The organism is Bradyrhizobium sp. USDA 4541 (assembly GCF_024171085.1).
GTDB classification, from domain to species: Bacteria; Pseudomonadota; Alphaproteobacteria; order Rhizobiales; family Xanthobacteraceae; genus Bradyrhizobium; species Bradyrhizobium australafricanum.
The window spans coordinates 792,439-1,709,103 of sequence record NZ_JALJZF010000001.1 but is presented as its reverse complement, the minus strand read 5'-3'; the positions used below and the strand labels follow the sequence as shown (position 1 = coordinate 1,709,103).

Here is a 916,665-nt window from a genome sequence, read left to right as displayed (position 1 = left end):
TGCGATATGGGGTGGGGTGATCTCTCAACACGGGCACTGCTCAAGTGGACAGACCTTCACCCCAACTCGGCTCGCATTGCGCTGCGCTTCATGCGACCCGATCCTCCCCCTCCAGGGGAGGATGGCGGACATCGGGGATGACGCGAAGTTGAAACTGGCGGAAACGCAACAGCACTGGCACGGTTGCCCAATTGCCCGCACAATCGTTGGGCACTGACCACTGCACGCTAAAAGCCATTTGAACGATAAGAACCTGGCCGGGAACGCCGATGTTCAAGACGCTGCTCACCGCGGGCCTGCTGCTCTCGCTGCCGACGCTGGCTGTCGCCGCCGACATCACCGGCGTGCCGAAGATCCGCGACGGCGACCAGCTCATGATCGGCAGCGTCCGCATCCGGCTCGCAGGCGTCGACGCGCCGTCGACCGACCAGCTCTGCCTCAACACCAAAGGCGAGCGCTGGACCTGCGGCGTCGCGGCGCGCGACGAGCTGATCAAGCATGCCGGCAGCAAGAGCTGGACCTGCCACGCCCGCTCGGTCGATCGTCGCGGCCGCACCATCGCGCGCTGCGAGGTCGACGGCGAGGACATCCAGAAATGGCTGGTCGCGAGCGGCTGGGCGCTGGCCTACACCCGCGCCTCGCATGACTACGAAGCCGACGAGAAGGCCGCGCGTGAGGCAAAAGCCGGGATGTGGCAGGGCGCCTTCATCGCGCCGTGGGACTGGCGGGTGCGCAACAAGAAGACCACCGTGCTCGGCGCGGTGAAGCCGCCGGATGGCGCCAATGCGATCCTGCTCGCCTCGGCCTCCGGCCCGGTGGCGCCCTCGCCCGACTGCACCATCAAGGGCAACGTCAACCGCTCCGGTGAATGCATCTTTCACCAGCGGACCAGTCGCTGGTACGCCAAGATCGAAATGAAGATCAGCAAGGGCACGCGCTGGTTCTGCTCGGTCGAGGAAGCCGAGGCCGCCGGCTGCCGCGAGACGCGGCGCTAGTCGGAAGTGCGATTGAGTTGTAGCCTCATCGGCACCGCTTGCGACGCTCTTTATGAGGAGAAAGCCCCCATCCGGATTGCATCTTCGATGCAATCCGACCTAAGAGCGAGCTTCGCTCGTCTCGACCCCCGCAAGCGGGAGAGGTGAAGGACCACGGCATGACCGATGTCGAGATCGATCCGCCTTCCGTGCGCCGGCGCAGCCGCCTCAGGCAAGCGCAGATGGCATTGCTGCTCGTCCTGGCGATCTACCTGATCGCGGCCTATCTGCTGCTGCCGGCGCTGTGGACGCATTACGAGCACCAGAAGGGTCTCGCCAATCTGCCGATGGTGACACGCACCGCGCAGGGCATTCCCGGCGATCCGATGAATGTCGGGCTGATCGGCGACAAGAGGGATGTGGTCTGCGCGATGCACGAGGCCGGCTGGTTTCCGGCCGATCCGGTGACGCTGAAATCCTCGATCGAGATCGTGGGCAGCGTGCTGCTCGATCGTCCCTACAAGGATGCGCCGGTGAGCAACCTGTTCTATCTCGACCGCCGCGAGGATCTCGCCTTCGAGCGGCCGGTCGGATCGAGCGCGGACCGCCGCAACCATGTCCGGTTCTGGAAAGTGCTCGACCAGGGCGAGGAGAAACGTCCGGTGTGGCTGGGCGCTGCGACGCTCGACCGCAGCGTCGGCGTCAGCCACTACACCGGCGCGGTGACGCATCACATCGCGGCCGATCTCGACGCCGAACGCGCGCTGCTCGCCACTGACCTCGAGTCCGCCGGCATGGTCACCGCGAAATATCAGGTCACCGGCATCGGCCCGACCTTCAACGGCCGCAATGGCGGCGGCGATCCCTATTACACCGACGGCGAAATCTGGGTGCTGCGGCTGGTCGAGGCCTGCCGCAAGAACAACGGCACCGTCGAGCAGCTCCCGAGCCCCGCCGCGACCGAGTTGAAGGACCAGATCTGGCGCGCGGTCGTCGAATCGATCGGCAAATAGCATCGTGTCCCGCGGTTTTGGAAACGCTGGATTGCTTCGTCCTGCTCGCAATCGAAGCCGCGATGGAATAGTCTCCGCGCTTGACCCCTCACACGCATGATTTGCGCGCTTTATCCAAAAGGAACAGGACGATGACCGTTCGCGCGGGCCGGGAATTTCTGGCCATCCCCGGGCCCACCACGATGCCTGATCAGGTGCTGCAGGCAATGCACCGCCCGGCGCTCGACATCTACTCCAACGAGATGGTCGAACTGACTGAGAGCCTGCTGCGCGACCTCTCGAAGCTGTTCGTCACCCAGGGCAAGTCCTACATCTACATCTCCAACGGCCACGGCGCGTGGGAGGCGACGCTCTCCAACGTGCTGTCGCGCGGCGACAAGGTGCTGGTGCTGGAAAGCGGGCATTTCGCGATCGGGTGGGGCCAGGCTGCGGCCGCGATGGGCGCCGAGGTCGAGGTGCTGAAGGGCGACTGGCGCCGCGCGATCCGTCCGGCCGAGGTCGAGGCGCGGCTGCGGCGCGACAAGGAGCACACGATCAAGGCGATCCTGGTGGTACAGGTCGACACCGCGTCCGGCGCCTATAACGACATCGAGGCAATCGGCAAGGCGATCAAGGCCGCCGGCCATCCCGCATTGTACATGGTCGACACCGTGGCCTCGCTCGGCTGCATGCCGTTCGAGATGGACAAATGGTATGTCGACGTCGCGATGAGTGGCTCGCAGAAGGGCCTGATGACGCCGCCCGGCCTCGGCTTCGTCGCCGCCAATGACCGCGCCTGGGACGCCCACAAGAAGGCCGATCTGCGCACGCCCTATTGGGACTGGACCGAGCGCGAGGGCTCGGAGCACTACCGCAAATATGCCGGCACCGCGCCGGTGCATCTCTTGTTCGCTTTGCGCGAGGCGATCAACATGCTGCACGCCGAAGGCCTGGAGAATGCCTTTGAGCGGCATCGCCTGCTCGGCGAAGCGGTGCGCCGCGCGGTCGCGGTCTGGGGTGAAGGACAGGTGCTCGGCTTCAACATCGCCGAGCCCGCCGAGCGTTCCAACACCGTGACGACGGTGACCGTGAAGGGCGCCGACCCCGCCGCGATCCAGCGCTACGCCAAGGAGAAATGCGGCGTCGTGCTCGGCACCGGCATCGGCGATTTGCAGGGCCAGGCCTTCCGCATCGCGCATATGGGCCACGTCAACGCCCCGATGATTCTCGGCACCCTCGGCGTCGTCGAGGTCGCGCTGACAGCGCTGAACATCCCGCACGGCAAGGCAGGCGCCGACGCCGCCATCCAGTGGCTCGGCGAGAACGTGAAGGCGTAGCTTGAGCCGGTCTGAGGCTTTAACCCGTCATCCTGAGGAGCCCGCCAAAGTCGGGCGTCTCGAAGGATCGACGGCCGCGCTCCCGCCGTGATCGAATCGGAGTGCGCGGAAGTAGCCGGGCCGTCGATCCTTCGAGGCTCGCTCCGCTCGCACCTCAGGATGACGGAAGAGTGGTCGGGGAATAACGCAACGAAGAGGTGCCACGACTTTTTGACGGGGCACGAGCACTTTTCGTCGTCATCATTTTCCGCTTTACTGCCGGCAACAGCCGGGCACGGATCCCTGCGACACAACAAAATGGAGGGACCGCTTGGCATCGGTGGAATTGCGCGGCCTGGTCAAGCGGTTTGGATCGTTTGTCGCGGTTGATGATGTTTCGCTCACGATCGATCATGGCCAGCTGGTCTGCCTGCTTGGGCCGTCCGGCTGCGGCAAGACCACCACGCTGCGGCTGATCGCCGGGTTCCTCGAACCATCCGACGGCGAGATCCGCGTCGGCGAGCGCGTGGTGTCATCGAAGGCGCGCACGCTGCCGCCCGAGCAGCGCAACATGTCGATGATCTTCCAGAGCTACGCGCTGTGGCCGCATATGACGGTGGCGGAGAACATCGTCTACGGCCTGCGCTTGCGCAAAATGGATCGCGACACCATCGCCAAGAAGGTCGCCGCGATCCTGGCCACCACCAAGCTGGAACCACTGGCGCAGCGCTATCCGGGCGAGCTCTCCGGCGGCCAGCAGCAACGCGTCGCGCTGGCGCGCGCGCTGATCGTCGGTCCCGAGACGCTGCTGCTCGACGAGCCGCTGTCGAATCTCGACGCCAATCTGCGCGAGGAGATGCGGTTCGAGATCCGCCGTCTGCACGACGAATATCGCTACACCACCGTCTATGTCACCCACGACCAGTCCGAGGCGATGACGACCGCCGATCTGATCGCGGTGATGAATGCCGGCAAGATCGACCAGCTCGGCGCGCCTGAGGACATCTATGCGCGGCCGGAATCCGAATTCGTCGCGCGCTTCATCGGCGCCGCCAACGTGATCAAGGGCACCGCGCGCGATGCGAACCACGTGGAGTTCGCCGGCGCAACGATCGAGGTGGTCGGCGCCACGCTGACGACCGGCCAGAGTGCGCCGGTCGCGATCCGCCAGCACGAGATCCAGCTCGCGACGCAACCGCCCGCGGCAGCGCAGAACACGCTCAAAGCCATCGTGACGCGGCAGGTCTATCTCGGCATGAACCGCGACTACATGGTGGAGACCGCCGACGGCACGGCGCTGCGGGTAACCACGCCGACCGAAACCGCAGTCGAGAAGGGCAGCGAGGTCTGGCTGACCCTGCCGCCCGCGCGCTGCCGGGCGCTCAGCCGATAACAACAAGAGACGGAGCGAGCGATGCGGAAGCCGATTTCCAGACGCGATGTCCTGAAAGGCTCTGCGGCGCTTGCGGTCGGCACGGTGTTCGCGTCACCGGCACGCGCTGCCGCGCCCGAGCCGGTCGCAATCACGCCCGATCTCGTCGCCGCCGCGACCAAGGAAGGCAAGCTTGTGTTCTATTCGTCGATGGACCTGCCGGTCGGCGAAAAGCTTGGCAAGGCGTTCGAGGCCGCTTATCCCGGCATCACCGTGCAGATCGAGCGCTCCGGCTCGGAGCGGCTATTCCAGCGCGTGGCGCAGGAATTCGACTCCAACATCCACGCCGTCGACGTCGTCAACAGCGCCGATGCCTCGCATTTCATCCCCTGGAAGAAGAGCGGCTGGCTGATGCCGTTCGTGCCCGAAGACGTCGCGAAGCATTTTCCCGACAACTATCGCGACCCCGACGGCATGGCCGTGACCACGCGGCTGTGGCTGTCGTCGATCGCCTACAACACCAACCTGGTGAAGGTGGAGGACGCGCCGAAGAGCTTTGCCGACCTGCTCGACCCGAAATGGGTGGGCAAGATGGTGAAGGGCCATCCGGCCTATAGCGGCACCATCATGACCACCACATTCCAGATCGTGCGCGAGCTCGGCTGGCCTTACCTCGAAAAGCTCGCAAAACAGCGCGTGATGCAGGTGCAGTCCTCGACCGACCCGCCGAAGAAGCTCTCGCTCGGCGAGCGCGCCGTGATGGCGGACGGCAATGAGTATGGCATCGTGCTCTTGAAGGAAGCCGGACAGCCGGTCGAGCCGGTCTATCCGACCGAAGGCACGCCGACGATCTCGGGTCCCACCGGCATCTTCGCCGGTGCGCCGCATCCGAACGCCGCAAAGCTGTTCCAGGCCTGGCTGCACACCCGCGAGACCCAGCAATTCTTCGTCGACTTCACCGGCCAATATTCGCTGCACGCCCAGGTGCAGCCGAAGGCCGGCCGGCGCAAGCTTTCCGAAATCAAGCTGATGAAGGAGGATCCGGCCGGGGTGGAAGCGATGACCGAAGAGATCAAGACGCGCTATGCGCGCTTGTTCAGGGTTTGAGCGATGAAGGGCGCGGTGCACACTTCCTTGCCTCGCCCCGCTTGCGGGGAGAGGCCGACGCGCATCGCAAGATGCGCGGCGGGTGAGGGGGACTCTCCGCGCATTCGGTGTCTGCGGAGGCAGCCCCTCACCCCACCCCTCCAAGAGCAAGCTTCGCTTGTCTCGACCCCGCAAGAGCGGGGCGAGGGAATCGAAACAGCTTGCAGCGTGCCAACATGACAACAACCGCCTCCCCCGCCGCAAAGGCCCGCATCGACTGGACACGCCCCGTGCTGTGGCTGTTCGCGGCGCTGCTCATCCTGCTGATCCTGCTGCCGCTGTCGTGGCTCGCGGTGTTTGCCTTCACCGACAAGAGCCGGCATCCGACGCTGCAAAACTTCGTCACGCTGTTCAGCAATCCGGATTTCCTCGATCCGCTGCTGACGACCGCGATCATCGCGACCACGTCGGCGCTGATCTGCTGCATCGTCGCGGCGCCGATCAGCTGGCTGGTGTCGCGCACCGACATGCCGGGGCGGCAGACCATCCGCGCACTGGTGACGGCCTCGTTCGTGACGCCGCCGTTTCTCGGCGCGGTCGCCTGGGAGTTGCTGGCGGCGCCGAATTCCGGGCTATTGAACCAGCTCTACCGGCTGTTCGCCGGCGAGGATGCCGACGCGCTGTTCAACATCTATTCGATGACCGGGATCATCTTCGTGATCTCCTGCTACACGTTCCCGTTCGTGTTCGTGCTGGTGGCCAATGCGCTCGACACCATGCCGGGCGAGCTGGAAGATGCCTCCGCGATCCTCGGTGGCAATGCCTGGACCACCGCGCGGCGGGTGACGATCCCGCTCGCGCTGCCCGCGCTGGTCGCGGGCGCGCTGATCGCGTTCCTGCAGGCGATGACGCTGTTCGGCTCGCCGGCGATCCTGGCGCTGCCGGCCGGCTTCCACACCATGACCACCAAGATCTGGAGCCTATTCCAGTACCCGCCGAAGCTCGAGCTCGCGGCCGCCGCCGCGGTGCCGCTGCTGGTGCTGACCATCCTGCTGCTGCAAGGCCAGAAGGCGCTGCTCGGCCGCCGCGGCTATTCGGTGATCGGCGGCAAATATGGCGCGCCGCGCCGGGTCGAATTGCGCGGCTGGCGCTGGGCCGCGCTCGGCTTCTGCCTCCTGGTGCTGCTCAACCCGGTGTTCCTGCCTTACCTCGCGCTGCTCAACGCCGCGTTCTCGCCGAACGCGACCACGCTGGTGACGCCATCGACGGCGACGCTGCACAACATCGTCTTCGTGTTCACCGAGCTGTCGTCGACCCAGCTCGCGCTCAAGAACACCGTGATCCTCGGCACCGCGACCGCGACCATCGGCACCATCCTCGCGCTCGTCATCGCCTATGTCACGACGCGCAAGGTGATCGCGGGCCACCGCGTGCTCGGCTTCCTCGCCACCGCGCCGGTCGCGGTCCCCGGCATCGTGCTCGGCGTCGGCCTGTTCCTGAGCTACACGCGGCCGCCCTTCGTGCTCTACGGCACGCTGTGGATCCTGCTGCTGGCGTTCCTCACCATCAATTTGCCGTCCGCCTATCAGCAATTGCAGGCGGCGTTCGCGACCATCCATCCCGAGCTCGAGGAGGCAAGCCGCATTCTCGGCGCGACCCGGTTGCAGGCGCTGCGCCAGATCACCGCGCCCTTGCTGCGCACCGGCGTGATCGCGACCTGGTGCTTCATCTTCATCGGCGTGATGCGGGAACTGTCGGCGGCGATCGTGCTGTTCACCTCGCAGACCAAGGTGCTGTCGGTCCTGATCTACGACCTCAACGAAGGCGGCGACCTCGCCGCGATCGCGGTGCTCGGCATCGCGATGCTGGTGATCACCTTCGCCGTGGTGCTGGCAGTGAACCGGATTCCGATGTCCGGCGGCAATGCCGGCGCGCGGCTGCGGAACGGGTAGCTCGCCCTAACCACGTCGTCATTGCGAGGAGCGAAGCGACGAAGCAATCCATTCTATCCCTTCGGGGAACGATGGATTGCTTCGCTTCGCTCGCAATGACGAGGCAACCAAGGATGCCCGCCCCATCTGGCAATCGCCACATTCATCCCGATATAGAGCGGAACCCCGCACCATGAGGATCGTGTGACCAAATCCGCCACCACAACATCGCCCCCGGTCGCGCCGCGCCGGCCGCATTCCTTCACCACCCACGGCATCACGGTGACCGACGACTATGCGTGGATCAAGGATCCGAAATGGCAGGAGGTGCTGCGCGATCCCTCGATCCTCGATCCCGACATCCGGGCCTATCTCGAAGCCGAGAACGGTTACACCGAGAGCCTGCTCGGCCATACCGACGTGTTGCAGAAGCGGCTGGTCAAGGAGATGCGCGGGCGGATCAAGGAGGACGATTCCAGCGTGCCGTCGCCGGACGGCCCGTTCGCCTATTTCCGCAAGTTCCGCGAGGGCGGCCAGCACGAGCTGTACTGCCGCACGCCGCGCGACGGCGGCGACGCCCATGTCGTGCTCGACGGCGACGCGCTGGCGAAGGACCACAAATATTTCAAGTTCGGCGGCAGCCGGCATTCCAACGATCACCGCCTGCACGCCTGGAGCGCCGACACCAAGGGCTCCGAATATTTCTCGATCCGGGTGCGCGACTGGGCCACCGGCGGCGATCTCGACGACCTCGTCGAGGAGACCGACGGCGGCGTGGTCTGGGCCGCGGATTCCAAAAGCTTCTTCTACGTCAAGCTCGACGACAATCACCGGCCGATGCAGGTGTGGCGGCACAAGCTCGGCACCAAACAGGCCGACGACACCCTGATCTATGAGGAGCAGGATTCCGGCTGGTTCACCCACCTGCACGAGAGCGCGAGCGGCCGCTTCTGCGTGATCGCGGGCGGCGACCATGAGACCTCGGAACAGCGGCTGATCGATCTCTCCAGTCCCGACGCGCCGCCGCGGCTGGTCGCGGCACGCGAGGAAGGCGTACAATATTCGATCGCCGACCGCGGCGACGAGCTGTTCATCCTCACCAACGCCGACGACGCCATCGACTTCAAGGTCGTCACCGCGCCGCTCACCGCACCCGAGCGCAGCAACTGGCGCGACCTGATCCCGTATCGCGAAGGCGTCTATGTGCTCGACGTCGAGCTCTATGCCGGCCACATGGTGCGGCTGGAGCGTGCCAATGCGCTGCCGGCGATTATCATCCGCGACCTCAACAGCGGCGAAGAGCACGCGATCGCCTTCGACGAGGCGGCCTATTCGCTTGACACCATGGGCGGCTACGAGTTCGACACCACCAACCTGCGGTTTGCCTATTCGTCGATGACGACGCCGTCGGAAGTCTATGACTACGACATGGCGACGCGGACGCGGAGCTTACGCAAGCGCCAGGAGATTCCGTCCGGCCACAACCCGGCCAACTACGTCACCACGCGCATCATGGCGACCTCGCATGACGGCGCGCAAGTGCCGGTCTCGATCCTGCATCGCAAGGATTTCGTTCGTGACGGCAAGGCGCCGCTTTTGCTGTATGGCTACGGCTCCTACGGCATGGCGATGCCGGCGTCGTTTGCCGCCAACCGGCTGTCCCTGGTCGACCGCGGCTTTGTGTATGCGATTGCGCATATCCGCGGCGGCGCCGACAAGGGCTGGGGCTGGTATCTCGACGGCAAGCGCGAGAAGAAGACCAACACGTTCGACGATTTCGCCGCCGCCGGGCGTGCGCTGATCGAGACGAAATATACCGGTGCCAAGCGCATCGTCGGCCACGGCGGCTCGGCGGGCGGCATGCTGATGGGCGCGGTCGCCAACCGCGCCGGCGAGCTGTTCGCCGGTATCGTCGCCGAAGTGCCATTCGTCGATGTGCTCAACACCATGCTCGACGACACGCTGCCGCTGACGCCGCCGGAATGGCCGGAATGGGGCAATCCGATCGAGAGCGAGAAGGATTTCCGCACCATCCTGTCCTATTCGCCCTACGACAATGTCGCGGCCAAGGACTATCCGGCGATCCTGGCGATGGGCGGGCTCACCGATCCGCGCGTCACCTATTGGGAGCCGGCGAAATGGATCGCGCGGCTGCGCGCCACCATGCGCGGCGGCGGCCCGGTGCTGCTGCGCACCAACATGGGCGCCGGCCACGGCGGCGCCTCCGGCCGCTTCAACCGCCTCGACGAGGTCGCGATCGTCTATGCGTTCGCGCTGTGGGCGGTCGGGATGGCTGACAAGGCGGAGGTGTAGGGTGCCGGTTGGCTTGCGCGGTCCCCTCCCCATCGTCGTCCCGGCGAAGGCCGGGACCCATACCGCGTGATCTATCGAGCAAGGCAGTCACAGTACCACGGCACACAACGCAACTGCCAGTCTTCGCCAAACTCCTCCCTGTGGTTATGGGTCCCTGCTTTCGCCGGGACGACGGCGGGATGTATGGCGATCGCTTATCAAGGACGACGGCGGAGAGTGAGGCGCTACCGCCCCTTCGCCTTCCGCCACGTCGCGAAATCCTTCAGCGTCTGTTCGTCGGTCGCAGGATAGAGCCCGAAGATGCCGCGACCGTTCTGGACCTGCTCGGTGACGAAATCCTCGAACGCGGTCATCTCGAAGGTCTCGTCGGCGATCTCGTCGGCGAGATGCGCCGGGATCACGATGACGCCGTCGCTGTCGCCAAGGACGACGTCGCCGGGAAACACCGGCGCATCGCCGCAGCCGATCGGAACGTTGATCTCGATCGCCTGGTGCAGCGTGAGGTTGGTCGGCGCGCTCGGGCGATGATGAAAGGCCGGGAAGCCGAGCCGCGCGATCTCGGCCGAATCCCGGAAGCCGCCGTCGGTGACAACGCCGGCGCAGCCACGCTTCATCAGCCGCGTCACCAGGATCGCGCCGGCCGACGCGGCGCGCGCATCCTTGCGGCTGTCCATCACCAGCACCGCGCCCACGGGGCACTCCTCGATCGCCTTGCGCTGCGGATGCGCGCGATCGCGGAACACCTCGATCTTGTTGAGGTCCTCGCGCGCCGGCATGTAGCGCAGCGTGAAGGCCTCGCCGACCATGGTCGGCTGATCCGGGCCCAGGGGATGAACATCCTGGATCATCTGGATGCGGAAACCACGCTTGAACAGCGCGGTCGCGACCGTCGCGGTGGAGACGGATTTCAGCTTGTTGCGGGTGGTGTCGCTGAGTTTTGACATGATGATTTTTCCGATTGTCATTCCGGGGCGGGCGCTACAGCGACCGAACCCGGAATCTCGAGGTTCCGGGTTCGATGCTGCGCATCGCCCCGGAACGACAGTGATCAATAAATCGACGGCTCGCCGACCGGCTTGCCAAAGCCGGTCTCGAGGAAATCGAAGTCGCAGCCCTCATTGGCCTGCTTGATGTGCTTCGAGAACATCCAGCCATAGCCGCGCTCGAAGCGCTGCTCGGGCTGTTTCCATTCGGCGCGGCGCCTGGCGAGCTCGGCCTCCGGCACATCAAGATTGATGGTGCGCGCGGCGACGTCGAGCGTGATGCGGTCGCCGTTCTTCACCAGCGCCAGCGGGCCGCCGATATAGGATTCCGGCGAGACGTGCAGGATGCAGGCGCCGTAGCTGGTGCCGCTCATCCGCGCGTCCGACAGCCGCACCATGTCGCGCACGCCCTGCTTCACCAGCTTGGTCGGGATCGGCAGCATGCCCCATTCCGGCATGCCCGGCCCGCCCTGCGGACCGGCATTGCGCAGGATCAGCACGTGATCGGCCGTGACGTCGAGATCGGGATCATCGACCGCCTTCTTCATCGACGGATAGTCGTCGAACACCAGCGCAGGCCCGGTGTGCTTGAGGAAACGCGGATCGCAGGCGCTTGGCTTGATGACGCAGCCGTCGGGCGCGAGATTGCCCTTCAACACCGCGAGCGCGCCCTCCTTGTAGATCGGGTTGTCGACGGTGCGGATGACCTCGTCATTGTGCACCTCGGCGCCATCGATGTTCTCGCCGAGCGTCCTGCCTGACACGGTCATGCAGTCGAGATGCAGATGCGGCTTGATGCGGTTCATCAGGCCGGGCAGCCCGCCGGCATAGAAGAAATCCTCCATCAGATAGAGGTCGCCGCTCGGCCGCACATTGGCGATCACAGGCACCTTGCGGCTCGCTTTCTCGAAATCGTCCAGCGAAATGTCCTGGCCGGCGCGGCGCGCCTGCGCGATCAGGTGAATAATGGCGTTGGTCGAACAGCCCATCGCCATCGCGACCGTGATCGCGTTCTCAAAGGCCTTGCGGGTCTGGATCTTCTGCGGCGTGAGATCCTCCCACACCATCTCGACGATGCGGCGGCCGGCCTCCGAGCTCATGCGGATGTGGTTGGCGTCGGCCGCGGGGATCGACGAGGCGCCCGGCAGCGTCATGCCGATGGCCTCCGCGATCGCGGTCATCGTCGAGGCCGTGCCCATGGTCATGCAGGTGCCGTAGCTTCGGGCGATGCCGGCCTCCATGTCGACCCAGTCCCTGTCGGAGATCTTGCCGGCGCGGCGCTCGTCCCAGTATTTCCAGGCGTCCGAGCCGGAGCCCAGCGTGCGGCCCTTCCAGTTGCCGCGCAGCATCGGTCCGGCAGGCAGGTAGATCGCCGGCAGGTTCATGCTGGTGGCCCCGAGCAGCAGGCCGGGCGTGGTCTTGTCGCAGCCGCCCATCAGTACCACGCCGTCGACCGGATGGCCGCGCAGCAGTTCCTCGGCGTCCATCGCCAGCATGTTGCGGTAGAGCATCGTGGTCGGCTTCAACAGCGATTCCGACAGCGACAGCGCCGGCAGCTCGAGCGGAAAACCGCCGGCCATCAGCACGCCGCGCTTGACGTCGTCGACCCGGCTCTTGAAATGCATGTGGCAGGGCTGCGCATCCGACCAGGTGTTGATGATCGCGATCACCGGGCGGTCGCGCCACTCCTCCGGCGCGTAACCCATCTGCATTGCCCGCGACCTGTGGCCGAAGGCGCGCAAATCATCGGGCGCAAACCAGCGCGCGCTGCGCAATTGATCCGGGGTCTTGTTCTTCTTCGTCATCGCCATGGGTCTCGACATTGCTCGCACGCGCGCGGTTCCGGCGCGCTTGCCCTGTGTCAGGCATATACTCGATTTTCTGACATGTCGTCCCGCCCCCGGCGCAGACGTGCCGTTCGCTGAACGTGCGCCGCACACGCTCCGCAATGTGGCAATCGGAACGTAAACCGGCACTAGGTTATTTTTGCTGCGCCGTCATCACGATGCGGACCAGATCGGCGGCGTTGCGCGCGCCGAGCTTCTTCATGATGTTTGCGCGGTGATCCTCGATCGTGCGCGGACTGATCCCGAGATGGCGCCCGGCTTCCTTGTTGGAGGCGCCCGCGGTGAACTGCTCGAGCACCTCGCGCTCGCGGCGGGTCAGCGGCTCGCGACCCGGGAAGTGCAGCGCGGCGATCCGCGACGCGGAGGTCTCGGCCTGGCGCCTGGTGTAGGCGTCGATCGCCTCGTTCAGACGGCTCACGATCTCGTTGCCGCGGAACGGCTTCTCGATGAAGTCGAGCGCGCCGTTCTTGATGGCGCTGACCGCCATCGCGATGTCACCCTGACCGGAGATCATGAAGATCGGCGCCGGATAATCCTCGCCATGCAGCTCTCTCAGGATATCGAGGCCGGATTTGCCGGGGATATGCACGTCGAGCAGGATGCAGGCTGGCGTCCTGCTGCGCGCCACCGCGAGCAACGCCGCGCCGTCCGCAAAGCAGATCACCTTGTAACCAGCGGTCGACAGGACCACTGAAAGCGTCTCGCGAACGGCAGGATCGTCGTCGACTACAAAGATTTCCCCGCGCGGAGCGCCATTTTCAACCATATGCATCGTCCATCAGTGGTGAAGCGTGCTGCCCTGACCGCACAAGAACTAACTCGACCATCTCGATCAATGGACCCGTATTTGTACGGGACGTCCGCTTAACGCACAAGTAGCACCGCGTTCCCTAAAAGTGGGGGGCAGTGGAGAAACATGCATGGAAAATGCAGCGTCGGACCGCGTTGCAGCGCGCTTGGACGAGGGCCATGATCCCTACGGTCTGATCGCGACGGACCTGGTCGCGCTGATTGGCCATGTCCAGGCGAGCCTGCGGCTGATCGAAGCGGCGATCGCGCGCGAGGCCGTGCTGGCCGCGCGGCAGGCCGACGTCGACACCGTCGTTCTCGACGACGTTACCCCGCGCTATCTCACAGCATCCACCGCCCTGAAGACATGCGATGCCGGCCTCGGCACGACGCTCGACCGCCTGTGCGATTCCGGGGCAGCAGCGCGTCTGCTGAACTGACCCGCCGCCACCGACGGGTTCGGCCCAATCACCTCGATTGTCCCGACGACGCCCAACCCATCAGGCGACGATCCGTTCCACGCATCGTCCGGATTGGCCGCGGGCCTTGCCCGCCCGGTCGGATAGGCCTTCTTGACGTCAGGCCCTGGCCCGCTCTTCGTCCGCGGCCGATCGGCGTTTGCTCGGCTTCCCCTTGAGGAAACTGACGTCCATTTCGGTGCCGTTGACGCGGACCAGTTCGCAACGGCGATAGGCAAGGCCGGTCGAGGACAGCAGGAGGAAAAACTCCTTCAGGTTGAGCCCCTGAATGGAACCTTCGACGGTCAGCGAGGCATCGGTGTCGGAGATGGCATTGAGCTGGCAGTCGCGCCGCCAGGTGCCGTCGATGGCCATGATGCAGACATCGACGCCCCGGCTGAAGGTGACCCGCTCGATGGATTTGCCGTCCTCGGTCATCGCTCAATATCCGACCGCCATGGCAGGCTTCGGCATGGCGAGCCCGGCCCGCACCCCGCTCGGCCGGTACAGGCCGCGCCGCTCGGGAATCGGCTTGAACGTGTCGGTCAGGCCGACCACGGTTTCGGCGGCGCCCAGCACCAGGAAGCCGTCGGCCTCCATCAACCGGGCGAGACGGTTGAAGATGCTGATCTTGGTGTCCTGATCGAAATAGATCAGCACGTTGCGGCAGAAGATCACGTCGAACGTGCCGAGCTGGGAGAAATCGTGCAGCAGATTGAGCTGGCGGTGCTGGACCATCGCGCGCAACTCGGGATTGACCTGCCAGAACTCACCCGACTGCTTGAAGTACTTGACCAGCATCTGGATCGGCAGCCCGCGCTGCACCTCGAACTGGCTGTAGATGCCGGCCTTCGACTTCTCCAGCACCTCCTGCGACAGATCGGTCGCGATGATCTCGACGCGCCATCCGGCAAGCGCCGCGCCCATTTCCTTCAGGCACATCGCCAGCGAATAGGGCTCCTGGCCGGTCGAGCCGGCGGCGCACCAGATCCGGACGCTGCGGCGCGCGGCGCGTGCCTTCAGCACCTCCGGCATGATGGTGTCGCGGAAGTGCTCGAACGGCACCTTGTCGCGGAAGAAGAACGTCTCGTTGGTGGTCATGGCCTCGACCACCTGAACGGTGTGCGTGGACGAGCCCGCCTTGATCTTGGCGACCAGGTCGGGAATGCCGGACAGGCCGCTTTTGCGCGCCAGCGGCAGCAGGCGGCTCTCGATCAGATATTGCTTGTCCGCGGACAGATCGAGACCGGACTGGTCCTTCAGGAGCTTACGCAGATACTCGTAGTCGGGGGGCGTCACGGGAGCCTCACAAGGGACTGAATGGTGAAACTGGGTGTCAGGCTTCGGCCGACGCGTCGAGCGCCAGCAGGCCCACTTCCTGGAATTTCGCGATCACGATGTCCTTGTCGAACGGCTTCATGATGTATTCGTTGGCGCCGGCATGCAGCGCCCGCGAGATGTGGTCGATGCCGTTCTCGGTGGTGCAGAACACGACCTTGGGCTGATCGCCGCCGGGCATGCGGCGGAGCTGCACGAGGAATTCGAAACCGTCCATCACAGGCATGTTCCAGTCGAGCAGCACGGCATCCGGCAGCGCGCGCTTGCAGGCTTCGAGCGCGACCGCGCCGTCCTCGGCCTCGATGACCGTGAACTCCATTCCTTCCAGAATGCGGCGCGCGATCTTTCGCACCACGCCGGAATCGTCGACGACGAGACATGTCTTCATGTGTTGGCCTCCTTGTGGAATCCACCGTCTCCGCGGTGGAGTGTTACGCTGCAGCAGCTGTTTTGGGCACCAGTTCGAGCACGCGATCGATATCGAGGACGACCATGAGCTGGCCGTCGAGGCGGTGGACGCCGCCGGCGAGCTTGGCCATGCGGGGATCGAGGTTGACCGGATTGTCCTCGCGGCTGTTTTCGGAGAGCCGCAGCACTTCGCCGATCTGGTCGATCAACAGGCCGTAGGATTCGCCGCGCTGGTCGACGCCGACCGCCATCGGAGGCTTACCGTCGTCGGCCTTCGGCAGCCCGAGCCGGGCGCGCATGTCGACCACGGTGACGATGCGTCCGCGCAGATTGAGCACGCCGGCGATCTCGCTGGAGGCCAGCGGCACCCGCGTCAGCCGCTCCGGCATGAACACGTCCTGCACCCGCGAGATCGGCAGGCCGAACAGCTGCCCGCCGATCACGGCGGTGACGTATTCGGCCATCGCGCCTTCGCTTGTCTCGGTCTTGCTGGTCATCGATCCCTGTCCTTATCCCGTGTCAGGCCGCGCGGCGCAGTTCGGCGGTCTGCTCTTTCAGCGCCGCGATCAGCCCGGGACGATCAAACTTGGCGACATAGTCGTGGAAGCCGGCCTGCCGGCCGCGCTCGATCGCCGCCGGCGACACCATCGCCGACAGCGCGATGATCGGCAGCCCGATCAGATTGTGGTCGCTTCGGATGTTCTCGGCGAACTCAAAGCCGTTCATCTCGGGCATCTCGATGTCGGTCAGCACGACGTCGAAGCTCTGTCCCGAACGCAGCGCGGCGAGGCCCTCCTGCGCGCCGCCCGCGGTCCTGACCTTGTAGCCGGCGGCCTTCAAGACCGGCGCCAGCATGTTGCGGAAGAAGGCTGAGTCATCGACCAGCAGCACCGACTGCGCCGAGGCCGACGGCCGCATCTCCTTGCGCGAGAACCAGTCGGCGAACGCCATCGGCAGGAAGTGGCCGACGTCGATCACCTCGGTGGCCTGGCCCTTGATCACGGCCGAGCCCAAAATGCCGTCCTGCGAACCCGCGACCTCGATGTTGAGCCGCTCCTCGACGATGTCGATGATCTCGTCGACCACGAGCCCCATCGAGCGGCCGTCGTCGGCGAACACCAGGATCGGCTGCGAGCCCTGCGACTGCACCTCGACGCCGGCCATCTGCACCAGCGGCATCAGCTGCTCGCGGTACTGCACCATGTAGCGGCCGTTCGAGAGCTCGATCTTGTCGGTTGCGATCTCCTCCAGCCGAGTGACGAGGCCGAGCGGCACCGCCTTGGGCTGCGAGGAGCCGGCGCGGAACACCAACAGCGAGGTCAGCTGCTCGCCGCTTGCGGCGTGGGCGTTCGCATTGTCGTCGGCGAGGTCATGGGCCGAGGAGCCGGACGCGCCGAGGGCTTTTGCAATCCCGTTGGGGTCGATGATCATGATGACGGCGCCATCGCCCAAAATGGTGTTGCCGGAGAACATGTCGATGTGCCGCAGTTTTGTGGACATCGGCTTGACCACGATCTCCTCGGTGTGGAACACGCCGTCGACCACGATGCCGAAGGTCTGGCTGCCGACCTGAGTGACCACGATGAAGCCATTCTCGGCATCCGTGGTCGTCGCGCCGTCGTCGATCTTCAAGAGCTTCTTGAGGTGGATCAGCGGCAGCAGCTTGTTGCGCAGGCGCAAGACTGCGGTGTCCTTGATCCGCTCGATGCGGTGCTCGGAGTTGGCGCGGGCCCGCACCAGCTCGACGACAGACAATTGAGGAATTGCAAAGCGGTCGCCGCCGGCTTCCACGATCAGGGCGGAGACGATCGCCAAGGTCAGCGGGATCTTGATGGTGACCGAGGCGCCCTCGCCGGCCACGCTCTTGATGTCGATGGTGCCGCCGATCTGGTCGATATTGGTGCGCACCACGTCCATGCCGACGCCGCGGCCGGACACCGAAGTCACTTGCGCGGCGGTCGAGAAGCCCGGCGCGAAGATGAACTTGTGGATCTGGGCCTCGGTCATCTTCTCGAGCTCGGCCTCGGTGACGAGACCGTTTTGGAGCGCCTTGGCCTTGATCCGCTCGGTGTTGAGCCCGCGGCCATTGTCGGCGATGCAGATGATGATGTGGCCGCCTTCGTGGTAGGCGGAGAGGCGAATGGTGCCCTGTTCCGGCTTGCCGGCTGCGAGGCGCTCGGCGGTGGTCTCGAGCCCGTGATCGGCGGAGTTGCGCACCATGTGCGTCAGCGGATCCTTGATCAGGTCGAGCACCTGGCGGTCGAGCTCGGTGTCGGCACCGTGCATCTCGAGCTCGATCTGCTTGCCGAGCTCGCCGGAGAGATCGCGGACGATGCGCGGCAGCTTCTGCCAGGCATTGCCGATCGGCTGCATGCGCGTCTTCATGACGCCTTCCTGCAGCTCGGCGGTGACGTTGGAGAGCCGCTGCAAGGGCACCTTGAACTCGGTGTCCTCGTTGCGGCGGGAGATCTCCAGCAGCTGGTTGCGGGTCAGCACCAGCTCGGAGACCATGGTCATGAGGTGTTCGAGGGTGTCGACATTGACCCGGATCGACTGGTTGGCGATCTTGTCGCCTTCCTGGACGTCCTCAGCGGCCGCCTTGCGGGCCGGCTTCTTCACAGCCTCGGCCGGCTCGGTGGCGGGAGCCGCAGCGGCAGGCTTCGCGGCCGGCGCCGGTGCGGCGACTTCGGTCTCGGTCTCGCGGAAGGCGCGCTCGAGCTCGTCGAGCGAGACCTCGCCCGGACGCAGCGGACGCTCCAGCGTCTGCACCACCAGCGTGCCTTCGGTCATTGCCGCCTGCACCGACGGAGCTTCGACGACAGGCACATCTTCATCAGCAGCAACGGCCATCGCCGCCATGCCGTGCTCGACCATCGCTTCCAGCTGATCGATCAGGTCACGGTCGTTGCCCTCGGGCTCGGCCTCGGTCGCCTCGAGCCCTGCAAGGATCTCCTTGATGCGGTCGATCGAGGACAGGATCAGCGTCACGGCTTCCGCCGTCACCGGCATGCCGTCGCGGAATTTGCCCATCAAGGTCTCGCCGGCATGCGCCAGCGCCTCGAGCCGCGGCAGCCCGAGGAAGCCGCAGGTGCCCTTGATGGTGTGCACCAGCCGGAAGATGTTATCCAGGATCTTCGCGTTGTTCGGATCCTGCTCGAACTGCACCAGCTGGTTGTCGACCGTATCCAGGCTCTCGCTGCTCTCCGTCAGGAACTCGCGCAACAGATCGTCCATGGATAGGTCCCCTCAAGGTGCTACGGAGCGCTCGCCTTGCATCGATAACTTGGCCGGCTTCACGGCGACGTTAATTTTGCCGTCCGTGCAAATACGGACGATGAAGCCCTTCTGCAGTTCGACGACGCATCACGACAACACGGCCGGTCTCACAAGGACAGGCCTTACCACCCGGACGGGAAAGAGCCCGTTCCACCGGTCATCGCAATTTGAACTAATTGGAATTGAGGACCGCTAAGTCTAGCAAAATGTTCGCGACATGACGACCGCCTGCATCCGAACGCGATCGCTCATTGGTTGAAGCCGGCGGGATGGCTAAGCGCAGCCAAAGAAAAGGCGGCGGAGTTTCCTCCGCCGCCTCGATAGTCGATGTCTGTCGCGGCTACGCTTAGCGGAGCAGCTGCAGCACGCTCTGCTGCGACTGGTTGGCCAGCGCCAGCGCGGACACCGCGATCGACTGGCGGGTCGACAGCGCCTGGCTGTTGGCCGCTTCCTCGTTGGTGTCTGCCAGCGTCAGGTTGGACGAGCCGGTCTGCAGCACGTTGATCAGGTTCTTCGAGAAGTCCTGGCGGATCTGCACGATCGACAGGTTCGAACCAAGGGTCGAAGCCTGGGTGCGCAGCAGGCCGCTCGCGCTGTTCAGCGTCTTCAGCGTCGCGTTGGCCGAAGCGTTGTCCACGAAGTCCGTGCCGGCGGTCAGCTTGGTGAGGTTGAGGCCGGTGGCGTCGAAGGTCACGCCCTGGATCTTCAGCGTCGAGGAGCCCGTCTCGTTGAAGGTCAGCTTGAGCTGATCGCCATTGAGCAGGTTGATGCCGTTGTACGACGCGTCCTGGGCGGTCGTGGTGATCTGGTCCAGGATGTTGTTGTACTGGTTGACCAGGTTGGCGCGGTTCGCCAGCGCAGTCGGGTCCTGCACCGGAGCGCTGCCCGCAAGGCCGTTGAACAGCTTGCCGGCGCCGGCCGCCGTGCCGCCAATCGTGCCGATGGTCGCCGAAGCGGCATCGTTGGTGGTGCTGATGGTGAGCGCACCGGCCGCACTGAGCGAGGCCTGCAGGTTGTTGGCCGCCAGCGCGGCGTTCAGGTCGTTGAGGGACTTCACCTTGCCGGCACCGGTGCCGAAGGTGATGTTGGTCGCGGTGCCGTTGCCGGTTGCGCCGATGGTCAGCGTGAGGGTGTCCAGCGGGCTCGCGCCAGCCGTGCCGGTTGCGGTTGCCGTAGCACCGGCCGGGAGGCCGAGCTGCGTCGCGTCGCCCGAGCTGAACGTACCGACGGTGAGCGTGTCGCCGGTGCCGGCGGTGTTGGTGCTGGTCAGGACCAGCTTGCCGGTGCCGTCGATCGAGGCGGCGACCTTGGCGCTGGCGCCGACCTGCGTGTTGATGGCGTCGCGAACCTGGGTGGCGGAGTAGTTCGTGCCCGAGTTCAAGGTCACAGTCTGGCTGTTGATCTGGAACGTCAGGTTCGCGCCGGCCGCGGTGAGGTCGATGCCGGTATAGGCGGCGGTGCTGGTGAGGGTTGCGTTGGTCGGGGTCGCGGTGCCGAGCAGGTTGTCGGCGGTCGCGCCGGGGATCGCGGCGGTCGTCACCGACGACTTCGCGGAATAGCCGACGGCGGCCTGCAGGGCCTGGTTGGCGACCGACTTGGCGCTGTCGACCAGCTTCTGCAGCGAGGTGATGCCGGTGTTGGCGGCCTGCAGCACCTGCACGCCGTTGCCGATGCCGTCCAGCAGGTTGTTGATGTCGCTGGCGCGGTTGTCGAGCGACTGCGCCGTGAAGAAGTTGGTCGGATTGTCGAGCGCAGTGTTGACCTTCTTGCCGGTGGACAAGCGGTTCTGCGTGGTGGCGAGCAGGTCAGCGGTCGACTGCAGCGAAAGCAGGTTTTGACGGACCGATGCCGAAAGAACGATGCCGGACATACTGGATACCCTTCTGGATGAACACGATTGACGCGACGCCGTAAATTTCGCACGGCGACCCACGTCACACTGGTCCGTCCGCGCTACCCGTTCGTTAAAGGGCTGGTCCGTACAAATACCCAGGACGGCCTTGCCGGTGATTCGACGGGCGGCCGGCGCGATGGCTGGCCGCGGCAGCGCGCGGTCGGCGCCGGACCGACGTCATGGCCGTGAATTTCCTGCGCATGTGCAGGACTTGCGACATCCCGGCGCGGCAGGCCCGGCGCGTCGATAGCCGGCGTTGCAGGTCACCACGATGCAAAGTCCAGCGAGGAACAGAGTTAATGGAAATCAATAAATGAGAGACAAAGTCGCGCTGGGATCTCGCGCCGCGCGGATCGACGTCGATCACCGGTCCCGGCGGCGGCCACGCCGTCTGCCCTCCAGAGGGTATAGTTTCAACACCACAACCCTTGTGCAATTGGACAGGCAAGCTATGTTCGCAGTCCTTCCACACGCCAAGAGTAGGTGATGCGAGACCGTAGTGCTCCCGCCCTCGGCAGGAGCAGCAATGTCCGCGGTATCGCGTCCGCCCAATCGTCTGTTGCAAGCACTTCCCCCCACGGAGTACGCGCAACTTCATCCCCTCCTGGAACCCGTCGACCTGACCAAGGAAACGGCGCTCGCCGATGCCGGCGCGCCGGTGCAGCGGGTTTATTTTCCGCATAGCGGCGTGGTCTCGATGATGATCAATCTGTCCGACGGGCAATCTGTCGAGATTGCAACCGTCGGTCGCGACGGCGTCGTGGGCGCGTCTGCCGCCCTGCACGAGCGGCCGCTGCTTGCCGATGCGATTGTCGTGGTGCCAGGCTCAGCCTCGATGATGCGGGCGGAGGATTTCCGCGAGGCAGCAAATCGCAGCGCGGATTTCCGGACCCTGGTCGCGCTCTATGAGCAGGCGCTGATGGCGCAGACGCAACAATCCGTCGCCTGCAATGTTTCGCATCCGGTGGAGGCACGGCTGTCACGATGGCTGCTGCGCGCACGCGATCTGTGCGGCAGCGAGGCGTTGCCGCTAACCCAGGAGATGCTGGCGCAGATGATCGGCGTCCGGCGCAATGCGGTTTCGATTGTCGCACATGGGTTTCAGCAGGCCGGCATCCTGCGTTACAGCCGCGGTCATATCGAGATCACCGATATCGACGGCCTGCGGAAGGCGGCGTGTGAATGCTATACGACGGTCAAGGCGCACGCCGAACAATTGATCGGGCCGGAAGACTGACTGGCGCGCCGCCAGCCCCAACTGTGATCGAGCAGACAACCCGAATGTGCGGCGATAGGTCTATTCCTATTGGAACCAAGACATGTTTCCATTGGAACCCTGGCGTGCCAGAATAGGTTGCAAGGACGTCCAGCCGCACGTCAGCCCTGGGCCCAGAGACAAGCTTTGCCGGCAGGCTGGAGGTTGCTTTGGAAACGGTTCCTCGATCACCCAACGGATTCCTGGCGTCGCTCTCGGCGAGCGATTTCGAATTGATTCGGCCGCATCTGCGGACGGTCGACCTCGCGGCCGATTCGGTCCTGGTCGAGACCGACGAGATGCTCAAGCGGACATACATGCCGCACAAGGGCGTGATCTCGCTGGTGGTCAAGCTGGCTAGAGGCGAGCGCGTGCAGGTCGCGATGGTCGGCCGCGACAGCATCTATGGCGCATTCGCCCCGCTCGTCGAAGGGCCTGTCCTCAACAACGCCACGGTGCTGGTGCCCGGCGTCGCCTCGACCGTGGAACTCGAGCCGTTGCGCGCAGCTGCCGGCCAGAGCCCGACGCTTCGCGCGAGATTGATCCGGCACGGGCTCGCCGTCTATGCCCAGATCCAGCAGACCGCCGGCTGCAACGCCGCGCACACCGTGGAGTCACGGCTGGCGCGATGCCTGCTGCACACGCGCGATCTCTCCGGCAGCAACAAGATCGTCCTGACGCAGGAGGCGATGGCGCAGATGATCGGCGCGCGCCGCAACAGCGTGTCGCTGGTCGCGCATACCCTGCAACAGGCCAATTTCATCCACTACAGCCGCGGGCACATCGAGATCACCAACGCGGATGGGCTGATCAAGACGGCGTGCGAATGCTACGCCGCGGTCAAGGCGCAATATGCCGGACTGCTGAATTGTCAGGAAGTCGGCCGTTAGAGTTTGTTGTTTTTGCCGCGTCTTCTTCGCGCAAGCCGGCACCCGCTTCGCTCAAAAGCGCTCTGACCGCTGTGCAAGCCGTACTTCTACGGCGTGCGATTTTCATCGTCGGATAACGCTGTTTCCTCACATTCACGTGGACGCACGGGGGAGCCGATGTTCACGTACCAGACGACCGACCGGAAGGAAGCCCGGCGCTTCCGCATGGCCCAGTTCAACGGCCGGACCGCCACCATACGGTCGGCCGGCGCGACCGTCACGGGACGCGTGCGCGCGATCGTCGAAAGCAGGTCTGGCGCGACCGCGGCATGGGTGGTCACGATCGTTCCGGATGAACCGAAGGCATCCGCGACGGCCGCGCGGCTCGCACCGCGCCTGTGCTTCGCCGCGGAAGACGATTTCTGAAAAGACGATTTCTGAGAACCGGGTCCTAACGAACCGAACACCGCTCAGAGCCCCATTCCGATGGAATCGGAACGGGGCTCTGGTTTTCAGTTTTGACGCGTCTTCTTTGCGCGAACCACTTCGCTTGAAAACGCTCTATGCCGAATGCAGCAAGGCCTTGCGGACGAGGTCGGCGGTGTTGCGCGCCCCGAGCTTGCGCATCGCCTCGGCGCGATGGCTCTCGAACGTGCGCGGGCTGATGTTCATCCGCAGCGCGCCCTGCTTGTTGGAATAGCCGTCGCTGATCAGGCTTAGCACTTCACGCTCGCGCTTGGTCAATGGCTTGCGGCCGGCTTCCGGTGCGAACACGACATCCGGCGGCCGGGAGCCTGCCGGCTTGTCGTCGCCCGGCGGCTTGAGGTCTGCGGCCGGGACGGCATTGGGATAGAGGTCGGAAATCTGCTTCAGCATCGCGGACACGCGCTCGGTCTGCTCGAGCGCGTTCTCGATCACCTGCCGCAGATAGACGCCGTTGCCGGGCGCGTGCGCGAATTGCTGACTGTGCTGCTTGAGTTCGTTCATATAGAGCAGCAGCGCCGTCACCGGCCCATTGAACTGCCGGACGATCGCGGCACCGGCGTCCGGCCGCGGCCCTGCGGGTCCCTGAGTGTCAAGCGACTGCGGCTCGAGCGTCGCGGTTCCACCCGTCCATGCCGGAAGGCGCGCCTCGGCTCGGTTGTCATGTTGCGTCATAAGTATGGTTTACCAAAGGTGAACTTGTGGCCGCGTTAACATGGGGCTCCGTAGAACTACGGGTGACGCAACTGTGACCTCGGTCCCCGACCTGCCAAGCAGGCGCAGGTTACCGCTGATTTGGCAACGAATCTCGCATATTTGAGTCGAATTACAGTATTCTTACGGGACGGATGGGCGAGGCTGCCACCGGCGGGATTCTCCGCCGGGCATCGACCTTCAACGGTTCGGGCAGCCATTTCCGGCCCCCCTGGTTCCGGATTGAAAAAGGCCGGAATTCGCGGCCCGGCGCCTCAGGGGCGCCGGAGCCGAAGGAATTTCTGCAGGAACCGCCCCGAAAGAACGAACCTGAACCACCAATACGCCATTCGCCGGGTCGTCATCGATCATCCCTCTGGGCATCGGGATGGCCCCGGCATACCGCACGCGGGCGCGCGCACCTATGAGACGGTTCACATCAACCGAGAAGCGTCGGGCAGGCACCGGATCAGGCGAATGTCAATTTACAGCCCCGGCAGGCGTCGCGATGATCGCCGCCTCTCGATCAGCAATAAGGGCGCGGCCATGAAGCGAGGGCGGAACGGATCCTGGATTTCCTTGATGTCGATTGCGGCGCTCGCCGCGGCACTGCTGCTTAGCGCAGGCGCGCAGGCCCAGACCCCGCCGACCAGCGATGCAACGCCGACGCCCGACACCGCGGTCATGCTCACCATCTTCTTCAAGCATGATCAGTCACGACCGCTCGGTGAGCTCAATGCCCAGCTTGAGCGGCAGGGCTTCTACAAGGCGTTTCCGCCCGAGGGTGAGGTCGTCAGCTGGTACGTGATGATGGGGATCGGCCAGGTGGTGACGCTGCGGTTGCCGGCATCGCGGCTGCGCGAGGTCAACCGCGTCATCGAGAACAGCGCCTGGGGCGCCTACCACACCGAGTTCTACCCGACCTACGACTACAAGGCGGTCGGGATCGGCAATCATGAAAAAGGAAAGCAGTAGCCGGTCGCATCGAGACCGATACCGGGAGTCACGGCCGCGCGCCGGACTTGCCGGTTTTGGCCGAAGACCGGGCTGGCGATTGGATCCGATCCACCGCCTATGCGTGAGCCCGCGAGCGCTGGCTCAATCGCTTTGCCAGTATCCGCAAATCCTCGGCGCGCCCGCTGCAAAGCAGGCGGCTGAATTCGTCAGGATCGATGGAGGCAGGCGGAAAATCGGCTGGTTTGCGTGCGGCCCGACGTAGCCAGGTCAATCGGAAGAGACGCTTGAGCATCTTCATGGTTGTCAGCCCCGATGAGCGTCATTGTTAAATCGCGGCAATGAAATTTGGTTCCACACCTTGTGGTCGCCCGACGCAAAATTTGGTTCAACGCCGTCAGGCGAACAGCGCCTTGCGCTTTTGCACGCGCGCAATGGATCGCCGCACCGCGGCCTGATCGAGTGATCCATCCTGCACCGCACCCGCGACCGCCGCGGCGATGCCGGCCATCCCCTGCTCCTGGTCGAACAGATTGTTGCCGATGCAGATCATGTCCATGCCGGCGGCGATCGACTGCAGGCTGGCCGCGCTTGTGCCGAGCGCCTTCTGCAGCCCCTGCATCTGCATGTCGTCGGTGATCAGCAGCGTCTCGGGCAGACGACGGCGAAGCCGGCCGAGCCCGGCCGATGACAATGTCATCGGACGCTGCGCGTCCCACTGCCGGACAATGGCGTGGCTGACCAGCACCGCATCGCCATAGGTGCGCGGCGCCAACGCGTAGAACAGCTCCTCCTGCTCGGGACGCAGCGCATCGGAAATGTCCATGAACTCCAGGTGCGAATCGACGCTTGCACTGCCGATGCCCGGAAAATGCTTCAGGCAGAGGCCTACTCCCGCCTGCCGCGCCGCAGCGTCGACCAGCCGGGCATTGGCCTCGACCTCACCGATATCGGGCGAATAGGACCGCTTGATCCTGCCGATGTTGGGATTGTCGGGATTGTAGTCGACGTCGATGACAGGCGCGAAATTGTAGCGGATGCCGAGCCGGCGCAGCTCGCCGTAGCTTGCGGCCAGCACCGTCTGCTTTTCCGCGCGCGCGAGCAGGTTGAACTCCTTCGCGCTCGGCAGCGGCTGAAAACCGCAGCTGTCCTTGAGCCGGCGCACCAGGCCGCCCTCCTGGTCGATGAAGACCAGCGGCCGCGACGGCAGCGCCGCGATCTCGGCGCAAAGCGACTGCACCTGCGCGGGCGAGGCGATGTTGTTGTCATACTGCCGGGTCTGGCAGGAATAGTCGAACAGGATTACCCCGCCGAGCCCGAACTGCGCGGCAAATTCCTTCAGCCAGGGCGGAACGACCTTGCCGTAAAAGCCGAGAATGAAGAGTTCGCCGACGGACATGGCCGCTCGATTCAGTTGCCGCATGGAATCAGCCGCACCCGATGGAATAGCACGCTGCGGCGGCGGTAAGAATATGACGCAGCTTGCTGCTCGACTGCGTTCCCCGTGCTCGCATCACTATGTTAAGACACGCTGGCGGGCCTCGGTCGCCCGCCACGACACAAGGACTTTCGGAAACCGCCCATGACAGCAGCTTACGTCCCGCAAATGGCTCTTTACCGCCAATGGCTGAAGCAGACGCTCGGCCTTGAATTTGCGGATTTCGAGGCAATGCGGCGCTGGTCGGTCACCGATATCGACGCCTTCTGGCAGAGCGTGTGGGATTATTTCGACCTGCGCTCGCCGACGCCGCATTCGGCGGTGCTGGCCGAGCGCAAGATGCCGGGCGCGGTGTGGTTTCCCGGCGCTTCGGTGAACTACGCGCGCCAGGTCTTCCGCCACGTCGCGCCGGCGCATGCCGCAGGCCTGCCGGCCCTGATCTCGAGCGGCGAGGACGGCGAGCTCTCGGAGACGAGCTGGCCCGAGCTGCAGCGCAAATCGGCAGCGCTGGCGCTGCATCTGGAGGCCAACGGCGTGCGCGCCGGCGATCGCGTCGCCGCCTACTTGCCGAACATTCCCGAGACGATCATCGCGTTCCTCGCGACCGCGAGCCTGGGCGCGGTCTGGAGCGTCTGCGCGCCTGACATGGCGGCACCCGCGGTGATCGATCGCTTCAAGCAGATCGAGCCGAAGGTGCTGATCGCCTGCGACGCCGTGACCTATGCCGGCCGCCGCCACGACCGGCAAGGTGTGATCGAGGAATTGCGGCGCGCGCTGCCGACCGTGCAGCATGTCATCCTGCACAGCGACGCCGCGCCGTCCGAGACGCGATTGTCAGCGATCCTCGCGGGCCGGAGTGCGGAGATCGACGCCTTCGAGCCGGAATGGCTGCCGTTCGATCATCCGCTCTGGATCGTCTATTCCTCAGGCACCACCGGATTGCCGAAACCGATCCTGCACAGCCATGGCGGCATCATCGTCGTGGCGCTGCCGCTCTCGACCCTGCACAACGACATCGGCTGCAGCTATCAGCCAAACTCGTTCGGCGAACGCTTCCACTGGTACTCTTCGACCGGCTGGATCATGTGGAATTGCCAGGCCAACGGCCTACTCAACGGCACGACCTGCTGCATTTTCGACGGCAGTCCCGGCGGCACCAAGGACAAGCCCGACTGGACCACGCTGTGGCGCTTCGTCGCCGACGCCAAGGCCACCTTCTTCGGCGCAGGGGCGGCGTTCTTTGCCAATTGCACCAAGGCGGAAATCGATCTCGCTGCCGTCGGCGACCTCTCCGGCCTGCGCACGCTCGGCTCGACCGGCTCGCCGCTCAGCGCCGACACCCAGGCCTGGTTCAACGAGCGCTTCGCCGCGCTTGCGAAGCAGAACGGCAACGCCGCGCAGGCCGATATGTGGTGGGCCAATATTTCCGGCGGCACCGACTTCGCCGGCGCCTTCATCGGCGGCAATCGCGAATTGCCGCAGACGCCGGGCATCATGCAATGCCGCCTGCTCGGCTGCGCGGTGGAAGCGTTCGACGAGCAGGGCCGCGCGGTGATCGACGAGGTCGGCGAGCTCGTCTGCACCGAGCCGCTGCCCTCGATGCCGCTGCGCTTCTGGAACGATCCCGGCAATGCGCGCTACCTTTCCAGCTATTTCGAGACCTACCCCGACAATTTCGACGGAAGTGGCCGCGGCCCGGTGTGGCGGCATGGCGACTGGCTCAAGATCAACCCCGACGGCTCCTGCGTGATCTATGGCCGCAGCGACGCCACCATCAACCGCCATGGCTTGCGGATGGGCACCAGCGAGCTCTATTCCGCGATCGAGGCGCTGCCGGAGGTGCTGGATTCGATGGTCGTCGACCTCGAATATCTCGGCCGCGACAGCTACATGCCGCTGTTCGTGGTGCTGCGCGAGGGTATCGCGCTCGATGCCGCGATGAAGGCGAAGATCAACAAGGCGGTCGAGGCCGGGCTGTCGCGCCGCTTCCTGCCCAACGACATCTTCGTGGTGGCGGAAATTCCGCGCACGCTGTCCGGCAAAAAGCAGGAGCTGCCGGTCAAGAAGCTGCTGCTCGGCCACCCCGTCGAGAAGATCATCAATCGCGATGCGATGGCCAATCCAGGATGCCTCGACTGGTATCTCGATTTTGCAAAGAGTTATCTGAGCAGGCAGGCCGGCGCGGCGTAACGGCCGCTGAATGCCACTCGCGTTTGGGATTTCACGACATGCCTTCACCCAGCTACATCGACCCGCTCAACGGAAAGCTCTATCCGCTGGATATCCCGCGCTGGTGCTCCGACGAAGGCAAGCCGCTCCTGATAACGCCGCTGCCGGGCATCTCCCGCGACGACATCGATCGCACGACGCGGTCGCTGTGGCGCTACCGCGCGGCGCTGCCGGTCGAGATCAGGCGGCCGATCACGATGGGCGAAGGCTGCACGCCAGCCGTCGAGAAGGCGTGGGATGATCTGCGGCCGCATTTCAAGCTCGAATGGTTCAATCCGACCGCAAGCTTCAAGGATCGCGGTACCACGGTGATGCTGTCGTTCCTGCGCCAGCTCGGCGTCGATGCGGTGCTGGAGGACTCTTCCGGCAATGGCGGCGCGTCGGTCTCGGCCTATGGCGCGGCCGGCGGCATGCGGGTCAGGATCCTTGCGCCGGCGACGACGTCGCCGATGAAGGTGGCGCAGATGCACGCCTTCGGTGCCGAGGTGCAGCTGATCGAAGGCCCGCGCGAGGAATCCGAGGCAGAGGCGATCCGCCAGTCGAAGCAGATCTTCTACTCCAGCCACAACTGGCAACCGTTCTTCCTGCAGGGCACCAAGTCGCTGGCCTATGAGATCTGGGAAGATTTCGGCTTCACCGCGCCGGACAACGTCATCATGCCGGTCGGCGCCGGCAGCAGCCTGCTCGGCTGCTATATCGGCTTCAACGAGCTGCTGGCGGCCGGGCAGATCGCGCGCCTGCCGCGCCTGTTCGCGGCACAGCCGCTCAACTGCTCGCCGGTCGATGCCAGCTTCGCCGCCGGCGTCGACACGCCGGTCGATCGCGCGGTCCGCAAAACCATCGCCGAGGGCACCGCGATCAAGCATCCGCTGCGGCTGAAGCAGATGATCGCGGCGCTGAAGGAGAGCGGCGGCGGCACCGTCGCAATTTCCGAAGACGGCATCGTCGCCGCGTTGAAGCGGTTGGCGCAGACCGGTCTGTTCGTCGAGCCGACCTCGGCCTCGGCCGCCGCCGCGCTCGATGTCCTGAAGGCGCGCGGCGCGATCCGGTCGGCGGAGCGCACCGTCGTCATCATCAGCGGCACCGGGATCAAGGCGGCGGGGCTGATCACGGAGCTGCTCGGAGCGAGCTAGCCTTTAGCACGCTCCGATTGGCTGTCCCTATCCCGCCTTGCGCAGTCTCAGGGATTCGTAGAACGCGGTCTCGAAATTGATGTAGCCGATAAAGGACGTCGGATCGCCAAACGGCAGGATCTGCGTCGCCCAGTATCCGCCAAAACCGTTCTGCCGATCGATCCAGTAGAACAAATTGGCCAGCCCAGCCCAGCCGAGCGCGCCGGCGGGGCGGCCGGTCGGAGCCTGCTCCTCATTGATCATGAAGCTCAGCGCCCAGGATTTCGACTGACCGGGGAAGAACTCGGCGTCGTTGGCGAGCGAGGTGATCACGCCGGTGATCGCGGTGACCTTGTTGTTGCCGAGATGGTTCTTCTCCGCCATCCGCACGGTCTCCGCCTTCAGGACCCGCCCATGCTCGCCGGCGCCGTCGTTCAGCCACATCCGGATGAATCGCATGTAGTCGCCGATGGTGCCGTAAAGCCCGTGGCCGCCCATGTGGATCTCGGGATTGGCCGGCAGCTCGAAATCCATCGGCGTGAGTGAGCCGTCGGCGTTGCGGGCGTGGATGCCGGCGAGCTTGCGGCGCATCGCGTCGGTGAGCTCGAACGTCGTGTCCACAATCCCGAGCGGCTCGAAGATCCGCGTCCTGAAGACCTCGCCGAGCCGCCTGCCGGTGATGGCCTCGACGATCTGGCCGCACCAATCCATGTTGGTGCCGTATTCCCAGCGCTCGCCTGGATCGAATAGCAGCGGCGTCATCAGCGAAGCCTTGGACGCCGTGATGACGCTGGGCTGCCCCTTCTCCTGCGCCAGCCGGTTATAGGTGTGATTGATGAAGTCGTAGCTCAGACCCGCGCTGTGGACCATCAGCATGCGGGTGGTGATGTCGCGCTTCGGCGGACGCAGCCGCGGCTCGCCCTTGTCGTCAAAACCCTCGATCACCTGGAGCTTGCCGATGTCGGGCGCGTAGGTCCTGGCGGGTGCGTCGAGATCGAGCTTGCCTTCCTCGACGAGTTGCAAGACGGCCGTCCCGGTGATCGCCTTGGTGGTCGAGAAGATCGCGAACACGCTATCGGCCGTCATATCGGCGGGCTGGTCGAGGCGGCGCTTGCCGGCGGCACCTTCATAGATGTTGCGATGGCGGTCGGTCACCATCGCAACGACGCCGGGAACGCGCGGGTTTGAAGTCACGACGCCGTCAAGGATTGCATCGGCGGCTGCACTGAAATTCGTGCTCATTGTCTTCCTCCTGTGCTTTGTGATGTTGACCCGCGTAGCCCGGATTACGCTTCGCTCCATCCGGCTACGCGGTCGAAATGCGGTCAGCCCTACTGCGTGGCGAAGCCGCGATAGCCGCTCGCGGCGACCTCGTCGCATTTCTGGCGATAGGTGCCGACACCGCCGCAATAGGACAGCACCCGGCGCGGCTTGCCCTCGACATTGGAGCCCAGGTACCAGGAGTTGGTCTTGGCGATCAGCGTTGCGTTGGCGGTCTCATCGTGATGCGCCACCCACTGATCCTCGGTATCCCTGGTCGGCTCGATGACGTTCAGGTTCTTGCCGCGCAAATATCTGATGCAATCGGCAATCCACTCCACCTGCTGCTGCAGGCAGGTGGTCATGTTGCAGAGCGCGGCCGAGGGCGCGAGCGGTACCGCTGTTGTGAACAGGTTCGGATAGCCATGGACCTGCAAGCCCATCGTGGTGCGGATGTCCCTGCCCCAATCGTCCCTCAGCGATCGCCCGTCGCGGCCGCGGATATCGATCCGCGTCAGCGCTCCCGTTCCGGCGTCGAAGCCGGTCGCCAGGATGATGACGTCGAACTCGTGCACCGTGCCGTCGGCGGTCTGGATGCCCGCAGGCGTGATGCGGGCGATCGGATTGTTCTTGACGCTGACGATCTCGACATTGGGCCGGTGGAAGGCCTCGAGGAAATTGGATTCCAGCGGCACCCGGTGCGTGCCAAAACCGTAATCGGCAGGAATCAGCTGTTCGCACAGCTTGGGGTCCTTGATCCGCTCGCGCATCTTCTCGCGCACGAATTCGGTGATCTCGGCATTGACGGCTTCGTCGAAGAACAGTTCGGCGAAGGACGAGACCCACAGCTTCAGGGATCCGTCGTTCCAGCAGTCCTCGATCACCTCGCGGCGCTGCTGCGGCGTCAGGTCGGCCCAGGCGTGCTCGAAGTCGAATTCGAAGCCGGTGAACGTTTTCGGCAGCCGCTCGGTGAGGAACTTGAACTTAGACTTGTAGGCCTCGGCATCCGACGCATCCCATTTCGGATTCTTCATCGGGATGATGTATTGCGGGGTGCGGATGAACACCTTGAGGTGGCCGACCTCACCGGCGATCGACTGGATCACCTGGATTCCGGTCGCGCCATTGCCGACCACGCCGACGCGTTTGCCGGCAAGCTCGATCGGCCCCTTGGGCCAGCGCGCGGTGTGGAACAGCTTGCCCTTGAACGTCTCCTGTCCCGGGAAGGACACGTGCGGGGCCGAGAGCATGCCGCAGCAGGTGACGAGGAACTGGGTATCGATCACGTCGCCCTGGTCGGTCGCGACCAGCCAGCGTTGTGTCGCCTCATCGAAATGCGCGCTCTTCACCGTGGTGCCGAATTGAATGTCCTTCCTGAGGTCGAGGCGGTCGGCGACGTAGTTCAGCCAGCGCTCGATTTCCGGCTGGCCCGGGAATCGCTCGCTCCAGCTCCAGCCTTTGTAGAGCTCCTCGGAGAACAGGTACTGATAGGTGTGGCCTTCGGAATCGAAGCGTGCCCCGGGATAGCGGTTCCAATACCAGGTGCCGCCGACGCCAGACCCGGCATCGATCGCCTTCACGCTCAGTCCCTGCTCACGCAGGCGGAACAATTGATAGAGACCGGCGACGCCGGCGCCGACGACCACGGCGTCGAGCTTGGTCGTTGCATGCGCACCATTGCTTCCTTTCGACCTTGTGACGGTCTCGGTCATGGTTTCCTCCTGTGTCTGGCTTCTCGCACGCACCTTCCCACCCGCGGTGTCGCCGGATGATGGTGCGTTGCGTCAATTTGGGTCTCGGCCGTTCGCGTTGTCGCCGAAACGCAGAGCAGGCTACGGGCCGTTCGGCCGCGCGGCTTGGATGAAACCGACAATCTCTGGAACGCGACCGCGCAATCGAGCACCGGCCGTTGGTCGGCTTGGCAAATGGCGAAAGCGGCCTATTCTGCGCTCAGCCGTCCGGCCAAGAACAAGCGGTCAACCGCGCCACCAATCCCAGGGAGGAGGCTCACGCGATGGGCCAGTTGATCACGGTCGAGGAGCTGCCGCGCTACGCTCCCGGCGAGATGAAGCTGGATAGTTTGTCAGTCGGGAGAAGCGATTTCCGGCTGCGAATTTTCCGCTATGCGCCGTCGGATATCTGGGTCCCGCCGTCGGCAAACTTCCTCCTGGTGCTCTATCGCGACGGCGTCACGTCGATGAACCGCCGCGTCACCGGCGCGTGGAAGCAGGATCAAGTCGGTCGCGGCGTCACGTCGCTCATGACGCGCGCAGAGCCGTCAAGCTGGCATTGGAACAACGACATTGAGGTCAGCCATTTCTACATCTCTCCTGCCCTCATGACGAAGACCGCGAGCGATGCCTTCGACCGCGACGCCGAAACGATCGAGATTCACGACCTGCTCAAGGTCGAAGACCCAATGCTGACCTGGATCAACGATCAAATGGTCCAGGAAGTCGCCGCGGGCGGTCCCGGTGGACGGCTCTGCTATGATGCACTGGCGCTGCAGGCGAGCGTGCATATCCTGCGGAAATATGCGGCGATCGAGTTCAAGATGCCCTGTGCGCAAGGACCCTTTCGCCCGGCGCATGCCCGGCTGATCGAGGACTATATCGAGCAGAACATCTTCCGGAACATCACGCTGGAGGAGCTCGCGAACATCTGCAATTGCACGCCGGTCCAGTTCGCCCGCAAATTCCGCGTGCATTACGGCATGCGGCCGCATGCCTATGTCCTGCGGCGCAAGGTGGAGCATGCGTGCCAGCATCTGCGCAAGGACCGCGTCGCGCTGAAGGAGATCGCGCTGCTCGCCGGCTTCGCCGATCAAAGCCACCTCAATCGCGTGTTCCGGCAGCACATGAACGTGACGCCGGCGGAATACCGCCGGCAGGTCTGCGAGCACACCGTCCAGGCATGAGACCGAGTCTGCGACGGACTCACACCGGCGGCGGATTGAGGCGCGCGAAGCCTTCCTGGATTCGGTAGGGATAGTAGGGATAGGCCGGCATCACTGCGCTCGCGCGGTCGAGACGCGCGATCTGGTCCGGCGAGAGCGACCATCCGACCGCGCCGAGATTGTCGCGCAACTGCGCCTCATCGCGGGCGCCAATGATTACGGACAACACGCTCGGCCGCGCCAACAGCCAGGCAATCGCGATCTGCGGCACGCTGCGGCCGGTCTCCGTGGCGACCGCGTCCAGCGCGTCGACGATCGCGTAAAGCTTCTGGTCGTCGACCGGCGGCCCGAACTGCGCGGTCTCGTGCAGGCGGCTGTTGGTCGGCAATGGCTGCCCGCGCCTGATCTTGCCGGTGAGGCGGCCCCAGCCGAGCGGGCTCCAGACCAGCGCGCCGACGCCCTGGTCGAGCGCGAGCGGCATCAGCTCGGATTCATAGTCGCGGCCGACCAGCGAATAATAGACCTGGTGCGCCACGTAGCGCGGCCAGCCGTGCCGCTCGGCGACACCGAGCGATTTCATCAGATGCCAGCCGGAGAAATTCGAGGCGCCGACATAGCGCAGCTTGCCGGCGCGCACCAGCGCGTCGAGCGTCGACAGCACCTCATCGACCGGCGTGAAGGCATCGAAAGCATGAAGCTGCAGCAGGTCGATATAGTCGGTGTTGAGCCGGCGCAGCGCGGCGTCGACCACGGCGACCAGGCGATATCGCGACGTACCGGCATCGAGCGGGCCGTCGCCCATCGGCAGGCCGGTCTTGGTCGAGATCAACACCTTGTCGCGGCGGCCCTTGATCGCGGCGCCGAGGATCTCCTCCGACGCGCCGTTTGAATAGACATCGGCGGTGTCGAACAAATTGACGCCGGCCTCGAGGCAGATGTCGATCAACCGGCGCGCCTCGCTGGCGTCGCTGCGGCCCCAGGCCGAGAACAGCGGCCCCTGGCCACCGAAGGTGCCGGTGCCGAAGCTAAGCACGGGGACCTTCAGGCCGGATGCACCGAGATTGCGGTATTCCATGGTCATGCTCCCTTGATCCGATTCATTCCGCCGGGCACTGCGCGGCGAGCGCGATCGGCCGATCGAGGCGCAGGCTCCACAGCGCGAGCAGCAGGCCGATTGCAGTGATGACGGCGGCCACCAGCGGCAGCGCGCCGAGGCCGAGGCCGCGATCGATGGTGACGCCGCCGGCCCAGGCGCCGAGCGCGTTGCCGAGATTGAACGCCGCGATGTTCAGGCTGGAGGCCAGCGTCCGCCCTTCGACGCCGGCGGCTTCGAGCACGCGGAGCTGCAGCGGCGCGACGGTCGCGAACGCGGCGATGCCGAGAATGAACAGCAGCACGACCGCCAATGCCTTGATCGAGACGACCGCCGTCAGCGCGACGAGCACGGCGGCGAGGCCGCCGAGCGACACCAGCAGCGCCCGCGCAAGTCCCTTGTCGGCGAGCCGTCCGCCGGCGACGTTGCCGATCGCAAGGCCGGCACCGAACACCAGCAGGATCGGCGACACCGCGGCGTCGGAGAATCCGGTGAGCCGCGTCAGGATCGGCTGCACATAGGTGAAGACCGCGAACAGCCCGCCGAAGCCGAACACCGTCATCGCAAGTCCGAGCAGGACCTGCGGGCGGCCGAGCACGGCGAGCTCCTCGCGCAGCGGCGCGGGCTTGTCGTTGGCGCCGACATGGCCGGGGACCAGCACCGCCAGCACGATGAACGCAATCACGCCGATCGCGGCCACCGCCCAGAACGCCGCGCGCCAGCCGAGCATCAGCCCGAACCAGGCGCCGAAGGGCACGCCGAGCAGGGTCGCAACCGTGAGCCCGATGAACATCGTGGCGATCGCCGACGCGCGCTTGTCTTCCGGGACGAGGCTTGTCGCCACCACGGAGCCGACGCCGAAGAAGGTGCCGTGCGCCAGCGAGGTGAGAATGCGTGCCGCCATCAAGAGCCCGTAGCTCGGCGCCAGCGCACACGCTGCGTTGCCGAGCGTGAAGATCGCCATCAGCGCCAGCAAAACCGCCTTGCGCGGCATCCGCCGTGTTGCCAGCGTCAGGATCGGCGCGCCGACGAATACGCCGAGCGCATAGCCGGAGATCAGCAGGCCAGCCGCGGATACGGATACCTGCATGTCGGCGGCGACTTGCAGCAGCAGTCCCATGATGAGGAATTCGGTGGTGCCGATACCAAAGGCACCGGCGGTCAAGGCAAGGACTGCAGCAGGCATGTGTCGCTCCGGACAAAAAGGATTCCGCAAAGCGAGATAGCGGTCCGGGCGGGGAAGGATTAGAATGACCGCAATCCAATCATTTGTGACTTGAATTCAAGATGGCCCGCACAGACACCAACCGCTCCGGCGAGATGGACGTATTCGTCCGCGTCGTCGATCTCGGCGGCTTCACGGCTGCCGCGAACAGCTTGCGCCAGACACCGTCCGGCGTCAGCAAGCTGGTCTCGCGGCTCGAGACCCGGCTCGGCACGCGGCTGGTCAACCGCACCACGCGCAAGCTGCAGCTCACCGAGGAAGGCCAGGCCTTCTATCAGCGCGCCCAGCGCATCCTCGCCGATATCGACGAGGCCGAACGCGAGGCCGCCTCATGCGTGCCGCGCGGCCATCTCACCGTGAACAGCAACATCCCGTTCGGCATGCTGCATGTGATGCCGCTGCTGCCGCGCTTCATGCGCGAACATCCCGATATCACGCTCGACATCGTGCTGACCGACACGCTGGTCGATCTGATGCAGGCGCGCGCTGATGTCGCGATCCGGGTCGGCCCGCTCGGCGCCTCGCGGCTGATCGCACGCAAGCTCGGCACCAGCCGCATGGTGGTGGCCGCCGCGCCGTCCTACCTCGCCCGCTTCGGCACGCCGAAGACGCCGGCCGACCTCGCCGACCATCGCGGCATCGGCTGGACCTTTCCACGCAGCATCCGCGGCTGGCCGTTTCGCCGCGCTGAACGGATCGAAGAAGCGCTGCCGCCGCCGGTTGCCCGCGTCAGCGACGGCGAAGCCGCGCGCCAGCTCACGCTCGGCGGTATCGGGCTCGGACGATTGGCGCTGTTTCACATCGGCCCCGATATCGAGGCCGGGCGCCTGGTGCCGGTGCTGCAAAATCTCAATCCCGGCGACCGCGAGGACATCCACGCGGTCTATGTCGGCCATGCCGGCCCGCTGCCGGCACGGGTCCGCGCTTTCATCGATTTTCTTGCGCAACACATCCGCATCGGCGATCCCTCGCTGCGGCGCGGAGCCGATGGAAAATGGAAGGTCGTGGGCGACAAGTGAGCATTCGATGACGCACGAGCCTCCGGCCTTTCAGTCCGTCACCGAAACGATCCGCATCGCTGCCGAGCCAAGGCAGGTGTGGGACGCGATCATGGACTCCAAAGCGGGCGAGAGATGGCGCAACGCGCATTTCAGGACCGATTGGCGGATCGGCGCGCCGATCGAGATCGAGGCGGAGATCGGCACAAAGCGCTATCGCGACGAGGGCCGCGTCCTCCATGTCGAGCCGCCGATGCGGCTCGAATACTCCTATTGGTCGCAGGTCTCCGGCCTGCCGGATGTTCCGCAATCCTATGCGACGATCACGATGACGCTCGTGCCTGACGGCGGCGAAACGGTGCTGACCGTCACCCAGCAGGTGCCGCCTTCGCCGATCCGCCGCGGAAGCGGCTGGAAAATCGGGCCTGACTCAGGCGCCAAACACGTTGCCTTCTACTGGCGCATGACGCTGCCGCGCCTGAAGCAGGCGGTCAAGCAAGGACGTGCCGCGCAATAGCGCGTCTATGCCCGCTTCAGCAAGAAGAGCTGCGTGACATAGGGAAACACCACTTCGTCGGCGTCGCCGAGACCGGCTTCGCGCAGGATATTGTCGGTCTTGTCGCGCAGGATCGCCTTCTCCGCATCGGGCAAATTGGCGACATAGCTCGTCGATGCGATGCGCTCGAAGACGTCCTGTCGCTTCATCCGGTGCGGATGGTCCTGCACGATTTCCCTCTCAAGCACGAAGCGCGGGTCCTTCAGGATCCAGCGCCAGCGTCCGGTCCGTTGCCGGGGCGTGTCGCCCGCATAGCCCTCGATCATGACGGACAACGCGTCGACCCACGGCGTGCGGTCATCCCGGTTGTTCCAAACCAGCGCAAGCGTCCCGCCGGGATGCAGCAGTCGCGCGATCTCGGCCACCGACGCCTCGTTGTCGAACCAGTGGAACGCCTGGGCGCAGGTGACGAGGTCGACGCTGCCGGTATCAAGATTGATCGCATCGGCGCGCGTGTTGATGACCTCCACCCCGGCTTCCCTGGCCAGCCTGGCCGACATCTCGGCGACGGGCTCGACCGCGATCAGGCGCGCAGCCGCGGGCAAATGCTGCAGCAGCAGGCGGGTGAATTTGCCGGTTCCGGCACCGAGGTCGACGGCACAGCGCGCGGCCGCAAGCGGCAGCGCGGCGACGATCTCCGCAGGGTAGCTCGGCCGGCCCGCCTCGTAGGCGGCGACCGCGACACGATAATTCTCGGCAGTGGGGTTCAGTGTCATTGTTGCTTCTCCTGCGCGCCAACCATCCGCGGTGCGATCCGCGGAACGGAATAGAGCAGCGCCTGCACAGGACTGGAAGAGCGCGTCGATTCAAAATTCGCTGAAGATCTCTCACCTTTGCGTCAGCCCCGCAGCTCCACTGCTCCCCGTTGAAGATGCGCGCATTTTGAATGATTTGCTTCGGCGGGTTTTGCATAGCAACCTTACGCGCTTGTGGCACATCAACATCGCAGTTCCAGGTTGCAAGTTGCGGTTGGCTGAACGACAGTCCGCGATGGCGGACGCGGTCTGTCGCGCTTGTGCGGGACAAGCCCGGTCCCTCCCCCGCACCGGAGCGACCATGCAGCGATCCAGGGCAGTCTTCATCACGGCTATCGTCTACGCCCTGATCGGCCTGGTCCTCGCGGGCGGGGGCATTTGGCTCGCCGCACTAGGTGGATCGCCCTTCTACATTGTCCTCGGCGTCGGCATTCTCGCCACGGCTGCGCTGTTGCTGGCGCGGCGCCATCAGGCGCTCTGGCTGTTTGCGATCGTGCTGCTCGGCACGCTGGCGTGGGCCGTCTATGAGGTGCGGTTCGACTGGTGGCCGCTCGCGGCGCGTGGCGACATCATCTTCCCCATGGCGCTTTGGCTGCTTACGCCGGTGATCGTTCGTGCCCTGACACGAAGCGGGCCGGTGCCTTACATGCGCGCGATGGCGCCACTCTGGATCGGCGTCGTCGCTGCTGCGGCGGTGCTCATCGCCGGGCTGCTGTCCAGCTATCACGACATCAACGGCACGATTGCCGAGTCCGGCTCTGCCGTGCCGCAAAGCGAAGCCGACCCGCAGCCGGACGGCGACTGGCGCGCCTATGGACGTACGCAGTTCGGACAGCGCTATTCGCCGCTGAAGCAGATCACGCCTGACAATGTCGGCAACCTCAAGGTCGCCTGGACCTTCCGCACCGGCGACGTGAAGACACCAGAGGATTCCGGGGAGACCACCTTCGAGGTCACCCCGATCAAGGTGCGCGATACGCTCTATCTCTGCTCGCAGCACCAGGTGCTGTTCGCGCTCGACGCCAAGACCGGCACGGAGCGCTGGCGCTACGACCCCAAGCTCGTGCACAACAAGACGTTCCAGCACATGACTTGCCGCGGCGTCTCCTATCACGAAACCGCGCAGGGCGCCGTCGACTCTGGCGGCAATCCGGCGCCGGCCGAATGCCCACGGCGGATCTTCCTGCCCGTCAATGACGGCCGCATGATCGCGCTCGATGCCGACAGCGGCAAGCTCTGCGATGGCTTCGCCGATCACGGCATCCTCGACCTGCAGCAAGGCATGGGGATCAAGACCGCCGGCTTCTTCGAGCCGACGTCGCCGCCGGTCGTCAGCGACAAGATCCTGGTCGTGGCCGCCGCGGTGATCGACAATTATGCGGTCGAGGTGCCGTCGGGCGTGATCCGCGGCTTCGATGTCTATACCGGCAGGCTGGTCTGGGCCTGGGATTCCGGCGCGGCGGACGAGAACGCATTGCCGTCGCCGACGCGTCATTACACCAACGGGTCACCGAATTCCTGGATCACCGCCTCGTTCGATCCGAAATTGAATCTGGTCTACATCCCGACCGGCAACAACGGACCTGACATCTGGGGCGGCAATCGCGATGCGCTGGTCGAGCGCTATTCCAGCGCCATCGTCGCGCTTGACGTCGACACCGGCAAGCGCGCCTGGTCGTACCAGACCGTGCATCATGATCTCTGGGACATGGACGTTCCCTCGCAACCGAGCCTGGTCGATGTGACGACGGCCAAGGGCGTCGTTCCCGCGCTGATCCAGCCGACCAAGGTGGGCAACATCTTCGTGCTCGACCGCAGGACCGGCGAGCTGATCGTGCCGGCGCAGGAACGCGCGGTGCCGCAAGGGCCCGCGCCCGGCGACCGCTCCGCAGCGACGCAGCCGTTTTCCGAACTGACCTTCCGCCCGGAGGCGAAGCTGACCGGCGCCGACATGTGGGGCGGCACGATCTTCGACCAGTTGCTGTGCCGGATCATGTTCCACCGCTTGCGCTACGAAGGCACCTTCACGCCGCCCTCGTTGCAGGGCACGCTGGTCTTCCCGGGCAATCTCGGCATGTTCGAATGGGGCGGCATCGCGGTCGATCCTGTCAGGCAGATCGCCATCGCCAATCCGATGTCGTTGCCGTTCGCCTCCACGCTCATTCCGCGCGGTCCGCTCAATCCTCCGGCGCCGACGGCCGAGAAACCGGTCGGCAGCGAGGTCGGGGTGCAGCCGATGTACGGCACGCCGTTCGGCGTCGGTATCTCGAGCTTCCTCTCGCCGCTCTCCGTGCCGTGCTACCGGCCGCCATGGGGCTCGATGGCCGCGATCGACCTGAAGACGATGAAGATCGTCTGGCAGCATCCCAACGGCACGATCCGGGACACCACGCCGCTGCCGCTTCCATTCAAGATGGGCGTGCCGATGCTGGGCGGGCCGATCACCACCGCCGGCGGCGTTGCGTTCTACACCGGGACCTATGAGTACACGATCCGGGCCTACGATGTGCGCAACGGCAAGGTGCTCTGGGAGGATCGCCTGCCGGCCGGCGCCCAATCGACGCCGATGAGCTACGAGGCTGGCGGCAAGCAATACGTCGTCACCGCGGCCGGCGGCCACGGCTCGTTCGGCACCAAACGCGGCGACTACGTCATCGCCTACGCGTTGAAGGATTGAGCCGCGTCATTGAGGCCGTCATCTTCCTTCCCCCTGAAAGGGGGAAGGTCGGGATGGGGGTAGCCGCAGGCAATGCTCTCTGCGGAGGGCGCGGATCCCCACCCGCTTTGCTCTGGCGAGCAAAGCGACCTCCCCTTCCGGGGAGGTGGAACTGGCCCAGCTGGATAGCGTCCAGACGGGTTGGCAAATCCGGCCAAAGCCGCTAAAGGTCCGCCCCCTTTCACAGACAATCCGAGCATGACATGTCGAGCGCCCCGCCCGCCGTCTCGATTGGCGTCGATTTTGGGACCAGCAACACCGTGGTCGCGCTGTCCGACGGCGATGGCCGCGTCGAGGCTGTTCGCTTCGACCACGGCGGCCGCACGCATAGCGTCTATGTGTCTGCGCTGTGCTTCTGGGAGGAGCGGCCGGGCGCGGGCCTGCATCCGCGCGCCGAGGGCGGCCCGTGGGCGATCGAGCAGTTCCTCGAGGGACGCACGATCCATCGCTTCATCCAGTCGTTCAAGACGTTCGCGGCAAGCTCGGCCTTCAACACCACCCAGATCTTCCGGCAACGCTACAAGTTCGAGGACCTGCTCGCGGCGTTCCTGCGCACGCTGACGCGCCATGCCGGCGAAGGATTCGATCTCGGCGCGCCGACCATCATGGTCGGCCGTCCGGTGAAATTTGCCGGCGGCAATCCCAATGACGAGCTCGCGATGCAGCGCTACCGCGCCGCATTCGAGCGGCTCGGCGCCGGCCATGCGCGCTATGTCTACGAGCCGGTCGGCGCGGCGTTCTCCTTCGCGCGCACACTGGACCACGATGCCACCGTGCTGGTCGCCGATTTCGGCGGCGGCACCAGCGACTTCTCCGTGATGCGGTTCTCGCGCAAGGGCGGCGTGCTGCGCGCCGAACCGCTGGGCCATGCCGGCATCGGCATCGCCGGCGACACCTTCGATTACCGCATCGTCGACCACATCGTCTCGCCGCGACTCGGCAAGGGCACCAGCTACCGCTCGTTCGACAAAGTGCTGCCGATCCCCAATCACTATTATTCGAGCCTTGCCCGCTGGCATCAGCTCGCGATGATGCGGGGCAATGGCGATTTGCGCGAATTGCAGCAGCTCGCGCGCACCGCGCTCGATCCGGCGCCGCTGCACGATTTCATCACCATCGTCGACCACGATCTCGGCTTCGCGCTTTATCGCGCCGTGTCCGACACCAAGGTCGCGCTGTCGAGCCGCGACCGCGTCGAGTTCCGCTTCGCCCGCGAAGGCATCGATATCGGCGCCACCGTGACGCGCGACGATTTCGAATCCTGGATCGCCGACGACATCGAGCGGCTCGGCGCGACGGTGGACGAGGCGCTGGCCAAGTCGAGCATCACCGCGCGCGACGTCGAGAAGGTGTTTTTGACCGGCGGCACCTCGTTCGTGCCGGCCGTGCAGCGGCTGTTCGCCGAGCGCTTCGGCGCGGCACGGCTGACTTCGGCGGATCAATTCGAATCGATCGCCTACGGCCTCGCTTTGATCGGCCACACGCCCGATCCAGACCGCTGGACCTTCGCCGAGGCCGCGTGACGGCTTGCTTCGCGCCTTGATCCCGGCTCAATAGACGACTACATCACGCCAATCATCAATCCACGAGGATGCCGACGGCCATGGATTTCACCCTGACAGCAACGCCCATCAGCCTTGCCCTCGGGGATATTCATGCCTGCATCGATCGCGCTTTCTCACCTGACCCTGTCCGCGCCTGACGGCCGGGTTCTCCTTTCCAATGTCGATCTGAATTTCGGACCTGAACGCACCGGCCTTGTCGGCAGGAACGGCGTCGGCAAGACGACGCTGCTCGGCCTCATCGCGAGGGTGCGCACGCCGCAATCCGGCACGGTCTCGGTTCAGGGACGCGTCGGGATGCTGCATCAGACGGTTCAGCTAAAGCCGGATGAACGCGTCGTCGACCTGTTCGACGCGCGCCGCGCATTGGCCGCGCTACGTCGTGCCGAACAGGGCCTTGCGAGCTCCGAGGAGATTGCCGACGTCGACTGGACGCTCGATACGCGCATCGCGGCCGCGCTCGAGCGCGTCGGACTGAGCGATGCACTCGACGCGCCGCTGGCAGCGCTGTCCGGCGGCCAGGCCACCCGGGCGCGCCTCGCCGCCCTGACCTTCGCGCAACCCGACTTTCTGCTGCTGGATGAGCCGACCAACAATCTCGACCGCGCGGGACGCAAGGCGGTGATCGACCTGCTCGCCGACTGGCGGCAAGGCGCCATCATCGTCAGCCACGACCGCGAACTGCTGGAGACGATGGATGCGATCGTCGAACTGACATCGCTGGAAGCCAGGCGGTACGGCGGCAATTGGAGCCAGTATCGCGCACGCAAGGCCATCGAGCTGTCGGCGGCACGACGCGATCTAGCCGATGCCGAGAAGCGCGTCGCCGAGATCGACCGTAACACAAGAGAAGCCAACGAACGGAAGGCGCGCAAGGACGGCGCGGGTGCAAGGAAGCGCGCCAAGGGCGATCTGCCGCGCATCGCCGCCGGGCTGCGCAAGGACCGCAGCGAGGACAGCGGCGGCGAGAACGCCCGCCTCGCCGAACGACGGCGGACGCAAGCGCTCGAACTGGCCACCGCGGCGCGGCAACGCATCGAGGTGCTGCAACCGTTCGCGGTGCAGCTGCCCTCGACGCATCTGCCGGCGAGCAGGATGGTGCTGCGGATCGACGCGGCCGATGTCGGCTACAGCGCGGACGCGCCGACCCTGCGCGACGTCACCTTCTCCATGTCGGGTCCGGAGCGCGTCGCGATCACTGGCCCCAACGGCGCCGGCAAGACGACGTTGCTCAAGCTCGTCAGTGGCGAATTGACCGCGGCGCGCGGCACCGTCGAGGTGATGACCCGATTCGCGATGTTCGATCAGGCGGTCAGCCTGCTCGATGCCTCGGCCTCCATCCTGGACAATTTCCGGCGCATCAATCCGGATGCCGGCGAGAATGCCTGTCGCTCGGCGCTGGCGCGATTCATGTTCCGTGCCGATGCCGCGCTGCAGCCCGTTGCGAGTCTCTCCGGCGGCCAGTTGCTTCGCGCCGGTCTTGCCTGTGTGCTGGGCGGCGTGAGGCCGCCGCCTTTCCTGATCCTCGACGAGCCGACCAATCACCTGGATATCGAGTCCATGGAAGCGGTCGAGGCCGGCTTGCGCGCCTATGACGGCGCGCTGCTGGTCGTCAGCCACGACGAGGCCTTCCTCGAGGCCATCGCGATCACGCGCAGACTGGATCTCGCGTCGTGGAGGTGACGCGGAGCGCGGAGCAATTGCCATTGCGCAATCAATGTTCGAACGGCGAAGATTGATCAGGAAATGAACAGCCGAGCACGCGTCGCCTTGGGGTAGGTCGTAAGGCGCGGTGCTCGGCTGTCAGGCCGCGCGGCGGTGCGGCCATCCCGCCAGCCTCGCTTGTCCCCAAGCGCGAGGCCGTCGGAGCTGAATCTGGTCTGTTGCTAAATCCGCGCCGTCGAATGAAGCGCGTTTCTCCAAAGGGCAAATGCGACGAAGCCAGCGAGCAACAAAAAGCCGCCACCGGCCGCGATCAAGACATGCGCGAGCGTCATCTTGGAACATCCCAATTGAAAGGCTTCATGCGGAGCGATATGCGCCGCAACCTGGCAATCAAAAGCACTTCAAAATTGATTTGCCCCGCCGGCCGCCGCCGGACAGCCCGAAAGGTGGCTGGCACTGCGCTCTGCCCGCCCTTCGATTTCAGAGCGATCGTCCAGCCACTCGGCTGTTGCCGCTCATCGTGCGGTTCGTCACACCGCTCAATGGCCACGAGGATAATCGATAAAACTTTATCGACAATCGAAAGGGAAAATTAAGGTTACCGGCGCGACCGCTCCAAGTTCGACCCCGGTGCCGACACCCGGTGACGATGGATGGGATCGTCGGGGTCAGCCTTCGGCAGGTGTCGATCGCGCCCGGTGGCCGCGGCTCCCACCAAAATATCGAAAACAACCCCATGCAAAGGAGCCGGCGGCCGCCGCTCCCGGCCTGCGTGGCGGTCAATTGGAGCAACATCCTCCGGACGAAAATTCGCAGGGCATGTCACGTTTCGACGCGCTGTCTTGTCTTGGCTTCTGCAAGGGCAGCAGCATTGATCCAGCTTGCATTGTTCGCCGCGCAGCATGGGATGCATTGGGGTCAATCTCGATCTGCCCCCGGGGAACAACTCCGCATCGGGATCGGAAGCCGATCCGAACAGGCTGGGATTCTGGCTCGGAGCCGACGCACAGTCGAACACCGACGAGGGCGCGGACACCGCCCCGCCCGATTCCGATCTCGCAACCGCCCGCCACCTGGGACAGCGGGTGGCAAAGACGGCACTTCAGTTTGTACGCGGCCGTGACGCGGCCTCGGTGCCCGTTCCGGTGGCGTCGTGACAGATGCAGCTGAACCGTCAGCTGCCGAGATCTTCGCCGAGCTGCGTCCGCGCCTGATCCGGCTAGCCTATCGGATGCTGGGCTCGGTCGCGGACGCGGAGGATGTCGTGCACGACGCCCGGCTGCGCTGGCTCGCGTCTATTCTCGGCATGACGGATCCAGCCGATCATCAACTTTGGTCGTCATCACCGAACCGTCCGCGTCGAACAGGCCAACCGCTCCGCACGGTGAAGTCGAAACGTCGAAATCGAGCGGACCGCAAGTAATCATGCAATAGTCGTAAGCCGAACGTTGATCGTTTCCCATTAGAAACTGATAGTGAATCTGCATAAAATCGAATCGATGACGTCTGAAGCGGATTGGACTTATCATTGAATGTATTTGGACGCGCCGAATCCTTGGGTGGCCACCTGAATGGTCTCGACTGACACGTTTCAGAGTGACGGGGTCGAAGCGATAGAAGCTGATTGCGTCATCTCGAGCCTGGTATTCGACCCAGCCTATCGCAGACGTTCCGGCCACAAGTTGCGCCGCTTTCCGTATTTGGCCGCCCATCGGATGCAGCGCGAATTTAGGAATGGTAGCGCCCACCGTGAGAACGCATAGTTTGGGTCCACACGTTTCGAGCGGAGGATCCGATGTCAGCGCGCGCGCGACCGCCGCAATTGTGAGCGCTGCGCCGAGGGAGTGGCCCACAATCAGAACTTCATCAACTTCTGCGGCCCGAACCGTTCTTGATATCAGGTTCGCAAAAGCGCCGAGCCGCTCGTCAAGTTTGTTCTTCTGCCCGTAAAGAAATTGGTGGGAGAAAATGGCATCATCGAGAATGTGATTTATCCTACGCTTTGGTCCGATCCAGAGCATCGCGCCGACGAAGATGGCAAGCGACAAAGAAAGTCCAAGCAGTAATTCGATCCAAAATGTAGCGTGTATGAGCCTGATCACCAGATATGACAGCCCGAGGCTGCAAAATGCGATCAATAGCAAGCAGCAATATGGAAAGATGAAAAAGACAGCGTACTTCCAGCTCGCGATCGCATATCTAAATATTGTTCCCGTCACGATGAAGTCGAATAGCGCTTTCAAGGATTGAACGAGACGAGACACGAAGCCGGCTTTCGAATCGCACCGAATGAGATCATCCCAGCGGAGTATTTCGAAGGTGACGTGAGTTTTCCAGTTTGGCCCCCATGCTTCCAGGCTGCATGAAGCACTAATTGCAGACGTGTTCGATATCTCCGACAGCCGTGAAGAAGCGCCCCAAATCTTTTGGAAGCTCGAGAGCGAGCGCCGCAAGCGCTCGACCTGCTCTTCGGGGGTGATTGGATCGTAACCACCAATGTGAAAGACGTGCCGTCGTCGAATCATCCAGCAGCTCGAATTCTGTAAAGATATTGATCGGCGCTCATTCTGTAAGACGGAAATGCATGGACACTTTGGCGCTACTCCTCGTTGACCGCAGCCCTTGGCGAACCTGACATGGATGATGCGGATCTCGGCTTGTAAAATTACCACTTCGTCCGCGGGGTGGCACTCGTTGAGTTTGGCTTTGAGCAAAAAAGCGCAGGGCGCCGGAGTCACTGACAGTAGAGGGTCCTGACGGTCGCGGCACGATCGCTTTCTTCGTGTGGCAAATCCGCGACAGCGAGCCAATTGCGCGCCTCAACGCGTTTTTCGAAGCCGTTCAGGATTGTCACGATTCGTAAGTCTGATTTAATGCGTCTCGATCTGAGGTGGCGGGGATTCTGACAATGGAGAGATTGCGTTGCAGCACGGCGCTGATTTGCGCCGGCTTGACGATTCTTTTGGCAAGCAGTCTGCTTTTGAACAATGGGGCTCAGGCGAAGCCCGGAACGGCGGTGGCGCTTAGATCGACAAATTCGCCCGCTCGACTGCACTCTTCTGCGGCGCACGTTTATTTATTCCGCGGATTGTTGAACGTCTTTTCTTTGGGCATGGACGACCTTGCCGCTCAGTTGCAAGCGGCTGGCGTTGTCGCGGCTGTCGCAAATCACACTCAATGGAGAAGCGTCGCCGACGAAATCATCGTAAGATATAGGGCAGGCCAGCGCGGGCCTATCATACTGGTGGGGCACTCTCTTGGTGCAGATGCCGTGATGTCGATGGCAGAGCACCTTGGCCAAATGGGCGTGCCGGTTGCTTTGGTCGTCCCATTCGACGGAACATCGTCGCATATGGCATCGGCCAACGTAGGGCGCGTTCTAAATCTGTACAAAAATGAAGGCGTTAGAATAGGTCGCGGACCCGGCTTCCGCGGCGAGCTGACGAATTTCTATGTTCGTAATGCAAACGTCACTCACTTCAACATCGATAAAGACACGGCGTTGCATAGCATGGTTCTACGAAAGATCAGGGCAATCGGATCGGCTGTCGCGCGCCCACGAAGAAATCAGAGTCCTTCGAACCCGGTTTCATCTGCAGCCCGAGCTTCGACCAACTCTTAGCATACCGTCCAAAAGGACAGTTTGAAGTTGGCGTTGACGCAAGATGTGAGGCTTTAGATTAGGTCCCTGCAGGAGCCCGGTGTCGGTGTTGTTTTTGCTTAGCACTTTAGGCCGGGAGACAGTCAGTGACGCCATTTAGAAAACTCTCAGCCGCCATCGCCATTTGTTGCGTGGCGGCCGTGTGTGCAGCCTTCACAAAGCCGATTCATATCGTGGCAGTCGGCGCAAGCAACACCCAAGGCTGGTACGTTGGGAGGCAAGGCGCTTACCCGGCCAAGCTAGAAGCCCTGCTGAGGGAGAAGGGCGTCAATGCGACCGTCGCCAATGCCGGAGTTCCCTTTGACACCACCGCCGGCATGTTGAAGCGCATTGATAGCGACGTGCCAAAGGGAACCGACATCGTCATCTTGCAGCCTGGAGGCAACGATAGGCGCTTCCTTGTCACGAAGGAGCAGCGGGCGGCCAACATCGCGGCGATGGAGCGACGGCTCCGTGATCGCGCCATCAAAGTCATTTTGTACGACGAAGAGATTCCTCCGCAGTATTACGCTTTCGATCTTATTCACCTCACGGCTGCCGGGCATGCTTTCATAGCGTCGCAATTGCTCCCGCGAGTGTTGGAGATAGACCGGAGAGCCACCGTGCCTCCGCCGCGCGCGAGATAGAAAAAGCCTTGCCATGCCGGCATTGTGCTATCCGGTTCGATAGAGCGAACCGGGCGACGCATCCACCCAGGATCCACCTGTCGGACTGCCAACTAATCGGTGGAAACGACCCGCAAGCCCTGTATGATTGGTTCATGCCGGTCTGTGGACGTGCTTCTGTCAGATCTCAGACGCTCGCCAAGGATGCTACCCTTTCGATGATCGGCGAAGATGGCGCGCCAGCGAAACAAGCGCGTGGTCCATGATGACGCCCGGTATTGCCAAGTTCGTGTTCGTGATGATGGCGGTCGGTTGGTATCTCATCCGCTACAGACACGCGCGTCGTGCTCGCCGTGAAAAGGTCGCGAGAAGCGCCCGAGGCTCGCGCGAAAACACCCTGCTGCTGATATCGCTCACGGGTCTTGGCATTGTGCCGCTCGTCTACATCGCAACGGCCATGCCTCATTTCGCATCATACGCTTTCCGGCCAGCTCAAGCCTGGCTGGGTGTTTTCGTCGCGGTTGCGGCGCTGGTCATGTTCCGGCTGACCCACCGAGCTCTTGGTCGGAATTGGTCCTTAAGCCTCGACGTGCGGGAAAATCATCGCCTGATCACAGACGGTATTTATCGGACAGTTCGCCATCCTATGTATACTGCATTCTGGCTTTGGGCTGCTGCTCAGGCATTGCTCCTTCCGAACTGGGTGGCCGGTTTCGCAGGCCTGATCGGATTTGGAACCTTGTTTTTCGGGCGAGTTGCCCGAGAAGAGCAGATGATGCTGGAAGCCTTCGGCGACGAGTATCGCGAATATATGGCCCGGACCGGACGCCTTTTACCGAGGCTGTTCTGAGCCGGCCACAAGAGACTCCTCTCGCCGAACTCACGTCCGGATACTCACACAAAGCAATAATGCCGTGCCGTTTTTGTCACACTCGGCAAGGAAATGACCGCGCAAGCGCCAGCTTTGCTACAGCGTTAATTACGCCATGGCCTTTAGAGGGTAGGCTGTTCATGTTCACGCTACCCATCTCGGAGATCACGATGTTGAAGTTCCTGGTTGCTGGAGTTGCGACGTTTGGTTTTGTGGCTGCCGCCAGCGCGGCAGATCTTCCTCATCCGCAGCCGGTTACTGCTACGGCTCCGGTTGGCAAGATGCCGATCGGCAAGTATCCGGTTGGCAAGTACCCCGTCGGTAAGTACCCGGTTGGAAAAGCTCCTGCTCCGATCGTGACGAAGGGTTAGCTCGAGGATCGCTCAGTCAGCGCACGCTTTAGTTTTGCTGAAGGCGCTGCTTGGGGCCGACTACCCTTGTGAGGGCTTGAACGTGCCAGAATCCAATCGGACACGGGGCGGCTTGTGGCTGCTTGCCGGAATTGGTGTCATTGTGGCTTCCGTGACTTTGGGAGCCGGCATCGGTCATGCGCAGCAATTGGCTGCGCAAACGGATCAAGCGCCGCTGCGGCAGGACAAGCCGCGTAAGCCGTCGACGAGGTCGGTTGTGGCAACGGCCGTCGCGGGTTCAAGCGGTCCCGCTTCCGGAGCAGCCGCGAAGCCGGTTCGAAGGTCCTCGGCCAAAGGGCCGTACTACGTCGACTTTCGTGCCCGCACGGCGGCTTCTTATGGGCATGCGTTTGTTTGGTACGGCAAGACAAGCGAGAAGCAGGTCGAAGTCGCCGGGCTGCACCCGGCGGGCGATGTCCTGCCTTATGTGCTCGGACATCTTACTTGGGTGCCCTCCGAGACCGGAGCGAGCTACGGCGACCTTGACGAGCAGTATCTGACGGCCAGCTATCGCGTGTACTTGAGCGAGGCCGACGCGAAGAAGGTCTTTGCGTACATCAAGCACCTCCAGGCGACCTCGCCTGTTTGGAATGCGGAAACGACCAATTGCACGGCCTTTATTGGTCGCATCGCCAACTTCATGGGCCTGAAGGCGCCATTCCATTTGTTGAAGCCTGAGGAATACGTAAATCAGTTGAGAGAGTTGAACGGCGGGCGCCAAACGGCGCAGTTGGCTGATTCGGATCGCTAGTTTTCCCGCTAAGGCTGTTCGAAATACCGGGAGGTCGAGGCTGTAGCGGATCGCGCTGCCGCAAAGGTCCAGTTGCGCAAGGCAAGCGCCGCCTCGGTGGCGTAGCCTTGTCCGTCATAGAGCAGCCAGCCAAGCTCCTGCTCCGGAAACAGCGGTCCATGGTTGATGCCGACCTGGCCGACGCACTGCTTCGAAGCCGTGACCTCAATCATCAACGCGCCATGGCCGAACAAGCGCCAGCACGCTAGGTCGTGGCAAAACATCCCCCACGCCGCGCGCACATCGATCGGGCCGCCCATTCCGGCCGATCGGAGCGAGGCCAGGAACGCCTGATCGGCGGGGAACTCGTCAATCGCCTGCGGACGCAGCGTCACGCGAGCGGTCGTGATCGTGTGGAATGTCAGCGCGCAGCGGAGCCCGCTAGGCAGGGTGGCCTGCCACTCGAAGCCCGGCAGGGCGAAGGGTGGCGGAGAGGGAGGGATTCGAACCCCCGATAGGCTTGCACCTATGCCGCATTTCGAGTGCGGTGCATTCAACCACTCTGCCACCTCTCCGATGGCCCGGGTGATTTGCGCCACCCGCGGTCGGGGCGTGTTCTAGGCGAGGATGGCGGGCCAGACAAGGCGCTGCAATAATATTTCCGTCACCCGTGCCTCGCGCCACCAAAGCACCAGGACGGCCGGAGAAAGCGCGCGGAAACAAAGCGCTAGCAGAACGGTTCTGGCTCGATCGGCGCGCGAGCGAACCAGCCGGAGCAGGAGCGGGCCATGGAGCATGTGACGATTCGAGCCAATGGCGCGGCGTTCCACGTCGCGCGGACCGGGACGGGCAAGCCGCTGCTGCTGTTGCACGGCTGGCCGGAGTTCTGGCTGACCTGGAAGCCTGTCATGGCGCGCCTCGCCGGCCGCTACACCCTGATCGCCCCCGACCTGCGCGGCTTCGGCGACAGCGACAAGCCCGAAGGCCCCTATGGCCCCGATCAGCATACCGACGACATGCTGGCGCTGCTGGACGCGCTCGGGATCGACAAGGCCGGCGTGGTTGGCCACGACGTCGGTGGCGCCGTGATGCAGCCCCTCGCCCGCAAGGCGCCCGAGCGCATCGCCGGATTGTTTTTCTTCGATTTCGTCTATCCCGGCATCGGGCCGCGGATGGCCGCGCCCGACCGGCTGAACCACATCTGGTACCAGTCGTTCCACCAGATGGAGATGGCGCCGGCGCTGGTCGGCGCCAACAGAGACAGCTGCCGCAGCTATATCGGCCATTTCCTGCACAACTGGTCGCACCGCAAGGCTGCGTTCGACGACGTGATCGAGGACTTCGCCGACAACTTCTTCAAGCCCGGCAATCTCGCCGGCGGCTTTGCGCATTATCGCGCGTCGCATGCGGCGCGCGTGAAGATGATGCAGGGCGAAGCCCCGGCGCTGCCGCCGATCACTGTTCCGACCTGCATTCGCTGGGCCGAGCACGATCCGCTGTTTCCCTATGCCTGGACCGACCGATTAGGCGAGACCTTCTCCAATCTGGACCTTGGGATGTTTCCCGATGTCGGGCATTTCCCGCATCGCGAGGACCCCGACCGCGCGGCCGCCGAGATCGCCGGCTTCTTCGGGCGGATCAATTGGAAGTAGAAGTGGTGGGACCGCCAGGACGCGACAAAAACTGGCGGTCCCGTGCCGCTTCTTAATATTGCTGGCCGGGAAGTGCGGCTTCGCCGGTCGGCGGGAGCGACACGGTCCACGGTAGCGACCGACGTCGAAACGGCAACGCGAACCCGATCTTAACCTAACCGATCAACCTTACCGTGCGTAATCCGCGGCCGCTGGATCTGCGGATGGAGGTGCCCCGGATTTCGCGGAGCCTGTCATCGGGCGCGCATTCGCGCGACCCGTTGGCTGCATCCGGGCTACGCATGCTTACCTCCCCTTGAAAAGGGGAGGTCGCTTTGCTCGCCAGAGCAAAGCGGGTGGGGATCTGCTCTCTCCGCAAACAGCATCGCCTGCGGCCGACCCCCATCCCGACCTTCCCCCTTTCAGGGGGAAGGAGAAGGCAGACCGTAGCCCGGATGGAGCGCGCACGAACGCTGCAGCCCGCGCGGCTCAGGCATCGGCCTTCCTGGCTTTTTTGGCCTTTTTCTCGTTCTTTTCGTTCTCGTCGTCCTTGTCTTTCTTCTCGTCCTTGCCGTTATCCCGCTTGCGATTGGTGTAGCGGGCATTGCCAAGCCCGGTTCCGATCGTCAGCACGCCCCAGCGCGCGACGTCCTGCATGAACGGGACCTCGGCCAGCCCCTGCACCACGCCGTCATTATGCATCACGATCGCGGTGTCATGATCGCCGATCTGCGGGATCGCCTCGACCAAGCTCGCCGGCAAGTTGAACTTGCTGCTCTCCCAATTGCCGGGCAGGTTCTGCGCACCTTTTTCGATCGATCCGTCCTCATTGATGACGCCGGGACAGGCGATGCCGATGAACGGCGCGAGCTTGAGATTCTCCTTCTCGGCGGCGGCAATCAACTCCTTCAGCATCTTCACCAGCCGCTTCACCGCGCCTTCGCGCGTCGGCTCGTCATCGGCGTGGCGCCACAGCTCCGATTTCCAGACCGCCGCCTTGGAGAGATCGGGCGCCTTCTTCCAGCGCGACTCGACCACGCCGCAGCGGATATTGGTGCCGCCGATGTCGACGGCGAGGACGCCGTCATGGGCCTCGAAAATCCACGATGGCGCCAGATGCAGCGTGCCGATCAGGCCGGCATCGTCGGGGTGAAAGCGGATCGGCAGCAAATCGACCTTGAAATCCTCCGACTTCAGGATGATCTCGGTGCGTGCGATGGCGAGCTCACCGAGCCTGGAGTCGCGGAAGCCGCCGCCGACCACGATGCGCTCGGTCTTGGCCCAGGCCTTGGTGTTGAGGAAGCGCCGCGTCACATGGGCGAGCTCCTGCGCAAACTCCTCGATGGCGCTGTGCACGACCGCCGAGGCCTCGGTGTCGTCGCCGACCAGCAGCTCATCGAGCTTCTTCTTGCTGATCTTGTCCGACGGCTCGTCGCCGAACGGATCCTCGTCCGATTTGCGCAGCGGCTTGCGCCAGCGGTCGAGGATCTTGCGGAACGCGCCCTTCGAGGCGCGATCGCCGAGAAAGCCCTCGTCGTCCTTCAGCTCGATGTTGAAGCTGTCGATGTCGACAGACGGCAGCCGCGCGGCACCGTGGTGCGCGATGCCGGTGGTCAATCCAGTGTCTTCGGCCATTTGCCCGTGCCTGCCCGCTTGAGGGTCCCAGAACTATTTCTTGAGCATGATCTTTTCGGAAAACCGCTTCACACTTTTCCGGATCATGCTGTAACGGCCGGGAACTCAAATGGTTGCGTCCCGCGCTGCGCCGTCTGGCCAGGCGCGGGACGCAATTTTCGCAGGGGCGTCAGGCGGCCTTCAGCCCGTAGCGCGCCGCAGGCGTGCTGCGCGACAGGTTCGGCATCAGCTTCTGGCGGGCAGACTCATAGGCCTGCCAATCGGCGGCATCCGGCAGCGCAGGCACGGTGATGACCTCGCCCTGGTCGAGACCGGCGAGCGCGGCATCGACCATGTCCTCGGCCTTCATCACGATCTCGCCGGGCAGATGCTCGACCGGCGTACCGGCCACGCCCCAGAATTCGGTCGCGGTGGCGCCCGGCAGCACCGCCTGGACCCGGATGTTCTTGTCCTTGAGCTCATGCTGCAACGACTGCGTCAAGGCGAGGACGAAAGCCTTGCTGCCGCCATAGACGCCGTTGAGAATTTCGGGCGCGACGCCGACGATCGAGGCGATGTTGACGATGGTGCCGTTGCCGCGCGCGACAAATCCCGGCACCGCCGCATAGGTCAGGCGCATCAGCGCGTCGACATTGAGCGCGATCAAGTCGCTCATCTTGTCGACATCGGATGCGAGCAGCGGCGCGGTCGCACCGACGCCCGCATTGTTCACCAGCACGCTGATGCCGGTATTGCTGCGCAGAATGGATTCGATCCGTGACACGTCGCCGCGCTTGCCGAGGTCGGCGGCAACGATCTCGATCGATCGGCCTGTCTCCGCCGACAGACGCTTGGCAAGCCCATCGAGGCGCTCGCGGTTGCGTGCGACGAGGATCAGATCGTAGCCACGCCGTGCGAGCCGGTCCGCGTAGATGGCACCGATTCCGGACGACGCACCGGTAACGAGCGCCGTTCCTTTGGCTGACTTGGTCATGTTGGTCTCCTGTTTGACCCGGGCGGCCGGTTTTGGCCGCTGTTCAGGTTCTACAGGCCCCCTTGTATGTCTTAAATGTCATATATACACCTTTTTAGGACATGAATTGCGGCCGGAGGGTTCCATGCAGCACATCGGCTTCGTCGTCTTCCCGGGCTTCCAGGTGATGGGCTTCACCGCCATCACCGCCTTCGAGATCGCCAATCTGGTGGCCGGTGAAAATTTCTACCGGGTCACACTGCTGTCCGAGAATGGCGGCCCGGTGCGGTCATCCGCGGGCTTCAATGTCGAGACCGATGCGTTCAGCGAGCGCAGCTTCGACACGCTGTTCGTCGGCGCGGGCACCGAGCTGCATCCAGCGTCACCGAAGCTGACCGACTATGTTCGCCGCGCCCTGACGGCGTCACAGCGCATCGCCGCGCCCTGCGTCGGCGCCTTCTCGCTCGCCGAAGCCGGCCTGCTCGACGGCCGGCGCGTCTCCACGCATTGGCAATACGCCGCCGAACTGCAGGCGCGCTTTCCCAAGCTGAAAGTCGAGCAGGACCGCATCTACATCGTCGACGGGCCGATCTGGACCTCGGCCGGCATGACCGCGACGATCGATCTGGCGCTGGCGATGGTCGAGCATGACCTCGGCGTCGAGGTCGCCCGTTCGGTGGCGCGCAAGCTCGTCGTCTATCACCGCCGCACCGGCGGACAGTCGCAGTTTTCGGCGCTGCTCGAGCTCGACCCGAAATCCGATCGTATCCAGAACGCGCTCAATTACGCCAAGGCGCATCTGCGCAACGAGCTCTCGGTCGAGGAGTTGGCCGCCGTCGCACGGCTCAGCCCGCGCCAGTTCAGCCGCGCCTTCCGTTCAGAGACCGGCCAGTCACCGGCCAAGGCGATCGAGCATCTTAGGGTCGAGGCGGCGCGCGAATTGATCGGTGACGGCCGCCATTCGATGGACGAAATTGCCGTAGAGACCGGCTTTGCCGACCGCGAACGGATGCGGCGGGCGTTCTTGCGGGTGCTGGGCCAGCCGCCCCAGACCATCCGACGCCACGCGAGGACCGCGGCCCAGGCGCAGGCTTGAGCCGCCAATCTCGGCCAAAACCATGCCAAACCCTTCATTTTTGGCCGGTTTTTGCCCTGCTTTACCTTGACTCTCGGTCGTTTGCGGCTATAAGTCCCCCCACTTGGCGCGGGGATTTCTCGCGCCGATCGTTTTTGTGCGGACCATTTGGGAATTCATTCCCTTCGCACGAGACACGCAGCCCATAGCGACTGAACAAAAAGCCGACCCGGGCGAATCGTCCGAGGCCGGGATCGAACACGAAGGAATCAAACGATGTTCGCAGTCATCAAAACCGGCGGCCGGCAATACCGTGTCGTTCCGAATGATGTACTCGAGATAGGCAAGATCGCCGGCGATGTCGGCACGATCGTGCAGCTTGGCGAAGTTCTGGTGCTCGGCGGTGATACGCCGGTGCTGGGAACGCCCACCGTGGCAGGCGCGTCCGTTGCAGCCGAAGTGCTGCAGCACAAGCGCGGCGCCAAGGTGATCGCGTTCAAGAAGCGTCGCCGCAAGAATTCACGCCGCAAGCGCGGCTATCGCGACGAGCTCACGGTGCTTCGCATCACCGAGATCCTCGCCGATAACGCCAAGCCGACCGTCGGCCCGCGGCCGAAGAAGGAAAAGGTCGCAGCGCCCGCCGATGGCGAGGATGCAGCGCCAAAGGCGGCCAAGAAGAAGGCGCCCGCAAAGGCGCCGGCCGCCAAGAAGGCTCCGGCCAAGAAGGCCGCGGCCAAGGCTTAAGAAGAAGTGATCGTCGCGCTTTCAGATGTGAAGCGTGACAAAACGTGAAATGATTCCGTCAAGGAATTGATCTAGAGATCAAAGCGAAGTCGGAGACGAGCCATGGCTCACAAAAAAGCAGGCGGTTCATCGCGCAACGGGCGTGATTCCAAGGGCAAGCGCCTTGGCATCAAGGCGTTCGGTGGCGAGCGCGTGATCCCCGGAAACATCATCGCGCGTCAGCGCGGCACCACCTGGCATCCTGGCCTTAATGTCGGCATGGGCACCGATCATACTCTCTTCGCCAAGGTCGAGGGTCATGTCGAGTTCCGTGCCAAAGCCAACGGCCGCACATTCGTATCGGTTATTCCGATGGCAGAGGCGGCCGAGTAGACGGTGGACACACATGAGTCCGCCGGGTCCTGTTGAACCGGCGGAGTCGCAAAGGGCTCCAAGGGGAGGCGGGATGACCGGCCTCCCCTTTTTGTTGCGCGCGTTCCACTTCGACCGCGCGTGACGTTCCAAGCGTTGCGTACCGATTTTTTCGCATCACAGGAGCTCGACATGTTGCAGGACATCCCGACGCCGACCTTGCGCGAGGCAAGAGCTTGCGTCCTCGAGACAGAACGGCTGACATTGCGCAAGCCGACGCTCGCGGACGTAAAAGCAATCGCACGCCTCGCCAATGACCGCCGCATCGCGGAGAACACCCGCCGCCTGCCGCATCCCTATACCCAGGACGACGCCATCGACTTCGTGAGCGCGCTCGGCGCCGGCGGGCGCGAAACCGTTTTCCTGATCGAGAACAATCACACGCCGATCGGCATGGTCGGCATCGACTGGCGCGAGGAGACATCGGCCGAACTCGGCTACTGGCTCGGCGTCGACTATTGGGGCCAGGGCTTCGGCACCGAGGCTGCGCGCGCGGTGATCGATTACTTCTTCGAGGAGTTCGATCTCGACCAGCTGATCTCGGGCGCCCGCGTCGTCAATCCGTCGTCGCGCAATATCCTCGAGAAGTGCGGCTTCCAGTGGGGCGGCGTCGAGCTGCACCGCTTCGAGGCGCTGGGCTCCTCGAGCCCGGTCGACTGCTTCCGCCTGTCACGCGGTGTCTGGACGTCGCTGAAGCGCTGGAACAACTCGACCCGGCGGGAGAGCTGAGACTTTTGGCTTCACCCTCCCCTGGAGGGGGAGGGTCGTTGCTGAAGCGCAGCGGAAGGCGCAACGGGGTGGGGTGATCTCTCCACTCGGGCACCGTTGGATGAGGAGAGCCCCACCCCGCCGCTCATTGCATTCGCGTCGACCCTCCCCCTCCAGGGGAGGGTAAACATCACGCCGGCGGATTGATCGCGGAATCCGTGCGTCCGAGCTGCTGCTCGCGCACGAAGATGTAGAGGCCGGCCGCGATGATGACAGCGGCGCCGACGATGGTGGCCCAGGACGGCACGTCGCCGAACACCACGAAGCCGAAGATCACCGCCCAGACGATCATCGAATACTGGTAGGGCACCACCACGCTCGCCGGCGCGAGCTTCAGCGAACGATTGACGCAGAGCAGCGCCGCGACCGAGATGATGCCGGCGGTGAAGAACAGCACGAGGCTGCCGGCTGACGGCGTCACCCAGCCGAACGGCGAGAGCACGAGGCCCAGGATGAAGGTGCCGCCGAATTGCGACGTCGCCAGCACGATATCGGGGGTCGCGCGCAGCGAGCGCGTGATCAGCATCAGCACCGCGAACGACAGGCTGCCGCCGAGCGCGATCATTGCCGGCCAGCTGATGGTCTGCGCCGACGGCCGAAGCGCGATCAACACCCCGCAGAAGCCGACCAGGATCGCGGTCCAGCGCCGCCAGCCGATATGCTCGCCGAGCACGAGGCCCGACATCGCGGTGACGAAGATCGGTCCGGCCAGATAGTAGGTGATGACGTCGGCGAGCGGCAGATAGACGGTCGCCAGGAAGAACGCCGCAACCTCCACCGTCGACAGCGTGACGCGCAGCAATTGCAGCCACGGGCGTTCCAGATGCAGAAAATCCGCGCGCCGCTGCCACACGATCGGCAGCAGCACGAGCAGCGCCGCACAGGCGCGCAGCCACAGCAATTGCCCGACCGAATAGGTGGCGACGATGAATTTGCCCATCGCATCGCCGAACGAGAACATGAAGATCGACAGCAGCATCAACCCGATGCCGGCGAGCCGCGCCGATCGGTCGTCGTAGGAGGACAGCTTTGCGAACAGGCTCATGAGCAGACTTGCGCTTTTGTTCCCGAGTCGTCCGGTTTTAAAGACGTGGATGCCCGGGACAAGCCCGGGCATGACGAATTGAACGGATTGCCGCACCTGCGCCGCTGCGATACCGGTAGCTGATCCCGGCAACAAAAAGAGCAGGAAACGCCGCATGAGCGACTTCGACCCCACCCAGCATCGCATGGTCCCCGCGCAGCGCTGGTTCGAGGATTTCGTGCTCGGCGAGCGCTTCGTGATTCCGAGCCGGACCCAGACCTCGGCTGTTTTCGCTGCGTTCCAGACCGCCAGCGGCGACACCCATCCGATCCATTACGACGTCGAATATTGCCGCACGCGCGGCATGCCTGATTTGCTCGCGCACGGCTTCCAGACCCTGGTGCACACCGCGCCCGGCGCGGGATTGTTCCCCTATGTCGTGGAGGAGTCGCTGATCGGCTTCCTCGAGCAATCGAGCAAGTTCCTGAAGCCGGTCTATGCCGGCGATACCATCTACCCTGCGCTGGAGGTGATCGAGCTGTCACCGGGCAAGACCACCGGCGTCGTGACGCTGCGCTCGACCGTGCACAACCAGCGCCGCGAGCTGGTGCTGGAGGGGATGCAGAAATTCCTGGTCCGGCGGCGGCCGAGTTAGCCGCAAGGGCCGTAAAAAGGCCCGAAAATTAAGGCTTTTCGCTGAAGTCAGGGCCTTTCCGGGTTGCCGCCGCGGCCACCCTGCCCTAACTAGTGAAAATCATGAAATTCCTCGATGAAGCCAAGGTCTATATTCGCTCGGGCGACGGCGGCAACGGCTGCGTCGCGTTCCGGCGCGAGAAGTTCATCGAGTTCGGCGGTCCCTCCGGCGGCAATGGCGGTCGCGGCGGTGACGTCATCATCGAGTCCGTCGACGGACTGAACACGCTGATCGATTACCGCTACCAGCAGCACTTCAAGGCACAGAAGGGCACCAATGGCATGGGCAAGGACCGCCATGGCGCCAACGGCAAGCCGATCGTGCTGAAGGTGCCGGTCGGCACCCAGGTGTTCGACGAGGACCGCGAGACCCTGCTGCACGACTTCACCGAGCTCGGCGAGAAATTCGTGCTGGCTGAAGGCGGCAATGGCGGCTTCGGCAACGCGCATTTCAAATCCTCCACCAACCGCGCGCCGCGCAACGCCAATCCCGGCGCGCCCGGCGAAGAGCGCTGGATCTGGCTGCGGCTGAAGCTGATCGCCGACGCCGGGCTGGTCGGCCTGCCCAATGCCGGCAAATCGACCTTCCTCTCGGTGGTCAGCGCGGCACGGCCGAAGATCGCCGACTATCCCTTCACCACGCTGCATCCGCAGCTGGGCGTGGTGAATTTCGGCGGCCGCGAATTCGTGCTCGCCGACATCCCCGGCCTGATCGAGGGCGCGCATGAAGGCGCCGGGCTCGGCGACCGCTTCCTCGGTCACGTCGAGCGCTGCCGCGTGCTGCTGCATCTGGTCGATGCGACCTGCGAGCATGCCGGCAAGGCCTACAAGACGGTGCGCACCGAACTCGAAGCCTATGAGGGCCATCTCGCCGACAAGATCGAGATCGTCGCGCTCAACAAGATCGACGCGGTCGCGCCCGACGAACTGAAGAAGCAGAAGGACCGCCTCAAGCGGGCGGCGAAGAAGACGCCGCTGTTGCTGTCAGGCGCGACCGGCGAAGGCGTGCAGGATGCGCTGCGCGCGCTGGTCGACGTGATCGGCGAAGCGCCGGTGTCCAACAAGGCCAAGGGTCAGGCGGAGCCGTGGGCGACGCCGGTGCCGCAGGGTTGAACGGCACAAGCCGCGCAACGCCTGGACTTCCCAAGCCACATTGTGGCGTCTATTGCTTCCACCTTCCTGCCAGACCAAATCCATGAAACGCCCCGCGCTCAAGAACTTTCGCCGCATCGTCGTCAAGGTCGGCTCATCGCTGCTGGTCGACTCGCAGGCCGGCGAGGTGCGCGCGTCCTGGCTCGCCGCGCTGGTCGAGGACATCGCAAAGCTGCACAAGCGAGGCTGCGAGGTCATGGTGGTGTCGTCGGGCTCGATCGCGCTCGGCCGCAGCCGCCTGAAGCTGCCGCGCGGCCCGCTGAAGCTCGAAGAGAGCCAGGCTGCCGCAGCGGTCGGCCAGATCGCGCTGGCGCGAATCTGGTCGGAGGTGCTCGGCCATCACGGCATCGGCGCCGGGCAGATTCTGGTGACGCTGCAGGACACCGAAGAGCGCCGCCGCTATCTCAACGCGCGCTCGACGATCGCAAAGCTGCTGGAATGGGGCGCGGTGCCCGTGATCAACGAGAATGACACGGTCGCGACCACCGAGATCCGCTATGGCGACAATGATCGCCTCGCCGCCCGCGTCGCCACCATGGCGAGCGCGGATCTTCTGATCCTGCTGTCCGATATCGACGGCCTCTACACCGCGCCGCCCGCGCTCGATTCCGACGCCAGGCTGATCCCGGTGGTCGAAAGCATCACCTCGGAGATCGAGGGGATGGCCGGCTCGGCCGGGTCCGAATTGTCGCGCGGCGGCATGACCACCAAGGTCGAAGCCGCGAAGATAGCGACCACGGCCGGCACCCACATGCTGATCGCATCGGGCAAGATCGAGCATCCGCTTGCTGCGATCGCCGACGGCGGCCGCTGCACCTGGTTCCTGACCCCCGCCAATCCGGTCACCGCGCGCAAGCGCTGGATCGCGGGCTCACTCGAGCCAAAGGGTACCTTGACCATCGATGCCGGCGCGGTCGCGGCGCTGCGCGCCGGCAAGAGCCTGTTGCCGGCTGGCGTGATCCGGGTCGACGGCCAGTTCGCCCGCGGCGATGCCGTGGTGGTGCGCGGCCCCGACACCCACGAGATCGGCCGCGGCCTGGTCGCATACGACGCCGAGAACGCCGAGAAGATCATGGGCCGCTCCTCGCCCGACGTGATGACCATTCTGGGCATCAGCGGCCGGTCCGAGATGATCCATCGCGACGACCTCGTGATCGGCCCGGCCGGGGCGATCCCGCCCAAATAAACCACTGGATAGGCCATTGGCCGAGCGGGGCGGCCTGCCGCCCACCTGCCATGCCGGTTCCGCGCCTCGCCACCCTTCAATTGCCATGCTAGAACATGGCCTTAGTCCAAAGCTGGTAGTTTCATGAGCGCCCCCCTGAAGGCGATCGACGGCAACGCCGATCTTACCGCCCTGATGACCGACCTCGCCGCCAAGGCGCGCGCCGCGGCGCGCGTGCTGGCGCTGGCGCCGCCGGAGCAGAAGGACCGGGCGCTCGCCGCGATCGAGCGCGCGATCCGCGCCGACGCGCCGGCCATCCTCGCCGCCAATGCCGAGGATGTCGCCGAGGCGCGCGCGAGCGGCATGACCTCCGCCTTCGTCGACCGCCTGACGCTGACCCAGGCGCGCGTTGCCGGCATGGCCGATGGCGTTGCGACCGTGCGCGAGATCATCGATCCGGTCGGCGCCGTCACCGAAAGCTGGCAGCGGCCGAACGGCATGACCATCGAACGCGTCCGCGTGCCGCTCGGCGTCATCGGCGTGATCTTCGAGAGCCGGCCCAATGTCACCGCCGACGCCGGTGTGCTGTGCCTGAAGTCCGGCAACGCCGTGATCCTGCGCGGCGGCTCGGACAGTTTCCGCTCCTGCCGCGCGATCCATGCCTGCCTGGTGCAGGGCCTGCGTGAGGCCGGCCTGCCCGAGGCCGCGATTACCCTGGTGCCGACCCGTGACCGCGCGGCCGTCGGCCTGATGCTGACGGGATTGAACGGCGGCATCGATGTGATCGTGCCGCGCGGCGGCAAGAGCCTGGTCGCACGTGTCGAGGCGGAGGCGCGCGTTCCGGTGTTCGCGCATCTCGAGGGCGTCAACCACATTTACGTCGACGCCAGCGCCGGGCTCGATATGGCCAAGGCGGTCGTGCTGAACGCCAAGATGCGCCGTCCCGGCGTCTGCGGCGCCGTCGAGACCCTGCTGGTCGATCGCAACGCTGCCGCGACGCAGCTGAAACCGCTGGTCGAGCTGTTGATCGATGCCGGTTGCGAGGTGCGCGGCGACGACGCCGTGCAGGGCGTCGATGCCAGGGTGAAGCCCGCATCCGACGAGGACTGGGACACCGAATACGAGGACGCGATCATCTCGGCGAGGATCGTCGACGGTCTCGATGAAGCGATTACGCATATTCAAAATCACGGCTCGCATCACACCGATGCGATCGTGACGGAGGATGCCGCTGCCGCGCAAAGATTTCTCAACGAGGTCGATTCGGCGATCGTGCTGCACAACGCCTCGACCCAGTTCGCCGACGGCGGCGAGTTCGGCTTCGGCGCGGAGATCGGAATTGCTACCGGCAAATTCCACGCCCGCGGGCCTGTCGGCGCCGAGCAGCTGACGAGCTTCAAGTACCGCGTCCACGGCACCGGGCAGACGCGGCCGTGATCATTGTCGCACGCGCACGGTAAGCCATTGCAGCAAGCATCGAGCGTGTCGTTATCCGCAGCCCAAGCGCTTCCGTTCTATACCAACGGCATGCGCATCGGGCTGCTTGGCGGCTCGTTCAATCCACCGCACGCCGCGCATCGCGCCATCAGCCTGTTTGCGCTCAAGCGCCTGCAGCTCGACCGCGTGTGGTGGCTGCTGACGCCGGGCAACCCGCTGAAGAACCATGACGGCCTGCATGCGCTTGCCGAGCGCGCCGAGGCCGCGCGCCGCGTTGCCGATGATCCGCGCATCGACATCAGCTGTCTCGAAGCTGTCATTGGCGTCAGCTACACTGTGGACACGATCATCCACTTGCGCCGCCGTGTCTCCGGCGTGCACTTCGTCTGGATCATGGGCGCTGACAATCTCGCGCAATTTCATCGCTGGAAAGATTGGCGGCGCATCGCGTCCGATGTGCCGATTGCCGTGATCGACCGTCCGCCCCAAAGCTTCCGCGCCCTTGCCGCACCGGCGGCGCAGGCGCTCGCGCGCTATCGCATGCCCGAAAATCAGGCGACACGGCTGGCCGACCAGCAGGCGCCGGCATGGGTGTTCCTGACAGGAATGAAATCCAATCTGTCTTCGACCGGACTTCGGAACCCGGACGGGAGCTGGAGAACGGCATGAAGCGCAAAAGGGTTACTGGAATATTGAAACCATTAACCCCACATGCGTAGTATGGCGCGTGGGGCCGAGGATTCGGCACCCGCGATACAGTGAAAGGAATGGTCCCTGGCCACATCTGTATTGTCAAAGTCTGTTTTACCCAAGGTTCCAAAGACTGCGCGTAAAACATCGACGAAAACCGCGGCCTTGCAGGCGCAACCGGACGCCGACAAACCGGATGCCAACAAGACGCTGAGCCTGATCCTCTCCCGCCTCGAGGACATGAAGGCGGAAGAGACGGTCACCATCGACCTTCGGGGCAAATCCGCATATTCCGACTACATGATCGTCACCACCGGCCGGGTTAACCGGCACGTTGGCGCGATCGCGGAAAATGTGACGAAGAGCCTCAAGGAGAACGGGGTCAAGAACATCCATGTCGAGGGCTTGCCCAATTGCGACTGGGTGCTGATCGATTCCGGCGAGGTGATCGTGCACGTGTTCAGGCCTGAGGTGCGCGAGTTCTACAACCTCGAGCGGTTGTGGACTCAGAACCCGGCGGTCGCGGCGGTCTAAGGGGGTTCGAGGCCGATGCGAATCGGCTGCAGCGCAGCTAGTCTGCGTTGATGCGCCTTGTCGTGATCTGCATCGGCCGTCTGAAACAGGGCCCTGAACGGGAGCTCGCCGAGCGTTATCGCGAGCGCTTCGAGGATATCGGCCGCAAGCTCGGGTTTCGCGGCTTCGAGATCCACGAGATCGCGGAAAGCCGCGCGCGCGACACCGCCGCGCGCATTGCCGAGGAGGCTGCGGCGATCTCCGCATTGCTGCCTGAGAAGCACGCGCTGGTCGCCCTCGACGAACGCGGCAAGAGCATCGACAGTGCGACCTTTGCCCGGCAGCTCGGCCGCTGGCGCGACGAGGGAACAGCACATACTGTCTTCGTGATCGGCGGCGCAGACGGACTTTCGCCTGAATTGCAGCGCAAGGCTTTGTTGCGAATTGCATTCGGCTCCGCGACCTGGCCGCATCAAATGGTCCGCGTCATGCTTCTGGAACAGATTTATCGCGCCGCAACCATTTTGGCCGGCCACCCCTATCATCGCGCGTAAGGCGTGGTGACGGACAGTCGAAACCACTGAACTCACGCGAATGCAGCACAAGCGGGACACAGCTTCGTATTCGGCTTCGCATGCCGGCACCGCGCGCCGCCGCCGGCTGCCGGCATCGCTGCCGCTGTCGATCGCGATGTTCGCCGCCTATCCGCTGGCCGCGGCGCACGCGCAAGCGACACCACCAGCGCAGCAATCCGCGCCGCCGGCGCAGCAGGCCGCAACCGCGGAGCCATCGCCCGATGCGATCAAGCAGCGCGAACAGGAACTCGAGGCCGCGCGCGAGCAGCAGCGCAAGGCGACCGAGCTGCAGGAGAAGCTGAAGGCCGACATCGCCGCGATCGGCCAGGACCGCAGCAAGCTCAATCAGCAGCTGATCGATATTGCCGGCCAGGTCCGCGGCGTCGAGACGCGGATCGCTGACGCCGAGGCACGCCTGCAGCCGCTCGACGGCCGTGAGCGCGAAATCCGCGCCTCGCTCGATTCACGCCGCTCCGAGGTGATCGAGGTGCTGGCCGCGCTGCAGCGCGCCGGGCGACGCACGCCGCCGGCGCTGCTGGTGCGGCCCGAGGACGCGCTGCAATCGCTGCGCACCGCAATGCTGCTCGGCGCCGTGGTGCCGGAGTTGCGCGTCCGCGCCGAGAAGCTTGCGGCCGATCTCGGCGAGTTGGTGGCGCTGCGCAAGACCATCTCGACCGAGCGCGACGCGCTGGCGGCCGACCGCGACAAGCTGAAGGAAGACCAGACCCGGCTGGCGGCCCTGGTCGACGAACGGCAACGGCAGCAGAGCGCGGCCGAAAAGGACATGGAGGCCGAAGGCGCCCGCGCCATCGCACTATCGAAGCAGGCCGACAATCTGCAGACCCTGATCGCCAAGATGGAGCAGGATATCAAGAGCGCGGCCAAGGCCGCCGCCACCGCCAGCCTCCAGGGAGCGCCGGCGACGGTTAACGGCAAGCCGAATCTGGGGGCGCTCAAGGACCCGGCCCGCATGAGCCCGGCGGTCGCTTTCGCCTCGGCCAAGGGCCTGTTCTCCTATCCCGTGAATGGCACCAAGATTCGCGAATTTGGCGGTTCCGACGGCGCGGGGGGCGTACAAAAAGGCATTTCTTTGGCAGCCAAGCCGGGCGCGCAGGTCACAACCCCGTGTGACGGCTGGGTTGTTTACGCTGGTCCTTTCCGTAGCTATGGACAACTCTTGATCCTCAATGCCGGGGGCGGGTATCATGTCCTGATCGCCGGGATGGAGCGTATTTCGGTAAACATCGGCCAGTTTGTACTTACGGGGGAGCCGGTTGCGACCATGGGGTCGACGTCCCAAGTTGCATCCATTCTCGCGACAAATGCGAGCCAGCCAGTGCTCTATGTCGAGTTCCGGAAAGACGGCACTCCAATCGATCCAGGTCCATGGTGGGCCGCAAATGAAGGCGAAAAGGTTCGCGGATGATGCGCAAGACTTCGGTAATTCTCCTTAGCGCCGCCACCGGCGCGGCCCTGACGCTTTTCGTTACGCAGCCCCGCGCTGTGCTGATGGGATCGAGCGCGCGCGCCGCGACGTCGGACACCTATCGCCAGCTCAATCTGTTCGGCGACGTGTTCGAGCGGGTGCGCAGCGACTATGTCGAGAAGCCCGATGACAGCAAGCTGGTCGAATCCGCGATCTCCGGCATGCTGACCGGCCTCGACCCGCACTCGAGCTACATGGACGCCAAGAGCTTCCGCGACATGCAGGTGCAGACCCGCGGCGAGTTCGGCGGCCTCGGCATCGAGGTCACGATGGAAGACGGCCTGATCAAGGTCGTCTCGCCGATCGACGACACCCCGGCCTCGAAGGCCGGCATCATGGCCAACGACATCATCACGACCCTCGACGACGAGGCGGTGCAGGGTCTGACGCTGAACCAGGCCGTCGAGAAGATGCGCGGTCCGGTCAACACCAAGATCAAGCTCAAGATCATCCGCAAGGGCCAGGACAATCCGATCGACGTCACGCTGGTGCGCGACAACATCCGCGTCCGCTCGGTGCGTGCGCGCGTCGAGGCCGATGACATCGCCTATATCCGCATCACCACCTTCAACGAGCAGACCACCGAAGGCCTGAAGAAGGAGATCACCAATCTGCAGGGCCAGATCGGCGACAAGCTGAAGGGCTACGTCATCGATCTCCGCAACAACCCCGGCGGCCTGCTCGAAGAAGCGGTCACGGTGTCCGACTCCTTCCTGGAGCGTGGCGAGATCGTCTCGACCCGCGGCCGCAACGCCGAGGAAACCCAGCGCCGCGCCGCCCATCCGGGCGACCTGACCAAGGGCAAGCCGGTGATCGTGCTGATCAACGGCGGCTCGGCATCGGCCTCCGAAATCGTCGCCGGCGCGCTGCAGGACCACAAGCGGGCGACGCTGGTCGGCACCCGTTCGTTCGGCAAGGGCTCGGTGCAGACCATCATCCCGCTCGGCTCGGGCAATGGCGCGCTGCGCCTGACCACCGCGCGCTACTACACGCCGTCGGGCAAGTCGATCCAGGCCAAGGGCATCGTGCCCGATATCGAGGTGCTGCAGGACGTGCCGGAAGAGCTGAAGGCGCGCACCGACACCAAGGGCGAAGCCTCGCTGCGCGGCCATCTCAAGAACGACGGCGACGAGAAGACCGGCTCGCAGTCCTACGTCCCGCCGGACGCCAAGGACGACAAGGCGCTGAAGATGGCCGACGACCTGCTGCACGGCATCAAGTCGACCTCAAGCGCACCAGCGGCGCCGGAGGCCGCGCGCGACAAGGCCGCGGTCGACAACAAGCCGGGCAACAAGGCCGCGAACTGATTTAATCCGATCGATTCGGCGAACAGGGCGGCCCGCGGGCCGCCCTTTCTGCTTTCGGTGTCCACCCGTAACCGTGCTTTGCCGGGCAGGCCGGCGCGCGGGATTGCACCGCATCGTGCTATCGTTCGCGCTGTTGATTCGGGGAGGGTCATGGCAGAAGCGGCCGACGAACTGAGCACGCCGCTTGGGCAGACGACCGTGGGCAGGACGCGCCGGTTTCGCCTGCCATTCACGGCGATGCAGGCGCTCGCCGTGCTGCTCGGGCTCGTGCTGGTCGGCTTTGTCGGCATCGCGCTGTTCAACGACAACCCGCTCGGGGGCGAGCCGATCGCCCGTGTCACGCTCCGCAATCCTCCGCCCGCCGCCGCTGACGACAAGCACGCTCCAGCCGCCCAGGCGGCGGCCAAATCCGCCGCCAAGGCCCCGGCCGCAGCCAGTGACGCGAGAACCGTCACCATCATCGACGGCTCCAGCGGCAAGCGCCAGGACGTGGTGATCGGCGCCGGCGATCCGGCCGACAAGGCCGACGGCGATACGCCGCCACTTGCGATGACTGGCATCGGTCCGCGCCTGCTGGAAAAGTCACGCTACGGCATGATCCCGGTGGTCGCCGACGGCCTGAAGCCGTTCACGGTCTACGCGGCCGAGGCTGACCGCGCCAAGGCCGCCCGGATGCCCGTGGTCGCCATCGTGGTCGCCGGCCTCGGCGTCGGCGCCGCCAAGACCACCGACGCCATCATGAAGCTGCCGCCGGCGGTGACGCTGGCCTTCACGCCCTATGGCTCCGATCCGGGCAAGCTTGCGGAGCGCGCCCGGACCCAGCGTCACGAGATCCTGCTGCAGATCCCGATGGAGCCATTCGACTATCCTGACAACGATCCCGGGCCGCAAACCCTGCTGACCACGCTGAGCAGCGAGCAGAACCTCGACCGCTTCTATTGGCACCTCAGCCGCCTGCAGGGCTATGCCGGGATCGCCAATTTCATGGGAGGCCGGTTCGTTGCGGCCGATCCCGTGATGCAGCCCATCGTCCGCGAAGCGGCAAAGCGCGGCCTGAGCTATTTCGACGACGGTTCCACCCCGCGTAGCGTCGCGCAGAACCTTTCCGCGGGGCAGGCATTGCCGTTCGCCAAGGCCGATTTCGCCATCGACGCGGTGCCGACGTCGGCGGAAATCGACCGCGCCCTAGTCAAGCTGGAAACCATCGCCAAGGAACGCGGCGCGGCGGTGGGCGTCGCCTCGGCGTTGCCGGTCTCGATCGAGCGGCTCGGCGCCTGGCTCAAGACACTGGACTCCAAGGGCATTATGCTTGTGCCATTGACAACGGCGATGCTGAAATCAAAATCGGGCTAAAGATTCAATCCGTTGGAGCAGCTCGAGACCTTGCCGGGGGGGCCGGGTCGGGCGGCTCCAGAAAATGTGCGAGGTAGCGGCAGCATGGCACGTTATGAAGACCTGCCCTATCGAACCTGCGTCGGCATCATGCTGCTGAATACTGCGGGGCTGGTCTTCATCGGACGCCGCGCGGGCGGCATCGAGCATGTCGACGACGCGCATGTCTGGCAGATGCCGCAAGGCGGCGTCGATCCCGGCGAGGATACGTTTCAGGCGGCGCGGCGCGAGCTCTATGAGGAGACCAGCATCAAGTCCGTGGAGAAGCTCGGCGAGGTCTCGGACTGGCTGATCTATGATATCCCGCGCACCGTCGCCGGCCGCGCCTGGAAGGGCCGCTATCGCGGACAGCGGCAAAAATGGTTCGCGCTGCGCTTCACCGGCGATGAGAACGAGATCAACGTCGCCAATCCGGGCGGCGGCCACAAGGCCGAGTTCATCACCTGGCGCTGGGAGCCGATGAAGAATCTGCCGGGGCTGATTGTGCCGTTCAAGCGTCCGGTCTATGAGCGCGTCGTGAAGGAATTTGCCGGTCTGGCGGCCAAGTAGCCGACCGGGTCAACGCGCGACGTACCCACTGAATGTCATCAGATAAGCCCTATCGCCCCAATGTGGGCATCGCGCTGTTCAACGCCGACGGACGCGTGCTGATCGGCCACCGGGTCAAGGACGACGGTCCGGAGATCGTGCTGCCCGGCCTCGAATGGCAGATGCCGCAGGGCGGCATCGACGCCGGCGAGGATCCGCGCCAGGCCGTGATGCGCGAATTGTGGGAGGAGACCGGGGCGGTCAACGCCGACTATCTCGGCGAGACCGACTGGATGACCTACGAATTCCCCGCCTATGACGGGCCGGCATCGCACCGGCTCGCCAAGTTCCGCGGCCAGCGGCAGAAATGGTTTGCGCTGCGCTTCACCGGACGCGACGAGGAGATCGATCCATTGACGCCGCGCAACGGCCAGCCCGCCGAATTCAATCAATGGCGCTGGGAGCGCCTCGACCGCGTCGCCGATCTCGTGGTGCCGTTCCGCCGCGACGTCTATCGCGCGGTCGCGACCCGGTTCGCGGAATTCGCCGGCTGATCCTGCGGCGGTATGCGCCGCGCGTCGCCCGGTGTCATGCCGTAGGTCGAACGGAAGACGCGATAAAAGGTCGCGATGCTGTCGAAGCCGCACGAGAACGCGATCTCGTCGATGCTGCGCTCCCGTATGGCGTAGAGCGCGCGCCTCGCCGCCTTCAACCTTGCCGCCGTCAGCGTCCGCGCAAATGACAGGCCGGTTGGCTCGAACAGCGCATGCAATTGCCGCAGTGAGATGCCGAGCTCGGCGGCAACCACGGCCGGCGTGAGCGAGGCGCGATGCAGGTCGCGGAACAGAATTTCGCGGGCGGCATGAAGGTAGCCCGCATGCAGCGCGGCACGGATTTCGTCCTGGCGTGGCCGCGCGCGTCCGCGCGCGAGCAGCGCCAGGCGCACCATATGCGCAACGTCGTCGGCGAACTGCCCGGCTTGCGCGAGATCTCGCGTCATCGAGCGGAACATGGCGCCGACAAGCCGGGTCAGGCTCGCATCACGCGCCAGCGCGACCGGCGGCGCATCCTCGATCCGCGCGCCGAGCACGAGCTCGTCGGTGACCGGGATCTTGAGGCTGAAGAAGTCAAAGCCGTCGGTCCGTTCGGGTGTCGAGGCAAACGGAAGATTGGAATGGCCGAACACCAGGTCGCCGTTGCGCACGAACTGGACGCGATCGCGACCGATATTCATGTGGCCGGGACCGCGCACCTGCCAGGCGAGATGCAGACTGTTGCTCGGAACGCGCGCGATGTCGGATGCGGTCCGGCTGACGCGGTAGGAGGAAGCCGACATTTGCGCCAGCACGGCACTGCCCACGGGCGTCGCCGAGAAGTGTCCGCGGAAATCGGCTCTCTTGTCGCGCTCGAGCTCGATCGTGACCCCGAACAGGCTCTTGCCGCGCACCTCGCACCAGTGCTCGAAACGGTCCTGCGGGCGGAGAGCATCGGTGGTGAAGGTCAGCACGGCAGCTTGTCCGTTATGTCAGGAATGAAATCGCGATGCGGTCGGGCCAAATCGTAATCGCGCTGCAGCTTGTCATTTGTGCACGATCCCTGCCGCAAGCTGCTTCACATATTTGCAGGTCGTTCGTTCGGGCCGACCGCGAAGAAGCGGACTTGTCGAGAAGAAGCGAGCCGCCGCAGCGTCTCTTCCTCATCGTCGGCAACCAATCGGCTCTGACTTGCGATATCGGCCGCGAGGATCGCTGCGACCTTGCGCTTCATGAGTACCAGCCCCCGAACCCAGATATGCCGGGGAGAATGCCGCCAGACGATCCCGCGCGCAACAAGCATTGAACGCTCGCCAGGGCGTGGCGAGCGTTGAATTATTCAAGCCTTCTCAGGCGATGATAGAAAAAGTGTGAGCTATTCCACTAAGGGGTCGGCTCACTCGACATGGCGGCGCGATCGCCGGTCGGCAACCGCGCCTTAGTGCATAGCCGTCGTGTTGAGCTCTTGCTGGATGCTCTTGAAGTGGTCGAGCCGCTCGATTGCGTGGTCGAGCTCGGAGCCCTCCTTCTCGGCGAGCTTCTCCTGCATCTCGTTGATCGTCTCGGCGAATTTCGCGCGATCGATGTCCGCAAGCGCGGTCGCGACGTCGGCGAGCACGGTGAGGCCCTTGTCCGAGACCTCGGCGAGGCCGCCGAGCACGATCACCTTCTCGCGCTTGCCGGCGGTCGTGATCGTCAGGATGCCCGGACGAACCGTGGCGATGACCGGAGCGTGTCCGGCGAGCACACCGAAATCACCCTCCACGCCGGGGACGTCAACCTGATCGACCTCGCCGGAGAAGGCGAGCTTTTCGGGAGAGACGAGATCGAAGTGGAAGGTGGCCATGGTCTTTCCGTTCTTTGCGCGCTCACCCGCGGGCTCGACCCGCGGGTCCATCAATCAAAATACTGCTCGTGCGATGGATCGCCGGATCAAGTCCGGCGATGACGACATCCCAAAGCTTAAGCGGCTTCGGCCGCCAGCTTCTTGCCCTTCTCGACGGCTTCTTCGATGGTGCCGACCATGTAGAACGCCGCTTCCGGCAGATGATCGTACTTGCCCTGGCAAAGATCGCGGAAGCCCTTGATGGTGTCGGCGAGGTCGACGAACTTGCCCGGCGAGCCGGTGAAGACTTCGGCGACGTGGAACGGCTGCGACAGGAAGCGCTCGACCTTGCGGGCGCGGGCGACCGTCAGCTTGTCCTCTTCCGACAGTTCGTCCATGCCGAGAATAGCGATGATGTCCTGCAGCGACTTGTAGCGTTGCAGGATCTGCTGGACCATGCGCGCGGTGTTGTAGTGCTCGTCACCGACGACGAGCGCCGACAGCATGCGCGAGGTCGAGTCGAGCGGATCCACCGCCGGATAGATGCCCTTTTCCGAGATCGCGCGCGACAGCACCGTGGTGGCGTCCAAGTGCGCGAACGAGGTGGCGGGCGCCGGGTCGGTCAAGTCGTCGGCCGGCACGTAGATCGCCTGCACCGAGGTGATCGAGCCCTTCTGGGTGGTGGTGATGCGCTCCTGCAGCGCGCCCATGTCGGTGGCGAGCGTCGGCTGATAACCCACCGCCGAAGGAATACGGCCGAGCAGCGCCGACACTTCCGAACCCGCCTGGGTGAAACGGAAGATGTTGTCGACGAAGAACAGCACGTCCTGGCCCTGGTCGCGGAAGTGCTCGGCAACGGTGAGACCGGTCAGACCGACGCGGGCGCGGGCGCCCGGCGGCTCGTTCATCTGGCCGAACACCAGCGCGCACTTCGACTTCACGCTCGGATCCGGATTGTGCGGATCGGCGTTGACCTTCGATTCGATGAACTCGTGATAGAGGTCATTGCCTTCGCGGGTGCGCTCGCCGACGCCGGCGAACACCGAGTAACCACCGTGCGCCTTCGCGACGTTGTTGATGAGCTCCTGAATCAGCACGGTCTTGCCGACGCCGGCGCCGCCGAACAGGCCGATCTTGCCGCCCTTCGCATACGGAGCAAGAAGGTCGACGACCTTGATGCCGGTGACGAGAATTTCGGCTTCGGTCGACTGGTCGGTATAGGTCGGCGCTTCCTGATGGATGGCGCGCAGGCCGTCGGACTTGATCGGGCCTGCTTCATCGATCGGCTCGCCGATGACGTTGATGATGCGGCCGAGCGTGCCTTCGCCGACCGGCACCCGGATCGGTTCGCCGGTGTCGGTCACTTCCTGGCCGCGCACGAGGCCCTCGGTGATGTCCATCGCGATGGTGCGGACGGTCGATTCGCCGAGATGCTGCGCGACTTCGAGCACCAGGCGGTTGCCGCCGTTCTTGGTCTCGAGCGCGTTCAGAATCGCCGGAAGGTGGCCTTCGAACTGCACGTCGACCACGGCGCCCGTGACCTGGGTAACGCGACCGATCTGGTTGGCTGCTGTAGCCATGGACTGTTCTCCTTCGAAATCTGCTTAGACCGCCTCAGCGCCGGAGATGATCTCGATCAGCTCCTTCGTGATCTGGGCCTGACGGGTTCTGTTGTAAATCAGGGTTTGCTTGCGAATCATCTCGCCGGCATTGCGGGTCGCGCTGTCCATCGCGCTCATCTGCGCGCCATAGAACGAGGCGTTGTTCTCCAGCAGCGCGCGGAAGATCTGCACCGCGAGGTTGCGCGGCAACAGGCTGCCGAGGATCTGGTCTTCCTCAGGCTCGTATTCGTAGGACGTGGAGGGCGCCGCATTGGCCGCGGGCGCAGCCACCTCCAGCGGGATGATCTGCTGCGCGGTCGGGATCTGCGCGATCACCGACTGGAAGCGCGAGTAGAACAGCGTGCAGACATCGAACTCGCCGGCCTCGAACCGCGCCAGCACCTTCTGGGCGATATCCTCGGCATTGACGAAGCCGATCTGGCGCACCGAACGCAGGTCGAGATGCTCGACGATGCGCTTCTCGAAGGTCCGCCGCAGCTGCTCGTAACCCTTCCGGCCAACGCAGAAGAACTTCACTTCCTTGCCCTGCGCGAGCAGCGCGTTCGCCCGTTCGCGCGCCAGGCGCACGATGGCGGAGTTGAACGCGCCGGACAGGCCGCGCTCGCCGGTGCAGACCAGAAGCAGGTGCACCTGATCGTTGCCGGTGCCGGCGAGCAGCGCCGGCGCGCCGGGCGTGCCGTTGGCTGCCGCGGCGATGTTGGAAATCACCGCATCCATCTTGGTGGCATAGGGCCGCGCCGCTTCGGCGGCGTTCTGCGCGCGGCGCAGCTTCGAGGCTGCGACCATCTGCATAGCCTTGGTGATCTTCTGCGTCGCCTTGGTCGAGGCGATGCGGACCCGCATGTCTTTTAGTGACGCCATTCTTCGTTCACCCCGGCGATCCGACCACAATGGTCAGATCGCAAGCCTCCGTTCGTCACGCCCGGCGGCGAGCCGGGCGACGCCCCATTCGTTATGCAAACGTCTTGGCGAAGCCCTCGACGGCCGTCTTGAGCTTGGCGGCGGTGTCGTCGGACAGATCGCGGCTGGTGCGGATCGCATCGAGGATGTCGGCGTTCTTGCCGCGTAGCAGCGACAGCAGACCGTCCTCGAACGCCTTCACCTTGTTGAGCGGCAGCGGATCGAGATAGCCGTTGGTGCCGGCCCAGATCACGCAGACCTGCTCTTCCATCTTCAGCGGCGAGAATTGCGGCTGCTTCAGAAGTTCGGTCAGACGCGAGCCGCGGTTGAGCAGGCGCTGGGTCGAAGCGTCAAGGTCCGAACCGAACTGCGCGAACGCCGCCATTTCGCGGTACTGCGCGAGCTCACCCTTGATCTTGCCGGCGACCTTCTTGGTCGCCTTGGTCTGCGCCGACGAACCGACGCGCGACACCGACAGACCGACGTTCACGGCGGGACGGATACCCTGGAAGAACAGATCGGTTTCCAGGAAGATCTGGCCGTCGGTGATCGAAATCACGTTGGTCGGAATGTAGGCCGACACGTCGTTGGCCTGGGTTTCGATGACCGGCAGCGCCGTCAGGGAGCCCAAGCCATGCTCCTTGTTGAGCTTGGCGGCGCGCTCGAGCAGGCGGGAATGCAGGTAGAACACGTCGCCCGGATAGGCTTCGCGGCCCGGCGGGCGGCGCAGCAGCAGCGACATCTGGCGATAGGCGACGGCCTGCTTGGACAAGTCGTCATAGATGATCACGGCGTGCATGCCGTTGTCGCGGAAGTACTCGCCCATGGTGCAGGCGGTGAACGGCGCGATGTACTGCATCGGCGCCGGATCGGACGCGGTGGCCGCGACGATGATCGAGTATTCCAGCGCGCCCTGCTCTTCGAGCACCTTGACGAACTGCGCGACGGTGGAGCGCTTCTGCCCGATCGCGACGTAGACGCAATACAGCTTGAGGTTCTCGTCCGGCTGGGCGTTGAGCGGCTTCTGGTTCAGGATGGTGTCGAGCGCGATCGCGGTCTTGCCGGTCTGGCGGTCGCCGATGATCAGCTCGCGCTGGCCGCGGCCGATCGGGATCAGCGCATCGATCGCCTTGAGGCCGGTGGCCATCGGCTCGTTCACCGACTTGCGCGGAATGATGCCGGGCGCCTTGACGTCGACGCGCTTGCGTTCGGTGGCCTGGATCGGGCCCTTGCCGTCGATCGGGTTGCCGAGCGCGTCGACGACGCGGCCGAGCAGGCCCTTGCCGACCGGCGCGTCCACGATCGCGCGGGTGCGCTTGACGGTCTGGCCTTCCTTGATCTCGCGGTCGGCGCCGAAAATCACGATACCGACGTTGTCGGTTTCGAGGTTGAGCGCCATGCCGCGCGTGCCGTTCTCGAACTCGACCATTTCACCGGCCTGAACGTTGTCGAGACCGTAGACGCGGGCGATACCGTCACCGACCGACAACACCTGGCCAACTTCGGTGACCTCGGCTTCCTGGCCGAAATTCTTGATCTGGTCCTTGAGGATCGCAGAAATTTCTGCGGCGCGGATGTCCATCAGCCTGCCTCTTTCATCGCGTTCTTGATCGAATTGAGTTTGGTGCGAAGCGAACTATCCACCATGCGGCTGCCGAGCTTGACCACCAGGCCACCAATAATGGAGGGATCGACCTTCACGTTGAGCGCGACGTCCTTGCCCGTCACTGATTTCAGTGCGGCCTTCAGCGCGTCGAGATTCTTGTCACTGAGCTGCTCGGCGACGGTGACTTCCGCAGTCGCCTCGCCCTTGAACTTCGCCACCAGCGCGCGATAGGCGCGGATCACATCGGCAACGGCGAACAGCCGGCGATTGGCGGTGAGCACCTTGAGGAATTTGGCCGACGTACCGGCGATGCCGGCCTTGTCGAGCACCGCGGTCAGCGCCTTCAGCTGGGCGTCGGCGGCGAACACCGGGCTGCGGACGAGGCGCTTGAGATCGGCGCTCTCGTTGAGCAAGGCCTCGAACTTGTCGAGGTCGGCCCGGACTTGATCGACGGATTGCTCGTCGCGCGCCAACTCGAACAGGGCCGTTGCATAACGACCGGACACTCCCGAAACGGACGGATCTTCAGCAGCCACGAGCTCGCTCTTTTTTGCTGTCAAATTCGCAAGGGAAAAACCGTCGCCACCAAAGCAGCGCCTAGCGATCCAAGCCCTTGGAATTCAAGCGGGACTTCGATTTTCGACCGGCACAGGACGTGCCGGGACCGTTAAAATCGCGGCTTTGCTAACATAGCAATCGCGCAGGTGCAACATGACGGCATCGTGAGTGCCGCCTTGTCGCATGCGCTTTTTGCCGACCGCAGCCGGTGGCCGAACCGGAAAATTTGGCCCGCGGAAGTGCGGCGCGCCGAACCCGATTCGCGCCGCCGCGATTTTGTTCCATCGAAATTTGCATAGGCCTATGGCCGAGCGCACAGGGAACTCCTGGCCGGCCGCGGTTTCATTTAGCGATTACTTACCGAAAACTTACCGTCGCCTCGATAATCAGTATTGGCAAGTATATTGATCGTTAAAAATTGGTTAAACAGCAAGATTACGGAACCTCGATTGACTACCCCAAGGCGGTAACAAGATATTTCAGCACGAGATAATCCGGATTTACTGCCCAATTCGTGCCTCATTGGGAAACCAAACGGCCTTGGTCAACGAAGGGACGGGGGTTCCACTTGCCGCGTTAGCGGCAATACTGTCTGAGGGTCTTATCAATGCTGAATATCAAGAAGGCGGCGGGCAACGTAACCCGCTCGCGTACGGCGCTTGCGTTTGTAGCCGCAACTATTCTCGTCGGGGGCAGCGTGACCGAGGCGTCCGCGAAGTCCCGGCACCACCATCATCGCCACCACCATCATCACCACGCCCGCGCCGAAGGCTCGTCCTGGCGCGACGCCAATGCATCGATCCAGCCGTCCGGCGGCCACTCGTTCTCGGGGATGGCCTCCTTCTACGGCAATGAGTCGGGCAGCCGCACCGCTTCCGGCCAGCGCTTCAACCAGAACGCCATGACCGCGGCCCACCGCTCGCTGCCGTTCGGCACCAGGCTCCGCGTCACCCATGGCGGCCGCAGCGTCGTCGTCACCATCAACGATCGTGGCCCGTTCATCCGCGGCCGCGTGCTCGACCTCTCCACCGGCGCAGCACGCGCCATCGGCCTGACCGGTGCCGGCGTCGGCCGCGTCACCGCTGAGGTCGTCTCGTAAGCGCCTTCAGTAAGCGTTGCGTTGCGTAACGGCCGCGAGGCCTGCTTCGCGCCAAAAAATGGCCTGCCGTCGCAAATGACGGCAGGCTTTTTCTTTTGCGGGACGTGCTGCCAGCCGCCGTCATTGCGAGCGGAGCGAAGCAATCCATTTCACCGCGTTTGCGGACACATGGATTGCTTCGTCGCTTTCGCTCCTCGCAAATGACGGTCAAGATTGAAGCTGCTTACAAAAAGCTCTGCGGATCGACGTCGACCTCGAGCTTCAGATTGCCCTTGGTCTTGGGACCGGATTCCAGCCATTCGCGCAGATATTGCGACAGGTCGACATTGCGCAGCGACTTCACCAGCAGGCGGAAGCGATAGCGGCCCTTGATGACGGCGAGCGGCGCCTCGGCGGGGCCGAGCACCTGGATCCGCTCATCGAGCGGCGCCACCGCGGCGAGCTTGCGGGCGAAGCCTTCCGCGGTCGGACGGTCGCCGGCGGAGACGATCAGGCTCGCCAGCCGACCGAACGGCGGGTAGCCGGTGCGCTCGCGAATCTCGATCTCGCTGGCATAGAACGCCTCGCGGTCATTGGCGATCAGGGCCTTGATCACCGGATGCTCCGGCTGATGGGTCTGCAGAAAGCCGACGCCGCGGCCCTGCTCGCGGCCGGCGCGGCCGACCACCTGGTTCAGCAGCTGGAACGTCCGCTCGGCGGCGCGCGGATCGCCATTGCTCAGGCCGAGATCGGCGTCGATGACGCCGACCAGATTGAGCCGCGGGAAGTTGTGGCCCTTCGCCACCAGCTGGGTGCCGATGACGATGTCGACGCGGCCCTCGGCGATCTCGTTGAGCTCGCTGCGCATGGTCTCGATCGAGGTGATGAGATCGCTCGACAGCACCATCGTCCGTGCCTCGGGGAAGATGTGGGCGGCCTCCTCCTGCAGGCGCTCGACGCCGGGCCCGACCGCGACCAGCGATTCCTCGGCCGCGCAATGCGGGCAGATATTCGGGCGCGGCATCGAGAAGCCGCAATGATGACAGACCAGCCGCTGTCGGAACCGGTGATCGACCAGCCATGCATCGCAGATGGTGCAGGCGAAGCGGTGGCCGCAGGCCCGGCACAGCGTCAGCGGTGCGTAACCGCGGCGGTTGAGGAACAGCAGCGCCTGCTCGCGGCGCTCGATGGCATGGCCGATCTGCTCGGCCAGCACCGGCGAAATGAAGCGGCCGCGCGGCGGCGGCGCGCGGCGCATGTCGATCGCCTCGATATGCGGCATGTGCTGGCCGCCGAACCGCGACGGCAGCGCCACGCGCTGGTAGCGCCCCTTGCGCGCATTGACCTCGCTCTCGACCGACGGGGTCGCCGACGCCAGCACGATCGGAATCTTTGCGATATGGGCGCGGACCACCGCCATGTCGCGCGCGTGATAATGCGCGCCGTCGTCCTGTTTGTAGGCCTGGTCGTGCTCCTCATCGACGATGATGAGACCGAGATCGGCATAGGGCAGGAACAGCGCGGAGCGGGCGCCGACCACGACCGGCGCCTTGCCCTCGGAGATCGCGGCCCAGTTGCGCGCGCGCGTGCGCGACGTCAGCTCCGAATGCCACTCCAGCGGCCGCACGCCGAAGCGCTGCGCGAAACGATCGAGGAACTGGCCGGTCAGCGCGATCTCCGGCATCAGGATCAGCGTCTGCTTGCCGCGGCGGATATTCTCGGCGATCGCCTCGAAATAGACTTCGGTCTTGCCGGAACCGGTGACGCCGTCGAGCAGCGCGACGTGAAAGCTGCCGCTCGCGGCCAGCGTCCGCATCACGTCGACGGCGCTGCGCTGCTCGCGCGAAAAATCCGGCTGCGCGTAGGAGGGATCCGGAACGGGCGGCGGTGCCGGCGGCGGCATCGCCTCAACCGTCAGGGTGCCTTCGTCGACCAGGCCGTCGATCACGCCGGAACTGACGCCGGCCTCCCGGGCCGCCTCCGACTTGCCGTGCAGCAAGCGGTCCGACAGCACCTCGATCACCCGCCGGCGTGCCGGCGTCAGGCGCCGCGGCGGCTCGCCGACCAGCCGCACGCCGAGCCGCATCCGCTCCGGCCCGAGATTTTCGCCCATCCGCAGCGTCATCCGCAGCACCATGCCGCGTGCCGACAGCGTGTAATTGGAGACCCAGTCGACCAGCTGGCGCAGCTCCGGTTTCAGCGGCGGAACATCGAGCTTCTCGCTGACGTCCTTGAGCCGGTTGTGCAGCCGCGGATCCGGATTGGCATTTTCCGCCCACACCACCGCGACGACCTCACGCGGCCCGAGCGGAACGCCGATCACGTCGCCCGGCGCAAGCTCCATGCCGCGCGGAACGCGGTAGGAATAAGTCTGGTTCAGCGCGACAGGCACCAGCACGTCGACGACACGTATCGTCGATGCAGAGGCTGGGCCGGGGCGCGTGGTATGGTCCATTGAATCAGAAACCTTGAACCCGAGCGGGCTAGAGATTTGGTTTCTGATCGAATCAGAACCAAATCTCCAGCTTCTTGTTTTGACGCGTTTTCTTCACGCGAACCGGCGTCCACTTCGCTCGAAAACGCTCTCCCACCGCTTCGCCGTCTTAGCGAACGGTAAACGAAGGCAGTGCGATATAATCAGGAGATGAGCAGCGCCAATAGCCCTTAAGACACGGACTTAAGACACGGACATGGCCCGGACCGATCAGCCCATCCAGCCGCTCGAGCTCGACTGCGCCGACGCATCGGTCACGCAGGAGATGACGCGCTGGCTGTCGCATCTGCGTGCGGAGCGGCGGCTGTCGCCGAAGACGCTTGAGGCCTATGCCCGGGACGTGCGCCAATGCCTCGCCTTCCTGGCCGGGCACTGGGGCGCGCGGGTGACGCTTAAGGCATTTTCCGCGCTCGAGGCGAGCGATGTGCGCGCCTTCATGGCGATGCGCCGAACCGAGGAGATCGGTGGGCGATCGCTGATGCGGGCGCTGGCGGGCCTGCGCTCGTTCGGACGATTCCTGGAACGCGAGGGCAAGGGCAAGGTCGGCGCGCTCTCGGCGATCCGCGCGCCCAAGGTGGCGAAGAGCCTGCCGAAGCCGATTCACATGGAAGCGGCGAAACGCTTCGCCGACGCCGACGAGCGCGCGAACGAAACCCGCGAGACCTGGATCCTGGTGCGTGACGCCGCCGTCATGGCGCTGCTCTATGGTTCGGGCCTGCGCATCTCCGAGGCGCTGGGGCTGAAGCGCCGCGACGTGCCGAAACCTGGCGAAGGCGACGTGCTCGTGGTGACCGGCAAGGGCAATAAGACCCGCATGGTGCCGGCGCTGCAGAACGTGCTGCAATTGATCGCGGACTATGAGGCGATCTGCCCGCATCAGCTCAGCCCCGCGGGGCCGATGTTCGTCGGCGCGCGCGGCGGTCCCTTGAGCCCGCGCATCATCCAGCTCACCATGGAGCGGCTGCGCGGCGCGCTCGGCCTCCCCGACAGCGCAACGCCGCATGCGCTGCGGCATTCCTTCGCCACGCATCTGCTGAGCCGCGGCGGCGATCTGCGCGCGATCCAGGAATTGCTCGGCCACGCATCGCTGTCGACCACGCAGATCTACACCGGCATCGACAGCGACCGCCTGCTCGAAGTCTATCGCTCCGCGCATCCCCGAGGTTGAACGTTCGGTTCTGAAAAAATAAAGCGCGGGCTTTGGCCCGCCGTCATGCGCCGTTCATCTTGATACGGCTACCCAAAACCGTTCGGCCCTTGCCTTGTGCGCCGCATTCGGCAATCGTGGCGCGGTCTCATCCGGAGGGGAATCATGAGCGCACATGAAAGTATGGAGCACGCGGAGCATGCCGAGCATGCCTCGGGCGAGAACAAGAAGATCGCGCTCCTGATCGCCGTGATCGCCCTGTGCCTGGCGCTGTCGGAAACGCTCGGCAAGGGCGCCCAGACCGAATCGATCAGCAAGAATGTCGAGGCCTCCAACCTGTGGGCCTTCTTCCAGGCCAAGAGCATCCGCCGGACCGCGGTGCAGACCGCGGCCGAACAGGGCAAGCTGAACCTCGCGACCACCACCGACGAGGCGGCCAGGACCGCGCTGCAGAAGCAGATCGACGACTGGCAGAAGACCGCGGCGCGCTATCGCTCGGAGCCGGAAACCGGCGAGGGTTCAGAGCAGCTCTCCGAACGCGCCAAGCACGCCGAGCATGAGCGCGACGAGGCCACCGCGAAATATCATCATTTCGAGCTTGCCTCCGCCGCCTTCCAGATCGCCATCGTGCTGGCATCGGCGACCATCATCACGGGCATCATCGCGTTGGCCTGGGTCTCCGGCCTGGTGACGCTCGCCGGCATCGTGATGACGGCGCTCGGCCTGTTCCAGCCGCACTTGCTGCATCTGCATTGAGGCGCAGCGCGCCGCTTTCGAACCGTCATCCTGAAGAGCGCGCCCTTGCGCGCGTCTCGAAGGATCGACGGCCACCGGCCGGGCCGTGCATCCTTCGAGACGCGCGTTCCGCGCTCCTCAGGATGACGGAATAGAAAGTCTTGATCAAAGAGGCTTGCTGGTCTGATGCACGCTTTTGCGGAAGCGCGCGATCACGCGCAGCGTGCGCGCCGCCCAGCCCTCGCCGTCGCCACTGATCATCTCGCGAATGCGCCGCTTGATTGGCTCGACCAGCGCGGTGGCCTTGGCCCGCAGCGCCATCACGAAATTATAGAGTGCCTCGAACCAGGGCATCTCCAGCAGTTTCGGCCGCGTCACGTCGAACAGGAAGGCCGTCACGCCGACGCCGACGAACTTGGCGAACAGGATCAGCGAGACCGCACTGAACCAGTATTGGTTCGCGAGCAGCCAGAGCCCGATCAGCTTGAGCGGAAACAGCGGGATGACCGGCACGACAAAGACAATCAGCGTCATCGCCGGCGACAGCGAATCGACCCGGTCGGCAAGCCACTGCTTGAGCGCGCGGAGCGGAATCCACGCCACCGCCCGCGCCACGATCGGCTCGAGATGGTCCCATAGCCAAGCCTCGACCAGGAAGATGATCGCAAGCAGGACCCAGAACGGCTGAAGCAGGCGGCGCAGCATCGCTATGATCTCGACCCGGCTTACGCCGGACTTTCGATCATCACATATGGATGGCGCGCTTGCCCACCGCAAGCGCGGCTTCCTTGATCGCCTCCGAACGGGTCGGGTGCGCGTGGCAGGTGCGTGCCAGATCCTCGGCAGATCCGCCGAATTCCATCAGAACGCAGGCTTCGTGGATCATTTCGCCGGCTTCGCGCCCGACAATGTGGACGCCAAGCACCCGATCCGTCTTCGCATCTGCGAGAATTTTCACGAAGCCGTCGGTGGTCTGATTGACCTTGGATCGGCCGTTCGCCGTGAACGGGAATTTGCCGACGGTGTACGCGACGCCGGCCTGCTTGAGTTCTTCCTCGGTCTTGCCGACCGACGATACTTCCGGCGTGGTATACACAACACCTGGAATGACGTCGTAGTTCACGTGGCCGGCCTGGCCCGCGATGATCTCCGCACAGGCAACGCCTTCGTCTTCCGCTTTGTGCGCGAGCATCGGCCCGGCCACGACGTCGCCGATCGCGTAGATGCCCTTCACGTTGGTCGAGAAGTGCGCGTCGATCTCGACGCGGCCGCGATTGTCGAGCGCAACGCCGGCTTCCTTCAGCCCGAGCCCCTCGGTGTAGGGCACCCGGCCGATGCAGACGAGCACGACGTCGGCTTCGATGGTTTCCGCAGCGCCACCCGCGGCGGGCTCGACCTTGGCCTGCAGCGTCTTGCCGGAGCTATCGACCGCGGTGACCTTGGCGCCGAGCTTGAAGACGAAGCCCTGCTTCTCGAGCATGCGCTGAAATTGCTTTGCCACCTCGCCGTCCATGCCGGGCAGGATGCGGTCGAGGAATTCCACGACCATGACGTCCGCACCGAGACGCCGCCAGACCGAGCCAAGCTCGAGCCCGATCACCCCCGCGCCGATGATCAGCAATTTCTCCGGCACCTTCTCCAGCGACAGCGCGCCAGTCGAGGACACGATGCGCTTCTCGTCGATGTCGATACCCTTCAGGCGGGCGATATCGGAGCCGGTGGCGATCACGATGTTCCTGGTCTCGACGGTCTCGGACTTGCCGTCACCGGAGACCTCGACCTTGCCGGCACCGAGGATCTTGCCGGTCCCCTTGAGCACGTCGATCTTGTTCTTCTTCATCAAGAACTCGACGCCCTTGACGTTGCCGTCGATGCCCTGCTGCTTGAAGTTCATCATCGCGGGCAGATCTAGCTTCGGCGCCGGGACGCTGACGCCCATCTTGGCAAAGGAGTGCCCGGCTTCCTCGAACATCTCGGAGGCGTGCAGCAGCGCTTTCGACGGCATGCAGCCGACGTTGAGGCAAGTGCCGCCCAGCGTCGCGTCCTTCTCGACGACGGCGACCTTCATGCCGAGTTGCGCCGCGCGGATCGCGCAGACATATCCGCCCGGGCCGGTGCCGATGACGACGAGATCGTAAGAAGCCATGATGGAAGGTCCTGTAGCTAAGCTCTGTGACAATTACGCAGGCGCGATCGTGACGGCAGACCGTCGCCCGCTCTTGATCGTGTGCTAGCGACCGCCCGACACATCGAGGATCGCGCTGGTGACATAGGAAGCCTCGTCCGAGATCAGCCAGACGATGGCGTTGGCGATTTCATCGGCGGTGCCGACACGCTTCATCGGCACCATATGGGCAAGCCGGTGCGCACGATCGGGCTCGCCGCCCGCGGCGTGGATGTCGGTGTCGATCAGGCCGGGCCGGATGCCGGCGACGCGGATGCCCTCATTCGCGACTTCGTAGCCGAGGCCTATCGTGAAGGAATCGATCGCGCCCTTGGAGGCGGCATAGTCGACATAGGTGTTGGGCGCGCCGAGCTTCGCCGCGACCGAGGACAGGTTGACGATGATGCCGCCCTTGCCGCCGTGCTTGGTCGACATGCGCTTCACCGCCTCGCGCGCGCACAGGATGCTGCCGGTGACATTCACTGCCATCATCTGCTGGATACGCTCGGCCGACATCTCGTCGACACGCACGCCGCTCTTGCCGACGATGCCGGCATTGTTGACGAGCGCGCCGAGCGTGCCGAAGCCGTCGGCCGCCTTGAACAGCGCCAGGATGTCCTGCTCGCTGCCGACATCGCATTTCACCGCGATCGCCTTGCCGTTGCTGGCTTCGATCGCGGCGACGACCTCGTCCGCCGCGGTCTTGTTGGATGCATAGCCGACCACGATGCGATAGCCGCGCGCGGCGGCAGCGAGCGCGGTGGCGCGGCCGATGCCGCGGCTGCCGCCGGTGATGACAACGACCTTATCCGTCACTTTGATCCCCAAATGTGAGCAACCAACAGATCGCGGCGCCCGATCCGATCGGACGCCGCGCGCGATACGACCTTAGAGGTCCAGCACCAGGCGGGCCGGATCCTCCAGGCTCTCCTTGACGCGCACCAGGAAGGTAACCGCTTCCTTGCCGTCGATGACGCGGTGGTCGTAGGAGAGTGCCAGATACATCATCGGGCGCACCTCGATCTTGCCGCCGACCACCATCGGCCGCTCCTGGATCTTGTGCATGCCGAGGATGCCGGACTGCGGCGCATTCAGGATCGGCGTCGACATCAGCGAACCGTAGATGCCGCCATTGGTGATGGTGAAGGTGCCGCCCTGCATCTCGTCGATCTTGAGCTGGCCGTCGCGGGCGCGGCGGCCGTAGTCGGCGATCGACTTCTCGATCTCGGCGATCGACTTGTGGTCGCAGTCGCGCACCACAGGCACCACGAGGCCGCGGTCGGTGCCGACCGCAACGCCGATGTGATAGTAGTTCTTGTAGATCAGGTCAGAGCCGTCGATTTCGGCGTTGACCGCCGGAATGTCCTTTAGCCCCTGCACGACCGCCTTGGTGAAGAAGCCCATGAAGCCGAGCTTCGAGCCGTGTTTCTTCTCGAACGTGTCCTTGTAGAGGGCCCGCAGCTTCATCACCTCGGTCATGTCGACCTCGTTGAAGGTCGTCAGCATCGCGGCGGTGTTCTGCACGTCCTTGAGGCGGCGCGCGATGGTCTGGCGCAGCCGGGTCATCTTCACGCGCTCCTCGCGCGCGGCGTCGTCCGCCGGCGACGGCGCACGAACCTGCACGGCGGCGGCCGGCTGGTTGACCGGGGTCGGCGCCGAGGCGGCCTTCTCGATCGCGGCCAGCATGTCGCCCTTGGTCACGCGGCCGTCCTTGCCCGAGCCGGGAACGGTGGACGCATCGATGCCGCTTTCAGCGGACAGCTTGCGGACCGAGGGTGCCAGCGGCGCATCCGCCGGCGGCGCCTTCGGCGCAGCGGCAGCAGCCGGCGCAGCAGCGGCAGCCGGTGCGGCGGCCTTGGCGGGAGCCGCAGCAGCCGGCTTGGCGGCCGGAGCGGCGCCGTCATTGATCTGTCCGAGCAGCGCGCCGACGGCGACCGTCTCGCCGTCCTTGGCGATGATCTCGCCGAGCGTACCGGCCACCGGCGCGGGCACCTCGATGGTGACCTTGTCGGTCTCCAGCTCCACCAACGGCTCGTCCACCGCGACGGCTTCACCGGCCTTCTTGAACCAGCGGCCGATCGTGGCCTCGGTCACGGATTCGCCGAGCGTTGGAACGCGAATTTCAGTCATGGTCTTTTCCTCGATAACCCTGCGGTCGCAAAATTTGCGGTCGTGAAACTTGTCCGTCACCGCCCGCAAAGCGAGCGATCCGGTACTCCGTGACGACAGCACTTCTGCTGGATGACGCGGGATACCGGATGCCCCGCATTCGCGGGGCATGGCTTCAATGAAAGTCGTTAGTTCAGTGCGTCGTCGAGCAGCGCCTTGAGCTGCGCCAGATGTTTCGACATCAAGCCGGTCGCCGTTGCCGCCGATGCCGGACGGCCGGCATAGCGCGGACGCCTGTTGGGTGCGTGGATCTGGTTGAGCACCCATTCCAGATAGGGCTCGATGAAGTGCCAGGAGCCCATATTGCGCGGCTCTTCCTGGCACCAGACCACTTCGGCGTTCTTGAAGCGGCCGAGCTCCTGCACCAGCGCCTTCAGCGGCACCGGATAGAGCTGCTCGACGCGCATCAGATAGATGTCATCGATGTCGCGCTTCTCACGCTCCTCGTAGAGATCGTAGTAGACCTTGCCGGAGCACAGCACGACGCGGCGAATCTTGTCGTCCGGCACCAGCTTGATCTTCTCGTCCGGCAGCATCTGCGCGTCATCGTACAGAATGCGGTGGAACGTGGCGTTCTTGCCGAGCTCCTCGAGCTGCGACACCGCGCGCTTGTGGCGCAGCAGCGACTTCGGCGTCATCAGGATCAGCGGCTTGCGGATCTCGCGATGCAGCTGGCGCCGCAGCACGTGGAAGTAGTTCGCCGGCGTGGTCGGATTGACCACCTGCATGTTGTCTTCGGCGCACATCTGCAGGTAACGCTCGAGGCGCGCGGAGGAATGCTCCGGTCCCTGCCCTTCGTAGCCGTGCGGCAGCAGGCAGACGAGGCCCGACATGCGCAGCCACTTGCGTTCGCCCGAGGAGATGAACTGGTCGAACACCACCTGCGCGCCGTTGGCGAAGTCGCCGAACTGCGCTTCCCAGAGCGCCAGCGCATTCGGCTCGGCCAGCGAGTAGCCGTATTCGAAGCCGAGCACCGCCTCTTCCGACAGCAGCGAGTTGATGACCTCGTAGTGGCCGGTGTCTTCGCCGCCGAGATGGTTGAACGGCGTGTAGCGGCTCTCGTCCTCCTGGTCGATCAGCACTGAATGGCGCTGCGAGAAGGTCCCGCGCTCGGAATCCTGGCCGGACAGTCGCACATGATGACCTTCCTGCAGCAGCGTGCAGAATGCCAGGGCCTCGCCGGTGGCCCAGTCGATCCCGACACCGCTATCGATCGCCTTGGCGCGATTGTCGAGGAAACGCTGGATGGTGCGGTGGACGCGGAAGCCGTCCGGCACCTTGGTGATCTTGCGGCCGATATCCTTGAGAACGGCGACATCGACGCCGGTGACTCCGCGGCGGGCGTCCTCTTCCTGGTCGGCGATCTTGAAGCCTGCCCACTTGCCGTCGAGCCAGTCGGCCTTGTTCGGCTTGTAGCCGGCGCCGGCTTCAAGCTCGGCGTCGAGCCGCGCGCGCCAGTCGGCCTTGGCCTTCTCGACCTCGCCCTCGGTCAACACGCCGTCAGCGACCAGCCGCTTGGCGTAGATCTCGAGCGTTGACGGGTGAGAAGCGATCTTCTTGTACATCACCGGCTGGGTGAAGGCCGGCTCGTCGCCCTCGTTGTGGCCGTGGCGCCGGTAGCAGAACATGTCGATGACGACCGGCTTGTGGAATTTCTGCCGGAACTCGATCGCGACCTTGGCCGCGAACACCACGGCCTCCGGATCGTCGCCATTCACGTGGAAGATCGGCGCATCGATCATCTTCGCTACGTCGGACGGATAGGGCGACGAGCGCGAGTAGCGCGGGTAGGTGGTGAAGCCGATCTGGTTGTTGACGATGAAATGCAGCGAGCCACCGGTGCGATAGCCCTTCAGGTCGGACAGGCTGAAGCATTCAGCCACCACGCCCTGGCCTGCGAATGCCGCGTCGCCGTGCATCAGCAGCGGCAGCACGGAGATACGCATATCCGGCGGATCGCCGTGCTGGTCCTGCTTGGCGCGCACCTTGCCCATCACGACCGGATCGACGATCTCGAGATGCGACGGGTTTGCGGTCAGCGACAGATGGATGTTGTTGCCGTCGAACTCGCGGTCCGAGGAGGCGCCGAGGTGATACTTGACGTCGCCCGAGCCTTCGACCGAGTCGGGGTTGGCCGAACCACCCTTGAACTCATGGAACAGCGCGCGGTGCGGCTTGCCCATCACCTGGGTCAGCACGTTGAGGCGGCCGCGATGCGGCATGCCGACCACGATCTCCTTCACGCCGAGATTGCCGCCGCGCTTGATGATCTGCTCGAGCGCCGGGATCAGCGATTCACCGCCATCGAGGCCGAAGCGCTTGGTGCCGGTGAACTTGGTGTCGCAGAACTTCTCGAAGCCGTCCGCCTCGATCAGCTTGTTGAGGATCGCGCGGCGCCCCTCGGGCGTGAACGAGATCTCCTTGTCCGGCCCCTCGATGCGCTCCTGGATCCACGCCTTCTGCGCGGCGTTCGAGATGTGCATGAATTCGACGCCGAGCGTCTGGCAGTAGGTGCGTTCGCAGATCTGCACGATCTCGCGCAGCGTGCCGTATTCGAGGCCGAGCACGTGGTCGAGGAAGATCTTGCGATCGAAGTCCGCCTCGGTGAAGCCGTAGGAGCGCGGATCGAGCTCCTCGCGGTCGCGCGGCGCCTCGATGCCGAGCGGATCGAGCTTGGCGTGGAAATGGCCGCGCATGCGGTAGGCGCGGATCAGCATCAGTGCGCGAACCGAATCGCGGGTGGCCTGATGGACGTCGGCATCGGACAGTTCGGCGCCCTTGGCCTGCGCCTTGGCCGCGAGCTTGGTGCCGACCGCCTTCTCGACCTGGGCCCAGTTGCCGTCGAGCGCCGAGGTCAGCTCGTCGCGCGGCGTCACCGGCCAGTTGTCGCGGCCCCACGAGGCGCCCTCGGCGTTCTTCTGGACATCGGCCGGGGCGTCCTTCAGGCTTTTGAAGAAATCCTGCCACTCGGCGTCGACCGACGACGGGTCCTGCTCGTAGCGGGCGTAGAGGTCGTCGATGTAGGCGGCGTTGGTCCCCTGCAGGAATGATGAGAGTGCAAAAGCGGCGTTCGCGTCTTGGCGAGACATGGGCAGTCCTGGTGATTTTTTCGGTTCGCGCGTAGGAGACGGCGCTGATGCCGGTCTGGAAGTGCGCCGGCTGGATTGATACCCTTTACCCTATCTAGGACAGATATTCCTGCCTAAAAGAACCAAGAAGTGAATTTATTTTCATTTTTTATTGATCGGCATTCCGGCACCAAAACGCGATAAAAGAGCGGGTTCCCCAAGGAGAACCCGCCCCAAATCACGTCAAACCTCGAAGGGAACTCGCCGGACGGCGGTTACTTCAGCATTTCCGCGAGCGTGTGCCCGAGGCGGGCCGGCGATGGCGACACCCTGATGCCGGCGGCTTCCATCGCCGCGGTCTTGGAACCGGCGTCGCCCTTGCCGCCCGAGATGATCGCGCCGGCATGGCCCATGCGGCGGCCGGGAGGTGCGGTGACACCGGCAATGAAGCCGACCATCGGCTTCTTGCGGCCACGCTTGGCCTCGTCTTTGAGGAACTGGGCGGCGTCCTCCTCGGCGGAGCCGCCGATTTCGCCGATCATCACGATCGACTTGGTCTTCTCGTCGGCCAGGAACATCTCCAGCATGTCGATGAACTCGGTGCCCTTGACCGGGTCGCCGCCGATGCCGACCGCGGTGGTCTGGCCGAGACCCTCCTGGGTGGTCTGGAACACCGCCTCATAGGTCAGGGTGCCGGAGCGGGAGACGATGCCGACCGAGCCGGGCTTGAAGATGTTGGCCGGCATGATGCCGATCTTGCATTCGCCGGCGGTCATCACGCCGGGGCAGTTCGGCCCGATCAGCCGCGACTTCGAGCCCGACAGCGAGCGCTTCACGCGCACCATGTCGAGCACCGGGATGCCCTCGGTGATGCAGACGATCAGCGGGATTTCCGCATCGATCGCCTCGCAGATCGCGTCGGCTGCGCCCGGCGGCGGGACATAGACCACGCTGGCGTCGGCGCCGGTCTTCTCGCGCGCTTCGGCGACGGTGTCGAACACCGGCAGGTTGAGATGGGTCGAGCCGCCTTTGCCCGGCGCCACGCCGCCGACCATCTTGGTGCCGTAAGCGATCGCCGCTTCCGAATGGAACGTGCCGTTCTTGCCGGTGAAGCCCTGGCAGATGACCTTGGTGTTCTTGTCGATCAGAATGGACATGGTTCGAGATGCTTTCGCGAGACGATCGGTGATGGGACTCTATGGTTTGAGCATGATCTTGTCGGAAAACCGGAGACCACTTTTCCGGATCATGCTCAGTGAATACGCCGGTACACGCCGGTGAGCACGTCGGCCCACCCTTCCGCGTCAGGCGAGAACTGGATTTTCATGTTGTAGGTGTTGTCGTCGACGACCTCGTAGACGTGACGGGCATTGCCGCGCAGCGAGCCGCGCACCAGGATCAGCGACTTGCCCGCCCATCTACCGGACGCCGGTGACGGCGGGTAGTAGCCGAGCGAGTCGTGCCAGAACAATTTGTAGGCCCGATCGTCGCGGTCGTAGGTGAACACGCCGTGGGTGGCGAAGCTCTCCTTGCCGTCGCGGGTCTGCACGCTGTCCTGGATCAGGTAGAAGCCGTTGAGCGCGATGCGCGCAACGACCTGCGAGGTGGCCGGACCGCCCGCGGTCCAGCGCGACGGATAGACCATCTCTTCGCCGCTCCACTCGCCCGCAAACGCCGCGAGCTTGCGGTGTTCGTCCAGCGGTGTCGGAGCGTCGAGATGATCGGCCATCGTTAGCCTCCCTTGACGGCTTTCACGATCTTCTGTGCAGCGTCATCGAGGTTGTCGGCGGGCAGGACGTTGAGGCCGCTCTCGCGGATGATCTTCTTGCCCTGCTCGACATTGGTGCCTTCGAGGCGCACCACCAGCGGAACCTTGAGGCCGACCTGCTTCACCGCGGCGACCACGCCCTCGGCGATCACGTCGCACTTCATGATGCCGCCGAAAATGTTGACCAGGATGCCCTTCACGTTCGGATCGGCGGTGATGATCTTGAACGCGGCCGCGACCTTCTCCACGCTGGCGCCGCCGCCGACGTCGAGGAAGTTCGCCGGCTCCATGCCGTACAGCTTGATGATGTCCATGGTCGCCATGGCAAGGCCGGCGCCGTTGACCATGCAGCCGATCGTGCCATCGAGCGCGACGTAGTTGAGGTCGTATTTCGACGCCTCGATCTCCTTGGCGTCTTCCTCGGTCTCGTCGCGCAGCGCGACCACGTCCGGATGACGATAGAGTGCGTTGCTGTCGAACGACACCTTGGCGTCGAGCACGCGAAGCTGGCCCTGCTTGGTGACGACGAGCGGATTGATCTCGAGCATCGCCATGTCCTTGGCGGCGAAGGCGGCATAGAGCTGGCCGGTCAGCTTCTCGGCCTGCTTGGCGAGATCGCCGGTCAGCTTCAGCGCCTTGGCAACCGTGCGGCCGTGATGCGGCATGATGCCGGTCGCGGGATCGACCGAGAACGAGACGATCTTTTCCGGGGTCGAATGCGCGACCTCTTCGATATTCACGCCGCCTTCGGTCGACACCACAAAGGAAATTTCGGAGGTCTCGCGATTGACCAGGATCGAGAGGTAGAACTCCTTGTCGATGTCGGAGCCTTCCTCGATGTAGAGGCGATTGACCTGCTTGCCGTGCGGACCGGTCTGCACCGTGACCAGCGTCGCGCCGAGCATCTGCTTGGCGAATTCGGCGACCTCGGCGGCCGATTTGGCGATGCGGACGCCGCCCTTGTCGCCGGCCGACGCTTCCTTGAACTTGCCCTTGCCGCGGCCGCCGGCATGGATCTGGCTCTTCACTACCCAGATCGGGCCGGGCAGCTGCTTGGCCGCCGCGTCGGCCTCTTCCGGCTTCAGCACCGGCACGCCGCGCGAGATCGGCACGCCGAATTCATGCAGCAAAGCCTTGGCCTGGTATTCATGGATATTCATGGAAAGACGCTCCCAAACCCTCGTGCGGCGACCTTATTACGTCAGCCTTGAGACTGGCATACCATATACCAAAGCTCGCGCAACTAAAAAATCCGCCGGAATTTCATCGCCTTGGACCCGACAGGCGATTGAAACCGCCTATCGGGCCATTGCCAATCGAGATTACTTGCCGAGCAGATCGGGCGCGATCTTCTTGCAGGCGTCGACCAGGCCCTGCACCGCACCGACCGACTTGTCGAAAGCCTCGCGGTCCTTGCCCGCCAGTTCGATCTCGACGATGCGCTCGACACCCTTGGCGCCGACCACGACCGGCACGCCGACATACATGTCCTTCACGCCGTACTCGCCGTTGAGATAGGCGGCGCAGGGCAGCACGCGCTTCTTGTCCTTCAGGTAGCTCTCGGCCATCGCGATCGCGGACGCAGCCGGCGCGTAGAAGGCGGAGCCAGTCTTGAGCAGGTTGACGATCTCGGCGCCGCCGTTGCGTGTGCGATCGACGATCTCATCGATGCGCGCCTGCGAGGTCCAGCCCATCTTGACGAGGTCGGGCAGCGGAATGCCGGCGACAGTCGAGTAGCGGGTCAGCGGCACCATGGTGTCGCCGTGGCCGCCGAGCACGAAGGCGGTGACGTCCTCGACCGAGACGTGGAATTCGTCGGCCAGGAAATAGCGGAAACGCGCGGAGTCGAGCACGCCGGCCATGCCGACCACCTTCTTGTGCGGCAGGCCCGAGGCCTTCTGCAGCGCCCACACCATGGCGTCGAGCGGGTTGGTGATGCAGATGACGAAGGCGTCGGGCGCGTACTTCTTGATGCCGGCGCCGACCTGCTCCATGACCTTGAGGTTGATGGAGAGGAGATCGTCGCGGCTCATCCCGGGCTTGCGCGGCACGCCGGCGGTGACGATGCAGACCTTGGCGCCGTCGAGCGCTTCATAGGAATTGGCGCCGACCAGATTGGAATCGAAACCGTCGACCGGCGACGACTGCGCGATGTCGAGCGCTTTGCCCTGCGGCACGCCCTCGGCAATATCGAACAGCACGACGTCTCCGAGTTCCTTGAGGCCGACGAGGTGCGCCAGCGTTCCGCCGATCTGTCCGGAGCCAATCAGAGCAATCTTGTCGCGTGCCATGGGAAATCAGTCCTTTGAACTGTGTACGGGAGGGAGGGAAGTCGGTTGCAAGGGTGGTTATCCCTTTCGAATGATCCATTCAAGTCGCGGCCTGCCCGATTGCGGGCCCTGCCTGGAATTCGATCAGGCATGCCAGCAACATCCGCCGCGGAGACACGAAAAGTTGCTCCGAACCGGACCGCGCGCAAGACGGAATTTCGAGACGGAATTTCGAGGCTGAATTTCAGGTCTCGACCAGGCCGGTCGACGCGCCGCTCGCGGAGGAGTCCTTCCGGCCGTGCGGCAGCGCCAGGTAGGATTCCGAGCTCATCTCGATCAGGCGCGAGGATGTGCGCTTGAACTCCATCGCCTCGACGCCGTCGGTCGCAAGGTACAGCGACACCGGATCGGCCTCGGCCGAGGCCATCAGCTTCACGGCATTGTCATAGAGCGTATCGATCAGCGAAATGAAGCGCTTGGCGGCATTGCGCTCGGCGTAATCCATCACCGGAATGTGGTCGATCAGGATCGTGTGGTAGTCGTGCGCGAGCCTGAGATAATCGGACGCGGCAAGCGGCTTCTCGCAGATGTCCATGAAGCTGAAGCGCGCGACGCCGTGCGCCGAGCAGGGCACGTTCAGGATGCGTCCCTTGATCGGAATGAGGCGTGCCTTGCACGGGGCATTGCCGGTCATCTTCCGCCAGGCCGCGTTGAGCGCGGCATCGGCCGCGTCATCCGCGGGCACCAGCCACATCTTGACGCCGACGAGTTTCTCCAGCCGGAAGTCGGTGCGCGCATCGAGCCGCAGCACGTCCATGTGGTCGGAGATCTGCGCGATGAACGGCAGGAACAGCGCGCGATTGAGCCCGCCCTTGTAGAGATCGTCAGGCGCAACGTTCGAGGTCGCGACCACCACGGTGCCGAGATCGAACAGCTTGGCGAACAGCCGGCCGAGGATCATCGCATCGGCGATGTCGGTGACGTGAAATTCGTCGAAGCAGAGCAGCCAGGCTTCGTCGAAGATCGCCTGCGCTGTGAGCGCGATCACGTCGCCGTCCGCGATCTCGCCGCGCGCGATCTGCTGACGGTAGCCGTAGATGCGCTCATGCGCCTCGGCCATGAATTCGTGGAAGTGCGCGCGGCGCTTGTGTTCGACCGGGCTCTGCTGGAAGAACAGATCCATCAGCATGGTCTTGCCGCGACCGACCTCGCCGTGGACGTAGAGCCCGCGCGGCGGCTTGTCGTCCTTGTCGCCGCCGAACAGCCGCCCGAACAGGCCTTGCTTGCGCTGCGGCTTGTAGCTCGCGAGCCGCTCATCCAGCGCGCCGAATGCCTCGGCGGCGCGGGCCTGGGCGGGATCGGCCTCGATCGCGCCGGAGGCGACCAAGGATTTGTAGAGCTCGAGAAAGGAACTGGGCGAGGTGGACAGCATGAGCCCACCTTACGGCCCTAGTGTGCGGCAAATTGCAAGCCGTGAATTGTGCCAGTGGGGTATGCACTTTCCTCTCCCTCGCCCCGCTCTTGCGGGGAGAGGGCTGGGGTGAGGGGCTCTCACCACCCGACGCGCTCTATCGACGGACCCGTACCCCCTCACCCGGATCGCATCTTCGATGCGATCCGACCTTTCCCCGCAAGCGGGGCGAGGTGAAGAGGCTCACGCGCAGAGCGCGTAGGAATCCTCGACCACATAGGGGCCGCCGCCTGTCGACGCGCGCGACGAGAACAGCACGAAGCGGTCCGCCAGGAAGCTGCGGCTCGGGAAGTAGCCGCGCACGGACAGATAATCCGCGACGTCCTGGCTCGAAGCGTCATGCAGACGAGCGAGCGTGACATGTGGCGTGAATTTCCTGCCCTCGGGATCGAGCCCCATCCGCTGCATCATCCGCTCGAGCTCGGCCTGCAGTTCGATCAGCGGCCGGCTCGGCTCGACGGCGGCAACCACCGCGCGCGGCTTGCGTCCGCCGAAGCTCGACAGGCCCTGCAATTTGACCTCGAACGGCTTGCGGTTTACCCGAAACAACATCGTCGCGATCTCGTTGGCCCACATGCCATCGATATCGCCGATGAAGCGCAGAGTGACGTGATAATTTTCGGGATCGATCCAGCGTGCGCCGGGAAGGCCGCCACGCAAGCTGGAGAGGGTTTGGCCGATATCGGCCGGAATTTCCAGTCCAGTGAACAGACGCGGCATCGCAATAATCCTCGATGCTTGGCGCGGGTTTTGGGAGCCCGCACCCTGTAACGGCCCGGCGACGAATCACCGATGCCTATTTGTACCCGAGATATGTGACTCTGCGAAGCATGACCCGTTAACAGCTCGTAAACCTACGGACACGGCACGGCTCACTGCCTGCGCTTCAACTGCGTTGCCCTGATATTGCGCCGAGAAATGCCTCCACTGTGGGCAGGATATTTTTCACAACGATGTCCACACCTGCTGCCGTCGGATGCATGCCGTCGGCCTGGTTGAGCTTCGCGTCGGCGGCAACCCCATCGAGGAAGAACGGATAGAGCGGCACGCCAAGGGTCTTCGAGAGATCCGGATAGATCGCGTTGAACTTCGCTGCATACTCACTGCCATAGTTCGGTGGCGCGAGCATGCCGCACAAGAGCACGGCGATCTTGCGCGCCTGCAACTTTGTGATGATGTCGGAGAGCGCGGCACGCGTGACGGCGGGATCGATGCCGCGCAAGGCATCGTTGGCGCCAAGCTCGACAATCACGGCATCGGTTCCATCAGGCACCGACCAGTCGAGCCGCTCGCGGCCGCCCGAGGCGGTGTCGCCGGACACCCCGGCATTGCTCATCTCGACCTTTATCCCCTTGGCTTCCAACGCCTTTTGCAGCCGGATCGGGAAAGCCGCCGGGCCCGGGAGGCCGTACCCGGCGCTCAGGGAATCGCCCAGAACCACCATCTTGATCGGCTTCGCCGGGCCCTTCTCCGGGCCATTCTCCAGCCTTGGCGTCTGCGCGCTGGCCGCCGTCATCAAGCCCATAAGCAACACGAGTATGTGCACGAAGATTCTCAACCGGCCCTCGACCGCAGCCGCGGAAGTGCCATATGACCGAACCATGGACAGTCTCATCGAATCCTCTTCACTGACCGACGTCGAGCCGGACACCATTGCCGTCAGGAACGTCAATCTCTCGCTCGGCACCGGCGCGGCACGGGTCCATATCCTCAAAGATATCAGCCTTCGTGTGGCGGCGGGTGAGGCCATCGGCCTGATCGGCCCGTCGGGCTCGGGCAAGTCGACCTTGCTGATGGTGATGGCGGGGCTCGAACGTCCTGACAGTGGAGAAGTGGTCGTCAACGGCACCTCGTTCAATGCCCTCGACGAAGATGCGCTGGCGCGCTTCCGCGGCCGCCAGGTCGGCATCGTCTTCCAGTCATTCCATCTGATCCCGACCATGACGGCGCTGGAGAACGTGGCGGTGCCGCTCGAGCTCGCCGGCAATCCCGATGCCGCCGCGCGCGCCGCGCAGGAGCTGCAATCGGTCGGGCTCGGCGAGCGGCTGCATCATTATCCGACGCAACTCTCCGGCGGCGAGCAGCAGCGCGTCGCGATCGCGCGCGCGCTCGCGCCCGATCCCGCGATCCTCGTTGCCGACGAGCCGACCGGGAATCTCGACGAGACGACAGGCAAGCAGATCGTCGACCTGCTGTTCACCAAGCACGCCGAGCGCGGCATGACGCTGGTGCTGGTGACGCACGATCTCGCGCTCGCGCAGCGCTGCGACCGCGTCGTGCGGCTGCGCTCCGGCCGCATCGACGGACAATCCACGACATGAGCATCGCGTCCGAAGCCGCGGTGCAGGGCCGCGCGTCGTCGCTTGCCTTCCGTTATGCGCTGCGCGAATTGCGCGGCGGCCTGCGCGGCTTCTACGTGTTCATCGCCTGCATCGCGCTCGGCGTGATGGCGATTGCCGGCGTCGGTTCGGTCGCCGCGAGTCTTGGCGACGGCCTGTCCCGCGAGGGACGCACGCTGCTCGGCGGCGACGTCGCGTTCTCGCTGATCTCGCGCGAGGCCAAGCCCAACGAGGTCGCCTATCTGCGCACACGCGGCGAGGTTTCGATCGCGGCCACGCTGCGCGCGATGGCCCGCAGCAATGACGGCAAGCTGGCGCTGGTCGAGCTGAAGGCCGTCGACGGCAAATATCCGATGCTCGGCGAGCTGACGCTCGAGCCGAACATGCCGGTCGCCGATCTGCTCGCCGAACGCGACGGGGTCTACGGCGCGGCCGCCGATTCGACGTTGCTGGCGCGGCTCGACCTGAAGCTCGGCGACCGCGTCACCATCGGCAGTGCGACCTACCAGATCCGCAGCGTGGTGGTGGCCGAGCCCGACAAGCTTGCCGGCGGCGTCGGCCTCGGGCCGCGCTTCCTGGTCAGCGAAGCCAGCCTGCACGCCACCGACCTGCTGCAACCGGGCAGCCTGGTGCGCTGGATCTACCGCGTGAAGCTGCCTGACGGCGCCAACGACGATCGCGCCACCACCGCGCTGATCGACGGCGCGCGGACCGCCGCGCCGGAGGCCGGCTGGGAGGTCCGCAGCCGCAGCAATGCCTCGCCGCAGCTCGAGCGCACCATCAACCGCTTCACCCAGTTCCTGACCCTGGTCGGCCTCGCGGCGCTACTGGTCGGCGGTGTCGGCGTCGCCAACGCGGTGAAGAGCCATATCGACCGGCGCCGCGACGTCATCGCTTCGTTTAAGGCGCTCGGCGCCACCGGCCGCGACGTCTTCACGATCTACTGCACGCAGGTGGTGGTGCTGGCCGGGATCGGCTCGGTGATCGGGCTCGTGCTCGGCGCCGCGCTCCCCTTCGTCATCGTCGGCCTGTTCGGCAAGCTGCTGCCGCTGCCGGTAGTGCCCGCGCTGCATCCCGACGAGCTCGCGCTGTCCTTCCTCTACGGCCAGCTCACCGCGCTGGCGTTCGGGCTGTGGCCACTCGGCCGGGTGCATGACGTGCCGGTCGCGGCGCTGTTCCGCGAGACCGTCGCCAGCGAGCGGCATCGCCCGCGCTGGAGCTATCTGGCGCTGATGGCCGTGGTGATCGCGCTCCTGATCGGAGTCGCGATCGGGCTTGCCTATGACAAGCGGGTCGCTGCCGTGTTCGTCGCCTCGTCGATCGCGGTGTTCCTGCTGCTGCGCGGAATCGCCGAGCTCCTGATGGCGGTGGCGCGGCGGCTGCCGCGCAGCCGCATGACCATGCTGCGGCTCGCGATCGCCAACATCCACCGGCCGGGCGCGCTGACGCCGTCGGTGGTGCTGTCGCTGGGGCTCGGGCTGGCGGTGCTCGTCACCATCACCCAGATCGACGGCAATCTGCGCCGGCAATTCCTGGCCGCCCTGCCGGAGCGGGCGCCGTCGTTCTTCTTCATCGACATCCCCTCCACCGAAGCCGACCGCTTCAATGCCTTCCTGGCGAAGGTCGCCGCCGGCTCGACCGTCGAGGATGTACCGATGCTGCGCGGACGGATCGTGGCCGCGCGCGGCGTCAAGGCCGACCAGCTCAAGCCGTCGGTCGATTCGGAGTGGGTGCTGCAGAGCGACCGGGGCCTGACCTACACCGGCGAAATTCCCAAGGGCTCGAAGATCGTCGAGGGCGAATGGTGGGGGCCGGACTACAGCGGGCCACCGCTGGTCTCGATGGAGAAGAAGATCGCCGACGGCCTGTCGTTGAAGATCGGCGACGAGATCGTCGTCAACGTGCTCGGACGCGACGTGCCGGCGAAAATCGCCAACCTGCGCAACATCGACTGGCAGGGCCTCGGCATCAATTTCGTGCTGGTGTTCTCGCCGAATGCCTTCAGGGGTGCGCCGCACAGCCATGTCGCGACCCTGACGGAACCACACGCCGATTCCGCCGACGACGCGCGCATCATCAAGCAGGTCGCCGACGCGTTCCCGATGGTGACCAGCGTGCGGGTCCGCGAGGCGCTGGAGACGGTCGGCAGCGTGGTCAGCAATCTGGTGCTGGCGATCCGCGGCGCCAGCGCCGTGACGCTGATCTCCGCGATCCTGGTGCTCGGCGGCGCGCTCGCCGCCGGACACCGCCACCGCGTCTATGACGCCGTGATTCTCAAGACGCTCGGCGCCACGCGGGTGCGACTGCTCGGCGCCTACGCGCTGGAGTACCTGATGATCGGTTTTGCAACCGCGGTGTTCGGGGTGATCGCCGGCTCGATCGCGGCCTGGCTGATCGTGACTAGGCTGATGACGCTGAGTTTTATCTGGCAGGCCGGCAGCGCCGCGCTGGTCGTGGTCGCCGCGCTGGTCGTCACGGTCGGACTGGGGCTCGCCGGGACGCTGCTCGCGCTAAACCAGAAGCCGGCCTCAGTGTTGCGGAATTTGTGACAAAATGTAGCGGCGCGAGCGCCGTTTTTGCCTATGATGCTAGGGCAGAGCGACATTCGGCCGCGCGTGGAAGCTTGCGTCGGATGTGTTAATTTCCCACATACCAATCGGGTCGGATAGTCGGTTTGAATGACACGGAATTAATGTTCCGCAAACCGAGCCATCTGAGATAGATTTACGACCGGCGCCGCAAATCCCTTGCGCTCCACCGGGACCAACCACGGGAATTCGACCATGTCGGACCTAGACCGCAACTACGCTTCTCCTTTCGGCCGGGCCGCCGGGCGCATTGACGCTGCGGCCGTCGACGCCGGTCTGCGCGCCTACATGCTGCGCATCTACAACTACATGAGCATCGGCCTGGCCATCACCGGCCTCGCCGCGCTCGGCGTCTACATGGGTGCGGTGACGACCGACCAGTCGGCCGCCGTCGCCAAGTTCGGCAACGCCTATCTGACGCAGTTCGGCTACGCGATGTTCGTGAGCCCGCTGAAGTGGCTGTTCATCCTCGCCCCTCTGGCGATGGTGTTCGTCATCTCGGCCGGCATCAACCGCCTGCAGCCCGCGACCGCCCAACTCCTGTTCTGGGTGTTCTCGGCGCTGATGGGTCTGTCGCTGTCGTCGATCTTCCTGGTGTACACGCACACCTCGATCGTGCGCGTGTTCTTCATCACCGCGGCAACGTTCGGTGCGCTGAGCCTCTACGGCTACACCACCAAGCGTGACATGAGCGGCATGGGCTCGTTCCTGTTCATGGGTCTGATCGGCATCATCATCGCGAGCCTGGTCAACCTGTTCCTGGCGAGCTCGGCGCTGCAGTTCATCGTGTCGGTGGTCGGCGTGCTGGTGTTCGCGGGCCTCACCGCCTGGGACACCCAGCGGCTGAAGAACGACTACATCTACGGCTACGCCTCGCAGGGTGGCGTGATGGCAGAGCGTGCGGCAATCACTGGTGCGCTGTCGCTCTACCTGAACTTCATCAACCTGTTCACGCTGCTCCTGCAGCTGCTCGGCCAGCGCGACTAAGCGCCTCGAGCGAGCCGATCAAATCCAAGCCCCGGCCATTCCGCCGGGGCTTTTCTTTTGGGCGAGGCGAGATGTGATGTAGCCCGGATGAAGCGCAAGCGAAATCCGGGACAGGCTCATCCGCGGCTTCAACGGCCCCGGATTGAGCGGAGCCTGCCATCGAGCGCGTTCGCGCGGCCCGTTGGCTCCATCCGGGCTACAAGCGGACTGACCTGACGCGCTTACACCAGCGACAGCTTGCGATCGATCACGAACAGCACGCGTTCGAGTTCATGGCCACGACGGAGGATCAGGCCGGTCGCGGAAATCACGCTGTACATGCCCTGCTTGCGCGCAAGCCGGGGGTCCTTCTCGATCCGGTAGATCGGCACTTCCGACGCGCGCCGGAACACCGAGAACACGGCACGGTCCTTCAGGAAGTCGATCGCATAATCGCGCCACTCGCCGTCGGCGACCATGCGGCCGTAGAGATTGAGAATGCGGTTGAGTTCAAGTCGATTGAAAGTCACGCGATTGGGCTGAGGGGTCGCGGCGGCGGTGCGCGCCGCGGCACGACTCCCGCTCGGATCAGTGTCCTCCGAGATCAAACTCATCGAGCGCCTCCTGTCACCTCGGTGGCGATCGGGTTCCGAAGGCCCCTCTTCGGGATCGTCACGAGAGTGACATGATCGCGCTAAGCGCGCGGGCCCGCAAGGGGCCAATCGCAATGCAACCGGGCCTTAACCACCGCCGCGCGCGGCGGATTGTCCGAAAAACCGCAGAGTCACGGGAACGTTAGCGGAATCATATTGCTGCCCCACTTCCGCCCATCGCCCGCCCCGCTGCCCTGCGAAAACGAAATCCTGCGTTGGCCCGGTCCTTTCGGTTCCGGATTCCTCAGCCCCCAGCCCCCCGGGGCCGTCGGGATCGGGCCTGTTCGCAGGGGAGTCAAATCCCAACACTGGGCCAACGAAAGTTGGTCCTTTTTGTTTTGGGACCTGCGCAAGCAAGACGCGCGCGCCAAGCACCGGCGCCTTCCTTTCGGCAGATCACTGAATGCAGGTTTGTCGCCATGCGGCTGCACGAAAACATGCGTGCGACCGGCGGAAGCCAGCGCATCGCGCCTTACCGCAGCGAGGCGCTAGTGAAGTGAGGTGAAGGCAGCGCCGAGCATCGGGCCCGGCTTGTCGCGGTTGCCGTCCTGGACGTACACCGCCGCAGCATCGACACCGTCACGCGTGATGTTCTCCAGCGGCACGGTCCAGCTCCCGGACGAACCGTTCCAGTCACCGACCTTGAGGAGATTGCGCACGACGTTGTGGTAGGTGATCTCGCGGCCGCGGTTCTCGCCGCGCGCGATCGAGATCGGCACCGACTTCGAGATCGAGCAGATCCAGACCTCGCCGCGCGACACGGCCGGCGACTTCGATGCGGCGACCGACACGTTGATCTGCTTGCCGCTCAGCGTCATCGTCACGGGCACCGACATCACGCTGCCGCTCCTTTCGGTGTCCTTGATGGCGTCCTCGATACTGGCGCGATCGCTGCCGATCACATGCGCGGAGCCATTGATCACGGCTTGCGGCGTGTAGACGTCGCGGTCGCCGCGAACATGCGAATAGGCCTTCTGGCGCGCGCTGAAACGGGAATCGGCCAGCGTGTCCTTCCAGCCGAGATAGTCCCAATAGTCGATCGGCATGCTCAGCGCGATGACGTTGGGGTCCTTCGCGAGGTCACCGATGATCTTGTCCGCGGGCGGACAGGACGAGCATCCCTGCGAGGTGAAGAGTTCGACGACGGCACGCGGATCGGCGTGGGCGGGGCGGATGATCGCGACGATTGCGCAGATACCAAGGGCGCTGGACCATCGCGAGATACAGTTATAGGCCATCATCGCTGTCATACTGCGAACCAGTCGTGATGATTTCCATCCGTAATTGTACGGAGCATGAAGTCTGTCCCTGAACTTGCGTGCCCCAAAACGCGAGAAAGCGGCCTTTTCATAGGCCGCCTTCTTTTTAGCCGCTACTCACTAAGCAGTGAGGCACCGATCACAAATCCGCGTTGGAGCATGGTCCGGAAAAGTGTGAAACGGTTTTCCGGACAGACCATGCTCAAACAAAGGGGCCTTAGGCCGCGAGTTTGCGCAGCACATAATGCAGGATGCCGCCGTTGCGATAGTAGTCGAGCTCGTCCAGCGTATCGATGCGGCAGAGCAGCGGGACATCCTTTTTGCCGCCGTCAGCGGAGACGATCTCGGCCGTTAGCGTCTGGCGCGGCTTCAGGTCGCCCTGCAGCCCGCGGATCGTGACCTTCTCGTCGCCCTTGAGGCCGAGCGAGGACCACGACGTGCCGTCCTGGAAGGTGAGCGGAAGCACACCCATGCCGACCAGGTTGGAGCGATGGATGCGCTCGAAGCTCTGGCAGATCACCGCGCGCACGCCGAGCAGGCGCGTGCCCTTTGCGGCCCAGTCGCGCGACGAGCCGTTGCCGTATTCGGCGCCGGCGAACACCACCAGCGGCACGCTCTCCTGCTGGTACTTCATCGCGGCGTCGTAGATCGACATCTGCTCGCCGTCGGGCCAGTGCTTGGTCAAACCGCCTTCCGGAATATTGCCGTCGGCACCCTTCAGCATGAAGTTCTTGATGCGGATGTTGGCGAAGGTGCCGCGCATCATCACTTCATGGTTGCCGCGCCTCGTGCCGTACTGGTTGAAGTCGGCGGGACGCACCTGGTGCTCGCTGAGGAACTTGCCGGCGGGTGAGGTCAGCTTGATCGAACCGGCCGGCGAGATGTGGTCGGTGGTGATCTTGTCGCCGAACATCGCGAGGATCCGCGCGTCGACCACGTCGGTGACCGGATCCGGCTGCTTCTTCATGCCCTCGAAATAGGGCGGGTTCTGCACATAGGTCGAGCTCATGTTCCAGCGATAGGTCTCGCTTTCCGTGGTCTTGATCTTGCGCCAGTTGGTATCGCCCTTGAACACGTCGGCGTACTTCTTCTTGAAGATCGTCGCGGTGACGTACTTCTTCATGAAGGCGTTGATCTCCTTGGCGGTCGGCCAGATGTCCTTGAGGAACACCGGCTTGCCGTCCTTGCCGATGCCGAGCGGCTCAACCGCGAGATCCTTGGTCACGGTGCCGGCGAGCGCATGCGCGACGACGAGCGGCGGCGAGGCGAGGTAGTTCGCCTGCACGTCGGGCGAGACGCGGCCTTCGAAGTTGCGGTTACCCGACAGCACGGCGGCGGCGACGATGCCGTTTTCGTTGATTGACTTCGAGATGTCTTCCGGCAGCGGGCCGGAATTGCCGATGCAGGTCGTGCAGCCGAAGCCGACGAGGTTGAAGCCGACCTTGTCGAGATCGGCTTGCAGGCCAGAATTGGCGAGATACTCCGCCACCACCTGGCTGCCCGGCGCGAGCGAGGTCTTCACCCACGGCTTGGCCTTGAGGCCCTTGGCGGCCGCCTTGCGCGCCAGCAGGCCGGCGCCGATCAGCACGCTCGGATTGGAGGTGTTGGTGCAGGAGGTGATCGCCGCGATCACGACGTCGCCATGGCCGAGATCGAAGTCACGGCCCTCGACCGCATAACGCTTCTGCTCGCCCTCGGGCTTCTTGTATTCGCCGACCAGCGCGGTCGCGAAACCGGTCGACACCGCCGGCAGCGCGATGCGGCCTTCGGGGCGCTTCGGCCCGGCCATCGACGGCACGACGTCGCCGAGGTCGAGCGTCAGCGTGGTGGTGAACACCGGGTCAGTCGACTTGGCGGTGCGGAACAGGCCCTGCGCCTTGGCGTAGGACTGCACCAGCTTGACGCGATCGGCCTTGCGGCCCGAGGTCTTCAGGTAATCGATGGTCGCGGCATCGACCGGGAAGAAACCGCAGGTCGCGCCGTATTCGGGCGCCATGTTGCCGATGGTCGCCTTGTCCGCGACCGAGAGATAGTCGAGGCCCGGGCCGAAGAATTCAACGAACTTGCCGACCACGCCGAGCTTGCGCAGCATCTGGGTGACGGTCAGCACGAGGTCGGTCGCGGTGACGCCTTCCTTGAGCTGGCCCTTGAGCTTGAAGCCGACCACTTCGGGCAGCAGCATCGACAGCGGCTGGCCGAGCATGCAGGCCTCCGCCTCGATGCCGCCCACGCCCCAGCCGAGCACGGCGAGGCCGTTGACCATCGTGGTGTGCGAGTCGGTGCCGACCAGCGAGTCGGGATAGGCGACCTCGAAGGTGCCGGTCTTCCGGCCGACCGTCATCTTCTCCTTCTTGGTCCACACCGTCTGCGCGAGATATTCGAGATTGACTTGGTGGCAGATGCCGGTGCCGGGCGGCACCACCGAGAAGTTCGAGAACGCCTTCTGGCCCCACTTGAGGAACTCGTATCGCTCCTGGTTCTGCTTGTATTCCTCGGTGACGTTCTTCGCGAACGCCTTGTTGTCACCGAAGAAGTTGACGATCACCGAGTGGTCGATGACGAGATCGACCGGCACCAGCGGGTTGATCTTCTCGGCATCGCCGCCGAGGTTCTGCATCGCGTTGCGCATCGCCGCGAGGTCGACCACGGCCGGGACGCCGGTGAAATCCTGCATCAGGACGCGCGCCGGGCGGAACGCGATTTCGTGCTCGAGCTGGCGCTTCTTCAGCCACTTCGACACCGCAACGATGTCTTCCTTCTTGACGGTGCGGCCGTCCTCGTTGCGCAGCAGGTTCTCCAGCAGAACCTTCATCGAATACGGCAGCTTCGAAATCCCCTTCAGTCCGTTCTTCTCTGCCTGGGGCAGGCTGTAATAGACGTAGGACTTGCCGCCGACCTTCAGGGTCTTGCGGCATTTGAAGCTGTCGAGCGAGGTCATGCGAGGAATCCCAATTCTCAGTTATACCCGGCAAGGGTAACTAAACACCGGCGATCGACACTGGCCAAGGGATGGCCTGGGGTGGGTTGCGGCCGCCGATTGTGTGTGCTGCATCAAGTTCCGGGCTTATAGAACCTTTCTAGAAGCGCCGCCACACCGACAAGCGTGCGACAGCGTTGCGCGACCCAAAAATTCTCACGCGGTAGCGAAAGATTTCAGAGGGCTGTGACAAGACGAACCATGCGGCTCTCGGGACGAAATCTGAAATGCGTGCGCGGCGGACGCGAGGTGTTTTCCGGCCTCGATCTGTCGGCCACGTCAGGCGAGGCGCTCGCCATCAGCGGCCCTAACGGCGCCGGCAAGACCTCGCTGCTGCGCGTCCTCGCCGGGCTATTGGTTCCCGCCGAGGGTGTGGTCGCGCTCGAAGGCGGCGACGCCGAGCTCAGCCTGCCTGAGCAGGCCCACTATCTCGGCCACCGCGACGCCCTGAAGCCGGCGCTGAGCGTTGCGGAAAATCTGTCCTTCTGGCGGGAATTCCTCGGCGGCGAGACCAAGGATGCCGGGCAGTGCCTTGCCGCCGTGGCGCTCGACCACGCCGCGCATCTGCCGGCGGCCTACCTCTCCGCCGGGCAGCGCCGCCGCCTGTCGATCGCGCGCCTGCTCTCGGTGCGGCGACCGGTGTGGCTGCTGGACGAGCCGACATCGGCGCTCGACGCGGCCGGACAGGCGCTGTTCATCGACCTGATGCGCGACCATCTCGCACGGGGCGGCCTGATCGTCGCGGCGACGCATCTGCCGCTCGGCATCGACGCGCGCGATCTGCGGATGGGAGGCGCGGCATGAGCGCGCTTGGCGCCTTGATCCGGCGCGACATCCGCATCGCGCTGCGCGTCGGCGGCGGTGCGCTGATCGGCGTGCTGTTCTTCCTCACCGTCACGGTGCTGATGCCGTTCGCGGTCGGACCGGATCTCGCGCTGCTGTCGCGGCTCGGGCCCGCCATCCTCTGGCTCGGCGCGTTGCTGGCGAGCCTGCTCACGCTCGACCGCCTGTTCACGGCCGACCACGAGGACGGCTCGCTCGACCTCATCGTGATGAGCCGGACGCCGCTGGAACTCGCCTGCGCCGCCAAGGCACTGGCGCACTGGATCGCCGCCGGCCTGCCGCTGATCATCGCAACCCCGGTGCTCGGCCTGCTGCTCAATCTCGACGGCACCGCGACGCTCGCGGTCGCCGCGACGCTGCTGGCGGGAACACCGGCGCTGACCTTCACCGGCATGATCGGCGCGGCCCTGGCGGTGACGCTGCATCGCGGCGGGCTATTGCTGGCGGTGCTGGTGCTGCCGCTGTCGATCCCGGTGCTGATCTTCGGGGTTGCGGCCTCGCAGGCGGCGATATCGGGCCCTTTGCCGTTTGGAACGCCGTTCTCGATCCTCTGCGCGCTGTCGCTTGCCAGCCTCGTGATCGGCCCCTTTGCCGCCGCCGCGAGCCTGCGGCACGGGCTGGACTGAAATGAGCCCGATCAAATCTCGCCCGGAGGAAATCGGCCAATTGCCTGCGACACGTCGGACGATTATCAGGGTGCCATGACGCTGACCGACCTCGCCAACCCGACCAAGTTTCTGGCGCTGACCGCGCGCATCCTGCCGTGGCTCGCGGGCGTGACCGCGATCCTGCTCGCGATCGGGCTCTACCAGTCGGCGATGGCGCCCGACGACTACCAGCAGGGCGCCACGGTGAAGATCATGTTCATCCACGTTCCGAATGCGTGGCTGTCGATGTTCGTCTGGGGCGTCATGAGCGTGGCCGCGCTCGGCACGCTCGTCTGGCGGCATCCGCTCGCCGACGTCGCCGGAAAGACCGCCGCTCCGATCGGCGCCGCCTTCACCTTCCTTGCGCTCGTCACCGGCTCGCTGTGGGGCCGGCCGATGTGGGGCACCTATTGGGAGTGGGATGCGCGCCTGACCTCGGTCTTGATCCTGTTCCTGATGTATCTCGGCCTGATGGCGCTGTGGCGCGCGGTGGAGGATCCGTCACGTGCGGCACGGGCGGCGGCGGTGCTGACCTTGGTAGGCGCGATCAACATCCCGATCATCAAGTTCTCGGTCGACTGGTGGAACACGCTGCATCAGCCGGCCTCGGTGTTTCGCGCCGGCGGGTCGACGCTCGACAAGGCGTTCCTGTGGCCGCTGCTGGTGATGGCGATCGCGTTCTCGCTGCTGTTCATCACCTTGCACCTGGCGGCGATGCGCAACGAGATCCTGCGCCGGCGCGTGCGCAGCCTGCAGATGATACAGGCCAGCCGCGTCTCGTTCACGACCGGTTCGCGCGATCAAAGCGCGTCAAACGAAATTGGAGCGGCGTGACACGATGGCGCTTGGTCCCTACGCCTCCTTCATCGTGACCTCCTACGCGCTGGTCGCGGCGGTCGTGCTGCTGCTGATCGTCTGGATCATCGCCGACTATCGCCGGCAACAGGCGCGCCTCAGGGAGATCGAGGCCAGCGGCGTGACGCGTCGCTCCGGCCGCAGCGCGGCGGATATAAGATGAGCGATCAGGCAACCAACAGCCCGCCGCAAGCCCGCCGCCTGCTGGTGGTGCTGCCGCTGCTGATCTTCCTCGGCCTCGCCGGGCTGTTCCTGCTGCGGCTCTATGGCGGCGATCCCTCGAAAATCCCGTCGGCGCTGATCGGCCGGCCGGCGCCGCAGACCGCCCTGCCCGCGCTCGACGGCCTGGTGCGGGACGGCGCGCCGGTCCCGGGGCTCGATCCCGCCGCCTTCAAGGGCAAGGTCTCGGTCGTCAATGTCTGGGCGTCGTGGTGCGTGCCTTGTCACGACGAGGCGCCGCTGCTGACCGAGCTCGGCAAGGACAAGCGCTTCCAGATCATCGGCATCAACTACAAGGACTCGCCCGAGAATGCCCGGCGCTTCCTCGGCCGCTACGGCAATCCGTTCGGCATCGTCGGCGTCGACGGCAACGGCCGCGCCTCGATCGAATGGGGCGTCTATGGCGTGCCCGAGACCTTCCTGGTCGGGCGCGAGGGCACCATCGTCTACAAGCTGGTCGGCCCGGTGACTCCGGACAACGTCAACCGCGTGCTCAAGGCCGAGATCGAGAAGGCGCTCGCGGCGGGCAGTTGATAGCCGTTACTTGCGCTCACCTCTCCCCGTCCTTTACGGCGAGGGGCTTTGGACGGTGTTTGTAATAAACTCCGAGCCTATCCGTGGAGAGACCCTCACCCCACCCTCTCCCCGCATCCGCCTTCGCCCGAAGGCGGGCTTCGGCGGACAAGAGAGCGGGGCGAGGGAGCAGAGTGCTGATCACCCCTTCCGCACGTCGCCCGCGTCGGCCTCGCTCGCCTCCAGCGAGACCGGCTCAAGGTGATAGCGCTTGGTCAGCGGCATCTGGGCGATGGCGAAGATCATGGTCAGCGGCGTCACGCCGAACACCTTGAAGTTCACCCAGAAATCCGTGGTCTGCGTGCGCCAGACAAGCTCGTTGAGCACCGCCATGCCGGCGAAGAACAGCGCCCAGCGCAGGGTGAGGATGCGCCAGCCCTGCGGCGTCAGGTTGAACACCTGGTCGAACATGATGGCGATGAAGGACCGGCCGAACAACAGCCCGCCGCCGAGCACGGCCGCGAACAGCCCGTAGATGATGGTCGGCTTGACCTTGATGAAGGTCTCGTCGTGCAGCACCAGCGTCAGCGTGCCGAACACCAAGACGATCGCGCCGGTCACCAGCGCCATGATCGGCACGTGCCTGGTCACCACATAGGATGCGATCATCGCGGCCACGATCGCCACCATGAACGCGCCGGTCGCGACGAACAGATGGTACTTGGCGTTGGCGATAAAGAACACGAGCAGTGGCCCGAGTTCGGTCGCCAGCTTGAACAGCGGATGCGGCTGGGTCTTGTCCATCAACTCTCTACTTTGATTTGAGGCATGACCCGATCCGAAAACCGGTGTCCACTTTGCGCTAACGCGGCCCTTCGGGTCGGGGTCATGCCTCGATTCCAGCAATTGCCTTGGCAAAATCCTTCGCCGCGAAGGGCGCGAGGTCCTCGACGCCTTCGCCGACGCCGATGAAATGCACCGGCAGCTTGTGCTTCTCCGACAGCGCGACAAGGATGCCGCCGCGCGCCGTGCCGTCAAGCTTGGTCATCACGAGCCCCGTGACGCCTGCCGTACGATGAAACGCCTCGACTTGCGACAACGCATTTTGTCCCACCGTGGCGTCGAGCACGAGCAGCACCGCGTGCGGCGCCGACGCATCGACCTTCCTGATGACGCGCACGACCTTTTCCAGCTCGTTCATCAGCTCGGACTTGTTCTGCAGGCGGCCGGCGGTGTCGATCAGCAGCACGTCGCGCTGCTGCTCCTTGGCCGCGGTCAGCGCGCTGAAGGCAAGGCTCGCCGAATCCGAGCCCTGGGCGCCTGATATGACCGGCGACTTGGTGCGCTCGCCCCAAACCTTGAGCTGCTCGATCGCCGCGGCGCGGAAGGTGTCGCCGGCGGCCAGCATGACCTTGCGGCCCTCGGCGGAGAATTTCGCGGCCAGCTTGCCGATCGTCGTGGTCTTGCCGGAGCCGTTGACGCCGACCACCAAGATGACGAACGGCTGCTTCGCGGTATCGATCTCGAGCGGCTTCGCCACCGGCGACAGCACCTTCTCGACCTCGGTCGCGACGACGTCCTTGACCTCGTCGGCCGAGATCGCCTTGTCGTAGCGCCCCTTGCCGACAGCCTCCGCAATGCGGACCGCGACATCGGTACCGAGATCGGCGCGCAGCAGCACATCCTCGATGTCATCGAGCATGGCCGAATCGAGCTTGCGCTTGGTGACGAGGTCGGCGACCGCGGTCCCGATCGAACTCGAGGTCCGCTTCAGGCCGCCCTTCAGCCGCTGCCACCAGCTCTGTTTTGGAGTTCCCGCAGTGGTATCGTTCATGGCGCGGACGTGTTAGCCGTTTCGGCCCATAAACGAAAGTCTCGACGAATTGATCGATGTTCCCCAACTAACCGCGGAAGAAATCCTGGGCCGGGTGCTCCACCGCGACGGCCTGATGCTGGTGATCGACAAGCCGGCCGGCCTGCCGGTGCATCGCGGTCCCAAGGGCGGCCCCAATCTGGAGGCCTCGTTCGAAGCGCTGCGGTTCGGCCTGCCGCGGCCGCCGGTGCTGGCGCATCGGCTGGACAAGGACACCTCGGGCTGCCTCGTCCTGGGACGTCACCGCAAGGCAACCGCCTCGCTCGGGCTGTTGTTCAAGCACAGCAAGATCTCGAAGACCTATTGGACCGTGGTCGAGGGCGGCCCTGCCGAGGATGAAGGCACCATCGACATGCCGCTCGGCCGGCTCAACGCCGAGCGCGGCTGGTGGCAGAGGCCGGACCCGGATGGCCAGAAGGCGATCACCAACTGGAAGGTGCTGGGGCGTGGCGATGGCCTCACCTGGCTCGCGATGGAGCCGGTCACCGGCCGCACCCATCAGCTGCGGGTGCATTCGGCGGCGATGGGCTGGCCGATCGTCGGCGACAATATCTATGGCAATGGTCCGCGCTTCGGTGAGCCGACCCTGCATCTGCATTCCCGCGAGATCGGCATCCCGATCTCCAGGAACAAGGACCCGGTGCATGTGGTCGCGCCGGCACCCGAACACATGCGGGAGCGGCTCAAGGCCTGCGGCTGGAACGGGCAGTAGCCCCCGTGATTTTACGGAGAATTATCCTTTACGGAACATTCAGGCCCATCCGCTAGTCCTGAAGGCAGCTTAGAAAAGCGCGCTGCGACGGCTCAGGACGAGCAATGCTGAATGATGGACAAGCAATTGTCGACGAGGTCGAGGCTGCGATACGCGCCGGCTCCGCCGATAAATGCCTGGCCACGGCAAGGCGCGTCACCAGCCTCTTCCTCGCATCCGCCGGCAAGTTCAACAGCGAACAGATCGAGCTGTTCGACAACGTGCTCGAGCGTCTGGTGAAGACCATCGAGTTGCGCGCGCTCGCTGACATCAGCGCCCGGATGGCGCTCACCGACATCAGCGAGCAGCTCGCACCGGTCGCCCAGGCACCGCCCGCGATCATTCGCCGTCTCGCCAGCAATGACGAGATCAGGATCGCGCGGCCGATCCTGCAGGAATCGTCGCGGCTCAGCGCGGACGATTTGGTCGAGATCGCACGGACCAAGAGCGAGCAGCATCTGCTCGCCGTCTCCGGCCGCTGGTGGCTGAAGGAGGTCGTCACTGACGCGCTTCTGGCGCGTCGCTTTGCGAGCGTGAGCCACCGCCTGGTCACCAATCCCGGCGCCAAAGTATCGCCGGGCGGATTTGCCGTCATCCTCGCGCAGGCCGAGCACGATCCGGTGCTTGCGGTCGAGACCGGCATTCGCGCCGACCTGCCGTCGGAGCTCCGCCTTCAGCTCCTGCGCCGCGCGACGGAAGAGGTTCGCGGCCGTCTGCTGGAACGCGCCCCGCCCTATCTGTTCGAAGAAATTCGGCATGCGATCGCAGCGGTCGCCGCCGGCGTCGAGCGCGACATGTCGCAAGTCCGCGACTTCACCGCGGCCAAGCACCACGTCGCGAAGCTGAAGGACGACGGCGAGCTCAACGAAGCCTCACTGCTCGGCTTCGCCAGGCAGCGAAAATATGAAGAGACCATCGTTGCGCTGGCGTATCTTGCGCAGTCGAACATCGAGGTGATCCGCTCCCTGATGCAAAGCCTGCGCAGCGAAGGCCTGCTGGTGCCGTGCCGGGCGGCAGGCCTGAGTTGGGATACCGCCGCCGCGGTGATGGAATGTCGCTATACCACCGGCTCCATGGGACCGGTCGAGCTCGCCCGTGCGAAGAGCCAGTTCACGAAATTGACCCGCGAAAACGCCGATCGCCTGCTGCGGTTCTGGCAGGTTCGCGCGTCGCAGCCGGCAAGGCTGGGCGGGCGCACGCACTGAGTGCGTCATGCACGATGCGCATGTAGAGATTCAACCTGTCAAATAGCTGGTTCAGTATCATCACATGCGAAATGCAGGTGTCCGCTGCTCCGGACGCGCCATGCGCGGCTCCCCACATTCGTTGTCGTGGCGAAAGCCTGGACCTATAACCACCGCATTCTGTGACCGTGCGAGATCGCGGCCCCAGCGTCGCGCAGCAATTGAGATCTGGGGTAATGGGCCCCGGCCTGCGCCGGGAGAACAATGGGAGCGAACTTTCTCAGCGGCCCGATGCAATGAGCCGCGCACCGTCATGGCCGCGGATAGTCATCGCGCGTACCATGCCCGGCACATCTCTCTCGATCGCGACCGGCAGGAAGTGCTCGGTGCGGCCTTGCCGCTCGCTCTCGATCAGCACCTCGCGCATCGCGCCGACTTCCGCGTCAAGCCGGCGCAGCAGCGCGGCTTCGCCTGCCGCGCGCAGCCGCCTGGCGCGCTCCTTGATCGCGCCGCCATCGACCTGCGGCATCCGTGCGGCGGGCGTTCCGGGGCGCTTCGAATAGGGAAACACGTGCAGGAAGGTAAGATCGCATTCCGCGACCAGATCGAGCGAACGCGCGAACATCGCTTCAGACTCGGTCGGGAAGCCCGCGATGATGTCGGCGCCGAGAGCGATGTCCGGCCGCAGCCGGCGGACCTGCGCACAGAAATCGATCGCGTCCTTTCGTGAATGCCGGCGCTTCATCCGCTTCAGGATCATGTCGTCGCCGGACTGCAACGACAGATGCAGATGCGGCATCAGCCGCGCATCGTCGGCGATGACATCGAGCAGGTCGCGATCCGCCTCGATCGAATCGATCGACGAGATGCGCAGCCGCTTCAGCTCGGGCACATGGCGCAGGATCTGCCGGGTCAACTGGCCGAGTTTTGGCGCGCCCGGCAGGTCGGCGCCATAGCTCGTGAGATCGACGCCGGTCAGCACGATCTCGGCATGGCCGCGCTCGACCAGCGCGCGGACCTGATCGACCACCGCGCCCATCGGCACCGAGCGCGAATTACCGCGGCCGTAGGGGATGATGCAGAAGGTGCAGCGATGATCGCAGCCGTTCTGCACCTGCACGAATACGCGAGGCAGGCCGCGCTCGAAGCCGTCGAGCAGATGCGGCGCCATCTCGGTCACCGCCATGATGTCGGCGACCGCGACCTTCTCGCTCGCATCGATGCCGAACGGCGCCTCGAATGCTGAACGTGTCACGCGCCACGCCTCGCCGCGCATCTTCTCGTCATTGCCGACGACGCGATCGACCTCGGCCATCTCGGCGAACATCTGGCTTTGCGTCTGCGCCGCACAACCGGTGACGACGATGCGCGCATGCGGGCGTTGGCGTTTCAACTTGCGGATCGACTGCCGCGCCTGCGCCACCGCCTCGTTGGTGACGGCGCAACTGTTGATGACGATGGCATCGGTAAGCCCGGCCTGCTCCGCCTCGCGCCTGATCACCTCGGATTCAAATGAATTGAGGCGGCAGCCAAAGGTGACGACATCGACGCCCATAACCGATCTCACGCCCGATCAAGCGACGCTGGCGAATAGCGCCGGATCGAAGCGGCCCTCATATTCGAAATCGGCGGTGCCGGTCATCAGCACGTGATCGTCGCGCTCGCGCCACTCGATGCCGAGCTTGCCGCCGGGCAGCGTGATCTCGACGCTGCGATTGGCACGCTTCAGCCGCGCCGCCGCAACCGCCGTCGCGCAGGCCGCCGAGCCGCACGCTTTGGTGAGACCGGCGCCGCGCTCCCAGGTGCGGATCGTGATGTGGTCGCGATCGACGATATGGGCGAGGGTGATGTTGGCGCGCTCCGGAAAGATCGGGTGGTTTTCCAAAAGCGGCCCGAAACGTTCGAGGTCGTAGGCATTGACGTCGTCGACCCAGAAGATCGCATGCGGATTGCCCATCGAGACCACCGAGGGCGAATGCAAGACCGGATTGTCGATCGGCCCGACCTGCAGCTCGATGTAGCGGGTGTCGCGAAATTCCTCAGCCAGCGGAATGTCCTGCCAGCCGAACTTCGGCGCGCCCATGTCGACGGTGTAGAGATCGGGCGCCGGCCCCTGCCAGCAATTGAGCAGGCCGGCGCGGGTCTGGAACGTCGCTGATGTCTGGCCGGTCTTCTCGAAGATCCGCCGCACCACGCAGCGCATGCCGTTGCCGCAGGCCCCGGCCTCCGAGCCGTCATTGTTGTAGATCGAGATGAACGCTTCGGTGCCGTCGAGCCGAGGCGGCTGCAGCACCATCAGCTGGTCATAGGGCACGCCCGCCGGCGAAGCCACGGCGCGCGCCTCCGCCGCCGACACCTGTGCCCGACCTTGTGCCGCTGAATCGCGCAGGTCGACGACGACGATCTCGTTGCCGATGCCGTTCATCTTGGCGAATGCGTGATTGGCGAGCGCGCTCATCGATTTTCCCAAATTCTGCCCGGTTATATGGCGAGTGGTGGCCAGTTAGCCAGCCTGAATGGCCCCATGACACATCTGTCATGGGACGAATGCAGAACTTGCGTGTTAGGAATATCGCACCTCGCGGACCGCGCGCCGGGACAGATCGAGCGGCCGTTCGAGGCAGGGGATGGAGAAAAACCAATGAACCGTATCAACACGCTCCGCGCGGCCCTGGTCGCGCTGCTGCCCTTGGCCGCGATCGCACTGGCAAGCCCGGCCCCTGCCCAGTCGCCGTCAGCCTCGCCCGCTCCCGCAGCGAGCCCGACCCCTGCCCCTGCACCGTCGGCGACACCGGTGCCCCCGCCGGCCGAGACCAAGTCGCCGGCCGACAGCCCGGCCGCAGCGCAGACCCCGGCGCCGGCGCCGGCAGCCCCGGTGCAGACCGCCGATCCCTTCGGCGAGCCGTTCACGCTGGAGCCGAAAAAGGTCGTGATGCTGAAGGGCACGGCCAATTGGGATTCCGCCTTCGACGCCCTGATCGAGGCGTTCAAGCAGCTCACCGCGCTGCTCGACAAGGACGGCGTCAAGGCATCGGGCAATCCGATGATCGTTTACACCTCGACCGACGACACCGGCTTCACCTTCATCGCCGAGATCCCGGTCGATCAGGACGTTAAGAACCTCGGCAAGAACATGAGCATGGGCAGTTCGCCCGACGGCAAGGCGCTGAAGTTCGTCCATCGCGGTTCCTACGACAACATGGACAACACCTATGAGGCGATCACCAACCACCTCGACGACAAGAAGCTCGAAGCCAAGGACACCTTTATCGAGGAATACATCACCGATCCGCTGAAGACCGCGGAGGACAAGCTTGTGATCAACGTCTACGTACCCCTGAAGTGAGCCAGATGACCCATCGCCTACCGCTTGGCCTCCCCGTTGGCCTCTCCTTCGCCGCCACCCTGATCGCGACCACGCTGCTGGCTGCGCCCGCACTGGCGAATGACGACTTTCCGCCGGCGGTTTCGGTCACCGGCGAGGCGACCGTGTCGGCGCCGCCCGACCAGGCGCAGCTCGACGCCGGCGTCACCACCGACGCCAAGACCGCACGCGAAGCCGCCGAAGCCAACAATGTGACGATGGGCAAGGTGCTGGCCGCGCTGAAGGGCGCCGGGATCGCGGAGAAGGACTTTCAGACCTCGCGGCTGTCGCTGCAGCCGCAATTCGCCAATCGTGGGCCGTCGTCGCCGAACGCCCCGCCCAGCATCGTCAGCTACCATGCGAGCAATCGCGTCACGATCAGGCTGCACGATGTAAGCAAGGTCGCCAGCGTCATCGACGTGCTGGTCGGCGCCGGCGCCAACGATATCGGCGGGCTCAATTTCTCGGTGTCGCAGGCCTCGAAGCTGCTCGACGAGGCGCGCGAGAAGGCGATCGCCGACGCCCGCCGCAAGGCCGAGATCTACGCCAAGGCCGCCGGCGTCACGCTCGGCGCACCCGTGAATATTGCGGAGGTCGGCTCGGCGCCGGTCCCGGTGTTCCGTCCCAAGATGGCAACGGCCGGCTTCGCCGCGCCGACGCCGGTGGCGCAAGGCGAGGAAACACTGACGGTCAATGTCAGCGTCTCCTGGGCGATCAAGGAGAAGTAATTCAAGGCAGCCAATTGACGTCGTCCCGGCTTTCGCCGGGACCCATAACCACCGAGTTTAGTTGTGAACGGAATCGTGGCCCCAGCGTCGCGCAACAATTAATATTTGGGGTAATGGGTCCCGGCCTTCGCCGGGACGACAGCATTTAGATTTCGAACACCTGCCCGGGCTTCAACGCGACAAACTTCCCGCGCGGCACCTTGGCGGCGTCGAGCGCTTCGCCAAGCGCGATCGCGGGCGCGTCGATCGCCTCGTCGGTCAACTGGAATGTGCCGTGGTGATGCGCCAGCGCCTGGGCGGCGCCACAATCGGCCAGCGCCTTCACCGCATCTTCCGGGTTCATGTGCTGGTCGCGCATGAACCAGCGCGGCTCATAGGCGCCGATCGGCAGGATCGCGAGCCTGAGCGGGCCGTGCGCCTCGGCCACCCGGCGGAAATGCCCCCCGTCCCCGTAGCCGGAATCGCCGACGATGTAGAGCTTGCCGGCCGGCGTCTCCAAAACAAAACTCGCCCACAGCGCCTTGTTGCGATCGAACAGGCCGCGCGCCGACCAGTGCCGCGTCGGCACCAGCGTCGCGGCAAGGCCATTGCCGAGCTCGGCGCGCTGATGCCAGTCGAACGCCTCGGCTTTGATCGCGGCATCGGATGCGCGCATCGTGACGTCGTTGCCGAGCGGTGTGATCACGCGAGGACCAAATGCCCCCGCGAGCTTCGACAGCGTCGCGACGTCGAGATGGTCGTAGTGGCCGTGCGACACCAGCACGACATCGATCCTGGGCAGTTTATCGAATGCGATGCCGGGATCGTTGTGCCGCTTCGGCCCGGCGAAGCTGAACGGCGAGGCCCGCATCGACCACACCGGATCGAACAGGATGTTGAGGCCCGCGGTCTGGATCAGCCAGCTGGCATGACCGACGAAACAGAGCCGCACCTTGTCGCCCTCGACGCGGGGCGGCGGCGTATCGGCATGGGGGCTCGGCGCCCATTCCGGCCAGACTGCGCGCTTCCGGCCGCCCCCGAACTGCCAGCGCAGCACCTCACCAAGCGATTTCGGCGGCGAGCCGTCCGGATCGAAGAAGTGCAGGCCGTCGAAATGATCGGACACGGGGCCGTCGTAGGTTTTCATGGTCGTCATCCAGATCGAGGGCACACCGATCGCTGCGGCGGCTCCGGTCAAGGTTGCGAGAAGGCGGCGGCGGGTGATCAGCACGCGGGTTCCGGAATAGGAGGCAGGCTCCGGTTATATGGGTGGCAGCGGCGAATTCGGAACCAATAGGGCAAATCGACGTGATTTCAGTACCTTACTGTCCAGACTGAGCGGATTTCAGCGAAACTTTCCTTGACTTTGCCGCCCCGGCAGCGTTTAACCCGGCCACTTTCTCGGAAAGCTCCGTCTTTTCGACCCGCCGACTGGTCCTGGAGGCCAGAGGCCAACGCCCGACAGCGCGATGCGCCCTCGGGCGCGAAAGTGTTTGGATTTCCTTCTCCCTCGCCCCGCTCTTGCGGGGAGAGGGTCGGGGTGAGGAGCTCTCTCCGCGCACTGTGCGTGTGGATAGCCCTGTACCCCCTCACCCGCCGCGCAAATGCGCGGCGACCTCTCCCCGCAGGCGGGGAGAGGTAAAAGAGGACAACGGCATTGTTCGACAATCTGTCGGAACGGCTTGGTGGCATTCTCGATCGTCTGACGGGGCGCGGTGCGCTGACCGAAAAGGACGTCGATGCCGCAATGCGCGAGGTGCGCCGCGCGCTGCTCGAGGCCGACGTCGCGCTCGAGGTGGTCCGTAGCTTCATCGACCGGGTCCGCGAGCAGGCGATCGGCGCCACCGTCGTCAAGTCGGTGACGCCGGGCCAGATGGTGGTGAAGATCGTCCATGACGAGCTCGTCGCCACGCTCGGCTCCGACGGGCAGACCATCGACATCAACTCCGTGCCGCCGGTGCCGATCATGATGGTCGGTCTGCAAGGCTCCGGTAAGACCACCACCACCGCAAAGCTCGCGCGCCGCATGGTCCAGCGCGACAAGCGCAAGGTGCTGATGGCCTCGCTCGACGTCTACCGCCCGGCGGCGATGGAACAGCTCGCGGTGCTCGGCCGCGACCTCGACATTCCGACGCTGCCGATCGTCGCCGGCCAGATGCCGCCGCAGATCGCAAGGCGCGCGTTGGAGGCCGGCAAGCTCGGCGGCTACGACGTCGTGCTGCTCGACACCGCCGGCCGCACCACGCTCGACGAAGACATGATGAAGGAGGCGGCCGAGATCAAAGCCGCCGCCAACCCGCACGAAGTGCTGCTGGTCGCGGATAGCCTCACCGGCCAGGACGCGGTCAACCTCGCGCGCTCGTTCGACGAGCGCGTCGGCCTCACCGGCATCGTGCTGACGCGCGTTGACGGCGACGGCCGCGGCGGCGCCGCGCTGTCGATGCGCGCGGTCACCGGCAAGCCGATCAAGCTGATCGGCACCGGCGAAAAGACCGACGCGCTGGAAGACTTCCATCCGAACCGCATCGCCGGCCGCATCCTCGGCATGGGCGACGTGGTCTCGCTGGTCGAGAAGGCCGCCGCCAATATCGACGCCGAGAAGGCCGCGCGCACCGCCGAACGCATGCGCAAGGGTCAGTTCGACCTCAACGACATGCGCGAGCAGCTGCAGCAGATGGCGAATATGGGCGGCATCGGCGGCCTGATGGGCATGATGCCCGGCATCTCCAAGATGAAGAACCAGATCGCGGCGGCCGGCATCGACGACAAGATCCTGAAGCGCCAGGTCGCGATCATCGACTCGATGACGCGGCAGGAGCGCAAGAACCCGGACATCCTGAAGGCGAGCCGCAAGAAGCGCATCGCGGCAGGCGCTGGCCAGAGCGTCGAGCACGTCAACAAGCTGCTGAAGATGCACCGGAACATGGCCGACATGATGAAGGCCATGGGCAGCGGCAAACGCGGCCCGCTCGCCGGCATCGCGCAGGCGATGGGATTCGGCGGCGGCATGAAGCCGCCCTCGGCCGAGGAGATGAAGGCGCTCGCCGAGAAGATGCAGGGCGGCGCCGGCGGCGGCCTGCCCAATCTGCCAAAGGATTTGCCGGCCGGGCTGCGCGGCGGCTTGCCGAACGTGCCGGGCCTAACCGGCCTTTCCGGCAAGCCGATGCTGCCGGGCCTCGGCGGTTTCCCGGGCAAGAAGAAATGAGGAATTCGTCGCGACGGCTCGTATACGGTCGGCGCGACGCGGAATGCCAATCAATCGAACACATCGACCTTTGAAGGAGAACTGAATGTCCGTTGTTATCCGCCTCGCTCGCGCAGGCACCAAGAAGCGTCCCGTCTATCACGTCGTCGTCGCCGACTCGCGCTTCCCGCGCGATGGCCGCTTCATCGAGCGTCTCGGCCACTTCAACCCGTTGCTGCCGAAGGACAACGAGTCGCGCCTGAAGCTCGACATGGACAAGGTGAAGGCCTGGCTCGCCAAGGGCGCGCAGCCGTCGGATCGCGTGACCCGCTTCCTCGACGCCGCCGGCGTCAAGAAGCGCGCGCCGCGCAACAACCCGGAAAAGGCCGTGCCGCGCAAGGAGCGCAAGGCGCAGGCCGAAGCCGCCGCCAAGGCTTAAGGCTGAACGGCGACCACGGTGGCTGCACCGGTCTGTGTCGCCCGTATCGGCGCTGCGCATGGCGTGCGCGGCGCCGTCAGGCTTTGGACCTTCACCGAAGATCCGCTGGCCGTGAAGGACTACGGTCCGCTGATGACCAAGGACGGCACGCGCCAGTTCGAGGTCACGCATCTGCGTGAGGCCAAAGACCATCTGGTGGTGACGCTGAAGGGCGTCGCCAGCCGCGATGATGCCGAACGGCTCAACGGGCTCGAGCTCTACGTTCCGCGCGACCGGCTGCCGGACACCGACGACGGCGAATACTACCACACCGATCTGATCGGGCTCGCCGCGGTGACGACGACGGAGCAGCCGCTCGGCAAGGTGATCGCGATCCATAATTTCGGCGCCGGCGACATCATCGAGATCGCCCCGCCGCAGGGCGCGACGATGCTGCTGCCGTTCACCAATGCCGTGGTGCCGACTGTCGATCTCGACGGTGGCCGCGTGGTGATCGACCTGCCCAAGGAAATCGACGGCGACGATCCGTCGGCGGCCTGATCGAAAATAATCTTCAACCCGTCATCCGGCCCTGCTGCTCGAGCCAGTCGCAGAACACCGCGCTGTGCGGATCGTTGCTGCGCCCCGCCGGGAAGTAAGCGAAGTAGCTCCGCGCCGGCAGGCTGACATCCGGAAACGGCGTCACCAGGCGCCCGGCCGCGAGATCGTCCGCGATCAGCGCGGTCGGTCCCATCGCGACGCCGAGACCATCGAGCGCGGCCTGGATCGTCAGATAGAAGTGATCGAAGGTCAGCGCGGCCGCCGGCTCCAGCGCGGATTGCCCGGCCTCGGTGAGCCAGTCGCGCCACAGCCGCGGCATCGACGTGACATGCAGCAGCGTGTGCCTGGAGAGGTCCGCGATCTCATTGAGCGGCAGCTGCCCCAATAGCGACGGACTGCATACCGGCAATCTCCGCTCCGACACCAGGAAGCGTGACGAGAAGCCGTGGAAGGTGTCGGGGCCACCGCGGATCACGACGTCGAATGATTCAGACAACGCATCCACCGGATCGTTCGACGTGCTCAAGCGTACCTCGATATCCGGATGCTCGGCGCGAAACCGGCTCATCCGCGGCAGCAGCCAGCGCAGGCTGAAGGTCGCGAGCGCATTGACGCGCAACACCGCGACCGCCAGATCGCCGCGCCGCTCGCGATGCTGCTGCACGGCGGCGGAAATCCGGTCGAGCGCGGGCGCGAACTCTGCCAGCAATGCCGCGCCTGCCGGCGTCAGCACCACGCGCCGCACCGATCGCCGAAACAGCGACGGCGCCCCCAGCCATTCCTCGAGCAGGCGGATCTGCTGACTGACCGCGCCATGGGTCACGCTGAGCTCGGCGGCGGCCTCCTTGAAGCTGCCGAGCCGTGCGGCGGCCTCGAAGGCGCGGACCGCATTGAGCGGTGGCAGGCTGCGGCGTGGGACGAACATTGACTCCTCAATACAAGATTTTCTAACGCATGATCCGATTATTACTGATTTGTGACAACAGCCTTGGCGGCGCATACTGCCATGCAAGCTACTTGTACGGCTTTCTTTTCTGAGGTCCCCGCCTGATGCCCGCCCGCCCCAACTTTAGATTTTCTTGCACAGGAGGGCGGCAATGAGCGTGTCGGCCGAAACTGGCACGGCGCGGCCCGACCGTGCCCGGTCAACCCGCACCCTGACCGTGACCGGGCTCAACCACGCGCTCCACGACGGCTACACCGACGTCATCTACGTGCTGCTGCCGGTCTGGCAGGCCGAATTCGCGCTGAGCTACGGGCTGCTGGCGCTGCTGCGTGGGCTCTATGCCGGCGCCATGGCCGGGCTGCAGATTCCGGTCGGACGCATCGCGGAGCGGATCGACGGCAAGATCATCCTGATCGCGGGCACGGCGCTGTCGGCGCTCGGCTACGCGTTTGCTGGATTCTCCGGCGGTGTCATTGGCCTCGGCCTGGCGCTCGCGCTCTCCGGCGCGGGCTCGAGCACGCAGCATCCGATCGCATCGGCCGCAGTGTCGCGCGCCTATGGCGCGGCGGCGCGCGGGCCGCTCGGCATCTACAATTTCTCGGGCGATCTCGGCAAGGCGGCGATCCCGGCCCTGACCTCGATCCTGCTGGTGATCATGTCGTGGCGGCACGCGCTGCTCGTGCTCGCTCTCGCAGGCTTGCTCGTCGCGGTCTGCATTGCGCTCTGGATGCCGGCCGTCGGCAAGGGCGCCGAGCACAAGGCGGCATCAGCATCGCGCGGCGCCAGCACAGGCCGCGGCTTTCACTGGCTGCTCGCGATCGGAATTCTCGACACCGCGGTCAGGATGGGCTTTCTCACCTTCCTGCCGTTCCTGTTGCGCGACAAGGGCGCCTCGCTGCCGACCAACGGCCTTGCGCTGGCGCTGGTCTTCATCGGCGGCGCGGCGGGAAAATTCACCTGCGGATGGCTCGGCGCGCGGGTCGGGACGCTGCGCACGGTGCTGATCACCGAAGGTGGTACGGCGGCGCTGATCGTGGCCGTGCTGGTGTTGCCGCTGGCGCCGGCCATCGTGCTGCTGCCGCTGCTCGGCGTGATGCTCAACGGCACCTCCTCGGTGCTCTACGGCACAGTGCCCGAGCTCACGCCGGCACACCAGACCGAGCGCGCCTTCGCGCTGTTCTACACGGGTACTATCGGATCGGGCGCCGTCGCGCCTGTTATCTACGGCCTGCTTGGCGACGCGCTCGGCCCGTCGCTCGCGACCGCAGCAACCGCGCTCACGGCGCTGGCGATCTGTCCGCTTGCCGTCGCGCTCGCGCGGCATCTCGCTGACGATCCGACGACGGCGTGACCATAACGTGGGTTAGCCCGTAGCCCGGATGAAGCGCAGCGCAATCCGGAGCCGCTCGTCATTGCTTGCGTGATTCCCGGATTGCGCTTCGCTCCATCCGGGCTACTTAAGCAATGGTCTCACGGAGCATCCCAATGACAAGCACGCACAAGGCCTGGCGGCTGCACGCCCACAACGATCTGCGCTTCGAGGATGTCACGACGCCGATGCCCGCGCCCGACGGCGTTGTGGTGCGGATCGAAGCCGGCATGGTGCTGTCCTACACCAACAGGCTGCTGTCCGGCGCACTGCCCTACAGCCTGCCACCGATGCCGTTCGTGCCGGGCACCAACGCGATCGCGCGCGTCGTCGCCGCCGGCGACAACGTCACGCACGTGCAAAGCGGTGACCGCGTGTTCCTGAGCCCGCATCTGCGCGGCGACGTGCCGGATCGCGATCCGCCGCAGATCCTGATCGGCCTCACCGCCACGGTGACGACGCCGGAGGCGCTCGCATTGCAGGCGCGCTGGCGCGACGGCGTATTCGCGGAGATCGCGCACTGGCCGGCCGCCTGCGTTACGCCACTTGCCAATCTCGACGATAAGCGGGCGACCGAGCTGATCGGGCTCGCAAAACTGATCGTGCCGTTCGGCGGCTTGCAGCGCTCCGGCCTGCGCGGCGGGCAGACCATCATTGTCAACGGCGCGACCGGCTATTTCGGTTCGGGCGGCGTGATGCTCGCGGTCGCGATGGGCGCGGGCCGCGTCGTCGCCGTCGGCCGCAAGGAGGCCGCGCTCGAGCAGTTGCGCGACGCGTTCGGCCCGCGCGTCATTCCCGCCGTCGTCAGCGGCGATGCCGCAGCCGACCTTGCGGTCATCCGCCGCGCCGCTGGCGGCAGCGCCGATGTCGCGCTCGATCTGCTCGGCGCCGCCAAGAGCACCTCGACCACGCTGTCCTCCCTGCGCGCGCTCAGGCGTGGCGGCCGGATGGTGCTGATGGGCAGCGCCGAGGTGCCGCTCGAACTCTCGTTCCGCGAGATGCTGGCCAACGACTGGGAGGTGGTCGGGCAGTTCATGTACGACCGCACGGCACCAGGCCAGCTCGCCGGCCTCGCCGCCGAAGGCCTGCTGGACCTGCGCAAGATCAATGTCGCGACCTTCAAGCTTGCCGACTTCCGACGCGCGGTGGACGCGGCGGCGATCATGCAGAGCCTCGACCTCACGGCCGTGGTGCCGTAACCAGAGGCCATGACATCGCAAGACACCCCGGCCCAGGCGACACCATGGCGCGCCACCGTGCTGACCCTGTTCCCAGACATGTTTCCGGGGCCGCTCGGCGTGAGCCTCGCCGGCAAGGCGCTGGCTGGCGGACTCTGGGCGCTGGAAGTGCGCGACATCCGGGCCTCGGCCACCGACAAGCACCGCAGCGTCGACGACACGCCGGCGGGCGGCGGCCCGGGCATGGTGCTGCGGGCCGATGTGCTGGCAGCGGCGATCGACGCCGCCGATATCGCGCTTAGCCGTCCGCGCCTGCTGATGAGCCCGCGGGGTCGGCCATTGAGCCAGGCCCAGGTCGCGGAGCTTGCGGCCGGCCCCGGCCCACTCATCGTCTGCGGCCGCTTCGAGGGCATCGACCAGCGGGTGATCGAGGCGCGGGGCCTCGAGGAGGTCTCGATCGGCGATTATGTGCTGTCCGGCGGCGAAATCGCCGCGATGGCCCTGATCGACGCCTGCGTCCGCCTGCTGCCGGGGGTGATGGGCAAGCAGGCCTCGGGAACCGAGGAAAGCTTTTCCGAAGGACTACTGGAATACCCGCAATACACCCGCCCGCAGGAGTTCGAGGGCAGGCAGATCCCGGAAATCCTGATTTCCGGCGATCACGCCAAGGTCGCGGCCTGGCGGCTGGCCCAATCCGAGGCCCTGACGGCGGCCCGGCGGCCCGATCTCTGGGCCCGCAAGGCCGGCCAAAAAGCCGCTCCGCGCCGGACAAAAAACACGACAGACGGGTGACAAACCCTGCGCTTTGCCTTATACGGGCGGCCAAATCCGCACCCGCGCAGGATAGATGGACGTTTGCGCAGCCCCCATACAGGCTGGGCGCGCCGCCGATGGAGATTTCGATGAACCTTATTCAGCAGCTCGAAAAAGAGCAGTTCGACAAGCTCGCCGCCACCAAGGATATCCCGGAATTCGGCCCCGGCGACACCGTCATCGTCAACGTGAAGGTGGTCGAAGGCGAGCGTACCCGCGTGCAGGCCTATGAGGGCGTTTGCATCGGTCGTTCCGGTCAGGGCCTCAACGAGAGCTTCACCGTGCGCAAGATCTCCTACGGCGAAGGCGTCGAGCGCGTCTTCCCGGTGATGTCGCCGATGATCGACTCGATCAAGGTCGTGCGTCGCGGCAAGGTTCGTCGCGCCAAGCTTTATTATCTGCGCAACCTGCGCGGCAAGTCGGCCCGCATCGTCGAGAAGCAGGACCGCCAGACCGCCGTTGGCGAGTAACGTTTCCCTCAGGGGATGTGACCAAAAGCGCGGGGCCTGCCCCGCGCTTTTTTGTTGCGGCGTGCCTATCTGACTTGCAGGCCCGCGCAATCGATCGATTGTCGCCGCTATGAGCCCTGTGTTAGAAATTTAGAATGGTTCCGGATCAAGCAAGCAAGCGCTGTCCAAGTCAGACCTGCAAGCGCGTCGTGATCGACGATCGCTCGCGGCTGCCCGGCCGCTTCTTCGGTCGCTTTGCGACGTCGGCAACGTCCGAGCTTAGACGCGCAGCGTAACGCTGCCTGGACGCTTTCGCCTGCTCGCGCGCTTAAGACGCGCTCATGTCATCCCACCACTGAATTTCTTCTGGAGCTGAAGCTCATGTCCAAACCGACCACGCTGTACGACAAGATCTGGAACGACCATCTGGTCCACGAGGCCGACGACGGCACCTGCCTGCTCTATATCGATCGCCACCTGGTGCACGAGGTGACCTCGCCGCAGGCGTTCGAAGGGCTGCGCGCCGCCGGCCGCAAGGTGCACGCGCCCGAGAAGACGCTCGCCGTCGTCGACCACAACATCCCGACCACCGACCGTTCGAAGCCGAACCCCGACCCTGAAAGCATCGAGCAGATGCGGGTGATGGCCGAGAACGCCAAGGAATTCGGCATCGAGTATTACAACGAGTTCGACAAGCGCCAGGGCATCGTTCACGTCATCGGCCCGGAGCAGGGTTTTACGCTGCCCGGCACCACCATCGTCTGCGGTGACAGCCACACCTCGACGCATGGCGCGTTCGGCGCGCTCGCGCACGGCATCGGCACCTCCGAAGTCGAGCACGTGCTGGCGACGCAGACGCTGATCCAGAAGAAGGCCAAGAACATGCGCGCGATCGTCGACGGCAAGTTGCCCGAAGGCGTGACCGGCAAGGACATCATCTTGGCGATCATCGGCGAGATCGGCACCGCCGGCGGCACCGGCTACGTGCTGGAATATGCCGGCGAGGCGATCCGTGCGCTCTCGATGGAAGGCCGCATGACGGTCTGCAACATGTCGATCGAAGGCGGCGCGCGCGCCGGCCTGGTCGCGCCCGACCAGAAGGCGTTCGACTTCCTGCGCGGCCGCCCGAAGGCGCCGAAGGGCGCCGCCTGGGACGCCGCGATGCGCTACTGGGAGACGCTGCGCTCCGACGAGGGCGCGCATTTCGACCACGAGATCCGGCTCGATGCGGCCAAGCTGCCGCCGATCGTCACCTGGGGCACGAGCCCTGAGGACGTCATCTCGGTGACCGGCTTCGTGCCCGATCCCGACAAGATCGCCGATGAGGCCAAGCGCATCTCCAAGCATCGCGCGCTGAAATATATGGGCCTGACCGCCGGCACGAAGATCACCGACATCAAGCTCGACCGCGTCTTCATCGGCTCCTGCACCAACGGCCGCATCGAGGACCTGCGCGCTGCCGCGAAGATCGCCGAGGGCAAGACCGTCAACGGCAATGTCAACGCGATGATCGTGCCGGGCTCCGGCATCGTGAAGGAGCAGGCGGAAGCCGAAGGCCTCGACAAGATCTTCATTGCGGCCGGCTTCGACTGGCGCGAGCCAGGCTGCTCGATGTGCCTTGCGATGAACCCCGACAAGCTGAAGCCGGAAGAGCGCTGCGCCTCGACCTCGAACCGCAACTTCGAGGGCCGCCAGGGCTTCAAGGGCCGCACCCATCTGGTGTCGCCCGCGATGGCCGCGGCCGCCGCGATCGCCGGACACTTCGTCGACGTCCGCGACTGGCGGTAAGGTACGCGCCAGATTCTTTTTTGACGCGTTTTCTTCACGCGAACCGGGGCCACTTCGCTCGAAAACGCTATTGCTTCGTCTCAAGCTCGAGCCGTTTCGGAAACGGCTCGTTAACGGGGCGCACGCAAACTGCCTCCTTGCGAAAACAAGCCTTCGCAAGGAGCGCGTGCCGTGGCCGATAAACCCGAATTCGTCGACATGATCAGCGACGCGACGCGCCAGAAGCGCCGTCGTGCCGTGGCGCGCATCATCGATCCGCTTCCCGAGGTGAAGGAAACCTCGCGCCTCAGCCACTGGCCGCCGGAGCGCTGGACGCAATGGCGGATGGAAAACCTGACGCCGTGGAAGATAAAGTCCTGGAAGCTGAAGAACTGGGACTAACGCCCCTTTCTTGACGCGTTTTCTTCACGCGAAGCGGCGCCCACTTCGTTCGAACACGCTCCAGCGCGCAAAGAGAGGGACCCAACAAGACGGGCGCCGTGAGGCGCCCGCTGTCATTTCAAACTTTACCAATAGACGCGATACGGCCGCCAGTAGTGGCGGTGGTGCCACCACGGCCGGCAGATCCGGCGCGGTCCGTAATAGGTCCAGACCACCCGGCAACGGCGGTGATGATAATAGGCCGGGTAATAGTAGGACGATCCGTAGAAGAAGCGCCGGTGATGGAAGTGCCGGCGGTAATAGGGCCGATAGCCGTAGCGGTAACCGCCGCCGTAGAAGCGGTGGTAGCCACCATAATGGCGATGGAAGCCGCCATAGCGATAGCCGCCATGGAACGCCGGCGCGGCGCGGATGCCGCCACCACGGAAGCCGCGGCCGTGAAATCCGCCGCCGTGGAATCCACCACCGCGGAAGCCGCCACCATGAAAACCTCCGCCGCCGTGGCCGCCACCGCCGTGCCGGACCTGGGTCGTCATGGCATCGGCCGCAGACCTTGCCGCGGGCGCGGCGGCCGGGCTTGCCAGCGACAGCGCTTCGGCGCGCTGCTGCGAAGCAACCGACAATGCGAAGACAGCGGCCGCCGCAACGCCGAGACGGCGCACCAATCCGCGCCGCAAATAGCTCTCCCTCATCTCTGAACCTCCCTGACAACGGCAACGAGCACCAAGCTGCATGGCAGCCGGTTTCATTGCGTTCATTGCAGTCGCTCCCGGCATGACGCTAGAAATCGCTGAGTGAATGCGCCATGAACGCGCAAAACGCTGCGGCGAAACGTCCGGGAGAAACGTCAGTGACTGTCTATGTGATCGTGCAACTCAAGATGACCGATCGCGCCGCCTATGATCGGTATCAGGCGCGCTTCTTCGACGTATTCAGGAAGTTCAACGGACGCCTGCTGTCGGCCGACGAACAGCCCGCGGTGCTCGAGGGCAGCTGGGATCGCGACAAGCTGGTGCTGATGTCATTCCCTGACGAAGCCGCATTCCGCGCCTGGTCGGAGTCGCCCGAATATGTCGAGATCTCCAGGGATCGCAAGGCGGGTGCGCAGGGCATTGTGCTGCGGGCGAAGGGCTTCGCGCCCTGAGGCGGACGGAGCAGCTCCGATCCGAGAGCTGCTCTCTTGTTGCACGGCTGATGTCGCGCACGGCGCGACTGCGTGCATCACCAGAACGGGCCGAACCCGAAGCCGAAGGTGAATGGCGCCGGCGCAGCATAGGGGTACGGCCGATAGTAATAGGGCCGCCCGTAATAATAGGAGCCGTACGGCCGATAATAGGAATAGGGCCGGTAGTACGGCCGGTAATAAGGACGGTAGCCGTAGTGATAGTGGCGACGATGGTAATGATGATAGCGCTGCGCGCTGATATCCGTTGCCTTGCCTACTTGCCGCTGCGGTGCCGCGGCCTGCGGCTGGGCTGATGCCGCGGCGGTTGCCGATGCCGGCGCCGTCAACGCGAATGTACAAGCGACAGCCGCGACACCGATCCATCTCATCATGATCAACTCCTGCAGATTGCGATGGATATCATCCCGCGTGGGCGAATCTGCCGGTTTGATGGCTGAGAACGACAACAGGCCCGCTGCTCACGGGCCTGTGTCTCAACTGCGCTAATACGCCGCGCGATCAACGGCGCCAGTGGCGACGATGCCCCCAGCCGCGGTGATGTCCGCGATGCCAGCCACGATGCCAGCCGCGCCCACCCCAGCGTACCTGCGTGGTCGCATGGTTCGCGTTGTCCTGAACCGTGGCGGCTGTGCCCGGCGTGGCGAGCGACATCGCGCTTGCACGCTCGGCCGGCGCCGCCAACACCAACACGGCACCGACAGCCGCGAGCCCCAGAACCTTCATCGCCTTCATGAATTGTCTCCTTGATCCTTTGATGTCACGTCTTGCAGCGACGACTTGAACTTCTGCTTGACGCGTTTTCCTCACGCGAACCGGTGTCCGTCCCGCATCACGCGCGGGACAGGCTCCGCTAGAAAACGCTTCAGCTTTCGAATCGACGCCGTTGCCGCGACGCAGATCGCTAGCAGAATGCGGACGACGTGAATGGGAAGTGAATGACTGCGCCACGAACATGAATGCTGCCGGCGCGCTTCAGGTTCCGGCACTGCGCGCGATTTTTCGCGTTGGTGTGCAAACGACATAGACGATGGTCGTATCTCGCCTTCCGTTTGTTGCAGGAGATTGCCGTGACACGAACAAGCCCACGCAGATCGATGCTTCGAACAGCCCTCGCGCTCTGCGGTTCCATCATGCTCGGCGATGTCGCGCTCGCCGCCAAGGACCGGGCGACGACATCGGCACCGCAAGCCATCGCACGCGGATGCTGATGGCGGCGGCGGTTTATGGGCGACAGGTTTGATCGCGGCTGTTGCGATGATCGGCGCAACGCGCCGACATACGCGTAACTAGCCCGGCCGCCAGAAGCAGTTCATGCGCGGCGTGATCACGGTACCGCTCGGCCGGTGCTCCTGCACATAGGTCGCGGTGCAGTCGCGCACGGCGTTCGGACCGGGGTTGTAGCGCGGGATGACATCGGGTTCCCAATGATCGGGCCGGGACCGGTAGATCGGCACGCGCTTCAGCCGGCGGCGCTCGACGACGCGCGTGCGCGCGACAGGTGCCGCCTCGCCGACGCGCGCCTCAGCCGCCGCGCTCTGTGCCTGCGCCTTTGTCGCCGGGAGCGAGAGCCCGACTGCTACAGCCAACAGCGCTGTCGCCACGATCCGTTTCATTACGCCCACCCAAGCTCGATTCTTGAGCCCCATTCGTGGGCGGCACGGTCTCCCATTGCGCCGCCAAGGTCAACTGCGCTGGCGCCGCCGATAGCACTCGCGCTAAAGGAGTGTCATGTGGACCACAGAAAAAGCCCCCTCGCTGGCCGAGATGGAGGCCATGGCGCACGAGGTTTTCGAGCGCCTGCCCAAGACGTTCCGGGCCCTCTGCGAGGGCCTGATCATCCGCGTCGACGACTTTCCGACCGACGAGGTGCTCGACGAGATGCAGGCCGAGAGCGAGTTCGACCTGCTCGGCCTGTTTCAGGGCATCGGCCTGCCGCAGCAGAGCCATAGCGACGTGGCCCGGCTGCCCAACCTGGTCTGGCTGTACCGCCGGCCGATCCTGGATTACTGGGCGGAGCACGACGAGACCCTCGGCCACATCGTTCGCCACGTGCTGATCCATGAGATCGGGCACCATTTCGGCCTCTCCGACGCCGATATGGAAGCGATTGAGGCCGATGCGGGCTAGCCCTGCAGAAATGGCCCTTTTACCGCTGTCACATTCGCGATAAACATCCGGCCGATATCCGCTATTTTTTGCCCGGGAAGAGCACCGATGGACAAGTTCACCACGCTGGAAGGCGTCGCGGCGCCGCTGAAGATCATCAATGTCGACACCGACATGATCATTCCGAAGCAGTACCTCAAGACCATCAAGCGCACCGGCCTTGGCAAGGGGCTTTTCTCCGAGCAGCGCTACAAGGATGACGGCAGCGAGAACCCGGATTTCGTCCTCAACCAGCCCGCCTATCGCAACGCGAAGGTGCTGGTCGCCGGCGACAATTTCGGCTGCGGCTCGAGCCGCGAGCACGCGCCCTGGGCACTGCTCGACTTCGGCATCCGCTGCGTGATCTCGACCTCGTTTGGCGACATCTTCTACAACAACTGCTTCAAGAACGGCATCCTGCCGATCCGCGTGTCGCAGGAGGACCTCGACAAGCTATTCGACGACGCCGAGCGCGGCGCCAACGCGACGCTGACCATCGACCTCCCCAACCAGGAGATCCGCGGTCCCGACGGCGGCAAGGTCAAGTTCGAGATCGACCCGTTCCGCAAGCACTGCCTGATCAACGGCCTCGACGACATCGGCCTGACGATGGAAAAGAAATCGTCGATCGACAGCTACGAGACGAAGCTTAGGGAACGCGCCTGGGCTTGAGGCTCAGCGCATCATCGTGCCCCGGTGCCGTCAGGCGCCGGGGCTTTTCTTTGCCGAATTCGCTCGCCGCAAACCCGCTGATAGCTGACGCGCATGCTGCCTGACATCGTCACCTTCTGGCACGGCTCGATGGACGCGCTGCGCCAGACCTGCCTGCGCTCGCAGGCGGCGGCGGGGCACAAGGTCACCGTCTACAGTTTCGATCCGATTCCCGGCCTGCCCGACGGTATCGGCAATGCCGAAGCCGAAGCCGTGCTGCCGCATTCGTTCGCGGAGAAGCTGCGCCCGGCGGAGCCCGACGGCTCGTGGCGCGACTGGACCATGCTGCAGTTCAGCGACTTCTTCCGCATGCGGCTGATGGCGCGGCGCGCCGGTCTCTGGCTCGACGCTGACGTGCTGCTGCTGAAGGGCGTCGAGCTCGATCCGGCCAAGCCCTATTTTGCCTGGGAGCGGCCGCGGCAGCTCGGCAACTCCGTGCTGTATCTGCCGCCCGACGATCCGATCGTGCGCGCCTTCGAGGCGCTGATGCAGCAGGACGAGCTGATCCCGGATTGGCTGGCGCTGCGCCATCGCCTGACCTTCGCGATGCGCCGGCTGCGCGGCAAATCCAACCGCCTCGCCGACATCCGTGTCGCAATCTACGGCCCGGCGGCACTCACCGCGCTGGCGCGCCGCGCAGGCGAATTGCAGCACGCGCTGCCGAAGCGATCATTCTACGCCGTGCATGCCGAGCCGAAGCTGTTCTTCGAGCCGTCGGATTTTTCGCGCTACCTGAACGATCCCGCGATCATCGGCCTGCACATCTCGCCGAAAGGGCGCGGCAAGGAGGCGCCGATCCCGGGCAGCCTCTACGCGTGGGCGGCGGAGAGATTTGGAGCGTAACGCAAACACCGCTGCACCCTCTCCCCTTGTGGGAGAGGGCGGCTTCGCGAAGCGAAGCCGGGTGAGGGGTTCTCTCCCACGGGAGAATCCCAGAAGCGGAGACAACCCCTCATCCGGCGCCTCCCGCCACCTTCTCCCACAGGGAGAGAAGGGAAGACGCTTCGCAGGGCTAATGCCCCATCGCGGCGATCGCATCGGCGATCGCGATGGTGCGCCTGGCCATCTCGGCGTGCAGGCGCTCGACCATGCGGCCGTCGAGCTGGATCGCGCCGCGCGAGGCGTTCTCCGGCTTCTCGAAAGCGGCAATGATCTTGCGCGCCTCGGCGACCTCGGCCTCGGGCGGCGTGAAGATCGCGTTGCAGGCATCGATGTGGCTCGGATGGATCAGCGTCTTGCCGTCGAAGCCGAGATCGCGGCCCTGCGCGCATTCCTCCGCGAAGCCGTCGACATTGCTGATGTCACTGTAGGGCCCGTCGAGGATCTCGAGCCCGTGCGCGCGGGTCGCCAGGATGCAATGCGTGATCATCGGAATCATCGCCGCGCGGCCCGGCTTCATCCGGATCCGGGTTTCGCGGGCAATGTCGTTCGGCCCGAACACGAAGCCGGCGAGCCGGGTTTCGGAATCCTTCGATGCCGCGGCCAGCTTGTCGGCGTCGAGCACCGCGCGCGCGGTCTCGATCATCGCCCAGACCCGGATCGAGGCAGGCGCATTGATGTCGCTGAGGCGATCGGCGACGGCGTTGAGATCGTCGACGGTCGAAATCTTGGGAACCAGGATCCCGTCCGGCTGCGCCTTGCCGGCCATGCCGATGTCGTCGACCCACCAGGGCGTGTCGAGCGCGTTGATGCGGATCAGGATCTCGCGCTTGCCGAAGCCCTTGGCGGCGACCGCCTTGGCGATCTGCTCCCGCGCTGTGGCCTTGGCGTCGGGGGCAACGGAATCCTCCAGGTCGAGGATAATGCCGTCCGCCGGCAGCGTCCGGGCCTTTTCCAGCGCCCGTGCATTCGATCCCGGCATGAACAACAGGCTGCGGCGCGGACGGGTCATCGACATTCTCCTGGGGGCTTGGGCTCCGCCACTGTCCATTGTTTAGGCATCGGACGGAACCATTCTTCGACGCTGCCGTATCATCTCAGGCCACACGCCGAAAGTCTTGTTCCCGTTGCCCGCATGTGGTTAGCCAGAGGCCATGAAATTCTTTCCGAAGCAGTTGATCGACGGCTACCGGACGTTCGCCACCCAGCGGCTGCCGACCGAACAGTCCCGCTACCGCGACCTGTCGGAGCGCGGCCAGTTTCCCGAGACCATGGTGATCGGCTGCTGCGACTCCCGCGTTTCGCCGGAGGTGATCTTCGACGCCGGCCCCGGCGAGTTGTTCGTGGTCCGCAACATCGCCAATCTGGTTCCGGTCTATCAGCCCGACAGCAACGCCCACGGCGTCTCGGCCGCGCTGGAATATGCCGTGACCGTTTTGAAGGTGAAGAACATCGTGGTGCTGGGCCACGCGCAGTGCGGCGGCATCCGCGCCTTCGTCGACAAGATCAAGCCGCTCACGCCCGGCGACTTCATCGGCAAATGGATGCAGATGTTCATCAAGCCCGGCGAAATCGTCGAGCAACGCGAGCATGAGACCATGCAGGACTTCGTCGTCCGCATCGAGAAGGCCGCGGTGTTCCGCTCGCTGGAGAACCTGATGACGTTCCCATTCGTGCGCGAACGCGTCGAGAGCGGCGAGATGCAGCTGCACGGTGCCTATTTCGGCGTCGCCGAGGGCTCGCTGTTCGTGCTCGACCGGGTCGCGAAGGAATTCATCAGCGTCCGCGACGAGCTGAAATCAGACCAGTAATCTACTCGCTGCCGTGATGGCCGCTGCCCCAGCGGTCGGAGATCGCGAGCATGAAGGACGACACCACGAATACCAGGTGCACGCCGACCAGCCAGGCGAGCTTGCTGGGATCGAACGCGGTATCGAGGTTCATGAACGCCTTCAGCACCTGAATCGCCGAGATCGCGACGATCGACGCCAGCAGTTTTTGCTTCAGGCCACCGAAATCGACCTTGGTCATCCAGTCCGGCCAATCCGGATGCCCTTCCGGATCGATCTTCGAGACGAAGTTCTCGTAGCCTGAGAACACCACGATCAGGATCAGATTGCCGGTCAGCGAGATGTCGATCAGCGCCAGCACGCCGAGAATGATGTCGGATTCCTTGGCATCCGGCACATGCAGGATGAAGTGCCACAGCTCCATGCAGAACTTGAACAGCAACGCCGCGAGGCTGATGACGAGGCCGAAATAGAACGGCGCCATCAGCCAGCGGCTGTTGAACAGCAGGTTCTCGAAACGACGTTCAACCCGCTTCAGCGTCGGATTGGGCCGATAGGTCGCCGGTTGTTCCGCTTCCGCCATGCCACGAGCTTCCTGACGCCGTATTCCCGCGGCAGCTTTTATGCCGCCTTCTGCTTGGCGGTGATCAGCTTGCGGTTGATCAGGACTTCGGCGATCTGCACGGCATTGAGCGCCGCGCCCTTGCGCAGGTTGTCCGACACGCACCAGAACGACAGGCCGTTCTCCACCGTCGCGTCCTCGCGGATGCGGCTGATATAGGTCGCGTCCTCCCCGGCAGCCTCATAGGGCGTGACGTAGCCGCCCGGCTCGTGCTTGTCGATCACGAGGCAGCCCGGCGCGCGGCGCAGGATGTCGCGCGCCTCGTCCGCCGTGATCGGATTGGCGAACTCGACATTGACGGCTTCGGAGTGACCGACGAAGACCGGCACGCGTACGCAGGTGGCGGCGAGCTTGATCTTCGGATCGAGGATCTTCTTGGTCTCCGCCATCATCTTCCACTCTTCCTTGGTGTAGCCGTCTTCCATGAAGACGTCGATCTGAGGAATGACGTTGAAGGCGATGCGCTTCGGAAACTTCTTATTGACCAGCTCGTCGTTGGTGTAGACGGCCTTGGTCTGCGAGAACAATTCGTCCATCGCGTCCTTGCCGGCGCCCGACACCGATTGATAGGTCGAGACCACGACGCGCGTGATCGTCGCCTTGTCGTGCAGCGGCTTCAGCGCGACGACGAGCTGCGCGGTCGAGCAGTTAGGGTTGGCGATGATGTTCTTCTTGGTGAAGCCGGCGGTCGCATCCGCGTTCACTTCGGGCACGATCAGCGGCACATCCGGGTCCATGCGCCAGGCCGAGGAGTTGTCGATCACGACCGCGCCGGCGGCGCCGATCTTGGGCGACCATTCCTTGGAGACCGAGCCGCCGGCCGACATCAGGCAGATGTCGATGTCGGAGAAGTCATAGTGCTCGAGCGCCTTCACCTTCAGCGTGCGGTCGCCATAGGAGACCTCGATGCCGACGCTGCGGCGCGAGGCCAGCACGACGACCTCGTCGGCGGGGAATTTGCGCTCGTCGAGAATGTTGAGCATTTCGCGCCCGACATTGCCGGTCGCTCCGACCACCGCGACTTTGTAACCCATCGTTCACTCTCCGACGAAAAATGCCCGTTCCCCCGCAAGCTGCGGAAAGGGAAGAGGCAGCGCTTCTATGCGAGAAACCCCGTCAAGACAACGTTGCGTAGTTTTTGAGCGTTTTGATGCGTTTATTTCGGGCCGATCCGGCCGCGCCCCATCATACGAGAATTCCGTCAACACTGACGAGCTTCGTCGACGAGGTGTACGCCACGCTCTCCCGGCTATTCGCCTATGTCGCCGTGCTCGCGCTGTTCGTCGTCCTCGGCAACTATCTATGGAAGCAACTGCCCGACGCAACGGCGATGGCGGCCCCTGCCGCCGCAGGCTGGAGCCCGGCCGGCCGCACGGCGCCGGCCTTTGCCGTGAGCGGGCTCGATCTGCGAGATAAAACAGAGACTTACGAGATCCTCCGGCACTCCGAGGGCGGCCGCAAGGACGTCTTTCGCTGGGCCGATGCCAACGGTGCAGCGGTCGCCGAGCTGGAAATCTACCGCCCCGGCGGCGAGACCGTAGGGCCTGCGGTCACCGAGATTGCCGGGCGGCTCGACCCGGATGGCGTCCGCGAGCTCGAGGCGGCCGGCATCGTCGACAGCAAGTTCGGCAGCGTCACCTTGCTGCGCCCGGCGCGGCAGGACGGCGACCGCGCCTGCCTCGGCTTCCTCAAGCAGGCCGACGCGCCTGACCTCCGGATCTCCGGCTGGACCTGCCAGGGCGCCAGCCTGCCGGCCCGGCGCGCCGCGATCATCTGCATGCTGAACCGCCTGACCCTGCTGGCCGCGGGCAACGATCCGCGGCTCGCCGCCCTGTTCGCGCATGCCGAGCTCAAGCGCACCGACTGCGTTACCTCCGGCGCGCCGGCCCTGTCGGCCGACTGGGTCATGGGCAGCGAGAACCCGCGCCTGCGCGGCGCGCTTTGATGGCGAGACCGTGGCAAAGCACTGGTTTTCATGAAACTTTTGCGCTTGGACACTCATTATCTCGGCCGGTGTGGCGCAATTGACCTAGTGACGGCCTCCCCACCATGGCTACAATGTGTTCCGAGTGATTTTGGCGGACGCGCCAGCCCCGACGGGGCCGTAATGACGAGGATGCGATGACCCTAGAATTCCCTGCCGCGAACAAGCTCGTGGTGTTGCTTGCCGCGGCTGCCGTCACCGCAACCGCGTTCGGCATGACCGCAGCCAGCGCGCAGAGCCCGAGCACGCGCAAGCAGCAGGAGCAGTATGACCGCGATGGCCGCCGCTACTACGGCGCGCAGGGTCCGAACCGGGTCTATCAGCAGGGTCCGCGCACCCGCGTTTACGTCACCACGCGCTCGTGGCTCGACGCCGGCACCGAAGTGCTGCCGGGCGACCGCAAGTTCAACGACTACGCCTATCCGCCGGAGATCGGTTATCCCTCGTTCGCGCGTGAGAACAACAACCGCCCGATCGATCGCCAGCCGCTCAGCCCGCCGGCCGATCTCGGCGGCTATCCGCGGAATTTCCCGCTGTACTGAGAATTTCGGCGAGCAGCCGATACGAAAATGCCCGGCTCCGGCCGGGCATTTTCATTTTTGGTGCTGTCATTCCGGGGCATCGCGCAGCGATGAACCCGGAATCTCGAGATTCTCAGGTGCGCAAGCGCACACCATAGTTCGATGCTACGCATCGCCCCGGAATGACGGCAGAGCCGTCACGCGTGCAGCTTCTGCAATTCCTTCAGGATCGCCTCGCCCATCTGGCTCGTGCTGGCCGGCGTGGTGCCTTCCGACTTGATGTCGGCGGTGCGCAGGCCGCTGGCGAGCACGGCCGCGATCGCGGCATCGACCTTGTCGGCGAGCTCGCCCATGTCGAAGGAATAGCGCAGCGCCATGCCGAACGACGAGATCATCGCGATCGGGTTGGCGAGGCCTCGGCCAGCGATATCGGGCGCCGAGCCGTGCACCGGCTCGAACAGCGAGCGCCGCTTCTTCGTCTTCGAGTCGACTTCGCCGAGCGAGGCCGATGGCAGCATGCCGAGCGAGCCGGTCAGCATCGCCGCGATGTCGGACAGCATGTCGCCGAACAGATTGTCGGTCACGATGACGTCGAACTGCTTCGGCGCCTTGACGAGGTTCATGCCGCCGGAATCGGCGAGCTGGTGCTCGAGCGTGACGTCCTTGTATTCGCGCGCGTGGACCTGGGTCATGACCTCGTTCCAGAGCACGCCCGACTTCATGACGTTGCGCTTCTCCATCGACGTCACCTTGTTGCGGCGCTTGCGCGCCAGGTCGAAGGCGACGCGGCCGATGCGCTCGATCTCGTAGGTGTCGTAGACTTGGGTGTCGACCGCGCGCTTCTGGCCGTTGCCGAGATCGGTGATGGTCTTCGGTTCGCCGAAATAGACGCCGCCGGTGAGCTCGCGGACGATCATGATATCGAGACCCTCAACCACGTCGCGCTTCAGGCTCGAGGCCTCGGCGAGCGCCGGGTAGCACACCGCCGGGCGCAGATTGGCGAACAGGCCGAGATCCTTGCGCAGCCGCAGCAGGCCGGCCTCGGGACGGACCTCATAGGGCACGCTGTCCCACTTCGGGCCGCCGACCGCGCCGAAGATCACGGCGTCCGCCGCCGTCGCCTTGGCCATGTCGCCCTCGGAGATCGACACCTTGTGGGCGTCATAGGCGGAGCCGCCGACCAGGCCCTGCTCGGTCTCGAACTTCGCGATGCCCTGCGCATTCAGCCAGTCGATCACGCGTTGCACCTCGGCCATCACTTCGGGGCCGATGCCGTCGCCGGGGAGAAGCAGCAGTTTATGGGTCGCCATGGTGTTACCTCGAGCTAATCGTTGTTGTCTTTGCCGGGCAAGAGCGCGAAGCGCGTCCTCGCACAGATGACCCGGCAATCCATCCCGCTTCGAAAGGTCTCTCTGAAGATGGATGGATGCCCGGGTCGAGCCCGGGCATGACGAGCGGGGGAAATCCGGCCGGAGTGCTAAAACGCCGGAGCCGGATTGGCAAGGCACCCCGGATCGGCCCAGAATGGTCCCAACGGGCAACCCGCGCCTTCAGAAGCCAACAAGACGGACCTCATGACCGCAGCCATCGTCTACGCCTTCGCCTCGGCGATTTTCCTCGGCGCCGGGGTGGTGCTGGCGCAGCTTGGCCTGCGCACCGTCGAGCCGCTGTCGGGCGCCGCGATCAGCGTGCCCACTTTCACCCTGCTATTCCTGGTGCTGTCGCCGCTGATCCTGCATGGCGAGCCGGTGGTCTGGCGTGCGCTGCCGATCTTCATGGCGATCGGGCTGTTCTTCCCGGCCTCGCTGACGCTCCTGACCTTTGCGTCAAACCGGGCGCTGGGACCGGTCATCACCTCGACGCTGGGCAATCTGGCGCCGCTGTTTGCGGTCACCGCCGCCGTGGTGCTGCTGCACGAGCCCTTGCTGCCGCAGCAGCTCATCGGCCTCGTCGTCGCGGTCGCGGGCGCCGCCATCATCACCGTGACGAGGCCGCGCGACCTCGGCCATTGGCGCAGCTGGGCGCTGCTGCTGCCGCTTACCAGCGCGCTGGTGCGCGGCATCGTGCCGCCGATCGCCAAGCTCGGCCTTGCGATCTGGCCGAGCCCGCTATGGGCCTGCCTGGTCGGCTACGTCATGTCCTCGCTGGTGGTGCTGACCGTGCAACGGGTCCGCAAGGGCAGCTTCATGGTGCAGGCGCCGCGCGAGGGCCGGTTCTGGTTCGCGCTGACCGGGATCAGCAACGGGCTCAGCGCGCTCAGCCTGTTCGCCGCGGTCCGCAACGGCCCGATCACGCTGGTGGCGCCGCTCGCCGCGATCTATCCGCTGGTCACCGTGGTGATGAGCGCGATGATGCTCAAGCATGTCGAGATCACGGCGCGGATCGTCGGCGGAACCCTGCTGACCGTGATCGGCGTCGCGCTGGTCCTGATCGCCTGATTGCCTGATACGCAAGACAGTGTTGCGGGCATCGGCGCTGGGCAGCGCCGCCGCGGCCTGTCACAATGGCCGCATTGCCGGAGTGAATTGTGAGAGCCCCCGCCCCGTCCTACCCGCATCCCGCGCGGCTGATCCTTATTCTGTCGCTCGCACCGACGGTCGGTCTCGGCATCGGCCGGTTTGCCTATTCGCTGGTGCTGCCCGACATGCGCGACTCGCTGGCCTGGTCCTATTCGGCCGCCGGCTTCATGAACACGATCAATGCCGCCGGCTATCTGGTCGGTGCGCTGCTCGCCTCGCGGCTGATTGAGCGCTTCGGACTTGCCGCATCGGTGCGCTGGTCGACGCTGGCCTGCGCGCTGTCGCTGGCGCTTTGCGCCCTCTCGGGCAATTTCGCGGTGCTGAGCTTTGCCCGCCTGCTGGTCGGCTTCGCCGCCGCGATCGGCTTCGTCGGCGGCGGCGCGCTTGCGGCGACCATCGCGCAATCGCGACCCGAACGCGCGAACTTCCTGCTCAGCCTGTTCTATGCTGGGCCGGGCGTCGGCATCCTCGCATCGGGCTTGATCGCGCCCTTCGTGCTGCAGGGCTTCGGCGCCGGCTCGTGGTGGATCGTGTGGTGGGCGATGACGCTACTTTCCGCGATCATGACCGTGCCGCTGATGCTGGCGCCGCTCCACGCCAACACCGCCGCCGGCGGCATCGTGCGGACCCAATTCGCTGTCATGCCGGTCCTGATCTACCTCGCCGCCTACTTCCTGTTCGGCGCCGGCTACATCGCCTACATGACTTTCATGATCGCCTATGTCCGGGACGGCGGCGGCGGCGCAGCTGCACAGAGCGCGTTCTGGAGCCTGATCGGCGTCAGCGCATTCGTGACGCCCTGGGTCTGGGGGCGGGTGCTGGCGCTCGACCGCGGCGGGCTCGCCACCACCATCATCCTCGGCGTCAACGCGCTCGGCGCCAGCCTGCCGATCTTCGGGCATTCGCCGCTGCTGCTGGCGATCTCGGCGCTGGTGTTCGGCGTCGCCTTCTTCGCCGTGGTCGGCTCGACCACCGCCTTCGTGCGTTTCAACTACCCGCCGCAATCCTGGCCGACCGCAATCGCGGCGATGACCATCGCGTTCGGCATCGGCCAGACGCTCGGACCGATCGTGGTCGGCGCCATCACCGACGCGATCGGCAGCCTGTCATTCGCGTTGAACGTCTCGGCCGCGATGCTCGCGCTCGGCGCGCTGCTGTCGGCGTTTCAGAGGAAGATCCCCTCCCAGCGTCGTCCCGGCGAAGGTCGGGACCCATAACACAAGTGGTTGTGATGGAGGGAGCGTCTCCCAGCCTGCCTATTCCCTCGGCCGCGGAGTATGGGTCCCCTGAGTTCACAAACGAAGTGCAACACTTCCTTGAGGAGGTGTTGCCATGGGGCGGACTTACAAGCAGCTCTCTCTGGACGACCGATGCGAGATTGCCTGCCGATCGGCCAATGGCAGCTCGGTCCGGCAAATCGCGGCAGCTCTGGATCGCTCGCCATCAACGATCTCTCGGGAACTGAGGCGCAATCGGGGGAGCCAGGTCGGCTACAAGCCGAGCTATGCCCAGCACCAGATGCGAGCGCGGCGCTGGACGGGCGGACGCCTCGAACGGGAGCCCGGCCTGCGCCGCGCGGTGTTGCAACGCCTTCGCCGCGGCTGGTCGCCCGAGCAGGTCGCTGGCCGGCTGGCCCGCGAGTACGGGCGCAAGGTGATCTCCCACGAGACCATCTACCGCTTCATCTATCGCCAACTCAGGCGCACCACGGACTTCAACTGGCGGCGCTATCTGCCGCGCGCCAAGAGCAAGCGCGGCTGCCGCGGCAAGCGGGGCGGCAGCCCCGCAAGCTTCATCGAAGGCCGTGTATCCCTGGCAAATCGGCCGCTCGAAGCGGCCGACCGCAGCGTGCCCGGGCACTGGGAGGCCGACCTGATGATGTTCTCGAAATACGGTCAGGCCGTGCTGACCGTGCACGAGCGCACCTCGCGGCTGCTGCTCGGCATCCGCCTTGCCAGCAAGGTCGCGCGCGGTGTCGCCCGCCATCTCGTGGGCTTCTTCGCGCCCCTTCCACAAGAGCTGCGCCAGAGCGTTACCTTCGACAACGGCACCGAGTTCGCCGGTCACCTGGCGCTGCACCGCCTCTCGATCGCGACCTTCTTCTGCGATCCCCATGCCCCCTGGCAGAAGGGTGGCATCGAGAACGCCATCGGCAGGATGCGCCGCTTTATTCCCCGCAAGACGGATCTCGTAACCCTCTCGACCGCCAGATTCCGCCAGTTCATCGCCGCCTACAACAACACCCCGCGCAAATGCCTTGACTACCGCACGCCTGCCGAGTCCTTTGCTCAAGTGTTGCACTTCGAATGTGAATCCACCTCCTGGCCTTCGCCAGGACGACAGCGAGTTAGCTCCCGCTGAACGAATTGTAGCCCTGGTCTTCCCAGTAGCCGCCCTTGTAGTCGTTGGTGACTTCCATCGAGAGCACGTATTTCGGGTTCTTGAAGCCGAGCTTGGTCGGGACCCGGATCTTCATCGGAAAGCCGTAGGCGCGCGGCAGGATCTCGTCGCCGAATTTGAACGTCATCTGGGTCTGCGGGTGCAGCGCCGAGCGCATGTCGAGCGGCGAGTTGTAGCCGTCCTTGTCGGCGCACTGGAACCAGACATATTTGGCACGGGTGTCGGCGCCGACCAGCTTGAGGAAATCGCGCAAGGGTGTACCGGTCCAGCTGCCGATCGCGCTCCAGCCTTCGACGCAGATATGCCGCGTCACCTGCTTGACCTGCGGCAGCTTGTACAATTCGTCGAGCGTCCACGACTTCTTGTTCTCGACCAGCCCGCGCACCTCGAGCTTCCAGTCCGCTGCCGCAATCTCAGGCGCGTCGTCGAGATCGTAATAGGCGTTGAACGGGAACGGCTTGGTGATCATGCTCTCGGGGAAGGTCGGCGCCAGCGCATCCGGATTGAACATCCAGGCCTGCACCGCATCGTTGAACTTCGAGACCTGCTTCAGCATTTCCTCGGCTGACGACGAATCGACCACATCGCAGCCGGTGAGCAGCGTCAGCGCGCCGAGGCTGGTGCCCGCCGTGATGAAGCGGCGGCGCGTCAGCTCCGGCATCGTCTTCACCGCATCGCGCACGAGCAGCTTCTTGTCGACACCGGGGATCAGGAGCTTGCGGAGACGACCCATGACTACCTCCCTAGCGTCCGATGATCATGGCGCGCAGGCTCTTCGGCACCAGCAGCGCGAGCGCGACATGGATCACCAGGAAGGCGACGATCAGCGCCATGCAGGTGAAGTGAACGTAGCGGGCGAAATCGTAGCCGCCGAACAGCGACACCAGCCAATGCAGCTGCACCGGCTTCCACATCGACAGGCCGGACAGCACGATGACGACGCCGACCACGATGATGCCGGCATAGAGCAGCTTCTGCACCGAATTGTATTTGCTGAGATCGTCATGCGACAGCTTGAAGGCCAGCGCCGCCTTGGTGTCGGCAATCACGCCGCCGGGGGTGATCGGCAGCAGCTTCTTGCGGAAGCGGCCGGTGGCGAAACCCAGCGCCAGATAGACCAAGCCGTTGGCCATCAACAGCCACATCGCGGCGAAATGCCAGAGCAGCGCACCGCCGAGCCAGCCGCCGAGCGTAACGCTCCGCGAGAAGGTGAAGCTAAATAGCGGCGAGGCGTTGTAGATCTGCCAGCCGGACATGATCATCAGGATCATCGCGAAGGCGTTGATCCAGTGCACCATGCGCACCCAGACCGGCTGGATCGCCTTCGCGGGCGTCGCGGTCTCTGCCTGGTGGTCGCTGACGGCAAGGCTCGTCATGGGATGTCTCTGCTCGTGATCGTTACCAGGTTATACGCCCGGAACCGGCGTTCCGTTACGGGGTCAGGCATCATCAGTTTGATATAGGCTGCTTCACATGGTCACAAAAATGCGAGCCGGGCGAGGCGCCGGCTCGCTATGTCGCGGGTCCTTTGAGGGACTAAAGCAGGCCGCCAGGTGTTACGTCGCCGGCATCAGCACGGTATCGACCACATGGATGACGCCGTTCGACTGGTTGACGTTGGAAATCGTCACCATCGAGCTGCCGCCCTTGGCATCGACGATCCAGACCTTGCCGTCCTGCTTCTTGACGGTCAGCTCCTCGCCCTCGGCGGTCTTCAGCTTCTTGCCGTCGGTGAGGTCGGAGGCCTCGAGCTTGCCCGGCACCACATGATAGGTGAGGATCTTGGTCAGCGTCGCCTTGTTCTCGGGCTTGACGAGGGTGTCGACGGTCCCGGCCGGCAGCTTGCCGAACGCGGCATTGGTCGGCGCGAACACCGTGAACGGGCCCTTGCCTTCCAGCGTGCCGACCAGGCCCGCAGCCTTCACTGCGGCGACGAGCGTGGTGTGATCCTTCGAGTTGACGGCGTTCTGCACGATGTTCTTCGACGGGAACATCGCGGCGCCGCCGACCATCACGGTCTTTTCCTCGGCACGGACCGGCGCCACGACAGTGGCGGTGATCGCAAGCGCGCTGAAGGCGGCGGCGGCGAGATAGGCAATACGCTTCGACATGGTTTCATCTCCCGATGAGTAGGCCGACCGGCGAGGCTTCGCCGGCGTTGAAGGGGCAACAACGGCGCGTGCTGGTTGATCAGTGCGTCGTCGTTGGCTGAGCTACGGCAGGCTTTCCGGACGGTTTCCGGAAATAATTCTTTGTGATTGTTGAAACCGGCCGGCGCGCGCTGCGTACACGCGACGCCTCGCGCTGCCCGGCATGCATTCCATTCAGCGGAATGGACGCGTGCGCTGCCGCGAGCAATTTGCTTGTCGCAGTCAGCTGATTGGTTCAGCTTGAGGTTGCGGCACAGCTTCGCAGAAAGCGGCCGCGGGGAGGCATCATGAGCAGCATCACGGCTGACGGCCACGCCGCACCTGTGGTGAACGATGCAAGCATCGACATCGGTCCGCTCGAGCAGAAGCACCTGCAATACGCCAACTACCGCGCGGTTGCGGACACAACCGAGATCACGAAAACGCATTGGCATATCGCCACCGCCAACGCGCTCGGCTGGGGCTTCGACGGCATGGACGGCGTGATCTTCGCGCTGATCTCGCCGATGGTGATCAAGGAATTTTCGCTGAGCCTGCCGGAGTACCGCTCCGGCATGCAGATCGCGCTGTTCGTCGGCATCGCGGGGCTTTACTTCTGGCCATGGCTCGCCGACCGCTACGGTCGCCGCACGCTGCTCGCCGTCAATATCGCGCTGTTCTCGCTCCTGATGCCGGTCGCGGCGATGTCGCCGACCTTCGCGGTGTTCGTGATCGCGCGCTCGCTGTTGTTCTTCGCGCTCAACGGCGAATGGTCGCTGGGCTCGATGCTGGTCGCGGAGACCTGGCCGGCCCGGCTGCGCGGCCGCGTCATCAGCATCACCCGCTCGGCCTGGTGCCTCGGCGCCACGCTCGCCGGCGCAATCACCGGGCTCGTGGCTGCCAATTTCGGCTGGCGCATCGCAGTGATGGTGCCCGGCGTGATCGCGCTGCTTGCGATCTATATCCGCTCCACCTGCCCGGAATCGCCCTATTGGGTGCGCGCGCAGGACCGCAAGCGGCGCATCTCGGAGACGCTGGCGCGCGGCGGCACGGTCAGCGCCGAGGACAGCGCCTGGTTCGGCAAGGCCAAGTCGGTCGGCATCCGCCAGGTGTTCATGCCCGACGTGCTGCCCGCCACGCTTGTTGCGCTGTTCGTCGCCTGCGCCTCGACCTGCATCTACGGCACGGTCGGCGCCTGGATGCCGCTGTATCTGTCGACCGAGAAGCACTGGTCGACCGCCGAGTACAGCCTGTTCTACGTGTTCTACGGGCTCTGCGGCTTCCTTGGACTGTGCTTGGTGGGCTGGCTGATCGACAAGATCGGCCGCCGCCGCACCTTCATCATCACCCTGATCGAGGGTGCGATCTTCATGACGCTCTGGGTCTATTCCGAAGACCGCGTGCTGCTATGGACGTTCGGGCTCGCCTGGTGTCTCGGCTTCCTCGGCTTCTGGGGGCCGAGCACGACGCTGACCGCGGAGATCTTCCCGACCCGCATCCGCGGCGCCGCCAACGGCGTGGTCTGGGCGATCGCCTATTTCGTCGGCTTCGTGCTGTTTCCCTTCGTCTCGATCGCGCTTCAGCAGCACACCGGCTCGTTCGCGCTGTCGTTCCTCTGCATCCCGGTGCTGATGATCGCGATGGCGATCGGCGTGTTCCTGTTCGTGCCGGAGCATACCGGGAAAGAGCTGAACGAGATCATCGAGTGAGTCGCGCGGGACTCCGTCGTTTGTAGCCCGGATCAAGCGCAGCGAGATCCGGAACCAGCCTCTCCGCGGGCAGACCGTCGGATTACGCTTCGCTCCATCCGGGCTACGGAGCTCCAACCTCCCCTTGAAAAGGGGAGGTCGCTTTGCTCGCAGAGCAAAGCGGGTGGGGATCAGCGCTCTCCGCATACAGCATCGCCTGCGGCTGACCCCCATCCCGGCCTTACCCCTTTCAGGGGGAAGGAGAAGACGGACCTCATCTAATCCCGGTTCGCCGGCGTCTGGATGAAGCCGCGGTTGTGGGTCGGGCTGATCAGGATCTCGTTCATGCACACCCGTGCCGGCATGCTGGCGACGAAGGCGATGGTGCGGCCGCAATCCTCGGGCTGCAGCATCTTGGCCTGCTCGGCTTCGCTCGGCACCACCGGCCGCTGCTTCAGGATCGGGGTCGCGACCTCGCCCGGCGACAGGCAGCAAGCGCGCAGGCCGTTGACGCATTCGTCCATGTTGAAGGAATGCGTCAGCGCCAGCACGGCGTGCTTGGTCGTGGTGTAGGCCGGGCCCGGCATCTTCGAGACGTGGCGGCCGGCCCAGGAGGCGACGTTGATGATGCAGCCGTCCTTCTGCTTGCGCATCGTCGGCAGCACCGCGCGCATGCAGTAGAGCACGCCGTTGAGGTTGACCTCGACGAGCTTGTCCCAGCCTTCCAGTTCCATGTCGGCCCAGCTGCGCTTCGGCACATTGATGCCGGCGCTGTTGACCAGGAGGTCGATGCGGCCGTGCTTGCCGACGATCGTCTCGGCGGCCTTGTTGACGTCGGCCTTGTTGCTGACATCGAGCGGGATCGCCTCGGCCTTGCCGCCCTTTTTGGTGATGTTGGCCACCACGCGGTCGAGCTCTTCCTTGCGGCGGCCGGAGACCACCACCGTCCAGCCGTCCGCAGCCAGGAATTCCGCCCCGGATTCGCCGATTCCAGTGCCGCCGCCGGTGACCCAGGCCACGCGTTTCCCATTATTTGTCATGCAAACTGTCTCCGTTGCTTTCTGAAGGGCGTTTTTGCTAATCCAGCCGAAATCTTCCGGCCCTTCGCCCCTCGGGGAATCTTTGCATGAACACGACCACCAACGCCAACCTGTTTTCCCGCCTGTTCGACGGCCTCGACGACCCCAGCCGGCTCGCGATCGAGCAGCTCGACGGCAGCCGCATCTCCTATGGCGATCTGATCGCGCGCGCCGGCCAGATGGCGAACGTGCTGGTCGAGCGCGGCGTCAAGCCGGGCGACCGCGTCGCGGCGCAGACCGAGAAGTCGGTTTCGGCCCTGGTGCTGTATCTCGCCACCGTGCGCGCCGGCGGCGCCTATCTACCGCTCAACACCGCCTATACACTGAACGAGCTCGAATACTTCATCACCGACGCCGAGCCGGCGCTGGTGGTCTGCGATCCTTCCAAGCAGGACGGCATCAAGGCGATCGCCGCCAAGGTAGGCGCCAAGGTCGAGACGCTCGGTGCCAACGGCAACGGCTCGCTGACCGAGGCCGCCGACCAGGCGGCGAAGGAATTCGCCACCGTGCCGCGCGGCAACAATGATCTCGCCGCGATCCTCTACACGTCGGGCACCACCGGCCGCTCCAAGGGCGCGATGCTGTCGCACGACAATCTGGCCTCGAACTCGTACTCGCTGGTCGACTACTGGCGCTTCACCGACAAGGACGTGCTGATCCACGCGCTGCCGATCTATCACACCCACGGCCTGTTCGTGGCCAGCAACGTGACGCTGTTTGCGCGCGCCTCGATGATCTTCCTGCCGAAGTTCGATCCGGACGTGATCATCAAGCTGATGGCGCGCGCCACCGTGATGATGGGCGTGCCTACCTTCTATACCCGCCTGCTGCAGAATCCCGGCCTGAACAAGGACGCCACCGGGCACATGCGGCTGTTCATCTCGGGCTCGGCGCCGCTGCTCGCCGACACCCATCGCGAATGGTCTGATCGCACCGGCCACGCCGTGCTCGAGCGCTACGGCATGACCGAGACCAACATGAACACGAGCAACCCCTATGACGGCGACCGCGTGCCCGGCGCGGTCGGCTTCGCGCTGCCCGGCGTCTCGGTGCGGGTGACCGATCCCGAGACCGGCAAGGAGCTCGCGCGCGAGACCATCGGCATGATCGAGGTCAAGGGCCCGAACGTGTTCCAGGGCTACTGGCGCATGCCGGAGAAGACCAAGGCCGAATTCCGCGCCGACGGCTTCTTCATCACCGGCGACCTCGGCAAGATCGACGACAAGGGCTATGTCCACATCCTCGGCCGCGGCAAGGATCTTGTGATCTCGGGCGGCTTCAATGTCTATCCGAAGGAGATCGAGAGCGAGATCGACGCCATGCCCGGCGTGATCGAGTCAGCCGTGATCGGCGTGCCGCATGCCGATTTCGGCGAAGGCGTCACCGCCGTTCTGGTCTGCGCCAAGGGCGCCGATGTCAGCGAGGCCGCGGTGCTGAAGGCGCTCGACGGACGGCTGGCGAAGTTCAAGATGCCGAAGCGCGTCTTCGTCGTCGAGGAATTGCCGCGCAACGCGATGGGCAAGGTGCAAAAGAATATTCTGCGGGATACGTATAAGAATATTTACGCGAAGGGATGAAGCCGCAAGAACGTCGTGAGGGGTAGATGGAGCGGGAGCAGGCTATCCAGATTAACGATCAACTCGTCATCGCGCACGAGGCGATGAAGAAGGCTCGAATCGCGATTGCGGAGCTCGGAAAGCAGGAGCGGCTTGAATTGGATGGCCGGCTTTATGACCTCCTGCTCGAACTGGAATGGCAGGTGATGCTACCGCTCTACGAACAGTTTCGCGACCTGATGAAGCTGGAGCTTCACGAAGAACTGCCTCCCCCGACCTCCGAACTGAAGTGGAGTGACGTGCGTCTTCCCCGTGGCGCTACGGAAGCTGCGCTCGACGACGTCATCATGTCGGCCCTGACATCGCGATGGCAGAAGGTCGCGATGATTATAGGGGTCGCGATGGCAGACTGCGAGAAACTGAAATTGCCGATAGCTCCTGAAATGATCGGAGCACGCTTGCGATTCCTGTCCCACGCCGATCGGATCGAGGGCGTCGGAGACCTCCGACCGTGGGGTCACAGCGAAGTACGGCTGAAGGACGAGCCGATCAGTGCCCGCCCAGCAGGCTGATCACGAACCGTCCGCCGACGATGAAGAGATAGGCCCCGAACGCCACCTCCAGCGCCCGCTTCGACAGCGCGTGCGCAACCTTGACGCCGAGCGGCGCGGTGACGAGCGTGGTCGGCATCACCAGCAGCGCCCCGATCAGTGAGACGTAACCGAGCGCGAACGGCAATTGCAGCGCGGCGACGTCGGGGAAGCGCGCGGCCGCGGGCCAGCCGGCATAGACGTAGCCCAGCGCGCCGGGGATCGAGATCAGCACCGCAAGCGCGGAAGAGGTCGCGACCGCCTGATGGATCGGCCGGCCGTAGAAGGTCATCAAGAGGTTGGCGAACAGGCCGCCGCCGATGCCCATCAACGTCGACAACAGGCCGACGAAGAAGCCATAGGCGCGCATCAGGAAGCCCTTCGGCACGTCGTCGCCGAACTTCCAGGTCTCGCGCGCCAGCAGCAGGCGCGCGGCCGCCGACCACGCCACCATCACGAACACGATCTTGAACAGCCGCTCCGGCGCGAACCGCGCGGTGACGCTGCCGGCGGCGACGCCGATCACGATCGGCAACCACCAGCGCTTCAGGATCTCCATATCGACCGCGCCGCGGCGATAATGGGCGCGGAACGAGCTCAGCGAGGTCGGGATGATGATCGCGAGCGAGGTGCCGATACACAGCGGCATCCGCACCTCGAGCGGCACGCCCGCCAGCCGGAAGCATTCGTAGAACACCGGCACCAGGATCGCGCCGCCGCCGATGCCGAACAGACCGGCGAGAAAGCCGGACAGCGCCCCGACCGCAATCAGCAGCAGCGCAAGTTCGAGCAATTCCTTGGGATCGAGGCCGGCCATCATGTCCTTCGCATCGTCAGGAGGCGCCTGCCTCGGTGCGGTCGGCCAACCACAGTGCGACCAGCGCTGCCACGGGAGCAGCGACCGCAATCAAGGCAAAGCGGAGTGGGATCGAGGACGTCGCGCCCTGCATCGGCAACGTCAGCACGTCGATTAACAGTCCGACGCAGGAGAAAACAAGCAGGATGGCCGGATCGTCGGCGTCGGCACGTCCGCGCCGCTCGAGCGAATTTGGACGGATGGACGTTGAGGCCATGTCGAACTCCTCAAATCGTGGAGCCGTCAGGCTAGACCCTTCTGAAAGACGGGGGTATTGCTGCAGATGAGCAGGCTCTCTTGCGAAATGCGGAAGGATCGGGCTTGGACCGGCTTGCGGCGATGGCGGCCTTTGTCCGCGCGGTCGAGAGCGGCAGCCTGTCGGCGGCCGCGCGCTCGCTGCCGAGCTCGCTGACCTCGGTGAGCCGGCAGATCAGCGCGCTCGAGGAGCATTTCGGCACTCGCCTGCTGCTGCGCACCACCCGCCAGCTCGCGCTGACCGACGACGGACGCATCCTCTACGAGCGCGCGAAATCGATCCTCGGCGAAGTCAGGGAGATCGAGGCGGCGCTGGCGCGCGACCCGCATCAGCCATCGGGACGGATCCGCGTCAGCTCGCCGAGTCTGATCGGACGGCTCGTGATCGCGCCGCTGCTGGTCGAGTTTCTGCGCCGCTATCCGGCGCTGTCCGTCGACCTTCTGCTGGTCGACCGCGCCGTCGACATGGTCGAAGAGGATATCCATCTGGCTATACGCATCGGCCGCTTGCGCGACTCGCAGCTGGTAGCGCGCAAGCTCACCGATCTGCAGATGATTGCGTGCGCGTCGCCGGACTACCTGGCCCGGCGCGGCGCGCCGCAGACACCGGTTGATCTTGCCGGGCATGACTGCCTGGTGTTTTCCGATTCGCCCGGCAGCGCGGAGTGGCGCTTTGCCGACGGCAGCAAGACGGGTCGCAAAATCCGCATATCCGGTCGGCTCTGGATGAATAGCCTCGACGCGCTGGTCAGCGCGGCGCGGGAGGGCGCCGGCATCGTCCGCGTGCCGTCCTGGCAAGTGCAGTCCGAGCTCGCCGACGGTCGCCTGACGCGCCTGTTGATCGACCATGAGCCGGCGCCGACGCCGCTACATCTGATGCTTCAGCCGTCACGTCTCGCATCGCCTAAGATCAGGGCATTTGTCGATTATCTGGTGGAACGGTGGGGCAAAATCGACGCCTTGCGACCCCCGTTTGCGGGCAGTTGAGCGCGTCAACCGATCCACGAGCATCCCGATTCATTACTTTGTTCGCTCGGCCTTGCATCTGGTATACCACACTGCGGATCAACCAGAATTCGGCAACTCTAACAATGAACTTCGGTTCGACCGAAGGCTATTTGGCCGTTGCGCGGGGTGATCCGACTCCGTAAATAGAACTCCTCTACCGCGTTCCCCGATGGGCCGGCCGCGGTCCCTCACAACATAAAGCCCGCCGATGACCGCCAGGATCGAACGACCGCTTTCACCCCATTTGCAGACCTACCGTTGGACGCTGACGATGGCGCTGTCCATCGTCCACCGCGCCACGGGTCTGGCCCTCTATTTCGGCACGCTGCTGCTGGCCTGGTGGCTGATCGCCGCCGCCTCCGGCCCCTCGGCTTACGCCAACGTCCAGGCCTTCACCGGCAGCGCGATCGGCAAGCTGATCGTGTTCGGCTACACATGGGCGCTGATGCACCATCTGTGCAGCGGCATCCGGCATTTCGTCTGGGACCTCGGCTACGGCTTCAAGGCCAATGAGCGCGAAGCCCTGACCTGGGGCGCGCTGGTCGCCGGCATCGCGTTGACCGTTTTGGTCTGGATCATTGCCTACGCCGTGGGAGGTGGACGATGAGCGGCCCCTCCTCGATGCGCACGCCGCTGGAGCGCGTCCGCGGCCTCGGCTCCGCGCACACCGGCACGGGCGATTTCTGGCGCCAGCGCCTCACCGCGGTTGCGATGACGCTGCTGATCGTTCCCGTGATCGTCGTGGTGATCACGCTGATCGGCCGCAACCATGCCGGCGCGGCGCAGATCCTCGGCTCGATCCCGATCGCCATCATCCTGCTGCTCTTCATCATCGCCAGCACCTGGCACATGAAGATCGGCATGCAGGTCGTGATCGAAGACTACATCCATAACGAGAAGCTGAAGATCGCCAGCGTGATGGCGAACAACTTCTTCTGCGTCGCGGTCGCATTGGCCTCGATCTACGCAATCCTCAAATTGTCGTCGGGAGTTTGATCCATGGCCGGTGAAGGAAACGGCAAGGCCACCAATGGTGGCCCGGCCACGAACGGCAAGGCCTACCCGATCCAGGACCATACCTACGACGTCGTCGTGGTCGGTGCCGGCGGCGCCGGCCTGCGCGCCGTGGTCGGCTGTTCGGAAGCCGGGCTGCGCACCGCCTGCATCACCAAGGTGTTCCCGACCCGCTCGCACACGGTGGCGGCGCAGGGCGGCATCTCGGCCTCGCTCGGCAACATGCATCAGGACGACTGGCGCTGGCACATGTACGACACCGTGAAGGGGTCGGACTGGCTCGGCGACCAGGACGCGATCGAATACATGGTGCGCAACGCGCCCGACGCGGTCTACGAGCTCGAGCACTGGGGCGTTCCGTTCTCGCGCACCGAGGACGGCAAGATCTATCAGCGCCCGTTCGGCGGCATGACCATCGACTTCGGCAAGAGCCAGGCACAGCGCACCTGCGCCGCCGCCGACCGCACCGGCCACGCCATGCTGCACACGATGTACGGCCAGTCGCTGCGCCACTCGGCCGAGTTCTTCATCGAGTTCTTCGCCATCGACCTGATCATGGACGACCAGGGCGTCTGCCGCGGCGTGATCGCGCTCAAGCTCGACGACGGCACACTGCACCGCTTCCGCGCCCAGAGCACGATCCTGGCGACCGGCGGCTATGGTCGCGCCTACGCCTCCTGCACCTCGGCGCACACCTGCACCGGCGACGGCGGCGGCATGGTGCTGCGCGCCGGCCTGCCGCTGCAGGACATGGAATTCGTCCAGTTCCATCCGACCGGCATCTACGGCTCGGGCTGCCTCGTCACCGAAGGCGCCCGCGGCGAAGGCGGCTATCTCGTCAACTCCGAGGGCGAGCGCTTCATGGAGCGCTATGCGCCGTCGGCCAAGGACCTCGCTTCGCGCGACGTCGTCTCGCGCGCGATGACGATCGAGATCCGCGAAGGCCGCGGCGTCGGCAAGAAGAAGGACCACATCTTCCTGCACCTCGACCACCTCGATCCGAAGGTGCTGCATGAGCGGCTGCCGGGCATCTCCGAATCGGCAAAGATCTTCGCCAATGTCGACGTCACCCGCGAGCCGATCCCGATCGTGCCGACCGTGCACTACAACATGGGCGGCATCGCCACCAACTATCACGCCGAGGTGCTGACCAAGCGCAATGGCGACGACAATTCGGTGGTGCCGGGCCTGATGGCGATCGGCGAAGCGGCCTGCGTCTCGGTGCACGGCGCCAACCGCCTCGGCTCCAACTCGCTGATCGACCTCGTGGTGTTCGGCCGCGCCGCGGCGCTGCGCCTTGCCGACAAGCTGACCGCGAACGCCAAGCAGCCGGAGCTGCCGAAGGATTCCGCCGATCTCGCGCTCGGCCGGCTCGATCACTTCCGCCATGCCTCCGGCGGCACGCCGACCGCGAAGCTGCGCGACAGCATGCAGCATGTGATGCAGAACAATTGCGCGGTGTTCCGCACCGGCGACGTGCTGCAGGAAGGCCAGAACCTGATCCACAAGGTCTATGGCGGCGTCGGCGACATCTCGGTGTCGGACCGCTCGCTGGTGTGGAATTCCGACCTGGTCGAGACGCTGGAATTCGACAATCTGATCGTGCAGGCGGTCGTGACGATGGATTCGGCGGCCAACCGCACCGAAAGCCGCGGCGCGCATGCGCGCGAGGACTTCCCGGACCGCAACGACAAGGACTGGATGAAGCACACGCTGACCTGGATCGATCCGGCCGGCAAGACCGCGATCGAGTACCGTCCGGTGCACAGCTACACGATGACCAATGACGTGCAGTACATCCCGCCGAAGGCGCGGGTCTACTGAGAACGAAGGCGAGCAAGCATGGTTGAATTCGCACTTCCGAAGAATTCGAAGATTTCCGGCGGCAAGACCTGGCCGAAGCCGGCCGGCGCCACCGAGACGCGCGAATTTCGGGTGTATCGCTGGAACCCGGACGACGGCAAGAATCCGAGCGTCGACACCTATCATGTCGACACCAATGATTGCGGTCCGATGGTGCTGGACGGCCTGATCTGGATCAAGAACCACATCGACCCGACGCTGACCTTCCGCCGCTCCTGCCGCGAAGGCGTCTGCGGCTCCTGCGCGATGAACATCGACGGCCAGAACACGCTGGCCTGCACCAAGTCGATGCACGACGTCGGCGCGGGCGGTGCGGTGAAGGTCAATCCGCTGCCGCACCAGCCGGTGGTGAAGGACCTGGTCCCGGACCTGACCAATTTCTACGCCCAATATGCCTCGATCGAGCCGTGGTTGAAGACCACGACGCCGACGCCGCAGAAGGAGTGGAGGCAGAGCCACGAGGACCGCGAGAAGCTCGACGGCCTCTACGAGTGCATCCTGTGCGCCTGCTGCTCGACCTCATGCCCGAGCTACTGGTGGAACAGCGAGCGCTTCCTCGGCCCCGCCGCGCTGCTGCAGGCAAACCGCTGGGTCACCGACTCCCGCGACGAAGCGACCGGCGAGCGGCTCGACAATCTCGAGGATCCGTTCCGCCTCTATCGCTGCCACACCATCATGAACTGCGCCAAGGCGTGTCCGAAGGGCCTCAACCCCTCCGAAGCGATCGCCGAGCTCAAGTTCAAGCTGGTCGAACGCCAGATCTGATCCGTTGCAGCCGCGGCTGGCGCTGTTATCAGCGGCCAGCCGCAGCGGGCCGGATCAGGATATCGGCGCCGACCGCATCGACGCCGGATCGATCGAGGTCGAGTACGACATCGACGATGCTGTGATCGTCCGGATCCATCGTCACGGTGAAGCCGAGATCGCGGCACATCCCGATCATCGTGGTGTTCTCGGTCAGCACCTGGCCGGACAGACGCTTCAATCCCTCCGACCGCGCATAGTGGATCAGGAGCTGCATCAGCGCCCAGCCGAGCCCTTTGCCCTTGAGATCGGACTGCAGCAGGATCGCGTATTCGGCATTCTCGTACAGCGAGTCCGAATGCAGCCGGACCGCACCCATCATCTCGCCGGTGTTCGGATCGAGCGCCACAAACGCCATCGCCCGCGCATAGTCGAGCTGGGTCAGGCGCGCGATGAAGGCGTGCGAGAATTCCTTCATCGCATGGAAGAAGCGCAGCCTGAGGTCTTCGGCGGTGACGCGCTTGAAGAACTCGCTGACCATCGGCTCGTCTTCCGGCCGCATCGGGCGTACCGTGACACGCGAGCCGTCGCGCAGCGCAAGCTCACCTTCCCATTGCGACGGATAGGGCCGCACCGCGAGCCGCGTTTGGCCGGCAAACAGCCGCGCCGGCTTGCGGATCGCGACCCGCGCATCGAGCGCGAGCACGCCGCTCTCGTCCGCCAGCATCGGATTGATGTCGAGCTCGGCGACCTCGGGAATGTCGGCCGCCATCTGCGCCAGCTTGACGAGGGTGAGCGGCACGACGTCCGCCGGGACCGCCGGCACATCGCCATAGCCGCCGAGCAGCCGCGAGACGCGGGTGCGCCCGATCAGTTCGCGAGCGAGATTCATGTCGAGCGGCGGCAGCGCCAGCGCCTTGTCGTTGATCACCTCGACCGCGGGGCCGCCACGCCCGAACACGATCACCGGACCGAAGGTCGGATCTTCGGCGATGCCGAGGATCAGTTCGCGCGCCGCGCGCCGCACGATCATCGGCTGGATCGTCACGCCTTGCAGGATGGCATCGGGCCGGGCACTTCGTGCCCGCGCCATGACGGTCCGGGCAGCCTCAACGACGCTGTCTTTCGTGCGCAGGTCGAGGATCACGCCGCCGACGTCGGAGGCGTGCCGGATGTCGCGCGAGAACACCCTGACCACGATCGCATGTCCCTCGGCGAGGAACGGCGCCGCCTTCTCGGCAGCGTCCTCGGCACTGTCGGCGACGAGCGTCGTCGCGATCGGAATACGATAGGCCGCGAACAGGGCGACGATCTCGGCCGGATCGAGCCAGGCGCGCCCTTCCGACAGCGCGTTCACGACGACATGGCGCGCCGCCGCCGTCTCCGGCGTGAACACCGATGCGACGCCAGGCGGGGTTGCGGCGAGCGCGGTCGAGGCCTCGCGATAGCGCACCAGATACATGAAGGCGCGCACCGCATCGTCCTCGGTCGGGAAGTGCGGAATCCGTGCCGCCTCGAAGATCGCGCCGGTGCGCTCGTCGGCGCCGACCCAGGCCGCGAGCACCAGTGCGGCGACCGCACTCCGCTTCGTCCTGCGGTCGCGGACGCATTGCGCCACCGCCTCTGCAATTCCTTGGGCCGGCGCAACCGCGGTTTCCACATTCGCGACCAGCACCGCATCGCTGTTCGCATCATCGAGCAGTGCGCTGAGCGCCACCACGTAGCGATCGGCATCGGCATCGCCCGCGATGTCGACCGGATTGGCATAGGACCAGCCCGGCGGCAGCACCTTGTCGAGCCGTTCGATGGTCTCCGCCGTCAGTGTCGCAGGAACGCCGCCGAGCTCGGCCAGCCGGTCGGTCGCGAGGATGCCGAGCCCGCCGCCATTGGTCAGGATCGCCAGTCGGTTGCCGCGCGGAACGAAGCCGCGGCCAAGCAGTTCGGCGCAATCGAACAGCTGACGCAGGTCGTAGACGCGCAGCATGCCGGCGCGACGGAATGCGGCGTCGTAGACCGCATCGGAGCCGGCCAGCGCGCCGGTGTGGGTCGCGGCGGCCTTGGCGCCCTGCTCCATCCGTCCCGACTTGACGATGACGACCGGCTTCAGCCGCGCCGCGGCGCGCGCCGCCGACATGAACTTGCGCGCGTCCTTGACGGCTTCGAGATAGATCAGGATCGCGCTGGTGTGGTCGTCGAGCGCGAAATAGTCCAGGAGGTCGGCGACGTCGACATCGAGCTGGTCGCCGATCGACGCAATGCCGGAGAAGCCGAGCCGCCGTTCCGCCGCCCACTCGATCATCGCCGACGCGACCGCGCCGGACTGCGAGATCAGGGCAACGTGCCCGTCGGACGGCTGATGCGAGGCGAAGCTCGCATTGAGCTTGGCGCGCGGCACCATGACGCCGAGGCAGTTCGGCCCGATCAGGCGCATACCATGCCGTCGCGCCGTCTGCCCCGCGGTCTCCGCGAGCGAGCCCGGGCCATGGCCGAGACCGGCCGACAGGATCGCCGCGCCGACAACGCCGGCTGAAGCCGCCTCCGCGACGATCTCCGGAACCGCAGCCGCCGGTGCGCTGATGACGAGGAGGTCCGGAACGAATGGCAGCGATTTCAGGTCGGGAACGGTCGGCGCACCATCGACGTCGGCATAGTTCCGATTGACGACGCCGACGCGGCCGGTGAAGCCGCTCGCTCTGATGTTCCTGAGCACCGCCGCGCCGAGCGACGACGGACGCGGGCTGCCGCCGACGATTGCGATGCTTCGAGGCGAAAATAGCCGCTCCAGGCCGTACGTCGACATTGCATGGTCTCGCAGGGAACACGCGGAGGCGCCCGCTTCATGCGCCCTCGACCAACTCTACTGCTTCGCTTGGTTGCATGCACCTATCGCAGTTTCGAGTCGAGATGATGAAACTGTGTTGCCGATCAATGCAGGCCGAGCGCCTGCGCGAGGTTGAAAGTCAGGAAGCTCGCGACATAGGCCAGCGCGAGCATGTAGACGAACGTCACCACCATCCACTTCGCGCCGCCGGTCTCGCGGCGGATCACCGCGAGCGTCGAGGCGCATTGCGGGGCGAAGATGTACCAGACCAGCAGCGAGAGCGCGGTCGCCAGCGTCCATTTCTGCGCCAGCACCTGGCCGATCTGGTCCGCCGCCTCCTTGCCGCCCTCGATCGAATAGACCGTGCCGAGCGCCGCGACCGCGACCTCGCGCGCCGCCATGCCGGGGATCAGCGCCACCGCGATCTGCCAGTTGAAGCCGATCGGCCGCAGCAGCGGCTCGAGCGCATGGCCGATCATCGCGGCGAAGCTGTAGTTGATCGCCGGCCCCTCGGCGCCGGCCGGCGCCTGCGGGAACGAGGCCAGGAACCAGATCAGCACCATCATCGAGAGGATCGTGGTGCCGGCCCGGTACAGGAACATCTTGGCGCGGGTGAACACGCCGATCGCGATGCTCTTCGGCCGCGGCATCTTGTAGTCGGGCAATTCCAGCATGAACGGTGCCGGCGCGTGATCGCGCCACAAGAAGAATTTCGCGATCGCCGACACCGTCAGCGCGCTGGTGATGCCGGCGGCGTAGAGGCCGAACATCACGAGTCCCTGCAGATTGACGAAACCCCACAGCGTGGTCGCTGGAACGAAAGCGGAGATAATCAGCGTGTAGACCGGAATGCGCGCCGAGCACGTCATCAGCGGCGCGATCAGGATCGTGGTCAGGCGGTCGCGGCGATTGTCGATGACGCGCGTCGCCATGATGCCGGGAATGGCGCAGGCAAAGCTCGACAACAGCGGAATGAAGGCGCGGCCATGCAGCCCGGCGCCGCCCATGATGCGGTCCATCAGGAACGCGGCGCGCGCCATGTAGCCGAAATCTTCCAACAGCAGGATGAACAGGAAGATGATGATGATCTGCGGCAGGAACACGATCACGCTGCCGACGCCGGAGATCACGCCGTTCTGCAGGAAGCTCTGCAACAGGCTCCAGCTTTCGGGCAGCAAATTGTGGATCAGCTGCCCGAGCGCGGCGAAGCTGTCCGACAGAAACTCCATCGCGGGCTGCGCCCAGGTGAACACCGCCTGGAACATCACGAACAGGATCACGGCCAGGATCACGAGACCCCAGACCGGATGCAGCACGACCGAATCGATCCGGTTGGTCAGCGTGTCGGGCTTGGTCGGCAGCGTCACCGCCGCCGCGATGATGCGGTCCGCCTCGCGCTGCGCCGCCTTGAGGTCGGCAATCGTCGGCGTCGTCCATTCGCTGGCCGCCGCCTCATGCGATTTGGAGAGGAATTCGTCGGTCCGCTTCAGGAGCTCGTCGATGCCGCCCTTGCGGACCGCGACCGAGGTCACGATCGGCAGTCCCAGCTCCTGCGACATCCGGTCGATGTCGATCGTGACGCCGCGGCGCTTGGCGATATCGATCATGTTGAGCACGAGCATCATCGGCCGGCCGACGCGCTTCAGCTCGAGCACCAGCCGCAGGGTCAGCCGCAGATTGGTGGCGTCCGCGACGCAGAGCACGAGGTCGGGCACCGCCTCGCCGTCGAAGCGGCCCAGCACGATGTCGCGGGTGATCTCCTCGTCCGGGCTGCGGCCGCGCAACGAATAGGTGCCGGGCAGGTCGAGCACGGTCACGCTGCGGCCCTCGGGCGTGACGAAGCCGCCGGACTTGCGCTCGACCGTGACGCCCGGATAGTTGGCGACCTTCTGACGGCTGCCGGTCAGGCTGTTGAACAGCGACGTCTTGCCGGTGTTCGGCGCGCCGACCAGCGCCAGGCGCAGGGATGCAGCGGTCATTCGACGATCACAGCCATGGCTTCGCTCCGGCGCAGCGCGATCGTGATGTTGTCGACGCGCACCGCGATCGGGTCCTTTCGGATCGTGCCTTCATGCAGGATTTCCACGCGCGCGCCCTCGACAAATCCCATCTCGACCAGGCGCTGCTCCAGCTCCTGCGGAGACAGCGATGAGCCCGTCACGAGCGCATCGAGCCTGATGATCTTTCCGACAAAACCGCGATCCGCATGTCCGAGCCGGACGTCCTGCAAATCATCCCGGGAGCTGTTTGGATCGCCTGTCATGCGGCCTGTTTTTCAGCAGGTAGTCACAGGGTCAAGCGTTTGCCCGTGAGAGGTTTTAGAACTCCTAAAAACAGCGCCCGGAAGCGCCATCCAGGCCGATTTTCCGCTTGACTGCCAGCGAGGCGCTAACGAGGTCGTGATGCCGCCGCGCCGCAGCCGCCCCGTGCTGCCCCGGACGCGAGCCGGCTGCGAATTGATCGATCCGGGTTGGCCTCCGGTAACCTTGACGGGTCGCGGAATGGCGAACGGGCGTCCGCGCCGCCCGGCGGCGCCGTTTCGCTTCCTCCCGTGCAACGGTTTGCGTTATGGTCCGCGCGGAGCCGGAGCGCCCGTGCAGACCGCACAACGCAATTCGCTGAGACTGCTGCAATGGATGATGGCCGCCGCGCTGGCCCTTCCGCTGGCGCTGTTCGTTTTTGCCTCCGCAATGTCCTGGATCTCGATCAGCGAGGCCGCCGACCGGGAGATCCAGCGCACGCTCGATGTCGCCCATGAGCATGCGCTGAAGGTGTTCGAGACCATCGATCGGGGCCTAGCCGAGGTCACCGAGGTCGTCCGCGGCATGGGCGATGCCGATATCGGCGCGCGCGAGAAGAGCCTGCACGAGCGGCTGCGGCAGGTCGCCATGGCGCTTCCCCAGGTGAAATCGGTCTGGGTGTTCGATGCCAACGGCCGTGCCCTCGTCAACAGCCTGGTGCAGCCGGCCCCCGACGTCGACTTCTCGGACCGGGATTACTTCCGGATCCATGCCCAGGGCGACATCGGCACCTATATCGGCGAGGTGCTGACGCCGCGGCCGCCCTATCAGGGCTCGCGGTTCTTCAGCGTCGGCCGGCGCCGCAACGGCGACGACGGCAGCTTTGCCGGCGTGATCCAGGCCTCCGTGCTTCCGGAATATTTCGAGAATTTCTACGCCAGGATCGGCCGCGAGCCGGGCAGCTTCCTGGCGCTGATCCGGACCGACGGCGCCGTGCTGGCGCATTTCCCTGCCGTTGGCCAAGATGTCCGGTTCCAGCCGAGCGGCCCGCTCGGGCGGCAGATCGTCGCCAATCCCGAGGCCGGGACGATGACGATCCAATCCCCAGCCGACGGCATCGAGCGGCGCATGCGCTATCAGCGGCTGGCGGAATACCCGGTCTATGTCAGTGCCGGCCTTGAAACCTCGGCGATCCAGTCGCGCTGGATGTCGACCATGGCCCAGCACCTGATCTTCGGGATCCCGGCCACCGCCCTGCTGTTCGGCCTGCTCGCACTCGCCTTCCGACGAACCCAGCGCCTGCAGGAGGAGGCCAACCGGCGCATCGAGGCCGAGGAGGCATTGCGGCACGGCCAGCGGCTCGAGGCACTCGGGCAGCTCACCGGCGGCGTCGCGCACGACTTCAACAACCTGCTCACCGTGATCCGCGCGTCGGTCGACATGTTGCGGCGGCCGGACCTGCCGGAGCCGCGGCGGCAGCGCTACATCGATGCGATCTCCAACACCGTGAACCGTGCCGCCAAGCTGACCAACCAGCTGCTTGCATTCGCGCGGCGGCAAACCCTCAAGCCCGAGGTGTTCGACGCCTGCCAGAATGTCCGCACCCTGAGCGAGATGATCGCAACCCTGATCGGCGCGCGCATCGAGATCACAGCGCAGGTGCCGGACGAGACCTGTCTCGTCAACGCCGATGCCGGCCAGTTCGAGACCGCCATCATCAACATGGCGGTGAACGCGCGCGACGCCATGGACGGCGTCGGCCGGCTCACGATCGCGGTCCGCGCCGTGGACAGACTGCCGTCCGCGACCAGCACGCCGCCGAACTCGCCCGGCCACGTCGCGGTGTCGGTGACCGACACCGGCGTCGGAATTCCACAGGAGCTGTTCGGCCGCATCTTCGAGCCGTTTTACACCACCAAGGAGGTCGGTCACGGCACCGGCCTTGGCCTGTCGCAGGTGTTCGGCTTCGCCAAGCAGTCCGGCGGCGAGGTGACCGTCACCAGCGAAGTCGGCAAGGGTGCGACATTCACGCTGTATCTGCCGCGCGTCGTCGGCGGGCATGGCGCGCGAGCGCAGCGCACCGAGGACGCGCCCTCGATCGATCGGACCAACGCATCGGTCCTGATCGTCGAGGACAATGCCGAGGTCGGAAAGTTTGCCGCCGACACGCTGACCCAGCTCGGCTGCACCTGCGTGCTGGTGGACAACGCCACCCACGCGCTGGAGGAGCTCGCCGTCGACGCCGACCGGTTCGACCTGGTGTTCACCGACGTCGTGATGCCCGGCATGAGCGGCATCGAGCTTGCGGAAGAGATCCGCCGGCAGCGCCTCGATCTGCCGATCGTGCTCGCCTCCGGCTACAGCCAGGTGCTGTCGCAGCAGGGCAGCGGCGGCTTCGAGCTGCTGCAGAAGCCCTATTCGGCCGAGCAGCTCGCGCGCGTGCTGCACAAAGCAACGCGCTCGCGCCGGCTGAAGCGCGATCAGGCGCCGGCGGAGTGAGGTAGTTGCGCGGCACATCTCAAGCACGTTGTCGTCCTGGCGAAAGCCAGGACGACGATGAGGATAGGTCTCGTTTCAAGATATCGAATATCGGTGTCATCACCCGCGGGTGATCCAGTGTCCCAGAGACGGCTGTGCTTGAATCAATAGGTCGCGGCGTACTGGATCGCCCGCATGCGCGGGCCTCAGCCCCTGAAGTCGTTGCAATCCGCGCGACTGACCGCCGGTCCCAGTGCGGAACCGGGTAATTTGCCTGGCGTTATCGTGCCATGGGCAAAGCTGAGGCAAAATCCAAATCGTCGGACGGGCCGTCGTCGGCCAGGACTTCATCGTCTCGGAAAGCGAGCGCAAAGGCGGCCGGTCAAGAGCGCAAGGATCCCGCGGCAAGCGAAGGGGATGAGAAGTCGGAATTCGTCGAGGTGATTGCCGAAGGCGGCGAGGATGTCGAACCGCCGCCGCCGGAAATCGTCGAACCCGATCCCGAATTGTCGGCCGAAGAAGCCGAACAGGCGCGCAAGGACTATTTGCTGACTCGGTTCTGGATCAGCGCGCGCGGCTATTGGGGCCGGAGCGGCGACCGGCTGGCGTGGCTGTTCACGATCGGCCTGCTGCTGCTGATCGTCGCCAATGTCGCCGTTCAGTACGGCATCAATGTCTGGAATCGCGCGATCTTCGATGCGATCGAAAAGCGCGACGCGGCCAGTGTCTTCCACCTGACGGCCATCTTCTTTCCGCTGGCGATCGGCAGCGTGCTGCTGGGGGTCGCCCAGGTGTTCGGCCGCATGGGTATCCAGCGGCGCTGGCGCGCCTGGCTGACCAACGCCGTCGTGTCGCGCTGGCTGACGAACGGCCGCTACTACCAGCTCAACCTCGTCGACGGCGATCACAAGAATCCGGAGTACCGGATCGCGGAGGATCTGCGGATCGCGACCGATTCTCCGGTCGACTTCATCGCCGGCGTGACGTCGGCGCTGCTCTCGGCCGTTACCTTCATCGTCGTGCTCTGGACCATCGGCGGCGCGCTGACGGTGACGCTCGGCGGCTCGTCGATCAGCATCCCGGGCTTCCTGGTCATTGCCGCGATCATCTATGCTGCGATCGCGTCGGGCTCGATCACGGCGATCGGCCGCAGCTTCGTGCATATCTCCGAGGACAAGAACCAGGCGGAAGCGGAATTCCGCTACATACTGACCCGCGTGCGGGAGAATGGCGAAAGCATCGCGCTGCTCGGCGGCGAAACCGAGGAGCGCGACGGCATCGACAAGACGTTCTCGAATGTGTTGCGGCAATGGGCGCGGCTCGCTGGGCAGCACATGCGCACGACGCTGGTGTCGCAGGGATCTAACCTCATTGCGCCGGTGGTACCCTTGCTGCTGTGCGCGCCAAAATTCCTCGACGGCAGCATGTCGCTCGGCCAGGTGATGCAGGCGGCCTCGGCCTTCACCATCGTGCAGACCGCGTTCGGCTGGCTGGTCGACAACTATCCGCGGCTCGCCGACTGGAACGCCTGCGCCCGGCGCATCGCCTCGCTGATGACGTCGCTTGACGGGCTCGAACGCGCCGAGACCGGCGACGGCTTCGGCCGCATCGAGCGCGGCGAGACCGCGGGCGAGGCCATGCTGAGCCTCAACGATCTCTCCGTCACACTGGACGACGGCACCGCCGTGGTCGGCGAGACCGAAGTGGTGATCGAACCGGGGGAGCGGCTATTGGTCGCCGGCGAATCCGGCACCGGCAAGAGCACGCTGGTGCGCGCCATCGCCGGGCTGTGGCCGTGGGGCGGCGGCAGTGTCGGCCTGCACGCTGACCGCCGATTGTTCATGCTGCCGCAAAAGCCCTACGTGCCCTCGGGCACGCTGCGGCGCGCGGTGGCCTATCCCGGCGCGGCGGAAGACTGGACCATCGATGAGATCAGCCGTGCCCTGCACAAGGTCGGCCTCGACCATCTCAAGGACAAGATCGAGGAGGACGCGCCGTGGGACCAGACCCTGTCCGGCGGTGAGAAGCAGCGGCTCGCCTTTGCCCGACTGCTGCTGCATGCCCCCGACATCGTCGTGCTCGACGAGGCGACGTCCGCGCTCGACGAGAAGAGCCAGGACAAGATGATGGAGACGGTGACGACGGAACTGCCGAAGGCGACTATCGTCAGCGTCGCCCACCGCGTCGAGCTCGAAGCGTTCCATAGCCGCAAGATCGTGCTGGAGCGCCGCAAGGGCGGCGCCAAACTGGTCAGCGACGTCGACCTGATCCCGCGCAAGGGCAAGCGAAGGCTGCTCGGCCGCTTCCTGCGGTAACGGCAGGCAGCGGGCAAGGCGGCGTAACGGGCGTTGGCGCTGCCGGCAAAACCGGCTATGCATGCCGCGCTTTCGACGAGGCCATGCGTGATCCCGAGCAACGACATATCGCCGGCGCCGTTCGGCGCCTTCGCGCCCAATGCGGCGCAGGCCGCCATCATCCGCCTGGCGCATGGCTCAGGATTGAAGCGCGGCGCATTCCGGCCCTGGCTGTCGAAACTGGTCAATCTGTTCGGCGCGGGGCCGCTGGACGTGACCTATCAGGGCGCATCGTTCCGCTTCTATCATCAGGCGAGCGCGACCGAGCGCGGCGCGCTGTTCAATCCCGATTACAACCTTGAAGAACTCGCCTTCCTGCGGGCGCATGTCGGCGCGGATGGCACCTTCGTCGATCTCGGCGCCAATGTCGGCACCTATGCGCTGGCGCTGGCGCACGATGTCGGGCCCGCCGGCAAGGTGATCGCGATCGAGCCGCATCCGGTGACGCATGCGCGGCTCAAATTCAACACCCAGGCCTCCGGCTTTCCGCAGGTGCGCCTGGTTGCGGCGGCCGCCGGCCCGACCGATGGCGAACTGATGATCGAGACCGACGGCGACAATCTCGGCGCCAGCCACATCGTCACCGGCACGCCGACGGGCAAGGCGTTCAAGGTGCCCTCGCTGCGGCTGCAACGCATCCTCGACGAGGCCGGCGCGAGCAAGGTCGATGCGCTCAAGATCGACGTCGAGGGTTTCGAGGACCGCGTGCTGATCGGCTTCTTCCGCGACGCGCCCCAGGCACTGTGGCCGCGCGCGGTGGTGATCGAGCATCTGTCGAAGGACGAATGGACCGACGACTGCATTGCGGACATGCATGCGCGCGGTTACGTCGAGCACGGCCGGACGCGGAGCAACACGCTGCTGGTGCGGAGTTGAGACCTGGCCGCGGCTGAGGTTCGAATGGCCGTAGCCCGGATGAAGCGCAGCGAAATCCGGGACCAGACCATCCGCGGCTAGAGCAGCCCCGGATTGCGCTTCGCTTCATCCGGGCTACGCTTCTGAGATCTGCTCCCTCTCCCGCTTGCGGAGGAGGTGCAACGAGTCTGTAGCGTCACACAACAAGGGAGACTCGCGATGATCGACCATATCGGCTTTTCCGTCTCCGACTATCAACGCGCGAAGGCTTTCTACCAGACGGCGCTGGCGCCGCTCGGCTACGGCCTGATCATGGAAGTGCCCGCGGAGGTGACCGGGCACGCGCCCGCCGCGGGCTTCGGCGCCGACGGCAAGCCGGACTTCTGGATCGGCGGCGAAGGCGCAATGAACAAGCCGGTGCATATCGCCATCACGGCCAGGGACCGCGCTACCGTCGACGCCTTCTACAAGGCCGCGATGGCGGCCGGCGGCCGTGACAACGGCGCGCCCGGCATCCGTGCGCATTACCACCCGAACTATTACGGCGCATTCGTGCTCGATCCCGACGGCCACAATATCGAGGCGGTCTGCCACACGCCCGGGTGAAACATCGGAACGCCGCGGCGCGCGATCCGTTGTCGCTTCGAACTTCGATGGAGCGATCAATGCGCGCGACGCGATCTGGCGGCGGCAGCCGCGGGGCCTCGATATGATGCCGATCGAGCCTCCCGAGATTCCGCCGACGACGCCGGGCACACCGAGCGAACCGCCGCCGGGAATTCCGCCCGGCAGTCCGCGCCCCGAGATTCCGGAGCCGGTGCGCGAACCCGGCGAGCCGCCGCGACCGGACGAGTTGCCCGGCAAGACACCTGACGAATCACCGGTGCGCGGACCGCCTGGACCGTCCGGCCCGCCGCCTGCGACAGATCGACTCGCCGCCGGTGAGTCGCCCTTGCGCCCAAGTTCCACGTCGATTGCAAATGTGTAGGCGCGTTTCTTCTGAACGCGCGGTGAACAACCACACACGCAACCCGTTATAATGTCGAAATAAACTTCGCCGATGATTCGTGGCTCGCCACAATCCGGCCTAACGGCTGGCGGTTCATCGTCCTGCCGAATTGTTCGGTTCTCACTTTGCTTTCCTGCCCAGACTTTCCGCCGGGGACTCCTAGACAATGACAAAGCTTCGTCTCGTGCTGCTTGCCACGACTGCGCTGACGGTGATGCAATTCGCCACCTCAGCGTCGCACGCCCAAACTTCGCCGCTGGTCGTCGCACAGGCGCAGAAGGAAGAAACCGGACCTGACGGAAAGCCGAAGGCGCGGCCGGCGCCGGGTGCTCCCGCACGTCCCGCACCGCCGGCCGCAGCACCGCATCCGCAGGCGCCACCTCCCGCCGCGGCACCCGCGCATCCCGCTCCGCCGGCCGCAGCACCCGCGAAGCCGACCCCGCCTCCAGCCCCTGCCCGGCCCGAGCCGCCCGCAGCTGCACCGGCAAAGCCGACGCCGCCTCCGGCAGCCGCACCGCATCCGGCACCGCCGCCGGCTCCCGCACGGCCCGAGCCGCCTGCCGCGCGCCCGACGACGCCTCCGCCGTCGGCTGCTCCCGCACATCCCACACCGCCGCCGCCCGCGGCCGCACCCGCGAAGCCATCGCCGTCACCGGCACGGCCGGAGCCGCCCGCAGCAGCGCCTGCGAAGCCGACCCCGCCACCGCCGGCGGCCGCCCCCGCACATCCGACGCCACCGCCGCCGGCCGCAGCACCGCAGCGACCCGGCACGCCGCCGCCCGGCGCAGGACCCGCGCACACACCGCCGACGCCGGCGCCCGGCGCCACGCCGAATGCCGCGCCCGCAGCACGTCCCGGCACCCCGCCCACGGCGGCAACGCCGACACCGACGCCCGCAACGCCGGGAGCTCCGACAACGGCGCCGGCCGAACGCCGTCCCGGCGATCGTCCGGGTGGCGAACGCGGTGAACGTCCTGGCGGCGCCAAGCAACCGCCGGGCACGCCGCCCGCGGCGACGTCAACGCCCGCGCCTTCGGCAACGACAACGCCTCCGGCAGCAGGGGCACGACCGGGCACGCCGCCCGCCGCGACAGCTCCCGGTGCGACACCGACGCCGACACCTCCGGCAGCCGGCGCACAGCCCGCGCGTCCAGGCACCCCGCCTGCCGCAACAACGCCTCCGGCACCCGGCGCGACGCCGACGCCACCGGCGCCAGGTCAGCAGGGACGTCCGGCGACACCGCCCGGAACGCCGGCGACCCCGGGCGCGGCAATGGGCGCGCCCGGCGCGACCCCGGCTCCGGGTCAGCCGGCAGCACGTCCGGGCGTCGCGCCCGGCGTATCGCCAGCCCAGGGCGCCGCGATGGGCGCGCCCGCGCCATCGGTCGTCCCCGGCTCGGCCGCCGCAACGCCGCCGCCCGGCCGCGCGCAATATGCGCCGCCGACGGTTGCGCCCGCCTTCCGCGCCGCGCCTGCCGTCGCAGCGCCGCTGCCGCCGCCACCGCGCCATGACAACATCAAGCCGCTCGCGATCGGTGCCGCCGTCGGTGCCGGCGTGGTCGCCGGCGCCATCATCGGCGGCAGCATCGCCGACCTGCACAGCCAGCGGCAGGAGGTCGTCGAGGGCGGCCGCACCATCTACACCGAGCCGGACCGCGTCATCATCCGCGATCCGGGCGGCCAGGCCTATGTCCGCGGCGACGACGTCTATCGTTTCCGCTATGGCGCGCGCGATATCCGCACCGAGACGATCGGCGGCGAAACCCGCACCGTGGTGGTTCGTCCCGACGGCAGCGAGATCATCACGGTGGTCGGCTCCGACGGCCAGATGTTGCGCCGAATCCGGAGGGATACTGGCGGCCGCGAGGTCGTCATCATCGACAACAGCTATCGCGATCCGCGGGCGGTCGGCGGCTTCTATGTCGACGCCCCGCCGCCGGTGGTCAACATTCCCTACGATCGCTACATCGTCGATGCTCAGGACGCGTCGCCCGACGTGATCTACGAGACCATGGAGGCACCGCCGGTGCAGCGGATCGAACGGCGCTACTCGCTGGACGAGATCCGCTACAGCCCTAATATCCGCATGCAGATGCCGAGCATCGACGTCAACACGATCAACTTCGACTCCGGATCGTGGACCATCCCACCGGACCAGGCGGCGAGGCTGCAGGTGATCGCCGACGGCCTCAACCGGGCCATCCAGCGCAACCCGCGCGAGGTGTTCCTGATCGAGGGCCACACGGATGCGACCGGCAACGACACCGACAATCTGTCGCTGTCGGACCGCCGTGCGCAATCCGCCGCCGAGCTCTTGACGCAGCAGTTCGGTGTGCCGGCTGAGAACCTGACCTCGCAGGGCTATGGCTCTCAATATCCGAAGGAGCAGACCGACGGACCGAGCCGCATCAACCGGCGCGTCACCGTCCGCCGCATCACCCCGCTGCTCAACGGCGGCACCGCCTCGGCCGCGCCGCCGCGCTGAGCCGCCGCGACATGACGGAATGGCCGGGAGCGATCCCGGCCATTTTTGTTTGTTCTCCTTCCCCTGAAAGGGGGAAGGTCGGGATGGGGGTCAGCCGCAGGTGACGGTGTCTACGGAGAGAGCAGATCCCCACCCGCTTTGCTCTCGCGAGCAAAGCGACCTCCGCTTTTCAAGGGGAGGTCGGAGAAGCCTCGCCCCCGCAAGCGGGAGAGGTACAGCGGGCATGCTGATCGACCCAATCTCATCATTCGTTACTTGCCCGCGCCCAGTCCCAGCGCCTCGACCATCACGCGGAACACTTCGGTGTTGTCCATCGAGCCGTGGACGCGCTCGCTGCCCGGGCTCGTCGCGGTGAGGATGACGTCCTCGCCGGAATGCACGCTGGCGCCGATCATCGCCGGCAGATTGCCGAAGCGCAGCACGACGCCGGGGACATCCTTGTACTTGTCATTGGCCTTGAACGTGTCGGGCTGGTCGGCCTTCACGGTCGGCTCGTTCGGATCGTCGAGTTTCGGGCGGAACGTCTCGTAGTGATCCGGCAGGCTGGCGGAGAAGATTGCAAGCCGCCGGCTGACATCGACGCGTGACGGATAACCTTCGGCGTCCGGCGCCGGATAATTCGGGAACCCGGCTTTCTCGTAGACACCGACGCGCTCGCGCAGCGGCACGTTGGGTGTCGCCGCCATGTCGTCATTGATGGTGCCGACCAGGCTGTTCGGATGGTTGTGGTCGGCCACGACCAGGATCAGCGTGTCGTCGTTGCGCGCTTTCGCCCAGTCCTTTGCGAGCCGCACCGCGTTGTCGAGCATGATGGTGTCGTAGACCGCGCGCTCCATGTCGAGCAGATGGGCGTATTTGTCGATCAGGCCGGACTCGATCATTAGGAAGAAGCCGGCCTCGTGCTTCGACAGCACCGTGAGCGCGGCCTGGACCTGCTCGGTCAGGTCCGGCTGTTCGGGGAATTTCCTGACGCCGCCTCCCTTGAGGAATTTGCGGTCAAGCGCGCCGTCCATGTTGCCGGCGGCGAACAGGCCGAGCAGTTGGCGGGTGTCCGGTTTGGCCGCGAGCGTGGCGAGTTCGCCTGCGGTCGTCGCGACCGGATAGCCGGCGGCGCGAAAGCGCGCGAGATAGTCGACATCGTCCTTGCGTTTCGATCCGGACGCGGATTGCGGCAGGAAGTTCGCGGAGCCGCCGCCCATCAGCACGTCGGGCTTCGCGTCGAAATATTGCGCGACGATCGCGTCATAGGCGGCGCGGCGACGGGTATGCGCAACCATCGCCGCCGGCGTCGCGTCCTCGACCTCGGTGTTGGTGACGATGCCGACCGCGAGGCCCGCCCGGCGCTTGGCAAGACTCGCGATGGTCTCGACCCTCGGATCGTCAAGCGGATCGGGCGTGCGATCGGCGTAGACGCCGAGCGCATTGACCGCGGCCTTGTGGCCGGTGGCGTAGGCGCTCGCGGCATTCGCCGAATCGGTGATGATCGAGTCCGAGCCGGCGGTCGCGACCAGCGCCATATGCGGCATGTCGTCGATCGCGAGCTTGCCGCGGCTCTTGCCCTCCGCGATTCCCTTGGAGAGGATTCGCGCGGCGACGCGATGCGACGGCGACATCCCGTCGCCGATGAACAGGATCACGTTCCTGGCCTTGCGTGCCCCGGTGTCGTAGACGGTCCAGGTCATCTTCCGGCTCTGCGTGCCGTCACTGACTTCGACGGCGACCTGCCCGGGCTTGACGAGCGAGACATCGCGCAGCACCAGCGCCGACTGCTCCCGGCCGGCCTCGTGCGCGGTGAATGTGCCGCCCTGGCCGAACACCGCGGCATAGTCCGCGCCGTTCAGCGTGACCTTGAGCTTTGCTTGATCGACCACCCCCGGAAGCTCGACCTTGAAGTCGAATTTGGCGCCGACGAGGATATCGGCGCGATCGATCGGATAGACGTCTGGGCGAACGCCGGCGCTGCCGACAACGCCAGCGTGACGGCCATACCGGCAACTTGCTTGATCATGATCGATGCTCCGCTCTCGCGCATCATGCGCATCGGAGCGGAGGCTAGTTGCGGCGGATGACGGCGCAATGAGGCGCGCCGGGGCGTATTGCCGCAAGGCCGGCGTGATTTCAGCGCGCCATCTGCTGCGGATCGTAGAAGAAGCGCTCCTCGACCAGCTCCTCGCCGCGCCAGGTCTGCCAGGCGACCTCCTCCATGCTGCGGACCCTGCCGTCCTTGCCGGTGAATTCGAAGCGCCAGCAGATCGCCGAATGATCGCCGTCAAGCAGGAGCGGCCCGAGCCGCGTGGTCTTGACGCCGGCGACCGCGGCCAGCACCGCCGCCTCGCGCGCCGCCAGCGCCTCGCGGCCGACCCGCCACTCGCCGTCGTTCTCCTGGGTGCGGGCATCGACTGAATAGAAGTTCCTGATCGCGCCAACATGGTCGTTGGACTCGACCGTGTCAGCGAAGGCTTGCAACGTCCTAAGCGAGGGCATCGAGCATTCTCCATTTACCGACTTATAGTCGGTATTTATCGACTGGTAGTCGGTAAGTCAATTGGCTTGCGTCTGGAACTGGGCTAGAGATGCGCCATGGCAACCCAGGCCGAACGGCGCGAGAAAACCAGAGCCGCCATCGTCAAGGCGGCGCGGCGCATTTTTGGCGAGCGCGGCTTCGCCGCTGCGACGATGGACGACATCGCCGCCGGCGCGCGTGTCGCCAAGGGCGCGGTCTATCATCACTTCGCGACCAAGGAGGCGGTGTTCGAGGCGGTGTTCGAGCAGGTGTCGATCGACCTTGTTGCCGATCTCGACCGCATCTCGCGCGCCGAGAACGATCCGCTGGCGGCGATGGCGGCGGGCACGCAGGGCTATTTCGCGGCGTGCTCGAAAGGCCCGACCGGCCAGATCATCTTGCGCGACGGCCCCGCCGTGCTCGGCTGGGAACGCTGGCGCGAGATCGACGCCAAGCATTTCGGCGGCAAGTTTCCGCGCGCGCTGGCCGCCGCGATGGATGCCGGCGTGATCGCCAAGCAGCCGATCGAGCCGCTGGCGCGGCTGCTGCTCGGCGCGGTGACGGAAGCCGCGGTTGCGGTCTCCGCGGGGCCGGATATCGGCAAGACCGGCACCGATTACGCGTGCGCGTTCCGCTCGCTGCTCGATGCGCTCAGGGTGAAGTAGGCAGGCCTCTCTCCCCACGTCGTCCCGGCGAAGGCCGGGACCCATAACCACAGGGAGGAGCCGTGGAAGCGCGCTGGAGCACCAGCGTGCTTCATAACCATGGCCGGTGGTTATGGGTCCCGGGTCGCGCTTCGCTTGCCCGGGACGACAAGGCGAGAGGGTGCCGCCTCAGTCCTTGTCGTTCTCGAGCTGGAAGATCTGCGAGCCTTCGCCGCTCGAGATAAGGCCAGTCTTGTTGTACAGGCCGAGCTTGGCGCGGGTGTCAGCAATGTCGAGGTTGCGCATCGTCAGCTGGCCGATGCGGTCGGCCGGCGTGAAGGCGGCGTCCTCGACCTTCTCCATGCTGAGCCGCTCCGGCGCGTAGGTGAGGTTCGGGCTCTCGGTGTTTGATATCGAGTAGTCGTTGCCGCGGCGCAGCTCGAGCGTCACCTCGCCGGTGACGGCGCGTGCCACCCAGCGCTGCGCGGTCTCGCGCAGCATCAAGGCCTGCGAATCGAACCAGCGGCCCTGATAGAGCAAGCGGCCGAGCCGCATGCCGCTGATGCGGTACTGCTCGATCGTATCCTCGTTGTGGATGCCGGTGACGAGGCGCTCATAGGCGATGTGCAAGAGCGCCATGCCCGGCGCCTCATAGATGCCGCGGCTCTTCGCTTCGATGATGCGGTTCTCGATCTGGTCACTCATGCCGAGGCCGTGGCGGCCGCCGATCGCATTGGCCTCGAGGAACAGCGCGACCGGATCTGCAAACGTCTTGCCGTTCAGCGCGACCGGCTGCCCCTCCTCGAAGCGCACCACGACCTTCTCGGCCTTGACGTCGCAATCGGCGCGCCAGAACGGCACGCCCATGATCGGGTTGACGATGGTGATGCCGCTCGCAAGGCTCTCGAGATCCTTGGCCTCATGCGTCGCGCCGAGCAGATTGCTGTCGGTCGAATAGGCCTTCTCCGCGCTCATCTTGTAGGCGAAGCCTTGCGCGGTCATGAACGCCGACATCTCGGCGCGGCCGCCGAGCTCGTCGATGAACTGCTGGTCGAGCCAGGGCTTGTAGATGCGCAGGCTCGGGTTGGTCAGCAGGCCGTAGCGATAGAAGCGCTCGATGTCGTTGCCCTTGAAGGTCGAGCCGTCGCCCCAGATGTTGACGCCGTCCTCCTGCATCGCCGCGACCAGCATCGTGCCGGTCACCGCGCGGCCGAGCGGCGTGGTGTTGAAATAGGTGATGCCGCCGGTCGAGATGTGGAACGCGCCGGACTGGATCGCGGCGATGCCCTCATGGACCAGCTGGGTGCGGCAATCGACGAGGCGGGCCTTCTCGGCGCCGAAATCCACCGCCTTGCGCGGGATCGCGTCGTAGTCGGCCTCGTCGGGCTGGCCGAGATTGGCGGTATAGGCGAAGACCTTGGCGCCTTTCAGCTTCATCCAGAGCAGCGCCGCCGACGTGTCGAGCCCGCCCGAGAACGCGATGCCGACTTTTTCGCCAGTGGGCAGGCTTTTCAGAATCGTACTCATGGGACGGTCCAATCGGTCGAAATCAATGATGTTTCCGGGGTGGCGATATCAAATTTCCGAACGCTGAGCACGCCTTTAATCAGGCCCAAATCAGGCCTCGGTCTGGCTGGACGCCGCCTTGCCGCCCCGGCGCCAGCGCTGCATCCATCGGTAGCCGGGCATCGCAAGGCGCGTCAGCGCGGCATCGACCTGGGCGTCAGTCAGCCGGGTCGCTGCCCAGCGGTAGATCAGCGCGTAGAACAGCCAGACCGTGAAGAACGACACCAGGCCCGCGATCGCCACATCGGTGAAGAAATGGCCGCCAAAGGCCATGCGAAGCCCGCTGGTGACGATGCCGAACACGGTGGCCCCGGCAAAGGCCAGCGGCCGCCACGCGGGCGGCGTCAGCGCCGCCGGTGCATAGGTCCAGAACGCGGTGGCGCCCTCGCCGGAGAAGAACGAGCAGTTGCGCGGGCAGCCGCCGCGCGGGTCCCACCACGGCATGAATTGCAGGTCGCCGCCGAACTGCGTCACGAACACCGGCCGCGGCCGGCCCCAATAATTCTTGAAGGTGAAATTGGTGAGCACGCCGGCCGAGAGCAGCATCGTGGTGAGCAGGAACACCGCGGCGCGGCCGGACATCAGCATCGGCCGGTCCGGGCGGATGAATTTCCAGACGATGGTCACGATCGCCGGCAGCACCAGCGCCCAGGCGATCCACATCGCCGCATCGCGCGCGAACGACGCCACCGCGTCGAGCTTCAGCGGGAAGGTTTTCTGCGCCACATCGTAGAACAGCGCCGCCAGCTTCAGGTCGAGCTCGGGATAGATCCCGAACAGGATGCCGATGATGAGCGCCAGCCCCAGCGCAATGAAAAGTCCGGTCCGGTTCATGGCGCGCGGTTTAGCCGAGGCGGATGAGCATGGGAAGTGACGTCATCCCCGCGCAACGGCTTCGCCGTTGTCGCTGGAGGTGCGAGCTCTTGCGAGCCTCGAAGGATGCGGTCTTGCTGCGGCCCATCCTTCGAGACACCGTGCTGCGCACGGTTCCTCAGGATGACGGCGGTGTTTGCGGCCGCCGTTGCGACGGCAATGGCGGGGGCGGCGGCAACGGTCGCGCCGGCTCGCGCCAGGCGCCGGCGGTGCGGCCGGCGATCAGCCAGTAGACCAGGCCCGCGACGATGCCGGCCCCGGTCATGATCTCCATGTGCCGGCGCACGATGCCATGGAATTGCATCATGTCGGGATCGAACGGAACCAGGCCGAGATAGCACGCCGCGCCGACGATCGCGCCGCCGACGGCATAGGCCAGCACGCTCCGGATGAAGAACGCCTCGGTGATCAGCACCACGATCAACGCCGGCAGCAGCGCAAAGCCTGAGATAAAGATGAACCCGAAGCCGAGCACAACGTTGATCGCGCTCTGGTCGATCTGCCCGCCGAAATCGCTGATCTCGGGATACAGCACCGCGACGACCACGATGATCCCTGCCACGAAGCAGGCCATCAGGAAGCCGAAGGCGACGACGAACAGGCGGCCGATCAGGGCCATGCTACGACCTCCCCGTCATTGCGAGCGGAGCGAAGCAATCCATCTCGCAGCTCGCCGAGGCATGGATTGCTTCGTCGCTTCGCTCCTCGCAATGACGGATTGCATGGAGGGCGTCACACTCAATCCGTCATCGCCATCGCACGCAGCGCCTGGCGCTCGCGGGCGGAGAGCTTTTCGGTCTCCGACTTGAGCTGGCCGCAGGCGGCGAGGATGTCGCGGCCGCGCGGCGTGCGCACCGGCGAGGAATAGCCGGCGTTGAAGATGTATTCGGAGAATTTTTCGATCTGCTCCCAGTCCGAGCATTCGTAGGCGGTGCCCGGCCACGGATTGAACGGGATCAGATTGATCTTCGCCGGAATGCCCTTGAGCAGCTTCACCAGGAGCTTGGCGTCATCGAGCGAATCGTTGACCCCCTTGAGCATCACATATTCGAAGGTGATGCGCCGGGCGTTGGAGGCGCCGGGATAATCGCGGCAGGCCTGCAGCAATTCCTTGATCGGATATTTGCGGTTCAGCGGCACCAGCTCGTTGCGCAGCTCGTCGCGCACCGCATGCAAGGAGATCGCGAGCATCACGCCGATCTCGTCACCGGTGCGCTGGATGTTCGGCACCACGCCCGAGGTCGACAGCGTGATGCGCCGGCGCGAAATGCCGATGCCTTCATTGTCGGCGACGATCAGCAGCGCATCGCGCACCGCGTCGAAATTGTAGAGCGGCTCGCCCATCCCCATCATCACGATGTTGGTGACGCGGCGCGTGCCGTCCTCGCGGTCGGCCCAGTCATTCAGCCGGTCGCGCGCCACCATCACCTGGCCGACGATCTCGCCGGCCGTGAGGTTGCGCACCAGCCGCTGCGTGCCGGTGTGGCAGAACGCGCAGTTCAGCGTGCAGCCGACCTGCGAGGAAACGCACAGCGTGCCGCGATCGGTCTCGGGGATGTAGACGCACTCGACCTCGTGCGGCCGCTCGACCTTGTCGCCGCTCGGCAGCCGCAGCAGCCATTTGCGGGTGCCGTCATTGGAGATCTGCTCGGCGACCACCTCGGGACGATCGACGGTAAAATGCTTCTCGAGCTCGGCGCGCATGTCCTTCGAGACGTTGGTCATCTCGGCAAAGCTCTTGGCGCCGCGGAAATACATCCAGTTCCAGAGCTGCTGGGTGCGCATCTTGCGCTGGCCGGCCTGCACCCCGATCTCGCCTAGGCGATCGGCGATCTCGGCGCGCGACAGCCCGATCAGCGACGGCTTGGCCGGCGGCACGTAGGTCTCGAGCGGAACCTTCTCGACCAGCGCGCTGGCGCCGGAGACGGCATGGGTGGTCACGGTGTCGGTCATGAAACCTCAAATAGGCCTTCCAGCCGGTGCTGGAAAGCCACCGAATACCTCGATTTCAGGCCTTAAGTCGATTTTTAGAGCATGATCTTTCCGGAAAACCGCTTCACACTTTTCCGGATCATGCTCTAGCGCCGGCAGTCCTGCCCGAGCCGGTCGAGCGCCTGCGCCAGGCCCTTCAGCGAGAAGGTGTCTGTCGTCTCGGTGCCCTTGGCCGAGACGGCTTTTACCGTCAGTTCGGCCGATTTGCGCATGGATTCCACCATCCGCTCCTCCTCGGCCGCATTCTTGATCCAGAGGCCGTCGCCCTGCGTGTACATCGCATAGGTCCCGCCGCCGACCTGAAGCGTCGATTCGGAGCCCGGCTTCACCGTGTAGCCGATCATGATCGAGACTTCGTTGACGACCTTCTCCGCCGGACGGGTGGAGATGAAGGCATAGGCCGGATCGCGCGGCCGGTTCGCCGGATTGGTCTTCGACGACGACGGCTTGGCGAGCGCAAAGCACACCTTCTTGCCGTTGGGCGATGCCGTGTACGCGCCCCAGGTCCCGAATTGGCCGATCAGCGTCGGCTCCGCGCCGCCGGCCGCAGCCGCCGCGGCCGAAGGCGCCGGCTTGGCTGCTTCCTTGGCCGTATCCTTCTTGGGCGCGGCCTGCGCCGGCGCGAGGGTGATGAACCCGCCCAGGATACAAGCAACCAGTGATGTCAGAATCTGCCGCACGGCCAACTGGTTCCCCCATCATTGTGACTGCAAGATGGCCCGGCGATTCCCCTCCGCCGGCTCGGATGGATAACCGGGAAACGCTTTTTTGGGAAGGCAGTTAGGCCGAAAGGCGAACGCCGCTCACCGTCGGGCGCGTAATCGCGACGCGTTATCACTAGGCGCGCGCAGCGCGCTGCTTCTCCCACTGCGCATCGGTCCATTGCAGCAGGTCCTCGGCACCGGAACTGCGTAAGTGCGAGCCGCCATCCTGCACCACCATCTCGCCGTTGATGTAGCCGGCCTGATCCGAGATCAGAAAGGTCGCGAGATTGGCGAGCTCCGAATGCTCGCCGGCGCGGCCGAGCGGATTGCGATGCGCCCAGCTCTCGCCGCGCCCTTCGGGGCGCAACTGTCCGGTCGCGCCTGCGGTCGGGAACGCGCCGGGCGCGATCGCGACGGTGCGGATGCCCTTCGGGCCCCACTCCACCGCCAGGCTCTTGGTCATCGCCAGCACGGCGGTCTTCGCCATCGCGGACGGCACCGTGAACGCGCGGCCGGTGATGGTCGAGGTCGACAGGATCGAGAGCACCACGCCCTTGTGCTTGCCGTCGATCCAGCGGCGGCCGGCGGCGAGCGTGCAGTACATCGTGCCATGCAGTGTCGGCGCGAGGATCGCGTCCGCCGCACGGAACGACAAATGTTCGCTCTGCGCAATAAAGGTTGCGGCAGCATTGTTGACGAGCACGTCGATCGGCGCGTCCTGCCAGACCTGATCCATCATCGCTTCGACCGCTGCGCCGTCGCGGATATCGCAGCGCGCGATGGAAACCTTGGCGTCGAGCTCGCTACGGAATTTTGCTGCGGTTTCCTCCAGCAGCCCCTCGCGCCGCCCGCAGATGATCAATTCGGCGCCGAGTTCGGCGAAGCGGTAGCCCATCGCAGCACCAAGGCCGGAGCCGCCGCCGGTGATCAGGATGCGCTTTTTCGCTAGCAGGCCTTTTTCAAACATAGTTTGATCCCTCCGCTTTGTATTGTCGCTCCGCCGCAAATCCGGCATGAAGCTTGTAGTCCAAGATCTTGCAGCTCTTTCTGCGTCCGAAACTCAGGTGTGTCCATGAAAGCCATCCTCTGCTCGCAATACTGTCAACCTGACGATCTCGTGCTGGCTGATGTGCCCGATCCGGTGGCGGCTCCCGGCGAAGCCGTGATCGCGATCAAGGCGGCGGCGCTGAATTTCTTCGACATCCTGATGATCCAGGGCAAGTACCAGATCAAGCCGCCGTTCCCGTTCTCGCCGGCTGCCGAAGTTGCCGGCGTGATCGAAAGCGTCGGCGCCGGCGTCACTGACCTGAAGGTCGGCGATCGTGTCGTCGCGTCCTGCGGCCACAACGGCGCGCGCGACAAGATCGCGCTGCCGGCGAATTCGATCGTGAAGATTCCCGACAATCTCGACTACGACCGCGCCGCCGGCATCATCATCATCTACGGCACCGCGCTGCATGCGCTGGAAGATCGCGCGAGCCCGAAGCCGGGCGAGACGCTCGCGGTGCTGGGGGCCGCCGGTGGCACCGGCCTTGCTGCGTGCGAGCTCGGCAAACTGATGGGGTTGAAGGTGATTGCCTGCGCCTCGTCGGACGAGAAGCTGGCATTCGCCAAGCAACACGGCGCCGAGCTGACGCTGAACTATGCGAAGGAAGATCTCAAAGAGGGCCTGCGCAAGCTGACCGACGGCAAGGGCGCCGACATCGTGTTCGATCCGGTCGGCGGCGCCTATGCCGAAGCCGCGTTGCGCTCGACCGCGTGGGAAGGCCGCTTCCTGGTCATCGGCTTTGCCGCCGGCGAGATTCCGAAGATCCCGCTCAACCTCGCACTGCTGAAGGGCTGCGATATCCGCGGCGTGTTCTGGGGCGCCTGGGCGCGGCAGAATCCGGACAAGAACCGCAAGAACCTCGAGAAGCTCGTGCAGTGGACCGCGGAAGGTAAGATCTCCTCGCATGTCGACCGCACCTTCCCGCTGTCGCAGACATCAGAAGCCCTGAAGGTGCTCGCCGGCCGCAAGGCGATGGGCAAGGTGATCCTGCACCCGGGAAGCTGAACCGAGATTGCGCAGCCCGGAAGGAGCCGAACGGACTACCATGGCGCTCCCTACCGTCTCCGTCACCCTGAGGAGCGCGCTCTTGCGCGCGTCTCGACGGGTCGACGGCCCCGCTGGTGGCCGTACATCCTTCGAGACGCGCTTCGCGCTCCTCAGGATGACGGATCGAAAGTTTCGTAGCCCGGATGGAGCGCAGCGAAATCCGGGATGCATCATAACCTTCCCTTGAAAAGAGGAGGTCGCTTTGCTCGCGAGAGCAAAGCGGGTGGGGATCAAATCTGCCGGCTTGCAGCGTCGCCTGTTGCTGACCCCCTTCCCGACCTTCCCCCTTTCAGGGGGAAGGAGAAGGCAGATCTCACTCCTCTTCCGGCACCCCGCGCTTCAGCGCGGCGCGGGCGGCATCGCGATGCTCCGGCGTGATGTGGCTTGCCACCATGCGGAGCGCAGTTGCGAGCACTGCGGCGTCATCGGTGAAGCCGAGGATCGGCAGCATGTCGGGCACGAAATCGAACGGCAGGATGAAATAGGCGATTGCCCCGAGCAGCGCCGCCTGGACATGGCGCGGCGTCTGCCGGTCAAAGGCGCAGTAATAGGCGGCCAGCAGGTCCTCCGCGAAGGGCAGGCTCGCCACCACCTTCTTGAACTTGATCCAGAAACGGCGGCGCACGCTTTCGGGGTCCTGCGCCAGCCGATCGGCAGGCCCAAATCCCACGCCGGGTTCGCTCGATGTCATCGCAAGGTTCCTCGACGCCGCGCCAGTTCGGCGGCGGACGATGCGAATCTGGGGACATCGGCGGACCCGCGCAAGGTTCCACGCGCCGGAGTCAATTGACCCCAAGCTGCCTTGCGATCGCGTTCATGGCCTTGGCGAGGTCGATATCGCGCTTGGTCACCCCGCCGACATCGTGGGTCGACAGCACCACCTCGACGGTCTTGTAGACGTTTTTCCACTCGGGGTGATGGTCGCTCTTCTCGGCGACCAGGGCGGCGCGGGCCATGAACCCGAAGGCCTCGTTGAAGTCCTTGAACACGAAAGTCTTGGCGATCGCCTCGCGGCCGGACGCCTCCGACCAGCCGGCCAGTTCCCAAAGGGCGGCCTTCCTCGCTTCCGCTGACAGCCGTTCGACCATGGTAACCCTCCCGTTTGACGCCGACTTTAGCCTAACAACCGGCCTCCGGGATGGGATCCACGCCCAAATTAAGGCCGAAATCGCGTCCTATCGCCGCTGGTAACCATGACGGAGTTGTAACATCTGTCCGTTCAGTAATTTGCTACACATAGAGGATGTATGCGCGTTGGTAGTTTTGCGAGATTGAGCCCCGACGATTGTTTGCGAGATCGATGACAGACGGCTCCGCCAGCATGTCGCCCAAGCCGCTGCGTTCGGCAAAGCGGCGGCTGATGTTCGTTTTGATCGCGGGCGCGCTGGCCATCATCGGCACGTTGCTGGCCGGCTATTATTTCGCCGTGCGTCCGGTGACGCTGCGGATCGCGGTCGGTCCTGCCAACAGCGATGACGTCAAGGTCGTGCAGGCGCTGGCGCAGGCCTTCAACAACCAGCAGAACACCCAGGTCAAGCTGAGGCCGGTGCAGACCGAGGGCGCCACTGCCAGCGCCCAGACGCTGGCCGACGGCAAGGCCGATCTCGCCATCATCCGCGGCGATCTCGAGGTGCCGAAGAATGCCCAGGCGGTCGCGACCCTGCGCAAGAATGTCGTGGTGATGTGGGTTCCGCCCGCCAAGGGCAAGGTTCGGAAATCCGCGCGGATCACCAAGATCGCGCAGCTTGCCGGCCGCAAGATCGGCGTCGTCGGCCGCACCCCGGCCAATGTCAATCTGCTGAAGCTGATCCTGACGCAATACGGCGTCGACCCGATGAAGGTCGAGATCGTTCAATTCCCGGCCAATGAGGCGGCGGAAGCGATCAAGAACCTCAAGGCCGACGCCTATCTCGCCGTCGGCCCGGCCAACAGCAAGATCACGATCGATGCGATCACGGCGTCGGTCCGCGACGGCGGCGAGCCCAGCTTCCTTGCGATCGACGCCTCCGAGGCGATCGCGCAGAACCATCCGGCCTATGAGGCCGCGGAAATCCCCGCCGGCTCGCTCGGCTCCGCTGACCGGCCCGATGATGAGGTGAAGACGATCAGCTTCTCGCACCACATCGTTGCGCGGAAGGGCCTGTCGGACTCGACGGTCGCGGCATTCACGCGGCAATTGTTCGCGATCCGGCAGTCGCTCAAGACCGATTTCCCGCTCGCCGCCAAGATCGAGACGCCGGACACCGACAAGGATGCCACCATTCCGGTGCATCCGGGCGCCGCCGCGTTTGTCGACGGCGAGGAAAAAACCTTCCTCGACCGCTACAGCGACTACATCTGGTGGAGTCTGATGGCGTTCTCGGCGATGGGCTCGGCCGGTGCGTGGTTCGCCGGCTATCTCAAGCAGGACGAGCGCAACACCAACACCTCGCAGCGCGAACGCCTGCTGGAGATGCTGAAAGCCGCGCGGCACAGCGATTCGATCGAGGAACTCGACCAGATGCAGGCGGAGGCCGACGACATCCTGCGCCACACGCTGGACTGCTTCGAGCACGGCGCGATCGAGGAAGGCACGCTGACCGCGTTCAACATCGCGCTCGAGCAGCTTCATAACGCCGTCGCCGACCGCAAGGCGCTGTTGTTCAGCATGCCGCAGAATTTGCAACGGGCTGCGACGCAGTTCAGGGCGGCGGGCACGGCGTAGGGGCGCCGCCAATCTTTATCCGCAAATCCCCCTTGCCTCCCCCGCACTCAGGAAAGGGAGCCTGACAGATGCGCTTCCCTTACGTCCCGCACTCCCGCCGCTGTAATCTCTCCGTCATGGAATTTTTCTAGGTCTTGGCGCGCCTGCGGCGCATTGTCGCTGTGACCTGAGGAGGCTCCCTATGACGATCCGGTTCTCGCGAAATCTCACCCGCCGACGCTTTCTCTCCACGGCGGCTGCGGCCGGCGCCGGCGTGATTGCGATGCCCTATCTGTCGCGCGCCGCCGACCGTCCCGTGATCACCCATGGCGTGCAGTCCGGCGATGTCGGCGTCGACGGCGGCGTGGTGTGGGCGCGTGCGGACCGGCCGGCGCAGATGATGGTCGAGGTCGCGACCACTGAATCGTTCAAGGACGCCCATACACTGCCGCCGATCACGGCGCTGCCCGAGAGCGACTTCACCGCCAAGATGCTGCTGGAGAACCTGCCCTCCGGCCAGGACATCTTCTACCGCGTCCGCTTCCGCGACCTCGCCCATATCGACATCGTCGGCGAGCCGGTGGTCGGACGCTTCCGCACCGCGCCGAGCGACCGCCGCGACGTCTCCTTCGTGTGGGGCGGCGATGTCGCCGGCCAGGGCTGGGGCATCAATCCCGACGACGGCGGCATGATCACCTTCGCCGCGATGAAGAAGCACGCTCCGGATTTCCTTCTGCACTCCGGCGACACGATCTACGCCGACGGCGTGATCCCGTCCGAGGTGAAGCTTCCCGACGGCAAGATCTGGAAGAACGTCACTATACCCGAGAAGGCGAAGGTGGCCGAGACGCTCGACGAATACCGGGCCGCCCACAAGTATAACTTCCTCGACAACAACGTCCGCGCCTTCAATGCCGAGGTGCCGATCTTCGTGCAGTGGGACGATCACGAGGTGACCAACAATTGGTCGCTGTCGAAACAGCTGCCGGCGGCCTACAAGGAGCGCGACATCACCGTGCTCGCGGCGCGCGCGGCAAAGGCCTTCCACGAGATGTATCCGATGCGCGAGAGCATCGTCGAGCCGGGCCGCGTCTATCGCACGCTGAGCTACGGTCCGCATCTCGACGTCTTCATGCTCGATGAGCGCAGCTATCGCGGCCCCAACGGCCCGAACCTGCAGGAGCAGTACGGCCCCGACGCCTATTTCATCGGCCCGGACCAGATGGCCTGGCTGAAGCGCGCGCTGCTCAACTCGCGCGCCACCTGGAAGGTGATCGCCTCCGACATGCCGCTCTCGCTGATCGTCTATGACGATGCCGCCAACAAGAAGGGCTCGGAAGCCTTTGCGCAGGGCGATGGCCCGGCGCGCGGCCGCGAGCTCGAAATCGCCGACATCCTGCGTTTCATCAAGACCGCGGGAATCGTCAACACGGTGTGGCTGACCGCCGACGTGCATTACGCCGCCGCGCACTACTACAACCCGAACAAGGCCCAGTTCCAGGAGTTCGATCCGTTCTGGGAATTCGTCTCCGGCCCGCTGCATGCCGGCACGTTCGGTCCGAACGAGCTCGACAACACCTTCGGCCCCGAGGTGAAGTTCATCAAGGCGCCGGGCGAAGGCAACCAGAACCTGCCGCCGTCGGCCGGCATGCAGTTCTTCGGCCACGTCAAGATCGACGGCAAGAGCGGGCAGATGACGGTAAGCCTGCGCGACCGCGTCGACGCCGAGCTGTGGGCGATCACGCTCGACCCGAAGCCGGTCTAGTGTGCTGAATGCGAAGTTCGTGCGATTTCGCGGCAGCCACTTTCACGAACTTCGCATTCATAAAGCACACTAGAATCATAAGCTTGCTAGTGTCCTTATCGAATCCGAAGTTCGCTCCGAAGGTGCGGCAAATGATGCGAACTTCGGATTCGGGACACTAGTTCGGTCACAGCCACGACGGAACCGGACTCTTGGTCTTGACGGCCTTGCCGCCAAGGCGAGGCAACGCGATTGCCGGGGATGGACCTCCCCGGCATCTTCCGGTACCGATGTCAGAGCCGTTATGCTGGGGGCCCGGAGGGGCGGAGCATGAGGCGCTGCGAATTCTTTCGCGTGCTCAGTGGTAGCGTTGCGAGGTTTCGGCCTCGCCGCTTGTTGGTCGTCGCGATCGCAGTGTTCGCGCTGCTGCCGATCGAAGTCAGCGATGCCGGCTGGCTGCCCGATCTCTTCAGGAGCTCACCCAAGCATGCCAAGTCGCCGAAGCGCGCGAAGGCGACAAGGGCTGCCAAATTGGCAAGGCACCGCGCTCCGCCCAGGCACCGCGCCATGCGGCTGGCCGCCCTGGGGCCAGTCACCCTGCCGCTTTCGGCTCTCAAGCCGGCCGCTGCCAAATGCGATCCCGCGACGTTCCGGATCGTGCTGGATGTCGGACATACCGCGCAATCGGAAGGCGCGATCAGCGCGCGGAATGTCGCCGAGTTCACCTTCAACCTGCGCCTTGCGCGGCTGATCGAGGAGAGGTTGAAGGCCGAAGGCTTTACCGAAACCAGGCTGCTACTGACCGAAGGCAAAGCGAGACCGAGCCTCTTCAAGCGGGTCGCCGCCGCCAACAATCTGCACGCGGATCTGCTGATGTCGATCCACCATGACTCCGTGCCCAACAAGATGCTCGAGGACTGGGAGTTCGAGGGCAAGAAAAGCCACTTCAGCGACCGCTTCAGCGGCTACTCCGTGTTCGTCTCCCGGGACAATCCGGACTTCAAGACCAGCCTCCGGTTCGCCGAACTGGTCGCCGGGGAAATGAAGGCCCAGGGCCTGCATTATGCCGAGCAATACAGCCAGGCCATCATGGGTCGTTACCAGCACCCGTTGCTGAACAAGGATACCGGCGTCTACAGCAATGATGAACTCATCGTGCTGAGAAAGACCGCGATGCCCGCGATCCTGCTGGAGGCGGGCTCGATCATCAACCGGGACGAGGAACGCGAGATGGACTCGCGCGAGCGCCAAAACCTCATCAGCAGCAGCGTTGCTTCCGCCGTGAAGGAATTCTGCGAGCCGCGATGGGCGCTGCTCGGTCCACCCTGACGGCCGAGCGATCGACTCCTCCTCAGCCCGGCTTGCCCGACTTGATCTCCTTGAACTTGGCAAGCGCCTGCTCGAACTTGGCGTTGAACAGCCACATCGCATCGAGGATTTCGCGAAAGGTCGCGGATGTTCTTGCCCGGTCGGCCCGGCCGAACGCGAAGACGCTGTTGTTGCGCAGATATCGCATGATCCTGGGATCGGAAATTCTGTAGCCGACGAGGTTGCCCGATTTGAGCGCTGCCCTGGTCGGCGTGGGAATGATCTGGATCAGCTCAAAGACCTTCATCTGATCGATCGGGTCCGGCAGCGCTTTCTGGATCGCCGCGACCTGCGGGAAAAGTTCGGCGTGTGCGTTCATGAGGCCGTCCCGCACGGCGGTCCAGTGATTGAACCTGTGGTCGAGGTTGCCGACCCGCGCCTCTTCCCGGTCGTCGCGACGGCTCAGCGCAGGATCGAGCGTCGCGATCGACCCCTTGATGGCGGCCCATTTCCTTCGGCCGTCGCGATCCTCGGACGGGCCGGTCTGCAGGCTTCCTTTATAGGTGTTCGATCGTGCATTGCCCGCATTCTGCTTGCCGTTCGTCTCGGCAAAGAAGAGGCCGAGGCTGATACGGCCCGCGACGGCGGCGTCGGCGGCGTCAAGACCCTTGGCCCGCGCGATCACCGTCGCCAGATCGACCACGTCCTTGAATGGCGTATCGGATGTTTGCGCACCGGCGGGCGGCGCCTCCATGACGTCGAAGAGCTTCCGGTACTCATCGAGCAGCGGCTCCTTGTCGGCGTCGAAATAGGCCGGAGGGATTCCGAATCTGTTGGGCCTACCGATCCTGGACGGAAGCGCATCGGTGAGGTCCTTGTAGGCGCTCATCATCTCGACACGGGCCAGATAGATCGCCTGACCCGGCAAGTCGGGCAGCGGCTGATTGGCATCGATCTGCGCGCGGCGCTGGCGCAGGATCGACTCGAAGCCCTTCAGGGCTTTGTCGTAGGTCTCAAGCGCGGCCGATTGCTCGCTCGAGAGTGCGGCCGGCGTAGCGAGAGCTGGCGACACGAAGCGACCGACGACGGCCGAGCCGAACGGCGGCGCTGGCAGCAGCCCGAGAGCGAGCGCGGCTGCGGGCGCGGCAAATATCCTGACCACCATGACGCTTTCCCGAAGCGCTTGCGTCACCGAATCCGACAGGCTGGATGGTAGACGACGAACGCGCCGACGGCGAGGCCGAAGCCGGCAATGCGTCAACGTCCGTTTCGCAGCGCCGCCTCCAGCGCCTCGCTCGAGCACGGCTTGGTCAGCCGCGGTTTGTCGGCGAGCGATGCCGGCAGCCGGATGTCCGCACCATAGCCCGTGACGAACGCGAACGGCACCTTCAGCGCACCCAGCCGCTCGGCGATGGCGAACGTCTTCTCGCCCCTGACGAGGCCGACGTCGAGCAGCGCGAAATCCGGCGCGCGTTCGGCGATCAGCTCGAGCGCCCGGGCGACGTTCGTGGCGGTGCGCACCGTCCGGGCGCCGAAGCCGAGGATGGTGTCCTCGAAATAGAGCGAGATGATCGGATCGTCCTCAACCACGAGGACGTCACCGGGCGTGCCGGCATTGGGGGTGAAGTCCATGGCGTGCCAGTTTCCGTTTTTAAAGCATGGATGAAAGACCGGATCAGTCCGGCCGGATTGGCCCGCGACCGGCGCCTGAAAGCACGCCGGCTGTTCCCGAGGTGAAACCCATCACATCGCGGGCTGCCGCGTCTGTTCACTAGTGAACATAAATCCGGGAACTTTCCGATTATGGTCCGCGTTGGGTTCTCAGGATTTCCAATGATCACGAAACGGACCGAGTTGGCTGGGACGAGTGACCGGCCGTTCAACAATCTTTTGCGCCGGCTGAACGCCGCCGATTACGAACTGATCGCGCCGCACCTTGCCTTGGTCGAGGCCGCGGCCGGCGATCTGCTCTACAATCCCGGCGACGACGTCCAGACCGTGCATTTTCCATGCGGGCCAAGCCTTGCGTCCTACATGGTGCCCAATGAGGACGGCCGCGATGTCGAGACCATCCTGGTCGGTCGCGAGGGCGCGGTCGGCGGCATCGTCAGCCAGGGCTTCCTGCCGGCCTACACCCGCATCACCGTCAAGTTCGGCGGCCCGTTCGCGCGGCTGCCGGTCAGCAAGCTCGACGCCGCCAAGCTGACGTCGATCTCCGTGCGCAACATCTTCGCGCGCTATGCCGATTGTATGCTGGCGCAGATCTTTCAGTCGACCGCCTGCAATGCGATCCACTCGATCGAGCAGCGCGCGGCGAAATGGATCATCTCGGCGATGGAGCGCACCAATGGCAACGGCATGGTGCCACTCACGCATGAACAGCTCTCGACTTTGCTCGGCGTCGGCCGCAGCTACACCAGCCGCGTGATCCAGAACTTCAAGGCGGAAGGCGTGCTCGAGACGCGTCGCGGCGCGATCGTGATCCGCGACGCGGACAAGCTGCGGCAGCGCTCTTGCCTGTGCAACGACGCCGTCAAGGATCATTTCGAGGAAGTGCTGCGCGGCGTGTATCCAAGCGAGGACAACCCGCAGAACTAGCACTACTTTGGCAGATTGTGTTTTCGCCGCTGTTTTTCACGGATTTGCTTTCGGCAATATGGGCACTGCTGAGACGGCGGCCGAAGGATGAGATCGACGATGGCGTGACGTACGGCTTGCATGGTTGGCTGAGGCGGAGGCCCGTTGATTCTTTTTTTTCCGCCCCGCGTATGCGAGGCGACGATGTTGCAGGAAGGCGTAGGCAATCATTGTCATCAAGGCGTGACGATGAAGACCTTGCCATGATCGCCCTTCGAAGTGATCAAGTCCAAGTTCCTCCTTCAACTGCTGATGCGCCTGCTCACAAATCCACCGTGCCTTGATGGTGGCGGCCAGCGTGCGCAGATCCGTCGCCGCCGGAAGATTGGCCAGATAGTATTTCTTCTCCCCGGACGCACGTTGCTCGCCAATGAGCCAGGCTTCGTCGCCTGGGAGATGCTGCTGACCTTTATCCCATATCCGCTGCGGAGGGCCGTCGGCGGTCCGGACACGGAGAGCAGCAAATTGGGCTTTCAGCCGACCTTTCGTCCCGCTACGCCAACTCACGGTTTTCCATTTGGCGCTGGCGAGCATTTGTTCTGCGGCAATCGATAAGATATCGGGCACGTGGTGCTTTCGTGGTTTTCCGCGGACCTTGGTAATCGGCCAAATGAGCTTCACATCGACCGGATACACTTTCTGGTGCCGAGGGATGCCGACAGCCCAGGTCAGCCCGCGCTCTGTTAGCCCTTGTCGAAACGGTGCGCTGAGGCCGTATCCTGCATCCGCCAGCACACATCCAAAGCGCACGTTGGCTGCCATCGCGCGGTCAATCTCGGCTAGAGCAATCTCGGGCTTGGACCGTGCCGTTCGATGTTCGACTGGCACGCGAGCGCGCTTCAAACGAGATATGTCGCTTGTCCAACTGTCAGGCAGAAAGAGACGTAACGCGACCATCACGGGCACTTCGCCGCGAGCAAGCGTCAAAGACACCAGCGTTTGGCAATTTGCCGTTTTACCGAGAGCCGAGGCGTATTGAGCCGCAACACCGACCGAGCGCTCACCCTTCTTGGGAAGTGAGGTGTCATCAATAACCAGCACCGCATCCCTGCCGCCGACAAGTCGGTCCGCCTGGTTGAGCAGCTCTGTCTCCAGCGGCGTCGCGTCCCAGACACCGTCCGCAATGAAATGGTGCAACTGGTCGTAGTTGCTCGCGGCAAGGCGTTCCGCCATCGGCTGAACGCTCTTGCGATCGCCCGGACCGATCAATCCCGCAACATACAGAGGACACATCCGCTGCCGGGTCTTATGACCCAGCCGGTCCAAGAACGGCATCAGCCAGCGTTCGAGTTCGTCTTCCCATCCGGGCATGGTCAGCCCTCCAAGAGCCGACCACCCATGAATCATTGAAAAATTGATTCGGGAATCCTATAAAACGCGGCAAAATCAACAATCTGTTCGCGGTAGGGACCCCCATCACTGGGCGCCCCCCGCGCAGATCCCGGCGAGCCCAATTAAGGCACCGGGCTCCTACCTCGGGTGTTTGACGGCGAAGCGCAGCTTCGGCCATGGATGAAGGATGCGAACCTTGGGGAGCCAGTCGTCGGTGATCTGCGTTATGCGATCCCAGGTCAGACAGTTCCGCTGACTGCGCCGCCGAAGCGTACGCCTCCAGAGGTCGGTCAGATAGAACCGAAACGCATTGAGCGCTCGGCCATTCGTCGGGACAGCAAAGTACGCAAAGTGGCCGGTCACGACCTGCCTGAGCCATCTCCCCTGTGCAGGGATCGGCCAGTGCATTCGGCGCCTCAGCTCCTCCTTGATCTCGCGGAGTTTGGTTCGCATGCGGTCGCTACGGGTCTTCCGTTGAAGCTGGAAGCGCCCTTGGCGTGATTTGCCGCAGATGAATGTGAACCCCATGAACGCAAAGGTTTCCGGCTTTCCGAGTCCGCGCTGCTTACGTTGAGCCGCCGCATGGCGACCAAACTCAATCAGGCGGGTCTTGGCCGGATGGAGCGTCAGCTCGAACTCCTCCAGTCTCGCGCGCATCGCATCGAGGAAACGACGTGCGTCGTCCTCGCGCTCAAAGCCGACCACTACATCGTCCGCGTAACGCACGATGATCATGCCGCCGGAGGCCTCGCGTTGTCGCCAGCGCTTGGCCCACAGGTCGAGAGCGTAGTGTAGGTAGATGTTGCCGAGGAGCGGTGAAATCACCGAACCTTGACCCGTTCCCCTGTCATCAACGGTTACGACGCCGTCTTCGAGAATACCTGCCTTCAGCCATTTCTGGATGAGGCGGATGATGCGCTTGTCGCCGATCCTATGTTCCAAGAAGCGCGCCAGCCAAGATTGACTGACTGCGCCAAAGAAATTTTGGATGTCGGCGTCAACGATCCAGTTCACCTGCCGCGTCTCGATCGCTGTGCAGAGCGCGTCCAACGCATCATGTGGCCCTCTGCCGGGCCGAAACCCGTAGGAAAAGCCACAGAAGTCTCCTTCGTAGATGGCGTTGAGCACGATGACGGTGGCGCCCTGGACGATTTTGTCCTCGAGAGCCGCGATCGCTAACGGCCGCTGCTTGCCGTCTGCCTTTGGTATGTACGTCCGGCGAGACGGTTGCGGGCGGTATGTTCCTCGTTGGACCCGTTTGTGCAGATCGGCGAGCTGGGGCTCGAGATCTTCCTCGTAGTCCTGCCACGTCATGCCATCCACTCCGGGAGCGGCCCTACGCCTGAGCGCAAAGAACGCCGCCCGCAGTGTATCGACATTGATGTGGTGAAGGAGCGCGGTGAACCGGTCCTTCTTCCTCAGCCTTGCGGCTGCCCGTACGCGGTCCAGCGACTGGGTCATGCGAGCCCGGCCCTGTGTCCGGTGTATGCGCCGCTGTTCCGCGTTTCCCTTGGTCCCCAGCCTTGGCTCCACCCACTCCTCCGCCGGTAATCCGGCTTTGTTCGTCGGCTTCTCAGCTACTATGCCAGAGTCAGACTTCTCCGTGTCGTGCATCAGCGGCTACGGCTCCTCGCCTTCCCGCTGCGGACCATATCCTCGGAGGAGGAAGGTGGCCGACCCGGAGATATCCCGGTTCCCGTACAAGGAGCTTCCATGCATGCCAGGGTCTACGACCACGCCGGGCTGGACGGGTGCTCGCGTTTGCGCACTCGCCCATGTTGCCTTCCGCTCTTTGGACAGCGTCGACGCCCGGGATAACACTGTTTCGCGGCTCAATGGCTGGCCTGCATGCTCCCCTACCGACGCTTCGCCGACCCCCTCGCGGAGGCCTGCGCACGGCTCGGGGCCGATGTGGTTCGCTACACCTTCATCGCAATGGACTTTCACCATCTACTCCTTGCCGGTCTCCCGGCGCACCCAAAGTAGTGCTAGGGTGTGTACTCATTATTCGTCGCATCCGCCATGCTTCCGGAAGCCGACGCTGAACCCGACATCGCCTTAGGGATTCGTCCTATCGCCCCAACCCCGCGCGCTTAATGAGCGCTTAACGCTTTTGCGCAACAGATAGGATTACCAGCGCGGAATTAGTCCTAGTTATGAGTGCGAGCCGAGCTCCCGAGGAGGGGAATCGGATGGGACTGCTTTTTGTCGGAGCGCTGGCAGGAATCCTGATCGGCTTTGGCTGGTTCGCGCCTTCCCGAGGGGATTTCCTTGGGTGTGAGTCAAGACCCTGTTTCGACAAGGTTGCAGTCGCCCGACCCACAGAGCCAGTGCCGGCGGCGTTAGCGCCTGCGCCTGCGCCTGCGCCTGCGCCTGCGATCGTCAAATCGAATTCTGCAACCCCGGCAAGATCCGGCAGGAGACCATCATCGAAGAAACACGGACCGGCCGACCTCGCCAAGGCGGCGTCCCCGCGGACGAGGATCAACGTCCCGACACCCGAACACGCCGCGGACGCAGCAGATCCTGTCCTCACCAAAGCGAAGGTCACGATTGCAGTGCAGATAGAGGATCCGGGATCGGCCGAATTCAGCGACATGAAGCGCGCCATGCGAAAGAACACGTTCGGACGCGCCGTGGATACGATTTGCGGGCGCGTGAAAGGAAGAAGTGCGTCGGGCGGAGAGACTGGAGGGAGGCCGTTTCTGTATCTTGTGAAGGAGGATGAAGCGTATGTCGTCGACGGCAAGTCAGGGTCGGCGGCGTCAACGGCGTATCGAAATATCTGCAAATAGGGGATGCGTCGACCGCGCCACGGCGCGCGTCCAAATGATTTGAGCGGAAAGAATTTCCCACCGAGGCGCCAGGCTATCCCGCAATGGATGCGATCCTGATGTCGGGGCTGCGCGTGATGATGCATTCAGGATGAATGCCGCAACGGTAAATGCGCAATACGGATCGATGGGACTGTCGCAGAAATTCTTTTCATTCCGAGGAAATCATGGACGACATAACCTCAAAACGGCTCAATGGAGCGCTTCACGTACCGGTTCTGGTGATCATCGAGCCGCACCTGTTGCCCCGCACATGTATTCTCAACGTCCTCAGGCGGGAATTGGCCGACTTCGAGATCCTCGACATGGCAACGGTCCGAGGCCTGGACTGCATGTCAACCCGCGACGTTCGTCTGGTGCTGCTGAGCATCGCGGACAAGCCCATCGGCGATCCCTCGGTCGAGGACGATCTCGCCTTCGTGGCCGAGCACTGTCCCAATGCCGCCGTCGCAATCCTGTCAAACCATGACGACGAGCCGACCGCGCAAGCCGCGATGCAGCGGGGTGTTCGCGGCTTTCTTCCCACCTCGCTACCAATCGAGGTCGTCATAGCCGGCCTGCGCCTTGTTCTTGTCGGCGGCGTCTACAGGCCGTTGCCGGTCGCCGAGATGAACAGGATGCCGGGTTTCGATCCGCCGGACGCGCGCGGGCTTGCGTCCGCATATCTGATGAACGAGGCAGCCAGGGCGGCCATCGACAGGAGCGGTCTCACGCCTCGAGAGCAGCACGTTCTCGCGGAATTGGAGCTCGGCCTGCCCAACAAGCTGATCGCAGCCAAATTGAAGCTCTCGGAAAGCACCGTCAAAATGCACATTCAGCATATCATGAGGAAATGTGCCGCTCACAATCGCACGGAAGCGGTCCTCCGCTGGCGCGGCCGGTCGCTCGCGCAGAATCGCGATCACGACCCGGGCACAGCCCCAATGCCGGAGACCTAGTCACGCTGAGCGGGATCAATCCTCTCTGAATGCACCGCGGAAGCTGTCGAGCAGGGGCCTGAGCGCGTAAAGTGCGACGGTACCGCGCCCCGTGGTGATGAACACTTGAACCGGCATACCGGGGACGATCTGGAAGTCGTTTGCGGCGATCTGCGCATCGTCGATCCGGATCTTGGTCGCGTAGTATGGCTGGTCGGTACGCTTGTCGAGTAGCCGGTCTGCCGATACGTGCACGACGATTCCCTTCAGGCGCGGTACGCGACGCTGATTGTACGGCACGAGATGCACCTCGGCATTGAGGCCGGGATGAACCACATCAATGTCCTCGGGCCTCAGGCGGGCGGTCACGATGAGGCGGTCTTGCCGCGGCACCAGCTCCATGAGCGGAGCACCCGCCCCGATGACGCCGCCCGTCGTATGGATCCGCAAGTCGGTTATCACGCCGTCCTCAGGCGCCTTCACCTCCGTTCGCGATAGCTGGTCCCTGGCCGCAAGCAACCGTTCGCGGAGCTGGAACATCTGGTTCTGTGCTTCACGAAGCGACTGTGCGATCTCGCTCTGCCTGTCGCTCTCGAGCTTGAACAATGTGGCCTGCTGCTCGCTGATGACCTGCCCGGCGCGAGAAATCTGCGCGGTGATCTCGCCGCGGCGCCCCTCAACGTCGGCCAGTTCACGTTGCAGGTTCAGAAGCCGCGGCCGCCGTTCGAGTCCCTTGTTCACGAGCGTCGTGACCATATCCAGTTCTTCCCGGACGATGTCGACCCGCTGCCCGGTGGCGTTCTGCTGAGCCTTGAGACCTTCGATCTCCCTCTCGACTTGAAGCCTCCGTTCGCGAATGACCGCAAGCTGCGACTCATGAACCTGCCGGCGCGCCTGAAAAATGAACTGCTGCGCCGATACCGCGGCGGCGGCCACCCCATTTCGCTTGCTGTCCTGTTCCAGCGCGCTCGGGATTGCGATGCTCTCAAAGTTCTGCTGCTCGGCCTGAAGCCGTGCGGCACGAGCAATTGCATCCCACAACTGGCCTTGAAGGCTTTGCACCTCCGAACCGGGCCGTGTGTCGTCCAGCGCGATCAGCGTCTGTCCGCTTCGCACGATATCGCCGTCCGCAACCAGGATCTTCCTGACGATCCCGCCTTCCAGGTGCTGAATCGTCTTGCGGCTCGATTCTGATTCCACGACGCCGGAAGCGATCGCGGCGCTCTCGAGAGGCGCGAGGCACGCCCATGTGCCAAGCCCCAGCATGAAGCAGAGCACCAGCAGGTTGCCCGCCAGCGTGATACCGCGAAGCCGTCTACGCGGAGAGATGGGTGTCGGGGTCGCACACCATGGATATTCGAGGGGCTCGAAATCGTCGATCGCGGTAACCACGACTCCGAGCCGTCCGGCGAGCGGGGGGCTTGCCGGCGCTCGCACGAGCCGGTCCCAGATCGTGGGTAGCCTCGATATCGTGGGAAGCTTCCAGATGGTGAGAGGATTGCGGATCATGGCGCAATCCGCGATGTAACCTGGGGTCGGTTCAGGTGCCGCTCGAAGATCTCCTCGCTGTCGCCGAAAGCGACGACCGCCCCCTCTTCCATAATGGCAATCTTGTCTGTGGCTGCGAGGAGACCCATACGATGAGTGACGACGATCAGGATGACACCGGCGAGCTTCATGCGCTCGATAGCGTCCAGCAGCATTCGCTCGCCCCCGTAATCGAGACTGGCATTCGGTTCGTCGAGAACGATCAGGCGTGGACCGCCGAAAAAGGCCCTGGCAAGACCGAGGCGCTGCCGATATCCGCGCGAGAAGGATTTTTCACGGTGAACCACCGTGTCGTACCCGTGCGGCAGGCGCATGATCGCCTCATGAATTCCGACCAGCTTGGCCGCTTCCACGACCTTCCGCCGATCGGCATCATCAAGCCGTGCGATGATATCGCTTATCGTATCGCCGAGCAGGTCGATGTCCTGGGGGAGATAACCGAGACGGTGACCGCTTAGGCCCTCGCGAAGCAGCGAGACGTCGGTATTGTCGAGCAGGACACAGCCATGAGTTGGCGTCGACAGCCCGGCAATCACCCGGCCAAGCAGGGACTTGCCTGACCCGGACGCACCGATAATGCCAAGACATTCTCCGCTCGCGAGCGTGAACGAGACACCGTTCAGCAGAAGGTGATTGGTCCCCGATAGCCTCACGCCGACGTTGTCGACAACGAGACCGCTCGACGCTTGCCGCTGCGAAACCTCCGGATCCTGCCGTCCGGCGGCGGCGGGGGACGCGGCGAGAACCGCGCCGAGCCGCTGGCAGGCACTCACGGCCGTCCTGAGTGACTTCCAGCCTGCGATCGCACTTTCGACCGGCGCGAGCGCGCGGCTGAACATTAGTGTCGAAGCAAAAATGATCGCCGGACTCTTTCCGTGCTCGAGGACAAGCCACGCGGCAGCCCCCATTATCAACACCTGCGACAGCGCGCGGACCGGCTTGGTGACCAGCATCACGATCTCGCTTCGCCGGACTGCCACATCGTGCTCTCTGCGTGCCTGCTGCGCGTCATGATAGATCGCGCGCGCAGCGCTATCGAGCATTCCCATGGCGCGGATCATATGGATGTTGCCTGCGGCGGCCTGGAGGCGGCCGTAGCTTCTGGACAGCGCGGCGCCGGATCTGAGCAGAACGTCCTCGGTAACCAGATCTCCGGCAACCGTGAGAGCGAAGAGGAAAGCCACACAGCAGGCGCCCACCACGCCAAGCAGGGGATGGATGAGAAAGAGGACCAGGAGGAACAGGGGCGCCCAAAGTGCGTCGAACAGCATCGGACATGCGCCGGAATCGATGAACTGGCGCAGCACGGTGAGATCCCGATAGGCGTCCGACGCCCGCGTCCAATCGCTGCGAAACGCGGATTCGAGGCTGGCCGAAAGCACGCAAGGACGGAGCCGATCGTCGAGCCAGGCGCCAAGGCGACCCAGGACAGCGCGCCGCAAAGCATCGAACACGCCGCCGACCACGACCGTGATCGCGACAATGAGCGTGAGCAGGAGCAGCGTGTCGCCGCTCCGGCTCGACAACACCCTGTCGTAGATCTGAAGAAGGTAGATGGAGGGCGCAAACAAAAGCAGGTTGTAGCTGCAGCTATACGCGAATACGAGACCAAGCGGTCCCGCACAGGACCAAAGGGCCGCGTGCAGTGGCGTCGAGATCTGCGGCAGGACAGGCAACCGAATGGGCGGCATCAGCATGATCGTCACCGCCTGAAATCGGAGTCCGGCGCACTTGCCCGACGGCCAACGCGATCTGCCAAGAAGCGCATCGGCAGGGCATCGGCGGGCATCGGCTTGAACTGCGGGACCGGCAGCAATGGCCGCCGGTCCCGCCGTGGTCGGACGAGCCGATGGTCAGAATGTATCGAGGTGGAAGCTCACTTCTCCACCCAGCGCGGCGTTGCCGTCTCCGCCATTGCCGCCGATGCCGGCCAGGACCTCCTGGTGCTGGTCCACCGCGAGCTTGTTGATCTGAGTGGCATCCGTATTGGCATATACCTTGGAGGTATCGTGGCCGCTGTAGGATTTCTGGCTTCCGTTCGACTCGGCGCTTCCGCCATGGGCCTTCGCAAACACCGAGGCCGTCGCGTTTGCGCCGCCGGCGTCCCAATCTGCGGTCTGAGTGACGTGGTCGCCAGTGTTCACATGCACATCGGCGCCTTCTGCCTTGTTGGTTGGATCGAAGTTGAGGGTCGGCTTGCTGATGATAGCTCCCTTGAAGGTACCGTCGCCGCCATTTCCGACACTTTGACCACCGGTGTTGATCGATTTGAATTCGATCGAATCCGAGATGCTGATCGCCTTGGGCAACATTTGAGCCTCCGTCCTTGTGTTGGCTGTCGTGCATCATCCATCCCGATCAGGCGGACGCGCACGGGCGAGTCTGATCCGGCGATGCGCGCTGCCGATAGATGTCAAATCGGACACCATCCGGCTTGGTCGACCTACGTACGAAAGTATGACATTCGTCGCGCAACATCGGAGCTCGAAACATCGGGAGGCGCCCCTGCGCGAGATTTGCATGCGCAGGGAGTCCGCTACCTTGCGACCGGCCTGCGCGAGCGGTGCGATGTTTCGCTATGCCAACAGGTGAAGATCGGACAGAAGATGGGCGGAAAGATCGCCACCCAGCGCGAGATTGCCGTAGCCGCCGTCCCCACCAAGTCCGGCAATCTGGACCGCACTCTGGTCGATGTGCACGTTGTTGACCTGATCGGCCACGGCCGTCGAATGGGGCCCCGCGATTGCGATATTGACGGGTGCATAGATCGCGACGCTGACATCGATCAGGCTGCCGGCAAAATAGCCGTTGCCGCCGTTGCCTGCGCCGTTCGAGCCGGTCGCAATGGTGTCGGAGCCGCCCCACAAGCCGTGGGAAAGAAGGCTTGCATGGCCGCCCGTCGCGGCGTTGCCATTGCCGCCGTGCCCGCCCATAGCGGCGATCTGAACTACGGATTGATCCACGTTGGCGTCATTCGTCTGGACTGAATGAACGTTGGAGCCATAGCCCGCGACTGCGATGTTGATCGGGTCGTACACCAAGATCGAGGAATGCACGAGACTCCCGTGGAACGCGCCGTCGCCGCCATTGCCGGCCTGACTCCCGCCCGTTTGAACGTCCCAGACGCTTCCTCCGTTGCTTGATCCCCAACTGGGGTCGAGCGTGATGATGCTGCCGCCGACGGCCACATTGCCATTTCCGCCACTGCCGCCGACGCCCGCGACCTGCGTAGCCGATTGATCGATGTCGACTGTGTTCGATTGACTTGCATGGGCCGTGCCGCCTGAGCTCGCCACCGCAATATTGATCGGATGATAGATCACCACCGGAGCGTCCACCAACGCACCCGAGAAATGGCCGCTGCCGCCATTTCCGGCGCCGTTGTCGCCGCTCCCGATCACGCCGGGGCCCAGGGAAGCACTGATGCTGCCCCCCGATGCAAGGTTGTCATTCCCACCATGTCCGCCGACGCCGGCGATCTGAAAGGCGGATTGATCGACATTCAAATCGTTGGACTGGTTGGCCACGGCGGCCGAGCCGTATCCCAAACTCACCGAAATGTTGATCGGTTCATAGATCAACAGGGACGCGTGAATGATACCTCCGTAAAAGTAACCGTCTCCGCCGTTCCCGGCGGTGTTCGCCCCGCTCTCGATCGAAACGATGCCCGTCGCGGAATGGGATGCGCCGGCAGCAGGCTTCGTTGCCGAAGCATCCAGGCTCGCCGCAGTGTGGTTGCCGACGTGGCCGTACGTGTCGACCCCCGACGCGGTGGGATGGTCGGATTGGCCTGGGCCAGAGTCATAAGGCGGGGAATTCGACGTCGCGGGATGCGCATCGAGCCCTGCAAACGGGCTGCTCGGTGCCGGACCCGACTCGTCGTCACCATCGTGCCCATCGTCGCGATGAAAGGCGTGATGCAGCCGGATCCCGTCCGACATCCGCGAAAAATCCATCGTAGCCTTCCTCATCGCAATCGCTCCGCGCAATCGGGACGGGTTTTGCACTCCGGACAGAATGTCATCTTGGTAAGGTCGAAAGCCCAGCCGTCAGTTCGGATATAGCGCTTCGGATGGACGCCGTAACATCGGCTATATCCGTTCTGGCGCGGTTACAGCCTTTGTCGTTTTGCGCGGGCTGGCGTCGCCGGTGTGGTCCATCAGCCCGCCGCTCCCAGGCGGACGGGTTATAACCTCGTTCCGCCATTGCAATCGGGAAGCCGCTATCGCGGACCGCGAAAACCGCGCTACACTCGCCTCATGAGTGGGGCTGAACTTCACGCCGTTTTCGACGTCGCAGCATGGGGCGCGGCGGCCATCGCGATGTGGTGGCTGTCCCGGGTGCGGGGGCTGCAATTCCCGCGGCAATCCTTCGAGCTCACCTACATCGCCGCGCTGGTATTTGGCGCCGGCATCGGCGCCTACATCTTCGGCACGCTGAACCTGTGGTTCTCCGGCATGTCCGGCATCGCCCGCTCGGTCGAGGGCGCGCTGGCCGGCGGCATCGTCGCGATCGAGCTCTACAAATGGCGACACGGGATTTCGTTGCGCACCGGCGCGCGGTTCGCGCTGCCGCTTGCGATCGGCGTCGCGGTCGGCCGTCTCGGCTGCTATTTCGCGGGGCTCGAGGACTTCACCTATGGCACACCGACCACGCTGCCCTGGGGCCATGATTTCGGCGACGGCGTGCTGCGCCATCCGGTGCAGCTCTATGAAAGCTTGGCGATGGCGGGGTTCGCGGCATTCTATGCCTGGGCCGTATTGAACCGAAATGCCGCCGTCATCACCAACGGATTCTACCTCGTGCTGTTCTACTACGGGCTGCAGCGCTTCCTGTGGGAATTCATCAAGCCCTATGGCGCGCTGATCGGACCATTCTCGCTGTTTCACCTGCTGTCGCTGTTTGTCATGATTTACGCCGCCGTCATGCTGGCGACGGCGCCGAATGTGAGCTTGAAGCATGAACGCGCCGCTGCGTAACGCACGCCCTTACATCTTCTGGGGCCAGACCCAGTCGCTATGCGAAACTTGCCTCACCCTGGTGCCGACCAAGATCCAGATATCAGGCAACGAGGTCTGGTACGAGAAGCGCTGCAAGCAGCATGGCGTGCAGTCGACGCTGGTCTCGACGGATGCGGCCTATTGGCGGCTGTGCAAGGATTTCATCAAGCCCGGCGACCGGCCGCTCGCGTTCCAGCGCCACACCGAATTCGGCTGCCCCTATGATTGCGGACTGTGCCCCGACCACGAGCAGCACTCCTGCCTGGCGCTGATCGAGATTACCGAGCATTGCAATTTGACCTGCCCGGTATGCTTTGCGGATTCCTCGCCGGCGCGCACCAGCTTCACGCCGCTGGCGAAAATCGAGAAGATGCTGGACGCGCTGGTCGCGAGCGAGGGCGAGCCCGACCTGGTGCAGATCTCCGGCGGCGAGCCGACGCTGCATCCGGATTTCTTCGCCATTCTGGATGCGGTGCGCGCCCGCCCGATCCGCCATGTCATGATCAACACCAATGGCCTCAGGATCGCGCGCGAGCCCGACTTCGTGGCGAAGCTCGCCGAGAACAAGCGCGGGCTTGAGGTCTATCTGCAGTTCGATTCGCTGCAGCGCGAGGCGCTGGTCAATCTGCGCGGCGCGGACTTACGCAAGATCCGCCAACAGGCACTGGAGAATCTCGAGCGCCACGGCGTCTCGACCACGCTGGTCGCGACCATCAAGCGCGGCGTCAACGACGGCGAGATCGGCGACATCGTCCGTCACGCGCTGACCTGGAAGTGCGTCCGCGGCGTCACGCTGCAGCCGGTGCAGGATGCCGGCCGCAACGAGCATTTCAACAAGGACACCGACCGCATCATGCTGTCGGAGATCCGCCGGCGCGTGATCGAGACCGGGGTGTTCGGCGCTGACGACATGATCCCGTTGCCCTGCAATCCCGAGAGCATCTCGATCGGCTACGGCCTGCGCAACGGCGACAAGGTGCTGCCATTGACCTCGCTGATCCCGCAGGAGCAGCTCATCGCCGTGATGCCCAACACCATCAGCCCGGAGAAGTATCCGGTGTTGCGGGAGAAGTTTGTCGACCTGTTCTCGCTGTCGTCGGGGCCGCTGAACACATCGGAGCGGGTCTGCGAATTGCTGTGCTGCCTGCCGAGCTTCGAGGTGCCGGAGGGGCTTACCTACGAGAACGTGTTCCGCGTCACCATCGTGCAGTTTCTCGACCGCTTCAATTTCTGTGTCGGCAACGTCAAGCGAAGCTGCATCCACTTCGTCACCGAAAGCGGCGCGATCATCCCGTTCGACACCTACAATCTGTTCTACCGTGACGGCAAGATCGACGGCATCCGCGCCGCGCTGGCCGGCCAGACCTACCGTGAAGCCCGGCAAGGCGAGGAGGCGCCGCGATGAGCGAGACCAATCCACCGCCCATCCCGCCTGCACCACCGGAGCAACCCTACCAATACGTCCCGCCGCCACCGTCACCACGCAGCGGCTGCGCCACCGCGTTCATGGTGCTGTTCGGGCTGGTCCTGCTGCTGCCGGGGCTCTGCGCCCTGCTGTTCGGGTTCGGCGTCCTGAGCGAGTCGAAAACCGATCCCTCCATTCTGTTCCTGATCCTGCTCGGGCTCGCGGTCTGCTTCGCCGGCGTGATGCTGATCCGCGCCGCGATTAAGGGACGCTAGTCCGGGGTATCGTGAGCAGTTTTCAGCAAAACCCGGAACAGAGACAGCGCAACGGCTGCCTGACCGCCCTCATGCTGGTGGTAGGGGTGATCCTGCTGATCCCTGGCGTCCTGTGCGCCATTCTCAACGCCAAGATGGGCGCCGGGGCCGGCGGCGACCCCATCACCATGTTCGTGATGATGGTGGCGCTGGGTGGGCTTGGCCTGATCGTGTTCGCGATTACCCGGAAGTAGGACCTGAAAGCCCCTCAAAACCCGCCTTTGGAACCAAAATCAGCCCTCCAAACAGCCAATAAATCATTGTTTTTTGGCGTTTTCTGACTATATTGCGCCGCAACGCGCAAGGTGCCCGGTCCTCTGACCGGGCTTCCTTTTTGGGGTGATGCGTCCCCGTCAAATTTCTTGGGTATGAGCGTGATCCGGGCCCGAATGGGCCACGCGAGCGAGCGGCCGGCCAAACTGGTCCGGCGAGATCGCGCATCTGACCATTGCACGACCAGAAGAAGAGCCATGAACCTTCGCAACGTCGCCATCATCGCCCACGTCGACCACGGCAAGACCACCCTCGTCGACCGCCTGCTGCAGCAATCCGGCACCTTCCGCGAGAACCAGAAGGTCACCGAGCGCGCCATGGACTCCAACGACCTGGAGCGCGAGCGCGGCATCACCATCCTGGCCAAGGCCGCCTCGGTGCAGTGGAAGGACATCCGCGTCAACATCGTCGACACCCCCGGCCATGCGGACTTCGGCGGTGAGGTCGAGCGCATCCTCAACATGGTGGACGGCGCTCTGGTGCTGGTCGACGCCGCCGAGGGCCCGCTGCCGCAGACCAAGTTCGTGGTGTCGAAGGCGCTCAAGATCGGGCTGAAGCCGATCGTCGTGATCAACAAGGTCGACCGTCCCGACGCGCGCCCGACTGAAGTCATCAACGAGGTGTTCGACCTGTTCGCGGCGCTCGACGCCAGCGAGGAGCAGCTGGACTTCCCGATTTTGTACGGATCGGCCAAGCAGGGCTGGATGGCGGAAAGCCCGGAGGGTCCGAAAGACCTCGGCATGCAGCCGCTGTTCGACCTGATCGTACGTCACGTCGAGCCGCCGAAGGTCGAGGAAGGTCCGTTCCGCATGATCGGCACCATCCTCGAGGCCAACCCCTATCTCGGCCGCATCATCACGGGCCGCATCTCCTCGGGCTCGATCAAGCCGAACCAGCAGGTCAAGGTGCTATCCGCCGACGGCAAGCTGATCGAGAGCGGCCGCCTGACCAAGATCCTCGCCTTCCGCGGCCTTGAGCGGACCCCGCTCGAGGAGGCCGAGGCCGGCGACATCGTCGCGATCGCGGGCCTCACCAAGGGCACCGTTGCCGACACCTTCTGCGATCCCACCGTCGAGACGCCGCTGCCGGCGCAGCCGATCGATCCGCCGACGGTGTCGATGTCGTTCATCGTCAACAACTCGCCGCTCGCCGGCACCGAAGGCGACAAGGTGACCTCGCGCATGATCCGCGACCGCCTGATGCGCGAGGCCGAGGGCAATGTCGCGCTGCGCGTCGTCGAGGCCGCCGACAAGGATTCCATGGAAGTCTCCGGACGCGGCGAATTGCAGCTCGCGATCCTGATCGAGACCATGCGCCGCGAGGGCTTTGAGCTCTCGGTGTCGCGCCCGCGCGTCGTGCTGCAGAAGGACGAGGCGACCGGCGCCTGGCAGGAGCCGATCGAGGAAGTCGTGATCGACGTCGACGAGGAGCATTCCGGCGTCGTCGTGCAGAAGATGAGCGAGCGCAAGGCCGAGATGATCGAGATGCGCCCGTCCGGCGGCAACCGCCTGCGGCTGGTGTTCTACGCGCCGACCCGCGGCCTGATCGGCTACCAGGGCGAACTGCTCACCGACACCCGCGGCACCGCGATCATGAACCGCATCTTCCACGGCTATGCCGCCTACAAGGGCGAGATCCAGGGCCGCCGCAACGGCGTCCTGATCTCCAACGACCAGGGCGAAGCGGTGGCCTATGCGATGTTCAAGCTGGAAGACCGCGGCCCGATGATGATCGAGCCGGGCTGGAAGGTCTACAAGGGCATGATCGTCGGCGAACACACCCGCGACAACGACCTCGAGATCAACGTGCTGAAGGGCAAGCAGCTCACCAACATCCGCACCACCTCGAAGGACGAGGCGGTGCGCCTGACGCCGCCGATCCGGATGACGCTGGAAAAGGCGCTCGCCTATATCGAGGACGACGAGCTCGTCGAGGTGACGCCGAAGTCGATCCGACTGCGCAAGAAGCACCTCGACCCGAACGACCGCAAGCGCGCCGAAAAGGCCAAGGAAGCGGTGGCGTAAGCTGTCATGCCCCGGTTCGACCGGGGCATCCAGTACGCCGCGGCCCATCAGTTCAATCGCTACTGTCTCTGGAATACTGGATCACCCGCCTTCGCCTGCGCGGGTGATGACAGTCATGCATGTGGCGGCTTCAGGCCCGGCGGCGGACGTGCTAGAGCCGGGACATGACTTCCCCTCCCTCCACGGTCGATGTTGCCATCATCGGCGCCGGCGCCGCCGGCCTCGGTGCCGCGAATGCGCTGAAGGACTCCGGCCTCTCCACGATCGTGCTGGAAGCCCGCGACCGCCTCGGCGGCCGCGCGCATACGATTCAGGCCGCGCCTGACGTGGTGTTCGACGTCGGCTGCGGCTGGCTGCACTCGGCCGACCGGAACAGCTTTGTCGGCATCGCCCGGCAACTCAACTTCGAGCTCAACAAGGACTTGCCGCCGTGGCGCGAGCGCGCCTACGGCGAGGCGTTCCCGCAGGCGGCTCGCGACGACTTCACGCACGCACTCGACCAATTCTACGACCGCATCGAGCAGGCGGCGCGGCACGGCAAGGACTGCCCGGCCAGCCTGTATCTCGAGCCCGGCAACCGCTGGAACCCGATGATCGATGCGATCTCGACCTATGTAAACGGCAGCGAGCTCGACCAGGTCTCGATCCTCGATGTCGATGCCTATGAAGACACCGACATCAATTGGCGGGTGCGGCGCGGCTATGGCGCGCTGGTCGCGGCCTATGGCGCGCAGGTGCCGGTGGCGCTGAACTGCGAGGTCAGGCTGATCGATCACTCCGGCAAGCGCATCCGCATCGAGACCTCGCGCGGCACGGTTGAGGCGGACAAGGTGATCGTCACCGTGCCGACCAACCTGATCGCCGATCAGGCGATCCGCTTTTCGCCTGCGCTGCCGGACAAGCTCGACGCCGCGCGCGGCCTGCCGCTCGGCCTCGCCGACAAGGTGACGCTGGCGCTCGCCGAGCCCGAGGCGCTGCCGAAGGAAGGCAATCTGCGCGGCGCCACCATGCGCACCGAGATGGGCACCTATCACATCCGCCCGTTCGGCCAGCCCTGCATCGAAGGTTTCTTCGGCGGCCGTTTTGCGCGACAGCTTGAAGATGCCGGCGACGGCGCCATCGCCGCGCACAGCATCGACGAGATCGTCTCCTTTCTCGGCAGCGATTTCCGCCGCAAGCTGAAGCCGCTCAGCGAATCCCGCTGGGCCCATGACCCGTTCGCCCGCGGCTCCTACTCGCATGCACTGCCCGGCCACGCCGACAAGCGCGCCGTGCTGGCCGCGCCGGTCGACGGGCGGCTGTTCTTCGCCGGCGAAGCGACGTCGCCGGAGTTTTTCTCGACGGCGCACGGCGCGCGGGACTCGGGCGAGCGGGCGGCGAGGGAAGTGGCGGATGGATTTCCGCATAAGGGGTAGCCGTCAGATTGGTCATTCCGGGATGGTCCGAACGACCAGACTTCACTCCAGCACCCTCGCCCGCATATCCGCGTCGGGCAAGAAGCACGTCTCGTACTTCCCGAAGATGCGATAGCGGTTGCGGGCGATCAGGCTGTAGACGGCATCGCGCAGCGGCTTGGGGACCGCGAACAGTGTGCGGGTCCAGCGCCAGCCGGGCAGATGGCTCAGCACCGTCAGCGCCGCGTCGGATTTCATGTAGGCGACGCCGCCATGGACGACGGCGTTGGTGTCGGGGTCGTCAGGATCGATGCCGAAGCTCTTCGCCAGCCGCGTGCCGTAGCCGGACTGGATCGGCGTGAAGCGAAAGCGGCGTGCCGTGTCGCGGGCGATGACGAAGCGGACCCAGCGCGAGCAGAAGATGCAGACGCCGTCATAGAGGATCACGTCGTCGTCGGGCCAACTGCTCATATCGATTCCCTCAACGCGTTTTCTTCACGCGAACCGGTTCCCACTTCGCTCGAAAACGCTACCGGTTATCCAGGATCAACAGCGCGACCAGCATCAGCACGATCGCGGGTCCCGTCTTCACCAGCGCGCCGAGCGGCTCGATCCAGAGATCCGGCGTCAGGATCGCCGATCCCGCCATGTAACCGAGCGAGGCGACGATGCCCGCAACAAGACCGAACGCCGCGGTGCGGCGGATCGCGATCAGCACCCCGATGCTCATGTCCATCAGGCTGGTCAGCACCGTGACCGGCCCGACCAAGGCGGGCGGGAAATGGTGCGCACGCAAAATGCCCGCCGCGGCGTCGTAGGAGATCACCAGCGCGATGAAGCCGGACGCGACCCAGAACAACACGAGGCTTGCGAAGATCAGCGCCTTGATCAAAAACAACCGCGCGAACCATTTATCCTGAATGGTCGCGGGGCGGCCGCCGACCGCTTGCGCGATTGTCTTCGGCACGATGCCGGTCGCTTGCATCCAGCCTGCGGGATCGCCGGTGACGCCGCGGCGCAGCTCGGCGATCGCGGTGGAGCGCAGCGGCGGCATCCAGCCGAGCCGGCTTGCGAGATCGCCGAGGCGGGCGCCGAGATCGATCAGGACCGGCGGGGTCGCGATGCGGACATGCTTTGCCGTGCCGAACGACCGGCGGAACCGGGCGATGACGCCGCCGAGCGAAATCGGCTGCTCGTGCATCAGGTCCCATGTCACCGATCGCACCGCTTCATCGGCGACATCGCGCGCCGCAAGCCAGGCGATGGTGGCGGCGATATCCTCGACTGCGACCGGCTGGAACGGCGTCGCCGCCTCCTCGGCCGGCAGGTCGACCGGCAGCGCCGCCAGCGCCCGCAGCATGGCGCTGCCGCCATAGGCCGACGGCGCGATGACGAAGCCCGGACGCAGGATCGCGTGGGGAATCCCGGACGCCGCGATCAGCCGTTCGGCCTCGCGCTTGGTGGTGCTGAAGGCGGTGCGGTCCGCGTCGGCCGTGCCGGGAATCGAGATGTGGACGAGACGGATGGCGCGGTGGCTGTCACCGATCGCCTGCAACAGCCGCGCGACGAGGTCGCGATGCACCGCGCTTGTGTCGCTGCCCGGGCCATCCTGCAGCACGCCGAGGCAGTTCACGACGATGTTGACCTCGTGCGTGCGAAGCAGCTGCGTCAGCGCCGCGGCATCCATCGACATGACCGGCAGCTCGAGATCGGCCGCGCTCATTTTCTGCGCCGGCGTTAAGTGCCGCGCGATGCCGATCACGTGAAAGCCGCGCGCCCGCAGATCGTCGGTGATGGTGCGCCCGATCAGGCCTGAGGCGCCGAGCACGAGGATGTTGTGTGATGCGTCGTCACTCATGAGGCCCCAGACTATTTGGCGTCATTCCGGGGTGCGAAGCGAACCCGGAATCTCGAGATTCCCCGATGCGCAATTGCGCATCTGCGGTTCGATGCTTCGCATCGCCCCGGAATGACGACACTGCGCTAAAATGGTTTCGCGATCATCAGCCAGAGGATGATCATCACCGAGCCGAAGCCGGGAATACCGAACAGGATCCAGCGGCGAAACAGCGCAAAATAACGCGGCGGCAGCGGAAGACCTTTTTCGACGGCCGCCTGCGCAAGATTGCGCATCTCCATCTGCATGAAGACGACGGGAACCCAGAACACGCCGGCCAGCACATAGAGCGCAAGCGAAATCGCCAGCCAGCGCTCGGTGATGCTCGTTGCCGACAACAGCATCAGCAGTCCGCCGCTCACCGGCTGAAGCAGCACGGCACTCAGCGTGAAGATCATGTCCGCGATCACGACGGTCGCCGCCGTGCGCGCGATGAACGCCACATCCTGCGTGCGATGCGCCGCCAGCATGAAGAAGGCGATGCCGGTCCCGGTGCCCAGGATCACGATGGCCCCGAGCACGTGCAGATATTTGATCAGGAAGTAGAGCGTCATCGCAGTCCGCTCGTGATCAGGCCAACTTCGGCGCGCACAAATACCGCCGCTGCCATAGGCCGGTCGGGCGCGAAAATCCACTGCGGCGGGGCAGGCGTGGCGCGGTCGGAGTACCCACATCGCGTCTGGATTCGCCCGCAGAATCCCGGCCGCGAATCAGCCCCCGAATGAGCTTTTTCCAACTATGGCAGTGTCATACTGCGCTCGCGATCCACGCTTTGCACAGCTCCGGATCGGCGGTTGGCCGCTTGAACTCCGGCAAGTGTCCTCTTTCGGAACAAGTTCTCACGACACTGATGCAAAAAATCCACAGATTAACCGATAATTAACGATGGACCTTGAAGGCGGCCCGCCGACTTGCTTTGATTACACCCATGAGCACAACGCTAATCGAGGTCCGGCCGGCCAAAGCTGCAGACGCGGCGGCGGTGGCGTCTACCCATGACGAAGCCTGGCGCTCGGCGTATCAGGGAATCATCCCCGGCGCCGAACTCGAAAAGCTGATCAATCGCCGCGGCCCGCAGTGGTGGGACAGCGCCATCCGCAAGGGCAGCCGCGTCAGCGTGCTGGTGTTCGGCGACCGGGTCGCAGGCTACGCCAATTACGGCCGCAACCGCGCCCGCAGCCTGCATTTCGAAGGCGAGATCTACGAGCTCTATCTGCGGCCGGAATTCCAGGGGCTTGGCTTCGGCCGGCGCCTGTTCGCCTCCGCCCGCCGCGACCTGATGCAGAGCGGCCTCAAGAGCATGGTGATCTGGGCGCTCTCCGACAACGAGCCGGCAACCGAGTTTTACCGTGCGCTGGGCGGCCGGATGGTGGCGCGCTCTTCGGAGCGGTTCGGGCCCAAGTCGCTCGACAAGGTCGCTTTCGCCTGGGCCAACTGAAAATCCTGCTTCTCTCGCAGCTGCAGCAAGGCTAAACCAGCCTCCAGCGCTGCGCGCGTCGGCCAGCCCGGTCTCAAGGCCGGGCCGGGAGCCGTTTCGCGGCCCGGCGGCGCCAACCAAAAAATCACATCGTTCTCAACTTCCAGAGGCCACGCGGAGCAATCCATGCGTATCGACGCCATATCGATCGGAAAAAATCCGCCCCACGACGTCAACGTCATCATCGAGGTTGCCGTCGGCGGCGAGCCAATCAAGTACGAAATGGACAAGGAAGCCGGCACGCTCGTGGTGGACCGGTTCCTCTACACGCCGATGCGCTATCCCGGCAATTACGGCTTCATCCCGCACACGCTGTCCGGCGACGGCGATCCCTGCGACGTGCTGATCGTCAACACCCGCGCGATCGTGCCGGGCGCGGTGATGAGCGTCCGCGTGGTCGGCGTGCTCCTGATGGAGGACGAGGCCGGCGGCGACGAGAAGATCATCGCGGTGCCGTCATCGAAGCTGACCCAGCGCTACGACAAGGTGCAGAACTACAGCGACCTGCCCGACATCACGCTGCAGCAGATCCAGCACTTCTTCGAGCACTACAAGGACCTCGAGAAAGGCAAGTGGGTGAAGGTGCTGCGCTGGGGCGACGCCGACGAAGCCCGCAGGCTGATCCTCGAAGGCATCGAGCGCGCGAAGAAGAAGTGACTAACCTCGCCCCGCTTGCGGGGAGAGGTCGGATCGCATGTAGCGGGGCGGAATGCGATCCGGGTGAGGGGGTACAGGTCTCTCGACAATCCCACCTCGGAGAGGGGCCCCTCACCCCAACCCTCTCCCCGCAAGAGCGGGGCGAGGGAGCATTTCACACCGCCGGCGCCGGCAGGCCGGCAATCGCGCAGGCGGCGCGCAGCGTGTTGACCAGGAGGCACGCCACCGTCATCTGCCCGACGCCGCCGGGCACCGGCGTGATTGCGCCGGCGACATTGAGCGCTTCCTGGAACGCGACATCGCCGACCAGCTTCGGCTTGCCGCCGGGCACCGGAATGCGGTTGATGCCGACATCGATCACCGTCGCGCCCGGCTTCAGCCAGTCGCCCCGCACCATCTCGGGCCGGCCGACCGCGGCATAGACCAGATCGGCCTGGGCGCAGAGCTTTGGCAGATCGCGCGAGCGCGAATGCGCGATCGTCACCGTCGCGTTCTCGTTCAGCAGCAATTGCACCAGCGGACGACCGACCAGATTGGAGCGGCCGATCACGATCGCGTTCATGCCCTCCAGCGAGGCGTGCACGCTCTTGGTCAGGATGATGCAGCCGAGCGGCGTGCAGGGCGACAGCGCGGCCAGGCCTCCGGCGAGCCGGCCGGCATTGTTGGGGTGCAGGCCATCGACGTCCTTGGCCGGATCGATCGCGTTGATGATGGTCTCGGTGTGCAGCGACTTCGGCAGCGGCAGCTGCACCAGGATGCCATGCACCATGGGATCGCAGTTGAGCCGCGCGATCAGCGCCAGCAGATCGGCCTGCGACACATCCTCCGGCAGCTTGTGCTCGAACGAGGCCATGCCGGCGGCCTGGGTCTGGGTGTGCTTGCTGCGGACATAGACCTCGCTCGCGGGATCATGGCCGACCAGCACGACGGCGAGCCCCGGCGTGAGCTGGTGGTCGCGCTTGACGCGGGCGACCTCGTCGGCGACGCGGGCGCGAAGCTCGGCGGCGATGGCTTTTCCGTCGATGATGCGGGCAGTCATGTCAGTCCCTTGTCTGCTGGTTCGGCTTGGCCGCAGTCAGCTTCCTCAATGTATCGCCGAGCCCTTTCGGATCGCCGTCCACCGCGACCTGCTTGAGCCGCGAGGTGGCGCCGGACAGCAGCTTCACCCTGGCTTTCGGCACGCCGAGCGCCTTGGCCAGCAGCTCAGTCACCGCACGGTTGGCCTCGCCGCCCTCGGCGATGGCGCGCACCCGCACCTTCACCACCGAACGGCCGTTGGCCAGCGTCTCGATCCCGTCGATGTCGTCGCGGCCGCCGCGCGGCGTCACGCGCAGCGCGATGCTGATGCCCTCGGTGGAATAGCGCCACGGATCCATCAAGGCCACGTCGAGAAAGGGTCAGATCACGTTGGGATAGATGTAATAGGCGATCACCCGCTGGATGAACATGATGATCAGGATCACGATGATCGGCGAGATATCGAGCCCGCCCAGATTCGGCATCACGTTGCGGATCGGCCGCAGCACCGGCTCGGTGATCCGGTAGAGGAACTCGGCCACCGCGGAAACGAACTGGTTGCGCGTGTTGACCACATTGAAGGCGACCAGCCAGGACAGGATGGCGGAGGCGATCAGCAGCCAGACATAGAGGTCGAGGATGATGATGACGATGTCGAGAACAGCGCGCATATGAGGGGGGCTCGCGGGTAAGACAACCGATTGAAGCGCAACGAGACCGGACTGAGCCGCCATCGCGCTTCTTGTTTGAGCAGGATCGTTTCGGAAAACCGCTATGCACTGGGCGCTCGGGCGGTCCGCCGGGTCGGGATCACGCCCTAGATATCGGTTCATCCCCCCGCAAACAAGGGAAGTTCCCGGCGGGACGGGCCGAAAACCGCGCTTTCACCGTTCTTGACTTGACCTTGGGCGGGACTGTAAATGGCGCCCGACTGACGGCCGGGATACTCAGCAACACCCGGCCGCGATGGGGCCATAGCTCAGCTGGGAGAGCGCGTCGTTCGCAATGACGAGGTCGGCGGTTCGATCCCGCCTGGCTCCACCAGCCTTCGCTCGCTTCGCGAGCTTCGGCTCGGCAAGCCCGGATAGTCCATCGCAGCGATGCGAGCGAAGGCTGCCGCGGCGTAGCCCGAAGGGCGAAGCCGGGCCGAGGCAATCTGCCCACGCCCAAAGGGCGAAGTCGGACTTTATCCGTTAGCCCCCTCACGTCCCGGTAAACCGCGGCGGCCGCTTCTCCACAAAGCTCGCGACGCCTTCCCGGAAATCATTGCCCTTCAGCGCGATCTGCATCTCGCGGTTGGCATCGATGGTGGCTTCGGCGAGCGTCTGGAACGGCACGTCGTAGATCTGGCGCTTGATCACCGCGATCGCGCTCGGCGAGACGAAATCGGCGAGGTCGCGGGCATAGGCATAGGTCTCCTCGCGCAGCTTCTCCGGCGCGGAGAGCCGGTTGACGAGGCCGATGCGCAGCGCCTCCTCGGCCGACACCCGCCGCGCCGACATCAGCAGATCGAGCGCGTTGGCATGGCCGACGATACGCGGCAGCATCCAGCTGATGCCGTGTTCGGCGATCAGGCCGCGCCGCGCGAAGGCGGTGGTGAACACCGCGGTGTCAGCGGCGAAGCGCAAATCGCAATAGAGCGCGTGGACCAGGCCGATGCCGGCGGTGGCGCCGTTGAGCATCGCGATCACGGGCTTCCTGATCGCGGGGTAGTAGGCGTGGCGCGTCTGCCAGTCGGCGCGGCGGTTCATGTCGAACGGGATGTTCTCGCCGCGCCTGACCTCGTTGGGATCGATCCCCTTCAGCGCGTCCATGTCGGCGCCGGCGCAGAAGCCGCGGCCCGCGCCGGTCAGCACGATGACGCGAACGTTGTCGTCGTTGGCCGCCGTCTCCATCGCGTGGCGCACGTCGCGCTCCATGATCGCGGTCCACGCATTCATGCGATCGGGGCGATTGAGCGTGATGGTCGCGATCCTGTCGCTGACCTCATAGAGGATGTGCTCGTAGCTCACGGCGATCTCCCTGTGCCTTGTTGTTATCGATACGCGCGGCGATGCGGCCTGCGCGCGGCGGCCGACAGTAGCACATTCACCAGAATGAAAAGCCGGCGCGAAATTCCGCGTGGCGGCTATTCAGCGGCCTGCAGCAGCTGCCGCTGCGGCACGCGCGCGATCCAGCCGTCGATGAAATGCTTCAGCCACGCGCGCTCGGCGGCATCGTGCACGGCACGCTCGGCGAAGTGCAGATGGCCCGGTTGTGCGCCCGGCGAATCCATCCGTGCGCAACCGCGTGTGGTCCAGCGATGCATCATCGCGTAGGTCACGTCGGGATGGAATTGCAGGCCGAAGGCGTTGCCGAACTGGAACGCCTGCACCGGGAAATCGTCGCCCGCCGCGAGCAGGTCGGCGCCGGCGGGCAATTGAAATCCCTCGCCGTGCCAGTGATAGACCCGCGCCGGCCAGTCCGGGCAGAGCGCGCGGCCCGCCTCGGTCGGCCTGACCGGATAATAGCCGACCTCGACACGGCCTTGCGGATGCGGCGCGACCTCGGCGCCGAGCTGCCGCGCCAGCATCTGCGCGCCGAGGCAGATGCCCAGAAACGGACGCTGCTCGCGCAGCGGAACAGCGATCCAGTCGATCTCGCGCCGCACATAGTCGTCGCCATCATTGGCGCTCATCGGACCGCCGAAGATCACCGCGCCGGCATGCGCATCGAGCGTTTCGGGCAGCGCGTCGCCGAAGCGCGGGCGGCGGATGTCGAGGCGGTAACCCAGCGCGCGCAGGGCGTTGCCGATCCGGCCGGGAGTCGATGTCTCCTGATGCAGCACGATCAGCACCGGCCGCAACGAGATCTGATCCAAGACTTGATCCCTGGGCGTGACCGCGGCCGGCCTTCGGCTGGCGAAGGGCACCACGACACGGCTCTGGTCAGTCCGGAACGACATTGCCTCTGCTTAAAGTTTCGGCACGTAAGGCGCGATCATAGCTAAGTGGTCGTTAACATCGTGTGAGTTTGCACATACCCAGGCGAAGCAAATCGCGGGCCAGAAACAGCCTTAGCGGCAACGAGTGGGCTTTCCAGGGCAGCTAGCGCTTGCGGAGCTGGAATCCGCCGACCGCCGTCAGGATGAAGTCGCGCGGAAACAGCCGGAGCAGGAACGGCACCAGCTTAATGAAGGTGCCGGGCAGCACCGCGCGCTTGTTGGCCATCAACCCGCGATAGGCCTGACGGGCCACCTCTTCCGGTGAAACGTTGAGGATGGCGGAATCGAATCCAGGGGCAAATCCGGCGCGATCCTGAAACTCCGATGGTACCGGGCCCGGGCAACACACGGTGACACGCACGCCCTGCGGCGCCAGCTCACAGCGCAACGCCTCGGTAAACGACAACACATAGGCCTTGCTGGCGTAGTACACGGCCATGCCGGGGCCCGGCAGAAATCCGGCGATCGAGCCGAGATTGAGGATGCCGCCGCGGTTGCGGATCAGCTGGTCGGCAAAGCGCAGCGTCAGATCGGTCAGCGCGCGGATATTGACATTGATGATGTTGAGCTGCTCGGCGCGGTCGCGCTCGATGGCGCGGCCGAACAGGCCGAAGCCGGCATTATTGACGAGAAATTCGACCTCGACCCCGGCGTCGGTCAGGGCCTGCGCGATCCGGTCGCCCGCATCGGCGTGCTGGAGATCACAGGGGATCACAATCGGCGCTGCGCCGCCCTTGGCCCCGAGTTCGTCGGCGAGCGCCTTCAGGCGGTCGGCGCGCCGCGCCACGAGCGCCACACGGTGACCATTCGATGCAAACACGCGCGCCAGTTCGGTGCCTATGCCCGCCGATGCCCCGGTTATCAGCGTCACACGCTCGGTCACGTTTCAAACTCTTACTGCAAATTCTAGTGAGGTCCCCAACAAGCCGACGAGAGCATAGGCATGCGGTGGGACGCAAGCCGTGTGTAAGCTTGTGGACAGTGGCGAGGCACCAGTTTTGTGATGAAACGCCAGATTTTCAGTCGGATCGCCCACAATCGCGGCGGACATTAAAATTTCGTCATCCCTGATACCGGTGACGATGCCTCCGCCGGCGCGGGCAATCGCGTCAGATTGCGGCGTCCGCCGTGCCCCAGGGGCCCTTTGGCAGCGCCGCCTGCTTCTCGGCAACCCGATGCTTGAGATCGATGCGGTCGCGCGAGGAAATGCCGAGCAGATCGGCGGCGCGCCAGACCACATTGTCCTCGAACTCGCTGACCTGACCGTCGGCATAGACCAGCTCCCACATCATCTCGACGATGCGCAGGCGTCCCTCCTCGTTCACCGAGCGCATGATCACACTGGTAAAGTGATAGAGATCGACGGCCTCGCCCTCGACGCGCATGGCAGAGGCGATCAGCTTGTCGGCCGCGCCGCGATCGAGTTGGAAACGGCTCTCGATCAGGCCGTGCAGCTTGCGCGTCTCGGCAGGCGTCGGCTCGCCATCCAGCGAGACGACATGCACCAGCAGCGCCGTCGCCGCCAGGCGATAGTCGCCGTCATCGAAGGTGCGGTCGGCCTGGGCGTCGGGGGAAACGATATCGGCAATGAATTGGCGAAGTCCGTCGAGCATCGTTCTCTCTGTGGAATGAAGTCTGCCTGATTTGAGCGCGATCTATCCGGCTATCAAGTTTTTCCGGATCCCGCTCCGTTGAAATCTATATGGCGTGGAAACAGAACCGGTGCAATCCGCGCAGGTTCCCGCTGCGACATTACGTTTCGGCAACATGGATTGAGTCATTCCGGGGCGATGCGAAGCATCGAACCCGGAATCTCGAGATTCCCCGATGCGCAATTGCGCATCTGAGGTCTGGTCCTGACGGACCATCCCGGAATGACGATGTGCTCAACTACGGTATCTCGTACACCACGAGCTTGTCGGCAATGCCACGCAGTGCCGCTTCCTTCTGGATCGGCTTGATCGCGGCGCGATCGAGGATGCCCGCGACCTCAGCCGATTCCATCACCGGCTGGGTCAAATGGATTTCCTGCGACGTCGACAGGCTCTGCACCCTGGCTGCGATATTCACGGTCTGGCCGAAATAATCCTGCCGCTCGTTGAGTGTCACCGCGAGGCACGGCCCCTCATGGATGCCGATCTTGACGATCAGATCTTCCTTGCCGCGCTCGGTGTTGAGCTGCTTCATCGCCGCCCGCATGCGCAGGCCCGCCGACAATGCATGCTCTGGCCGGATGAAGGTCGCCATCACGGCATCGCCGATCGTCTTCACCACGGCGCCGTGCTCGGAAGCGATGATCTCGAGCAGCGCGTGGAAATGCGCGCGCACCAGATCGAACGCGGCGAGATCTCCGACCCGTTCATAGAGCGCAGTCGAGCCTTTGAGGTCGGTGAACAGGAAGGTGAGCGCGGTGATCTTCAGCCGCTGGTCGACCGTGAGGTTGTCGGCCTTGAACACATCGCGGAAGGTCTGGTTCGACAGCATCCGCTTCGCGGTGAGGATCGGCTTGCGCTTGCCGAGCAGCTCATGCAGCGCATCGGCTGCTACCCAAACAGCGGGCAGCACGCGGGTGTCGGTCTGGTTGTCCAGCGACAGCCGGAGCGGCCCCGGCCGCAGCACCGTGGTGCCGGTCGGCGCCTGCAGCTTGTTGAACACGATCGAGAATTGCTGGCGCTCGGTGGTCGGCTCGCCCTGCACGTCGAAGAAATGCGCCGAGTGCGTCACCGGCTCGAACACGATCAGGAACTGCTTCGGCAATTGCAGCGACAGCAGCGCCTTTTCGCCGGCCGGCAATTCCAGCGATTCCAGCGTCACCTCCTTGAGCAGGCGCTCCAGCGAGTCTTCGTTGAGCTCGATGCCCGAGCTCCAGAACATCTGGCGGACATATTCCCAGATCGGCAGCGTGTTCGGATCATGCGCGCCGATGCGGCGCACGCGCGGGCTGACGGTGAAGGCGACCTCGACCAGGTCGTCGACGGACGCCTCGTAACCCGCCGCGCACAGCGCGCAATTATAGTCGTCATGACGCAACGACTTCAGCGTCGAATGCGCATCGAGCACGCCGCCGCAGCCCGGGCACAGCACATTCCAGCTCATGTCGAACAGGCCGAGCCGCGACGCATGCAGGAAGCCGGAGATCACCTTCTCCTGGTCGAGCCCGGTGCGGCTCGAGAAATCCAGCAGATTGATGCGGTTGAGATCCCGGTCATGACCGTCCGCGATCAGCTGCTGCATGGCATCGACGACGGCCGGATCGGTCGTCTGCCTGAGGACTGCGAAATGGGCCTGCGTATCGCTCATGGTGAGCCCCTAGATGAGCATTGGGACACCGCCGCGCAAGATCAGCGCGGCTTGATCGTAAACACCGGCGAACGGTTCGGCTGTGTCGTCACCACGCCGATCGGCAGCACCGGATCCTTGTCCGCCAGCGCAACGCGGAATGCGCCGATGATCTTCGCAAGCGCGAGCGTCGCCTCGACCAGCGCAAAATGCGCGCCGATGCAGACCCGCGCGCCGACCCCGAACGGCAGATAGGCGAACCGATCGGGCGGCGTTCCCGTCATGAAACGCGACGGCACGAACGCGTTCGGATCGCGCCACAGCTTCTCATGCCGGTGCAACAGCCACGGCGCGATCAGGATTACGTCACCCTTCCTGACCGGACGGCCCGCGATGGTATCGGGACCGCCTGCCGCACGCGCGATCAGGAACGCCGGCGGATAAAGCCGCATGGTTTCGTCGATCACCGCGCGGGTGAATTTCAGCCGCTCGATGTCGAGCGCGCCAGACGTCGCCGCGCTCCCGACTTCTGCCGCCAGCTGTTCCTGGGTCAGGGGATCGAGCGCCAGCAGATAAAGCGCCCAGAACAGCGCGGTCGCAGTCGTCTCGTGGCCGGCCAGGATCATGGTGGCGACCTGGTCGCCGAGTTGGGCATCGGTGAAGGCCTCGCCGGTTTCAGGATCACGCGCGGCGCCCATCAGGTCGAACAGGTCGCGGGCCGGCGCGTTGTCATCCTTGCCGGCCGCACGTCGCTCGGCCATCAGCATGCCGACGAACGCGGTCCAGCGCTTGCGGAAACGGGCGCGGCGGAAATCCTGCGGCGTCGGCCAGTTCAACGGCAGCACCAGATCGAGCATGTGCGGCCGCGCCAGCGTGTTGCCATACTCCATCACGAAATCCCGCAGCGCGGCGCCGTGGCGATCCATGCCGAACGAGAACATGGTGCGGCCGGCGATCTCCAGCGTCATCCGCTGCATCGCCTCGCGCAGATCGACCGGGCCGCCGCTGGCCGACTTCAGCTTGGCGATGGTCTCGTCGACCGCCGCAATCATGTAAGGCACCAGCGTCGTCACCGCGCGCGGCGTGAACGCGGGCGCCAGCGTGCGGCGCTGATGTTTCCACGCCCGCCCTTCGGCGATCAATAGCCCCTCGCCGAGCATCGGACGCAGCACGCGAAGGCCGGCCGGCGTGCGGGTGTAGTTCTCGTAATTGTCGACCAGCACATGGCGGATCGCATCCGGCGTGTTGAGGATAAAGCTCGAGTGGCCGAGAAAACGGCCCTGGACAATGTCGTCCTCATAGGCGCGCTGGCCCCAGGTCTCGATCGGCGAGTTGCGCATCACCCGCATGCGCTGGAATGCACCCATATCGTCCGGCGCACGCGGCGGGGCCGGCGGGACCAGGGGACGCCGCGTGACCGTGATATCGTAGACCTCGGCTATGCTCATGGTCCTCGCTTCCCTGCCTCACGCGACGGCCGATCCGGCCATGCGATCCCGGCGCCATGAAGGCGCGCGGACCCTGCACCAGACCTAATAAGTCAGCTCGGCGACCGCAATGCGATTCTCCGATGCCGGCCAGGCCCGCATCATAATGCGTTCCCCGTTGAAGATCGCGGCGACCGGACGGCCGACATCGTCCGCGGCGAGCCGCAGCGTCGTCACCGAATCGGTCGGCACGCCCGGCCTTACATCGGCCGGCTCCTTGCCGTCGAACAGCACGATATCGCGCGGCAGGCCGAAATAGCCGCGCGGCCGCGACATCAGCACAACCGCGCCTGCGCCGGCATCGGCCGGTCCCAGCGGCCGCGCCGCGCGCAGATGCACGATCTCGGACGAGCGCACAAACGGCGAGCGATAGATGTGCGTCGTCGCCGTGCCAGGTGATGTCAGCACGAATTCGAGCGGCCACGACGGGTCGACCTGCGCCGGACCCCAGCGACCGTCAGCGCCGGTCTGCGAGCTGTGCAGCGGGCCGCCGATGCGCTCGCCGGTCTCCGCCGCGACATGATAGATATCTACCGTGGCCCCCGGCACCGGCCGGTTGGTCGGCACGCCGCCGGGCATGCCTGTGACGAGGCCGCTCAGCCTCACCGCGGTCTCCGGCACGATCTCGATCCGCGACGGCTCGTGCCTTGCGATGAATTTGTAGATCTCGCGAAAGGCCCGCGGATGAAAGGCGGTCTCGCGATGATCGACCGCGCCAAGCACCAGATTGGTCGCGCCTTTCAGCGCCGGGCCGTCCGTCGTGACGTTGGTCGGCGTGCCCGGCTTGCCGACGAAGCGGCCGTCGGCCTGCGCATATTTATCGAGGCCGTCGCTGCGCAGCGTCAGGAACAGGGTGCCGACAGTCGCTTCGCTGTCGCCATCGTTCAGTCCGCGCAGGAACGGACCACGCCCGTTGAACTCGTTGCCGAGCCCGTCGTCCCACGCATACACACCGTGATTGGGCGTGCCGCACAGCACCGCGTGGCTGATGTCGCCGCCGCCACCATTCTTGATGTAATTGCGGATCGCGTTGCCGCCGCGCGAACTGCCGACCAGCGCGACCCGCGGCGCGCCGGTCTTCTGCTTCAGCTCCCTGATCGCCTCGGCGAGCTCGCGGCGCTGGTCCTCGGTCGAGGACCGGCTGGCCTGCTCGATCTTGTCGTCGGTGCGTGCCAGCGGATCGGTGAAATTGATCGCGGCCATGCGCTCGCGCGGCACGCCGTTCGATTCCATCCGCCACAGCGTCGTCATCCAGAGCGCGGCGTGATCGCCATTGCCGTGCACGAACAGGATCGGCGGGGTGTCACCGGCGGGCGCCGGCTGAGCCAAGGCGGGGGCGCCGAGGCGGCCGGCCAGCAGGGACAGGGCGCCGGCCCCTTGCAATATTCTCCGCCGCGACAGCGCCATTGGCCCCTTCCCCCGACTTTCCTCGGCCTTCCTCAGGTCTTTCAGTGCCTTAGCTGTGCCCTGTCCCCGCCAAGGATGCCGTAATCGCTGGACAGAACACGCGTTTCGCGGGCATCAGTTGGTGCAGCCGGAATCGTCCAACAAGCCATAGCAGGCCAACCGGAACTGGATATGACCGAACCGCGCGATCGCTCCGACAGTATCACTGCACCGTTGCGGCATTCAATCTTCAGGCGAATCTGGCTCGCGAGCCTGCTCTCCAATCTAGGCATCCTGATCCAGGGCGTCGGCGCGGCCTGGGCGATGACGCAGATGACCGCGGAGGCCGACAAGGTCGCGCTGGTGCAGACCGCCTTGATGTTGCCGGTGATGCTGATCTCGATGCCGGCCGGGGCCATCGCCGACATGCACGACCGCCGCATCGTCGCGCTGGTGTCGCTGGCGATCGCGCTGACCGGCGCCACCAGCCTGACCGTGCTGGCCTGGCTCAATCTGGTAACGCCGAACATCCTGCTCGCGCTGTGCTTCGTCGTCGGCAGCGGCATGGCGCTGTTCGGCCCGGCCTGGCAGTCCTCGGTCAGCGAACAGGTGCCGCCGGAGACGCTGCCCGCCGCGGTCGCGCTGAACGGCATCAGCTACAACATCGCGCGCAGCTTCGGTCCGGCGATCGGCGGCATCGTGGTAGCGTCCGCGGGCGCCGTGGCCGCCTTCGCCGCCAATGCCGTGCTGTATCTGCCGCTGCTCGTCGTGCTGTTCCTGTGGAATCGCGTCAGCGAGCCGTCGCGGCTGCCGCGCGAGCGGCTGAACCGCGCCATCGTCTCCGGCGTGCGCTACATCACCAATTCGCCGTCGATCAAGATCGTGCTAACCCGCACCATGGTGACCGGCATCATCGGTGGCTCGGTCTCGGCGCTGATGCCGCTGGTGGCGCGCGACCTGTTGCACGGCGGCGCGCAGACCTACGGCATCATGCTCGGTGCCTTCGGCATGGGCGCGGTGATCGGCGCGCTCAACATCAGCGAGATTCGCAGCCGGCTCAGCGGCGAAGCCGCCATCCGCGTCTGTGCGTTGACGATGGGCGCGGCGATCGCCGCGGTTGCCGTGAGCAAGCAGCCGGTGATCACCGCCGCCGCGCTGGTCGTTGCCGGCGCGGTGTGGATGCTGGCGATCGCGCTGTTCAATATCGGCGTGCAGCTCTCCGCACCGCGCTGGGTCGCGGGCCGTTCGCTGGCGGCCTTCCAGGCCGCGATCGCCGGCGGCATCGCGATCGGCAGCTGGTGCTGGGGCCGCATCACGGACGTCGGCGGCGTCGAGATGGCGCTGTTGCTCTCCGCCGGTCTGATGCTGCTGTCGCCGCTGCTCGGCATCTGGCTCAGGATGCCGCCGATCGGCGCACGCAACGAGGACGCGACCGATGCGCTGGCCGATCCCGAGGTGCGGCTGCAACTGAGCGGGCGCAGCGGGCCGCTGGTGGTCGAGATCGAATACCGGGTGGCGCAAGACAATGCCCGCGCCTTCCACAATGTGATGCAGGACGTGCAGCTCAGCCGCCAGCGCAACGGCGCCTATGGCTGGTCGATTGCCCGCGACATCGCCGATCCCGAATTGTGGACCGAGCGCTATCATTGCCCGACCTGGCTCGATTTCCTGCGCCAGCGCAACCGCGCCACGCAGATCGAGCGCGAACTGCATCAGAAGGCGGCCGACTTCCACATCGGCGCCGAGCCGATCCGCGTGCGCCGGATGCTGGAGCGTCCGTTCGGATCGGTGCGCTGGAAGGACGAGACCCCGGACCGCGCCGCCAAGGAGGTGATCCCGGTGGTCGCGACCGCAGCGGGCAGCAGCACGTAGTCTCTCCATTGTCATTCCGGGGCGCGCGAATAGCGCGAACCCGGAATCTGGAGATTATCAGCTCGAGATTCCCCGATGCGCCGTTGCGCATCTGAGGTTCATCGCTCCACGATGCCCCGGAATGACAGCTGATGGGTCTACTGCCCGTGATCGGCGAGCGTCTGCTGGCAGGCCTTGCTGAGGCGGCTGCGATGCTCCTTCAGGCACGCCAGCACGACCTGATCGCCCTCGCTGAGATGGGCGCGGCAGAACCGCGAGGCATCGCGTGAGCAGGCATCGCGCCCCTGCTGCTGCGCCGAGGCGGCCGACGTCAACAGAACCAGCGGAACGACGGCGAACAGAAATCGGGTCATCTCTCAAAGCCTCTCAAGCGTTTCCGCGCGAAGGGGTGCCGGTTCGCGTGAAGAAAACGCGTCAAATAAGGAATCCGGAGCCCCGTTCCGATTTCATCGCAGCGGAAACGGCTCCAGGGAATGCGACGCCGGTTCTATAGCGTTTCCGTGCCGCGAAGAAGCTTGAAACCGACTGTGACGGTCATCACGCATGGTAACGCCCGCTTTTTCTTGTCCTTCCGGCGCCTTGTTGGGATCGCGTTAAGACCTTGTTGGCATTAATCGCTCGTTACGGCTGTGGCGTATCCTTAAGTTCCGAGAGAGTGTGTAGCGATGCGTAGTGCGTTGGGCCTGATGCTGGCCAGTGTTGTAACGGCGATCGTGATCGCCGGCGTGTGGTTCTGGACCTCCTCGCCGCGTGCCGACGCGGCTCCTCCGCAAACTACGGCTGCGGCCAAGGCCGATCCGATGCCTGCGGCGGCAAAACAGGCCGCCAGGGACGATGTCGAGACGACCGCCGCGCTGTCGAAGCGCGCCGATGCCACCCAGGCCGCGACCCCGGCCGCCACTCCTGCCCCGGCGCCGGTGCCGGCCCCCGTTGCGGCCGCGCCCAAATGCGCCAACCCCGACGCGCTCGGCATCAGCCGCACCGTCGTGGTCGACACCAATGGCGGCCCGGGCTTCGGCTTCCTGCAGTACAAGCAGTATGACTTCCTGACCGACAAGGAGGTCGTGCTGACCTTCGACGACGGTCCGTGGCCGACCACGCCGGCCGTGCTCAAGGCGCTGGCTGACGAATGCACCAAGGCGGTGTTCTTCCCGATCGGCCTGCACACCACCTATCACCCGGACATCCTGCGCCAGGTCGCCGCCGCCGGCCACACCATCGGCGCCCACACCTGGTCGCATGCGCATCTCGCCAGCAAGAAGCTGACCGAGCAGCAGGCCAAGGACGAGATCGAGAAGGGTTTTAGCGCGGTGAAGCTGGCGCTGGGCAGCAATCCCGCGCCGTTCTTCCGCTTCCCGGCGCTGGCGCACACCCCGGCGACAACCGCCTATCTCGGCACCCGCAACATCGCAATGTTCTCGGTCGACGTCGACTCCAACGACTTCAAGTCCAAGAGCGCGGACGAGGTGATCAACAACGTGATGACCAAGCTCGACAAGGAGCACAAGGGCATCATCCTGATGCACGACCTGCAGAAGCACACCGCGCAGGCGCTGCCGACGCTGCTCCGCAAGCTCAAGGCCGGCGGCTACAAGGTGGTCTGGATGAAGGCCAAGACCCAACTCGAGACGCTGCCCGAATACGACGCGATGATGGCGAAGACCGAGAAGCCGATCGCAACGGGCCGGCCGATCGGCAACGTCGTGCAGACGGTCGCCGAGTAACCCAGCGAACGCACTCTCAACGCAAAGCGCCCCTGGACCCGGTCCAGGGGCGCTTTCGCTTTCTGCTCGCAGCCACCTTCTGCGCCTGTGCGCCTTCGAGAGTGGCACCATCGCGCCCGGCGGCTGCGGCTCCCACCAAAATATCGAAAACAACCCCATGCAAAGGAGCCGGCGGATGCCGGCGCTCGACAAGGCAACTTGACCCGTCGGGCAAATCAGGGATACATTTCCAATATTCCGAAATCACGCATCCCTCGCCCGTTGGCGGGGAGACCAGCCACGTCGAGCCCACTTTTTTGAGATGCATCACGCTGTCAGCACAGCAGTTGCCGACGGGTTGGCGTGGTCCAGTCGGATTGTTGGAACTTGGTCCTGTCAGTGGGCCCGTATCGCTGTAGTTTTTGCACCTTGAGACATGGTCTCGGCGCAACGCCGTCGCCCGTGCACGCCAGCGTCCAGCACAAGCTTGCGTGCCGCAGCTCCGATGATGCCTTGGGAATAGACTCGTCGGTTTGGCCTTCTCCTTCACGACGCCCGAACTCCGGAGAAACCCAGTGAGTGCATTCGAACAAGGTCGCGTGCGGCCCGCCGACAATGGCTTGGCGAATACGACCGCCGACAGGCTTCGCTGGCTGATCCCGGCGGCTGGAGCGATGGCCTATCCGTTCCTGCTCGATGCATTTCACCTCGCGGTCTCTCCCGCTGCTGGTCCGATGTCGTTTGGGCGACTGGCCCTGGCGGCGCTTTGCCTGTTGGCCGCGACCGCCGCGCCCTTGCTGGCTCTGGCTTGCGCTCATTGGATGACCAAGGCCGCACCGTCATCGTTCGCGCTGCGCGCCCGCCGCCTCGCCTACCTCGGCATCGCCGCGCCGCCCTTGTTCGTGCTGACCGGCGTCGGTCTCGGCCTGCTGCACATCCCTGTCAGTGACGAGATTGTTTGGGTCGCGGGTTGGCTCGTCGCGTGCCTCTATGTGCTTTTCGGCAGCGAGCAGGCGCAACGTGCGGCACCATCAGCCGCGATTGCGCCCTCTATCGCCAAATGGCGCGTGACACATGGCGTCGCCGCAGCGATCATCCTTTTCTACGTCGCATTCCATCTCACCAATCATCTGCTGGGTTGGCTCGGACCTGATGTTCATGCCGCCGTGATGAAGGCGGGGCGCACCGTCTATCGGTCGTCCGTGGTGGAGCCCATCCTCGTCGTATTGATGCTGTTCCAGGTCGCCGTCGGGATGCGGCTCGCCTGGCGCTGGAGCTCGGCGCCTGCGGATGCATACCGCGTGTTTCAGATCGGCTCCGGCGTCTACCTCGCGGCGTTCATCGTGACCCATCTGAATTCCGCATTGGTCTCGGCGCGCGCCGTGCACCACATCGACACCAACTGGGCCTGGGCGTCGGGCGCACCGACCGGCCTGATCCACGACGCCTGGAGCATTCGCCTGGTGCCGCACTACGCGCTCGGCGTCTTCTTCGTCCTCGCGCATCTCACGTCGGGATTACGCGGCGTTCTGATCGCGCACGGCGTTGCCACGGCAGTTGCCAACCGGATCTGGGCAACCGGGCTCGCGATAGGCGGGCTGGTCGCGATCGCGATCATGAGCGGATTGTGTGGGGTGCGGATCTAGGCTTCAGCGGGCGGCCCGAGCGAGCCCGGTTGAGAAGAACATCGATGCCGTCAAGCTGAGGTTGACTTGCTGCGGTCACGCCAAAGCGCAAAGATCGCTGTTGCGAGCTTGTTCGGCCGATCAGGCCTCGCATAGCTGACCACCGGCTTGCTGGAATGATTTTCCATCAGCTCCCCTAGTATCTCGTAGTCAAGTTCGAGACCGAACTTTTCGTACGGTATGGATTCGGACTCAGCTCCCCCCGCAACATAAACGATATCGACTCGCGCCATGTCTTTCGCGATCGCCGCGGCTTCCTGCAAGGTGTCGCAGCCGTACGATTTGTATTCCCAGGAAGGATCGCTGAAGTGAAGTATCTTGCGGGTGCTTTCATCGAGCTTGCCGCGCTCTTCTTCAGAGAGCCCTATGATTATCACGTGGGCGATTTTCGGAAGCATCTGCCCAACCCCTTGAAATAGCGCCTCTAGAACTTGGTCTACCGGCGCGAGCGAGGGGTTCGACGCTCTGAGCAAGTCGTATCCGGGCGCCTTGATGCGCGCTGGGAGCAAGCTTCACTTCTGGCTGGGAAATGGTGCCGCAAGAGGGACTCGAACCCCCGACCCCGTCATTACGAATGACGTGCTCTACCAACTGAGCTATTGCGGCGAACCGTTCGGCAACGGCCGGATCACGCGGCCACCTGATATCGGGCATGACCCCGATTGGCAAGGACAACGCGGGTATCGAACCATACAGCCGTTAACCTAACCCCGAATTAGCTTCCCAAACGTGACAGAAATCCGCGCCAACCGCCCACCTGGGCCTTGGGCGGGCCGATTTGTTCCGCAAATTCGTCTACCGGACCGTCCTCGTCGACCCCGGGGTCATCAGGGGCCCGGATGATCGGGATTACGGCCGGAATGGGCGCCGGTGCGGCCTTGGGCAGGTCGGTCCGGGACCGGAACAAGGGGGCCGGCGCCGGGGGCGCCGATTCGGCGGCTGGAGGGGGAGCCGGTTCCGGCGCGGCGGGTTCGGCCGAGGCCGGGGCGGGCCCGGCCTCGATGGCCGCCGGCAGCGGGGCGTTATCCTGCACCGTCGGCGCGGCCGGCTCCAAGGGGTTGACCTCGACTGGCTTCGCCTCGACCTGCTTCACCTCGACCGGCTCGGCCGGCTTGGCGTCCGCCGGCTCGCTGGCGACTTCCTTTGGCGGCTCGACCCGGCGCGGCGCCAGCATCGCCTCCTCGAAGGGCGACGGCTCGATCGCATGGCCCTTGTCGGACGGCAGCGCCGCCACCGGGGTCTGCCACTGGAAGGCGTCGAGCCGGCCGGTGACCGGCGAGACCGGACGCCAGCGGTCCGACACATAACCGTCGGCGGTCCAGACCGGATCGTGCAGCGCGCGCACGGCGCGCAGGGTCCAGGCCCGCGCCCGGCCGCTGTCGCCATGCTCGGTGCGCTCGATCTCGGCCATCAACAGCGCGACGCGTTGCGTCGGCGCCGCGACAAACGGCTCCAGCGCCGCGCGCGCCCTGGCGAACTCGGCGGCGTCGATCGCGGCGCGCGCGATCGCCAGCGCGCCCTCGATATGGCCCGGCGTTTTCGCCGCCAGCGTCTCGACCCGCACCAGGCGCTGGCGCGCGGAATCGCCGAGCCGCACATGGGAATAGGCGTCGGCGAGATCGGGATGCGGCTGCGCCAGCCACGCGGTCTCGACGATGCGCATCGCGCGGCGCACCTGATGCGCCTCGCTCTCGAACTTCGCGGCGAGCACGGCGGCCGGGATCAGCGTCGGCGCCAGCTTGACCGCCTCCATCGCGCTCGAGCGCGACAGGTCGCGATCGATGGTCTCGAACTCCAGCGCGCGCGCCGTCAGCAGCACGCCGCGCTGCCGCCGATAGGTCGCCTTGTCGATCAGTCCGGCACTCTGGTTGTTGTCGATGATCGACAGCGCGCCGGCCCAATCGCCCTTGGCGCAGCAGAAGCCGAGCACCGCATGCGAGGCCCATGACGACGACGGCGACATCTTCAGCGCTTCCTCGGCGATCATCACGGCCGCAACCGGATCGTCGGCACGCTGCGCCTCGATGAACAGACCGCGCAATCCAAGCAGCCGCGTGTCCTCGCGTTCGGCCATGGCACGGAAGGCGCGCTGCGCGCCGTCGCGGTCGCCGTCGAGCTGCGCCGATTGCGCGTGCAGCAGCAGTGCCAGCGGATCGCCTCCGGCGTGGCGCCGCGCCACTTCGGCATGCGCGCGCGCCGCCGAGGAATCGCCATGCCCGATCGCAAGCAGGCCTTGCGTGATGGCGTGGCGGCCGCGGGCGTGACGCCGCTCGCGCCGGCCACGGCGGATGTGCGAGGGGATCTTCCAGAGCCCGCGCAGGATCACGCCGGCGACCATCGCGACGACGACGACGAGGCCGAGCAGATACATCGGCTGCTTGGACGTGAAGCGCAAGCCGCCCCAGTTCAGCACGAGATCGCCGGGCTGATCGGCCATCCAGGCCGCACCCGCTGCAGCGAGCGCGATCAGCAGCAGGAACAGAATGATCCGGATCATCAAAGACCTATTGCAAAGACTTACTGGTTGACCGTGGCGAGCGCCGCCATGGCGTTGTCGGCAAATTTACGCGACGCGTCGAGCGCGGCGCGGCGCGCGTCCACCTTGGCGAGCCAGGCTTGCGCCGCCGTGCGATCCGCGGGCGGCAGCGACTTCAGTTCACGCTCGGTCAATGCGAGGTCATTATGCAGGGCGGCCGATGTCACGCGCGCGACGATGCTGCCGCGATCGGTCCCCGTGCCGTCGGTCCGCTCGATCTGGATCAGCGTGGAGGCACCGGCCTTCAGACGATCGACCAGCCCGGCGCTGGCTGCCGCAGCCTCAGGCGGAGGCGGCGCAAGTTTCGGCACGATCTCGATCAGCTCGCGGCACAGCGCGTTCGGGCTCGGCACGCCTGAGGTCGCAAACGTCGCGAGCGGCTTCAGCACCTCGGCATCATCCGACAGCGCCTTCGCGGCCTCGAGCGCGGAGGCATAGGGATCGCCGTGACGCACCGCGACGTCGAGCAGCGATGCCGCGACGACGCGGCGCAGCGGCACATCGTCGGCCTTCGCCTCAGCCTTGGTGTCGGCGATCTTGCCGTCCTGCCTCGCGATCGCCGCGCCCTGCGCCTTCACCGCGCCTTCGACCTTGTCGATGCGCGCCGTGATGCCGGAGATATCAGCCGCAGCCGCGCCATCGCGCGGCGCGGCTTTCGCGTCATTGACCGCCGCCGCAAGCTTGTCGGATTGCGCCCGCGTCGCGGCGAGCTCGGTGCGCAGTGCGGCGATCGATTTGTCGAGCGCCTCCAGCCGCGCCGTCGCCGCGGGATCGGCGGCCGGCGCGACCGGCCTGCCGGCTTTCGATTCCAGCGCACTCAGGCGCGTGCCGAGCTGGTCGATGGCGGCATTGGGTAGCGTCGCCGGGACCGGCTGCACGACGGGCCAGCCGAGCAGCCAGCCGACCCCGATCACCAGCGCCGCCGCGACGGCGCCGGATATCGGAGCCACCACCCAAGGCGATACCGGCCGCGCCGGTTCGGCGTCCGACGCCGCGGAGGCGGTCTCGGGCTGCGGCTCCGCTTGCGCTGCGGCGTCGCCTTGGGGCTCGGCTTCGGGCGTCGCCGCGTCCGCGGACGCCTTGCCGGCATCCTGGTCGGCCTCCTTGGCGACTTCCCTGGCGGCATCCTCGGCCCCCTCCGCCTTCGACGGTTCGCTGGAGATTTCGGTCGCCTGAAGATCGATGGTCGGCGGCGCGCGCTTGGGCCGGGAATCCGGCGAAGATCCTGGGTCGTCTGGCCTTTCTTCAGCCATCGCGGGGGGTCCTCAAAACTACTGGCCGCATACTGTAGAGCATGATGCGATCCGATTGAATTGGATCATGCTCTTGTCCTTTTGTTTGGTCGCGTTTTCTTAACGCGAACCGGTCCCCACTTCGCTTGAAAACGCTCCGCCAGAATCGGCCCAGGCTCTTAGAGCATGATCCGAATAACCGAGCATTGCCTAACATCATGGTCAGACGAAAGAATTATTCCGGTCTCGGCCGCAGGGTGCGGCTCAGCGCCTCCAGCAGGGCATTTTCGTCCGGCCGCGCCGCCACCACCACCTTGGTCGCGCCGGCGTCATGGAGCACCGCGGCGACGGCCGCCGAGATGCAGCATTGCGGCAAGGCGAGCGCCGAAATCTCGATCCCGTCGGCGCGCACGGTGTCCAGAAAGGCCCGCGCGCTGCGGCGGGAATAGTGCAGCACCGCGGTGATCCGGTTCGCCATGAAGGCGTCGCTGACCTCCCTCGGGAAGCCGGCCACCGGCGCCATCCGGTAGGTGGTGTGGGTGACGACGCTGAGCCCGCGCTCGCCGAGCTCGCCGGCGAGATCGCGCGACAGGTCGGCGCCGGCGAGATAGAGCAGCGCCGCAGACGCCGGCAGTTCGCCGGCGTCGACCCGTGCGAGCACGAGCTTGCGCAGCGAGACCGCATCGCCCTTCGCCACGATCACCTTGTCGAAGCCGGCGGCGCGCGCCGCATCGGCGGTGTGTACCCCGACCGCAAACAGCGGCAGCCGCAACAAGCGGCTGGTCGCGAGATCGACCGCACGCAGCGCATTGGCGCTGGTCAGGATGACGGCATCATAATCCGCATCGTCGTCGCCGCGGAACGGCAACGGCTCGAAGCGCAGCACCGGCGCCGACAGGGCGTCAAAGCCGCGCTGGCGCAGCGTCGCGAGCGTCGCGTCATTGTCCGGATGCGGTCGTGTGACAAGGATTGTCAGGGTTTCAGGCCTCCAGCCGTATAAATTGGACGTTGGCGACCGATTGCACTTTAAGACCTCGCAATGCTACCCCGGAGCGGACATTTTGATGAGCATCATCTTGCCGGAAACCGGTTCCGGCCTGTCCGGATCATGCTCGTAGCACAAGGACCGAAATTGGGACACGAACCGCCGATGCTGGTGCTGGGGATCGAGACCACCTGCGATGAGACCGCGGCCGCCGTGGTCGAGCGCCAGGCTGACGGGCAGGCGAAAATCCTCTCCAACGTCGTGCGCTCGCAGACCGACGAGCACGCCCGCTTCGGCGGCGTGGTGCCGGAGATCGCGGCGCGCGCCCATGTCGACCTGCTCGACGGCATCGTCGCCACTGCAATGAAGGAGGCCGGCGTCGGCTACGGACAATTGTCGGCGGTCGCGGCAGCCGCGGGCCCCGGCCTGATCGGCGGCGTGATCGTCGGCCTCACCACCGCGAAGGCGATCGCGATGGTGCACGATACGCCGCTTATCGCGGTGAACCATCTCGAGGCGCACGCGCTGACGCCGCGGCTGACCTGCGCGCTGGCGTTTCCCTATTGCCTGTTCCTGGCCTCGGGCGGACACACCCAGATCGTCGCCGTGGTCGGCGTCGGTGAATATGTGCGGCTCGGCACCACGGTCGACGACGCGATGGGCGAGGCGTTCGACAAGGTGGCGAAGATGCTGTCGCTGCCCTATCCCGGCGGACCGGAGGTCGAGCGCGCGGCCGCCGGCGGCGACCCGACGCGGTTTGCCTTTCCACGTCCGATGCTCGGCCGCGCCGATGCGAATTTCTCGCTGTCGGGACTGAAGACGGCGGTGCGCAATGCAGCCAGCCGGCTGGAGCCGCTCGAGCCGCAGGACGTCAGCGATCTCTGCGCGAGTTTCCAGGCCGCGGTGCTGGAATCGACCGCGGACCGCCTGAGCGTCGGCCTGAAGCTGTTTCAGGAGCGGTTCGGCACGCCGCGCGCGCTGGTCGCGGCCGGGGGCGTCGCCGCCAACCACGCGATCCGCAGTGCGCTGCAGGAGGTTGCGGCGAAGGCGCAGACCACGCTGATCATCCCGCCGCCGGCGCTCTGCACCGACAATGGCGCGATGATCGCCTGGGCCGGCGCCGAGCGGATGGCGCTTGGCCTCACCGACACGATGGAGGCGCCGCCGCGCGCGCGCTGGCTGCTCGACGCCAACGCCAAGGCGCCGGCCGGCTACGCCAACAGCCGCGCCGGATATTGAACAATGTACGACGGGGCGCGCATCAGGCACCGTCGCACCTCGCCCCGCTTGCGGGGAGAGGTCGGATTGCGCAGCAATCCGGGTGAGGGGGTACAGGTCTCGACACTCGGCTCGCTCGCGGATAAAGCCCCTCACCCCAACCCTCTCCCCGCAAGAGCGGGGAGAGGGAGCGAAGACAGGCCCGCCTGATGCCGGCGCATATGTCCGTGAGCGTGATCGGTGCCGGCGCCTGGGGCACGGCATTGGCCGATGTCGCGGCGCGCGCCGGGCGCAAGGTGACGCTGTATGCGCGCAATGCCGAGCATGCCGCGCAGATCCAGGCGACGCGGGTCAATCCGCGGCTGGCTGGTGTCCAGCTTCATCCCGGCATCGCCGTGACGTCGGACATCGCCGCCGCGGCACAGGCCGACATCATCCTGGCCGTGACACCGGCGCAGCATCTGCGCGCGGCGGTCGGGCACCTTGCGCCGCATCTCAAACCCGACACGCCTGTCATCGCCTGCGCCAAGGGCATCGAGCACGGCACGCATAAATTCATGACCGAGGTGATCGCGGAAGCCGCGCCGCGCGCCGTACCCGCGATCCTGTCGGGGCCGAGCTTTGCCGACGACGTGGCACGCGGATTGCCGACCGCCGTCACGCTGGCCACCAGGGACGAACCGCTCGCACGCGCGCTCGTCCAGGCGCTCGGCTCGGCGACCTTCCGGCCCTATCACACCACCGATGTGCGCGGCGTCGAGATCGGCGGCGCGGCCAAGAACGTGCTGGCGATCGCCGCCGGCATCGTCGTCGGCAAGAATCTCGGCGCCTCCGCGCTCGCCGCGCTGACCACGCGCGGCTTCAGCGAGCTCGCAAGATTGGGCCGCGCCTGCGGCGCCCGCGCCGAAACCCTCTCAGGCCTGTCGGGATTGGGCGATCTGCTGCTGAGTTGCTCGACCGCGCAATCGCGCAATTTCGCACTCGGCCTCGCGCTCGGCCGCGGCGAAGCCGCGCCGATCGGCAAGCTCGCCGAAGGCGCGTTCACCGCGCCGGTGCTGTGCGAGCTCGCCGCTGCGCAGAAGGTCGACATGCCGGTGTCAAACGCGGTCGCCGCGATCCTGAGCGACCGGCTGACCATTGACGCAGCGATCGAAGGCCTGCTGACGCGGCCGTTCAAGGCGGAGTAGCGCACGTCACGGTCGCGCGTGGCAGAGCTTCACGATCCGTGCGCGCCGTACTAGCGTGGCGGCGAACCGTCGGATCCCGGTCCAACAAATCGAAAAACGGATCCCAAGGGAAAACCCATGCGTCAACCGCATCGCGCCATCCTTTCGATCAGCCTCGCCGTCGCATTCACCGCCTCATCCGCCATAGCCCACGCCCAAACGGCCGCCACCTACGACGACCTTGCCAAGAGCGAGGCCGCCGCCAATGCCGACAACGGCAAGCGGGTCGCGCCACTCAAATCGATCGGCAATCCAACCACCGACGTGTCTGCCGAGATGCAGGCAATGATCGGCGCGCCCTATCCGCCGCATTTCAATGCCGACCCCAAAACCCCGGCGGAATGGAAGGAGTTGATCGATCGCCGCGCCAAGCTTCTGATCGCGGGTATTCCGGCGCTGAAGGCGAAGCTCGGCGTCAAGGTCGAGGAAACCAGGCTCGCCGGCGTGCACTGCTACATCGTGACCCCGAACAAGATCGCGCTCGAGAACAGGCGACGCCTGCTGATCCACGTCCATGGCGGGGGTTACGTGTTCGGCCCCGGCGAAGCCGCGTTGCCGGAAGCCATCATGATGGCCGGCTTTGGCGGCTTCAAGGTCCTCTCGGTCGACTACCGGATGCCGCCGGACTTCCCCTATCCGGCGGCGATGGACGACGCGATGGCGGTCTGGAAGGAAGTTCTGAAATCGCACGAGCACCGCCGGCTGGCCATCTTCGGCACCTCAACCGGTGGGGCGATGACGCTTGCGATGGTGTTGCGGGCGAAGGATGAGAAACTGCCGCTGCCCGCCGCCATCGCGCCGGGCACGCCATGGTCCGATATCGACAAGATCGGCGACAGCTACGCGAGCAATGAATGGGTCGACAACGTGCTGGTGACCTGGGACGGCTGGCTCGGCCGCGCCGCCAGGCTTTATGCAAACGGCACCAGCCTGAAGAACCCCTACATTTCGCCGATCTATGGTGACTTCAAGGGCTTCCCACCGACCATCCTGACATCGGGCACGCGCGATCTGTTCCTCAGCAACACGGTTCGCACGCATCGCAAGTTGCGCCGCGCCGGCGTGATCGCCGATCTCAATGTCTATGAAGGGCAGTCGCACGCCCAGTACCAGTTCAACGCCGACGCGCCCGAGACGAAGGAGGCGTTCGCCGACATCGCCAGGTTCTTCGATCGATATTTGAAACAGTAGGTGCCGCGCTTCTTGATTTGACGCGTTTTCTTCACGCGAACCGGCATCCATCCCGCATCAAGTGCGGGACAGGCTTCGCTTGAAAACGCTCTGGATCGGGTGCCCGTGCTTGTCGCGGGCATCGACGTCGCTGTAGATTGCAGCGCAATCGAACGGGGTGAGTTGCGATGAATTACTGGCTGGTGAAATCCGAACCGTCGGTCTGGTCGTGGGACCATCAGGTCGCCAAGGGCGCGAAGGGCGAAGCCTGGACCGGCGTGCGCAACTTCACGGCACGGCAGAATCTCGTCAACATGAAGAAGGGCGACAAGGCGTTCTTCTATCATTCCAACGAGGGCAAAGAGATCGTCGGCATCGCCGAGATCATCAAGGAAGCCTATCCCGACCCGACCGACAAGACCGGCAAGTTCGTCTGCGTCGACATCAAGGCCGACAAGCCGCTGAAGACGCCGGTGACGATGGCCGCGATCAAGGCGGACAAGAAGCTCGCCGACATGGCGCTGGTAAAGTATTCGCGGCTTTCAGTGCAGCCGGTGACCGCGGAGGAGTGGAAGTACGTCTGCAAGATGGGCGGGCTGTGATGTCTCGTCCAACTCTACTGTCGTCCCCGCGAAGGCCGGGCGAAGGCCGGGACCCATTACCCCAAATGTCGATTGCTGAAACGAGCTGGGGCCACAGCGAATTCTAATCACAGGCGGCTGTGGTAACGGGTCCCGGCTTTCGCCGGGACGACGGCTTGCGGGACCTACGCCCCGGCCGCCATCACCACCTGCGCCAGCAATTGCTCGCGCTTGGACTGGGTGCGGTAGCCTCCCATCGTCGCGGCGAAGCGCTCGAGGATGCCGTCCTCGAAGGCGGTGACGATGGTGTCGTGGACATAGCTCTTGCGGCAGATCGCCGGCGTGTTGGACAGCTGGTCGGCGGCGGCACGGATCGCATCCAGCACCTGGCGCTTGCGGCCGCGCTGGCTGGTGGCCGGCGTGATCCGCGACAGCGATTCCACGACGACCGCCGACGCCATCAGGGTGCGGAAATCCTTCAGCGAGATCTTGATGCCGGCGATCTCGCGCAGGAACGCGTTCACCGCCGTGGTCGAGGCGGCCCGTACCACGCCGGAGCGGTCGTGATACTGAAACATGCGCTTGCCCGGGACGCCGCGCAGGATGCCGATCGCACGCACCAGCTTGGCCGCATCGCATTCCTTGCGCACGGCCTTGCCGCCCTTGGCCTTGAAGGTCAGCACCAGGGAGTCGTCTTCCAGCGTGACGTTGGACTTCAAGAGCGTGGTGGCGCCGCGGGTGCCGTTGAGGCGCGCATAGGATTCGTTGCCAGGCCGGATCGCGGTGCGCGCGATCAGCTCGATCACCGCCGACAGCGCGAACTCGCGCGTCGGCTCGTCGCCGGACAGAAACGCCGAGACCTTGCGCCGGATCTTCGGCAGCGCGGCCACCAGCTTGGCGAGGCGATGCGCCTTGCGCTGCTCGCGAACCTTCTCCCAGTCGGCGTGATAGCGATATTGCAGCCGGCCCGCGGCATCGCGGCCGACCGCCTGCAGATGCGTATTCGGATCGCTGGAATAGCGCACCTGGCGATAGGCCGGCGGGACCGCCATCGCGTGCAGCCGGCGGATGGTGCGCGCATCGCGGACCCGCGAGCCATTGGCACGGACGAATGAATAGGTCTTGCCGCGCTTGATGCGGCGGATGGTCAATTCGTTCTGGTCGCCGAGCCGCAGGCCCAGATCGCGCGCCAGTTCTTCAACCGTCGTTCTGATGGCAGCGGGCGCGTCGAGCTTGAGTTTTGCCGGCGGCTGCAGCCTGGCCCGCGGCGGCTTGGTCGGCCACTGGCCCAGTGCCTTTGCCAAGGCGACAGCGGGATCGGCGGAAACGGGCCGCACAGCCGCGATATTCTGCTGATCCATCATTACTCTCGCAAGACGCCTTGTTCCGCTGTTCTCCCGGTAATGCCGTTGCTTCGGGCTTCGTTCCGGTGGGCCGTCTGGCCTCGGAAACGCGATTTAGGGCGTCGGGGCCGACATTGCGAGTCGCGAATCAGTTATTGACTGTATTAAATTACCTTTCATGGGTGCCATTCGCCCGCTAACGTTGATTTTGGGCTGCCCGGGATCGGACAAAATGACGCGAGCGCGGTGCCGGAAACCGGCGTTTGAACGCCCGGAGGTCCACCGCGGTCCCCCAGATCAGGTCAGCGACCTTGCCCTTTCGCGCGCCGCTCTCGCCGGGGCGCGGCTCGAGCTCGGCAGCCACGGGACGGTCCAACCGCTGGCCGCAATCAAGGATTATGCGGTCACGAACGTGTTGACGCAGCTCATCGCGGCGGCGTCCGACAATTCGTTCAATTGTACCTGAAGCCGTCCATCAAATTCAGCGTCAGCGCATCGTCATCGCACGCGGCACTGCTGCGGTGACGGCGAACGCGCAGAGAACGATACCACTACGACCAAGAGACCAGTGACCCCGAGCAAGCGATGGCGCATAGGTTTCTCTCGTCGATGCGTTGCGGTAAGCCGTCCTATCACAAGCGGAAGCCGGCGGACTATCCGGCGGCTTCAACGCGACGAAAGTGACGGTCCTTTTTCCTTGCCGGGCCGGAATGCGGCAACGCATAATCGCGGCAATGATCAAGACGGCTTGCCGTCGCGTCGTGCGCGATCGGCAATGAGTGGAGGAAAATGATGTCCGAGAAGATCTATGACGTGTCGGCCGACTGGGCCAAGCGCGCCTATATCGATGACGCCAAATATCGCGAGATGTATGCGCACTCGGTCAAGGACCCGAACGGCTTCTGGGCCGAGCACGGCAAGCGGATCGACTGGATCAAGCCCTTCACCAAGGTCGAGAACGTCTCCTTCGCACCGGGCAACATCTCGATCAAATGGTTCGAGGATGGCGTGCTGAACGTCGCCTGGAACTGCATCGACCGCCATCTCGACAAGCGCGGCGACCAGACCGCGATCATCTGGGAGGGCGACGATCCCTCCGAATCCAAGCACATCACCTACCGCCAGCTGCACGACGAAGTCTGCAAGATGGCCAACATCCTGCGCACGCGGAACGTCAAGAAGGGCGATCGCGTCACGATCTATCTGCCGATGATTCCGGAAGCGGCCTACGCCATGCTGGCCTGCGCGCGGATCGGCGCCATCCATTCGGTGGTGTTCGGCGGTTTCTCGCCGGACAGCCTCGCGCAGCGCATCAAGGACTGCGACTCGAAGGTGGTGATTACCGCCGACGAGGGCCTGCGCGGCGGCAGGAAGGTGCCGCTGAAGGCCAATGTCGATGCCGCCATTGCCAAGACCGGCGGCGTCGATTGGGTCGTGGTGGTGAAGCGCACCGGCGGCAAGATCGACATGAACCCGACCCGCGACCTCTGGTATCACGAGGCCGCTGCGATGGTGACGACGGAATGCCCGGCCGAGCATATGCACGCCGAGGATCCGCTGTTCATCCTCTACACCTCGGGCTCGACCGGAACGCCGAAGGGCGTGCTGCACACCTCGGCCGGCTACCTCGTGTTTGCGTCGATGACGCATCAATACGTGTTCGATTATCACGACGGCGACATCTATTGGTGCACCGCCGACGTCGGCTGGGTCACCGGCCACAGCTACATTCTCTACGGGCCGCTCTGTAACGGCGCGACCACGCTGATGTTCGAGGGCGTGCCGAACTATCCGGACAATTCGCGCTTCTGGAACGTGGTCGACAAGCACAAGGTCAACATCTTCTACACCGCGCCGACCGCGATCCGCGCGCTGATGCAGGGTGGCGACGAACCGGTGAAGAAGACCTCGCGCAAATCGCTGCGCCTGCTCGGCTCGGTCGGCGAGCCGATCAATCCGGAAGCCTGGGAGTGGTATTACCGCGTGGTCGGCGACGACCGCTGCCCGATCGTCGACACGTGGTGGCAGACCGAGACCGGCGGCATCCTGATCACGCCGCTGCCCGGCGCGACCAAGCTGAAGCCCGGTTCGGCGACACGGCCGTTCTTCGGCGTGGTGCCGGAGATCGTCGATGCCGACGGCAAGACGCTCGACGGCGAGACCTCGGGCAATCTCTGCCTGACCAGGTCATGGCCAGGCCAGATGCGCACGGTCTATGGCGACCACGCGCGGTTCGAGCAGACCTATTTCTCGACCTACAAGAACAAGTATTTCACCGGCGACGGCTGCCGGCGCGATGCCGACGGCTATTACTGGATCACCGGCCGCGTCGACGACGTCATCAACGTCTCCGGCCACCGCATGGGCACCGCCGAGGTCGAGAGCTCGCTGGTCGCGCATGAGGCGGTCTCGGAGGCCGCGGTCGTCGGCTATCCGCACGACATCAAGGGCCAGGGCATCTACGCCTATGTCACGCTGATGAAGGGCACCGAGCCGACGGAAGCGCTGCGCAAGGAGCTGGTCGCCTGGGTCCGCAAGGACATCGGGCCGATCGCCTCGCCGGACCTGATCCAGTTCGCGCCCGGCCTGCCCAAGACGCGCTCCGGCAAGATCATGCGCCGCATCCTGCGCAAGATCGCCGAGGACGAGTCGTCGAGCCTCGGCGACACCTCGACCCTGGCCGATCCGGCCGTGGTCGACGACCTCGTGCAGAACCGTCAGAACAAGAAGGGCGCGCCGGCGTAAGGCCAGCAGCAGCAAGGATCAGAAGACCAAAGAAGGGCCGCGCGCGATCACCGCCGCGGCCCTTCCCGTTTCCTGCAACGGGCGCTTCACGGGATTGTCATAGGCAAGGCGCGATTGAGGCGCGTTTGTGGCCAAGTGTTGTTTCCAGGTCATTTACTTTAATCCGAACTTTTCATTCTCTCCCGCCATCAAGACGTGTCTCGCGGCCGGTGTGAAACCACCCGGTTAACACACGCAGTTAATGTTGCGTGCGTGAGACCGGCAGGCCCGGTTTTTCAAGGGCTCTGCATCTTCGTTTTTGGCTTCCTTGCGGGAGCTGTTGGGAAGTGGAGAGGTTGATGTCGAGGAAGTTTGCGGTGGCGCTGGCTGCCACCCTTGGTGCGGTTGCTTTGATATCGCAGGCGGCCGAAGCCCGGCCGGAAATGGTGGGAATACACGCCGACAACTATGAGCCAGGCACCATCGTAGTGAAGACCAACGAACGGCGGCTCTACCTCATTCTCGATTCCGGCCACGCGATGCGTTATCCGGTCGGTGTCGGCAAGTCCGGCAAGCAGTGGGCCGGCACCACGAAGATCGACGGCAAATATCGCAACCCAGCCTGGTCGCCGCCCGCCGAGGTCAAGCGCGACAAGCCCAGCATCCCGAACGTGATCGCCGGCGGCTCGCCGCATAACCCGATGGGCGTCGCTGCGATGACGCTGGCCGGCGGTGAATATGCGATCCACGGCACCAACGTGCCGGGCTCGGTCGGCGGTTTCGTCTCCTACGGCTGCATCCGCATGCTCAACACCGACATCACCGACCTCTATTCGCGCGTCGAGATTGGCACGACGGTCGTCGTCACCCGCTGATCAGGCACAGCGCCTCGTCCAAAGCAAGGCCGCGCAGATGCGCGGCTTTTGTTTGCCCAGCCTGGTTTGAGCTGTCGCCTAGCGCGCGAAATATCCGCACCAGCCGAACCGGTGCCCGCCATTGTAGGCCCGCGCATGACCGGCCGCGAGCAGCGCGGCCGAGACGTTGTCGGTCTTCCTGGTCGCGACGTCGGCGACGACACGGCCCTGATATTTGTCGGGACCGACATTGTAGATCGCGACGTCGCCCTGGCCGAGCAGGTCACGCAGCGCCACCGTCGCCGCTTGCGCCATCTGCAGTTCGCGCGCACAGGACGCCTTCAGCTCCGGCGCATCGATGCCGCGCAGCCGGACTCGCGTGTACAGATCCGGGCCCGGCGAGAAATGCACCCGCGCCTCGAACGTGTCGCCGTCGATCGTCCTGATCACATCAACGTTGTGCCTGATGTCGGGCGCGCCGGCCCGCTGCCAGATCACGTCGGTGTCGCGCGACCTGCCGAGCGACCAATGCGGCGGCAGATGCACCCATTGTCGGATCGGCAGCGTGCTGCCGACGGCAATGCCGAGCACGAACACCCATGGCAGCGCCGCCGAGACGCGGCGGCCCCAAGGTGATCTTCGGAAGGGCGGACGTCCCGTCCCACGATAAGCATTTATTCTTTCGGATGGGGACATTTTCCCAGACTGGCGCGAGTCGAGCCGTCAGGCAAGGCTCTCAGAAGTCCGAGGCGATGCCCTTGGTCTCCCAATCGCCGTAACGCGTCGGTTCCGGCCCCTTCGGACCCTGGAACTCCTTCGGCCGCGCCGCCGCGTTCTGCGCGGCCGCCTCCTCGGCAGCCCTGCGCCGCGCCGCGGCCTCGGCGAGCGCGCGTTGCGCGGCTGGCGTCAGCGGCTTGCGCGGCGCGGCCTCCAGCGGCGATGACAACGGCGATTTATCAGACATGGCAAAACTTTCTGCCTGCGGATTCCGTATCTCTGTACTGGCTCAGTGACGACATCACGATCACGAAATCCCGCAAGGCGATTCTTACATTTGGCATATTCGCATGCCAGAGGTGGTATGGAGTTGATGGGCATGAGCCGAATGTAACTCAGCACCTTCGAGATATCTCCGCTTCATGCCTCCTTCAAGATTTGCAGTACCTGCCGAAGTCCCCGGTCTCGCGGCTCGCCGCATCGCGGCCGACATCCTCGATGGCGTGCTGCACAAGCACCGCACGCTCGACGACCAGCTCGACGGCGCCGGCGCGCATCCCGGCCTGAAATCGCTCGCCGATCGCGACCGTGCGCTGATGCGCCGGCTGGTGTCGACCATCTTGCGCAAGCTCGGCACGCTCGGCCATCTGCTGTCGCGCCTGCTCGATCGCGGCATCCCGACCGATGCGCCGCGCGCGCAGAGCGCGCTCCTGATCGGCGCGGCACAGATTCTCTGGATGGACGTGCCCGACCATGCCGCGGTCGATCTCTCGGTGCGGCTGGTGCAGTCCGACCGGCGCGCCGCGAAATATGCCGGGCTCGTCAACGCCGTGCTGCGCCGCTGCGCGCGCGAGGGCCAGGGCCTGATCGACGAGATCAGCATGCAGACCCTGGACCTGCCGCCATGGATGCTGGCGCGCTGGAACGCGCATTACGGCGAAGCTACCGCGCGCGACATGGCGCTTGCGCTCGGCCACGAGCCGTCGCTCGATCTGACGGTGAAGTCGGACGCGGCGCAATGGGCGGCCCGCCTGCACGGCGAGACGCTGCCGACGGGAACCGTGCGCACGCTGCTGCAGGGTTCCGTCACGATGCTGCCCGGCTTTGCCGAAGGACAGTGGTGGGTGCAGGACGCCGCCGCCGCGCTGCCGGTGCGGCTGTTCGGCGACATCAAGGACAAGGCGGTCGCGGATCTCTGCGCCGCGCCCGGCGGCAAGACCGCCCAGCTCGCGCTGGCCGGCGCGCACGTCACCGCGGTCGACCGCTCGCCGGCGCGCGTGGCGCGGCTGCGCGACAATCTCACGCGTCTGGCCTTGCAGGCCGAGACCGTCGTTGCCGACGCCGCCGAATGGCCCGCCAAGGCCGCAAGCTTCGACGGTATCCTGGTCGATGCGCCCTGCAGCTCGACGGGAACCATCCGCCGCCACCCCGACGTCGCCTGGCTGCGGCAGGAAGGCGACATCGCCGCGCTGTCGGCGCTGCAGAAGCGGCTGCTGCAAAAAGCCGCCAATCTGCTGAAGCCCGGCGGCACGCTGGTCTACTGCACCTGCTCGCTGGAGCCGGAGGAAGGCGAGCACGCGATCGCCGCGCTGCTGGCGAGCGAATCAGGCCTGCGCCGTGCGCCGGTCGAGACAAGCGAGGTCGCCGGCCTCGACGACATCATCGCCGCCGACGGCGATCTGCGCACTTTGCCGAGCCATTTGCCCAATGCCGACCCGCGGCTCGGCGGGCTGGATGGATTTTACGCGGCCCGGCTGGTTAAATCCTGATTTTAAACTTCAGTCCTCTAAGCTCGAAGTGATTCGTGCGGTATCAAGAGGGTGCCTTGGCAGGTTTCTTGGCAGATGTCTTGGCCGCGTTTCCGGACTAAATAAGGATTCGTTGAAAATTCCCTCCCCGCAAGGTTAGGCGTGTCGGTCGCTCAAAGCAGACGCATCTCGACGCTGATTGCTGGCCGCTTTGCCCGCAGCATGCTCGCACGCGCCAGCGGGAGCACGGTTGCGCTGTCGCGGCTCTGGCCCGGCCGCACCGACCGGCTGGTCATCGCCCCGCACGATCTGCGGACCGCCGACGCCACCCGCGCGGCCGAGATCTATGCCGGACGATTCGTCTTCGCCGGCAAGATCGTCACCTGCCACGGCCGCTCGATCTTCGATCTCGAGCCACCGTCGGAGGATTGGGAAGCCGCCCTGCTCGGCTTTGGCTGGCTGCGCCACCTGCGCGCCGCCGACACCGCGCTGACCCGCGCCAACGCCCGTTCGCTGGTCGACGACTGGATCTCCAACCAGGCCCGCAAGCGGCCGCTGGAGCGCCGCGCCGATGTGCGCGCGCGGCGGGTGATCTCGCTGCTGTCGCAGGCACCGCTGGTGCTCGGCGACACCGACGGAAAATTCTACCGCAAATATCTGCGCGGGCTGGCGCGCGAGATCCGCTATCTGCGCCACGCGACGCTCGACAATGACGGCGTTCCGCGCCTGCAGGTGCTGATCGCGCTGTGCTACGCCTCGCTCTGTCTCGCCAACCAGGCGCGCAACATCAAATCGGCGACGCGCAAGCTGTCCGACGAATTGCAGCGCCAGATCCTGCCCGATGGCGGCCACATCTCGCGCAATCCCGGCGCGCTGGTCGAGCTGCTCAGCGATCTCCTGCCGCTGCGGCAGACCTTTGCCGCACGGAATATCGCGCCGCCGCCGGCGCTGCTCAACGCGATCGACCGCATGATGCCGATGCTGCGCTTCTTCCGGCACGGCGACGGCAGCTTCGCGCTGTTCAACGGCATGAGCACCGCGCCGTCCGATCTCGTCGCGACGCTGCTCGCCTATGACGACACCCGCGGCGTGCCGATGGCGAGCATGCCGCATACCGGCTTTCAGCGGCTTGATGCCGGCAACACCGCCTTGATCATCGATACCGGCCCGCCGCCGCCGGCCAGCGTCAGCCAGGACGCGCATGCCGGCTGCCTGTCGTTCGAGCTCTCCTCCGGGGTGAGCCGCATTGTCGTCAATTGCGGCATGCCAAGCACAGGCCGCGACAATTGGCGGCCGTTCGCGCGCTCCACCGCGGCGCATTCGACGCTGACCTATCGCGACGCCTCGTCATGCCAGTTCGTCGAGCTGTCGGCGATGAAGCGGCTGCTCCGCGGCGCGCCCATCACCAGCGGTCCGAGCAATGTCGAGAGCTACCGCGAAGCCGTTCCCGACGGCGACGTGCTCACCGCCTCGCATGACGGCTATCTCTCGCGCTTCGGCGTGATCCACCGCCGTGTGCTGATGGTCTCGCAGGACGGCACGCGGCTGGAGGGCGAAGATTTGCTGTCGCCGGCGCCGGGCGGCCGCATCAAGGGCAGCGAGGCCGATTTCGCGCTGCGCTTCCATTTGCATCCCTCGGTGAAGGCGAGCCGGCTGTCGGATGCCCGCGGCGTGATGCTGGTGCTGCCCAACCGCGACGTCTGGACCTTCGAGGCGATGGACGACAAGGTCGATCTCGAGGACAGCGTGTTCCTGGCCGGCAATGACGGCCCGCGCCGCACCTCCCAGATCGTGATCCGGCAGGACGCGAGGCAGGCCGGCACCATCCGCTGGAGCTTCGTGCGCTCCTCGACCTCGGCCTCCGCCACCACCGCACGCCGCAACGCCCGCCGCGAGCCGGAACTGCCGCTGTAGGACGGGTGAGTCCTCCGACCCGTCATCCTGAGGAGCCGCGAAGCGGCGTCTCGAAGGATGCACGGCCCCGCCGGTGGCCGTCGACCCTTCGAGACGCGCTGCGCGCTCCTCAGCGTGACGGAGAAAGAATACCGGACCACCCTCAATTTGCGGGGAATCAGGCGCATGTACCGGTTTCGTACGGCACAAAACCATGCTACCCGGCTGCCTTAACAGCCAGGGATTTTCCGATATGACCGAGCAGCTTCGCCGCGTGACCCGCGCTCTGTTGTCCGTTTCCGACAAGACCGGACTGATCGATTTCGCCAAGGCGCTGGCCGACCATGGCGTCGAGCTGGTCTCGACCGGCGGCACCGCCAAGGCGATCGCGGCGGCCGGGCTGAAGGTCAAGGACGTCTCCGAGCTCACCGGTTTTCCGGAGATGATGGATGGCCGGGTCAAGACGCTGCACCCGAAGGTGCATGGCGGCCTGCTCGCGATCCGCGACAACAAGGAACACACCGCGGCGATGGCTTCGCACGGCATCGCGCCGATCGACCTCTTGGTCGTCAACCTCTATCCGTTCGAGGCCACCGTCGACAAAGGCGCCGGCTTCGAGGAGTGCATCGAGAACATCGACATCGGCGGTCCCGCGATGATCCGCGCCGCGGCCAAGAACCATGACGACGTCGCCGTGGTGGTCGAGGCGAACGACTATTCTGCCGTGCTCGACGAGCTCGCCGCGCACAAGGGCGCAACCTCGCTTCAGTTGCGCCGCCGGCTCGCCGCCAAGGCCTATGCGCGCACGGCGGCCTATGACGCCGCGATCTCGAACTGGTTTGCCGTACAGCTCGACACCAAGGCGCCGGACTTCCGCGCCTTTGGCGGCAAGCTGATCCAGTCGCTGCGCTATGGCGAGAACCCGCACCAGACCGCGGCGTTCTATGCCACGCCGGAGAAGCGGCCGGGCGTCGCGACCGCGCGCCAGCTGCAGGGCAAGGAACTGTCCTACAACAACATCAACGACACCGACGCGGCCTATGAATGCGTCGGCGAGTTCGACCCGCAGCGCACCGCGGCCTGCGTCATCGTCAAGCACGCCAATCCCTGCGGCGTCGCCGAGGGCCCCGATCTCGCCACCGCCTATGCCCGCGCGCTCACCTGCGACTCCACCTCGGCCTATGGCGGCATCATCGCGGTCAATCGCACGCTCGATGCGGATGCCGCGCGCGCCATCATCGGCATCTTCACCGAGGTGATCATCGCGCCCGACGCAACCGAGGAGGCGATCTCGATCATCGCCGGCCGGCGCAATCTGCGCCTGCTGCTCGCCGGCGGCCTGCCGAACGCGCGCGCGGTCGGCCTCACCGCCAAGACCGTCGCCAGCGGCCTCTTGGTGCAGAGCCGCGACAATGCCGTGGTCGAGGACATGAACCTGAAGGTCGCGACCAAGCGTGCGCCGACCGACGCCGAGCTGCGCGATCTCAAATTCGCGTTCCGCGTCGCCAAGCACGTCAAGTCGAACACCATCATCTACGCCAAGGACCTCGCGACCGTCGGCATCGGCGCCGGCCAGATGAGCCGGGTCGATTCGGCACGGATCGCCGCGCGCAAGGCGCTGGACGCGGCCGCCGAGCTGAAGCTCGCCGGGCCCCTGACCAAGGGTTCGGTGGTCGCCTCCGACGCCTTCTTCCCGTTCGCCGACGGCATGCTCGCCTGCATCGAGGCCGGCGCCACCGCGGTGATCCAGCCCGGCGGCTCGATGCGCGACGACGAGGTGATCAAGGCCGCCGACGAGCACGGCATCGCCATGGTGTTCACCGGCGTGCGGCATTTCCGGCACTAGAGCAACCTGTCGTCCCTGCGAAAGTGTTCGGTCCCGTGTGATTGGCGAGGGCCTGGATTGGCGCCAGGTAGCCGAGGCATTTGAGGCGGGTCCGATTGTAGTCGTGGACGAACTTGGCGATGAAGGTGTCGCGGTCGGCGTGGTTGACAAAGGTACGGCGCGCGCTGCCCCGTTTGTGTTCGCGGCCAATGGCTTCGGCGATGCGCCGGTTGAAACGTTCGACGAGTCCGTTGGTCTGCGGATGGTAGGGCTTGGTCAGGCGATGCTGGATGGCGCACTGTCGGCAGAGTTGATCAAAGGGGTGGTCGCCGGAAGGCTTCCCGGACGGCTTGTTCTTCTTGTCGACGGCGAAGCGGTCGGTGAACTCGGCACCGTTGTCGGTGAGGATAGTGTGAACCTGGTGCGGAAAATCAGCCAGGAAGCGCTTAAGGAAACCGGTCGCGGTCGCTCCGTCCCGCCTGGAATGGACCTCGACAAAGACGTAGCGGGTGGCTCGGTCGATGGCGACAAAGGCATAGCTGGTGCGGCGCTGCAGTGCCGGCAGATACTTCACGTCGATATGGATGAAGCCGATACTGGCATTCTCGAAGACGCCGGCTTTGGGCTTGTCAGGCTTGGCAAGCCGGCTGATGCCGTTGCGCTGCAGGCAGCGGTGAATAGCACTACGGGACAGCTTGGCGTTGATGCATCGCCGCATCACCTCAACGATGTCGTCCAGCGGCAATTGGAGCGATGTCCGTAGTTCACAAACGGCCCTTTCTTCAACCGCGGAGAGGCTGGTCGTGAGGTTCTTCGGCCGGTGCGAGCGGTCTTCGACCGTCGTGCGGCTGCGCCAGCGATAAATCGTGGTCTCGCTGACCCCCAGTTCGGCCGCCAACTGAGCGACCGACTTCCGGCTGCGCTGGATGTAGGCACGTGTCTTCGGCGTCGTCGTGGCGTTCGCGTGCAAGCTCAGTTCCATGACACGAGGCGCTCCCTAACAAAGGCCACGCCTCGTTCTACACCGATTCCATCCAACCAATCTGCAGGGACCAAACACGAAAGCAGGGACCCATAACCACAAGCGTGTCTTGTTGGAACGAGCTGAGGCTCCAGCGCCGCGCAACACGAGCAGCGGTGGTTATGGGTCCCGGCTCGCGCTTCGCTTGGCCGGGACGACAGTGTTTATTATTCCCGCACCTTCGCCAATAGCGCCAGTCCCGCGACGAAGAACGCCACCAGCACCGCCATGCCGGCCTTCTGGCTCGCGGTCGCCGCGGTGATCGCGCCGATCAGGAGCGGGCCGATGAACGACGTCACCTTGCCGGTAAGCGCGAACAAGCCAAAATACTGCGCGATGCGATCCTTCGGCGCGAGGCGGATCAGGAGCGAGCGCGAGGCGGCCTGCAGCGGCGCACCGGTGGCGCCGATCAGGCAGCCCAGCACGATGTAGGCGCGCTCGGCGGCGCCCGCGAACAACGGACCGCCAGGCACCGGCGGCACGACCTGGATGAACAGGACGGAATCCTTGTTCACGGTGAGGATCACGACGATCGCAAGCAGCAGGATCAGCAGGCTGGCGGTGATCACGCGCTTCGGTCCGAATGCATCATCGAGCTTGCCACCGATCCAGCCGCCGAACGTGCCGGCCACCGCGAGGATGATGCCGAAGGTACCGATCCGGATCGTGTCCCAGCCGAACGTGCCTGCGGCATAGATGCCGCCGAACGCAAACAGCGAGACCAGCCCGTCGGTGTAGATCATGTTCGCCAGCAGGAAGCGCGCCAGTGACGTCTGCTTCGGCAGGCTCGACAACGATTGCCTGAGCTCGCGCAGGCCTTCGCCGAGCGCCGCGCGCATCGGGCGCTTCGTCGGATAGTCCGGCGTGAACAGGAACATCGGCGTCACGAAGATGATGAACCACAACCCGGTCAGCGGACCGGTGATGCGGTCGCCTTCATGCATGGCGGGATCGAGACCGAACAGCGGCGTGAAGCCGAACAGCGTGCGGCCGGTCTCGGCATTGGCGGCAAGAAAGCCGAGCACGAGAACAAGACTCAGGATGCCCCCGGCATAGCCGGTGGCCCAGCCGGTGCCCGACAGTCGCCCGATCCTGTCGGGCGGCACCAGGGTCGGCATCATGGCATTGTTGAACACGGTCGCGAACTCGACGCCGACGCTCGCAATCGCATAGGCGAGCAGCAGCGCCGGGATGATGTCGGGATTGCCGGGCTTGCCGATCCACATCGCGCTGGCGCCGATCACGAGCAGCGCGCCGAAGCCCGCGATCCACGGCTTGCGCCGGCCGCTGGCATCGGCGATCGCACCCAGCACCGGGGACAGCAGCGCGATCGCAAGTCCGGCCGCCGCGGTGGCAAAGCCCCACAGCGCCTGGCCGCTCGCGGCATCAGGCGCGACGAAGCTCGCGAAATAAGGCGCGAACACAAAGGTCGTGATCAGCGTGAAATATGGCTGCGCAGCCCAATCGAAGAAGATCCAGCTGATGACGGCAGCGCGGCCAGGATAAACCTTGGTGGTGGCCTTCGCGTCACCGGCGCCCGTCTGCATTGTTGCCGTCATCGCGAAAGATATTCCCCAACTCGAACCACAGGCAGGCTTTTGCCGCTCCAATCCGCTCCCATATAGCATGGGCCGGTTTGACCGATACGGCGATGAACAGGGCAGGACATTTCGATGGCGCTGACGGCAACGATGTCGCGACGGCTGTTTGCCGCTCTCCTGGTGATTGGTATCGCGACGCCTGCCCTCGGCCAGGTCCAGCGCCGCTTCTATGAACCTTCGGCCGCGGACACGATTCGCAGCATTCACGCCGAAAACGGCATGGTGGTGGCGCAGGAGAAGCTGGCTGCGCAAGTTGGCGCCGACATCCTGCGACAGGGCGGCAACGCGGTCGACGCCGCGGTCGCCACCGGCTTCGCGATGGCGGTGACCTATCCGCGCGCCGGCAATATCGGCGGCGGCGGTTTCATGGTGATCCATCTCGCCGGGCGCAATGAGGATGTCGCGATCGACTATCGCGAGACTGCGCCGCAGGCCGCTACCCGCGACATGTTCCTGAACGCCGACGGCAAGCCCGATTCCGACAAGTCGCGCAACTCCGCGCTCGCGATCGGCGTGCCCGGTACGGTCGCGGGTCTCGCGCTCGCACTGGAGAAATACGGCTCCGGCAAGTTCACGCTGGCGCAGATCCTCAAGCCCGCGATCGATCTCGCGCGTGACGGATTCATCGTCACCGACGACACATCGGACACGCTGAACGACATGTATCGCCGCATGTCGCGCTGGCCGAATTCGGCCAAAACATTCTCGCACGCCGACGGCACGCCGCTGCGCGAGGGCGACCGCCTGATCCAGGGCGATCTCGCCGGCGTATTGACTGATATTGCCGAACAGGGCCCGCGCGGCTTCTACGAAGGTCCGGTTGCCGAGAAGCTTGTCAGCGGCATCAAGAATGCCGGCGGCATCTTTACGCTCGAGGATCTGAAATCCTACCAGCCGGTGATCCGCACGCCGATCCGCGGCAGCTATCGCGGCTACGACATCGTCTCGATGCCGCAGCCCTCCTCCGGCGGCGTCGTGCTGCTGGAGATCCTCAACATCCTCGAAGGCTTTCCGATGTCCGACATGAAGCAGGGCTCGGCCGCCTCGCTGCATGTGATGATCGAGGCGATGCAGCGGGCCTATGCCGATCGCGCGCGCTATCTCGGCGATCCCGCCTTCGTTGACGCGCCGACGCAATTGCTGATCGACAAGGACTATGCCGCCAAACAGCGCGCCACCATCGATCTTGCCCGCGCCGCGCCCTGGACCGATGTGCGCAACGCCAAGCAGCCTCACGAAGGCGACAACACCACGCATTACTCTGTCGTCGATGCCGGCGGCAACGCCGTCAGCAACACCTATACGCTGAACTTCCCGTACGGCGTCGGCCTCGTCGCCGACGGCACCGGCGTGCTGCTCAACAACGAGCTCGACGATTTCACCGCAGCGCCCGGCGCCTCCAACGCCTTCGGCCTGGTCGGCTTCGAGGCCAATCTGCCGGGACCCGGCAAGCGTCCGCTGTCGTCGATGTCGCCGACCATCGTGCTGAAGGACGGCAAGCCGGTGCTGGTGACGGGCTCGCCCGGCGGCAGCCGCATCATCTCCGCCGTGACGCAGATCATCGTCGACGTGATCGACTACAAGATGGACATCGCGGCCGCGGTCGCCGCGCCCCGCATGCACCATCAATGGCTGCCCGACGAGGTCCGGATCGAGCGCGGCTTTCCCGACGGGGTGCTGACCGAGCTGAAGGCCAAGGGCCACAAGCTGGTCGAGCCGCTCGGCTACTCCTCCGCGAACTCGATCCTCGTCACGACCAACGGTCTGCTCGGCGCGCCGGATCCGCGCACGCGCGGCTCGGAGGCCGCGGGGTACTAAAGGATGATCCGCACCTAAGGCGTGCAAACGCGGCTTTGCCCCGCCTGCAACATCGCGATAGATTGGCAGTCCGCGCACCTCCGGCCGCGGATCGCAAACAGCCGGTGAAAGATTTCTCCGGGGAACGCGCATGAGCACGGCCGAATCCAAACCGATGGAAGTTGCAGAGATTGAGGACACCAGCCTCCTCGCCTTCTATCGCGACATGAACCTGCAGGAGCGGCGCACGTTCTGGGCCTGCGCGTCGGGCTGGACGCTCGACGGCATGGATTTCATGATCTATCCGCTGGTGATCGGCACCATCATCACGCTGTGGAAGGTTGACCCCGGCACCGCCGGCCTCGCGGGCACCGTAACGCTGCTGGCCTCCGCCGTCGGCGGCTGGCTCGGCGGCTATCTGTCCGACCGGATCGGCCGGGTGAAGACGCTGCAGCTCACCATCATCTGGTTCTCGTTCTTCTCGCTGGTCTGCGCATTGGTGCAGAATTTCGATCAGCTCTTGATCGCCCGCGCGCTGCTCGGGCTCGGCTTCGGCGGTGAATGGGCCGCCGGCGCGGTGCTGATCGGCGAGGCGATCCGGCCGCAGTATCGCGGACGTGCGGTCGGCTCGGTGCAGTCGGGCTGGGCGGTCGGCTGGGGCCTCGCGGTGCTGGCGCAGGCGATCCTGTTCTCGGTGCTGCCGGCGGAGAACGCCTGGCGCTGGATGTTCGTGATCGGCGCACTGCCGGCGCTGCTCGTGTTCTACCTGCGCCGCTACGTCACCGAGCCGGAAATCTCCGCCGCGACCATGGCGCAGGCGCAGGCCTCTGGCAGCGGCCCCGCCGCGTTGTGGGAGATCTTCCACGGACCGATCCTGAAGACCACGCTGCTGGCCTCCCTGGTCGGCACCGGCATGCAGGGCGGCTATTACGCCATCACCTTCTGGGTACCGCGCTTCCTCACCACCGAGCGCAAGCTCTCGGTGGTCGGCTCGACCGGCTATCTCGCGACGCTGATCATCGGCTCCTTCATCGGGTATCTCGTCGGCGCCTGGCTCGCCGACCGGATTGGCCGGCGCAACCTGTTCCTGATCTTCTCGATCGGCGCGATCGCAGTGGTGCTGCTCTACACCCAGCTGCCGCTGTCCAACGAGGTGCTGTGGGTGCTGGGCTTCCCGCTCGGCTTCTTTGCCTCGGGCTATTTCTCCGGCATGGGCGCGTTCCTGACCGAACTGTATCCGACCCGGCTGCGTGGCTCCGGCCAGGGCTTCTGCTACAATTTCGGCCGCGGCATCGGCGCGCTGTTCCCGTTCCTGGTCGGCGCGCTGTCGACCACGACCACGCTCGCCAACGCGATCGCGATCTTCGCGGTGGCGGCCTACGGCGTGTTCTTCATTGCCGCCTACGCGCTGCCGGAAACCCGCGGCCGCGTGCTGCATGCGGATGGCTGAAATTGAGCACTGACCTGTCAACTTGCGCCGCTTCGCCTCTCCCCCTGTGGGAGAGGCCGGATTGCATCGACAGATGCAATCCGGGTGAGGGGTTGCGGTCTCTCCATGCAGTATACCGTGTGGAGAGATACCCCTCACCCCAGCCCTCTCCCACAAGGGGAGAGGGAGCCATCGTCTCGTGCGTCCCTCACAGGAGGCTCTCATGACGTCGCTCAAAGGCAAGACGCTGTTCATCTCGGGCGCGAGCCGCGGCATCGGGCTGGCGATCGCGCTGCGCGCCGCGCGTGACGGCGCCAATGTCGCGATCGCGGCGAAGACCGCCGAGCCGCATCCGAAGCTGAAGGGCACGATCTACACCGCCGCCGACGAGGTCCGCGCCGCCGGCGGCAAGGCGCTGCCGGTGCTCTGCGACATCAGGGACGAGGCGCAGGTGATGGCGGCGATCGAGCAGACCGTCGCCGAGTTCGGCGGCATCGACGTCTGCGTCAACAATGCCAGCGCCATCAGCCTGACCAATTCGCAGGCGACCGACATGAAGCGGTTCGACCTGATGATGGGGATTAACACCCGCGGCACCTTCATGGTGTCGAAATACTGCATCCCGCACCTGAAGAAGGCGGAGAATCCGCACATCCTGATGCTGTCGCCGCCGCTCGACATGAAGACGAAATGGTTCGAGCACTCGACCGCCTATACGATGGCGAAGTTCGGCATGAGCATGTGCGTGCTCGGGCTCGCGGGCGAATTGAAATCGGCCGGCATTGCCGTCAACGCGCTGTGGCCGCGCACCACGATCGCGACCGCCGCGGTCGGCAATCTGCTCGGCGGCGACGCCATGATGCGCGCGAGCCGCACCCCCGAGATCATGGGCGATGCGGCCTACGCGATCATCACCCGGCCGTCGCGCGAATTCACCGGGCATTTCTGCATCGACGACAAGGTGCTCTATGCCAATGGCGTCCGCGACTTCGAGCGCTACCGCGTCGATCCCTCGGTGCCGCTGATGTCGGACTTCTTCGTGCCCGACGACGACGTGCCGCCGCCCGGCGTCACCGTGCAGCCGCTGCCGTCACACTAGGCTACACCGCGAACGCATTCAGCTCCGCGCGCCAATGCTGCACGCGCTCCTTCAGCAGCGTGTCGCGCACATAGGCGAGCTCCTCGTCCTCGATCCGCTCCAGCGTTTCGAGCGAGAGATTGTCCGCGCCATGCCCCGACCAGGCGCGCTGCAGCTCGGCGTTGCGATGACTGCCCATCCGCAGCGTGAACCAGATGCGGTTCTCGATCTTGTCGAGGTCGAGCGCCTGCCCGACCCAAACCTCGCCGGTCGCGCGGCAACGGATCGCGAACACGCCGGCGACGCTCGCGCGCTTCTTGTAGTCGGCGATGGCTTGCTTGCGGTCCTCGGTCTTCATGGTGACTCCTGTCGTTCTGTCGGGCTATTTATATCCGGGTATTATTGACAAAGCAATTATGCCCGGGTAAAAAATGCCATCAACCTTCGATGGGACACCGACATGGACACCGCCGCCTGCTATCTCGAGCCGACCTGGAACGCCGGGCGCGACTTTGCCCAGCGCGAGATCGCGGGCGAGCTGGTGATGCTCAATTTGTTGCGCTTCCGCGTGATCGCCGACTATTCGCAAAGCCCGGAGCTCGCCCCGCCGCAGCCGATCACGGGGGCGGAGGCCTACGACTGCTATGTCGCGCACACGCTGCCGCATCTGCGCAAGAGCGGCGGCGACATCCTGTTCATGGGTGAGGGCGGCTCGTTCCTGATCGGGCCTGAAGGCGAGCGCTGGGATCGCGCGATGCTGATCCGGCAGAAGAGCCGTGGCGCGTTCCTCGCCTTCGCGGTGGCGGAGGCCTACCTCGCCGGCATCGGCCATCGCACCGCGGCGCTGGCCGATTCGCGGCTGCTGCCGCTGGTCGAGCTGCCGCGATGAGCGCGAATTTACCGGCCGACCTGGTACGGCCCGCCCTTCTCCAGCGCCCGCGCATAGGCCGGGCGGGCGTGAATACGCTCCAGGAACGCGACACACTTGGGATGGCCGTCCTCGAGCCCGCCGCGCGCCGCGGCGGCCTCGAGCGGAAAGCTCATCTGGATGTCGGCGCCGGAAAACTCGCTGCCGGCGAACCATTCGCTCTTGCCGAGCTCGCCTTCCCAATAGGCCATGTGCTGCTTGAGCTGCGGATTGACCAGCGTGGACAGCGCCGTGTTGGATACCTTGCGCACCAAGGGCCGCAGCAGCGCCGGCGCGCGCTTCGGCATCAGCGTGAACAGGAGCTTCAGCAGCAGCGGCGTCATCGCCGAACCCTCGGCGTAGTGCAGCCAATAGGTGTAGCGCAGCCGCTCCGGCGTATCGGCCGGCGGGATGAGGCGCCCGTTGCCGTAGGTCGCGATGATGTATTCGAGGATCGCGCCGGATTCCGCGATCGTGTGGCCGTTGTCGGTGACGACGGGCGACTTGCCGAGCGGATGGATCGCACGCAGCTCCTTCGGCGCCCGCATGTCGGGCTGCCGCTGGTAGCGCACGATCTCGTAGGGCACACCCAATTCCTCGAGCAGCCACAGTACGCGCTGCGAGCGGGAATTGTTGAGGTGATGAACCGTCAGCATGGGCTCCTCTGAAAGATCAGCGCAATCGGGCGACGTTTGGTGCCAGCGGGAAACCAGAAAGTCGAGATCCACGCGCTGCGATTGCCAAGAATTATCCGGGCAGTATGTCGCGCAATCTGAGAGGTCTACCATGAATCCTGCCTATGTCGCGTTCGAAGGCGAGCACCGCATCGGGGCCGGCGACCTCCCGGAGGTTGCGCGCGCCGCCAAGCAACACCTCGACCAACGCAAGGACGCCGCGATCCTGGTGTTCAACGGCCGCACCTCGGCGCTGGTCGATATCGATTTCCGCGGCTCGGTCGACGACGTGCTGGCGCGGCTGCCGCAGCCCGCACCTGCGCGCGACGAGGAGCCGACGCCGACCGCGCCGCGCGGCCCGGGACGTCCGAAGCTTGGCGTCGTCGCGCGCGAGATCACGCTGTTGCCACGGCATTGGGACTGGCTCGCGCAGCAGAAGGGCGGTGCATCGGTTGCGATCCGCAAGCTGGTCGACGAGGCGCGCCGCGCGAGCGGCGACAAGGATCGCACGCGCAGCGCGCAGGACGCCGCCTATCGCTTCATGACTGTCATGGCCGGCAACCGGCCGAACTATGAAGATGCGATCCGCGCGCTGTTCGCCCACGACCGGCGCCGCTTTGCGACGCTGATCGCGGACTGGCCGGCCGACATCCGCGATCACGCGATCCGGCTCGCCTATAGCGATCAAGCGGACTGACTGGTTTCGAGTGACATGGATGGCGGCCCGGCCTGCCGGCGATTCGGTTCTGATCGAACTGAACCGCAGCCCCTGGTCCGCCGCCGTCCCTGACGTCGCAATTTTTGGAAGTTGAACGTGTCCAACCCTCCCTCCCTGCGCAAAGCCTTCCTCGCCTTCCTCGCGCCGATGCTGCTCAGCAACGTGCTGCAGTCGCTGTTCGGCACCATCAACGGCGTCTATCTCGGCCAGATGATCGGCGTCGACGCGCTCGCCGCCGTCTCGGTGTTCTTTCCGGTGATGTTCTTCTTCATTTCCTTCGTGATCGGCCTGAGCGCCGGCGCCTCGGTCATGATCGGCCAGGCCTGGGGCGCCGGCGAGCCCGACCGGGTGAAAGCGGTCGCCGGCACCACCATGACCGTGACGCTGCTGCTCGCGCTGGCGATCGCGATATCAGGCGGCCTGTTCGCCCGCCCGCTCTTGATCGCGCTCGCGACGCCATCCGACGTCCTCGACGCCGCGGCGGCTTATGCGCGGATCATGATGATCACGATGCCCATCACCTTCGCATTCCTGCTGCTGACGGCGATGATGCGCGGCGTCGGCGACACCGTGACGCCGCTGGTCGCGCTGACGGTCTCGACCGCCATCGGCCTGGTGGTGACACCGGCGCTGATCCGCGGCTGGCTCGGCCTGCCGATGCTCGGCGTCGCCAGCGCTGCGGTTGCCTCCGCGGTCTCGGGCGTGGTCACGCTGCTGTGGCTGCATGTCCATATGCTGCGGCACCGCCATGCGCTGGCCTTCGACGCCGCGTTCCTGCGCGCGATGCGGCCGAACGGCGCGCTGCTGCGCATCGTGCTGCGGCTCGGCATTCCGACCGCGATCGGCATGGTGGTGGTCTCGCTCGCCGAACTGGTGCTGCTCGGCCTCGTCAACGGCTTCGGCTCGGACGCCACCGCGGCCTATGGCGCGGTCAACCAGGTGATCGGCTATGTGCAGTTTCCGGCGATCTCGATCGCGATATCGGTGTCGATCTTCGGCGCGCAGGCGATCGGCCGCGGCGATTCCGCCCGGGTCGGCGCCATCGTCCGGACCGGGATCGAGATGAATCTCGCGCTGACCGGCGGGCTGGTCGTGCTCGGCTATCTCTTCGCGCGGCCGCTGATGGGCTTCTTCATCGTCGACAATGCCGTGCTCGGGCTGGCGCAGCAGCTGTTGTACATCGTGCTGTGGAGCATGGTGCTGTTCGGCATGGCGACGGTGTTCTCGGGCGCGATGCGCGCCGGCGGCACGGTGTGGATGCCGCTGTTGCTCTCGACGCTGGCGATCGCGGTGGTCGAGGTGCCGGTCGCGATCCTGCTCAGCCGCTCCATCGGAGTCAGCGGCATCTGGATCGCCTATCCCGTCACCTTCGCAACCATGTTCGTGCTGCAGATGGCCTATTACGCCCTGGTATGGCGCAAGCAGACCATCAAGCGGCTGATTTGACATCGCGCGCCGCGGCTCACATGATGACTATCATATTCTACAGATGGCGCCTGCGACAGCAGGTCCATGCTAAATAAGCCCAAACTAGACAGGCCGAGGGAGAGACCGCCGTGAGCCAAAATCCGCAATTCCTGTTCGATTTCGGCAGCCCCAACGCTTTCCTCAGCCATGAAGCAATCCCGGCAATCGAAAAGCGCACCGGCGTCAAGTTCGAATATGTCCCGATCCTGCTCGGCGGCATCTTCAAGGCCACCAACAACAAGTCGCCGGCCGAGACGCTGGCGGGCGTCAGGAACAAGCCGGAGTTTCAGAAGATCGAGACCGAACGCTTTCTCAAGCGCTTCAACGTCAAGCCCTACACCTGGAACCCGTTTTTCCCGGTCAATACGCTGAACCTGATGCGCGCGGCGGTCGCCGCCCAGTTTGAGGGCGTGTTCGAGAAGTATATCGAGGCCGCCTTCCACCACATGTGGGTCGAGCCCAAGAAGATGGACGATCCTGAGGTCGCCGGTAAAGCCATCGCCTCCTCCGGCCTTGACGCCGCGAAACTGTTCGCCCGCGCACAGGACGCGGACGTGAAGGCCAAGCTGATCGAATATACCTCATCCGCCGTCGAGCGCGGCGCGTTCGGCTCGCCGACCTTTTTCGTCGGCAACGAGATCTTCTTCGGCAAGGAGCAGCTGCGCGAAGTCGAGGAAATGGTATCGGGAAAGTGAGATGAGCGAATGGCCAATAGCGAGTAGCGAATAATCGAACAGTATCCTTATCTATTCGCTACTCCCTATTCGCTCGCCTCCTCGGGCAACAACAAAGAAGGACAAATTCCCATGCGCGTTCTCGTGGTCGGCGCCGGTGCGATCGGCGGTTATTTCGGTGGCCGGATGCTTCAGGCCGGCCGCGACGTCACTTTCCTGGTGCGCCCTCGCCGCGCTTCCGAGCTCGCCTCCGCCGGGCTCGTGATCAAGAGCCCGAACGGCGATGTCACGCTGAACAACCCGCCGACCGTGCAGGCCGACAAGCTGTCGGACAAGTTCGACGTCGTGCTGTTGAGCTGCAAGGCGTTCGATCTCGAGGATGCGATCAAGTCCTTTGCGCCCGCCGTCGGTAACAAGACCGCGATCATCCCGCTGCTCAACGGCATGCTGCATCTCGATGCGCTCGACAAGACGTTCGGCGCTCAGCATGTGCTCGGGGGTCTGTGCGCGATCGCGGCGACGCTGAACGAGAAACGCGAGGTGGTGCAGCTGCAGCCGATGCAGTCGCTCGGCTTCGGCGAGCGCGCCGGCGGCCTGTCTGACCGGGTGCGCGCGATCGCTGAAACTTTCTCGGCGATCAACGGCGCCAACGCCAGCGAGCATGTGATGCAGGACATGTGGGAGAAGTGGGTGTTCCTGGCCTCGCTCGCCGCCTCCACCAGCCTGATGCGGACCTCGGTCGGCAACATCCTGGCCGCGCCCGGCGGCAAGGATTTCCTGCTCGGCATCCTCGACGAATGCAGCGCGATCGCCGCCGACGCCGGCCATGGCCCGGGCGGACCGTTCTTCCAGCGCACCCGCGGGCTCCTGACCACCGAGGGCTCGCCGATGACCGCATCGATGTTCCGCGACATCAAGGCGGGGCTGCCGGTCGAGGCCGATCACGTGATCGGCGACCTGATCGTGCGCGCCGACGCCGCCAAGATCCCGGTGCCGAAGCTGCGCACGGCCTACACGCATCTCAAGGCGTATGAGAAGCAGCGGGCTGGATGATCTTGTAGCCCGGATGGAGCGGAACGAAATCCGGGAATCATCTCGCGGCAGATAGAGCGCCCCGGATTGCGCTGCGCTCCATCCGGGCTACGCACATTTTTCGTACCTACAAATGCGCCAGATAATGCGCGAGCGCGGTGATCTCTTCGTCGCTCAGCGGATAGGCAACATCGGCCATGGCGGCCTGGGCGCCGCCGGAGCGCTGGCCCGACTTGTAATCGTGCAGCGCCTTGACGAGATATTCCTCGCGCTGGCCGGCGATGCGGGCCACCGCCTTGGTACCGGCAAACGTATCGCCATGGCATGAGGCGCAGCGGCGGCCGGCGGCGGCCTGCTTGCCCTTTTCGGACAGGTCCGGATTGTCGTCCTTGCCGCCCTTGAACGGCGTCAGCGACGCGAAATAGGCGCCGAGATTGCGGATGTCGTCGTTGTTGAGCTGCTCGACGATCGGCTGCATCTGCTCGTTCTTGCGCGCGCCGGCGCGGAAGAACACCAGCTGCCATTGAACGTACTGGTCGAGCTGGCCGGCGAGCGAGGGAATGTTCTCGGTCTGCGAGATGCCGTTGTCGCCGTGGCAAGCGGCGCAGATTTCGGCCTTCGCCTTGCCGGCGGCGACATCGGCGGCATTGGCGGACGACGCAACTGCGATCACCGCCGCGAACAGGATTGCAAAGGACGTAACACGCATTGCCAGTTTTCTCCACGGGTCATTGCCGGGCCTGGCCCGGCAATCCATCTGGCTTGCAGAAGGGTTGTTGTTTGGATGGATGCCCGGATCAAGTCCGGGCATGACGAGTCTGTTCCGTCGTTGGGCTTGCGAACCACGTAAACGGGGCTGCGGCTGCCTGATCGGCCACCGCAGCCCCGCATTGTTTCAACCGTTACTTCTTGCTGTAGCTGATGCGATAGATCGCACCGGCCCAGTCGTCGGCGACGAGAATCGAGCCATCCTTGTCGAGCAGGATGTCGGCGGGACGGCCGAGATAGCCCTGGTCACCCTCGATCCAGCCGTCGGCGAAGATCTCCTGCTTGGCGTTCTTGCCGTCAGGGCTCGCGGTGATCTTCACGATGCGGCCGCCCTGATACTTATGCCGGTTCCAGGAGCCGTGCTCGGCGATCAGGATGCTGTTCTTGTACTCGGCCGGGAATTGGCTGCCGGTATAGAACTTCATGCCGAGCGGCGCGACGTGCGCACCGAGATTGTACACCGGCGGAGTGAACTCCGAGCACTTGTGACCCATCGCGAACTTGGTGTCCGGCAGGTTGCCCTGGTGGCAATAGGGATAGCCGAAGTGCTCGCCGATCTTCGAGATCATGTTGAGCTTGTCGCTCGGCAGATCGTCGCTGATCCAGTCGCGGGCATTCTCGGTGAACCAGTACTTGCCGGTGCGCGGATCGACGTCGCCGCCGACCGAGTTGCGCACGCCGAGCGCCCAGATTTCCGCGTTGCCGGTCTTCGGATCGACGCGGCGGATCTGCGACACCGAGGTCGGCGGAATGCCGATGTTGAAGGGCGGTCCGAACGGAATGTAGAACCAGCCTTCCTTGTCGACGGCGATGTATTTCCAGCCATGCGCCGCGTAGGACGGCATGTCGTCATACACCACCTTGCCGCTGCCGAGATTGTCGAGATTGGCTTCGGCGTTGTCGTACTTGATCAGCTTGTCGACCGCGATGACGTAGAGCGCGCCGTCGCGGAAGGCGAGGCCGGTCGGCATGTTGAGGCCCTTGAGAATGGTCTTGACCTCTTTCTTGCCGTTGTTGTCCTTGATCGCATAGACGTTGCCGAGCCCGAACGAGCCGACGAACAGCGTGCTCTTGTCACCCCAGGCCATCTGCCGCGCGGCGAGCACGTTCGAGGCATAGACCTCGATCTTGAAGCCCGGCGGCAGCTTGATCTTCTTCATCATCGTCGCGAGCTCGGAATCCGACGCGCCGGTCGGCGGACCGGACGGCGGGGCAAGGCCCTTCTGCGCTTCGGTCTCGTCGCCGAGGAACCAGTCGTCCGGCGGATGGGTCCAGAATTCCTTGGTGCCCGATTCGTACTTCTTCAGCGCACGATTCTTGTCTGTCTGTTGCTGCGCACTGGCGAAGGTCGTCCCCGCCAGCAGCACGATCGCCGCGAACGCAAGTATTGATCGATTGAAAGCGGATTTCATCGCGTCACTCCCCTACGCAAGCCGTTGCAGCTTGCCTGTTATTGATTTTGAACGCCCTGAGAGATGATGGTGGCGGTCTGCGAGGTAGGTCAGACGGCAAAATGGTAGCACATCCATCGAGGCTGAAAAGCGCGTCCGCCGGTGTGCGCTGCGTCAAAACTAGTTGAGACGATATTTGAGACGAAATTTTCCTGAGCAGCCTGCCTGATAACAAGGCATTCTGCACCGCAGCGTGATATTCGAATGAAGCTAACGCTCGTGATCGCCTCTATCGCGACGACAGGCGCGCCAGACCGAGCGCTTGCGCCTTGGCCTTCGACAGCGGCCTGAACAACACGCTGCGCCGCTGCCCGCTCGTGATCGCCGCGATCTTGAAGCCGTCATCGGCGGCGATGATGTCGCCGGTCCGAAGCGTCATGTCGTCCTCGATCGCAATCGGCGAAAGGCCGGTGGACGCGCCGGCGCTGCACGAGCATTGCGGCACCATCTCGCGCTGGAAGCGGAATGCATTGGCGAGCGTCTTGTAGGTCTCGCCCGCTTCGGTTCGGGCGCTGTCGATATCGGAGCCGGAGTACAGCTTCACCTCGGCGGCGGGACAGGCCGCCTCGCATGCCTTGACGTCGGCCGTCTCGCTGACGCGCGGCAACGGAAAGAAGCGGCCGTCGCGGGTCCTGACGCAGAAATTTTGCTGGCCGCCCCGGTGCGACCGCGTCGTGATGTAGACCCGCGCTCGCGGCCGTTCGGCCGGCTCGAGGTCAGGCGCCGGCCCAAAGCCAGGCATGGGAGAGAAGCTGGGCGCCGGGGCATACGCCGAGTCGCTCGGCAATTGCTGCGCTGATGCGCCCGAACATGTCCAGACGCCGACGAGCATGACCAGCGCAGCAATGTTTACGCGAGCCGAGCGGCGATTTAATCCGGGAGCCGGCTTCCAACTGATCGACATCGTTCACGCGCTTGCCGCGCCGGCAAAACCGGCGGCGGCCATTCCAACGGCAACACAACCACAGATTTCTATCAGTTTTGAGAATGCAACGTTTGCCGGTTAACAAAAGCCGGAAACCGCCACGGCGGGCCGCGGCATCTTGACCTCGCGATCGCGGCCTGGAGATGCGACCTTGGGCCGGACAGCAAAAAGCCCGCGCCAGTGGGCTGGCCTCATCAACGGGCCTTCATCAGACTGTCAGCTCGGTCAGCGAGAAGTTTTGGAGCGGGCGAAGGGGCTCGAACCCTCGACCCCGACCTTGGCAAGGTCGTGCTCTACCACTGAGCTACACCCGCATCCGAAATGGCGGCGATCGCTCGCCGACAACGGCAGACCTATGCCAAAAGCTGTCTGTGAATGCAACACAAGAGCGCGGTCCGAACCTCACGAAATCGCACGGTTTCTCTAAAAATTGACCCCGAATCGGCCGAAACCGGCTGCGCCGCCGATTTCTTTTTAGATTTCCGCCGGAACCGGCCTCAGGGCCATCTCGTCCCGGAGCGATTCGAGCCAGGTCTCGAACCAGCCGGCCAGCGTCTGCGCCAGCTCGACGCGGCGGGTCGGGTCGCAATCGAACACGGCCCACCATTCGATAAAGGCCCGGTCGCCGTCGATCACCGGGGTTACCCGCAGGGTCGCGCTGAAATCCGTCACCGGCAGGGTCGGGGTGTCGACAAATTCGTAGGTCTGGAAGCGTTCGACGTCGGACTGCGCGAGCAGCCGCTGCCGGATCCGCCGCTCCCGGTACAGCACATTGCGCACGGCCCCGACGGTATCGCCGGATTTGCCGTCCTCGATCTCGCTCGTCCCCGCGCCATGGACCCAGACCGGGTAATTGTTGAAATCGCGGATGATTTTCCAGACCTCGCCGGCCGGCTGCTCGAACACCGTGCTGTAATAGGCCTTTGCCACGGGCGCTCCCCTGCTGTCATGAATGATCGCCATCATCGGCCGTTCCGCGGCACCAACCCACCCGATCTCCGATGGAACGGGACGGGCGGCCAAGCGATTGAATTTTGCTGGCTGACTGCCATTTACGGAGCATGATCCCGGAAACCGGTTCCCACTTTTCCGGGATCATGCTCTAGCTGACAGAACGGCTGAACGTGCCGTTCCGGGCGTGCTAGAACGCCCCCGGATTTCCGACCTCAGAAGCAGGCGAGGACAACGTGACGATAATGGAGCAGGGCGGCCCCACGCCCGAGGCAGCGCCCGATCTGATCAAGGAGACGACGACCCAGACCTTCGTCAAGGACGTCATCGAGGAATCGCGCCGTCAGCCGGTCATGATCGACTTCTGGGCGCCGTGGTGCGGTCCCTGCCGCCAGCTCACGCCGATCCTGGAAAAGGCGGTTCGCAACGCCAAGGGCCGGGTCAAGCTGGTCAAGATGAACATCGACGAGCATCCGCAGATCCCCGGCCAGATGGGCATCCAGTCGATCCCGGCCGTGATCGCCTTCGTGGGCGGCCAGCCCGCCGACGGCTTCATGGGCGCGGTGCCGGAGAGCCAGGTCAACGCCTTCATCGAGAAGATCACCAAGGGCGTGCCGGCCGCCGGCGAGCCCAATCTCACCGAGATCCTGGCCGAGGCCGACGCCGTGCTTGCCGAGGGCGACGCCGCCCAGGCCGCGCAGATCTATGCCGAGGTGCTGGCGCACGACGCCACCAACATCGCGGCGCTCGCCGGCCTCGCCAAGTGCTACGTCACGTCGGGTGCGATGGAGCAGGCCAAGCAGACGCTGGCGATGGTTCCGGAATCCAAGCGCAACGACGCCGCGGTGAAGGCGGTGCAGGCGGCGATCGATCTCGCCGAACAGGCGGAAGCGGTCGGCCCGGTCGCGGAGCTGGAACAGAAAGTCGCCGCAAACCCGCTCGATCATCAGGCCCGATTCGATCTCGCCACCGCGCTCAATGCGATGGGCAAGCGCACGGAAGCGACCGAGCAATTGCTCGCCATCGTCAGGCGTGACCGCAAGTGGAACGACGACGGCGCGCGCAAGCAGCTGGTGCAGTTCTTCGAGGCGTGGGGCGGCACCGATGAGGCAACCGTCGAGGGGCGCAAGCGTTTGTCGACCATCCTGTTCTCGTAAAGCACGCCCGTCACAGCAGCGGGACCGCAGATGCCGATCAATGCCGAATATCGCGGGCCCGGCGAGCTCCCGGAAGTGATCCCGGTGTTCCCGCTGCCCGGCGCGTTGCTGCTGCCACGCGGCCAGATGCCGCTCAACATCTTCGAGCCGCGCTATCTCGCGATGATCGACGACGCGCTGCGCGACGGCCATCGCCTGATCGGCATGATCCAGCCCGACGTGACGCATTCGCAGAAAGAGGCGAAGCCGGTCCTGTTCCGGATCGGCTGCGTCGGCCGCATCACCCAGCTCGCCGAATCCGGCGACGGCCGCTACATCCTCGAACTGACCGGCGTCGCGCGCTTCAAGGTGGTCGAGGAGCTGACCGTGCAGACGCCGTACCGGCAGTGCAAGGTCGACTTCTTCTCCTTCGCCGGCGACTTCACCGCGCGCAAGGGTGAGGAGGCCGTCGACCGCAAGGCGCTGCTCGAAGTGCTGGCCGATTTCCTGGAAGCCAACAATCTGAAGGTCGACTGGGAAGGTATCGAGTCCGCGCCCAACGAGGCGCTGGTCAATGCGCTGGCGATGATGTCGCCCTATGGTCCCGCCGAGAAGCAGGCGATGCTCGAGGCGCCGGACCTGAAGACCCGCGCCGAGATCCTGATCGCGGTCACCGAAATGGACCTCGCCAAGAAGCGCACCTCGGGCGACCCGCCGGTGCAGTAGCTACCGACCGGGATCAGACGTTTGTTGTTTGGATCGGCTCGGCCCGCGATCGTCCACCTCTCCCCGTCGGGGAGAGGTAAACTTCCGGTGCGGCTTCAGCTTAAGAACGATTGCGCAGCTGCTTGCGGCCGGTGAACATCGCGCGCACCAGGTTCTGACGCTGCAGCAAACCGACCACGACGACGCCGAGCACATGCAGCCCGACCAGCACCATGAGCGCATCCGAGGCATAGGCGTGGGTATCCTCGACCCACCAGACACCGAAGAAGGTCACGGTGACCTCCATCACGCCCGTGATTGTCGAGATCGCAAGCAGCAACAGCAGCGCCACCAGCATCACGGTGCCCGCCGGATTGAGTCCGATGTAGCGCCCGGTGATGCCGCGCCGGAGATTCCAGATGTAGCGCGGCGCGGCGCGCAGGCGGACGCCGAGCCTCCCGAAACGCGCGTAGCGCGTGCCGGCAAAGCCCCAGATCAGCCGGAACGCCAGCAGGGCGATCACCGAATAACCCGCCAGCCGGTGCAGCCGGTCATAGGTGCTGGGCGTCACCCAGGCGACCAGGACGAGGATGGCGAGCGCCCAGTGCCACAGCCGCAGCGGCAGGTCCCAGACCTGCACGCTGGTCGCGCCGCGGGCGCCCCGCGCCGCCTCCGTCATCGCGCCTGCTTCACTTCGCGATCGTGTGCTTCAGGCTGAGGTCTTCCGGGCTGTAGAATAGCTCGTAGAGCTTGCCTTCCTTGACGCCGTACACCTCGTAGCAGGAGCCCTCGATTTTCGACCGGCGCACCTCGTAGCCGAGCGCCTTGGCCTTGGCTTCGGCCTCGCTTGCCGGCTTCCACGACGCCTTGTCGAGCTTGGTGCAATTCTTGTAGCCGTCGGCGAGCGCCGCCGATCCGGTCAGCCCAAGAACGCTCCCAAGGACGCATGCTGCAAGCGCAGCGCTCAAAATCACTCTCACGCGCATATCCCCTCCGTTGACAATCTTACCCACAACGCCTTCGCGCAGGGCACATGCGTGACGAATGCTGACGCGATTGCCAAGTCAAGGAAGCGCCGCGACGGCTGGCTTTAGAGGAATTCTAACGGTCGCCAAAACCGCTTTGCGCTCCACGCGCAGATCGGTTTTGACCGCGTGCTGCGGCCTTAAGCCTCATGCGTATCGGGCCGCCCGGCGCAGCCCATCGATCAGGACGCGGCACCCGCCATTGCAAGACGGACCGTAGGCCGTTCGGCCGCTGCCGGGGTTCGCCCGCCGATCATCTGTGCGACCTTCTCGCTCTGCACCGGCGGGCTGAAGTGGAAGCCCTGCACTTCGACGCAAGCATCGGCGCGGAGAATGTCGAGCTGCTCCCTGGTTTCAACGCCTTCGGCCGTCGTGGTCTTGCCGAGGCTGACGGCAAAGCGCACGATCGCGCGCGCGATCCGGCGCGACTCGTCGCTCGCTCCCGAGAGTTCGGACACGAAGCTGCGGTCGATCTTGACCTTGTCGAACGGAAACTTCTGCAGAAAGCTCAGCGACGAGTAGCCGGTGCCGAAGTCGTCGAGCGCGATCCGCACCCCGAGATCGTGCAGTTGGCTCAGCGCGGTAAACACCGCTTCGCTGTCCTGAATGATGGCGGTTTCGGTGACCTCGAGCTCGAGGCGCTCCGGCGAAATTCCGGCACTCGCCAGCGCGCGCACGATCACCGGGACCAACTCAGGGCTCCTGAACTGCACCGGCGACAGGTTGATCGCGATCTTGAGGTCGCCCGGCCATTTGGCGGCTTCCGCACACGCGGTGCGCAGCACCCATTCCCCCAGCGGCACGATCAGGCCGGTCTCTTCCGCCAGCGGAATGAACTGCGCCGGAGATACCATGCCGCGGTGCGGATGGTGCCAGCGGAGCAGCGCCTCGAAGCCGCAGGTCTCCCCGCTCGCGACGTGGATGAACGGCTGGTAATGCAGCTCGAACTCGCCATTGGCGAGGGCACTGCGCATGTCGCGCTCGAGGCTGCGCCGGGCCTGCAGCAGCCGATCGAGCTCCGGCTCGAAAAAGCGGAACGAGCCGCGCCCGCCGCTCTTGGCCGAGTAAAGCGCGAGATCGGCGCTGCGCAGCACCTCGTCCGAATCGGTGCCGTCGCGCGGTGCGATCGCAATGCCGATGCTGGTCGTGGTGGTCACCCGATGGTCGCCGAGATCGATCGGCTCGCTGAGCGCCTTCCTGATCTTCTCGGCGAGCAGGCCCGCTTCCGTGACCGGATCGCTGACATGGTCGATCACCGCGAACTCGTCGCCGCCGAGCCGCGCAACCAGCGTCGTATCACTGACGGATCTGCGCAAGCGCGCGGCCACCGACTTCAGCAGCGCATCGCCCGCCGGATGCCCGAGCGTGTCGTTGACGTCCTTGAAGCGGTCGAGATCGAGCATCAGCACCGCAAGACTCGGTCCGCCGCACCGGGCACCGGAGAGCGCGCGCTCCATCCATTCCTTGAGCAGCACGCGATTCGGCAGATCGGTCAGCGCGTCGTGCTGCGCCATATAGGTGATCTTGGCCTCGGAGCGCCGCTGCTCGGTGACGTCGCGATGCGTCGCCACCCAGCCGCCGCCGGGCATCGGCTGCCGCGTCACGCAGATCAAGCGGCCGTCGGCGAGCTCGTCGACCCGGCTGTTGATCTCGCCGGCCGGGAGCGCGTTCAGTGTCGCGAGCACCTGCGTCGCGGCACTGTCGCTGGTCTCGCCCTTGAGAATGCCGTTGGCGATGCGATGCCTGATGATCTCGCGATGGGCCGTGCCGGGCAGCAGCAGTTCCGGCGGCAGCCGGTACATCTTGGCGTAGCGATCGTTGCAGACGACGAGGCGCTTCTCTGCATCGAACATGCAGAGGCCCTCGCCCATGTGGTTGATCGCGGTATCCAGCCGGAACCTCTGCTCCTCCAGCGCCTTCTGCGACGCCTCGACCTGCTGTCGCGCCGACGAAAGCTGGCTGATGATCTCCTCGAAGCGGCGGGTGCGAAGCGCCAGCCGGCGATCCGCGAGCACGCCGACCAGGCTCATCCCGAGCACCGACAGCGCCACACCGGCGATCACGATGGCGAGGAAGGCAGGCGAGAGCGACAGGGCCGCCGGAGCCAGCAACGGATCCGGAACGATCTCGACCGCGCCCATCGCGGTGAAATGATGCGACACGATCGCAAGCGTCAGCAGCAGCGCCGCGACGAGCGACATCCAGCGGCCCTGACGGCGCACCGCGATCGCCAGCGCGGCGTAGCCGAACAGCATGCCGAGCACGACGGAGGCCGCCACGAGATCGAGCGACCAGACCACGTGGCCCGGCACCTCCAGCGCCCACATCCCGAGATAGTGCATGCTGGCGATGCCGGCTCCGATCACGGCGCCGCCGACCGGCGCGCGCCAGCGGCTGGAGTCGCTGGCGGCAAGGCCGAGGCCGCCGGATGTCAGCATCATCGCCGCGGCGAGCGACAGCGCGGTGAGGACGATGCCGTAGCCGGTGGGGACTCCCGGCTCATAGGCCAGCATGGCGATGAAATGCGTTGCCCAGATGCCGTAGCCGATCGCGGCTCCCGCGATCGCAATCCAGATCAGCCGCGTCCTCGCCTGCGATGCAATTGCACGATGAAAAATATTGACGGCCACAATACTGGCAACGAAGCAGACCAGTCCGGCGAGCAGAACGAGCCGCCAGTCATGCTCACCTGAAAGGCACGTAAGAACACGAAACATGCGTCGGTCCATGGTTGTCCGTACGCACAGGCTAGGCTGATTGAATTGTCTTCTCGATAATATTCTGCAACTTTCAGTGGCATGGTTATCCGCGCGTAAGCCGATTCCGCACCGAAATTGATGGCTCCATAAATTTCACAGTCATGCGCGATCCGCGCGGCTTAGCCTGCCAGCGGAACGAGCACGGTTTCACCGGTTGCAACCAACGAGGCTTCACCCTGCTCGTTCTCCGTAAAAAGTTCCGCGCGCGCGAAGACCTGCCTGCGTCCGGCACGCAATGTGGTTCCTTTGGCGATGAAGCAGCGGCCCAGCGCGGGCTTCAAGCAGTTCATCGAGAAATGCGATGCGGTGACGGAACCTGCGATCGACGCCGCGGCAAAGCCGCAGGCGGTGTCGAGCAGCGCCGCGATCACGCCGGCATGGAGGTGACCCGCATATTGGGTGAGATCGTCGCGCCAGGGCATCCGCAGTTCCACCGTGCCGGTGCCGGTGGAGACGATCTCAAAGCCGGCAAGCCGATTGAAGGCCGCCGACGCATTGGTCGCAACGAGACGTTCGAGATCGAAGCCCGGGCCAGTCGTCATGTAAAACTCCATTGCGGGGGTCGCCGTTCGAGATTCGCTCTGACGGCCTCGATGTGATTGGGCGAGCCGAGCAGAAGCGCCTGTTCGGCCGTTTCGGCCGCGAGTCCGGTCGCCGCATCGCGATCGGCTGCAAGATTGAGCAGCCGCTTGGCCGCGCGGATCGCATCCGGGCTGCGGTCCGCGATCGCGCGCGCCGTCTCCAGCGCGGCCTCGCGCGGCTGTTCGACGATGCGGGTGGCGAAGCCATGACCAAGCGCATCCTCCGCGGAGAAGATGCGCGCGGTGTAGGTGAGTTCACGGACCACATCCTCGCGCGCGAGATGACGCATCAGCTGCGTGCCGGCCATGTCGGGCACCAACCCCCATTTGGCTTCGATGATCGCAAGGCGCGTGCCGGGTGCGAGATATCTGATGTCGGCACCAAGCATCAGCTGAAAGCCGCCGCCGAAGGCGATGCCGTGGACGGCAGCGATGACCGGCACCGGCAACTCGCGCCAGAGCCACACCAGATGCTGCGCAAAGTTGGCAATGCCGTGGGTCCGCTGGCCGAGATCGGCAAAGGGCAGGATGGACTCGCCCTCCGTCGTTGCGACCAGCCGCTCCATGTCGAGGCCTGCGCAGAAGGCCTGCCCTTCGCCCGAGAGCACCACGGCGCGGAGCTTGCGGTTGTCCGCAAGCTGCGCACCGATCTCGGCGATCGCGGCGAACATCGCCGGATCGAGCGCATTGAGCTTGTCCGGGCGGTTGAGCCTGACGTCCGCGACGCCATTGGCGATGCTGAGGCTGATGCGATCAGTCGTCATGGTCGTCCTCGCTAATAGCCGGCGGCGGCGAGCGCCACCACAGCGCTCATCGCCATCCAGCCGAAGTGGCGGAAGCGGGTCGCCACCGCGTTGGCGAGCGCCGCGATGCCGAACACGACGCCGAGCGTCGCCACGATCCAGTGCCGCGCGGCATCGGAGGCCATCGCGGGCGCGGCGATCAGCAGCACGCCGCCGCCGATCCAGGCGACGGTACCGGCCTGATAGACCAGGCGGAGCAAGAGCCGCAGCCGCGGCGGCTCGACGGTGGCGCGCGCGAATATCCTGGTCTCGCCGAGCACGCCATGGATCAGGCTGACCAGAATGGCGATGACGCCGGCGCCCTGCAGCAGAAGATCACGCATCGCGATGCCTCCATACACTACTGTATGGATATGATACCGGCCGCTGGCGCCTGTCAATACACTTGTGTATGGTGGCGGCGGGACGGGGAACCATGACGGAACAGCTCTCGGTCAAGGACTGGCTCGATCAGGGCCTGAAGACGCTTGCGCGGCGCGGCTTCACGGCGCTCAAGGCCGAGCCGCTGGCCAAGGCCATGGGCGTCTCGCGCGGCAGCTTCTACTGGCATTTCGCCGACATCGGCGCCTACCGCGCGGCGATCCTCACCCATTGGCGCGAGGTCGCGGCCGAGCAGGTGATCGCCGAGCTCGAGACCATTCCGGAAGGCGGCGACGCGCTGGCGCTGTTGCTGCGCCGTGCCTTCTCGGCGCGGCTGGCGCTGGAACGCGCGGTGCGCAGCTGGGCCACCGCCGATGCCGTGGCGCGCGCCGCCGTGCTCGAGGTCGACGAGCGCCGGATCGGCTATATCGAAACCCTGCTGCGGCAGGCCGGATTCCCGGACGACGTGGCGCGCGGCCGCGCGCAGATCTTCTACTGGGCGTTCATCGGCTACGCGCTGTCCGAGCAGGCGCTGCCGAAGCCGCGTCAGCAGGCCGCGATCGACGAATTGCTGCGGATTGCCAAACGCTGACAGCGCTTATTTGGATGTGCTACATCACCGGCCAGTTTATTCCGCCGCGTTTTCTTCGCGCGAACCAGTGCCCACTTCGCTCGAAAACGCTCCAGTCGGAGGCCGCAATGAATTCCACGACCGACCATCTCGAAAGCACTGCCGACCCAAAACTGCTCGAAATCCTGGTGTGCCCGATCACCAAGGGGCCGCTGGAATTCGACGCCGCGCGGCAGGAGCTGATCTCGCGCTCGGCCAAGCTCGCCTATCCGATCCGCGACGGCATTCCGATCATGCTGCCGGAAGAGGCGAGAAAGATCGATTGAAGACGATGTAGCCCGGATGAAGCGCAGCGCAATCCGGGAAAGTGTCTGGAGTGCACCCCAAAAGTGAGACACGGGAAATTAGGGACAGTTCTCTAACGGAGAATGTATGTCCAACAAATCACCCCGTGTTTTCAGCCGAGAGTTTAAGCTCGAGGCGGTCCGTCGCATTCTGGCGGGTGAGCGCATAAAGGCTCTTTCCCAGGAGCTGAATGTGTTGCGTAAGGACCTCTATGCATGGCGCGATCTATTTCGTGCCGGCGGGGCGGAGGCGCTGCGGCCGATCGGCCGGCCGCGCAAAAGTGATGCGGTTGCGCCGAGCGTGAAGGAGCGGGCACGCGATGTTGCGACTGCCGACCCTGGTGCGCCGGAGCGCATTGCCGAGCTTGAGCGCAAGATCGGCCAGCAGCAGATTGAACTGGATTTTTTTCGGCAAGCCTTGCGGCGGGTCAAGGAAGCACGCCGGCCGAGCACCGGGCCTGGCGTGACGGGGTCTACGCGGTCATCCAGGCGATGACGATGCCCCCGCGGCAAGGCGAGCTGACGATCGAGCGGATGTGCGTGCTGGCTGGCGTCAGTCGGGCCGGCTATTACCGGCACTGGGCGGCTTCCGCCCCACGTGCCGAAGAAACCGGCGTGCGGGACGCGATCCAGCGGCTGGCGCTTGCCTATCGGCATTACGGCTATCGCCGCATCGCCGCCCAGTTGCGCCGTGAGGGCTTGGCGGTGAACGGCAAACGCGTGCTGCGCCTGATGCGAGAGGACAATCTGTTGTGCTTGCGGCAGCGGCCGTTCGTGCCTGTGACGACAGACTCGCGCCACCCCTGGCGCGTGGTACCGAACCTCGCCCGCGGCATGGTGCCTGATGGCCTCGACCAGCTCTGGGTGGCGGACATCACCTACATCCGTCTGCAGGAGGAGTTCGCCTATCTCGCCATCATGCTCGATGCCTTCAGCCGGCGCGTGATCGGCTGGGCTCTGGAAACGCACCTGGAGGCGCGTCTGGCGGTTACAGCGCTCTCCATGGCGTTGGCGGCGCGCCAGCCGACGCCCGGTAGCCTGATCCACCACTCCGATCGCGGCATCCAGTATGCCTGCGGCGACTACACGGACCTACTTCAGCGGCACGACATTGCCCCGAGCATGAGCCGGGTCGGCAATCCCTACGACAATGCCAAGGCGGAGAGCTTCATGAAGACCCTCAAACAGGAGGAGGTCAACGGCCAGACTTACCGCGATGCGCAGCATGCCAGAAATGCAATCGGCGCCTTCATCGAGGAGGTGTACAATCGCCAACGGCTACACTCGGCCCTGGCTTATCGGCCGCCAGCCGAGTTCGAAGCAAGTTTACCGCGATGCAGGGCTGCTGCGCAGCAGCCCCGCATCGCGCCCGTAACCCATCAACCCGCCCAGCCGCCTCAAGCGCTCGGCACCTGTCCCTGATTATCGTGTCTCACATCAGGGGTGCAGTTCAGTCACTCCGGATAGTCTGCCCCGGATTTCGCGGAGCCTGCCATCGGGCGCGCATTCGTGCGACCCGTCGGCTTCATCCGGGTTACGAGGGCTAAAGCGCCTCGCCCTTCAGCAGCCGCGGCACCTCGCCTGACAGTCCCGCCGCCTGGCGGATGAACATCTCCTTCAGCGGCGGCGCGCGATCGACGAGCCCGAGGCCAATGTCGCGCACGGTGCGCAGCAGCGTCGATTCGTTGGAGAACAGGAAGTTCAGCGAGTTGGTGGCGACGCCCATCGCCATCGTATCGAAGCGGCGCCAGCGCTGGTAGCGCTCGAGCACGTCGGCCTGGCCGAGGTCCATGCCGAGCCGCGCCGCATCGACCACGACCTCGGCGAGCGCAGCGACATCCTTCAGGCCCATGTTGAGCCCCTGCCCCGCGATCGGATGGATCACATGCGCGGCGTCGCCGATCAGCGCCAGCCGTTCGGCGATGAACGAGCGCGCGACGAAATAGCCGAGCGGGAAGGCGCGCGGCTTGTCGAGCGGCTTGATCTCGCCGAGATGCAGACCGAAGCGCTGCTCGAGCTCGGCGTGGAATTGCTCTTCGTTCAACGCGACAATGCGCGCGGCATCGTTGCGCGTCTCGGTCCACACCAGCGACGAGCGATTACCGGTCAGCGGCAGGATCGCGAACGGCCCGGCGGGCAGGAAATGCTCCTCGGCGCGGCCGTGATGCTCGCGCTCGTGCCCGACCGTGACCACGATGCCGGACTGGTCGTAGTCCCAGCCATGGGTCGCAATCCCGGCGCGCTCGCGCAGCTTCGAGCGGGCGCCGTCGGCGGCAACCAGCAGGCTCGCATCGATCACGGTGCCGTCGGCCAGCGTAACGCTGACGCCGTCGGGCCGCGACGCGAAGCTCGACACCGCGGCGGCGCGCAGCTCGACGCCCTCGGCTTCGGCACGGCTCGCGAGCGCATCGATCAAATAGCGGTTCTCGACCATATGGGCGAACGGCTCGCCGGGCGCGACATTCCCGGCGAAGGTCAGGAATACCGGGCGCGTCGCGTCCTCCAGCTTGGAGTCGGTCACGACCATATCCGTGATCGGCTGCGCCGTCGGCGCCACCTGGCCCCAGACGCCGAGGGTCTCGAACAGCCGCCGGCAGGCCGCCACGATCGCGGTCGCGCGCGGATCGCGGCTCGGGCGCTGGCTCAGCGCCGGATCGGCCACGATGACCGGGATGTCGGGCCCAAGCCCCTGGCGCAGCGCCACGGCCAGCGCCAACCCTGCAAATGCGCCCCCGCAGATGACAATACTTCGCTGTGCCGGCATTGCCCTTCCCTTACGCGCCTCACGCTCTCAGACTATGCTTGCTACCTGATAATAGCTGGGCGAAACAGGGGCCAGAAACAAGGTCACGAACCTAACGGACGTCATTCCGGGGCGATGCGTCAGCATCGAACCCGGAATCTCGAGATTCCGGGTTCACGCTTGCGCGTGCCCCGGAATGACCGTTCAAGTCAAACCGAAAGCCGCCGATGTCCAAGAGCCTGATCGACCTGCTGTCCATCCTCGATCTCGAGCAGCTCGAAGTGAATTTGTTTCGCGGCAACAGCCCGAAAACGAGCTGGCAGCGCGTGTTCGGCGGCCAGGTGATCGGCCAGGCGATGGTGGCGGCCTGCCGCACCGTCGAGGGCCGGCTGCCGCACTCGATCCATTGCTACTTCATTCTGCCCGGCGATCCGCAGATCCCGATCATCTACCAGGTCGAGCGGCTGCGCGACGGCAAGAGCTACACCACCCGCCGCGTCACCGCGATCCAGCACGGCAACGCGATCTTCTCCATCATGGTGTCGTTCCATGCCGAGGAGGAGAGCAACTTCAATCATCAGGAGAAGATGCCCGACGTGCCGCCGCCGGAGAAGCTGACCGCGGAGGAAGTGTCGAAGCAGCCGATGTTCAAGGAGATGCCGGAGTTCATCCGCCGCTATTACGAGAGCGACCGGCCGATCGAGCTGCGCCCGGTCGAGCTCGGCCGTTATTTCGGCCAGAAGATCGACGACGGCCGCATCCATGTCTGGATCCGCACCGCGGCCAAGCTGCCCGACGATCCCGCGCTGCATCTGTGCGCGCTCGCCTATGCGTCGGATTTCTCGCTGCTCGATGCCGTGATGGCGCGCTACGGCCGCACGCTGTTCGACAAGCGCATGATGCCTGCGAGCCTCGATCACGCGATGTGGTTTCACCGCCCGTTCCGCGCCGACGAATGGCTGCTCTACGCGCAGGATTCGCCGAGCGCGCAGTCGGGCCGCGGCCTGACACGCGGCCTAATCTTCAAGCCCGACGGCACGCTGGTGGCGTCCGTCGCGCAAGAAGGTTCGGTGCGCGAGCGAAAGGCGTAGAGCTCACGCTCGAACGGAGCCGGTGGGCACAATGAGATCGCGCTTACTGGCCGGCGTAGGCGCCGCGCTCGGTCAGCGCGAATTGGGAGACGAACCAGTTGCCGTACCAGCGCAGCACCCACGGAATCGGGATCAGGAAGCCGCAGGCGATGGTGAACACGATGGTTCGCCACAGCACCTCGATGCCGGACGCATTGAAGCTGACCTCGCGGCGCGTGCCGTCGATGTTGCGGCAGATCCAGCGCATCCAGGCGGTCAGCACCCAGGCCCAGCCGATGATGGTGATGGCCGAGACCACCATCGCCACGTACCAGCCGACATAGGCGACCGGGCTGCCCTTGAACGAGATCGGCAGGTCCTGGCCGCTCGAGCTGAGATGGCCGATGATCCAGCGCACGATCATCCAGCTCAGGAAGCCCTGCAACAGCAGCGAGAGCAGCGTCACGATGTTGCTGTCGGCCGCGCCGGCATAGGTCAGAAGGCCGAGCACGATGAAGACCCACCAGATGTCGAGCGGCTGCCCGGTGAAGGCGAAATGCGGCCGGCCCGGCACGCGGATATAGGGGATCGCAAAGCGGTACAGGCCGGTCGCGGTCCACGGCGCCGGGATGACGAGAATCTGGCCGATGAACATCAGGAGGCTGCGGCCGAACAGGCCCCAGATCGGGAAGTCGGCGGACAGCGTGCCGCCGCTATAGCTTCCGGACGCCACCACCGGCGGCGGTCCGCCGGCTTGCGGAAATACCGGCGGCGCGCCGGCGCTCGGGACGAGGCCCGGAATCTCCCCGGCCTTCTGCCAGCCGGCCATGCCCTCGGTCCACACCAGGGTGTCGGCCCCCACCGTGCCCCGGGTGATCAGGTCGCGGAGCTGGGTTTCAGGCAGGGGGCCCTTTTGCTGGCCTTCGGATGCATAAAACCAGTTTCGGTTCGACATTTCTTGTTTCCTCGGGGCGCGCGCACAGGGACACGCGATAGGCGAAACGAACCAGCAAGAGCGCTGGCCGGGGCGGGAAAGCCACATTGTGGCCGAGCGTTTCCATTCCGTACAGTGAGGGAGCACACGCGCTGCGCATGTTTTCCGCTTCAACCTGCAAGTTTTTTATGCCATTTGCCCAGAAAGCTGCCAGATTTGGCGGACGCGAAGTGCCGCTCGGGGATGGCAAATTGCCGCTCCGGGAGGCAGCAGGTGCCGGCTCGCGGGACGGCAAGTGCCGCTCCGGGACGGGCGCACACGGAAAACCTCAAGGGAATGAAGGCCTGAACCATGAAACTCGTCGTCGCGATCATCAAACCGTTCAAGCTCGATGAGGTGCGCCAGGCGCTGACCGCGATCGGCGTCCACGGCATGACTGTGACCGAGGTGAAGGGCTATGGCCGCCAGAAGGGCCACACCGAGATCTATCGCGGCGCCGAATATGTCGTGAACTTCCTGCCCAAGCTTCGGATCGAGATCGCCGTCGATACCGAGCTCGCCGACAAGGCGGTCAGCGTCATCACCGAGCACGCCCGCACCGGCCAGATCGGCGACGGCAAGATCTTCGTGACGCCGATCGATCATGCGCTGCGCATCCGCACCGGCGAGACCGACAACGACGCGCTCTGAACCCTGGAGCCTGATCCCTCGCGACAAACGCGGAAAGCGTTTGCGCGGATATCATGCCCAAACCAAACGATCGAGATCATCGCCGGCAACGACGCCGGCGCACGCCACAACCGCACACCAAGAAACGACGACCGCCGGGGAATGATGATGGGGGCACGAGCTCTTCGTGCAGCGATATCAGCTGCGCCGATCACTGCTGCAATCCTGTTCGCGCAAGCCACGCCGGCTTTCGCGCAAGACTCGGCATCCAGATCCGGCGTCAACGCCGCCGACACCGCCTGGATGATCGTCGCCACCGCGCTGGTGCTGATGATGACGATCCCCGGACTGGCGCTGTTCTACTCCGGCATGGTGCGCAAGAAGAACGTGCTGGCGACGATGGCGCAGAGCCTCACCGCCGTTGCGCTCGTCTCGATCCTCTGGGTCACCTTCGGCTATTCGCTGAGCTTCGTCGGCGACGGTCCTTGGCTCGGCTCGCTCGATCGCTGGTTCCTGGCCGGCATCACCATGGACAGCATCAATCCGGCGGCGAAGACCATCCCCGAAGCGCTGTTCATGCTGTACCAGATGACGTTCGCGATCATCACGGTGGCGCTGGTCGCAGGCTCGGTCGCCGACCGCATGCGGTTCTCCGCCTATGTGCTGTTCTCGATCGGCTGGTTCATCTTCGCCTATGTGCCGCTGGCGCATTGGGTGTGGGGCGGCGGCTTCCTCGCATCAGTGGGCGTGCTGGATTTCGCCGGCGGTCTTGTGGTGCATCTCTCCGCCGGCATCAGCGGGCTGGTCGCGGCCAAGGTGATGGGCAACCGCCACGGCTATGGCCATGACAATCTTTCACCGTTCGATCTGTCGCTCGCGGTGGTCGGCACCGGCCTGCTCTGGGTCGGCTGGTTCGGCTTCAACGGCGGTTCGGCGCTCGCGGCCAATTCGCGCGCGGTGATGGCGATCACCGCCACCCATCTTGCGGCCTGCGCCGGCGCGCTGACCTGGGGCGCGATCGAATGGGCGACGCGCCGCAAGCCGTCGGTGCTCGGCATGATCTCGGGTGCGGTCGCGGGACTCGGCACCATCACCCCGGCATCCGGCTTCGTCGCGCCGTGGCACGGCGTCGTCATCGGCATCATTGCCGGCCTGGTCTGCTTCTGGGCCTGCACCTGGCTGAAGCATCGCTTCAAGTATGACGACTCGCTCGACGTGTTCGGCGTGCACGGCATCGGCGGCCTGACCGGCACGCTGCTTGCCGGCGTGTTCGCGGCCTCGGCGATCGGCGGCACGTCCGGCCTGCTCGAGGGCAATCCGAAGCAGCTGCTGATCCAGCTCTACGGCGTCGCGGTCACCTTTGTCTGGTGCGGCGGCGTCACCTTCGTGCTGCTCAAGCTGGTCAGCGCCTTCGTCCCGCTGCGCGTCTCGATGCAGCAGGAGCTCGAAGGTCTCGACATCTCCCAGCATGGCGAGGCGCTGCAGTAAGTAGCCGAGGCGGCGGTGGCAGCCGGACTCACGGGGCCAGGACGACGACACCGGCCACCGCGAGGGCGAATTTGTAAAACAACCCCATGCAAAGGACCCGAGCGCCGCGACGTCACGAAGTACGGCGCGAGCAAGGTTCGGGCTTGCACGACACATAAGTGTATGCTTATGTGTCGTCATGGTCGACACCGACATCTTCAAGGCGCTGGCCGATCCGACCCGCCGCAAGGTCTTTGAGAAGCTGGCCGGCGGCAGCCTGAACGCCAGCGCCTTGCGCGACGGACTTGAGATCAGCCAACCGGCGATGTCGCAGCATCTGGCGGTGCTGCGCGCGGCAGGGCTGGTGCGCGAGCAGCGACAGGGCCGCTTCGTGAATTATGAGGTCGACCCGGACGGCATCGCCAGCATCGGGACCTGGCTTGCCCGCTACCGCGCCTATTGGCCGAAGCGCATCGAAGCGCTCTCCGATCTGCTGAAGGACATGGATCAATGAGCGACACAGTTGAGCCTGATCTTGCCGACGCCGACCTGATGCTCGAATACGAGCTCGATGCACCGCCTGAAAAAGTATGGCGCGCGGTGACCATTCCGGCTCTGCGCGAACGCTGGCTCCCGGATTGCGATCTCGCGGACGCTGAACCCCTGTCATCGATCGCTGGCGAAGAGGTGCGCTTCCGGCTGCGCGAGTCCGAGCCGCCGTTTCGCGAAAGCCATGTCACCTTCCGGATCGAGCCGAACGAGGCCGGCGGCACAAGGTTTCGCATCATCCAGCAAGCCTGCGACATCAGGGCAAAACAGCCGCAACCGGCCAACAGCAACAACCGCACAATGATGCGCGCGGCCTGATCCCCAACCTCACCTACCGAGACTTCATCACCTGCAGCAATGGAGGTCGCCGATGCGCGACATGATGCAACTCGTCCCTATGGTCGTCGAACAGTCGAGCCGCGGCGAACGTTCCTTCGACATCTATTCCAGGCTCCTGCGCGAGCGCATCATCTTCCTGAACGGCGAGGTTAATGATGCGATGTCCGGCCTGGTCTGCGCGCAGCTGCTGTTCCTCGAAGCCGACAACCCCAACAAGCCGATCAACCTCTACATCAACTCCTATGGCGGCGTGATCACCAGCGGGCTTGCGATGTACGACACCATGCAGTTCATCAAGGCGCCGGTGCACACGCTGTGCATGGGCACGGCGCGCTCGATGGGGTCGTTCCTTTTGATGGCCGGCGAGCCCGGTCACCGCGCCGCGCTGCCGAATGCGAGCCTCCACGTGCATCAGCCGCTCGGTGGCTTCCAGGGCCAGGCGTCCGACATCCTGATCCATGCCACCGAGATGCAGGAGACCAAGCGGCGCATCATCCGACTCTATGCGCAGCACTGCGGGCGCACCGAAGCCGACGTGGAACGGACCCTGGATCGCGATCACTTCATGTCCGCGCAGCAGGCGCTCGAATGGGGACTGATCGACAAGGTCTTCGCCGAACGCGACGCCGCCGAAAAACATGATCCGGTGCCGCGCTGATCTTCGTAGCTCGAGCGGCCAAGCCGTTTCATGACAGCGCCATCGATTTAGGCTTCACCTCGGCATGCTGCGCCGTGACCCGCACGGCATCGGGACGGCTCGATCCTCCGCGCCTGCCGCCGCCGCGGTGGTCGATCAGGCGCGCGACGACAGCGCGCCGCGCATGACGAGGCGTCAGCGAATGGTCGGCGTTCGGCAGCGTCAACCGCGTGACGCCAGGGATACTTGTGAGCCGTTTGCCGTCCTGACCGAAATGCCGTGCGATCTCCTGCAGGCTGAGATCGCCGTCCGAGGTGACCATGAGGACGCGCACGCCGCGGCTACAAAGCTCGCGCATCCAGCGCTCGACGCGGTTACGACCAAGCAAGGCGGACGGATGCATCGCCGACAGCGTCGACTTGACGGCTTCCAATCCGCGCCGCACCAGCCGCCTGGCGCTATCTGACACTGACAGCCTCCAGGCGGACTTGGTTGTCATCGCAGACCCCTCCTCCGGCCCGATCTGCGGCTGGCTTCCGCGATTCGCCTTGGAGGCTTCGTATGCTTTCCAGGCCGTAAGCTCCAGCGCGTAGGAACTGTTCCAGGCAAAGCAGAGCGGGTTGATCATGGTCAGGGCGCGGACGCGGCGGTCCGCGCGCGCAGTGTGAAAGGCCTGGAAGGCGCCCGAGCATATGCCCACAAGCTCGACTTTGGCAAAGCCCGCCCGCTGCATCCAGTCAATCGCCGCGCCGACGTCGAAGCGGGTGCGGGAATCATAGAGGAACAGACGATTGCTCCCGGCATCGTCGCTCAAGCCGAGGCCCGGCAGGTCAATGCGTAGCGACGCCACGCCGGCGGCGGCAAGCTCGCGCGCCGCCTCGACCGTGCCGCGCGCCCAACCGACATGCGGCACGCCGCCGGAGTTGAGAAAGATGACCGGATCGGCCGCAGCATGGCCGTCACGTGGCCGGGTCAGCACGCCACAGAGCAATGGCGCCTGCCTGATCACAACCGGCTCTTCCGTGTAGTGCGATCCCTCCAATAGCTCGCGGCCGGTCAGGGATTCGACGCCCTGAGCTACGCCGGCGACGGCCCGGTCGGACAACCAATCCGCCCAGCAATCGACAACGTCGGCCGGGATCCGGTTCGCGGTCGGGTCGCACATGAGCAGGTGATAGTCCTTGAACTCCGCGATTGTCGCGCCTTCGAAAGAAGTTCGACCGTCGCGGATTTCAGAGCCTGCCAACGGCTTTCCGTTCGCGATCAAAAGCATCGGCAGAGGCGGAAGGGCCGCGACGGCCCGCCGCCAATCCAGCCTCGACAGATCGGCGAGCGTCTCATGCGAAAGCCGGAAGCCGACGACCTCGCGGCCCTCGGCGAACGTCGCGTCGCTTGCGGCGCTCTTGGCGAGCGACCCATCGATCACGCGCGACATTGCGGTGATTTCGCGCACATAGGTTTTGCCGGAACTCGGTGGCGCAAGCAGCGCAAGGCCTGCCACGTCGTCCCGCCCCGCCGCAGCGAGCGGGGCCAGCAGCGCGCCGAGACGGAAGCCGGCGAGGATGACATCCTCCACGCCGCAATCCCGCTTCAACCGGTCGATCGCCGCGCCGATGCTGGCGGTCCAGGCCATCACCCGGCCCGGCGCCGAATGGTCGCCGGCGGCGTCGCCGCAGCCGGGATAGTCAAACAGCAGGACAGGCAGGCCCGCCGCGGCCGCCCTGTCGGACAACAGCTTCAGGAATCGGCGACTGCACAGATCCTCATGACCATGCGCGCCGGCGATGACAACGCCCCGCCGCCCCTTCGCTACGTTCAGCCAGCCGATGGTATCGGCAAACACAACTGGTTTCATGTCATGCTCCCGGCGGACTCCCTTGTCCGCACGACTTCCAATTCTTCCGCTCTCGGCACCTCGTAGCTCGCGTCGCGATCGGCATTGAGCGCTGTCACCGCGCCGCCAGGTGTCGCCAGGGACGGACCGTCAAGGCCGACCTCCCGCTCGATGCCCGGCATCAGGTGGAAATTGCTCTCCGTTGGAACGAACCGATCGTCCTGGATGGAGACGTGGTAGGCCGCGCGTTTGCAGGCCAGCCGCAGCCGCCACGCGTCCTTCCGACGCACCAAACTCACAGTCAGGCCGACGTCGCGCTGCGCGGTCATGACACCCGGCAGCACATGGAAGGCCTCGCCAAAGACCTTCCCGTCGTCGCCTTCCAGCCTTGCAACGGTGACTTCATGTCCGGGCGGCCCGAAGCGATAGGCGTAGGAAATATCGAAAAAGGCGCCGAGTACCGAGAAGGCCGAAAGCGACAGGCCGCTGTGCGCCGGCACGCTGATCGGTTGGCGCGCCGACACCACCGGCGTGACGCCGTCCCGCAGACAGGTCAGCGATAATGTCGCCCGAACGGTCTGCGCGGTATCGTTGACGGCATGGACGGTCAGCCCGTTGACGCCCTCGTCGCTCAGGATCAGCCGTAGCGGGGCAAATGCCCGCCTCAGCCCGTGCCAGACGGGCTTAGGCCGGCCGGTCGAATCGACCACGCCCCAACCCGCGCCCGGCCGCAAGTCCTTCCAGAAGAACAGCAGTGCTCCAGCCGTCGGCGAACAGGGTCTGCGCCATTCGTCGATGGTGCGCTCCACTATCTCGGTCGTCACCGCACGGGAGAGCTCGAGATAGCGTCTGGTATTTTCGATGCGCAGCCGGCGCGCGTCGACGGAAAAAAGCGTTTCCAGATAGTGCTCGCGCACATCCTCGAAGTCCCACGACGCGCCGACGTCGCGCGGCACACCCGCCTTCCAGCGCGGATCGTGCACCGGCGGCACCGGCAGATGCGCATCCAGCGTTGCCTGGTCAGGCACATTGGCAAAGGCAAGGCATTCGCTCGCGAAGCGCACTTCGGCCCGGCGCGCGTCATCCAGCGGCCGGCAATAGGCGCCGACCCCGTAATAATGCATCGGCCCGCCATCAGCCGTGAAAGGCAGGTTGCCGCCGGATGGCGATGACGTCACAAGCACCAGGTCGGGACGCTTCGCTTCAGCGATGGGGCGCACCACCTTGTCGAACCAGGGCGTCGGATCCATCGACATCGGCATGCCCATCATCGCCGCCTGCTGTGCCACCTCGCTGCCGCCGCACAGAACGGCGAGTGACGGCGAATGCCTGAGCCGCGTGAGCAGGTCCTCGACCTCGCGCGAGAGCGACGCCTGCCAGGCTTCGTCCTTCGCCGGATAGTCGAAATTGGCGAGCATCAGATCCTGCCAGACCAGGATGCCCATCTCGTCGCAGAGCTCGTGAAACGCGTCGCTCTCGTAGACGAACGTGCCGCCGACCCTGAGCATGTTGACGCCCGCCCGTCGTGCAAGATCGAGGTCGCGCGCGATCTCTTCGCGTGAGGACGGCAGCCGCACCAGGTCGGACGGCGTCCACACCGCGCCACGACAAAAGACGGATACGCCGTTGACGACCAGCCGAAAGCCGCGTCCGTCGGTGCCGCGATCGATCTCGATATGCCGGAAACCGACGCGGCCGAGCGCTACTCGCATCGAGCCTAGCGTGACGACAACCTCGTGCAGCGCCGGATCGCCATGGCTGCTCGGCCACCATGGCGCAACGTTCGCAATATCCAGTTTCGCCGTCAGCCGCGTCGCTGTCTCCGAGGTCAATGCGGCGACAGCGCCCGCGCAGGCGACCGTGGCCGGCGCGTCATCAAACGGCTCGTCCAGCGTAATCGCGATGGAAAGATGCCCTGTTGTGCCGGCGAGGTCGGCCTGCATTTGCACATCGCGCACGCCTTGCCGGTTGGTATCGCGGATCAGCTTGATCGGTCGCCATGGTCCGACGATGTCGAAGCCAGGGCACCAACCCGGCATATGGCCGATCAGCGTGGTCCGTACGAGCCTCAGCCGCTGATCGTCGATCATGCGCGGCCGCCAGCGCGCACGCGGACCGGTCAGGGTTTCCAGATGGCGGTCGAGACTGCGGAATGCGATGGCCAGTTGCTCGCCGCCGGCAAGCGTCAGGGCCACATCATGGCGCTCGAACATCGAGGTCGAGGACAGCACGAGGCGATCGTCGAGCCAGACCTCTGCAACCGTCGCCAAGCCGTCAAATACGAGACGGGCCGGGCCGGTGACATCGAGCCGGCGACGATACCAGACGTCCTGGTCGTGCAGCGGAGTGGGATGGTTGCGGTCCCAGCGGCCAAGCCGTTCCAGCGCAGCAGCGGCCGTGCCGGGGCACGCAGCCTCCAGCCATTCGGCGCTGCCGTCAATCGCCGCCGGAGACGCCCACGCGCCGGCCGGCGAGACGACCATGCACCAGCCGCTGTCCAGAGGCTCGGCCGTGTCGGTCGTCGACACCAAAACGTCCATACACATGCATTCCCATGACCGGCGGGCCGGTCCTACGCTGCCTTGCTGGCGAGATCCGCCATGCGACCATCCAGAGCGTTCATCACCGTTTGCCAGGCCTTGGCCATCGGCCCGATGGCGTCCGCGAGCCCATCGAACCGATGCCGGGCCATGGCGCGGGCGAGCTTGAATTGCATGACCTTGGCGCCCTCGGCGATTGCCGCGGCGGCTTCGATCGCCTCGGCCAGACCGGTCTCGCCGTGCCGTCCCAGCCATTCCAGATGACTGGAGAGGAGTTCGAAATTGGCGCCCACCTGCCGCAACGTGTTGAAGGCGTAGATGTGAAAATACTCCGGTGACCGGGCGGCCAGTGCCTCGGCATGGCCGCCGAACACGGCCGCATAGGCATCGAGCGGATTGCGCTTCGGCCTGCGCCGCAGATGCTGCGCGAGGATTTCCGTGGCCGCACTGACCGGTTCGCGCGAGGGGCGCGTGGTGTCGAACTTGACGAACTCGGCATAGGGAAACAGCGGCAGGCCGCCGGCCGGCGCGTCGTTGCGCTGCCCGAAAATGCCGTCATAGTCCTCGCCGTCCAGGGCGAAGTAGCCGTCGTTGTGGAAGTAGGCCATGTGGCGGCGCCCGGGAACGAGGACGTTGACGCCGATCGTCGTCTTGGAATGGCCACTGCGATAGGTGATGCCCCTCGTGTCGGGCAGGTAGAAGGCATCGACCTCGACCAGCGGCAGCCGCCCGCGCTCGATCTGATTGAGAACGTGCGCCTCCAGACGATCGAACACGGACAGTTCCTGGATATCCAGGCCGGCCAATCGCTGCAGGTCGGCCGTCGGGAACTTGAAGAACGTGAACTGGTCGCCTTCGAAATCCTGCGCCACGGTGAAGCCGAGCGCCGCGACCGGGTCATTCCCGTTCGCATGCATGACCTCGATCAGAAGATCGACATAGCAGTTGGTCTGCGGCCATCGCCGCGCCGCGTCGTGTAGCAGGTGCGGCTTGTAGTCGGCCGGATCGAGCCCGGCGATGGCACTCTGCATTTCAGTTGCCCCAAAGCGTGTCACGCACGGAAGCCGGCCATGCCTCGACCTCAGGGCCGTGATGGCGGAACAGCGCGAGCGCCACGCGCTCCAGCCCGAAGCCGACGCAGGCCGAGTGGCACAGGCTGCCATCCGCGAATTTGAGGCCCCAGGTCTGGCCAAAATGGTCGCGATGATAGTTGAAGGACAAGCAGGCCGTCGGTTTCTCGATACTGGTCACCGGGATCAGCAGCTCGAACTTGAGTCCCTCGTCGCGCTGGTTGTTGGCCATCATCTTGCCGCCGCGACCGAAGAACGGATCGTTGGCGAGGTCAACTTCGCATGGCAGGTCGAGTGACTCGATCATCGCCTTGCCGCGCTCCAGCCAGCTTTCGCGGAAGGCGCACACCTGCTCGGCCGTCCCGATGCGGACGAATTCGCGCATGCGGAACAGCTGCATGCGCGCGGGATCCTTGGAAGGCTCATGACGGAAGCAATAGGAGGAAAGCTCGAACAGCACACCGTCATCGGGCACCGGACCGCGCGCGGCAACGGTCGGATAGAGCGGATAGCAGGCGGCTGGCGTCAGCACGACGTTCGTCGCCTGCTGCAGTTCGGTCCAGTCCTCTCCCGCAGCCATCATGCCGAGAAGCTGCGCATGCTCGCGCTCGCCGCCCATGAAGGAATGCACGCAGCCTGCAAGCTGCGGGAAGCTTTTCATATAGCCACTGCCTTCAAGCGTGGCGCGGCTCATGCCCGGTGGGAAGTGGATGCGGGTTGCCTTGTCTGGCGCTCCGATGCTGGTCACGAGCCGCTCAAAGCGCTCGATCACGTCTTCGAAAACGCCGGAGCGGCCATAAAGCCCGTCTACTCCGGTCTTGAACAGGATGCTCTTGTCGAACAGGGTGTCGAGCAGGCTCTTGGCATCGAACGTCTTGGCGTCCATCTCAACCTCTCAGGCTGGTGTCAAAGCGGCTCATCAGCAGGAGCGTCGCGGTGTTGGAAAGAATACGGTCGTTCGAAATCATCAGCGGCGCTGAGCTCACATCGCGTAGGTGCCTGCCGACGCTGAACGGCGTGCCGTTCTTGTAGCCGACGATGCCGTTGACCAGCATGGCGAGCCGCACGATCGCCCCGGCCTTCTCGCTCGCAGCGACCTTCAACGCGTTGATCTCGGCGGTAAAGCCAATCGAGGAGAGCGCGTCGTCATTGCCCTTGGCCGCATCGAAGCGGTCAATGGCCGCCGTGAGATGACCCTTCATCTCCTGAAGCAGGGCGGCCGCCTCGGCGAGCCGAAGCGCGCCCGGGGGCAGACTTCCATCCGCCTGCTTGCGCGCCGCAGCCTTGACGAATGCTTGCGCGCGATTGAAGGCATCGGTGGCGATACCGAACCAGGTCGCCGCCCAGAAGATATGCGAGCTCGCCAGCATCGACTGTGCCGCGATCTCCGAGAACGGCTTGGGGAAAATCTGCGCCGCGTCACCGTGCGCGACGAGATGAAAACCGTCCGAACAGGTGCCGCGCATTCCGAGCGTATCCCATACGGAGGTGCGCTCCAGCGTGCGGTTCAGGTCCGCGGGAATGACGACCATCACCTGATCGGAGCTTGCCGCGTCGGGAGCGCGCCGCGCCGTGGCAAGAATCGCGTCGGCGTGGCGGCCGTAGGAAATAACGGTTGCTTCCTTTGTCAGCGAGAAGCGGCCGTCTGCCACTTCGACCGCACAGATCGAATTGCGCAGATTGCCACCGATGCCGGCTTCCGTGGTCGCCGAGGCCATCAGCAACTGCTCCGCCGCAATGCGGCGCATATAGGCCAGATGCCAGTCGCTGGCGCCGCCATGGCTGACGAAGCTCGACGTCTTGATCTGGTGCATGGCGTAGATCATGGCGCTCGAGCCGCAGGCCTGGGCGAGCTGAACGATCAGCTCCGCGATCTCCATCGTGCCCAATGCCTCCCCGCCATGCTCGACGGGAATCGCGACGCCGAGCAGGCGCTCGCGCTTCAATGCTTCGATGGTATCGGCCGGGAAGCGGCCCTCACGGTCTACCGCATCGACCTGCTGCGCCGCGACCTTGGCGACCCGACGCATGCGCTCGGCCGGCGTGGCGGCAGAGGCCGGCACGGGCTCTATCTTTCTCACCACGCTCATGGTCTTACGCCGCCCGCTGTGTCAGCCGTGAAACGGCGTCCGCGACGTTGGCGAGCGACGAGAAGGTCCGTCGCGTGAGCATCGCTTCGGGAAATTCGATGTTGAACTCTTCCTCGAGCGCCAGCATCACCTGCACCGTGGCGAAGGATGTCAGCCCTGCGTCATAGAGATTCGTGTCGTCGGTGATTGTGTTGAAATCCAGCGAAATCATCGGCTGCTGCTCGAGCAGCGCGCGGATACGATCAATCATTGGTTGCCCCACCTGTCATTGAAGTTCTTATGCGGCGGCAATAGCGCAACGACGGCAACCGCGGCGTTAACGCCGGAACGACAATGTTACAGACAGCTAACGATCGGTAACGAGCGCCGGCAAAAGTCCAGCATTTGCTGTCCTGGCGTGCGTACCTGATGCGAGCCCTTGTCCGCTCGCGCAGAACGACGCGGCGAGGATGCCCGCAACTGTCTTCGCGCCGGTCCCGTTTCGGGTGGGAACCCAAACAAGCCGATGAAGCCCAACATCAAATTCCCATCGCGCAATCGTCCGACAGACGCCAATGGCGAAATGATCGAGAGGGTGTTCGCGGACCGCGGGGCGGGCCCGGAAGCCCTCGCCGGATACCGCCTGCTGCCCCGCGGCTGAGCAGAATTGTGTCCGGAGTTAGCCGTGCCTGCGTTCTAGACAGGTCTGACCATATTTTAGGCGCGGCGGAATAGCGCAGGGGCACCTCCCACCCGTAAAGCGGGAAAAGGTCCGGATTCATAATCCATTAGCGAGCTCCGGCCGTTTGGCACGGCATTTGATTCTAAGGCTCCAGGCTGTGCCCGCGTAGTGGATGTCCTCCGCGTGGTGAACCTCAGTCGAAACTCCCGGTGTTCATTCGCACCGGGCCCAAGCGGGGATAGGACTCATGAAAATTGTTATGGCGATCATTAAGCCATTCAAGCTGGAAGAGGTCCGTGACGCCCTGACCGCCATTGGCGTTCACGGTCTCACGGTGACGGAAGTCAAGGGGTACGGCCGTCAGAAGGGTCACACGGAAATCTATCGCGGCGCCGAATATGCCGTGAGCTTCCTGCCGAAGATCAAGATCGAGGTCGCGGTCAACTCCGATCAGGTCGACAAGACCATCGACGCCATCACCTCCGCCGCCAAGACCGGCCAGATCGGCGACGGCAAGATCTTCGTCATCAGCCTCGAACACGCCGTGCGCATCCGCACCGGCGAGGCCGATGCAGCGGCCCTCTGATTTCGCGCTCAAACCTTAAGACCTCAGGAGTGAAATAACATGACGTTCAAGCGTCCCTATGGCGCGGGACTGGCGGCCCTTGCAGTCGGCCTGTTCGCCGCGACCGCCGCCTACGCCGAGCCGACCGTCAACAAGGGCGACAACGCCTGGATGCTGACCTCGACGGTGCTGGTGCTTTTGATGACCATCCCGGGCCTCGCGCTGTTCTATGGCGGCCTGGTCCGCTCCAAGAACATGCTCTCGGTGCTGGCGCAGGTGTTCTACACGGTCTGCCTCGTCACCGTGCTCTGGGCCCTCTACGGCTACAGCCTCGCCTTCACCGGCGGCTCCGACTTCATCGGCGGCTTCTCCAAGGCCTTCCTGATGGGCGTCACGCCGGACTCGAAGGCGGCGACCTTCTCGGTCGACGCCAACATCTCGGAACTCATCTATATGTGCTTCCAGATGACGTTCGCGGCGATCACGCCGGCCCTCATCGTCGGCGCCTTCGCCGAACGCATGAAGTTCGCGGCGATCGCGCTGTTCATCCCGCTCTGGGTCACCCTGATCTATTTCCCGATCGCGCACATGGTCTGGTACTGGCCGGGCCCGGACGCGATCCAGGATGCCGCCAAGGCGCTCGCCGCTGCGGCTGACGGCGCGGCCAAGACCGCGGCGCAGGCCAAGCTCGACGAGATCAACGCCGATGCCGGCTGGATCTTCAAGAAGGGCGCGATCGACTTCGCGGGCGGCACCGTCGTGCACATCAACGCGGGTATCGCCGGCCTGGTCGGCGCGCTGCTGATCGGCAAGCGGACCGGCTACGGCAAGGAGCTGATGGCTCCGCACTCGCTGACCATGACCATGATCGGCGCCTCGCTGCTCTGGGTCGGCTGGTTCGGTTTCAACGCCGGCTCCAACCTCGAAGCCAATGGCGGCGCTGCGCTCGCCATGACCAACTCCTTCGTGGCCACTGCCGCGGCGGCGCTGGCCTGGATGTTCGCGGAATGGATCATCAAGGGCCATCCCTCGCTGCTCGGCGCGCTCTCGGGCGCGGTCGCGGGCCTCGTCGCGGTGACCCCGGCGGCCGGCTATGCCGGCCCGATGGGCGCCATCGTGCTCGGCCTCGTGGTCGGCGTGGTCTGCCTGTTCTTCTGCACGGTCGTGAAGAACGCGCTCGGCTATGACGACTCGCTCGACGTGTTCGGCGTCCACTGCGTCGGCGGCATCGTCGGCGCGCTCGGCACCGGCATCCTGGTCAACCCGGCGCTCGGCGGTGCAGGCATCATCGACTACACCGCGATCCCGCCGAAGGTCGCCGATTATGACTTCGCGGCGCAGATGATCTCGCAGGTCTGGGGCGTCTGCACCACGCTGGTGTGGTCGGGCATCGGTTCGGCGATCCTCTACAAGATCGTCGACGTGATCGTCGGCCTGCGCGCCAACGTCGAGACCGAACGTGAAGGCCTCGACATCACCGAGCACACGGAGCGCGCCTACAACATGTGAGTTCTCCCGGGACTCTGGCTCCCTCCGGGGCCGGGTCCAGAACTACGGTTCGGGCACATACCCGGCAATGTCCGGACCGTTGAGGGGCTCCAGCGCAAGCTGGGGCCCCTTTCTTTTTTCCGCTGCTTGAGAAAATATTGTCTGAATTGCCTGCCATTGTGGAATGACAGGCCACAAATAACGAAAACGGGAGGACGTCATGAAGGTGCAGGGCAGATGCTATTGCGGCAATGTGCGCTATGAGGCCGAGGGCGAGCCGATGATCGCGGCGCAGTGCCTGTGCCGGGAATGCCAGTACATCACGGGCGGCGGGCCGAACATGTTCATGGCGATGCCGACCACCGGCTTCAAATACACCGCCAGCGAGCCCAAGCAGTTCACCCGCAAGGATCTCGACCGCGCCGTGACGCGGGAGTTCTGCCCGGAATGCGGCACGCATCTCGTGACCAAGGTGCCGGGCCTGCCCGCCACCATCCTGAAGGTCGGCACCTTCGACGACCCCTCGGTGTTCACCCCGCAGATGACGATCTACACCTGCGACAAGCAGACCTTCCACCACCTGCCCGAGGGCAAGCCGTCGTTCGAGAAGTTGCCGGCGCGGTAGAGGTCACCCATCGCGCGCGTAGCCCGGATGGACCGGCAAATTCGAATCGTCATGGCCGGGCTTGCCCCGGCCATCCATCCCGCTTCGCAAGATTCTGGCCTAGTCGATGGATGCCCGGGTCAAGCCCGGGCATGACAAGTTGTGGGTCACGCCATGGAGCCGCGTCAGTCGATCAAAACTTCCTCATCCGGCAGCTCGCTCGGTGCGCCGTCGCGCAAATAGCGCTCCAGGATGTCGGCAAGCGACAGCGGCGTCAGGCGCTCGCTCGCACCGGGTAGGTCGGCGATCGACCACCAGCGGAAGCAATCGAGCACGCGCGCCTCGGCCTCGTCGGCCATCACCGGCGTGAAGCGATCCGCGTGAACGATCCGGTATTCCTCTTTCTGGGAAATCCGCCTGCCGCCCCAGTTGAAGGTGTGGTGCCGCCGCCATATTGCGGGCCCGGGCTCGAAATCGATCAGCCCCAACTCCTCGGCCAGTTCCCGCTGCAACGTCGCTTCAGCCGTCTCGTCGCCCTCGACGCCGCCGCCCGGCGCGATCCAGAAGCAGTCGCCGCCGTGCGGCGAGCGAATCCGCATCAGCAGGACTTCGCGCTCGCCGGTGATGATGAGCGCCCGGACGGCGCGGCGGTGGATCATGTCTCGGAGCAATTTCGATGCGGTGCCTTGGGATCAGCGCGGATATCACGCGTCGGCCGATCGTGCCGCACCGCCGATGGTTAATCGCGTCTTAACCTCGCCCTATCTATGGTGACTTGATCGGTTTACGGTCGGCGCCCCTACCCTCCGACCGCAGTGAAAGTGCTGGCATTTCAATCATGGCAATGACCGCCTCATCCGGCTTGGCGCAGGGCGCCGGCGATGTCGCATCCGCCGGCCAGGCCGAGCGTTCCCCTTTCCTGCGCACGACCGAGCTGCTGGCGCCGTATCAGCCCGCCAAGCCCTTGATTACGCTGTCATTAGGCGAGCCGCAGCACCCGGTGCCCGATTTCGTCGGACCGGTGCTGGCAAAGCATACCGCCGAGTTCGGCCGCTACCCGATCGCCAAGGGCATCGAACCGTTCCGCCGCGCCGTCGCGATATGGCTGGGAAGCCGGTTCCAGTTGCCGCGACCGGTCGATCCGGAGAGCGAGGTGATGGTGCTGAACGGCAGCCGCGAGGGGCTGTTCTTTGCCGCGATATCAGCCTCGCGCTACGTCGCGCCGCGCAAGGGCCGGCCGGCGATCCTGATGCCTAACCCGTTCTATCCGGCCTATGGCGCCGGCGCCCGCGCGGCCGGCTGCGAGCAGATCTACCTGCCTACCACGCTCGCTAACGGTTTCCTGCCCGACCTCGATTCGATCGACGAGGCGACGCTGGCGCGCACCGTCGCGTTCTTCATCGCCTCGCCCGCCAATCCGCAGGGCTCGGTCGCCTCGCGCGCCTACTTCACACGGCTGAAAGAGCTCGCCGATCGCTATGGCTTCATCATCCTGAGCGACGAGTGCTACTCGGAAATCTACACCCGCGAGGCGCCGGGCAGCGTTCTCGAATGCGCCGGTCCCGACTTCAGCAATGTCGTGGCGTTCCAGTCGCTGTCGAAGCGCTCGAACCTGCCGGGCACGCGGGTCGGCTTCGCCGCGGGCGACAGGAAGTTTCTGGCCGCATTCCACGAGCTGCGCAATGTCGCCGCACCGCAGGTGCCGGTGCCGCTGCAGCATGTCGCGGTCGCCGCCTATAGCGACGAGGCGCATGTCGAGGAGAACCGCAGGCTCTATCGCATCAAGTTCGATTTCGCCGACCAGATCCTCGGCAACCGCTACGGCTACAAGCGTCCCGCCGGCGGGTTCTGCGTCTGGCTCGACGTCTCCGGGCGCGGCGGCGACGAGGCGGCGGCGGTCAGGCTCTATCGCGACGCCGGCGTGCGCGTGATTCCCGGCAGCTATCTGGCGCGCCAGCAGAACGACGGTTCCAATCCGGGCGCGGGCTATATCCGCCTTGCGCTCGTCTCCGACAGTGAATCGACGGCCGAGGCGATGCATCGCCTGGTCGAAACCCTGGGTTAATCGCGAAGCGCGAAGATTGAGTATGCCAGCGATCGAACGTGTTATCCCCCTGGTCGGCCATCTGCCGCTCTCGCTCCGCGAGGCGCTGGCGCGACGGCTGCGCGAACTCACCGGGCTCGGCCTGATCGCGCTGTCCGGCGCCATCACGGCGGCGCTGATGACCTGGTCGGTGCAGGATCCGTCGCTGAGCCACGCCACCTCGCGCGCGATCCGCAACGTGCTCGGCTATCCCGGCGCGATCGGCGCCGACCTCCTGATGCAGATTCTCGGTCTCGGCGCGATCATGCTGGTGCTGCCGGTCGCGGTGTGGGGCTGGCGGATGCTGACGCATCGCCCGTTCGACCGCGAGGCGCTGCGGCTCGGCTGCTGGATCCTGTGCACGGTGATCGCGGCGGGCTTCGCCAGCTGCTGGCCGCACAACACCGCATGGCCGCTGCCGACCGGGCTCGGCGGCGTGGTCGGCGACGCGCTGCTGCGTGCGCCGGCCGTCGTGTTCGGCCCGCCCGGCTTCATCTATCGCGTCGTGCTCGGCCTGATCCTGTTCGTCGCGATGGCGGCAAGCTTCCTGTTCGCCTGCGGCTGGGGTGCCAAGGAGCAGGACGACGAGCTGACGCCGATCTCCGACGACGACGAGCCGTTCGTCGAGGAAGAAGACAACGACCGCAGCTCGGTCTCGCTGGGCTGGCTGTTCCATGCGCTGATGAGCGCCAAAGCGCGGCTCGGCTGGCTGCTGACCACCGCCTACAAATCGCTGGTCTCGAGCGGAGCCCAGAGCCGCAGCGCTGCGTTCGAGCGCCAGGAGCCGAATATCGGCGGCGGCCGCCCGGCGCCCTCGATCGCGCCCGCGCATGACGACCATGATGAGGACGAGGCTGAAGCTTTCGACGACGATGAGGAAGAGGAGGACGAAGCTCCCGCCGCCCGCGCCCCGCGCAAGAAGGCCGAGCCGAAGCCGAAGAAGAAGAATTCCGACAAGTTCGAGCTGCCCTCGGTCTCCGTGCTCAGCGCGCCGAAAGCCAGCGATCGACAGCCGCTGAGCAAGGCCGAGCTCGAAGCCAATTCGCGCTCGCTCGAGGGCGTGCTGCAGGACTTCGGCGTGCGCGGCGAGATCGTCAAGGCCAATCCCGGCCCGGTGGTCACGCTGTACGAGCTCGAACCGGCGCCCGGCATCAAGTCGTCGCGCGTGATCGGGTTGTCCGACGACATCGCGCGCTCGATGAGCGCGCTGTCGGCCCGCGTCGCGGTCGTCGCCGGCCGTAACGCGATCGGCATCGAGCTGCCGAACGCGCATCGCGAGAAGGTCTATCTGCGCGAGCTTCTGGTCGCCAAGGAAAGCGTCGATTCGGTTGCGAAGCTGCCGCTGTGCCTCGGCAAGACGATCGGCGGCGACCCCGTCATCATCGATCTGGCGCGCACGCCGCATATGCTGATCGCCGGCACTACCGGCTCCGGCAAATCGGTCGCGATCAACACCATGATCCTGAGCCTAGTCTACCGGCTGCGGCCGGATCAATGCCGCCTGATCATGGTCGATCCGAAGATGCTCGAACTCTCCGTCTATGACGGCATCCCGCATCTGTTGACGCCCGTCGTCACCGATCCGAAGAAGGCGGTGGTGGCGCTGAAATGGGCCGTGCGCGAGATGGAAGAGCGCTACAAGCGGATGGCCAAGCTCGGCGTGCGCAACATCGACGGCTACAATGCGCGCCTGGTCGAAGCCAAGGCCAAGGGCGAAGAGCTGACGCGCACCGTCCACACCGGCTTCGACAAAGAGAGCGGCAAGGCGATCTACGAGGAAGAGAAGCTCGACCTCGAGCCGCTGCCCTACATCGTCATCATCGTCGACGAGATGGCCGACCTGATGATGGTCGCCGGCAAGGATATCGAAGGCGCGGTGCAGCGCCTCGCGCAGATGGCGCGCGCCGCCGGCCTGCATGTCATCCTCGCCACGCAGCGTCCGTCGGTCGACGTCATCACCGGCACGATCAAGGCGAACTTCCCGACCCGGATCGCCTTCCAGGTGACGTCGAAGATCGACAGCCGCACCATCCTTGGCGAGATGGGCGCCGAGCAGCTGCTCGGCCAGGGCGACATGCTCTACATGGCGGGCGGCGGCCGCATCAGCCGCGTGCACGGCCCATTCGCCTCGGACGAGGAAGTCGAGAAGGTCGTGCGTCACCTCAAGACGCAAGGCGCACCGGAATATCTCGAAGCCGTCACCGCGGAAGAGCCGACCGACGAGGACGGCGCCGTGTTCGATGCCACCGGCATGGGCGGCGACGGCGGCGGCGATCTGTTCACGCAGGCGGTTGCGATCGTCAAGCGCGACCGCAAGGCGTCGACCTCCTACATTCAGCGCCGGCTGCAGATCGGCTATAACCGCGCGGCCTCGCTGATGGAGCGGATGGAACTTGAGGGCATCGTCGGTCCGGCGAATCACGCCGGAAAGCGCGAAATCCTGGTCGGGGAGGAAGAAGGCCAGTTCTGATCGGGGACGATCATCACGGAAAAACCATATCTCCCTCGGAAGAGGCGGGATAAAATCCGGCGCAGCGGGACGACGTCGAACAGAGACCTGACATATCTGATGGCAAAACACCTCATTGACCGCGGCACGCGCACCGCGCTGGCTCTTCTCGTCACCGCCGCGATCGCCGGCGCTGCGACTGCGCAGAATGCGCCGCCCCCGAAGCCCGCGCCCAACGCCGGATCCAAGGCTGCGCCAAAGAAGGACGCCGGCGCGCAGACCAATGCGGACAAGGGTCCGACGACGACGGGCGCCACCCAGGCACCGCCGAACCCGGTGATTCCCGATCCGCGCCGCAACGTGCCCGCCAACATCTTCCAGACCTTCGACGCCAACCAGAAGGCGCAGGCCGCCAAGGTCTCGGCCTATCTCTCGTCGCTGCAAACGCTGGTCGGAAATTTCGTCCAGGTCGGCCCCGACGGCACCAAGACCAAGGGCGATTTCTATATCCAGAAGCCCGGCAAGCTGCGCTTCGAATATGACGATCCGAGCCCGATCGAGGTGATCGCGGACGGCTCCTCGGTCGCGGTGCGCGACCGCAGGCTCGCCACCCAGGACGTCTATCCGCTGTCGCAGACCCCGCTGCGCTATCTGCTGTCGGACCGCATCGACCTGATGAAGGACACCAACGTCATCAGCGTCACCGCCGACGACGTGTTCGTCAGCATCACGATCGAGGAAAAGCAGGCGCTGGTCGGCACCAGCCGCTTCCTACTGATGATCGGCGCCAAGGACGGCAAGCTCAAGCAGTGGACCGTTACCGACCCGCAGGGCTACGACACGACAGTTGCGGTCTACAATCTCGACGCGACGCAGAAGCCCGATCCGGCGCTGTTCAAGATCGACTTCACGACCTATCCCGGCACCTCGCCGGGGTAGGCGCGCTGCGTAGTTGCGTAGGATGGGTAGAGCGCAGCGAAACCCATCGCGATCACGGCGCGCCGTGTCAATGATGGGTTTCGCTTCGCTCTACCCATCCTACAAGCGCTTGCTTGTGGACAAAGCGCCAACCCGCACCGAGAACCGTGCTAAGAGGCACCTCTCATGCGGTTCTCCGTCACCACCTGGAACATCAATTCGGTGCGCCTGCGCATCGACACCGTCGCCAAGTTCATCAAGAGCGCGCGGCCGGATGTGCTGTGCCTGCAAGAGACCAAATGCATCGACGATGCGTTTCCGCTCAAGCGCTTCAAGCGGCTCGGCTATGAGCACGTCGCGCTGAACGGACAGAAGGGCTATCATGGCGTCGCCATCGTCTCGCGCCTGCCGTTCGAGACGACCGACATCAGGACGTTCTGCGACAAGATCGATTCACGACACATCTCGGTGTCCTTCGGCGAGAAGGCGCAGCTGTCAAAGCCGCTGGTGCTGCATAATTTCTACGTGCCGGCCGGCGGCGACATTCCCGATCCCGCGCTCAATCCGAAATTCGAGCACAAGCTGCAATTCCTCGACGAGATGAAGGCCTGCGAGCCGCTGCATCCGCGCGGCGACGACCGCCACATCCTGGTCGGCGACCTCAACGTCGCGCCGCATGAGAACGACGTGTGGTCGCACAAGCAGCTGCTCAAGGTGGTCTCGCACACGCCGGTCGAGACCGAGAAGCTGCTCGCCGCGCAGGCGCATGGCGAATGGTTCGACATCGCGCGCGAGCGGATCCCGATGTCGGAAAAGGTCTACACCTGGTGGAGCTACCGCGCGGCGGACTGGACCGTCGGCGATCGCGGCCGACGGCTCGATCACATCTGGGTCTCGCGCGCGCTGAAGGATCAGGTCAGCGATTTCAAGATCACCCGCGACGCCCGCAGCTGGGAGCGCCCGTCGGACCACGTGCCGGTGACGGCGGTGATGGAGGTTTAAGGGCGCCGCCGACCCTCGACCCGTCATCCTGAGGAGCGCGGAACGCGCGTCTCGAAGGGTGCACGGCCCGGCTGGTGGCCGTCGACCCTTCGAGGCTCGCCCAGCGGCGCAATTGCGCCGCAAGGCTCGCACCTCAGGGTGACGGTTCAATGACCTTGCGGAATGACGCGCGGAAAGATCACGTACTCAGCTTCCCGCTCGCCATCAGGATATCGCTTGCGAGCTGGCTGGTGCGCAGCGCGAGCTCGTCGCGCAGCCGAAGGGCCGCGGCGGGATCGCTTTCCAGCACGCGCTGGAACAGGCTGCGCGCGACTCGGATCACCGAGCCGCGCTCCAGCGCGGTGGCGGTCGATGGCCGCTTCATCGCGACGATCAATGCGAGCTCGCCGATCAGCGCGCCGGGACCGGCGATGATCTCGGCGCCGCCTTCCTCGACGCGGAAGGTGCCGCGCTGCACGACATAGCCGGCGTCCGCGGCGTCGCCGGCCTTGAACAGCACGTCGCCTGCGTTGAAATCACGTTGCTCGGAGCCGATCGCCAGCATGCGCAAGGAGCTTTCGCCCAACAGACGCATTGTCGGGACCCGCTCGAGCAGGGCTACGTCATCATCGATCGACATTCAGGTCCGGTAACCGCGGTGCGCCTCGATTTCACGAATCGTTGAGCGCAAAGCGTATCACGGCACCAGCTTGTAGCCACCGGCTTCCGTCACCAGGATTTCCGGGTTGGCGGCGTCCTTCTCGATCTTCTGGCGGAGGCGGTAGATGTGGGTTTCCAGCGTGTGGGTGGTGACACCGGAATTGTAGCCCCAGACTTCCTGGAGCAGCGTCTCGCGCGACACCGGCATCTGGCCGGCGCGGTAGAGGAAGCGGAGGATCGCGGTTTCCTTCTCGGTCAGCCGCACCTTCCTGGCATTGGCGCCGGTCAGCATCTTCGAGCCGGGCCGGAACGAGTACGGACCGACCGAGAACACCGCGTCCTCGCTGGCCTCGTGCTGGCGGAGCTGCGCCCGGATCCGGGCCAGCAGCACCGCGAAGCGGAATGGCTTCGCCACATAGTCGTTGGCGCCGGATTCGAGCCCCAGGATCGTATCGGAATCGGTGTCGTGGCCGGTCAGCATGATGATCGGAGCCTTGAAGCCGCCCTTGCGGAGCGAGCGGACCACTTCGCGGCCATCGGTGTCGGGCAGGCCGACGTCCATCAGGACCAGATCGGGGGAATTAGCTTTGGCGGCAGTGGCGCCCTTGGCGCCGGTGTCGACTGCGGAGGCTTCGAATTCCTCGTGCAGCGACAGCTGCTCGACCAGCGTATCGCGCAGATCGGTATCGTCATCCACGATCAAGATCTTGCGGGCATTGGCCATAGGTACAATCCTTCGGGGGCGGGCGGTCAGAAGCAGAGGACGCTTATGGCCGTAACATCGGCTAGATATGTGTTCAGGTAGGCGATTGTTACCGATTCACAAGGCAACGCAGTCTACCTCAAATCCGGCGGGGCAGGACGTGAATGTCCTGTAATGCCGGGAGATAGGATGTTCTGAACCTCCAAGGCAAGCTCAGTTTGGAACGATTCTTAGGGGAAGGTCAGCTATTTCAATCACTTATATGACAGCCAAACGTGATCGCCCGCTCTCCATCATCGAGGTCCGAGCAGCCGCCGGCGACCCGCGCCGGGGCTGGCTGTCGGCTGACGGCTGGACCGTGCCGGTGGCGCTCGGGCGCGGCGGAATCCTCGCCAACAAGCGCGAGGGCGACGGCGGCACGCCGCGCGGCGTCTTCCATCCGCGCCAGCTCTGGTGGCGCGCCGACCGGCACCAGCGTCCGACGACTTTCCTGCCGACCCGGCCGATCCACCGCGAGGACGCCTGGTGCGAGGACCCCGCCGACCGTCACTACAACCAGCCGATCCGGCTCGATCGGGCGCAGGGCGGCGACCGCCTGACTCGCGAGGACCATCTCTACGACTTCATTATCGAGATCGATCACAACGCTGCACCGCGCGTCGCCGGCCGCGGCAGCGCGGTGTTCCTGCATCTGGCGCGGCCGAATTTCTCGCCGACCGCGGGCTGCGTCTCGATGACGAAGACCTCGATGCTGCGGCTGTTGCGGCGGATGTCGCCGCAGACCCGGATCGTTATTGGGTAGGGTAGTGGAATAGCTCAGCATCGGTTTTCCCACGCGACAGACGCGACGCGTTTGTGCTGAGATCGTGCACAACAGAAAATAATTCCCGCGGGGAGCGAAACAGCATGCTCGACAACAACAAGATCGCCGCCGCCTCGAAGGTCCTGCACGATCACTGGCACGCCGGCACCAAGCTCGCAGCGCTCGATGTCGCCATTCGGCCGCGCGATCGCGCCGAGGGCTATGCGGTGCAGGCCGAACTGGAAAAGACGTCGCGCAAAAAACTGTTCGGCTGGAAGATCGCGGCGACCAGCGCGGCCGGCCAGAAGCACATCAATGTCGCCGGACCGCTCGCCGGGCGCATCCTTGCCGAGACGGTGATACCGGATGGCGGCACCGCGTCGATGCAGGGCAACGAGATGCGCGTCGGCGAGCCGGAATACGCCTTCCGCATGGCGCGCGATCTCGCGCCGCGCACGACGCCGTACAGCGTGCAGGAGGTGCTGGAGGCCGTCGGCACGCTGCATCCGGCGATCGAGATTCCGGATTCGCGTTTCGCCGATTTCGTCGCCGCCGGCGAAGCGCAGCTGATCGCCGACAATGCCTGCGCGCATCTGTTCGTGCTCGGACCCCCAACCTCAGCCGACTGGCGCGCGATCGACCTGGTCGAGGACCGCCCGGTCATCACGCTGCGCGGCGAGCGCTATATCGGCCACGGCAAGAACGTGCTCGGTGATCCCTGCGCAGCGCTCGCCTGGTGCGCCAACGAGCTGCGCGCGCTCGGGCTGACCTTGCGGGCAGAGGAAGTCGTCACCACAGGCACCTGCCATCCCCCGCTGCCGATCACCGCCGGCGATAAATTCGCCGCCGATTTTGGCGCGATCGGAAAAGTGTCGGTGCGGTTCGTGTAGGCGCCGCGCACGCGCCACCCACACCGCTGTCGTCCCTGCTTTCGAAAGCAGGGGACGACAGTCAGTTATGCGGCACCGTCCGCGTCCCGAAGATCGCCGAGCCCACCCGCACATGGGTGGCCCCCATCTGGATCGCGACGGCAAAGTCCGCGCTCATGCCCATCGAGAGATTCGTCAGCCCGTTGCGCGCGGCGATCTTGGCGCAGAGCGCGAAGTGCGGCGCCGGCGCCTGGTCGACCGGCGGGATGCACATCAGTCCCGAGATCGGCAGGCCGTAGGTGTCACGGCATGCCGCGATGAAGGTATCCGCGTCCTGCGGCGCGACGCCGGCCTTCTGCGGCTCCTCGCCGGTATTGATCTGGACGAACAGTTCCGGGTGCTTGCCTTGATTTTTGATTTCCTTGGCTAACGCTTCGCAAATGCTGGTGCGATCGACCGAATGGATCGCATCGAACAGCGCGACGGCCTCCTTGGCCTTGTTCGACTGCAACGGTCCGATCAGATGCAGCTGCAATCCCGGATGAGCCTGGGTTAGCGCCGGCCACTTGCCCTTGGCCTCCTGCACGCGATTTTCGCCAAATACGCGCTGTCCGGCGCCGATAATCGGCAAAATTGCGTCGGCCGCGAACGTCTTCGACACCGCGATCAAGGTCACCGACGTGCGGTCGCGCCGCGCTTCCTTGCAGGCATGGACGATCTCGCGTTCGACGGCGGCGAGGCCATGTGGTGAATCGGCCGGTAACGGCGTGGTCGGGCTTTGCGTCATGCTTGTGCCGTTCTCTGACAGGTGCGGGGGGTTGGCTCGAATTTTACCAAATTCGGGAAAGGCTTTTTGAAGCCCTGCATTCTAACTTGCGCACGGGCAAGGGAATAGAATGTCGGGCGTCACTTTCAACCGCAACCGGGTCAGGCTCAAGAAGGTTCTGGGAATTCGTGCCCGGCTGGCCTTGCTTGCGCTGATGCTGGTCGCGCCCCTAATGCTGGACCGCGTCCGCACGCTGGAGGATTCCCGCAGCAAGCAGGTCGCGCAGGCCGCGGCCGGCTATGCCAGCCTCACCGCGCATGCCGCGGAAACCCAGCGCGAGGTGGTCTCCTCGGTCGAGACCATGCTGAAGTCCGCAGCCTACATCCGCGCTTCCGGCGGCATCGCGCAGAGCTGCGAGGTGCTGCGCGCCAGCCTGCCGACGGTGCTGCCCTGGATCCGCAGCATCATGTTCGTCTCCAGGGACGGGCTGGTGCAGTGCTCGACCCTCAACGTCCAGGTCGGCCTCAATGTCGGCGACCGCGAATATTTCAAGAAGGCGCAGGACAACCGCGACTTCGTGTTCAGCGACTATCTGCGCGGCAGGACCAATGGCCGCCCGATGATGATGGCCGCGTATCCGGTGGCCGCGATCAATCCGGAGCAGGATGCTGTGGTGGTCGCCGGCATCAATATCGACTGGCTGTCGCAGATCATGGCCAATCTCGGCGGCCAGCCCGGCATGTCGGCCGTGCTGGTCGACTCTACCGGCGTCGTGATCGCCGCGCCCGCCGATCATGCGAGCCTGATCGGCCGCTCGCTCGACACCATCCCGCTGATGGCGGCGATCGCCGAGAAGGCGCTGAGCTATGACGAGCCGTCCGGCTCGGTGTCGTTCACCGCGTCCGACGGCGCACAGCGCACGCTGAGCTTCGCGCGCATCGCCGGCACGCAGTCCCGGCTGATCGTAAGCATGGACGAGGCCAAGGTGACGGCGGCGATCAACCGCGAGATCCGCACCGCCTATCTGCAGCTTGGATTTGTCTGCCTTTTCGTCTTGTTGGGCGCCCTGGTCGGCGCCGAGCGGCTCGTCATCCATCCGATCGAGCTGATGACCGGCATGGCGCGGCGGTTCGGCGAGGGCGACTGGTCGGCGCGCGTCGCCAAGCACAAGCTGCCGGCGGAATTCGTGCCGCTGGCGCGTGCCTTCAACGCGATGGCGGCGCAGCTCAGCCAGCGCGAGCGCGAGCTGGTCGCCTCCAACGATCGTCTCACCGTGATGGCCTCGATCGATGCGCTGTCCGGCCTTGCCAATCGCCGCGGCTTCCAGAGCCGGCTCGACTTCGAGTGGATGCGGGCGCAGCAATATGAATGCGAGCTGTCGCTGATGATGATCGATGTCGATCACTTCAAGCTCTACAACGACACCTACGGCCATCCCGAAGGCGATGCCTGCCTGACCCGAATCGGCGAAGTGCTGTCGGGGATCGCCGCCGACACCATGGGCTTCGCCGGCCGCTATGGCGGCGAGGAATTCTGCCTCTTGCTGCCGAACACCGACGCCGCGCATGCGCTCGCGATCGGCGAGACCGTACGCACCGCCGTGCTCGGCCTCGCCGTGCCGCACGCGTCCTCGAGCCACTGCGTCGTCACCGTCAGCGTCGGCGTCGCGACGACCAGACCGAACGAGACCCAGCGCCCCGGCGACCTGATCGAAGCTGCGGATGCCGCCCTCTACGCCGCCAAGCGCCGCGGCCGTAACGCCGTGATCGAGCACGGCTTCCTGCAGACGCTGGACGAAGCCGGGATGGCGCTGGCGAGTTGAGATCGTGCGTGATCGAGCCGCGCCATGAGCGCGGAACCATGACCATCGGCGACGCCGCATATTCAGCGTCGTCCTGGCGAAGGTCAGGACCGATTACCCCCACCGTTTATTATTGCGCGAAGCTGGGGCCACGATCCCTTCCTCGAAAAAGCTCTTTGTTCCAGGCCTTCGCCAGGACGTCGAGGAGGCTGCAGACGGCGCCCCTGCGACAGCGGCAGGGCGGCTGCGCGAGGGGATGGGACGTTTGGAGGCCCCAAGCCGTTGACCGCGCAGGCGCTTTTGTGGCCTAGTCCGCCGTCCCCGGACGGGACCCGAAAACCACCCAAAGCCACCCAAAATCCTTGCGATTTCATGACCGCCGAACGCTACAACGCCCGTGAATCCGAGCCCCGCTGGCAGCGCCTGTGGGACGAAAAGGCGATCTTCGCCTCCAAGAACGACGATCCGCGGCCGAAATACTACGTGCTCGAGATGTTCCCCTATCCGTCGGGGCGCATCCATATCGGCCATGTCCGCAACTACACGCTCGGCGACGTGCTGGCCCGCTTCATGCGCGCCAGGGGCTACAACGTGCTGCACCCGATGGGCTGGGACGCGTTCGGCCTGCCGGCGGAGAATGCCGCGATCGAGCGCAAGGTGGCGCCGAAGGCCTGGACCTACGACAACATCGCCGCGATGAAGAAGCAGCTGCGGTCGATCGGGCTGTCGCTCGACTGGTCGCGCGAGTTCGCGACCTGCGACCCCGGCTACTACAAGCATCAGCAGAAGATGTTTTTGGACATGCTGCGCGCCGGCCTCGCCGAGCGCGAGAAGCGCAAGCTGAACTGGGATCCGGTCGACATGACCGTGCTCGCCAACGAGCAGGTGATCGACGGCCGTGGCTGGCGCTCGGGCGCCGTCGTCGAGCAGCGCGAGATGAGCCAGTGGGTCTTCAAGATCACGAAGTACTCGCAGGAGCTCCTGGAAGCGCTGGATGGTCTCGACCGCTGGCCCGACAAGGTGCGGCTGATGCAGCGCAACTGGATCGGCCGCTCCGAGGGCCTGTTGATCCGCTTTGCGCTGGATGCGGCGACGACGCCGGCCGGCAAGAGCGAGCTGAAGATCTTCACCACGCGGCCGGACACGCTGTTCGGCGCCAAGTTCATGGCGATCTCGGCGGATCATCCGCTGGCGGTAGCGGCTGCCGCGAAGAACCCGAAGCTCGCGGAGTTCATCGCCGACATCAAGAAGATCGGCACCGCGCAGTCGATCATCGACACCGCCGAGAAGCAGGGTTTCGACACGGGCATCAAGGCGGTGCATCCGTTCGATCCGAGCTGGAAGCTGCCGGTCTATGTCGCGAACTTCGTGCTGATGGAATACGGCACCGGCGCGATCTTCGGCTGCCCGGCGCACGACCAGCGCGACCTCGACTTCGTCAACAAGTACAATCTCGGCAATACGCCGGTGGTCTGCCCCGAGGGCCAGGACCCGAAGACGTTCGTCATCACCGACGTCGCCTATGACGGCGACGGCCGCATGATCAATTCGCGCTTCCTCGACGGCATGACGATCGAAGCGGCCAAGGAAGAGGTCGCCAAGCGGCTGGAAAGCGAAGTCCACGGTAATGCGCCGGTCGGCGAGCGGCAGGTGAATTTCCGCCTGCGCGACTGGGGCATTTCGCGCCAGCGCTACTGGGGCTGCCCGATCCCGGTGATCCACTGCCCGAAATGCGACGTGGTGCCGGTGCCCGACGACCAGCTGCCGGTGACGCTGCCGGAGGATGTCAGCTTCGACAAGCCGGGCAACGCGCTCGACCATCACCCGACCTGGAAGCACGTCAGCTGCCCGAAGTGCGGGGCCAAGGCCGTGCGCGAGACCGACACGATGGACACCTTCGTGGACTCGTCCTGGTATTTCGCGCGCTTCACCGACCCGTGGAACGAGACCGCGCCGACCACGCCTGCGGTCGCCAACCGGATGATGCCGGTCGATCAGTATATCGGCGGCGTCGAGCACGCGATCCTGCATCTGCTCTACAGCCGCTTCTTCACCCGCGCGATGAAGGCCACCGGCCACGTCGACATGAGCGAGCCGTTCGCCGGCATGTTCACCCAGGGCATGGTGGTGCACGAGACCTACCAGAAGGCCGACGGCAGCTGGGTCACGCCGGCCGAGGTGAAGATCGAGGTTGGCGGCAACGGCCGCCGCGCGGTGCTGATGGCGACCGGCGAGGACGTCGCGATCGGCCCTATCGAGAAGATGTCGAAGTCGAAGAAGAACACCGTCGACCCCGACGACATCATCGCGAGCTACGGCGCCGACGTCGCGCGCTGGTTCATGCTGTCGGACTCGCCGCCGGACCGCGACGTGATCTGGAGCGACGAGCGCGTGCAGGGCGCCTCACGCTTCGTGCAGCGGCTGTGGCGGCTGGTGAACGAATCGGCCGAGATTGCCAAGACGGCGCCGGCGGCCCGGCCGGCCACGTTCGGAGCCGAGGCGCTGGCGCTGCGCAAGGCCGCCCATGGCGCGCTCGACAAGGTGTCGTCCGGGATCGAGCGGCTGCATTTCAACGTGTGTCTCGCCCATATCCGCGAGTTCGCCAATGCGCTGTCCGAGGTGCTGGCAAAGGGCGACAAGCCGGCGCCGGACCTGGCTCCAGATGTTTCTTGGGCCGTCAAGGAGGCGGCGACCATCCTGGTGCAGCTGTTTTCGCCGATGATGCCGCATCTGGCCGAGGAGTGCTGGGTGGTTCTGGGCCAGACCGGGCTGGTTTCCGAGGCCGATTGGCCGCAAATCGAGCGCGATTTGCTGGTCGAAGACAGCGTGACCCTGGTTGTCCAGGTCAACGGTAAAAAACGAGGTGATGTTACCGTGCCACGCGCGGCCCAAAATGCGGATATAGAGGCTGCCGTTTTGGCGCTCGATGCGGTAAAAGCCGCCTTGGGCGGCAAACCCGTCCGCAAGGTGATCGTGGTGCCCATGAGGATCGTCAATGTTGTCGGCTAGGATCAGGATCGCCGCCCGGCTCGTGGCCGTGGCTGCCTTGGCCGCGCTGACGGCCGGATGCTTCCAGCCGATGTATGCCGAGCGTACCCTTGACGGCCAGTCGTCCGCGCTGCGCGAAAAGCTGATGGGCGTCGAGGTTCCGCCGGTCGACAAGCCGAACGCCTCGCGCGAGGCCCGGGTTGGCGTCGAGGTCCGCAACGCCCTCGCCTTCAAGCTCTACGGCACCGCCACCGGCATGCCGCCTACGCATCGGCTGGTGCTGCGCTTCAACACCAGCCGCTCCTCGCTGATGATCGATCCGGCCACCGCGCTGCCGACCAGCGAGAACTACGCCATCGACGCCCAGTTCAACCTGATCGAGATTGCGTCGAACAAGTCTGTGATGACCGGCACCACGTTCTCGCGCGTGTCCTATGACATGCCCGGCTCCTACCAGCGCTTCGCCCGCGCCCGCGCCTTCCGCGACGCCGAGGACCGCGCCGCGCAGGAGATCGCCGACAACATCCAGACCCGCCTCGCCTCCTTCTTCTCCACCGGAACCTGAGGCGGGAGGTCATTCCGGGGCGCACCACCGGCGCGAACCCGGGATCTGGAGATGATGGATCGAGATTCCGGGTTCGCCTCTGACGAGGCGCCCCGGAATGACAGTTTAAGGCGAGATGGTCGCGCTTCGCGGAAAAGAGATCGACAGCTTCCTCGCCCGGCCTGACGCCGGCCGTCCGATCATCCTGCTGTACGGCCCGGACCTCGGGCTGGTGCGCGAGCGTGCCGACGCGCTGATGGCCTCCGCGGTCGACGATCCCAACGATCCATTCTCGCTGGTGCGGCTCGATGGCGACGAACTCGCCGCCGAGCCGTCGCGGCTGGTCGACGAGGCCATGACGGTGCCGCTGTTCGGTGGTCGCCGCGCCATCCGCGTCCGCGCCGGCTCGCGCAACTTCTCGAGTGGCGTCGAGACGCTGACCGAGACCACGCCGCTCAGGGATTGCCGCATCGTGATCGAGGCCGGCGAGCTCAGGCCCGAATCGCCGCTGCGCAAGATCTGCGAGCGCGCCAAGAATGCGGTGGCGATCGGCTGTTATCCCGACACCGAGCGCGATCTCACCAAGCTGATCGAGGACGAGCTGCGCGCATCGAATCTGCGGCTCGCACAGGATGCGCGCGCGGTACTGATGTCGCTGCTCGGCGGCGACCGCATGGCTTCGCGCAACGAGCTGCGCAAGCTGGCGCTGTTCGCGCACGGCAAGGGCGAGATCACGCTCGAGGACGTCATGACCGTGGTGTCCGACGCCTCCGAGCTGAAGCTCGACCCGATCGTCGACGGCGCCTTCGCCGGCAACGCCGCGCTGGTCGAGAGCGAGTTCACCAAGGCAATGGTCGCCGGCACCTATCCCGGCGTGATCATCTCGGCCGCGCAGCGCCAGGCGGCATGGCTGCACAAATCAGCGCTCGCGATCGCGGACGGCACGCCGGCGTCAGCCGTGCTCGAAGGCGGATTCCCGCGGCTGCACTTCTCGCGCAAACCCGCGGTCGAGATCGCGCTGCGCAATTTCACGCCGCCGCGGCTGGTGAACGTGATCGATCAGCTCGCCACCGCGGCACTCGACATGCGCAAGCAGGCCTCGCTCGCCGCCGTCATCGCGCAGCGCGCGCTGCTCTCGATCGCGGCGAATGCGAAGCGCCGGGGGTAAATTGAAGAAGTCATTCCGGGGCATGCGAAGCATGAACCCGGAATCCAGAGATGTTGAAAAAGAGATTCCGGGTTCGCGCTGACGCGCGCCCGGAATGACGAAACCGCTAGCCGCCCTCCAGCCGCCGCACCACTTCGTCGAGCTGCTCGAGGTTGCGGTAGCTGATCTGGACGGTGCCGCCGGGATCGCGATGGCTGACGGTAACGGCAAGGCCGAGCGCATCGCTGACGCGTTTCTCGAGCGCCAGCGTGTCGGCATCCTTGTCGACCTTGGCCGCGCTGCCACTGCGCGCCTTCTGCGGCTTGCGCTCCGGCACGCCCTCCTCATGCGCCAGCGCCTCGGCCTGGCGAACGTTGAGACCCTCGGCGACGATGCGCTTCGCTGCAGCGAGCGGATCCGGCACGCCGATCAGCGCGCGGGCGTGGCCGGCGGAGAGATCGCCTTTCGAGATCAGCGCCTGCACCTCGACGGGCAGTTTGGTCAGCCGCATCATGTTGGCGACATGGCTGCGGCTCTTGCCGACGATCTTGGCGATGTCTTCCTGGCTGCGTTTGAACTCGTCGGCGAGCGCGTGATAGCCCTGCGCCTCTTCCATCGCATTGAGGTCTTCGCGCTGGACGTTCTCGATGATCATGATCTCGAGCGCGTCGGAATCAGAGACCTCGACCGGCACGATCGGCACTTCGTGCAGGCCGGCGAGTTGCGAGGCGCGCCAGCGGCGCTCGCCGGCGATGATCTCGTAGCGGTCCTGCGCGCCCTTGATCGCACGCACCACGATCGGCTGGATCACGCCGCGCTGCCTGATCGAATCGGCAAGCTCGCCGAGCTCGGTGTCGGCGAAGGTGCGCCGCGGGTTACGCGGGTTGGCCTTGAGGAATTCGATCGGCACCTTGCGCTGGTTGCGCGGCCGCTCGACATGCGCGGCCGCCTCGCCGCCGACATCTCCGATCAGGCTTGCCAGCCCGCGCCCCAGTCGCGAACGCGCTTCATCGGCCATTGTTGCGAGCTCCCTTGGATTCACACGCAGTACTCCAGACTTGAATTTCAAAAGAAACGTAGGATGGGTAGAGCGAAGCGAAACCCATCGCGGCTCGCAATGAGAGTGATGGGTTTCGCTTCGCTCTACCCATCCTACGCAACATCAATGCGTGCGCAGCTCGCGCTCGCGCTGGATCACTTCGGTGGCGAGCTTGAGATACGCATCGCTGCCGGCACATTTGAGGTCGTAGACCAGAACCGGCTTGCCGTAGGACGGCGCCTCGGAGATGCGCACGTTGCGCGGGATCATGGTGTCGTAGACCTTGTCGCCCATGAACTGGCGCACGTCGGCAACGACCTGGTTGGAGAGGTTGTTGCGCGAGTCGAACATGGTCAGCACGATGCCGTGGATCGACAGGTTCGGATTGAGCGTCGAGCGCACCTGCTCCACGGTCTGCAGCAATTGCGACAGACCTTCGAGCGCAAAGAACTCGCATTGCAGCGGCACCAGGATCGCGTCCGACGCCGCCATCGCATTCACCGTGAGCAAATTGAGCGAGGGCGGGCAGTCGATCAGCACGTAGGTGTAGTCGGCTTCCGGCGAGACATTGTTGTTCAATCCTGCGATCGCATCGCGCAGCCGGAACGCGCGGCCCGGCGTGGTGCCGAGCTCGAGCTCGAGGCCGGAGAGATCCATGGTGGAAGCCGCGATGTGCAGCCGCGGCACCGCGGTCGCGACCACGGCATCGCGCAGCGGCGCTTCGCCGATCAGGACGTCGTAGGTCGAGCAGCTGCGGTTGCGGCGATCGATGCCGAGGCCGGTCGAGGCGTTGCCCTGCGGATCGAGATCGACGATCAGGACGCGCTCGCCAATCGCAGCGAGTGCGGTCCCAAGATTGATCGCTGTGGTGGTCTTGCCGACGCCGCCCTTCTGGTTGGCGAGCGACAGGATGCGCGGATGGCCAGGCGGCTGGGACGCCTTATCCTCTTGATAAACCTCGTCCATCACAGTCATACCAAAATACCATTTGCTCTCGCGGAGTCCCCTAGCGCCGCTCGATTGACCCGAGTTCGACGATCCAGCCCTGTCCGCCGGTCCGGCTGGAGTGTAGCTTTGGCTCAATAATCCAATATTTAGTGGCCTCGGTCAATTCGGCCTCTACATCTTGACCCTTCAAAAACAGCGCCTTGGCGCCCTTTTTGACCCACGGCTCCGCAAAGCCGATGAGTTGATGTAACGGAGCCAGCGCCCGCGCGGTGACGCAATCGATGCGCCCCGGGATTCTATCCACAGTATCCCCGATATCAGCCAGATGCACCGTCCCCGGGGAGCCCGTCACCCGTATCGCCTCGCGCAAGAATGCCGCCTTCTTGGCGATTCGCTCAACCAAATGAATCGACGCGCCCGGGGTCTCGGCCAGCGCGCAGGCGAGCACGACACCGGGGAAGCCGCCGCCGCTGCCGAGATCGACCCACGACTTCGCCGTCGGCATCAGACTCAGGAGCTGCAGCGAATCGGAGACGTGGCGGGTCCAGAGGGTCGGCAGCGTCGATGGCGCGACGAGATTGGTCTTGGCCTGCCACGCCAGGAGGAGGGCGATGTAGCGGTCGAGCCGTGCCTCTGTTTCACGTGAAACAGGCGTCAGCGCGAGCGCCGCGGCCTTGTCCTTGACGGAGACACTGAGTTCGGCGGACTGCGAAATTGAAGCCATTCTCTGGAATGCCGGTCGAGCTCGTCGTTGCGAGCGAAGCGAAGCAATCCGTAGTGCCGCGTGAGGAAGCGATGGATTGCTTCGTCGCTTCCGCTCCTCGCAATGACGAGGGCCGCCTGCCGTTTCACGTGAAACGTCAGGCAGAGGCCTTCGCAGTCTTCCGTCGCGCCTCGCGCCGCAGATAGGCCGCCAGGATACCCAATGCCGCCGGCGTCATGCCGTCGATCCGGCCCGCCTGCCCGACCGTCCGCGGCTGCGCCTTCTGCAGCTTGACGCGCGCTTCGTTCGAAAGACCGGGAACATCGGCATAGTCGACGTCGGTCAGAACCAGACCCTCGTCACGCCGGAACGCATCGACATCGGCGGTCTGGCGCTTCAGATAGACATCGTATTTGGCATCGATCTCGAGATGCACCGCGATCGCAGGGTCAATGGCCGACAGCTCCGGCCAGATGGCCCGGACCGCGGGCCACTCGATCTCGGGGTAAGCCAGCAACTCGAAGGCCGACCGGCGGTGGCCGTCGCGATTGAGCGCGAGCCCGTGCTTGGCGGCCTCATTCGGCGTAATCGCGAGCGATTTCGCCAGCCGCTTGGCCGCCTCCAGCGCCGCCATCTTGGTCCGATGGCGCTCGGCGCGCGCCGTTCCGACGCATCCGAGCGCAATGCCCTTGTCGGTCAGGCGCTGGTCGGCATTGTCAGCACGCAGCGTCAGCCGATATTCGGCGCGCGAAGTGAACATGCGATACGGCTCGGTGATCCCGCGGGTCACGAGATCGTCGATCATCACGCCGAGATAGCCGTCGGCGCGGTCGAACACGATCGGATCTGCACTGCCGGCAGCGAGCGCGGCATTGAGTCCGGCGACAACACCCTGCCCCGCGGCCTCCTCATAGCCCGTGGTGCCATTGATCTGGCCGGCCAGGAAAAGCCCGCGCAGACGCTTGGTCTGCAGGGTCGGATCGAGCTCGCGCGGGTCGACGTGGTCGTATTCGATCGCATAGCCCGGCCGGACCATCTTGACCCGCTCGAGGCCCGGGATGCTGGCGAGGATCGCAAGCTGGACCTCTTCCGGCAGCGAGGTCGAGATGCCGTTCGGATAGACCGTGGTGTCGTCGAGCCCTTCCGGCTCCAGGAAGATCTGATGACCGTCGCGGTCGCCGAAGCGGACGATCTTGTCCTCGATCGAGGGGCAATAGCGCGGTCCGGAGCTCTTGATCTGGCCGGAATACATCGGCGAGCGATGCACATTGGCCCGGATCACCGCATGGGTCGCCGGCGTGGTCCGGGTGATGCCGCACTGGATCTGCGGGGTCGTAATCCGGTCAGTCATGACCGAAAACGGCTCCGGAGGCTCGTCTCCAGGCTGCATTTCGACCGCGGACCAGTCGATCGTGGTGCCGTCGAGGCGCGGCGGTGTCCCGGTCTTGAGCCGGCCGAGCACAAACCCTGCCCGTTCGAAGGACGCAGACAGGCCCATGGCCGGCGCCTCGCCGACCCGGCCCGCCGGCCAATTCTTCTCGCCGAGATGAATCAGACCACGCAGGAAGGTCCCGGTCGTGATGACAACCGCCCCCGCCGACAGCCGGCGGCCATCGCCCAGGCAAATGCCGGTCACGCGACCATCGACGACGACCAGTTCATCCGCCTCGCCTTCGATGATGCTGAGGTTCGCGGTCTCGGTGATCGCCGCCTGCATCGCCGCAGCGTAGAGCTTGCGGTCAGCCTGGGCCCGGGGGCCACGAACCGCTGGACCCTTCCGGCGATTCAGCATGCGAAACTGGATGCCGCCGGCGTCGGCCACCCGGCCCATCAGACCGTCCAGCGCGTCGACTTCGCGGACCAGATGGCCCTTGCCGAGCCCGCCGATGGCGGGATTGCACGACATCGCGCCGATGGTCGCGAAACGATGGGTCACCAGGGCGGTGTTTGCGCCCATCCGGGCAGAAGCGCTCGCGGCCTCGCAGCCGGCATGGCCGCCGCCGATGACGATGACGTCAAATGAGTCTGCCCTGGAAGTCATGCCGGGACTTCTATCGTGGAGTCGTGAAAGCCGGAAGAACGAAGTTGGGATCGCCGCTCTGAGACCGAAGCCCGAGGCAAATATCGAACTGCTTCGCTTCGCCCGCAATGACGGATGGGACCGTTTCACGTGAAACAGTGCGGCTGTATGATCGGCAATTGTTTCACGTGAAACGGGATGAGGGTTCCTTAACCAGATCGAAACCATGTTTCACGTGAAACATGGGGCACCCGCTACTTCCCGACGCAGAACTCGCGGAAGATGACATCCAGGATGTCTTCAACATCCACCCGGCCGAGCAGACGACCGAGTGAGTAAGCGGCCCGCCGGAGTTCCTCCGCCGCCAGTTCTTCGCCCTGCCCGACCACGTCGATGCTGCGCTGAAGGGATTCGACGGTCTCCTGCAACAATCCGCGCTGCCGCGTCCGACTGATCAAGCCGCCTTCGCTGGTTCCAAAATAGTCCTGAGCGAACCCGACCAGCGCGGCGATCAGCTCTGACAACCCATCGCCACGAGCAGCCGAGATCCTGAATTCGGGGTAACTGCCACCCTCACCCGCCGCGGTCCTGACCAGGTCGATCTTGTTCCGCACCAGCCAGGTCGGCGTCGCTCCGCCATGTCCCGCCTTTGCATCGCCGCTGTCGGCCAGCCACAGCACGAGGTCCGCCTCCGCGGCGCGGGCGCGGGCGCGGCGGACGCCCTCCTGCTCCACCGGGTCGTCGGTCTCGCGAATGCCGGCGGTGTCGATGACCGTCACCGGATAGCCGTCGAGGTCGAGCTGCACCTCGATCACATCGCGGGTCGTGCCGGCATGCGGCGAGACGATCGCGACCTCGCGCTTGGCGAGCTGATTGATCAGGGTTGATTTGCCGACATTCGGCGGACCGGCGATCGCGACCACCAGGCCGTCGCGCAACCGCTCGCCAAGCCCCTGCCCTGCAAGGACTTGCTTGATCTCATCATGCAGCGCGCGGATCTTCTCGAGCGCCGACCCGATCAGCTCGGCCGGCACATCGCCTTCATCTGAGAAATCGATGCCGGCCTCGATCAGCGCCGACGCCGCGATGATCCGCTCGCGCCAGTCGCGCGCGCGGTCGCCGAGCAACCCCTTCAACTGGCGCAGCGCCTGGCGCCTTTGACGGTCGGTGTCGGCGTGGATCAGGTCGTCGAGGCCCTCGGCCTCAGTCAGGTCGAGCTTGCCGTTCTCGAAGGCCCGCCGGGTGAACTCGCCCGGCTCGGCCGGCCGCACATTGTCGAATGCCGCGATCGCATCGAACATCGCCGACAACACCGCGCGTCCGCCATGGACATGAAATTCGGCGACGTCTTCGCCGGTGGCACTGGCCGGGCCCGGAAACCACAGCACGACCGCGTCATCGATCGGTTGATGGTTCGAATCGCGGAGCAGCGCGCGGGTCGCGAGCCGCGGCACCGGCGTCTTGCCCGCCAGTCCTGCAATGACCGATTCGGCCATTGGGCCAGACAACCTGACGATGGCGATCGCACTCGGCGGCCGTCCAGAGGACAATGCGAAGATGGTCTGGTCGCGCGGATGCATCGCCTATTTCTTCCAGCAGATCGGCAAAGGCAATGCCGCTTCGATTGCGCACGCCTTCCCGCAGAATGTTGCAGCGCAGCATCGTCTGGTTTCACTGCAAACAGCCGCGCAGCAATTTTGCTGCGGGTGTCGTCAGCTAGCTCACAAGCTACGATATAAATATAAATAAATTCAGATAGTTAAATGAAAAGTTAGTGGGGGAGCCGCTCCCTTTATGCTGCACTTCGCTGCAGCAAATCCGCAGCATGAAAAAAAGGCGCCCCGTTTGTGCGGAGCGCCTGTTCTTTTCGGCCGTGGCCTCAGGTGTTCATGGAATCGAAGAATTCCGAGTTGCTCTTCGTATTGCGGAGCTTGTCGAGCAGGAAGTCGATGGCGTCCATGGTGCCCATCGGATTGAGGATGCGGCGCAGGACGTACATCTTCTTCAGCACCTGCGGATCAGTGATCAGCTCCTCCTTGCGGGTGCCGGAACGGGCAATATCGATCGCCGGGAAGGTCCGCTTGTCCGAAACCTTGCGGTCGAGGATCAGTTCGGAGTTACCGGTGCCCTTGAACTCTTCGAAAATGACTTCGTCCATGCGGCTGCCGGTATCGACCAGCGCGGTCGCGATGATGGTCAGCGAACCGCCCTCCTCGATGTTGCGCGCGGCACCGAAGAAGCGCTTCGGACGCTGCAGCGCGTTGGCGTCGACACCGCCGGTCAGCACCTTGCCGGATGACGGCACGACGGTGTTGTAGGCGCGGCCGAGGCGCGTGATCGAATCGAGCAGGATCACGACGTCGCGGCCGTGCTCGACGAGGCGCTTGGCCTTCTCGATCACCATCTCGGCGACCTGGACGTGACGTACCGCAGGCTCGTCGAAGGTCGACGACACCACCTCGCCCTTCACCGAGCGCTGCATGTCCGTGACTTCTTCCGGACGCTCGTCGATCAGCAGCACAATCAGATAGCAGTCCGGATGATTGGCGGTGATGGAGTGCGCGATGTTCTGCATCAGCACCGTTTTGCCGGTGCGCGGCGGCGCCACGATCAGCGCGCGCTGGCCCTTGCCGATCGGCGCGACGATATCGATCACGCGGGCGGAAAGGTCCTTCTTGGTGGAATCCTCGAGCTCCATGCGGAAACGCTGATTGGGAAACAGCGGCGTGAGGTTGTCGAAATTGACCTTGTGCTTCGACTTTTCCGGATCTTCGAAATTGAGCGTGTTGACTTTCAGCAGCGCGAAATAGCGTTCGCCTTCCTTCGGGCTGCGAATATGGCCTTCGATCGTGTCGCCGGTGCGCAGGCCGAAACGGCGGATCTGCGACGGCGAAACGTAGATGTCGTCGGGACCGGGCAGGTAGTTCGCGTCGGGCGAACGAAGGAAGCCGAAGCCGTCGGACAGCACCTCGACAACGCCCTCACCGATAATGTCGGTCTCGGCGATCGCGAGCTGCTTGAGAATTGCGAACATCAGCTCCTGCTTGCGCATGGTGCTGGCATTCTCGACCCCATTCTCTTCCGCAAACGAGACGAGCTCGGCCGGCGTTTTCGATTTGAGGTCCTGGAGTTTGATTTCCCGCATTGGGGTCGTCCTGTGAGGAAGTAGGTAGGGAAGGGGTGCGAGGTGGCTCTGGAAAAAGCGGACGCCAAAGGAAGGTCCGCAGGTCTCAGCCAGGAAAGTGCCGTTTGGGCTTTCAAACCTGATGCGGCGCCGGTCCGAAAAGAACCGGAACGCGACCACATCCGCCTGCGTGGGGTGGGATAAATCCTATATAGAAAATCGATTCGTCCTTCGCAAGAAGGACTGAAGCATGCGTCTTGACCATCGTGATGTCTAGAACGGCTTCACCACCACCATGATCACGATCAGGATCATCAGAACCGTCGGCACCTCATTGATAATACGATAGAATTTCTGGGTTCGTTGATTCCGGTCGGCGGCGAAATCCTTCACGCAGCGGGACAAAAAGCCGTGGATACCCGACATGGCGAGCACCAGCGCAAATTTGACGTGAAACCAGCCGGATAGGTACCAGTGTCCGGCCCAGACCAGGAAAAGCCCGGCCAGCCAGGTCACGATCATCGCGGGGTTGATGATCCCCTTCAAAAGCCGCCGCTCCATGATCTTGAAGGTCTCGGACTGCCTGGAGCCGACCTCGGCCTCGCAATGATAGACGAACAGCCGCGGCAGATAGAGCATGCCGGCCATCCACGAGATCACGGCGACGATGTGCAGGGCCTTAACCCAGGCATAGATCGGCAGGGCGTTGATCCAGTCGAACATCGCAGTGATGCCTTTCGGGGAACAGTTCGGGAGGGCTCAGCGCTGCGCGCAAGGCTTCGCCGGCGAGGGACGGATACATATCCGCACACACGGCTCTCCTAAACCTAATTAATTTTAGAATCTAAGTTTTGAGTCTTAATGGCAGTGAATTTGACTCATGCAATCCGGTCCAGCGGTTGCTGCGCGCTTGTTCACATCCCTCAACATTCCGGTCGGCGGCGGCGGATATCCGGAATCTGTCGCAGGACTCAATTGGTTGTGCGCCTCTATGGCCAGCTTATGAAGAGACAAATCCACACTGCTTCACTATCATCTCCGCCATGACGTCGACTTATCCTTTTGCGACGTGCTGTGAAGAAGGGGGCGAGATATACAGGGGCCTAGCCATGGACCCGGATTCTTCTCCTCGACCTCCACAGGGATTCACAGGATAGACAGGGGCTCTGGTGCCGACGACCTCCAACTACTTCCATTTGCATCTGGTCTCGGACTCGACCGGCGAGACGTTAATCACCGTGGCGCGCGCGGTCGCCGCGCAATACGCCAATGTGACCGCGGTCGAGCATGTCTACCCCCTGGTGCGCAGCCAGAAGCAGCTCGATCGCGTGCTCGACGAGATCGAGGAATCGCCCGGCATCGTCCTGTTCACGCTGCTGGAGAAGGATCTGGTCGGCCGGCTCGAGGGCAAGTGCAAGGAGATCAACGTTCCGAGCCTGTCGATCATCGGGCCGGTGATGCAGTTGTTCGAGGCGTATCTGGGTGCCGCAACGACCGGGCGCGTCGGCGCGCAGCACGTGCTGAACGCCGAATATTTCCGCCGCATCGATGCGCTGAACTACACGATGATGCATGACGATGGTCAGCATGTCGAAGGCCTCGAGGAGGCCGATGTCGTGCTGGTCGGGGTATCCCGTACCTCGAAGACACCGACCTCGATCTATCTCGCCAACCGCGGCATCCGAACGGCGAATGTGCCGCTGGTGCCGGGCATCCCGCTGCCGCACCAGCTCGAGACCTTGAAGAAGCCGCTGGTGGTCAGCCTGCATGCGACGCCCGAGCGCCTGATCCAGGTTCGGCAGAACCGCCTGCTCACCATGGGCGACCGCGACAATGACACCTACATCGACAAGCAGTCGGTAGCCGACGAAGTCGCCTTTGCCCGGCGCCTCAGCGCGAAATTCAACTGGGCGCTGCTCGACGTCACACGGCGTTCGATCGAGGAGACCGCGGCCGCGGTGATGAAACTCTTCAACGACCGCCAGCGCGCGCGGCCGTCGGAATGATTCTCACGTCATGAGCATCTGGCGCGGCCCACAGAAGCTGATCCTCGCGTCGCAGAGCCGCGCGCGAAAGATGCTGCTTGAAAATGCCGGCCTCGATTTCGAGGCGCTGCCGGCCGACATCGACGAACGCGCGGTGCAGAAGAATTCCGGCCTTTCGGCGCCGGGCGAGATCGCATCGCTCCTGGCGCGCGAGAAGGCGCTGTTCGTCTCCAGGCAAAGGCCCGGTCAATATGTCGTCGGCGCCGACCAGACGCTGGCGCTGGGGCAGCGCATGTTCAGCAAGCCCGCCGGCCGCGCGCAGGCTGCCGAGCAGCTCGGCCTGCTCGCCGGACGGACCCATGAGCTGCATTCCGCCGTCTCGGTCGCATGCGATGGAAAGGTCCTGTTCAGCGATGTGGGTGTGGCCCGCATGACGATGCGGCGGCTCGCCGCCGACGAGATCGAGAGCTATCTCGACCATGCCGGGGAGGCGGTGACGACCAGCGTCGGCGCCTACCAGCTCGAGGGCCTCGGCGTGCATCTGTTCGAGCGGATCGAAGGTGACCATTTCACCATCCTCGGCCTGCCGCTATTGTCGCTGCTTGCGTTCCTGCGTGCTGAGAAACTGCTCGCGGTGTGAGCGTGGCGACGGGAGAGATGCTGAACCGATGTTGATAGTTGGACTGACCGGCTCGATCGGGATGGGGAAATCCACCACGGCCAAACTGTTCATGGAGGCCGGCGTGCCGGTCTATGACGCCGATGCGGCCGTGCATCAGCTCTACGAAGGCGAAGCCGCGCCGGCGATCGAGGCCGCCTTTCCCGGCACCACCGCCGGCGGCAAGGTCGATCGCGCGAAACTGTCAGCGCGCGTGGTGCACGATCCTGCTGCGATGAAGCAGCTCGAGCAGATCGTGCATCCGATGCTCGGCGCGTCGCGCCAGAAATTCTTCGCCGATGCGGAAGCCGCAGGTAACCCGATCGTCGTTGTCGACGTGCCGCTATTGTTCGAAACCGGCGGCGAGAAGCGTGTCGATGCCGTCGTTGTCGTCACCACCTCGCCGGAACTGCAGCGCGAGCGGGTGCTGGCCCGCGGCACGATGGATGCGGCCAAGCTCGACGCCATCATCGCCAAGCAGATGCCGGACGCCGAGAAGCGCAAACGCGCGGATTTCATAGTGGATACCTCGCACGGCCTAGATCCGGTGCGGGCGCGTATCCGCGACATTCTGGCCGAGGTTGTTAAGATGCCGAAGCGGCGCGCCTGATTCGCCCGCCTTTTCGGATTCATTCACGTCATGCGCGAAATCGTTCTCGATACCGAAACCACTGGCCTCGATCCGCTGCGCGGCGACCGGCTGGTGGAGATCGGCTGCGTCGAGATTTTCAACCGCATGCCGACGGGACAGACCTACCACGTCTACATCAATCCCGAGCGCGACATGCCGGCGGAAGCGTTCGCCGTGCACGGGCTGTCGACCGAGTTCCTGGCCTCCAAGCCGCTGTTCACTGAAGTGGTCGACGAGTTCCTGGCCTTCATCGGCGATACGCCGCTGGTGATCCACAACGCGTCGTTCGACATCAGCTTCATCAACGCCGAGCTCGACCGCATCAAGCGGAAGGCGATCCCGAAGGACCAGCTGGTCGATACGCTGTTGCTGGCACGGCGCAAGCATCCCGGCGTGTCGAACCGGCTCGACGATCTCTGTTCGCGCTATCAGATCGACAATTCCCGCCGCACCAAGCACGGCGCCTTGCTCGACGCCGAGCTGTTGGCCGAGGTCTATATCGACCTGATCGGCGCGCGGCAGTCGCAGCTGATCCTGGCATCGGAAACGTCGGATGCGCGTGTGGGCGGCCATAGTGGTGACACGCCGCGGCGGCAGCGCGAAACCCCGCTACTCGCACGGGTCAGTGACGCCGATCGAGAGGCCCACAGGGCCTTCATTGCCACGCTCGGCGACAAGCCGATCTGGAACGATTACCTGCCGCCGCCAGCGCCTGCTGCGGCACCGGCGGCCTAATCAAGATTGCTCTGTATCCCCGTCATCCTGAGGAGCCGCGAAGCGGCGTCTCGAAGGATGAACGGTCCGGCTGGTGGCCCGTCGATCCTTCGAGACGCGCTTCGCGCTCCTCAGGATGACGGGGGTAAGGTCATTGAACTTTGCAGGATCAGCTCGGCTTGACGCCGGGAGCGGCTTGGCCGGCCGCCTGCCGCTCCATGTTCTGGCGGTAGAGACCGAGGAAATCGACGGGGTCGAGCAACAAGGGCGGGAAGCCGCCGTCGCGGACCGCGGTCGCGACGATCTCGCGTGCGAACGGGAACAGCAACCGCGGGCACTCGATCATCACAAGCGGGTGCAGGTTCTCCTTCGGCACATTCACGATCCGGAAGACGCCGGCATAGGCGAGGTCGAAGCTGAACATCACCTTGCCTGCGGTCTCGGCCTTGCCCTCGATCGAGAGGATCACCTCGTACTCGTTCTCCGACAGGTTGTTGGCGGAGACGTTGATCTGGATGTTGATCGCCGGCTGCTGTTGCTGCTGGCCGAGCGAGGCCGGCGCATTCGGGTTCTCGAACGACAGGTCCTTGGTGTACTGCGCCAGTACGTTGAGCTGGGGAGCGGGTTGTTCGACGGGGGCGCCGTTGCCATTGGTCATGAAAATGTCTCCTGGAGCAGCGCTCGATGGACAGAATGTCCGACGGCACGCGTTACGGTGTTGAGAATGCCGATGCCGGGCGAGTGGCTATCATAGGCCCGGCTCGGTCCACAAGGACGACGAAAGGGCGGGCGGGCGGCAAATTCTCCCGGCAAAGGGCAGCGCGCGCGAGCCTGCCCAATCTCTTAACAGCTTCCTAAATTATTGAAGATGCGCGATTTCCTGAAAAGGAACGGTTTCCCCCGGGGGTCAAAACGCGCTACACTTGCCCGTGCCAAAAAGCGCCATTGGCCGGGCATAGTTTCGTGCCTACATCTGCGGACTCTATCGGTGATGTATCTCTGCTGTTCCCGACCGGGAACGCTTTGACGGCCGGCCCGTTGCCGGCAGAGACCAGAAAGCGAATTCGACGTGGATATTTACACCATCATCTTCCTGGCGCTGGCCGTGTTTATCTTCTTGCGCCTGCGCAGCGTTCTCGGACAGCGCACGGGAAGCGAGCGGCCGCCTTATGATCGCGCCGCGCCCAACGTCGTGCAGCGCGGTCAGGACAACAACGTCGTTCCGATCCCGGGATCGGTAATCGACCAGCCGGCCTCGGCGGCGCCCGCCGAGCCGGTCGAGCCCACGGAACGCTGGAAGGGCATCGCCGAGCCCGGCACGGCGCTGGCGCAGGGTCTCGACGCGGTGGCCGTCCAGGATTCCTCGTTCGATCCGCGGCATTTCCTCTCAGGTGCCCGCTCGGCCTATGAAATGATCGTGCTGGCGTTCGCCAATGGCGATCGCCGCGCGCTGCGCGACCTGCTGTCGACCGAGGTCTATGAAAGCTTCGAGGCCGCGATCAAGGATCGCGAGAAGCACGAGCAGAAGACCGAGACGCGGTTCGTCTCGATCGACAAGGCCGAGATCGTCAGCGCGGAGACGCGCGACCGCTCGACTCAGCTCACCGTCCGCTTCGTGTCGCAGATGATCTCGGTCACGCGCGACAAGGCCGGCACCATCGTCGACGGCAGCCCGGACAAGGTCGCCGACATCACCGATATCTGGACATTCGCCCGCGACTCGACTTCCCGCGATCCGAATTGGAAGCTGGTTGGCACTGGAAGCGCTCACTAAGCATCTCAGCTACGGGCGGCTCGCGGTGGCGTGCTGCGCGCTCGCGGTGCTGTGCTCCACCGCAGCGATTGCCGCGCGCTACAGATCAAGCCGGCACCCTCCGCCGCGACACGAGCATAGCCACCCGATCCCCTATCCCAATCTGGAAATGCCGCTGCAGGTCAGCGGCAGCCAGTACGAGCCGCTCGCCTGGTCCAACGTCGCCGGCTGGAGCGCCGACGATCATCTCGCGGCCTACAAGGCGTTTCGCACCAGCTGCAAGCCGATCGCGGCCCAGCAGGGTGCGCCTGCAGATTCGAAAGCGCTCGGGAGCTCGCTGCGCGATCCCTGCCGGATCGCCAAGGGGCTCGCGCTGAGCGACGGCGTCAAGGCGAAGGACTTCTTCGAGCAGAATTTCGTGCCGTTGCGTATATCGCGGCTCGGCGAGGACGCCGGCTTCGTCACCGGTTACTACGAGCCGGTGCTCGATGGATCGCGGACCCAGACCGACGTCTACAACGTGCCGGTCTATCGCCGCCCGTCCAACCTGTTCGTGCGCGGCAAGACGCAGAATTCGGTCGGGCTGCCCAATGGCGGCGCGGTGTATCGCAAGATCGGCCGCCGCAAGCTCGTGCCCTATTACGACCGCGGCCAGATCGAGGACGGCGCGATCGCCGGCCGCGGGCTCGAGATCTGCTGGCTGAAGAGCCAGACCGATCTCCTGTTCGCGCAGATCCAGGGCTCGGCGCGGATCAAGCTCGAGGACGGCATCACGCTGCGCATCAATTACGACGCGCATAATGGTTATCCCTATACGCCGGTCGGACGCGTCCTGATCGACCGCGGCATCATCCCGAAGGATCAGATGTCGATGCAGAAGATCAGGGAGTGGATGGAGCAGAACCCCGACGGCGCCAAGGACCTGCGCCGGCAAAACCGCTCCTTCGTCTTCTTCCGCGAGGTTCCGCTGTCCGACAAGGACGAGGCCGTCGGCGCGCAGGGCGTGCCGCTGACGCCGGGCCGCTCGATCGCGGTCGACAAGGCGCTGCATGTCTACGGCACGCCGTTCTTCATCGCCGGCGAGCTGCCGATCGAATCCGAGCAGTCGAAGACGCCGTTCCACCGGCTGATGATCGCGCAGGACACTGGCTCTGCGATCGTCGGCCCGGCGCGCGCCGATCTTTATTTCGGCGCCGGCGCGGAAGCTGGAAAGGTCTCGGGCCGCCTGCGGCACAACATGCAGTTCGTCATGCTGGTGCCGAGGGGTCTCGACCCTGTCGCGCGCGGCCACAAGCTGCCTCTCCCGGATGAGCGGCCCTCGGCCAAGATCGCAAAGCTGTTTCCGCAGACCGAGCCGCCGAAGGACAAGCCGGCGGCGAAGGCTGCGGATGTGCCGACCGCCGGCATCGCCAGAAGCGCGGTGAAAGACTCAGGCAATAGCGCCGCCAGGAACCCGGCCGCGAAGGATTTCGCGCCCGCAACGCCGGCAGCAACGACCCCTGTCGCGCAGGCCGCACCTGTGGCAGAACCGGTGCCGCTGCCGGTCGCCCGGCCCGATATTCCGCAACCGGAGAAGCGGCGCTTCCGGCGCTATCGCCATTACCGCGATCAATGAAACGACCCGCGCCGATCCCCGATCTGTCCGCGCCGTCGCGGCGCAAGCGCGCGCTGAGCGAAGAGGAGCGCGCGCTCTGGGAGAGCGTGGCAAAGCAGGTCAAGCCACTGCGCAAGCGGCCGGTCGCCGCGAAGGCCCCCGCCGCCGCCTCTGACCCGGCCACCCATCACGCGATTGCCAAACCCATCCCGGTCAAGCCGGCGACAGCGGTCAAGGCTGCGCCGGCGCAACGCCCGCACGCGCCGCCGCTGGCGCCGATCGGCCGTCGCGAACGTGCAAAGCTCTCGCGCGGCCGGCAGGAGATCGATGCGCGGCTCGATCTGCACGGCATGACCCAGCTGCGCGCGCATCGCGTGCTGTTCACCTTCCTGCAGCGCGCGCACAGCGACGGGCTCACTTTCGTGCTCGTCATCACCGGCAAGGGCAAGGTCGGTGGTCTCGATTCCGAACGCGGCGTGCTGCGCCGCCAGGTCCCGGAATGGCTCAGCCTGCCGGAATTCCGCTCGCTGGTTGTCGGCTTCGAGGAAGCGCATATCGGCCATGGCGGCGAGGGCGCGCTTTACGTGCGTGTCCGGCGCGCGCGAGCCTAAAGCTAAAACGGGCGGACGATCCCGACGCGCGGGATCAGCGTTACGATCCAGCCTGATATCGTCGTCTTGCGGTCGTCCGACGGGATCGCCGGCACGTCCTTCGACGCCGGCAGCATCCTGGTGGCATGCAGCATCAGGAACATGCAGACCGCCCAGTTCGAGATCCAGCGCGAATAGTCGAACACGGTCACGAACATCACGAAATAGCCGGCGCTGATCACAACGAGCGCTCCGAGCACGATCCGGCGATGCAGTTCACTCGCGAGCGCGCGAATCAGTCGCGCGAAATAGCGCCACAGCGGCGTGTGCAGCCAGATCAGCAGCGCAAACACCGGAACGCCCAGGATGTTCGAGGGCATGCGCGCCCAGGTGTCGGCGAACTCCTTCGACAGCGGCTGGTACCAGATGTAGCCGAACTGAAGCAGGTCGGTGCGTGACGGATCGGCCATCCGGCTCTGCAGATGACGGATGAATTCGTCATAGGGCACGTCGACCGTGCCAGCGAATTGCGCGACCAGGAACAGGATGCCGATCCCTGCGAGCGCTGCGATGCCGAAGACGGCGTTCCGCGGCGTCACGTCCTGCACCAGATAAAAGCGCAGCACCACGATCGCCGTGATGGTCGGCACATACATCAAGACGAAGATGTGATGGACCAGGATCAGCAGGATCGAGAACAGCGCGGCAATCAGCACATACGCCACTGAACGCGCCGGGATCAGCAGCAGCACGATCGTCAGCGCACAGCCATAGATGTCGAAATGGCCGAGCGTGTGCATGAAGTTCTTCAGGAAGAACGGCGAGCCCGCGATGACGACGAACAACGGCCAATGCGCGTCGTTGAAGCCGAATGTGCGGCGGAACAGTTTGATGAACAGCCCCAGCGTCACCAGCCAGATCGCGCCGGCCAGCGCGAACACCAGCCATACGGGCACCTTGTCGGTGAACAGCGACACGATCGCCCCGACCAGCGCGCGCTTGGTGAAGCCGTAGTGATAGTCGACCAGCAGATGGATGTAGGGAACGAAGGGCGGCAGCGCGATCTTGTGCAGGAACACGCCGACCAGCACCGCCGCATTGACGGCCAGCATCAGGCGCCAGGGGTTTTGCCACACCCGCAGATTCATCGATCGCCCACTCTCGTCGTCCCGGGCAAGCGAAGCGCGACCCGGGACCCATAACCACCGAAGGCAGTTCTAAGGGGAATGTCGGCCCGAGTCTTGGTCACTTCGAGCTGCGGGGTTGTGGGTCCCTGCTTTCGTGTTCGGTCCCGTGTGATTGGCGAGGGCCTGGATTGGCGCCAGGTAGCCGAGGCATTTGAGGCGGGTCCGATTGTAGTCGTGGACGAACTTGGCGATGAAGGTGTCGCGGTCGGCGTGGTTGACAAAGGTACGGCGGGCGCTGCCCCGTTTGTGTTCGCGGCCAATGGCTTCGGCGATGCGCCGGTTGAAGCGTTCGACGAGGCCGTTGGTCTGCGGATGGTAGGGCTTGGTCAGGCGATGCTCGATTGCGCGCTGCTTGCAGAGCCGATCAAAGGGGTGGTCACCGGAAGGCTTCCCGACCGGTTTGTTCTTCTTGTCGACGGCGAAGCGGTCGGTGAACTCGGCTCCGTTGTCGGTGAGGATAGTGTGAACCTGGTGCGGAAAATCAGCCAGGAAGCGCTTAAGGAAACCGGTCGCGGTCGCTCCGTCCCGCCTGGATGGATCTCGACGAAGACGTAGCGGGTGGCTCGGTCGATGGCGACAAAGGCATAGCTGGTGCGGCGCTGCAGTGCCGGCAGATACTTCACGTCGATATGGATGAAGCCGATACTGGCATTCTCGAAGACGCCGGCTTTGGGCTTGTCAGGCTTGGCAAGCCGGCTGATGCCATTGCGCTGCAGGCAGCGGTGAATAGCACTACGGGACAGCTTGGCGTTGATGCATCGCCGCATCACCTCAACGATGTCGTCCAGCGGCAATTGGAGCGATGTCCGTAGTTCACAAACGGCCCTTTCTTCAACCGCGGAGAGGCTGGTCGTGAGGTTCTTCGGCCGGTGCGAGCGGTCTTCGACCGTCGTGCGGCTGCGCCAGCGATAAATCGTGGTCTCGCTGACCCCCAGTTCGGCCGCCAACTGAGCGACCGACTTCCGGCTGCGCTGGATGTAGGCACGTGTCTTCGGCGTCGTCGTGGCGTTCGCGTGCAAGCTCAGTTCCATGACACGAGGCGCTCCCTAACAAAGGCCACGCCTCGTTCTACACCGATTCCATCCAACCAATCAGCAGGGACCAAACACTTTCGCAGGGACGACTATGGTGGCCGCCTACAAAATAAACCGGCTCAGGTCGGTGTTCTTGGCGAGGTCGCCGACATGCTTGGTGACGTAGTCGGCGTCGACCTGGATGGTCTCACCGTGGCGATCGGGCGCGGTGAAGGAGATCTCGTCCAGCACCCGCTCCATCACGGTCTGTAGCCGCCTTGCGCCGATATTCTCGACCGTGGAATTCACCGCCACGGCGACATCGGCCAGCGCGTCGATGGCATTGTCGGTGATGTCGAGCGTGACGCCTTCGGTCTTCATCAGCGCGACATATTGCTTGATCAGCGACGCCTCCGGCTCGGTCAGGATCCGGCGCATGTCGTCGCGGGTCAGTGCCTGCAGCTCGACGCGGATCGGCAGGCGGCCCTGCAGCTCCGGCAAAAGGTCCGACGGCTTGGCGATATGGAACGCACCCGAGGCGATGAACAGGATGTGGTCGGTCTTGACGGCGCCGTGCTTGGTCGAGACCGTGGTGCCCTCGATCAGCGGCAGCAGGTCGCGCTGCACGCCCTCGCGGGAGACGTCGCCGCCGGCGCGGTTCTCGCGCACGCAGATCTTGTCGATCTCGTCGAGGAACACGATGCCGTTGTTCTCGACCGCGTTGATCGCCTCCTGCACCAGCTGATCGGTGTCGAGCAGCTTGTCGGATTCCTCGTTGACGAGGATTTCGTGCGAGCCCTCCACCGTCAGGCGGCGAGTCTTGCTGCGTCCGCCCATCTTGCCGAAGATGTCGCCGAGCGAGATCGCGCCCATCTGGGCGCCGGGCATGCCGGGGATTTCGAACATCGGCATGCCGCTGCCGCCCGACTGCGTCTCGATCTCGATTTCCTTGTCGTTGAGCTCGCCGGCGCGCAGCTTCTTGCGGAACGACTCGCGCGTCGCCGGGCTCGATCCCGGGCCGACCAGCGCGTCCAGCACGCGTTCCTCGGCGGCAAGCTGGGCGCGGGCCTGAACGTCCTTGCGCTTGCGCTCGCGGGTCTGCGCGATCGCGACCTCGACGAGGTCGCGGACGATCTGCTCGACGTCGCGGCCGACATAGCCGACCTCGGTGAACTTGGTGGCCTCGACCTTGAGGAACGGCGCGCCGGCGAGCTTGGCCAGCCGCCGCGCGATCTCGGTCTTGCCGACGCCGGTCGGCCCGATCATCAGGATGTTCTTGGGCAGAACCTCCTCGCGCAGGGAACCGGCGAGCTGCAGCCGCCGCCAGCGGTTGCGCAGCGCGATCGAGACGGCGCGCTTGGCGTCGGTCTGGCCGACGATGAAGCGGTCGAGTTCAGAAACGATTTCACGGGGAGAGAAGTGAGTCATTGGCTCTAGCTAGGTTGGAATCGCGGTCTCGGCAAGCGGCAGTCCCCCAAGGCATGGTCCCCTAAAGAATCGGCGGCCCGGCCTGCCACTGCCTGATCGCCTCGAACGGGTGGATCAGCATGATGATGTTCAGTGTCAGATTGTCGCGAATGTGAAGCAGCAGCACGGTTTCGAACAACACGCCGAGCGCGACGGTCGCCCCGATCGGCAGCTTGCGCGCCAGCAGGAAGCCGACAACCATCGCAAGGGTGTCCGACACCGAATTGACGATGGTGTCGCCGTAATAGTCCAGCGAGATCGTGCCGGCGCGGTAGCGCTCGATGATCCAGTTGGAGTTTTCGATGAGCTCCCAGCTGCCTTCGATCAGCATCGCGACAATCAGCCGCCCGGGCCAGGCGAGGCGCGGCAACAGGAGGAAGGTCAGACCGTAGAACAGCAGGCCATGGAGCACATGCGACAGCGTGTACCAATCGGCGATGTGCTGCGAGTTCTCCGAGCTCTGAACCGAGCCATGCCAGAGCTTGACGTAGCCGCAGGCACAGATCGGCAGACGGCCCATCGCATAAAGCAGCGCCGCCTGCAGCACCAGCAGCGCTGCCGCGATCGCCAGCCAATGCCGCGCTGAAACGCCGGTGATGGGCTTGTGCGCGATCGTCATGCGTCGCGTGCCATCAGCAGCGCCGGCCCGTCCGGCGTATCGACCATACCCATCTTTCGAAAACCCGCCTTCTCGTAGGCACGGATCGCGCGCGCATTGGCCGGATCGGGATCGGTGACGATGCGTGGCGCGCCCTGCGCCAGCCGGTCATCGACAAAGGCGCGGATCAGCGCCGAGCCGTGGCCACCTGCCATCATCCTGGGCTCGCCGATGAAGAGGTCGATCCCGCGCGTGCCCTCGGGCTGGGCGCCGAAGCCGGAATTCCACGCCGTCAGGTCGTAGCACTGGATGTAGCCCAAATCGGACGCATCGGCCGCGACGATGAACTGGTCCATGGCCGGCTCGTCGAGGTCGCCGCTGACCAGCGCATATTGCTCGGCCGGATCGCCCCACCATTCCCGGACATGCGGCAACGCCAGCCACTGCTTGACCAGCGGCAGGTCGGCCGGCGTCATCGGGCGGAAATGATAGGGGCGGGCCATGCTCAGCCGCCGATCGTCTCGATCGTCACGTTCCGGTTGGTGTAGACGCAGATATCGGCGGCGATATCCAGCGCGCGGCGGACGATGGTCTCGGCGTCCTTGTCGGTATCGACCAGCGCGCGGGCCGCGGCGAGGGCGTAATTGCCGCCGGAACCGATCGCCATGACCCCGGATTCGGGCTCCAGCACGTCGCCGGTGCCGGTCAGCACCAGGGAAACGTCCTTGTCGGCCACGATCATCATGGCCTCCAGCCGGCGCAGGTAGCGGTCGGTCCGCCAGTCCTTGGCGAGCTCGACGGCCGCCCGGGTGAGCTGCCCCGGATATTGCTCCAGTTTGCTTTCCAGTCGCTCGAACAGGGTGAAGGCGTCGGCGGTGGCGCCGGCAAAGCCGCCGATCACGTCGCCCTTGCCGATCCGGCGGACCTTCCTGGCATTGGCCTTGATCACGGTCTGGCCGATCGAGACCTGCCCGTCGCCGCCAATCACCACCTTGCCGCCCTTGCGGACCGTGCAGATTGTGGTGCCATGCCAGACCGGCAGCTCATTTGGGGATGCTTGCATAGGTTACCTCTCTTCCGGGCAGATTTAGGCGGTCGGGCAGGGGGTTACAATCGGGACGAAATCGGCGTGTTTTCAGGCGAAGTGGGCACCGGTTCGCGTGAGGAAAGCGCGGCAGAACCAGATCGACAACGAATTCCGGTCACCATGGCCGGAAGTTGGGGCGTTTCGAGGTCATCCCGCAGTAGCGAAGGTGACATCAGCCTGTTAAAAGACCGGCGTTTTCGGCACGGGAAAGCTTAATTTTCATGCGCACCGCAACCATCAAGCGCAAGACCAAGGAGACCGACATCGAGGTGACGGTCAACCTCGACGGAGCAGGCGTATCCACGGTTTCGACCGGGATCGGCTTCTTCGACCATATGCTCGACCTCCTGGCCCGGCATTCGCGCATCGACATCACGGTGAAGGCGGATGGCGATCTCCATGTCGATTACCACCACACCACCGAAGACGTCGGGATCGCGCTCGGACAGGCCGTGAAGCAGGCGCTCGGCAACATGGCCGGCATCACCCGCTATGCCTCGATCCACATGCCGATGGACGAGACGCTCTCGCGCGTCGTGATCGACATTTCCGGCCGCCCGGTGCTGGTGTTCAAGGCCGAATTCCCGCGCGACAAGATCGGTGAGTTCGACACCGAGCTGGTGCGCGAATGGTTCAACGCCTTCGCGATGAACGCCGGCGTGACTCTGCACGTCGAGACCCTATATGGCGAGAACAGCCATCATATCGCCGAATCCTGTTTCAAGGGTCTGGCGAGGGCGCTGCGGACGGCAATTGCGATCGATCCGCGTGCCCAGGGCGAAGTGCCCTCGACCAAGGGTCAGCTCGGCGGCTGATCTCTGGAGCATGATCCGGAAGAGTGGATGCCGGTTTTCCGAAAGATCATGCTTTAAATAAGAGTCCATCCTCGGCGGAGCGTTCGATGCCGGTCTATACAGTGCATGCCCCCGTGGCCAACGGCGCCGATCTCGCGGCGACCGACAAGTTCGTCTTCGTGCGAGACGGCTTCCATTTCTGGGCCGCGGTTGCGGGGGTGATCTGGCTGGCCTGGCATCGGCTCTGGCTGGCGCTGATCGGCTGGTTCGTTCTTACTTTCGTGATCGATTACGCGCTGGCCAAGCTTGGCGTCGGCCGCAGCGCGATCTTCTTCGTCGACCTGGTGCTGATGGTGTTGCTCGGCCTCGAGGCCGCGACCCTGCAGCGCTGGACGCTGTCGCGGCGCAGGTGGCGCCAGATCGACATCGTCGTGGGTGACGACGTGGAGGCCGCCGAGCGCCGTTTCTTCGCGCGCTGGACCGCGCGGCATCGCGGCGCCGTCAACGATCAGCGCTCGGTCGATCGCGGCGGGCCGCCACCAACCCGCGACGTTCCGGGTCAGTCATTCTCAAAACCCCCGGCGATGCCGCAGGGCGGCATCATCGGATTGTTTCCAGAGCCAGGAGGATCGCGATGACCGTTGCAATCGTCGATTACGGCTCCGGCAATCTGCATTCGGCGGCCAAGGCCTTTGAGCGCGCCGCACGCAGCATGGAGGATCCGCAAGCCATCAAGGTGACGCGCGATCCCGATGCGGTGTATCGCGCCGATCGCATCGTGCTGCCCGGTGTCGGCGCCTTCGCCGATTGCCGCCGCGGCGTCGACGCGGTCGACGGCATGCTGGAGGCGCTGACCGAGGCGGTGCGGGTCAAGGCGCGGCCGTTCTTCGGTATCTGCGTCGGCATGCAGCTGATGGCGACGCGCGGCAAGGAGCACGTGATCACCGAGGGCTTCAACTGGATCGGCGGCGATGTCGAGAAGATCGAGCCGCGCGACGAGAGCCTGAAGGTCCCGCATATGGGCTGGAATACGCTCGACATGGTGCGCGAGCATCCGGTGCTGGAGCGGCTGCCGCTCGGGCCGAAAGGACGTCACGCCTATTTCGTGCACTCCTATCACCTCAACGCCGCCAATGAGGCGGACGTGCTCGCGCGCGCCGACTATGGCGGGCCGGTGACCGCGATCGTCGGCAAGGACACCGCGATCGGCACCCAGTTTCACCCCGAGAAGAGCCAGCGCTTCGGCCTCGCTTTGATCGCCAATTTCTTGAAGTGGAAGCCGTGATTCTCTTTCCAGCGATTGATCTGAAGAACGGCCAGTGCGTGCGCCTGGAGCAGGGCGACATGGCGCGCGCCACCGTGTTCAATCTCGATCCGGCGGCGCAGGCGGCGAGCTTCGCCGCGCAGGGCTTCGAATATCTCCACGTCGTCGATCTCGACGGTGCCTTCGCCGGCAAGCCGATGAATGCGCATGCGGTGGAGGCGATGCTGAAGGCCGTCACCATGCCGGTGCAGCTCGGCGGCGGCATCCGCGACCTCAAGACCATCGAGGCCTGGCTCGACAAGGGCATTACGCGCGTCATTATCGGCACCGCGGCAGTGCGCGATCCTGAGCTGGTGAAGGGCGCGGCGAACACATTCCCCGGCCGCGTCGCGGTCGGTCTCGATGCGCGCGACGGCAAGGTGGCGGTCGAAGGCTGGGCCGAGACCTCGCACGTGACCGCGCTCGAGATCGCACAGCGCTTCGAGGATGCCGGCGTCGCCGCGATCATCTTCACCGACATCGCCCGCGACGGTCTGCTCAAGGGCCTCAATCTCGACGCCACCATCGCGCTCGCCGACCGCATCTCGATTCCAGTGATTGCCTCCGGCGGCTTTGCCTCGATCGACGACGTCAAGGCGCTGCTGGAGCCGCGTGCGAAGAAGCTGGCCGGCGCGATCGTCGGCCGTGCGCTCTATGACGGACGGCTCGATCCGGCCGCCGCCCTTCAGCTGATCCGCGGCGCGTAGGAGGAGGTCATGTTCAAGGTTCGCGTGATCCCCTGCCTCGACGTCAAGGACGGGCGCGTGGTCAAGGGCGTCAACTTCGTCGATCTGCGCGACGCCGGCGACCCGGTCGAAGCCGCGATCGCCTATGACGCCGCCGGTGCCGACGAGCTCACCTTCCTCGACATCACCGCCACCCATGAAAACCGCGGCATCATGCTCGATGTGGTGCGGCGGACCGCGGAAGCCTGCTTCATGCCGCTGACCGTGGGCGGCGGCGTCCGCACCGTCGACGACATCAAGACCCTGCTGCGCTCCGGCGCCGACAAGGTCTCGATCAATTCAGCGGCCGTCAGCCGGCGCGAATTCGTCAAGGAAGCGGCCGAGAAATACGGCGAGCAATGCATCGTGGTCGCGATCGACGCCAAGCGGGTCAAGCGCGCCGGCGGCTCGGACCGCTGGGAGATCTTCACCCATGGTGGACGGAATGCCACCGGGATCGACGCCATCGAATATGCCCAGGAGGTCGTCTCGCTCGGCGCCGGCGAAATCCTGCTGACCTCGATGGACCGGGACGGCACCAGGCAGGGCTTTGACCTGCCGCTGACCCGGGCGATCGCGGACAGTGTCCCCGTACCGGTCATCGCGTCCGGTGGTGTCGGCAATCTCGACCACCTGGTCGACGGCGTCCGCGAGGGTCACGCCACCGGCGTGCTGGCCGCGTCGATCTTCCACTTCGGGGAATTCACCATCCGCCAGGCCAAGGATCACATGGTGCGCGCCGGCCTGCCGATGCGGCTCGATCCCTAGCGTGAGCGTGGTCAGGAAAAGTGGAAACCGGTTTTCCGTGAAGACCACGCTCAAACAGGGAGAGCTGGGACTCCTTGTCACAAAAATGCTAAGTCCCCACCTAAGGGATGGTACCCGCGCGGTGCCGCTGTGCATGCTTGAGTTGAGTTGATGTCGCGTTTCACGGTCCACGATCTGGCCGCCACCATCGACGCCCGCGCTGCAACGGGCGGTGAGGCGTCCTACACCCGCAAGCTGCTCGACAAGGGCGCGGAGCATTGCGCCAAGAAATTGGGCGAGGAAGCGGTCGAGACCGTGATCGCCGCGGTCGAGAATGACCGCGATCACCTCATCGCCGAAAGTGCCGATCTCGTGTTTCACCTGCTGGTTCTGTTGAAATCCCGCGGCGTGAAGCTGGAGGACGTCGAGGCCGCGCTGGAGAAGCGCACCTCGATGTCGGGACTGGAAGAGAAGGCGTCGCGCAAGCGCGACTAGCGCAAATGATCGAGCGCATCGAGAGGGGCGGCCTCATGGACATCCGGGCACCAGATCAACAGTACAACCCCTACCGCATCTTCACGCGCCAGCAATGGTCGCATCTGCGTGACGATACGCCGATGACGCTCGAGCCCGGCGAGTTCGATCGCCTGCGTTCGATGCACGATCGCCTCGATTTGCAGGAGGTCGAGGACATCTACCTGCCGCTGTCGCGGCTGCTTTCGATTTATGTCGACTCGACGCAGCGGCTGTATTACTCGCAGCGCCAGTTCCTCAACATCCGCGACCGCAAGATGCCCTACATCGTCGGCGTCGCCGGATCCGTCGCGGTCGGCAAGTCGACCACGGCACGCGTGCTGCAGGCGCTGCTGGCGCGCTGGTCGCCGCGGCCGAAGGTCGATCTGATCACGACCGACGGTTTCCTGTTTCCGAACGCGGTGCTCGAGCGGCAGGGCATCATGCAGAAGAAGGGCTTTCCGGAAAGCTACGACCTGCCGACGCTGCTGTCGTTCCTCAGCGACATCAAGGCGGGGCGGCGCCGCGTGCGCGCGCCGGTCTATTCGCATCTGACCTACGACATCGTGCCGAACAAATGGGTCGAGATCGACCAGCCGGACATCCTGATCGTCGAGGGCGTCAACGTGCTGCAGACCGGGCGGCTGCCGCGCGACGGCAAGGCGGTGCCGTTCGTCTCCGACTTCTTCGACTTCTCGGTCTATATCGACGCCGACGAGGCCGTGCTGCGGGAGTGGTACATCAAGCGCTTCCTGGCGCTGCGCGACACCGCGTTCACCGATCCGAGGTCCTACTTCCACCGCTACGCGCCGCTGTCGGACGAGGAAGCAACGGCGACCGCGATCGCGATCTGGGAGCGCACCAACCTCGCCAATCTCGAGGACAACATCCTGCCGACCCGCCCGCGCGCGACGCTGATCCTGAAGAAGGGCGCCGACCACGTGGTGCAGTCGGTCGCGCTGCGCCGGCTGTAGCCGGCACCGCATTCCGGCGAACGCGCCACATCACAGCTGTCGTCCCCGCGAACGCGGGGACCCATAGCCACAGGTGTCTGTGATTTGCAGCGCTGTAGCCCCAGCGGGCGTAAAACTGGCTTCGGTGGTTATGGGTCCCTGCTTGCGCACTAGCGTATATACATATCCTCCGCAGTCTTTCCGGAGTCTTCTCAAAGAGTTGGCCGAAAACCGCAGAGAGCTTACTCATCGCACTAGGGTTGCGCCCGCCGATTTCGGCTCTCGCCTAGTAGCTAACCCCTTGATGATGAGTCGGTTTTCTAGCCTCGAAGAGATGTGTAAATGCCCTAGTGCTTGCGCAGGGACGACACTGAGGTATTGGCTGCTACGCCGCAATGTGCCGCGCGGCGGCGAGGCCCGCGAGCGCTTCTTCCAGCTTTTCGCGGTCGAGCGGCTTGATCAGAAAACCGTCCATGCCGGCTTCGAAGCAGGCGTAGCGGTCTTCCACCAGCGTATTTGCCGTCAGTGCCAGGATCGGGGTCCGGCGGACGGATTGTGCCGCTTCATGGGTGCGGATCTGCTTGGTGGTCTCGATGCCGTTGAGGCGCGGCATCTGGATGTCCATCAGCACGAGATCATAGGGCGTGCCGGCTGAGGTCGCCGACAGCCAGGACTCCATCGCCTGCTCACCATTGGTGGTGATGACCACGTTGTGGCCGAGCCGGGTGAGCAGCGAGCGCATCAACAGCGCGTTGATCTCATTGTCCTCGGCGACCAGGATCGAGAACCCCTTGTCCGGCAGCGCGGATGCAAGCGCAGCGGGCGCGGACTCGGCGGCCGCCTCGATCGCAAGGCTCGGCGCAGCGACTTCCGGCGATGCGGTCAGGCGCGCGGCGAGCGACGACGCGCGCAATGGCTTCACCAGGTAACCGGTGAACATGGCTGACTCGGAAGCCGAAAGGTCCTGCCGCGTCGCCGGCGTGAACATCACGATGCGATGGGTTGCATGGAGGCGGGCGGCGTCGGCAAACGCCTCCATCGCCGGCGTGCCGAGCGTGTGATCGATCAGCACCGCGTGCCAGCTCCGCTCCGGCAGCAGCGCCTCGGCGACGTTGGCATCCGACACGATGCAGGTCTGTGCGCCCCAGCGCTGCAACCGCCGCGAGATCAGCGAGACCTCGATGCTGTGTGGCGCCACCAGCATGATCGACTGTCCCGTCAAGTCGGGCGCGGCGAAGCCGTTGGCCTCGCCGGTATCGGCGGCGACGAGCGGGATCGACACCTCGAAGGTTGAGCCGGCGCCTGGCGTGCTTGCGAGCGTGATGCGGCCGCCCATCCGCTTGACGATGCGGTCGCTGATCGAGAGGCCGAGGCCGGTGCCGCCATAGCTGCGCGCGATCCGGTCGTCGGCCTGCTCGAACTCCCGGAAAATACGCTGCTGCGCTTCCGGCGCGATGCCGATGCCGGTGTCGCGAACCAGGAAGCTGATCTCGTTCGGCCAGATGCCGGGCTCGACGATCAGCGCCACGCCACCGGTCGCGGTGAACTTGATGGCGTTGCCGGCGAGATTGAGCAGCACCTGACGCAGCCGCGCGGCGTCGCCGGTCACCTGCATCGGCAGCCGTTCGTCGACATAGGCGGCGATCTCGATGCCCTTGGTTTGCGCGCGCGGCGCCAGCAGCTCGGTGATGTCCTCGATCAGGCCGGACAGCGCGAACGCGCGCTGTTCGAGATCGATCTTGCCGGCCTCGATCTTGGAATAGTCGAGCAGCTCCTCGATCAGTGCGAGCAGCGCGTCGCCCGATGTCTTGACCGCCTTGACGTAGGTCATCTGCTCCGGCGTCAGCTGCGTATCCATCAGCAATCCGCTCATGCCGATGATGCCGTTCAGGGGAGTGCGGATCTCGTGGCTCGCCATCGCAAGGAAGCGCGACTTGGCGCGGTTGGCGGCGTCGGCCTGATCGCGCGCTTCGGCGAGCGCGTGCTCGCTCTCGGTGCGGTCGGTGACGTCGCGGCCGACGCTCTGCATCTCTGCAGGCGCGCCGGCATCGTTGCGCACGAGGCCTTCACGCCAGGCGATCCAGCGCGGTCCGAGCGGTCCCTCGATCTTCTGGTCGTAGACCCGCGTGCCGTTGGATTCGAGCGCGGTGTCGCCTTGTTCGAGCACCTTCAGCGTTGCGGTGCTGCCGATCAATTCGCTGCGGGGCCTCTGCGCCAGCTCGCAATAGGCATCGTTGGCATAGGTGATGAGCCCCTCGAGGTCGCGCAGCACGATCAAATCGTCCTGCGCCTCGAACAGGGTAGAGGCGCGCTGCTCGGCCTCCTGCAGTTCCCAGTTGCGGTCGGCCATCGCTTCATTGTGCATGGCGATGGTGCGCAGCCGCTTGCGCATCAGCCGCAGGCGGATGCCGAGCGTCACGATCCAAAGGCAGGCGAGCGCGAACAGGAAGCTGACCCCGATCGCGAATGCATTGGGATCGTAGCCGCTCTGTTGCGAGAGCGCGCCCGAAATGAACCCGAAGGCGCTGCCAAACGCGACGGAGAAGATCGTGAACGAGCGCACGATCGTCGCGAGCCAGGAATGGCGCCGGAGGAAGCGGCGAAGGCGCAACTTGATCCGGAAGAAACGCCCCATCAATGGTGACCCTGAGACAGCTTGATCTGGCGCTGACGATGCGTCGGCCAGCTTGCAAAGTGCTTGAAATTGGTGGCCATTTCGCGCTGCCCTCAGAACAAGGTTAGCGGGAGGTTAATTCCGCCATGACCCGGTTCGGGACGCGCGTGTCAGGTGCGGGCGATGCGGCTTCAAGTCGGCGGTGTCCGCCGCGGGCGCTGACGATCAAGGCCGCGGCATCCCGCGCCGAGAACGTCTTCGATTGCACGAAGACACGGTAGTCGGACGGGCCAGCATCACGCGTCAGATAGATGACGGGGCCGGTTGCCGAGGCATCGCCGGAAATCCCGATCAGCTGCGCCGTCGCGCTGCTCTCGCAGGCGCCGGCCTCGGCGTCGTCGATGTCGTCGATCACGGTGAAGTCGGCGGCGTCGGCGCTGTCGGCGATCTGGACCCGGACGGTGGCCTGGCTGGGGTCGTCAGTGAAGCTGACGTGAAGCTGCGCCAGCCAGGGGATCGATGCGATCTGCATTGTGGCGCCGCCCACCTCGATGCAGGGCCGCGGGCCCGGCAGGAATTCGGCGCGGGCAAGGACCGCGGCCACGGCAAGGGGGACCACCGAGGTCAGAATCTTCAAACGCAACATGACACAACTCGCTCGACCCAAGCTTGCCGCCGATCGCGGTGCTTATGGTTTGCGGAGCGTAAATGAGAGTGGTTACTGTCACGTTGACGCGGCGGGCACCGGGCGGAAGGCGAGGGAGATCACGCCGCGCGGCGCAAATCGTCGGCCAATGCACGATAGGACAGCGCTTCGGCGAGATGAAGCCGGCCGATCGTCTCGGCGCCGTCGAGATCGGCAAGCGTGCGCGCCACCCGCAGCACGCGGTGATAGCCGCGCGCGGTGAGGTGCATGTTGTCGGCGGCCTCGCGCAGCAGCTTCTGCCCATGCGCGTCGGGTTGCGCGATGGTCTCGAGCAGCGAACTCGGCGCTTCCGCATTGGTGCGGACATGCGGCATGCCGGCAGCCGCATAGCGCGCGAGCTGGATGTCGCGCGCGGCCGCGACGCGGGCGGCAACCTCGGCCGATCCCTCCGCCGGCGGCGGCAGGATCAGATCGGCCGCGGTCACGGCGGGCACCTCGATCCGCAGGTCGATGCGATCCATCAGCGGGCCGGAGATCCGCATCTGGTAGTCGCCGGTGCAGCGGTCGAGCCGGCCGCGCTTGCAGGAATAGCCGGGTTCATAGGCATGGCCGCAACGGCACGGGTTCATGGCTGCGACCAGCATGAAGCGCGCCGGATAGGTGACGCGATGGTTGGCCCTGCTCACCGAAACCTCGCCGTTCTCCAGCGGCTGACGCAGCGAATCCAGCACGCGCGGATCGAACTCCGGCAATTCGTCGAGGAACAGCACGCCCTGATGCGCCAGCGAGATCTCGCCCGGTTTGGCGCGCATGCCGCCGCCGGTCAGCGCGGCCATGCTGGCGGAATGATGCGGGCTGCGGAACGGGCGTCGCGCGGTCAGGGCGCCGTCGCGGATCTCGCCGGCAACCGAGGCGATCATCGAGACTTCGAGCAGCTCCGACGGCGACAGCGGCGGCAGGATCGAGGGCAGTCGCGCCGCCAGCATCGATTTGCCGGCGCCGGGCGAGCCGATCATCAGAAGATGATGACCGCCGGCGGCGGCGATCTCGAGCGCGCGTTTCGCGCTCTCCTGGCCCTTGATGTCGCGCAGGTCCAAAAGCGTTTCCTCGCGCTCATGCACCTTCGGCTGCGGCCGCGACAGCACCTGCGTGCCCTTGAAGTGGTTGGCGATCTGGATCAGCGAATCTGCCGCGATGATCTGGATGTCCGGACTGGCCCAGGCGGCTTCCGAGCCGCAGGCGGCCGGGCAGATCAATCCCTCGTCGCGCGAATTGGCGCCGATTGCCGCGGGCAGCACGCCCGCCACCGGCGCGAGCGAGCCGTCGAGCCCGAGCTCGCCGAGCACGGTGAAGCCGTTCAGCGCATCCGGCGGGATCGCGCCGATCGCCGCCATCAGGCCGAGCGCGATCGGCAGGTCGTAATGGCTGCCCTCCTTGGGCAGGTCGGCGGGTGCGAGGTTGACGGTGATGCGGCGGGCGGGAAGCGCGAGGCCGGAGGCGATCAGCGCCGAACGCACGCGTTCGCGGGCTTCCGACACCGCCTTGTCGGGCAGGCCGACGATGGCGAATGCGGGCAATCCCGGCGCAACCTGGACCTGCACGTCGACCGCGCGGGCCTCGATCCCCTCGAATGCGACGGTGGAAACGCGCTGAACCATGCTGCCCCTATCTTCCGCAATCGAAGGTAGCGGAACCGGGCGACAAGTGCAAGAACATTACAGGAACATTCGCGACACCGAGGGCTGGTCGCCCGGTACCAATTCACCGCGCGGCGAATCCGCTTCCGGCCGGTGCGGAGGCGTCGGGCGTCGCGCGCGATGACGCGCGCCTCGCGCGATCGAACACAGCTCGCATCGTCGACAACTGCAGGAATCATTCTCAAGAATCATTCCAGCACGACGAGCATCGCGCGCTTATTGTCGCAGCGTGTCGTCGATTTCCTTGCTGTTTCAGCGATCGCACGCTGATCGCGCGCGCAGTCTCGATCTATTCCAACTGCCGAGGTCTGTACTCGCGAGCCCCGCGCTGTAGAGCCGGATCACAAATCCATCCAGGCTGACATCAGGGGCGCCTTCGCGTGATCGGTCGACTTGTTTCGCATTCCACCCGTCAACATCCAGCGCTGCGAACGATCGGTCTATGTACCGCCGCCGTCCTTGCCGCAGGAGTCGCGACCGAACGCGCCGACGCGCAATCGGAACTGCCGCCGGTGAGCGTGGACGCGCCTCAGCAGCGCGCGATCACTGCGAATGCAAAACCGGTTCGTCGTCCGGTGGCCGCACGCGCGAGCCGCGCCAATCGTGTGGCTCGATCCCAGCAGGCGACGACGCCAGCTGCGGCACGATCCGGTGCCGGCGCCGGCGAGCGAGCCGGCGGTCCGGTGGTCGGGTTCGTTGCCACGCGTTCGGGCACGGCGACCAAGACCGACACGCCGCTGATCGAAATCCCGCAATCGATCTCGGTCGTCACCACGGACCAGATCAGGAACCAGGGTGCGGAATCGGTGGGCGCGGCATTGCGCTACACCGCAGGGGTCAGCGGCGACGTGAATGGCGGCTCGGACACCCGCTTCGGCGGCCTGCAGATCCGCGGCTTCGACATGACGATGCCGGGCCTCTATCTCGACGGCCTGCGGCTGCCGAGCAGCAATTATGTGCACTTCCTCGGGCTCGATCCGTACGGAGCCGAGCGCCTCGAGGTCCTGAAAGGGCCATCCTCGGCGATGTTCGGCGGCAGCGGCACCGGCGGCATCCTCAACTATGTCAGCAAGCTGCCGACCGCGCGCGAGTTCGGGGAAGTGTCGCTGTCGGGCGGCAGCTTCAACCGCTATCAGGGCGAGTTCGACATCGGCGGCCGCGCCAACAAGGAAGGGACGGTGCTGTGGCGCCTGACCGGCGTCGCGCGCGATGGCGAGACCCAGGTCGACTACACCAAGGACAATCGCGTCTTCATCGCGCCCGCCGTCACCGTGAAGCCGAATGAGGACACCACGATCACCTTCCTCGCGAACTACCAGAAGGAACGCACCGGCTGGGGCCTGCAATTCCTGCCGCCGTCCGGCACCGTCTGGGCCAACAACGGCCGCTACATTCCGAACACGCGCTTCGTCGGCGAGCCCGGCTTCAACCAGTTCGACACCGAGCAATCCTCGGTCGGCTACATGCTGTCGCACGACTTCAACGAGGCGCTGACCTTCCGCCAGAACCTGCGCTATTCGTGGATGCACAACGAGCAGAAGAGCTTCTACGGCACCGGCTATGCATCGGCGGCCGACGAAGCCGCGGGCCTGCTGTCGCGCGGCGGCGCCGGCGGCAGCTCGACGATCGATTCCTTCGCGGTCGACAACCAGCTGCAGGGCAAGTTCGTCACCGGCATGCTGAGCCACACGACGCTGTTCGGCGTCGATTACCGCAACACCTCGTTCCGCGACATGGCCTCGAGCTACAGCACCGGCAAGCTCAACGTCTTTGCGCCAGTCTATACCAACAGCTGGACCTACAACGGACCGTATGACGACACCGGCATCAAGCAGTCGCAGGCCGGCTTCTATCTGCAGGACCAGATCAGGCTCGGCCGGCTGTCGTTTCTGCTTGGCGGGCGGCAGGATTTCGTCACTACCGACCTCGACAACAATCTCGCGAAAACGTCGACGTCGACCGACGCCTCGGCATTCACCGGTCGCGCCGCCGTGATGTACAATTTCGACAACGGCATCGCGCCCTATTTCAGCTATTCGGAGTCATTCCTGCCGGTGCTGAGCACCAATGCCGCCGGCGAGCTGCTGAAGCCGGAGTCCGGCGTGCAGTACGAAATCGGCGTCAAGTACCAGCCGGTCGGCATCAATGCGCTGATCACGCTGGCCGCCTTCGACCTGACCCGGTCCAACGTCGTCACCTACGCGCCGCCGTTCTATTTCGCCGAGCAGACCGGCGAAGTCAGGTCGCGCGGCGTTGAGCTCGAAGGCACCGCGACGCTGGTCGAGGGCGTCAACATCCGCGGCGGCTACGCCTATGTCGACGCTGAAGTCACCAAGGATCCCGTCAATGTCGGCAAGGCGCCGACCACGGTGCCGCTCAACCGTTTCTCGCTGTGGGGCGATTACACCGTTCAGGGCGGCCCGCTCGCCGGCGTCCAGTTCGGGGCCGGCGTCCGCTATGTCGGATCGACGTTCGGTGACGACGCCAACACCTTCAAGGTGCCGGCGTCGACGGTCGTCGATGCGCTCGTCGCCTATACCAGGGACAATTATCGCCTCTCTCTCAACGTCACCAACCTCGCCGATACGCGCTACGTGGCAGCCTGCTACGGCAACACCAGCTGCTTCTACGCGGAGGGCCGCAAGGCGATCGCGAAGCTGACCTATCGCTGGTGATCACCCCACAACTTGCTGAAATCCCCATGAGACCCATCTTCGGACGACTGCATCGCTGGGCGGGCCTTGTCACCGCGGCCTTCCTGTTCTTCTCGGGCGTCACCGGCGCGATCATCTCGTGGGACCACGAGATCGACGATGTGCTCAACAGGAAGCTGTTCGAGGTGACAAGCTCCGGACCGGCGATCCCGTCGGTGGAGCTCGCCCGGCTGATCGAGCAGCGCGATCATCGCGCCCGCGTCGTCCACATGTTCATGACGACGGAGAAGGGCGAATCGCTGTGGTTCTTCGTGCTGCCGCGGATCGATCCGGCGACCGGCAAACGCTACACGCTCGACTACAACCAGGTCTTCCTCGATCCAAACACCGGCGTCGAGCTCGGACGCCGCTATTGGGGCGCGGTCTGGCCGGTGACCCGCGAAAACTTCGTCTCGTTCCTCTACAAGCTGCATTACACGATGCATATCCCCGAATTCTTGGGCAGCGATCGCTGGGGCATGCGCTTCCTCGGCGTCATCGCCGTGATCTGGACGATCGATTGTTTCGTCGGCTTCTACCTGACCCTGCCGTCGCGGCGGCGCGCAAGTGCACAGCGGGCGTCGGCGATATCAGGCCCGCGCGGCAAGAGCTTCTGGACCCGCTGGGCACCGGCCTGGAAGATCAAGACCTCAGGCAGCGCCTATCGAATCAATTTCGACATTCATCGCGCCTTCAGCCTGTGGACCTGGGCGTTGCTGTTCGTGATCGCATTCACGGCATTCTCGCTGAACCTCTATTTCGAGGTGTTCTCGCCGTTGATGAAGACCGTGTCCGACTACACGCCGACACCCTACGAGCAGCGACCATACCGTCATCTCGACGATCCGATCGAGCCGAGGATCACCTATGCGGAGATCGCCGCGCGCGCCGCGGCCGACGGCAAGGCGCGCGGCTGGACCACGCCCATCGGTTCGATCAATTATGGTCCGGCCCACGGCGTCTATGCGGTCGCATTCTTCGAGCCGGGCGACGAACATGGCGCGGCGGGCGTCGGGCCGGCGCAGCTTTACTACGACAGCGAGGACGGTCGTCCGCTTGGCGAGCGGCTGCCATGGGTCGGCACCGCAGCCGACGTGTTCGTGCAGATGCAGTTTCCGTTGCATTCCGGCCGGATCGCCGGCCTGCCCGGGCGCATCCTGATCTCGCTGATGGGATTGGTGGTCGCGGCGCTGTCAGTGACGGGCGTCGTGATCTGGTGGCGCAAACGTCGTGCGCGGATTGGCGCGCGAGAGACGATGCGCACTCGCTCCGCGAGCCGCCTTGCGCCGGCGGAATAGGCCGGGCGCCCTGTGCACTCCTTACACCGGGCGGCAAATGCATTCGGGAGCGGCGGCGGCCGCTCCCGAGGCAGTCCGTCTTCGCAATCAGTCCGTCACAGGTTCATCTGCATCGGCTCCGGATAGTAGTGGAAGCCTTCGCCGGCCTTGGCGACGTGGCCGTAGCCCGGCCAAGCGAAGTGATAGGACATCACGGCCGTCTTGTTCGCGGCCAGCATTTCCAGCAGCTTGACCCGCGACGCCGCTGCCTGCTTCGGATCGGTGTCGTAGGAGAACTCCATCCGCGGACGCTCCAGCAGCAGCACCGCGTGATGCGAGAGGTCGCCGAGGAAGGCGAAGGATTTGCCGCCCGAGCTCACCATGAAGATGGTGTGTCCCACGGTGTGGCCGGGCGCTGCGATTGCCGTCACGCCGGGCAGGAATTCCTGGCCGTCCTTGAAGAACACGATGCGGTCGCGCACCGGCAGCAGGTTCTTGCGGGCATGCACGATGAAATCCTTCAACGGGCTGCCCATCTTGCCTTCGTCGGTCCAGAACTCGAGATCGCTCTGCGCGATGTAGTATTGCGCATTCGGGAACAACGGCTTGTCGTTGGCGCCGACGATGCCGCCGATATGATCGATATGCGCGTGCGACAGCACGACGGCGTCGATGTCCTCCGGCTTGATGCCGGCTTCCTGCATGCTCTTCTGCTGCCGCCCGGTGGTCTTGCCGAATAGTTGCGACGTGCCCATGCCGGTGTCGAACAGGATCAGCTTGTCGCCGGTGTTGACGATCGGCGAATTCTGCTCGAGCACGACATTGTCGGGCGAGAGGAAGTTGTCGGAGAGCATCTTCTTCACCTCCTCCTTCGGCACACCGGTGAAGGTGCCGGAGGGGTCGCCGAGCGGAAGCGGCCCGTCGGATACGACGGTCACTTCGGCTTCGCCGAGCATGAAGCGGTGCCAGTAGGGTGTCTGCGTGCCGAGCTTCGGCGCGCGTGCCTGTGCGGTGCCCCCGAGCAGGGTGCTGGCGCCGAGACCGGCACCGAGCGCGAGCAAGGATCGTCGTGAGACATTGAGCGTCATAACGTCTTCCTCCAGAATTTTTATAAGATTTTCGCGTTGTGCCCGCGCGTTGACCCGCTGCTTGACCTGACGCAGGCAAGCGGATGCTGCCCTCGCCCGCGCAAGCTGGCAAGAAGAATAAGGAGAACGCATGCGCGATCGAACGCTGGCTAAAATTTCAGCCAGCTGTGCGGCGCACAAGGGAGGATTATTTCGCGGCGCGCTTCTTCTCGATGGTATCCCAGATCATCGCCGCGACGTCGGGGCCATTGAGCCGTTGGATTGCGCGGATGCCGGTCGGCGAGGTGACGTTGATCTCGGTCAGGTTGCCGTCGATCACGTCGATGCCGACGAACAGCAGGCCGCGTTCGCGCAGCGCCGGTCCGAGCGTGGCGCAGATTTCGCGCTCGCGATCCGAGAGTTCGGTCGCCGTGGCTGCGCCGCCACGGACCATGTTGGAGCGCAGATCGTCCGCCGCCGGCACGCGGTTGACGGCGCCGGCGAACTCGCCGTCGACCAGGATGATGCGCTTGTCGCCGTGCTTCACCTCGGGAAGGAAGCGCTGGATCACCCAGGGCTCCTTGAAGGTGACGGAAAACATGTCGAACAGCGAGCCGAAGTTCATGTCCTGCGGCATCACGCGGAAGACGGCGGCGCCGCCGTGACCGTGCAACGGTTTCATGACGACGGCGCCGTGCTGGTCGCGGAATGCGTTGATCTCGTCGAGATCGCGCGAGATCAGGGTCGGCGGCATCAGCTGCGGGAAGTTCATCACGAACAGCTTTTCCGGCGCGTTGCGCACGCTGGCCGGGTCGTTGACGACCATGGTCTTCGGATGGATGCGCTCGAGGAAATGGGTCGAGGTGATGTAGGCGAGGTCGAACGGCGGATCCTGACGCAGCAGCACGACGTCGAAGCCGTTGAGTGCCTCGCGCTTCGGCTCGCCCAGCGTGAAGTGATTGCCGACCTCGTCGCGCACGGTGAGAGGCTGCACCGGCGCCACCAGCTCCTCGCCGCGCAGCGACAGCTTGTCGGGCGTGTAGTAGGAAATGCCGTGGCCGCGCTTTTGCGCCTCGAGCAGCAGCGCAAAGGTCGAATCGCCGCGAATATTGATGCGCGCGATGGGATCCATCTGGACGGCGATCTTCAATTTCATAGGCATGTTCCGCGAGGTCTGAGGATAACGTTAAGGGCTTGCATCGAATGCCGCTAACAAATGGCGCGGCAGGCTCTTCGGCGCAATCAGCACGGCGTCGAATCTGAGCTCGAATTCGGCATGTTCGGGATGCGCCATCAGCCAGGCCTGGGCGGCATTGATGATGCGCAGCTGCTGCCGCGGCGTCACCGCATAGGCAGCGTCGTCGAGGCTGGCACGGGCCTTGACCTCGACGAAGGCCAGCAGATTGCGCCGGCGCACCACCAGGTCGATCTCGCCAAAGGGGGTGCGGAAGCGTCGTGCCAGGATGCGATAGCCCTTGGCGATCAGAAGCGCTGCGGCGCGGCTCTCCGCCGAGATGCCGGTCCGGAACGCCGCGACGCGCTCGGGAGAGGCGCTGTCAGTCTTCGCCATTGCCGTCCCCGATGGTCTTCGCAAGCTCGAGGGCACGGGCATAGACCTCGCGGCGCGGCCGGCCCGACAGTTCGACCGCATGGGCGACCGCATCCTTGACGCTGCCGCGGCCGAGTTGCGCCCGCAGCAGATCGTCGAGCGCATCCTGGTCCATCACCCCGGCATCATCGGCCGGAGGTCCGATGACCAGCACGAACTCGCCGCGTGTTTCCAGCGCGTCCGCGCCTGCCGCCAGCTCGGCGACCGGCGCGCGCGTGATCGCCTCGTGCAGCTTGGTCAGCTCGCGGCAGATCGCGGCATCGCGGCCGGCCATGATCGTGGCGAGATCGCGCAGCGTGTCCTGTACGCGATTGCCCGATTCGAACATCACGAGCGTCGAATCGACCCTCGCCAGCTCGTTGAGCCGGGCGCGGCGCGCGTGCTCCTTGGCGGGCAAAAATCCCTCGAAGAAAAACCGGTCGGTCGGCAATGCCGCGACCGACAGCGCCGTCAGCACCGATGATGGCCCCGGCACCGCGATGACGGCATGCCCGGCGGCGCAGACGTCGCGCACCAGCTTGAAGCCGGGATCGGAGATCAGTGGCGTGCCGGCGTCGGAAACCAGCGCGATCGCGGCGCCCTGCGCCAGCCGCTCCAGGATTTTTGGACGGGCCTGGGCCGCGTTGTGCTCGTGGTAGAGCGCAAGCTCCGCGGCGATCGCATAACGCTCGGTCAGCCGCCGGGTAATCCTCGTGTCCTCGCAGGCGATGACGTCGACACCGGCCAGCGTTTCCAGCGCGCGCAGGGTGATGTCGGCGAGATTTCCGATCGGGGTCGCGACCAGATGGAGCCCGGGTGCTGCCCTTGGCGCGGCCAATTGCTGGCCGCCGATCGAAAATGTTCTGGCCGCAGCGCCTGTCGTGGCATCCGAACTGTGGAGGGAACTGGCTTTTGCGCGCATAATGCCAATCTAGAGGGATGGCGGCGCTTGCGCCACATCCGCAAACGGCGGTGACGGAACGCTGGCTGACGGAGGAATGGAGGCCGCGGCAAGGGCGCCGCGGGGCCATAATCCTTTTGTTTTAGTTAACTATTCGCCGAGAATATGCCTGAATCCACCCGCCTCATCAGAGCTGGATGGAGTCCTGGCTGATCACGGTCGGCCAAGAGAAGAGAGACGATGGAAGGCCCGCATCACCGCAAGTCCCCGCCGTCGGGCACCACCCGGCGGACCGCGCTCGGCCTCATCGTGGGCGCGCCGCTGCTGACGGCCTGTTCCGGCGTGCAGCAAAGCTTGAGCCAGTTTTCCAGCCCGTTCGGCGGCAACCAGGAAGGCGGTCCTGCCGGCCCGCAGCAGCACCCGCAGGCGGTCGGCACCGGGCAGGTCAAGATCGGCCTGATCCTGCCGCTGTCGGCGTCCGGCAATGCCGGGCTTGCCGCCCAGTCGATGCGGAACGCGGCCGAAATGGCGCTGGCGGAATTTCAGAACCCGAACATCCAGCTCCTGATCAAGGACGATGGCGGCAGCCCGCAGGGCGCATCGCAGGGTGCCCAGCAGGCACTGTCCGAAGGCGCCGAGATCATCCTGGGACCGCTGTTCGCAGGCTCGGTGCCGGCCGTCGCGCAACTGACGCGGCCGCGCGGAACCTCGGTGATCGCGTTCTCCACCGATTCGAGCGTGGCCGGGCGCGGCGTCTATCTGCTGAGCTTCCTGCCGGAGTCCGACATCAACCGCATCGTCGACTACTCGGCGGGGATCGGAAAGCGCTCGTTCGCCGCGATGGTGCCGGACAACGCCTATGGCAACGTGGTCGAGGCCGCGTTCAAGCAGGCGGTCGGCCGCAAGAACGGCCGCGTCGTCGCATTCGAGAAATATGGCGCCGATCGCGCGACGCCGGCGCGAACCGTGGCGCAGGCGCTCGGCCAGGCCGATGCGCTGCTGATCGCCGACGATGGTGATTCGGTGGTCGCGACCGCCGATGCCTTGACCGCAGCTGGCGCCAATCTGCGCAACATCCAGCTGCTCGGCACCGGGCTGTGGGACAATCCGCGGGTGTTCGCGAGCCCCGTCTTGCAGGGTGGCCTCTACGCCGCGCCCGATCCGTCCGGCTTCCGCAGCTTCGCCGGCCGCTACCGCGGCAAATATGGCGGCGAGCCCGTGCGCACCGCGACGCTTGCCTATGATGCCGTGGCGCTGATGGCGGCGCTCGCGCGCACGCAAGGGGCGCAGCGCTTTGCGCCGGAGACATTGACCAATCCGTCCGGCTTTGCCGGTATCGACGGTCTGTTCCGCTTCCGCTCCGACGGCACCAATGAGCGTGGCCTTGCGGTCATGAAGGTGGCCTCAGGCGGCAGCACGCCGGTGGCAGGCTCGCCGAAGAGCTTTGGCGCTTGATTTTCGTCGGGCGGTCAAGCTGCCTTGTCGAGCGCCGGCACCCGCCAGCTCCTTTGCATGGGGTTGTTTTCGATATTTTGGCAGCGTGCACCTAGAGCGGTTTCGAGCGACGTGGATACCGGTTCGCGTGAAGAAAACGCGTCAAAACAAGAATCTAGAGCCTCGTTCCGATTCAATCGGAACGGGATAGGTTCTAGGCGGCGAGATCCGCAACGACCGCGTCGAGCACCGGGAATCCCGACGTCGTCACCCGCAGTCGTCCGTCGGCGTCGACGGCGATCGCGCCTTCCTCGCGCAGCATCGCGATCCGGTGCGGGTCGAGCTGGCGGCCGGAGAGCTTCGCATAGCGCTTGGGATCGATGCCCTCGGCGAGCCGCAATCCCATCAGCAGAAACTCGTCGGCGCGTTCTTCGCTGTTGAGGCTGTCATCGCTGACGACGCCGTGACCGCGCTCCTCGACGTTCAACAGCCACGCCTCGGGGCGCCGCTCGGTTGCGGTCGCGTGCCTGACGCCATCGATGTCGAGCCGGCCATGTGCGCCCGGGCCGATGCCGGCATATTCCTCACCGCGCCAGTAGACGAGGTTGTGCTTGCACTCCGCGCCGGCGCGGGCGTGATTGGAGATCTCATAGGCCGGCAATCCCTCGCGGGCGCAGACCTCCTGCGTCACGTCGTAGAGCGCGCGCGCGGTCGCTTCGTCCGGCGTCTGCAATTTGCCGGCGGCATGCAGCCCGAAGAACGGCGTGCCTTCCTCGATCGTGAGCTGGTAGAGCGACAGATGCTCGGCCGCTTCCGAAATCGCCTGCTTCAGTTCATCGGCCCACATCCGCGGCGTCTGGTCGGGGCGGGCATAGATCAGATCGAACGAGTAACGGTCGAACGCAGAGCGCGCGATCGCGACCGCGTCGAGCGCCTCGCGCGCGGTGTGCAGGCGGCCAAGCGCCTTCAGCGAGACGTCATCGAGCGCCTGCACGCCGAGCGAGACGCGGTTGACGCCGGCTGCGCGATAGCCGCGAAAGCGCGTCGCCTCGACGCTGGTCGGATTGGCCTCGAGCGTGACCTCGACATCGCGCGCCACCGTCCAGTGCTTGCCGATCGCATCGAGCACGGCACCGACGGTCTTCGGCTGCATCAACGATGGCGTGCCGCCGCCGAGGAAGATCGAGGACACCTGCCGCCCCGGCACGCGCGCGGCCGTCGTCTCGATCTCGCGGGCGAACGCGCGCACGAAACGCTCCTCGTCGACCGGCGCATGCCGCACATGGCTGTTGAAATCACAATACGGGCATTTCGACAGGCAGAACGGCCAGTGCACGTAGACGCCGAAGGCTTCTCGGTCAGCGTGGCTCAAGGCAGATCTCCGCGAGCTTCACGAAGGCGCGGGCGCGATGCGACAGGCCGAGCCCGAGCGGCGGCAGGCCGTGCTTCTCGATGCTGGTCATCTCGCCGAAGGTCCGCGTGTAGCCGTCGGGCAGGAAGGCCGGATCGTAGCCAAAGCCGGCGGAGCCACGCGGCGGCCAGACCAGGGTTCCATCGACGCGGGCCTCGACCTGCTCGAGATGATCGTCGGGCCAGGCCACGCACAACGCCGACACGAAGTGCGCCTTGCGCCGGTCCGGTGCGGTGGCGCCGCGTTCCTGCAGCAGCCGCTCGATCCGCGTCATCGCCGCCATGAAGTCCTTGCCCTCGCCGGCCCAGCGCGCCGAGTAGATCCCGGGCGCTCCGTCGAGCGCATCGACCACGAGGCCGGAATCGTCGGCGAAGGCGGGCAGTCCGGTCGCCTTCGCTGCCGCGATCGCCTTGATCGCCGCGTTGGCGCGAAAATTGTCGCCGGTCTCCTCGGGCTCGGCGAGGTCGAGCTCGCCGGCCGACACCACCTCGACGCCGTGCGGCGCCAGCAGTTCCCGCATCTCGGCAAGCTTGCCGGGATTATGGGTGGCGATGACGAGCCTTCCGGTGATTCGGCGGTGCATGACCAATCTGACTACGCCACCGCGATCTTTTGCAAGTCGACCAGACGCGCGACACCTTTGCGCGCCAGCGCCATCAGCGCCAGGAATTCACCTTCCGAGAACGGCGTCTTCTCGGCGGTGCCCTGCACCTCGATGATCCGGCCGTCCCCGGTCATAACGAAATTGGCGTCGGTGTCGGCCTCGGAATCCTCGGCATAGTCGAGATCGAGCACCGGCGTGCCCTGGTAGATGCCACAGGAGATCGCCGCCACATTGTCGCGCAACACGTTGGTCTTCAGCATGTTGCGGGTCTTCATCCAGTTGATGCAGTCGGCCAGCGCCACCCAGGCACCGGTGATCGAGGCGGTGCGGGTGCCGCCGTCGGCCTGGATGACGTCGCAATCGACCGTGATCTGGCGTTCGCCGAGCGCCTCGAGATCGACGGCCGCGCGCAGCGAGCGGCCGATCAGCCGCTGAATCTCGACCGTCCGGCCGCCCTGCTTGCCGGCCGAAGCCTCGCGGCGGGTGCGTTCCAGGGTGGCACGCGGCAGCATGCCGTATTCGGCGGTGACCCAGCCGCGGCCCTGGCCCTTCAGCCACGGCGGCAGCCGCTCTTCCAGCGTGGCGGTCACCAGCACATGGGTGTCGCCGAACTTCACCATGCAGGAACCCTCGGCATATTTGACGACGCCGCGTTCCAGCGACACGGGACGCAGTTCATCGGGTGCACGGCGGCTTGGCCGCATGAAATCCTCCAGAAATCCGAGAAAATTGGCTGGCGGTGCTTGTAGGAGCGGGAAGGGGCAGCGGCAAGGGTTTTGGCGAGGGTTTTCGGCCCCGGTAGGGTCCGGTACGACGGGGCCGAATGCATGCTTGTCATCGGCCTCCCGGATCGACAAATTATGCAGTAATTGTGAGGGACTGGAGTGTGACTCACCACGATCCGATTGGCCTGATCGCGCCGCATGCCGGGCTCGCCCAGCTCAACGAGCGTTCGCGCGATATTTTTCGTCAAATCGTCGAAAGCTATCTCGCAACCGGCGAGCCGGTCGGTTCGCGCAACATTTCGCGCCTGATCGCATTACCGCTGTCGCCGGCCTCGGTCCGCAACGTGATGTCGGATCTCGAGCAGCTCGGCCTGATCTATGCGCCGCACACCTCCGCCGGCCGGTTGCCGACCGAACTCGGGCTGCGCTTCTTCGTCGATGCGCTGATGCAGGTCGGCGACCTCACCGAGGCCGAGCGTCAGTCGATCCAGACCCAGCTTGCGGCCGTCGGCCGCGCGCAATCCGTCGAGGCCGCGCTTGGCGAAGCCTTGACGCGGTTGTCGGGGCTGACCCGCGCCGCGGCGGTGGTGCTGACGCAAAAGTCGAATGCGCGGCTGAAGCACATCGAGTTCGTCCGGCTGGAGCCGGAAAAGGCGCTGGTCGTGCTGGTCGGCGAAGATGGCCAGGTCGAAAACCGCGTGCTGGCACTGCCGCCGGGTGTTCCATCCTCAGCCCTGACCGAGGCGACCAATTTCCTCAATGCGCGGATCCGCGGCCGGACGCTGGCCGAAGCGCGGCTCGAGCTCGAGACGGCATTGACGCAAAACCGCGCCGAGCTCGATCAGCTCACGCAAAAAGTGGTCGCGGCGGGCATCGCGAGCTGGTCCGGCGGCGAGAATGAGGACCGCCAGCTGATCGTGCGCGGTCACGCCAATCTGCTGGAGGACCTGCATGCGCTCGACGATCTCGAGCGCATCAAGTCGCTGTTCGACGATCTCGAAACCAAGCGCGGGGTGATCGATCTGCTCGGCCGCGCCGAACGCGGCGAGGGCGTGCGGATCTTCATCGGCTCGGAGAACAAGCTGTTCTCGCTGTCGGGTTCCTCAACCATCATCGCGCCCTACGGCGACGCCCAGGGGCGGATCGTGGGCGTCCTCGGCGTGATCGGACCGACACGGCTGAACTATGCGCGGGTGATCCCGACCGTCGATTATGCCGCGCGCATCGTCAGCAAGATGCTCGGCGGCTGACCGGAGGGCGATTTCGCTTTCATTTGACGGGTTTTCTTCACCCAAGCCGGAGATCCCAGTTCCCGAGACCGGTATGTTGCGCTTGATTTTCGCCGCCCAAAGCACGATATCCCGGCAAGCAATCCCCAAGATTTGAATCGACGCGAGTTTTCGAGAAGGCAAGCCATGACCGATCCGAACCGGGCCAATGACAACACCGAGAATTCGGCGCCGACGGGTGAGCCCGTGGTCTCGAAACCCTACATCATGCCTGACGAGCCCGAGGCCGCATCGGCGGAGGCGCTGAACAAGGAACTCGCCGAGGCGCGCGACCGGACGCTGCGCACCCTGGCCGAGATGGAGAATCTCCGCCAGCGCACCCGCCGCGAGGTCGCCGACGCCAAGACCTACGGCATCACCGGCTTTGCCCGCGACGTGCTCGATATCGCCGACAACCTGCAGCGCGCGCTCGATGCGGTGCCGGCCGAGACCAAGGAAGCCGCCGATCCCGGCCTGAAGGCGCTGATCGAAGGCGTTGAGCTGACCGAACGTTCGCTGCTCAACGCGCTGGAGAAGAACGGCGTCAAGAAGTTCGACCCGATCGGCGAGAAGTTCGATCCGAACTTCCAGCAGGCGATGTTCGAGGTGCCCGATCCGTCGGTGCCGTCGGGCACCGTGGTGCAGGTCGTGCAGGCCGGTTACATGATCGGCGAGCGCATCCTGCGTCCGGCGCTGGTCGGCGTCTCCAAGGGCGGCGCCAAGGCCGCCCCGACCGCTGACATCACCGCCTGATCCGTCCGATCCCGGACACCCGTCTGTGAGCTCGCGGATTGCGCGGGCTCACGGTCGCGGCTTCTCGTGTGCCTTCGGCCAATAGGTGCCGAAGCTCCAGAGATTTCCTTCCGGATCGCGGCAGGCGAAGTCGCGGCTGCCATAATCCGTGTTTCGCAGTTCCATCTCGATCTTCGCTCCGGCAGCCTTGACCTTCGCGTGCAGCGCGTCGGGATCGTCGACGGCGATATAGATCGAGTCGGTGCGGCGGTGGTCGAGGTCGCCGACCAGCCTGCCATATGCGTCGTCGCGGCTCTGGCCCAGCATCAGCATCGAGGAACCATAGGCGAGCTCGGCGTGATGGATCACGCCGCCATCGCGGTAGACGACGTGTTCGGTGAACCCAAGCACCGTCGTGAGCCAATTGGTCATCGCCTCGGCGTCCTTGCAGCGCAGGGTCGGGTAGATGCGGGGCGGTTCGATGTCGTGCGTCATGGTCGCTCACCTCCTTGGCTGACGGCGCCATCCTGCACGGGGCAACGCGGCGTTGGCTTGAAGGTTTGTTACCAGTCCGCCAGCCCATCGCCGGCGTGAACCAGCCGGCGGTCGGTCAGCGCCCGGCGGCGCGCCCAGGCGGTTGGCGGTTCGCCTGCGAATTCGACGAACTCGCGGGCGAGATGGGCCTGGTCGGCATAGCCGCTTTCCGCCGCGATCCCCGCCCAGCCAAGCGCTGCGCCGCTTTGTGCCAGGCTGCTCGCCCGGTGAAACCGCATCATGCGCGCCAGCGATTTGGGGGCGAGGCCGAGTTCGGACCGAAACCGGCCAGCCAGATGCTTGCGGCTCCAGCCGATCTCGTCGGCCAATGCCGTGATGCTGATGGCGCCGGCCGAACGCGCCAGTTTTCGATAGGCGAACGCGACTTCGGGAGACGGCATGTGGCCGGCGCGGCGCAGCACGAACGCCTCGATCAGGTCGAAGCGGCGCTGCCAGCAGGTCACGGCGCCGAGCTGTTCACGCAGACGACGGCCATCATGGCCGAGCACATCGTCGATATCGACCATGCTCCCGACCAGGTCGGTCACGGCGCCGCCGAAGAAGCCGTAGGCGCCGAGCGGGGTGAAATCGACCTGCACGCAGGCGGCGCGCCCGTCGGACTCGATGTAGACAGGCCCGGCATGCAGGCCGGCGGCGAAGCTGAGCTGACGATCGGCCGCACCGGGCTCGCGCGACAGCGCGATCAGGAACGGCGAGCCGAAACTGATGATCAGCGGGACGATCAGCGGCGCGGTCTGCCGCTGCGCGAACCGGCCCGTTGCGGTCTCGCGATAACCTGTGATCCGGACGATCAGGCCAGCCATGCGCGGCGACGGCAGGCGCTGCGCGAGATCGAATGCATGAGGTGACGCAGGCTCGGCCATGCGAATCTCGCGAGGCTGCGTCTTACGCGATATCCGAGGACTGGATGCGCTTGACGCCGGCCTTGGCCATGTCGTCCCAGGCCTTGGCGAGCGATCCCTGGGTGTCGATGCCGCGGCAGGCATCTTCCACCACATAGGTCTCGAAGCCGGCCTTGCGCGCATCGAGCGCGGTCCATGCCACGCAGAAATCGGTGGCGAGCCCGGCCACGAAAACCCGCTCGACGTTGCGCGCCTTGAGATAGGCGGCGAGCCCGGTGGTGGTCTTGCCGTCGGCCTCGGTGAAGGCGGAGTAGCTGTCGACGTCCTTGTGAAAACCCTTGCGGATGATCAGCTCGGCCTGCGGGATCGCGAGTTCCTTCGATAGCGATGCGCCGTCGGTGCCCTGCACGCAGTGGTCGGGCCACAGCACCTGCTTGCCATAGGCAAGGTCGACGGTCTCGAACGGCTTCTTGCCGGAATGGGTCGAGGCAAAGGAGATGTGTCCGGGCGTGTGCCAGTCCTGCGTCATCACCACATTGGCAAAGCTCTTGGCGATCCGGTTGATCACCGGCACCACCTGCTCGCCGTCCTTCACGGCAAGGCTGCCGCCGGGCAGGAAGCAGTTCTGGACGTCGATCACGAGCAGCGCGGAGCCGTCGTCGGGCTTGATCGCAGCCGCCCAGAGATGTTTTGGAACCAGCGCGGCAAGCGCCAGCGTACCGAGGCCTGCAACAACCTGTCGTCGATCCGGCATCGCGCCCCTCCTCGCTTTGATAATTGCACGAGGAGGCTAGTTCCGTTCGTGGAGCTGCGAAAGTCCGATTTTTCGGCGGGCCTGTCAGCCGCGCGGCTGGATGCCGTCGCGCACCGCGCGGAAGCGCGGGAAGGCCTTCTCCCAATCGGTGCGCGGGGAGCTGCCGATGATGCGCATCGATGTTTGCGCGCCGAACCGCAGCCACTGCACGATGGTCACCGGGGTATTGTCCTTGCCGCTGACGGCGTCGATGCGCGTCTCGAAGCCGGGCTGGCCGTCGATCCGGATCGGTTCGGACATGGTGATCCGCCCGTCGCGCACGCCGGGGATCGTGGTGGCGATCTGCTGGGCGAAGCGGCCGCGATCATCCGGTGTGGCCGGGGCCGAGCCGATGATGCCAAGCAGCATAAAGGGCTTGGTCTCAAGGCCCTTGTCGTCGCCGTCGGCCATCAGCAGCGCCGCGCCCGGCGCCAGCATGCGGACATTCTTGAAGCTGCTGAGCTCGGTGACCTTGAACGGCATCATGCTTAGCTGCTCGTCGACCGGCACCTCGTTGCGGATCTGGGCGGTGGCGAACATCTGCCGCACGGCGTCGTCGGTGTAGATCTTGCTCGCGTTCTCCGGCACCTGTACGGCGACATAGCCGGAGAAGGTCGGTCCCGGCAGGATCATGGAGTAGCGCCGCACATTGGTGGTGCCGTCACGCGCGCTCTCCACGGTGTAATAGGCGAGGCCCGCCGGCGTCTCGAGGCTCTCCGGCTTGATGTTTCCGCTGCCGGCCGGGTTGGCCTTGAAGGCGCTCACGACCTCGTTGTAGGCGTCCGCGGGCAGATCGGCGATCAAGACCTTCACGCCCTGGTCCTCGGTCTCGAAGCCGATGAACGACTTGGCGCGGTTGAGGCCCACCAGCGGCTTCATCCCGACATGCGCGCCCGGCGGAAACACCACGTCGGCGGCAAAGCCACGACAGGTGGCAGCAAGCAGCAAGGCAACCGCAACGAGAAGTCGAAAAGGCGTCATGGGGGATCTACCGGTTTTGCTTGGTGGCCGCGCAACGGGGCCGGTGCAGGGCTGGATGGCCTCTTTCAGTCGGACCGCTTTTAGCGGTTTTGATGACCCTGCAACAGGCCGCCAAAGCCGCGCTCCGGGCCTGCAGGCCCGATTCCATGGGCTTTTCGTCCCGATTGGCTGGCACTTTCCAGTTTCCCGACGTTTCCGACGATCGGCCACCAGCGGCCAAACAGCGCGCCCTCGGCCTGCGCCCGCTTCCGCATACGACGTTTGTGAGTGTTCACTCAACAGCGCGGACGTCGCGTGGCGGATGTTCGCGGTCGACGGCGTGCCGCATCATTGCCGATTTGTTAACTTGGATCGGGCTTGAACCGGCGCTGCAGCCGGGCTGACACAATCTTTCAAACGTCAGTCTTTTCAGGCCTCAACGTTGCGTCCAGTCCTTGCGGGCAGGACCCTCTCTCCTATATCAGGCTCACCGTCGCAATATCGCGAGTATGTGAACGTCTGGGGGTTCGGTACGGAGCGCCGTCAGGGCCCAACCAACCTGCCGTAGCAAAGAGGATATCAAAACCATGGGTAAGGTCATTGGGATCGACCTCGGCACCACGAATTCGTGCGTCGCCGTAATGGATGGCAAGAACGCCAAGGTGATCGAGAATGCCGAGGGCATGCGAACGACGCCGTCGATCGTTGCTTTCACTGACGATGGCGAGCGCCTCGTCGGCCAGCCGGCGAAGCGCCAGGCGGTGACCAATCCCGAGCGTACGTTCTTTGCGGTGAAGCGCCTCATTGGCCGCCGCTATGACGACCCGATGGTCGAGAAGGACAAGAAGCTCGTTCCCTACAAGATCGTCAAGGCATCGAACGGCGACGCCTGGGTCGAAGCCGATGGCAAGACCTATTCGCCCTCGCAGGTCTCGGCCTTCATTCTGCAGAAGATGAAGGAGACCGCTGAGGCGCATCTCGGCCAGAAGGTCGAGCAGGCCGTCATCACGGTTCCCGCCTATTTCAACGACGCGCAGCGTCAGGCCACCAAGGACGCCGGCAAGATCGCCGGCCTCGAAGTGCTGCGCATCATCAACGAGCCGACGGCTGCCGCGCTCGCCTACGGTCTCGACAAGTCGAAGTCCGGCACGATCGCCGTGTACGACCTCGGCGGCGGCACCTTCGACGTCTCGATCCTCGAGATCGGCGACGGCGTGTTCGAGGTGAAGTCGACCAACGGCGACACCTTCCTCGGCGGTGAAGATTTCGACATGCGCCTGGTCGGCTATCTCGCCGACGAATTCCAGAAGGAGCAGGGCATCAACCTGCGCAACGACAAGCTTGCCCTGCAGCGCCTGAAGGAGGCTGCGGAGAAGGCCAAGATCGAGCTGTCGTCGACCACGCAGACCGAAATCAACCTGCCGTTCATCACGGCTGACCAGACCGGTCCGAAGCATCTGACGATGAAGCTGACCCGCGCCAAGTTCGAGGCGCTGGTGGCCGATCTCGTCGAGAAGACCATCGAGCCGTGCCGCAAGGCGCTGAAGGATGCCGGCCTGACCGCCGGCGAGATCGGCGAAGTGGTGCTGGTCGGCGGCATGACCCGCATGCCGAAGATCCAGGAAGTCGTGAAGCAGTTCTTCGGCAAGGAGCCGCATAAGGGCGTCAATCCCGACGAGGTCGTCGCGATCGGCGCTGCGATCCAGGCCGGCGTGCTGCAGGGCGATGTCAAGGACGTGCTGCTGCTCGACGTGACCCCGCTGTCGCTGGGCATCGAGACGCTGGGCGGTGTGTTCACCCGCATCATCGACCGCAACACCACGATCCCGACCAAGAAGAGCCAGGTGTTCTCGACCGCCGAAGACAATCAGGGCGCTGTCACCATCCGGGTCTTCCAGGGCGAGCGTGAAATGGCGGCCGACAACAAGATGCTCGGCCAGTTCGACCTGATGGGTATTCCGCCGGCTCCGCGCGGCATGCCGCAGATCGAGGTGACCTTCGACATCGACGCCAACGGTATCGTCAACGTCTCGGCCAAGGACAAGGCGACCGGCAAGGAACAGCAGATCCGGATCCAGGCATCCGGCGGTCTGTCCGAGGCCGACATCGACAAGATGGTCAAGGACGCCGAGGTCAACGCGGCCGAGGACAAGAAGCGCCGTGAGGCTGTCGACGCCAAGAACCATGCCGACGGTCTGGTTCACTCGACCGAGAAGGCTCTGGCCGAACACGGTTCGAAGATCGCCGACACCGAGCGCCGCGCGATCGAAGACGCCGTCAGCGACCTCAAGGAAGCGCTGAAGGGCGACGACGCCGAGGCGATCAAGGCCAAGACCAACACGCTGGCGCAGGCTTCGATGAAGCTCGGCGAGGCCATGTACAAGCAGCAGGCCGAGGCCGATGCGGCCAAGGACGCTGCTAAGGATGACGTTGTCGACGCGGAGTTCACCGAGGTCGACGACGACAAGAACAACAAGAAGTCTGCTTAAGCGCGGGTTTGCGATCATGACCCTCACACCAATGAGCACGCGCCGCGTCTCGGAGGAGTGGGGGTCATTTTTCTTTAAGGCGATCGCTGCATCTTCCAGACAGGCGCAATCCTTGACGCAATCGTCAGCGCAATCTTTGGCGATCGCGATGAACTTCGGACGGAATTGAAGGATGTCCACCAAGCGCTGCTATTACGAGACCCTCGAGGTTGAGCGGAACGCGGACGAGACCAAGCTCAAATCGGCTTTCCGCAAGCTCGCGATGAAATGGCATCCGGACAAGAATCCGGGCGACGCCACCAGCGAAGTCCGATTCAAGGAAATCAACGAAGCCTATGAGGTGCTGAAGGACGGCGACAAGCGCGCCGCCTATGACCGCTTCGGCCATGCCGCTTTCGAGCAGGGCATGGGCGGTGGCGGCCCCGGCTTCGGCGCCGGCTTCGCCTCATCCTTCTCCGACATTTTCGAAGACCTGTTCGGCATGGCCGGGCAGCGTCGCAGCGGCGGCCGCGAGCGCGGAGCCGACCTGCGCTACAACATGGAGATCACGCTCGAGGAGGCCTTCCAGGGCAAGACCGCGCAGATCGAGATCCCGGTCTCGGTCACCTGCGAATCCTGCTCGGGCACCGGCGCCAAGGCCGGCACCAAGCCGAAGACCTGCTCGCATTGCGGCGGCGCCGGCCGTGTCCGGCAGGCCCAGGGCTTCTTCACGCTGGAGCGGACCTGTCCCGGCTGTCAGGGTCGCGGCCAGATGATCGAGGATGCCTGCACCTCCTGCGCCGGTTCCGGCCGGGTGACGCGCGAGCGCACGCTGTCGGTCAACATTCCCCCGGGCGTCGAGGACGGCACCCGCATTCGTCTCGCCGGTGAAGGCGAGGCCGGTGTCCGCGGCGGACCGCCCGGCGACCTCTACATCTTCCTGTCGCTGACCACGCACCAATTCTTCCAGCGCGACGGCGCCGACCTGCACTGCCGCGTGCCGATCTCGATGGTGACCGCAGCGCTCGGCGGCGAATTCGAGGTGCCGACCATCGACAAGGGCAAGACCAAGGTGAAGGTGCCTGCCGGCACCCAGTCCAGCCGGCGATTCCGCATCGCATCAAAGGGTATGCCGGTGCTCCGCTCGCGCCAGACTGGCGACATGTATGTCCAGGTCGTGGTCGAAACGCCGCAGAATCTGACCAAGAAGCAGCAAGAACTGCTGATGGAGTTCGAAAAGCTGTCGTCCGGCGCAACCCAGCCGGAGGCAGCGGGTTTCTTCTCTAAGGTCAAGGACTTCTTTGGCAATCGCTCCGTCTAGCCGCAGTCGTTATGCTTGACCGTAACGACTTCGATCTATACGTCTTTGTGACTGTTTTCTGACAACCGCTCGATTGTGCGGTCCCCGCCTGGTAGCGACATGCCTTTGCAATCGTCCGTGCGTGCGTCGAAGAAGCCCCTCCGTCTCGACGACGAGGTTCGATTTCTCCGTTCATGGATGGAGAAGCCGCTGCATATGGGCGCGGTGATGCCGTCCGGACGGCTGCTCGCCCGCACCATGGCGCAATATGTCGATCGCGACGCCGAGGGGCCGGTCGTCGAACTTGGACCCGGCACCGGGGCGATCACCAACGCGCTGATCGAGCACGGCGTCGACCAGAAGCGTCTCGTCCTGGTCGAATACAATCCCGGTTTCTGCGCGTTGCTGCGCGAACGTTATCCGCAGGCCAAGGTGGTCCAGGGCGACGCCTACAGGCTCCGCGACACGCTGTGGGATGTCATGAAATCTCCCGCCTCGGCCGTGGTCTCCGGCCTGCCGCTCGTCACCAAGCCGATGCTGACCCGCCTGAGGCTGGTCCGTGACGCTTTCCTGGCGCTCGCACCCGGCGCGCCGTTCATCCAGTTCACCTATTCGGTGGTGCCTCCGATTCCGAAGTCGCTGCCGGGCGTGTCCACAGAGGCCTCCGAGCGGATCTGGATGAACCTTCCGCCCGCGCGGGTCTGGGTGTATCGCAAGGGCTGACCACCCGGCGCCGTCGCGCCGGGCGAGCGCCTTACCTGCGATTTCAAAATGTCCGCGCTGAAAATCCTCGTGATCCCCGGATCGCTTCGGTCAGGCTCGCTCAATGCGAAGCTGGCTGCCGTGCTGGCGCACGAACTGGCGCAATCCGGCGCCGACGTCACCCGCATCTCGCTCGGCGATTTTCCGCTGCCGATCTATGATGGCGACCTGCAGGCGAAATCCGGCGTGCCGCAGCATGCCGTGAATCTGAAGCGGATGATCGGCGTCCATCATGGCGTGCTGATCGTGACGCCGGAATACAATTCCTCGTTGCCGGCGCTGGTGAAGAACACGATCGACTGGGTGAGCCGCGTGCAGGATCCGCATGAGGTGCGAGGTCAGGTGTTCCACGGCCGCGCGTTCGCGATTTCAGCCGCATCCGGCAACCGGCTCGGCGGCACCCGCGCGCTGGCTGCGCTGCGCCTGATCCTGACGGCGTGCCGCGCCACCGTGATCCCAAACCAGCTCGCGCTGTCATTTGCCGAGCAGGCCTACGACGATATGGATCATCTGAAGCACCAAGCCGACATCGACGCGATGCAGGCGCTGGTGCGGCAGCTGATCGACCAATCCCAACGCATGATGTGAGGTGACATGCAGCCAGCCAGGATCGCTCCAAGAGACCGGTTGATCGTGGCGCTCGATCTGCCGTCCGTCGCCAGCGCCGAGGCGATGATCGACCGGCTCGGCGATGCCGTCACCTTCTACAAGATCGGCTATCAGCTCGGTTATGCCGGCGGCCTCATCCTGGCGAAGCAGCTTGCAGGCAGCGGCAAGAAGGTCTTCCTCGATCTGAAGCTGCACGACATCGGCAACACCGTCGCGCGCGGGGTCGAAAGCGTCGCCGGGCTTGGCGCGACCTTCCTCACCGTGCATGCCTACCCGCAGACCATGAAGGCGGCGGTCGAGGCACGCGCCGGCTCCGGCCTGAAGATCCTCGCGGTGACGGTGCTGACCTCCTACGACGACACCGATCTGCATGCGGCGGGCTATCGCCTCAACGTCTCCGATCTCGTCGAAGCGCGCGCCAAACAGGCGCAGGCGCTTGGCGTTGACGGCCTCGTCAGCTCGCCCGAGGAGGCCGCCGCCTTGCGCAAGATCGTCGGCGACCAGATGAACCTGGTGACCCCGGGCATCCGCCCCGCAGGCTCGGCGACCGGCGACCAGAAGCGCATCATGACGCCGGCTCGCGCCATTGCCACCGGCGCCGACTATCTCGTGGTCGGACGTCCGGTGATGGAAGCCGCCGACCCGAAGGCATCAGCCGAAGCCATTCACGCCGAAATCGCCCAGGCGCTCGCCTGAACAACAAGAGGGAGAACAGAGATGGCGAAGGGATACTGGATTGGACGCGTCGACGTTCACAATGAGGAAGGCTACAAGCCCTACATGGCGGCCAACCCCGCCATCTTCCAGAAATTCGGCGGCAAGTTCATCGTTCGCGGTGGCAAGTTCACCGGCGTGGAGGGCCAGAGCCGCTCCCGCAATGTCGTGATCGAATTCCCCGATTACGCGACCGCGCTCGCTTGCTACCAATCGCCGGAATACCAAGCCAACATCAAGGTGCGGCAGCCGCATTCGATCGCCGACCTCATCATCATCGAGGGGCACGACTGCCCATAGTCCGCACATCGGGTAGCCGGTTCGGTTGCCGGAACAGCCTTGGCTCGCTATATCGCGTGGAGAGGTGAGCCATGGCTGACATGCGTTTGATCGTTGCGGGAGCCGGCGGCCGGATGGGCCGCACGCTGACCCGGGTGATTTCCGAAACCCCGGGGGCGGTGCTGGTCGGCGCGCTGGAAGCGCCGGGCTCGGAACTGCTCGGCAAGGACGCCGGCGTGCTCGCCGGCCTCCCCGCCAATGACGTCAAGCTGTCGGCCGATCTGTGGTCGATGTCGGCCGGCGCCGACGGCATCTTGGATTTCACCGTGCCGGCCGCGACCATCGCCAACGTCGCGATCGCGGCCGAGCGCGGCCTCGTTCACGTCATCGGCACCACCGGGATGTCGCCGTCCGACGATGCGGTGATCCGCAGCGTGACCAATCGCGCCATCGTGGTGAAGTCAGGCAATATGAGCCTCGGCGTCAATCTGCTCGCCGCGCTCGTCAAGCGCGTCGCGCAATCGCTCGACCAGAGCTTTGACATCGAAATTCTCGAGATGCACCACAAGTCCAAGATCGATGCGCCGTCGGGCACCGCCTTGATGCTCGGCGAAGCCGCGGCCGCGGGACGCGGAATCGCGCTCGATCAGCATTCGGCGCGCGGCCGCGATGGCCTCACCGGTGCGCGGCGCGCGGGCGATATCGGCTTTGCCTCGTTGCGCGGCGGCACTGCGGCCGGCGATCACAGCGTGATCTTTGCCGGCCCCTCCGAGCGCATCACGCTCTCGCACCATGCAGAGGATCGCGCGCTGTTCGCGCAGGGCGCGCTGAAGGCAGCGCTGTGGGCGCATGGCAAGAAGCCAGGCATGTATTCGATGGCCGACGTCCTCGGGTTGAGCGACTGACACCGCTCGACGGAATGAAATCCAGCTAAGCGAAAACGGAATCTGAAATGAGTGATCGTCTCCTTGTGCTCGTTCGTCACGGTCAGAGCGACTGGAATCTGAAGAACCTGTTCACCGGGTGGAAGGACCCTGATCTCACCGAGCAGGGCGTCAACGAAGCGAACGAGGCCGGCCGCAAGCTGAAGGCGCAGGGCCTGTCGTTCGATGTCGCGTTCACCTCCGATCTTACCCGTGCGCAGCACACGCTGAAGCTGATGCTGGAGCAGATCGGCCAGACCGGATTGCCGACCACGAAGAATCTCGCGCTCAATGAACGCGATTACGGTGATCTCTCCGGCCTCAACAAGGACGACGCCCGCAAGAAGTGGGGCGAGGATCAGGTTCTGATCTGGCGCCGTTCCTACGACGTGCCGCCGCCCGGCGGCGAAAGCCTGAAGGACACGCTGGCGCGCACGCTGCCCTATTACGTACAGGAGATCCTGCCCGGCGTGCTGCGCGGCCAGCGCACGCTGATCGCCGCCCACGGCAATTCGCTGCGCGCGCTGATCATGGTGCTGGAGAAGCTGACGCCGGAGCAGATCCTCAAGCGCGAACTCGCCACCGGCGCGCCGGTGGTCTATCGGCTCAATGCCGATTCCACCGTTGCGTCCAAGGTCGATCTCGCGGGGTAGAGGTTTGATGTTGTCATTCCGGGGCGATGCGCAGCATCGAACCCGGAATCTCGAGATTCCCCGATGCGCAATTGCGCATCTGTGGTCTGGTCCTTCGGACCATCCCGTAATGACGAGATAGAGGTTAGTGCAATCCGACCTGGCCGGCTTCCCAGCCCAGCATCGCCTGCTTGCGGGTGATGCCCCAGTGATAGCCGGTCAGCGCGCCGCTCTTGCCGAGCGCGCGATGGCAGGGCACCACGAACGACACCGGATTGCGGCCGACCGCGGCGCCGACCGCGCGCGAGGCTTTCGGGCTGTTGATCTTGCAGGCGATGTCGGAATAGCTGACCGCGCGGCCCATCGGGACCTTGAGCAGCGTCTCCCACACCCGCACCTCGAAGTCGGTGCCGATCAAGACGACGCGCAGCGGCTGGTCCGCCCGCCACAACCTTGTATCGAACACGCGCTGCGCCAGCGCGGCGGTGCCGTCGGTGTCCTCGACATAGGTCGCGTTCGGCCAGCGCCGCTTCATGTCGGCGAATGCGGTCTGCTCGTCGCCGTGATCGGCGAAGGCAAGCCCCGCAAGCCCGCGATCCGTTGCGATCACGATCGCGGTGCCGAACGGCGAGGGATGGAAGCCGTAGCGCAGCGTCATGCCGCCGGCGCCGGTCTTCCATTCGCCCGGCGACATCGCCTCATGCGTGACGAACAGGTCGTGCAGCCGTCCCGGCCCTGACAGGCCGGAGTCGAGTGCCGCGTCGAGCACGCTGGCGGAATCGCGCAGCAGGTTCTTGGCGTGGTCCAGGGTCAGCGCCTGCATGAAAGCCTTCGGCGTCAGCCCGGCCCAGCGGCGGAACAGATGGTGCAACTCATCCGGCGTGACGGCGGCGGCATCGGCCATCGCTTCGATGGTCGGCTGTGTGCGCCAATGCTCCGAGATGAACGCGATGGCGCGCCGAACCGAGTCATAGTCGCGCAGCGCGGCGCTCTGGAGGCCCGGCTTGGCCAGGCGCTGGTCGTGTATGGCGAGTGTCATCATGGTGTCTGATTTAGGAGCCATGGCGCGTCCAAACCACCCGATTTCTGACAAGCATGATCCGGAAAAGTGGGGACCGGTTTTCCGGCAAGATCATGCTCAAAAGTAAGCTCGACTAGCGTCCCGAATCCGAAGTTCGTATCATTTGCCGCACCTTCGGAGCGAACTTCGGATTCGATAAGGACACTAGCAAACCTTTGATTCTAGTGTGCTTTATGAATGCGAAGTTCGTGAAAGTGGTTGCCGCGAAATCGCACGAACTTCGCATTCAGCACACTAGTGGATGGGGTTGTAAGTCGGTCCGCGTTTCGCGGCGTTGAGCGCCGCCGTCAAGGCCTTGGAGAAGCTGGCCTTTTCGTCCGGTCCGAGGAAGCTGCCAACGCTGACCCGGCGGCCCCGGGAGACCAGATAGAGCCGCTCGATACCGAACTCCTCATGCGAGATCTGTTCGAACCGCACCCAGAGCGGATTGAGCACCCATTCGGCCACATGGCCGCGATGGCTGATCCTGCGCACCCGCAGTTCCGACGGTGTGACGGTGATCTCCTCGCTCGCCTTGGCGGAGCGGAAATTGACCTTGAACGCCCAATAGATCACCAGCGCGTCGAGGCCGAAGAAGCCGAAGATCGGCCAGGCGCCGAGCCACCAGAACACCGCGCCGGCGATGAAGCTGACCACGGTGACGAACGACATCAGCACGATAAAGCCGGTGCGATTCAGCGAGCGGTGCGGCGTCAGCAATGCCGAGAACAGTTTGGGCTCGGCCTCAGCGGCATCAGCCGCGAGATCATTGGCCCTGCGGTCTTCGCCCGGATCAAAGTCGTTGCCTGCGGTCATGACGTATCAGTATATCCGGTTCATGGCCAAAATCATCCGCTCTCAACGCGCCAGCACATCAAGCGTTCGTTCCGCACCGAAGAAGAAGCCTGCGAATGCGGCAAGGCTGCTGCCCAAACGCGGGGCAAAGAAGGCGGCCAAGAAGGCCGCCAAGCGAACCGTAAAGTCAAAGCCATGGACATCGGAGGAGGTCTACGAGGCCTTCGACCGGTTCCGCAAAGCCAATCCCGAGCCCAAGGGCGAGCTCGAGCACCTCAATCCCTACACGCTGCTCGTTGCGGTGGTGCTGTCGGCGCAGGCGACCGACGCCGGCGTCAACAAGGCGACGCGAGCGCTGTTCGCGGTCGCCGACACGCCGGACAAGATGCTTGAGCTCGGCGAGGACAAAGTGCGCGACTACATCAAGACCATCGGGCTCTATCGCAACAAGGCGAAGAACGTCATCGCGCTCTCGCAGAAGCTGATCGCCGAGTTCGGCGGCGAGGTGCCGCGCACGCGTGCCGAGATCGAATCGCTGCCCGGCGCCGGCCGCAAGACCGCGAATGTCGTGCTCAACATGGCGTTCGGCGAGCACACGATGGCGGTCGACACCCATGTGTTTCGCGTCGGCAACCGCACCGGGCTCGCGCCCGGCAAGACGCCGCTCGAGGTCGAGCTGGGATTGGAAAAAGTGATCCCGACCGAGTTCATGCTGCACGCCCATCACTGGCTGATCCTGCATGGCCGCTACACCTGCCTCGCCCGCGGTCCACGTTGCGACGTGTGTCTGATCAATGATCTCTGCCGGTGGCCGGAAAAGACCGTCTGAGGCATGATCGTCGTCATGTGCTATCAGGGCGTTCTCGAGCGAAGTGGATGCCGGTCCGCGTGATAGGTTCGTCGGCTGTTCCGGTGCGTGATTGAGGGAGTGCGGTGTGGCAGAGCAGGTTGAAGATGGTCCGTCACCCGCCAGCCAGACCGCGCCTGCTGCGGCACCTGCCAAGCCGCAACCTTCGGCAAGCGGCTTCTGGAGCCGTTTCGCGATTCCGCTGTTTGCCGTGCTCGTCGCGCTGGTGTTCGTCGCGGTGGCGACCAGCCGCTGGGATGCCTGGGTCGGCAGCGCCACGATCCAGACCACCAATGATGCCTATGTGCGCGCCGAATTGACCCAGCTCTCCAGCCGCGTGTCCGGCGAGGTGCTCACCGTCGCCGTCTCCGATTTCCAGCACGTCAAGGCCGGCGATCTCCTGGTGCAGATCGATCCGGCCGATTATCAGGCGCAGGTGGCGCAAGCCGAGGCCGGCGTGGTCGGTGCTCAGGCCGTGCTCGACAACCTCAACAACCAGGTCGAGCTGCAATATGCGACCATCGCGCAGGCCGAAGCTGCGCGGCTGTCCGCGGAGGCGCAGCAGACTCTGGCACGCCAGGAGGAAGAGCGTCAGCAGTCGCTGTCGCAAACCGACGCCGGCACGCGGCAGCGGCTCGAGCAGGCGACCGCATCCTACGCCAAGGCGGAGGCCGACGTGCGCGCCAGCCGCGCTGTCATCGCGGCACAGCGCCATCAGCTCGAGGTCCTGCAAGGCACCAAGAAGCAGCGCGCCGCCGACCTCGACGCCGCCAAGGCGCTATTGGCATCGGCCAAGCTCAAGCTTGGATATACGAAGATCGTCGCGCCGTTCGATGGCGTCACCGGCGAGCGCCAAGTCCAGCCGGGCGACTACGTCAACATCGGCGCCAATCTGATCAACGTCGTGCCGCTGCCGAACGTCTATGTGATCGCCAACTACAAGGAGACCCAGCTGACCAACGTCAAGCCGGGCCAGCCGGTCGAGGTCACCGTGGATACGTTCGCGGGCCAGAAGCTGCGCGGCGTCGTCGAGCGCATCGCGCCGGCGAGCGGATCGCAGTTCGCGCTGCTGCCGCCCGACAACGCCACCGGCAATTTCACCAAGGTGGTGCAGCGCATTCCGGTGCGGATCCAGTTCGACAAGGGCCAGCCCTTGCTCGAGCGCCTGCTGCCGGGCATGTCGGTCGTCACGCGGATCGACACCGGCGAGGCGGTCGCCAATGGCGGAAAGTGACGACCGCGACCGTGGTCCGGTCTCGCGCGGCGACGTCGCGCGCTATCCGCTGTTCGCGGTCGTCGCCGTGCTGCTCGGCGCGTTCCTGGCGAATTTCGACAGCCGCCTGACCTCGGTCGGCCTGCCCGATCTGCGCGGCGCATTCTCGCTCAGCTTTGACGAGGGCGCCTGGCTCTCCACGGCTGCCATCGGCTCGCAGATCTTCGTTGCGCCTGCGGTGGCCTGGCTTGCCACCGTGTTCGGCCTGCGCCGGGTGCTCGGCATTCCGAGCCTGGTCTATGCCGTGGTCTCGCTGACTATTCCGTTCGTGCGCGACTACACGACGCTGATCGCGCTCAGCATCGCCCACGGCATGCTGCTCGGCACCTTCGTGCCGGCGACGCTGATGATCATCCTGCGCAATTTGCCGATCCGATGGTGGCTGCCGGCGATTGCGATGTACTCGATCCGCGTCGGCTTCGCGCTCGACTCGTCAAGCTCGCTGGTCGGTTTCTATGTCGAGCATCTCGGCTGGCAGTGGCTGTATTGGCAGGGCGTGGTGATCGCGCCGCTGATGGGGCTGATGGTGTATCTCGGCACGCCGAAAGAACCCGTCAATCGCGACCTGCTGCACCATGCCGATTGGGGCGGCATGCTGCTGCTCGGCGCCGGGGTGTCGATGGTCTATGCCGGGCTCGATCAGGGCAACCGGCTGGACTGGCTCTCGTCAGGCACGGTGATGGCGCTCTTGATCGGCGGCGGGCTGTTGATCGTCGCCTTCATGATCAACGAAATGGTCGCGCGCCGGCCCTGGGCGCATTTCAACGTGCTGTTCTCGCGCAATATCGGGCTCTCGCTGGTCGTCATCCTGCTGTACACGCTGACCAGCCTGTCGAATTCGTCGCTGGTGCCGAACTTCCTCGGCACCGTCGGCGCGCTGCGGCCGGAGCAGTCGGGCGTGCTGCTGTTCACCTACGGCGCGCTGCCGATGTTCGTGCTGGTGCCGATCTCGATTCTGCTGCTGCGCCACCTCGATCCGCGCATCGTCGTGGTGCTCGGCTTCTCGGCGTTCGCAGCCGCCAATCTCTGGGGCACGCAGCTGAGCCATGTCTGGGCGCGCGAGGACTTTGTCGGCATCGTCCTGCTCACGTCGATCGGGCAGGCGTTCACGCTGCTGCCGATCATCATCATGGCGCTGTCGAATTCCGATCCGTCGCGGGCGACGGCGTTCGCGGCCTATATCCAGATCATGCGCCTCGGCGGCGCCGAGATCGGCGTTGCGCTGATGGGGACCTGGCTGCGGGTTCGCGAGCAGATCCATTCGAACTATCTCGGACAGCACGTCCAGAATGGCGATATCGACGTCGTGAACCTGCTGAAGCGGCTGGCGGGTGAATTTTCCGGCCACGGCATCGGGACCGCGACGGGGCGCGCCGTTGGCACGCTGGCGGCGCTGGTCCAGCGCGAGGCCAACACGCTCGCCTATATCGACGGCTTCTGGCTGTGCTTCTGGCTCGCGATCCTGGCGCTGGTCCTGGTCGCCTTCATCACGCGCGCGCCGCAGGGCCCGTTGTCGCCGGCGCCGCTCGGCTTGGTGAAGAGCGCGATGCGCAGGCTGGGCGTCACCGCTTCCTGATTTTCGAAGAGGCGGCGCGGATATCGGCGCCGGGTCAATTTATAGTGAAGGTGGTGCTCGCGCTATGTCGCAGGCGTGTTGAAATATTTTGCTCATCGCGCGGTTCCAAGAGCGGGGGAAATGGAGCCATGATGATCGAGATAAAGCAGACGGCCGCGCTTGTTTCCCTGGCGACGGCGGTCCCACCGCATCTATTCCATCAGGGACAGGTCCTGCAGGCCGCGCGCAATCTCCTCGCCGATCGCTATCCCGAATTCGAGACGCTCTCCAGCCTGTTCGCCAACACCGGCATCCAGCATCGCTACGGCGTCAAGCCGATCGAATGGTATCTCGAACGGCGCGGCTGGCCGGAGCGAACGCTGGCGTTCCTGGAGGGCGCGGAGACGCTGTACGTCGACGTGGCCCGCAAGGCGATTGCGCGCGCCGACCTGACCGGCGGGGACATCGATATCGTGGTCACGGTGTGCTCGACGGGTATAGCCACGCCGACGCTGGAGGCGCGCGTCGCCGGCAAGCTCGGTCTGCGGACGGATGTGTCGCGCGTGCCGGTGTTCGGCCTGGGCTGCGCGGGCGGCGTGTCGGGCCTGTCGATCGCGGCGCGGCTGGCCGAAGCGCGGCCGGGAGCGAACGTGCTGCTGGTTGCGCTCGAACTCTGCACGCTCGCGGTCCGGCACGACGAGCTCACCAAGGCAAATATCGTTGCGGCCAGCCTGTTCGGCGATGGCGCGGCCGCGATCGTGCTGCGTGCCGGGGACGGTGGCGCGACGCGGATCGAGGCGATGGGCGAAAAGCTGTGGCCGGATACGCTCGACATCATGGGCTGGACGGTCGATCCGGAAGGATTCGGCGTGGTCTTTCAGCGAACCATTCCGGATTTCGTCCGCGACCATGTTGGACCAGCCGTCGCCGAAATCCTGGCGCGGATGCAGCTGATCGCCGATGACATCGACCGCTTCCTCTGCCATCCCGGCGGCGCCAAGGTCATCGCCGCGCTGGAGCGGGCACTCGCGCTCGATCAGGGCACGCTCGATCACGAACGCGACGTCATCGCGGCTTGCGGCAACATGTCGGGCCCGACGGTTCTCTTTGTTCTCGAACGAGCCTGCGCCAAGGGATTGCCGCCGCGCTCGCTGCTCACGGCGCTCGGGCCGGGCTTCACGCTCAGCTGCGTTGCGCTCAGGCACGCGGCGTGAGCTTCGCGTCGGTCATCCTCTCGCTGGTCACGCTGCAGCGTCTCGGCGAGCTCGTGCTGTCACGTCGCAACACCGAGCGGCTTCTCGCACGAGGCGCGGTCGAGGTCGGCGCCAATCACTACCCGCTCATTGTCCTGGTTCACGCCGGCTGGCTGACCGCGCTGTGGATCTGGGGCCGCGACCAGGACGTCAATCTGGCCGCGCTGGCGGGTTTCCTGGTGCTGCAAGGCTTGCGGATATGGATCCTCGTCGCGCTGGGGCCGCGATGGACCACGCGAATCGTCGTGCTGCCGGGCGCGCCGCTGGTCGCATCCGGGCCGTACCGATATTTCCCGCATCCAAACTACGCCGTCGTGGTCGGTGAAATCGCACTTCTTCCCCTCGCGCTCCACCTGCCGCGATTGGCGCTGATCTTTACCCTCCTCAATCTCGCGGTGCTTGCGGTCCGGATTCGGATCGAGAACCGCGCGCTCTCCGTCTCCGATTGGCCGCGCACAAGCACGCCATGAGCAAGGCGGATCACCGAACCGACGGCCCATCGGCTGCGACCTGGACCGGCTTCCTCTTGATGTGCTTCGGCATGTTCATGGCGATTCTCGACATCCAGGTCGTCGCAACCTCGTTGCCGACGATCCAACGCGCGCTAGCGATCTCGCCGGCGGCGATGAGCTGGATCCAGACCGCCTATCTGATCGCGGAGGTGATCGCGATCCCACTGACCGGCCTCTTCACGCATGCGCTGTCGTTGCGATGGCTGTTCGCGCTTGCGGTGAGCCTGTTCACTGCCGCCTCGGTCGGCTGCGCCCTCAGCGGCGGCTTTGCCGCGCTGCTGGCGTTTCGCGTGCTGCAGGGATTTTCCGGCGGCGTGCTGATCCCCGCAGTGTTCTCCGCCGTGTTCACGCTGTTCCCGGCGCGGCTTCATCCGGTGGCCACCACGATCGGCGGCGTCGTCGCGGTGCTCGCGCCGACCGTCGGACCCGTCGTCGGCGGCTGGATCACGCAGACATGGTCCTGGCCATGGCTGTTCCTGATCAATCTGGCTCCGGGAACGGTGGCAGCCACAGTCACGCCGTTGCTGCTTCCGAGGGAAGGCGTGCAGCTTCGGGCGTTCTCCAGACTGGATAAATGGTCGCTTGTCCTGCTAGCAGCGACGCTCGCAAGCTTCATGATTGGTCTGAAGGAAGCGCCGCAACGCGGTTGGGCGTCGATGCCTTGTCTCGGCCTGCTGATCGGAAGCATTGCCGGGATGGCATTGCTGATCCGGCGCACGCTCCGCGCGGTGGATCCGATCGCGCAATTGACGCTTTTCAAGCGGCGTCCGTTCGCGATCGGTTGCGCACTGAGCTTTTGCCTCGGCATTGGCCTGTATGGATCGACCTATCTGATGCCGGTATTCCTCGGTTTCGTCCGCCGCCATGACGCCTTCGAGATCGGCACGATCATGCTGGTCACGGGGGTTGCGCAGCTCGCCGCCGCGCCGCTTGCGGCGATCCTCGAAAGCCGCGTCGGCGCGCGGCGGCTGACCGGCGCGGGCTTCGCCTTGTTCGCGCTCGGCCTCGGCTGGAGCGCCATTCAGCCGCGCACGGCGGATTTTGGCGAGATGTTCTGGCCGCAGGTCGTGCGTGGCGTCGCGATCATGTTCTGCCTGCTACCGCCGACGCGCATTGCGCTGGGCGCCCTGCCGGAGGCGGACATTGCCGACGCCAGCGGACTGTTCAATCTGATGCGCAATCTGGGCGGCGCGATCGGGATCGCCCTGATCGATACCATCCTCTATGGGCGAAGCCCGATCTATGGCGAGGATTTCCGCCTGCGCCTGCTGGCGGGGGATGTCACTGCGGCGCAGGCGATCGGGCTCGATCCGAAGTTGCTGATCGACCGGCCGCCGGGTCTGCCGGACGACGCCACGGTGGCATTCATCCGGCCGTTGGTCGAACGGGCGTCGCTCGCACTCACCGTGAACGAAGCATGGGCGATGCTCGCCTGCGTGGCGATCGTCGGACTGCTGCTTGTGCCCTTCGCAAGCGATCGGGTGCCGGCATCGCCGCCGGTTCTTCCGGATACCACCTAGACCGAGGACACGTTGGTTCGCCGCGCCGGTTCGATCAGCTCGCGCCGCGGGCCCGACAGCCGCTTGTACATGTGCACCATGAAGGCCATGCCGAACAGCGGCGTCGCCAGATTGACGATCGGGATCGAGACGAAGGCAGCGATGAACAGGCCCGCGGTAAAGACCGTCGCCGCGTTCTCCTTGCGCATCGCCTTGGCGTCATCAGGCGAGCGGAACCGCATCGCCGCAAGCTCGAAATACTCGCGGCCGAGCAGCCAGGCGGTCGCGAGGAAGAAGATGATGAAGCCCGCGCCCGCGAACAGCACGAAAGGCAGCGCGACCAGATAGACCAGGATCGTCAGCAGCGCGGTCTTGACGCCCTCGATCGTCGCGAGCGTCACCGGCAGCGCCACGCCGGGATGGTCGGCCGGATAATGCTCGCGCTCGACATGGTCGGCGACGTCGTCGACAAACAGGCTCGCCACCAGCGAGGTGATCGCGGGCATCAGGAAGATGCCGCCGAGCACGACGCCAAGGCCCGCCGAGATCGAGACGATCCAGGACAGCACGTGCAGCGTGGAATGGAAATTGGGGCCGAGCATGCCTTCGGCCCAGACTTCGCCATAGTCGGCAAACCAGCTGAGCAGCCGCTGCAATCCGATTGCCAGCACGGTGATCAGCACCAGCGCAAGCCCGATCGAGCGCCACAGGATCGAGCGCATCGGCGGCGACAGGATTTGCGAAAGCGCCTTGACGGCGGCGGCTAACATGACTGGGTTACCTCTGCACAAATGACCCGCGAGAGGTAGACACCCAATATGGCTTCGGCAAGTGCCGTTTGTGCCGCGGTGCGAGCGTTTTCGAGCGAAATGCTCTAGGCGTCGAGCGGCCTGCCGCGGACGTTCGGTCCCCAGACACCGATGGCAATGATCACGATGACCATCGCCGCGGTGATCAGCCCGAACACGCCGCCGACGCCGGCCTCCTTCAGCATGAACGCCACGATGAAGCCGGAGAAGGTCGCGCTGAGCCGGCTCATCGAATAGACGAGGCCCGCGGCGCGTGCCCGGATCGCGGTCGGAAACACCTCGGTCTGGTAGGCGTGATAGGCGTAGGACAGCGTCATGTTGGCCCCCGTCACCAGCACGCCGCTGGCGATCAGCAGCACCGGCTCGGTGAGCTGCGAGAAGGCGAGACCGAACACCGAGATCGCGGCGGCCGCGCCGCAGATGATCCATTTGCGCTCGAAGCGGTCGGCGAAGGTTGCGGCCAAGAGCGGCGCGAGCGGATAGGCGAAGGCGATGATGAAGGAATATTGCAGGCTCTTGGTGACGTTGATGCCCTTCTGCACCAAGAGCGCCGGAACCCAGTTGGAGAAGCCGTAGACGCCGAATGCCTGGCAGAGATTGAAGATCATGAACAGCACGACGAGCGAGGCGTAGGGCGGCCTGAACAGGTCGGCATAGCCGGTCTCGACCGGCGCACCTGCCGGCGCCATCGCCGCCGTCGCGGTCGGGCGCGGCGCCGCCGTCGGCGATGCGGCCTCGAGCGTCCGCATGATCTGCTCGGCCTCGGCGGCGCGGCCATGGCGGGCCAGCCAGAGCGGGCTTTCCGGAACGTAGAGCCGCAGCACCCAGATGATCATGCTGGCGGCGGCGCCGATCAGCACCACCCAGCGCCAGCCATCGATGCCGTGAGGCGAGAGCGGCACCAGCCACCACGCAAGTGCTGCGACAACAGGCACTGCCGACAGCATGACCGCCTGGTTGATCGCAAACGCCCGGCCGCGCATCCAGCTCGGCACCAGCTCGGTGATGTAGGCGTCGATGGTGATGACCTCGATGCCGATCCTGTAGAACAGCAGCGACCAGGTGAAGACCGCCTTGCGCCCGAAACGATCGGCGAGGAAGCCGAGGCAGAACGTGCCGATGAACAGGCCGGCGAAGGTCGCCGCGACGAAGGCGCCGATCCCGGAGAAGCCGAAGAACGCCTGGGTCGTCGTGGTCATCAATCCGCTGCGGGCAAGGCCCGGCGCGATATAGCCAGTGAAGAACAGGTCGTAGATTTCGAAGCAGCCGCCGAGCGAGAGCAGGATCACCAGCCGCCAGACATACAAGGAGGTGGGCAGCGCCTCGAGCCGTCTCGAAATCTCGTCGGGTCCGCTTGTCGTGGTGGCGAGATCGGCGACCGAGCCGAGTTCGACGGCGCGCATGATGGTCCTCCCCGAATGGTGCAACGGCCGCCCTTCTTGCGAAGGCGTGCCGGTCGCGCATGTTTGGCAGCCGGGAGCCAGAAATCCAGACGAACATATCGAAGGAATCGTTCGATATTTCGAACTCAGGGGGAGGGTTGCTTTGATTCACCTTTCAAACGGCTTGTTCAACTGTCGTCCCTGCGAAAGCAGTGAAAGGGACTCGTCGTCCCACTGGTGCGCAACTTTGCGGTCCGGTGGTTATGGGTCCCTGCTTTCGCAGGGACGACTCTGAACCTGTGCAACCACTGGGTCATACATTCAGATCAGCAGCGTCGCCTCCCAGGCGCCGCGGCCCACCTGGTCTGCGATCAGGGCGCGGATCAGGCGGCACATCTCCTCCATGACGTAAGTCATCGGGCGATTGCGCAAGCGGCAAAGATAGAGCGTGCGGGTCAGTTTTGGTTCGATGACTTCGCGCGCGACCAGCAATCGTGCCTTCAACGGCTCGCTGACGAAATGCGTCGTCGCGATCGTGCAGCCAAAACCCGCGGTCAGCGCGCCGATCATGCCGCTGGTCGAGTTGAGGTGCATGATCGCATTGGCCTCGAGCCGCTTCAGCAGCACGGGATCATCCAGCAGCGCGCGCGCCGATAGTCCGTACCGCAACAGGATCAGGGGCAGCCGCGTCACCTCCTCGAAGGTGATTGGCGTTTTCTTCCCGATCAGCTTCTCGGTGCCGACGCAGAACATCTGTTCCTCCAGCACCGGCTCGGCGACCAAGTCCTTTTCCGACGGCGGATTGTAGACCAGCGCGAGGTCGACCTCGGAGCTCAGCAGATGCAGCAGCGTCGCGCCGGAGAGACTCTCGGTCAGCGACAGCTTCAGGTTCGGATATTTCGTCAGCACGGTGCGCATCAGCGGCACGCCGATCGCCTTCATCCCGGAATTGGCCATGCCGATCGAGATATCGCCGGCGATCACGCTGGCGCCTTCCTTGATCTCGCGCTCGGCCGCCGCCATCGCGCGCAGGATGATGCGGGCATGTTCATAGAGCCGCTCGCCCGCCGCGGTCGGTTCCATGCCGCGTGGCTTGCGCTCGAACAGCGGCGTGGCGAATTCAGCTTCCAGATTAGCGATGTGGTGGCTGAGCGCGGATTGCGCGACGTTGGCCTGATCCGCCGCCCGCGACAGGTTGCGCTGCTCGTAAACCGCGATGAAATAGCGAAGCTGGCGCGAATCCATGAGGGTTCAGCGTTCTAGAACCACGAATACTCTATTCGACAGATTATATTTTTCAGATAGCGTGCGGAAGCCTAACCTGCGCCGATCACAAAGCGTTTTCGAGCGAAGCGGATACCGGTTCGCGTGAAGAAACGCGTCAGAACAAGAGCGCAACGAGCACGGAGAAACCGATGACCGGGAACGGACTGCCGCTGGAAGGCGTGAGGGTCGTCGAGATGACCCACATGGTGATGGGGCCGACCTGCGGCATGATCCTGGCGCAACTCGGCGCCGAGGTGATCAAGGTCGAACCGCCCGCCGGCGACAAGACCCGTTCGCTCGGCGGCATGGGCGTCTCGTTCTTCCCGCTGTTCAACCGCGGCAAGCGCAGCGTCGTGCTCGACTTCGCCAAGCCCGAGGACCGCGACACGATGCACCGGCTGCTTGCCAGCGCCGACGTGTTCCTGGAGAATTTTCGCGACGGCCAGCTCGACAAGCAGGGGCTCGGCGCCGAGGAGCTTCGCCAAAAATATCCGCAGCTGATCATCGCCGGCCACAAGGGCTTTCTGTCCGGTCCCTATGATCATCGGCCGGCGCTCGACGAGGTCGTGCAGATGATGTCGGGGCTCGCGGCGATGACCGGCACGCGCGACAAGCCGCAGCGCGTCGGCTCCTCCGCCAACGACATCATGGGCGGCATGTTCGGGGTGATCTCGATCCTCGCCGCGCTCTATCAGAAGCGTGGCGGCGACAGGAGCGGCGCTGACATCCGCATCGGCCTGTTCGAGAACTGCCTGTTCCTGGTCGCCCAGCACATGGTCGAGTACGAGATGACCGGACGCAAGCCGCGCTCGATGCCGGAACGCGAGCATGCCTGGCCGATCTACGACATCTTCGATACCGCCGGCGGCGATCGCATCTTCATCGGCGTCGTCACCGAAGGTCATTGGCAGAGCTTCTGCCGCGAGTTCGGCCTCACGGAATTCGCCGACGATCCGACGCTGCGCTCGACCACGGACCGCATCATGGCGCGCGACCGGATCATTCCGCGCGTTGCCGCGGTGATCAAGGATTGGAACGTGGCGGACCTCTCGGCGAGGCTCGACGCGCTTAACATCTGCTTCTCGCCGATCAACCGGCCGGAGGATCTGCTCGGGGATCCGCATGTGCTGCGTCCCGGCGGGCTGGTCAACAACGTGAACGCCGACGGCAAGCCGTTCCGCGTCCCCGCGCTGCCGCTCGAATGGAACGGCCGCAATATCGGCGAAGGTCTGAAGGTGCCGGTGCTCGGCGCCGATACCGAAGCGGTGCGCGCCGAGCTCACACAACAGAAGATTTCATCAACCGGAAACGCTGCGTGAGGCTGACATGACCCGTGTCCACGATATCTATCCCACCGACAAGGTGAGCCTGCGCGAGGTCGGCCTGCGCGACGGGCTGCAGCTCGTGAAGACGTTCCCGTCGACCGCGGCGAAACAGCGCTGGGTGCGCGATGAATACGCCGCCGGCGTACGGCATTTCGAGGTTGGCTCGTTCCTGCCGGCCAAGACCTTCCCGCAATTCGTCGATGTCCGCGACGTGGTCGCCTCCATCGCCGCGCTGCCCGGGGCGCACGGCGTCGCGCTGGCGCTGAACGAGCGCGGCGTCAACGAGGCGCTGGCCACCGGCGTTGCCGAGATCGCCTCGGTGGTATCGGCGACCGAGGAGCACAGCCAGGCCAACGCCAACCGCTCGCGCGAATCCGCGATCGGGAACATCAAGCGGCTTTGCGAGCTGCGCGATGCCAGCGCGCACAAGCCCCTGGTCAATGCCGCGATCTCGATGGCACTGGGCTGCTCGATCGTCGGTCCCGTCGATCCGAACGAGGTGCTGCGCCTCACCGAGAAGCTCTACGAGGTCGGCGTCGACATGGTCGCGATTGCGGACACGGTGGGTTATGCCGGGCCGAAGCAGGTCGGCGAGCTGACGCGGGGCGCGGTGAAGATCGCGGGATCGAAGCCGGTCTGCGTGCATTTGCACGACACCCGCGGCATGGGCATCGCGAATGCTTCCGCCGCGCTCGATGAGGGCGCCCGCGTGCTCGACGGCTCGCTCGGCGGCCTCGGCGGCTGCCCGTTCGCGCCGGGCGCCACCGGCAATGTCGTGTTCGAGGACCTCGTCTTCCTCTGCGAGAGCAAGGGATTTCCGACCGGCATCGATCTCGATCGCCTGGTCGAGGTGCGCGCGATCCTGAAATCGGAGATGCCGAACGAGGCGCTCTATGGTGGCCTCGCCCGCGCCGGCCTGCCGCGCGGCACCAAGGCGAGGGCGGCGTAGCGTATTCATTGCGTAGCCCGGATGGAGCGAAGCGAAATCCGGGGCCTCGCGCCCGCGGACGGAGCTTCCCGGATTTCGCTGCGCTCCATCCGGGCTACGAGACGACACGCTCTCAATCGTGCCCGTGCCCCCGCTTGCGCGGCTTCTTGTCCGGAGCGGTCGGGATCATCACCACGCGACCGTAACGCACACCGCGCTCGGCGATGATGTGATCGGCGAGATGCCGGACCTCGCTGCTGGCGCCCTTCAGCGCCGTCACCTCCATGCAGCTGTCGTCGTCGAGATGCACATGCAGCGTCGCCAGCGACAGGTCGTGATGGCCGTGGAAATTCTGCACCAGCCGCTTCGACAAATCGCGCGCGGCGTGGTCGTAGACATAGACCAGCGCCGCGACGCATTGCCCTGACGGCGCCTCTTCCGCGCTCTGCTGCAAGCCGGCGCGTGCGAGATCGCGGATGATCTCGGAGCGGTTCTGATAGCCGCGCGCCTCGGCGGCGGCGTCGATCTCCGCGAGCAGGTCATCCTCGATGGTGATGGTTATGCGTTGCATGGATTATCCGTGGTGGCTCGATTGCCTGGCGGTATGACATTTTTCTTGTAACGTCATACTGTGCTTGCTAGCGTCGCTTTGCCGAGGTTGGTTGGACTGGTGCGGTCGTCGCGTGACTGTAACAGGTATCATGCGGGGGCATGGGCGTTGCGTCGTACTGCATGGCGGATATTTCCCGCCGCCGCGTCCATTGCAGCATTTGCGCCGGCCGCCGAAGCGCAGGCGGTCGCCACCGTGCCCGGCCAGTTGCCGCCGGTGACGGTAACGTTGCCGGACCAGGGGCCACCCAGGCACGCCAGACCGTCCCGGCGTCCGCGCCATGTCGCCAGCGGCGGCCGCAAGCCTGCCGCGCTCCAACCAAGTCAACCCACCGCTGCGAGCGACGGAATCACCGGCGGCTCGGCGACCGTGTCCGCGTCCGATCTGCAACCGACCGCCGCCAGCGCGCGGCAGATCAGCGGCGACGAGGTGAATGCGCGGCCGATCTCGCGCGTCGGCGAAGTTCTGGAGGTGGTGCCGGGTCTGATCGTCACTCAGCATTCCGGCGAGGGCAAAGCCAATCAATATTTTCTGCGCGGCTTCAATCTCGATCACGGCACTGACCTCGCCATCACCGTCGACGGCATGCCGGTCAACATGCCGACCCATGGTCATGGCCAGGGCTATGCCGACATCAATTTCCTGATCCCGGAGCTGATCCGGTCGATGGATGTCCGCAAGGGTCCATACTACGCGGACAAGGGCGACTTCGCTTCCGCCGGCGCGGTCGACATCAATTATCTGAACGCACTGCCGAAGAACATCGCCGAGCTGACGGTTGGCAGCTTCGGCTATCTGCGCGCGATGACAGCCAGCTCGGCCAAGGCCGGCGATGGCACGCTGCTCGCAGCCTTCGAGGCCAACAAATACAATGGCCCGTGGGACGTGCCCGACGACATTCGCAAGCTCAACGGCGTACTGCGCTATAGCCAGGGTACCGCGACCGACGGCTTCTCGCTGACCGCGATGGCCTATTCCAATGGCTGGAATTCGACCGACCAGGTCGCGCAACGTGCGATCGACCAGGGCCTGATCGGCCGTTATGGCACGCTCGATCCGACCGATGGCGGCACCGCCAGCCGCTTCAGCCTGTCCGGCAACTGGGCGCAGTCCAGCGACTACGGGCAGAGCAAGCTCAACGCCTATGTGATCCGCTCGTCGCTGCAGCTTGACAACAACTTCACCTATTTCCTCGACGACCCCGTCAACGGTGACCAGTTCAGCCAGACCGACAGGCGCACCGTCTATGGCCTCGACGCCAGCCATGCTTTCGACCTTCGTTTCGCCGGCGTCGATACGCAGACCCGGGTCGGCGTGCAGACCCGCTACGACGACATCAATGTCGGTCTGTTCAAGACCGTGCAGCGCGAGATCCTGTCCAGCGTGCGCAACGACCAGGTGCAGGAGGGCAGCGTCGCGCTGTGGGCCGATACCACCGCGCGCTGGACCGACTGGCTGCGCACCACGGTCGGCATCCGCGAGGATTATTTTGCCGGCCATGTGCTGAGCGACACGCCGCAGAATTCCGGCAACGCCCAGGCGGCGATGACGAGCCCGAAGGCCGGCATCGTGCTCGGCCCCTGGTCCAGGACCGAGTTCTACGGCAATGCCGGCTTCGGCTTGCATTCCAACGACATCAGGGGCGCGACCATCACCGTCGATCCCAATGACAAGGTGACGCCGCTCGAGCGCGTGCCGCTGCTGGTGCGCTCGAAGGGCGCCGAACTCGGCATCCGCACCAGGGCGATCGACGGCCTCACCTCGTCGCTCGCCGTGTTCGTGCTCGATTTCGATTCCGAGCTGCTGTTCGTCGGCGATGCCGGCACCACCGAGCCGAGCCGGCCGAGCCGGCGCGTCGGCGTCGAGTGGACCAACCAGTACAAGCTCTTGCCGTGGGTGAGCCTCGATTTCGACCTCGCCTATACCCGCGCCCGCTTCACGGATGTCGATCCGGCCGGCAATTTCATTCCGGGTGCGCCGGCCTGGGTCGCCAGCGGCGGCGTCACCTTCGGCCGCGAGACCGGCTGGTTCGGCAGCCTGCGCGCCCGCTATTTCGGCCCGCGCCCGCTGATCGAGGATGACAGCGTGCGCTCGCTGTCGTCATTCATCGTCAACGCCCGCGCCGGCTACAAATTCGACAACGGGATGCGGCTGCAGCTCGACGTCCTCAATCTCTTCAACGCGCAAACCAACCAGATCGAATACTACTATCTGTCGCGGCTGCCGGGCGAGCCGATCGATGGCGTCGCCGACCGCCATGTGCATCCTGCCGAGCCGCTTGCCGTTCGGCTGACGCTTGCGGCAACGTTCTGATCGTCACACCGGCGCGCGACCTTCCGCGGTCATTTCCGCAGCCGGAAGCGCCGTCTCTTCGTCAGTCGCTTCAGGAACAAGCGGCGGCGACTTACGTTCTGGAAACACACCGAATTCGCCCGCCACCTCCTGGAGCGGCTTCTGCTTGTCGGCCCAGTGCAGGGCCGTATAGTCGAAACCGTGCACGATGGTGGGTTTGACGACTTCGAAATAGGGCGAGATGTCGAAATCGCGAGGCATGTAGAGCGAAGAATCGCGGATATGCAGGATCTCGCGGCGCGCCTTGCGGCTGGCGGCGCGCGTGATCTTGGGCAGGATCGGATAGCGCACGGCGTCGAACGCCTGCGCGATCAGCGCCGAGCAGATGATCTTGGTCGGATCGCCGGAGCCGAACGCGATCATGCGGCGGCGCCAGCGCTGCGGGATCGGCAGCGGAAACAGATAGCGCGCGAGATCGACGATGTTCTTGGTGTCGTAGCCGAAGCCGATGCGGTTGATGGCGTAGCGGCACACCGTGGTGCGGTCCTCGAACGACAGTCCGACCGGACGGCAGAGGCGGGTGTGGTAGGCGAGATATTTCGACAGCGGCGCGGAGGTCACGCCTTCGCCGATATTGGCCTCGATCAGCACATGCTGTTCGCCGTCAGGCTCGAACGCGCCGTCGATCGGCCCGACAAACAGCGCGGCGTGCGACCAGGTCGACTGCGTGAGGTATTTGATGATGCCGGAAATCCGGTTGTTGCCTTCGACCAGCAGCACGTCGCCGGGCTGCATGATGCTCCGCAGATGGTCCGGGTCGCTCGGCGTGAACGGCTCGTAACCGGGGACTTCCTTCTGCAGGTACCCCGCGATCCATTTACCGACGGTATCGAGCATTACGCCCATGGATTCCCCCCAGCGGTTCTATGACCGCTTGTGTTTCACTTAATCATGGTCGCAAGCTGTTGCAATTTAGTTCATGCCATCGGCGGATCAATCATGATTGATTTACCGTGATGGTTGCTGCGGTCGGTGAGATGCGGCACAGTTCGCGAAGCGTTCCCGTTCTCCGCAAGTACCCGGAAACCATGCCAGAAGCTATGTCATGACCGTGACCCGCCGCGATTTCCTGTCGGCGTCCGCAGCCTTCGCGCTGGTGCCTGCGCTGGGCGGCCGGGTGCTTGCGGCGCCGCCGCCGCGCGAGGCCGACATCGTCGTGATCGGCGCAGGGGCCGCAGGCATTGCCGCGGCGCGACGGATCGTTGCCGCCAACCGCAAGGTGATCGTGGTGGAGGCGGCTGGCCAGGTCGGCGGTCGCTGCCAGACCGACGCGTCGACATTCGGTGTGCCGTTCGACCGCGGCGCGCGCTGGATGCACAATCCCGAGACCAATCCGATGATCCGGCTGGCCCGCTCCGCGGGCCTCGACATCGTCACGGCGCCTGCGGGGCAGAAGATTCGCATTGGCCGGCGCTACGCCCGTCCCGGCGAGACCGAGGAGTTTTTGGCGGCGCTGGTGCGCGCCAATCGCGCCATCGACGACGCTGCGCGCAAGGCCGATATCGCCTGCGCCGCTGCGATGCCGAAGGATCTCGGCGATTGGGCCGGCACCGCGGAATTCCTGCTCGGGCCCAATTTCTGCGGCAAGGATCTGAAGGATCTCTCCGCCGTCGACAAGGTGCGCGCGCAGGATCGCAACACCGCGATCGCTTGCCGGCAGGGGCTCGGCGCGCTGATCGCAAAGCTCGGCGAAGGACTGCCGCTGGCGCTGTCGACGCCGGCGCAGCGTATCCTGTGGAGCAATCGCGACGTCATGGTCGAGACGCCCTCCGGCAAGATCACCGCGCGCGCCGCCATCGTCACGGTGTCGAGCAACGTGCTCGCGAGCGGCAATATCAAATTCGCGCCGGAGCTTCCGAAGCGCGCGCTCGATGCCGCCGCCAAGCTCAGCCTCGGCAGCTACGATCGCATCGCGCTGCAGATCCCCGGCAATCCGCTCGGACTGTCGCGCGATGACGTCATCATCGAGCAGAGCAATTCGACCAAGACGGCGCTGCTCTACGGCAATATTGCAGGCTCCTCGCTGTGTACGATCGACGTCGCAGGCTCGTTCGGCCGCGACCTGTCGGCGCAGGGCGAGCAGGCGATGTCGGCTTTCGCAGTGGGATGGCTGACCAAGCTCTATGGCAGCGAGGTCGGCGCCGCCGTGAAGAAGACCAGCGCGACGCGCTGGAATGCACAGCCCTTCATTATGGGCGCGATGTCGGCTGCTGCACCCGGCGCACAGTTCTCGCGCCGAATCCTGGCCGAGCCGATCGGCGCGATGTATCTCGCGGGCGAGGCCACCCATGAGACGCTGTGGGGCACCATCGACGGCGCCTGGGACAGCGGCGAGCGCGCCGCCGACGCCGCGCTGCGCAGGATCGGCGGGGCGAAGGAAGCGACACCGGCGCCCGCAGCGCCCGCCGCAAAACACAAGCGCCGCACGTCGCCTCGCTCCGGGGCGATGAATTGACGGTCGGGTGAGGTGACGGTTGAGCGCGGCCGGCCTTACCGTCGTGTGTGCGATGATTTGATTTGGTGGCGAGTGCTGCCGCACGACAGATGTCGTCCCTGCGAAAGCAGGGACCCATACGCCGCAGCAGATGTTGTGATCGGGACTCGTCGTTCCACCATCGTTCACCAATAACCGTTCGTGGTTATGGGTCCCTGCGTTCGCACTAGCGTGTCTACACGGTTTTGGGGCGCGACAGATTGACTCGGTGCAGCAAGAAGTGGCGTCTCTGCAGCATGTTGTATGATTCTCTCACTGGCGCTTTGATTCGAAGGAGCGCCAGCGATGCAGCCGGATTTGTCTTTGGGTGAGTTCGGGGACGTTCGTCTCGACAAAAGGGGGCGACGCTTCTCCGGGCTATGCTTTGCACGCGCAGCGTCTGCTTGCGCCAGATGGCCCGGGGCGATTGGGCTGCCAATATGGCGTTCTGGCGGTTTGTGAACAACCCCCAAGTCACGATCGATAAATTGATTGAGGGGCTGGAGCACGCAGACGCGGACTGCGGTCAGCGGGCGTCATGTGCTGGCGATCCAGGATACGAGCGAGGTCAAGTTCCAGACCCAGGCGGGACGGCGGCGCGGGCTGGGCAAAGTCGGCAAGGGCAATGCTCGCGGCGTGCTGTTGCATGCGATGATGGCGGTGGATGCCGACAGCGGGGTCTGTCTTGGCCTTACTGGCGGCAACGTTTGGACGCGCAAAGGCAAGGGTAAAAATCCCGCATGAGCGGCGCGCCTTGGCCGACAAGGAGTCGGCGCGCTGGGTGACGGCCGCCGAGCAAGGCCGCGACGTCCTGGCAGATGCCCGCATGATCACCGTCGTCAACGACCGCGAGGGGGATTTCTTTGCTCACTGGGCGCTGACGCCAGCCGAGAATGTCCATCTTCTGTCGCGTGCCATGCACGACCATGCGCTGGTCGATGGCGACACACTTTATCAGGCGGTCGAGCGGAGCCGCTTCTGCGACAACGCGGTGATCGATCTGCCGCAGCGAATGGATCGGCGCGGCCGGCAGGCCCATCTCTCGATGCGCTTCGGAACCGTCGTGCTCAAGCGGCCGCAGAGGCCCGGCGTCACCGACTTGGCGGAGGGCATCAAACTCAGCTTCGTAGAAGTGGTCGAGTTGCATCCGCCGAGAGGTGCGGAGCCCATTCGCTGGCTGCTCCTGACCACTCATCCGGTCGCCACCGTTAAAGACGCCTGGCAGATCGTCTCCTGGTACCGCCAGCGCTGGATCATTGAGCAACTCTTTCGCTCGCTGAAGAGCCAGGGTTTGCGCATCGAGGATAGTCAGATCGAGAGCGCCGAAGGCCTGATCAAGCTCGTGGCGGTCGCCACCAGAGCGGCATGTATCGTCATTCAACTCGTTCAGGCCCGCAACAGTGGCGAAGAATTGCCGGCTGAATTTGTCTTCACCGCAGAAGAGATCGAGACGCTCAGGGCCATCAACAAAACCATGAAAGGTCGCACCGAGCTTCAGAAAAACCACCATCGCCCCAACACTCTTGCTTGGGCGGCATGGATCATCGCAAAACTCGGCGGATGGACCGGCTACGCCTCCCACCGTCCACCTGGACCAATCACCTTCCACACCGGAATGGCCCGCTTCCAAATCCTCGCAAATGGCCCGACAAACGTGTAGATGCACTAGGTGGTGTGGACATTTATCGCATCCATAAGACGATGGCTGCGAGAGTAACGACGGCCAGGTAATTTCGGGCGGTCTTTTCGAAGCGGGTTGCGACGCGGCGGAACTGCTTGAGTTTTGAGAAGCAGCATTCGACGAGATGACGCTGGGCATAGAGATGCTTGTCCAGCGGATATTTGAGCGCACGTGACGGGTTGTTGGGGATGACGGCGAGCGCGCCTTTGGCAGCGATCGCCTGGCGCAAGTGATCGGCGTCATAAGCCGTATCCGCCATGACGACCTGGGCAGGTAATCCCTCGATCAATTCGGCGGCTTGCGGTACGTCGCTCTTCTGACCTGCGGTGAGCTTGAACCGTACGGGACATCCCAGGCCGCGAACGGCCATATGTATCTTGGTGCTCAGGCCACCGCGCGAGCGACCGATCGCCTGATCTTCAGACCCCCTTTTTTCGCCCCAGCGGCGTGCTGGTGCGCCCGGACGATGGTGGAGTCGACGATCAGATACTCGAAGTCCGGATCACCGGACATCGCTTCGAATATGCGCCACCAGACCCCCTTGATGCTCCATCGACTGAAGCGCCGAAACACGCTGTTCCAGTCTCCAAACACCTCCGGAAGATCACGCCAGGGAGAGCCAGTGCGCACGATCCAAAGTACGCCCTCCACAAACATCCGGTTGTCCCGTCCGGTCGAACCCTTCTGGTCAGGCCGGCCGATGATCAGCGGCGCCATCCGCTCCCATGTCGCGTCGCTCAATACCAAGCGGTCCATCACACCCAAGGCGGCCTCCCCAAAAGCAGCCTTGAATCTGATTTGCGCCTAAAAGGGAATCCTTAGAGTCCACACCACCTAGTGCTTTCGCAGGGACGGCACCGAGTATGTTGCGCAGCAGGTGGTCATGAATCCGCATTCTCGCGACATGATTTGTCCGATCACACCGGCAGCTTCAGCTCCATTAGATCCTTGGCCACCACGATGCGGCCGGAATAGTTCTTCTTCACGTCCCTCGTCCAGTCATCGTCGGTGACCTGCCGATCGTCGCCGGGGACGAAGTGACTGAGCACCAGCGTCTTCACGCCGGCGGCGGCTGCGATGCGGCCGACGTCCTCGGTCGAGGTGTGGCTGTCGAGCAGATGCTTCTTCAGCGTGGCGCCGTTCTTGGTCGTGGCGACCAGGCGATCGACCGCGGGGACATAGAGACATTCGTGCACCAGCACGTCGACGCCCTTGGCAAATTCGGCGAGCTTCGGGTTGTAGGCGGTGTCGCTGGAGAACACGATGGTGCCGTCCGGGGTCTCGAACTTGTAGGCGAAGTTATCCGTGATCGGCGGATGCGGCGTGCGGAACGCGGTCACGGTGACGTCCGATGTCTTCAGCACCACACCGTCGTCCCTGATGTCTTTCGCGATCAGCAGCTTGCGCGGGTCCGGGCGGCCTTCGTCCTCGATCCGGGTCTCGACGTCGAACTTGTTCAGCTCCCAATATTCCTTGGTCATCGCCTCGATGCCCTTGGGGCCGAACGAATGGATCGGCGTCGAGAGGCCGGCCGCCCAGGCGTTGTAGAACAGATTGCCGTATTCCAGATTGTGATCGGAATGATGATGGCTGATGAGGATGTACTTGACCTGCGGGATCGGCACGCCCGCGCGCACAAGCTGGCGGCTGACGCCCATGCCGCAATCGATCACGAACGGGGTATCGTTGACGACGACGAGATTGGCAGGGTTCGAAGCGCCGTTGCCGACGCGCGGCCCGCCCTTGGTGCCGAGGAACACGATGCGGGTCCGCGCCTTGTCGGTTTGCGCGCGCACGCCCGGTGCCGCGAGCACGGCGGCGCTGCCGAGCGCCAGTTTCAATGCGTTGCGGCGATCGATCATCGGTGTCTCCCTGGTCTCTTTTTTGTGCTGCGACCCTAGCCGCCGCGCAGGATGCCATCAAGCGCCGGCAGGCCGACGATGACGGCAGCCGCGATCAGCGCGTAGCAGATCGCGCGAAACACATTTTCGCTCGCCTTGCCGAACAGCGCGGCGCCGAACCAGACTCCGATGCCGTAGATCGGGCCGACGATCAGCGAGAACTTGACCGATTCGATCGTGATCAGGCCGGTGAACCAGTAGCTGACCAGCGAGAAGAAGTCCGAGGCACCGAAGAACAGCACGATATTGGCGCGCGAGATCACCGACGAGATCGGGCGGCCCAGCCAGTAGGCGACGATCGGCGGGCCGCCGGTCTGCGCGAGGCCGCTGCAGAAGCCGGAGAGGCCGCCGACGCCGACGGAGAGGGCGACGTGCTCCTTGCCGTGATAGCGCCAGCCCGACAGCAGCAGTGCGAGCAGCACCGCGACGAAGCAGGAGATGATCCAGCGCGTCGTGACAGGCTCGAGCACGGTCAGGAAATAGGTGCCGATGGGGACGCCGACCAGCGCGCCGGCGACCATGACCGCGGTCGCCTTGCGGTCGGCGTGGGTCCAGGCGTTCGGCAGCAGCGGCGTGGCGGCGATGAAGTCGATGACGAGCAGCAGCGCCGCCACCAGCCGCGGCGCCGCGACGCTGCTCGCGAGCGGCATGAAGATCAGCGCCGAGCCGAAGCCCGAGAAGCCGCGCGCCGTGCCCGACACGAAGGCGATCGCGCAAATCGCGAGCGCGATGCTGGTCGAGATGTCGGAGGGGATCAGGCTGAAGGAGGTCATGAAAGGATAACGAGATTCGACTAGCTGGCTGGCAACTCAAAGCGCCCCTACTCAGACCCGTCATCCCCGCGCAAAGGTTTCGCCTTTGTCGCTGGAGGTGCGAGCAGAGCGAGCCTCGAAGGATGCACGGCCACAGGCGGGGCCGTCGACCCTTCGAGACGGCCGCTACGCGGCCTCCTCAGGGTGACGGTGCAATAGACCGCCTGTGGTTCACATCACCCGCGCAGCGTGCCGCCGGTCTTCTTGGTCACATCGGCGACGACCTTGGCGGCGACCGCGTCGATCTCCTGGTCGGTCATGGTCTTCTCGCGCGGCTGGATCGTCACCGCGATCGCGATCGACTTCTTGTCGGGGTCGATGCCCTTGCCTTCGTAGACGTCGAACACGGTCACATCAGTGATCAGCTTCTTGTCGACATTCTGCGCCGCGCGGACGATGTCGCCCGCCTTGACGCTGCGATCGACGATGAAGGCGAAGTCGCGCGACACCGGCTGGAATGCCGAGAGCTCCAGCACCGGCTTGGCGCGCGTCGCCCGCTGCTTGCCTTGCGGGATGCGCTCGAGGATCACCTCGAACACGATCATCGGGCCGTCGGCGCCGAGCGCCTCGGCCGCACGCGGATGCAGCTCGCCGAAAGTGCCGAGCACGTTCTGCGGGCCGATCTGGATGGTGCCGGAGCGCCCCGGATGCAGCCAGGCCGGACCGCCGGGGACGATCTGCAGCGCCTGCATCGGCGCGCCGGCGGCCGCCAGCACGGCGAAGGCGTCGGCCTTGGCATCCATCGCATCCGCCGCAGCCGAGCCGGCCCAGTGCCGCCCGATCCCCTTCGACGAGGCGAAGCCATGGCGCACGCCGGAGGCGGCGACCAACTGGTCCTCCGGGCGGTCGCCGCGGAACACCTGGCCGACCTCGAACAGTGCCACATCGGGATAGCCACGATTGATGTTGGCCTGAACCGCCGCGACGAGGCCCGGCAGCAGGCTCGGCCGCATGTCGGAAAGATCGGCCGCGATCGGGTTGGCAAGCACGAGCTCGCTCTGGCCGCCGCCGAACAGTTTTGCCGCGTCATTGGTGATGAACGACCAGGTCACGGCTTCCACCATGCCGCGCACGCCGAGCGCGCGCTTGGCACGGCGGGTGCGCAGCTGCATCGGCGTCAGCACCGGCTTGCGCGGCTCCTCGCCGCGCTCGAACGGCGTCATCGGCACCTTGTCGACGCCGACGATGCGCACGATCTCCTCGACGATGTCGGCCTTGCCGTGCACGTCGGTGCGCCAGGACGGGATCGCGATCTTCACCACGGGGCCGTTGCCGGCCAGCATGAAGCCGAGCCGGGTGAGGATCAGCTTCACCTCGACCAGCGGCACCTCGATGCCGGCGAGGCGCTTCACTTCACTGAGCGGGAAGTCGATGACGCGATCCTCGCCGAACTGCTTGCCGACCACGACGTTCTCGGACGGCGTGCCGCCGCACAGCGCCAGCACCAGCTTGGTCGCGAGCTCGAGCCCGGGCACCATGAAGGCCGGATCGACGCCGCGCTCGAAGCGATAGCGCGCGTCCGAATTGATGCCGAGCTTGCGGCCGGTCTGCGCGATGTTGATCTCGTTCCAGAGCGCCGATTCGATCAGCACGTCGGTGGTGTTGTCGTCGCAGCCCGAGGCCTCGCCGCCCATGATGCCGGCGAGCGATTCGACGCCGTGCTCGTCGGCGATGACGCAGATGTTGCTGTCGAGCGTATAGGTGCGGCCGTCGAGCGCGAGCAGCGTCTCGCCGTCCTTGGCGCGGCGGACGGTGAGGTTGCCCTGCACCTTCTTGGCGTCGAACACGTGCAGCGGGCGGGCGCGGTCGTAGGTCATGAAGTTGGTGATGTCGACCAGCGCGTTGATCGGGCGCAGGCCGATCGAGGTCAGCCGCTTCTGCAGCCATTCCGGCGACGGGCCGTTCTTCACGCCGCGCACCAGCCGCAGCGCGAAGCCCGGACACAGCGTGGCGTCTTCCACCTTCACCTCGACCGGGCAGGGGAATTCGCCCTTGATCGGCCTGATGCCGGGGTCTTTGAACTTGCCCATGTCGGCGGCGGACAGATCGCGCGCGATGCCGTGCACGCCGGTGCAGTCCTGCCGGTTCGGCGTCAAATTGATCTCGATGGTGGGATCGCCGAGCCCGGCCCAGTCGGCATAGCCCTTGCCGAGCGGCGCGTCCGCCGGCAGCTCCATGATGCCGTCGTGATCCTCGGAGATCTGCAATTCCGCCGCCGAGCACAGCATGCCGCGGCTCTCGACGCCTCTGATAGTGCCGACGCCGAGGGTGATGTTCTTGCCGGGGACGTAGGTGCCGGGCGGCGAGAACACGCTGATCAGCCCGGCTCGCGCATTCGGCGCGCCGCACACCACCTGCACCGGCTCAGCCCCGTCGCCGGTGTCGACCATGCACACGCGCAGCCGGTCCGCATTCGGATGCTGCTCGGCCGAGATCACGCGCGCGATGGTGAACGGCGCGAGCGCCTTCGCCTTGTCCTCGATGTTCTCGACTTCGAGCCCGATCATGGTGAGCTTGTCAGCGAGCTTGTCGAGCGGCTCGTCGGTCTCGAGATGTTCCTTCAGCCAGGAGAGGGTGAACTTCATGACGATGACTTCTCCAGTCCCCTCTCCCGCTTGCGGGGGAGGGTTAGGGTGGCGGCTTTCTTCACAATGGGACCGAAGACAAGATTCACGAACTCAAGCCCCCCGCGATCGACGGGATGTCGAGCGGCTTGAAGCCGTAGTGGCTGAGCCAGCGCACGTCGCTGTCGAACAATTGCCGCAGGTCGGCGATGCCGTATTTCAGCATCGCGATGCGGTCGATGCCCATGCCCCAGGCAAAACCCTGGTAGACGTCGGGATCGAGGCCGCAGGCGCGCAGCACGTTGGGGTGCACCATGCCGCAGCCGAGAATCTCCAGCCAGTCCTCGCCCTCGCCGAAGCGGATCTCGCCCTTGTCGCGGCGGCACTGGATGTCGACCTCGAGCGACGGCTCGGTGAACGGGAAGAACGAGGGCCGGAACCGCATGTTGATGTGGTCGACCTCGAAGAACGCCTTGCAGAACTCGTGCAGGATCCATTTGAGGTGGCCGAGATGCGAGCCCTTGTCGATCACCAGGCCCTCGACCTGGTGGAATTGCGGTGTGTGCGTCGCATCCGAATCGATGCGATAGGTGCGGCCCGGGCAGATCACGCGGATCGGCGGCTGCTGGGTCAGCATGGTGCGCACCTGCACCGGCGAAGTGTGGGTCCGCAGCAGCATGCGCGAGCCGTCCTCCTTCGGGTTGAAGAAGAAGGTGTCGTGCATCTCGCGCGCCGGATGGCCTTCGGGGAAGTTCAGCTTGGTGAAGTTGTAGTCGTCGGTCTCGATGTCGGGACCTTCGGCGACCGCAAAGCCCATGTCGGCGAAGATCGTGGTGAGTTCGTCCCAGACCTGGCTCAACGGATGGATGCGGCCGGTCTCCGCCGGCGCCTCGCGCAGCGGCAGCGTGACGTCGATGGTCTCGGCGGCGAGGCGCGCATCGAGCGCGGCCGCTTTCAGCACGTCGCGCCTGGCCGCGAGCGCCTGCGTCACCGCATCCTTGGCGAGGTTGATCTTCGCGCCTTCGGTCTTGCGCTCCTCCGGCGACATCTTGCCGAGGGTGGCGAGCAAGGCCGAGATCGAGCCCTTCTTGCCGAGCGCCGAGACGCGGACCGCCTCGAGGGCGGCCTCGTCAGCGGCTGAGGCGATCTGGTCGAGGATGGATTGTTCGAGCGTTGCGAGGTCGGACACGGTCAATTCCTGCGCTTGAGCGGAGCATGATCCGGTGGGAAGAACCGCTACCCGAACCGGTACCATGCGCCAAAATTCGGCTGGGTTGTCGCCGCCCGAAGGCGGTAACGTCAAGCGAAAAGCCGGTCATTTCGAGCCGGTGGCCGGCAGCATTGAACCCCGCGCGGAGGCCGGGCTACCCAAGGGGAGTTCAAGGAGGCCCACGCGATGTTGCTGCGATCTTGCCTGGCCGTGCCGGCGGTGCTGTTGATGCTCACCACGGTGCATGCCGCGACCGAGGAATGTCCCGCCAAATCGACCCAGATGGACGACATCATCGCGGAGCTTCAGAAGGCGCCGAGCTGCAACCGCGCGATGAAGATCTTCGAGGCGTGCGAATACGGCGCCAGCGGAGACGTCCAGTTCGGCGCCGTGGTCGAGAAGAGGTGCGAGGGGGACTTCCTGTCCGGCCTCGGAGCGTCGCAGAAGAAGGCCTATGCCGGCCAGCTCAAGCGCTGCGACCACAAATACGACCACGAAAGCGGCACCATGTACCGCTCGTTCACGGCGTTCTGCCGGGCGATCGTCGCCCAGCGCTATTCGCAGAAGGCGCTGAAGGCGGGCCCCAAATCGCGTTAGGGCCGCCCCGCCAGGATCAGGCGGCCAGCGCGGCCTTGGCCTTCTCGGCGATCGCCTGGAACGCAACCGGCTCGTGGATCGCGAGATCCGACAGCACCTTGCGGTCGACGACGACGCCCGACTTGGAGAGGCCGTTGATAAACACGCTGTAGGTCATGCCGAACGGACGGACCGCGGCGTTGATGCGCTGGATCCAGAGCGCGCGGAAGGTGCGCTTCTTGCGCTTGCGGTCGCGGAAGGCGTACTGGCCGGCCTTTTCGACGGCCTGCTTGGCGACGCGGATGGTGTTCTTGCGGCGGCCGTAATAGCCCTTGGCGGCCTTGTAGACTTTCTTGTGCTTGGCGTGAGCGGTCACACCGCGTTTGACGCGAGACATGACGGAAATCCTTGATCTGGAAGAGGTGACGGGGCGCCGCGCAGTCGCGGCGAGGGTTCAAGCGATCGGTGCGATCAGGCGTTCGGCAAGAAGTACTTCTTGACGTTGTCGCCGTCGGTCTTGAACAGCACGCGGGTGCCGCGGAGCTGACGGATCTGCTTCTTCGTCCGCTTGATCATGCCGTGGCGCTTGCCGCGCTGGGCGTGCATGACTTTGCCAGTGGCGGTCACCTTGAAGCGCTTTTTAGCGCCCGACTTGGTCTTCAACTTGGGCATTTGGCTCTCCTGTCGCACAGCACGAAAATCGCCCCGAGAGGCGTCCGGCCGGCTAAAATGCTCGTTAGAGCGTTGAAAGTGCTAAGGTTTTTTCCGAATTGAAAGAACCTGCACCGGACGTCGCCACGGCAGCCCTTGATCAGCCGGGCGGCGAAGGCCCGGCTTATGACAGAGGATCGGCGGTTTTGCAACGTTTCAGGCGGGAATCGGGGCCGGAACCGTCTTCCCCTTCCCCCTGAAAAGGGGGAAGGTCGGGATGGGGGTCAGCCGCAAGCGATCCCGTCTGCGGGGACAGCAGATCCCCACCCGCTTTGCTCGGCGAGCAAAACGACCTCCCCTTTTCAAGGGGAGGTGGATCCGGGCTACGGAAACGAAACAGCCCGCCAGATCGCCTGACGGGCCATTTCATTTCAACAAAGCGACAAATTCGAACTAGCGTGGCGCCAGAACCATCACGACCTGGCGGCCCTCGAACTTCGCGTCCTGCTCGACCTTGGCGAATTCGGCGACGTCGGCCTTCACCTTGTCCAGCAGCTTGGTGCCGATCTCCTGGTGCGCCATCTCACGACCGCGGTAGCGCAAGGTGATCTTGACCTTGTCGCCTTCCTCGAAGAAGCGCTGCATCGCGCGCATCTTCACGTCATAGTCGTGATCGTCGATCATCGGGCGGAGCTTGATCTCCTTGATCTCGACGACCTTCTGCTTCTTGCGAGCTTCGGCAGCCTTCTTCTGTGCGGAATACTTGTACTTCCCGTAGTCCATGATCTTGCAGACGGGAGGGCTGGTATTCGGCGAAATCTCGACGAGATCCATGCCGGCTTCCATGGCCATCTTGATGGCCACCATGGTTTCGACGGTGCCCTGATTGACACCCTCCGCATCGATCAGCTGGATCTGTGCGTTGCGAATCTCGTCATTGGTGCGCGGCCCTTCTTTGGCGACTGTGGGCGGGGCTCTATTGGGACGGCGAATGGGTAACTCTCCAAAGTTGTGAAAGGGAAGGCGGATATTTTGAAGCAAGATGCTGCAACGGGCAAGCGAACTCGCTTCTTAAGCGGCAAAACCGCCAATTGCGAGGCATTTTGGCCACGCCCGGCACATATAGCGGGCTCGTCTGCTCCGCAAGGCAGGGGTCGCAGCCGTTGACCGGTGCCGCGCGACAATTGAAAAGCAGATGTCTGACACGCGAGTGACCGAACCATGAGCCAAACCGCCGCATCGGAACAGGAACCTGCCTTCATCGAGGTCGGCGAGGGCAGCGAGGCGCGCCGGATCGCGGTGCGGGCCCGTGCCGGCAGCAATCCCGGGCTGTTCTGGCTCGGCGGCTTCAAGTCCGACATGGCCGGCACCAAGGCGCTGGCGCTCGATGCGTGGGCGGCCGAGCACGGCCGCGGCTGCGTCAGGTTCGACTATTCCGGCCACGGCGAATCCGGCGGCGATTTCGCCGACGGCACCATCGGCCGCTGGCTCGAGGAGAGCGTGGCCGTGTTCTCGCAGTTCTGCAGTGGGCCGCAGGTCGTGATCGGGTCCTCGATGGGCGGCTGGATGGCGCTGCTGCTCGCACGCGAGATTGCCAGGCGCGGGAACGGGAAAGCACAGCTCGCCGGCCTCGTGCTGATCGCGCCGGCGCCCGACTTCACCGAGGAGCTGATGTGGAAGGCCTTCTCGCCGGAGGTCCGCGCCGAGATCGAGGCCAAGGGCATGTGGCTGCGTCCGTCCGACTATGGCGACGGCACGCCCTATCCGATCACACGCAATCTGATCGAGGAGGGCCGCAAACATTTGCTGCTCGGAAGCAAGATCGACGTCGGCTGCCCGGTGCGCATCCTGCAGGGCGCGCGGGATCCCGACGTGCCGTGGAAGCACGCCTTCGCGCTGGTGCACCGCCTGCCGGCTGAAGATGTCGTGCTCACCATGATCCAGGACGGCGACCACCGCTTGTCGCGTCCGCAGGACATCGCCCGCATCATCGTCGCGGTGGCGGAGATCGGCTAAGCTTTTTTCCTTCTCCCCTTGTGGGAGAAGGTGGCGCGGACGATGTCCGCGCCGGATGAGGGGTTCTCTCCGCGGACACAGACCCCTCACCCGTCTCGAATGAGCTCTCGCTCATTCGATCCACCCTCTCCCACAAGGGGAGAGGGAAGAAGAAGCGAGGAGCCGGGAGAGGATACCAATGGACACGACAACAATGCTGCGCGCGTTCTGCGACGCGGTCGAGCAGCGCAACGGCAAGGCCTTCGCTAGCCTTTTCACCGAGGACGGCGTCTATCACGATGTGTTCTACGGTGCCTTCAAGGGCCACGGCAAAATCGGCGAGATGATCGACGACTGGTTCTACCGGACCGCGACCGATTTCCGCTGGGTGATGCATGATCCCGTGAGCGATGGCACGACGCTCTACGCGCGCTACACGTTCAGCTACCGCTCGACCTTGCCGGAAGCCAAGGGCGCGCGTGCGATGTTCGAGGGCGTCGCGATCATGCGGCTGCGCGACGGCAAGATCACGGAGTACCACGAGGTCGCCAACACCGCGCCAGCCTTCGTCGATTTGAACTTCGCGCCGGAGCGGATCGCCAAGATCGTCGGCAAGCAGGGCGCGGAGCTGAAAGCGCGGCCGGAGATGCAGCGGCATCTGGCGTGAGGACTCTCCGTCGTCATTGCGAGGAGCGAAGCGACGAAGCAATCCACGCCTCGGCAAGCCGAGACATGGATTGCTTCGCTTCGCTCGCAATGACGACGGTGAGAGCCTACGGCGGCGGCGGATTGGTCATCGGCTTGCGCTGGGCGAGCGCGGCCACCGTGGAGGTGCCGATCGGACCCTTTTCGTCATAGAGCCAGCATTCGCCGATCGCGATGCCGTCCGTGGCGTGATGGTTGACGACCTCGAAGCCGATCCAGTTGGTCGCCGGCAAACGATGCAGATAGATCGTGACGTCGCTGTTGATGTAGCCGAGCCCCTGGTCGCCGGCATTGGCGAAGGGGCTGGCGAAATCCGCGCCGGTCGCGACATGGACGAACGGCGTCATCTTCACGCCCGCGACGAGCTCGCGCACCTCGCTCATCCAGAGCCGGCGCTCGCCGAGCGAGCCCATATGGCCGACGATCGGCCGCGTCTCCCATTTGCCGTTCATGCCGAGCCTCGGATCGGTCGGCTTCGGAATGTCTGATGGCGCCGGCACGTTCCAGTTCGGCGGCGACCACACATTGCCGGGGGCATTTTCCGTCCGGCGCAACAATTGGCAGGAGGCGCGCGCCATGCTGGTGCCGCCAGAGACAAACTCGGCCTCGATCATCTTGATGCGCATGCCGTCGCGCACGAGCTTGGTCGTCACCTCGATCGGCGTCGTGATGCTGGGCAGCCGGAACATGTCGACCGTCAGCCGCGCCGGGACGAATTCGTCGGAGCCGTGGCGCTCCTCAATGACGAAGGCGAGGAGGCCGATCACGACGCGGCCGTGCAGGGATTCCGGACTCCACGGTCCGTTCGCAACGGCCGTCGGCATGAAGCCGTCGCCGTGCCTGGTGAAGAAGGGCTGGTTTGTCATGGCGTGCGACCATGACGGGAATGGCGCGATGAAATCAAGAGGCGGTGGCCGCGCGCCACTCCTGCTGTACGGTGACGTCGGGCTCGCCGCCGGCGCGCGATGCCAGCGCCGCGAATGCTTCGCGGGCGGTCAGTTGCGACAGCGCCCACACCGCGGCGCCGCGCACCAGCGGGCTCGCATCGTCGAGCAAACGCTGCGCTTCGCCGACAAGGCTTGCGTCACCGGAGTTGCCGATCGCGATCAGCACATTGCGGATGAAGCGGTCGCGGCCGATGCGCTTGACCGGCGACTTCGTGAACAGCGCGCGAAAAGCCGCATCATCGAGCCGTGCGAGATAGGCGAGCGCGGGCGCCCGCAACGTATCGCGCGCGGCGAGCTTCTGCTCGCGCCCCGCTTGCGCGAACTTGTTCCACGGACACACCGCGAGGCAATCGTCGCAGCCATAGATGCGGTTGCCGATGCTCTTGCGGAATTCGTGCGGGATCGGACCCTTGTTCTCGATCGTCAGATACGAGATGCAGCGCCGCGCATCGAGCTTGTAGGGCGCGAGAAACGCCGCGGTCGGACAGATGTCCTGGCAGGCGCGGCAGCTGCCGCAATGATCGGCCTCGGCATCATCGCGCGGCAGCTCGGTGGCGGAATAGATCGCGCCGAGAAACAGCCACGAGCCGAATTCGCGCGACACGAGGTTGGTGTGCTTGCCCTGCCAGCCGATGCCGGCTGCCTGGGCAAGCGGCTTCTCCATGACAGCGGCGGTGTCGACGAACACCTTCACCTCATCGCCGGTGATCGTGGCGAGCCAGCGCGCCAGGACCTTCAGCCGCTTCTTGATCACGTCGTGATAGTCGTCGCCCTGCGCATAGACCGAGATCGCGCCATGCGACCGGCGTGCAAGGATGTCGAGCGGGTCGTCGTCGGGCCCGTAATTGACGCCGAGCATGATGATCGAGCGCACGCCGCCCCACAGCACGCGCGGATCGGTGCGCCGCTCCGGATTGGCCGCGAGCCAGTCCATGTCGCCATGGCCGCCGGAGCCGAGGAATTCGAGGAAATATTTTCCGGCCTCGCTGGTCGCATCAGGCGCGGTGAAGCCGACGGCGTCGAAGCCGAGCGCATGCGCCTCGCGCTGAAGCGCTGCCTTGAGATCGGAAGGGGAGAGCCTGACCGCCGGGTTCAGAAGTCGAGGTCCACATAGGTGCGCGACGCCGGCACCCCCGCCAGCCATTCGCTGAGCAGCGGGCGGAACGACGGGCGGGACTTCACCCGCGCGTACCACGACTTTGCCGCGTCGTCCTCGCTCCATGGCACGTCGCCTAGATAGTCGATCGCCGAGAGATGCGCCGCGGCGGCGAGATCCGCGTAGGTCAGGCGGTCGCCGGCGAGATAGTTCCGCGTCTTCGCCAGCCAGCCGATATAGCTCAGATGATAGCGCACATTGACCTTGGCGGCGCGCATGATGTCGGGCGCCGGCGGGCCGCCGCCATTATCCTCGCTCATGAACCGCTTGTAGATCCGCTCGGTCACCAGCGGGTTGGAGGCTTCCTCGAAGAATTTCTCGTTGAACCACGCCATCAGCCGGCGCACCTCGACGCGCTCGGCCGTCGACGTCGGCAACAGCCGCCGATCGCCGGCATCGAGGCCGTGCGTCTCGTCGACATATTCGGCGATCACAGGCGCACCCGGAATCGGCGGAAAGCTCTCGGCGATCAGCACCGGCGTGGTGGCTGCCGGATTGAGCGCCAGGAACGCCTCGCGCCGTTCCCACACCCGTTCCTCCACAAGGCGCAAATCGAGCCCATACTCGCCGAGCACGAGCCGAATGAAGCGCGAATGCGGACAGAACGGATGGTGATACAGCGTGTACATGAAGCCCTTGGTAGTTTCGCGGCGCTTAAGAAATCATCAACCTGTGCGGTCTGGACCTGTGCTTTGGCCAGACTAGTTCCGGTCGTCTCTATGTCGCGTCAGCACGCAAACCGGTAGCCATCCCCGCAGATGGTGCGGGTCACAAAAACGCTATAGCTCAGCAAATCGGCCGGGTAACCCATTGTTTGACGATTTTTTGCGATTGCGGCCAATGTACGAATAAGCGAGAAGAATCCCGTTTTCCACACAGGGCAGGCCACAACATGATGACGGATATGCTGCGGGCGGTGATTCTCGGCATCATCGAGGGCGTCACGGAGTTCCTGCCAGTCTCCTCGACAGGCCACCTGCTGCTTGCGGAGCGCTTCTTCAATCTGGGCGAAGGCAATTTCTGGAAGAGCTTTGCGATCCTGATCCAGCTCGGAGCGATCCTCGCGATCCTTGCGCTCTACTTCGTCAAATTGTGGCGCGTGGCGCTCGGAATGTTCACCAATCCAGACGACCGCCGCTTCGTGATCGGCGTGCTGGTGGCGTTCCTGCCCGCGGTCGTGATCGGCCTGATCGCCGGCAAATACATCAAGGAGTTCCTGTTCAATCCGTGGGTGGTCTGCTTCACGCTGATCGTCGGCGGCGCCGTGCTGCTGTGGGTCGATCAGCTCGATCTCAAAGTGTACGAGGACGATGCGACCCGCTTCCCGCTGCTGATGTATTTCTGGATCGGCGTCGCGCAGTGCCTGGCGATGATTCCCGGCGTGTCGCGCTCGGGCGCCAGCATCGTGGCGGCGATGCTGCTCGGCGCCGACAAGCGCTCGGCGGCGGAGTTCTCGTTCTTCCTCGCGATCCCGACCATGGTCGGCGCGTTCGCCTATGATTTCTACAAGAACCGGGCCGACTTCACCTCCGACAATCTCAGCGTCATCGCGGTCGGCTTCGTGGTGTCGTTCATCACGGCGATGATCGTGGTGCGGGCCTTCCTCAATTTCGTCACCCGCCGCGGCTTCACCTTCTTCGCCTGGTGGCGCGTGATCGTCGGCACGCTCGGCCTGATCGCGCTGGCGATGGGACGGTAAGGCGCGACGGACACCATCCCATCACCGTCACCCTGAGGAGGCCGCAAAGCGGCCGTCTCGAAGGGCGACGGCCCCGATCCCGGCCGTTCATCCTTCGAGGCTCGCCCAGCGGCGCAATTGCGCCGCAAGGCTCGCACCTCCAGCGACAAAGGCAAAGCCTTTGCGCGGGGATGACGGGGAAGGGCTTGGTAGCGTGGGAAAAACGTAGTGGTGCCGTGCCGGCTCGCGCGGAGCCTGTCATCGGGCGCGCGTTCGCGCGACCCGTTGACTTGGCCGGGACGACAGGTGGAGAGAGCTGCCTACGCGCTCTTCTTCTGGAACTGACCCGTCGCGCGGAAGCGCCAGAGATATTGCGGGGCGATCGCTTCCATCGAATCCGGCGAGATGCCGAGGCCTGCGAAGGTCAGGCCGGCGGCCTTGGCGGCGTCGGACACCACATTGTCCGAACGCAGCATCTCGACCTGGTCCGGCGTCAGCGTGAACGGCCCCGGCGCGAACTGCAGGAAGTACGACTGGAACTTGGCGAGGCCGAACGGTAGCGGCGCCAGCATGCGATCGCGCTGGGTGATCTTGAGGATGATCTGCATCACCTCGCGCATGGTCAGCACTTCCGGCCCGCCGAGCTCGTAAGCTGCGCCCTGCTTCGCCTCGCCGTCCACGGCATGGACCACGGCGTCCGCGACGTCGCCGACATAGGCCGGCTGTACCGTGTTGACCCCGCCGCCGACCAGCGGCAGCACCGGTGACATCCGTGCCAGCGCCGCAAAGCGGTTGGTGAACTGATCCTCGGGCCCGAACAGCAGCGACGGCCGCATGATGGTGGCCGACGGCAAGGCCGCCAGCACCGCTGCCTCGCCGCCCGCCTTGGCGCGGAAATAGCTCGAGGGCGAATCCGCGTCGGCCCCGATCGCCGAGACATGGACCATCCGCCCGCCGGCCGCGGCCGCCGCCTTGGCGATGGTCTCGGCGCCCTTCACCTGCACGGCATCGAAGCTCTGCCCACCGCCCTCGGCCAGGATGCCGACCAGGTTGATGGCGATATGCGAATCACGCATCGCCGCCTCGACCGAGGCCGGGTAGCGCACATTGGCCTGGACGGCATGGATCTGCCCGACCCGGCCGAGCGGCTGCAGATGGCCGGCCAGCTCGGGCCGCCGCACCGCGACTCGGACGCGGTAATCGCGCTTGCAGAGCGCCCGGACCACGTTCCGCCCCAGAAAACCCGATCCGCCGAAGACCGTGACCAGCGTGTCCAGGTTCGATGCCATGGGGTGATTCCTGTGGGATTCGAGAGCGATTGATGTAGGTTAACCGTCTGGCGATACGCCATCGGCCTTATCCTGTACAGGGTATTTGAATTTCCAATCGCGAATTTGACAAGCGCGCAACCGATCCTTACTAAGCCGCTCCACATGCCCAGGTGGCGGAATTGGTAGACGCGCTGGCTTCAGGTGCCAGTGGCTTAACGGCCGTGAAGGTTCGAGTCCTTTCCTGGGCACCACCCCCTTTTTAAGCGATTGAAATCGCTCAGTATCCGGGGGGTGGGTGCGGGCAAGCCGTCACCCAGCGAGGGTAGAGGCGAGACAGCGATTCTACCGTTGGCCCTCATTTCTCGTCGTTAGACGCGACGGACGTAATCTCGTTCGATCCAAATCGAGTACATGTAGCTGGACTCGTCGACCACCTCGCCGACTTCGAGTTCGACCAGTTCTCCCTTGAGATCGACGGTCGGAAAATGGCGGCCGAGACACCTCGTGAAGAATGTCCGCGTTCCCGTGTATTCCGGTAGCGCATCTGGAATCGCCACGACTTCGACTCTGTCCCCGATCTTCATTCCACCATCTCAGGACGGGCTTGACGAGCTTGGCAGGCATCCTGCTCAGCTGGCGCTTGCGATCGTTCCCCCGTGGCGCCACCGCTCCAGTGCGCCGCAAATTTCGGGTTCTCCAGGGGGCGTCGCGCGAAGGCTTCGCGGTTCGCCTTAGATCGCCCATCCGTCGGCGGGATAGGCGACTGCCTCCGCGGGCTCGATCGTCATGCCGAGCCCGTTGCAGAATCGGCTGGAATAGAAGGCGAGCGGGGAACCGTCTCGCTGCCGGCACCAGCGGACCTCGCCAATGAACAGCGTGTGGTCGGCGACGTCAATTGACCGGACCACGTCGCAAGCGAACTGGGCGATCGCTTGCGACAGGACGGGAAACTCTTCCCGGTTGACCAGCGATGGCGAGCTTTCGGCCTGCGGCCTGCCGGAGAAGTGCGCGCAGAGTGTGAGATCTTCCGCGTGAAGGACATTCACGGCGTAACGCTTCGAATCCATGATCGCCTGCCAGGTCCGCCCTCGCATCACCGAGACCAGCACGGTCGGCGGTTTGGTGGAGACGGTCGTGAAGCTGTTGGCCGTCATGCCGACCGGAGTGCCGTTGCGGTCGATGCTCGCCACGACTGTCACGCCTGTGGGGAATCGCGCAGCGGCCGCCCGGAAGCTCGCCGGATCGGGATGCGGGTTCATCGATCGCGCTCCATGGCGAAACGGCAAGAGGTCGCGCCTTTCGGCGTGTGGTTCGAGAGATGGTTTGTCGGCACGCAGTCGCGGCCTGGTGCAAGTGGACCGTACGGCCGGCTCGCGATCATTGTTGCGTCAGGCAGCGAGCGGCGCGCGCCTGTCGATCCAAGCGTGGATGCGCTTGTCGGTCGCGACACGATCCCACTGACGCTCCGGGTAGTTGAAATTATCGGTGAACTCGTCGCAGAGTTCTCGGTCCTGCGCCATGGTGAGGATCAGCCGACCCATCGCCTCGGACGGCGGCCGCAGCATCAGATTCGTCCAGCGCGCAGCCGCGAACACGCGATTTTCGCGGGCGCGATCCACCTCCTCAACGAAGCGTGCGTCGAAGGCCACCGTTTCCACGATCGCCTTGCCGAGTTCGAAGGCGGCGTAGGAGGCGATGTTGGCGCCTTGGCCCATCAGCGGGTCGACCACTGAATGTACGTCGCCCAGCGCGACGGCGAATTTCTCACCATCGAAGGCGACCGACGATTGCCGCACGGTCGGCACCACCGCGCCTTGCAGCAGGTCGAGCGGCTGGGCAAGCCCGAAGCGATGGGTGTCGATCCGGTTGTAGGTGTGCGGATGATGCTTTTCCAGCTTGTCGAGAATTGTCTGGCGGAAGGCTGCAGGGTCCGCGTCGTAGCTCAGCGAGACCAGATCGGCCATGTCGCCGCCGGGAATGTTCTCCATCAGGAGCGCCGTCTTCATGCCGCTGAATGACAGCGTCGGAATGACGATCATCTCGCCATGTCTGGGCGACACCGAGAGCGTGACACCGCGCGGGTCGTCACCGTCCGGGCTGCCGTGATCGACGCCGTCATAGAGGCCCACGCAGAGCAGGCGCTGTGGCTGGCTGTAGGGGGACAACTCCGGCCGATGGGCGAACATTCGCCCGAGCGCACCTTTGCCGGTCGACACGACGAGAAGGTCAAAGCGTGAAACCAGAGCCGGGATGTCGTCGTCCTGGATGCTGGCATATTCGATGCTGCCGCCGCGATGCTCGAAATCCCTCATCAGCGCGGGCAGGTACATGCGGTAATCCACTGCCCGGCTCGGCTTCTTGAACGCGCCGCGAAACAGCAGCCCGTTGCCTGGGAAATTAAAGAAATGGTCGTGGTGGTGGTAGATCGTGGCGGCGTCATCCCAATGGTTCACGCCTAGTTCGTTCTCACGCGCGATGGTGACGCTGTGATGGGCGACCGTGTTCATCAGCCGCGCCGAGGCGTACTGCTCCGGAGTGCGGTCGGTCAGCACCGTCGCCTGGATCCCATGCTGTTGGAGATAAAGAGCCAGATGCAGGCCCCCGATTCCGGCGCCGACGATCCCGATCGATTTGTTCATTGTTGATCCTCCCTGGTTACCGAGAGGCTAGACCGGATCGACTGTGTCCATGTAGGGAATGATAAGAATATTACAAATTCCTGGGAGGAATGCATGGATCGAATCGATGCGCTGCAAACCTTCATTCGCGTGATGGAGGCCGGCAGCTTCAGCCAGGCCGCGAGCGATCTGGGCCTCGGACAGCCGGCCATCAGCAAGCGCGTGGCGTTGTTGGAGGCGGAGTTCGGCTGCCGGCTGTTCGTCCGCACTACGCGCAAGGTTCGTCCGACGCCGGAGGCCGATCGCGTGCTCAAGCTCGCCAAGGATATCGTCGCGCTGTTGGAAAGTGCCAGCACGCCGGCGCAGAGCCGGGTTCGCAGTCCGTCGGGGACCTTGCGAATCACTGTGCCGACCTCGTTCGGTCGCTACTTTTTCCGCGGCATTTTCGCAGAGTATCTTCGCCGCTATCCCGACGTGCGGCTCGATGCGAGCTTCACCGAGCAGTTCGTAGACCTGGTGGAGACCGGGACGGAGCTGGCAATTCGGATCGGAATGCTGAACTCCAGCTCGCTGGTGGCGCGGCGCGTCGGCACCATCAAGCGCCTCCTGGTGGCGGCCCCTTCACTGCTCGCACGGCATCAAGCCCCGCTCCTCCCCGACCATCTGCGCCGCATGCCGAGCGTAACGTATTCACGCTTGTCGCCGCGGAATCAGTGGACGTTCGAAGCCGAGACCGGCCGCCATGTGGTCGAGATCGCGCCGTCCATGACCTGCGACGACGCCGACGTGATGACGCTCGCGACGGTTGAGGGGCTCGGCGTCGCGGTGCTGCCAAGCTGGTGCGCCGTCGAACACATCGCCGCAGGCCGGCTTGTTCATCTGCTGCCGGATTATGCGGTACCATCGCTACCGATGCATCTCGTCTATCCTGACCCGCATTGGATGTCGCGCCGCGCGAGACTATTCCGCGATCTGATCATTGAGCGTGCCGACATGTTTGCGATTGGCTGAACACGTCGGCCGATGCTGGGAATTCGAGAACGCCGGCGATCGCCGCCGCAGCCCCTGCCGTCACACGATCCGTCGGCCCGCGCGTCGCGCGAAGCGACAGCTTCATGACCAACGAATAAACGATGGAGGTAATCCCAGTTCTCTCGTCCTGCGGCATTTTGCCAATTTTGTCCCGACATCGAATTACGCTCAGATCGGGCGCCGACTGGACGGCCCCAGCCGCGCTCCGACTATGCACCACGACAGAGCTTGGCGATGATCGCGATCGAAAGCCGGACGGCGCGAGCTCAATCAGCGCGCATCGCCGCCGTCGACGTCGTCCATGATCTCGACGCCGCCGAGATGATCTGGCGGAGTCTTGAGAACTCGAGTCATTCCATCACGCCCTTTCAGCGGTTCGACTTCCTCGCCCCCTGGCAGCGTGAGGTCGGTGAGCGCGCGGGACTGTCGCCTTTCATCGTCATCGCGCGTGACGGCGATGGCCAACCACGGGGCTTGCTCCCGCTTGCTCTGCAAACGGTTCTCGGCGTCCGCCGCGCGAGCTTCATGGGCGGCGAGCACGCAACCTTCAATATGGGCCTGTGGGAGCGTGGGTTCGCCTTGGGTGCCACGAAGGCCGATCTCCACGCATTCATGGCGATGCTCGCCAAGCGTGACAAAGTCGACGTGCTGGCGTTGCGCCAGCAGCCGGCGCAGTGGCGCGGCGTGCAAAACCCGCTGGCGCTGCTGCCTCATGAGCCCCTGGTCTTGAACTGCCCGATGCGCACAATCGAGCCGGGCGCAACGGCCGCGAACCTGATCGGCAATGCCTCCCGCCGCATGAAGCTCAAGCAGCGCAAACTGCTGGAGCTGACCCGCTACCGCTATCACGTTGCCTCCACTGATGCCGACATTGCCCGTCTGCTCGACTGGTTTTTCCGCGTGAAGTCGGAGCGGTTGGCCGAGCGGAAGGTGTCCAATGTGTTCGCCGAAGGCGCGGTGGAGAACTTCATCCGCGCCGCCTGCACGACAAGGCTGTCCCACGGCGGCCGTGTCATCGAAATCCATGCGCTCGAATGCGACGAGGAAGTGATCGCGATCTTCGCCTTGGCTGCCGATGGCCACCGCTTCTCCACGATGTTCAACACCTACACTTTGTCAGACAACGCGAAACTCAGTCCCGGCCTGCTCCTGATGCAGGAAATCATCCATCATTTTGCCGGCCGGCACTATTGCGCCTTCGACTTCGGCCTCGGCTCGCATGACTACAAGCGGCTGTTCTGCAAGGACGACGAGCCATTGTTCGACAGCTTCATTCCGCTCACCAGGCTCGGCCGACAGGCCGCCGGAGTGATGTCCGCGGTGGGCCGCACCAAGCGGTTGGTGGAACACCATCCGAAGCTCCGCGGCGTTGCGCAGCGCCTTCGCAAGGCCTTGCTTGACAAAGCATTCTGCGCAATTCCTCTCGTTTCCTTGCTTCAAATGTAGCTGCCGAAGCCCGCGTAGCCGGAACGAGCGGCCCTGCCGTCACACGATCCGCCGGCCCGCGCGTCGCGCGATCGGCCGCTGCACGAAATACATCGCGATCATCGAAATGATGGTCGTTGCGACGACGATGTAGCCCAGCCGGTCGAAATGCAGCAGCGAACCGTCGGGATTTTCCGCGATGATCGCCGCCGCAAAGACCGAGCCCAGCCCGCCCGACAGCTGCTGCACCGAGGCCGAGATCGCGCTGAACGATCCGCGCTGGCTGGCGTCGGGAATCGCCGACATCAGGGCCTGGGACGGGATCATGCGCGAGAAGATGCCGATGAACATCAGCACATTGACCAGGATCGCGGTCAGCAGCGAGACGTGGCCGAGGTTGGTGTAGATCAGCACCATGATGACGGACACCACGCAGCCGAACACGAAGGTCGGATATTTGCCGAACGCATCGCTGGCGCGGCCGACCAGCGGCCCGATGATGATGCTGAACAGGCCCGAGACGAGATAGATCGTCGGCAGGTGGACGATGTCGATGCCGAGATTATGCACCGTGAAGGCGCTGCCGAACGGCATCAGCATGAAGCCGCCGGTCGCGAGCAGCGTGGTCACCAGGAAAGCCAGCGTGTAGCGCGGCTGGCCGACAGTCGCGATCAGATGGCGGAACGGATTGCTGTCGTGCTGCAATTTGAGATGGGCATCGACCGGGTGCATCGCGATCGCAATCGCCGCGATCGCGGCAATCGACAGGCCGACGATGGCCACGAAGCAGATGTGCCAGTTCCAGTGATTGGCCAGGAACAGGCCGGCCGGGACGCCGAGCACCTGGCTCGCGGCGAACGCCGTCTGCAGGATGCCCATGGCGCGGCCGCGCTGTTGCAGCGGGAACAGGTCGGTGACGATGGCAAGCACGACGGAGCCGATCACCCCGCCGAACACGCCGGTGACGATGCGGCCGAGCAGCAGCACGTGGAAATTCTGCGCCAGCGCGCAGAGCACGGTGCCGAGCATGAAGCCGACATAGAAGAACAGCAGCAGCCGCTTGCGGTCGAAGCGATCGGCAAAGCCGGCGGCAAGGACGCCGGAAATCCCGGCCGCGAACGCGTAGGCCGAGACCGCGACGCCAAATTGCCCGGCCGTGATGTTCAGCGACGGCATCAGGATGGCGCCGAGCGGCGACATGATGATGAAGTCGAGGATCAGCGTGAATTGCGTGAAGGCGAGCAGCGCGATCAGGAACGATTGGTAGCGCGAGAAGCCGCGCTCCTGCTGGTCGTCGATCGGCGCGGCGATGGTCTGGTCGGACATAAGGCTCATTTCATTTGGGACGGCGGGTTCGGGCTGGCAACAAATAGGGTCGGCGCGGCCCGATTTCATGGGGCGCGCGGGCAACAGTTCCCTCGAAATTGAACGCGTCGCGGCAATGACTTGGCCCCGACTTGGCCGCGTGCCCACGTCGAACTTGGCGAGAAAATGGGGACAGCGGCGCACCCGAGACGCCATGGCGATTTTGTTTCCGGTTGTGTCGGTCGATAACTGCAACGGGTGAATGCTGTACTTCACAACCTTGAAAGCGTGCGCACGTCAAGGATGTGAATCATGCGGATGCATCTCATGGTTCCGTCTGTGGCGACCGCGCAACAGGTCGCTGCAAATCGGTTCAAGTTTGAATGGAGCGATCGGCGGAGCTGAGAGCGGGGCGGGGGTGGCGGGAGGCCGGGCGCTCGGCTTCGCGCCGACGTTGGAGTAAGGGCATGGTTTCCTCGCGGCTCGCGGCGATCCTGTCGTGCACGGCTCTAAGTGTCGGTTGCCTGTTGTCCACATCGCCGGCGTTTGCCGCTTGCGACAGTCTCGCGCCGGCGAGCGGGCAGACGGTAACCTGCTCGACCGCAGCGCCGAATCCCTCGCCGGCCGGCGTGCAGGCCGCTGCCGGCAGCTCGAACGTCACCGTGAACGTGCTGCAGGGCGCCGGCATTACGCCCGGCGCCGGAGCGACCGCGATCGGGCTTGTCTCCGGCAGTGCCGCCACCAATAACGGCACGCTGACCATCAGCGGCGGTGGCACCGGCATCTTCGGCAGCGGCGACGGCAACGTCTTCACCAACGGCGCGTCGGGCGTGATCACGACCTCGGGCGCCGGCAGCAATGCGATCGCCGCCAGCAGCAACGGCAACACGCTGATCAATACCGGGACGATCACCACCCAGGGCCCGCAATCGCACGGCCTTTATGTGCAGACCGGCGACAGCAACACCTTCACCAATAGCGGCACCATCACCACGGCCGGCGCAGGCGCCCGTGCGATCTTCTCCGCCGGCCAGTTTGCGACCATCACCAATACCGGCACGTTGCTCACGACCGGTGGGGACGCGGGCGGCACCGCCAACAACACCGTGTTCATGCAGGGCAATGCGGGCGTGTTGCGCAACAGCGGCACGATCGAGGCGCGCGGCGTCAATGCGGACGGCGTGTTCTCCAACACCGCCGGATCGTCGTTCACCGCCCGCATCGAGAACCTCGCCGGCGGCAAGATCATCAGCCAGGGGGGGCCCGCGATCCGCACGCTCAACGGCGCCACCACCATCGTCAATGCCGGCCTGATCGCCGGCAACAGCGGTACGGCGCTCGCGGGCGGCGGCGGTGCGGTGACGATGATCCTGCAAACCGGCTCGCAGACCGTCGGGCTTGCCGACGGCGGCGGCGGCGGCAACCAGGTGCGGCTGCAAGGCAGCGGCACGGTAGATAATGCGTTCGCGCGATTCCAGACGCTGACGATGGAGGGCAATGACTGGACCTGGGCCGGCACCGGCACCTTCGCCAACACCTTCGACAACAGCGGCTCGCTGACGCTGCAGACGTCGCTGACCGGCAATGTGTCGATCGCGGCCGGCACCAGCCTGCTGGCCGGCAATGGCGCCAATCCGTCGATCACGCCGTTTCCGGGCGGCCCGCCGATCACCGTCACCAATGCCGGCGTCATCAACCTGACCAATGGCGGCGCTACCGCGGCGAACAGCCTGACCATTGCCGGCAACTATGTCGGCAATGGCGGCGGGCTCTATCTGCGCACCGTGCTCGGCGGCGATGGCTCACCGTCGGATCGGCTCGTCATCTCCGGCGGCAATGCGGCGGGCTCGACCGCGGTGACCGTCACCAATGCCGGCGGCGCGGGCGCATTGACCATCGCCGACGGCATCATGGTGGTGCAGGCCGTCAACGGCGGCACCACGGCTGCGGGCGCGTTCGGCCTCTCCAACGCCGTCGTAGCGGGCGCGCACGAATATCTCTTGTTCCGCGGCGGCGTCTCCGCCGGCAGCGCCGACAACTGGTATCTGCGCTCGACATTGTTGCCCGGCACGGCCTCGCCCGCGCCGGCGCCGCCTTTATCGCCCAACGTGGTGCCGCCGCCTCCGGGGCTGCCTGCGGAGGATCTGTCGTCGCTGACGCCGCCGCCGGCGGGCGCCGCGCCGGTCCAGCTCTACCGTGAGGAGGTGTCGGTCTATTCGGCGCTGCCGCAGGTGGCGCAAAAGCTCGGGCTGGCGACGCTCGGCACCTTCCATCAGCGCCAGGGCGATCAGGCCTTGCTGACCAGCGGCGGCGAACAGCCGGCGGCGTGGGCGCGTGCCTATGGCTCGCACAGCTCGCAGAGCTGGGCCGGCACGGTCAGCCCCGCCTTCGACGGCACCATGGCCGGCGTGCAGGTCGGCGTCGACATCCTGCGCTTCCAGTCCGCGCCCGAGCATCATGATCGCGCCGGCTTCTTCTATGCGTATGGCTGGGCCAGCGGCAACATCAGCGGCTTCGCGCTCGGCCTGAACGACGTCCGCATCGGCACGCTCTCGATCGACAGCCAGAACATCGGCGGCTACTGGACCCATGTCGGCCCGTCGGGCTGGTATGTCGACGCCGTGCTGATGGGCAGTTTCTACGGCGCAAGCCCGCAGTCGGATCGTCAGGTCGGCGCACGGGTGTCGGGCACCGGCGTCGCTGCATCGCTGGAAGCCGGCGCGCCGATCCCGCTGAACAGTTTTCTCGCGATCGAGCCGCAGGTGCAGCTGATATGGCAGCGCCAGTCGTTCGACAGCTTCAACGACATGTTTTCGAGCGTCGCGCTCGGCAGTGCCGATACGTTGACCGGGCGGCTCGGCGTGCGCATTCCCTCAACCTTCGTCGTCGGCACGACCGAACTGCTTCCGTATCTCGAGGCCAATCTCTGGCACACGGCCGCGAACGACCGCAGCATCGCCTTCGCGACGACGGACCTGATCGCGTGCAAAGCCGCGGCACCGCCGTCGAGATCGGTGCCGGCGTCTCCGCGCAGCTCAATCGCACGATGCGCCTATGCGAGCGCCGACTACACGACCTCGGTGGACAGCCTCCATCGCGAGGACATCACTGGCCGCTTCGGCCTCCGCGTCAGCTGGCAATGATGGCGCGCCCTCGTGGGGGGCGCGCGGCGGGGACAGCAACCCATTGTCTCCGCTGCACAATGGCGGTACACCCTGAACTATCTGTGCCGGAACAATTAAGGATTCCCGCTGCTCGTGTCCGGCCCTGACGGGCCCCGATACCAATGCGCGATCCGAAGACTGGCGCATGCTCGCCTGTCGGCGGATTGGACGGTAGTTTATTCCGACAGCGATTCGACGAGGTTTTTGACAGCATGACCATCCGCCTGCATCGCGGCGACCTGCCCGATCTGTCCCGCTACACCGATTCGGTGGCGATCGACACCGAGACCATGGGGCTGCATCCGCACCGTGACCGGCTCTGCGTGGTGCAGATGTCGAACGGCGACGGCACCGCCGACGTGATCCAGATTCCGAAGGGCCACACCGATTCGCCGAACCTGAAGGCGCTGCTCGCCAACCCCAAGATCACCAAGATCTTCCATTTCGCACGGTTCGACGTCGCGGTGCTCTACAACACGTTCGGCGTGATGCCGACGCCGGTCTATTGCACCAAGATCGCCTCGCGGCTGTCGCGCACCTACACCGATCGCCACGGCCTGAAGGATCTGGTGCGCGAGGTGCTGAACGTCGAATTGTCGAAGCAGCAGCAGTCGAGCGACTGGGGCGCGCAAAGCCTCAGCGAGGCCCAGCTCGCCTACGCGGCCTCCGACGTGCTGCACCTGCATGCGCTGCGCGACAAGTTGAACGTCATGCTCGCGCGCGAGGGACGGACCGATCTCGCCCAGGCCTGCTTCGATTTCCTTCCCGCCCGTGCCAGGCTCGATCTCGACGGCTGGGAGGCCGAGGACATTTTCGCCCATTCATGATGAGCGCCGAATTCGTCTCGGCCGGGGCAGTTCCGCCCCGTTTCGGCCAAACTGTTCACGCGTGGTCCGCTGCGGGGGCGCGAGGTGAGGTCCGGGCTGCATATTTGGGCGGCTCCGGCTAGAATAGGGGCAGTTTCGCGCCTCTGGAGCTCAGGTGAATTCGGTTCAGAATCCAGCCTATGTCACGGGCCTCGAGGCGCGCTTTGCCGCCGCCGCGCGGCACAGTCGCATGGTGCGGATTCTGCGCGTCGCGGTTCCCGCGATGGTCGGGCTGGCGATGGCCGTGATCATCTACATCGCACTCTTCAATCCGTTCCACGACCTGATCCCCAAGCTGCCGCTCGAGATGGATAACCTCGTCGTGTCCGGCACCAAGATCACGATGGAAGCGCCGCATATCGCCGGCTTCTCCAACGACGGACGGCCCTACGAAATGTGGGCCAAGGCGGCGATCCAGGATGTCACCGATCCCGACCATGTCGAGCTGAAGACGATCCGCGCCAAGGTGGCGCAGCAGGATCGGTCGACGGTGACGATGGATGCGCGCACCGGCTTCTTCGACAACAAGAAGCAGCTGCTCGACTTGCGCCAGGACATCTTCCTGCAGTCGTCCACCGGCTATGAGGCGAGGCTGACGCAGGCCTTCGTCGACATCAACAAGGGCAACGTGTCGTCGGACGAGCATGTCGACGTCAAGCTGCTCGACGGCACGCTGACCGCCGACAGGCTCCGGATCTACAACAGCGGCGAGCTGGTGCGGTTCGAAGGCAATGTCGTGATGAATCTCGACAAGCTTGGTGACAACAATGCTGCCCCGCCTGCCGAGCCCGCTCCACCGCCGCCGCCGCCGAAGCCGCGCAAATCCGCCAACACGAAATGATTTTGATGATGAGACGTTTTCCGCACGGCATGGCAATTGCGGCGTTCCTGCTCGCGCTTTTCTCCGCGAGTGCCGCGTTCGCGCAGGGCTCGATGAGCGGCGTGCCCAACGCCATGCAGGGCTTCTCGCAGAACCGCGACCAGCCGATCCAGATCGAGGCTGCTTCGCTCGAAATGCGCGACAAGAAAAAGGAGGCGACCTTCGCCGGCAATGTGAAGGTCGTGCAGGGCGACACCACCATGACGTCGAAGACGCTGGTCGTGTTCTACGAGGATAAATCGACCCAGGCGCCGGCGCCCGCCCCGGCCGGCACCAAGGGGGCAAACGCCAAGGGCGCCGCGCCGATGCAGACGGCAACCCCGGGCCCCGGCGGCGCCTCCTCGATCAAGCGGCTGGAGGCGAAGGGCAATGTCGTCGTGACCCAGAAGGATCAGGTCGTCACCGGCGAGACCGCGATCTTCGACACCAAGACCAATCTGATCACGATGCTTGGCGGCGGCGGCAGCCAGGTGGTGCTGACCCAGTGCCAGAATGTGCTGCGCGGCGACCGCCTTTTGGTCGACATGACCACCGGCGTCTCGCGCGTCGAAGCCGACAATGGCAAGGTGCAGGGCCTGTTCATCCAGTCGCCGGGCGGACAGAGCGGCAAGTGCGGCACGCCGGCCGCCCCCGGCTCAGCCCCGGCCCCGTCGCCGATGCAGCTGCTTCCCGGCGGCAAGTCCAAGTAAGCTTCACGTAAGGTCAAGCAGAATCAATCAGTTAGATAATATTCTGCGGCCGCGTGGTTGAAGCCGGCGGGGCGAGACTGTATCTACTGCAGCGGCCCGGCCGAACAATGCGCCTCGAGGGGAATATGTTGGCCGGGACAGGGGCATCCATTCATTCAAGGCGCGGGTGATCGCGCTTTGCCGTGTTGTTCGAGCATGATCTCCGCGCAAACGCGTCCGCTTTTGTCGCGCGGGAAGGCCGGTATTCAGATTTCCGGCTCATGCTTGCGGCTTCGCACGCGAATCGATCGATGCGCAGGCGAGGTCGCGGGATCACCGTGAAAGGCTGAAGCGAAGCGGGGATGGTGGATTTTCTCGGCATGTTCCGGCGGCGCTCTGCGAAACGCAGTACCGGATTTGCGCGCTCGCATGACGACATTACGGCGCTCGACGACCAGTTCGGCGAGATGCTGACGTCTCCAGTGCGCGACGCGCCGCCGATGGCGCGCGCCGCGTCGGCTCCCGGCGTCGAGCTGCCGCGATCCCAACCGGCAGCAGCGCTGGCGCGGGCGAGGCCGGCCAGGAACAGCGCGCCCGCCGCGCCGCAGCTGATCAAGCGGCCGGGTTATCTGGCTGTGCATAGCGTGGAAAAGAGTTTTGGCAGCCGCCAGGTCGTGCGCGGCGTCAGCATCTATGTGCGCCGTGGCGAGGCGGTCGGCCTGCTCGGGCCCAACGGCGCCGGCAAGACCACCGTGTTCTACATGATCACCGGGCTGATCAAGGCCGATCGCGGCGCGATCGAGCTCGATGGCCACGACGTCACCAAGCTGCCGATGTATCAGCGCGCGCGCCTTGGCATCGGCTATCTGCCGCAGGAAGCCTCGATCTTCCGCGGCCTGTCGGTCGAGCAGAACATCCGCGCGGTGCTCGAGGTCGTCGAGCCCTCGAAGAAGAAGCGCGAGCACGAGCTGGATTCGCTGCTCGACGAGTTCAACATCACGCGGCTGCGCAAGAGCCCGTCGATCGCGTTGTCCGGCGGCGAGCGCCGCCGCGTCGAGATTGCGCGCGCGCTGGCGACGCGCCCCAATTACATGCTGCTCGACGAGCCGTTCGCCGGCATCGACCCGATCGCGGTCGGCGACATCCAGGACCTCGTCCGCCATCTCACCAACCGCGGCATCGGCGTGCTCATCACCGACCACAATGTCCGCGAGACGCTCGGCCTGACCGACCGCGCCTATATCGTCTATGCCGGTGAAATCTTGACTGAGGGAAGCCCGGAGGAGATCGTTAATGATCCCGATGTACGTCGGCTTTACCTTGGCGAGGAATTCCGCCTGTAGCGCATGATCCGCCAAAGTGTGAAGCGGTTTGGCGATAAGATCATGCGCTAATTAAAGAATTTGACGCGCGATCGGACGCAAAACAGGGGCGTCCACTTTTGCTGATCGCGGTTATCGCTATTTTCCAATCCGTCAAGCCGTGTACAAGGGCTTCGGACTAATATAAGCAAGAATCGAGCCAACTTTTAGGATCGTTCTTGCCTCCATGGCGCTGACCCAAAGACTAGAGTTCCGCCAGTCGCAGTCGCTGGTGATGACGCCGCAGCTGATGCAGGCGATCAAGCTGCTGCAACTGTCGAACCTTGATCTGTCGGCCTTTGTCGAGGAAGAGCTGGAGCGCAATCCGCTGCTGGAGCGGGCGGCCGACGGACCGGAGCCGCCGGTGGCGGGCGAGCCCGCCATGGAGCGGCCGGACTACGGCGATTCCGACGGTTCCAGCAGCTATGGGGACGATGGCGACGCCTCCGACATGGCCGCAGGCCCAGGCGGCGAGGCCGGATTCGATCCCGGCCAGGAGGAATGGCTGAACCGCGACCTCGGCAGCCGCGCCGAAATCGAGCAGACGCTCGATACCCGCCTCGACAACGTGTTTTCCGAGGAGCCGGCGGAGGCGGCGGCGCGCGCCGCGCAGGATGCACCGCCATCGGTCTACACCGAATGGGGCGGCGGCGCCTCCAGCGACGACGAGTACAATCTCGAAGCTTTCGTGGCCGCCGAGCTGACGCTTGCCGACCACCTCGCCGAACAACTCGCGGTCGCGTTCTCGGCGCCGGCGCAGCGCATGATCGGGCAGTATCTGATCGACCTGGTCGACGACGCCGGCTACCTGCCGGCCGATCTCGGCCAGGCCGCCGAGCGGCTCGGTGCGTCGCAGCAAGCGGTCGACGAGGTCGTCGCCGTGCTGCAGAAGTTCGATCCGCCCGGCGTATGCGCGCGAAACCTGAGCGAATGCCTCGCGATCCAGCTGCGCGAGCTCGATCGCTACGATCCGGCGATGCAGGCGCTGGTCGAGCATCTCGACCTGCTCGCCAAGCGCGACATCGCGGCCTTGCGAAAGCTCTGCGGCGTCGACGACGAAGACATCACCGACATGATCGCCGAGATCCGCCGGCTCGACCCGAAGCCCGGACTGAAGTTCGGCACCGCGCGAACGCAAACCATGGTGCCCGACGTCTATGTGCGTCCGGGTCCCGACGGCGGCTGGCATGTCGAGCTCAACAGCGACACTCTGCCGCGCGTGCTGGTCAACCAGACCTATTACGCTGAACTGTCGAAGACGATCCGCAAGGACGGTGACAAGTCGTATTTCACCGATTGCTTGCAGAACGCGACCTGGCTGGTCCGCGCGCTCGATCAGCGCGCCCGCACCATCCTGAAGGTCGCGACCGAAATCGTCCGCCAGCAGGATGGTTTCTTCACTTATGGCGTCGCGCATTTGCGGCCGCTCAATCTGAAGGCGGTCGCGGACGCGATCCAGATGCATGAATCGACGGTGTCGCGCGTCACCGCCAACAAATACATGGCGACCAATCGCGGCAGTTTTGAATTGAAGTATTTTTTCACCGCCTCGATCGCGTCGGCCGACGGCGGCGAGGCGCATTCGGCCGAAGCGGTGCGTCATCACATCAAGCAATTGATCGACGGCGAGGCCCCGTCGGCGATCCTGTCCGACGACACGATCGTGGAACGTTTGCGCGCCTCGGGCATTGATATCGCCCGCCGTACCGTCGCGAAGTATCGCGAGGCGATGCGGATACCATCCTCGGTGCAGCGCCGCCGTGACAAACAGAGCATGCTCGGTAATGCCCTTTCGGCTCCTGCCTCCTCGTCCGACCGGTCGCGCGATACAGCCTCCGTTTAGGTTACTTCTTGAGCGTGACCCCGTTCGGGTACGGACCGGGCCATGCGCTCGTTGCGTTCGCGCCAAATCGGGATAGTCTCAATCTTTCCAGGTCGAGCGTCGTCCAGAAAGGGAGGTAACCGGAAGCCCAGCAAGCATCATGCTCCTGCAAGAGTGATCGAGGCATCCAGCAATTGAGGCATCAAATGACCCTTCGAATCTCGGGAAAGAGCATCAGCATCGGCGAGGCGCTTCGCGCGCGCGTCAGCGAGCGCACCGACGAGGTCCTGCGAAAGTATTTTGATGGCAACTATTCGGGTCACATCACGCTGAGCAAGGATGGCTTCGGCTTCCGAACCGATTGCGCGCTGCATCTGGATTCCGGCATCACGCTGGAAGCCGAATCCAACGCCACCGACGCCTATGCCAGCGCGGACGCCGCGCTCTTGATGATCGAGAAGCGCCTGCGCCGCTACAAGAGCCGGCTCAAGGATCGCTCCGCCCGCAAGACCTACGCCGCGACTGCCGCGCTTGCCGAATTGAACGGCGTCGGGCTCGACGCGCCGAGCTACGTCATCGAGGCGCCCGAGAACGAGGACGAGGTCACCGAATACAGCCCGGTGATCATTGCCGAGGCAACCACCGCGCTGAAGCGGCTGTCGGTCAGCGAAGCCGTGATGGAGCTCGATCTGACCGGCGCCTCCTGCCTGGTGTTCCAGCATGGCGGCAGCGGCCGGTTGAACATCATTTACCGCCGTACGGACGGCAATGTCGGCTGGGTCGATCCGCCGGCAGTGAGCCCTTGAGGATAGTTGGCAGATGGCATTGACGTCCGAAGCCGGCCCTGCTTATGGTCCGCCGCCTCCAGGAACAAGGGAGGCGGAACAGGGTTCGCAGGTGTTGGCACCGCCGATACGTTGGAGTAGAAGCCCTGCCAACCGGTCCCGGGCTAAGCCCGCATCCCACCTCATCTTCTTGACGCCGCCGCTGTAAAGCCTATTTCGCAACCTGACGGTCATTCACCTCGGAACGTCCCAATGCCGATTACCGATTTGGTCGCACCCGAGGCGATTCTCCCGGCTTTGAAAGTCATCAGCAAGAAGCAGGCGCTGCAGGAACTCGCCGCGCGTGCCTCCGCGCTGACCGGGCAGAATGAGCGCGCCATCTTCGAGGTGCTGCTGCAGCGCGAGAAGCTCGGCACCACGGCGGTCGGCTATGGCGTCGCCATTCCGCACGGCAAGCTGCCCAAGCTGGAGAAGCTGTTCGGCTTCTTCGCCCGCCTCGAACGCCCGATCGATTTCGAGGCGATGGACGGCCAGCCGGTCGATCTGATCTTCCTGCTGCTCGCACCGGAAGGCGCCGGCGCCGACCATCTCAAGGCGCTGGCGCGGATCGCCCGCCTGCTGCGCGACCAGGACGTCGCCAAGAAGCTGCGCGCCTCGCGCGACGCCCAGGCGATCTACTCGGTGCTCGCACTGCCGCCGGCGAGCGCGGCGTAAGTCCGCCTGCCGTACGATTTTGCGGGCGCTTGGCGGCCCGTGGTATAGTTCGTTCATGACGCGAACCGAAGCCCTCAGGAAGCTCCGTGACCAGGCCGATGCCATCAAGGCACTCGGGGCGACTTCGCTGTATCTATTTGGTTCGACTGCGCGCGACGAGGCTCGTGCAGGGAGTGATATTGATCTTTTCGTGGACTACGATCCTCGCAGCCGGTTCAATGCTCTCGACCTGGTCGCGACCAAGCGACTGCTCGAAGAGAGTCTCGGCGTCGAAGTCGATCTCACCACACGCAAAGGACTTCATCCACTGATTCGAGAGCGGATCGAGGCGGAGGCAACGCGGGTTTTCTGAATGATCGTGCGCTCCCCCTTGCATCGTATCCACGACATGCTCGAAAGCATCCGTGGCATCGAAAAGGCGTTGGCAGGAAAATCCATCCGCGACTACGAGCGCTCGTGGCTGCTGCGCTCCGCAATTGAACGCGGAATCGAAGTCATTTCGGAAGCGAGCCGCCACCTCGGCAGCGAGTTAAAGGCTCAGCACGAGAATGTCCGCTGGAAAGACATCGCAGGCATAGGCAACATCTTGCGGCATGATTACCAGCGCGTTGACGCCACGAGGTCAAGGATGATCTACCACCGCTGAAGGCCGCGCTGTTGGCGCTCAAGGCTTCATTGGAGTAGTCCGTAGCCCGGATGGAGCGAAGCGCAATCCGGAGCTACTCTAACTGCGGATAGTTCAGTCCCGGATTACGCTGCGCTCCATCCGGGCTACGGAGCGTTCGCAAACCTCTCAGCAGATCGTCGGCAGCAGACGGCGAACCTCGTCGAGCAGATCGGGGATTGCCTTCTCGTCATTGGCGAGATGCCGGAGCAGCGCGCTCTGGAACAGGCCGTCGAACAGCGCGTACAGCGCCGCCGGTGACGATGCCGGCCGCTTGTTGCCGAGCTCGGCGTAGCGCGTGGCGATGCGCCAGATCATCGCTTCCAGGCTCTTGTCGATCTCGAGCACGTCCTTGCGGAACGCCGGCTCGAACATCGCCTGCGAGCGCAGATCGTACCAGAGCCGATGCATGCGCGCTTCGTTTTCGAGCGTGGCCGCGAGCTTGGCGAGAAAACCTTCGGTCAATTCGTCGCGGCTGCGTGCTGTCGTCACCACCTCGTCATAGCGCGTCACGCATTTCGCCTTGTAGTGGCGGACGCAGCAGCAGATCAAATCGAGCTTGTCGCTGAAGTAGTAGTGAAACACGCCGTGCGTGAATGCGGAGTTTTGCGCGATCTCGCGCAGGCTGGTGCGCGCGAAGCCGAGCTCGCCAAGCGTCTCCAGCGCGGCCTCCGCGAGCTCGACGCGCCGCGCGTTGAACTTCTCGTCGCGCAGCGCCTCGGCCGCTACAGCCACCCGTTGGGCCGCTCCTGTCGCTTGCCGCGCCATTCCGTGCCTTCCCTCTGCTGCTTCCCTCGAGCAACTATACCGCGGCGACCGCGGCGCGCTCCATCTCTTCACAACCATCCTCTTTGACACTTGTCAAATTCAGACTTGACAAGTGTCAAGTTCCTGGACGAGGGTTGGCGAAATAATTTGGACAACCGTCAAGACGGCTGACCAATCGACGAACCAGGAGGAAATGCACCGCCGGGGCGCGCCAACGCTGCGCCCGCCGACGCCGGCCGCGATCACCATTGCGCTCCAAATGCGCAGGCCCCGGCCCGCGCTGCCTCTGTCAGCACCACCATCAATCGGCAAGCAAAGGGAGGACTACGTCATGAGTGGGAAGAGCCTTGAAGGCAGGAAAGCCCTGGTCACCGGCGGCGCCCGGGGGATTGGCGCGGCGATCGCGCAGGCATTGGCGCGGTCCGGCGCCGCGGTCATGATCGGTGACATTCTGGATGACGCCGGCAAGGCCAGCGCCGCCGAGATCGCCAAGGCCGGGGTCAAGACCGGCTTCGTCAAGCTCGACGTCACTGACGATGCGCAATGGGAGCGGGCCGCCGCAGCGACGGTCGAAACTCTCGGCGGCTTCGACATCCTGATCAACAATGCCGGCATCGAGATCACGTCGCTGGTCGCCGACATCAAGGCCGAGGACGCGCGCCGCATGTGCGACGTCAACATCGTCGGCACCGTGCTCGGCATGAAGCACGCCTTCCGCGCGATGCGGCCGGGCGGCGCCGCGGGCAAGGGCGGCGCGGTCGTCAATATCGCTTCGGTCGCGGCGACGATCGCCTTCCCGAGCATCGCGGTCTATTCCGGCACCAAATCCGCGGTCGACCGCATGACGCGGGTCGGCGCGATGGAAGCCGGCAAGCTCGGCTATGGCGTGCGCGTCAACTGCATCTATCCAGGCCTGATCCCGACTGACATGGGCCTGCAGCTCGCCAACGACATCGTGAAGATCGGTCTCGCGCCCGACGTCAACGCCGCTGTCGGTTCGGTGGTGGAGCAGACGCCGCTCGGCAAGCTCGCGGAGGTCTCCGACATCGCCGACGCCGCCGTGTTCCTGTGCTCGAACGATGCGCGATTCATCACCGGCATCGGCCTGCCGGTCGATGGCGGCATGGGCATGTAGCAACAAAGCCGACAACAAGCATTTCGGAGGATCGCAATGAGCGACAAGAAGCCCGTCATCGTCTATGGCGCTTCCGGCTATACCGGCCGGCTGGTCTGCGAATATCTGCGCGAGTACAACATCCCCTTCATCGCCGCTGGCCGCAGCGCCGAGAAGCTCAACGCCGCGATGAAGTCGAACGTGGCCGGCATCGAGACCGCCGACTACGAGGTCGTGTCGGTGCCGCACACCGTGGCCGCGCTGACCGAATTGTTCAAGGGCGCCTCGGTGGTGCTCAACACCGTGGGCCCCTTCGCCAAGTTCGGCGGCGAGGTGGTGCAGGCCTGCCTGGCTGCCAGGTGCCACTATACGGATACGACCGGCGAGCAGGACTGGCTGATCACGCTCGAGCACGAGTTTGGCACGAAATTCGCCAATGCCGGCCTGTTGCTGGCGCCGGGCATCGCGCAGATGTACACCACCGGCGAGATCGCCGCGCAGCTGTGCCTGGAAACGCCCGGCCTCGACACACTCGATATCGCCGTGTTCTGGGGCGGCAGCCCGACCATCGCCTCGACGCAGACCATCCTGGTCAACGCCGCGATGGCCAAGGCCTACTACCTGGAGCAGAACAAGTACGTCGAGCATCAGCCCGATGCCGGCCTCTACAACCTCGCCATCCCCGGCCAACACGAGCTGGCGCTGGCGCTGCCGTGGGGCGGCACATCGCACCCGGTGTGGTTCAAGCAGGATCCGCGCGTCGCCAACGTGAAGGTGCTGGGCGGCGTGTTCAATCGCGCGCTGATGCTGGGCGTGCCGCAGATCGTCGCCGCCGCGCTGGAGGCGACCAAGGACATGAAGCCCGACGAGCGCTACGCCGCGCTGGCACAGACCGCTGCCGGCGTGATGAACACCATGCCGCCGCGCGAGAACCCGCGTGTCAACAAGTCGCTGGATTCGGTGTATGCCTCCGGCCCGCTGGGGCGCGCGCACTGCGTCATCTACGGCAACAGCAACTACAAGCAGACCGGCATGTTGCAGGCCTATGCTGCCGCGCACCTGCTGCAGCAGCCGCCCAAGCGCGTAGGCTTCGCCTCCGGCTGTCAGGCGTTCGGTCATCGCGAGCTGCTCGGGCAATTGCGCAGCTTCGGCCTGGTCGGCAAGCCGGTCCTGACCGTGCATGATTGAGCTTGAGCCCCGCCCGGATCGGGGCTCGACACTCCGTTCCCTGAAGCGTTTTCGTTTTGCTCGAAAACGCACCTTCCGCGGGTGACGCAGTAGCGCGTCACCCGCCCCTTGCGCGAGACCTGCCATGCGCTTCATCGATTATCTCGATAAGGGTGCCTCGCTCGGCGCTGACGCGCCATGCCTCACGATGGACGGACGCGACCTCAGCTATGGCGAGGTGCAGCGGCTGAGCTACCGGATCGCGCGCGGGCTCGACCGGTCGGGCATCGCTCCCGGCGAGAAGGTCGCGATCCTGTCCGGCAACGATCCGCTCGCTTTCGCCTGCGTGTTCGGCATCTCGCGCGCGGCTGCCGTGTGGTGTCCGATCAATCCGCGCAACGAGGCGACCGAGAACAAGTTCATCCTCGATCAGTTCGATTGCAGCCTGCTGCTGTTTCATTCCAGCTTTGCGCCGATGGTCGAGGCGGTCCGGCAGGACCTGCCCAAGCTGCGCGCGCTGGTCTGTCTCGACGCCGAGCTGCCGTTCGCGCCGTCATTCGAGCGCTGGCTCGGCGGGCTTACTGATGATGTCTATCAGCGCGCCACGATCGACGATCTCGCGATGATCCCGGGGACCGGCGGCACCACCGGCAAGCCGAAGGGCGTGATGCTGTCGGGACGCAACATCGAGGCGATGACCGCGCTGACTCTGATGGGCTATCCGTTCAAGGGCCGCCCGATTTATCTCGCGCTGGCGCCGCTGACGCATGCCGCCGGCGTGCTCTGTTTCCCGATCATGACGCTGGGCGGCCGCGTCGTGATCATGCACCACCCTGACATCGGCGAGTTCCTGGCGCTGATCGAGCGCTACCGCGTCACCCATACCTTCCTGCCGCCGACCGTGATCTACATGCTGCTCGATCATCCCGGGCTCGACGCGGCCGATCGCGGCTCGCTGCAATGTTTCTGGTACGGCGCGGCACCGATCTCGGCGACGCGGCTAGCGGAAGCCTTGAAGCGGATCGGGCCGATGGCGCAGCTGTTCGGCCAGACCGAGGCGCCGATGATGATCTCGATGATGCCGCCCGCCGATCACTACAATCCGGACGGCACCATTGCGATGGAGCGACTCTCGTCGGCCGGGCGGATCGGCCCGCTGGTGCACGCCGGCATCATGGATGGCGACGGCAAGCTGTTGCCGGCGGGATCGCGCGGCGAGATCGTGGTGCGCGGTTCGCTTGTCATGGAAGGCTACTACAGGAACCCCGAGGCCACGCGCGAGGCTTCGGCGCATGGCTGGCACCACACCGGCGACATCGGCTACATCGACGGTGACGGCTATCTCTATATCGTCGATCGCGCCAAGGACATGATCATCACCGGCGGCTTCAACGTGTACTCAATCGAGGTCGAGAACGCGTTGCGCGCCCACGAGGCGGTGCAGGATTGCGCCGTCATCGGATTGCCTGACGACAAATGGGGCGAGCGGATCGTCGCCGTGGTGCAGCCGCGCGTCGGCCACACCGTCGATGCGTCAGCGCTCGCCGCTTTCGTCAAGCAGCAGATCGGCAGCATCAAGACGCCGAAGCAGATCGAGGTCTGGGACGATCTTCCGCGTTCCAAGGTCGGCAAGGTGCTGAAGCCGGACATCCGCGCGCGGCTGGTGCAACGCTAGCCCATGCGATCCGGTGTCTACCTCTTACCGTACTCGGTGAACACGTAGTCGCGATACTGTACCACCGTGTGGCACGCATAGCCGCACTTTGCGTCGTTTTCCTGCGGCGGATTGTCGGCCGTGGTGGCGGGCCTGAACGCATCCGAGGCGGGATCATACTCGAACGCGCCGTATCCCCATCCGCCGCTGTCGGCGAACCTCTTGCTGTCCTTGACCATGAAGTCGACGTCGTGCTGCGCGCCCGGCACCGTCGGCTGACCGGGATACGCCTCCTGCTTCTTCGGGATCCAGTGGATCTTCGCCATCTTGGCGCCGTCCGGGAACGGCTTGCCATTGCCGGGTATGCCTTCCCGGAAGGCGCCGATCATCGCCGGATTGCCCAGGATCGCGGCGATGACGCCTTCGTTCTCGCTGATCGCGATCACGGGCCAGTCCTCGTATCCCCTGAACTCGGAGAACGCGAGACCGTTGGGCACCTGCAGGCTGTACTTGTCCTGCGCGGAAATCGCGACACCTGTCGCGAGGACGGAAATCGACACCGAAGCAACGAGATTGATCAGCGAGCTCTTCTGCATGGTCGCATCTCCTTCAATCGATTTGGCGGCGAATGATTCGTGCTGGAAATTCCTTGTCGCAGTGCTTCTCGCGGGAACTTATTACAGCACGGAAATGCACAGAGCGAAATGGAGCTGCGGCCATGGTCCGCTGCCCAAGCCTGTGCAATGAATTGCTCAAGTTGAGCGAGCTTTCGCTTGGCGATCGAAGACACGAGCACCTATTGACAACCAGCCGATGACGCCGGAAGACGGACGCGCGCAACGAACCAGGGATGACTGATGTCCCGCGATTTTCGCCTTGATCGCGTTCCCGTCGACGTTCTCGCTTACGAGCTCGCCGAAGAGAGGGCGAGTGCGCTCGGCCGCATGGGCCGCGCGCTGGAACAGGCACTCGCCAAGCTGCGCGAGTTCGATGCCGCCCATCCGCGCGCTGAAACATCGACGTCAACACAACAGGCACGGCGCCTCCTGGTGCGGGAGGCCGGCCATGCGCTCTGGATGTTCGTGGTGCAGCGGGAAGCCTGCGGGCTGCGCAACAACCGCATGCTGATGCGCGACTACAACGTGCCCGGCGAGGTGCAGCTCAGCATGGGCCCGATGCTCGCCACGTCGACCTCATCGCCATAAAAAATGCGCAGGCCCCCTCAGTGACGAAGCAGGCCCGCGCATTGAATTCGCGGATGCTGAATTCAGCCGTAGATTTGCGTCAGTGGACGCTGACAGCCTGCAGCTCGTTGCTCCACGCATTCGCGACCGCGGCTTCGCGGCTGTCGGTCAGCATGATCGGCGTGCCGTCGGCGGCGTGCAGTGCGAACAGTTTGAGGCCCGGCGCGATCTTCGGCGCCTGTGGAAAGAGATCCGGCACGTCCTCGGAGCGGACCTGCTTCACGTAGGCGATATGACCTTCGCCCAGATGGGCCAGCGCTTCCGGCGTGACGCTCTCGGATTCGATGGTGGTGGTACTCAGTTCACTCATGGTCTCGACTCCTCAGTCAGATAAGCGGTCGAGTCCGCTCGTTGTTTCTATTATTCGTGCTCATTGATAGCGATTGTCTTAATGACCCGTTCAGGTTCCGGCCTAGCCAGGTCGATCGACAACAACCCGTTCTTCAGATCCGCGCCCAGCACATGCATCCCCTCCGCCAGCACGAAGGTGCGCTGGAAGTGGCGCGCGGCGATGCCGCGATGGATGTATTGCCGGGCCTTGTCGTCCTGCTGGCGGCCGCGGATGACGAGCTGATTTTCCTCAATAGTTACATCGAGTTGGTCGCGGGTGAAGCCCGCCACCGCCAGCGTGATGCGCAGCCGCTCAGGCTGCCCGTTGGTACGGTCGCACCGCTCGATGTTGTACGGAGGATAGCCGTCGGCGCCCTTCACGACGCGGTCGAGCGCACGCTCGATCTCGTCGAATCCCAGAAGGAACGGACTGGACAACGATGGAACACGAGACATTACAAAGTCCTCTCGAAGCGACTTTGAGGGGCCCTTGCGGCGCCCCATGCAACCGGCGGGCCGTCTGGCCTCCGGTCAGTGAGGGATATGGGGGCGATCTGGATAGCGTTCAAGCAGCCCCGAAACCAGCCTAAACGCCCGCAACATGGGGGTAAATTCTTCCCGATCGGTTACTCCCCGACGCGCTTGCGGCCATCGGCGGTAAAAAGATGCAGCTTGTCGCGGGGGGCGACGGCCCGGATCCGCTCGCCGATGGCGGGACCCGAGACGCCGGGAACCCGGACGATCACCTCACCGGGCGGCAGCTCGCCCGGATTGGCGGCAACGCCCTGCTCCTCGCGCTGGCGGCTGCCGTAGACGAAGGTCTCGGCGCCGACATGCTCGATCGCCTCGACGGTGAGGCCGAGCGCGACGCCGCCGGATGCGGTCTCGCTCGAGATCACGAAATCCTCCGGCCGGATCCCGACAATGCCGGCGCCGTCGGCGCCCGTGATCTGGGACTTCAGCTCGTCCGCGCGCAGCGGCATCAGGTTCATCGGCGGGGCGCCGATGAAGGAGGCGACGAAGGTGGTCGCCGGCTTCTGGTAGATGTCCAGCGGATTACCGACCTGCTCGACCTGGCCGCCGTTCATGACGACGAGGATGTCGGCGAGCGTCATCGCCTCGAGCTGGTCGTGGGTGACGTAGATCGACGTGGTGTTGAGCCGGCGCTGCAGCTTGCGGATCTCGACCCGCATCGCGATGCGCAACTTGGCGTCGAGGTTCGACAGCGGCTCGTCGAACAGGAACACTTTCGGCTGGCGCACGATGGCGCGGCCCATCGCGACGCGCTGGCGCTGGCCGCCGGAAAGCTGGCGCGGCTTGCGCTCCAGCATCGGCGAGAGCTCGAGGACGCGCGCGGCTTCCTCGACGCGGGTCTTGATCTCGGCCTCGGCCATGCCGCGGTTGCGCAGGCCGTAGGCCATGTTGTTGTAGACGCTCATATGCGGATAGAGCGCGTAGTTCTGGAACACCATCGCGATGTCGCGATCAGCAGGCTCGACCTGGTTCACGACGCGGCCGCCGATGTCGATCTCGCCGCCGGTGATGGTCTCGAGCCCCGCGACCATGCGGAGCAGCGTGGACTTGCCGCAGCCGGATGGGCCGACCAGCACGCAGAACTGGCCGTCGCCGACGTCGACATCGACACCCTTGATGGCCTCGAAGCCGCCGGGATAGGTCTTGCGGACGCTGCGCAGCGTGACGTTAGCCATTACTTTTCCGTCTCCACCAATCCGCGCACGAACAGTTTCTGCATCACGACGACGACGAACACCGGCGGCAGCATCGCGAGCAACGCGGTCGCCATCACGATCGGCCATTCGGTCAGCGCGTCCGTCGTCGTGATCATCTTGCGGATGCCGACCTGGATGGTCTGCATGTCGTCGCGCGTGGTGATCAACAGCGGCCAGAGGTACTGATTCCAGCCGAGGATGAAGAGGATCACGAACAGCGCGGCCATGTTGGTGCGCGACAGCGGCAGCAGCGTATCCCAGAAGAAGCGGAACGGGCCTGCGCCGTCGATCCGCGAAGCCTCCAGCAATTCATCCGGCACGGTCATGAAGAACTGGCGGAACAGCAGCGTCGCGGTGGCCGACGCAATCAGCGGCAGCGACAGGCCGGCATAGCTGTCGAGCAGATGCAGATCGGCGACGATCTTGTAGGTCGGATAGATGCGTACCTCGACCGGCAGCATCAACGTGATGAAGATGATCCAGAAGATCGCCATCCGGAACGGAAACCGGAAATACACGATCGCGTAGGCCGAGATGATCGAGATCGCGATTTTGCCGACCGCGATCAAGAGCGCCATGACCAGCGAGTTCAGCATCATGTGGAGCACCGGCTCGCGGGTCGAGCCGCTCGTGCCGACAAACAGCGTCTGGTAGTAGGTCTGGAGGAAATGGCCGCCGGGCAGCAGCGACATCTGGCCGTTGGCGATCACGGCGTTGTCCTGGGTCGAGGCGACCAGCGCGAGATAGACCGGGAAGGCGACGATCGCGATCCCGATCCACAGGATGGCGTGAGCCAGATAGCGCTGGAAGCCTTCCTCCTCGACCATCAGTAGGTCACCTTGCGTTCGACGAAGCGGAACTGGATCGCCGTCAGCATGACGACGATGACCATCAGGATGACCGACTGCGCCGCCGACGAGCCGAGATTGCCGCCGAGCAGGCCGTCCGTATAGACCTTGTAAACCAGCGTCTCGGTCGCCTTGCCGGGACCGCCGCGGGTCATGGTGTCGATGATGCCGAAAGTGTCGAAGAAGGCGTAGACGATGTTGATGACCAAGAGGAAGAAGATGGTCGGCGACAGCAGCGGGAAGATCACGGTCCAGAACCGCCGCATCGGCCGGGCGCCGTCGATCGCGGCGGCCTCGATCACGCTTTTCGGGATGCTCTGCAGCCCGGCGAGGAAGAACAGGAAATTGTAGGAGATCTGCTTCCAGGCCGCGGCGAGGATGATCAGGGCCGCCGCCTGGTCGCCGTCGAGCAGCGGATTCCAGTCGATGCCCATGGCGCGCAGATAGCGCGACAGCACGCCGAGCGAGGGGTGCAGCATGAACACCCAGAGTACGCCGACCACCGGCGGGGCCACCGCATAGGGCCAGATCAGCAGCGTGCGATACAGCGTCGAGCCGCGCAGTGGCCTGTCAGCCATGACCGCGAGCAGCAGCGCGAAGGACAGCGAGGAGACCGCGATCGCGAACGAGAACACGAAGGTCCGGACGATCGCCGCGAAATAGGCCGGGTCCTTGAACAGCTCGAGATAGTTCTCGAACCAGACGAAGCTGGTGGAGAGGCCGAAGGCGTCCTGCAGCAGGAAGGACTGGATCACCGCTTGCACGGCCGGCCAGTAGAAAAAGATCAGGACGATCGCGAGTTGCGGGGCAACCAGCGCGTAAGGCAACAGCTTTGACTGGAAAATCGCTTGCTTTTGCATGGGCTCGGAGGAAGGGCAGGCCGCGGATGCGGCCTGCCGGTTGATCGCCCTAAAGCGCGATGAGATGAGCTTGGATCGTCATCGCGCTTTAGCTTGTCGTCTGGGCATGATCTTTTCGGAAAGCCGCTTCGCACTTTTCCGGATCATGCCCGAAGGCATCATGTCAGCGGACGGCGGTCTTTTCAAACTGCCGCAGCATCTGGTTGCCGCGCTCGACGGCGGCGTCCAGCGCCTGCTTGGCGGTCTTCTTGCCGGCCAGCGCCTGCTCGATCTCCTCCGACCACATGTCGCGCAGCTGCACCATGTTGCCGAGGCGCAGACCGCGGGAATTCGCGGTCGGCTCCTTGTTGGTGAGCTCGAGCAGCGGGGTCTCGAGATAGGGCTGGTCCTTGTAGAAGCCTTCTTCCTTGGCCTTGGCGTAGGCGGCCTTGGTGATCGGCAGATAACCCGAGGCCTTGTGGATCCAGACCTGGCGGTCGGTGTCCGAGAGGAAGGTCAGGAACTTGGCCACGCCCTTGTATTCCTCGGCCGACTTGCCGCCCATCACCCAGAGCGAGGCGCCGCCGATGATCGAGTTCTGCGGCGCGCCCTTGGCGTCGGGATAATACGGCATCGGCGCCGCGGTGAAGTTGAACTTGGCCTGCGCCTTGACGTTGCCGAAGAAGGCCGACGAGGTCAGGTAGATCGGGCATTCGCCCGAGGTGAAGCGGCCTTCGCCGGTGTTGGTGCGGCCGGCATAGTCGTAGGTCTTGTCCTTCTGCAGCTCGACGAGGCTCTCGAGATGCTTGACCTGCAGCGGGCCGTTGAATTCGAGCACGGTGTCGAAGCCGTCGAGGCCATTGGCCTTGCTGGCGAGCGGCACATTGTGCCAGGCCGAGAGCTGTTCGAGATTGACCCAGGTGACCCACGAGCCGGAGAAGCCGCAGGTGTTATAGCCGGCTGCCTTCAGCTTCTTGGCGTCGTCGAACACTTGCGGCCAGGTCTTCGGAATCTCCGCGATGTTGGCCTTCTTCAGCGCATCGAGATTGATCCACATCACCGTCGACGACGAGTTGAAGGGGAACGACAGCATCTCGCCCTTGGAGGTCGAGTAGTAGCCGGTGATCGCGGGCAGATAGACGCCCGGATCGAACTTCTCGCCGGCGTCGGCCATCAGCTTGTAGACCGGTTTGACGGCGCCGGTGGCGGCCATCATCGTCGCGGTGCCGACCTCGAACACCTGCATGATATGCGGCGCGTTGCCGGCGCGGAACGCGGCGATGCCGGCGTTCATGGTGTCGGCGTAGCCGCCCTTGTAGGTCGGGATCACCTTGTAGTCGGATTGCGAGGCGTTGAAGTCGTTGGCCAGCTTGACGATGACGTCGTTGTTGGCGCCGGTCATCGCGTGCCACCACTGGATCTCGGTCACCGCGAACGCGGGCGACGCGAATGCAAGCGCGGCAGCGGCTGCCGCGGCAGCGCCTAGTCGTCGAAAGAACATCAAAACCCCTCCCAATTGGAACATCATCTTTCGTTGCGCGCGTTATCAGCGCCGGATGACGTTCAAATGACCGTATAAACGAAAGTCATGGTAGGGGGGAAGCCGAAGCGAAGGGAAGCGGTAAAAAAGGCGAAGACCGCAGCCGGCTCCGTGCGGTGCAGCGCCAAACGCGACGTTGCACCGCAGTGTTGATGCGTCGGCCGGTTCGATACGGGCCGACGCTCCAGCTTTGTCCTGACACGAACCGGTGCGCATCCCGCATCGCGTGCGGGACAGGCTCGAAAACGCCTTTAGCGCTTGCGCTGGGGACCGCAGACGACGCCCTTCTCAACCAGGCCGTTGATCTCGTCCTTCGAGTAGCCGAACTCGCCGAGCACTTCCGCGGCGTGCTGGCTGAACTTCGGCGGCGTCCGGCGCAGGTTCGGCTTGGTGCGTTCGAGGCGGATCGGCGAGGCGACGCCCTTGTACCAATCCTTCTCGATGACGTCGCCGCGATGAATGGTGTGCGGGTTGGTCAGCGCCTGGTCGATCTTCTGCACCGGGCCAGCGGGCAGGCCGGCGGCGAGCAGCCGGTTGCACAGCGGCTCGGCCTCGTGCTGGCTGAACACCGCGGCCAGCTCGACGCGGAGCGCATCGCGGTTGGCGATGCGGTCCTTGTTGCGGGCAAAGCGCGGGTCGGTGCCGAGCTCGGGCTTGCCGATCTCCTTGGCGAGCTTGCGGAAGGTTCCGTCATTGCCGACGCCGATGAAGATGTTGTCGGTCTTGGTCGGGAAGATCGCGTACGGAACGAGGTTGGGATGCTCGTTGCCGGTGAGCGACGGCGGCTTGCCGTGCATGAAGTAGTTCGCGGTGTGCGGATGCATGATCGCGAGCCCGGTCTCGTACAGCGTCGTCTCGATGAACTGGCCGAGCCCCGAGCGCTGCCGCTCCGACAGCGCCATCAGGATGCCGATCGTGGCGTAGAGCCCGGTGGTGATGTCGACCAGCGGCACGCCGATCCGCATCGGGCCGCTCTCCGGCGAGCCGGTCGCCGCGATCATGCCGGTCATCGCCTGGATGATCGCGTCATAGCCGGGATTGCCGCCGCGCGGGCCGTCGGCGCCGAAGCCGGAGATCCGGCAATGCACGAGGCGCGGAAATTTCGCGCGCAGCACGTCGTTGCCGATGCCCCATTTGTCGAGCGTGCCGGGCTTGAAATTCTCGATCAGCACGTCGGCGGTCTCGAGCATCTTCATCAGCACCGCGCGTCCGCCCTCGGAAGCGAGGTCGAGGCCGATCGAGCGCTTGTTGCGGTTGATGCCGACGAAATAGGCCGCGTCTTCTTCGTGGAAGGGAGGACCCCAGTCTCGCACCTCGTCGCCGGCGGGCGGCTCGACCTTGATCACGTCGGCGCCGTGGTCGGCGAGAATCTGGGTGCAATACGGACCGCCGAGCACGCGCGTCAGATCGATCACGCGCAGGCCGGTCATCGCGCCCGTAGCCGCTGGGGTATTCATGGAAGCAACCTTCGCTCAGTTGGGATCAGATAACGAGGGTCCCAGAGCTAACGGTCTTCAGCCGGGGCAGCAATGCTTCCGTCGGCGCAGGCCCATGCAGCAGGCGGCGCATGCGTTCGCCAAGCGAACCAGCCGCTGAAAGAGCAATGGTCCGCCACGTGTTGCGGCGGACCATTACGTGACGTGGAATTAGACGACGCTCAGCTTGACGTCGACATTGCCACGGGTCGCGTTGGAATAGGGGCACACATGGTGGGCCTTCTCGACCAGCGCTTCGGCATCGTTGCGCGCAAGGCCGGGCAGCGACACCGCGAGCTCGACGGCGAGGCCGAAGCCGCCTTCCGAGCGCGGGCCGATGCCGACCGTCGAGGTCACCGAGGCGTCGGCGGGAACCTTGGGACCGCCCTGCGAGGCCACGAACTTCATCGCGCCGATGAAGCAGGCGGCATAGCCGGCCGCGAACAGCTGCTCCGGATTGTTGCCGGCGCCGCCGCCGCCACCGAGCTCCTTCGGGGTCGTGAGCTTGACGTCGAGTGCGCCGTCGAGCGTCGCCGCATGGCCGTCGCGGCCGCCGGTTGCCTTGGCGCTGGTCTTGTAGAGCACGTTCACAGACATCGTGGTCTCCCTTGGTGGGTTGGGCTTGAATTCGATGACGCATGTATTGCACGCAAATAGATTGCGCACAATATAAAATATGCGGTCTCACATTTAATTGTTCGCAATTGAATCCGCGGTCCCGTGAGCCCAGAATGACCCGGAAACGAGATGGATTAGATGGGAATCATGGCCAGGAAACCGACGGCCGCGGATCAGGCGCTGCGGCTCGACAATCAGATCTGCTTTGCGGTCTATTCGACCGCGCACGCCTTCAACCGCGTCTACAAGCCGCTGCTCGACCGGCTCGGGCTGACCTATCCGCAGTATCTCGTGATGCTGGCGCTGTGGGAGCGCGACGACGTCGCGGTGAAGGACCTCGGCGAGCGCCTGTTCCTGGATTCCGGCACGCTGACGCCGCTCTTGAAGCGGCTGGAGGCGGCGGAGTTGATCAAACGGACCCGCAGCACCGCGGACGAGCGGGTGGTGCTGATCGCGCTGACGCCGCAGGGCCACGCGCTGCGCGAAAAGGCCAAGGCCGTGCCGCAGTCGATCCTCGCGGCCTCGGACTGCACCGTCGGCGAACTGATGGCGATGAAGGACGAGATCGTCGCGCTGCGCGACCGGCTGAATGCGGTGCTGGGGGAGTAGGGGCGGTCGGGGCGGTGAGAGAGCCCGGCTCCGCCCTTCGGGCTACGCCGCGGCAGCCTTCGCTCACTTCGCTACGATGGACTATCCGGGCTTGCCGAGCCGAAGCTCGCGGAGCGAGCGAAGGCTGGTGGAGCCAGGCGGGATCGAACCGCCGACCTCTTGCATGCCATGCAAGCGCTCTCCCAGCTGAGCTATGGCCCCTTATCCAGTTGGGATGATCCTGGGGGATCGATCCCGGTCCGCGCGGCCTGGACGACTCGCGCGGCAGCACCGTTGATCATAGATCGGCGCCGATCTCAAGTCTCTTCGTCGCCTCCGACGTCACCAATGATGTCGGTCACGTCCTCATCGCCCTCTTCCTCGTCGGCGATGAAGGTCGAATCGTCGTCGTCATCGTCGTCGATGGTCTCATCGACCTCGATATCGTCCTCGGATTCGGGAACCTGGGCCTTGACCTTCCCGGTGTTCTCCTCGGCATCGGCCTCCTCGAGCGAGACCATCTCCTCGGCCTCGGCGGGCTCCGGCATGTCGGCTGCGGTCGCAGGCGAACTGACGGTGGCGCCACGGCCCCGCGGCGGGGCGATCGGCGCGATCGGCACGACTTCGCCGGTATAGGGCGAGATCACCGGATTCTTGTTGAGGTCGTAGAACTTCTTGCCCGTGGTCGGGCAAATGCGCTTGGTTCCGAGCTCGGACTTGGCCACGTGGTAATCCCAGAATTTTCCTGAAAAACGGAGCTTCACTTGGCTAGTTGAGGAGCCGCTGTCAATAGCGGTCTGCGCGCATTTGACGGGCGCGTGACGCGGTGTTGCCTATGTGATACCTGCCGCGACGCGAGAGGACACAATCTTGGCCCATTCTGACACCCCGACCTCGCTGGAATCGCGCGCGTGCGGCCCCCTGGCCGGCACGGTCCGCGTTCCCGGCGACAAATCGATTTCCCACCGCGCCCTGATCCTGGGGGCGCTTTCGGTCGGCGAAACCCGCATTTCCGGCCTCCTGGAGGGCGAGGACGTCCTCAATACCGCCAAATCCATGCGCGCGCTCGGCGCCAAAGTGGAGCGGACGGCGCCGTTTACCTGGTCGGTGTCCGGCGTCGGGGTCGGCGGCTTCGCCCAGCCTGCCGCGCCGCTCGATTTCGGCAACTCCGGCACCGGCTGCCGGCTGGTGATGGGCGCGGTGGCCGGTTGCCCGATCGCCGCCATTTTCGACGGCGACGCCTCGCTGCGCTCGCGGCCGATGCGCCGCATCCTCGACCCGCTGGAGCTGATGGGCGCCCGAACCAGCGACATAAGGGAGGGCGGCCGGCTGCCGCTCACCCTGCACGGCGCCCGCTATCCGGTGCCGATCGTCTACAAGACGCCGGTCGCCTCGGCCCAGATCAAGTCCGCGGTGTTGCTGGCGGGGCTCTCCGCGCCCGGCATCACGACGGTGATCGAGCAGGAGGCAAGCCGCGACCACACCGAGCTGATGCTGAAGCATTTCGGCGCCGAGATCTCCTCCGAGCAGGAAGGCAGCCACGGCAGGCGAATCTCGCTGCACGGCGAGCCCGAGCTGCACGGCGCCAACGTCGTGGTGCCCGCCGATCCGTCCTCCGCGTCATTCCCGATCGTGGCCGCACTGATCGTCGAAGGGTCCGATGTCGTGTTCTCAGACGTGATGACCAATCCGCTACGCACCGGCCTGTTCACCACGCTGCGCGAGATGGGCGCCTCGATCGAGGAGAGCGATGTGCGCGGCGATGCCGGCGAGCCGATGGCGCAGCTGCGTGTGCGCGCCTCGAAGCTGAAGGGTGTCGAAGTGCCGCCGGAGCGCGCGCCGTCGATGATCGACGAGTATCTGGTGCTGGCGGTCGCGGCCGCCTTCGCCGAGGGCACCACGATCATGCGCGGCCTGCAGGAGCTGCGCGTCAAGGAATCCGACCGCCTTGAAGCCACCGCCGACATGCTGCGGGTCAACGGCGTCAAGGTCGAGGTCTCCGGCGACGATCTGATCGTCGAGGGCCGCGGCCATGTTCCAGGCGGCGGCCTCGTTGCCACCCATATGGATCATCGCATCGCGATGTCGGCGCTGGTGATGGGCTGCGCCTCCGATCGGCCGGTGAAAATCGACGATACCGCCTTCATCGCCACCAGTTTTCCGGATTTCATCCCGATGATGCGCGCGCTCGGAGCTGATTTCGCATGATCATCGCCATCGACGGACCCGCCGCCTCGGGCAAGGGCACGCTTGGCAAGCGGCTCGCCCACCACTACGGCTATCGTCATCTCGACACCGGCGTGATCTACCGTGCGGTGGCCTATGCGATGATTCAAGCTGGTGCCGAGCTCAGCAACGAGGTGCTGGCCGTGGCCGCGGCGCTCGAGCTCGACCCCGAAAAGTTCGGCAATCCGATCCTGAAGACCCAGAAGGTCGGCGATGCCGCCTCCGTGGTGTCGGCGATTCCGCAGGTTCGTGAGGTGCTGGTGAACTTCCAGCGCCAGTTTGCCGCCGATCCGCCCGGTGCGGTGCTGGACGGACGCGATATCGGCACCGTGATCTGCCCGGATGCCGACGTGAAGATCTTCGTGGTCGCCGACCCCCGCGTGCGGGCACGGCGGCGCACGCTGGAGGCGCGCGCCCGCGGCGAGGACGCCGACGAAGAGGCGGTGCTCGCCGACATCCTCAAGCGCGACGAGCGAGACAAGAACCGGGCGATTGCACCCTTGCGGCCGGCTCCGGACGCCCACACGCTGGACAATTCAAATCTGGACATTGAGGCCGGCGTCCGCGCCGCCATCGCCATCGTCGAGGCCGCGCGCGCCAGGCGCTAGAATCGCGGGCCGTCGCGTCGCTCTCGGCCCGAAAACCCAGCAAAATGGGGCATTTCCTGCTTGCCGAAAGTCGCATGCAGGGCTATATCAGCGCCGTTCGGAGCAGCATCGACGATGTCGAGGCCGTGTCTGAGCGGGCCGGCGATGGGTTTGAGCTATTCCTCAAACGAAACCAACGCCGCATCTGGAGGAACGCCCGCTCCCAGGTCTTGCAGTCGATATTTTCGTTTCAGGCTCCGGATCAATCATACGTACCGAACGTGCAGTCTTGTTGCCGGCCCGCTGTTGCACCTCCTGCAATGAGCGGTCGTCAGGGTTTGCGGAACCCCGACACTTCACGCACGGTGCGCCCATCAACCCGAACGGCCGGCGAGATCCCGCATCTGGAGAACAAATGGTTTCGAATTCTGCGTCTTCCTATACTCCCACCCGCGATGACTTCGCGGCGATGCTTGATGAGTCCTTTGCCGGCGGCAATTTGCAGGAAAGCTCGGTCATCAAGGGCAAGGTGGTTGCAATTGAGAAGGACATGGCCGTCATCGACGTCGGCCTGAAGACCGAAGGTCGCGTTGCGCTGCGTGAGTTCGCCGGCCCCGGCCGTGAAAGCGATCTCAAGGTCGGTGACGAAGTCGAGGTGTTCCTCGACCGTATCGAGAATGCGCTCGGCGAAGCCGTGCTGTCGCGCGACAAGGCGCGCCGCGAGGAAAGCTGGGGCAAGCTCGAGAAGGCGTTCCAGAACAACGAAAAGGTCAACGGCGTCATCTTCAACCAGGTCAAGGGCGGCTTCACGGTCGACCTCGACGGTGCGGTGGCCTTCCTGCCGCGCTCGCAGGTCGACATTCGTCCGATCCGCGACGTTGCGCCGCTGATGAACAATTCGCAGCCGTTCCAGATCCTCAAGATGGACCGCCGCCGCGGCAACATCGTGGTGTCGCGCCGCACGGTTCTCGAAGAGACCCGCGCCGAGCAGCGCCAGGAGCTGGTGCAGAACCTCGAAGAGGGTCAGGTGATCGACGGCGTGGTCAAGAACATCACCGATTACGGTGCGTTCGTTGATCTCGGCGGCATCGACGGCCTGCTGCACGTGACCGATATCGCCTGGCGCCGCGTCAACCACCCGACCGAGGTGCTGACCATCGGCCAGACCGTCAAGGTCAAGATCATCAAGATCAACCACGAGACGCACCGCATCTCGCTCGGCATGAAGCAGCTCTTGGATGATCCGTGGCAGGGCATCGAAGGCAAGTACCCGCTGGGTGCCCGCTTCACCGGCCGCGTCACCAACATCACCGACTACGGCGCGTTCGTCGAGCTCGAGCCGGGCATCGAAGGCCTGATCCACGTCTCCGAGATGTCGTGGACCAAGAAGAACATGCACCCCGGCAAGATCGTTTCGACCTCGCAGGAAGTCGAAGTGCAGGTGCTGGAAGTGGATTCGGTCAAGCGCCGCATCTCGCTCGGTCTCAAGCAGACCATGCGCAATCCCTGGGAAGTCTTCGTCGAGAAGTTCCCGGTCGGTTCGGTGGTCGAGGGCGAGGTCAAGAACAAGACCGAGTTCGGTCTGTTCCTGGGTCTCGAGGGCGATGTCGACGGCATGGTCCACCTCTCCGACCTCGACTGGAAGCTTCCGGGCGAGCAGGTCATCGACAACTTCAAGAAGGGCGACATGGTCAAGGCCGTGGTGCTCGATGTCGATGTCGAGAAGGAGCGCATCTCGCTCGGCGTCAAGCAGCTCGAAGGCGACCCCTTCGCCGAGCCGGGCGACGTCAAGAAGGGCGCGGTCGTGACCTGCGAAGTGCTCGAAGTGAAGGAGAGCGGCATCGAGGTCCGGATTTCGGGCACCGAGTTCACCACCTTCATCAAGCGGTCCGAGCTGGCCCGCGACCGCAACGACCAGCGCGCCGAGCGCTTCGCCGTCGGCGAGAAGGTCGATGCCCGCGTCATCCAGTTCGACAAGAAGGCCCGCAAGGTGCAGGTCTCGATCAAGGCGCTGGAAGTCGCCGAAGAGAAGGAAGCCATCGCGCAGTACGGCTCCTCCGATTCGGGTGCGACGCTTGGCGATATCCTCGGCACCGCGCTGAAGAACCGCGGCACCGACAAGTAAGCGTTCGCGCGATTTGAGGCGAACAATCGGGGCCCCGGCGCAAGCCGGGGCCCTTTGCTTTGGGGCATCCGTAGCCCGGATGAAGCGAAGCGAAATCCGGGACTTTCTATCCGTGCTGCTGAAGCCTCCCGGATTACGCTTCGCTTCATCCGGGCTTCTGTAACGGGCCTTGGTTAGTCAATCCCTTTTCGCGTCATCCACTCGCCGGGCACTTGCTTCTGTACGGGATCGGCGCGAAGGCCGTCGCCTGATGGGGTGCATTGAGGAGCCGGCCGGCCAATCTACGGATTGCGTGGTCGTGAGCCACTTCCCGGATGGCGGCCTGACCGGATCCATCGTCCCAGCGGAGGGACTTCGCTCGGGGAGAGCCTGGTGTCGTGGCCCGCCCGGAACCGATTGCTGCTCCTGGCTAGATGGCCTTGGTCATCGGGTTGAACGGTTTGGTGTCGGCGAGCATGCGATGCAGGATCACGGCGAGCTTGCGAGCCAGCGCTACCTTGGCCTTGCGCATGCCTGCGCGCCGGGCGATCCGCATCGCCCAGCTCTTCAATGCCGAGCAATTCTTGACCGGCTTGGTCAGCATGACGTGAGCTGCCTGGTAGAGTGCCTCGCGCACGGAGGCATCCCCGATCTTGCTGATGCGGCCGGTGTAGTCGGTCTCACCGGACTGGTACTTCTTCGGGGTGAGCCCAAAGTGGGCTCCCGTGGCCTTCGAGGAGCGGAAGCGCTTCGGGTCGTCGATCGCCGCGGCATAGGTGAGCGCCACGATCGGACCAACGGACGGCGTTGTCATCAGGAGCTTGGCGGATGGATGCGTCCTGGCGAGCTTCTGGGTGTGCTTGTCCAGGCTCTTGAACTCCCGCAGCAGCACCGCATGGGCTTGGAGCAGCGCCGCCGCGACCAACTCCAGTCCGGGATGGCCGGTCACGAGCTCGCGGATGCGTCCGGCGAACGTGCGCTCGGTGGTCGCACCGACCTTCAGGCCAAAACCGCGAAGTATGCCGCGCAGGCTGTTCTCGACATCGCGAAGCTTGGATTGCAGCAGCTTGCGCGCCGTCAGGATGGCGCGGGTCTCCTGCGCCGCGACCGACTTGCAGTGCACCGGCCGGAACCAGCCGAGCCGCATCAACTGCGCGATCCGGCGGGCATCGTTGCGGTCCGTCTTCACCGGCATCGACTTGAAGGCTTCGCGAACGTGCCGCGTTTCCAGCAGCTCGACCGCAAGCCCTGCGTCTCGCAGACCCGCATACAGCCATTGCGACAAGGGGCCTGCCTCCAGCCCGATCCGTTCCAGTACCAGACCCAGCGACCGGAACCAGGCGATCAGCGCCGCCGGCTCGCTCGCAACCTTCGTCTCGCGCAAAATCTTGCCTGTCCCATCGACAAGGCAAACGCTCGAGCATTCCAAAGACACGTCAATTCCTGCATAGTGGTACATGGTCGTCCCTTAATGATGCTTGGAGCGGGCTTGCCCGACTCCGTTGAACACCATCAGTTTGAGGGACGACCGCCTTCCAACCAACAGGCCGCTCGCGAGCGCGCTTCCAAATTGCGCCGTAGCGAGCGGGCGGCCGGCCCGTTACCCCATCTACGGATTTGTCTTCCCCTTCCCCCTGAAAGGGGGAAGGACGGGATGGGGGTCAGCCACAGGCGATGCTGCTCATGGAGAGAGCTGATCCCCACCCGCTTTGCTCTGGCGAGCAAAGCGACCTCCCCTTTTCAAGGGGAGGTTAGGGCGCGGCCGGGATCAAGCGCACGTGCACCCGGGCTACGAGTGCCTCCGAATACCGGGCCTTGTTTTCTTCATATTGCGTCGCAATTGATGTATTTGGCTAAGCTGATAGTGACGCTGCGACTGCAAAACGCGCGGATTGCGCTGACCATTTCTGGAGAGATCGGATGTCGCTGGATTCGGACGTGATCGTCGATCGTCGCCGCATCAGGCGCAAACTGACCTTTTGGCGCGTCGCCGCCGCGGTCATTGCGATCGCGGCCATCGTCGGCGTGGGCGTGGTCGCCGCCGGCGGACGCGGCACCTTTTCGACATCGAACACGATCGCGCGGGTCAATATCGACGGACTGATCCGCAGCGACCAGGATCGCGTCGAGGCGCTGGAGCGGCTCGGCAAGTCGAGCTATGCGGCTGTTGTCGTGCACATCAATTCGCCCGGCGGCACCACCGCGGGCTCCGAGCAGCTTTACGACTCGCTGATGCAGCTGAAGGCGAAGAAGCCGCTTGTCGTCGTGGTCGAGGGATTGGCCGCCTCGGGCGGCTACATCACGGCGATCGCCTCCGATCATATCGTCGCCCAGCAGACCTCGCTGGTCGGCTCGATCGGCGTTCTGTTCCAGTATCCGAACGTTTCGGAGTTGCTCAAGACTGTCGGCGTGAAGATGGAGGAGATCAAATCTTCCCCGCTGAAGGCCGCGCCCAACGGCTTCGAACCCACCAGCCCGGAGGCCCGCGCCGCGATCGACGGTCTCGTCAAGGACTCCTATGCATGGTTCCGTGGATTGGTGAAGCAACGGCGCGGCATGGACGATGACCTGCTGGAGAAGGTCGCGGACGGTCGCGTCTTCACCGGCCGGCAGGCGGTCGATCTCAAGCTGGTCGATCAGCTGGGGGACGAGAAGACCGCGATCGCTTGGCTGGTTGCCGAGAAGAAGGTCAAAAGCGACCTGCCGGTGCGCAATTACAAGCTTAATCCGCGGTTCGGCGACCTGACCTTCCTGCGCACGGCGGCGTCCGTGACGCTCGATGCGTTCGGTCTTGGCGCGATCGCGCGGCGGATCGAGCAGGGCGGCGTGGCCGAGGCGGTCGACCGGTTCGGGCTTGACGGCATGCTGGCGCTGTGGAGCCCGGCTGGAACCAACTGATCGGCTGCCAAAGGCGTGCTCGTCAGGCTATTCCCGCTTTGCGGGAATCGCCGCATGCCCCAATTGGGCTATTTGTCACGTGATTTCACGACGCCCTAAATCGATTTAGCGTCTTGACAGTGCACGGCATTTTCACGGAAATGGGTTTCCGCAAGAGCCCGGATCCCACTTTCGATGATCAAATCCGAACTTGTTCAGCGTATCGCCGAGCACAACCCGCACCTCTATCAGCGGGATGTCGAGAACATTGTGAATGCGATTCTCGATGAAATCGTCGCAGCGCTGGCACGTGGCGACCGTGTCGAGTTGCGCGGTTTTGGCGCATTCTCGGTGAAGCACCGCCCGGCGCGCGCCGGCCGCAATCCACGCACCGGCGAGCATGTGCCGGTCGACCAGAAGAGCGTGCCGTTCTTCAAGACCGGCAAGGAAATGCGCGAGCGCCTCAACCGCGACGTGACCGAGGCGGGCGCCGCCAAGGTCGATGCGCCCAAGGCTGATGCTTAAGGCCGACGCCTAAGGCGCGACGTCAGGCGTTGCCGTGTTGCGGGCGATATGCCCGCATTTGCTCCATCGCTGCGAGAGATGGTCATGCGAAAGTTCTTCACGGCAGTGGTCGTCGTTCCGCTCGGTCTGATCTTCATCATTTTTGCAGTCGCTAACCGTCACTGGGTGACGGTGTCGTTTGATCCCTTCAATTCGGTGACCCCGACGGTTGCGGTCACGCTGCCGTTGTTCGTCGTCATCATCGCCTCCGCGATCCTGGGCGTGCTCGCGGGCGGCATCGGAACCTGGTTCAAGCAAGGGCGCTGGCGCCGCGCGGCCCGGCAGCACGAGGCTGACGCCCGCCATGTCCGCGCCGAGCTCGCCGACCTCAAGGCCGCCGCCTCCCGGGACGACGCGCAGCGCCGTTCGGCCCCGGCGCAACTCGGCTTTTACGGGGCCGCCGGGCGAGACAAGCAGGGCGCGACGTTGTAGAACCCGCCCCACCGGACCAGGGTTCACCCCGGTTCCGGTCGCCCGACAACCCGTTTTGAGACCTGTTTCGAGACCATGCCCCTGCTCGTCAAAATCTGCGGCCTGTCCACGCGCGAGACGCTCGACGTCGCGCTTGAAGGCGGTGCCGATATGGTGGGGTTCGTATTCTTTCCGCCGTCGCCGCGTCACATCAGCCTCGAGACCGCGCGCGAGCTTGGCAGCCGCGCCAAGGGCCGCGCCGTCAAGGTCGCCCTCACCGTCGATGCCGACGATGCGATCCTGGAAAACATCGTCGAGACGCTGCGGCCGGATATCCTGCAATTGCATGGCAAGGAGACCACGGCGCGGCTGCGCAACATCAAGGCGAAGTTCGGCCTGCCGCTGATGAAGGCGCTGCCGGTCGAGACGTCGGCCGACCTTGCGCCGCTGCCGGGTTATGCCGGTGTCGCCGATCGCATCCTGTTCGATGCCCGCGCGCCGAAGGATGCCACGCGGCCGGGTGGCCTCGGCGCGCCCTTCGATTGGCACGTGCTGGAAAATCTCGATCTTGCGCTGCCCTACATGGTCTCCGGCGGGCTCAACGCCGACAACGTCACTGAAGCCGTCCGCGTCACGCGCGCCGGCGGCGTCGATGTCTCGTCGGGCGTCGAGCGCATGCCCGGTGTCAAGGATCCCGAATTGATCCGCGCCTTCATCCGCGCCGCGCGCGCAATCCAGCCTTCTTCACCTCTCCCCGTTCACGGGGAGAGGTCGACCGCGCAACGCGCGGGCGGGTGAGGGGCGCTGCAACGATGATCGAGCAATTGGAGAAACCCCTCACCCCAGCCCTCTCCCCGCAAGAGCGGGGCGAGGGAACGGAAACAGCGCCGCAAGCCGGCAAGAAGAACTGATGGTTCGATGAATCCAAATCTGCCCAATTCCTTCCGCAGCGGTCCCGACGAGCGCGGGCATTTCGGCATTTTCGGCGGACGCTTCGTCGCGGAAACGCTGATGCCGCTGATCCTCGATCTCGAAAAAGCCTATGCCGACGCCAAGGCCGATCCGGCGTTCCAGGCCGAGATGAATGTCTATCTGAAGGATTATGTCGGCCGGCCCTCGCCGCTCTATTTCGCCGAGCGGCTCACCGAGCATCTCGGCGGCGCCAAGATCTATCTGAAGCGCGAGGAGCTCAACCACACCGGTTCGCACAAGGTCAACAATGTGCTCGGCCAGATCATGGTCGCGCGCCGCATGGGCAAGAAGCGCATCATCGCCGAGACCGGCGCCGGCCAGCATGGCGTGGCGACGGCGACGCTGTGCGCGCGGTTCGGGCTCGAATGCGTGGTCTATATGGGCGCGGTCGACGTTGAGCGGCAGCAGCCGAACGTGATCCGCATGGAGATGCTGGGCGCCAAGGTCGTCCCGGTGCAGTCGGGCGCGCGCACGCTGAAGGACGCGATGAACGACGCGCTGCGCGATTGGGTCACCAACGTGCACAACACCTTCTATTGCATCGGCACGGTGGCGGGTCCGCACCCCTATCCGATGATGGTGCGCGACTTCCAGTCGATCATCGGCCACGAGACACGCAAGCAGATGCAGGAGGCCGAGGGCCGCCTGCCGGATTCGCTGATCGCCTGCATCGGCGGCGGCTCCAATGCGATGGGCCTGTTCCATCCGTTCCTCGACGATCCCTTGATCGAGATTTTCGGCGTCGAGGCTGCCGGTCACGGACTGACGCAGCTGCATGCCGCTTCGCTGGCCGGCGGCCGTCCCGGCGTGCTGCATGGCAACCGCACCTATCTCTTGATGGACGCCGACGGCCAGATCGAGGAAGCGCATTCGATCTCGGCGGGTCTCGATTATCCCGGCATCGGCCCGGAGCACGCCTGGCTGCACGAGACCGGCCGCGTGAAATATCTCTCGGCGACCGACGAGGAGGCGCTGGCCGCATTCCAGCTGCTGTCGCGGCTCGAGGGCATCATCCCCGCGCTGGAATCGGCGCACGCCATCGCGAAACTGTCCGAGCTCGCACCGCAGCGGCCGAAGGATCACCTGATGGTGGTCAACCTCTCGGGTCGCGGCGACAAGGACGTGCCGCAGGTCGGCGACATCTTGAAGGCGAGGAAGAAGTGACCACCCGTATCGACGCACGTTTCGCCGAGCTGAAGCAGCAGGGCCGCTCCGCTTTCGTCACCTTCGTGATGGCCGGCGATCCCGACGCCAAGACCTCGCTCGACATCCTCAAGGCGCTGCCGAAGGCCGGCGCCGATGTCATCGAGATCGGCATGCCCTTCACCGACCCGATGGCGGATGGCCCGTCGATCCAGGCCGCCGGTCTGCGCGCGCTCAAGGGCGGCATGACGCTGCGCAAGACGCTGGCGATGGTCCGCGACTTCCGCAAGGAGGACAACGCCACGCCGATCGTGCTGATGGGCTACTATAATCCGATCTACATCTACGGCGTCGACCGCTTCCTGGCCGACGCCAAGACCGCCGGCGTCGACGGCCTGATCATCGTCGACCTGCCGCCGGAGGAAGATACCGAGCTCTGCATCCCCGCGATGAAGGCCGGGCTGAACTTCATCCGGCTGGCGACGCCGACCACCGACGACAAGCGGCTGCCGGCGGTGCTCGCCAACACCTCGGGCTTTGTCTACTACGTCTCGATCACCGGCATCACCGGCGCCGCGACGGCCGATTCGAAGGTGGTCGCGGAGGCCGTGGCCCGCATCAAGCGGCACACCAAGCTGCCGGTCTGCGTCGGCTTCGGCATCCGCACCCCGGAGACGGCGCGCGCGATCGCCGAGAACGCCAACGGCGCGGTGGTCGGCACCGCGATCGTCGATGTGGTGCGTGCCAATCTCGATGCCGAGGGCCGTGCGACGCCGAAGACGGTGAGCGCGGTGGCGGACCTGGTGTCGGCGCTGGCGCAGGGGGTCCGGGGCGCCAAGCAGGCCGCTGAATAAGCCACATTTTGCGGCAACAAGGCCGCCGATGGCGGCTTGCCGGGCTCGCCCGGCCCGCCATATATCCAGCTGGTGCGGAACCGATCCGCATTTCGGAGCGAACCATGAATTGGCTCACCAACGTCGTCCGGCCGAAGATCCGCAACATCCTGCGGCGCGAGACGCCGGAAAACCTCTGGATCAAGTGCCCGGATTCCGGGCAGCTCGTGTTCTACAAGGACGTCGAGGCCAACCAGTTCGTGATCCCCGGCTCGAACTACCACATGCGCATGGGCGCGGTGGCGCGCCTGAAGTCGATCTTCGACAACGAGACCTGGTTCGACGTCGCGCTGCCCGAGGTGACGGCGGATCCGCTGAAATTCCGCGACGAGCGCAAATATGTCGACCGCATCAAGGACGCCCGCACCAAGACCGGGCTGAACGACGCGATCAAGGTCGGCTACGGCAAGTTAGAAGGTGCCGGCGTCGTGGTCGCCGTGCAGGATTTCGATTTCATGGGCGGTTCGCTCGGCATGGCCGCCGGTGAAGCCATGGTGCGCGGGCTCGAACTCGCGGTCGAGAAGAAGTCGCCCTTCATCGTGTTCGCCGCATCCGGCGGCGCGCGGATGCAGGAAGGCATCTTGTCGCTGATGCAGATGCCGCGCACCACCGTCGGCGTGCAGATGCTGCGCGAAGCGCGCCAGCCCTACATCGTGGTGCTGACCAATCCGACCACCGGCGGTGTCACCGCGTCCTATGCGATGCTCGGCGACATCCAGATCGCCGAGCCCGGTGCGCTGATCGGCTTTGCCGGCGCGCGCGTGATCGAGCAGACCATCCGCGAAAAGCTGCCGGACGGCTTTCAGCGCGCCGAATATCTGCGCGAGCATGGCATGGTCGACATGGTGGTGCACCGCCACGAGATGAAGGCCACGCTGGCGCGGCTGTGCCGCCTGCTGACCAAGGCGCCGGCGCTTGAATCCGCATCGAAGCCCAAGGCCGCGGTCACCGAGCCGGCCCAGATCGTCACGGCGCCTGAGACGGTGCCGGCCGCGCCGCACGCGTGACCGCAAGCGCCACCTCACCGCAAGCCTCGTTCGAGGCGTTGATCGCGCGGATATCGGCGCTGCATCCCAAGCGCATCGATCTCAGCCTCGATCGCATGCGCGGCCTGATGGAGCGGCTCGATCATCCCGAGCGCAAGCTGCCGCCGGTGATCCATGTCGCCGGCACCAACGGCAAGGGCTCGACCATCGCCTATCTGCGCGCGATTCTCGAAGCCGCCGGCCTGCGCGTGCACGTCTTCACCTCGCCCTATCTGGTGCGGATCAACGAATGCTACCGGCTGGGCGCCGTCGGCGGCGGCAAGCTGGTCGGCGACGAAGAGCTGCGCGAGACGTTCGAGCACTGCGAGCGCATCAACGCCGATAGTCCCATCACCATCTTCGAGATGGAAACGGCGGTGGCGTTCTGCCTGTTCGCCAAGCATCCGGCCGACGTCGCATTGCTCGAGGTCGGGCTCGGCGGCCGGCTCGATTCGACCAATGTGGTCGAGGCGCCGCTCGCCTCGGTGATCGCACCGGTGAGCATGGACCACATGGAATTCCTCGGCGACAATCTGACGGCGATCGCCGGCGAGAAGGCCGCGATCATCAAGCGCAAGGTGCCGGTGGTGTGTGCCGAGCAGGCGCCGGATGCGATGGCCGTGATCGAGGCGCAGGCGAACCGCATGCGCGCGCCGCTGCATGCGGCCGGCCAGCAATGGCATGTCGGCGTCGAGCGCGGCCGGCTGGTCTATCAGGACGAGCGCGGCCTGCTGGATCTCGCCGCGCCGAAATTGTTCGGCCGGCACCAGTTCGACAATGCGGGCCTTGCGATCGCGACCCTGCGCGCGATCGACGCATTCAAGCTCAACATCGCGGCCTTTGAAGCCGGCATCGTCAATGCGGAATGGCCGGCGCGAATGCAGCGGCTGGTTTCCGGCACTCTCGTCGGACAGGGGCCGCAGGGCTCCGAGGTCTGGCTCGACGGCGGACACAATGCCGAGGGCGGCCGCGTCGCGGCGGCTGCGCTCGGCGATCTGGAGGAGCGCGTGTCGCGGCCGCTGGTGGTGATCGTCGGGATGATGGCCAACAAGGATGCCGACGCATTCCTCGCCAATTTCGCTGGACTGACCCGCCACATCATCGCGGTCCCGGTGCCCGGCCGCGACAACGGCATGGCGCCGGACAGGCTGGCTGACGCCGCGCGAGCGCTCGGCATGCGGGTCGAGATCGCTGATGGCGTCGCCGCCGCCTTGCGGCGGCTTGCTGCGCTGGCCTACGAGGTGCCGCCGCGCATCCTGATCACGGGCTCGCTGTATTTGGCCGGTCCCGTGCTTGCGGCCAACGGCACGCCTCCTGCATAACAGGTGACGCGTCCCGGATGCGGTGCGCATGAGGGAGGACGAGCATCATGCGTTTTGCTGCGATCGCCGACATCCACGGCAACCATCTCGCGCTCGAAGCCGTACTGTCGGACATCCGCGCGCAGGGCATTTCCGACATCGTCGACCTCGGCGACATGGTGAGCGGGCCGCTCGACGCCCGGCCCACCATCGATACGCTGATGGCGCTCGATGCGGTCCATCTGCTCGGCAATCACGACCGCTACCTGATCGACCGCCCGCATGAGAAAATGGGCTCCTGGGAGCGGCTGACCTATACCCAGCTCGAGCCGCGGCATCTCGACTGGCTGCGCACGCTGCCGGCGAATTCGATCTATCGCGACGAAGTTTTCCTCTGTCATGCAACGCCCCAGAATGACGAGACCTATTGGCTCGAGACGGTGCTGCCGGGCGGCGAAGTCTGCATGTCCTCGCTGGAAGCGATCGAGGCGAGAGCGGCGGGCGTGCCGCAATCGCTGATCCTCTGCGCACACACGCATACTGCGCGCGCCGTGCGGCTTCGCGACGGCCGGCTGATCGTCAATCCCGGCAGCGTCGGCTCGCCCGGCTATCGCGTCGGCAAGCCGCATCCGCATGTCGTCGAGGCCGGTTCGCCCGATGCGCGCTATGCGATCCTCGAACAGGTCGATGGTGGCTGGGATGTCACCTTCCGCCACATCCCGTACGATCACGCAGCGATGGCGGCACTGGCGCAGCGCAATGGCCAGGCCGAGCTCGCCTCGGCGCTGGCGACGGGATGGATTCGCTGACTTGCCTAATGGATGTGCGCCTCATCCGAGACGCCGACATGCTCGCGATAGACCATCTCCCAGCCCTTCCAGCCGGTGAACAGCAGGATCAAGACCACGATGAGCGATAGCGCGAGACCGGTCGGCACGATGGCGGATGCGCCGTGCTCGAAGCGCGAATACCAGTTGTAGAGCGCGATCAGCACCGCGATGACATTGCCGCCGGCGTGCTGCCATGCATCGGAAAGATTGCGGACCTGATCGTCTCCGAGGAGATCGATCACGCCGGCGATGGCGGCGAGCGCGGCCATGATCAAGCCGATGCCAAGCAGCCAGAGCGAGGCGCTGGCCCAGAAGTCAGTGCCCGTCTTCCAGAAAGCGAGATCGGCAACGAAGGTCAAAACAAAGCATACGACTGGAAATGGAATAAGCATCGGATGGATAGGATGTCCCGCGACCTGCGCGGTTGATCTGGGGTTCGACATGGGTCCCTCCTGAGGGCCATTTGATCCCTCAACATCGACTGCCTGTCCGGGTTCCTATTCGCTGCACCGCAACGGCAGTGCCGTTATCCCCTCAACAGCTTCATCGGGTCGGCCGCCTTCTGCTTCAGTTGCTCGAACGAGCATTGCTTCGGCGCCTTGTCCGGACGCCAGCGCAGGATCGAGGTGCCGTGGCGGAAACGATCGCCACTGAAATGGTCGTAGCAGACCTCGATCACGAGCTTCGGCTTCAGCGGGCACCATTGCGCCGAGCGCTCGGTCGACCACCGGCTCGGGCCGCCCGGCGCATTCCCGGTAAAGCCGGGCTTTGCAATCAACGGCTCGAGACGGTCGATCAGCGCCAGCTTCTCCTGCTGCCTGATCGCGGAGGTGAAGCCGACATGATGCAACAAGCCATCGTCGTCATAGAGGCCGAGCAGCAGCGAGCCGACCACTTGGCGGTCGCCGATCCTGTTGGTGGCGTAGCGAAAGCCGCCGACCACACAGTCGGCGCTCCTGAACCTTTTGATCTTCTGCATGCCGTCGCGATTGCCGGCCTGATAGGGCAGGTCCAGGCGCTTGGCGATCACGCCGTCGAAGCCGCCGCCGGATCGCGCCAGCCATTTCCCGGCAAGCGCGTAGCTTGTCGTCGCGGGAGACAGCCGAAAGCTGGAATTGGATTTCAATTGCGACCTGGCGAACGCCTCGAGCTGCGGTCGTCGTTCGCTCAAGGGCTGGCCGGAAAGCTTCTTCCTGGTTGGCGAGGCCAAGAGATCGAACGCCAGAAACAAGGCGGGCGTTTCCTGTGCGAGCCGCGTCACCCGGCTGGCGGCAGGATGGATGCGCTGCAGGAGATCGTCAAAGGAGAACGTTCGGCCGTGCGGCACCACGATCTCGCCGTCGAGCACGAACGATCTGGCCTTCACGTTCAGCGCCGCGGCGACCAGCTCCGGGAAGTAGCGGGCGAGGTCTTCGCCGGATTTCGAGCGCAGGTCGACTTTGCGGCCTTCGCGTTTCAGCAGGCAGCGGAAGCCGTCCCACTTGGGTTCGTACTGCCACTCCTTCCCGCGCGGGATGGCATCGACCGAGCGCGCCTCCATCGCAACGAGCGGCGTGGACCTGGAAGCGGGCTTTTGACGCGGGGAGGGCAAGTGCCGGGACCTTCAAACGCAACACACACGGTCCCAACGCAAACGGCCGGCGAATCCGCCGGCCGTGCACGAATTTATTAATCAGAAGAAGCGGGATCAGACCGCAGCGGTGATCCACTGCTGCAGCTTGGCCTTCGGCGCGGCGCCGACCTGACGGGACGCCATCTCGCCGCCCTTGAAGATCATTAGGGTCGGGATCGACATCACGCCATACTTCGACGCCGTCTTCGGGCTCTCGTCGACGTTGAGCTTCACGATCTTGACCTTGTCGCCCATCGCGCCGGAAATCTCATCGAGAGCGGGCGCGATCATGCGGCAGGGGCCGCACCATTCGGCCCAGAAGTCGACGACCACCGGCCCGGTCGCCTTGAGCACTTCGGCTTCGAAATCGGCGTCAGAAACCTTGCCAACGGCCATGTGAGTACCTCGTTCGGTTGAGACAAAAGGGCGCGGTTGGGAATCGCGCCCAGGAGCATGGGTCAAACCTATGAACGCCCCCTTGCCGGGTCAAGCTTGCTCACGCCGACATGAACTTATGCCAGGGCAGCGTCCAGCGCGGAGGCGGAAACCTCCATGATTTCAGTCGTTTCGGTCCAGAGCAGGGCGGCCCGCACCGGCAGCTGGGGATAAAGCCTGGCGAGCACCGCGCGGTATAGCGCGAGCTGCCGGACGTAGCCCCTGGGCGCCTCGGCTGCCGTCCTGGGCGGAGCGCGGTTGGTCTTGAAATCGACGATCAGGACGTCGGTTGGCGTCACCACCAGGCGGTCGATCTGGCCCGACACCAGCGCCTTCGGCTGGCCCGGCCGCTCCAGCCGCCCGACGATCGAGACCTCGGCGCGGCTGCCGGGCGCGAACACGGCGGCAAAGCGCGGATCGCCGATCAGGCCGAGCACCTGATCGGCGAGCGCGACCTGCTCCTGTTCGTTCCAGCCGTCGGCATTGCGCGCGAGGAAGCCGAGCGCGGCGGCGCGCCGCCGCTCGAGGGCGACGTCGGGCAGCGACTGCAGCAGCCGGTGCACCAGCGTGCCGCGTTGCAGGGCGCGGGCGCGCAGCTGCACCGATTCGCCGGTTCGGATCGGATGGCTGTCGTCATCAGCCGGATCGGACGGACGCAGCATGCTCGCCGCCGATGCTTCCGGTACGGCCGGAGCCCGCAGCCAGGACGGCAAAGCGATCGGCACCGCGGCCGCCGACGCAGTCGCGCCGGTGAGATCGGCGACGTCATCCGGCCGCGAATAGCGCATCACCTTGCCGCCTGGCGTCTCCAGCTCCTCGAGCTTGAGCCCGGAATTGGCGAGCCCCTTGGTGATCAGATCGTACCAGGACGATTTCCGCACCGTGTTCATGTTGCCGGGCATGCAGCCGCCGACGATCAGCCGGTCGGCGGCGCGGGTCATCGCGACATAGAGCAGGCGGCGATACTCGTCCTCGGTGTCGCCGAGCATCGCCTTGCGCGCCTCGGCGACGCCGGGCGGATCCTCGGCCTTCTTGCCGGCCCACACCACGACGCCGGGCGCGTTCGGCGCGGCGTTGCCCTGCGGCAGATGGATCAGCCGCAGCCGCTGCGTGTCCGACGGCGAGGTCGTGGTGTCGACCAGGAACACCACCGATGCCTCGAGGCCCTTGGCGCCGTGCACGGTCATGACGCGGACCTCGTCGCGCGAAATCTCCATGTCGCGCTTCACTTCGGTGTCGGCGGCGCGCAGCCAGGCGACAAAGCCCTGCAGCGAGGCCGGCGCCTTGCGCTCGTAGCTCAGCGCAAGCTCGAGGAACTCGTCGAGCGCGTCGTTCGCCTCATGGCCGAGCCGGCGCAGGATGCGCGCCCGCCCGCCATCGCCGCCGAGCAGCCAGGCGTAGAACGCGAACGGCGTCTCCTGGGTGAAGCGGCGCTCGCATTGTTCGAGACGGCGCAGCGCGGCCGAAAATTGCTCATCGGTGGGTGCCTGCGCGGCCAGTGCCTCGCGCAGCGAGCCGCGACGCTGGTACGCCAGCTTGAATAGATCGTCGTCGTCGAGGCCGAACAGCGGGCTCTTCAACGCCACCGCCAGCGCGAGATCGTCCTGCGGCAGCAACAGCGCATCGGCGAGGTTCATCAGGTCGATGATCGCGATGTGCTCGGTCAGCTTCAGCCGGTCGGCGCCGGCGACCGGGATGCCCGCGTGCTTCAGCGCCTGGATCACCGCGTCGAAGGCGTTGCCGCGCCGCCGCACCAGGATCAGCATGTCGCCGTAGCTGAGCGGCCGCCGTCCGCCGGTGCTGCCGGTCATGGTGCCGCTGGCAACGAGGCGCTTGATCTCGGCCTGGATGCGACGCGCCAGTTTCACCTCGGGGCTGGTCACCGACACGCCGTCGAACGGCGCGCGCCAGCCCTCGATATCCTGGCGATCGTCGGCCACGGCGAGATCCCAGAGCTCGATCTGGCTGGGGCCGGCATCGGCCATCGCGTTGTGGATCGGGTAGCCGTTCTCGATCGCATGAATGCTGCGGAAGATCTCCTGCTCGCGGAACACATGGTCGACCGAATGCAGGATCACCGGCCCCGAGCGGAACGAATAGGTGAATGACACCGGGTCGAATTTCAGCCCGGCTTCCTCGAACCGCCGCTTCAGCTCGCGCCGGCGCAGGTCGAATTCGCGCGGCGCCGCGCCCTGGAACGAGAAGATCGACTGCTTCTCGTCGCCGACCGCGAACACGGTGCGCACCAGGCCGTCGCGCGCGCCGGCGCCGGAGGTGAATTCCGAGATGATGTGCGCGACGATGTCCCATTGCCGCGGGCTCGTATCCTGCGCCTCGTCGATCAGCACGTGATCGACGCCGCGGTCGAGCTTGTAATGCACCCAGCCCGACGAGACGCGGTCGAGCATCGCCAGCGTCTTGTCGATCAGATCGTCATAGTCGAGCAGGCCGCGTTCCAGCTTCTCGCGCCGGTAGTGCGCGGCGGCCGCGGTCGCGATGTGGATCAGCGCCTCGGTGCGGTCGCGCGCGACCACGGCGCGGCGGCGCTCGATCAACGGACCGAGACGGTCGACCTCCGCCTCGAACCGATGGCCCGCGACCGCATTCTTCTTGATGAAACTGTTGGTGACGACAGACGCGCGGGGGGCGCGTTCATCGGTCAGGAAGACGCCGAGATATTCGTCGACCTGGGCTGCACCGGTGAAGGTCAGCGCGCTCCGCAGCCGTTGGGCCTGCTTCTGATCCGCCTTGCTGCTGGTATCGAGCAGCATCGCCATCTCCTTCCAGCTCGCGCGCGCCAGGTTCGGCCCGTCGACGATCTCGCGCTCGACCTCCTCGATGCGAATGTCAGAGGAGACGCCGAGCGCGGCCGACATCTGCGCTGCGGCGGCCGCGGCGTTGCCGGCGGCATCGGTCCAGGCCATGAAATGGTCGCGGCTGAGGCAGGCTTCGCGGACCACCTCCTTGAAAGTGACGTCGGCGGCATTTGCCATCGCCGTCCGCAGCGCGCGGCCGATCGGACTGTCGGGAATCCGCGACGCTTCGAGGAACACCGCGAGGTTGGCGCGCTCCATCATCTCGTTCTGGTCGCGATCGTCGAGCACGGCAAAGCGCGCCGGCACGTTGGCCTCGAACGGAAACTGCTGCAGCAGGCGGGTGCACAGCGCGTGGATGGTCTGCACCTTCAAGCCGCCGGGGGTCTCCAGCGCGCAGGCAAACAGTTTGCGCGCCTCGCGCCGCAACGTGGCGGAAGGATGCGCAATGCCGGCCTCGCGGATCGCGGCGTCGAGCCCGGCGTCGTCGAGCGTCACCCAATGGCCGAGCGTCGTGAACACGCGCTCGGCCATGTTCGCGGCAGCCGCCTTGGTGAAGGTGATGCAGAGGATCTTTTCCGGCGGCACTCCCGACAGCAGCAGGCGGATGACGCGCTGCACCAGCACATGGGTCTTGCCCGAGCCGGCGTTGGCCGACACGAAGGTCGACGCTTTCGGATCGGACGCGCGCGCCTGCGCGTCGCGCACGGCGGGCGGAATCGGACGGGGCGCCTTCACCATTCCTCGATCCCCAGGCCGCCGGCGGCGGACCATTCCTTGATGCGTGCGAGGTCGTCATAGGCGCCGTAGCGGTTCGCCCACATCGAGAGGTTCAGCGAGGTGTAGGCCTGCTGCTCGTCGTCGAAGGCGCGGATCAGGGCCTCGAGCTTGCGCCGCGCGCTGTCGGCGGCCTCATCGGGCGGCTGCGGCGTGTCGTTGGTCTTGATCTTCAGCTCCAGCGAACGCTGCTCGCCCGGCGGATTGTTGCCGCTCAGCCTGACATAGACGAGGTCGCCGACCGAGGAGTCGGCCGGGATGTCGGCGAAGCCGCCCTCGCGCAGGATCGCGGCTTCCAGGGTGAGCTGCGGCGACAGGCCCATGCGCACCTGCTTGCCAGTCGGCGGCTGGCCGGTCTTGTAGTCGAGGATCGCAAAGCTGCCGTCATCGCGCCGCTCGATGCGGTCGGCGCGCGCCGAGAGCGTGAAGGTCCTGGCATCGTCGAGCGGGATGCCGATCTCGCCGCGGATCTCGGCCTTGATGGCCTCGATCTGGCCGCGCCGGGCCTGCTCCCATTCGGCAAACCATGTTGCGATGCGCTGGAAGCGCGGCCACCACAGCGCTCGCGCCTCGGGCCGCTCCATCAGCGGCGCAAAATATTTGGCCCCGATCTCGCGCAACGTGAGCAGGGTGTTGGCAGGCAGCGCGTCGGCATAGACCTGCGTGAACTCGCCGAGCGCCTCGTGGATCGCCGAGCCGCGATCGGCCGCCGACAACGGCATGTCGACGGGGTCGAGCGGATCGAGCCGCAGGATGTAGCGCGCATAGATCGTGTAGGGATCGCGCAGCCAGTCCTCGATCGCGGTGACAGACATCTTCAGCGGACGTGCCTCGCGCGGCGGCCGCGGCTCCGGCTGCGGGATCGGCTCGACCTTGTCGGGCCGGTCGAGCTCGGCGGCATATTGCACGTAAGTTTCGCCGGCCGATGTCGCGGCCTTCCAGCGCGCCTCGCCGGCGACCGCTTCGAGCCGATGCAGGAAGCGCGAGGCGACCGCCGGCGCACCGCCGACTTTTGCGGCGTGGGTGAGGATCACCTCGTCATGGCCGAGCAGCTGCGCAAAGTCGTGCGCGGAAAGGCCGATGCGGCGCTCGGGAAGGTCGAGCCCGAGCTCGTGCCGCATCGGCCGGCTCAGCCACGGATCGATCCGCGGCGCCGGCGGCCAGACGCCCTCGACCAGGCCGCCGAGGATGACGCGATCGGATTCGGTTAGACGGGCTTCGAGCTGGCCGAAGATGTTGAGCTGCGCGCGCGCCGATTCCGGCCGCCGCACCATGCGGTCGGCGAACGCGGTCTGGAACACCTCGGGATAATCGGCGAGCGGCGTCATCAGCCCGCTCGGCTGCTGCTTGGCGAGCAGCTCGTCGAACGCAGACGCCAGCGACGCACCGGCGCGCTCCTCGAACACGACGGCAACGCCGTTCTGGTCGCCGGACAGCGCGATCAGGGCCTCGCGGTGGCGCGCGGCCAGCTCCGCGAAATCATAGGGTTTTGACGACGCCATGCCTTCGAGTGGCGCCAGCGCCGCCTGCAATCTGGCGATCAGGTCCTGCGCCCGGTTGAGCTCGTTGTCGCGCAGCCGGGCGCGCGGCTCCATGGCGTGCAGCGACGAGGTCTCGCCGCCGTGCAGTTTGACCAGCTCGGCGCGGAAGCGCGCGAAGTCGCGGGCGAGGCCGCCGGTCCCGGCTTGCGGCCGCGTGCCGCGGAGCAGCGCGATCTCCAGCACCTCGATCGCGCGCCGCAGCGCGCCACGCGAACCGCCGAGCCGGAACAGCGGATGCTTGAGCAGCGCGAGCAGCGTCGGCGGCTCCAGCCCCTTGGCCGCCGCCTCCGCGGTCAGGCGGGCGAACACGCCGGCCGGCGTCTCGATCAGCGCATCGCCGCCGGAATCGTCGAACTCGAGCTTCCAGCGCGTCAGCGACGCCATCACGCGGCGCGCCAGCGCGCGATCCGGCGTCACCAGCGCGGCCGATTTGCCGAGATGCCGCGCCTCGCGCATCGCCACCGCGATCGCCAGCGCCTCCATTTCCGGATTGGGCGCCTCGACCACGGTGAGGTTGGTCATCCCGGCGGAAATCCGCGCCACGATCTCCGGCCGTTCCAGCCGGTCGTGCCACTGCGCGGTCGCGGTCGAGGGACGCATCGTCTCCGACACCAGCACCTCGCGGCCGAGCGGCGCCGGCTCGGCAAGGCTCTCGACGTCGCGGCGCTTGATGCCGAAGCGGTCGAGCAAGGCGTGCATCGCGAATTGCGGATGGTTCGACGAGGGCGGCGTTACGAACCTGCCGTCGTCGCCGCGCTCGCCGCCGATCGTGTCCCAGGAGTCCTCGTCGAGATCGGTGTCGAGCCCGGGCAGCACCACAGCACCGTTCGGCAGCTTCGCCACCGCGTGCAGGAATTTCGCCGTCGCCGGCATCGAGCCGGTCGAACCGGCCGCGATCACCGGGCCCGCGTGGTGCGCGGTCAGCCGCGCCGCCTCCGCCTCGATCAGCAGATCGCGGCGCGCGGCGGGTTCGATCCGGCCGATCTCCTTGAGGTAGCTGGGCCAGGCGTCGCGCGCGATCCGCAGGAAGTCGAGCGAGTGCTGCCAGTATTTGTCGAGCTGGTCCGGCACCAGGCGGTCGAGCGCGCGCCAGTCGACGCCGCGCGTCACCATGTCGTCCATCAGCCGCGCCAGACCGCCGGCGAGTTGCAGCGTCGAGGCCGGCCCGCCGACCACCAGCGGCGCCGATACCGGCGTCTTCGCCCAGGCGGCGACCAGATGCGCCAGCGTCAGCCGGCGCTCGAGCTCGCCCAGCCTTGGCGGAATCTCCAGCGGCGCGGCGCCGCCGACGTCCTCGCTTTGGTCGGCGAAGGCGAGTTCGTCCTCATCGATGTCGCCAAGCGCGACGATGCGCGGCAGCACGGCGGCGTCCGACTCGAGCACATCGAGGAAGATTTCCCGCGCCAGCCGCCCGGCACGGCGGGTCGGCAGATACAGCGTGGCGTTGGCGAGCCTTGCCGGATCGCTCTGCGCCTCAAATCCCGCGACCAGCCGGCCATCGACCAGCGCCGAGATGACGGTCCGCAGGAACGGCGCAGAAACGGGAACACTGAAGACGCGCATGGGCTGCCTGATTCGAATCCGGCGCCAATATAGGGAGCGGCGACCGTCGTTAGCCACCCCTGTCGGAGAACCGTCACCGCTCAATATCGCAATCGGCCGGCGCAGCGATCGGCGGCATCCAGGAACCAGCGCAGCGCCGGATCCTGGGCGGCGCGGCTCGTATGGATCAGGTCGATCGCGAAGGCGGGGATGTCGATCGGCGGCGCGACGACGGCAATGTCGGCCAGATGCGTGAAGCGCCGGGCGACGCGTTCGGACATCGTGGCGATGAGATCGGTGCCGGCCACGGCGAACGGAACGGCCACCACATGCGCAAGCGTCACCGCCACCCGTCGCTTCAGTCCATGGCGCGCCAGCAGCGCGTCGATCACGCTCGGCAGGCCATCGCCGCCGGCCGCCGAGAACAGCGCGTGCGGCAAGGTCGCGTAATCTTCCAGACTGAGGCGCTCCGATCGGTTCGTGCGTGCATCGCGGGCGCAGACGAAGCGTTCCTCGAACAGCCGGTGCCGGACACAGCGCGGCGAGTCGGGCAGGTGCCCGCCGATCAGGGCATCGAGTTCGCCGCGCTCCAGCTTCGCCAGCGCCACCGTCGCATCGGTGAGCGGGCGCACGGCAAGGTCAATGCCGGGCGCTTCGATGCGCAGCAGCCGGGTCAGTTCCGGCACCACAACGAGATCGCCATAGTCGGTCGCGGCGATGGTGATGCGCCGTCGCGCGATCGCCGGATCGAAGCCCTGATCGGGTACCAACGCGCTCCGGATCTGCCGCAGCGCTTCGCCGATCGGCCCGGCCAGCGCCAGCGCCTTTTCGGTCGGCTGCATGCCCGCGCCGGCACGCAGGAACAGTTCGTCCGCAAACAGCGCACGCAGCCTCCGCAATGCGCTGCTCATGGACGGCTGGGCGAGCCCGATGCGCTCGGCCGCCCGGGTGACGTGGCGCTCCTCCATCAGCGCCTCGAAGGCGACCAACAGGTTGAGATCGATGGCGGATAAATTCATCGTAGCAATAATGCTTATAAGAATAATCGATTTCAACAATGATTTGCCCCGGCCTATGCTCGTTGGTCGGACATGACGACGGGACCCAGGAATTTGGCGAGATTTGCGAGGCTGGTGCCAAGCGGGCCGACACTGCTGATCATCGGCGTGCTGGCAGGATTGGCTTTCCCTGCGTTGGCGGACGGCGTGCGCCCGCTGATGACGGCGGCGATCTTCGTCCTGGTGCTCGGCACCTTCCTCCAGGTCGACGGGACGGCGTTCCGGCGCGCATTGCGGCGGCCGCTGGTCTGGCTGCTGTTGCCGGCGCTCGCCATGCTGGCGAGCCCGCTTGCCGTCGGCTTCGCGGCGCGCGGCGCCGGCTTTCGACCAGAGCTGATCGTCGCATTGGTGCTGTCGGCGTGTGCGCCGCCGTCGAGCGGCACGGCGGCCGTCGCGCGCATGCTCGGCTTCGATGCGACCATTCCGCTTGCGGTGACGCTGCTGTCGATGGCGCTGGCGCCGGTCACCGTGCCGCTGATCGCGGCGGGATTTGCAGATCTCGCAATCGATCCGCTGGCGCTCGCGACGCGGCTGGCGCTGCTGGTTGGCGGCGCCGGCGCGCTGGCGTTGCTGCTGCGCCGTCAGGCCGCGGCACGATTGGTGCAGCATGCGCGCATCATCGACGCGCTCGTGCTGGCCTCGCTGCTGCTGTTCGCGATCGCCACCATGGCGGGGGTGCGCACCCAGATCGAAGCGCAACCGGCCGCCGCGTTCACCTGCGTCGGCCTTGCCTTCGGCTGCAATCTCGCCCTGCAATTGTGTGGCGCGCTGCTCACGCCGGGCAATCTGGCTGCACGGCTGACCAGCGGCCTCATTCTCGGCAACCGCAATGTCGGATTGGTCTGGTCGGCGATGGGCGTTGCGGTGTCGCCGATGACGGCGTTGTTCTTCGCCGCCACGCAGTATATGACGCCGCGGCTGATCGAGATGCTTGTTCGCCGCGAGTGCAAGGAGAATGCCTCACCATGAGCGCGACGATCTTGACCGAAGACCTCGCCGTCCGTTTCGCGCGCATCGCGCTCGGCCATGTCACGCGCGAATATCCGAACAAGCCCGATCACGTGCTGGCGGGGCCGCAGGATGCGCGCACGCCGCGCGAGCTGCATCCGGTGTTCTTCGGCAGCTACGACTGGCATTCCTGCGTCCACAGCTACTGGATGCTTGCCCGGCTGCTGCGCCGCTATCCCTCATCCGAGGCGGCGGACGATATCCGCGCGCTGTTCGACGCGCAGTTCGTTGCGGAGAAGATCGCGGCCGAATGCAGCTATCTCGCCGCCCCGACCGCGCGCGGCTTCAAGCGGCCTTACGGCTGGGGCTGGCTATTGAAGCTCGCCGCAGAGCTCTCGCTCGTCGAGAACACCAACTGGCGCGATCGGATCGCTCCGCTCGCCGAGATCTTCGCGCAGCGCTACCGCGATTTCCTGCCGCTCGCCACTTATCCGGTGCGGGTCGGCACCCATTTCAACACCGCGTTCGGACTGCGCATGGCAGCCGACTACGCCGCGGTGACACAGGACGATGCGCTCAGTGCGCTGTTGCGCGACACAGCGCTGCGCTGGTACGGCGCCGATCAGGACTGCCCCGCCTGGGGTGAGCCGAGCGGTGATGACTTCCAGTCATCCGCGCTGATCGAAGCGGAGTGCATGCGCCGGCTGCTGGCACCGGGTGACTTCCTGCCCTGGTTCGACCGCTTCCTGCCGCGGCTCGAGCTGCGCGAACCCGCAACCCTGTTCCGGCCCGCCACGGTCACCGATCGCTCGGATGGCAAGCTGGCACATCTCGACGGGCTCAATCTCAGCCGCGCATGGTGCTGGCGGGCGCTGGCCGGTGCGTTGCCGGCGGCCGATGCGCGCCGTCCGATCCTGCAGGATGCCGCGCGCCGGCATCTCGACGCCGGCCTGCCGCATATCGCCAGCGACTATATGGGTGAACACTGGCTTGCGAGCTTCGCGGTGCTCGCGATCGACGCCGATGGCTGACGAAGGCGCCGCCTACGCGACGCTTTCCAGGTAAGCTTCTTCCGCAGCCTGGATCGCGTCCGGAGTGCCGACATGCATCCAGACGCCGTCGAGGCGCAGGCCGAACAGCCGCTCCTGCTCGTTGGCGCGGTCGAACATCTTGGTCAGCGAGAACTCGCCGGCCGGCGCGTCGGCGAACAGCGCAGGCGACATGATCGCGGCGCCGGCATAGACGAACGGCACCACCTGGTGCTCGCGCCGCTTGCGCAACGCGCCATCCGGCAACATCGAATAGTCGCCGCGCCCGCCATAGCCGATGCTCGTAGCGGTCGGCGCCATCAGCAGCAGGATATCCATCCGCGCGGGATCGAAGGTTTCCGCGAGCCGCGCCAGATTGGAGCGCACGCCGTCGATCCACATCGTGTCCGCGTTCAGATGATAGAACGGCGCATCGCCGAGCAGCGGCAACGCCTTCACCACCGCGCCGCCGGTGCCGAGCACCTGGTCGCGCTCGTCGGAGATGATCACGCGCGGACGGCTGCGGGGCTTGACGTGCTCGATGATCTGGTCGGGCAAATAGTGCACGTTCACGACCGCTTCGCTGACGCCGGCGCCGGCGAGCTTGTCGAGCACATGGTCGAGCAGCGGCTGGCCGGCGACGCTGACCAGCGGCTTCGGCATCGTGTTGGTCAGGGGGCGCATGCGCACGCCGAGGCCCGCAGCGAGCACCATGGCTTTATGGGGAGTGACGGGCATCTTCCGGATATTCTCGGTCATCATCTCTCATGCGCCGATCATATCACGGCGATTCGGCAAGCACATCAATCAGACGCCATAGTCACGAGACATGACGGCCGTAAGACGGCAATGACGACCCTGGCCTAGATGTCGGCAGCTTGCGTGCCGCGTCTGGCGGTTTTCTTCTTCTTGTCGCCTTGTTTGAGAAAGTTGACGCCGATCTGGTCGCCATTGACCCATGCCAGCTCGCAGCGGCGATAGGCCAATCCTGTGGACGACAGCAGCAGAAAGAACTCCTTCAGGTTCAGGCCCTCGACCGAGCCGTCGACGGAGAGCTTGGCGCCCGTCTCCGACACGTCTTCCATGGTGCAGTCGCGCCGCCAGGTGCCGTCGATGCCCATCATGTGCGCTGCTATGCCGCGCTCAAACGTGACACGATCGCCCTTGCGTCGTTCCGTCCCCATCGTGTGGTCCCGCTCCAGATCCGGCCGCGCCATGGATCAGGTGCGGGCTCCGCAACCTTAGGGGAGGCGAGGCTAATAACCCGTAAACTACGGTACTGGAGGAGGGACGTTGGCTTTGTACCAGATGCGGAAGCTGGTCAGCGCGGGGTGAGCCAGCGACCGCTCGAGATAGGTCCAGATCCGCGGCTGGTGCTTGAGATATTGCGGCTTGCCGTCGCGGCGGTTGAGTCGCGCAAAGGTGCCGAGCAGGCGGGTGTTGCGCTGCGCCGACATGATCGCATAGAGCTCGGCGAAGCCGGCCGGATCGAAGCTTTCATCGGTCGCGCGCCGCGCCTTGATGTAGCGGGTCAAGAGCGACAGCTCGAGCTGCTCGGGCACATCGATCCGGGCATCCTGCAGCAGCGACACCACGTCATAGGCCGCGGGGCCGAGCAGCGCGTCCTGGAAATCGATGACGCCGACGCGCAGGATGCCGGTGCGTTCGGCAAGCCAGATGATGTTCGGCGAATGGAAGTCGCGGATCACCCAGGTCTGCGGTGCGGCTGCGGGCTTCTCCAGCAGGCCGCGCCACATCCCGAGAAATTCGGCGCGAAGCTCCTCGCTCGGCTGCGCGCCGCGGTCTGGCAGGTACCATTCCAGCATCAGCCCGATCTCGATCAGCCAGGCGTCGATGTCGAACACCGGGATGTCGTAGCTCTCGTCCGACGTCAGCGGCAATTGCTCCGGCAGCACCTCGCGGTGCAGCGCCGCCAGCATGTCGACGGCGGCCTCGTAACGCTCGGCGATCGGCTGCGGTGGGTCGCCCTCGATGACGCCCTCGGCGCCGAAATCCTCGGTGATGAGGAAGCCGGATCCGAGATCGATGTGACGGATCGCGGGCGCCGAGAAACCATGCTTGCGCAGGCCGTTTCCGATCGCGACGAACGGCCTGACGTCTTCGGCGAGATGCACCGCTGCGCTGTAGGACTGGCCGCTGTAGATCGCCGGGCCGTCGGGACGGCGCGGCGAGTTCATCAGGATGACGGTGCCGTCGTCGTTGCGCAGCCGCGCATAGGAGCGCGTCGAGGCATCGCCCGGCATGCGTTCGCGCCGGGCATTGAGAAAGCCCGCGCGGTCGAGGAACTGGCGCAGCTCGTTGAGCCGCGCGACCTTCGCCGCACCCTTGCCATGGCCGGTGATCTCGGCCGCGCGTGCCGCCGATCCGAGCGCCGGGCGATGGCTGAACGCGATATCGATGCGGTCGGCGGGCATCGCGTCGGGCGCGCGCTCCGGCCACTCGATCAGCGCCACGATGTCGTCGGGCAGCGGCGACAGCCCGATCTCCTCGAGCTCGCCGGCGTCGTTGATGCGGTAGAGGTCGGCATGGACGAGCGGAAACGACGGCAGCTCGTAGCTCTGCGCCAGCGTGAAGGTCGGGCTCGGCACCTCCAGCGCGTCGTCGGCGGCGAGGTAACGGATCAACGCGCGCGCGGCCGTGGTCTTGCCGGCGCCGAGGTCGCCGGACAGCGTGATGACGTCGCCGGCGCCGATCAGCAGCGCGAGGTCGGCCATCAGCTCTGCTGTCGCGGTCTCGTTCGCGAGCGCCACCGAGAATGTCGAGGTCGCCGTCATTCAGCAGCGTTGCGGTGTGCGGTCTGGTCGATCGGGAAGTCGCAGGTCACGGTCGTGCCGCGGCCTACGGTCGAATCGACGCGCACCCGTCCGCCATGGAGTTCGACGAAGGAGCGGACCAGCGACAGGCCAAGGCCCGCGCCGCGGTGCCGCGAGCCGTGCGAATGGCTCTCGAACCAGTTGAACACCTTGTCGCGCATCTCCGCCGGAATGCCGGGACCGGCATCGGTCACCGCAAACACCACGCTGTGCTCGGTGCGGTGCGCGCTGATCGTGACGGTGGCGTCGTGCGGCGAGAAGCCGACCGCGTTGGCGAGCAGATTATACAGCACCTGCACCACGCGCCGCTCGTCGCCGACAAAGGCGCCGATGTCGGGCTCGATATCGACCTTGAGGGTGATGCGGTCGGTCGCGAGGCGATCCTGGATGCCTTCGGCGGCGGCTTCGATCGCCTGGCCGATATTGACCGGACCGAGCTCGAGCTTCATCGCGCCGGCGTCGATGGTGGCGAGATCGAGAATGTTGTTGGTGAGCGCCAGCAGCGCGTTGGTCGATTTGGTGACGTAGTCGAGATATTCGGCCTGCTTCGGCGTCAGCGGTCCGGTCGAGGGATCGCTGAGGAAATGCGCGAAGCCGATGATGGTGGTGAGCGGTGCGCGCAGCTCGTAGGAGACGTGGTGGACGAAATCCACCTTCATCTGGTCGGCGGCTTCCAGCGCCTCGTTGCGCTCGCGCAGCGCCCGCTCGACATTTTCGGTGTCGGTGATGTCCTGGAAGGCGAGCAGGGTCTTGCCGTCGGGCAGCGGGATGGTCATGCAATTCAGCACGCTGCCGTCCTTGCGCTCGAGCTTGAGCGCGACCTGGGCGCGGTTCTCGATCGCGGTGATCTGCTCGCGCAGCGTCCGCCAGGTCAGGGCGTCGTCGAACAGCGGCCGGCACAGTGCTTCCACCGCCTCGATATGCGGTTCGCCCTGCAGCGCGTCGGCCGGCAGCTTCCACATCTTGGCGAAGGGCGGGTTGAACAGTTCCGCGCGGCCGTTGCTGCCGAACACCGCGACCGCCTCGCCGAGATTGTCCAGGGTCTCGCGCTGCACCCGCGTCAGGCGGTCGTAGCGGCGCGCGAGGTCGAGGCTCTCGGTGACGTTGTCGAACAGATAGGTGACGCCGCCCTCGAGGTTCGGCGTGGTGACGACGCTGATGGCGCGGCCGTCGGGCAGGAACCAGGTATAGGTTTCGGATTCGACCGCGCGATAGGCCTCGTGCAGCTTGGCCTTCCAGGCGCGGAAATCCGGCTGCTCGGGCAGCTTGCGGTTGGCGCGCAGCCGGTCCAGCACGCTGGAATCGTCGGGGTTGCCGTCGAGGAAAGCCTGATCGAGGCCCCACAGCCGCCGATAGGACTCGTTGTAGAAGGTGAGCCGCCGGTCGGCATCGAACACCGCGACGCCCGAGGACAATTGGTCGAGGGTACGCCGGTGCGCTTCGACCATCCGCGCGATCGCCGCGCGCAACGCCGCAGCTTCGCTGGCGTCGATCGCGATGCCGGCGCTGCCGCCGGAGAGCTTGAGCGCCTGCACGTCGTAGATCCGCCGCTCGCCGCTGACGACGATCGGCAGCCGCGCGGCATAATTGGCATTGTCGTTCAGCGCGCGGGTCAATTCGCCGCGCTGGTCGCTTTCGAGCAGTTCGAGATTGCGCTGCAGCGCGTCCGACACGCTCTTGCCCTCGGTGGCGCGGACATAGGCCGCGTTGGCATAGCGCAGATTACCCTCGAGGCTCTTCGCCCAGATCGGCCATGGCGCGGCGGCGGCGAAATCGCGCAGCAGCTCGGTTTCCTCCTGCAGCGCCTTGTAGCGCAGGTTGGACTCGGCGAGCTCGCGGCGCAGGCCGCCGAGCTCGCGGATCCGCACGATGGCCTGGCCGCCGATCGCGCGGCCCATCGCCTCGATGGCGCGGCCGGCCGAGGTCGAGAGGTTGAGCAGGAACGCCTCGCCCTTCTCGCGCAGCGCGTCGACGGCGTGATCCATCTGCAGCGCCGGCTCGGGCGGCAGCCAGGTTCCGAAGGCGAGGACGCGTTGCGGCGAGCCTTCCTGCGACATCACCAGCGAGATGTCGCCCGAGATCTGTGGCCGGTTGTCGCCCGCGGCCCAGGAGATCAGGACCTGCGGCTCGACGAACAGCAGCGCGCGCAGCCGGTCCGATTGCGCCTGCAGGTCCGTGATCTCGGACTGCAGCTGTTCCTCGTTCCTCGTCGCGCGCACGCGGGTGCGCATCAAGAGGATCGCGGCGACGGCCGAGAAGCCGACCAGCGCAAGCGACGTCGCGAGGACCGCGACCTCCTGGTGATTGAAGCCGAAATGATCCGACATCGCCTGGGCGACCGGGCTCTCGGCGGCAAACGCGGTGCGGGCTGGCAGCAATGCGGTGATGGCGAGCCCAATCATGCCGTCGCGCGCCAGTGAGGTGCATGACAGCAGGGTTCGACGCATTGCCGCGACTACGCCCGACATATGTTGCCCCAGAACGCACAAACCTTAAGGCATGATCCGGAAAAGAGGAGACCGGTGTTCCCTCACGGCAAACGTACGACGTTTGTCCGCCGATCATGCCCAAGCAGGACCAGACAGCCCGACGAAGACCCCCCGTCGTGCTCGAATCAAGACAGAATAGTCCCAACGGGACTCGGCGAGTAAGAGTCCAGACCGTGAACGCGGAATCCCCTGTGAAAAAATGCCGCCGGGTGGGGCGGATTTTACGCGAATTGACTCCGTATTGGTGCGGAGAGCGCGCACGAAGCGTGATCTTCCCGAGCTCGTCCGCACACTTCTCCGATGCGAAGGCGCTTGGCTCCCTCTCCCCGTTCTTACGGGGAGAGGGTTGGGGTGAGGGGCCGTCTCCGCATAGCCGGTGATAGCTGCGTTCGCGGAGACTCCCCCTCACCCGGAACGCATCTGACGATGCGTTCCGACCTCTCCCCGCACGCGGGGCGAGGTGAAGTGGCGCCGCCGCTCGAGTGAAGTCGTCGCGCACTAGCGTCCGGTCGAGCCGAAGCCGCCGCTGCCGCGCCCGGTCGCCGGCAGCACGTCGACCGGAACCAGCTCGGCCCGTGTGACCGGCGCGATCACCATCTGCGCGATGCGCTCGCCGCGCCGGATCGAGAACACCTCGTGGCCGTGGTTGATCAGCAGCACGTTGATCTCGCCGCGATAGTCGGCGTCGATCGTGCCGGGCGAGTTCAGCACCGTGACGCCGTATTTGGCGGCAAGGCCGGAGCGCGGCCGCACCTGCGCCTCGTAGCCCGGCGGCAGCGCGATCGTCAGTCCGGTCGGAACCATCTCGTAGCGGCCCGGGAGCAGCAGCAGCGGCGCCGACTGCGGCACCGCCGCGAGCAGGTCGAGCCCGGCCGCGTCGGCGGTCTGATAGATCGGCAGCAGGAGATCGGCGCCGTGCGGCAGTTGATGGACTTCGACCTTGATGGTGGCGCTCACGATGCGGTTCCTACGGCTCTAGAGCATGATCCGATTGAATCGGATCATGCTCTAATCCTTTTGTTTGGTCGCGTTTTCTTGACGCGAACCGGTGACCACTTCGCTCGAAAACGCTCTTGCGATGCGCGACACCAGCGCGGTCGCGACTTCCTCCTTGGTCATCACAGGCCAGGAGTCGACGGTGACGTCCTTGCCCTCGCGCGAGAGCAGGTGAACAGTGTTGCGGTCGCCGCCCATCACCCCGGTCGCCGGCGAGACGTCGTTGGCGACGATCCAGTCGCAGCCCTTGCGCGCGAACTTCGCCTTGGCGTTCTCGATCAGATGCTCGGTCTCGGCGGCGAAGCCGATCACCAGCGGCGGCCGCTGCTCCTTCAGCTTGGAAATTGTCGCGAGGATGTCGGGGTTCTCGACCAGCTGCAGCGGCGGCATGCCGGCCGCGGTCTTCTTCAGCTTCTGGCTGCCCTCGGTGGCGACCCGCCAGTCGGCGACCGCGGCGGCGAAGATCGCGACGTCGACCGGCAGCGCGGCCTCGACCCGGTGCAGCATGTCGCGCGCGGACTCCACGCGCATCACCGAGATGCCCTGGGGGTCGTCGAGCTCGACCGGGCCGGTCACCAGCACCACCTCGGCGCCGGCGGCGCGCGCGGCGGCGGCAATGGCAAAGCCCTGCTTGCCGGACGAGCGGTTGGCGATGTAGCGGACCGGATCGATCGCCTCATGGGTCGGGCCCGCGGTGATCAGCACCCGCTTGCCGGCTAGCGGACGTGGCTGCGGCGGGCGCAGCATGCGGTCGGCGGCGGCGGCGATCTCGGTCGGCTCGGCCATCCGGCCGACGCCGGCCTCGCCGGCTTCCGCCATCTCGCCCGCATTGGGGCCGACGGTGTGGACGCCGTCGCGGCGCAGCTGCAGCACGTTGCGGCGGGTGGCCGGATTGTTCCACATCAGCGGGTTCATCGCCGGCGCCAGCAGGATCGGCCGGTTGGCCGCCAGCAAGGTGGCGGTGGCGAGGTCGTCGGCATGGCCCTGCGCCATCTTGGCCATCAGGTCGGCGGTCGCCGGCGCCACCACGATCAGGTCGCAGTCCCGCGCCAGGCGGATATGGCCGGCATCGAATTCGCTCTCGGCGTCGAACAGGTCGGTGTAGACGCGCTCATGCGACAGCGCGCTGGCGGCGAGCGGGGTGACGAATTGCTGGGCCGCCCTGGTCAGCACGCAGCGGACCTGGATGTGCCGTTCCTTGAGTCGCCGGATCAGATCCAGCGCCTTGTAGGCCGCAATCCCCCCGCCGATGATCAGGGTGATGCGCGGCTCTCCGGCCGCGCTGGCGGCCCGTGGAGCAGGGGCGGCAACCGTCGCGGAACCCGCCCCAAGCGCCTCGGCAGGCTCCGTACCGCCGTCTGCGAGCTCCCGCAGGATCACCCGCACCTCTTCCTCGACCGACCGGCCGTTTTTGGCGGAGCGCAGCCGCAGATAGGCCTTCAGCGTGTCGTCGAGTTTGCGGATGGTCAGGCTGGCCATGGCGTGCCCTCAGGCATCATGCTCAAATAAATATGATAGCGATGCTATCACATAGTGCATGCATTGCAATCAGTGCGCCCGGATGGCGAAAAAGATCGCGATGGAGGCGATCGCAATGACCCAGAGGCCGACGGTCTGCACCCGCGCCTTGCGGGCCTCGGCGCGGGCCATTTCGTCGATCGAGTCCGACGACAGCATGTGGCCCTCCAGCGTCATGGTCTCCAGCTGCTCGAGCACCGTCACGGCGCGGTTGGCGATCGACGGCAGGTTGGCGAGGATGCGACCGAGTTCGCCCGCGCCCGATAGCGCGCCCTGGATGCGGCCGGCCGGGCCGAGATTCTGCGTGATCCATTCGCGCACCACGGGGTCGGCGATCTTCCAGATGTCGAGCTTCGGGTCGAAGCCGCGCGCCACGCCCTCGACCACCACCATGGTCTTCTGCAGCAGGATCAGCTCGGGGCGCGTCTGCATGTCGAACAGGCCGGTGACCTCGAGCAGAAGCGTGAGTAGCTTCGCCATCGAGATTTCCTCGGCGGTGCGGTTGTGGATCGGCTCGCCGATCGCGCGGATCGCCTGCGCGAAATTCTCCACCGAATGGTGGCCCGGCACGTAGCCGGCCTCGAAATGCACCTCGGCGACGCGGCGATAGTCGCGGGTGATGAAGCCGAGCAGGATCTCGGCCAGGAAGCGCCGCTCCTTCAGCCCGAGCCGTCCCATGATGCCGAAATCCACGGCAACGAGCCGGCCGGCCTCGTCGAGGAACAGATTGCCGGGATGCATGTCGGCATGGAAGAAGCCGTCGCGCAGCGCGTGGCGCAGGAAGCTCTGGATCACCTTGCGGCCGAGATCGGGCAAATCGACCTTGGCCTGCGCCAGCCGGACGTGATCGTTCAGCGCGATGCCGTCGATCCACTCCATCGTCAGCACGCTGTGCGCGGTGCGATCCCAATCCACCGCGGGGACGCGGAAGTCCGGATCGTCGCGGGTGTTCTCGGCCATCTCGGACAGCGCGGCGGCCTCGAGCCGCAGGTCCATCTCCATCGCGACCGAGCGCGACATCGTGTTGATGACCTCGATCAGGCGCAAGCGCCGCGCCTCGGCGGAATGCGCCTCGGCCTTGTGCGCGACAAAGAAGAAGTCGCTGAGGTCGCGGCGGAAGCGCGCGGCGACATTGGGCCGGAGCACCTTGACCGCAACCTGATGCCGGACCCCGTCGCGCTCGATTTCGCCGCGATGCACCTGCGCGATCGAGGCCGCGGCAACCGCAGGGCCCAGATGCACAAAGGCCTGCGGCAGCGGCCGTTCCAGCGATTGCGTGATGACGGTTTCGGCCGCTTCCTGCGCGAACGGCGGCAGCCGGTCCTGCAGGGCTTCGAGATCGCGCGCCATCGCCACGCCGACCACGTCGGGCCGGGTGGCGAGGAATTGCCCGAGCTTGAGATAGGCCGGTCCGAGCCGCGTCAGTGCGCGCGACAACCGCGGACCTGACTTGGCGGAGCGGCGCTCGATCAGCCGCGCCAGCTTCAGCGCGAGCTGCCCGGGCGGCGGCACCAGCGCGGGATCGACGACGCCGAACACGCCCTCGCGCGCAAACACGAAACCGGCGCGGGCGAGGCGCGTGATGTGGGTCAGTGCAGAGATCACAAACGCCAGCCCGAATGCAGCGCCACGATGCCGCCGGAGAGGCTCTGCCACTTCACGCGGGCAAAGCCGGCGGCGCCGATCATCTCGGCGAACGCGTTCGGCCGCGGGAATTTGCGGATCGACTCGACGAGATATTGATAGGACTCGGCGTCACCGGTGACGGCGCGGCCGAGCGGCGGGATCACCTTGAAGGAAAACAGATCGTAGATCTTGTCGAGGCCGGGCACGTCGACGGTGGAGAATTCCAGGCACAGGAAGCGGCTGCCCGGCTTGAGCACGCGATAGGCCTCGCGCAATGCGAGGTCGATCTGCGGCACGTTGCGGATGCCGAATGCGATGGTGTAGGCGTCGAACGCGCGGTCGGCAAAACCCAGCGTTTCGGCGTTGCCCTCGACGAACGACACCCGGTCATCGAGGTGCTGCTTCGCGGCGCGCTCGCGGCCGACGGCGAGCATGTCGGCATTGATGTCGCAGACCGTGGCATGAAAGCCCGCGCCCGCGGTCTTGGCGGCCCGGAACGCGATGTCGCCGGTGCCGCCGGCGACGTCGAGCAGCGCGAACGGCCGGTCGCCCTTCGGCGGATCGAGCATCGTGATCATGACGTCCTTCCAGGCCCGGTGCAGGCCCGCCGACATCAGATCGTTCATCAGGTCGTAGCGGGACGCCACGCTGTGAAACACGTCGTTCACCAGCGTCTGCTTCTCGCCCAGGGGCACATCCCTGAAGCCGAAATGGGTGGTTTGATCCGGCCGATCCATCACTCAGAACTCTTACCCTTTTTGGTCGCGTTTTCTTCACGCGAACCGGTAGCCGGTTCGCTCGAAAAACGCTCCAGCCAAACCATAGCGCGGCGGCCGCAATGGCGCTATCACGTCACTTCCAAAAGGTGAATGCCTGCCATGCCGGAATTACCCGAAGTCGAGACCGTCCGCCGCGGCCTGCAACCGGCCATGGAGGGGTCCAGGATCCTCAAGGCCGAGGCTCGCCGCAAGGATTTGCGGTTTCCGTTTCAAAAAGACTTTATCGCCCGGCTGGAGGGCCGGACCATCACCGGGCTCGGCCGCCGTGCCAAATATCTGATGGCGGACCTGAACTCCGGCGACGTGCTGCTGATGCATCTGGGCATGTCGGGCTCGTTCCGCGTGCTGAAGCAGGACGGCGCGGCGACGCCGGGGCAATTCCACCATCCGCGCAGCGAGGATCGCGTGCATGATCACGTGGTGTTCCACATGTCGTCGGGCGCGGCCGTCGTCTTCAACGATCCGCGGCGCTTCGGCTATATGAAGATCATCGCGCGCAACGCGATCGAGGATGAGCCGCTCCTGAAAGGGCTCGGTCCCGAGCCGCTCGGCAACGAGTTCGACGCGGCGATGCTGGCGCGCTCCTGTCACAACAAGAAGACCAGCCTGAAGGCCGCGCTGCTCGATCAGCGCGTGGTGGCGGGACTTGGCAACATCTATGTCTGCGAGGCGCTGTTTCGTTCGCATCTGTCGCCGCGGCGATTGGCCGCGACGCTCGCGACCAAGTCCGGACAACGCAAGGGCGTTGCCGGGGGCGAGCCGACCGACCACGCCAGGCGGCTGGTCGACGCGATCCATTCGGTGCTCAACCAGGCGATCAAGGCCGGCGGCTCCTCGATCAGCGACCATCGATTGACCAACGGCGATCTCGGCTATTTCCAGCATTCGTTCCAGGTCTATGACCGCGAGGGCGAGACGTGCCGTACGTCGGGCTGCGAAGGTATTGTCAGGCGCTTCACCCAGAACGGCCGTTCGACGTTCTGGTGCCCGAAGTGCCAGAAGTAACAATGTTCGAGACCCCGCGCATCGAGACGCCACGCCTGATCCTGCGGCCGCTTGCGCTGTCGGATGCCGCGGCGATCCAGAGTCACTTCAACAATTGGAATGTGATCAAGACTCTCGCCACGGTGGTGCCGTGGCCTTATCCCGGCGACGGCGCGGAAAGCTTTATCAGGCGCGAGCTCGACAAGATCGCGGCCGGAGAGGAAAGCTATCAATGGTCACTGGTGTTGCGTGCCCGCGATGGCGAGGCGATCGGCAACATCAATTTCCGGCCGCGCGCCGACGGCCGCAAGGGCAATCGCGGATTCTGGCTCGCTGAGCCGTATTGGAATCAGGGCCTCATGACCGAGGCGATCGCGGCGGTGAACGATTTCGCCTTCCTGGCGCTCGGCCTCGATCACTTCCATGTCTGCAACGCGCCGTCCAACGTCGGCTCGCGCCGGGTCAAGCAGAAGACCGGAGCCGAATTCGTCGGCTTCGTCGAGCTTCCGCACCACAATGGCGAATCCAGAGCGGAGAAGTGGAAGGTGACGCGCGAGACCTGGTTGCGCGATCGCGCGAAGCCGTGACGTTATTTGCGAATACCGCCGCGAGGAAAATCGCGGCGCCTTGACCGTGCACGCGCGGCCGGAGAACATGGCTCCGATCGCTCCATCAAGAACGAGAACACAATGGCGATGAACGGCATGTCGATGAATGACGCCTGGCGCGACCGCGCCGCGACAAGTTTTCAATGCGAGAAGCAGCCGGCCACCAGCAGCCGCGGCATGGTGGTGAGCAATCATCCGCTGGCATCGAGCGCGGGCGCCGAGATGTTGGCTGCCGGCGGCAATGCGATCGATGCGGCGATCGCCACCTTGTTCACGCTGACCGTGGTCGAGCCGATGATGGTCGGCATCATCGGCGGCGGCATGGCGCATATTCGTCTCGCCGACGGCAGCCATCGCTTCATCGACGGCCAGAGCACGGTGCCGAACGCGGTGCGGCCGGACACCTACACTTCGAAGCCAGGATCGGCGCACGACGTGTTCGACACCGTCGGCAACGAGAATTTGAACGGGCCGAAAGCGGTCGCGGTGCCGGGCTCGCTGAAAGCCTGGTGCGAAACGCTGCGCCGCTTCGGCACCATGAGCCTTGCCGATGTGATGCAGCCCGCGATCAAGCACGCCGCGCGCGGCTATGCGGCGACGCCCTATTTGCATGAATGCATCACCGACGGCGCCGAGGAGATGCTGAAGGACAAGCCGATCTCGGCGATCTATCTGCCTGATGGCACGCCGCTGAAGCCCGGCGAGCGCGTGGTGCAGGCGGAATATGCCGAGACGCTGAAATACATCGCCGATCATGGCGACAACGCGCTCTACCAGGGGCCGCTTGGCGACATCCTGGTCGACTACATGAAAAAGAGCGGCGGCTTCATCGCGCAGGAGGATCTCGCGACCTACAAGACCGTCGAGCGGCAGCCGATCCGCTGCGACTACCGCGGCTGGGAAATCCTCGGGCCTCCGCCGCCCGCGGCATCGGGCGTGCATATCACGCAGATGCTCAACATCCTCGAGGGCTATGACATCGCGCGGCTCGGCTTCGGCACGACCGAGACGATCCATTATCTTGCCGAGGTGCTGAAGATCGCCTTTGCCGACCGCGCGGCCGCGAGCGGCGATCCCGCCTATATCAACGTGCCGGTGGAGCGGTTGACCTCGAAGGCCTATGCCGAGGAGCGCCGCCGCGCGATCGATCCCGACCGCGCGCAAGCCTGGAGCGCCGGCGTCACCCAGCTCGAAAGCGCGCACACCACGCACATGACCGCGGCGGATGCGATGGGCAATGTGGTCGCGACCACCCAGACCATCAACAATCTGTTCGGCGCCAAGATCCTGATCCCGGGCCTCGGCACCGTGCCGAACAACTACATGAACCTGTTCGATCCGCGGCCGGGACACGCGCTGTCGCTGGCCGCCGGCAAGCGCGTCACCACCTCGATGTCGCCGATGATGGCGCTGCGCGACGGCAAGCTCGCCTACGCGCTCGGCCTGCCCGGCGGCAAGCGCATCTTCCCGAGCGCGATGCAGGCGCTGATCAATCTGATCGACCACGGCATGAGCCTGCAGGAGGCGGTCGAGGCGCCGCGGGTCTGGACCGAGGGCAATGCGCTGGAGGTCGAGCAGGCGGTGCCGGAGGCTGTCCGCGCCGCGCTATCAGCCAAGGGCCACAAGGTGCAGGTCGTGCCGACGGTGGCCGGCGGCATGAACGCGATCCAGTTTCACGCCGACGGCACGATGTCGGGCGCAGCCTGCTGGCGCGCCGACGGCACCCCGGTCGGCATTGCCGGCGGCCTCGCCCGCGCCGGGGTGCGCTTTGCGTTGAGGTGAGGTTGGTTAGGCTCCCTCGCCCCGCTCTCGCGGGGAGAGGGTGGGGTGAGGGGCTCACTCCACGAGGTGGTGTCCATTGATGGACCTGTACCCCCTCACCCGGATTGCATCTGGCGATGCAATCCGACCTCTCCCCGCAAGCGGGGCGAGGTAACTCTACTTCCTGACGCAGATCACGCGGACCACGGCGGCCTTGGCGTCTGCCGAGTCGCCCGACGCGGTGACGCCGTGCGCCTTCAGGAAGCTGCGCACCGTGTCGGCCGGCACCAGCGCGGCCTGCGCCGGCGGCGCCGCGTTTGCGGGGCCTGCAACGATGACGGGTTTCAGCACCGCGATCCCGGCAAACCTGCCGCCGCTATCGGTCGCCGCTGCGCCGGAGAACCCGAGCGCCGGCGCCGGTGACAGCGCCTGATCGCCGCCGCCGATCTGTGCGGCCGAAGCCTTCACGCTGCTCGCGGCCGCTCCGCCGCCCTGGTTCTGCGGATCGGCAATCCCGGTGATGTCGAGCGCGGTCTGCGTCGCCTGGCCTGCGATATTGAGCGGCTTCAGCCCGCGCGCGCCATAGATGCGCAGCAGCGCGAGATCGTGATCCCTGTCCTCGGCGACCCGATCGGCATTGCCGTAGCCCGGGATCGTCAGCGTGATGCAGTCGTCGGTCGCCACGCGATCGGTAACGATGGCGCCGTCGTCGCTGACCACGACGCCGGTGCCATATTCGACGGTCTTGCGCGGCGGCGGACCGGCCTGCACGGCGGACGGAAATGCGTTGAAGGCGCTCGACATCGCGATCACCACCGGCTCGACCGTGGTCTGCATCGCCTGGTCATAGAGGATGGTGAGGATGCGGACCTCGTCGCCCTTCAAGGTGCCGCGCAGATAGAACTTCTTCAGGCCCTGCATGCCCGACAGCACGAAGAAATCCGGCTTCACCACGGTGTAGTCGATGGTGCGCCCGGCCGGCTCCTTCCTTTCCTGCTCGGCAAGCTTTGCGGTGGTCGGGCTGGCTTCCTTGCGCCGGGTCAGCAGCACCTGGACGGTGCCGGTCGGCGAGGTCCATTTGGCGCCAGAAGCGTCGCTGGTGAGCTGCGGCACCAGCTTTGTGGGAATGCCGAGCCGCGCCCCGGTGGCCGGCTCGGTGACGATCCGCCAGCCGACACCTTCCTGCTTCCGCCGCGCCGTGTCGGCGAGCACGCCGCGCTCCTGCGGATTCAGCACCCCGGTCGGCTTGCCGCCGCGCTTCTTCTGGAATTCCTTGATCGCATTGACCATGCGCTCGCTGACGTCGCCGGTAATGGCGCCGTTATATTCGCCGACCCAGGCGAGGTCGGATTGCAGCGCCAGCCGCTCGGCCTGCGCCATCGCGCCAGCGGTATCCTCCGGCTTCTGCAGCCCGGGGCGTATCGGCACCGTCGCCACGGTTTTCGGCTTCGCCCCCGCCGTCGAGGGCGGCGTCATCTGGGCCTGCGCCATGCCCATCCCTGTGACCGTAATGGAAGCGGCCATCAATGTTGCCGAAAGCACCGATCTCATGACAAATCCGGGGGGAATGACTGACACCATTGACGTCCAGGCAATTAAGCACATCTGCTTGGTCGGCAACAACCGCGCTCCGGTTCAGGGAACAGCGCGCAGGACACCGCAATGCTGAGTGCCGACGAGCTTGAACGCTATGCCCGCCATATCGTGCTGCGCGAGGTGGGCGGTCCCGGCCAGAATGCGCTGAAAAAAGCGTCGGTGCTGGTGATCGGCGCCGGCGGCCTCGGCGCGCCGGTGCTGATGTATCTGGCGGCAGCCGGTGTTGGCCGGCTCGGCGTGATCGATGACGATATCGTCTCGCTCTCCAATTTGCAGCGCCAGATCATCCATGCGACGTCTGATATCGGCAAGCGCAAGGTCGACAGCGCGGCGGCACAGATCCATGCGCTCAATCCGCATGTGACGTTCGAGGCGCATTCGATGCGGCTCACCGCCGACAATGCGATGGCGCTGATCGCGAACTACGACCTCGTGCTCGACGGCTCCGACAATTTCGAGACCCGCTATCTCGTCGCCGATGCCTGCTTCCTCGCGAAGCGGCCGCTGATCACGGCCGCACTGGGCCAGTTCGACGGTTCGCTGACCACGATCCGCGCGCATGAGAAGAATGCGGACGGCGTGTTCAATCCGACCTATCGCTGCCTGTTTCCGGAGGCGCCGCCGCCGGGCACGGTGCCGGCCTGCGCCGAGGCCGGCGTGATGGGCGCGCTCGCCGGCGTCCTGGGGTCGATGATGGCGCTGGAGGCGATCCGCGAGATCGTCGGCTTCGGCGAGGGCCTGGTCGGCCGCCTCCTGATGGTGGATGCGCGCGCGATGCGGTTCGAAACCCTGCGCTACGCGCGCGATTCGCAGAACCCGCTCAATGGCGATGGGCCTGTCATCACTGACCTCAGCGCCCATCGCACCTGATTGCTGCCGTTATCTGCTGGCCGGCTTCTCGCTGTCGAGATGCGCCATCTGCTCGGCCGCATAGCGCGTGCCGGCAGCGATATCCGGCGGGAAGGCTTTCGCCAGCGCCGCGAGATGAGCTTGCGTCAGCGTCAGCCTGGTCGCGCCGAGCGCTTCGGCAAGACGGTTGCGGGTGCGGGCGCCGACCAGCGGCACGATCTCCTTGCCCTGCGCCGCGACCCAGGCAATCGCGACCTGCGCCGGCGTCGCCCCGATCTCGGCGGCAACGGCGCGCAACTGCTCGACCAGCGCGAGATTGGCATCGAGGTTCGCGCCCTGGAAGCGCGGCGTCATCAGCCGGTAGTCCCTGCCGATCTTGCCGGACTCCTTCGACCAGTGGCCGCTGATCAGCCCGCGCGACAGCACGCCGTAGGCTGTGATGCCGATGCCAAGCTCGCGGCAGGTCGTCAGGATATCGCGCTCGATACCACGCTCGATCAGCGAGTATTCGATCTGGAGATCGACGATCGGATGCACGGCATGAGCACGGCGGATGGTGTCGGAGCCGACCTCGGACAGGCCGATATGTCTGATGTAGCCGGACTTCACCAGATCGGCGATGCCGCCGATCGTCTCCTCGATCGGAACGTTGGGATCGAGACGTGCCGGGCGATAGATGTCGATGTAGTCGGTGCCGAGACGTTGCAGCGAATAGGCGAGAAAATTCTTCGTAGCGGCCGGTCGGGTGTCCATTCCGGCGAATTCACCCGCGGGGCCGCGCAACGCGCCGAACTTGACGCTGATCTGCAGCCGGTCGCGCGCGACGTCCTTCAGGGCTTCCTGCACCAGCATCTCGTTGTGGCCCATGGCGTAGAAGTCGCCGGTATCCAGCAGCGTGATGCCGGCATCGAGCGCCGCGTGCACGGTGGCGATGCTCTCGCCGCGATCGGCCGGGCCATAGACCTCGGACATGCCCATGCAGCCGAGGCCGAGGGCCGCGACGGTGGGCCCGGTTGAGCCGAGTTTGCGTGTGTCCATGTGGATGTTCCTCGAACGTTTGCGGCGGAAAATCCGTCGCCAAATGCCGAGGTGATATGGGCCGGCCAGCTTTCGCCGATAAGCTGGACAATCCCGAATGGCTTGTTCACTACATCGAACAATGCAGAATTTCGACCTTCGCGACCTCGACGCCTTCGTGGCGGTGGCGCGCACGCGCAATTTCCGGCGTGCGGCGCTCGAGCAGCGCGTCTCGGTTTCCAGCCTCAGCCAGCGCCTGCGCGACATGGAAGAGCGGCTCGGCGTCCGCCTGATGAACCGCACCACCCGCAGCGTCGCGCTGACCGAGGCCGGCGAACTGCTGCTTGCCCGTGTCGCGCCGGCCATGGTCAACGTCGCCGATGCGATCACCGAGGTGCGCGGCCTGCGCGCCGAGCCGTCGGGGCGGTTGCGCATCAACGCGCCGCCGCCCGCGGTCGATCTGGTGCTGGCGCCGATGATCGCGCCGTTCCTCGCCAGATATCCGCGGGTCGAGCTCGACGTCGTTGCGGAGAGTGCGTTCGTGGACATCGTCGCGCAGGGCTTTGACGCCGGCGTGCGTTACGGCGAGCACCTGGCACAGGACATGGTCGCGGTTCCGCTTGGCGCGCCGCAACGTTACGCGATCGTGGCGTCCAGCGCGTATGTCGCAAAGCACGGCCGGCCGATGCATCCGAAAGATCTGCTGGCGCACCCCTGCATCCGCAGCCGCTTTAGCAACGGTGTGATGTTCGATTGGGAGTTCGAGAAGAACGGCCGCGTGGTGAAGATTTCGCCGCCGGCCAGGCTGACCGCGACCCATCTCGGCCTCGCGCTGCGTGCGGTTCATGACGGCGTCGGCTACTGGGCGACGTTCGAGGGCTATGTCCGCTACGGCGTCAAATCCGGTGCGCTGGTCAGCGTGCTCGACGACTGGTGCCCGCCATTCGACGGACCGTTCCTCTATTATCCGAGCCGTCGCCAGCCGCCGCCGGCGCTGGCGGCGTTCGTGTCATTCGTCGCCGACTGGCGCAAGCAGGCGCGACGGAAGAAGTAGAGCAGGACCTCGCCACATCGTCGTCCCGGCCTTGAGCCGGGACCCGTAACCACAAATGCGGATTGCCTTGCAGCGCTGGGGCCACAGCTAGCCCTCGCAACAACGAGGCCCAGCGGTTATGGGTCCCTGCTTGCGCACTAGCGTATATACATATCCTCCGCAGTCTTTCCGGAGTCTTCTCAAAGAGTTGGCCGAAAACCGCAGAGAGCTTACTCATCTGCACTAGGGTTGCGCCCGCCGATTTCGGCTCTCGCCTAGTAGCTAACCCCTTGATGATGAGTCGGTTTTCTAGCCTCGAAGAGATGTGTAAATGCCCTAGTGCTTGCGCAGGGACGACACCGAATGCGTGATTTACAGCATGCGCCTCGCCGGCCGCACCGGCTCCTTTGCATGGGGTTGTTTTCGATATTTTGGCAGCGCGCCCCCGCGACGGCGAGGCTATCGCATATGACTACCCACGTCCCGTAGCCCGGATGGAGCGAAGCGTAATCCGGGGCGGTCTGTCCGCGGATACAGGCCCCGGATTTCGCTGCGCTCCATCCCTGCTACAGATCTCTCTTCTCCTTCCCCCTGAAAGGGGGAAGGTCGGGATGGGGGTCCAGCCACACGCACCGTCGCTCGTGGAGAGAGATGATCCCCACCCGCTTTGCTCTGGCGAGCAAAGCGACCTCCCCTTTTCAAGGGGAGGTTATGGAAAGAAGCGGTCCCGGATTGCGCGGAGCCTGTCATCGGGCGCGCGTTCGCGCGACCCGTTGGCTCCATCCGGGCTACGAGCGCTTACAGCATGCTCGGCAGCACGCGATCCGGCGGCTTGTGGGCGTCGAGGAAGGTTCGGATGTTGATGATCACCTTCTCGCCCATCTCGACGCGGCCTTCGATGGTGGCCGAACCCATATGCGGCAACAGCGTCACCTTGCCGGCCTTGGCGAGCCGCACCAGCTTCGGGTTCACCGCGGGCTCGTGCTCATAGACGTCGAGGGCTGCGCCGCCGATATCGCCGGCTTCGATCAGCTTGATCAGCGTGTCCTCGTCGATCACCTCGCCGCGCGCGGTGTTGACGACATAGGCCTCTTTCCGGATCAGCTTGAGCCGCCGCGCCGAGAGCAGGTGATAGGTGGCCGGCGTGTGCGGGCAATTCACCGAGATGATGTCCATGCGCGCCAGCATCTGGTCGAGGCTTTCCCAATAGGTCGCCCCGAGCTCTTCGGCGATCATGGGCGCCACCGGGCGGCGGTTGTGATAGTGGATCTGCAGGCCGAAGGCCCGGGCGCGGCGCGCCACGGCCTGGCCGATGCGACCCATGCCGACGATGCCGAGCCGTTTGCCGCCGATGCGGTGGCCGAGCATCCAGGTCGGCGACCAGCCCGCCCAATGCTGCTTGCCTTCGGTCAGGATCGAGGCGCCCTCGATCAGGCGCCGCGGCACCGCCAGGATCAGCGCCATGGTCATGTCGGCAGTGTCCTCGGTCAGCACCTTCGGGGTGTTGGTCACCGTGATGCCGCGGGCATGCGCCGCGGCGACATCGATATTGTCGACGCCGTTGCCGAAATTGGCGATCATCTTCAGCTTGCAGTCGGGCTGATTGATCACGTCTTCGCGGATCATGTCGGTCACGGTCGGCACCAGCACGTCGGCGGTTCGCGCCGCCTCGGCGATCTGCTCCGGCGTCATCGGCGTGTCGTCGAGATTCAATCTGGCGTCGAACAGCTCGCGCATCCGGGTCTCGATCGAGTCCGGCAGCTTGCGGGTGACGACGACGAGAGGCTTTTTCTTCACCGACATGTCCTGCTTTCATGACGCGCGGCTTGCCAAAAAGCAAACCGTTGAGGCCTCATTAACCCGGTTGTTCGACACTGCTGATAGCCGCGCTGTCCCGGCGTTTCCTTCGCGTTTCCTAGGGTTCCCCGATACTTGCCCCGGCTCTTCGCCAAGGCGAAACGACGGGCAAATTCGGGTGTTCTGGCTCTCAGGCGTTCCGTCCTCTCTAGCAGAAGGCCGGGCCAAGACAAGAACCCCTCGGACTTGCAGTGCGGGAGCGAACGGCGCAGGCGCAGGGGCCTTCGGGCGTGGTTTGGGTTGCAATTCGCCGAATGCGGGTTGGGCATTTCGGCAGGAGACGAGTTGATGGTCTGGCGTTTCGGTTCATTGGTGGCGCTGGTCGGAAGCATGCTGAGCGCGTCGGTCATCCCCGGACATTCCGCCAAGGATATGAGCCCCACCACCAGCGGCCTGCCGATCCCGCGCTATGTCAGCCTGAAGTCGGATCACGTGAACGTCCGGGCCGGCCCGACCAAGGACAATGACGTCGCCTGGGTCTACACGCGGTCGGGGCTGCCGGTCGAAATCACCGCCGAGTTCGAGAACTGGCGCCGGGTGCGCGATTCCGAGGGCGCCGAAGGCTGGGTCTATCACTCCCTGCTGTCCGGCCGCCGCACCGCCGTCGTCACGATGAAGAACAAGGACGATCTGGCCTCGCTCTACGACCGTCCCGATGCCACCAGCGCGATCGCGGCGCGCCTGCAGGCCGGAGTCGTCGCGCAGGTGAAGAAATGCGCCAATAACTGGTGCCGGGTCACCGGCAGCGGGTTCGATGGCTGGATCGAGCAGCAGCGCCTCTGGGGCGTCTACGCCGACGAGAAGGTGGATTGAGCTTCCCCGACCGCAAATGAAAATGGCCGGGACGAGCCCGGCCATCACAACTCAAATCGACGGTAAGACGGTTCAGCGCTTCTTGCGCAGCCGCACCACCATATCGACGCGGGAGATTTCGTAGCCTTCGGGCACGTCGGGCATCTTCGACAGCACGAGGTTCGGGTCGGGAATGTCGACCAACTCGTGGTTATGCTCGAGATAAAAGTGGTGGTGCGTCGACACGTTGGTATCGAAATAGGTTTTCGTGCCGTCGACGCTGACCTGGCGCAGCAGGCCGGCGTCGGTCAGCTGGTTCAGGGTGTTGTAGACGGTCGCCAGCGACACCGGAACCTTGGCCAGCGTGGCTTCCTCGTACAGCATTTCAGCGGTCAGGTGGCGGGCACCCTTGCCGAACAACAGCCAGCCCAGCGCCATGCGCTGACGGGTCGGCCGCAGACCGGCAGACTGCAACATCTCGTTGACGTCATGCCACGGACAGCCGGTCAGGGCAGGGTGGTGACCAGCGCCCCGGGCAGCCGGGTGCACGGCATCATCGTTCACAGCCGGTACTTCCTCGTTCATATCCACTCTATGCACCCAACTCAGGCAATATTCCTCATAAATATAAAAAGGATGCCTATCAGATGCAAGTTTTTCGCAACTAGAACGAATCCAAGCTGCGGTAGAAACCTAAGGAGAAGCGGTCATTTATCCTCGGAATGCCGCTTTGCCGCCCAGTTGGCGCTATGTTAGAGAGCGCGCGGACCACATATGCGCTTTCGGCAGAGATAACGGGCCGTAGCGTACCCAGGTAGCGCCAAGATGCGGGACGGGTTATTCCGGTTCCCGTGGGTAGATCAAGGTCCGACCAAGCAAAGCGCTCATCGGGACATCAGAGGTGGAAAGAGGATGCTGGATCGGCGCGGCGGTTACGAATACGAGGATTTGCTGGCTTGCGGGCGGGGCGAGCTTTTCGGTCCCGGCAACGCCCAGTTGCCGCTGCCGCCGATGCTCATGTTCGATCGGATCAGCGAGATTTCGGAGAATGGCGGCGAGTTCGGCAAGGGGCTGGTGCGCGCCGAGCTCGAGGTGAAACCGGATCTCTGGTTCTTCGGCTGCCATTTCAAGAATGATCCGGTGATGCCGGGCTGCCTCGGCCTCGATGCCATGTGGCAAATGGTCGGCTTTTACCTCGGCTGGATCGGTGGCGAAGGTCGTGGCCGCGCGCTCGGCCTCGGCGAGCTGAAGTTCTCCGGACAGGTGCTGCCGCAAGCGCGCAAGGTTGTGTACAACATCGATATCAAGCGCGTGATGCGGTCAAAGCTCGTGCTTGGAATTGCCGACGGGTGGCTTTCCATGGACGACGAGATTATCTATCGCGCCAAGGACTTGAAGGTCGGGTTGTTCAAGCAGGGCACGGCTCCATCTTGAGCAGGATCATCATGCGGCAACATAAAGGCAGGGCGAGGCGAACATGAGGCGGGTTGTCATCACGGGGATGGGTATTGTCTCGTCCATCGGTAACAACACCCAGGAAGTGCTTGCGAGCCTCTACGAGGCGAAGTCGGGCATTTCGCGCGCGGAGAAGGCCGCCGAACTCGGCTTCCGCTCGCAGGTGCACGGTGCGCCGACACTCAATCCTGCCGAGGTGATCGATCGCCGCGCGATGCGGTTCCTTGCCGAAGGTGCGGCGTGGAATCACGTTGCGATGGAACAGGCGATCCGCGACTCGGGCCTCGAGGAAAACGAAGTCTCCAACATCCGCACCGGCATCATCATGGGATCCGGCGGTCCGTCGACGCGCACGCTGGTGGAGGCCGCCGACATCGCGCGCGCCAAGGGCCCGAAGCGGGTCGGTCCGTTCGCAGTGCCGAAGGGCATGTCCTCGACCGCGTCGGCGACGCTCGCCACCTGGTTCAAGATCAAGGGCGTGAACTATTCGATCTCGTCGGCCTGCGCGACGTCGAACCACTGCATCGGCAACGCCTATGAGACGATCCAGATCGGCAAGCAGGATGTCATCTTCGCCGGCGGCTGCGAGGAACTCGACTGGACGCTGTCGGTGCTGTTCGACGCCATGGGCGCGATGTCCTCGAAATACAACGACACGCCCGCCACCGCCTCGCGTCCCTACGATCTCAACCGCGACGGCTTCGTCATCGCGGGCGGCGCGGGTGTCGTGGTGCTGGAAGAGCTCGAGCATGCCAAGGCGCGCGGTGCCAGGATCTATGGCGAGGTCGTCGGCTACGGCGCAACCTCCGACGGCTACGACATGGTGGCGCCGTCAGGCGAGGGCGCCGAGCGCTGCATGCGCATGGCGATGTCGACGGTGAACACGCCGGTCGACTACATCAATCCGCACGCCACTTCGACGCCCGCCGGCGATCCGCCGGAGATCGAGGCGATCCGCAAGGTGTTCGGCACCGGCGACAAGTGCCCGCCGATCTCGGCGACCAAGGCGCTGACCGGCCACTCGCTCGGCGCCACCGGCGTGCAGGAAGCGATCTATTCGCTGCTGATGCTGAACAACGGCTTCATCTGCGAGAGCGCGCATATCACCGAACTCGATCCGGTGTTTGCCGACATGCCGATCGTGCGCAGGCGCATCGACAACGCCAAGCTCAACACCGTGCTGTCGAACTCGTTCGGCTTCGGCGGTACCAACGCGACGCTGGTGTTCAGGCGGCTTGACGCGTGATTTCGCCTCTCCTCGCTTGCTGAGGGAGGTCCGCAGGCAGCGAATGGGAACATTGCAACGATCCGGAATGGGGTGGGAATGATTATTGAACCGCGCGTGCGAGGCTTCATCTGCACGACGGCACATCCCGTCGGCTGCGCCACGAATGTCCGCGAACAGATCGCCTATGTTCTGAAGCAGGGTCCGGTCGCCGACTGCCCGAAGCGCGTTGCCGTGCTGGGCTGCTCGACGGGGTATGGCCTCGCGAGCCGCATCGTCGCGACCTTCGCCGGCGGCGCCGATACGATCGGCGTGTCGCTGGAGCGCGAGCCGTCGGAAAAGAGAAGCGCCAGCGCCGGCTGGTACAACAACCGCGCCTTCGAGATCGAGGCCCAGAAGATCGGACGCTCGCCGCTCACGCTGGAGGGCGACGCCTTCTCCGACGAGCTGAAGGCGACCTTCATCGAGCGCGTGCGCGAGAAATTCGGGCAGCTCGACCTCCTAGTCTACAGCATGGCCGCGCCGGTCCGCACTGATCCCGACACCGGCAAGACCTATCGTTCGGTGATCAAGCCGCTGGGCGCCCCGGTCGAGATCAAGACGCTCGACACCGAGACCGGCGAGGTATTCCAGACCACGCTCGAGCCGGCGAGCGAGGAGCAAACCGCGGCGACCGTCGCGGTGATGGGCGGCGACGACTGGAAGCGCTGGATCGACCAGCTCGCGGATGCCGGCGTTTTGGCGCCGGGCTTCCAGACGCTCAACTACACCTATATCGGCAGCGAACTGACCTGGCCGATCTACTGGAACGGCACGCTCGGCCGCGCCAAGGTCGATCTCGACAGCAAGGCGGAAGCGATCCGCGGCCGGCTCGGCGCGGACGCGGCCCGCGTCGTCGCGTTGAAGGCCGTCGTCACCCAGGCGAGCTCGGCCATTCCGGTGGTGCCGCTCTATGGCACGGTGCTGTTCAAGGTCATGAAGCAGCTCGGTCTCCACGAAGGCTGCATCGAGCAGATCGATCGCCTGTTCCGGACCAAACTCGGCAGGGATGTCGCGCTCGACGATACGCAGCGCGTCCGGGTCGACGATTGGGAGCTTTCGCCCGAAGTGCAGACGGAAGTGTCGCGGCGTTGGCCACTGCTCACCACCGAGACGCTCGGCGAGTTGGCCGATCTCGGCGAGTACAAGAGCCAGTTCCTCCGCCTGTTCGGCTTCGGCATCGACGGCGTCGACTATACGCAGGATGTCGATCCCCGCGTCGTGCCGGGTTAGGCCGTTCGGGAAACATCGCAATCACAGCTTCGTAGCCCGGATGGAGCGCAGCGCAATCCGGGACAGTCCCTCTGTGGCAGAGAGCCCCGGATTTCGCTGCACTTCATCCGGGCTACATGTCTCACCCCGCCGCGATCTTCTCTGCGCGCTGGAACGCGGGCCGGGCCACGCAGCGGCCGATATAGGCCTCGAATGACGGCCGCGACGGCACCATCTTGAACACGCGCACCGCAAAGTTCAGTCCCGCGCCGATCGCGATGTCGGCCGCGGAGAATTGATCGCCGAGGATCCATGGCCCCTTCTGCAGCTCGGCGTCGAGCACGTCGAACACCTGCGCGGCGTTGCCCCATGCCGCGGTGCTGGTCGGCACCTCGAGCTTGGTGAAGAGCTGGATCAGCGCCGGCTCGATGCAACTCGGCGAGAAAAACAGCCACTGCAGATAGCGCGCCCGCTTCGGGTCCGTCGCTGCCGGCGCGAGTTTGGTCTCGGGATAGCGGTCGGCGATATAGGCGCAGATCGCGGCGGCCTCGGCGAGCTGCGCGTCGCCGTCGGTCAGCGCCGGCACCTTGCCCATCGGGTTGATCTTGAGAAAATCGGGCGATTTCTGCGCCCCGGTGCTGATGTCGGTCAGCACCCGTTCGTATGGCAGGCCGGATTCCTCCAGCAGCCAGATGGCTGAGAACGAGCGCGAGCGCGGCGACCAGTACAGCTTGATCATGGCTTAGCCTCCGATGTGCGGTTTGTTCTCATCCACCGATAGTGCTTCATCATGAAGCCGGTGACCGGATGGGGCGCTTCCTTCTCGAAGATGAAGCCTTCGCGCTCGTACCAGCGCCAGGCCTTCTCGTTCTCCCGGACGCATTTCAGCCAGATCTCGTCGGGCATCTGCCGGCGCGTGAAGGCAAGCAGCTCGCGTCCCAGGCCCCGGCCCTGATAGGCGGGGACCACCATCAGCTGATCAAGCAGCAAGGTCGGCAAGTGCAGCGCCAGCATGGCGGCGATGCTGCCCTGATCGTCGGCGACGAACAGGCTCCAGCCGCCGGCGATCTCGCGCGGCAAGCGGATACGCAGATCGTTCAACAGGCTGTCGCTGGCTTGCGAGAGCTTGGTCGAAACCCAACTAGCCATCCAGGCGCGCGCGATCGCGTCATGTTCGTCGGGACGAGCGGGGCGGATGATCGGCAGCGTCATTGTTCCCTATCGCCTTCGACGCCGGCGGCGCGACGCTGTGGGTGCATAAAGGTGAAAGCCCGCGAGCGCCTCGCGGAGCTTTCAGCTCTAGCGTAGTTGTTTGCGACCGGCGAGCCCGGCGGCTCACACGCCGAGCGTGCCGGCCTTTGCTGCCGCATAGCGCTCAGCCACGGCCTTCCAGTTCACCGTATTCCACCACGCCTTGAGATAATCGGGGCGGCGGTTCTGGTAGGTCAGGTAATAGGCGTGCTCCCAGACGTCGTTGCCGAGCAGCGCGCGCTTGCCGTCCATGATCGGATTGTCCTGGTTCGGCCGCGTCTCGATCGCGAGCTTGCCGTCTTTGGTCACGGTGACGAACACCCAGCCGGAGCCGAACACGCGCCCGCCGGCAGCGTTGAAATCGGTCTGGAATTTTTCCATGCCGCCGAGGTCGCGATCGATCGCGGCGAGCACCTCGCCGTCCGCCTTGCCGCCGTTCGGTCCCATGATCTGCCAGAACATCGTGTGGTTGGCGTGGCCGCCCATGTTGTTGCGCACGCCGGTGCGGATCGCCTCCGGCACGCTGCGGAGATTGGCGAGCACCTCGACGACCGGCTTCTCGGCGATCTGCGGATTGTCCTTGGCGAAATTGTTGAGGTTGGTGACATAGGCCTGATGATGCCGGTCGTGATGGATTTCCATCGTCTTGGCGTCGATATGCGGCTCCAGCGCATTGGTGGGATAGGTCAGCGGATCGATCTTGAACGGTCCGGCGGGGGCCTGCGCGAATGCCGTGCGCGATGCGGCTGCGGCTGCGGCGATGCCGCCTGCTGCGATGATCAAATGGCGTCGGGACATCGAGGACATCGTGGTTCTCCGTGCTGGGAAAGCTTCCTGATGTTAGGCCCGAGTTGTGAACGGGTTCCAGCGAATCCGGTCACAATGCCGGGTCAAAATCGCGCATGCCGATCAGCGGAGATTGATTTGCGTCCGATCTCGGCAAACCAAAAAGGGCGGCCACAGGGCCGCCCTTTTCGTAACAGTCGATTTGCTAGTCGATTGGCCTTGGCTTACTCGCCGGCAGCTTCGCGCGGCGCCGCAGCCGGCGCTTCGGTCTTCTGCTTGGCCTCGAGATCTTCGCCGGTCTCCTGGTCGACCGCCTTCATCGACAGGCGGGTCTTGCCGCGATCGTCGAAGCCGAGCAGTTTGACCTTGACCTTGTCGCCTTCCTTGACGACGTCGGAGGTCTTCTGCACGCGGTTGGACGCGAGCTGGCTGATGTGGACGAGGCCGTCCTTGGCGCCGAAGAAGTTCACGAACGCGCCGAACTCCATCACCTTGACGACGGTGCCCTCGTAAATCTGGCCGACCTCCGGATCGGAGGCGATCGACTTGATCCACTTGATCGCAGCCTTCATCGCCTCGCCATCGTTGGAGGCGACCTTCACGGTGCCGTCGTCCTCGATGTTGACCTTGGCGCCGGTCTTCTCGACGATCTCGCGGATCACCTTGCCGCCGGTGCCGATCACTTCGCGGATCTTGTCGGTGGCAATCTTGAAGGTCTCGATGCGCGGTGCGTATTCGCCGAGCTCGGCGCGCGCCGCGGTCAGAGCCTTGGCCATCTCGCCGAGGATGTGGATGCGCCCTTCCTTGGCCTGGCCAAGCGCAACCTTCATGATCTCTTCGGTGATGCCCTCGATCTTGATGTCCATCTGGAGCGAGGTGATGCCGTGGTCGGTACCGGCGACCTTGAAGTCCATGTCGCCGAGATGATCCTCGTCACCGAGGATGTCCGACAGCACCGCGAAGCGCTGACCTTCGAGGATCAGGCCCATGGCGATACCGGCGGTCGGCCGCTTCAGCGGCACGCCGGCGTCCATCAGCGACAGCGACGCGCCGCACACCGAAGCCATCGAGGACGAGCCGTTCGACTCGGTGATCTCGGAGACCACGCGGATCGTGTACGGGAACTCGTGGTGCGGCGGCAGCACCGGGTGGATCGCGCGCCAGGCGAGCTTGCCGTGGCCGATTTCGCGGCGCTTGGTGCCGCCGAGGCGACCGGTTTCACCGACCGAGTAGGGCGGGAAGTTGTAGTGCAGCAGGAACGTTTCCTTGTACGTCCCCGACAGTGCATCGATGTACTGCTCGTCCTCGCCGGTGCCGAGCGTGGTCACGACCATCGCCTGGGTCTCACCGCGGGTGAACAGCGCCGAGCCGTGGGCGCGCGGCAGCACGCCGGCTTCGGCGATGATGTTGCGCACGGTCTTGGCGTCACGGCCGTCGATGCGCTTGCCGGTGTCAAGGATGTTCCAGCGAACGATCTTGGCTTCCAGTTCCTTGAACACGCCGGCGACGCGGAGCTTGTCGTATTTCGGCTCCTGGCCTTCCGGGAAGAAGTGCGCCAGCACCTTCTCCTTGACGGCGCCGACCGCGGCATAGCGTTCCTGCTTGACCGGGATCGCATAGGCCTTGCGGAGCTCCTGTTCGGCGATGCCGAGCATCTCCTTCTCGATCTCCGAATTGTCGATCGTGGTGACTTCGCGCGGCTCCTTGGCGGCCTTCTCGGCGAGTTCGATGATCGCGTTGATGACCGGCTGGAAGTGGCGGTGGCCGAACATGACCGCGCCGAGCATCACGTCCTCGTTGAGCTCCTTGGCTTCCGATTCGACCATCAGCACGGCGTCGGCGGTGCCGGCGACGACGAGATCGAGCTGGGTCTCGGTCATCTCGTCCAGCGTCGGGTTGAGCACGTATTCGTCATTGGCGAAGCCGACGCGCGCGGCGCCGATCGGGCCCTTGAACGGCGCGCCCGACAGCGTCAGGGCGGCGGAGGCGGCGACCAGCGACACGATGTCCGGATCGTTCTCCATGTCGTGCGAGAGCACGGTGACGATCACCTGGGTCTCGTTGCGCCAGCCGTCGACGAACAGCGGACGGATCGGGCGGTCGATCAGGCGGGAGACCAGCGTCTCCTTCTCGGTCGGACGGCCTTCGCGCTTGAAGTAGCCGCCGGGAATGCGGCCCGCAGCGTAGGTCTTCTCCTGGTAGTCGACCGTGAGCGGCAGGAAGTCGACGCCCTCGCGCGGCGCCTTCGCCGCAACGACGGTGGCAAGCACCACGGTCTCGCCGTAGGTGGCCATCACGGCGCCGTCGGCCTGGCGGGCGATCTTGCCGGTTTCAAGTTTGAGGGGACGTCCACCCCAGTCGATTTCGACGGAATGCGAATTGAACATTTCGGTTTTCTTTCATGGTTTCACGAAAGCACGGCGCCCTGAAACACAAAGACCATGCCAAGACGGCGAGACACTGATGCGCTGTCGCGATCAGCATCCGGCGATCCTGCCATGGTCCCTGGATTTCGGATGGCGTCCATCCTTTCGGTCATCTGGGCATCTTGCCCGGCCCAGCGGCCGGATTGCTGCTGGACGCTAGTGTGCATGGCGCGACTGCCATGCTGCGCATGGTCATCTTTCGACAATTCGAAAGCCCGAGTTCACGGACGACCATGCGAAAACGCGCGCGAACCCTCGCGCGCGTGCTTCTCAAATCAACGACGGATGTTGTGCTTTTCGAGCAGCGCCTTGTAGCGCGCCTCGTCCTTGCGCTTGATGTAGTCAAGCAGGGAACGACGCGTCGACACGAGCTTCAGGAGGCCGCGGCGTGAATGGTTGTCCTTCACATGGCTCTTGAAGTGCTCGGTGAGGTTATTGATGCGTTCCGACAGGATCGCGACCTGAACCTCGGGCGAGCCGGTGTCGCCGGCTTTGTTGGCATTCGTCTTGATGACTTCCGCTTTGCGTTCGGCGGTAATCGACATCGTCAGTTACTTTCATGGTTGCGAGCCGGACCGGCAGTCAGTCCGTTCAGGTTGAACACGCGCTTGGGGATGAGTTCGCCATTGCCAATTTCGGCAAGCGCGAGAAGCCGGCCTGCCACCGTGACATAGACTGTGCCGCTGGTATTGGGCGCATCCCGTCCGCGCAACAAAACGGCCTGGCCCCTGTGGAGCCTTGCCGCATCAGCCCGTGTGACGGCCAGTGCCGGGATGTCGTCCAGCGCGGTCTCAACGGGCAAAAGCGCGTCGGCGAGGCTGCCCTCGCCAGACGCGGCTCTATTGCATAAAGCCTCCAACTGTTCCAGCGGAATCATGTCTCGTTCGGTAAACGGACCGACAAGGGTTCGCCGCAGGGCGCAGATATGGCCGAAACAGCCCAGAATCCGGCCCATATCGCGGGCCAGCGCCCGGACATAGGTTCCCTTGCCGCACTCGGCCTCGAATACGGACTGACCGTTATCGCCATGTTCTACAAGGGTTAATTCGTGAATTTCGACCGGGCGCGGCTTCAGTTCCACGGTCTCGCCGTCGCGCGCCAGATCATAGGCGCGCTCGCCCTGCACCTTGATCGCCGAATATTGCGGCGGGATCTGCTCGATCACCCCGGTAAAGCGCGGCAACAGTTCCCGGATCGAATCGGCGGTCGGCCGGCTGTCGCTGGTCCTGACCGGCCGTCCCTCGGTGTCGTCGGTGTCGCGCTCCTCGCCCCAGCACACCGTGAAGCGGTAGCGCTTGCGGCCGTCCATCACGAACGGCACCGTCTTGGTGGCCTCGCCCAGCGCGATCGGCAAGCCGCCGGAGGCGAGCGGATCGAGCGTGCCGGCATGGCCGGCGCGCTTGGCCTGAAACAGGCGCTTGAGCACCGCGACCGCCTGCGTCGAGGTCATGCCGATCGGCTTGTCGAGCACCACCCAGCCGTGGACGTCGCGCTTGTCGCGGCGCGGCTGCTGGTTCTGCCTGCCCTGCTTCTGGCGCGGGTCGTTGTTGGTGCGGCGCGCATCGTCGGTGCGCTGGCCGGCAAAAGCATCCCGCTCAGCGTCGCGCGCGTCGGCATCCTTCGCGTCGATAACGCTGTTGGTCGTCATCACAGTCATCACTCGTCGTCCGAATCGGGTGCAAGGTCTCGCCGCACCGCAGGTGTCCGCAGTAGTTTCTCGATGCGCTCCGCCTCGTCGAACCGCTCATCGACGCGGAAGCGAATGTCGGGTGCAAATTTCAGGTTGACGCGGTGCGCGATCTCGCCGCGAAGGAACTTCTTGTTGCGCTCGAGCGCGGATATCACCGTGTCGGTGTCGCGTCCGCCGAGCGGCATCACGTAGATCGTGGCGAGCTTCAGATCCGGCGACATACGCACCTCGGGAACGGTGATGATGTGGCCTTCCAGATCGGGATCGTGAACCTCACCCTGTGACAGAATCTCGGCAACTGCATGGCGAACCGTTTCGCCGACGCGCAGCTGACGTTGCGATCCGCCGGGGCTGGAACTCTTCTTTTGACGGGGCATGACCTTTTTCCAAAACCGTCGCGCCCGCCAGCCGTGGCCGCGGGCATCAATGTCCTTGCTTTGCTTTCAATCGGACGATGCGCTGGTGGCCGGACTAAAGTCCGGCCACGCCGTCGCATTTTCAGTTAAATGGACCCAACGCCTAGCAAGATCTGCGCTTCGTAAGATTTGGACTTACAGAGAGCGCTGGATCGTCTCGATGCGGTAACACTCGATCACGTCGCCGACACGCATGTCGCCGTAGTTCTCGAACGCCATGCCACACTCCTGGCCGGCGACCACTTCCTTCACTTCATCCTTGAAGCGCTTCAGCGTCGACAGCTTGCCTTCGTGCACCACGACGTTGTCGCGGATCAGGCGAACATTGGCGCCGCGTTCCACGGTGCCGTCGGTGACGCGGCAACCCGCGACCTTGCCGACCTTGGAAATGTTGAACACTTCCAGGATCTGCGCGTTGCCCAGCATGGTTTCGCGCAGCGTAGGCGCGAGCAGGCCGGACATCGCCTTTTTGATGTCATCCACGAGGTCGTAGATGATGTTGTAGTAGCGGATCTCGATGCCGTTGCGCTTGGCCGCGGCCGCCGCTTCCTTGTTGGCTCGGACCGAGAAGCCGATGATCGCGGCGTTGAAGCCTTCCGCCAGCGTGACGTCGGATTCCGAGATGCCGCCGACGCCGGCATGCAGGATGCGGGCGGCGACTTCGTCGGTGCCGAGCTTCTCGAGCGAGCCCAGGATCGCTTCCAGCGAGCCCTGCACGTCGGCCTTGACGATCAGCGGGAACTCCTTGCGGCCCGCGGTCTTGAGCTGCGACATCATCTGCTCGAGCGAGCCGCGCATGCCCGAGATCGAGGCCGCGGCATTCTCGCGCTTCTGGTGCGCGCGATAGCTCGTGACCTGACGGGCGCGGGCTTCGTTCTCGACCACGGCGAGACGATCGCCGGCTTCCGGCGGGCCGTTGAAGCCGAGCACCTCGACCGGCACCGAAGGGCCGGCCTCTTCGAGATTCTCGCCCTGGTCGGAGATCAAGGCGCGGACGCGGCCCATCTCGGCGCCGGCCACGATGATGTCGCCGACGCGCAGCGTGCCGCGCTGCACCAGCACGGTCGCGACCGGACCGCGTCCGCGATCGAGCTTGGCTTCGATCACGGTGCCTTCCGCCGGACGCTCCGAGTTGGTCTTCAGGTCGAGGATTTCAGCCTGCAGCGCGATCATCTCGAGCAGCTTGTCGAGATTGGTCTTGTTCTTGGCCGAAACCTCGACGTCGACGACGTCGCCGCCGAGCGATTCGACCTGCACCTCGTGCTGGAGCAACTCGGTGCGCACGCGCTCCGGCCGCGCATCCGGCTTGTCGATCTTGTTGATCGCCACGATCATCGGCACCTTGGCCGCTTTGGCGTGATTGATCGCCTCGATCGTCTGCGGCATCACGCCGTCATCGGCCGCGACCACCAGCACGACGATGTCGGTGACCTTGGCGCCGCGGGCGCGCATCGCGGTGAACGCGGCGTGGCCGGGTGTGTCGATGAAGGTGATCTTGGTGCCGCTCTCGGGCGACAGCACCTGGTAGGCGCCGATATGCTGGGTGATGCCGCCGGCTTCGCCCGATACGACGTTGGCGTGGCGCAGCGCGTCGAGCAGCGAGGTCTTGCCGTGGTCGACGTGACCCATGACGGTGACCACCGGCGAGCGCGGCTCGGTGTCGGTGGAATTGTCGACGACGTCGAACAGGCCCTCTTCCACGTCGGACGCCGCGACGCGCTTGACGCTGTGGCCGAGTTCTTCGGCGATCAGTTGCGCAGTGTCGGCATCGATCACGTCGGTGATCTTGTGCATCGCGCCCTGCTTCATAAGCATGCGGATGACGTCGACCGCGCGTTCCGACATGCGGTTCGCGAGTTCCTGGATCGTGATCGCTTCCGGAATGGTGACTTCGCGGATCAGCTTTTCCTTCGGTTCGTTCGACGCATGCCCCTTCAGGCGCTGGGTGCGGCGGCGGAACGAGGCGATCGAACGCTCGCGCACGTCGTCGGCGTTGAGCGCAGTGGTCAGAGTGAGGCGGCCGCGCTCCTTCTGCGGGCCGGGCTTGTGGGTGGTCTTCGGAGCCGCGGCGGGGCGCACGGCGCCGCCGGGGCGGCGCACCAGGCGCGGACCTTCGTCTTCGTCCGGCCCGGCCGCAACTGCCGCCGGCCGCGGCGCAGAGGCTGGTGCGCGCGCGGTTGTCGTGGTGGTCGGGCGTGCTGCGGGCGCGCGGGCAGGCGGAGCAGACGCAGGTGCGGCTGTCGCGGGCCTAGCCGCTGTTGTGGCCGGAGCGCCGGGTTTGGCTTCGCCCTCGCCAAAGCGGCGCTTGGCCTCGACCTCGGCCTTGCGCTTGGCCTCTTCCTCGTGGCGGTGGCGCTCCTCTTCCGCTTTGCGGCGGGTTTCGGCGGCCTCGCGCTCTGCCTTCTCGGCAGCCTCGCGGACGGCGCGGCGCTTGGCTTCCTCTTCGGCCTGGCGGCGCTCCTCGATGTCGCGCTGACGGGCGTCGGCCAGCGCGCTGGCGCGCGCGGAACGCTCGTCCTCGGTCAGGGTCGGCAGCACCACGCCGGAGCGGGTGTTACGCTGTTGCTGGCCGGGAGGCGGGCCTGAGGGGCGGCCGAGCGGCGGCCTGGCGGCCGGCGCCGCTGGCTTTGCAACCACGGGTTCCGGCGCGTGCGCCTCGCCGGGACCATCGCCACCGACGCGACGCTTGCCGCGCTTCTCGACCACGACCTGCTTGGTCCGGCCGTGGCTGAAGCTCTGGCGCACGGTGCCCGTCTCGACGCGCGGCTTCAGCGACAACGTCTTGCTCGGGACACTCAAAGTCTTGTCGCCAGGGGTCTTGGTATCAACCATTCAGCAGTCCTAATCTCGTTTCGCTGTGCGTTTGCCGCACAAATCCTTCAACGTGTCGTCGTTTGCTGAGCATGACCGGTCGGAAAGACGGCGTCCGCCTTCCCGGATCACGCTCTGGAATTTCTGGCCGCTTCGGCGGTCTTGTCGTCGTCGGCCATCCGGTATCGGACCAGCATCTGGCAGCGTGACAGGAACGTCTTGCTCGCCGGGCCCGCGAGCAGCGCAGCATGTATCACATTTGACCGCCCAAGTGCCAAATCCAATTCTTCCGACGTCAAAACATTGACGACGGGGATTACCGGCGATTCACCACGTTTTTCGCCCCTTTGCCCCACGATCGCGTCCAATTTGCGGATTCCGTCCGCCGCGCCGTCGGAAGCGTGGATCAGGGCTGCAGTTTCGTTCCGGTTGAGTGCGTCCTCGACCTTGCCGAAGCCCGAAACGACCTGACCGGCCTTGGCGGCCATTGCCAGGGCCTCGGTGACGCTGCGCACCAGGAGGGTGTCGGTATCGGTGGGAAGGGTCGGCGCGACGCGGACGTCGCGCTTGAATCCCTTGCTAAATTGGTGACGGCGGACCGCTTCCGCAACGCTGCGCCGCGACGCGGAAACCCAGAGTCCGCGGCCGGGCAGCTTGCGCTTGATATCCGGGATCACCTCGCCTGTGGGCGCGACGACGAACCGGATCAGCTCGTCGATCGGACGCACCTCGCGGCTGACCGCGCACATCCGCGTGGTCGCGGACTTCTGCGTCCGCGGCCCATCGTCGAGATCGGGGTCAGCCTGAGCCAGCATCCGTGTGGCATCTCCTTACGAAGCCGTCGTTTCTGCTTCGGCGGCCTCGGCCTCCTCGGCAGGCTTGGCGAGGTCGGCCTCGGTGATCCAGCCGGCCTTCAGACGGGCCTGCATGATCACGGCCTCGGCCTCGTCGCGCGAAATCTCGATGCCGTCGAGGAACCCGGCATGCTTGGTCGGCTCGCCGCCTTCCTTGCGCTCGGTCCAGCCGACCAGGTCGTCGGTGGCGCAGCCGGCGAGATCCTCGACCGTCTTCACGTCGTTCTCGCCGAGCTTGACCAGCATCTTGCCGGTGATGCCGGGCACGTCCTTCATGGCGTCCTCGACGCCGAGTTCCTTGCGCTTGGCTTCCAGTTCCGCCTCGAGCTGTTCCAGATATTCGCGGGCGCGGGTCTGCAGCTCGGTGGCGGTCTCCTCGTCGAAACCCTCGATGCCCGCGAGTTCCTTGACATCGACCAGCGCGAGTTCCTCGACCGAGGTGAAGCCTTCGGAGGCGAGCAGCTGGCCGACCACCTCGTCGACATTGAGCGCTTCCATGAACACGCGGGTCGAGTTCTCGAAGTCGGCCTGGCGGCGCTCCGACTCTTCCTGCTCGGTCAGGATGTCGATGTCCCAGCCGGTCAGCTGCGAGGCGAGGCGGACGTTCTGGCCGCGGCGGCCGATCGCAAGCGACAGCTGGTTGTTGGTGTCGGGAACCACGACCTCGATGCGCTCGCGGTCCTCGTCGATCACGACCTTGGCGACTTCAGCCGGCGCCAGCGCGTTGACGACGAAGGTCGCAATGTCGGGCGACCACGGGATGATGTCGATCTTCTCGCCCTGCAGCTCGTTCACCACGGCCTGCACGCGCGAGCCGCGCATGCCGACGCAGGCGCCGACCGGGTCGACCGAGGAATCGCGCGAAATCACGCCGATCTTGGCGCGCGAGCCCGGATCGCGGGCGACCGCCTTGATCTCGACGATGCCGTCGTAGATCTCCGGCACTTCCTGCGCGAACAGCTTCGCCATGAACTGCGGATGGGTGCGCGACAGGAAAATCTGCGGACCGCGGGTCTCGCGGCGGACGTCGAAGATATAGGCGCGGACGCGGTCGCCGTTGCGGAACACTTCACGCGGCAGCATCTCGTCGCGGCGCACGATCGCTTCGCCACGGCCGAGGTCGACGATCACGCTGCCATATTCGACGCGCTTGACGATGCCGTTGACGATGTCGCCGATGCGGTCCTTGAATTCCTGGTACTGCCGGTCGCGCTCGGCCTCGCGCACCTTCTGCACGATCACCTGCTTGGCCGACTGCGCGGCAATGCGGCCATATTCCAGCGGCGGCAGCGTGTCGGCGATGGTGTCGCCGACCTGAGCGCCCGGATTGGCGCGCTGCGCGTCGTGCAGCGAAATCTGGTTCGACGAGTTTTCGACGACGTCGACCACCAGCATGTGGCGGGTCAGTCGCAGCTCGCCCTTCTTGGCGTCGATCTCGGCATGGACGTCGGTCTCGCTGCCGTAGCGGGCACGCGCGGCCTTGGCGATGGCGTCTTCCATCGCCGCGATCACGATGGAGCGGTCGATCGACTTTTCGCGCGCAACTGCGTCTGCGATCTGCAGCAGTTCGAGTTTGTTGGCGCTGACTGCCATGGCTTAGTCTCCTTCGGATGGATCGATCTCGCCACGGCGCGCGCGCTCGGCCGCCAGGCGGTGCTTTTTGGTGTTAGTCGGAGCCGGTTTCTTGCCGGGCTTGTGAGCAGGCTTATCACCAGGCTTGGGTTTCGGCTTCTGGCTCTTCGCCGGATCGCTCTTCTTGGCGTGGGCCGGTTGCGGCGGCGCGAGGCCGAGCTCGCGGCGCAGCTCGCGCTCGGCGGCCTTGCCGCGGCGCATCGATTCCTCGATCAATTCGTCGGTCAGCACCAGCCGCGCGTCCGAGATGTCCTCCATCACCAGGAGAACCTCGGCGTCCTCGTCCGGACGCGGATCGTCGCGCCTGATGCGCACCGCATCGCCCTCGACGCCGGCAAGCACGCCGCGAAACCGCTTGCGGCCCTGATGCGCCACCGCCATCTCGATCTTCACGAGATGCCCGGTGTAGCGCTCGAAGTCGGAGCGGCGCACCAGCGGGCGGTCGATGCCGGGCGACGAGATTTCCAGCCGGTAGGCACGCTCGATCGGGTCGGCGACATCGAGCACCGGCGACAGCGCGCGCGAGATCGCCTCGCAATCCTCGAGCTGCATCGAGCCGTCGGGTCGCTCCGCCATGATCTGCACGGTGCAGCCGGCATCGCCCGAGACCTTGATGCGCACCAGGCGATAGCCCATGCCCTGCAGCACCGGGACCGCGACCGCGGCGATGCGCGCCGCAACCCCGGGCTCGACGACGAGACGCGGCTCGGCGAGCAGTTCGGTGTCCACGGACGTGGCGGTCGGTTCGGTCATATCCAGTGTCAAAGGCTGTCTAGGGTCTTAAAGGCTGCTGAGGTCTGTTGTGTTGTTCAGGTGGCCTTAAGGGGCCGCTAACGCTACCCAAACCGGACCCGGCCTCGTTGGGTCCCGTCAGGTAATAAAAAAGAGCGGGTCCCGGGGGGCCCACTCTCCTACGCGATCGTATGAGATACCATAAGTTGCGCCGGATATAGCTCTTTTGCCCGGGTCCGGCAAGGCCCTCGGGTCCGGCGGGAGGCGATTTTACGGCTCTCCGGATGCCGGATTGATCTAACCCTCCGTTTACGAACGGGACCATAGATTGCCGAAAATCGGCAGAAGTCGCCGGTTGGACAAGGCCCATGACGACAGCCCCTGCGCTGATCCCGGAACTCGACGATATCGTTCGCCGCGGCGACCCCAAGCGCCGCGCCGAGGCCGCGCGGCGGCTCGGCGAGCTGTTCCTGCAGGGCGCCGCGAGCTTCCGTCCCGACCATATCGACCTGTTCGACGGGGTGCTGACCAGCCTGGTCCCGCATGCCGAGCTTGCTGCGCGGGTCGATCTCGCCGAACGGCTCGCGCTGCTCGCCAATGCGCCGCGGCATCTGGTCGGGCAGCTCGCCCGCGACGACGAGGTCGCGATCGCGGGGCCGCTGCTGCGCCGATCGCCGGTGATTGACGAAAAGGTGCTGGTCGAGATCGCCAATGCCAAGGGCCAGGGCCATCTGCTCGCGATGGCCGAGCGATCGAAGCTCTCGACTGCGCTGACCGACGTCCTCGTCCGACGCGGCGATCGCGACGTCATCCGATGCGCGGCCGGCAATGCGGGCGCGGCGTTCTCGGACGCCTCCTTCACGACGCTCGTGCAACGCGCCAGCCAGGACGGCGTGCTGACGCTGCGGATCGGCCGCCGCGATGATCTTCCGCCCGAGCATCTGAAGGGCCTGCTCGCCGGCTCGATCGACGTGATCCGCCGCCGTCTGCATGCCGTCGCCAAGCCGGAACGCCAGGCCGAGATCAAGCTGGCGATGACCGAGATCGAGGGCGTGATCGTTCAGGTCGAGGGCCGCGATTTCACGGCCGCGCAGCGCGTCATCCTGGCACTGCATCGCGCCGGCGAATTGAACGAGGCCGCGGTGGCCGGCTTCGCAAAGGCCTTCAAATATGAGGAATGCGTGGCGGCGCTCGCCGCGATGGCCGGCGTGAAAATCGTCACGCTCGATCGCCTGATCTCCGGCGACCGTTACGATCCGATCCTGATCGCCAGCAAGACGATCGGCTTCGAATGGCCGACCGTGCGCGCCCTGATCCTGATGCGGCTCGGGCCGAACCGCGTGCCGTCTCCTGCCGATATCGAAGGTGCGCGGGTGAATTTCGTGCGCCTGATGCCCTCGACGGCGCAGCGCGTCGTGGAGTTCTGGAAGTCGCGCTAGTTCACGCTAACTGCTCTTGGCTCCGTCATCCTGAGGAGCGCCGCAGCCGCGTCTCGAAGGATGCACGGCCACGCTGTTGCAGCCGGGCCGTCGTGCTTCGAGACGGCCGCTTTGCGGCCTCCTCAGCATGACGGATCACCGTGCACACTTCCCAAACCCAAAATCGTTCCGCTATGCTTTCCGCAAGGCGCGACACAGCGCCAACGGGGAGATTGCCATGCTGACGGACGCCGACATCCAAACGCACGCCGCGCGGATCCGCGACGACGGATACACCGTGATCGAGCGCGCCGCCTCGCCCGATCTGGTCGAGGGGTTGAAGGCGGCGGTGCTGAGAATCGAGAGCGAGCACAATCTCGCACCTGCCAGGACGTCGTTCGAAGGCTTCAAGACGCTGCGCATCAACAACCTCCTGACCTATGACGATCTGTTCTGGGAGGTGCCGCTGCATGACAACGTGCTGCCGGTGGTCGAACGCGTGCTGGACAGGGAATGCCTGCTCTCGTCGTTCTGCTCGCTGGTGCTCGGGCCCGGCCAGGAAGCGCAGCCGATTCACGAAGACACCCAATTGATCCCGTTGCCGCGGCCGCACATTCCGATCACGATCAATGCGATCTGGGCGCTGTCCGATTTCCGCGAAGATAACGGCGCGACGCGGATCATCCCGCGCAGCCACAAATTCGATTCGTCGCCCGAATACGGCAAGGAGTACGACGCGGTCACCGCGACCATGCCGGCCGGCAGCGTGATGCTGTTCGACAGCGCGCTGTGGCATGGCGGCGGCGCCAACAGCAGCGACGCCAGGCGCTTTGCCTTCTCCTGCGCCTATTGCTGGGGCTGGATGCGGCAGCAGGAGAACCTGCAGCTCGGCATTCCGCGCGAGACCGCAGCCCGCTTTCCGCGCCGGCTGCAGGAATTGTGTGGCTACAGCGTCTACAAGGGCCAGTTCGGCCACATCGACAATCACGATCCGATCGAGCTGCTCGGCCGCGAGCGCGGCAAGCGGATGGTGTGGGAGGCGACCGACGTCAGGAAGGCGCGGCTGGCGGGGCAGGCGTGAAGATATCCGTCATTCCGGGGCGATGCGAAGCATTGAACCCGGAACCTCGAGATTCCGGGTTCGTGCTTCGCACGCCCCGGAATGACGGCGTCAAGGCAAGCGCTTGAACCTCAAATACGCCGCCTTGCGCCCTTCGCGCTCGGCCTTGGCGCCGTAGCGCGTCATTGTGTAGTTCGGCCACGGCTGCTGCCAGTCGATCGCGCGCTCGGCGAGCCAGGCGAAGTCGGGCGAGCGCATCAGATGCGCCAGCGTCCAGGCGCAATAGTCGTCGATGTCGCTGACGAAGCGGAATTCGCCGCCCGGCGGCAGCAATCGTGTCATCGCAGCGACCGTCGCATCCTGCACGAAGCGCCGCTTCCAGTGCCGCCGCTTCGGCCAGGGATCGGGATGGATCAGGTCGATGCGCGCAAGCGAACGCGTCGGCGCCCAGGCCAGCAGTTCGGCCGCGTCGCCGGCGAACAGGCGGATATTGCCGATATTCAGCGCCTCGATCTGAGTCAGGATCTTCGCCATGCCGTTGACATAGGGCTCGCAGCCGATGAAGCCCGTGGCCGGAAAGGCCTGTGCCTCCGCGATCAGATGCTCGCCGCCGCCGAAGCCGATCTCGAGCCTGACATTCTCGATGCCGTCATCGAACAACTCGGTCAGCGCCTCGGGCGCGGGCGCCGAGATGTCGACCGCCAGATGCGGCAGCAGAGTGTCGATCAGGTCGGCCTGATGCGGGCGCAGCTTGTGGCCCTTGCGCCGTCCGAAGAACGAGCCGCGCGCATGCGCCATCGCGCCGTCGTCGGGGGAATCGCGATCGCTGCGGTCGCCTGGAGCCGGTGTCATCGCAGCGTTTGATAGAGACGGTGGAGCAGCCGCGCGCGCGGCTCGATCGACGAGATGTAGAGCTGCTCGTAATGGGTATGCGCGCCCTTGCCGTCGACGCCGAGGCCGTCGAGGGTCGCCGTGTGTGGCGCGGTGAAATTGCCGTCGGAGCCGCCACCGGTGAACACATCCACCAGCTCGAAGCCGAGCTCGGCGGCCAGCCCCTTGGCGTGCTCGTAGAGCGCGGCGCCGGCGTTGCTTTTCTCATAGGGCGGACGGTTCAATTCGCCCGATATCTTCACGCTGACGCCCTCGGTGCGTGAGGTGATTCCGAGGATCCTCGGCACCAGCTCGTCGGCGTCGGCCATCGTCGGCACGCGCATGTCGACTTCCGCATAGGCCTCCTCGGCGATCACGTTCGGCTTGGTGCCGCCGCGGACGACGCCGACATTGACGGTGACGCCGCGCTTCAGGTCGTTCATCGCCTCCAGCGCCTGGATCACATTGCCGAGCTCCCGGATCGCGCTGCGGCCGTCCTCGGGGCGCGTGCCGGCATGGGCCGGCGCGCCCTTGATGAACACGTCGAAACGCGCAACGCCCTTGCGTCCGGTGACGATCTTGCCGCCGTCGCGCGCCGGCTCGGTCACCAGCACGTATTTCGCCTTGCGGCCCTCGGCCTCGATCAGCGCCCGCGAGGTCGGGCTGCCGATCTCCTCGTCCGATACGTAGAGCTGGGTGATGCCGAGCGGCGGGCGCGCGCCGTCGGCGCAGACCTGCCTGAACGCATGATGGGCGAGGTAGGCTCCGCCCTTCATGTCGTAGATGCCGGGGCCGAAGGCGCTGTCGCCGTCGACCTTGAATGGTAACCGTTCGATGAATCCCATCGGATGAACTGTGTCGAGATGGCTCAGCACCAGGATGCCCGGCGCGTCCTGGCCCCAGGACGAGCGCGTCACCAGGTGGTCGCCGCAGCCGTCGCGTCCCGCAATGCGCTCCACCGTGGCCGGCAGGTCGCGATAGCCCGACGCGACGAGATCAGCCAGCTTGTTGACCTGATCGGGCCGCTCGGTCGGAGATTCGATCTCGACCCAGCGGCGGATGCCGTCGAGAATCACGGCGGTTTCGAACGGATTGCTGGACATGCTGTTGTCGTCGCCTGTGAGTTCGCTTTGTCATTGCGCGCACGCGCCGAAGCACGATCAGGAATCATGCTCAAAGGAGGCGCTCAAGCGCGATGATGCTCAAGCTGAGCTCATCGCGTTGGCGCGCGCCGGAATGGCATATTCCAGATTTGACGATCTCTCAAACGGATATGGCTGAATCAGGCCTGCTCGGCCGCCTCGCGCGCCGCGATCTGCTCGACAAGTTCGACGATGCTGCGGCGGAGCTTGGCGTCCGCAATCCGCGTGAAGGCGCGGGTCAGGGCCAGGCCCTCGGCGGTTGCCAGAAAATCGGAGACGTAGGTCGGCGAGGCACCCTCGCTGAAGCCGTCGGCGGTCTTGACCCCGCTCGGGCCGCCGTCGAACAGGAAGGAGACCGGCACCTGCAGGATTTCGGAGATCTGCTGCAGCCGGCTGGCGCCGACGCGGTTGGTGCCCTTCTCGTATTTCTGCACCTGCTGGAACGTCAGGCCTAGCGCCTCGCCCAGTTTCTCCTGGCTCATGCCGAGCATGATGCGTCGCATACGGACGCGGCTGCCGACATATTTGTCAACAGGATTGGGCGCTTTGGTGGACATCTCCAACTCTCCTAAGGGATTGCGCGCCCGTGGATGAGGCAAGTTGGAAGTGGAGTATGCCTCAGGCGCCGGTGCCGTCAAATCCTGCAAGGAGGATCGGGACGAAATGCGGACAATTTGCGCAAAGGGGCTGACTTGGCTTGTGATTTCGCGTGGACCCGTACAATGCGAAGTGCACGGTCGATCTGTCAACTGGTGGAATCATACTGAGGTAAATTTCGACGTTTTTTCGGGTTCGCGACAACCGGCGATATGCAGCCGTCAGGGTTTTCGCCTCACAAACCGCCGCCGCAACACGAACGCCAGGGCTGTGATCACAATCACAGCGGCGGGGACGTTCCCGACACGCGCATAGATCGTCGGCGCGATGGCCGCCGGCAGGCCGGCATCGAGCACGCCTTCGATGCCGAGCCCGAGTTGTGCAACGATCCGGCCAACCGGGTCGATCACGGCCGAGATGCCCGTGTTGGCGGCGCGGACCATCGGCAGGCCTTCCTCGATGGTGCGCAGCCGGGCCTGTTGCAGGTGCTGGTAAGGGCCGGTCGAGATTCCGAACCATCCGTCATTGGTGACATTGACGATCCAGCCGGGACGGTCGTCGCGGCTCACGACATTGCCGGGAAAAATCGCCTCGTAGCAGATTAGCGGCAGGGCGCGCGGTGCATTCGGAATATCGAGCGTCCGGCGAATCGTGCCGGGAATGTAGCCGCCCTGCACCTTGGTGAGCTGCACGAAGCCGAGCTTCTCCATCCAGTCCTGGAACGGCAGATATTCTCCGAACGGGACAAGATGCAGCTTGTCGTAGACCGCAAGCACGTTGCCGTCGTGGTCGATGACGTAGATGGAATTATAGGCGCGCGTCACGCGGACGCCGGGCGGCAGATCGGGCGCGCGCACCGAGCCGGTGATCAGCACGGTTCCCTTCGGCAGCAGGTCGGCGATCTGCGCCATCGCGTCGGCTTCCTTGGTCAGGAAGAACGGAAACGCGGATTCCGGCCAGATCAGGATGGTGGCATCCTTCACGCCGGTGGCGTGCGGCCCGGAGGCGCGATCCGACAGGGTGAGATATTTCTGCATCACCGCCGCCTTGGCGGAGTAGTTGAACTTGGCGTCCTGCTGCAGATCGGGCTGCATGATGCGCAGCTTGACGCCGTCGACCAACCTGGTCGGCTGCTGCGCGAGGCGGACCACGCCGAACGCCAGCATCGCCGCCAGAACCAGCACCGCGGCCACCGGCGCGCGCCACGGCTTGCGGCCGCGCGAGGCGCCATCGATCAACACGGCCGGACTTGCGAAGATCGCGACGGCCAGGAACGTCATGCCCCAGAGCCCGATCAGCGACGCGGTCTGCGCCAGCGCCAGCGGCTCGGTCAGTGCGTAGCCGAACGCATTCCACGGAAAGCCGCTGAGGAGATGGCCGCGCAGCCATTCCGAAATCGTCAGGCTGACCGCGAGCGCCAGCACGCGCGAGGCGTCGCGCGGCCAGATCAGCCGCGCCAGCGCGAAGCCGAACGCGGTGAACAAAGCGAGATAGGCAGGCAGGCCGAGCACCGCGAACGGCGTCAGCCAGGCGAAGGTGTCCGCATCGACGAAGAAGGCGTAGCCGATCCAGTACAGTCCCGGCACGAAATAGCCGAGGCCGAACCAGAAGCCGGACAGCGCCGCGGCAGGCAGACCGCGCCAGCGGCCGGCCGCGCTGCCGTCGATCAGCCAGACCGCGATGGAAAAGGTGAGAAACAGAACCGGCCAGGCGTTGAACGGCGCCATCGCCAGCGCAGACAGCGCGCCGGCCGCGAGCGCGAGGACGGCGCGTTTCCATCCCCAGGTCAGGATGATTGCAAGGCCGATCGATCGGAGCTTGTCGGACAGCCTCACTGCGGACCGGCTCCCTCGCCGGGCGGCGGCAGGTTGTCATTCGCCTGCGGGTTTCCGGAGTCCGGCGCCTGCTCGCGGCGCCGCTCGCGCTCCTTGCGCGGCGTCGGCCGTTCCTTGCGCGCGCTGATGCGCACGCGCTTGACCCGCCGCGGATCGGCGTCGAGCACCTCGACCTCGTAATTGCCGGGTCCCGAAATCACCTCGCCGCGCACCGGCAGGCGTCCGACGAACGATACGAGGTAACCGCCGAGCGTCTCGACCTCCTCGCCAGCGTCGCCGATCACGAAATCCTCGCCGATCACCGAGCGGACATCGTCGAGGCTGGCGCGCGCATCGGCGATGAAGGAGCTGTCCGGCTGGCGCACGATGGACGGCGGCTCGTCGGAATCGTGCTCGTCGTCGATCTCGCCGACGATCTGCTCGACGATATCCTCGATCGACACCAGTCCGTCGGTGCCGCCATATTCGTCGACCACCAAAGCGAGATGGATCCGCGAGGCCTGCATCTGCGCCAGCAGGTCGATCGCGCGCATCGACGGCGGGATATAGAGCAGCTTGCGGATGATGTTGGCTTCCGACAGCGGCAGCGCGAGATCGACGCTGCGCAGATCGAGCCCCGCCGGGAACGGCTTCTTGCGCTTCGTCTTGGTCGCGTCGGTGACGCGGGCTCTCGCGGTCATGAAGGCGAGCAGGTCGCGGATGTGCACCATGCCCTCGGGGTCGTCGAGGGTTTCGTTGTAGACGACGAGCCGCGAATGCGCCGCGCTCTCGAACAGGCTCATCAATTCGCCGAGCGGAATGTCGCGCTTGACCGCGACGATGTCGGCGCGATGCACCATGACGTCGGCGATCCGCCGCTCGTTCAGCGACAGGATGTTGCGCAGCATGGTGCGCTCGATCGCCGAGAAGCCGACATCGTCGGGCGTCGAGGCGTCGAGCACCACCTGCAAATCGTCGCGCACCGAGCCGGCCTTCCAGCCGAACAGGGTGCGGATCGCGCGCACCAGCCAGCCCTCGGCCGCCGGGCGCTGCACCTCGCCCTCATGCACCACGGCGGGCAGGTTGCTCACGTTGCGCGGGTTGTCGTGGGTCGGTTCGGAATCCGGCATGTCAGGCGGTCCGATCCGCATAGGGGTCGGGAATGCCGAGGGAAGAGAGGACCTCGCGCTCGAGCGCCTCCATGTCCTCGGCATCGTCATCGTTCTTGTGGTCGTAACCGATCAGGTGCAGGAAGCTATGCACCGCGAGATGGCTCAAATGATGGTCGAACGGTTTCCCTTCTTCATCGGCTTCCCGCCGAGTCGTCTCATAGGCGATCGCGATATCGCCGAGCATGCGCGGGGCATCGTCGGGTCCGCCGGCGCCTTCGGGCTGCAGCGCCGGGAACGACAGCACGTTGGTCGGCTTGTCGATGCTGCGCCAGTTGGCGTTCAGCGTGCGGATACCGGCATCGTCGGTCAGCATCACCGCAAGCTCGGCGTCGGCGACATCGGCATCGGCGATTTCAGCGGCAGCCTCGATGGCGCGGTGGATCACCGCGTCGGCATTGGGCTCGGCCTGCCAGCATTCGGCGGTGACGAGAACCTCGGTGGCAGGAAAAGCGGACACGTTGGTTTCAAAATCTGCGTTATGGCCGGATCCCGCATCGTGCGGGCTCGCGGCCGAAGCTATTGGTCTCAAGATCTGGCGTTTGCCGGCTTTTGCGGCAATCCCTCATAGGCGGCCACGATGCGCGCCACCAATTCATGGCGGATGACGTCCTCGGCCTTGAAATGCACCTGGGCGATGCCCTCGACGCCGTCGAGCAGCTTCACGGCTTCCGTGAGGCCCGAGGCCTGGCCATGCGGCAGGTCGACCTGCGACGGGTCGCCGGTGACGATCATCCGGCTGTTCTCGCCGAGACGCGTCAGGAACATCTTCATCTGCATCGTCGTGGTGTTCTGCGCCTCGTCGAGGATGATGGCGGCATTGGTCAGGGTGCGGCCGCGCATGAAGGCGAGCGGGGCGATCTCGATCTCGTTGCCCTGCAGCGCGCGCTCGACGACGCGGGCGTCCATCAGATCGTATAGCGCGTCATAGATCGGGCGCAGATACGGATCGACCTTCTCCTTGAGGTCGCCGGGCAGGAAGCCGAGCCGCTCGCCGGCCTCGACAGCGGGCCGCGTCAGGATGATGCGATCGACCTCCTTGCGCTCGAACAGCTGCGCGGCATGGGCTACCGCGAGCCAGGTCTTGCCGGTGCCGGCCGGGCCGATGCCGAACACCAGCTCATGCCGCTTCAGGGCGCGGATGTAGGAATCCTGCGCCGCGGTGCGGGCGCGCACCGGACGCTTGCGCAGATTGATGGTCTCGAAGGTCGGCTTGGCGGTCTTGTTGTCGAATTCGAACAGCGAGCCCTGTGCGATCACGGCGCGGATCGCGCCTTCGACCTCGCCCTGATCGAGGTCGTGTCCTTCGACGGCCTGCGCGTAGAGCGTCTCCAGCACGCGCCGCGCCGCGTCGCAGCCGTCGCGGGAGCCTGCGATGGTGAGATGATTGCCGCGGGAATCGACCACGACGCCGAGCCGCCGCTCGATCAGCGCCAGATTCTGTCCGTAGGGGCCGACCAGCGCGGATGCCGCGCGGTTGTCGTCGAAATCGATGACGACCTGAGTTTCAGGGGGCCGGGTCTCAGGTGGCATTTGCATGTCGCGGTCAGGTTTGCGGCTGGGAGCGAGCGAAGACGAATCCGATGCGCTTTTGGGCAAGGATTTCAGGCTCCAATGGTCTGCGAAATGAGGCCGGGCACGGGTCGCGTCGCGAGCTCGCCGATCAGGCTGTAGCGCTCGAGGCTGTCGATCCTCACCGGGAGGACCTGGCCGATGATGTCGGGCGATGCCATCACATGGGCGGGCTGCAGATAGGCGGTGCGGCCGACGATCTGGCCCGGATTGCGCGCGGCGCGCTCGAACAGCACATCGACCGTTGTGCCAATCGCAGCCCGGTTGAAGGCCGATTGCTGGCTGTCGATCAATTCCTGAAGCCGCCCCAAGCGCTCGTCCATCTCGGCTGCTGACACTGTCTCCCGCATCTCCGCCGCCGGCGTGCCCGGCCGTGGCGAATACTTGAATGAATACGCCGCAGCGTACCCGATTTGCGTGACAAGCGCGAGGGTGGCTGAAAATTCTTCCGCGGTCTCTCCGGGGAAGCCCACGATAAAATCTGATGAAAAAGCAATGTCTTGCCGCGCGGCGCGGAACCGGTCGATGACGCGCCGGTAGTCATCGGCGGTATGTTTGCGGTTCATGGCGGCAAGGATCCGGTCCGCCCCGGATTGCACCGGCAGGTGCACGAACGGCATCAGTTCGGGCAAATCGCGATGTGCCGCAATCAGGGCGTCGTCGACGTCGCGCGGATGGCTGGTCGAATAGCGCAGCCGCATGACGCCGGGAATTGTGGCCAGCCGCTGCAACAATTTGCCGAGCGGCCAGACGCGGCCGTCGGGACCTTCGCCGTGATAGGCGTTGACGTTCTGTCCGACCAGCGTGAATTCGCGCACGCCATTGTCGGCGAGCTGCTTCACATCGTCGATGATCCTGGCGACCGGACGCGAGACTTCCGCGCCGCGCGTGTAGGGCACCACGCAGAAGGTGCAGAACTTGTCGCAACCTTCCTGCACCGTGACGAAGGCGGAGATGCCGCGGGCGCGGATCGCATCCGGCTTCGGCTGCGGCAGGAAGCCGAACTTGTCCTCGACCGGGAATTCCGTTTCCAGCGCGCGGCCGTTTGCCTTGGCGCGCTTCAACAGCTCGGGCAGATGATGATAGCTCTGCGGCCCGACCACGATGTCGACGGTCGGCGCGCGATGGATGATCTCTGCGCCTTCGGCCTGCGCGACGCAGCCGGCGACCGCGATCTTCATCTCGCGGCCCGCCCGCGCGGCCTCGTCCTTGGCGACGCGCAGCCGCCCGAGCTCGGAATAGACTTTCTCCGACGCCTTCTCGCGAATGTGGCAAGTGTTGAGGATGACGAGGTCGGCGTCTTCGGCGCTCGCGGTCTCGACAAAGCCCTCGCCGGCCAGCGTGTCCGCCATGCGTTGCGCATCGTAGACATTCATCTGGCAGCCATAGGACTTGATGTGCAGCTTGCGCGGCGTCGTCATGGAACCCTGAGAGTGAAAAATGGAAACGGCGCCATCGGGGCGCCGAGGCTGAAATATAGCTTAAACCGGGGAAAATCCAGCGGTCTGGACGTCATTCCGGGGCGATGCGTCAGCATCGAACCTCCGGTGCGCAATTGCGCATCGGGGAATCTCGAGATTCCGGGTTCGCTCCCTTCGGTCGCGCCCCGGAATGACCTCGCAGGGTCAGTCAGCGCTCGCCGTGGCCCCCACCCGGGCGATCAAATCGGGCAATTTCCGCATATCGGCGAAGGTGACGGCCGCGCCGGCCTGGCGCAGCATCCCCTCATGTTCCGCCGTGCAGTGGCTGCCGCCGTAAAAACCGAGCACGGTCATCCCGGCGGCGCGGGCGCCGGTGACGCCGGCCACGCTGTCCTCGATCACGACGCAACGCGCGGGGGTGGCGCCCATCTGCGCCGCCGCGAACAGGAAGAGATCGGGCGCCGGCTTGCCGCGCTTGACCTGGGTGGCGGAGAAAATATGCGGCGCGAGCTGGTCGTAGAGCCCGGCGCAGGTCAAGCCGTGATGGATCTTTTCCGGCGTGCCGCTCGACGCCACGCATTTCGGTAAGCCGAGCGCGGCGATCGCCTCGCCGACATGCGCGATCGCGCTGAGATCGTCGGCATAGAAGCTCAGCGTCGCGTGCTTGACCTCGGCCTCGAAGGTCTCGGGCAGCGCGCGGCCGATCTCGCTCTCGACGATCCGCCGCGCCTCGCGGTCGGACACGCCGAGGAAGCGCTTCAGCACGCCGTCGGGTGTAATCGGAAAGCCGTGCCGCGTCAGCGTCTCCGCATGCGCGCGACAGGAGATCACCTCGCTGTCGACCAGCACGCCGTCGCAATCGAAGATGACGAGGTCGAAACTCACCCGGCTTACGACTTGCTGTCTTCGTCGAGCGGGACGCAATACAGCTCGAGACGGTGATCGACCAGCTTGTAGCCGAGCTTGCGCGCGATCTCGGCCTGCAGCTTCTCGATCTCTTCGGAGGTGAACTCGATCACCTTGCCGTCGCGCAGATTGATCAGGTGGTCGTGATGGCTCTCGGGCATCTGCTCGTAGCGCGCGCGGCCCTCGCGGAAGTCGTGGCGCTCGATGATGCCGGCATCCTCGAACAGCTTGACGGTGCGGTAGACGGTCGAGATCGAGATCTTGTCGTCGACCGCCACGCAGCGGCGGTAGAGCTCCTCGACGTCAGGGTGATCCATGGCCTCCGCCAGCACGCGTGCGATCACACGGCGCTGTTCGGTCATGCGCATGCCGGTCGCGGCGCAGCGCGCCTCGATGCCGGTATTCTTCTGCGCAGGCGTGATTTTCACCGTCGTCATGGGTCCTTGGCAGGTCCTTGGCCAGCCCTTGAGCCTTGGATGGCAGAGCAGGGCGCTGTTCTGCCATCGCGCCGATGTTACGACAAGTCGCGCCGCATCAGAAGCGCGTTCAAATGTTCCCCGCCGGGCTGCTTGTAGTAGCGTTCGCGGCGGCCGATCACGCCGAATCCGGCCTTTTCATAGAGCCGTCGCGCCGGCTGATTGTTCTCTTCCACCTCGAGGAAGATGGTGCGGATGCCGCGGCCGGCAAGATGGCCGAGATGGGTCAGCAGCAGATCGCGCGACAGCCCGCGGCCGCGCTGATTGGAATCGATCGCAATCGACAGAATTTCGGCTTCGTCCGCCGCCATCCGCGAGACGGCAAAGCCGATCACCTTGCGTCCCTGCCGCAGCCGGTGCACCAGCGTGTTGCGCTCGGTCAGCATCGCCTCGAATTCGCCCTCGCCCCAGCCGCGATGAAACGACGCGCCGTGCAATTGCGCGAGTCGCGCCGCGTCGCGCAGCGATGCGGGCTCGACCGCGGGCGGACCGCCGCCCCACCATCGTGACAGCCAACCGATCATGTCGATCGCGGCGTGCTGATTTCGAGCCGGTCCTTCGGCGGCTTGGCGTCGGGCGCGCGCAGATAGAACGGCCGCGGCGGCGCGGTTTCAGGATCCACGGCCGCGCCGATCCAGGCGACCCAGGTAATATCGGGCGCGGGCTGCCGGTCGACCTTGACCGGCGGTGCGGCGTCGGCGGGCCAGCGCTCGGCGAGGATATTGGCGGCGTTGCCGACCAGATGCAGCGCGCCGTGTTGGGAGGCCTCGAGCGCTTCCGCGATCGGCGCCACCTTCGGCTTGATGATCGGACTGCCGTCGCCGCCGACCAGCTGGAAATAGACGTGATCATGCCGCGCATCGATCGCCGACAGGATCGCAGCCGCGCCATTCTCGGCGACGACAGGCGCGGCGTAGGCGGCGAGCGTCGACAGTCCGACCACCGGCTTTTCTGCGGCCAGCGCCAGGCCGCGCGCCGCCGAGAGGCCGACGCGCAGGCCCGTGAAACTGCCGGGGCCGGTGGTGACGGCGATGCGGTCGAGCCCGGCGAAGCCGATGCCGCTCTCTTTCATCACCCGAGCGATCAGCGGCATCAGCGCCTCGGCATGGCCGCGCTGCATCGCCCGCGATTCAATGGCGATTGTATTGCCGGAGGTGGTGTCGAGCACCGCCGCGGAGCAGGCGTCGAGCGCCGTATCGATGGCGAGAATCATCATGGGAGGGCGAATAGCGAATAGGGAATGGCGAACAGGGGTCTTGCGGAGAATGCTATTCGCGATTCGCCACTCGCCATTCGCCGCTCCATCACATCGGCCGGACTTCCTGCACGTCGGGCACGAAGTGCCGGAGCAGGTTCTGGATGCCGTGTTGCAGGGTTGCGGTCGATGACGGGCAGCCGGCGCAGGAGCCCTTCATGTTGAGGTAGACGATGCCGTCCTTGAAGCCGCGGAAGGTGATGTCGCCGCCGTCATTGGCAACCGCGGGACGCACGCGGGTCTCGATCAGGTCCTTGATCTGCTCGACCGTCTCGGCGTCGGCCTCGTCGAAGAACTCGTCCTCCTCATCGCGGGCGTCGTCGCTGCCGGCGGTGCCGTCGGCGAGCAGCGGCGCGCCGGACATGTAGTGCTCCATGATCGCGCCGAGGATCGCGGGTTTGAGGTGCTGCCAGTCGCCGTCCGCCTTGGTCACGGTGATGAAGTCGCCGCCGTAGAACACGCCGGTGACGCCGGATACGGCGAACAGCCGTTCGGCGAGCGGCGAGCGCGCGGCGGATTCGGGCGAGGAAAATTCCATCGTCCCGCTGTCGAGCACCGTGCGGCCCGGAATGAATTTCAGCGTGGCGGGATTCGGCGTGGCTTCGGTCTGAATGAACATCTGCTGTCTCCGGCGTCGCCGGTTCAAGGCCGGCGCGTTGGGTTCCATTATAGCGTTTTCGAGCGAAGTGACACCGGTTCGCGAAGAAAACGCGTCAAATCAAGGAGTCAGATGGCAACTAAAAAGCCCGCGATCAAGCCGCAAAACCGCGGTTCCAGGCGCATACCCATGCCCGGAAGCGGGTCCGGCGCCGGTAACGCGTTAGGACAGGGCGTCGATCTCGGCGTCGGTCAGGCCGCCCGGCACGATGGTTACCGGGATCGGGAATGCCCCCATGGTCTTGGCCATGGTGGTGATGATCGGCCCGGGCCCCTCGGCGCCCGGGTTGGCGGCCAGCACCAGCGCTGCGATATCGACGTCCTTGTCGATCACGTCGAGGATCTGTTCGATCGGCTCGCCCTCGCGAATCACCCGCTCCGGGGTGATCGCGGCGATGCCGTTGGCGCGGCCGGCGGCGCGGTCGAGCGCCTCGTTGGCGGCCTCCTCCGCCTCCGCGCGCATGATGTCGGCGACCCCGAGCCATTGCTGGTTCTGGTCCTCGGTCTCGATCACCCGCAGCATCACGACGCCGCCGCCGACCCGGATCGCCCACCGGCTGGCGTAGTAGACCGCGCGGTCCCATTCCGCAGTGTCGTCAACGATGACGAGGCATTTCGGCTTGTGACCTGACTCGTAGCTGCGTCGCTGGGTGGTCATGCATGTCCCGGTGCTGAACCAAACCAACCCATGGTGCCATACTCCCTCGCCGTTTGGGAGAGGGAGCGCGCAGTTCCTGCCTCGCGCGTCAGCGCGGGCGGATGAAGCCGACGATGTCCTTGGTGATGCGCATGGTCTCGTCGGCGATGCCGCGGGCGCGGTTGGCGCCGTCGGCGAGGACCGCGTCGACATGGCCGGGATCGGCGACCAGCTTCTTCATCTCGGAGGCGATCGGCGCCAGTTTCGCGACGCAAACCTCGACCAGCGCGTTCTTGAAGCTGGAGAACTGCCCGCCGCCGAACTGCGTCAGCACCTCCTGCTTGGAGATGCCGGCCAGCGCCGCGTAGATGCCGACCAGGTTGTCGGCCTCGGGGCGCGTCTCCAGGCCCTTTTCCTCCGACGGCAGCGGCTCCGGATCGGTCTTCGCCTTGCGGATCTTCTGCGCGATGGTGTCGGCGTCGTCGGTGAGGTTGATGCGCGAATTGTCCGACGCATCCGACTTCGACATCTTCTTGGTGCCGTCGCGCAGGCTCATCACCCGCGTCGCGGGCCCCGTGATCAGCGGCTCGGGCTGCGGGAAGAACAGGCCGTCGGCGAAACCATGACCACGAATTGAATCAGCGAAATCGTTGTTGAACTTCTGCGCGATGTCGCGGGACAGCTCCAGATGCTGCTTCTGGTCCTCGCCGACCGGCACATGGGTCGCGCGGTAGAGCAGGATGTCGGCGGCCATCAGCACCGGATAGTCGTAGAGGCCGACCGAGGCGTTCTCGCGGTCCTTGCCTGCCTTCTCCTTGAACTGCGTCATGCGGTTCAGCCAGCCGATCCGCGCGACGCAGTTGAAGATCCAGGTCAGCTCGGCATGGCCGGCGATCTGGCTCTGGTTGAACACGATGTGCTTCTTGGCATCGATGCCGGCGGCGATGAAGGCCGCGGTGACCTCGCGGGTGTTGCGGGCGAGCTCGGCCGGGCCGCCCCAGACCTCGACGCCCTGCGTGATCGCATGCATGTCGACGACGCAATAGATGCAGTTGTGGGTCTGCTGCATCTTCACGAAGTTGACGATGGCGCCGAGGTAGTTGCCGAGGTGCAGATTGCCCGTCGGCTGGACGCCTGAGAAAACCCGTTCAACGAACGCCATGGTCTAATTCCCGGAAATGGCTAGTTTTGCCGCGTCGTTTGCCACTTAAGCTCCGCGCGCGCAAGTCAGGCGGGGCGCCTTTGCCTGACGGCGTTAACCGCCTCGCGCCAGCCGGTGACGCCGAAAAGCTGCAAGAACAGCCCGTAAGCGGCGATACCTGCCGCGATCAGCACGAGCAGGGACCCTGCTTGCACGAAACCGTGGCTGCCGGCTGACGGCAGCCCGCCCTCCGCGAGCCAGAGCAGGGCGCCCATCGCGAGCGCCGCGGCCAGGATGCGTGGCAGCCGGCGGCGCGCATCGGCGTCGATCGAGAAGCCGAAGGTCGCGGCCCCCTTGCGGATCAGTGCCAGTGCGTTGCTCCAGGCGCCGAGCGCGATGCCTGCGGCAATTCCGCTCGCACCGAAGATCTGCCCGAGCAGAAAGGCCGCCGCGATCGTCACCACGACCGCCTTCAGCGTCGCGAGCAGCGGCGTCAGCGTGTCCTCGCGCGCAAAGAATGCCGGCGACAGCGCCTTCACCAGCACATGCGCCGGCAAGGCCAGCGTCAGCCAGATCAAGGCTTGCGCGGTTGCCGCGCTATCCTGGGCGGCGAACGCGCCGTGCTCGAACAGCATCCGCACGATCGGTTCGCTCAGCACCATCAGGCCGAGCGTCGCCGGCAGCGCCAGCCCGACCGCGAGCTCGAGGGCACGTGATTCCGCATGCGCGATTGCGCTGGATTCGCCGCTGCGCACGGCGCGCGTCATCTCCGGGATCAGCACGGTGCCCATGGCGACGCCGACAATGCCGAGCGGCAGCTCGAGCAGGCGGTTGGCGAAATAGAGCCAGGACACCGCCGACGGCGAGGTCGATGCGATCACCGCGCCTGCCACCATCAGCCATTGCGGCGCGCTACTCGCGACCATGCCGGGGATCGCGCGGCCGAGAAAGCCGCGCATGTCAGGATCGAAGGACACGCGGAGCGGCGAGGCGAGCCTTGCGCCGCGCAGCGCCAGCATCGACAGTTGCAGGAAGCCGGCGATGCCGATCGTTGCCGCCATGACAATCGCGGCCTGCGCCGGCTCCTGCTGCCGCACCAGCAGCACGGCCATCACCGATATCAGCGCGATGTTGAACAACAGCGGCGAGAACGCGGTCAGCGTGAAGCGCCCCTGGGCGCTGAGCAGCGCCATCATCACGGTGACCGGGCCGGCGAAGGCGAGATAGGGCAGCATCAGCCTTGCATCGTCGACGGCGAATTGCAGCGTGTCGCGGCCGACAAAACCCGGCGCGATCGCCGCGATCACCAGCGGCATCAGCAGGCCGATGACGAGCGCGGATGCGATCACCGCGGCGCTGACGGTGCCGAGCACGCGGCCGGCAAAGGCGGTTGCCGCCTCCAAGCCGCCGGCATCGCGTGCCTTCAGCCAGGCCGGCACCAGGGCGGCATTCAGTCCGCCCTCGGACAACAGCCGTCGCACAACATTCACAAGCTGGAATGCCGCCAGGAAGGCATCCGCCACCGGTCCCGCGCCCAGCAGCGCCGCGATCGCGGAATCGCGCACGAAGCCGAGCAGTCGCGAGGCCAGCGTTCCCGAGGAGACCGTGAGGAAGGAGCGGAACATGAGGCTTGTATAGCAGTAGCAGGTATAGCTTCCAGTGGTGCCGTCTTAAACCCGTCATCCTGAGATGCGAGCGAAGCGAGCCTCGAAGGATGAATCGGCCGGAGCCGGGCCGTTCATCCTTCGAGACGCGCTGCGCGCTCCTCAGGATGACGGGGAACAGGCAGGTTCAGCTTCGCTTGCTGCCCCGAGGCGTAACGTGATAGGCCGCCACTCTTGTTGGGTGGCGTTAACACAGGGCAGGTCTATGGCTGATGCAAAATACGACGTTCTTGGGATCGGTAACGCGATCTTCGACGTGCTGGTGCAGACCGACGAGGGGTTCCTTGCCCGTCACGGCATGACCAAGGGCTCGATGCAACTGATCGACGAGGCGCGCGCCACCGCGATCTACGGCGACATGGGCGTGGCGACCGAGATGTCGGGCGGCTCGGCTGCCAACACCATCGTCGGCGTCGGCAGTCTCGGTGCCCGCGCCGCCTATGTCGGCAAGGTCAAGGACGACCAGATCGGCAAGCTTTACGTCCATGATATCCGCGCCGCCGGCGTGGCGTTCGACACCGCGCCGGCCAGGACCGGACCGGCCACCGGCTGCTCCTACATCCTGGTGACGCCGGACGGCGAGCGCACCATGAACACCTATCTCGGGGCCGCGCAGGATCTGACGCCGGACGATATCGATCCGAACCAGATCGCAGCCGCCAGCATCATCTATCTCGAGGGCTATCTCTGGGATCCGAAGAACGCCAAGGACGCGTTCGTGAAGGCGGCTGACATCGCGCATGGCGCAGGCCGCCAGGTCGCGCTGACGCTGTCGGATTCGTTCTGCGTCGATCGCTACCGCGACGAGTTCGTCGATCTGATGCGCAAGGGCGTGGTGGATCTGGTATTCGCCAACGAGTCCGAGCTGCACTCGCTGTACCAGACCTCGGATTTCGACACCGCGCTGAAGCAGTTCGGCAAGGACACCAAGCTCGGCGTCGTCACCCGCAGCGAGAAGGGCTGCGTCGTGATATCAGGCGACAGCGTCGTCTCGGCGCCCGCCTCGCCGATCGACAGGCTGGTCGACACCACCGGCGCCGGCGATCTGTTCGCCGCCGGCTTCCTGGTCGGTCTCGTGCGCAATGTCGGCCATGAGAATGCCGGCCGGCTCGGCGCGCTCGCCGCCGCCGAAGTGATCCAGCACATCGGCGCCCGGCCGCTGGTGTCGCTGCAGGATCTGGCGAAGCAGCAGGGGCTGCTGGTTTAAGGGCGCCGCTCTTTCTCGCCTCGCCCCGCCTGCGGGGAGAGGCCGGATCGCATCGCAAGATGCGATCCGGGTGAGGGGGAATCTCCGCGTACTCATCTTCATCCAGTTTGCGGAGGCGGCCCCTCACCCCGACCCTCTCCCCGCAAGAGCGGGGCGAGGGAGAAGAGAGATCACGCCGTCTTCGCCGCCTTGAGCCCGAGCCGCTGCTCGACCGCGTCGCGCATCACGAACTTCTGGATTTTCCCCGTCACCGTCATCGGGAATTCCTCGACGAACTCGACATAGCGCGGGATCTTGTTGTGGGCGATCTGGCCATGGCAGAAGGCGCGGACCTCGTCGGCGGTGAGCGTTTCACCCTGCCTGATCCTGACCCAGGCGCACAGCTCCTCGCCATAGCGCTCGTCGGCGACGCCGAAGATCTGCACGTCCTGGATCTTCGGATGGCGGTAGAGGAATTCCTCGATCTCCCTCGGATAGAGGTTCTCGCCGCCGCGGATCACCATGTCCTTGATGCGGCCGACGATGTTGCAGTAGCCCTCGTCGTCGATCACGGCGAGATCGCCGGTGTGCATCCAGCCATTGGCGTCGAGCACGTCTGATGTCTTCTCCTTCTCTTCCCAATAGCCGAGCATGATGCTGTAGCCGCGGGTGCAGAGCTCGCCGCGTTCGCCGCGCGGCACCACCTTGCCGTCGAGATCGACGACCTTGACCTCGACATGCGGATGGATGCGGCCGACGGTGGAGACGCGGCGCTCCAAGGGATCGTCGGTCGCGCTCTGGAAACTCACCGGGCTGGTTTCGGTCATCCCATAGGCGATCGTCACCTCGCGCATGTTCATCTCGGTGTTGACGCGCTTCATCACCTCGATCGGGCAGGGCGCGCCGGCCATGATGCCGGTGCGCAGCGACGACAAATCGAAGCGCGCGAAGTCGGGATGGTCAAGCTCGGCGATGAACATGGTCGGCACGCCGTACAGCGTCGTGCATCTCTCCTGCGCGACCGTGGTCAGCGTCGCCAGCGGATCAAAACCTTCGCCGGGATAGACCATGGTGGTGCCGAGCGTGACCGAGGCGAGGTTGCCCATTACCATGCCGAAGCAGTGATAGAGCGGCACCGGAATGCAGATGCGGTCCGCTTCGGTCAGCCGCATGGCGAGGCCGGTGAAGTAGCCGTTGTTGAGGATGTTGTGATGGGTCAGCGTCACGCCCTTGGGCGAGCCGGTGGTGCCGCTCGTAAATTGAATATTGACCGGATCGTCGAATTGCAGGCTCTCGCCGAGCGCCGCAAGCTGCTCGCGATGGCGATCGCCGCCCATCTGCGATACCGCATCGAACGGAATGGTGCCCGGCGCCGCCGGTCCGCCGATCTGGATCACGGCGCGCAGTTGCGGCAGCCGCGCCGAGCGCAGATGGCCGGGCTCGGAGCTCGCAAGCTCGGGCAGCAGCGTGTTCAGCATCTCCATATAGGCCGAGGTCTTGAATGCGGTCGCGGTCACGATCGCGGCGCAGCCGACCTTGCCGAGCGCGAATTCCAACTCGCTGAGGCGATAGGCCGGATTGATGGTGACGAGGATCAGTCCGGCTTTCGCGGCGGCGAATTGCGTTAGCGTCCATTCCGGCCGGTTCAGCGACCAGATCCCGATCCGCTCGCCGCGTTGCAGCCCGAGCGCGATGAAGCCCGCCGCCAAGGCACCGACGCGCTCGGCGAACTCGTTCCAGGTCCAGCGCACATTGTGGCTGGGCGAGACCAGCGCCTCGCGCGTGCCCCAGCGCGCCCGTGCGCGGTCGAGGCTGCGGCCGATGGTTTCACCGAGCAGCGGCGTATCGGAAATGCCGCAGACATAGCTGTCTGCCTTGCTGTCTCCCTTGGGTGTGGGTGCCAAGCTCGTCCTCCTCGTGGTCGTGTTCATGTCGTCACGCTTTTTGCGCGATCTTAGTCGTTTGGCGCCGATGGGACAGGCCCGACCTATGGCGGGTATGGTTTTCGATTGTGGCGGCGACGGGTTCCGCTTCACCTCGCCCCGCGTGCGGGGAGAGGTCGGATCGCATCGAAGATGCGATCCGGGTGAGGGGGAGTCTCTGCGAGTCCAATTGCGACCGTCTGCGCGGAAGCAGCCCCTCACCCCAACCCTCTCCCCGTAAGAACGGGGAGAGGGAGAGGAGTCCCGTCACGGTTGGTACGACTTATCTCATCGAGCCTTACGCTGCCCGCTGCCCGCTGCCGGCGTCGAGCCCGGCATAGATGCCCTTCTCGAAGCCTGCGAAGGCTTCCAGGCTGTGCTTGTCGGCGAACGGCAACAGCTGGGTCAGGATCACGCCGCAGACGTCGCGCGACGGATCGATCCAGTAATAGGTGTTGGCAAGGCCCGCCCAGGCGAGGCTGCCGGCGCTGCGGCCTTCCGGCGTCTTGGCGGTGTTGATGAGGAAGCTCAGTCCCCATTTCTTGACGATGTCGGGATAGAGATCGACATCGTTGGTGTACATCGGCAAGGCCGTCGTCATCTTGCCGACGGTGAGCTCGCCGATATGATTCTGCCCCATGGTCGCGACCGTCTCGGCCTTCAGCACCTGGTTGCCGTTGCCTTTGCCCTTGTTGAGGATCATCTGGCAGAACTTGATGTAGTCGGCCGCGGTCGAATACAGGCCGCCGCCACCCATGTGGAATTCAGGATTCTGCTCGAGCTCGAACGGGATTGCCGCCAGCGTGCCGTCCTCGCCGCGGGCATGCATGCCGACCAGCCGCTTGCGCATGTCGTCGGAGATCTTGAAGGCGGTGTCGCTCATGCCGAGCGGCGCGAACACGTTGTCGCGCAGATAGGCATCGAGCTTCTTGCCGGATGCGGCCTCCACCGCTTTGCCGACGAAGTCGATATTGGTGCCGTATTCCCAGCGCGTGCCGGGATCGGTCATGATCGGCGTCTTCAGCGCGGCATTCAGGCAGGTGATGATGCCGGGCGTGCCGGTCTTTTCCAGATATTTGCCGAGGTTGCCGTCCCACATGTCGTAGGCGAAGCCGGCGGTGTGGGTCATGAGCTGGCGCAGCGTGATCGGCTTTTTCGCCGGCCGCAGCTGCGGTTCGCCCTTGGCGTCGAAGCCGTCGAGCACCTGCACCGCGGCGAGATCGGGCAACAGCTTGCCGATCGGCTCATCGAGCGAGAGCTTGCCCTGCTCGACGAGCTGCATCGCGCCCGCCGAAGTCACCGCCTTGGTCATCGAGGCGATCCAGAACACGCTGTCCGCCGTCATGGGATCGCTCTTGGAGAGGTCGCGCTTGCCGAACGCGCCTTCATAAATCACGTCCTTGCCGGTGGCCGCGATGGCGACCACGCCGGGAATTTCCTTTGCCTCGCTTTTCTGGCGCAATACCTGATCGATCTGAGCCTTGCTCTGCATTGGGGGCTTCCTCCGGTGGGGTTTATTGTTTTGAAGTGGGCGGATCATCCTCCCGCTTTTCCGCTCCCGCAAGGCGGGCGCGATGCGACGACGTCGCGATGTCGTGAAGGCCGGCCGCCAGGAACGGCCTTGGTCGGGAGGCGTTCACCACGCGCGCAGATTTTGCAGGGGACTTCGAGCAAGTCCCGGTGACCTTCGCGGGTGGCCACGGTAACGTGATCAAGGAATGATTTTCGTACCTGATTATTTGCATTAACGCATTCAGATCGCTGCACAAACGGTGCGGCGGATTGGACCGGATTTGACGAAAAGATTCGTCATTTCCCGCCTTGCGGGGGCGCAGCAATGATTTCGACATGGAGTGAATGGAAGCGCTATCCGCGGCCGGGCCGCGGCGAGAATATCGAAGCGCCGATCAGCCCAGGTCTCTACGAAGTCCGCTACGCAGGTACCGGCGCACTGCACTCGTTCGAGGCCGTCGCGAATGTCGCGCGGGCGCTGGCGCTGCTGCAGACCGGCGCCAAATCCTGGTTCGGCCGCCGCGATGCGCGGGCGCAGGCCGACCTCGAATACCGGACCTGCGCGACCTCGACCAAGGCGGACGCCAAGGCCGCGGCCGAGCGCATGATCGGGCGTCGTGAAACCTATATGTCCGGCGGCGCGGTCTGATCAGAGCCGTCATTCCGGGGCGATGCGCAGCATCGAACCCTCAGGTGCGCAACTGCGCACCGAGAATCTCGAGATTCCGAGTTCGGCTCTTAGAGCCGCCCCGGAATGACAACCCTCCAACAATCGCGCCGCGTTTGCGTCCAAGCAGGGTCGCGCCCGGCGCCGGTGCATCGCAGCGGCTTTCCGCCTATATAGGCGGTGAACACCCCCAAGAAATTCCAGAAATGACAGGAGTAACGCCATGACCCCGCCCGTCGCCGCACGCGCCACCCAATCCGCAGCATCCTCCCTGCAGAGCCGCCTGAAGGACCCCTCGCTGCTGCGCGACCGCTGCTATATCGATGGCGCCTGGGTCGGCAGCCCCGAATTCGCCGTCAACAATCCGGCGACCGGCGTCGAGCTGATCAAGATCCCGCAGCTGAGCGCCGATGACGCGACCAAGGCCGTCGAGGCCGCCGAGCGCGCGTTTCCGGCCTGGGCCAAGCTGACCGCGAAACAGCGCTCCAACATCCTGCGCAAGTGGTTTGATCTGATCATCGCCAACCGCGAGGACCTTGCGCTGATCCTGACCTCCGAGCAGGGCAAGCCGCTGGCGGAAGCGCTCGGCGAGGTCGATATCGGCGCCGCCTATGTCGAATTCTTCGCGGAAGAGGCGCGTCGCGTCTATGGCGAGACGATCCCGACCCAGCGTCCGGACGCGCGTCTGCTCGCGATCCGGCAGCCGATCGGTGTCTGCGGCGCCATCACCCCATGGAATTTCCCGAACTCGATGATCACCCGCAAAGTCTCGCCGGCGCTGGCGGCCGGTTGCACCGTGGTGCTGAAGCCCGCCAACGAGACGCCGCTGTCCGCGCTCGCGCTCGTTGCGCTGGCCGAGAAGGCCGGCGTGCCGAAGGGCGTGTTCAACATCATCACCGGTGATGCGCCGCCGATCGGCAAGGTGCTGTGCGAGCATCCGGCGGTGCGCTTCGTCGGCTTCACCGGCTCGACCGAGGTCGGCAAGATCCTGTACCGGCAGGCGTCGGTCGGCGTGAAGAAGCTCGGCCTCGAGCTCGGCGGCAACGCGCCGTTCGTGGTGTTCGACGACGCCGATATCGATGCCGCCGTCGAAGGCGCCATCGTCTCGAAGTATCGCAACATGGGCCAGACCTGCGTCTGCGCCAACCGTCTCTATGCACAGGACAAGATCTACGACGCGTTCGTCGCGAAGCTGTCGAAGAAGGTCGCGGAGATGAAGATCGGCGACGGCACGGAGCAGGGCGTGACGCAGGGGCCGCTGATCAACATGGAGGCGATCGAGAAGGTCGAACGGCACATTGCCGATGCGGTGAAGGGCGGCGCCAAGATCGTCACCGGCGGCAAGCGTTCGTCGCTCGGCCGCAGCTTCTTCGAGCCCACGGTGCTGTCGGATGTGCGGCCGGACGCGCTGGTGTCGCACGAAGAGACCTTCGGCCCGCTCGCGCCGGTGATCCGCTTCAAGGACGAGGCCGACGTGATCGCGATGTGCAATGCCTCACCGTTCGGCCTTGCCTCCTACTTCTATTCGCGCGACATCGGCCGCGTCTGGCGCGTCGCCGAGGCGCTGGAGTCGGGCATGGTCGGCGTCAACTCCGGCCTGATCACGACCGAAGTGGCGCCGTTCGGCGGCGTCAAGGAATCGGGCCTCGGCCGCGAAGGCTCGCGCCACGGCATGGAGGAATATGTCGAGATCAAATACGTGATGATGGCCGGCGTCTGATCGCCGTCATTACCTTTGAGAGTGTAGCGAGATTAGGCCGTATCGTGACGGCAACTGCCGCTGCGCACCCTCTCCCCGTTCTTGCGGGGAGACGGTTGGGGTGGGGGGCATGCCGGGCAGCATCCATTGCCGGCCCGACGGCGGCGATCACGGCGAGTGGATCAAGCTCGGCTGGGCGTTCAACGCGGAACAGATCACCGAGCCGGTTCGCGAGCCGGAACTGAATCCCTATTTCCCCGAAGTCGTGCTGCGCGCGGCGAGCCGGCTGCAGCCAAAGCTCGCGCACTATCTCGGCGCGCTGCCGCGCGACCGCGTGCATTACGGCGGCTACTATCCGATGACGAGAGAGAATTGGCCACTGATCGGGGCGGCGAAGACGCCAAGCGTGTTCCACGCCACCGCGCTGTACGATGGGCGCCCGCGCCACCGGCGACCTCTGCGCCCGCGCTGTGGTCGGCGCGCCCGTGCCAGTCTTCGCCCGCAGCCTTTCGCTCGCGCGCTATGACGACAAGGCGCTGATGGGTCAGCTTGCGGCGAGCGAAAGCCGCGGGTCGCTGTAGTTCTCGCCTTCGTAGCCCGAATGAAGCGAAGCGAAATCCGGAGTCTCTCCGCATTACCTTCCCCTGAAAAGGGGAGGTCGCTTTGCTCGTCAGAGCAAGCGGGTGGGGATCAGCTCTCTCCGCATACGGCATCGCCTGCGGCTCACCCATCCCGACCTTCCCCCTTTCAGGAAAAGGAGAAGGCTAGCGAGACGTAATCTTCAGCCGTGGCCGCTCTCACTGCCGAAGGCGCCGTGACGGCCGACGCCGGAGGCAAAGCGCGCCGCGCCCGACAGCGTTTCGCCCGAGGCGATCACCTCAAGCCCGCCGCGCATCTCGTTTCTGATCGCCTCTTCCTCGTCGAGGTCCCACTGCCGCAGCGCCGACAGGCGGTCGGCGCGCAGGCAGTTCTGCGGGAATTTCGCGATGTCCTTGGCGAGCGCGATGGCGTGGGCGCGGGCCTCGCCCTTCGGCACCAGCCGGTTCGCGAGCCCCATGCGGTGGGCTTCAGCGCCGCCGACCGGGCGTCCGGTGAGGATCAGGTCGATGGCCTGCGAATGGCCGATCAGTCGCGGCAGGCGGATGGTGCCGAGATCGATCAGCGGCACGCCGAAGCGGCGGCAGAACACGCCGAAGGTTGCGTCCTCGGCCACGACGCGCATGTCGGCCCACAGCGCGAGCTCCATGCCGCCGGCGACCGCAACGCCTTCGATCGCGGCGACCACCGGCTTCGACAACCGCAGCCGGCTCGGTCCCATCGGCGCGATCGTGTCGTGGCCGCCGACCTCGCGCTTCTTCTCGGGATCGCCCGCCGCCACCGCCTTCAAATCGGCGCCGGCGCAGAAATAGCCGCCGGTGCCGGTGAACACCGCGACCGATGCGCTCGCTTCAGCATCGAAGGCGAGAAACGCGTCATACAGCTTGCGCGCGGTGGCGCCATCGACGGCGTTGCGGTTGTGCGGACGGTTGATGGAGATAATGGTGACAGGACCGTCGCGCTCGACGAGCACGGTATCGGCATCGGACATGGGGCGCTCCCTGGGCTGTTCTTGTTGTGCCCGGAGAGTGGCATCAGAGGCGAGTTCGTTGCAATCCCACGACAGACAGCGCAATTCCGCAGGGTGGGCAAAGCGAAGCGTGCACCGCTCATTCCCCGTCATCCCGAGGTGCGAGCGGAGCCAGCCTCAAAGGATGAATCGGCCACCAGCCGGGCCGTCGACCCTTCGAGACGGCCGCGTTGCGGCCTCCTCAGGGTGACGGTGAAAGAGCGAACGCGCCGACGGTGCAGCTAAACCTTCAGCTCGCTTCCCGTCACGCGGCGATACGCTTCCAGATACCGCTTGCTCGTCGCATCCACCACGCTCGCTGGCAGCGGCGGAGCGGGCGCATCGCCGTTCCAGCGGCCGGCGCGGCGCTCGACGTCGAGATAGTCGCGCAGTGGCTGCTTGTCGAAGCTCGGCTGCGGCTGGCCGGGCTTGTAGGCATCGACCGCCCAGAAGCGCGACGAATCCGGCGTCATCACCTCGTCGATCAGGATGATGCGGCCGTCCTTGTCGCGGCCGAACTCGAACTTGGTGTCGGCGATGATGATGCCGCGGGCGCGGCTGGTCTGCTCGCCGTAGCCATAGACGTCGCGCGCCATCTTCTCCAGCGTCGCGGCGACGTCGGCACCGACGATCTCGCGCACCCGCTTAACCGTGATGTTCTCGTCATGGCCGGCCTCGGCCTTGGTCGCCGGGCTGAAGATCGCGGGTTCGAGCTTCTGGCTCTCGACCAGGCCGGCCGACAGCTTCTCGCCGGCAAGCGTGCCCTCGGCCGCGTATTCCTTCCAGGCCGAGCCGGAGATGTAGCCGCGGATCACGGCTTCGATCGGGAACACGGTGGTGCGCTTGCACAGCATCGCGCGGCCGAGGATGTCGGCGCGATGGTCCTTCAGTTCAGGCACGGCGCGGATGATCTCGTCGGCATCGGCGCTGATCATGTGATGCGGCACGGAGCCCTCGAGCTGCCGGAACCACCAGGCGCTGATCTGGGTCAGCACCGCGCCCTTCATCGGTATGGTTTCCGCCATCACCACGTCGAATGCCGAGATGCGATCGGTGGTCAGCAGCAGCACACGATCGTCGCCGACGGCGTAGATATCGCGCACCTTGCCGCGGCCGATCCGGGACAGGGGCAAATCGCTGGATAGCATCGCGGTCATGGCGTGATCTTTCTAGGTGGCTTTTCAAAATAGGTGGCTTGCAAAGACGAGCGCCCGCACGCGGCCGTGCGGGCGTTCGAGATTATCACAGGAATTAGCTCACTCCGGCAGCGGAATGAACTCGTGTTCGTGCGGAACCTGCGCGAAACGGCCGGTTTTCCAGTCCTGTTTGGCCTGCTCGATCCGCTCCTTGGATGACGAGACGAAATTCCACCAGATATGGCGCGGCCCCTCCAGGGCGTCGCCGCCGAGGAACATCATTCGGGTCGGCCGCAGCGTCTTGACGGTGATGCGGTCGCCGGGCCGGAAGATCAGGAGCCTCGGCCCCTCGTGGCGGTCGCCCGCGATCTCGACCTCGCCGTCGACGAGGTAGATCGCGCGTTCCTCGTGATCGGGGTCGAGCGGCACCGAGGTGCCGGCCTTCGCGGTCACCTCGGTGTAGAACCAGGGCGAGACCATGCTGACCGGCGAGGTGATGCCGAATGCCGAGCCCGCGATGATGCGCGCGGTGAAGTCGCGCTCGGAGATCATCGGCAGATCGCCGGCGCCATAGTGCTGGAACGACGGCGCGATCTCCTCCTTGCCCGCCGGCAGCGCGATCCAGCTTTGCAGGCCCAGCATCTTCTGGCCGTCGCGGCGCTGCACGTCGGGTGTGCGCTCGGAATGCGCGATGCCGCGGCCTGCGGTCATCAGGTTCATCGCGCCGGGCTGGATCTCCTGGATGTTGCCCTCGCTGTCGCGGTGCATGATGCTGCCGTCGAACAGATAGGTGACGGTGGCGAGCCCGATATGCGGATGCGGCCGCACGTCCATGCCCTTGCCGGCGAGATACTGCACCGGCCCGAAATGGTCGAAGAAGATGAAGGGTCCCACCATCTGGCGCTTGCCGTGCGGCAGCGCGCGGCGCACCGCAAAGCCGTCGCCGAGATCGCGGGTGCGCGGCACGATGATCAGATCCAGCGCGTCGCAGGTCTTGGGATCGCCGAGTTCGGGATCGGTCGAGGGCTGCCAGCTCATGTCGGACTCCTTACAGTAGTGTAGCGATGATACTCTTTTGCCGTGATCATACTCTCTATCCGTCGTCCCGGCCAAGCCAACGGGTTGGCGCGAAGCGCCGCCCGATGACAGGCTCCGCGCGAGCCGGGGCCTATAACCACCGATGCTAGTCTTGCGAAGGCTGGGGCCCCAGCTTTCGCTAGCAACACACATCGGTGGTTATGGGTCCCTGCTTTCGCAGGGACGACGAATTACTTGTGGCTTGCACCTGCTCTCGATGGCAGCAAGTTCAAACTTGGAAACCGGAGACAGTCATGGTTTCTCTGATCAAGCCAGGCGCAAGTCTGCTGCAGGTCGACGGTCCCGTGATCGAGACCGCGCGGCTCATCCTGCGCCCGTGGCGCGCATCCGATGTCGCTGAGAACACGAAAATGCTGTCCGATCCCGAGACGGCGCGCTTCATTACGCCGGATCACCAGCCGGTCACGTCTGAGCTGAAGGGCTGGCGCAATGCCGCCGTCATCTCGGGCCACTGGGCGCTGCACGGCTTCGGCATGTTCGCGGTGGACGAGAAATCTTCCAGCCGCTACATCGGCCGCGTTGGCCCGTATTATCCGCCGGAATGGCCCGGCTTCGAGGTCGGCTGGGGCATCGCCAAAGAGCATCGCGGCAAGGGCTATGCGGTGGAAGCGGCGCGTGCCGCGATCGACTTTGTGTTCGCGAACTTCACGGTCGACCGCATTATCCATTGCATCGATCCGGCCAACGCAGCTTCCCAGGCCGTGGCGCGGCGGCTAGGTGCCGTGAATGAGGGGCCGAGCCAGCTCGAGGGTGATGTCGTCGATATCTGGGTGACGTCGCGTCAACGCTGGCAGCGCGAGCCATCTTGAAAAACCACGTCCGACCGACGATTGTTCGGCGATGACATCGGCTGCTTCACATTGGCCTGCACTTGAACTCTGCCTGCGCAGCGCCAGCGTGGCGCTGCTGCTGGTGCTTGCCGCCTTGCTGCTGACTGATTTTCGTAAGGCGCTTTCCGGGCGCCTTGCAGCCGCCTTCGCGCTCGGTTCGGCCGCGCATGCGGTGACCGCGTCGATCGGTGCCGGGCCGCCGGTCTCGGACTGGCATGCGCCACTGATCGCGCTCTCGACCGGCGATATCGTGGTGTTCTGGCTGTTCACGCGCGCGCTGTTCGATGACGCGTTTCAGCTGCGCTGGTGGCACGGCCTGATCTGGGCCGCGGTCGTGGCCTACAGCTTCGTCAGTTGCATGTGGATTGCACCCGCCGGTCACGCGCGGATCGCGATCACCATGGTCAATTCGCTCACGCTCGTCTTCGTTGCGCTCGCGGTGGCGCAAACCATCGGATCGTGGTCGGCGGACCTGGTCGAGCGCCGCCGACGTGTCCGCGTCTTCATCGTCGCCGCCTCTGCGCTGTACGGCGGAATGAACGCGCTGCTGCAGATTGCCTATGCCGGCAGCCGCGTAACCGTGGAATGGGCCAACCTGGTGAACGCGGCCGTGCTCACCGCCATCGTGGCCGCAATCACCTGGGCGATGGTGCGCGTCGACGGCGCCGACCTGTTCACGGTGCCGGCGGAGGCCGTCGTGCCGACGAAGCCGGCCGCGGCCGAGGAGGCGGCCGACCGCAAGCTGGTCGATGCCCTGATGCGGCTGATGGCGGACGAGCGGATCTACCGCCATGACAACGTCACCATCGGCGCGCTGGCGACCCGGTTGAAAATCCCCGAATATCGTCTCCGACGGCTGATCAACCAGCGGCTCGGCTACCGCAACTTCAATGTCTTCTTGAACAACCACCGGATCGAGGAGGCCAAGGCGGCGCTCGCCGATCCCTCCCAAGCCGAAGTCCCGGTCATCACCATCGCCATGGACGCCGGCTTCCAGTCGCTCGGCCCCTTCAACCGCGCCTTCAAGGCGACGACCGGCGTGACCCCGACAGAGTACCGGAAGCTGAAGGCAAGCGCGGTGTAGATGTCCTGCTTGCGGCGGATACCGCTGCACCCTCTCCCCTTGTGGGAGAGGGTGGATTCGATGCGGTAGCATCGAAGCCGGGTGAGGGGTTTGTCTCCTCGGATAGAGAGAGACCCCTCATCCGTCGCGGACTTCGTCCGCGCCACCTAAGAGGCGTCGCGATTACAGGCCCTTGTAATCGCTGTAGAATTCCAGAATCGACCAGTCGCCTCCAATCCTCGACCAGCCCGATTTCCAAATCCGGCGAGCGCTCTCCCGTCCCCGGCGGCCCGATCCGGCCACGCGCCCGTTGCGCCATGCCGGAGGATCCCGTGACCCGTCGAAAGCTCTTTCTCATTCTCGCCGCCACCACCGCCTTCGGTGCGTTGGCGCTGTCCGCCGCCCGCGCCCGCGATGTGCCTGAGGTCGCGACCGGCTTTGTCGCCAACGTGATCTGCTCGGAGACCTTCGTCAGCGGGCTCGACCCCAGGCGAAACCTGACCGAGACCACTGACGCGATGCCGGGGGCCGGCCTGATCACTTGGGCGATGGACACCGAGGTCGACCTCGACCGCAAGGACGTCACCGTGACGCTGTTCGGGCTTGGCCGCAGCCATGCGGTCTATCGCGAGGGCATGGGCTGCACGCTCGAACATGACGAGACGCTGGGCGAGACTGCGTTGCCGCCTTTGAGGCCGCAGGCCGCGCTGCTGCCCGAGATCGCCGGCCCCGCGCTCGTCGCGCCGCAAACCCCGCAGCTTGCGGCTGCGCTCGACCGCGCCTTTGCCGAGCCGGCCGAGCCGCCGTTCCGCCGCACCCGCGCTGTCGTCGTGATGAAGGACGGCCGCATCGTCGCCGAGCGCTACGCCGCCGGCGTTGGCACCGACACGCCGCTGCTCGGTTTCTCCGCGACCAAATCGGTGATCTCGGCGCTGATCGGAATCCTGGTGCGCGAGGGCAGGCTGACGCGCGACCAGCCGGTCCCAATCGCGGCCTGGCGGAATCCTGACGATCCGCGCCACGCGATCACGGTCGACGAGCTGTTGCGCCACACCGCGGGCCTCGCACTCGGCAGTTCGCTGCAGGCGTCGCTGGCATCCGTGCTCGAGCCGGTCAACCGCATGAAGTTCATGGAATCGGATATGGCCGCCTTCGCCGAGAGCGCTCCGCTGGAGAGCGCGCCCGGCCGGGTCTGGAACTATCACGACGGCAACTACCTGATCCTCTCGCACCTGATCCGCAACGCCGCCGGCGGGCATGCGACTGATGTGATGCGCTTCGCGCGTGAGGAGCTGTTCGGACCGCTCGGCATGCGCAATGTCGTGATGCAGTTCGATGCTGCGGGCACGCCGGAAGGATCGGGCGCGATGATGGCGAGCGCGCGCGACTGGGCGCGCTTGGGTCAGCTCTATCTCAATGACGGCGTGGCCGGCGGCAAGCGTATCCTGCCCGAGGGCTGGGTGAAATACTCGGCATCGCCGACGCCGAATGCCTGGGTCGGCTATGGCGCGGGCTTCTGGACCAATCTCGGCGACAGCTTTGGCGCTCGCTTCCGTGTCGAGCACGGCTGGCCGCGCGATGCCTTCTTCGCCAAGGGCACGATCGGGCAATATGTGATTATCGTGCCGTCGCAGCACCTCGTCATCGTCCGCCTCGGCCGCTCGCCGAACATGCCGCCCGAGGCGGACGGCGTGTTCGATCTGGTCCGTGACGTCGTCACAGCGACGTCCGCAAGTGCGCGGCTCGCGGGCGGCAATTGACCGGCATGTCACACAACACCCTCGCGATCGTGAATTGAATCTCGGCCTCCGGAATTTTCTGATGCTGTGGCGCATCTCGCGAGGAGGCGCGCCATAGTTTCTTGAAGCACGCGTCAACCGGAGACCATCATGCCGAAAGCCTACTGGATCGTGCACGTCACGGTTCACGATGAAGCCCGCTATCCCGAATATCTCGCCGCCGCGATGCCGGTATTCGCCAGATACGGCGCCAATTTCATCGTGCGCAACGGCCCCTATGAGGTGATGGAAGGCGCAACGCGCCAGCGCAACTTCGTCATCGAGTTCAGGGATCGCGCCACTGCGATGGAATGTTACACCTGCCCTGAATATCAGGCCGCGAAGGCGGTCCGGCAGAAATACTCGGAGGGGGATTTTGTGATTATCGATGGAGCGGAGTAGGACGCGCCGTCATTCCAGGGCATGCGAAGCATGAGCCCGGAATCCATTTCGCCACGCGGGCGATGACACCGCGCTGTTTGACTTCTTGAATTACGACGCATCCCCGCCGTCGTCGTCCCGGCGAAGGCCGGGACCCATTACCCCAAATGAGACTTGTTGCGCGACGCTGGGGCCACGATCCCCTTCATGATCAAATGCGGTGGTTATCGGTCCTGGCTTTCGCCAGGACGACAGCTGTGGGCGTGGCGTGCAGCCTGCGCCTCGACGGCCTGCTTACTGCCTTCCCAGCTGCGTCGCCTTCTCCACGCGATCGAAGCGCTCCAGCGTCAGGATGGCGTCGGCGAGCTGGTCGGCGCGCTTGTCGAGCACCGGGCGGGCCAGCGTCAGGAACTTCTGCTGCATCGCCTTTGCATCGGGGAACGAGGTCGGCTCGCCGGAGGGATCGGCATAGAGGCGCTCATGGGTGCCGTCATCTGTCGTGATCGAGACGCGGGCGCCGAACGGATGGGTGCGGCCGACCTCGAGCCGGTCGTCCTGCACCACGTCGAACTTGTCGGCGAGCGCGTCGATGGCCTTGTCGCCCAGCCGGTCGTAGTCGTCCCAGCCGAAATGGCCCTGGTCGAGCGCGATCGCGCCGGTGAAGAACATCGAGAACTGGCCGCCGACCACCGAGGTCGGGTGGCGCTTGGTGGCGGCGTCGCCGGTCAGCGTGATGCCGTTGCGGTGCAGACCGATCTCGACCTTCCTGATCTGGTCCGGCGTCAGGTTGTGCTCGCGCCGCATCGCGATCAGCGCGTCGATCGCGGCGTGGGTGTAGCGGCAGCTCGGATACGGCTTCACGCCGATCTTCAGCGTCTCGTAGGTGTGGCCCAAGTCCGCCACCGCCTTGTCCGGATGCGCATCGTCGCTGTAGCCGACCAGCAGGCCGTGCTTGCCTTCGACCGACTCGCTCGAGCCGATGAAGTCGTTGCGCGCCAGGGTCGCGGCGATCACGCCGTTCATCGCGGCGGCACCGACCTGGTAGCGCTTGTTCCAGGCGCCGTTGACCAAAAATTGCAGCGAGCCCGCGGCCTGGCTGCCGGAGACGCCGAACGCGGAAACGATCTGCTCCTTCGACAGGCCGAACAGCTTGGCCGCCGCCGCGGCAGCGCCATAGGTGCCGGCGGTCGCGGTCGGATGGAAGCCGCGGGCGTAATGCGAGGTCGGGTCGAGTGCGTTGCCGAGCCGGCAGCACACTTCATAGCCGGCGACGATCGCGGTCAGCACGTCGCGGCCGGAGGCGCCGACCATCTCGCCGACCGCAAACGCGGCGGGCACCACCGGTGCGCTCGGATGCAGCGAGGAATCGGCATGGGTGTCGTCGAAGTCGAGCGAATGGCCGAGCGCGCCGTTGAGCAGCGCCGCGACCGCCGGGGTCCAGGTCTTGGTGTCGCCGAATACGGTGGCCTCGCCCTTGCCGTCGAGCGCCAGCGCCTCCAGCATCTTCATCAGCGACGGCGTCGATTCCGCATCGCGCCGGGCGCGGATGGTGCTGCCGAGGAAATCCAGCGTCAAAACCTTGGCGCGCTCCAGCACCTCCGGCGGAATGTCGGAATATTTCAGGTCGGCGACATAGGCGGCGAGCGTTGCGGTTTCGTGGGCCATCGTGTTTCCTCAATTTTGCGGCGCAGGGTAGGCGGGCAGGTCAGGCCTTTCAAGCCACCTTGCCGCCGCGGGCAGCTGCCATGCTCCAGATCGGTTAGCTTCAGGTCGGTTAGCTTCAAGTCATGTAACACGGGCCTTTCCTTTGATTGCGGATCACGGTGCATGAGGACCTTCGCAAAACGCATGTTCGACCAGCTCTGGGCTCGCAAGACGCAGCTGGCGCTGGCGGTCCGGATCGCGTCCGCCGGCGTGGCGGCCTATACCATCGCGCTGGCGCTCAACCTGATGCTGCCGCTCTGGGCGGTGCTGACCTCGCTGATCGTGACCCAGATGAGCGTCGGCCGCTCGCTGAAGGCCAGCCGCGACTACATGCTCGGCACTATCGGCGGCGCCGTCTATGGCGGCGCGATCGCGGTGTTGATCCCGCATTCCGGCGAGGGCAGCCTGCTGGCGCTGCTGGTGCTGGCGATCGTGCCGCTGGCCTTCATCGCCGCGCTCAATCCGAGTCTGAACTCTGCGACCGTGACGGCAGTGATCGTGCTGCTGCTGCCGACGATGCATCACTCCAACCCGCTGGATTCCGCGATCGACCGCGTCCTCGAGGTGACGGTCGGCGCGCTCACCGGGCTTTTGATCTCGTTCCTGGTGCTGCCGTCGCGCGCGGTCAGTCAGATCAGGGTCAATGCATCGAACCTGCTGGAGCTGCTGTCGGCGGCGTTCGCCGAATTGCTCGCCGGCCTGACCCGCGGCCTCGACAACGACGCGCTGCACCGGATCCAGGACGGCATCGGCACCGCGGTGAGCAATCTGCACGCGACCGGCCTCGAGGCCGAGCGCGAGCGCTCGATGCATCTGTCGTCGGGACCGGACACCGGCCCGTTGCTGCGGACCATCCAGCGGCTGCGGCACGACGTCGTGATGATCGGGCGGGCCTGCGTGGTGCCGCTGCCGGCCGATATCCAGGCGAGGCTGGCGCGGCCATTGGCCGACGTCAGCAAGGCGATCGTGACTTACATGGTGGCGGTCGCGACCGCTCTGCGCGCCGGCAGCGGCCCGGCCGACATGGCGCCGGTCGATGCGGCGTTGCATGCCTATAGCGAGGAGGTCGCCGCGGTCCGCAGGGATGGCCTGATCCGCGGCCTGCCGGTCGATGCCGCCGAGCGCTTCTACGCGCTCGGCTTCTCGCTCGACCAGATGCGGCAGAATCTCAATGACCTCAAGCGCTGCCACGGCAATTGGTGCACCAACGCCGACGCCTCCGAGAAGATCGTCGCCGACACGCCGGAGAAGAGCGCGGCTTGAGATCGAGTACTACTTCAGCGTCCGGCCTTGCGCAGCATCGCGGGCACGATCAGGCGATGGAACGGCAGGATCACCGCGAGATAGGCGCGCCCGAACCAGTTGTGGGTGAGCACCAGCGTGGTCGCGGTAATGCTGCGCACAGCTCCCGCGGAGGCGACGTCGACGACGAGCCGGAAGTCGAGATGCTTGTCGTTGAAGCCCGCGACCAGCCGCTCCGGCGTCTCGCTGACCACCGGAAAGATCCCGATCATGTCGCGTGTCGCGCCGTCGGCTGCGCCTGAGGTTTTCAGGCCAAGCGGCGCGACGATGAAATTACGCAGGGCAAGCAGCCATTCGATCCAGCGCGGCTGCCGCGCCACCATCGCCTCGGCGGCGTGCCGCGCATCGAGGTCGGGGCGCGCGGTCGCGATGCGGAACGCGTCGACGAACTGCGCGCCGGCGAGCAGCGCGGCGGAATCCACGTTCGGCGTGACCTCGTCGACCCTCATTTGCCCAGTCTGCGTGCCAGCAGGCGGAAACGCAAGACAAGGAGGGTCGCATAGACCGCCGTCCCGAGCGACAGCCCGATCCAGACACCGGCGGCGTCGAGCTTGACCCAGAAGGCGAGCGCTGAGGCCGACGCGAAGCCGATCAGCCAATAGCTGATGACGGCAAACAGCAGCGGCACCTGGGTGTCGTTCATGCCGCGCAGCGCGCCCGCGGTGGTGGTCTGGATGCCGTCGGCGATGAAGAAGGTCGCGCCAATCAACAGTAGCGCCGCGGTGAGCTGCGCGGTGGTATCGGAGGCCTCGCCGAGGAACAGCGCCGCGATCTCGAAGCGGGCCAGGATCACCGCGAACGTCATGATGCTCATGAAGATGCCGCTGAGCGCGATCGCGACAAAGCCGGCGCGCTGCACCGCGTCGGTATCGCGGCGGCCGACGGCCTGGCCGACCCGCACGGTAGCGGCCATGCTGACGCCGAACGGCACCATGAACAGGATCGCCGCGATCTGCAGCGCGATCTGGTGCGCGGCCAGCGCCGTGGTGCTGATCAGCCCCATGAGCAGGCCGGCCGCACCGAACAGGCCGTACTCCAGCAAGAAGGCGATCGAGATCGGCGCGCCGACGGCGACCAGCTTGCCCATCAGCGGCCAGTCGATGCGCCAGACGCGGCTGAATACGTGGTACTTGCGGAACGGGCGGCGGCGCGCCGCGAACCACACGCCGGCAAGGAAGGTGCCGAGATTGACGATCGTGGTCGCAAGCCCGGCGCCGAACATGCCGAGTTCGGGCATGCCCCATTTGCCGTAGAGCAACAGGTAGACCATCAGCGCATTGGCCGGGATCGCCGCGAGCGTGATCCACAGCACGGGCTCCGGCCGGTTCACCGCGCTCATGAAGCCGCGGAGTGCGATGAACCACAGCGCCGGCAGGATGCCCCAGGCGAGACCGAACAGATATTGCTGCGCCAGATGCGCGGTGGCCTGGGTCTGGCCGAGCATAAGCAGGATGCGCTCGCCCTGGAACGGCAGCGCCATCAGCGGCAGCACCATGAAGAAGCCGGCCCACAGGCCGACGCGGAGCGCGCGCCGCATCACGCGCGGGTTGCGCGCGCCGAACGCCTGCGCGGCCAGGGGCGAGACCGCCGACATCATGCCCATGCCAATGGTGAAGCTGACGAAATACACGGTGTGCGCCAGCGCCGCGGCGGCGACGTTTTCGCTGCCGAGCCGGCCGATGAAGGCGAGATCGGTCGTCATCATCGCGATCTGCCCGAGCTGCGTCAGCGCGAGCGGCACCGCGAGCTTCAGCGTTTCCGCGAGCTCGGCCGTGAACAGGTTGCGAGGGACGACAACGGCCGCGTTCGGCGCGGCCGGGTCGATCTTGTCGATGCAGGTCATGACGGCACGCTTAGCACGGCAAACCGGCCGGAAGGATGGCCAAGCTGCCGCAGGGAATCACGATCGCGCGGGAATCCGCCTGATCTTGGCGCCGAGGGCGTTGAGCCGCTCATCGATCCGCTCATAGCCGCGCTCGATCTGGTCGGCGTTGTTGATTGTGGAGGTGCCCTCGGCACACACCGCGGCCAGCAGCATCGCCATACCGGCCCGGATGTCGGGCGAGTTCATCGGCGCGCCGCGCAGCCGGCTGGGGCCGGCGACGATCGCGCGGTGCGGGTCGCACAGCACGATGCGGCCACCCATCGCGATCAGGTTGTCGACGAAGAACATCCGGGATTCGAACATCTTCTCGTGCATCAGGATGACACCGTCGCACTGTGTCGCGGTGACGATCGCGATCGACATCAGGTCGGCCGGGAAGGCCGGCCAGGGCTGGTCCTCAAGCTTCGGCACATGGCCGCCGAAATCGTCCTGGATCTTCATGGTCTGGCCGGACGGTACGACGAGGTCGTCGCCCTCGACGCCGCAGACGATGCCGAGCCGCTCAAAACCCATCCGGATCGAGCGCAGATGCTCGACGCCGGCGCGCGCGATGCGCAGCGGCGAGCGGGTCACCGCGGCGAGCCCGATCAACGATCCGACCTCGATATGGTCGGGCTGGATCGCGAAAGTCGTGCTGCCGAGCGTTGTCGGCCCGTGCACGATGATGGTGTTGGTGCCGACGCCTTCGATCCTGGCGCCGAGCGCGATCAGGAAATTGGCGAGGTCCTGCACATGCGGCTCGGAGGCCGCGTTGCGCAGATAGGTGGTGCCGCGGGCGGCGACCGCGGCGACCAGCGCGTTCTCCGTCGCGGTGACGCTGGGCTCGTCGAGGAACACGTCGGCGCCCTTCAGCCGCGTGGCGCGGAATTCGAGCCGGTGCGTCGCGGTGACGGTGGCGCCGAGCTGCTCGAAGGCCAGGAAGTGCGTGTCGAGCCGCCGGCGGCCGATCACGTCGCCGCCGGGCGGCGGCAGCGCGACCTCGCCGCAGCGGGCGAGCAGCGGGCCTGCGAGCAGGATCGAGGCGCGGATGCGCGCGCACAGCGCCGGATCGAGATCGGCGGCGCGGATCTCCCTGGCATGAATCTGCAGCGTGTTGCGCTCGGTCCATTCGGCGGTGGCGCCGACCGAGCGGCACAATTCGACCAGCGTTTCGGTGTCGCGGATGCGCGGCACGTTGGTCAGCGTGACCGGGTGCTCGGTGAGCAGTGCCGCGGCGATGATCGGCAGCGCGGAGTTCTTGTTGCCCGACGGCTCGATGGTGCCCGAAAGGCGGCGGCCGCCTTCGACGATGTATTGGATCGGCGGCACGCGGAATGTCCCCTAACGCATCATTCAGACTGGGCCATTGGAAATTCCGCAACGGAATCAACGGCCGTCCGGCACCGTAACACAACTGGCGGCGCAGCTTCCACACGAAAGGTAGCGCCGCGACGGCGCCGAAAAGCGCACACCCGCTTGGCCGTGCGCGGAACCTAGATGTCGATGGTTGCGCTGAGCGAATTGTCCTGGATGAACTCACGGCGCGGCTCGACCACGTCGCCCATCAGCTTGGTGAAGATATCGTCGGCCTCGTCGACCTCCTTGATCTTCACCTGCAGCAGCGAGCGCGCCTCGGTGTCCAGCGTGGTCTCCCAGAGCTGCTCCGGGTTCATCTCGCCGAGACCTTTGTAGCGCTGCAGCGAGATGCCCTTGCGGGCGGCGTCGGTCACGGCCTCGAACAGGTCGATCGGGCCGTGGATGATCTGCTCGGCATCCTTGCGCCGCAGCTTGCCCGCGCGCACGTAGATCTCTTGCAGTTCGGTCGCATACTCATCGAGCTTGCGGGCGTCGGCCGAGCCGAGAAAGGCGTCGTCGATCACGGCGAATTCCCTGACCCCGCGCACGGTGCGCTCGAACTGGAACCCCTGGCCCTCCGTGAAGGTGCCGATCCAGCCGCGCTCGACTTCTTCGGCCACGGCGTCCAGCCGCTTGGCGATGTATTCGGCCGCCGAATTGGCGGTGGCGATGTCGCCGGTGATCCTGGGATTGAGCACGCCCGCGATCGCGGCCTGCTCGATGACGGCGCGATTATAGCGGCTGTGCAGGTTGCGCAACACCGAGCGGATCACCCGGGCGTCCTCGACCAGCGACAGCAGATCACGGCCCGAGCGGTCGTCGCCGGAGGCCGGCTTGAAGACGCATTCGTCGAGCCCGGTCGAGATCAGGTAGTCCTCGAGGGCGCGCTCGTCCTTCAGGTATTGCTCGGACTTGCCGCGCGAGACCTTATAGAGCGGCGGCTGGGCGATATAGAGATAACCGCCATCGATGATCGAGCGCATCTGACGATAGAAGAAGGTCAGCAGCAGGGTGCGGATGTGGGCGCCGTCGACGTCGGCGTCGGTCATCACGATGATCTTGTGATAGCGCAGCTTGTCGACCGAGAAATCGTCACTGATGCCGGTGCCGAGCGCAGTGATCAGCGTGCCGATCTGCTCGGACGACAGCATCTTGTCGGGACGGACGCGCTCGACATTGAGGATCTTGCCGCGCAGCGGCAGCACCGCCTGGAATTCGCGGTTACGGCCCTGCTTGGCGCTGCCGCCTGCCGAGTCGCCCTCGACGATGAACAGTTCGGATTTGGCCGGGTCCTTCTCCTGGCAGTCGGCGAGCTTGCCGGGCAGCGAGGAGACGCTGAGCGGATTCTTGCGGGTCAGCTCGCGGGCCTTGCGCGCAGCCTCGCGGGCCGCGGCGGCCTGGATCACCTTGCCGACGATCTCCTTGGCTTCCTTCGGATTCTCCTCGAACCAGGCGGCCAGTGCCTCGTTCAGGACGTTCTCGACCACCGGTCGAACCTCCGAGGACACCAGCTTGTCCTTGGTCTGCGACGAGAATTTCGGATCGGGCACCTTCACCGACAGCACCGCGGTGAGGCCTTCGCGGCAATCGTCGCCGGTCAGCGCGATCTTTTCCTTCTTCGCATTGGCCTCGGCATAGCCGTTGACCTGGCGCGTCAGCGCGCCGCGGAAGCCGGCCAGATGGGTGCCGCCGTCGCGCTGCGGGATGTTGTTGGTGAAGCACAGCACGTTCTCGTGGTAGCTGTCGTTCCACCACAGCGCCGCCTCGACGCCGATGCCGTTGGCTTCCGAACGCACCATGATCGGTGCCGGCACGATCGCCTTCTTGTTGCGGTCGAGATATTTGACGAATTCCTCGACGCCGCCGGAATAGTGCATCTCCTCGCGCTTCTCGACCGCGTGACGCATGTCGGAGAGCACGATGTTGACGCCGGAATTGAGGAAGGCGAGCTCGCGCAGCCGGTGCTCGAGCGTCGCGAAATCATACTCGATGTTCTTGAAGGTCTCGACCGAGGCGAGGAAGGTGACCTCGGTGCCGCGCTTGCCTGGGGCATCGCCGACCACTTTGAGCGGCGCCACGGCATCGCCGTGCGCGAATTCGATGTAGTGCTCCTTGTCGTCGCGCCAGATCCGCAGCGCGAGCTTGCTGGAGAGCGCGTTGACGACGGAGACGCCGACGCCGTGCAGGCCGCCGGAAACCTTGTAGGAGTTCTGGTCGAATTTTCCGCCGGCGTGCAGTTGGGTCATGATGACCTCGGCTGCCGAGACGCCCTCTTCCTTGTGGATGCCGACCGGTATGCCGCGTCCGTCGTCGTACACGGTGACGGAATTGTCGGCGTTGAGGGTGACCAGGACGCGGCTGGCGTGGCCCGCCAGCGCCTCGTCGATCGCATTGTCGACGACCTCGTAGACCATGTGGTGCAGGCCGGAACCGTCGTCGGTGTCGCCGATATACATGCCGGGGCGCTTGCGGACGGCGTCGAGGCCCTTCAGCACCCGGATCGATTCCGCGCCATATTCGGCCGGAACGGGATGCTCAGATTCGGCAGGGGTCTGCCGGGCAGGTTCAGTCATGTGAGGCCTTCGAGGATATCCGAATCAGCCGCGCAATATGAGGCGCTGATTCCGCTATTTGTGCCATGAAAGAGGGGTTGCGCCTAGCGCAAAGTCTCCATCTACAAACTATTGAATAAATAGGATTTTTTAGGCCTGTTTCAAGGCTTTCAAAGGCGGATTCCGAGGGCTTTGAAAAGCCCGATTCGGTGGCGGATTCGGAGCCCCTATCGAGGCCGATTCTGCGCCGCCAGAAACATGATGAGACCAAGCTGAATTGGAGCGACTTCGGAGGTTCGCTTCTCCCCGCTGGGCAGGGCGAACCGGGGCGAGGGATGCTCGCGTAATTTCGGAATATTAGAATATTGTTCCTGAGTTGCCCGACGTGTCAAGCTGCTTGGTCGAACGCCTGCCGCCGCTGGCCACTTTGCATGGGGTTGTTTTCGATATTTTGGCAATGCGCTCTGCGACGGCGCCATCGCTTCAGATTGCCCTAGACTAGCCAATCAGCCGCGCCGCGTGGCGCGGCCGGATTCGACGTCGAAAATCTCTCCTCGCGGGCCGATATCGACGAACGCCGCGGGATCGGCGCCGGTCATCCAGACCTGCGCGCCGAGCTTGGCGAGCTCGTCGAACAGCGCCTTGCGGCGGTTCGGATCGAGATGGGCGACGACCTCGTCGAGCAGCAGCAGCGGCACGATGCCGGTCATCTCCGCGACCATCGTGGCGTGCGCCAGCACCAGCCCGATCAGGAGCGCCTTCTGCTCGCCGGTCGAGGCGTCACGCGCCGGCATGTTCTTCGGCGCGTAGACCACCTGCAGATCGGTCAGATGCGGGCCGTCGAGCGTGCGCCCGGCGGCGGCATCGCGCGGCCGGCTGGCGCGCAGGATCTCGCGGTAGCGGTCCTCCACCGCCGTTGCAGGCTCCTGCAGCAGCGCATTCTCCATCCAGCCGTCGAGCATGATCTCGGCGGAGGGGAAGGCCGAGGCCGCGCCGCGCTCGCGCAGCATCACGGCGAGCTTGGCGGCGGTCTGGCCGCGTGATGCGGCAACCGCGACCGCAAGCTCGGCGGTCTCGCGCTCGATCGCATCACACCAATGGTCGTCATAGTTGCGCACCTCGAGCAGCCGGTTGCGCGAGCGCAGCGATCGCTCCAGCGCGGAGACGCGGCTGGAATGCTCGGAATCGATCGCCAGCACCAGGCGGTCGAAGAAGCGCCGCCGCTCCGAGGCGGCGCCCATGAACAGGCCGTCCATCGCCGGCGTCAGCCACACGATGCGCAGATGATCGCCGAACGCGGTTGCGGACCCCACCGGTTCGCGGTCGATGCGGCAGCGCCTTGTGTTACCGGCGTCACCGGTCGGCGGATCGATACCGGTGCCGAGCGTCGCAAGGCCGAGCGCGCCCTCGACTTCGGCCGAGACCGCCCAGGAGCCGTCGCCCTGGTTGTCGGCGATGTCCTCCAGCGTCGCGCGGCGCAGGCCGCGGCCCGGCGACAGAAACGAGACCGCTTCCATGCAATTGGTCTTGCCGGCGCCGTTCGGCCCGACCAGCACCACCATGTCGCCGGCGACCTGCAGCGTCGCCGTCCGGTAATTGCGGAAATGCGTCAGCGACAGGCGGTGAATGCGGGACGGGGTCATTTCTCTTCCTTCCCCTCTCCCCTTGTGGGAGAGGGTGGCGTCTCACGAAGTGAGGCGACGGGTGAGGGGTATCTCACAGCTCGGCAAGCTTGGCGACAATGTCTTCCAGCACCGCCCCGGGCGTCCGCAATACGTCATTGTTCCAGTAGCGCAAGACCTGAAAGCCTTCCGCCGCAAGCGCGTCAGTCCTGGATGCATCACGCGGCGACGAAGCGTGCTGACCGCCGTCGATCTCGATGGCGAGGCGCTCCTCGAAACACGCGAAGTCGAGAATGTAATTTCGAAATGGAACCTGCCTTCGAAATTTCAAGTGCGACAGGCGCCGATCGCGCAGCAGGCGCCACATCTTCGCTTCCGCGTCAGTCGGCTCCCGGCGCATCTTCTTTGCGAAGCTGCGGAGGCGTTCATCGGTCGGTCGATGGTGCGGCGTTCGCGGCACCAACCCCTCACCCGGCGCCTGCGGCGCCACCCTCTCCCACAAGGGGAGAGGGTGCAGTTGCTCGTGAAGAGAGGGTCATCACACCCGCATCGGCATCAGCACGTAGAGCGCGCCCTTGCTGTCGCGGTCCTGCACAAGGGTCGGCGAGCCGGGATCGGCGAGCTTCAGCACTGCGACCTCGCCCTCGATCTGGGCGGCGATGTCGAGCAGATAGCGCGAGTTGAAGCCGATATCGAGCGCGTCGGAGGCGTACTCGACCTCGAGCTCCTCGGTGGCGCTGCCGGAATCCGGGTTGGTGACCGAGAGCACCAGCTTGCCCGCGGACAGCGCGAGCTTCACCGCGCGGCCGCGTTCGCTGGAAATCGTCGAGACGCGGTCGACGGCGGCCTCGAAATCCTTCTTGTCGACGACGAGTTCCTTATCGTTGTTCTGCGGGATGACGCGGCCATAGTCCGGGAAGGTGCCGTCGATCAGCTTCGAGGTCAGCACCACGTTGCCGAGCGTAAAGCGGATCTTGCCGTCCGACAGCTCGATCGAGATCTCGGCGTCGTCGCCCTCGATCAGCCGCTGCACCTCGCCGACCGTCTTGCGCGGGACGATCACGCCGGGCATGCCGGTTGCGCCCTTGGGCAGCGCGAGGTCGATCTGCGCCAGCCGGTGACCGTCGGTCGCAACGCCGCGCAGGGTCGCCGCCTTGGCGCTGCCGGCCGCGTGCAGATAGATGCCGTTGAGGTAGTAGCGGGTCTCTTCGGTCGAGATCGCGAACTGCGTGCGGTCGATCAGGCGCTTGATGTCGGACGCCGGCAGCGAGAACGAATGCGTCATGTCGCCGGCGGCAAGGCCCGGGAAGTCGCTCTCGGGCAGGGTCTGCAGCGTGAAGCGCGAGCGGCCGGCACGCACGGCCAGCACCGAGCGGTCGCCGTCGGCTTCCAGCACGATCTGCGAGCCGTCGGGCAGCTTGCGGACGATGTCGTAGAACATGTGCGCGGGCACCGTGGTCGAGCCGGCGGTTCCGGTCTCGGCGGCCAAGGTCTCCGTCACCTCGAGGTCGAGGTCGGTCGCCTTCAGCGACAATTTGGCGCCCTCGGCGCGGATCAACACGTTGCCGAGGATCGGGATGGTGTTGCGGCGCTCGACCACGCGGTGAACGTGACCCAGCGATTTCAGGAGTTGCGCGCGCTCGACGGTGACCTTCATTGCAATACCCGCCAGATCCCTCAGATGGAAAAGCCGGGCGGCCGTTCAGGGCAGCACCGCGGCATTGGAAACCCGAAAAGCCGGATCAATACCGGATTTGATCAAACCCACGGGGGGACCGCAAGGTGGCGCGGATGGGCGGCCGGTGCAAGGGATACGGGCGCGAAACGAGCCCCGTTCCCCACGTTTTGGGTCGGAAAAAAGTTTAGCCCTCCCCTTTGGCGAGGGGAGGGCTATGGAACGATCCGGCCGGATGAAGCGGCCCTATTCCTGCAGCTGGCGCTTCAGCGATTCGACTTCCTCCGACAGCGCCGTGTCCTTGGCTACCAGTGCCTCAATCTTGCGCACGGCGTGCAACACCGTGGTGTGGTCGCGGCCGCCGAAGCGCCGGCCGATCTCCGGCAGCGAGCGCAAGGTCAGCGTCTTCGCCAGATACATCGCGACCTGGCGCGGGCGTACCACATTGGCGGTACGGCGGGACGACAGCAAGTCGGAGCGGCTGACATTGTACTGCCGGGCGACCACGCGCTGGATGTCCTCGATCTTGATCCGCTTCGGCTCCTGTGGGCGGATCAGGTCGCGCACCTCGCGCTCGGCCATCTCCAGCGTCACCGGCTGGTTGTTGAGCTTGGAGTGCGCCAGCAGGCGATTGATCGCGCCTTCAAGGTCGCGGCCGTTATGGGTGATGGTGCGCGCCAGATAGTCGAGCACTTCCTCCGGTACATCGAAGCTCGCATGGTGGGCGCGGGCGGCGGCGACGCGCGACTTCAGGATGCCGAGCCGCAGTTCCTCGCCGAGCGAGCCCATCTCGACCACGAGGCCACCGGCGAGCCGCGAGCGCACGCGGTCGTCGAGGCTTTCCAGATCCGACGGCGGACGGTCGGCTGCGATCACAACCTGGCGGCCGGCATCGATCAGCGCGTTCAGCGTGTGGCAGAACTCGGCCTGCGTCGACTTGCCCTGCAGGAACTGCAGATCGTCGATGACCAGCACGTCGATGCCGCGCAGCGCCTCCTTGAAGGCCAGCGCCGTCTGCGTCTTCAGCGCCGCGACGAAGCCGTACATGAACTTCTCGGCGGTGAGATACAGCACCTTGCGCTCGCCGCCGGAATTGCCGGCCCAGGTCACCGCCTGCAGCAGATGCGTCTTGCCGAGGCCGACGCCGGCATGAATGTAGAGCGGGTTGAACATCACGGGATCGCCGCGGCGACCTTCCGCGACCTGGCGGGCCGCCGCATGAGCCAGCGTGTTGGACCTGCCGACGACGAAGCTGGCGAAGGTCAGGCGCGGATCGAGCGGCGAGCCGCCGAGCGCGTCGTGGCTCGCGGACACCGGCGCGGTCGCAACCGAGCGCAGTTCAGGCACGAGCCGGCCGTCAGTGCGCTCGATGCGGCGCACTTCGACGGGCGCAACCGTTTCCTTCACCGGAGCCGTCGCGCGGATTGCCGAGCGCACGGTGAGGTCGATGCGATGCACTTCGGGCATCTCGGCCTGCCAGCAGGAGAGCACGCGTTCGGCATAGTGCGCCTGGATCCAGCTCTTGAGGAACCGGGTCGGAACCGACAGGTGCACGCTCTCGTCGTGCACGCTCTCCAGATCCATCCGAGCGAACCAGCTCGTGTAGACGTCCTCGCCAACGCTCGTCCGCAAACGTCCCTTCACCCGCGACCAGCGATCCTGTTCCGTGTTCGTCATTGCCTTCGTACTTCCAAGTCTGAGAGATAATCGTTGCGAAAGCGCCGTGCAGGTTTCCTGCCGCGGCGCGACCTCTAGCGGGCGCGGTCTGCTCCGGACAAAGCTCTCCCGTGTGGCGTCCATGCGCCACCCGACAGATCAGCTGTTTGGAGAAGATGCGCCCCGCGAGGTCAGCGCGTACTCGACGGACGCTTCGGGTGGGAGCTGACGTCCGAGGGGTTGATTACGGCACCACTGGAAATTTGCGCTTCGGCTGTCGTTGGTTCGACTGCAGTGATGATACCGTAAGCCATATGACCTCCCCCTCCCGCCGCGACGTATCGCGGCAAGTTGTCAGCTTGCTCGTGTCTTCAAATTCGAACTGCTGCTACCGAACACCGAAATGCCCGGCGCTTCGCCGCCGCCGTGTCGTCGTCAACCCGTTCACTCGCTCCGCGTTCCCGCTGCCAGATTCCGACTGACGTCCTGGTCTCTCTTGTTTGATCCCCCAAATTGCCGGGGACATCGCCGGAGAATTTTTGACACAGGTCGTCTGTCCTCATATCGCTATGAGTTGTCAATCTAGCTTCGCTTGGAAAGCGTCGCTAACGCACACACCGCCGCCGATTTGTGCGTCCGCCCCTGGGTCTCAAACCGCGCTGATCTGGAGAGCCGTGGGCGTCGCGAACAAGAAATAAATACACCAAGCTGATTTTCTGACAATCCGTGGATTCGACGGGGATCGAGACTCTTCGCGACTGTTGCGGCGTTGCCGATGCTGAGTTGCGAAAGCAAGTTTTTGAATCAGCGCACAGATTCACGCGTGTCACAAACGACGGTGCAATACCAAAAATTTTTCATAGAAAATTTACATTTGGTCTCGCGCCGGTCATTTTTCCAATCGCTGTCCAACGCTATGTGCATAAGTAATTCGCGAGACGTCATTTTTCTCGATTACTTTTGCAGGGTAACCCCGCTTCGCAAGTTTCGTCCGCGAAATGCTCGCGCGCTATTCCATCTATCTAGCTTAGCGAAGAACAATCTGTGGGCGAGTGCGGCGCGTTAAGCATGTCGAGCCGGTAGAACTACGGACGCGACGAAACATGACACGCAGTTCGTTGCGCGGCAACGCGAAGTGTTCTCGCGCTATGAAACTTCCACGACAAAAGTCGAGACAAAAACAAAAAGCCCGGCGCGAGCCGGGCTTCGTGACAAATGTGTTTTCCCAGTCAGCTCTGGTGGCGAGCCGTTACTTCGCGAGCTTGGCGATGCTCTGCGTGAGGCGCGACACCTTACGGCTCGCGAGGTTCTTGTGAATGATGTTGCGCTGCGCTGCCTTCATCAGCTCGGGCTCAGCGCGGCTCATCGCCTTCAGTGCCGCCTCGCGGTCGCCGTTCTTGATCGCTTCCTCGACGGTGCGCACCGCGCCACGCATCTGCGTGCGGCGCGACTTGTTGACGATGGTGCGGCGGGCAATCTTGCGGGTCGCCTTCTTGGCGGAGGTGGTGTTGGCCATGGTTCTCTAACTGTCCTTCGGCGGTGATCGCTCGGTGGTCGGGCTTGCGCGCACCGGCCGGTTCAAATCTCAACTCTGATGTATTTGTCCAAGGTGGTTTTCTTGGGTGTCCTTGAGGCGGCCATGCGAAGAGCGCAAAATGCTGCCTCCGCATGCGACACTGTCCAAAGAACAGCGGCGGCAGGATTGCGCCCGCCGCCATCGGTCGGTCTTATAGATGGCGCGGGCTTAAGCGTCAACGCTTTCGGGACCCCAAAAGGGCCCGAAATCGTCCCTGCGGGGGCCGGATAAGCCGCTGAAGAGGTTGAATTTCCGGGGGGCGCCCGGTAAGGCCTGAGGACGCGTGGGGCGCGACTGGGAGTTAGGGTGACGCATGATCCGCGGCTTTTTCCGTCTGATCGGCCTTCTGCTGCTGGCCGGCAGCTTCATCTTCATGGTCTATGACGGGGCCCGCTACGTCGCCGACCAGAGCCTGCGGTTCACCCAGTTCGGCCAGTTCTGGAACGACATCCACCAGTCGAGCCAGCAGGCATTCCATGCCTGGGTGGATCGCTTCGCGCCCTGGCTCTGGAATGACGTGATCCGCCTGCTTCTGGAGCAGCCGGTATTCGCGGTGCTCGGCATTGCCGGCATCCTGCTGATGATCCTGTTCCGGCCGCGTAAGCCCCTGATCGGCTACGCGCGCGACTGACTTGTCGGCAGCCCTCCTTGGCTGCACCGCCCCGTAACGGGGCTGCCATCATCCGCGTAAGGACATATATAGGTGACAGCCGGCCCGCAGGCCGTTGCCGCGTCGGCCGATGTCCCGCCTGGAGGTGTCCATGTTGTTCATGCGCAAGACCACCGCGTTGCCGAGCGCCGCCGAGGCGTTGCCGGGCCGCGCGACGCCGATCCCGACCGCGACCACCCATTTCGTCAATGGCAGCAAGTTGCAGCCGCCTTATCCGCAAGGCCTCGAGCAGGCGGTGTTCGGGCTCGGCTGCTTCTGGGGCGCGGAGCGCAAGTTCTGGGAACTCGGCGAGGGGATCTACACCACCGCGGTCGGCTATGCCGGCGGCCACACGCCGAACCCGACCTATGAGGAAGTATGCTCGGGGCGCACCGGCCACACCGAAGTGGTGCTGGTCGTGTTCGACCCGAAGAAGATCTCCTACGAGAGGCTGCTGAAGACGTTCTGGGAGAACCACAACCCGACGCAGGGCATGCGCCAGGGCAACGACATCGGCACGCAATATCGCTCCGCGATCTACACGTTCAGCGACGCGCAGCGCAAAGCCGCCGATGAGTCGCAGGCGATGTATCAGAAGGCGCTTGCCGCCAAGGGCCTCGGCGCCATCACCACCGAGGTCGCGCCGGCCGGTGAATTCTACTTCGCCGAGGACTATCACCAGCAATACCTCGCCAAGAATCCGGCGGGCTATTGCGGGCTCGGCGGCACCGGCGTGTCCTGCCCGATCGGCGTCGGCGTCACCGCCTGATCGTCTTGTTGAGAAAGAGCTCGCTCTGGAAAGCCGGTTTGCGCTCTTCCCGGGCACGGCTCCAAGCCAATGGGAGGCCAGCTGTTCCGGCCTCCCGCTCGATCCTCGAAAACCCTTTGTTAACCATAAGTGGTGCAAGACTGGGCCTGTCTCGCCGTTGAGGGATAGGTCCGGTGCCGGTTGCACGCGCGTTACGATTGCCGATCACTGCCGTTGTGGCTGCGCTCGCGCTGTCTGGTTGCATGAGCACGTCCGGTCCCGTCGCCGTCGGCCCGCAAGGCGTCGATGCCGTCACCTACGGCCCGGCCTACGCACCCGCTCCGGTTGCCGATGCAGGCGGCGGCGGTGCGATCAGCGCATTGCGTTCCGCCTTCGCCAGCACGTCCCCTGGTTATGGCTATGCCGCACCGGCCGCCGCCCCGGTCGTCTATGCCGCCGCCTCCCCGGGTGGACCCCCCGCCGGTTACGACAACGGCTATCACCTTGGCCCCGGCGACAAGCTTCGCGTGGTGGTCTACGGCCAGGAAGGCCTGACCAATTCCTATGCGATCGACGCCGCGGGCGCGATCACCATGCCGCTGATCGGCTCGGTGCCGGCGCGCGGCCGCACGCCGGCCGGGCTTGCCGGCGAAATCTCGGCACGGCTGCGCAACGGCTATATCCGCGAGCCTTCGGTGGCGGTCGAGATCGAGTCCTATCGTCCGTTCTTCATCCTCGGCGAAGTCCAGGCCCCCGGCCAATATCCCTACGTGCCGAACATGACGGTCGAGAGCGCGGTCGCGATTGCCGGCGGCTTCTCGCCGCGTGCCCGCCGCGACAGCGTGACGCTGACCCACACCGATGCGTCCGGCTCCGGGCGCTTTGTGGTGCCGCTGGGCACGCCGATGAGCCCGGGCGATACGGTATTCGTCGGCGAGCGCTGGTTCTGAAGAAGGATAGTGTCCTTCTTCATTCCGGAATGGTGCGTTAGCACCAGACCCGGAATCTCGAGATTCCCCGATGCGCAATTGCGCATCTGTGGTTCGATACTGCGCATTGCCCCGGAATGACGCTTGCAGCGTCACTTCTTCAGATGCTTTGCGAAAAACTCCATGCTGCGCGGCCAGGCGATATCGGCGCTTGCCTTGTCGTAGCTGGCGCGCTCGTCGCAATGGAAGCCGTGCTGCGCGCCGGGATAGATGAAAACCTCGACCTCGGGCCGCTTCGACTTGATGGTCTCGACATCGCTCAGGGGAATGCCGGCATCCTTCTCACCGAAATGTAGCTGCGTCGGCACCGCCGGCTTGTCGTCGGCGAAGCGCACGACGGCGCCGCCGTAATAGCCGACCGCGGCGGACAGCCCGGCCAGCTTGGTGGCGGCAGCATAGGCGACGCTGCCGCCGAGGCAGAAGCCGATGATGCCGACCGGACCGACCGGCTTCACAGCGTCGATCGCCGCCTGGCTGTCGCGCAGCATCGCGGCCCAGTCCGGATTGGCGACGAACTTCCGCGCCTCGGCGATCTCGTCGGGGGAATAGCCGCTCTGGAAGTTCGGCGTGATGCGGTCGAAGATCGAAGGTGCAACCGCGGCATAGCCTTCCTTCGCCAGCCGGTCGCAGACCGAGCGGATGTGGTGATTGACGCCAAAAATCTCCTGGATCACGACGACCGCGCCCTTCGGCGCGCCGGCAGGATCGGCGCGGTAGGCGCCGAGTTCAAATCCGTCGGAAGCTTTCAGTTTGATGTCTTGTCCCATGGTCCATCCTTGTCAGTTTGGGGGTTGCATGAAGTTTTCGATGATGAGGTCCAAAGCGCGATGACATCGTCATCGCGCTTTAGCTCTCGTTTGAGCATGGCCTTTCGGAAAACCGCTTCGCACTTTTCCGGACCATGCTCTAGCGCCACATCCAGTTCTCGCCCCAGTCGGCCTTCCAGCCGGTCAGCCGGTGTTTGCGGAATTGCAGGAAGAGGCGGTCGTGGTGCGGAAACAGCCCGCTGCCGCCGAGGTCGCGGAAGGTCAGGAAGATCTCGTTGCCGGGCCGTCCGCTGACATAGGTGAAAGGTGTGCCGAGCGCGCGCTGCGCGTCCGCAACGCCCATGCCGAACACCAGCGGCGTGGTGTTCGACAACGTCGCAGTGAAAGTGGACGGGGCTGTGACGAACGGCAGCTTCTGCGCGCTCGCCCCTGTCGTCGCCGCAGTTAGCAACAAGGCAACGGCGATTGTCTTCATGGCGCGGGCTTTCCCGGCGCGCCGGCTTCAAGGCCATCCAGGAACGGCAGCACCGCGGCGATGAAGGCCTGCGGCTGGTCGATGTTGACGGCATGGCCGGCGTTCGGAATCACCGCCTTCCGCGCCCCGGGGATTTTTGCCGCCATGTAGTCGGACGCCGCCAGGAACGGCGTGTCGTCGGCGCCGACCACAACCAGTGCTGGCACCTGGATCCCGGGCAGCGATTCGATCACCCGTGCATCGCGCTGTGCCAGCATGCCGCGCGCGGCGAGCGCGAGGCCCCTGGCGTTGCGATGGGTGACCGACGCGCGCTCGGCGCTCAGCGATCTCAGCACCTCGAGCCCTTCGCGGTCGAAGCGGTCGCCGGTCTCGCGGGCGCGCTTGTTCCAGACCTCGCGGGCGTCGTCCTTCTTGAAGCCCGGGCCGGTGTCGATGATCAGCAGCGCCCGCACCCGCTCCGGATGGGTGCGATGAAAGGCGAGCGACATGTAGCCGCCGAGCGACAGCCCGCCGACGATCGCCTTGTCGGCGCCGGCGGCGTCGAGCAGAGCGGCGATATCGCCGACCGTCAGCGCTTCGCTATAGGCATCGGGATCGTCGGGATAGTCGGACTGGCCGTGCCCGCGCATGTCCCACAGGATCAGCTTGTGCCGCTGCGACAGCGCCTCGATCTGGCCCTGCCACATCGCCGAAGTCGAGGAATAGCCGTGGGTCAGGATCAGCGGCGGGCCGCTGCCGCGAATCTCGTAGTAGATCTCGACGCCGTTGCGGTTGAGCTTGGCCATTGACGGGCTCCTTGTGTTTCTCTCGCCGCTCTGTCATCGGACGGCGTTGCCGATGCTTGCTGCCGACGCTTTGAGCAAGCGCCTGTCGATTAGACACCAACGCTGGTATTCCAAAAAGCGTCATGCCGTTGCCGCATCGCACAACAGGCATCTTCGGAAATTTATTCTTTTCGAGCAATTCCAAATTGGATTGCCTCCAGCCGGGAACCGGATCATTGTTTCGGCAACTGTCGCTTACCCGGTGGGCGCCGGCCAAGACCCAACAGTGAGTTGCCGCCGTAAGCGGCTTCCTACACCGGAAGGGGAGAGAGATGCCAAATCTCAATATCAACGGACGGAATATGTCCGTCGAGGCGGCCAATGACACGCCGCTGCTTTGGGTCATCCGCGAGCAATTGCAGATGACGGGCACCAAATTCGGTTGCGGCGCCGGTCTGTGCGGCGCCTGCACGGTTCACGTCAACGGCGAAGCGGTGCGGTCCTGCCAGACCTCGGTCGCCGACGCCGTCGGCAAGAAGATCACCACCATCGAAGGCCTCTCCGCCAAGGGCGATCATCCCTTGCAGAAGGCCTGGGTCGCCGAGCAGGTGCCGCAATGCGGCTACTGCCAGTCGGGCCAGATCATGCAGGCGGCGGCGCTGCTGTCGAAGAATACCAACCCGACCAAGGAAGAAGTGGTCGCGCATATGGACGGCAACCTGTGCCGTTGCATGACCTATTCACGAATCCAGAAGGCGATCATGCGCGCTGCGTCCGACATGCGCACCGCATCGGCCACCGGATCCGAGCGGAGGGCCACATGAACAAGCACGTGAAAAACCTCGCGCCAGAGACGACCGATCTCAGCCGCCGTTCCTTCCTGGTCGGCACCGCTGCAACCGGCCTCGTGCTCGGCTACGCCGGGTCCGGCATCGATCAGGCGCTCGCGGCACCCGCGCCCGCCAACTTCGAGCCGAGCGTCTGGTATTCGATCGCGCCCGACGGTCTCGTCACCGTGACCTGCGGCAAGGCCGACATGGGCCAGCACGTCGCCTCGACCATGGCGCAGATCGTGGCCGAAGAGCTCGGCGCGAACTGGAAGGACATGCGGGTTCAACTCGCCTCCAACGATCCGAAGTTCAACGATCCCGTGCTGGGCGCGCAGATCACCGGCGGCAGCTGGTCGACGATGATGAACTTCGACGCGATGAGCCGCGCCGGCGCAGCCGGCCGCATTGCATTGACCGAGGCGGCGGCGGCCTCCATGGGCGTGCCGGCCGGCGAGCTGGTGGTACGTGACTCCAGGATCAGCCATGCGAAGTCGAAGAAGTCGATGTCGTTCGCCGAAGTGGTGAAGAGCGGCAAGGCGACCAAGACCTTCACGGCGGATGATCTGAAGGCGATCAAGCTCAAGACGCCCGACCAGTACACGATGATCGGCGTCTCGGTGCCGCAACTCGACATCCCGTCGAAGACCAACGGCACGGCCAAATACGGCATCGACGTGATGGTGCCGGGCATGGTCTACGGCGCGCTGGTTACCCCACCGGTGCGTTACGGCGCCACCGTGAAGTCGGTCGACGATAGCGCGGCCAAGAAGCTGCCCGGCTTCATCAAGGCCGTCACCCTCGACGACAAGACCACAACCACGACCGGCTGGGTCGTCGCGGTCGCCAACACCTATGCGCAGGCGAAGAAGGCCGCGGCGGCGCTGAAGATCAGCTATGACGGCGGTCCGAACGCGAAGCTGTCGAGCGAATCGCTGCTCGCCGAGGCCAAGCGGCTTCAGGGACTGGACGATTCCGGCCAGTTCTTCGTCAAGGACGGTGATCCCAAGGCGGCCTTCGGATCGGCGGCCAAGGTGCTGGAGGCGGAATACACCACCAACATCAACATCCACGCGCCGATGGAGCCGATGAACGCCACCGCGGAGTTCAAGGGCGACATCCTGCACATCTATTCCGGCAACCAGTTCGCGACGCGCTCCGGCGCGATTGCGGCCGGCGCCGCCGGGATCGATCCGAAGTTCGTGGTGATGCACCAGATGTGGCTGGGCGGCGGTTTCGGCCGGCGTCTCGACGCCGACATGATGGTGCCCGCGGTGCAGGCGGCGAAGGCCGTCGGCAAGCCGGTCAAGGTCATCTACACGCGCGAAAACGACATGACGATGGATTTCTCGCGTCCGCTGACCTACCAGAAGGTGAAGGCCGGCATGGACGGCGACGGCAAGATCGTCGCGATGAGCCACGACGTGGTCTCGGCCTGGCCGACCGCGCGCTGGGGAATCCCCGATTTCCTCACACCGTCGGTCGACAAGAAGGGCCCGCTCGACTCCTTCACCGTGAACGGAGCGGACTTCTTCTATACCGTGCCCAACCACTATGTGCGGGCGATCAAGAACGAGATGGCGCACAACGCCACCCCGTCGGGTCAGCTCCGTTCGGTGGCGCCGGGCTGGACGTTCTGGGCGGTCGAAAGCATGATCGACGAGATCGCGCATGCGACCGGCAAGGACCCGGCGCAGCTGCGCATCTCGTTGCTCGACGGCAAGGGCAAGAATGACGGCGGCGCGCAGCGTCTCCGCAACACCTTGCTTGCTGCGATGGGCCTTGCCGGCTACGGCACCAAGCAGCTGCCCAAGGGCGAAGGCATGGGGGTGGCCTGCGTGTCGTCGCAGGAGCGCGCCACGGCGAGCTGGACCGCCTGCGTCGCCCATGTCGCGGTCGCCCCGTCGGGCGAGGTGACGGTGAAGAAGCTGACGGTTGCGACCGACGTTGGTACGCAGGTGAATCCCGACGGCATCCGCGCCCAGGTCGAGGGCGCGGCGCTGTGGGGCATGTCGCTGGCGCTGTTCGAGAAGGCGACGTTGAAGGACGGCGGCATCGAGCAGACCAACTTCGACAGCTACACGCCGCTTCGGATGAGCCAGCTGCCGGAAGTCGCGGTCAACGTCATCGCCAATGGCGAGAAGGCGACCGGCGTCGGCGAGCCCGCGGTGACGGTGGTGGCGCCGGCGATCGGCAACGCCGTCTTCAACGCGGTCGGTGCCCGCGTTCGCGGCCTGCCGATCACCGCGGAAGCCGTCAAGGCTGCGATGAAGGCGTAACGGCCTGAACGAACAAGAACGCCGGAGAGCACGAGCTCTCCGGCGTTTTTCTTTGCTCCGCGCGTCGGCCGGGCAGTGACGGCATCAACCTTGACGCCGCAGAAATTCATGATTCACTGCCGATCTGCGCAACTGCATCGATTTCCGGCCGGCCTGATTTTGCTGGCGGATTCGGCGATCCCTCAAATTGTATCCATTGCGCTTAAGCGCCGTTCAGCATCCCCATTAAGCCGGAGGGAACGCATCGTCAGGTAGCGTCCGGCGTCGGTCGTTACCGCGACGGGGATGCCATGACTGCCTTAGCCAACAACCAGACTTCGAAGCGCCGCCTCCTGCTGGCGTCAGATCGAAGCGATCAGAGCAATGAGCTCGCCAACATCCTGCGCTCGGTGGGCGAGGTCGATACCGTTCCGACCTCTGACATTCCCGAGCAGCCGGCCCGCGATCTCTCCGGCATCGTCGTCGACATCAATCTGCGCTCGCCCGAAGCCGTGCAACTCGTCCGCGCCAAGCTGCAGGCCGACGCCTATCGCGAGATGCCGCGGCTGTTCGTGCTGGCGGACGCCTTGCATCACGCCTCGATGCAGGCCTGGGCGCTCGGCGCCACCGACACGATCTCGCGGCCGTTCGATGCGCGCGGCATCCTGCAGCGCATCCGCGCCGCATTCCCCGACGACAGCGGCTATGACGAGACCGATCGCGGCAAGGCGCTCAACCGCGGCGTCGAAGCCGCGCACGGCGTGATGGTCAAGATGTTCGAGCGGATGCGCGCCGGGGAGCCGCTCAAGTTCGAGGACATCGTCGCCGCCGAGAACAAGATCCTCAAGGCGATCAAGCACAACTCGCTGCGCGAATGGCTGACCACGGTCGGCTGCCATCACCAGGAGACCTATCGCCACTGCCTGTTCGTGACAGGCTTTGCGGTCGCGTTCGCACAGCATCTCGGCATGCGCGACGACGATCAGCGCCGGCTCGCCCGCGCCGCGCTGCTGCACGACGTCGGCAAGGCCTTCGTGCCGGTCGCGCTGCTCGACAAGCCCGGCGCGCTGACGGTGGAGGAAATGGCCGAGATGCGCGAGCATCCGCGCCGCGGCTACGAGGCGCTGTCCGCGCAGGGCGGCTTCCCGCCGGAAATGCTCGACGTGATCCTGCATCACCACGAATTCCTCGACGGCACCGGCTATCCGAACGGCCTCAGCGGCAACCAGATCAGCGACATCGTCCGCGTCACCACGATCGTCGACGTCTATGCCGCTTTGGTCGAGAAGCGCGCCTACCGGCTGCAGTTCACCCACGCCAAGGCATTCTCCATGATGGAGGAGATGGGCGGCAAGCTCGACCAGCAATTGCTGCAGGCGTTCCGCCCGGTGGCGTTCGGGCATTATTGAGCCCTCAACCCCGTCATTGCTTCGTCGCTTCGTCGTCGCAATGCCGGCTGAGGCGATGGCTCTAGCCAATCAACGCAAGTCGCGGTCCTTACCTCCGCCTAGATTCCGGTGATCATCGGCAAGACCGATGCTCCGACGCGTGAGGACGATCATGGATACGGCAACGACCGGGGATTTCGACATCCCCGCCGACATCGCGGCAACCCTCGTCGATCCCGTCGCCTATGCGGACGACCGCATCCACGACAGCTATCGCTGGCTGCGCGCCAACAACCCGCTCGGCATCGCGCGGCCCGAGAAGTTCGATCCGTTCTGGGTGGTGACCAAGCACGCGCATATCCAGGCGATCAGCCGGCAGAACGAGCTGTTCCACAACGCCGATCGGCCGACCACCCTGACGACGCAGGCGCTCGAGGAGCGCGTTCGCAAGATCACCGGCGGGCCCAATTTGGTGCGCTCGCTGGTGCAGATGGACGCGCCCGATCACCCGAAATATCGCGCGCTGACGCAAGGCTGGTTCATGCCGGCCAATCTCGGCAAGTTCGAGGCCCGCGTCCGCGAGATCGCGCGCGCCACGGTGCAACGCATGCTCGCGAGGGGCGGCGCCTGCGACTTCGTCGAGGATGTCGCGCTCGGCTATCCGCTGCACGTCATCATGGAGATCCTCGGCGTGCCCGAGGCGGACGAGCCGCGCATGCTCAAGCTGACGCAGGAACTGTTCGGGCCGCAGGATCCCGACACCGCGCGCGTCCGCGACGCGCTGAGCGCGGAGCAGGTCTCCGCGATGTTGCAGGCGATCATCGCCGACTTTTCCGCCTACTTCCGCAAGATCACCGAGGATCGCCGCCAGCACCCGCGCGACGATCTCGCCACCGTCATCGCCAACGCGAAGATCGGCGGCGAGTACATGCCGGAGCACGATCAGACCAGCTATTACATGATCGTCGCGACGGCGGGCCACGACACCACCTCATCCTCGACCGCCGGCGCGATCTGGGCGCTGGCCAGGGACCCCGCGGAATTCGCCAAGGTGAAGGCCAATCCGGACCTGATTCCGGGCCTGGTCGACGAGTCGATCCGCTGGATGACGCCGGTCAAGCATTTCATGCGCTCGGCCACCGCGGATACCGAGCTCGGCGGCCGCAAGATCGCCAAGGGCGACTGGCTGATGCTGTGCTACGCCTCGGGCAATCGCGACGAGGAGGTGTTCGAGGAACCCGATCGCTTCCGCAGCGACCGCAAGCCCAACCGCCATGTCGCGTTCGGCTATGGCGCGCATCTCTGTCTCGGTCAGTACCTCGCCAAGCTCGAGATGCGCATCCTGTTCGAGGAGCTGCTGCCGCACCTGAGGTCGCTGTCGCTCGACGGCGAGGTGAAGATGACGCAGGCCTATTTTGTCAACGGCCCGAAGAAGCTGCCGATCCGGTTCGAGGTGAATTGAGTACTTTTCATTCCGGGATGGTCCGAAGGACCAGGCCCGGAATCTCGAGATTCCGGGTTCGATGCTAACGCATCGCCCCGGAATGACGCGATCAAGTCCGCCTCACTCCAGCATCTTCCTGAGTTCCGCCTTCGCGACCTTCTCCAGCGTCGAGCGCGGCATCTCCTCGACGAAGCGGATTTCGCGCGGCAGCTTGAAGTCGGCGAGGCCTGCACGGCAAGCGGCCATGATGTTGTCGTGGAGGTCGACGGGCAACGCGGCGACGCCGGCTTGCGGGATGATGAAGACGACGGGCACCTCGTCCAGCATCGGATGCTTCTTCGCCACCACGGCGGCCTCGCGCACGCCCGGCACCACCGCGATCACCTGCTCGATCTCGGAGGCCGCGACATTCTCGCCGCCGACCTTCAGCATGTCCTTGGAGCGGTCGCCGAACTTGACGTAGCCGCGCTCCAGCATCGTGACACGGTCGCCGGTGATGAAATAGCCGTGCTCGTCGAAGCTCTCGCGCGTGGCCTTTTCGTTGTGCAGATATTCGGCGAACAGCGACAGGCCGGGGATTCCCTTGATCAGGAGGTTGCCGGTCTCGCCGACCCCGGTCGGCGCGCCGTCGTCATTGACGATGCGGATTTCGTATTCGGGAGCGGCGCGGCCGATCGACATCGGCGTGTTGGGCTGATCGACCTCGCCGATGATGCCGTGGGTGATGGTCTCCGTCATGCCCCACCAGCCGATGATCTTGATGCCGAACACGCTGAACGCCGGCGGCTCGTTCACGGCGGTGCCCCAGAGCCGGAACCTGTGATCCTTCGGCACCTCGTGCTCCAGTAGCGCCTTCATGCAGAACGGGATCGTCGAGGTCCAGGTCGAGCCATGCTCGATCGCCACCGGCCAGAAGCGGCTCGCCGAGAAGCGCGGCTGGATCACGCAGGTGCCCCCGACCCACAGGCTCGCCAGCATCGAATAGGCCAGCGCGTTGGTGTGAAACAGCGGCAGATAGGTCTGGTGCACGTCAAAGGCGTGCAGGTCCTGATGCGCGGCGTTGATCTTGGCGCCCCACAGCGCGTTAGCGTGGGTCCACAGCACCGCCTTCGGCCGCGACGTGGTGCCGGAGGTATATTGCACGCTGCAGGGGGCGAGCGGATCGGTCGGGCGACGCGGCCGGTCGGCGCTGTCGGCAAACAGCGCGTCGAAGCTGTCGCCGCGCGCAGGCGACTGTGCCGGCGCTTGCCCGGCGTCGTGCGAGGTCACCGCGATCCAGCGCAGGCTCCTGCAGTTGGCGGCGATCAGTTCTGCATAGGCCGGCTGGGTGATCGCGGCGACCGCGCCGCAATGGCCGGCAAAATATTCGATCTCGGCGGCGGCGGAACGGGTGTTGGTGGTGACGGCGATGGCGCCGAGTTCGACGCAGGCGAACCACGACATGATCGCCTCGACGCAATTGTCGAGATGGATCAGGACGTAGTCGCCTTGCCGGATGCCGCGCTTCGCAAGGCCCGCAGCCAGCGCGCCGACCCGCTCATGGAATTCGCCGTAGCTCCAGCGCCGTGCCGGCGTGTCGAACGGCGCCCAGATCAGGAATGGATGGTCGCGGCGCACCTCGGCGCGCATCCGCAGCAGCCATGGTACGTCGAGCCCCGCAAACGGTCCCACGATGCCTGGTGCTGGATTCGAGTTGGCCATATGTCCTCCCGCGCAGCCTTGTCGGCCGCCCTTGGTCTTGGTTGGGAGCAGTTCTGCCATCGGCGTGCGCCGAGAGCAAATCGGGATTTGCAAAGCGGTTTTGCGCTGAAGCAATCTGTTCCGCCGCACGGAAGAGATCGATTTATTCGCAGCATCCGTTATCGGGCGCGCCTTCGCACGCCGCGCCGGTTCGCAAGGACGAACGAAAGCTACGTCGCGTTCTTCTCGTACGACGAGATCTCGATCAGGCTGCCGTCGGGGTCGCGGCAATAGACCGAGCGCAGCGTGCCGCGCGCGCCCTGCTTGGCCACCGGGCCTTCCTCGATTCTGACGCCATTGGCCTTCAGATGTGCGACCACTTCCTCGGGCGTGCTCGAAGTGAGGAAGCAGAGATCGTCGCTGCCGGCCGCCTCGTGATCGGCGGTGAACCAGTCCACCTTGTCGGCATCGCGCGGCCGCACATTGATCTTCTGGTTGCCGAACACCAGCGAGGTGCGCGGTGTCTTGCCCTTGCCCGGGTCGAACACTTTCACCTCCATGCCGAGGATCCTGCTGTACCAGGCAACCGAGCGCACGACATCGGTGACGTTGATCACGAGATGGTCGAGGCCATTTACCTTGACGGACATGATCGATCCTCTTCGGTCCAGAGTGCTTTCGAGCGATGTGGTCGCCGGTTCTGGTGCGATCAGAGCCGAAGCTTAGTCTTTCGTCGCGGTCGGCGGCGCACGTGTCGCACTGGTCGCTTCAGGCATTGTTTGTTAAAACCGCGCCGCACGCAACGCAACAGAAACGGGCAGGGCGCCAAACCCTGCTGGATTGGGAGAAACTTCATGATTTCACGCCGTACCGCGCTGGGCCTGATCGGGTCGGGGATTTCGACATTCGCGATCGGCCGCGCTTCCGCTGCCGACTATCCGGCGCGGCCGGTGCGCTGGATCGTGGGTTATCCGCCGGGCGGCGCCACCGACATCATCGCGCGCTTGGTCGGGCAGCGGCTGTCGGAGAGGCTCGGGCAGCAATTCGTGATCGAGAACAAGCCGGGCGCCGGCAACAATATCGGCACCGAGGCGGCGATCAATGCCGAGCCGGACGGCTACACCGTGCTGCTGGTCAATCCGGCCAATTACATCAACGCCTCGCTTTACGCCAATCTGAAGTTCAACTTCGTGCGCGACGTCGCGCCGGTTGCTTCCTTCAATCGCGTGCCGAACGTGATGACCGTCAACAAGGACGTGCCGGCCAAGACCGTCGCCGAGTTCATCGAATATGTGAAGGCCAATCCCGGCAAGGTGAACATGGCCTCTTCCGGCAACGGCACCTCGGTGCATCTCTCCGGCGAGATGTTCATGGCGATGACCGGCTGCAAGATGCAGCACGTGCCGTATCGCGGCGCCGCGCCCGCGATCACCGACATGCTCGGCGGCCAGGTGCAGGTGATCTTCGACAACATGCCCTCGATCATCCAGCACATCCGCTCCGGCGCGCTGCGCGCGCTGGCTGTGACGTCAACGGAGCGATCCTCGCAACTGCCCGATGTTCCGTCGGTTGCCGAAACCGTAAAGGGCTACGAGGCGAGCGCGCTGTTCGGCATGGGCGCGCCGAAGAACATGCCGAAGGAAGTTATCGCCAAGCTCAACACCGAGATCAACGCCGTGCTCGCCGAACCCGACATGAAGAAGCGCCTGGTCGAGCTCGGCGGCGATCCGCTGATCCAGACGCCGGAAGCCTTCGGTAACGACATCAAGGCCGAAACCGACAAGTGGAAGAAGGTGGTCGAGTTCGCCGGCCTCAAGGTCGAGTAGGCCTCGCAAGAGGCGCGATGCTGGATCGCGCGGGACAAACGTGGCCCGCGTGGTACAGCCGGTCCCTGGCCGAAGCCGGTTTCGTCGGCCTTGACGCGGAATAAAATGACCTTCAGGAACCTTATCAAAGATGCCGCACCTGGCTAACTGCGGCGTCCGAGGAGCCGGATCATGCGCGCATCGGGATTGGCAATGCTTGTTCTGGGAACGATGACGCTCGCAGGCGCGGCGAGTATCACGCCCGCTTCCGCCGATCCTTATGACTACCCATGGTGCGCGCAGGGCCCGAGCCTGGGTTATCCCGGCGAATGCGCTTACCGGACCTACCAGCAATGCCTCGCGAGCGTGTCCGGCCGCTATCTCTATTGCGGCGAGAATCCGCGCTTCCTGTTCAGCGAACCGCCGCCGCCACCACCGGGCCGCTATCAGCGTCGGCACCGGACCGTTTATCCCGACTAGCGTTGCGGCATCACCGCAAGGCAGTCTGTCGCCACTGTTCCTGACGTTCGTCCCTCGCGTCGGGTCCATGCTGACGTGATCGTGAAGCCGCGCACTTGACGTCACGCCGTTTGCGCCTATACTAAACCACATGGTGAAGTATCAGGATGAGACGCTGGACCGCACCTTTGCGGCGCTTTCCGATCCCACCCGTCGCGCGCTGCTGGCGCGGCTCGGCGACCAGGAAAGCCTGTCGGTGAGCGAGCTGGCGCAGCCATTCGCGATGTCGCTGCCGGCGATCATGAAGCATCTCGACGTGCTCACCGATGCGGGTCTCGTCGCGCGCGAAAAGACCGGCCGCACGGTGGCGTGCCGGCTCACCGCACGGCCGATGGAGCAGGCGATGAACTGGCTCAATCGCTATGCGCAATTCTGGTCCGACAATCTCGATCGCCTTGCCGCCTTTGTGGAGGAAGAACCATGGCAAACCAATCCGCAGTCGCCGCCGACGCCGGCCTCGCCGCGCGCCCAAGCCTCACCCTCACGCGGCGCCTCCGCGCGCGGCCGGAAAAAGTCTACGCCGCGTGGACCGAGCCGGAAAATCTAGCGCAGTGGTTCGGACCGGGTGGGGTCAAGCCGGCCACGACGCGTGCGGAGCTCGATGTCCGCGTCGGCGGACGCTATCGCATCGGATTCATCGGCACCAACGGCGAATATCACGAGGTCGGCGGCGTCTATCGTGAGGTGGTGCCGAACGAGAAGCTGGTGTTCAGCTGGGCCTGGCATTCGACGCCCGAACGCGAATCCGAGGTAACGATATCGATCAAGCCCGATGCCGGCGGTACGTTGCTCACCTTCCATCACGCGCAGTTCGTCGATGAGACCGCCCGCGACAACCACCAGCGCGGCTGGACCGCATTCCTCGGCAATCTGGAAAGCTTCGTCGACGCCTGACCTGCAAAGGAGCATCCCATGCAACAGCACATGATCGTCTCGCGTGAAGAATGGATCGCAGCCCGCAAGGCGCTGATGGCCGGTGAGAAGGAACTGACCCAGGCCCGCGAAGCGCTCAGCCGGCAGCGCCGCGAACTGCCCTGGGTCAAGGTCGACAAGGACTATGTGTTCGACGGGCCGGGCGGCAAAATGACGCTCGGCGATCTCTTCAAGGGCAGGCCGCAACTCGTGGTGCAGCATGTGATGTTCGCGCCGGAGTGGGACGCGGCGTGCAAGAACTGCTCGTTCTGGGCCGACGGTTTCGAGCGCATGGTTCCGCATCTCGCCGCACGCGACACCACGATGATCGCGATTTCGCGGGCGCCGCTCGTCAAGCTCGACGCATTCAAGGCGCGGATGGGCTGGACCTTCGATTGGGTCTCCTCGGGAGAGAGCGACTTCAACTACGATTACGGCGTGTCGTTCACGCAAGGGCAGATCGATGCGGAGGACGCGAAATACAATTATGGAACGACGCCGCTCTATGGTCCCGAACTGCCCGGCATCAGCGTGTTCTTCCGCGATGAGACAGGGAGCGTGTTCCACACTTACTCGACCTTCGCGCGCGGCCTCGACATGATGAATGCCGCCTATCACTATCTCGACCTGACGCCGCTCGGCCGCCACGAGGAAGGATTGCCCTATCCGATGGATTGGGTGCGGCTACGTGACCAGTACCAACCGGCGCCGGTTCAGGCATCCTGCTGTCACTCCTGATCGTCATTGCGAGGGGCTCTCGACAAAATTGCGGAGCAATTTTGCGCGGAAGCGACGAAGCAATCCATCTTCAGCGTTTGGAGAGATGGATTGCATCGCTGGCGCTCGTAATGACAGGGAGCCCAAACAGCAGGAAACCGCCCAATGCCTTACGTCGATGGATTCATCGTCGCCGTGCCGAAGAAGAAACTCAAAGCCTATGCGCAACTCTCGAAGAAGGCCGGCAAGGTCTGGCGCGAGTATGGCGCACTGGATTATCGCGAATGGGTCGCCGACGACGTCAAGCCAGGCAAGCTGACCTCATTTCCGCAGAGCGTGAAACTGAAGGCCGGCGAAACCGTCGTGTTTGCCTGGATCACCTACAAGTCGCGCGCCCAGCGCGACCGGATCAACGCCAAGGTGATGGCCGATCCGCGCCTGGCATCGATGAGCATGGGTGACGTGCCGTTCGACGGCAAGCGGATGATCTATGGCGGCTTCGCCAGCCTGGTGAAGGTCTGACGCGGCACGGTTTCGCCGCAATCCGCGCAGTAACCAGCTGTTAAACATCACGCTCGGCAAGCCGCGCGATGCCGCTTGCGTTTACTTGGTGATCCCGTATACTTTGCAATACAAAGTTCGGGCGAATCATGCGTGACCTCGACAAGGCGTTGGCCGATATCCTCGCCATCCGCAGCCAGATTGCGGCCGGAACGGCGTTCCGCGGCTACGGTCCGGCAACCGTCGCCGCCACCAGCGGCATCGCGCTGGTCACGGCGCTTGCGCAATATCTCTGGCTCGCCGATCCCACCGCTCATCCGATCGCGTTCCTCGCAGGCTGGGCGGCGGCCGCGTTGGTCTCCGCCGTGCTGATCTGGATCGAGATGCAGGCGCGCTCGCGGCGGCATCATTCCGGCCTTGCGGACGCGATGGTCCAGCAGGCGATCGAGCAGTTCGTTCCCGCGGCGATCGCCGGCGTGCTGCTCGCGATCCTGCAATGGAAGTTCGCGCCCGAGACGTTGTGGATGCTGCCCGGCCTGTGGCAGGTGCTGGTCAGCCTTGGCGTGTTCGCTTCGGTCCGCCTGCTGCCGCGCACGATCGCGCTCGGCGGCGCCTGGTATTTCCTGTCGGGCTTCACGGTGCTCTTGATCGCAAGCCAGAGCCACGCGCTGTCGCCCTGGACCATGGGACTGCCATTCGCGATCGGCCAGTTGCTGCTCGCAGCGCTGCTCTATTTCGCTTCCGGAGGCCATGATGCCGAAGACTGACCTGACCACCGCGCCGTTCGCCTATGACGGCCTCGACCGCGTCATCCACGAGAAGGCGCGGCTCGGCCTGCTGACCTCGCTGATGGCGCATCCGAAGGGGCTCGCCTTTGCCGATCTCAAGCAGCTCTGCGGCCTGACCGACGGCAACCTCAGCCGGCACCTCCAGGTGCTGCAGGAGGCCGGTCTCGTCGACGTCATCAAGGGCTATGAAGGCAATCGTCCGCACACCACCTGCCGCCTGACCAAGAGCGGTCGTCGCCGCTTCCTCGACTATCTCGCCGTGCTCGAGCAGCTGGTGCGTGACGCGGCCAAGGCCGCCGGCACGGCCGAGAGGGCCGCCGGCACGGCAGAAAAGGCCGCCGGCAAGGACGACCGCGCAGCTGGCCGCCTCGGTATCCAGCCGGTTTGAACCATCTCATTTTGTCCGGAGACTTTGTGATGCAAAGTAACGTCGCGCTCAAGCCGGAAGCCGCCTTCAGGCTCCATGTCGGCATCATCATGGATGGCAATGGCCGCTGGGCAACGCGGCGCGGCCTGTCACGGCTGCGCGGACACGAGGCCGGCGTCGAGGCGATCCGCCGCATCGTCGAGGCCGCGCCGGACCAGGGCGTCGGCACGCTGACGCTCTACGCCTTCTCGAGCGATAATTGGCGCCGTCCGAAGGCCGAGGTCGCGGCACTGATGGGGCTGCTGCGCTTCTATCTCGCCAACGAGATCGCTGCGCTGGTGCGCAACGGCGTTCGCCTCACCGTGATCGGCCGCCGCGACCGGCTGCCCGACGGCATCGCCGCCGCGATCACGCGCGCCGAGGCCGAGACCGCCGGCGGCACCACGCTGCATCTGCGCATCGCGATCGATTATTCGGCGCGCGACGCCATCCTGAACGCCGCCGCGCGCGCGGCCGGCGCCGGCGAGCTCAGCCGCGAGACGTTCTCCGATCTCATTACCGGCGAGGCCGGGCTGCGCGACGTCGACCTGATCATCCGCACCTCGGGCGAGAAGCGGCTGTCGGACTTCCTGCTCTGGGAGGGCGCTTATGCCGAGCTGCATTTCACCGAGCGGATGTGGCCCGAATTCGATGCCGACGATCTCGCCGACGCACTCGGCTCCTTCCATCGCCGCGAGCGCCGCTTCGGCGGACTGACCGCGATCGCGCCGGCGGAGGTGCCGAACCTCTAACGCGTCAAGCCGCGCCAACTGCTCTATTCCTAAAGCCCGGCCGGGGGGTTGGGCTCTCTCTCACAAGATGCGGGGACGAACGATCACGCCAACCAAAGCGGGAGCGATCATCCATGCGCATTCTTCTCATCAACGTGCCGCATCCGGCGATCGGCAGCCGGATCCCCGACGACCATCTGCCGCCACTCGGCCTGCTGTCGATCGGCGGGCCGCTGATCGATGACGGCCACGACGTTGGTCTTATCGATGCTGAGTTCGGGCCGATGCCGGTCCAAGCCATCGTGGCGGAGGCATCGAGATTTGCACCGGATGCGGTGCTGTTCGGCCATTCCGGCTCGACGGGCCATCCTGTCATCGCCGAGGTGGCGCAGGCGATCGTCAAGGCCGTGCCCGGTGTGCGGATCGTCTATGGCGGCGTGTTTCCGACCTATCACTGGCGCGACATCCTGCGCGAGGAGCGCTACATCACCGCGATCGTGCGCGGCGAGGGCGAAGAGACGGCGCGGCGTCTGATGCGAGCGCTGGAGGCCGGCGAGGATCTCCGTATCATCAACGGCATCGCATTCCGTGACGATTACGGGCCGCGCGTGACGCCGCCTGCGCCTGTCATCCGTGACCTCGATGCCTATCGCGTCGGCTGGGAATTGATCGATCACGCGCGCTACAGCTATTGGGGCGGGCTGCGTGCCGTCGTCGTGCAATTCTCGCGCGGCTGTCCGCATCTCTGCAATTACTGCGGCCAGCGCGGCTTCTGGACGCGGTGGCGGCGCCGCGATCCCGTGCGCTTTGCGAAGGAGCTGGCGCGGCTCCATCGCGAGCACGGCGTCAAGGTGATCAATTTCGCCGACGAGAATCCGACCGTCTCGAAGAAGGCGTGGCGGGCCTTTCTCGAGGCCCTGATCGCGGAGGATGTCGATCTGATCCTGGTCGGCTCGACCCGCGCCGACGACATCGTGCGCGACGCCGATATCCTGCATCTCTACAGGAAGGCGGGCTGGCAGCGCTTCCTGCTCGGCATGGAGAACACCGACGAGAAGACGCTGGAGCTGATCCGCAAGGGCGCGACCACCACGATCGATCGCGAAGCCATCCGTTTGATGCGCCAGCACGGCATCCTGTCGATGGCGACGTGGGTGGTCGGCTTCGAGGAGGAGACCGATCGCGATCATTGGCGTGGTCTCAGGCAGCTGTTGTCCTATGATCCCGACCAGATCCAGATGCTCTACGTCACGCCGCATCGCTGGACGCCGTATTTCCGTCTCGCGGCGGAGCGGCGCGTCATCCAGACCGATCGCAGGCTCTGGGACTACAAGCATCAGGTGCTGGCGACCCGGCACATGCCGCCATGGCGCGTGCTGCTCTGGTTCAAGTTCACCGAGATGGTGCTGCAGTGCCGCCCGAAGGCGCTGCTCCGCGTGCTGCTCCACCGCGACGCCGGACTTCGTCACGCGATGCGCTGGTACACGCAGATGGGCCGCCGGGTCTGGCCGCACGAAATCCTCGGCTTCCTGCGCGACAAGAGGCTGAAGAACGGGCCCACCGTGCAGGAATTTTGGGGCGCGCCGCAGGATATGGAGGAGGAATCGATGTCGTCGCACCGGCCCGAGCGCCGCGTCGGCACATCACGCGCGGCGTAAGTCGATACCGTCTTGTCGGGTTCTGGATATCTGGCGCTGATGACTGGACGCCTCAGTCATCAGCGCGATAATTTCCAGGTCGGCTGCGCAGAACAAAAAGAACCGTGGCGGTCGAGGCGTCGAGTTGAGCATACAGGTTGCGATCTTAAAAATATTGGCCAGTCACGTCCGCGGCAAAGCCACAATCAATTCACTTAAGCACGATCTCGCCGTGCTCTCATCGAGCGGCGACGATTGGCATGCGCGGATCAAACGTCTGGCGTCGCGGGTCCCCGAACTCGACATCTTTAGCCATGGCTATGTGCTCCGTGACGTCGAAGGCTGGGAGATCACATCGGCCGGTCGCGAGTTCCTGCGTGCACTGGAAGCGGTCACGCAAGACAATCTGCCGTCCGCGCCATCGGCCGATACCGTAATCCGCGCCGAGGGCAGGCTGATCGTGGTCGGTCACCGCTTCAAGAATCGGGTGCGGGCACCGAGTGATCCCGAACAGAGCACATTGGCGCGCCGCCGGCCGATCCGCGAGCCGCATTGAACCTCACTGCGCTGCCCGCGACCTACCTTCGGGACGTGGCTCCGGAGGTCGCAAATGACTGCTTTGGCTCAATCGATCGCACGCGCGTTTCCGGCCAATTCGCTTCGGAGCAGCATCGCCCGGCATCTCCTGCTGTTCGCCTTGGCGGTCCTGCTCGTCGCGGCGCTCAGGGCAGGCTACGGCCTCGATCTCAGCGCCGGTCTCTTTTAGCCGCGCGACAAATTATCCGGCGGCAAGTCATATCGGGTTAACCGGACCGGGGTAGCCAGGCGCACACTCTCCTTGCATCTCGAACCCGGGCCGGTTTTCCATGGATAAGCCGATGCGCTGCCAGTGCGGCAGGACGCGAACCATTGTGCTCGACAAGCATTTCCGCACCGCGCTGGTATGCCCGAAATGCGATGAAGTTCAGCCGGCCGGGCCGGCGAGGGCGGAGGAACGGGTGTTAGCCGCACGCTAACGCGGTCGTGTTCGGCGCCGAAACCCGCTAGGTTCCGTCCGACGAAACGGACCAAAGCGAAACCCGATGCCGCAGCCTTCCGACACCGCCGCCATCACCCTTGCCGACATACGCCGTGCCGCGGATGTGATCCGGGATGCGGTCATGGTCACGGCCTGCAACGAGAGCCGCACGCTGGGCGAGATCTGCGGCTGCCGCCTGTTCCTCAAATTCGAGAACCTGCAATTCACAGCGACCTTCAAGGAGCGCGGCGCGCTGAATCGTCTGCAGGCGCTTTCGCCCGCGGAACGGAAGCGCGGCGTGATCGCGATGTCGGCCGGCAATCACGCCCAGGGCGTGGCCTATCACGCCAAGCGGCTCGGCATCCCCGCCACCATCGTGATGCCGATCGGCACGCCAATGGTGAAGATCGAGAACACCAGGCGGCACGGCGCCGAGGTCATCATCACCGGGCAGACGCTGGAAGAATGCTTCGCGTTCGTTGGCTCGCATGCTGCGCAGAAGGGCCTGATCCTGATCCATCCCTATGACGATCCGCTGATCATTGCAGGGCAAGGCACGATCGGACTGGAAATGCTCGCGACGGTGCCGGAGCTCGATATCCTGGTGGTACCGATCGGCGGCGGCGGGCTGATCTCGGGCATCGCCACGGCCGCGAAGGCACTGAAGCCGTCGATCCAGGTCGTCGGCGTGCAGGCCCAGCTCTATCCGTCAATGTACAATGCGGTCAAAGGCGAGCAGCTGCCGATGCGCGGCGACACCCTCGCCGAGGGCATTGCGGTCAAGGCGCCCGGGCAGATCACCACGAAAATCGTGCGCGAGCTCGTTGACGACATCATCCTGGTCAGCGAGGACCAGATCGAGCGCGCGGTCGCGACCCTGATCTCGATCGAAAAGACGGTGGTCGAAGGCGCCGGCGCCGCCGGTCTCGCGGCGGTGCTCGCAGCTCCCGAGCGCTTTGCGGGCAGCTCAGTCGGCCTGGTGCTGACCGGCGGCAATATCGACACCAGGCTGATTGCCTCGGTCCTGACCCGCGAGCTCGCGCGCGAGGGACGACTGACGCAACTGGCGCTCGACATCGTCGACCGGCCCGGACAGCTCGCGGCGGTGTCGATCCTGCTTGCCGATGCCGGCGCCAACATCATCGAGGTCTCGCATCAGCGCACCTTCTCCGATCTTCCGGCGAAGGCGACGCTGCTCGAGCTCGTGATCGAAACCCGCGACCGCGCCCATCTGGAGGAGGTGTTGGCAAGGCTCAGCGCCGAAGGATTCGCGGTGCGGGAGAGTTAGCTGTCAGACTGCTTGACCGTCATCCTGAGGCGCGAGCGGAGCGAGCCTCGAAGGATGAATCGGCCACCAGCCGGGCCGTGCATCCTTCGAGACGCGCGCAAGTGCGCGCTCCTCAGGATGACGGATTTCAATGGGCGAACTAACCCTCGTTGTCCCCCGCCGCCAGCTCGGCGAGCTTCGCGATGGTGTTGATGTTGCGCGCGGTGCCCTTGGCGGCGGCGGGGATCTTCAGCTTCGAGCGGCCCATGCCGCTGCCATAGGCGACATAGATCTCGCGCTTGCCGAGCCGCACCTCTTCGTCCTGCTGGCCCTTGATGTCCTTCAAGGCGTCCTTGGGCGGCGGCTCGTCGAGGAAGATCGCGACAGTATAGTTCGGCGGCGCTTTCGGAAACGGATTGGCCTTCAGCACCGCGGCGATCTCGTCCGCGCTGCGGACGGCGACGCCGACCGGCTTGCCGGCATAGGCCTGCAGCCGCCGCTCCAGCGTCGCCTTGACCTTGGCCGCGCCGAGCTTCGAGGAGAACACGACATTGCCGCTGGCGATATAGGTCTGCGCGTCGGCAAATCCCTCATCGCCGCACATTGCCTTCAACTCGGTCATCGGTAGCTTGCCGGTGCCGCCGACATTGACCGCGCGCAGCAGGGCGACATAACGCGGCATCGACTAGCCGTCGGTTTTCTTCTTCGCAGGCTTCTTGGCCGGCGGCGGCTCTTCCATCGCCTTCTTCATGGCGCGCGCATAGGCGTCGGCGGCGTTCTCGGCCGAATTCTGCAACCGCTTGGCGGTCGCGGTTGCGTTCAGCATCGTGCTCTTGGCCAGGAAGCGGAAGCGCGCCTTGGTCTCCTTGTCCTTGGCCTTGGCGGCGCGCGTGACCCAGACGGCCTGGCGTTTCTTGGCAGCCGCCATCACGGCCTTGGTCTGCGCTTTTGCGGTTTGCCGGATGACGGCGTCGAGGTCGGCTTCGGCCATTCAGTTGCACTCATTGACTGGACATGCGCCGGGGCGGGCGCACGGAGGGAGGGGAGCTACCCCTAGCGTAACCGGTGCCGTTTGAACATGCGATCGTTTTGCGAATTCCCGGAGGATCGCATCGACCCCTGCACCGAGGCTTGCGCGGCGTGCGCTAGTCTCCTGACGACCCCGGCGGCACCTTCGCGCCGGCGAGCAGTCTGGCCAGCTCCACCTGCCGGCCCAGTCCGGTCTTGGCCAGCACCGCCTTGAGCTGGTTGCGCACCGTTTCGCGGGAGATGCCGAAAGCGCCCGCGATTGCCTCGACGGTGCGTCCTTCGCCAATGCCGCGCGCCACACGCGCCTCCGCCGGCGTCAGGTCGAACAGGCCCTGCAGCACTTCCGCGGTCGGCACCTCGGCCGGCACCACCGGCGTCACGATCACGATCGCCGCCGCGCGGTCGAACAGGTCACGCGCCGCGCCGTGGATCGGGACCAGATGCACGATCAGCGGCGGCCGATCCTCCTGCGCCGCGATCGGCACCGAGCGCACCTCCACGCTGATCAGTCCCTGATCAAGCGCGGCCAGCGCCTGGGCGAACAGCGTGTCGGCAGTGGTCGCCGCCAGCGTCAGGCGCTCGCCGCGATCCTGCATCACGTCGGGCACCAGGCGGTTGAACAGCGTGTTGGCCGTCATCAGACGGCCGCCGCGCCGCAGCACTGCCGCGGGCAGGCCGAGCATCGCCAGCGATTCGGTTGCCGCCCTGGCGCGCTCCATCCCGAGCCGCGCCGACAGCAGCGCGGCACGCGCCAGATGCGGCCGCAGCGCGTCGAGCTGCTCGATCGCTTCGCGCTCGATCGGCCCGTGCTGGTATTCGCGCTCGACGCTGTAGATCAGCACGTCGCCGCTCGGCACCGGGATCGCAGTACCGGCGCCCCATCCGAGCCCGCGCGGGCGGAAGAATTCGCGGATCTGGAAATCCTGCTGCACCTCCTCGGGCGTATCGAAAACGTCGATGTCGCGCAGGAAGCCGGCATGGTTGGCCGCGAGCAGGCGCGGCAATCGCCCGTTGCGCTCGTGCCAGCCGCCCTCGACATAGGCCACCGTGTCGTCGTGCATGTCGGGCGACGCGACCCAGCGGACGTCGTGTGGGGCCGCCGTCAGCAGCACGATACCGCGCGCACGCGCGATTGCACCGACCTGATGCAGGACATTCGGCCACAATTCGGGGACGACCGCGGCCTCATAGGCCAGTTCAATCAGATGCTCGTGCAGGTCGTTCGCCATCGGTCATCCCAAAAACCGTTGTTGCCCAATAGATAAACCCATCGACCCCGGAAATATTGCGTAGAGTAATTCGGCCCAACCCACGAGTCCGGGTTATTCCGGTGCGCGTTCACGCGCATCAGGAGGGAATTCCGACGTTTTCGCCGCCTCTTCTTCGCGATTTTCGCGCGGCGGCCGGGGTCTCGCTCGCTCGGCTGCGATCCGGCGCGCGGCCGCCGGCGCACGGACGACGAAGGCGAAGCTCGATGCCAGGTCGGCGGGGCGGCCCCATGACTTGATAGAGACTTGATGAAGACTCGATAATCAGGGCCTGACGATCATCGCCGCGCGCGGCAAAATCGAAGCTACGTGACAGATGGAAACATTCCGAAGCATCCCGAAACCGGATTGGCATGACTGGCGCTGCGCCAAGCCCGCCGGCGTCACACATTTGCAACGTTGCACGCGATCGTTCGAGCATGAACATCCTTTAATTTGTATCCGCGCAATCCGTGGCGCCAGCTAGGGCATGATCCGGAAAAGTGCGAAGCGGTTTTTCGAAAAGGATCATGCCTAACGGGCGGCCTAAGGCGCGATGACGATTCAAACCGGGTCTGATCGCGCTTTTTAAGCGGCCACCTCTGACATTCATGCGAGCCATCGTCGGCTCGGGGAGGGCCGATGATCAGCCGCAGGGCGCTTTCCGGATTGTTGATGACGCTGGTCGGCCCCTCGTCGCGGGCCGGCAGCGATAGGCTGGCGCTGGGCCATTGCCAGGGATCATGCGCGAATGTCGACTTGCCGACCCTTGGCTACGATCAGTTCTGCCGGTCGTTGTTCGATATCGCGGCAAGCGGCAGGCTGCATGCGGTCGCAACCGGTTCGGAGATTCGCGGAGAGATGCGATCTCTGTTCCGGGCGCGGCGGCTTTATCGGCCGTCGCGTGACGAGATCCGGGTGCTCTGGCGCGCGCCGGCGGATGGCTTCTCGGTCGTGAAGGTCGAGTTCGATCTGGAATGCGGCGTGCCGGTGCGCGGATGTCTTGGAATTCCCGACGGAGAATTCAAGGGGTTGATCCTGCTCGGCCACGGCATGGCGAGCACGCCGGAGCGCTGCTTCGACGATGCCGACAAGGACTACATGAACGCGCTCGGCAAACGGCTATGTCGGGACGGTTACGTCGTCTGGTGTCCTTACATCGTCCAGATCGGAAATCAGGAGAGCCAGAACAACATCGCCGCGATGCTGGCATCTCACGGCATCTCCGCCCACAACGTGTCATGCGCATCGCTCGACGCCGGCGAAATCGTTTGCAGGAAGCTCACCGGCGTGTCGGGTTTGAATGTCGGCGTCTACGGGGTGTCCTGGGGCGCCTTTCTCGCGCTGCATCTGGAAGCCGCGACGGGGCAGATGCGGCCGACTGTCGTGTCCGGATATATGCGCGACGAGAAGAGGTTCCTGATGTCATCCGTGATCACCAGGAATCTCGGCGTCGAACTTGCGGCTTACATTCATTTCAGCAACGGCCGCGCCAAGTACGCCGGCGCGGAGCTGGCGTACTTGCTCTGCCCGTGCCCGCTGTTCGTCGAGATCGGGAGCCGTGACGGTGCAAACGCGCTGGAACTTGGGCGGGATGAAAAGTTTTCTCAAATGCAGTCGGTCTACGCATCGTCAGGCCATCCGCATTTGATCGACATGGACATCTTTGACGGTGTGCACGAGGTCAGCGGCAAGCGCGCGCGGCCGTGGCTATCCGAACGTCTGGCGTCGCCAGCCTATCAAGACACCTCTGGCTTGAAGAACGCCATCGCGTTGTGAGCGCAGCCTGACCTCGAGGGTACCGAGAGTGCGCTCGTGTGGGATCACATTGACGGGAGCTTTCGGCGACGGCGGCATGCACTGAGCCGGTCCGCGCGGCCGCAATGGCTGTGTCATGGTGGCGTCGCAGCGCTTCACAAAGCTGGCTGTCGTCGGGATCGGCGCAACGATCGCGATCAGCTTACAGCATTGTCGGATTGGCCGCGTTATGATCTGCTGCAACGCACTGCCCATCCTGACCTTCGGGTCTGAGGGAACTCGACGTCATATCCGTCTCGTAGCGTCTGTTGGTAGCCGAAGGGTTGGACTGCATGAGTGGTACGGAACGCATGCTCGGTGGCTTGGCAGGGTTTTTCGTATCGGCGGGACTAATGGCGGCGGGAGTATCGGCGGCCCATGCCCAGGCGGGGCCGCCCGGGCCTCCTGCCGTGGGCGTGTTCGAGGCGGTGAAGCGGCCGATCACCGAAACCAATGAATTTCTCGGACGCATCGAAGCCCCCAACCGCGTCAACGTGGTGGCGCGTGTGACCGCGTTCCTGGACAAGCGGAACTTTGTCGAGGGCTCCGAGGTCAAGGCCGGTGATCTCTTGTATCAACTCGAGCGCGGACCGTTCGAGGCCGATCTCGCATCGAAGAAGGCACAGGTCGCCCAATTGCAGGCGACGCTGGTCAACGCCAAGCTGACCACCGATCGCGCCAAGGCCCTGATGGGCGGCCCGGCCGGCCAGCAATCCAATGTTGATGCGGCGGTCGCCAACCAGCAGAGCCTCGAGGCACAGGTGCAGGCCGCGCAGGCGCAGGTCGACCTGTCCCAGATCAATCTCGACTACACCATGATCCACTCGCCGATCGACGGCAGGATCGGACGCACCGCGGTCACCGAGGGCAACGTCGTGACGCCGAGCTCGGGAACCCTGACGACCATCGTCAGCCAGGACCCGATGTATGTCACCTTTCCCGTGCCGGTGCGCGAGGCGCTCGATCTGCGCGACCGTTATGCGACGCGCGGCGGCTTCAAGGCCGTCGTCATCCGCCTGCGGTTGCCGGACGGCCGGCTCTTCGACAAGACCGGCGAGCTGAATTTCGTCAACAACACGATCGCGCAGAACACCGATACCATCTCCCTGCGCGGCACCATCCCTAATCCGCCGACATATACCTCCGTCGCGGCCGGCGGCTCGCTCCGCGAACTCACCGACAATGAGTTCGTGACCGTTCTCCTCGAAGGCGTGCAGCCGGTCGAGGTGCTCGCGATCCCGCGTTCGGCGGTGCTGTCGGACCAGCAAGGCGAATATGTCTATGTCGTCGGCGCGGACAACAAGGCCGAGCAAAGGCGGATCCAGCTTGGGCAATCGACCGCAACGATTGCGGCGGTGACGGGCGGCATCTCGCTCGGCGACAAGGTCGTCGTCGAGGGGTTGCAGAAGGTCAAGCCGGGCGAGGTGGTGGCGCCGGGGCCCGTCAGCGCGCTGATCCAGTCGAGCATGAAGGTTTCGGCGGACAGCGGCGCGAGCAACACGCCGAAATCGACGGGCAATAACCCATGATTTCTGCCGTCTTCGTCGATCGTCCGCGGCTTGCGATCGTCATCGCGTTCGTGATCACGATCGCGGGCGCGCTGGCGCTGATGCAGATTCCGGTCGCGCAGTTCCCGGACATCGTGCCGCCGCAGGTCACGGTCTCCGCCGTGTTCCCCGGCGCATCGGCCGAAGTGGTGGAATCGAGCGTCGCCCAGCCGCTGGAAGCGCAGGTCGTGGGCGTCGACAAGATGCTCTACATGAAGTCGACCAGCGGCAACGACGGCAGCTACACGCTGACGGTCTCCTTCGCGCTCGGCACCGATCCCGATATCAACACCGTCAACGTCAACAACCGCGTGCAGAGCGCGCTCGCGCAATTGCCGACCGAGGTGCAGGCGCAGGGCCTGACCGTGCAGAAGAAATCCTCGGCGGTGCTGCAATTCATCGTGCTGTACAGCAAGAGCGGCGATCAGGATCCGCTGTTCATCACCAACTACGCCATCATCAACGTGCTGGACGCGATCTCGCGCACGCCTGGTGTCGGACAGGCCTCGCTGTTCGCGAAGCTGAACTACTCGATGCGGATCTGGTTCGACACCCAGCGCCTGACCAGCCTCAACCTGGCGCCGTCGGACGTGATCGCCGCGATCAGGGCGCAAAGTGTGCAGGCGCCGGTCGGCCGCATCGGCGCGCGTCCGATCAGCAATGACCAGCAGTTCCAGTTCAATGTGCAGACGCAGGGCCGCCTGACGACATCCAAGCAGTTCGGCGACATCGTGCTGCGGGCCAATCCGGATGGCTCGGTGCTGCGGATCAGGGACGTTGCTCGTGTCGAGATCGGCGCGCAGAACATGGATTCGGAGTCGCGGATCGACGGCAATCCCGGCGTGCCGATGGGCATCTATCTCGCGCCTGGCGCCAATGCCGTGACCACGGCCAAGGCGGTGCAGGCCACGCTTGCGCGGCTGTCGGAGCGGTTTCCGCCGGGGCTGACCTATCTCGTACAGTACGACTCCACCACCTTCGTGTCCGATACGATCAAGGAGGTGATGAAGACGCTCGGCGAAGCCTTCGTGCTCGTCGTGATCGTGGTGTTCCTGTTCCTCGGCAATCTGCGCGCCACGGTGATCCCCGCGGTCGCGGTTCCGGTCAGCCTGATCGGCGCCTTCGCGGTGCTGCTGGCGCTCGGCTATTCCGCCAATACGGTCTCGCTGCTGGCGATGGTGCTGGCGATCGGCATCGTGGTCGACGACGCCATCGTCGTGGTCGAGAACGTCGAGCGCGTCATGGAGGAGGAGCCCGAGCTGTCGCCGGCCGACGCCACCAAGAAGGCGATGGCGCAGATCACGGCGCCGATCATCGCGATCTCGCTGGTGCTGCTCTCGGTGTTCGTGCCGATCGCGTTCATCCCGGGCATTTCCGGCACGCTGTTCCGCCAGTTCGCGGTGACGATCAGCGCCGCGATGGTGATCTCGGCGCTGAATGCGCTGACCTTGTCGCCGGCACTGTGCGCCGTGTTCCTGCGCCACGGCGGGCCGCGCCGCGGCATCATGGGACGGGTGCTCGGCAGCATCGACTGGGTGCGCGACCGCTACGCCGGCGTGGTGCAACGGCTGGTTCGTGTGGCGGTGCTGTCACTGGTTGCGGTGCTGGTGTTTGCCGGCGCGGTGTTCGGCGTGTCGAAGATCACGCCGACCGGCTTCCTGCCCGAGGAGGATCAGGGCGCCTTCTTCATCGCGGTGCAATTGCCCGACGGCGCGTCGGTGGCACGCACCAGCGAGGTCACCAAGCAGGTCGAGGCACTCTTGAAGAAGAATCCGGCGATCGACCATGTGCTGTCGATCATCGGCTTCTCGCTACTCGACGGTGCCAGCGAGCCGAATTCGGCATTCATGGTGGCGCGCATGAAGGCGTTCGCCGATCGCAAGGCCGTCACCGACTCGGTGCAGGCTGCGATCGGGCAGACCTTCGTTGGGGGATCGCAGATTCGCCAGGCTTCGGTGCTGCCGTTCAACCTGCCGCCGATCATCGGGCTTTCGACCTCCGGCGGTTTCGAATATCAGCTCGAGGCGCTGGAGGGGCAGGATCCGGCTTCGCTCAGCAGCGTGATGGGCGGGCTGATCGGTGCTGCGAACCGCAATCCAAATCTGGCCCGCGTGTTCTCGACCTTCACCGCGACCAACCCGTCGGTCTATCTCGACATCGATCGCGCCAAGGCGCAGGCGCTCGGCCTCAACATGGCCGACGTCTTCACCGCGCTGCAGGCCACGCTCGGCGGCATCTACGTCAACAACTTCAACCTGTTCGGCCGCACCTGGCAGGTCAATGTGCAGGGCGATGCCGCCGATCGCCGCGACATTCCCGACATCTGGCAGATCTATGTGCGCAACAGCGGCGGCGAGATGGTGCCGATCCGTTCGATCGCAAGCCTGCGCATCGTGACCGGACCGCAGGTGATCACGCGCTACAACAATTATCGTTCGGTCACCGTGAACGGCAGCCCGGCGGCGGGCGTGTCCTCGGGCACCGCGATAGCGACGATGGCCGAGCTCTCCAAGTCGACGCTGCCTTCCGGCTATTCCTACGAGTGGACCGGCACGGCCTATCAGGAGCAGGCGGCCTCCGGCCAGACCGGCATCATTCTCGGCCTCGCGGTGCTGTTTGCCTATCTGTTCCTGGTCGCGCTGTATGAGAGCTGGACGATCCCGATTCCCGTGCTGCTATCGGTCACGGTCGGCGTGTTCGGTTCCTATCTTGCGATCAAGCTCGCGGGCCTCAACCTCGATCTCTACGGTCAGATCGGCCTCGTGGTGCTGATCGCGCTCGCCGCCAAGAACGGCATCCTGATCGTCGAGTTCGCCAAGGAGCAGCGCGAGGCCGGCAAGCCGATCGCGGAGGCCGCGACGATGGGCGCGCAAATGCGCTTCCGCGCCGTCATGATGACATCAATTGCCTTCATCCTCGGCCTGGTGCCGCTGGTGGTCGCGACCGGTGCCGCGGAAATCAGCCGCCGTGCGGTCGGCACCGCGGTGTTCGGCGGTATGCTCGCCGCAAGCTCGGTCGGCATCTTCCTGGTGCCGATGCTGTTCGTCACCTTCCAGGGCTGGCGCGAGGGTGTAAAGAACCGCTTCGGCAGACGGACCAAGGCGGAACAGCCTGCCTCGCATTAGATCCTGCCTAATCCCTTCGCGCATTAGGGAGGCGCGTGGGGCGGGTCTATGCTGCTGGCCTCATCGATGGAGTTCTGGATTGAGCGTTGCCTTCACCAAGGAAGAAAGTGCCGAGACCGCGTCCGAAACGCTGTTGCCGGACCGCCCCATTTCGCCGCATCCCAACCTGGTGACCGAAGCAGGACGCAAGGCGCTGGAGCGTGAGCTCCAGGCGGCACGCGAGGCCCTGGAGGCCGCGCAGCAGCTGGACGACGTCAACGAACGGCGGCGGCAGTCGGCGGTTCCGTTGCGCGACGCGCGCTATCTCACGGAGCGGCTCCGCACCGCGCAGGTCGTGCCTGACCCTGCTTCCACCGAAACCGTTGCCTTCGGTAGCACGGTGACCTTCAGCCGCGCCGACGGGCGGGTGCAGACCTATCGCATTGTCGGCGAGGACGAAGCCGATCCAAAGGCAGGCTCGATTTCCTTTGTCTCGCCGGTAGCGAGGTCGCTGATGGGCAAAGCCCTGGGCGACGTCGCAGGCTCGGGCGATCAGGAGCTGGAGATCGTCGCGATCGCTTAGAGAGTGATGGGATTAGATTGAATGGCGGTCGCAAAGGCGGCGCGTCCCCTCGCCCCGTTCTTACGGGGAGAGGGTTTGGGGTGAGGGGCTGCCTCCGCACACGCGGAGACAGATACTCTCGCGGAGACTCCCCCTCTCACCCGGAACGCATCTGCCGATGCGTTCCGACCTCTCCCCGCACGCGACCGCACGCGGGGCGAGGTGAACCGGAGTCCGCCGCTCGATTCGGAGCAAAGTGATCACGCTGCCGGCAGGGCAAGCCGCTCGATGGTCTGAATATGCCGCGCCAGCAGGCTGCAGGCCTGTTCGATGTTGCGTGCGCGCAGCGCCTGCAGGATCACGCGATGATCCTGGCTCGGCCGCGGCCGCCAGCCGGCGTTGCGCGCCATCGCGAACACCAGTCGCGAATTCGCAAGCTGCAGGCCGTCGAGGCTGGCAAGCAGCCGCGGCATCGCGCACGGCGCCACCAGCGCATGGTGAAAGGCGCGATTGGCCATCTCGAAATCCTGCACCGTCTCGGCATTGTCGCCTTGGATCATGGCGAGTTCGATCCGTGCCAGATGGGCCGATGTGAGCCTGGGGGCGGCATTGCGCAACGCGACCACCTCGAGCGCGGCGCGCATCTCGGCGATTTCCTTCACCGACCTGGTGTCGAGCGGCGCGACCCGCACCCCGCGTCGCGGCACCGCAACAACGAGATGCTGCGCCTCCAATTGCCTGAAGGCCTCGCGCACCGGCACGTGGCTCGAATGGAATTCGCGCGCGACATGATCCTGCCGCAGCGGCGCGTCCGGCAGCAATTCGCCGTTGATGATGCGCTCGCCGATCGCTTCGGCGATGCGCCCCGCGGTGGTCGTGTTCTCGCCTTCGCTCGTCATAGATTATCTATCGTAAAAACGGGTGCGCGCGCGTACTGGCTCGGCTAGCATCGTTCCAAGTCCACAGATCATAGATAATATACCAGATTATCTATGATCCACAGCAAACGAGAAAGCAAGCCATATGGTTGATGTCGTGGAAATCGAACGGACCGACAGCGGCACCAGTGCAGCGCCCCGCAAGACCTGGGACCGTACCGAGGCTGAAGCACTCTACAATTTGCCGTTCGCGGATTTGATGTTTCAGGCGCAAGGCGTGCATCGCGCCAACTTCAATCCGAACCATGTCGAAACCGCGAGCCTGCTCAGCATCAAGACCGGCGGCTGCCCGGAAGACTGCGGCTACTGCTCGCAAAGCGCGCATTACGACACCGGCCTGAAGGCCACTCGCCTGATGCCGCGGGACGAAGTGGTCGCGGTCGCGCAGCGCGCCAAGGACGCCGGCGCAACCCGCTTCTGCATGGCTGCGGCCTGGCGCAGCCCGAAGGACCGCGATCTCGATCAGGTCTGCGACATGGTCAGCGCGGTGAAGGGCCTCGGCATGGAAACCTGCGTCACGCTCGGCATGCTGACGCCAAAGCAGGCCGAGCGTCTCTCCGACGCCGGCCTCGATTTCTACAACCACAACGTCGACACCTCGCCCGAGTTCTACGACAAGATCATCACCACCCGCACCCTGCAGGATCGCATCGATACGCTCGCGCATGTGCGCGACGCCGGCATCAAGGTCTGCTGCGGCGGCATTATCGGCATGGGTGAACAGGTCGATGACCGGCTCGGCATGCTGATGCTGCTTGCCAATCTTCCCAGCCATCCGGAGAGCGTTCCGATCAATCTGTGGAACGAGGTCAAGGGCGTGCCGGTCAACGACACCGCGGAACGGCCCGATCCGATCGCGCTGGTGCGTCTGGTTGCCACCGCGCGGATCATGATGCCGAAGAGCGTGGTGCGGCTGTCGGCCGGACGGCAATACATGACCGACGAGCTGCAGGCGCTGTGCTTCCTCGCCGGCGCGAATTCGATCTTCATCGGCGATGTGCTGCTGACCACCAGGAACCCGCAGCGCGATCGCGACGCCAATCTGCTGGACCGGCTCGGCATCAACTCCGCCCTCGCCTGAGCGCACCTCTGGCACGCGCGCGGCGGGATTCGCCGCGCGACCAACTACAAATCTGAGAGAGAAGCATGAGCGCAATCCATGCGGCCAAGGTCGCTGATTACGTCGCGGCCTTGCACGCCCTGAGCAAGGACGATCGGCTGCGCGGTCTCAAGCCGCGCGCGGGCATCGATTTCGTCTCGAACGACTATCTGGCGCTCGCGAACGCGCCGCGCATCAAGAATGCGGTCTCGGCCGCGCTCGAGGCCGGCACACCGATCGGCGCCGGTGGGTCGCGGCTGCTGCGCGGCAATTGCGAGGAGCACGAACGGCTAGAGGCCGAAGCCGCCGCGTTCTTTGGAGCCGAGACGGCGCTGTTCTTCGGCGGCGGCTATGTCGCCAATTTCGCCGTGCTGACGACGCTGCCGCAGCGCGGCGATCTCCTGGTGCTCGATTCTCTCGTGCACGCCAGCATCCATGAAGGCGCGCGGGCCGGCCGGGCCGAATTCCGGATCAGCGCGCACAATGATCCCCAGTCGGTCGAAGACACCATTCGCGGCTGGCGTGCCGAGGGCGGCACGGGCCGGGCCTGGATCGTGGTCGAAAGCGTCTACAGCATGGATGGCGATGTCGCGCCGCTCGACGACCTCGTCGCCATCGCGGACCGGCACGACGCGTTCCTGATGGTGGACGAGGCGCATGGCACCGGCGTCTATGGCGAGCAGGGGCGTGGGCTGACGGCGTCCTATGAGGGGCGCGAGAACCTCGTGATCGTTCATACCTGCGGCAAGGCGCTGGGCGCCGCCGGCGCGCTGGTCACCGCTTCGACCGTGCTGCGCGACTTCATGGTCAATCGCTGCCGCCCGTTCATCTTCGCCACTGCACCGTCGCCACTTGTGGCCGTCGCCGTGCGCGAGGCGCTGCTGATCCTGCAGCAGGAGCCCGTGCATCAGCAGCGCCTGGCAAAACTGGTCGCGTTCACGCATCGCGAGCTCGACCTGCGCGGTTGGCGCAGCCCGTCGCGCTCGCAGATCGTGCCCTATATCGTCGGCGACAATGCGCGTGCGATGCAGCTGGCGTCTGCGCTGCAGGCGCGCGGCTTCGATATCAGAGGCATCAGGCCGCCGACCGTGCCGGCAGGCTCTGCCCGGTTGCGGATTGCGCTGACCCTTAATGTCGACGAGGACGACGTGCGCGCGCTGCTCGACGCGCTGGTCGACGAGACCAAAGGCTGGTCGCGATGACGAGCCGGATCGTGATCACCGGCACCGATACCGGGATCGGGAAGACGGTGTTCTGCGCGGGCCTCGCCGGTTTCCTCGGCGCGCGCTACTGGAAGCCGGTTCAGGCCGGCCTCGAGGAGGAAACCGATGCGCAACTGGTCGCACGGCTTGGCGGGCTCCCGGCGGATCGCATCGTGCAGGAGCGTTACCGGCTTCGAACGCCGGCTTCGCCGCATCAGTCCGCCGCGCTCGACGGCGTGCGCATCGACGCTGCCGCGCTCGGCGTGCCCGATGCCGGGGACCGTCCGCTGGTGATCGAGGGCGCCGGCGGGCTGATGGTGCCGCTCGACGGCAACACGCTCTATATCGATATCTTCGCGCGATGGCGCCTTCCGGTCGTGCTGTGCGCCCGCACCGCGCTCGGCACCATCAATCACTCGCTGTTGTCGGTCGAGGCGCTGCGCACGCGCGGGATCGACATTCACGGGATCGCATTCATCGGCGAGAGCAATCCCGAGAGCGAGCGCGCGATCTGCGAGATCGGGCAGGTGCGCCGGCTAGGCCGGTTGTCCTGGCTTGCTCCGCTTGCGGCAGACACGCTGCAGGCAGCGTTCAAGGCGTCGTTCCGGCGGGAAGATTTCAATCCATGACATCCGCTCGGAAGTCGCCGATCTGGCACCCGTTCACCCAGCACGCGCTGCACGGCGAGATGAAGAGGATCGTGCGTGGGGAGGGCGCCTATCTCTACACCGCGGATGATCGCCGCATCATCGATGCGATCGCATCCTGGTGGGTCGTGACCCACGGCCATTGCCATCCGCACATCGTGCGCGCGATCCAGGACCAGGCGGAGCTGCTCAACCAGATCATCTTCGCGGGCCATACCCACGATCCGGCCGAGCAGGTCGCCGCGCAGCTGTTGAAGCTGGCGCCCGACGGGCTCGATTACGTGTTCTTCTCCGACTCTGGCTCGACCAGCGTCGAGGTGGCGCTGAAGATGGCGCTCGGCTACTGGCACAATATCGGCGCGACGCGCACGCAGATCATCGTGATGGAAAATTCCTACCATGGCGACACGGTCGGGACGATGTCGGTCGGCGCGCGCGGCGTCTTCAACAGGGCTTACGAGCCGCTGCTGTTCGACGTCGCGTCGATCCCGTTTCCGGCGCCTGGCTATGAACAGACGACGCTCGACGCGCTCGAAGCCGCGTGCAGGAAGGAATCCGCGGCAGTGTTCATTGTCGAACCGCTGATCCTGGGTGCGGGCGGGATGCTGATGTATCCGCCCTGGGTGCTGAAGGAAATGAAACGCATCTGCGCAGCCGCTGGCGTGTTGTTCATCGCCGACGAGGTGATGACCGGCTGGGGCCGCACCGGCACCTTGTTCGCCTGCGAGCAGGCCGACATCGCGCCGGATATCGCTTGCTATTCGAAGGGCCTCACCGGCGGTTCGCTGCCGCTCGCGGTGACGCTGTGCCGTGCGGAGATCTACGACGCACATTATTCCAGCGATCGTTCGCGCACCTTCTTCCATTCCAGTTCCTACACGGCTAATCCGATCGCCTGCGCCGCTGCAAAAGCAAACCTTGAGCTCTGGCAACACGGCGCGGGCGCGCGCACAGCCTCAGTGGCTGCGATGCAGGAGCGCCTGATCGCCGCGTTCCGCGCCGACGCGCGTTTCGAGAACGTCCGCCGCACCGGGACCGTCACCGCACTTGATCTGAAGGCGAGCGATGCGGGCTATCTCGCCGGCATCGGCCCAAAGCTTCAGGCCTTCTTCGAACGCCGCAATCTGCTGCTGCGGCCGCTCGGCAACACGATCTACGTCATGCCGCCCTACTGCGTCACGGAGGCGGATCTCGAGGAGATCTACGACGGGATCAGGTGCGCGGCCGACGCGCTGGCTTGACGGCGCGCTTCGCGCCCAAAAGTCAGGGATGATGATCGCATCGCGGTCGTGGTGTGCGCGATGGGGTCTCATACGACATCGGCGTGCCCTTGCAGGCACGCCGATGAGCCCGATCATGAGTGCTGGCGTGCCGCCGGATGCGGCCTCGCAGCAGGATGCGGCCGCGGCGCCGGTCGTGACACATGCGGGGGCGCGGGCCGATGCACAACCGCTTGCGCGACGCGCGGCGCCGGTGGATGCGCGACCGCGCGTGGCTGCGGCGGTGCATGCTGCACGAGCTGCGGTCTTGACGCCGGCGGAGCGACGTGCGGCGCGGGTGCGGGATGTGCGCCGGTGCCGGGGAGAGCATGCGCAGTCGGCAAGGCGTGTCCCGGCGGTAAGGCGTGTGCCGGCGGCAAAGCGTTCCCCGTCGGTAGAGCGTGTCCGGCCGGCGAAGCGCTTGCTGTCGGCAGGGCGTGTCCTGGCGGCGGAGCATTCCCCGTCGGGAGTGCATGTCCCGTTGGCAAGGCGTGTGCGGCCGTGGGTTGCGCATGTCGGGGCGGCGGCGCCGCGATCGGCTTGCCCGGGCGCGCGGCCACCACGCCGGCGCCGCTGAACCGTGCTGCGTGCGCGGTCGCGGCGACCGCCGGATGACCATGGTTGTTGGCGAGCGTCAGCGCCGGATTCTTCATCGCCGCTTCCGCGTGTCGCGTCTGCTCGCCGGTCGCGGCCACGTGGTGCGCGCTCTGGGCCGCGAGCTGCTGTGGCGTCGGCTTCACCGTAGTGCCGCCGGTGCCGCCGTTGTAGCTGACGTTGGTCGTGTTGTTGACGACGGTCTTGTTGTAGACGTTGGTGACCGAGACGTTCGAGATGTTGTTGACGGAACTGTTGTAGAAGAAGCTGCCGCCGCGCCAGTAGCCGCCCTCATAGCCGACGCCGGTGTAGCCGAAGCCATAAGAGATGCCGCCGTAGAAGCCGACGGTCGCGCCCCAGTATCCGGCGTGGAAGGCGTAGGCGCCGTCGCTCCAGCCCCAATAGCCGGGTGTCCACAGCAATTCGGGCGCAGGCGGAAGCACCCATGTGCCGGGCACCCAGTAGTAACCGGTGTCGTCGTTCCATGCCCAATAGCCCGGAGTCCAGATGTAGCCGGGCGCGGGGATCGGCGGCTGGACATAGACCGGCAATGGCGGCGGCGCCGCATTGACGGTGATGCCGATGGCAAGCTGCCCGCGTGCTGGCGCGAGCGGTGAGAGACAGCAGAGGCTGAGAGCCAGGGCGAAAGGCAGTCCGGCGATGCGGCGCATGGCACATACTCCAATCTTCTTCCCCCAGCGTTGGAGTCGAATAGTGGCGGCGACATGAACCCGTTGTGAATGTTTGTGCTGACACCGTGATTTCGAGATCGCGCGACGGCGGGATCGTTAACGACGGCGAATGCAAGTCAGCTCGGTGTCAGGATGGAACGCGACGGTGCGGTCGCGTCAGCTTCATCACTGCGCCAAATAGTCGAATTTTCGATTTGAATTGGACGACGACCCCCTGCGCGTCATCAATCGGTGCCCGGAGCATCCGGCTGCCAAAGGCCGGGCAGGGAGGTTTGGCATGGCGCGATCCGCCGACATCGACATCAACGCGGGCGCGCGCCTCGACAGGCTACCGATCTGCGGATTCCACTGGCGCATCATGGCCCTGATCGGCGCCGGCATGTTCCTCGACGCGTTCGATATCTATCTGGCCGGCGGCGTGCTGGGCGCCGTGCTCAAGGAAGGCTGGTCGACGCTCGAGCTCAACGCCGCATTCGTCTCCGCGACCTTCGTCGGGATGACGATCGGCGCGTGGTGCTCCGGCATCCTCGGCGATCGGTTCGGCCGCCGCTTCTCCTATCAGATGAACCTCGCGATCTTTGGCCTCGCCTCGATCGCCGCGGCCTTCGCGCCGAACATGATCGTCCTGATCGGCCTGCGTTTCATCATCGGCATTGGCCTCGGCGCAGAGATCGTGGTCGGCTACGCGACGTTGACGGAATTCGTGCCGGCTTCCTCGCGTGGGCGCTGGATCGGGCTGCTGGCGGTGATCACCAATTTCTCGCTGTTCGTCTCGTCGATGGTCGGCCTGTGGGTGATCCCGACGCTTGGATGGCGCTACATGTTCGGCCTTGTCGGTTGCCTTGCGATGGTCGTCTGGATTCTGCGCAAGTCGATGCCGGAATCGCCGCGCTGGCTCGCCGCCAACGGACGCGCCGATGAAGCCGAGAAGATCCTGTCGGCGATCGAAGTCGAGGCCGCGCGCAAGGCGACACTGCCTGCCGTCGCTGCCCGCGCGCCGGTGCAGGAGTCTCCCGGCGCGGTCTGGCGTCTGTTCCAGCCGCCGTATCTCGCGCGCACGCTGCTCGGCAGCCTGTTGCACATCGTCGTCGGCTTCAGCCTCTACGGGTTCATCGGCTGGCTGCCGACCTTCATGGTCAAGGGCGGCCACAGCGTGGTTTCCTCGCTGGGCTACACCACGGTGATGGCGCTGGGCGGCCCGGTCGGATCGCTGATCGGGCTCGTGCTGGCGGACCGGCTCGGACGCAGGCTGTCGATCGTCTGTTCGTCGATTGCGGCAGCGGCGCTCGGTATCGCCTATCCATACATGCCGGATGGCGTTGCGCTCGCGGGTGTGGGCTTCCTGCTGATCACGGCGATCTACGTGATGCTGGCGACCGGGTTCGCGATGCACGTCCCCGAACTGTTTCCGACGCGGTATCGGCTTCGCGGCACGGCGATCTGCGCCACATCCGGACGCATCGCGACCGCGCTGGTTCAATACGTCGTGGTTGCGATCTTCGCCTGGCAGGGGCTAACCGGCGTGCTGACGACCCTGGCCGGCATCCTCGTCTTCCAGGCCGTGGTCTTCCTCGTGTTCGGTTTCGAGACCAAGGGGCGCTCTTTAGAGGACGCATCGGCCGTCACGGACGCCGAGGCAGCACGTCAATCGCCCATGGCGCGGAGGCCGGCGGACCTCGGCGCCTAGTTCAGGTCGGAGCACGCCGCCCTGATCCGGTCGCGGAGCCAGCCGTTCGCGTTGCTTTGATCGTATCTGCGGTGCCAGTACAACATCCAGTCGAACGGCGCGGACTCGAACGGCAGTTCCTCCATCCTCAGATCGTCGTCCATCAGCACGGTCGCGAGGTGCCTCGGCATCACCGCGAGCAGATCGGTCTTCTTCAAGACGTGAGGCACGACCAGCCAATGCGGCACGTTCAGGGCAATGCGTCTTCGATGGCCGCGTTCGGCGAGCACGTCGTCGACGAAGCGAAGATCGGTCGGGCTCATCGAGACCTTCATGTGCTCCTGCGCGATGAAGCGCTCAAAGGTCAGCCGTGCGCGCTTGATCTGGTGTCCGCGTCGCATCAGGCAGACCATGCGGTCGCGCAGCAGCGTTTCCGAACGGATCGATGCGGAATGCTCGAGCCCCATGCTCACCGCGACGTCGATCTCGTCCCGCTCCAGCGCATCGATCGTCAGGGCGGGCGGCAGATGGATCGTGTTGTAGGAAATTCGGCCCTCCGGCGGCCGCGTTGCGGCGAGCCGCGGCAGCAGCAGGCACGCGAGAATGTCCGACATCCTGATCGTGAAGGTGCGTTCGGTCCGGTCTGGATCGAAGCCGGCGTCGCTCGCCATCACGCGCTCGACCTGGCGCAGGACCTGGCGCAGCGGCTCCGCCAGTTCGGTGGCGCGGGGCGTCGGCTTCATCCCGGTCGTGGTCCGCACCAGGAGTTCGTCCTTGAACATCGCGCGCAACCGGTTGAGCGCATTGCTCATCGCCGGTTGACTGAGGCCGACGCGATCCGCCGCCTTGGTGACGTGACGCTCGGTCAGCAATGCGTCCAGCGCGACGAGCAGATTGAGGTCGATGGATCGAAGGTTCATCCATCATTCATATCGTGAATGACGAAAGATAACAAATCCATTTCATCCATGATGGCGCAGCGCGTATCAATCGATCAGGACCAAGGAGGGCATCAATGAGCTTTGAGACGATCAAGCGCGACGTGAAGATCTGCATGTTCGACCAGTACGGCACGGTCGTCGACATGCAGGGCGGCCTGACCAGGATCGCGGCGCCGTTCCTCGAGAAGAAGGGCTGGAAGGGCGATCCGGATTCCTTCGTCACGTGGTGGCGTCGCACGCATTTCGAGAACTCGATGATCGATGCGCTGCTGCATCGCGAGCACACGCCCTATCGCGAGATCGGGCACCGCGCGGTTGCTCACGTCATGGACCGCGCGAAGATCGACTATACGATGGACGATGTGCGTTACCTCGTGGGCGAGATCGAGAAGCTGTTGCCGTTTCCAGAGGTGCCGGACGCACTCGCGCGGCTGCAACGCAAGTACAAGCTCGTCGTGCTCTCGAACGGCGATCCGGACATGCTCGAGACCGCGAAGCAATACCACAAGGTCCCGTTCGATCGCGTGATCTCGGTGGCGGAGGCCAATTCGTTCAAGCCGCATGTCGCGACCTACACCAAAGCGGCCGAGATCATGGGCGTGAAGCCGGCGCAGGTGCTGTTCGTGGCCAATCATGCCTTCGACTGCATCGGCGCCAAGTCCGCCGGCATGCGGACGGCCTTCATCGATCGGCGCAGCCGCCCGTTCGGCATCACGCCGCATCAGCCCGATATCCTGGTGCCGTCGATGAAGGACCTCGCCGATGCGATCGTCTGATCGCGAGCCGCTGTCGGGCATCAGGGTCCTCGACCTCTGCCGAGTGGTCTCCGGCCCGTTTGCCACGATGCAGCTCGGCGATCTCGGCGCCGACATCGTCAAGATCGAGGATCCGCGTCAAGGCGACGAAAGCCGCCGTTACGGACCCCCCTTCGTCGGCGGCGAGAGTGCGTATTTTCTGTCGGTGAACCGCAACAAGCGAAGTTGCGCCATCGATCTGAAGTCGCCGGCCGGGCGCGACGCGGTGCTCGATCTTGCATCCGTCGCAGACGTCGTCATCGAGAACTTTCGCCCCGGCACCCTGGACAAATGGGGGCTCGGCTTCGACGCGCTGCGCGCCCGCAAGGCCGACATCATCCTGTGCAGCATTTCGGGATTCGGTCGCACCGGTGCCGACGCCGCGCGCCCCGGCTACGATCTGATTCTGCAGGGCGAATCCGGCGTGATGGACATCACCGGCGATCCGGACGGACCGCCGACCAAGGTCGGCACGTCGATCGCGGACCTCGTCACGGGCCTTTATGCGTCGCATTCGGTGTTGGCCGCGCTGATGCGCAAGAGCCGCACCGGCGAGGGCGGCCGGGTCGACGTCTCCATGCTCGACGCCATGGCGTCGCTGCTGACGTTCAACGCCGGCATGTACTTCGCCTCGGGACAAAGCCCGAAGCGCCGCGGCAATGTCCATCCGACCATCAGCCCGTATGAACCGTTCGAGGCGAGTGACGGCTGGATCAATGTCGGGGTCGCGAACGACAAGTTCTGGGCGGCGTTTTGCGGCGTCGTCGGCCGTCCGAAGCTGCGCGAGGACATCCGCTTCGCAACCGCTCCGAAGCGTGCGGCGAGCCGCAACGAGCTCGTCGCGATCCTTTCGCCGATCTTTGCCCGGCGAAGTCGCGCCGACTGGCTGCAGGCGCTCGGCGCGGCGGGCATTCCGTGCGGCGCGATCAAGTCGGTCGGCGAGGTCTGCGAAACGCCGCAGCTCACGCAGCGCGGAATGGTCCAGACCATCAGCCATCCGGCCGCGGGAGATGTGATGTTCATCGCGAGGCCGACGCGGTTCGGCGACGAACCGCCGCCACCTTCCACGCCGCCGCCGATGCTCGGCGAACACACAAGCGAGGTGTTTGCGGAATGGCTCGGCTGGAGCGACGATCGGCTCGAGAGGTCAGCGGTCGATGGCGCGTTCGGCGACTTTGGACGGACGTTCGTGCGATCGTCGATGTGAGCGGCGCCGCTGCGGTCGCGCCGCGCCGCCCAACGTGCGGCGAAATGGAGCGTAGCACAGTCCTGGCCTTTACCTGATCAAGCGCGCCCGTCCGCGGGAATTAAGAACTCGCTTTCCAAGATACAGAATTTGGATGGCGCAATCCTGAATCGACGCCAATATTCTGGCCCAGGTTGAGGAGCGGCGCGCGATGAAGGACCTTATTGCCAAGTTCCTAACGTACAATCTGGAGATGCTTGCCAAGGCCTACGATGAGGACCCGGCCGCGCATGACCAGAATGCAGTCTGGCTGCGCGCTGCGATTCCGGCTTGTCCGGCGGCAGCCGAGATCGGTTGGATCGGCGGCAATCCAGAACTTCCTGATCCCTTCCAATGGCCCAGCAGGGACGGCCAGCCGTATCAGTTTCTTTGCCAGATCAATTGCGCGTCCTTGCCGCCCAGCCTGTGGGGCGGCGTCGGTCAGAGGACGGGATGGCTGGCATTTTTCGCAGCCGTTTCCGGCCGTATCGACGTGAAGGTCATCCATCAACCGACGCTCGGACCGCAACGCGGCAACGAACGCGCCTGGCAGAAGAGCGCCACGGGTCTGTATTGGGTCGATGACAAGTATGACGGGCTGCTGGCAACGCCGCCCAGATGGCCGCTCGACTTCGTGCATCCCGTCGACGGCGAAAGCTGCGTTCCAAACCGGCTGCGGCGCAATCCTTCTGCCGATGCAGTTTTCGCCATCGCATCGTGGGAGCTTCAGCCGATCGATTGGAGAACGCTCGAACTGCTCGTGCAGGAGGCGCTTGCCCAATCGAGGGCGTGGGCGGCGCGTCTGACCGACGCGGCGCGGCAGCAGGAAGCGCGGCTCAAGCAGCCGCGCAAGGAGCTGGTGACTGCGTTCGAGCAACTCGCTGAAACAGCGGAACGGCTGCGCGAGGCGTTGGCACGTTCCGAAGCGGAGCAGCCATTCTCGTTGCAAAGCTGGCTGTCCCACGCCGAACTGGTCCTGCGCATCAGGGAGCTGCGCGACGAGATCACCTTGCAGCGTGGCGGCAGCTTCGTTGCGGCGCTCGACAAGTCGGAAATCGAGCTCGCCAATGGCGAGGGTTTTCTGGCGCCGATCTGGGTGAAATCGAAAGCGCCTCTGTTTCCGCCCGATACCGAGCAAGGGCGCAGATATGCCGGGCTGGTTCGGCTCATTCAGGACCTTGAACGAGATATTCAGGCCGACGTACGGATGCCGTCGCCCGACAGGGGCGTTTCAGCCGATCTCGCCGGCTGGCTGGAATACAGGGAGAAGTTTCCGCAGGAGTGGGAAGCCTATGCGGCGCGGGTTCGCGGGATTCGCAAACTGTACTACGCGTTCTGGATCGACAACGCCGCGGCGCTCGAGACGACGATGGCGCATGGTCGCGGGCTGCCGCCGCCCGAAAGCTGGGCAGACGCCCGCGGGCGCGCGGAGAGCGAGCGCGACTGGGCGCATGAGCAATTGCGCAGGTTCGGAATGGTCGAGGCAAGCGAGGGCCAGAGGCCCGCCATCGCACGGAGCAGGCAGCAGAAGGCCGAGGCGCTCGTCGCAGAGCTGGAGACGGTCATGCACAGGATCCGCGATCGCCAGAGCGAGGCTGCGTTCGTGCCTGACGAGTGGACCGCGCTGTATCGGCTGCTCGATGAGCGGGCGGCCGATCAGGCGCTGCCGGAGTTCTGGTCGACGGGGTACAGGGTGTTGCGCTCCGAAATCGCCAAGCAGCTTTACGCCGACGATCCCGATGCAGTGATCATGGCCGCCCGGCATCCGCTTGAGACCGACTGGGCGTTCGACGCCGAGCAAGCCACGCTCCAGATCGGCGGCGCCCCGCGCGGCTGGTGCGCGGACTTTATCGAAAACAAGCCGAACTCGGTCATGCTGCTGCAATTTCCGAGCAACAATCTCACGCATTTCAGATGCGGCGACGTCAGCGACCTCGTCGTCTCGATCTCCCGCTCCGATCTTGAACGGCACGACTTCAGACATGTGCGGGTGGATGTATCGAACTGACAGATCCGCCGCAAAGGCGGTTGCCGGTGGCAGCCGAATGATCAGCGAAGCGAAAGACGGCCAATATCCAATTGCTGGCTGCGCAAAGGTGTCCTTTTGAAACGGCCTGTCATTCTTGCCGTCATGGCCATTGCATTGGCGTGGCTGTTGGTCCGATGCAGTACGCCGCAGGCATCTTTGCGCTACCGGATGACCATCGAGGTCGAAACCCCCGGCGGAATGAGGTCCGGCTCTTCAGTCATGGAGTTGCGCCTTGAGCGGGAATTCCTGATCCCGATGCCGGGCGCTGGTGGTTCCGACTGGGGTGGTGGCTTCACCGTGCACGGCGAAGTCCCATTTGTGGATCTTGGCGACGGAAAGGTTCTGTTCGCGACGAACTACGATCGAAATTACAGCTATCTGAGCAGCATGACGCATATCGTCGTCCAGGTTCTCGGTTATCGCGAGCTGGCGCCGCCACTTCCGTCCGGCGACAACGCGAGAACCATGAGCGCGGCTGTCAAAGCCAAGCCATCCGGCGTCCTGCGCCCGAAGGACTATCCGACGCTGGTGACGTTCACCGACACGAGCAAGCCTAAATCCGTTGTCGTGGTCTCGTCCGACAATCTCGCCGCCGCCTTCGGGGCGGGCTACCGGCTCGGCAGAATGACGTTTCAAGTGGTCGAGCAGAATGCGCCGCTCACCGCTACTCTCGCGGCCCGTTTTCTGGCGCTTGTTGACGAGCGCGGTCGGCTGATCCTGCGTTAACTGGCTCGGTGGTGCATCGCGAGGTGTTGGCGGCGTCCCGTCAATCGGGATCAGGCCTCGGGTTGAGCCGGCGGCATGAAGGTGCCCGACCATATTCCGCGCCTGGCTTGGTTCGCCTCGTCCTGCTCCGGCTGAGACGGTCACTGTCATTGCCAGGATCGATATCCGGTTTCATACTCTGGCATAGGCCGGAGCCGGCCAGCTAACCTGACGGCGCGGCCAACCCGGAGAATACAAGAGACAATACCGGGTTTCTGAGCGGCGGGAGACGGCGATGTCGTTTCGTCTCGCATTCGCCTTTGTGTCGATAGCGGCGCTGCTGGTTGATTCGACTGACGCCGTGTCGCAGGACATGCTGCGGAGTGTCGACCTCAACAGTCCGGAAATGACGGCGTCGGAGATGACGCGCGCCGAGGTCGATGCGCTCCTCAAGTCGATCCCTCAAGGGGACGGACGCACTGCAGATTTGGATGGAAAGCGACTGTCGCACCTCGATCTCTCGGGCCTCGACTTCTCCGGCGGCAACCTTCATCTCGTAAAGCTCAACCAGACCAATCTGAAAGGCGCCCGCTTCGATCGGGCTATCTTGAACCAGGCCTGGCTGATCGACGCAGACTTGACGGGGGCGTCCCTCGTCAAGGCATCGCTGCTCGGCACGCAGATGCAACGCGCCAAGCTTGGCGGCGCCGACTTGAGCGGCGCTCGGATAACCGCCGATCTTTCCGGTGCCAGCCTGATCGGGGCCAGGCTTGCGGGCGCCGATCTGAGCGCTGATATGCGCAACCAATCGATGGGCCTGATGCGTGGCGTGCTCAAATCCGCCGATCTGCGGAACGCGGATTTAAGCGGCGCCAATCTCTCGCGCGCCGATCTCGAATTTGCGCAACTGCAGAATGCCAATTTGGCGAACTGCAGCCTCCATAGAGCTGACCTTGCGGGAGCCGACCTATCCGACGCCAATGTCGCCGGCGCAGATTTCACCGAGGCCGACCTTGCGTCGGCCCTGTTGCCGAGCGCGGCGGCGCTGGCCGAGGCCCGCAATCTGGACAAGGCCCGGAACTTGAACTTGGCGCGGCGCCCCCGTTAGGGATCGAATTGCAGTGTCCTGCGACAAGACCTATGTTCTGTCTTGAGAACCACGCAGCCGCTCATCGTGCGGCGGGCACGACCACGGTGGATGGTTGCATGTCGCACCGGAGGTGACGCCATGACCATTTCTTCCAAACTGCACAATTATCTCGCTGCAGAAAACATCGAGTACGACGAAATCCCGCACGTACTGACGATGTCGTCAGCCCTTACCGCCCAGGCTTGTCACGTCTCGGGCGATCGCTTGGCCAAGGCCATTGTGCTGCGCCGCAACGACGGGTATCTGCTCGCCGTGCTGCCGGCATCGCATCACCTCAGGCTGGCGGATCTCAGGGCGAGATTCGGTGACGATATCGCCATGGCCGCTGAAGGCGAGATCGATCGGCTGTTCACGGACTGTGCGCACGGGGCGGTTCCCGCCGCCGGTAGCTGCTACGGGCTCGACGTTATCGTTGATGACAGCATCCGGATGCAGCCCGAGATCTATATCGAAGCCGGCGATCATGAGACGTTGCTTCATCTCGGTCGTGCGCAATTCGCACGCCTGACCGCCGGTTCCCTGCATGGCAGCTTCAGTGCGCATGACTGAGGCGGCGTGACAGCGGGACCATCTATCTGTGCGCCCCGACTGGAGCATGATCCGGAGGGGTACGAAGCGGCTCTTCCCCGAGACAAGGGAGGAACGCGCTTGCGCGGAGATCATGCTCAAGCAAGGGGCTCGAGCGCGATAACGCTTCGACCCGGTTTCATCGTGCCTTAAGGCGCAGCACGCATGCAGTCGCGCCAGCTCTGTTGTATAATTGCGAGCGAGGGGGTGCTGCCTTGGACGGGAGGTTCTCCATGAAAGTCAAGGACGTGATGCACAAGGGCGTCGATTGGGTGAGCCCCGACACGCCAATCACCGAAATCGCGAAATTGATGCAAGGGCACGACATCGGCTGCATTCCGATCGGGCAAGACGATCGTCTGATCGGGATGGTGACGGATCGCGACCTCGTCTGCAAAGGTCTCGCGAGCAAGGACTTCAACTCTGCGCGCACCACAGCGCGGGATGTGATGACCGAAGGCATCCACTGCTGCCGGGAAGACGACGATCTGACGAAAGCTATACATCACATGGAAACGCTGAAGATTCGCAGACTGCCTGTGATCAACAAGAGCAAGCGGATGGTTGGCATGATCAGCCTGGGCGATGTAGGCCACTTTGCCGGTGCCGATCTCTTGTCCCAATGCATGAAGAGCGTGTCGGCTCATCATTGAGGCGAGGCCGGTCTGCGGGAAGCTGGCAGACCGGCCAGTATCGTGGTCAACCGGGAAGGCAACCGGTGCCGGCTGTCTCGCAGGCATCGGCCCGAAGCTGGACGGCGATCGGCACGGTTCGATCTCCATCCGATCTGTCGAGGGGCGGATCGCACGACGATCCGCCCGACACCTCGTTATCGCCCGGTCGATCAACCGAGGTGATGAACCTTCTGCAAGCCGTAGACCGGGGTTGGGATGCCTTCCATCCGCGCCTTCAGTTGCAGCGCCAGATACTGGGAGTAATGCCGCGACTGGTGCAGATTGCCGCCGTGGAACCAAAGTGCCTCCTGCTGGGTCGGCTTCCACATGTTGCGCTGCTCGCCCTCCCACGGGCCGGGGTCCTTGGTGGTATCGGATCCAAGACCCCAGACCTTGCCGACCTTGTCGGCGACGTTCTTCGAGATCAGGTCGGCGGCCCAACCGTTCATCGAGCCATAGCCGGTGGCATAGACGACGAGATCGGCGGGGAGTTCGCTGCCGTCCACGAACCTGACGCCGGTTTCGGTCAGTTCCCGCACCGCAGCGCCCTTGCCGCTCTTGAGCTTGATCGAACCGTCGATCACGAGATCGCAGGCGCCGACGTCGATGTAATAGCCCGAACCACGGCGCAGGTACTTCATGAACAGGCCGGAGCCGTCGTCGCCCCAATCATGCATGAAGCCGACTTTCTCCAGCGCGGCGTAGAAATCCTTGTCGCGCTCGCGCATCTGCTCGTAGAGCGGGATCTGGAATTCGTGCATGATCTTGTAGGGCAACGAGGCGAAGATCAAATCGGCCTTGCGCGTGGTCATCCCGCTCGCCACCGCCTGCTCCGAATAGAGCGCGCCGAGCCCGATATCCATCAGCGTGTCGGATTTCACGATATGCGTGGACGAGCGCTGCACCATGGTGACGTCGGCGCCACCTTCCCATAGCGCCGCGCAAATATCGTGGGCGGAGTTGTTGGAGCCGATCACCACCACCTTCTTGCCGCGATATTTCTCCGGCCCCGGGTGGGTCGAGGAATGCTGCTGCTCACCCTTGAAGATGTCCTGCCCCTTGTAGGTGGGCCAGTTCGCCTTGCCCGACATGCCGGTCGCCAGCACGAGCTGCTTCGGCTTGAGCGTGATCTCCTTGCCGTCGCGCTCGACCACGACGGTCCATTCCCCGGCCTTCTCGTCATACTTGGCCGACTTCGCCGTGGTCGAGCTCCAGTAGTTGAGCTCCATGACCTTCGTGTACATCTCCAGCCAGTCGCCGATCTTGTCCTTCGGCGCGAACACCGGCCAGTTTTTCGGGAAGTCGATATAGGGCAGATGGTCGTACCAGACCGGATCGTGCAGGCAGAGCGACTTGTATCGCTTGCGCCAGGAATCGCCGGCGCGTTCGTTCTTCTCGATGATGATGGTTGGCACGTTCAATTGCCGCAGCCGCGCGCCAAGCGCGATGCCGCCCTGGCCACCGCCGATGATCAGCGCATAGGGTTGTTTTGCATGACCCAGCTCGGTGATTTCCTGGTCACGTTCCTCGCGCCAGCTCTTACGGTCCTTGCCATGGCCGTGCTTGGCGCCGAGCGGACGGGTGGAGCCGGACTTTTCCTCATGTCCCTTGAGCTCGGCCATGGTGGTGAGCAAGGTCCAGATGCGTCCATCCTTCATGCGCAGGTGACCATAGCCGCGCGCGACATCGGTCTCGAATTCGATCCAGCTCTCGATGATGCCGCCGGCCTCGCTCGCGGCTTCGCCATCGGCAATGCGCCATCCCGACGGTTTGCTATCCGCAAGCCGCGCTTGAAGCATGTCGCGGATCTGATCCTTGCCTTCCATGGTTTTGATGTTCCAGGTGAAGGTGACCAGATCGCGCCAGTAGCAATCGGTCTGGAACAGCGCGATCGCGCGTTCGATGTCACCCGACGACAATGCGACGTTGAACTCGTCGAGCAGCGCGGTGATCTTTCCGTCCGGGGCCTTCGTGAGCATGGTTTCATTCTCCCATATGCCGGCGTCGATCGCCTTTGCGTCGTGGGTCCGGCGCGTTTGTTAGCGAGGTCGAATCTTGCCTCGACCACCATGTCAGCAAGCCTCATGCCATTGCGGCGAATCTCGAAAAACGCTCGGCATTTCCTCGCGTTAGCTGTCGGCGCCAGGCCGCCTCACTTGTTGCGTCATGCAACAGGTGTTGCACGCAACAAACTTGATCGGCGGCACAATCCGAGTGACACTCGACGCAACAACGTGCGGGGAAACATCCAGGAGCATCAGCCGTGACGACGGAGCGGGCTGCGCACATCGACGAGCTGGTTCGCGTTGCGGACGGCCAGAGCAGCGCGCGTGACGCAATCATCCATCAGTCGTGGGTGCGATGCGTCTCCGAACACAAGCTCGATCCGTTGGTGCTGCGCGACGCTCATATCGTAACGTCCGGGCGGCTGCGCGAGCATCGCGACGCCATGGACGAGTTCCTGCACACGGCGCGCTTCGGCGTCGAGATGCTGTATCGTCAGATCGCCGGACTCGGCTATGTGCTGCTGCTCACCGATGCCAGGGGCATCACGGTGGATTTCATCGGCGACCCGACATTCAACAACACGCTTCGCAGGGCCGGCCTCTATCTCGGCGCCGACTGGAACGAGCCGCATGCCGGCACTTGCGCAGTCGGCACCTGCATCGCGACCGAAGAAGCCCTGACGGTGCATCAATCCGACCATTTTGACGCCACCCATATTCCGCTGACCTGCACGGCCGCGCCGGTCTTCGATCCCAGCGGCAAGCTCGCTGCGGTCTTGGATATCTCCGCGCTGCGCTCGCCGGAACCGAAGGCCAGCCAGTTCCTGGCGCTGCAACTGGTCAAGTCGTTTGCTCACAAGATCGAGAATGCGAATCTGCTGAACCGTTTCCGGCAGGAATGGATCATCAAGCTGTCCGGCTCCGCGGAATTCGCCGATGTCGATCCGGACTATGTGATGGCCGTCGATAGCAGCGGCCACATCATCGGCTTCAACAATCGCGCAAGGCAGCTGCTCGCCCGCGAACTGGCCAAGCGTCCGGACCTTCGCCTGCGGGCCGACGGCTTCGGCGTGTCCGACATCTTCGAATGCACCATCGACGATCTGCCGCGCTTCGCCCATTCGCGCCCCACCGGCCAACGTACGCTGCGGCTAGCCAACAGCGGCGCGACGTTGTTCGCGCAAACCTTGCCGCCCCCGAACAAGCTGGCGGCGCCGGCCTCCTCCCGCAGCGAGTCGGCGCTTCCGGCGCCGCTACGGAACCTGTTCCGCGGCGATCCCGCCATGCATCACGTGGTGACGCGCGCCGCCAAGCTCATCAACACCCAGATGGGCCTGCTCATCACCGGCGAAACCGGCACCGGCAAGGAGCACCTGACGAAGGCGCTGCATTCGGTCAGTGCGCGGGCAGGCAGGCCCTTCGTCGCGGTCAACTGCGCCGCGCTGCCGGAAAGCCTGATCGAGAGCGAGCTGTTCGGCCACGAGGCAGGCGCCTTCACCGGAGCGGCGGCCAAGGGCAAGAAGGGTCTCGTGCTCGAAGCCGACGGCGGCACCCTGTTCCTTGACGAGATCGGCGACATGCCGATCTCGTCGCAGACGCGCCTGTTGCGCGTGCTCGCCGAGCGCGAGGTGACACCGGTCGGCCGCACCCGGCCGGTCCCGCTCAATGTCCGCGTCATCGCTGCCACCCATCGCGACCTCGTCACGCTGGTGAAGGCGGGGCAGTTCCGCGAGGATCTCTATTTCCGCCTCAACGGCGCGGTGCTTGCGCTGCCTCCGCTGCGTCAGCGCACCGATATCGAGTGGCTGATCGATCAATCCCTGCATCGGCTTTCGACGGAGCACAAGGCCAACTATGCGCTGACGGCAAGCGCGCGCAGCGCGCTGCTCAAGTACCAATGGCCTGGCAACATCCGCGAGCTGATCAATGCGCTCGATCATGGCTGCGCGCTGTCGAACGACGGCACGATCGATCTTGCCGATCTGCCGGACCGGATCGCTCATCCCCTGGGTCAGGACAGCTCCGGAAAGCCGGCACGTGGCAGAGCGGCGACGTCGTGGCAAGCCGATGCGCTACTTGCGGCGTTGCGCAACAATCGCTGGAACGTCTCGCAGGTGGCGCGCGAACGCGGCGTCGATCGCTCGACCATCCATCGCCAGATTGTCCGCTTCGGCATCACGATGCCGAAAGACCTGACCTGAGTGCGGTCGTTGCCCGCCGTCGCTGACCGCCACCGTCAGATACGACATCCCTGCCGAACAGCGGCGCGAACCCATACATAATTGAAATTGCATGTGATTTTTCCTGCCCCAGGCGTTCGGCCGCCGTCGGCCGACTTCGGCCCACCCGCTGTCGCAAGCGAAATTCAGCACGCCTCACGACAGCGTGCGCCGTTCGCTGCGGGATCGTAGTATTGTCGTCGGCAGCCGTCGAAGCTAGGATTTCGCGTAGCATTCGATCGCGACGCACGAAGAGATGCACTCCAGAATCAAGCGGATGGTCGCGGCTGCGATCGGACGGCACGGCAAATGGAGGACATTATGGCGTGGCGTGACGACAAGGCCCGGGCAGCCCTGATCCGCGATGCAGCGGGCAGCGTGCCAGCGGGCAAGAGCCCCCGGGCCTTTGCCGAGCCCTTGTTCGGCTACACCAATATCGAGGATCTCGCCAATTACGATGCCGCCTCGCTTGCCCTGCTGGCGGAGCAGGCCTGGGAGCACGTGCAGCGGCGCACGGCCGGCAGCGCCGATATCCGCGTCGTCAATCCGACGTTGCCGAACGGACGCGAGATTTCCGTGCTCGAAATTCTCAACGACAACATGCCTTTCCTGTTCGATTCCACCATGGCGGAGCTCGCCGATCAGGGCCTCGAGGTCACCCTGGTCGCTCACCCGATCATCGCGGTGGAGCGCGACGATGGAGGCAAGCTGCTGCGATTCTACGGGGAAGCACTGCCGGACGGAGCAAAGGGCGCGCGCGAAAGCCTGATTCATCTCCACATCACCCGCCTGGATGCGGATTCCGATCGCCAGAAGCTGATCGACGGCCTGACCAGGACGTTGAACAATGTCCGCGCCTGCGTTGCCGACTGGCGCGTCATGCGTGACAGTGTCGAGGAAGCGATCAAGACGTTCTCTTCCAATCCGCCGCCGCTGCCGATCGACGAACTCGCCGAAGCCAATCAGTTCCTGCAATGGCTCTGCGCGGACAATTTCACTTTCCTCGGCGTGCGCAAATATCGCTTCTCGCCCGACAGCGACGCGTCGGACGACATTACAACCGGCGAAGGCCTCGGCATTCTGCGCGATCCGGACGTGAAGGTCCTGCGTCGCGGCAGCGAAATGGTGGTGATGACACCGGAAATCCGCGAGTTCATGCACGAGCCGACCCTGCTGATCGTCATCAAGGCCAATGTCTCCAGCCGCGTCCATCGCCGCACCCGGATGGATTATGTGGGCATCAAACTCTACTCGCCCGACGGCCGGCTCGAAGGCGAGTTGCGCGTCGTCGGCCTTTTCACCTCGGGCGCCTATACTCGCTCGGTACGGCAGATCCCTTATGTTCGCCACAAGGTTTCGCGGGTGCTGCAGCGCGCGGGCTTCGACCCGAACGGTCATTCCGGCAAGGCGCTGATGCATATTCTCGAAGATTATCCGCGCGACGAGCTGTTCCAGATCGACGTCGACACGCTCTACAACTTCGTCATCGAGATCCTGATCCTCTACGAGCGTCCGCGCGTCCGGGCGCTGCCGCGGGTCGACAAGTTCGATCGCTTTGTCTCCATCCTCACCTTCATTCCGCGCGACAAATACGACACCGACGTCCGCACGCGCGTCGGAGCCTTTTTGGCGCAGGCCTACAAAGGGAAGCTGTCCGCCTCCTACGTATCATTCCCGGAAGGGGCGCTTGCGCGCGTCCACTTCATCATCGGACGCTATGAAGGCAAAACGCCCGTCGTCGACCGCGCCCTGCTCGAAGCCGGGATCAGCGCCATTGCCGCGACCTGGGCCGACAAGCTGAAGGCCGCGCTTACCGCGTCGACCGATGGCATGCGGGCGCGCATGCTCACCAACCGATATGCCCAGGCCTTCAGCGGCGGCTATACCGAGGTGTTCGGCGCGGAACAGGCGATCGCCGATATCACGACCGTCGAAAAGTTGACGCCGGCGCGCCCGGTGACGATTTCGGTTTACCGCATCGAAGGCGACGATCCGAGGCGCTTCGGCCTGAAGGTGTTTTCGGACGCCGTACCGCTGTCGTTATCCTACCGCGTGCCGGTGATCGAAAATCACGGCCTGCGTGTGGTCAACGAACGCACCTATCAGGTCGTGCCCGGTACCAGGCCTGCGCCGGTCTGGCTGCACGACATGACGATCGAGACCAGTGACGGCCTGCCCATCGAGATCAACCCGGAATTCAGCCATCGCCTGGAAGCCTCGATCATGGCGGTGGTGACCGATCGCGCCGAATCTGACGGATATAACGGCCTGATCCTGCGCACCGCCCTAAGTTGGCGGGAAGTCTCGACCATTCGGGCGCTGTCGCGTTATTTGCACCAGATCCGCGCTCCGTTCACCCAGGATTACATGTGGGAGACCTTGCGCAAGAACGCCGCGATCACGGCCAGCCTGGTCGCGATGTTCCAGACCCGCCTCGATCCGCGCCTCGCCTTGACGGAGGCCGAGCGCGCGGCGCGCGAGGCGGCTTTGCTTGCCGAGGTCGAGGAACAGCTCAAATCCGTCGCCTCGCTCGATGAAGACCGCATCCTGCGCCGCTTCACCAATCTGGTGCAGGCTACCGTTCGCACCAATCTGTGGCAGATCGGCGAGGATGGACACCCGCGTCCGGTGATCTCCTTCAAGTTCGAGGCGCGCCGGATCGACGACTTGCCCGCTCCACGACCGCTCTACGAGATCTTCGTCTATTCCCCTCGTGTCGAAGGTATCCACCTGCGCTTCGGCAAGGTTGCGCGCGGTGGCTTGCGCTGGTCCGACCGGCCGCAGGATTTCCGCACCGAGATCCTCGGCCTGGTGAAAGCGCAGCAGGTCAAGAACGCCGTGATCGTGCCGGTCGGAGCCAAGGGCGGCTTCGTGCCCAAGCGCCTGCCGCCGCCTTCCAAGCGCGACGCCTGGCTCGCGGAGGGCACCGAAAGCTATCGCATCTTCGTTCGCTCGCTGCTCGAACTCACCGATAATCTCGACGGCGACATCGTCGTGCCGCCCGAATCCACCGTGCGCCACGACGGCGACGACCCCTACCTCGTCGTCGCCGCCGACAAGGGCACCGCCACCTTCTCCGATGTTGCCAACGCGATCTCGGCCGAGAAGAACCATTGGCTCGGCGATGCCTTCGCATCTGGCGGCAGCCAGGGTTACGATCACAAGAAGATGGGGATCACGGCGCGCGGCGCCTGGACGGCGGTCAAGCGCCACTTCCGCGAGCTCGGCACCGACATTCAGACCATGCCGTTCACCGCGGTCGGCGTCGGCGACATGTCGGGCGACGTTTTCGGCAATGGCATGCTGCTCTCGCCGGCGACAAGGCTAGTGGCGGCTTTCGATCATCGCGACATCTTCATCGATCCTTCACCCGATCCATCGACCAGCTTCGCCGAGCGCAAGCGCCTGTTCGATCTGCCGCGATCGAGTTGGCAGGACTACAACAAGTCGCTGATCTCGCAGGGCGGCGGCGTGTTCTCGCGCTCGCTCAAGGCGATCCCGCTTGCGCCGGAAGTGCGCACGCTGCTCGATCTCGACAAGCCGCAAGCCACGCCTTTCGAGGTGATGACGGCGATCCTGAAGGCTCGCGCGGACCTGTTGTGGTTTGGCGGCATCGGCACCTATGTCCGCTCCTCCGGGGAAAGCGACGACCAGGTCGGGGACCGCGCCAACGATCCAATCCGCATCGCGGGTGGCGACGTGCGCGCCCGGGTGATCGGCGAAGGGGCCAACCTCGGCGTTACCCAGCGCGGTCGCATCGAAGCGGCGCAGAAGGGCGTCAAGCTCAACACCGACGCCATCGACAATTCGGCCGGCGTGAACACGTCCGACGTCGAGGTCAACATCAAGATCGCGCTGGCGCGTCCCGAACGCGAGGGACGCCTCAGTCCCACTGACCGCAACAGCCTGCTTGCCGCGATGACCGACGAGGTCGGCGTGCTGGTGCTGCGCAACAACTATCTGCAGACGCTGGCGCTGTCGCTGGCCGAGCGCAAGGGTGTGGCCGAGACCGGTTTCCTCACTCGCCTGATGCAGTCGCTCGAACAGCGCGGCTTGCTCAGTCGCGCTGTGGAGTTCTTGCCCGACGACGCCGCGCTCACCGAGCGCACACGGCGCGGCCAGTCCCTCGCGCGGCCGGAGCTTGCCGTGCTGCTCGCCTACGCCAAGCTGACCCTCTACGATGACCTGCTCGTCACCAGCGTGCCCGATGACCCCTATCTCGCCCGCGAACTCTCCCAGTATTTTCCGCGCGAGGTTCAGGACAAATTCCCGACCGCCGCCGGATTGCATCGGCTGCGGCGGGAGATCATCGCGACCAGTCTCGCCAATGCGGTGATCAATCGCGGCGGCCCGGCCTGCGTCGTGCGCTTGATCGACGAGACCGACGCCGATATCCCGACCATCGTCATGGCCTATGTGGCGGTCGATGAATGCTACGGCCTGAAGTGGCTCAATGATGCGATCGACGCGCTCGACGCCTGCATCGACGGGCAGCTGCAGCTATCCCTCTACGCTTCAGTGCAGGATCTCCTGCTCTCCCGCATGGTCTGGTACGTGCGCAATGCCGATTTCAAGGACGGGTTGGAGGCCGTCGTCGCGCGCTTCGGCCCGGCGATCCGCCAGATCGTCGCCGGGCTCGACACTGCCTTGCCGCCGGACTTGCAAGCCGCGCGCGTCAAGCGGCGGCAGGAACTCGCCGACGCCGGTGTCCCGGCCGGCCTCGCCGGAGAGCTCGCCGATCTTGACGCTTTGGTCTCGGCTCCCGACATCGTGACGGTTGCCGAGCGCACCACGCGCCCCATCGGCGATGCCGCTGCGACCTTCTACGCCGCCGAGGCGAATTTCCGTCTCGACCGCATCATCGCCGCCGCACGCAGTGTGCCGGCCAACGATTATTTCGAACGCATGGCCATCGATCGCGCCGTCGAGCAGATCGCCGGCGCCGAAAGGAGACTGGCCGCCGATATGCTGGCAACCGGCCAGTCTGGCCAGCAGGCCGTCGAGACCTGGCTCGCGGCTCACCCCGAGGCGACGCGTATCCGCCGCTCGGTGGAGGAGATCGCTGCCAGCGGCCTGACCCTCGCCAAGCTGACGGTGGCGGCGAACCTGCTGGGGGACTTGGTCAAGGCCTGAGGGCGTGCGAGGCAGCGACGTGAGAAGCGCGATGCTGGCGCAGGTAGCTAGCCGGTAAACGGAGGAATCCAATGATCCACGCCACTTGTCATACCGCCGACAATGTTCGCTGCATCGAGTTCGATGCCACACCGTGGTTCAGCGAGGCTGACGCTCCGAGCATTATCGATTTGGCTCAACGAGGATGGACCAGCACTGCGATTGCAGATTCCCTCGAGCACAGACGAGGATACGAACGCCTCCACGACCTCATTGAGTATGCGGCGAAGCGACTGCAATTGGAGTCTTTGGAAGACCCAACCTGGGAAACCTTCGAGTGTGTCGTCGATGGACCCGAGGCCGTCGCCTGGCTCGAGAAAAACCGGCCCAACGTTATGGAAAGAATCCCCTAAGCTGGGGGAATCGCAGCAAAGGCTACGGTTGATCGGCGGCAACGAAGCGGAAATGGCGCACCCGACACGATTCGAACGTGTGACCTTTGCCTTCGGAGGGCAACGCTCTATCCAGCTGAGCTACGGGTGCGTGCAGGGGTTCATTTAGCTGATTGGCTCCGCGTCGGCAACGGCGTTGTCCAACTGGTTAAGGGCTGTAAACTGCCTCCCGACAATATGACAGGCCGCGAAAAAAGGCCGTCTTTCGAGGGAGTTTGCCCATGCGTCCGCTGGAATTCGGCTGGTATCTGCCCACGCATGGCGACACCACGGCCTATGGGCTGATGGAGGCCCAGATCGCCGGTTCGCCGGAACTCTGCGAGCGCGTGGTCGCGGCCGCTGAGGACGCCGGCTTCGAGTATCTGCTGATCCCGGTAGGCTCGGTGTGCTGGGAGGCCTGGATCACGGGCGCCTTCATGGCGGCGCGCTCCAGCCGGATCAAGCCGCTGATTGCCGCGCGGCCCGGCTATATCAACCCGGTGCTGATGGCAAAGATGATCTCGACCTTCGACCAGATGTCGGGCGGGCGGATCTGCATCAATCTGATCGCCGGCCAGAACGAGAGCGAGGTCGAGGCCGAGGGCGTGCGCTATGCCAAAGAGGAACGCTACGCGCTGATGGAGGAGGAGGTCTCGATCCTCAAGGCGCTGTGGACGACGCGCGGCCCGGTGCATTTCCAGGGCAGGTTTCACACGATCTCCGGCGCGCATATCAGGCCGCGGCCGCTGCAGCAGCCGTTCCCGAAATTCTATCTCGGCGGTGGCTCGCGGCAGGCCTGGGAGGTGTCGGCGAAGCATTCCGATGTTCATCTGTTCTGGGGCGACCTGCCGGAACGCATCGCGGAGAATATCGCCGAGATCCGGCGGATGGCGCGGGCGCATGACCGCGGGGATGCGATCGGCTTCGGCATGCGGTTGCAGGTGATCTGCCGCGAGAACGAGACGGATGCCTGGGAGGCGGCCGACCAGCTGGTGCGCCACGCCACCGAGCGGCAGAAGCAGGAGATGAAGACGCTTTACAATCGCTCGGAGGCCAACCAGCGCGTGCAGCAGCTCGCGCGCGACTACGGCGATCTCCTGATGCCGCATCTGTGGACCGGCATCACCAAGGTGCGGCCCGGCGCCGGCATCGCGGTGGTCGGCGATCCCGCGCAATGCGCCGCGACCTTGCAGCAGTTCATCGATGCCGGTTGCCACTCCTTCTGCCTGTCCGGTTATCTGCACGACGAGGAGGCCGAGCGGTTCGGCCGCCTGATCCGCCCGATCCTCGCCGCCAACAATCATGGACGGCTCGTGGCCTGAGGTGCGGGTGCGGAAGCTTTCCGAAAATTCACGGGTGAATCTGCGCCGGACGCGCCATGATCCAGCCGAGCTCGCGGCAGCAACGGAGTCGAACCACGCATCACCGGGCCTGGCTTGCGGCCGCGGCATTGCTCGTCGTGGCGGCGGCGCACGGACCCGCGGCGTCCGCGACGCAGGCACAGACCGAGCGCGACCGAAAACCGGTCAAGGAGATCGCCAATGCGCGGATTGCCGTCGGCAAAGCGAGCTTTCCGCTCTACCTCTCGGCCGACTGGTCCAACCCGCTGCCGGATGTTACGCGCGCGGTGCTCGTGCTGCATGGCGTGCTGCGCAATGCCGACGACTATTTTCGCGCGGCGCTGAGCGCGCAGGCCGCGGCCGGCGATGCCGGCGAGCATGCGCTGATGATCGCGCCGCAATTCCTGATCGAATCCGACGTCGAGGCCTTCAAGCTGCCGGCGGAGACGCTGCGCTGGAGCCTCTATGGCTGGCAGGGCGGCGAGCCTGCGCTCGCGCCGAGCGCGGCGAGCTCGTTCGAGGCGCTCGATGCCATCCTGGCGAAGCTCGGCGACCGCAAGCTGTTTCCGAACCTGTCGTGTTCGGTCATTCCGGCGGCGGCCAGGTGGTGCAGCGCTATGCGATCGCGGTGAAGGGCGATCAGCTGCTGCTGCGCGAGGGCATCGGCGTGCGCTATGTGGTCGCCAATCCGTCCTCCTACGCCTATTTCACCAAGGAGCGGCCGGAGCCCGCGATCGCGGCGAACTGCCATGGCTACAACAGCTGGAAATTCGGTATGGACGACCGCCCGCCCTATCTTGCCGAGCCTTCGCCGGCTGCGCTGGAGCAGGCCTATGTCGCGCGCCGCGTGATCTATCTGCTCGGAACGCTCGACACCAACCCCAATCATCCCGCGCTCGACAAATCCTGCATGGCGGAGGCCGAGGGGCCGTACCGTTACGCGCGCGGGCATTCCTATGCCGCCGTGATGCAGGCCCGCGACGGCGGCGCGCCAAACCACAGCGTGTGGGATGTGCCCGGCGTCGGCCATGCCGGCGGCAAGATGCTCAATTCGCCCTGCGGCCTGACCGCCGTATTCGACATCCCCGGCTGCGAAGCAGCGCGCTGAGCCCCCCGACACCAGAATTTGTGCGCGGAGACGGTGGCAAGCGGCACAGAGATCGCCTACGCTTGTGCCGCGAATGGAGCAGCACGACCGACAGCTCGATGGAGAACATCATGAGAGCAGGTTTGATCACGCTTCTGACAGCCGGTGCCTTCCTCGGCTTGACCCCGGCCAACGCCGCAGAGGGATGCGGTGACGGTTGCCACAGGACCTCACGAGGTGCCTGCGTGATCGACGGCTGGGGCACCGCCGCGCGGGTCAGGAATGAGTGTCCCGCCACCTCGCGCCCGCGCCCGCCGTGTGGTGGCGCTGGCTTCGTCTGGCGGCGCGACTACCAGGCTTGCAGCCAGACCACGAAGGATTGGCTCTAGTGTGCTGAATGCGAAGTTCGTGCGATTTCGCGGCAGCCACTTTCACGAACTTCGCATTCATAAAGCACTAGAATCATAAGTTTGCTAGTGTCCTTATCGAATCCGAAGTTCGCTCCGAAGGTGCGGCAAATGATGCGAACTTCGGATTCGGGACACTAGCCGTCGACGGCCTGACCAGCGTCACGCCGGCACGATCACCTTGCCGATCGGCCACAGCGCGATGCCGGCAAGCTTGAGATGCGCCCAGGCGAACGGGATGCCGATGATGGTCACCGCCAGCAGGATCGCGGTGATCACATGGCCGATCGCGAGCCACCAGCCGGCCAGGATGAACCAGATCAGATTGCCGATCACGCCGAGCGGTCCGGTACCGATGTCGGACGTGCCGGTCACCTCATCGCGGCGCACCGCACGCGAGCCGAACGGGAGCAGCGTGTAGACGGCGATGTTGAAGGCGGCGCGCGCCCAGGGCAGCCCGATAATGGTCACAGCCATGATCACGGCGGCGACCAGCCAGCCGAACGCCATCCACGCGCCGCCGATCAGGATCCAGAGGATGTTCAGGAGGATAGATACAGGCTGCATGGCTGACACCTTCGCGCCGCTTGGGACTGCTCTTTATATACGCCGCCGCCCGGCGCTGCGGTAGGTGTGGCCTAACCGCGCGCCTGCCGTGACGAGGCGCTTCACCGGCGGCCGGCACCGAACGACAGCTGGCACCTCATTGCATCCATCGCGACGGCAATTAATCTCGCGCGACCGGGCAGGGCGCAAAGACGCCTGCACCGAAAAGGGAGAACAACAATGAGAACAATATTCGGAGCAGGGATCTTGGCGGCGCTGGCATTGTCGGTGTCGGCCGTGCGGGCTGAGGACGCCGTGCGCTTCGCGCCGCTGAAGGCGGAGGAGCTGTCGCCGGCGCAAAAGGCCTGGGCCGACATGATCAGCGCGCCGCCGCGCAATGCCAAATTCACCGCGCCGCCCTACCGCGCCTATATCCGCAATCCCGATCTGGCACCAAAGCTGTCGAACCTGTCGGAGTATCTGCGGTGGAATACCTCGCTGCCGGCGCGGCTCAGCGAAATGGCGATCCTGATCACGGCGCGGCACTGGACCGCGCAATATGAATGGTCCGCGCACCATCCGCTGGCGATCAAGGGCGGGCTCGATCCGAAAATCGCGGACGCGATCGCCAAGGGCACGCGGCCCGAGAGCATGAAGGACGACGAGGCCGCGCTGTACGATCTCGGCATCGCGCTCTATCGCGACAAGAAGGTCAGCGACGCTGTCTACAAGGCGGCGCTGGATAAATTCGGCGAGCGCGGCATCACGGATATCATCGCCATCATGGGCTATTACGACATGGTCTCGATGATGCTGATCACGATGCAGGCCGGTCCCGCGAATAACGGCGTGCAGCCGTTGGCGGTGCTGGAGAAGTAGGGCGTCTGCAGCGGTCTCGCGTTCTTACCTCTCCCGCCTGCGGGGGAGGTCGACGTGCGCGCAGCGCGCGGCGGGTGGGGGCTCTCTCCCCAGTTTTGACTCGTGGTGAAACCCCTACCCCAACCCTCCGCCGCAAGCGGGAGAGGGAGCGCAGTCACATCGCGCCCTTACCGCCGGAAGCCGCTGGCGCGCGAATAGCCCTGGCGGCCTTCCTGGGCGGGGCGCGCGGCCATGCTGGCGCGCGTTTCGCTGGCGACCGGCGTCGCCGGCTTCAAATCCTCGAGGAAGATCGGTTTGGCGAAGTAATAGCCCTGGGCATAGCGGATCTTGGTCGCGGCCTGCAGATAGGTGAGTTCCTCGTAGGACTCGATACCCTCGGCGATCACGGTCATGCCGAGCGCCTCGCTCAGCGATTCGATTGCGCGCAAGATGCCCTGGCTGCGCGGCCGCTGATGGATGTCGGTGATGAAGGAGCGGTCGATCTTGATCTCGTCGGCGGTGATATCGGCGAGCGCCGACAGCGACGAATAGCCGATGCCGAAATCGTCGATCGAGATGCCGACGCCGATGCCGCGCAGGATCGGCAGGATCTGGTCCTGGAAATGCGACCGCGTCACGAACGCGTCCTCGGTTACCTCGATCATGAAGCGTTTGGGGAAGCCGGTCTCCTCGAGCGCGCGCGCGAACCGGCGCATGAATTCGAGGTTGGAGGCCTGCTTGGCGGCGACATTGATGCTGATCGTCGCCGTCGGACCGAACGTGTCGTTGATCAGGTCGATCGACTTGACGATCTCCGCCAGCACCAGGAACGTCAGCTCGTCGATCAGGCCGAGCTCGACCGCGAGATCAATGAAGGTGCCCGGCGCCTGGATCACGCCCTCGTCGTCGCGCAGCCGCACCAGCGCCTCGATGCCCTTCACCTCCTGGGTGCGGATATCGACCTTGGCCTGGAACGCGCAGCAGAAACGCTTTTCCAGGATCGCCAGCCGCAGCGACTGCTCGATCTTCATCCGCGCCAGCGCCTCGCGCTCCATGCTGTTGTCGAAGAACGCGGTCGAGCCCTTGCCGTTGTTCTTGACGCGGTACATCGCGATATCGGCATTCTGGCGCAGCGCCTCGTAGCTCCGGCCATGCATCGGATAGAGGCTGACGCCGATCGAGGTCGAGGCGAAGATCTCGGAGTCCTCGATGAAGAACGGCGCCTTCAGCCGCTCCTGCATGACATGGATGAATTCGGCGACTTCGTCATTGCCGCTGATCGGGTTGAGCAGCAGCAGGAATTCATCGCCGGAGATGCGCGACAGGATATCGGTGTCGCGCAGCGCGTGGCCGAGTCGCTTCGACAGCTCAACGAGCAGCGCATCGCCGATCGCGTGGCCGTAATAGTCGTTGATGTGCTTGAAGTTGTCGACGTCGAGGAAGGCGAGCGCGAAATGGCCTTGCGAATCGTCGCGGATCAAGCCGTTGACGCGGTGCTCGATCACCCGGCGGGTCGGCAGGCCGGTCAGCTCGTCGTAATAGGCCGAGCGGAACAGCTGGTCCTCGAACGCCTTCTGCTCGCTGATGTCGGTCGAGGTCGAGATCAGGAGATTGCGACCGGCGATCCGGACGGGCCGGTGCGAGGTCAGGAACACGTATTTGGATGCGCCGCAGGAGAGCGTTTCCTCGAGCACCACCGGACGGCCGCTGCGCAGCAGGTCCAGGTTGGCGGCGTGGCGCTCGTCGACCGGGGACGGCTGGCTCGCGCTGGCGGCCAGCTGCAGCTGGCTCGCGGCTGCTTCATTCACCAGGATGATCTGGCCCTGCTCGTCCTGGACGGTCACTCCCGCCGGAAGGAGTTGGAGAAGGTCGCGCAGGATACGCAATTCATTGCCGGAAATATCGTCTTGGCCGGGCACTGCCGCGCCCGCCTGAAAATCGTGTCTGGTGAGACTGTGCATGCGCCGACCTTGGCAAAGTCCGTTGTAGTTTTGGTTAAGCGGACCTGCGAAATGCCGTGACAGAATGAGACCGCGACGGCTTTCGCAAGCCGTCGCGGCAATCGTCATTAACAGAGTATCAATGTCGGCTGCGACCGCTGCTGAAAGCGATTGCGCAGCGCGCGGTTGCATCAACGCATGCGCGTGTGCCGGAAAGCCGACTTATCAACAGCTCGGAAGCTTGCACTGCATGGTGCAGTGAACACCGGTCTTCAGGTAACTGATCTCGGTCTTGCCGTCGAACGGCCGCAGCGCCGACTTGAGCAGCTTGGTGCCGAAGCCGGCTTCGCCGATCGCCTCGACCACCGGTCCCTCGGTCTCGTCCCAGATCACGTTGAGACGTCCGTCGTCGACGGTCCATGACACTTGTAAAAATCCGCGCGGCGAGGAGAAGGCGCCGTATTTTCCGGCGTTGGTTGCAAGCTCATGGAAGATCAGCGCCAGCGAGACGGCGAGCTTGGCGGGCAGGAACAGCTGCTCGCCATTGAGGTTGAACCGCACGTGGCCGTAGGGCCCGAGTTCCGAGCGCAGCAAATCCTTGATATCGCAGCCATAGCCGTCGACCCGCGCGATCAGATCGTCGGTTGCCGAGAGCGCGCGGATGCGATGGTCGATGCGCTGCCAGACATCGGGCCGGTCCTGCAGCGCCTGATGCAGTACGGCATGAATGGTCGAGGACTTGTTCTTCAGCCGGTGCTGCAATTCGTCGACCACCACCTTGCGGTACTGCTCTTCCTCGATCAGCCGTTTGGAAACTTCGCGCTGCTGTGCGACCAGGGAACGGTAATGCTCGACGCCCCAGATCGCGATGCCGCACACAACCCAGAAGATCATCAGCAGCGCAAAGCGCGCAGGATCGGCGTGCGCGCCGCTGAAATTGAGCACGACGCCGAGCAGGCCGCTCGCCAGCGCGGTCGCGATCCCGATCCGGAAACCGCCAAGGGCGGTGGCAAAGAACACCGCCGGGAAATAGGGCGTGAAGAACACATCCGGCCGGATCTGGGCGAGCCCGAAGCGCGCGGCCGTGGCCAAAACGAGACAAAGCACCGCGAAGGCGACCGCAAGCCGCACCGACGGCTGGGCATCGCCCCGCCAACACGCCCTGAAATCGTCGATCCACTTCGCCATCGGTCGTTCCAGTTCACGTGAACAGGCGACCCAAAATAAGGCCGCTGCGACCGAAAAACCGCAGTAGTGGCCTTCTGGCCACAGGCGGACCTCGCGACTGTGGCGGCTTGCAAGTACTTGTATTGGCAGCAGGAGCTGGGGAATATCCGCAACATCATACGTAAGTTGAGGGGACCGACATGGGACGGCTGGACGGCAAGGTCGCGGTGATCACAGGGGCGACCAGCGGCATCGGGCTGCGCACGGCGGAGATCTTTGTCGCGGAGGGCGCGAAGGTGGTGATTGCCGGACGCCGCGCGCCGGAGGGCGAGGCACTGGCGCAACAGCTCGGCGAGACCTGCGTGTTCCGTCAGACCGACGTCACGGTCGAGGAACAGATGCAGGCGCTGATCGCGCTTGCGGTTGAGAAGTTCGGCCGGATCGACTGCCTGTTCAACAATGCCGGCGGCCCGGCGCAGACCGGGGGCATCGAAGGCCTCGACGTCGAGCGGTTCGATGCCGCGATGGCGACGCTGGTGCGCAGCGTCATGCTCGGCATGAAGCATGCCGCGCCCTACATGCGCAAACAGGGCTCCGGCAGCATCATCAACAATGGCAGCATCGCCGGACGGCTCGCCGGCTTCTCGTCGTCGATGGTCTATGGCGCCGCGAAGGCCGCGGTCATTCATTTCACCAAATGCGTGGCGATGGAGCTCGGCGAGTCCGGCATCCGCGTCAACTCGATCTCGCCCGGCGCGATCGCTACCGGCATTTTCGGCAAGGCGCTCGGGCTGTCGACGGAAGCGGCGGAGAAGACCGCGGCCGTGATGCGCGAGGTCTACAAGGCGGCGCAGCCGATCCCGCGCGCCGGACTGCCCGACGACATCGCGCATGCCGCGGTGTTCCTGGCGAGCGACGAATCGAGTTTCATCAACGGCCATGACCTCGTCATCGACGGCGCCATCACAGGCGGCCGCAACTGGAGCCAGCAGCAGGCGGGCTACGTCGCGCTGCGCAAGGCGTTCGATCAGGGCGCGGGGTAGCAGCGTCCGTCATTGCGAGTGGAGCGACTTGTCCGCAGAAGCATTGGCGAAGGCGGGAGTAATCCATAGCGTGCGCTGCCGATTCCCTCAGGGCGAGGAAAATGCATGAAGCTCGTCTTGATCACGGGCATGTCTGGAACGGGGAAATCGTCCGCGATCGAAGAGTTGGTTGCGCGCGGTCATCGGGCTTACGACCTTGACACACCCGAATAGTCTCACTCGCACGCGGCATGTGCGGGTGATGACGCCGCATTGTTTGGCGTTTGAAGCGCAAACCATCCCCACCGTCGTCCCGGCGCAGGCCGGGACCCATAACCACGAATGGTGATTGTTGCCCAATGCTGGAAGGACGAGCCCCTTTCACAACACCCGCCGCGGCGTATGGGTCCCAGCCTGCGCCGGGACGACGGCGGTGGGTGTGGCGCGAGCTGGCGTTCTTTCTTCCTCCAGCGCTTTTTCTTCCTCCAGGAAGGATCACAAATCACGCCTTCTGTTTCGCCGCGGCCTTAGTAAGATCCGGTGCGTTCACGGCGGGGATCGCGACGCGGCCGGGGCCGGTTTGCTGGAGGGCGGCGGCGGCCTTGTCGTTCTGCATGATCTTGGCCATGACAGCCTGGCCGGCGCGCTCGAACACGGCGCGGTTGTCGATCAGGAACTGGCGCGACTTGCGCAGGCCGTCGATATAGCCATTGATCTCGGGCACGACATAGCGCGCGACCATGTCCCAGCTGCGGCGGGTATTTTCCGGATTGGCCCAGTCGTGCGCGAAGCCGATGATCGAGCCGACGCCGCCCGACACATCGACCAGGTTCTTGATCATCTTGATCAGATCATCCGGCGTGCCGATGGTGGACGCGGCGCCTTCGACGAACGCGGTCTTGTCGACGGCCTCATCGGGCGAGGAGAACGCGGTCAGGCCCGGCCGCATCAGGGTGCCGACGTTATATTCGTTGTGCCAGCGCATCAGCCCGGCACCGGCCTCGCGCCGCGCCTGCTCGCGGGTCTCGGCGATGTGCCAGGACAGCAGCACGCGCCAGTTGGCGCGGCTCACCGTGGTGCCGGCCTTCTTGGCGGCATCCTCGGCGAACTGCCATTGCTGCGGCAGCGCCATCAAGCCCTGGGTCGACATCGAGCCCAGCGAGATGATGCCGATGCCGTATTTGCCGGCGAGCGTCATGCCCGACGGCGAGATCTGCGAGGCCACCACGAACGGCATGTCCTCCTGCAGCGGCAGGATCTGCAACGCGGCGTCGTGCATCTCGAACCAGTCGGTCTTGGCGGTGACGCGCTCGCCGTTGAACAGGCGGCGGATCACCGCGATCGCCTCGTCCTGGCGATCGCGCTGGGTCATCGGGTCGATGCCGAGCGTGTGGGCGTCGGAAGCGAGCGCGCCGGGGCCGGAGCCGAAGATGGCGCGGCCGCCGGTCATGTGGTCGAGCTGCACCATGCGCTGCGCGACGTTGAAGGGGTGGTGATAGGGCAGCGAGACCACGCCGGTGCCGAGCTTGATGCGCTTGGTGCGCTCGCCGGCGGCGGCCAGGAACATTTCCGGCGAGGCGATGGTCTCCCAGCCCGAGGAGTGGTGCTCGCCGCACCAGAATTCGTCGTAACCGAGCGCGTCGAGCTGCTCGACGAAATCGAGGTCGCGGCGGAATTGCAGCATCGGATGCTCGCCGATCGGGTGATGCGGGGCGAGGAAGGCTCCGAACTTGAGGCGCGCCATGGGTCGTTCTCTCCGGACTATTGTTATCGGGGGCTTTCCGCCAACCTACGGGGTGGCCCGGGGCAAGGCAATGCTCGGGGGTTGCGGCGGTCGCATGGTTGTTGCGCAAATCGGCGGCGATTGCCGCCGTCCGGAATGTTTCCTAGCGCGTCAACGCAAATTGGCAGCCGGGGCTCGAGCGTCTGTGATCCCGGGCTTACCTCGCAGGTAATCGAAGCGATGACCGGAATCTGCTGATGTCCGCTGTAACGTCATTTCGGGCAGGACAGGACATGCACCAGATCGTTTCGACGCGAGCGGACACGTCCCGCCGCTGGTGGGTGCTGGCGATCGTAGTGTCGGCGCAATTCATGTTCGGGGTCGATGCCTTCATCGTCAACGTCGCGATCCCGACGATCGCGGCGGAGCTGCACGCGACGCCGGCAGAGATCGAGGCCGTGATCGCGATCTACCTGATCGCCTATGCCACGCTGGTGGTCACCGGCGGCCGGCTTGGCGACATCCATGGCACCAGGAACGTGTTCATCGCCGGCGTCGCCGGATTCTCGGTGACCTCGCTGTGGTGTGGTCTTGCGCAGTCCGGGCCCGAGCTCATCGTCGCGCGGCTCGCGCAGGGTGCAACCGCGGCGCTGATGGTGCCGCAGGTGCTGGCGACGCTGCATCTGCTGTTCTCAGACGCCAGCCGCGCGCGGGCGTTCGGCATCTACGGCATCGTGCTGGGGCTCGCGGGAGCCGCCGGCTTCATGCTCGGCGGCGTGCTGGTGACGCTCGATCTCGCCGGCCTCGGCTGGCGCGCGGTGTTTTTCGTCAACGTGCCGTGCGGCGTCGTCATCATTGCGGCGGCGCTGAAGATCATGCCGACGGTACCGCGCCGCGCCGGCACGCGGCTCGATATCCCGGGCGCAATCGTGCTGTTCGCGGGCCTGCTGTGCCTGATCGGTCCGCTGCTGTTCGGCCATGATCTCAGCTGGACGGCATGGGTGTGGCTGGTGATGGCCGTGGGCATCGCTGTGATCGCGGCCTTCGTGCGGCTCGAGCGGTCCGTCGCGCGCCGCGGCGGCATGCCTCTGATCGATCTGTCGCTGCTGTCGGATCGCGCCTTCATGCGCGGGCTGGTCGCGGTGTTTTTCTTCTTCTTCGCCAATCTGTCGTTCTATCTGATCATGACCATGTTCATGCAGAAGGGCTTGCAGATTCCGCCGCTACAGGCCGGGCTGGTGTTCGTGCCGCTGGCGCTGACCTTCGTGGTTGCCTCGCGTCACAGCGGCGTGCGCGCCCGGCATCGCGGCACGCTGGTGCTGATCGAGGGCTGTGCGCTGCAGGTCGTCGGTCTCGCCGTGCTCGTCGCGACGATTGAGGTGGTCGCGGCACCGTCGGCACTGCTGCTCGCGGTGGTGCTGATGATCTTCGGCTACGGTCAGGGGCTCGTCATGGCGCCATTGTCGAGCGCGGTGCTCGCGAGCGTGCAGCCCGCGAGCGCCGGTGCCGGCTCCGGCATGTACGGCACGACGACGCAGATCGGCAACGCGGCCGGCGTTGCCGCGATCGGCGCAGTCTTCTTCGCAATCGAGAGTACGATGTCAGCACGTCTGGCGCTGTTTGCGGCATGCGCATTGTTTGTGCTGTCGATCGCAATTTCAGCCGCATTTCTGTCATGGATGCGCCGCGCCACGGCGTGAATCCGGCGCCACGCGGCGCGCATTCCTGAAAAGTTGGTGCTCAAACAAGGTGCTATGGCAACTATTTCGGCCGGCTCGCAGCGCGATCACGCATTAACGCCGATTCTCACAAATTCCGCAGGGAAAGACAGCACACGGCCTTTTCATTTTGCAGTGCAGCAATTATCTGATCGGGTGACACAGAAGACTAAATCACCTCAGGAGTTGCTGTTGTCCCTGATCAACAACGTCGAATTTCTGCGTCATCTGCCGAAGATGAACGCGTTCAGCGGCCTTGGCGCACTCGCGCCGGCCGTGCCGACGCCGCTCGTCGAGACGACCGAATTCGGCGTCAACCCCGGCGATCTGAAGATGTTCTCGTTCGTGCCCGCGCAGCTGGCGCGGTCACCCGCGCTCGTCGTGGTGCTGCATGGCTGCGGCCAGACTGCAGCGTCCTACGATCTCGGCGCCGGCTGGTCGGCGCTTGCGGCGCATTACGGCTTCGCACTGCTGATGCCGGAGCAGCAGGCGTTGAACAACGGCAACACCTGCTTCAACTGGTTCAACCCGCAAGACATCGCGCGCGGGCAGGGCGAGGCCGCGTCGATCAGGCAGATGATCGCGCATCTGGTCGGCACGCATGAGATCGACCCGCGCCGCATCTATGTGACGGGTCTGTCCGCCGGCGGCGCGATGGCCTCGGTCATGCTCGCGACCTATCCGGATGTGTTCGCGGCCGGCGCCATCATCGCCGGCCTGCCGTTCGGCGTCGCCACCGATCTGCGCGAAGCGCTGCACGCGATGATGCATGGCAGCGCGCTCTCCGCGCCCGAGCTCGGCGGTCTGGTGCGCAACGCGTCGACGCATGGCGGCGCCTGGCCGAAGATTTCGGTGTGGCACGGCAGTGCCGACCGCACCGTGCATCCCGGCAATGCCGATGCAATCGTGCGGCAGTGGCTCGACGTGCACGGCCTGCCGCTTGCCGCGATGTCGAAGGCGGATGTCGACGGCCATCCGCGCGAGGTGTGGTGGAACGCCGACGGCGAAACGCTGGTCGAGTCCTACACCATCGCCGACATGGCGCATGGCACGCCGCTCGGGCTTGCCGACAATGACGAGCGCTATGGCGTGGAGGGCGCGTTCCTGATCGAGGCCGGGATCTCCTCCTCCTATCACATCGCGAGCTTCTTCGGCCTGACCGACAAGGTCCGTCAGCCGCATATCGCGCCGACCGGAATTCCGCGCGAGCGCGCTGACACGGTCTCGATGACGGTACCGGTGCCCGCGGCCGAGCCGGAGGTGGCATCCGGCCGCAAGAGCGATCGGCCGCGCAAGCGACGGAGCAAGGGTGTCGATGTCGGCGGCGTCATCACGCGGGCGCTTACCGCCGCGGGGCTGATGAAGTAGCTACATCTCGCCGGTCAGGAACGGATTCGTCATCCGCTCCTGGCCGATGCTCGATCCGGCGCCATGGCCGCAGATGAAGCCGACATCGTCGCCGAGCGGCAGCAGCTTGTCCTTGATCGACTGGATCAGGGTCGGATGGCTGCCCCCGGGCAAATCGGTGCGTCCGACCGAGCCGGCGAACAGCACGTCGCCGACATGGGCGAAGCGCAGCTCCTTGTTGAAGAACACCACGCTGCCCGGTGAGTGGCCGGGGCAGTGCAGGATGTCGAAGGTGAGATCGCCAATCGAGACCTGATCGCCCTCATCGAGCCAGCGGTCAGGCCCGAAATTGCGCACCCCGGTCATGCCGAAGCGCGCGCCGCTCGAGACGACATTGTCGAGCAGATATTTGTCGGCGATATGCGGGCCCTCGATCTTGACCTGCAGCGCGTCGCGCAGTTCGGCGGCGCCGCCGACATGGTCGATATGACCGTGGGTCAGCCAGATCTTCTCGACCGTCACGCCGGTCTGCTTGATCGCGGCCTGGATCTTCGGCACGTCGCCGCCCGGGTCGATCACTACGGCCTTCTTGGTGGGCTCGTGCCAGATGATGGTGCAGTTCTGCTCGAACAGCGTCACCGGCACGATGATCGCGCCGGCCTTCGGTTTGGTGTCGGTTGTCTCGTTCATGGGGGCACCATAGGCTTCCGGGAAACGTCGTCAACACGCGCTGGAAATGCGGCTGCCCCGGCGTGTGATCCCAAAACGGACCGTGATAAGGTCACCTCCAGCAGAAGAAGTTCGTGAGCGGGCCGGTACGCGGCTGCTCTCGATCATGATTCAAGTCATCGCAGTCCGGAACTTCATGACCCAGGCTTCCAAATCACCGCTCGGCGGACCCCGGACCACCGCGCGCGCCTTCTTCGTCGCAGACCGCATCAACACGTCCGGTCTCGAGCGCGGCGACGTGCTGGCCACGACGCCGCTGGCGTTTCGCGTCAATGAAAACGGCGTGGCGATCCTGTTCCGCTACGGCGTCGTCGTGCTGATCGGCCTCAATGCGCTGGAGGAGGATGAATTCCTGCGCAGCCTGCAGTCGCGCATGACCGGCCTGTTCACGCGGCGCGAGGAGGAGATCGCAATCATCGAGCTCGCCGCCGAGAAGGAGGATCAGATTCCGCCGGGCGGCCCGATCTATCTGCAGGGCCTCTCGCCGGAGCGGCTGATCCTGGTCGGCGAGGCGTTGGCGAAAAGCGTGGTGCTGGCGCGGCACGAGCGCGAGGTCCGGGCAGTCTTCGACACGACCGAGCCACTTGCGCGTGAGCTCGCCAAGGGCGGCCGCGTCCATCGCGGCCGCGTTGCGATCCTCAAGCACATCGGCAACGCGCTGCTGGTGCGGCATCGCGTGGCCGGGCCGGTGGAAGTGTCGGAGAAGCCCGATATCCTCTGGGACAAGCCGCAGCTCGAGCGCCTCTACGCCAGGCTCGAGGACGAGTATGAATTGAAGGAGCGTGCGGAGTCGCTGAACCGCAAGCTCGCAGTCGTCGCCGAAACCGCGCAGGTGCTGACCGACATCATCGACACCAGCCGCTCGCTGCGGCTGGAGCTGATCATCGTCTTCCTGATCCTGTTCGAGGTGCTGATCACCATCTATCAGCTGGCGATGGCCCGGCATTGAACGGGCTACAGCGGCCGAATCCGGCCATCTTTCCGTCCCGAATTGTGCGTCATCCCTGAGCCGATCGGCCACTCCGGGCGCGGAGCGGCCTGGGCCGGGCTGCGAGCTTGGGGGACGGGATGGATCAGGACAGCAGGGACTGGTGGCGGCGCGGCATTTTCTATCAGGTCTATCCGCGCTCGTTCGCGGATAGCGACGGTGACGGCGTCGGCGATCTCAAGGGGATCATCACGCGGCTGACCTATCTGACGCGGCTTGGCGTCGACGCGGTCTGGCTGTCGCCGATCTTCCCGTCGCCGATGGCCGATTTCGGTTACGATATCTCCGATTACACCGGCATCGACCCGCTGTTCGGGACGATGGAGGATTTCGACGCGCTGGTCGCGGCCGCGCACGATTCCGGCCTCAAGCTGATCCTCGATCTGGTGCCGAACCACACATCCGACCAGCACCAATGGTTCATCGAGGCGAAGAGCTCGCGCGATAACCCTAAGCGCGACTGGTACATCTGGCGCGATCCGGCGCCGGACGGCGGCCCGCCCAACAACTGGCTGTCCGAGTTCGGCGGCAGCGCCTGGGCGTATGACGAGGCCTCAGGCCAATACTATTATCACGCCTTCCTCGCGCAGCAGCCCGATCTCAACTGGCGCAATCGCGAGGTCAGGGACGCGATCTACGACGTGATGCGCTTCTGGCTGCGCAAGGGTGTCGACGGTTTTCGCGTCGACGTGATCTGGCACCTGATCAAGGATGCCGACTTCCGCGATAACCCGACAAACCCGCATTATCGCGCTGGCCGACCGCCGCACGAGAAGCTGCTGACGCAATATTCGACCGATCAGCTCGAGGTGCACACCGTCATCACCGAGATGCGCGGCGTCACCGAGGAATTCGACAACCGCGTGCTGATCGGCGAGATCTATCTGCCGCTGCATCGGCTGGTCGCTTATTACGGCAACGATCTGCGCGGCGCGCAGATGCCGTTCAACTTTGCGCTGCTGTCGACCTTGTGGAGCGCGCGATCGGTCGAGATGATCATCGCCGACTACGAAAAGGCGCTGCCGCCGGGGGCATGGCCGAACTGGGTGCTCGGCAACCACGATCGGCCGCGGGTGGCGAGCCGGGTGGGGCCGGCGCAGGCGCCGGTCGCCGCGATGCTGCTGCTGACGCTGCGCGGCACGCCGACGCTCTATTACGGCGACGAGATCGGCATGCGCCAGGTTGCGATTGCGCCGGATCAGGTGCGCGATCCCTTCGAGAAGAACGTGCCGGATATCGGCGTCGGCCGTGACGGCTGCCGCACGCCGATGCAATGGAGCGCCGAGCGCCATGCCGGCTTCTCGACGGCTCCGCCGTGGCTGCCGCTGGCGCAGGATTTTGCCAGCGACAATGTCGCAAGTCTCGAAGCCGAGAGGACGTCGATCCTCAATCTCTACAAGGCGCTGATCGCGCTGCGGCGAAGGCTGCCGCAGCTCGTCCATGGCAGCTATGAGCCGGTGGCGGCGCACGGTGATGTGCTGCTCTACCGGCGGCGCAGCACTGAGGGCGTCGCCGTGATCGCGCTGAACTTCGGCGCGGCCGCCGCGTCGGTCTCCTCGAGCGCGATCGGCTTCAGCAATGAAGTCCTGCTGTCGACCTTGATGGACCGGCAGGGCGAGAAGGTCGAAGGCGTGCTCGATCTGCGCCCCAATGAGGGCGTGATCCTCGGACCACATCAGGACGATTGACGCCGGGTGCGGGGCTCCATGGTATCGATGTCGCTGCGCTTGAGCAGATAGTCGAGCCCACCGACCCGATACCAGCGATAGCCGTAGGCCTCGATCAGAAGCTTGTGGCGACCGGCCTCGTCGGCCCGGCTGTGGTCCTCGGTCAGGAGATTGACGAGGAGTTTGCCGGCGTCGTCGGGCAGACCGACGTTGAACGATATCTCGAGCGGCTTTTCCGCGAAGTTGTGCACGAACAGCACCGAGTTGTTACGCCAGTCGTACCGGATGATCAGGATGGCGGGGTTTCGGCTTGCGATAACCTTGAAATCTCCCCAGCCGACCTCGGGGACTTCCTTGCGCATGCGGACGATGCGCTCGGTCCAGTTCAGCATCGAATTGGGGTCGCGCCGTTGCTTGGCCGCGTTGACGTGCTCATAGCCATACGGTCCATTGTCGATGACGGGCACACATGGCCGATCGCTCTCGGTGAAGCCGGCGTGTGGCTCGGTCGACCATTGCATCGGTGTGCGCGCGCAACCGCGTTCGGGCAGGTCGAGATTGTCGCCCATGCCGAGCTCATCGCCGTAGCGGATCACGGGCGTGCCGGGAAGCGTGCACATCACGCTGTAAGCGAGCTCGATGCGTCGGCGGTCGCCGCCCAGCATGGGCGCAAGCCGTCGCCGGATGCCACGGTCGTAGAGCTGCATGCTCTTGTCGGCAGCGAATGCCTCGAACACCGTCTCGCGCTGCGGCTTCGACAGGCGGCCGAGGTCGAGTTCATCATGATTGCGCAGGAACAAGCCCCATTGTGCGGTCGCGGGCCGTGGCTTGGTCGCCGTCAGTGCCTTCGCCAACGGCTTCGTATCCGCCGACGCCAGCGCGTAGAACAGATGCTGATTGACATGGAAGTTGAACATCATGTGCATCCGGTCGCCGTCACGCCCGAAATATTCCATGTCCGTCTCGGGCAATACGTTGGCTTCAGCGAGGATGATCGCGTTGCCCTGGCGCCATTGCAGGAATTCCCGAAACGATCGCAGCATGTCGTACTGCTCGACCGGCTTGCGCCTGGAGGCGCCCTTGGTCGCGATCACGAAGGGCACGGCGTCCATGCGGAAGCCCGAGACGCCGAGCTGAATCCAGAACCCCATGATCTTGAGGATCTCGGCCTGCACATGCGGGTTCGATGTGTTGAGGTCCGGCTGGAAATCGTAGAAGCGATGAAAGTACCAGGCGCCGGCTTGCTTGTCGCGCGTCCAGGTCGATTTCTGAACGCCGGGAAACACCATGCCGGTGTTGGCATTGGCGGGCTTCCTGTCCGACCAGACATACCAATCGCGGTACGGCGAGTCCTTCGAGCTGCGCGCCGATCGAAACCAGTCGTGCTGATCCGAGGTGTGATTGACGACGAGGTCGATGATGACGCGGATGCCGCGCTGCTGGCAGCCATGGGTAAATTCAACGAAATCGCCCAGCGTGCCGTAGCGCGGATCGACGTCGTAATAATCCGAGATGTCGTAGCCGTCGTCCCTGTTGGGCGAAGGCTGAAACGGCATCAGCCAGATCGCGGTGATGCCGAGCCCGTGCAAATAGTCCAGGCGCCGGAGCAGACCGCTGAAATCACCGATGCCATCGCCGTTGGCATCCATGTAGGTGCCAACCGACAGGCAGTAGATCACTCCGTTCTTGTACCAGAGGTCGTCGATCACCAGGCAATCCTCTCCAGTCCCACCCGTGGCGGCGGCCGGGAGGATAAGCGGTGAAGCGGTGACGGGTTCCTGCGGAGCGCCGTCCCACAACGGAGACGGACGACGCTCCGTGCCGGCCTGACGCTGCCGCGCTCTATCGGCTGGAGCATGATCTTCGCGGAAAGCCGGCTTCCATTTTTCCGGATCATGGTCTCGTGGAATCGGCTAATCTTCGCGCAATGGACTCATCCGCCCGCCAGATCGCGCTTGTGCCCGCGCCCGACCGACGCCAGTCGGAGACCGCGCTTGCGATCGCGCGCGGCACGGCGAGGCTTCTGAGATCGCTGGGATTTTCCTGCATCAGCGAATTGCCGCTGCCGTCCGGCCGAAGAGCCGATCTGGTCGCGCTGAACGAGCGCGGCGAGATCTGGATCGTTGAGATCAAGTCATCGGTCGAGGATCTGCGCGCCGACCAGAAATGGCAGGATTACCGGATGCATTGCGACCGGCTGTTCTTCGCCTTCACGCAGGATCTGCCGTGCGAGATCTTTCCCGTCGACACCGGTTTGATCATCGCGGACGCCTATGGCGGGCATCTGCATTGCGAGGCGCCGGAGCATCGCCTGCCGGCGGCCACGCGCAAGGCGATGACGGTGCGCTTTGCCATGGCCGCGGCGCAGCGCATCAACCGCCTGGTCGATCCGCAGGGGCACGAGTTTTAGCGAAGAACATTGCTGCCCCGTCATCCCCGCGCAAAGGCCTCGCCTTTGTCGCCGGGGGCGCGAGCGGAGCGAGCCTCGAAGGATGGTTCGGCCGGGCTGGTGACCGTCGACCCTTCGAGACGCGCGCAAGGGCGCGCTCCTCAGGGTGACGGACATAGAGGCGTAGGATGGGTAGAGCGAAGCCAAACCCATCACTTGTCGCCGCGGCGTGAAGTTGGTGGGTTCGCTTCGCTTCACCCATCCTACGTAGCTGCCCACCCTACAAAAGCAAATGGCCGGGAGGAGCCCGGCCATCGCGAAAGCAAATGAAGTATCGCTTACCGCGGGGCGCGCTTGGCGAGGATGCGCTGCAAGGTGCGGCGGTGCATGTTGAGGCGGCGCGCGGTCTCCGAGACGTTGCGGTTGCACATCTCGTAGATGCGCTGGATGTGCTCCCAGCGCACGCGGTCCGCCGACATCGGATTGGCCGGCAGCTCGGACTTCTCGGTGCCGGTCGCGAGCAGCGCGGCGACGACGTCATCGGCGTCGGCGGGCTTCGAGAGATAATCGACGGCGCCCATCTTCACCGCGGTGACGGCGGTGGCGATGTTGCCGTAGCCGGTCAGCACGATCGCGCGCGCCTCGGGGCGCTTGCGCTTCAACGCCGAAACGACGTCGAGGCCGTTACCGTCGCCGAGGCGAAGATCGACGACTGCGAAAGCGGGCGCGGCGCGGCCGATCTCGGCGAGACCATCAGATACCGTGTCGCATGACTTCACCGCGAAACCCCGCGTCTCCATCGCGCGCGACAGCCGTTCCAGGAACGGCTTGTCGTCCTCGACGATGAGGAGCGAGCGGTCGGCATGGTCATTCAGTTCAGTGATGGCGTTCACGATCCATTTTTCCCTGTGGCAGACCCCTAATATATGGGGTCCTACTGCGGCGCTGCCAAGGCAGCCGAAAGTCGCGTGCTCGTCCGGAAAGAGCAATGCATCCGTAATGCCAGGGTCGCGATTAAGAATCGTTCTTAGGATTCGGTTTCGTCGCCCGGCGCGGCTTCCTCGAAGCGCTCGCGCGGCCAGACGATCTGCACCACGGCGCCGTGATCGGGAAAGGTGCGATTGGTAAACGACACCTTGGCGCCGGTGCGTTCCAGCAACGTCCGTGCGATGAAAACGCCCAGACCGAGGCCCCCACGTGGGTTTTGGGCCTCATCCGCACCTCGGCGACGCGACAGATACGGCTCGCCGATCCGCTTCAGCATGTCGGGCGCGATGCCCGGACCGTCGTCGGAGACGACGACTTCAACGGTCTCGGCGTTCCACCACGCGTTCACCTCGACGGTCTGGTGCGCGAAATCGACCGCATTTTCGAGAATGTTTCCGACGCCATAGAGGATCGCCGGATTGCGCGCGGCGACCGGTTCAGGCGTTGCTGCGACAGCAAGCCGCACCTTGATGTTGATGCCGAAATCGCGATGCGGCGCCACCGCCTCCTCGATCAAGGTCGACAGCTTCATGGTGTCGAACGGCGCACCGCTCGATGACAATTGCGCGATCTTGCTCAGGATGTCGCGGCAGCGCTGCGCCTGCTCACGCAGGGTCTTGAGGTCGCCGGCGATCGCCGCGTCATGCACCGTCTTCTCGAGCTCGCGCGAGATCAGGAAGATCGTCGACAGCGGCGTTCCGAGCTCATGCGCGGCGGCGGCGGCGAGGCCGTCGAGCTGAGTCAGGTGCTGTTCGCGTGTCAGTACCAGTTCAGTCGCGGCCAGCGCATCGGAGAGCTGGCGCGCTTCCTCGGTCACCTGGAATGCGTACAGACTGGTGACACCGATCGCGAGCAGGATCGAAAGCCAGACGCCGATCAGATAGATCGGCGGCAGTACCAAGGGATCGTCGGCATCCCAGGGCAGCGGCAGATGATAGAAGAACAGCGCCGAGGCGCAGGCGACCGCAAGGCAGCCGAGCGCGATCGTCAGCCGGATCGGCAGCACGGTGGCCGAGATCAGGACCGGCGCCAGGAACAGGAACGAGAACGGGTTCTGCAATCCGCCGGTGAAGTACAGGAGCCCGCCGAGCTCGACGATGTTGAAGGCGAGCAGGGCGGCGGCATAGGCCGGCTCCAGCCGCTGCATCGGGTTGAAGGCGATCTGCAGTGCAAGATTGAGCAGCGCCGAGAACGTCACGATGGTGACGCAGGGGACGATCGGAACGTCGAATTCCAGTCCCTGCGCCACGATGAAGATGGCGACGAGCTGGCCGAGCGCGGCGAGCCAGCGCAGCCGCAGGATCGTATCCAGGCGGACGTAGCGGCGGGGTTGGCGGAAATCGGAAGCGACGTCGGTCATGCCGGGACCTTAGCTGTGCCGTGGGCGGCGCACAAATTCGCGACTTAGCGCAACGATGCAGGGCGAGCCTTTAATTACCGCCAAGCCTTTAATTACCGCCGAGCCTTGCGCTTATTGTCGCAATGGCTCAATGACGGCCATATGCAACAGGTCGGGACAGGTCAGAGGCAAGCTCCGGCGGCTGAACAAGGCGAGTCGGCCGCGATCGACGTTGCGCATCTGGTCAAGGTCTACAAGACCACCCGCGCGGTCGACGACATCTCGTTCCGCATCGCGCGCGGCAGCATTACCGGCCTGCTCGGCGGCAACGGCGCCGGCAAGACCACGACGATCGCGATGATCATGGGCCTGGTGCTGCCGACCTCAGGCAGCGTCGAGGTGCTCGGTGCAAAAATCCCCGAGCAGCGCTACGATGTGCTCGGCCGGATGAACTTCGAAAGCCCCTATGTCGACATGCCGATGCGGCTCACGGTGCGGCAGAACCTGACCATTTTCGGGCGCCTCTATGCCGTGCAGCGTTTGCGTGAGCGGATCGACCAGCTCGCCGACGATCTCGATCTCAAGGAATTCCTCGACCGCTCCAACGGCAAGCTCTCCGCCGGGCAGAAGACCCGCGTGGCGCTGGCGAAGGCGCTGATCAACGAACCGGACCTCTTGCTGCTCGACGAGCCGACCGCCTCGCTCGACCCGGATACCGCCGACTGGGTGCGGCAGCATCTCGAGACCTATCGCAAGACCCATAACGCGACCATCCTGCTGGCGTCACACAACATGCTGGAGGTCGAGCGCCTCTGCGACCGCGTCATCATCATGAAGCGCGGCAAGATCGAGGATGACGACAGCCCCGACCGGATCTTGGCGCGCTACAACCGCGACACGCTGGAAGAGGTGTTTCTCGACGTGGCGCGCGGCCGGGTGCGGGAGGGCGCGCCAGAGGACACACCATGAGCGAACTCGTCAGCCAGCACCAGCACACCATTTCACTGCAACGCATCAACGCGATGGTGCTGCGCTATTGGTATCTCCTGATGTCGTCATGGCCGCGGCTGCTGGAGCTGGTCTACTGGCCGGCATTGCAGATCATCACCTGGGGCTTCCTGCAGAATTACATCTCGCAGGCATCCGGCTTATTCGCCAAGGCGGGCGGCACGCTGATCGGTGCCGTGATCCTGTGGGACATCCTGTTCCGGGGGCAGCTCGGCTTCTCGATCTCGTTCCTGGAGGAGATGTGGGCACGCAACCTCGGCAACCTGATGATGAGCCCGCTGAAGCCGATCGAATTCCTGCTCTCGCTGATGATCATGAGCCTGATCCGGCTCGCCATCGGCGTGATCCCGATGACGCTGCTGGCGCTGTTCTTTTTCGGCTTCAACTTCTACGCCATCGGGCTGCCGCTGATCGCGTTCTTCTGCAATCTGATCTTCACGAGCTGGTCGGTCGGCGTGTTCGCCTCGGGCCTCGTGCTGCGCAACGGGTTAGGGGCGGAAAGCATCGTCTGGACGCTGATGTTCGCGGTGATGCCGCTCGCCTGCATCTACTATCCGGTCGAGGTGCTGCCGGCGTGGCTGCAAGCTGTCGCCTGGACGCTGCCGCCGACCTATGTGTTCGAAGGCATGCGCTCGCTTCTGATCGATCACGTCTTCCGCGCCGACCTGATGGCGTGGGCGCTGGTCATCAACGCGTTCCTGTTCGCTGCCTCTTTTGCGATCTTCCTTGCCCTTTTGCAGAGCGCCAAGCGCAACGGGTCGCTGCTCGGCGGTGGTGAATAAATGTCACTTTCTCGTGGATTCTCGGCCTTTTAGCCCGATATCGCCCCCAGATTCGGCTCGCGGCGCATTGACGCATTGTTACGCATTGGTCAGTATGCTGCGGCGCAAAACAGGGGTCTGAAAATACTATGCCCATCGGTGAATTTGGCGGTGCCCCGCCACTAGCGGCGGAAGGCAGCCCGGCACTCACGACGCCGTTGTACTGGATGTACGAGATGGCGCATGCGTCGCTCAATCCGGTGCGCGCGGTAACCGACGCCACCAAGATCCTGTTTCAGAACCCGCTCAATCCGTGGACCCACACCGAGTTCGGCAAGTCGATCGCCGCCGGTTGTGAGCTGTTCGAGCGCACCACGCGCCGCTACGGCAAGCCGGAATGGAACCTGCCGACGACCGAGGTCAACGGCATCCGCACTCCGGTCGAGGTCCGTTCGATCTGGGAAAAGCCGTTCTGCCGCCTGCTGCATTTCGATCGCAAGCTGACGCGCCCGCTGCGCTCGCCGCAGCCGCGCGTGCTGATCGTGGCGCCGATGTCGGGTCACTATGCGACGCTGCTCCGCGGCACAGTCGAGGCGTTCCTGCCGACCCATGAGGTCTACATCACCGACTGGGCCGACGCGCGCATGGTGCCGCTCGCGGCTGGCCGGTTCGATCTCGAGGACTATGTCGACTACCTGATCGAGATGCTGCACGCGCTCGGCGGCAATATGCATGTCATCGCGGTGTGCCAGCCTTCGGTGCCTGTCGTGGCAGCGGTTTCGGTGATGGAAGCCAACAACGATCCGTTCGTGCCGCTGTCGATGACGCTGATGGGCGGGCCGATCGACACCAGGCGCAATCCGACCGCGGTCAACAACCTCGCCGAAGAGCGCGGCATCGAGTGGTTCCGCAACAATGTCATCACCAAGGTGCCGTTCCCGCATCCGGGCGTGATGCGTGACGTCTATCCGGGCTTCCTGCAGCTCAATGGCTTCATCAGCATGAACCTCGACCGGCACATGGACGCGCACAAGGCGCTGTTCGCCAATCTGGTCAAGGGTGACGGCGATCTCGTCGACAAGCACCGCGAATTCTATGACGAGTATCTCGCGGTGATGGATCTCACCGCCGAATATTACCTGCAGACCGTCGACCTCGTCTTCGTCAAGCACGCGCTGCCGAAGGGCGAGATGACCCATCGCGGCAAGCCGGTTGATCCGTCGAAGATCCGCCGCGTCGCGCTGATGACGGTCGAAGGCGAGAAGGACGACATCTCAGGTCTTGGCCAAACCGAGGCGACGCACGCGCTCTGCACCGCGATCCCGAACCATCGCCGCGTGCATTACGTGCAAAAGGGCGTTGGGCACTATGGCGTGTTCAACGGCTCGCGTTTCCGCTCCGAAATCGTGCCGCGGATCTCCGATTTCATGGTTTCGGCGGCCAATACGCGACTTTCGCTGGTCGCCGCCGCCGAATAGGTATCGCCCCGGCCGCGATTTTCGCGGTCGCGCAAGTCGCTGATTTAACTAAAAGAATCCCAAATCGGGCAAGGCCAAAAGGGTGAATGTAATTTCATTCTTTGGGCCTTTTTCGTAACCTTGATTCATCGGAAAAATTCCGGTTCCAGCCCCTGCCTGTAGAGGTCAATTAACGTCCGACCCCTGTATATTGGGCAAATGATTTGTTTTTGCGCCGAGCGCTTTCCCTGGCGGCGGATATGGCAAAGTTCGGGCGAACTCCTGCTCCCCGGACTCTCAGAAATGGCTACTCGCGCGCTCCTCTATCGGCGGCCTGCCGAACCCGCGACCGTATTGGTCAGACACGGCTCCCAGTTCTTCACCGTCAGGTTGCGCCGGCATAGGCGCGCGCGCCGCTACACACTCAGGATACATCCAACCGATCGTGAAGCGATCCTGACGATGCCGCCGCGCGGCACGATTCCGGAAGCCAAGGAGTTCGCCAATCTCCATGGCGGCTGGATCGCCGCCCGTCTTGGCCGCTTGCCGAAGGCCGCGCCGTTCCAGCCCGGCACCGTGGTGCCGTTGCGCGGCGTGCCGCATCGCCTGGTGCACCGCTCGGGCGAGCGCGGCACGGTGTGGACCGAGACGCGCGACAGCGGCGAGAGGATCATTTGCGTCGCCGGCGGCGTCGAGTACATGGATCGCCGCGTGCACGACTTCCTCAAGCGCGAGGCGCGCAAGGACCTGCAGAAGGCGGCGCAGCTTCACGCCGCGGAACTCGGCGTGCGGGTACGCCGGATCTCGATCCGCGATCAGTCCAGCCGCTGGGGCTCGTGTACTTCGGCGGGTTCGCTGTCGTTCTCATGGCGGCTGATCCTGGCGCCGCCCTTCGTGCTCGATTACCTCGCCGCGCATGAGGTCGCCCATCTCGTCGAGATGAACCACTCGGCGCGGTTCTGGCGGGTGGTCGACAAGGTCTGCGCGTCGGTAACGCGCGCCAAGAACTGGCTCGACACCTACGGCAACGACCTGCACCGCTACGGGATCCAGGAGTAGGGCGCGCTGTTCGCCCCGAACGTTGCTGTCATCGTCCGCGAAAGCGGGCGATGCAGTATTCCAGAGACATTTGTCTTCAATCGATGGGCCGCGGCGTACTGGATCCCCCGCTTTCGCGGGGGATGACGGCTTGAGTGCGTAGCCCGGATGGAGCGTAAGCGTAATCCGGGGCAGTTTTCACCGATGGCGCGACTGGTCCCGGATTACGCTTCGCTTCATCCGGGCTACGGAGCAACGCGATCCGTCCGCCTACCGACTTCTATCGAAACAACCGATCCGCCAGCCAGCCGTCCAGTCCGGCCGCTGCCTCCGGCCGCGCGTTGGGATTGGGTGGCGCCGAGGCGCGGGCCGGCGTCGGCGGTGGCGGGCGATAGTAACCGCCGGATGGTACCGGCGCGGGCGGTTGCGATGCCTGCATCGGTGGCTGAATCTGCATCGGTCCCGCCGGCGCTGACGGCGCGGTGACCTGTGACGAGATCTGCATCAGGTTCGCCGGCCCCCAGCTGCCTTGCGAGTTCGGGATCGCCGCGACCGGCACGCCCTGATGCGCCGCCTTCATGAAGCGGGTCCACACTTCGACCGGCAAGCCGCCGCCGGTCGCCTTCTTGGTCGGTGAATTGTCGTCATTGCCGAGCCAGACGCCGGTGACGAGCTTGGCGGTGTAGCCGATGAACCAGGCGTCGCGATAATCCTGGCTGGTGCCGGTCTTGCCGGCGGCTGTCCAGCCCGGGATCTCCGCCTTGCGCGCGGTGCCCGAGATCAGCGTCTCGCGCATCATGCTATTCATCATCGAATCATAGCGCGGCTCGATCACCTGGTTGGGCGGATCGGTCGGACGATCATAGAGCAGCTTGCCCGAACTGGTCTTGATCTTGGTCACCACATGCGGCGACACCACGTAGCCGCCATTGGCGAACGGCGCATAGGCGCCGACCAGCTCGATCACCGAGACTTCCGAGGTGCCGAGCGCGATCGAGACGTTGGACTCCAGCTTGGAGGAGATGCCGAGCCGGTGCGCGGTGCGCACCACGTTCTTTGCGCCGACCTCGACGCCGAGCCGCACCGCGACCGTGTTCAGCGACATCGCCAGGGCCTGGGTCAATGTCACCGAGCCGAAATATTCGTGGGTGTAGTTCTCCGGCTTCCAGCCCTTGATGTCGAGCGGCGCGTCGGTGCGGATGGTATCCGGCGTCAGCCCTGCTTCGACCCCGGTGAGATAGACGAACGGCTTGAACGCCGAGCCCGGCTGGCGCTTCGCGGTGACCGCGCGATTGTACTGGCTCTCCGAGTAGTTCCGGCCGCCGACCATGGCGCGCACCGCACCGTCCGGCGTCATCGCCACCAGCGCGCCCTGGCTGACATTGAACTTCACGCTCTTGGCGGCGAGCTCATCGATGATGGCGGCTTCGGCGACGTTCTGCAGCTTCGGATCGATCGTGGTCTGCACCACGATGTCCTGGTCGATCTGGCCGACCAGATCGTCGAGCACTTCGCCGATCCAGTCGGCGACATAGTTCACGGTGCCGGCGCCGGCCGGCTTCACCGCAATCGAGGGCTGGCCGATCGAGGCCTTGGCCTGCGCCTCGGTGATGAACTTGGCGTCGGCCATCGCCGCCAGCACGACCTGCGCGCGCTGCTCGGCGCCTTCAGGGTTGCGGTTTGGCGCCAGCCGCGACGGCGACTTGACGAGGCCGGCCAGCATCGCGGCTTCCGGCAGCGTCACGTTCTTCGCCGACTTGCCGAAATAGCGCTGCGCGGCGGCCTCGACGCCATAGGCGCCGGACCCGAAATAGACCCGGTTGAGGTAGAGCTCGAGGATCTCGTTCTTGGAATGCTTGCGCTCCAGCCAGAGCGCGAGCTCGGCTTCCTGCAGCTTGCGCTGCATGGTGCGCTCCTGGGTCAGGAAGAGGTTCTTGGCGAGCTGCTGGGTCAGCGTCGAGCCGCCCTGCGAGACGCCGCGGTGCAGGAGGTTGGTCACCGCCGCGCGCAGGATGCCAACCGGGTCGACGCCGTAATGCGAATAGAAGCGGCGGTCCTCGATCGCGATGAAGGCCTTCGGCAGATAGGGCGGCAGATCCTTCAACGCGATATTGGCGCCGGCCATTTCGCCGCGCTGCGCCAGCACGCTGCCGTCGATGCCGACGATCTGGATCGTCGGCGGACGCTTGGGAATCTCCAGCGACTGGATCGGCGGCAGATGCGCGCCGACCCACACCACGACACCGATCACCGCAATGCCGGCCCACAGGCCGAGCACCGCGGTCCAATAGAACAGGCGGCCGATGCCAAAGCCCCGCGACTTGCTGCGCCGCTTGCTGCCGCTGCGCGACGGGCGCGGTTTCTCGCTACCGGAATCGCTGCTCTTGTCGCTGCTCTTGGGTTTGGATTTGGCGGGCTTGTCGTCGCCGCCTCCGGGAATGCGATCGGACGGCGACAGCCGAAGGTCGGCAAGCGCGGCCGGAAGCCCGAACAGCGGCTCCTTGCGCGCACCGCCTTTTTTCCGTCCCCACGCCATCCGCAACGCTCACACCCTGACAGGGACGCACGCTAGCGTTCCCGGTTTAAGGGGCGGTTACGCAAAGCTTAACGGGGCATTAGGAGGTGAGGCAGCGCGTGCTACATAAGGAGCATGATCAGGAAAAGTGGGCACCGGTTTTCCCTCGCGACAAACGCGGAGCGTTTGCGCGGAGATCATGCTCAAACAGGATGGAAGAGCGCGATAGAGCGATCGCGCTAGGGAACAAGAAACGAAGGAGCACCGCATGGGCCATATCGATCCGACCAAGGACGTTTTCGCGCAGTTCCGGGACAACAACCGGCCGGGCCCGATCCACATGCTCAACCTGGTGCGCCTGCGCGAATGGGCCGCCTATCCCGACGGCCGCAAGGCCACCGGCGCGGAGGCTTATGCGGCGTATGGCCGCGAGAGCGGGCCGGTGTTCGAACGGCTCGGCGGCCGCATCGTCTGGCAAGGCCGCTTCGAGCTGATGCTGATCGGACCGCAGGAGGAGCGCTGGGATCACTGCTTCATCGCGGAATATCCAAGCGTCGCCGCCTTCGTCGAGATGATCCGCGATCCGGTCTATCGCGAGGCGGTGAAGCACCGCCAGGCCGCGGTGGACGATTCCCGCCTGATCCGCCATGCCGTGCTGCCGGTGGGGAAGAATTTCGGCGAGATTCCGAAGTAGGCGCGTAAAAATCGATGGGTCGCGGCGATCTCCATCCCCGTCATGCTGAGGTGCGAGCGGAGCGAGCCTCGAAGCATGCACGGCCCCGCTGGCGGCCGTCGACCCTTCGAGACGCGCCTCGCGCTCCCCAGGGTGACGGTGATAGGACATCCCCGCAAACAAATCGGCGGCCTGGAGGCCGCCGATTGCATTTCAAACCTGCGCGAACCGACTAGCCGGCCGGGCCGGCGTCCTCGAGGATCGGGCCGAACAGCTCCCAGCGCTCGCCGTTGAAGCGCATCATCTGCAGCTGCTTGTTGACGCGATAGTCGTTCGGCGCGGTGTTGCCCTTGATGCCGGGCAGCGCCATGTCGAGCTCGACATTCTTCAGGTTGGTCGCCTGCTTCAGCACGTTGTCGCGGGTCAGGTCGTCGCCGCACTGCTTCAGCACATGCACCATCAACTGGGCGGTCGAGTAGCCATAGGTGTTGAAGTTCGAGTTCTTGTCGCCGTCGGGATAGTACTTGGCCATGAAGTCGAAATAGCGCTTCATGCCCGGATCGTCCTTCCACTGCGGATCGGCCGGATCCTTGCCGTAATTGGTGCTGATCAGACCCTTGGAGGCTTCCAGGCCGGCCGGCTGCAGCACGGCGCCGACCGATGTCGCGTTGATGTCGACGATGTGGATCGGGTGCCAGCCGAGCTCGGCGATCTTCTTGATCGCCTGCGCCGCCTGCTTCGGCGTCGACGCCGAGAAGAACAGGTCGGCGCCGGCGTCCTTGATCTTGATCACCTGGGAATCGATGGTCGGGTCGGAGACCTCGTAGGAGGCTTCGGCCACGATCATCTTGGCGGCCTTGTCGCCGAGGCCGGCCTTGATGCCGTTCAGATAATCCTTGCCGAGGTCGTCGTTCTGATAGAGCACGCCGATCTTGGCGTTGGGATGCTCCTTCAGGATGTACTGGCCGTAGATGCGCCCTTCGACGAAGTAGTTCGGGTTGAAGCCGAGCGTCCAGGGGAAGTTCTTCGGGTCGGTGAACTTCGAGGCGCCGGTCGCGGCAAACAGCTGCGGCACCTTCTTGGCGTTGAGATATTTCTGCACGGCGGCGTTCGACGGCGTGCCGACGATCTGGAAGGTCAAGAGCACCTCGTCGCTCTCGACGAGCTTGCGAACCTGCTCGACGGCCTTGGGCGGCGAATACGCGTCGTCATACTGGATCAGGTTGATCTTGCGGCCGTTGATGCCGCCCTGATCGTTGATCATCTTGAAGTAGGCCGCCTGGGTCTTGCCGATCGAGGCATAGGCAGAGGCCGGTCCGGAGAAGGGGACGGTCTGGCCGATCTTGATCTCGGTGTCGCTCGCGCCGGGATCGTACTTCTTCTGCGCAAAGGCCGACGTTGCCGACAGCGCGATCGCGAGCGCCGTTCCCGTGACCAGGTGAAAAATCCCGTTCCTCATAATGCTGTTTCCCTCACGTGACTGATGGTTGGCCGATGATCTTGTCCGCGGGTTCAAGGTCCCGCGGTCGCCATCGCTGGGCCGGGATACTGGAGGAACCGTTATTGCAACGCAAGACGAGCGCTGCCGAAAAGGTGAGCGATTTCAGTCAACCAAAGTAGGGGGCGTTGCGAAAAGGTGGGTGGAGCGGCGCGAGGGTTGGGGCCCGCTTTACCTCGCCCCGCCTGCGGGGAGAGGTCGCATCGCATCGAAGATGCGATGCGGGCGAGGGGGAGTAATGCAGCGGTGCGCGGAAGTGCCCCTCACCCCGACCCTCTCCCCGTAAGGACGGGGAGAGGGAGTGGAGTCTCGTCCCGACCGCGGCTAGCCCGCCGGTCCGGTGTCCTCGATGATCGGGCCGAACAGCTCCCAGCGCTCGCCGTTGAACTTCATCATCTGCATCTGCTTGTTGATGCGGTAGTCGTTCGGCCCCGTCGTGATCGACATGCCCGGCAGCGCGAGGCTCGGCACGAACTTCTTCAGGCTGGTCACCTGCTTCATCAGGTTCTCGCGGGTGAGGTCGTCGCCGCACTGCTTGAGCACCTGGATCAGGAGCTCGGCCGTCGAGTAGCCGTAGGTGTTGACGGTGTTGAGCTTGTCGCCTTCCGGATAATACTTGTCCATGAAGGCGAAATAGGCCTTCACGCCGGGATCGTCCTTCCATTGCGGGTCGGCGGGGTCCTTGCCGTAATTGGTCGAGATGATGCCCTTGGAGATGTCGAGACCGGCCGGCTTCAGCGTCGCCGACACCGGGCTCGCATTGATGTCGAGGATGTGCACCGGGTTCCAGTTGAGATCGGCGACCTTTCGGATTGCCTGCGCAGCGAATTTCGGCGTCGAGGCGTCGTAGAGCAGGTCGACGCCGGCGGCCTTCAACTTGACGATCTGGGAGTCCACGGTCGGGTCGGTCAGTTCATAGGAGACTTCGGCGACGATCATGCTGGCGGCCTTGTCGCCGAGTCCGCTCTTCAGGCCGGTGATGTAGTCGCGGCCGAGATCGTCGTTCTGGTAGAAGATGCCGATCTTGGCGTTGGGGTGATTGGCTAGGATGTATTTGGCGTAGATGCGTCCCTCGGACTGGTAGTTCGGGTTGAACGCGATCGTCCACGGCGCGTTCTGCGGGTCGGAGAAGCGCGAGGCGCCGGTGGAGGCGAGCAGCTGCGGCACCTTCTTGACATTCAGATATTTCTGCACGGCCGCATTCGACGGCGTGCCGATGATCTGGAACGTGAACAGCACCTCGTCGCCCTCGACGAGCTTGCGTACCTGCTCGACCGCTTTCGGCGGCGAATAGGCGTCGTCATACTGGATCAGGTTCAGCTTGCGGCCGTTGATGCCGCCCTGATCGTTGATCATCTTCATGTACGCCGCCTGGGTCTTGCCGATGCCGGCATAGGCGGATGCGGGGCCGGAGAACGGCACGGTCTGGCCGATCTTGATCTCGGTGTCGGTCGCGCCGATGTCGTATTTCTTCTGCGCGGTGGCCGATGTAACCGACAACGCGATCGCAAGCGCCGTCGCAGCGAGCAATTGCACGCTTCTCATGTCCGTGACCTCCCTGTTGCCGGTGATCTTGTCCGCAAGCTCAGGCCGGCGGATGTCACCGTTGCACGGGATGATGGAGGAACGGCTGGGCCATTGCAAGACGATGCACCCTGCGCGCGATGTCGCGTTTGAGCATGATCCGGAAAACTGTGAAGCGGTTTCCGAGCGGATCATGCTCAAGAAAACAAAAGCGCGCTCGCGCTTTAGGCCAGCCAGAGCTGGATCAGCGCCAACGCAGCGGGAGCCGCCTGCACATAAAGAATGCGGCGGCTGACGGTGGCGGCGCCATAGGCACCGGCGACGATCACGCAGAGCAGGAAGAATGTCTTGATCTGGAACGCGAAGGCCGGATTGCCATGTACGAGGCCCCAGATCAGTCCGGCGGCGAGGAAGCCGTTATAGAGCCCCTGATTGGCGGCGAGCACCGCGGAATCGTTTGCCTTCTCGATCGAGTTGCGAAACGTCTTCAGCCCGAGCGGCTTGGTCCAGAGAAACATCTCGAGCACAAGGAAATAGACGTGCAGCATGGCCACCACCGCGACCAGAACATTGCCAAGCAACAACATATTGCGGCCCCCCAAAGCTTCGGTTCTGATTGAATCAGAATCGAAGCTCAAGATTCTTGTTTTGGCGCGTTTTCTTCACGCGAACCGGTCTCCGCTTCGCTCGAAAAACGCTCTACCCAGAATTCGGGTGGACGCTAGCATGCGGGCGGTGAATTGTATGCTGGCCGATCTGCTTGCCCGAGATATGACAATGGCCGACCGCAGGACTCCACAGACCTTCAACCTCGACCGCCTCAAGACCCCGATCGGCACCGCGCTGCTGGTGACCGATGATGACGGCGTGCTGCGCGCGCTCGACTGGGACGATTATGAAGGGCGCATGCTCGACCTGCTGCGGCTGCATTATGGCGCCGTGACGCTGCGGGACGGCCACGCGCCGGCTGCGATGCGCAAGGCGCTCGGCGATTACTTCAAGGGCGATCTCGATCGTCTCACCGATGTCGAATGGCGCGTCGCCGGCACGCCGTTCCAGCAGAAGGTCTGGCACGCGCTGCCGAACATTCCGCACGGCACCACCATGAGCTACGGCGCGCTGGCGGCGAAACTGAACGCGCCGGATGCGATGCGCGCGGTCGGCCATGCCAACGGCTCCAACCCGATCAGCGTCGTCGTGCCATGTCATCGCCTGATCGGCGCCAACGGCTCACTGGTCAAATATGGCGGCGGGCTGGAGCGCAAGCGCTGGCTGCTGCGCCACGAGGGCGTGGAGGTCTAGAGTGATTTCGAGCGGGAACCGGTTCGCGTGAAGAAGCGCGTCAAGATAACGATCCAGCAATCCGCTTCGGCCGCCGGTGCGGCGATCAGTCGAGATCTTCGCGGGGCATGTTGCGCAGATCGCGTACGATATAGAGGAACACAACGAGCGAAGGCACCCACGCGAGTATCGCTCCTACCAGCATCGCATCGACCGTCGTCATGTGAGACTCCTTGCGCGTTGTTGGCCAACGTCGTCAGATCGGCTTTTTCGATGGGGCGCCGGTTCTGGGGAAGGGATACAGCCACTTCCAATAGGCCTTGTTGCGCTCCAGCTGCCGCTTGTGGATCTCGCGGCACTTCGTCGAGCAAAACTGCTCAAAATACCAATTATGCCGGATCAGCCCGAAAGGCCGCTTGCAGGCCGGATTTCCGCAACGAGCTGTCATGACGCTGCCTCCGCATTCGCGCGCCAAAGCCAGCGGATGAAGTCCTCCTGGCCTTTGTAGAGGCAGAGGCGTCCGCAGTAGCGTTCGCCCGCCGGATTTCGCAAACAGATGATCTTGGGCTCTTCGCTGTCACACTGGGCGCAGCGCGGTTCCGCACGCATGGCGACCTCCCTCCGAGGAATTGCCATTTGCCAATCAAAATGTCTGGTGCTGTCCTCGCCGTCGATCTTCCCGAAGGACGACGATGCGAAATCTCGCGCCGCCGCCGTCCATGCGCAACTTGTCCAGATGTTTTGTGGCATCATCCTTGCGTATAGCCGGCCTGGTCACGGCTGATCCAACTCACGCACCCGGCGCCGCGCTGTGCTGCCTGAGGGCGGTATCGAGGCATTTGATCAGGACGTCCCCGTCGCAGGGCTTGCTCAGAAAGCAGATCGCTCCAGCCTTCAGCGCCCGGACGCGATCGCTTTCGACCGAGAACGCCGTGACGAAAATGAACGGAAAGCGGTGTCCGCTGGCAATCAGGTGGCTCTGCAAGTCGAGCCCGCTCATGGCCGGCATCCTGACATCCGCGATCACACAGGATGTGTCATTCAGGCGGGGCGAGTGCAAAAATTCCTCGGCCGACGCGTAGGTCTCGACCGCGTAGCCTAGCGACCTGACGAGATTGTCGGTCGCGGTGCGAACCGACATGTCATCGTCGATGATTGATATCACTGGCGGGTTGGGCAAGGAGGTTATCCCGGGCCGGAAGGGCCTCTGGCGTGTGCATCATGTGGGGACCACAGTGCGTCGCCAATCGGGGCCGGAGAATCATACTTAGGTTTGCGCCCCGCCGGCTGCCGGTCCGATCTGGAGCATCTGTGCCATCCTGACCAGATCGGGTAACGACTTTGCCGCCATTTTCCGCATGATGTGCCCGCGGTGTATCTTCACTGTGATCTCGGCCACACCGATTTCGGCGGCGACCTGCTTGTTCATCAACCCCGCCGTGACGAGCGTCATCACCTGGCGTTCACGCGGCGTCAGGGTCGCGAAGGCGGCGCGCAGGTTGGCAAGAACCTTGGCCTCATCGCGACGATTCCTGTCGCGCTCGATCGCCGTCGTGACGGCATCCAGCATGTCCTGATCGCGGAATGGCTTGGTCAGGAAGTCCACAGCGCCGGCCTTCATGGCCCTGACCGTCATCGGGATATCGCCGTGGCCGGTCATGAAGATGATCGGAATATCGATGCCCGCCTTCGCCAGCTCCCCCTGAAAGTCCAGCCCGCTCACCCGCGGTAACCTGATGTCGAGGATCAGGCAGCTCGGGACATCCGGAGGCTTGCGCTGCAGAAATTCATGGGCCGAGCCGAATGCTGCGGTCCGCAAGCCGACCGACCGGAACAGATTGCTCAGCGCGTCCCGCACGGATGCGTCGTCGTCGACGACGAAGACGATGGGATCCTCGGCGTTTGCCAGACCAGAAGGCGATGCCGCGCGCCCGGTCACCATGCATGATCCTCTTCGTGCAGTGGCAAGGTGAACTGGAATGTCGCGCCGGGGCCGCTATTTCCGGTCACGGACAGGCGGCCTCGGTGGGCTTCGACGATCGATCGGCAGATCGACAGCCCCATTCCCATGCCGCGGGCCTTGGTGGTGTAGAAGGCGTCGAACAGCCGTTCGGCATTCTCGGTCGCGATTCCGACGCCGCAGTCGGTGACCGTGACCACGATCTGCCCGACCTCGTCATGTCGCGTCCGGATCACCAGTTCCCGCGGCCGGTCCGTGACCGGCTGCATGGCCTCGATGCCATTGAGGACCAGGTTGAGGATGACCTGCTGCAGCTGGATACGGTCGGCAACGACAGACGGGAGCGCGGGAGCGAGGTCGAGCTGCAAGGATACATGGTGGCGCTGCAGTTCATGCTGCACCAGGATGATCACCTGGTTGATGACTTCATTGACGTCGAGTGGCGCCTTCTGATCGGTCGTCTTGTTCACCATCGCGCGAACGCGCTGGATGACCTCGCCCGCCCGGTTGCCGTCGCTGATGATCGACCTGACCGCGCCGCGAGCTTCGTTCAGATCGGGGGCCGCCCGGTTGAGCCACCGCAGGCATGCCGCGGCATTGGTGACCACGGCGGCAAGCGGCTGGTTCACTTCATGGGCGATCGATGCGGCGAGCTCGCCGAGCGCCGTCACGCGCGTGACGTGTGCGAGGTTGGTCTGCGCTTCGTGCAACTCCGCCTCGGCTCGCTTGCGGGCGGTCACGTCGGTGACCGCTCCGATGAATTCGGTGTCGCCCGAAAGATTCGTCACCGCATGCGCCCTGGCGTGAACAAATTTGATCGCCCCATTGGGCATCAGCAATCGGTAGCCGTGCTCGAAGTCCTTGCCGTCGAGCGAGGCGCGGTCGATGGTCCGTTGCACGCGGGCGCGATCATCCGGATGGACGCGCTGCAGGACCGTGGCATGTGTGATGGAAGGAGCTCTGTCGAATTCGAAGATCCTGAACGTCTCTTCCGACCAGATGATCTCGCCGCTGGCGACGTGCCAGCCGAAGCTGCCGGTGTGGCTCAATCGCTGGGCTTCGGTCAGGTACATTTCACTCTGCTGCAGCGCATTTTCGGCGTGCTTGCGCTCGGTGATGTCCTCGCATGCGATCAGCACGATCAGCTGATCGCCCAGCCGCCGCACCGCCTTGGCGTTTTCACGAACCCAAATCCGTGAACCGTCCTTGCGGACCTTCCGGATTTCCCAATTGTGGGTCTGGCCGATGTTGTCGAGGCATGCCGCGACGTTGCGCTGGACCATGTCCCGGTCTTCGGCGGCAAAGACCCGCAGCACCGATTGTCCAAGCAGTTCGTCGACGGTGTAGCCGAGCTGCGCCGCGCCGAACGTGTTGACCGACAGCACGAGCCCCGTTGCGTCGACCATGAAGTACATGACCGGGTTGTGCTCGAATACCTCCTTCCATTGCGCTTCGCTGTTGCGCAGCGCCTCCATCGCGCGCTCCTCGCTGCTGGCTCGGCCGCGCAACATGGCTTCCATCCGCCTTTGCGAACGGCCCACCAGGCGGATCATCAGCAATGCGGCGGTCAGCGACGCGACGAGCAGCGCCAGGGCAACCAGATGGGCGGAAGCTGCCGGCTGCGAACCTAGCAACAGCCCGATGCAGGTTGCCGCCAAGGCCAGCACCATGCCGCCGAGCAGCCATTGCTCGGCCGACCAGGACTTCGTGGTCGGGTCGCGGATCATCGGCAGCCCAGCACTTGGCCATCATCATGGGCCGCGCTGCGTCGCTAGGTGACTGCTACCATCAGCGGCGACAACGTCGCCCTCCCAATAGACTGTATATTAGCAGCTTTCTTGCCGCCCGGGCGGGATGACGCCGGCCTTTTTGGCGGTCCACGCCCGTGGGATCGCGCAGAAAGCGAAGCCGTTGAGCGCGCTCAGGTCCAGGTTGCGACCTAAACTCAAGTATGAGTCGTCCCCACCGAATGTAACGGTCGGATCAACCTCCGTTCAATGGCCCGTTCCATCCCGGTGACTACGCTTATTGGGTAACTCGACGACGGCAGAGATTTCCGGGGTTCAGCAATCGCCAATCAGTGACGGAGATTGAAATGCCCAGCGCGCGCCTGCATCTGATCGTTTGCTCCGACGACGTCGACCACGAGGCAAGGCCTCAGAGACGCGATCGCAGCTTCCAGCCTTCCGTTATCGTTGGTGGCAGGCAAACAGCAAGCACGCTGACCGACAACCCGTGGATCGATCTGCTGGACGCATTCGATCTGGGCGTGGTGGTCTGTCAGGCCAGCTACCTGGCCTTGCTGGGAGCGAGCCTGGCGGCGCTGCAGCCGCAATTCGACGCGCCAGACTCAGGGCGGTAGCCGGCCCTGAATTCCAAGTCCGGCAGGCTGCCGGGACCGAAGCGCTGGCTGCTCACGCCTGGGTCGCGCAAGACGGGTCCGATCACAGCCTCCGTGAGAGCCCGGAATCCATTCCCCGCCTAGCCCCGGCCCTGATGGATTCCGGGCTCAGTTCTGCAGACGCCCTCGGCTGCGCAATGGCGCACCGCAATGATGGGCGGAGCAGGTCGACGGCGCGGCTCCCGCGCCAGGCTCCCGACGGCGGCAAATTGCAGCAATTTTTTCGAAAGATGCCCGGTTCGCTTTAGCCGCTTTTGAAGCACCTGATTATTGGATCTGTCCGGCAACGGCATCGCTCTGCAGAGCTGTGCGTTGGTTCGCGCACTGACAGATCAGGGGCCGGTCATTATGAATCAGGCACAGCAGCACAAGCCGCTTCCCGAAGACAATAATTCCGTCACCAGGAATGAGGCCGACGGCGCACGGGGATTGCAGCGCGATCTGCAGGAACGGCTGCAGCCGGAGCATGACGAGCCGGCCAGCGATAGCGCTCCCCATCCCGAAGCGCCCGCAGGCTCAGGCCGGATGGTTCGCCGCCTGCTCAAGGTCGGCATTGGCCTTGCCATCGTCACCGTCTTCGGATGGCTGCCGCTCAGGGCTGTGTTGCAGACCTCGAGCGTGGAGGCCGTGGTCAACGCCAGGATCGTGACCTTGCGCTCACCGATCGACGGCACCGTGAGCGCGAAGCCGCAGAAATCCACGCAGCTCAGCGTGGTTCACGAGGGCGATGCGATCCTTCACGTCGTTAACGCACGCGGCGATCGCGCCCGGCTCGATGATCTCCGGCGACAGATGTCGCGGTTGGAAAATGAGCGCCCGAGTCTGGCCGCCAAGCTTGCGGCCGCCGAGACGGCGCAACAGGATCTTGCCCGCCAGGCCGGCCAGTTCCGTGACGGCCGCATCCTTCAGCTCGAGGCCCGGATCGCCGAAATCCAGACCGCGATCGAGGCCGCCGCCGCACGGCGGGAGGAGGCCGTGGCCGCCGTCGAGCGGGCGTCGTCGCTGATCAAGTCGGGCAGCGTGTCGACGGTCGAAATGGCCCGCCTGACGCGCGAGCAGGCGATCTCGCAGCAGACCGAAATCGGCGCTCGACGGCGTCTCGACGCCGCCAAGGTCGAGCTCACCGCCGCAAGGAATGGCACTTATCTCGGCGACAGCTACAATGACCGGCCGAGCTCCGTGCAGCGCGAAGAGGAGATGCGCCAGCGCGTTAGCGATCTGCGCGCCGATCTGGCGCATGCCGATGCCGAGATCGACTGGCTGACCCACGAGATCGCAGCCGAGCAGCTGCACTACGTCAACCGGGCGGAAGCCGACATCAAGGCGCCGGTCGGCGGGCGCATCTGGGAGATGATGACGTCGCCCGGCGAGGACGTCAGGGCCGGGCAGCCCTTGCTCAAGCTGCTCGATTGCAGCGGCGCGGTGGTCACGGCGAACGTCACCGAGAGCGTCTACAACGGACTGAAACTCGGCGAGCAGGCGAGCTTCGAGCCGAATGACGGCAGCGCCGCGCTGCAGGGCGAGATCGTCAATCTCACCGGCGCGTCGGGCGCGCCCGCGAACCTTGCGATCAATCCGGATGCGCTGAACAAGGAACCCTATCGGGTCACGGTCTCGATGCCGGCGCTCGATACCACGGGCAAGGATTGCGCGGTCGGCCGCACCGGGCGCGTGGTGTTCAACGCGGACGTGGCAAAGTCATGATGGCGGCATTTGCGCCCGGGCTGGTCGCCTTCGGCGCCTGCCTCGCCATCCTGCCCCTGCTCCGCCGCGAGCAGACCCTGGCCCGCGTCATGATGACCGGCATGTCGTTCGTCCTGCTGGTCCACTATTTCGCGTGGCGGGTGACCCACACCCTGCCGCCTCCGGGCCTCACCGCCGACGCGCTGGTCGGCTATCCCTTCATGCTGGCCGAGGCGGCCTCGATGAACGCGGTGTGCCTGTCGCTACTGTTTCTCAGCCGCACGATCGACCGTTCGCCTGAGGTCAATGCGATCCTGCGCCGATCGAGGTTGCCCGCAAACGCGCCGCTCGTCGACGTCTTCATCTGCACCTACAACGAGGAGAAAGCGATCCTGGAGCGCACCATCATCGGCGCGACCGGGCTGAACTATCCGAACTACCGCGTCTGGGTGCTCGACGACGGGCGGCGGCTCTGGCTGCGCCGGCTCGCCCAGGAGCTCGGCTGCAACTATCTGGCCCGCCCGGACAACCGCCACGCCAAGGCCGGCAACATCAATCATGCGCTCCAGCACGTTTCCGGGCTGGCTGAGCGGCCGGAGTTCATCTCGATCCTCGACGCGGATTTCGTCCCGATGCCGGATTTCCTGACCCGGGCGATGAGCCTGATGCAGGACGGCAGCGTCGGCGTCGTGCAGACGCCGCAGCACTTCATCAACCCGGATCCGATCCAGACCAATCTTGCGGCGACCGATGTGTGGCCCGACGAGCAGCGCTTCTTCTTCGATATCCTGATGCCGGCCAAGGATGCCTGGGACACGGCATTCTGCTGCGGCACCTCGTCGCTGATCCGCTTCTCCGGCCTGATGCAGATCGGCGGCTTCCCGACCGATTCGGTGACGGAGGATTACCTCGTCACACTGCGGCTGAAGGAGAAGGGACTGCGCACGGTCTATCTGAACGAGCGCCTGACCATCGGACTCGCGCCGGAGGGACTGAAGGAATACATCACGCAGCGCGGACGCTGGTGTCTCGGCTTCATGCAGATCTTCCGCGGCCGCAGCGGGCCGTTCTCGCGGCAATCGAAGCTCGCCTTCATGGACCGGCTGTCGCTGGTCGACGCCTTCATGAGCTGGGCGGCGGTCTACGGCACCAAGGTGTTCGGCCTGGTCGTGCCGTGGCTTTATCTGCTGTTCGGGATCAAGGCGGTCCATGCCGACCTGTTCGAGCTGCTAAAATATTTCCTGCCGTTCTATGTCTGGCACGCCTTCACGATGGCCTGGATTTCGCGCGGCCGCTCGCTCGCGATCATGACCGACGTGTCGCAATACATCGCGGCGCCCGCGGTGCTGAAGGCGATCGTGACCGGCCTCGCCAGGCCGCAGGGCCACAAATTCAAGGTGACGGCCAAGGGCGGCGACCGCAACCGCCGCTTCATCGAGTGGCCGCTGCTGCGGCTCTACGGTGCCGCCCTGCTGATCACGCTGTTTGCGATCGCCTACGCCTTCATCCTGCATCTGCGCGGCGAAAACATCGCCTATGGCGGGCTGGCGCTGGCCTGGAGCCTGTACAATTGCGTCGTGCTCGCGATCGTGTGCTTCATCTGCATCGAGCAGCCGCGGCGCCGCAAGGCCGAGCGGTTCGAGCGCGACGAGCCGATCCTGATCCATCAGGACAGCGAGATGCGGCTGATCCGGATGGCCGACATCTCGATCTCCGGTGCGCGCTTCATCGATCCCGTCCCGCCCGCCATCGGTTCCTTGATCAAATGCAATGTCTACGGACAGAACGTCGCCGCGACTGTGGTCCGGCGCACCCGCGACGGCTTCGGCGTCCGCTTCGAGGACGCGGTCGCGACCCGGGTCAATGTCGTGCGCGCATTCTATGCCGGCGAATATGTCCGCGCTTTCCAAGGCGTGCGCGCCGCGCCGGTCGGCAAGGCCCTGCTGATGCGGCTGTTCGGCTAAGGCACGGTGAGATTAGGTCGAATGGCGGCCGCGAAGGCGGTGCGCCCGCTCCCCGAAAGGGCGGGGCTATCGCAGGCCATCGGCCGTGACGACGTGGAAGCGTTAAAGAAGGACGCAAATGACATTTGCACCCAGGGGTGAGTGTGCATCTGCGCAATTTCGGATTATTGGAAGAGTATCCCTGAGTTGCCCGACGCGTCAAGTAGCCTGGTCGAACGCCAGCCACTGCCGGCTACTTTGCATGGGGTTGTTTTCGATATTTTGGCAACGCGCCTCCCCAGCAAAGGCAGGGCAATCGCAATGGCTCCAGCACCGCTGTTCCCGCGCCGTCATGGCCGGGCTTGTCCCGGCCACCCACGCCTTTTCGCGAAACCAAGACGCGGATGCCTGGCACAAGGCCGGGCATGACGAGTTTGTGGAGCTATCGAGCCGATATGCGATTGCCCTACCCGCAAGCGGGAGAGGTGCAGCCAGCGTGGCGCGAGACCGATCCAGCCTGACTTCATCAGGCTCTGGTGCGGCGTTTCACGCCGCCGGCTTCGCCGCCTGGTCCTCGCTCGCCAGCAGATGCAGCAGCGCGCTCTTGATCGCGGCCTGCCGGGTCGGTGCCGTGATCTGGGCGCCGAGCAGGTCGGTGACGTAGAACACGTCGCGGGCGCGTTCGCCGAAGGTCGCGACATGCGCCGAGGCGATGTTGAGGTTGAGCTTCGAGATCGCGGTGGTGAGCTGGTAGAGCAGGCCGGGCCGGTCGAGGCCGGAGACCTCGATCACGGTGTAGCGGTCGGACCACTGGTTGTTGATAGTCACCTCGGGCTCGACGATGAACGGCCGCGCCTTGCTGCGGACGGTGCGCTTGGCGACCGCCTCGGGCAGCCGCAGCTTGCCTTCCAGCACGTGCTCGATCATCTCGCCAATTCTGGTGGCGCGGCGGCCCTCGTCCTCGTCGCGGTCGTATTCGCGCGAGATCGAGATGGTGTCGAGCGCGCGGCCGTCGGTCGTGGTGTAGATCTGGGCGTCGACGATGTTGGCGCCGGCCGACGCGCAGGCACCTGCGATGATCGACAGCAGCCAGGGATGGTCGGTTGCCAGGATCGTCAGCTCGGTGACGGCGCGGACCTCATCGAAGCCGACATTGATCGCAAGCTTGTGGCCGGCCTGCTCGCTGGCGCGGATGAAGCGGGCCTGGCGGATCTTGCGTGCCAGCTCGACCTTGAGCCAGTAGGCCGGATAATGCCGGCCGATATAGGCGTTGAGCTCCGCCTCCGGCCATTCGGTGAAAGCACGGCGGAATTCGGCTTGTGCCACCGCGATGCGCTGGGCGCGGTTGACCTCGGAGAAGCCGCCGGTCAGCACCGGTTCGGTCTCGTAATACAGCGTGCGCAACAGCTGCGCCTTCCAGCCGTTCCACACGCCCGGTCCGACGCCGCGGATGTCGGCCGTGGTTAGGATCGTGAGCAGCTTCATCTGCTCGACCGACTGGACCACGGCGGCGAAATTCTCGATGGTCTTGCGGTCCGACAGGTCGCGCGATTGCGCCACCGTCGACATCGTCAAATGCTCCTCGATCAGCCACGCCACCAGCTCGGTGTCGGCCGCCGAGAAGCCGAGCCGCGGACACAGCCGCCGCGCCACCTTGGCGCCGGCGATCGAATGATCCTCAGGTCGGCCCTTGGCGATGTCGTGCAGCAGCGTCGCGATATAGATCACCGGGCGGTGCTCGGGGCGGATCTTGCGAAACAGGTCGCTGGCGACCGTGAACTCCTCGTTGCCGCCGCGCTCGATGTCCTGCAGGAAGCCGATGCAGCGGAGCAGATGCTCGTCCACCGTGTAGTGGTGGTACATGTTGAACTGCATCATCGACACGATCTTGCCGAAGGCGCGGATGAAGTGACCGAGCACGCCGGTCTCGTTCATCCGCCGCAGCACGATCTCCGCATTGTCGGAGGTCAGGATCTCCATGAACAGGCGGTTGGCTTCATCGTTCTCGCGCAGCTGGGTGTTGATCAGCTTCAGCGAGCGCGTCACCGTGCGCATCGCATCGGGATGGAAGGCGAGGTTGTTCTGCTGCGCAAGGCGGAAGATCCGGATCAGGTTGACCGGATCGTGCTTGAAGACGTCGGGCGCGGCGAGATTGATGCGGTTGTTGTCGACGATGAAGTCGTCGCTGCCGTTAACCCGCCGCCGCTTGGTGCCGGGCCGCAGCCGCGCCACCATCCGGCTCAGCACCGGCGCCGGCTTGTTGTGCTCTTCCTCGAGCTTGGCGCACAGGATCGCGGTGAGGTCGCCGACGTCTTTCGCGATCAGGAAGTAGTGCTTCATGAAGCGCTCGACGTCCTGCATGCCGGGATGCGAGGTGTAGCCGAGGCGGACCGCGATTTCGCGCTGCATGTCGAATGACAGCCGTTCCTCGGCGCGTCCGGCGAAGAAGTGCAGATTGCAGCGCACCGACCACAGGAAGTCGGCGCAGCGGCGGAAGGTGCGGTATTCCTGCGCGTCGAACACGCCGCGTTCCAGCAGCTCGTCGGTCTCGCGCACGCGGTAGACGTATTTGGCGATCCAGAACAGCGTGTGCAGGTCGCGCAGGCCGCCCTTGCCGTCCTTGACGTTGGGCTCGACCAGATAGCGCGACTGGCCGGCGCGGCGATGCCGCTCCTCGCGCTCGGCGAGCTTTGCGGTGACGAATTCCGACGCGGTGCCCTGCACCACCTCCTTGTCGAAGCGCTCGACCAGCTCGTCATAAAGCGGCTGGTCGCCGGTCAGGAAGCGCGTCTCGAGGATCGCGGTGCGGATCGTCATGTCGCCGCGGGCCTGACGGATCGATTCATCGACCGAGCGGGTGGCGTGGCCGACCTTCAGCCCCATGTCCCAGAGGCAATAGAGAATGGCTTCGGCGACCTGTTCGCCCCAGGCGGTCTGCTTGTAGGGCAGGATGAACAACAGATCGATGTCGGACTCCGGCGCCATCAGCCCGCGGCCATAGCCGCCGGTGGCCACCACGGCCATGCGTTCGGCGCCCGAGGGGATCGGCGAGTGATAGAGGTGGCGGGTCGCCGCCGCGTAGAGGATGCGGATGATCTCGTCCTGCACGAAGCAGAGCCGTTCGGCGCAGCGCCGGCCGTGACGGTCCTTGAGCAGCAGCGCCTGCGCCGTGGCGCGCGCGGCGATCAGCTCGGCCTTGAGCAGCTGCGCCATCGCGGCGCGGAACTGGTCCTCGCGGCCGGCATGCCGTTCGGCAAGTGCATTCACCGCCGCGGTGATCCGCTCGGTCTCGAGACGATCATCCGCTTCAGGGCGGGCCTCGGCTACGACGCTGTCCATAGGTTCATCCGATATCGGACGGAGCCGTTGCTGTCACTGACCAAAGTATAACGACAGCAGCTCCATGCTCTCATGGCGGCGCTTCGAGCAAGATCGTTCTCGCGCCATCCCGTAAAGGGTAGAGATTTTCTCGTTGACCGCAAGGCTAACTCATTGAAATAAAAGATTGTTTCTTAAAACTGATCGAGGGGGTCGACGAATGCAAAAATTTTCCCGGCGCACGTTCGCTGCGCTGCTCGCGGTCTCGACCTTGCTGCCCGGCGCGGCGCGCGCCGCCGACGCGCTGAAGGAGATCCGGATCGACTGGGCGACCTACAATCCGGTGTCGATGGTCCTGAAGCAGAAGGGCCTCCTGGAAAAGGAATTCGCCAAGGACGGCATCAGCATCGTCTGGGTGCAGTCGGCCGGCTCCAACAAGGCGCTCGAATTCCTCAACGCCGGTTCGATCGATCTCGGCTCGACCGCGGGTTCGGCGGCGCTGGTCGCGAAGATCAACGGCAACCCGATCAAGTCGATCTATGTCTATTCGCGTCCCGAATGGACCGCGCTGGTCACGACCAAGGACGCCAGGATCGCGTCCGTCGCCGACCTCAAGGGCAAGCGCGTCGCGGTGACGCGTGGCACCGATCCGCACATCTTCCTGGTTCGTGCGCTGCTCGGCGCCGGTCTCACCGAAAAGGACATCACGCCGGTGCTGTTGCAGCACGCCGACGGCAAGACCGCGTTGATCCGCGGCGACGTCGATGCCTGGGCCGGTCTCGATCCGATGATGGCGCAGGCGGAGGTCGAGGACGGTGCAAAGCTGTTCTACCGCAAGGCGGAAGCCAACACCTGGGGCATCCTCAATGTGCGCGAGGAGTTCCTGAATGCGCATCCGGATATCGTCCGCCGCGTGCTCGCGACGTACGAGGAAGCGCGGAAATATTCGCTGGCCAACTATGACGAGCTGAAGAAGACCTTCATCGCCGTCACCAAGCTGCCGGACGCCGTGGTCGACAAGCAGCTCAAGGAGCGCACCGAGCTGACCCACAGCCGGATCGGCAGTGCCCAGCGCGAATCGATCCTCGCCGCCGGCCTCGCCTTGCAGCAGGCGGGCGTGATCGACGCCAAGACCGACGTCAAGGCCGCGCTGGATTCCTTGGTCGACGATCAGGTCCCGCTGCCCACCAACTAACCGCTGTCCTTAAACTAACCTCCGTCGTCCCGGGCAAGCGAAGCGCGACCCGGGACCCATAACCACAGGGCTTTATTGTTGAACAAGGCTGTGGCCCCAGCTCGCTTGATTACCACGCCCTGTGGTTATGGGTCCCGGCCTTCGCCGGGACGACGTGGATGGAGTTAGGCGCGCTCCGCCTTGCAATCCCGCCGGAAGAATAGTTGTTGCTATGGCCATGACCGTTGACCTGCCCGCGCTGGAACAGACGGCCCCGCCCGGTGCACCTGCGCGGTGGTCACGCTATGCGCGCCCGGTGCTCGGGCTCGTGCTGCCGATTGCGCTGGCGCTGGGCTGGGAACTCGTCGTCTCTCTCGGCTATTCCAACGGCCGCCTGGTGCCGCCTCCGTCAAAGGTGTTCGAGACCATCGTCGAGCTCGCCAAGAGCGGAGAGCTGTCGCGCCATATCCTCGCGACGCTGTGGCGCGTGGGCGCGGGCTTTGCGCTCGGTGTCGTCGCCGGGACCATCATGGGCGCGATCTCCGGCTATTGGGATTTCGCCAAGCGGCTGCTCGATCCGACGGTGCAGGCGCTGCGCGCGATCCCCTCGCTCGCCTGGGTGCCGCTGTTCGTGCTCTGGCTCGGCATTTTCGAGACCTCGAAGGTCGCGCTGATTGCGGTCGGCATGTTCTTTCCGATCTATCTCGGCGTGATGGGCGCAATCCTGTCGGTCGATCGCAAGATCGTCGAGGTCGGGCGCGTGTTCCGCCTCTCCGGACCCGCCATGATCCGCCGCATCCTGTTGCCCGCCGTGCTGCCGGCCTATGTGGTGGCGCTGCGGGTCGGGCTCGGTTTGGGGTGGATGTTCGTGGTCGCGGCCGAATTGATCGGCGCGTCCGAAGGCCTCGGCTATCTGCTGCTCGACGGCCAGCAGCTCGGCAAGCCGGCGCAGATCCTCGCCGCGATCGTGATCTTCGCGATTCTCGGCAAGCTCACCGACTGGCTGATCGAGGTCGCCGCCGCACCGCTGCTGCGCTGGCAGGACGCGTTCGGCGCGCGGGGAGGGCAGTAATGCTGGCGCTCAAAGCAGTCGGCAAGACCTATCCGAACGGCGTCCGCGCGCTGGAGCGGTTCTCGGCCGAGATTGCGCCCGGCGAGATCATCGCGATCATCGGCGGCTCCGGTTGCGGCAAGTCGACGCTGCTGCGCGCCATCGCCGGCCTCGATCGCGCCTCTTCAGGCAGCGTGACGCTCGACAATGCGGTGATATCATCGCCGCACGCCAAGATCGGGATCATCTTCCAGGAGCCACGGCTGCTGCCCTGGCTCAGCGTCGCCGACAATATCGGCTTCGGCCTCGCCGGCCTTCCGGCCGAGGCGAGGCGCGCGCGCGTCGTGGCGGCGCTCGCCCGCGTCGGCCTTGCCGACAAGGCCGCGGCCTGGCCGCGCGAATTGTCCGGCGGCCAGGCGCAGCGGGTCGCGATAGCCCGCGCGCTGGTGCCGCAGCCCGAAGTGCTGCTGCTCGACGAGCCGTTCTCGGCGCTCGATGCCTTCACGCGGCGCGATCTGCAGGATCATCTGCTCGATCTGTGGGCCGACACGCGGCCGACCCTGATCCTGGTCACCCACGACGTGGACGAGGCCGTGGTGCTCGCCGACCGCGTGCTGGTGATGCGGCCGCGGCCGGGCCGGCTGTTCGAGGAGATTACCATCAACCTGGCGCGGCCGCGCGACCGCAAATCGGAGCTGTTCGACACCTTCAAGCGCCGCGTGCTGACCGCGCTCGACCGCTCGCTCGACCGTTCGGTGCGGGATGTCACCGACAAATCCAGCGCCGGCGAGGCGATGTGGTGGTGACATCCGCTCGTTAAGGCCTTACATCGGCATAAAGAAGAATAGCCGGGAGCAGACCCATGGACTCCGCCGAACTCCGCGCAATGCAGGCTCCGATCAAGGAGCGCTACAAGACCGACCCCCAGGCCGCCGTGATCACGCTGAAGGCCAAGGGATCGATCGACAATGAGAGCATCGCCTGCAAGGTCGAGACTGGCCGTGCGCTCGCGATCGCCGGCCTCCACCCCGCTACCGGCGGCTCCGGGCTCGAGCTTTGCTCCGGCGACATGCTGCTGGAAGCGCTGGTCGCCTGCGCCGGCGTCACGCTGAAATCGGTCGCCACCGCGATCGACGTGCCGCTGAAGCCTGGCAATGTCTTCGCCGAGGGCGATCTCGATTTCCGCGGCACGCTCGGCGTCGACAAGGAGACCCCGGTCGGCTTCCGCGAGATCCGCCTCCGCTTCGAGATCGGCACCGACGCGCCGCAGGACAAGCTCGATCTCTTGCTGAAACTCACCGAGCGCTATTGCGTGGTCTATCAGACCATCAAGAACGGCCCGAAGGTTTCGGTGACGATGCAGCGGGTTTAGCGCGTCGCCCCGGCCTAGTGCGCAATTGCGCACGGGAGCCGGGGCCCATACGCCGTGTCCCATCGGTTCAAGCCGCGCTGTCCGACGGCTTTCGCTCCTCACGCCCAGTCGTGATTATGGGTCCCGGCCCCCGTGCGCAATTGCGCACTAGGCCGGGACGACGGAACAAATGTCCCCCGAACTCCACTTCGTCCTGATCCTCGTGTTGCGCATGGCGGTTGCGGCCGCATTCGTGGTCAGCGCGTCCATCATCACGGAGCGTTCGGGACCGGTGATCGGCGCGCTGATCGCAACCCTGCCGATCTCGGCCGGGCCGTCCTACACCTTCCTCGCGCTCGACCATGACGCCGCCTTCATCGCCGAGGGGGCGCTGGCGAGCCTGCCGGTCAACGCCGCCACGATCTATATGGGCCTGACCTACGCCGTGCTGGCGCAGCGCTTCAGCATGTGGATCAGCGCGGGCAGCGCGATCGCGGTGTGGCTGGTGCTCGCCACCATCATCCGCCAGTTCGAGTGGTCGCTCGCCGCCGGGCTGATCGTCAACGCCATCACCTTTGCGATCTGCATCCCGCTGCTGAGACCCTATCGGCACGTCGCGAAAATGCCGCTGATCGCGCGGCGCTGGTACGACATTCCGCTGCGCGCCGCGCTGGTCGCAAGCCTGGTCGGCACCGTGGTCACGGCGTCAGGCTGGGTCGGCCCGCGCGTCACCGGCGTGATGGCGCTGTTTCCGATCGTATTCTCCTCGATGATGCTGATTCTGCATCCGCGCATCGGCGGCCCCGCAACTGCCGCCGTGCTCGCCAACAGCGCCTGGGGCTTGATGGGCTTTGGCCTCGGGGTTGCGGTGCTGCACGTCGCGGTGCTGCAACTCGGCTCGCCAATCGGCCTTTGCTGCGCGCTCGCCACCTGCATCGTCTGGAATCTGGTGCTGTGGCAGATCGGGCGGAGGAAAGTAAAACGTTGACGCCGTCATTCCGGGGCGATGCGAAGCATCGAACCCGGAATCTCGAGATTCCGGGTCTGGTCCTTCGGACCATCCCGGAATGACGACAGGAGCTACCCCTTCGGCAGCTTTGCCCTTAACGCATACAGCGCATCCAGCGCCTCGCGCGGCGACATCTCGTCGGGATGCAGCGCCTTCACCGCCTCGACCAGCAGATCCGCCTCGCTCGGCGGTTTGTCCTCGCTGGCGGCGCGGGAGGGGACGGCGAACAGCGGCAGATCGTCGACCAAGGCACGCGCGGTCTGGCCGCGGTCCTGGGCTTCGAGTTTTGCCAGCACCGATTTGGCGCGCGTGATCACGGCCGGCGGCAGGCCGGCGAGTTTTGCGACCTGGATGCCGTAGGAGCGGTCGGCCGAGCCCGGCAGCACCTCGTGCAGGAACACGACGTCGCCCTGCCACTCCTTGACCCGCACCGTGGCGTTGAACATCCGCGGCAGCTTCGCCGAGAGCGCGGTCAGCTCGTGATAATGCGTCGCGAACAGCGTGCGGCAGCGGTTGCTCTCATGCAGATGCTCGATCGCGGCCCAGGCGATCGACAGCCCGTCGAACGTTGCCGTGCCGCGGCCGATCTCGTCGAGGATCACCAGCGACCGTTCGCTGGCCTGGTTCAGGATCACCGCGGTCTCGACCATCTCGACCATGAAGGTCGAGCGTCCCCGCGCCAGATCGTCGGCGGCGCCGACGCGCGAGAACAGCCGGTCGACGATGCCGAGCCGCGCTCGCGACGCCGGCACGTAAGAGCCGATCTGTGCCAAGAGCGCGATCAGCGCGTTCTGGCGCAGGAAGGTCGACTTGCCGGCCATGTTCGGACCGGTGATCAGCCAGAGCTGGCCGGATTTCTGGCCCGGCGCCGGCGACAGGTCGCAGGCATTGGCGATGAACGGCTGGCCATCGCGTTTCAGCGCCTGCTCGACCACCGGATGCCGGCCGCCCTCGATCGCAAAACCGAGCGAGCCGTCGACATCAGGCCGCACGTAATTGTCGTCGATCGCAAGCTTGGCCAATGACGTCGCGACGTCGAGCATCGCAAAGGCATGCGCGGCATTGCGCAGATCATCGCTCGCCGCGAGCGCCATCGCGCTCAGGCGTTCAAAGATCTCGAGCTCGAGATTGAGCGCGCGCTCGCCGGCATTGGCGATCTTGGCTTCGGTCTCGCCGAGCTCTGCGGTGGTGAAGCGGACCTGCCCGGCCAGCGTCTGGCGATGGATGAAGGTTGCATTCAGCGGCGGCGCGAACAGCTTGTCGCCGTGCTGCGCGGTGACCTCGACGAAATAGCCGAGCACGTTGTTGTGCCGGATCTTCAGCGTCTTGATGCCGGTATCCTCGGCATAACGCGCCTGCATCGCGGCGACGACGAGGCGCGAGGCGTCGCGCAAATTGCGGCTTTCGTCGAGCGCGGCCTCATAACCCTCGCGGACGAAACCGCCGTCGCGCTTGATCAGCGGAAGCTGCTCGGAGAGTGCGCGGGAGAATTCCTGCGCCAGATCGCGCGAGGGGCGCTGTAGCGCCGCCATCACGGTCGAAACCTCGGCCGGCGGATTGGAAAGCTGCGCCAGCAGCTCCAGCGCCTGGTCGGCGGCGAGGATGCCGTCGCGCAGGCTGGCGAGGTCGCGCGGGCCGCCGCGGCCGACCGAGAGCCGCGCCAATGCGCGCGACATGTCGGGCGCCGCGCGCAGCACGGTCCTGACGTCCTCGCGCGCCGCGGAATCCGCGACGAAGGCCGAGACGGCATCGAGCCGCCGCGCGATCACGGCGACGTCGGTGAGCGGCGCGGCAAGGCGCTGCGCCAGGAGGCGCGAGCCCGCCGCGGTGACGGTGCAGTCGATCGCATCGAGCAGCGAGCCGCGGCGCTCGCCGGCCAGCGTGCGCGTCAGTTCGAGATTGGCGCGGGTCGCCGGATCGATCGCCATCGTGGTGCCGGCGGCCTCGCGCGCCGGCGGCGACAGCGGCGGACGCTTGCCGACCTGGGTGCGGTCGATATAGGTGACGGCCGCGGCCGCGGCGGTCGCCTCCAGTCGCGACATCGCTGACAGGCCGTCCATGGTCGCGACCGCGAAATAGTCGCACAGCCGCCGCTCGGCGGTGGCGCTGTCGAACACGTCGCGCGTCAGCGGCGTCACCGACGGCAGTTCGCGCAAGGTCGGCGCCAGCTCGCTGTCGCTGTAGAGCGCATCGGTGACGATGGCCTCGTTCGGATTGATGCGCGCCAGCGTCGCCGCGAGCTCCGCGGTCGCACACTCCGTCACCATGAATTCGGAGGTCGAAATGTCGATCCAGGCAAGGCCAAGACGATCCGCACCGGCCGAGCCGCGGGCGCGCGCGATCGCGATCAAGTAATTGTTGGTGCGGGCGTCGAGTAGGGTGTCTTCGGTCAGCGTGCCCGGCGTCACCAGCCGCACCACGCCGCGGCGGACCACGCTTTTGTTGCCTCGGGCTTTGGCCTCCGCGGGATTTTCCGTCTGCTCGCACACCGCGACACGATGGCCGGCGCCGATCAGGCGATGCAGGTAATCCTCGGAGCGTTCGACCGGAACGCCGCACATCGGGATGTCCATGCCCTGATGCTTGCCGCGCTTGGTCAGCACGATGCCGAGCGTCCGGGAGGCGATCTCCGCATCCTCGAAGAACAGCTCGTAGAAGTCGCCCATCCGGTAGAACAGCAGCAGGCCGGGATGGGCGGCCTTGATTTCCAGATACTGTTCCATCATCGGCGTGACGCGCGACGGCGCCTCGGCGGCAGGAGCGGGCTCGGGCGGAACGGGGATGGGCTGCTGGACTGTCATGAGGGGGCGGAAACTACAAAATTTCGTCGCGCGGTCCTATCCGCGAGGTCGGGGTTTTCCACCCTGTCCACGGTGCCAATTATGTCAGCCCTCACGGCAATGCGTGCGGGGCACGCAGCCGCATCAATTGACCTGCCGCGGGCACGCTCCTAAAACCGATCTCAAGTTCCAGCCGATCCAGCGCCTAAGTCGCGGCATTCAGGGAGAGATTCAATGCGTGATGTGTTCATTTGCGATGCCGTTCGGACCCCGATCGGCCGTTTCGGCGGCTCGCTCGCCAAGGTGCGCGCCGACGATCTCGCGGCGGCCCCGATCAAGGCGCTGATGGCCAAGCACCCGACGCTCAATTGGAACGAGGTTGACGAGGTCTATTTCGGCTGCGCCAACCAGGCCGGCGAAGACAACCGCAACGTCGCGCGCATGGCGCTGCTGCTCGCAGGCATGCCGGAGTCGGTTCCCGGCCAGACCCTGAACCGGCTCTGCGCCTCCGGCCTCGATGCAGTCGGCGCTGCGGGCCGCGCCATCCGCGCCGGCGAGATCGATTTCGCGATCGCGGGCGGCGTCGAATCGATGACGCGCGCGCCGTTCGTGATGGGCAAGGCCGCGGAAGCCTTCTCGCGTTCGTCCGAGATCTACGACACCACAATCGGCTGGCGCTTCATCAATCCGCTGATGAAGGCGCAGTACGGCGTCGATGCGATGCCGGAGACCGGCGAGAACGTCGCTGAGGAATTCCAGGTGTCGCGCGCCGATCAGGATGCGATGGCGATCCGCTCGCAGCAGCGTGCGGGCGCGGCGATTGCGTCGGGCTATTTCGCCGAGGAGATCGTTCCGATCCAGGTGCCCGGCGGCAAGGCCGGCCCGATCACCGTCGACAAGGACGAGCATCCGCGTCCGGAGACCACGCTCGAAGGTCTCGCCAAGCTGAAGCCGATCGTGCGCAATCCGGGCACAGTGACCGCGGGCAACGCGTCCGGCGTCAATGACGGCGCCGCCGCGATGATCCTCGCTTCCGAAGCCGCGGTGAAGAAGCACGGCCTGACGCCGCGCGCAAAAATCCTCGGCCTTGCCTCGGCCGCGGTGCCGCCGCGCATCATGGGCATCGGCCCGGTGCCGGCAACGAAGAAGCTGGTCGAGCGTCTCGGCATCAAGGTGTCGGACTTCGACCTGATCGAGCTCAACGAGGCCTTCGCCTCGCAGGGCATCGCCTGCCTGCGCCAGCTCGGCGTCAAGGAAGACGCCGATTTCGTCAATCCGCATGGCGGCGCGATCGCGCTCGGCCACCCGCTCGGCATGAGCGGCGCGCGGCTGGTCTTGACCGCCGTGCACGGCATGGAGAAGCGGGGCGGGAAGCTTGCCTTGGCAACTATGTGCGTCGGGGTCGGCCAGGGCGTCGCGGTCGCGATTGAAAAGCTGAATTAAACCAAGGTCTTGGAAGGGCTGAAAACAGCCCTTCCCCAATTTGGTTATGCATTATAATGATCTGACGTGAGCTCACCGGGCGCGTGGGCCGCGGAGGAATTCGCCATGACCTTGTTGTACCCGCTGCAATCGCTTGCGGCCCATCCGGCGCGGCTGTCGCCGCACTATCGCTCCACCGTGAAGCGTTCGCCGCAGAAGCCGCTGATCCCGCTGCGGCACACGCTCTCGGAGCTGACCGGCCCGGTCTATGGTCATGAGACCGTGCGCGCGCACGACAACGACCTCACCATCCAGGCCAAGGGCGAGCCGCTCGGCGAGCGCATCATCGTGCACGGCCATGTGCTCGACGAGGACGGCCGCGGCGTGCCAAACACCCTGGTCGAGCTGTGGCAGGCCAATGCCTGCGGCCGCTACATCCATGTCGTCGACCAGCACCCGGCGCCGCTCGATCCCAACTTCACGGGTGCCGGCCGCACCCAGAGCGATGCCAAGGGCTATTACAAGTTCATCACCATCAAGCCCGGCGCCTATCCCTGGGGCAATCACCACAACGCCTGGCGGCCTGCGCATATCCACTTCTCGGTGTTCGGCCACTCGTTCGTCTCGCGTCTCGTGACGCAGATGTATTTCCCGGGCGATCCGCTGTTCCCGTTCGATCCGATCTTCAACTCGGTGACGGACGAGAAGGCGCGGGCGCGGATGATCTCGTCGTTCGATCTCGAGAACACCAAGCCGGAATGGGCGCTGTGCTACCGCTTCGATATCGTGCTGCGCGGGCAGAGTGCCACGCCGATGGAGACCAAGTAACGTGTCGAACCCGCGCCCTGATGGAATCACGCCTTCGCAGACCGTCGGCCCCTATTTCAAGTATGGCCTGACGCCGAACGGCGAATATGAATGGAACGACGCTTTTACCAACAACCTTCTGACGCCTGACGTCTCGGGTGAGCGCATCCGCGTCGAGGGCAAGGTCTATGACGGCGACGGCGCCGTGATCCCGGACTGCATGCTGGAGATCTGGCAGGCCGATAGCCAGGGCCGCTTCTCCGATCCGCAGGATGCGCGCGCGCTGCCCAATTCGAGTTTCAAGGGCTTTGGCCGTTGCGGCACCGACAAGAGCGGTGGCTACGCCTTCGACACCATCAAGCCGGGCGTGGTGCCGGATGCCGACGGCAAGCCGCAGGCGCCGCATATCGGGCTCGCGGTGTTCGCGCGCGGCATGCTGCTGCACCTCTACACCCGGATCTATTTCGAAGATGAAGCCGGCAACGCCACAGATTCCACGCTGGCGCTGGTGCCGGCCGATCGACGCGCGACGCTGATCGCCAGGCGCAACGCCGGCGCGGGCAACGTCTACACCTTCGACGTCCATCTGCAGGGCGACAACGAGACGGTGTTTTTCGACGTCTAGCCCGGCCGCTAGCCGCCGCGCCGCAGCTCTTCGGTGGCGCGCCGGAGCACCTCGTGAAGCCATTCGTGCGAAGGCTCGTCCTCGACGCGTTCGTGCCAGAGCAGCCGAACCTCCACGGGCGTCGTGGTGTAGGGCAGCTCGTGGGTCGTGATCGCATGTGCCTGTTCGAGCGCGCGCGCCAGCGGCCGCGGCACGATCGCCGCCAATTCGGAATCGACCAGCAGCGCGGGCAGGGCCAGGAAATGCGGCAGCGAGACCGCGATCCGCGGCGGCCGGTCGCTGTCGGCCAGCGCGCGCTCGAGCGCGGGGCGATCGTACATCTCCGAACGCCGGGCAAGCCCGCGTTCGGAAATGAAGCCGCCGATCGCGCCCTCCTGCTCGCCGCCGAAGGACACCACGACCAGCGGCAAGATAGCGAGCTTCGCCTTGTCGAGCCGGTCGAGCTTGCGCTTCTTGCCGACGATCAGCACATCGTCATATTCGAACAGCAGCGCGGTGCGGAAGCGGCTCGGCGGCGACGAGAACACGCCGATCGCGACGTCGATGCGGCCGAGGTCGATCTGCTCGGCAAGATCGATTCGGGTCACCGGCTTGATCGTGAGATCGATCGACGGGGCCTCCCGGCCCAAGATCTTCAGCAGCGGCGGCGCCAGCACCATGGTCGTGAAGTCGTTCGCGGCCAGCGTGAACGGCTTGGTCGAGACCGCCGGAGCGAAGGTCGGCAGCTCGACCGCAGCCTCCAGCGATCGCAGCGCCTGGCGAACCTGCGGGGCCATCGTCAATGCGCGCGCGGTCGGCTGCATGCCGGTGGCGGTGCGAACGAACAGCTCGTCGTCCAGCATCTCGCGCAGCCGCGCGAGCGAGTGGCTAACTGCGGACTGGCTCAGCGCGACCTTCTGGCTGGCCCGCAGCACGCTGCGCTCCTCCATGACGGCGTCGAACACCTTGAGCAGGTTCAGGTCCAGAGTCTTGAAGGAAACGGACACGCTGAGAGTCCCCGTCTATGGCAGATCGCTCGCCTCGGCAAAATTCCGCGATCGACGGCAGTTAAGGCCAGGCGTCTGGCGGATGCAACCGAGCGGATTCTCCACGAGCGTATAGCCGTGTCGTCACCACCTGCCATCTGAAGCCGGTTCAGGATCACTCTGCAAGACTTTCACTTCCGCAACGCGGCGTTCTGGCCAAGATTGCCGGCGCCGGGTTGGGAGGAGAAGAGCGATGAAGGCCTGGGTGATGTTGGCCCGAAGTGGCGCGCGTAAATCAATCGGACTGGCGTTGATGCTGGTGGCGACGGCGACGTCGGCGATTGCACAGAACGGGCCGGTCAGGCTCGGCGTGCTGACCGACATGTCGTCGCTGTACGCTGACAATGGCGGCGAGGGCTCGGTGGTCGCGGCGCAAATGGCGGTGGACGATTTCAAGGGCAAGGTGCTGGGCCGCCCGATCGAGATCGTTGCCGGCGATCATCAGAACAAGGCGGATACCGGCTCGGCGATTGCCCGGCGCTGGCTGGAGAACGACAATGTCGAGGCCATTCTCGATGTCCCGAATTCCGCGGTCGCGCTGGCGGTCCAGGGCATCACGCGCGACAAGAAGAAGCTGTTTCTCGCCACCGGCGCGGCAACGTCCCGGCTGACCGGCGACGAGTGCTCGCCGACCGGCATCCACTGGACCTACGATACCTATGCGCTGTCGCAGGGGACGACGAGGGCGATTTCGCGCCTCGGCGCCAGGTCCTGGTTCTTTCTTTCGGCCGACTACTCGCTCGGTGCGCAGCTCGAGGCCGACAGCCGCAAGGTGATCGACACGACCGGCGGCAAGGTGGTCGGCGCCGTGAAACACCCGATCAACACGCCCGATTTCTCGTCCTTCCTGCTGCAGGCGCAGGCCTCCAGGGCCGACGTGATCGCGCTCGCCGACGCCGGCGGCGACTTCATCAACGCCGTGAAGCAGGCCGGCGAGTTCGGGGTGACGCGCGGGCAGAAGCTTGCCGGCCTGATCGTCTTCATCGCCGACATTCACAGCCTTGGGCTGCAGAGTGCGCAAGGCCTGATGCTGAGCTCGGCGTTCTACTGGGACCTCAACGACGAGACGCGGGCATGGTCGAAGCACTTCATCGAGAAGACGAAGAAAGTGCCCACCATGATCCACGCCGGCACCTATGGTGCTGTCATGCACTACCTCAAGGCGGTCGAAGCCGCCGGCACGCTTGATGGGCCGACGGTCGCGGCCAAGATGCGCGAACTGCCGGTCAACGATTTCATGACCCGCAACGGCAGGATCCGTCCCGACGGCCGGCTGGTCCGCGACATGTATCTGTTCCGCGTCAAGTCGCCGGCAGAGTCGAAATACCAGTTCGACTACTACCAGCTGCTGGCCACCATCCCGGGTGAAGAGGCCTTCAGACCGATGGAGGACGGCGGATGCTCGCTCGTGAAGAAGTCGTGATCGACCGGGATGTGGCGTGCGGAGCCGCACGCAATCCAATCGACGAGGTGATCGCCGGCCGGCTGTCGTGCCGCGAGTTCTCCGGCAGTCCGGTCTCCCGATCGACCATCGAGCAGATCCTGCGCGTGGCGCGGTTCGCGCCGAGCGGCGCGAACATCCAGCCCTGGCACGTCTACGTGCTCGCCGGCGCCGCCAAGACCGAGGTGTCGGCTGCGCTGCTGGATGCGTATGAGAACGAGCCGAACGAGCACGTCTCCGAATATCAATACTACGCCAGCGCTTTCCCCGAGCCGTATCTCGGCCGTCGTCAGGAGTTCGGGCGATTGTTCTATGACTCGCTCGGGATAGCGCAAAGCGACGCTGCGGCGAGGAGCCGGCAGACCGCAAAGAACTTCATGTTCTTCGGTGCGCCGGTTGGGTTGATCGTCACCATCGATCGGCGCCTGGCGATGGGAAGCTGGCTCGATCTCGGCATGTTCATCCAGAACGTGATGCTGGCGGCGGTCGGACGCGGGCTGCAATCCTGTCCGCAGGAGACCTTCGCCAGATTCCATCGGATCTTGCGTCCGCTGCTGTCGATCCCCGCCGAGCAGATGGTGGCCTGCGGAATCTCGATGGGCCACCCTAGGGAGCGGTCGCGCACGCGGCTGATGCCGCGCGCGGAACTGGAGGCATTCGCGTCCTTCAAGGGTTTCGAGGATTAGACAGGAGAAAGTCATGGGAAGCCGGGAACAGCTTATCGAACGCAGCATTCCGTTTCTGCGCGAGGTCAAGGACATGACGCCGAGCGCGGCGATGGAGCGATGGCTCAACGAGACCTATGGAGAGGACAGCGCGCTGTACCAGGATCTGGCCCGCCTGATCAAAATGGGAGTCGAGGAGGGCTGGGCGGCGAACCAGGAGGTGGAAGGTCCGAACTATCGGCGCAGCCGCATCCTCGAGCCGGTCCCCGAGACGTTCCAGTTCAGCATCACCGCGGTCTACATGAACAGCACCGATCCGCGCCGCATCAAGGACGAGGACGATCACGACGTGCTGCGCGGGCAATATCATGGTCACCCCTATGGCGAGCTCAACCTCGTCGTTCCCCTCGACAAGGGCGCGCAGTTGAAGGGGCTGCAGGGCTGGCAGGGGCCGGGCTGGACCGCGCCGGATCCCGGCAGCCTGCACTATCCGGAGGTCAGGGGCGGCGCGGTCATCGCGCTGTTTTATCTGCCGGCCGGGCGCATCTCCTACGATTTCAAGGCGCCGGCCTGACGTTGGGCGCCGGCGGCAATCCGGTCCGGAGAATACGCATGACATTGATCTATCCGGTCGCTTCGAACAGCGTCCATCCGGCGCGCCTGTCGCCTGCGTACCGCAGCGCGATCAAGCGCGTACCCTCAAAGCCGCTGATCCCGATGCGACATACGCTCTCGGAGCTGACCGGCCCGGTCTATGGTCATGAGACCGTGCGCGCGCACGACAACGACCTCACCATCCAGGCCAAGGGCGAGCCGCTCGGCGAGCGCATCATCGTGCACGGCTATGTGCTCGACGAGGACGGCCGCGGCGTGCCCAACACCTTGGTCGAGCTGTGGCAGGCCAATGCCTGCGGCCGCTACATTCATGTCGTCGATCAGCACCCGGCGCCGCTCGATCCCAACTTCACGGGTGCCGGCCGCACCCAGAGCGATGCCAAGGGCTATTACAAGTTCATCACCATCAAGCCCGGCGCCTATCCCTGGGGCAATCACCACAACGCCTGGCGGCCCGCGCATATCCACTTCTCGGTGTTCGGCCACTCGTTCGTCTCGCGGCTGGTGACCCAGATGTATTTCCCGGGCGATCCGCTGTTCCCGTTCGATCCGATCTTCAACTCGGTGACGGACGAGAAGGCGCGGGCGCGGATGATCTCGTCGTTCGATATCGAGAACACCAAGCCGGAATGGGCGCTGTGCTACCGCTTCGATATCGTGCTGCGCGGGCAGAGTGCCACGCCGATGGAGACCAAGTAACGTGTCGAACCCGCGTCCTGATGGAATCACGCCTTCGCAGACCGTCGGCCCCTATTTCAAGTATGGCCTGACGCCGAACGGCGAATATGAATGGAACGACGCTTTTACCAACAACCTTCTGACGCCTGACGTCTCGGGCGAGCGCATCCGCGTCGAGGGCAAGGTCTATGACGGCGACGGCGCCGTGATCCCGGACTGCATGCTGGAGATCTGGCAGGCCGATAGCCAGGGCCGCTTCTCCGATCCGCAGGATGCGCGCGCGCTGCCCAATTCGAGTTTCAAGGGCTTTGGCCGCTGCGGCACCGACAAGAGCGGTGGTTACTCGTTTGACACTATCAAGCCGGGCGTGGTGCCGGATGCCGACGGCAAGCCGCAGGCGCCGCATATCGGGCTCGCGGTGTTCGCGCGCGGCATGCTGCTGCACCTCTACACAAGGATCTATTTCGACGACGAGGCCAGCAACGCCACAGATTCCACGCTGGCGCTGGTGCCGGCCGATCGCCGCGCGACCTTGATCGCCAGGCGCAAGGCCGGCGCGGGCAGCGTCTACACCTTCGACATCCATCTGCAGGGCGACAACGAGACCGTGTTCTTCGACGTCTAGCTGCGCGCCGCCAGCGGCGCGCCAATCCAACTTTGGGGGACGGCCGAAAAATCCGCTGCGCGCGTTCGCCGCAGCGGATTTGGCTTGAACATGCGGCATCGGTTATATAATAAGGTTATTATATAACCGATGAGAGATAAAGCATGGCCAACCTCGACGCCGCCTTTTCCGCGCTCGCCGACCCGACCCGCCGGGCGATCCTGGCGCGCCTCGCGCTGGGCGAGGCGACTGTGATGGAGCTAGTCGAGCCGTTTGACATGACCCAGCCCGCGATCTCCCGCCATCTCAAGGTGCTCGAGGGCGCCGGCCTGATCGTGCGGCGGATCGAGGGCACCAAGCGACCGTGCCGGCTGGCGCCATCAGCGGTTACCGAGATCGATCAATGGCTCGGCATGCTGCGCCGTGCGCTGGAAACCAATTACGACCGGCTGGACGGTGTGCTGGCCACAATGAAGCCTGAGCAGTGAAGGGTATCCCCATGAGCAAGTTGACGCTGAAGACCGAAGGCGACCGCTATGTCGTCGTGACCAGGCGCTTCGTCGCGCCGCCGGAGGCGGTGTATCGGGCGCATACCGAGCCGGAGCTGTTGCAGAAATGGCTGCTCGGTCCCGACGGCTGGACCATGCCGGTCTGCATCAGCGAGGCGAAGCCCGGCGGCAGGATCCGCTACGAATGGACCGACGGGAAGGGCGGCGGCTTTCATTTGACCGGCGAATATCTCGCGCTCGAACCGTTCAGCCGCATCGTGCATGTCGAGCGCATGCATCTGCCGGATCCGACGCCGGACAATCATGTCGAGACGCGCTTTGCGCCCGACGGCGACGGCACCTTGATGACGATGCGGATGACCTTGCCGGATGCCGAAACGCGCGCAGCGATGCTCGCGACCGGCATGGAGCACGGCATGGAAGACAGCTATGCTCGGCTCGACCGCATGGGCTGAACGCGCCTGACGTGAGGGACAATGCGCGACCGTTTCCTGACGGGGCTGATTGGCTATCCGATCGCGCATTCGGCGGCGCCTGCGATGCACGAAGCGGCCGCAGCAGCGCTCGGCGTTCGCGTCCACTACCAGCTCATCGAGGTCAACGGCGCCGGCCGCGACGAGCTGCGCGCGATGCTCGACGGCATCCGGCGGCTCGGCTTTGCCGGCGTCAATGTCACCTTTCCCAACAAGGAGGCGGTGGTCGAGCTACTCGACGATCTCGCACCCGATGCGCGTGCGATCGGCGCGGTCAACACCATCGTCGTCGATCGCACGCGGCTGGTCGGACACAACACCGACGCGACCGGCTTTGCGCGCGCAATCGCGCCGCTGCTTGCGTCAGCGCCGCGCGGCCCGATCGCGCTGATCGGTGCCGGCGGCGTCGGCAAGGCGATCGCCTTCGCGCTCGCCATCCTCGGCGTTGGTGGGCTCCGCATCTTCGACGCTGATGCCGCGAAGGTCGCGTGGCTGGCCGGCCAGTTGGCCGGCCGTCATGCGGTTCGTGGTGTCGCCGGCATCGAGGCCGCGGTCGATGGCGCGACCGGCGTCGTCAACGCAACGCCGGTCGGCATGCTGCCGAGCCGCGACAGTCCTGTGCCGGACGGCTTGTTGCATCCGTCGATGTGGGTCGCCGACGCCGTCTACACGCCGCTGTGGACGCCGCTGCTGTTGGCGGCCAAGGCCAAGGGCGCCAAAGTTCTGACCGGGCGCGATCTTGCGATCTACGCAGCAGCGGACGCGTTCGAATTGTTCACGACAATGATGCCTTCGACGGATGTCATGGCAAATGCGTTCGACGCGGTGATGGCCGCACGCTACTCTGCGCCCGCCTGAGGGGCGGAGACACAAAATGACAAAAATCAGGATCGGGCTGGCCGGCTGCGGCTTCGTGTCGGAGCTGCATATGGTTGCCTACCGGCGCGTCTATGGCGTCGACGTCGAGGTGAGGGCGGTCGCGGCGCGCGGCGATCATGTCAATGCGTTCGCCCGCAAGCACGCAATCCCGAACGCCTATCGCAGCTTCGCCGAGCTGATCGCCGACCGCGAGCTTGACGTGATCGACATTTGCACGCCGCCGAACCTTCACGCCGCGATGATCGTCGAGGCAATGCAGGCCGGCAAGCACGTGATCTGCGAGAAGCCGTTCAGCGGCTATTTCGGCCGCGACGGCGACAAGGCGCCGATCGGCAGGCATGTGCCGAAAGCGCTGATGTACCAGCGGGTGATGGAGGAGATGGAGGTGACCCGCGCCGCGATCGAGCGAAGCGGACAACTCTTCATGTATGCGGAGGACTGGATCTACGCACCGGCGGTGACCAAGACCGCGGAGATCATCCGCGCGACAGGCGACAAGATCCTGTTCATGAAGGGCGAGGAGAGCCATTCCGGCTCGCATGCGGCGCATGCCGCCGAGTGGGCGATGACCGGCGGCGGCTCGCTGATCCGGATGGGCTGTCATCCCCTGTCGGCGGTGCTCTATCTCAAGCAGGTCGAGGCCAAAGCACGCGGCGAGACCATCACGGTCGCCAGCGTCACCTGCGACGTCGGCAATGTCACCGCCGGCCTTAAATCCGAGGAGCGCGCCTACATCAAGGCCAATCCGGTCGATGTCGAGGATTGGGGCACGCTGACCGCAACCTTCTCCGACGGCACCAAGGCAACGGTGTTCTCCGGCGACATGATCATGGGCGGCGTGCGCAATTTGATCGAGACCTATACGAGCGGCGGCTCACTGTTTGCCAACATCACCCCGAACACGCATCTGACCAGCTACCAGACGAGCGAGGAGAAGCTCGCCTCGGTCTACATCACCGAAAAGGTCGATCGCAAAACCGGCTGGCAATATGTCTGCCTCGAGGAGGAATGGACCCGCGGCTACCTGCAGGAGATCCAGGATTTCATGGAATGCGTCGCGACCGGGCGGCAGCCCCTCGCGGACCTCGCGCTGGCGTATGAGACGACCAGGGTAAATTACGCCGGCTACTGGGCGGCGGATGAGGGCAGGCGGGTGGTGTTGTAACGGCGCGGGAGGAGCAGCGTGATTGCTCTCGTCCCATAGTGCGTATGCCGGGCCGTCCATCCTTCGGGGCTTGCTCCGCTCGCACCTCAGGATGACGGAGTCGAGAGCAGCATGTGAGTCTGGTACGTCGTCGCACTCCTTTTGGTTACCCTGCGGCTGCTCTTCTCTTCTCCCCTTGTGGGAGAAGGTGGCGCGCACAGCGCGCCGGATGAGAGGTTGTCACCGCGTCATTCGCTCGAGCGGCGAGGCGACATCTCACCTCACCTCGCCCCGCTTGCGGCAGGGGTGTCCGGGGAATGATTCACTGTGTCGCGGTGCATGCTCGGCAGGACCGAGGCAAATCGGTCTTTTCTGGTTGTCGAGACACAGAGGGCCGAGCATGCGATATCGCGGTAGCATTTTTGGAAGGCTGCTTGAACCGATCAATCGACGACAGTTTCAGACGGTTGTGGATCGTCTGGACGGGGATGCCTACGACAAGTCGTTCAGGAGCTGGGATCATCTGGTGGCGCTGATCTATGCCCAGCTTAGCGGCAACAGCAGTCTGCGCGGGGTGGTGACTGGCTTCAACGCCAATTCGCAGCATCACTATCACTTGGGAACCGGCAAGCTGTCGCGCTCGACGTTGTCCGATGCCAATGCCCGCCGTCCGATCGGCATTTTCGCGCAAACCTTTGCGGCGCTGTCGGCGATGGCGCGTCGCCAGCTGCGGAGTGAAGGCATGGAGATGGTGCGTCTGATCGACGCCAGTCCGATCCCGCTCGGCAAGGTCTGCAGTTGGGCGACGTGGAACGGCCGCATCCGCGGCATGAAGCTGCATGTCGTCTACGACCCAAGGAGCGATGTCCCGACCTGCGTCGAGATGACGGCCGCGAACGTCAATGACATCGAGATCGGCCGACAGACCCCAATCCAGCCCGCCACCACCTATGTGTTTGACAAGGGCTATTGCCGTTTCGACTGGTGGCAGAAGATCAATGATAGCAAGGCTTTGTTCGTTACCCGGGCGAAGACGAGCATCCGTCTTCGCTCGCTCAGGCATCGCGCCATCCGCAAGCGTAACGGGGATGGCTTCGAAATCCTTGCCGATGACGAGGTGAAGCTCACCAGCAAGGGCGATTCGCGCCTTCCAATCCCGCTCCGCCGCATCAAGATCAGACGCGAGAAAGGCGGCAAGATCACACTCCTGACCAACGACCTTGCCCGTAGCGCCGTCGAGATCGCCGCCCTCTACAAGAGCCGATGGCAAATCGAGCTGCTGTTCCGCTGGATCAAGCAGCATCTCGATATTCGCAAGTTCCTCGGCGCCAACGACAACGCGATCCGCCTTCAGGTGCTCGCTGCGATGATTGCCTACCTGCTGCTGCGCATCGCCGCTCACACCAACTGCATCAAAATGCTCCCGCTCAGGTTCGCCGAACTCGTCGGCCAGCTCCTGCTCACGCGTCGATCCCTCGCTGCCATCGACAAACCTCCGCCCATCAACCCCAGCCGTCGGAAATCAACCATCTCACCTGACCAGATGGAGCTCCGCTATGCCTGAATTTCCCCGGACACCCCTGCGCTTGCGGGGAGAGGTCGGATTGCATCGCCAGATGCAATCCGGGTGAGGGGGTACAGGTCTCATCGCGATCGCATTCGCGGAGAGAAGCCCCTCACCCCAACCCTCTCCCCGCAACAGCGGGGCGAGGGAGCGCAGCCCCGATGCGGCGGCAGTCTCGCCTCGTCGCCACGCTACGCCGCGTACACCGAGCCCTTCGGCAGCGGAAACACCGGATCCTGGGTGCGGATATTGGTCGGCCACACCACGGTGATGCGCTCGCCGGCGTTCTGCATCACGACCGGCGTCGAGCGCTCGTTCTGGCCGGACAGCGGCGTGCCCGGCGGATAGAACTTCACGCCATAGCCCTGGATGGTGCCGCCTGCGGGGATGTCGACGTCGAGCGCCGCCTTGCGGATCGCCTCGGGATCGAAGCCGCCGTACTTCTCCTTGGCGACCGGCAGCACATTGTTGAGCAGGATCCAGGTCTGGTTGAAGCCCATCGAGCAGTGCGGCGGCACTTCGGTCGCATTGGTCTTCTCGCGGTAGCGCGCGACCATGGTCTTGGTGAGGTCGCCGATTCCCGGCGCGAGCTTGGCGGGATCGAGCAGCTGCGCCGGCACCGGATCGATGTTGCAGAAATTGTCGATGTCGGCGCCGAAGGTCGCGCGCAGCTTGTCGAGCTGGCTGTAGCCGGCGCCGGCGCCGAACAGCATCTTGAACTTCAGCCCGCTCTCGCGTGCCTGGCGCAGGAACAGCGTGATGTCGGGATTGTAACCGGCATGCGAGATCACGTCGGCCTTGGCGCGCTTCAGCTTGGTGACCAGCACCGAGAGATCGGGCGCGGAGGCGGAATAGCCCTCCTTCAGCGCGACCTGCAGCCCGACCTCCTTGGCGAAGGCCTCGTCGGCCGCGGCGACGCCGACGCCATAGGGCCCGTCCTCGTGGATCAGCGCCACCTTGACGTCCTTGGGCTCCATGCCGAGCTTGGCTTTGGCATGCTCGTTGATGAAGCTCGCGAAGGCCTGGCCGTACTGGTCGGAATGGATCTGCGCGCGGAATACGTATTGCAGGTTCTTGTCCTTGAACACGGCGGTCGAGACTGCGGTCGTGATCCACAGGATCCGCTTCTGCTGCTCGACCTTGGCGGCGAGCGGCACCGCGTGGGAGCTTGCGAACACGCCGTTGAGGATGTCGACCTTCTCCTGGTCGATCAGGCGATTGGCCTCGTTGATCGCGACATCGGGCTTGCTCTGGGAATCGACGTTGACCGGCGCGATCTTGTACTTGCCACCGATGCCGCCCTTCTCGTTGACGAGGTCGATCGCGATCTGGGTGCCGATCGAGGAGGCGACCGAGCCGCCGGCGGCGAACGGGCCTGTCAGGTCGTAGATCACGCCGATCCGGACCGTCTCGGCCTGCGCCTGCGCCCGTGTCCAATCCAAGCTGAAAGCAGCGGCGGCAGCCGCTGAAGTCTTCAGCAGCGTCCTGCGTGAAGTCGGCATCGCGTCCTCCCCTGAAACCGTCAGTTGTATGACGGGTCTGCTTGTTTTCGCGGAGTATTGGGAGGCAAGGTCGGAAAGTCAACGCGGCTTGCGGCTGCGGCGTCTTGCGCTTTAGGAGGGAGTGTCATCTCTATCACCGCCACCCCGAGGAGGCCGCAAAGCGGCCGTCTCGAAGGGCGACGGCCCAACTGGGGCCGTGCATCCTTCGAGGCTCGCTCCGCGCGCACCTCAGGACGACGGGTCGAAAAGTCCGGTACGAGCGCTGGAATGACGGAGGAGAATCTACTCCATCACCGCGGCATGATCCGATGGCGCCGACTGCGCGCGCAGCGTGGCCTTGGTCGAGCCGATCATCAGCGCGAGCGGGATCGAGACCAGGATGAACAGCATCACCAGCTGGTAGTCGTGCGAGAACGCGATGATCTGCGACTGCGCCGCCACCATCTTGTCGGCCATCGCGCGGCCGGCATCGGTGTTGAGGTTGATCATGCCCGATACGTCGGGCATCTGCAGCGCGTGGTTGAACGGATTGATCTGCTCCGACAGCTTTGCGTAGATCCGCCGTCCGCCTTCCGTCAGCTGCGCGATCACGATCGAGATGCCGACCGAGCTTGCGACGTTGCGCAACAGCGTCAGCATCGAGGTGCCGTCGGTGCGCAGATGGTTGGGCAGCGACATGAACGCCACCGTCGACAGCGGCACGAACACGAGGCCGAAGCCGAAGCCCTGGATCACGCTGACGACGATGATCTCGTTGGCCTGCGTCATGTCGGTCCAGCCGGTCATCTGGAACAGCGAGGCCGCGGTCAGCGCCAGGCCGGAGATGATCAGCGTGCGCGCCTCGATGTAGCGCATCATGCGGCCGACCAGCATCATCGCGACGAAGGTGCCGGCGCCGCGGGTCGCCAACAACAGGCCCGCGGTGATGATCGGGTAGCCGACCACGTTCTGCAGATAGGGCGAGGACAGCGCCATCGTCGAATACAGCACGAGGCCCATGACAGTCATGAACACGCAGCCGCCGAGGAAGTTCTTGTCCTTGAACAGCGCGAACTGGATGAACGGCCGGCTGGTCGTCAGCGAATGGGCGAAGAAATAGTAGAAGCCGATCGCGGAGACGATGAATTCGATCATGATCTCGTTGGATTCCAGCCAGCCGAGCTGCTCGCCGCGGTCGAGCGCGAGCTGCAGCGAACCGATCGCGACCGCGAGCGCGCCGAACCCGAACCAGTCGAAGCGCAGATTGAGGTCTTGCTTGGTCTCGTCCATGAAGACGGCAAGGCCGAGCACGGTGATGGCGCCGAATGGCAGGTTGACGAAGAACACCCAGTGCCAGGAATAGGTCTCGGTCAGCCAGGCGCCGAGCGAGGGCCCCATGATCGGGCCCATCATCACGCCCATGCCCCAGATCGACATCGCTTTCGCGCGCTCATGCAGCGCGTAAGAGTCGAGCATCACGGCCTGCGACAGCGGCACCAGCGCCGCGCCGAACACGCCCTGCAGCAGGCGGAACAGCACCATCTGGTTGATGTCCTGCGCCAGGCCGCAGAACACCGAGGCGACGGTGAAGCCGGCCGAGCAGATGATGAAGATGCGCTTGCGGCCATAGCGGTTGGCGATCCAGCCCACCGGCGCGGTCATGATCGCGGCCGCGACGATGTAGGAGGTCAGCACCCAGTTGATCTGGTCCTGCGAGGCCGACAGCGAGCCCTGCATATAGGGCAGCGCGACGTTGGCGATCGTGGTGTCGAGCGCCTGCATGATCGTCGCGGTCATCGCGCAGATCGTCACCATGTTCCGGCGCATGCCGGGTACGGCGGATGGTGACGGTGCATTCATTCAGGTCGGTCCTGTTCGAGCGTTGGAAACCCGCTCCCCCGCAAGCGGGAGAGGGGGCGCACTGTCTCTGCGGTCGATGATCGACCGCTTCTTCTCTCTACTCGTGGTCCGGGTGCGCCGAGGCCGGCGCCAGCCCGAGCAGGCCGGCCAGCGTGCGGCGGTGGTTGGTGTCGATCGTCGCGTAGACGCTCATGCCGGCTTTCAGCTTCTTCACGAACGGATCGTTCTCGTCGAAATAGATCCGCACCGGCACGCGCTGCACCACCTTGACGAAGTTGCCGGTCGCGTTCTGCGGCGGCAGGATCGCGAACTGTGCGCCGGTGCCGGGCGACAGCGAGCCGACCTTGCCCTTGAACCGATGGTTGGGGAACGCGTCGACGTCGAGCTCAACCGGCTGGCCGACCGCGACATAGGTGAAGTCGCTTTCCTTCGGATTGGCGTCGACCCAGGGATGGTCGACGTCGATGATCGAGAACACCGGCGAGCCGGCGGCGACGAAGCGGCCGAGCTGGATCTGGTCGACCTGGGTCGCGACGCCGTCCATCGGCGCGCGCAGCACGGTGTGGTCGAGATTGCGCTGGGCGTCGTCGAGCTTGGCCTTGGCCTGGGCGTAGGGCGGGAACTGTTCGATCGGCAGGTCGATATCGCCGAGCAGCTGCGTCTTGTCCTTGGAGATCTGCTGCCTGATGTATTGCGCCAGGCTCTCGGCCGTCACTTGCGCATTCGCCGCGTTGTCGAGGTCGAGCTGCGAGCCGAAATTCTGCTTGGCCAGCGTCGACTTGCGTTCGACGTCGCGCTTCTTCAATTCGATGCTCTGCTGGGCGAATTCCAGCATCCTGCCGTTGATCTTGATGTTGTCGACCAGGTTGTCATAGGTGGTCCTGGTCTGGTCGAGCGCGGCCTTGGCCTGCGCCACCGCGAGGCGGAACGGCACGGGGTCGATCTCGAACAGTTCGTCGCCCTTCCTGACGTGCTGGCCTTCCTTCACGACGATCTTGTCGATCTTGCCGGAGATTTCCGGCGTGATCAGCACCTTCTGCGCGCCGACATAGGCGTCGTCGGTGCCGACATAGCGGCCGCCATTGAGATAGAACACGATGCCGCCGATCGCAGCGAGCGTCGGCAGCACGACCAGCAGCAGCGTGCGGCGATAGCGCCGCAGACCGGCCATCAGGCGACGGCGCGGCGCGCGGCTGGCCTTGCCCGACGGCGCAGGCTCGCCCGGATTGCTCTTCTGCTCGGGGGCCAGTTTGAGGACGGGTTCAGCCATAGCGCTGTTCCTTTCGGGAGGGCTCGCCGGCTGGGGTCTGGACGGCATTGCGAACGTTTTCCTTGATCGATTCCAATTGGGTGAGCAGGCGATACGCGTCAGCGGGGCTGATGCCCTCGAGCGCGGTCGCGGTGAGTTCGGAGCGGAGGCCGGCGAGCTTGCCGAGCAGCGGGCGCGCGGCCTTCTTCAGATAGAGGCGGTTGACGCGGCGATCGTTCTCGTCGCTGCGGCGCTCGATCCAGCCATTGTCGCAGAGCTTGTCGATCAGCCGCGTCAGCGTGATCGGCTGCACCTCGAGCAGCTCGGCGAGCTCGGTCTGTTTCAACCCTTCCTGGCGTTCCACCTTGGACAGCACGGCCCATTGCGCGCGGGTGATGCCGTAGCGTGCGGCCTCCTTGTCGGCATAGACGCGGATCAGCCGGAACACTTCGCCCAGCGTAAACAAGAAATCGGTGTCCACCGAACCGCGCATCGATCCTGCCTCCATAAGCTTGGGATATAATAAGCTTGCTTATGATTTCTGCATGCCGGGTTAACGCGAGGCTGCCCCGCATTGCGGGCATGGCTGCAACGCGGCGGCGAACCGGGGTTGAGAGCCGGGCTTTGGGAACGGGCGCGCAAATGCTACATATCGAGGCAATGAGCCTGGCCAAGCCGACATTTCCTGCCCCCGACCACGATCACGGCCGCTGCGCCGCGGACGCGATGGCGCATGCCGAGCAGGTGTGTGCGCGCCGCGGCCAGAAATTCACCCCGATCCGCCGTCAGGTGCTGCAGGCGCTGCTGTCGAGCCATCGCCCGCTCGGCGCCTATGAGGTGATCGACGAGCTGGCCAAGACGATGCCGCGGCCGGCACCGATTACCGTCTACCGCGCGCTCGACTTCCTGATGGAGAACGGCCTCGTCCACCGCATCGAGAGCCGCAACGCCTTCCTCGCCTGCGCGCATGACCATGACGAGACCTCGATGGTGGCGTTTTTGATCTGCGACCATTGCGGCTCGGTCGGCGAGATCCCGGCCGCCCCCGTCGCGCAAAGCCTGACCGCGGCGGCGCGGGCCTCGGGGTTCATCCCGAAACTCTCCGTCGTCGAGATCGCCGGCACCTGTGCGCACTGCCAAAAGACGTGATGGCGCGATGGTTTCAGCTAACTCGCACTGCTTTCGAGCTACCTCGCCCCGCTTGCAGGGAGAGGTCGAAATTCGCGGTAGCGAATTTCGGGTGAGGGGGACTCTCCGCACGCTCGCCTCTATCGAATTTGCGGCGACGGCCCCTCACCCCAACCCTCTCCCCGCAGGAGCGGGGCGAGGGAGCCCAACCGGCAATTAACAACACGGCACCAAGCCGGCCCGCGAGGAAACATGTCGACCCAAGCGATCTCCGCCAACGTCACAAGGCCCGTCAGCGTCGGACACGGGCTGCCGCCCGGCGCCATCGCCGTGATGCTGATGCTGTGCGTGAGCTGGGGCTTCAACCAGCTCGCGGTCAAGCTTGCGTTGCCCGACGTGCCGCCGATGCTGCAGGCGATGATCCGCTCTGCCGGCGCGCTGCCGGTGATGCTGATCGTCGGCCACCTGCGCGGCGTCAAATTCTTCGAGCGCGACGGCACCCTCGTCCCCGGCATCATCGCCGGGCTGATGTTCGGCTGCGAGTTCGTGCTGATCTTCACCGGCCTCGTCTTCACCTCGGCCTCGCGCGCCTCGGTGTTCCTCTACACCGCGCCGTTCTTCGTTGCGCTCGGCTCGCACCAGTTCCTCGGCGAGCGTCTCTCGACCGTGCAGTGGAGCGGGCTTGCGCTGAGCTTTGCCGGCGTCGCGCTCGCGATCGGCGTGCCGCAGCCGAACGTCGATGCCAAGGTGCTGCTCGGCGACCTCATGGTGGTCGGCGGCGGCGCGCTGTGGGCGGCAACTACGCTGGTCGCCAAGGGCACGGGCTTGCGCAAGGCCGCGCCGGAAAAGGCGCTCGGCTACCAGGTCGCGATCTCGATTCCGATCCTCGGCCTCGCCGCCTGGATCGCGGGCGAGCGCATCGAGCATGTGCCGAGCGCGCTGTCGATCTCGCTGCTCGCCTATCAGGCGGTCTGGGTGGTGGGCTGCACGTTCGTCATCTGGTTTGCGATGGTGAAAACCTACTCCGCGAGCAAGCTGTCGGCCTTCACCTTCGTCACGCCGCTGTTCGGCGTCGTCGCGGCCTATTTCATCATGCACGACACGTTGACGGCGGTGTTCGGCGTCGCCGCGCTGCTGGTGATCGCCGGGCTCTATCTCGTCAACAAGCCCGACCCGAAGGTGACGCCGGATCCCAACGTGCCGGCGTGAGGTTATCCTGGGTGCCGTGCGCTCAACTCTCTCCCCGTCATGCTGAGGAGCGCGGAACGCGCGTCTCGAAGCACGACGGCCCAGCCGGCACCCGGGCCGTTCATCCTTTGAGGCTCGCAAGAGCTCGCGCCTCAGGATGACGAGCAAAGAGGAGCGGAATGCCGCAGACAACCGGGGCTCAATCCCGTTACATCATCCGCTCATGCATCTCGAAATCGACGTAGACCGGCGGAAGATGCAGCCCGCGGCCGGCAAGCATTTTTGCGCTCCCGGCTCCGAGATCGGTGACCTCGAGTGAGATGCCGAGCCCGTCCCGGTAGAGGATCGGCTGATAGCCCTTGATGATTCTCTGGCCGAACGCGGGATAGGGCGGCGCGCCATCGGAGAACGCGTGGCGGAATGCCTGGTAGAGCGTCGACGATCGCAGGGTCTCCATCGCGGCGCGCCCATGCCCTTCGGCAAGGCAGATGCGGATTCGGAAATAGGTGTTGTAGCTTTGACGCAGCTTCTCGATCGCAATGAATCCGGCTGCGCCCGCTCCGTCGAGCGCGTAATAGGCCGTCGTCCGATCCTGTTCCGGCGTCGCCGTCTCGGCCGCCTGCAACTGCTCTTTCTCCTAGCGCAGCAGGCCGGCAATGTCGGTCTGTCCCGCGTCCTTGCGCAGTTCAACTGCGCAATTGCGCACGATGCTGGTGCTTGCGCGATGGTTCAGGTCGATCTCCGCGCCGCCGTCCGGTAGGGCGTGCCAGCCGGCGGCCTCAAGTCGCGCCCCTGATCCGGAAAACAGCACGTTGAATGGCGGTGAGGTGATGCCGTGTCCGTAACGCGCGCAGGATCGACGACGATCCCGCACGCGGCGGTGACGCCGGGGTCGGTCTTGTCGGCGCCGGCCGACGCCCCGCCATCCGCCGGGATCGCGAATACGGCCATGACGGCTTTGGAAAAACCGGAGACCTTGCGTTCCGCCTCTTGCCTGGCGAGCACGGCCGGATTTGCTTCCGATGAATCGACGCCGGACCTCGCCCGTGCCGTCGAAGCGGTCTGCAGGCTTCGGCGGCCGAGTGCGGCGAGGAAGCAGAAGGCAGAGAAAGCAAAGGCGCAGGTCGCCGGGATCGCGGCGATCAATCCATACGGCACGTGCACGCCAAACCATGCCTCGATGCGATCCTGGACAGCGGAAAAGAAGTAGAAGATGACAAACGGCGCAACGGCGAAGAACACCGCAAGGCCGGTGGTCAGGCCACTGTCGTGGAAGCGCCGGGCCGTCACGGCAAACAGCGGCAGCGCTATTGCGACGGCGGCGTAGACCGTCTTGTCGAGCTGATGGGCTGCGAGCAGGAGCAGCAGACAAAAGCCGAAGAACCACCAGAACTCGGCGCGCGAAGCCCGTCCGGTGAAATCAGCATACTTCCTGAAACAGGTGGCGATCGACGTGGTGGGATGCACGACCATCTCCGGCAGACGGCAGCACTCTAGCGGCGAAGATTTACGTTTCCCTATTGCTGAGCGGACAATTGTGGCCTTCAGGCGCAATTGCGGACGGTATCGATTTACGTCAACATCGCCTCCACGAAGGCTCCCATGCGAGGGATGCCGTTGGAGGCGCGCTGATGCCAATCGATGCCATCGATGCAATTGAAGCCGGTATTCGCTCCGCGTTCACCGCATACTCCAAGGAGGATGATCCGGACTGGCGGAGCGCGTGCTGGATCAAGCCGGATGAGTGCTCCCATCTGGCACGGAGCATTTTGAAGGAGTTGGCGGCCCGCGGCCTTGAGATCGTCAAGAAGCCGGCTTGATCGCCTCAAGACTCCGACGATTCATGTCGCGAGAATGCGGATGTATGACTCACGAGCGGCGCAACAAATTCAGTGTCGTCCCGGCGCAGGCCGGGACCCATTACCCCAAATCTCAATTGTTGCGCGCCGCTGGGGCCACAATCCCGTTCATCACCAAACGCGGTGGTTATGGGTCCCGGCCTTCGCCGGGACGACGAGTGGAAAGAGCCTTGTCGATCGCTAACCTTTCTCGATCGGCAACTCTGCATCCTTCGCCCATTCGCCCATCGAGCCGTCATAGAGCGTGAGATTGTCGTAGCCGAGCCGATGCAGCTGGAACAGGTCGATGGTCGCGGAGATGCCGCCGCCGCAATAGGCGACGACGCGCTTGTCCCTGGTGATGCCTTGCGCTGCGAAGATTGCTTCGGCCTCCTCAAGCGGCACGAACGTCTTGGCCTTGGGATCGATCAAGGTCGCCGCCGGCACGCTGACGCTGCCGGGGATGCGGCCGGGCCGGCCGTAACGGCTCGGCTCCAGTCCCTTGTAGAATTGCGGGCCGAGCGCGTTGACGATGACGGTGTCGCCCTCCGTGGTCGCGGCGAGCACGTCATGCTTGTCGACGAACATGCCGTCCTTCGGCCGCGCCGGAAACGTCGCTGGCGGATAGCCGCCGGCAAGTCCGGTCTCGATGTCGCGTCCTTCGGCGGTCCATTTGTCGATGCCGCCGTCGAGCACGGCGGCACCCTCGAAGCCGAGCGAGCGCAGCATCCACCAGAACCGCGTCGCCCACATTGCGGTGCCGATCGAATAGAGCACGACGCGGCTGCCCGCCGAGATGCCGTGGCGGCCGAACGCGGCTTCGAGCTGCGCTGTCGGCGGCATCATGAAGCGCAGATGGGTATGGGCATCCGAGAATTCGGCCTGCAAATCGAGGAAATTGGCGCCCGGGATGTGGCCGGCCTCGAAGGTCTGGCGGCCCGAGACGACCATATAGGGAGCGTTGCTGCCGGCGGGGGCCGGCTCCAGATAGGTCGTGCAGTCGAACAGGCGAAGATCCGGCCGGGTCAGGATCTCGGCAAGTTCCGCCGTGGTGATCAGCTCGCTGTTGCCGGCCATTTTGCGTCCTCCCGGTGTGTGTTTAACGGGATGCTAAGATGCGCCAGATCACATGAAAAGCTGTCACTTTGCCCTTTGATTCACCCCAATCCGGTCCAATATAGCTGGGCATGCAGGACGCCGCTGCATGGCTTGCGTTTGGCCTCAATCGGCGCCATAAGCTATTGAATTCACTCCGAAACATGATCGTTTGGCCCGCCGCGCGCGAGGCCCATCGCCCCCTTGGTGAATGTCACCAAAACCTGATATTCGAGACGCCATGAACAAGCCCGAGATTTTGCCGCAAGACGACGTCGCCGGCCCCGCGCCGCGGCACCAAACCACGCAGGTCATGGTCGGCAACGTCGCCGTCGGCGGCGGTGCGCCGATCGCCGTGCAGTCGATGACCAACACCGACACCGCCGATGTGGACGGCACCATCGCCCAGGTTGCCGCGCTGTCTCGCGCCGGCTCCGAGATGGTCCGCATCACCGTCGACCGCGAGGAAGCCGCTGCCGCCGTGCCGCACATCCGTGACGGCCTGCGCAAGCGCGGCATCACCACGCCCCTGATCGGCGACTTCCACTATATCGGCCACAAGCTGCTCGCCGAATATCCGGCCTGCGCCGAGGCGCTCGACAAGTACCGCATCAATCCCGGCAATGTCGGCTTCAAGAACAAGCGCGATACGCAGTTCGCCGACATCATCGAGATCGCCAACAAGAACAACAAGCCGGTGCGCATCGGCGCCAATTGGGGTTCGCTCGACCAGGAGCTGCTCACCAAGCTGATGGACGAGAATACGGCCTCGGCCAATCCGCGCGATGCCCGCGCGGTGACCCGCGAGGCGATGGTGCAGTCGGCGCTGCTGTCGGCCGCGCGTGCGCAAGAGCTCGGCATGCCGAAGAACAAGATCATCCTGTCGGCCAAGGTGTCGGCCGTGCAGGACCTGATCGCGGTCTATCAGGAAGTCGTGCGCCGCTCGGATTATGCGATCCATCTCGGCCTCACCGAGGCCGGCATGGGCTCGAAGGGCATCGTCGCCTCCTCGGCTGCGCTCGGCATCCTGCTGCAGCAGGGCATCGGCGACACCATCCGCATCTCGCTGACGCCGGAGCCCGGCGGCGACCGCACGCTGGAAGTGCAGGTCGCGCAGGAATTGCTGCAGACCATGGGCTTCCGTACCTTCGTGCCGCTGGTTGCGGCATGCCCGGGCTGCGGCCGCACGACCTCGACCACGTTCCAGGAGCTGGCGCGCTCGATCCAGGATTTCATCCGCGACGAGATGCCGGCCTGGAAGACCAAGTATCCGGGCGTCGAGCAGCTCAACGTCGCCGTGATGGGCTGCATCGTCAACGGCCCCGGCGAATCCAAGCACGCCAATATCGGCATCTCGCTGCCCGGTACCGGCGAAGCGCCGGCCGCGCCCGTCTTCGTCGACGGCAAGAAGTTCCGCACTCTGCGCGGCCCCGGGATCGCCGCCGACTTCAAGGCATTGGTGATCGACTATATCGACCAGCGCTACGGCAACGGCGCCAAGCTGCCGGAGCAGGCCGGCGCCGCGGAGTAGTTTCACTCCGCGCGTGACCCACACTCAACCGTTGTCCCTGCCTAGTGCGCAATTGCGCACGGGAGCAGGGACCCATAACCACAGGATGTGGTTGTGGCGCGAGATGCGGGTTACCAGCCTTCGCAAAACCCGATCCTGTGGTTATGGGTCCCGGATCTGCGCTCCGCTTCGCTGCGCTTGTCCGGGACGACAGATATGTTTGAGGCGCAGATTGCGCTTCCGTCGATGCGCGTTACCATGCTCCCAATCAAGAATGATTGGGAGAACGCCCATGAGCTCGCTATCCGGCAAGCAGGGTCCGCGCTATCGCCACTTCGCCGACCAATCCGAGCCCTATGAGACCATCGGCGTCGAGAAGCTGACGCCGATCATCGGCGCGGAGATCTCCGGCGTCGATATCGGCAAGCTGGTCGGCGACGATGCGCGCTCCAACCGCCAGATGGACGAGATCCATCGCGCGCTCGCCGAAAACCTCGTCATCTTCTTCCGCGACCAGCACATCAGTCCCGACCAGCATCTCGCCTTCGGCCGCAAGTTCGGTGAGCTGCATGTGCATCCGGCCGCGCCCAACGAGGGCGATCCGGCGCTGATGAAGATTTATGCCGACAAGGATTCGCCACGCGCGAATGGCGAGGGCTGGCACACCGACGTGTCCTGCGATCTCGAGCCGCCGATGGGTTCGATCCTCTACATCAAGCAGTGCCCGCCGCGCGGCGGCGACACCCTGTTCGCCAACATGTACGCCGCCTATGAGGCGCTGTCGGACCGCATGAAGGCCTATCTCGACGGGCTGACCGCGCTGCATGACGGCGAGCAGACCTATCGTGGCCTGTATGCCAACTACGGCGTCGCCGACAAACGGGAATATCCCCGCGCCGAGCATCCGGTGGTCCGCACCCATCCGGTGACCGGCAAGAAGTCGCTCTATGTCAATCGCGGCTTCACCCGCTTCATCGTCGGCATCCCGCGCGACGAGAGCGACGCCATGCTGGCCTATCTCTACCAGCACGCCGAGAACCCGCTGTTCCAGTGCCGCTTCCGCTGGACCGAGAACGCGATCGCGTTCTGGGACAACCGTTGCGCCCAGCATCGCGCGATGTGGGATTACTGGCCGCACACCCGCTCCGGCACCCGCGTCACCGTGAAGGGAGAGCGGCCGGTGTGAGGAATTGCGTGCTGCGTTGGTTCCACCCATCCTACGAACTACGAACTGAAAAAATGCCATCGGGAGACCGCCCATGCTTCGCGCCGAGGACAACAAATTCCTCACCGAATCCGGTGAGAGGACCGGCATGGGCGAATTGCTGCGGCGGTTCTGGATTCCGGTGCTGCTGTCCGAGGAACTGCCGGAGCCGGACAGCGACCCGAAGAAGATCGTTGTCATGGGCGAGGAGCTGCTCGCCTTCCGCGACACCAGAGGCGTGGTCGGCGTCATCGACCAGTACTGCGCGCATCGCGGCGCCAATCTTTGGCTCGGCCGCAACGAGGAATGCGGCATCCGCTGCGTCTATCACGGCTGGAAGTTCGATACCGACGGCCGCTGCGTCGATATGCCGACCTCGTATCCCGACCTCAACGCAAAGGACCTGATCCGGATCAAGTCCTATCCGGTGCGCGAATGGGGCGACATGATCTGGGCCTATATGGGCCCGGCCGATCAGATGCCAGAACTGCCGGCGCTGGAGATGGCGCTGCTGCCGGCCTCGCACCGCTTCGTCACCAAGAAGTGGCAGGACTGCAACTGGGTGCAGGCGGTGGAAGGCTCGATCGACACCGCGCATTTCACCTTCGCGCATCTCTCCTTCGAGAAGGAGGAGAACGAGATCCTCGACATCAAGAAGCATTTCGTGAACCCGCTGACCCGGGTCGCGACCGATCACATGCGCTGGATCGCCGAGGACCCGCGCCCGGTGATCAAGATCAATCCGCATGAGGCCGGCCTCACGGTGGCGGGCGGACGGCTCACCGGCAGCGACAACATCTACTGGCGCATCGCCCAGTTCCTGATGCCGTTCCACAGCTACGCGCCGAGCTCGATGCCGGGCGAGAACATGTTCGGCCAGACCTTCGTGCCGGTCACCGACACCAATTGCTGGATCTACACCTATGCGTGGAATCCCCACCGGCCGCTGACCGATGCCGAGCGCGAAGGCTACGCCAACGGCAACGGCGTGATGGCTGTCGTCGACGAGAACTACGTGCCGCTGCGCAACAAGGCCAACGACTATCTGATCGACCGCAAGCTGCAGCGGACCAAGAGCTACACCGGCATCAAGGGCGTCTCCGAGCAAGACGCCGCGGTGCAGGACAGCCAGGGGCCGATCGCCGACCGTACCCGCGAGCATCTCGGCCCGACCGATCTGGGCATCATGCATTTCCGCAAGCTTATGATGGAGGCGGCGCGCGCGCTGCAGAAGGGCGAGGCGCCGCCGCATGCTCAGCATCAGGACCGCTACACCGTGCGCTCCGGCGCCTGCGTCACCAGCAAGACCAAGGACCTCACCGCCGTCATGATCGAGCGGTTCGGCGATCCCGCCGGCTTCGTCGGCGGTCCCGGCCAGAACGCCGCGGCGGAGTAATCTCTGCTGTCGTCCCTGCGAAAGCACTAGGGCATTTACACATCTCTTCGAGGCTAGAAAACCGACTCATCATCAAGGGGTTAGCTACTGGGCGAGAGCCGAAATCGGCGGGCGCAACCCTAGTGCAGATGAGTAAGTTCTCTGCGGTTTTCGGCCAACTCTTTGAGAAGACTCCGGAAAGACTGCGGAGGATATGTATATACGCTAGTGCGAAAGCAGGGACCCATAACCACCGTTGGATATTGTTGAGATGCGCTGTGGCCCGAACCTTCGCCAAGCCAGCGACGGTGGTTATGGGTCCCGGCCTGCGCCGGGACGACGTGGGGAGGGATACCGCGCGCTACACGCGCTACAACGGAATCCTGCGATACTCGCGGTTGGCGAGGCTCGCTTCCTCGAGGTCGAGGTCGCGCTCGATCCGGCGCCTTGTCTCGTCGGTGATCTTGCCGTCGCGTAGCAGCATGTGGATGAACTTGCGCTCGGAGGCGATCAGCTCCCGCGTCAGCTCGGTGCCGGTGGCGGAAACGTCGTGCGTGTCGGGATTGAGCGAGTCGGGCAGCTGGTTGATCCGGATCTCGTGCCGTGAGCGCAAAAGCTTGATCACCTCGTCGGAAAGCTCGCGGTCGTCGGTGATGGCATCGAGCGACTTCAGCGCGGCGTTCAGCGCCTCGCGCCGCGCCGCGATCTCCTGCTCGTGCTCGGCGATGTGCTCGCTGCGCCCGTCCCTGGCGAGGCCGAGCCAGCGCACCACCGGTGGCAGAGTGAGGCCGAGCCCGACCAGCGTCACGAAGATCACGCCGAAGGCGACGAACAGGATCAGGTCGCGATACGGGAAGGCGTCTCCGCTCGGCAATGTCAGCGGCAGCGCCAGCGCCGCGGCGAGCGAGACCGCGCCGCGCACGCCGGTGAAGGCGACCACGAACACCGCCCGCCACGACGGCAGCGGATCGCGCTCGCTCACGCGTCGGCTGATCCAGCGCGGCAGATAGGTGCCGGGAAACACCCAGACGAAGCGCGCCACGATCACGATGACGGCGACAAGCACGGTCGCGGTGAGGATGTCGTGCAGCGGGAACGACTTCGACTTCTCGTACAGCGAACGCATCTGGAAGCCGGTCAAGAGGAACAGCAGGCCCTCGATCAGATAGATGATCAAGTCCCAGAAGAAGATGCCCTGCAGGCGCGTCGCGGCCGAGATCAACAGCGGTCCGTTCCAGCTCATGTAGAGGCCGCAGGCGACGGTCGCGATCACGCCGCTGCCGCCGAAATGCTCGGGGATCCAGTAGGCGAGGTAGGGCGTGATCAGCGACAGCGTGATCTCGACCTGCGGATCCCTGGCGCGGCGGCGGGCGCGCAGGCTGAGCCAGCCGACCGCGGTGCCGAACGCGATCTCGCCGGCGACGATGACGAGGAAGGTGCCGGTCGCCTTCGGCAGCGAGAACAGTCCGGTGGTGATCGCGGCGAGCGCGAAGCGGTAGAGGATCAGCGCGGTCGCGTCATTGGCGAGCCCTTCGCCCTCGAGCACCACCAGGATGCGGCGGGGCATGCCGAGCCTGCGGGCGATCGCCAGCGGCGCGACCACGTCAGGCGGCGCGACGATGGCGCCGAGCAGGAAGCCGATGCTCCAGGGCAGGCCGATCAGATAATGGGTCGCGGCCGCGACCATGAAGGCGGTGAAGATCACGCAGCCGACCGACAGCAGGATGATCGGCCGCAGGTTGGCCTTGAACTCGCGCCAGCTCATCGCGACGCTCGCCGAATAGATCAGCGGCGGCAGCACCACCAGCAGCACCAGCTCAGGCGGCAGTTCCAGCGACGGCATGCCCGGCACGAAGGCGAGCACGATGCCGACCAGCAGCAGCAGGATCGCGGGCGCGATATCGGTCCGCCGCGCCACCAGGGCGGTTCCCGCCAGCACGCCGAGCAAAGTGAGAAAAATCTGAAATTTGGCTTCCATAACGGGCTCAATTCGCCCGGAAACCGGTGCCAGTCAATGCGGTCCGGCCGGAGCCGGACCGCGGGGGGCGTGTCACAAAGCCGTCGCGGGCGCGCCGCGCCCGGTCGATCAATCCCTGAGGTCGTAGCGGTACGACTTCGAGACGATCTGCCAGCCGTCGGCGAGCTTCATCGCCACCAGATAGTCGGTGAAATAGCGCGGCGGCAGCTGGCAGCGCACCTTGATGAAGGCGGTGTTGTCGTCGGAGCGGTCGATGGTGACGATAAAATCCTCGCGCGGCTTGCCTTCGGCCTTCGCCGAGGTGCGCTTGCGCACCAGGGCAAGCCAGTCCGGCACGGTCAGGACCTTCAGCTCGCCCTTCTCCACCCAGCGCAAATCGGCGCTCGGATGAAAAGCCTCGGCGAGCTTGTCGGCATTGCTCTCGTAGAGACCGTCGAAATAGGTTTGCACGACGCTTTCGACGCTGGATCGATCTTGGCTCATTGGTTGGTCCTCCCGGCAGGGTTTGATCTGTTAGTGTTGTGTCTCTGACGCGTGATTCACTCAGTGTCATTCCGGGGCTCGCGAAGCGAGAACCCGGAATCTCGATCCACAACCTCTGGATTCCGGGTTCGCGACTTCGTCGCGCCCCGGAATGACGGAATGGACTGTCAGAGACACAATGCTAGGATTTAGCCATGAACCGCTAGATTGCGCCATGGCCGGCGACAAAATTCTGCGTGAGGGACGAGTTGTGACCGCATCTGCAAATTCGAACGAACATATCCTGACCGGCGAATGCTTCTGCCGCGACGTGCGCTACGAGGTGGCCGACGCGTTTGCCTATGCGCTCAATTGTCACTGCTCGAACTGCCGGCGCACCACCGGATCGGCGTTCAAGCCATTCGCGGGAATCGCGCGCGACAAATTCACCGTGGTCAGCGGCGCTGATGAGCTCCTGATCTATGGCGATGAACTCACCCACGACGCGCATTGCGGCCGCTGCGGCTCGCTGCTCTATTCGCAGGTCCGCGGCGGCGCCTATGTCCATGTCGCGATGGGTACGCTGCTCGATGCGCCGGCGATCCGGCCGACCGCCCATATCTTCGTCGGCTCCAAGGCGCCGTGGTACGCGATATCGGACGATCTGCCGCAATATCAGGAGCACGTGACGCAAGGCGGGGAATAAATTCGCACGACGTCATCGGCGTGCTGCTTGTAGCCCTTGCCGACCGCCCTGCGCACGGCATCTCATCAGGCGGCGCGACTAGATCGCGCTCGCGGCGATGTTTACCATCAGGGCGAGCAGCGCGGTGTTGAACACGAACGAGATTATGCCGTGCACGGTCGCGGTGCGGCGGATGATCTTGTCGGTGATGCCGACGTCTGAGACCTGCGCCGTCATGCCGATCACGAATGAGAAATAGACGAAGTCCCAGTAATCGGCGTCGGCATGTTCCTCGCCGCTCGGAAACTGCAATCCGCCGGGCGTCTTGCCTCGGTAATACTCATGGGCGTAGTGCAGCGCGAACGCGGTGTGCACCAAGGCCCATGACAGCGTGATGGTGACGATTGCCAGCGCCAGTCCGGCCGGGCTGCCCTTTGATGCGCCGAGCTCGAACACGATGGCGGCGAGGCTCGCCAGCGCGCCGAACGCGGTCAGCAGCAGGATCAGGAAACGTCCGTCGTCCTGCAGGATGGCGCTTCGCTTGATATGGGCGACGCCACAGCGCAGCATCATCACATAGGCAAGCACGAGATACAGCGCGGCGAAGGCATCCCAGCCCGCGAGCAGGCGCGTGACGATGCGCGGTGCTCCCGGCACCAGCAGCGCAGCCAGGATACCGAAAGCGATCGAGCCGAAGGTGCGCGGCCGGCCCACGACGACGCGGACCGGCAGCGGCAGCTTGCGGAAGCGAACAAGGCGGTCGTCGATCTCCTTGTTCATTTCGCGCTGTGCTCTCGGCTAGTTCTTGCGCTCGGCGACGAAGCGGGCGGCCGCGCGCAGCACGTCGCCTCGGTCGCCGAACACCGACAGCGCGGCGTCGGCACGCGCGAGGAGATCGCGGACGCGCTGCTTGGCGCCATCGATGCCGAGCTGGGTGACGAAGGTGGTCTTGCCGAGCGCGGCGTCAGCGCCGGCCGGCTTGCCGAGCGCGGCAGCATCGCCCTCGACGTCGAGCAGATCGTCGGCGATCTGGAAGGCTTCACCGAGTGCTTTGCCGTAATCGTCGAGCGCCTGGTACTCCTTTTGCGAGGACTGGCCGAGGATCGCGCCGGCGATGCAGCCGAAGCGCAGCAGCGCGCCGGTCTTCATCTGCTGCAGGCGCGCGACGTCGACCGGCTCGCGGTCGCCGAAGCGGCCTTCGCCGGCGAGGTCGAGGATCTGGCCGCCGGCCATGCCGCCGACGCCGGAGGCGCGCGCCAGCGCGCGGGTCAGGAGCAGGCGGACCTGGGCGTCCTTGTGGATCGCATCACGGGTGATGATGTCGAAGGCGATGGTGAGCAGCGCGTCGCCGGCGAGGATCGCGGTGGCGTCGTCATAGGCCTTGTGCAGGGTCGGGCGGCCGCGGCGCAGATCGGAATTGTCCATCGCCGGCAGATCGTCGTGGATCAGCGAGTAGCAGTGGATGCATTCCAGCGCGGCGCCGACCAGCAGCGCGGATTCGCGTGGGATGCCGAACACCGCCGCGCTCTCGACCGCGAGGAACGGCCGCAGCCGCTTGCCGCCGCCGAGGCTCGAATAGCGCATGGCCTCGATCAGCCGCTTCGGGCGCACGATCTCATCGCTTTCGGTCGCGTCGGACAGCAGTTTGGCGAGCAGGGCTTCGGTATCCTCCGCGGTCTGGTCCAGCCGCTTGGAAAACTCTGCAGTACCGGTCGTCATTAAGAATTGCTCCAGATCGATTTTCGGCCGGACAATCGTTGATGGCATCGGCTTCGTCAATTCCCGCCCTGCGACGGAATGCGCCTTAAAAGTGCTGGAAAAACCGTGAATTATCCCGCAGACGTCGACGGCGCCGGCCGTGTTCTGGCGGGCGGGTCCCAAATCCTTCCTGGAATGGTCCTCCCCGGAAACCCCTGTTTTGCGCATCGTCCGAATTTTATTGCTGCTTTTGCTGGCGCTGCTGTTGCTGCCGTATCTGGTGGCGCCGTTCTATCGCACCGGCCATCCGGTTTCGGCGCTGATGGCGTGGCGGACCCTGCGCGGGGCCCCGGTGACGCGGCACTGGATCGATTTCGGCGCGATGTCGCCTTATCTGGTGCGGTCCGTGGTCGGCTCGGAGGATGCTCATTTCTGCAAGCATCGGGGCATCGACTGGGGCGCGCTGCGCGAGGTGCTCGACGAAGCCGAGGATGGCGAGGTGGCCCGCGGCGGCTCGACCATCACCCAGCAGGTCGCCAAGAACCTGTTCCTGTGGTCCGGCCGCAGCGTGATCCGCAAGGGGCTGGAACTGCCGCTGGCCCTCTGGATCGATCTCGTGCTGCCCAAGCAGCGGATCCTGGAAATCTACCTCAATATCGCGGAAATGGGCCCGTCCGGCCAGTTCGGCGCCGAAGCCGGCGCCCAATATGCCTTCGGCCGGTCCGCCGCGGGGCTGTCAGCCCGCGAGGCCGCGCTTTTGGCCGCGATCCTGCCGAATCCGGTCAAGAGGAGCGCCCGGAACCCCGGCCCGGGGGTCCGCAGGCTGTCCGCCACCTATATGGTCCGGGCCAACTCCGTGACGCGCTGCTGGCGCGAAAATCGCGGCTCCTGAGGCCGATTTCGGACGCTTTTTGCTGTCTCCGGCCCTAGCTTTACGCAGTGCCTTCCTCTATAAGCGCGGCCTTACCGGCATCGCAGCTGGCGCTTTGAAGCGCTGTGCGCTCGTCCCCATTTCGGACGATGCCTCCGCAACACCCCTAGAGGACACCGTCATGGCCGTTCCCAGAAGAAAAACCTCGCCGTCGCGCCGTGGCATGCGCCGTTCGGCCGATGCGATCAAGACCCCGACCTATGTCGAGGACAAGGACTCCGGCGAACTGCGCCGTCCGCACCACCTCGACCTGAAGACCGGCATGTACAAGGGCCGCCAGGTCCTGAAGGCCAAGAAAGAGTCCTGATCGGACATTCGGCCTACGCGCCGCAGCCATGCGGCGCGGCGCCTGAATTCGGTCAACGAGTGCGGCCAAGACGGGCGCGTCCGCGGCGAGGCCAATGAGCATCGCCGCATTGCTGGTTCTCCCTGAATAAGGCGCAAGCCCCGATGGTCGGTTTTCCGCTGCTGCTCGTTCCGCTCGCGGTCTACAACATCATCGCTTTCCTGATGCCCGGCGTGTCGTTCACCGACCCGCTGATCAGGCTGACATTGCTGTCGGGCGAGCAGTGGCAGATCACGCTCAGCGACATGCTGCTCGCCGCCGCCGTGCTGCTGTTGCTGCTCGAGGTCATCAAGGGCGCGCGCCCCGGCGCGAAATATCTCACCGACCATCTGCTGTCGCTGATCGTGTTCGGCGCCGCCGCCGCCGAATTCGTGCTCTGGCCGAAATTCGGCAACTCGACCTATGGCCTGCTCACGCTGCTGGCGCTGGTCGATTTCATTTCCGGAATTGCGCTGCGCACCCGCCGCCGTGCGATGGTCGCGCCTGCGGCACCGAGCGTCAGCAGGCCGCAACCCGAGGCGCCGCAGCCCGCGCCGCCGGCAGAGGCGCCCACGCCGCGTTCCGAGCCCGCGCCTGTCGCAGCACCGGCGCCTGCCGCGCCGCCACCGGCCGCACCGGTCCCCTCGGCGACGTCGGTTGCGGAATCCGTGCTGCTCGATCAGTCCGCGCCAAAGCCGACGGTGACCTCGCCGGATTTGCAGCCGGGCGGCCATCCGCCGTCGGACACGCCGCAGCGCTGATATTTTCCTAGATTATCTGCCGGGTCCGCCGCGCCACGCTGCGGCGTTCGTCGACATGCGGGCCGTAAGCGCTCTGCGCGTCGGCCAATGACCCACGCCGCTGCCCGCGCGTCTGCGGCTCGTGTGCGGCGGTTGCGATCAGGTGAGCCACAAACGACGGATCGGCATGCGGCAGCGGGATCTTGGGCGCCCAATGGGTGGTCGCGGCCAGCGGCACCAGCGCCGTGCTGGCCGCCGCAGCATCGCCGGTGCACTCGCCGTCGAGGATTTCCGATTGATCGATATCCGGCATCGTCTGCGACCCGTTGGAGCGTCATAGTTTGGGACGTTGCGGCCCTCCGCAACACCCCTGTGGCAAGGGTCATGCCCGCCGTCCCCAGTTCGTTCCCGGACAGTCGAAAACGTGGTTTCCAGATTATTTATCAACTTCACCTAGCGTTGGATTCGCCGGAACCACTATCTTGAGAGCGTGTAGAATCACCGGGCGCCGTCCCAAATCGAGACATGTTCGATGCCCCCTGTCCCGCCAGCTGCCAGCATCCTCGCCTCGCTCGGCCAAGCGACATTCGCCTGGGACCTCGCGAGCGATGCGATCGCCTGGAGCGACAATGTGGCGGCGGTCTTCCCGGATATCCCGGTCGCGGCGCTGGCGAGCGGCGCCGAGCTTGCAAAGCTGATCGAGCCATCGCGCTCGGTGCGATCCGATGCGCTCGGCGCGCCGGCGCCGGTACGCGGCGGGGAGGGCGTTCCCTACCGGATCGAATATGGCGTGCGGGCCGTCACCTCGGCGCCGGTGATCTGGATCGAGGAGACCGGCTGCTGGTTTGCCGGCGCCGACGGCAGGCCGGCGCGCGTGCAGGGCGTCGTCCGCATCAACAATGAGCGGCATGCCCGCGACGAGCAGCTGCTGAAGCTGTCGCGGCACGACCCGCTGACCAATGAGCTCAACCGCACCCATCTGATCGCCTCGCTCGCCGAGACGATGGAGGAGTGCGCGCGCTTCCGCTCCTCCTGCGCCTTCATGCTGATCGGCATCGATCACCTCGCGCGCGTCAACGATGCCTTTGGCTTCGATGTCGCCGACGCCGTCATCGCCGAGGTCGCGAAGCGGATTCGTGCGCGGCTGCGCAGCGGCGACATGCTCGGCCGCTTCTCCGGCAACAAGTTCGGCCTGATCCTGCGCAACTGCACCGTCGACGACACCAATGTCGCGGCCGAGCGCTTCCTGGCCGCGGTGCGCGACGAGGTGGTGCCGACCAAGTCCGGCCCGGTATCGGTGACGGTCTCGATCGGCGCCGTCACCATTCCCCGCCATGCGCGGTCGGCGGAGGAGGCGGTCAATCGCGCCCAGGAGACGCTGGACGCGGCCAAGAGCCGCCGCGCCGGATCGTTCGCGCTGTGGAAGCCGAATGTCGAGCGCGACGCCCAGCGCCGCGTCAACATCCGCGTCACCGACGAGATCGTCACCGCGCTGAACGAGCGCCGCATCGTGATCGGCTTCGAGCCCGTGGTCGATGCGCGCCTGCGGCAGCCCGCGTTCTACGAGTGCCTGGTCCGGATGGAGCAGGACGACGGCCGCGCGCTGCTCGCGCCCGATATCGTGCCGGTCGCCGAGCGGCTCGGCCTGATCCGGCTGGTCGATCACCGTGTGCTGGAGCTCGCCATCGCCGAGCTCGCTGCCGCTCCCGGCGTACAGCTCAGCCTCAACATCTCGCCCGACACCACGATGGATCCGGACTGGTGGGCCACCATCGAATCCCTGATGCGCGCGCATCCCGGCGTCGGCGAGCGGCTGATCGTCGAGATCACCGAGACGGTGGCGATCCAGGATATCGACGACGTGCGCGGCTTTGTCACGCGCCTGAAGAACTTCGGCAGCCGGATCGCGATCGACGATTTCGGCGCCGGCTACACCTCGTTCCGCAACTTGCGCAAGCTCGGCGTCGACATCGTGAAGATCGACGGCGCCTTCGTGCAGAACATCGTGCGTTCGGCCGACGACCGCGCTTTCGTGCAAACGCTGATCGATCTCGCCCGCCGCCTCGAGATCAGGACGGTCGCCGAATGGGTGCAGGACGAGGAAGCCGCCGTGATGCTGCGCGAATGGGGCTGCGACTTCATCCAGGGCCGCCTGATCGGCCTCGCCTCGCCGGACCGCCCGTGGAACGCGTCGGCGGAGAAGCCCGTGCCCGCCACGGGCTGAAGCGGCCATAGGCCGTTTCACAATATCGGTCGTGATACCCGCGAAAGGGATTGCTCAAAATATGAGCGCGTCCTGCCCAAGGTTTGGCGGGAGTTCATCCAATTAATTGTGCGTCCCCAGACAAGTTTTCCGCCGGAGACCGCCGTTTACTTCTTCGAGGTTTGGACCGTGGCTTGCGCCATGACAACGTCGAAAGAGGATCGAATGGTCACGTTATCTTTTCCGCGCGCGTACAAACTCATGCACATCGCAGCGTTAGGGGCATTGCTCGTTGTGGGCGTCGGTGCTCCAACCGACGCCAGGGCAGCTGCGCCGGCCGCCTGTGCGGAGCTGCAGGCAAAGTATCCGGACTGGAAGGGCATGACCCTCGTCAACGCAATCAATCCGCATACGCCGGGCTACGAGTCGATCGATCCGAAGGATCCGAGCAAATATGTCGGCTTCGATATCGATCTCGGCGAGCAGATCGGCGAATGCCTCGGCTTCAAGCTGACCTACAAGGCGGTGACCTTCGCCGCACTTCTGACCACGCTGTCCAGTGGTCAGGCCGACATTGTGATCTCCGACATCTACGCCACGGAAGAGCGTGCCAAGGCGGCCGACTTCATCACCTATTCGAAGGTGTTCGACGGCGTATTGGTCGCCAAGGGCAATCCGAAGAAGATCTCCGGCATCAACACCTCGATGTGCGGTGCGGCAGCGGCCGAGAACACAGGCTACGTTGAAGTTCCGCTGATCCAGGCGCTCGTGCCGGAGTGCAAGAAGGAGGGCAAGCCTGAGCCGACCATTCAGCTCTACGACAACAACGCCAACTGCATCCAGGCGATTCTGGCCGGACGCGCCGACACCTATGTCAACGACGTCAACACCGTCGACAATGCGGTGAAGGCCTATCCGGACAAGCTCGAAAAAGCTATCGCGGTGACGATCCCGTACAAGGTCGGCATCGGCGTGCCCAAGGACAAACCGGCCTTCCGCGATGCCGTGAAGGCGGCGCTGACCGAGATCTACAAATCGGGCGATCAGCTCGCGTTGCTGAAGAAGTGGAATCTCGATCCGGAGAACCTGATCGAGCCCGGTCTGCTGACGGTCAAGTAGGCCCCAGCACCGGCAAAAGGACGACATGCTCCATGGAGCTGTTCCTCCACTATTTGACCATGCCGTATATGATTGAGGGCATTCAGGCGACCTTGCAGGTCACCGCCCTCGGTCTGCTCGGCGGCCTGATCCTCGGTGTGATCCTGGCGTGGATGCAACTCAGCCGCTTCAAGGCGTTGGCGTCCTTCGCCCGGGTCTACACCGTGATCTTTCGCGGCACGCCGCTGATCCTGCAGATGGTGTTCGCCTATAATGCCCTGCCGCAGATCGGCATCAAGCTACCGGCCATTCTCGCCGCCGGCCTCGCGCTGGCCTGCAACGAAGCTCCGTTCATCGCCGAGATGCTGCGCTCCGGCGTGCTCGGCGTCGATCGCGGCCAGGTGCTGGCCGGGCAGGCGCTCGGCATGACGCCCGGCGTCCTGATGCGCCGGATCATCGCTCCGCAGGCGATCCGCTCGATGATCCCCGCTTTCGGCAACGAGACCGTCAGCGCGCTGAAGAATTCCTCGCTGGCGTCGGTGATCGCCGTGCAGGAGCTGACGTTGCGTTCGACCCAGATGGCGTCGGCAACTTTTGATTTCTTCTCGATCTTCTTCGCCTCGGGCCTGATCTATCTGTTCCTTACCGCGGCGATCGCCGGCATCCAGCTGTTCCTCGAATGGCTGTTCGATCTCGACCGCGCATCGAAGCAGATCAAACTGATGCGGATGATGCCGTGGTATCGCGCGCAGGGACTCGATGATCCGCTGATTGCGGCCGAGGACGCGCCGCCCGAGATCTTGCCCGATGCCGGTGTCGCCGAATTGCCGCCGCCGCGGGTGCAGACCGAGCGTGTCGATCGCGCCAAACGCAACGAGACCCTGAAGCGGAACAATGTGGCGGTCGATGTTGCCGCATTGCGCAAAAGCTATGACAAGCAAATGGTGCTCGCCGGCGTTGATCTCACGGTGCGAATCGGCGAGGTGGTCGCGCTGCTCGGGCCGTCCGGCTCCGGCAAGAGCACGCTGCTCCGCTGTATCAACAATCTCGAACTCTGGAACGACGGCAGCATCAAGGTCGGCGGTCGCCGGCTCGGCTTCAGCGATAGCGGCAAGGCGCTGTCGCCGCGACTGTTGGCGCAGGCGCGCGCCGAGGTCGGTGTCGGTATGGTGTTCCAGCAGTTCAACCTGTTCGGTCACCTCACCGCGAAGGAGAACATCGCCGGGCCGCTGCGCTGGGTGCATGGCGTGTCGCGCATCGATGCGGATCGCCGGGCGACCGAACTGCTCGGGCGCGTCGGCCTCAGCCACCGCGCCGATGCGCTGCCGCGGCATCTCTCCGGTGGCCAGCAGCAGCGCGTCGCCATCGCCCGTGCGATCGCGCCGAATCCCAGCGTGCTGTTGCTGGATGAGCCGACCTCCGCGCTCGATCCCGAACTCGTCAATGAGGTCCTTGAAGTGATCCGTCGCCTCGCGGTGGAAGACGGCCTCACCATGATCATCTCAACCCATCAACTGCGCTTCGCCAGTGAAGTCGCTGATCGCGTGGTGCTGCTGGCGGATGGCGCGATCGTCGAGGAGGGCCCGGCCGACGAGGTGCTGAGCAATCCGCGCAATCCGGTCGCGCAGCGTTTCCTCAATGCCATGGAGGCCGAGGTCGCATGAATAGAACCCGTTCCGTTTCCATCCGCGTGAGGACCCCTGCGTGAAACATCATCTGCTGCCGGTATCTGCGAAGACTGTGCATTGGGGCTATTTCAGCAAGGTCGTGGCGCCGGCATTGAAGCTGAAGTCCGGCGACCGCGCGACCATCGAGACGCTGACGCATCACGCCAATGACGATTACGAGCGCATGATCGAGGGCGATCCGGGTGCCGAGAGCGTGTTCAAATGGACGCGCGAGCACAAGGCGGTGGTGCGGCGCGGTTCGGGGCCCATCGAAGGGCCGTTCATCCGCGGCTCCGGCGAAGGCGTCGGCGTGCACCTGCTCACCGGTCCGGTGGCGATCGAAGGCGCCGAGCCGGGCGACGTGCTGGAGGTTCGCATTCTTGACGTGCGACCGAGGCCGGCCTGCAAGGCCTGCCATGCCGGCAAATGCTTCGGCTCCAACGTCGCGGCCAATTGGGGCTTTCACTATCACGACCTGATCGAAGAGCCGAAGCCGCGCGAAGTGGTGACGATCTTCGAGCTCGACGCGTCGGGTGAGCCTTTCGCCAAAGCGGTCTACAACTATGTCTGGACGCCGCAGACTGATCCTGATGGCATCGTGCACCCGACCATCGATTATCCCGGCGTCCGCGTCGATCACGCCACCGTCGTCAAGCGTGAGAATGTTCTGAGCAATGTCCGTGTGCCCGCGCGGCTGCATTTTGGCACCATGGGCCTCGCGCCGTCGGAGCAGGATTTCGTCTCCTCGATCCCGCCGAGCTATACCGGCGGCAACATCGACGACTGGCGCGTCGGCAAGGGGGCCAAGATGTTCTATCCGGTTGCGGTGCCCGGTGCGTTCTTTTCGGTCGGTGATCCGCATGCCGCGCAGGGCGACAGCGAGCTCGGCGGCACGGCGATCGAGACCTCGCTCACCGGCGATTTCGAATTCATCCTGCACAAGCATCGCGATCTCGGCGGCACACAGCTCGAAGGCCTGACGCATCCGATGCTGGAAACCCCCGACGCCTGGTCGGTCTACGGCTTCACCTACCCGAACTATCTTGCCGAGCTCGGCGCCAATGCGCAGCTCGAAATCGCCAATCACTCCAGCCTCGACCGCGCCATGCGCGACGCCTTTCGCAAGATGCGGCGCTTCCTGATGACGGTGCACAAGCTCAGCGAGGACGAGGCGATCTCGCTGATGTCGGTGGGGGCAGATTTTGGCGTGACGCAGGTGGTCGACGCCAATTGGGGCGTGCACGGGACCATCCGCAAGAACGTGTTCCGGTGTGACTGATCACGCGCCGGCCGCCGAGCAGGACGTGTCATCCTTGAGGATGGCACGGAGATTGCTTCGCTTCGGCCATAAAGGTCGATGCATGAGGTTGCGTCCGTTCACGAGTGAATCCTACTCCGAAGGCGACCGCCCCGAGGCGTGGCGGGACGTCCTGGCGTCGGTCGGCTTGCAGCCCACGGTCGCCACGAGCACCCATGCCGGCCATGCCATCGCGGTGCGGCGCAGCTTTCAGGGCGTGACGCTGGCCAGGCTTTCGGCAGGGCAACAATCGGTGTCGCCGCGCACGGATGCTGTGGCCGATCATCCGCTGGTGCTGCTGCCGCTCGAAGACGGGGTGGCGCTGAAGACGACCACCGGTTATCAGATCGTTGCTGCGCGGCATCTTCTCTTGCTGCCACGCGCAGGGGACTGGAGCGTGTCGTTCCAGCGCGAGATGCGCGCGGTAGTGCTGTCGGTGACGTCCGAACCGGCACATCGCCATCGCGCCACGTTGCAAGGCGGCGAGGTGCGGGTGCTCCAGCCCGGCGGCTTTGGCAGCGTATTCGCGCAGATGATGGAGCTCGCCGCGCGCGATCTCGACGCGCTGTCCGATGTCGAATGGACGGCGCTGGCGCGAAGTCTCGCCGATCTGCTGCCGACCTTCATGCGTCAGCACGGCGAGACGGCGGGCGATCGCGGCGGCGGCGCTTCCAAGGCAGCGACGCTGCATCGCCTGTGCCAGACCGTCGAACGCAGCCTCGAGGAACCCGATCTGACGCCGGTCAAAATCGCCAGTGCCGAGGGCATTTCTGAACGCTATCTGCAAAAGCTGTTCGAGGGGGCCGGCACCAGTTTCACGCATTACCTGCGCGAACGTCGGCTGCAGCGCACCTGGGCCGATCTGTCGAATCCCGCCGAGGCGCATCGTTCGATTTCCGAGATCGCGTTCCGCGTCGGCTTCAACGACTCTGCCCATTTCAGCCGCGCGTTTCGCCAGCGCTTCGGTCTGTCGCCGCGCGAATTCCGCCAGCATGAAGCCGAGCGGCAGACCGCATCCGCGGCCACGGTGCAACGCGGCTGGCCTCAACAGGCGCTGGCGCAGCTGTGCAGCCGGCGCGCAGCGCTGGCGCGCAGGACGGCTGCGCCATTCAACGCGCACGACGTGGAGATCGCGGACGCGCCGCGCCATCACCATCTCGCCGCGGATGCCTCGCGCGTGCATTGGGGCTATTTCAGCCATTCGTTGCCGCCGCAGGTCGAGATCGGCTCCGGCGACACCATCACCATTGAGACGCTGACCCAGCACGCCTCCGACGATCCCGAGCGCATGATCAAGGGTGATCCAGGCGCGGAGAGCGTGTTCCACTGGACGCGCGATCGGAAGAACGTCGATCGCCGCGGCGCCGGCCCGCTCGATGCCTCGATCTACGGCCGCGGCGCCGGCGAGGGATTCGGCGTTCACATTTGCACCGGGCCGGTGGCCGTGAAGGATGCGGAGCCAGGGGACGTACTGGAAATCCGCATCCTCGACATCGCGCCGCGCGCGAGCCGCAATCCGGACTTCGAGGGCCGCGTGTTCGGCAGCAGCGTCGCGGCCTGGTGGGGCTATCACTACAAGGAGTTCCTCGCCGAGCAGAACGCCCATGAGGCGGTGACGATCTACGAGATCGTCGACGACGATGACGCGCCGCATGCCCGTGCGCTGTATTCCTATCGCTGGGAGCCGCAGACCGATCCGTTCGGGACGCTGCACAAGACTTACGACTATCCGGGCATTCCGATCCCGCCGTCATCGGTGCGGCGCCGCCACGACGTGCTCGACGGCATCCGCATTCCGCTGCGCCCGCATTTCGGAGTCATCGCGCTTGCGCCGCGCGAGGCCGAGCTTGTCGATTCCGTCCCGCCCGCATATTTCGGCGGCAATCTCGACAATTGGCGGCTCGGCAAGGGCTCGACGGTCTATCTGCCGGTGTCGGTGCCGGGCGCGCTATTGTCAGTCGGCGATCCCCATGCTGCGCAGGGTGACGGCGAACTCGGCGGCACCGCCATCGAATGTTCGATGACCGGCACGTTCCGGGTCATCCTGCACAAGAAGAACGAGCTTACCAATCAGCCCTTCGCCGATCTTACCTATCCGCTGATCGAGACTGAAGCCGACTGGGTGCTGATGGGCTTCAGTCATCCCAACTATCTCGCCGAATTCGGCGCCAAGGGGCAGAGCGAGGTCTACGCGACCTCGTCGCTCGATCTCGCGATGAAGGATGCGTTCCGCAAAATGCGCCGCTTCCTGATGAACATCAAAGGCCTTACCGAGGACGAGGCGATCGCGCTGATGTCGGTGGCGGTGGATTTCGGCGTGACGCAGGTGGTGGACGGCAATTGGGGCGTCCATGCCATTCTCAGCAAGCGCGTCTTCGATCACGCGCCGCAAAACTAGTGTGCTGAATGCGAAGTTCGTGCGATTTCGCGGCAGCCACTTTCACGAACTTCGCACTCATAAAGCACACTAGAATCATAAATTTGCTAGTGTCCTTATCGAATCCGAAGTTCGCTCCGAAGGTGCGGCAAATGATGCGAACTTCGGATTCGGGACACTAGAGCATGAAAGATCGTGCTCGAACAAAGACATGAGATCATGATGCGATTCCGTAGAAACGCATCATGATCCATCAGAGAGCAGGCGAGGAGACGTCGTTGCAATTTCACATGATATCCGGCGGCCCGAAGCCGGTCGCGCCGTTCAGCCACGCGGTCGAGACGGATGGTTTCGTTTTCGTCACCGGCCAGATGCCGGATACGCCGGCCGCACCCGGCCTATTGCCCGAGGGCATCGTGGCGCAGACCCGCGCGGTGATGGAGAATCTGCGCGTGGTGCTTGCGGGCCTCGATCTCGGCCTCGAGCATATCGTGATGTCGCGCATCTATCTGACGCGCTTCAAGGAAGATTATGCGGCGATGAACGAGACCTATCGCCGCTATTTCCCGTCCGACCGCCTGCCGGCCCGCACCTGCGTCGGCGTCACCGGTCTCGCCTATGATGCGTTGATCGAAATCGATCTCGTCTGCCGCCGGCCTGCATAGACGCGCCCGCGAGGGTATGCTCGACCAGACGGAGACCGCCCGACGTCGGCGAGAGCCGCCGTCAGGACTTCAGAAGTGATGGCGGCCGGAGGTCCGGCCGGGCCGGCAGCGGACCTGAACGAGACCTACTCGTCCTTCTTCGTCGGCTGCGACATGCGCTCGAGGCGTTCCTGCATGTCCTTCATCTGGCGGCGAAGATCGTCGATGTTGCCGTCATCGGGCGTGGGCTCCGGCGCCTTGTCGGCCTCGCCGCCACCGCGTTGCGGCACGAACGGCTTGAACATCGAGAAGGTCTGCTGGAACAGCTCCATGTTGCGGCGGACCTGTTCTTCCAGCGGCGCAAACGGTGTGCCGCTCAGCGCGCCCGCGATCTGCTTGCGGAATTTTTCCTGTTCCTTGGTCAGCGTCTCGATCGACTGTTCGAGATATTTCGGCACCACCATCTGCATGCTGTCGCCGTAGAAGCGGATCAGCTGGCGCAGGAAAGTGGTCGGCAGCAGGTTCTGCCCGGCCTTGTTTTCCTGCTCGAAGATGATTTGCGCGAGCACGGAGCGGGTAATGTCGTCGCCGGTCTTGGCGTCATAGACGAGGAAATCTTCGCCTTCCTTCACCATCGCCGCGAGATCCTCGAGCGTGACATAGGTGCTCGTCCCGGTATTATAGAGCCGCCGGTTCGCGTATTTCTTGATCGTGGTCGGTTGTTCAGATTTTGCCATGGGCTCTCACTTCAACACCGAAGAACCTGGAACCCTACGGCATCGCCGCAGGGCAAAATGCAACGCATCGCAGCAAAGGTAAGCATTTTCAAAGCGGTTCGGCTACAGTTTTGTGCTGTGCGGTTAATTCCAAAGCATAGGATTTGCTCAGGAAAGTGCCAAGGGCGTCATTTTGAGTGCGTCGCGGCGCGATTTGCCCGACAGTGCGATTGACATGTCTCAACGAGGTTTACAGGATAGCCGTCAAGAGACAGGCCCGCCAAATCGGCCGCCCGCCGTCGAGAAACCCAGCTACAACCCATAGGAGATGTCCATGTCAGACGATGTCGTCATCGTCAGCGCCGCCCGCACCCCCGTCGGTAGCTTCAACGGCGCTTTCGCCACCACGCCGGCCCATGACCTCGGGGCCATCGCCATCAAGGCGGCGCTGGAGCGTGCCGGCGTCGAGGGCGGTCAGGTCTCCGAAGTCATCATGGGCCAGATCCTCACCGCCGCGCAGGGCCAGAACCCGGCCCGCCAGGCCTCGATCGCGGCCGGCATCCCGGTGGAAAGCCCGGCCTGGGGCGTCAACCAGCTCTGCGGCTCGGGCCTGCGCACCGTGGCGCTCGGCTACCAGGCGCTGCTCAACGGTGATTCCTCGATCGTCGTCGCGGGTGGCCAGGAATCCATGAGCATGGCCCCGCACGCGCAATATCTGCGTGGCGGCGTCAAGATGGGCGGGCTCGAGCTGATCGACACCATGATCAAGGACGGGCTGTGGGATGCCTTCAACGGCTACCACATGGGCAACACCGCCGAGAACGTCGCCAAGCAGTACCAGATCACCCGGTCGCAGCAGGACGAGTTCGCGGTCAGTTCGCAGAACAAGGCCGAGGCGGCGCAGAAGGCCGGCAAGTTCAAGGACGAGATCGTCCCGGTCACCATCAAGTCCCGCAAGGGCGATATCGTGGTCGACACCGACGAGTATCCGCGCCACGGCGCCACGCTCGACGCGATGGCCAAGCTCCGCGCGGCCTTCGAGAAGGACGGCACCGTGACCGCGGGCAACGCCTCGGGCATCAATGACGGCGCCGCCGCCGTCGTGCTGATGACCGCCAAGGAAGCCGCCAAGCAGGGCAAGAAGGTGCTGGCCCGCATCGTATCGTGGGGCCAAGCCGGCGTCGACCCCAAGATCATGGGCACCGGCCCGATCCCCGCTTCGCGCGCCGCGCTGAAGAAGGCCGGCTGGAACATCGCCGACCTCGATCTGATCGAGGCCAACGAGGCGTTCGCGGCGCAGGCTTGCGCGGTGAACAAGGACCTCGGCTGGGATCCGGCCAAGGTCAACGTCAATGGCGGCGCGATCGCGATCGGCCATCCGGTCGGCGCGTCGGGTGCGCGCGTGCTGGTGACGCTGCTGCACGAGATGCAGAAGCGCGATGCCAAGAAGGGCCTCGCGACGCTGTGCATCGGCGGCGGCATGGGCATCGCTATGTGCGTTGCACGCGACTGAACAAAAGGCAGCGAGGCCGGTTAGGTGATGAAAAGATCATCTGTCAACCGCGAAGCGAGCTGATAAATAAGATGCCCGGCTTTGCGCCGGGCATTTTTGTTTCGACAGCATGATCCGGAAAAGTGTGAAGCGGTTTTCCGAGAAGATCATGCTCAAAAAAGGGAGCCAAAGCGCGATGACAATTCAACCTGATCTCATCGCGCTTTGTTGAGTGAGTGCGTAGGCCGGAGTTATCCGGTTATAAAAGACGGCCAAGGAGGAAACGGACATGGCACGTGTTGCATTGGTGACGGGCGGAACGCGCGGTATTGGAGCTGCGATCAGCAAGGCGCTGAAAGCGGCGGGCTACAAGGTGGCGGCGAGCTACGCCGGCAATGACGCCGCGGCGGAGAAGTTCAAGGCGGAGAGCGGGATTCCGGTCTACAAGTGGGACGTCGCCTCGTTCGACGCCTGCGCGGCCGGCGTCAAGCAGGTCGAGGCCGATCTCGGCCCGGTCGACGTGCTCGTCAACAATGCCGGCATCACCAAGGATACCGCGTTCCACAAGATGACGGTCGAGCAGTGGAATGCCGTGATCAACACCAACCTCGGCTCGCTGTTCAACATGACGCGCCAGGTGATCGAGGGCATGCGCGCCCGCAAGTTCGGCCGTGTCATCTCGATCTCCTCCATCAACGGCCAGAAAGGCCAGTTCGGCCAGGTCAACTACTCCGCGGCCAAGGCCGGCGACATCGGCTTCACCAAGGCCTTGGCGCTGGAGAACGCCAAGGGCGGCATCACCGTGAACGTGATCTGCCCCGGCTATATCAACACCGAGATGGTGCAGGCGGTGCCGAAGGACGTGCTCGAGAAGAACGTGATCCCGCAGATTCCGGTCGCCCGGCTCGGCGAACCCGAAGAGATCGCGCGGGCCGTGGTGTTCCTCGCCGCCGACGATGCCGGTTTCATCACCGGCTCGACGCTGACGGTGAACGGCGGCCAGTATCACGCCTGACGCGAGTAGCGTCGTCGCGTCGCAGGCGCGCACAATCAAGTAGCGAATGCCCGGCCTTGTGCCGGGCATTTTCGTCTTTACAACGCGCCACACGCGAAGGAAGACGTGGCCGGCCGGGACATCGGCGAGCGGCTTCAGACCGCCATCCTTTGGATAGTCATGCCCGGCCACGACGGATTGAATTGAGATGACGACCCGAACTGCCACCCTTGTCGGACTGACCGCCATCCTGATGTGGTCGCTGCTGTCGGTCATGACGGTCGCGACCGGGGCGATCCCGGCGTTCCAGCTCGCGGCCATGACCTTTGCGATCGGCGCCGCGGTCGCGTTCGCGAGCTTCCTGTTGCGTCCGTCAGCCTTCGGCGCGTTGAAGCAACCGCTGGTCGCCTGGGTCGTCGGCGTCGGCGGGCTGTTCGGCTATCACGCGCTGTATTTCCTGGCGCTGCGCTTCGCCCCGCCGGCCGAGGCCGGCCTGCTCAATTATCTCTGGCCGCTGTTGATCGTGCTGTTCTCGTCACTGCTGCCGGGCGAGCGGCTTGCGGTGCATCACATCGTCGGCGCGCTGCTCGGGCTCGCCGGCACCGTGCTGCTGTTCGCCGGCAACACCGGCGCCTTCACAAAAGAGCAGATTCCAGGCTTCGCGGCCGCCTTCGTCGCGGCGTTCGTGTGGGCGTCCTATTCGGTGATGTCGCGCCGGCTCAAGGCGGTGCCGACCGATGCGGTGGCCGGCTTCTGCCTCGCGACCGCCGTGCTTGCGGCGCTGGTGCACATGATGGTGGAGACGACGGTGTGGCCCGCGACGCCGCTGCAGTGGCTTGCCGTCGTCGCGCTCGGCATCGGTCCGGTGGGGGCCGCGTTCTTCGCCTGGGATATCGGCATGAAGCGCGGCGACATCCGCGTGCTCGGTGCCGCCTCCTATGCCACGCCGCTGCTCTCGACCGCGTTCCTGATAGCAGCGGGGTTTGCCAAGCCGAGTGCCAATATCGCGATCGCCGCGATCCTGATCGCCGGCGGCGGGCTGATCGCGGCAAAGGACATGGTGCTGAGAAAAAGAACGTAGGATGGGGAGAGCGAAGCGAAACCCATCATCCCGCAGAGTAGATAGGAATTGATGGGTTTCGCTGCGCTCTACCCATCCTACGAAGAGGGTTGTTGCTACTGTTTCACCGTCACCCTGAGGAGGCCGCAACGCGGCCGTCTCGAAGGGTCGACGGCCCCGTCTGTGGCCGATTCATCCTTCGAGGCTCGCCCAGCGGCGCAATTGCGCCGCAAGGCTCGCACCTCCAGCGACAAAGGCGAAGCCTTTGCGCGGGGATGACGGGAAAAAGCTCTTAAGAAGCGGGCTCCCAGCCCTTTGGCGCCAGCTCGAACTTCGCGAACTCGAATCCCGGCGCGACGGTGCAGCCGACCAGCGTCCAGTCGCCGTTGCTTTCGGCGGCCTGCCAGGCGTGCGCCGGCACGATTGCCTGTGGCTGCTCGCCGCGCGCCACATCCGGCCCGAGCGTGATCGAATGTGGGCCGCCGTCCTGCGCGATCCGCAATGTCAGCGGCGCGCCGGCGTAATAGTGCCACATCTCGACGGCGTCGATGCGGTGCCAATGCGAGCGCTCGCCGCGCGCCAGCAGGAAGTAGATCGCGGTCGAATGCGCACGGCCATTGGCGTCGCCGCGCGCGTCGCGAAACGTCTCGCGATAGTGCCCGCCTTCGGGATGCGGCTGCAGCGCGAGCCGCGCGATGATGTCGGCCGCCGAGAGGTCGGCCATCACGACTTGTTCTTGCGCTCGCGGAGCTCGCCGAACACCAGCGCCGGGTCGGCGCCCTTCATGTGCAGCTTTGCCGCCACCGCCGGCTCGTCGGCGCGCAGGAACACGTTGGCCTTCTTCTCGTCGCCGAGCAGCACCGGGATCGTCGGCTTGTTCTCGGCGCGCAGCTTTGTGACCTCTTCGGCCCGCTTCTGCAGGGCCGGATTGTCGGGCTCGATGGTGAGCGCGAATTTCACATTCGCAGCGGTATATTCATGGCCGCAATAGAGACGGAAATCGTCCGGCAGCGAGCGCAGCTTCAGCAGCGAATCCCACATCATGGGGTAGGTGCCCTCGAACACCCGGCCGCAGCCGATCGAGAACAGCGTATCGGCGGCAAACACCGCCTTCTCGCCGTCGAACACATAGGAGATGTGATCGAGCGTATGGCCGGGTGTCTCGACCACGCGTGCGAGCAGGCTGCCGACCTTGATGACATCGGCATTGGCGGCGCGCAGATCGACATTGGCGATCTTGGCCGACTGGTCGTGCGGGGCGACGACGCGGCAGCCGTATTTCTGCTTCAGCTCGGCGACGCCGCCGACATGGTCGCCGTGGTGATGGGTGATCAGGATATCCGTCAGCGTCCAGCCTTCGCGCTCCAGCGCCTTGATGATCGGGGCGGCTTCCGGCGCGTCGATCGACGCGGTCGCCTTGGTCGCGGGATCGTGGATCAAATACCCGAAATTGTCGGTGAGGCAGCTGAAGGTGCGAATTTCGGCGGTCATGATATCTCCACGAACAAACGGGACGGACATTTTCAAAGCATGATGTATTCGAAAGACCGGTATCGACTTTCCCGGGTCATGCTTTTAACGCGCCCAATATAGGGGTGAAATATGGCGTTAACGCTCCGGCGGCAATGCAATTTTCGGCGCACCCGGGCAGCAGGGGGCGTGTTAGGCTAAACACCATGGACGTCATCGACCTGCGCGACTTCTATTCGCAGCGCCTCGGCATCGTGGCGCGGCAGCTGATCAACCGGGGTATCCGCGCGCGGTGGCCGAACGCGGAAGGCCAGCGCGTGCTCGGCCTCGGCTATCCGACCCCCTATCTCGGCCTGTTCCGTGAGTCCTGCGAGCGCTGCATCGCCTTCATGCCGGCGGCCCAGGGCGTGCTGAAATGGCCGACCGGCCGGCCGGCGCTGGCCACCCTGATCGACGAATTCTCGATGCCGCTGCCGGATGCCGCGGTCGACCGCGTGCTGCTGGTGCACGCGCTGGAGATGTCCGATGACCCGGAGCGGTTGCTGCGCGAGGTGTGGCGGGTGCTCTCGCCGTCGGGGCGGCTGATCGCGATCATCCCGAACCGCCGCGGCGTCTGGACGCGCACCGACGCCACGCCGTTCGGCCATGGCCGGCCCTATTCGCGGGCGCAGATCACGCAGCTGTTGCGGCAGACCTGGTTCACGCCGTCGTCGTGGGGCGAGGCGTTGTTCATGCCGCCGGTGCAGGGCAGCTGGTTCCTGCGCTCGGCGATGGCGTGGGAGCGGGTCGGCGCGGCGCTGTCGATGCCGTTCGCCGGCGTGCATATCGTGGAGGCGACCAAGCAGGTCTATCGGGCAATTCCCGCGCGTCGCGAGCGCACGCAGCTGATCCCGTCATTGCGTCCGGTGCTGGTGCCGTCCTCGACGGCGACGCGCAAATCGACTCACGCAGAGTCGTAACACGACCCGAGGCGTGACGCGGACAATTCACCCTCCCCGTGAAGGGAGGGTGACAGATTTTCAGGATTACTCGTTGCCCGGATTGAAGTCGTCGCTCGGTGCGGGCTGCGTCGCCAGGTCGGGGCGCGGGCCGTGCGGACGGCGGCGGCGGCGCGGAAAGCGCTCGCTCCGTTCGCCGCGTTCTGCGCCGCCATTATTGCCTTCATAGGCGCCGTTGACCTGTGGCTGCGCGCCGCCGGTGATGAACGAGGGCAGGCGATCGACGCCGCCGGCATCGGCCATCGCGGGCTGCGGCTGGTTCTGCGGTTGCGGCTGATATTGCGGCTGCGGACGATGCTCGCGCTCGCGGTGCTCACGCGGCTGCTGGTCGCGCTCGCGATGCTCGCGCGGCTGCTGCTGCTCGCGCTGGTACGGCTGCTGGCCGTTGTCGCGCATGAAAGGTTGCTGCTGCTGCGGCACGAAGCCCGGCTCCTGGCCGAAGCTCGAATAGCCGTCGCTGTCGTCGTCGCCGTCTTCGGTCGGGGTGACCTCGGCGTCGGGGCGCGGCGGCTGCTGATTCTGCCGGAACTGCTCCTGCGCGGCCGCGATGATCCGGTAGTAGTGCTCGGCGTGCTGGTAGTAGTTCTCAGCGGCCACCGGATCGCCGGAGGAGCGCGCATCGCGCGCAAGCTGAACGTATTTCTCGGCCACGTGGGAGGCCGTGCCGCGGATCTTGATGTCAGGTCCGTTCGATTCGTACACCCGTGTCAGGGGATTCTGGCCGCGCCGGTTATTGTTGTTGTTATTGTTGTTGTTATTCCGGTTGCGCATCCGCTTGTTGTTCTGACCGTTTCTCATCTGTCGCCTTTTATTCCAGCCCTGAAGTTATTGCAGTCCACAGTCCGATTTCTCAGAAGTCCGATTCCCAGAGTCCGATTCGGCGCGCGCCTAGGCACACGGAATCGCAATACCGTTCGAAGTGGTTTCGATGTTGCCGACCATCTCGTTCAGCAAAGTCGCGTGCAGCAAAGACGCGTTCCCCAACCGCCGGCAATCGCGCCAGCGACCAAATCATTCCGCCCGTTGAGACAGGCTCAGTTCTCGTGCGTAAGTCTTCAAGCGCAATAACAGGCTTTCGTTCGCTTGGCGGTCGAGAGCAGCACAGCTTCGGCTATTGCGCTCTATATGACCTGCGTTCCTGGAACCTTTCGATCGGCGGGCTCTGCTGAACCCTGGTCATCACCCGTAACGGATTACGGGGCCAGCACCGATGTTGTGCCCGGAACGTAGTCGTTCCCGGGGGATAATCCAAGAGGTTTTTTTTCGTTCCAATAGGACTTTATCGGGGCAGCCGGCGGGCGGAAACGGCCCTCGGGATGCCCCCCAGATCGGCCTTTGGCGGCCCCGTTGGGGATAACCCGGATGCCGTCATCAGCGCTTCAACGTCGCCGCTCTGACCCTGTCCGACTTCCACAACCAGAAATCCTCCTGAGGTCAAAAGACCCGCAGATTGCGAAATCAGCGCGCGGTAGGCGTCGAGCCCGTCGGCACCGCCGTCGAGCGCCGCGCGCGGATCATGCGCGCGCACCTCGATGTCGAGTCCGGCGACGTCGGCCGAGGGGATGTACGGCGGATTGGACACGATCAGCTCGAACGCGCCGACGAGCCCGCGGCCGTAGTCGCACTCGATCCATGTCGTGCGATCGGCGAATCCGAGCGCGGTGGCGTTGCGGCTCGCGGTCTGCAGCGCCTCCGTCGAGATGTCGGTGGCGAAGCCATGCGCGTTCGGCAGTTCCGAGAGCAGCGCCAGCAGGATCGCGCCAGAACCGGTGCCGAGATCGGCGATCCGCAAGGCGCGCTCGGCCACCCCGTCGGCGCGCAGCAGTTCGAGTGCGCGCTCGACCACCGTCTCGGTGTCCGGGCGCGGCACCAGCGTCGCGGCGGACAGGTGCAGCGGCAGTCCCCAGAACTCCTTGACGCCGAGGATGCGCGCGACCGGTTCGCCGGCGAGGCGGCGCTGCGCGAGGTGCTCGAGGCGATCGGCTTCGTCCCTCGTCAGCGCGCGCTTCGCGCCGGTGATCATGCCGGTCAGATCGAGCCCCAGCACGGCGCCGACCAGCAGTCGCGCATCGAGCTCGGCGGCGTCGTGGCCGGCCGCCTTGAGGCGGGCGGTGAGGCTGCGCCTGATGCTCTCGACGGTCTGGCCATGTCCTGCGGGTTCGCTCATGGCGCGTTGTTAGCCGATGGTCGATGCGGCGTCGATATCACTTGCGCCCCGTGCGGCCGGCGCGCACGGTCAGAATCTGAACCTAGCGATCCGGAACGCGCGACCATGACGGGCTATGACGACCAGAACATCTTCGCCAGGATCCTGCGCGGCGAGGTCCCGAGCTTCAAGGTCTACGAGACCGACCGGACCTTTGCCTTTCTCGACATCATGCCGCGATCGCCGGGACATACCCTGGTGATTCCGAAGGCGCCCGCGCGCGGCATCCTCGACATCGCGGAAGACGACCTCGCCGCGGTGGCGCGGTCGGCCAAGCGCATCGCCATCGCCGCGATGAAGGCGTTCGCGGCCGACGGCATCATCATCCAGCAGTTCAGCGAGCCCGCCAGCGGTCAGGTGGTGTTTCACCTGCACATGCATGTGATGCCGGTGAAGGCCGGCGTCGCACTGCTGCCGGCGCAGACCGTCAAGGCGGAGATGGATGTGCTCGCCGATCACGCCAGGCGGATGATCGCGGCGCTGGGTGGGTGAGCGGGTGGCCCGGTCCGACGCGGGAATGCCGTAATCCCTATCCCGAGAGGCCATGCGCAATATCGAGTTCGTCATTGCGAGGAGCTCGCGACAAAATTTGTAAAGCAATTTTGCGCTGTAGCGACGAAGCAATCCATCCATCCGCGCATGCGGACCGATGGATTGCTTCGCGGAGCCTGTCATCGGGTGTGCGTTCGCGCGACCCGTTGGCTCGCAATGACGGCGGAGAAAGTGACGCGCCCTAAACCCCGAGATAGCGCTGCAGAACATCGGGCTGCGCCTTGATCTCCTGCGCCGGCCCTTCATGGACGATGTGCCCGTTGTTGATGATGTAGATGCGCTGCGCCAGCGCGAGCGTCGCGGCGAGGTTTTGCTCCACCAGCACGATGGTCTGTCCGGCCTCGGCGAGATCGCGACACGCCTTCATCAGGTCGCGCACGATCACCGGCGCCAGGCCCTCGAACGGCTCGTCGAGCAGGATGATCTTGGGGTCGCGTACCAAGGCGCGCGCGATCGCCAGCATCTGCTGCTCGCCGCCCGACAGGTCGGTGCCGCGGTTGCCGCGCCGCTCGCGCAGCCGCGGGAACATCTCGTAGATGCGGTCGAGCGGCCAGCGCTGCGAGGCGGTCAGGCCGGCGATCACGAGGTTCTCCTCGACGCTCAGGCTGCCGAAGATACGGCGCTCCTCATGGACCAGCTGCATGCCGGCTTGCGCGATCTTGTGGCTCTTCCGGCCGGAGATCTCGACGCCGTCGAACATCACCGAGCCGCGGCGCGGGGTGACGACGCCCATCAGGCTCTTCAGCGTCGTGCTCTTGCCGGCGCCGTTACGTCCGAGCAGCGCCACCACCTCGTTGCGCTCGACGCGCATCGAGACGTCGAACAGGATGTGGGAATCCCCGTAATAGCTGTTCAGTCCATTGACCTCGAGCAGGCTCATGCGGCGAGCACTCCATGCACGCCGCCAAGATAGGCCTCTTGGACGGTCGAATTGGTCTTGATCTCTTCCGGCGTTCCCTCGACCAGCACGCGGCCCTCCTGCAGCACGGTGACGCGTTCGGCGAGCTCGAACAGCGCATCCATGTCGTGATCGATGATGATCATGGTGCGGCCCTGGCTGATCGACTTCAGCAGCTTGACGGTCTCGACGCGCTCGCGCGGGCTCATGCCGGCCAGCGGCTCGTCGAGCAGCAACAGGCTCGGCGACGTTGCCAGCGCCAGCCCGATCTCCAGCCGCCGCTTCTCGCCATAGGCAAGCTCGGACACGGGCGTGTCCGGCCTCGAGGTCAGATTGACCAGCTCGAGCGTCTGCTGCACGCGCTCGGACAGGCCGGGGATGCTGTCGATGCTGCGGAACAGATCGAGCTTGAACTTGCCGCGCAGCGCCGACAGCGCCGCGATCACCAAATTCTCGCGCACCGTCAGCCCGGTGAACAGCTGGTTGACCTGGTAGCTCTTGGTCAGGCCGAGCTGACAGACGTCGGTGACATTCATGCCGGTGATGTCGCGGCCCTCGAACAGGATGGTCCCCGAGGTCGGATGCACCTCGCAGGTCAGCATCTTGAAGAAGGTCGACTTGCCGGCGCCGTTCGGGCCGATGATGCCGCGCAGCTCGCCGTGATTGACGGTGAAGTCGATGTCGCTGTTGGCGAGCAGGCCGCCATAGCGTTTGGTCAGGCCCCTGGCCTGGAGGATCGGGCCGGACGGATTGCCGCCGGCGCGAGCCGCCACCGGCTTCGGCGCGGCGGGCGCCGTGGCGTGCCGCTCGCTTGCCACGGCGACGACCTCGGGTGCGCTCTCCTCCGGCTCCTTGGCGCCGCGCTGTCCGGTCAGGAGGCGGTAAAGATCGGCGAGGCCGCCGATGATGCCGCGGCGCAGGAAGCACACCAGCAGCACGAACACGATGCCGAGCACGAGCTTCCAGGCCGCGCCGAGCCCGAGCGCCGCCTGCAGGAAGTCCTGCAGCGACAGCCACACCGCGGCGCCGAACAGCGGCCCGAACAGCGTGCCGCGGCCGCCGATCGCGGTCTGCATCACGAGCTGGCCCGAGGTGTCGAAGGTGAACGCGTCGGGCGGCATGAAGGCCTGCAGCACGCCGAGCAGCCCGCCGGCAAAGCCGGCATAGGCGGCGGCGATCACGAAGGCGGTGAGCTTGTAGCCGTGGATGTTGTGGCCGACCGCGGTCGCGCGCAGCGGGTTGTCGCGGATCGCGCTGAACACGGCACCGACCGGCGAGCGCACGATGCGCAGCGCAATCACGACGCCGATGAAGTAGCACAGCGCCAGGAACTGGTAGAGCGACCAGCCGGTGGTGAAGTGCAGCGTGGTGAAGCCGAGATTGAAGCTCGGGGTCGGCACGCCCGGCAGCCCGTTCTCGCCGCCGGTGAAGTCCGACAGCGGATTGAACTCGACGAAGAAGAACACCTCGGCGATCGCCACCGTGATCATCGCGAAGTAGATGCCGGTGCGACGCAGCGCGATCAGGCCGATCAGATAGCCGGTGGCGGCGGCCGCGATCATGCCGATGACGAGCGCGAGCACGACGTATGGAAAACCGGCGCGCGTCAGCAGATAGGCCGCGACGAAGCCGCCGGTGCCGTAAAAGGCCGACTGGCCGAACGACAGCAGGCCGGTGAAGCCGAACAGGATGTCGAAGCCGAGGCCGAACAGGCCCCAGACCAGGATCCGGTTCACCGTGTTGGGCGCGAAGCCGAGCCACGGCAGCACGAAGGGCGCAACGATCAGGCCGGCGGCCGTCAGGAATTCGATCAGGTATGGGCGCTGTTTAAGCATCTAAATATCCGTCGTCATTCGCGGCCCTGCGTGCCGAGCAGGCCGTGCGGTCTGAGCACCAGCACGAGCGTCATCGCCGCGAACAGCATGACGTAGGCGTAACCGGGGTTGAACATCGAGGTGATGCTGATGATCTCGCCGGCGATCAGCCCGCCAAGGATGGCGCCGGGAAACGAGCCGACGCCGCCGATCACCACCACCACGAAGGTCTCGACCAGGATGTCGTCGCCGACACCCGGCGTCAGCGACACCACCGGTGCATCGATGATGCCGGCGAAGCCTGCGGCCATCGCGCCGATGCCGAACACGATCATGAAGACGCGGTAGACGTTGATGCCGAGCGAATCGACCATCACCGAATCCTCGATGCCGGCGCGCACGATCATGCCGAGCCGGGTGCGGTACAGGATCAGGAACAGCGCGCCCAGCGCGACCGCGACGATGCCGACGACCGCAAGCCGGTAGGTCGGGTAGAACAGGAAGCCGAGCGAGGTGATGCCCTGCAGCAGCGCCGGCGGCGGCACCACCTGCGACTGGCTGGTGAAGATCAGCCGCACGATCTCGACGAAGCAGATGCCGAGGCCGAACGTGACCAGCAGCTGGTCCTCATGCGGGCGATGGTAGAAGTGGCGGATGATGATCCGCTCCATCGCAATCCCGAGCACCATCACGAACAGCGAGCCTGCGATCACGGCGAGAATGAACGAGCCGGTGTAGGAATAGGTCACGTATCCGGCGTAGCCGCCGATCATGAACATGGCGCCGTGGGCGAGGTTGAGCACCCCGAGTGTGCCGTAGATGATCGTCAATCCGGAGCTGATCAGCGCGAGCAGCGCGCCGAGCGCCAGTCCGTTGAAAAGTTGCGAGACGAAATTTGGCCAGTTGATCATGGCGCGCGTTCACTCGGCCGTATACCTGGCCCGGTCGATGGAGGATGCGTTCCGAGAAAAGCGGCGCCGCGGGCCGGGTCGCCCCGCCCACGGCGCCGAGTCTTCCCACGTTAATCAGGTGTAGTCGCCGAGATGGCAGCCGAACGCATCCGGCTTCTGCATCAGACCGTCGCCGGGGACGATCTCGGCCACCTCGTAATAGTCCTCCTTGTTCTTCATCTCCTTTTCCATCTTGCCGCGGACGATGACGACGGGGCGCACGCACTGGTGATCCTCGGGGCGATAGTGGACGTCGCCGACCAGCGAGGGCAGCGTCTCGCCCTTCTCATAGGCCTTGATGACGTCGGGCGGGTAGAAGCTGCCGGCTTCCTCGACCATGCGGGCCCAGTGCGCGAAGCTGACATAGGCGTTCTCTGCGCCCCATTCCGGCTTGTATCCGTACTTCTTCTCGAAGGCCTCGTTGAACATCTTGGCCAGCGGATATTTGTCCTCGATGGTCCACCAATAGTCGGTCGCGGCGTAGACGCCCTGCATCAGGCCGCCGGTCTCGCGGGCGATGAACGGCACCTGGTAGGGCACCACGAGCTTCATCTTGTCGAGCACGCCGAACTGCTTGGCCTGCTGCGTCGACAGCACGGCATCGTGACCCCAGTTGACGTTGATCAGCACGTCGGCGCCGGAATTCGCGACGTTGAGCAGATAGGACGAATAGTCCGGCGCGCCGAGCGGCGAGACCTGGTTGGTGACGGTGGTCCAGCCCGCCTGGGCGAGGTAGTCCTGCATCGACTTGGTGACGGTGTGGCCGTAGGTGTAGTCGGGCGTCAGGTAGGCGGCCTTCTTGTTCTTGCCGAACTGCTTGATCAGCACCGGCGCGATCGCCGCCGCGGCGGTCTGGCCGAAGAAGTTCTGGCGGAAGCCGTAGCGCACGCAATCCTTGCCGGTGGTGTCGTTCGAGCCGGAAATGCCGCAGACGAAGATCACCTTCTCGCGCTGCGCCAGCTTGTTCAGCGCCACCGCGACCGCGCTCGACGTGCCGCCGGTGATCATCACCGCCTTGTTCTCGGAGATGAAGCGCTGCTGCGCCTGCACGGCCTCGTTCGGCTTCGCCGCGGAATCCGCGACGCCGAACTTCAGCTCCTTGCCGAGCACGCCCTTGCTGGTCTTCGGCGAGATCTTCTTGATCAGCTCGTGGCCGCTGTTGATGTGCTCGATCGCGAGCTGATAGCCCTTGAGCTCATCCTCGCCCTGCACCGCATAGGTGCCGGTGCGCGGGACCGAGATGCCGATGAACGCCGAAGAGCCCGACGTGCCCGCGGGATAGGTTCCGATCGCCGGGTGGTCCTCGGCGAAGGCCCGCGATGCGATCGAGGCCGGCAGCACGCTGCCGCCGATCAGGCCCGCGCCGGCTTGCAGCAAAGTGCGGCGCGAAACGTTCGGGGCACTGCCCGGCCGAAAATCCTTGGTGCTCATCGCTCAGTATCCTCCAATTATATTGATTGTTGGCGCGCATGCTCACTCGTCGCCTGATCGGATCGATCGGCGGCACGATGCGCCGGCTGCAATCGAGCAGCCTGTCACAGCTACAATTCCCCACCGGCATATTTAGTCAATGTCACCTTTCGTCGAATCATATCGGCCTACGATAGAAATAATATCGTTCTACGATGTATCGAGGTTTACCGACCGGGTGCGGGTCCTGTAAGTGAGGGAGCGATGATCCAGGAGCCTTCAAGTCGCACCGGAAATGCCGGAGAGCACGCCGTGTCCGAGCACGGTGCCGCCGGGCAATCGGGCAGCCTGAGCATCCGCGCGATCAACGTCCTGAAGGAACTGGCGGTCGAGCTGCTCGACGAAGTGCCGCCGAAGGTGGGCTGGGCGCCGCCGGACGATCTGCTGCGGCTGCTCACCGCGCGCCACCTCGCGACGGCGCGAAATTGCGGACGGCAAACCATGCGCGAGATCATCGCTTGGGCCGAGACGCGCGGGATAACGATCCCGTCTCCGCATCACACCGGCAAGTCGTTGTCGGAGGTCTGGGGCGATCTGGTCGCGCGTGCCTCGGCCGGGCATCTCACCAGGAGCGAGATCACCGAGGCGCTGGAGAAATCCATTCGCCGCAGGAGCCCGCGGATTCCGGTCGCGTTCCAGATCGTGCTGCTGAAAATATTGAGCTCGACCTACGATCACTGGCCGCAGCCCTGAGCTTGCGCGGCCCCGCCGCTCGATCGTCAAACCGTTGAAACATGAGTGGAAGGGCGACCGGTAGTATGGTGCGTTCGGCGCGGGCTTGATAGCGTTGCACGGCGTCTGCCGTCCGGCGGAGCGAGCCAGCAGCAGGACGATCGAATGCCGCAACCAAAGCAACGACGAGCGCTCGCCGGCGCAACCAAACGCAAGGCCGTGGCCGCGACGGTGGACTACCGGGCGCTGGCGCAGTTTCGCTACGAGTTGCGCAGGTTTCTCGCATTCAGCGAGGAGGGCGCCCGGAAGGCCGGAATGACGCCGCGGCAGCATCAGGCGCTGCTCGGCATCAAGGGTTTCGTCGATCCCGGTCCGCCGACCGTCGGCGACATCGCCCGGTTCCTGCTGATCCGGCATCACTCCGCCGTCGAACTGATGAACCGCATGGCAAAGCTCGGGCTGGTCAGCCGCCTTGCCGATCCCGACGACGCGCGGCGGGTTCAGCTCAAGCTGACGGCAAAGGGTGAGCAGAAGCTCCAGGCGGTCTCGAAGAAGAACATCGAGGAGCTGCGCCGCGTCGCGAGCCCGGCGTTGCGCCGCTTGCTGAAGTCTTCGCCGTCTTCCGAAGAGGACTGAGTGCAGCATCCGCCGGCGCAAGCGGCGGCGCGCGTCAGGCCGCGGCGCCCTGCGCGGCGAGCTGTGCCGCCTGGTGCTCGGTGGTCAGCGCGTCGATCAATTCGCCGAGCGCTTCGCCCGCGATCACCTGCGGCAGCTTGTAGAGCGTCAGATTGATGCGGTGGTCGGTGACTCGCCCTTGCGGGAAATTATACGTGCGGATGCGCTCGGAGCGGTCGCCGGAGCCGACCTTCTCCTTGCGGTCGGCGGAGCGCGCCGCCTCGACGCGCTGGCGCTCGGCATCGTAGATGCGCGAGCGCAGGATGTTCATCGCCGACGCCCGGTTCTTGTGCTGCGAGCGGCTGTCCTGCATCATCACGACGATGCCGGTCGGCAGATGGGTGATGCGGATCGCCGATTCGGTCTTGTTGACGTGCTGGCCGCCGGCGCCGCCCGCGCGCATGGTCTCGATCCTCAAGTCGGTGTCCTTGATATCGACGTCGACGTCCTCGACCTCCGGCAGCACGGCGACCGTGGCGGCCGAGGTGTGGATGCGGCCCTGCGTCTCGGTGTCGGGCACGCGCTGCACGCGGTGCACGCCGGATTCGAATTTCAGCTTGGCGAACGCGCCGCGGCCCTGCACCTCGGCGATGATTTCCTTGTAGCCGCCGACGGTGCCTTCGCTCGCCGAAATCACCTCGACCTTCCAGCCCTGCAAGGAAGCGAAGCGCTCATACATCCGGAACAGGTCGCCGGCGAACAGCGACGCCTCGTCGCCGCCGGTGCCGGCGCGGATTTCCAGCATCACGTTGCGGTCGTCCATCGCGTCTTTCGGCAACAGCGCGATCCGGATTTGCTGCTCGAGCTCGCCGAGCCGCGCCTGCAGCGTTTCCAGCTCGGCTTCCGCCATGCTGCGCATTTCGGCGTCGGTCTCCGCATCCGCCAGCATCGCCTCGGTATCGGCGAGTTCGCTGCGCGCAGAACGATAGAGCTTCACTGCATCGATCAGCGGGTTGAGCTCGGCGAGCTCGCGCGTGATCTGCACATAGCGCTCGGACTTGACCTCGCCGAGCAGCTCGGCCTCGAGCGAGGCATGATGGGCGAGCAAGACGTCGAGTTTGGCTTCGGGTAGCATAGCGGTATCTCGAATTGCGGAAGGTACGGAGGGGCGGCAGCGGCGACGGCAGCGTCGCTACAAGGCCAGCCCCTCGGTTTCCGCAAACTTCGTCAGCGCCGCGCGGATCGAGACGCTGCCGACCGGCGCGTCCAGCAGCGGATTGATCATCGCCTCGGCCTTCTTGGCATCGAGGTCGAGGATCAACGCCTTGACCGGGCCGTGCGCAGTTGCCGACAATGAAAGAGAACGGTAGCCGATTGCGATCAGCGCCAGCGCGCCGATCGGTTTCGACGCCATCTCGCCGCACAGCGAGGCGGCCTTCTTCGCCGCCTTGGCCTTGCGCACGATGTCGCGCAGCGCGCGCAGGATCGGCGCCGAGAGGATGTCGAAGCGTTCGGAGACCTTGGCATTGCCGCGGTCGACAGCAAACAGGAACTGGAACAGATCGTTGGAGCCGACCGAGACGAAGTCGACCTTCTTCAGGAGCTCGTCGAGCTGGTAGAGCAGCGCCGGCACCTCGACCATGGTGCCGATATCGATCCGCTCGGGCAGCGAATGGCCGTGCTGGCGCAGATAGGTCAACTCGCGCTCGACGATCGCCTTGGCCTGGTCGAACTCGGCGATGTCCGAGATCATCGGGAACATGATCTTCAGCGCGCGGCCGCCGCCGGCACGCAGCAGCGCGCGGATCTGGCCGCGCAAAAGGCCCGGACGGTCGAGGCCGAGCCGGATCGCGCGCCAGCCGAGCGCGGGATTTTCCTCGATCACGGTCTCCATATAGGGCAGCGCCTTGTCGCCGCCGATGTCGAGCGTGCGGAAGGTGACGGGCTTGGAGCCCGCGGCGTCGAGCACGGTGCGGTACAGCGCGAGCTGGTCGCTCGAGCGCGGCAGGTTCGGGCTCACCATGAACTGCAATTCGGTGCGGAACAGGCCGATGCCGGCGCTGCCGGTGTCGTCGATATGCGGCAGGTCGATGGTCAGGCCGGCATTGATCAGAAGCTCGATCGGCTGGCCGTCCTTGGTCACGCAGGCCTTGTCGCGCAGCGCCGAATATTGCGCCTGCCGCCGCGCCCGGAACCGGACACGCTCGGCATAGGCGGATTCGATCTCGGTCGAGGGGCGGACATAGATCTCGCCGGAAATGCCGTCGACGATGATGGCATCGCCCGGGTCGGCGATGCCGGGCGCGTTCGGCACCTCGCCGACCGCGGGAATGCCGAGCGCGCGCGCCACGATCGAGACGTGGGAATTCGCGGTGCCTTCCTCCAGCACCAGGCCGCGCAGCCGCTTGCGGTCATAGTCGAGCAGCGCCGCCGGGCCCATCGCGCGGGCGATCAGGATGGCGTTGTCGGGCAGCTGCTCGCGCGACGGCGCATGGTCCTGGCCGACCAGCTGCCGCATCAGGCGATGGCCGAGATCCTCGAGGTCGTGCAGGCGGTCGCGCAGATAGGGATCGGTCGAGCGCAGCATGCGCGCGCGGGTGTCGGACTGCACGCGTTCGACGGCGGCTTCCGCGGTGAGGCCGGTGGCGACCGCCTCGTGCAGCTTGTGCGACCAGCCCTGGTCGTTGGCGAACATGCGGTAGGCTTCCAGCACCTCGCGGTGCTCGCCGCCGTCGGCGACGTCGCCGCGCTCCAGCATGCGGTCGAGATCGGCGCGCAGATTGGCGAGCGCAGTGTCGAGCCGCTTGATCTCCTTCGGCAGATCCTCGGCGATGTAGTTGGTGATGACGACGCGCGGCTCGTGCAGCACGACGTGGCCGAGCGCGATGCCGTCGGAGAGCACCGCGCCGGTCTTGTGCAGCGAGTGCCGCGCGGCGGGCTCGGCGCCGGGCTGCGCCAGCGCGGCAAGCTCGCCGGAGGCGATCATCTCCGCCAGCACCATGGCGGTGGTCTGCAGCGCCTCGACTTCTTCCTCGACATAGGTGCGCTTGGCGCGGTTCTGCACCACGAGCACGCCGAGCGTGTTGCCGGCGCGCAGGATCGGCACGCCGAGGAACGAGTGGTAGGCCTCTTCGCCGGTCTCCGGGCGGTAGGCGAAGGCGGGATGGCTTTGCGCGTCGGACAGGTTGAGCGGCGTCGCCTCGCTGGCGACGAGGCCGACCAGGCCTTCATGCGCGCTCATCACCGTGCGGTGGACGGCGTCGCGGTTCAGACCTTCGGTGGCATAGAGTTCGAGGGTGTTGTCGATGCGCAGCACGTAGCAGGAGCAGACCTCGGCCACCATGTTGGCCGCGATCAGCACCACGATCTTGTCGAGCCGCTCCTGGGCGGAGACTTGCTCCGCCATGGTCTCGCGGAGCCGTCTCAACAGGATGCGGGGGCCTCCCGACGCGCTCCGCATATGTTTCAGTCCCTCCCCACGTAGCCAGCGCACCGGTGCGGCCGGCCGTTGGCGCAAAACTCGTCAAAAACAACAATTTTAATCATTCGGCGTCGCCGCTCGCCAGTTCCCGCCGATTCGGGATCACTAAACTGTGCCACAGTTTGCGACAGCCTACCTGACTGGCCGTATAGCCAATCGAGGCTTGCTTTGCCAAGCAAAACGCCTGCCAGTAGCAAATAACGTCTGCGTCAGCCCAATGCTGCGCCCGCTAAGAGAAATTCTAACTCCGGGGCGCGGCTGGGGAGCACGGCCAGTGCTCGGTCTCGTCGTTCCGGGGGCGTCGCGAAGCGGCGAACCCGGAACCTCGAGATTCCGGATTCGATGCTGTCGCATCGCCCCGGAATGACAGCGGAGCGAGCCCTGCCCCTGCCGGTCGCGCCTACGCCTGGTCGAGGCCGTACAGCGTGTGCAGCGTGCGGACCGCGAGCTCGGTGTAGGCGGCGTCGATCAGGACCGAGAACTTGATCTCGGAGGTGGTGATGGCGCGGATGTTGATGTTGCGGTCGGCCAGCGCCTTGAACGCCTTGGCCGCGACGCCGGCATGGCTGCGCATGCCGCTGCCGATCACCGAGACCTTGGCGACGTCGGTCGCGGTATCGACGCGAGCGTAGCCGATCTTGGCCTTGGCGGCGGTAATCGTGTCCTTGGCGCGGTTATAGTCGCCGGCCGGAACGGTGAAGGTGAGGTCGGTGGTCTTGCCGTCCTCGGACACGTTCTGCACGATCATGTCGACATTGATATTGGCATCCGCGAGCGGCCCGAAGATCGCGGCGGCGACGCCAGGCTTGTCCTCGATCTGGCGCACGGAAATCTGGGCTTCGTCCTTGGAGAAGGCGATGCCGGTGACGACGTGCATTTCCATGATTTCCTCCTCGCTGCAGATCAGCGTGCCCGGCGGCTGGTTGGCGTGCGGGTCGATATCCTCTGGCTTGTCGAAGCTGGAGCGCACGAAAATCGGCATGTTGTGCACCATGCCGAGTTCCACCGAGCGAACCTGCAGCACCTTGGCGCCCTGCGAGGCCAGTTCCAGCATGTCCTCGAAGGCGATCTTGTCGAGCCGGCGCGCCTTCGGCACCACGCGGGGATCGGTGGTGTAGACGCCGTCGACGTCGGTGTAGATGTCGCAGCGGTCGGCGCGCAGAGCGGCGGCGATCGCCACCGCCGAGGTGTCCGAGCCGCCGCGGCCGAGCGTGGTGATGCGGCCGGTGTCGGGATTGATGCCCTGGAAGCCGGCGATCACGGCGACTTCCTTGCGCTCCTTGAAGCGGGTGATGATCTCGGTGCCGTCGATATCGAGGATGCGCGCCGAGGCATGCGCCTCCGAGGTCTTGATCGGGATCTGCCAGCCCTGCCAGGAGCGCGCCTGGATGCCGATGCCCTGCAGCACGATCGCGAGCAGGCCCGAAGTGACCTGTTCGCCGGAGGCGACCACCGCGTCATATTCGCGCGCGTCGTGCATCGGCGAGGCATCGGTGCACCAGGCCACCAGCTCATTGGTCTTGCCGGACATCGCGGAGACGACGACGGCGACCTCGTGGCCCGCGTCGACCTCGCGCTTCACATGCTGCGCGACGTTGCGGATACGATCGATATTGGCGACGGATGTACCGCCGAATTTCATCACGAGGCGGCCCATGACGACGCGTCTATTCCTTTAAGAGGATAAGTAGGTTAACCCACGCCGAAAACCGCAAGCGCGGGGACCGAAACGCGCGTATACATAGCGCCGCGCCCGGGGGCAAGCCGGTAGGTAGGGGGCCCTCGAGTGTCTTTTGGGGGTGTTTTGACCGGTTGCGGGCGGGTTGTGGCGCACGGGTAACACGGGGCAACTCGAAGGCGGGATTGGATGGGACGTTATATCGACGAGATCCTGCAGCCTGGCGAGAAGGTGCTGTATTCCACCAATGCGCACTGGATGTTCTATCTGCCGGCGATCGGGGCCTGGATCGTGGTGCTGGCGCTCTTGATCCTGTCGCGGATGACGACGGTCGACGGCCTCGTGATGACCTGCTTTGCGGCCGCCGCCGTGGTCGCGGTCGCGGCGCTGTACTGGACCGCCGCGGCCTGGTTCCACCGCTGGACCACCGAAACCGACGTCACCAATTTCCGCGTGGTGCACAAGAGCGGCTTCGTCAAGCGGCGCACCTTCGAGATGAGCCTCGACAAGGTCGAGAGCGTCGACGTCAACCAGAGCATCATGGGGCGCCTGCTCAATTATGGCGACGTCACCATCCGCGGCGTCGGCGAGGGCATCGAGACCATCAGGACCATCGCCGCGCCGCTGTCGTTCCGCAATTCGATCACCGCGCGATAGGGGCGCGCGCAATCATGGCCACGCAATCAACTCTATCCGGTTCCTCCGCCAATGCCTCCGCCAGCTCGGTCGATCCGGCCGAGGTCGCGAAATTCTCGAAACTGTCCGATGAATGGTGGGATCCGCGCGGCAAGATGGCGCCGCTGCACAAGATCAACCCGCTGCGCCTGACCTATATCCGCGACGCGGCCTGCCGCAAGTTCGAGCGCAACGCCAAGAGCCTCAGCTGCCTGTCCGGCCTGCGCCTGCTCGACATCGGCTGCGGCGCCGGCCTGTTGTGCGAGCCGTTCACGCGGTTAGGGGCCCAGGTGATCGGGATCGATCCGTCCGCCACCAACATCGCTGCCGCGAAGCTGCACGCCGACAAGGGCCATCTGTCGATCGACTACCGCTGCACCACGGTGGAGGAGATGGACGCCCGCGAGCGCTTCGACATCGTGCTGGCGATGGAGGTGGTCGAGCACGTCAATGACGTCGGCGCCTTCATCAAGCGCTGCGCTGTCATGCTCAAGCCCGGCGGGCTGATGGTGGTCTCGACCCTGAACCGCAACTTGAAGAGTTTTGCGCTGGCGATCGTCGGCGCCGAATACGTGCTGCGCTGGCTGCCGCGCGGCACCCACGAGTGGAGCAAGTTCGTCACCCCCGCCGAGCTCGAGCGCTATCTCGGCGACGTCAACCTCACCGTCACCGAGCAGGCCGGCGTGGTCTACAACCCGCTCGCCGACAAATGGACCGTGTCGACCGACATGGACGTGAACTACATGGTGGTGGCGGAAGAGGTGTGAGTTGAGTGTCACGGCCTTGGCCACACAACAGGTGTCGTCCCTGCGAACACAGAATGCGTAGCCCGGATGGAGCGTAGCGTAATCCGGGACCCCTTCGTCCGCGGATGAGCTGGCCCCGGATTGCGCTTCGCTTCATCCGGGCTACGGAAGTTTGTGGACATCGCGCAATCCAGTCATGCGCCCATTAGGTTGACCGCCTCAGCGGTAGTCGGCACGCTGGGCGTGTACTCCCGCCGGCATGCTTTCCTTATCCCCCATGTTCACGATCGCCTCGCTCTGGATCCCCTTCACCATCGTCGCTGCGTTCGGGCAGGTGGCGCGCAATGCGATGCAGCGGCATCTGACCGGGCCGCTCGGGACCTGGGGCGCGACCAATATCCGCTTCCTGTTCGGCCTGCCGTTCTCGGTGGTGTTCTTCGCGCTGGCGGTGCTGCTGACCGGCGATCGCGTGCCGTGGCCGTCATCGTCGTTCTGGCCGTGGCTGGTGACCGGCGCGCTCAGCCAGATCGTCGGCACCGGCTTCATGCTGCTGGCGATGAACGACCGCTCTTTCGTCGTCACCACGGCCTACATGAAGACCGAGGCGATCCAGACCGCGATCTTCGGCTTCATCTTCCTCGGCGACCATCTAACGACGACCAAGGTGATCGCGATCGTGATCGCGACCATCGGCGTCGTCATCACCGCGCTGCGGCCCGGCGGGCAGAAGAGCTTTGCCGACCTGCGCCCGACCGTGCTCGGCCTCGGCGCCGCCGCAGTGTTCGCGATCTCGGCGGTGAGCTTTCGCGGCGCGATCATCGCGGTGCCCGGCGTCTCATTTGTTACGGCGGCCTCCTACACGCTGATGTGGAGCCTCCTCGTGCAGACGCTGATCCTGTCGGTCTATCTGTTGTTGCGCGCGCCCGACGTGCTGAGGTCGATCCTCAAGCTGTGGCGGCCCTCGATGTTCGCGGGCTTCATGGGCGCATTCTCATCGCAATTCTGGTTCCTGGCGTTCGCGCTCACCGCCGCCGCCAATGTGCGCACGCTGGCGCTGATCGAGGTGCTGTTCGCGCAGGGCGTGGCGTATTTCTCGCTCAAGCAGCCGTTCTCGCTGCGCGAGGTGTTCGGCATCGTCCTGATCGTGATCGGCGTCGCGCTCTTGATCGCCGCGTAATTACCCTTTCACCGCGATCAGCACCGCGCCCGCGGAGATCAGCGCGATCCCGATCCAGCCATAGGCCGAGGGGCGTTCGCCGAGGAAGGTAGCGCCGAACAGCGCCACCAGCACGACGCTGAGCTTGTCGATCGGCGCGACCAGCGTCGCAGGTCCAAGCTTGAGCGCGCGGAAATAGCAGATCCACGACGCGCCGGTGCCGAGCCCGGACAGCAGCAGGAACAGCCAGCTCTTCGCCGAGATCGGCCCGGACTGGGTGAACTGTCCGGTCGCGAACAGGATGGCCGACAGCGTGATCAGCACGACCACAGTGCGGATCAGGGTGGCGAGATCGGAGTTGATGCCCTCGACGCCGACCTTGGCGAAGATCGCGGTCAGCGCGGCGAAGACGGCGGAAAGGAACGCCCAGACCTGCCAGGAGGAGAATGAATCGGGGGTCATGCTCGTCCCAGATTGTCATTCCGGGGCGGTGCGCAGCACCGAACCCGGAATCTCGAGGTTGCGGCGCGAGATTCCGGGTTCACGCTTCGCGTGCCCCGGAATGATGCTGCGCGTCAATTCCGGTCTTCCGGCAGCGTCGGCAGCGGCGAGACCTCGACGCCTTCGTCGATCAGCGCGCGGGCCTCTTCGGGCGAGGCCTCGCCGTAGATCGGCCGGTGCTCGATATCGCCGTAATGCATCTTGCGTGCTTCGTTGGGGAAGCGGTCGCCGACATTGTCGGCGTTCTTCACGATGTGGTCGCGCAGCTCCTTCAGCTTGCTGCGCAGCTCGCGCTCCTGCGCCATCATCAGCGATGTCGACTCGCTCGCCGCTGCCTCGACGGGCGCGGCCGGCGCCGGCTGGGCCGGTTCGCGGCCCTTCTTGCTGACGACCTGCGGCGCCATGATGGCGCGCTCGATCTTGCTTGAGCCGCAGGACGGGCAATCGATCAGGTGACGCCGCTCCTGCGATTCATAGGCCGAGGAGCTCTGGAACCAGCTCTCGAACTGGTGGCCGCGCTCGCAGCGCAGCGTGTAGCGGATCATGCCGAACCCCGGACGAGGTGCAGATGCTCCGGGCCGGCCTTGGGGTCGGCGATGCCGAAACGCCTGCCATGCTGCAGCGAGGGAATGGTCTTGCGCGCGGTCTCGACCTTGGCGGGGTCGATCTCGGCCAGGAACACGCCCGGCTCGACGCCGCCCTCGGCGAGGATCTCGCCCCAGGGGTCGATGATCAGCGAATGGCCGAAGGTCTCGCGCTTGTTCTCATGCAGGCCGGCCTGCGCTGCCGCGAACACGAAGCAGCCGGTCTCGATGGCGCGGGCGCGCAGCAGCGTGTGCCAATGCGCTTCGCCGGTCTTGCGGGTGAAGGCGGACGGCACGGTGAGGAACGATGCGCCGGCTTCGGCCAGCGCGCGGTACAGCGCCGGGAAGCGCACGTCGTAGCAGATGGTCAGTCCGATCCGGCCCCAGGGCAGGTCGGAGATCACGGCAGTCTCGCCGGGCTGATAATTGGCCGATTCGCGATAGCTTTCGCCGCCCGGCAGATCGATATCGAACATATGGATCTTGTCGTAGCTCGCGAGCAGATTGCCCTCGGGCCCGATCAGGAACGAGCGGTTGACCGCCTTCTCCGGCGAGTAGCGCAGCGCCAGCGAGCCGATATGCAGGTGGATCTTCAGCTCGGCGGCCAGCGCGCGATACGCCTTCAGCGACTGGTCGTCCTCTTCGCTCGCCAAATGCTCGAACAGCGCCTTGCGGTTGAGCTGCATCATGTTGCTGACCTCAGGGGTCAGCACGTACTTGGCACCCTGCGCCGCCGCCTCGCGGATCAGCCGCGTGCCCTGCTCGAGGCTCGGCTCCGGCAGCAATCCGGTGCGCATCTGCACCATGGCGGCGGTGAAAATGTTCTCCGTCATCAGGCGCCGCCTCCGTTGCTGAGCAGGCCGTCGAGCTTGCCCTCGCGGTCGAGCGCGTAGAGCTCGTCGCAGCCGCCGACATGGGTCTTGCCGATGAAGATCTGCGGGAAGGTCGAGCCGGCACCGGCGCGGCCATACATCTCGTCGCGATAGGCCGGGTTGCTGGCGACGCTCAATTCGGTGAACGCGGCGTTCTTGCGCGTCAAAAGCGATTTGGCCGCGCTGCAATAACCGCAGCCCGGGCGGGTGTAGATTTCAATGGCAGCGGTCATGGTGCGCTCGGTTGAACCAGAATGTCAGATTATATGGGAGCGCGGTGGGTATCGACAACCCGGGCAAACACCAGCACGTCGACCTGCGCGGCTTTGGCGCGGAGCAGCGCCCGCGCGCAGGCATCCACTGTCGCGCCCGAGGTCAGGACGTCGTCGACCAGGATCACGCGGCGGCCCTGGACGTCAGCCTTGCGTTCATCGGCGACCCCGAATGCGCCCTGCACATTGCTGGCGCGGTCCTTGCGTGACAGCCCGATCTGCTGCTCGGTGGCGCGGATGCGCCGCAGCGCTTCGGCAGCCATTTTGACGCCGCTCTGGAGCGCGATCACCTTGGCGAGCGCCCCGGACTGGTTGTAGCGCCGGCTCCAGCCGCGCCGCCAATGCAGAGGAACCGGAACCAGCAGATCGGCGTCGGCGAGCAATTCCTTCCCCGCCCGCGCCATCCAGCGACCCATTGTTGGCGCCAGATCGGTGCGATCCTGGTATTTCAATGCGTGCACCAGCGTGCGCGCGACATCGTCATAGCGCACCGCGGCGCGGGCTCTGCTGTAGGCCGGCGGATTGGCGATCGCCTCCATCGACAGCAACCCGGGCCCGGGATCGTAGACGAAGGGAATCCCGAGCCGCGGGCAGAACGGCGGCGCGATGAACGACAATCTGGCCCAGCAGGCCGCGCACACCCCCTCGCCATCGACCGGCTCGCGGCACGAAACGCATAGCGTCGGCAGCGCGATATCGAGCGCCAGCCGCGCCGTGCGCAGCCACGCGCCCCCGATCGCGCCAAGCGCGCGCTGGACGTGACCGGTAATGGAGCGTGTCGGTGATGCCTCGGCGTCCATGGCGGGCGAGGCTAGCGTTTGAGCAACGCCGGCTCAAGGCGCATTGCCTGCGGCGGCGGTCCGGCGTAACCAGCGGCATGACACCGAACCCGCCCTCAGCCCCCATCCTGTTCGACCGCGCCTTGCTCGGCGCGCGGCTGGCGCGCGCGCGGCGCGAGGGCGCGGCGACATTCCTGCTCGAGCGTGCCAGCGAAGACATGGCGGACCGCTTGCAGGCGGTATCGCGCAGCTTTTCGGCGGCGGCCGATGTCTGGACGCCGGGTGTCGGGCTCGCGGACGTCCTGCGCGGGCGTGTCGCCGCGGTCGATGCGATCGGTTTCAGCGAGGCGGAAGCGCTCGGTCTGCCGCCGGAGTCGCTCGATCTTGTGGTCTCCGCGCTGGCCTTCCAGTTCGTCAATGATCTGCCGGGCGTGCTGGCGCAGCTCCGCCGGGCGCTGAAGCCGGACGGGCTGCTGCTCGCTTCGATGCTCGGCGGCGATACGCTGACCGAGCTGCGGCAAAGCTTTGCCGCGGCGGAGGCGGAATGCGAGGGCGGGGCGTCGCCGCGCGTCGCACCGTTCGCCGATCTGCGCGATATCGGCGCGCTGTTGCAGCGGGCCGGCTTCGCGCTGCCGGTCACCGACGTCGACCGCGTCGTGGTGCGCTATTCAAGCGCGTTCGCGCTGATGGCTGACCTGCGACGCATGGGTGCGACCAATGTGCTGCGCGAGCGCCGCCATACCTTGACCCGCCGCGCCACCATGCTGCGGATGGCGCAGATCTACGGCGAACGCTTCGCCGATCCCGACGGCCGCATCCGCGCCACCTTCGACATCGTCTGGCTGTCCGGGTGGGCGCCGCATGAAAGCCAGCCGAAGCCGCTCAAGCCCGGCTCGGCGAAGGCGAGCCTTGAGGCGGCGGTGAAGGGGACGAAGCGCTAGGGACGCACGATGCTAGGGCTCCTTCTCCCGCTTGCGGGGGAGGGCAATTGCATATGGAATGAACCGATTCTTCCGCGCCGTCATGGCCGGGCTTGTTGTTTAGCCCGGCCATCCACGTCTTTTCTCCGGTGGAAACGAAGACGTGGATGCCCGGGACAAGCCCGGGCATGACGAGTTTGTGGGAACTCCGATCGCCTCAAACGGCCATATGCGATTGCCCTGTCCTTGCGGGAAAAGGCGAGGGGAGCTTGCACGATTTCGGAATAATGGAATTATGCCGGTGAGTTGCCCGACGTGTCAAGTCGCCTGCTCGAACGCCTGCCACCGCCACCTGCTTTGCATGGGGTTGTTTTCGATATTTTGGCAGCGCGCCTCCCGCGCAAGCGGAAGAGGCGAAGAGGATCACAGCAACAGATCGATCAGATGCGGCAGCAGCGGGATGTCTGCGGGCGGCATCGGGTAGTCGCGCAGCTTGCTTGCGCGGACCCAGGCGAGGTTCTGGCCCTCGCGCGCCACCGCGATGCCCTCCCAGCGCCGGCAGATGTAGAGCGGCATCAGCAGATGGAAGGTCTCGTAGGCATGGCTGGCGAAGGTCAGCGGCGCGAGGCACGGCTCGCTCACGGTGATGCCGATCTCCTCATGCAGCTCGCGGATCAGGGTCTGCTCCGGCCGCTCGCCGGGCTCGATCTTGCCGCCGGGGAATTCCCACAGGCCGGCCAGCGCCTTGCCCTCGGGGCGCTGCGCCAGCAGCACGCGCTTGTCGGCATCGACAAGCGCGCAGGCGACGACGAGAGTCAGCTTGATGTCAGCCATGCGGCGGGGGATTCCTTCCAGTCTGCAAGCTTTCATTAACCAGCAACGCGCTGTCAGCCAAACGATTTATGCCCGCGCGGCTTTCCGCGATCGCGATAAGCCGGCCTTAATTCGTATCCGGCAGGGTGAAGGTTCTCATTTATCTGCGCATCATATTCTTTGCCGACATAACCCATGAGCACCTTGATCCGGACCATCAGCCGTTTCCGTCGCGATCGCTCCGGCAACATCGCAATGACCTTTGGCCTCGCTGTGCTGCCGCTCATCGTCGCGGTCGGATGCGCGGTCGACTATTCCCGCGCCAACCAGATCCGCAGCAAGCTGATATCGGCCGCCGACGCCGCGAGCGTCGGATCGATCGCCAAGGCATCGCCCGGCTTCATCGCCGCCGGCGCCATGACCTCGGACGGCGAGATCCAGGCGGGCGAAGCCGATGCGGCCAAGATCTTCAACGGCAACATCTTGAACCAGAACAGCTTCACGCTGACCAGCGTGACGCCGACCATGACCAAGACCGGCGGCGTCATCACCTCGACGGTCAAGTTCACCGCCGATGTCCCGACCATGTTCCTCGGCGTGATCGGACAAAGCAAGATGACGGTGACCGGCGCGTCGACCTCGACCGCGAACATGCCGCTCTATATCGATTTCTATCTCCTGCTCGACAACTCGCCGTCGATGGGGGTTGCGGCGACGCCCGCCGACGTGACCAAGATGGTCAACAACACGTCCGACAAGTGCGCCTTCGCCTGTCACGACTACAACGACGCCAACAACTACTACAATCTCGCCAAGACGCTCGGCGTGACGACGCGGATCGACGTGCTGCGCAGCGCGACCCAGCAATTGATGGACACGGCCGCGAACACCGCGACCTATGCCAGCCAGTACCGGATGGCGATCTACGATTTCGGCGCCTCGTCGAAGACGATCGGCCTGCGCGCACTGTTCTCGCTGTCGACCAGCCTATCGAGCGCCAAGACCGCAGCCGGCAACATCGACCTGATGGGCGTCTACGGCAACAACGATTCCTACACCGCCGACAAGGACAGCCAGTTCTCGACGGTGCTTCCGGCCATCAGCAACGCGATCAGCGCGCCGGGCCCGGGCACGGCGGCGGCGCCGATGAAATACCTGTTCTTCGTGTCCGACGGCGTGGCTGACGAACCGAATTCAAGCTGCCTGAAGCCGGCCAGCGGCGGCAATCGCTGCCAGTCGCCGATCAATCCGGCGTTGTGCACGGCCATCAAGAACCGCGGCATCAAGATCGCGGTGCTCTACACGACTTACCTGCAGCTGCCGACCAACGGCTGGTACATGACCTGGATCGATCCGTTCAACCAGGGCCCGTTCGGCCCGTCGCCGAACAGCCAGATCGCGCAGAACATGCAGGCCTGCGCGTCGCCGGGCTTCTATTTCGAGGTCAGCCCGACGCAGGGCATCGCGGATGCGATGAACGCGCTGTTCAAGAAGGCCGTCGCCGACGCGCGGATCAGCAGCTAGCGAAGCGCACACGCTCTATCACCGTCACCCTGAGGAGGCCGCAAAGCGGCCGTCTCGAAGGGTCGACGGCCCGATTTTCTCCGCGCGGCGCTATCGGGCCGTGCATCCTTCGAGACGCGCTACGCGCTCCTCAGGATGACGGGTAGGAAGGTGTGCGATTAAGACCGGTAATCTCCGTTGATCGCGACGTATTCCTTGGTGAGGTCGCAGGTCAGCACGCGGTCTTTGGCCTTGCCGAGGCCAAGCGCGACCTTGATCTGGATCTTCGGCGCCTTCATCGCCTCCGACACCTCTTTCTCGTTGTAGGAGGGGTCGCGCGCGCCGCTCTTGGCGACGCGGATGCCGTTGAAGGAGATCGAGAGCTTGTCGCGGTTGGCGGGCTCGCCGGCCTTGCCGACCGCCATCACCACGCGGCCCCAATTGGCGTCCTCGCCGGCGATCGCAGTCTTCACCAGCGGCGAATTGGCGATCGACATCGCGATTCTGCGTGCCGACGGTTTGGTGGTGGCGCCCTCGACCACGACCTCGACCAGCTTGCGGGCGCCTTCGCCGTCGCGCGCCACCTGCTCGGACAGATCAGCGAGGATCTGCTGGAACGCCTTGGTGAAGGCCTTCAGCCGCGGGTCGCCGGCGCGCGAGATCTTCGGCGCGCCGTTGGCAGCGGCTGCGCCGGTTGCAAATGCCAGCAGCGTGTCCGAGGTCGAGGTGTCGCCGTCGATGGTCAGCGCATTGAAGGTGTCCTCGACGCCGGCCTTGAGCAGGGATTGCAGCACCGAGGCCGACAGCGGCGCGTCGGTGAAGATGAACGACAGCATGGTCGCCATGTCGGGCATGATCATGCCGGCGCCCTTGGCCATGCCGTTGATCGTCACCTTGGCCTTGCCGAGATTGACGGTCGCGGTGGCGACCTTCGGGAAGGTGTCGGTGGTCATGATCGCCCTGGCCGCGTCCATCCAGCGATCGGGGGTCGCGGTCTGTGCGAGCTGCGCCAGCACGCCGTCGAACTTGGTGGCGTCGAGCGGCTCGCCGATCACGCCGGTGGAGGCGAGGAACACGTCCGATGTCGCGCAGCCGACCGCCTTCGCCGCGATCTGCGCGGTCAGCGCGGTCGACGCCTTGCCGGTCTTGCCGGTGAAGGCGTTGGCGTTGCCGGAATTGACCACCAGCGCGCGCGCGGCGCCGCCCTTCAGCTTGGCGCGGCACCATTCGACCGGCGCCGACGGGCACTTCGACCTGGTGAACACGCCGGCCACCGTGGTGCCCTTGTCGAGCAGCGCAAGCAGCACGTCGGTGCGCCCCTTGTAGCGGATGCCGGCGGCAGCGGTCGCAAGCCGCACACCCGCGATCACGGGCATCTCTGGAACGTCGGGCGGGGCGAGGGGGGAGACGGCGGTGGACATCGGCAAGCTTCCGGCTACGGGGAGGGAAGCGCTCCATAACATCTCGCCGCAAGAAGCGGGAGAGGGCTGCGATGCGAACGCGCTGTCATGAATCGTTCAAGGAAGCAGCAGCGCGACGAATGCGTAGCCCGGATGGAGCGAAGCGCAATCCGGGACAGGTCCCTCCGCGGCAACAGACCCCGGATTTCGCTGCGCTTCATCCGGGCTACGAGGAAGCTGTAAAAAGCAAAATGGCCGGGACATGCCCGGCCATCGCGCATTGAAGCTATTGACGTCGCGAAGCTTACTTCTTCGCCGGCGCCATCTTGTTGTCGGCCGGCTTCGGCGCGTCCTTGGCGGCATCCGCCGGCGCGGCCGCGTCGGCCGGCTTGTCCATGCGCTCGACCTTGGCGGCCTCGCGCAGCTTGGCGACATAGTCGGCCTGGGCCTTGCGGGTCACATAGGTCTCGATCTGGGCCTTCACCTGCTCGAAGTCGGGCGCCTTGCGGTTGCGCTTTTCCTCGACCTTGATGATGTGCCAGCCGAACTGCGACTTGACCGGATCGGAGATCTTGCCCGGCTCGAGCGAGAAGGCGACCGCGGAGAATTCCGGCACCATTTGCTCCTTGGTGAAGAAGCCGAGGTCGCCGCCGTCGGAGGCGCCGGGGTCCTTGGACTTCTTCTTGGCGAGCTCGCCGAAATCGGCGCCCTTGTCGAGCTCGGCCTTGATCGCCTTGGCCTCGTCCTCGGTCTCGACCAGGATGTGGCGGGCGTGCACCTCCTGCTCGCCTGTGATCTGCTTGGCGGCCTCCTCATAGACCTTCTTCATGGCGTCGTCGGTGGTCGCGGCCTTGCCCTCGCTGGCAAGCAGGCTGTCCATCAACAGGCGGTTGCGGGTGAAGGCGAGCCGCTTCTTGAAGTCGTCATTGTTCTCGATCTTCTTGTCCTCGGCGGCCTTGGACACGATCTTCATGTCGATCAGGAAGGACAGCACGTTGTCCTTGCGGGTCGAGGGGTCCATCTGCTGCAGGCTCTGGCCGAGTTCCTCCTCGGCGAGCGCCACGTCGCTGGCGTGGATCTCCGAGCCGTTGACCTTCGCCAGCACCGGATCGGATTCCGCGGCCCGGACCGGGAGGCCGGCAGCCAGCACTGCGACAAGACAGCCCGTCGCGGCCAGGGTGGCGAGGCCGAGGCGCAGGCCGGTTTTGGTTTCCGGGGGCGAGGTGGTCATGCAAAATCCTTGTCTCAAAGGGGGGAAGCTCGAGCGGGGCGGACACTCGCCCAATCGTGTTACATTGGCAACGCGAAAGTCTTGTCAAAATGATGAATTCCTTGACATCTTGCCAGCGTTGACAACCCCCCGACCGGGCCATATCTCTGGCCAACCGCGTCAGCGGCGAGAGCGCTTATTTTGCTGCGTTTTTCGCCGTTGAACCCAGGATGGCCTGTTTCCCACTCAATTGGCGGAGGAGCCCCCGGGCCGGGGCTCGAACCGTAGCGCGTCACGTTGAGTTGATAGGCGATCCGGCGGACCATCTCAGGCTGTAATCCAAGACTGAATTCCAAGTTGAATTCCAACACTGAACGAAGACCGAACTCGAGACCGAAGAACAGGAATTTCGCATGATCGGCGCGCTCGCCCGCAAGTTTTTCGGCTCCGCCAACGACCGTCGGGTCAAGGGGTATCAGTCCCGCGTCAACGCCATCAACGCGCTGGAGCCCGAGCTCGTCAACCTGACGGACGATCAGCTCAAGGCCCGCACCGCCGAATTCAAGCAGCAGCTCGCCAGCGGCAAGACGCTGGACGACATCCTGGTTCCGGCCTTCGCCACGGTGCGCGAGGCCGCCAAGCGGACGCTCGGCCAGCGCCATTTCGACGTTCAGCTGATCGGCGGCATGGTGCTGCACGAGGGCGACATCGCCGAGATGAAAACCGGCGAAGGCAAGACGCTGGTCGCGACGCTCGCGGTCTACCTGAACGCGCTCGCCGGCAAGGGCGTCCACGTCGTCACCGTCAACGACTACCTCGCCCGCCGCGACTCCGGCTGGATGGGCCAGATCTACGCCTTCCTGGGGCTGACCACCGGCGTGATCGTGCACGGCCTCGACGACGCCGAGCGCAAGGCTGCCTATGCCTGCGACATCACCTACGGCACCAACAACGAATACGGCTTCGACTATCTGCGCGACAACATGAAGTACCGCCTGGAGGACATGGTCCAGCGCGAGCACTATTACGCGATCGTCGACGAAGTGGACTCCATCCTGATCGACGAGGCGCGCACGCCGCTGATCATCTCCGGCCCGCTCGACGACCGCTCGGATTTCTACAACACCATCGACACCTTCATGCCGAATCTCGCCAAGAAGGACGACTACGAGGTCGACGAGAAGCAGCGCACGGTGACGCTGACCGAAGCCGGCATGGAGAAGCTGGAGAACCTGCTGCGCGACGCCGGCCAGCTCAAGGGCGACTCGCTGTACGACGTCGAGAACGTCTCCGTCGTGCATCACGTCAACCAGGCGCTGCGCGCGCACACGCTGTTCACGCGCGACAAGGACTACATCGTCCGCGACGACGAGGTCGTCATCATCGACGAGTTCACCGGCCGCATGATGCAGGGCCGCCGCTATTCGGAAGGCCTGCACCAGGCGCTGGAAGCCAAGGAGCACGTCACGGTCCAGCCCGAGAACCAGACGCTGGCCTCGATCACCTTCCAGAACTATTTCCGGATGTACCAGAAGCTGTCCGGCATGACCGGCACGGCGCTGACCGAAGCCGACGAACTGTTCGACATCTACAAGCTCGAGGTCGTGGAGATCCCGACCAACCTGCCGGTGGCGCGCCTCGACGAGGACGACGAGGTCTACCGCACCCAGAACGAGAAATACGCCGCGATCCTTGCCGAGATCGAGCGCGCCAACAAGCGGCTGCAGCCGGTGCTGGTCGGCACGGCGTCGATCGAGAAGTCGGAAGTGCTGGCCGAGTACCTGAAGAAGCACGGCTACAAGCAGATCGACTTCACGTCCGAATCCGGCATGGAGAAGCTCTATGCCGCCGCGCGCGCCGGCAAGCCGGCAAAGCTGTTCGCGGTGCTGAATGCGCGCTTCCACGAGCAGGAAGCCTATATCGTCGCGGAAGCCGGCGTGCCGGGCGCGATCACGATCGCGACCAACATGGCCGGCCGCGGTACCGACATCAAGCTCGGCGGCTCGCTCGAAATGCGGATCCAGCAGGAGACCGCCGGGATCACCGATGAGGCCGAGAAGGCCAAGAAGATCGAGCAGATCAAGGCCGACATCGAGCGCTTCCGCGAGATCGTGCTGAAGGCGGAAGAGGATTTCGAGGTCGAGCCCGCCAAGGGCAACAAGCCCGCGAAAACCGTGAAGAAGCCGGGCGGCCTCTACATCATCGGCTCAGAGCGTCACGAATCCCGCCGCATCGACAACCAGCTGCGCGGCCGTTCCGGCCGTCAGGGCGATCCCGGCCGCTCGAAGTTCTTCCTGTCGCTGGAAGACGATCTGATGCGCATCTTCGGCTCCGACCGGCTCGACAGCATGCTGCAGCGGCTCGGCCTGCAGGAAGGCGAAGCGATCATCCATCCCTGGATCAACAAGGCGCTCGAGAAGGCGCAGCAGAAGGTCGAGGCGCGCAACTTCGACATCCGCAAGAACCTCTTGAAGTTCGACAACGTCCAGAACGACCAGCGCAAGGTGATCTTCGACCAGCGCGTCGACCTGATGAAGGACGACAGCGTCGTCGAGACCGTGACCGACATGCGCCATGCCTTCGTCGAGGACGTGGTCGCCAAATACATTCCCGAGCACGCCTATGCCGAGCAGTGGGACACCGCCGGCCTCAAGGACGAATTGAAGCGCGTGCTCGATGTCGATCTGCCGGTCGACGAATGGGCCAAGGAAGAGGGCATCGCCGACGAGGAGCTGCTGACCCGCATCGAGACCCATGTCGACGAGCGCATGGCCGCCAAGGTCGCGCAATGGGGTCCCGACGTGATGCGTTACGTCGAGAAGACCATCCTGCTGCAGACGCTGGACCATCTCTGGCGCGAGCACCTGATCATGCTCGACCATCTGCGACAGGTGATCGGCCTGCGCGGCTATGGCCAGCGTGACCCGTTGCAGGAGTACAAGACCGAGGCCTTCAACCTGTTCCAGGAGATGAGCGCGCATCTGCGCGAGGCGGTCACCGCGCAGCTGATGCGGGTCGAGATCGTGCCGCCGGAGGAGCCGCCGCAGCCGCTGCCGCTGATGGAGGCGCACAAGCTCGATCCCAACACCGGCGAGGACGAGTTCGCGCAGGCCCGCCTGACCGAGGCCACCTACGCCCAGGCCTCACTGGCGCCCGGGATGATTGCCACCGACCGCGATCCGAACGATCCGGCGAGCTGGGGCAAGGTCGGCCGCAACGAGGACTGCCCCTGCGGGTCAGGCAAGAAGTACAAGCACTGCCACGGCCGGTACGCGTAGCCGCCGCGCGCGCGCTGAGGCGGCGGGCGACTGGCCCGCGCCCGTCGAGCCGCATCGCTCTCAGCCGGCGAAGGCCTTGTCGAGATCGGCGATCACGATCTTCTGCATCTTCAGCATCGCCTGCATCGCGCGGTCGGCTGCCTTGCGATCGGGGGCGCTGAGATAGCGGCCGAGCGCGGTCGGGATCACCTGCCAGGACAGGCCGAAGCGGTCTTTGAGCCAGCCGCAGCGCGATTCCTGGCCGCCGTCGGTGAGCTTCTCCCAGAAGTAGTCCACCTGCTCCTGGGTCTCGACGCTCAGGAAGAACGACACCGCCTCGTTGAACTTGTGCTGCGGCCCGCCATTGAGCGCGTGGAACCGCTGCCCCTCGAGCTCGAAGGTCGCCATGAAATCGCTGACGGTCTCGATCTTGGCGTTCGGAAACACCGATTGGTAGAAGGCGACGGCATCGCGGACGTTGTTGTCGAGCCAGAGGAACGGCGTGATCGAAGTCATGACGGGAAATCCTCACTAACGAGTAATCGGGTGGACCAGCGCGGCCAAGCGCGAAGGCTGCGCCGCAGGGCGCGCCCCAAGGACGCACCAAACCGCCGCATCCCGACATTTCCTGCCGGTCTTTTTTCGATGGTTTCGGCAGGGGCGCGCCGGGCCGGCGCGGCCTTAATTGGCGCTGCCGATCAGGCTTTCCAGCAGGCGCTTGAGTTCAGTGGTCGACTTGTCGCCATAGCTCTCGACGATGTGCTCTTCCTGGCTCACCGCGAGCGAGTTGAGCCGCCGGCACAGCGCCTTGCCGCGGTCGGAGACGAACATCAGCACCTTGCGGCGATCCTTGGGATCCTGGACGCGATAGACCAGCGCGTCCGACACCATGCGGTCGATCATCTTGGTCAGCGTCGGATGGTTGAGCAGCACAGCATCCGCAAGCTCGCCCATCGAGTGGCCGTTGCCGTCGGACAGCACCTTCAGGATGCGCCACTGCTCGACCGGCACGCCTTCCTTGGCGAGCCGCGTCTCCAACTGCCGGTTGATCTCCCGGTTGGCTTGCGCCAGCAGGTAGGCGAGATGTTCGGTGATCGGGGAATTTTCTTTCGGCGGTTTAGCCACGGCGTAAGACCTGGTTCCTGACCCGGTGAATGAATGTCCGGCAACTCATGCCATTTCTATATGCACTTCAATTGTTGAATATTCAATATTTTCACCTAGGATATTCCCCCAACCAAGGGGCGGATGCCGCGACCGCCCGCTGGCTGCGTTGCTTACTGCTTCCCAGACAGGAGTTGGCGTGCTCTCGACGGTCTCTTTCCAGGCGTATGGCGGCATGCCCGTCGCGCCGCCGCTGCTGTTTCGAAATCCGTCGTCCTGCGCGGCCGATCTCGCTTTGACCCTCAAGCCCGGCTCGTCGCGCCGTCGCAGCACCGACAGCAAGCTTCGAATCGGCAATTTCATCACCTTCTCCGGCGCGCCCGGGATCTGGGGGCCGATCTCCGCCAACAGCGTCATGCTCGCGGTCGCCGAGATCAACCGGCGCGGCGGCATCCGCGGCCGCGAGGTCGAATTGTCGATGTACGACGCCGGCGGCCCGATCGAGGAAGTGGTGCGACGCGCCGAGCGGGCGATCGCTTTCGACGAGATCGACGTGATCATGGGCTCGCATATCTCGGCGGTGCGCCTCGCGCTGCGCAAGGTCACCGCCGGCCGCATCCCCTATGTCTACACGCCGGTCTATGAGGGCGGCGAGCGGACGCCCGGCGTGATGGCGATCGGCGAGACGCCGCGCGCGGAAAGCCGGCCGGCGATCCACTGGCTCACCGAGGTCAAGAAGGCCCAGCGCTGGTACCTGATCGGCAGCGATTATGTCTGGCCCTGGCAGTCGCATCGCGCGGTGAAGCGCTACATCAAGGAGGCCGGCGGCCACGTCGTCGGCGAGGAATTTGTCCCGCTCGGCGAGGACAATCACGAGCCGCATCTGGCGCGGATTCGCGCAGCACGGCCAGATGTCGTGCTGATCACCCTGATCGGCACCGACAGCATCACCTTCAACCGTGCCTTCGCCGAGGCCGGGCTTGCCGCGACCACGCTGCGTTACGCCGGCGCGATGGACGAGACCGTGATGCTCGGCATCGGCCCCGACTCGACCCAAAACCTGTTCTGCGCCTCCGGCTATTTCGGCTGCATCGATTCGTGCGCCAATGACGACTTCCGGACCAGCTACCGCGCGATGTTCGGGGCGCATGCGCCGCCGATCGGCTCGGTCGGGCAGTCCAATTATGAGGGGATGCGCTTTCTCGAGGCGGCGGCCAATCAGGCGCGCTCGCTGTCGATCGGACCATTGTCCGCCGCGGCGCACAATCTCGTCTACAGCGGTGCCCGCGGCACCGTCACAATTCGCGACGGCCGCGCCGAGATGCCGATCTATCTTGCCGAGGCCGACGGTCTCGACTTCAATGTGATCAGGACGATCTAGATGGACCGGGCGATGCCGCGCTCGCCGCGCGGCTTGCCGGTGCCAGACAGGAGCAGGTGTGCAATCGACGCCCTACGTCATGGCCCGAACCTCGAGCAACAGGTATGGCGGCCTTCCATGCCCGCCTTCCCTGCTGTTCCGGAACCTGACGTCGGCGCGGTCCGATCGGGTGTTTTCCCCGATGGATCGGGACGGTTTCGGTCCGCGCGGTGCGCGCAGCCGGCTGCGGATCGCCGGCTTCGTCTGCTGCACCGGTTCGCCCGGGATGTGGGGACCGGCCGCGACCTCGAGTGCACAGCTCGCCGTCGCCGACATCAACCGGCGCGGCGGCATCCTCGGCCGCGAGGTCGAGTTCTCGGTCTATGACGCCGGCGGACCGATCGAGGACGTGCTCGATCGCGCCGAGCAGGCGATCGCGTCCGACGATGTCGATCTCATCATGGGCATGCACACCAGCGCGGTGCGCGTCGCGCTGCGCGGCCTGATCACCCGCAGCAAGATCCCCTACATCTACACGCCGGTCTATGAAGGCGGCGAGCGGACGCCGGGCGTCATCGCGATCGGCGAGACGCCACGCTGGCAGAACCGGCCGTCGATCCACTGGCTGGCCGAGGCGAAGCGCGCCTCGCGCTGGTACCTGATCGGCAGCGACTATGTCTGGCCATGGCAGTCGCACCGCGCGGTGAAGCGTTACATCAAGGAGACCGGCGGGCTCGTGGTCGGCGAGGAGTTCGTGCCGGTCGGCGAGGATAATCACGAGGCGCAGCTGGAACGCATCCGCGCCGCGAAACCCGATGTCGTGCTGATCTCGCTGATCGGCACCGATAGCGTGACCTTCAACCGCGCCTTCGCCGATGCCGGCCTTGCCGCCACCACGCTGCGCTTTGCCGGCTGTTTCGACGAGACGGCGCTGCTCGGCATCGGCGCCGACAAGACCGAGAACCTTTACTGCGCCTCCGGCTATTTCCCCTCCGTCGGCTCACGCGAAGGCGACGATTTCAGGGACCGCTATCGCGCGATGTTCGGTGCGTTCGCGCCGCCGGTCGGCTCGTGCAGCGAGTCCGCCTATGAAGGGTTCTGCCTGCTCGAGGCCGCCGCCAAGCGCGCCGGCACGCTGGACATGCGGCCGCTGCTCGCGGCGGCGGACAACCTCGTCTATCGCGGCCCGCGCGGTCCGGTCACGGTGCGCAGCGGCCATGCCAGGATGCCGATGTATCTTGCCGAAGCCGACGGTCTCGACTTCAGGGTGATCAAGCCGATCTGAGCAGTGCGACAGCGTCGCCGGAAGGTTTTGCGAAATAATACTTGAAAAGGAAAATATTTCCGTTTTCAATACAGCAACGGGGTGAGCGGTTCGCGCGGGCAGCGCGCCGCTGCACCTGCGTCGAGGGATCAAATCCAAAGATCAAAAGCTATCAGGAGAGCGCCGTGACCGTCGTCCTTCCCACGCCAACGCAACTTCGTGCCGTCGCCGAGCAGTGCGGCCTGTCACTGACCGATGAGGATGTGGCCTCGTTCCGCGGCCTGATGCAGGGCTCGATCGACGCCTACAACGTGATCGCCGCGATGCCGGACGAGCTGCCTGCGGTGAAATATCCGCGCACGCCCGGCTATCGCCCGGCGCCAGAGGAGAACCCGCGCAACGCCTGGTACTACAAGTCGACCGTGAAGGGCGCGGCGTCCGGCAAGCTCAAGGGCAAGACGGTGGCGCTGAAGGACAACATCATGCTGGCCGGCGTGCCGATGACGAACGGCTCGTCGACGCTGGAAGGCTATATCCCCGATTTCGACGCCACCATCGTCACGCGGATGCTCGATGCCGGCGCCGAGATCGCCGGCAAGACCCATTGCGAGCACTTCTGCCTGTCCGGCGGCAGCCACACCAACTCTTACGGAGCGGTGCACAATCCGCACAAGATGGGCTATTCGGCCGGCGGCTCGTCGTCGGGCTCCGGCGTCGTGGTCGCGCTCGGCGAGGTCGAGATGGCGATCGGCGGCGACCAGGGCGGCTCGATCCGCATGCCGTCCTCGTTCTGCGGCACCTACGGCATGAAGCCGACCTGGGGCCTCGTGCCCTATACCGGCATCATGCCGATCGAGATCTTCGTCGACCACACAGGACCGATGACCGCAACGGTGGAGGACAACGCGCTGCTGCTCGAGGTGATCGCCGGCGACGACGGCTACGATCCGCGCATCAAGGCGCCCAAGGTCGAGGATTACACCAAGGCGCTGGGCAAGGGCGTCAAGGGCATGAAGATCGGCATCCTCAAGGAAGGCTTCGAGCAGCCGACCGCGGAAGCCGCGGTCAATGAAAGCGTGCGCGAGGCGGCCAAGCGCTTCAAGGATCTCGGCGCGTCTGTCGACACCGTGTCGATCCCGATGCACATGGTCGGCCCCGCGATCTGGACCCCGATCGGCACCGAAGGCCTGACCCAGACCATGATGTTCGGCGACGGCTACGGCCTCAGCCGGCCCGACCTCTATTCGACCTCGCTGATGGACTTCCATCGCGGCTGGCGCCGCCAGGCGGACTCGCTGTCGGAGACCACCAAGCTGTTCATGATGCTCGGCACCTACATCAACAACAATTTCGGTCCGCGCTTCTACGGCAAGGCGCTCAACATCTCCCGCCGCCTCACCGCGGCCTATGACAAGGCGTTCAAGGATTACGACTTGCTGCTGCTGCCGACCACGCCGATGAAGGCGCCGGCGCTGCCGGCGGCCAATGCCAGCCGCGAGGACTATGTCGCCCGTGCGCTCGAGATGATCACCAACACCGCGCCGTTCGACATCACCCACCACCCGGCGATGTCGCTGCCCTGCGGCATGGTCGACGGCCTGCCGGTCGGGTTGATGCTGGTCGGCCGGATGTTCGAGGAATCCACCATCTACCGCGCCGCGCACGCCTTCGAGCAGGCCGGCGACTGGAAGAAGATGTGAGGCGCCGCTTGTTGCAGACGCAGGCTGGATGGATCGAACGCCGGATCGAACGACATGGCTAGCACTTTTGCCGCGGCGTTCGAGATCGTGAGCTTCGGCGCGATCATCGTGCTGGTGGTGCTCGGGCTCGGCATCATCGCCAGCATGATGGGCATCTTCAACTTCGCGCAGGGCGAGTTCGTCCTGCTCGGGGCCTATGTCACCTATCTGGCCTACGCCCACGGCGCGCCGGTCTGGGCCGGCATGGTCGCGGCGCCCTTCGTGGTCGGCGCGATCGGCTTCGTGCTGGAGGCGCTGATCATCAGGCGGTTCTACGCCGCGCCGATCGTGGCGATGCTCGGCACCTATGCGCTCGGCCTGATCATCCGCGAGAGCGTGCGCGGCCTGATCGGCGGCTTCTATCTCACGGTGCCGGAGCCGATCGGCGGTTCGATCGACCTCGGCTCCGTCCACATCTCGGCCTGGCGCTTCACCATCATCGTGATCACGCTGCTGGTGATGGGCGGCTGCTATCTCTTGCTGGCGCGCACCTCGTTCGGGCTTCGGGTCCGCGCCACGCTGGAGAATCCGGCGCTGGCGCGCGCGTCGGGCATCTCGACGCCCCTGATCTACGGGGCAACCTTCGCGTTCGGCGCGGCGCTGGCCGGACTTGCCGGCGCGCTGATTGTGCCGGTGTTCAGCCTGTTCGCCGATCTCGGCATCCGCTTCCTGATCCAGGGCTTCGTCGCCGTGATGGTCGGCGGGGTCGGCTCCTTCATCGGTCCGGTCGCCGGCGCCGGTGTGATCGGCACGCTCAGCGCGGCGCTGCCTTGGGTGATGTCTCCTGTCGTCGCCGACGTCCTGGTCTTCGTGCTCGCCATTGCCTTCATCAAATTCCGCCCGCAGGGCCTCATATCGGGAAAAGGGGTTTAGTCAGATGTTCGATCGCACCAATCTCACGCGCCGCCGCTTCATGAGCAATTTCGCGTTCGCGACCGGCGCGCTCGCGACCGGGGTCGGCAGCTGGGTGGTCAGGCCCGACTGGGCCAACGCAGCGGAGGGACCGATCAAGGTCGGCATCGCGACCGACCTGACCGGCCCGATCGCCTATGCCGGCAACGCCGACGCCAACGTCGCCAAGATGGTGATCAAGGAGATCAACGCCGGCGGCGGCCTGCTCGGCCGGCCGCTCGAGCTCTATATCGAGGACACTGCCTCGAACGAATCGGTCGCGGTCGGCAATGTCCGCAAGCTGATCCAGCGCGACAAGGTCGACATGGTGCTCGGCGGAATCACCTCGTCGATGCGCAATGCGATCAAGGATCCGATCGTGGCGCGCGGCAAGACGCTCTACATCTATCCGCAGCTCTACGAAGGCAAGGAGTGCACGCCCTATCTGTTCTGCACCGGACCGACCCCGGCGCAGCAGTGCGACACCTTCATACCCTGGCTGATCAAGAACGGCGGCAAGAAGTTCGCGCTGCCGAGCGCCAACTATGTCTGGCCGCACACGCTCAACGTCTACGCCCGCAAGGTGATCGAATCGAACGGCGGCGAGGTGGTGTTCGAGGAATACTACCCGCTCGACCAGGTCGACTTCTCGGCCACCGTGAACCGCGTCATCTCCAACAAGGTCGACGTCGTGTTCAACACCGTGATCCCGCCCGGCGTCGGCCCGTTCTTCAAGCAGCTTTATGAAGCCGGCTTCCTCAAGAACGGCGGGCGGCTCGCCTGCGTCTACTATGACGAGAACACGCTCAACATCAATCAGGCCAACGAGATCGAGGGCCTTGCGAGCTGCCTCGACTATTTCAAGGTGCTGACCAAGGAGGATCCGTTCGACGCCAAGCTCCAGGCAGCCTATGAGAAGGATTTCCCCGGCAACTTCCTGTTCGCGGCCGGCAGCGCCGCCACCGGAACCTATCGCGGCCTCAAGCTGTGGGAGGCGGCGGTCAAGGAGGCCGGCAAGGTCGACCGCGACTCCGTTGCGGCCGCGCTCGACCACGCCAAGATCGCCGAAGGGCCGGGCGGACCGGCGGAGATGGTGCCGGGCAAGCGTCACTGCAAGATGAAGATGTACACCGCTGTTGCCAAAGGCGGGAACTATGAGATCGTCGCGCGCAGCGACGGTCTCGTTGATCCCAAGGAATGCTGAGCGATCCATGGTTGGAGCAAGAGAGGCTGTCGCACGCGTCGGTGAGGAACCAGATGTCGTGACGGGCGAGGGTGCACCGGCCGCAAGCGCGCCGGCGGGACGAGTATCGGCAGGATGGAAGGTCCTGCCGATCGTGGAAGGGCTGGTGCTGTTGATCGCACTGGTCCTGCCATGGGTGCTGCAGGACTATCTGACGGTGTTCGCCACCCGCGTGGTGATCCTCGCGTTGTTCGCCCTGTCGTTCGACCTGGTGTGGGGCTATGCCGGCATCATGAGCTTCGGCCAGGCGCTGTTCTTCGGCGCCGCCGGCTACGGCGTGGCGCTCTTGGCGCGCGATCTCAACGTCACCTCGATCCTCCTGATCCTGCCTGCCGGCACGCTGATCGGGCTCACCGCGTCGCTGCTGCTCGGCGGCTTCCTGCTGCTCGGGCGTTATCCCTCGAGCGTGATCTTCGTCTCGCTCGGCACCCTCACCGGCTCCTATGCCGCGGACCGGCTGGCGCGCGGCTGGTACTATCTCGGCGGCCAGAACGGCATCCCGTCGATCCCGCCGCTCACCCTCGGCAGCTACGAGTTCGAGGAGGGGCCGATCTACTACTACATGGTGCTCGGCATCCTCGTGGTCGTCTATCTGCTCTGCCGCTTCCTGGTCCGCTCGCAATTCGGCCTCGCGCTCGCCGGCCTGCGCGAGAACGAGCAGCGCATCGCCTTCTTCGGCTACAAGGCGCAGCATCTGAAGGCGATCATCTTCGCGGTCGGCGGCACCATCGCCGGTCTCGCCGGCAGCCTCTATGCCTTCCACGAGGGCTTCGTCTGGCCCAACATGCTGGGCGTCGTGTTCTCGACCCAGGTCGTGCTCTACGTCCTGTTCGGCGGCTCCGGCACGTTGATCGGCGCCGTGATCGGCACCGTGATCATCGAGGGCGTCAGCTTCTGGCTGTCGGATAATTATCGCGACGTCTGGCCGATCATCCTCGGCGTGCTGCTGCTGCTCGTCATCATGTTCCGCCCGCTCGGGCTGATCTCCTTCGTGCTCGGCGAGCGCGAGCGGGTCGGCAGTTTCGGCAAAGCCCCGAAGGAGACCGGCAATGCCGCTCCTTGAGGCGCAAGGCATAAGCAAAGTGTTCGGCAAGCTGACCGCGCTCGACGGTGCGGCGCTGACCGTCGGCGAGAACGAGTTCCACGGCCTGATCGGCCCCAACGGCTCGGGCAAGAGCACGCTGATGAAATGCGTCGCCGGCGCCGAGGTGCCGACCACGGGCAAGGTCTCCTTCGTCAACACCGACATCACCGCGTTCACGCCGACCGAGCGCGCGCGCGCCGGCATGAGCCTGAAGTTCCAGATCACCTCGGTGCTGCCGACGCTGACGCTGTACGACAACATCCTGCTGGCGCTGCAGGCACACTGCTCGCTGTTCGACCTGGTGTTCTCGCGCACCCGCAAGAAGCTGCACGACCAGGTGATGACGATGCTGACCCAGTTCCGGCTCGCCGATCGCGCGCATGACGCCGCCGCGGCGCTGTCGCACGGCCAGCAGCAATGGCTCGAGATCGCGATGGCGCTCGCCGGCAAGCCGCGGCTGTTGCTGCTGGACGAGCCGACCGGCGGCATGAGCCTCGAAGAGCGCCGCGTCACCGGCGAGCTGTTGCAGCCGATCAAGCAGCATTGCTCGCTCGTCATCGTCGAACACGACCTCGATTTCATCCGCGACATCTGCGACCGCCTCACCGTGCTCGACCAGGGCAAGGTGCTGGCCTCGGGAACGGTCGCGGAAATCCAGGCCAACAAAAGCGTCCAGGAGATCTATCTTCGCCGTGCCTGAGCAAACCTTCCTCGATATAAGGCATCTCGACGCCGGTTATGGCCGCAGCCAGGTCCTGTTCGATGTCAACATCGGCATTCCCTGGCGCGGCGGCGTCGCCGTGCTCGGCCGCAACGGCGCCGGCAAGACCACGCTGATGAAGACCATCGTCGGCGAGCTCGCAAGCTCGCAGGGCGAGTTGTTCTTCGACGGCCGCGACATCACCCGCCGCCGCACCGAGGAGCGGGTGCGCTCCGGCATCGGCTATGTGCCGCAGGAGCATTCGGTGTTCGCCCGCCTGTCGGTGCGCGACAACCTCGCCGTCGGCTCGCTGTTCAATTCCGATGCCAGCGCCGTCGATCGCGTGCTGGCCATCTTTCCGAAACTCGGCCAGCGGCTCGACCAGCCGGCCGGCACGCTGTCCGGCGGCGAGCGCAAGATGCTGGCGATCGGCCGCGCCATGCTCGGCAATCCAAAGCTGCTGCTGCTGGACGAGCCGACCGAAGGCGTCTGGATCGGCGTGATCGAGGAGATCACCGAACGGCTGATCGAGCTCGCCAAAACCATCTCGGTCGTGATCGTCGAGCAGCATCTCGACCTCGCGCTGCGCGTCGCCGACTATGCCTATGTGCTGGACCGCGGTCGCGTCGCGCTGCAGGGCGGCGCCAGCGAGGTGCGGAGCGATCCGGAACTGTTGCGCTATCTGGCGCCGTAGCAGGCTTCAACGCGGCAGGCGGTCGGCCTTGCGGCCGATCACGCCGTCTCCCGGCGTCCGCGTCCGCCGTGCCGATCGCATCTCGCGACGCAGATACCAGGCCGCGACCGAGCAGATCAGCCAGGCCAGCGATGCCGCGATGAAGGCGGCCGGGACGCTGCGGCCCACCGTCAGCGCGAAGACGACGGCGAATGCCAGCATGCCGACCGCGCCGAGCGCTGCGCCCGCCGCATCGAGCGCCGCGGCCTGCTGCCCGCGCCACGTGCCGTCGAGGCCGGCATTCCGCTTGCGGCGGATTTCATGCTTCTCAATGAGGGTGGCGCTGGCGCAGAAGATGGCGGGGAGTGCAAGAAAGGCGCCGCCGACATAGGCGCCGCACGTGCTGCTGATCAGTCCGGTCAGGACGGTGGCGCCGCCACCGAGCACGAGGCGGATCAGATATTCGGTCCACCGGCTTTCCCTGAGCGAGGACAGTGAGACGCGGACCGGTGTCATGCCTGTCCTCCGGCAACGCCCAGCAAGCCGAAGACGATCGCGAGCCAGACGACAAGCGCCAGCAAGGTGGCGGGGGCAGCGCGGAGCCTCGCGCGAATCAGCAATTGGCAGACCACGAAGCTATAGATGGCCAGCGCAACGGCGCCAGCCATCATCGCGCGGCTCTGCAGGCCGGCATAGTCGGTGCCGTGCTGGTACACGGCGATGCCGAGGGTGGCGAGCGCAACCGACGGCGCTGCGCCGAACAGCCCGGCGAAGCTCTTCGGACGCAGCACGTCACCCAGCATCGCGAAGGCCGACACCACGGCCCCGCCCACGAGAAAGCGGATGACATATTCGCTCATCGCGCCTTGCCCCGCGGTGGATCGTCACCGGGATAGCCGGTCCACAATCGCAGCAGCCGCTCGAGAAGTGCTCCGAGCCCGAATCCCGCGATCACGTCGCTCGTCCAGTGTGCGAGAACCATAATGCGCGTCAGCGAGAGGCCGACCGCGAGTGCCTGGATTGGGCGGCGCGCGCCGGCGGGCAATGTCGCTGCCGCCGACGCCAGCGCGCCCATATGCAGCGCGTGGCCGGATGGGAAGGCGTCGTCGCGCTTGCCAGAGATCGGGATGCCGTTGGCATGGCCGGCCACGGTCAGGCGATCCGGGCGAGTCTGGTTGAACAGCAACTTCAGGCCATGCGGCAGCAGCGATGCTGCGACCGTCACCAGCAGCGCGTGATTGCCGGCGCGCTCGAGCGAGGCACCGCGCCCGCGCGAGGCGAGCCAGCCTGCGGCGGCGAGCGCAAGCAGGACCTTTTCGTCAGCGCCCCAGGTCAGTGTGCGGGCGATCTCTTCCGGCGCAGGTGCGGTGTTGCGGGCGATCGCACGCGCGATCATGGCGTCCGCCGCGGTCGGGCGAATGGTGATCGGGAAGGGGGCGCCTCGCTGGCGGCGTGCGCGAACTCTGGTTGTCGTATCCATGGTCAGGTTCCCATCCAACGCGCCAGCCGCGGCATGGGTCCTAACCGGCGTGCGAGGCATCGCCCGGAGGAACCAAATGCAGATCGATGGTCTTTAGCCTCTGCCCGTCTCGACTTGATCCCAAGGTCTCATCCCGAGGTTTCGCGCGCCAACCGGGATGCACGGCGGGCGATGGATTGTAGGCAGGGAGAGGTGTCGATGACGGAGCCGGACGTTCGCAAGGGGATGCCGCCGGTCAAGCTTTCGCGCGATGAATTCGAACGGCGCTACCGCAAGCGATTTGCCGATCCGGTCTTTCAATCCATGCAGACGGAGCTCGCGACGATCATCGCCGGCGCCTGGGACGCCTATCGTCAATCGCGCAAGGCGCCGGTTACCCGCAAGGCCGGCCCCGGTTTTGCCGATCCCGACTATGATCTCGCGGTCGATTGGCTGTCCGCGCGCGATGCCATCGATGAAGCGCAACGCAGGCACGACGATCCAAACGAAGCGCCGCATATCCTGCTGATCAACGGCTCCTCGCGCAGCGAACATACGTGTCCCGGCGAGATGTCCAAAAGCTGGCGCATGGTCGAGATCGCCGAGGCCGCCTTCCGCGAGATGGGCCTCGCGGTCGATGTGCTCGATCTGTCGCGGCTGACGTCCGAGTTCGGCAGGGAGATTCACCCCTGCAAGTCCTGCGTCTCCACCTCGATGGCACTCTGCCACTGGCCGTGCAGCTGCTATCCGAACTACTCGCTCGGGCAAACCGACGACTGGATGAACGAGATCTATCCGCTGTGGGTGCGCGCGCACGGCATCATGATCATCTCGCCCGTCAACTGGTACCAGACGCCGACCGGACTCAAGGCGATGATCGATCGCCTGGTCTGCGCCGATGGCGGCAATCCCGATCCGACCTCGACCCACGGCAAGACCGCGAGCGAAGCCAAGGCGCTCGAACTCAAGGGCTGGCCATACCCCAAGCATTTGCGCGGCCGGCATTTCGGCATCGTGGTCCACGGCGACAGCGTCGGTGCGGAAACATGCCGCCGCTTTCTTGCGGACTGGCTCACCGACATGGAGTTGATCTCGGCCGGCGGCAGGGCCGAGATCGATGGCTATGTCGGCTACATGAAGCCCTATGCGACGTCGCATCGCGATCTCGACGAAGACAAGGCCTTCCAGGAACAGGTGCGCAATGTCGCGCAGGCGCTCGGCGCCGCCGTCGACCTCGCGCGCACCGGGCATCTGGAAGATCCCGGCAAGGGGCTTGAGGACCCGCGGCCGAAGTAGGATGGAATCCGGGTTCCCAAAGGAACGATGGGCCCCCGCTGCCCGTTAGGCCGCGGGAGGAAGTCACAATGCGCTATATTTCGATTGCAGCTCTTGTTGCTGCTGCCGTGATGAGCAGCGGTGCCGCGTTGGCGCAGCATTCCGGTACGCCATCGGAACAGAGCGCGTGCACGCGCGATGCACAGCGCTTCTGCCGGAAGGACCTCGGCAATGACGGCGCCGTGCAGAGCTGTCTCCAGATGAAGCGGGCCAGCCTGAGCCGAAGCTGCAAGAAGGTTTTCGAAAGCCACGGAATGTAACGGTCAACGCGCATGCGACGGTGACGGAGCGTGGTGTTCGAACCTGCGAGCGTGGCGGTGCGGCAGCGACGAGGCGTCTGCGCGCGGTACTGACGAAAGCACGCAACGCGGACGGCGAAATCGTGCAGGCCTGACGCTTTGGGTGCGATCGGCGCCCGGCTTTCCCTGCGCGCTCTGCCAACGGAGAGGGCGGAACGAAGAGCAAAGCTCGGACAAATCATGTCGCGAGAACGTTGTGGTGTGACTCACAGACCGCGCCACACACTCAATGTCGTCCTGGCGAAAGCCAGGACCCATTACCCCAAATGAGAGTTGTTGCGCGACGCTGGGGCCACGATCCCATTCACGATCAAGTTCGGTGGTTTTGGGTCCCTGCTTCGCAGGGACGACGGCTGGAAATAGTTTGCGCTACAGCAGCATTGCGACAAGCGGCAGCGAGCTGTCTTCGCGCAGACGCGCCCCGCCTACTTCACCGCCGAGAAGCGGGTGTCGAACGAGTTGGTCTGCACGACAGGCGCGGAGCCGGCGAGTTGGGTCGACGACGACGGGGCCGGTGCGGCGGCTGCGGCCGTGGTCACTGCCGGCTTCGGCGCGGGCTTGGCGGCCTGCTTCGGCTCAGCCTTGGGGGCGACGCGAACCACCGATTGCGGCTTGGCCTCGGCGACCTTCGGCTTGGCTGGTGCGGCAGCGGCCGGAGCCGGCGCGGTCGTCTTGCTGGCGTCGGCGGTGCCGCCGATCCCGACCTTGCGGGCAAAGCTGGAGAAGAGGCCTTCGGACTTGTCAGAGGCGGATTTGTCAGAGGCGGATTTGTCGGACGCGTTCGCCGAGGCAACGCGGATGCCGGCTGACGATGCGGTGGACGACGTCGTCGCCACGACCGGCTCTTCCTGCTGGACCGCGAGATTGGGCTTCGGCGGATTGACCGTACCGGGGATCGTGCCGGGCGCGCGCGCCAGCGACATCGATGCCAGCGCCTGGCTGTCGCCGCCTTCGGAGAGGCCGGTGTTTCCTTCCGGAATCTTCGAGGCGAAGATCGCGTTCATGCCGCCGTCGATGCCGGTGTTGAGGCGCGCAACGGGCGTGCCCTTGGATACCAGCTTGGCGGTCTCGGCGGCGTCCTTCTGCTCCTTCTCGTGCACGGCGCTCGCGATCTCCTCGGGGATCACATAGGCCGGGCACTTCGCGGAGGCGTCGAACACCGGATCGCGTGTCGCGCCCGGCGCCTTCACCGCGTCGAACACATACTTCTTCTCGCAGAAGTCGACCTTCGGCTCCTGCTTCGTCACCTCGAAATGATCGTAGCCTTCCTTGATCATCTTCCAGAACGGCATGTTCGGATTGTTGCGGTGCTTGGCCATGTTCACCGGCGTCATCCGGAACGGGTAGGCCTGCAGCTGGAACGCCTTCTGGCCGCCGAAGAAGGATTCGCGGCCGAGCGAGTAAATCTCTGCGATCTGCTCGTCGGTCATCGCGTAGCAGCCGCGCGAAGAGCAATCGCCGTGCACCATCAGCTGCGAGCCGGTGCGGCCGAGCGCCTTGTCGAAGGCGTTGGGATAGCCGGTGTTGAACGACAGGTAATAGGCCGACTGCGGGTTCATCTGGCTCGGGTTGATCGAGTAGAACCCTTCGGGCGCCTGCCGGTCGCCTTCGCGGACCTTCGGACCGAGATCGCCCGACCAGCGGCAGATGGGATAGGTCTTGAGCAGCGCGAACTGGCCGGAGCGGTTCTGCTTCCAGACCTCGAGCTCGGCCTCCTGCTTGAACAGCCGCACCAGGATCGGCGACTGCATGTCCATGTCCTTTTCGGTCATGGCAGCGACGAGCTTTGGCGGGACCGGCTGGTTGGCCTTGGCGTTCTGCGCGAGCGAGATCTGGTCGCTGTCACAACCGGCGAGCATGACGCCTGCGGCGAGGACCGCCGAGGTCAGAAGCGCGCGTACGAGCGTGCGATGAGTCAAGTCCGAGCTCCACACCCACCGGGCGATTTTCGCGACCCCAACACGGCGAATATGCCCTGAAGCCATTGTGTAAAATATTAGCCTTCGACGACCCCTGCTCGCAACCTGAACCGGGGCGGACAGCCCTCACGGTAGCAGGCATGGTTCAAGGAATGTTAAAGACCCGGCTCGGGGCCCAATTACGGCAAAATTGGTCGATTTGGACGAAAAATCGGGCGGTTTGGGCGCCTCAGCCGAGCTTGCGGCCGATATCGAGGAATTTCTGGCGCCGCTGTTTGCGAATCGCGTCCGGATCAAGATTTCGTAGGTCGTTGAGCGCCTGGGCGATGGCATCGCCCGTGGTCGCGATCATCGCGCCCGCGTCGCGATGAGCGCCGCCGGACGGCTCCTTCAGGATCTGGTCGATCACGCCGAAGCGCAGCATGTCCTGGGCGGTGATCTTCATGCTGTTGGCGGCTTCCTGCGCCTTGGTGCCGTCGCGCCACAGGATCGAGGATGCCGCCTCCGGCGAGATCACGCTGTAGATCGCATGCTCCATCATCAGGACGCGGTTCGCCGTGGTGATGGCGATGGCGCCGCCCGACATGCCTTCGCCGGTGACGATCGCGACATTGGGCACACCGAGCGACAGGCAGGCGTCGGTCGAGCGCGCGATCGCCTCGGCCTGGCCGCGCTCCTCGGCGCCGATGCCGGGATAGGCGCCGGCGGAATCAACGATCGACAGCACCGGAATGCCGAACCGGTCGGCCATCTCCATCAGGCGCACCGCCTTGCGGTAGCCTTCGGGCCGCGCCATGCCGAAATTGTGCTTGATGCGGCTCTCGGTGGTGGCGCCCTTCTCCTGGCCGACCACGCAGATGCTCTCGCCGCGGAAGCGGCCGAAGCCGCCGACCAGGGCCTCGTCGTCGGCGAATTTGCGGTCGCCGGCCATCGGGGTGAATTCGGTGATCAGGCCGCCGATGAAATCGGTGAAGTGCGGCCGCTGCGGATGCCGCGCCACCAGCGTCTTCTGCCACGGCGTCAGATTGGAATAGAGCTCGGTGAGCGCCTGCGCCGCCTTGTCCTCGATCCGCGCGACCTCGTCGCCGATGTCGCTGCCGCTTGCGGCAAGCGCACGCAACTCGTCGATCTTGGATTCAAGCTCGGCGACGGGTTTTTCGAAGTCGAGATAGCTGCGCATCGGGTCGGGCATCAACTCAATATAGGGAAGATCGGTGCGAGGGGCGAAGCGGTTTCGGCGTCGGAAAGAGAAGCTTTGTAACTTCAAACGGTTAACGCGCATCCGGGTGGAATGCACGCTTCGGGATCGCAAGCAAGTGACGCTCTTTCTGCGGAGACGAAGCGGAAGTCAAGGCGGATCAGATGAAGGTATTGAGGTCTCTGGGCTTCGGATCCCTAGGACTTCTCCGCCAACGGGTGCAGGTCGCGGACCAGGCTCTTCAGCCGCTCCTCGACCACATGGGTGTAGATCTGGGTGGTCGAGATGTCGGTGTGGCCGAGCAGGGTCTGCACGATGCGCAGGTCCGCGCCATTGTGCAGCAGATGGCTGGCAAACGCATGACGCAGCACGTGCGGGGAGACCAGCCGCGGCGCAAGGCCGGAGGCGCTCGCGAGCTCCTTCAGATCGCGGGCGAAATGCTGCCGGGTCAGATGGCCGCTCTCGCCGGAGGACGGAAACAGCCATTTCGCCGGCGCGGCTTTCTTCGCCTTCGGCTGCATCACCTCCAGCGCTGCGAGATAGTCTGCCATCGCCTGGCGCGAGGCGTCGTTCAGCGGCACCAGCCGCTCCTTGTTGCCCTTGCCGCGCACCACGATCATCCGCGCATCGCGCCGCGCCGCCGAGACCGGTAGCGACACCAGCTCGGAGACGCGCAGGCCGGTGGCGTAGAGCACCTCGAGCAGGCAATACAGCCGCAGCGCGCGCAGCCGCTGCGCCGGCGAGACGTCGGTCTGGGTCAGTTCCTTGGCGCGGGTCAGCATGCGGTCGACATCGGCGATCGACAGCACCTTGGGCAGGCCGCGGCCGCGCTTCGGGCCGGACAGGATCGCGGCCGGATCGTCGGTGCGGACCCGCTCATTGAGCAGGAAACGGTAGAGATGCCGCATCGCCGACAGCCGCCGCGCCACGCTGGTCGACTTGAAGCCTCTGACATCGAGGTCGGCGAGGTAGCCACGCAGCGTCTCGGTGTCGGCGCTGGTGAAATCGGCGCCGGCATGGGCGAGGTAGTCGGAGAAATCGGTGAGGTCGCGCCGGTAGGCGTCGAGCGTGTTGGCGCCGGCGCCCTGTTCCGCGGCGAGCATGTCGAGGAACAACGCGGTCAGTCTGGCGTCGGAGGACTTGGCGAGGGTCTTGGCGGGATTTTTGGCAGCAGCGGGCATGCCGGAATCATAGCGTCTATTTCTTGAGGAACTTATCCGGTGAGATGGTCACCGTCATTTCCCGCGGCTTCGGGTGCACGAAATTCGCCAGCGCGAAGACGATGCCGTAGCCGATCCCGAAAATCACGGCGACGACCGTCAGGAAGCGGAACAGGCTGGGCATGGAGGCGACTCGGGCGGCGAATTAACCAATGAAATCATCCAACATGTTCCCCGCGCGGTTGCAAGAGTCGCTGGTAAGGGTGTCGCCGGGGGTAGTATAGGTGGCTCGAATTCTGAACAATTCGTCCCAATATCCGAGCTTTTTGATGTCCGACGCAGCCGTACCGGCGCCTACCCACCCGACCCTGGAGGCCGACATCGCGGCCGCGCTGGGGACGAGGTCGATCGTGCTGGTCGGCATGATGGGGGCCGGCAAGTCGACCATCGGCCGGAGGGTGGCGGCGCGACTCAAGCTGCCGTTCACCGATGCCGACACCGAGATCGAGGCGGCGGCGGACATGACTATCCCGGAGATCTTCGAGAGCAAGGGCGAGCCGTATTTCCGCGACGGTGAGGCGCGGGTGATCGCCCGCATCCTCGGCAATGGCCCGGTCGTGCTGGCGACCGGCGGCGGCGCCTTCATGCGCGAGGAGACCCGCAACCGGATCCGCGACCGCGCGATCTCGATCTGGCTCAAGGCCGACAGTGATATCATCATGCGCCGGGTGCGCCGCCGCGCCGATCGTCCGCTGTTGCACACCCCCGACCCGGAGGCGACCGTCAACCGCCTGCTCAGCGAGCGCGAGCCGGTCTACGGCACCGCCGATTTGACGATTGCCTCGCGCGACGTGCCGCACGACCGCATCGTCGACGAATGCCTCGAGGCCCTGCATGCGCATCTGTGTGGTGCGCGTCCGGCCGACGAGCAACCACCTGTGATGGATTGAACGCGACCTCATGACTGCGCCCTTGAAACATTCCGCCTCCGTTACCGTCGACGTCGCGCTCGGCGACCGCGCCTATGACATCGTGATCGGCCGCGACGTGCTGCAGTCGCTCGGCGAGCGTGTCGCGGCGCTGCGGCCCGGCGTGCGTACCGCCATCGTCACCGACCGCACCGTCGCCAAGCACTGGCTGGAGCCGACCGAGGCGTCGCTCGCCGCCGCGGGGGTGCCGACGTCGCGGATCGTCGTCGAGGAGGGCGAGGGCTCGAAGAGCTATGCCACGCTGACCGAGGTCAGCGAGGCGCTGATCGCGGCGAAGATCGAGCGCAATGACCTCGTGATCGCGCTCGGCGGCGGCGTGGTCGGCGATCTCGCCGGCTTCGCGGCCGCGATCCTGCGCCGCGGCGTCGATTTCGTGCAGGTGCCGACCTCGCTGCTGGCGCAGGTCGATTCCTCCGTCGGCGGCAAGACCGGCATCAACTCGCCGCAGGGCAAGAACCTGATCGGCGCATTCCACCAGCCGGTGCTGGTCATCGCCGACACCTCGGTGCTCGACACGCTGTCGCCGCGCCAGTTCCGCGCCGGCTACGCCGAGGTCGCGAAATACGGCATCCTCGGCGATGAAGCCTTCTTCGCCTGGCTCGAGAAGAACCACACCGACATCTTCGCCGGCGGCGCCGGGCGCGAGCACGCGATCGCAACCTCCTGCCGCGCCAAGGCGGGCGTCGTCTCGCGCGACGAGCGAGAGACCGGCGAGCGGGCGCTGCTCAATCTCGGCCATACCTTCGGCCATGCGCTGGAAGCCGCAACCGGCTTCTCCGACCGGCTGTTCCACGGCGAGGGCGTCGCGGTCGGCATGGTGCTGGCGGCGGAATTCTCGGCGCAACTCGGCATGATTTCGTCCGACGATGCGGGGCGCATCGCGCGTCATCTGTCCGCGGTCGGATTGCCGACGCGCCTGCAGGATATCGCAGGCTTCGCGCAGGAAGGCCTTGCCGACGCCGACGCGCTGCTGGCGCTGATGGCGCAGGACAAGAAGGTCAAGCGCGGCAAGCTCACCTTCATCCTGCTGGAGGCCGTCGGCCGCGCCGTGATCGCCAACAATGTCGAGCCGCAGCCGGTGCGCGACTTCCTGCAAGCCAAGCTGAAGGCCTAGACCGGGATGCCTCTCCTTCGGATCGTCATCCCGCTCTATCTTTTTGATTTGAGCATGATCCTTTCGGAAAACCGCTACACACTTTTCCGGATCATGCTCTAGCCACGGATCAGTTCAGTGGGATGGTTCACCTTCTCGATCGTGCTGCTCTGCCTGTTCATCTCGGCGTTTTTCGCGGCGAGTGAGACGGCGCTGACCGGCGCCTCGCGCGCCAGCATGCTGCGGCTGTCGAAGCAGGGCAACACCGATGCCGGTGTGGTCTCCAAGCTGGTCAACATGCGCGAGCGCATGATCGGCGCGCTGCTGCTCGGCAACAACATCGCCAATATCGGCGCCTCGGCGCTGGCGACCGGCGTGTTCACCGCCTGGTTTGGCGACGTCGGCGTGCTCTATGCCACCGCTGTCATGACCGTGATGGTCGTGGTGTTTGCAGAGGTGCTGCCCAAGACCATCGCGATCAACGCGCCCGACCGCATCTCGCTTTTGGTCGCGCGGCCGATGCGGCTGACGATCTTCGTGCTGGGGCCGCTGCTCACCATCATCGAGACCATCGTGCTGGCGCTGATGAAGCTGCTCGGCATCAAGGTCGGGGCGCATCAGGCGGTGCTGTCGCCGACCGAACGTCTGCGCGGTGCGGTCGATCTGTTGCATCACGAGGGCAAGGTCGAGAAGCAGGATCGCGACATGCTCGGCGGCTTGCTGGATCTCAGCGAGCTGCAGGTCTCCGACGTCATGGTCCATCGCACCGAGATGACGATGGTCAACGCCGACCTGCCGCCCGAGGAACTGGTGCGCGAGGTGCTGGCGAGCGAATACACCCGCATCCCGCTGTGGCGGGAGAAGCCGGAGAACATCGTCGGCGTGCTCCACGCTAAGGACCTGCTGCGCGCGATGCGCGCCAACGAGGGTGACATGTCGGCGATCGATGCCTCCGCGATCGCGCTGCCGCCCTGGTTCGTGCCGGAGATGCGTCCGGTCTCCGAACAGCTGAAGGCGTTCCGTCGCCGCAAGACCCACTTCGCCCTCGTGGTCGACGAGTATGGCGAGGTCGAAGGCATGGTGACGCTGGAGGACATTCTGGAGGAGATCGTCGGCGACATCTCCGACGAGCATGACGTCGTCGTTGCCGGCGTGCGGGCGCAGCCGGACGGCTCGGTCGTGGTCGACGGCTCGGTGCCGATCCGCGATCTCAACCGCGCGATGGACTGGCGCCTGCCGGACGAGGAGGCGACCACCGTCGCCGGCCTCGTGATCCACGAGGCGCGCTCGATCCCGGAGCGCGGCCAGAGCTTCACCTTCCACGGCTTCCGCTTCCGCGTGCTCCGCCGCGAGCGCAACCGCATCACCGCGCTGCGCATCGTCGCCGTCCCGCGCGAGACCGAGCTGGAGGAGAAGAAGCCGAAGCGGGCGGGGACGGCGTTCTAGTTCGAGTTGGCTAGGCTGCCGGTACCGTCACCCTGAGGAGCGCGCATCGCGCGCGTCTCGAAGGGTCGACGGCCACCAGCCGGGCCGTGCATCCTTCGAGGCTCGCTCCGCTCGCACCTCAGGATGACGGTTTGGCGACTGCCCCAGTGCTACTCGATATCGATCGAGATACCCGACAGCTTCCAGGCGCCGTCGGAGGGGATGAAGCCGAGCTGATACTTCACCTGCTTGGGCGTGGTGTCGAAATGACCCTTCAGCCGCAGCACGCCCTTGTCGTCGATCTTGGCGTCCTCGTCGAGAACGATCGGCTTGGCGACTACGGCGTCGAACACCGCGTGCTTGTCGACCAGATCCTTGAAGATGGTCTTGAGCTTGTCGGGCGGAAACTGGTCGCGGAACGGCTTTGAGATCTTGGCGTGGAACACGGTGAAATTGTTCGCCGCCACCGCATCGTTGAGCGAGACCAGGATGCTCTTGATCAGAACCTCCTGGACGAACGGGCTCGGCATGTCCAGCGCCGAGGCCGGGCGCATCGCGCAGATCAGGAGCAGGCCGGCGGCGGTGACGATCGACCGAAAACGTGGCCAGCAAGGGATCATCAATGGCCCCATATCATGCGTGGCGGTGCAATCCGTAGTTTCACCTGCTCACGCAGGGAGCAGGTCCATCCTGTTCTCATAGAGGAAAACCACTGCTTCGTCTTGAGGCAAGCGCGAACTAGCGCGGCTTTTCCCCGGGGCCGTGGGCGTGGATCGCCAGCGCATGCACCGAGCCGGCGAGTTCCTGCGCCAGCGTCGCATTTATCATGCGATGGCGTTCGATCCGGCTCTTCCCTTCGAAGGCCGGAGACACAATATATACCCGAAAGTGCGTCTCCCCGCCTGGCCTGTGGCCGGCGTGGCCCTCATGCAGATGTGACTCGTCGACGACGTCGAGGCTTTCCGGCAAGAAAGCTTCACGCAACTTGTTTATGATAGCGTCTTTGGTGCTCATGGCGGCGGAGTTAGGTTCGCGACAGCTTTTCGTCAATGGTGCAAGCGGGAAACGAGGTCCGCGCAATGTCAAGACTTGAAGATTTGTGCATTGCGTAGTCAAAGAGAACATGCCGATCGATTCATCAAAATTCTTCGACTCCATTCGCATCAAGCCGACCAAGGTCAGTGCGAAGCGCCAGGCGCAGGCCGGCGAGCAGGCCGTGACCTGCGAGTGGGCGGGTTGCCAGAACAAGGGCGCGCATCGCGCCCCGAAAGGCCGCGAGAATTCACGCGAGTATTGGCACTTCTGTCTCGACCACGTCCGTGAATACAACCAGTCCTACAATTTCTTCCAGGGTATGAACCCTGACGACGTCGCGCGCTACCAGAAGGACGCGCTGACCGGCCACCGTCCGACCTGGAAGATGGGCGCCAACAACGGCAAGAAGGGCGAGAGCGGTCTCGATGCCGCCTCCGATCCGTTCCACGTATTCTCCGAGCTCAACGGCCGCGGCCGCTGGCGCCCCGGACCCGGTGGCGCGGAGCCCAAGCCCGAGACCCGCAAGGTGATGAACGCCGAGCGCAAGGCGCTGCAGGTGATGGGGCTCGGGGCCGAGGCGACGCTCGAAGACGTCAAGTCGAAGTACAAGGCGCTGGTCAAGCAGCACCACCCCGACGCCAATGGCGGCGACCGCTCCACCGAGGATCGCCTGATCGAGATCATCAAGGCGTACAATTATCTGAAGACCGTGGTGCGCGAGGCCTGAAGTCTCTCGTCCTCGTCGCCCCTGCCTAGTGCGCAGTTGCGCACGGAGCTGGGGCCCATAACCACCGGCCGTTATCGTTTGCACAAGATGTCTGCCCGATTGCCCCATCGATGGGCCGCGGCGTGTGGGTCCCGGCCTTCGCCGGGACGACGGCGGAGTGAGTGGCTCCGCCGTCGTAAACGTTGATGCGGCTTAGTTCTCACCCCTTCGGCACCGTCCCGACATAGGACGAGCTCGGCCGGATCAGGCGCCCGGTGCGCCGCTGCTCCAGGGCGTGCGCGGTCCAGCCGGCGGCGCGCGCGGTGGCAAAGATCGGCGTGAACGCCTGCCGCGGGATTTCCAGCCCGTCGAGCAGGATCGCGGTGAAGAACTCGACATTGGTCTCGAGCGGCCGCTCCGGATTCTTTTTCCGCAGCGCCTCGCGGATGTAGGCCTCGACCTCGGCGGCAAATGGCAGGTCGGCGCCACTGGCCTCGAGGCGCTCGATCGCGACCTTCAGCACGTCGGCGCGCGGGTCGCGCACGCGATAGACGCGGTGACCGAACCCCATCAGCCGTTCGCCGTGCGCCAGCGCGCCGTCGACCCAGGGCTTGATGCGCTCGCGCGTCCCGATCGCGTCCAGCATTTCGAGCACCGGCTCAGGTGCGCCGCCATGCAGCGGGCCGGTCAGCGCGCAATAGCCGCCGGTGATCGCCGCGAACAGGTCGGCCTGCGTCGAGGCGATCACCCGTGTGGTGAAGGTCGACGCATTCATGCCGTGGTCGCAGACGGTGACGAGATAGGCGTCGAGCGCTGCCACCTCGCGCGGCTCGACCTTGCGGCCCAGCAGCATCCGCAGCGTGTCGGCGGCGTGGCCGGCATTCGGGTCCGGCGCGATCGGGTCGTGTCCCTTGGCGTGCTGGACCAGGGCGCCCGCGATCACCGGGAAGGCGCCGACGATAGTCGCCTCATGCTCCAGCCCGCTCTCGCCGCGGAGGCCCGCGATCGCGGCCCGGAAGCCGTCGACGATCGACATGCCGCGCGTCGCCGGCAGCAGGTCCGGCAGGCGGGCGAAGGCGCGTTCGCGGGCGGCGCCGAGGCTGGCGCGGACATTGGCTTCGCTCAGCGACTTGCCGGTGGCGCCGTTCCACAGCCGCGCCGTGACGCCCTCGAAGCTCGACTTGCCCGCGAGGTCGGCGACGTGCTCGCCGGCGATGATCAATTCGCCGCGCTCGCCGTCGACATGGCTCAACACGGTCTCGGCGGCAGGAACGCCGTCCAGACCGATCTGGCTCTTGGTGAGATGCATATTCATGGCCTGATCTCCTTGCTTCACCCCCTCAAGGTCAGGCCTCTCGACGAGTTGATCAATCTTGATTATATAAATCAATATGAAAAAATCCGCCGAGCTTTACCTCTCCGCTCGCGAAGCCGCCGCCGAGCTCGCGATCTCGCCGGCGACCCTCTACGCCTACGTCAGCCGCGGGCTGATCCGCTCCGAGCCGTCGCCGGATTCGCGCAGCCACCGTTACCGCGCCGAGGACATCAGGGGGTTGAAGGAGCGCCGCGTGCCGTCGCCGGAGCCGCGGGGCTTCCGTAATTTCGACGCCGACCTGCCGGTGATGGATTCGGCGATCGCGACCATCACCGAGCAAGGCCCGATCTATCGCGGCGTCAACTGCGTCGAGCTCGCCGAGCGCGACACGCTGGAGCACACCGCGACGCTGCTGTGGGATGTCACCGGCGTCGATCCGTTCGCGCCGGACAATTGCCCGCACCTCTCGGACGAAATGCGCGCGATCGCTGAGGCCGCGCGCCGCGCCCAGCCGATCGACCGCACGGTGGCAGTGCTGGCGCTGGCGGCAAGTGCCGATCCCGGCGCCTTCACGCGCGCGCCCGACGGCCGCGCCATGGTCGGCGGCCGCATCCTGCGGCTGCTGGTCGCGACCATGCTGAACGCTGCGCCATCGAACGAGCCGCTGCACGAGCAGGTGGCGCAGGTTTGGACGCCAGGCAACAAGCACGCGCCCGACCTGATCCGCCGCGCGCTGGTGCTGCTCGCCGATCACGAACTGAATGCGTCGACCTTCACCGCACGCTGCGCGGCATCGACCGGGCTCAATCTGTACGACGCTGTCATTGCGGGTCTCGTCGCGCTGAAGGGACCGATGCATGGCGGTGCCGGCGTGCTCGCCTCGCGCCTCGTCAAGACGATGCTCGACAATGACGTTGCGCCGGTGGTTCGTGAGCGGGTCGCGCTTGGCGAACGTTTCGCCGGCTTCGGGCACGGCGTCTACAAGAAGGGCGATCCGCGCGCGATCTCGCTGCTCGAGGCGCTGACGCGGGCCGGCGCGCCGCGCAAATTCACCAGGGAAGTGCCGGAGCGGATCGCGGAGGCAACGGGCGAATTCGTCAACATCGATTACGCGCTGGCGGTGCTGGTGCATGCGCTGCGGATGCCCGCGGGCAGCGAGCTTGCGCTGTTCGCGATGGCGCGCAGCGTCGGCTGGATCGCGCATGCCAGCGAGCAGCTTCAGCTCGGCAAGTTGATCAGGCCTCGCGCGCGCTATGTCGGTCCGGCACCCGGGCGGGCGGGAACGACCAACAGCATCTAGCGCATGATCCGGAAAAGTGGAGACCGGTTTTCCGAGAAGATCATGCGCAAGTGAAAGGAATTATTTCGCCGGCTTGGCCGGTTCGATCAGGCTGCCGCCATGCCGGCGGCGGATGGTCCAGACGGCCAGCGCCAGGATCACGGCGCCGCCCGCGACCGCAAACATCCAGAGATGCTTGCCGACATGGCCATGATGCGGCAGGCCGGCATAGTCATGCAGCGCGGTGACGGCGAGCACGCCGGGCAGCACATGCGCCGGCGCCCAGAGCAGGATCGCGGGGATGTTGACCGCGTAGAAGCGCGCCGGCGGCATGCCGAGCGCGCCGGCCGTGATCGGCACGAAGGCGCGGATCGGCGGCACGAAGCGGGCGAAGAACACCGCGAGCACGCCCCAGCGGTTGAAGAAGGCCTCGCTCTGCGCCACCACGCGCGGGTAGTTGGAAAGCGGCCAGGCCGACAGTATCTCGCGCTGGCTGCGGTGGCCGATCAGGTAGGCGGTGCCGTCGCCGAGCATCGCGCCGGCGGCCGCCGCGGCGAGCACCGGCAACAGCTTCAATTCGCCGCCCGGCACCAGCGCGCTCAACGCCAGGATGATGGTCGACCCCGGCACCAGGGAGCCGACCACCGGCACCGCCTCCAGCAGGGCGGCCAGAAACAGCGTCAGATAGGCAAGCCAGGCATGGGCCGAAACGAACGCGATCAAAGGGTCAAGGAATGAAGTCACAAAATTCCCATGTGGCGGTGTTATCGATTTGAGAGCTAACAACTCCCCGCCGGCCTGAAAAGTGCCCGGCCCGGGCCGGCCGTCGTGGTGCTGCGGCAAAAGTACGGCGGGATTTGCAGGGCAGCCTTCCAAAAACCGAGTTTCGCTCCTATCTTTATGATAGAACAACGGAACTTTGATTTGCTCGCGGGCTTCTGCCAACCGTTGCTCTCTGCTAGGCTTATGCGAAGCACCCCATCCGCAGCCAAACGATTAATCTGGTTTCGGGAACGCCCGGGACCTCGGAGGATGAATGACGACCGCCGTCCAGACCAAAGCTCAGGAACCCGTCGGCTTGCCCGACATGAAGGTGTCGGTCCGGCAGGTCTTCGGGATCGATAGCGACCTGGAAGTTCCCGCCTATTCCGAAGTCGATCCGCATGTGCCGGAAGTCGACAGCGACTACCGCTTCGACCGCGCCACCACGCTCGCGATCCTCGCCGGCTTTGCCAAGAACCGCCGCGTGATGGTCACCGGCTATCACGGCACCGGCAAGTCCACCCACATCGAGCAGGTTGCGGCCCGCCTCAACTGGCCCTGCGTGCGCGTCAACCTCGACAGCCACATCAGCCGTATCGACCTCGTCGGCAAGGACGCGATCGTGGTCAAAGAAGGCAAGCAGGTCACCGAATTCCGCGACGGCATCCTGCCCTGGGCGCTGCAGCACAATATCGCGCTGGTGTTCGACGAATACGACGCCGGCCGCCCGGACGTGATGTTCGTGATTCAGCGCGTGCTGGAAGTCTCCGGCCGCCTGACGCTGCTCGACCAGAACAAGGTGATCAAGCCGCATCCGGCGTTCCGCCTGTTCTCGACCGCCAACACGGTCGGCCTCGGCGACACCTCGGGCCTCTATCACGGCACCCAGCAGATCAACCAGGGCCAGATGGACCGCTGGTCGATCGTCACCACGCTGAACTACCTCGCCCATGACGAGGAAGTGGAGATCGTGCTGGCGAAGGCGAAGCACTACCGCACGCAGGAAGGCCGCGACATCGTCAACAAGATGGTGCGGCTTGCGGATCTGACCCGCAACGCGTTCGCCAATGGCGACCTGTCGACGGTGATGAGCCCGCGTACGGTGATCACCTGGGCCGAGAACGCCGACATCTTCAGCGATATCGGCTTCGCGTTCCGCGTCACCTTCCTCAACAAGTGTGACGAATTGGAGCGGCCGCTGGTCGCCGAGTTCTACCAGCGCTGCTTCAACGTCGAGCTGCCGGAATCCTCGGTCAACGTGGCGCTCAGCTAGTCCATGCCGAAAATCTCCGTCGAGCGCACAGTCACACAGACGAAGAAGGCGGTGCTCGGCGGATTGCTCCACTACAACAACGAGAAGATGGGGAAGCAGAAGTACAAGCGCTTCGCCATCTCGCTGCGGCAAGGCGACGAGATTGTCGGCGGCATCGTCGGCGAGGTCTGGACCGCGGTGTTGTTCATCCAGTTGTTCTGGATGGAGCAGAAGTTTCGCAACAAGGGCTTTGGCGCGAAGCTGATCAAGGCGATCGAGGACGAGGCGCGGCGCTTCGGAGCGACGCGATCCTATCTGGATACGATGAGCTTCCAGGCGCCGGGCTTCTACCGCGCCAACGGATATAAAGAGTTCGGTTCGATTGAGGGGTATCCCGGCGGCGTAACGCGCCATTGGTTTACGAAATCGCTATGACAACCTCCAACATCAAATTCCGTCCCGGATCCAAGGAAGCGCCGACCGAGCCGTTCAAGCGCTCGGTATCGGCGTGCCTGAAGGCGATCGCCAAGAAGCCGGAGCTTGAGGTCTCCTTCGCCGCCGAGCGCCCGGGGCTCGCGCCCGGCAAGGCGCGGCTGCCGGAGCCGGCGCGCAAGATGACCAAGCGTGATGCGGCGATCGTGCGCGGCCACGCCGATTCGATCGCGCTCAAGATCGCCTGTCACGATCCCAAGGTGCATCGCAAGCTGATGCCGGGTAATCCGCAGGCGCGCGGCGTGTTCGAGGCGGTCGAGCAGGCGCGCGTCGAGGCGATCGGCTCGCGGCGGATGGCGGGCGTTGCGAAGAACCTCACCGCGATGCTCGACGATCATTTCCACCGCGGCAAGTATGACGAGATCACCGACCGCGCCGACGCGCCGCTGTCGGATGCGCTGGCGATGCTGGTGCGCGAGCGTCTCACCGGCATGGCGCCGCCCGCGGCCGCCAAGAAGATGGTCGATCTCTGGCGTCCGACCCTGGAGGACAAGATCGGCTCGCGGCTCGACAAGCTCAGCCGTTTCACCGAGGACCAGGCGAGGTTCGGCGACCTCGTCCATGATCTGCTGTCGGCGCTCGATCTCGGCGACGACCGCAACATGGATTCGGACGATGACGACGACCAGGACGAGAACCAGGACGGCGAGAGCGATCAGTCCGGCGCCGAGGGCTCGCCCGACTCCGATGCCGCGCAGGAGATGAGCGCCGACCAGGCGCAGACGTCAGCGGAAGAGATGAGCGAAAGCGCGATGGAGAGCGCGCAGGCCTCCACGTCTGATACGTTCGACGACGGCGAGCTCGGCGACGACGAGACGCCGGGCGAGGCGACGCGGCCGAATGCGCGCGGACAGAACGAGCCGCGCGGTCCGGAATATCACGCCTTCGCGCCGAAGTTCGACGAGGTGATCGCCGCCGAAGACCTTTGCGATCACGACGAGCTCGAGCGGCTGCGCTCCTATCTCGACAAGCAGCTCGCGCATCTGCAGGGCATCGTGGCGCGGCTCGCCAACCGCTTGCAGCGCCGGCTGATGGCGCAGCAGAACCGCGCCTGGGATTTCGATCTCGAGGAGGGCATCCTCGATCCGGCGCGGCTGTCGCGCGTCGTCACCGATCCCTATCATCCGCTGTCCTTCATGCATGAGAAGGAGGCGACCTTCCGCGACACCGTGGTGACGCTGCTGCTGGATAACTCCGGCTCGATGCGCGGCCGCCCGATCACGGTCGCCGCCACCTGCGCCGACATTCTGGCGCGCACGCTGGAGCGGTGCGGCGTCAAGGTCGAGATTCTCGGCTTCACCACGCGCGCCTGGAAGGGCGGGCAGTCGCGCGAGGCGTGGCTCGCGGCCGGCAAGCCGGCCAATCCGGGCCGCCTCAACGATCTCAGGCACATCATCTACAAGTCGGCCGACGCACCCTGGCGCCGCGCGCGAAAGAATCTCGGGCTGATGATGCGCGAGGGCCTGCTCAAGGAGAACATCGACGGCGAGGCGCTCGACTGGGCGCACAAGCGCCTGCTCGCGCGTCCCGAGCAGCGCCGCATCCTGATGATGATCTCCGATGGTGCGCCGGTCGACGACTCCACGCTGTCGGTCAATCCCGGCAACTATCTCGAGCGGCATCTGCGTCACATCATCGACGAGATCGAGACCCGCTCGCCGGTCGAGCTGATCGCGATCGGCATCGGTCACGACGTGACGCGCTACTATCGCCGTGCCGTGACCATCGTGGACGCCGAAGAGCTCGGCGGCGCCATTACCGAAAAGCTCGCCGAGCTGTTCAGCGAGACTCACGGCTCGGCGCCCGCGCCGGGCATCCGGCACCGCCTCCACTCGTGAGACATGCGCTCACCCCCTAGCCGCCGCCGTTTCCTCCAGGGTATGGCGGCGGGGCTGTCGGCCGCCGCATTGCCGGGTCTTGCGCAGGCGCAGAGCGCGACCCAGCCGCCGGCAACGCCGAGGCCGGCTGCGAGGCCGAGCCCCTACCGGGTCAACGAACCGGTTTCGATCGACGTCAACGCGCGGCCGCTGCCGTCGTTCGATATCCGCGACCGCGCGCGCACGCGGTTCGGCGCGCTGGAATATCGCAGCGGCCTGATCCTGACCTCGTCGTTCTCCGGCTTCGGCGGCCTCTCCGCGCTACGGCTCGATCCCAAGGGCGAACGCTTCATCGCGGTCAGCGACCAGGGCAGCTGGTTCACCGGCCGCATCGTCTATCGCGGCCGGGAGATGGTCGGGCTCGAGGATGTCGAAGCGGCGCCGCTGCTCGGCGCCGACGGCAGGCCGATCACCGCGACCCGCGGCTGGTATGATTCGGAATCGCTCGCGCTCGACGGCTCGTTCGCCTATGTCGGTCTCGAGCGGGTCAACCAGGTGCTGCGCTTCGATTTCGCCAAGGGCTTTACCCGCTCGCGCGGCGAGGTGATTGCGCTGCCGCCGGCGGCACGCAAGCTTCCCAACAACAAGGGGCTGGAGGGGCTCGTCTTCGTGCCGAAAGGCCAGCCGCTTGCCGGTACGCTGATCGCATTCTCGGAACGCGGGCTCGATGCGAGCGGCAATTTGGTCGCCTTCCTGGTCGGCGGCAAGACGCCGGGCCAGTTCAGCGTCCGTCGCAGCGAGAATTTCGACATCAGCGACGCGGTCCTGCTGCCGTCGGGCGGCCTGTTGATCCTGGAGCGGAAATTCTCCTGGTTCGGCGGCGTCGGCATCCGCATCCGCCGTCTCGCGCTGTCCGAGATCGCGCCCGGCGCCGTGGTCGACGGCCCCGCGATCTTCAATGCCGATCTCGGCAACGAGATCGACAATATGGAAGGCATCGACGCCCATGTCACGGAGGAGGGCGAGACCGTGCTGACCATGGTCTCCGACGACAATTTCTCCCTGATCCAGCGCAACCTGCTGCTGCAGTTCACGCTGGTGGACTGAGGGCGCCGGCCCGGAGGGACCCCGTCAGGACATTGCTGATCTGCGCCCCGGCCTGCGCGGCCATCCGGACGGTTGGTGATCGGCCGTGGTGCCTCTATCTTAACCGGGCCCTCTCCCCGATCCCGGATATCCGCCGCATGAGCACCCTGTTCTCCCCGATCGAACTGCGCGACCTGAGACTCTCCAATCGCGTCATGGTCTCGCCGATGTGCCAGTATTCGGCCGTCGACGGCTCCGCCAACGACTGGCACTTCACCCACATCAACATGCTGGCCCTGTCGGGCGCGGCGATGTTCTGCATCGAGGCCACCCATGTCGAGGATATCGGGCGGATCACGCCGGGCTGCCTCGGTCTTTACAACGACGCCAACGAGGCGGCGCTGAAGCCGATCCTGGCCTCGGTGCGCAAGCATTCGAAAGCGGCGGTCGCCATGCAACTCGCCCATGCCGGCCGCAAGGCGTCGAGCCAGCGCCCCTGGGAGGGCGGGCAGTTGATCCCGATTGCCGAAGGCGGCTGGCAGACGGTCGGACCATCCAGCGTCCCGCACAAGGAAGGCGAGACCGCGCCGGTGGCGCTCGACGACGCCGGCCTGACGCGCATCCGCGAGGCCTTTGTCGCGTCGGCGAGGCGCGCCGACCGGCTCGGCATCGATGCGCTCGAGCTGCACGGCGCGCATGGCTATCTGCTGCACCAGTTCCTGTCGCCGATCGCCAACAAGCGGACCGACCGCTATGGCGGCTCGCTGGAAAACCGCATGCGCTTCCCGCTGGAAGTGTTCGACGCCGTGCGCGCCGTATTCCCGGATCACAAGCCGATCGGCATGCGGGTGTCGGCGACCGACTGGGTCGAGGGCGCCTGGGACCTTGCGCAGACCATCGAGTTTGCCAGGGAGCTGAAGAAGCGCGGCGTCGACTGGATGGATGTCTCCTCCGGCGGTGTCTCGCCGTTGCAGAAGATCCCGCTCGGGCCGGGCTACCAGGTGCCGGCGGCGCTGGCGGTCAAGGAGGCGACCGGCGTTACCACGATGGCGGTCGGCCTGATCACGGAAGCGAAGCAGGCGGAGGAGATCGTCTCGTCCGGCAAGGCCGATATGGTCGCGCTCGCCCGCGGCATGCTCTACGACCCGCGCTGGGGCTGGCACGCTGCCGCCGAGCTCGGCGGCGAGGTGAGCGCACCGCCGCAATACTGGCGCTCGCAGCCCTCGACGCAGAAGGCGCTGTTCGGCAAGACCACGTTCGGGACGCGCTGACAGCGCACCTCGCTTGCGAGGTCACGGCATGGCGGGCCCGAACCAGCGCGTCAGCGCGGCGTCGAGGCCCGTCGTGTCGGCGTCGTCGGCTGCCCAGGCGATGCAGGCATCCGGGCGGATCAGCAGCGAAGCGCCGCTACGTCGCGGCACGCATCGCACGAAGATATCCCAGCGTGCCGCGATCGCTGACGCGGCTCCATCAGTCGCATCGACCAGCACGGCCCTGCCGTCCTCCATCCGATCGAACAGGGTTGTTTCCGCGCCGTCGTCGCCGAGAGCAAAATTGCCGGAGAGCCGGCCGACCGATGGATGGTCGCTGCCGAGATCGTAACGGATCCTGATGCCGCTGATCATTTCGCCGAAATAGCGGGTGCCCTCGTCGAGGCTCATCAGATCAGCGACGATCTCGCGCAGGGCATCAGTCATGACGTCAGGCCGCATCAAGGCGACCTGGGCGCGGGTGTTGGCCAGCACCCTTGCCGCGATCGGGTGCCGCTCCTCGGTGTAGCTGTAGAGCAGGCTGTCGGGCATGCGATCGCACACGACCGCCGCAAGCTTCCAGCCGAGATTGACCGCATCGAGCAGGCCGAGATTGAGGCCTTGTCCGCCGAATGGCGAGTGCACATGCGCCGCATCGCCCGCCAAGAGGACGCGGCCCCTTCGATAGCTGTCGGCCTGTCGCGCATTGTCGGTGAAGCGCGTCGCGGTCTTGACGGCGGTGACGCGAACGTCGACGCCGCTGATCCGGCGCAGGGTGGTCTCGATCTCCTCGCGCGTGACCGGCGCGCTGCGATCGGCCGGCGGTCCGTCGAACTCGGCCAGGAACACCCGGCCAGGAATCGGTCCATAGGCCATCATGCCGACCGGCGTTCGCCGCCAGCCGACCGGCAGAAGTCGATCTGGATGATCGAGGTCGACGATGGCCTGGTGTCCGGTGAGGGTCGGTTCGGTGCCGGGGAATGCGAAGCCTGCGCGCTTGCGCACGGCGCTGCGTCCGCCGTCGCAGCCGACGAGATAGGCCGCGTGCAGCGTGGCATCGCCGGACGCGTCCCTGGTCCGCGCCACGACGCCGTCGCCGCTATCCTCGAAATCGATCAATTCGCAGCCGCGCCTGATCTCGATGCCGAGCGCGTGGGCGCGCCCGGCGAGCATCGTTTCCAGGGCTCGCTGGTTCACCCCGCGCAACCGCCGGTCCGGCTCGCGCTGACGCGTCTGGTCGATCAGGAAAATGCCCGAGAAGTGACCGCCGAATTTCTTGAACGGCAGGTCGCTCGCATCGCCCGAGCCCTTCATGAGCCTGGACATGCTGTCCGCCATGCTGCGTTCGACCGCATTCATCGCATCGCCGAGGCCGCGGCGCTCGAGGGCCTCGCCTGCTAGCGCGCCGATCGCGCCGGCCTTGATGGTCTGGTCGGGCTCGGCCAGCCGCTCGATGACGATCACGTCGGCGCCGCCCAGGGTCAGTTCGATCGCCAGCAGCAGTCCGGTCGGCCCGGCACCGACCACAACCACATCGGTTCGTTCACGCGTCACGCCGTCACCATAAAATTATACTCAGTATAATATTTATTATGGTACAAATTCCCGCATGTCAAATCAGGGCGGGTTGCGGGAGCGGAAGAAGGAGGCGACGCGCCAGGCGATCTCGGATGTCGCCACCGAGCTGTTCCTGGAACGCGGCTTCGACAATGTTTCGGTGGCCGAAGTCGCCGAGGCAGCCGAGGTCTCCCGGATGACGGTGTTCAATTACTTTCCACGCAAGGAAGACCTGTTCTTCGACCGTGAAGAGGAAAGCCGTCAGTTGCTGCGGACTGCCTTTGCCGAGCGTCCGGCCGGCGAGGCGCCGATCGCGACGCTCCGCAAGCTGGTGCACAGCCTGGCGGATCGCGTGCATCCGTTCGCGAAATTCACCGACGCAACGGCGAAATTCTGGCGCACCGTCGCCGAGAGCCCGGCGCTCTCGGCGCGGGCGCGCGAGATGCGTGACGAACTGATCGATGATCTCGCGAGCGTGCTGGCGGCAGCCATCAAGCGCCCGCTCGCCGATGCCGATGCCCGGCTCGCCGCGTCGATGGTGGTCACGGCGCTGACCGTCGCCTATGCGGAAGGGCTTCGCGAGCACAAGGCCCGCAGGTCGGCTGCGACGTCACGCGAGACCTTCCTGCGGATCATGGAGCGAAGCTTTTCCGGTATCGCGATCATGCTGAAGGATACGCCCTACGCATGAATCCCGGCCGAGCCGGATGCGACAAGGCCATTGTTCTGCCGTAGCCGGGGCAGCTACTCTCGAAGCGCGTGCGGAAGACACGCATCGAACAAAGAGAGGAAACCCATGGAACTCGGATACTTCGCGATGCCGTCGCATCCGCCGGAGTGCGGATTGAAGGAGGGCCACGACTGGGACCTGCAGGTGCTGCGCTGGCTCGACGAGCTCGGCTATCAGGAAGCCTGGATCGGCGAGCACCACACCGCACCCTGGGAGCCGCATCCGTCGCCTGATCTGTTGATCGCGCAGGCGCTGCTGCAGACCAAGAACATCCGCATCGGGCCCGGCGGCTTCCTGCTGCCGTATCATCACCCGGCCGAGCTCGCCAACCGCGTCGCGATGCTCGATCACCTCTCGAACGGGCGGCTCAATTTCGGCGTCGCGGCCTCCGGGCTGCCGAGCGACTGGGCGATGTTCAATGTCGACGGCATGTCGGGACAGAACCGCGACATGACCCGCGAGGCGCTCGAGATCATTTTGAAGATGTGGACCGAGCCGGCTCCCTGGACCCACAAGGGTAAGTTCTGGACCGTGACCAAGCCGGACACGATGTTCGATTTCCTCAAGCCGCACATCAAGCCTCAGCAAGCGCCGCATCCGCCGATCGGCGTCGCGGGGCTCTCCAAGAATTCGGATACGCTGAAGCTCGCCGGCGAGCGCGGCTTCATTCCGATGAGCCTCAACCTCAACCCTGCCTATGTCGGCAGCCACTGGGATTCGGTCGAAGCCGGCGCGGCCAAGACCGGCCGCACGCCGAGCCGCAAGGATTGGCGAATGGTGCGCGAGGTATTCGTCGCCGACACCGATGAAGAAGCATGGAAGCTGTCGACCGGCGACATGATGGGCCGAATGATGGGCGAGTACTTCCTGCCGCTGCTCGGCCACTTTGGTTTCAAGGATTACCTGAAGGCCTCGCCCGACGTGCCGGACAGCGACGTCACGGTCGAATATTGCGCGCGCAACAACTGGATCGTCGGCTCGCCTGCGACCGTCACCGAGAAGATCGAGAAGATCTACCAGGAGGTCGGCGGCTTCGGCGTGCTCCTGGTGTTCGGCTTCGACTACAAGCACAAGCCGGAAGCCTGGCACAATTCGCTGCGGCTCCTGAAGCAAGAGGTGCTGCCGCGGCTGAAGCATCTCGACGCCTCGGTCGGCCGCGCGGCGTAGGATTGACGGTGAAGATAATACGGGGCAGCGGTAACGCTGCCCCGTATTCATGACGGATCGCCGGCGTCAGGTGGTGCCAAGCCAGAACCGCGTTTCGGTTTCCGCCCAGCCCTTGCCGATGCGGTTGCCCAGCCAGGTGTCGCTGCGCTTCAGACCCTTGTCCTTCTGGCCCTCCGGCGTGTTGCGCCAGGCCTGCCAGCGATACTGGCCGTAGATGCTGACGATGCGCGCCGCATAGGTCAGCGCCAGCTGCGAATCGCCCCTGATGATGACGAGGTTGTCGTCGTTCTTGGTGCTGGCGCGGTCGGAGAAATTGTGCGAGCCGGTCATGACCACCGGGTTCTTGCCGGCCGGATCCAGCACGATCACCTTGCTGTGCACGGCGATCATGAACTTTCCGGTGTTCTTGATCTCGTGCTCCCACCAGTCCGCGGTCTTGTCGATGCCGGCGGGCCGGATCACGTCGGCGATCTGCTTGCCCTTGAAGACCTGCTGCTGTCCGTCGCCGGCCAGGAGCTGCAGCTGATCCTTCGGGCTGTCCTTGCCCTGCGCCGGGAAATTGTTGAGCACCCCGCGCACATAAAGCTTCTTGTCCTGCGCCTTCTCCAGGATCGGGCCGAGCAGGCCCTTGTTGCCGGGATTGAGCATCAGGCACACCGCGCCATGCTCGGTGTCCTCGATCATCTTGGTGGCTTCCTTGAGGTCGCCGCTCCTGGTGGTGGGCGTGAACCAGACGCTGAGCTTCGACTTGCCGATGGTGAAGGGCCATTCGTGATCGCCGGCCACGGCCAGCGCCTTCGGCGACTTGCTGCCGTCGGCGTAGATCGCTTTCCAATGGTCATGATAGGCCGCCGCGACCTTGTCGTCGGTGATCTCGAGCCCGTTGTTGTTCTGGGTGCACAGTCCGGTCCGGGTCCAGTTGGTGCTGCCGGTCCAGACCACCTTCGGCTTCTGCGCGCCGTCGCAGAACACCGCGAACTTGTTGTGGGCGTAACGGCTCGGCGCGATCTTGCGGCGGACGATGTCGACGCCGGCCTTCTTCAGCACGCCGGCGTTCTTCTCGGTGTCCTTGGCGGTGGCGTCGGCCTTGCCTGTGCTGTTGCCGAGCACGACGTGCGCCTTGCCCTTCATCGCGGTCAGCGCGGCGATCAGCTCAGGGTCGTTGAACTCGTAGAGCGCGAGATAGACGTCGCGCTTGCTCTTCTTGGCTTCAGCCAACAGCGCCAGCAGGCGGGCGCCGAGCTGGCCCTTGAGGAAGTCACGGATCTTGTTGCCCTTGGTCGAGATCGCCTTCTCCAGGGTTTGCGCCGGCTTTTTGTCCTTGCCGATCGCGCGCGACAGCCATTGCGCCGAGATCGCGCCGCGGTTGAACCATGGCTTGAGCGGGCCCGACGGCATTGCGGAGACGTATTCGGTCCATGTCGCTGGCGCACTGTAGGCGGGCTTCACCTTGGTGGCGCCGTCCTTGAGAACCGGAACGACGCCATAGCGGACCGGCGCGTCGGTTGGCGCCAGGAAATCGGTCCAGTTGGTCTTCTGCACCGGCCATTCGGTGCTCGGCCGATGTTCGCCCGGCTTGTGATCCTGCGCCTGGTCCTCGAACCCGACCCAGGTGTCGACCACGGTTGCACTTTTGCCCTGCTGCTGACGATACAGCGCAAAGCCGAGGCAGTCCGGGATCATTGCCGCGACCTCCCAGACCACGAAGATGCCGTCGGTGGTCGGGAACGCCTGAATTGTGGAAATCATGGTGATGCCTCCAAATCGCGGCTGAGAAATATCCGGTCGACATGAACCTGGCGCGTCAACGTCGCCCGGCGATCCCTGAAGTCGCGTCGGATCGTTCCGGGCGTCGGGGCAGCTGATCTAGCAAGGAGAGTATGCCAGACAATCTACAACCTGGTCTGTCGGCAGGATCACAGATCGGTCACGTCGTGCGCACCCGTTGGGCCGCGATGCTGTGGGCCCGATCGCGGCTTCCTACAGCAACCGCACCGTGACCTTCGCCTTGCCCTTATGGTCGCCGTAGAACCATCCGCAGACCCAGGGCAGGCTGATGACGGCCTGGTTGACGTAGAGGAAGATCTCGCCGCTGCGATCGGCGGTGAAACGCGCCTTGTAGACCTGCGGGTCGGTGTTCGACACCGGCAGGGGGTCGAGAAAATACTCGTCGACGCCGGTCTCTCCGACCCGTGCGATCAGCCTGAACCATGGCCGGAACAGGATCCGCCGCAGGAAGATCGCGAAATAGCCGCGCAACTGCTTTGTGCCTTCGATGGTCGAGGTCCGGTATCCGATCGGCGTCACCGCGCGGCCGGCGTCCTCCCATGGCTCCGACATCGTGATCGCGATCTCGTATTTGAACCCGGTGCGGACCTTGAGGCCGGTCGGCGCACAGATGGCGCCGGTGTCGAAGTCGGCGGCATCCTGCGGGATGCCCTTGTCGACGGCGACAAGCTTGTCCGTTGCAGTGCCCTTGCAGAATGCCCCCGTCGAATCGGCGAGATTGAACAGGAAGTGGCTGAACAGCGTCGCGCTGAACCAGACCAGCAGGGCCGTGAGCAGGAAAGGGACGACATGCCGCTTTCCGACGTTGAGAATCCACTGATAGACCGCGCTGGTACGGAATCGATAGATCGCATCGTGCATGAACCCGGAGAGTGGCGTCGGCTTCGCGCGGTCACGCCAGATGATCCGCATCCTGTCGCTGATCGTCGCGCTGAGCGAACTGCCGGCACCCATCAGCACGATGACAGCAAGGATGCCGCCGGCGAACCATTCCGGATTGCCGGCGTACCAATCGGTCCACCAATGAAAGGAATCGGGCAGGAACGATTGAACGAAGCGCACTAGCTCCGAGATCATCCTGACAGGTGAGCTGAATTCGTGCTCCTTGTGCTGGTTGTGGAACAGCCAGAACGTGGCCAGATGCAGCGACGCCGCCAGCGTGGCGAAGTAGGCGATCCGCCGCATCCAGACGTAGTTCCACAGCTTCTCCTGTGCGGCATAGCGCGCCGGTGCGCCCGCGGGCGTCTCAAACGTATTGGCGCCGAGCGGAGTGACCTGGCCGCTGCGCGACACGACCACGTAGTTCGGCGGAAGTCCGATCGGGGCATAGGCATTGGCGCCGCTGTCGATCCGCTCGAACACGCTCTCGTGGATCTTCGGCATCGGCACGCTGACGCCGGCATAGGGATCGTTGCAGAGGTCGGCGACCTTGCGCGGACCGTACCGGTAGTACGCGCCGAGGCCGGCCCGGGAATCGTAGAGGCGGCCATCCTTGTCCTCGGAGGACTTGATTGACTTGATCGCGTCAGGGTCGGCGATCGGTGCGCTCTTGAATGCGAGGCCGCGCTTGACGGCTTCGTCGACCAGCCAGGCCAGCGGCACGAATGCGACAGCGTCGTCCGGATAGCCGCCGCCGACATTGGCGTGCATGCCGACGAACCAGACCTGGACGAGGCGCTCGCCATCGATGCTGGTCGGCACGGCCGGTGCGGGCTGCCCCGGCTCTTGCTCGGTCCAGAGCACCGGATGAAAGGTCGTGCGCTCGTCGTCGAGCGCCAGCGCGTGTCGCGCGCACTTGACCTTCGGGCTGAGAGTCCGGTTCGGTAGTTCGAGCGGCCACACCCAGTTGGAGATGCCGCGCGTCATCTCGTCGATCGGCAGGCCATAGGCCGCGACGGTATCCCAGATGCCGATGAACTCGATCGCCGGCACCGGCTTCCGCGCGATCCTTGCATACGGCTTGTTGCCTCGAAGGCGATCCCACAGCGGCACAAGAACATAGTCGCGCAGCGCGCGGAACAGCACCTCGATGCGCCAGATCGAGTGGTAGCCCTCGGCCCGGTATGCGCGATAGGCCTTCACCGCGCCGTCGTGCAGCTCGGATTCGGTGTCCGCGACGATCAGGCCCTGATCGAGGATGAGTGCGGCGAGCGTGCGCACGGTGAACGCGCCGCGGCTGAATCCGAACAGGTAGACCTTCGAATCGTTCTCGTGGTCGTAGTTCCGGCAGATGAACTTGTAGGCGTCGAGGATGTTGCGCTTGAGGCCGTAGCCGAAGGCGCCGCCGAGGATGGCCAGCGGAATGAATTTCGACGTGCCGACGCCGTCATCATATTTGGCGGCCTGCGTATTGCCCTGCAAATCCAGCGACTGAAATATCCGCCAGACATTGGTGCGCCAGACGCTGGAAGCGGCGTTGCCGGTGCCGTCGGACAGAATAATGATCTTCGGACTCGGCATTAAAGGATGCTCGCTGAAACGAATGAAGCGGATGGCGCAGCGTAGCAGGGACCGGATCGATTGCTACCTTTGATCGTTCTTTAAACATTCCATGCCGCGATAGGTGTGAACTGGCGCACAAAGCGTCACGTGGTCGCGGCCATGTGAGAGGTGACCGCTTTCGCGCTGCTGCGAAAAGGCCTAGCCTGATAGCGGCGCAATTCATTGATGAGGCACAGCCATGCGCAGCCACGTCAGAAAATTTGCCCATGTCCTAGAGCGCTTCGGCCTTGCTTTGGCGGGAGCTGCAAGCGGTCTGTTTGTCGCCATCCATGTCGGCTCGAGCGTCTCGGCGCTGACCTCGCAGGCGTTCCTGCTCATCATGATGCTGGGCGGCGCGATCGGCTTCTATCTCGGCATCGATACGCCCCCCAAGCTGTTCCATCCGAAGGATACGGCCTCGATGCGCAAGATCGACGCGGCGGAGCTGCTCGGCGCGATCGGGACCTTCCTCGCGACAATGGTTGCGTTCTTCTCGGTTGGCGTCGTCGTGCTGCGCAGCGAGCCGGACATCGGCTGGACCGCGGCCATCATGGCGGGCTGGGTGCTCGGCGTTGCCATGCAGATCGTCGGCGGCACGATCGCGCGGGCGCGCGCGTGAAGCGTCGGAGTGGCGTTGGACGAGGCTGGTTTGCTGGCTCGGGATCGGTCGTGTTGCAGGGGGGATGGTCTGAACGCAAGTCCTGTGTCGGCCGTCACCGCTACGCCGGGACACCGCAAAGGCCTACGCCGAGCCGGATCAGCTGCTACTGCGCCTCCCTCATCGGTTCGCGACCTTGGCGGGGTCCTTGACCGCCTTGAACGTCTCCTGCTCGACGCTGTAGAGCTCGCCGCCGACCTTCTCGACCCTGCGAATGTAGATGTCGTGGACGACTTCGCGCGTCTTCGGGTCGATCGACATCGGGCCGCGCGGGCTTTCCCAGGCCATGCCCTTCATGGCTTCGACCAGCGCATCGCCATTGGTCTTGCCGCCGGTCACCTTCAGCGCCTCGTAAATCAGATGCATGCCGTCATAGGCGCTGACGCTGATGAAGTTCGGTCGAACATTCGCGTTGGCCTTGCGGAACGCCGCGACATAGTCGCGGTTCAGCTCGGATGGATGCGCGGCGGAGTAGAACCCCGCCGTGATCATGCCGATCATCGCATCGCTCATGCCCGGCAGGTCCTCGTCGTCGGCGATGTCGCCGGGGCCGATCAGCTTGATCCCGCTCTTGTCGAGCCCGCGCTCGACGAACTGCTTGGCCAGGATACCGGCCTGGCTTGTCGGGACAAAAATGAACAGGGTGTCGGGATTGCCATCCCGCGCGCGCTGCAGGAACGGCGCGAAATCGGGGTTGGCCAGCGGCACTTTCAGCGCTTCGACGATCATTCCACCTGCCGCGGTGAAGCTCGCCGAAAATACGCCGGCGGCTTCGCGCCCGGGTGCCCAGTCGGATGCGATGATGGTGGCCCGGTTCGATCCGTTTCTCGCCGCCCAATCCGCCAGCACGCTGGCCTGCTGCGCGTGCGTCCAGCTGGTGCGCACGAAGTAAGGCGACCGTTCGGTCACGATCGAAGTGCCCGATACCATCACGACGGTTGCCGTCTTGCTCTCATTGGCCAGCGGCGCGAGCGCCAGCACGCTCGGCGTCAACCCGCCGCCGAGGATCGCCACCTCGTCGTTGACGATCAGCTCCTGCGCAATGCGCTTGGCATTGTCGGGCACGCTGGCATCGTCCCGGACGATCAATTCGACCTTGCGGCCGGCGACCATGTCGCCGTGCTGCGCCATATAGAGCCGCGCCCCGGCGACCGCCTGTTTGCCGACCGGCCCCAGAACGCCGGTCAATGGCATCACCAGCCCGACCCTTACGACGTCCTGCGCCTGGGTGGGTCCCGGTCGCACCGCCGCAAGCGCCAGAACGGCCCCGACCAACATGGCAAACCGGGTACTCGACATGGCCAACCTCCCGCGAGCCCGGAGATGATGCCGGGCCGGTTCGCGACTATCGGCTTCGGGCCAGGGAAGTCCTGATGAAGAAGTGACAGAACGGCGAATTTCCTGCTAAATTTTCCCGATTGGTGCCGTCTGTGGGCATGGAGTGACCTCTATGGACCCGGCGACTGATTCCGTTTTGATATTTGATTCCTTTGAGCTTGATCTCGCCCGCGGCGTAGCCCGCGTGGATGGTGTCGATCTCGATCTCAGGCCGAAATCATTCGCGGTGCTCGGCTATCTCGCCGGCAATGCCGGACGGCTGGCGTCCAAGCAGGATCTGCACGAGGCGGTCTGGGGTAACGTCGCGGTTTCCGACGACTCGCTCGTCCAGTGCATCCGCGAGCTGCGCCTGAAGCTGCGCGATGATGACCACCGCATCATCAAGACGGTGTCTCGCCGCGGCTATCGTCTCGATGCCAGGCCGCTGCCGCCGCCGCACGATCATGGATCGCAGAACGTCTCGCGCCGAACGTCCGCTCCCCGCGGCATCGCGGCACGCTTGGCCGCGCTTCCCCGATGGTCGCTGATCGCCGGCCTGTCGGTGATCGCCTTCGCATCATTCGCATCCGCGCCGCCGCTCGCCAACGGGATGTGGCATCCTCTGGCCGAATTGGCGCACTGGCTTGTGCCGCAGGATCACGGCATCGTGCCGGAGCAGGATGTCGAGCGGATCACCGCGCTGGCCGCCGAGAAGCAGCTGCCGCTTCCCGCCTATCGCGTTCGCGCGCCGGCAAGTGACGTACCGGACAATGTCCGCCGCTTTCTCGGCGTGTGGGTGAGCGCCGAGGGTTGGATCAATTCGCACCGCCAATTCATGATGATCGTCACCAATGTCGATCGGGATGGTGTCGCGACCGGCTATCTCGTGAACGGCCCGGCGATGCCGCACAGCCGTGTACCCGGGCCCGGCTTTTCCGGCGGCTTCACCGGATATGTCCTCGACGACGTCTTGCGCTATGACGGCAATACCGGACTGCACTCCGCCTCCATCACCGCGGATGGGCGGATCGAGTTCAAGCTCGTCTTCCGCGAGGGAGGTACCGGTGTCGTGTTCCTCGAACCGCTCTGGACCCTTGCCCACCCGGGCCGCATTGCACGCAGTCAAACCTGATCGAGACGCACCCGGTGTGATTACGCGCGCCGCGAAACACCGAGCCCCGCCAGATGCGTGTCGACGAACTGCGCGAGGCGCTCGCGCAGCATCTCGGGCGGGACCGCGACCATGCGCTCCTCGATGCCGAGTGAGATGATGCCGTGGACCGCGGAGAACATCGTCCGCGACAGCAGCGCGACGTCGCCGGGATCACGATCGGGCAGCAGCCGGAGCAGCGGCGCATGCATCAGCGCGAACGCGTCCATCACCATCGTGAGGATGTCTTCCGGAAACGGCCGGTCGTCCTCCATCCGGTGCTCGAACAGCGAGCGCAGCAGATTGGCGTGCTCGGTGGCGAAGCCGAGATAGGCGTCGGCAAGTCCGTGTAGCTGGCGCAGGGGATCGTCGGCCGGGACCGCCTTGAGGCGTGTGGTCAGGGCGTGAACGGTCTCCCGGTTCACGGTCAGGATCAACCCGTCGAAGTCGCCGAACTCATTATAGACACTGCCGATGGAGCAGCCGGCGGCCTCGGCCACATCGCGAACCTTGAGTGATCTCAATCCCTTAGTGGCGATTGACCGGCGCGCGATCTCGATCAGCAGGGCTCGCCGCTGAAGTTTTTTTCGGTCTCGTCGCGATTCTTCTTGAACAATGTTCATTTTCATACTACTAATTTGAGCGTTGCTCAAGTTGGCATAGGAGGCCACTCAGATGCAGACCCTAGCACTTCAATTGACCACCACCCTTGTCGATGACTCGATCGAGCTCGTGAAGGGCTTCGGCCGCGCCGTCCTCAATCTGGCGACCGCGCCGATCGAGCGGATTGCCCGCGCCTGCGACGTCGCAGGCGTCCTGGAGCAGCGGCGCGCGGATCGGCGCGCGCCGCGCCAGGCGGCTGCGAGCGGAGGCCGCTGCAAGCCGCGCAACTGCCGATGGTCACCGTTCGGCGGCTTGAGTGAATTGACCTGAAGCACGCGGCCCGCAATTGTCGGCGAAACCTCAACAAAGCGCTCACCATGTCCTCTGCGAGCCTATCCGGCGTCGATCAACCCCAGGTCTGGATAAGGTCTCGTACATCTCTGGCGGGCAATGTCGCGACGTCCCGGTTCGCCCGATTTTGCGCGCCTTCGAACCGATACGTTGCGGAAAAGACTAAAGGCTGCGGCATCTCCGTCATTTTCCCCACGCTCACCATTCTCCGCCACCCGAATTCGCAGACCTGCCAGCGCCGTGCGCGCTAACCCAAGGAACCGGTCATGATCAAGGAATTGATGACGTCCCGCCGCTTCGCGCCGCTGTTCTGGTCGCAGTTTTGCTCGGCGTTGAACGACAACGTGCTGAAGAACGCGCTCGTCATCATGCTGCTGTATGGCGTCGCCAACGAGCAGGGGCCGGCGCTGGTCCAACTCGCGGGGGCGGTGTTCATCGCGCCGTTCTTCGTGCTCTCGGCGCTCGGCGGCGAGCTCGCCGACCGCTACATCAAATCCGTCGTCGCCCGCCGGCTGAAGTTCTTCGAGATCTTCGCCGCGGCCTTTGCCGCCGCCGGCTTCTTCACCCATTCGATCCCGCTGCTGTTCATCGCGCTGGCGCTGTTCGGCATCGTCGCCGCGCTGTTCGGCCCAGTGAAATATGCCGTTCTGCCCGACCAGCTGTCGGTGTCTGAACTCGCGACCGGCAACGCGCTGGTCGAGGGCGCAACCTTCATGGCGATCCTGATCGGCACCATTGCGGGTGGCATGTTCGTCGCCGGCGCCAGCCACATGGGCTGGATCTGTGCCGCCGTGGTCGGCCTGTCGGTGCTGTCCTGGGGCTTTGCGTCACGGATCCCGGTGACGCAGCCGTCCGCGCCGGATCTGCCGATCACCAAGAATCCCTGGACCTCGACCGTGCGCCTGTTGAAGTCGCTCTATGCCGAGCCGCGGCTGTGGGACGGCATGGTGATCGTGTCCTGGTTCTGGATGGTCGGTGCGATCGTGCTGTCGCTGCTGCCTGCGCTGATCAAGGAAGGCGTCGGCGGCACCGAGGGCGTGGTCACGCTGTGCCTTGCCGTGTTCGCGATCGGCATTGCCGCCGGCTCGCTGTTCGCCGCGCAGCTGAGCCATGTCCGCCCGAACCTCGCGCTGGTGCCGATCGGCGCCATCGTGATGGGCGTGGTCGGCCTCGACCTCGCCTGGGCGATCGCCACCACCTCGCTCGGCAAGGATGTCACCGCGGTTGCGTTCGCGACCTCGTTCGGCGGCTTCCGCATGCTGGCCGACTTCTTCCTGTTCGCCTTCGGCGGCGGCCTGTTCGTGGTGCCGTCGTTCGCTGCCGTGCAGGCCTGGACCGCGCCGTCCGAGCGCGCCCGCATCATCGCCGCAGGCAACATTTTGCAGGCCGGCTTCATGGTCGCCGGCGCGGTGTTCGTCGGCGCCCTGCAATATATCGGCCTGCCGATCGCCTGGATTTTCTTCGGCCTCGCCGTCGCGAGCTTCGGCACCGTCTGGTTCGTGCTGAGCAAGTGGGGCAAGGAGGGCGTGCGCGACTTCGGCGCGCTGCTGTTCCGGGCGCTGTTCCGCGTCGAGGTGCGCGGCATGGAGAACCTGCCGCCATCGGGCACGCGGATGCTGATCGCGCCCAACCATGTCAGCCTGGTCGATGGCCCGCTGCTGCACGCCACCTTGCCGATCGATGCGAGCTTCGCGGTCGACACCGGCATCTCCAAGGCGTGGTGGGCCAAGCCGTTCCTGAAGATGATCAAGCACTACACGATGGACCCGACCAAGCCGCTGGCCGCGCGCGACCTGATCAAGCTGGTCGCCGCCGGCGAGCCGGTGGTGATCTTCCCGGAAGGGCGCATCACGGTCTCGGGTTCGTTGATGAAGGTCTATGACGGCACCGCAATGATCGCCGACAAGGCCGATGCGGTCGTCGTCCCGGTCCGCATCGAGGGCGCGCAGCGTTCGCATCTCAGCTATCTCAAGAATGGCGAGATCAAGCGCTCCTGGTTCCCCAAGGTGACGATCTCGATCCTGCCGCCGGTGAAGCTGCCGGTCGACCAGTCGCTGAAGGGCAAGGCGCGCCGCAATGCCGCCGGTGCCGCGCTGCAGGACGTGATGATCAACGCCATGGTCCAGAACGCGATGCTCGACCACACGCTGTTCGAGGGCCTCGGCCACGCCTATCGCGACCGCGACACCGGCAAGCCGATCATCGAGGACGCGCTCGGCACCAAGCTGACCTACCGCAAGCTGATCCTCGGCGCCCAGGTGCTGAGCCGCAAGCTCGAGCAGGGCACCGCGGTCGGCGAGAATGTCGGCGTGCTGCTGCCGAACTCGGCCGGCGTCGCCGTCGTGTTCATGGCGCTGCAGACCATCGGCCGCGTGCCGGCGATGCTCAACTTCTCGGCAGGTCCAGTCAACATGCTGGCGGCGATGAAGGCGGCGCAGGTGAAGACCGTGTTGACCTCGCAGGCCTTCATCGAGAAGGGCAAGCTCGACAAGCTGATCGCGGCGCTCGCCGGCCAGGCGCGCGTCGTCTATCTCGAGGATGTCAGGGCCGGCATCGGCCTCGCCGACAAGGTCGCGGGCTTCCGCGCCGGCATCGCGCCGCGCGTCGCCCGCAAGGCCAACGATCCCGCGGTCATCCTGTTCACCTCGGGTTCGGAAGGCACGCCGAAGGGCGTCGTGCTGTCCCATCGCAACATCCTCGCCAACGCGGCACAGGCGCTGGCGCGGGTCGATGCCAATGCCAACGACAAGGTGTTCAACGTGCTGCCGGTGTTCCACTCGTTCGGTTTGACCGGCGGCATGATGATGCCGATCCTCGGCGGCATCCCGATCTTCATGTATCCGTCGCCGCTGCATTACCGGATCGTGCCCGAGCTGATCTACCAAACCGGCGCGACGATCCTGTTCGGCACCGACACCTTCCTCACCGGCTACGCCCGCTCGGCGCATGCCTATGACTTCCGCACGCTGCGGCTCGTCATCGCCGGTGCGGAGGCGGTGAAGGAGCGCACGCGGCAGATCTACATGGAGCGCTACGGCATCCGCATCCTCGAGGGCTATGGCGTCACCGAGACCGCGCCGGTGCTGGCGATGAACACGCCGATGGCCAATCGCCAGGGCACCGTCGGCCGCATCTCGCCGCTGATGCAGTACCGTCTCGATCCGGTCCCCGGCATCGAGGAAGGCGGCCGCCTGTCGGTGAAGGGCCCGAACGTGATGCTCGGCTATCTCCGTGCCGAGAATCCCGGCGTGCTCGAGCCGCTGCCCGAAGGCTGGCACGACACCGGCGACATCGTCTCGGTCGACGCGCAGGGCTTCATCGCGATCAAGGGTCGTGCCAAGCGCTTCGCCAAGATCGCCGGCGAGATGGTCTCATTGTCCGCGGTGGAGGCGATCGCGGCCGCGATCTGGCCGCAGGCCATGTCGGTTGCGGTCACGCTGCCCGATCAGCGCAAGGGCGAACGCATCGTGCTGCTCACTACGCAGAAGGACGCCGACCGCGCCGCGATGCAGCGCCAGGCCAAGAGCGTCGGCGCCTCCGAGCTCGCGGTGCCGGCCGATATCCGCGTCATCGACAAGGTGCCGCTGCTCGGCACCGGCAAGACCGACTATGTCGGTGCCACTGCATTGGCCAAGGAAATAGCAGCGGAACTCGCCGCGGCGCCCGCGCCGCAGGCCGAGCCCGCCGGCGATGAGGGCGAGGCCGAGCCCGCGCAGCTGGCGCAACACGTCGCATGAGGCTTGGCATGATGGTTGTGCTTTTCGGGAGCATGTTGTCAGATAGACGGCAACTGCTCCCGAGAAAGCACGATCATGCTGGACAAACTGAACCCGGCTACGGAGGACGCGCCTGAACTTGCCGCCGAGCGATGGATCGGCGCGCTGGATGCGGCGCTCGCGAGCCGCTCCATGGAGGCTCTATCCGCATTGCTTGCGCCGGAGAGCCACTGGCGCAATATCTTCGGCATCTCCTGGCAATTTGCGACCTTCAGCGGGCGGCAGCGCGTCGTTGCCGAACTGCTGACGCGCGCTGAAGCGGTCGGCGCGAGCGGATTTCGTCTCGATGACCGTGCCTTGATACCGCGGCGGGCCGTGGTGGCCGGACGCGAGACGATCGAGGCGGTCTTCACCTTCGACACGTCGAATGGTCCCGGCACCGGTGCGGTCCGCCTGCTGCATGAGAGGGGCGGAAATTCCGTGGCGTGGACGTTCTCCACGATGCTCGACTTCAACCGCATCTGCGAGGCGCGCGCCGATGGCGCCGCCGAGCAATCCCATGCGCGCGATTTCGCCGCACCCGACTGGCTGGAGCAGCGGCAGGCCTCGCGCGCCTATGCCGACCGCGAGCCCGATGTGCTGATCGTCGGCGGCGGCCATGCCGGCATCGCGGCCGCGGTCGAGTGCAAGCGGATCGGGCTCGATGCCCTGATCGTCGATCGCGAGCGGCGCATCGGCGACAATTGGCGGCTGCGCTATCGCGGGCTCAAGCTGCACAACAAGACGCCGGTCAATCTGTTTCGCTACCTCCCGTTCCCGCCGAGCTTTCCGGACTACATCCCGAAGGACAAGATCGCGAACTGGCTGGAGAGCTATGTCGACATCATGGAGCTCGACTTCTGGACCGAGACCTCGTTCGAGGGCGCGCGCTATGACGATACGACGCAGCGCTGGACCGTGACGCTGCAAGGGACCAGCGGCCCGCGCACGCTGCATCCGAAGCACATCGTGCTCGCGACCAGCGTCAGCGGCACGCCGAACATTCCCAGGATCGACGGCATCGGGAATTTCGAGGGGAAGGTGCTGCACTCCAGCGCCTTCGCGGCCGGGCGCGAATGGGCGGGGCGTTCGGTCGTCGTGTTTGGCACCGGCACCAGCGCGCATGATATCTGCCAGGAGCTGCACGCCGCCGGCGCCGACGTCACCATGGTGCAGCGCAGCCCGACCATGGTGGTCAATGTCGAGCCGGCGCAGCTCTACGACAAGACCTATCTCGGCGACGGCCCGCCGATCGAGGTGCGCGACATCCTCAATTCCGGCGTGCCGCTCCCGGTGATGAAGATCGCGCACAGGATCATCACCGACGAGGTCAAGCGGCTCGATGCGCCCTTGCTGTCGCGGCTGGAGCGCGCCGGCTTCCGGCTCGAGTTCGGCGAGGACGGCACCGGCTGGCCGCTGAAGTTTCGCTCCCGCGGCGGCGGCTACTACTTCAATGTCGGCTGCTCCGAATTGATCGCCGACGGCAAGATCCGCCTGATCCAGGCCGCCGACATCGCCGATATCACCGCCGCCGGCCTTGCGCTGAAGGACGGCACGTCGCTCGCCGCCGAGCTGTTCGTGCTCGCCACCGGCTACAAGGGCCCGGACCATCTGGTCGGCAGGTTGTTCGGCGAGGACATCGCCGCCCGCGTCGGCCGCGTCTGGGGCTTCGACGAGGCGACCCAGGAGCTGCGCAACATGTGGACGCGCACGCCGCAGCCCGGCCTCTGGTTCGCCGGCGGCGCGTTCTCGCAGGCCCGCATCTACAGCCGCTTCATCGCGCTGCAGATCGCAGCGATCGAGGCCGGCACGCTTTCCAAGCAACTCACCTGAACTCCACGCACTCGCACTGAAGGACTCCCATGCCGCTTCCGCTCGATCCCGTCATTGAGAAGATCATCCCGCTGCTGCCGCTGCGCGATCCCGAAACCATGACGCCGCAGAGCTGTCGCGATTCGCTCCGGGCGCTGGCGGAGGTGCGCAAGGCGGTGCCGCCGCCGCCGGTCGACGTGGCACGCGATATCGAGGTCGCTGGCGCCGCCGGCAAGCTCGGCGCGCGGCTCTATCGCAACGGCCGTGGCACGGCGCCGACCGTGATCTTCTTCCACGGCGGCGGCTGGGTCGCCGGCGATCTCGAGACGCATGATCGCCAGGCCCGCAACCTCGTGATCGACACCGGCGCTGTCGTGATCTCGGTCGATTACCGCCGCCCGCCGGAAACCCGCTTTCCCGGCGCGTTCGAGGATGCGTTCGCCGCGATCCGCGACGTGGTCGCGCGGATCGACGAATTCGGCGGCGACCTTTCCCGCGTCGGCGTCGCCGGCGATTCCGCCGGCGGCAATCTCGCCGCCACGTCAGCGCTCGCCTGCCGCGACGCCGGCATCAGGCTCGCCGGGCAATTGCTGGTCTATCCCGTCACCGATGTGGTCGGCAATTTTGCCGACGCGGCCGAGAACGCCAAATTTCCGTCACGCGCCGAGAATGCGGACGGCTACTTCCTGACCCGTGCGACGATGCAGTGGTTCTGCGGGCACTATCTCGCCGACAAGGCCGAGGGCGCCGACTGGCGCGTCTCGCCGCTGCGCGCGAAGAGCCTTGCGGGTGTGGCACCGGCGGTGGTCACCACAGCCTGGTTCGACCCGCTGCGCGACGAGGGCCATGCCTACGCCGAGGCGTTGCAGGCGGCCGGCGTGCCGGTGACCTATCATTCCGGCGAGGGGCTGATTCACGGCTATTTTGGTCTCGGCGACGCCTCGGAGGCCGCACGCGCCGAGGCGCAGCGCGCGCGGGCGGATTTTCGGGCGTTGCTGGAGCGGGGCGTCTAAGCTCCCGTCGTCCCGGCCTTTGTTTGCGAACGGACTCTAACCTCCTCGTCGTCCCGGCGGAGGCCGGGACCCATAACCACCGCAGCCTGTTGTTGCAGCGGGCTGCGGCCCCAGCGTCGCGCCACTCCATCCAGTCGGGGTAATGGGTCCCGGCCTTCGCCGGGACGACGACGTGGATGGATTTGCGTTTAACCCCCTCAATCGTTCCCGATCGTGTCGCCGAACAGCTGCCAGGTCTCGCCGTTGAACTTCTGCAGCCGCATCGCTTCGACCGGGAAGTAGTCGGTCGGCGAGGTCTTCACCTTGATGCCGGGCAGGAACATCGGCAGCGCGACGTCGAGATTGGCGGCCTGCTTCATGATGTTCTCATGGGTGAGGTCGTCGCCGCACTGCTTCAGCACCTGCACCGTCGCCTCCGCCACCACATAGCCGTAGACGATCAGCTGGTCCTGCAGATTGCCGTCCGGAAAATACTTCTTCATGAAGTCCTGCCAGGCGATCACGTCCGGATCCGACTTCCACTGCGGATCGTTCGGATCCTTCAGCGAGTAGGACGAGATGATGTCCCTGGAATATTCGAAGCCGGCCGGCTTCAGCACCGAGGACACCGAGGTCGAGGTCGCCGCGAGGAAGAACAGGTCGGGCTTCCAGCCGATCTCGCCGATCTTCTTGATCGCCTGCGCCGCCTGCTTGGGGATCGCGTGCATGAACAGCACGTTGGCGCCGGATGATTTCAGCTTCACGATCTGGCTGTCGACCGTCGGATCGGTCGATTCATAGGTCGTTTCCGCCACCACCATCTTCGCGGTGTTCTCCGGCCCGAGCCCCTTCTTGAAGCCGTTGCCGTAATCCTTGCCGGCGTCGTCGTTCTGGTAGAACAGCGCGATCTTGGCGTCCGGCTTGTTGGTCAGGACATACTTGGCGTAGACCGCGGTCTCGGCCTGGTACGACGGCTGGAAGCCGATCGTCCACGGATAATGCGCGTAGTCGCCCCACAGCGTGGCGCCGGCGCCGACGAACAGCTGCGGCACCTTCTTGTCGTTGAGATATTTGCGCACGGCCAGGCCGGTCGGCGTGCCCAGCGGATTGAGGATCGCGGCGACCTCCTCCTGCTCCACCAGCTTGCGCGTCTGCTCCACCGTCTTCGGCGGCGAGTAGCCGTCGTCGAGCGTGATCAGGTTGATCTTGCGCCCGTTCACGCCGCCCTGGTCGTTGATCATCCTGAAGTAGGCGGCCTGCGTCTTCGCGATCACGCTGTAGGCCGACGCCGCGCCGGAGAATGGCGAGGTCTGTCCGAGTTTGATCTCGGTGTCGCTGGCGCCCGTGCCATATTTCTTTTCGGCGGCGTGAACCTGTGTCGCGAGCGCAAGCGCGACTGTTGCCGCAATGGCCTTCCAGATCATCGTGAGCCTCCCTGTGGCTTTTTGTTTTGTTCGCGAGGGAGAGCTTACGTGAGCGGCCGCACGTTGGGCTTGTGGTGAGACGCCGGGGCAGGGATGCGAAAATGCGGCGGGGTGGCCAAATCGGCCAATGTGCGGTGGCCTGCCGTGGAGCGGAATGCCGCTTCCTTAACCTCGCCCCGCTTGCGGCGAGAGGTCGGATCGCATGCAGCGTAGCGCAATGCGATCCGGGTGAGGGAGTACAGGTCTAACGGCGACCTAACGTGTGGAGAGAAGCCCCTCACCTTAACCCTCTCCCCGCAAGAGCGGGGCGAGGGAATAACTTCTAGCGCACCCGCACGCTGCCGGTGGTGACCGGATCGGTCGGCAGCACGGTGGCGCCGGCTCTGCTGGCGGCGGCAGAGGTGATCATGCCGGGCTCGGCCGCGGCCTGCACATTGCGGGGCGGGTTGAATTCGAGGATGACGAGGGCGGCCGTGGCGAGCACCGCCACGGCGGCGGTTGCGATCGCAGGCACCAGTCTTCCGCGCGGATCGGCTGCGCGAACTTGCATCGAGCAATTCCTTTATCGGGGTCGTTCTTTGGACGTGACATAGGAACGGCCAGGCTTCTTCCCAAGAGTGCGGCGCACATGCCTCACAATCAGTTGTGCTGGCCGTGATGTCTCTCACGGTCTTCGAGACGATGCGGCGTACCGCGTCGAATCGCATTCGTGTCGGACGGCTTGTTTGCACACTAATATCTGGAAGAGATCGTGGCGTTTTGCATGCGCCTCATGCGCTCGTGATTGATCGCGTGAGGTTGTGATTAACGTCCGCCTTCGCCAAGGCTGCGGCGCGACAAGCCCACGCGAGAAGCCGCTTTTGCCTTTATTTATAGTCTTTCTTTGTGGGTCGGGGCGCGCGCGTTAAGCGTTTCTTCACGCGCTCTCGATGGATCAAGCAGAAGATTCGTGTGATGTGCGCGTGATGGAGGAGATGACACCGCTGTCATTGGCAGCAGCTGTCAGCGAACTGTCGCAACCCATGGTGACGCCGTCATTGCGAGAAGCGAAGCGACGACTTGTCCGCCGAAGCCTTGGCGAAGCGACGAAGCAATCCATCTCTCCTTACGCAGAGCAATGGATGATTTTACTTCGGTCGTCATTGCGCAAAGAAGATTCTACTTCGCCATCGCGCCTCGATCGCGGTCTCATTTCAATTCTATTGCTTTGATACCAAGTCGACGAAATGCACTGATGCGTCGCTTGACACGAGAGCCCGCGTGTCCCCTTCCGAAATTGGTCCAGCGTTCACGCATGAATGTGCGACGCATGCAACCAGAGCGACCATCTCGGTAGCCAGTTTGTTGGCCAAGCAAAAACGGCCGGGTCATCCGACCCGGCCGTTCAAATCTCTCTTCCCGCGAATTCCGCTCCCGCAGTCTCGCTCAGCTCGCCTTCTTCACCGGTGCCGGCTTGCCGACCTTCTTCTCGATCGCGCGCTTCAGGTCGAGGGCGCGGGGCGAGAGCACGTCGGCCTTGGCCTTGAGCAGATAGGCGTCGAGGCCGCCGTTATGGTCGACGCTCTTCAGCGCGTTGGTCGAGACGCGCAGGCGCACGTTGCGGCCGAGCGCTTCGGAGATGAAGGTGATGTTGGCCAGGTTCGGCAGGAAGCGCCGCTTGGTCTTGATGTTCGAGTGGCTCACCTTGTGGCCCGTCTGGGGGCCCTTGGCCGTCAGTTCGCAGCGCCGGGACATCTTACAAAATCCTTATTGCATCCCCGCCGCTCGAAGGGCGTGCAATCACACGGCCCGCGCGGGGGTTTTGAATTCGCGTCCATTTTCCAGGAACCGCGGGTGTATAGGGGGAGAATACCCGGGCGTCAAGATTATATCGCCGCATGCGGGGCACCGGAATTGCCGGTTCATAAGGTCTTCCAGCCACTTAACGGCGGATATGGCAACCATATAAAGGGCGTATTCGGCTGCAAGTCTAGGTTCCATACAAGATGCGCCTTGTTGTCCGGCCGAATTGAACGCCGAAATGGACAATGGATAGAGCGCCGATAGCAGGACCGTCAGGTAGGTTAAGTGACCACCGCCATTGCCATTTTGCCCCCGCTCGGCCGGCTGCTCGGCCTGTGCGCGGGCGCATTGCTGCTGTTCTGCGCCGAGCGCGCCAGCGCGCAGGGGCGGCTCGACGCCCAGTATGAGGCGACCCTGGCCGGTATCCCGGTCGGCAAGGGCAGCTGGACCATCGAAGTCGGCGACGACAGCTTCTCGGCCTCGGCCCAGGGCGGCACCGCGGGCCTTCTGAAAGCGTTTTCCGGCGGCTCTGGCGCGGGCGCCTCGCAGGGCCGCGTCGTCAACGGCGCGCTGGCCGCCACCTCCTACACCGCGACCACCACCACCTCGAAGAAGTCGGAGACGATCCGGATGGTGCTGGCCAATGGCGGCATCAAGGAATCCGCGATCGAGCCGGAGCCGCCGGTCGATCCCGACCGCCTGCCGGTGACCGATGCGCAGAAGAAGAACGTGTTCGATCCGATGACCGGCTCGTTCCTGCGCGCGCCCGGCAATGCCGAATTGATGAGCCCGGATATTTGCCGCAGCGGCGCCGGCATCTTTGACGGCCGCATGCGTTACGACCTCAAACTCGATTTCAAGCGGGTCGAGATCGTCAAGGCCGAGCGCGGCTATCATGGCCCGGCGCTGGTCTGCGCGCTCTATTTCGTGCCGATCTCGGGCTACATCCCGGATCGCCCGGTGATCAAATATCTCGCCGCCCAGCGCAACATCGAGATCGCCTTCGTGCCGATCGCCGGCACCCGCCTGCTGGTGCCGTTCCGCATGACGATCCCGACCCCGCTCGGCCAGGCCATGCTGGAAGCCACCTCGTTCGTCACCACAGCCGCGCCGCCGCGCGTGGCGAAGACGCAGTAAGTCGCACCGGCGCGTAGCGCGAACCCGGAATCTCGAGATTCCGGGTTCGCGCTACGCGCGCCCCGGAATGACAGACAGAGGTAGGCGCGGACCAACAACAAATGTCACCGGAATCCAGTTGACTCTTGTCCGCTTCTGATTCGACTCGGCCACCCCTGGAACTTAAGGAATTCAGTCCGCATATCCTGTGCTTGTGGAGCCCCTTCAAACTTGATCTAGTGCCGCCGTCGTCAGCCTGCCCGAGATGTTGCGGTGAACGTTTCGAGCCCGGAATGGAGTCAGCGATTCGGCCGCGATTCGTTCTAGAGTCGTTCCAGAGCTTAAGGTAGGCGCGGAAAGCGTCGCATTGTGAGACAGATTTTGTGAAAAGGACGCGTGAAGGAGTGAAGACCAGAGCGTCAATCCCTCACCGTCACCCTGAGGAGGCCGTGCAGCGGCCCTCTCGAAGGGCGACGGCCCTGCTGTCTCATCAAGATCGCCGCAAACGGGTCGATCTCGGCCGTGCATCCTTCGAGACGCGCTGACGCGCTGCTCATAGGTACAACGGCGAATTCGCCGTTGTACCGGGGATGACGGATCAGAGAGCGCCCCAACAATTCAAGAAACACCTGCAAAATATGGCTTTCTCAACTTCGTTCGGAAATGACCGCGTGCCCGGTGCAGGCGTCACCGCGGTGCTCGGGCCGACCAACACCGGCAAGACGCATCTGGCCATCGAGCGCATGCTGGCGCATTCGTCGGGCCTGATCGGGCTGCCGCTGCGGCTCTTGGCGCGCGAGGTCTACAACAAGATCGCGGATCGTGCCGGCGTCGATAATGTCGCGCTGGTCACGGGCGAGGAGAAGATCAAGCCGAAGGCGCCGCGCTTCTGGGTCTCGACCGTCGAGGCGATGCCGCGCGATCTCGATGTGTCGTTTCTCGCGGTCGACGAGATCCAGATCGCGGCCGATCTCGAGCGCGGGCATGTGTTCACCGATCGCATCCTCAATCGCCGCGGCCGCGACGAGACGCTGCTGCTCGGCGCGGCGACGATGCGGCCGATGATCGAGCGGCTGCTGCCGGGTGCCTCGATCATTACGCGGCCGCGGCTGTCGCAGCTCGAATTCGCCGGCGACCGCAAGATCACGCGGCAGCCGCGCAGAACGGCGATCGTCGCGTTCTCCGCCGACGAAGTCTACGCGATCGCCGAATTGATCCGCCGTCAGCATGGCGGCGCGGCGGTGGTGCTTGGCTCCCTGTCGCCACGCACGCGCAATGCGCAGGTCGCGATGTTCCAGAACGGCGACGTCGACTACCTCGTCGCCACCGACGCGGTCGGCATGGGGCTCAATCTCGACGTCGATCACGTCGCCTTCGCTTCCGACCGCAAGTATGACGGCTATCAGTTCCGCCGCCTGACGCCGGCCGAATTCGCGCAGATCGCCGGCCGCGCCGGCCGCGCAACGCGCAACGGCACCTTCGGCACCACCGGGCGCTGCGCGCCGTTCGAGCCGGAGCTCGTCAACGCGCTGCAGAACCACACCTTCGATGCCGTCAAGGTGCTGCAATGGCGCAACGCGAAGTTGGACTTCGCCTCGCTCGGCGCGTTGCAGGTGTCGCTGGCGCTGTCGCCCAATCATGAGGCACTGACGCGGGCCCCGGTGGCCGAGGATTTGCGCGTGCTCGAGCATGTCGCGCGCGACGCCGAGGTGCGCGACCTCGCGCATGGGGCGGCCGCGGTGGAGCGGCTGTGGGAGGCCTGCCAGGTTCCGGACTACCGGAAGCTGTCGCCGGCCGCCCATGCCGAACTCGTGACCACGCTGTATGGCTTCCTGATGCAAAAGGGGCGTATCCCTGACGCATGGTTTGCCGCCCAGGTCGACCAGGCCAACCGGACCGACGGCGATATCGACACGCTATCGGGCCGGATCGCGCAGATCAGGACCTGGACCTTTGTTGCCAACCGGCCGGACTGGCTCTACGACCCGGACCACTGGCAGGGGATCACGCGCGAGCTCGAAAATAAATTATCCGATGCGCTGCATGAACGGCTCACGGAGCGTTTCGTTGACAGGCGGACCAGTGTATTGATGCGCCGCCTGCGGGAGAACTCAGTTTTGAATACGGAAATTGGCAAGACCGGTGAAGTGATCGTGGAAGGCCACGTGATCGGCCGGCTCGATGGTTTCACCTTCGCACCTGATGCGGCCGAGGCCGGCAGCGACGCCAAGGCGCTGCAAGCCGCCGCCCAGCAAGTGCTGGCGCGCGAGATCGATGCGCGCGCCGAGAAGCTGGGCGCCGCCCCCGACGAGCAGTTCGTGCTGACCTCCGACGGCACCATCCGCTGGACCGGCGATGCGGTCGCCAAGCTGGTGGCCGCCGAGGACGCGCTGCATCCGCGGCTGCGCATCATCTCCGACGAGCGGCTGACCGGCGCCTCGCGCGAAGCGGTGCAGACCCGGCTCGACCTCTGGCTCAAGACGCATATCGAAAAGCTGCTCGGGCCGCTGTTCGAACTGTCCAAGGCCGAGGATCTGCAGGGCATCGCCCGCGGCATCGCCTTCCAGCTGGTCGAGGCGCTCGGCGTGCTCGAACGCGCGAAGATCGCGGCCGAGATGAAGGATCTCGACCAACCCTCGCGCGCGGCCCTGCGCAAATACGGCGTGCGGTTCGGCGCCTACCACATCTATTTCCCGCAGCTCTTGAAGCCCGCGGCGCGCTCGCTGGCCTCGCTGTTGTGGGCCGAGAAGCAGAGCAACGCCGACATGGCGGCGCTGTCGAATGTGCAGCATCTCGCCTCCAGCGGCCGCACCTCGTTCCCGGTCGACAAGGCGTTGCCGCGCGATGCCTATCGCGTACTCGGCTATCGCCAGTGCGGCGAGCGCGCGGTGCGCGTCGACATCCTGGAGCGGCTCGCCGACCTGATCCGCCCCGCTTTGGCCTGGCGCGAGACCTCGCCGGGCGAGAAGCCTGCGGGTGCGTTCGACGGCCGCGGCTTTGTCGTGACGCAGGCGATGACCTCGCTGACCGGCTCCGCAGGCGAGGATTTTGCCTCGATCCTGCGCGCGCTCGGCTACCGCATGGACCGCCGTCCGCCGCTGCCGCCGAAGCCCGTCGAGGCCGCGCCGGCCGAGGCCACGGAGGCCGTCGCCGAGACCATGGCCGGGACCACCGAGACGGTCGCCGCCGAGACGCCGCCGGTCGAGGTCACCTCTGAGGCCGCCGTGGATGCGCCGGTCGGTGCCACCGCCGAGGTTGTGGCCGAAGCGCCCGAGGCTGCCACGGATCAGCCGGTGTCGGGCGATCCCGCACCGTCGGCCGCGCTGCTGCCCGATGTCGGCTTTGCCGAGGTGGTGTCCAGCGAGGCTACGCCGGTCGTCGTCGAGACCAAGCCCGAGCCCGTGGCAGAAGTTGCCGCGGAGCCCGCCGCGGTCGCCGAAGAGCCCGCTGCTGAGGCGCCCGCTTCGGAAGTATCCGAGCCCGCGCCTGCCGTGGAAGCCACTGCAGAGACACCCTCCGAGACCGCCACTGAGGCGGCCGCGGAGACCGCGAGTGCCGAGGCAGCACCGGCTGAAGCCGCCGCCGCGGAGACGCCGGCCGAGCCGCAGCTGGTCGAAGTCTGGCGTCCCGGCGGCCGCTCCGACGAGCGCCGTCCGCATCATCGCGGCCACGATCGCAACCGCGGCCGTCACCAGGGCAAGCCCGCCGAGGGCGCGCAGGCCGCTGAAGGCGGCGGCGAGGGCGACAGCAAGCGCGAACAGCATCGCCGTCCGCGCCGTCACCAGGATTTCCGCGCGCCGCGTCCAGGCGCGCCCGCGGATCCGGCTGCGGCGCCCGCCGAGGGCGCGCAGGCCCGCGACAACAGGGACGACAAGGGCCAGCGCCGCGAACGCTTCGAAGGCAAGGGTCGCGATCGCGACAATGAGCGTCGCCGCGACAACAAGTTTGGCGGCGACCGCAAGGGCGAGCGCGGCGATCGTGACCGCGGCGGCCGCGATTTCGGCAAGGGCGGCCGCGACAAGCGCGAGGGCGGCCCGTCGCATCGGCCCTACGCCTCGAGCGCGCCGCGCGAGCGCGACCGGCCGATCGATCCGAATTCGCCATTCGCCAAGCTCGCTGCCCTGAAAGAGCAGCTCGCAGGCCGGAAGGAATAGTCCAACCCTTGGTTTAACGCTTGGTCTAGTTTGGATCGACAGCGCCTCGACAAATGGCTGTGGCATGCGCGCCTGGTGAAGGCCCGCACCAGTGCCGCTGAACTCGTCGTATCGGGGCATGTCCGGATCAACGGCGCGCGTGAGAAATCGCCGGGCCATGCGGTGAAGGCGGGCGACGTCGTCACCGTCGCGCTCGACAACAGCGTCCGCGTGCTCAAGGTGATCGGCTTTGCCGAGCGGCGCGGCGATGCCAGCTCGGCGCGGGTGCTGTACGAGGATTTGCAGGCTGGCAATTTGCAGGCCGGTAAGGAGTAGTTATCTAGCGCTTGCTATCTCAATTTGGGTGGCAGGAGCGTGAGAATACGGGCGTTTTTCGAGGGCCGCTTCCCTTGCGGCCCCGGTATTCCTGCGCTACGCAACCCCAGAAAAATCGATCGTTCCGGAGTTTTGGATGACCTACGTCGTCACTGAAGCCTGCATCAAGTGCAAATATACCGACTGCGTCGAGGTCTGCCCCGTCGATTGCTTCTACGAGGGCGAGAACATGCTGGTCATCCATCCCGACGAATGCATCGATTGCGGCGTGTGCGAGCCGGAATGCCCGGCGGACGCCATCAAGCCGGACACCGAGCCGGGCCTGGAAAAGTGGCTCGAGGTCAACCGCGACTACGCCAAGAGCTGGCCGAACATCACCCAGAAGAAGGACTCGCCGGAAGACGCCAAGGAGTGGGAAGGCAAGGAAGGCAAGTTCGATAAATATTTTTCTCCGAATCCCGGCAGCGGCGACTGATTCGCCAGGGAATACCGTGGTAAGGTCGGACTCTGGTCCGCCGCGGCCCTCCGTTCGGCCGCCGATTTAACCCTAATGACGGACATATGACCTGAACGGCCCCTGTTATGCCCGGAATCGGGCGTAAACCATTGATTTTTGCGGAAAATGTGCTATATCTGACACATTACAGGCCAAGAACCCCCTGCCATGCGTACCTTGTGGCTTCGAGGTTCCCGCAAACTCGAACAGGGGCGTGGCAGTTTCCGCGCGCAGGCTGTGTCACAGAAAACGCGTAAAAAGAGTGCTTCAAAGACGACGAAAAAAGCCGCTGTCGTTGCTCGCAGCGCAACCAAGGGCCGTGCCAAGGCGTCCGTGAAGGGGGCCAAGAAGGCGGCGGCTGCAAAGTCCTCAAAGAACAAAAGAAGCGTGATGCCAGAAAAGACTGCCAAGACTGCCGCGAAAGCGGCAGCTGCGAAGCCCGCTGCTGCCAAGGCCGCCCCCAAGCCTGCCGCGACCAAGACGGCTGCTGCGCCGAAGCCGGCCGCCCCGAAGGCTGCCGTCCCCGCCGCTGCTCCGAAGGCTGCCGCCAAGCCGGCCGCCGCGCCGCGCATCGAGGAGCCGAAGAAGGTCGTGACGCAGCGTCAGGGCTTCAAGGCCAATGAATTCGTGGTCTATCCCGCTCACGGCGTCGGCCAGATCCTGGCGATCGAGGAGCAGGAGATCGCGGGCGCCAAGCTCGAGCTGTTCGTGATCAATTTCATGAAGGACAAGATGACGCTTCGCGTCCCGACGGCGAAGGTCGCCAATGTCGGCATGCGCAAGTTGTCGGAGCCGGCGCTGGTCAAGAAGGCGCTGGAGACGCTGAAGGGCCGTGCCCGCGTCAAGCGCACCATGTGGTCGCGCCGCGCCCAGGAATATGAAGCGAAGATCAACTCGGGCGACATCGTCGCGATCGCCGAGGTGGTCCGCGACCTCTATCGTTCGGAATCGCAGCCCGAGCAGTCCTATAGCGAACGCCAGCTCTATGAAGCGGCGCTCGACCGCCTGTCGCGCGAGATCGCGGTCGTGCAGCACTCGACCGAGACCGAGGCGATCAAGGAGATCGAAGGCCAGCTCGCCAAGAGCCCGCGCCGCGGCGCCAAGGCAGAAGCCGAGGGTGAAGGCGAGGGTGATGCCGACGGCGAGGATGCCGATACCGATGGCGACGATACCGCCGTCGAGGACGAAGCCGCCTGAAAGGGTTCGACGGATTGAAAACAAAAGCCCGGTCGCAAGACCGGGCTTTTTGCTTTGGCGGCGTGTCCGTGGGGCACGCTTACCTCTCCCCTTGTGGGAGAGGTCGGATTGCATGGCAAATGCAATCCGGGTGAGGGTGCAGGCTCTCCGCAAGTTGCAGCCCCTCGACCGCGATCTTCGCCCGGGCAGATCGATATTCCAAACTGTCCGCGCCGCTGGACTCTTGGACCAGCGGCACACGTTGCCGACTTATCCCGAAACGGAACGCCGGTAACTTTCGCGCGTTCGCTCGCCAGTGAGGAGAGCGGACCATGACATCAAAGGCAGGCATTTTTTTCGCAGGCGTTGGAACAACTTTTATTATCCTAGGCGCTGGGTTCGGTGGTGGACTGTTCATGGCGAATTCGGCGCTTAAGGATTCTGCCGGCGCCCCCGCGCGCGTCTCTTCGCCAGCGCCCGCGGAACCAGCGCGCGTTATCCTGCCATCCACGGCAGAAGCTGCGCAGCCACCGCAGCCTGCCACCCAACGAGAGCCCGCCACGCCAGACGCAGCCTCACCGCCGCAGCCGCCACTGGAGCCGGTCAAGGACGTACAAGCGCCTGTCGAGAAGCAGGCGGACGTGGTGGACACGAGAAAATCTGACATTGCAGAAAAGGAGCGGCGTAAGCGCTACGCCGAACGCAAGGCGAAGCGCGTCGCGACCGAGCAGGCGAGGCGTCAACAGCGGCGCATCGAACAAGGCGAGCAACGCCGCGAAGCTCCGGTGCTCTTGGAGCAGGCGCGACGCCACGAAGTGCCGATCATGGCGTCTGAAGACGATGACTCCCCGCCGCGTCCGTTCGCGAATTTCTTCAGGAATGACTGAGCGCATCGCTTTAGTGAAGGAGCCGAGGAACAGTCCGCAATCGAGGGACGTTAGTGCTGATACAGAAGGCCCGTTCGTCTGATGGCTAACGAAAACTCCATTGCTTCAACTGCCAGTCCTGAACAACGCATAGAGCAGGCGTCAGAGGCGATCCGTCAGATGGCTGAGCGCGGCGTATTCGAACCTTTGCCGGAACAAGATCGGTGGCTGCATCACTTGAGTGAAGCGACCAGGGCGGCTCCGCTTCAATCGCTGGCCGTTGCATTCTTGCTGGGGGTCTTCCTGGCTCGGCGGTAGCCCGTCGGCTACGCCGTTGATGCTGCCGCGCCGCGTGCTCAATACGAGCGCTGCTTGATGCCCCAGCGGCGGTTCTCGGAGGTCACGATCCATAGATTGCGGTGACGGCTGGCAATCGATCCGTCGGCGCGGTCGCGGCTGTATTCGACCAGCAGATGCACCTTGCGCGGCCCGACCAGCACCGGCTCCTTGCACTGATAGGTGCTCTTCGTCCATCCCGTGGTGCGCGCCAGATCGTTGAAGAACGACGGCGGCAGCTGGCCCGGGCCATCCCAGATCACGAGCTGCTCGCCGGATAGGATGACGTGCGGGAAGTGCAGCAGCGCGTCCATGCCGGCGAGATCGCGAGCGTTGAAGCGGTCAATCGTCGATGCAGCGGATCGCCGCCGCGATCATGGCCGCATGGTCGGCATTGTCAGGGTCGGGTTGGAAGAGCTTGTCGGCATTACTCATGCCGTCGCTTTACACTGGCAGCGAAGCGAGCCGCAATGACGCTCGAAGCTACGTAAACGATCCTGACCAGTATCGTCTTGTCTTGCTTCATGGATGACGACGGCAACCGGAGCGCGGCGTGCTATGCTGACCGCCCTGCCGTTATTTGATCGACATTAAACTGACCCCATCAATTTGCAGCGAGGAGAAATTCGATGGCATCCAATGTTGAGGCAACCAGGAAGGGTTATGAGGCCTTTCAACGTGGTGACATTCCGACGCTCATGAGGGATCTGATCGATGACGACTGCACGTGGATAACCCCGGGTCCCCAGGACAAACTGCCTTGGGCCGGGACCTTCAAGGGAAAGCAGCAGATTGCAAACTTCTTCGTCCAGGTTGGCGAGAATCTGGAATTCAGCGAGTTCGCGCCGCGTGAGATGATTGAGCAGGGCGACACCGTCGTGGTCCTGGGTACACTCACGGCGCGGGCAAAGAAAACAGGCAAGACTGTAACGAACGAATGGGCCCACGTTTTCAAGTACCGTGACGGGAAGGCGGTCCGCTTTCAGGAGTACATTGACACTGCGGCGGATGTTGCCGCGATGTCGTGACAAAGCAAGAGGCAGGCGCGCATGCGCGGATGTCGTCGGCGTCATCCGCCTCTATCGCCTACTTCACCCGCTGCTTCTCGAGCTTGCGCGCCAATGTCCGGCGGTGCATGCCGAGTCGGCGGGCGGCTTCCGAGATGTTGAAGTCGGTCTCCATCAGGGTCTGGTGGATGCGCTCCCATTCCAGCGTCTTGATCGACGTCGGCCGCGCACCGACCTCGATGGCGGCATTGCCCTGCGCTTTAAGGAACGCGGCCTCGATGTCGTCGGTGTTTGACGGCTTGGCCAGATAGTGGCAGGCGCCGAGCTTGATCGCCTCGACCGCCGTCGCGATGCTGGCAAAGCCGGTCAGCACGACGATCAGCATCTCAGGATCATGCGTGTGCAACGCCTCGACGCAGGCAAGGCCCGATGCACCGCCGGCGAGCTTCAGGTCGACCACCGCATAGCCGGGCGATTGCTGCTCGAGCAGCTGGCGGACCTCGTCGAGCGAGGCCGACACCGCCACATCATAGCCGCGGCGCTCGAACGAGCGCTTCAATGTGCGGGCGAAACCCGCATCGTCCTCGACGATCAGGAGCTGGCGTTCATCCGTCAAGATGGTCTCCGATCGCGAGCGTCGAGAGCGGCAGCTCGAGCCTGACCGCGGCGCCGATGTCCGGCCGGTTGCGCGCCGTCACCACGCCGCCCAGCTTGCGCACCACGTTGACCACGAGGAACAGGCCGAGGCCGCTGCCGGGGCTGCCCTTGGTCGATTGATACGGCTTGCCGATATGCGCCAGCATCTCGCGCGAGAAGCCCGGGCCGCGATCGGTCACCGACAGCACCAGCGTGTCGGCATTGCGCTCGGCGGTCAGCTCGATCCAGTCGCGCGACACCTCGGCGGCGTTGTCGAGCACGTTGAAGATCGCCTGCTTGAGCGCGATGTCGGATACGATCGCGAGATCAGCGCCGAAGACGTTGCGGAAATACAGCGTGGCCGACGGCCGCGTCGTCCGCCATTCCTCCACCAATGCCGTCAGGAACGCCGTGACCGTGGTCGGCGAGGAGCCTTCGCCGCGGGCTTCGCCCGCCGAGAGCAGGATGCCCGTCACGATCGACTTGCAGCGCTGCACCGAGATCTCCATCTCGCCGAGGTCCTGCGACATTTCAGGGTCGGAGGCGAGCGCGGGCATCCGGCGCCAGTCGCCGAGGATGACCGAGAGCGAGGCGAGCGGCGTGCCGAGCTCATGCGCGGCGCCGGAGGCCAGGAGGCCGATCCGGACGATGTGATCCTGCTCGGCGGCGTGCTGGCGCAGCGCCGCGAGGCGCAGGTCGCGATCGCGCAGATTGCGGTTGATCCGGGTCATGAACACCACGAGCAGCACGGCATCGAGCACGAGGCCGATGAAGGTGCCGGCGATATAGAGGTTGAAGGCATCGGCGAAGCCTTGCTGCGGCAGCTCCAGCGGCCGGTAATAGCTGGTCAGCCAGGCGAAGTTCATGCAGACCAGCGCCACCAGCGACCAGGTCGAGGGCGCGTCGAGCAGCACCGCGCCAAGCGTCACCTGCAGCAGATAGAGCGAGGTGAACGGGTTGGTGGCGCCGCCGCTGAGATAGAGCAGGGCGGTCAGCGCCGCGACGTCGAGCGCCAGCGCGACCAGCAGCTCGCGATTGTTGATGTCGGCGCGGTAGCGCAGCCACAGCAGGCTGACGACATTGAGCGCCACCAGCCCGGAGATCACGGCCGCCAAGGGCAGCAGCGGCAGCGCGACGCCCATCCAGAACTGCACGAAGCCGATGGTGGCGATCTGGCCGATCACGGCGATCCAGCGCAGCTGGACCAGGAGGGCCATGTTCTTGCGATTGGTCGCGATGTCGGCGGGCGCTGCGAGGTCGAACGGCATGCCGGCGGCCGCGCCCGCGGCGGACGGCGTTACCGCCGCGCCGGTCGCGGCCTTGTCGTCATGCAGATCCGATGTGCGCTCGAGCATCTGGGCCTGTGTCGCGAGACAGATTGCGGGCTGCGCCGATCAAGCGGCGCACGGCGGCGCGCCGTGAACCCCACCTTGGATCGGAGGCGCCGGCGCGGCTCCTGCCGCTGATGACGCGCAGGAGCGCGCCCGCCAGCATAAGGGCCAGTGCGAACCATGTCAGCGCGTAAATCAGGTGGTTGTTCGGAAACCGCACGATAGTGAGCCCGCCGATTGGGTAGCCGCCCGGATTTGGCGTCGCATCGGCATCGATGAAGAAGGGGGCTACATGCGACAGTCCGTGCGCGGCGGCGATGGCGGCAACGTCGCGGGAATACCAGCGGCCGGCCGAAGCATCGTTGCTGCGCAGGAAGCCGCCCTTCGGCTCCGACATCCGCAGCAGTCCGGTGACGCTGACGGCGCCCTGCGGCTCGCCATCGCGCCCTGTCGCGGGATCGCGCTTATCAGCGGGAACAAAGCCGCGGTTGACCAGCACGGTGGTTCCGTCGGCGGCTTGCAGCGGGGTCAGTACCCAGAAGCCGGGACCTTCGGCCGTGACGGCCTGCACCAGCGTTTCGTCGGCGTTGAGGAACGTGCCGCGTAGGGTGACGCGGCGGTATTCATCGCTCGCGGCCGTGACCGCCGGCCATGACGATGGGGGCGGCGGCGCGACCGGCGCGGCATGCATGCGCTGCTCAACCCGCTCGATCAGCGCCAGCTTCCAGGTCCGGCGTTCGATCTGCCAGATACCGAGCGCGCTCAGCAGCACCACGCCCAGCATGCCGAGCGTGAGCAGCAACAGCGAGGGTCTGGCAGACCGCATCGTCACGGCATCTGGCTCATGTCGTGCAGCGGCATCATGTTGATGTTGAGATGATGCATGACCCACAGCGAGCCGGTCAGCGCGATCACCACCATGACGACGGTGAAGATCATCGCCATCATGGTCCAGCCGTTCTCGGACCGCGTGTTCATGTGCAGGAAGTACACCATGTGCACGACGATCTGCACCGCGGCGAGCACCAGCACGATCAGCGCGGTGACCTGCTTGTCGGCGATGGCGCCGGTCATCACCAGCCAGAACGGCACCGCGGTGAGGACGACGGAGAGACCGAAGCCGATCAGATAGCTCTGCAGCGAGCCGTGAGCCGCGCCGCCGTGATCGCCATGTCCGTGGCTGGCATTGGCTTCGAGCGTATGAGCTTTGGCGTGAGCTTTTGTTGTCATCGCAGCATTCCCAGGAGATAGACGAAGGTGAAGACGCCGATCCAGACCACGTCGAGGAAGTGCCAGAACATCGAGAGGCACATCAGCCGGCGCCGGTTGGCTTCGATGAGGCCGAAGCGCGCGGTCTGCACCATCAGCGTCACCAGCCAGACGAGGCCGAAGGTGACGTGCAGGCCGTGGGTGCCGACCAGGGTGAAGAATGACGACAGGAAGGCGCTGCGCTGGGGCGTCGCGCCCTCGTGGATCATATGCGCGAACTCGGTGAGCTCGATGCCGAGGAAGGCGAGGCCGAACAGCCCGGTGATGGCGAGCCAGGCTTGCGTCGCGCCGATCCTCGATTTCTCCATCGTCAGCATGGCGAAGCCATAGGTGATCGAGGAGAGCAGCAGCATCGTGGTGTTGAGCGCGACCAGCTTGAGGTCGAACAGGTCCTTCGGCGATGGGCCAGCGGCATAGTTGCCGCCGAGCACGCCATAGGTCGCAAAGAGCATCGCGAAGATGAGGCAATCGCTCATCAGGTAGATCCAGAAGCCCAGCATGGTGCTGGCGCCTTCCGGATGATCGTGCTCGTCCACAACGTGAAAGATCGGCTCGGAGTCCTGGGTGGAGACGGTTGTTGCTACGCTCATGTCTGGGCTCCCGCGGCGAGCACGCGTGTCCGCGCGTCTTCAGTCCGCACCACCTCATCCGCCTGGATGTGGAAGTCGCGGTGATAGTTGAAGGTGTGGCCGATCGCGACCGCGAGCAGCGCAACGAAGCTGACGGCGGCGAGCCACCAGATGTACCAGATCAGGCCGAACCCCATTACCGTCGCGAGGCCGGCGAGGATGATGCCGGTGCCGGTGTTGGACGGCATGTGGATCGGCTTGAAGCCGGTCAGCGGGCGCTTGTAGCCGCGGCGCTTCATGTCCCACCAGGCGTCGTTGTCGTAGACCACGGGCGTGAACGCGAAGTTGTAGTCCGGCGGCGGCGACGAGGTCGCCCATTCCAGCGTCCGCGCGTTCCAGGGATCGCCGGTGGTGTCCTTCAGCTGCTCGCGGCGCAGAATGCTGACGGCGAACTGCACCAGCATCGCGACGATGCCGAGCAGGATCAGGAACGCGCCGAAGCCCGCAATGATGAACCAGATCTGCAAGGAGGGATCGTCGAACACGCGGAGCCTTCGGGTCACGCCCATCAGCCCGAGCACGTAGAGCGGCATGAAGGCGAAATAGAAGCCCGAGACCCAGAACCAGAACGACAGCTTGCCCCAGAACGGATCGAGCCTGAAGCCGAACGCCTTCGGGAACCAGTAGTTGATGCCGGCGAACAGGCCGAACAGCACGCCGCCGATGATCACGTTGTGGAAATGCGCGATCAGGAACAGGCTGTTATGCAGCACGAAATCGGCCGGCGGCACCGCCAGCAGCACGCCGGTCATGCCGCCGATCACGAAGGTCAGCATGAATGCCACCGTCCACATCATCGGCAGCTCGAAGCGGATGCGGCCGCGATACATCGTGAACAGCCAGTTGAACATTTTCGCGCCCGTCGGGATCGAGATGATCATGGTGGTGATGCCGAAGAACGAGTTCACGCTGGCGCCGGAGCCCATCGTGAAGAAGTGGTGCAGCCAGACCAGGTAGGACAGGATGGTGATGACGACGGTGGCGTAGACCATCGAGGTGTAGCCGAACAGCCGCTTGCCGGAGAACGTCGCGGTCACCTCGGAGAAGATGCCGAACGCCGGCAGCACCAGGATGTAGACCTCGGGGTGGCCCCAGATCCAGATCAGGTTCACGTACATCATCGGGTTGCCGCCGAAGTCGTTCGTGAAGAAGTTGGTGCCGACGTAACGGTCGAGCGACAGCAGCGCCAGCACCGCCGTCAGTACCGGGAAGGAGGCGACGATCAGGACGTTGGTGCAGAGCGAGGTCCAGGTGAACACCGGCATCTTCATCATCGTCATGCCCGGCGCGCGCAGCTTGACGATGGTACAGATCAGGTTGATGCCCGATAGCGTCGTGCCGACGCCGGCGACCTGTAGTCCCCATATGTAATAGTCGACGCCGACATCGGGACTGTAGCCGATGTTCGACAGCGGCGGGTAGGCGAGCCAGCCGGTGCGGGCGAATTCGCCGACGAACAGCGACATCATCACCAGCACGGCGCCGCCGACCGTCATCCAGAAGCTGAAATTGTTGAGGAACGGGAAGGAGACGTCGCGAGCACCGATCTGCAGCGGCACCACATAGTTCATCAGGCCGGTGACCAGCGGCATCGCCACGAAGAAGATCATGATCACGCCGTGCGCGGTGAAGATCTGGTCGTAATGATGGGCCGGCAGATAACCGTCGGAGCCGCCAAAGGCGATCGCCTGCTGCAGCCGCATCATCAGCGCGTCCGCGAAGCCGCGCAGCAGCATCACGATGCCGAGGATCATGTACATGATGCCGATGCGCTTGTGGTCCACGGTGGTGAACCACTCGCGCCACAGATAGGTCCAGAGCCGGAAATAGGTGACGATCGCAAACAGCGCGAGGCCGCCGGTCGCCACCACCGCGAAGGTGCCGACCAGGATCGGCTCGTGGATCGGCAGCGCCTCCAGATTGAGGCGACCGAAGATCATCTTGACGAGATCGGGATTCATGCGGTCCTCCTCAGGACTCTGATTTCGGACGCTGACCGAGCAGCAAGGATGTCGACGAGGGGTGCGCGGGCGAGAACGGCGGGCGCTTCAGCCCGAAGCCGCGCAGCGGCGTCAGGTCGAGCGGCGCGGTGATCTCGTGCGACGGCGCGTCCTTGATCTCGTCCATCGAGCAGATGCCGGCGACGAAGGTCGGCTCAGAGCCGAGCGGCGCGCCGCGGCGGGCGTATTTGTCGTAGGTCAGCGGCAGCGTGTTGTTGAAGCCTTCGCGGCCGAGGCCGCCCTTGGCGTCGATCGCCATCATCTCGCTCATGCACATCTTGCCGGGCTCGACGCACATGTTGAGGACCGCCTTGTAGAGATCGCGGTCGACCGAGCGGTAGAGCCGGACCGGATCGTTCTGGCTCGGACGCTCGAGCTGCAGATAGTCGGTGCGGCCGAGCATGTTGCTGCTCGCCTTGGCGGTGGCGATCCACTTGTCGAAATCGGCGCCAGACAGGCTCTTGAAGTCGAAGTGCATGCCGGAGAAGCCGGCGCCGCTGTAGTTGGCGGAGAAGCCGCGATAGGTGCCTTCCTTGTTGGCGACCGCGTGCAGCTTGGTCTCCATGCCGGGCATGGCGTAGATCTGGCCGGCAAGCGCGGGGATATAGAACGAGTTCATCACGGAGGACGCCGTGATGCGGAAGCGGATCGGGCGGTCGACTGGAGCTGCGAGCTCGTTGACGGCGGCGACGCCGTAATCCGGGTAGATGAACAGCCACTTCCAGTCGAGCGCGACCACCTCGACATTGAGCGGGGCGTCCTTGCTCTCGATCGGCTTGTCGGCGGCGATGCGGCCGAGCGAGCGGTAGGGATCGAGCAGATGGGTGCCCATCCAGGTCAGCGCACCCAGGCAGATGATGATCAGCAGCGGCGCCGACCAGATCACGAGCTCGAGCTGGGTGGAGTGATCCCACTCCGGCTCGTAGGGGGCCGCGGTGTTGGACTGGCGGTAGCGCCAGGCGAAGAACACGGTCAGCGCCATCACCGGAAGCACGATGATGAGCATCAGCACGGTCGAGATGACGACGAGGTCGCGCTGCTGGGCGGCGATGTCGCCGGCAGGCGCCAGGACGACGAAATCGCACCCGCCAAGGAGCGCCGCGAACGGCAATAAGGCCAATAATTTCAAGGCGCGCACGGCTCACCCCACTTGAATTTTATGAGTTCCGCCAAGGGGTAGCTGCGATGCAGCAAAGTTCACATTGGACAATTTGTCCAATGTTGCACTGCGGGATTGAGGGTCAGAAGGTGAGGTGGACCGCGTGGCAATCTGCCCGTGGCCTCACTTCTTGTTTGAGCACGGTCTGTTCGGAAAACCGGTTTGATCGTGCTCCAAAGGACGGTTCTCCGGCGATGGCACAAGCCCCAGCAATGGCTCACGGCACCCCGACCGCATCAGGTCACGGGCAGGCGAAACCCGGCGAAATCGCCATCGGCGTCATCATCGGACGCACGTCGGAATTCTTCGATTTCTTCGTCTATGCGATCGCCTCGGTCATCGTGTTCCCGAAGCTGGTGTTCCCGTTCGTCAATGAACTGACCGGCACGCTCTATTCATTCGGCATCTTCGCGCTGGCCTTCGCCGCGCGGCCACTCGGCACCGTCATCTTCATGGCGGTCGACCGCCGCCACGGCAAGGGCGCCAAGCTCGTCATCGCGCTGTTCCTGCTCGGCACCGCCACGGTGGCGCTCGCGTTTCTGCCCGGCTACGACACGATCGGCGTCGCGGCGATCTGGCTGTTGGCCGCCGCGCGCGTGCTGCAGGGTATCGCCTGGGGCGGCGCCTGGGACGGCCTTGCCTCGCTGCTGGCGATGAATTCGCCGGCGCATCGCCGCGGCTGGTACGCGATGGTGCCGCAGCTCGGCGCGCCGCTCGGGCTGATCGTGGCCAGCGCGCTGTTCGCCTTCTTCGCCGGCAACCTCTCGGCGGATGATTTCTTCGACTGGGGCTGGCGCTATCCGTTCTTCGTCGCCTTCGCGATCAACGTGGTGGCGCTGTTCGCGCGGCTGCGCATGGTGGCGACGGATGAATATTCCGAGCTGTTCGAAAGCCGCGATCTCGAGCCGGCGCGGGTCGGCGAGACCATCGCGCAGGAGGGCCGCAACATCCTGCTCGGCGCCTTCGCGCCGCTGGCGAGCTTTGCGCTGTTCCACATGGTCACGGTGTTTCCGCTGTCCTGGGTGTTCCTGTTCACCAAGGAAAGCCCGGTGCGCTTCCTGATCATCGAGATGATCGGCGCCATGGTCGGCGTCGCCGCGATCGTCGCCTCCGGCATGATCGCCGACCGTGTCGGGCGCAAGCCGCTGCTGCTCGGGTCTGCGGTCGCGATCGCGGTGTATAGCGGCTTCGCGCCGCAGCTGCTCGACGCCGGCGCGTTCGGCGAAACGGTGTACATGGTGCTCGGCTTCGTGCTGCTCGGCCTGTCGTTCGGCCAGTCGTCGGGCGCAATCGCCTCGAGCTTCGCGCGCAACTATCGCTACACGGCCTCGGCACTGACCTCGGATCTCGCCTGGCTGTTCGGCGCCGGCTTCGCGCCGCTCGCGGCGCTGCTGCTGGCAACGCATTTCGGCCTGATCTCGGCCGGCGCCTACCTGCTGTCGGGCGCGGTGTGGACGCTGCTCGCGCTGTGGCTGAGCGGATTGCGCAAAGCCGAGGGTTGAGCTCTTCTCCTTCCCCCTGAAAAGGGGGAAGGTTGGGATGGGGGTCAGCCACAGGCTCCGCTGCAAGCGGAGAGAGCAGATCCCCACCCGCTTTGCTCTGGCGAGCAAAGCGACCTCCCCTTTTCAAGGGGAGGTGGGCTAGCGGAACAATCCGTCGACGCGGAACGAGTACCCCAGGCCGACGATGTAGTTCGGCGAGTTGCGGCTGAGTCCGAACGCGACATGCAAGTCGACCTGCTGGGTCGGCGTGATCTGGTACAGGCCGCCGGAGTTGATGAGCTGGGTCGGCCGCGCACCGTCGGGATAGTCGCCGACATATTCGGTGAACACACTGATCCGCTCGGTCAGCTTCTTCTCGATCACGAAGGTCGCTTCCGACATGTGCCGGCCGGTCAGCTCGGCAGGGCGGAAGAATTCCGTGAACATGCCGCTGACGCCCCAGCCGTCATGCAACTCCCATGACCACGGCAACTGGATGTAGGGCTGCGCGCCGCGACCGGCGATTTCGGCAGCGCCCGTCGGCAGCGCGACGCCGGCCGTGATCGAGAGGTCGATCTTCCCCGGCAGCGGACTGATCTGCCATTTGATGGCAGGCGCGACGTCAGAAAAGCCCGACGCGCCGGGCGATTTCACGGTGCCGACATAGCTCGGTAGGTCGATCAGCACCTCGAGGCAGGGCGCAATCCCGAGCCGCCAGCGGCTGTTGCTGCCGTCGATGCTGCGGCCACTGCTCCGGCCGGTCAGGTTGATGCCGTTCTCGTTCTGCAGGCTCCCGACCGGCACGACGATACTCGAATTGGTGACGTCGGGCCGGTCGGTCGCGATTTCGTCGCCCGGCTTGGGACAGCCGTCCGCGCGCGCGGCGGTGGCTGCTGCGAGTGTGAGCGCAGCAAGCACGCACCCGAGTTCGGCAAGTCGAGCGACGGCGCCGAACCGATTCTGAAACACTGGGGATGCTCCAATAGCCCGGCGCCGCTGCGGAGGTGGCAGCTTTCGATAGAGATCGGCGGCGCGCGGGGAAATTCCCGGTTGGCTCAAAAATCTTCGTCAGTCGCCGGTCGCGCGAGCGCGCGGCATTCCAGGGAATAGAATCGCGGCATGGCTGCTCCTGTTGTGGTGGCAAACAGGAGAGCCCCGGGAATGAGCATTCGTTCGATCGCAGGCGTGCTGGCGCCGCGGCAAGCCAAAATTGCCGCGATGGCGGCCATCGCGATTCTGCTCGCCCTGAACAGCGCCCGTGCCGCGGGAGATGCGGCGCGCGGCGCCATGCTGTACCAGGGCTGCGGCGATTGCCACTCGATCGACAAGAACGACGTCGGCCCGATGCACAAGGGTGTCGTCGGCCGCCTAGCCGGCTCCGTCGCAGGCTACGACTACTCGCCGGCGCTGAAGAACTCGAAGATCGTGTGGACCGAGGAGAATCTCGACAAATGGCTCACCGGTCCGGACACGATGGTTCCGGGCACCAAGATGTTCTACGAGGTTCAGGACCCGAAGGATCGGGCCGACATCATTGCCTTCCTCAAGGAGAAGGCGAAGTAGAATGTAGCCTGTCGTCCGGCGAAGGCCGGGACCCATAACCACAGGGTTGTGTTGTTCGAGCGCGCTGTGGCCCGAGCTTCTTCCAATAATGAACGACGGTGGTTATGGGTCCCGGCCTTCGCCGGGACGACAGCGGTGGTGAGGCGCGAGCACGACGCCTCGCGGCCTCAATCCACCACGATCTTGACGCGGTCGCGCGGCTTGACCTGGGCATGGGCGTCGAGGCCGTTGAGCACGCGGAAGCGCTCGGCCGGGTGATCGACGCCGGACATGCGGTGCGACAGCGATTCCACGGTGTCGCCGGGCTGCACGTTAATGACCTTGATGCGCAGCGGGCGCGCGGCCTGGATCTCGTCGAGCGTCAGGCGGCGGAACGAATTGACGGTCTCGCGCGCGTTACGCTCGCTCTCGGTGGACTTCTGCTTGGCGGCGAAGATGAAGCGGTAGACGTCGCTGCCGAAGCGCAGCGCATAGACCTTGAACTGCCACTGGTCGCCATGGGCGGTGGCCGACGCCGCCGGAAAGCCGTTGATGTTGAGGTCCTCGGTCGATGACTTCTCGACCCCTTCCATCCAGCCCGAATTCAGGTAGTCGCCGAGCGACTGCTCGGCCGGGACCCGCACCACGTCGAAGCGCATCGCCTGGCTGCCGCCCTCGCGCACGCCGATCACCGCCTGCGCGGTGTTGTCGAGCGTGAAATTATCGGGCGCGGTGAAGGTGAAGCCGAGCTTGGGATGCAGGAAGCGGCGGCCGCGCACGAACCCTTCGCTGGGATCCTCGCCATAGACGACGTTGTCGATCGCGGCGAGATAGGTCTCGCGATCGCGCTCGTTGCTCTCGGGCGATGAGTATTGCCGTGCGGTGGTCTGCGCGTTGTTGATGCGCTCGGGCGTCGCCGGATGCGACGAGGTGAAGTCCTGCGCCCGCGGATCGAGCGCGGTCTTGCCGATCTTGAGCGCGGCATTGCGCTCCATCGCGGTCAGGAAGCGCGCCGCGCCGTAGGGATCGAAATGCGCGCGAGCGGCGATCCCGACGCCGATGCCGTCGGCCTCGAACTCCTGCTGGCGCGAGAAGCTCGCCATCGTCAGTTTGGTCTTGGCGAGCGCCAGCGCGGTGAGATCGGGATCGGTGCTCATGTCGGTGACGACGCGCGTCACCACAGCCGCCTGGCGGGCCTGGTCCTCGCGCATCGCCGCGTGCTTGGCCAGCACATGCGCCATCTCGTGGCTCAGCACCGAGGAGAGCTCGGAGGTGTCGCTGGCGAGCGCAATCAGGCCGCGCGTGACATAGAGCTGGCCGGTCGGCAGCGCGAAGGCGTTGACCGCGCCGGAATTGAGGATCGTGACCTTGTAGGCCTGGTCGGGCCGTTCGGAGGCGGCGACCAGCCGCTCGACGGTCTTGCTGATCAGGGCCTCGAGCTTCGGGTCGTCGTAGGCGCCGCCATAGGACGACAGGATGCGCTCATGTTCGCGTTCGCTCGTGGGCGTCTGCTGTACCACGCGGTTCGGCTTTACCGGCGCCGCTGCTGCCGTGGGCGCGGCCTGCTCGAACCGGCCGACATTGCCGCAGGCCGACAGCGTCAGGGCGGCGCAGACGAGCGCCGGCGCAGCCAAAAGGCGGCGGCCAGTCCCCTCTTCACGCCGTCCTGCGCGCTCAATCACGTCAAAAACTCACAAATTGTCCCGTAAAAAGACCAGGGCATGGCCCTGGGTCTCTTGAGTCCCTTGGGCCTCTAGTTCCCGCCGAGCACTTCAAGCTGCCCCACCCGGAGCAGTTCGATTCGCGGCCCACGTCGTGCTTCCACCCAGCCTCGTACACGAATCTTACGATTTTCCAGAGACTTGGGCGCAAGCCCGGCCGCCTCGAACGCAGGGACTATGCGCCTTGAAATAGTCGCAGCAAAGTCCTGAGTCCAGTTTCGACCGAAATTCAGGTAGGTCGTCGCGCCCGCCTGACGCACGGACAAAACCCTGCCCTCGACCACTGTAAAACGCCCGATCCCGGTCAAAATATCGGCGGAACTTTCGGCGTTTTTTATGACGGTGGCCTCGGCCCAGGTTCCCGATCGGGCGGCCCTGGCCTCGGCCTCGGCCGCCATCAGCGCCGCCGCACAGTCCTTGTCGGCGACCTCGGATGACGCCACAGCGAGGCCCTGGCGCAGCAACTCGCTTTGCACGGGCTTCTCACTGCCTTCGAGGAATGCGTAGGCCGGCTGCCGGCCATAGCGGTCCGGCGTGTCGTCCTGTCCGCGCAGCGTCACCTCGCGGCCGACCAGCAGCGCCGTCAATGCAGCGATGGTCTTCGCCTTGTCGGTCACCTCGATACCGGCGAGCTTGACCTCACGGGCGTCGTCGAGCCGCAGGCTGCGCGCATCGACGATGGCGGCGACGCGACCCTCGCCCTGAATCTCGAAATTGCATCCAGCCGCTTCGGCGCGTCCGCTGCACGCGCCGATCGCGAGGACGCATGCTGTCATCATCACCGCCCACGGACGGCGACGCCATGCTCTATCGCGTGGAGGCGTCATGCGGCACTCGTCACTTCGGCGTGCTCCGCTCGGAGCGTGGTCGCCAACAAGGACAGTCTGACGGAAAGATCGCTTCAGAGCCACCACAAGCGAAGCGAAATCGCATCGAGGGATGCCATCGTTGATTCGGTGGTCAATTTTTCTGCGGCGCTTCTCATCGCGTGCACAGGCGAAATTGGTGTTTCACATCAATGCGTGCCTGTCGCGGGACGAACTCGTCTTCAGCACCCCTTGTCGTGACGAAAATTGCCGTCCGATCGTGCGTCGAGCGGCCCTCACACGCGTCAACCTTACCCATTCATGATTGCAACTCCGTGCGCGGAATGAGAATTCGTTATTGTTGCCAATGACTTGCGGCGCAAGGTAACTATTCGGCAATTTTTTGAAAGGCGACCGATTGCGGTCGCTCACGCATATTGCCGAGGTCCTTGTGTCGAATCCCGTTGTTCTGACGCTGACGACCAGCGATCCGCTGCACGATTATCTCCAGCTCTACAACGCGATCTCGGCGATCAGCGTCGGCGGTGGTCTGGCTGCGGCCAACACCGATTACGTCATCAACTTCTCGCTCTCGTCCGGCGCGCGCACGCTGCAATTGCTGGACGATCTGCCGGCCATCAATCTGATGAACGGCTCAACGCTGACCTTCGACGGCAACTCCGACTACAACAATCAACTCGGCGGACAGGACTATAGCGACATCATCGATGCGCGCGGCTATCAAGGCTTCGTCGTCACATCAGGCACGGTGACGTTCAAGAACCTCACGATCGTCAACGCGGTTGCGAGCGGCGGCAATGGCGGGGTCGGCGGTGGCGGCGGCGGCGCGGGCCTCGGCGGCGGCCTGTTCGTCGGACAAAACGCCAACGTCACGCTGAACAACGTCAATTTCGGCAGCAACACGGCCAAGGGCGGCGATGGCGGCGTGGTCGATCCGGCCGGCGGCGGCGGCGGTGGCGGCGGCATCGGTGCCGATGGCGGCAGCGGCAATGGCGGCGGTGGTGGTGGCGGCGGCTTCGGCGGCCAAGACTATTACGGCTATCACGGCAATGGCGGCAGCGGTTACAGCGAGGCGGGCTCCGACAGCCAGCATCCCTCGACCGGGGCGCAGACCGCGGGCGGCACGCCGGCGACGATCGAAGGTGCGGCGGGCGGCGGACAGGGCGCCGACAATTACGGCGGCTCAGGCTACGGAGCACATGCCGGCGGTGGCGCGAGTGGCGGCGGTGGTGGCGGCGGTGTCGGTGGCGGCGGCGGCGGCATCGGCGGCGCCAACTCGGTGGGCGGCGGCCCCTCGGGCACCCTGATCGGCTTCGGCGGCGCCGGCGGCATGGGCGGCGGTGGCGGCGGCGGCATTTATGGCGGCGGCAATGGTGGTTTCGCCGGCGGTGGCGGCGGCTCCGGCAACGGCAGCGGATACGCGCATACCGGCGGCAATGGCGGTTTCGGCGGCGGAGGCGGCGGTTCGAACGGCACGCCCGGCACCGGCGGATTCGGCGCCGGCAGCGGCTCGCTCGCCGGCGGCGGTGGCGGCGGCCTTGGCGCCGGCGGCGACATCTTCGTTCAACAAGGCGGCACGCTGACGGTCATCGGCGGCACCTTGATGGATGCGACCGAGACCGGCGGCACCGGCGCCAATGGTGCGGGTAACGGCTCCGCCTATGGCGACATCTTCATCCAGGGCACGATGATCGTCACGCCGACGCACGCCATCTCCTCCCCCTTCGCGGGCGGGCCGACGATATCGACGACGCTCACGATAGCTGACACGATCGCCGACGAACGTGGCATCAGCGGCAGCGGCACGACCGGCAAGCTGGTCGTCTCCGGCGGCGGTACGCTGACGTTGACGGGTGCGAGCACCTATGTCGGCGGCACGCAGATCGATGCCGGCAACACTCTCTCGATCACGGCCGACAACAACATTGGCGGTTCGGCCGGTGCGCTGATCCTCAACGGCGGCACGCTGACCACGACCGGCGGCTACACCTTCACCCACAACATCCAGGTCACCGCCGCTGGCGGCACCTTCGACATCTCGTCCGGCACGATTGCCGACACCGGCGCGATCAGCGGCTCCGGTACGTTCACGCTGTCGGGCGCCGGCACGTTGCAGCTCGGGCTCGGTCAGCTCGCGGGGTTGACCGGGACGCTCAACCTGAGCAGCGCGCATCTTTCGCTGACGACGGGCGGCACGTTCGACGACTCAATTTCGGTCGGCGGCAGCTCGCTCCTGAAGATCGCGAACGGCGCAACCGTCACCGATACCGCCCTGATCAGTGGCGGCGGCAATCTCGGCATCGACGGCGGCGGCACCTTCGTGCTCGGCCATGCCAACACTTATGGCAGCACGACGATCTATTCCGGCACAGTGTGGCTTGCGACGGCCGGCGCAGCCGGCACCGGCAACATCTCCTTCACGACCGGCCTTCCCGGCACGCTGAAGATCGACGACGCCGCGCTGACCGGCAACGCGCTCACCAACAGCATCTCCAACTTCAATCCCGGCCAGTCCATCGACCTGACCGGGCTGCACTACAACACCCAGAATACCTCGCTCAACACGGTCAGTCTTTCCGGCAACACGCTCTCGATCTCGAACGGCACAGTGACGGATACGCTGACGGTGAACGGGCTCGACGGCGGCGCCCGCTTCCAGCTTTCGCAGGATGCGAATGGCGGCACGGTCGTGCAGCTTGTGTCGACCCGCGTCTTCAATGTCTCAAACGTCACCGAGCTCAATGCGGCCATCCTGCAGATGGATTCCGGCGGCCAGAACGCCGCGCCGAATGCCAACTACACCATCAACATCACCGCCAGCTTCAGCCTCTCGTCGGAGCTGTACGCGCTCAATCTCTTGAGCGGATCGAGCGTCACCATCAACGGCAGCGACGGCCACGGCGGCACGCACACGATCGACGGCCTCAACGCCCAGCGTGGCTTCTTCGTCTATGCGGGCAACGTCAATCTCGAGAACCTGACCATCCAGAACACGGTGGCGGCCGGCGGCGGCATCATCCAGGGCGGCGGCGGCGGTGGCGCCGGGCTCGGCGGCGCCCTGTTCGTCTCGGCGAACGGCAGCGCCACGATCGACAATGTCGTATTTCACAACAGTGCCGCGATCGGCGGCAATGGCGGAACCGGCAGTACCGCGAGCAACGCCAACATCGACGGCTTCGGCGGTGGTGGCGGCATGGGGGGCCAAGGCGGAAACAGCAGCGGTGGCGGCATCGGCCTTCACGCACAGGGTGCGAACTCTGCCGCATTTCAGAACGGGGCCGCTGGCATCGTTCCCGGCGCCGCGGGGGGCGGCAAAGGCGTCGACGGCTACCTGATCCCGTTCGGAGGCGGGACCATGCTTTACTGGTATGGCGGAACGGGCGGCGCCAATGGCGGCGGCGGCGGCGCGGGTGGCTTCTTCGGCAACAACAACCGCGCGCACGGTACCGGCGGTGGCGTCGGCGGCGGCAACGCAATCGACGGCGGCAATGGTGGCTACGGCGGTGGCGGCGGGGCGTTCGGCAATGGTGGCTTCGGTGGTGGCGGCGGCTATGGCGGCGGTGGCGGCTTCGGCGGCGGTGGCGGCGTCAGCGGGCTCGGCGGCTTCGGCGGCGGTGATGGCACGGCGGGTGGGGGTGGCGGCCTCGGCGCTGGTGGCACCATCTTCGTTCAGCAAGGCGGCTCGCTGACCGTCAAGGGCGGCTCGCTGTCGAACGATTCCGGCTTCAGCGCCGTCAAGGGCGGCACCAATGGCATCGGCCAGGCCAGCGGCTCGGGTTTCGGCTCCGGCATCTTCATCCAGGGCAACAACAATCTCAGCTTCACGCCGGCCAGCGGCCAGACGCTGACGGTTGCCAACGACATCGCGGACCAGAGCGGCAATGGCGGCACCGGTGCCAATGCGGGCATTGGGGGCCTCGCCATCAGCGGCGGCGGCACCGTCATCCTCGGCGGCAACAACACCTACACCGGCAATACCACGGTCAGCGGCGCCGGCACCCGGGTGTCGATCTCCGCCAACGTGAATCTCGGCGCGGTGACCAATGTGCTGAAGCTTGGCGACGGCACCGGTATCAGCTTCACCGACGGCTTCACGCAGACCCGCAACATCATCGTCGCGGGCGATCCGGTCTTCAACGTCGCCGCCGGCGAGACCGTCACCCAGAGCGGCGTCATTTCCGATGGCACGACGCCTGGTGATGTCGAGGTGACCGGCGGCGGCCGGTTGGTGCTGTCCGCGCACAACACCTATTCGGGCGGCACCGTCATCAAGGGCTCCATCCTGGAGCTGGCGGCGAACGGCGCGGCAGGGACCGGCGCGATCGCCTTCACCGACGGCAGTACCGAAAAACTCGTGCTCGATGCCGCGGCATTCTCCGGCGCCTCCTTCAGCACGTCGATCACCGGCTTTGCCGGCGGCGACACCATCGACTTCGGCAACATCGCCTATGATGCCACGACGACGCTGTCCTATGCGAACGGCGTGTTGCTGGTGAAGAGCGGCAGCGGCACGACGCTCGCATCGCTGAACCTGAGTTTTGGCGCTGGCGCCTCGGCCGGCTCGCTGATGCTGGCGTCCGACGGCTCGGCCTCTCCGCATCTCGAGATCCGGTCACAGGCGAGCATCGCCTCGGTCACTTCTGACACCACCGATCATCTCACGATCCTGAACGCCGGCAAGGTCGTCACCATCACCGTCAATTTCAGCAACACGGTAAGCGTGATCGGCGCGCCCGAGCTGCTGCTCAACGACGGCAAGGCCGCGACCTATCTGAGCGGCAGCGGCTCGCAGGCGCTGGTGTTCAGCTACACGGTGCAGGACGGCGACAGCACGTCCGATCTTCAGGTGCAGAGCCTCTCGCTCAACGGCGGCACGATCAGGGATCCCGGCGGCCAGGATGCCGACGTGACCCATGCGGCGACCGATTTGCATCTCGTGATCGACGCGATCGCGCCGACCGTGTCGGTTGCGGCGAGCTCGACCGCGCTGCTGGCCGGGCAGACCTCGACCGTCACCTTCACCTTCTCCGAGGCGGTTACCGGCTTCGCGTTGACGGACACGACGGTGAGCGGCGGCGCGCTGAGCAACCTCGTGCATGTCGGCGTCAACGCCGCGCACCAGGACATCTACACGGCAACCTTCACACCCGACGTGACCAACGCCGAGGCGGGCTCGGTGCAGGTCAACGCGTCAAGCTATACCGACAGCGCCGGAAACGCCGGCGCGGCAAGCAGCGCGATCAGCTTCACCGGTGATACCAAGGCGCCGACGGTGGCGGTTGCAGCCGATCACACCACGCTGGTTGCCGGCGATAGCGCGGTTGTCACGTTCACCTTCTCCGAGGCCGTCAGCGGCTTTGGATTGGATGATGTCACGGTCCAGGGCGGTTCGCTGGGCAACCTCACCCATGTCGGCATCGATGGCGCCGGCCACGACGTCTACACCGCGACCTTCACGCCGGATGTGACCAACACCGAGGCAGGTTCGGTGCAGGTCAATGCATCGAGCTATAGCGATACGGCCGGCAATTCCGGCTCGTCGAGCAACACGATCAGCTTCAGCGGCGACACCAAGGCGCCGACTGTATCGGTCTCGGCTGACCATGGTACGCTGCTCGCCGGTCAGACCGCGGTCGTGACCTTCACCTTCTCCGAGGCCGTCGCGGGCTTCGCGCTCGGCGACATCAGCGTCAGCGGCGGCGCGTTGGGCAGCCTTGTCCATGTCGGCGTCAACGGCGCCGGCCAGGACATCTACACCGCGACCTTCACGCCCGACGTCACCAACGCCGAGGCTGGCTCGGTGCAGGTCAATGCATCGAGCTATAGCGATACGGCCGGCAACGCCGGCGTTGCCAGCAACGCCATCAACTTCACCGGTGACACGCTGGCGCCGACGGTCTCCGTCACGCTCAATCCCGACACGGTGCTGGCCGGCGACCTCTCGGTCGCGACTTTCACCTTTTCGGAGGCGGTGTCGGGCTTCGCCCTTGGCGACATCACCGTCCATGGCGGCGCGCTGAGCAATCTCGTGCATGTCGGGCTCAACGGCGCTGGGCAGGACGTCTACACTGCGACCTTCACGCCCGATGTCAGCGACACCGAGACCGGCTCGGTGAAGGTGAATGCGTCCGGTTACGGCGATGTGGCCGGCAATGCCGGCGCGGCAAGCAACACCGCGACGATCGGCGGCGATACGCTGGCGCCGACGGTGTCGATCGCGGCTGACCGTCACGCGCTGCTGGCGGGCCAGACCGCGCTGGTGACGTTCACTTTTTCCGAACAAATCGCGAGCTTCGCGCTCGGTGACGTCACGGTGCATGGCGGGGCGTTGGGCAATCTGCTCCATGTCGGCGTCAACGCATCGGGCCAGGACGTCTACACGGCAATTTTCACGCCGGACGAAAGCAACACTGAAGCGGGCTCGGTGCAAGTCACCGCCGCGAGCTATACGGATGTTGCCGGCAATACCGGTGCGGCGAGCGGCACCATCAGCTTCACTGGCGATACCAGGACGCCGACGGTGTCGGTTGCGGCGAGCCCGAGCACGGTGCTGGGCCAGACTTCGGTTGTCACCTTCACCTTCTCCGAGCAGGTCGCGGGCTTTGCGCTCAGCGATACCGTCGTCGCCGGCGGCACGGTGACCAATCTGGTCCATGTCGGGCTCAACGTGTCGGGGCAGGACGTCTACACCGCGACCTTCACGCCCGATATCAACGACGTCGTGGCGGGCTCGATCCGGGTCACCGCCGCAAGCTATGCCGACGTATCAGGCAATGCCGGCGCGGCGAGCAATACCGCGACGATCGTTGGCGACACGCATCCGCCGACGGTATCGGTGGCGGCCGATCACACCCTTCTGCACGCCGGCGACGCCGCGTTGATGACGTTCACCTTCTCCGAGGCGGTCGCAGGTTTCGGACTCGGCGATGTCACGGTCCATGGCGGCCTGCTGGGCAGCCTCGTCCATGTCGGCATCAATGGCGCGGGCCACGATATCTACACCGCGACCTTCACCGCCGATGTCACCGACGATCTGTCGGCCGATCTTTCGGTTGCCGGGGCGAGCTACACCGACATCGCCGGCAACGCCGGCGGAGCGAGCAACGCGGTCAGCTTCACCGGCGACACCAAGGCGCCATCGGCGCCGACGCTGGCGCTGCACCGCGACACCGGCGTCTCCAGCGCCGACCACATCACCAGCAATCCGCTGATCGATTACACCAAGTTCGATGCGGCCGACACGCTGCGCTACAAGGCCGACGGCGCCTCGGGCTTCTCCACGGCGGCGCCGGTCTTTACGGCTGATGGTATGCACTCCGTCACGGTGCAGGAGGTCGACGCCGCCGGCAATGTCAGCGCGTCGTCGAGCCTGACGTTCACCCTCGACACCACGGCGCCCCATCTCGCCGGGATCACGGCGACGCCCTCCGGCGGCGTCGCGGCGCCGGGTTCGCTGGTGCAACTGACGGTCGGCTTCAACGAGGCGGTGCATGTCAATGGCGGCACGCCGAGCCTGACGCTGAACGATGGCGGCACCGCAATCTACGACGCCGCGGCGACGGCGCTGCTCGGCGATTCCTCGAAGCTGGTATTCGATCACATCGTGTCATCGACGGATCGTGCCGGATCGCTGGCGGTGACCGGCTTCGCCGCCGATGGCGCCGATGTCGTCGACCTGGCCGGTAATGCGGCCTCGCTTTCGGCGGTGTCCGCCGTCTTCGACGCCCTGCATATCAACGAGACCATCGTGCCGGCCTACACACTCGGGGCTATTACCCGGCCGGAATTGCATCTGGATCTGGGCGGTCGCATCATCATGGATGCAACGGCATCGGCATTCGCCGGACATTATGGCATGCAGTACCTGTTCCTCGGCCTGCCGGCGGGAACGCCCCATCAGACCGTTCCCGACTTTCATCTCTGATCGCAGCGCCGCCGGAAGCTCCGGCGCGGCGCTTCATTCCGCTTAGTGGAAAACAGATTGCTGCCGCTGCGGCTTGCTGCAGTGCAGGCCATGCGGCATGATCCGGCCCTCGAAACGGACCTGATGGAACGAGGTCCGCGCTGCAAGGGAGGATTGGAATGAGACGAGTTTTGGCCGGCGTGTTGGCCTGTGCGTTTGCGATCTCGGCGAATGCGTCGCTGGCGCAGGACAAGCCTCCGCTGAAGCTCGGCGGCATCCTCGATATGTCGAGCCTCTATGCCGACATCACCGGTTCGGGCAGCGAAACCGCTGCCAAGATGGCGGTGGAGGATTTCGGCGGCGAGGTGCTCGGCCGCAAGGTCGAGATCGTGGTCGGCGACCATCTCAACAAGGCTGACCTCTCCGCCAACATCGCCCGCGACATGATCGATAACCAGGGCGTCGAGATGATCTTCGACGTCGCGGCCTCCGCGACCGCGCTCGCCGCTGCCGAAATCGCCAAGGCGCGCAACAAGATCATCATGTTCAACGGTCCGGGTTCGATCCGCCTCTCCAACGAGGCCTGCGGCCCCTATACCGTGCACTACGTGTTCGACACCTTCGCGCAGGCCAATGTGACCGGCCTTGCCGCGGTGAAATCCGGTCTCGATACCTGGTTCTTCCTTACCGCGGACTACGCGTTCGGTCAGGACCTGGAAAAGGACACCAGCAACGTCGTGGTGAAGTCGGGCGGCAAGGTGCTCGGCAGCGTGCGGCATCCGATCAACACCTCGGATTTCTCGTCCTTCCTGCTGCAGGCGCAGGCGTCGAAGGCCAAGGTGATCGGCCTTGCCAATGCCGGCGGCGACACCATCAACGCGATCAAGCAGGCAGCCGAATTCGGCCTCACCAAGAGCGGCCAGAAACTGTCGCCGCTATTGGCCTTCGTCACCGACATCGACAGCGTCGGGCTCGATACCGCGCAGGGCCTGTTGCTGGCGGAAGCCTTCTACTGGGATCTCAACGACGACAGCCGCGCCTTCACGAAGCGCTTCATGGAGCGCACCAAGCGGGTGCCGACCTCGGCACAGGCCGGGGTCTATTCCTCGGTGACGCACTATCTCAAGGCGGTGAAGGCCGCCGGCACCACCGATGCGGCCGCCGTCATGAAGGTGATGAAGGAGAGCCCGATCAACGACATGTTCACCAAGAACGGCAAGATCCGCGAGGACGGCCGTATGGTGCACGACATGTATTTGTTCGAGGTCAAGAAGCCGTCGGAATCGAAGGGCCGCTGGGACGACTACAAGCTGGTGGCGACCGTGCCGGGCGACCAGGCCTTCCAGCCGCTGTCGGAGTCGCGCTGCCCGCTGGTGAAGAAGTGACGAAGTGACGAAGTCACGCAGTCATCCCGGGGCGTGCGAAGCACGAACCCGGGATCTCGAGGTTCCGGGTCTGGTGCTTACGCACCATCCCGGAATGACGGATTCAAAATAACAACGAAAGGCAAAACGCCATGAGCGATAATCAGATGGTCCTCCAATCCCTCGACAAGGGCCTGCTCACCATCACCATGAACCGCCCCGATCGGCGCAACGCGCTCAATCCCGACATGACGCGCGGCCTCGTCGAGGCGGCGCGGCGGGCGCAGGACGATACCGAGGTGCGCGCCGTGCTGATCCGGGGCGCCGGCGGCACCTTCTGCGTCGGCGGCGACGTCAAGTCGATGGCGGAAGGCCGCGCCCCGCTGCCGTTCGAGGCCAAGATGGCCAACCTGCGCCGCGGCATGGAGGTCTCGCGCATCCTGCACCAGATGCCGAAGCCGGTGGTGGCGCAGCTCGACGGCGCCGCGGCCGGCGCCGGGCTTTCGATCGCGCTGTCCTGCGATCTCCGCGTTGCCGGCGCCTCCTGCAAGATCACCACCGCCTTCGCCAAGGTCGGCTTCTCCGGCGACTACGGCGGCACCTACTTCCTGACCAAGATGCTCGGCAGCGCGAAAGCGCGCGAGCTCTACATGATGTCGCCGGTGCTGTCGGCGCAGGAAGCATACAATCTCGGCATGGTCTCCAAGGTGGTGCCTGATGCCGACGTCGAGGCCGAGACGTTGGAGCTGGCGCGGTCGCTGGCGCAGGGCCCGTCGGTGGCGCTCGGCTACATCAAGCGCAACATCAACAATGCCGAGACCATGACCCTCGAAGCCTGCTTCGACGGCGAGGCGATCCACCACACGCGTGCCGGCGAGACCACGGACCACAAGGAAGCGGCAAAAGCGTTCGTCGAGAAGCGCAAGCCCACCTTCCAGGGGCAGTAGACCATGGCCGAGTACATGCGGCTGCGGCAGATCTGCCTGGTGGCGCCGCAGCTTGCGCCCGTGATCGCGGACATCTCCGCGATCATGGGCCTCGACGTCTGCTATCGCGACGGCAACGTCGCGAAATACGGCCTCGAGAATGCGCTGCTGCCGGTCGATACCATCCTGCTCGAAGTCGTCGCGCCGTTCCAGCCGGGGCCGGGCACGGCGGCCGGCCGCTTCATCGAGAAGACCGGCGGCCGCGGCGGCTATATGGCGATCTTCGTTTGTGAGGATCCCGACGCGCGTGGCGCCAAGGCCAACGCGATGGGCGTGCGCACCGCCAACGTGATCACGCACGCGCCATATCACGGCGTGCAGCTGCATCCGCGCGACTGCCGAGCCGCCTTCATCGAGTTCAACCACACCGACGGCAGCGACGACGTGCTGGGACCGTACCCGCCGGCCGGCCCCGACTGGCAGAAGTCGATCCGCAAGGACACGACTTTGGCGCTGACCACGGTCGAGATGCAGAGCCCCGAGCCTGAGGCGTTGGCGACGCATTGGGGCAGGATCATCGGCATTCCCGCCGATGGTGCCGTGGTGAAGTTGCCGAACGGCACCTTCCGCTTCGTCAAGGGCGACAGCGAGATCATGAGCGGCTTGACGTTCAAGGTCGCCGACAAGGCGAAGGTGCTGGAAGCCGCAAAAGCCAGAGGCTGTGCGGTGAAGGGCGACGAGTTCCTGCTCTGCGGCGTGACGTTCAAGCTGACGGCGTGACGTCGTAGCCCGGATGCAGCGGAGCGCAATCCGGGACCGCGCTCTTCGCGGATAGACCGGCCCCGGATTGCGCTGCGCTCCATCCGGGCTACGCATCTTTCTCCCGTCATCCTGAGGAGCCGCGAAGCGGCGTCTCGAAGGATGCACGGCCCGGCTTGTGGCCGTGCACCCTTCGAGGCTCTCTTCGATCGCACCTCAGGGTGACGGTGAACGATTGGTGCTTGCGGGGAGAGCGGTTGAGCTCGCTGTAGCGATCCAATATCGTCAAGAGCAATAACAACAATTGGAACACGCCCCCATGCCGCATCCGCTCGATACCTTCTTCGCACCAAAGAGCATCGCGCTGATCGGCGCCTCGCGCGATCACGAGAAGATTCCCGGGCGGCTGCTCGCGATGCTGCGCAAGAACGGCTATCCCGGCGCGCTCTATCCGATCAACCCGAATTATGACGAGATCGACGGCTTGAGGTGCTTCAGGTCGGTTGCCGAGATCGGCGCGCCGATCGATCTTGCCGTTATCGTCATTCCCGCCCGTGCAGTGCTGCCGGCGCTGGAGCAGTGCGCGGCCACCGGCGTGGAGAACGCGGTCATCATCTCGTCCGGCTTCGCCGAGGAGGGCGGCGACAGCGCTGACATGCAGGACGCGATCGTCGCGCTGGCGAAGCGGACCGGGATGCGGATTAGTGGGCCGAACGCGGAAGGGTTTTACAGCCAGGCGCAGAAGGTCGCCGCGACCTTCAGCCCGACCGTCGACGTCAAGCCGGATGCGCCCGATCTGGTCGCCAGCAAGCGGCGGATCGGCATCGTCGCGCAGAGCGGCGGCATCGGCTTTGCGATCTATCACCGCGCCAAGGCGCTCGGGGTTGCGCTCAGCTATGTCGTCAGCGCCGGCAATGAGAGCGATCTCGGCGCCGGCGAGTTCCTCGACTACATGGTGCAGGATGCCTCGACCGACGTGATCCTGCTGTTCATCGAGGGTATCCGCGACGTCGACAAGCTTTTGGCGGCGGCGAAGCGCGCCGCAGAGCTCAAAAAGCCCGTCATCGTAACTAAAGTGGGCCGCTCCGGCGCTGGCGAGCGCGCGGCGGCCTCGCACACCGCGAGCATGGCAGGCTGGTCGGCGGCCTATGACGCGGTGTTCGCGAAATACGGCTTCATCGTCTCCAACGACCTCGACGAGGCCGTGACCATTGCCGCGGTTCTGACCACCAATCCGCTGCCGAAGGGCGATCGCGTCGCGGTGCTGACGGTGTCAGGTGGCGCCGGCATTTGGGGCGCCGATACCGTCTCGATGCAGGGCCTGCGCGTGCCGGAGCTTTCAGCCGCGATCCAGAGCCAGATCAAGCAATGGATGCCGTCCTACGGCGCGGCGGGCAATCCGGTCGACGTGACCGCGCAGGGCGTGTCATCCGGCGGACTGCAGAAGGGCATCGAGCTGTTCGACACGTCTGATGAAGTGGACGCGACGCTGGTGGTGCTGTCGCTGTCGAGCGAGACGCGGATGCCGTTCAAGGAAGCCGAGCTGAAGCCGGTGATCGCGGCGCAGAACAAGCCGGTGGTGTTCTATTCCTACACGCTGCCGTCGCAATTCGCGCGGCAGGAGCTGGCGAAGTCGGGCGTGGTGGTGCTCTCGGGACTGACCCATGTCGGCGTCGCAATGCGGCGGCTGGCGGACTATGCCGGCTTCAAGCCGGCGCCGGAGATCTCGGCGTCAGCGTCGCCGGCGCACGATCTCTCCATGCATCTCACGTCGAAGACGTTGTCGGAATATGACAGCAAATCGCTGCTGCGCGCGGCCGGCATTGCGCTGCCGGATGAGGTGCTGGTGACCGACCGCGATGGGCTCGACGCTGCGATCGAGCGCGCCGGATTTCCACTGGTCATGAAGATCCAGTCCCCCGCGATCGCGCATAAGAGCGAGGTCGGCGGCGTCCGCGTCAACATCGCCGCCAAGGGCGCGGCATTCACGGCCTATCGCGACATGCTGGAGACGGTGCAGAAGCAGCGGCCGGGCGCTGAAATCCAGGGCGTGCTGGTCGGGCCGATGGCCAGGAAGGGCGTCGAGATCATCGTCGGCACCATGACGGACAAGACGTTCGGGCCGATGGTGATGGTGGGGCTCGGCGGCATCACTACCGAACTGTTCAAGGACGTGGTCTATCGCCCCGCGCCGGTGAGCCCGGCTGAAGCGAGCACGATGCTTGAGACGCTGAAGGCCGCGCCGCTGCTGCACGGCTTCCGCGGCGCGCCGAAGGCGGATGTCGCGGCACTCGCCCGATTGATCTCGCAGATTTCAGTGCTGGCGGCGCAGCACCGAGGCGAGATCGCCGAGATCGAGGTCAATCCGGTGCTGGTCCACCCCGAGGGGCAGGGCGTCACGATCGTCGATGCGCTGGTGGTACCGAGGGGGTAGCTAGATATCTCCCCGGTGTCGTCCCGGCGAAAGCCGGGACCCATAACCACCGAAGTGAGTTGTAAGAGAAGCCGACGCCGCTTGTGCCCCTTCCGCGGGTCGCGGCGTATGGGTCCCGGCTCCCGTGCGCAATTGCGCACTAGGCCGGGACGACCCGTGGAGAGAGCGGCGCTTGCGGCTACCGCCCCTTGAAGTTGGCGACGCGACGCTCGGCGGTGGCCTTGACGCCTTCCTTGAAGTCTTCGGTCGCGCGCAGCTTGGTCTGCTCGGCGAGCTCATGGTTGGTTGCGGCGAGCACGCGGTCGGCGAGGCCGGCGCGCATGGTGGCGCGGGTCGAGACCAGGCCGAGCGGCGAGCATTCGGCGATCTCCTGCGCGAGCTTCATCGCTTCCGCCCGCACCTGATCCTGCGGCACCAGCACATTGGCGAGGCCCCAGCGATAGGCCTCTTCGCCGGTGACGCGGCGGCTGGTGTAGAACATCAGCTCGGCATTGTTCTTGCCGATCAGTTCCGGCAGCGTTGCGGTCAGGCCGAAGCCCGGATGGAAGCCGAGCTTGGTGAAGTTTGCCGCGAAGCGCGCCTCGGGACAGGCGACGCGGAAGTCGGCCGAGACGGCAAGGCCGAGGCCGCCGCCGATCGCGGCGCCATGGATCGCCGCGACGATCGGCTTCTTGTTGCGGAAGATGCGCACCGCCTGAACGTAGAGATGGTTGATCGGCAGGTTGGAAGCCGGATCGCTCTTGGCGCGCTCCTCCTGCTCCTGGCGGGCCGGATCGCCGAAATTGGCACCGGCGCAGAACGCCTTGCCTTGCGCCGCCAGCACCGAGGCGCGGATCTCGATATTGTTGTCGAACTCCTCCAGCGCGTCGGCGATCTGGTTGATCAGCGCGACGTCGAAGAAGTTCAGCGGGGGTTTCCGGATTTCGATCAGGCCGACATGGCCGTGGGTTTCGACGCCGATATCAGTGTACTTGGTCATGATCTGTCCTCGTTGAATTAGCGCAGGCGTGCCCGCGCGGCTAGCGCAGGCCAAGTCCGCGGGCGATGATGCCGCGCAGCACTTCGGTGGTGCCGCCCTGGATCGTCAGCTTGGGCGCGGTCTTGATGGCGAAATCGAGCTGCTTTTCCAGCGTCTCGCGGTTGGTCGCGGTCTCCTCGACGAAGGCGGCGAGATCGCGGACGCGATGCGGCAGCTGCTGCTCCCACACCGTGCCGATGTCCTTGACGATCGAGGCCTCCACCACCGGCTCCTTGCCGGCCTGCAGCATGCCGGCGACCGACACCGACATGCGGCGCATTGTGTGCACCTGCGCCACCAGGCGGCCGATGCCCTCGGCGCTGCGGGTGTCCGGGTTCTTGCCGACCGCGCGCACCAGCTCGGTGAGCACGTAATAGGTCTCGAGGAAACGCTCGGGACCACTTCGCTCATAGGCGAGCTCCGACGTCGCCTGCTTCCAGGCGCCATCGACCTCGCCCAGCACGTGATCGTCGGGCACGAAGTAGTCGGTGAACACGACCTCGTTGAACTCGAACTGGCCGGTGATCTGGCCGATCGGATTCACCTGGATGCCCGGCTGCTTCATCTTGACGAGGAACTGGGTCAGGCCGTGGCGGCGGTTTTCCTTGGTCGGCGGCGAGGTACGGAAGATCGCGATCATGTAGTCGGCGATGTGCGCCGACGAGGTCCAGATCTTGGTGCCGTTGATCAGATAGCCGCCGTCGGTCTTGGTGGCGCGGGTCTTCGCCGCGAACAGGTCAGAGCCGGAGTTCGGCTCGCTCATGCCGATGGCGAAACAGACCTCGCCGCGGCAGATGCGCGGCAGGATGTCCATCTTGATGTGCTCGGGCGCGTATTTCAGCAGCACCGGCCCGCTCTGGCGGTCGGCGACGAAGAAGCGCCGGGTCGGCGCGTTCGCCACACGCATCTCCTCGGTGACCACGTAGCGCTCGAGGAACGAGCGTTCCTGGCCGCCATATTTCTTCGGCCAGGTCATGCCGAGCCAGCCCTTGGCGCCGACGCGACGGGAGAATTCCGGCGCGTCATTGTCCTCGCGGTTCGGCGCGTGGGGATCGAAGGTGCCGGCGGCGATTTCCTCGGCGAGGAAGGCGCGCACCTCCTTGCGGAGCTGCTCGCATTTTTCCGGCAGGCGGATCGGATCGAAACGAAGGGCTGCAGTCATGATGTCCAGTCCTGATCTTTCTGCCTGATCTCAGCGCGAAGCCACCAGCGGCCACAATTCATCGGCGCCACGATTCGCGACGAGCTTGCCGAGCTCGACCGCCCAGTAGCTCTCCGAGCCGAAATCGTCGCGCCAGGCCAGCGCCCGCAGCGAATAGCGGTGCAGGATGTGCTCGATGGTGAAGCCGATCGCGCCATGCACCTGATGCGCGATGCCGCTGCCCTTCTCCGCCGCTTCCGAGCAGCGGACCTTGGCCGCTGCGGCTTCCAGGAACACCGCATCAGTGTCCAGCGACTTGGCGTTCACGATCGTGTCCGCCGCCGAGGTCGCAGCGGCCAGTGCCGCGGCGTTTTCGCCGGCGAGCCGCGCGAGGTTGTGCTGCACCGCCTGGAATTTCGAGATCTTCTTCTCGAAGGCGATGCGCTCATTGGAATAGCGCACCGAGATGTCGAGCATCGCTTCCAGCGCGCCGGCGATCTGCAGGCTGCGCACCACGCCGCCCATCAGCATCAGCGTGGTCTGGTCAAAACCCTTCGGCGCCGGCCTGGTGGCGACCGGCTGCACCTTGTCGAGCGTGACGGTGTCGTTGTGATCGCCGCCGAGCCCGATGCCGGATTCGATCCGGCACTTCGCTGCATCGAGCAGCGCGACCGACACGCCGCCATTGCCTTCAGCCAGCACCGCGAAATGTTTTGCGTCCTTGGCGAACGGCACGCCGCGGGCGCGGCCGGAGAGCGAGCCGTCGGCGTTCAGCGTGACGCGGTCCTTCGGGCTTGCCGGCAGCACGGTCATCTCGCCTTCGGGAGAGGCGATCCTGGCTTGCGTCAGCAGCCAGCCGGCCAGCATTGTTTCGGCCAGCGGAACAGCGATCGCATGCCGCCCAGCGACGTTGAGGACGCTGAATCCTTCGGCGAGGCTGGCGCCGGAACCGCCGAGATCGTCGGGCACCCAGGACAGCGGCAGGCCGGCTTCGGTCAGCGCCTGCCACAGCGGCGCCTTCCATGCGCCCTGCTTGTCGTGATTGATGGTTTGGGCATCCGCGAGATCGGCGAAAATCTTTTCCGCGGTCTCGGCGACGATGTTTTCACTCTCCGCCACAGCGTTCCTCGTGTTGATTGGCTCGGGCTGGCTGTTCGGCCATGCCCTGCTTGCGATGTTGTCTTGCGCTCAATGATGCGGAAAAGCCATAGCCGTGACAAGCGCTGCCCGCAGGGCCACTTGCGCGGATGGCATGAAGCCGGACTTGGCGCATGAATTCCGCATAGTGAACTTTCGATTGTCCCCGTTTGTATGCCACGCACACGCGCAAACCGGCCGCCGACATAAGTTCAGTCCGCCAGATGAAACTCGATTGCCTTCCGCATCAGGTCGGCGAACTCGGTCTCCTGGGTGACCAGTGCGTCGTTCAATCCGGCCACGCACAGCACCAGCGGTTCGTTCGATTCCGCAATCGGCGGCAGGTTCATGGCGACGGCGCCCGCGCCCGGCGTGACCAGGCCGAGCGAGAAAGCGTGCCCCTTGGCGCGGACCTTCTTCAGCTCAAGCAGCAGCGCCTTGATGTCGACCTGACGATCGGGCCGGCTCTCGTTGGCGTTGATCAGGCGCACCAGGCGGCGCACCTCCTTGTCCGGATAGGCCGACAGCAGCGCGTAACCCGACGCGGATCGCGCCAGCGGCCGCAGCGTTCCGGCCTTGACATACAGCCGCATCGGCAGCTTGGCCTGAATGATATGGACATACTGCGCGCTGAGCCCGTTGCGCACCGCGAGCATGATGGTCTCTCCGGTCCGCGCGGAGAGCTCTTCCATCAGATTGACCAGGCGTCCCTTCGTGAACAACGCCGGGCTCAGCCAGTGCCCCAGCATCGAGATCCGCGGCGTCGGGATATAGGTGCGGCGGCTGGTGTCATAGTGGAGATAGCCGAACGCCGTCATCGTCCGCATCAACGCCGAGGTGCTGGATTGCGGGAACTTGAGCGCGGCCGCGACTTCGATCGCGGAGGCGGCGCGCTGGTGCTCCTCGAAGAATTCGAGCACGTCGAACACGCGCCGCGCCGACTTGACTGCATTGTCCATCTTCGGCAGGTCGCGCGAGGTGTCGCCGGGGAAATCGGGGCGGTCGAAAGTCCGCGCGCCGGCAGCCGTGCCGGCCTTCGCCAAGTCTTTCTTCGCCACCGGCATCGCTATCGTCCCTGCTGTGCCACCCGCCGCTTCAGCCACCAGCCATATTGCTCGGGCCAACTCGTCCACTCCGGATCGCATCCGAGCGCAAGTGCCGTCTGCGCGGGCCAGTTCGGATTCCACAGCAGTTCGCGGCCGAGTGCAATAAGCGTCGCCTTGCCGTCCCGCAAAATGGCTTCGGCGTAGTCCGGTTCGCGGATCAGCCCGACCGCCACCGTCGGCATGCCGACTTCCTTCTGGATGCGCTCGGCGAACGGCACCTGGAAGCCCGGGGTGCGCGACACCAGCGAATTGCCGCGCGGTAGCTTCATGCCGCCCGACGAGCAGTCCACCATGTCGATCCCGATCGCCTTCAGCTCCGCCGCAAACGCGATCGAGTCCTCGATCGACCAGCCGATGTCGACGCCGTCGACCGACGAGATGCGGACGAAGGCCGGCAGATGGCTGGGCCACTCCTCGCGCATGATCGCCGCGATCCGCAGCGGCAGGCGCATGCGGTTCTCGCGCGACCCGCCATACTCGTCGTTGCGGTTGTTCGCCAGCGGCGACAGGAACGAGTGCATCAGATAGCCGTGCGCGCAGTGCAGCTCGATGACGTCATAGCCGGCCGCCCTGGCGCGACGAAATGCCTGGCGATAGTCGTCCACCAGGGCATCGATCTGCTCTGAAGTCATCATCTGCGGTGCCGGCCAGCCGTCATCGAAGGGAATGCCGCTCGAGGCCGCGATCTGCCATGGGCCTTCGCCGCGTGCCTTGATGTCAGCTTCGCCGAGCGGGTTGCCTCCTTCCCACGGCCGCTGCGAGGAGCCTTTCCGGCCGCCATGTGCGATCTGGATCGCGGCCTTGGCGTTGAAGCTGTGGATCAGCGCGGCGAGGGCGGCGTGGTCCGCGATGTGCGCATCGTCCCAGATGCCGAGGCATCCATGGGTGATGCGCCCCTGGGTGTTCACCGAGCTCTGCTCGACGAACACGAGGCCGGCGCCGCCGGCGGCGAGCTTGCCGATATGCGCGGTGTGCCAATCGGTGGCGCGCCCCTCCCGCGCCGAATAGGTCGCCATCGGCGAGACCATGATCCGGTTCTTCAGTTCGAGATCGCGCAGTTGCAGTGGGGTAAACAGCAGCGGCAGCTCAGTCATGGGATGTCCAGCCTTGCCTGTGGTTTCTTGCCTGTGGTGCGTGGATTCGTGCGCGCAGTCATTTCTTCAGCAGCGGACAGGCGCTCTCCTCCGGCGTCGCAAACGCCTCCTTGCCCGGAATCACCTGAACCAGCTTCTCGTAATCCCAGGCGCCCTTCGATTCGGCCGGCGATTTCACCTGCACGAGATACATGTCGTGGATGAGCTGGCCGTCCTCGCGCAGGAATGCGTTGCGGGCAAAGAAATCGTCGATCGGCATGTCCTTCATCTGCGCGATCACCTTGGGGCCGTCGTCGGTGCCGGACTTCTCGACCGCCTTGAGATAGTTCATCACCGCGGAGTAGAGGCCGGCCTGCACCATGGTCGGCCGCTTCTTGGTCCTGGCCATGAAGCGCGCGGCAAAGTCGCGGGTCTTGTCGTCGAGATCCCAATAAAAGGCGGTCGCGAGCTGCAGCCCCTGGGCGGCCTGCAAGCCGATCGCGTGGATGTCGCTGGTCTGCATCAGGAAGGCCGCGAGCTTCTGCGTATGCGCCATCCCGAATTCCTGCGCCTGCCGGATCGAGTTGGCGAGGTCGCCGCCGGTGTTGGCAAAGGCGATCACGTCAGCCTTCGAGCTCTGGGCCTGCAGCAGATAGGACGAGAAATCCATGCTGTTGAGCGGATGCCGCACCTCGCCGGCGATGCTGCCGCCGACCTTCTCCACCGTCTTGGCCGCGTCGTTGCGCAGGGCGTGGCCGAAGGCGTAGTCGACCGTGACGAAGTACCAGCTCTTCGCGCCTTCCTTGGCCAGCGCCCGCACCGTGCTGTTGGCGAGCGCATAGGTGTTGTAGGTCCACTGCACCGAATTCGCCGAGCAGCCCTTTCCGGTCAGATCGGAGGAGCCGGCCGACGACACCAGCATCGCCTTGTTCTTCTGCTTGGTGAGCTCGAGCACGGCGAAGGCGACGGCGGAATTGGCGAAATCGACGATGACGTCGACATTCTCCTGCTCATACCAGCGCCGCGCGATGCCGGCGCCGATGTCCGCCTTGTTCTGATGGTCGGCATCGACCATCGCGATCGGCTTGCCCAGCACCTTGCCGCCGATATCCGCGATCGCCATCCGGACCGCTTCGACCGCTCCGGGGCCGGCGGCGTCGGCGTAGAGTCCGGCCTGATCGGTCAGCACGCCGATCTTCACCGCGTCGTCGGAAATCTGCGCGTGGGATGGCGCGGCGGCGAAGGCGACTGAGAGGATTGCAGCGCTCGCGGCGATCCATCCGTATCTCGATGTCATTGTCCCTGGTTTCCTCTAGTTCGATTGCCTTATGGCGTTGGTCTTGTCTTGCCGCAGGTCGATCATGCCCGGATGCGACTGCGGATCCCTGTCCGCGCCGAGCAGCACGTGCTTCTGGATCTTGTTGGTCGAGGTCAGCGGCAACTCGGCGACGAAAGCGATCCACGCCGGCAGCTTGAACGCCGCCAGGCGTTCGCGGCAGAAGCGGAAGATGTCCTGCGCGAGCTCGCGTGAAGCATCGGCGCCGTCGTTGCTCACGATGAAGGCCGCAACTTCCTCGTCGCGGATCGGATCGCGCGCGGCGATGACTGCGGCCTGCTTGACCTGAGGCGACGTCGTCAGCACGGCCTCGACCTCCGCCGCCGAGATGTTCTCGCCGGCGCGCCGGACCAGATGCTTCAGCCGGTCGACGAACACGAAGGCGCCGTCCTCGTGCTGCCAGGCGCTGTCGCCGGTGTGAAACCAGCCGCCGCGCCAGGCCTGCTCGGTGGCCTCGGGGTCCTTCAGATAGCCGGAGAACAAGCCGCGCCGCGGCGTCGCTTCCGAATGGCGCACGCAGAGTTCACCGACTGCGCCAGCCGGCAGCGTATTGCCGTCGGCATCGAGGATCGTCATTTCGAGCCCCGGTACGCTGCGGCCGATGGTGTTGGTCTCGAGATGGCGCGGCTCGACCGTGTTGAACGGACTGCGCCCGGTCTCCGTCATGCCCCAGCCTTCGACGAAGGGGATGCCGAAGCGCTCGCGGGCTCGCGCGCGCTGCTCGGGATTGGCGCCGACGCCCATCGAGAAGCGCAGCGCATGGGCCTTCTCGTCCGGCGTCTCCGGCTGCGCCAGCAGGGCCGCGACGATCACGCCGAGATAATGCAGCACGCTGGCGCGGCATGCGACGATGTCGTGCCAGGCAAACTTTGCGTTGAAGCGTTCCGGCAGGATCAGGCAGCCGCCGGTCAGCATCATCGCGATCGGGGTCAGCGTCAGGCCGGCCATGTGAAATAGCGGCAGCGGGCTGTAGAGGCGCTCCATTCCGGCATGATACGTCGCCTCCCCGCCGTGGCTGACGTACCAGCGGCCGGTCGAGACCACGTATTCATTGGTCAGGATGCATCCCTTCGGACGCGCCGTCGTGCCTGACGTGTACAGCAGCGCAGCCTCGGTCTCGCTTCCCGGCTCGTCGGCGCGCGGTGGCGGCCGCTGGGCGTGCGGGACTGTCTCGACGCTGGCGCCGAGATCGTCACCGGAGACGGTGAGCAGCGGAACGTCGCCGGTCAGCGCCTTCTGCAATTCCTTCTGATCGGCCAGCGTGACGATCAGGTCGGGTTCGGCATGCGCGATCAGGTATTCGATTTCCGCTGCGCGATAGGCCGGGTTGATCGGAACGATCGAGACGCCGATGCCATTGAGCGCCAGCCAGTGCACGATGAAATCGGGGCGGTTCTCCAGCAGCAGGCAGGCGCGGTGGCCGTGGCCGAAGCCTGCTGCGCGGTACTGATCGCGCAATGCGCAGACCTGCCGCGCAATGCCGCCATAGGACAGTTCGACGCCATCGGGAAAGTATGCGCGGTCGGCACGCGCGGGAATGCAGAGAAAGGGTTTGAACGCTGCCGCATCGGATGTCGCAGCGAACGTGCTGAACACGGTGTACATCGTGGCGAAACTTCCCTTCGACGGCCGCTGATCGATGCCAACGATGCCGATCCGAAGGAGCCCGGGTGCTTCGTTGAGCGCATTTGTCATGCGATCGCGACGTTGCGCGGAAGCTATAAGGACGAATAATATGCTGTCAAATCCATTATGAGTTTCCATAAAACTCATATGTAGTTTGAAGCCAAAAGCGGAGGTAACGAGATGAAGATGCATATGTTGTCGGGCGGCCGTCTCCAGATGTCGAAGCGGACCTATCTGCCCGATGCGGCGCGCGGCGAGATGATTGAGCTTCCGGTCGCCTGCGTGCTGTTGCGGCATGCGCAGGGCAATGTGCTGTTCGACACCGGATGCCATCCCGATGTCGCGACCGATCCTGAAGGGCGGCTCGGCACGCTCGCCAAATACATGCGCCCGATCATGCCGGCGGATGATCATGTGCTGACGAGCCTGAAGGCCGTTGGCCTTGGCGCTGATGACATCGACGTGGTGATCTGCTCCCACCTGCACACCGACCATTGCGGCTGCAACGCCTTCTTCAAGAAGGCGACGATCTTCGTCCACGCACTCGAGATCGAGGCCGCGAATGCCGATAACGCGTTCGATCGCGGATACATCAAGGCGGATTGGGATCATCCGCTGAAGATGGAGATCTTCGACAAGCAGATGGATGTGTTCGGCGACGGCAAGCTGACGCTGGTCCCGCTGCCCGGACACTCGAAGGGAACGACCGGCGCGCTGGTCAAGCTCGACAACAGCGGCGAATTCCTGCTCGCCTCCGACGCGCTCAGTGTGCGCGCCAATCTCGACCAGCGGACCTCGCCGAGGAACAGCCTTGACGTCGGCCAGTTCCTGAAGTCGCTCGACGAGATCGCCAGGCTCGAGGCGTCCGGCGTCAAGATCATCTGCGGCCATGACGAAGCGCAGTGGGCCAGCCTGCAAAAGGGCCTGAACGCGTACACGTGAGGATTTTGGGCGCGGCTTGCAGATGTCGTTCCACGCGATATGGTGTGCCGCCGCCGGAGTTCATCTGGCTCACAACAACAAGGAAAATGCAGATGTCCAAGGATGGTTTGTGCGCGATCGTGACGGGATCGGCATCGGGACTCGGCGCCGCCACCGCGCAAATCCTCGCCACGCAGGGCGCGCGCCTCGTCATCAATTATTCCAACAGCAAGGCGGAAGCCGAGGCGACCGCGGAAGTCTGCCGCAAGCAGGGCGCCGAGGTGCTGGTGGTGCAGGGCGACGTCTCGCGCGATGAGGACTGCAAGAAGATCGCAGCCGCCGCGCAGGGCTGGGGCCGCCTCGACGTGCTCGTCAACAATGCGGGCACCACCAAGCACGTGCCGCATCACGATCTCGACGGCCTGACCGCGGAAGATTTCCAGCGCATCTACGCCGTCAACACCATCGGCCCGTTCCAGATGGTTCGTGCCGCGCGCGCGCTGCTCGAAGCCGGCGCGAAGGCATCTAGCCGTCCCTCGGCGGTGGTCAACGTCTCCTCGGTTGCAGGCATTTCCGGCGGCGGTTCGTCGGTCGCCTATGCCGCGAGCAAGGGCGCGCTCAACACCATGACGCAGTCGCTGGCGCGCGCGTTGGCACCGTTGATCCGCGTCAACACGGTGTGTCCGGGCTATATAGATACGCCCTGGTTCACCAAGGGCCGCGGCGAGGCCGGCGCCAAGCAGGTGCGCGATGCCGTGGTGGCGCGCGTGCCGCTGAAGGTCGCCTCGACGGCCGAAGACATCGCCAACCTGGTCTGCTTCCTGGCGAGCCCGGCGTCGAGCAACATGACCGGTGAGTTCGTCCGCATGGACGCCGGCATGCATCTGATTCAGTGACGGAGCGCCGTTGCACAAATGAAAAATGCCCGGGCCTGGCCCGGGCATTTTGATTTTGAACCTGTCGTTGTTCCGTCATTCCGGGGCGATGCGTTAGCATCGAACCCGGAATCTCGAGATCCCGGATTCGATGCTTCGCATCGCTCCGGGATGACGCCTACGGCGTTACCTGTTTCCGATATCCGGGATCACGCGCGCCGCGACCAGCCGATTCCAGATGAACAGCACCACCAGAGCGCCGATCGTGGCGGTGATGAAGCCGGCACCTTGTTCGGGACCGTAATGGCCGATCGCCTGGCCGATGAAAGTCGCAAGAAACGCGCCGGCGATGCCGAGCACGGTGGTGAGAATAAAGCCGCTTGGATTGTTCGGTCCCGGCGACAGGAATCGCGCGATGATCCCCGCGACAAAGCCGACGATGATGACCCAGATGATGCCGCCCATGACTGTCGTCCTCCTCAGATGGAATCAACGCTACCGTCAGAGCCTGCGGTGCAACTCGTCGCCGCTTGGCAGCCGGCCGTCCGGCGTCAGGTGATTGATCGCGTCGGGCAGATATTGGCTGAGGCCCTGCAGCAGTTCGTCGCGCGAGAGGCCACTCTGCGATGCCAGCGAGTTGATCTGGTCGGCGCCGAGCGCGTTGGCGAGATCGCCGGGCGCGATCTGCTTGTTGGGACCGTTGCTGACCCAGGAATTGGCCGCGTCGCCATGGCCCTTCTGCTGCAGCTGGTTGAGCAGATCGCCGAGGCCGCCGCTGAGCACGGTGCCGGCTGCGCCGCCGGCGAGCAGGCCGCCGAGGCCGCCCTTGAGCAGATCGCTGAGCCCGCCACCGCCTGCGCCGCCGGGCAGGCCTGCGGTGACGTTGCCGGGAGGAAGCGGCGGCGCCTGCGCCGGCTTCGGCTCAGGGGCGCTCGCGTCCGCCTGGCCGCCGGAGAAATGCTTGACCGCCTTCCAGGCGAGCAGCGCGAGGATAGCCATCGTCATCGGCGACATTCCGCCGCCGCTCGAACTGTCGGATGAGGTGCTTGGCGCGCTCGGACCGCGCGGGCCGTTCTGCATGCCGTTGAGTACGTCGAGTAAACCCATGATCGTCTCCTGCCGCAACCGTGCCCCGAGCGGGAAACATAGCTTCCGCCCATGACGGTTACAAGGCGGGCCACCCGGACCGCGGTGCGTCGAAATAGGCAGGCAACCCAAGGTCTGCTATCGAGCCAATGATGAATGGACGTTTGGCCACATGAACCAGGACCGGCCGATTGGCATTGCGGGCGCGGGAAGCATCGGCTGCTTCGTCGGCGGCACGCTCGCGGCTGCGGGGTGCCGTGTCGTGCTGCTGGCGCGGCCGCGGCTGATCCAGGAGATCGCAGGCAACGGCTTGCGGGTCAGCAGCTTTGACGGCTCCGAGCGGACGGTATCCGCGGACCGGCTCATTGTGTCCGACGATCCGTCGATCTTGTCCGACGTTCAGACCGTGCTGGTGACGGTGAAGAGCGCCGATACCGCTGCGATGGCCGATGCGATCGCGCGCCACGCGCCTGGCGATGCCGCGGTGATCAGCCTGCAGAATGGCGTCGGCAATGTGCCGCTGCTGCGCGACCGCCTGCCGGGCCGCAGGGTGCTCGGCGGCATGGTGCCGTTCAACGTGGTCGCGCTCGGCGACGGCCGCTTCCATCGCTCGACCTCCGGCGACATCGTCATCGCGCAGGATGACGCGGGCACCGCGGCGCGGCTGTCGGTGCCGGGCCTTGCGATCAAGCCCACCGGCGATATCGACGGCGTGCAGTGGGGCAAGCTGATCGTCAATCTCAACAATGCGCTCAATGCGCTGTCCAATATTCCGCTGCGGCAACAGCTCGCGCAGCGCGGCTGGCGACGACTGCTTGCCGATCAGATGGCCGAGGGCCTGGCCGCGGTGCGCGCCGAAGGCATTGCGCCGGTGTCGCCGACGCCGCTGCCGTCGAACTGGATGCCGCCTTTGCTGCGGCTGCCCGATGCGCTGTTCGACATGCTGCTCGGCCGCACCATGAAAATCGATCCCGAGGCGCGCTCCTCGATGTGGGAGGATCTGCAGCGCGGCCGCCGCACCGAGATCGACTATTTGCAGGGCGTGATTACCGCGATCGCGGATCGCCGCGGGCTCGAGGCGCCATTGTCGCGCCGCGTCATCGCGCTGATCCGGAAGGCGGAGGCGGACGGCAAGGGCTCGCCGGGGCTGACGCCCGAACAGATCCGCGATGGCAGTGGCCGTGAACGCCGATGATCGTCCGCCACGTCGATCGAACAACAGAGGAGATGACATCATGAAATGGTCCAACATCATGCTGTTCACGCTTGTTGCGCTCGCGGCCGGCCCGGTCCGTGCGGCGCCGCCGACCGTGACACCGTCGCCTGGCTATGATGCGCGCTTGCAGGAGCAGCGCGCGGCGGCTGCGGCAGCCAGCCGAGCGGCCACGCCTGCGCACAAATCGGTCGCGCCCCGACACCACAAGCGCACCCGCGCGCACTGATCCATTACAGAGACGACTTCAGATGAAGCTGCTGTTCCTCGCGCTCACCTTCGTGTTTGGCTTCACCACGGCCTCAGGTGCCGCCGACTATGCCGGCTCGATCAGTGCCTACCGGCGCGCCAACCGCATGCCCGCGGTGAAGCTCGACGCGAAGCTGAACGCGATGGCGCTGAAGCAGGCCCAGGCGATGTCGGCGACCGGATCGGTCAGCCACTCCGCGGGCGGCAGCTTCTTCACGCGCATCGCGCCGCTCAAGAAGCAGCGCGCCGCCGAGAATATCGGCGCCGGCTTCATCGCCTTCGCCGAGATGCTGAAGCAGTGGGAGAATTCGCCGGGCCATCGCGAGAACCTGCTGATGCCGGGCGCCAAGCGCGTCGGCGTCGCCTTCGTCGACAATCCGAAGTCGCCGTACCGCAGGTTTTGGGCGATGGTGATTACCGATTGAGCCTGCGGTGTCATTCCGGGGCGGAGCGAAGCGACGAACCCGGAATCTCGACGGCAGAGAGATTCCGGGTTCTCGCTTGCGCGAGCCTCGGAATGACCAAGCGAACCGTCAGTTTCGCTTCGCAACCTTGGTCGGTGGCGGCGGTGTCGGCGTGAACAGCTTCTTCAGGCCGTCCAATCCCTCGGAAAGCCGCGGCCATTCGCAGGAGAACGTACCCTTCACGCAGTTGCTTGCCCGCGGCCGCGGCTCGGGAATGGGGACGGCAGCGACCCGCGGCTTGACCGGCCTTGCGGCGGGGACGGGGACTTTCGCAGTCTCACTGCGCACCGGCTCATTGTGCAATGACGCCTGCTGGATCTGCGGCGGCCGCACCGGCTGTGTCTCCTGCCGCTCGAGCTGCTTCGCATTGAACGCCGCGACGATACGCGAGCGGCGCTGCTGCTCGAGGTAGCCGGTATATTCCTGGTCGATCTTCTTCTGCTCGTCCGGCGTCGGATTGGGACCTGCGATGTCGAAGCTGCGGTCCTGCATGAAGTCGTAATAGGTGTAGCCACCGCCAGGCTTGCGACGGCCGGCGAACTTGGCGTTGCAATCGGCGAGTTGCGCGGTCTTGTCTTCCCTGGTCTTCGCCTTCTCGGCGAGGTCGGCGCAGTCCTCGAAGTCTTTCGGGCCGCCGCGCCACCATTGCGCGTGCGCGCTCATCGGCGCCAGCACGCAAGCGACGGCGAAAGCGGCAACAGCCAACGTCGATGATCGTGACGGCATCACGGACATTGAGACCAAACCCGAACGACACAGAGTGAGCAGATTGTCGCCATTTTAGTGACACTTGTCACCCGGGAACCCGACGATTTTCCTGACCTGTGGAATGTTGCCGCGGCTGATGGAACACAGCCTTCGCGATTGGAATAATTGAAGAATCTCATCGGAACGGGCCGGAGATCAGAACAATTCGCCTCTAATCGTTCACTTCACCCTGTGCAGCAACGCAACCAGTTCCGCCTGCCGGTGGGTGCCGGTCTTCTGGAAGATCGTCTTGAGCTGATTGCGCGCGGTGGCAAGGGCAACGCCGGCCGCCTGCGCGGCCGCTTCGACCGAATCGCCGCGCGCAAGCCGCGCGGCGAGGCGTGCCTGCGCCGGCGTCAGCTCGAACGTCGCCGCCAGCAGCGCCTGATCGAACGCGGCGCTGCCTTCGAGATCGCGGATCAACAGGATCGCGCGCGCCCCGAGGAACGGCGAGCGCGCCGCCGGAGGCACCGGTTGGATCTGGATCACGATCGGCCGCTTGTCGATCCTGCGCACCACGATCGGCGACGACGGCAATGGGTGCAGGTCCGAGCCGTGGGCCAACTGATCGATCAGCCTGGTCAGATCGGCATTGGCCTGTCGGTCGAGCAGGGTGAGGCGATTGTTGCGGATCGCAAGGTCGTAGCCGAGGCAGCGTTCCGCCTGGCTGTTCATGCCGATGATGGTGCCGAAGCGGCCGACGGCAATCGCAGCGACCTGGATCAGATCGAGCGCGCCGGTGATGCCCGAGAGTGCGGAGCGGCCGACGACGGCGGAGAGCGTCGCGGCTTCCGTGAGCGGCGCCGACACCCTTTGCAGCGCCTTGATCTCGTCGGCGTCGAACAAGCCTTCCCTGGGCGAACGCTGGATCGTCAGTGCCCATAACGCCGGGCCGGAGTGGAAGCCGATCGCCGCGAACCATTTCAGTCCGAACTCGCCGAGCGTGGCGTAGAGCGGATCGCGCAGCATCTCGGTTTCGGATTCGAACAGATCCGCATCGGTGATGACATCGACGCCGGCATGCATCAGCGGCACGCCGCGGGCCGCGCGGATGTCGGTGAGGTGAAGATTGTGCGGGAAGTAGGTCTTGGTGAAATACTCGGTGATCGAGTCCGTGCGCGGAATGTCTTCAGTGCGGATATCGCTCTGAAGCATCGCAGCGCCGGTCGCGCCGACGGCGGCGCAGACCTCGTCCATGAAGGACGGCCAGGTCGAGGGATCGAGAACCACATCGCCGAGGCGCGCGGTCACATCGTCAAGCCTGTGCAGATCGACCAAAATTCAGCTCCGCCGATGCAAACAGCGTTGTTTTGTCAGGCGAAACAGGCTGCACCTCGTTGCGCCCGGTACCGGGCATAAGAAAACCCAGGGGCCCGATATGCAAGTTAAATCAGCGACAGGCTAGGGGCCGGGTCCGCAAGCGCTGGCGAAACATGATCGAAAATCGGCGGGTCCCGCTGGCCGGTGCGATCCGGCCGCTACGATAAGTGACCATCCTCACGGTGGCCGGCCTCGGTCAGCGCCACGCGGCAGAAGCTGGCGGCGATCGCGACGACCTCTTCCACGGCCTGCGGATATTGCTTCGACACCCAGCGCAGCGCGATCGAGATGACGGCGCCCACCATGCCGACCGAGAGCAGCGAGGCGGCCGCGCCCTTGCCGCTGCGCTTCGGGTCGAGCGCCGGCGGCACCAGGATGTCGCTGAAGACGCGCAAGGCGTCGAGCTTGACGGCATCGACCGCCGGACTGATGCCTGAAATTTCCAGCAGAAAGACCCGGGCGGGCTTCGGGTGCTGCTTCAGCCGCGTGAAATAGAGCGTCAGCGCCGCGCGCAGCCTCATCTCGGCATCGTCGCCTGCGGCTGCAGCGGCCGCGGTCATTTCCTCGTGCAGGTGGCCGACGACATGGCCGTAAGCGGCGATCAGCAGAGCCTCGCTGTTCGTAAAGGACTCGTAGAAATAGCGCTCGGTCAGCTCGGCCGCCTCGCAGATCGCCTTCACGGTGGCGCCGCGATAGCCGACCTCGCCATAGACCTCGATCGCCGCGTCGATCAGCTTGAGCCGCCGCTCGGCGCGGCGTTCCTCGGCGTCCATACCGCCATAGAGGCGGGCTTTCCGGCTGCTTGCCATGAAAGTGTATTGACACGAGGCATTGTCAGATGTCAAGTTATCTGACAATATGTATTGTCAATACTGCCACGGGAGGGTCAAGGCGTGTCCGTTCATTTCGACGTGTTGATCGTGGGCGCGGGACTGTCGGGCATCGGCGCCGGCTATCATTTGCAGGCCAACTGCCCTGACCGCAGCTACGCCATTCTTGAAGGCCGCGACTGCATTGGCGGCACCTGGGACCTGTTCCGCTATCCCGGCATCCGCTCCGACTCCGACATGTACACGCTTGGCTATTCGTTCCGGCCGTGGACCGAGCCGAAGGCGATCGCGGATGGCCCGTCGATCCTGAACTATGTGCGCGAGACCGCGCGCGCCTACGGCATCGACAAGAACATCCGCTTCAACCATCGCGTCGTGCGCGCCGACTGGTCGTCGGCGGACTCGCAATGGACGGTCGAGGTCGAGCGCGGGCCGGAGAAGACGATCGAGCGCTTCACCTGCAGCTTCCTGTTCATGTGCAGCGGCTACTACAAATATGAACACGGCTACACGCCCGACTTCCCCGGCATCGCCGATTTCGCCGGCCGTGTCGTCCATCCGCAGAAATGGATCGACGACATCGACTATGCCGCCAAGAAGGTGGTGGTGATCGGCAGCGGCGCGACCGCGGTGACGCTGGTGCCGGAAATGGCCAAGACCGCCGCCCATGTCACGATGCTGCAGCGCTCGCCGACCTATGTCGTGGCGCGGCCCGACGAGGACAAAGTCGCCAACTGGCTGCGCGCGCGGCTGCCCGCGAAACTCGCCTACGGCCTCACGCGCTGGAAGAACGTGCTGTTCGGTATGTATTTCTACCGGCTCTGCAAGCGCGATCCGGAGCGCGTCAAGAAGCTGATCCTCGGCGGCGTGCGGCATGCACTCGGTCCGGACTACGACGTCGCCACCCATTTCACGCCGCGCTACAATCCGTGGGACCAGCGGCTTTGTCTGGTGCCGAACGGCGATCTCTTCGAATCGCTGCGCAACGGCAGATCGTCCGTCGTCACCGATCAGATCGAGACCTTCACGCGTGGGGGCATCAAGCTCAAGAGCGGCAATGTGCTCGACGCCGACATCGTGGTGACCGCGACCGGCCTCGATCTGCAGGTGCTCGGCGGACTCGAGATCAATGTCGACGGCGCGCGCGTCGATCTGTCGAAGACCATGAACTACAAGGGGCTGATGTACTCGGGCGTGCCGAACCTCGCCGCCGCCTTCGGCTACACCAATGCGTCCTGGACGCTGAAATGCGACCTGACCTGCGAATATGTTTGCCGCATGCTCAACCACATGAAGGCGAACGGCTACGCGCAGGTCACGCCGCGGCGGAACGACCCTGATGTCGCCGAACTGCCCTGGGTGGATTTCTCATCGGGCTATATCCAGCGCGCCGCCGCCAGGTTCCCCAAGCAGGGCTCGCGCCGGCCGTGGCGGCTCTACCAGAATTATGCTCTCGATATCATGACGCTGCGCTTCGGCTCGCTGAAGGATGAAGCCATCGAGTTTCTCCCGGCGCGTCGGGCCAGCGCGGATGCCGCCTCGAATCCGGCACGCCAGGTGGCGTAACGCGCGACGCGCCAAACGCCATGCAACTTCGCGCGCGCCCGATGTGGCGCGGGCTGGCGATCACCCGGCAGCTCTGCTATGGGATGGCGACGCCCGCATGCTTTCGCTGCGGGCCGTGCGGTCCCGTAGCTCAGCCGGATAGAGCGACGGTTTCCTAAACCGTAGGTCGGAAGTTCGAGTCTTCCCGGGATCGCCATTTTTCGCTCGCCGCGCGAGGCTTTTCAACACGCATTCCGGCGCCATCTGCCCGGCGTTCGCTCCCCCCAAGTTCACCCGAGATCAAGTTCACCCCAAATTAGGGAAAGCCCGGGACAATGGGGAGGGGGCACCGGAAGACCGCACGTATGCGAGCTAGCGTTCCAGAACGGGTTGAGCAGGGGGACGGCGATGCCCTTCGCGATCCGCTGCGTTCGAAGGGCCGGCCGCTCGTCGTCGATGTCGACGAGGTCATGGTGCGGGGAAGCTCCGTCCCGGCCGATATCGCATCCGATCTGATCCGCCGCCTTCGCGCTTTCGCCGCGGCGATCACCGCTTCCCTTGGAGCGCAAGCGCGATCGACTCATGGTGTAGCTCGATCGGGGTTCGATCCGTCCCGGGTGCAATTCGACCCCGACGCGGTGAGGTTCCTGCTGCAGGTGCTGGGCGAAGGCCGCCCGGTCTACCTTTGCTCGGAAACCCATCCCGAGCCGTTCGTCAGCGCGGTCGCCGAGCATCTTGGCGTCTTCACCGCCTGGGCTGCCGCGCCGGAACGTCGATTGCCGCCGACGCAGCGCGAAGAGCTGCCGCCCGCGCTTCGGCAGGGCTTTGACTATATCGGCAGCGCGGCGGTCGCGTTGCCCGATTCCGCATCGCGCCTCGCGCGCTCCGCTCGATCCGAGCCGTCCGCGCCCGCGCGGGTCAGTATGCGCGTCAGTATGCGCAGCTGGCTGAAGCTGTTCAGGGTGCATCAATACGCCAAGAACGCCCTCGTGCTGGTGCCGCTGCTGACCGCACACAAATTCGCATTGGGATCGGCGGCGACGTCGCTGCTTGCGGTGATCGCATTCTCGCTCTGCGCGTCGGGCGCCTACATCCTGAACGATCTTCTCGACGTCGAGGCCGACCGCGCGCATCCGACCAAGCGCAACCGCCCGATCGCAAGTGGCGCCATCCCGGCATCGCGGGCCGTCGGCGCGATGGCCCTGGCGCTGGTCGCCGCATTTGCGATCGCAATGTCGATATCGATCGAGTTCGGCGGCGTCCTGCTCGGCTATTTCGCGCTGACCACCTCCTACTCGTTCTGGCTCAAGCGCATCGCGACCGTCGACGTCGTCGTGCTCGCCACGCTTTACACCGTCCGCGTGATCGGCGGCGCCGTCGCGATCAGCGTGCCGATGTCGGAATGGCTGCTCGCGTTCTCGCTGTTCATCTTCATGTCGCTGGCGCTGGTGAAGCGCTATATCGAGCTCGCCGGCCAGCCGGACGGCGCCGTGCTGGCGGCGCGCGGCTACCAGGTCGAAGACAAATCGATGATCGCGATCCTCGCCGCCGCGTCAGGCTTCAACGCCGTCGTGATCTTCACGCTCTACATCTCGTCCGATACGGTGCGCGCGCTTTACAGCCATCCGCAACTGCTCTGGGTCGGTTGTCCGATCTTGATGTACTGGATCGGCCGCGTGATGTTGTTCGCGCAGCGCGGATTGATCGACGACGATCCGGTCATCTTTGCGCTGAGGGATCGCGTCAGCTGGGTCGCGCTCGGCGCGATCGGCGCCATCATGCTCGCCGCCATCTAGCGATGCCGGCGGCTGCGTTACCAGGAGCTGTGATGTCGACCTCCAGTCCGGGCGGCATTGGCCTGTCCGGCTGGGGCAACTATCCCAGGGCGTCGTCCGAACTGCTGGCGCCGCAGACGCCCGCAGGCGCGCGGGACCACCTGCTTGCGCGGTCCGGCGTCGTCGCGCGCGGGGCCGGACGGGCCTATGGCGATGCCGCGATCGGAACGCAATCCACGATTTCGTCGCGCGGCCTGAACCGGATGCGGAGCTTCGATGCCGCAACCGCGCGATTGACGGTCGAAGCCGGCGTAACCATCGCCGACATCCTTGCCGTTTTCGAGCCGCGCGGCTTCTTCCTCAAAGTCGTGCCCGGCACGAAATTCGTGACGGTCGGTGGCGCGATCGCGGCCGACGTTCACGGCAAGAACCATCATCGCGATGGCGGCTTCGGCACCGTCGTCGATTCGTTCCGCATTGCGCTGCCTGGCGGCGAGATCGTCACCTGCTCGCGATCGGAAAACGCCGCGCTGTTTGCGGCGACGTTGGGAGGCATGGGCCTGACGGGCATGATCCTCGACGCGACGCTGCGGCTGCTGCCGATCGAGACCGCCTGGCTACGTCAGGATACCCGCGTCGCCGGCAATCTCGACGCGGCGATCGATCAGCTGGAAAGCCGCGCATCGACCACCTATTCGGTGGCCTGGATCGACTGCCTCGCGCGCGGCGCGGCGCTCGGCCGGTCGCTGGTCTATCTCGCCGAGCACGCCACGCGCCGCGACAAGGATATGCTGGGACCCGGCCTCGAAGCGTTTCCCAGCCTCCGCACGTCGCGGCTCGCGGTCCCGGAGCTGTTTCCGGGGGGGCTGCTCAATCGCGCATCGATGCGGGCGTTCAACGAGCTGTACTTCCGCCGCGGCGCCGCGCATCCGGGCAAGCCGCGGCTGGTCCATTGGGACCCGTATTTCTTTCCGCTCGATGCGATCGCCGACTGGAACAGGATCTACGGCCGGCGCGGCTTCGTGCAATATCAATGCGTGATCCCGCTCGACCGCGCGCGCCGCGTTCTCGCCGAAATTCTCGATCGTGTGTCGCGGCGCGGCGATGCGTCGTTTCTCGCGGTGCTCAAGCAGCTCGGCGAAGGCAGCGGGCCGATGTCGTTTCCGCTCCGCGGCTACACGCTGACGATGGACTTTCCGGTCAGCGACGCGCTGTTCGGGTTTCTTGACCAGCTCGATGCGCTGGTGGTCGATGCCGGCGGCCGGCTCTATCTCGCCAAGGATGCGCGGCAGTCCCGCGCGACATTCGAATCCGGATATCCCGGCCTTGCGGCCTTGCGCGACATCCGCCAGCAGATCGGGGCGAACAGTCGCCTCGTGTCCCATCTTTCAGCACGGCTTGGAATTTGATGACCGGCACAAAATCAATTCTGGTGATTGGCGGCAGTTCGGACATCGGGCACGCGACCGCGCTGCGCTATGCGACGGACGGATGGCGCGTGATGCTCGCCGCCCGCGATATCGCCGCGGCACAGCGCAATGCGGACGACATCAAGACGCGAAGCGGTACCGAAATCTCGGTTGTCGCGCTCGACGTGCTGCAGACCGGGCAGCTTGCCGGCTTCGTCGCCGGTCTTTCCCCACTTCCCGACACCGTCGTATGCGTTGTCGGGGAGCTCGGCGATCAGCAGCGTGCCGAGACCGATCCCGAGCTTGCGACGAAGATCATGCGCACCAATTTCGAGGCGCCCAGCCTGCTGCTCGAACTGTTCGCGCAAGCCTTCGCGACGCGCGGCTCGGGAACCATCGTCGGCGTGAGCTCGGTCGCCGGCGATCGCGGGCGGGCCTCGAACTATTATTACGGCGCGGCCAAGGCCGGCTTCTCGCAATTCCTGTCCGGCTTGCGCAATCGCCTGGCGCTTGCGGGTAAGGTCCGTGTCGTCACCGTCAAGCCGGGATTCGTGCGGACCAGGATGACGGCGCATATGAAGCTGCCGGCTCCCCTGACGGTGCAGCCGGATCGGGTGGCGGAGGATATCTTCCGGGCCGATGTGACCAGGCCGCGTGACGTGATCTATGTGGCGCGCCGCTTCCGGCTGGTGATGGCGATCATCTGCGCGCTGCCGGAGACGATCTTCAAACGGATGCGTATCTGATGCCCGGCGTCGCCGCCAACCACGCGTCGTTCCCGCGATCCAGCGCGATCCGGCCGAGCGTCCCGCTCGTGACGGCATCGCTGTGGCTCGTGCTGTTCGCGGTGACGCTGATCTTCAGCGTCATGCTCTGCGACGGCAGGCTGATCTTCACCCTCGACGATCCCTACATCCACCTCGCCGTCGCCGATCACATCCTGTCCGGCGGCTACGGCGTCAATGCGTCCGAGGTCTCGTCGCCAAGCTCGTCGATCATCTGGCCCTATCTGCTGGCCGTGACCGAGACGCTGCATCTTGGCGCATTCGGTCCACTCCTGATCAATGCCGCGGCAGCGGCAGCGACCGTCGTGGCTTTCCTGCGCATCCTTGAATCGGCTGAACTGCTTGGCCCCGGCCGGGAGAAGTCGCTGCTGTTTTTCGTCGCGTTGCTCGCCATTTTTTCGTCAAGCGCGATCGCCCTGCCGATGACCGGCATGGAGCACAGTCTTCACGTTTGGGCCACGGTCGCGACTTTCGGCGGCCTGACCGAAGCCGCGCGCGGACGGTCGCCGACCGTCATACACTTCGCGGCGCTGGTGCTGCTGCCGCTGATTCGCTTCGAGGGAATCGCGTTCGCCATCGCGGCGATGATGGGGTTTGCCCTGCTCGGCCAGCGCCGTTTTGCCGCCGCGGCCGCTGCCGTCACGCTCTGCGCGTTCGCCGCGTATTTCGCGCGAATGGCCTCGCTCGGTCTCCCGCTTTTGCCGAGTTCGGTATTGCTCAAATCGCGCATCGCCGAATCCGGCTATGAAGGGACCGGCGTCATCGCCTCCATCCTCCGCAATCTCGGCGACAGCTTCGCTGATCCCGCCGGCTTCAGGCTGATGCTGCTCGGTCTTGCGCTCGCCGCCGTGATGGCGCTGCTCCGCTCCGACCGCGGCGCCCTGATCGTCTGTGCGACGGTGCTCGCCGCGATCGCTGCGCATCTCGGCTTTGGCCAATATGGCTGGTTCTACCGGTATGAGGTTTACATCGTTGCGCTTGCGGTGCTGGCGCTGCTCTACGCGGTTGCACGCGCGCGAGCGGTCTTGAGCGTCCCGCAATGGACCGCCGCGACGCTCGCCAGCGTCGGGCTGGCCGGTTTTGCCAGCGTGGGCTATGTCAGCGCCGCCCTGGAGACGCCGTTTGCCTCGCGCGGCGTCTACGAGCAGCATTATCAGTTGGGCCGCTTCGCCCAGCAGCTCTACCGGCGGCCGGTTGCCGTGAACGATCTTGGACTCGTCGCCTGGGGAAATGCGAACTTCGTCCTGGATCTGTGGGGGCTCGGTTCGGAGCGCGTGCGCAAGGCGAAGCGCGCCGGCCGCTACGGCCCGGCCGAGATGGCCGCGCTCGCCGACGAGTATCATGTCGGCGTCGCCATGATCTACGACAGCTGGTTTGCGCAGGGCGTGCCGGCGAGCTGGAGGAAGGTCGCGATCCTGCACACGATTCCGGTGACCGGCGCGCGCGGTGACGTAAGCTTCTACGTCACGCCGGCCGCGGAGCCGGAGCTCGTCGCCGGCGCGCTGAGGGCCTTCGCGTCGACCCTGCCGGCGCGCGATCGTCTCGAAATGGTGGCGCCGTAAGCGTTGCGTGATCGTGGGCGGCGTCGCGCCGGGTGCTCAAATCCTCGCAAGCGGCCCCTGCGCCGGAACGGGAGAGCCGCTGCTTGATTCGCGCAGCAGCAGGATTGCGACGATCAGCGTGATCAGCGCGGCGATCCCGAAGCCTCCGATCGAAAGCACGTCGACCCAATGGACGTCCGTGCGCGGCGTGTTGTTATGGACCGTGTGCATGTAGCCGAAGGCTCCGATCGGTATCGGCGCGGCATAGATGATCGCACGTTCCCACTCGCGGGCCTTGGCCTGAAGCGCCGGCAATAGCAGCGCGATTCCGATACTGAAGATCAGGAAGTCATAATCATACGCATAGGGGCTGATGCAGACCGATGCGATCGCGGTCAGGCCGAGACTCTCGCGCACCGGCATCTTGCGGTAGACCGCGACCAGCACGATGCCGAGCGCAAGGACGGCGACGATGCCCTGGCCGATAAACGCTGCCGATGCGGAGAACCCCGTGGTTCGCAACGCGGCATAGGTCGAGACCATTCGATACAGCGGATAATAGGCTTCCCGCAGGAATACCGACGAATCATGCGCGCTCTGCAGCATCACGGTCCAGATCTGCATGCCGAACAGCACGGTGCAGATCGCCGAGCTGATCAGCACGACGGCGCCGGCCGTCATCACGACGATCCACGAGCGCCGCAGGATGGCATAGAGCGCGAAGGCAACGGCGAAATGCGGCTTGATGATCATGAGACCAAGGGCCACGCCCGCGAGCATCGGTCGCTCTTCGAAGTACAGGCACACCAGTCCGATCAATGCGGCGGTAAGGAAGCTGTTTTGACCGCATGCCAGCGTGACCCCGATCGTCGGAAAGAAAACGATCAGCACAAGCACGAACCGGTTTCCGGCAAGACGCCGCAGCACGGCGAGGTAAACAGCCAGCGTCGAGGCCATGAACAACAGATAGGCCATTCCGAACGGGACCAGCGCGAACGGAGCCAGCAGCAGGTTGAATTGCGGCGGATAAGTCCACGGCATGAAGCCGTCGTGCCCGCCCGACGCCTGCTTCTCGATGATGGCGAGCTTCGCGAATTGATAGGCCTGGTCGAGGTCGCCGAGCCACACCAGCTTTGCGGTGATGTAGAAGGCGGCGAAGTCGACCAGTTCGCGGCCGTGCCCCAGCCCCAGCTGGGAGAACCACACAACCTTGAACAGGAGGGCGGCGACCAGCATCACGAGGATTCCGCGCGTGTAGTTGGTGCGCTTCGAGTCGGTCGACTGAATTGTTTCGAGCGTTGTTGCGAGCATCAAGCCGGGCCCTGTTATGGCAACCCAAGCTAGATTGAATAGGTTAAGCAGTCGAAAAATTGCACGGAGAGGGTGGGGTCCCCTGTCGCCTGACAGCCGCAGGGATGCATGAAATCGGTCGGTGGAGGCTGGAACCGGACGGTATCTCGGTGTCCGGATGCGACTTTCGCTGGACGCTCCGTCGGCGGCAGTGATAACGGCTGACAACAACCATCTCACGACGGACCGCATGCCGAAACCGCCGCCTCCTTCCAATCGCGGGCCCAGCCCATCCCCGGTACTGCAACGCGCCGTGGTCGCATTGCAGATGGGACAGGTCGTCGAAGCCGAGCGGCTGGCGGCGGAGGTCTTGAAGGCAAACCGGACCGATGTCGGCGCGGCCTCGATCCTGGCACGGGCGCTGATGATCCAGAACCGCAACGAGGAAGCGATCGCACCGCTCGAGCGAGCCGTACGCCGCGTCGAGGATCCCGGCCTCGAGACCCTGCTCGGCGCGGCGCTCGGCGGCGCTGGTCGCGGCAGCGAGGCGATCGATGTGCTGCGGCGAACCACCGCGCGGCGGCCGCCGTACCTGCCCGCATTCCAGGCGTTGGCAGGGCAATTGCACTCGGCCGGTCGCATCGACGAGGCGGTTGCCGTCATTGAGAGCGCGCTTGCTCTCGCGCCGGGGAGCCTCGAGTTTCAGCTGCTGCTGGCGCAGTTGCTGCCCCAACGCAATGAGCGTGGCCGGGCGCGCGAGATTCTGGAGAAGTTGCGCAATGCGGCGCCGGGACATCCCGATGTTCTGGCCGCGCTCGCGCGTGTGCTGCTGCTCGATGGCGAATATGCTGCCGCGGCGGATCTCTACCGCCAGGTGGTGGCGCAGCGCCCCGACGACCCGCTGACGCGTCTCAGCTTCTCCGCCAGTCTTCTGGAAATGGGCGACCGCGCGGCCGGCGAGGCCAATCTGCGTCTCGCGTTGCGCGGCCGGCCGCAAATGATCGGCCGCACGACCGCCGCGCTGATCATGTCATCGCACGGCCGCTTCTTCTTCCGTCGCAGCGCCTTTGCGGAATTTCTGAGCTAGGGCGTTTTCGAGCGAAGCGGACACCGGCTCGCGCTAACGCGTCAAAACTAGAATCTAGAGCGGCGGGGATAAGCCGCGGCCTCTGCGCTCAAGCACAAGCGCCTCTGGAATGCTGGATCGCCCGCATCCGGGTGAAGACACCGAACTGGCTCAGGATCGCGCCCCATAGTCGGTGTCGTCCTGGCGAAAGCCAGGACCCATTACCCAAATCTCAATTGTTGAGCGCTACCGGGCCGCGGTCCCGCTCATCACCGAAGACGGTGGCTAAGGGTCCTGGCTTTCGCCAGGACGACGGCGGTGGATGCCGAGCCTCCCATCGGGTAGTTCGCAATGACGGAGGAGGCCGCAGCGGAGCTTCGCGCGCCCGCTCTACGTCCGAAACTGCCGCCGATAGAGTCCGGACTCGCGGGCCATCCTGTTGGTCAGTTCCTGGGCGCGCGATGTTTCATCCGGCGTCATCGCGGCGGTCTGCGCGACCCAGTTTTCGCGCTTCACCGGGAAGCACTGCGCAACCGGCGTGCCCTTGGGCAACACGCCGTTGAAACTGGTGTCGTGCCAGCGTGCCGGGAAATGAACCCAGCTGTCGTGAAACAGATCGCAATCGACCATGCCGGTCAGCGTGGTGAACGGCAGGTCGAACCGGTTGACCGGATGCGTGAAGAACAGCGAGTAGCCCGGCGGTGCCTCGATGGTCCACAGATTGACGAACTTGATGACGAAGCGGTCGGGCTCGAACAGCGGCGAGCCGACTACCTGGCTTTCGTCGTGGAAGCCGACCGGCGAGCGCGGGAATTCGAGCGCGCCGCCGGCGGGAAGGTCGTTGTCCCAGGTGATCGCGCCATTCTCGACCTTGAGATCGCAGATCAGCGGCAACAGGAAACCCGATGTCATCGCATCGACGAATGGCGGGCAGCGCTTGACGGTATCCTCTTCGCGATTGCTCATCGTATTGAAGGCCTGCGTCGGCATCGCCTTGAGCCATCCGGGAAGCCCCAACGACGCAGGCATCGGCGGCGGAATCTTGCCCTCGAGCTCCGCGGGGCAGCGGAATTTGATGGTGATCGCTTCGTTATTGTTGGACACGGCTTTGGTCCTTGATTCGTTCAGTGTCGGCGGCGCCCTTGCGCCAGTCGATGCTCGTCTAGCACGCGACGACGGGGCGGAGAAAGCAGCCGCATCGGTCGCGAAGCGAGCCGCGATATCGAGCTATAAGTTGTTGTTATCATGACGGATAAGGCAAAGTCCTTAATCTCACGGTTCGGCGCGCGCCAATGCCGGTTTTCCGCGTCTTGCCGCTCACCGGTGTGCAAGACTCTGCCGATAGGCATTGGCTTTCGACGCCCGCCGGGCGCATCATGGCGTCGCTGACGACACGATCTGCGTGAGGTAACGGAGGTACCATGGCCGAATCGAAGGTTGAGACCGCCAACGCTGCAGCTGCCGCGTCCCCCTCCGGCGAGAGCGGCAGCGGCCCCAGCCAGCTCGCGGTCGCGACCGTCCGCACCGTGCCGATCGAGCAGGCGCAGTCCCGCACCGAGCACGATCTGCTCGGCGAGGACGACGTCCCGGCCAATGCGCTGTGGGGCATTCACACCAAGCGCGCGGTGATGAACTTTCCGATCACCGGCGTGCCGGTCGGGCACTTCCCGGAATTCGTCCGCGCGCTGGCGCTGGTGAAGCAGGCTGCCGCGCGCGCCAACAAGCGGCTCGGCTATCTCGCACCGGAGAAGGCGGATGCGATCGAAGCGGCCTGCACCCAGATTGCGACCGACAAGGTCTATGCCGAATCCTTCGTCGTCGACGCGATCCAGGGCGGCGCCGGCACGTCGACCAACATGAACGCCAATGAGGTGATCGCCAACGTCGCGCTGCGGCTGATGGGGCGCAAGCCGGGTGACTATCACGCGCTGCATCCGAACGACGACGTCAACATGGCGCAGTCGACCAACGACGCCTATCCGACCGCGCTGCGGCTCGCGGTGATTTTCGCCACCCAGCCGCTGGTGCGCGCGCTGGACGATCTCGCCTACTCGCTCAAAGGCAAGGCGGTGGAGTTCGCCGACGTGTTGAAGATGGGGCGCACCCAGCTTCAGGATGCGGTGCCGATGACGCTCGGCCAGGAATTCGATGCCTTCCACGTGACCGTGAAGGAGGATGTCGCGCGCCTGAACGAGATTTCCGCGCTGTTCCGCGAGGTCAATCTCGGCGCCACCGCGATCGGCACCGGCATCAATGCCGATCCGCGCTATGCGGCGCTCGCGGTCGAGGAATTGTCGCGGCTGTCCGGCCAGCCGATGGTGCTCGCCTCCAACCTGATCGAGGCGACGTCCGATCTCGGCGCCTTCGTGCTGTTCTCCGGCGTGCTCAAGCGCGTCGCGGTCAAGCTCTCAAAGATCTGCAACGACCTGCGGCTGTTGTCGTCCGGACCGCGCACCGGCATCGGCGAAATCCGCCTGCCCGCCGTGCAGGCCGGCTCGTCGATCATGCCCGGCAAGGTCAATCCTGTCATTCCCGAAGTGGTCAACCAGGTGGCTTTCCTGGTGATCGGGCACGACCTCACGGTCACGATGTGCGCCGAAGGCGGCCAGTTGCAACTCAACGCGTTCGAGCCGACCATCGGCTATTGCGTCTTGAGTTCGCTGCGCATGCTGACGGCGGCGGTCGATACGCTGACCAAGCGCTGTGTCGACGGCATCGAGGCCGATCGCGAGCGTTGCCGCAGCCTGGTGCAGGGCTCGATCGGCCTGATCACGGCGCTGGCGCCGTCGCTCGGCTACGAAGCCTCATCGCGCGTGGCGCGCCGTGCGCTCAAGGAGAACCGCTCGGTCGCCGACATCGTGCTGGAGGAAAAACTGCTGACCGAAGCGCAGCTCAACCAGCTCCTCGAGCTCGAGGCCATGACCCGCCCGGCGCGCCGGCAGCCGGTGCCGAGGAGTTGAAGGACAGCCGCTGCATAGGCAGTCGGCTCCCTCTCCCGCTTGCGGCTAGGGCAATCGCATATGACCTTCAGCGGCTACGGAGGTAACTCGGCCTCGTGGTTCGAGACGCGCCGCAAGCGGCGCTCCTCACCATGAGTGCCGCAAAACAAGACCCGTCATCCTGAGGAGCCGCGCAGCGGCGTCTCGAAGGATGGCCGCGAGGACGCTGCCCGACAGATTTTTCTATATGCGATTCCCCCGCAAGCGGGAGAGGGGGCGCAGTCCCTTCGGGGGCCTACAGCGTCTTGATGAACTCGATCAGGGCGCGGCGTTCATCTTCCTTCAGCTCCGGCCCGATCACGCCGGTGCGCTTCTCGTTGGAGAATTCGTGTCCGGAATTGCCGTTGCCGCGCTTGGTGGTGTCGAGCAGGAAGGCGTTCCTGATCTTGTCCTTCCAGACGTAGCCGAGATCCTTGGGATCATACTCCCGGCCGCCGAGATAGAAGGTCGCGGGACGGTCCTTCACCGGCGACAGCAGTGCGTAGATGGTCGGGACCGAGCCATTGTGCAGATACGGCGGGGTCGCCCAGATGCCGTTGAGCGGCCGGACCTTGTAGGCGAGCGGCGCCTGGATCTCGTTCGGCCGGTAGCCGTTGATGCGCTTGCGATCTTCCGGCGGGGTCTTGTTCTGGTCGTACCAATAGTCGACGGTCTTCTCGACGAGATCGCCGAGCGCAGGACCGAAACTGCTGTCCTTGATGTTCAGATTGGCCGGCGTCTCGACGGTGCGGTGCGCGAGGCCCTCGGCTTGCGCGCTGTCGGTACCGATATGGCTGATCGGAATCATCTCGACATCGAGCAGCGGCTGGCCGGCCTCGTTCCTGGTCCAGCGCCTCTTGTCCTTGAACAGCGCAAAGGCTTCGCTCGCGGGCAGCGCCTTGCTGTCGATCGCCGGGCCGTGACAGCCCTGGCAATGCGTCTTGTAGAGCTCGCCGCCCTTCTTCGCGAGGTCCATGTTGATTGGCGGCAGGATGTTCTCCGGCCATTTCGGCGAAGCAAGTCCGCCAAAACCCTTGTCCTCGCTGGGCGGCTCGCCGGCGATCATCCGCTCCATCTCGTGCAGCACGTCGATCCGCGCGCTCGATTTGTAAAGCCCCTTGGACTCGTCGAGCAGGTTGAGCTCGGCGCTGACGCCGAGCGCCTCGCCGGCGTTGCGTACCATCGGCTGCATGATCGAGCCGTCATATTGCACCCAGCTGAACCACGGTGCGTTCCAGATTCGCGGGAAATGCACCGGCGCCGAATGCGAGGCGTAGTTGTTCGGGTTGTTCAGGTCGATCGAGAACACCTGGTTGCCGATCCGGTTCAGCGCGTCGAGCCGCGCATAGCCTTCCTCGACGCTGTTGGCGGCGACCTTGTTCTCCAGCGAATTGATGTTGGCGTATTGCTTCAGCACGAGGTCGAGCTGGCCGCGCAGCGCCATGCGCTCGTCGAGGCTGGCATCCTTGCCGAGGATCTCGTCGGCAAAGCGCGAGAAGCGCCCCGGCCAGAAGCGCGTCAGCAGCAGCGAGACGCCGACGCTCTTCTGGAATTCGAACAGATTGGTGTTGGCCGGCCCACCGTCGATCACGATCTCGGTGCCGCGATAGCTGAAGCTGCCGGTGTGGCAGGCGGCGCAGGTCAGGCCGACGCCGGTCATATCCGCCTTGCTGTGCGGATTGCGCCACGGCGCGCCGTTGGCATCGGCCATCGGGCCGCCCTGCGAAAAGCCGATCGGCAGCGCATCGGGTTTGCCCGGAATCACCGTGTCGGGAATAAAGCCGAAGCGGCCGAGATAATTGGTCTCGCTGAGTCGCGGCGCCGCGGTGAACAGCGGCCAGACCGTCGGCTGCTCCAGCGCCATGAACCATTCATGGGGAATGCCGAAGGTCCGTGTGCCCTGGTCGGCGTGATAGAACCAGCGCAGCCGCTCCGCGCTGACATTCTGATCCAGCCACACCGTCTTTGCCGGCGGCTGGTAGTCGACGACCTTGACGCGGAAGCCGCTCGCCACCGTCTCGATATCGTCCTTGAAATAGAGCACGCCGGCGACAATCAACAGTCCGATGACGGATATCGTCTTGCGAGGCATGCCCCGTTCCCCCAATTCGCGGTATCCGCGCGTGATATGGATGAGATGTTAAAATTCGCCGAAAAACGAGTTCGCGTTAAGCGTGTGATGCGGTGTGCGCCATCCTACAGTCGCGGCGCTTGGTCTAACAACGGAAATGTTGATTGGCTGTGAGCCAGTTCACTTGTGGCGTTCCCTCCGCGGCGGCATTTGCGCGCATCGAGGCCTGCGGCTAGAAACAACGGCGCAACAATTCTTCGAGATGTCATCTTGAACACGTCAGGCGTGCAGCCGCTCACGATCACGGTCTCGGACGACAGCACGGTGTCCGCGCTGCTGCTGCGGCCGGCGAAGGCCCGTAGCGCCTATGTGTTTGCCCATGGCGCCGGCGCCGGCATGACGCATCCCTCGATGGTCGCGATTGCGGAGGGCCTGGCGGAGCGCGGCATCGCGACATTGCGCTATCAGTTTCCCTACATGGAGAAGGGCAGCAAGCGGCCCGATCCGCCCGCCGTCGCGCAGGCAACGGTGCGTGCCGCCGTGGCGGAAGCTGCGCGTCATTGCGGCGAACTGCCGCTGTTCGCCGGCGGCAAGTCGTTCGGCGGACGCATGACCTCGCAGGCACAGGCCAAGGCGCCGCTCGCCGGCGTGCGCGGGCTGCTGTTTCTCGGCTTTCCGCTGCATCCCGCCGGCAAGCCGTCGAGCGAGCGGGCCAGGCATCTCGCCGAGGTCAAGGTCCCGATGCTGTTCCTGCAGGGCACCCGCGACGCGCTGGCCGAGCTCGACCTGCTCGAGCCCGTGGTGAAGGGGTTGGGTCATCGCGCGACGCTGCATCCGGTGCAGGAGGCCGACCACTCCTTCCATGTCCTCAAGCGCTCCGGCCGCAACGACCGCGAGGTGATGGCCGACGTGCTCGATGCCTTCGCGGGCTGGGTAGCGAAGTATGCATAGGTGTGCAGCCCGGATGAGCGAGGCGACATCCGGGGTCTGCATGCCGCGGGCGAGATCGGTCCCGGATATCGCGGAGCCTGTCATCGGGCGCGCGTTCGCGCGACCCGTTGGCTCATCCGGGCTACGCTTGGCCGCGAAAGGGATGTTATTCTCCACCCATGACAAAGATCCTGATCGTCAATCCCAACACCACCGTGTCGATGACCGCAACCATCGCGACCGCCGCGCGGGCGGTGGCCGCACCGGGCACCGAGATCGTCGCCGTCACGTCTGCGATGGGACCGGCCTCGATCGAAGGCTTCTATGACGAGGCCTTCGCCGTTCCCGGGCTGATCGAGGCGTTGCTGAAGACGCCCGATGCCGACGCCGGCATCATCGCCTGCTTCGACGATACCGGGCTCGATGCCGCGCGGTCGGCGGCCCGCTATCCGGTGGTCGGCATCTGCGAGGCGGCGCTGGTCACCGCCGGGCAGATCGCCAAGCGCATCGGCATCGTCACCACGCTGCCGCGCTCGATCGTCCCGCTGGAGGAACTGGTCCGCCGCTACGGCTTTGCCGACCGCGCGGTGGTTACTGCCTGCGACGTCGCGGTGCTCGATCTCGAGAAGCCGGGCTCGGGCGCGAGGCCGAAGCTGGAGGCCGAGATCGCCCGCGCGCTGGACAAGGGCGCGGACGCCATCGTGCTCGGCTGCGCCGGCATGGCTGATCTTGCCCATGAGCTGTCGGTGAAATTCGGCGTGCCCGTGGTCGACGGCGTGGCCGCCGCGGTGAAGCAGGCGGAAGCGCTTGCCGGCCTCAAGCTGACGACGTCGCGCCGCGGTGCCTATGCCTCACCTGGGGCGAAGAGATACACGGGTTTGCTCGAAGGATTCGCGCCGGCTCCAGAAGACTAAGCTTCGTCATTGCGAGCGAAGCGAAGCAATCCATGGCGCCGCATGCCGAGAATGGATTGCTTCGTCGCTGTCGCTCCTCGCAATGACGGATGAAGTTTTTATGACGCCACCCCGCCATAGATCCGGTCGCGCAGGCGGCGCATGCCGGACAGCCAGCGCTCGCGATTGGTGGCCTTGCGCTGCATGTATTCCTGCACCTGCGGATGCGACAGAATCAGGAAACGTTCTTCCGCCATCGCCTCGATCACCATGCGCGCAACCTCGCCCGGCTGCAGCACGCCGTCGACGCGCGCGGCACTCGGACCCGGCGTCGTCATGCCCGTCTGCACCGATTGCGGACAGAGCACGGAGACGCGGATGCCGCGATCGCCATACTGGATGGCGAGATGCTCGGCGAGCGCGACCGCGGCATTCTTGGTCACGCCGTAAGGCATCGAGTTCAGCGAGGCCAATAGCCCCGCGGCGGATGCGGTGTTGATGAGATAGCCGGAGCCGCGCGCGAGCATGCCGGGCACCAGCGCGCGCGCCGCGTACACGTGGCTCATCACATGCACGCGCCAACTCACGTCCCAGTCGGCATCGGACGCGGTCTCTTGTCCCTTGCGCGAGAGCCCGGCATTGGAGAAGAACACATCGACCGGACCATATTTGTCCTCGGCGGCGGCGATCAACACCTTGATGTCCTCCTCGAGCCCGACATCGGCGGTAACGGCAAGACCGTCGATATCGCCGGCGACGCTCGCGAGCCGATCGCGCGAGGTCTTGAGATCGGCGACCACGACGCCGCGAGCACCGGCGTCCGCATAGGCCCGCGCCACCGACTCGCCGATCCCGCTCGCGCCGCCGGTGACGACGCAGACCTTGTCCTTGACTTGCATGGTTCGATGTCCCTGCTTGTTATCGTGGTGGGTCGGATTGTCAGCCCTGATACAGGCCCTTGTCACGCGCCTTCTGGATCGCGAGCGCGGCCATCAGGTCGAGCATCGGGGTCGAAATGGCGGCCGCGCGGGCGAATGCCGCCGGTGCGCGCACCAGCGCGTCGATCTCCATGGCGCGCCCGAGTTCGTAGTCCTGCAGGATCGACGGCTTGTGGTCCGGCGCCGGCCCTGAGCGGGTGACACGCTTGACCTCGGGAATATAGTGTGTCGCCACCGCATTGGCCTCGTCGAGCAGGCGCGGGATCACGTCCTGCATGTCAGGATCGTCGCGGACGCCGCGCGCAGTCAGCCCGGTCAACAGGCAGAGCACCGACATCGACATGTTGGTCAACAGCTTCGACCAGATCGTCTCGCGGATCTGCTTGACCTCGGGCGATTCGATCGCGGCGTCGTTGAGCGCCGCGCGCAGGCGGGCGATGCGCTCGCTCTGCCGATCGTCGCATTCACCGATCAAGAGGCGGTTGCGGTCCGGCGACAGGTTCGCGACGACACCCGGCGCGACCACCTCGTTGGAGGAAAAGATCACGCCGCCAATGATCCGCTGCTTCGGGACGGCGCTGCGCAAATGCCCGCCGGGATCGAGGAAGCCGAGATCGGGGATCGCGGGATGCTGTGGCGGCAGGCCGAGATCGTACCACCAGGGAATGCCGTTCTGCGCGAACACGATTGATGTGTCGCGCTGAAGCAGCGGCGGGAGCCCGGCTGCGAGCGCGCCGATGCCGGTCGCCTTCAGTGTGCTGATGACGATGTCTTGCGGTCCCAAATCGGCAGGATCGGCTGAGGCCTTCACCTTCGCGGTGATGCTGGTGTCGCCGACCTTCAGCGTCAGTCCGTTGGTCCTGACCGCGTCGAGATGTGGCCCGCGCATCACGCAGGCCACATCATGGCCGGCACGTGCGAGCCGGATCGCGAAGTGGCTGCCGACGGCGCCCGCGCCGAAAATGCAAATACGCATGAGTGGAACAATTCTCCGCAACGTGCCCGGTCAGTTTCCACAAGCGCGGGGCATCGCGCAACCCGTCATGCGCGTGGCGCGGTCGCGCGCGCTCGAAAGTGATGGATCAAGGCATCCGCTCTCGCCATAGTGCAAGGCCAGTACAAGATAACAGCAATGCCGAACGAGGGAGCAACGTCATGTCGGCCAGCCCAGTCCTGTGGAGCCTCGATGCGCGGGGTGTCGCGACCGTCACGCTGAATCGTCCCGAGGTCAACAATGCCTATGACGGCGCGCTGATTGCAGGCGTGCTGGCCGCGATCGACGATCTCTCGACCAGGCCGGTGCGCGTCGTCGTACTGAAGGGCAACGGCAAGCATTTCCAGGCCGGCGCCGACCTGAAATGGATCAACGGCGTGCGGCCGAAATCGTTCGAGGAGAACGAGGCGGCGTCGCGCGCCACCTTCGAGGCGGTGCAGCGTCTCAACACGCTGCCGGTCCCGACCGTCGCGCTGGTGCAGGGCGGCTGCTTCGGCGGCGGCACCGGCGTGATCTCGGCCTGCGATATCGTGATCGCGGCCGACAATGCGCTGTTCTCGATCACCGAGGTGCGCTGGGGCCTGACCGCGGCGATCATCATCCCGCAGCTCTGCGACGCGATCGGCGTCCGCCAGGTGCGCCGCTATGCGCTGACCGGCGAACGGTTCGGCGCCGAGGATGCCCGCCGCATCGGCCTCGTCCATGAGGTGGTGCCACTGGCCGATCTCGACAGCGCCGGCGCCAAGGTCGTCGAGCAGCTGCTCGGCAATGCCCCGGATGCGATGGCCGAGACCAAGAAGCTCGCGATGGAAAGCTCGTTCGGCGGCATGGCGGTGGACGACGAGGCCTACAAGCGCCTCGTCCAGCTGCATTCAGCCAAGCGGCAGACCGCGGAAGCTGCCGAAGGGCTTGCATCGTTCGCCGAGAAGCGCGCGGGCCGGTGGGGCGGCGGCGCGTAAGCTCAGCAGCCGCGGCAGATGCCGCGCATGCTGCGATAGACCTCTTCGTCGTCGCGGCGCATCTGCTGCAGCTGATCGAACGTCTTCGATTCGCTCGACCGCGTCACCGGCGGCTCGGGCTTGCGCTTCGCCGCAAGTTCCTGCTCTTGCCGATGGTAGCAGGCCTCGCGCTCCGCCTTGGCCTCAATGAAGCGGCAGGTCTCGATCGCGGCCGCGGGCCCAGCGACGATGATGAGACCAAACGACATTGAGATCGGGAGTTTCAAGCGGGCGATCCTTTCGCGTCCTTGTCTCGGGTCGGCATGCCAACGGCAAGGCCGGCGTCGCATCACAGCGGCTGCGACAGCGATTTTTTCAATGTCCTTAGCAGCGCCTGCACCGCGGCGGCATCGATGAGGCGCTCGGGAACGGCGGCCTTGACCCACAATTCCGGAATAGGAAAGTCGGTGAGTACCGGCTGCAACGCGCCGTCGCGCAGCGCGTCCGCGACCAGATAATGCGAGAGCAGCGCAATGCCGTTGCCGGCGATCGCGCTTTGCGTCAGCACGCGGCCTTCGTTCGAAGAGAGAATCGGGCGGACCTGGACATTGATGCGGCCGCGCGGTCCCTCGAACGGCCATTCCGGTCCGGTCGGCAGGAAGCTGAGGCAGCGATGATCGACCAGGTCGCGCGGATGCTTCGGCGTGCCGTGCTTCTTCAGATAGGCCGGCGAGGCGCATACGAGACGCGGCAGCCGGCACAAGGGCTCGTCAACCACGCCGCCAAAGGAATGCGGGAAGGCGCCGATCGCGATATCAAAACCTTCGGTCACCGGATCGACCGGACGATCGATCATCACGATCTCGAGCTTCACGCTTGTGTTCTGCTTCTGGAAGATCGTGAAGGCATCGGCGAGCCGCGCCACCGTCAGCCGAAGTCGGCGCCTTGACGCGCAGATGATCGGAGAGGTCGCGCTGCTTCTCGCCCATCCGCGACAAGAGATCGCCGACATCGGCAACCACGCCGCGGGCGCGATGCACATATTGCTGCCCGGCCTCGGTCAGCCGCAACTGGCGGGTCGAGCGGTAGAACAGCGCGGTGCCGATCCGCTCCTCGAGCTGGGTGACGCGTTTGGCGACGACGGATGTCGCGACGTTGAGCTTGCGCGCCGCGGCGGAAAAGCCGCCGGCATCGGCGGTGGCAAGGAAGGCTTCGAGATTGACCAGCGTATCCATCTGCCTTGCTCGCCTTTCTCGATTCGCGAAAGCTGATTACATAATTTGGTAGATTGTACTGCAATCTGCATCAATTCATAGTTGGCCCAATCAACTTTGTTCAGGGCGGAAATGATGCGAGCGAGCACGATCGAAGAACCTGCGCGGCAGGTCCCGGTCTATGGCGAATATGACGTGGTGGTGCTTGGCGGCGGACCGGCCGGCATCGCGGCAGCGGTCGGCGCGGCTCGTGCCGGACGGCGGACGCTCCTGATCGAGCGTTACGGATTTCTCGGCGGCATGGGCACCGCGGCCGGCGTGACCAACTTCTGCGGACTGCACGCCAACATCTTCGGCGAGATGCACCGCGTGGTGCAGGGCATCGCCTCCGACCTCCTGGCGCGGATTGACCGGCTCGGCGGGCTGAACGCGCCACATCTGATCCTCGGCAAGATCCTTGCGCAGGCCTACGACACCGCGGCCTACAAGATCGCGGCCGACGATCTGCTCGCACATCACAAGGTCGACATTCTGTTCCACGCGCTCGGCGCCGGCGTCGTCATGGATGGTTCGCATATCCGTGCGCTGATGGTGGAAACCAAGGCCGGCCGTCAGGCCGTGCGCGCCAGCATCTTCATCGATTGCTCCGGCGACGGCGATCTCGCGGTGTGGGCCGGTGCGCCCCATGAAGTCGGCGATAATGCCGGCGGCATGCTCTACCCTTCGATGATGTTCCGCCTCAACGGCATCGATCCAGCGAAGGCCGGCGATGCCTGGTGCACCATCCCGGCGCTGATGGCTGAGGCCGAGGCCGCCGGCACCCACACATTCCCGCGCAAGTCGGCGATCGTGCGGCCGCAGAAATCGCAGATCGAATGGCGGGTGAATTTCACCCAGGTGACGCGCAGCGACGGCGGCGCCATTTCCGGTATCGATCCTGACGACATGACGCGCGGCGAGATCGAGGGGCGCCGCCAGGCGGTCGAAGCGTTCAAGTTCCTGCGCACGGTGCCTGGCTTCGAGAATTCCTACATCGTCGATCTGCCGCCGCAGCTCGGCATCCGCGAGACGCGGCGTGTGATCGGCGGATATATGCTGTCAGGCGAGGACGTGCTGGGCTGCGCCTCGTTCGAGGATTCGATCGGCGTCAATGGTTGGCCGAAGGAATCCCATGTGCCGGGTGATGTGATCTTCGAGTTTCCGCCGATCCCGGAGAGCCGCGGCTATAACGAGTTGCCGTACCGCATGCTGGTACCGGAGGGCGTCGACAATCTCCTGGTCGCCGGCCGCTGCGCCTCGATGACCCATGAGGGGCAATCGGCGGCGCGCGTCTCCGGTGCCTGCTTTGTGATGGGCGAGGCGGCGGGAACCGCAGCCGCACTCGCGCTGTCGGGCAATACGATTCCGCGCGACATTTCCGTCGAAAAGTTGCAACAACAGCTCGGCACACAGGGCGCGTTCATCGGCCGCGATCAGGCCGTGCCCGAGGGATTGTAAGCGGAGGACGGCAATGAAGCGTTGGGCGCGGCTCGCACTCGCGGGTCTCCTGGTGTGGGCCGCGAGCGGTCTCGCGCGGGCCGATGATCTCCTGAAGGCGAAGATCGGCGTCTTGCGCCTGTCGTCCTCGGCGCCGGTGTTCATTGCGCAGGACAAGGGCTATTTCCGCGACGCCGGCCTCGACGTCGAGCTCAAGTTCTTCGACGCGGCGCAGCCGATCGCAGTCGCGACCGCGTCGGGCGATGTCGATTTCGGCATCACCGCCGTCACCGCGGGGCTCTATAATCTCGCCGGCAAGGGCACGCTGAAGGTGATCGGCGGCATGAGCCGCGAGAAGGCCGGCTATCCCCTGATCGGCTACTTCGCCAGCAACAACGCCTATGCCGCCGGCCTCAAGACGCCGAAGGATCTGGCGGGCAAGCGCGTCGCGGTGACCCAGGTCGGCTCCAGCTTCCATTATTCGCTCGGCCTGCTCGCCGACAAATACGGCTTCAAGCTGTCCGAGGTGAAGGTGGTGCCGCTGCAGTCGCTGTCGAACGCAGCCGCGGCGCTGAAGGGCGAAACCGTCGACGCCGCGCTGCTGCCGGTCTCGACCGCGCGGACGCTGATGGATTCCAACGGCGCGAAATTGCTCGGCTGGGTCGGCGACGAGACGCCGTGGCAGTTAGGCGCCATCTTCGCGTCGCCGAAGGCGCTGACCAACGCACCGCTGGTGACCAGGCTGCTCACCGCGCTCACCCGTGCCGACCACGAATATCACGATGTGATCCTGACTGCGATCAAGGACGGCGTGGCGCCGATCAACGACAAGACCAGGCCGCTGCTCGAGATCATTGCCAAATACACCAACCTGCCGGTCGCGCAGGTGGTCGGCAATTGCGCCTATATCGATCCCGACGGCAAGCTCGACGTGAAGAACCTCGACAACCAGATCAAATGGCTGCAGGGGCAGGGTTTCGTGGACAAGGGTTTCGATGCCAATGCGATCATCGCCAAGGATTACGTGAAGGCGGATTGATGTGGGACCGCAGACACCACTCTATCCCCGTCATCCTGAGGAGCCGCGAAGCGGCGTCTCGAAGGATCGACGGCCCCGATAGTGGCCGGCCGTCCATCCTTCGAAACGCGCGCAAGTGCGCGCTCCTCAGGATGACGGGTCAAAGAGTGAGCCGGTAGATGGACCTGATCGCCGACCATATCAGCCATCGCTTCGGCGCGCTCGACGTGCTCGACGATGTCTCCTTCACGGTGCGCGCCGGCGAGATTGTCGCGATCGTCGGTCCGTCAGGCTGCGGCAAGAGCACGCTGCTGTCGATCCTTGGCGGCCTGCTGCGGCCAGCTACAGGCGCTGCCGAGCTGCGCGGCGCGGCGCCGGCTGATAGCCTCAATCCGCTGACCTTCGTATTCCAGGATTTTGCGCTGCTGCCGTGGAATACGGTCGAGGAGAACGTCGCGTTTCCGCTGCTGCACACCGCCTTGAGTGCCGGCGAACGCCGCGCCGTGATCGACGATGCGCTGCGCCGCACCGGGCTGTCGGATTTCCGCAGCGCCTATCCGAAGCAACTGTCCGGCGGCATGCGCCAGCGCGTCGGCATTGCGCGGGCACTCGCGGTTCGCCCCGCGATCCTGCTGATGGACGAGCCGCTGTCGGCGCTGGATTCGCAGACCCGCGAGCTCCTGATGGAGGATTTCGTGCGCCTGCTCGCCGACGGCGCGATGGGCGCGGTCTATGTCACGCATAATCTCGAGGAAGCGGTGCGGCTCGCCGACCGCGTCGTGGTGCTGTCGCGGCGCCCTGGCCGGATCCGGGAAATCGTGACCATCCCGATGACGCGCGCCGAGCGCGGCACGACGGATGCGCGCGGGCCGATGGCCGCGCTACAGGGTGAGCTGTGGTCGTTGATCCGGAAGGAGGCGATCGATGCCGAGCGCGAGGTCCAGCATGCTTGACCGCGCGCCGCAGGAAGCGAAAGACCAGTCGGCGGAGGCGACGCGCCCGGTCGCGTTTCGCGGCGCCGGCTTCACGTCTGGCGGCAGCCGCCATGCCGGCTGGATCGCGCTCGCGCTCGTGATCGCGGTCTGGCAACTCGCCGGCAGCGCAGGCTGGGTCAATCCGCTGTTCCTGCCGGCGCCGTCGGCGATCGCGGTCGCGATCTATAAGCTCGCGATGTCGGGTGCGCTGTGGCAGCACTTGTCGTGGTCGATCATGCGGATCGGTACCGGCTGGATCATCGGCACGGCCGCCGGCGTCGTGGTCGGCTTCGCGATCGGGCTGTCGACGATGGCGCGCGGCGTCGGCATCACTTTCATCTCGGCGCTGTTTCCGATTCCGAAGATCGCGTTGCTGCCGTTGCTCATTCTGTGGCTCGGGATCGGCGAGGAGCCGAAGATCGCGACCATTGCGCTTGGCGTGTTCTTCTCGACCGCGATCTCGGTCTATAGCGGCGTCGATGCCGTGCCACGCAACCTGATCCGGATGGCGCAGAGCTTCAACGTGCCGTTCCACGCTATCGTGCGCCGCGTGATCTGGCCGGGCGCGCTGCCCTCGATCCTCGCCGGCTTCCGCATCACCGCATCGGTGGCGCTGCTGCTCGTGGTCAGCGCCGAGATGATCGGCGCGCAATACGGCATCGGCGCCTTCGTGCTGCAGGCGGGCAATTTGATGCAGACCGATCAGCTGCTCGCCGGCGTCGTGATCCTGTCGCTGTTCGGGCTTGCGGTGGGGAAGCTGATCAATTTGCTCGAGACGCGGTTGCTGCACTGGCGGTAAGGGCGCGCTGCCGCCACACACAAAGTGTCGTCCCGGCGAAGGCCGGGACCCATAACCACAGGGCGTGGTTGTTAGAAAAAGGCTGGGGCTCCAACGCGTTCAACCAATCAAGATTGGTGGTTATGGGTCCCGGCTTTCGCCGGGACGACGTGAGGTGGGCGCTGCGTGCCTCGCGCAGACGATCGTTACGCGTTGCCCCTGTCCTCGCGGAACAGGTCGAGCTTCTGCTGCACCGGGCGGTCGGAGAACGAGAACAGCACGGAGTCGGCATCGGCCTCGTGGGTGACCCAGTGCCAGCTCGGCACCACGAACAAATCGCGCGGTCCCCATTCGAAGGTCTGGTCGCCGATCCTTGTGCGGCCCTTGCCCTCGATCGCGGCGAACACGGTCGCATCGGTTGCGCGATAGCGCGCGGACTTGAAACCCTTCGGCAGCAGCTGGATGAAGGTGCCGATGGTCGGCATCGCAAAATCGCCGGTCTCGGGGTTGGAGAACTTCAGCTTCAGGCCGTGGCAGGCGTCCCATTCGTCGCTGGCCTTGGCCTTCTCGAGCGCCTCGCGGGTGTATTCATAGGGATAGTTGAAGATCGGCGAGGTTTTCGAGGTTCGCTTCTGGTCGATCGGCAGCAGATTGTGGCCGTAGCGCGCGAAGCTGGCGCCGGCCGGCTTGGAGATCGACTGCTGATCTTCCTTGGCGCCTTCGGCAAACGAGCAGTCGAAGAACTGCACCATCGGGATGTCGAGCCCGTCGAGCCAGAACATCGGCTCATTGGTTTCGTTGGAATGATCGTGCCAGGTCATCGACGGCGTGATGACGAAGTCGCCCGGCGACATCGCGGTGCGCTCGCCGTCGACGGCGGTGAACGCGCCCTTGCCCTCGAGCACGAAGCGCAGCGCCGATTGGGCATGGCGATGGGCGGGGGCGATGTCGCCCGGCACCACCATCTGCACGCCGGCGAACAGCGAGGTCGTGATCTTGGACTGGCCGCGCAGGCCGGGATTTTCCAGCACCAGCACGCGGCGCTCGGCTTCCTTGGCCGTGATCAGCTTGCCGGCCTCATTCATGTAGTCGCGGATCTGGTCGAACTTCCACAAGTGAGGACGGCAGGCGCTTTTCGGCTCCGGCGTGATCAGATCGTTCATCACGTTCCACAGCGCCGAGAGGTTCTGGCCGTCGATCTTCTTGTAGAATGCCTCGCGCTCCGGGGTCTTCTGCACGGCTTCCATGGCAAGCCTCCCATCATTCTTGTCGGTGCAATTTAATTGACAGTATACTGACAATATGGCTAGCGTCAATGAAGCAAGCCATGGCGTTTTCGAGCGAAGTGGATACCGGTTCGCGCAAGGAAAACGCGTCAAACCAGAATAATGCAAGGGAGGTTCCGATGAAGCTGCATGGCTATTTCCGGAGCAGCGCGTCCTACCGGGTCCGGATCGCCCTCAACCTGAAGGGGCTCACCTCAGAGCATCTGCCGCATCATCTGCGCAAGGGCGAGCAGTGCGCGCCGGCCTATCTCGCGATCAATCCGCAGGGGCTGGTGCCGACCCTGGAAAGCGATGCCGGCGCGATCCTCACCCAGTCGCTCGCGATCATCGAATGGCTCGACGAGACCAATCCCAACCCGCCGCTCTTGCCGAAAGATCCGCTGCGGCGCGCAAAGGTGCGGGCGTTTGCGCAGGCGATCGCCTGTGACACGCATCCGGTGCAGAATTTGAAGGTGCTGGCGCGGCTGCGTCAGCTCGGCCTGCCCGAGGAGCAGGTGACGGAATGGGCGGCCTGGGCCAATCGCGAGGGACTGTCGGCCTGCGAGACCCTGATCGCGGCGGAGTCCGGCCCGTTCTGCTTTGGCGATGCGCCGACACTGGCCGATCTCTGCCTGGTGCCGCAGCTCGCCAATGCGCGGCGCTTCGGCGTCGACGTTTCGGCCTATCCGCGCCTGCTCAAGGCCGAGGCCGCGGCAAAGCAAATCAAGGCGTTTGCCGACGCCGCTCCGGACAAGCAGCCCGATGCCGAATAACAAACCAGCGCCTGTCACCATGGACGCGGTCTATACCGCGCCCGGCTACCTGTTCCGGCGGATGCAGCAGATCGCGGTCGCGCTGTTCATCGAGGAGTGCAGGGCGTTCGACCTGACGCCGGTGCAATACGCCGCGCTGGTCACGATCTCGACCCATCCCGGTATCGACGCCACGAGGCTCTCGGCGGTGATCGCGTTCGACCGTTCCACGCTCGGCAACGTGATCGAACGGCTGCAGGCCAAGGAGTTCATCGTGCGCAAGCCGGCGCCCGAGGACAAGCGCGTCAAGCTGCTCTATCTTACCAAGGCCGGCGCGGCTGTGTTGAGCGACATCATGCCCTCGGTCGACAAGGCGCAGGCGCGGATGCTGCAGCCGCTGAAGCCGGCCGACCGCAAGACGCTGCTGGCGCTGTTGACCCAGCTCGTCGACCTCAACAACGAGGCGTCGCGGGTGCCGCTGCGCGCCGAGGACGCGCTCGAACATCTCGGGAGGTCGGGCTGATGGCGGAGACGAGACCTGTCCTGATCGCGGGTGGCGGCATTGGCGGCCTTGCCGTGGCGCTGGGCCTCGCGCAAAAAGGCATCCGCTCGATCCTGCTGGAGAAGGCCGCCGCGCTCGGCGAGATCGGCGCCGGCATCCAACTCGGCCCGAACGCGTTCCACGCCTTCGACTATCTCGGTGTCGGCGAGGCCGCGCGCAACATGGCCGTCTATATCGATCAGCTCCGGCTGATGGATGCGCTGACCGCCGACGAGATCACCCATATCGATCTCGGCGACGCCTTTCGCGCGCGGTTTGGCAATCCCTATGCCGTGGTACATCGCGGCGATCTGCATGGCGTATTCCTGCGCGCGTGCCAGAATCACGAGCTGATTGAACTGCGCGTGTCCAGCGAGGTGGCAGGCTACGAGCAGGATGGTTCGTCGGTGACGGCAAAGCTCGCCGATGGCGAGCGGATCACCGGCCGGCTTCTGATCGGCGCCGATGGCTTGTGGTCGAACATCCGCAAGCAGGTGACGTCGGACGGCCCGCCGCGCGTCTCCGGCCACACCACCTATCGCTCGGTGATCCCGACCGAGCAGATGCCGGAGGATTTGCGCTGGAATGCGGCGACGCTGTGGGCCGGCCCGAAATGCCACATCGTGCATTATCCGCTGTCGGGCTGGAAGGTGTTCAACCTCGTCGTCACCTATCACAACAATGCGCCGGAGCCGGTTGCAGGCAAGCCGGTGTCCGAGGCCGAGGTGATGAAGGGTTTTACCCACGTCCATGAGCGGGCGCAGAACATCATCCGCCACGGCACCAACTGGAAGCTCTGGGTGTTGTGCGACCGCGATCCGAACGAGCAGTGGATCGACGGCCGCGTGGTGCTGCTCGGCGACGCCGCGCATCCGATGCTGCAATATTTCGCGCAGGGCGCCTGCCAGGCGATGGAGGACGCGGTCTGCCTGTCGCACATGCTGGCCAGTCACGATGACCAGACAGCGGCGCTGGAGGCCTACAGCGCGCAACGCTTCCCGCGCACCGCGCGCGTGCAACTGATGTCACGCGCGATCGGCGAACACGTCTACCATCCCGCAGGCGAGCACGCCCGCATCCGCAACGCGATCATGAGCGCGAAGTCGCAGGTCGAGTGGTGCGATGACATCGCCTGGCTGTATGGCGGGACGGGGCTGGGCAGCTAATTACTCGTCGTCCCGGACAAGCGAAGCGCGATTCGGAACCCATAACCACCGAAGGCTGTTGTGATGGCAGGCTGGGGCCCCAGCCTTTGCGCCGCAAATATTTGTGGTTATGGGTCCCGGCCTTCGCCGGGACGACATCGAATGTGTGGCGGGATGGCGGGGCAGCTAATGCTCGTCGTCCCGGACAAGCGAAGCGCGATCCGGGACCCATAACCACCGAAGGCTGTTGTGATGGCAGGCTGGGGCCCCAGCCTTTGCGCCACAAGCATTTGTGGTTATGGGTCCCTGCTTTCGCCGGGACGACATTGAATTTGCGGTGGCCGCGTCCATCAACCAACGCCCTACATCCGCATCACCGCCTGCCGGTCGATCTTGCCGGTGCCGGTCTTCGGCAGCTCGTCGATGAATTTGACCTCGCGCGGATATTTGTACGGCAACAGCCTTGTCTTGACGTAGTCCTGCAGCCGCCGCGTCGCTTCGGCTGTGTCGAAGCCGGCCTTGTTCATGACAACCACGGCGCGCAGCGTCATGCGCCGGTCCGGCAATTCGGCGGCGTAGACGGCGCATTCGCGGACGTCGGGGTGATCGGCGAGGCAGAGCTCGACCTCCAGCGGATAGACCCACTGGCCGGAGATCTTGATCAGATCGTCGGCGCGGCCGCGGAAGAAGTGGAAGCCGTCGCTGTCGCGCATGAAGCGGTCGCCGGTGTAGATCCAGCCGTCCTCGCGCACGGTCTCGGCGGTCTTGTCCGGCCGGTTCCAGTACAGCGGGGTCGCGGAATCGCCGCGCACCCACAGGATGCCTTCCTCATTGTCGCCGACCTCGCGGTCATCGCTGTCGCGCAGCATGATCTCGTAGCCGGGCACGCGCAGGCCGGCGGCGCCGAGCTTCTTTCGCTCCGCGCGGTTGCTGAGATAGACGTGCAGCACTTCGGTCGAGCCGAGGCCTTCGATGATCTCGAGCCCTGTGAGCCGCTTCCAGCCGTTGAACACATCGGCCGACAGCACTTCGGCGGCCGAGACCGCCATCCGCAGCGAGGAGAAATCGGCGGTGTCGGCACCTTCAGCCTTGGTCAGGGAGATGTAGAGCGTCGGCAGGCCGAAGAACACGGTCGGGCGATATTGCCCGATCGCCGCGAAGATCGCGGCCGGTTTCGGCTGGCCCGGCAGCAGCAGCGTCGCGGCGCCGACGGAAAATGGAAACGTGATCGAGTTGCCGAAACCGTAGGCGAAGAAGATCTTCGGCACCGAGAAGCAGATGTCGCCGGGCGAAAGCTTCAGCACATTGCGGGCAAAGGCGCGCTCGCTATAGGCCATGTCGTGCTGCAGATGCACGATGCCCTTGGGACGGCCGGTCGAGCCCGACGAATACATCCAGAATGCCATCTCGTTGCGGTGCGTGTCGGCCGCGTCGAGCTCGGTCGGAAACGCTTGCAGCCAATCAGCGGCCTCGCGCGTTTCGGCAGCCGCGTGATCACCGGCGGCGCCGTTGACCACCACCAGCGTACGCAGCGGCGTGTCCTTGCAGGCTTCCGCGTTGAAGCGCGCACAGAATTCCGCATCGGTGACGGCGACCTGCGCGCCGGCGTCGGACAGGTAGAATTGCAGCAGCTCGGGCGTCGTCAGCGTGTTGATCAAGAGTGGCACGAAGCCGGCACGCACCGCGCCGAAGAATGCCGCGGGATAGGCCGGGGTGTCGTCGAGAAACAGCAGGATGCGGTCGCCGCGCTGCAGTCCAAGCGACCGGAAGGCGTGGCCCCAGCGTGCGGCCTCAGCGCAGAGCTCGCGATAGGTCCGCGTGCCGGCCGGGCCGGTCAGCGCCAGGCGCTCGGCATTCCCGTTGCCGAGATTGTCGAACAGGATGCAGCTCGCATTGTAGCGCTCGGGGATCGTAAAGCCGATCTCGCGCGCACCGGGATTGTCCAGCGGAACCTGGTCGGCGATCCCGGTCATGATTGTCCCTTTGCGGCTGCGTAGCGGGCCATGAAGGCGGGCGACATCGCGCGCAGCCGCGCGTCGTCGATCCGGCCGGAACGGGTGATGTAGCTGTAGGCGAAATCCATCAGGTCGAGCGTCATGTGCGCGGGGAAGTGCTCGTACCAGTCGGCGCTGGTCCGCGCCGCGGTGACGAGCTTCTTCACGATTGGCTTGCGCTCGCTCTCGTAGCGGGCAAGCGCGGCGCCAATGCCACTCTCGGTCTCCAGCGCCTTGGTCAGCGCAATCGCATCCTCGATCGCGAGCCGCGTGCCCGAGCCGATCGAGAAATGCGCCGAATGCAGCGCATCGCCGATCAGCACCATGTTGCCGTGCGACCAGCGCTCGTTCCAGATCCACGGGAAATTGCGCCACACCGATTTGTTCGAGATCAGCCGGTGGCCGTCCAGCGCCGCGGCGAATATATCTTCGCAGATCGCCTGCGACTCTTCGATGCTCTTGTCGGCGAAGCCGTAGGCCGCCCAGGTCGCCGCGTCGCATTCGACCAGGAAGGTGCTCATGTCCTTCGCATAGCGATAGTGATGGGCGTTGAAGCTGCCGCGCTCGGTCGCCACGAAGGTCTGCGACAGCGTCGCGAAGGTCTTGGTGGTGCCGTACCAGGCGAATTTGTTGGTGGAATGCGAGACCGAGGCGCCGAAGGCGGACTCATAGCCGCGGCGAACCATCGAGTTCAGCCCGTCGGCGGCAACGATCAGGTCGTAACCCCTGAGCTGGTCGACCGATTGCACCACGGCGTCGAAGCGCGGCGTGACGCCCGTGCTGCGGACCCGCTCCTGCAGGATCGTCAGCAGCGCCAGCCGGCCGATCGAGGAGAACCCGACGCCGTCGATCTCGACGCTCTCGCCGCGCAGATTGAGGGTGATGTTCTTCCAGCTCTCCATAAGCGGGGCGATGGCGTCGACCGTCTCAGGGTCGTCGGCGCGCAGGAAGTCCAGCGCCTGTTCGGAGAACACCACGCCGAAGCCCCAGGTGGCGCCGGCCGCGTTCTGCTCGAACAGGTCGATCTCGGCGCCGGGATGACGCTTCTTCCACAGATAGGCGAAATAGAGCCCGCCGGGCCCTCCGCCGATCACGGCGATCCGCAACGTCTGCCTCCCAGATTGACAGTATACTTACAATTTGGGTCCAGACTAATCGCCCTCCGGCGGGAACGCCAGAGGGAAAATGCGTGCGGCGACTAGCCGCGTGGCGCCGAAGGGTTCAGTAGCAGCGGCGGGCCTTGACCCCGTCGACCCATACCCAGCGGCAGCCGGCGGCGACGGGTTTGCGGGCGACGACCGCGCCGTTGGGGCCGGTGCAGCCGGCGCGATAGACGCCGCGCGCGCAAACGACCGCATTGGCGTCGGAGGACTCAAAGGTCATCGTCGCGGCAAAGGACAGCAGGGCCGCGGCGATCAGCAATATTGAACGCATGAAAATTCCCTCTCCCGGGTGAGGCATGGTTGGCCTGCAGGTGGCAACAAGGTGCTGCGGTTCCGTGCCCGGAAAATCGCCGGGCACCTGTCGTCTCACCGCCTGCGCGGCTATTTCTTTTCCGCTTCCGCCAGCACCTTCTTGCAGGCGGGCGCCAGCTTGTCGCTCTGCTTGGCGAGACAGGCGATGATGCGGCCGCCGCCGGGCGTCACGCTTTTGCAGAACTTCTCGTAGTCGCCCATGCAGGCGTCGCGTTGCGCGGTGGTCAGTTCCTGCGCGTAGACAGCGGTTGCGCCGCAAAGCAGCGCGGCGGTCAGGACGATACGCAGCATTGTTTGCTCCCTTCTCCGGTCTCTAGCGTGACAACAGGATTACCGCGCTGCGAACGGCGCCAACACATCGCGGCACGCCGGCGACAGCGAGCCGGCATTGGTCGCAAGGCACTGCACGATCCGCCCGCCGCCCGGCTGGACGCCGCCACAGATCGAGCGGACGTCGGCGCCGCAGGCCGAGCGCAGCACGAACAGCTCTTCGCGCGGTCGCAGCGGCCGCAACGCGATCACGGCCGGCGCCGCGGCTGGTGCTGTCGTCGCTGCAGCGCCGGCGGCCGGCGCGGCGGCGCCGCCACCAGCGGCGGCGACGGCCTTCTCGCAGGCCGGCGAAAGCTTGCCCTTGTTCTTTTCGAGACACTGCAGCGCCGCCGCGCCGCCGGTCGGCACGCCCGCGCAAACCTTGGGATAATCGGAGCGGCATGCGCTGCGGATCGCGGAGATCTGCGTGTTGGACGGCGTCCCGGCCGCCTTCGGTGCGGCGGCTTCGGTGGCGGGCTTGGCCGCTGCCGCGGGAGCAGCTTCGGTCTTGGCCGCCGCGGGCGCGGAGTCTGCCTTCGGTGTGGCGGCCGGCGCTTCGACGGCCTTCACCGCGCTGGCGCAGCCCGGTCCGAGGCTTGCCATGTTCTTCTGCAGACATTGCAGCGAGGCTTCGCCGCCCGGCGGTACGCTTGAGCAATGGGCGATGTAGTCGTTGCGGCATTGCGACTTGATGGCGTCGCGCTGCGCCTGGGTCGGCGCCTGCGACAAGGCCGGTGCGGTGCTCATGGATGCTGCAAGCGCAAGACATGCGGACAGCTTCGTTGCTCGTGTCAACGCATTGATCATCTGAATTAATCCTCTGGTCGCGCCGGATGTCTCCGGCTCAACTGAACTGAGTTCTGAAAAAGTCTTGTTGTAGCAACCTCGGCGAGCGGCATCATTTTCGCTTTCGAGTTCCGCTGCAAGCGGATTGTTGCTATGGATGAAGCAGGCGGATTTTTTGCCCGTCACGAGATCTTTAAATTTAGTCATTTGAATCGAGGCTCGGACATGAGGCATGCGCGCGCGTCGGCACATTTCGGTCGGAGCAGTTTTGTGCGGCTGCGAAATGCACCGCTTGCGCGCATCGCGTTCGTCGTATCGGCCTTCGTCAGTTTAAGTGCCTGCGAGCAAAACAGTTTTGTTGCGCCGCCGCCGCCCAAGGTCGAGGTTGCGCCTCCGGTGCAGCGCGCCGTCACGCGTTATCTGGACGCCACCGGAAACACCGCGCCGATCCAGACCGTCGATCTGGTCGCGCGCGTGCAGGGCTTCCTGCAGGCGATCAACTATCAGGACGGCTCCTTCGTGAAGGCGGGGACCACGCTGTTCACGATCGAGCCGGAGACCTACAAGCTGAAGCTGGAACAGGCGCAGGCCGCAGAGGTCGGCGCGCAGGCGACACTGAAGCAGGCCGAACTCGACTTCAAGCGGCAGACCGATCTGGTGCAGCGGCAGGCGGTCTCGCAGGCGACCCTTGATACCTCTACCTCCACCCGGGACAACGCCCAGGCCAGCCTGCAGCAGGCCCAGGTCAACACCAGGATCGCGGCGGTCAACTACGGCTACACCAACGTGGCCGCGCCGTTCGACGGCATCGTCAGCAATCACCTGGTCTCGGTCGGCGAACTGGTCGGCGCGGCGTCGCCGACGCAGCTTGCCACCATCGTGCAGCTCGATCCGATCTATGTGAACTTCAACGTCAACGAACAGGACGTGCAGCGCGTGCGGGATGAAGCGCGCCGTCGTGGCCTGACGGTCAACGAACTCAGGCAGTTGCCGGTCGAGGTCGGCCTGCAGACCGAGACCGGCTTTCCGCACAAGGGCAAGCTTGATTACATCTCGCCGACCCTCAACCAGTCGACCGGCACGCTCGCGGTCCGCGGCGTGTTCCCAAATCCGGACCGGACTTTGCTGCCCGGCTTCTATGTCCGCGTTCGCGTGCCGTTCGAAAAGCAAGACAAGGCGCTGCTGGTGCCCGACGTCGCGATCGGCAGCGACCAGGCCGGCCGCTACGTGCTGGTCGTCAATGCCGAGAATGTGGTCGAGCAGCGCAAGGTGACGACCGGCCCGCTCGATGAGGGGCTGCGCGTCATCGAGAGCGGCCTGAAGCTGGATGACCGCATCGTGACTGCCGGATTGCTGCGCGCGATCCCCGGGCAGAAGGTCGATCCGCAGGTGCAGAAGGCCGACGCGGCGCCGACAGCCGCCAAATAGGACGCACGCGCCATGATCTCGAAATTTTTCATCGAGCGCCCGGTCCTCTCCAACGTCATCGCGATCCTGATGATCCTGATCGGCGGCGTGGCGCTGTACAATCTCGCGGTCGCGCAATATCCCGACGTGGTGCCGCCGACGGTGCAGGTGACGACGCGCTATCCCGGCGCCTCGGCCAAGACGGTGGTCGACACCGTGGCGCTGCCGATCGAGCAGCAGGTCAACGGCGTTGAGGACATGCTGTACATGCAGTCCTACAGCGGCGCCGACGGCACCTATACGCTGACGGTGACCTTCAAGATCGGCACCGACCTCAATTTCGCGCAGGTGCTGGTGCAGAACCGTGTCTCCAGCGCGTTGTCGCAGCTGCCGACCTCGGTGCAGAACCAGGGCGTCACGGTCCAGAAGCGGTCGACCTCGATCCTGCTGTTCGTGACGCTGACCTCGCCGAACAAAACCTATGACAGCCTGTTCCTGTCGAACTACGCCACCATCAACATCCGGGACGAGCTGTCGCGCCTTCCGGGTGTCGGCAACGTCACGGTGTTCGGCGCCGGGCAATATTCGATGCGGGTCTGGCTCGATCCGAACAAGCTGCACGTGCGCGGGCTGGTGCCGCAGGACGTCATCCAGGCGATCCAGCAGCAGAGCCAGCAGGTCACCGCCGGCCAGGTCGGCGCGCCGCCGACGCCGGCGGGCCAGGCGTTCCAGTACACGCTGAACGTCAACGGCCGGCTCGACGACAAGAGCCAGTTCGAGGACATCATCGTCAAGACAGGCAATGTCGGCGACGTCACCCGGGTCCGCGACGTCGGTTGGGTCGAGCTCGGCGCGCAGACCTACAGCCAGATCTTCTCGCTGAACCAGAAGCCCGCGACCGGCATCGGCGTGTTCCAGTCGCCGGGCGCCAATGCCTTGCAGGTCGAGAAGGCCGTCGAGAAGAAGATGGCGGAGCTCGCCAGGCAGTTCCCGCAGGACATCAAATACGACACGCCGTTCGACACCACCAAATTCGTCAACGCCTCGATCGAGGAGGTCTACAAGACCCTGTTCGAGGCCGGCCTGCTGGTGCTGGTCGTGATCCTGGTCTTCCTGCAGGACTGGCGGGCGATGCTGGTGCCGGCAACCACCGTGCCGGTCACGATCATCGGCGCGTTCGCGGCCATGGCGGCGCTCGGCTTCACCATCAACCTGTCGACGCTGTTTGCGATCGTGCTGGCGATCGGCATCGTGGTCGACGACGCCATCGTCGTGGTCGAGGGCGCGGCGCACAATATCGAGCGCGGCATGTCGGGCCACGACGCCGCGATCAAGGCGATGGACGAATTGTTCGCGCCGATCGTCGGCATCACGCTGGTCTTGATCTCGGTGTTCCTGCCGGCGGCGTTCCTGCCCGGGCTGACCGGGCGGATGTACGCGCAATTCGCGCTCGTGATCGCCGCCACCGCGCTGCTCAGCGCCGTCAACGCCGCGACGCTGAAGCCGACACAGTGCGCGCTATGGCTGCGTCCTCCCGCGCCGCCCGAGCAGCGCAATTTCTTCTATCGCGGCTTCAACGCGGTCTATGACCGGCTCGAGCGCGGTTACACACGGCTGGTCAGCGGCATCGCCGGGCATGCCAAGACCTCGGTCGCCGTTGCGCTTGTCATCATCGGGCTTGCCGGCTACGGCCTGTCGCGGGTGCCGACCGGATTCATTCCGATCGAGGACCAGGGCTATCTGCTCGCCGCGGTGCAATTGCCCGACGGCGCGGCCCTCGACCGCACCCAGCACGTGCTCGACGAGGTCACCAGGATCGCCGGCAAGACGCCCGGCGTCGACCAGGTGGTCTCGATCGCCGGCATCTCTGCGCTCGACAATTCCTCGAGCCTCGCCAATGCCGGCGTCGCCTATCTGATCCTGAAGGACTGGGGCGCGCGCGGGCCGGGCGAGGATCTGCGCTCGCTGGTCTACGGGCTCAACGACAAGCTCGCGGTGATCCCGGAGGCGCGCATCCTGGTGATCCCGCCGCCGCCGATCCAGGGCATCGGCAACGCCGCCGGCTTTGCCATGCAGGTCGAGCTGCGCGACGGCAATGCCGACTACGGCAAGCTGCAGGCGGTCACCGGGGCGATCGTGGCCAATGCACAGACCCAGAGCGCGCTGCAGCGGGTCCAGTCGTCGTTCCGCTCGATGGTGCCGCAGTTCGACGTCGACGTCGATCGCATCAAGACGCAGACCCTGCACGTCACCCCCGACCAGATCTTCGCGGCGCTGTCGTCCTATCTCGGCGCCAGCTACGTCAACCAGTTCACCAAGTTCGGCCGCACCTTCCAGGTCTATACCCAGGCCGAGGCACAGTACCGCCTGAGCCTGCGCGACATCGAGAACATGATGGTGCGCAACAGCAACGGCGACATGATCCCGCTCGGCACGGTCGCCAAGATCACGCCCTCGATCGGACCGTCGCTGATCAGCCTCTACAACCTCTATCCGTCCGCCTCCATCATCGGGCTGCCGGCGCAGGGTTACTCGTCCGGCCAGTCGATGGCGCTGATGGAGGAGATCGCGGCCAAGACGCTGCCGCCCGGGTCGGGCTTCGAGTGGACGGCGATGTCGTACCAGGAGAAGGAGGTCGGCAGTCAGATCTACTACGTGTTCGCGCTGGCGCTGCTGCTGGTCTATCTCGTGCTCGCCGGGCAATATGAGAGCTGGTACGCGCCGATCTCGGTGATCCTCGCCGTGCCGCTGTCGCTGCTCGGCCCGACGCTGGTGCTGCTGAGCCTGAATATCGAGAACAACCTCTACACCCAGATCGGCACCATCTTGCTGATCGCGCTGTCGGCCAAGAACGCGATCCTGATCGTCGAGGTCGCGCTGGAACGTCATCTGCGCGACGGACGGTCGGTGCTGGATGCGGCGATCGACGCGGCACGCGCGAGATTCCGGCCGATCCTGATGACGTCGTTCGCCTTCATCCTCGGCGTGCTGCCGCTGGTGATCGCGACCGGCGCCGGCGCAAACGCCCGCAAGTCGATCGGCATCACCGTGTTCTCCGGCATGATCGCCTCGACCTGCCTCGCCGTGCTGTTCGTGCCGGCGTTCTTCGTCGTGGTGCAGAGTTTTGAGAACTGGCGCAAGGCGAAGAAAGGCAAGACGGCGCCGCAAGCCGCTCCACAGGCGTCGGGTACGGCGCATTAGGGCTGCGCATTCAAACCTATCACCGTGCCCCTGAGAGGCCGTGAATGTATGACTCTCGATGACGCAACATACTCGATGTCGTCCCGGCCTAGTGCGCAATTGCGCACGGGAGCCGGGACCCATAGCCACCGAAGGTCATTGTTGCACGACGCTGGGGCCACAGCTTTCTAACGACTCAACCCTGTGGTTATGGGTCCCGGCTTTCGCCGGGACGACGAGGGGAGAGATTGCGCTGCATCCCCGTCACCCTGAGGAGGCCGCGAAGCGGCCGTCTCGAAGGGGCGACGGCCACCAGCCGGGCCGTGCATCCTTCGAGACGCGCTACGCGCTCCTCCAGCGACAAAGGCGAAGCCTTTGCGCGGGGATGACGGGTTCGGAGATGTTCCCCGCCTACACCTTCACCATGCGCTTGCCGCGATTTTCGCCGGCCAAGAGCCCGATCAGCGCCTGCGGCGTGTTCTCGAGGCCGTCGATCACGTCCTCCTGCACCTTGAGCTTGCCCGAGGCGACCCAGGACTGCAGGTCGGCGAGTGCGGCGTCGCGCTGGTCCATGTAGTCCATCACGATGAAGCCCTGCATGATCAGCCGCTTCACCACGATCAGGCCGGGCACGCCGCGCGGGCCGTGCGCGGAGGGGACGCCGTCATATTGCGAGATCGCGCCGCAGCAGGCGATGCGGCCGCGATTGTTCATCTGCGCCAGGCAGGCTTCCAGAATGTCGCCGCCGACATTGTCGAAATAGACGTCGATGCCCTTGGGCGCCGCCGCGCGCAGCGCTTTGTAGGTGGCGCCGTCCTTGTAGTCGACTGCGGCGTCGAAGCCGAGCTCGCTGGTCAGCCAATGGCACTTGTCCTTGCCGCCGGCGATGCCGACGACGCGGCAGCCTTTGATCCCAGCGATCTGGCCGACGATCGAGCCGACCGAGCCCGCGGCCGCCGACACCACCACGGTCTCGCCTTCCCTGGGCTTGCCGACATGGAGCAGGCCGAAATAGGCGGTCAGGCCGGCAACGCCGTAGACGCTGAGCAAATGCGTCATCGGCTCGAGCTTCGGCATCTTCGCCAGATGCTTGGCGGGCACGGCGGCATAATCCTGCCAGCCGGTGTCGCCGAACACGATGTCGCCGGGCTTCAGGGTAGAATCCTTCGACGAGATCACCTCGGCGATGCTGCCGCCGGCCATCACGGTGTTGGCTTCCACCGCAGCGCGGTAAGTGGCGCCGTGCATCCAGGCGCGGTTGGCGGCATCGAGCGAGATGTAGCGCGTCCGCACCAGCGCCTCGCCGTCCTTCGGCGTGGGGATCGTCCCCGTGGTCAGACGAAAATGCTCGGGGCCAAGCTTGCCGGTCGGCTTTTCGACAAGCAGGATCTGGCGATTGACGGTGTCGTTCATTGGCGGTGTCTCCCCCTTTGCCTTCGCTTTGCCTTCCCTTGGCGTTGGTCGTTTCGCATGCAAATTGACTGCGACGCGCGCAGCGCCGTGCACAGATTGTGCGCTGCATGAACGCTAGTCCGCGCGCTGGCATTCCACAACGGGAACGTTTCGGCAAAGTCCTGCTGGACGCGAAGCGTGTTGCGTAGCTGCGTAAATCTGCCACACTTGCCCTCCGCCGGGAACTGACGGGGGTAAGAGAATGTCCAGCAGGTTTACGCAGTATATCCTGATTGCGATGGTCCTTGGCATCGCGATGGGGACGATTGTCTTCAACTACTTTCCTGACAGCCGTGCCGAGATCGCAGCAGACGTCAACCTGATCGCGATGCTGTTCCTGCGTCTGATCAAGATGATCATCGCGCCGCTGGTTTTCGCGACCCTCGTCGGCGGCATCGCCCATATGGGAAGCGGCGCCAAGCTCGGCCGCATCTTTGCCAAGACCATGGGCTGGTTCGTCTCCGCCTCCTTCGTCTCGCTGCTGCTCGGCCTCGTGATGGTCAACCTGCTGCAGCCCGGCGCCAACTTCCCCGGCACGCTGCCCGACAAGGCGCAGTCGACCGGACTGCCGGTGTCGGCGTTCTCGATCGAAAAATTCCTCACCCATCTGATCCCGACCTCGATCGCGGACGCGATGGCGCAGAACGAGATTCTGCAGATCGTCGTGTTCGCGGTGTTCTTCGCGGTCGCGCTCGGTGCGATGCCTGAACGGGCCAAGCCGATCATGAGCCTGATCGACGACCTCGCGCACATCATGCTCAAGGTCACCGGCTATGTGATGCTGTTCGCGCCGCTCGCGGTGTGGGCCGCGATCATGGCGACCGTCTCGAAGAACGGCCTCGGCGTGCTTTGGAAGCTCATCGTCTTCATGGGCGGATTCTATCTCTCGCTCCTGATCCTGTGGGGCATCCTGGTCGTCGTCGGGTTCATCGTGATCGGGCCGCGCTACAGCCATCTTTTGCGGCTGATCCGCGAGCCGCTGATGATCGCGTTCTCGACCGCCTCGTCGGAGGCGGCCTATCCGAAGACGCTGGAGGGGCTGAACAGGTTCGGCGCCTCCTCGCGCATCTCGGCCTTCGTGCTGCCGCTCGGCTATTCCTTCAACCTCGACGGCACGATGATGTACTGCACCTTCGCGAGCATCTTCATCGCGCAGACCTACCATATCGAGATGTCGCTCGGCACGCAGCTCGCGATGCTGGCGACGCTGATGATCACCTCCAAGGGCGTCGCCGGCGTGCCGCGCGCGTCGCTGGTGGTGATCGCCTCGACGCTGGCGCAGTTCAACATCCCCGAGGCGGGCCTGCTGATGATCATGGGCATCGACACCTTCCTCGATATGGGCCGCAGCGCCACCAACGTGATCGGCAACTCGCTGGCGACCGCCGTGGTCGCGAAGTGGGAGGGTGAGTTGAAGCCCGAGCACGAGCTCGGGCCCGACGACGCGGTGCCGCAGGATGCGGTGCCCGGCGCCGTGATGGCCGGCCATTGACGGGAGGCATGCATGCACCGCGCCCGCTGGAGGCCGATACGGGCTGAGGCGCCTCTCCTGTCGACACGCCTGCTGTCAGCTTGTCTGCTGGCGGCAAGCCTGCTCGCCGCACCGGCGTCCGCACAGCCGGCGGGCGAGGGGCTCAGCCCCACGCTCGCCAACATCAAGGCCACGCACACGGTGCGGATCGGCTATCGCGAAAGCTCGCCGCCGTTCTCGTTCCTCGATCACTCCAACCGGCCGATCGGCTACAGCCTCGAGCTGTGCGATGCGATCGTCGAGGAGATCGGGACCGAGGTCGACGACGCCAATCTCAAGGTCGACTACGTCAAGGTCACCTCCGACGACCGCATTCCGGCGGTCGTCGACAAGAAGATCGACCTTGAATGCGGATCGACCACGGCGAATGCCGAGCGCGGCAAGCAGGTCGCATTCTCGCCGCTGATGTTCGTGGCCGGCACCAAGCTGATGGTGCCGAAGGCCTCCGGCGTCACCCAGGTCGCCGACCTGAAGGGCAAGACGGTGGTGGTGACCAAGGGCACCACCAACGAGCAGGCGATGCACAATGTCGACGGCAAGCAAAAGCTCGGCCTCAACATCGTCACCGCCCCCGACCACGAGCAGTCCTACCAGATGCTGGTGGACGGCAAGGCGGATGCGTTCGCGACCGACGACATCCTGCTCCACGGCCTGATCGCGCGGCACAAGTCGCAGGACAAATTCCGCGTCACCGGCGACTACCTGTCCTACGATCCCTACGGCATCATGTACCGCAAGGGCGAGCCGCAGATGAAGGACGTGGTCGAGCGCGCGTTCCGCAGGCTGGCCTCGAACCGCGACATCGTCCCGCTCTACAACAAATGGTTCGTCGCCCGGCTGCCGACCGGCGAGAAGCTCAACGTCGCGCTGTCACCGCAGCTCGAAGAGGCCTTCAAGGCGCTCGACGATTCGCCGGGCGGGTCGAACTAGCCGCGAATTTAGGCCTCTCCCCTTGCGGGAGAGGTCGGAAAGCCCGGTGCGCGCCGTTCACCGCCAATAGCGCCGCGACAAATCCAGGCACTGCCGGACCCAGTATCCGTTCACATGGATCAACTGGCATGTGCTCGGAGGCGGCTCCTTGATGATCGGGTAGCCGTGGATGTCGATATTCGTCGGCGCCGTGACGCCGCGCCAAAACACCGCGTTGGCGGCCGGAGGATTGAAGGCGGCGGCGAACGCCGCGAGTGCGACGAAGCTCAAAAGAAGTTTGCGCATAATCTGTTTCCGGATCAATCAATGCACGGAAGCGTACTCCCTTGCGCAGGATGAGCAAGGCGCTGAATCGATCAAAATGACGGTCAGAACTTCGGTGCCGGCTGTACCGCCGCCCCCGCGTCAGCCGCCGCGAACCGCCATGCATGCGAGGGCAACGATGCCGACCGCCGCCAGAACAACCATGACCTGGAAAACCGCGCGCCCAAGAATCGCTCCCATCAAAGCTCCGTCGATCCGGCGGGATCTTCCTTCGAGTGTCCACGCGCCGCGATCTCTGGAGCATCATCGGCAGGCAAGATTCGGCTGTTGCGGTCTGCGAACTCGTCGCTTCACCGGCTAATGTCGTTCGGCGACGATTCGATCGACCTGTTGCTTCAGCTCTGCTTCCATTTCGGAAATGACGTCGTGCGGCAGGCGAGCGCGGAGCGGATCGGTCGTCTCGTGCTGCATCCTGGGCCGCTTGGCGAGCGCGGGTCGTTTAAGCGCCTGATCCTCGATCAATCGTCGAGAGGACGCATAGCCTGTCGCGCCGGCCGTCACGTTAGTCCCGTGGGGTTCGCAAGGATCCTGATCCGACTGCACAACGTTCTTCATGAGCTCTGCCTCCTGGCACTATCTCGCAAGAATTCCCTTGCTCAGGCCCGAACCATTCGGCTCGTCCGGCTTGTCGCCCATCGATGACGCTGAAACCTGCAAAGTTGTTCCGCACGGAACCTGCAAAGGTCTGCCGGAACAGTCCCTCATGAAGCGGGAACCAGAACCATCAGCGTCCTCGATCATTAACTCTGGTTGATCGTTCGGAGGTCGCCATGGCTTACGCGAGACCAATTCGTCAAATAGCAATTGTGGTCGAAGACGACACGATCCAGCGCGACATGATTGCGCTGTTGTTGGAAGAAGGCCATTTCGACGTCATCCAGTGCGAAGACGCCGAGACGGCAGCGCTGGCCATCAAGATGCGTCATCCGTCGCTGGTGGTTACCGATATCAAGCTCATGGGCAAAATGGATGGCGTCGAGCTTGCACGCTTGGCCGTCGATTGCGACCCGGGCGTGCGCGTTATGGTCATCTCGGGCCGGCCCCCGGACAGCGCGCTGCCTGAGGGCGTCAAGTTTTTCGAGAAGCCGGTTTATCCACCCATGCTGCTGCGAGAGCTGGCGTCGTAGATCTCGCCGACGGGTGGCCCATGCAAGACGATCCCGAAATCGATTGGCACCGGGAGCAGATTGCGAAGAACCGGGAACTGATCGCGGAATTGCAATCCGGAAATACGGCGGGGGCTGACGTGTTTCCGGAGACGCAAGCCGAGATCGACCGTCTCATGGCACAGGTCGAGCAATCGGAATTGATCGTCGCCGCCTATGAAAAGGAGCACCCGCAAGACTGATCGGGCGCTCACAGTGCAGGATGGCGCCGGCGAGCCTGGGTCGTCGGGCAGGGAAACGCTACGCGAACACTTCGTCCAGCGCCGCCGAATACGCCGCCTCGACCAACGCCGGATGCCGGCGCCCCAGCGCTTCCATCTTCACCCCGGAGTTCACCTCGAGGATTTTCCACGCGCCATCCGTGCGCACGACGTCGATCGAGGCGAAGCGGATGCCGACGGCTTGCGCGGCCTTGATCGCGAGCGCGACGCAGGCCTCGCGCATTGCGTCATCGGCGAGCAGCACGGGCTCCGCGCCGGCATCGAGGTTGTGCCGCCAGTTCAGCAGAAGCCGTTCGCCGGCGGGCGGAACGGCGTCGAGCGCGGCGGCATCGAAATCCTCGGTGATGGTCTTGAGTTGCTCGGCCGTCGCGCTCGCCTGCGCCAGCGCGCGCAGCGACTGGATGCCGTCGCCAGTCACCGACGGGCGCGCCTTGCCGTAGACGATCAGCGCGCGCGCATCGAGCAGCACGACGCGCACCTCGTCCACGATCTCGACATAGGGCGAGATGGCGAGACTTGGATGTGCGGCAAGGACGCGCGCGACCGCGGTCTCCAATTGCGCCCGCGTCGTCACGCGGAACACGAGCTCGCCGGAGGTCCCCTCATTGGGTTTGATGACGAGCCCCTGCGGATGCTGCTCGAGCAGACGCTGCATCGCGTCCAGCGAGTCCGATCCCGGGATGTGCTTGCTGAGCTTCGCGCCCAAAAACAGCGTATGCGGAATGACGGGGACGCCGGCCGATGCCAGCACGTCCGCGCAGGCCGATTTGTCGTTGGCGACCTGATGCGCGACCGCGCTGTTCAGCCCGACGTCGTAGCCGATCGCGAGCCGCCGCGCGTTGCCCTTGGTCATGGTGACCAGCCAGCCGCCGGACCGCACCTCGACGGCAATCGCGTGCGCCAAACAATACTTTTTGATGGTTTCCAGGAAGATTCGCTGGCTGATCAGGACCACGAGATCATTTTCCATTCACCGCGGTTTTTGTAGCAATTAATTGCCAGATCGATGCCGATCTCAGCAAGTAAATTACGTACAGCGCCACGTGTTAACGATGACGTCGTTGAACCTCTGCGCGAAATCGAACGACTGCCATTCTGAGATCGCAATTGCACGCCAGTTGATCTTGACTATCTCCTGCATTGGCGCAATGGACACGCGAGATCTTCAGTGATTTCGGCCACTTCCGCGCCGTCGCGAGCCGTCTAGAAATCAAACCATTCTAATTCTGGTCAGTCGAGAAAACGAAAACCCATGAGCGCGTTCTATCGAGAGAAAGTTCTTTCCGTTCAGCACTGGACCGATACGCTTTTCAGCTTCCGGGCGACCCGCGATTCCGGTTTCCGCTTCCAGAACGGGCAGTTTGCCATGATCGGCCTTGAGGTCGACGGCAGGCCGCTGCTGCGCGCCTATTCGATGGCGAGCGCCAATCACGAGGAAGAGCTCGAGTTCTTCTCGATCAAGGTGCAGGACGGCCCGCTCACCTCCAAGCTGCAGAAGATCCGCGAGGGCGACACCATTCTGGTCGGCCGCAAGGCGACCGGCACGCTGATCACCGACAACCTGATTCCCGGCAAGCGGCTGATGCTGCTGTCGACCGGCACCGGCCTCGCCCCGTTCGCCAGCCTGATCAAGGACCCCGAGGTCTATGATCGCTACGATCAGATCCTGCTGGTGCATGGCTGCCGTCAGGTCTCGGAGCTCGCCTATGGCGAGGAGCTGGTCGCCAAGCTGCGCGACGACGAGCTGTTCGGGCCGCTGCTGTCCGAGAAGCTCTCGTACTACCCGACCGTGACGCGCGAGCCGTTCCGCAACCGCGGCCGCATCACCGATCTGATCACCTCCAACCAGCTGTTCAGCGACCTGCATCAGGGCCCGCTCGACATCGAGACCGATCGCATCATGATGTGCGGCAGCCCGGCGATGCTGGAAGAGCTGAAGCAGCTGTTCGAGACGCGCGGCTTCAAGGAAGGCAGCGGCAACACTCCCGGTCACTTCGTGATCGAGAAGGCGTTCGTCGAGCGCTAACCGGTGTCGTCCCGGGCAAGCGAAGCGCGACCCGGGACCCATAACCACCGTTGCTGATTGGACGAAGGCTGAGGCCCCACCGGGCTTCAGCCTTTGCATTTGTGGTTATGGGCCCCGGCCCCGTGCGCAATTGCTCACTAGACTAGGCCAGGACGACGATGGTGTTTGTAGTGCGCACCATTGCCACGCTGCTATAACGCCCCCAACGCTGCGCGGCCTTTGCGCGAACGCGGCGATTTGGGAGCAGAACCTTGTCCATCACCGATCCGGATGCACCGAAAACCGCCTTTGTGTTTGCCGGCGGCGGCAGCTTTGGCGCGATCCAGGTCGGTATGCTGCAGGCGCTGGCCGCGCATGGCGTGGTTGCCGACATGGTGGTCGGCTCCAGCGTCGGCGCACTGAACGGAGCGTTCTACGCCGGCGACCCGACGGTCTCGGGCGTCGCGCGGTTGGCCGAGATCTGGCGCGGCCTCAGCCGTCAGGACGTGTTTCCGGTGACCTGGCGGACGCTGGTGAGCTTCCTGTGGCGGCGTGACTTCCTGATCCCGCATGACGGCGTCCGCAAGCTGATCGACGATAACATCCCGTTCCGCAATCTCGAGGACGCGCGGATCCCGATCCACATCGTCACCACAGACATCATCAGCGGCGACAGCGTGGTGCTGTCGGAAGGTTCGACAGCGGAGGCGATCGTCGCGTCGACCGCGATCCCGGGCGCGTTCACGCCGGTGCACTACCGCGATCGTTTCCTGGCCGATGGCGCGATCTCCAGCAACACGCCGGTCCGCGTTGCGGTCAGGCACGGTGCCAAACGCCTGATCGTGCTGCCGACCGGGCATGCCTGCGCCAACCAGGCGCCGCCGGTCGGCGCGCTCGCCAATGCCCTGCACGCGCTGACGCTCCTGATCGCGCGGCAGCTCGTCAACGAGCTCGAGAACATCGGGCCCGATGTCGAGTACTTCGTGGTGCCGCCGCTCTGCCCGCTGGTCGGCTCGCCCTACGATTTCTCCCGGACCTCGGATCATATCACGCGGGCGCTCGACACCACCAACGCCTGGCTCGACGGCGACGGTCTGAAGCCGGGCCACATCCCGCACGAATTGCAGCCGCACGACCATTAGGCGAACGGTGCTCTCTCCTCATCTCCTCTGCAAGCGCACTCACATGCGCGGGTGATGACACCGCGTGGTGCGACGCCTCGAATCGAGAACCATCCCCATCGTCGTCCCTGCGAAAGCAGCGACCCATACGCCGCGGCGGACCTTGTTGAAGGGACTCGTCGTTGCAGCGTGGCCCAACAATTGGCATTTGTGGTTATGGGTCCCTGCTCCCGTGCGCAAGTGCGCACTAGGCAGGGACGACGGGTTGGAGGAGCCGCAGACTCACATCACGATTTCGGAATGGTGGAATTGTGCCGGTGAGTTGCCCGACGTGTCAAGTCGCTGTGTCGAGCGCCGGCCGCAGCCGGCTCCTTTGCATGGGGTTGTTTTCGATATTTTGGTAGTGCGCCCGCGACGGCAGGTTATCGAATCCGATCCGCTGCGCTCCGTTGCAGTGCAAAAGGCGATACCGTTTCAATTTGACCGGTATCCGCACCCGCCCATTCGGGCGGTTGTCACATCTGTGACTGCTCGGCCGTATAACCGTAGTGCACTTGTTCCGCGAGTTGGATTAGGCTCGTGGCCGACAGGTCATTTGGGCAGACCGGAGGAATTTCATGGATACAGTGCTGCTTCCGTTCTCGCCGCGCTTCATCGTGCTGACCATCTGCGCCGTCGTCACCGCGCTCCTGCTGCTGGTTGGAATTTTCGATCACAAGGTCTTCAGGATCGTCCTGATCCCGCTGGTCATCTTCGGCGCGTTGACATTGCTCGGCATTCGCGACCTCACCCAGAAGAACCACGCGGTGCTGCGCAACTACCCGATCTCGGCGCATGTCCGCTTCCTGCTCGAGGAAATCCGCCCGGAGATGCGGCAATATTTCTTCGAGAGCGAGAAGGACGGCATGCCGTTCTCCCGCGACACCCGCGCGGTGGTTTACCAGCGCGCCAAGATGGTGCTCGACAAGCGGCCGTTCGGCACCCAGGAGGACGTCTATCGCGAGGGCTATGAGTGGATGCACCACTCGGTGGCGCCGAAGCCGAGGGCCGACCAGAAATTCCGCATCACCATCGGCGGCCCCGACTGCACCAAGCCGTATTCGGCCTCGGTCTTCAATATCTCGGCGATGAGCTTTGGCGCGCTCAGCCCGAACGCGGTGCGGGCGCTCAATGCCGGCGCCAAGAAGGGCGGCTTCGCCCACGACACCGGCGAGGGCGGCGTCAGCCCCTATCACCGCGAGATGGGCGGCGACATCATCTGGGAGATCGGCTCCGGCTATTTCGGCTGCCGCAACCGCGACGGCACCTTCAATCCGGATCTCTTCGCAAGCGTCGCGGGTGACGACCAGATCAAGATGGTCGAGCTCAAGATCAGCCAGGGTGCCAAGCCCGGCCATGGCGGCGTGCTGCCGGCGGCGAAGGTTTCCGAGGAGATTTCCAAGATCCGGGGCGTACCGATGGGCGAGGACTGCATCTCGCCGGCCTATCACAAGGCGTTCTCGACGCCGCTGCAGATGATGGAATTCGTCGCCCGGATGCGCCAGCTGTCCGGCGGCAAGCCGGCCGGCTTCAAGATGTGCATCGGCCATCCCTGGGAATTCCTGGCGATCTGCAAGGCGATGCACGAGAGCGGGCTCTATCCCGACTTCATCGTGGTCGACGGCAATGAAGGCGGCACCGGCGCCGCGCCGCTCGAGTTCATGGACCATCTCGGCATGCCAATGCGCGAGGGCGTCAATTTCGTCCACAACGCGCTGGTCGGCATCGGCGCGCGCGATCGCATCAAGATCGGTGCCTCCGGCAAGATCGCGACCGCCTTCGACATGGCGCGCGCGATGGCGATCGGGGCCGACTGGTGCAATTCGGCGCGCGGCTTCATGTTCGCGCTCGGCTGCATTCAGTCCCTGAGCTGCCACACCGATCGCTGTCCGACCGGCGTCACCTCGCAGGACCCGATCCGCAACCGCGCGCTCTATGTGCCCGACAAGATCGACCGTGTGTACAACTACCACCACTCGACCCTGCATGCGCTGACCGAGCTACTCGCCGCCGCCGGCCTCGAGCACACCAAGGAGCTGCGCCCGATCCACTTCTCGCAGCGGAGTTCGACCACCGAGGTCTCTTCCTTCGCCGAGCTCTATCCGACGCTGCGCCCCGGCGAACTGCTCGAAGGCACCCAGGACCGCCGCTTCCGCGACGCCTGGGCGATGGCGCGCGCGGATTCGTTCCAGCCGGCGGGGTAGGGGGCTACGCTCATTACGTACCGGCGGACGCGCCGAACCATTTGGTCAGCGCCTCGGTTAGCCCCGCGCGCGTTCCCTCTCCAACCCACGCCACATAGCCATCGGGCCGCACCAGCACCGCGATCGGGGCCGAAACCGTGCCGTGCGCGGGAAGCTCCCATGCGCCGCGATACTCGGCATCGACCAGCTGAACCCGGTCGGTCCATCCCGCGATGGCGATGCCGCCGGGCTCGCCGAAATTCAGCAGCACCGGCCGCGCCCGCTGCAGCAGCGCGAAGACCTGCACCGGGCCGTTGGCGGTGACCAGATCGAGATCGGGCATGCGGCGTCCGAGCAGCGGATGGCCGTCGCCAAGATCGTAGTGAAGATCGAGGCCGGACATCATCGCGGCAAAGCATTTGCGCGGCACGTCCATGCGCAGAAGGTCGGAGACGATCTCGTTCAACGCCTTGGTGCGCGGATCGGTGCGGTTGAGCGCGACATGCGCCATGGTGTTGCGCAGCACGCGGGCCGCCACCGGATGCCGTTCGGCTTCGTAGGTGTCGAGCAGGCTGTCCGACGCGATCTGCTTGACCACCTGGGCCAGCTTCCAGCCCAGGTTCACCGCGTCCTGCACGCCGATATTGAGGCCCTGGCCGCCCATCGGTGGATGCACATGGGCGGCATCGCCGGCCAGCAGCACGCGCTGTTTGCGGTAGGTCACGGCCTGCCGGGTCATGTCTGTGAAGCGCGAGATCCAGCCCGGACTGTGGATGCCGAAATCGGTGCCGTACGCGGCGACCAGCGCCTCGCTGACGTCGCGCAGGGTCGGCTCCCGGTCGGTGCCGAGTTGCCGCTCGGCCAGCACCAGCCGCACCCGCCCGCCAGCGTCCGCCTTGCCGATCGCCGAGGTGCCGGTGTCGTGCTGGCGAAAGCCCCATTCCGGCTCGCCCGCCATCTCGGCCTCGGCAATCAGCCAGCTCGTGGTCGGATCCCACCCGGCGAATTCGATGCCGGCCGCTTTGCGGACGAGGCTCCGGCCGCCGTCGCAGCCGACGAGATACTGTGCCCGGAGCAATTGGCCATCCGACAGTTCGACGTCGACGCCGGCGTCGTCCTGCGTGAAGCCGGTCACGTCGCGCGCGCGAATAATCGGCACCGCCAGTTCGCCAACCCATTCGCCGAGCAGGCGCTCGATATGGTTCTGCCGGAGCCCCAGCGTGAAATTGCGCCGGGTCGGAAAGTCGGTGATCTCAAGCGGAACCAGGTGCGAATGGAACAGCACCGCCGGATGGCGCGTTCCCAGCGCGACGAATCGGTCGCCGATGCCGCGCTGATCGAGCACCTCGATGGTGCGCGCGTGCAGGCCGCCGGCCCGAGCGCCGATCAGGTCCTCCCCCGCGCGCCGCTCGACAATCGCAACATCTATTCCCGCCAGCGCCAACTCGCCCGCCAGCATCAGCCCGGTCGGACCTCCGCCGGCAATCACGACAGCATGTTTCCGCATCCCGCACTCCTCCGTTCGATTGGGCGCGCGTTCTACGGGATGACCCCGGGCTTGCGGCAAGCCCGGGGGGTCTACATATATCTGAGTGGGGAGAGGGCGTTCGCTGCCCGAACCAACCAACTCCGAGACATCGTTGAGAAGAACGGCGCGGCAATTTGCTGTCGTCCCGGCGCAGGCCGGGACCCAGAGATGGCGCGTTCAGAACTCGCCGTGGATGCGGCCGGAGAAGATGTGCACCGGGCCGCGGTCGGCGTTGTAGGCGGGGTTGGTGATGAACTGATAGTCCGCGGTCAGCGTCAGGTTCTTGTTCACCTGATAGGCGTAGTAGGTCTCGAAGATCCGCTCCGGGCTGTAGTTCAGCGCGCCGTCGCCGATCAGCAGGCCGAGGCCGCCGGCGGCAAGGTAGTCGCGATGCGCTGATGACAGCCCGTTGATCGCGCCGCCGATGCCGATCGTGTCGTTCGCCCGTCCCCACCTGCTGCCCTTGATCGACAGGCCGCCCGACACGCTGCGATCGACATCGGTGAACGACAGGATCTCGGTCCGGCCGTCGTTCCAGCTGAGGCGGCCGAACAGGCCGACATCCTTTGCGATCTGCTGCTCGCCGTTCAGATAGAAGCCGTATTTCAGATTGTCCTTGCGGATGCCGGCCATCACGTCGTTGATGTCGAGCCCCGGATTGGCGTCCTCGATCGCGAGCGCCTGGGCGTAATTGCCGGTGTTGCCGCGGTTGCCGAACACGCCGACGCGCAGCTTGCCGGGCTGGTCGAAGATCGAATAGCGGCCCTCGAATTCCACCACGGCGCCGCCGGTGTTGAACACCAGAACGTCGCTGTTCGGCGCGTTCGGCACCTGGAACACGCCGGCGCGCACCGCCCAATCCTTGCGGTTGAGCTCGACCACGGCGCCGCGGGTGTAGCCGGGCAAGTCGGCCGGGAAGTCGTAGGCGGCGGACGCCCACATCGCCCAGTTCATGAAATCGGCGCGCGGGTCCTTGGCGTAGGAATTGCCGTCAAAGAAATCGCCGACCGCAAAGCGCCCGACCACGAGCGTGAGGCGATCGATGTCACGCTTGCCGGCGATCTGGTTCGGGCCGTCGGCGACGTCTTCCTGCTCGCCGCCGAAGCCGAAGGTCTGCTTGAAGTAGTAGCGCTGCGGCCGGATTTTCGGGAACGGCGCGCCGGCCTTCTGGGCTTCGCCGTTCGAGAAGCCGGCAAGGCCGAGCGTGCCGTTGAGGCCAAAGCCCTGCGCGGTTTCCGGGTTGAAGTAGAACTCGCCGCCTTCCCAGAGCCGCACGCCGAGAAACGCCGTCGTGGTCCAGGTCTGCTGCAACTGCCCCGCGCCGGGAAGGCTGTTGGTGCCGGCATAGGGCGAGCGGAAGGACGGATAGGTCTGCGGCAGCAACGTCGTCTGGCCGTGCACGCTCCAGTCGCTCGATTCGGGCAGTGCGGTGCGCGTCGGCGTCGCCGACCATGGCGAGTCGCCGAGCTGATAGTTGAGGCCGAATTTCAGCAAATGGATGCGCGGGTCGATGCTGACGCCGGGCATGCCGAAATCATTGAGGCCGAGCGTGCGGCGCGACAGGTCGACATAGTCGTATTCGACCTTGGCGGTCCAATTGCCGCTCACCGCGAATTCGGCGCCGGCGCCGACGGTCCAGCCGGTCTGGTACTGGCCGGGCTCCGAGATCACCTCGCCCGCGGCGTCGTTGACCCGAACCTGGCTGTGGCCCCAGGCGAAGCCGCCGGTCACGTAAGGCATCCAGGTGCCGAAAGAGTAGCCGGCGCGGCCGCGCAGCGTGCCGACATAGTCGATCGACGAATTGAAGGGGCCGAGCACCCGCCGCGGCAGGTCGGTCGGGCCGGTGAAGGTCGCATCCGCCTCGATGCCGAGCACGAAGCGGTTGGCGAACTCCTTGTTGTATCCGACCTGGAAGCCGCCGATCCCGCCGGTGATGGTGGGCGGAAAGAACACGCCCTGTTCCAGGATCGGATTGGTGCTGGGGCCCAGAGTGCCGTCGCCATAACCGACATGGGCGCCGACATAGAATCCGGTCCAGCTGTAGACCGACCTGGCGGCGGGGGATTTGAGGGCCAGATCGGCCGCGGTCGCCGGTGCGCCGAAGGTTGCCGCACCGAGCGCTGCGCCGGCGGCGATCTGGACCCGGAAGAGGCGGACGCAGGTCATGACGCGGCTTTCCGCGAACGAGTGGCGGTTTCGCCCGGCATCACTGCAGATTTGGTGGCCGCTTGCCACCCGAGATTTGAAATCATCGCCCGCCGTCCCCGGTCCGATCTGTGTCGTCCCATCCAAAGCCAGATCAGCACCTAGCATCCCCTGTTACTTATTGCAAATAATTCGCAATAGCAACTGAGGCGCGCCCAATACCGTTCCGATTTGCACGCCACCGTGACAGTCACGTAACAGCGCGAGGCGGCAGGGCCACATCGGCGGCGATCAGCCGCGTGTCGGTGGCAAACCGGTCGCGACCCGACCGTTCAATCGATGCCGCCATTGTCATCGTCCTATGTGTTGATGAGTGCCGGCTGCGATGCCCTGCCGAGCACGACCCGCGCGCCGGCCCGTTCGATACATCGCGCCAGCGACAGCGCCGTCCGCAGCCCGGCGTTTGAGATTGTGCGTTTCCGGTGGAGCGCGGCCGCGCCGCGCAGGATGGCGCTCGCCAGCCTGAGCAGCACGATCGCGCCCCATCGCCGGCCGCGACTGAGCGCGGTCACGCTCCCACCGTGGCGAGCTGGACGATCCGCAGCAGCACGAGGCCGGCGGCGACGACGAGATAGCCGCGCAGCACGATCATCCAGATCCGGCTCAGCGGGCTGAGCCGCGCCGGCGGCAGCCGGTCGAGCGGCGGCATCCGCCAGCTGTCGCGGTCGACCAGCGAGGGCTTGCGCTTGAAGCGGAAGGACGCATTGCGGCGCGACGACGTCCCGTAGAACTTGACGGCTGCCGTGATCGCGAGCGCAAGCACGCTGCCGCCGACGAGGATGCCGATGATCCACGTCTCGCCGAGATGGGGGAACAGCACCGCGGCGGTCAGGATCACCGACAGCATCACCAGCCCCGCGACCACCGCGCCGGTGAACAGGTTCAGCCTGAGGGAATTGACCCAGGGCCCGAGGATGTGGCGATCGTTGCACAGCAGCAGCAGGAACACGGTCGCGCTCGGCAGCAGCACGCCGGCCAGCGTCTGCACCGCGTTGGTCAGTAGGCCGAGCGGCGTGCCCGGCGTCAGCACCAGCGCCGCCGCGAGCACGATCAGACCGCAATAGACGCTGTAGAAGCCCTTCGCGTCCCACGGCTTGCGGTGCAGCGAGTGCTTGACCGCGAACACGTCGCCGATCGCATAAGCGGTCGCGAGGGAGACTGCCGCAGCACCGATGATGCAGGCATCGAGCAGCGCAAGGGCGAACAGCACCGCCGGCAGCCGGCCGGCATATGTCTCGAGGCCGACCGCGGTCCCCAGCGCGTCCGTGTAATTGCCGAATTCGGGCTTTCCTGCGAACACTGCCGCGCAGAACGAGATCATCGCCACCGCGCCGACCACCACCAGCACGATGCCGATGCATAGATCCATCCGTTCATAGCGGATGAAACGCGGCGTGATCCGCTTGTCGACGATGTAGCTCTGCTGGAAGAACAATTGCCACGGCGCCACCGTGGTACCGACGATGGCGACGATCAGCAGCATCACCTCACTGAGCTTGGCGTCCTGCGGCATCTTCGGCACGAAGAAGTCGGAGGCGATCTGCCCGACCGGCGGATGCACCATCAGGATCACGGGTACCAGCAGCAGGCTGCCTGCGACCAGCGCGATGCCGAAGCGTTCGAAGCGGCGGAAGTCGCCAGTCGAGACCGCCAGCATCACGATAACAGCCGAGGCCAACACGCCCCAGAACTGCGAGACGCCGAGAAAATGAAGTGCAAACGTGATGCCGATGAACTCGGTGACAATGGTCAGCGCGTTCAATACCAGGAGGTCGATGACGCTGAAGGCACCCCAGAACCTGCCGAAGCGCTCGAAAATCAGCCGCGCATGGCCGACCCCGGTGACGGCACCGAGCCGCACCACCATCTCCTGGTTGACGTAGAGCACCGGGATCAGCAGCAGAAGCGTCCACAGCAGCGCGGTGCCGTAATTCTGTCCGGCCTGGGTATAGGTGCCGAACGCGCCGGCGTCGTTGTCGCCGACCATCACGATCAGGCCGGGGCCGACGATCGCCAGCAGCGTCTTCAGCCGGGCCAGCAAGGTCGCGCGCGGCGCGGTGTCGTCGCGCGCGATGCTGCCGAGCGCGCCGTGGATGTCGCCGGCATGCGCGCTGTCGAGAATGGCGGTTTGTGTGGTCTTGCTTTCGGTCATTTCGCGTCTCCTCGCCGCCTTTCGGCACGGCGGGAGGGACGCAGGCGTCGTCAGGCGCGCACGTCTCCGCTGCCGTGAGCAGCGGCATTTCCAGATGTGATGCAGATCGAGAATCCCGTTGCCGCGCCTGAATGCCGCGCAACGGGGCAACTAGGTCCTTCGTCCATGTCGGCCTCCTAAACCAAGACGACTACTTCCGACCGAGCAGCGGGCGCCGCTTCACCTCGCCCCGCGTGCGGGGAGAGGTCGGATCGCATCGTCAGATGCGATCCGGGTGAGGGGGAGCTTCCGCGAACTCAGCTATTACCGTGTGCGCGGAGACGGCCCCTCACCCCCACCCTCTCCCTGCAAGAACGGGGAGAGGGAGCGGCCAGCACTGTCGTTATCAAGCCCGCCCTCACGGTCGGCCTAAGCGCACAGCCGTGGCTTCGCTGCGGCGCGTCGCTGCTGATCGAGATCACCGCCCCTGTCGTCGACGATCCAACGGCATTCCAGGCGGCCGTCGATCAGGACCCAATGACAGGCCGGGGTTGGACGCCGGCGACGATCCGCCAGGCGGCGAAAGCCCGGCAGGTTGTCATTGCAATGAATGACGGCCGGCGGCGGCATGCGCCGCGGCTCGACAACGCGCCGCGGGCTTGCTTGCCGGAATTTTGCGAGCTTTTCGAACATCGCTCACCTCCACTTCCGCTGGTCGCGGCAGGCCGGTGAGGAGCAGTGGTCAGCTTGGGCGCGACCACCCGTCCACGCAGGCGAGATCTGCGCGATCAGTCTTGCTGTGTTGCGGCGTCACCAGTCCCGGCATCGCCGGACTACTGTCGCCTGAGTTGCTACTGCCCATGTGCCTTCTGTGCTGGCTCGTGGATCGACTTGTCTCCGGGGCCAGAACCCCGGGGGCGGAACGAACGTTCCCGCCATCGGGCGCTACGCCCGCGACAATGGCCTGTCAAGTCGATTCGGCTATCCTCCGGGGAGGATCATAGCTATCCTCCCCGGAGGATAGGAGAGCCAGATGTCCGACGACCATCCGCACGCTGCGATCGCCAGGCGCCTGAAGCGCGCCAACGGCCATCTCGACACCATCGTCGAGATGATCGAGCAGGGCCGGCCTTGTGCGCAGATCGCCCAGCAATTGCAGGCGGTGGAGAGCGCGATCGAGAGCGCCAAGAAGGCGCTGATCCACGATCACATCGGTCACAGCCTGGAGGAGACGCTGAAGGCATCGGGGCCGAAAGGGCGAGCCGTGCTGCGCGATTTCAGGCTGGTCGCGAAGTATCTGTGATCGCTGCGTTCAAGAATTGACCCGCCCGGGGGGATCGCCGGACGGGTCGGTTGCGACACGGGGTGGATGAGGACCCGCGCCGAACGCAGGATCCGCAACCTTAGGAATTGCGTCGATCAGTAGGAGCAGCTGCGCACGCGGCCGATGTAATTGCCGTAGGCGTCGAACTGGCGCACCCAGCCGCAGCGCCGATAGCCACCGCCGTAGTAATAGCCGTCGCTGGCCGCGATTGCGCTGCCGACAACGGCGGCGCCGACGAGACCTGCGCCAACGCCCCAGCCCCAGCCATAGGGCTTCGCTTCAGCCTGCGACGTCGTGGACGCGACGGTGCCGGTCACGGCGAGCGCGGTGAGGGCGAGGGCGGCGAACTTGGTCTTGATCGACATGGAATACTCCATCCTGTGTGGGCGGCGCCGGTGTGGTCCGCATGCCCGTTGGACGGAGGCTGTCCGGTTCCGGTTCGAAGATCGGGGCGGAAATATGGTTTCGCGAATTGTTTCGTCGCGCTTGTCAGGACGAAGCAATCGCGGTCATTTGCCGCGAAATACGCCGGGATCGAACCTGTCGACATCGGCGAGCAGCTCGCAGAACGCGCGCGCGCCGTGCTCGATCAGCTTCTCGCCCTTCTCGGCCGAGGCCTTGGTCGCATCGCCGATCGCGCCGCTCGGATTGAGGTCCTGCGCCTGCCAGGCGAACGGCGCCGGCCGCTGCGTCGACAGAAAGCGATGATCCTTCTCGATCCGCACGCTGGCCGGCTTGAAGTCCGCGATCGCGTCCTTGCGCACGGCGTGCGGATATTTCGCCAGCATGATCGAGGTCTCGACCGCGCCGCCATGGATGCCGTGGCGCAGTTCGCCGGCATCGAACAGCCCGTCGGGCGCGCCGAAGCGCGACCAGCTCGTGGTCACCACCAGCATCTGATGGTGCGCGCGCAGATCCTGCGCCACCAGCTGCATCGCGGCGGAATTGCCGCCATGGCTGGTCACGATCACGAGCTTCCTGACGCCTGCGCGCGCCACGCTCTCGCCGAGCGCCATCCAGCTCTTCAGCGCCACGTTGGTCGGCAAGGTCAAGGTACCCGGAAAATCGATGTGCTCGGTTGAGATGCCGACCGGCTGCAACGGCAGGAACGTGGCGGGAGTGGGCGCCGGCAGCAACTCTCGCACCCGCGAAAGATAGGCCTCGCCGATCATGACGTCGGTTCCGAGCGGCAGATGCGGCCCGTGCTGCTCGGTCGCGGCCAGCGGCAGCACCGCAATCCAGCGCGCGGCCGTATCCCTGGCGATATCGGGCCAGTGGATGGCGGTCCAGTCGCGGGGTGGAAGCTGAGAAGTCATCAAGCCGGTCGTTTCAATACAAGCGTTTCACGGGATGGATTTGCAGGCTAGTTTGTTTAACATCATAACGGGTTCGCGTCTCCGGGCGCGGTCCACGTCTTTCCGCCTTCCATCATGGGCCATAATGATCGACGGAGTCCAACCATGATCCCGGCCTTTTTGCTGCGAGCGTTAACCACAAGCCTTCTGACCGCCGCGCTTTGCGTTGCCGCGACGCTTGCCCCGGCGCAGGCGCAGACCTCAGACAATATCTTGGACAAAGTCTCGTTCGGCACCAATTGGGTCGCCGAGGGAGAGCATGGCGGTTTCTTCCAGGCGCTCGCCGACGGCACCTACAAGAAATACGGCCTCGACGTCACCATCGTGCCGGGCGGTCCCAACGAGAACAACCGGATGCTGCTGATCGCGGGCAAGCTCGACTTCTTCATGAGCGCGAACTCGCTGCAGACCTTCGACGCCGTCACCAACAACGTGCCGCTGGTCGCTGTCGCCGCCATGTTCCAGAAGGACCCCCAGGTCTTCCTGACCCATCCCGAGGTCAAGGTCGCAAAGATCGAGGATCTGAAGCCGCTCACGCTTTTGATTTCGAAGGAGGGCATCACCAGCTACTTCCAGTGGCTGAAGTCCGAATACGGTTTCGACGAGAACAAGGTGAAGCCCTACACCTTCAACCCGCAGCCCTTCATCGTGAACAAGCAGACCGCGATGCAGGGCTACGTCACCTCGGAGCCTTTCGCGGTCGAGAAAGCCGCCGGCTTCAAGCCGAACGTGCTGCTGCTCGCCGATTACGGCTTCAACTCCTACTCGACGCTGATCGAGACCCGCCGCGACCTGGTCGACAAGAAGCCTGACCTCGTGCAGCGCTTCGTCGATGCCTCGATCGTCGGCTGGTACCACTACGTCTACGGCGACAACTCGGCCGGCAATGCGATGATCAAGAAGCTCAATCCCGACATGAACGACGAGCTGCTCTCCTATTGCGTCGCCAAGATGCGCGAGCACGGCATCGTCGATTCCGGCGATTCCATCAAGAACGGCATCGGCGCCATGACCGATGAGCGGATGGCGAGCTTCTTCGACAAGATGGTGCGCGCCGGCGTGGTCAAGAGCGCTATCGACTATCGCCAGGGCTACACGCTGCGCTTCGTCAACAAGGCTGTCGGCGCCGAGCTCCGGCCGAAGAACTGACGGGTGCGGACGGGCGATGGCGGAGCCTGCGTTGTCTGGATCTGATGCAGCGTCGGCTGTGCGCCTGCGCGGCGTCAGCAAGACCTATGACAGCGGCGTGAGGGCACTCGGGCCGCTCGACCTCGACGTGAGGCGCGGCGAGTTCGTCTCGCTGCTCGGGCCCTCCGGTTGCGGCAAATCCACCGCGCTGCGGCTGATTGCGGGTCTCGCCACGCCAAGCGCCGGCACGGTCGAGGTCTCGCATCATGGCGCGGAGCAGCGCGGCAGCCACCGCATCGGCTTCGTATTTCAGGAGCCGACCCTGATGCCGTGGGCTACCGTGCGCGACAATGTCCGCCTGCCGCTGAAGCTTGCCCGGCTGCCTGCGACCGACGCCGATGCGCGCATCGATGCGGCGCTGGATCAGGTCGGGCTTGTGGAGTTCGCGACGGCCTATCCGCGCGAATTGTCCGGCGGCATGAAGATGCGGGTGTCGCTGGCGCGCGCGTTGGTCACCGATCCGGATGTCCTCTTGATGGACGAGCCGTTCGCGGCGCTCGACGAGATCACGCGGTTTCGCCTCAACAACGACCTGCTGTCGCTGTGGCGCACCCTGCACAAGACCGTCATCTTCGTGACGCACTCCGTGTTCGAGTCGGTCTATCTTTCCGAGCGCGTGATCGTGATGACCGCGCGCCCGGGCCGGATCGGCGCCGAGTTTCGCATCACCTCGCCGGAACCGCGCGGCGAGGAGTTCCGCACGTCGGCCGAATACGCCGCGTTCTGCCGCGAGGTCTCCAGCGCGTTGGCGCCATCCTATGCAGGGCAGGCGGGCGCATGAAATCTCCGCAAGACCTCGTCCGTTTTCTGCTGCCGCTTGCGGTGTTCGCCGCTGGCCTCCTGCTCTGGGAAGCCATCGTCCGCGGCTATGGCATCCAACCTTACGTGCTGCCGAGCCCGCTGTTGGTGCTGAAGACGCTGGTTGCGGACTGGCCCATCCTGTCGCAATCGCTCGGCGTCACGCTGCTGACCACGCTCGAAGGCTTCGTTGCCGCGGCAGTCGGCGGCATCGTGCTGGCGCTATTGTTCAACCAGTCGAAATGGCTGGAGTATTCGCTGTTTCCCTATGCGGTGGTGCTGCAGGTCACGCCCGTTATCGCGATCGCGCCGCTGCTCCTGATCTATCTGCAGCAGCAGACCGCGGTGATCGTCTGCGCCTGGATCGTGGCGTTCTTTCCGGTGCTGTCGAACACGACGCTCGGCCTCAATTCGGTGGATCGCAACCTCGCCGGATTGTTTCAACTTTATGGCGCTTCACAGCTGCAGACGCTGCTGTTCCTGAAGCTGCCCGCGGCGCTGCCCTATATCCTCGGCGGTCTGCGCATCGCCGGCGGGCTGTCGCTGATCGGCGCCGTGGTCGCGGAGATCGCGGCGGGCAGCGCCGGCGCCGGCTCGGGCCTCGCCTTCCGGATCGCTGAATCAGGCTACCGGCTGAATATTCCCCGCATGTTCGCAGCACTTCTGCTGCTATCGCTGGCCGGGATTGTCATTTATGGGTTGCTGGCGCTAGTTTCGCATTTGTTGTTGCGGCGTTGGCATGAAAGCGCGTTAGGAAAGGACAGTTGATGGCCCCGATTTCTTCCGAAAAGATCGATCTGTTGATCTATGGACCGATCCGGCCAATCCTCGAAAACGGCTTTCCCGATCAATACGTGCTGCACCGCGCGGAGAGCCGCGGCGACCTCGAGCGGCTGACGCCCGATACGATGGCCAAGATCCGCGGCATCGCCGTCACTTATCACACGATGGCGACCGACAAGACCGCGCTGGCGATGTTTCCGAAGCTCGAGATCGTCGGCAGCTTCGGCGTCGGCTACGACCACGTCGATTCCGCCTATGCGCGCGATCACAATATCGTGGTCACCAATACGCCCGACGTGCTGACCGAGGAGGTCGCCGATGTCGCGATGGGCCTGTTGATCGCGACGTTGCGCGAATTCGTCAAGGCCGACCGCTACGTGCGCTCCGGGCTGTGGCAGACCCAGAATTATCCGCTCAGCGTCGGCTCGCTGCGCGACCGCAAGATCGGCATCGTCGGCATGGGCCGGATCGGCCAGGCGATCGGGCGCCGTCTTGAAGCCTCGCGGGTGCCGGTGTCCTATCACTCGCGCAATCCGTCCAAGGACGTCTCCTACAAGCACTATCCCGATCTGATCGAGATGGCGAAGGCGGTCGACACCTTGATCGTCATCGTGCCGGGCGGCGCCTCGACGGCGAAGATGATCAATGCCGACGTCTTGAAGGCGCTCGGTCCCCGCGGCGTGCTGATCAATGTCGCGCGCGGCTCGGTGGTTGACGAGCCGGCGCTGGTCGCGGCGCTGAAGTCCGGCACCATCCTGGCCGCCGGTCTCGACGTGTTCGCGGCCGAACCGAACGTGCCCGACGAATTGAAGGCGATGCAGAACGTCGTGCTGCTGCCGCATATCGGCTCGGCCTCGGTGGTGACGCGCAACGCGATGGACCAGCTCGTGGTCGACAATATCAAGAACTGGTTCGCCGGCAAGCCGCCGCTGACGCCGGTTGCCGAAACGCCGGTCAAGGATCGCTGATGTCGTTGTCCCGCTTCAACGCCGTGCTGTGTCTGCTGCTGGCCGCTTGCGGTCCGGCAGCGGCGCAGGACGTCACGACGTTGAAGAAGGACATGATCGGGCAGTGGGAGCTCGCCACCACCGAGCGCAGCAAGACCTGCGTCGTGACGCTGAAGGGCGATACGGCGCCGCAAGGCTTCAAGCTCGAGCTCGAGCCCGCCTGCGCCGCCGCGCTGCCCTTCACCAAGGACATCACCGGCTGGAGCATCAAGGGCCTCGGCGACATCGTGCGGCTGCACAATGCCGCCGGCGAGACCGTGATCGATTTCACCGAGGTCGAAACCGGCATCTTCGAAGGGATGCGCACCAACGAGGGCGTCTACATCCTGCAAAACCTTGCCGCGGCGCGCTCGCTCGCCAAATCGATGGACCAGATGATCGGCGACTGGTCGATGGTGCGCGGCAACGGCCAGGCGATCTGCACGCTGGTGCTGACCAACACCGACGCCGGCAACGACAATTTCCAGGTGTTCCTGAAAGGCAAATGCGATCCCGCGGTTGCGGCCTTCAACCCGACCATGTGGCGGCTCGATCACGGCCAGATGATCCTGATGTCGGCCAAAGGCGAGACCTGGCAGTTCGAGGCCGACGACAACGCCCAGTGGCGCCGTGTCCCGGACAGCGCCGATCCGCTGATCATGCTGCGGGAGCAGTAGGTCGGGGCTGGCTTCATAGCCCGCATGAGCGCAAGCGATATGCGGGATTTCGCCGGTGCATTCCCCGGGTATCGCTTCGCTCACCCGGCTACGGGATTGCCACAAGCTCCGTGTCGTCCGCGCCTAGTGCGCAATTGCGCACGGGAGCAGGGACCCATAGCCACGATGCCGGTTGGTTTTGCGCGGCTGTGGCCATGGCTCGCTTCAGCAACTCAACCCAGTGGTTATGGGACCCTGCTTTCGCAGGGACGACAAGGATTTGCTTCTGCCCGAAAAAAATTCCCTTTCCCATGTCGATTCACCCCCTCCCGGATCGTCGTTCCCCATAGCGAGCCGGTCTTGCGGCGATCATCGCCGCGTCTCGCCCAACAGGAGTTTTCCGATGCGCTTCATGTATATCGTCACCTCCGCGCAGCCCCCGGGCCCGCCGACGCCCGCTCTGATGGAGGCGATGGGCAGGCTTGCCGAGCGGGAAATCAAGGCGGGCCGCATGATCGACACCGGCGGGCTGTTGCCGGTAGCGATGGGCGCCCAGGTCCGCATCACCGACGGCAAGCTCAACGTCGTCGACGGGCCCTTCGTCGAGACCAAGGAGATGATCGGCGGCTACGCGATCTTCGAGCTCCGCAACAAGGAAGAGGCGGTCGCCGCCGCCGTCGAGTTCATGCAGCTGCACAAGGAGCATATGCCGGGCTGGGAGGGAACCTGTGAGGTTCGCCCCTTCGCCACCCCGGGCGCCGACGGTGGCTGTCAGGTCGATGTGTCCGCCTGCGCCTGATGCGCCGCGCGAACAGGGCGTTCGCAAGCGAAGTGGACGCCGGTTCGCGTGAAGAAAACGCGTCAAGCCGAGAATCCAGGTCGGCGGCGATGACGGCCGCCGACATCCAGGCCACGATCCTTGCGGTGTGGCGCATCGAGCAGCCGCGGCTGATCACCAGCCTGTCGCGGATGCTGCGCGACGTGCCGCTCGCCGAGGACCTGACCCAGGAAGCGCTGGTCGCCGCGCTCGAGCATTGGCCGGCCGATGGCGTGCCGGAAAAGCCCGGTGCCTGGCTGATGGCGACGGCCAAACGCCGCGCGCTCGACCATCTGCGCCGCAATCGCATGCTGGCCGAGAAGCACGGCGTGATCGCGCACGACCTGGCGCGGGAGCAGGAGACCATGCCCGACTTCGATGCCGCGCTCGACGACGATATCGGTGACGAATTGCTGCGGCTGATCTTCACCGCCTGCCATCCGCGCCTGTCGCGGGAGGCGCGCGCCGCGCTGGCGCTTCGGATGATCTGCGGCCTCACCACCGAGGAGATCGCGCGCGCTTTCCTGCAGGCGGAGGCGACCATCGCCCAGCGCATCGTGCGCGCCAAGCGCACGTTGTCGGAGTCAGGCCTTGCCTACGAGACGCCGCGTGGCGAGGAGCTGTCCGAGCGGCTCGCCTCCGTGCTCGAGGTCGTCTACCTCATCTTCAACGAGGGCTATACCGCGGCAAGCGGCGACGAATGGCTGCGGCCGCAGCTCTGCAACGAGGCGCTGCGCATGGGCCGCGTGCTGACCTCGATCGCACCATCGGAGCCGGAGGCGCACGGCCTGCTGGCGCTGATGGAGTTCAACGCCTCGCGGATGGCGGCGCGCACCGATGCGTCCGGTGAGCCGATCCTGCTGATGGACCAGAACCGTGCGCGGTGGGATCGCCTGCAGATCCGCCGCGGGCAGCTCGCGCTGGCGCGTGCCCGCGAGCTCGGCGGCGCCGGCGGCTTCTATGTGCTGCAGGCCGCGATCGCCGCCTGCCACGCCGAAGCCGGAACACCGGACGCGACCGACTGGCGCCGCATCGCCGCGCTGTACGGCGATCTCGCCGCGCTCTTGGATTCACCCGTGATCGAGCTCAACCGCGCAGTTGCGATCGGCATGGCCGAGGGGCCGCTTGCCGCGCTCGCGATCGTCGACGGCCTCACCGATGAGCCGGCGCTGAAATCCTATCATCTGCTGCCGAGCGTGCGCGGCGATCTGCTGAATAAGCTGAGCCGTTTCGCGGAGGCGCATGCCGCGTTCGAGGCCGCCGCCGCATTAGCCGGCAATTCGCGCGAGCGCGAGTTCCTCAAGCGGCGCGCCGCAATCGCTGCGCGTGCCGCGCAGGATCATGGCTGCCGCTGACGGCTCCGCGATTCCGGCGGAGCGAAACCATGTAGCCCGCATGAGCGAAGCGACATGCGGGTCTTTGCCACGAGCGACCCCGGGTGTCGCTTCGCTCACCCGGGCTTCACAAGGTTGCTGCGGGTCGTCGTGTCCGCGATTTCGACTCAAACCTGCGGCATGCTCGGACGAAATTCTCTCGGACCGGGAACTGCCACCATGACGAAGCCATCCGTGCTGGCGATCGGCCTCGACCCTACCTTCGTCGATCTGTCCGTCATGCCGCAGTTCACGCCCGAACTGGTACGCAGCTATCTCGACGCGCAGATCGAGGGCCTGCGGACGCTCGGCTACGACGTCGAGAGCTGCCTGATCGACCTCGGCGATACGGCGGAAGCCGTGACGGCGGCGGCCCTCGACGCGCGCCGCTACGACTGCGTCGTGATCGGTGCCGGGCTGCGCGAGCCGCCGGAGCGGCTCTTGCTGTTCGAGACGATCCTCAATCTGGTGCACCGGCTCGCCCCCGATGCCGCCATCTGCTTCAACACCAGGCCGGCCGACACCGCCGCTGCCGTGCAACGCTGGGTCAGGCCTTAGGACGCCAGATGAGCGTCGCCTTGCGCCGGCGAATCGGGCTCGGCGCGCTGCCCGCCGCCCAAGGCGGACACTCGGGCCGGCCCGATGCCGGCATTGGCCGGAGGCTCGCCGCGAAGGCCCGGCGGTTGTTGCCGGCGGCAACCTATGACACCATCCAGAGTCCGATTTGCTTTAGACTTTGGAAGCCTATGCCGCGCCGCAAATTTGCCTGGGAAAAGCTGACGGACGAGCAGTTGCTCGCGCAACCGCTCAATCGTCTGAGGGTTGCCGTCGAGGGCACCTGGCTCGCCGATTGTGTGAATACGCTCTATGAGGAGCTCGAGGAGCGCTGCATCCGGTTGCGGCCGCACACATGGATCTCGAGCGAATGGTTCAGCCCGGCAGATGTGCCCGGCATCGCGATCCCGTTCTACCTCGCCCATCCCCGCCTGATGAAGCTCGAGAAGAAGATGATGCTCGACGTCGAGGGCGCCTCGTGGTCCGAGTGCATGGCCATTCTCCGCCACGAGGCGGGGCACGCCGTGCAGCACGGCTACCAGCTGCAGCGCCGCCGGCGCTGGCAGCAGCTGTTCGGCCCGTCGTCGCAGCACTATCCGCGCTACTACCGGCCCAATCCGGCCAGCCGCAATTATGTCCAGCATCTTCGGCTCTGGTACGCGCAGAGTCATCCGGATGAGGACTTCGCCGAGACCTTCGCGGTGTGGCTGCGGCCGCGCTCGAACTGGCGGACGCGCTATGCCGGCTGGCCCGCGCTGAAGAAGCTCGAATATGTCGACGAGCTGATGGGCGAGATCGCCGGCAAGCGGCCGCTGCTCCCGACGCGCGAGCGGGTCGATCCGCTGCATACGCTCAAGCAAACGCTCGCCGAGCACTACAGGAAGAAGCAGGCATTCTACGCCTTCACGCCGCCGAAGACCTACGACCGCGATCTCTCCAAGCTGTTCTCCGCCGATCCGCGGCATTATCGGCGTCCGCCGGCCGCGGCCTTCATCAGGCGGCACCGCGCCCAGATCAGGCAGCTGGTGGCGCGGTGGACCGGCGAGAACCAGTTGACGCTCGATGCCGTGCTCGATGATATGATCTCGCGCTGCCGCGAGCTCAATCTGCGTGCCGTCGGCCCCGAGCAGAAGCTCGTGACAAACTTCACCATTCTGCTGACCGCCAAGACCATGCACGCGCTGTTCGGCCCGTCGCGCCGGAAATGGATCGCGCTATGAAACAGCTTCGCATTCTGGTGCTGATGCACCCGGATTGTGTGCCGCCCGACTCCAGCGATGGATACAGCGCGCGGGAGATCAACGAGTGGAAGACGGAATACGACGTCGTCAGCACCCTGCGCGCGGCCGGCCATGAGGTACGTCCGCTCGGCGTGCAGGAGGAAATCAAGCCGGTGCGCGACGAGATCGAGGGCTTCAAGCCGCACGTCGTGTTCACGCTGCTGGAGGAGTTTCACTACGACGTCGTGTACGACCAGCACATCGCGAGCTATCTCGAGCTGATGAAGATCGCCTATACCGGGTGCAACCCGCGCGGCCTGATCCTGGCGCGCGGCAAGGATCTGTCCAAGACGCTGGTGCACCATCGCCGGATCCCGGTGCCGGCCTTCGCCGTGTTTCCGATGCGCCGCAAGGTCAAGCGGCCGCCGCGTCTCGAGCTGCCGCTGATCGTCAAGAGCCTGAGCAGCGATGGATCGCTCGGCATCTCGCAGGCGTCGATCGTCGATACCGACGAGAAGCTCGCCGAGCGCGTCGCCTTCATCCATGAGCGGATCGGAACGGCCGCGATCGCCGAGCAGTTCATCGAGGGACGCGAGCTCTATGTCGGCGTGCTCGGCAACAACCGGCTGCGGGTGCTGCCGGTGTGGGAACTGAAATTCGGCAGCATGGGCGGCCCTGCTGCGCGCCAGATCGCCACCGAAAAGGTCAAGCACGATACCAGCTATCAGGAGCGCGTCGGGATTGTCGACGGCCCGGCCGAGGATCTCACGCCGGAACTATCCGCCCATATCCAACGGCTGGCGAAGCGCATCTACCGGACGCTGGGGCTCGATGGCTATGCGCGCATCGACTTCCGCCTGTCCACCAATGGCGTTCCGTATTTCATCGAAGCCAATCCCAACCCCGAAATCGCCAAGAGCCAGGAGTTCGCGACGGCCGCCGGGCATGACGGGCTGGACTATCCGGATCTCCTGCAGCGCATCGTGACGCTCGGAATAAGCCGCGCCAAGGCCGGCGCGTCGCTGGGCTGACTCGAGGCCGCTAGATCATGATGCGTTTCCACAGAATCGCATCATGATCTCATCTCCTTGTTTGAGCATGATCTTTTCGGAAAACCGGTTTCCACTTTTCCGGATCATGCTCTAAAGGCTGCGCTGCATCGGATGGCGTCGCGCATCCTTGGGAATGAACATCGCAAACGTTTCCCTAACGCGCGCGGCCGGCGTCACGGTGCCGGCGGTCGCGAAAACAGGGGCTGCCGTCGGATGAAAAGCGTCCGGTTCCGGCCAGCGCCGTGCAAGGATTCCGTTTACCGAAACCGGCATGGCGAGCCCATCGCTGCGGCAGCTGTCGTAGACGTACAAACCGGCAAGAAAAATCGATACGACAACAAGGATCGTCCTGAAAATCGGCATTGTGCTTGCGCCTTCTTGATTGAGGCGAACAATGCCCGGTGACGGTGAACCGCGCGTTTAGGGCCGAGGCCGATCGGCCGATACGGTTCCCAACTCATGAACAGAAGCTTGCGTAAACGGCCCGCTTACCAATGCCTTCAAGGTTGCGGCAACCAGCTTTCCTCACCGGCGGGAAAGAAGTCTCTGGCATTGAAAGACCAACAACAAGACTGAGGAGGCACCATGTTCGTCGCCATTCGAGTCATGATCCTGATCGCCAGTGCATACGCCGGCTCGGCCGTTGCAGAGATGCAGTTTGCGCCGCTGCCGAGCCTTGCGGCGTCGTCCGCGCCGTAGCGCCGGCAAGCGAGGCGGCGCACCTTACGCCGGACTGGGCGCCACCTCGCCGACCCCGATCGCGCGGGCCGCGTTTTCCGTCATCCTCGTCGCCGTCAGGCGCAGGAAATACAGCGACAGTCCCGGGTTGCGCTCGCACAGCTTCCTCAGTGCGCTGTCGCTGATCCAGAGCAGATCTACATCGGTCGCGGCTTGAGCGGTTTGCGTGCGGCGGCGCTCGAGCGAAAACAGCCCGATCTCGCCGAACAGTTCACCCGCCGATACCCCGCGATCGATCTCGGGAAACCTGACCTCGCCGGACACGACCATGTACAGCAGGTCGGCGTCGTCGCCCTTCCGGAAGATCGTTTCTCCCGCCTTGAGATGCTTCGGCTGCATGAACGGCTGCAGCCAGTTCGGAGAAAGGTCCGTCGCTGCAGCACGCTTCGCTTTCCGAAGCAGCCGAACCATCTGGAACAGCAACACCACGTTCAGGGGCAGCAGAATGATATGCAGGATGAGCACCGGGTAGATCCGGTCGCCCAATCCATAGCTGATGAATGCCAGATTGCTGAATATCGCGACAGCGCGCAGGCTCAACATCGTACTCATGCAGAACGTCAGCAACACAAGCGCCGACGCCAGATAACCCAAACCATCGATCAACGTCATGACAACGCCCACTGGGAAATGAAAATTGCAAGCAAACCGATCTGAAAACGACCGGCAACATACACCAGTGCGCTCAGTTTCCTGAACGGAAATATCGCCGGCCCACGCTTGCGGCGGTGCACGCGTCGTGACGCGGCCTCAGCTCGACGAACGCGCGCGCGAGGCGACGTGAATGGCGCGGGTCTTGCCGGATTTCGTTTTGGCGGCGACGACGGTCGGGCGCGCCTTGCCGAGCCGGGCCGCGCCCGGCGAGCTCTTTCTGAGCAGCAGCGCGAGCCGCTTGCGCGCGCGGCCGGCGACCGACCTTGCCGCCTCTCGCGCGGCCTCGGCCTTGCGGATGATCGTCGTCACCGCGGACGCCGGCGACGCCGCGACGAAGGCGACATCCTTCGCCTTCGAGAGGCCGCCTATGCCTTCGCACGGCGCTTCGCCCGGCAAGTCGATGCGGATGGCGAGCGTGTCGGCACGCTCGATCCAGTCCTCCGCCTTGGTGCCGGTGATGATCCGGACATAGTCGCGGGTCTCGCGCGGCAGCTCGCTTTGCCGGGCGAGCCATTTCTGGACGCGGCCGCTGCCGGCATTGTAGGCGGCCGCCGCCAGGCCGAGATTGCCGAAATCGTCGCGCAGCTTGCGCAGCAGTCTTGCGGATGCCGGCAAGGCCTGCAGCGGATCGAAGGGATCGTCGAGCCCGACTTCGGCCGCCGTCTCCGGCATGAACTGCGCAACGCCCTGCGCACCGGCATGGCTGATTTCGTTCGAGCGAAAGCGGCTCTCCTGCCAGATCAGCCGCGCAAAGAACGCAACGGGGATTTCGCTCGCCTGCGCCGCGTCCTTCAGGCTGTGGCAGAATTTGTCGATCGCGGACAGCTGCGGCTCGGCCGCGGCATCGCTCGGCTGCGCCGCAGGCGCGGGCGTCTTGTCCGCGTCCGTCGCAGCGGGCGCCTCGCTGGCATCAGCGCTTTCGGTAAAGCGCGCGGCAAACGGAACGGCGCCGGATGTCGCGTCGCGCGAGAATGTCGGGGCTTGGGTTGAGGCGTTGATCGAGCCGGGCGAACGATCGAAATCGAGCATCAAGACAAGAAACGCGGCAAGCGCCGCGATGACAAATCGCATTTGCTTCCAGAGACCTGAATTGTGATGTGAGTTGCGCGCAAATGCACTTCGGATCACGACTTTTTAGCGGGTCGATTGCGGCGAAGCCGCGAAATCAGCTGTTCCGCCGTGGAACTTCGCCGCTGTTCGCATTGGAACTTCGACGCTTTCCGTAGCTTTACGGAAGATGATCGCGTTGGGAATGTTCCGACCGTTTTCCGTTGCACGTTTTGCGATTGCACTTTTGCTTGTGTCGGCCGCGCCGGCGGTGGCCGCGGGTCTTGATGCGGCCGCGATCAACGACGTGGCGGCGCCGCCGGCAAAATTGCCGGACCGTGGTCAGCTCAACGCTTTCGTTGCCAAGCTCGAGATCCTGCTCGACCGCGCGCATTTTTCTCCCGGCGAGATCGACGGCAAGCTGGGCGACAACGCGCAGAAGGCGCTCCGGGCGTTTGCCGACGCGAATGGATTGTCCTTCGACAAGGCGGTGACGCCGGAGCTCTGGAGCGGGCTCACAACCGCCAGCGAGGGGCCTGCGATCGTCAGCTACACGATCGTCGACGCCGACGTGAAGGGGCCGTTCGCGAAGAGGATTCCCGCGAGGATGGAGAGCATGAAGAGCCTGCCGGCGCTGGGCTATACCAGTCCGCGCGAAGCGCTCGCCGAAAAGTTCCACATGAGCGAGGCACTGCTTCAGGCGCTCAATCCGGGACAGAAGTTCGACAAGGCCGGCGAGACCATTGCGGTTGCCAACGTCGTCGACGCCGGAAAACCGCCGCAGGTCGCGCGCGTCGAGGTCGACAAGACGCGGCAGGCGCTCAGCACGTTCGATGCAGCAGGTAAGCTGCTCGGCTTCTATCCTGCGACCGTCGGCAGCGCGGAGAAGCCGACGCCGAGCGGAACGCTCAAGGTGACGGCGATCAACAAGAACCCGACCTATCGCTACAATCCGAAATACGCGTTCAAGGGCGTCAGGTCGAAGACGCCGTTCACGATCAGGCCCGGTCCGAACAACCCGGTCGGTGTGGTCTGGATCAACCTCTCGGGCGAAGGCTATGGCATTCACGGCACGCCCGATCCCGGCAAGGTCTCCAAGGCGGAGTCTCACGGCTGCGTCCGGCTCACCAACTGGGACGCGCAGCGCGTCGCGGCCGGTGTCGCGAAGGGCACGCCGGTTGCGTTCATCGATAGCGCGACAAGCTCAGCAACGGCGACGCGCTGACCTTGACGCAACATCGTTCACAGATCAGCAACCGACAGAAATGTTGGCGCGCTCGGGAGATGATGCGCAGCCGGCGAGCGAAGCGGCTCCGCTTTCCAAGCCTAGCGCAGGATTCGCTGGTATGCCAATGTCGCGTCGTGCCAAACCCGCAGGAGGTCAGCATGCGAACGATCATAACGAACATAGTGGGAGCACTCTGCGCCATCGCGATGGTCGCGAGCGCCCACGCAGCGGTCAAGGAAGAGCCGGTCACCTATACCGACGGCGAGACCACGATGAAGGGCTTCGTCGTCTATGACGACGCGACCCAGGCCAAGCGGCCCGGCATCGTCATGGTGCACGAATGGTGGGGCATCACCCCGCATATCCATAACGAGGCGCGGAAGTTCGCGGAGCAGGGCTACGTGGCCTTCATCGCGGATATGTACGGCGACGCCAAGACTGCCGACAACCCGAAGGATGCCGGCGCGCTCTCGGGCTCGGTGATGAAGAACCCGAAGGTGATGGAGCAGCGCTTCAATGCCGCGCGCGAGCAACTCGCCAAGCAGGCCTCGGTCAATCCGCAGCGGATCGGCGCCGTCGGTTACTGCTTCGGCGGCGCGGTGGTGCTGAACATGGCGCGCACTGGCGCCGATCTTGCCGCCGTCGCGGGCTTCCACGCCTCGCTCGGTCTCAATACCCCCGCACCGGCGCCGGGCACCGTCAAGGCGAAAATCCTGATCCTGAACGGCGCGGACGACCCGTTCGTGAAGCGCGAGCAGTATGATGCGCTGAAGAAGGATTTCGACGCCGCGAAGGCCGATTACCGCATCGTCGAGTATCCCGGCGCGGTTCACGCGTTCACCAACCCCGAAGCCACCGAGCTCGGCAAGAAGTTCAATTTGCCGCTCAGATACGACGCCAAGGCCGATCAGGAATCCAAGGCCGAAGCCGCAAAGCTGTTTGCCGCCAACCTCAAGAAATAAGCAAAAGGGCCACCTAAACGGTGGCCCTTTTCTTTGGCTGGTTCGGCCGCGGAAGTGGCAGGGCCGCGGCCTCGCTGGCGCGGCTGCGCCTTGAAGCCATGCGGAAGACGCAGCCGGGCGCGCGGATGCTGGCCGTCTCGCACGGTTGCCACGGGGCGCTCCCCGGCCGATGATGCGCAAAACGGATCAGAACAATCGAGAGGGAGCGAATGCGCGGGCGTCGTGTGCTGATGGAATCGTTCGTGTCGCACGGCGTGCGTCATATCTTCGGCAATCCTGGCACGACCGAAACGCCACTGCTTGACAGCCTGCCGGCATTTCCGCAACTCGAATACATCATGGCGCTGCATGAAGGTGTCGCGGTCAGCGCCGCCAGCTTCTACGCGCAGGCGTCGGGGCGTGTCACGGTCGCGAACCTGCACGTCGCTCCCGGCCTCGGCAACGGCATCGGCTCGCTGTACGGCGCGCTGAAGGCGGGTTCGCCCGTGGTCGTGACGGCCGGCCAGCAGGATACGCGAATGCGGCTGAAGAATCCGCTGCTCGGCCATGACCTCGTCGCGATGGCGGCGCCGGTGACCAAGTGGAGCGTGCAGATCGAGCGCGCCGACGAGATCGCGCCGATCATGCGCCGCGCGTTCAAGGTGGCGACCGATGCGCCGCAGGGGCCGGTGTTCGTGTCGCTGCCGATCGACGTCATGGAACAGGAGACCGCGGTCGATGCTCTGGCGCCGGACAATTTGTGGCGCTCGACGCGCCCCGATCCGGCCGGCATCGAAGCGCTTGTCGCGCTGCTTCTGAAGTCGAAAAAGCCGGCCATCATCGCTGGCGACGACGTGGCACGATCGGGCGGCGAGCAGGCGTTGGTGGCGCTCACGGAAGCGATCGGCGCCACCGTGTGGTTCGAGGGGCTCCGCCATCACGCGCCGTTCCCGACCAGCCATCCGAGCTATCGTCAGTCGCTTCCGGGCGACGCAAGGCAGGTGCGCAAGGCGCTCGGTGACGTCGATCTCGTGCTGCTGATCGGCGGCCCGTTCTTTGAGGACATCTGGTTTGCGCCTAGTGGCCACATCCCTGACGGCGCGTCCGTGCTGCAGATCGAAGCCTCGGCCGAGCGCCTCGCGCTCAACAACCGGCTCGATGCCGGCATCGTCGGCGACATCGCCGTCAGCGTCGGTGTCTTGTCGGAAGCGGTGCGTGCAAAGGCGGGCGAGGACTTCAGGCAGGCCGCGCAGAACCGCAATGCCGCGCTGGCCGAATTGCAGGCGAAGGAGAAGGAGGCCTATCGCGCACGCGTCGAGAAAAGCCGGGACCGCCAGCCGACCGCGATGCCGCGTGTCACCGCGGAGCTTCGTCGCGGCCTGCCCGATGATGTCGTCATCGTCGATGAAAGCATCACCGCGAGCCTCGATCTCGCGCGCGCCTTCGACTATCGCGGCTTCGGCGATTATTTCGGCGGCCGTGGCGGCGGCATCGGCCAGGGCCTCGCCGGCGCGATCGGCGTCAAGGTCGCGATGCCGGATCGTCCGGTGGTCGCGATCTCCGGCGACGGCTCGGCGATGTACGCGATCCAGGCGCTGTGGACCGCCGCGCACCACAAGCTTGCGATCGTGTTCGTGGTGCTGGCCAACCGCGAGTACCGCATCCTCAAGCACAATGTGGACGTCTGGCGGCAGAATTTCGAAGCCGACACCCAGCATCCCTATCAGAACATGGATATCACCGGCCCCGCGCTCGACTTCGTGCATCTCGCGGCCGGCATGGGCGTCGAGGCGGTCAGGGTCGAGAAGGCCGACGACATTGCCGGTGCAGTCGCAAAGGCTGTCGCGGCGCAGCGGCCGTACCTCGTCGAGATCGCAATCGAAGGCAAGCGCTAGAGCATGATCCGGAAAAGTGCGAAGCGGTTTTCCGGCAAGATCATGCTCAAACAGGGAGCAAAGAGCGCGATGACGATTCGATTCGATCGCGTCGCGCTTTAGAGGAGTTTCTCATGGCAGGCATTCTGGACGGCAAGGCTGCATTGGTGACGGGCGGCGGCTCCGGCATCGGCCGGGCGACGGCGATCGCGATGGCGCGTGAAGGCGCGCGCGTGGCGGTGTCGGACCTCTCGAAGGACGGCATTGAGGAGACGGTCGCGCTGATCAATGCCGCCGGCGGCCAGTCGATCGCGATCCAGGGCGACGTCACCGACGAGGCCGAGGTCGCGAACATGGTGGCCCGCACGGTTTCGGCGTTCGGGCGCATCGATTGTGCGTTCAACAATGCCGGCGTTGCCGGGCGCTCCGTCGGCCCGCCCGGCCAGCGCATTCATGAACTCACGCAAGCCTCGGTGGCCAAGATGTTTTCGGTGAACCTGATGGGCGTGTTCCTGTGCCTGAAATACGAGGTCGCGCAAATGCTGAAGCAAGGCGGCGGCGGCGCCATCGTCAACACGGCCTCGATCGCAGGCCTGGTCGGTCTCGCCACGTCGGGCCACTATGTCGCGACCAAGCACGGTGTCGTCGGGCTGACCAAGTCCGCCGCGATCGAATATGCCCAGGACGGCATTCGCGTGAATTGCGTCAATCCCGGATACATCAAGACGCCGATGACAAAGGAGACGATGGATGAACGCTACGACGAGATCATCGCCAAGGTGCCGGTCCGTCGCCTGGGCGTGCCCGAGGAAATCGCCGAAGCCGTGGTCTGGATGTGCTCGGACAAGGCGTCGTTCATGACCGGCGCATCGCACGTGGTCGACGGCGGCTACAGCGCCGCCTGATCTTCCGAAGGGCCTTTGTTTACGTTGGTGGCCCGGTTGTACAAGCATTCGATCATCGCGGCATGATGGCGGCGTTGATCTTCGTGGCCTCGGTGCTCTTGCTGCGAGTGATGCATCTCGGGCAATATGGCGCTTGGCAACGAAGAGCTTCGAGATTTGGTGTTCAAACTCAATCGCATTGTCGGTTTCATCATTCTAGCAGCGCTCGTCTACGGCGTGCTCCAGGCTTGCGGGTTACTTCCTGAGGGGGCACCTCGGCTGTTTCCTCAACGCAGCGGCTCGCCCGCGGCTTAAGATTGATGCTCCACATCCGAACGTCCGCTGCTGGACCCATAGCGGGTATCGTTTGACGCCGGTTTTGGTCGCCTACTTCGGCAAACGGAACCGAAGCCGGTCCAGCCTGTTTGGTACGATTAGCCAAGGGAGGTCGGAATGAGGATCATTCTGATGACGACGATTGGCTGGGCGTTGTCGTGTGGATTCGCGCTAGCCCAGGCCGATCCCAACAAGGACGTGAACACGGCAACCGGGCGCTCGGCACCGGAAGAAAAAGGTCAATTGCAGCCACAAGGTTGGACCGGGCCACTTGAAACAAAATCAGGTGGTGCGCCGCCGGAAAGCCCGCAAGGTCAAAGCCCGCCGGGAATGCAGGGAGCGCCGGACGGATCGACAAAAACCGTGGTTGAACCGCGGAAGTAGGTCCCACGTCTTGTCTGTGAAAGGCCAGCTTCCCTTAGGGTGAACCGGCCCTCGAGCTCGCCCTTTGCAGCAAACGGACATCGCGGCAGCGCGGAATGACGTCAAAGCTTGATCCAAGCGGACCCTGGCTGGCTTGCGCCAACCAGCCGTGCGTATCGATGGGTTGATCCGCTTCCGGCACTAACGTAGTCGTTCGCGATGAGCGAACGCACGGCCGGCGCCAAGGCCGCAGCCCTTCCGGATACGAAAGCCATCCTGCTCGGGGTTGCCTGCGGCCTCGGTGCGGCGCTGTGCTGGGCGCTCGGCTTCGTGGCGACCCGACACGGCCTCAAGGTCGGTTTCACACCCGTCGACCTGCTGATGCATCGCTTCCTGTGGTCGGGCATCGTCTTCCTGCCGCTCGTTGTGCGCGCCGGCCTCCGCGATCTCTGCGGCATCGGCTGGGGCCGCGGCATGGCGCTGATGCTGCTTGGCGGGCCGGTGATGTCGCTGATCAGCTATGCCGGCTTCATGTTCGTGCCGCTGGGGCATGGCAGCGTGATCCAGCCGTCCTGCGCGACGCTGGGTGGATTGTTTCTCGCGGTCGTTTTGCTGAAGGAATCGGTCTCGCTCTCGCGGGCGGCCGGCGCTGTCGTCATCGTCGTCGGCCTTGCCGTGATCGGCAGCGAGTCGATCGGCCATATGGGGCCGAGCGCCGTGATCGGCGATTTGATCTTCGTTGCGACCGGCTTGATGTTCGCGGGCTTCGCCACGCTGGTGCGCTATTGGCGTGTCTCGGCATTCTCCGTGGCCAGCGTCATCAGCGTGCTGTCGCTCTCGCTGTTTCCACTCTATGCCGCCTCGGGTGGGCTCGCTCGCGATGCGGCCATCGGCCTGCATGAAAACACGCTGCAGGCCATCGCCCAGGGCATCCTGGCCGGGCCCGCGGCGATGTATCTGTTCGCGGTGTCGATCCAGCGCCTCGGCGTTGCCCGCGCAGCCGTATTTCCTGCGACCGTGCCGGTGCTGACTCTGCTGTTGGGATGGCTCCTGATCGGCGAGCCACCAACCACGCTGCAGGCGGCCGGATTGGCCGCCGTGTTGGCCGGATTCTATCTCGCGCAGCGGCAGCGCTAGACGGCTTGCCCGTCCTGATTGGCGCGCGGTCGCGGCGGCGATTGACAAGCAAGCGAGGGATCGCGGATGGTGCGGCTCTCCGCCGTGTCGCAATGAGACGCCGATGCAAGTTCAACGTTTGGCGCTGCCGATGCTTGCAGGGCTCGTGCTTGCAGCTTCGGCTTTGTCGGGCGCAGCCCGGGCGCAAGGCGCCGCCGAGCCGATGCCGCAGACCTCGCAGTGGCAGACCTGGCAGGGCAGACCTCGACGCCGGAAGAGCAGGGGATGGATTCCGCTGCGCTGGCGCGGCTCGTCAATTTTGGCGCGGACCACAGTCTCGATAGCCTTCTGATCGCGCGGCACGGCCGGATCGTGCTCGACGCCTATTATGCGCCCTACACGCCGGAGATCCCGCATCTGTTCAATTCCGTCACCAAGGCGGTGACCGGCACGCTGGTCGCGATGCTGCTCAGGGATGGCGTGCTCGACAGCCTCGACCATCGCATGGTGGATTTCTTCGGCGATCGCAGCATCGCCAATCTCGACGACCGCAAGCGGGCGATCACGGTCCAGACCATGCTGGACATGACCTCGGGAATGGCCTGGACCGAAGGCGTTGAGGGTGGCCGACCGGACTCGCTGATCGAGTGGGGGCGCAGCCCTGATGCGATCCAGTTCATCCTCGACCGCCCGATGGCGAAGGCGCCGGGCGAGGCGTTTGATTATAACACCGGCAATGCGCAGCTGTTGGCTGCGATCATCAACAAGCTCACCGGCATGAGCGCGCGGGACTACGCGGTGACCAAACTGTTTCGCCCGCTCGGGATAGCCGCGCCGTACTGGCACAGCATCGGTCCCGGACTGACGCAGGGCGGCGGCGGGCTTCAGCTCGCGCCGCGCGACGCGGCCAGGATCGGTCTGCTCTATCTGCATGACGGTGAATGGGACGGGCAGCGCTTGCTGCCGACCGGCTGGGTCGACCGCATCAGGCATGCGACGACGGAGATGCACGCCTCGTTCGACTCATCGTTGCGCTACGCCAATTTCTTCTGGGTCATGCCGCAGCGGCAGGTTGTCATGGCGGTCGGCGACCGCTGCCAGCTCCTCATGCTGTTTCCCGCGCTCGACATCGTCACCGTCGTGACCGCGCGCGACTATTGCTCGTTCGGCAGAATGGCCGACGAGATTTCGGGCGCGGTCAAATCCGACACGGCGCTGCCGGTGAACTCCGTCGGCGGCAATCAGCTCGCGGGCGCGTTGCGCGATATCGCAACCGAGAAGCTGTCGACGGTTGGTGCCGTGCCCGAGACGGCCGCCGCCATCTCCGGCAAGACCTGGCGCTTCCCGGCCAATGGCTTCAATTTGCGGGCACTGACGCTGCATCTGACGGATCGGCCCGCGCACTACGAACTCGAAACGGCGACGCCGGATTCGGCGAGGCCGGTGACGACACTGGCGGGACCGATCGGGCTCGACGGTGCCTACCGTCTCGGTCAACCGACGGCGCTCGGCGTGATGGCGCTGAAAGGGACGTGGCAGGACAACCAGACATTCGCGATCGATCTGCGTCTGGTCGGCGGCGATACCGACCGCCGATGGCTGCTGTCGTTCGATGGCGGCAAGGCCCGGCTCAGCGGCAAGGATCGCTTCGGCCGTGACGTTAAGGCCGACGCTGAAGCGCCGGGCTCGCAATAGCTCGAGCGCGGGCCGCGTCCCTGTCCATTTCGGGCACGTGAAGCTCGGCTTCCTTCGCGTCGTCCCGGCGAAGGCCGGGACCCATAAGCCGCTGCAGACGTTGTAGCTGGGACTGGTCGTTGCAATAGTGCAGAAGGCGTCGTGCCCGCGCAGCGACCTCGCCGGCATGGCCGCAGGAAATCACGACCGGCGTACGCCAACACGCACACCGGCCATGGCAGACGGCCGCGCGAATCGACAATGCTAAGGAAACTATGCGCCCGAGGCTCTCAGCGCGGCGGCGACCTTATTGGTCCACCTTCGGCGTCTTGCCCGCAATGTCGAGGCCGAACCGGAGCGCGCGCTCCTGGCGCTCTTCCGTCAGCAGCTTCAATTCCCGTTCCAGCGACCGCGCCACCTCGTCCTGGGTTTCCTTGGAGCGGCGACGGGAGTCGCCTTGCGGTTTGGCCGGTTCGGCAGTCACGGGAGAAGCCCTTGTCATCACAGTGTCACAGGCCCTGATCGCACGGCGGGAGTCGGGGCGACAATCAAAAAGAATTCAGTGGGCGCATCTTTGGAAGGTTTGTTGTGCGTCTGACTCAAATTTGGGCAGAAAATTCTCTTAAGTGTTGCCTCGAATGAAGCCGACCTCGATTGGCCTACGGTCTCATCAATTCGGATGAGAGAGCCCGGTTCCGACGAAATCATTTCCGGATTCGCACGAAGGCGTCCTGAAACCGACAAGGTCTAACCTTAGTAGCGTTGTGAAGGACGGCTGCCTGGTGAGACGCTGAGGACCGCGGTGGTGAGATTCACGACCAGGGTCGCAAGGTCAGTCGGTCCTGCTGAGACGTTGGGGATGATCCCGGAAATGAAGAAGTTGAATGCTGTGCCTTATGTCTGGGCGGCCGCGCTGATTGCGGTCGCGATCTGGGGCGTGAGCGGCACCCCGCAGACGGCACACACCTCTGCCAGCACCCATCTGGCCCGGGTGCGCTAGAGCTTCGGCCGCAGCGAGCGCTGCATATCCATTGTGTAGGTGTAGCGCCCCTCGGGGTGCGTGGTGATGGTGACCTCGAACAGTTCCTCGCGCTGGCCGTAGTAGCGGCGTACCACGGTGAGTGCCGGCGAGCCGGTCTTGACGCCGAGCGCCCTGGCGATCGGCGCCGGCATGCCCCGCACGAAGATTTCCATCTGCGCGCGCTCGGTGACCTGCCCGTACATCCTGGCAATCTGCTCATGCACCGGGGTGCGGCCGTGGTCGGGCCGGGTCACGACATCGGCGAACCTGCGCAGCACGTAGATCTCGGCCCAGCCGAGCGGGGCTGCGAACTGGTCGGAGCGGCGCACCGCCTCGATCAGGAACCAGCTCTTGCCGGGCTCGCATTTCAAGAGCCCGGCCAGCTTGCGGTCGGCGACGATGTCGCTGCTGGCCACGACCTCGCGGTAGGTTTCGTTGGAATAGCGCAGCCACTCGCCGAGCGACTTGACACTGTGGGTGAACAGCACCGGCGGCTCGGATGCGATCACCACCGAGCCGAGGCCGGCGCGGCGCACGATCAGGCCCTGGTCGATCAGGATGCGCAGCGCCTCGCGCACGGTCTGCCGGCTGGCCTGATAGCTCGCCATCAGCTCGGTCTCGGTCGGCAGCAGATTGCCGACCGCGTAGGTGCCGAGCCGGATGTCCTTCTGCAGTCCGGTGGCGATGTCGCGGTAGCGGGACGATCGCGCTCGGTCCGGTTGTTCAGACATGGCGGATCACTGGTATGCCGTATGGCAGACGACCGGATGTCCCGATTGCATCGACTGCAGCGCGGCCTCGAACGCGGCGAGCGTCGCCAGCACGTCTGCCTCGAGCACCGGGAACGGCTGCTTGCCTTCGACGGCGTCGGCAAAGGCCGATAGTTCCGCGGTGAGGGTGTCGATTGCCGGATAGCGCGTCGTCGCAGGCGCCTCGCCGGATTTCCGCAGCACCATCGTCTGTTCGTCGAGCACCTCGGCGGATCCCTTCGTTCCGAACACATGCACGCGCCAATAGAACGGTGTTGCGCGAATTGTCGCAAGGGTTGCGCTCACGCCATTCACAAATTCAATCGCCAAGGTTGCAGTGTCGAGCGGCGGCGGTCCGGCCTCGCGCGCACTCAACCGGGCATAGACCTGGCGCGCGGGACCAAGCAGGCTGACGAAGCCGTCGAGCACATGCAGCCCCGCGCCGGTCAGGCCGCCGCCCGGCGATTCCTCGGGCGACAGCCGCCAGCCCTGCGTGATGGTCTGCGAGTTCTCGTTGCTATTGTGGCCCTCGACATGCAGGATGGTGCCGAGCTCGCCGCTGGCTGTGATCGCGCGCAGCGCCTGCATCGACGGCCAGAACCGGCGGTTATGCCCGACCGCGAGCACCACGCCGGCGCTGCGGCACTCTGCGAACATCTCCGCGGCATCGGCGCGCCGAAGCGCCAACGGCTTCTCGCAAAACACCTGCTTACCGGCGCTGGCTGCCGCGATCACCTGGCCCTTGTGCAGCGAATGCGGCGTCGCCAGCAGCACGGCATCGATGCGAGCGTCGGCGAGGACATCGTCCAGGCTCGCCGCGACGGAGAGGCCGTGCGCCTCGCAAAAGCTGGCGGCGCCGTTGGCGTCGGGTTCCACCGCGCGGACGATCCTGAGCCGCGGCTCGTTGCGCGCGGCCCCGACCAGTGCGCGGCCCCATCGACCGAGGCCCGCGATCGCACAGTTGATCATGACTGTCCCTCACCGTGGCCGCGGCCGGCCCGGATCGCCTCGATCACCGCAGCGCTGTCGTTGTCCGGCCCTTGCAGCACGATCGCCGCGCGCAGCAGTTCGGCCTGCACCGAGGTCAGCGGCAAGGGCAGGCCGTGCCGGCCGGCCTCCTGCAGGATCAGTTCGGCATCCTTCAAGGTCTGCGCGATATGCGATTGCGGCGAGAAATCCCGCGCCAGCATCTTCGGCCCCTTGCTGTCCATCACCTTGGAATATGCCGCCGATTGCCGCGCGGTCGCAAGGAACGCCGCGCCGTCGAGGCCGAGGCTTTCGGCAAAGGCGATGCCCTCGGCCAGCGCGGCGCGGTTGTTCTGCAGGATCAGGTTGATGGCGAGCTTGGTGCGGCTGGCATTGCCGATCGCGCCGACATTGACACGCTGCGGGCAGAGAATATCGAGCGTCGCCGCGGCGGCGTCGATGATGTCGGCATCGCCGGCGACCAGCGCGGTGGCCGTGCCCGCCCGGACCTCGGCGCTGGTCCCCGAGATCGGCGCTTCGATGAAGGCGAGGCGCGAGCGGGAGGCGAATTCGGCGATTGCCACGATCTCACCCGGCGCGCAGGTGGTGGTGCAGATGACGCGCGGCGGCGGCGTCGCGTTGGCGAGGTCCGGCAGCAGCGTCCTGACCTGGGCCGCGTCATACACCGCGATGACGATGGTCCGGCAGCGCGCCGCGACGTCGGCGGCGAACGCTGCGAACTCGGCGCCGCTGGCTCTCAGGCCATCTGTCTTCGCCGCGTCGATGTCGAAGCCGATCACCCCGATGCCGGCGTCGATCAGCCGCGCGGAAAGCGCCGATCCCATCAGCCCCAGGCCAATCATGCCAACGGGTGTCTCGCAAGCCATGATGCGACGCCGCCTCGCTTTATTGCGGCTGGATGCCGGCCGCCTTGACCTCCGCCGACCAGCGCACGACCTCGCTCCTGACGAAGGCGCCGAACTCGGCCGGCGCGAGCGGCGCCACCATCACGCCGACATCGGCGAGCTTCTTCCGCGTCTCCGGCATCGCGAGGTACTTCGCACACTCGGCGTAGAGCTTGCTGACCACGCGTTCCGGCGTGCCCGCGGGCGCGAACAGGCCGTACCAGATCGTGGCCTCGAAGCCCGGCATCGCTTCGGCGAGCGCGGGCAGGCCGGGCGTCAGCTCGTTGCGGGTCGCCGACGTCACGGCGATGCCGCGCAAGGTGCCGCCCTGCATCTGCGGGATCGCGACCGAGAAGTCGCCGAAGGTGAGATCGATCACCCCCGCCATCACGTCGGTCATCGCCTGCGGGACGCCGCGATACGACGCCGCGACCAGCGACAGGCCGCCGCGCGATTGCAGCTGGGCGATCGAGATCTGCGATGCGCCGGAACCGTAGCCCGCGGTCAGGTTGGGATTGGCCTTGGCGTAGCTGAGGAACTGCGGCAGGTCCCTGGCCGCGAGCTTGGGATTGACCAGCAGCACCATCGCCGTGGTGGTGGTGCGGATGACAGGTGCGAAATCCTTCACCGGGTCGTAGGGCAGGCTCTTCAGCGTCGCGACGTTGCTGGCATGGGTGGTGTTGGTGCCCATCAACAGCGTGTAGCCGTCGGGCCCGCTGCGGGCGACCTCCTGGGCGCCGATGCTGCCGAGCGCGCCGGCGCGGTTCTCGATCAGCACGGTCTGGCCCAACGCGTCCTGCAGATGCTGGCCGACCAGCCGCGCAACGTTGTCGGGGCCGGCGCCGGCCGGGAACGGCACGATGATCTTGAGCGGCCGTTGCGGGAAATCGTCCGCGGCGAAAGCCGGCAGGATGGAAAGCGTCGCAAGCAGGACTGCGAGCAGCCCCAGCCGTAACTTCATCCCGGTCTCCTCCCGTGTCTGCTTTTGCAAATTTATACGGACAAATACATCAGAAAGGCAAGCGTTATGCCCGCTGGAATGTTGAGGTGTGTCATATTTATCCGTATAAATAGCCCATTCAGGGAGCCCGACGACGATGGTGGACATC

The 916,665-nt window shown here is 65.0% G+C and carries 841 protein-coding genes, 8 tRNA genes and 4 pseudogenes (1 of these 853 only partly in view); 452 read left to right on the top strand and 401 right to left on the bottom strand.

Going from position 1 to position 916,665, the window contains the following annotated elements; translation table 11 throughout:
- Positions 1–269 precede the first annotated feature (269 nt).
- From J2R80_RS08070 to J2R80_RS08040, 7 genes are all read left to right on the top strand, one after another.
- A complete protein-coding gene (locus J2R80_RS08070; RefSeq protein ID WP_016845489.1) occupies positions 270–995 on the top strand; it encodes a thermonuclease family protein in 726 nt (241 codons plus the stop codon).
- 158 nt (positions 996–1,153) lie between these two features.
- On the top strand, positions 1,154–1,987 hold the full coding sequence (locus J2R80_RS08065) for an LssY C-terminal domain-containing protein (RefSeq protein ID WP_168859251.1): 834 nt from the start codon (positions 1,154–1,156) through the stop codon (positions 1,985–1,987).
- A 131-nt stretch (positions 1,988–2,118) separates the two neighbouring features.
- Complete coding sequence (locus J2R80_RS08060; RefSeq protein ID WP_253638341.1) at positions 2,119–3,303, top strand: alanine--glyoxylate aminotransferase family protein; 1,185 nt, start codon at positions 2,119–2,121, stop codon at positions 3,301–3,303.
- Between the two features lie 319 nt (positions 3,304–3,622).
- The gene (locus J2R80_RS08055) at positions 3,623–4,675 is read left to right on the top strand and encodes an ABC transporter ATP-binding protein (protein ID WP_253640947.1); all 1,053 of its coding nucleotides are present in this window, start codon (positions 3,623–3,625) and stop codon (positions 4,673–4,675) included.
- Between the two features lie 21 nt (positions 4,676–4,696).
- A complete protein-coding gene (locus J2R80_RS08050) occupies positions 4,697–5,761 on the top strand; it encodes a substrate-binding domain-containing protein (RefSeq protein WP_253638340.1) in 1,065 nt (354 codons plus the stop codon).
- A gap of 215 nt (positions 5,762–5,976) precedes the next feature.
- The gene (locus J2R80_RS08045; protein ID WP_253638339.1) at positions 5,977–7,692 is read left to right on the top strand and encodes an iron ABC transporter permease; all 1,716 of its coding nucleotides are present in this window, start codon (positions 5,977–5,979) and stop codon (positions 7,690–7,692) included.
- A 183-nt stretch (positions 7,693–7,875) separates the two neighbouring features.
- Positions 7,876–9,984, top strand: a complete 2,109-nt coding sequence (locus J2R80_RS08040; RefSeq protein ID WP_253638338.1) for a S9 family peptidase — start codon at positions 7,876–7,878, stop codon at positions 9,982–9,984.
- 224 nt (positions 9,985–10,208) lie between these two features.
- Here J2R80_RS08040 and J2R80_RS08035 read toward each other — a convergent pair whose 3' ends face one another.
- The 3 genes from J2R80_RS08035 to J2R80_RS08025 all read right to left on the bottom strand — a co-directional run bounded on the left by J2R80_RS08035 (position 10,209) and on the right by J2R80_RS08025 (position 13,580).
- Positions 10,209–10,928: a ribonuclease activity regulator RraA gene (locus tag J2R80_RS08035; RefSeq protein WP_057021244.1), complete on the bottom strand. Its 720-nt coding sequence runs from the start codon at positions 10,926–10,928 to the stop codon at positions 10,209–10,211.
- A gap of 104 nt (positions 10,929–11,032) precedes the next feature.
- Entirely contained in the window at positions 11,033–12,772 is a 1,740-nt protein-coding gene (gene araD / locus J2R80_RS08030; RefSeq protein ID WP_253638337.1) for an L-arabinonate dehydratase, read from the bottom strand.
- Between the two features lie 175 nt (positions 12,773–12,947).
- Positions 12,948–13,580 (bottom strand): response regulator transcription factor, encoded by a 633-nt coding sequence (locus J2R80_RS08025; RefSeq protein WP_018269422.1) that lies wholly within the window; start codon positions 13,578–13,580, stop codon positions 12,948–12,950.
- 154 nt (positions 13,581–13,734) lie between these two features.
- On the opposite strand from J2R80_RS08025, the gene J2R80_RS08020 reads away from it, so the two are divergent.
- A complete protein-coding gene (locus J2R80_RS08020; RefSeq protein ID WP_253638336.1) occupies positions 13,735–14,043 on the top strand; it encodes a hypothetical protein in 309 nt (102 codons plus the stop codon).
- Between the two features lie 138 nt (positions 14,044–14,181).
- On the opposite strand, the gene J2R80_RS08015 is transcribed toward J2R80_RS08020, so the two are convergent.
- The 6 genes from J2R80_RS08015 to J2R80_RS07990 form a co-directional block, all read right to left on the bottom strand.
- On the bottom strand, positions 14,182–14,499 hold the full coding sequence (locus J2R80_RS08015) for a pilus assembly protein PilZ (RefSeq protein WP_076834731.1): 318 nt from the start codon (positions 14,497–14,499) through the stop codon (positions 14,182–14,184).
- A 3-nt stretch (positions 14,500–14,502) separates the two neighbouring features.
- Positions 14,503–15,360, bottom strand: a complete 858-nt coding sequence (locus tag J2R80_RS08010; RefSeq protein ID WP_076834729.1) for a protein-glutamate O-methyltransferase CheR — start codon at positions 15,358–15,360, stop codon at positions 14,503–14,505.
- 37 nt (positions 15,361–15,397) lie between these two features.
- Positions 15,398–15,787 carry a PleD family two-component system response regulator gene (locus tag J2R80_RS08005; RefSeq protein WP_018269419.1) on the bottom strand — a complete coding sequence of 130 codons (390 nt, stop codon included), beginning with the start codon at positions 15,785–15,787 and terminating at the stop codon, positions 15,398–15,400.
- A 43-nt stretch (positions 15,788–15,830) separates the two neighbouring features.
- Positions 15,831–16,304, bottom strand: coding sequence for a chemotaxis protein CheW (locus J2R80_RS08000; RefSeq protein ID WP_253588546.1), 474 nt, complete (start codon positions 16,302–16,304; stop codon positions 15,831–15,833).
- 22 nt (positions 16,305–16,326) lie between these two features.
- On the bottom strand, positions 16,327–19,041 hold the full coding sequence (locus J2R80_RS07995) for a hybrid sensor histidine kinase/response regulator (protein ID WP_253638335.1): 2,715 nt from the start codon (positions 19,039–19,041) through the stop codon (positions 16,327–16,329).
- Positions 19,042–19,429: 388 nt separating this feature from the next.
- Positions 19,430–20,953 carry a flagellin gene (locus J2R80_RS07990; RefSeq protein ID WP_076834571.1) on the bottom strand — a complete coding sequence of 508 codons (1,524 nt, stop codon included), beginning with the start codon at positions 20,951–20,953 and terminating at the stop codon, positions 19,430–19,432.
- Positions 20,954–21,503: 550 nt separating this feature from the next.
- Here J2R80_RS07990 and J2R80_RS07985 point away from each other — a divergent pair.
- From J2R80_RS07985 to J2R80_RS07975, 3 genes are all read left to right on the top strand, one after another.
- On the top strand, positions 21,504–22,214 hold the full coding sequence (locus J2R80_RS07985; protein WP_076834573.1) for a Crp/Fnr family transcriptional regulator: 711 nt from the start codon (positions 21,504–21,506) through the stop codon (positions 22,212–22,214).
- Positions 22,215–22,402: 188 nt separating this feature from the next.
- Positions 22,403–23,122 carry a Crp/Fnr family transcriptional regulator gene (locus J2R80_RS07980; RefSeq protein WP_057020884.1) on the top strand — a complete coding sequence of 240 codons (720 nt, stop codon included), beginning with the start codon at positions 22,403–22,405 and terminating at the stop codon, positions 23,120–23,122.
- 156 nt (positions 23,123–23,278) lie between these two features.
- Entirely contained in the window at positions 23,279–23,527 is a 249-nt protein-coding gene (locus tag J2R80_RS07975; protein ID WP_253588544.1) for a hypothetical protein, read from the top strand.
- Positions 23,528–23,662: 135 nt separating this feature from the next.
- Here the strand turns inward: J2R80_RS07975 and J2R80_RS07970 are convergent, their stop codons facing one another.
- Positions 23,663–24,259 carry a helix-turn-helix transcriptional regulator gene (locus J2R80_RS07970; protein WP_253638334.1) on the bottom strand — a complete coding sequence of 199 codons (597 nt, stop codon included), beginning with the start codon at positions 24,257–24,259 and terminating at the stop codon, positions 23,663–23,665.
- Between the two features lie 600 nt (positions 24,260–24,859).
- On the opposite strand from J2R80_RS07970, the gene J2R80_RS07965 reads away from it, so the two are divergent.
- On the top strand, positions 24,860–25,252 hold the full coding sequence (locus J2R80_RS07965; RefSeq protein WP_375162563.1) for a hypothetical protein: 393 nt from the start codon (positions 24,860–24,862) through the stop codon (positions 25,250–25,252).
- A 376-nt stretch (positions 25,253–25,628) separates the two neighbouring features.
- Here J2R80_RS07965 and J2R80_RS07960 read toward each other — a convergent pair whose 3' ends face one another.
- On the bottom strand, positions 25,629–26,630 hold the full coding sequence (locus J2R80_RS07960; protein ID WP_253638333.1) for a glycoside hydrolase family 3 N-terminal domain-containing protein: 1,002 nt from the start codon (positions 26,628–26,630) through the stop codon (positions 25,629–25,631).
- Between the two features lie 132 nt (positions 26,631–26,762).
- On the opposite strand from J2R80_RS07960, the gene J2R80_RS07955 reads away from it, so the two are divergent.
- On the top strand, positions 26,763–28,859 hold the full coding sequence (locus J2R80_RS07955; protein ID WP_256527947.1) for an acetoacetate--CoA ligase: 2,097 nt from the start codon (positions 26,763–26,765) through the stop codon (positions 28,857–28,859).
- Between the two features lie 38 nt (positions 28,860–28,897).
- Entirely contained in the window at positions 28,898–30,031 is a 1,134-nt protein-coding gene (locus J2R80_RS07950) for a threonine synthase (RefSeq protein ID WP_253638331.1), read from the top strand.
- Positions 30,032–30,058: 27 nt separating this feature from the next.
- Here J2R80_RS07950 and J2R80_RS07945 read toward each other — a convergent pair whose 3' ends face one another.
- Positions 30,059–31,252: a serine hydrolase gene (locus J2R80_RS07945; protein WP_253588539.1), complete on the bottom strand. Its 1,194-nt coding sequence runs from the start codon at positions 31,250–31,252 to the stop codon at positions 30,059–30,061.
- An 89-nt stretch (positions 31,253–31,341) separates the two neighbouring features.
- Complete coding sequence (locus tag J2R80_RS07940; RefSeq protein WP_253638330.1) at positions 31,342–32,982, bottom strand: NAD(P)/FAD-dependent oxidoreductase; 1,641 nt, start codon at positions 32,980–32,982, stop codon at positions 31,342–31,344.
- A 302-nt stretch (positions 32,983–33,284) separates the two neighbouring features.
- Between J2R80_RS07940 and J2R80_RS07935 the strand changes: the two genes are divergently transcribed.
- Positions 33,285–34,187: an AraC family transcriptional regulator gene (locus J2R80_RS07935; RefSeq protein ID WP_076834585.1), complete on the top strand. Its 903-nt coding sequence runs from the start codon at positions 33,285–33,287 to the stop codon at positions 34,185–34,187.
- Positions 34,188–34,206: 19 nt separating this feature from the next.
- Here J2R80_RS07935 and J2R80_RS07930 read toward each other — a convergent pair whose 3' ends face one another.
- Both J2R80_RS07930 and J2R80_RS07925 read right to left on the bottom strand, forming a co-directional pair.
- Positions 34,207–35,241 (bottom strand): aldo/keto reductase, encoded by a 1,035-nt coding sequence (locus J2R80_RS07930; RefSeq protein WP_253638329.1) that lies wholly within the window; start codon positions 35,239–35,241, stop codon positions 34,207–34,209.
- A gap of 22 nt (positions 35,242–35,263) precedes the next feature.
- Positions 35,264–36,445 (bottom strand): MFS transporter, encoded by a 1,182-nt coding sequence (locus J2R80_RS07925; protein WP_028343803.1) that lies wholly within the window; start codon positions 36,443–36,445, stop codon positions 35,264–35,266.
- Between the two features lie 101 nt (positions 36,446–36,546).
- On the opposite strand from J2R80_RS07925, the gene J2R80_RS07920 reads away from it, so the two are divergent.
- Together J2R80_RS07920 and J2R80_RS07915 are read left to right on the top strand one after the other, a co-directional pair.
- Positions 36,547–37,503: a LysR family transcriptional regulator gene (locus J2R80_RS07920; protein WP_076834588.1), complete on the top strand. Its 957-nt coding sequence runs from the start codon at positions 36,547–36,549 to the stop codon at positions 37,501–37,503.
- Between the two features lie 7 nt (positions 37,504–37,510).
- Complete coding sequence (locus J2R80_RS07915; RefSeq protein WP_253638328.1) at positions 37,511–37,999, top strand: SRPBCC domain-containing protein; 489 nt, start codon at positions 37,511–37,513, stop codon at positions 37,997–37,999.
- 5 nt (positions 38,000–38,004) lie between these two features.
- On the opposite strand, the gene J2R80_RS07910 is transcribed toward J2R80_RS07915, so the two are convergent.
- Positions 38,005–38,754 carry a class I SAM-dependent methyltransferase gene (locus tag J2R80_RS07910; protein WP_253638327.1) on the bottom strand — a complete coding sequence of 250 codons (750 nt, stop codon included), beginning with the start codon at positions 38,752–38,754 and terminating at the stop codon, positions 38,005–38,007.
- Positions 38,755–39,094: 340 nt separating this feature from the next.
- Here J2R80_RS07910 and J2R80_RS07905 point away from each other — a divergent pair, with 340 nt between their 5' ends.
- From J2R80_RS07905 to J2R80_RS07880, 5 genes and pseudogenes are all read left to right on the top strand, one after another.
- The gene (locus tag J2R80_RS07905) at positions 39,095–41,470 is read left to right on the top strand and encodes a glucose/quinate/shikimate family membrane-bound PQQ-dependent dehydrogenase (RefSeq protein WP_253638326.1); all 2,376 of its coding nucleotides are present in this window, start codon (positions 39,095–39,097) and stop codon (positions 41,468–41,470) included.
- Positions 41,471–41,712: 242 nt separating this feature from the next.
- On the top strand, positions 41,713–43,032 hold the full coding sequence (locus tag J2R80_RS07900; RefSeq protein ID WP_253638325.1) for an Hsp70 family protein: 1,320 nt from the start codon (positions 41,713–41,715) through the stop codon (positions 43,030–43,032).
- A gap of 132 nt (positions 43,033–43,164) precedes the next feature.
- Positions 43,165–44,754, top strand: coding sequence for an ABC-F family ATP-binding cassette domain-containing protein (locus J2R80_RS07895; RefSeq protein WP_057020898.1), 1,590 nt, complete (start codon positions 43,165–43,167; stop codon positions 44,752–44,754).
- A gap of 221 nt (positions 44,755–44,975) precedes the next feature.
- Complete coding sequence (locus J2R80_RS07890) at positions 44,976–45,332, top strand: hypothetical protein (protein WP_156436570.1); 357 nt, start codon at positions 44,976–44,978, stop codon at positions 45,330–45,332.
- A 557-nt stretch (positions 45,333–45,889) separates the two neighbouring features.
- Positions 45,890–46,031, top strand: a pseudogene (locus tag J2R80_RS07880) (sigma factor); the annotation flags it as partial.
- Here J2R80_RS07880 and J2R80_RS07875 read toward each other — a convergent pair.
- On the bottom strand, positions 46,032–47,261 hold the full coding sequence (locus tag J2R80_RS07875; RefSeq protein ID WP_057020899.1) for a hypothetical protein: 1,230 nt from the start codon (positions 47,259–47,261) through the stop codon (positions 46,032–46,034).
- Between the two features lie 383 nt (positions 47,262–47,644).
- Between J2R80_RS07875 and J2R80_RS07870 the strand changes: the two genes are divergently transcribed.
- The 5 genes from J2R80_RS07870 (at position 47,645) to J2R80_RS07850 (ending at position 51,034) form a co-directional block, all read left to right on the top strand.
- The gene (locus tag J2R80_RS07870; RefSeq protein ID WP_141342041.1) at positions 47,645–48,358 is read left to right on the top strand and encodes a thioesterase domain-containing protein; all 714 of its coding nucleotides are present in this window, start codon (positions 47,645–47,647) and stop codon (positions 48,356–48,358) included.
- Positions 48,359–48,483: 125 nt separating this feature from the next.
- Positions 48,484–49,023: a GDSL-type esterase/lipase family protein gene (locus J2R80_RS07865; protein WP_229191613.1), complete on the top strand. Its 540-nt coding sequence runs from the start codon at positions 48,484–48,486 to the stop codon at positions 49,021–49,023.
- Positions 49,024–49,267: 244 nt separating this feature from the next.
- Positions 49,268–49,852 (top strand): protein-S-isoprenylcysteine O-methyltransferase, encoded by a 585-nt coding sequence (locus tag J2R80_RS07860; RefSeq protein WP_057020970.1) that lies wholly within the window; start codon positions 49,268–49,270, stop codon positions 49,850–49,852.
- A gap of 191 nt (positions 49,853–50,043) precedes the next feature.
- Positions 50,044–50,244 (top strand): hypothetical protein, encoded by a 201-nt coding sequence (locus J2R80_RS07855; protein WP_057020971.1) that lies wholly within the window; start codon positions 50,044–50,046, stop codon positions 50,242–50,244.
- Between the two features lie 112 nt (positions 50,245–50,356).
- Positions 50,357–51,034, top strand: a complete 678-nt coding sequence (locus tag J2R80_RS07850) for a hypothetical protein (protein WP_229191612.1) — start codon at positions 50,357–50,359, stop codon at positions 51,032–51,034.
- A gap of 8 nt (positions 51,035–51,042) precedes the next feature.
- On the opposite strand, the gene J2R80_RS07845 is transcribed toward J2R80_RS07850, so the two are convergent.
- Both J2R80_RS07845 and J2R80_RS07840 read right to left on the bottom strand, forming a co-directional pair.
- Complete coding sequence (locus tag J2R80_RS07845) at positions 51,043–51,408, bottom strand: GNAT family N-acetyltransferase (protein ID WP_253638324.1); 366 nt, start codon at positions 51,406–51,408, stop codon at positions 51,043–51,045.
- 90 nt (positions 51,409–51,498) lie between these two features.
- A tRNA-Ser gene (locus J2R80_RS07840) sits at positions 51,499–51,588 on the bottom strand.
- A gap of 213 nt (positions 51,589–51,801) precedes the next feature.
- Between J2R80_RS07840 and J2R80_RS07835 the strand changes: the two genes are divergently transcribed.
- The gene (locus J2R80_RS07835; protein WP_253638323.1) at positions 51,802–52,665 is read left to right on the top strand and encodes an alpha/beta fold hydrolase; all 864 of its coding nucleotides are present in this window, start codon (positions 51,802–51,804) and stop codon (positions 52,663–52,665) included.
- Between the two features lie 468 nt (positions 52,666–53,133).
- Here the strand turns inward: J2R80_RS07835 and J2R80_RS07830 are convergent, their stop codons facing one another.
- Together J2R80_RS07830 and J2R80_RS07825 are read right to left on the bottom strand one after the other, a co-directional pair.
- Positions 53,134–54,279: an ROK family protein gene (locus J2R80_RS07830; protein ID WP_253638322.1), complete on the bottom strand. Its 1,146-nt coding sequence runs from the start codon at positions 54,277–54,279 to the stop codon at positions 53,134–53,136.
- Positions 54,280–54,448: 169 nt separating this feature from the next.
- Complete coding sequence (locus J2R80_RS07825) at positions 54,449–55,252, bottom strand: SDR family oxidoreductase (RefSeq protein WP_253638321.1); 804 nt, start codon at positions 55,250–55,252, stop codon at positions 54,449–54,451.
- A 124-nt stretch (positions 55,253–55,376) separates the two neighbouring features.
- Between J2R80_RS07825 and J2R80_RS07820 the strand changes: the two genes are divergently transcribed.
- The 4 genes from J2R80_RS07820 (at position 55,377) to J2R80_RS07805 (ending at position 58,190) form a co-directional block, all read left to right on the top strand.
- Positions 55,377–56,327 (top strand): GlxA family transcriptional regulator, encoded by a 951-nt coding sequence (locus J2R80_RS07820; RefSeq protein ID WP_253638320.1) that lies wholly within the window; start codon positions 55,377–55,379, stop codon positions 56,325–56,327.
- A 255-nt stretch (positions 56,328–56,582) separates the two neighbouring features.
- The gene (gene rplU / locus J2R80_RS07815; protein WP_016847849.1) at positions 56,583–57,050 is read left to right on the top strand and encodes a 50S ribosomal protein L21; all 468 of its coding nucleotides are present in this window, start codon (positions 56,583–56,585) and stop codon (positions 57,048–57,050) included.
- Positions 57,051–57,152: 102 nt separating this feature from the next.
- Complete coding sequence (gene rpmA, locus J2R80_RS07810) at positions 57,153–57,422, top strand: 50S ribosomal protein L27 (RefSeq protein ID WP_016847848.1); 270 nt, start codon at positions 57,153–57,155, stop codon at positions 57,420–57,422.
- 171 nt (positions 57,423–57,593) lie between these two features.
- Positions 57,594–58,190, top strand: a complete 597-nt coding sequence (locus J2R80_RS07805) for a GNAT family N-acetyltransferase (protein ID WP_253638319.1) — start codon at positions 57,594–57,596, stop codon at positions 58,188–58,190.
- 169 nt (positions 58,191–58,359) lie between these two features.
- On the opposite strand, the gene J2R80_RS07800 is transcribed toward J2R80_RS07805, so the two are convergent.
- Complete coding sequence (locus J2R80_RS07800) at positions 58,360–59,274, bottom strand: DMT family transporter (protein ID WP_092090040.1); 915 nt, start codon at positions 59,272–59,274, stop codon at positions 58,360–58,362.
- Between the two features lie 154 nt (positions 59,275–59,428).
- On the opposite strand from J2R80_RS07800, the gene J2R80_RS07795 reads away from it, so the two are divergent.
- The 12 genes from J2R80_RS07795 to J2R80_RS07740 all read left to right on the top strand — a co-directional run bounded on the left by J2R80_RS07795 (position 59,429) and on the right by J2R80_RS07740 (position 70,745).
- Positions 59,429–59,908 carry a MaoC family dehydratase gene (locus J2R80_RS07795; RefSeq protein ID WP_028340791.1) on the top strand — a complete coding sequence of 160 codons (480 nt, stop codon included), beginning with the start codon at positions 59,429–59,431 and terminating at the stop codon, positions 59,906–59,908.
- A gap of 101 nt (positions 59,909–60,009) precedes the next feature.
- Positions 60,010–61,059, top strand: coding sequence for a GTPase ObgE (obgE, locus tag J2R80_RS07790; RefSeq protein WP_038384668.1), 1,050 nt, complete (start codon positions 60,010–60,012; stop codon positions 61,057–61,059).
- A gap of 82 nt (positions 61,060–61,141) precedes the next feature.
- Positions 61,142–62,284: a glutamate 5-kinase gene (gene proB, locus J2R80_RS07785; protein ID WP_253638318.1), complete on the top strand. Its 1,143-nt coding sequence runs from the start codon at positions 61,142–61,144 to the stop codon at positions 62,282–62,284.
- 123 nt (positions 62,285–62,407) lie between these two features.
- On the top strand, positions 62,408–63,700 hold the full coding sequence (locus tag J2R80_RS07780; protein WP_253638317.1) for a glutamate-5-semialdehyde dehydrogenase: 1,293 nt from the start codon (positions 62,408–62,410) through the stop codon (positions 63,698–63,700).
- A gap of 45 nt (positions 63,701–63,745) precedes the next feature.
- Positions 63,746–64,369: a nicotinate-nucleotide adenylyltransferase gene (locus J2R80_RS07775; RefSeq protein ID WP_080583350.1), complete on the top strand. Its 624-nt coding sequence runs from the start codon at positions 63,746–63,748 to the stop codon at positions 64,367–64,369.
- Positions 64,370–64,555: 186 nt separating this feature from the next.
- A complete protein-coding gene (gene rsfS, locus J2R80_RS07770; protein WP_016847840.1) occupies positions 64,556–64,924 on the top strand; it encodes a ribosome silencing factor in 369 nt (122 codons plus the stop codon).
- A 50-nt stretch (positions 64,925–64,974) separates the two neighbouring features.
- Entirely contained in the window at positions 64,975–65,457 is a 483-nt protein-coding gene (gene rlmH, locus J2R80_RS07765; RefSeq protein ID WP_253638316.1) for a 23S rRNA (pseudouridine(1915)-N(3))-methyltransferase RlmH, read from the top strand.
- 40 nt (positions 65,458–65,497) lie between these two features.
- Positions 65,498–66,904 carry a murein hydrolase activator EnvC gene (locus J2R80_RS07760; RefSeq protein ID WP_168857718.1) on the top strand — a complete coding sequence of 469 codons (1,407 nt, stop codon included), beginning with the start codon at positions 65,498–65,500 and terminating at the stop codon, positions 66,902–66,904.
- Positions 66,901–68,271 (top strand): S41 family peptidase, encoded by a 1,371-nt coding sequence (locus J2R80_RS07755; protein WP_253638315.1) that lies wholly within the window; start codon positions 66,901–66,903, stop codon positions 68,269–68,271. Before J2R80_RS07760 ends, J2R80_RS07755 begins: the two co-directional genes overlap by 4 nt.
- Positions 68,272–68,421: 150 nt before the next feature.
- A complete protein-coding gene (locus J2R80_RS07750) occupies positions 68,422–69,624 on the top strand; it encodes a divergent polysaccharide deacetylase family protein (RefSeq protein WP_253638314.1) in 1,203 nt (400 codons plus the stop codon).
- Between the two features lie 84 nt (positions 69,625–69,708).
- Positions 69,709–70,212: an RNA pyrophosphohydrolase gene (locus tag J2R80_RS07745; RefSeq protein ID WP_028336325.1), complete on the top strand. Its 504-nt coding sequence runs from the start codon at positions 69,709–69,711 to the stop codon at positions 70,210–70,212.
- Between the two features lie 32 nt (positions 70,213–70,244).
- Positions 70,245–70,745 (top strand): RNA pyrophosphohydrolase, encoded by a 501-nt coding sequence (locus tag J2R80_RS07740; protein ID WP_253638313.1) that lies wholly within the window; start codon positions 70,245–70,247, stop codon positions 70,743–70,745.
- Here the strand turns inward: J2R80_RS07740 and J2R80_RS07735 are convergent.
- The 7 genes from J2R80_RS07735 to J2R80_RS07705 form a co-directional block, all read right to left on the bottom strand.
- Entirely contained in the window at positions 70,703–71,698 is a 996-nt protein-coding gene (locus J2R80_RS07735) for a helix-turn-helix domain-containing protein (RefSeq protein WP_253638312.1), read from the bottom strand. The genes J2R80_RS07740 and J2R80_RS07735 overlap by 43 nt on opposite strands.
- A 104-nt stretch (positions 71,699–71,802) precedes the next feature.
- Positions 71,803–72,027 (bottom strand): hypothetical protein, encoded by a 225-nt coding sequence (locus J2R80_RS07730; RefSeq protein ID WP_253641114.1) that lies wholly within the window; start codon positions 72,025–72,027, stop codon positions 71,803–71,805.
- A 135-nt stretch (positions 72,028–72,162) separates the two neighbouring features.
- Entirely contained in the window at positions 72,163–72,570 is a 408-nt protein-coding gene (locus J2R80_RS07725; protein ID WP_028336321.1) for a F0F1 ATP synthase subunit epsilon, read from the bottom strand.
- A gap of 116 nt (positions 72,571–72,686) precedes the next feature.
- Complete coding sequence (atpD, locus tag J2R80_RS07720; RefSeq protein ID WP_016843821.1) at positions 72,687–74,129, bottom strand: F0F1 ATP synthase subunit beta; 1,443 nt, start codon at positions 74,127–74,129, stop codon at positions 72,687–72,689.
- Between the two features lie 24 nt (positions 74,130–74,153).
- The gene (locus tag J2R80_RS07715; protein ID WP_092087080.1) at positions 74,154–75,032 is read right to left on the bottom strand and encodes a F0F1 ATP synthase subunit gamma; all 879 of its coding nucleotides are present in this window, start codon (positions 75,030–75,032) and stop codon (positions 74,154–74,156) included.
- Between the two features lie 91 nt (positions 75,033–75,123).
- Positions 75,124–76,653: a F0F1 ATP synthase subunit alpha gene (atpA, locus tag J2R80_RS07710; RefSeq protein ID WP_028340804.1), complete on the bottom strand. Its 1,530-nt coding sequence runs from the start codon at positions 76,651–76,653 to the stop codon at positions 75,124–75,126.
- Positions 76,653–77,213 carry a F0F1 ATP synthase subunit delta gene (locus J2R80_RS07705; RefSeq protein ID WP_028340805.1) on the bottom strand — a complete coding sequence of 187 codons (561 nt, stop codon included), beginning with the start codon at positions 77,211–77,213 and terminating at the stop codon, positions 76,653–76,655. Before J2R80_RS07705 ends, atpA begins: the two co-directional genes overlap by 1 nt.
- 629 nt (positions 77,214–77,842) lie before the next feature.
- On the opposite strand from J2R80_RS07705, the gene J2R80_RS07700 reads away from it, so the two are divergent.
- Positions 77,843–78,334 carry a septal ring lytic transglycosylase RlpA family protein gene (locus J2R80_RS07700; RefSeq protein ID WP_229189994.1) on the top strand — a complete coding sequence of 164 codons (492 nt, stop codon included), beginning with the start codon at positions 77,843–77,845 and terminating at the stop codon, positions 78,332–78,334.
- Between the two features lie 223 nt (positions 78,335–78,557).
- Here the strand turns inward: J2R80_RS07700 and J2R80_RS07695 are convergent, their stop codons facing one another.
- Positions 78,558–80,768 (bottom strand): primosomal protein N', encoded by a 2,211-nt coding sequence (locus tag J2R80_RS07695; RefSeq protein WP_253638311.1) that lies wholly within the window; start codon positions 80,766–80,768, stop codon positions 78,558–78,560.
- Between the two features lie 235 nt (positions 80,769–81,003).
- Between J2R80_RS07695 and J2R80_RS07690 the strand changes: the two genes are divergently transcribed.
- Entirely contained in the window at positions 81,004–81,975 is a 972-nt protein-coding gene (locus J2R80_RS07690; RefSeq protein ID WP_253638310.1) for a tyrosine recombinase XerC, read from the top strand.
- A gap of 144 nt (positions 81,976–82,119) precedes the next feature.
- Positions 82,120–82,710, top strand: a complete 591-nt coding sequence (locus J2R80_RS07685) for a DUF4337 domain-containing protein (RefSeq protein ID WP_253638309.1) — start codon at positions 82,120–82,122, stop codon at positions 82,708–82,710.
- A gap of 144 nt (positions 82,711–82,854) precedes the next feature.
- On the opposite strand, the gene J2R80_RS07680 is transcribed toward J2R80_RS07685, so the two are convergent.
- From J2R80_RS07680 to J2R80_RS07625, 12 genes are all read right to left on the bottom strand, one after another.
- Positions 82,855–83,394 carry a hypothetical protein gene (locus J2R80_RS07680; RefSeq protein WP_225163860.1) on the bottom strand — a complete coding sequence of 180 codons (540 nt, stop codon included), beginning with the start codon at positions 83,392–83,394 and terminating at the stop codon, positions 82,855–82,857.
- Positions 83,395–83,434: 40 nt separating this feature from the next.
- Positions 83,435–84,835 (bottom strand): dihydrolipoyl dehydrogenase, encoded by a 1,401-nt coding sequence (lpdA, locus tag J2R80_RS07675; protein WP_057020923.1) that lies wholly within the window; start codon positions 84,833–84,835, stop codon positions 83,435–83,437.
- 84 nt (positions 84,836–84,919) lie between these two features.
- On the bottom strand, positions 84,920–85,669 hold the full coding sequence (locus J2R80_RS07670) for an SDR family oxidoreductase (protein ID WP_168857722.1): 750 nt from the start codon (positions 85,667–85,669) through the stop codon (positions 84,920–84,922).
- Positions 85,670–85,741: 72 nt separating this feature from the next.
- Positions 85,742–86,983 carry a 2-oxoglutarate dehydrogenase complex dihydrolipoyllysine-residue succinyltransferase gene (gene odhB / locus J2R80_RS07665; protein WP_057020975.1) on the bottom strand — a complete coding sequence of 414 codons (1,242 nt, stop codon included), beginning with the start codon at positions 86,981–86,983 and terminating at the stop codon, positions 85,742–85,744.
- A 167-nt stretch (positions 86,984–87,150) separates the two neighbouring features.
- On the bottom strand, positions 87,151–90,111 hold the full coding sequence (locus tag J2R80_RS07660) for a 2-oxoglutarate dehydrogenase E1 component (RefSeq protein ID WP_076834628.1): 2,961 nt from the start codon (positions 90,109–90,111) through the stop codon (positions 87,151–87,153).
- Between the two features lie 254 nt (positions 90,112–90,365).
- Positions 90,366–91,247 carry a succinate--CoA ligase subunit alpha gene (gene sucD / locus J2R80_RS07655; RefSeq protein WP_028340814.1) on the bottom strand — a complete coding sequence of 294 codons (882 nt, stop codon included), beginning with the start codon at positions 91,245–91,247 and terminating at the stop codon, positions 90,366–90,368.
- Positions 91,248–91,342: 95 nt separating this feature from the next.
- The gene (locus J2R80_RS07650) at positions 91,343–91,819 is read right to left on the bottom strand and encodes a DUF1579 family protein (RefSeq protein ID WP_076834630.1); all 477 of its coding nucleotides are present in this window, start codon (positions 91,817–91,819) and stop codon (positions 91,343–91,345) included.
- Positions 91,820–91,821: 2 nt separating this feature from the next.
- Entirely contained in the window at positions 91,822–93,018 is a 1,197-nt protein-coding gene (gene sucC / locus J2R80_RS07645) for an ADP-forming succinate--CoA ligase subunit beta (RefSeq protein ID WP_057020926.1), read from the bottom strand.
- 162 nt (positions 93,019–93,180) lie between these two features.
- Positions 93,181–94,149, bottom strand: a complete 969-nt coding sequence (gene mdh, locus J2R80_RS07640; protein WP_028336306.1) for a malate dehydrogenase — start codon at positions 94,147–94,149, stop codon at positions 93,181–93,183.
- A gap of 223 nt (positions 94,150–94,372) precedes the next feature.
- A complete protein-coding gene (gene zapE / locus J2R80_RS07635; protein ID WP_057020927.1) occupies positions 94,373–95,560 on the bottom strand; it encodes a cell division protein ZapE in 1,188 nt (395 codons plus the stop codon).
- Positions 95,561–95,782: 222 nt separating this feature from the next.
- Complete coding sequence (gene thpR, locus J2R80_RS07630) at positions 95,783–96,319, bottom strand: RNA 2',3'-cyclic phosphodiesterase (RefSeq protein ID WP_057020928.1); 537 nt, start codon at positions 96,317–96,319, stop codon at positions 95,783–95,785.
- 166 nt (positions 96,320–96,485) lie between these two features.
- A complete protein-coding gene (locus J2R80_RS07625) occupies positions 96,486–97,145 on the bottom strand; it encodes an arylesterase (RefSeq protein WP_076834707.1) in 660 nt (219 codons plus the stop codon).
- A gap of 55 nt (positions 97,146–97,200) precedes the next feature.
- On the opposite strand from J2R80_RS07625, the gene J2R80_RS07620 reads away from it, so the two are divergent.
- From J2R80_RS07620 to J2R80_RS07610, 3 genes are all read left to right on the top strand, one after another.
- Positions 97,201–97,920: an ABC transporter ATP-binding protein gene (locus J2R80_RS07620; RefSeq protein WP_028336302.1), complete on the top strand. Its 720-nt coding sequence runs from the start codon at positions 97,201–97,203 to the stop codon at positions 97,918–97,920.
- On the top strand, positions 97,917–100,487 hold the full coding sequence (locus J2R80_RS07615; protein ID WP_253638308.1) for an ABC transporter permease: 2,571 nt from the start codon (positions 97,917–97,919) through the stop codon (positions 100,485–100,487). Before J2R80_RS07620 ends, J2R80_RS07615 begins: the two co-directional genes overlap by 4 nt.
- 234 nt (positions 100,488–100,721) lie before the next feature.
- Positions 100,722–101,513 (top strand): Bax inhibitor-1/YccA family protein, encoded by a 792-nt coding sequence (locus tag J2R80_RS07610; RefSeq protein ID WP_021078796.1) that lies wholly within the window; start codon positions 100,722–100,724, stop codon positions 101,511–101,513.
- 221 nt (positions 101,514–101,734) lie between these two features.
- On the opposite strand, the gene J2R80_RS07605 is transcribed toward J2R80_RS07610, so the two are convergent.
- The 3 genes from J2R80_RS07605 to acnA form a co-directional block, all read right to left on the bottom strand.
- A complete protein-coding gene (locus J2R80_RS07605; RefSeq protein WP_028340822.1) occupies positions 101,735–102,106 on the bottom strand; it encodes a DUF2794 domain-containing protein in 372 nt (123 codons plus the stop codon).
- Between the two features lie 527 nt (positions 102,107–102,633).
- Complete coding sequence (locus tag J2R80_RS07600) at positions 102,634–103,395, bottom strand: thioredoxin family protein (RefSeq protein ID WP_057020930.1); 762 nt, start codon at positions 103,393–103,395, stop codon at positions 102,634–102,636.
- A 226-nt stretch (positions 103,396–103,621) separates the two neighbouring features.
- Positions 103,622–106,342 carry an aconitate hydratase AcnA gene (acnA, locus tag J2R80_RS07595; RefSeq protein WP_229190000.1) on the bottom strand — a complete coding sequence of 907 codons (2,721 nt, stop codon included), beginning with the start codon at positions 106,340–106,342 and terminating at the stop codon, positions 103,622–103,624.
- A 240-nt stretch (positions 106,343–106,582) separates the two neighbouring features.
- On the opposite strand from acnA, the gene ccmA reads away from it, so the two are divergent.
- From ccmA to J2R80_RS07570, 5 genes are all read left to right on the top strand, one after another.
- Positions 106,583–107,185: a heme ABC exporter ATP-binding protein CcmA gene (gene ccmA / locus J2R80_RS07590; protein WP_253638307.1), complete on the top strand. Its 603-nt coding sequence runs from the start codon at positions 106,583–106,585 to the stop codon at positions 107,183–107,185.
- On the top strand, positions 107,182–107,850 hold the full coding sequence (ccmB, locus tag J2R80_RS07585; RefSeq protein WP_057020933.1) for a heme exporter protein CcmB: 669 nt from the start codon (positions 107,182–107,184) through the stop codon (positions 107,848–107,850). Before ccmA ends, ccmB begins: the two co-directional genes overlap by 4 nt.
- Positions 107,851–107,925: 75 nt before the next feature.
- Positions 107,926–108,705: a heme ABC transporter permease gene (locus J2R80_RS07580; RefSeq protein WP_057020934.1), complete on the top strand. Its 780-nt coding sequence runs from the start codon at positions 107,926–107,928 to the stop codon at positions 108,703–108,705.
- A gap of 4 nt (positions 108,706–108,709) precedes the next feature.
- Positions 108,710–108,889: a heme exporter protein CcmD gene (ccmD, locus tag J2R80_RS07575; RefSeq protein ID WP_057020935.1), complete on the top strand. Its 180-nt coding sequence runs from the start codon at positions 108,710–108,712 to the stop codon at positions 108,887–108,889.
- Positions 108,886–109,479, top strand: coding sequence for a DsbE family thiol:disulfide interchange protein (locus J2R80_RS07570; protein WP_057020936.1), 594 nt, complete (start codon positions 108,886–108,888; stop codon positions 109,477–109,479). The genes ccmD and J2R80_RS07570 overlap by 4 nt, the downstream gene beginning before the upstream one ends.
- Positions 109,480–109,659: 180 nt before the next feature.
- On the opposite strand, the gene J2R80_RS07565 is transcribed toward J2R80_RS07570, so the two are convergent.
- Both J2R80_RS07565 and ftsY read right to left on the bottom strand, forming a co-directional pair.
- On the bottom strand, positions 109,660–110,262 hold the full coding sequence (locus J2R80_RS07565; RefSeq protein WP_057020937.1) for a septation protein A: 603 nt from the start codon (positions 110,260–110,262) through the stop codon (positions 109,660–109,662).
- An 82-nt stretch (positions 110,263–110,344) separates the two neighbouring features.
- On the bottom strand, positions 110,345–111,292 hold the full coding sequence (gene ftsY, locus J2R80_RS07560; RefSeq protein ID WP_038384709.1) for a signal recognition particle-docking protein FtsY: 948 nt from the start codon (positions 111,290–111,292) through the stop codon (positions 110,345–110,347).
- A 49-nt stretch (positions 111,293–111,341) separates the two neighbouring features.
- Between ftsY and J2R80_RS07555 the strand changes: the two genes are divergently transcribed.
- Together J2R80_RS07555 and J2R80_RS07550 are read left to right on the top strand one after the other, a co-directional pair.
- Entirely contained in the window at positions 111,342–112,043 is a 702-nt protein-coding gene (locus tag J2R80_RS07555) for an RluA family pseudouridine synthase (RefSeq protein WP_253638306.1), read from the top strand.
- Positions 112,044–112,147: 104 nt separating this feature from the next.
- Positions 112,148–113,287: a DUF2336 domain-containing protein gene (locus J2R80_RS07550; RefSeq protein ID WP_253638305.1), complete on the top strand. Its 1,140-nt coding sequence runs from the start codon at positions 112,148–112,150 to the stop codon at positions 113,285–113,287.
- 259 nt (positions 113,288–113,546) lie between these two features.
- On the opposite strand, the gene mtaB is transcribed toward J2R80_RS07550, so the two are convergent.
- Together mtaB and dapF are read right to left on the bottom strand one after the other, a co-directional pair.
- Entirely contained in the window at positions 113,547–114,821 is a 1,275-nt protein-coding gene (mtaB, locus tag J2R80_RS07545) for a tRNA (N(6)-L-threonylcarbamoyladenosine(37)-C(2))-methylthiotransferase MtaB (RefSeq protein ID WP_253638304.1), read from the bottom strand.
- An 18-nt stretch (positions 114,822–114,839) separates the two neighbouring features.
- Positions 114,840–115,724 carry a diaminopimelate epimerase gene (gene dapF, locus J2R80_RS07540; RefSeq protein ID WP_253638303.1) on the bottom strand — a complete coding sequence of 295 codons (885 nt, stop codon included), beginning with the start codon at positions 115,722–115,724 and terminating at the stop codon, positions 114,840–114,842.
- Positions 115,725–115,907: 183 nt separating this feature from the next.
- Here dapF and J2R80_RS07535 point away from each other — a divergent pair, with 183 nt between their 5' ends.
- Positions 115,908–116,612: a GyrI-like domain-containing protein gene (locus tag J2R80_RS07535; protein WP_253638302.1), complete on the top strand. Its 705-nt coding sequence runs from the start codon at positions 115,908–115,910 to the stop codon at positions 116,610–116,612.
- A gap of 5 nt (positions 116,613–116,617) precedes the next feature.
- The gene (locus J2R80_RS07530; RefSeq protein ID WP_253638301.1) at positions 116,618–117,358 is read left to right on the top strand and encodes an SIMPL domain-containing protein; all 741 of its coding nucleotides are present in this window, start codon (positions 116,618–116,620) and stop codon (positions 117,356–117,358) included.
- A gap of 145 nt (positions 117,359–117,503) precedes the next feature.
- Here the strand turns inward: J2R80_RS07530 and J2R80_RS07525 are convergent, their stop codons facing one another.
- Positions 117,504–118,568, bottom strand: coding sequence for an MBL fold metallo-hydrolase (locus J2R80_RS07525; protein WP_057020942.1), 1,065 nt, complete (start codon positions 118,566–118,568; stop codon positions 117,504–117,506).
- 426 nt (positions 118,569–118,994) lie between these two features.
- Here J2R80_RS07525 and ffh point away from each other — a divergent pair, with 426 nt between their 5' ends.
- From ffh to rimM, 3 genes are all read left to right on the top strand, one after another.
- A complete protein-coding gene (gene ffh / locus J2R80_RS07520) occupies positions 118,995–120,542 on the top strand; it encodes a signal recognition particle protein (protein ID WP_018269389.1) in 1,548 nt (515 codons plus the stop codon).
- 85 nt (positions 120,543–120,627) lie between these two features.
- The gene (rpsP, locus tag J2R80_RS07515; protein WP_016847621.1) at positions 120,628–120,960 is read left to right on the top strand and encodes a 30S ribosomal protein S16; all 333 of its coding nucleotides are present in this window, start codon (positions 120,628–120,630) and stop codon (positions 120,958–120,960) included.
- An 18-nt stretch (positions 120,961–120,978) separates the two neighbouring features.
- The gene (gene rimM, locus J2R80_RS07510) at positions 120,979–121,500 is read left to right on the top strand and encodes a ribosome maturation factor RimM (protein ID WP_057020943.1); all 522 of its coding nucleotides are present in this window, start codon (positions 120,979–120,981) and stop codon (positions 121,498–121,500) included.
- A 13-nt stretch (positions 121,501–121,513) separates the two neighbouring features.
- Here rimM and gcvA read toward each other — a convergent pair whose 3' ends face one another.
- A complete protein-coding gene (gcvA, locus tag J2R80_RS07505) occupies positions 121,514–122,425 on the bottom strand; it encodes a transcriptional regulator GcvA (RefSeq protein ID WP_057020944.1) in 912 nt (303 codons plus the stop codon).
- A 172-nt stretch (positions 122,426–122,597) separates the two neighbouring features.
- Between gcvA and J2R80_RS07500 the strand changes: the two genes are divergently transcribed.
- The 6 genes from J2R80_RS07500 (at position 122,598) to J2R80_RS07475 (ending at position 128,424) form a co-directional block, all read left to right on the top strand.
- Entirely contained in the window at positions 122,598–123,797 is a 1,200-nt protein-coding gene (locus J2R80_RS07500) for an MFS transporter (RefSeq protein WP_253638300.1), read from the top strand.
- Positions 123,798–123,931: 134 nt separating this feature from the next.
- Complete coding sequence (locus tag J2R80_RS07495) at positions 123,932–125,014, top strand: zinc-binding alcohol dehydrogenase family protein (protein WP_253638299.1); 1,083 nt, start codon at positions 123,932–123,934, stop codon at positions 125,012–125,014.
- Between the two features lie 9 nt (positions 125,015–125,023).
- Positions 125,024–125,785, top strand: a complete 762-nt coding sequence (trmD, locus tag J2R80_RS07490) for a tRNA (guanosine(37)-N1)-methyltransferase TrmD (RefSeq protein ID WP_253638298.1) — start codon at positions 125,024–125,026, stop codon at positions 125,783–125,785.
- Between the two features lie 110 nt (positions 125,786–125,895).
- On the top strand, positions 125,896–126,276 hold the full coding sequence (rplS, locus tag J2R80_RS07485; RefSeq protein ID WP_018269387.1) for a 50S ribosomal protein L19: 381 nt from the start codon (positions 125,896–125,898) through the stop codon (positions 126,274–126,276).
- A 360-nt stretch (positions 126,277–126,636) separates the two neighbouring features.
- Entirely contained in the window at positions 126,637–128,043 is a 1,407-nt protein-coding gene (gene leuC, locus J2R80_RS07480; RefSeq protein ID WP_057020948.1) for a 3-isopropylmalate dehydratase large subunit, read from the top strand.
- A 171-nt stretch (positions 128,044–128,214) separates the two neighbouring features.
- Positions 128,215–128,424, top strand: coding sequence for a hypothetical protein (locus tag J2R80_RS07475; RefSeq protein WP_016847629.1), 210 nt, complete (start codon positions 128,215–128,217; stop codon positions 128,422–128,424).
- A 125-nt stretch (positions 128,425–128,549) separates the two neighbouring features.
- Here J2R80_RS07475 and J2R80_RS07470 read toward each other — a convergent pair whose 3' ends face one another.
- Positions 128,550–129,116, bottom strand: a complete 567-nt coding sequence (locus J2R80_RS07470; RefSeq protein WP_253638297.1) for a hypothetical protein — start codon at positions 129,114–129,116, stop codon at positions 128,550–128,552.
- Positions 129,117–129,274: 158 nt separating this feature from the next.
- On the opposite strand from J2R80_RS07470, the gene J2R80_RS07465 reads away from it, so the two are divergent.
- Positions 129,275–129,568 carry a DUF1330 domain-containing protein gene (locus J2R80_RS07465; protein ID WP_253638296.1) on the top strand — a complete coding sequence of 98 codons (294 nt, stop codon included), beginning with the start codon at positions 129,275–129,277 and terminating at the stop codon, positions 129,566–129,568.
- Positions 129,569–129,645: 77 nt separating this feature from the next.
- On the opposite strand, the gene J2R80_RS07460 is transcribed toward J2R80_RS07465, so the two are convergent.
- The 3 genes from J2R80_RS07460 to J2R80_RS07450 all read right to left on the bottom strand — a co-directional run bounded on the left by J2R80_RS07460 (position 129,646) and on the right by J2R80_RS07450 (position 131,223).
- Positions 129,646–129,981 carry a hypothetical protein gene (locus tag J2R80_RS07460; RefSeq protein WP_063790190.1) on the bottom strand — a complete coding sequence of 112 codons (336 nt, stop codon included), beginning with the start codon at positions 129,979–129,981 and terminating at the stop codon, positions 129,646–129,648.
- A gap of 127 nt (positions 129,982–130,108) precedes the next feature.
- Positions 130,109–130,342: a hypothetical protein gene (locus J2R80_RS07455; RefSeq protein WP_253638295.1), complete on the bottom strand. Its 234-nt coding sequence runs from the start codon at positions 130,340–130,342 to the stop codon at positions 130,109–130,111.
- Positions 130,343–130,896: 554 nt separating this feature from the next.
- Complete coding sequence (locus tag J2R80_RS07450; RefSeq protein ID WP_057020952.1) at positions 130,897–131,223, bottom strand: hypothetical protein; 327 nt, start codon at positions 131,221–131,223, stop codon at positions 130,897–130,899.
- A gap of 115 nt (positions 131,224–131,338) precedes the next feature.
- On the opposite strand from J2R80_RS07450, the gene J2R80_RS07445 reads away from it, so the two are divergent.
- The 3 genes from J2R80_RS07445 (at position 131,339) to J2R80_RS07435 (ending at position 133,309) form a co-directional block, all read left to right on the top strand.
- On the top strand, positions 131,339–131,737 hold the full coding sequence (locus J2R80_RS07445; RefSeq protein ID WP_016847635.1) for a metallopeptidase family protein: 399 nt from the start codon (positions 131,339–131,341) through the stop codon (positions 131,735–131,737).
- 87 nt (positions 131,738–131,824) lie between these two features.
- On the top strand, positions 131,825–132,427 hold the full coding sequence (gene leuD, locus J2R80_RS07440) for a 3-isopropylmalate dehydratase small subunit (protein ID WP_028336269.1): 603 nt from the start codon (positions 131,825–131,827) through the stop codon (positions 132,425–132,427).
- Positions 132,428–132,520: 93 nt separating this feature from the next.
- The gene (locus tag J2R80_RS07435; protein ID WP_253638294.1) at positions 132,521–133,309 is read left to right on the top strand and encodes a hypothetical protein; all 789 of its coding nucleotides are present in this window, start codon (positions 132,521–132,523) and stop codon (positions 133,307–133,309) included.
- Positions 133,310–133,478: 169 nt separating this feature from the next.
- Here the strand turns inward: J2R80_RS07435 and J2R80_RS07430 are convergent, their stop codons facing one another.
- A complete protein-coding gene (locus J2R80_RS07430) occupies positions 133,479–134,357 on the bottom strand; it encodes a CoA ester lyase (RefSeq protein ID WP_156436574.1) in 879 nt (292 codons plus the stop codon).
- Between the two features lie 142 nt (positions 134,358–134,499).
- Between J2R80_RS07430 and J2R80_RS07425 the strand changes: the two genes are divergently transcribed.
- Positions 134,500–135,156, top strand: a complete 657-nt coding sequence (locus J2R80_RS07425; protein WP_057020957.1) for a carbonic anhydrase — start codon at positions 134,500–134,502, stop codon at positions 135,154–135,156.
- 1 nt (position 135,157) lies between these two features.
- Here the strand turns inward: J2R80_RS07425 and J2R80_RS07420 are convergent, their stop codons facing one another.
- Together J2R80_RS07420 and J2R80_RS07415 are read right to left on the bottom strand one after the other, a co-directional pair.
- The gene (locus J2R80_RS07420) at positions 135,158–135,718 is read right to left on the bottom strand and encodes a TIGR00645 family protein (RefSeq protein WP_253638293.1); all 561 of its coding nucleotides are present in this window, start codon (positions 135,716–135,718) and stop codon (positions 135,158–135,160) included.
- A 38-nt stretch (positions 135,719–135,756) separates the two neighbouring features.
- Positions 135,757–136,791, bottom strand: a complete 1,035-nt coding sequence (locus J2R80_RS07415; protein ID WP_253588492.1) for an aspartate-semialdehyde dehydrogenase — start codon at positions 136,789–136,791, stop codon at positions 135,757–135,759.
- A gap of 116 nt (positions 136,792–136,907) precedes the next feature.
- On the opposite strand from J2R80_RS07415, the gene J2R80_RS07410 reads away from it, so the two are divergent.
- Together J2R80_RS07410 and J2R80_RS07405 are read left to right on the top strand one after the other, a co-directional pair.
- Positions 136,908–137,702 carry a hypothetical protein gene (locus J2R80_RS07410; RefSeq protein WP_253638292.1) on the top strand — a complete coding sequence of 265 codons (795 nt, stop codon included), beginning with the start codon at positions 136,908–136,910 and terminating at the stop codon, positions 137,700–137,702.
- A 176-nt stretch (positions 137,703–137,878) separates the two neighbouring features.
- A complete protein-coding gene (locus J2R80_RS07405; RefSeq protein ID WP_057020960.1) occupies positions 137,879–138,283 on the top strand; it encodes a hypothetical protein in 405 nt (134 codons plus the stop codon).
- Positions 138,284–138,459: 176 nt separating this feature from the next.
- On the opposite strand, the gene leuB is transcribed toward J2R80_RS07405, so the two are convergent.
- The gene (leuB, locus tag J2R80_RS07400) at positions 138,460–139,572 is read right to left on the bottom strand and encodes a 3-isopropylmalate dehydrogenase (protein WP_038387231.1); all 1,113 of its coding nucleotides are present in this window, start codon (positions 139,570–139,572) and stop codon (positions 138,460–138,462) included.
- 264 nt (positions 139,573–139,836) lie between these two features.
- Here leuB and J2R80_RS07395 point away from each other — a divergent pair, with 264 nt between their 5' ends.
- The 3 genes from J2R80_RS07395 (at position 139,837) to J2R80_RS07385 (ending at position 143,142) form a co-directional block, all read left to right on the top strand.
- Positions 139,837–140,700 (top strand): EamA family transporter, encoded by an 864-nt coding sequence (locus J2R80_RS07395; protein ID WP_253638291.1) that lies wholly within the window; start codon positions 139,837–139,839, stop codon positions 140,698–140,700.
- A gap of 89 nt (positions 140,701–140,789) precedes the next feature.
- Positions 140,790–141,998 (top strand): YbfB/YjiJ family MFS transporter, encoded by a 1,209-nt coding sequence (locus tag J2R80_RS07390; RefSeq protein WP_253638290.1) that lies wholly within the window; start codon positions 140,790–140,792, stop codon positions 141,996–141,998.
- Positions 141,999–142,113: 115 nt separating this feature from the next.
- The gene (locus J2R80_RS07385) at positions 142,114–143,142 is read left to right on the top strand and encodes an IS30 family transposase (protein WP_253638289.1); all 1,029 of its coding nucleotides are present in this window, start codon (positions 142,114–142,116) and stop codon (positions 143,140–143,142) included.
- Here J2R80_RS07385 and J2R80_RS07380 read toward each other — a convergent pair.
- The 3 genes from J2R80_RS07380 to J2R80_RS07370 all read right to left on the bottom strand — a co-directional run bounded on the left by J2R80_RS07380 (position 143,129) and on the right by J2R80_RS07370 (position 145,292).
- Positions 143,129–143,914 (bottom strand): molybdopterin-binding protein, encoded by a 786-nt coding sequence (locus tag J2R80_RS07380; protein ID WP_057020964.1) that lies wholly within the window; start codon positions 143,912–143,914, stop codon positions 143,129–143,131. The two genes, J2R80_RS07385 and J2R80_RS07380, sit on opposite strands and share 14 nt — an antisense overlap.
- 10 nt (positions 143,915–143,924) lie before the next feature.
- Complete coding sequence (locus J2R80_RS07375; RefSeq protein ID WP_253638288.1) at positions 143,925–144,557, bottom strand: cytochrome b/b6 domain-containing protein; 633 nt, start codon at positions 144,555–144,557, stop codon at positions 143,925–143,927.
- Between the two features lie 180 nt (positions 144,558–144,737).
- Entirely contained in the window at positions 144,738–145,292 is a 555-nt protein-coding gene (locus tag J2R80_RS07370) for a fasciclin domain-containing protein (RefSeq protein ID WP_057020966.1), read from the bottom strand.
- Between the two features lie 326 nt (positions 145,293–145,618).
- Between J2R80_RS07370 and J2R80_RS07365 the strand changes: the two genes are divergently transcribed.
- The gene (locus J2R80_RS07365; protein WP_253638287.1) at positions 145,619–147,019 is read left to right on the top strand and encodes an MFS transporter; all 1,401 of its coding nucleotides are present in this window, start codon (positions 145,619–145,621) and stop codon (positions 147,017–147,019) included.
- A 257-nt stretch (positions 147,020–147,276) separates the two neighbouring features.
- On the opposite strand, the gene J2R80_RS07360 is transcribed toward J2R80_RS07365, so the two are convergent.
- Positions 147,277–148,038: an SDR family oxidoreductase gene (locus J2R80_RS07360; protein WP_229192485.1), complete on the bottom strand. Its 762-nt coding sequence runs from the start codon at positions 148,036–148,038 to the stop codon at positions 147,277–147,279.
- 86 nt (positions 148,039–148,124) lie between these two features.
- On the opposite strand from J2R80_RS07360, the gene J2R80_RS07355 reads away from it, so the two are divergent.
- Together J2R80_RS07355 and J2R80_RS07350 are read left to right on the top strand one after the other, a co-directional pair.
- Positions 148,125–149,654: a malonyl-CoA synthase gene (locus J2R80_RS07355; protein ID WP_229192486.1), complete on the top strand. Its 1,530-nt coding sequence runs from the start codon at positions 148,125–148,127 to the stop codon at positions 149,652–149,654.
- 26 nt (positions 149,655–149,680) lie between these two features.
- Positions 149,681–150,205: a DUF3658 domain-containing protein gene (locus tag J2R80_RS07350; protein ID WP_083715232.1), complete on the top strand. Its 525-nt coding sequence runs from the start codon at positions 149,681–149,683 to the stop codon at positions 150,203–150,205.
- Here J2R80_RS07350 and J2R80_RS07345 read toward each other — a convergent pair.
- Complete coding sequence (locus tag J2R80_RS07345) at positions 150,183–151,043, bottom strand: sulfite exporter TauE/SafE family protein (protein ID WP_076834685.1); 861 nt, start codon at positions 151,041–151,043, stop codon at positions 150,183–150,185. The genes J2R80_RS07350 and J2R80_RS07345 overlap by 23 nt on opposite strands.
- 13 nt (positions 151,044–151,056) lie before the next feature.
- Positions 151,057–151,296, bottom strand: coding sequence for a hypothetical protein (locus J2R80_RS07340; RefSeq protein WP_229192488.1), 240 nt, complete (start codon positions 151,294–151,296; stop codon positions 151,057–151,059).
- A gap of 122 nt (positions 151,297–151,418) precedes the next feature.
- On the opposite strand from J2R80_RS07340, the gene J2R80_RS07335 reads away from it, so the two are divergent.
- The 5 genes from J2R80_RS07335 (at position 151,419) to J2R80_RS07315 (ending at position 155,984) form a co-directional block, all read left to right on the top strand.
- On the top strand, positions 151,419–152,321 hold the full coding sequence (locus J2R80_RS07335) for a LysR family transcriptional regulator (protein ID WP_253640945.1): 903 nt from the start codon (positions 151,419–151,421) through the stop codon (positions 152,319–152,321).
- Between the two features lie 229 nt (positions 152,322–152,550).
- Positions 152,551–152,949 carry a succinate dehydrogenase, cytochrome b556 subunit gene (gene sdhC / locus J2R80_RS07330; RefSeq protein ID WP_028337891.1) on the top strand — a complete coding sequence of 133 codons (399 nt, stop codon included), beginning with the start codon at positions 152,551–152,553 and terminating at the stop codon, positions 152,947–152,949.
- Positions 152,950–152,963: 14 nt separating this feature from the next.
- Complete coding sequence (gene sdhD / locus J2R80_RS07325; RefSeq protein ID WP_085964893.1) at positions 152,964–153,338, top strand: succinate dehydrogenase, hydrophobic membrane anchor protein; 375 nt, start codon at positions 152,964–152,966, stop codon at positions 153,336–153,338.
- Between the two features lie 3 nt (positions 153,339–153,341).
- Positions 153,342–155,180: a succinate dehydrogenase flavoprotein subunit gene (gene sdhA, locus J2R80_RS07320; RefSeq protein ID WP_229192491.1), complete on the top strand. Its 1,839-nt coding sequence runs from the start codon at positions 153,342–153,344 to the stop codon at positions 155,178–155,180.
- Positions 155,181–155,198: 18 nt separating this feature from the next.
- A complete protein-coding gene (locus tag J2R80_RS07315; RefSeq protein ID WP_028337893.1) occupies positions 155,199–155,984 on the top strand; it encodes a succinate dehydrogenase iron-sulfur subunit in 786 nt (261 codons plus the stop codon).
- A 28-nt stretch (positions 155,985–156,012) separates the two neighbouring features.
- Here the strand turns inward: J2R80_RS07315 and J2R80_RS07310 are convergent, their stop codons facing one another.
- From J2R80_RS07310 to J2R80_RS07300, 3 genes are all read right to left on the bottom strand, one after another.
- Positions 156,013–158,763 carry a bifunctional acetate--CoA ligase family protein/GNAT family N-acetyltransferase gene (locus J2R80_RS07310; RefSeq protein ID WP_253638286.1) on the bottom strand — a complete coding sequence of 917 codons (2,751 nt, stop codon included), beginning with the start codon at positions 158,761–158,763 and terminating at the stop codon, positions 156,013–156,015.
- A 125-nt stretch (positions 158,764–158,888) separates the two neighbouring features.
- A complete protein-coding gene (locus tag J2R80_RS07305) occupies positions 158,889–160,763 on the bottom strand; it encodes a ferrous iron transporter B (protein ID WP_057018133.1) in 1,875 nt (624 codons plus the stop codon).
- On the bottom strand, positions 160,760–161,047 hold the full coding sequence (locus tag J2R80_RS07300; RefSeq protein ID WP_057018132.1) for a FeoA family protein: 288 nt from the start codon (positions 161,045–161,047) through the stop codon (positions 160,760–160,762). Before J2R80_RS07300 ends, J2R80_RS07305 begins: the two co-directional genes overlap by 4 nt.
- A gap of 331 nt (positions 161,048–161,378) precedes the next feature.
- Between J2R80_RS07300 and J2R80_RS07295 the strand changes: the two genes are divergently transcribed.
- From J2R80_RS07295 to J2R80_RS07270, 6 genes are all read left to right on the top strand, one after another.
- Positions 161,379–163,523 (top strand): hybrid sensor histidine kinase/response regulator, encoded by a 2,145-nt coding sequence (locus tag J2R80_RS07295; RefSeq protein ID WP_253638285.1) that lies wholly within the window; start codon positions 161,379–161,381, stop codon positions 163,521–163,523.
- Positions 163,524–163,792: 269 nt separating this feature from the next.
- Positions 163,793–165,817, top strand: coding sequence for an ABC transporter ATP-binding protein/permease (locus J2R80_RS07290; RefSeq protein WP_253638284.1), 2,025 nt, complete (start codon positions 163,793–163,795; stop codon positions 165,815–165,817).
- Between the two features lie 57 nt (positions 165,818–165,874).
- Entirely contained in the window at positions 165,875–166,732 is an 858-nt protein-coding gene (locus J2R80_RS07285) for an FkbM family methyltransferase (protein ID WP_253638283.1), read from the top strand.
- A 198-nt stretch (positions 166,733–166,930) separates the two neighbouring features.
- Entirely contained in the window at positions 166,931–167,317 is a 387-nt protein-coding gene (locus J2R80_RS07280; protein ID WP_057021286.1) for a VOC family protein, read from the top strand.
- A 106-nt stretch (positions 167,318–167,423) separates the two neighbouring features.
- On the top strand, positions 167,424–167,699 hold the full coding sequence (locus J2R80_RS07275) for a hypothetical protein (protein WP_076834722.1): 276 nt from the start codon (positions 167,424–167,426) through the stop codon (positions 167,697–167,699).
- Positions 167,700–167,886: 187 nt separating this feature from the next.
- Positions 167,887–170,205 (top strand): OmpA family protein, encoded by a 2,319-nt coding sequence (locus tag J2R80_RS07270; protein ID WP_253638282.1) that lies wholly within the window; start codon positions 167,887–167,889, stop codon positions 170,203–170,205.
- Positions 170,206–170,456: 251 nt separating this feature from the next.
- Here the strand turns inward: J2R80_RS07270 and J2R80_RS07265 are convergent, their stop codons facing one another.
- Positions 170,457–172,076, bottom strand: coding sequence for an alkaline phosphatase (locus J2R80_RS07265; RefSeq protein WP_375162561.1), 1,620 nt, complete (start codon positions 172,074–172,076; stop codon positions 170,457–170,459).
- Here J2R80_RS07265 and J2R80_RS43650 point away from each other — a divergent pair.
- Positions 172,065–172,274: a hypothetical protein gene (locus J2R80_RS43650; RefSeq protein WP_375162560.1), complete on the top strand. Its 210-nt coding sequence runs from the start codon at positions 172,065–172,067 to the stop codon at positions 172,272–172,274. The two genes, J2R80_RS07265 and J2R80_RS43650, sit on opposite strands and share 12 nt — an antisense overlap.
- 49 nt (positions 172,275–172,323) lie before the next feature.
- Here J2R80_RS43650 and J2R80_RS07260 read toward each other — a convergent pair whose 3' ends face one another.
- Positions 172,324–172,689: a nuclear transport factor 2 family protein gene (locus J2R80_RS07260; protein WP_253638281.1), complete on the bottom strand. Its 366-nt coding sequence runs from the start codon at positions 172,687–172,689 to the stop codon at positions 172,324–172,326.
- A 96-nt stretch (positions 172,690–172,785) separates the two neighbouring features.
- Here J2R80_RS07260 and J2R80_RS07255 point away from each other — a divergent pair, with 96 nt between their 5' ends.
- Positions 172,786–173,373 carry a TetR/AcrR family transcriptional regulator gene (locus J2R80_RS07255; RefSeq protein ID WP_253638280.1) on the top strand — a complete coding sequence of 196 codons (588 nt, stop codon included), beginning with the start codon at positions 172,786–172,788 and terminating at the stop codon, positions 173,371–173,373.
- Positions 173,374–173,541: 168 nt separating this feature from the next.
- On the opposite strand, the gene argG is transcribed toward J2R80_RS07255, so the two are convergent.
- The 6 genes from argG to J2R80_RS07225 form a co-directional block, all read right to left on the bottom strand.
- A complete protein-coding gene (argG, locus tag J2R80_RS07250) occupies positions 173,542–174,879 on the bottom strand; it encodes an argininosuccinate synthase (RefSeq protein WP_229191908.1) in 1,338 nt (445 codons plus the stop codon).
- 90 nt (positions 174,880–174,969) lie between these two features.
- On the bottom strand, positions 174,970–175,752 hold the full coding sequence (locus J2R80_RS07245) for a phosphatase PAP2 family protein (RefSeq protein WP_076834962.1): 783 nt from the start codon (positions 175,750–175,752) through the stop codon (positions 174,970–174,972).
- A gap of 157 nt (positions 175,753–175,909) precedes the next feature.
- On the bottom strand, positions 175,910–176,410 hold the full coding sequence (locus J2R80_RS07240) for a hypothetical protein (RefSeq protein ID WP_076834963.1): 501 nt from the start codon (positions 176,408–176,410) through the stop codon (positions 175,910–175,912).
- 119 nt (positions 176,411–176,529) lie between these two features.
- Entirely contained in the window at positions 176,530–177,744 is a 1,215-nt protein-coding gene (gene rlmN / locus J2R80_RS07235; RefSeq protein ID WP_057021293.1) for a 23S rRNA (adenine(2503)-C(2))-methyltransferase RlmN, read from the bottom strand.
- Between the two features lie 125 nt (positions 177,745–177,869).
- Positions 177,870–178,463, bottom strand: a complete 594-nt coding sequence (locus J2R80_RS07230) for an invasion associated locus B family protein (RefSeq protein ID WP_057021355.1) — start codon at positions 178,461–178,463, stop codon at positions 177,870–177,872.
- Between the two features lie 157 nt (positions 178,464–178,620).
- The gene (locus tag J2R80_RS07225; RefSeq protein ID WP_253638279.1) at positions 178,621–179,454 is read right to left on the bottom strand and encodes an SDR family oxidoreductase; all 834 of its coding nucleotides are present in this window, start codon (positions 179,452–179,454) and stop codon (positions 178,621–178,623) included.
- A gap of 105 nt (positions 179,455–179,559) precedes the next feature.
- Here J2R80_RS07225 and J2R80_RS07220 point away from each other — a divergent pair, with 105 nt between their 5' ends.
- On the top strand, positions 179,560–180,540 hold the full coding sequence (locus tag J2R80_RS07220) for an NADPH:quinone oxidoreductase family protein (protein WP_057021295.1): 981 nt from the start codon (positions 179,560–179,562) through the stop codon (positions 180,538–180,540).
- 355 nt (positions 180,541–180,895) lie between these two features.
- Here the strand turns inward: J2R80_RS07220 and J2R80_RS07215 are convergent, their stop codons facing one another.
- Positions 180,896–181,273 carry a YkvA family protein gene (locus J2R80_RS07215; RefSeq protein ID WP_057021296.1) on the bottom strand — a complete coding sequence of 126 codons (378 nt, stop codon included), beginning with the start codon at positions 181,271–181,273 and terminating at the stop codon, positions 180,896–180,898.
- Positions 181,274–181,364: 91 nt separating this feature from the next.
- Complete coding sequence (locus J2R80_RS07210; RefSeq protein WP_057021297.1) at positions 181,365–181,670, bottom strand: 4a-hydroxytetrahydrobiopterin dehydratase; 306 nt, start codon at positions 181,668–181,670, stop codon at positions 181,365–181,367.
- A gap of 212 nt (positions 181,671–181,882) precedes the next feature.
- On the opposite strand from J2R80_RS07210, the gene J2R80_RS07205 reads away from it, so the two are divergent.
- The 3 genes from J2R80_RS07205 (at position 181,883) to J2R80_RS07195 (ending at position 186,338) form a co-directional block, all read left to right on the top strand.
- Positions 181,883–183,286: a TAXI family TRAP transporter solute-binding subunit gene (locus J2R80_RS07205; protein WP_229160558.1), complete on the top strand. Its 1,404-nt coding sequence runs from the start codon at positions 181,883–181,885 to the stop codon at positions 183,284–183,286.
- A gap of 181 nt (positions 183,287–183,467) precedes the next feature.
- A complete protein-coding gene (locus J2R80_RS07200; RefSeq protein WP_057021298.1) occupies positions 183,468–185,030 on the top strand; it encodes an alkaline phosphatase in 1,563 nt (520 codons plus the stop codon).
- A 375-nt stretch (positions 185,031–185,405) separates the two neighbouring features.
- A complete protein-coding gene (locus J2R80_RS07195; RefSeq protein WP_253640944.1) occupies positions 185,406–186,338 on the top strand; it encodes an N-acetylmuramoyl-L-alanine amidase in 933 nt (310 codons plus the stop codon).
- 22 nt (positions 186,339–186,360) lie between these two features.
- On the opposite strand, the gene J2R80_RS07190 is transcribed toward J2R80_RS07195, so the two are convergent.
- Positions 186,361–187,482 carry a hypothetical protein gene (locus tag J2R80_RS07190; RefSeq protein WP_253638278.1) on the bottom strand — a complete coding sequence of 374 codons (1,122 nt, stop codon included), beginning with the start codon at positions 187,480–187,482 and terminating at the stop codon, positions 186,361–186,363.
- A 92-nt stretch (positions 187,483–187,574) separates the two neighbouring features.
- Entirely contained in the window at positions 187,575–187,949 is a 375-nt protein-coding gene (locus J2R80_RS07185; protein ID WP_253638277.1) for a response regulator, read from the bottom strand.
- Positions 187,950–188,150: 201 nt separating this feature from the next.
- Between J2R80_RS07185 and J2R80_RS07180 the strand changes: the two genes are divergently transcribed.
- Positions 188,151–188,915, top strand: coding sequence for a Crp/Fnr family transcriptional regulator (locus tag J2R80_RS07180; RefSeq protein ID WP_057021301.1), 765 nt, complete (start codon positions 188,151–188,153; stop codon positions 188,913–188,915).
- 36 nt (positions 188,916–188,951) lie between these two features.
- Here the strand turns inward: J2R80_RS07180 and J2R80_RS07175 are convergent, their stop codons facing one another.
- Entirely contained in the window at positions 188,952–190,301 is a 1,350-nt protein-coding gene (locus tag J2R80_RS07175; protein ID WP_076828966.1) for an IS701 family transposase, read from the bottom strand.
- A gap of 123 nt (positions 190,302–190,424) precedes the next feature.
- Entirely contained in the window at positions 190,425–191,900 is a 1,476-nt protein-coding gene (gene ltrA, locus J2R80_RS07170; protein ID WP_253637902.1) for a group II intron reverse transcriptase/maturase, read from the bottom strand.
- 578 nt (positions 191,901–192,478) lie between these two features.
- On the opposite strand from ltrA, the gene J2R80_RS07165 reads away from it, so the two are divergent.
- Together J2R80_RS07165 and J2R80_RS07160 are read left to right on the top strand one after the other, a co-directional pair.
- A complete protein-coding gene (locus tag J2R80_RS07165; RefSeq protein WP_253638276.1) occupies positions 192,479–193,081 on the top strand; it encodes a hypothetical protein in 603 nt (200 codons plus the stop codon).
- Positions 193,082–193,287: 206 nt separating this feature from the next.
- On the top strand, positions 193,288–194,058 hold the full coding sequence (locus J2R80_RS07160) for a response regulator transcription factor (protein ID WP_057021302.1): 771 nt from the start codon (positions 193,288–193,290) through the stop codon (positions 194,056–194,058).
- Between the two features lie 15 nt (positions 194,059–194,073).
- Here the strand turns inward: J2R80_RS07160 and J2R80_RS07155 are convergent, their stop codons facing one another.
- The 4 genes from J2R80_RS07155 to J2R80_RS07140 form a co-directional block, all read right to left on the bottom strand.
- Positions 194,074–195,546, bottom strand: coding sequence for an HlyD family type I secretion periplasmic adaptor subunit (locus tag J2R80_RS07155; RefSeq protein WP_253638275.1), 1,473 nt, complete (start codon positions 195,544–195,546; stop codon positions 194,074–194,076).
- Entirely contained in the window at positions 195,543–197,282 is a 1,740-nt protein-coding gene (locus tag J2R80_RS07150; RefSeq protein WP_082654102.1) for a type I secretion system permease/ATPase, read from the bottom strand. The genes J2R80_RS07155 and J2R80_RS07150 overlap by 4 nt, the downstream gene beginning before the upstream one ends.
- A gap of 156 nt (positions 197,283–197,438) precedes the next feature.
- Entirely contained in the window at positions 197,439–197,897 is a 459-nt protein-coding gene (locus J2R80_RS07145; RefSeq protein ID WP_028343759.1) for a hypothetical protein, read from the bottom strand.
- 264 nt (positions 197,898–198,161) lie between these two features.
- A complete protein-coding gene (locus J2R80_RS07140) occupies positions 198,162–199,541 on the bottom strand; it encodes a hypothetical protein (RefSeq protein ID WP_253638274.1) in 1,380 nt (459 codons plus the stop codon).
- Positions 199,542–199,844: 303 nt separating this feature from the next.
- Between J2R80_RS07140 and J2R80_RS07135 the strand changes: the two genes are divergently transcribed.
- The 6 genes from J2R80_RS07135 (at position 199,845) to J2R80_RS07110 (ending at position 206,016) form a co-directional block, all read left to right on the top strand.
- Entirely contained in the window at positions 199,845–200,564 is a 720-nt protein-coding gene (locus tag J2R80_RS07135; protein ID WP_057021306.1) for a prolipoprotein diacylglyceryl transferase, read from the top strand.
- On the top strand, positions 200,545–201,990 hold the full coding sequence (locus J2R80_RS07130) for a radical SAM protein (protein WP_253638273.1): 1,446 nt from the start codon (positions 200,545–200,547) through the stop codon (positions 201,988–201,990). The genes J2R80_RS07135 and J2R80_RS07130 overlap by 20 nt, the downstream gene beginning before the upstream one ends.
- Positions 201,987–202,265, top strand: a complete 279-nt coding sequence (locus J2R80_RS07125; protein WP_253638272.1) for a hypothetical protein — start codon at positions 201,987–201,989, stop codon at positions 202,263–202,265. Before J2R80_RS07130 ends, J2R80_RS07125 begins: the two co-directional genes overlap by 4 nt.
- 11 nt (positions 202,266–202,276) lie before the next feature.
- Positions 202,277–202,498, top strand: coding sequence for a hypothetical protein (locus J2R80_RS07120; RefSeq protein WP_057021309.1), 222 nt, complete (start codon positions 202,277–202,279; stop codon positions 202,496–202,498).
- 276 nt (positions 202,499–202,774) lie between these two features.
- On the top strand, positions 202,775–204,601 hold the full coding sequence (gene typA / locus J2R80_RS07115) for a translational GTPase TypA (protein WP_016847242.1): 1,827 nt from the start codon (positions 202,775–202,777) through the stop codon (positions 204,599–204,601).
- Positions 204,602–204,765: 164 nt separating this feature from the next.
- Complete coding sequence (locus J2R80_RS07110; RefSeq protein ID WP_253638271.1) at positions 204,766–206,016, top strand: NAD(P)/FAD-dependent oxidoreductase; 1,251 nt, start codon at positions 204,766–204,768, stop codon at positions 206,014–206,016.
- 42 nt (positions 206,017–206,058) lie between these two features.
- Here J2R80_RS07110 and J2R80_RS07105 read toward each other — a convergent pair whose 3' ends face one another.
- The 3 genes from J2R80_RS07105 to J2R80_RS07095 form a co-directional block, all read right to left on the bottom strand.
- Positions 206,059–206,466 carry a thiol-disulfide oxidoreductase DCC family protein gene (locus J2R80_RS07105; RefSeq protein ID WP_253638270.1) on the bottom strand — a complete coding sequence of 136 codons (408 nt, stop codon included), beginning with the start codon at positions 206,464–206,466 and terminating at the stop codon, positions 206,059–206,061.
- 58 nt (positions 206,467–206,524) lie between these two features.
- Positions 206,525–207,853: an SDR family oxidoreductase gene (locus tag J2R80_RS07100; RefSeq protein ID WP_253638269.1), complete on the bottom strand. Its 1,329-nt coding sequence runs from the start codon at positions 207,851–207,853 to the stop codon at positions 206,525–206,527.
- 125 nt (positions 207,854–207,978) lie between these two features.
- On the bottom strand, positions 207,979–208,446 hold the full coding sequence (locus J2R80_RS07095; RefSeq protein ID WP_076834978.1) for a DUF2269 domain-containing protein: 468 nt from the start codon (positions 208,444–208,446) through the stop codon (positions 207,979–207,981).
- Positions 208,447–208,820: 374 nt separating this feature from the next.
- Between J2R80_RS07095 and J2R80_RS07090 the strand changes: the two genes are divergently transcribed.
- Positions 208,821–209,330, top strand: coding sequence for a GNAT family N-acetyltransferase (locus tag J2R80_RS07090; RefSeq protein WP_028343770.1), 510 nt, complete (start codon positions 208,821–208,823; stop codon positions 209,328–209,330).
- Between the two features lie 165 nt (positions 209,331–209,495).
- Positions 209,496–210,026: an inorganic diphosphatase gene (gene ppa / locus J2R80_RS07085; RefSeq protein ID WP_028337382.1), complete on the top strand. Its 531-nt coding sequence runs from the start codon at positions 209,496–209,498 to the stop codon at positions 210,024–210,026.
- A gap of 154 nt (positions 210,027–210,180) precedes the next feature.
- Here the strand turns inward: ppa and folD are convergent, their stop codons facing one another.
- From folD to J2R80_RS07070, 3 genes are read right to left on the bottom strand one after another with little or no spacing between them, the layout of a single operon-like run.
- Positions 210,181–211,065: a bifunctional methylenetetrahydrofolate dehydrogenase/methenyltetrahydrofolate cyclohydrolase FolD gene (folD, locus tag J2R80_RS07080; protein ID WP_253638268.1), complete on the bottom strand. Its 885-nt coding sequence runs from the start codon at positions 211,063–211,065 to the stop codon at positions 210,181–210,183.
- Position 211,066: 1 nt separating this feature from the next.
- Positions 211,067–211,402: a DUF167 domain-containing protein gene (locus J2R80_RS07075; protein WP_016847251.1), complete on the bottom strand. Its 336-nt coding sequence runs from the start codon at positions 211,400–211,402 to the stop codon at positions 211,067–211,069.
- A 21-nt stretch (positions 211,403–211,423) separates the two neighbouring features.
- Positions 211,424–211,714 carry a YggT family protein gene (locus tag J2R80_RS07070; RefSeq protein WP_016847252.1) on the bottom strand — a complete coding sequence of 97 codons (291 nt, stop codon included), beginning with the start codon at positions 211,712–211,714 and terminating at the stop codon, positions 211,424–211,426.
- Between the two features lie 297 nt (positions 211,715–212,011).
- Between J2R80_RS07070 and J2R80_RS07065 the strand changes: the two genes are divergently transcribed.
- Positions 212,012–212,087, top strand: a tRNA-Ala gene (locus J2R80_RS07065).
- A gap of 158 nt (positions 212,088–212,245) precedes the next feature.
- On the opposite strand, the gene J2R80_RS07060 is transcribed toward J2R80_RS07065, so the two are convergent.
- The 7 genes from J2R80_RS07060 to J2R80_RS07030 all read right to left on the bottom strand — a co-directional run bounded on the left by J2R80_RS07060 (position 212,246) and on the right by J2R80_RS07030 (position 220,199).
- A complete protein-coding gene (locus tag J2R80_RS07060) occupies positions 212,246–213,055 on the bottom strand; it encodes an enoyl-CoA hydratase (RefSeq protein WP_253638267.1) in 810 nt (269 codons plus the stop codon).
- A gap of 116 nt (positions 213,056–213,171) precedes the next feature.
- The gene (locus tag J2R80_RS07055; RefSeq protein ID WP_253638266.1) at positions 213,172–213,987 is read right to left on the bottom strand and encodes a glutamine amidotransferase; all 816 of its coding nucleotides are present in this window, start codon (positions 213,985–213,987) and stop codon (positions 213,172–213,174) included.
- 142 nt (positions 213,988–214,129) lie between these two features.
- The gene (locus tag J2R80_RS07050) at positions 214,130–214,909 is read right to left on the bottom strand and encodes an SDR family oxidoreductase (protein WP_076834982.1); all 780 of its coding nucleotides are present in this window, start codon (positions 214,907–214,909) and stop codon (positions 214,130–214,132) included.
- 226 nt (positions 214,910–215,135) lie between these two features.
- Positions 215,136–215,639 (bottom strand): TerB family tellurite resistance protein, encoded by a 504-nt coding sequence (locus tag J2R80_RS07045; RefSeq protein ID WP_016847256.1) that lies wholly within the window; start codon positions 215,637–215,639, stop codon positions 215,136–215,138.
- Between the two features lie 277 nt (positions 215,640–215,916).
- On the bottom strand, positions 215,917–217,326 hold the full coding sequence (locus tag J2R80_RS07040; protein ID WP_028337387.1) for an adenylate/guanylate cyclase domain-containing protein: 1,410 nt from the start codon (positions 217,324–217,326) through the stop codon (positions 215,917–215,919).
- Between the two features lie 41 nt (positions 217,327–217,367).
- On the bottom strand, positions 217,368–218,753 hold the full coding sequence (locus J2R80_RS07035; protein ID WP_253638265.1) for a cytochrome P450: 1,386 nt from the start codon (positions 218,751–218,753) through the stop codon (positions 217,368–217,370).
- Positions 218,754–218,837: 84 nt separating this feature from the next.
- Positions 218,838–220,199 carry a hydrolase gene (locus tag J2R80_RS07030; protein WP_253638264.1) on the bottom strand — a complete coding sequence of 454 codons (1,362 nt, stop codon included), beginning with the start codon at positions 220,197–220,199 and terminating at the stop codon, positions 218,838–218,840.
- A 171-nt stretch (positions 220,200–220,370) separates the two neighbouring features.
- Here J2R80_RS07030 and J2R80_RS07025 point away from each other — a divergent pair, with 171 nt between their 5' ends.
- A complete protein-coding gene (locus J2R80_RS07025) occupies positions 220,371–222,050 on the top strand; it encodes an MFS transporter (protein ID WP_253638263.1) in 1,680 nt (559 codons plus the stop codon).
- Between the two features lie 137 nt (positions 222,051–222,187).
- Here the strand turns inward: J2R80_RS07025 and J2R80_RS07020 are convergent, their stop codons facing one another.
- A complete protein-coding gene (locus J2R80_RS07020) occupies positions 222,188–222,403 on the bottom strand; it encodes a cysteine rich repeat-containing protein (protein WP_016842076.1) in 216 nt (71 codons plus the stop codon).
- Between the two features lie 312 nt (positions 222,404–222,715).
- On the opposite strand from J2R80_RS07020, the gene J2R80_RS07015 reads away from it, so the two are divergent.
- Together J2R80_RS07015 and J2R80_RS07010 are read left to right on the top strand one after the other, a co-directional pair.
- On the top strand, positions 222,716–223,774 hold the full coding sequence (locus tag J2R80_RS07015) for a polysaccharide deacetylase family protein (RefSeq protein WP_253638262.1): 1,059 nt from the start codon (positions 222,716–222,718) through the stop codon (positions 223,772–223,774).
- A gap of 554 nt (positions 223,775–224,328) precedes the next feature.
- On the top strand, positions 224,329–225,399 hold the full coding sequence (locus J2R80_RS07010) for a hypothetical protein (protein WP_253638261.1): 1,071 nt from the start codon (positions 224,329–224,331) through the stop codon (positions 225,397–225,399).
- Between the two features lie 50 nt (positions 225,400–225,449).
- Here the strand turns inward: J2R80_RS07010 and J2R80_RS07005 are convergent, their stop codons facing one another.
- The 5 genes from J2R80_RS07005 to J2R80_RS06985 form a co-directional block, all read right to left on the bottom strand.
- Positions 225,450–225,836 carry a hypothetical protein gene (locus tag J2R80_RS07005; RefSeq protein WP_156436600.1) on the bottom strand — a complete coding sequence of 129 codons (387 nt, stop codon included), beginning with the start codon at positions 225,834–225,836 and terminating at the stop codon, positions 225,450–225,452.
- A 132-nt stretch (positions 225,837–225,968) separates the two neighbouring features.
- Positions 225,969–226,044 (bottom strand) — tRNA-Thr (locus J2R80_RS07000).
- A 109-nt stretch (positions 226,045–226,153) separates the two neighbouring features.
- The gene (locus J2R80_RS06995; protein ID WP_253638260.1) at positions 226,154–227,935 is read right to left on the bottom strand and encodes a heme biosynthesis protein HemY; all 1,782 of its coding nucleotides are present in this window, start codon (positions 227,933–227,935) and stop codon (positions 226,154–226,156) included.
- A 20-nt stretch (positions 227,936–227,955) separates the two neighbouring features.
- The gene (locus J2R80_RS06990; protein ID WP_253638259.1) at positions 227,956–229,227 is read right to left on the bottom strand and encodes a COG4223 family protein; all 1,272 of its coding nucleotides are present in this window, start codon (positions 229,225–229,227) and stop codon (positions 227,956–227,958) included.
- Positions 229,228–229,441: 214 nt separating this feature from the next.
- The gene (locus tag J2R80_RS06985; protein WP_253626099.1) at positions 229,442–230,182 is read right to left on the bottom strand and encodes a uroporphyrinogen-III synthase; all 741 of its coding nucleotides are present in this window, start codon (positions 230,180–230,182) and stop codon (positions 229,442–229,444) included.
- A gap of 174 nt (positions 230,183–230,356) precedes the next feature.
- On the opposite strand from J2R80_RS06985, the gene tsaD reads away from it, so the two are divergent.
- The 4 genes from tsaD (at position 230,357) to J2R80_RS06965 (ending at position 234,407) form a co-directional block, all read left to right on the top strand.
- The gene (tsaD, locus tag J2R80_RS06980; protein ID WP_253640943.1) at positions 230,357–231,430 is read left to right on the top strand and encodes a tRNA (adenosine(37)-N6)-threonylcarbamoyltransferase complex transferase subunit TsaD; all 1,074 of its coding nucleotides are present in this window, start codon (positions 230,357–230,359) and stop codon (positions 231,428–231,430) included.
- 188 nt (positions 231,431–231,618) lie between these two features.
- Positions 231,619–232,596 (top strand): NAD(P)H-dependent glycerol-3-phosphate dehydrogenase, encoded by a 978-nt coding sequence (locus tag J2R80_RS06975; RefSeq protein ID WP_253638258.1) that lies wholly within the window; start codon positions 231,619–231,621, stop codon positions 232,594–232,596.
- A gap of 117 nt (positions 232,597–232,713) precedes the next feature.
- A complete protein-coding gene (locus J2R80_RS06970; RefSeq protein WP_253638257.1) occupies positions 232,714–233,826 on the top strand; it encodes an alpha/beta hydrolase in 1,113 nt (370 codons plus the stop codon).
- A 167-nt stretch (positions 233,827–233,993) separates the two neighbouring features.
- Complete coding sequence (locus tag J2R80_RS06965; protein WP_057021328.1) at positions 233,994–234,407, top strand: EVE domain-containing protein; 414 nt, start codon at positions 233,994–233,996, stop codon at positions 234,405–234,407.
- Between the two features lie 164 nt (positions 234,408–234,571).
- On the opposite strand, the gene J2R80_RS06960 is transcribed toward J2R80_RS06965, so the two are convergent.
- Positions 234,572–235,750 (bottom strand): DNA topoisomerase IB, encoded by a 1,179-nt coding sequence (locus J2R80_RS06960; protein ID WP_253638256.1) that lies wholly within the window; start codon positions 235,748–235,750, stop codon positions 234,572–234,574.
- 771 nt (positions 235,751–236,521) lie between these two features.
- Between J2R80_RS06960 and acs the strand changes: the two genes are divergently transcribed.
- Positions 236,522–238,474, top strand: a complete 1,953-nt coding sequence (gene acs / locus J2R80_RS06955) for an acetate--CoA ligase (RefSeq protein ID WP_057021358.1) — start codon at positions 236,522–236,524, stop codon at positions 238,472–238,474.
- A gap of 18 nt (positions 238,475–238,492) precedes the next feature.
- Here the strand turns inward: acs and J2R80_RS43240 are convergent, their stop codons facing one another.
- A complete protein-coding gene (locus J2R80_RS43240) occupies positions 238,493–238,627 on the bottom strand; it encodes a hypothetical protein (RefSeq protein WP_256527816.1) in 135 nt (44 codons plus the stop codon).
- A gap of 185 nt (positions 238,628–238,812) precedes the next feature.
- On the opposite strand from J2R80_RS43240, the gene J2R80_RS06950 reads away from it, so the two are divergent.
- On the top strand, positions 238,813–239,328 hold the full coding sequence (locus tag J2R80_RS06950; RefSeq protein WP_253638255.1) for a L,D-transpeptidase: 516 nt from the start codon (positions 238,813–238,815) through the stop codon (positions 239,326–239,328).
- 78 nt (positions 239,329–239,406) lie between these two features.
- Here the strand turns inward: J2R80_RS06950 and J2R80_RS06945 are convergent, their stop codons facing one another.
- A complete protein-coding gene (locus J2R80_RS06945; protein WP_057021330.1) occupies positions 239,407–239,904 on the bottom strand; it encodes a thermonuclease family protein in 498 nt (165 codons plus the stop codon).
- Positions 239,905–240,043: 139 nt separating this feature from the next.
- Entirely contained in the window at positions 240,044–240,271 is a 228-nt protein-coding gene (locus J2R80_RS06940) for a DUF1674 domain-containing protein (protein WP_057021331.1), read from the bottom strand.
- Positions 240,272–240,446: 175 nt separating this feature from the next.
- Between J2R80_RS06940 and J2R80_RS06935 the strand changes: the two genes are divergently transcribed.
- The 3 genes from J2R80_RS06935 (at position 240,447) to purH (ending at position 245,511) form a co-directional block, all read left to right on the top strand.
- A complete protein-coding gene (locus J2R80_RS06935; RefSeq protein WP_253638253.1) occupies positions 240,447–241,793 on the top strand; it encodes an RsmB/NOP family class I SAM-dependent RNA methyltransferase in 1,347 nt (448 codons plus the stop codon).
- A 141-nt stretch (positions 241,794–241,934) separates the two neighbouring features.
- Positions 241,935–243,686: a heparinase II/III family protein gene (locus J2R80_RS06930; protein ID WP_253638252.1), complete on the top strand. Its 1,752-nt coding sequence runs from the start codon at positions 241,935–241,937 to the stop codon at positions 243,684–243,686.
- Positions 243,687–243,918: 232 nt separating this feature from the next.
- Complete coding sequence (gene purH / locus J2R80_RS06925) at positions 243,919–245,511, top strand: bifunctional phosphoribosylaminoimidazolecarboxamide formyltransferase/IMP cyclohydrolase (RefSeq protein ID WP_253638251.1); 1,593 nt, start codon at positions 243,919–243,921, stop codon at positions 245,509–245,511.
- Here purH and J2R80_RS06920 read toward each other — a convergent pair.
- Positions 245,483–246,472: an IS481 family transposase gene (locus J2R80_RS06920; protein WP_253638250.1), complete on the bottom strand. Its 990-nt coding sequence runs from the start codon at positions 246,470–246,472 to the stop codon at positions 245,483–245,485. The genes purH and J2R80_RS06920 overlap by 29 nt on opposite strands.
- 206 nt (positions 246,473–246,678) lie before the next feature.
- A complete protein-coding gene (locus J2R80_RS06915; protein ID WP_253638249.1) occupies positions 246,679–248,058 on the bottom strand; it encodes an MFS transporter in 1,380 nt (459 codons plus the stop codon).
- A gap of 126 nt (positions 248,059–248,184) precedes the next feature.
- Between J2R80_RS06915 and ggt (J2R80_RS06910) the strand changes: the two genes are divergently transcribed.
- From ggt (J2R80_RS06910) to J2R80_RS06900, 3 genes are all read left to right on the top strand, one after another.
- Complete coding sequence (gene ggt / locus J2R80_RS06910; protein ID WP_253638248.1) at positions 248,185–249,930, top strand: gamma-glutamyltransferase; 1,746 nt, start codon at positions 248,185–248,187, stop codon at positions 249,928–249,930.
- 130 nt (positions 249,931–250,060) lie between these two features.
- Entirely contained in the window at positions 250,061–251,359 is a 1,299-nt protein-coding gene (locus tag J2R80_RS06905) for an MFS transporter (RefSeq protein ID WP_229193113.1), read from the top strand.
- Between the two features lie 202 nt (positions 251,360–251,561).
- Positions 251,562–252,437, top strand: coding sequence for an NAD(P)-dependent oxidoreductase (locus J2R80_RS06900; RefSeq protein WP_076833615.1), 876 nt, complete (start codon positions 251,562–251,564; stop codon positions 252,435–252,437).
- Between the two features lies 1 nt (position 252,438).
- Here the strand turns inward: J2R80_RS06900 and J2R80_RS06895 are convergent, their stop codons facing one another.
- On the bottom strand, positions 252,439–252,774 hold the full coding sequence (locus tag J2R80_RS06895) for a GIY-YIG nuclease family protein (RefSeq protein WP_057021339.1): 336 nt from the start codon (positions 252,772–252,774) through the stop codon (positions 252,439–252,441).
- 102 nt (positions 252,775–252,876) lie between these two features.
- On the opposite strand from J2R80_RS06895, the gene J2R80_RS06890 reads away from it, so the two are divergent.
- Positions 252,877–253,305: a DUF1330 domain-containing protein gene (locus tag J2R80_RS06890; protein ID WP_253638247.1), complete on the top strand. Its 429-nt coding sequence runs from the start codon at positions 252,877–252,879 to the stop codon at positions 253,303–253,305.
- A gap of 8 nt (positions 253,306–253,313) precedes the next feature.
- On the opposite strand, the gene J2R80_RS06885 is transcribed toward J2R80_RS06890, so the two are convergent.
- A complete protein-coding gene (locus tag J2R80_RS06885) occupies positions 253,314–253,979 on the bottom strand; it encodes a glutathione S-transferase family protein (protein ID WP_076833619.1) in 666 nt (221 codons plus the stop codon).
- Positions 253,980–254,109: 130 nt separating this feature from the next.
- Here J2R80_RS06885 and J2R80_RS06880 point away from each other — a divergent pair, with 130 nt between their 5' ends.
- The 4 genes from J2R80_RS06880 to panE all read left to right on the top strand — a co-directional run bounded on the left by J2R80_RS06880 (position 254,110) and on the right by panE (position 257,909).
- Positions 254,110–254,694, top strand: a complete 585-nt coding sequence (locus J2R80_RS06880; protein WP_057021341.1) for a DUF2239 family protein — start codon at positions 254,110–254,112, stop codon at positions 254,692–254,694.
- Positions 254,695–254,811: 117 nt separating this feature from the next.
- Positions 254,812–256,161 carry an MATE family efflux transporter gene (locus tag J2R80_RS06875; RefSeq protein ID WP_375162559.1) on the top strand — a complete coding sequence of 450 codons (1,350 nt, stop codon included), beginning with the start codon at positions 254,812–254,814 and terminating at the stop codon, positions 256,159–256,161.
- A gap of 110 nt (positions 256,162–256,271) precedes the next feature.
- A complete protein-coding gene (locus J2R80_RS06870) occupies positions 256,272–256,877 on the top strand; it encodes a 2-hydroxychromene-2-carboxylate isomerase (protein ID WP_057021342.1) in 606 nt (201 codons plus the stop codon).
- A gap of 111 nt (positions 256,878–256,988) precedes the next feature.
- Positions 256,989–257,909 carry a 2-dehydropantoate 2-reductase gene (panE, locus tag J2R80_RS06865; RefSeq protein WP_168856116.1) on the top strand — a complete coding sequence of 307 codons (921 nt, stop codon included), beginning with the start codon at positions 256,989–256,991 and terminating at the stop codon, positions 257,907–257,909.
- Between the two features lie 106 nt (positions 257,910–258,015).
- Here the strand turns inward: panE and J2R80_RS06860 are convergent, their stop codons facing one another.
- From J2R80_RS06860 to J2R80_RS06850, 3 genes are all read right to left on the bottom strand, one after another.
- The gene (locus J2R80_RS06860) at positions 258,016–258,597 is read right to left on the bottom strand and encodes a cytochrome c (RefSeq protein ID WP_253625235.1); all 582 of its coding nucleotides are present in this window, start codon (positions 258,595–258,597) and stop codon (positions 258,016–258,018) included.
- Positions 258,598–258,790: 193 nt separating this feature from the next.
- On the bottom strand, positions 258,791–260,068 hold the full coding sequence (locus J2R80_RS06855; protein ID WP_253638246.1) for a sorbosone dehydrogenase family protein: 1,278 nt from the start codon (positions 260,066–260,068) through the stop codon (positions 258,791–258,793).
- 268 nt (positions 260,069–260,336) lie between these two features.
- Positions 260,337–260,849, bottom strand: coding sequence for a DUF2865 domain-containing protein (locus J2R80_RS06850; RefSeq protein WP_253638245.1), 513 nt, complete (start codon positions 260,847–260,849; stop codon positions 260,337–260,339).
- Here J2R80_RS06850 and J2R80_RS06845 point away from each other — a divergent pair.
- Positions 260,848–261,114, top strand: coding sequence for a hypothetical protein (locus tag J2R80_RS06845; protein ID WP_253638244.1), 267 nt, complete (start codon positions 260,848–260,850; stop codon positions 261,112–261,114). The genes J2R80_RS06850 and J2R80_RS06845 overlap by 2 nt on opposite strands.
- Positions 261,115–261,271: 157 nt before the next feature.
- Here the strand turns inward: J2R80_RS06845 and J2R80_RS06840 are convergent.
- Both J2R80_RS06840 and J2R80_RS06835 read right to left on the bottom strand, forming a co-directional pair.
- Positions 261,272–261,346, bottom strand: a tRNA-Gly gene (locus tag J2R80_RS06840).
- 160 nt (positions 261,347–261,506) lie between these two features.
- The gene (locus J2R80_RS06835; protein WP_253638243.1) at positions 261,507–261,998 is read right to left on the bottom strand and encodes an SRPBCC family protein; all 492 of its coding nucleotides are present in this window, start codon (positions 261,996–261,998) and stop codon (positions 261,507–261,509) included.
- 221 nt (positions 261,999–262,219) lie between these two features.
- Here J2R80_RS06835 and trxA (J2R80_RS06830) point away from each other — a divergent pair, with 221 nt between their 5' ends.
- Positions 262,220–263,140, top strand: a complete 921-nt coding sequence (trxA, locus tag J2R80_RS06830; protein WP_026192069.1) for a thioredoxin — start codon at positions 262,220–262,222, stop codon at positions 263,138–263,140.
- A gap of 30 nt (positions 263,141–263,170) precedes the next feature.
- A complete protein-coding gene (locus J2R80_RS06825) occupies positions 263,171–263,845 on the top strand; it encodes an LON peptidase substrate-binding domain-containing protein (protein WP_028335846.1) in 675 nt (224 codons plus the stop codon).
- Positions 263,846–263,945: 100 nt separating this feature from the next.
- Here J2R80_RS06825 and J2R80_RS06820 read toward each other — a convergent pair whose 3' ends face one another.
- The 6 genes from J2R80_RS06820 to J2R80_RS06795 all read right to left on the bottom strand — a co-directional run bounded on the left by J2R80_RS06820 (position 263,946) and on the right by J2R80_RS06795 (position 269,315).
- Positions 263,946–264,503, bottom strand: coding sequence for a cytochrome b/b6 domain-containing protein (locus J2R80_RS06820; RefSeq protein ID WP_253638242.1), 558 nt, complete (start codon positions 264,501–264,503; stop codon positions 263,946–263,948).
- A 10-nt stretch (positions 264,504–264,513) separates the two neighbouring features.
- A complete protein-coding gene (locus tag J2R80_RS06815; RefSeq protein ID WP_253638241.1) occupies positions 264,514–264,810 on the bottom strand; it encodes a PepSY domain-containing protein in 297 nt (98 codons plus the stop codon).
- A 221-nt stretch (positions 264,811–265,031) separates the two neighbouring features.
- Positions 265,032–267,566: an EAL domain-containing protein gene (locus J2R80_RS06810; RefSeq protein WP_253638240.1), complete on the bottom strand. Its 2,535-nt coding sequence runs from the start codon at positions 267,564–267,566 to the stop codon at positions 265,032–265,034.
- Between the two features lie 161 nt (positions 267,567–267,727).
- Positions 267,728–268,150: a PaaI family thioesterase gene (locus tag J2R80_RS06805; RefSeq protein WP_253638239.1), complete on the bottom strand. Its 423-nt coding sequence runs from the start codon at positions 268,148–268,150 to the stop codon at positions 267,728–267,730.
- Complete coding sequence (locus tag J2R80_RS06800; protein ID WP_057021350.1) at positions 268,147–268,953, bottom strand: crotonase/enoyl-CoA hydratase family protein; 807 nt, start codon at positions 268,951–268,953, stop codon at positions 268,147–268,149. The genes J2R80_RS06805 and J2R80_RS06800 overlap by 4 nt, the downstream gene beginning before the upstream one ends.
- Before the next feature lie 11 nt (positions 268,954–268,964).
- Positions 268,965–269,315: a hypothetical protein gene (locus J2R80_RS06795; protein WP_092081260.1), complete on the bottom strand. Its 351-nt coding sequence runs from the start codon at positions 269,313–269,315 to the stop codon at positions 268,965–268,967.
- 92 nt (positions 269,316–269,407) lie between these two features.
- Between J2R80_RS06795 and J2R80_RS06790 the strand changes: the two genes are divergently transcribed.
- The 4 genes from J2R80_RS06790 to J2R80_RS06775 all read left to right on the top strand — a co-directional run bounded on the left by J2R80_RS06790 (position 269,408) and on the right by J2R80_RS06775 (position 271,689).
- Entirely contained in the window at positions 269,408–269,944 is a 537-nt protein-coding gene (locus tag J2R80_RS06790; protein WP_253638238.1) for a TetR/AcrR family transcriptional regulator, read from the top strand.
- A 107-nt stretch (positions 269,945–270,051) separates the two neighbouring features.
- Positions 270,052–270,249, top strand: a complete 198-nt coding sequence (locus tag J2R80_RS06785; protein WP_018269337.1) for a Trm112 family protein — start codon at positions 270,052–270,054, stop codon at positions 270,247–270,249.
- 106 nt (positions 270,250–270,355) lie between these two features.
- The gene (locus tag J2R80_RS06780) at positions 270,356–270,763 is read left to right on the top strand and encodes a helix-turn-helix domain-containing protein (RefSeq protein WP_168857970.1); all 408 of its coding nucleotides are present in this window, start codon (positions 270,356–270,358) and stop codon (positions 270,761–270,763) included.
- Positions 270,760–271,689: an IS3 family transposase gene (locus J2R80_RS06775; protein WP_253625568.1), complete on the top strand. Its 930-nt coding sequence runs from the start codon at positions 270,760–270,762 to the stop codon at positions 271,687–271,689. Before J2R80_RS06780 ends, J2R80_RS06775 begins: the two co-directional genes overlap by 4 nt.
- Before the next feature lie 121 nt (positions 271,690–271,810).
- Here the strand turns inward: J2R80_RS06775 and J2R80_RS06770 are convergent, their stop codons facing one another.
- A complete protein-coding gene (locus tag J2R80_RS06770) occupies positions 271,811–273,031 on the bottom strand; it encodes a ubiquinone biosynthesis hydroxylase (RefSeq protein ID WP_076833641.1) in 1,221 nt (406 codons plus the stop codon).
- A 206-nt stretch (positions 273,032–273,237) separates the two neighbouring features.
- Here J2R80_RS06770 and tesB point away from each other — a divergent pair, with 206 nt between their 5' ends.
- The gene (gene tesB, locus J2R80_RS06765; protein ID WP_016841424.1) at positions 273,238–274,101 is read left to right on the top strand and encodes an acyl-CoA thioesterase II; all 864 of its coding nucleotides are present in this window, start codon (positions 273,238–273,240) and stop codon (positions 274,099–274,101) included.
- 43 nt (positions 274,102–274,144) lie between these two features.
- On the opposite strand, the gene J2R80_RS06760 is transcribed toward tesB, so the two are convergent.
- Positions 274,145–275,035, bottom strand: a complete 891-nt coding sequence (locus J2R80_RS06760; RefSeq protein ID WP_076833643.1) for a DUF4339 domain-containing protein — start codon at positions 275,033–275,035, stop codon at positions 274,145–274,147.
- Positions 275,036–275,365: 330 nt separating this feature from the next.
- On the opposite strand from J2R80_RS06760, the gene J2R80_RS06755 reads away from it, so the two are divergent.
- The 5 genes from J2R80_RS06755 (at position 275,366) to J2R80_RS06735 (ending at position 278,696) form a co-directional block, all read left to right on the top strand.
- Positions 275,366–275,704, top strand: coding sequence for a P-II family nitrogen regulator (locus tag J2R80_RS06755; RefSeq protein ID WP_028335836.1), 339 nt, complete (start codon positions 275,366–275,368; stop codon positions 275,702–275,704).
- A 147-nt stretch (positions 275,705–275,851) separates the two neighbouring features.
- Positions 275,852–277,171: an ammonium transporter gene (locus J2R80_RS06750; protein ID WP_057020430.1), complete on the top strand. Its 1,320-nt coding sequence runs from the start codon at positions 275,852–275,854 to the stop codon at positions 277,169–277,171.
- A 178-nt stretch (positions 277,172–277,349) separates the two neighbouring features.
- Positions 277,350–277,664 (top strand): helix-turn-helix transcriptional regulator, encoded by a 315-nt coding sequence (locus J2R80_RS06745; RefSeq protein WP_016841428.1) that lies wholly within the window; start codon positions 277,350–277,352, stop codon positions 277,662–277,664.
- Positions 277,661–278,017, top strand: a complete 357-nt coding sequence (locus J2R80_RS06740; RefSeq protein WP_253638237.1) for an SRPBCC domain-containing protein — start codon at positions 277,661–277,663, stop codon at positions 278,015–278,017. Before J2R80_RS06745 ends, J2R80_RS06740 begins: the two co-directional genes overlap by 4 nt.
- 52 nt (positions 278,018–278,069) lie before the next feature.
- On the top strand, positions 278,070–278,696 hold the full coding sequence (locus tag J2R80_RS06735) for an ATP-dependent Clp protease proteolytic subunit (RefSeq protein ID WP_057020311.1): 627 nt from the start codon (positions 278,070–278,072) through the stop codon (positions 278,694–278,696).
- Between the two features lie 28 nt (positions 278,697–278,724).
- Here the strand turns inward: J2R80_RS06735 and J2R80_RS06730 are convergent, their stop codons facing one another.
- From J2R80_RS06730 to J2R80_RS06705, 6 genes are all read right to left on the bottom strand, one after another.
- Positions 278,725–280,530 carry an alpha/beta fold hydrolase gene (locus tag J2R80_RS06730; RefSeq protein ID WP_253638236.1) on the bottom strand — a complete coding sequence of 602 codons (1,806 nt, stop codon included), beginning with the start codon at positions 280,528–280,530 and terminating at the stop codon, positions 278,725–278,727.
- Positions 280,527–282,992: a glycoside hydrolase family 2 protein gene (locus J2R80_RS06725; protein WP_375162644.1), complete on the bottom strand. Its 2,466-nt coding sequence runs from the start codon at positions 282,990–282,992 to the stop codon at positions 280,527–280,529. The genes J2R80_RS06730 and J2R80_RS06725 overlap by 4 nt, the downstream gene beginning before the upstream one ends.
- Before the next feature lie 89 nt (positions 282,993–283,081).
- Complete coding sequence (locus tag J2R80_RS06720; RefSeq protein WP_253640942.1) at positions 283,082–284,080, bottom strand: DUF1839 family protein; 999 nt, start codon at positions 284,078–284,080, stop codon at positions 283,082–283,084.
- Position 284,081: 1 nt separating this feature from the next.
- The gene (locus J2R80_RS06715) at positions 284,082–285,005 is read right to left on the bottom strand and encodes an amino acid--[acyl-carrier-protein] ligase (RefSeq protein WP_028335830.1); all 924 of its coding nucleotides are present in this window, start codon (positions 285,003–285,005) and stop codon (positions 284,082–284,084) included.
- Position 285,006: 1 nt separating this feature from the next.
- The gene (locus J2R80_RS06710) at positions 285,007–286,209 is read right to left on the bottom strand and encodes an acyl-CoA dehydrogenase family protein (RefSeq protein ID WP_168856129.1); all 1,203 of its coding nucleotides are present in this window, start codon (positions 286,207–286,209) and stop codon (positions 285,007–285,009) included.
- 4 nt (positions 286,210–286,213) lie between these two features.
- Positions 286,214–286,459: an acyl carrier protein gene (locus J2R80_RS06705; protein ID WP_057020315.1), complete on the bottom strand. Its 246-nt coding sequence runs from the start codon at positions 286,457–286,459 to the stop codon at positions 286,214–286,216.
- Positions 286,460–287,117: 658 nt separating this feature from the next.
- On the opposite strand from J2R80_RS06705, the gene J2R80_RS06700 reads away from it, so the two are divergent.
- The 3 genes from J2R80_RS06700 to J2R80_RS06690 all read left to right on the top strand — a co-directional run bounded on the left by J2R80_RS06700 (position 287,118) and on the right by J2R80_RS06690 (position 289,548).
- Complete coding sequence (locus tag J2R80_RS06700) at positions 287,118–287,456, top strand: P-II family nitrogen regulator (RefSeq protein ID WP_024583097.1); 339 nt, start codon at positions 287,118–287,120, stop codon at positions 287,454–287,456.
- 39 nt (positions 287,457–287,495) lie between these two features.
- The gene (locus tag J2R80_RS06695) at positions 287,496–288,944 is read left to right on the top strand and encodes an ammonium transporter (protein WP_057020316.1); all 1,449 of its coding nucleotides are present in this window, start codon (positions 287,496–287,498) and stop codon (positions 288,942–288,944) included.
- A 199-nt stretch (positions 288,945–289,143) separates the two neighbouring features.
- On the top strand, positions 289,144–289,548 hold the full coding sequence (locus tag J2R80_RS06690) for a GFA family protein (protein ID WP_253638234.1): 405 nt from the start codon (positions 289,144–289,146) through the stop codon (positions 289,546–289,548).
- A gap of 164 nt (positions 289,549–289,712) precedes the next feature.
- Here J2R80_RS06690 and J2R80_RS06685 read toward each other — a convergent pair whose 3' ends face one another.
- Complete coding sequence (locus J2R80_RS06685) at positions 289,713–290,186, bottom strand: NUDIX domain-containing protein (protein WP_168856130.1); 474 nt, start codon at positions 290,184–290,186, stop codon at positions 289,713–289,715.
- A 179-nt stretch (positions 290,187–290,365) separates the two neighbouring features.
- Between J2R80_RS06685 and J2R80_RS06680 the strand changes: the two genes are divergently transcribed.
- From J2R80_RS06680 to J2R80_RS06665, 4 genes are all read left to right on the top strand, one after another.
- Entirely contained in the window at positions 290,366–291,592 is a 1,227-nt protein-coding gene (locus J2R80_RS06680) for an aminotransferase class I/II-fold pyridoxal phosphate-dependent enzyme (protein ID WP_253638233.1), read from the top strand.
- Between the two features lie 16 nt (positions 291,593–291,608).
- Complete coding sequence (locus J2R80_RS06675) at positions 291,609–294,080, top strand: DNA translocase FtsK (RefSeq protein WP_253638232.1); 2,472 nt, start codon at positions 291,609–291,611, stop codon at positions 294,078–294,080.
- 99 nt (positions 294,081–294,179) lie between these two features.
- Positions 294,180–294,998, top strand: a complete 819-nt coding sequence (locus tag J2R80_RS06670) for an outer membrane lipoprotein carrier protein LolA (RefSeq protein WP_028335823.1) — start codon at positions 294,180–294,182, stop codon at positions 294,996–294,998.
- Between the two features lie 165 nt (positions 294,999–295,163).
- On the top strand, positions 295,164–295,979 hold the full coding sequence (locus J2R80_RS06665) for an exodeoxyribonuclease III (protein WP_028335822.1): 816 nt from the start codon (positions 295,164–295,166) through the stop codon (positions 295,977–295,979).
- Between the two features lie 178 nt (positions 295,980–296,157).
- Here the strand turns inward: J2R80_RS06665 and J2R80_RS06660 are convergent, their stop codons facing one another.
- Positions 296,158–296,598 (bottom strand): cyclic nucleotide-binding domain-containing protein, encoded by a 441-nt coding sequence (locus J2R80_RS06660; RefSeq protein ID WP_057020321.1) that lies wholly within the window; start codon positions 296,596–296,598, stop codon positions 296,158–296,160.
- Positions 296,599–296,655: 57 nt separating this feature from the next.
- On the bottom strand, positions 296,656–297,342 hold the full coding sequence (locus tag J2R80_RS06655) for a response regulator transcription factor (RefSeq protein WP_016841446.1): 687 nt from the start codon (positions 297,340–297,342) through the stop codon (positions 296,656–296,658).
- A gap of 241 nt (positions 297,343–297,583) precedes the next feature.
- Here J2R80_RS06655 and J2R80_RS06650 point away from each other — a divergent pair, with 241 nt between their 5' ends.
- Entirely contained in the window at positions 297,584–298,123 is a 540-nt protein-coding gene (locus J2R80_RS06650) for a L,D-transpeptidase (protein WP_253638231.1), read from the top strand.
- A 104-nt stretch (positions 298,124–298,227) separates the two neighbouring features.
- On the top strand, positions 298,228–299,013 hold the full coding sequence (locus tag J2R80_RS06645; RefSeq protein ID WP_057020324.1) for a 2-keto-4-pentenoate hydratase: 786 nt from the start codon (positions 298,228–298,230) through the stop codon (positions 299,011–299,013).
- A gap of 61 nt (positions 299,014–299,074) precedes the next feature.
- Here the strand turns inward: J2R80_RS06645 and J2R80_RS06640 are convergent, their stop codons facing one another.
- On the bottom strand, positions 299,075–299,779 hold the full coding sequence (locus J2R80_RS06640) for a YggS family pyridoxal phosphate-dependent enzyme (protein WP_253638230.1): 705 nt from the start codon (positions 299,777–299,779) through the stop codon (positions 299,075–299,077).
- A gap of 109 nt (positions 299,780–299,888) precedes the next feature.
- On the opposite strand from J2R80_RS06640, the gene J2R80_RS06635 reads away from it, so the two are divergent.
- The 4 genes from J2R80_RS06635 to holA all read left to right on the top strand — a co-directional run bounded on the left by J2R80_RS06635 (position 299,889) and on the right by holA (position 306,259).
- The gene (locus J2R80_RS06635) at positions 299,889–301,580 is read left to right on the top strand and encodes a diguanylate cyclase domain-containing protein (RefSeq protein ID WP_253638229.1); all 1,692 of its coding nucleotides are present in this window, start codon (positions 299,889–299,891) and stop codon (positions 301,578–301,580) included.
- A 351-nt stretch (positions 301,581–301,931) separates the two neighbouring features.
- Complete coding sequence (gene leuS / locus J2R80_RS06630; RefSeq protein WP_253638228.1) at positions 301,932–304,568, top strand: leucine--tRNA ligase; 2,637 nt, start codon at positions 301,932–301,934, stop codon at positions 304,566–304,568.
- Positions 304,555–305,112 (top strand): LPS assembly lipoprotein LptE, encoded by a 558-nt coding sequence (gene lptE, locus J2R80_RS06625; RefSeq protein WP_076833672.1) that lies wholly within the window; start codon positions 304,555–304,557, stop codon positions 305,110–305,112. Before leuS ends, lptE begins: the two co-directional genes overlap by 14 nt.
- A gap of 115 nt (positions 305,113–305,227) precedes the next feature.
- The gene (holA, locus tag J2R80_RS06620) at positions 305,228–306,259 is read left to right on the top strand and encodes a DNA polymerase III subunit delta (protein ID WP_253638227.1); all 1,032 of its coding nucleotides are present in this window, start codon (positions 305,228–305,230) and stop codon (positions 306,257–306,259) included.
- 106 nt (positions 306,260–306,365) lie between these two features.
- Here holA and J2R80_RS06615 read toward each other — a convergent pair whose 3' ends face one another.
- The 5 genes from J2R80_RS06615 to mnmE form a co-directional block, all read right to left on the bottom strand.
- The gene (locus tag J2R80_RS06615; RefSeq protein ID WP_057020329.1) at positions 306,366–307,256 is read right to left on the bottom strand and encodes a ParB/RepB/Spo0J family partition protein; all 891 of its coding nucleotides are present in this window, start codon (positions 307,254–307,256) and stop codon (positions 306,366–306,368) included.
- Positions 307,257–307,400: 144 nt separating this feature from the next.
- A complete protein-coding gene (locus J2R80_RS06610) occupies positions 307,401–308,252 on the bottom strand; it encodes a ParA family protein (RefSeq protein WP_028335813.1) in 852 nt (283 codons plus the stop codon).
- Positions 308,253–308,283: 31 nt separating this feature from the next.
- Positions 308,284–308,949: a 16S rRNA (guanine(527)-N(7))-methyltransferase RsmG gene (rsmG, locus tag J2R80_RS06605; protein WP_253638226.1), complete on the bottom strand. Its 666-nt coding sequence runs from the start codon at positions 308,947–308,949 to the stop codon at positions 308,284–308,286.
- 136 nt (positions 308,950–309,085) lie between these two features.
- Positions 309,086–310,969, bottom strand: coding sequence for a tRNA uridine-5-carboxymethylaminomethyl(34) synthesis enzyme MnmG (mnmG, locus tag J2R80_RS06600; RefSeq protein ID WP_253638225.1), 1,884 nt, complete (start codon positions 310,967–310,969; stop codon positions 309,086–309,088).
- 233 nt (positions 310,970–311,202) lie between these two features.
- Positions 311,203–312,528, bottom strand: coding sequence for a tRNA uridine-5-carboxymethylaminomethyl(34) synthesis GTPase MnmE (gene mnmE / locus J2R80_RS06595; RefSeq protein ID WP_253638224.1), 1,326 nt, complete (start codon positions 312,526–312,528; stop codon positions 311,203–311,205).
- On the opposite strand from mnmE, the gene J2R80_RS06590 reads away from it, so the two are divergent.
- Positions 312,428–312,697 carry a hypothetical protein gene (locus tag J2R80_RS06590; RefSeq protein ID WP_253588387.1) on the top strand — a complete coding sequence of 90 codons (270 nt, stop codon included), beginning with the start codon at positions 312,428–312,430 and terminating at the stop codon, positions 312,695–312,697. The genes mnmE and J2R80_RS06590 overlap by 101 nt on opposite strands.
- Positions 312,698–312,827: 130 nt before the next feature.
- On the opposite strand, the gene rho is transcribed toward J2R80_RS06590, so the two are convergent.
- Positions 312,828–314,093 carry a transcription termination factor Rho gene (gene rho, locus J2R80_RS06585; RefSeq protein ID WP_021078151.1) on the bottom strand — a complete coding sequence of 422 codons (1,266 nt, stop codon included), beginning with the start codon at positions 314,091–314,093 and terminating at the stop codon, positions 312,828–312,830.
- A gap of 252 nt (positions 314,094–314,345) precedes the next feature.
- Positions 314,346–314,768 carry a protoporphyrinogen oxidase HemJ gene (gene hemJ / locus J2R80_RS06580; RefSeq protein WP_057020433.1) on the bottom strand — a complete coding sequence of 141 codons (423 nt, stop codon included), beginning with the start codon at positions 314,766–314,768 and terminating at the stop codon, positions 314,346–314,348.
- Between the two features lie 473 nt (positions 314,769–315,241).
- Between hemJ and J2R80_RS06575 the strand changes: the two genes are divergently transcribed.
- Genes J2R80_RS06575 through dnaQ form a run of 4 tightly spaced genes read left to right on the top strand, consistent with a single transcriptional unit; the run spans position 315,242 to position 318,081 of the window.
- Positions 315,242–316,078, top strand: a complete 837-nt coding sequence (locus tag J2R80_RS06575; protein ID WP_016841463.1) for a pyruvate, water dikinase regulatory protein — start codon at positions 315,242–315,244, stop codon at positions 316,076–316,078.
- Between the two features lie 10 nt (positions 316,079–316,088).
- Positions 316,089–316,697, top strand: a complete 609-nt coding sequence (locus J2R80_RS06570; RefSeq protein ID WP_253638223.1) for a Maf family protein — start codon at positions 316,089–316,091, stop codon at positions 316,695–316,697.
- A 28-nt stretch (positions 316,698–316,725) separates the two neighbouring features.
- Entirely contained in the window at positions 316,726–317,325 is a 600-nt protein-coding gene (gene coaE / locus J2R80_RS06565; RefSeq protein ID WP_057020333.1) for a dephospho-CoA kinase, read from the top strand.
- 30 nt (positions 317,326–317,355) lie between these two features.
- Complete coding sequence (dnaQ, locus tag J2R80_RS06560) at positions 317,356–318,081, top strand: DNA polymerase III subunit epsilon (RefSeq protein WP_057020334.1); 726 nt, start codon at positions 317,356–317,358, stop codon at positions 318,079–318,081.
- A 148-nt stretch (positions 318,082–318,229) separates the two neighbouring features.
- Here dnaQ and secB read toward each other — a convergent pair whose 3' ends face one another.
- On the bottom strand, positions 318,230–318,718 hold the full coding sequence (secB, locus tag J2R80_RS06555) for a protein-export chaperone SecB (RefSeq protein ID WP_057020335.1): 489 nt from the start codon (positions 318,716–318,718) through the stop codon (positions 318,230–318,232).
- A gap of 411 nt (positions 318,719–319,129) precedes the next feature.
- Between secB and J2R80_RS06550 the strand changes: the two genes are divergently transcribed.
- The 3 genes from J2R80_RS06550 to J2R80_RS06540 are packed head-to-tail and all read left to right on the top strand — an operon-like array spanning position 319,130 to position 322,018.
- Entirely contained in the window at positions 319,130–319,834 is a 705-nt protein-coding gene (locus J2R80_RS06550) for a Tim44/TimA family putative adaptor protein (RefSeq protein ID WP_057020336.1), read from the top strand.
- Positions 319,812–321,428, top strand: a complete 1,617-nt coding sequence (locus J2R80_RS06545; RefSeq protein WP_256527815.1) for an MltA domain-containing protein — start codon at positions 319,812–319,814, stop codon at positions 321,426–321,428. The genes J2R80_RS06550 and J2R80_RS06545 overlap by 23 nt, the downstream gene beginning before the upstream one ends.
- A complete protein-coding gene (locus tag J2R80_RS06540; protein WP_168856142.1) occupies positions 321,425–322,018 on the top strand; it encodes a Smr/MutS family protein in 594 nt (197 codons plus the stop codon). The genes J2R80_RS06545 and J2R80_RS06540 overlap by 4 nt, the downstream gene beginning before the upstream one ends.
- Positions 322,019–322,020: 2 nt before the next feature.
- Here J2R80_RS06540 and J2R80_RS06535 read toward each other — a convergent pair whose 3' ends face one another.
- The 7 genes from J2R80_RS06535 to hslV form a co-directional block, all read right to left on the bottom strand.
- Entirely contained in the window at positions 322,021–323,145 is a 1,125-nt protein-coding gene (locus J2R80_RS06535) for a hypothetical protein (protein WP_253638222.1), read from the bottom strand.
- 69 nt (positions 323,146–323,214) lie between these two features.
- Positions 323,215–323,514 (bottom strand): integrase core domain-containing protein, encoded by a 300-nt coding sequence (locus J2R80_RS43645; RefSeq protein WP_375162643.1) that lies wholly within the window; start codon positions 323,512–323,514, stop codon positions 323,215–323,217.
- Positions 323,511–324,215 carry a helix-turn-helix domain-containing protein gene (locus tag J2R80_RS06530; protein ID WP_253638221.1) on the bottom strand — a complete coding sequence of 235 codons (705 nt, stop codon included), beginning with the start codon at positions 324,213–324,215 and terminating at the stop codon, positions 323,511–323,513. The genes J2R80_RS43645 and J2R80_RS06530 overlap by 4 nt, the downstream gene beginning before the upstream one ends.
- A 105-nt stretch (positions 324,216–324,320) precedes the next feature.
- A complete protein-coding gene (gene hslU / locus J2R80_RS06525; RefSeq protein ID WP_057020340.1) occupies positions 324,321–325,625 on the bottom strand; it encodes an ATP-dependent protease ATPase subunit HslU in 1,305 nt (434 codons plus the stop codon).
- A 61-nt stretch (positions 325,626–325,686) separates the two neighbouring features.
- Positions 325,687–326,283 (bottom strand): DUF2585 domain-containing protein, encoded by a 597-nt coding sequence (locus tag J2R80_RS06520; protein ID WP_253638220.1) that lies wholly within the window; start codon positions 326,281–326,283, stop codon positions 325,687–325,689.
- Positions 326,280–326,765, bottom strand: coding sequence for a GNAT family N-acetyltransferase (locus tag J2R80_RS06515; protein ID WP_253638219.1), 486 nt, complete (start codon positions 326,763–326,765; stop codon positions 326,280–326,282). Before J2R80_RS06515 ends, J2R80_RS06520 begins: the two co-directional genes overlap by 4 nt.
- 2 nt (positions 326,766–326,767) lie before the next feature.
- Positions 326,768–327,325 (bottom strand): ATP-dependent protease subunit HslV, encoded by a 558-nt coding sequence (gene hslV, locus J2R80_RS06510; RefSeq protein WP_028335798.1) that lies wholly within the window; start codon positions 327,323–327,325, stop codon positions 326,768–326,770.
- Between the two features lie 245 nt (positions 327,326–327,570).
- On the opposite strand from hslV, the gene hisB reads away from it, so the two are divergent.
- From hisB to coaA, 7 genes are all read left to right on the top strand, one after another.
- A complete protein-coding gene (gene hisB / locus J2R80_RS06505) occupies positions 327,571–328,164 on the top strand; it encodes an imidazoleglycerol-phosphate dehydratase HisB (protein WP_016841476.1) in 594 nt (197 codons plus the stop codon).
- An 86-nt stretch (positions 328,165–328,250) separates the two neighbouring features.
- Entirely contained in the window at positions 328,251–328,781 is a 531-nt protein-coding gene (locus tag J2R80_RS06500) for a DUF2628 domain-containing protein (protein ID WP_253638218.1), read from the top strand.
- Complete coding sequence (hisH, locus tag J2R80_RS06495) at positions 328,778–329,428, top strand: imidazole glycerol phosphate synthase subunit HisH (protein WP_253638217.1); 651 nt, start codon at positions 328,778–328,780, stop codon at positions 329,426–329,428. Before J2R80_RS06500 ends, hisH begins: the two co-directional genes overlap by 4 nt.
- Positions 329,425–330,153, top strand: a complete 729-nt coding sequence (gene hisA, locus J2R80_RS06490) for a 1-(5-phosphoribosyl)-5-[(5-phosphoribosylamino)methylideneamino]imidazole-4-carboxamide isomerase (protein WP_076833848.1) — start codon at positions 329,425–329,427, stop codon at positions 330,151–330,153. Before hisH ends, hisA begins: the two co-directional genes overlap by 4 nt.
- 9 nt (positions 330,154–330,162) lie before the next feature.
- The gene (gene hisF, locus J2R80_RS06485; RefSeq protein ID WP_038382736.1) at positions 330,163–330,939 is read left to right on the top strand and encodes an imidazole glycerol phosphate synthase subunit HisF; all 777 of its coding nucleotides are present in this window, start codon (positions 330,163–330,165) and stop codon (positions 330,937–330,939) included.
- Positions 330,940–331,089: 150 nt separating this feature from the next.
- Positions 331,090–331,413 (top strand): phosphoribosyl-ATP diphosphatase, encoded by a 324-nt coding sequence (locus J2R80_RS06480; RefSeq protein WP_028341982.1) that lies wholly within the window; start codon positions 331,090–331,092, stop codon positions 331,411–331,413.
- Positions 331,414–331,448: 35 nt separating this feature from the next.
- Positions 331,449–332,405 carry a type I pantothenate kinase gene (gene coaA, locus J2R80_RS06475; RefSeq protein ID WP_253640940.1) on the top strand — a complete coding sequence of 319 codons (957 nt, stop codon included), beginning with the start codon at positions 331,449–331,451 and terminating at the stop codon, positions 332,403–332,405.
- Between the two features lie 364 nt (positions 332,406–332,769).
- Here the strand turns inward: coaA and J2R80_RS06470 are convergent, their stop codons facing one another.
- The 3 genes from J2R80_RS06470 to J2R80_RS06460 form a co-directional block, all read right to left on the bottom strand.
- Complete coding sequence (locus J2R80_RS06470) at positions 332,770–335,019, bottom strand: PAS domain-containing hybrid sensor histidine kinase/response regulator (protein WP_229190433.1); 2,250 nt, start codon at positions 335,017–335,019, stop codon at positions 332,770–332,772.
- Between the two features lie 103 nt (positions 335,020–335,122).
- Positions 335,123–335,644, bottom strand: a complete 522-nt coding sequence (locus J2R80_RS06465; protein WP_229190434.1) for a hypothetical protein — start codon at positions 335,642–335,644, stop codon at positions 335,123–335,125.
- Positions 335,645–335,763: 119 nt separating this feature from the next.
- Positions 335,764–337,302, bottom strand: a complete 1,539-nt coding sequence (locus J2R80_RS06460) for a YifB family Mg chelatase-like AAA ATPase (RefSeq protein ID WP_141339863.1) — start codon at positions 337,300–337,302, stop codon at positions 335,764–335,766.
- A 722-nt stretch (positions 337,303–338,024) separates the two neighbouring features.
- Between J2R80_RS06460 and J2R80_RS06455 the strand changes: the two genes are divergently transcribed.
- Both J2R80_RS06455 and fsrB read left to right on the top strand, forming a co-directional pair.
- Positions 338,025–340,016, top strand: coding sequence for a TonB-dependent siderophore receptor (locus tag J2R80_RS06455; protein WP_253640939.1), 1,992 nt, complete (start codon positions 338,025–338,027; stop codon positions 340,014–340,016).
- Positions 340,017–340,042: 26 nt separating this feature from the next.
- Complete coding sequence (fsrB, locus tag J2R80_RS06450; RefSeq protein WP_253638216.1) at positions 340,043–341,332, top strand: siderophore utilization protein FsrB; 1,290 nt, start codon at positions 340,043–340,045, stop codon at positions 341,330–341,332.
- A gap of 95 nt (positions 341,333–341,427) precedes the next feature.
- Here fsrB and J2R80_RS06445 read toward each other — a convergent pair whose 3' ends face one another.
- The 4 genes from J2R80_RS06445 to rsmI all read right to left on the bottom strand — a co-directional run bounded on the left by J2R80_RS06445 (position 341,428) and on the right by rsmI (position 344,888).
- Positions 341,428–342,399: an MBL fold metallo-hydrolase gene (locus tag J2R80_RS06445; protein WP_057020349.1), complete on the bottom strand. Its 972-nt coding sequence runs from the start codon at positions 342,397–342,399 to the stop codon at positions 341,428–341,430.
- Between the two features lie 187 nt (positions 342,400–342,586).
- Positions 342,587–343,534 (bottom strand): glutathione synthase, encoded by a 948-nt coding sequence (gene gshB / locus J2R80_RS06440; RefSeq protein WP_253638215.1) that lies wholly within the window; start codon positions 343,532–343,534, stop codon positions 342,587–342,589.
- 30 nt (positions 343,535–343,564) lie between these two features.
- Positions 343,565–343,948: a YraN family protein gene (locus tag J2R80_RS06435; RefSeq protein ID WP_028335783.1), complete on the bottom strand. Its 384-nt coding sequence runs from the start codon at positions 343,946–343,948 to the stop codon at positions 343,565–343,567.
- Entirely contained in the window at positions 343,935–344,888 is a 954-nt protein-coding gene (gene rsmI / locus J2R80_RS06430; protein WP_253638214.1) for a 16S rRNA (cytidine(1402)-2'-O)-methyltransferase, read from the bottom strand. Before rsmI ends, J2R80_RS06435 begins: the two co-directional genes overlap by 14 nt.
- Positions 344,889–345,107: 219 nt before the next feature.
- On the opposite strand from rsmI, the gene J2R80_RS06425 reads away from it, so the two are divergent.
- Positions 345,108–346,322 carry a penicillin-binding protein activator gene (locus J2R80_RS06425; RefSeq protein ID WP_253638213.1) on the top strand — a complete coding sequence of 405 codons (1,215 nt, stop codon included), beginning with the start codon at positions 345,108–345,110 and terminating at the stop codon, positions 346,320–346,322.
- Between the two features lie 193 nt (positions 346,323–346,515).
- Here J2R80_RS06425 and hemW read toward each other — a convergent pair whose 3' ends face one another.
- Genes hemW through rph form a run of 3 tightly spaced genes read right to left on the bottom strand, consistent with a single transcriptional unit; the run spans position 346,516 to position 349,020 of the window.
- Positions 346,516–347,673 carry a radical SAM family heme chaperone HemW gene (gene hemW / locus J2R80_RS06420; protein ID WP_253588381.1) on the bottom strand — a complete coding sequence of 386 codons (1,158 nt, stop codon included), beginning with the start codon at positions 347,671–347,673 and terminating at the stop codon, positions 346,516–346,518.
- Positions 347,660–348,295: an RdgB/HAM1 family non-canonical purine NTP pyrophosphatase gene (gene rdgB / locus J2R80_RS06415; protein ID WP_253638212.1), complete on the bottom strand. Its 636-nt coding sequence runs from the start codon at positions 348,293–348,295 to the stop codon at positions 347,660–347,662. The genes hemW and rdgB overlap by 14 nt, the downstream gene beginning before the upstream one ends.
- 11 nt (positions 348,296–348,306) lie before the next feature.
- Positions 348,307–349,020 carry a ribonuclease PH gene (gene rph / locus J2R80_RS06410; protein ID WP_016841497.1) on the bottom strand — a complete coding sequence of 238 codons (714 nt, stop codon included), beginning with the start codon at positions 349,018–349,020 and terminating at the stop codon, positions 348,307–348,309.
- A 182-nt stretch (positions 349,021–349,202) separates the two neighbouring features.
- On the opposite strand from rph, the gene hrcA reads away from it, so the two are divergent.
- Both hrcA and grpE read left to right on the top strand, forming a co-directional pair.
- Positions 349,203–350,291: a heat-inducible transcriptional repressor HrcA gene (gene hrcA / locus J2R80_RS06405; protein ID WP_016841498.1), complete on the top strand. Its 1,089-nt coding sequence runs from the start codon at positions 349,203–349,205 to the stop codon at positions 350,289–350,291.
- A gap of 165 nt (positions 350,292–350,456) precedes the next feature.
- Complete coding sequence (gene grpE, locus J2R80_RS06400) at positions 350,457–351,062, top strand: nucleotide exchange factor GrpE (RefSeq protein ID WP_253638211.1); 606 nt, start codon at positions 350,457–350,459, stop codon at positions 351,060–351,062.
- 48 nt (positions 351,063–351,110) lie between these two features.
- On the opposite strand, the gene J2R80_RS06395 is transcribed toward grpE, so the two are convergent.
- From J2R80_RS06395 to J2R80_RS06380, 4 genes are all read right to left on the bottom strand, one after another.
- Positions 351,111–351,536 carry a VOC family protein gene (locus J2R80_RS06395; RefSeq protein ID WP_253638210.1) on the bottom strand — a complete coding sequence of 142 codons (426 nt, stop codon included), beginning with the start codon at positions 351,534–351,536 and terminating at the stop codon, positions 351,111–351,113.
- Between the two features lie 68 nt (positions 351,537–351,604).
- Complete coding sequence (locus J2R80_RS06390; RefSeq protein ID WP_253638209.1) at positions 351,605–352,459, bottom strand: AraC family transcriptional regulator; 855 nt, start codon at positions 352,457–352,459, stop codon at positions 351,605–351,607.
- 22 nt (positions 352,460–352,481) lie between these two features.
- Positions 352,482–353,192: a bifunctional nicotinamidase/pyrazinamidase gene (gene pncA, locus J2R80_RS06385; protein WP_057020357.1), complete on the bottom strand. Its 711-nt coding sequence runs from the start codon at positions 353,190–353,192 to the stop codon at positions 352,482–352,484.
- Positions 353,193–353,276: 84 nt separating this feature from the next.
- Positions 353,277–354,212, bottom strand: a complete 936-nt coding sequence (locus tag J2R80_RS06380) for a hypothetical protein (protein ID WP_057020358.1) — start codon at positions 354,210–354,212, stop codon at positions 353,277–353,279.
- A 566-nt stretch (positions 354,213–354,778) separates the two neighbouring features.
- Here J2R80_RS06380 and dnaK point away from each other — a divergent pair.
- The 8 genes from dnaK to J2R80_RS06340 all read left to right on the top strand — a co-directional run bounded on the left by dnaK (position 354,779) and on the right by J2R80_RS06340 (position 361,899).
- On the top strand, positions 354,779–356,680 hold the full coding sequence (gene dnaK / locus J2R80_RS06375) for a molecular chaperone DnaK (RefSeq protein ID WP_028335770.1): 1,902 nt from the start codon (positions 354,779–354,781) through the stop codon (positions 356,678–356,680).
- A 172-nt stretch (positions 356,681–356,852) separates the two neighbouring features.
- Positions 356,853–357,980, top strand: a complete 1,128-nt coding sequence (gene dnaJ / locus J2R80_RS06370) for a molecular chaperone DnaJ (protein ID WP_050383491.1) — start codon at positions 356,853–356,855, stop codon at positions 357,978–357,980.
- A gap of 99 nt (positions 357,981–358,079) precedes the next feature.
- Entirely contained in the window at positions 358,080–358,682 is a 603-nt protein-coding gene (locus tag J2R80_RS06365; RefSeq protein WP_057020360.1) for a class I SAM-dependent methyltransferase, read from the top strand.
- 48 nt (positions 358,683–358,730) lie between these two features.
- Positions 358,731–359,309 carry an NADPH-dependent FMN reductase gene (locus J2R80_RS06360; RefSeq protein ID WP_253638208.1) on the top strand — a complete coding sequence of 193 codons (579 nt, stop codon included), beginning with the start codon at positions 358,731–358,733 and terminating at the stop codon, positions 359,307–359,309.
- Between the two features lie 6 nt (positions 359,310–359,315).
- Entirely contained in the window at positions 359,316–360,026 is a 711-nt protein-coding gene (pyrF, locus tag J2R80_RS06355; RefSeq protein WP_253638207.1) for an orotidine-5'-phosphate decarboxylase, read from the top strand.
- A 21-nt stretch (positions 360,027–360,047) separates the two neighbouring features.
- On the top strand, positions 360,048–360,344 hold the full coding sequence (locus J2R80_RS06350) for a DUF1330 domain-containing protein (protein ID WP_253638206.1): 297 nt from the start codon (positions 360,048–360,050) through the stop codon (positions 360,342–360,344).
- 71 nt (positions 360,345–360,415) lie between these two features.
- Positions 360,416–361,228 (top strand): 4-hydroxy-tetrahydrodipicolinate reductase, encoded by an 813-nt coding sequence (gene dapB, locus J2R80_RS06345; RefSeq protein WP_016841511.1) that lies wholly within the window; start codon positions 360,416–360,418, stop codon positions 361,226–361,228.
- Between the two features lie 47 nt (positions 361,229–361,275).
- Entirely contained in the window at positions 361,276–361,899 is a 624-nt protein-coding gene (locus J2R80_RS06340) for a 2,3-bisphosphoglycerate-dependent phosphoglycerate mutase (RefSeq protein ID WP_028341753.1), read from the top strand.
- Between the two features lie 124 nt (positions 361,900–362,023).
- Here the strand turns inward: J2R80_RS06340 and J2R80_RS06335 are convergent, their stop codons facing one another.
- Complete coding sequence (locus tag J2R80_RS06335) at positions 362,024–362,920, bottom strand: bifunctional helix-turn-helix domain-containing protein/methylated-DNA--[protein]-cysteine S-methyltransferase (RefSeq protein WP_057020364.1); 897 nt, start codon at positions 362,918–362,920, stop codon at positions 362,024–362,026.
- Positions 362,921–363,193: 273 nt separating this feature from the next.
- The gene (locus tag J2R80_RS06330; protein WP_244558980.1) at positions 363,194–363,754 is read right to left on the bottom strand and encodes a DUF2244 domain-containing protein; all 561 of its coding nucleotides are present in this window, start codon (positions 363,752–363,754) and stop codon (positions 363,194–363,196) included.
- A gap of 22 nt (positions 363,755–363,776) precedes the next feature.
- Here J2R80_RS06330 and nth point away from each other — a divergent pair, with 22 nt between their 5' ends.
- From nth to J2R80_RS06300, 6 genes are all read left to right on the top strand, one after another.
- Entirely contained in the window at positions 363,777–364,562 is a 786-nt protein-coding gene (gene nth / locus J2R80_RS06325) for an endonuclease III (RefSeq protein WP_210262631.1), read from the top strand.
- A 106-nt stretch (positions 364,563–364,668) separates the two neighbouring features.
- Entirely contained in the window at positions 364,669–365,814 is a 1,146-nt protein-coding gene (locus tag J2R80_RS06320; RefSeq protein ID WP_168856183.1) for an HlyD family secretion protein, read from the top strand.
- Positions 365,801–367,429 carry an MFS transporter gene (locus tag J2R80_RS06315; protein WP_253638205.1) on the top strand — a complete coding sequence of 543 codons (1,629 nt, stop codon included), beginning with the start codon at positions 365,801–365,803 and terminating at the stop codon, positions 367,427–367,429. Before J2R80_RS06320 ends, J2R80_RS06315 begins: the two co-directional genes overlap by 14 nt.
- Before the next feature lie 140 nt (positions 367,430–367,569).
- Positions 367,570–368,622: a type III polyketide synthase gene (locus J2R80_RS06310; RefSeq protein WP_253640938.1), complete on the top strand. Its 1,053-nt coding sequence runs from the start codon at positions 367,570–367,572 to the stop codon at positions 368,620–368,622.
- Positions 368,619–369,131, top strand: a complete 513-nt coding sequence (locus J2R80_RS06305; protein ID WP_057020367.1) for an isoprenylcysteine carboxyl methyltransferase family protein — start codon at positions 368,619–368,621, stop codon at positions 369,129–369,131. The genes J2R80_RS06310 and J2R80_RS06305 overlap by 4 nt, the downstream gene beginning before the upstream one ends.
- Entirely contained in the window at positions 369,128–370,693 is a 1,566-nt protein-coding gene (locus J2R80_RS06300) for a DHA2 family efflux MFS transporter permease subunit (RefSeq protein WP_375162558.1), read from the top strand. Before J2R80_RS06305 ends, J2R80_RS06300 begins: the two co-directional genes overlap by 4 nt.
- Here J2R80_RS06300 and J2R80_RS06295 read toward each other — a convergent pair.
- The 3 genes from J2R80_RS06295 to J2R80_RS06285 all read right to left on the bottom strand — a co-directional run bounded on the left by J2R80_RS06295 (position 370,690) and on the right by J2R80_RS06285 (position 374,108).
- The gene (locus J2R80_RS06295) at positions 370,690–371,442 is read right to left on the bottom strand and encodes a sulfate transporter family protein (protein ID WP_057020368.1); all 753 of its coding nucleotides are present in this window, start codon (positions 371,440–371,442) and stop codon (positions 370,690–370,692) included. The genes J2R80_RS06300 and J2R80_RS06295 overlap by 4 nt on opposite strands.
- 104 nt (positions 371,443–371,546) lie before the next feature.
- A complete protein-coding gene (locus tag J2R80_RS06290) occupies positions 371,547–372,884 on the bottom strand; it encodes an MFS transporter (RefSeq protein WP_253638204.1) in 1,338 nt (445 codons plus the stop codon).
- A 300-nt stretch (positions 372,885–373,184) separates the two neighbouring features.
- On the bottom strand, positions 373,185–374,108 hold the full coding sequence (locus J2R80_RS06285; RefSeq protein WP_253638203.1) for a LysR family transcriptional regulator: 924 nt from the start codon (positions 374,106–374,108) through the stop codon (positions 373,185–373,187).
- Positions 374,109–374,278: 170 nt separating this feature from the next.
- Between J2R80_RS06285 and J2R80_RS06280 the strand changes: the two genes are divergently transcribed.
- Positions 374,279–375,448: a CaiB/BaiF CoA-transferase family protein gene (locus J2R80_RS06280; protein WP_057020370.1), complete on the top strand. Its 1,170-nt coding sequence runs from the start codon at positions 374,279–374,281 to the stop codon at positions 375,446–375,448.
- A gap of 7 nt (positions 375,449–375,455) precedes the next feature.
- Entirely contained in the window at positions 375,456–376,403 is a 948-nt protein-coding gene (locus tag J2R80_RS06275) for a hydroxymethylglutaryl-CoA lyase (protein ID WP_057020371.1), read from the top strand.
- A gap of 112 nt (positions 376,404–376,515) precedes the next feature.
- Here J2R80_RS06275 and nikR read toward each other — a convergent pair whose 3' ends face one another.
- A complete protein-coding gene (nikR, locus tag J2R80_RS06270; protein ID WP_229193018.1) occupies positions 376,516–376,953 on the bottom strand; it encodes a nickel-responsive transcriptional regulator NikR in 438 nt (145 codons plus the stop codon).
- Between the two features lie 147 nt (positions 376,954–377,100).
- Here nikR and J2R80_RS06265 point away from each other — a divergent pair, with 147 nt between their 5' ends.
- The gene (locus J2R80_RS06265; protein WP_253638202.1) at positions 377,101–379,305 is read left to right on the top strand and encodes a TonB-dependent receptor; all 2,205 of its coding nucleotides are present in this window, start codon (positions 377,101–377,103) and stop codon (positions 379,303–379,305) included.
- 3 nt (positions 379,306–379,308) lie between these two features.
- Here J2R80_RS06265 and J2R80_RS06260 read toward each other — a convergent pair whose 3' ends face one another.
- Positions 379,309–380,190, bottom strand: coding sequence for a YiiX/YebB-like N1pC/P60 family cysteine hydrolase (locus tag J2R80_RS06260; RefSeq protein ID WP_057020373.1), 882 nt, complete (start codon positions 380,188–380,190; stop codon positions 379,309–379,311).
- A gap of 199 nt (positions 380,191–380,389) precedes the next feature.
- On the opposite strand from J2R80_RS06260, the gene J2R80_RS06255 reads away from it, so the two are divergent.
- From J2R80_RS06255 to J2R80_RS06245, 3 genes are all read left to right on the top strand, one after another.
- On the top strand, positions 380,390–381,799 hold the full coding sequence (locus tag J2R80_RS06255) for an NAD(P)/FAD-dependent oxidoreductase (RefSeq protein ID WP_253638201.1): 1,410 nt from the start codon (positions 380,390–380,392) through the stop codon (positions 381,797–381,799).
- A 558-nt stretch (positions 381,800–382,357) separates the two neighbouring features.
- On the top strand, positions 382,358–382,561 hold the full coding sequence (locus tag J2R80_RS06250; protein WP_253638200.1) for a hypothetical protein: 204 nt from the start codon (positions 382,358–382,360) through the stop codon (positions 382,559–382,561).
- 10 nt (positions 382,562–382,571) lie between these two features.
- Positions 382,572–383,477, top strand: coding sequence for an IS4 family transposase (locus J2R80_RS06245; RefSeq protein WP_253638199.1), 906 nt, complete (start codon positions 382,572–382,574; stop codon positions 383,475–383,477).
- A gap of 22 nt (positions 383,478–383,499) precedes the next feature.
- Here J2R80_RS06245 and J2R80_RS06240 read toward each other — a convergent pair.
- From J2R80_RS06240 to pheS, 5 genes are all read right to left on the bottom strand, one after another.
- Positions 383,500–384,263, bottom strand: a protein-coding gene (locus tag J2R80_RS06240; protein WP_139481326.1) for an IS5 family transposase whose coding sequence is annotated in 2 segments (ribosomal slippage) — positions 383,500–383,925 and positions 383,928–384,263 — 762 coding nt in all. Because the reading frame shifts where the segments join, the coding sequence is not laid out codon by codon here.
- A 152-nt stretch (positions 384,264–384,415) separates the two neighbouring features.
- A complete protein-coding gene (locus J2R80_RS06235; protein WP_253638198.1) occupies positions 384,416–385,360 on the bottom strand; it encodes an MBL fold metallo-hydrolase in 945 nt (314 codons plus the stop codon).
- Positions 385,361–385,395: 35 nt separating this feature from the next.
- Positions 385,396–386,172: a sulfite exporter TauE/SafE family protein gene (locus J2R80_RS06230; RefSeq protein ID WP_076833750.1), complete on the bottom strand. Its 777-nt coding sequence runs from the start codon at positions 386,170–386,172 to the stop codon at positions 385,396–385,398.
- A 215-nt stretch (positions 386,173–386,387) separates the two neighbouring features.
- Positions 386,388–388,796, bottom strand: coding sequence for a phenylalanine--tRNA ligase subunit beta (pheT, locus tag J2R80_RS06225; RefSeq protein ID WP_253638197.1), 2,409 nt, complete (start codon positions 388,794–388,796; stop codon positions 386,388–386,390).
- 85 nt (positions 388,797–388,881) lie between these two features.
- Positions 388,882–389,964 (bottom strand): phenylalanine--tRNA ligase subunit alpha, encoded by a 1,083-nt coding sequence (gene pheS, locus J2R80_RS06220; RefSeq protein ID WP_057020440.1) that lies wholly within the window; start codon positions 389,962–389,964, stop codon positions 388,882–388,884.
- 207 nt (positions 389,965–390,171) lie between these two features.
- Here pheS and J2R80_RS06215 point away from each other — a divergent pair, with 207 nt between their 5' ends.
- A complete protein-coding gene (locus tag J2R80_RS06215) occupies positions 390,172–390,582 on the top strand; it encodes a hypothetical protein (protein WP_253638196.1) in 411 nt (136 codons plus the stop codon).
- A gap of 16 nt (positions 390,583–390,598) precedes the next feature.
- Here J2R80_RS06215 and rplT read toward each other — a convergent pair whose 3' ends face one another.
- From rplT to infC, 3 genes are all read right to left on the bottom strand, one after another.
- The gene (gene rplT, locus J2R80_RS06210) at positions 390,599–390,958 is read right to left on the bottom strand and encodes a 50S ribosomal protein L20 (protein ID WP_018269297.1); all 360 of its coding nucleotides are present in this window, start codon (positions 390,956–390,958) and stop codon (positions 390,599–390,601) included.
- A 74-nt stretch (positions 390,959–391,032) separates the two neighbouring features.
- Entirely contained in the window at positions 391,033–391,233 is a 201-nt protein-coding gene (rpmI, locus tag J2R80_RS06205; protein ID WP_008539890.1) for a 50S ribosomal protein L35, read from the bottom strand.
- Positions 391,234–391,665: 432 nt separating this feature from the next.
- Complete coding sequence (gene infC, locus J2R80_RS06200) at positions 391,666–392,205, bottom strand: translation initiation factor IF-3 (RefSeq protein WP_026192043.1); 540 nt, start codon at positions 392,203–392,205, stop codon at positions 391,666–391,668.
- 228 nt (positions 392,206–392,433) lie between these two features.
- On the opposite strand from infC, the gene J2R80_RS06195 reads away from it, so the two are divergent.
- Positions 392,434–393,228, top strand: coding sequence for a carboxylesterase (locus tag J2R80_RS06195; RefSeq protein ID WP_253638195.1), 795 nt, complete (start codon positions 392,434–392,436; stop codon positions 393,226–393,228).
- Between the two features lie 178 nt (positions 393,229–393,406).
- Positions 393,407–393,874: a nuclear transport factor 2 family protein gene (locus J2R80_RS06190; RefSeq protein ID WP_253638194.1), complete on the top strand. Its 468-nt coding sequence runs from the start codon at positions 393,407–393,409 to the stop codon at positions 393,872–393,874.
- 106 nt (positions 393,875–393,980) lie between these two features.
- Here J2R80_RS06190 and J2R80_RS06185 read toward each other — a convergent pair whose 3' ends face one another.
- From J2R80_RS06185 to J2R80_RS06175, 3 genes are read right to left on the bottom strand one after another with little or no spacing between them, the layout of a single operon-like run.
- Positions 393,981–394,778, bottom strand: a complete 798-nt coding sequence (locus tag J2R80_RS06185) for an acyl-CoA thioesterase domain-containing protein (protein WP_253638193.1) — start codon at positions 394,776–394,778, stop codon at positions 393,981–393,983.
- A 34-nt stretch (positions 394,779–394,812) separates the two neighbouring features.
- Complete coding sequence (gene queG, locus J2R80_RS06180; protein ID WP_253638192.1) at positions 394,813–396,003, bottom strand: tRNA epoxyqueuosine(34) reductase QueG; 1,191 nt, start codon at positions 396,001–396,003, stop codon at positions 394,813–394,815.
- Positions 395,952–396,644 carry a glutathione S-transferase family protein gene (locus J2R80_RS06175; RefSeq protein ID WP_057020382.1) on the bottom strand — a complete coding sequence of 231 codons (693 nt, stop codon included), beginning with the start codon at positions 396,642–396,644 and terminating at the stop codon, positions 395,952–395,954. The genes queG and J2R80_RS06175 overlap by 52 nt, the downstream gene beginning before the upstream one ends.
- 263 nt (positions 396,645–396,907) lie before the next feature.
- On the opposite strand from J2R80_RS06175, the gene J2R80_RS06170 reads away from it, so the two are divergent.
- On the top strand, positions 396,908–397,714 hold the full coding sequence (locus tag J2R80_RS06170) for an undecaprenyl-diphosphate phosphatase (protein ID WP_028341730.1): 807 nt from the start codon (positions 396,908–396,910) through the stop codon (positions 397,712–397,714).
- A 299-nt stretch (positions 397,715–398,013) separates the two neighbouring features.
- Here J2R80_RS06170 and J2R80_RS06165 read toward each other — a convergent pair whose 3' ends face one another.
- Positions 398,014–398,982 (bottom strand): complex I NDUFA9 subunit family protein, encoded by a 969-nt coding sequence (locus tag J2R80_RS06165; protein ID WP_253638191.1) that lies wholly within the window; start codon positions 398,980–398,982, stop codon positions 398,014–398,016.
- Positions 398,983–399,128: 146 nt separating this feature from the next.
- On the opposite strand from J2R80_RS06165, the gene J2R80_RS06160 reads away from it, so the two are divergent.
- Positions 399,129–399,215, top strand: a tRNA-Leu gene (locus J2R80_RS06160).
- 117 nt (positions 399,216–399,332) lie between these two features.
- Here the strand turns inward: J2R80_RS06160 and J2R80_RS06155 are convergent.
- The 3 genes from J2R80_RS06155 to styA all read right to left on the bottom strand — a co-directional run bounded on the left by J2R80_RS06155 (position 399,333) and on the right by styA (position 401,603).
- On the bottom strand, positions 399,333–399,521 hold the full coding sequence (locus J2R80_RS06155; RefSeq protein ID WP_253638190.1) for a hypothetical protein: 189 nt from the start codon (positions 399,519–399,521) through the stop codon (positions 399,333–399,335).
- A gap of 174 nt (positions 399,522–399,695) precedes the next feature.
- Entirely contained in the window at positions 399,696–400,223 is a 528-nt protein-coding gene (locus tag J2R80_RS06150; protein ID WP_253638189.1) for a flavin reductase family protein, read from the bottom strand.
- Between the two features lie 129 nt (positions 400,224–400,352).
- Complete coding sequence (gene styA / locus J2R80_RS06145; RefSeq protein ID WP_253638188.1) at positions 400,353–401,603, bottom strand: styrene monooxygenase subunit StyA; 1,251 nt, start codon at positions 401,601–401,603, stop codon at positions 400,353–400,355.
- Between the two features lie 93 nt (positions 401,604–401,696).
- Here styA and J2R80_RS06140 point away from each other — a divergent pair, with 93 nt between their 5' ends.
- Both J2R80_RS06140 and J2R80_RS06135 read left to right on the top strand, forming a co-directional pair.
- The gene (locus J2R80_RS06140) at positions 401,697–402,593 is read left to right on the top strand and encodes a LysR family transcriptional regulator (RefSeq protein WP_057020387.1); all 897 of its coding nucleotides are present in this window, start codon (positions 401,697–401,699) and stop codon (positions 402,591–402,593) included.
- Between the two features lie 255 nt (positions 402,594–402,848).
- Positions 402,849–404,060 carry a GNAT family N-acetyltransferase gene (locus J2R80_RS06135; protein ID WP_253638187.1) on the top strand — a complete coding sequence of 404 codons (1,212 nt, stop codon included), beginning with the start codon at positions 402,849–402,851 and terminating at the stop codon, positions 404,058–404,060.
- 39 nt (positions 404,061–404,099) lie between these two features.
- Here the strand turns inward: J2R80_RS06135 and J2R80_RS06130 are convergent, their stop codons facing one another.
- Positions 404,100–405,365: an MFS transporter gene (locus J2R80_RS06130; RefSeq protein WP_253625216.1), complete on the bottom strand. Its 1,266-nt coding sequence runs from the start codon at positions 405,363–405,365 to the stop codon at positions 404,100–404,102.
- 446 nt (positions 405,366–405,811) lie between these two features.
- On the opposite strand from J2R80_RS06130, the gene J2R80_RS06125 reads away from it, so the two are divergent.
- The 10 genes from J2R80_RS06125 (at position 405,812) to J2R80_RS06080 (ending at position 416,250) form a co-directional block, all read left to right on the top strand.
- Entirely contained in the window at positions 405,812–408,487 is a 2,676-nt protein-coding gene (locus J2R80_RS06125) for an autotransporter outer membrane beta-barrel domain-containing protein (protein WP_253638186.1), read from the top strand.
- Between the two features lie 233 nt (positions 408,488–408,720).
- Positions 408,721–409,335 carry a ribonuclease D gene (locus tag J2R80_RS06120; RefSeq protein ID WP_076833773.1) on the top strand — a complete coding sequence of 205 codons (615 nt, stop codon included), beginning with the start codon at positions 408,721–408,723 and terminating at the stop codon, positions 409,333–409,335.
- 154 nt (positions 409,336–409,489) lie between these two features.
- Positions 409,490–410,215, top strand: a complete 726-nt coding sequence (gene lptC / locus J2R80_RS06115; RefSeq protein WP_057020391.1) for an LPS export ABC transporter periplasmic protein LptC — start codon at positions 409,490–409,492, stop codon at positions 410,213–410,215.
- A gap of 5 nt (positions 410,216–410,220) precedes the next feature.
- The gene (locus J2R80_RS06110; RefSeq protein WP_229193451.1) at positions 410,221–410,943 is read left to right on the top strand and encodes an LptA/OstA family protein; all 723 of its coding nucleotides are present in this window, start codon (positions 410,221–410,223) and stop codon (positions 410,941–410,943) included.
- A gap of 341 nt (positions 410,944–411,284) precedes the next feature.
- The gene (gene lptB, locus J2R80_RS06105; RefSeq protein ID WP_253588365.1) at positions 411,285–412,265 is read left to right on the top strand and encodes an LPS export ABC transporter ATP-binding protein; all 981 of its coding nucleotides are present in this window, start codon (positions 411,285–411,287) and stop codon (positions 412,263–412,265) included.
- A 205-nt stretch (positions 412,266–412,470) separates the two neighbouring features.
- The gene (gene rpoN, locus J2R80_RS06100) at positions 412,471–414,126 is read left to right on the top strand and encodes an RNA polymerase factor sigma-54 (RefSeq protein ID WP_076833777.1); all 1,656 of its coding nucleotides are present in this window, start codon (positions 412,471–412,473) and stop codon (positions 414,124–414,126) included.
- A 185-nt stretch (positions 414,127–414,311) separates the two neighbouring features.
- On the top strand, positions 414,312–414,911 hold the full coding sequence (hpf, locus tag J2R80_RS06095) for a ribosome hibernation-promoting factor, HPF/YfiA family (RefSeq protein ID WP_028337939.1): 600 nt from the start codon (positions 414,312–414,314) through the stop codon (positions 414,909–414,911).
- 231 nt (positions 414,912–415,142) lie between these two features.
- Entirely contained in the window at positions 415,143–415,604 is a 462-nt protein-coding gene (gene ptsN / locus J2R80_RS06090; protein WP_016843543.1) for a PTS IIA-like nitrogen regulatory protein PtsN, read from the top strand.
- Between the two features lie 55 nt (positions 415,605–415,659).
- Positions 415,660–415,956, top strand: coding sequence for a nucleotidyltransferase family protein (locus tag J2R80_RS06085; protein WP_057020394.1), 297 nt, complete (start codon positions 415,660–415,662; stop codon positions 415,954–415,956).
- Positions 415,957–416,250 (top strand): DUF86 domain-containing protein, encoded by a 294-nt coding sequence (locus J2R80_RS06080; protein WP_253638185.1) that lies wholly within the window; start codon positions 415,957–415,959, stop codon positions 416,248–416,250. It abuts the gene before it with no gap.
- A gap of 147 nt (positions 416,251–416,397) precedes the next feature.
- Here J2R80_RS06080 and J2R80_RS06075 read toward each other — a convergent pair whose 3' ends face one another.
- Positions 416,398–417,003, bottom strand: a complete 606-nt coding sequence (locus J2R80_RS06075; RefSeq protein WP_026192040.1) for a TetR/AcrR family transcriptional regulator — start codon at positions 417,001–417,003, stop codon at positions 416,398–416,400.
- 364 nt (positions 417,004–417,367) lie between these two features.
- On the opposite strand from J2R80_RS06075, the gene J2R80_RS06070 reads away from it, so the two are divergent.
- The 3 genes from J2R80_RS06070 (at position 417,368) to J2R80_RS06060 (ending at position 420,992) form a co-directional block, all read left to right on the top strand.
- The gene (locus J2R80_RS06070; protein WP_016843541.1) at positions 417,368–418,171 is read left to right on the top strand and encodes an SDR family NAD(P)-dependent oxidoreductase; all 804 of its coding nucleotides are present in this window, start codon (positions 417,368–417,370) and stop codon (positions 418,169–418,171) included.
- A gap of 36 nt (positions 418,172–418,207) precedes the next feature.
- A complete protein-coding gene (locus tag J2R80_RS06065; RefSeq protein WP_057020397.1) occupies positions 418,208–419,338 on the top strand; it encodes a DUF5938 domain-containing protein in 1,131 nt (376 codons plus the stop codon).
- A gap of 124 nt (positions 419,339–419,462) precedes the next feature.
- Complete coding sequence (locus J2R80_RS06060; protein ID WP_253638184.1) at positions 419,463–420,992, top strand: AMP-binding protein; 1,530 nt, start codon at positions 419,463–419,465, stop codon at positions 420,990–420,992.
- Positions 420,993–421,009: 17 nt separating this feature from the next.
- Here J2R80_RS06060 and J2R80_RS06055 read toward each other — a convergent pair whose 3' ends face one another.
- A complete protein-coding gene (locus J2R80_RS06055; RefSeq protein ID WP_253638183.1) occupies positions 421,010–421,567 on the bottom strand; it encodes a cytochrome P460 family protein in 558 nt (185 codons plus the stop codon).
- Positions 421,568–421,828: 261 nt separating this feature from the next.
- On the opposite strand from J2R80_RS06055, the gene J2R80_RS06050 reads away from it, so the two are divergent.
- Positions 421,829–422,176 (top strand): DUF6665 family protein, encoded by a 348-nt coding sequence (locus J2R80_RS06050; protein WP_253638182.1) that lies wholly within the window; start codon positions 421,829–421,831, stop codon positions 422,174–422,176.
- Between the two features lie 79 nt (positions 422,177–422,255).
- Here J2R80_RS06050 and J2R80_RS06045 read toward each other — a convergent pair whose 3' ends face one another.
- The 8 genes from J2R80_RS06045 to J2R80_RS06010 form a co-directional block, all read right to left on the bottom strand.
- Positions 422,256–422,525: a DUF1150 domain-containing protein gene (locus J2R80_RS06045; RefSeq protein WP_016843536.1), complete on the bottom strand. Its 270-nt coding sequence runs from the start codon at positions 422,523–422,525 to the stop codon at positions 422,256–422,258.
- Positions 422,526–422,575: 50 nt separating this feature from the next.
- The gene (locus J2R80_RS06040; protein ID WP_057020402.1) at positions 422,576–423,001 is read right to left on the bottom strand and encodes an Hsp20 family protein; all 426 of its coding nucleotides are present in this window, start codon (positions 422,999–423,001) and stop codon (positions 422,576–422,578) included.
- Between the two features lie 170 nt (positions 423,002–423,171).
- The gene (locus J2R80_RS06035) at positions 423,172–424,254 is read right to left on the bottom strand and encodes a sn-glycerol-3-phosphate import ATP-binding protein UgpC (RefSeq protein WP_018269287.1); all 1,083 of its coding nucleotides are present in this window, start codon (positions 424,252–424,254) and stop codon (positions 423,172–423,174) included.
- Positions 424,254–425,102 (bottom strand): sn-glycerol-3-phosphate ABC transporter permease UgpE, encoded by an 849-nt coding sequence (gene ugpE / locus J2R80_RS06030; RefSeq protein WP_057020404.1) that lies wholly within the window; start codon positions 425,100–425,102, stop codon positions 424,254–424,256. Before ugpE ends, J2R80_RS06035 begins: the two co-directional genes overlap by 1 nt.
- Positions 425,102–425,983, bottom strand: a complete 882-nt coding sequence (gene ugpA, locus J2R80_RS06025; protein WP_229191596.1) for a sn-glycerol-3-phosphate ABC transporter permease UgpA — start codon at positions 425,981–425,983, stop codon at positions 425,102–425,104. The genes ugpE and ugpA overlap by 1 nt, the downstream gene beginning before the upstream one ends.
- Positions 425,984–426,146: 163 nt before the next feature.
- On the bottom strand, positions 426,147–427,463 hold the full coding sequence (gene ugpB, locus J2R80_RS06020; protein ID WP_076833789.1) for a sn-glycerol-3-phosphate ABC transporter substrate-binding protein UgpB: 1,317 nt from the start codon (positions 427,461–427,463) through the stop codon (positions 426,147–426,149).
- Between the two features lie 290 nt (positions 427,464–427,753).
- Positions 427,754–428,959: a CaiB/BaiF CoA-transferase family protein gene (locus J2R80_RS06015; protein WP_076833791.1), complete on the bottom strand. Its 1,206-nt coding sequence runs from the start codon at positions 428,957–428,959 to the stop codon at positions 427,754–427,756.
- 189 nt (positions 428,960–429,148) lie between these two features.
- The gene (locus J2R80_RS06010; protein ID WP_076833862.1) at positions 429,149–429,574 is read right to left on the bottom strand and encodes an organic hydroperoxide resistance protein; all 426 of its coding nucleotides are present in this window, start codon (positions 429,572–429,574) and stop codon (positions 429,149–429,151) included.
- Between the two features lie 168 nt (positions 429,575–429,742).
- Here J2R80_RS06010 and J2R80_RS06005 point away from each other — a divergent pair, with 168 nt between their 5' ends.
- A complete protein-coding gene (locus J2R80_RS06005) occupies positions 429,743–430,204 on the top strand; it encodes a MarR family winged helix-turn-helix transcriptional regulator (protein ID WP_057020441.1) in 462 nt (153 codons plus the stop codon).
- A gap of 125 nt (positions 430,205–430,329) precedes the next feature.
- Here the strand turns inward: J2R80_RS06005 and J2R80_RS06000 are convergent.
- Both J2R80_RS06000 and J2R80_RS05995 read right to left on the bottom strand, forming a co-directional pair.
- Positions 430,330–430,405 (bottom strand) — tRNA-Ala (locus J2R80_RS06000).
- A 95-nt stretch (positions 430,406–430,500) separates the two neighbouring features.
- A complete protein-coding gene (locus J2R80_RS05995) occupies positions 430,501–430,908 on the bottom strand; it encodes a TIGR02300 family protein (protein ID WP_057020408.1) in 408 nt (135 codons plus the stop codon).
- 145 nt (positions 430,909–431,053) lie between these two features.
- Here J2R80_RS05995 and aroA point away from each other — a divergent pair, with 145 nt between their 5' ends.
- The 3 genes from aroA to rpsA all read left to right on the top strand — a co-directional run bounded on the left by aroA (position 431,054) and on the right by rpsA (position 435,121).
- Positions 431,054–432,391 (top strand): 3-phosphoshikimate 1-carboxyvinyltransferase, encoded by a 1,338-nt coding sequence (gene aroA, locus J2R80_RS05990; RefSeq protein ID WP_253588355.1) that lies wholly within the window; start codon positions 431,054–431,056, stop codon positions 432,389–432,391.
- Positions 432,388–433,017: a (d)CMP kinase gene (gene cmk / locus J2R80_RS05985; protein WP_057020410.1), complete on the top strand. Its 630-nt coding sequence runs from the start codon at positions 432,388–432,390 to the stop codon at positions 433,015–433,017. The genes aroA and cmk overlap by 4 nt, the downstream gene beginning before the upstream one ends.
- A 394-nt stretch (positions 433,018–433,411) precedes the next feature.
- Positions 433,412–435,121 (top strand): 30S ribosomal protein S1, encoded by a 1,710-nt coding sequence (gene rpsA / locus J2R80_RS05980; protein WP_028337539.1) that lies wholly within the window; start codon positions 433,412–433,414, stop codon positions 435,119–435,121.
- A gap of 409 nt (positions 435,122–435,530) precedes the next feature.
- Here the strand turns inward: rpsA and J2R80_RS05975 are convergent, their stop codons facing one another.
- Positions 435,531–436,559: an IS110 family transposase gene (locus J2R80_RS05975; protein ID WP_057016162.1), complete on the bottom strand. Its 1,029-nt coding sequence runs from the start codon at positions 436,557–436,559 to the stop codon at positions 435,531–435,533.
- A 461-nt stretch (positions 436,560–437,020) separates the two neighbouring features.
- Here J2R80_RS05975 and sppA point away from each other — a divergent pair, with 461 nt between their 5' ends.
- From sppA to J2R80_RS05930, 9 genes are all read left to right on the top strand, one after another.
- Positions 437,021–437,998: a signal peptide peptidase SppA gene (gene sppA, locus J2R80_RS05970; RefSeq protein ID WP_057020411.1), complete on the top strand. Its 978-nt coding sequence runs from the start codon at positions 437,021–437,023 to the stop codon at positions 437,996–437,998.
- Positions 437,999–438,172: 174 nt separating this feature from the next.
- Positions 438,173–438,502, top strand: coding sequence for an integration host factor subunit beta (locus J2R80_RS05965; RefSeq protein WP_016847379.1), 330 nt, complete (start codon positions 438,173–438,175; stop codon positions 438,500–438,502).
- Between the two features lie 84 nt (positions 438,503–438,586).
- On the top strand, positions 438,587–438,973 hold the full coding sequence (locus J2R80_RS05960; RefSeq protein WP_057020442.1) for a lipopolysaccharide assembly LapA domain-containing protein: 387 nt from the start codon (positions 438,587–438,589) through the stop codon (positions 438,971–438,973).
- 75 nt (positions 438,974–439,048) lie between these two features.
- Positions 439,049–439,750 carry a phosphoribosylanthranilate isomerase gene (locus tag J2R80_RS05955; protein ID WP_253638181.1) on the top strand — a complete coding sequence of 234 codons (702 nt, stop codon included), beginning with the start codon at positions 439,049–439,051 and terminating at the stop codon, positions 439,748–439,750.
- 120 nt (positions 439,751–439,870) lie between these two features.
- The gene (trpB, locus tag J2R80_RS05950; RefSeq protein WP_057020413.1) at positions 439,871–441,088 is read left to right on the top strand and encodes a tryptophan synthase subunit beta; all 1,218 of its coding nucleotides are present in this window, start codon (positions 439,871–439,873) and stop codon (positions 441,086–441,088) included.
- On the top strand, positions 441,085–441,921 hold the full coding sequence (trpA, locus tag J2R80_RS05945) for a tryptophan synthase subunit alpha (protein WP_057020414.1): 837 nt from the start codon (positions 441,085–441,087) through the stop codon (positions 441,919–441,921). Before trpB ends, trpA begins: the two co-directional genes overlap by 4 nt.
- Before the next feature lie 104 nt (positions 441,922–442,025).
- The gene (gene accD, locus J2R80_RS05940; protein ID WP_057020415.1) at positions 442,026–442,967 is read left to right on the top strand and encodes an acetyl-CoA carboxylase, carboxyltransferase subunit beta; all 942 of its coding nucleotides are present in this window, start codon (positions 442,026–442,028) and stop codon (positions 442,965–442,967) included.
- Between the two features lie 95 nt (positions 442,968–443,062).
- Positions 443,063–444,307, top strand: a complete 1,245-nt coding sequence (locus J2R80_RS05935) for a folylpolyglutamate synthase/dihydrofolate synthase family protein (protein ID WP_253640936.1) — start codon at positions 443,063–443,065, stop codon at positions 444,305–444,307.
- 47 nt (positions 444,308–444,354) lie between these two features.
- Complete coding sequence (locus tag J2R80_RS05930) at positions 444,355–445,095, top strand: metallophosphoesterase (protein ID WP_057020417.1); 741 nt, start codon at positions 444,355–444,357, stop codon at positions 445,093–445,095.
- A 5-nt stretch (positions 445,096–445,100) separates the two neighbouring features.
- On the opposite strand, the gene J2R80_RS05925 is transcribed toward J2R80_RS05930, so the two are convergent.
- From J2R80_RS05925 to J2R80_RS05900, 6 genes are all read right to left on the bottom strand, one after another.
- A complete protein-coding gene (locus J2R80_RS05925; protein ID WP_057020418.1) occupies positions 445,101–445,559 on the bottom strand; it encodes a DUF2231 domain-containing protein in 459 nt (152 codons plus the stop codon).
- 83 nt (positions 445,560–445,642) lie between these two features.
- A complete protein-coding gene (locus tag J2R80_RS05920) occupies positions 445,643–446,707 on the bottom strand; it encodes an ATP-dependent DNA ligase (RefSeq protein WP_256527813.1) in 1,065 nt (354 codons plus the stop codon).
- A gap of 96 nt (positions 446,708–446,803) precedes the next feature.
- Positions 446,804–447,124 (bottom strand): thioredoxin, encoded by a 321-nt coding sequence (gene trxA, locus J2R80_RS05915; protein WP_016847387.1) that lies wholly within the window; start codon positions 447,122–447,124, stop codon positions 446,804–446,806.
- Between the two features lie 116 nt (positions 447,125–447,240).
- The gene (gene addA / locus J2R80_RS05910) at positions 447,241–450,717 is read right to left on the bottom strand and encodes a double-strand break repair helicase AddA (RefSeq protein WP_253638180.1); all 3,477 of its coding nucleotides are present in this window, start codon (positions 450,715–450,717) and stop codon (positions 447,241–447,243) included.
- Positions 450,711–453,857, bottom strand: coding sequence for a double-strand break repair protein AddB (addB, locus tag J2R80_RS05905; RefSeq protein WP_253638179.1), 3,147 nt, complete (start codon positions 453,855–453,857; stop codon positions 450,711–450,713). The genes addA and addB overlap by 7 nt, the downstream gene beginning before the upstream one ends.
- Before the next feature lie 80 nt (positions 453,858–453,937).
- Positions 453,938–454,891 (bottom strand): LysR family transcriptional regulator, encoded by a 954-nt coding sequence (locus tag J2R80_RS05900; protein ID WP_253638178.1) that lies wholly within the window; start codon positions 454,889–454,891, stop codon positions 453,938–453,940.
- Between the two features lie 57 nt (positions 454,892–454,948).
- Here J2R80_RS05900 and J2R80_RS05895 point away from each other — a divergent pair, with 57 nt between their 5' ends.
- The gene (locus J2R80_RS05895) at positions 454,949–455,863 is read left to right on the top strand and encodes a hypothetical protein (protein ID WP_253638177.1); all 915 of its coding nucleotides are present in this window, start codon (positions 454,949–454,951) and stop codon (positions 455,861–455,863) included.
- Positions 455,860–456,873, top strand: a complete 1,014-nt coding sequence (locus J2R80_RS05890; RefSeq protein WP_229192687.1) for a DUF2891 domain-containing protein — start codon at positions 455,860–455,862, stop codon at positions 456,871–456,873. Before J2R80_RS05895 ends, J2R80_RS05890 begins: the two co-directional genes overlap by 4 nt.
- Before the next feature lie 12 nt (positions 456,874–456,885).
- Here J2R80_RS05890 and J2R80_RS05885 read toward each other — a convergent pair whose 3' ends face one another.
- From J2R80_RS05885 to ubiE, 8 genes are all read right to left on the bottom strand, one after another.
- Positions 456,886–457,608 carry a nucleotidyltransferase family protein gene (locus J2R80_RS05885; protein ID WP_057020444.1) on the bottom strand — a complete coding sequence of 241 codons (723 nt, stop codon included), beginning with the start codon at positions 457,606–457,608 and terminating at the stop codon, positions 456,886–456,888.
- 125 nt (positions 457,609–457,733) lie between these two features.
- Positions 457,734–458,054 (bottom strand): PilZ domain-containing protein, encoded by a 321-nt coding sequence (locus tag J2R80_RS05880; protein ID WP_229192686.1) that lies wholly within the window; start codon positions 458,052–458,054, stop codon positions 457,734–457,736.
- An 87-nt stretch (positions 458,055–458,141) separates the two neighbouring features.
- Entirely contained in the window at positions 458,142–459,665 is a 1,524-nt protein-coding gene (tsaE, locus tag J2R80_RS05875; RefSeq protein ID WP_229192685.1) for a tRNA (adenosine(37)-N6)-threonylcarbamoyltransferase complex ATPase subunit type 1 TsaE, read from the bottom strand.
- Entirely contained in the window at positions 459,662–462,172 is a 2,511-nt protein-coding gene (locus J2R80_RS05870; RefSeq protein ID WP_057020424.1) for a PAS domain-containing sensor histidine kinase, read from the bottom strand. Before J2R80_RS05870 ends, tsaE begins: the two co-directional genes overlap by 4 nt.
- A 519-nt stretch (positions 462,173–462,691) precedes the next feature.
- Entirely contained in the window at positions 462,692–463,150 is a 459-nt protein-coding gene (gene dut, locus J2R80_RS05865) for a dUTP diphosphatase (protein ID WP_076833820.1), read from the bottom strand.
- 51 nt (positions 463,151–463,201) lie between these two features.
- Positions 463,202–464,668 (bottom strand): bifunctional phosphopantothenoylcysteine decarboxylase/phosphopantothenate--cysteine ligase CoaBC, encoded by a 1,467-nt coding sequence (gene coaBC, locus J2R80_RS05860; RefSeq protein ID WP_253638176.1) that lies wholly within the window; start codon positions 464,666–464,668, stop codon positions 463,202–463,204.
- 69 nt (positions 464,669–464,737) lie between these two features.
- Entirely contained in the window at positions 464,738–466,312 is a 1,575-nt protein-coding gene (ubiB, locus tag J2R80_RS05855; RefSeq protein ID WP_057020426.1) for a 2-polyprenylphenol 6-hydroxylase, read from the bottom strand.
- The gene (ubiE, locus tag J2R80_RS05850) at positions 466,309–467,070 is read right to left on the bottom strand and encodes a bifunctional demethylmenaquinone methyltransferase/2-methoxy-6-polyprenyl-1,4-benzoquinol methylase UbiE (protein WP_057020427.1); all 762 of its coding nucleotides are present in this window, start codon (positions 467,068–467,070) and stop codon (positions 466,309–466,311) included. Before ubiE ends, ubiB begins: the two co-directional genes overlap by 4 nt.
- A gap of 141 nt (positions 467,071–467,211) precedes the next feature.
- On the opposite strand from ubiE, the gene mutM reads away from it, so the two are divergent.
- The 3 genes from mutM (at position 467,212) to ggt (J2R80_RS05835) (ending at position 470,486) form a co-directional block, all read left to right on the top strand.
- Complete coding sequence (gene mutM, locus J2R80_RS05845) at positions 467,212–468,117, top strand: bifunctional DNA-formamidopyrimidine glycosylase/DNA-(apurinic or apyrimidinic site) lyase (RefSeq protein WP_057020428.1); 906 nt, start codon at positions 467,212–467,214, stop codon at positions 468,115–468,117.
- Positions 468,118–468,119: 2 nt separating this feature from the next.
- Positions 468,120–468,683 carry a GNAT family N-acetyltransferase gene (locus J2R80_RS05840; protein ID WP_253638175.1) on the top strand — a complete coding sequence of 188 codons (564 nt, stop codon included), beginning with the start codon at positions 468,120–468,122 and terminating at the stop codon, positions 468,681–468,683.
- Positions 468,684–468,806: 123 nt separating this feature from the next.
- Positions 468,807–470,486, top strand: a complete 1,680-nt coding sequence (ggt, locus tag J2R80_RS05835; RefSeq protein WP_253640934.1) for a gamma-glutamyltransferase — start codon at positions 468,807–468,809, stop codon at positions 470,484–470,486.
- A gap of 156 nt (positions 470,487–470,642) precedes the next feature.
- Here the strand turns inward: ggt (J2R80_RS05835) and J2R80_RS05830 are convergent, their stop codons facing one another.
- Positions 470,643–472,016 (bottom strand): serine protease, encoded by a 1,374-nt coding sequence (locus tag J2R80_RS05830; RefSeq protein ID WP_253638174.1) that lies wholly within the window; start codon positions 472,014–472,016, stop codon positions 470,643–470,645.
- 111 nt (positions 472,017–472,127) lie between these two features.
- Here J2R80_RS05830 and J2R80_RS05825 point away from each other — a divergent pair, with 111 nt between their 5' ends.
- Positions 472,128–472,931: a molybdopterin-synthase adenylyltransferase MoeB gene (locus J2R80_RS05825; RefSeq protein ID WP_253638173.1), complete on the top strand. Its 804-nt coding sequence runs from the start codon at positions 472,128–472,130 to the stop codon at positions 472,929–472,931.
- Positions 472,932–472,940: 9 nt separating this feature from the next.
- On the opposite strand, the gene J2R80_RS05820 is transcribed toward J2R80_RS05825, so the two are convergent.
- The gene (locus J2R80_RS05820; RefSeq protein WP_253638172.1) at positions 472,941–473,948 is read right to left on the bottom strand and encodes an aldo/keto reductase; all 1,008 of its coding nucleotides are present in this window, start codon (positions 473,946–473,948) and stop codon (positions 472,941–472,943) included.
- Between the two features lie 121 nt (positions 473,949–474,069).
- On the opposite strand from J2R80_RS05820, the gene J2R80_RS05815 reads away from it, so the two are divergent.
- Positions 474,070–474,981: a LysR family transcriptional regulator gene (locus J2R80_RS05815; protein WP_168856647.1), complete on the top strand. Its 912-nt coding sequence runs from the start codon at positions 474,070–474,072 to the stop codon at positions 474,979–474,981.
- 777 nt (positions 474,982–475,758) lie between these two features.
- On the opposite strand, the gene J2R80_RS05810 is transcribed toward J2R80_RS05815, so the two are convergent.
- Entirely contained in the window at positions 475,759–476,763 is a 1,005-nt protein-coding gene (locus J2R80_RS05810; RefSeq protein ID WP_057015287.1) for a D-glycerate dehydrogenase, read from the bottom strand.
- Between the two features lie 342 nt (positions 476,764–477,105).
- Here J2R80_RS05810 and J2R80_RS05805 point away from each other — a divergent pair, with 342 nt between their 5' ends.
- Entirely contained in the window at positions 477,106–477,630 is a 525-nt protein-coding gene (locus J2R80_RS05805) for an SH3 domain-containing protein (protein ID WP_375162557.1), read from the top strand.
- Between the two features lie 72 nt (positions 477,631–477,702).
- Here J2R80_RS05805 and irrA read toward each other — a convergent pair whose 3' ends face one another.
- Positions 477,703–478,194 (bottom strand): iron response transcriptional regulator IrrA, encoded by a 492-nt coding sequence (gene irrA / locus J2R80_RS05800; RefSeq protein WP_026192029.1) that lies wholly within the window; start codon positions 478,192–478,194, stop codon positions 477,703–477,705.
- A gap of 327 nt (positions 478,195–478,521) precedes the next feature.
- Here irrA and fabA point away from each other — a divergent pair, with 327 nt between their 5' ends.
- From fabA to fabV, 3 genes are all read left to right on the top strand, one after another.
- On the top strand, positions 478,522–479,043 hold the full coding sequence (gene fabA / locus J2R80_RS05795; RefSeq protein ID WP_057015289.1) for a 3-hydroxyacyl-[acyl-carrier-protein] dehydratase FabA: 522 nt from the start codon (positions 478,522–478,524) through the stop codon (positions 479,041–479,043).
- A gap of 43 nt (positions 479,044–479,086) precedes the next feature.
- The gene (fabB, locus tag J2R80_RS05790) at positions 479,087–480,310 is read left to right on the top strand and encodes a beta-ketoacyl-ACP synthase I (protein ID WP_057015290.1); all 1,224 of its coding nucleotides are present in this window, start codon (positions 479,087–479,089) and stop codon (positions 480,308–480,310) included.
- 78 nt (positions 480,311–480,388) lie between these two features.
- Complete coding sequence (fabV, locus tag J2R80_RS05785) at positions 480,389–481,561, top strand: enoyl-ACP reductase FabV (protein ID WP_253638171.1); 1,173 nt, start codon at positions 480,389–480,391, stop codon at positions 481,559–481,561.
- Positions 481,562–481,682: 121 nt separating this feature from the next.
- On the opposite strand, the gene J2R80_RS05780 is transcribed toward fabV, so the two are convergent.
- The 11 genes from J2R80_RS05780 to rimP form a co-directional block, all read right to left on the bottom strand.
- Positions 481,683–482,279: a glutathione S-transferase family protein gene (locus J2R80_RS05780; RefSeq protein WP_253638170.1), complete on the bottom strand. Its 597-nt coding sequence runs from the start codon at positions 482,277–482,279 to the stop codon at positions 481,683–481,685.
- On the bottom strand, positions 482,276–482,752 hold the full coding sequence (locus tag J2R80_RS05775) for a GNAT family N-acetyltransferase (protein ID WP_253638169.1): 477 nt from the start codon (positions 482,750–482,752) through the stop codon (positions 482,276–482,278). The genes J2R80_RS05780 and J2R80_RS05775 overlap by 4 nt, the downstream gene beginning before the upstream one ends.
- 123 nt (positions 482,753–482,875) lie before the next feature.
- Entirely contained in the window at positions 482,876–483,598 is a 723-nt protein-coding gene (locus J2R80_RS05770) for a superoxide dismutase (RefSeq protein ID WP_253638168.1), read from the bottom strand.
- 203 nt (positions 483,599–483,801) lie between these two features.
- Positions 483,802–485,964 carry a polyribonucleotide nucleotidyltransferase gene (pnp, locus tag J2R80_RS05765; protein WP_050383431.1) on the bottom strand — a complete coding sequence of 721 codons (2,163 nt, stop codon included), beginning with the start codon at positions 485,962–485,964 and terminating at the stop codon, positions 483,802–483,804.
- Positions 485,965–486,278: 314 nt separating this feature from the next.
- Positions 486,279–486,548, bottom strand: a complete 270-nt coding sequence (gene rpsO / locus J2R80_RS05760) for a 30S ribosomal protein S15 (protein ID WP_016844725.1) — start codon at positions 486,546–486,548, stop codon at positions 486,279–486,281.
- Positions 486,549–486,550: 2 nt separating this feature from the next.
- Entirely contained in the window at positions 486,551–487,660 is a 1,110-nt protein-coding gene (truB, locus tag J2R80_RS05755) for a tRNA pseudouridine(55) synthase TruB (protein WP_253638167.1), read from the bottom strand.
- A complete protein-coding gene (gene rbfA / locus J2R80_RS05750) occupies positions 487,660–488,070 on the bottom strand; it encodes a 30S ribosome-binding factor RbfA (RefSeq protein ID WP_253638166.1) in 411 nt (136 codons plus the stop codon). Before rbfA ends, truB begins: the two co-directional genes overlap by 1 nt.
- Before the next feature lie 174 nt (positions 488,071–488,244).
- Positions 488,245–490,941, bottom strand: a complete 2,697-nt coding sequence (gene infB, locus J2R80_RS05745) for a translation initiation factor IF-2 (protein WP_076824501.1) — start codon at positions 490,939–490,941, stop codon at positions 488,245–488,247.
- 107 nt (positions 490,942–491,048) lie between these two features.
- A complete protein-coding gene (locus J2R80_RS05740; protein WP_057015296.1) occupies positions 491,049–491,735 on the bottom strand; it encodes an RNA-binding protein in 687 nt (228 codons plus the stop codon).
- 15 nt (positions 491,736–491,750) lie between these two features.
- Entirely contained in the window at positions 491,751–493,367 is a 1,617-nt protein-coding gene (gene nusA, locus J2R80_RS05735; protein ID WP_057015297.1) for a transcription termination factor NusA, read from the bottom strand.
- Positions 493,368–493,370: 3 nt separating this feature from the next.
- On the bottom strand, positions 493,371–494,159 hold the full coding sequence (rimP, locus tag J2R80_RS05730; RefSeq protein ID WP_057015298.1) for a ribosome maturation factor RimP: 789 nt from the start codon (positions 494,157–494,159) through the stop codon (positions 493,371–493,373).
- A gap of 347 nt (positions 494,160–494,506) precedes the next feature.
- Between rimP and J2R80_RS05725 the strand changes: the two genes are divergently transcribed.
- Together J2R80_RS05725 and J2R80_RS05720 are read left to right on the top strand one after the other, a co-directional pair.
- Positions 494,507–495,577 (top strand): DUF2336 domain-containing protein, encoded by a 1,071-nt coding sequence (locus tag J2R80_RS05725; protein ID WP_057015299.1) that lies wholly within the window; start codon positions 494,507–494,509, stop codon positions 495,575–495,577.
- Between the two features lie 217 nt (positions 495,578–495,794).
- A complete protein-coding gene (locus tag J2R80_RS05720) occupies positions 495,795–496,637 on the top strand; it encodes a phytanoyl-CoA dioxygenase family protein (RefSeq protein ID WP_168856641.1) in 843 nt (280 codons plus the stop codon).
- Between the two features lie 90 nt (positions 496,638–496,727).
- Here J2R80_RS05720 and J2R80_RS05715 read toward each other — a convergent pair whose 3' ends face one another.
- From J2R80_RS05715 to murJ, 16 genes are all read right to left on the bottom strand, one after another.
- Positions 496,728–497,468: a tRNA (guanine(46)-N(7))-methyltransferase TrmB gene (locus J2R80_RS05715; protein ID WP_253638165.1), complete on the bottom strand. Its 741-nt coding sequence runs from the start codon at positions 497,466–497,468 to the stop codon at positions 496,728–496,730.
- Positions 497,465–498,589, bottom strand: coding sequence for a M20 family metallopeptidase (locus J2R80_RS05710; protein ID WP_057015302.1), 1,125 nt, complete (start codon positions 498,587–498,589; stop codon positions 497,465–497,467). The genes J2R80_RS05715 and J2R80_RS05710 overlap by 4 nt, the downstream gene beginning before the upstream one ends.
- Positions 498,590–498,768: 179 nt before the next feature.
- Entirely contained in the window at positions 498,769–499,185 is a 417-nt protein-coding gene (locus tag J2R80_RS05705) for a helix-turn-helix domain-containing protein (RefSeq protein ID WP_028335515.1), read from the bottom strand.
- A gap of 261 nt (positions 499,186–499,446) precedes the next feature.
- Positions 499,447–501,060, bottom strand: coding sequence for an apolipoprotein N-acyltransferase (gene lnt, locus J2R80_RS05700; protein WP_076824507.1), 1,614 nt, complete (start codon positions 501,058–501,060; stop codon positions 499,447–499,449).
- On the bottom strand, positions 501,057–502,169 hold the full coding sequence (locus J2R80_RS05695) for a hemolysin family protein (RefSeq protein ID WP_076824743.1): 1,113 nt from the start codon (positions 502,167–502,169) through the stop codon (positions 501,057–501,059). The genes lnt and J2R80_RS05695 overlap by 4 nt, the downstream gene beginning before the upstream one ends.
- A gap of 1 nt (position 502,170) precedes the next feature.
- On the bottom strand, positions 502,171–502,668 hold the full coding sequence (ybeY, locus tag J2R80_RS05690; protein WP_253638164.1) for an rRNA maturation RNase YbeY: 498 nt from the start codon (positions 502,666–502,668) through the stop codon (positions 502,171–502,173).
- A 68-nt stretch (positions 502,669–502,736) separates the two neighbouring features.
- Positions 502,737–503,807 carry a PhoH family protein gene (locus tag J2R80_RS05685; RefSeq protein WP_077231173.1) on the bottom strand — a complete coding sequence of 357 codons (1,071 nt, stop codon included), beginning with the start codon at positions 503,805–503,807 and terminating at the stop codon, positions 502,737–502,739.
- 5 nt (positions 503,808–503,812) lie between these two features.
- Positions 503,813–505,201 carry a tRNA (N6-isopentenyl adenosine(37)-C2)-methylthiotransferase MiaB gene (miaB, locus tag J2R80_RS05680; RefSeq protein ID WP_253638163.1) on the bottom strand — a complete coding sequence of 463 codons (1,389 nt, stop codon included), beginning with the start codon at positions 505,199–505,201 and terminating at the stop codon, positions 503,813–503,815.
- A gap of 204 nt (positions 505,202–505,405) precedes the next feature.
- Entirely contained in the window at positions 505,406–506,086 is a 681-nt protein-coding gene (locus J2R80_RS05675) for an HAD family hydrolase (RefSeq protein WP_057015308.1), read from the bottom strand.
- Between the two features lie 5 nt (positions 506,087–506,091).
- Positions 506,092–506,544 carry a Fur family transcriptional regulator gene (locus tag J2R80_RS05670; protein WP_016840396.1) on the bottom strand — a complete coding sequence of 151 codons (453 nt, stop codon included), beginning with the start codon at positions 506,542–506,544 and terminating at the stop codon, positions 506,092–506,094.
- A 77-nt stretch (positions 506,545–506,621) separates the two neighbouring features.
- Positions 506,622–507,107, bottom strand: a complete 486-nt coding sequence (gene rimI / locus J2R80_RS05665) for a ribosomal protein S18-alanine N-acetyltransferase (protein ID WP_057015309.1) — start codon at positions 507,105–507,107, stop codon at positions 506,622–506,624.
- Positions 507,104–507,799, bottom strand: a complete 696-nt coding sequence (gene tsaB, locus J2R80_RS05660) for a tRNA (adenosine(37)-N6)-threonylcarbamoyltransferase complex dimerization subunit type 1 TsaB (protein WP_057015310.1) — start codon at positions 507,797–507,799, stop codon at positions 507,104–507,106. The genes rimI and tsaB overlap by 4 nt, the downstream gene beginning before the upstream one ends.
- A gap of 88 nt (positions 507,800–507,887) precedes the next feature.
- Positions 507,888–508,457: a NifU family protein gene (locus J2R80_RS05655; protein ID WP_076824745.1), complete on the bottom strand. Its 570-nt coding sequence runs from the start codon at positions 508,455–508,457 to the stop codon at positions 507,888–507,890.
- Positions 508,458–508,658: 201 nt separating this feature from the next.
- Positions 508,659–509,153, bottom strand: a complete 495-nt coding sequence (locus tag J2R80_RS05650; protein ID WP_253638162.1) for a universal stress protein — start codon at positions 509,151–509,153, stop codon at positions 508,659–508,661.
- 88 nt (positions 509,154–509,241) lie between these two features.
- Positions 509,242–510,294 carry a tryptophan--tRNA ligase gene (trpS, locus tag J2R80_RS05645; RefSeq protein ID WP_076824511.1) on the bottom strand — a complete coding sequence of 351 codons (1,053 nt, stop codon included), beginning with the start codon at positions 510,292–510,294 and terminating at the stop codon, positions 509,242–509,244.
- 65 nt (positions 510,295–510,359) lie between these two features.
- A complete protein-coding gene (gene murJ / locus J2R80_RS05640; RefSeq protein WP_253638161.1) occupies positions 510,360–511,898 on the bottom strand; it encodes a murein biosynthesis integral membrane protein MurJ in 1,539 nt (512 codons plus the stop codon).
- A gap of 244 nt (positions 511,899–512,142) precedes the next feature.
- Between murJ and J2R80_RS05635 the strand changes: the two genes are divergently transcribed.
- Positions 512,143–513,144: an adenosine kinase gene (locus J2R80_RS05635; RefSeq protein ID WP_076824515.1), complete on the top strand. Its 1,002-nt coding sequence runs from the start codon at positions 512,143–512,145 to the stop codon at positions 513,142–513,144.
- 170 nt (positions 513,145–513,314) lie between these two features.
- On the opposite strand, the gene J2R80_RS05630 is transcribed toward J2R80_RS05635, so the two are convergent.
- A complete protein-coding gene (locus J2R80_RS05630; RefSeq protein WP_375162556.1) occupies positions 513,315–515,054 on the bottom strand; it encodes an AMP-binding protein in 1,740 nt (579 codons plus the stop codon).
- A gap of 289 nt (positions 515,055–515,343) precedes the next feature.
- Complete coding sequence (locus J2R80_RS05625) at positions 515,344–516,537, bottom strand: serine hydrolase (protein WP_253638159.1); 1,194 nt, start codon at positions 516,535–516,537, stop codon at positions 515,344–515,346.
- A 345-nt stretch (positions 516,538–516,882) separates the two neighbouring features.
- On the opposite strand from J2R80_RS05625, the gene J2R80_RS05620 reads away from it, so the two are divergent.
- The 3 genes from J2R80_RS05620 (at position 516,883) to J2R80_RS05610 (ending at position 519,449) form a co-directional block, all read left to right on the top strand.
- Positions 516,883–517,206 (top strand): hypothetical protein, encoded by a 324-nt coding sequence (locus J2R80_RS05620; RefSeq protein ID WP_057015316.1) that lies wholly within the window; start codon positions 516,883–516,885, stop codon positions 517,204–517,206.
- Between the two features lie 241 nt (positions 517,207–517,447).
- Entirely contained in the window at positions 517,448–518,944 is a 1,497-nt protein-coding gene (locus J2R80_RS05615) for an NAD-dependent succinate-semialdehyde dehydrogenase (RefSeq protein WP_057015317.1), read from the top strand.
- 109 nt (positions 518,945–519,053) lie between these two features.
- Positions 519,054–519,449: a hypothetical protein gene (locus tag J2R80_RS05610; RefSeq protein WP_253638158.1), complete on the top strand. Its 396-nt coding sequence runs from the start codon at positions 519,054–519,056 to the stop codon at positions 519,447–519,449.
- Positions 519,450–519,704: 255 nt separating this feature from the next.
- Here the strand turns inward: J2R80_RS05610 and J2R80_RS05605 are convergent, their stop codons facing one another.
- The 3 genes from J2R80_RS05605 to J2R80_RS05595 form a co-directional block, all read right to left on the bottom strand.
- Positions 519,705–520,511 (bottom strand): crotonase/enoyl-CoA hydratase family protein, encoded by an 807-nt coding sequence (locus J2R80_RS05605; protein WP_253638157.1) that lies wholly within the window; start codon positions 520,509–520,511, stop codon positions 519,705–519,707.
- A 260-nt stretch (positions 520,512–520,771) separates the two neighbouring features.
- On the bottom strand, positions 520,772–521,686 hold the full coding sequence (locus J2R80_RS05600) for a phosphoribosylaminoimidazolesuccinocarboxamide synthase (protein WP_253638156.1): 915 nt from the start codon (positions 521,684–521,686) through the stop codon (positions 520,772–520,774).
- 99 nt (positions 521,687–521,785) lie between these two features.
- On the bottom strand, positions 521,786–522,703 hold the full coding sequence (locus tag J2R80_RS05595; RefSeq protein WP_028335539.1) for a pirin family protein: 918 nt from the start codon (positions 522,701–522,703) through the stop codon (positions 521,786–521,788).
- A 293-nt stretch (positions 522,704–522,996) separates the two neighbouring features.
- Here J2R80_RS05595 and J2R80_RS05590 point away from each other — a divergent pair, with 293 nt between their 5' ends.
- From J2R80_RS05590 to J2R80_RS05575, 4 genes are all read left to right on the top strand, one after another.
- Positions 522,997–523,572: a GNAT family N-acetyltransferase gene (locus tag J2R80_RS05590; RefSeq protein WP_253638155.1), complete on the top strand. Its 576-nt coding sequence runs from the start codon at positions 522,997–522,999 to the stop codon at positions 523,570–523,572.
- Between the two features lie 31 nt (positions 523,573–523,603).
- A complete protein-coding gene (locus tag J2R80_RS05585) occupies positions 523,604–524,677 on the top strand; it encodes a helix-turn-helix domain-containing protein (RefSeq protein WP_253638154.1) in 1,074 nt (357 codons plus the stop codon).
- Positions 524,678–524,988: 311 nt separating this feature from the next.
- Positions 524,989–526,416 (top strand): serine hydrolase, encoded by a 1,428-nt coding sequence (locus tag J2R80_RS05580; protein ID WP_253638153.1) that lies wholly within the window; start codon positions 524,989–524,991, stop codon positions 526,414–526,416.
- 129 nt (positions 526,417–526,545) lie between these two features.
- Entirely contained in the window at positions 526,546–526,836 is a 291-nt protein-coding gene (locus J2R80_RS05575; RefSeq protein WP_253638152.1) for a DUF1330 domain-containing protein, read from the top strand.
- Positions 526,837–527,109: 273 nt separating this feature from the next.
- Here the strand turns inward: J2R80_RS05575 and J2R80_RS05570 are convergent, their stop codons facing one another.
- The gene (locus tag J2R80_RS05570; RefSeq protein ID WP_057015325.1) at positions 527,110–528,480 is read right to left on the bottom strand and encodes an MmgE/PrpD family protein; all 1,371 of its coding nucleotides are present in this window, start codon (positions 528,478–528,480) and stop codon (positions 527,110–527,112) included.
- 162 nt (positions 528,481–528,642) lie between these two features.
- Here J2R80_RS05570 and J2R80_RS05565 point away from each other — a divergent pair, with 162 nt between their 5' ends.
- Entirely contained in the window at positions 528,643–529,782 is a 1,140-nt protein-coding gene (locus J2R80_RS05565; RefSeq protein WP_253638151.1) for an aromatic acid exporter family protein, read from the top strand.
- A 14-nt stretch (positions 529,783–529,796) separates the two neighbouring features.
- Here J2R80_RS05565 and J2R80_RS05560 read toward each other — a convergent pair whose 3' ends face one another.
- From J2R80_RS05560 to rpsT, 9 genes are all read right to left on the bottom strand, one after another.
- Positions 529,797–530,270, bottom strand: coding sequence for a DUF2867 domain-containing protein (locus tag J2R80_RS05560; protein ID WP_076824534.1), 474 nt, complete (start codon positions 530,268–530,270; stop codon positions 529,797–529,799).
- A complete protein-coding gene (locus tag J2R80_RS05555; RefSeq protein WP_057015328.1) occupies positions 530,267–531,664 on the bottom strand; it encodes an MATE family efflux transporter in 1,398 nt (465 codons plus the stop codon). The genes J2R80_RS05560 and J2R80_RS05555 overlap by 4 nt, the downstream gene beginning before the upstream one ends.
- A gap of 57 nt (positions 531,665–531,721) precedes the next feature.
- Positions 531,722–533,014, bottom strand: coding sequence for a UDP-N-acetylglucosamine 1-carboxyvinyltransferase (gene murA / locus J2R80_RS05550; protein WP_168856623.1), 1,293 nt, complete (start codon positions 533,012–533,014; stop codon positions 531,722–531,724).
- 164 nt (positions 533,015–533,178) lie between these two features.
- Positions 533,179–535,614, bottom strand: coding sequence for a DNA topoisomerase (ATP-hydrolyzing) subunit B (gene gyrB, locus J2R80_RS05545; protein WP_018269243.1), 2,436 nt, complete (start codon positions 535,612–535,614; stop codon positions 533,179–533,181).
- Between the two features lie 485 nt (positions 535,615–536,099).
- Positions 536,100–537,236 carry a DNA replication/repair protein RecF gene (gene recF / locus J2R80_RS05540; RefSeq protein WP_092080951.1) on the bottom strand — a complete coding sequence of 379 codons (1,137 nt, stop codon included), beginning with the start codon at positions 537,234–537,236 and terminating at the stop codon, positions 536,100–536,102.
- A gap of 73 nt (positions 537,237–537,309) precedes the next feature.
- A complete protein-coding gene (locus tag J2R80_RS05535) occupies positions 537,310–537,675 on the bottom strand; it encodes an endonuclease domain-containing protein (protein WP_253640933.1) in 366 nt (121 codons plus the stop codon).
- 78 nt (positions 537,676–537,753) lie between these two features.
- Complete coding sequence (gene dnaN / locus J2R80_RS05530; RefSeq protein WP_074126563.1) at positions 537,754–538,872, bottom strand: DNA polymerase III subunit beta; 1,119 nt, start codon at positions 538,870–538,872, stop codon at positions 537,754–537,756.
- Positions 538,873–539,136: 264 nt separating this feature from the next.
- Positions 539,137–540,567, bottom strand: a complete 1,431-nt coding sequence (dnaA, locus tag J2R80_RS05525; protein ID WP_057015334.1) for a chromosomal replication initiator protein DnaA — start codon at positions 540,565–540,567, stop codon at positions 539,137–539,139.
- 1,228 nt (positions 540,568–541,795) lie between these two features.
- Positions 541,796–542,062 carry a 30S ribosomal protein S20 gene (rpsT, locus tag J2R80_RS05520; RefSeq protein WP_253638150.1) on the bottom strand — a complete coding sequence of 89 codons (267 nt, stop codon included), beginning with the start codon at positions 542,060–542,062 and terminating at the stop codon, positions 541,796–541,798.
- A gap of 373 nt (positions 542,063–542,435) precedes the next feature.
- Here rpsT and J2R80_RS05515 point away from each other — a divergent pair, with 373 nt between their 5' ends.
- The 3 genes from J2R80_RS05515 (at position 542,436) to J2R80_RS05505 (ending at position 544,469) form a co-directional block, all read left to right on the top strand.
- The gene (locus tag J2R80_RS05515) at positions 542,436–542,753 is read left to right on the top strand and encodes a hypothetical protein (RefSeq protein ID WP_016842666.1); all 318 of its coding nucleotides are present in this window, start codon (positions 542,436–542,438) and stop codon (positions 542,751–542,753) included.
- 130 nt (positions 542,754–542,883) lie between these two features.
- Positions 542,884–543,540 (top strand): peptide-methionine (S)-S-oxide reductase MsrA, encoded by a 657-nt coding sequence (msrA, locus tag J2R80_RS05510; protein WP_253638149.1) that lies wholly within the window; start codon positions 542,884–542,886, stop codon positions 543,538–543,540.
- A 173-nt stretch (positions 543,541–543,713) separates the two neighbouring features.
- Positions 543,714–544,469: a polysaccharide biosynthesis/export family protein gene (locus tag J2R80_RS05505; protein WP_168856621.1), complete on the top strand. Its 756-nt coding sequence runs from the start codon at positions 543,714–543,716 to the stop codon at positions 544,467–544,469.
- Between the two features lie 131 nt (positions 544,470–544,600).
- On the opposite strand, the gene J2R80_RS05500 is transcribed toward J2R80_RS05505, so the two are convergent.
- The 3 genes from J2R80_RS05500 to J2R80_RS05490 form a co-directional block, all read right to left on the bottom strand.
- Positions 544,601–545,275, bottom strand: a complete 675-nt coding sequence (locus tag J2R80_RS05500; protein WP_253638148.1) for a dienelactone hydrolase family protein — start codon at positions 545,273–545,275, stop codon at positions 544,601–544,603.
- 139 nt (positions 545,276–545,414) lie between these two features.
- Positions 545,415–545,750: a hypothetical protein gene (locus J2R80_RS05495; RefSeq protein ID WP_057015339.1), complete on the bottom strand. Its 336-nt coding sequence runs from the start codon at positions 545,748–545,750 to the stop codon at positions 545,415–545,417.
- Entirely contained in the window at positions 545,747–546,535 is a 789-nt protein-coding gene (locus tag J2R80_RS05490; RefSeq protein WP_253638147.1) for an alpha/beta fold hydrolase, read from the bottom strand. The genes J2R80_RS05495 and J2R80_RS05490 overlap by 4 nt, the downstream gene beginning before the upstream one ends.
- Before the next feature lie 311 nt (positions 546,536–546,846).
- On the opposite strand from J2R80_RS05490, the gene J2R80_RS05485 reads away from it, so the two are divergent.
- The 4 genes from J2R80_RS05485 to J2R80_RS05470 all read left to right on the top strand — a co-directional run bounded on the left by J2R80_RS05485 (position 546,847) and on the right by J2R80_RS05470 (position 552,449).
- Positions 546,847–547,338, top strand: coding sequence for a (2Fe-2S)-binding protein (locus tag J2R80_RS05485; RefSeq protein WP_026192016.1), 492 nt, complete (start codon positions 546,847–546,849; stop codon positions 547,336–547,338).
- Positions 547,335–549,620 carry a molybdopterin cofactor-binding domain-containing protein gene (locus J2R80_RS05480; protein WP_168856618.1) on the top strand — a complete coding sequence of 762 codons (2,286 nt, stop codon included), beginning with the start codon at positions 547,335–547,337 and terminating at the stop codon, positions 549,618–549,620. The genes J2R80_RS05485 and J2R80_RS05480 overlap by 4 nt, the downstream gene beginning before the upstream one ends.
- A gap of 290 nt (positions 549,621–549,910) precedes the next feature.
- Positions 549,911–551,008 (top strand): HD-GYP domain-containing protein, encoded by a 1,098-nt coding sequence (locus tag J2R80_RS05475; RefSeq protein ID WP_092080939.1) that lies wholly within the window; start codon positions 549,911–549,913, stop codon positions 551,006–551,008.
- A 151-nt stretch (positions 551,009–551,159) separates the two neighbouring features.
- Positions 551,160–552,449, top strand: a complete 1,290-nt coding sequence (locus J2R80_RS05470; protein ID WP_253638146.1) for a cytochrome P450 — start codon at positions 551,160–551,162, stop codon at positions 552,447–552,449.
- Positions 552,450–552,551: 102 nt separating this feature from the next.
- Here the strand turns inward: J2R80_RS05470 and J2R80_RS05465 are convergent, their stop codons facing one another.
- Together J2R80_RS05465 and J2R80_RS05460 are read right to left on the bottom strand one after the other, a co-directional pair.
- Positions 552,552–554,132: an AMP-binding protein gene (locus tag J2R80_RS05465; RefSeq protein ID WP_253638145.1), complete on the bottom strand. Its 1,581-nt coding sequence runs from the start codon at positions 554,130–554,132 to the stop codon at positions 552,552–552,554.
- Positions 554,133–554,341: 209 nt separating this feature from the next.
- Positions 554,342–554,761 carry a VOC family protein gene (locus J2R80_RS05460; RefSeq protein WP_057015344.1) on the bottom strand — a complete coding sequence of 140 codons (420 nt, stop codon included), beginning with the start codon at positions 554,759–554,761 and terminating at the stop codon, positions 554,342–554,344.
- Between the two features lie 204 nt (positions 554,762–554,965).
- On the opposite strand from J2R80_RS05460, the gene J2R80_RS05455 reads away from it, so the two are divergent.
- The 13 genes and pseudogenes from J2R80_RS05455 to J2R80_RS05395 all read left to right on the top strand — a co-directional run bounded on the left by J2R80_RS05455 (position 554,966) and on the right by J2R80_RS05395 (position 564,433).
- Entirely contained in the window at positions 554,966–555,937 is a 972-nt protein-coding gene (locus J2R80_RS05455) for a tripartite tricarboxylate transporter substrate binding protein (RefSeq protein ID WP_016843619.1), read from the top strand.
- A 171-nt stretch (positions 555,938–556,108) separates the two neighbouring features.
- Positions 556,109–556,396 carry a DUF3551 domain-containing protein gene (locus J2R80_RS05450; RefSeq protein WP_076824556.1) on the top strand — a complete coding sequence of 96 codons (288 nt, stop codon included), beginning with the start codon at positions 556,109–556,111 and terminating at the stop codon, positions 556,394–556,396.
- Between the two features lie 130 nt (positions 556,397–556,526).
- Positions 556,527–556,982: a helix-turn-helix transcriptional regulator gene (locus J2R80_RS05445; RefSeq protein WP_225162100.1), complete on the top strand. Its 456-nt coding sequence runs from the start codon at positions 556,527–556,529 to the stop codon at positions 556,980–556,982.
- Positions 556,967–557,329: pseudogene (locus tag J2R80_RS05440) on the top strand (SRPBCC domain-containing protein); the annotation flags it as partial. The gene J2R80_RS05445 and the pseudogene J2R80_RS05440, both read left to right, overlap by 16 nt.
- An 18-nt stretch (positions 557,330–557,347) precedes the next feature.
- A complete protein-coding gene (locus tag J2R80_RS05435; protein ID WP_253588320.1) occupies positions 557,348–558,085 on the top strand; it encodes a thioredoxin family protein in 738 nt (245 codons plus the stop codon).
- A 144-nt stretch (positions 558,086–558,229) separates the two neighbouring features.
- Entirely contained in the window at positions 558,230–558,586 is a 357-nt protein-coding gene (locus J2R80_RS05430) for a DUF1428 domain-containing protein (RefSeq protein ID WP_028335567.1), read from the top strand.
- Positions 558,587–558,714: 128 nt separating this feature from the next.
- A complete protein-coding gene (locus J2R80_RS05425) occupies positions 558,715–559,332 on the top strand; it encodes a hypothetical protein (RefSeq protein ID WP_057015349.1) in 618 nt (205 codons plus the stop codon).
- Complete coding sequence (locus J2R80_RS05420) at positions 559,319–559,741, top strand: transcriptional regulator (RefSeq protein WP_057015410.1); 423 nt, start codon at positions 559,319–559,321, stop codon at positions 559,739–559,741. Before J2R80_RS05425 ends, J2R80_RS05420 begins: the two co-directional genes overlap by 14 nt.
- Before the next feature lie 29 nt (positions 559,742–559,770).
- Positions 559,771–560,511 carry a di-trans,poly-cis-decaprenylcistransferase gene (locus J2R80_RS05415; RefSeq protein WP_057015350.1) on the top strand — a complete coding sequence of 247 codons (741 nt, stop codon included), beginning with the start codon at positions 559,771–559,773 and terminating at the stop codon, positions 560,509–560,511.
- A 113-nt stretch (positions 560,512–560,624) separates the two neighbouring features.
- Positions 560,625–562,148: a magnesium-protoporphyrin IX monomethyl ester anaerobic oxidative cyclase gene (gene bchE / locus J2R80_RS05410; RefSeq protein WP_253638144.1), complete on the top strand. Its 1,524-nt coding sequence runs from the start codon at positions 560,625–560,627 to the stop codon at positions 562,146–562,148.
- Positions 562,149–562,359: 211 nt separating this feature from the next.
- Complete coding sequence (locus tag J2R80_RS05405) at positions 562,360–562,683, top strand: aminoacyl-tRNA deacylase (protein WP_225646649.1); 324 nt, start codon at positions 562,360–562,362, stop codon at positions 562,681–562,683.
- A 54-nt stretch (positions 562,684–562,737) separates the two neighbouring features.
- The gene (locus J2R80_RS05400) at positions 562,738–562,893 is read left to right on the top strand and encodes a response regulator (RefSeq protein ID WP_307720376.1); all 156 of its coding nucleotides are present in this window, start codon (positions 562,738–562,740) and stop codon (positions 562,891–562,893) included.
- Between the two features lie 316 nt (positions 562,894–563,209).
- A complete protein-coding gene (locus J2R80_RS05395) occupies positions 563,210–564,433 on the top strand; it encodes a threonine ammonia-lyase (protein ID WP_057015354.1) in 1,224 nt (407 codons plus the stop codon).
- A 139-nt stretch (positions 564,434–564,572) separates the two neighbouring features.
- Here the strand turns inward: J2R80_RS05395 and J2R80_RS05390 are convergent, their stop codons facing one another.
- From J2R80_RS05390 to J2R80_RS05380, 3 genes are all read right to left on the bottom strand, one after another.
- Complete coding sequence (locus tag J2R80_RS05390) at positions 564,573–565,094, bottom strand: DUF1697 domain-containing protein (protein WP_253638143.1); 522 nt, start codon at positions 565,092–565,094, stop codon at positions 564,573–564,575.
- A gap of 3 nt (positions 565,095–565,097) precedes the next feature.
- Positions 565,098–565,403 carry a hypothetical protein gene (locus tag J2R80_RS05385; protein WP_253638142.1) on the bottom strand — a complete coding sequence of 102 codons (306 nt, stop codon included), beginning with the start codon at positions 565,401–565,403 and terminating at the stop codon, positions 565,098–565,100.
- 154 nt (positions 565,404–565,557) lie between these two features.
- The gene (locus J2R80_RS05380) at positions 565,558–566,670 is read right to left on the bottom strand and encodes a helix-turn-helix transcriptional regulator (protein WP_253638141.1); all 1,113 of its coding nucleotides are present in this window, start codon (positions 566,668–566,670) and stop codon (positions 565,558–565,560) included.
- Positions 566,671–567,330: 660 nt separating this feature from the next.
- On the opposite strand from J2R80_RS05380, the gene J2R80_RS05375 reads away from it, so the two are divergent.
- The 4 genes from J2R80_RS05375 (at position 567,331) to greA (ending at position 573,719) form a co-directional block, all read left to right on the top strand.
- Positions 567,331–568,467, top strand: a complete 1,137-nt coding sequence (locus tag J2R80_RS05375; RefSeq protein ID WP_253638140.1) for a hypothetical protein — start codon at positions 567,331–567,333, stop codon at positions 568,465–568,467.
- Positions 568,468–568,778: 311 nt separating this feature from the next.
- The gene (locus tag J2R80_RS05370) at positions 568,779–570,014 is read left to right on the top strand and encodes an efflux RND transporter periplasmic adaptor subunit (RefSeq protein ID WP_375162555.1); all 1,236 of its coding nucleotides are present in this window, start codon (positions 568,779–568,781) and stop codon (positions 570,012–570,014) included.
- Positions 570,011–573,157, top strand: a complete 3,147-nt coding sequence (locus tag J2R80_RS05365) for an efflux RND transporter permease subunit (protein ID WP_225646657.1) — start codon at positions 570,011–570,013, stop codon at positions 573,155–573,157. Before J2R80_RS05370 ends, J2R80_RS05365 begins: the two co-directional genes overlap by 4 nt.
- Positions 573,158–573,236: 79 nt before the next feature.
- Positions 573,237–573,719, top strand: a complete 483-nt coding sequence (gene greA / locus J2R80_RS05360; protein WP_076824576.1) for a transcription elongation factor GreA — start codon at positions 573,237–573,239, stop codon at positions 573,717–573,719.
- Positions 573,720–573,958: 239 nt separating this feature from the next.
- On the opposite strand, the gene J2R80_RS05355 is transcribed toward greA, so the two are convergent.
- Positions 573,959–574,597 (bottom strand): GntR family transcriptional regulator, encoded by a 639-nt coding sequence (locus J2R80_RS05355; protein WP_057015362.1) that lies wholly within the window; start codon positions 574,595–574,597, stop codon positions 573,959–573,961.
- A gap of 124 nt (positions 574,598–574,721) precedes the next feature.
- On the opposite strand from J2R80_RS05355, the gene bioB reads away from it, so the two are divergent.
- From bioB to J2R80_RS05335, 4 genes are all read left to right on the top strand, one after another.
- Complete coding sequence (bioB, locus tag J2R80_RS05350) at positions 574,722–575,717, top strand: biotin synthase BioB (protein WP_253638139.1); 996 nt, start codon at positions 574,722–574,724, stop codon at positions 575,715–575,717.
- A 65-nt stretch (positions 575,718–575,782) separates the two neighbouring features.
- The gene (locus J2R80_RS05345) at positions 575,783–576,937 is read left to right on the top strand and encodes an 8-amino-7-oxononanoate synthase (protein ID WP_253638138.1); all 1,155 of its coding nucleotides are present in this window, start codon (positions 575,783–575,785) and stop codon (positions 576,935–576,937) included.
- Positions 576,934–577,566 carry a dethiobiotin synthase gene (gene bioD, locus J2R80_RS05340; RefSeq protein ID WP_253638137.1) on the top strand — a complete coding sequence of 211 codons (633 nt, stop codon included), beginning with the start codon at positions 576,934–576,936 and terminating at the stop codon, positions 577,564–577,566. The genes J2R80_RS05345 and bioD overlap by 4 nt, the downstream gene beginning before the upstream one ends.
- Entirely contained in the window at positions 577,563–578,825 is a 1,263-nt protein-coding gene (locus J2R80_RS05335; protein ID WP_253638136.1) for an adenosylmethionine--8-amino-7-oxononanoate transaminase, read from the top strand. The genes bioD and J2R80_RS05335 overlap by 4 nt, the downstream gene beginning before the upstream one ends.
- 113 nt (positions 578,826–578,938) lie before the next feature.
- Here the strand turns inward: J2R80_RS05335 and J2R80_RS05330 are convergent, their stop codons facing one another.
- The gene (locus J2R80_RS05330; protein ID WP_253638135.1) at positions 578,939–580,108 is read right to left on the bottom strand and encodes a YXWGXW repeat-containing protein; all 1,170 of its coding nucleotides are present in this window, start codon (positions 580,106–580,108) and stop codon (positions 578,939–578,941) included.
- A gap of 298 nt (positions 580,109–580,406) precedes the next feature.
- On the opposite strand from J2R80_RS05330, the gene J2R80_RS05325 reads away from it, so the two are divergent.
- Positions 580,407–581,816, top strand: coding sequence for an MFS transporter (locus J2R80_RS05325; protein WP_253588313.1), 1,410 nt, complete (start codon positions 580,407–580,409; stop codon positions 581,814–581,816).
- Here J2R80_RS05325 and J2R80_RS05320 read toward each other — a convergent pair.
- Positions 581,813–582,715 carry a LysR family transcriptional regulator gene (locus tag J2R80_RS05320; RefSeq protein WP_253638134.1) on the bottom strand — a complete coding sequence of 301 codons (903 nt, stop codon included), beginning with the start codon at positions 582,713–582,715 and terminating at the stop codon, positions 581,813–581,815. The genes J2R80_RS05325 and J2R80_RS05320 overlap by 4 nt on opposite strands.
- Before the next feature lie 95 nt (positions 582,716–582,810).
- Between J2R80_RS05320 and J2R80_RS05315 the strand changes: the two genes are divergently transcribed.
- From J2R80_RS05315 to J2R80_RS05285, 7 genes are all read left to right on the top strand, one after another.
- Complete coding sequence (locus J2R80_RS05315; protein WP_253638133.1) at positions 582,811–583,512, top strand: haloacid dehalogenase type II; 702 nt, start codon at positions 582,811–582,813, stop codon at positions 583,510–583,512.
- Positions 583,499–584,737, top strand: coding sequence for a CaiB/BaiF CoA-transferase family protein (locus J2R80_RS05310; RefSeq protein WP_253638132.1), 1,239 nt, complete (start codon positions 583,499–583,501; stop codon positions 584,735–584,737). The genes J2R80_RS05315 and J2R80_RS05310 overlap by 14 nt, the downstream gene beginning before the upstream one ends.
- A 190-nt stretch (positions 584,738–584,927) precedes the next feature.
- Entirely contained in the window at positions 584,928–586,763 is a 1,836-nt protein-coding gene (locus tag J2R80_RS05305; RefSeq protein WP_253638131.1) for a DUF1963 domain-containing protein, read from the top strand.
- A 189-nt stretch (positions 586,764–586,952) separates the two neighbouring features.
- Entirely contained in the window at positions 586,953–587,510 is a 558-nt protein-coding gene (locus tag J2R80_RS05300; RefSeq protein WP_253638130.1) for a hypothetical protein, read from the top strand.
- A 274-nt stretch (positions 587,511–587,784) separates the two neighbouring features.
- Positions 587,785–588,597: a pentapeptide repeat-containing protein gene (locus J2R80_RS05295; protein WP_168856595.1), complete on the top strand. Its 813-nt coding sequence runs from the start codon at positions 587,785–587,787 to the stop codon at positions 588,595–588,597.
- Between the two features lie 120 nt (positions 588,598–588,717).
- The gene (locus J2R80_RS05290; RefSeq protein WP_063790053.1) at positions 588,718–589,188 is read left to right on the top strand and encodes an aminoacyl-tRNA deacylase; all 471 of its coding nucleotides are present in this window, start codon (positions 588,718–588,720) and stop codon (positions 589,186–589,188) included.
- Positions 589,189–589,439: 251 nt separating this feature from the next.
- Positions 589,440–589,859, top strand: coding sequence for a CBS domain-containing protein (locus J2R80_RS05285; RefSeq protein ID WP_057015376.1), 420 nt, complete (start codon positions 589,440–589,442; stop codon positions 589,857–589,859).
- A 191-nt stretch (positions 589,860–590,050) separates the two neighbouring features.
- On the opposite strand, the gene J2R80_RS05280 is transcribed toward J2R80_RS05285, so the two are convergent.
- Positions 590,051–591,859 carry an NAD(P)/FAD-dependent oxidoreductase gene (locus tag J2R80_RS05280; RefSeq protein ID WP_057015377.1) on the bottom strand — a complete coding sequence of 603 codons (1,809 nt, stop codon included), beginning with the start codon at positions 591,857–591,859 and terminating at the stop codon, positions 590,051–590,053.
- A 284-nt stretch (positions 591,860–592,143) separates the two neighbouring features.
- Here J2R80_RS05280 and J2R80_RS05275 point away from each other — a divergent pair, with 284 nt between their 5' ends.
- From J2R80_RS05275 to J2R80_RS05265, 3 genes are all read left to right on the top strand, one after another.
- The gene (locus J2R80_RS05275; protein ID WP_253638129.1) at positions 592,144–594,087 is read left to right on the top strand and encodes a sigma-54-dependent Fis family transcriptional regulator; all 1,944 of its coding nucleotides are present in this window, start codon (positions 592,144–592,146) and stop codon (positions 594,085–594,087) included.
- Between the two features lie 327 nt (positions 594,088–594,414).
- Positions 594,415–599,238 (top strand): NAD-glutamate dehydrogenase, encoded by a 4,824-nt coding sequence (locus J2R80_RS05270; RefSeq protein WP_076824608.1) that lies wholly within the window; start codon positions 594,415–594,417, stop codon positions 599,236–599,238.
- A gap of 71 nt (positions 599,239–599,309) precedes the next feature.
- On the top strand, positions 599,310–599,630 hold the full coding sequence (locus tag J2R80_RS05265; protein ID WP_076824610.1) for a hypothetical protein: 321 nt from the start codon (positions 599,310–599,312) through the stop codon (positions 599,628–599,630).
- A gap of 53 nt (positions 599,631–599,683) precedes the next feature.
- Here the strand turns inward: J2R80_RS05265 and J2R80_RS05260 are convergent.
- Positions 599,684–599,760 (bottom strand) — tRNA-Arg (locus J2R80_RS05260).
- 130 nt (positions 599,761–599,890) lie between these two features.
- Here J2R80_RS05260 and J2R80_RS05255 point away from each other — a divergent pair.
- The 3 genes and pseudogenes from J2R80_RS05255 (at position 599,891) to J2R80_RS05245 (ending at position 602,464) form a co-directional block, all read left to right on the top strand.
- Positions 599,891–600,970 (top strand): LLM class flavin-dependent oxidoreductase, encoded by a 1,080-nt coding sequence (locus J2R80_RS05255; RefSeq protein ID WP_076824612.1) that lies wholly within the window; start codon positions 599,891–599,893, stop codon positions 600,968–600,970.
- Positions 600,971–601,026: 56 nt separating this feature from the next.
- A pseudogene (locus J2R80_RS05250) lies at positions 601,027–602,096 on the top strand (alpha/beta hydrolase).
- Between the two features lie 110 nt (positions 602,097–602,206).
- Positions 602,207–602,464, top strand: coding sequence for a GCG_CRPN prefix-to-repeats domain-containing protein (locus J2R80_RS05245; RefSeq protein ID WP_156436045.1), 258 nt, complete (start codon positions 602,207–602,209; stop codon positions 602,462–602,464).
- Positions 602,465–602,644: 180 nt separating this feature from the next.
- On the opposite strand, the gene J2R80_RS05240 is transcribed toward J2R80_RS05245, so the two are convergent.
- Entirely contained in the window at positions 602,645–603,049 is a 405-nt protein-coding gene (locus tag J2R80_RS05240) for a YccF domain-containing protein (RefSeq protein ID WP_016843571.1), read from the bottom strand.
- Positions 603,050–603,268: 219 nt separating this feature from the next.
- Here J2R80_RS05240 and J2R80_RS05235 point away from each other — a divergent pair, with 219 nt between their 5' ends.
- Positions 603,269–603,907 (top strand): carboxymuconolactone decarboxylase family protein, encoded by a 639-nt coding sequence (locus tag J2R80_RS05235; RefSeq protein ID WP_057015382.1) that lies wholly within the window; start codon positions 603,269–603,271, stop codon positions 603,905–603,907.
- A gap of 167 nt (positions 603,908–604,074) precedes the next feature.
- Here the strand turns inward: J2R80_RS05235 and J2R80_RS05230 are convergent, their stop codons facing one another.
- Positions 604,075–605,847, bottom strand: a complete 1,773-nt coding sequence (locus J2R80_RS05230; RefSeq protein ID WP_057015383.1) for a bifunctional diguanylate cyclase/phosphodiesterase — start codon at positions 605,845–605,847, stop codon at positions 604,075–604,077.
- 204 nt (positions 605,848–606,051) lie between these two features.
- Positions 606,052–607,014 carry a sensor histidine kinase gene (locus tag J2R80_RS05225; protein WP_018269225.1) on the bottom strand — a complete coding sequence of 321 codons (963 nt, stop codon included), beginning with the start codon at positions 607,012–607,014 and terminating at the stop codon, positions 606,052–606,054.
- A gap of 179 nt (positions 607,015–607,193) precedes the next feature.
- On the opposite strand from J2R80_RS05225, the gene J2R80_RS05220 reads away from it, so the two are divergent.
- A complete protein-coding gene (locus J2R80_RS05220) occupies positions 607,194–608,036 on the top strand; it encodes an SDR family NAD(P)-dependent oxidoreductase (RefSeq protein WP_225648490.1) in 843 nt (280 codons plus the stop codon).
- Positions 608,037–608,517: 481 nt separating this feature from the next.
- Here the strand turns inward: J2R80_RS05220 and J2R80_RS05215 are convergent, their stop codons facing one another.
- The gene (locus J2R80_RS05215; RefSeq protein WP_076824620.1) at positions 608,518–609,759 is read right to left on the bottom strand and encodes an LLM class flavin-dependent oxidoreductase; all 1,242 of its coding nucleotides are present in this window, start codon (positions 609,757–609,759) and stop codon (positions 608,518–608,520) included.
- Positions 609,760–610,031: 272 nt separating this feature from the next.
- Between J2R80_RS05215 and J2R80_RS05210 the strand changes: the two genes are divergently transcribed.
- Both J2R80_RS05210 and J2R80_RS05205 read left to right on the top strand, forming a co-directional pair.
- The gene (locus J2R80_RS05210) at positions 610,032–611,438 is read left to right on the top strand and encodes an MFS transporter (RefSeq protein WP_253638128.1); all 1,407 of its coding nucleotides are present in this window, start codon (positions 610,032–610,034) and stop codon (positions 611,436–611,438) included.
- 210 nt (positions 611,439–611,648) lie between these two features.
- Entirely contained in the window at positions 611,649–612,824 is a 1,176-nt protein-coding gene (locus J2R80_RS05205) for a PHB depolymerase family esterase (protein ID WP_057015412.1), read from the top strand.
- Here the strand turns inward: J2R80_RS05205 and J2R80_RS05200 are convergent, their stop codons facing one another.
- A complete protein-coding gene (locus J2R80_RS05200; protein WP_057015387.1) occupies positions 612,825–613,493 on the bottom strand; it encodes an MBL fold metallo-hydrolase in 669 nt (222 codons plus the stop codon).
- A gap of 175 nt (positions 613,494–613,668) precedes the next feature.
- Here J2R80_RS05200 and J2R80_RS05195 point away from each other — a divergent pair, with 175 nt between their 5' ends.
- Together J2R80_RS05195 and J2R80_RS05190 are read left to right on the top strand one after the other, a co-directional pair.
- Positions 613,669–614,481 (top strand): RMD1 family protein, encoded by an 813-nt coding sequence (locus tag J2R80_RS05195; RefSeq protein WP_057015413.1) that lies wholly within the window; start codon positions 613,669–613,671, stop codon positions 614,479–614,481.
- A gap of 119 nt (positions 614,482–614,600) precedes the next feature.
- Positions 614,601–616,208, top strand: coding sequence for an alpha-amylase family glycosyl hydrolase (locus J2R80_RS05190; RefSeq protein ID WP_253638127.1), 1,608 nt, complete (start codon positions 614,601–614,603; stop codon positions 616,206–616,208).
- Here J2R80_RS05190 and J2R80_RS05185 read toward each other — a convergent pair.
- Positions 616,196–617,896 (bottom strand): alpha-amylase family protein, encoded by a 1,701-nt coding sequence (locus J2R80_RS05185; RefSeq protein WP_253638126.1) that lies wholly within the window; start codon positions 617,894–617,896, stop codon positions 616,196–616,198. The two genes, J2R80_RS05190 and J2R80_RS05185, sit on opposite strands and share 13 nt — an antisense overlap.
- Positions 617,897–618,114: 218 nt before the next feature.
- Here J2R80_RS05185 and J2R80_RS05180 point away from each other — a divergent pair, with 218 nt between their 5' ends.
- The gene (locus J2R80_RS05180; RefSeq protein WP_168858265.1) at positions 618,115–618,597 is read left to right on the top strand and encodes an MmcB family DNA repair protein; all 483 of its coding nucleotides are present in this window, start codon (positions 618,115–618,117) and stop codon (positions 618,595–618,597) included.
- 317 nt (positions 618,598–618,914) lie between these two features.
- Here J2R80_RS05180 and J2R80_RS05175 read toward each other — a convergent pair whose 3' ends face one another.
- Entirely contained in the window at positions 618,915–619,469 is a 555-nt protein-coding gene (locus J2R80_RS05175) for an ActR/PrrA/RegA family redox response regulator transcription factor (protein ID WP_016845514.1), read from the bottom strand.
- 134 nt (positions 619,470–619,603) lie between these two features.
- Positions 619,604–620,923: an ActS/PrrB/RegB family redox-sensitive histidine kinase gene (locus J2R80_RS05170; RefSeq protein WP_076824632.1), complete on the bottom strand. Its 1,320-nt coding sequence runs from the start codon at positions 620,921–620,923 to the stop codon at positions 619,604–619,606.
- Positions 620,924–621,064: 141 nt separating this feature from the next.
- Between J2R80_RS05170 and J2R80_RS05165 the strand changes: the two genes are divergently transcribed.
- The 4 genes from J2R80_RS05165 (at position 621,065) to J2R80_RS05150 (ending at position 625,187) form a co-directional block, all read left to right on the top strand.
- The gene (locus tag J2R80_RS05165; protein WP_253638125.1) at positions 621,065–621,871 is read left to right on the top strand and encodes an ABC transporter ATP-binding protein; all 807 of its coding nucleotides are present in this window, start codon (positions 621,065–621,067) and stop codon (positions 621,869–621,871) included.
- Positions 621,868–622,692 carry an ABC transporter permease gene (locus J2R80_RS05160; protein ID WP_253638124.1) on the top strand — a complete coding sequence of 275 codons (825 nt, stop codon included), beginning with the start codon at positions 621,868–621,870 and terminating at the stop codon, positions 622,690–622,692. The genes J2R80_RS05165 and J2R80_RS05160 overlap by 4 nt, the downstream gene beginning before the upstream one ends.
- A 128-nt stretch (positions 622,693–622,820) precedes the next feature.
- Complete coding sequence (locus J2R80_RS05155; RefSeq protein WP_028341465.1) at positions 622,821–624,149, top strand: polyhydroxyalkanoate depolymerase; 1,329 nt, start codon at positions 622,821–622,823, stop codon at positions 624,147–624,149.
- 198 nt (positions 624,150–624,347) lie between these two features.
- Entirely contained in the window at positions 624,348–625,187 is an 840-nt protein-coding gene (locus J2R80_RS05150) for a M48 family metallopeptidase (protein WP_076824634.1), read from the top strand.
- A gap of 259 nt (positions 625,188–625,446) precedes the next feature.
- On the opposite strand, the gene J2R80_RS05145 is transcribed toward J2R80_RS05150, so the two are convergent.
- Positions 625,447–627,702: a transglycosylase domain-containing protein gene (locus tag J2R80_RS05145; RefSeq protein WP_253638123.1), complete on the bottom strand. Its 2,256-nt coding sequence runs from the start codon at positions 627,700–627,702 to the stop codon at positions 625,447–625,449.
- A 247-nt stretch (positions 627,703–627,949) separates the two neighbouring features.
- On the opposite strand from J2R80_RS05145, the gene J2R80_RS05140 reads away from it, so the two are divergent.
- Complete coding sequence (locus tag J2R80_RS05140) at positions 627,950–628,375, top strand: DUF1330 domain-containing protein (protein ID WP_016845520.1); 426 nt, start codon at positions 627,950–627,952, stop codon at positions 628,373–628,375.
- 211 nt (positions 628,376–628,586) lie between these two features.
- Here the strand turns inward: J2R80_RS05140 and J2R80_RS05135 are convergent, their stop codons facing one another.
- From J2R80_RS05135 to J2R80_RS05125, 3 genes are all read right to left on the bottom strand, one after another.
- The gene (locus J2R80_RS05135; protein WP_018269220.1) at positions 628,587–629,813 is read right to left on the bottom strand and encodes an ABC transporter substrate-binding protein; all 1,227 of its coding nucleotides are present in this window, start codon (positions 629,811–629,813) and stop codon (positions 628,587–628,589) included.
- Positions 629,814–630,176: 363 nt separating this feature from the next.
- Entirely contained in the window at positions 630,177–631,397 is a 1,221-nt protein-coding gene (locus J2R80_RS05130) for an ABC transporter substrate-binding protein (RefSeq protein WP_225164067.1), read from the bottom strand.
- Positions 631,398–631,600: 203 nt separating this feature from the next.
- Positions 631,601–631,963 carry a DUF1304 domain-containing protein gene (locus J2R80_RS05125; RefSeq protein WP_083714868.1) on the bottom strand — a complete coding sequence of 121 codons (363 nt, stop codon included), beginning with the start codon at positions 631,961–631,963 and terminating at the stop codon, positions 631,601–631,603.
- A gap of 190 nt (positions 631,964–632,153) precedes the next feature.
- Between J2R80_RS05125 and J2R80_RS05120 the strand changes: the two genes are divergently transcribed.
- Positions 632,154–632,678: a methylated-DNA--[protein]-cysteine S-methyltransferase gene (locus J2R80_RS05120; protein WP_253638122.1), complete on the top strand. Its 525-nt coding sequence runs from the start codon at positions 632,154–632,156 to the stop codon at positions 632,676–632,678.
- Positions 632,679–633,101: 423 nt separating this feature from the next.
- On the opposite strand, the gene J2R80_RS05115 is transcribed toward J2R80_RS05120, so the two are convergent.
- The 4 genes from J2R80_RS05115 to J2R80_RS05100 form a co-directional block, all read right to left on the bottom strand.
- Positions 633,102–633,407: a hypothetical protein gene (locus J2R80_RS05115; protein WP_168858260.1), complete on the bottom strand. Its 306-nt coding sequence runs from the start codon at positions 633,405–633,407 to the stop codon at positions 633,102–633,104.
- A 40-nt stretch (positions 633,408–633,447) separates the two neighbouring features.
- Positions 633,448–633,822 (bottom strand): response regulator transcription factor, encoded by a 375-nt coding sequence (locus tag J2R80_RS05110; protein ID WP_076824638.1) that lies wholly within the window; start codon positions 633,820–633,822, stop codon positions 633,448–633,450.
- Between the two features lie 102 nt (positions 633,823–633,924).
- On the bottom strand, positions 633,925–634,599 hold the full coding sequence (locus tag J2R80_RS05105; RefSeq protein WP_225164063.1) for a response regulator transcription factor: 675 nt from the start codon (positions 634,597–634,599) through the stop codon (positions 633,925–633,927).
- Positions 634,593–636,344 carry a PAS domain S-box protein gene (locus tag J2R80_RS05100; protein WP_253638121.1) on the bottom strand — a complete coding sequence of 584 codons (1,752 nt, stop codon included), beginning with the start codon at positions 636,342–636,344 and terminating at the stop codon, positions 634,593–634,595. The genes J2R80_RS05105 and J2R80_RS05100 overlap by 7 nt, the downstream gene beginning before the upstream one ends.
- 368 nt (positions 636,345–636,712) lie before the next feature.
- Here J2R80_RS05100 and J2R80_RS05095 point away from each other — a divergent pair, with 368 nt between their 5' ends.
- The 3 genes from J2R80_RS05095 to J2R80_RS05085 all read left to right on the top strand — a co-directional run bounded on the left by J2R80_RS05095 (position 636,713) and on the right by J2R80_RS05085 (position 640,665).
- Positions 636,713–636,979, top strand: coding sequence for a hypothetical protein (locus J2R80_RS05095; RefSeq protein ID WP_057015418.1), 267 nt, complete (start codon positions 636,713–636,715; stop codon positions 636,977–636,979).
- A gap of 387 nt (positions 636,980–637,366) precedes the next feature.
- On the top strand, positions 637,367–638,722 hold the full coding sequence (locus J2R80_RS05090; protein WP_253638120.1) for an HlyD family efflux transporter periplasmic adaptor subunit: 1,356 nt from the start codon (positions 637,367–637,369) through the stop codon (positions 638,720–638,722).
- Positions 638,719–640,665 (top strand): glycosyltransferase, encoded by a 1,947-nt coding sequence (locus J2R80_RS05085; RefSeq protein ID WP_253638119.1) that lies wholly within the window; start codon positions 638,719–638,721, stop codon positions 640,663–640,665. The genes J2R80_RS05090 and J2R80_RS05085 overlap by 4 nt, the downstream gene beginning before the upstream one ends.
- A 525-nt stretch (positions 640,666–641,190) precedes the next feature.
- Here the strand turns inward: J2R80_RS05085 and J2R80_RS05080 are convergent.
- Positions 641,191–643,983, bottom strand: a complete 2,793-nt coding sequence (locus J2R80_RS05080) for a [protein-PII] uridylyltransferase (protein WP_253638118.1) — start codon at positions 643,981–643,983, stop codon at positions 641,191–641,193.
- Between the two features lie 199 nt (positions 643,984–644,182).
- Between J2R80_RS05080 and J2R80_RS05075 the strand changes: the two genes are divergently transcribed.
- The 5 genes from J2R80_RS05075 to J2R80_RS05055 all read left to right on the top strand — a co-directional run bounded on the left by J2R80_RS05075 (position 644,183) and on the right by J2R80_RS05055 (position 648,526).
- Positions 644,183–645,157: an aliphatic sulfonate ABC transporter substrate-binding protein gene (locus J2R80_RS05075; protein WP_253638117.1), complete on the top strand. Its 975-nt coding sequence runs from the start codon at positions 644,183–644,185 to the stop codon at positions 645,155–645,157.
- Positions 645,158–645,374: 217 nt separating this feature from the next.
- Positions 645,375–646,208, top strand: coding sequence for an ABC transporter permease (locus J2R80_RS05070; protein WP_253640931.1), 834 nt, complete (start codon positions 645,375–645,377; stop codon positions 646,206–646,208).
- Entirely contained in the window at positions 646,208–646,993 is a 786-nt protein-coding gene (locus tag J2R80_RS05065; protein ID WP_253638116.1) for an ABC transporter ATP-binding protein, read from the top strand. The genes J2R80_RS05070 and J2R80_RS05065 overlap by 1 nt, the downstream gene beginning before the upstream one ends.
- Before the next feature lie 56 nt (positions 646,994–647,049).
- The gene (locus J2R80_RS05060) at positions 647,050–647,559 is read left to right on the top strand and encodes an OsmC family protein (RefSeq protein ID WP_076824652.1); all 510 of its coding nucleotides are present in this window, start codon (positions 647,050–647,052) and stop codon (positions 647,557–647,559) included.
- A gap of 169 nt (positions 647,560–647,728) precedes the next feature.
- The gene (locus J2R80_RS05055) at positions 647,729–648,526 is read left to right on the top strand and encodes a hypothetical protein (protein WP_229193477.1); all 798 of its coding nucleotides are present in this window, start codon (positions 647,729–647,731) and stop codon (positions 648,524–648,526) included.
- A 92-nt stretch (positions 648,527–648,618) separates the two neighbouring features.
- On the opposite strand, the gene mutS is transcribed toward J2R80_RS05055, so the two are convergent.
- A complete protein-coding gene (gene mutS, locus J2R80_RS05050) occupies positions 648,619–651,348 on the bottom strand; it encodes a DNA mismatch repair protein MutS (RefSeq protein WP_253638115.1) in 2,730 nt (909 codons plus the stop codon).
- A 213-nt stretch (positions 651,349–651,561) separates the two neighbouring features.
- On the opposite strand from mutS, the gene pcaF reads away from it, so the two are divergent.
- The 3 genes from pcaF (at position 651,562) to pcaG (J2R80_RS05035) (ending at position 654,181) form a co-directional block, all read left to right on the top strand.
- Positions 651,562–652,770 carry a 3-oxoadipyl-CoA thiolase gene (gene pcaF / locus J2R80_RS05045; protein WP_028337987.1) on the top strand — a complete coding sequence of 403 codons (1,209 nt, stop codon included), beginning with the start codon at positions 651,562–651,564 and terminating at the stop codon, positions 652,768–652,770.
- Positions 652,771–652,875: 105 nt separating this feature from the next.
- Positions 652,876–653,577, top strand: coding sequence for a protocatechuate 3,4-dioxygenase subunit beta (gene pcaH / locus J2R80_RS05040; RefSeq protein ID WP_253638114.1), 702 nt, complete (start codon positions 652,876–652,878; stop codon positions 653,575–653,577).
- A 1-nt stretch (position 653,578) separates the two neighbouring features.
- On the top strand, positions 653,579–654,181 hold the full coding sequence (pcaG, locus tag J2R80_RS05035) for a protocatechuate 3,4-dioxygenase subunit alpha (RefSeq protein ID WP_253638113.1): 603 nt from the start codon (positions 653,579–653,581) through the stop codon (positions 654,179–654,181).
- Positions 654,182–654,189: 8 nt separating this feature from the next.
- Here the strand turns inward: pcaG (J2R80_RS05035) and J2R80_RS05030 are convergent, their stop codons facing one another.
- Positions 654,190–655,167, bottom strand: coding sequence for a LysR family transcriptional regulator (locus J2R80_RS05030; protein WP_057015118.1), 978 nt, complete (start codon positions 655,165–655,167; stop codon positions 654,190–654,192).
- Positions 655,168–655,399: 232 nt separating this feature from the next.
- Here J2R80_RS05030 and J2R80_RS05025 point away from each other — a divergent pair, with 232 nt between their 5' ends.
- The 10 genes from J2R80_RS05025 (at position 655,400) to J2R80_RS04980 (ending at position 663,778) form a co-directional block, all read left to right on the top strand.
- Entirely contained in the window at positions 655,400–656,629 is a 1,230-nt protein-coding gene (locus J2R80_RS05025; RefSeq protein ID WP_375162554.1) for an ABC transporter substrate-binding protein, read from the top strand.
- On the top strand, positions 656,605–657,333 hold the full coding sequence (locus J2R80_RS05020) for a nitroreductase (RefSeq protein ID WP_253638112.1): 729 nt from the start codon (positions 656,605–656,607) through the stop codon (positions 657,331–657,333). The genes J2R80_RS05025 and J2R80_RS05020 overlap by 25 nt, the downstream gene beginning before the upstream one ends.
- A 13-nt stretch (positions 657,334–657,346) precedes the next feature.
- Entirely contained in the window at positions 657,347–657,886 is a 540-nt protein-coding gene (locus tag J2R80_RS05015) for a DUF4863 family protein (RefSeq protein WP_168858248.1), read from the top strand.
- 38 nt (positions 657,887–657,924) lie between these two features.
- Positions 657,925–658,626 (top strand): protocatechuate 3,4-dioxygenase subunit beta, encoded by a 702-nt coding sequence (pcaH, locus tag J2R80_RS05010; RefSeq protein ID WP_253638111.1) that lies wholly within the window; start codon positions 657,925–657,927, stop codon positions 658,624–658,626.
- A gap of 1 nt (position 658,627) precedes the next feature.
- Positions 658,628–659,230, top strand: a complete 603-nt coding sequence (gene pcaG / locus J2R80_RS05005) for a protocatechuate 3,4-dioxygenase subunit alpha (RefSeq protein WP_253638110.1) — start codon at positions 658,628–658,630, stop codon at positions 659,228–659,230.
- A gap of 143 nt (positions 659,231–659,373) precedes the next feature.
- The gene (locus J2R80_RS05000) at positions 659,374–659,697 is read left to right on the top strand and encodes a helix-turn-helix transcriptional regulator (protein WP_057015449.1); all 324 of its coding nucleotides are present in this window, start codon (positions 659,374–659,376) and stop codon (positions 659,695–659,697) included.
- Positions 659,698–659,708: 11 nt separating this feature from the next.
- Positions 659,709–660,173: an SRPBCC domain-containing protein gene (locus J2R80_RS04995; RefSeq protein WP_253638109.1), complete on the top strand. Its 465-nt coding sequence runs from the start codon at positions 659,709–659,711 to the stop codon at positions 660,171–660,173.
- A gap of 21 nt (positions 660,174–660,194) precedes the next feature.
- The gene (locus J2R80_RS04990; protein ID WP_253638108.1) at positions 660,195–661,049 is read left to right on the top strand and encodes a shikimate dehydrogenase; all 855 of its coding nucleotides are present in this window, start codon (positions 660,195–660,197) and stop codon (positions 661,047–661,049) included.
- Positions 661,050–661,065: 16 nt separating this feature from the next.
- Positions 661,066–662,235, top strand: coding sequence for a Gfo/Idh/MocA family protein (locus J2R80_RS04985; protein WP_057015446.1), 1,170 nt, complete (start codon positions 661,066–661,068; stop codon positions 662,233–662,235).
- A 379-nt stretch (positions 662,236–662,614) separates the two neighbouring features.
- Positions 662,615–663,778 carry an IS4 family transposase gene (locus J2R80_RS04980; RefSeq protein ID WP_229193596.1) on the top strand — a complete coding sequence of 388 codons (1,164 nt, stop codon included), beginning with the start codon at positions 662,615–662,617 and terminating at the stop codon, positions 663,776–663,778.
- Between the two features lie 191 nt (positions 663,779–663,969).
- On the opposite strand, the gene J2R80_RS04975 is transcribed toward J2R80_RS04980, so the two are convergent.
- The 4 genes from J2R80_RS04975 to J2R80_RS04960 all read right to left on the bottom strand — a co-directional run bounded on the left by J2R80_RS04975 (position 663,970) and on the right by J2R80_RS04960 (position 668,861).
- Positions 663,970–665,280: an ABC transporter substrate-binding protein gene (locus tag J2R80_RS04975; RefSeq protein WP_057016785.1), complete on the bottom strand. Its 1,311-nt coding sequence runs from the start codon at positions 665,278–665,280 to the stop codon at positions 663,970–663,972.
- Positions 665,281–665,562: 282 nt separating this feature from the next.
- On the bottom strand, positions 665,563–667,119 hold the full coding sequence (locus J2R80_RS04970) for an MDR family MFS transporter (protein WP_253638107.1): 1,557 nt from the start codon (positions 667,117–667,119) through the stop codon (positions 665,563–665,565).
- A 97-nt stretch (positions 667,120–667,216) separates the two neighbouring features.
- Complete coding sequence (locus tag J2R80_RS04965) at positions 667,217–668,389, bottom strand: HlyD family secretion protein (RefSeq protein ID WP_253588282.1); 1,173 nt, start codon at positions 668,387–668,389, stop codon at positions 667,217–667,219.
- Positions 668,382–668,861 (bottom strand): MarR family winged helix-turn-helix transcriptional regulator, encoded by a 480-nt coding sequence (locus J2R80_RS04960; RefSeq protein WP_085970781.1) that lies wholly within the window; start codon positions 668,859–668,861, stop codon positions 668,382–668,384. The genes J2R80_RS04965 and J2R80_RS04960 overlap by 8 nt, the downstream gene beginning before the upstream one ends.
- A 167-nt stretch (positions 668,862–669,028) precedes the next feature.
- On the opposite strand from J2R80_RS04960, the gene J2R80_RS04955 reads away from it, so the two are divergent.
- Both J2R80_RS04955 and J2R80_RS04950 read left to right on the top strand, forming a co-directional pair.
- The gene (locus tag J2R80_RS04955) at positions 669,029–669,517 is read left to right on the top strand and encodes a Fur family transcriptional regulator (protein WP_026191999.1); all 489 of its coding nucleotides are present in this window, start codon (positions 669,029–669,031) and stop codon (positions 669,515–669,517) included.
- A gap of 231 nt (positions 669,518–669,748) precedes the next feature.
- Positions 669,749–670,705, top strand: coding sequence for a DMT family transporter (locus tag J2R80_RS04950; protein WP_253638106.1), 957 nt, complete (start codon positions 669,749–669,751; stop codon positions 670,703–670,705).
- Positions 670,706–670,892: 187 nt separating this feature from the next.
- Here J2R80_RS04950 and J2R80_RS04945 read toward each other — a convergent pair whose 3' ends face one another.
- Together J2R80_RS04945 and J2R80_RS04940 are read right to left on the bottom strand one after the other, a co-directional pair.
- Positions 670,893–671,309 carry a hypothetical protein gene (locus J2R80_RS04945; protein ID WP_253638105.1) on the bottom strand — a complete coding sequence of 139 codons (417 nt, stop codon included), beginning with the start codon at positions 671,307–671,309 and terminating at the stop codon, positions 670,893–670,895.
- A 104-nt stretch (positions 671,310–671,413) separates the two neighbouring features.
- Positions 671,414–672,238: a DUF805 domain-containing protein gene (locus tag J2R80_RS04940; RefSeq protein WP_253638104.1), complete on the bottom strand. Its 825-nt coding sequence runs from the start codon at positions 672,236–672,238 to the stop codon at positions 671,414–671,416.
- Positions 672,239–672,315: 77 nt separating this feature from the next.
- On the opposite strand from J2R80_RS04940, the gene J2R80_RS04935 reads away from it, so the two are divergent.
- The gene (locus J2R80_RS04935; RefSeq protein ID WP_076824677.1) at positions 672,316–672,504 is read left to right on the top strand and encodes a hypothetical protein; all 189 of its coding nucleotides are present in this window, start codon (positions 672,316–672,318) and stop codon (positions 672,502–672,504) included.
- Between the two features lie 219 nt (positions 672,505–672,723).
- Here the strand turns inward: J2R80_RS04935 and J2R80_RS04930 are convergent, their stop codons facing one another.
- Positions 672,724–673,599: a sulfurtransferase gene (locus J2R80_RS04930; protein ID WP_253638103.1), complete on the bottom strand. Its 876-nt coding sequence runs from the start codon at positions 673,597–673,599 to the stop codon at positions 672,724–672,726.
- A 259-nt stretch (positions 673,600–673,858) separates the two neighbouring features.
- Here J2R80_RS04930 and ispG point away from each other — a divergent pair, with 259 nt between their 5' ends.
- The 3 genes from ispG (at position 673,859) to J2R80_RS04915 (ending at position 677,727) form a co-directional block, all read left to right on the top strand.
- Positions 673,859–675,148, top strand: coding sequence for a flavodoxin-dependent (E)-4-hydroxy-3-methylbut-2-enyl-diphosphate synthase (ispG, locus tag J2R80_RS04925; RefSeq protein ID WP_253638102.1), 1,290 nt, complete (start codon positions 673,859–673,861; stop codon positions 675,146–675,148).
- A gap of 271 nt (positions 675,149–675,419) precedes the next feature.
- Entirely contained in the window at positions 675,420–676,313 is an 894-nt protein-coding gene (locus J2R80_RS04920) for a TauD/TfdA family dioxygenase (protein ID WP_253638101.1), read from the top strand.
- Between the two features lie 73 nt (positions 676,314–676,386).
- Positions 676,387–677,727, top strand: a complete 1,341-nt coding sequence (locus tag J2R80_RS04915) for a Rieske 2Fe-2S domain-containing protein (protein WP_253638100.1) — start codon at positions 676,387–676,389, stop codon at positions 677,725–677,727.
- A gap of 349 nt (positions 677,728–678,076) precedes the next feature.
- Here J2R80_RS04915 and J2R80_RS04910 read toward each other — a convergent pair whose 3' ends face one another.
- Complete coding sequence (locus tag J2R80_RS04910; protein WP_057015584.1) at positions 678,077–679,684, bottom strand: Na+/H+ antiporter; 1,608 nt, start codon at positions 679,682–679,684, stop codon at positions 678,077–678,079.
- A gap of 108 nt (positions 679,685–679,792) precedes the next feature.
- Positions 679,793–680,167 (bottom strand): nuclear transport factor 2 family protein, encoded by a 375-nt coding sequence (locus J2R80_RS04905; protein ID WP_016847513.1) that lies wholly within the window; start codon positions 680,165–680,167, stop codon positions 679,793–679,795.
- A 250-nt stretch (positions 680,168–680,417) separates the two neighbouring features.
- Between J2R80_RS04905 and J2R80_RS04900 the strand changes: the two genes are divergently transcribed.
- Positions 680,418–680,852, top strand: a complete 435-nt coding sequence (locus J2R80_RS04900; protein WP_057015587.1) for a GFA family protein — start codon at positions 680,418–680,420, stop codon at positions 680,850–680,852.
- 78 nt (positions 680,853–680,930) lie between these two features.
- On the opposite strand, the gene J2R80_RS04895 is transcribed toward J2R80_RS04900, so the two are convergent.
- Together J2R80_RS04895 and J2R80_RS04890 are read right to left on the bottom strand one after the other, a co-directional pair.
- Complete coding sequence (locus J2R80_RS04895; protein WP_225162686.1) at positions 680,931–681,611, bottom strand: DUF1345 domain-containing protein; 681 nt, start codon at positions 681,609–681,611, stop codon at positions 680,931–680,933.
- Positions 681,612–681,629: 18 nt separating this feature from the next.
- On the bottom strand, positions 681,630–682,550 hold the full coding sequence (locus J2R80_RS04890; RefSeq protein WP_076824685.1) for a polyprenyl synthetase family protein: 921 nt from the start codon (positions 682,548–682,550) through the stop codon (positions 681,630–681,632).
- A gap of 199 nt (positions 682,551–682,749) precedes the next feature.
- Here J2R80_RS04890 and mtgA point away from each other — a divergent pair, with 199 nt between their 5' ends.
- From mtgA to J2R80_RS04875, 3 genes are all read left to right on the top strand, one after another.
- On the top strand, positions 682,750–683,421 hold the full coding sequence (gene mtgA, locus J2R80_RS04885; RefSeq protein WP_253640929.1) for a monofunctional biosynthetic peptidoglycan transglycosylase: 672 nt from the start codon (positions 682,750–682,752) through the stop codon (positions 683,419–683,421).
- 160 nt (positions 683,422–683,581) lie between these two features.
- On the top strand, positions 683,582–683,767 hold the full coding sequence (rpmF, locus tag J2R80_RS04880; protein WP_021077536.1) for a 50S ribosomal protein L32: 186 nt from the start codon (positions 683,582–683,584) through the stop codon (positions 683,765–683,767).
- A gap of 143 nt (positions 683,768–683,910) precedes the next feature.
- Positions 683,911–684,546, top strand: a complete 636-nt coding sequence (locus J2R80_RS04875; RefSeq protein ID WP_168859167.1) for a hypothetical protein — start codon at positions 683,911–683,913, stop codon at positions 684,544–684,546.
- A 7-nt stretch (positions 684,547–684,553) separates the two neighbouring features.
- Here J2R80_RS04875 and J2R80_RS04870 read toward each other — a convergent pair whose 3' ends face one another.
- Entirely contained in the window at positions 684,554–684,838 is a 285-nt protein-coding gene (locus J2R80_RS04870; RefSeq protein ID WP_069279792.1) for a hypothetical protein, read from the bottom strand.
- 219 nt (positions 684,839–685,057) lie between these two features.
- On the opposite strand from J2R80_RS04870, the gene J2R80_RS04865 reads away from it, so the two are divergent.
- The 6 genes from J2R80_RS04865 (at position 685,058) to J2R80_RS04840 (ending at position 693,832) form a co-directional block, all read left to right on the top strand.
- The gene (locus tag J2R80_RS04865; protein WP_253638099.1) at positions 685,058–686,749 is read left to right on the top strand and encodes a bifunctional diguanylate cyclase/phosphodiesterase; all 1,692 of its coding nucleotides are present in this window, start codon (positions 685,058–685,060) and stop codon (positions 686,747–686,749) included.
- Positions 686,750–686,953: 204 nt separating this feature from the next.
- Entirely contained in the window at positions 686,954–687,847 is an 894-nt protein-coding gene (locus J2R80_RS04860; protein ID WP_375162553.1) for an ABC transporter substrate-binding protein, read from the top strand.
- A 32-nt stretch (positions 687,848–687,879) separates the two neighbouring features.
- Positions 687,880–689,490 carry an amino acid ABC transporter permease/ATP-binding protein gene (locus J2R80_RS04855; RefSeq protein ID WP_253638098.1) on the top strand — a complete coding sequence of 537 codons (1,611 nt, stop codon included), beginning with the start codon at positions 687,880–687,882 and terminating at the stop codon, positions 689,488–689,490.
- Between the two features lie 40 nt (positions 689,491–689,530).
- Positions 689,531–690,772: an acetamidase/formamidase family protein gene (locus J2R80_RS04850; RefSeq protein ID WP_076824697.1), complete on the top strand. Its 1,242-nt coding sequence runs from the start codon at positions 689,531–689,533 to the stop codon at positions 690,770–690,772.
- A gap of 82 nt (positions 690,773–690,854) precedes the next feature.
- Entirely contained in the window at positions 690,855–693,188 is a 2,334-nt protein-coding gene (locus J2R80_RS04845) for an acetamidase/formamidase family protein (protein ID WP_253638097.1), read from the top strand.
- Between the two features lie 257 nt (positions 693,189–693,445).
- Positions 693,446–693,832, top strand: coding sequence for a RidA family protein (locus J2R80_RS04840; protein ID WP_076824761.1), 387 nt, complete (start codon positions 693,446–693,448; stop codon positions 693,830–693,832).
- 125 nt (positions 693,833–693,957) lie between these two features.
- Here the strand turns inward: J2R80_RS04840 and phaR are convergent, their stop codons facing one another.
- Positions 693,958–694,548: a polyhydroxyalkanoate synthesis repressor PhaR gene (gene phaR, locus J2R80_RS04835; RefSeq protein WP_057015574.1), complete on the bottom strand. Its 591-nt coding sequence runs from the start codon at positions 694,546–694,548 to the stop codon at positions 693,958–693,960.
- Between the two features lie 313 nt (positions 694,549–694,861).
- On the opposite strand from phaR, the gene J2R80_RS04830 reads away from it, so the two are divergent.
- The 3 genes from J2R80_RS04830 to J2R80_RS04820 all read left to right on the top strand — a co-directional run bounded on the left by J2R80_RS04830 (position 694,862) and on the right by J2R80_RS04820 (position 698,094).
- The gene (locus tag J2R80_RS04830) at positions 694,862–696,040 is read left to right on the top strand and encodes an acetyl-CoA C-acetyltransferase (RefSeq protein WP_057015573.1); all 1,179 of its coding nucleotides are present in this window, start codon (positions 694,862–694,864) and stop codon (positions 696,038–696,040) included.
- Positions 696,041–696,308: 268 nt separating this feature from the next.
- On the top strand, positions 696,309–697,034 hold the full coding sequence (gene phbB, locus J2R80_RS04825) for an acetoacetyl-CoA reductase (RefSeq protein ID WP_016841131.1): 726 nt from the start codon (positions 696,309–696,311) through the stop codon (positions 697,032–697,034).
- Positions 697,035–697,221: 187 nt separating this feature from the next.
- Positions 697,222–698,094, top strand: a complete 873-nt coding sequence (locus tag J2R80_RS04820) for a DMT family transporter (protein WP_092083093.1) — start codon at positions 697,222–697,224, stop codon at positions 698,092–698,094.
- 271 nt (positions 698,095–698,365) lie between these two features.
- Here the strand turns inward: J2R80_RS04820 and J2R80_RS04815 are convergent, their stop codons facing one another.
- Both J2R80_RS04815 and gloB read right to left on the bottom strand, forming a co-directional pair.
- Positions 698,366–698,797: a cupin domain-containing protein gene (locus tag J2R80_RS04815; protein ID WP_253638096.1), complete on the bottom strand. Its 432-nt coding sequence runs from the start codon at positions 698,795–698,797 to the stop codon at positions 698,366–698,368.
- Positions 698,797–699,564 (bottom strand): hydroxyacylglutathione hydrolase, encoded by a 768-nt coding sequence (gene gloB, locus J2R80_RS04810; RefSeq protein WP_253638095.1) that lies wholly within the window; start codon positions 699,562–699,564, stop codon positions 698,797–698,799. The genes J2R80_RS04815 and gloB overlap by 1 nt, the downstream gene beginning before the upstream one ends.
- Before the next feature lie 185 nt (positions 699,565–699,749).
- On the opposite strand from gloB, the gene J2R80_RS04805 reads away from it, so the two are divergent.
- Positions 699,750–700,502 carry a class I SAM-dependent methyltransferase gene (locus tag J2R80_RS04805; RefSeq protein ID WP_028343579.1) on the top strand — a complete coding sequence of 251 codons (753 nt, stop codon included), beginning with the start codon at positions 699,750–699,752 and terminating at the stop codon, positions 700,500–700,502.
- A gap of 66 nt (positions 700,503–700,568) precedes the next feature.
- Here J2R80_RS04805 and J2R80_RS04800 read toward each other — a convergent pair whose 3' ends face one another.
- A complete protein-coding gene (locus J2R80_RS04800) occupies positions 700,569–701,339 on the bottom strand; it encodes a DUF4167 domain-containing protein (RefSeq protein ID WP_057015569.1) in 771 nt (256 codons plus the stop codon).
- Positions 701,340–701,820: 481 nt separating this feature from the next.
- Entirely contained in the window at positions 701,821–702,708 is an 888-nt protein-coding gene (gene prmC, locus J2R80_RS04795; RefSeq protein ID WP_253638094.1) for a peptide chain release factor N(5)-glutamine methyltransferase, read from the bottom strand.
- Between the two features lie 105 nt (positions 702,709–702,813).
- Between prmC and J2R80_RS04790 the strand changes: the two genes are divergently transcribed.
- On the top strand, positions 702,814–703,239 hold the full coding sequence (locus J2R80_RS04790; protein ID WP_057015567.1) for an HIT domain-containing protein: 426 nt from the start codon (positions 702,814–702,816) through the stop codon (positions 703,237–703,239).
- Positions 703,240–703,480: 241 nt separating this feature from the next.
- Here the strand turns inward: J2R80_RS04790 and J2R80_RS04785 are convergent, their stop codons facing one another.
- From J2R80_RS04785 to J2R80_RS04770, 4 genes are all read right to left on the bottom strand, one after another.
- A complete protein-coding gene (locus J2R80_RS04785) occupies positions 703,481–704,179 on the bottom strand; it encodes an ABC transporter ATP-binding protein (protein ID WP_057015566.1) in 699 nt (232 codons plus the stop codon).
- Positions 704,176–706,032 carry an ATP-binding cassette domain-containing protein gene (locus J2R80_RS04780; protein ID WP_253638093.1) on the bottom strand — a complete coding sequence of 619 codons (1,857 nt, stop codon included), beginning with the start codon at positions 706,030–706,032 and terminating at the stop codon, positions 704,176–704,178. The genes J2R80_RS04785 and J2R80_RS04780 overlap by 4 nt, the downstream gene beginning before the upstream one ends.
- A gap of 14 nt (positions 706,033–706,046) precedes the next feature.
- Positions 706,047–706,922 carry a branched-chain amino acid ABC transporter permease gene (locus J2R80_RS04775; protein WP_253638092.1) on the bottom strand — a complete coding sequence of 292 codons (876 nt, stop codon included), beginning with the start codon at positions 706,920–706,922 and terminating at the stop codon, positions 706,047–706,049.
- A gap of 114 nt (positions 706,923–707,036) precedes the next feature.
- The gene (locus tag J2R80_RS04770; protein WP_253638091.1) at positions 707,037–708,392 is read right to left on the bottom strand and encodes a substrate-binding protein; all 1,356 of its coding nucleotides are present in this window, start codon (positions 708,390–708,392) and stop codon (positions 707,037–707,039) included.
- A gap of 291 nt (positions 708,393–708,683) precedes the next feature.
- Here J2R80_RS04770 and J2R80_RS04765 point away from each other — a divergent pair, with 291 nt between their 5' ends.
- Together J2R80_RS04765 and J2R80_RS04760 are read left to right on the top strand one after the other, a co-directional pair.
- Positions 708,684–709,124, top strand: a complete 441-nt coding sequence (locus J2R80_RS04765) for a hypothetical protein (RefSeq protein ID WP_253638090.1) — start codon at positions 708,684–708,686, stop codon at positions 709,122–709,124.
- Between the two features lie 144 nt (positions 709,125–709,268).
- Positions 709,269–709,739 carry a MarR family winged helix-turn-helix transcriptional regulator gene (locus J2R80_RS04760; RefSeq protein WP_057015561.1) on the top strand — a complete coding sequence of 157 codons (471 nt, stop codon included), beginning with the start codon at positions 709,269–709,271 and terminating at the stop codon, positions 709,737–709,739.
- A gap of 34 nt (positions 709,740–709,773) precedes the next feature.
- On the opposite strand, the gene prfA is transcribed toward J2R80_RS04760, so the two are convergent.
- The 3 genes from prfA to J2R80_RS04745 all read right to left on the bottom strand — a co-directional run bounded on the left by prfA (position 709,774) and on the right by J2R80_RS04745 (position 714,856).
- A complete protein-coding gene (prfA, locus tag J2R80_RS04755; RefSeq protein ID WP_076824716.1) occupies positions 709,774–710,853 on the bottom strand; it encodes a peptide chain release factor 1 in 1,080 nt (359 codons plus the stop codon).
- 57 nt (positions 710,854–710,910) lie between these two features.
- Positions 710,911–713,178 (bottom strand): phosphoenolpyruvate--protein phosphotransferase, encoded by a 2,268-nt coding sequence (gene ptsP / locus J2R80_RS04750; protein ID WP_028343590.1) that lies wholly within the window; start codon positions 713,176–713,178, stop codon positions 710,911–710,913.
- A 421-nt stretch (positions 713,179–713,599) separates the two neighbouring features.
- Complete coding sequence (locus J2R80_RS04745; RefSeq protein WP_057015560.1) at positions 713,600–714,856, bottom strand: aspartate kinase; 1,257 nt, start codon at positions 714,854–714,856, stop codon at positions 713,600–713,602.
- A gap of 210 nt (positions 714,857–715,066) precedes the next feature.
- Between J2R80_RS04745 and J2R80_RS04740 the strand changes: the two genes are divergently transcribed.
- The 3 genes from J2R80_RS04740 to J2R80_RS04730 all read left to right on the top strand — a co-directional run bounded on the left by J2R80_RS04740 (position 715,067) and on the right by J2R80_RS04730 (position 717,475).
- Positions 715,067–715,534: a PH domain-containing protein gene (locus J2R80_RS04740; protein ID WP_253638089.1), complete on the top strand. Its 468-nt coding sequence runs from the start codon at positions 715,067–715,069 to the stop codon at positions 715,532–715,534.
- Between the two features lie 14 nt (positions 715,535–715,548).
- A complete protein-coding gene (gene ubiG / locus J2R80_RS04735; protein ID WP_057015558.1) occupies positions 715,549–716,319 on the top strand; it encodes a bifunctional 2-polyprenyl-6-hydroxyphenol methylase/3-demethylubiquinol 3-O-methyltransferase UbiG in 771 nt (256 codons plus the stop codon).
- Between the two features lie 256 nt (positions 716,320–716,575).
- On the top strand, positions 716,576–717,475 hold the full coding sequence (locus J2R80_RS04730) for a DMT family transporter (protein WP_253640927.1): 900 nt from the start codon (positions 716,576–716,578) through the stop codon (positions 717,473–717,475).
- On the opposite strand, the gene J2R80_RS04725 is transcribed toward J2R80_RS04730, so the two are convergent.
- The 5 genes from J2R80_RS04725 to J2R80_RS04705 form a co-directional block, all read right to left on the bottom strand.
- Positions 717,476–717,916 carry an EamA family transporter gene (locus tag J2R80_RS04725; protein ID WP_076824724.1) on the bottom strand — a complete coding sequence of 147 codons (441 nt, stop codon included), beginning with the start codon at positions 717,914–717,916 and terminating at the stop codon, positions 717,476–717,478.
- 113 nt (positions 717,917–718,029) lie between these two features.
- On the bottom strand, positions 718,030–718,500 hold the full coding sequence (locus tag J2R80_RS04720) for a DUF1178 family protein (protein WP_057015556.1): 471 nt from the start codon (positions 718,498–718,500) through the stop codon (positions 718,030–718,032).
- The gene (locus J2R80_RS04715; RefSeq protein WP_057015555.1) at positions 718,497–719,372 is read right to left on the bottom strand and encodes a carbon-nitrogen hydrolase family protein; all 876 of its coding nucleotides are present in this window, start codon (positions 719,370–719,372) and stop codon (positions 718,497–718,499) included. The genes J2R80_RS04720 and J2R80_RS04715 overlap by 4 nt, the downstream gene beginning before the upstream one ends.
- The gene (grxC, locus tag J2R80_RS04710; RefSeq protein ID WP_057015554.1) at positions 719,372–719,644 is read right to left on the bottom strand and encodes a glutaredoxin 3; all 273 of its coding nucleotides are present in this window, start codon (positions 719,642–719,644) and stop codon (positions 719,372–719,374) included. Before grxC ends, J2R80_RS04715 begins: the two co-directional genes overlap by 1 nt.
- A gap of 29 nt (positions 719,645–719,673) precedes the next feature.
- Positions 719,674–720,483, bottom strand: a complete 810-nt coding sequence (locus tag J2R80_RS04705) for a ComF family protein (RefSeq protein WP_253638088.1) — start codon at positions 720,481–720,483, stop codon at positions 719,674–719,676.
- Between the two features lie 77 nt (positions 720,484–720,560).
- Here J2R80_RS04705 and J2R80_RS04700 point away from each other — a divergent pair, with 77 nt between their 5' ends.
- Positions 720,561–721,403: a methyltransferase domain-containing protein gene (locus J2R80_RS04700; RefSeq protein ID WP_253638087.1), complete on the top strand. Its 843-nt coding sequence runs from the start codon at positions 720,561–720,563 to the stop codon at positions 721,401–721,403.
- Between the two features lie 402 nt (positions 721,404–721,805).
- Here the strand turns inward: J2R80_RS04700 and J2R80_RS04695 are convergent, their stop codons facing one another.
- Positions 721,806–722,216 (bottom strand): (deoxy)nucleoside triphosphate pyrophosphohydrolase, encoded by a 411-nt coding sequence (locus J2R80_RS04695; RefSeq protein WP_028343243.1) that lies wholly within the window; start codon positions 722,214–722,216, stop codon positions 721,806–721,808.
- Between the two features lie 174 nt (positions 722,217–722,390).
- Here J2R80_RS04695 and J2R80_RS04690 point away from each other — a divergent pair, with 174 nt between their 5' ends.
- A complete protein-coding gene (locus tag J2R80_RS04690) occupies positions 722,391–723,719 on the top strand; it encodes a TadE/TadG family type IV pilus assembly protein (RefSeq protein ID WP_253638086.1) in 1,329 nt (442 codons plus the stop codon).
- Positions 723,720–723,877: 158 nt separating this feature from the next.
- Here the strand turns inward: J2R80_RS04690 and argJ are convergent, their stop codons facing one another.
- The gene (gene argJ / locus J2R80_RS04685) at positions 723,878–725,119 is read right to left on the bottom strand and encodes a bifunctional glutamate N-acetyltransferase/amino-acid acetyltransferase ArgJ (protein ID WP_253638085.1); all 1,242 of its coding nucleotides are present in this window, start codon (positions 725,117–725,119) and stop codon (positions 723,878–723,880) included.
- A 283-nt stretch (positions 725,120–725,402) separates the two neighbouring features.
- Positions 725,403–726,329: a peptidylprolyl isomerase gene (locus J2R80_RS04680; RefSeq protein WP_076824733.1), complete on the bottom strand. Its 927-nt coding sequence runs from the start codon at positions 726,327–726,329 to the stop codon at positions 725,403–725,405.
- A 392-nt stretch (positions 726,330–726,721) separates the two neighbouring features.
- On the opposite strand from J2R80_RS04680, the gene secA reads away from it, so the two are divergent.
- Positions 726,722–729,586, top strand: coding sequence for a preprotein translocase subunit SecA (secA, locus tag J2R80_RS04675; protein ID WP_229189788.1), 2,865 nt, complete (start codon positions 726,722–726,724; stop codon positions 729,584–729,586).
- 60 nt (positions 729,587–729,646) lie between these two features.
- Here secA and J2R80_RS04670 read toward each other — a convergent pair whose 3' ends face one another.
- Both J2R80_RS04670 and J2R80_RS04665 read right to left on the bottom strand, forming a co-directional pair.
- On the bottom strand, positions 729,647–730,081 hold the full coding sequence (locus tag J2R80_RS04670; protein ID WP_253638084.1) for a VOC family protein: 435 nt from the start codon (positions 730,079–730,081) through the stop codon (positions 729,647–729,649).
- 165 nt (positions 730,082–730,246) lie between these two features.
- On the bottom strand, positions 730,247–730,690 hold the full coding sequence (locus J2R80_RS04665) for a MarR family winged helix-turn-helix transcriptional regulator (RefSeq protein WP_016847408.1): 444 nt from the start codon (positions 730,688–730,690) through the stop codon (positions 730,247–730,249).
- A gap of 178 nt (positions 730,691–730,868) precedes the next feature.
- Here J2R80_RS04665 and J2R80_RS04660 point away from each other — a divergent pair, with 178 nt between their 5' ends.
- The 8 genes from J2R80_RS04660 (at position 730,869) to J2R80_RS04625 (ending at position 739,644) form a co-directional block, all read left to right on the top strand.
- Complete coding sequence (locus tag J2R80_RS04660; protein ID WP_253638083.1) at positions 730,869–732,050, top strand: substrate-binding domain-containing protein; 1,182 nt, start codon at positions 730,869–730,871, stop codon at positions 732,048–732,050.
- A gap of 79 nt (positions 732,051–732,129) precedes the next feature.
- On the top strand, positions 732,130–733,314 hold the full coding sequence (locus tag J2R80_RS04655) for a substrate-binding domain-containing protein (protein WP_253590518.1): 1,185 nt from the start codon (positions 732,130–732,132) through the stop codon (positions 733,312–733,314).
- Positions 733,315–733,478: 164 nt separating this feature from the next.
- Positions 733,479–734,993 (top strand): amidase, encoded by a 1,515-nt coding sequence (locus J2R80_RS04650; protein WP_253638082.1) that lies wholly within the window; start codon positions 733,479–733,481, stop codon positions 734,991–734,993.
- A 54-nt stretch (positions 734,994–735,047) separates the two neighbouring features.
- Positions 735,048–735,905, top strand: coding sequence for a branched-chain amino acid ABC transporter permease (locus J2R80_RS04645; protein ID WP_028337306.1), 858 nt, complete (start codon positions 735,048–735,050; stop codon positions 735,903–735,905).
- A 4-nt stretch (positions 735,906–735,909) separates the two neighbouring features.
- Positions 735,910–737,127 (top strand): substrate-binding protein, encoded by a 1,218-nt coding sequence (locus J2R80_RS04640; RefSeq protein WP_028337305.1) that lies wholly within the window; start codon positions 735,910–735,912, stop codon positions 737,125–737,127.
- 7 nt (positions 737,128–737,134) lie between these two features.
- The gene (locus J2R80_RS04635; RefSeq protein WP_253588262.1) at positions 737,135–738,229 is read left to right on the top strand and encodes a branched-chain amino acid ABC transporter permease; all 1,095 of its coding nucleotides are present in this window, start codon (positions 737,135–737,137) and stop codon (positions 738,227–738,229) included.
- On the top strand, positions 738,216–738,950 hold the full coding sequence (locus tag J2R80_RS04630) for an ABC transporter ATP-binding protein (protein ID WP_253638081.1): 735 nt from the start codon (positions 738,216–738,218) through the stop codon (positions 738,948–738,950). The genes J2R80_RS04635 and J2R80_RS04630 overlap by 14 nt, the downstream gene beginning before the upstream one ends.
- Positions 738,943–739,644: an ABC transporter ATP-binding protein gene (locus J2R80_RS04625; protein WP_253638080.1), complete on the top strand. Its 702-nt coding sequence runs from the start codon at positions 738,943–738,945 to the stop codon at positions 739,642–739,644. Before J2R80_RS04630 ends, J2R80_RS04625 begins: the two co-directional genes overlap by 8 nt.
- A 6-nt stretch (positions 739,645–739,650) precedes the next feature.
- Here the strand turns inward: J2R80_RS04625 and J2R80_RS04620 are convergent, their stop codons facing one another.
- From J2R80_RS04620 to J2R80_RS04610, 3 genes are read right to left on the bottom strand one after another with little or no spacing between them, the layout of a single operon-like run.
- The gene (locus J2R80_RS04620; protein ID WP_253638079.1) at positions 739,651–740,139 is read right to left on the bottom strand and encodes a hypothetical protein; all 489 of its coding nucleotides are present in this window, start codon (positions 740,137–740,139) and stop codon (positions 739,651–739,653) included.
- On the bottom strand, positions 740,136–740,483 hold the full coding sequence (locus J2R80_RS04615) for a DUF3147 family protein (protein WP_057015633.1): 348 nt from the start codon (positions 740,481–740,483) through the stop codon (positions 740,136–740,138). The genes J2R80_RS04620 and J2R80_RS04615 overlap by 4 nt, the downstream gene beginning before the upstream one ends.
- On the bottom strand, positions 740,480–741,103 hold the full coding sequence (locus tag J2R80_RS04610; protein WP_253638078.1) for a phosphatase PAP2 family protein: 624 nt from the start codon (positions 741,101–741,103) through the stop codon (positions 740,480–740,482). The genes J2R80_RS04615 and J2R80_RS04610 overlap by 4 nt, the downstream gene beginning before the upstream one ends.
- Positions 741,104–741,301: 198 nt before the next feature.
- On the opposite strand from J2R80_RS04610, the gene J2R80_RS04605 reads away from it, so the two are divergent.
- The gene (locus tag J2R80_RS04605) at positions 741,302–742,378 is read left to right on the top strand and encodes a flavodoxin family protein (protein ID WP_253638077.1); all 1,077 of its coding nucleotides are present in this window, start codon (positions 741,302–741,304) and stop codon (positions 742,376–742,378) included.
- A gap of 68 nt (positions 742,379–742,446) precedes the next feature.
- A complete protein-coding gene (locus tag J2R80_RS04600; protein WP_057015635.1) occupies positions 742,447–742,677 on the top strand; it encodes a hypothetical protein in 231 nt (76 codons plus the stop codon).
- Positions 742,678–743,141: 464 nt separating this feature from the next.
- Here the strand turns inward: J2R80_RS04600 and J2R80_RS04595 are convergent, their stop codons facing one another.
- The 4 genes from J2R80_RS04595 to J2R80_RS04580 form a co-directional block, all read right to left on the bottom strand.
- Complete coding sequence (locus J2R80_RS04595; RefSeq protein ID WP_253638076.1) at positions 743,142–744,635, bottom strand: murein L,D-transpeptidase family protein; 1,494 nt, start codon at positions 744,633–744,635, stop codon at positions 743,142–743,144.
- A gap of 229 nt (positions 744,636–744,864) precedes the next feature.
- Positions 744,865–745,827 carry an acetyl-CoA carboxylase carboxyltransferase subunit alpha gene (locus J2R80_RS04590; RefSeq protein WP_253638075.1) on the bottom strand — a complete coding sequence of 321 codons (963 nt, stop codon included), beginning with the start codon at positions 745,825–745,827 and terminating at the stop codon, positions 744,865–744,867.
- A gap of 203 nt (positions 745,828–746,030) precedes the next feature.
- Positions 746,031–747,014, bottom strand: a complete 984-nt coding sequence (xerD, locus tag J2R80_RS04585) for a site-specific tyrosine recombinase XerD (protein WP_057015546.1) — start codon at positions 747,012–747,014, stop codon at positions 746,031–746,033.
- Positions 747,015–747,030: 16 nt separating this feature from the next.
- The gene (locus J2R80_RS04580) at positions 747,031–747,177 is read right to left on the bottom strand and encodes a histidine kinase (protein WP_253638074.1); all 147 of its coding nucleotides are present in this window, start codon (positions 747,175–747,177) and stop codon (positions 747,031–747,033) included.
- A gap of 145 nt (positions 747,178–747,322) precedes the next feature.
- Here J2R80_RS04580 and J2R80_RS04575 point away from each other — a divergent pair, with 145 nt between their 5' ends.
- From J2R80_RS04575 to J2R80_RS04565, 3 genes are all read left to right on the top strand, one after another.
- Entirely contained in the window at positions 747,323–747,943 is a 621-nt protein-coding gene (locus tag J2R80_RS04575) for a shikimate kinase (RefSeq protein ID WP_076824827.1), read from the top strand.
- 10 nt (positions 747,944–747,953) lie between these two features.
- Complete coding sequence (gene aroB / locus J2R80_RS04570) at positions 747,954–749,096, top strand: 3-dehydroquinate synthase (protein WP_057015544.1); 1,143 nt, start codon at positions 747,954–747,956, stop codon at positions 749,094–749,096.
- A 117-nt stretch (positions 749,097–749,213) separates the two neighbouring features.
- The gene (locus tag J2R80_RS04565; protein WP_076824825.1) at positions 749,214–750,521 is read left to right on the top strand and encodes an HlyC/CorC family transporter; all 1,308 of its coding nucleotides are present in this window, start codon (positions 749,214–749,216) and stop codon (positions 750,519–750,521) included.
- Positions 750,522–750,670: 149 nt separating this feature from the next.
- Here J2R80_RS04565 and J2R80_RS04560 read toward each other — a convergent pair whose 3' ends face one another.
- Both J2R80_RS04560 and J2R80_RS04555 read right to left on the bottom strand, forming a co-directional pair.
- Positions 750,671–751,120 carry a hypothetical protein gene (locus J2R80_RS04560; protein ID WP_057015542.1) on the bottom strand — a complete coding sequence of 150 codons (450 nt, stop codon included), beginning with the start codon at positions 751,118–751,120 and terminating at the stop codon, positions 750,671–750,673.
- Positions 751,121–751,238: 118 nt separating this feature from the next.
- Complete coding sequence (locus J2R80_RS04555) at positions 751,239–751,514, bottom strand: BolA family transcriptional regulator (RefSeq protein WP_028338206.1); 276 nt, start codon at positions 751,512–751,514, stop codon at positions 751,239–751,241.
- A 109-nt stretch (positions 751,515–751,623) separates the two neighbouring features.
- Between J2R80_RS04555 and J2R80_RS04550 the strand changes: the two genes are divergently transcribed.
- Positions 751,624–752,262, top strand: a complete 639-nt coding sequence (locus J2R80_RS04550) for a J domain-containing protein (protein WP_028338207.1) — start codon at positions 751,624–751,626, stop codon at positions 752,260–752,262.
- Between the two features lie 199 nt (positions 752,263–752,461).
- Here J2R80_RS04550 and J2R80_RS04545 read toward each other — a convergent pair whose 3' ends face one another.
- A complete protein-coding gene (locus J2R80_RS04545) occupies positions 752,462–753,556 on the bottom strand; it encodes a citrate synthase/methylcitrate synthase (RefSeq protein ID WP_168858594.1) in 1,095 nt (364 codons plus the stop codon).
- Positions 753,557–753,632: 76 nt separating this feature from the next.
- On the opposite strand from J2R80_RS04545, the gene J2R80_RS04540 reads away from it, so the two are divergent.
- The gene (locus tag J2R80_RS04540; RefSeq protein ID WP_057015541.1) at positions 753,633–754,856 is read left to right on the top strand and encodes a citrate synthase family protein; all 1,224 of its coding nucleotides are present in this window, start codon (positions 753,633–753,635) and stop codon (positions 754,854–754,856) included.
- A 60-nt stretch (positions 754,857–754,916) separates the two neighbouring features.
- Here J2R80_RS04540 and J2R80_RS04535 read toward each other — a convergent pair whose 3' ends face one another.
- Positions 754,917–755,579, bottom strand: a complete 663-nt coding sequence (locus J2R80_RS04535) for a DedA family protein (protein ID WP_057015540.1) — start codon at positions 755,577–755,579, stop codon at positions 754,917–754,919.
- Positions 755,580–755,871: 292 nt separating this feature from the next.
- On the opposite strand from J2R80_RS04535, the gene cobS reads away from it, so the two are divergent.
- The 5 genes from cobS to J2R80_RS04510 all read left to right on the top strand — a co-directional run bounded on the left by cobS (position 755,872) and on the right by J2R80_RS04510 (position 761,515).
- Positions 755,872–756,870 carry a cobaltochelatase subunit CobS gene (gene cobS, locus J2R80_RS04530; RefSeq protein ID WP_057015539.1) on the top strand — a complete coding sequence of 333 codons (999 nt, stop codon included), beginning with the start codon at positions 755,872–755,874 and terminating at the stop codon, positions 756,868–756,870.
- Between the two features lie 3 nt (positions 756,871–756,873).
- Positions 756,874–757,284: a GNAT family N-acetyltransferase gene (locus tag J2R80_RS04525; RefSeq protein WP_028343272.1), complete on the top strand. Its 411-nt coding sequence runs from the start codon at positions 756,874–756,876 to the stop codon at positions 757,282–757,284.
- Positions 757,281–759,179 (top strand): cobaltochelatase subunit CobT, encoded by a 1,899-nt coding sequence (cobT, locus tag J2R80_RS04520; protein WP_253638073.1) that lies wholly within the window; start codon positions 757,281–757,283, stop codon positions 759,177–759,179. The genes J2R80_RS04525 and cobT overlap by 4 nt, the downstream gene beginning before the upstream one ends.
- A 3-nt stretch (positions 759,180–759,182) precedes the next feature.
- Complete coding sequence (locus tag J2R80_RS04515) at positions 759,183–760,265, top strand: esterase-like activity of phytase family protein (RefSeq protein ID WP_253638072.1); 1,083 nt, start codon at positions 759,183–759,185, stop codon at positions 760,263–760,265.
- 137 nt (positions 760,266–760,402) lie between these two features.
- Entirely contained in the window at positions 760,403–761,515 is a 1,113-nt protein-coding gene (locus J2R80_RS04510) for an NADH:flavin oxidoreductase/NADH oxidase (protein ID WP_253638071.1), read from the top strand.
- A 21-nt stretch (positions 761,516–761,536) separates the two neighbouring features.
- Here the strand turns inward: J2R80_RS04510 and J2R80_RS04505 are convergent, their stop codons facing one another.
- Entirely contained in the window at positions 761,537–763,048 is a 1,512-nt protein-coding gene (locus tag J2R80_RS04505) for an FAD-dependent monooxygenase (protein ID WP_253638070.1), read from the bottom strand.
- Between the two features lie 55 nt (positions 763,049–763,103).
- Here J2R80_RS04505 and J2R80_RS04500 point away from each other — a divergent pair, with 55 nt between their 5' ends.
- Both J2R80_RS04500 and J2R80_RS04495 read left to right on the top strand, forming a co-directional pair.
- Positions 763,104–763,742 (top strand): TetR/AcrR family transcriptional regulator, encoded by a 639-nt coding sequence (locus J2R80_RS04500; RefSeq protein WP_229190798.1) that lies wholly within the window; start codon positions 763,104–763,106, stop codon positions 763,740–763,742.
- A 105-nt stretch (positions 763,743–763,847) separates the two neighbouring features.
- The gene (locus J2R80_RS04495) at positions 763,848–764,948 is read left to right on the top strand and encodes an LLM class flavin-dependent oxidoreductase (protein ID WP_225163226.1); all 1,101 of its coding nucleotides are present in this window, start codon (positions 763,848–763,850) and stop codon (positions 764,946–764,948) included.
- A 66-nt stretch (positions 764,949–765,014) separates the two neighbouring features.
- Here the strand turns inward: J2R80_RS04495 and J2R80_RS04490 are convergent, their stop codons facing one another.
- Together J2R80_RS04490 and J2R80_RS04485 are read right to left on the bottom strand one after the other, a co-directional pair.
- The gene (locus tag J2R80_RS04490) at positions 765,015–766,697 is read right to left on the bottom strand and encodes a phospholipase D-like domain-containing protein (protein WP_253638069.1); all 1,683 of its coding nucleotides are present in this window, start codon (positions 766,695–766,697) and stop codon (positions 765,015–765,017) included.
- A 231-nt stretch (positions 766,698–766,928) separates the two neighbouring features.
- On the bottom strand, positions 766,929–769,196 hold the full coding sequence (locus J2R80_RS04485) for a DUF2235 domain-containing protein (RefSeq protein ID WP_253638068.1): 2,268 nt from the start codon (positions 769,194–769,196) through the stop codon (positions 766,929–766,931).
- A gap of 220 nt (positions 769,197–769,416) precedes the next feature.
- Here J2R80_RS04485 and J2R80_RS04480 point away from each other — a divergent pair, with 220 nt between their 5' ends.
- On the top strand, positions 769,417–769,836 hold the full coding sequence (locus J2R80_RS04480; protein ID WP_028343281.1) for a hypothetical protein: 420 nt from the start codon (positions 769,417–769,419) through the stop codon (positions 769,834–769,836).
- 159 nt (positions 769,837–769,995) lie between these two features.
- On the opposite strand, the gene J2R80_RS04475 is transcribed toward J2R80_RS04480, so the two are convergent.
- Entirely contained in the window at positions 769,996–771,174 is a 1,179-nt protein-coding gene (locus tag J2R80_RS04475) for an ABC transporter substrate-binding protein (RefSeq protein WP_253638067.1), read from the bottom strand.
- Between the two features lie 151 nt (positions 771,175–771,325).
- Between J2R80_RS04475 and J2R80_RS04470 the strand changes: the two genes are divergently transcribed.
- Positions 771,326–772,324: a winged helix-turn-helix domain-containing protein gene (locus J2R80_RS04470; protein ID WP_253638066.1), complete on the top strand. Its 999-nt coding sequence runs from the start codon at positions 771,326–771,328 to the stop codon at positions 772,322–772,324.
- 20 nt (positions 772,325–772,344) lie between these two features.
- Here J2R80_RS04470 and J2R80_RS04465 read toward each other — a convergent pair whose 3' ends face one another.
- A complete protein-coding gene (locus tag J2R80_RS04465) occupies positions 772,345–772,965 on the bottom strand; it encodes a TetR/AcrR family transcriptional regulator (protein WP_253640926.1) in 621 nt (206 codons plus the stop codon).
- Positions 772,966–773,017: 52 nt separating this feature from the next.
- On the opposite strand from J2R80_RS04465, the gene J2R80_RS04460 reads away from it, so the two are divergent.
- From J2R80_RS04460 to J2R80_RS04445, 4 genes are all read left to right on the top strand, one after another.
- Entirely contained in the window at positions 773,018–773,275 is a 258-nt protein-coding gene (locus tag J2R80_RS04460) for a hypothetical protein (RefSeq protein ID WP_253638065.1), read from the top strand.
- A gap of 287 nt (positions 773,276–773,562) precedes the next feature.
- The gene (locus tag J2R80_RS04455; RefSeq protein ID WP_253638064.1) at positions 773,563–777,033 is read left to right on the top strand and encodes an acyl-[ACP]--phospholipid O-acyltransferase; all 3,471 of its coding nucleotides are present in this window, start codon (positions 773,563–773,565) and stop codon (positions 777,031–777,033) included.
- A gap of 75 nt (positions 777,034–777,108) precedes the next feature.
- Complete coding sequence (locus tag J2R80_RS04450; protein ID WP_253588238.1) at positions 777,109–778,884, top strand: NAD(P)-binding domain-containing protein; 1,776 nt, start codon at positions 777,109–777,111, stop codon at positions 778,882–778,884.
- A 29-nt stretch (positions 778,885–778,913) separates the two neighbouring features.
- The gene (locus J2R80_RS04445) at positions 778,914–779,876 is read left to right on the top strand and encodes an alpha/beta hydrolase (protein WP_253638063.1); all 963 of its coding nucleotides are present in this window, start codon (positions 778,914–778,916) and stop codon (positions 779,874–779,876) included.
- Positions 779,877–780,073: 197 nt separating this feature from the next.
- Here J2R80_RS04445 and J2R80_RS04440 read toward each other — a convergent pair whose 3' ends face one another.
- Both J2R80_RS04440 and J2R80_RS04435 read right to left on the bottom strand, forming a co-directional pair.
- Complete coding sequence (locus J2R80_RS04440; protein ID WP_253638062.1) at positions 780,074–781,279, bottom strand: ABC transporter substrate-binding protein; 1,206 nt, start codon at positions 781,277–781,279, stop codon at positions 780,074–780,076.
- 322 nt (positions 781,280–781,601) lie between these two features.
- On the bottom strand, positions 781,602–781,829 hold the full coding sequence (locus J2R80_RS04435; protein WP_028336196.1) for a hypothetical protein: 228 nt from the start codon (positions 781,827–781,829) through the stop codon (positions 781,602–781,604).
- Between the two features lie 379 nt (positions 781,830–782,208).
- Between J2R80_RS04435 and J2R80_RS04430 the strand changes: the two genes are divergently transcribed.
- Positions 782,209–782,490 (top strand): hypothetical protein, encoded by a 282-nt coding sequence (locus J2R80_RS04430; RefSeq protein ID WP_253638061.1) that lies wholly within the window; start codon positions 782,209–782,211, stop codon positions 782,488–782,490.
- 214 nt (positions 782,491–782,704) lie between these two features.
- Here J2R80_RS04430 and rpmB read toward each other — a convergent pair whose 3' ends face one another.
- Positions 782,705–783,013 (bottom strand): 50S ribosomal protein L28, encoded by a 309-nt coding sequence (gene rpmB / locus J2R80_RS04425; RefSeq protein ID WP_028341882.1) that lies wholly within the window; start codon positions 783,011–783,013, stop codon positions 782,705–782,707.
- Positions 783,014–783,367: 354 nt separating this feature from the next.
- Here rpmB and J2R80_RS04420 point away from each other — a divergent pair, with 354 nt between their 5' ends.
- The 6 genes from J2R80_RS04420 (at position 783,368) to J2R80_RS04395 (ending at position 791,205) form a co-directional block, all read left to right on the top strand.
- On the top strand, positions 783,368–784,198 hold the full coding sequence (locus tag J2R80_RS04420; RefSeq protein WP_076824790.1) for a DUF3108 domain-containing protein: 831 nt from the start codon (positions 783,368–783,370) through the stop codon (positions 784,196–784,198).
- Positions 784,199–784,815: 617 nt separating this feature from the next.
- Positions 784,816–788,331: a helicase-related protein gene (locus tag J2R80_RS04415; protein ID WP_253638060.1), complete on the top strand. Its 3,516-nt coding sequence runs from the start codon at positions 784,816–784,818 to the stop codon at positions 788,329–788,331.
- A 30-nt stretch (positions 788,332–788,361) separates the two neighbouring features.
- Positions 788,362–788,646 (top strand): RNA-binding S4 domain-containing protein, encoded by a 285-nt coding sequence (locus J2R80_RS04410; protein ID WP_076824784.1) that lies wholly within the window; start codon positions 788,362–788,364, stop codon positions 788,644–788,646.
- A gap of 136 nt (positions 788,647–788,782) precedes the next feature.
- Positions 788,783–789,121, top strand: a complete 339-nt coding sequence (gene fdxA, locus J2R80_RS04405; RefSeq protein WP_057015519.1) for a ferredoxin FdxA — start codon at positions 788,783–788,785, stop codon at positions 789,119–789,121.
- A 411-nt stretch (positions 789,122–789,532) separates the two neighbouring features.
- On the top strand, positions 789,533–790,339 hold the full coding sequence (locus J2R80_RS04400; protein ID WP_076824782.1) for a CarD family transcriptional regulator: 807 nt from the start codon (positions 789,533–789,535) through the stop codon (positions 790,337–790,339).
- 311 nt (positions 790,340–790,650) lie between these two features.
- Positions 790,651–791,205, top strand: a complete 555-nt coding sequence (locus tag J2R80_RS04395) for a hypothetical protein (protein WP_156436051.1) — start codon at positions 790,651–790,653, stop codon at positions 791,203–791,205.
- Between the two features lie 335 nt (positions 791,206–791,540).
- Here the strand turns inward: J2R80_RS04395 and J2R80_RS04390 are convergent, their stop codons facing one another.
- On the bottom strand, positions 791,541–791,834 hold the full coding sequence (locus J2R80_RS04390) for a hypothetical protein (protein ID WP_253638059.1): 294 nt from the start codon (positions 791,832–791,834) through the stop codon (positions 791,541–791,543).
- Positions 791,835–792,149: 315 nt separating this feature from the next.
- On the opposite strand from J2R80_RS04390, the gene J2R80_RS04385 reads away from it, so the two are divergent.
- Positions 792,150–792,548 (top strand): nuclear transport factor 2 family protein, encoded by a 399-nt coding sequence (locus tag J2R80_RS04385; protein ID WP_253638058.1) that lies wholly within the window; start codon positions 792,150–792,152, stop codon positions 792,546–792,548.
- A 58-nt stretch (positions 792,549–792,606) separates the two neighbouring features.
- Here J2R80_RS04385 and J2R80_RS04380 read toward each other — a convergent pair whose 3' ends face one another.
- Genes J2R80_RS04380 through cyoA form a run of 7 tightly spaced genes read right to left on the bottom strand, consistent with a single transcriptional unit; the run spans position 792,607 to position 799,530 of the window.
- On the bottom strand, positions 792,607–793,143 hold the full coding sequence (locus tag J2R80_RS04380) for a response regulator transcription factor (RefSeq protein WP_057015515.1): 537 nt from the start codon (positions 793,141–793,143) through the stop codon (positions 792,607–792,609).
- Entirely contained in the window at positions 793,133–794,518 is a 1,386-nt protein-coding gene (locus J2R80_RS04375) for an ATP-binding protein (RefSeq protein ID WP_253638057.1), read from the bottom strand. Before J2R80_RS04375 ends, J2R80_RS04380 begins: the two co-directional genes overlap by 11 nt.
- Entirely contained in the window at positions 794,490–795,296 is an 807-nt protein-coding gene (locus J2R80_RS04370) for an SURF1 family protein (protein ID WP_375162552.1), read from the bottom strand. The genes J2R80_RS04375 and J2R80_RS04370 overlap by 29 nt, the downstream gene beginning before the upstream one ends.
- Positions 795,297–795,322: 26 nt before the next feature.
- The gene (cyoD, locus tag J2R80_RS04365; protein WP_076824778.1) at positions 795,323–795,724 is read right to left on the bottom strand and encodes a cytochrome o ubiquinol oxidase subunit IV; all 402 of its coding nucleotides are present in this window, start codon (positions 795,722–795,724) and stop codon (positions 795,323–795,325) included.
- Positions 795,721–796,353 carry a cytochrome o ubiquinol oxidase subunit III gene (gene cyoC, locus J2R80_RS04360; RefSeq protein WP_057015511.1) on the bottom strand — a complete coding sequence of 211 codons (633 nt, stop codon included), beginning with the start codon at positions 796,351–796,353 and terminating at the stop codon, positions 795,721–795,723. Before cyoC ends, cyoD begins: the two co-directional genes overlap by 4 nt.
- Entirely contained in the window at positions 796,350–798,353 is a 2,004-nt protein-coding gene (gene cyoB / locus J2R80_RS04355; RefSeq protein ID WP_253638055.1) for a cytochrome o ubiquinol oxidase subunit I, read from the bottom strand. Before cyoB ends, cyoC begins: the two co-directional genes overlap by 4 nt.
- A gap of 10 nt (positions 798,354–798,363) precedes the next feature.
- Positions 798,364–799,530 (bottom strand): ubiquinol oxidase subunit II, encoded by a 1,167-nt coding sequence (cyoA, locus tag J2R80_RS04350; RefSeq protein ID WP_253638054.1) that lies wholly within the window; start codon positions 799,528–799,530, stop codon positions 798,364–798,366.
- Between the two features lie 233 nt (positions 799,531–799,763).
- Between cyoA and J2R80_RS04345 the strand changes: the two genes are divergently transcribed.
- A complete protein-coding gene (locus J2R80_RS04345; RefSeq protein WP_253638053.1) occupies positions 799,764–801,053 on the top strand; it encodes an MFS transporter in 1,290 nt (429 codons plus the stop codon).
- A gap of 138 nt (positions 801,054–801,191) precedes the next feature.
- On the opposite strand, the gene J2R80_RS04340 is transcribed toward J2R80_RS04345, so the two are convergent.
- Positions 801,192–802,001, bottom strand: a complete 810-nt coding sequence (locus J2R80_RS04340; protein WP_253638052.1) for a transporter — start codon at positions 801,999–802,001, stop codon at positions 801,192–801,194.
- 192 nt (positions 802,002–802,193) lie between these two features.
- On the opposite strand from J2R80_RS04340, the gene J2R80_RS04335 reads away from it, so the two are divergent.
- Positions 802,194–802,595 carry a cytochrome c family protein gene (locus tag J2R80_RS04335; RefSeq protein ID WP_253638051.1) on the top strand — a complete coding sequence of 134 codons (402 nt, stop codon included), beginning with the start codon at positions 802,194–802,196 and terminating at the stop codon, positions 802,593–802,595.
- Between the two features lie 167 nt (positions 802,596–802,762).
- Here J2R80_RS04335 and J2R80_RS04330 read toward each other — a convergent pair whose 3' ends face one another.
- Both J2R80_RS04330 and J2R80_RS04325 read right to left on the bottom strand, forming a co-directional pair.
- The gene (locus J2R80_RS04330) at positions 802,763–804,256 is read right to left on the bottom strand and encodes a M48 family metalloprotease (protein WP_253638050.1); all 1,494 of its coding nucleotides are present in this window, start codon (positions 804,254–804,256) and stop codon (positions 802,763–802,765) included.
- Between the two features lie 71 nt (positions 804,257–804,327).
- Positions 804,328–805,074, bottom strand: a complete 747-nt coding sequence (locus J2R80_RS04325; RefSeq protein ID WP_253638049.1) for a thermonuclease family protein — start codon at positions 805,072–805,074, stop codon at positions 804,328–804,330.
- A 478-nt stretch (positions 805,075–805,552) separates the two neighbouring features.
- On the opposite strand from J2R80_RS04325, the gene J2R80_RS43420 reads away from it, so the two are divergent.
- From J2R80_RS43420 to J2R80_RS04290, 5 genes are all read left to right on the top strand, one after another.
- On the top strand, positions 805,553–813,046 hold the full coding sequence (locus J2R80_RS43420) for an Ig-like domain-containing protein (protein ID WP_309143747.1): 7,494 nt from the start codon (positions 805,553–805,555) through the stop codon (positions 813,044–813,046).
- Between the two features lie 158 nt (positions 813,047–813,204).
- Positions 813,205–814,410 carry an ABC transporter substrate-binding protein gene (locus J2R80_RS04305; RefSeq protein ID WP_057020170.1) on the top strand — a complete coding sequence of 402 codons (1,206 nt, stop codon included), beginning with the start codon at positions 813,205–813,207 and terminating at the stop codon, positions 814,408–814,410.
- A 131-nt stretch (positions 814,411–814,541) separates the two neighbouring features.
- Entirely contained in the window at positions 814,542–815,336 is a 795-nt protein-coding gene (locus J2R80_RS04300) for an enoyl-CoA hydratase (protein ID WP_076832822.1), read from the top strand.
- Between the two features lie 3 nt (positions 815,337–815,339).
- Entirely contained in the window at positions 815,340–816,095 is a 756-nt protein-coding gene (locus J2R80_RS04295) for a hypothetical protein (RefSeq protein ID WP_253638048.1), read from the top strand.
- 298 nt (positions 816,096–816,393) lie between these two features.
- Entirely contained in the window at positions 816,394–818,508 is a 2,115-nt protein-coding gene (locus J2R80_RS04290; RefSeq protein ID WP_253638047.1) for an acetate--CoA ligase family protein, read from the top strand.
- 178 nt (positions 818,509–818,686) lie between these two features.
- Here J2R80_RS04290 and J2R80_RS04285 read toward each other — a convergent pair whose 3' ends face one another.
- The 7 genes from J2R80_RS04285 to J2R80_RS04255 all read right to left on the bottom strand — a co-directional run bounded on the left by J2R80_RS04285 (position 818,687) and on the right by J2R80_RS04255 (position 827,137).
- On the bottom strand, positions 818,687–819,487 hold the full coding sequence (locus tag J2R80_RS04285; protein WP_253638046.1) for an enoyl-CoA hydratase/isomerase family protein: 801 nt from the start codon (positions 819,485–819,487) through the stop codon (positions 818,687–818,689).
- A gap of 40 nt (positions 819,488–819,527) precedes the next feature.
- Positions 819,528–820,688 carry an acyl-CoA dehydrogenase family protein gene (locus J2R80_RS04280; protein ID WP_018269158.1) on the bottom strand — a complete coding sequence of 387 codons (1,161 nt, stop codon included), beginning with the start codon at positions 820,686–820,688 and terminating at the stop codon, positions 819,528–819,530.
- 30 nt (positions 820,689–820,718) lie between these two features.
- Entirely contained in the window at positions 820,719–821,786 is a 1,068-nt protein-coding gene (locus J2R80_RS04275) for an acyl-CoA dehydrogenase family protein (RefSeq protein ID WP_253588227.1), read from the bottom strand.
- A gap of 230 nt (positions 821,787–822,016) precedes the next feature.
- Complete coding sequence (locus tag J2R80_RS04270) at positions 822,017–822,868, bottom strand: IclR family transcriptional regulator (protein ID WP_229192821.1); 852 nt, start codon at positions 822,866–822,868, stop codon at positions 822,017–822,019.
- Positions 822,869–822,870: 2 nt separating this feature from the next.
- Positions 822,871–824,004: an NADH:flavin oxidoreductase/NADH oxidase gene (locus tag J2R80_RS04265; protein WP_253606134.1), complete on the bottom strand. Its 1,134-nt coding sequence runs from the start codon at positions 824,002–824,004 to the stop codon at positions 822,871–822,873.
- Positions 824,005–824,062: 58 nt separating this feature from the next.
- Positions 824,063–825,280 carry an ABC transporter substrate-binding protein gene (locus J2R80_RS04260; protein WP_253638045.1) on the bottom strand — a complete coding sequence of 406 codons (1,218 nt, stop codon included), beginning with the start codon at positions 825,278–825,280 and terminating at the stop codon, positions 824,063–824,065.
- A gap of 15 nt (positions 825,281–825,295) precedes the next feature.
- Entirely contained in the window at positions 825,296–827,137 is a 1,842-nt protein-coding gene (locus J2R80_RS04255) for an AMP-binding protein (RefSeq protein WP_253638044.1), read from the bottom strand.
- Here J2R80_RS04255 and J2R80_RS04250 point away from each other — a divergent pair.
- Together J2R80_RS04250 and J2R80_RS04245 are read left to right on the top strand one after the other, a co-directional pair.
- Positions 827,126–827,887 carry an N-acyl homoserine lactonase family protein gene (locus J2R80_RS04250; protein ID WP_076832809.1) on the top strand — a complete coding sequence of 254 codons (762 nt, stop codon included), beginning with the start codon at positions 827,126–827,128 and terminating at the stop codon, positions 827,885–827,887. The genes J2R80_RS04255 and J2R80_RS04250 overlap by 12 nt on opposite strands.
- 92 nt (positions 827,888–827,979) lie before the next feature.
- Complete coding sequence (locus J2R80_RS04245) at positions 827,980–828,762, top strand: SDR family NAD(P)-dependent oxidoreductase (RefSeq protein ID WP_253638043.1); 783 nt, start codon at positions 827,980–827,982, stop codon at positions 828,760–828,762.
- Between the two features lie 165 nt (positions 828,763–828,927).
- Here the strand turns inward: J2R80_RS04245 and J2R80_RS04240 are convergent, their stop codons facing one another.
- Both J2R80_RS04240 and J2R80_RS04235 read right to left on the bottom strand, forming a co-directional pair.
- The gene (locus tag J2R80_RS04240; RefSeq protein ID WP_024582682.1) at positions 828,928–829,206 is read right to left on the bottom strand and encodes a GlsB/YeaQ/YmgE family stress response membrane protein; all 279 of its coding nucleotides are present in this window, start codon (positions 829,204–829,206) and stop codon (positions 828,928–828,930) included.
- A 36-nt stretch (positions 829,207–829,242) separates the two neighbouring features.
- Entirely contained in the window at positions 829,243–829,848 is a 606-nt protein-coding gene (locus J2R80_RS04235) for a YidB family protein (RefSeq protein ID WP_168858718.1), read from the bottom strand.
- A gap of 151 nt (positions 829,849–829,999) precedes the next feature.
- Here J2R80_RS04235 and J2R80_RS04230 point away from each other — a divergent pair, with 151 nt between their 5' ends.
- From J2R80_RS04230 to J2R80_RS04220, 3 genes are read left to right on the top strand one after another with little or no spacing between them, the layout of a single operon-like run.
- Entirely contained in the window at positions 830,000–831,022 is a 1,023-nt protein-coding gene (locus tag J2R80_RS04230) for a 2-dehydropantoate 2-reductase (protein WP_253638042.1), read from the top strand.
- Positions 831,023–831,062: 40 nt separating this feature from the next.
- The gene (locus J2R80_RS04225; RefSeq protein ID WP_253638041.1) at positions 831,063–831,269 is read left to right on the top strand and encodes a hypothetical protein; all 207 of its coding nucleotides are present in this window, start codon (positions 831,063–831,065) and stop codon (positions 831,267–831,269) included.
- A gap of 22 nt (positions 831,270–831,291) precedes the next feature.
- Positions 831,292–831,714, top strand: a complete 423-nt coding sequence (locus J2R80_RS04220) for a CAP domain-containing protein (RefSeq protein ID WP_057020158.1) — start codon at positions 831,292–831,294, stop codon at positions 831,712–831,714.
- 108 nt (positions 831,715–831,822) lie between these two features.
- Here the strand turns inward: J2R80_RS04220 and J2R80_RS04215 are convergent, their stop codons facing one another.
- The 3 genes from J2R80_RS04215 to J2R80_RS04205 all read right to left on the bottom strand — a co-directional run bounded on the left by J2R80_RS04215 (position 831,823) and on the right by J2R80_RS04205 (position 834,629).
- Positions 831,823–832,488, bottom strand: coding sequence for a hypothetical protein (locus J2R80_RS04215; protein WP_035631918.1), 666 nt, complete (start codon positions 832,486–832,488; stop codon positions 831,823–831,825).
- A gap of 192 nt (positions 832,489–832,680) precedes the next feature.
- The gene (locus tag J2R80_RS04210; protein WP_253638040.1) at positions 832,681–833,778 is read right to left on the bottom strand and encodes a hypothetical protein; all 1,098 of its coding nucleotides are present in this window, start codon (positions 833,776–833,778) and stop codon (positions 832,681–832,683) included.
- Positions 833,779–833,978: 200 nt separating this feature from the next.
- Positions 833,979–834,629: a TetR/AcrR family transcriptional regulator gene (locus tag J2R80_RS04205; protein WP_168858715.1), complete on the bottom strand. Its 651-nt coding sequence runs from the start codon at positions 834,627–834,629 to the stop codon at positions 833,979–833,981.
- 84 nt (positions 834,630–834,713) lie between these two features.
- Here J2R80_RS04205 and J2R80_RS04200 point away from each other — a divergent pair, with 84 nt between their 5' ends.
- The 6 genes from J2R80_RS04200 (at position 834,714) to J2R80_RS04175 (ending at position 841,726) form a co-directional block, all read left to right on the top strand.
- Complete coding sequence (locus J2R80_RS04200) at positions 834,714–836,216, top strand: NAD(P)/FAD-dependent oxidoreductase (RefSeq protein ID WP_229192606.1); 1,503 nt, start codon at positions 834,714–834,716, stop codon at positions 836,214–836,216.
- Between the two features lie 119 nt (positions 836,217–836,335).
- Positions 836,336–836,412, top strand: a tRNA-Arg gene (locus tag J2R80_RS04195).
- Between the two features lie 118 nt (positions 836,413–836,530).
- On the top strand, positions 836,531–837,991 hold the full coding sequence (locus tag J2R80_RS04190) for a UbiA family prenyltransferase (protein WP_309143746.1): 1,461 nt from the start codon (positions 836,531–836,533) through the stop codon (positions 837,989–837,991).
- A gap of 32 nt (positions 837,992–838,023) precedes the next feature.
- Positions 838,024–839,379 carry an FAD-binding oxidoreductase gene (locus tag J2R80_RS04185; protein ID WP_253638038.1) on the top strand — a complete coding sequence of 452 codons (1,356 nt, stop codon included), beginning with the start codon at positions 838,024–838,026 and terminating at the stop codon, positions 839,377–839,379.
- Positions 839,379–840,125: an SDR family oxidoreductase gene (locus J2R80_RS04180; protein ID WP_253638037.1), complete on the top strand. Its 747-nt coding sequence runs from the start codon at positions 839,379–839,381 to the stop codon at positions 840,123–840,125. Before J2R80_RS04185 ends, J2R80_RS04180 begins: the two co-directional genes overlap by 1 nt.
- Entirely contained in the window at positions 840,125–841,726 is a 1,602-nt protein-coding gene (locus tag J2R80_RS04175; protein WP_253638036.1) for a hypothetical protein, read from the top strand. Before J2R80_RS04180 ends, J2R80_RS04175 begins: the two co-directional genes overlap by 1 nt.
- A gap of 36 nt (positions 841,727–841,762) precedes the next feature.
- Here J2R80_RS04175 and J2R80_RS04170 read toward each other — a convergent pair whose 3' ends face one another.
- Positions 841,763–843,016: a glycosyltransferase family 87 protein gene (locus tag J2R80_RS04170; RefSeq protein WP_253638035.1), complete on the bottom strand. Its 1,254-nt coding sequence runs from the start codon at positions 843,014–843,016 to the stop codon at positions 841,763–841,765.
- 229 nt (positions 843,017–843,245) lie between these two features.
- Between J2R80_RS04170 and J2R80_RS04165 the strand changes: the two genes are divergently transcribed.
- Positions 843,246–844,082, top strand: coding sequence for a lipopolysaccharide assembly protein LapB (locus J2R80_RS04165; RefSeq protein ID WP_225646862.1), 837 nt, complete (start codon positions 843,246–843,248; stop codon positions 844,080–844,082).
- A 369-nt stretch (positions 844,083–844,451) separates the two neighbouring features.
- Here the strand turns inward: J2R80_RS04165 and J2R80_RS04160 are convergent, their stop codons facing one another.
- Positions 844,452–845,165, bottom strand: a complete 714-nt coding sequence (locus J2R80_RS04160) for a hypothetical protein (RefSeq protein ID WP_028336241.1) — start codon at positions 845,163–845,165, stop codon at positions 844,452–844,454.
- Positions 845,166–845,482: 317 nt separating this feature from the next.
- Between J2R80_RS04160 and J2R80_RS04155 the strand changes: the two genes are divergently transcribed.
- Positions 845,483–847,021, top strand: coding sequence for an aspartate ammonia-lyase (locus J2R80_RS04155; protein ID WP_082654006.1), 1,539 nt, complete (start codon positions 845,483–845,485; stop codon positions 847,019–847,021).
- 274 nt (positions 847,022–847,295) lie between these two features.
- On the opposite strand, the gene J2R80_RS04150 is transcribed toward J2R80_RS04155, so the two are convergent.
- Positions 847,296–849,131, bottom strand: a complete 1,836-nt coding sequence (locus J2R80_RS04150) for a cytochrome c (RefSeq protein ID WP_253638034.1) — start codon at positions 849,129–849,131, stop codon at positions 847,296–847,298.
- Positions 849,132–849,380: 249 nt separating this feature from the next.
- On the opposite strand from J2R80_RS04150, the gene J2R80_RS04145 reads away from it, so the two are divergent.
- Positions 849,381–850,061, top strand: coding sequence for an alpha/beta family hydrolase (locus J2R80_RS04145; protein ID WP_253638033.1), 681 nt, complete (start codon positions 849,381–849,383; stop codon positions 850,059–850,061).
- A 158-nt stretch (positions 850,062–850,219) separates the two neighbouring features.
- Positions 850,220–850,954 carry an aspartate/glutamate racemase family protein gene (locus J2R80_RS04140; protein ID WP_253638032.1) on the top strand — a complete coding sequence of 245 codons (735 nt, stop codon included), beginning with the start codon at positions 850,220–850,222 and terminating at the stop codon, positions 850,952–850,954.
- A 98-nt stretch (positions 850,955–851,052) separates the two neighbouring features.
- On the opposite strand, the gene J2R80_RS04135 is transcribed toward J2R80_RS04140, so the two are convergent.
- Both J2R80_RS04135 and J2R80_RS04130 read right to left on the bottom strand, forming a co-directional pair.
- The gene (locus J2R80_RS04135) at positions 851,053–851,832 is read right to left on the bottom strand and encodes an SDR family oxidoreductase (RefSeq protein ID WP_168859383.1); all 780 of its coding nucleotides are present in this window, start codon (positions 851,830–851,832) and stop codon (positions 851,053–851,055) included.
- 40 nt (positions 851,833–851,872) lie between these two features.
- Entirely contained in the window at positions 851,873–852,847 is a 975-nt protein-coding gene (locus J2R80_RS04130; RefSeq protein WP_253588214.1) for a ketopantoate reductase family protein, read from the bottom strand.
- Between the two features lie 179 nt (positions 852,848–853,026).
- On the opposite strand from J2R80_RS04130, the gene J2R80_RS04125 reads away from it, so the two are divergent.
- The gene (locus J2R80_RS04125; protein ID WP_253638031.1) at positions 853,027–853,824 is read left to right on the top strand and encodes an enoyl-CoA hydratase-related protein; all 798 of its coding nucleotides are present in this window, start codon (positions 853,027–853,029) and stop codon (positions 853,822–853,824) included.
- Between the two features lie 2 nt (positions 853,825–853,826).
- Here J2R80_RS04125 and J2R80_RS04120 read toward each other — a convergent pair whose 3' ends face one another.
- On the bottom strand, positions 853,827–854,090 hold the full coding sequence (locus J2R80_RS04120; protein ID WP_253638030.1) for a type VI secretion protein: 264 nt from the start codon (positions 854,088–854,090) through the stop codon (positions 853,827–853,829).
- Positions 854,091–854,152: 62 nt separating this feature from the next.
- Positions 854,153–855,038 (bottom strand): annotated as a pseudogene (locus J2R80_RS04115) (LysR family transcriptional regulator).
- A 114-nt stretch (positions 855,039–855,152) separates the two neighbouring features.
- Here J2R80_RS04115 and J2R80_RS04105 point away from each other — a divergent pair.
- The 4 genes from J2R80_RS04105 (at position 855,153) to J2R80_RS04090 (ending at position 859,284) form a co-directional block, all read left to right on the top strand.
- Entirely contained in the window at positions 855,153–856,514 is a 1,362-nt protein-coding gene (locus J2R80_RS04105; protein ID WP_253638027.1) for an FAD-dependent oxidoreductase, read from the top strand.
- A 13-nt stretch (positions 856,515–856,527) separates the two neighbouring features.
- Complete coding sequence (locus tag J2R80_RS04100; RefSeq protein WP_253638026.1) at positions 856,528–857,532, top strand: ABC transporter substrate-binding protein; 1,005 nt, start codon at positions 856,528–856,530, stop codon at positions 857,530–857,532.
- A gap of 158 nt (positions 857,533–857,690) precedes the next feature.
- The gene (locus J2R80_RS04095) at positions 857,691–858,464 is read left to right on the top strand and encodes an ABC transporter ATP-binding protein (RefSeq protein ID WP_253638025.1); all 774 of its coding nucleotides are present in this window, start codon (positions 857,691–857,693) and stop codon (positions 858,462–858,464) included.
- Positions 858,457–859,284: an ABC transporter permease gene (locus J2R80_RS04090; protein ID WP_253638024.1), complete on the top strand. Its 828-nt coding sequence runs from the start codon at positions 858,457–858,459 to the stop codon at positions 859,282–859,284. The genes J2R80_RS04095 and J2R80_RS04090 overlap by 8 nt, the downstream gene beginning before the upstream one ends.
- A 185-nt stretch (positions 859,285–859,469) precedes the next feature.
- Here the strand turns inward: J2R80_RS04090 and gtdA are convergent, their stop codons facing one another.
- Positions 859,470–860,510, bottom strand: a complete 1,041-nt coding sequence (gene gtdA / locus J2R80_RS04085) for a gentisate 1,2-dioxygenase (RefSeq protein ID WP_253638023.1) — start codon at positions 860,508–860,510, stop codon at positions 859,470–859,472.
- Between the two features lie 158 nt (positions 860,511–860,668).
- Between gtdA and maiA the strand changes: the two genes are divergently transcribed.
- The 3 genes from maiA to J2R80_RS04070 are packed head-to-tail and all read left to right on the top strand — an operon-like array spanning position 860,669 to position 862,987.
- A complete protein-coding gene (maiA, locus tag J2R80_RS04080; RefSeq protein ID WP_076832895.1) occupies positions 860,669–861,301 on the top strand; it encodes a maleylacetoacetate isomerase in 633 nt (210 codons plus the stop codon).
- On the top strand, positions 861,291–861,803 hold the full coding sequence (locus J2R80_RS04075; protein ID WP_057020139.1) for a MarR family winged helix-turn-helix transcriptional regulator: 513 nt from the start codon (positions 861,291–861,293) through the stop codon (positions 861,801–861,803). The genes maiA and J2R80_RS04075 overlap by 11 nt, the downstream gene beginning before the upstream one ends.
- Positions 861,803–862,987 carry a 3-hydroxybenzoate 6-monooxygenase gene (locus J2R80_RS04070; RefSeq protein WP_253638022.1) on the top strand — a complete coding sequence of 395 codons (1,185 nt, stop codon included), beginning with the start codon at positions 861,803–861,805 and terminating at the stop codon, positions 862,985–862,987. Before J2R80_RS04075 ends, J2R80_RS04070 begins: the two co-directional genes overlap by 1 nt.
- 341 nt (positions 862,988–863,328) lie before the next feature.
- Here J2R80_RS04070 and J2R80_RS04065 read toward each other — a convergent pair whose 3' ends face one another.
- The 5 genes from J2R80_RS04065 to J2R80_RS04045 all read right to left on the bottom strand — a co-directional run bounded on the left by J2R80_RS04065 (position 863,329) and on the right by J2R80_RS04045 (position 867,551).
- Positions 863,329–864,939: a benzoate-CoA ligase family protein gene (locus J2R80_RS04065; RefSeq protein WP_253638021.1), complete on the bottom strand. Its 1,611-nt coding sequence runs from the start codon at positions 864,937–864,939 to the stop codon at positions 863,329–863,331.
- Positions 864,936–866,066 carry an FAD-dependent monooxygenase gene (locus J2R80_RS04060; protein WP_253638020.1) on the bottom strand — a complete coding sequence of 377 codons (1,131 nt, stop codon included), beginning with the start codon at positions 866,064–866,066 and terminating at the stop codon, positions 864,936–864,938. The genes J2R80_RS04065 and J2R80_RS04060 overlap by 4 nt, the downstream gene beginning before the upstream one ends.
- A 115-nt stretch (positions 866,067–866,181) precedes the next feature.
- Positions 866,182–866,394, bottom strand: a complete 213-nt coding sequence (locus tag J2R80_RS04055; protein WP_253638019.1) for a hypothetical protein — start codon at positions 866,392–866,394, stop codon at positions 866,182–866,184.
- Between the two features lie 110 nt (positions 866,395–866,504).
- Positions 866,505–866,726 carry a cysteine rich repeat-containing protein gene (locus tag J2R80_RS04050; protein WP_028336261.1) on the bottom strand — a complete coding sequence of 74 codons (222 nt, stop codon included), beginning with the start codon at positions 866,724–866,726 and terminating at the stop codon, positions 866,505–866,507.
- 39 nt (positions 866,727–866,765) lie between these two features.
- Positions 866,766–867,551, bottom strand: coding sequence for a cysteine rich repeat-containing protein (locus J2R80_RS04045; protein ID WP_375162551.1), 786 nt, complete (start codon positions 867,549–867,551; stop codon positions 866,766–866,768).
- A gap of 249 nt (positions 867,552–867,800) precedes the next feature.
- On the opposite strand from J2R80_RS04045, the gene J2R80_RS04040 reads away from it, so the two are divergent.
- Both J2R80_RS04040 and J2R80_RS04035 read left to right on the top strand, forming a co-directional pair.
- Positions 867,801–868,958: an efflux RND transporter periplasmic adaptor subunit gene (locus tag J2R80_RS04040; protein WP_253638017.1), complete on the top strand. Its 1,158-nt coding sequence runs from the start codon at positions 867,801–867,803 to the stop codon at positions 868,956–868,958.
- Between the two features lie 12 nt (positions 868,959–868,970).
- Complete coding sequence (locus tag J2R80_RS04035) at positions 868,971–872,138, top strand: efflux RND transporter permease subunit (protein WP_253638016.1); 3,168 nt, start codon at positions 868,971–868,973, stop codon at positions 872,136–872,138.
- 390 nt (positions 872,139–872,528) lie between these two features.
- Here J2R80_RS04035 and J2R80_RS04030 read toward each other — a convergent pair whose 3' ends face one another.
- Positions 872,529–873,530, bottom strand: a complete 1,002-nt coding sequence (locus J2R80_RS04030) for an NADP-dependent oxidoreductase (RefSeq protein ID WP_253638015.1) — start codon at positions 873,528–873,530, stop codon at positions 872,529–872,531.
- A 241-nt stretch (positions 873,531–873,771) separates the two neighbouring features.
- Here J2R80_RS04030 and J2R80_RS04025 point away from each other — a divergent pair, with 241 nt between their 5' ends.
- Together J2R80_RS04025 and J2R80_RS04020 are read left to right on the top strand one after the other, a co-directional pair.
- Positions 873,772–875,061 carry a dicarboxylate/amino acid:cation symporter gene (locus J2R80_RS04025; RefSeq protein WP_057020131.1) on the top strand — a complete coding sequence of 430 codons (1,290 nt, stop codon included), beginning with the start codon at positions 873,772–873,774 and terminating at the stop codon, positions 875,059–875,061.
- Between the two features lie 12 nt (positions 875,062–875,073).
- Positions 875,074–876,030, top strand: coding sequence for an amino acid ABC transporter substrate-binding protein (locus J2R80_RS04020; RefSeq protein ID WP_253638014.1), 957 nt, complete (start codon positions 875,074–875,076; stop codon positions 876,028–876,030).
- A 57-nt stretch (positions 876,031–876,087) separates the two neighbouring features.
- Here the strand turns inward: J2R80_RS04020 and J2R80_RS04015 are convergent, their stop codons facing one another.
- Together J2R80_RS04015 and J2R80_RS04010 are read right to left on the bottom strand one after the other, a co-directional pair.
- Positions 876,088–876,315, bottom strand: coding sequence for a hypothetical protein (locus tag J2R80_RS04015; protein ID WP_028337614.1), 228 nt, complete (start codon positions 876,313–876,315; stop codon positions 876,088–876,090).
- A 336-nt stretch (positions 876,316–876,651) separates the two neighbouring features.
- Positions 876,652–876,909, bottom strand: a complete 258-nt coding sequence (locus tag J2R80_RS04010) for a hypothetical protein (RefSeq protein ID WP_253638013.1) — start codon at positions 876,907–876,909, stop codon at positions 876,652–876,654.
- 215 nt (positions 876,910–877,124) lie between these two features.
- Here J2R80_RS04010 and J2R80_RS04005 point away from each other — a divergent pair, with 215 nt between their 5' ends.
- Both J2R80_RS04005 and J2R80_RS04000 read left to right on the top strand, forming a co-directional pair.
- The gene (locus tag J2R80_RS04005) at positions 877,125–877,481 is read left to right on the top strand and encodes a response regulator (protein WP_076832727.1); all 357 of its coding nucleotides are present in this window, start codon (positions 877,125–877,127) and stop codon (positions 877,479–877,481) included.
- A gap of 20 nt (positions 877,482–877,501) precedes the next feature.
- The gene (locus J2R80_RS04000; protein WP_057020127.1) at positions 877,502–877,702 is read left to right on the top strand and encodes a hypothetical protein; all 201 of its coding nucleotides are present in this window, start codon (positions 877,502–877,504) and stop codon (positions 877,700–877,702) included.
- A gap of 58 nt (positions 877,703–877,760) precedes the next feature.
- Here J2R80_RS04000 and J2R80_RS03995 read toward each other — a convergent pair whose 3' ends face one another.
- The gene (locus J2R80_RS03995; RefSeq protein WP_253638012.1) at positions 877,761–878,711 is read right to left on the bottom strand and encodes a RimK family alpha-L-glutamate ligase; all 951 of its coding nucleotides are present in this window, start codon (positions 878,709–878,711) and stop codon (positions 877,761–877,763) included.
- Positions 878,712–878,993: 282 nt separating this feature from the next.
- On the opposite strand from J2R80_RS03995, the gene J2R80_RS03990 reads away from it, so the two are divergent.
- From J2R80_RS03990 to J2R80_RS03980, 3 genes are all read left to right on the top strand, one after another.
- Positions 878,994–879,767, top strand: a complete 774-nt coding sequence (locus tag J2R80_RS03990) for a ferredoxin--NADP reductase (RefSeq protein ID WP_076832718.1) — start codon at positions 878,994–878,996, stop codon at positions 879,765–879,767.
- Between the two features lie 251 nt (positions 879,768–880,018).
- Positions 880,019–880,888: a patatin-like phospholipase family protein gene (locus J2R80_RS03985; protein WP_253638011.1), complete on the top strand. Its 870-nt coding sequence runs from the start codon at positions 880,019–880,021 to the stop codon at positions 880,886–880,888.
- Between the two features lie 596 nt (positions 880,889–881,484).
- Positions 881,485–883,110, top strand: a complete 1,626-nt coding sequence (locus J2R80_RS03980; protein ID WP_076832715.1) for an FMN-binding glutamate synthase family protein — start codon at positions 881,485–881,487, stop codon at positions 883,108–883,110.
- A 13-nt stretch (positions 883,111–883,123) separates the two neighbouring features.
- Here J2R80_RS03980 and J2R80_RS03975 read toward each other — a convergent pair whose 3' ends face one another.
- The 5 genes from J2R80_RS03975 to J2R80_RS03955 all read right to left on the bottom strand — a co-directional run bounded on the left by J2R80_RS03975 (position 883,124) and on the right by J2R80_RS03955 (position 889,646).
- Positions 883,124–884,596 carry an FAD-dependent monooxygenase gene (locus J2R80_RS03975; protein WP_253638010.1) on the bottom strand — a complete coding sequence of 491 codons (1,473 nt, stop codon included), beginning with the start codon at positions 884,594–884,596 and terminating at the stop codon, positions 883,124–883,126.
- 198 nt (positions 884,597–884,794) lie between these two features.
- Positions 884,795–886,783: a carbohydrate porin gene (locus J2R80_RS03970; RefSeq protein ID WP_253638009.1), complete on the bottom strand. Its 1,989-nt coding sequence runs from the start codon at positions 886,781–886,783 to the stop codon at positions 884,795–884,797.
- Between the two features lie 338 nt (positions 886,784–887,121).
- Positions 887,122–887,334, bottom strand: coding sequence for a hypothetical protein (locus tag J2R80_RS03965; protein WP_057020122.1), 213 nt, complete (start codon positions 887,332–887,334; stop codon positions 887,122–887,124).
- A complete protein-coding gene (locus J2R80_RS03960; protein ID WP_253638008.1) occupies positions 887,331–888,974 on the bottom strand; it encodes an NRAMP family divalent metal transporter in 1,644 nt (547 codons plus the stop codon). The genes J2R80_RS03965 and J2R80_RS03960 overlap by 4 nt, the downstream gene beginning before the upstream one ends.
- Before the next feature lie 408 nt (positions 888,975–889,382).
- Positions 889,383–889,646, bottom strand: a complete 264-nt coding sequence (locus J2R80_RS03955) for a hypothetical protein (RefSeq protein WP_253638007.1) — start codon at positions 889,644–889,646, stop codon at positions 889,383–889,385.
- Between the two features lie 340 nt (positions 889,647–889,986).
- Between J2R80_RS03955 and J2R80_RS03950 the strand changes: the two genes are divergently transcribed.
- Entirely contained in the window at positions 889,987–890,256 is a 270-nt protein-coding gene (locus J2R80_RS03950; protein WP_016840607.1) for a metal-sensing transcriptional repressor, read from the top strand.
- Between the two features lie 116 nt (positions 890,257–890,372).
- Here the strand turns inward: J2R80_RS03950 and J2R80_RS03945 are convergent, their stop codons facing one another.
- Complete coding sequence (locus J2R80_RS03945) at positions 890,373–890,642, bottom strand: hypothetical protein (RefSeq protein WP_253638006.1); 270 nt, start codon at positions 890,640–890,642, stop codon at positions 890,373–890,375.
- A gap of 144 nt (positions 890,643–890,786) precedes the next feature.
- Positions 890,787–891,593: a creatininase family protein gene (locus J2R80_RS03940; protein WP_253625159.1), complete on the bottom strand. Its 807-nt coding sequence runs from the start codon at positions 891,591–891,593 to the stop codon at positions 890,787–890,789.
- A gap of 144 nt (positions 891,594–891,737) precedes the next feature.
- On the opposite strand from J2R80_RS03940, the gene J2R80_RS03935 reads away from it, so the two are divergent.
- The 10 genes from J2R80_RS03935 (at position 891,738) to J2R80_RS03890 (ending at position 901,039) form a co-directional block, all read left to right on the top strand.
- Complete coding sequence (locus J2R80_RS03935) at positions 891,738–892,781, top strand: ABC transporter substrate-binding protein (RefSeq protein ID WP_253638005.1); 1,044 nt, start codon at positions 891,738–891,740, stop codon at positions 892,779–892,781.
- A gap of 16 nt (positions 892,782–892,797) precedes the next feature.
- On the top strand, positions 892,798–893,601 hold the full coding sequence (locus tag J2R80_RS03930; RefSeq protein WP_253638004.1) for an ABC transporter ATP-binding protein: 804 nt from the start codon (positions 892,798–892,800) through the stop codon (positions 893,599–893,601).
- Positions 893,598–894,386 carry an ABC transporter permease gene (locus tag J2R80_RS03925; protein WP_076832691.1) on the top strand — a complete coding sequence of 263 codons (789 nt, stop codon included), beginning with the start codon at positions 893,598–893,600 and terminating at the stop codon, positions 894,384–894,386. Before J2R80_RS03930 ends, J2R80_RS03925 begins: the two co-directional genes overlap by 4 nt.
- Complete coding sequence (locus J2R80_RS03920) at positions 894,386–895,369, top strand: 2-hydroxyacid dehydrogenase (protein WP_253638003.1); 984 nt, start codon at positions 894,386–894,388, stop codon at positions 895,367–895,369. The genes J2R80_RS03925 and J2R80_RS03920 overlap by 1 nt, the downstream gene beginning before the upstream one ends.
- Positions 895,369–896,064, top strand: a complete 696-nt coding sequence (locus J2R80_RS03915; protein WP_253638002.1) for an AprI/Inh family metalloprotease inhibitor — start codon at positions 895,369–895,371, stop codon at positions 896,062–896,064. The genes J2R80_RS03920 and J2R80_RS03915 overlap by 1 nt, the downstream gene beginning before the upstream one ends.
- 382 nt (positions 896,065–896,446) lie before the next feature.
- Positions 896,447–896,842 (top strand): YciI family protein, encoded by a 396-nt coding sequence (locus J2R80_RS03910; RefSeq protein ID WP_057020112.1) that lies wholly within the window; start codon positions 896,447–896,449, stop codon positions 896,840–896,842.
- Positions 896,843–896,931: 89 nt separating this feature from the next.
- A complete protein-coding gene (locus tag J2R80_RS03905; RefSeq protein ID WP_057020111.1) occupies positions 896,932–898,215 on the top strand; it encodes an RNA polymerase sigma factor in 1,284 nt (427 codons plus the stop codon).
- A gap of 198 nt (positions 898,216–898,413) precedes the next feature.
- Positions 898,414–898,791, top strand: coding sequence for a hypothetical protein (locus J2R80_RS03900; RefSeq protein WP_253638001.1), 378 nt, complete (start codon positions 898,414–898,416; stop codon positions 898,789–898,791).
- Between the two features lie 8 nt (positions 898,792–898,799).
- Positions 898,800–900,008, top strand: coding sequence for a putative zinc-binding metallopeptidase (locus tag J2R80_RS03895; protein WP_253638000.1), 1,209 nt, complete (start codon positions 898,800–898,802; stop codon positions 900,006–900,008).
- Positions 900,005–901,039: an ATP-grasp domain-containing protein gene (locus J2R80_RS03890; protein WP_050382451.1), complete on the top strand. Its 1,035-nt coding sequence runs from the start codon at positions 900,005–900,007 to the stop codon at positions 901,037–901,039. The genes J2R80_RS03895 and J2R80_RS03890 overlap by 4 nt, the downstream gene beginning before the upstream one ends.
- Before the next feature lie 111 nt (positions 901,040–901,150).
- Here the strand turns inward: J2R80_RS03890 and J2R80_RS03885 are convergent, their stop codons facing one another.
- From J2R80_RS03885 to J2R80_RS03875, 3 genes are all read right to left on the bottom strand, one after another.
- Positions 901,151–901,423 (bottom strand): hypothetical protein, encoded by a 273-nt coding sequence (locus J2R80_RS03885; RefSeq protein ID WP_253637999.1) that lies wholly within the window; start codon positions 901,421–901,423, stop codon positions 901,151–901,153.
- A gap of 360 nt (positions 901,424–901,783) precedes the next feature.
- Positions 901,784–902,410 (bottom strand): Crp/Fnr family transcriptional regulator, encoded by a 627-nt coding sequence (locus tag J2R80_RS03880; RefSeq protein ID WP_076832668.1) that lies wholly within the window; start codon positions 902,408–902,410, stop codon positions 901,784–901,786.
- 138 nt (positions 902,411–902,548) lie between these two features.
- A complete protein-coding gene (locus J2R80_RS03875; RefSeq protein ID WP_253637998.1) occupies positions 902,549–903,523 on the bottom strand; it encodes a lytic transglycosylase domain-containing protein in 975 nt (324 codons plus the stop codon).
- Between the two features lie 223 nt (positions 903,524–903,746).
- On the opposite strand from J2R80_RS03875, the gene J2R80_RS03870 reads away from it, so the two are divergent.
- From J2R80_RS03870 to J2R80_RS03840, 7 genes are all read left to right on the top strand, one after another.
- The gene (locus J2R80_RS03870) at positions 903,747–904,724 is read left to right on the top strand and encodes a L,D-transpeptidase family protein (RefSeq protein ID WP_253637997.1); all 978 of its coding nucleotides are present in this window, start codon (positions 903,747–903,749) and stop codon (positions 904,722–904,724) included.
- Between the two features lie 161 nt (positions 904,725–904,885).
- The gene (locus J2R80_RS03865; RefSeq protein ID WP_225163114.1) at positions 904,886–905,689 is read left to right on the top strand and encodes a dienelactone hydrolase family protein; all 804 of its coding nucleotides are present in this window, start codon (positions 904,886–904,888) and stop codon (positions 905,687–905,689) included.
- Between the two features lie 209 nt (positions 905,690–905,898).
- Entirely contained in the window at positions 905,899–907,563 is a 1,665-nt protein-coding gene (locus tag J2R80_RS03860) for a thiamine pyrophosphate-binding protein (RefSeq protein WP_253637996.1), read from the top strand.
- 113 nt (positions 907,564–907,676) lie between these two features.
- Positions 907,677–908,447: an SDR family NAD(P)-dependent oxidoreductase gene (locus J2R80_RS03855; RefSeq protein ID WP_168858220.1), complete on the top strand. Its 771-nt coding sequence runs from the start codon at positions 907,677–907,679 to the stop codon at positions 908,445–908,447.
- A 432-nt stretch (positions 908,448–908,879) separates the two neighbouring features.
- On the top strand, positions 908,880–909,146 hold the full coding sequence (locus J2R80_RS03850; protein ID WP_141340539.1) for a hypothetical protein: 267 nt from the start codon (positions 908,880–908,882) through the stop codon (positions 909,144–909,146).
- Between the two features lie 198 nt (positions 909,147–909,344).
- On the top strand, positions 909,345–910,262 hold the full coding sequence (locus tag J2R80_RS03845; RefSeq protein WP_253637995.1) for a DMT family transporter: 918 nt from the start codon (positions 909,345–909,347) through the stop codon (positions 910,260–910,262).
- Between the two features lie 219 nt (positions 910,263–910,481).
- Positions 910,482–911,936: a serine hydrolase gene (locus tag J2R80_RS03840; protein WP_253637994.1), complete on the top strand. Its 1,455-nt coding sequence runs from the start codon at positions 910,482–910,484 to the stop codon at positions 911,934–911,936.
- 286 nt (positions 911,937–912,222) lie between these two features.
- Here the strand turns inward: J2R80_RS03840 and J2R80_RS03835 are convergent, their stop codons facing one another.
- Positions 912,223–912,399 (bottom strand): hypothetical protein, encoded by a 177-nt coding sequence (locus J2R80_RS03835; RefSeq protein ID WP_162832420.1) that lies wholly within the window; start codon positions 912,397–912,399, stop codon positions 912,223–912,225.
- A gap of 387 nt (positions 912,400–912,786) precedes the next feature.
- Between J2R80_RS03835 and J2R80_RS43235 the strand changes: the two genes are divergently transcribed.
- Positions 912,787–912,915 carry a hypothetical protein gene (locus J2R80_RS43235; protein ID WP_016847287.1) on the top strand — a complete coding sequence of 43 codons (129 nt, stop codon included), beginning with the start codon at positions 912,787–912,789 and terminating at the stop codon, positions 912,913–912,915.
- On the opposite strand, the gene J2R80_RS03830 is transcribed toward J2R80_RS43235, so the two are convergent.
- Genes J2R80_RS03830 through J2R80_RS03815 form a run of 4 tightly spaced genes read right to left on the bottom strand, consistent with a single transcriptional unit; the run spans position 912,912 to position 916,517 of the window.
- The gene (locus J2R80_RS03830; RefSeq protein ID WP_028337580.1) at positions 912,912–913,667 is read right to left on the bottom strand and encodes a GntR family transcriptional regulator; all 756 of its coding nucleotides are present in this window, start codon (positions 913,665–913,667) and stop codon (positions 912,912–912,914) included. The genes J2R80_RS43235 and J2R80_RS03830 overlap by 4 nt on opposite strands.
- Positions 913,668–913,673: 6 nt before the next feature.
- A complete protein-coding gene (locus tag J2R80_RS03825) occupies positions 913,674–914,654 on the bottom strand; it encodes a Gfo/Idh/MocA family protein (protein WP_057020103.1) in 981 nt (326 codons plus the stop codon).
- A complete protein-coding gene (locus J2R80_RS03820) occupies positions 914,651–915,514 on the bottom strand; it encodes an NAD(P)-dependent oxidoreductase (protein WP_253637993.1) in 864 nt (287 codons plus the stop codon). The genes J2R80_RS03825 and J2R80_RS03820 overlap by 4 nt, the downstream gene beginning before the upstream one ends.
- Before the next feature lie 43 nt (positions 915,515–915,557).
- On the bottom strand, positions 915,558–916,517 hold the full coding sequence (locus J2R80_RS03815) for a tripartite tricarboxylate transporter substrate binding protein (protein WP_253637992.1): 960 nt from the start codon (positions 916,515–916,517) through the stop codon (positions 915,558–915,560).
- Between the two features lie 136 nt (positions 916,518–916,653).
- Between J2R80_RS03815 and J2R80_RS03810 the strand changes: the two genes are divergently transcribed.
- Positions 916,654–916,665, top strand: partial view of a carboxymuconolactone decarboxylase family protein gene (locus J2R80_RS03810; protein ID WP_083715163.1) — the 5' portion only. 378 nt of this gene lie beyond the right edge of the window; 12 of the gene's 390 nt are visible here — the first part of the coding sequence; the start codon lies at positions 916,654–916,656; its stop codon lies off the right edge, out of view.

Coding starts and splice junctions, on each gene's coding strand:
- J2R80_RS08070 (WP_016845489.1), top strand. CDS start 270: ATGTTCAAGACGCTGCTCACCGCGGGCCTGCTGCTCTCGCTGCCGACG.
- J2R80_RS08065 (WP_168859251.1), top strand. CDS start 1,154: ATGACCGATGTCGAGATCGATCCGCCTTCCGTGCGCCGGCGCAGCCGC.
- J2R80_RS08060 (WP_253638341.1), top strand. CDS start 2,119: ATGACCGTTCGCGCGGGCCGGGAATTTCTGGCCATCCCCGGGCCCACC.
- J2R80_RS08050 (WP_253638340.1), top strand. CDS start 4,697: ATGCGGAAGCCGATTTCCAGACGCGATGTCCTGAAAGGCTCTGCGGCG.
- J2R80_RS08045 (WP_253638339.1), top strand. CDS start 5,977: ATGACAACAACCGCCTCCCCCGCCGCAAAGGCCCGCATCGACTGGACA.
- J2R80_RS08035 (WP_057021244.1), bottom strand. CDS start 10,928: ATGTCAAAACTCAGCGACACCACCCGCAACAAGCTGAAATCCGTCTCC.
- araD (WP_253638337.1), bottom strand. CDS start 12,772: ATGACGAAGAAGAACAAGACCCCGGATCAATTGCGCAGCGCGCGCTGG.
- J2R80_RS08025 (WP_018269422.1), bottom strand. CDS start 13,580: ATGGTTGAAAATGGCGCTCCGCGCGGGGAAATCTTTGTAGTCGACGAC.
- J2R80_RS08020 (WP_253638336.1), top strand. CDS start 13,735: ATGGAAAATGCAGCGTCGGACCGCGTTGCAGCGCGCTTGGACGAGGGC.
- J2R80_RS08015 (WP_076834731.1), bottom strand. CDS start 14,499: ATGACCGAGGACGGCAAATCCATCGAGCGGGTCACCTTCAGCCGGGGC.
- J2R80_RS08005 (WP_018269419.1), bottom strand. CDS start 15,787: ATGAAGACATGTCTCGTCGTCGACGATTCCGGCGTGGTGCGAAAGATC.
- J2R80_RS08000 (WP_253588546.1), bottom strand. CDS start 16,304: ATGACCAGCAAGACCGAGACAAGCGAAGGCGCGATGGCCGAATACGTC.
- J2R80_RS07995 (WP_253638335.1), bottom strand. CDS start 19,041: ATGGACGATCTGTTGCGCGAGTTCCTGACGGAGAGCAGCGAGAGCCTG.
- J2R80_RS07990 (WP_076834571.1), bottom strand. CDS start 20,953: ATGTCCGGCATCGTTCTTTCGGCATCGGTCCGTCAAAACCTGCTTTCG.
- J2R80_RS07985 (WP_076834573.1), top strand. CDS start 21,504: ATGTCCGCGGTATCGCGTCCGCCCAATCGTCTGTTGCAAGCACTTCCC.
- J2R80_RS07975 (WP_253588544.1), top strand. CDS start 23,279: ATGTTCACGTACCAGACGACCGACCGGAAGGAAGCCCGGCGCTTCCGC.
- J2R80_RS07970 (WP_253638334.1), bottom strand. CDS start 24,259: ATGACGCAACATGACAACCGAGCCGAGGCGCGCCTTCCGGCATGGACG.
- J2R80_RS07965 (WP_375162563.1), top strand. CDS start 24,860: ATGTCGATTGCGGCGCTCGCCGCGGCACTGCTGCTTAGCGCAGGCGCG.
- J2R80_RS07960 (WP_253638333.1), bottom strand. CDS start 26,630: ATGTCCGTCGGCGAACTCTTCATTCTCGGCTTTTACGGCAAGGTCGTT.
- J2R80_RS07950 (WP_253638331.1), top strand. CDS start 28,898: ATGCCTTCACCCAGCTACATCGACCCGCTCAACGGAAAGCTCTATCCG.
- J2R80_RS07945 (WP_253588539.1), bottom strand. CDS start 31,252: ATGAGCACGAATTTCAGTGCAGCCGCCGATGCAATCCTTGACGGCGTC.
- J2R80_RS07940 (WP_253638330.1), bottom strand. CDS start 32,982: ATGACCGAGACCGTCACAAGGTCGAAAGGAAGCAATGGTGCGCATGCA.
- J2R80_RS07935 (WP_076834585.1), top strand. CDS start 33,285: ATGGGCCAGTTGATCACGGTCGAGGAGCTGCCGCGCTACGCTCCCGGC.
- J2R80_RS07930 (WP_253638329.1), bottom strand. CDS start 35,241: ATGGAATACCGCAATCTCGGTGCATCCGGCCTGAAGGTCCCCGTGCTT.
- J2R80_RS07925 (WP_028343803.1), bottom strand. CDS start 36,445: ATGCCTGCTGCAGTCCTTGCCTTGACCGCCGGTGCCTTTGGTATCGGC.
- J2R80_RS07920 (WP_076834588.1), top strand. CDS start 36,547: ATGGCCCGCACAGACACCAACCGCTCCGGCGAGATGGACGTATTCGTC.
- J2R80_RS07915 (WP_253638328.1), top strand. CDS start 37,511: ATGACGCACGAGCCTCCGGCCTTTCAGTCCGTCACCGAAACGATCCGC.
- J2R80_RS07910 (WP_253638327.1), bottom strand. CDS start 38,754: ATGACACTGAACCCCACTGCCGAGAATTATCGTGTCGCGGTCGCCGCC.
- J2R80_RS07905 (WP_253638326.1), top strand. CDS start 39,095: ATGCAGCGATCCAGGGCAGTCTTCATCACGGCTATCGTCTACGCCCTG.
- J2R80_RS07900 (WP_253638325.1), top strand. CDS start 41,713: ATGTCGAGCGCCCCGCCCGCCGTCTCGATTGGCGTCGATTTTGGGACC.
- J2R80_RS07895 (WP_057020898.1), top strand. CDS start 43,165: ATGCCTGCATCGATCGCGCTTTCTCACCTGACCCTGTCCGCGCCTGAC.
- J2R80_RS07890 (WP_156436570.1), top strand. CDS start 44,976: ATGAAGCGCGTTTCTCCAAAGGGCAAATGCGACGAAGCCAGCGAGCAA.
- J2R80_RS07875 (WP_057020899.1), bottom strand. CDS start 47,261: ATGATTCGACGACGGCACGTCTTTCACATTGGTGGTTACGATCCAATC.
- J2R80_RS07870 (WP_141342041.1), top strand. CDS start 47,645: ATGGAGAGATTGCGTTGCAGCACGGCGCTGATTTGCGCCGGCTTGACG.
- J2R80_RS07860 (WP_057020970.1), top strand. CDS start 49,268: ATGACGCCCGGTATTGCCAAGTTCGTGTTCGTGATGATGGCGGTCGGT.
- J2R80_RS07855 (WP_057020971.1), top strand. CDS start 50,044: ATGTTGAAGTTCCTGGTTGCTGGAGTTGCGACGTTTGGTTTTGTGGCT.
- J2R80_RS07835 (WP_253638323.1), top strand. CDS start 51,802: ATGGAGCATGTGACGATTCGAGCCAATGGCGCGGCGTTCCACGTCGCG.
- J2R80_RS07830 (WP_253638322.1), bottom strand. CDS start 54,279: ATGGCCGAAGACACTGGATTGACCACCGGCATCGCGCACCACGGTGCC.
- J2R80_RS07825 (WP_253638321.1), bottom strand. CDS start 55,252: ATGACCAAGTCAGCCAAAGGAACGGCGCTCGTTACCGGTGCGTCGTCC.
- J2R80_RS07820 (WP_253638320.1), top strand. CDS start 55,377: ATGCAGCACATCGGCTTCGTCGTCTTCCCGGGCTTCCAGGTGATGGGC.
- rplU (WP_016847849.1), top strand. CDS start 56,583: ATGTTCGCAGTCATCAAAACCGGCGGCCGGCAATACCGTGTCGTTCCG.
- rpmA (WP_016847848.1), top strand. CDS start 57,153: ATGGCTCACAAAAAAGCAGGCGGTTCATCGCGCAACGGGCGTGATTCC.
- J2R80_RS07805 (WP_253638319.1), top strand. CDS start 57,594: ATGTTGCAGGACATCCCGACGCCGACCTTGCGCGAGGCAAGAGCTTGC.
- J2R80_RS07800 (WP_092090040.1), bottom strand. CDS start 59,274: ATGAGCCTGTTCGCAAAGCTGTCCTCCTACGACGACCGATCGGCGCGG.
- J2R80_RS07795 (WP_028340791.1), top strand. CDS start 59,429: ATGAGCGACTTCGACCCCACCCAGCATCGCATGGTCCCCGCGCAGCGC.
- obgE (WP_038384668.1), top strand. CDS start 60,010: ATGAAATTCCTCGATGAAGCCAAGGTCTATATTCGCTCGGGCGACGGC.
- proB (WP_253638318.1), top strand. CDS start 61,142: ATGAAACGCCCCGCGCTCAAGAACTTTCGCCGCATCGTCGTCAAGGTC.
- J2R80_RS07780 (WP_253638317.1), top strand. CDS start 62,408: ATGAGCGCCCCCCTGAAGGCGATCGACGGCAACGCCGATCTTACCGCC.
- rlmH (WP_253638316.1), top strand. CDS start 64,975: ATGCGCCTTGTCGTGATCTGCATCGGCCGTCTGAAACAGGGCCCTGAA.
- J2R80_RS07760 (WP_168857718.1), top strand. CDS start 65,498: ATGCAGCACAAGCGGGACACAGCTTCGTATTCGGCTTCGCATGCCGGC.
- J2R80_RS07755 (WP_253638315.1), top strand. CDS start 66,901: ATGATGCGCAAGACTTCGGTAATTCTCCTTAGCGCCGCCACCGGCGCG.
- J2R80_RS07750 (WP_253638314.1), top strand. CDS start 68,422: ATGGCAGAAGCGGCCGACGAACTGAGCACGCCGCTTGGGCAGACGACC.
- J2R80_RS07745 (WP_028336325.1), top strand. CDS start 69,709: ATGGCACGTTATGAAGACCTGCCCTATCGAACCTGCGTCGGCATCATG.
- J2R80_RS07740 (WP_253638313.1), top strand. CDS start 70,245: ATGTCATCAGATAAGCCCTATCGCCCCAATGTGGGCATCGCGCTGTTC.
- J2R80_RS07730 (WP_253641114.1), bottom strand. CDS start 72,027: ATGCTTGTTGCGCGCGGGATCGTCTGGCGGCATTCTCCCCGGCATATC.
- J2R80_RS07725 (WP_028336321.1), bottom strand. CDS start 72,570: ATGGCCACCTTCCACTTCGATCTCGTCTCTCCCGAAAAGCTCGCCTTC.
- atpD (WP_016843821.1), bottom strand. CDS start 74,129: ATGGCTACAGCAGCCAACCAGATCGGTCGCGTTACCCAGGTCACGGGC.
- J2R80_RS07715 (WP_092087080.1), bottom strand. CDS start 75,032: ATGGCGTCACTAAAAGACATGCGGGTCCGCATCGCCTCGACCAAGGCG.
- atpA (WP_028340804.1), bottom strand. CDS start 76,653: ATGGACATCCGCGCCGCAGAAATTTCTGCGATCCTCAAGGACCAGATC.
- J2R80_RS07700 (WP_229189994.1), top strand. CDS start 77,843: ATGCTGAATATCAAGAAGGCGGCGGGCAACGTAACCCGCTCGCGTACG.
- J2R80_RS07695 (WP_253638311.1), bottom strand. CDS start 80,768: ATGGACCATACCACGCGCCCCGGCCCAGCCTCTGCATCGACGATACGT.
- J2R80_RS07690 (WP_253638310.1), top strand. CDS start 81,004: ATGGCCCGGACCGATCAGCCCATCCAGCCGCTCGAGCTCGACTGCGCC.
- J2R80_RS07685 (WP_253638309.1), top strand. CDS start 82,120: ATGAGCGCACATGAAAGTATGGAGCACGCGGAGCATGCCGAGCATGCC.
- J2R80_RS07680 (WP_225163860.1), bottom strand. CDS start 83,394: ATGCTGCGCCGCCTGCTTCAGCCGTTCTGGGTCCTGCTTGCGATCATC.
- lpdA (WP_057020923.1), bottom strand. CDS start 84,835: ATGGCTTCTTACGATCTCGTCGTCATCGGCACCGGCCCGGGCGGATAT.
- odhB (WP_057020975.1), bottom strand. CDS start 86,983: ATGACTGAAATTCGCGTTCCAACGCTCGGCGAATCCGTGACCGAGGCC.
- J2R80_RS07660 (WP_076834628.1), bottom strand. CDS start 90,111: ATGTCTCGCCAAGACGCGAACGCCGCTTTTGCACTCTCATCATTCCTG.
- sucD (WP_028340814.1), bottom strand. CDS start 91,247: ATGTCCATTCTGATCGACAAGAACACCAAGGTCATCTGCCAGGGCTTC.
- J2R80_RS07650 (WP_076834630.1), bottom strand. CDS start 91,819: ATGGCCGATCATCTCGACGCTCCGACACCGCTGGACGAACACCGCAAG.
- sucC (WP_057020926.1), bottom strand. CDS start 93,018: ATGAATATCCATGAATACCAGGCCAAGGCTTTGCTGCATGAATTCGGC.
- mdh (WP_028336306.1), bottom strand. CDS start 94,149: ATGGCACGCGACAAGATTGCTCTGATTGGCTCCGGACAGATCGGCGGA.
- zapE (WP_057020927.1), bottom strand. CDS start 95,560: ATGCTGTCCACCTCGCCCAGTTCCTTTCTCGAGCTCTACAAATCCTTG.
- thpR (WP_057020928.1), bottom strand. CDS start 96,319: ATGCCGCGTCTGTTCACTGGACTGGAAATTCCGGCCGATATCGGCCAA.
- J2R80_RS07620 (WP_028336302.1), top strand. CDS start 97,201: ATGGACAGTCTCATCGAATCCTCTTCACTGACCGACGTCGAGCCGGAC.
- J2R80_RS07615 (WP_253638308.1), top strand. CDS start 97,917: ATGAGCATCGCGTCCGAAGCCGCGGTGCAGGGCCGCGCGTCGTCGCTT.
- J2R80_RS07610 (WP_021078796.1), top strand. CDS start 100,722: ATGTCGGACCTAGACCGCAACTACGCTTCTCCTTTCGGCCGGGCCGCC.
- J2R80_RS07605 (WP_028340822.1), bottom strand. CDS start 102,106: ATGAGTTTGATCTCGGAGGACACTGATCCGAGCGGGAGTCGTGCCGCG.
- J2R80_RS07600 (WP_057020930.1), bottom strand. CDS start 103,395: ATGACAGCGATGATGGCCTATAACTGTATCTCGCGATGGTCCAGCGCC.
- acnA (WP_229190000.1), bottom strand. CDS start 106,342: ATGACCTCGCTCGACAGCTTCAAATGCCGCAAGACCCTGAAGGTCGGC.
- ccmA (WP_253638307.1), top strand. CDS start 106,583: ATGCGGCTCTCGGGACGAAATCTGAAATGCGTGCGCGGCGGACGCGAG.
- ccmB (WP_057020933.1), top strand. CDS start 107,182: ATGAGCGCGCTTGGCGCCTTGATCCGGCGCGACATCCGCATCGCGCTG.
- J2R80_RS07580 (WP_057020934.1), top strand. CDS start 107,926: ATGACGCTGACCGACCTCGCCAACCCGACCAAGTTTCTGGCGCTGACC.
- ccmD (WP_057020935.1), top strand. CDS start 108,710: ATGGCGCTTGGTCCCTACGCCTCCTTCATCGTGACCTCCTACGCGCTG.
- J2R80_RS07570 (WP_057020936.1), top strand. CDS start 108,886: ATGAGCGATCAGGCAACCAACAGCCCGCCGCAAGCCCGCCGCCTGCTG.
- J2R80_RS07565 (WP_057020937.1), bottom strand. CDS start 110,262: ATGGACAAGACCCAGCCGCATCCGCTGTTCAAGCTGGCGACCGAACTC.
- ftsY (WP_038384709.1), bottom strand. CDS start 111,292: ATGAACGATACCACTGCGGGAACTCCAAAACAGAGCTGGTGGCAGCGG.
- J2R80_RS07550 (WP_253638305.1), top strand. CDS start 112,148: ATGCTGAATGATGGACAAGCAATTGTCGACGAGGTCGAGGCTGCGATA.
- mtaB (WP_253638304.1), bottom strand. CDS start 114,821: ATGGGCGTCGATGTCGTCACCTTTGGCTGCCGCCTCAATTCATTTGAA.
- dapF (WP_253638303.1), bottom strand. CDS start 115,724: ATGAGCGCGCTCGCCAATCACGCATTCGCCAAGATGAACGGCATCGGC.
- J2R80_RS07535 (WP_253638302.1), top strand. CDS start 115,908: ATGAACCGTATCAACACGCTCCGCGCGGCCCTGGTCGCGCTGCTGCCC.
- J2R80_RS07530 (WP_253638301.1), top strand. CDS start 116,618: ATGACCCATCGCCTACCGCTTGGCCTCCCCGTTGGCCTCTCCTTCGCC.
- rpsP (WP_016847621.1), top strand. CDS start 120,628: ATGTCCGTTGTTATCCGCCTCGCTCGCGCAGGCACCAAGAAGCGTCCC.
- gcvA (WP_057020944.1), bottom strand. CDS start 122,425: ATGTTCGTCCCACGCCGCAGCCTGCCACCGCTCAATGCGGTCCGCGCC.
- J2R80_RS07500 (WP_253638300.1), top strand. CDS start 122,598: ATGAGCGTGTCGGCCGAAACTGGCACGGCGCGGCCCGACCGTGCCCGG.
- J2R80_RS07495 (WP_253638299.1), top strand. CDS start 123,932: ATGACAAGCACGCACAAGGCCTGGCGGCTGCACGCCCACAACGATCTG.
- trmD (WP_253638298.1), top strand. CDS start 125,024: ATGACATCGCAAGACACCCCGGCCCAGGCGACACCATGGCGCGCCACC.
- rplS (WP_018269387.1), top strand. CDS start 125,896: ATGAACCTTATTCAGCAGCTCGAAAAAGAGCAGTTCGACAAGCTCGCC.
- leuC (WP_057020948.1), top strand. CDS start 126,637: ATGTCCAAACCGACCACGCTGTACGACAAGATCTGGAACGACCATCTG.
- J2R80_RS07470 (WP_253638297.1), bottom strand. CDS start 129,116: ATGAGGGAGAGCTATTTGCGGCGCGGATTGGTGCGCCGTCTCGGCGTT.
- J2R80_RS07460 (WP_063790190.1), bottom strand. CDS start 129,981: ATGATGAGATGGATCGGTGTCGCGGCTGTCGCTTGTACATTCGCGTTG.
- J2R80_RS07455 (WP_253638295.1), bottom strand. CDS start 130,342: ATGAAGGCGATGAAGGTTCTGGGGCTCGCGGCTGTCGGTGCCGTGTTG.
- J2R80_RS07450 (WP_057020952.1), bottom strand. CDS start 131,223: ATGAAACGGATCGTGGCGACAGCGCTGTTGGCTGTAGCAGTCGGGCTC.
- J2R80_RS07445 (WP_016847635.1), top strand. CDS start 131,339: ATGTGGACCACAGAAAAAGCCCCCTCGCTGGCCGAGATGGAGGCCATG.
- leuD (WP_028336269.1), top strand. CDS start 131,825: ATGGACAAGTTCACCACGCTGGAAGGCGTCGCGGCGCCGCTGAAGATC.
- J2R80_RS07435 (WP_253638294.1), top strand. CDS start 132,521: ATGCTGCCTGACATCGTCACCTTCTGGCACGGCTCGATGGACGCGCTG.
- J2R80_RS07430 (WP_156436574.1), bottom strand. CDS start 134,357: ATGACCCGTCCGCGCCGCAGCCTGTTGTTCATGCCGGGATCGAATGCA.
- J2R80_RS07425 (WP_057020957.1), top strand. CDS start 134,500: ATGAAATTCTTTCCGAAGCAGTTGATCGACGGCTACCGGACGTTCGCC.
- J2R80_RS07420 (WP_253638293.1), bottom strand. CDS start 135,718: ATGGCGGAAGCGGAACAACCGGCGACCTATCGGCCCAATCCGACGCTG.
- J2R80_RS07415 (WP_253588492.1), bottom strand. CDS start 136,791: ATGGGTTACAAAGTCGCGGTGGTCGGAGCGACCGGCAATGTCGGGCGC.
- J2R80_RS07410 (WP_253638292.1), top strand. CDS start 136,908: ATGCGTTTATTTCGGGCCGATCCGGCCGCGCCCCATCATACGAGAATT.
- J2R80_RS07405 (WP_057020960.1), top strand. CDS start 137,879: ATGACCCTAGAATTCCCTGCCGCGAACAAGCTCGTGGTGTTGCTTGCC.
- leuB (WP_038387231.1), bottom strand. CDS start 139,572: ATGGCGACCCATAAACTGCTGCTTCTCCCCGGCGACGGCATCGGCCCC.
- J2R80_RS07395 (WP_253638291.1), top strand. CDS start 139,837: ATGACCGCAGCCATCGTCTACGCCTTCGCCTCGGCGATTTTCCTCGGC.
- J2R80_RS07385 (WP_253638289.1), top strand. CDS start 142,114: ATGGGGCGGACTTACAAGCAGCTCTCTCTGGACGACCGATGCGAGATT.
- J2R80_RS07380 (WP_057020964.1), bottom strand. CDS start 143,914: ATGGGTCGTCTCCGCAAGCTCCTGATCCCCGGTGTCGACAAGAAGCTG.
- J2R80_RS07375 (WP_253638288.1), bottom strand. CDS start 144,557: ATGACGAGCCTTGCCGTCAGCGACCACCAGGCAGAGACCGCGACGCCC.
- J2R80_RS07370 (WP_057020966.1), bottom strand. CDS start 145,292: ATGTCGAAGCGTATTGCCTATCTCGCCGCCGCCGCCTTCAGCGCGCTT.
- J2R80_RS07365 (WP_253638287.1), top strand. CDS start 145,619: ATGAGCAGCATCACGGCTGACGGCCACGCCGCACCTGTGGTGAACGAT.
- J2R80_RS07360 (WP_229192485.1), bottom strand. CDS start 148,038: ATGACAAATAATGGGAAACGCGTGGCCTGGGTCACCGGCGGCGGCACT.
- J2R80_RS07355 (WP_229192486.1), top strand. CDS start 148,125: ATGAACACGACCACCAACGCCAACCTGTTTTCCCGCCTGTTCGACGGC.
- J2R80_RS07350 (WP_083715232.1), top strand. CDS start 149,681: ATGGAGCGGGAGCAGGCTATCCAGATTAACGATCAACTCGTCATCGCG.
- J2R80_RS07345 (WP_076834685.1), bottom strand. CDS start 151,043: ATGATGGCCGGCCTCGATCCCAAGGAATTGCTCGAACTTGCGCTGCTG.
- J2R80_RS07340 (WP_229192488.1), bottom strand. CDS start 151,296: ATGGCCTCAACGTCCATCCGTCCAAATTCGCTCGAGCGGCGCGGACGT.
- J2R80_RS07335 (WP_253640945.1), top strand. CDS start 151,419: ATGGCGGCCTTTGTCCGCGCGGTCGAGAGCGGCAGCCTGTCGGCGGCC.
- sdhC (WP_028337891.1), top strand. CDS start 152,551: ATGACCGCCAGGATCGAACGACCGCTTTCACCCCATTTGCAGACCTAC.
- sdhD (WP_085964893.1), top strand. CDS start 152,964: ATGCGCACGCCGCTGGAGCGCGTCCGCGGCCTCGGCTCCGCGCACACC.
- sdhA (WP_229192491.1), top strand. CDS start 153,342: ATGGCCGGTGAAGGAAACGGCAAGGCCACCAATGGTGGCCCGGCCACG.
- J2R80_RS07315 (WP_028337893.1), top strand. CDS start 155,199: ATGGTTGAATTCGCACTTCCGAAGAATTCGAAGATTTCCGGCGGCAAG.
- J2R80_RS07310 (WP_253638286.1), bottom strand. CDS start 158,763: ATGTCGACGTACGGCCTGGAGCGGCTATTTTCGCCTCGAAGCATCGCA.
- J2R80_RS07305 (WP_057018133.1), bottom strand. CDS start 160,763: ATGACCGCTGCATCCCTGCGCCTGGCGCTGGTCGGCGCGCCGAACACC.
- J2R80_RS07300 (WP_057018132.1), bottom strand. CDS start 161,047: ATGACAGGCGATCCAAACAGCTCCCGGGATGATTTGCAGGACGTCCGG.
- J2R80_RS07290 (WP_253638284.1), top strand. CDS start 163,793: ATGGGCAAAGCTGAGGCAAAATCCAAATCGTCGGACGGGCCGTCGTCG.
- J2R80_RS07285 (WP_253638283.1), top strand. CDS start 165,875: ATGCATGCCGCGCTTTCGACGAGGCCATGCGTGATCCCGAGCAACGAC.
- J2R80_RS07280 (WP_057021286.1), top strand. CDS start 166,931: ATGATCGACCATATCGGCTTTTCCGTCTCCGACTATCAACGCGCGAAG.
- J2R80_RS07275 (WP_076834722.1), top strand. CDS start 167,424: ATGCCGATCGAGCCTCCCGAGATTCCGCCGACGACGCCGGGCACACCG.
- J2R80_RS07270 (WP_253638282.1), top strand. CDS start 167,887: ATGACAAAGCTTCGTCTCGTGCTGCTTGCCACGACTGCGCTGACGGTG.
- J2R80_RS07260 (WP_253638281.1), bottom strand. CDS start 172,689: ATGCCCTCGCTTAGGACGTTGCAAGCCTTCGCTGACACGGTCGAGTCC.
- J2R80_RS07255 (WP_253638280.1), top strand. CDS start 172,786: ATGGCAACCCAGGCCGAACGGCGCGAGAAAACCAGAGCCGCCATCGTC.
- argG (WP_229191908.1), bottom strand. CDS start 174,879: ATGAGTACGATTCTGAAAAGCCTGCCCACTGGCGAAAAAGTCGGCATC.
- J2R80_RS07245 (WP_076834962.1), bottom strand. CDS start 175,752: ATGAACCGGACCGGACTTTTCATTGCGCTGGGGCTGGCGCTCATCATC.
- J2R80_RS07240 (WP_076834963.1), bottom strand. CDS start 176,410: ATGGCCCTGATCGGCCGCCTGTTCGTCGTCGCCTTCGGCTTCCTGATG.
- rlmN (WP_057021293.1), bottom strand. CDS start 177,744: ATGACCGACACCGTGACCACCCATGCCGTCTCCGGCGCCAGCGCGCTG.
- J2R80_RS07225 (WP_253638279.1), bottom strand. CDS start 179,454: ATGTTTGAAAAAGGCCTGCTAGCGAAAAAGCGCATCCTGATCACCGGC.
- J2R80_RS07220 (WP_057021295.1), top strand. CDS start 179,560: ATGAAAGCCATCCTCTGCTCGCAATACTGTCAACCTGACGATCTCGTG.
- J2R80_RS07215 (WP_057021296.1), bottom strand. CDS start 181,273: ATGACATCGAGCGAACCCGGCGTGGGATTTGGGCCTGCCGATCGGCTG.
- J2R80_RS07210 (WP_057021297.1), bottom strand. CDS start 181,670: ATGGTCGAACGGCTGTCAGCGGAAGCGAGGAAGGCCGCCCTTTGGGAA.
- J2R80_RS07205 (WP_229160558.1), top strand. CDS start 181,883: ATGACAGACGGCTCCGCCAGCATGTCGCCCAAGCCGCTGCGTTCGGCA.
- J2R80_RS07200 (WP_057021298.1), top strand. CDS start 183,468: ATGACGATCCGGTTCTCGCGAAATCTCACCCGCCGACGCTTTCTCTCC.
- J2R80_RS07190 (WP_253638278.1), bottom strand. CDS start 187,482: ATGGTGGTCAGGATATTTGCCGCGCCCGCAGCCGCGCTCGCTCTCGGG.
- J2R80_RS07185 (WP_253638277.1), bottom strand. CDS start 187,949: ATGGACTTCACCCCCAATGCCGGCACGCCCGGTGACGTCCTCGTGGTT.
- J2R80_RS07180 (WP_057021301.1), top strand. CDS start 188,151: ATGATCACGAAACGGACCGAGTTGGCTGGGACGAGTGACCGGCCGTTC.
- J2R80_RS07175 (WP_076828966.1), bottom strand. CDS start 190,301: ATGATTCATGGGTGGTCGGCTCTTGGAGGGCTGACCATGCCCGGATGG.
- ltrA (WP_253637902.1), bottom strand. CDS start 191,900: ATGCACGACACGGAGAAGTCTGACTCTGGCATAGTAGCTGAGAAGCCG.
- J2R80_RS07165 (WP_253638276.1), top strand. CDS start 192,479: ATGGGACTGCTTTTTGTCGGAGCGCTGGCAGGAATCCTGATCGGCTTT.
- J2R80_RS07160 (WP_057021302.1), top strand. CDS start 193,288: ATGGACGACATAACCTCAAAACGGCTCAATGGAGCGCTTCACGTACCG.
- J2R80_RS07155 (WP_253638275.1), bottom strand. CDS start 195,546: ATGATCCGCAATCCTCTCACCATCTGGAAGCTTCCCACGATATCGAGG.
- J2R80_RS07150 (WP_082654102.1), bottom strand. CDS start 197,282: ATGCTGATGCCGCCCATTCGGTTGCCTGTCCTGCCGCAGATCTCGACG.
- J2R80_RS07145 (WP_028343759.1), bottom strand. CDS start 197,897: ATGTTGCCCAAGGCGATCAGCATCTCGGATTCGATCGAATTCAAATCG.
- J2R80_RS07140 (WP_253638274.1), bottom strand. CDS start 199,541: ATGGATTTTTCGCGGATGTCGGACGGGATCCGGCTGCATCACGCCTTT.
- J2R80_RS07135 (WP_057021306.1), top strand. CDS start 199,845: ATGAGTGGGGCTGAACTTCACGCCGTTTTCGACGTCGCAGCATGGGGC.
- J2R80_RS07130 (WP_253638273.1), top strand. CDS start 200,545: ATGAACGCGCCGCTGCGTAACGCACGCCCTTACATCTTCTGGGGCCAG.
- J2R80_RS07125 (WP_253638272.1), top strand. CDS start 201,987: ATGAGCGAGACCAATCCACCGCCCATCCCGCCTGCACCACCGGAGCAA.
- typA (WP_016847242.1), top strand. CDS start 202,775: ATGAACCTTCGCAACGTCGCCATCATCGCCCACGTCGACCACGGCAAG.
- J2R80_RS07110 (WP_253638271.1), top strand. CDS start 204,766: ATGACTTCCCCTCCCTCCACGGTCGATGTTGCCATCATCGGCGCCGGC.
- J2R80_RS07105 (WP_253638270.1), bottom strand. CDS start 206,466: ATGAGCAGTTGGCCCGACGACGACGTGATCCTCTATGACGGCGTCTGC.
- J2R80_RS07100 (WP_253638269.1), bottom strand. CDS start 207,853: ATGAGTGACGACGCATCACACAACATCCTCGTGCTCGGCGCCTCAGGC.
- J2R80_RS07095 (WP_076834978.1), bottom strand. CDS start 208,446: ATGACGCTCTACTTCCTGATCAAATATCTGCACGTGCTCGGGGCCATC.
- J2R80_RS07090 (WP_028343770.1), top strand. CDS start 208,821: ATGAGCACAACGCTAATCGAGGTCCGGCCGGCCAAAGCTGCAGACGCG.
- ppa (WP_028337382.1), top strand. CDS start 209,496: ATGCGTATCGACGCCATATCGATCGGAAAAAATCCGCCCCACGACGTC.
- folD (WP_253638268.1), bottom strand. CDS start 211,065: ATGACTGCCCGCATCATCGACGGAAAAGCCATCGCCGCCGAGCTTCGC.
- J2R80_RS07075 (WP_016847251.1), bottom strand. CDS start 211,402: ATGGATCCGTGGCGCTATTCCACCGAGGGCATCAGCATCGCGCTGCGC.
- J2R80_RS07070 (WP_016847252.1), bottom strand. CDS start 211,714: ATGCGCGCTGTTCTCGACATCGTCATCATCATCCTCGACCTCTATGTC.
- J2R80_RS07055 (WP_253638266.1), bottom strand. CDS start 213,987: ATGTCGTTCCGGACTGACCAGAGCCGTGTCGTGGTGCCCTTCGCCAGC.
- J2R80_RS07045 (WP_016847256.1), bottom strand. CDS start 215,639: ATGCTCGACGGACTTCGCCAATTCATTGCCGATATCGTTTCCCCCGAC.
- J2R80_RS07040 (WP_028337387.1), bottom strand. CDS start 217,326: ATGAGCGATACGCAGGCCCATTTCGCAGTCCTCAGGCAGACGACCGAT.
- J2R80_RS07035 (WP_253638265.1), bottom strand. CDS start 218,753: ATGAGCATAGCCGAGGTCTACGATATCACGGTCACGCGGCGTCCCCTG.
- J2R80_RS07030 (WP_253638264.1), bottom strand. CDS start 220,199: ATGGCGCTGTCGCGGCGGAGAATATTGCAAGGGGCCGGCGCCCTGTCC.
- J2R80_RS07025 (WP_253638263.1), top strand. CDS start 220,371: ATGACCGAACCGCGCGATCGCTCCGACAGTATCACTGCACCGTTGCGG.
- J2R80_RS07020 (WP_016842076.1), bottom strand. CDS start 222,403: ATGACCCGATTTCTGTTCGCCGTCGTTCCGCTGGTTCTGTTGACGTCG.
- J2R80_RS07015 (WP_253638262.1), top strand. CDS start 222,716: ATGCGTAGTGCGTTGGGCCTGATGCTGGCCAGTGTTGTAACGGCGATC.
- J2R80_RS07005 (WP_156436600.1), bottom strand. CDS start 225,836: ATGCTTCCGAAAATCGCCCACGTGATAATCATAGGGCTCTCTGAAGAA.
- J2R80_RS06995 (WP_253638260.1), bottom strand. CDS start 227,935: ATGATCCGGATCATTCTGTTCCTGCTGCTGATCGCGCTCGCTGCAGCG.
- J2R80_RS06990 (WP_253638259.1), bottom strand. CDS start 229,227: ATGGCTGAAGAAAGGCCAGACGACCCAGGATCTTCGCCGGATTCCCGG.
- tsaD (WP_253640943.1), top strand. CDS start 230,357: ATGCTGGTGCTGGGGATCGAGACCACCTGCGATGAGACCGCGGCCGCC.
- J2R80_RS06975 (WP_253638258.1), top strand. CDS start 231,619: ATGCCGGCGCATATGTCCGTGAGCGTGATCGGTGCCGGCGCCTGGGGC.
- J2R80_RS06970 (WP_253638257.1), top strand. CDS start 232,714: ATGCGTCAACCGCATCGCGCCATCCTTTCGATCAGCCTCGCCGTCGCA.
- J2R80_RS06965 (WP_057021328.1), top strand. CDS start 233,994: ATGAATTACTGGCTGGTGAAATCCGAACCGTCGGTCTGGTCGTGGGAC.
- J2R80_RS06960 (WP_253638256.1), bottom strand. CDS start 235,750: ATGATGGATCAGCAGAATATCGCGGCTGTGCGGCCCGTTTCCGCCGAT.
- acs (WP_057021358.1), top strand. CDS start 236,522: ATGTCCGAGAAGATCTATGACGTGTCGGCCGACTGGGCCAAGCGCGCC.
- J2R80_RS43240 (WP_256527816.1), bottom strand. CDS start 238,627: ATGACCTGGAAACAACACTTGGCCACAAACGCGCCTCAATCGCGCCTT.
- J2R80_RS06950 (WP_253638255.1), top strand. CDS start 238,813: ATGTCGAGGAAGTTTGCGGTGGCGCTGGCTGCCACCCTTGGTGCGGTT.
- J2R80_RS06940 (WP_057021331.1), bottom strand. CDS start 240,271: ATGTCTGATAAATCGCCGTTGTCATCGCCGCTGGAGGCCGCGCCGCGC.
- J2R80_RS06935 (WP_253638253.1), top strand. CDS start 240,447: ATGCCTCCTTCAAGATTTGCAGTACCTGCCGAAGTCCCCGGTCTCGCG.
- purH (WP_253638251.1), top strand. CDS start 243,919: ATGACCGAGCAGCTTCGCCGCGTGACCCGCGCTCTGTTGTCCGTTTCC.
- J2R80_RS06920 (WP_253638250.1), bottom strand. CDS start 246,472: ATGGAACTGAGCTTGCACGCGAACGCCACGACGACGCCGAAGACACGT.
- J2R80_RS06915 (WP_253638249.1), bottom strand. CDS start 248,058: ATGCAGACGGGCGCCGGTGACGCGAAGGCCACCACCAAGGTTTATCCT.
- ggt (WP_253638248.1), top strand. CDS start 248,185: ATGGCGCTGACGGCAACGATGTCGCGACGGCTGTTTGCCGCTCTCCTG.
- J2R80_RS06905 (WP_229193113.1), top strand. CDS start 250,061: ATGAGCACGGCCGAATCCAAACCGATGGAAGTTGCAGAGATTGAGGAC.
- J2R80_RS06900 (WP_076833615.1), top strand. CDS start 251,562: ATGACGTCGCTCAAAGGCAAGACGCTGTTCATCTCGGGCGCGAGCCGC.
- J2R80_RS06895 (WP_057021339.1), bottom strand. CDS start 252,774: ATGAAGACCGAGGACCGCAAGCAAGCCATCGCCGACTACAAGAAGCGC.
- J2R80_RS06890 (WP_253638247.1), top strand. CDS start 252,877: ATGGACACCGCCGCCTGCTATCTCGAGCCGACCTGGAACGCCGGGCGC.
- J2R80_RS06885 (WP_076833619.1), bottom strand. CDS start 253,979: ATGCTGACGGTTCATCACCTCAACAATTCCCGCTCGCAGCGCGTACTG.
- J2R80_RS06880 (WP_057021341.1), top strand. CDS start 254,110: ATGAATCCTGCCTATGTCGCGTTCGAAGGCGAGCACCGCATCGGGGCC.
- panE (WP_168856116.1), top strand. CDS start 256,989: ATGCGCGTTCTCGTGGTCGGCGCCGGTGCGATCGGCGGTTATTTCGGT.
- J2R80_RS06860 (WP_253625235.1), bottom strand. CDS start 258,597: ATGCGTGTTACGTCCTTTGCAATCCTGTTCGCGGCGGTGATCGCAGTT.
- J2R80_RS06855 (WP_253638246.1), bottom strand. CDS start 260,068: ATGAAATCCGCTTTCAATCGATCAATACTTGCGTTCGCGGCGATCGTG.
- J2R80_RS06845 (WP_253638244.1), top strand. CDS start 260,848: ATGGGAGAGAAGCTGGGCGCCGGGGCATACGCCGAGTCGCTCGGCAAT.
- J2R80_RS06850 (WP_253638245.1), bottom strand. CDS start 260,849: ATGCCTGGCTTTGGGCCGGCGCCTGACCTCGAGCCGGCCGAACGGCCG.
- J2R80_RS06835 (WP_253638243.1), bottom strand. CDS start 261,998: ATGATGGCGATCATTCATGACAGCAGGGGAGCGCCCGTGGCAAAGGCC.
- J2R80_RS06825 (WP_028335846.1), top strand. CDS start 263,171: ATGCCGATCAATGCCGAATATCGCGGGCCCGGCGAGCTCCCGGAAGTG.
- J2R80_RS06820 (WP_253638242.1), bottom strand. CDS start 264,503: ATGACGGAGGCGGCGCGGGGCGCCCGCGGCGCGACCAGCGTGCAGGTC.
- J2R80_RS06815 (WP_253638241.1), bottom strand. CDS start 264,810: ATGCGCGTGAGAGTGATTTTGAGCGCTGCGCTTGCAGCATGCGTCCTT.
- J2R80_RS06810 (WP_253638240.1), bottom strand. CDS start 267,566: ATGTTTCGTGTTCTTACGTGCCTTTCAGGTGAGCATGACTGGCGGCTC.
- J2R80_RS06805 (WP_253638239.1), bottom strand. CDS start 268,150: ATGACGACTGGCCCGGGCTTCGATCTCGAACGTCTCGTTGCGACCAAT.
- J2R80_RS06800 (WP_057021350.1), bottom strand. CDS start 268,953: ATGACGACTGATCGCATCAGCCTCAGCATCGCCAATGGCGTCGCGGAC.
- J2R80_RS06795 (WP_092081260.1), bottom strand. CDS start 269,315: ATGCGTGATCTTCTGCTGCAGGGCGCCGGCGTCATCGCCATTCTGGTC.
- J2R80_RS06790 (WP_253638238.1), top strand. CDS start 269,408: ATGACGGAACAGCTCTCGGTCAAGGACTGGCTCGATCAGGGCCTGAAG.
- J2R80_RS06785 (WP_018269337.1), top strand. CDS start 270,052: ATGAATTCCACGACCGACCATCTCGAAAGCACTGCCGACCCAAAACTG.
- J2R80_RS06780 (WP_168857970.1), top strand. CDS start 270,356: ATGTCCAACAAATCACCCCGTGTTTTCAGCCGAGAGTTTAAGCTCGAG.
- J2R80_RS06775 (WP_253625568.1), top strand. CDS start 270,760: ATGACGATGCCCCCGCGGCAAGGCGAGCTGACGATCGAGCGGATGTGC.
- J2R80_RS06770 (WP_076833641.1), bottom strand. CDS start 273,031: ATGCCGGCACAGCGAAGTATTGTCATCTGCGGGGGCGCATTTGCAGGG.
- tesB (WP_016841424.1), top strand. CDS start 273,238: ATGTCCAAGAGCCTGATCGACCTGCTGTCCATCCTCGATCTCGAGCAG.
- J2R80_RS06760 (WP_076833643.1), bottom strand. CDS start 275,035: ATGTCGAACCGAAACTGGTTTTATGCATCCGAAGGCCAGCAAAAGGGC.
- J2R80_RS06755 (WP_028335836.1), top strand. CDS start 275,366: ATGAAACTCGTCGTCGCGATCATCAAACCGTTCAAGCTCGATGAGGTG.
- J2R80_RS06750 (WP_057020430.1), top strand. CDS start 275,852: ATGGGGGCACGAGCTCTTCGTGCAGCGATATCAGCTGCGCCGATCACT.
- J2R80_RS06745 (WP_016841428.1), top strand. CDS start 277,350: ATGGTCGACACCGACATCTTCAAGGCGCTGGCCGATCCGACCCGCCGC.
- J2R80_RS06740 (WP_253638237.1), top strand. CDS start 277,661: ATGAGCGACACAGTTGAGCCTGATCTTGCCGACGCCGACCTGATGCTC.
- J2R80_RS06735 (WP_057020311.1), top strand. CDS start 278,070: ATGCGCGACATGATGCAACTCGTCCCTATGGTCGTCGAACAGTCGAGC.
- J2R80_RS06730 (WP_253638236.1), bottom strand. CDS start 280,530: ATGAAACCAGTTGTGTTTGCCGATACCATCGGCTGGCTGAACGTAGCG.
- J2R80_RS06725 (WP_375162644.1), bottom strand. CDS start 282,992: ATGGTCGTCTCGCCGGCCGGCGCGTGGGCGTCTCCGGCGGCGATTGAC.
- J2R80_RS06720 (WP_253640942.1), bottom strand. CDS start 284,080: ATGCAGAGTGCCATCGCCGGGCTCGATCCGGCCGACTACAAGCCGCAC.
- J2R80_RS06715 (WP_028335830.1), bottom strand. CDS start 285,005: ATGGACGCCAAGACGTTCGATGCCAAGAGCCTGCTCGACACCCTGTTC.
- J2R80_RS06710 (WP_168856129.1), bottom strand. CDS start 286,209: ATGAGCGTGGTGAGAAAGATAGAGCCCGTGCCGGCCTCTGCCGCCACG.
- J2R80_RS06705 (WP_057020315.1), bottom strand. CDS start 286,459: ATGATTGATCGTATCCGCGCGCTGCTCGAGCAGCAGCCGATGATTTCG.
- J2R80_RS06700 (WP_024583097.1), top strand. CDS start 287,118: ATGAAAATTGTTATGGCGATCATTAAGCCATTCAAGCTGGAAGAGGTC.
- J2R80_RS06695 (WP_057020316.1), top strand. CDS start 287,496: ATGACGTTCAAGCGTCCCTATGGCGCGGGACTGGCGGCCCTTGCAGTC.
- J2R80_RS06690 (WP_253638234.1), top strand. CDS start 289,144: ATGAAGGTGCAGGGCAGATGCTATTGCGGCAATGTGCGCTATGAGGCC.
- J2R80_RS06685 (WP_168856130.1), bottom strand. CDS start 290,186: ATGATCCACCGCCGCGCCGTCCGGGCGCTCATCATCACCGGCGAGCGC.
- J2R80_RS06680 (WP_253638233.1), top strand. CDS start 290,366: ATGGCAATGACCGCCTCATCCGGCTTGGCGCAGGGCGCCGGCGATGTC.
- J2R80_RS06670 (WP_028335823.1), top strand. CDS start 294,180: ATGGCAAAACACCTCATTGACCGCGGCACGCGCACCGCGCTGGCTCTT.
- J2R80_RS06665 (WP_028335822.1), top strand. CDS start 295,164: ATGCGGTTCTCCGTCACCACCTGGAACATCAATTCGGTGCGCCTGCGC.
- J2R80_RS06660 (WP_057020321.1), bottom strand. CDS start 296,598: ATGTCGATCGATGATGACGTAGCCCTGCTCGAGCGGGTCCCGACAATG.
- J2R80_RS06655 (WP_016841446.1), bottom strand. CDS start 297,342: ATGGCCAATGCCCGCAAGATCTTGATCGTGGATGACGATACCGATCTG.
- J2R80_RS06650 (WP_253638231.1), top strand. CDS start 297,584: ATGACAGCCAAACGTGATCGCCCGCTCTCCATCATCGAGGTCCGAGCA.
- J2R80_RS06645 (WP_057020324.1), top strand. CDS start 298,228: ATGCTCGACAACAACAAGATCGCCGCCGCCTCGAAGGTCCTGCACGAT.
- J2R80_RS06640 (WP_253638230.1), bottom strand. CDS start 299,779: ATGACGCAAAGCCCGACCACGCCGTTACCGGCCGATTCACCACATGGC.
- J2R80_RS06635 (WP_253638229.1), top strand. CDS start 299,889: ATGTCGGGCGTCACTTTCAACCGCAACCGGGTCAGGCTCAAGAAGGTT.
- leuS (WP_253638228.1), top strand. CDS start 301,932: ATGACCGCCGAACGCTACAACGCCCGTGAATCCGAGCCCCGCTGGCAG.
- lptE (WP_076833672.1), top strand. CDS start 304,555: ATGTTGTCGGCTAGGATCAGGATCGCCGCCCGGCTCGTGGCCGTGGCT.
- holA (WP_253638227.1), top strand. CDS start 305,228: ATGGTCGCGCTTCGCGGAAAAGAGATCGACAGCTTCCTCGCCCGGCCT.
- J2R80_RS06615 (WP_057020329.1), bottom strand. CDS start 307,256: ATGGCCGATGAAGCGCGTTCGCGACTGGGGCGCGGGCTGGCAAGCCTG.
- J2R80_RS06610 (WP_028335813.1), bottom strand. CDS start 308,252: ATGACTGTGATGGACGAGGTTTATCAAGAGGATAAGGCGTCCCAGCCG.
- rsmG (WP_253638226.1), bottom strand. CDS start 308,949: ATGGCTTCAATTTCGCAGTCCGCCGAACTCAGTGTCTCCGTCAAGGAC.
- mnmG (WP_253638225.1), bottom strand. CDS start 310,969: ATGACTTCCAGGGCAGACTCATTTGACGTCATCGTCATCGGCGGCGGC.
- J2R80_RS06590 (WP_253588387.1), top strand. CDS start 312,428: ATGACCGATTCGGCCATTGGGCCAGACAACCTGACGATGGCGATCGCA.
- mnmE (WP_253638224.1), bottom strand. CDS start 312,528: ATGCATCCGCGCGACCAGACCATCTTCGCATTGTCCTCTGGACGGCCG.
- rho (WP_021078151.1), bottom strand. CDS start 314,093: ATGCGGGAAATCAAACTCCAGGACCTCAAATCGAAAACGCCGGCCGAG.
- J2R80_RS06570 (WP_253638223.1), top strand. CDS start 316,089: ATGAGCATCTGGCGCGGCCCACAGAAGCTGATCCTCGCGTCGCAGAGC.
- coaE (WP_057020333.1), top strand. CDS start 316,726: ATGTTGATAGTTGGACTGACCGGCTCGATCGGGATGGGGAAATCCACC.
- dnaQ (WP_057020334.1), top strand. CDS start 317,356: ATGCGCGAAATCGTTCTCGATACCGAAACCACTGGCCTCGATCCGCTG.
- secB (WP_057020335.1), bottom strand. CDS start 318,718: ATGACCAATGGCAACGGCGCCCCCGTCGAACAACCCGCTCCCCAGCTC.
- J2R80_RS06540 (WP_168856142.1), top strand. CDS start 321,425: ATGAAACGACCCGCGCCGATCCCCGATCTGTCCGCGCCGTCGCGGCGC.
- J2R80_RS06535 (WP_253638222.1), bottom strand. CDS start 323,145: ATGAATCTGCGGGTGTGGCAAAACCCCTGGCGCCTGATGCTGGCCGTC.
- J2R80_RS06530 (WP_253638221.1), bottom strand. CDS start 324,215: ATGGAACTGAGCTTGCACGCGAACGCCACGACGACGCCGAAGACACGT.
- hslU (WP_057020340.1), bottom strand. CDS start 325,625: ATGACTCACTTCTCTCCCCGTGAAATCGTTTCTGAACTCGACCGCTTC.
- J2R80_RS06520 (WP_253638220.1), bottom strand. CDS start 326,283: ATGACGATCGCGCACAAGCCCATCACCGGCGTTTCAGCGCGGCATTGG.
- J2R80_RS06515 (WP_253638219.1), bottom strand. CDS start 326,765: ATGGCCCGCCCCTATCATTTCCGCCCGATGACGCCGGCCGACCTGCCG.
- hslV (WP_028335798.1), bottom strand. CDS start 327,325: ATGCAAGCATCCCCAAATGAGCTGCCGGTCTGGCATGGCACCACAATC.
- hisB (WP_016841476.1), top strand. CDS start 327,571: ATGCGCACCGCAACCATCAAGCGCAAGACCAAGGAGACCGACATCGAG.
- J2R80_RS06500 (WP_253638218.1), top strand. CDS start 328,251: ATGCCGGTCTATACAGTGCATGCCCCCGTGGCCAACGGCGCCGATCTC.
- hisH (WP_253638217.1), top strand. CDS start 328,778: ATGACCGTTGCAATCGTCGATTACGGCTCCGGCAATCTGCATTCGGCG.
- hisF (WP_038382736.1), top strand. CDS start 330,163: ATGTTCAAGGTTCGCGTGATCCCCTGCCTCGACGTCAAGGACGGGCGC.
- J2R80_RS06480 (WP_028341982.1), top strand. CDS start 331,090: ATGTCGCGTTTCACGGTCCACGATCTGGCCGCCACCATCGACGCCCGC.
- coaA (WP_253640940.1), top strand. CDS start 331,449: ATGGACATCCGGGCACCAGATCAACAGTACAACCCCTACCGCATCTTC.
- J2R80_RS06470 (WP_229190433.1), bottom strand. CDS start 335,019: ATGGGGCGTTTCTTCCGGATCAAGTTGCGCCTTCGCCGCTTCCTCCGG.
- J2R80_RS06465 (WP_229190434.1), bottom strand. CDS start 335,644: ATGTTGCGTTTGAAGATTCTGACCTCGGTGGTCCCCCTTGCCGTGGCC.
- J2R80_RS06460 (WP_141339863.1), bottom strand. CDS start 337,302: ATGGTTCAGCGCGTTTCCACCGTCGCATTCGAGGGGATCGAGGCCCGC.
- fsrB (WP_253638216.1), top strand. CDS start 340,043: ATGAGACCCATCTTCGGACGACTGCATCGCTGGGCGGGCCTTGTCACC.
- J2R80_RS06445 (WP_057020349.1), bottom strand. CDS start 342,399: ATGACGCTCAATGTCTCACGACGATCCTTGCTCGCGCTCGGTGCCGGT.
- gshB (WP_253638215.1), bottom strand. CDS start 343,534: ATGAAATTGAAGATCGCCGTCCAGATGGATCCCATCGCGCGCATCAAT.
- J2R80_RS06435 (WP_028335783.1), bottom strand. CDS start 343,948: ATGGCGAAGACTGACAGCGCCTCTCCCGAGCGCGTCGCGGCGTTCCGG.
- rsmI (WP_253638214.1), bottom strand. CDS start 344,888: ATGCGCGCAAAAGCCAGTTCCCTCCACAGTTCGGATGCCACGACAGGC.
- J2R80_RS06425 (WP_253638213.1), top strand. CDS start 345,108: ATGGAAGGCCCGCATCACCGCAAGTCCCCGCCGTCGGGCACCACCCGG.
- rdgB (WP_253638212.1), bottom strand. CDS start 348,295: ATGCACCGCCGAATCACCGGAAGGCTCGTCATCGCCACCCATAATCCC.
- rph (WP_016841497.1), bottom strand. CDS start 349,020: ATGCGGCCAAGCCGCCGTGCACCCGATGAACTGCGTCCCGTGTCGCTG.
- grpE (WP_253638211.1), top strand. CDS start 350,457: ATGACCGATCCGAACCGGGCCAATGACAACACCGAGAATTCGGCGCCG.
- J2R80_RS06395 (WP_253638210.1), bottom strand. CDS start 351,536: ATGACGCACGACATCGAACCGCCCCGCATCTACCCGACCCTGCGCTGC.
- J2R80_RS06390 (WP_253638209.1), bottom strand. CDS start 352,459: ATGGCCGAGCCTGCGTCACCTCATGCATTCGATCTCGCGCAGCGCCTG.
- pncA (WP_057020357.1), bottom strand. CDS start 353,192: ATGCCGGATCGACGACAGGTTGTTGCAGGCCTCGGTACGCTGGCGCTT.
- J2R80_RS06380 (WP_057020358.1), bottom strand. CDS start 354,212: ATGACGCCTTTTCGACTTCTCGTTGCGGTTGCCTTGCTGCTTGCTGCC.
- dnaK (WP_028335770.1), top strand. CDS start 354,779: ATGGGTAAGGTCATTGGGATCGACCTCGGCACCACGAATTCGTGCGTC.
- dnaJ (WP_050383491.1), top strand. CDS start 356,853: ATGTCCACCAAGCGCTGCTATTACGAGACCCTCGAGGTTGAGCGGAAC.
- J2R80_RS06365 (WP_057020360.1), top strand. CDS start 358,080: ATGCCTTTGCAATCGTCCGTGCGTGCGTCGAAGAAGCCCCTCCGTCTC.
- J2R80_RS06360 (WP_253638208.1), top strand. CDS start 358,731: ATGTCCGCGCTGAAAATCCTCGTGATCCCCGGATCGCTTCGGTCAGGC.
- pyrF (WP_253638207.1), top strand. CDS start 359,316: ATGCAGCCAGCCAGGATCGCTCCAAGAGACCGGTTGATCGTGGCGCTC.
- J2R80_RS06350 (WP_253638206.1), top strand. CDS start 360,048: ATGGCGAAGGGATACTGGATTGGACGCGTCGACGTTCACAATGAGGAA.
- dapB (WP_016841511.1), top strand. CDS start 360,416: ATGGCTGACATGCGTTTGATCGTTGCGGGAGCCGGCGGCCGGATGGGC.
- J2R80_RS06340 (WP_028341753.1), top strand. CDS start 361,276: ATGAGTGATCGTCTCCTTGTGCTCGTTCGTCACGGTCAGAGCGACTGG.
- J2R80_RS06335 (WP_057020364.1), bottom strand. CDS start 362,920: ATGATGACACTCGCCATACACGACCAGCGCCTGGCCAAGCCGGGCCTC.
- J2R80_RS06330 (WP_244558980.1), bottom strand. CDS start 363,754: ATGACCGCAGGCAACGACTTTGATCCGGGCGAAGACCGCAGGGCCAAT.
- nth (WP_210262631.1), top strand. CDS start 363,777: ATGGCCAAAATCATCCGCTCTCAACGCGCCAGCACATCAAGCGTTCGT.
- J2R80_RS06315 (WP_253638205.1), top strand. CDS start 365,801: ATGGCGGAAAGTGACGACCGCGACCGTGGTCCGGTCTCGCGCGGCGAC.
- J2R80_RS06300 (WP_375162558.1), top strand. CDS start 369,128: ATGAGCAAGGCGGATCACCGAACCGACGGCCCATCGGCTGCGACCTGG.
- J2R80_RS06295 (WP_057020368.1), bottom strand. CDS start 371,442: ATGTTAGCCGCCGCCGTCAAGGCGCTTTCGCAAATCCTGTCGCCGCCG.
- J2R80_RS06290 (WP_253638204.1), bottom strand. CDS start 372,884: ATGCGCGCCGTCGAACTCGGCTCGGTCGCCGATCTCGCCACCACGACA.
- J2R80_RS06285 (WP_253638203.1), bottom strand. CDS start 374,108: ATGGATTCGCGCCAGCTTCGCTATTTCATCGCGGTTTACGAGCAGCGC.
- J2R80_RS06280 (WP_057020370.1), top strand. CDS start 374,279: ATGACCGGGAACGGACTGCCGCTGGAAGGCGTGAGGGTCGTCGAGATG.
- J2R80_RS06275 (WP_057020371.1), top strand. CDS start 375,456: ATGACCCGTGTCCACGATATCTATCCCACCGACAAGGTGAGCCTGCGC.
- nikR (WP_229193018.1), bottom strand. CDS start 376,953: ATGCAACGCATAACCATCACCATCGAGGATGACCTGCTCGCGGAGATC.
- J2R80_RS06260 (WP_057020373.1), bottom strand. CDS start 380,190: ATGGGCGTAATGCTCGATACCGTCGGTAAATGGATCGCGGGGTACCTG.
- J2R80_RS06255 (WP_253638201.1), top strand. CDS start 380,390: ATGACCGTGACCCGCCGCGATTTCCTGTCGGCGTCCGCAGCCTTCGCG.
- J2R80_RS06235 (WP_253638198.1), bottom strand. CDS start 385,360: ATGATCGATCGCCGCAACGCATTGAAACTGGCGCTCGGCAGCGCCGCC.
- J2R80_RS06230 (WP_076833750.1), bottom strand. CDS start 386,172: ATGACCTCCTTCAGCCTGATCCCCTCCGACATCTCGACCAGCATCGCG.
- pheT (WP_253638197.1), bottom strand. CDS start 388,796: ATGAAGTTCACCCTCTCCTGGCTGAAGGAACATCTCGAGACCGACGAG.
- J2R80_RS06215 (WP_253638196.1), top strand. CDS start 390,172: ATGTTGCTGCGATCTTGCCTGGCCGTGCCGGCGGTGCTGTTGATGCTC.
- rplT (WP_018269297.1), bottom strand. CDS start 390,958: ATGTCTCGCGTCAAACGCGGTGTGACCGCTCACGCCAAGCACAAGAAA.
- rpmI (WP_008539890.1), bottom strand. CDS start 391,233: ATGCCCAAGTTGAAGACCAAGTCGGGCGCTAAAAAGCGCTTCAAGGTG.
- J2R80_RS06195 (WP_253638195.1), top strand. CDS start 392,434: ATGAGCCAAACCGCCGCATCGGAACAGGAACCTGCCTTCATCGAGGTC.
- J2R80_RS06190 (WP_253638194.1), top strand. CDS start 393,407: ATGGACACGACAACAATGCTGCGCGCGTTCTGCGACGCGGTCGAGCAG.
- J2R80_RS06185 (WP_253638193.1), bottom strand. CDS start 394,778: ATGACAAACCAGCCCTTCTTCACCAGGCACGGCGACGGCTTCATGCCG.
- queG (WP_253638192.1), bottom strand. CDS start 396,003: ATGGCTGGCGGGGGTGCCGGCGTCGCGCACCTATGTGGACCTCGACTT.
- J2R80_RS06175 (WP_057020382.1), bottom strand. CDS start 396,644: ATGTACACGCTGTATCACCATCCGTTCTGTCCGCATTCGCGCTTCATT.
- J2R80_RS06170 (WP_028341730.1), top strand. CDS start 396,908: ATGATGACGGATATGCTGCGGGCGGTGATTCTCGGCATCATCGAGGGC.
- J2R80_RS06165 (WP_253638191.1), bottom strand. CDS start 398,982: ATGGCATCGAACCTGGACACGCTGGTCACGGTCTTCGGCGGATCGGGT.
- J2R80_RS06150 (WP_253638189.1), bottom strand. CDS start 400,223: ATGAACCCGCATCCCGATCCGGCGAGCTTCCGGGCGGCCGCTGCGCGA.
- styA (WP_253638188.1), bottom strand. CDS start 401,603: ATGAACAAATCGATCGGGATCGTCGGCGCCGGAATCGGGGGCCTGCAT.
- J2R80_RS06140 (WP_057020387.1), top strand. CDS start 401,697: ATGGATCGAATCGATGCGCTGCAAACCTTCATTCGCGTGATGGAGGCC.
- J2R80_RS06135 (WP_253638187.1), top strand. CDS start 402,849: ATGATCGCGATCGAAAGCCGGACGGCGCGAGCTCAATCAGCGCGCATC.
- J2R80_RS06130 (WP_253625216.1), bottom strand. CDS start 405,365: ATGTCCGACCAGACCATCGCCGCGCCGATCGACGACCAGCAGGAGCGC.
- J2R80_RS06125 (WP_253638186.1), top strand. CDS start 405,812: ATGGTTTCCTCGCGGCTCGCGGCGATCCTGTCGTGCACGGCTCTAAGT.
- J2R80_RS06120 (WP_076833773.1), top strand. CDS start 408,721: ATGACCATCCGCCTGCATCGCGGCGACCTGCCCGATCTGTCCCGCTAC.
- J2R80_RS06110 (WP_229193451.1), top strand. CDS start 410,221: ATGATGAGACGTTTTCCGCACGGCATGGCAATTGCGGCGTTCCTGCTC.
- lptB (WP_253588365.1), top strand. CDS start 411,285: ATGGTGGATTTTCTCGGCATGTTCCGGCGGCGCTCTGCGAAACGCAGT.
- rpoN (WP_076833777.1), top strand. CDS start 412,471: ATGGCGCTGACCCAAAGACTAGAGTTCCGCCAGTCGCAGTCGCTGGTG.
- hpf (WP_028337939.1), top strand. CDS start 414,312: ATGACCCTTCGAATCTCGGGAAAGAGCATCAGCATCGGCGAGGCGCTT.
- ptsN (WP_016843543.1), top strand. CDS start 415,143: ATGCCGATTACCGATTTGGTCGCACCCGAGGCGATTCTCCCGGCTTTG.
- J2R80_RS06085 (WP_057020394.1), top strand. CDS start 415,660: ATGACGCGAACCGAAGCCCTCAGGAAGCTCCGTGACCAGGCCGATGCC.
- J2R80_RS06080 (WP_253638185.1), top strand. CDS start 415,957: ATGATCGTGCGCTCCCCCTTGCATCGTATCCACGACATGCTCGAAAGC.
- J2R80_RS06070 (WP_016843541.1), top strand. CDS start 417,368: ATGAGTGGGAAGAGCCTTGAAGGCAGGAAAGCCCTGGTCACCGGCGGC.
- J2R80_RS06065 (WP_057020397.1), top strand. CDS start 418,208: ATGAGCGACAAGAAGCCCGTCATCGTCTATGGCGCTTCCGGCTATACC.
- J2R80_RS06060 (WP_253638184.1), top strand. CDS start 419,463: ATGCGCTTCATCGATTATCTCGATAAGGGTGCCTCGCTCGGCGCTGAC.
- J2R80_RS06055 (WP_253638183.1), bottom strand. CDS start 421,567: ATGCAGAAGAGCTCGCTGATCAATCTCGTTGCTTCGGTGTCGATTTCC.
- J2R80_RS06050 (WP_253638182.1), top strand. CDS start 421,829: ATGTCCCGCGATTTTCGCCTTGATCGCGTTCCCGTCGACGTTCTCGCT.
- J2R80_RS06045 (WP_016843536.1), bottom strand. CDS start 422,525: ATGAGTGAACTGAGTACCACCACCATCGAATCCGAGAGCGTCACGCCG.
- J2R80_RS06040 (WP_057020402.1), bottom strand. CDS start 423,001: ATGTCTCGTGTTCCATCGTTGTCCAGTCCGTTCCTTCTGGGATTCGAC.
- J2R80_RS06035 (WP_018269287.1), bottom strand. CDS start 424,254: ATGGCTAACGTCACGCTGCGCAGCGTCCGCAAGACCTATCCCGGCGGC.
- ugpE (WP_057020404.1), bottom strand. CDS start 425,102: ATGGTCGAGGAGGAAGGCTTCCAGCGCTATCTGGCTCACGCCATCCTG.
- ugpA (WP_229191596.1), bottom strand. CDS start 425,983: ATGCAAAAGCAAGCGATTTTCCAGTCAAAGCTGTTGCCTTACGCGCTG.
- ugpB (WP_076833789.1), bottom strand. CDS start 427,463: ATGTTCTTTCGACGACTAGGCGCTGCCGCGGCAGCCGCTGCCGCGCTT.
- J2R80_RS06015 (WP_076833791.1), bottom strand. CDS start 428,959: ATGAATACCCCAGCGGCTACGGGCGCGATGACCGGCCTGCGCGTGATC.
- J2R80_RS06010 (WP_076833862.1), bottom strand. CDS start 429,574: ATGTCTGTGAACGTGCTCTACAAGACCAGCGCCAAGGCAACCGGCGGC.
- J2R80_RS06005 (WP_057020441.1), top strand. CDS start 429,743: ATGGCCAGGAAACCGACGGCCGCGGATCAGGCGCTGCGGCTCGACAAT.
- cmk (WP_057020410.1), top strand. CDS start 432,388: ATGATCATCGCCATCGACGGACCCGCCGCCTCGGGCAAGGGCACGCTT.
- rpsA (WP_028337539.1), top strand. CDS start 433,412: ATGGTTTCGAATTCTGCGTCTTCCTATACTCCCACCCGCGATGACTTC.
- J2R80_RS05975 (WP_057016162.1), bottom strand. CDS start 436,559: ATGTACCACTATGCAGGAATTGACGTGTCTTTGGAATGCTCGAGCGTT.
- sppA (WP_057020411.1), top strand. CDS start 437,021: ATGTCGCTGGATTCGGACGTGATCGTCGATCGTCGCCGCATCAGGCGC.
- J2R80_RS05965 (WP_016847379.1), top strand. CDS start 438,173: ATGATCAAATCCGAACTTGTTCAGCGTATCGCCGAGCACAACCCGCAC.
- J2R80_RS05960 (WP_057020442.1), top strand. CDS start 438,587: ATGCGAAAGTTCTTCACGGCAGTGGTCGTCGTTCCGCTCGGTCTGATC.
- J2R80_RS05955 (WP_253638181.1), top strand. CDS start 439,049: ATGCCCCTGCTCGTCAAAATCTGCGGCCTGTCCACGCGCGAGACGCTC.
- trpB (WP_057020413.1), top strand. CDS start 439,871: ATGAATCCAAATCTGCCCAATTCCTTCCGCAGCGGTCCCGACGAGCGC.
- accD (WP_057020415.1), top strand. CDS start 442,026: ATGAATTGGCTCACCAACGTCGTCCGGCCGAAGATCCGCAACATCCTG.
- J2R80_RS05935 (WP_253640936.1), top strand. CDS start 443,063: ATGCGCGGCCTGATGGAGCGGCTCGATCATCCCGAGCGCAAGCTGCCG.
- J2R80_RS05930 (WP_057020417.1), top strand. CDS start 444,355: ATGCGTTTTGCTGCGATCGCCGACATCCACGGCAACCATCTCGCGCTC.
- J2R80_RS05925 (WP_057020418.1), bottom strand. CDS start 445,559: ATGTCGAACCCCAGATCAACCGCGCAGGTCGCGGGACATCCTATCCAT.
- trxA (WP_016847387.1), bottom strand. CDS start 447,124: ATGGCCGTTGGCAAGGTTTCTGACGCCGATTTCGAAGCCGAAGTGCTC.
- addA (WP_253638180.1), bottom strand. CDS start 450,717: ATGGTGAAGGCGCCCCGTCCGATTCCGCCCGCCGTGCGCGACGCGCAG.
- addB (WP_253638179.1), bottom strand. CDS start 453,857: ATGCGCGTCTTCAGTGTTCCCGTTTCTGCGCCGTTCCTGCGGACCGTC.
- J2R80_RS05890 (WP_229192687.1), top strand. CDS start 455,860: ATGAGCGCGACGATCTTGACCGAAGACCTCGCCGTCCGTTTCGCGCGC.
- J2R80_RS05885 (WP_057020444.1), bottom strand. CDS start 457,608: ATGCCCGTCACTCCCCATAAAGCCATGGTGCTCGCTGCGGGCCTCGGC.
- J2R80_RS05880 (WP_229192686.1), bottom strand. CDS start 458,054: ATGGGGACGGAACGACGCAAGGGCGATCGTGTCACGTTTGAGCGCGGC.
- tsaE (WP_229192685.1), bottom strand. CDS start 459,665: ATGACGGCGACCTCGACATTCTCGGTGGCGCTCGCGAACGAGACCGCG.
- J2R80_RS05870 (WP_057020424.1), bottom strand. CDS start 462,172: ATGTCGGGCGTAGTCGCGGCAATGCGTCGAACCCTGCTGTCATGCACC.
- coaBC (WP_253638176.1), bottom strand. CDS start 464,668: ATGGCCAGCCTGACCATCCGCAAACTCGACGACACGCTGAAGGCCTAT.
- ubiE (WP_057020427.1), bottom strand. CDS start 467,070: ATGGATCGGCCGGATCAAACCACCCATTTCGGCTTCAGGGATGTGCCC.
- mutM (WP_057020428.1), top strand. CDS start 467,212: ATGCCGGAATTACCCGAAGTCGAGACCGTCCGCCGCGGCCTGCAACCG.
- J2R80_RS05840 (WP_253638175.1), top strand. CDS start 468,120: ATGTTCGAGACCCCGCGCATCGAGACGCCACGCCTGATCCTGCGGCCG.
- ggt (WP_253640934.1), top strand. CDS start 468,807: ATGAATGACGCCTGGCGCGACCGCGCCGCGACAAGTTTTCAATGCGAG.
- J2R80_RS05830 (WP_253638174.1), bottom strand. CDS start 472,016: ATGAGATCGGTGCTTTCGGCAACATTGATGGCCGCTTCCATTACGGTC.
- J2R80_RS05825 (WP_253638173.1), top strand. CDS start 472,128: ATGCTGAGTGCCGACGAGCTTGAACGCTATGCCCGCCATATCGTGCTG.
- J2R80_RS05820 (WP_253638172.1), bottom strand. CDS start 473,948: ATGGACACACGCAAACTCGGCTCAACCGGGCCCACCGTCGCGGCCCTC.
- J2R80_RS05815 (WP_168856647.1), top strand. CDS start 474,070: ATGCAGAATTTCGACCTTCGCGACCTCGACGCCTTCGTGGCGGTGGCG.
- J2R80_RS05810 (WP_057015287.1), bottom strand. CDS start 476,763: ATGTCGGTGAAGAAAAAGCCTCTCGTCGTCGTCACCCGCAAGCTGCCG.
- J2R80_RS05805 (WP_375162557.1), top strand. CDS start 477,106: ATGGTCTGGCGTTTCGGTTCATTGGTGGCGCTGGTCGGAAGCATGCTG.
- irrA (WP_026192029.1), bottom strand. CDS start 478,194: ATGAACGAGGAAGTACCGGCTGTGAACGATGATGCCGTGCACCCGGCT.
- fabA (WP_057015289.1), top strand. CDS start 478,522: ATGCTGGATCGGCGCGGCGGTTACGAATACGAGGATTTGCTGGCTTGC.
- fabB (WP_057015290.1), top strand. CDS start 479,087: ATGAGGCGGGTTGTCATCACGGGGATGGGTATTGTCTCGTCCATCGGT.
- fabV (WP_253638171.1), top strand. CDS start 480,389: ATGATTATTGAACCGCGCGTGCGAGGCTTCATCTGCACGACGGCACAT.
- J2R80_RS05780 (WP_253638170.1), bottom strand. CDS start 482,279: ATGATCAAGCTGTACTGGTCGCCGCGCTCGCGCTCGTTCTCAGCCATC.
- J2R80_RS05775 (WP_253638169.1), bottom strand. CDS start 482,752: ATGACGCTGCCGATCATCCGCCCCGCTCGTCCCGACGAACATGACGCG.
- J2R80_RS05770 (WP_253638168.1), bottom strand. CDS start 483,598: ATGTCCTCGATGTCCCGACGCCATTTGATCATCGCAGCAGGCGGCATC.
- pnp (WP_050383431.1), bottom strand. CDS start 485,964: ATGTTCAATTCGCATTCCGTCGAAATCGACTGGGGTGGACGTCCCCTC.
- rpsO (WP_016844725.1), bottom strand. CDS start 486,548: ATGTCGATTACCGCCGAACGCAAAGCGGAAGTCATCAAGACGAATGCC.
- truB (WP_253638167.1), bottom strand. CDS start 487,660: ATGACTGTGATGACGACCAACAGCGTTATCGACGCGAAGGATGCCGAC.
- rbfA (WP_253638166.1), bottom strand. CDS start 488,070: ATGCCCCGTCAAAAGAAGAGTTCCAGCCCCGGCGGATCGCAACGTCAG.
- infB (WP_076824501.1), bottom strand. CDS start 490,941: ATGGTTGATACCAAGACCCCTGGCGACAAGACTTTGAGTGTCCCGAGC.
- J2R80_RS05740 (WP_057015296.1), bottom strand. CDS start 491,735: ATGCTGGCTCAGGCTGACCCCGATCTCGACGATGGGCCGCGGACGCAG.
- nusA (WP_057015297.1), bottom strand. CDS start 493,367: ATGGCAGTCAGCGCCAACAAACTCGAACTGCTGCAGATCGCAGACGCA.
- rimP (WP_057015298.1), bottom strand. CDS start 494,159: ATGACCGAACCGACCGCCACGTCCGTGGACACCGAACTGCTCGCCGAG.
- J2R80_RS05725 (WP_057015299.1), top strand. CDS start 494,507: ATGACGACAGCCCCTGCGCTGATCCCGGAACTCGACGATATCGTTCGC.
- J2R80_RS05720 (WP_168856641.1), top strand. CDS start 495,795: ATGCTGACGGACGCCGACATCCAAACGCACGCCGCGCGGATCCGCGAC.
- J2R80_RS05715 (WP_253638165.1), bottom strand. CDS start 497,468: ATGACACCGGCTCCAGGCGACCGCAGCGATCGCGATTCCCCCGACGAC.
- J2R80_RS05710 (WP_057015302.1), bottom strand. CDS start 498,589: ATGTCCAGCAATCCGTTCGAAACCGCCGTGATTCTCGACGGCATCCGC.
- J2R80_RS05705 (WP_028335515.1), bottom strand. CDS start 499,185: ATGTCCACCAAAGCGCCCAATCCTGTTGACAAATATGTCGGCAGCCGC.
- J2R80_RS05695 (WP_076824743.1), bottom strand. CDS start 502,169: ATGCCGGATTCCGAACCGACCCACGACAACCCGCGCAACGTGAGCAAC.
- miaB (WP_253638163.1), bottom strand. CDS start 505,201: ATGACGACGCCGCGCAAGCTGCACATCAAGTCCTATGGCTGCCAGATG.
- J2R80_RS05670 (WP_016840396.1), bottom strand. CDS start 506,544: ATGACGACGGTGAAAATCACGCCTGCGCAGAAGAATACCGGCATCGAG.
- rimI (WP_057015309.1), bottom strand. CDS start 507,107: ATGATCGGTTGGCTGTCACGATGGTGGGGCGGCGGTCCGCCCGCGGTC.
- tsaB (WP_057015310.1), bottom strand. CDS start 507,799: ATGATGATTCTCGCCATCGATACGGCGCTCGACGCCTGCTCCGCGGCG.
- J2R80_RS05655 (WP_076824745.1), bottom strand. CDS start 508,457: ATGTTCATTCAGACCGAAGCCACGCCGAATCCCGCCACGCTGAAATTC.
- J2R80_RS05650 (WP_253638162.1), bottom strand. CDS start 509,153: ATGACCACCCAGCGACGCAGCTACGAGTCAGGTCACAAGCCGAAATGC.
- trpS (WP_076824511.1), bottom strand. CDS start 510,294: ATGGCGTTCGTTGAACGGGTTTTCTCAGGCGTCCAGCCGACGGGCAAT.
- murJ (WP_253638161.1), bottom strand. CDS start 511,898: ATGTTCCGCTCCTTCCTCACGGTCTCCTCGGGAACGCTGGCCTCGCGA.
- J2R80_RS05635 (WP_076824515.1), top strand. CDS start 512,143: ATGGCTGATGCAAAATACGACGTTCTTGGGATCGGTAACGCGATCTTC.
- J2R80_RS05630 (WP_375162556.1), bottom strand. CDS start 515,054: ATGAACACGACCACGAGGAGGACGAGCTTGGCACCCACACCCAAGGGA.
- J2R80_RS05625 (WP_253638159.1), bottom strand. CDS start 516,537: ATGCAGAGCAAGGCTCAGATCGATCAGGTATTGCGCCAGAAAAGCGAG.
- J2R80_RS05620 (WP_057015316.1), top strand. CDS start 516,883: ATGATTTCGACATGGAGTGAATGGAAGCGCTATCCGCGGCCGGGCCGC.
- J2R80_RS05615 (WP_057015317.1), top strand. CDS start 517,448: ATGACCCCGCCCGTCGCCGCACGCGCCACCCAATCCGCAGCATCCTCC.
- J2R80_RS05610 (WP_253638158.1), top strand. CDS start 519,054: ATGCCGGGCAGCATCCATTGCCGGCCCGACGGCGGCGATCACGGCGAG.
- J2R80_RS05605 (WP_253638157.1), bottom strand. CDS start 520,511: ATGTCCGATGCCGATACCGTGCTCGTCGAGCGCGACGGTCCTGTCACC.
- J2R80_RS05600 (WP_253638156.1), bottom strand. CDS start 521,686: ATGACCGCGATGCTATCCAGCGATTTGCCCCTGTCCCGGATCGGCCGC.
- J2R80_RS05595 (WP_028335539.1), bottom strand. CDS start 522,703: ATGAGCTGGCAGCCCTCGACCGATCCCGAACTCGGCGATCCCAAGACC.
- J2R80_RS05590 (WP_253638155.1), top strand. CDS start 522,997: ATGGTTTCTCTGATCAAGCCAGGCGCAAGTCTGCTGCAGGTCGACGGT.
- J2R80_RS05585 (WP_253638154.1), top strand. CDS start 523,604: ATGACATCGGCTGCTTCACATTGGCCTGCACTTGAACTCTGCCTGCGC.
- J2R80_RS05575 (WP_253638152.1), top strand. CDS start 526,546: ATGCCGAAAGCCTACTGGATCGTGCACGTCACGGTTCACGATGAAGCC.
- J2R80_RS05570 (WP_057015325.1), bottom strand. CDS start 528,480: ATGGCCCACGAAACCGCAACGCTCGCCGCCTATGTCGCCGACCTGAAA.
- J2R80_RS05565 (WP_253638151.1), top strand. CDS start 528,643: ATGAGGACCTTCGCAAAACGCATGTTCGACCAGCTCTGGGCTCGCAAG.
- J2R80_RS05560 (WP_076824534.1), bottom strand. CDS start 530,270: ATGAGGGTCGACGAGGTCACGCCGAACGTGGATTCCGCCGCGCTGCTC.
- J2R80_RS05555 (WP_057015328.1), bottom strand. CDS start 531,664: ATGACCTGCATCGACAAGATCGACCCGGCCGCGCCGAACGCGGCCGTT.
- gyrB (WP_018269243.1), bottom strand. CDS start 535,614: ATGACTGAACCTGCCCGGCAGACCCCTGCCGAATCTGAGCATCCCGTT.
- recF (WP_092080951.1), bottom strand. CDS start 537,236: ATGACCCCGTCCCGCATTCACCGCCTGTCGCTGACGCATTTCCGCAAT.
- dnaN (WP_074126563.1), bottom strand. CDS start 538,872: ATGAAGGTCACCGTCGAGCGCGCGCAACTCCTGAAATCGCTGGGTCAC.
- dnaA (WP_057015334.1), bottom strand. CDS start 540,567: ATGACGAACACGGAACAGGATCGCTGGTCGCGGGTGAAGGGACGTTTG.
- rpsT (WP_253638150.1), bottom strand. CDS start 542,062: ATGGCCAACACCACCTCCGCCAAGAAGGCGACCCGCAAGATTGCCCGC.
- J2R80_RS05515 (WP_016842666.1), top strand. CDS start 542,436: ATGATCCGCGGCTTTTTCCGTCTGATCGGCCTTCTGCTGCTGGCCGGC.
- msrA (WP_253638149.1), top strand. CDS start 542,884: ATGTTGTTCATGCGCAAGACCACCGCGTTGCCGAGCGCCGCCGAGGCG.
- J2R80_RS05500 (WP_253638148.1), bottom strand. CDS start 545,275: ATGGGACAAGACATCAAACTGAAAGCTTCCGACGGATTTGAACTCGGC.
- J2R80_RS05495 (WP_057015339.1), bottom strand. CDS start 545,750: ATGAAGACAATCGCCGTTGCCTTGTTGCTAACTGCGGCGACGACAGGG.
- J2R80_RS05490 (WP_253638147.1), bottom strand. CDS start 546,535: ATGGCCAAGCTCAACCGCAACGGCGTCGAGATCTACTACGAGATTCGC.
- J2R80_RS05485 (WP_026192016.1), top strand. CDS start 546,847: ATGCCAAATCTCAATATCAACGGACGGAATATGTCCGTCGAGGCGGCC.
- J2R80_RS05480 (WP_168856618.1), top strand. CDS start 547,335: ATGAACAAGCACGTGAAAAACCTCGCGCCAGAGACGACCGATCTCAGC.
- J2R80_RS05475 (WP_092080939.1), top strand. CDS start 549,911: ATGACTGCCTTAGCCAACAACCAGACTTCGAAGCGCCGCCTCCTGCTG.
- J2R80_RS05470 (WP_253638146.1), top strand. CDS start 551,160: ATGGATACGGCAACGACCGGGGATTTCGACATCCCCGCCGACATCGCG.
- J2R80_RS05465 (WP_253638145.1), bottom strand. CDS start 554,132: ATGGCCAACTCGAATCCAGCACCAGGCATCGTGGGACCGTTTGCGGGG.
- J2R80_RS05460 (WP_057015344.1), bottom strand. CDS start 554,761: ATGTCCGTCAAGGTAAATGGCCTCGACCATCTCGTGATCAACGTCACC.
- J2R80_RS05455 (WP_016843619.1), top strand. CDS start 554,966: ATGATTTCACGCCGTACCGCGCTGGGCCTGATCGGGTCGGGGATTTCG.
- J2R80_RS05450 (WP_076824556.1), top strand. CDS start 556,109: ATGCGCGCATCGGGATTGGCAATGCTTGTTCTGGGAACGATGACGCTC.
- J2R80_RS05445 (WP_225162100.1), top strand. CDS start 556,527: ATGGTGAAGTATCAGGATGAGACGCTGGACCGCACCTTTGCGGCGCTT.
- J2R80_RS05435 (WP_253588320.1), top strand. CDS start 557,348: ATGCAACAGCACATGATCGTCTCGCGTGAAGAATGGATCGCAGCCCGC.
- J2R80_RS05430 (WP_028335567.1), top strand. CDS start 558,230: ATGCCTTACGTCGATGGATTCATCGTCGCCGTGCCGAAGAAGAAACTC.
- J2R80_RS05425 (WP_057015349.1), top strand. CDS start 558,715: ATGCGTGACCTCGACAAGGCGTTGGCCGATATCCTCGCCATCCGCAGC.
- J2R80_RS05420 (WP_057015410.1), top strand. CDS start 559,319: ATGCCGAAGACTGACCTGACCACCGCGCCGTTCGCCTATGACGGCCTC.
- J2R80_RS05415 (WP_057015350.1), top strand. CDS start 559,771: ATGCAAAGTAACGTCGCGCTCAAGCCGGAAGCCGCCTTCAGGCTCCAT.
- bchE (WP_253638144.1), top strand. CDS start 560,625: ATGCGCATTCTTCTCATCAACGTGCCGCATCCGGCGATCGGCAGCCGG.
- J2R80_RS05400 (WP_307720376.1), top strand. CDS start 562,738: ATGACTGCTTTGGCTCAATCGATCGCACGCGCGTTTCCGGCCAATTCG.
- J2R80_RS05395 (WP_057015354.1), top strand. CDS start 563,210: ATGCCGCAGCCTTCCGACACCGCCGCCATCACCCTTGCCGACATACGC.
- J2R80_RS05390 (WP_253638143.1), bottom strand. CDS start 565,094: ATGCCGCGTTATGTCGCCCTGCTGCGCGCGGTCAATGTCGGCGGCACC.
- J2R80_RS05385 (WP_253638142.1), bottom strand. CDS start 565,403: ATGGCCGAAGCCGACCTCGACGCCGTCATCCGGCAAACCGCAAAAGCG.
- J2R80_RS05380 (WP_253638141.1), bottom strand. CDS start 566,670: ATGGCGAACGACCTGCACGAGCATCTGATTGAACTGGCCTATGAGGCC.
- J2R80_RS05375 (WP_253638140.1), top strand. CDS start 567,331: ATGATCAGCCGCAGGGCGCTTTCCGGATTGTTGATGACGCTGGTCGGC.
- J2R80_RS05370 (WP_375162555.1), top strand. CDS start 568,779: ATGAGTGGTACGGAACGCATGCTCGGTGGCTTGGCAGGGTTTTTCGTA.
- J2R80_RS05365 (WP_225646657.1), top strand. CDS start 570,011: ATGATTTCTGCCGTCTTCGTCGATCGTCCGCGGCTTGCGATCGTCATC.
- J2R80_RS05355 (WP_057015362.1), bottom strand. CDS start 574,597: ATGACGAGCGAAGGCGAGAACACGACCACCGCGGGGCGCATCGCCGAA.
- bioB (WP_253638139.1), top strand. CDS start 574,722: ATGGTTGATGTCGTGGAAATCGAACGGACCGACAGCGGCACCAGTGCA.
- J2R80_RS05345 (WP_253638138.1), top strand. CDS start 575,783: ATGAGCGCAATCCATGCGGCCAAGGTCGCTGATTACGTCGCGGCCTTG.
- bioD (WP_253638137.1), top strand. CDS start 576,934: ATGACGAGCCGGATCGTGATCACCGGCACCGATACCGGGATCGGGAAG.
- J2R80_RS05335 (WP_253638136.1), top strand. CDS start 577,563: ATGACATCCGCTCGGAAGTCGCCGATCTGGCACCCGTTCACCCAGCAC.
- J2R80_RS05330 (WP_253638135.1), bottom strand. CDS start 580,108: ATGCGCCGCATCGCCGGACTGCCTTTCGCCCTGGCTCTCAGCCTCTGC.
- J2R80_RS05325 (WP_253588313.1), top strand. CDS start 580,407: ATGGCGCGATCCGCCGACATCGACATCAACGCGGGCGCGCGCCTCGAC.
- J2R80_RS05320 (WP_253638134.1), bottom strand. CDS start 582,715: ATGAACCTTCGATCCATCGACCTCAATCTGCTCGTCGCGCTGGACGCA.
- J2R80_RS05315 (WP_253638133.1), top strand. CDS start 582,811: ATGAGCTTTGAGACGATCAAGCGCGACGTGAAGATCTGCATGTTCGAC.
- J2R80_RS05310 (WP_253638132.1), top strand. CDS start 583,499: ATGCGATCGTCTGATCGCGAGCCGCTGTCGGGCATCAGGGTCCTCGAC.
- J2R80_RS05305 (WP_253638131.1), top strand. CDS start 584,928: ATGAAGGACCTTATTGCCAAGTTCCTAACGTACAATCTGGAGATGCTT.
- J2R80_RS05300 (WP_253638130.1), top strand. CDS start 586,953: ATGACCATCGAGGTCGAAACCCCCGGCGGAATGAGGTCCGGCTCTTCA.
- J2R80_RS05295 (WP_168856595.1), top strand. CDS start 587,785: ATGTCGTTTCGTCTCGCATTCGCCTTTGTGTCGATAGCGGCGCTGCTG.
- J2R80_RS05290 (WP_063790053.1), top strand. CDS start 588,718: ATGACCATTTCTTCCAAACTGCACAATTATCTCGCTGCAGAAAACATC.
- J2R80_RS05285 (WP_057015376.1), top strand. CDS start 589,440: ATGAAAGTCAAGGACGTGATGCACAAGGGCGTCGATTGGGTGAGCCCC.
- J2R80_RS05280 (WP_057015377.1), bottom strand. CDS start 591,859: ATGCTCACGAAGGCCCCGGACGGAAAGATCACCGCGCTGCTCGACGAG.
- J2R80_RS05270 (WP_076824608.1), top strand. CDS start 594,415: ATGGAGGACATTATGGCGTGGCGTGACGACAAGGCCCGGGCAGCCCTG.
- J2R80_RS05265 (WP_076824610.1), top strand. CDS start 599,310: ATGATCCACGCCACTTGTCATACCGCCGACAATGTTCGCTGCATCGAG.
- J2R80_RS05255 (WP_076824612.1), top strand. CDS start 599,891: ATGCGTCCGCTGGAATTCGGCTGGTATCTGCCCACGCATGGCGACACC.
- J2R80_RS05245 (WP_156436045.1), top strand. CDS start 602,207: ATGAGAGCAGGTTTGATCACGCTTCTGACAGCCGGTGCCTTCCTCGGC.
- J2R80_RS05240 (WP_016843571.1), bottom strand. CDS start 603,049: ATGCAGCCTGTATCTATCCTCCTGAACATCCTCTGGATCCTGATCGGC.
- J2R80_RS05235 (WP_057015382.1), top strand. CDS start 603,269: ATGAGAACAATATTCGGAGCAGGGATCTTGGCGGCGCTGGCATTGTCG.
- J2R80_RS05230 (WP_057015383.1), bottom strand. CDS start 605,847: ATGCACAGTCTCACCAGACACGATTTTCAGGCGGGCGCGGCAGTGCCC.
- J2R80_RS05225 (WP_018269225.1), bottom strand. CDS start 607,014: ATGGCGAAGTGGATCGACGATTTCAGGGCGTGTTGGCGGGGCGATGCC.
- J2R80_RS05220 (WP_225648490.1), top strand. CDS start 607,194: ATGGGACGGCTGGACGGCAAGGTCGCGGTGATCACAGGGGCGACCAGC.
- J2R80_RS05215 (WP_076824620.1), bottom strand. CDS start 609,759: ATGGCGCGCCTCAAGTTCGGAGCCTTCCTCGCCCCGCATCACCCGATC.
- J2R80_RS05210 (WP_253638128.1), top strand. CDS start 610,032: ATGCACCAGATCGTTTCGACGCGAGCGGACACGTCCCGCCGCTGGTGG.
- J2R80_RS05200 (WP_057015387.1), bottom strand. CDS start 613,493: ATGAACGAGACAACCGACACCAAACCGAAGGCCGGCGCGATCATCGTG.
- J2R80_RS05195 (WP_057015413.1), top strand. CDS start 613,669: ATGACCCAGGCTTCCAAATCACCGCTCGGCGGACCCCGGACCACCGCG.
- J2R80_RS05190 (WP_253638127.1), top strand. CDS start 614,601: ATGGATCAGGACAGCAGGGACTGGTGGCGGCGCGGCATTTTCTATCAG.
- J2R80_RS05180 (WP_168858265.1), top strand. CDS start 618,115: ATGGACTCATCCGCCCGCCAGATCGCGCTTGTGCCCGCGCCCGACCGA.
- J2R80_RS05170 (WP_076824632.1), bottom strand. CDS start 620,923: ATGACCGACGTCGCTTCCGATTTCCGCCAACCCCGCCGCTACGTCCGC.
- J2R80_RS05165 (WP_253638125.1), top strand. CDS start 621,065: ATGCAACAGGTCGGGACAGGTCAGAGGCAAGCTCCGGCGGCTGAACAA.
- J2R80_RS05160 (WP_253638124.1), top strand. CDS start 621,868: ATGAGCGAACTCGTCAGCCAGCACCAGCACACCATTTCACTGCAACGC.
- J2R80_RS05155 (WP_028341465.1), top strand. CDS start 622,821: ATGCCCATCGGTGAATTTGGCGGTGCCCCGCCACTAGCGGCGGAAGGC.
- J2R80_RS05150 (WP_076824634.1), top strand. CDS start 624,348: ATGATTTGTTTTTGCGCCGAGCGCTTTCCCTGGCGGCGGATATGGCAA.
- J2R80_RS05145 (WP_253638123.1), bottom strand. CDS start 627,702: ATGGCGTGGGGACGGAAAAAAGGCGGTGCGCGCAAGGAGCCGCTGTTC.
- J2R80_RS05140 (WP_016845520.1), top strand. CDS start 627,950: ATGGGCCATATCGATCCGACCAAGGACGTTTTCGCGCAGTTCCGGGAC.
- J2R80_RS05135 (WP_018269220.1), bottom strand. CDS start 629,813: ATGAGGAACGGGATTTTTCACCTGGTCACGGGAACGGCGCTCGCGATC.
- J2R80_RS05130 (WP_225164067.1), bottom strand. CDS start 631,397: ATGAGAAGCGTGCAATTGCTCGCTGCGACGGCGCTTGCGATCGCGTTG.
- J2R80_RS05125 (WP_083714868.1), bottom strand. CDS start 631,963: ATGTTGTTGCTTGGCAATGTTCTGGTCGCGGTGGTGGCCATGCTGCAC.
- J2R80_RS05120 (WP_253638122.1), top strand. CDS start 632,154: ATGGCCGACCGCAGGACTCCACAGACCTTCAACCTCGACCGCCTCAAG.
- J2R80_RS05115 (WP_168858260.1), bottom strand. CDS start 633,407: ATGCCACAAAACATCTGGACAAGTTGCGCATGGACGGCGGCGGCGCGA.
- J2R80_RS05105 (WP_225164063.1), bottom strand. CDS start 634,599: ATGGTGACCGGGCGCGCGGCATCGCCTTCTGGTCTGGCAAACGCCGAG.
- J2R80_RS05100 (WP_253638121.1), bottom strand. CDS start 636,344: ATGATCCGCGACCCGACCACGAAGTCCTGGTCGGCCGAGCAATGGCTG.
- J2R80_RS05095 (WP_057015418.1), top strand. CDS start 636,713: ATGCCCAGCGCGCGCCTGCATCTGATCGTTTGCTCCGACGACGTCGAC.
- J2R80_RS05090 (WP_253638120.1), top strand. CDS start 637,367: ATGAATCAGGCACAGCAGCACAAGCCGCTTCCCGAAGACAATAATTCC.
- J2R80_RS05085 (WP_253638119.1), top strand. CDS start 638,719: ATGATGGCGGCATTTGCGCCCGGGCTGGTCGCCTTCGGCGCCTGCCTC.
- J2R80_RS05080 (WP_253638118.1), bottom strand. CDS start 643,983: ATGGACAGCGTCGTAGCCGAGGCCCGCCCTGAAGCGGATGATCGTCTC.
- J2R80_RS05075 (WP_253638117.1), top strand. CDS start 644,183: ATGCAAAAATTTTCCCGGCGCACGTTCGCTGCGCTGCTCGCGGTCTCG.
- J2R80_RS05070 (WP_253640931.1), top strand. CDS start 645,375: ATGACCGTTGACCTGCCCGCGCTGGAACAGACGGCCCCGCCCGGTGCA.
- J2R80_RS05065 (WP_253638116.1), top strand. CDS start 646,208: ATGCTGGCGCTCAAAGCAGTCGGCAAGACCTATCCGAACGGCGTCCGC.
- J2R80_RS05060 (WP_076824652.1), top strand. CDS start 647,050: ATGGACTCCGCCGAACTCCGCGCAATGCAGGCTCCGATCAAGGAGCGC.
- J2R80_RS05055 (WP_229193477.1), top strand. CDS start 647,729: ATGTCCCCCGAACTCCACTTCGTCCTGATCCTCGTGTTGCGCATGGCG.
- mutS (WP_253638115.1), bottom strand. CDS start 651,348: ATGACAGTCCAGCAGCCCATCCCCGTTCCGCCCGAGCCCGCTCCTGCC.
- pcaF (WP_028337987.1), top strand. CDS start 651,562: ATGCGTGATGTGTTCATTTGCGATGCCGTTCGGACCCCGATCGGCCGT.
- pcaH (WP_253638114.1), top strand. CDS start 652,876: ATGACCTTGTTGTACCCGCTGCAATCGCTTGCGGCCCATCCGGCGCGG.
- J2R80_RS05025 (WP_375162554.1), top strand. CDS start 655,400: ATGAAGGCCTGGGTGATGTTGGCCCGAAGTGGCGCGCGTAAATCAATC.
- J2R80_RS05020 (WP_253638112.1), top strand. CDS start 656,605: ATGCTCGCTCGTGAAGAAGTCGTGATCGACCGGGATGTGGCGTGCGGA.
- J2R80_RS05015 (WP_168858248.1), top strand. CDS start 657,347: ATGGGAAGCCGGGAACAGCTTATCGAACGCAGCATTCCGTTTCTGCGC.
- pcaH (WP_253638111.1), top strand. CDS start 657,925: ATGACATTGATCTATCCGGTCGCTTCGAACAGCGTCCATCCGGCGCGC.
- J2R80_RS05000 (WP_057015449.1), top strand. CDS start 659,374: ATGGCCAACCTCGACGCCGCCTTTTCCGCGCTCGCCGACCCGACCCGC.
- J2R80_RS04995 (WP_253638109.1), top strand. CDS start 659,709: ATGAGCAAGTTGACGCTGAAGACCGAAGGCGACCGCTATGTCGTCGTG.
- J2R80_RS04990 (WP_253638108.1), top strand. CDS start 660,195: ATGCGCGACCGTTTCCTGACGGGGCTGATTGGCTATCCGATCGCGCAT.
- J2R80_RS04985 (WP_057015446.1), top strand. CDS start 661,066: ATGACAAAAATCAGGATCGGGCTGGCCGGCTGCGGCTTCGTGTCGGAG.
- J2R80_RS04980 (WP_229193596.1), top strand. CDS start 662,615: ATGCGATATCGCGGTAGCATTTTTGGAAGGCTGCTTGAACCGATCAAT.
- J2R80_RS04975 (WP_057016785.1), bottom strand. CDS start 665,280: ATGCCGACTTCACGCAGGACGCTGCTGAAGACTTCAGCGGCTGCCGCC.
- J2R80_RS04970 (WP_253638107.1), bottom strand. CDS start 667,119: ATGAATGCACCGTCACCATCCGCCGTACCCGGCATGCGCCGGAACATG.
- J2R80_RS04965 (WP_253588282.1), bottom strand. CDS start 668,389: ATGGCTGAACCCGTCCTCAAACTGGCCCCCGAGCAGAAGAGCAATCCG.
- J2R80_RS04960 (WP_085970781.1), bottom strand. CDS start 668,861: ATGCGCGGTTCGGTGGACACCGATTTCTTGTTTACGCTGGGCGAAGTG.
- J2R80_RS04955 (WP_026191999.1), top strand. CDS start 669,029: ATGAGCCTGGCCAAGCCGACATTTCCTGCCCCCGACCACGATCACGGC.
- J2R80_RS04950 (WP_253638106.1), top strand. CDS start 669,749: ATGTCGACCCAAGCGATCTCCGCCAACGTCACAAGGCCCGTCAGCGTC.
- J2R80_RS04935 (WP_076824677.1), top strand. CDS start 672,316: ATGCCAATCGATGCCATCGATGCAATTGAAGCCGGTATTCGCTCCGCG.
- J2R80_RS04930 (WP_253638103.1), bottom strand. CDS start 673,599: ATGGCCGGCAACAGCGAGCTGATCACCACGGCGGAACTTGCCGAGATC.
- ispG (WP_253638102.1), top strand. CDS start 673,859: ATGAACAAGCCCGAGATTTTGCCGCAAGACGACGTCGCCGGCCCCGCG.
- J2R80_RS04920 (WP_253638101.1), top strand. CDS start 675,420: ATGAGCTCGCTATCCGGCAAGCAGGGTCCGCGCTATCGCCACTTCGCC.
- J2R80_RS04915 (WP_253638100.1), top strand. CDS start 676,387: ATGCTTCGCGCCGAGGACAACAAATTCCTCACCGAATCCGGTGAGAGG.
- J2R80_RS04910 (WP_057015584.1), bottom strand. CDS start 679,684: ATGGAAGCCAAATTTCAGATTTTTCTCACTTTGCTCGGCGTGCTGGCG.
- J2R80_RS04905 (WP_016847513.1), bottom strand. CDS start 680,167: ATGAGCCAAGATCGATCCAGCGTCGAAAGCGTCGTGCAAACCTATTTC.
- J2R80_RS04895 (WP_225162686.1), bottom strand. CDS start 681,611: ATGAACAAGGAGATCGACGACCGCCTTGTTCGCTTCCGCAAGCTGCCG.
- J2R80_RS04890 (WP_076824685.1), bottom strand. CDS start 682,550: ATGACGACCGGTACTGCAGAGTTTTCCAAGCGGCTGGACCAGACCGCG.
- rpmF (WP_021077536.1), top strand. CDS start 683,582: ATGGCCGTTCCCAGAAGAAAAACCTCGCCGTCGCGCCGTGGCATGCGC.
- J2R80_RS04875 (WP_168859167.1), top strand. CDS start 683,911: ATGGTCGGTTTTCCGCTGCTGCTCGTTCCGCTCGCGGTCTACAACATC.
- J2R80_RS04870 (WP_069279792.1), bottom strand. CDS start 684,838: ATGCCGGATATCGATCAATCGGAAATCCTCGACGGCGAGTGCACCGGC.
- J2R80_RS04865 (WP_253638099.1), top strand. CDS start 685,058: ATGCCCCCTGTCCCGCCAGCTGCCAGCATCCTCGCCTCGCTCGGCCAA.
- J2R80_RS04860 (WP_375162553.1), top strand. CDS start 686,954: ATGGTCACGTTATCTTTTCCGCGCGCGTACAAACTCATGCACATCGCA.
- J2R80_RS04855 (WP_253638098.1), top strand. CDS start 687,880: ATGGAGCTGTTCCTCCACTATTTGACCATGCCGTATATGATTGAGGGC.
- J2R80_RS04845 (WP_253638097.1), top strand. CDS start 690,855: ATGAGGTTGCGTCCGTTCACGAGTGAATCCTACTCCGAAGGCGACCGC.
- phaR (WP_057015574.1), bottom strand. CDS start 694,548: ATGGCAAAATCTGAACAACCGACCACGATCAAGAAATACGCGAACCGG.
- J2R80_RS04830 (WP_057015573.1), top strand. CDS start 694,862: ATGTCAGACGATGTCGTCATCGTCAGCGCCGCCCGCACCCCCGTCGGT.
- phbB (WP_016841131.1), top strand. CDS start 696,309: ATGGCACGTGTTGCATTGGTGACGGGCGGAACGCGCGGTATTGGAGCT.
- J2R80_RS04820 (WP_092083093.1), top strand. CDS start 697,222: ATGACGACCCGAACTGCCACCCTTGTCGGACTGACCGCCATCCTGATG.
- J2R80_RS04815 (WP_253638096.1), bottom strand. CDS start 698,797: ATGGCCGACCTCTCGGCGGCCGACATCATCGCGCGGCTCGCGCTGCAG.
- gloB (WP_253638095.1), bottom strand. CDS start 699,564: ATGACCGCCGAAATTCGCACCTTCAGCTGCCTCACCGACAATTTCGGG.
- J2R80_RS04805 (WP_028343579.1), top strand. CDS start 699,750: ATGGACGTCATCGACCTGCGCGACTTCTATTCGCAGCGCCTCGGCATC.
- J2R80_RS04800 (WP_057015569.1), bottom strand. CDS start 701,339: ATGAGAAACGGTCAGAACAACAAGCGGATGCGCAACCGGAATAACAAC.
- prmC (WP_253638094.1), bottom strand. CDS start 702,708: ATGAGCGAACCCGCAGGACATGGCCAGACCGTCGAGAGCATCAGGCGC.
- J2R80_RS04790 (WP_057015567.1), top strand. CDS start 702,814: ATGACGGGCTATGACGACCAGAACATCTTCGCCAGGATCCTGCGCGGC.
- J2R80_RS04785 (WP_057015566.1), bottom strand. CDS start 704,179: ATGAGCCTGCTCGAGGTCAATGGACTGAACAGCTATTACGGGGATTCC.
- J2R80_RS04780 (WP_253638093.1), bottom strand. CDS start 706,032: ATGCTTAAACAGCGCCCATACCTGATCGAATTCCTGACGGCCGCCGGC.
- J2R80_RS04775 (WP_253638092.1), bottom strand. CDS start 706,922: ATGATCAACTGGCCAAATTTCGTCTCGCAACTTTTCAACGGACTGGCG.
- J2R80_RS04770 (WP_253638091.1), bottom strand. CDS start 708,392: ATGAGCACCAAGGATTTTCGGCCGGGCAGTGCCCCGAACGTTTCGCGC.
- J2R80_RS04760 (WP_057015561.1), top strand. CDS start 709,269: ATGCCGCAACCAAAGCAACGACGAGCGCTCGCCGGCGCAACCAAACGC.
- prfA (WP_076824716.1), bottom strand. CDS start 710,853: ATGCTACCCGAAGCCAAACTCGACGTCTTGCTCGCCCATCATGCCTCG.
- ptsP (WP_028343590.1), bottom strand. CDS start 713,178: ATGCGGAGCGCGTCGGGAGGCCCCCGCATCCTGTTGAGACGGCTCCGC.
- J2R80_RS04745 (WP_057015560.1), bottom strand. CDS start 714,856: ATGGGCCGCCTCGTGATGAAATTCGGCGGTACATCCGTCGCCAATATC.
- J2R80_RS04740 (WP_253638089.1), top strand. CDS start 715,067: ATGGGACGTTATATCGACGAGATCCTGCAGCCTGGCGAGAAGGTGCTG.
- ubiG (WP_057015558.1), top strand. CDS start 715,549: ATGGCCACGCAATCAACTCTATCCGGTTCCTCCGCCAATGCCTCCGCC.
- J2R80_RS04730 (WP_253640927.1), top strand. CDS start 716,576: ATGTTCACGATCGCCTCGCTCTGGATCCCCTTCACCATCGTCGCTGCG.
- J2R80_RS04725 (WP_076824724.1), bottom strand. CDS start 717,916: ATGACCCCCGATTCATTCTCCTCCTGGCAGGTCTGGGCGTTCCTTTCC.
- J2R80_RS04720 (WP_057015556.1), bottom strand. CDS start 718,500: ATGATCCGCTACACGCTGCGCTGCGAGCGCGGCCACCAGTTCGAGAGC.
- J2R80_RS04715 (WP_057015555.1), bottom strand. CDS start 719,372: ATGACGGAGAACATTTTCACCGCCGCCATGGTGCAGATGCGCACCGGA.
- grxC (WP_057015554.1), bottom strand. CDS start 719,644: ATGACCGCTGCCATTGAAATCTACACCCGCCCGGGCTGCGGTTATTGC.
- J2R80_RS04705 (WP_253638088.1), bottom strand. CDS start 720,483: ATGGACGCCGAGGCATCACCGACACGCTCCATTACCGGTCACGTCCAG.
- J2R80_RS04700 (WP_253638087.1), top strand. CDS start 720,561: ATGACACCGAACCCGCCCTCAGCCCCCATCCTGTTCGACCGCGCCTTG.
- J2R80_RS04695 (WP_028343243.1), bottom strand. CDS start 722,216: ATGGCTGACATCAAGCTGACTCTCGTCGTCGCCTGCGCGCTTGTCGAT.
- J2R80_RS04690 (WP_253638086.1), top strand. CDS start 722,391: ATGAGCACCTTGATCCGGACCATCAGCCGTTTCCGTCGCGATCGCTCC.
- argJ (WP_253638085.1), bottom strand. CDS start 725,119: ATGTCCACCGCCGTCTCCCCCCTCGCCCCGCCCGACGTTCCAGAGATG.
- J2R80_RS04680 (WP_076824733.1), bottom strand. CDS start 726,329: ATGACCACCTCGCCCCCGGAAACCAAAACCGGCCTGCGCCTCGGCCTC.
- secA (WP_229189788.1), top strand. CDS start 726,722: ATGATCGGCGCGCTCGCCCGCAAGTTTTTCGGCTCCGCCAACGACCGT.
- J2R80_RS04670 (WP_253638084.1), bottom strand. CDS start 730,081: ATGACTTCGATCACGCCGTTCCTCTGGCTCGACAACAACGTCCGCGAT.
- J2R80_RS04655 (WP_253590518.1), top strand. CDS start 732,130: ATGGCCCGAACCTCGAGCAACAGGTATGGCGGCCTTCCATGCCCGCCT.
- J2R80_RS04645 (WP_028337306.1), top strand. CDS start 735,048: ATGGCTAGCACTTTTGCCGCGGCGTTCGAGATCGTGAGCTTCGGCGCG.
- J2R80_RS04640 (WP_028337305.1), top strand. CDS start 735,910: ATGTTCGATCGCACCAATCTCACGCGCCGCCGCTTCATGAGCAATTTC.
- J2R80_RS04635 (WP_253588262.1), top strand. CDS start 737,135: ATGGTTGGAGCAAGAGAGGCTGTCGCACGCGTCGGTGAGGAACCAGAT.
- J2R80_RS04630 (WP_253638081.1), top strand. CDS start 738,216: ATGCCGCTCCTTGAGGCGCAAGGCATAAGCAAAGTGTTCGGCAAGCTG.
- J2R80_RS04620 (WP_253638079.1), bottom strand. CDS start 740,139: ATGACACCGGTCCGCGTCTCACTGTCCTCGCTCAGGGAAAGCCGGTGG.
- J2R80_RS04615 (WP_057015633.1), bottom strand. CDS start 740,483: ATGAGCGAATATGTCATCCGCTTTCTCGTGGGCGGGGCCGTGGTGTCG.
- J2R80_RS04610 (WP_253638078.1), bottom strand. CDS start 741,103: ATGGATACGACAACCAGAGTTCGCGCACGCCGCCAGCGAGGCGCCCCC.
- J2R80_RS04605 (WP_253638077.1), top strand. CDS start 741,302: ATGACGGAGCCGGACGTTCGCAAGGGGATGCCGCCGGTCAAGCTTTCG.
- J2R80_RS04600 (WP_057015635.1), top strand. CDS start 742,447: ATGCGCTATATTTCGATTGCAGCTCTTGTTGCTGCTGCCGTGATGAGC.
- J2R80_RS04590 (WP_253638075.1), bottom strand. CDS start 745,827: ATGCCCGACCCGATGCGCAGCTATCTCGACTTCGAAAAACCCGTCGCC.
- xerD (WP_057015546.1), bottom strand. CDS start 747,014: ATGCCCGCTGCTGCCAAAAATCCCGCCAAGACCCTCGCCAAGTCCTCC.
- J2R80_RS04580 (WP_253638074.1), bottom strand. CDS start 747,177: ATGCCCAGCCTGTTCCGCTTCCTGACGGTCGTCGCCGTGATTTTCGGG.
- J2R80_RS04575 (WP_076824827.1), top strand. CDS start 747,323: ATGTCCGACGCAGCCGTACCGGCGCCTACCCACCCGACCCTGGAGGCC.
- aroB (WP_057015544.1), top strand. CDS start 747,954: ATGACTGCGCCCTTGAAACATTCCGCCTCCGTTACCGTCGACGTCGCG.
- J2R80_RS04560 (WP_057015542.1), bottom strand. CDS start 751,120: ATGATCCCTTGCTGGCCACGTTTTCGGTCGATCGTCACCGCCGCCGGC.
- J2R80_RS04555 (WP_028338206.1), bottom strand. CDS start 751,514: ATGAGCACCAAAGACGCTATCATAAACAAGTTGCGTGAAGCTTTCTTG.
- J2R80_RS04550 (WP_028338207.1), top strand. CDS start 751,624: ATGCCGATCGATTCATCAAAATTCTTCGACTCCATTCGCATCAAGCCG.
- J2R80_RS04545 (WP_168858594.1), bottom strand. CDS start 753,556: ATGAATATGCATCTCACCAAGAGCCAGATCGGTCTGGACGGCGTTCCT.
- J2R80_RS04540 (WP_057015541.1), top strand. CDS start 753,633: ATGAAAAAATCCGCCGAGCTTTACCTCTCCGCTCGCGAAGCCGCCGCC.
- cobS (WP_057015539.1), top strand. CDS start 755,872: ATGACGACCGCCGTCCAGACCAAAGCTCAGGAACCCGTCGGCTTGCCC.
- J2R80_RS04525 (WP_028343272.1), top strand. CDS start 756,874: ATGCCGAAAATCTCCGTCGAGCGCACAGTCACACAGACGAAGAAGGCG.
- cobT (WP_253638073.1), top strand. CDS start 757,281: ATGACAACCTCCAACATCAAATTCCGTCCCGGATCCAAGGAAGCGCCG.
- J2R80_RS04515 (WP_253638072.1), top strand. CDS start 759,183: ATGCGCTCACCCCCTAGCCGCCGCCGTTTCCTCCAGGGTATGGCGGCG.
- J2R80_RS04510 (WP_253638071.1), top strand. CDS start 760,403: ATGAGCACCCTGTTCTCCCCGATCGAACTGCGCGACCTGAGACTCTCC.
- J2R80_RS04500 (WP_229190798.1), top strand. CDS start 763,104: ATGTCAAATCAGGGCGGGTTGCGGGAGCGGAAGAAGGAGGCGACGCGC.
- J2R80_RS04495 (WP_225163226.1), top strand. CDS start 763,848: ATGGAACTCGGATACTTCGCGATGCCGTCGCATCCGCCGGAGTGCGGA.
- J2R80_RS04490 (WP_253638069.1), bottom strand. CDS start 766,697: ATGATTTCCACAATTCAGGCGTTCCCGACCACCGACGGCATCTTCGTG.
- J2R80_RS04485 (WP_253638068.1), bottom strand. CDS start 769,196: ATGCCGAGTCCGAAGATCATTATTCTGTCCGACGGCACCGGCAACGCC.
- J2R80_RS04480 (WP_028343281.1), top strand. CDS start 769,417: ATGCGCAGCCACGTCAGAAAATTTGCCCATGTCCTAGAGCGCTTCGGC.
- J2R80_RS04475 (WP_253638067.1), bottom strand. CDS start 771,174: ATGTCGAGTACCCGGTTTGCCATGTTGGTCGGGGCCGTTCTGGCGCTT.
- J2R80_RS04470 (WP_253638066.1), top strand. CDS start 771,326: ATGGACCCGGCGACTGATTCCGTTTTGATATTTGATTCCTTTGAGCTT.
- J2R80_RS04465 (WP_253640926.1), bottom strand. CDS start 772,965: ATGAACATTGTTCAAGAAGAATCGCGACGAGACCGAAAAAAACTTCAG.
- J2R80_RS04460 (WP_253638065.1), top strand. CDS start 773,018: ATGCAGACCCTAGCACTTCAATTGACCACCACCCTTGTCGATGACTCG.
- J2R80_RS04455 (WP_253638064.1), top strand. CDS start 773,563: ATGATCAAGGAATTGATGACGTCCCGCCGCTTCGCGCCGCTGTTCTGG.
- J2R80_RS04450 (WP_253588238.1), top strand. CDS start 777,109: ATGCTGGACAAACTGAACCCGGCTACGGAGGACGCGCCTGAACTTGCC.
- J2R80_RS04445 (WP_253638063.1), top strand. CDS start 778,914: ATGCCGCTTCCGCTCGATCCCGTCATTGAGAAGATCATCCCGCTGCTG.
- J2R80_RS04440 (WP_253638062.1), bottom strand. CDS start 781,279: ATGATCTGGAAGGCCATTGCGGCAACAGTCGCGCTTGCGCTCGCGACA.
- J2R80_RS04435 (WP_028336196.1), bottom strand. CDS start 781,829: ATGCAAGTTCGCGCAGCCGATCCGCGCGGAAGACTGGTGCCTGCGATC.
- J2R80_RS04430 (WP_253638061.1), top strand. CDS start 782,209: ATGGATCAAGCAGAAGATTCGTGTGATGTGCGCGTGATGGAGGAGATG.
- rpmB (WP_028341882.1), bottom strand. CDS start 783,013: ATGTCCCGGCGCTGCGAACTGACGGCCAAGGGCCCCCAGACGGGCCAC.
- J2R80_RS04415 (WP_253638060.1), top strand. CDS start 784,816: ATGGCTTTCTCAACTTCGTTCGGAAATGACCGCGTGCCCGGTGCAGGC.
- fdxA (WP_057015519.1), top strand. CDS start 788,783: ATGACCTACGTCGTCACTGAAGCCTGCATCAAGTGCAAATATACCGAC.
- J2R80_RS04400 (WP_076824782.1), top strand. CDS start 789,533: ATGCCAGAAAAGACTGCCAAGACTGCCGCGAAAGCGGCAGCTGCGAAG.
- J2R80_RS04395 (WP_156436051.1), top strand. CDS start 790,651: ATGACATCAAAGGCAGGCATTTTTTTCGCAGGCGTTGGAACAACTTTT.
- J2R80_RS04390 (WP_253638059.1), bottom strand. CDS start 791,834: ATGGACGCGCTGCTGCACTTCCCGCACGTCATCCTATCCGGCGAGCAG.
- J2R80_RS04385 (WP_253638058.1), top strand. CDS start 792,150: ATGGCATCCAATGTTGAGGCAACCAGGAAGGGTTATGAGGCCTTTCAA.
- J2R80_RS04375 (WP_253638057.1), bottom strand. CDS start 794,518: ATGCTCGAGCGCACATCGGATCTGCATGACGACAAGGCCGCGACCGGC.
- cyoD (WP_076824778.1), bottom strand. CDS start 795,724: ATGACAACAAAAGCTCACGCCAAAGCTCATACGCTCGAAGCCAATGCC.
- cyoC (WP_057015511.1), bottom strand. CDS start 796,353: ATGAGCGTAGCAACAACCGTCTCCACCCAGGACTCCGAGCCGATCTTT.
- cyoB (WP_253638055.1), bottom strand. CDS start 798,353: ATGAATCCCGATCTCGTCAAGATGATCTTCGGTCGCCTCAATCTGGAG.
- J2R80_RS04345 (WP_253638053.1), top strand. CDS start 799,764: ATGGCTCACGGCACCCCGACCGCATCAGGTCACGGGCAGGCGAAACCC.
- J2R80_RS04335 (WP_253638051.1), top strand. CDS start 802,194: ATGAGCATTCGTTCGATCGCAGGCGTGCTGGCGCCGCGGCAAGCCAAA.
- J2R80_RS04325 (WP_253638049.1), bottom strand. CDS start 805,074: ATGATGACAGCATGCGTCCTCGCGATCGGCGCGTGCAGCGGACGCGCC.
- J2R80_RS04305 (WP_057020170.1), top strand. CDS start 813,205: ATGAGACGAGTTTTGGCCGGCGTGTTGGCCTGTGCGTTTGCGATCTCG.
- J2R80_RS04300 (WP_076832822.1), top strand. CDS start 814,542: ATGAGCGATAATCAGATGGTCCTCCAATCCCTCGACAAGGGCCTGCTC.
- J2R80_RS04295 (WP_253638048.1), top strand. CDS start 815,340: ATGGCCGAGTACATGCGGCTGCGGCAGATCTGCCTGGTGGCGCCGCAG.
- J2R80_RS04290 (WP_253638047.1), top strand. CDS start 816,394: ATGCCGCATCCGCTCGATACCTTCTTCGCACCAAAGAGCATCGCGCTG.
- J2R80_RS04285 (WP_253638046.1), bottom strand. CDS start 819,487: ATGACCAAGTACACTGATATCGGCGTCGAAACCCACGGCCATGTCGGC.
- J2R80_RS04280 (WP_018269158.1), bottom strand. CDS start 820,688: ATGACTGCAGCCCTTCGTTTCGATCCGATCCGCCTGCCGGAAAAATGC.
- J2R80_RS04270 (WP_229192821.1), bottom strand. CDS start 822,868: ATGCCGGTGGCGAAGAAAGACTTGGCGAAGGCCGGCACGGCTGCCGGC.
- J2R80_RS04265 (WP_253606134.1), bottom strand. CDS start 824,004: ATGACTGAGCTGCCGCTGCTGTTTACCCCACTGCAACTGCGCGATCTC.
- J2R80_RS04260 (WP_253638045.1), bottom strand. CDS start 825,280: ATGACATCGAGATACGGATGGATCGCCGCGAGCGCTGCAATCCTCTCA.
- J2R80_RS04250 (WP_076832809.1), top strand. CDS start 827,126: ATGAAGATGCATATGTTGTCGGGCGGCCGTCTCCAGATGTCGAAGCGG.
- J2R80_RS04255 (WP_253638044.1), bottom strand. CDS start 827,137: ATGCATCTTCATCTCGTTACCTCCGCTTTTGGCTTCAAACTACATATG.
- J2R80_RS04245 (WP_253638043.1), top strand. CDS start 827,980: ATGTCCAAGGATGGTTTGTGCGCGATCGTGACGGGATCGGCATCGGGA.
- J2R80_RS04240 (WP_024582682.1), bottom strand. CDS start 829,206: ATGGGCGGCATCATCTGGGTCATCATCGTCGGCTTTGTCGCGGGGATC.
- J2R80_RS04235 (WP_168858718.1), bottom strand. CDS start 829,848: ATGGGTTTACTCGACGTACTCAACGGCATGCAGAACGGCCCGCGCGGT.
- J2R80_RS04230 (WP_253638042.1), top strand. CDS start 830,000: ATGAACCAGGACCGGCCGATTGGCATTGCGGGCGCGGGAAGCATCGGC.
- J2R80_RS04225 (WP_253638041.1), top strand. CDS start 831,063: ATGAAATGGTCCAACATCATGCTGTTCACGCTTGTTGCGCTCGCGGCC.
- J2R80_RS04220 (WP_057020158.1), top strand. CDS start 831,292: ATGAAGCTGCTGTTCCTCGCGCTCACCTTCGTGTTTGGCTTCACCACG.
- J2R80_RS04215 (WP_035631918.1), bottom strand. CDS start 832,488: ATGTCCGTGATGCCGTCACGATCATCGACGTTGGCTGTTGCCGCTTTC.
- J2R80_RS04205 (WP_168858715.1), bottom strand. CDS start 834,629: ATGGCAAGCAGCCGGAAAGCCCGCCTCTATGGCGGTATGGACGCCGAG.
- J2R80_RS04190 (WP_309143746.1), top strand. CDS start 836,531: ATGGGGAGGGGGCACCGGAAGACCGCACGTATGCGAGCTAGCGTTCCA.
- J2R80_RS04185 (WP_253638038.1), top strand. CDS start 838,024: ATGTCGACCTCCAGTCCGGGCGGCATTGGCCTGTCCGGCTGGGGCAAC.
- J2R80_RS04180 (WP_253638037.1), top strand. CDS start 839,379: ATGACCGGCACAAAATCAATTCTGGTGATTGGCGGCAGTTCGGACATC.
- J2R80_RS04175 (WP_253638036.1), top strand. CDS start 840,125: ATGCCCGGCGTCGCCGCCAACCACGCGTCGTTCCCGCGATCCAGCGCG.
- J2R80_RS04170 (WP_253638035.1), bottom strand. CDS start 843,016: ATGCTCGCAACAACGCTCGAAACAATTCAGTCGACCGACTCGAAGCGC.
- J2R80_RS04165 (WP_225646862.1), top strand. CDS start 843,246: ATGCCGAAACCGCCGCCTCCTTCCAATCGCGGGCCCAGCCCATCCCCG.
- J2R80_RS04155 (WP_082654006.1), top strand. CDS start 845,483: ATGGCCGAATCGAAGGTTGAGACCGCCAACGCTGCAGCTGCCGCGTCC.
- J2R80_RS04150 (WP_253638034.1), bottom strand. CDS start 849,131: ATGCCTCGCAAGACGATATCCGTCATCGGACTGTTGATTGTCGCCGGC.
- J2R80_RS04140 (WP_253638032.1), top strand. CDS start 850,220: ATGACAAAGATCCTGATCGTCAATCCCAACACCACCGTGTCGATGACC.
- J2R80_RS04135 (WP_168859383.1), bottom strand. CDS start 851,832: ATGCAAGTCAAGGACAAGGTCTGCGTCGTCACCGGCGGCGCGAGCGGG.
- J2R80_RS04130 (WP_253588214.1), bottom strand. CDS start 852,847: ATGCGTATTTGCATTTTCGGCGCGGGCGCCGTCGGCAGCCACTTCGCG.
- J2R80_RS04125 (WP_253638031.1), top strand. CDS start 853,027: ATGTCGGCCAGCCCAGTCCTGTGGAGCCTCGATGCGCGGGGTGTCGCG.
- J2R80_RS04105 (WP_253638027.1), top strand. CDS start 855,153: ATGCGAGCGAGCACGATCGAAGAACCTGCGCGGCAGGTCCCGGTCTAT.
- J2R80_RS04100 (WP_253638026.1), top strand. CDS start 856,528: ATGAAGCGTTGGGCGCGGCTCGCACTCGCGGGTCTCCTGGTGTGGGCC.
- J2R80_RS04095 (WP_253638025.1), top strand. CDS start 857,691: ATGGACCTGATCGCCGACCATATCAGCCATCGCTTCGGCGCGCTCGAC.
- J2R80_RS04090 (WP_253638024.1), top strand. CDS start 858,457: ATGCTTGACCGCGCGCCGCAGGAAGCGAAAGACCAGTCGGCGGAGGCG.
- gtdA (WP_253638023.1), bottom strand. CDS start 860,510: ATGGAAGCCGTGCAGAAGACCCCGGAGCGCGAGGCATTCTACAAGAAG.
- maiA (WP_076832895.1), top strand. CDS start 860,669: ATGAAGCTGCATGGCTATTTCCGGAGCAGCGCGTCCTACCGGGTCCGG.
- J2R80_RS04075 (WP_057020139.1), top strand. CDS start 861,291: ATGCCGAATAACAAACCAGCGCCTGTCACCATGGACGCGGTCTATACC.
- J2R80_RS04070 (WP_253638022.1), top strand. CDS start 861,803: ATGGCGGAGACGAGACCTGTCCTGATCGCGGGTGGCGGCATTGGCGGC.
- J2R80_RS04065 (WP_253638021.1), bottom strand. CDS start 864,939: ATGACCGGGATCGCCGACCAGGTTCCGCTGGACAATCCCGGTGCGCGC.
- J2R80_RS04055 (WP_253638019.1), bottom strand. CDS start 866,394: ATGCGTTCAATATTGCTGATCGCCGCGGCCCTGCTGTCCTTTGCCGCG.
- J2R80_RS04050 (WP_028336261.1), bottom strand. CDS start 866,726: ATGCTGCGTATCGTCCTGACCGCCGCGCTGCTTTGCGGCGCAACCGCT.
- J2R80_RS04045 (WP_375162551.1), bottom strand. CDS start 867,551: ATGATCAATGCGTTGACACGAGCAACGAAGCTGTCCGCATGTCTTGCG.
- J2R80_RS04035 (WP_253638016.1), top strand. CDS start 868,971: ATGATCTCGAAATTTTTCATCGAGCGCCCGGTCCTCTCCAACGTCATC.
- J2R80_RS04030 (WP_253638015.1), bottom strand. CDS start 873,530: ATGAACGACACCGTCAATCGCCAGATCCTGCTTGTCGAAAAGCCGACC.
- J2R80_RS04025 (WP_057020131.1), top strand. CDS start 873,772: ATGTCCAGCAGGTTTACGCAGTATATCCTGATTGCGATGGTCCTTGGC.
- J2R80_RS04020 (WP_253638014.1), top strand. CDS start 875,074: ATGCACCGCGCCCGCTGGAGGCCGATACGGGCTGAGGCGCCTCTCCTG.
- J2R80_RS04015 (WP_028337614.1), bottom strand. CDS start 876,315: ATGCGCAAACTTCTTTTGAGCTTCGTCGCACTCGCGGCGTTCGCCGCC.
- J2R80_RS04010 (WP_253638013.1), bottom strand. CDS start 876,909: ATGAAGAACGTTGTGCAGTCGGATCAGGATCCTTGCGAACCCCACGGG.
- J2R80_RS04005 (WP_076832727.1), top strand. CDS start 877,125: ATGGCTTACGCGAGACCAATTCGTCAAATAGCAATTGTGGTCGAAGAC.
- J2R80_RS04000 (WP_057020127.1), top strand. CDS start 877,502: ATGCAAGACGATCCCGAAATCGATTGGCACCGGGAGCAGATTGCGAAG.
- J2R80_RS03995 (WP_253638012.1), bottom strand. CDS start 878,711: ATGGAAAATGATCTCGTGGTCCTGATCAGCCAGCGAATCTTCCTGGAA.
- J2R80_RS03990 (WP_076832718.1), top strand. CDS start 878,994: ATGAGCGCGTTCTATCGAGAGAAAGTTCTTTCCGTTCAGCACTGGACC.
- J2R80_RS03980 (WP_076832715.1), top strand. CDS start 881,485: ATGGATACAGTGCTGCTTCCGTTCTCGCCGCGCTTCATCGTGCTGACC.
- J2R80_RS03975 (WP_253638010.1), bottom strand. CDS start 884,596: ATGCGGAAACATGCTGTCGTGATTGCCGGCGGAGGTCCGACCGGGCTG.
- J2R80_RS03970 (WP_253638009.1), bottom strand. CDS start 886,783: ATGACCTGCGTCCGCCTCTTCCGGGTCCAGATCGCCGCCGGCGCAGCG.
- J2R80_RS03960 (WP_253638008.1), bottom strand. CDS start 888,974: ATGACCGAAAGCAAGACCACACAAACCGCCATTCTCGACAGCGCGCAT.
- J2R80_RS03955 (WP_253638007.1), bottom strand. CDS start 889,646: ATGTTCGAAAAGCTCGCAAAATTCCGGCAAGCAAGCCCGCGGCGCGTT.
- J2R80_RS03950 (WP_016840607.1), top strand. CDS start 889,987: ATGTCCGACGACCATCCGCACGCTGCGATCGCCAGGCGCCTGAAGCGC.
- J2R80_RS03945 (WP_253638006.1), bottom strand. CDS start 890,642: ATGTCGATCAAGACCAAGTTCGCCGCCCTCGCCCTCACCGCGCTCGCC.
- J2R80_RS03940 (WP_253625159.1), bottom strand. CDS start 891,593: ATGACTTCTCAGCTTCCACCCCGCGACTGGACCGCCATCCACTGGCCC.
- J2R80_RS03935 (WP_253638005.1), top strand. CDS start 891,738: ATGATCCCGGCCTTTTTGCTGCGAGCGTTAACCACAAGCCTTCTGACC.
- J2R80_RS03930 (WP_253638004.1), top strand. CDS start 892,798: ATGGCGGAGCCTGCGTTGTCTGGATCTGATGCAGCGTCGGCTGTGCGC.
- J2R80_RS03925 (WP_076832691.1), top strand. CDS start 893,598: ATGAAATCTCCGCAAGACCTCGTCCGTTTTCTGCTGCCGCTTGCGGTG.
- J2R80_RS03920 (WP_253638003.1), top strand. CDS start 894,386: ATGGCCCCGATTTCTTCCGAAAAGATCGATCTGTTGATCTATGGACCG.
- J2R80_RS03915 (WP_253638002.1), top strand. CDS start 895,369: ATGTCGTTGTCCCGCTTCAACGCCGTGCTGTGTCTGCTGCTGGCCGCT.
- J2R80_RS03910 (WP_057020112.1), top strand. CDS start 896,447: ATGCGCTTCATGTATATCGTCACCTCCGCGCAGCCCCCGGGCCCGCCG.
- J2R80_RS03905 (WP_057020111.1), top strand. CDS start 896,932: ATGACGGCCGCCGACATCCAGGCCACGATCCTTGCGGTGTGGCGCATC.
- J2R80_RS03900 (WP_253638001.1), top strand. CDS start 898,414: ATGACGAAGCCATCCGTGCTGGCGATCGGCCTCGACCCTACCTTCGTC.
- J2R80_RS03895 (WP_253638000.1), top strand. CDS start 898,800: ATGAGCGTCGCCTTGCGCCGGCGAATCGGGCTCGGCGCGCTGCCCGCC.
- J2R80_RS03890 (WP_050382451.1), top strand. CDS start 900,005: ATGAAACAGCTTCGCATTCTGGTGCTGATGCACCCGGATTGTGTGCCG.
- J2R80_RS03885 (WP_253637999.1), bottom strand. CDS start 901,423: ATGCCGATTTTCAGGACGATCCTTGTTGTCGTATCGATTTTTCTTGCC.
- J2R80_RS03880 (WP_076832668.1), bottom strand. CDS start 902,410: ATGACGTTGATCGATGGTTTGGGTTATCTGGCGTCGGCGCTTGTGTTG.
- J2R80_RS03875 (WP_253637998.1), bottom strand. CDS start 903,523: ATGCGATTTGTCATCGCGGCGCTTGCCGCGTTTCTTGTCTTGATGCTC.
- J2R80_RS03865 (WP_225163114.1), top strand. CDS start 904,886: ATGCGAACGATCATAACGAACATAGTGGGAGCACTCTGCGCCATCGCG.
- J2R80_RS03860 (WP_253637996.1), top strand. CDS start 905,899: ATGCGCGGGCGTCGTGTGCTGATGGAATCGTTCGTGTCGCACGGCGTG.
- J2R80_RS03855 (WP_168858220.1), top strand. CDS start 907,677: ATGGCAGGCATTCTGGACGGCAAGGCTGCATTGGTGACGGGCGGCGGC.
- J2R80_RS03850 (WP_141340539.1), top strand. CDS start 908,880: ATGAGGATCATTCTGATGACGACGATTGGCTGGGCGTTGTCGTGTGGA.
- J2R80_RS03845 (WP_253637995.1), top strand. CDS start 909,345: ATGAGCGAACGCACGGCCGGCGCCAAGGCCGCAGCCCTTCCGGATACG.
- J2R80_RS43235 (WP_016847287.1), top strand. CDS start 912,787: ATGAAGAAGTTGAATGCTGTGCCTTATGTCTGGGCGGCCGCGCTGATT.
- J2R80_RS03830 (WP_028337580.1), bottom strand. CDS start 913,667: ATGTCTGAACAACCGGACCGAGCGCGATCGTCCCGCTACCGCGACATC.
- J2R80_RS03825 (WP_057020103.1), bottom strand. CDS start 914,654: ATGATCAACTGTGCGATCGCGGGCCTCGGTCGATGGGGCCGCGCACTG.
- J2R80_RS03820 (WP_253637993.1), bottom strand. CDS start 915,514: ATGATTGGCCTGGGGCTGATGGGATCGGCGCTTTCCGCGCGGCTGATC.
- J2R80_RS03815 (WP_253637992.1), bottom strand. CDS start 916,517: ATGAAGTTACGGCTGGGGCTGCTCGCAGTCCTGCTTGCGACGCTTTCC.